This is a genomic window from Faecalimonas umbilicata, from assembly GCF_042846195.1.
Lineage (GTDB): Bacteria > Bacillota > Clostridia > Lachnospirales > Lachnospiraceae > Faecalimonas > Faecalimonas umbilicata.
Window position 1 is genome coordinate 1,672,474 of record NZ_AP031411.1, and the last position, 922,746, is coordinate 2,595,219.

Annotated in this window: 881 protein-coding genes, 12 tRNA genes, 9 rRNA genes, 3 other RNA genes, 11 pseudogenes, 7 riboswitches and 3 other annotated features (2 of these 926 cut by a window edge); of the genes and pseudogenes, 143 read left to right on the forward strand and 773 right to left on the reverse strand. The window is 41.9% G+C overall.

Annotated features, from left to right (window positions below):
* Together ACGG81_RS07935 and ACGG81_RS07940 are read right to left on the reverse strand one after the other, a co-directional pair.
* On the reverse strand, positions 1–461 hold the 5' end (the start) of the coding sequence (locus tag ACGG81_RS07935) for an IS1182 family transposase (RefSeq protein WP_390107718.1). The gene continues 1,342 nt to the left of window position 1, outside the view; 461 of the gene's 1,803 nt are visible here — the first part of the coding sequence; it begins with the start codon at positions 459–461; its stop codon lies off the left edge, out of view.
* A 73-nt stretch (positions 462–534) separates the two neighbouring features.
* Positions 535–909, reverse strand: coding sequence for an ABC transporter permease (locus ACGG81_RS07940; protein ID WP_390110368.1), 375 nt, complete (start codon positions 907–909; stop codon positions 535–537).
* An 89-nt stretch (positions 910–998) separates the two neighbouring features.
* On the opposite strand from ACGG81_RS07940, the gene ACGG81_RS07945 reads away from it, so the two are divergent.
* Positions 999–1,730, forward strand: a complete 732-nt coding sequence (locus ACGG81_RS07945; protein ID WP_390107721.1) for a sensor histidine kinase — start codon at positions 999–1,001, stop codon at positions 1,728–1,730.
* A complete protein-coding gene (locus tag ACGG81_RS07950; RefSeq protein ID WP_390107724.1) occupies positions 1,727–2,353 on the forward strand; it encodes a response regulator in 627 nt (208 codons plus the stop codon). Before ACGG81_RS07945 ends, ACGG81_RS07950 begins: the two co-directional genes overlap by 4 nt.
* 160 nt (positions 2,354–2,513) lie before the next feature.
* Here ACGG81_RS07950 and gpmI read toward each other — a convergent pair whose 3' ends face one another.
* From gpmI to ACGG81_RS07965, 3 genes are all read right to left on the reverse strand, one after another.
* Positions 2,514–4,052 carry a 2,3-bisphosphoglycerate-independent phosphoglycerate mutase gene (gene gpmI, locus ACGG81_RS07955; protein ID WP_390107727.1) on the reverse strand — a complete coding sequence of 513 codons (1,539 nt, stop codon included), beginning with the start codon at positions 4,050–4,052 and terminating at the stop codon, positions 2,514–2,516.
* An 82-nt stretch (positions 4,053–4,134) separates the two neighbouring features.
* Positions 4,135–4,839, reverse strand: a complete 705-nt coding sequence (locus ACGG81_RS07960; RefSeq protein ID WP_117577192.1) for a DUF6320 domain-containing protein — start codon at positions 4,837–4,839, stop codon at positions 4,135–4,137.
* Between the two features lie 9 nt (positions 4,840–4,848).
* Positions 4,849–6,123: a hypothetical protein gene (locus ACGG81_RS07965; RefSeq protein WP_009261990.1), complete on the reverse strand. Its 1,275-nt coding sequence runs from the start codon at positions 6,121–6,123 to the stop codon at positions 4,849–4,851.
* A 99-nt stretch (positions 6,124–6,222) separates the two neighbouring features.
* Here ACGG81_RS07965 and ACGG81_RS07970 point away from each other — a divergent pair, with 99 nt between their 5' ends.
* The gene (locus ACGG81_RS07970) at positions 6,223–7,131 is read left to right on the forward strand and encodes an alpha/beta hydrolase (protein WP_008975363.1); all 909 of its coding nucleotides are present in this window, start codon (positions 6,223–6,225) and stop codon (positions 7,129–7,131) included.
* Positions 7,132–7,141: 10 nt separating this feature from the next.
* Here the strand turns inward: ACGG81_RS07970 and ACGG81_RS07975 are convergent, their stop codons facing one another.
* The 9 genes from ACGG81_RS07975 to ACGG81_RS08015 all read right to left on the reverse strand — a co-directional run bounded on the left by ACGG81_RS07975 (position 7,142) and on the right by ACGG81_RS08015 (position 14,869).
* The gene (locus ACGG81_RS07975) at positions 7,142–7,273 is read right to left on the reverse strand and encodes a hypothetical protein (protein ID WP_318265150.1); all 132 of its coding nucleotides are present in this window, start codon (positions 7,271–7,273) and stop codon (positions 7,142–7,144) included.
* A gap of 75 nt (positions 7,274–7,348) precedes the next feature.
* A complete protein-coding gene (gene tpiA / locus ACGG81_RS07980; protein ID WP_009261992.1) occupies positions 7,349–8,101 on the reverse strand; it encodes a triose-phosphate isomerase in 753 nt (250 codons plus the stop codon).
* Positions 8,102–8,259: 158 nt separating this feature from the next.
* Positions 8,260–9,453 (reverse strand): phosphoglycerate kinase, encoded by a 1,194-nt coding sequence (locus ACGG81_RS07985; RefSeq protein ID WP_009261993.1) that lies wholly within the window; start codon positions 9,451–9,453, stop codon positions 8,260–8,262.
* A 116-nt stretch (positions 9,454–9,569) separates the two neighbouring features.
* Complete coding sequence (gene gap, locus ACGG81_RS07990) at positions 9,570–10,583, reverse strand: type I glyceraldehyde-3-phosphate dehydrogenase (protein WP_008975360.1); 1,014 nt, start codon at positions 10,581–10,583, stop codon at positions 9,570–9,572.
* A 128-nt stretch (positions 10,584–10,711) separates the two neighbouring features.
* The gene (locus ACGG81_RS07995) at positions 10,712–11,512 is read right to left on the reverse strand and encodes a histidinol-phosphatase HisJ family protein (protein WP_009261994.1); all 801 of its coding nucleotides are present in this window, start codon (positions 11,510–11,512) and stop codon (positions 10,712–10,714) included.
* A gap of 45 nt (positions 11,513–11,557) precedes the next feature.
* Positions 11,558–12,631 (reverse strand): tRNA 2-thiouridine(34) synthase MnmA, encoded by a 1,074-nt coding sequence (gene mnmA, locus ACGG81_RS08000; RefSeq protein ID WP_009261995.1) that lies wholly within the window; start codon positions 12,629–12,631, stop codon positions 11,558–11,560.
* Positions 12,632–12,680: 49 nt separating this feature from the next.
* Positions 12,681–13,121, reverse strand: a complete 441-nt coding sequence (nifU, locus tag ACGG81_RS08005) for a Fe-S cluster assembly scaffold protein NifU (protein ID WP_008975357.1) — start codon at positions 13,119–13,121, stop codon at positions 12,681–12,683.
* Between the two features lie 92 nt (positions 13,122–13,213).
* On the reverse strand, positions 13,214–14,398 hold the full coding sequence (gene nifS / locus ACGG81_RS08010) for a cysteine desulfurase NifS (RefSeq protein WP_009261997.1): 1,185 nt from the start codon (positions 14,396–14,398) through the stop codon (positions 13,214–13,216).
* Positions 14,399–14,410: 12 nt separating this feature from the next.
* Complete coding sequence (locus tag ACGG81_RS08015) at positions 14,411–14,869, reverse strand: RrF2 family transcriptional regulator (protein ID WP_009261998.1); 459 nt, start codon at positions 14,867–14,869, stop codon at positions 14,411–14,413.
* Positions 14,870–15,007: 138 nt separating this feature from the next.
* Here ACGG81_RS08015 and ACGG81_RS08020 point away from each other — a divergent pair, with 138 nt between their 5' ends.
* Positions 15,008–16,345 carry a polysaccharide biosynthesis protein gene (locus ACGG81_RS08020; protein ID WP_390107735.1) on the forward strand — a complete coding sequence of 446 codons (1,338 nt, stop codon included), beginning with the start codon at positions 15,008–15,010 and terminating at the stop codon, positions 16,343–16,345.
* A 78-nt stretch (positions 16,346–16,423) separates the two neighbouring features.
* Here ACGG81_RS08020 and ACGG81_RS08025 read toward each other — a convergent pair whose 3' ends face one another.
* The 14 genes from ACGG81_RS08025 to ACGG81_RS08090 all read right to left on the reverse strand — a co-directional run bounded on the left by ACGG81_RS08025 (position 16,424) and on the right by ACGG81_RS08090 (position 33,459).
* Entirely contained in the window at positions 16,424–16,975 is a 552-nt protein-coding gene (locus ACGG81_RS08025) for a stage II sporulation protein M (protein ID WP_270602358.1), read from the reverse strand.
* 134 nt (positions 16,976–17,109) lie between these two features.
* Positions 17,110–17,643: an NUDIX domain-containing protein gene (locus ACGG81_RS08030; protein ID WP_009262001.1), complete on the reverse strand. Its 534-nt coding sequence runs from the start codon at positions 17,641–17,643 to the stop codon at positions 17,110–17,112.
* A gap of 166 nt (positions 17,644–17,809) precedes the next feature.
* Positions 17,810–19,360: a ribonuclease Y gene (gene rny / locus ACGG81_RS08035; RefSeq protein ID WP_008975351.1), complete on the reverse strand. Its 1,551-nt coding sequence runs from the start codon at positions 19,358–19,360 to the stop codon at positions 17,810–17,812.
* A 125-nt stretch (positions 19,361–19,485) separates the two neighbouring features.
* On the reverse strand, positions 19,486–20,103 hold the full coding sequence (locus ACGG81_RS08040) for a regulatory protein RecX (protein ID WP_390107738.1): 618 nt from the start codon (positions 20,101–20,103) through the stop codon (positions 19,486–19,488).
* A 3-nt stretch (positions 20,104–20,106) separates the two neighbouring features.
* Complete coding sequence (gene recA, locus ACGG81_RS08045; RefSeq protein WP_390107741.1) at positions 20,107–21,150, reverse strand: recombinase RecA; 1,044 nt, start codon at positions 21,148–21,150, stop codon at positions 20,107–20,109.
* A 233-nt stretch (positions 21,151–21,383) separates the two neighbouring features.
* The gene (locus ACGG81_RS08050) at positions 21,384–21,971 is read right to left on the reverse strand and encodes a putative ABC transporter permease (RefSeq protein WP_009262004.1); all 588 of its coding nucleotides are present in this window, start codon (positions 21,969–21,971) and stop codon (positions 21,384–21,386) included.
* A gap of 105 nt (positions 21,972–22,076) precedes the next feature.
* A complete protein-coding gene (gene ybaK, locus ACGG81_RS08055; RefSeq protein ID WP_390107744.1) occupies positions 22,077–22,580 on the reverse strand; it encodes a Cys-tRNA(Pro) deacylase in 504 nt (167 codons plus the stop codon).
* An 18-nt stretch (positions 22,581–22,598) separates the two neighbouring features.
* Positions 22,599–23,804: a ribonuclease E/G gene (locus tag ACGG81_RS08060; RefSeq protein ID WP_390107746.1), complete on the reverse strand. Its 1,206-nt coding sequence runs from the start codon at positions 23,802–23,804 to the stop codon at positions 22,599–22,601.
* A gap of 12 nt (positions 23,805–23,816) precedes the next feature.
* Entirely contained in the window at positions 23,817–24,515 is a 699-nt protein-coding gene (locus tag ACGG81_RS08065) for a TIGR03936 family radical SAM-associated protein (protein WP_120093183.1), read from the reverse strand.
* Positions 24,496–26,361, reverse strand: a complete 1,866-nt coding sequence (locus ACGG81_RS08070) for a TIGR03960 family B12-binding radical SAM protein (RefSeq protein ID WP_009262007.1) — start codon at positions 26,359–26,361, stop codon at positions 24,496–24,498. The genes ACGG81_RS08065 and ACGG81_RS08070 overlap by 20 nt, the downstream gene beginning before the upstream one ends.
* Before the next feature lie 854 nt (positions 26,362–27,215).
* Positions 27,216–27,479, reverse strand: a complete 264-nt coding sequence (locus ACGG81_RS08075) for a hypothetical protein (protein WP_235837153.1) — start codon at positions 27,477–27,479, stop codon at positions 27,216–27,218.
* A gap of 569 nt (positions 27,480–28,048) precedes the next feature.
* Entirely contained in the window at positions 28,049–28,840 is a 792-nt protein-coding gene (locus ACGG81_RS08080) for an AraC family transcriptional regulator (RefSeq protein ID WP_270602353.1), read from the reverse strand.
* A 167-nt stretch (positions 28,841–29,007) separates the two neighbouring features.
* The gene (locus ACGG81_RS08085) at positions 29,008–30,387 is read right to left on the reverse strand and encodes an MFS transporter (protein ID WP_120093162.1); all 1,380 of its coding nucleotides are present in this window, start codon (positions 30,385–30,387) and stop codon (positions 29,008–29,010) included.
* 6 nt (positions 30,388–30,393) lie between these two features.
* The gene (locus tag ACGG81_RS08090) at positions 30,394–33,459 is read right to left on the reverse strand and encodes a glycoside hydrolase family 2 TIM barrel-domain containing protein (RefSeq protein ID WP_390107751.1); all 3,066 of its coding nucleotides are present in this window, start codon (positions 33,457–33,459) and stop codon (positions 30,394–30,396) included.
* A gap of 163 nt (positions 33,460–33,622) precedes the next feature.
* Between ACGG81_RS08090 and ACGG81_RS08095 the strand changes: the two genes are divergently transcribed.
* The 3 genes and pseudogenes from ACGG81_RS08095 to ACGG81_RS08105 form a co-directional block, all read left to right on the forward strand.
* The gene (locus ACGG81_RS08095; protein ID WP_390107754.1) at positions 33,623–34,474 is read left to right on the forward strand and encodes a helix-turn-helix domain-containing protein; all 852 of its coding nucleotides are present in this window, start codon (positions 33,623–33,625) and stop codon (positions 34,472–34,474) included.
* 279 nt (positions 34,475–34,753) lie between these two features.
* Positions 34,754–36,522 (forward strand): annotated as a pseudogene (locus tag ACGG81_RS08100) (cation-transporting P-type ATPase); the annotation flags it as partial.
* Positions 36,522–36,743 (forward strand): annotated as a pseudogene (locus ACGG81_RS08105) (IS91 family transposase); the annotation flags it as partial. The pseudogenes ACGG81_RS08100 and ACGG81_RS08105, both read left to right, overlap by 1 nt.
* A 609-nt stretch (positions 36,744–37,352) precedes the next feature.
* On the opposite strand, the gene ACGG81_RS08110 reads toward ACGG81_RS08105, so the two are convergent.
* From ACGG81_RS08110 to ACGG81_RS08135, 6 genes are all read right to left on the reverse strand, one after another.
* The gene (locus ACGG81_RS08110) at positions 37,353–38,096 is read right to left on the reverse strand and encodes a hypothetical protein (RefSeq protein ID WP_120105378.1); all 744 of its coding nucleotides are present in this window, start codon (positions 38,094–38,096) and stop codon (positions 37,353–37,355) included.
* Positions 38,089–39,273, reverse strand: coding sequence for an ATP-binding protein (locus ACGG81_RS08115; protein ID WP_008975335.1), 1,185 nt, complete (start codon positions 39,271–39,273; stop codon positions 38,089–38,091). The genes ACGG81_RS08110 and ACGG81_RS08115 overlap by 8 nt, the downstream gene beginning before the upstream one ends.
* An 861-nt stretch (positions 39,274–40,134) precedes the next feature.
* On the reverse strand, positions 40,135–43,203 hold the full coding sequence (locus ACGG81_RS08120; RefSeq protein ID WP_390107757.1) for a glycoside hydrolase family 2 TIM barrel-domain containing protein: 3,069 nt from the start codon (positions 43,201–43,203) through the stop codon (positions 40,135–40,137).
* A 99-nt stretch (positions 43,204–43,302) separates the two neighbouring features.
* Positions 43,303–44,076, reverse strand: coding sequence for a YibE/F family protein (locus ACGG81_RS08125; protein ID WP_390107760.1), 774 nt, complete (start codon positions 44,074–44,076; stop codon positions 43,303–43,305).
* Positions 44,073–45,206 carry a YibE/F family protein gene (locus ACGG81_RS08130; protein ID WP_390107762.1) on the reverse strand — a complete coding sequence of 378 codons (1,134 nt, stop codon included), beginning with the start codon at positions 45,204–45,206 and terminating at the stop codon, positions 44,073–44,075. The genes ACGG81_RS08125 and ACGG81_RS08130 overlap by 4 nt, the downstream gene beginning before the upstream one ends.
* Before the next feature lie 157 nt (positions 45,207–45,363).
* Positions 45,364–46,212, reverse strand: a complete 849-nt coding sequence (locus tag ACGG81_RS08135; protein WP_009262024.1) for a DegV family protein — start codon at positions 46,210–46,212, stop codon at positions 45,364–45,366.
* A gap of 150 nt (positions 46,213–46,362) precedes the next feature.
* Here ACGG81_RS08135 and ACGG81_RS08140 point away from each other — a divergent pair, with 150 nt between their 5' ends.
* Complete coding sequence (locus ACGG81_RS08140; protein WP_390107764.1) at positions 46,363–46,884, forward strand: TetR/AcrR family transcriptional regulator; 522 nt, start codon at positions 46,363–46,365, stop codon at positions 46,882–46,884.
* Position 46,885: 1 nt separating this feature from the next.
* Here ACGG81_RS08140 and ACGG81_RS08145 read toward each other — a convergent pair whose 3' ends face one another.
* The 11 genes from ACGG81_RS08145 to ACGG81_RS08195 form a co-directional block, all read right to left on the reverse strand.
* Entirely contained in the window at positions 46,886–47,185 is a 300-nt protein-coding gene (locus tag ACGG81_RS08145; RefSeq protein ID WP_009262026.1) for a hypothetical protein, read from the reverse strand.
* Positions 47,186–47,297: 112 nt separating this feature from the next.
* Positions 47,298–48,581, reverse strand: a complete 1,284-nt coding sequence (hisIE, locus tag ACGG81_RS08150) for a bifunctional phosphoribosyl-AMP cyclohydrolase/phosphoribosyl-ATP diphosphatase HisIE (RefSeq protein ID WP_390107766.1) — start codon at positions 48,579–48,581, stop codon at positions 47,298–47,300.
* Between the two features lie 36 nt (positions 48,582–48,617).
* A complete protein-coding gene (gene hisZ, locus ACGG81_RS08155; RefSeq protein WP_390107769.1) occupies positions 48,618–49,871 on the reverse strand; it encodes an ATP phosphoribosyltransferase regulatory subunit in 1,254 nt (417 codons plus the stop codon).
* A gap of 74 nt (positions 49,872–49,945) precedes the next feature.
* The gene (locus ACGG81_RS08160; protein ID WP_390107772.1) at positions 49,946–50,476 is read right to left on the reverse strand and encodes a Holliday junction resolvase RecU; all 531 of its coding nucleotides are present in this window, start codon (positions 50,474–50,476) and stop codon (positions 49,946–49,948) included.
* Positions 50,476–51,447, reverse strand: coding sequence for an RluA family pseudouridine synthase (locus ACGG81_RS08165; protein ID WP_009262030.1), 972 nt, complete (start codon positions 51,445–51,447; stop codon positions 50,476–50,478). Before ACGG81_RS08165 ends, ACGG81_RS08160 begins: the two co-directional genes overlap by 1 nt.
* 32 nt (positions 51,448–51,479) lie before the next feature.
* Positions 51,480–52,040, reverse strand: a complete 561-nt coding sequence (locus ACGG81_RS08170) for a hypothetical protein (RefSeq protein WP_016440619.1) — start codon at positions 52,038–52,040, stop codon at positions 51,480–51,482.
* Positions 52,041–52,059: 19 nt separating this feature from the next.
* Positions 52,060–52,824: an SDR family NAD(P)-dependent oxidoreductase gene (locus ACGG81_RS08175; protein WP_008975321.1), complete on the reverse strand. Its 765-nt coding sequence runs from the start codon at positions 52,822–52,824 to the stop codon at positions 52,060–52,062.
* A gap of 38 nt (positions 52,825–52,862) precedes the next feature.
* Complete coding sequence (locus ACGG81_RS08180) at positions 52,863–54,782, reverse strand: YgiQ family radical SAM protein (protein ID WP_390107776.1); 1,920 nt, start codon at positions 54,780–54,782, stop codon at positions 52,863–52,865.
* 5 nt (positions 54,783–54,787) lie between these two features.
* Complete coding sequence (locus ACGG81_RS08185) at positions 54,788–55,513, reverse strand: pseudouridine synthase (protein WP_390107779.1); 726 nt, start codon at positions 55,511–55,513, stop codon at positions 54,788–54,790.
* Complete coding sequence (locus ACGG81_RS08190; protein WP_390107782.1) at positions 55,501–56,916, reverse strand: RsmF rRNA methyltransferase first C-terminal domain-containing protein; 1,416 nt, start codon at positions 56,914–56,916, stop codon at positions 55,501–55,503. The genes ACGG81_RS08185 and ACGG81_RS08190 overlap by 13 nt, the downstream gene beginning before the upstream one ends.
* Positions 56,917–57,060: 144 nt before the next feature.
* Positions 57,061–57,945 carry a M23 family metallopeptidase gene (locus tag ACGG81_RS08195; protein ID WP_390107785.1) on the reverse strand — a complete coding sequence of 295 codons (885 nt, stop codon included), beginning with the start codon at positions 57,943–57,945 and terminating at the stop codon, positions 57,061–57,063.
* Positions 57,946–58,119: 174 nt separating this feature from the next.
* On the opposite strand from ACGG81_RS08195, the gene ACGG81_RS08200 reads away from it, so the two are divergent.
* On the forward strand, positions 58,120–59,073 hold the full coding sequence (locus tag ACGG81_RS08200; protein WP_270196058.1) for a nucleoside recognition domain-containing protein: 954 nt from the start codon (positions 58,120–58,122) through the stop codon (positions 59,071–59,073).
* 2 nt (positions 59,074–59,075) lie between these two features.
* On the opposite strand, the gene ACGG81_RS08205 is transcribed toward ACGG81_RS08200, so the two are convergent.
* The 8 genes from ACGG81_RS08205 to ACGG81_RS08240 all read right to left on the reverse strand — a co-directional run bounded on the left by ACGG81_RS08205 (position 59,076) and on the right by ACGG81_RS08240 (position 65,983).
* On the reverse strand, positions 59,076–59,651 hold the full coding sequence (locus tag ACGG81_RS08205; protein WP_008975315.1) for a hypothetical protein: 576 nt from the start codon (positions 59,649–59,651) through the stop codon (positions 59,076–59,078).
* Between the two features lie 2 nt (positions 59,652–59,653).
* Positions 59,654–60,145 (reverse strand): pantetheine-phosphate adenylyltransferase, encoded by a 492-nt coding sequence (coaD, locus tag ACGG81_RS08210; RefSeq protein WP_008975314.1) that lies wholly within the window; start codon positions 60,143–60,145, stop codon positions 59,654–59,656.
* A complete protein-coding gene (gene rsmD, locus ACGG81_RS08215; RefSeq protein ID WP_016438552.1) occupies positions 60,139–60,708 on the reverse strand; it encodes a 16S rRNA (guanine(966)-N(2))-methyltransferase RsmD in 570 nt (189 codons plus the stop codon). Before rsmD ends, coaD begins: the two co-directional genes overlap by 7 nt.
* A gap of 138 nt (positions 60,709–60,846) precedes the next feature.
* Positions 60,847–61,182 (reverse strand): cyclic-di-AMP receptor, encoded by a 336-nt coding sequence (locus ACGG81_RS08220; protein WP_008975312.1) that lies wholly within the window; start codon positions 61,180–61,182, stop codon positions 60,847–60,849.
* A 142-nt stretch (positions 61,183–61,324) separates the two neighbouring features.
* Positions 61,325–61,531, reverse strand: a complete 207-nt coding sequence (locus ACGG81_RS08225) for an alpha/beta-type small acid-soluble spore protein (protein WP_009262038.1) — start codon at positions 61,529–61,531, stop codon at positions 61,325–61,327.
* Between the two features lie 158 nt (positions 61,532–61,689).
* Positions 61,690–63,747 carry an ATP-dependent DNA helicase RecG gene (gene recG / locus ACGG81_RS08230; RefSeq protein ID WP_270196057.1) on the reverse strand — a complete coding sequence of 686 codons (2,058 nt, stop codon included), beginning with the start codon at positions 63,745–63,747 and terminating at the stop codon, positions 61,690–61,692.
* A gap of 197 nt (positions 63,748–63,944) precedes the next feature.
* Entirely contained in the window at positions 63,945–65,606 is a 1,662-nt protein-coding gene (locus ACGG81_RS08235) for a DAK2 domain-containing protein (protein WP_008975308.1), read from the reverse strand.
* Between the two features lie 17 nt (positions 65,607–65,623).
* Positions 65,624–65,983, reverse strand: a complete 360-nt coding sequence (locus tag ACGG81_RS08240; protein ID WP_009262041.1) for an Asp23/Gls24 family envelope stress response protein — start codon at positions 65,981–65,983, stop codon at positions 65,624–65,626.
* 205 nt (positions 65,984–66,188) lie between these two features.
* Here ACGG81_RS08240 and rpmB point away from each other — a divergent pair, with 205 nt between their 5' ends.
* Positions 66,189–66,374 carry a 50S ribosomal protein L28 gene (gene rpmB, locus ACGG81_RS08245; RefSeq protein ID WP_008975306.1) on the forward strand — a complete coding sequence of 62 codons (186 nt, stop codon included), beginning with the start codon at positions 66,189–66,191 and terminating at the stop codon, positions 66,372–66,374.
* A gap of 124 nt (positions 66,375–66,498) precedes the next feature.
* On the opposite strand, the gene ACGG81_RS08250 is transcribed toward rpmB, so the two are convergent.
* The 31 genes from ACGG81_RS08250 to ACGG81_RS08400 form a co-directional block, all read right to left on the reverse strand.
* On the reverse strand, positions 66,499–66,636 hold the full coding sequence (locus ACGG81_RS08250) for a hypothetical protein (RefSeq protein ID WP_008975305.1): 138 nt from the start codon (positions 66,634–66,636) through the stop codon (positions 66,499–66,501).
* A 57-nt stretch (positions 66,637–66,693) separates the two neighbouring features.
* Positions 66,694–67,101 carry a GerW family sporulation protein gene (locus tag ACGG81_RS08255; protein WP_008975304.1) on the reverse strand — a complete coding sequence of 136 codons (408 nt, stop codon included), beginning with the start codon at positions 67,099–67,101 and terminating at the stop codon, positions 66,694–66,696.
* A gap of 12 nt (positions 67,102–67,113) precedes the next feature.
* Positions 67,114–68,118: a DUF2953 domain-containing protein gene (locus ACGG81_RS08260; RefSeq protein WP_390107794.1), complete on the reverse strand. Its 1,005-nt coding sequence runs from the start codon at positions 68,116–68,118 to the stop codon at positions 67,114–67,116.
* Between the two features lie 11 nt (positions 68,119–68,129).
* Positions 68,130–68,471, reverse strand: coding sequence for a hypothetical protein (locus ACGG81_RS08265; RefSeq protein WP_390107797.1), 342 nt, complete (start codon positions 68,469–68,471; stop codon positions 68,130–68,132).
* Between the two features lie 23 nt (positions 68,472–68,494).
* Entirely contained in the window at positions 68,495–69,835 is a 1,341-nt protein-coding gene (locus tag ACGG81_RS08270) for a peptidoglycan D,D-transpeptidase FtsI family protein (protein WP_051122649.1), read from the reverse strand.
* Between the two features lie 37 nt (positions 69,836–69,872).
* Positions 69,873–71,297, reverse strand: coding sequence for an FtsW/RodA/SpoVE family cell cycle protein (locus ACGG81_RS08275; protein ID WP_390107800.1), 1,425 nt, complete (start codon positions 71,295–71,297; stop codon positions 69,873–69,875).
* An 8-nt stretch (positions 71,298–71,305) separates the two neighbouring features.
* Positions 71,306–73,708 carry a U32 family peptidase gene (locus tag ACGG81_RS08280; protein ID WP_116442308.1) on the reverse strand — a complete coding sequence of 801 codons (2,403 nt, stop codon included), beginning with the start codon at positions 73,706–73,708 and terminating at the stop codon, positions 71,306–71,308.
* A 36-nt stretch (positions 73,709–73,744) separates the two neighbouring features.
* A complete protein-coding gene (locus ACGG81_RS08285; protein ID WP_008975296.1) occupies positions 73,745–74,155 on the reverse strand; it encodes a cell division protein ZapA in 411 nt (136 codons plus the stop codon).
* 69 nt (positions 74,156–74,224) lie between these two features.
* Complete coding sequence (gene ruvB, locus ACGG81_RS08290; protein WP_009262047.1) at positions 74,225–75,226, reverse strand: Holliday junction branch migration DNA helicase RuvB; 1,002 nt, start codon at positions 75,224–75,226, stop codon at positions 74,225–74,227.
* Between the two features lie 15 nt (positions 75,227–75,241).
* Complete coding sequence (gene ruvA / locus ACGG81_RS08295) at positions 75,242–75,844, reverse strand: Holliday junction branch migration protein RuvA (protein ID WP_008975294.1); 603 nt, start codon at positions 75,842–75,844, stop codon at positions 75,242–75,244.
* Complete coding sequence (locus ACGG81_RS08300) at positions 75,841–76,377, reverse strand: Gx transporter family protein (RefSeq protein ID WP_016438544.1); 537 nt, start codon at positions 76,375–76,377, stop codon at positions 75,841–75,843. The genes ruvA and ACGG81_RS08300 overlap by 4 nt, the downstream gene beginning before the upstream one ends.
* Positions 76,358–76,786 (reverse strand): NusG domain II-containing protein, encoded by a 429-nt coding sequence (locus tag ACGG81_RS08305; RefSeq protein WP_390107805.1) that lies wholly within the window; start codon positions 76,784–76,786, stop codon positions 76,358–76,360. The genes ACGG81_RS08300 and ACGG81_RS08305 overlap by 20 nt, the downstream gene beginning before the upstream one ends.
* Before the next feature lie 188 nt (positions 76,787–76,974).
* On the reverse strand, positions 76,975–77,436 hold the full coding sequence (locus ACGG81_RS08310; RefSeq protein WP_008975291.1) for a hypothetical protein: 462 nt from the start codon (positions 77,434–77,436) through the stop codon (positions 76,975–76,977).
* A gap of 137 nt (positions 77,437–77,573) precedes the next feature.
* Positions 77,574–78,044: a DUF2752 domain-containing protein gene (locus tag ACGG81_RS08315; RefSeq protein ID WP_390107808.1), complete on the reverse strand. Its 471-nt coding sequence runs from the start codon at positions 78,042–78,044 to the stop codon at positions 77,574–77,576.
* Positions 78,020–78,811 (reverse strand): RnfABCDGE type electron transport complex subunit B, encoded by a 792-nt coding sequence (rnfB, locus tag ACGG81_RS08320; protein ID WP_016438541.1) that lies wholly within the window; start codon positions 78,809–78,811, stop codon positions 78,020–78,022. Before rnfB ends, ACGG81_RS08315 begins: the two co-directional genes overlap by 25 nt.
* 15 nt (positions 78,812–78,826) lie before the next feature.
* Entirely contained in the window at positions 78,827–79,420 is a 594-nt protein-coding gene (locus tag ACGG81_RS08325) for an electron transport complex protein RnfA (protein WP_008975288.1), read from the reverse strand.
* The gene (gene rsxE / locus ACGG81_RS08330) at positions 79,421–80,125 is read right to left on the reverse strand and encodes an electron transport complex subunit RsxE (RefSeq protein ID WP_116442309.1); all 705 of its coding nucleotides are present in this window, start codon (positions 80,123–80,125) and stop codon (positions 79,421–79,423) included. It lies immediately after the preceding gene.
* Positions 80,118–80,738 (reverse strand): RnfABCDGE type electron transport complex subunit G, encoded by a 621-nt coding sequence (locus ACGG81_RS08335; RefSeq protein ID WP_178026099.1) that lies wholly within the window; start codon positions 80,736–80,738, stop codon positions 80,118–80,120. The genes rsxE and ACGG81_RS08335 overlap by 8 nt, the downstream gene beginning before the upstream one ends.
* Positions 80,738–81,667, reverse strand: a complete 930-nt coding sequence (locus ACGG81_RS08340; protein WP_390107811.1) for an RnfABCDGE type electron transport complex subunit D — start codon at positions 81,665–81,667, stop codon at positions 80,738–80,740. Before ACGG81_RS08340 ends, ACGG81_RS08335 begins: the two co-directional genes overlap by 1 nt.
* A 10-nt stretch (positions 81,668–81,677) precedes the next feature.
* Positions 81,678–82,994 carry an electron transport complex subunit RsxC gene (rsxC, locus tag ACGG81_RS08345; protein ID WP_390107813.1) on the reverse strand — a complete coding sequence of 439 codons (1,317 nt, stop codon included), beginning with the start codon at positions 82,992–82,994 and terminating at the stop codon, positions 81,678–81,680.
* Positions 82,995–83,218: 224 nt separating this feature from the next.
* Positions 83,219–84,301 carry a 30S ribosomal protein S1 gene (rpsA, locus tag ACGG81_RS08350; RefSeq protein WP_008975283.1) on the reverse strand — a complete coding sequence of 361 codons (1,083 nt, stop codon included), beginning with the start codon at positions 84,299–84,301 and terminating at the stop codon, positions 83,219–83,221.
* Positions 84,282–85,136: a 4-hydroxy-3-methylbut-2-enyl diphosphate reductase gene (gene ispH, locus ACGG81_RS08355; protein WP_009262061.1), complete on the reverse strand. Its 855-nt coding sequence runs from the start codon at positions 85,134–85,136 to the stop codon at positions 84,282–84,284. The genes rpsA and ispH overlap by 20 nt, the downstream gene beginning before the upstream one ends.
* Positions 85,137–85,169: 33 nt before the next feature.
* Positions 85,170–85,826: a (d)CMP kinase gene (gene cmk, locus ACGG81_RS08360; protein WP_390107817.1), complete on the reverse strand. Its 657-nt coding sequence runs from the start codon at positions 85,824–85,826 to the stop codon at positions 85,170–85,172.
* 81 nt (positions 85,827–85,907) lie between these two features.
* Positions 85,908–87,137 (reverse strand): NAD(P)/FAD-dependent oxidoreductase, encoded by a 1,230-nt coding sequence (locus ACGG81_RS08365; RefSeq protein ID WP_120105388.1) that lies wholly within the window; start codon positions 87,135–87,137, stop codon positions 85,908–85,910.
* Position 87,138: 1 nt separating this feature from the next.
* Positions 87,139–88,056, reverse strand: a complete 918-nt coding sequence (locus ACGG81_RS08370) for a MurR/RpiR family transcriptional regulator (protein ID WP_120105389.1) — start codon at positions 88,054–88,056, stop codon at positions 87,139–87,141.
* A 71-nt stretch (positions 88,057–88,127) separates the two neighbouring features.
* Positions 88,128–88,919, reverse strand: coding sequence for a Cof-type HAD-IIB family hydrolase (locus ACGG81_RS08375; RefSeq protein WP_009262064.1), 792 nt, complete (start codon positions 88,917–88,919; stop codon positions 88,128–88,130).
* Between the two features lie 216 nt (positions 88,920–89,135).
* On the reverse strand, positions 89,136–90,548 hold the full coding sequence (locus ACGG81_RS08380) for an oxaloacetate decarboxylase subunit alpha (protein WP_009262065.1): 1,413 nt from the start codon (positions 90,546–90,548) through the stop codon (positions 89,136–89,138).
* A 32-nt stretch (positions 90,549–90,580) separates the two neighbouring features.
* Positions 90,581–91,732 carry a sodium ion-translocating decarboxylase subunit beta gene (locus ACGG81_RS08385; RefSeq protein WP_008975275.1) on the reverse strand — a complete coding sequence of 384 codons (1,152 nt, stop codon included), beginning with the start codon at positions 91,730–91,732 and terminating at the stop codon, positions 90,581–90,583.
* Positions 91,733–91,764: 32 nt separating this feature from the next.
* Entirely contained in the window at positions 91,765–92,130 is a 366-nt protein-coding gene (locus ACGG81_RS08390) for a biotin/lipoyl-containing protein (RefSeq protein ID WP_008975274.1), read from the reverse strand.
* Between the two features lie 18 nt (positions 92,131–92,148).
* On the reverse strand, positions 92,149–92,916 hold the full coding sequence (locus tag ACGG81_RS08395) for an OadG family transporter subunit (protein ID WP_009262067.1): 768 nt from the start codon (positions 92,914–92,916) through the stop codon (positions 92,149–92,151).
* A 14-nt stretch (positions 92,917–92,930) separates the two neighbouring features.
* Positions 92,931–94,370, reverse strand: coding sequence for an acyl-CoA carboxylase subunit beta (locus ACGG81_RS08400; RefSeq protein ID WP_009262068.1), 1,440 nt, complete (start codon positions 94,368–94,370; stop codon positions 92,931–92,933).
* A gap of 301 nt (positions 94,371–94,671) precedes the next feature.
* On the opposite strand from ACGG81_RS08400, the gene ACGG81_RS08405 reads away from it, so the two are divergent.
* Positions 94,672–96,465, forward strand: coding sequence for an aminopeptidase P family protein (locus ACGG81_RS08405; protein ID WP_008975270.1), 1,794 nt, complete (start codon positions 94,672–94,674; stop codon positions 96,463–96,465).
* 108 nt (positions 96,466–96,573) lie between these two features.
* Here the strand turns inward: ACGG81_RS08405 and ACGG81_RS08410 are convergent, their stop codons facing one another.
* From ACGG81_RS08410 to ACGG81_RS08475, 14 genes are all read right to left on the reverse strand, one after another.
* Positions 96,574–97,782, reverse strand: coding sequence for a D-alanyl-D-alanine carboxypeptidase family protein (locus ACGG81_RS08410; protein ID WP_009262070.1), 1,209 nt, complete (start codon positions 97,780–97,782; stop codon positions 96,574–96,576).
* 76 nt (positions 97,783–97,858) lie between these two features.
* Positions 97,859–98,437 (reverse strand): SMC-Scp complex subunit ScpB, encoded by a 579-nt coding sequence (gene scpB, locus ACGG81_RS08415; RefSeq protein ID WP_009262071.1) that lies wholly within the window; start codon positions 98,435–98,437, stop codon positions 97,859–97,861.
* A 67-nt stretch (positions 98,438–98,504) separates the two neighbouring features.
* Complete coding sequence (locus tag ACGG81_RS08420) at positions 98,505–99,248, reverse strand: segregation and condensation protein A (RefSeq protein WP_009262072.1); 744 nt, start codon at positions 99,246–99,248, stop codon at positions 98,505–98,507.
* Positions 99,248–100,123 carry a metallophosphoesterase gene (locus tag ACGG81_RS08425; protein ID WP_120090891.1) on the reverse strand — a complete coding sequence of 292 codons (876 nt, stop codon included), beginning with the start codon at positions 100,121–100,123 and terminating at the stop codon, positions 99,248–99,250. Before ACGG81_RS08425 ends, ACGG81_RS08420 begins: the two co-directional genes overlap by 1 nt.
* An 86-nt stretch (positions 100,124–100,209) precedes the next feature.
* The gene (locus tag ACGG81_RS08430) at positions 100,210–101,403 is read right to left on the reverse strand and encodes a D-alanyl-D-alanine carboxypeptidase family protein (RefSeq protein ID WP_016440645.1); all 1,194 of its coding nucleotides are present in this window, start codon (positions 101,401–101,403) and stop codon (positions 100,210–100,212) included.
* A gap of 66 nt (positions 101,404–101,469) precedes the next feature.
* On the reverse strand, positions 101,470–103,425 hold the full coding sequence (locus ACGG81_RS08435; RefSeq protein ID WP_120090823.1) for a fructose-1,6-bisphosphatase: 1,956 nt from the start codon (positions 103,423–103,425) through the stop codon (positions 101,470–101,472).
* Positions 103,426–103,516: 91 nt separating this feature from the next.
* Positions 103,517–103,993 (reverse strand): methylglyoxal synthase, encoded by a 477-nt coding sequence (locus ACGG81_RS08440; protein WP_009262076.1) that lies wholly within the window; start codon positions 103,991–103,993, stop codon positions 103,517–103,519.
* 110 nt (positions 103,994–104,103) lie between these two features.
* Positions 104,104–104,769 carry a UDP-N-acetylglucosamine pyrophosphorylase gene (locus tag ACGG81_RS08445; protein WP_120090892.1) on the reverse strand — a complete coding sequence of 222 codons (666 nt, stop codon included), beginning with the start codon at positions 104,767–104,769 and terminating at the stop codon, positions 104,104–104,106.
* A gap of 21 nt (positions 104,770–104,790) precedes the next feature.
* Positions 104,791–106,839, reverse strand: a complete 2,049-nt coding sequence (locus ACGG81_RS08450; protein WP_390107826.1) for a DNA topoisomerase — start codon at positions 106,837–106,839, stop codon at positions 104,791–104,793.
* A 6-nt stretch (positions 106,840–106,845) separates the two neighbouring features.
* A complete protein-coding gene (locus ACGG81_RS08455) occupies positions 106,846–107,889 on the reverse strand; it encodes an aldose epimerase family protein (RefSeq protein ID WP_390107828.1) in 1,044 nt (347 codons plus the stop codon).
* A gap of 24 nt (positions 107,890–107,913) precedes the next feature.
* Positions 107,914–110,019 (reverse strand): polyphosphate kinase 1, encoded by a 2,106-nt coding sequence (gene ppk1 / locus ACGG81_RS08460; RefSeq protein ID WP_390107831.1) that lies wholly within the window; start codon positions 110,017–110,019, stop codon positions 107,914–107,916.
* Positions 110,020–110,174: 155 nt separating this feature from the next.
* Complete coding sequence (asd, locus tag ACGG81_RS08465) at positions 110,175–111,260, reverse strand: aspartate-semialdehyde dehydrogenase (RefSeq protein WP_120090825.1); 1,086 nt, start codon at positions 111,258–111,260, stop codon at positions 110,175–110,177.
* A 35-nt stretch (positions 111,261–111,295) separates the two neighbouring features.
* On the reverse strand, positions 111,296–112,696 hold the full coding sequence (gene argH / locus ACGG81_RS08470) for an argininosuccinate lyase (RefSeq protein WP_009262082.1): 1,401 nt from the start codon (positions 112,694–112,696) through the stop codon (positions 111,296–111,298).
* Between the two features lie 110 nt (positions 112,697–112,806).
* Positions 112,807–113,496 carry an epoxyqueuosine reductase QueH gene (locus ACGG81_RS08475; protein ID WP_207637121.1) on the reverse strand — a complete coding sequence of 230 codons (690 nt, stop codon included), beginning with the start codon at positions 113,494–113,496 and terminating at the stop codon, positions 112,807–112,809.
* Positions 113,497–113,675: 179 nt separating this feature from the next.
* On the opposite strand from ACGG81_RS08475, the gene ACGG81_RS08480 reads away from it, so the two are divergent.
* Positions 113,676–114,443: an ABC transporter ATP-binding protein gene (locus tag ACGG81_RS08480; protein ID WP_008975254.1), complete on the forward strand. Its 768-nt coding sequence runs from the start codon at positions 113,676–113,678 to the stop codon at positions 114,441–114,443.
* Complete coding sequence (locus ACGG81_RS08485) at positions 114,430–115,239, forward strand: ABC transporter permease (RefSeq protein ID WP_120090826.1); 810 nt, start codon at positions 114,430–114,432, stop codon at positions 115,237–115,239. Before ACGG81_RS08480 ends, ACGG81_RS08485 begins: the two co-directional genes overlap by 14 nt.
* A 102-nt stretch (positions 115,240–115,341) precedes the next feature.
* On the opposite strand, the gene ACGG81_RS08490 is transcribed toward ACGG81_RS08485, so the two are convergent.
* The 16 genes from ACGG81_RS08490 to ylxM all read right to left on the reverse strand — a co-directional run bounded on the left by ACGG81_RS08490 (position 115,342) and on the right by ylxM (position 126,184).
* Positions 115,342–116,736, reverse strand: coding sequence for an MATE family efflux transporter (locus tag ACGG81_RS08490; protein WP_016438522.1), 1,395 nt, complete (start codon positions 116,734–116,736; stop codon positions 115,342–115,344).
* Between the two features lie 77 nt (positions 116,737–116,813).
* Positions 116,814–116,886 (reverse strand) — tRNA-Thr (locus ACGG81_RS08495).
* 169 nt (positions 116,887–117,055) lie between these two features.
* Positions 117,056–117,928 carry a mechanosensitive ion channel family protein gene (locus tag ACGG81_RS08500; RefSeq protein WP_008975251.1) on the reverse strand — a complete coding sequence of 291 codons (873 nt, stop codon included), beginning with the start codon at positions 117,926–117,928 and terminating at the stop codon, positions 117,056–117,058.
* Between the two features lie 47 nt (positions 117,929–117,975).
* The gene (pgeF, locus tag ACGG81_RS08505) at positions 117,976–118,851 is read right to left on the reverse strand and encodes a peptidoglycan editing factor PgeF (RefSeq protein ID WP_016438520.1); all 876 of its coding nucleotides are present in this window, start codon (positions 118,849–118,851) and stop codon (positions 117,976–117,978) included.
* 58 nt (positions 118,852–118,909) lie between these two features.
* The gene (locus ACGG81_RS08510; RefSeq protein WP_390107836.1) at positions 118,910–119,251 is read right to left on the reverse strand and encodes a YraN family protein; all 342 of its coding nucleotides are present in this window, start codon (positions 119,249–119,251) and stop codon (positions 118,910–118,912) included.
* A gap of 17 nt (positions 119,252–119,268) precedes the next feature.
* Positions 119,269–120,033, reverse strand: coding sequence for a ribonuclease HII (locus ACGG81_RS08515; RefSeq protein ID WP_390107839.1), 765 nt, complete (start codon positions 120,031–120,033; stop codon positions 119,269–119,271).
* The gene (lepB, locus tag ACGG81_RS08520) at positions 120,026–120,595 is read right to left on the reverse strand and encodes a signal peptidase I (RefSeq protein WP_349159989.1); all 570 of its coding nucleotides are present in this window, start codon (positions 120,593–120,595) and stop codon (positions 120,026–120,028) included. The genes ACGG81_RS08515 and lepB (ACGG81_RS08520) overlap by 8 nt, the downstream gene beginning before the upstream one ends.
* Positions 120,596–120,624: 29 nt before the next feature.
* Complete coding sequence (gene ylqF, locus ACGG81_RS08525) at positions 120,625–121,476, reverse strand: ribosome biogenesis GTPase YlqF (protein WP_009262119.1); 852 nt, start codon at positions 121,474–121,476, stop codon at positions 120,625–120,627.
* A gap of 22 nt (positions 121,477–121,498) precedes the next feature.
* The gene (gene lepB / locus ACGG81_RS08530; protein WP_120090835.1) at positions 121,499–122,128 is read right to left on the reverse strand and encodes a signal peptidase I; all 630 of its coding nucleotides are present in this window, start codon (positions 122,126–122,128) and stop codon (positions 121,499–121,501) included.
* Positions 122,129–122,155: 27 nt separating this feature from the next.
* Complete coding sequence (gene rplS, locus ACGG81_RS08535) at positions 122,156–122,503, reverse strand: 50S ribosomal protein L19 (RefSeq protein ID WP_008975244.1); 348 nt, start codon at positions 122,501–122,503, stop codon at positions 122,156–122,158.
* Between the two features lie 79 nt (positions 122,504–122,582).
* A complete protein-coding gene (trmD, locus tag ACGG81_RS08540) occupies positions 122,583–123,341 on the reverse strand; it encodes a tRNA (guanosine(37)-N1)-methyltransferase TrmD (protein ID WP_008975243.1) in 759 nt (252 codons plus the stop codon).
* A 3-nt stretch (positions 123,342–123,344) separates the two neighbouring features.
* Positions 123,345–123,851 carry a ribosome maturation factor RimM gene (rimM, locus tag ACGG81_RS08545; RefSeq protein WP_174704864.1) on the reverse strand — a complete coding sequence of 169 codons (507 nt, stop codon included), beginning with the start codon at positions 123,849–123,851 and terminating at the stop codon, positions 123,345–123,347.
* A 92-nt stretch (positions 123,852–123,943) separates the two neighbouring features.
* Positions 123,944–124,174 (reverse strand): KH domain-containing protein, encoded by a 231-nt coding sequence (locus ACGG81_RS08550; RefSeq protein ID WP_008975240.1) that lies wholly within the window; start codon positions 124,172–124,174, stop codon positions 123,944–123,946.
* A 23-nt stretch (positions 124,175–124,197) separates the two neighbouring features.
* Positions 124,198–124,443 carry a 30S ribosomal protein S16 gene (gene rpsP, locus ACGG81_RS08555; RefSeq protein WP_008975239.1) on the reverse strand — a complete coding sequence of 82 codons (246 nt, stop codon included), beginning with the start codon at positions 124,441–124,443 and terminating at the stop codon, positions 124,198–124,200.
* Positions 124,444–124,488: 45 nt separating this feature from the next.
* A complete protein-coding gene (gene ffh, locus ACGG81_RS08560) occupies positions 124,489–125,838 on the reverse strand; it encodes a signal recognition particle protein (protein WP_008975238.1) in 1,350 nt (449 codons plus the stop codon).
* Between the two features lies 1 nt (position 125,839).
* Complete coding sequence (gene ylxM / locus ACGG81_RS08565) at positions 125,840–126,184, reverse strand: YlxM family DNA-binding protein (RefSeq protein WP_009262122.1); 345 nt, start codon at positions 126,182–126,184, stop codon at positions 125,840–125,842.
* Positions 126,185–126,381: 197 nt separating this feature from the next.
* Between ylxM and yaaA the strand changes: the two genes are divergently transcribed.
* Positions 126,382–127,125: a peroxide stress protein YaaA gene (gene yaaA / locus ACGG81_RS08570; RefSeq protein ID WP_120105428.1), complete on the forward strand. Its 744-nt coding sequence runs from the start codon at positions 126,382–126,384 to the stop codon at positions 127,123–127,125.
* A 17-nt stretch (positions 127,126–127,142) separates the two neighbouring features.
* On the opposite strand, the gene ACGG81_RS08575 is transcribed toward yaaA, so the two are convergent.
* The 3 genes from ACGG81_RS08575 to ACGG81_RS08585 form a co-directional block, all read right to left on the reverse strand.
* A complete protein-coding gene (locus ACGG81_RS08575) occupies positions 127,143–127,955 on the reverse strand; it encodes a S8 family peptidase (protein WP_009262124.1) in 813 nt (270 codons plus the stop codon).
* A gap of 94 nt (positions 127,956–128,049) precedes the next feature.
* The gene (locus ACGG81_RS08580; protein WP_120105400.1) at positions 128,050–128,682 is read right to left on the reverse strand and encodes a hypothetical protein; all 633 of its coding nucleotides are present in this window, start codon (positions 128,680–128,682) and stop codon (positions 128,050–128,052) included.
* A gap of 302 nt (positions 128,683–128,984) precedes the next feature.
* Positions 128,985–129,293: a hypothetical protein gene (locus tag ACGG81_RS08585; protein ID WP_009262127.1), complete on the reverse strand. Its 309-nt coding sequence runs from the start codon at positions 129,291–129,293 to the stop codon at positions 128,985–128,987.
* 295 nt (positions 129,294–129,588) lie between these two features.
* On the opposite strand from ACGG81_RS08585, the gene ACGG81_RS08590 reads away from it, so the two are divergent.
* The 4 genes from ACGG81_RS08590 to ACGG81_RS08605 all read left to right on the forward strand — a co-directional run bounded on the left by ACGG81_RS08590 (position 129,589) and on the right by ACGG81_RS08605 (position 134,121).
* A complete protein-coding gene (locus tag ACGG81_RS08590; protein ID WP_120091263.1) occupies positions 129,589–130,428 on the forward strand; it encodes a tyrosine-type recombinase/integrase in 840 nt (279 codons plus the stop codon).
* A gap of 2 nt (positions 130,429–130,430) precedes the next feature.
* Positions 130,431–131,582 carry an IS91 family transposase gene (locus ACGG81_RS08595; protein WP_390107600.1) on the forward strand — a complete coding sequence of 384 codons (1,152 nt, stop codon included), beginning with the start codon at positions 130,431–130,433 and terminating at the stop codon, positions 131,580–131,582.
* Between the two features lie 545 nt (positions 131,583–132,127).
* Entirely contained in the window at positions 132,128–132,967 is an 840-nt protein-coding gene (locus ACGG81_RS08600; protein WP_390107848.1) for a tyrosine-type recombinase/integrase, read from the forward strand.
* Positions 132,968–132,969: 2 nt separating this feature from the next.
* The gene (locus ACGG81_RS08605) at positions 132,970–134,121 is read left to right on the forward strand and encodes an IS91 family transposase (protein ID WP_390107851.1); all 1,152 of its coding nucleotides are present in this window, start codon (positions 132,970–132,972) and stop codon (positions 134,119–134,121) included.
* A 351-nt stretch (positions 134,122–134,472) separates the two neighbouring features.
* Here ACGG81_RS08605 and ACGG81_RS08610 read toward each other — a convergent pair whose 3' ends face one another.
* The 20 genes from ACGG81_RS08610 to ACGG81_RS08705 form a co-directional block, all read right to left on the reverse strand.
* Complete coding sequence (locus ACGG81_RS08610; protein WP_009262128.1) at positions 134,473–134,862, reverse strand: hypothetical protein; 390 nt, start codon at positions 134,860–134,862, stop codon at positions 134,473–134,475.
* Positions 134,863–134,900: 38 nt separating this feature from the next.
* Positions 134,901–135,659, reverse strand: a complete 759-nt coding sequence (locus tag ACGG81_RS08615) for a hypothetical protein (protein ID WP_390107854.1) — start codon at positions 135,657–135,659, stop codon at positions 134,901–134,903.
* 34 nt (positions 135,660–135,693) lie between these two features.
* The gene (locus ACGG81_RS08620) at positions 135,694–136,164 is read right to left on the reverse strand and encodes a hypothetical protein (protein WP_270196037.1); all 471 of its coding nucleotides are present in this window, start codon (positions 136,162–136,164) and stop codon (positions 135,694–135,696) included.
* A 122-nt stretch (positions 136,165–136,286) separates the two neighbouring features.
* Positions 136,287–136,718, reverse strand: a complete 432-nt coding sequence (locus ACGG81_RS08625; RefSeq protein ID WP_390107857.1) for a sugar-proton symporter — start codon at positions 136,716–136,718, stop codon at positions 136,287–136,289.
* A 207-nt stretch (positions 136,719–136,925) separates the two neighbouring features.
* On the reverse strand, positions 136,926–137,507 hold the full coding sequence (locus tag ACGG81_RS08630; protein ID WP_016438507.1) for a hypothetical protein: 582 nt from the start codon (positions 137,505–137,507) through the stop codon (positions 136,926–136,928).
* Positions 137,508–137,511: 4 nt separating this feature from the next.
* Complete coding sequence (locus ACGG81_RS08635) at positions 137,512–138,075, reverse strand: hypothetical protein (protein WP_016438506.1); 564 nt, start codon at positions 138,073–138,075, stop codon at positions 137,512–137,514.
* 60 nt (positions 138,076–138,135) lie between these two features.
* Entirely contained in the window at positions 138,136–138,822 is a 687-nt protein-coding gene (locus ACGG81_RS08640) for a hypothetical protein (protein ID WP_120090841.1), read from the reverse strand.
* Positions 138,823–139,073: 251 nt separating this feature from the next.
* Positions 139,074–139,781, reverse strand: a complete 708-nt coding sequence (locus tag ACGG81_RS08645; RefSeq protein WP_120090843.1) for an ABC transporter permease — start codon at positions 139,779–139,781, stop codon at positions 139,074–139,076.
* The gene (locus ACGG81_RS08650) at positions 139,775–140,698 is read right to left on the reverse strand and encodes an ABC transporter ATP-binding protein (RefSeq protein WP_390107861.1); all 924 of its coding nucleotides are present in this window, start codon (positions 140,696–140,698) and stop codon (positions 139,775–139,777) included. The genes ACGG81_RS08645 and ACGG81_RS08650 overlap by 7 nt, the downstream gene beginning before the upstream one ends.
* A gap of 65 nt (positions 140,699–140,763) precedes the next feature.
* Positions 140,764–141,726, reverse strand: coding sequence for an ATP-binding protein (locus tag ACGG81_RS08655; protein ID WP_390107864.1), 963 nt, complete (start codon positions 141,724–141,726; stop codon positions 140,764–140,766).
* On the reverse strand, positions 141,723–142,424 hold the full coding sequence (locus ACGG81_RS08660) for a response regulator transcription factor (RefSeq protein WP_117576686.1): 702 nt from the start codon (positions 142,422–142,424) through the stop codon (positions 141,723–141,725). Before ACGG81_RS08660 ends, ACGG81_RS08655 begins: the two co-directional genes overlap by 4 nt.
* Before the next feature lie 86 nt (positions 142,425–142,510).
* Positions 142,511–144,121: a recombinase family protein gene (locus tag ACGG81_RS08665; RefSeq protein ID WP_390107867.1), complete on the reverse strand. Its 1,611-nt coding sequence runs from the start codon at positions 144,119–144,121 to the stop codon at positions 142,511–142,513.
* Between the two features lie 83 nt (positions 144,122–144,204).
* Positions 144,205–145,830 (reverse strand): recombinase family protein, encoded by a 1,626-nt coding sequence (locus ACGG81_RS08670; protein ID WP_120090850.1) that lies wholly within the window; start codon positions 145,828–145,830, stop codon positions 144,205–144,207.
* Between the two features lie 16 nt (positions 145,831–145,846).
* Positions 145,847–147,460, reverse strand: a complete 1,614-nt coding sequence (locus tag ACGG81_RS08675; protein WP_390107870.1) for a recombinase family protein — start codon at positions 147,458–147,460, stop codon at positions 145,847–145,849.
* Positions 147,461–147,478: 18 nt separating this feature from the next.
* Positions 147,479–147,742, reverse strand: coding sequence for a DUF6870 family protein (locus tag ACGG81_RS08680; RefSeq protein WP_242990194.1), 264 nt, complete (start codon positions 147,740–147,742; stop codon positions 147,479–147,481).
* A gap of 234 nt (positions 147,743–147,976) precedes the next feature.
* Entirely contained in the window at positions 147,977–148,144 is a 168-nt protein-coding gene (locus ACGG81_RS08685) for a hypothetical protein (protein ID WP_008975216.1), read from the reverse strand.
* A gap of 181 nt (positions 148,145–148,325) precedes the next feature.
* The gene (locus tag ACGG81_RS08690; protein ID WP_390107874.1) at positions 148,326–148,898 is read right to left on the reverse strand and encodes a helix-turn-helix domain-containing protein; all 573 of its coding nucleotides are present in this window, start codon (positions 148,896–148,898) and stop codon (positions 148,326–148,328) included.
* 606 nt (positions 148,899–149,504) lie between these two features.
* A complete protein-coding gene (locus tag ACGG81_RS08695; RefSeq protein WP_009262144.1) occupies positions 149,505–149,663 on the reverse strand; it encodes a hypothetical protein in 159 nt (52 codons plus the stop codon).
* Between the two features lie 89 nt (positions 149,664–149,752).
* Positions 149,753–150,673 (reverse strand): TDT family transporter, encoded by a 921-nt coding sequence (locus ACGG81_RS08700; RefSeq protein WP_035102648.1) that lies wholly within the window; start codon positions 150,671–150,673, stop codon positions 149,753–149,755.
* 19 nt (positions 150,674–150,692) lie between these two features.
* Positions 150,693–151,217 (reverse strand): C-GCAxxG-C-C family protein, encoded by a 525-nt coding sequence (locus ACGG81_RS08705; RefSeq protein ID WP_008975212.1) that lies wholly within the window; start codon positions 151,215–151,217, stop codon positions 150,693–150,695.
* 242 nt (positions 151,218–151,459) lie between these two features.
* Between ACGG81_RS08705 and ACGG81_RS08710 the strand changes: the two genes are divergently transcribed.
* A complete protein-coding gene (locus tag ACGG81_RS08710) occupies positions 151,460–151,699 on the forward strand; it encodes a hypothetical protein (RefSeq protein WP_009262147.1) in 240 nt (79 codons plus the stop codon).
* A gap of 100 nt (positions 151,700–151,799) precedes the next feature.
* Here the strand turns inward: ACGG81_RS08710 and ACGG81_RS08715 are convergent, their stop codons facing one another.
* Entirely contained in the window at positions 151,800–151,937 is a 138-nt protein-coding gene (locus tag ACGG81_RS08715) for a hypothetical protein (RefSeq protein ID WP_009262148.1), read from the reverse strand.
* Between the two features lie 110 nt (positions 151,938–152,047).
* Here ACGG81_RS08715 and ACGG81_RS08720 point away from each other — a divergent pair, with 110 nt between their 5' ends.
* Both ACGG81_RS08720 and ACGG81_RS08725 read left to right on the forward strand, forming a co-directional pair.
* A complete protein-coding gene (locus ACGG81_RS08720; RefSeq protein ID WP_009262149.1) occupies positions 152,048–152,719 on the forward strand; it encodes a hypothetical protein in 672 nt (223 codons plus the stop codon).
* Positions 152,616–152,897: a hypothetical protein gene (locus ACGG81_RS08725; RefSeq protein WP_039930508.1), complete on the forward strand. Its 282-nt coding sequence runs from the start codon at positions 152,616–152,618 to the stop codon at positions 152,895–152,897. Before ACGG81_RS08720 ends, ACGG81_RS08725 begins: the two co-directional genes overlap by 104 nt.
* Positions 152,898–152,989: 92 nt before the next feature.
* Here the strand turns inward: ACGG81_RS08725 and ACGG81_RS08730 are convergent, their stop codons facing one another.
* Both ACGG81_RS08730 and ACGG81_RS08735 read right to left on the reverse strand, forming a co-directional pair.
* Positions 152,990–154,249 carry an aminopeptidase P family protein gene (locus ACGG81_RS08730; protein WP_016438493.1) on the reverse strand — a complete coding sequence of 420 codons (1,260 nt, stop codon included), beginning with the start codon at positions 154,247–154,249 and terminating at the stop codon, positions 152,990–152,992.
* Between the two features lie 28 nt (positions 154,250–154,277).
* Positions 154,278–154,769 (reverse strand): hypothetical protein, encoded by a 492-nt coding sequence (locus tag ACGG81_RS08735; RefSeq protein WP_120090856.1) that lies wholly within the window; start codon positions 154,767–154,769, stop codon positions 154,278–154,280.
* Positions 154,770–154,892: 123 nt separating this feature from the next.
* On the opposite strand from ACGG81_RS08735, the gene ACGG81_RS08740 reads away from it, so the two are divergent.
* The 3 genes from ACGG81_RS08740 to ACGG81_RS08750 all read left to right on the forward strand — a co-directional run bounded on the left by ACGG81_RS08740 (position 154,893) and on the right by ACGG81_RS08750 (position 157,500).
* Positions 154,893–155,639, forward strand: coding sequence for a tRNA pseudouridine synthase A (locus tag ACGG81_RS08740; RefSeq protein WP_009262153.1), 747 nt, complete (start codon positions 154,893–154,895; stop codon positions 155,637–155,639).
* 105 nt (positions 155,640–155,744) lie between these two features.
* Positions 155,745–156,725 (forward strand): aldo/keto reductase, encoded by a 981-nt coding sequence (locus ACGG81_RS08745; RefSeq protein ID WP_390107880.1) that lies wholly within the window; start codon positions 155,745–155,747, stop codon positions 156,723–156,725.
* 19 nt (positions 156,726–156,744) lie between these two features.
* Positions 156,745–157,500, forward strand: coding sequence for a class I SAM-dependent methyltransferase (locus ACGG81_RS08750; protein ID WP_390107883.1), 756 nt, complete (start codon positions 156,745–156,747; stop codon positions 157,498–157,500).
* A gap of 120 nt (positions 157,501–157,620) precedes the next feature.
* Here ACGG81_RS08750 and ACGG81_RS08755 read toward each other — a convergent pair whose 3' ends face one another.
* Positions 157,621–158,481, reverse strand: a complete 861-nt coding sequence (locus tag ACGG81_RS08755; protein ID WP_008975203.1) for a patatin family protein — start codon at positions 158,479–158,481, stop codon at positions 157,621–157,623.
* A gap of 225 nt (positions 158,482–158,706) precedes the next feature.
* Between ACGG81_RS08755 and ACGG81_RS08760 the strand changes: the two genes are divergently transcribed.
* A complete protein-coding gene (locus tag ACGG81_RS08760) occupies positions 158,707–160,344 on the forward strand; it encodes an ABC-F family ATP-binding cassette domain-containing protein (RefSeq protein WP_008975202.1) in 1,638 nt (545 codons plus the stop codon).
* 71 nt (positions 160,345–160,415) lie between these two features.
* Here ACGG81_RS08760 and ACGG81_RS08765 read toward each other — a convergent pair whose 3' ends face one another.
* The 9 genes from ACGG81_RS08765 to ACGG81_RS08805 form a co-directional block, all read right to left on the reverse strand.
* Positions 160,416–161,150: a GntR family transcriptional regulator gene (locus ACGG81_RS08765; RefSeq protein WP_008975201.1), complete on the reverse strand. Its 735-nt coding sequence runs from the start codon at positions 161,148–161,150 to the stop codon at positions 160,416–160,418.
* A 48-nt stretch (positions 161,151–161,198) separates the two neighbouring features.
* Positions 161,199–162,107: an ABC transporter permease gene (locus ACGG81_RS08770; protein ID WP_009262156.1), complete on the reverse strand. Its 909-nt coding sequence runs from the start codon at positions 162,105–162,107 to the stop codon at positions 161,199–161,201.
* Position 162,108: 1 nt separating this feature from the next.
* Positions 162,109–163,146, reverse strand: a complete 1,038-nt coding sequence (locus ACGG81_RS08775; RefSeq protein ID WP_009262157.1) for an ABC transporter permease — start codon at positions 163,144–163,146, stop codon at positions 162,109–162,111.
* Positions 163,147–163,148: 2 nt separating this feature from the next.
* On the reverse strand, positions 163,149–164,642 hold the full coding sequence (locus ACGG81_RS08780) for an ABC transporter ATP-binding protein (RefSeq protein WP_008975198.1): 1,494 nt from the start codon (positions 164,640–164,642) through the stop codon (positions 163,149–163,151).
* Between the two features lie 73 nt (positions 164,643–164,715).
* On the reverse strand, positions 164,716–165,801 hold the full coding sequence (locus ACGG81_RS08785; RefSeq protein WP_009262158.1) for a BMP family protein: 1,086 nt from the start codon (positions 165,799–165,801) through the stop codon (positions 164,716–164,718).
* Positions 165,802–165,841: 40 nt separating this feature from the next.
* Positions 165,842–166,795: a nucleoside hydrolase gene (locus ACGG81_RS08790; protein WP_016438486.1), complete on the reverse strand. Its 954-nt coding sequence runs from the start codon at positions 166,793–166,795 to the stop codon at positions 165,842–165,844.
* Between the two features lie 242 nt (positions 166,796–167,037).
* On the reverse strand, positions 167,038–169,548 hold the full coding sequence (locus tag ACGG81_RS08795) for a DUF4125 family protein (RefSeq protein ID WP_390107890.1): 2,511 nt from the start codon (positions 169,546–169,548) through the stop codon (positions 167,038–167,040).
* Positions 169,549–169,564: 16 nt separating this feature from the next.
* The gene (trpS, locus tag ACGG81_RS08800) at positions 169,565–170,569 is read right to left on the reverse strand and encodes a tryptophan--tRNA ligase (protein ID WP_336305273.1); all 1,005 of its coding nucleotides are present in this window, start codon (positions 170,567–170,569) and stop codon (positions 169,565–169,567) included.
* 377 nt (positions 170,570–170,946) lie between these two features.
* Positions 170,947–171,579, reverse strand: a complete 633-nt coding sequence (locus ACGG81_RS08805; protein ID WP_009262162.1) for a histidine phosphatase family protein — start codon at positions 171,577–171,579, stop codon at positions 170,947–170,949.
* A 126-nt stretch (positions 171,580–171,705) separates the two neighbouring features.
* On the opposite strand from ACGG81_RS08805, the gene ACGG81_RS08810 reads away from it, so the two are divergent.
* A complete protein-coding gene (locus ACGG81_RS08810; protein ID WP_390107893.1) occupies positions 171,706–172,185 on the forward strand; it encodes an S-ribosylhomocysteine lyase in 480 nt (159 codons plus the stop codon).
* A 136-nt stretch (positions 172,186–172,321) separates the two neighbouring features.
* On the opposite strand, the gene ACGG81_RS08815 is transcribed toward ACGG81_RS08810, so the two are convergent.
* The 4 genes from ACGG81_RS08815 to ACGG81_RS08830 are packed head-to-tail and all read right to left on the reverse strand — an operon-like array spanning position 172,322 to position 176,339.
* Complete coding sequence (locus tag ACGG81_RS08815; protein ID WP_016438482.1) at positions 172,322–172,876, reverse strand: DUF5662 family protein; 555 nt, start codon at positions 172,874–172,876, stop codon at positions 172,322–172,324.
* A 48-nt stretch (positions 172,877–172,924) separates the two neighbouring features.
* Complete coding sequence (locus ACGG81_RS08820) at positions 172,925–173,587, reverse strand: TraX family protein (protein ID WP_390107896.1); 663 nt, start codon at positions 173,585–173,587, stop codon at positions 172,925–172,927.
* Positions 173,584–175,320, reverse strand: a complete 1,737-nt coding sequence (locus ACGG81_RS08825) for an alpha-amylase family glycosyl hydrolase (protein ID WP_390107899.1) — start codon at positions 175,318–175,320, stop codon at positions 173,584–173,586. Before ACGG81_RS08825 ends, ACGG81_RS08820 begins: the two co-directional genes overlap by 4 nt.
* A gap of 23 nt (positions 175,321–175,343) precedes the next feature.
* Positions 175,344–176,339 carry a sugar ABC transporter substrate-binding protein gene (locus ACGG81_RS08830; protein WP_336305271.1) on the reverse strand — a complete coding sequence of 332 codons (996 nt, stop codon included), beginning with the start codon at positions 176,337–176,339 and terminating at the stop codon, positions 175,344–175,346.
* A 179-nt stretch (positions 176,340–176,518) separates the two neighbouring features.
* On the opposite strand from ACGG81_RS08830, the gene ACGG81_RS08835 reads away from it, so the two are divergent.
* Complete coding sequence (locus tag ACGG81_RS08835; RefSeq protein ID WP_008975187.1) at positions 176,519–176,866, forward strand: DUF1292 domain-containing protein; 348 nt, start codon at positions 176,519–176,521, stop codon at positions 176,864–176,866.
* A 172-nt stretch (positions 176,867–177,038) separates the two neighbouring features.
* Here the strand turns inward: ACGG81_RS08835 and ACGG81_RS08840 are convergent, their stop codons facing one another.
* The 24 genes from ACGG81_RS08840 to ACGG81_RS08955 form a co-directional block, all read right to left on the reverse strand.
* On the reverse strand, positions 177,039–178,880 hold the full coding sequence (locus ACGG81_RS08840; protein WP_349160009.1) for an ATP-dependent helicase: 1,842 nt from the start codon (positions 178,878–178,880) through the stop codon (positions 177,039–177,041).
* Positions 178,880–180,337 (reverse strand): glutamate--tRNA ligase, encoded by a 1,458-nt coding sequence (gene gltX, locus ACGG81_RS08845; RefSeq protein WP_016438478.1) that lies wholly within the window; start codon positions 180,335–180,337, stop codon positions 178,880–178,882. Before gltX ends, ACGG81_RS08840 begins: the two co-directional genes overlap by 1 nt.
* Positions 180,338–180,490: 153 nt before the next feature.
* A complete protein-coding gene (locus tag ACGG81_RS08850; protein WP_390107903.1) occupies positions 180,491–181,246 on the reverse strand; it encodes an NAD-dependent deacetylase in 756 nt (251 codons plus the stop codon).
* Between the two features lie 217 nt (positions 181,247–181,463).
* Positions 181,464–182,615 (reverse strand): glycine/sarcosine/betaine reductase complex component C subunit alpha, encoded by a 1,152-nt coding sequence (gene grdD / locus ACGG81_RS08855; protein WP_008975182.1) that lies wholly within the window; start codon positions 182,613–182,615, stop codon positions 181,464–181,466.
* Between the two features lie 13 nt (positions 182,616–182,628).
* Positions 182,629–184,164 carry a glycine/sarcosine/betaine reductase complex component C subunit beta gene (gene grdC / locus ACGG81_RS08860; RefSeq protein ID WP_320852597.1) on the reverse strand — a complete coding sequence of 512 codons (1,536 nt, stop codon included), beginning with the start codon at positions 184,162–184,164 and terminating at the stop codon, positions 182,629–182,631.
* Between the two features lie 144 nt (positions 184,165–184,308).
* Positions 184,309–184,782, reverse strand: a complete 474-nt coding sequence (gene grdA / locus ACGG81_RS08865) for a glycine/sarcosine/betaine reductase complex selenoprotein A (protein ID WP_081636834.1) — start codon at positions 184,780–184,782, stop codon at positions 184,309–184,311.
* Positions 184,783–184,921: 139 nt separating this feature from the next.
* On the reverse strand, positions 184,922–185,239 hold the full coding sequence (gene trxA, locus ACGG81_RS08870; RefSeq protein ID WP_008975180.1) for a thioredoxin TrxA: 318 nt from the start codon (positions 185,237–185,239) through the stop codon (positions 184,922–184,924).
* A 24-nt stretch (positions 185,240–185,263) separates the two neighbouring features.
* Positions 185,264–186,211, reverse strand: a complete 948-nt coding sequence (gene trxB / locus ACGG81_RS08875) for a thioredoxin-disulfide reductase (protein ID WP_008975179.1) — start codon at positions 186,209–186,211, stop codon at positions 185,264–185,266.
* A 28-nt stretch (positions 186,212–186,239) separates the two neighbouring features.
* The gene (gene grdB, locus ACGG81_RS08880; RefSeq protein ID WP_390107909.1) at positions 186,240–187,544 is read right to left on the reverse strand and encodes a glycine reductase complex selenoprotein B; all 1,305 of its coding nucleotides are present in this window, start codon (positions 187,542–187,544) and stop codon (positions 186,240–186,242) included.
* Between the two features lie 19 nt (positions 187,545–187,563).
* Positions 187,564–188,847: a glycine/sarcosine/betaine reductase component B subunit gene (locus tag ACGG81_RS08885; protein WP_008975176.1), complete on the reverse strand. Its 1,284-nt coding sequence runs from the start codon at positions 188,845–188,847 to the stop codon at positions 187,564–187,566.
* A gap of 124 nt (positions 188,848–188,971) precedes the next feature.
* Positions 188,972–189,352 carry a GrdX family protein gene (locus ACGG81_RS08890; protein ID WP_008975175.1) on the reverse strand — a complete coding sequence of 127 codons (381 nt, stop codon included), beginning with the start codon at positions 189,350–189,352 and terminating at the stop codon, positions 188,972–188,974.
* A 100-nt stretch (positions 189,353–189,452) separates the two neighbouring features.
* Positions 189,453–189,561, reverse strand: a riboswitch (glycine riboswitch).
* Positions 189,562–189,582: 21 nt separating this feature from the next.
* Positions 189,583–190,977, reverse strand: a complete 1,395-nt coding sequence (locus ACGG81_RS08895) for a sodium:alanine symporter family protein (protein ID WP_119988288.1) — start codon at positions 190,975–190,977, stop codon at positions 189,583–189,585.
* A 433-nt stretch (positions 190,978–191,410) separates the two neighbouring features.
* A complete protein-coding gene (gene purB, locus ACGG81_RS08900) occupies positions 191,411–192,844 on the reverse strand; it encodes an adenylosuccinate lyase (RefSeq protein WP_117576696.1) in 1,434 nt (477 codons plus the stop codon).
* 25 nt (positions 192,845–192,869) lie between these two features.
* On the reverse strand, positions 192,870–193,580 hold the full coding sequence (gene purC, locus ACGG81_RS08905) for a phosphoribosylaminoimidazolesuccinocarboxamide synthase (protein ID WP_119988291.1): 711 nt from the start codon (positions 193,578–193,580) through the stop codon (positions 192,870–192,872).
* A gap of 32 nt (positions 193,581–193,612) precedes the next feature.
* Positions 193,613–194,389, reverse strand: a complete 777-nt coding sequence (locus ACGG81_RS08910; RefSeq protein WP_119988294.1) for a hypothetical protein — start codon at positions 194,387–194,389, stop codon at positions 193,613–193,615.
* Positions 194,367–195,659: a DUF5716 family protein gene (locus ACGG81_RS08915; RefSeq protein ID WP_016438473.1), complete on the reverse strand. Its 1,293-nt coding sequence runs from the start codon at positions 195,657–195,659 to the stop codon at positions 194,367–194,369. The genes ACGG81_RS08910 and ACGG81_RS08915 overlap by 23 nt, the downstream gene beginning before the upstream one ends.
* A 14-nt stretch (positions 195,660–195,673) precedes the next feature.
* Positions 195,674–198,958 carry a DUF5717 family protein gene (locus ACGG81_RS08920; protein ID WP_270196030.1) on the reverse strand — a complete coding sequence of 1,095 codons (3,285 nt, stop codon included), beginning with the start codon at positions 198,956–198,958 and terminating at the stop codon, positions 195,674–195,676.
* Between the two features lie 159 nt (positions 198,959–199,117).
* Positions 199,118–201,109: an FtsX-like permease family protein gene (locus ACGG81_RS08925; RefSeq protein ID WP_390107916.1), complete on the reverse strand. Its 1,992-nt coding sequence runs from the start codon at positions 201,107–201,109 to the stop codon at positions 199,118–199,120.
* On the reverse strand, positions 201,102–201,869 hold the full coding sequence (locus ACGG81_RS08930) for an ABC transporter ATP-binding protein (protein ID WP_009262185.1): 768 nt from the start codon (positions 201,867–201,869) through the stop codon (positions 201,102–201,104). The genes ACGG81_RS08925 and ACGG81_RS08930 overlap by 8 nt, the downstream gene beginning before the upstream one ends.
* Positions 201,870–202,059: 190 nt before the next feature.
* Entirely contained in the window at positions 202,060–203,442 is a 1,383-nt protein-coding gene (locus tag ACGG81_RS08935; protein ID WP_008975164.1) for an NCS2 family permease, read from the reverse strand.
* A 168-nt stretch (positions 203,443–203,610) separates the two neighbouring features.
* On the reverse strand, positions 203,611–204,597 hold the full coding sequence (locus ACGG81_RS08940) for a sensor histidine kinase (protein ID WP_009262186.1): 987 nt from the start codon (positions 204,595–204,597) through the stop codon (positions 203,611–203,613).
* A gap of 5 nt (positions 204,598–204,602) precedes the next feature.
* Complete coding sequence (locus tag ACGG81_RS08945) at positions 204,603–205,274, reverse strand: response regulator transcription factor (protein WP_117576699.1); 672 nt, start codon at positions 205,272–205,274, stop codon at positions 204,603–204,605.
* 18 nt (positions 205,275–205,292) lie between these two features.
* Entirely contained in the window at positions 205,293–205,565 is a 273-nt protein-coding gene (locus ACGG81_RS08950; RefSeq protein ID WP_117576700.1) for a hypothetical protein, read from the reverse strand.
* A 26-nt stretch (positions 205,566–205,591) separates the two neighbouring features.
* Entirely contained in the window at positions 205,592–206,836 is a 1,245-nt protein-coding gene (locus tag ACGG81_RS08955) for a transglutaminase domain-containing protein (protein ID WP_119988304.1), read from the reverse strand.
* A 102-nt stretch (positions 206,837–206,938) separates the two neighbouring features.
* On the opposite strand from ACGG81_RS08955, the pseudogene ACGG81_RS08960 reads away from it, so the two are divergent.
* A pseudogene (locus tag ACGG81_RS08960) lies at positions 206,939–207,820 on the forward strand (carboxypeptidase-like regulatory domain-containing protein); the annotation flags it as partial.
* Positions 207,821–208,124: 304 nt separating this feature from the next.
* Here ACGG81_RS08960 and ACGG81_RS08965 read toward each other — a convergent pair.
* From ACGG81_RS08965 to ACGG81_RS08975, 3 genes are all read right to left on the reverse strand, one after another.
* The gene (locus ACGG81_RS08965) at positions 208,125–210,044 is read right to left on the reverse strand and encodes an FAD-dependent oxidoreductase (RefSeq protein ID WP_120105414.1); all 1,920 of its coding nucleotides are present in this window, start codon (positions 210,042–210,044) and stop codon (positions 208,125–208,127) included.
* A 77-nt stretch (positions 210,045–210,121) separates the two neighbouring features.
* Entirely contained in the window at positions 210,122–211,324 is a 1,203-nt protein-coding gene (locus ACGG81_RS08970) for an AraC family transcriptional regulator (RefSeq protein ID WP_120105415.1), read from the reverse strand.
* 46 nt (positions 211,325–211,370) lie between these two features.
* Entirely contained in the window at positions 211,371–212,270 is a 900-nt protein-coding gene (locus ACGG81_RS08975; protein ID WP_336305264.1) for a LysR family transcriptional regulator, read from the reverse strand.
* A gap of 205 nt (positions 212,271–212,475) precedes the next feature.
* Between ACGG81_RS08975 and ACGG81_RS08980 the strand changes: the two genes are divergently transcribed.
* Positions 212,476–213,927, forward strand: coding sequence for a pyridoxal phosphate-dependent decarboxylase family protein (locus ACGG81_RS08980; protein ID WP_320618795.1), 1,452 nt, complete (start codon positions 212,476–212,478; stop codon positions 213,925–213,927).
* A gap of 162 nt (positions 213,928–214,089) precedes the next feature.
* Here ACGG81_RS08980 and ACGG81_RS08985 read toward each other — a convergent pair whose 3' ends face one another.
* Both ACGG81_RS08985 and brnQ read right to left on the reverse strand, forming a co-directional pair.
* A complete protein-coding gene (locus ACGG81_RS08985; protein ID WP_009262195.1) occupies positions 214,090–214,902 on the reverse strand; it encodes a Cof-type HAD-IIB family hydrolase in 813 nt (270 codons plus the stop codon).
* 15 nt (positions 214,903–214,917) lie between these two features.
* Positions 214,918–216,243, reverse strand: coding sequence for a branched-chain amino acid transport system II carrier protein (brnQ, locus tag ACGG81_RS08990; protein WP_390107923.1), 1,326 nt, complete (start codon positions 216,241–216,243; stop codon positions 214,918–214,920).
* Between the two features lie 223 nt (positions 216,244–216,466).
* Between brnQ and ACGG81_RS08995 the strand changes: the two genes are divergently transcribed.
* Positions 216,467–217,039, forward strand: coding sequence for a biotin transporter BioY (locus ACGG81_RS08995; RefSeq protein ID WP_009262197.1), 573 nt, complete (start codon positions 216,467–216,469; stop codon positions 217,037–217,039).
* 62 nt (positions 217,040–217,101) lie between these two features.
* Here ACGG81_RS08995 and ACGG81_RS09000 read toward each other — a convergent pair whose 3' ends face one another.
* The 9 genes from ACGG81_RS09000 to ACGG81_RS09040 form a co-directional block, all read right to left on the reverse strand.
* On the reverse strand, positions 217,102–217,545 hold the full coding sequence (locus tag ACGG81_RS09000; RefSeq protein WP_008975145.1) for a hypothetical protein: 444 nt from the start codon (positions 217,543–217,545) through the stop codon (positions 217,102–217,104).
* A 15-nt stretch (positions 217,546–217,560) separates the two neighbouring features.
* The gene (locus ACGG81_RS09005; RefSeq protein ID WP_270602881.1) at positions 217,561–218,247 is read right to left on the reverse strand and encodes a metallophosphoesterase; all 687 of its coding nucleotides are present in this window, start codon (positions 218,245–218,247) and stop codon (positions 217,561–217,563) included.
* 476 nt (positions 218,248–218,723) lie between these two features.
* Positions 218,724–220,526, reverse strand: coding sequence for a molecular chaperone HscC (locus tag ACGG81_RS09010; RefSeq protein WP_119988328.1), 1,803 nt, complete (start codon positions 220,524–220,526; stop codon positions 218,724–218,726).
* Positions 220,523–222,340 carry a J domain-containing protein gene (locus tag ACGG81_RS09015; protein ID WP_390107927.1) on the reverse strand — a complete coding sequence of 606 codons (1,818 nt, stop codon included), beginning with the start codon at positions 222,338–222,340 and terminating at the stop codon, positions 220,523–220,525. The genes ACGG81_RS09010 and ACGG81_RS09015 overlap by 4 nt, the downstream gene beginning before the upstream one ends.
* Positions 222,324–223,127 carry a RelA/SpoT domain-containing protein gene (locus ACGG81_RS09020; protein WP_390107930.1) on the reverse strand — a complete coding sequence of 268 codons (804 nt, stop codon included), beginning with the start codon at positions 223,125–223,127 and terminating at the stop codon, positions 222,324–222,326. The genes ACGG81_RS09015 and ACGG81_RS09020 overlap by 17 nt, the downstream gene beginning before the upstream one ends.
* 72 nt (positions 223,128–223,199) lie before the next feature.
* On the reverse strand, positions 223,200–227,612 hold the full coding sequence (locus tag ACGG81_RS09025) for a hypothetical protein (RefSeq protein ID WP_390107933.1): 4,413 nt from the start codon (positions 227,610–227,612) through the stop codon (positions 223,200–223,202).
* Positions 227,599–228,315 carry a DUF6063 family protein gene (locus tag ACGG81_RS09030; protein WP_390107935.1) on the reverse strand — a complete coding sequence of 239 codons (717 nt, stop codon included), beginning with the start codon at positions 228,313–228,315 and terminating at the stop codon, positions 227,599–227,601. Before ACGG81_RS09030 ends, ACGG81_RS09025 begins: the two co-directional genes overlap by 14 nt.
* The gene (locus ACGG81_RS09035) at positions 228,284–229,834 is read right to left on the reverse strand and encodes a hypothetical protein (protein ID WP_008975138.1); all 1,551 of its coding nucleotides are present in this window, start codon (positions 229,832–229,834) and stop codon (positions 228,284–228,286) included. The genes ACGG81_RS09030 and ACGG81_RS09035 overlap by 32 nt, the downstream gene beginning before the upstream one ends.
* The gene (locus ACGG81_RS09040) at positions 229,821–231,014 is read right to left on the reverse strand and encodes a Wadjet anti-phage system protein JetD domain-containing protein (protein ID WP_390107938.1); all 1,194 of its coding nucleotides are present in this window, start codon (positions 231,012–231,014) and stop codon (positions 229,821–229,823) included. The genes ACGG81_RS09035 and ACGG81_RS09040 overlap by 14 nt, the downstream gene beginning before the upstream one ends.
* A 136-nt stretch (positions 231,015–231,150) precedes the next feature.
* Here ACGG81_RS09040 and ACGG81_RS09045 point away from each other — a divergent pair, with 136 nt between their 5' ends.
* A complete protein-coding gene (locus ACGG81_RS09045) occupies positions 231,151–231,456 on the forward strand; it encodes a hypothetical protein (RefSeq protein ID WP_008975136.1) in 306 nt (101 codons plus the stop codon).
* Between the two features lie 71 nt (positions 231,457–231,527).
* Here the strand turns inward: ACGG81_RS09045 and ACGG81_RS09050 are convergent, their stop codons facing one another.
* The 10 genes from ACGG81_RS09050 to ACGG81_RS09095 all read right to left on the reverse strand — a co-directional run bounded on the left by ACGG81_RS09050 (position 231,528) and on the right by ACGG81_RS09095 (position 239,775).
* Positions 231,528–231,950, reverse strand: a complete 423-nt coding sequence (locus tag ACGG81_RS09050) for a bacteriohemerythrin (RefSeq protein ID WP_008975135.1) — start codon at positions 231,948–231,950, stop codon at positions 231,528–231,530.
* 105 nt (positions 231,951–232,055) lie between these two features.
* The gene (locus tag ACGG81_RS09055; protein WP_390110375.1) at positions 232,056–232,922 is read right to left on the reverse strand and encodes a radical SAM protein; all 867 of its coding nucleotides are present in this window, start codon (positions 232,920–232,922) and stop codon (positions 232,056–232,058) included.
* A gap of 485 nt (positions 232,923–233,407) precedes the next feature.
* Positions 233,408–234,418, reverse strand: a complete 1,011-nt coding sequence (locus tag ACGG81_RS09060) for a GGGtGRT protein (protein ID WP_008975133.1) — start codon at positions 234,416–234,418, stop codon at positions 233,408–233,410.
* 44 nt (positions 234,419–234,462) lie between these two features.
* Positions 234,463–235,155, reverse strand: coding sequence for an iron-sulfur cluster assembly scaffold protein (locus tag ACGG81_RS09065; RefSeq protein WP_008975132.1), 693 nt, complete (start codon positions 235,153–235,155; stop codon positions 234,463–234,465).
* Positions 235,156–235,352: 197 nt separating this feature from the next.
* The gene (locus tag ACGG81_RS09070) at positions 235,353–235,838 is read right to left on the reverse strand and encodes a CinA family protein (protein ID WP_116442454.1); all 486 of its coding nucleotides are present in this window, start codon (positions 235,836–235,838) and stop codon (positions 235,353–235,355) included.
* Between the two features lie 188 nt (positions 235,839–236,026).
* A complete protein-coding gene (gene pgsA, locus ACGG81_RS09075; protein WP_008975130.1) occupies positions 236,027–236,578 on the reverse strand; it encodes a CDP-diacylglycerol--glycerol-3-phosphate 3-phosphatidyltransferase in 552 nt (183 codons plus the stop codon).
* Positions 236,578–237,900 (reverse strand): 30S ribosomal protein S12 methylthiotransferase RimO, encoded by a 1,323-nt coding sequence (gene rimO / locus ACGG81_RS09080; protein ID WP_116442455.1) that lies wholly within the window; start codon positions 237,898–237,900, stop codon positions 236,578–236,580. Before rimO ends, pgsA begins: the two co-directional genes overlap by 1 nt.
* Positions 237,901–237,959: 59 nt before the next feature.
* Positions 237,960–238,205 carry a DNA-directed RNA polymerase subunit omega gene (rpoZ, locus tag ACGG81_RS09085; RefSeq protein ID WP_008975128.1) on the reverse strand — a complete coding sequence of 82 codons (246 nt, stop codon included), beginning with the start codon at positions 238,203–238,205 and terminating at the stop codon, positions 237,960–237,962.
* 1 nt (position 238,206) lies between these two features.
* On the reverse strand, positions 238,207–238,842 hold the full coding sequence (gmk, locus tag ACGG81_RS09090) for a guanylate kinase (RefSeq protein WP_270665574.1): 636 nt from the start codon (positions 238,840–238,842) through the stop codon (positions 238,207–238,209).
* 54 nt (positions 238,843–238,896) lie between these two features.
* The gene (locus tag ACGG81_RS09095) at positions 238,897–239,775 is read right to left on the reverse strand and encodes a YicC/YloC family endoribonuclease (RefSeq protein WP_008975126.1); all 879 of its coding nucleotides are present in this window, start codon (positions 239,773–239,775) and stop codon (positions 238,897–238,899) included.
* 212 nt (positions 239,776–239,987) lie between these two features.
* On the opposite strand from ACGG81_RS09095, the gene ACGG81_RS09100 reads away from it, so the two are divergent.
* Positions 239,988–241,727, forward strand: coding sequence for an NFACT family protein (locus ACGG81_RS09100; RefSeq protein ID WP_278887391.1), 1,740 nt, complete (start codon positions 239,988–239,990; stop codon positions 241,725–241,727).
* Positions 241,728–241,824: 97 nt separating this feature from the next.
* Here the strand turns inward: ACGG81_RS09100 and ACGG81_RS09105 are convergent, their stop codons facing one another.
* A complete protein-coding gene (locus ACGG81_RS09105) occupies positions 241,825–243,249 on the reverse strand; it encodes a DUF6612 family protein (RefSeq protein WP_390107946.1) in 1,425 nt (474 codons plus the stop codon).
* Positions 243,250–243,413: 164 nt separating this feature from the next.
* The gene (pheA, locus tag ACGG81_RS09110) at positions 243,414–244,544 is read right to left on the reverse strand and encodes a prephenate dehydratase (protein ID WP_008975123.1); all 1,131 of its coding nucleotides are present in this window, start codon (positions 244,542–244,544) and stop codon (positions 243,414–243,416) included.
* Between the two features lie 139 nt (positions 244,545–244,683).
* Between pheA and ACGG81_RS09115 the strand changes: the two genes are divergently transcribed.
* The 4 genes from ACGG81_RS09115 to ACGG81_RS09130 all read left to right on the forward strand — a co-directional run bounded on the left by ACGG81_RS09115 (position 244,684) and on the right by ACGG81_RS09130 (position 247,100).
* Positions 244,684–245,079 (forward strand): putative ABC transporter permease, encoded by a 396-nt coding sequence (locus ACGG81_RS09115; protein WP_008975122.1) that lies wholly within the window; start codon positions 244,684–244,686, stop codon positions 245,077–245,079.
* A 90-nt stretch (positions 245,080–245,169) separates the two neighbouring features.
* Positions 245,170–245,706, forward strand: a complete 537-nt coding sequence (locus tag ACGG81_RS09120; RefSeq protein WP_008975121.1) for a nitroreductase family protein — start codon at positions 245,170–245,172, stop codon at positions 245,704–245,706.
* Between the two features lie 9 nt (positions 245,707–245,715).
* Positions 245,716–246,633: an aspartate carbamoyltransferase gene (pyrB, locus tag ACGG81_RS09125; protein ID WP_008975120.1), complete on the forward strand. Its 918-nt coding sequence runs from the start codon at positions 245,716–245,718 to the stop codon at positions 246,631–246,633.
* Between the two features lie 20 nt (positions 246,634–246,653).
* The gene (locus ACGG81_RS09130; RefSeq protein ID WP_016440736.1) at positions 246,654–247,100 is read left to right on the forward strand and encodes an aspartate carbamoyltransferase regulatory subunit; all 447 of its coding nucleotides are present in this window, start codon (positions 246,654–246,656) and stop codon (positions 247,098–247,100) included.
* Positions 247,101–247,245: 145 nt separating this feature from the next.
* On the opposite strand, the gene ACGG81_RS09135 is transcribed toward ACGG81_RS09130, so the two are convergent.
* Together ACGG81_RS09135 and rnpB are read right to left on the reverse strand one after the other, a co-directional pair.
* Complete coding sequence (locus tag ACGG81_RS09135) at positions 247,246–247,788, reverse strand: GNAT family N-acetyltransferase (protein WP_008975118.1); 543 nt, start codon at positions 247,786–247,788, stop codon at positions 247,246–247,248.
* A 27-nt stretch (positions 247,789–247,815) separates the two neighbouring features.
* Positions 247,816–248,166: RNase P RNA component class A (gene rnpB, locus ACGG81_RS09140), an RNA gene on the reverse strand.
* Between the two features lie 218 nt (positions 248,167–248,384).
* Here rnpB and ACGG81_RS09145 point away from each other — a divergent pair.
* The 3 genes from ACGG81_RS09145 (at position 248,385) to ACGG81_RS09155 (ending at position 250,619) form a co-directional block, all read left to right on the forward strand.
* A complete protein-coding gene (locus ACGG81_RS09145; RefSeq protein WP_008975117.1) occupies positions 248,385–248,567 on the forward strand; it encodes a hypothetical protein in 183 nt (60 codons plus the stop codon).
* Positions 248,568–248,580: 13 nt separating this feature from the next.
* On the forward strand, positions 248,581–248,838 hold the full coding sequence (locus ACGG81_RS09150) for a spore coat protein (RefSeq protein ID WP_008975116.1): 258 nt from the start codon (positions 248,581–248,583) through the stop codon (positions 248,836–248,838).
* Positions 248,839–249,062: 224 nt separating this feature from the next.
* Positions 249,063–250,619, forward strand: a complete 1,557-nt coding sequence (locus tag ACGG81_RS09155; protein ID WP_016438452.1) for an ABC-F family ATP-binding cassette domain-containing protein — start codon at positions 249,063–249,065, stop codon at positions 250,617–250,619.
* 130 nt (positions 250,620–250,749) lie between these two features.
* Here ACGG81_RS09155 and ACGG81_RS09160 read toward each other — a convergent pair whose 3' ends face one another.
* Complete coding sequence (locus tag ACGG81_RS09160; RefSeq protein ID WP_009262236.1) at positions 250,750–251,550, reverse strand: hypothetical protein; 801 nt, start codon at positions 251,548–251,550, stop codon at positions 250,750–250,752.
* A gap of 151 nt (positions 251,551–251,701) precedes the next feature.
* Positions 251,702–253,093: an alanine/glycine:cation symporter family protein gene (locus ACGG81_RS09165; RefSeq protein ID WP_390107955.1), complete on the reverse strand. Its 1,392-nt coding sequence runs from the start codon at positions 253,091–253,093 to the stop codon at positions 251,702–251,704.
* A gap of 163 nt (positions 253,094–253,256) precedes the next feature.
* Between ACGG81_RS09165 and ACGG81_RS09170 the strand changes: the two genes are divergently transcribed.
* Positions 253,257–253,931 carry a Crp/Fnr family transcriptional regulator gene (locus ACGG81_RS09170; RefSeq protein ID WP_016438449.1) on the forward strand — a complete coding sequence of 225 codons (675 nt, stop codon included), beginning with the start codon at positions 253,257–253,259 and terminating at the stop codon, positions 253,929–253,931.
* A 148-nt stretch (positions 253,932–254,079) separates the two neighbouring features.
* On the opposite strand, the gene trxA (ACGG81_RS09175) is transcribed toward ACGG81_RS09170, so the two are convergent.
* The 7 genes from trxA (ACGG81_RS09175) to leuS form a co-directional block, all read right to left on the reverse strand.
* Positions 254,080–254,391 (reverse strand): thioredoxin, encoded by a 312-nt coding sequence (trxA, locus tag ACGG81_RS09175; RefSeq protein WP_016440740.1) that lies wholly within the window; start codon positions 254,389–254,391, stop codon positions 254,080–254,082.
* Between the two features lie 118 nt (positions 254,392–254,509).
* Positions 254,510–255,268 carry a class I SAM-dependent methyltransferase gene (locus ACGG81_RS09180; RefSeq protein WP_390107959.1) on the reverse strand — a complete coding sequence of 253 codons (759 nt, stop codon included), beginning with the start codon at positions 255,266–255,268 and terminating at the stop codon, positions 254,510–254,512.
* A gap of 54 nt (positions 255,269–255,322) precedes the next feature.
* Positions 255,323–255,574, reverse strand: a complete 252-nt coding sequence (locus ACGG81_RS09185) for a hypothetical protein (protein WP_270602944.1) — start codon at positions 255,572–255,574, stop codon at positions 255,323–255,325.
* Between the two features lie 163 nt (positions 255,575–255,737).
* On the reverse strand, positions 255,738–255,935 hold the full coding sequence (locus tag ACGG81_RS09190; protein WP_008975109.1) for a helix-turn-helix transcriptional regulator: 198 nt from the start codon (positions 255,933–255,935) through the stop codon (positions 255,738–255,740).
* Positions 255,928–256,281 (reverse strand): DUF3796 domain-containing protein, encoded by a 354-nt coding sequence (locus tag ACGG81_RS09195; RefSeq protein WP_008975108.1) that lies wholly within the window; start codon positions 256,279–256,281, stop codon positions 255,928–255,930. The genes ACGG81_RS09190 and ACGG81_RS09195 overlap by 8 nt, the downstream gene beginning before the upstream one ends.
* An 82-nt stretch (positions 256,282–256,363) precedes the next feature.
* The gene (locus ACGG81_RS09200; protein ID WP_009262242.1) at positions 256,364–256,816 is read right to left on the reverse strand and encodes a helix-turn-helix transcriptional regulator; all 453 of its coding nucleotides are present in this window, start codon (positions 256,814–256,816) and stop codon (positions 256,364–256,366) included.
* Between the two features lie 259 nt (positions 256,817–257,075).
* Positions 257,076–259,499: a leucine--tRNA ligase gene (gene leuS, locus ACGG81_RS09205; RefSeq protein ID WP_016438445.1), complete on the reverse strand. Its 2,424-nt coding sequence runs from the start codon at positions 259,497–259,499 to the stop codon at positions 257,076–257,078.
* An 80-nt stretch (positions 259,500–259,579) separates the two neighbouring features.
* Positions 259,580–259,820: a binding site (T-box leader), on the reverse strand.
* A 199-nt stretch (positions 259,821–260,019) separates the two neighbouring features.
* On the opposite strand from leuS, the gene ACGG81_RS09210 reads away from it, so the two are divergent.
* On the forward strand, positions 260,020–260,442 hold the full coding sequence (locus ACGG81_RS09210; protein ID WP_008975105.1) for a hypothetical protein: 423 nt from the start codon (positions 260,020–260,022) through the stop codon (positions 260,440–260,442).
* 119 nt (positions 260,443–260,561) lie between these two features.
* Here the strand turns inward: ACGG81_RS09210 and ACGG81_RS09215 are convergent, their stop codons facing one another.
* From ACGG81_RS09215 to ACGG81_RS09240, 6 genes are all read right to left on the reverse strand, one after another.
* Positions 260,562–261,620: a D-alanine--D-alanine ligase family protein gene (locus ACGG81_RS09215; protein ID WP_390107964.1), complete on the reverse strand. Its 1,059-nt coding sequence runs from the start codon at positions 261,618–261,620 to the stop codon at positions 260,562–260,564.
* Positions 261,568–261,708, reverse strand: coding sequence for a hypothetical protein (locus tag ACGG81_RS09220; protein WP_009262245.1), 141 nt, complete (start codon positions 261,706–261,708; stop codon positions 261,568–261,570). Before ACGG81_RS09220 ends, ACGG81_RS09215 begins: the two co-directional genes overlap by 53 nt.
* 13 nt (positions 261,709–261,721) lie before the next feature.
* Positions 261,722–263,320, reverse strand: a complete 1,599-nt coding sequence (locus ACGG81_RS09225) for a hypothetical protein (RefSeq protein ID WP_016438443.1) — start codon at positions 263,318–263,320, stop codon at positions 261,722–261,724.
* Positions 263,321–263,435: 115 nt separating this feature from the next.
* The gene (locus ACGG81_RS09230; RefSeq protein WP_016438442.1) at positions 263,436–264,884 is read right to left on the reverse strand and encodes a TrkH family potassium uptake protein; all 1,449 of its coding nucleotides are present in this window, start codon (positions 264,882–264,884) and stop codon (positions 263,436–263,438) included.
* Positions 264,885–264,897: 13 nt separating this feature from the next.
* A complete protein-coding gene (gene trkA / locus ACGG81_RS09235; protein ID WP_008975101.1) occupies positions 264,898–266,256 on the reverse strand; it encodes a Trk system potassium transporter TrkA in 1,359 nt (452 codons plus the stop codon).
* Between the two features lie 348 nt (positions 266,257–266,604).
* Complete coding sequence (locus ACGG81_RS09240; protein WP_009262248.1) at positions 266,605–268,680, reverse strand: elongation factor G; 2,076 nt, start codon at positions 268,678–268,680, stop codon at positions 266,605–266,607.
* 211 nt (positions 268,681–268,891) lie between these two features.
* Between ACGG81_RS09240 and ACGG81_RS09245 the strand changes: the two genes are divergently transcribed.
* The 4 genes from ACGG81_RS09245 (at position 268,892) to ACGG81_RS09260 (ending at position 272,758) form a co-directional block, all read left to right on the forward strand.
* Complete coding sequence (locus ACGG81_RS09245; RefSeq protein WP_009262249.1) at positions 268,892–269,986, forward strand: prephenate dehydrogenase; 1,095 nt, start codon at positions 268,892–268,894, stop codon at positions 269,984–269,986.
* 88 nt (positions 269,987–270,074) lie between these two features.
* Positions 270,075–271,370, forward strand: a complete 1,296-nt coding sequence (aroA, locus tag ACGG81_RS09250) for a 3-phosphoshikimate 1-carboxyvinyltransferase (protein WP_390107968.1) — start codon at positions 270,075–270,077, stop codon at positions 271,368–271,370.
* A 1-nt stretch (position 271,371) separates the two neighbouring features.
* Complete coding sequence (locus ACGG81_RS09255) at positions 271,372–271,857, forward strand: deoxycytidylate deaminase (RefSeq protein ID WP_008975097.1); 486 nt, start codon at positions 271,372–271,374, stop codon at positions 271,855–271,857.
* A gap of 34 nt (positions 271,858–271,891) precedes the next feature.
* Entirely contained in the window at positions 271,892–272,758 is an 867-nt protein-coding gene (locus tag ACGG81_RS09260; RefSeq protein ID WP_009262251.1) for a B12-binding domain-containing radical SAM protein, read from the forward strand.
* Between the two features lie 157 nt (positions 272,759–272,915).
* On the opposite strand, the gene ACGG81_RS09265 is transcribed toward ACGG81_RS09260, so the two are convergent.
* On the reverse strand, positions 272,916–273,980 hold the full coding sequence (locus ACGG81_RS09265; protein ID WP_009262252.1) for a M20/M25/M40 family metallo-hydrolase: 1,065 nt from the start codon (positions 273,978–273,980) through the stop codon (positions 272,916–272,918).
* 125 nt (positions 273,981–274,105) lie between these two features.
* Between ACGG81_RS09265 and ACGG81_RS09270 the strand changes: the two genes are divergently transcribed.
* Both ACGG81_RS09270 and ACGG81_RS09275 read left to right on the forward strand, forming a co-directional pair.
* Positions 274,106–274,402, forward strand: coding sequence for a LysO family transporter (locus ACGG81_RS09270; protein WP_009262253.1), 297 nt, complete (start codon positions 274,106–274,108; stop codon positions 274,400–274,402).
* The gene (locus tag ACGG81_RS09275; RefSeq protein WP_009262254.1) at positions 274,399–275,001 is read left to right on the forward strand and encodes a lysine exporter LysO family protein; all 603 of its coding nucleotides are present in this window, start codon (positions 274,399–274,401) and stop codon (positions 274,999–275,001) included. Before ACGG81_RS09270 ends, ACGG81_RS09275 begins: the two co-directional genes overlap by 4 nt.
* A gap of 71 nt (positions 275,002–275,072) precedes the next feature.
* On the opposite strand, the gene ACGG81_RS09280 is transcribed toward ACGG81_RS09275, so the two are convergent.
* Positions 275,073–276,275 (reverse strand): glycine C-acetyltransferase, encoded by a 1,203-nt coding sequence (locus ACGG81_RS09280; RefSeq protein ID WP_390107972.1) that lies wholly within the window; start codon positions 276,273–276,275, stop codon positions 275,073–275,075.
* Positions 276,276–276,322: 47 nt separating this feature from the next.
* Positions 276,323–277,399 (reverse strand): L-threonine 3-dehydrogenase, encoded by a 1,077-nt coding sequence (gene tdh / locus ACGG81_RS09285; RefSeq protein ID WP_008975084.1) that lies wholly within the window; start codon positions 277,397–277,399, stop codon positions 276,323–276,325.
* 195 nt (positions 277,400–277,594) lie between these two features.
* A riboswitch (cobalamin riboswitch) is annotated at positions 277,595–277,771 on the forward strand.
* 228 nt (positions 277,772–277,999) lie between these two features.
* On the opposite strand from tdh, the gene ACGG81_RS09290 reads away from it, so the two are divergent.
* From ACGG81_RS09290 to ACGG81_RS09310, 5 genes are read left to right on the forward strand one after another with little or no spacing between them, the layout of a single operon-like run.
* On the forward strand, positions 278,000–278,761 hold the full coding sequence (locus ACGG81_RS09290) for an energy-coupling factor ABC transporter permease (RefSeq protein WP_008975083.1): 762 nt from the start codon (positions 278,000–278,002) through the stop codon (positions 278,759–278,761).
* Entirely contained in the window at positions 278,751–279,068 is a 318-nt protein-coding gene (locus ACGG81_RS09295; protein ID WP_008975082.1) for an energy-coupling factor ABC transporter substrate-binding protein, read from the forward strand. Before ACGG81_RS09290 ends, ACGG81_RS09295 begins: the two co-directional genes overlap by 11 nt.
* 56 nt (positions 279,069–279,124) lie before the next feature.
* Positions 279,125–279,895, forward strand: a complete 771-nt coding sequence (gene cbiQ, locus ACGG81_RS09300; RefSeq protein ID WP_390107975.1) for a cobalt ECF transporter T component CbiQ — start codon at positions 279,125–279,127, stop codon at positions 279,893–279,895.
* Entirely contained in the window at positions 279,895–280,764 is an 870-nt protein-coding gene (locus tag ACGG81_RS09305; RefSeq protein ID WP_390107978.1) for an energy-coupling factor ABC transporter ATP-binding protein, read from the forward strand. The genes cbiQ and ACGG81_RS09305 overlap by 1 nt, the downstream gene beginning before the upstream one ends.
* 53 nt (positions 280,765–280,817) lie before the next feature.
* Positions 280,818–281,612, forward strand: a complete 795-nt coding sequence (locus ACGG81_RS09310; protein ID WP_119987990.1) for a sirohydrochlorin cobaltochelatase — start codon at positions 280,818–280,820, stop codon at positions 281,610–281,612.
* 93 nt (positions 281,613–281,705) lie between these two features.
* Here ACGG81_RS09310 and ACGG81_RS09315 read toward each other — a convergent pair whose 3' ends face one another.
* From ACGG81_RS09315 to ACGG81_RS09500, 38 genes are all read right to left on the reverse strand, one after another.
* Positions 281,706–282,347, reverse strand: a complete 642-nt coding sequence (locus ACGG81_RS09315) for a precorrin-8X methylmutase (RefSeq protein ID WP_320852568.1) — start codon at positions 282,345–282,347, stop codon at positions 281,706–281,708.
* Between the two features lie 31 nt (positions 282,348–282,378).
* Positions 282,379–283,908: a cobyric acid synthase gene (locus tag ACGG81_RS09320; RefSeq protein ID WP_390107980.1), complete on the reverse strand. Its 1,530-nt coding sequence runs from the start codon at positions 283,906–283,908 to the stop codon at positions 282,379–282,381.
* The gene (gene cobD / locus ACGG81_RS09325) at positions 283,890–284,936 is read right to left on the reverse strand and encodes a threonine-phosphate decarboxylase CobD (protein WP_390107983.1); all 1,047 of its coding nucleotides are present in this window, start codon (positions 284,934–284,936) and stop codon (positions 283,890–283,892) included. The genes ACGG81_RS09320 and cobD overlap by 19 nt, the downstream gene beginning before the upstream one ends.
* 55 nt (positions 284,937–284,991) lie before the next feature.
* On the reverse strand, positions 284,992–285,957 hold the full coding sequence (gene cbiB, locus ACGG81_RS09330) for an adenosylcobinamide-phosphate synthase CbiB (protein ID WP_117500418.1): 966 nt from the start codon (positions 285,955–285,957) through the stop codon (positions 284,992–284,994).
* Positions 285,896–286,543, reverse strand: a complete 648-nt coding sequence (locus tag ACGG81_RS09335) for a histidine phosphatase family protein (RefSeq protein WP_119988060.1) — start codon at positions 286,541–286,543, stop codon at positions 285,896–285,898. The genes cbiB and ACGG81_RS09335 overlap by 62 nt, the downstream gene beginning before the upstream one ends.
* A 76-nt stretch (positions 286,544–286,619) precedes the next feature.
* Positions 286,620–287,003: a bifunctional adenosylcobinamide kinase/adenosylcobinamide-phosphate guanylyltransferase gene (locus tag ACGG81_RS09340; RefSeq protein WP_120091784.1), complete on the reverse strand. Its 384-nt coding sequence runs from the start codon at positions 287,001–287,003 to the stop codon at positions 286,620–286,622.
* A 32-nt stretch (positions 287,004–287,035) separates the two neighbouring features.
* Positions 287,036–287,827, reverse strand: a complete 792-nt coding sequence (locus tag ACGG81_RS09345; RefSeq protein WP_016438430.1) for an adenosylcobinamide-GDP ribazoletransferase — start codon at positions 287,825–287,827, stop codon at positions 287,036–287,038.
* 5 nt (positions 287,828–287,832) lie between these two features.
* Entirely contained in the window at positions 287,833–288,420 is a 588-nt protein-coding gene (locus ACGG81_RS09350; protein WP_009262266.1) for a bifunctional adenosylcobinamide kinase/adenosylcobinamide-phosphate guanylyltransferase, read from the reverse strand.
* Entirely contained in the window at positions 288,421–289,500 is a 1,080-nt protein-coding gene (gene cobT / locus ACGG81_RS09355; RefSeq protein ID WP_390107987.1) for a nicotinate-nucleotide--dimethylbenzimidazole phosphoribosyltransferase, read from the reverse strand.
* 3 nt (positions 289,501–289,503) lie between these two features.
* On the reverse strand, positions 289,504–290,886 hold the full coding sequence (locus ACGG81_RS09360) for a cobyrinate a,c-diamide synthase (protein WP_349160131.1): 1,383 nt from the start codon (positions 290,884–290,886) through the stop codon (positions 289,504–289,506).
* Between the two features lie 15 nt (positions 290,887–290,901).
* Positions 290,902–292,941, reverse strand: a complete 2,040-nt coding sequence (gene cobK, locus ACGG81_RS09365; RefSeq protein ID WP_390107990.1) for a precorrin-6A reductase — start codon at positions 292,939–292,941, stop codon at positions 290,902–290,904.
* The gene (cobJ, locus tag ACGG81_RS09370; protein WP_009262270.1) at positions 292,934–293,665 is read right to left on the reverse strand and encodes a precorrin-3B C(17)-methyltransferase; all 732 of its coding nucleotides are present in this window, start codon (positions 293,663–293,665) and stop codon (positions 292,934–292,936) included. Before cobJ ends, cobK begins: the two co-directional genes overlap by 8 nt.
* Positions 293,658–294,761, reverse strand: a complete 1,104-nt coding sequence (locus ACGG81_RS09375) for a cobalt-precorrin 5A hydrolase (protein WP_390107993.1) — start codon at positions 294,759–294,761, stop codon at positions 293,658–293,660. The genes cobJ and ACGG81_RS09375 overlap by 8 nt, the downstream gene beginning before the upstream one ends.
* Positions 294,762–294,767: 6 nt before the next feature.
* Entirely contained in the window at positions 294,768–295,556 is a 789-nt protein-coding gene (gene cobM / locus ACGG81_RS09380; RefSeq protein WP_116441353.1) for a precorrin-4 C(11)-methyltransferase, read from the reverse strand.
* Complete coding sequence (gene cobI, locus ACGG81_RS09385; RefSeq protein WP_116441352.1) at positions 295,553–296,245, reverse strand: precorrin-2 C(20)-methyltransferase; 693 nt, start codon at positions 296,243–296,245, stop codon at positions 295,553–295,555. The genes cobM and cobI overlap by 4 nt, the downstream gene beginning before the upstream one ends.
* Complete coding sequence (cbiD, locus tag ACGG81_RS09390) at positions 296,242–297,384, reverse strand: cobalt-precorrin-5B (C(1))-methyltransferase CbiD (protein WP_390107996.1); 1,143 nt, start codon at positions 297,382–297,384, stop codon at positions 296,242–296,244. The genes cobI and cbiD overlap by 4 nt, the downstream gene beginning before the upstream one ends.
* A 169-nt stretch (positions 297,385–297,553) precedes the next feature.
* Positions 297,554–297,749, reverse strand: a riboswitch (cobalamin riboswitch).
* A gap of 23 nt (positions 297,750–297,772) precedes the next feature.
* Positions 297,773–298,945, reverse strand: coding sequence for a SpoIIE family protein phosphatase (locus ACGG81_RS09395; RefSeq protein ID WP_390107999.1), 1,173 nt, complete (start codon positions 298,943–298,945; stop codon positions 297,773–297,775).
* 2 nt (positions 298,946–298,947) lie between these two features.
* On the reverse strand, positions 298,948–300,696 hold the full coding sequence (locus ACGG81_RS09400) for a [Fe-Fe] hydrogenase large subunit C-terminal domain-containing protein (protein WP_178027516.1): 1,749 nt from the start codon (positions 300,694–300,696) through the stop codon (positions 298,948–298,950).
* A gap of 205 nt (positions 300,697–300,901) precedes the next feature.
* Positions 300,902–301,357, reverse strand: coding sequence for an IS200/IS605 family transposase (tnpA, locus tag ACGG81_RS09405; protein ID WP_009263864.1), 456 nt, complete (start codon positions 301,355–301,357; stop codon positions 300,902–300,904).
* Positions 301,358–301,574: 217 nt separating this feature from the next.
* Entirely contained in the window at positions 301,575–302,066 is a 492-nt protein-coding gene (locus ACGG81_RS09410; RefSeq protein ID WP_008975060.1) for a complex I 24 kDa subunit family protein, read from the reverse strand.
* Between the two features lie 159 nt (positions 302,067–302,225).
* Positions 302,226–304,952, reverse strand: coding sequence for a PQQ-binding-like beta-propeller repeat protein (locus ACGG81_RS09415; protein ID WP_390108002.1), 2,727 nt, complete (start codon positions 304,950–304,952; stop codon positions 302,226–302,228).
* Between the two features lie 151 nt (positions 304,953–305,103).
* Positions 305,104–305,238, reverse strand: coding sequence for a hypothetical protein (locus ACGG81_RS09420; protein ID WP_270456908.1), 135 nt, complete (start codon positions 305,236–305,238; stop codon positions 305,104–305,106).
* A 59-nt stretch (positions 305,239–305,297) separates the two neighbouring features.
* On the reverse strand, positions 305,298–306,323 hold the full coding sequence (gene queA, locus ACGG81_RS09425; protein ID WP_008975058.1) for a tRNA preQ1(34) S-adenosylmethionine ribosyltransferase-isomerase QueA: 1,026 nt from the start codon (positions 306,321–306,323) through the stop codon (positions 305,298–305,300).
* Entirely contained in the window at positions 306,304–306,990 is a 687-nt protein-coding gene (locus ACGG81_RS09430) for an RDD family protein (protein WP_390108005.1), read from the reverse strand. Before ACGG81_RS09430 ends, queA begins: the two co-directional genes overlap by 20 nt.
* Entirely contained in the window at positions 306,971–307,960 is a 990-nt protein-coding gene (sppA, locus tag ACGG81_RS09435; protein WP_390108008.1) for a signal peptide peptidase SppA, read from the reverse strand. The genes ACGG81_RS09430 and sppA overlap by 20 nt, the downstream gene beginning before the upstream one ends.
* A gap of 229 nt (positions 307,961–308,189) precedes the next feature.
* Positions 308,190–311,561, reverse strand: a complete 3,372-nt coding sequence (locus ACGG81_RS09440; protein ID WP_390108011.1) for an InlB B-repeat-containing protein — start codon at positions 311,559–311,561, stop codon at positions 308,190–308,192.
* 15 nt (positions 311,562–311,576) lie between these two features.
* On the reverse strand, positions 311,577–312,278 hold the full coding sequence (locus ACGG81_RS09445) for a hypothetical protein (RefSeq protein ID WP_390108014.1): 702 nt from the start codon (positions 312,276–312,278) through the stop codon (positions 311,577–311,579).
* Between the two features lie 487 nt (positions 312,279–312,765).
* A complete protein-coding gene (pheT, locus tag ACGG81_RS09450) occupies positions 312,766–315,183 on the reverse strand; it encodes a phenylalanine--tRNA ligase subunit beta (protein ID WP_390108016.1) in 2,418 nt (805 codons plus the stop codon).
* Between the two features lie 135 nt (positions 315,184–315,318).
* Positions 315,319–316,338, reverse strand: coding sequence for a phenylalanine--tRNA ligase subunit alpha (gene pheS / locus ACGG81_RS09455; RefSeq protein WP_390108019.1), 1,020 nt, complete (start codon positions 316,336–316,338; stop codon positions 315,319–315,321).
* A 39-nt stretch (positions 316,339–316,377) separates the two neighbouring features.
* Positions 316,378–316,622, reverse strand: a binding site (T-box leader).
* 113 nt (positions 316,623–316,735) lie between these two features.
* Positions 316,736–317,212 (reverse strand): NUDIX domain-containing protein, encoded by a 477-nt coding sequence (locus ACGG81_RS09460; RefSeq protein ID WP_390108021.1) that lies wholly within the window; start codon positions 317,210–317,212, stop codon positions 316,736–316,738.
* Between the two features lie 59 nt (positions 317,213–317,271).
* A complete protein-coding gene (locus tag ACGG81_RS09465; protein ID WP_009262283.1) occupies positions 317,272–317,661 on the reverse strand; it encodes a DUF3592 domain-containing protein in 390 nt (129 codons plus the stop codon).
* Between the two features lie 76 nt (positions 317,662–317,737).
* Positions 317,738–318,196, reverse strand: coding sequence for an HIT family protein (locus ACGG81_RS09470; protein ID WP_390108025.1), 459 nt, complete (start codon positions 318,194–318,196; stop codon positions 317,738–317,740).
* Positions 318,197–318,277: 81 nt separating this feature from the next.
* Positions 318,278–319,111 (reverse strand): YihY/virulence factor BrkB family protein, encoded by an 834-nt coding sequence (locus ACGG81_RS09475; protein WP_009262284.1) that lies wholly within the window; start codon positions 319,109–319,111, stop codon positions 318,278–318,280.
* A gap of 142 nt (positions 319,112–319,253) precedes the next feature.
* Positions 319,254–320,576 carry a SpoIID/LytB domain-containing protein gene (locus tag ACGG81_RS09480; protein WP_390108027.1) on the reverse strand — a complete coding sequence of 441 codons (1,323 nt, stop codon included), beginning with the start codon at positions 320,574–320,576 and terminating at the stop codon, positions 319,254–319,256.
* A gap of 66 nt (positions 320,577–320,642) precedes the next feature.
* Positions 320,643–320,826, reverse strand: a non-coding RNA gene (ssrS, locus tag ACGG81_RS09485) — 6S RNA.
* Between the two features lie 103 nt (positions 320,827–320,929).
* Positions 320,930–323,251 carry a transglutaminase domain-containing protein gene (locus ACGG81_RS09490; RefSeq protein WP_336305223.1) on the reverse strand — a complete coding sequence of 774 codons (2,322 nt, stop codon included), beginning with the start codon at positions 323,249–323,251 and terminating at the stop codon, positions 320,930–320,932.
* 14 nt (positions 323,252–323,265) lie between these two features.
* Positions 323,266–324,369, reverse strand: a complete 1,104-nt coding sequence (locus ACGG81_RS09495; RefSeq protein WP_390108030.1) for a DUF58 domain-containing protein — start codon at positions 324,367–324,369, stop codon at positions 323,266–323,268.
* 37 nt (positions 324,370–324,406) lie between these two features.
* Positions 324,407–325,351, reverse strand: coding sequence for an AAA family ATPase (locus tag ACGG81_RS09500; RefSeq protein ID WP_390108033.1), 945 nt, complete (start codon positions 325,349–325,351; stop codon positions 324,407–324,409).
* A 166-nt stretch (positions 325,352–325,517) separates the two neighbouring features.
* On the opposite strand from ACGG81_RS09500, the gene ACGG81_RS09505 reads away from it, so the two are divergent.
* The 7 genes from ACGG81_RS09505 to ACGG81_RS09535 all read left to right on the forward strand — a co-directional run bounded on the left by ACGG81_RS09505 (position 325,518) and on the right by ACGG81_RS09535 (position 330,214).
* Complete coding sequence (locus ACGG81_RS09505; RefSeq protein WP_009262289.1) at positions 325,518–325,889, forward strand: GntR family transcriptional regulator; 372 nt, start codon at positions 325,518–325,520, stop codon at positions 325,887–325,889.
* Between the two features lie 2 nt (positions 325,890–325,891).
* Positions 325,892–326,740, forward strand: a complete 849-nt coding sequence (locus ACGG81_RS09510) for an ABC transporter ATP-binding protein (RefSeq protein ID WP_336305221.1) — start codon at positions 325,892–325,894, stop codon at positions 326,738–326,740.
* Positions 326,740–327,393: an ABC-2 transporter permease gene (locus ACGG81_RS09515; RefSeq protein WP_008975031.1), complete on the forward strand. Its 654-nt coding sequence runs from the start codon at positions 326,740–326,742 to the stop codon at positions 327,391–327,393. The genes ACGG81_RS09510 and ACGG81_RS09515 overlap by 1 nt, the downstream gene beginning before the upstream one ends.
* Positions 327,394–327,747: 354 nt before the next feature.
* A complete protein-coding gene (locus tag ACGG81_RS09520; RefSeq protein WP_009262293.1) occupies positions 327,748–328,086 on the forward strand; it encodes a hypothetical protein in 339 nt (112 codons plus the stop codon).
* Between the two features lie 298 nt (positions 328,087–328,384).
* Complete coding sequence (locus tag ACGG81_RS09525; protein WP_390108036.1) at positions 328,385–328,828, forward strand: GNAT family N-acetyltransferase; 444 nt, start codon at positions 328,385–328,387, stop codon at positions 328,826–328,828.
* 119 nt (positions 328,829–328,947) lie between these two features.
* A complete protein-coding gene (locus ACGG81_RS09530; protein ID WP_317343825.1) occupies positions 328,948–329,256 on the forward strand; it encodes a hypothetical protein in 309 nt (102 codons plus the stop codon).
* A gap of 91 nt (positions 329,257–329,347) precedes the next feature.
* Positions 329,348–330,214: an AraC family transcriptional regulator gene (locus tag ACGG81_RS09535; protein WP_270195970.1), complete on the forward strand. Its 867-nt coding sequence runs from the start codon at positions 329,348–329,350 to the stop codon at positions 330,212–330,214.
* Here ACGG81_RS09535 and ACGG81_RS09540 read toward each other — a convergent pair.
* The 6 genes from ACGG81_RS09540 to ACGG81_RS09565 form a co-directional block, all read right to left on the reverse strand.
* A complete protein-coding gene (locus ACGG81_RS09540) occupies positions 330,202–332,427 on the reverse strand; it encodes an alpha-galactosidase (RefSeq protein ID WP_317343828.1) in 2,226 nt (741 codons plus the stop codon). The genes ACGG81_RS09535 and ACGG81_RS09540 overlap by 13 nt on opposite strands.
* A 171-nt stretch (positions 332,428–332,598) precedes the next feature.
* Positions 332,599–333,750 (reverse strand): Gfo/Idh/MocA family protein, encoded by a 1,152-nt coding sequence (locus ACGG81_RS09545; RefSeq protein ID WP_390108040.1) that lies wholly within the window; start codon positions 333,748–333,750, stop codon positions 332,599–332,601.
* Positions 333,751–333,986: 236 nt separating this feature from the next.
* On the reverse strand, positions 333,987–335,675 hold the full coding sequence (locus ACGG81_RS09550) for a phosphoenolpyruvate carboxykinase (ATP) (protein ID WP_390108043.1): 1,689 nt from the start codon (positions 335,673–335,675) through the stop codon (positions 333,987–333,989).
* A gap of 254 nt (positions 335,676–335,929) precedes the next feature.
* A complete protein-coding gene (locus ACGG81_RS09555; RefSeq protein ID WP_318265147.1) occupies positions 335,930–336,946 on the reverse strand; it encodes a glycosyltransferase in 1,017 nt (338 codons plus the stop codon).
* Positions 336,849–338,102, reverse strand: coding sequence for a glycosyltransferase family 4 protein (locus ACGG81_RS09560; protein WP_016438403.1), 1,254 nt, complete (start codon positions 338,100–338,102; stop codon positions 336,849–336,851). The genes ACGG81_RS09555 and ACGG81_RS09560 overlap by 98 nt, the downstream gene beginning before the upstream one ends.
* A 19-nt stretch (positions 338,103–338,121) precedes the next feature.
* The gene (locus ACGG81_RS09565) at positions 338,122–338,721 is read right to left on the reverse strand and encodes a TVP38/TMEM64 family protein (RefSeq protein WP_390108046.1); all 600 of its coding nucleotides are present in this window, start codon (positions 338,719–338,721) and stop codon (positions 338,122–338,124) included.
* A 272-nt stretch (positions 338,722–338,993) separates the two neighbouring features.
* Between ACGG81_RS09565 and ACGG81_RS09570 the strand changes: the two genes are divergently transcribed.
* Entirely contained in the window at positions 338,994–339,443 is a 450-nt protein-coding gene (locus tag ACGG81_RS09570; protein ID WP_009262303.1) for a GNAT family N-acetyltransferase, read from the forward strand.
* Between the two features lie 82 nt (positions 339,444–339,525).
* On the opposite strand, the gene ACGG81_RS09575 is transcribed toward ACGG81_RS09570, so the two are convergent.
* Positions 339,526–339,813 (reverse strand): YerC/YecD family TrpR-related protein, encoded by a 288-nt coding sequence (locus ACGG81_RS09575; RefSeq protein ID WP_008975006.1) that lies wholly within the window; start codon positions 339,811–339,813, stop codon positions 339,526–339,528.
* Between the two features lie 89 nt (positions 339,814–339,902).
* A complete protein-coding gene (locus tag ACGG81_RS09580; protein ID WP_008975005.1) occupies positions 339,903–340,628 on the reverse strand; it encodes a phosphatase in 726 nt (241 codons plus the stop codon).
* A 210-nt stretch (positions 340,629–340,838) separates the two neighbouring features.
* On the opposite strand from ACGG81_RS09580, the gene ACGG81_RS09585 reads away from it, so the two are divergent.
* Together ACGG81_RS09585 and ACGG81_RS09590 are read left to right on the forward strand one after the other, a co-directional pair.
* On the forward strand, positions 340,839–341,144 hold the full coding sequence (locus ACGG81_RS09585; RefSeq protein ID WP_117501101.1) for a hypothetical protein: 306 nt from the start codon (positions 340,839–340,841) through the stop codon (positions 341,142–341,144).
* Between the two features lie 6 nt (positions 341,145–341,150).
* Positions 341,151–341,627, forward strand: coding sequence for a hypothetical protein (locus ACGG81_RS09590; protein ID WP_009262306.1), 477 nt, complete (start codon positions 341,151–341,153; stop codon positions 341,625–341,627).
* A gap of 109 nt (positions 341,628–341,736) precedes the next feature.
* On the opposite strand, the gene ACGG81_RS09595 is transcribed toward ACGG81_RS09590, so the two are convergent.
* From ACGG81_RS09595 to ACGG81_RS09640, 10 genes are all read right to left on the reverse strand, one after another.
* Entirely contained in the window at positions 341,737–342,030 is a 294-nt protein-coding gene (locus ACGG81_RS09595; RefSeq protein WP_008975002.1) for a DUF2325 domain-containing protein, read from the reverse strand.
* Positions 342,031–342,057: 27 nt separating this feature from the next.
* A complete protein-coding gene (locus ACGG81_RS09600) occupies positions 342,058–342,489 on the reverse strand; it encodes a flavodoxin (RefSeq protein ID WP_390108051.1) in 432 nt (143 codons plus the stop codon).
* Positions 342,490–342,546: 57 nt separating this feature from the next.
* Positions 342,547–343,140 carry a DUF3793 family protein gene (locus ACGG81_RS09605; protein WP_390108054.1) on the reverse strand — a complete coding sequence of 198 codons (594 nt, stop codon included), beginning with the start codon at positions 343,138–343,140 and terminating at the stop codon, positions 342,547–342,549.
* A 180-nt stretch (positions 343,141–343,320) separates the two neighbouring features.
* On the reverse strand, positions 343,321–345,360 hold the full coding sequence (locus ACGG81_RS09610; protein ID WP_390110379.1) for a heavy metal translocating P-type ATPase: 2,040 nt from the start codon (positions 345,358–345,360) through the stop codon (positions 343,321–343,323).
* A 153-nt stretch (positions 345,361–345,513) separates the two neighbouring features.
* A complete protein-coding gene (locus ACGG81_RS09615) occupies positions 345,514–345,837 on the reverse strand; it encodes a DUF6110 family protein (RefSeq protein ID WP_009262311.1) in 324 nt (107 codons plus the stop codon).
* A 211-nt stretch (positions 345,838–346,048) separates the two neighbouring features.
* Positions 346,049–346,516, reverse strand: coding sequence for a transcriptional repressor (locus ACGG81_RS09620; RefSeq protein ID WP_008974999.1), 468 nt, complete (start codon positions 346,514–346,516; stop codon positions 346,049–346,051).
* Between the two features lie 32 nt (positions 346,517–346,548).
* Complete coding sequence (locus ACGG81_RS09625) at positions 346,549–346,686, reverse strand: FeoB-associated Cys-rich membrane protein (protein WP_008974998.1); 138 nt, start codon at positions 346,684–346,686, stop codon at positions 346,549–346,551.
* Between the two features lie 104 nt (positions 346,687–346,790).
* Positions 346,791–348,974: a ferrous iron transport protein B gene (gene feoB / locus ACGG81_RS09630; protein ID WP_390108058.1), complete on the reverse strand. Its 2,184-nt coding sequence runs from the start codon at positions 348,972–348,974 to the stop codon at positions 346,791–346,793.
* A gap of 96 nt (positions 348,975–349,070) precedes the next feature.
* Positions 349,071–349,292 (reverse strand): ferrous iron transport protein A, encoded by a 222-nt coding sequence (locus tag ACGG81_RS09635; protein ID WP_008974995.1) that lies wholly within the window; start codon positions 349,290–349,292, stop codon positions 349,071–349,073.
* Positions 349,293–349,379: 87 nt separating this feature from the next.
* On the reverse strand, positions 349,380–349,589 hold the full coding sequence (locus ACGG81_RS09640) for a ferrous iron transport protein A (protein ID WP_009262314.1): 210 nt from the start codon (positions 349,587–349,589) through the stop codon (positions 349,380–349,382).
* A gap of 244 nt (positions 349,590–349,833) precedes the next feature.
* Here ACGG81_RS09640 and ACGG81_RS09645 point away from each other — a divergent pair, with 244 nt between their 5' ends.
* Positions 349,834–350,208 (forward strand): metal-dependent transcriptional regulator, encoded by a 375-nt coding sequence (locus ACGG81_RS09645; RefSeq protein ID WP_008974993.1) that lies wholly within the window; start codon positions 349,834–349,836, stop codon positions 350,206–350,208.
* Between the two features lie 78 nt (positions 350,209–350,286).
* Here ACGG81_RS09645 and ACGG81_RS09650 read toward each other — a convergent pair whose 3' ends face one another.
* The 12 genes from ACGG81_RS09650 to ACGG81_RS09705 form a co-directional block, all read right to left on the reverse strand.
* Positions 350,287–350,988 (reverse strand): YoaK family protein, encoded by a 702-nt coding sequence (locus tag ACGG81_RS09650; protein ID WP_009262315.1) that lies wholly within the window; start codon positions 350,986–350,988, stop codon positions 350,287–350,289.
* Between the two features lie 48 nt (positions 350,989–351,036).
* On the reverse strand, positions 351,037–352,173 hold the full coding sequence (gene nspC / locus ACGG81_RS09655) for a carboxynorspermidine decarboxylase (protein WP_009262316.1): 1,137 nt from the start codon (positions 352,171–352,173) through the stop codon (positions 351,037–351,039).
* On the reverse strand, positions 352,173–353,375 hold the full coding sequence (locus ACGG81_RS09660; RefSeq protein WP_009262317.1) for a saccharopine dehydrogenase family protein: 1,203 nt from the start codon (positions 353,373–353,375) through the stop codon (positions 352,173–352,175). Before ACGG81_RS09660 ends, nspC begins: the two co-directional genes overlap by 1 nt.
* Before the next feature lie 70 nt (positions 353,376–353,445).
* Positions 353,446–354,300, reverse strand: a complete 855-nt coding sequence (gene speB, locus ACGG81_RS09665) for an agmatinase (RefSeq protein WP_009262318.1) — start codon at positions 354,298–354,300, stop codon at positions 353,446–353,448.
* The gene (gene speE, locus ACGG81_RS09670) at positions 354,290–355,141 is read right to left on the reverse strand and encodes a polyamine aminopropyltransferase (RefSeq protein ID WP_008974988.1); all 852 of its coding nucleotides are present in this window, start codon (positions 355,139–355,141) and stop codon (positions 354,290–354,292) included. The genes speB and speE overlap by 11 nt, the downstream gene beginning before the upstream one ends.
* A 5-nt stretch (positions 355,142–355,146) precedes the next feature.
* Positions 355,147–356,601, reverse strand: coding sequence for an aminotransferase class I/II-fold pyridoxal phosphate-dependent enzyme (locus ACGG81_RS09675; RefSeq protein WP_390108064.1), 1,455 nt, complete (start codon positions 356,599–356,601; stop codon positions 355,147–355,149).
* A 79-nt stretch (positions 356,602–356,680) separates the two neighbouring features.
* Positions 356,681–357,439, reverse strand: coding sequence for an adenosylmethionine decarboxylase (gene speD, locus ACGG81_RS09680; protein ID WP_009262320.1), 759 nt, complete (start codon positions 357,437–357,439; stop codon positions 356,681–356,683).
* A 522-nt stretch (positions 357,440–357,961) separates the two neighbouring features.
* The gene (locus ACGG81_RS09685) at positions 357,962–360,052 is read right to left on the reverse strand and encodes a phospholipase D-like domain-containing protein (RefSeq protein ID WP_390108067.1); all 2,091 of its coding nucleotides are present in this window, start codon (positions 360,050–360,052) and stop codon (positions 357,962–357,964) included.
* 235 nt (positions 360,053–360,287) lie between these two features.
* Positions 360,288–361,106 carry an SseB family protein gene (locus ACGG81_RS09690; RefSeq protein WP_320852531.1) on the reverse strand — a complete coding sequence of 273 codons (819 nt, stop codon included), beginning with the start codon at positions 361,104–361,106 and terminating at the stop codon, positions 360,288–360,290.
* Positions 361,107–361,388: 282 nt separating this feature from the next.
* Positions 361,389–361,592 carry a sulfurtransferase TusA family protein gene (locus ACGG81_RS09695; RefSeq protein WP_008974983.1) on the reverse strand — a complete coding sequence of 68 codons (204 nt, stop codon included), beginning with the start codon at positions 361,590–361,592 and terminating at the stop codon, positions 361,389–361,391.
* Between the two features lie 37 nt (positions 361,593–361,629).
* A complete protein-coding gene (yedE, locus tag ACGG81_RS09700) occupies positions 361,630–362,721 on the reverse strand; it encodes a YedE family putative selenium transporter (protein WP_390108069.1) in 1,092 nt (363 codons plus the stop codon).
* Positions 362,722–362,955: 234 nt separating this feature from the next.
* A complete protein-coding gene (locus ACGG81_RS09705; protein WP_008974981.1) occupies positions 362,956–363,867 on the reverse strand; it encodes an AEC family transporter in 912 nt (303 codons plus the stop codon).
* A gap of 181 nt (positions 363,868–364,048) precedes the next feature.
* On the opposite strand from ACGG81_RS09705, the gene ACGG81_RS09710 reads away from it, so the two are divergent.
* Complete coding sequence (locus ACGG81_RS09710) at positions 364,049–364,528, forward strand: ABC transporter substrate-binding protein (RefSeq protein ID WP_009262323.1); 480 nt, start codon at positions 364,049–364,051, stop codon at positions 364,526–364,528.
* A gap of 110 nt (positions 364,529–364,638) precedes the next feature.
* Here ACGG81_RS09710 and ACGG81_RS09715 read toward each other — a convergent pair whose 3' ends face one another.
* Both ACGG81_RS09715 and ACGG81_RS09720 read right to left on the reverse strand, forming a co-directional pair.
* A complete protein-coding gene (locus tag ACGG81_RS09715; RefSeq protein ID WP_008974979.1) occupies positions 364,639–364,866 on the reverse strand; it encodes a type II toxin-antitoxin system MqsA family antitoxin in 228 nt (75 codons plus the stop codon).
* A gap of 5 nt (positions 364,867–364,871) precedes the next feature.
* On the reverse strand, positions 364,872–365,183 hold the full coding sequence (locus tag ACGG81_RS09720; RefSeq protein ID WP_390108071.1) for a DUF4258 domain-containing protein: 312 nt from the start codon (positions 365,181–365,183) through the stop codon (positions 364,872–364,874).
* Between the two features lie 172 nt (positions 365,184–365,355).
* Between ACGG81_RS09720 and ACGG81_RS09725 the strand changes: the two genes are divergently transcribed.
* Positions 365,356–365,631, forward strand: coding sequence for a UPF0236 family transposase-like protein (locus tag ACGG81_RS09725; protein ID WP_318271586.1), 276 nt, complete (start codon positions 365,356–365,358; stop codon positions 365,629–365,631).
* Between the two features lie 72 nt (positions 365,632–365,703).
* On the opposite strand, the gene ACGG81_RS09730 is transcribed toward ACGG81_RS09725, so the two are convergent.
* Positions 365,704–366,039, reverse strand: a complete 336-nt coding sequence (locus ACGG81_RS09730) for a winged helix-turn-helix transcriptional regulator (RefSeq protein ID WP_008974976.1) — start codon at positions 366,037–366,039, stop codon at positions 365,704–365,706.
* A gap of 378 nt (positions 366,040–366,417) precedes the next feature.
* Here ACGG81_RS09730 and ACGG81_RS09735 point away from each other — a divergent pair, with 378 nt between their 5' ends.
* The 8 genes from ACGG81_RS09735 to ACGG81_RS09770 all read left to right on the forward strand — a co-directional run bounded on the left by ACGG81_RS09735 (position 366,418) and on the right by ACGG81_RS09770 (position 374,336).
* Complete coding sequence (locus ACGG81_RS09735) at positions 366,418–367,050, forward strand: NAD(P)-dependent oxidoreductase (RefSeq protein WP_390110383.1); 633 nt, start codon at positions 366,418–366,420, stop codon at positions 367,048–367,050.
* A 71-nt stretch (positions 367,051–367,121) separates the two neighbouring features.
* Complete coding sequence (locus ACGG81_RS09740; RefSeq protein WP_390108074.1) at positions 367,122–367,745, forward strand: 4Fe-4S binding protein; 624 nt, start codon at positions 367,122–367,124, stop codon at positions 367,743–367,745.
* Between the two features lie 4 nt (positions 367,746–367,749).
* Positions 367,750–368,529: a protein-ADP-ribose hydrolase gene (locus ACGG81_RS09745; protein ID WP_009262328.1), complete on the forward strand. Its 780-nt coding sequence runs from the start codon at positions 367,750–367,752 to the stop codon at positions 368,527–368,529.
* Positions 368,474–369,355, forward strand: a complete 882-nt coding sequence (locus ACGG81_RS09750) for an SIR2 family NAD-dependent protein deacylase (protein ID WP_008974972.1) — start codon at positions 368,474–368,476, stop codon at positions 369,353–369,355. The genes ACGG81_RS09745 and ACGG81_RS09750 overlap by 56 nt, the downstream gene beginning before the upstream one ends.
* 724 nt (positions 369,356–370,079) lie before the next feature.
* Entirely contained in the window at positions 370,080–370,607 is a 528-nt protein-coding gene (locus ACGG81_RS09755; RefSeq protein WP_008974971.1) for a replication initiator protein A, read from the forward strand.
* Complete coding sequence (locus tag ACGG81_RS09760; protein ID WP_390108079.1) at positions 370,604–371,446, forward strand: ATP-binding protein; 843 nt, start codon at positions 370,604–370,606, stop codon at positions 371,444–371,446. The genes ACGG81_RS09755 and ACGG81_RS09760 overlap by 4 nt, the downstream gene beginning before the upstream one ends.
* Positions 371,447–371,839: 393 nt before the next feature.
* Positions 371,840–373,789 (forward strand): recombinase family protein, encoded by a 1,950-nt coding sequence (locus tag ACGG81_RS09765; RefSeq protein ID WP_390108081.1) that lies wholly within the window; start codon positions 371,840–371,842, stop codon positions 373,787–373,789.
* Entirely contained in the window at positions 373,779–374,336 is a 558-nt protein-coding gene (locus ACGG81_RS09770) for an ABC transporter substrate-binding protein (protein ID WP_008974967.1), read from the forward strand. The genes ACGG81_RS09765 and ACGG81_RS09770 overlap by 11 nt, the downstream gene beginning before the upstream one ends.
* Before the next feature lie 403 nt (positions 374,337–374,739).
* Here ACGG81_RS09770 and ACGG81_RS09775 read toward each other — a convergent pair whose 3' ends face one another.
* The 30 genes from ACGG81_RS09775 to ACGG81_RS09920 form a co-directional block, all read right to left on the reverse strand.
* Positions 374,740–375,111 (reverse strand): YccF domain-containing protein, encoded by a 372-nt coding sequence (locus ACGG81_RS09775; RefSeq protein WP_390108084.1) that lies wholly within the window; start codon positions 375,109–375,111, stop codon positions 374,740–374,742.
* Complete coding sequence (locus tag ACGG81_RS09780) at positions 375,090–375,572, reverse strand: hypothetical protein (RefSeq protein ID WP_016438377.1); 483 nt, start codon at positions 375,570–375,572, stop codon at positions 375,090–375,092. Before ACGG81_RS09780 ends, ACGG81_RS09775 begins: the two co-directional genes overlap by 22 nt.
* Before the next feature lie 348 nt (positions 375,573–375,920).
* Complete coding sequence (locus tag ACGG81_RS09785; RefSeq protein WP_009262342.1) at positions 375,921–376,775, reverse strand: hypothetical protein; 855 nt, start codon at positions 376,773–376,775, stop codon at positions 375,921–375,923.
* Positions 376,776–376,946: 171 nt separating this feature from the next.
* A complete protein-coding gene (gene thiE / locus ACGG81_RS09790) occupies positions 376,947–377,600 on the reverse strand; it encodes a thiamine phosphate synthase (RefSeq protein WP_009262343.1) in 654 nt (217 codons plus the stop codon).
* 54 nt (positions 377,601–377,654) lie between these two features.
* The gene (thiM, locus tag ACGG81_RS09795; protein ID WP_390108087.1) at positions 377,655–378,518 is read right to left on the reverse strand and encodes a hydroxyethylthiazole kinase; all 864 of its coding nucleotides are present in this window, start codon (positions 378,516–378,518) and stop codon (positions 377,655–377,657) included.
* Positions 378,448–379,035 carry an energy coupling factor transporter S component ThiW gene (gene thiW / locus ACGG81_RS09800; RefSeq protein WP_390108090.1) on the reverse strand — a complete coding sequence of 196 codons (588 nt, stop codon included), beginning with the start codon at positions 379,033–379,035 and terminating at the stop codon, positions 378,448–378,450. Before thiW ends, thiM begins: the two co-directional genes overlap by 71 nt.
* Positions 379,036–379,129: 94 nt before the next feature.
* Complete coding sequence (gene thiD / locus ACGG81_RS09805) at positions 379,130–379,921, reverse strand: bifunctional hydroxymethylpyrimidine kinase/phosphomethylpyrimidine kinase (RefSeq protein WP_008974960.1); 792 nt, start codon at positions 379,919–379,921, stop codon at positions 379,130–379,132.
* A gap of 207 nt (positions 379,922–380,128) precedes the next feature.
* Positions 380,129–380,236: riboswitch (TPP riboswitch) on the reverse strand.
* Positions 380,237–380,258: 22 nt separating this feature from the next.
* Positions 380,259–382,073, reverse strand: a complete 1,815-nt coding sequence (locus tag ACGG81_RS09810) for an ABC-F family ATP-binding cassette domain-containing protein (RefSeq protein ID WP_320852524.1) — start codon at positions 382,071–382,073, stop codon at positions 380,259–380,261.
* Positions 382,074–382,179: 106 nt separating this feature from the next.
* Positions 382,180–382,881 (reverse strand): response regulator, encoded by a 702-nt coding sequence (locus tag ACGG81_RS09815; RefSeq protein ID WP_009262347.1) that lies wholly within the window; start codon positions 382,879–382,881, stop codon positions 382,180–382,182.
* Positions 382,874–384,625: a DUF4118 domain-containing protein gene (locus ACGG81_RS09820; RefSeq protein WP_320852523.1), complete on the reverse strand. Its 1,752-nt coding sequence runs from the start codon at positions 384,623–384,625 to the stop codon at positions 382,874–382,876. Before ACGG81_RS09820 ends, ACGG81_RS09815 begins: the two co-directional genes overlap by 8 nt.
* A 46-nt stretch (positions 384,626–384,671) precedes the next feature.
* The gene (locus ACGG81_RS09825; RefSeq protein ID WP_008974955.1) at positions 384,672–385,319 is read right to left on the reverse strand and encodes a potassium channel family protein; all 648 of its coding nucleotides are present in this window, start codon (positions 385,317–385,319) and stop codon (positions 384,672–384,674) included.
* A 10-nt stretch (positions 385,320–385,329) separates the two neighbouring features.
* Positions 385,330–386,679, reverse strand: coding sequence for a TrkH family potassium uptake protein (locus tag ACGG81_RS09830; RefSeq protein WP_390108095.1), 1,350 nt, complete (start codon positions 386,677–386,679; stop codon positions 385,330–385,332).
* Positions 386,680–386,822: 143 nt separating this feature from the next.
* Positions 386,823–388,808 (reverse strand): DUF4118 domain-containing protein, encoded by a 1,986-nt coding sequence (locus ACGG81_RS09835; RefSeq protein ID WP_390108098.1) that lies wholly within the window; start codon positions 388,806–388,808, stop codon positions 386,823–386,825.
* A complete protein-coding gene (kdpC, locus tag ACGG81_RS09840; protein ID WP_116441304.1) occupies positions 388,801–389,445 on the reverse strand; it encodes a potassium-transporting ATPase subunit KdpC in 645 nt (214 codons plus the stop codon). The genes ACGG81_RS09835 and kdpC overlap by 8 nt, the downstream gene beginning before the upstream one ends.
* A 25-nt stretch (positions 389,446–389,470) precedes the next feature.
* Positions 389,471–391,528 (reverse strand): potassium-transporting ATPase subunit KdpB, encoded by a 2,058-nt coding sequence (kdpB, locus tag ACGG81_RS09845; protein WP_009262352.1) that lies wholly within the window; start codon positions 391,526–391,528, stop codon positions 389,471–389,473.
* 24 nt (positions 391,529–391,552) lie between these two features.
* Positions 391,553–393,289: a potassium-transporting ATPase subunit KdpA gene (gene kdpA, locus ACGG81_RS09850; RefSeq protein ID WP_390108101.1), complete on the reverse strand. Its 1,737-nt coding sequence runs from the start codon at positions 393,287–393,289 to the stop codon at positions 391,553–391,555.
* Positions 393,290–393,430 (reverse strand): hypothetical protein, encoded by a 141-nt coding sequence (locus ACGG81_RS09855; RefSeq protein WP_016438366.1) that lies wholly within the window; start codon positions 393,428–393,430, stop codon positions 393,290–393,292. It lies immediately after the preceding gene.
* 194 nt (positions 393,431–393,624) lie between these two features.
* Positions 393,625–393,822 (reverse strand): hypothetical protein, encoded by a 198-nt coding sequence (locus ACGG81_RS09860; RefSeq protein WP_320852518.1) that lies wholly within the window; start codon positions 393,820–393,822, stop codon positions 393,625–393,627.
* 115 nt (positions 393,823–393,937) lie between these two features.
* Positions 393,938–396,046: a sensor histidine kinase gene (locus ACGG81_RS09865; protein WP_390108104.1), complete on the reverse strand. Its 2,109-nt coding sequence runs from the start codon at positions 396,044–396,046 to the stop codon at positions 393,938–393,940.
* Positions 396,018–396,722 carry a response regulator transcription factor gene (locus tag ACGG81_RS09870; RefSeq protein ID WP_008974945.1) on the reverse strand — a complete coding sequence of 235 codons (705 nt, stop codon included), beginning with the start codon at positions 396,720–396,722 and terminating at the stop codon, positions 396,018–396,020. The genes ACGG81_RS09865 and ACGG81_RS09870 overlap by 29 nt, the downstream gene beginning before the upstream one ends.
* A gap of 222 nt (positions 396,723–396,944) precedes the next feature.
* On the reverse strand, positions 396,945–397,415 hold the full coding sequence (locus ACGG81_RS09875) for a DUF3783 domain-containing protein (RefSeq protein WP_390108107.1): 471 nt from the start codon (positions 397,413–397,415) through the stop codon (positions 396,945–396,947).
* Positions 397,382–397,819 (reverse strand): MarR family winged helix-turn-helix transcriptional regulator, encoded by a 438-nt coding sequence (locus tag ACGG81_RS09880; RefSeq protein ID WP_016438361.1) that lies wholly within the window; start codon positions 397,817–397,819, stop codon positions 397,382–397,384. The genes ACGG81_RS09875 and ACGG81_RS09880 overlap by 34 nt, the downstream gene beginning before the upstream one ends.
* 26 nt (positions 397,820–397,845) lie before the next feature.
* Positions 397,846–399,696: an ABC transporter ATP-binding protein gene (locus ACGG81_RS09885; RefSeq protein ID WP_270601223.1), complete on the reverse strand. Its 1,851-nt coding sequence runs from the start codon at positions 399,694–399,696 to the stop codon at positions 397,846–397,848.
* Positions 399,696–401,423: an ABC transporter ATP-binding protein gene (locus ACGG81_RS09890; protein WP_390108110.1), complete on the reverse strand. Its 1,728-nt coding sequence runs from the start codon at positions 401,421–401,423 to the stop codon at positions 399,696–399,698. The genes ACGG81_RS09885 and ACGG81_RS09890 overlap by 1 nt, the downstream gene beginning before the upstream one ends.
* A 275-nt stretch (positions 401,424–401,698) precedes the next feature.
* Complete coding sequence (locus ACGG81_RS09895; RefSeq protein ID WP_116441298.1) at positions 401,699–402,838, reverse strand: toxic anion resistance protein; 1,140 nt, start codon at positions 402,836–402,838, stop codon at positions 401,699–401,701.
* Between the two features lie 42 nt (positions 402,839–402,880).
* A complete protein-coding gene (locus ACGG81_RS09900; protein WP_270601224.1) occupies positions 402,881–404,239 on the reverse strand; it encodes a 5-bromo-4-chloroindolyl phosphate hydrolysis family protein in 1,359 nt (452 codons plus the stop codon).
* Positions 404,240–404,572: 333 nt separating this feature from the next.
* Entirely contained in the window at positions 404,573–404,830 is a 258-nt protein-coding gene (locus ACGG81_RS09905) for an HPr family phosphocarrier protein (protein WP_009262366.1), read from the reverse strand.
* 45 nt (positions 404,831–404,875) lie between these two features.
* A complete protein-coding gene (locus ACGG81_RS09910; protein WP_119987800.1) occupies positions 404,876–406,834 on the reverse strand; it encodes a fructose-specific PTS transporter subunit EIIC in 1,959 nt (652 codons plus the stop codon).
* Positions 406,835–406,844: 10 nt separating this feature from the next.
* Positions 406,845–407,765, reverse strand: a complete 921-nt coding sequence (gene pfkB / locus ACGG81_RS09915) for a 1-phosphofructokinase (protein WP_009262368.1) — start codon at positions 407,763–407,765, stop codon at positions 406,845–406,847.
* Positions 407,766–408,512 (reverse strand): DeoR/GlpR family DNA-binding transcription regulator, encoded by a 747-nt coding sequence (locus ACGG81_RS09920; protein WP_117501124.1) that lies wholly within the window; start codon positions 408,510–408,512, stop codon positions 407,766–407,768.
* A gap of 231 nt (positions 408,513–408,743) precedes the next feature.
* On the opposite strand from ACGG81_RS09920, the gene ACGG81_RS09925 reads away from it, so the two are divergent.
* Positions 408,744–409,439, forward strand: a complete 696-nt coding sequence (locus ACGG81_RS09925) for a hypothetical protein (protein ID WP_119987797.1) — start codon at positions 408,744–408,746, stop codon at positions 409,437–409,439.
* Positions 409,440–409,613: 174 nt separating this feature from the next.
* Here ACGG81_RS09925 and ACGG81_RS09930 read toward each other — a convergent pair whose 3' ends face one another.
* The gene (locus ACGG81_RS09930; protein WP_117576586.1) at positions 409,614–409,874 is read right to left on the reverse strand and encodes an HPr family phosphocarrier protein; all 261 of its coding nucleotides are present in this window, start codon (positions 409,872–409,874) and stop codon (positions 409,614–409,616) included.
* Positions 409,875–409,987: 113 nt separating this feature from the next.
* A complete protein-coding gene (gene cysK, locus ACGG81_RS09935) occupies positions 409,988–410,917 on the reverse strand; it encodes a cysteine synthase A (protein WP_117576587.1) in 930 nt (309 codons plus the stop codon).
* Positions 410,918–411,234: 317 nt separating this feature from the next.
* Between cysK and ACGG81_RS09940 the strand changes: the two genes are divergently transcribed.
* Positions 411,235–411,435, forward strand: a complete 201-nt coding sequence (locus ACGG81_RS09940) for a cold-shock protein (protein WP_008974930.1) — start codon at positions 411,235–411,237, stop codon at positions 411,433–411,435.
* Between the two features lie 172 nt (positions 411,436–411,607).
* Here ACGG81_RS09940 and ACGG81_RS09945 read toward each other — a convergent pair whose 3' ends face one another.
* The 7 genes from ACGG81_RS09945 to recQ all read right to left on the reverse strand — a co-directional run bounded on the left by ACGG81_RS09945 (position 411,608) and on the right by recQ (position 422,278).
* Positions 411,608–413,005, reverse strand: a complete 1,398-nt coding sequence (locus ACGG81_RS09945; protein ID WP_117576588.1) for an aldehyde dehydrogenase — start codon at positions 413,003–413,005, stop codon at positions 411,608–411,610.
* Positions 413,002–413,238: a hypothetical protein gene (locus ACGG81_RS09950; RefSeq protein WP_009262374.1), complete on the reverse strand. Its 237-nt coding sequence runs from the start codon at positions 413,236–413,238 to the stop codon at positions 413,002–413,004. Before ACGG81_RS09950 ends, ACGG81_RS09945 begins: the two co-directional genes overlap by 4 nt.
* Positions 413,239–413,460: 222 nt before the next feature.
* On the reverse strand, positions 413,461–417,939 hold the full coding sequence (locus ACGG81_RS09955) for a PolC-type DNA polymerase III (RefSeq protein ID WP_390108118.1): 4,479 nt from the start codon (positions 417,937–417,939) through the stop codon (positions 413,461–413,463).
* A gap of 18 nt (positions 417,940–417,957) precedes the next feature.
* Positions 417,958–419,013 (reverse strand): flavodoxin-dependent (E)-4-hydroxy-3-methylbut-2-enyl-diphosphate synthase, encoded by a 1,056-nt coding sequence (gene ispG, locus ACGG81_RS09960; RefSeq protein ID WP_008974926.1) that lies wholly within the window; start codon positions 419,011–419,013, stop codon positions 417,958–417,960.
* A gap of 79 nt (positions 419,014–419,092) precedes the next feature.
* Positions 419,093–419,554 (reverse strand): hypothetical protein, encoded by a 462-nt coding sequence (locus ACGG81_RS09965; protein WP_008974925.1) that lies wholly within the window; start codon positions 419,552–419,554, stop codon positions 419,093–419,095.
* A 155-nt stretch (positions 419,555–419,709) separates the two neighbouring features.
* Positions 419,710–420,411, reverse strand: coding sequence for a DNA alkylation repair protein (locus ACGG81_RS09970; RefSeq protein ID WP_117576650.1), 702 nt, complete (start codon positions 420,409–420,411; stop codon positions 419,710–419,712).
* Positions 420,412–420,427: 16 nt separating this feature from the next.
* A complete protein-coding gene (recQ, locus tag ACGG81_RS09975; protein WP_390108122.1) occupies positions 420,428–422,278 on the reverse strand; it encodes a DNA helicase RecQ in 1,851 nt (616 codons plus the stop codon).
* 92 nt (positions 422,279–422,370) lie between these two features.
* On the opposite strand from recQ, the gene ACGG81_RS09980 reads away from it, so the two are divergent.
* A complete protein-coding gene (locus ACGG81_RS09980) occupies positions 422,371–422,595 on the forward strand; it encodes a hypothetical protein (RefSeq protein WP_009262380.1) in 225 nt (74 codons plus the stop codon).
* Positions 422,596–422,612: 17 nt separating this feature from the next.
* On the opposite strand, the gene ACGG81_RS09985 is transcribed toward ACGG81_RS09980, so the two are convergent.
* The 17 genes from ACGG81_RS09985 to ACGG81_RS10065 all read right to left on the reverse strand — a co-directional run bounded on the left by ACGG81_RS09985 (position 422,613) and on the right by ACGG81_RS10065 (position 440,871).
* Positions 422,613–423,149 carry a DUF3877 family protein gene (locus ACGG81_RS09985; protein WP_117576590.1) on the reverse strand — a complete coding sequence of 179 codons (537 nt, stop codon included), beginning with the start codon at positions 423,147–423,149 and terminating at the stop codon, positions 422,613–422,615.
* 61 nt (positions 423,150–423,210) lie between these two features.
* On the reverse strand, positions 423,211–424,485 hold the full coding sequence (locus ACGG81_RS09990; protein ID WP_009262382.1) for an amidohydrolase family protein: 1,275 nt from the start codon (positions 424,483–424,485) through the stop codon (positions 423,211–423,213).
* A gap of 110 nt (positions 424,486–424,595) precedes the next feature.
* A riboswitch (purine riboswitch) is annotated at positions 424,596–424,691 on the reverse strand.
* Between the two features lie 281 nt (positions 424,692–424,972).
* Complete coding sequence (locus ACGG81_RS09995) at positions 424,973–425,773, reverse strand: Rpn family recombination-promoting nuclease/putative transposase (RefSeq protein WP_390108126.1); 801 nt, start codon at positions 425,771–425,773, stop codon at positions 424,973–424,975.
* A 71-nt stretch (positions 425,774–425,844) separates the two neighbouring features.
* Positions 425,845–426,444 carry an HD domain-containing protein gene (locus ACGG81_RS10000; RefSeq protein WP_035102395.1) on the reverse strand — a complete coding sequence of 200 codons (600 nt, stop codon included), beginning with the start codon at positions 426,442–426,444 and terminating at the stop codon, positions 425,845–425,847.
* Between the two features lie 381 nt (positions 426,445–426,825).
* Entirely contained in the window at positions 426,826–428,406 is a 1,581-nt protein-coding gene (locus tag ACGG81_RS10005; RefSeq protein ID WP_390108129.1) for a M3 family oligoendopeptidase, read from the reverse strand.
* The gene (locus tag ACGG81_RS10010) at positions 428,385–428,513 is read right to left on the reverse strand and encodes a hypothetical protein (RefSeq protein WP_390108132.1); all 129 of its coding nucleotides are present in this window, start codon (positions 428,511–428,513) and stop codon (positions 428,385–428,387) included. The genes ACGG81_RS10005 and ACGG81_RS10010 overlap by 22 nt, the downstream gene beginning before the upstream one ends.
* 171 nt (positions 428,514–428,684) lie before the next feature.
* On the reverse strand, positions 428,685–428,894 hold the full coding sequence (locus tag ACGG81_RS10015; RefSeq protein WP_008974916.1) for a hypothetical protein: 210 nt from the start codon (positions 428,892–428,894) through the stop codon (positions 428,685–428,687).
* Between the two features lie 49 nt (positions 428,895–428,943).
* Positions 428,944–430,431 (reverse strand): ABC transporter ATP-binding protein, encoded by a 1,488-nt coding sequence (locus ACGG81_RS10020; RefSeq protein ID WP_008974915.1) that lies wholly within the window; start codon positions 430,429–430,431, stop codon positions 428,944–428,946.
* Positions 430,415–431,416 carry an ABC transporter ATP-binding protein gene (locus tag ACGG81_RS10025; RefSeq protein ID WP_008974914.1) on the reverse strand — a complete coding sequence of 334 codons (1,002 nt, stop codon included), beginning with the start codon at positions 431,414–431,416 and terminating at the stop codon, positions 430,415–430,417. The genes ACGG81_RS10020 and ACGG81_RS10025 overlap by 17 nt, the downstream gene beginning before the upstream one ends.
* 8 nt (positions 431,417–431,424) lie before the next feature.
* Positions 431,425–433,182: an ABC transporter permease subunit gene (locus ACGG81_RS10030; RefSeq protein ID WP_317344456.1), complete on the reverse strand. Its 1,758-nt coding sequence runs from the start codon at positions 433,180–433,182 to the stop codon at positions 431,425–431,427.
* A gap of 16 nt (positions 433,183–433,198) precedes the next feature.
* On the reverse strand, positions 433,199–434,182 hold the full coding sequence (locus ACGG81_RS10035) for an ABC transporter permease (protein WP_008974911.1): 984 nt from the start codon (positions 434,180–434,182) through the stop codon (positions 433,199–433,201).
* 166 nt (positions 434,183–434,348) lie between these two features.
* Entirely contained in the window at positions 434,349–436,289 is a 1,941-nt protein-coding gene (locus tag ACGG81_RS10040; protein WP_390108138.1) for an ABC transporter substrate-binding protein, read from the reverse strand.
* 322 nt (positions 436,290–436,611) lie between these two features.
* On the reverse strand, positions 436,612–438,012 hold the full coding sequence (locus ACGG81_RS10045; protein ID WP_317344455.1) for a HAMP domain-containing sensor histidine kinase: 1,401 nt from the start codon (positions 438,010–438,012) through the stop codon (positions 436,612–436,614).
* A complete protein-coding gene (locus ACGG81_RS10050) occupies positions 438,003–438,662 on the reverse strand; it encodes a response regulator transcription factor (protein ID WP_008974907.1) in 660 nt (219 codons plus the stop codon). Before ACGG81_RS10050 ends, ACGG81_RS10045 begins: the two co-directional genes overlap by 10 nt.
* A 2-nt stretch (positions 438,663–438,664) precedes the next feature.
* Positions 438,665–439,414, reverse strand: a complete 750-nt coding sequence (locus tag ACGG81_RS10055) for a lantibiotic immunity ABC transporter MutG family permease subunit (protein ID WP_317344454.1) — start codon at positions 439,412–439,414, stop codon at positions 438,665–438,667.
* Complete coding sequence (locus ACGG81_RS10060) at positions 439,415–440,164, reverse strand: lantibiotic immunity ABC transporter MutE/EpiE family permease subunit (RefSeq protein ID WP_317344453.1); 750 nt, start codon at positions 440,162–440,164, stop codon at positions 439,415–439,417. It abuts the gene before it with no gap.
* A 5-nt stretch (positions 440,165–440,169) separates the two neighbouring features.
* Positions 440,170–440,871 carry a lantibiotic protection ABC transporter ATP-binding protein gene (locus ACGG81_RS10065; protein ID WP_016438347.1) on the reverse strand — a complete coding sequence of 234 codons (702 nt, stop codon included), beginning with the start codon at positions 440,869–440,871 and terminating at the stop codon, positions 440,170–440,172.
* A gap of 266 nt (positions 440,872–441,137) precedes the next feature.
* Between ACGG81_RS10065 and ACGG81_RS10070 the strand changes: the two genes are divergently transcribed.
* From ACGG81_RS10070 to ACGG81_RS10090, 5 genes are all read left to right on the forward strand, one after another.
* Positions 441,138–441,533: a hypothetical protein gene (locus tag ACGG81_RS10070; protein WP_117576598.1), complete on the forward strand. Its 396-nt coding sequence runs from the start codon at positions 441,138–441,140 to the stop codon at positions 441,531–441,533.
* A gap of 73 nt (positions 441,534–441,606) precedes the next feature.
* Positions 441,607–442,176 (forward strand): TetR/AcrR family transcriptional regulator, encoded by a 570-nt coding sequence (locus ACGG81_RS10075; protein WP_016438342.1) that lies wholly within the window; start codon positions 441,607–441,609, stop codon positions 442,174–442,176.
* Positions 442,177–442,280: 104 nt separating this feature from the next.
* Positions 442,281–442,706: a hypothetical protein gene (locus ACGG81_RS10080; RefSeq protein ID WP_016438341.1), complete on the forward strand. Its 426-nt coding sequence runs from the start codon at positions 442,281–442,283 to the stop codon at positions 442,704–442,706.
* A 42-nt stretch (positions 442,707–442,748) separates the two neighbouring features.
* Positions 442,749–443,207: a DUF2871 domain-containing protein gene (locus tag ACGG81_RS10085; RefSeq protein WP_016438340.1), complete on the forward strand. Its 459-nt coding sequence runs from the start codon at positions 442,749–442,751 to the stop codon at positions 443,205–443,207.
* 46 nt (positions 443,208–443,253) lie between these two features.
* Positions 443,254–443,345, forward strand: a riboswitch (Fluoride riboswitch).
* Positions 443,346–443,400: 55 nt separating this feature from the next.
* The gene (locus ACGG81_RS10090) at positions 443,401–444,576 is read left to right on the forward strand and encodes a cation:proton antiporter (protein WP_016438339.1); all 1,176 of its coding nucleotides are present in this window, start codon (positions 443,401–443,403) and stop codon (positions 444,574–444,576) included.
* Positions 444,577–444,651: 75 nt separating this feature from the next.
* Here ACGG81_RS10090 and ACGG81_RS10095 read toward each other — a convergent pair whose 3' ends face one another.
* The 19 genes from ACGG81_RS10095 to ACGG81_RS10185 form a co-directional block, all read right to left on the reverse strand.
* Positions 444,652–446,556 (reverse strand): ABC transporter ATP-binding protein, encoded by a 1,905-nt coding sequence (locus ACGG81_RS10095; protein WP_390108145.1) that lies wholly within the window; start codon positions 446,554–446,556, stop codon positions 444,652–444,654.
* Positions 446,540–448,285, reverse strand: a complete 1,746-nt coding sequence (locus ACGG81_RS10100; RefSeq protein WP_390108148.1) for an ABC transporter ATP-binding protein — start codon at positions 448,283–448,285, stop codon at positions 446,540–446,542. Before ACGG81_RS10100 ends, ACGG81_RS10095 begins: the two co-directional genes overlap by 17 nt.
* A 262-nt stretch (positions 448,286–448,547) precedes the next feature.
* Positions 448,548–449,396 (reverse strand): DUF368 domain-containing protein, encoded by an 849-nt coding sequence (locus tag ACGG81_RS10105; RefSeq protein ID WP_119987707.1) that lies wholly within the window; start codon positions 449,394–449,396, stop codon positions 448,548–448,550.
* Positions 449,397–449,521: 125 nt separating this feature from the next.
* Positions 449,522–450,715 (reverse strand): pyridoxal phosphate-dependent aminotransferase, encoded by a 1,194-nt coding sequence (locus ACGG81_RS10110; protein ID WP_009262398.1) that lies wholly within the window; start codon positions 450,713–450,715, stop codon positions 449,522–449,524.
* The gene (locus tag ACGG81_RS10115) at positions 450,712–451,620 is read right to left on the reverse strand and encodes a DUF2156 domain-containing protein (RefSeq protein WP_009262399.1); all 909 of its coding nucleotides are present in this window, start codon (positions 451,618–451,620) and stop codon (positions 450,712–450,714) included. Before ACGG81_RS10115 ends, ACGG81_RS10110 begins: the two co-directional genes overlap by 4 nt.
* Positions 451,621–451,722: 102 nt before the next feature.
* Entirely contained in the window at positions 451,723–453,471 is a 1,749-nt protein-coding gene (locus ACGG81_RS10120) for an ABC transporter ATP-binding protein (protein ID WP_016438334.1), read from the reverse strand.
* Positions 453,471–453,932, reverse strand: coding sequence for an RrF2 family transcriptional regulator (locus ACGG81_RS10125; protein ID WP_119987703.1), 462 nt, complete (start codon positions 453,930–453,932; stop codon positions 453,471–453,473). Before ACGG81_RS10125 ends, ACGG81_RS10120 begins: the two co-directional genes overlap by 1 nt.
* Positions 453,929–455,266, reverse strand: coding sequence for a cytochrome c biogenesis protein/redoxin (locus tag ACGG81_RS10130; protein ID WP_009262402.1), 1,338 nt, complete (start codon positions 455,264–455,266; stop codon positions 453,929–453,931). The genes ACGG81_RS10125 and ACGG81_RS10130 overlap by 4 nt, the downstream gene beginning before the upstream one ends.
* A gap of 347 nt (positions 455,267–455,613) precedes the next feature.
* Positions 455,614–459,780, reverse strand: coding sequence for a TIM-barrel domain-containing protein (locus ACGG81_RS10135; RefSeq protein WP_390108154.1), 4,167 nt, complete (start codon positions 459,778–459,780; stop codon positions 455,614–455,616).
* On the reverse strand, positions 459,767–460,021 hold the full coding sequence (locus tag ACGG81_RS10140) for a hypothetical protein (RefSeq protein ID WP_270196508.1): 255 nt from the start codon (positions 460,019–460,021) through the stop codon (positions 459,767–459,769). The genes ACGG81_RS10135 and ACGG81_RS10140 overlap by 14 nt, the downstream gene beginning before the upstream one ends.
* The gene (locus ACGG81_RS10145; RefSeq protein WP_119987826.1) at positions 460,011–461,396 is read right to left on the reverse strand and encodes a zinc ribbon domain-containing protein; all 1,386 of its coding nucleotides are present in this window, start codon (positions 461,394–461,396) and stop codon (positions 460,011–460,013) included. Before ACGG81_RS10145 ends, ACGG81_RS10140 begins: the two co-directional genes overlap by 11 nt.
* A 352-nt stretch (positions 461,397–461,748) precedes the next feature.
* Complete coding sequence (locus ACGG81_RS10150; protein ID WP_390108157.1) at positions 461,749–463,686, reverse strand: recombinase family protein; 1,938 nt, start codon at positions 463,684–463,686, stop codon at positions 461,749–461,751.
* On the reverse strand, positions 463,673–463,813 hold the full coding sequence (locus ACGG81_RS10155; protein WP_349011114.1) for a hypothetical protein: 141 nt from the start codon (positions 463,811–463,813) through the stop codon (positions 463,673–463,675). The genes ACGG81_RS10150 and ACGG81_RS10155 overlap by 14 nt, the downstream gene beginning before the upstream one ends.
* A 1-nt stretch (position 463,814) precedes the next feature.
* Positions 463,815–464,015, reverse strand: coding sequence for a hypothetical protein (locus ACGG81_RS10160; protein WP_379694730.1), 201 nt, complete (start codon positions 464,013–464,015; stop codon positions 463,815–463,817).
* 207 nt (positions 464,016–464,222) lie between these two features.
* Positions 464,223–464,762 carry a hydrolase gene (locus ACGG81_RS10165; RefSeq protein WP_390108161.1) on the reverse strand — a complete coding sequence of 180 codons (540 nt, stop codon included), beginning with the start codon at positions 464,760–464,762 and terminating at the stop codon, positions 464,223–464,225.
* A gap of 18 nt (positions 464,763–464,780) precedes the next feature.
* Positions 464,781–465,386, reverse strand: coding sequence for a recombinase family protein (locus tag ACGG81_RS10170; protein ID WP_009262410.1), 606 nt, complete (start codon positions 465,384–465,386; stop codon positions 464,781–464,783).
* 1,358 nt (positions 465,387–466,744) lie between these two features.
* A complete protein-coding gene (locus tag ACGG81_RS10175) occupies positions 466,745–466,957 on the reverse strand; it encodes a hypothetical protein (protein ID WP_009262412.1) in 213 nt (70 codons plus the stop codon).
* Between the two features lies 1 nt (position 466,958).
* Positions 466,959–467,921: a hypothetical protein gene (locus tag ACGG81_RS10180; protein ID WP_390108164.1), complete on the reverse strand. Its 963-nt coding sequence runs from the start codon at positions 467,919–467,921 to the stop codon at positions 466,959–466,961.
* A 1,005-nt stretch (positions 467,922–468,926) separates the two neighbouring features.
* Positions 468,927–469,379: a hypothetical protein gene (locus ACGG81_RS10185; RefSeq protein WP_390108167.1), complete on the reverse strand. Its 453-nt coding sequence runs from the start codon at positions 469,377–469,379 to the stop codon at positions 468,927–468,929.
* 312 nt (positions 469,380–469,691) lie between these two features.
* Between ACGG81_RS10185 and ACGG81_RS10190 the strand changes: the two genes are divergently transcribed.
* Positions 469,692–469,769: an LCI fold-containing protein gene (locus ACGG81_RS10190; protein WP_156729809.1), complete on the forward strand. Its 78-nt coding sequence runs from the start codon at positions 469,692–469,694 to the stop codon at positions 469,767–469,769.
* A gap of 172 nt (positions 469,770–469,941) precedes the next feature.
* Here the strand turns inward: ACGG81_RS10190 and ACGG81_RS10195 are convergent, their stop codons facing one another.
* The 16 genes from ACGG81_RS10195 to ACGG81_RS10270 all read right to left on the reverse strand — a co-directional run bounded on the left by ACGG81_RS10195 (position 469,942) and on the right by ACGG81_RS10270 (position 482,463).
* Positions 469,942–470,487: a hypothetical protein gene (locus ACGG81_RS10195; protein ID WP_270458088.1), complete on the reverse strand. Its 546-nt coding sequence runs from the start codon at positions 470,485–470,487 to the stop codon at positions 469,942–469,944.
* Between the two features lie 369 nt (positions 470,488–470,856).
* A complete protein-coding gene (locus ACGG81_RS10200) occupies positions 470,857–471,297 on the reverse strand; it encodes a hypothetical protein (protein ID WP_349011109.1) in 441 nt (146 codons plus the stop codon).
* A gap of 114 nt (positions 471,298–471,411) precedes the next feature.
* Positions 471,412–471,819 (reverse strand): signal peptidase I, encoded by a 408-nt coding sequence (locus ACGG81_RS10205; RefSeq protein ID WP_156557114.1) that lies wholly within the window; start codon positions 471,817–471,819, stop codon positions 471,412–471,414.
* Positions 471,803–472,387 carry a hypothetical protein gene (locus tag ACGG81_RS10210; protein WP_390108171.1) on the reverse strand — a complete coding sequence of 195 codons (585 nt, stop codon included), beginning with the start codon at positions 472,385–472,387 and terminating at the stop codon, positions 471,803–471,805. The genes ACGG81_RS10205 and ACGG81_RS10210 overlap by 17 nt, the downstream gene beginning before the upstream one ends.
* A gap of 1 nt (position 472,388) precedes the next feature.
* Positions 472,389–473,417 (reverse strand): BspA family leucine-rich repeat surface protein, encoded by a 1,029-nt coding sequence (locus ACGG81_RS10215; RefSeq protein ID WP_390108174.1) that lies wholly within the window; start codon positions 473,415–473,417, stop codon positions 472,389–472,391.
* Between the two features lie 19 nt (positions 473,418–473,436).
* Positions 473,437–473,655, reverse strand: coding sequence for a hypothetical protein (locus tag ACGG81_RS10220; RefSeq protein WP_156557105.1), 219 nt, complete (start codon positions 473,653–473,655; stop codon positions 473,437–473,439).
* An 85-nt stretch (positions 473,656–473,740) separates the two neighbouring features.
* On the reverse strand, positions 473,741–474,343 hold the full coding sequence (locus ACGG81_RS10225; RefSeq protein ID WP_379694704.1) for a TasA family protein: 603 nt from the start codon (positions 474,341–474,343) through the stop codon (positions 473,741–473,743).
* 31 nt (positions 474,344–474,374) lie between these two features.
* Entirely contained in the window at positions 474,375–474,572 is a 198-nt protein-coding gene (locus tag ACGG81_RS10230) for a helix-turn-helix domain-containing protein (protein ID WP_156557099.1), read from the reverse strand.
* Between the two features lie 334 nt (positions 474,573–474,906).
* On the reverse strand, positions 474,907–477,336 hold the full coding sequence (locus tag ACGG81_RS10235) for a leucine-rich repeat protein (protein ID WP_390108178.1): 2,430 nt from the start codon (positions 477,334–477,336) through the stop codon (positions 474,907–474,909).
* Positions 477,326–477,508, reverse strand: a complete 183-nt coding sequence (locus tag ACGG81_RS10240; RefSeq protein WP_270457647.1) for a MerR family transcriptional regulator — start codon at positions 477,506–477,508, stop codon at positions 477,326–477,328. Before ACGG81_RS10240 ends, ACGG81_RS10235 begins: the two co-directional genes overlap by 11 nt.
* A gap of 202 nt (positions 477,509–477,710) precedes the next feature.
* A complete protein-coding gene (locus ACGG81_RS10245; RefSeq protein WP_390108180.1) occupies positions 477,711–478,850 on the reverse strand; it encodes a DUF262 domain-containing protein in 1,140 nt (379 codons plus the stop codon).
* 256 nt (positions 478,851–479,106) lie between these two features.
* Positions 479,107–479,499: a hypothetical protein gene (locus ACGG81_RS10250; RefSeq protein ID WP_270457639.1), complete on the reverse strand. Its 393-nt coding sequence runs from the start codon at positions 479,497–479,499 to the stop codon at positions 479,107–479,109.
* Positions 479,500–479,517: 18 nt separating this feature from the next.
* Positions 479,518–479,919 (reverse strand): DUF1492 domain-containing protein, encoded by a 402-nt coding sequence (locus ACGG81_RS10255; RefSeq protein WP_390108183.1) that lies wholly within the window; start codon positions 479,917–479,919, stop codon positions 479,518–479,520.
* Positions 479,920–480,233: 314 nt separating this feature from the next.
* Positions 480,234–481,058 (reverse strand): hypothetical protein, encoded by an 825-nt coding sequence (locus ACGG81_RS10260; protein ID WP_390108185.1) that lies wholly within the window; start codon positions 481,056–481,058, stop codon positions 480,234–480,236.
* A 392-nt stretch (positions 481,059–481,450) separates the two neighbouring features.
* A complete protein-coding gene (locus tag ACGG81_RS10265) occupies positions 481,451–481,744 on the reverse strand; it encodes a hypothetical protein (protein ID WP_390108188.1) in 294 nt (97 codons plus the stop codon).
* A 128-nt stretch (positions 481,745–481,872) separates the two neighbouring features.
* Entirely contained in the window at positions 481,873–482,463 is a 591-nt protein-coding gene (locus tag ACGG81_RS10270) for a hypothetical protein (RefSeq protein WP_390108191.1), read from the reverse strand.
* Between the two features lie 136 nt (positions 482,464–482,599).
* Between ACGG81_RS10270 and ACGG81_RS10275 the strand changes: the two genes are divergently transcribed.
* Complete coding sequence (locus ACGG81_RS10275; protein ID WP_156556193.1) at positions 482,600–482,821, forward strand: helix-turn-helix transcriptional regulator; 222 nt, start codon at positions 482,600–482,602, stop codon at positions 482,819–482,821.
* Between the two features lie 361 nt (positions 482,822–483,182).
* Here ACGG81_RS10275 and ACGG81_RS10280 read toward each other — a convergent pair whose 3' ends face one another.
* The 11 genes from ACGG81_RS10280 to ACGG81_RS10330 all read right to left on the reverse strand — a co-directional run bounded on the left by ACGG81_RS10280 (position 483,183) and on the right by ACGG81_RS10330 (position 496,730).
* Positions 483,183–487,478, reverse strand: a complete 4,296-nt coding sequence (locus ACGG81_RS10280; protein WP_390108194.1) for a hypothetical protein — start codon at positions 487,476–487,478, stop codon at positions 483,183–483,185.
* Positions 487,468–488,934, reverse strand: coding sequence for an LPXTG cell wall anchor domain-containing protein (locus tag ACGG81_RS10285; RefSeq protein ID WP_390108196.1), 1,467 nt, complete (start codon positions 488,932–488,934; stop codon positions 487,468–487,470). Before ACGG81_RS10285 ends, ACGG81_RS10280 begins: the two co-directional genes overlap by 11 nt.
* Positions 488,935–489,096: 162 nt before the next feature.
* A complete protein-coding gene (locus ACGG81_RS10290) occupies positions 489,097–489,291 on the reverse strand; it encodes a MerR family transcriptional regulator (protein WP_009262419.1) in 195 nt (64 codons plus the stop codon).
* Between the two features lie 892 nt (positions 489,292–490,183).
* Entirely contained in the window at positions 490,184–491,374 is a 1,191-nt protein-coding gene (locus ACGG81_RS10295) for a site-specific integrase (protein ID WP_025489609.1), read from the reverse strand.
* A gap of 77 nt (positions 491,375–491,451) precedes the next feature.
* Positions 491,452–491,655, reverse strand: a complete 204-nt coding sequence (locus ACGG81_RS10300) for an excisionase (RefSeq protein WP_002347229.1) — start codon at positions 491,653–491,655, stop codon at positions 491,452–491,454.
* A 314-nt stretch (positions 491,656–491,969) separates the two neighbouring features.
* On the reverse strand, positions 491,970–492,203 hold the full coding sequence (locus ACGG81_RS10305; RefSeq protein ID WP_003431885.1) for a helix-turn-helix domain-containing protein: 234 nt from the start codon (positions 492,201–492,203) through the stop codon (positions 491,970–491,972).
* Positions 492,188–492,628 (reverse strand): RNA polymerase sigma factor, encoded by a 441-nt coding sequence (locus ACGG81_RS10310; RefSeq protein ID WP_003431889.1) that lies wholly within the window; start codon positions 492,626–492,628, stop codon positions 492,188–492,190. Before ACGG81_RS10310 ends, ACGG81_RS10305 begins: the two co-directional genes overlap by 16 nt.
* A 274-nt stretch (positions 492,629–492,902) precedes the next feature.
* Positions 492,903–493,538 (reverse strand): ABC transporter ATP-binding protein, encoded by a 636-nt coding sequence (locus tag ACGG81_RS10315; RefSeq protein WP_003431891.1) that lies wholly within the window; start codon positions 493,536–493,538, stop codon positions 492,903–492,905.
* Positions 493,539–493,551: 13 nt separating this feature from the next.
* A complete protein-coding gene (locus ACGG81_RS10320; RefSeq protein ID WP_077710200.1) occupies positions 493,552–494,997 on the reverse strand; it encodes an ABC transporter permease in 1,446 nt (481 codons plus the stop codon).
* 3 nt (positions 494,998–495,000) lie between these two features.
* Positions 495,001–496,224 (reverse strand): ABC transporter permease, encoded by a 1,224-nt coding sequence (locus tag ACGG81_RS10325; protein WP_025489608.1) that lies wholly within the window; start codon positions 496,222–496,224, stop codon positions 495,001–495,003.
* An 11-nt stretch (positions 496,225–496,235) separates the two neighbouring features.
* Complete coding sequence (locus ACGG81_RS10330; protein ID WP_025489607.1) at positions 496,236–496,730, reverse strand: hypothetical protein; 495 nt, start codon at positions 496,728–496,730, stop codon at positions 496,236–496,238.
* 162 nt (positions 496,731–496,892) lie between these two features.
* On the opposite strand from ACGG81_RS10330, the gene ACGG81_RS10335 reads away from it, so the two are divergent.
* Together ACGG81_RS10335 and ACGG81_RS10340 are read left to right on the forward strand one after the other, a co-directional pair.
* Complete coding sequence (locus ACGG81_RS10335) at positions 496,893–497,579, forward strand: response regulator transcription factor (RefSeq protein WP_025489606.1); 687 nt, start codon at positions 496,893–496,895, stop codon at positions 497,577–497,579.
* Positions 497,573–498,865, forward strand: a complete 1,293-nt coding sequence (locus tag ACGG81_RS10340) for a cell wall metabolism sensor histidine kinase WalK (protein WP_021364213.1) — start codon at positions 497,573–497,575, stop codon at positions 498,863–498,865. Before ACGG81_RS10335 ends, ACGG81_RS10340 begins: the two co-directional genes overlap by 7 nt.
* Before the next feature lie 45 nt (positions 498,866–498,910).
* On the opposite strand, the pseudogene ACGG81_RS10345 reads toward ACGG81_RS10340, so the two are convergent.
* The 7 genes and pseudogenes from ACGG81_RS10345 to ACGG81_RS10375 form a co-directional block, all read right to left on the reverse strand.
* Positions 498,911–499,135: pseudogene (locus ACGG81_RS10345) on the reverse strand (hypothetical protein).
* Between the two features lie 45 nt (positions 499,136–499,180).
* Positions 499,181–499,876: a hypothetical protein gene (locus ACGG81_RS10350; RefSeq protein ID WP_009905043.1), complete on the reverse strand. Its 696-nt coding sequence runs from the start codon at positions 499,874–499,876 to the stop codon at positions 499,181–499,183.
* Between the two features lie 49 nt (positions 499,877–499,925).
* Positions 499,926–500,696, reverse strand: a complete 771-nt coding sequence (locus tag ACGG81_RS10355; RefSeq protein WP_242998071.1) for a primase C-terminal domain-containing protein — start codon at positions 500,694–500,696, stop codon at positions 499,926–499,928.
* A gap of 521 nt (positions 500,697–501,217) precedes the next feature.
* Positions 501,218–501,496 carry a helix-turn-helix transcriptional regulator gene (locus ACGG81_RS10360; RefSeq protein WP_024407057.1) on the reverse strand — a complete coding sequence of 93 codons (279 nt, stop codon included), beginning with the start codon at positions 501,494–501,496 and terminating at the stop codon, positions 501,218–501,220.
* 151 nt (positions 501,497–501,647) lie between these two features.
* Positions 501,648–501,908: pseudogene (locus ACGG81_RS10365) on the reverse strand (topoisomerase DNA-binding C4 zinc finger domain-containing protein); the annotation flags it as partial.
* A gap of 169 nt (positions 501,909–502,077) precedes the next feature.
* Positions 502,078–502,815 carry a 23S rRNA (adenine(2058)-N(6))-methyltransferase Erm(B) gene (gene erm(B), locus ACGG81_RS10370; RefSeq protein WP_001038792.1) on the reverse strand — a complete coding sequence of 246 codons (738 nt, stop codon included), beginning with the start codon at positions 502,813–502,815 and terminating at the stop codon, positions 502,078–502,080.
* A gap of 124 nt (positions 502,816–502,939) precedes the next feature.
* The gene (locus ACGG81_RS10375) at positions 502,940–503,023 is read right to left on the reverse strand and encodes a 23S rRNA methyltransferase attenuation leader peptide (protein ID WP_001814874.1); all 84 of its coding nucleotides are present in this window, start codon (positions 503,021–503,023) and stop codon (positions 502,940–502,942) included.
* Positions 503,024–503,202: 179 nt separating this feature from the next.
* Between ACGG81_RS10375 and ACGG81_RS10380 the strand changes: the two genes are divergently transcribed.
* Positions 503,203–503,760: a TetR/AcrR family transcriptional regulator gene (locus ACGG81_RS10380; RefSeq protein ID WP_005946872.1), complete on the forward strand. Its 558-nt coding sequence runs from the start codon at positions 503,203–503,205 to the stop codon at positions 503,758–503,760.
* A 46-nt stretch (positions 503,761–503,806) separates the two neighbouring features.
* Here the strand turns inward: ACGG81_RS10380 and ACGG81_RS10385 are convergent, their stop codons facing one another.
* The 18 genes and pseudogenes from ACGG81_RS10385 to ACGG81_RS10470 all read right to left on the reverse strand — a co-directional run bounded on the left by ACGG81_RS10385 (position 503,807) and on the right by ACGG81_RS10470 (position 521,138).
* Positions 503,807–504,709 carry a conjugal transfer protein gene (locus tag ACGG81_RS10385; protein ID WP_025489605.1) on the reverse strand — a complete coding sequence of 301 codons (903 nt, stop codon included), beginning with the start codon at positions 504,707–504,709 and terminating at the stop codon, positions 503,807–503,809.
* A 17-nt stretch (positions 504,710–504,726) separates the two neighbouring features.
* On the reverse strand, positions 504,727–505,734 hold the full coding sequence (locus tag ACGG81_RS10390) for a lysozyme family protein (RefSeq protein ID WP_025489604.1): 1,008 nt from the start codon (positions 505,732–505,734) through the stop codon (positions 504,727–504,729).
* On the reverse strand, positions 505,731–507,920 hold the full coding sequence (locus ACGG81_RS10395) for a CD3337/EF1877 family mobilome membrane protein (RefSeq protein WP_025489603.1): 2,190 nt from the start codon (positions 507,918–507,920) through the stop codon (positions 505,731–505,733). The genes ACGG81_RS10390 and ACGG81_RS10395 overlap by 4 nt, the downstream gene beginning before the upstream one ends.
* Positions 507,920–510,370, reverse strand: a complete 2,451-nt coding sequence (locus ACGG81_RS10400; RefSeq protein WP_025489602.1) for an ATP-binding protein — start codon at positions 510,368–510,370, stop codon at positions 507,920–507,922. Before ACGG81_RS10400 ends, ACGG81_RS10395 begins: the two co-directional genes overlap by 1 nt.
* Positions 510,348–510,746 carry a conjugal transfer protein gene (locus tag ACGG81_RS10405; protein WP_003061368.1) on the reverse strand — a complete coding sequence of 133 codons (399 nt, stop codon included), beginning with the start codon at positions 510,744–510,746 and terminating at the stop codon, positions 510,348–510,350. The genes ACGG81_RS10400 and ACGG81_RS10405 overlap by 23 nt, the downstream gene beginning before the upstream one ends.
* A 108-nt stretch (positions 510,747–510,854) precedes the next feature.
* Entirely contained in the window at positions 510,855–511,358 is a 504-nt protein-coding gene (locus tag ACGG81_RS10410) for an antirestriction protein ArdA (RefSeq protein ID WP_002323345.1), read from the reverse strand.
* Positions 511,359–511,375: 17 nt separating this feature from the next.
* Positions 511,376–511,879 (reverse strand): antirestriction protein ArdA, encoded by a 504-nt coding sequence (locus ACGG81_RS10415; RefSeq protein WP_025489601.1) that lies wholly within the window; start codon positions 511,877–511,879, stop codon positions 511,376–511,378.
* The gene (locus ACGG81_RS10420) at positions 511,798–512,094 is read right to left on the reverse strand and encodes a conjugal transfer protein (protein ID WP_074038079.1); all 297 of its coding nucleotides are present in this window, start codon (positions 512,092–512,094) and stop codon (positions 511,798–511,800) included. Before ACGG81_RS10420 ends, ACGG81_RS10415 begins: the two co-directional genes overlap by 82 nt.
* A gap of 88 nt (positions 512,095–512,182) precedes the next feature.
* Entirely contained in the window at positions 512,183–512,809 is a 627-nt protein-coding gene (locus ACGG81_RS10425; RefSeq protein WP_022620533.1) for an alpha/beta fold hydrolase, read from the reverse strand.
* 70 nt (positions 512,810–512,879) lie between these two features.
* Complete coding sequence (locus tag ACGG81_RS10430; RefSeq protein ID WP_002323342.1) at positions 512,880–513,101, reverse strand: hypothetical protein; 222 nt, start codon at positions 513,099–513,101, stop codon at positions 512,880–512,882.
* A pseudogene (locus tag ACGG81_RS10435) lies at positions 513,102–513,215 on the reverse strand (DUF3789 domain-containing protein); the annotation flags it as partial.
* 33 nt (positions 513,216–513,248) lie between these two features.
* Positions 513,249–514,445, reverse strand: a complete 1,197-nt coding sequence (gene mobT / locus ACGG81_RS10440) for a MobT family relaxase (RefSeq protein WP_025489600.1) — start codon at positions 514,443–514,445, stop codon at positions 513,249–513,251.
* A gap of 149 nt (positions 514,446–514,594) precedes the next feature.
* On the reverse strand, positions 514,595–515,086 hold the full coding sequence (locus ACGG81_RS10445; RefSeq protein WP_009905022.1) for a hypothetical protein: 492 nt from the start codon (positions 515,084–515,086) through the stop codon (positions 514,595–514,597).
* Positions 515,079–516,470 (reverse strand): FtsK/SpoIIIE domain-containing protein, encoded by a 1,392-nt coding sequence (locus ACGG81_RS10450; protein ID WP_004843351.1) that lies wholly within the window; start codon positions 516,468–516,470, stop codon positions 515,079–515,081. Before ACGG81_RS10450 ends, ACGG81_RS10445 begins: the two co-directional genes overlap by 8 nt.
* A gap of 91 nt (positions 516,471–516,561) precedes the next feature.
* Positions 516,562–517,047 carry a DUF6560 family protein gene (locus tag ACGG81_RS10455; RefSeq protein ID WP_004843350.1) on the reverse strand — a complete coding sequence of 162 codons (486 nt, stop codon included), beginning with the start codon at positions 517,045–517,047 and terminating at the stop codon, positions 516,562–516,564.
* 86 nt (positions 517,048–517,133) lie between these two features.
* On the reverse strand, positions 517,134–517,517 hold the full coding sequence (locus ACGG81_RS10460) for a YdcP family protein (protein WP_004843349.1): 384 nt from the start codon (positions 517,515–517,517) through the stop codon (positions 517,134–517,136).
* A gap of 15 nt (positions 517,518–517,532) precedes the next feature.
* On the reverse strand, positions 517,533–517,859 hold the full coding sequence (locus ACGG81_RS10465; RefSeq protein WP_004843348.1) for a YdcP family protein: 327 nt from the start codon (positions 517,857–517,859) through the stop codon (positions 517,533–517,535).
* 234 nt (positions 517,860–518,093) lie between these two features.
* Positions 518,094–521,138, reverse strand: a complete 3,045-nt coding sequence (locus ACGG81_RS10470) for an SrtB-anchored collagen-binding adhesin (protein WP_009273766.1) — start codon at positions 521,136–521,138, stop codon at positions 518,094–518,096.
* Between the two features lie 965 nt (positions 521,139–522,103).
* Between ACGG81_RS10470 and ACGG81_RS10475 the strand changes: the two genes are divergently transcribed.
* The gene (locus tag ACGG81_RS10475) at positions 522,104–523,753 is read left to right on the forward strand and encodes a hypothetical protein (protein ID WP_390108223.1); all 1,650 of its coding nucleotides are present in this window, start codon (positions 522,104–522,106) and stop codon (positions 523,751–523,753) included.
* 297 nt (positions 523,754–524,050) lie between these two features.
* On the opposite strand, the gene prfA is transcribed toward ACGG81_RS10475, so the two are convergent.
* The 5 genes from prfA to rho all read right to left on the reverse strand — a co-directional run bounded on the left by prfA (position 524,051) and on the right by rho (position 528,813).
* Positions 524,051–525,127: a peptide chain release factor 1 gene (prfA, locus tag ACGG81_RS10480; protein WP_009262423.1), complete on the reverse strand. Its 1,077-nt coding sequence runs from the start codon at positions 525,125–525,127 to the stop codon at positions 524,051–524,053.
* 19 nt (positions 525,128–525,146) lie between these two features.
* Complete coding sequence (gene prmC / locus ACGG81_RS10485; protein ID WP_008974882.1) at positions 525,147–525,980, reverse strand: peptide chain release factor N(5)-glutamine methyltransferase; 834 nt, start codon at positions 525,978–525,980, stop codon at positions 525,147–525,149.
* A gap of 79 nt (positions 525,981–526,059) precedes the next feature.
* Entirely contained in the window at positions 526,060–526,986 is a 927-nt protein-coding gene (locus tag ACGG81_RS10490; protein ID WP_390108226.1) for a DUF1385 domain-containing protein, read from the reverse strand.
* Between the two features lie 127 nt (positions 526,987–527,113).
* Complete coding sequence (gene rpmE / locus ACGG81_RS10495) at positions 527,114–527,317, reverse strand: 50S ribosomal protein L31 (RefSeq protein WP_008974880.1); 204 nt, start codon at positions 527,315–527,317, stop codon at positions 527,114–527,116.
* A 170-nt stretch (positions 527,318–527,487) separates the two neighbouring features.
* The gene (rho, locus tag ACGG81_RS10500; RefSeq protein ID WP_008974879.1) at positions 527,488–528,813 is read right to left on the reverse strand and encodes a transcription termination factor Rho; all 1,326 of its coding nucleotides are present in this window, start codon (positions 528,811–528,813) and stop codon (positions 527,488–527,490) included.
* A gap of 230 nt (positions 528,814–529,043) precedes the next feature.
* On the opposite strand from rho, the gene ACGG81_RS10505 reads away from it, so the two are divergent.
* The 5 genes from ACGG81_RS10505 (at position 529,044) to ACGG81_RS10525 (ending at position 532,490) form a co-directional block, all read left to right on the forward strand.
* On the forward strand, positions 529,044–530,192 hold the full coding sequence (locus ACGG81_RS10505) for an NADP-dependent malic enzyme (RefSeq protein WP_008974878.1): 1,149 nt from the start codon (positions 529,044–529,046) through the stop codon (positions 530,190–530,192).
* Positions 530,192–531,118: a TIGR01212 family radical SAM protein gene (locus tag ACGG81_RS10510; protein ID WP_009262427.1), complete on the forward strand. Its 927-nt coding sequence runs from the start codon at positions 530,192–530,194 to the stop codon at positions 531,116–531,118. The genes ACGG81_RS10505 and ACGG81_RS10510 overlap by 1 nt, the downstream gene beginning before the upstream one ends.
* Before the next feature lie 22 nt (positions 531,119–531,140).
* Complete coding sequence (locus ACGG81_RS10515; protein ID WP_008974876.1) at positions 531,141–531,653, forward strand: DUF4364 family protein; 513 nt, start codon at positions 531,141–531,143, stop codon at positions 531,651–531,653.
* Positions 531,654–531,741: 88 nt separating this feature from the next.
* A complete protein-coding gene (locus ACGG81_RS10520; RefSeq protein WP_390108230.1) occupies positions 531,742–532,323 on the forward strand; it encodes a class I SAM-dependent methyltransferase in 582 nt (193 codons plus the stop codon).
* The gene (locus tag ACGG81_RS10525; RefSeq protein ID WP_390108232.1) at positions 532,320–532,490 is read left to right on the forward strand and encodes a hypothetical protein; all 171 of its coding nucleotides are present in this window, start codon (positions 532,320–532,322) and stop codon (positions 532,488–532,490) included. Before ACGG81_RS10520 ends, ACGG81_RS10525 begins: the two co-directional genes overlap by 4 nt.
* A gap of 156 nt (positions 532,491–532,646) precedes the next feature.
* Here the strand turns inward: ACGG81_RS10525 and ACGG81_RS10530 are convergent, their stop codons facing one another.
* The 5 genes from ACGG81_RS10530 to ACGG81_RS10550 all read right to left on the reverse strand — a co-directional run bounded on the left by ACGG81_RS10530 (position 532,647) and on the right by ACGG81_RS10550 (position 537,944).
* A complete protein-coding gene (locus ACGG81_RS10530; protein ID WP_117576612.1) occupies positions 532,647–533,963 on the reverse strand; it encodes a replication-associated recombination protein A in 1,317 nt (438 codons plus the stop codon).
* Between the two features lie 11 nt (positions 533,964–533,974).
* The gene (locus tag ACGG81_RS10535) at positions 533,975–534,694 is read right to left on the reverse strand and encodes a ThiF family adenylyltransferase (RefSeq protein ID WP_117576613.1); all 720 of its coding nucleotides are present in this window, start codon (positions 534,692–534,694) and stop codon (positions 533,975–533,977) included.
* Between the two features lie 86 nt (positions 534,695–534,780).
* On the reverse strand, positions 534,781–535,590 hold the full coding sequence (locus ACGG81_RS10540) for a polysaccharide deacetylase family protein (RefSeq protein WP_120105257.1): 810 nt from the start codon (positions 535,588–535,590) through the stop codon (positions 534,781–534,783).
* A gap of 17 nt (positions 535,591–535,607) precedes the next feature.
* Positions 535,608–536,276 carry a flavin reductase family protein gene (locus ACGG81_RS10545; RefSeq protein WP_117501264.1) on the reverse strand — a complete coding sequence of 223 codons (669 nt, stop codon included), beginning with the start codon at positions 536,274–536,276 and terminating at the stop codon, positions 535,608–535,610.
* Between the two features lie 12 nt (positions 536,277–536,288).
* Positions 536,289–537,944: a putative manganese-dependent inorganic diphosphatase gene (locus tag ACGG81_RS10550; RefSeq protein WP_008974871.1), complete on the reverse strand. Its 1,656-nt coding sequence runs from the start codon at positions 537,942–537,944 to the stop codon at positions 536,289–536,291.
* Positions 537,945–538,140: 196 nt separating this feature from the next.
* Here ACGG81_RS10550 and ACGG81_RS10555 point away from each other — a divergent pair, with 196 nt between their 5' ends.
* Positions 538,141–538,809 carry a S1 RNA-binding domain-containing protein gene (locus ACGG81_RS10555; RefSeq protein WP_120091080.1) on the forward strand — a complete coding sequence of 223 codons (669 nt, stop codon included), beginning with the start codon at positions 538,141–538,143 and terminating at the stop codon, positions 538,807–538,809.
* A gap of 159 nt (positions 538,810–538,968) precedes the next feature.
* On the opposite strand, the gene ACGG81_RS10560 is transcribed toward ACGG81_RS10555, so the two are convergent.
* The 37 genes from ACGG81_RS10560 to ACGG81_RS10740 form a co-directional block, all read right to left on the reverse strand.
* On the reverse strand, positions 538,969–540,177 hold the full coding sequence (locus tag ACGG81_RS10560) for an ABC transporter permease (protein ID WP_270602281.1): 1,209 nt from the start codon (positions 540,175–540,177) through the stop codon (positions 538,969–538,971).
* 3 nt (positions 540,178–540,180) lie between these two features.
* A complete protein-coding gene (locus ACGG81_RS10565; protein WP_390108239.1) occupies positions 540,181–540,948 on the reverse strand; it encodes an ABC transporter ATP-binding protein in 768 nt (255 codons plus the stop codon).
* Positions 540,949–541,045: 97 nt separating this feature from the next.
* Positions 541,046–544,216: a SpaA isopeptide-forming pilin-related protein gene (locus ACGG81_RS10570; RefSeq protein WP_390108242.1), complete on the reverse strand. Its 3,171-nt coding sequence runs from the start codon at positions 544,214–544,216 to the stop codon at positions 541,046–541,048.
* Positions 544,217–544,536: 320 nt separating this feature from the next.
* Complete coding sequence (locus ACGG81_RS10575) at positions 544,537–545,889, reverse strand: ATP-binding protein (RefSeq protein WP_016438323.1); 1,353 nt, start codon at positions 545,887–545,889, stop codon at positions 544,537–544,539.
* Positions 545,879–546,559, reverse strand: a complete 681-nt coding sequence (locus ACGG81_RS10580) for a winged helix-turn-helix domain-containing protein (RefSeq protein WP_008974865.1) — start codon at positions 546,557–546,559, stop codon at positions 545,879–545,881. The genes ACGG81_RS10575 and ACGG81_RS10580 overlap by 11 nt, the downstream gene beginning before the upstream one ends.
* Before the next feature lie 18 nt (positions 546,560–546,577).
* Positions 546,578–547,240 (reverse strand): phosphate signaling complex protein PhoU, encoded by a 663-nt coding sequence (phoU, locus tag ACGG81_RS10585; RefSeq protein WP_008974864.1) that lies wholly within the window; start codon positions 547,238–547,240, stop codon positions 546,578–546,580.
* Between the two features lie 3 nt (positions 547,241–547,243).
* Entirely contained in the window at positions 547,244–547,993 is a 750-nt protein-coding gene (gene pstB, locus ACGG81_RS10590; RefSeq protein ID WP_008974863.1) for a phosphate ABC transporter ATP-binding protein PstB, read from the reverse strand.
* Positions 547,980–548,855: a phosphate ABC transporter permease PstA gene (pstA, locus tag ACGG81_RS10595; RefSeq protein ID WP_009262439.1), complete on the reverse strand. Its 876-nt coding sequence runs from the start codon at positions 548,853–548,855 to the stop codon at positions 547,980–547,982. The genes pstB and pstA overlap by 14 nt, the downstream gene beginning before the upstream one ends.
* Positions 548,848–549,717, reverse strand: coding sequence for a phosphate ABC transporter permease subunit PstC (pstC, locus tag ACGG81_RS10600; RefSeq protein WP_008974861.1), 870 nt, complete (start codon positions 549,715–549,717; stop codon positions 548,848–548,850). The genes pstA and pstC overlap by 8 nt, the downstream gene beginning before the upstream one ends.
* A gap of 56 nt (positions 549,718–549,773) precedes the next feature.
* Positions 549,774–550,700 (reverse strand): substrate-binding domain-containing protein, encoded by a 927-nt coding sequence (locus ACGG81_RS10605; protein ID WP_119987658.1) that lies wholly within the window; start codon positions 550,698–550,700, stop codon positions 549,774–549,776.
* 189 nt (positions 550,701–550,889) lie between these two features.
* On the reverse strand, positions 550,890–551,771 hold the full coding sequence (locus tag ACGG81_RS10610) for a YitT family protein (protein WP_119987655.1): 882 nt from the start codon (positions 551,769–551,771) through the stop codon (positions 550,890–550,892).
* A 136-nt stretch (positions 551,772–551,907) separates the two neighbouring features.
* Entirely contained in the window at positions 551,908–552,564 is a 657-nt protein-coding gene (locus ACGG81_RS10615; protein WP_119987652.1) for a GTP pyrophosphokinase family protein, read from the reverse strand.
* A 166-nt stretch (positions 552,565–552,730) separates the two neighbouring features.
* Positions 552,731–552,994 (reverse strand): hypothetical protein, encoded by a 264-nt coding sequence (locus tag ACGG81_RS10620; protein ID WP_008974855.1) that lies wholly within the window; start codon positions 552,992–552,994, stop codon positions 552,731–552,733.
* 28 nt (positions 552,995–553,022) lie between these two features.
* Positions 553,023–553,535, reverse strand: a complete 513-nt coding sequence (locus ACGG81_RS10625) for a cysteine hydrolase family protein (RefSeq protein ID WP_016438319.1) — start codon at positions 553,533–553,535, stop codon at positions 553,023–553,025.
* A gap of 159 nt (positions 553,536–553,694) precedes the next feature.
* A complete protein-coding gene (locus ACGG81_RS10630; RefSeq protein ID WP_390108250.1) occupies positions 553,695–555,128 on the reverse strand; it encodes an ABC transporter permease in 1,434 nt (477 codons plus the stop codon).
* Positions 555,097–556,644 carry a COG1361 S-layer family protein gene (locus tag ACGG81_RS10635; RefSeq protein WP_390108253.1) on the reverse strand — a complete coding sequence of 516 codons (1,548 nt, stop codon included), beginning with the start codon at positions 556,642–556,644 and terminating at the stop codon, positions 555,097–555,099. Before ACGG81_RS10635 ends, ACGG81_RS10630 begins: the two co-directional genes overlap by 32 nt.
* Complete coding sequence (locus ACGG81_RS10640; protein ID WP_009262446.1) at positions 556,641–557,456, reverse strand: ABC transporter ATP-binding protein; 816 nt, start codon at positions 557,454–557,456, stop codon at positions 556,641–556,643. Before ACGG81_RS10640 ends, ACGG81_RS10635 begins: the two co-directional genes overlap by 4 nt.
* A gap of 488 nt (positions 557,457–557,944) precedes the next feature.
* On the reverse strand, positions 557,945–559,585 hold the full coding sequence (locus tag ACGG81_RS10645) for a Na/Pi cotransporter family protein (protein ID WP_009262447.1): 1,641 nt from the start codon (positions 559,583–559,585) through the stop codon (positions 557,945–557,947).
* Between the two features lie 90 nt (positions 559,586–559,675).
* A complete protein-coding gene (gene spoVAE, locus ACGG81_RS10650; RefSeq protein WP_390108256.1) occupies positions 559,676–560,032 on the reverse strand; it encodes a stage V sporulation protein AE in 357 nt (118 codons plus the stop codon).
* A 35-nt stretch (positions 560,033–560,067) separates the two neighbouring features.
* Positions 560,068–561,078: a stage V sporulation protein AD gene (locus ACGG81_RS10655; RefSeq protein ID WP_016438317.1), complete on the reverse strand. Its 1,011-nt coding sequence runs from the start codon at positions 561,076–561,078 to the stop codon at positions 560,068–560,070.
* Positions 561,075–561,548, reverse strand: a complete 474-nt coding sequence (locus ACGG81_RS10660) for a SpoVA/SpoVAEb family sporulation membrane protein (protein ID WP_390108259.1) — start codon at positions 561,546–561,548, stop codon at positions 561,075–561,077. Before ACGG81_RS10660 ends, ACGG81_RS10655 begins: the two co-directional genes overlap by 4 nt.
* A 65-nt stretch (positions 561,549–561,613) precedes the next feature.
* A complete protein-coding gene (locus tag ACGG81_RS10665; RefSeq protein ID WP_390108262.1) occupies positions 561,614–562,033 on the reverse strand; it encodes a stage V sporulation protein AB in 420 nt (139 codons plus the stop codon).
* Between the two features lie 44 nt (positions 562,034–562,077).
* A complete protein-coding gene (locus ACGG81_RS10670) occupies positions 562,078–562,713 on the reverse strand; it encodes a stage V sporulation protein AA (protein WP_009262450.1) in 636 nt (211 codons plus the stop codon).
* Positions 562,683–562,871: a hypothetical protein gene (locus ACGG81_RS10675; protein ID WP_120091070.1), complete on the reverse strand. Its 189-nt coding sequence runs from the start codon at positions 562,869–562,871 to the stop codon at positions 562,683–562,685. Before ACGG81_RS10675 ends, ACGG81_RS10670 begins: the two co-directional genes overlap by 31 nt.
* A 205-nt stretch (positions 562,872–563,076) precedes the next feature.
* On the reverse strand, positions 563,077–563,799 hold the full coding sequence (sigF, locus tag ACGG81_RS10680) for an RNA polymerase sporulation sigma factor SigF (RefSeq protein WP_390108265.1): 723 nt from the start codon (positions 563,797–563,799) through the stop codon (positions 563,077–563,079).
* Positions 563,778–564,233: an anti-sigma F factor gene (gene spoIIAB / locus ACGG81_RS10685; protein ID WP_009262453.1), complete on the reverse strand. Its 456-nt coding sequence runs from the start codon at positions 564,231–564,233 to the stop codon at positions 563,778–563,780. The genes sigF and spoIIAB overlap by 22 nt, the downstream gene beginning before the upstream one ends.
* The gene (locus ACGG81_RS10690; protein WP_008974841.1) at positions 564,233–564,547 is read right to left on the reverse strand and encodes an anti-sigma factor antagonist; all 315 of its coding nucleotides are present in this window, start codon (positions 564,545–564,547) and stop codon (positions 564,233–564,235) included. The genes spoIIAB and ACGG81_RS10690 overlap by 1 nt, the downstream gene beginning before the upstream one ends.
* A gap of 88 nt (positions 564,548–564,635) precedes the next feature.
* On the reverse strand, positions 564,636–566,141 hold the full coding sequence (locus ACGG81_RS10695) for a tetratricopeptide repeat protein (RefSeq protein WP_390108267.1): 1,506 nt from the start codon (positions 566,139–566,141) through the stop codon (positions 564,636–564,638).
* 22 nt (positions 566,142–566,163) lie between these two features.
* The gene (locus ACGG81_RS10700) at positions 566,164–566,298 is read right to left on the reverse strand and encodes a hypothetical protein (RefSeq protein WP_008974839.1); all 135 of its coding nucleotides are present in this window, start codon (positions 566,296–566,298) and stop codon (positions 566,164–566,166) included.
* Positions 566,292–567,590 carry a folylpolyglutamate synthase/dihydrofolate synthase family protein gene (locus ACGG81_RS10705; RefSeq protein WP_016438314.1) on the reverse strand — a complete coding sequence of 433 codons (1,299 nt, stop codon included), beginning with the start codon at positions 567,588–567,590 and terminating at the stop codon, positions 566,292–566,294. Before ACGG81_RS10705 ends, ACGG81_RS10700 begins: the two co-directional genes overlap by 7 nt.
* Positions 567,591–567,602: 12 nt before the next feature.
* Positions 567,603–569,855 carry an LTA synthase family protein gene (locus ACGG81_RS10710; RefSeq protein ID WP_120105255.1) on the reverse strand — a complete coding sequence of 751 codons (2,253 nt, stop codon included), beginning with the start codon at positions 569,853–569,855 and terminating at the stop codon, positions 567,603–567,605.
* A gap of 25 nt (positions 569,856–569,880) precedes the next feature.
* Positions 569,881–572,529, reverse strand: coding sequence for a valine--tRNA ligase (locus ACGG81_RS10715; RefSeq protein WP_008974835.1), 2,649 nt, complete (start codon positions 572,527–572,529; stop codon positions 569,881–569,883).
* The gene (locus tag ACGG81_RS10720; RefSeq protein ID WP_390108272.1) at positions 572,522–572,812 is read right to left on the reverse strand and encodes a hypothetical protein; all 291 of its coding nucleotides are present in this window, start codon (positions 572,810–572,812) and stop codon (positions 572,522–572,524) included. Before ACGG81_RS10720 ends, ACGG81_RS10715 begins: the two co-directional genes overlap by 8 nt.
* Positions 572,813–573,014: 202 nt before the next feature.
* The gene (locus ACGG81_RS10725) at positions 573,015–574,721 is read right to left on the reverse strand and encodes an ABC-ATPase domain-containing protein (protein WP_016438310.1); all 1,707 of its coding nucleotides are present in this window, start codon (positions 574,719–574,721) and stop codon (positions 573,015–573,017) included.
* A 77-nt stretch (positions 574,722–574,798) separates the two neighbouring features.
* Positions 574,799–575,443 (reverse strand): HAD family hydrolase, encoded by a 645-nt coding sequence (locus ACGG81_RS10730; protein WP_009262460.1) that lies wholly within the window; start codon positions 575,441–575,443, stop codon positions 574,799–574,801.
* 55 nt (positions 575,444–575,498) lie between these two features.
* Positions 575,499–576,506, reverse strand: a complete 1,008-nt coding sequence (locus tag ACGG81_RS10735) for an asparaginase (RefSeq protein WP_008974830.1) — start codon at positions 576,504–576,506, stop codon at positions 575,499–575,501.
* Positions 576,507–576,540: 34 nt separating this feature from the next.
* Positions 576,541–577,080 carry an HD domain-containing protein gene (locus ACGG81_RS10740; protein ID WP_390108275.1) on the reverse strand — a complete coding sequence of 180 codons (540 nt, stop codon included), beginning with the start codon at positions 577,078–577,080 and terminating at the stop codon, positions 576,541–576,543.
* A gap of 190 nt (positions 577,081–577,270) precedes the next feature.
* On the opposite strand from ACGG81_RS10740, the gene ymfI reads away from it, so the two are divergent.
* Positions 577,271–578,017 carry an elongation factor P 5-aminopentanone reductase gene (gene ymfI, locus ACGG81_RS10745; RefSeq protein ID WP_009262462.1) on the forward strand — a complete coding sequence of 249 codons (747 nt, stop codon included), beginning with the start codon at positions 577,271–577,273 and terminating at the stop codon, positions 578,015–578,017.
* A gap of 126 nt (positions 578,018–578,143) precedes the next feature.
* On the opposite strand, the gene ACGG81_RS10750 is transcribed toward ymfI, so the two are convergent.
* From ACGG81_RS10750 to coaBC, 8 genes are all read right to left on the reverse strand, one after another.
* Complete coding sequence (locus ACGG81_RS10750; protein WP_390108277.1) at positions 578,144–579,775, reverse strand: PucR family transcriptional regulator; 1,632 nt, start codon at positions 579,773–579,775, stop codon at positions 578,144–578,146.
* Positions 579,776–579,874: 99 nt separating this feature from the next.
* Positions 579,875–581,047: a M20 family metallopeptidase gene (locus ACGG81_RS10755; RefSeq protein WP_009262464.1), complete on the reverse strand. Its 1,173-nt coding sequence runs from the start codon at positions 581,045–581,047 to the stop codon at positions 579,875–579,877.
* 36 nt (positions 581,048–581,083) lie between these two features.
* Positions 581,084–582,448, reverse strand: coding sequence for an amidohydrolase (locus tag ACGG81_RS10760; RefSeq protein ID WP_390108280.1), 1,365 nt, complete (start codon positions 582,446–582,448; stop codon positions 581,084–581,086).
* Positions 582,449–582,481: 33 nt separating this feature from the next.
* On the reverse strand, positions 582,482–583,177 hold the full coding sequence (locus tag ACGG81_RS10765) for a hypothetical protein (RefSeq protein ID WP_009262466.1): 696 nt from the start codon (positions 583,175–583,177) through the stop codon (positions 582,482–582,484).
* Positions 583,178–583,195: 18 nt separating this feature from the next.
* Entirely contained in the window at positions 583,196–583,939 is a 744-nt protein-coding gene (locus tag ACGG81_RS10770; protein ID WP_009262467.1) for a DUF5058 family protein, read from the reverse strand.
* A 204-nt stretch (positions 583,940–584,143) separates the two neighbouring features.
* The gene (locus tag ACGG81_RS10775; protein WP_009262468.1) at positions 584,144–584,671 is read right to left on the reverse strand and encodes a GrpB family protein; all 528 of its coding nucleotides are present in this window, start codon (positions 584,669–584,671) and stop codon (positions 584,144–584,146) included.
* Between the two features lie 11 nt (positions 584,672–584,682).
* On the reverse strand, positions 584,683–585,213 hold the full coding sequence (locus tag ACGG81_RS10780; RefSeq protein WP_390108285.1) for an isochorismatase family protein: 531 nt from the start codon (positions 585,211–585,213) through the stop codon (positions 584,683–584,685).
* A gap of 124 nt (positions 585,214–585,337) precedes the next feature.
* Positions 585,338–586,531, reverse strand: coding sequence for a bifunctional phosphopantothenoylcysteine decarboxylase/phosphopantothenate--cysteine ligase CoaBC (coaBC, locus tag ACGG81_RS10785; RefSeq protein WP_390108288.1), 1,194 nt, complete (start codon positions 586,529–586,531; stop codon positions 585,338–585,340).
* Positions 586,532–586,728: 197 nt separating this feature from the next.
* Between coaBC and ACGG81_RS10790 the strand changes: the two genes are divergently transcribed.
* From ACGG81_RS10790 to ACGG81_RS10805, 4 genes are read left to right on the forward strand one after another with little or no spacing between them, the layout of a single operon-like run.
* Complete coding sequence (locus tag ACGG81_RS10790) at positions 586,729–587,382, forward strand: ECF transporter S component (protein ID WP_320852471.1); 654 nt, start codon at positions 586,729–586,731, stop codon at positions 587,380–587,382.
* Between the two features lie 23 nt (positions 587,383–587,405).
* A complete protein-coding gene (locus ACGG81_RS10795) occupies positions 587,406–588,179 on the forward strand; it encodes a type III pantothenate kinase (protein WP_320852470.1) in 774 nt (257 codons plus the stop codon).
* On the forward strand, positions 588,163–588,912 hold the full coding sequence (truA, locus tag ACGG81_RS10800) for a tRNA pseudouridine(38-40) synthase TruA (protein WP_270472594.1): 750 nt from the start codon (positions 588,163–588,165) through the stop codon (positions 588,910–588,912). Before ACGG81_RS10795 ends, truA begins: the two co-directional genes overlap by 17 nt.
* Before the next feature lie 49 nt (positions 588,913–588,961).
* Positions 588,962–589,714, forward strand: a complete 753-nt coding sequence (locus ACGG81_RS10805; protein WP_390108293.1) for an exodeoxyribonuclease III — start codon at positions 588,962–588,964, stop codon at positions 589,712–589,714.
* Between the two features lie 27 nt (positions 589,715–589,741).
* On the opposite strand, the gene ACGG81_RS10810 is transcribed toward ACGG81_RS10805, so the two are convergent.
* The 8 genes from ACGG81_RS10810 to ACGG81_RS10845 all read right to left on the reverse strand — a co-directional run bounded on the left by ACGG81_RS10810 (position 589,742) and on the right by ACGG81_RS10845 (position 596,851).
* Positions 589,742–591,076, reverse strand: a complete 1,335-nt coding sequence (locus ACGG81_RS10810; RefSeq protein ID WP_390108296.1) for an alpha-L-fucosidase — start codon at positions 591,074–591,076, stop codon at positions 589,742–589,744.
* Positions 591,077–591,112: 36 nt separating this feature from the next.
* On the reverse strand, positions 591,113–591,565 hold the full coding sequence (gene nrdR, locus ACGG81_RS10815) for a transcriptional regulator NrdR (protein ID WP_035102618.1): 453 nt from the start codon (positions 591,563–591,565) through the stop codon (positions 591,113–591,115).
* 58 nt (positions 591,566–591,623) lie between these two features.
* Complete coding sequence (locus ACGG81_RS10820; RefSeq protein WP_008974813.1) at positions 591,624–591,881, reverse strand: PRC-barrel domain-containing protein; 258 nt, start codon at positions 591,879–591,881, stop codon at positions 591,624–591,626.
* Positions 591,882–591,920: 39 nt separating this feature from the next.
* Complete coding sequence (locus ACGG81_RS10825; RefSeq protein ID WP_008974812.1) at positions 591,921–592,436, reverse strand: ferritin-like domain-containing protein; 516 nt, start codon at positions 592,434–592,436, stop codon at positions 591,921–591,923.
* Between the two features lie 155 nt (positions 592,437–592,591).
* Positions 592,592–592,774, reverse strand: coding sequence for a ferredoxin (locus ACGG81_RS10830; protein ID WP_390108300.1), 183 nt, complete (start codon positions 592,772–592,774; stop codon positions 592,592–592,594).
* Positions 592,775–592,886: 112 nt separating this feature from the next.
* Positions 592,887–594,626, reverse strand: coding sequence for an ABC transporter ATP-binding protein (locus ACGG81_RS10835; protein WP_390108303.1), 1,740 nt, complete (start codon positions 594,624–594,626; stop codon positions 592,887–592,889).
* Positions 594,613–596,361: an ABC transporter ATP-binding protein gene (locus ACGG81_RS10840; RefSeq protein ID WP_390108305.1), complete on the reverse strand. Its 1,749-nt coding sequence runs from the start codon at positions 596,359–596,361 to the stop codon at positions 594,613–594,615. Before ACGG81_RS10840 ends, ACGG81_RS10835 begins: the two co-directional genes overlap by 14 nt.
* Positions 596,362–596,467: 106 nt before the next feature.
* Entirely contained in the window at positions 596,468–596,851 is a 384-nt protein-coding gene (locus ACGG81_RS10845; RefSeq protein WP_390108308.1) for a hypothetical protein, read from the reverse strand.
* A gap of 122 nt (positions 596,852–596,973) precedes the next feature.
* Between ACGG81_RS10845 and ACGG81_RS10850 the strand changes: the two genes are divergently transcribed.
* Positions 596,974–597,522: a prolyl-tRNA synthetase associated domain-containing protein gene (locus ACGG81_RS10850; protein ID WP_390108311.1), complete on the forward strand. Its 549-nt coding sequence runs from the start codon at positions 596,974–596,976 to the stop codon at positions 597,520–597,522.
* A gap of 59 nt (positions 597,523–597,581) precedes the next feature.
* On the opposite strand, the gene nrdG is transcribed toward ACGG81_RS10850, so the two are convergent.
* From nrdG to ACGG81_RS10900, 10 genes are all read right to left on the reverse strand, one after another.
* Positions 597,582–598,112 carry an anaerobic ribonucleoside-triphosphate reductase activating protein gene (gene nrdG, locus ACGG81_RS10855; protein WP_119987599.1) on the reverse strand — a complete coding sequence of 177 codons (531 nt, stop codon included), beginning with the start codon at positions 598,110–598,112 and terminating at the stop codon, positions 597,582–597,584.
* Positions 598,096–598,242, reverse strand: a complete 147-nt coding sequence (nrdD, locus tag ACGG81_RS10860; RefSeq protein WP_009262487.1) for an anaerobic ribonucleoside-triphosphate reductase — start codon at positions 598,240–598,242, stop codon at positions 598,096–598,098. Before nrdD ends, nrdG begins: the two co-directional genes overlap by 17 nt.
* A 77-nt stretch (positions 598,243–598,319) precedes the next feature.
* Positions 598,320–600,605 carry an anaerobic ribonucleoside triphosphate reductase gene (locus ACGG81_RS10865; RefSeq protein WP_390108315.1) on the reverse strand — a complete coding sequence of 762 codons (2,286 nt, stop codon included), beginning with the start codon at positions 600,603–600,605 and terminating at the stop codon, positions 598,320–598,322.
* A 488-nt stretch (positions 600,606–601,093) separates the two neighbouring features.
* On the reverse strand, positions 601,094–602,029 hold the full coding sequence (locus ACGG81_RS10870) for a hypothetical protein (protein ID WP_337434635.1): 936 nt from the start codon (positions 602,027–602,029) through the stop codon (positions 601,094–601,096).
* Between the two features lie 11 nt (positions 602,030–602,040).
* Positions 602,041–603,132 (reverse strand): DUF3696 domain-containing protein, encoded by a 1,092-nt coding sequence (locus tag ACGG81_RS10875; protein WP_118655925.1) that lies wholly within the window; start codon positions 603,130–603,132, stop codon positions 602,041–602,043.
* Positions 603,133–603,144: 12 nt separating this feature from the next.
* The gene (locus ACGG81_RS10880; protein WP_337434636.1) at positions 603,145–604,404 is read right to left on the reverse strand and encodes a DUF262 domain-containing protein; all 1,260 of its coding nucleotides are present in this window, start codon (positions 604,402–604,404) and stop codon (positions 603,145–603,147) included.
* Between the two features lie 110 nt (positions 604,405–604,514).
* Positions 604,515–606,077: a recombinase family protein gene (locus tag ACGG81_RS10885; RefSeq protein WP_390108319.1), complete on the reverse strand. Its 1,563-nt coding sequence runs from the start codon at positions 606,075–606,077 to the stop codon at positions 604,515–604,517.
* Positions 606,070–607,725: a recombinase family protein gene (locus ACGG81_RS10890; protein ID WP_337434638.1), complete on the reverse strand. Its 1,656-nt coding sequence runs from the start codon at positions 607,723–607,725 to the stop codon at positions 606,070–606,072. Before ACGG81_RS10890 ends, ACGG81_RS10885 begins: the two co-directional genes overlap by 8 nt.
* The gene (locus ACGG81_RS10895) at positions 607,726–609,399 is read right to left on the reverse strand and encodes a recombinase family protein (RefSeq protein ID WP_390108322.1); all 1,674 of its coding nucleotides are present in this window, start codon (positions 609,397–609,399) and stop codon (positions 607,726–607,728) included.
* A 129-nt stretch (positions 609,400–609,528) separates the two neighbouring features.
* Positions 609,529–609,774, reverse strand: coding sequence for a DUF6870 family protein (locus tag ACGG81_RS10900; protein ID WP_016286640.1), 246 nt, complete (start codon positions 609,772–609,774; stop codon positions 609,529–609,531).
* Between the two features lie 643 nt (positions 609,775–610,417).
* Here ACGG81_RS10900 and ACGG81_RS10905 point away from each other — a divergent pair.
* On the forward strand, positions 610,418–610,993 hold the full coding sequence (locus ACGG81_RS10905; protein ID WP_337434640.1) for a helix-turn-helix transcriptional regulator: 576 nt from the start codon (positions 610,418–610,420) through the stop codon (positions 610,991–610,993).
* A 438-nt stretch (positions 610,994–611,431) separates the two neighbouring features.
* Here ACGG81_RS10905 and ACGG81_RS10910 read toward each other — a convergent pair whose 3' ends face one another.
* From ACGG81_RS10910 to ACGG81_RS10985, 16 genes are all read right to left on the reverse strand, one after another.
* A complete protein-coding gene (locus tag ACGG81_RS10910) occupies positions 611,432–612,799 on the reverse strand; it encodes a HAMP domain-containing sensor histidine kinase (RefSeq protein ID WP_337434641.1) in 1,368 nt (455 codons plus the stop codon).
* Positions 612,784–613,449: a response regulator transcription factor gene (locus ACGG81_RS10915; RefSeq protein WP_337434642.1), complete on the reverse strand. Its 666-nt coding sequence runs from the start codon at positions 613,447–613,449 to the stop codon at positions 612,784–612,786. Before ACGG81_RS10915 ends, ACGG81_RS10910 begins: the two co-directional genes overlap by 16 nt.
* 59 nt (positions 613,450–613,508) lie before the next feature.
* Positions 613,509–614,330 (reverse strand): NisI/SpaI family lantibiotic immunity lipoprotein, encoded by an 822-nt coding sequence (locus tag ACGG81_RS10920; RefSeq protein ID WP_390108327.1) that lies wholly within the window; start codon positions 614,328–614,330, stop codon positions 613,509–613,511.
* A complete protein-coding gene (locus ACGG81_RS10925) occupies positions 614,323–615,054 on the reverse strand; it encodes a lantibiotic immunity ABC transporter MutG family permease subunit (protein ID WP_337434644.1) in 732 nt (243 codons plus the stop codon). The genes ACGG81_RS10920 and ACGG81_RS10925 overlap by 8 nt, the downstream gene beginning before the upstream one ends.
* 1 nt (position 615,055) lies before the next feature.
* Complete coding sequence (locus ACGG81_RS10930; protein ID WP_390108331.1) at positions 615,056–615,784, reverse strand: lantibiotic immunity ABC transporter MutE/EpiE family permease subunit; 729 nt, start codon at positions 615,782–615,784, stop codon at positions 615,056–615,058.
* A 4-nt stretch (positions 615,785–615,788) separates the two neighbouring features.
* Complete coding sequence (locus tag ACGG81_RS10935; protein WP_270652431.1) at positions 615,789–616,490, reverse strand: lantibiotic protection ABC transporter ATP-binding protein; 702 nt, start codon at positions 616,488–616,490, stop codon at positions 615,789–615,791.
* A gap of 229 nt (positions 616,491–616,719) precedes the next feature.
* Positions 616,720–617,430: a DUF6040 family protein gene (locus ACGG81_RS10940; RefSeq protein WP_337434646.1), complete on the reverse strand. Its 711-nt coding sequence runs from the start codon at positions 617,428–617,430 to the stop codon at positions 616,720–616,722.
* Entirely contained in the window at positions 617,363–618,604 is a 1,242-nt protein-coding gene (locus ACGG81_RS10945; RefSeq protein ID WP_390108334.1) for a relaxase/mobilization nuclease domain-containing protein, read from the reverse strand. Before ACGG81_RS10945 ends, ACGG81_RS10940 begins: the two co-directional genes overlap by 68 nt.
* Complete coding sequence (locus tag ACGG81_RS10950; protein WP_337434648.1) at positions 618,553–618,933, reverse strand: plasmid mobilization protein; 381 nt, start codon at positions 618,931–618,933, stop codon at positions 618,553–618,555. Before ACGG81_RS10950 ends, ACGG81_RS10945 begins: the two co-directional genes overlap by 52 nt.
* An 871-nt stretch (positions 618,934–619,804) precedes the next feature.
* Positions 619,805–620,257 (reverse strand): hypothetical protein, encoded by a 453-nt coding sequence (locus ACGG81_RS10955; protein WP_337434649.1) that lies wholly within the window; start codon positions 620,255–620,257, stop codon positions 619,805–619,807.
* Complete coding sequence (locus tag ACGG81_RS10960; protein WP_337434650.1) at positions 620,254–621,198, reverse strand: ParM/StbA family protein; 945 nt, start codon at positions 621,196–621,198, stop codon at positions 620,254–620,256. Before ACGG81_RS10960 ends, ACGG81_RS10955 begins: the two co-directional genes overlap by 4 nt.
* A gap of 195 nt (positions 621,199–621,393) precedes the next feature.
* Positions 621,394–623,232 (reverse strand): phage/plasmid primase, P4 family, encoded by a 1,839-nt coding sequence (locus ACGG81_RS10965; protein ID WP_337434651.1) that lies wholly within the window; start codon positions 623,230–623,232, stop codon positions 621,394–621,396.
* 112 nt (positions 623,233–623,344) lie between these two features.
* A complete protein-coding gene (locus ACGG81_RS10970) occupies positions 623,345–623,692 on the reverse strand; it encodes a TnpV protein (RefSeq protein WP_390110391.1) in 348 nt (115 codons plus the stop codon).
* A 195-nt stretch (positions 623,693–623,887) separates the two neighbouring features.
* Positions 623,888–625,612, reverse strand: coding sequence for a S8 family peptidase (locus ACGG81_RS10975; RefSeq protein WP_390108338.1), 1,725 nt, complete (start codon positions 625,610–625,612; stop codon positions 623,888–623,890).
* A gap of 69 nt (positions 625,613–625,681) precedes the next feature.
* Positions 625,682–626,305, reverse strand: a complete 624-nt coding sequence (gene rbr, locus ACGG81_RS10980; RefSeq protein ID WP_009262492.1) for a rubrerythrin — start codon at positions 626,303–626,305, stop codon at positions 625,682–625,684.
* A 166-nt stretch (positions 626,306–626,471) separates the two neighbouring features.
* On the reverse strand, positions 626,472–627,488 hold the full coding sequence (locus tag ACGG81_RS10985; RefSeq protein ID WP_009262493.1) for a glycosyltransferase family 2 protein: 1,017 nt from the start codon (positions 627,486–627,488) through the stop codon (positions 626,472–626,474).
* A gap of 131 nt (positions 627,489–627,619) precedes the next feature.
* Between ACGG81_RS10985 and ACGG81_RS10990 the strand changes: the two genes are divergently transcribed.
* The gene (locus ACGG81_RS10990; RefSeq protein ID WP_390108341.1) at positions 627,620–628,840 is read left to right on the forward strand and encodes a 6-phosphofructokinase; all 1,221 of its coding nucleotides are present in this window, start codon (positions 627,620–627,622) and stop codon (positions 628,838–628,840) included.
* Between the two features lie 240 nt (positions 628,841–629,080).
* Here the strand turns inward: ACGG81_RS10990 and ACGG81_RS10995 are convergent, their stop codons facing one another.
* Both ACGG81_RS10995 and ACGG81_RS11000 read right to left on the reverse strand, forming a co-directional pair.
* A complete protein-coding gene (locus ACGG81_RS10995; RefSeq protein ID WP_320852460.1) occupies positions 629,081–630,196 on the reverse strand; it encodes a hypothetical protein in 1,116 nt (371 codons plus the stop codon).
* A 231-nt stretch (positions 630,197–630,427) separates the two neighbouring features.
* Positions 630,428–631,666, reverse strand: a complete 1,239-nt coding sequence (locus ACGG81_RS11000) for a 6-phosphofructokinase (protein ID WP_008974793.1) — start codon at positions 631,664–631,666, stop codon at positions 630,428–630,430.
* A gap of 294 nt (positions 631,667–631,960) precedes the next feature.
* On the opposite strand from ACGG81_RS11000, the gene ACGG81_RS11005 reads away from it, so the two are divergent.
* Entirely contained in the window at positions 631,961–632,512 is a 552-nt protein-coding gene (locus ACGG81_RS11005; RefSeq protein WP_390108344.1) for a GNAT family N-acetyltransferase, read from the forward strand.
* Positions 632,513–632,598: 86 nt separating this feature from the next.
* Here ACGG81_RS11005 and ACGG81_RS11010 read toward each other — a convergent pair whose 3' ends face one another.
* Genes ACGG81_RS11010 through ACGG81_RS11055 form a run of 10 tightly spaced genes read right to left on the reverse strand, consistent with a single transcriptional unit; the run spans position 632,599 to position 642,567 of the window.
* Positions 632,599–633,012: a cytidine deaminase gene (locus ACGG81_RS11010; RefSeq protein WP_008974791.1), complete on the reverse strand. Its 414-nt coding sequence runs from the start codon at positions 633,010–633,012 to the stop codon at positions 632,599–632,601.
* Entirely contained in the window at positions 633,013–633,843 is an 831-nt protein-coding gene (locus tag ACGG81_RS11015; RefSeq protein ID WP_008974790.1) for a purine-nucleoside phosphorylase, read from the reverse strand.
* Between the two features lie 4 nt (positions 633,844–633,847).
* The gene (locus ACGG81_RS11020; RefSeq protein ID WP_009262498.1) at positions 633,848–634,573 is read right to left on the reverse strand and encodes a Crp/Fnr family transcriptional regulator; all 726 of its coding nucleotides are present in this window, start codon (positions 634,571–634,573) and stop codon (positions 633,848–633,850) included.
* A 4-nt stretch (positions 634,574–634,577) separates the two neighbouring features.
* Positions 634,578–635,693, reverse strand: a complete 1,116-nt coding sequence (locus ACGG81_RS11025) for a BMP family protein (protein WP_009262499.1) — start codon at positions 635,691–635,693, stop codon at positions 634,578–634,580.
* Between the two features lie 21 nt (positions 635,694–635,714).
* Positions 635,715–636,380, reverse strand: a complete 666-nt coding sequence (gene deoC, locus ACGG81_RS11030; protein ID WP_008974787.1) for a deoxyribose-phosphate aldolase — start codon at positions 636,378–636,380, stop codon at positions 635,715–635,717.
* Between the two features lie 35 nt (positions 636,381–636,415).
* Entirely contained in the window at positions 636,416–637,741 is a 1,326-nt protein-coding gene (locus ACGG81_RS11035) for a pyrimidine-nucleoside phosphorylase (protein ID WP_009262500.1), read from the reverse strand.
* Between the two features lie 21 nt (positions 637,742–637,762).
* Positions 637,763–638,716 (reverse strand): ABC transporter permease, encoded by a 954-nt coding sequence (locus tag ACGG81_RS11040; RefSeq protein WP_009262501.1) that lies wholly within the window; start codon positions 638,714–638,716, stop codon positions 637,763–637,765.
* A complete protein-coding gene (locus ACGG81_RS11045) occupies positions 638,716–639,825 on the reverse strand; it encodes an ABC transporter permease (RefSeq protein ID WP_008974784.1) in 1,110 nt (369 codons plus the stop codon). The genes ACGG81_RS11040 and ACGG81_RS11045 overlap by 1 nt, the downstream gene beginning before the upstream one ends.
* Positions 639,815–641,347, reverse strand: a complete 1,533-nt coding sequence (locus ACGG81_RS11050) for an ABC transporter ATP-binding protein (RefSeq protein WP_009262502.1) — start codon at positions 641,345–641,347, stop codon at positions 639,815–639,817. Before ACGG81_RS11050 ends, ACGG81_RS11045 begins: the two co-directional genes overlap by 11 nt.
* A 47-nt stretch (positions 641,348–641,394) precedes the next feature.
* Positions 641,395–642,567: a phosphopentomutase gene (locus ACGG81_RS11055; RefSeq protein WP_008974782.1), complete on the reverse strand. Its 1,173-nt coding sequence runs from the start codon at positions 642,565–642,567 to the stop codon at positions 641,395–641,397.
* 423 nt (positions 642,568–642,990) lie between these two features.
* On the opposite strand from ACGG81_RS11055, the gene ACGG81_RS11060 reads away from it, so the two are divergent.
* Entirely contained in the window at positions 642,991–644,154 is a 1,164-nt protein-coding gene (locus tag ACGG81_RS11060; RefSeq protein WP_119987577.1) for an FprA family A-type flavoprotein, read from the forward strand.
* Between the two features lie 47 nt (positions 644,155–644,201).
* On the opposite strand, the gene ACGG81_RS11065 is transcribed toward ACGG81_RS11060, so the two are convergent.
* From ACGG81_RS11065 to ACGG81_RS11155, 19 genes are all read right to left on the reverse strand, one after another.
* Positions 644,202–645,590 carry an MATE family efflux transporter gene (locus ACGG81_RS11065; protein ID WP_119987573.1) on the reverse strand — a complete coding sequence of 463 codons (1,389 nt, stop codon included), beginning with the start codon at positions 645,588–645,590 and terminating at the stop codon, positions 644,202–644,204.
* 176 nt (positions 645,591–645,766) lie between these two features.
* Entirely contained in the window at positions 645,767–646,216 is a 450-nt protein-coding gene (locus ACGG81_RS11070; protein WP_390108352.1) for an AAA family ATPase, read from the reverse strand.
* Positions 646,217–646,429: 213 nt separating this feature from the next.
* Positions 646,430–646,503, reverse strand: a tRNA-Arg gene (locus ACGG81_RS11075).
* A gap of 32 nt (positions 646,504–646,535) precedes the next feature.
* Positions 646,536–646,622: transfer RNA gene (locus tag ACGG81_RS11080), tRNA-Leu, on the reverse strand.
* Positions 646,623–646,644: 22 nt separating this feature from the next.
* Positions 646,645–646,717: transfer RNA gene (locus ACGG81_RS11085), tRNA-Val, on the reverse strand.
* 34 nt (positions 646,718–646,751) lie between these two features.
* A tRNA-Asp gene (locus ACGG81_RS11090) sits at positions 646,752–646,825 on the reverse strand.
* A 19-nt stretch (positions 646,826–646,844) separates the two neighbouring features.
* Positions 646,845–646,918, reverse strand: a tRNA-Ile gene (locus ACGG81_RS11095).
* A 50-nt stretch (positions 646,919–646,968) separates the two neighbouring features.
* Positions 646,969–647,041, reverse strand: a tRNA-Thr gene (locus ACGG81_RS11100).
* Between the two features lie 36 nt (positions 647,042–647,077).
* Positions 647,078–647,149, reverse strand: a tRNA-Glu gene (locus ACGG81_RS11105).
* A 39-nt stretch (positions 647,150–647,188) separates the two neighbouring features.
* Positions 647,189–647,261: transfer RNA gene (locus ACGG81_RS11110), tRNA-Asn, on the reverse strand.
* An 89-nt stretch (positions 647,262–647,350) separates the two neighbouring features.
* Positions 647,351–650,237 (reverse strand): 23S ribosomal RNA (locus ACGG81_RS11115).
* Between the two features lie 214 nt (positions 650,238–650,451).
* Positions 650,452–650,524: transfer RNA gene (locus tag ACGG81_RS11120), tRNA-Ala, on the reverse strand.
* A 43-nt stretch (positions 650,525–650,567) separates the two neighbouring features.
* Positions 650,568–650,641, reverse strand: a tRNA-Ile gene (locus ACGG81_RS11125).
* Positions 650,642–650,650: 9 nt separating this feature from the next.
* Positions 650,651–650,768, reverse strand: a 5S ribosomal RNA gene (gene rrf / locus ACGG81_RS11130).
* Between the two features lie 73 nt (positions 650,769–650,841).
* Positions 650,842–652,372, reverse strand: a 16S ribosomal RNA gene (locus ACGG81_RS11135).
* Together the 16S, 23S and 5S rRNA genes with 10 tRNA genes alongside form the textbook arrangement of a ribosomal RNA operon.
* 539 nt (positions 652,373–652,911) lie before the next feature.
* Complete coding sequence (gene radA / locus ACGG81_RS11140; RefSeq protein WP_008977328.1) at positions 652,912–654,273, reverse strand: DNA repair protein RadA; 1,362 nt, start codon at positions 654,271–654,273, stop codon at positions 652,912–652,914.
* A gap of 146 nt (positions 654,274–654,419) precedes the next feature.
* Positions 654,420–654,833 (reverse strand): hypothetical protein, encoded by a 414-nt coding sequence (locus ACGG81_RS11145; RefSeq protein WP_008977329.1) that lies wholly within the window; start codon positions 654,831–654,833, stop codon positions 654,420–654,422.
* A 110-nt stretch (positions 654,834–654,943) separates the two neighbouring features.
* Positions 654,944–657,388, reverse strand: coding sequence for an ATP-dependent Clp protease ATP-binding subunit (locus ACGG81_RS11150; protein WP_390108356.1), 2,445 nt, complete (start codon positions 657,386–657,388; stop codon positions 654,944–654,946).
* 21 nt (positions 657,389–657,409) lie between these two features.
* Complete coding sequence (locus ACGG81_RS11155; protein ID WP_008977331.1) at positions 657,410–657,778, reverse strand: GntR family transcriptional regulator; 369 nt, start codon at positions 657,776–657,778, stop codon at positions 657,410–657,412.
* Positions 657,779–657,916: 138 nt separating this feature from the next.
* Between ACGG81_RS11155 and ACGG81_RS11160 the strand changes: the two genes are divergently transcribed.
* Positions 657,917–659,257, forward strand: coding sequence for a MurT ligase domain-containing protein (locus tag ACGG81_RS11160; RefSeq protein ID WP_390108360.1), 1,341 nt, complete (start codon positions 657,917–657,919; stop codon positions 659,255–659,257).
* Entirely contained in the window at positions 659,254–660,009 is a 756-nt protein-coding gene (locus ACGG81_RS11165) for a type 1 glutamine amidotransferase (RefSeq protein WP_016439763.1), read from the forward strand. Before ACGG81_RS11160 ends, ACGG81_RS11165 begins: the two co-directional genes overlap by 4 nt.
* A 74-nt stretch (positions 660,010–660,083) precedes the next feature.
* Here ACGG81_RS11165 and ACGG81_RS11170 read toward each other — a convergent pair whose 3' ends face one another.
* The 7 genes from ACGG81_RS11170 to ACGG81_RS11200 all read right to left on the reverse strand — a co-directional run bounded on the left by ACGG81_RS11170 (position 660,084) and on the right by ACGG81_RS11200 (position 664,160).
* Entirely contained in the window at positions 660,084–660,644 is a 561-nt protein-coding gene (locus ACGG81_RS11170; RefSeq protein ID WP_390108363.1) for a hypothetical protein, read from the reverse strand.
* Positions 660,641–661,183 carry a phosphodiesterase gene (gene yfcE, locus ACGG81_RS11175; protein ID WP_009263564.1) on the reverse strand — a complete coding sequence of 181 codons (543 nt, stop codon included), beginning with the start codon at positions 661,181–661,183 and terminating at the stop codon, positions 660,641–660,643. The genes ACGG81_RS11170 and yfcE overlap by 4 nt, the downstream gene beginning before the upstream one ends.
* A gap of 81 nt (positions 661,184–661,264) precedes the next feature.
* The gene (locus tag ACGG81_RS11180) at positions 661,265–661,957 is read right to left on the reverse strand and encodes an LrgB family protein (protein WP_016439764.1); all 693 of its coding nucleotides are present in this window, start codon (positions 661,955–661,957) and stop codon (positions 661,265–661,267) included.
* A complete protein-coding gene (locus ACGG81_RS11185; RefSeq protein WP_009263566.1) occupies positions 661,941–662,336 on the reverse strand; it encodes a CidA/LrgA family protein in 396 nt (131 codons plus the stop codon). Before ACGG81_RS11185 ends, ACGG81_RS11180 begins: the two co-directional genes overlap by 17 nt.
* 42 nt (positions 662,337–662,378) lie before the next feature.
* Positions 662,379–663,296 (reverse strand): M20 family metallopeptidase, encoded by a 918-nt coding sequence (locus ACGG81_RS11190; RefSeq protein ID WP_390108367.1) that lies wholly within the window; start codon positions 663,294–663,296, stop codon positions 662,379–662,381.
* On the reverse strand, positions 663,265–663,612 hold the full coding sequence (locus ACGG81_RS11195; RefSeq protein WP_390108370.1) for a glycine/betaine/sarcosine/D-proline family reductase selenoprotein B: 348 nt from the start codon (positions 663,610–663,612) through the stop codon (positions 663,265–663,267). The genes ACGG81_RS11190 and ACGG81_RS11195 overlap by 32 nt, the downstream gene beginning before the upstream one ends.
* A gap of 17 nt (positions 663,613–663,629) precedes the next feature.
* Complete coding sequence (locus ACGG81_RS11200) at positions 663,630–664,160, reverse strand: TetR-like C-terminal domain-containing protein (RefSeq protein ID WP_016439766.1); 531 nt, start codon at positions 664,158–664,160, stop codon at positions 663,630–663,632.
* 94 nt (positions 664,161–664,254) lie between these two features.
* Between ACGG81_RS11200 and ACGG81_RS11205 the strand changes: the two genes are divergently transcribed.
* Together ACGG81_RS11205 and ACGG81_RS11210 are read left to right on the forward strand one after the other, a co-directional pair.
* Positions 664,255–664,536 (forward strand): L-lactate permease, encoded by a 282-nt coding sequence (locus ACGG81_RS11205; RefSeq protein WP_270196479.1) that lies wholly within the window; start codon positions 664,255–664,257, stop codon positions 664,534–664,536.
* A complete protein-coding gene (locus tag ACGG81_RS11210) occupies positions 664,451–665,005 on the forward strand; it encodes an alpha/beta fold hydrolase (protein ID WP_270196422.1) in 555 nt (184 codons plus the stop codon). The genes ACGG81_RS11205 and ACGG81_RS11210 overlap by 86 nt, the downstream gene beginning before the upstream one ends.
* A 118-nt stretch (positions 665,006–665,123) precedes the next feature.
* Here ACGG81_RS11210 and ACGG81_RS11215 read toward each other — a convergent pair whose 3' ends face one another.
* From ACGG81_RS11215 to ACGG81_RS11435, 45 genes are all read right to left on the reverse strand, one after another.
* Positions 665,124–666,413, reverse strand: coding sequence for an aminotransferase class I/II-fold pyridoxal phosphate-dependent enzyme (locus ACGG81_RS11215; RefSeq protein WP_174704833.1), 1,290 nt, complete (start codon positions 666,411–666,413; stop codon positions 665,124–665,126).
* Positions 666,414–666,564: 151 nt separating this feature from the next.
* Complete coding sequence (locus ACGG81_RS11220; protein WP_009263573.1) at positions 666,565–667,026, reverse strand: NAD(P)H-dependent oxidoreductase subunit E; 462 nt, start codon at positions 667,024–667,026, stop codon at positions 666,565–666,567.
* Positions 667,027–667,088: 62 nt separating this feature from the next.
* Complete coding sequence (locus ACGG81_RS11225; RefSeq protein WP_270196423.1) at positions 667,089–667,988, reverse strand: tocopherol cyclase family protein; 900 nt, start codon at positions 667,986–667,988, stop codon at positions 667,089–667,091.
* Entirely contained in the window at positions 667,985–669,313 is a 1,329-nt protein-coding gene (locus ACGG81_RS11230) for an FAD-dependent oxidoreductase (RefSeq protein WP_390108374.1), read from the reverse strand. Before ACGG81_RS11230 ends, ACGG81_RS11225 begins: the two co-directional genes overlap by 4 nt.
* Positions 669,314–669,455: 142 nt before the next feature.
* Positions 669,456–670,292: an NAD(+) diphosphatase gene (nudC, locus tag ACGG81_RS11235; protein WP_009263576.1), complete on the reverse strand. Its 837-nt coding sequence runs from the start codon at positions 670,290–670,292 to the stop codon at positions 669,456–669,458.
* A 61-nt stretch (positions 670,293–670,353) separates the two neighbouring features.
* Positions 670,354–670,893: a GNAT family N-acetyltransferase gene (locus tag ACGG81_RS11240; protein ID WP_270196426.1), complete on the reverse strand. Its 540-nt coding sequence runs from the start codon at positions 670,891–670,893 to the stop codon at positions 670,354–670,356.
* 81 nt (positions 670,894–670,974) lie between these two features.
* The gene (locus tag ACGG81_RS11245) at positions 670,975–671,451 is read right to left on the reverse strand and encodes a threonine/serine exporter family protein (RefSeq protein ID WP_009263578.1); all 477 of its coding nucleotides are present in this window, start codon (positions 671,449–671,451) and stop codon (positions 670,975–670,977) included.
* Positions 671,448–672,260: a threonine/serine exporter ThrE family protein gene (locus ACGG81_RS11250; RefSeq protein WP_016441420.1), complete on the reverse strand. Its 813-nt coding sequence runs from the start codon at positions 672,258–672,260 to the stop codon at positions 671,448–671,450. The genes ACGG81_RS11245 and ACGG81_RS11250 overlap by 4 nt, the downstream gene beginning before the upstream one ends.
* 24 nt (positions 672,261–672,284) lie before the next feature.
* On the reverse strand, positions 672,285–672,767 hold the full coding sequence (locus ACGG81_RS11255; protein ID WP_390108376.1) for a GNAT family N-acetyltransferase: 483 nt from the start codon (positions 672,765–672,767) through the stop codon (positions 672,285–672,287).
* Positions 672,768–672,969: 202 nt separating this feature from the next.
* The gene (purD, locus tag ACGG81_RS11260) at positions 672,970–674,241 is read right to left on the reverse strand and encodes a phosphoribosylamine--glycine ligase (protein ID WP_016441423.1); all 1,272 of its coding nucleotides are present in this window, start codon (positions 674,239–674,241) and stop codon (positions 672,970–672,972) included.
* Between the two features lie 113 nt (positions 674,242–674,354).
* Positions 674,355–674,984, reverse strand: a complete 630-nt coding sequence (gene purN / locus ACGG81_RS11265; protein WP_009263583.1) for a phosphoribosylglycinamide formyltransferase — start codon at positions 674,982–674,984, stop codon at positions 674,355–674,357.
* Positions 674,978–676,003, reverse strand: coding sequence for a phosphoribosylformylglycinamidine cyclo-ligase (purM, locus tag ACGG81_RS11270; protein ID WP_008977357.1), 1,026 nt, complete (start codon positions 676,001–676,003; stop codon positions 674,978–674,980). The genes purN and purM overlap by 7 nt, the downstream gene beginning before the upstream one ends.
* A 37-nt stretch (positions 676,004–676,040) precedes the next feature.
* The gene (gene purE / locus ACGG81_RS11275) at positions 676,041–676,553 is read right to left on the reverse strand and encodes a 5-(carboxyamino)imidazole ribonucleotide mutase (RefSeq protein WP_008977358.1); all 513 of its coding nucleotides are present in this window, start codon (positions 676,551–676,553) and stop codon (positions 676,041–676,043) included.
* A 229-nt stretch (positions 676,554–676,782) separates the two neighbouring features.
* Positions 676,783–678,870, reverse strand: a complete 2,088-nt coding sequence (locus tag ACGG81_RS11280) for an aminopeptidase (protein WP_390108380.1) — start codon at positions 678,868–678,870, stop codon at positions 676,783–676,785.
* A gap of 4 nt (positions 678,871–678,874) precedes the next feature.
* Entirely contained in the window at positions 678,875–679,279 is a 405-nt protein-coding gene (locus ACGG81_RS11285; protein ID WP_008977360.1) for a DUF6142 family protein, read from the reverse strand.
* The gene (locus tag ACGG81_RS11290; protein WP_009263585.1) at positions 679,266–679,733 is read right to left on the reverse strand and encodes a VanZ family protein; all 468 of its coding nucleotides are present in this window, start codon (positions 679,731–679,733) and stop codon (positions 679,266–679,268) included. The genes ACGG81_RS11285 and ACGG81_RS11290 overlap by 14 nt, the downstream gene beginning before the upstream one ends.
* Before the next feature lie 34 nt (positions 679,734–679,767).
* Positions 679,768–679,920 carry a hypothetical protein gene (locus ACGG81_RS11295; RefSeq protein ID WP_008977362.1) on the reverse strand — a complete coding sequence of 51 codons (153 nt, stop codon included), beginning with the start codon at positions 679,918–679,920 and terminating at the stop codon, positions 679,768–679,770.
* A 13-nt stretch (positions 679,921–679,933) separates the two neighbouring features.
* Positions 679,934–680,614, reverse strand: a complete 681-nt coding sequence (gene pyrE / locus ACGG81_RS11300) for an orotate phosphoribosyltransferase (RefSeq protein ID WP_008977363.1) — start codon at positions 680,612–680,614, stop codon at positions 679,934–679,936.
* A gap of 56 nt (positions 680,615–680,670) precedes the next feature.
* Complete coding sequence (locus ACGG81_RS11305) at positions 680,671–681,573, reverse strand: dihydroorotate dehydrogenase (protein ID WP_008977364.1); 903 nt, start codon at positions 681,571–681,573, stop codon at positions 680,671–680,673.
* Positions 681,573–682,346: a dihydroorotate dehydrogenase electron transfer subunit gene (locus ACGG81_RS11310; protein ID WP_390108385.1), complete on the reverse strand. Its 774-nt coding sequence runs from the start codon at positions 682,344–682,346 to the stop codon at positions 681,573–681,575. Before ACGG81_RS11310 ends, ACGG81_RS11305 begins: the two co-directional genes overlap by 1 nt.
* 40 nt (positions 682,347–682,386) lie before the next feature.
* A complete protein-coding gene (gene pyrF, locus ACGG81_RS11315) occupies positions 682,387–683,313 on the reverse strand; it encodes an orotidine-5'-phosphate decarboxylase (protein ID WP_009263586.1) in 927 nt (308 codons plus the stop codon).
* Positions 683,314–683,371: 58 nt separating this feature from the next.
* Positions 683,372–684,652: a dihydroorotase gene (locus ACGG81_RS11320; RefSeq protein ID WP_390108388.1), complete on the reverse strand. Its 1,281-nt coding sequence runs from the start codon at positions 684,650–684,652 to the stop codon at positions 683,372–683,374.
* Positions 684,653–684,856: 204 nt separating this feature from the next.
* A complete protein-coding gene (locus ACGG81_RS11325; protein ID WP_390108391.1) occupies positions 684,857–686,074 on the reverse strand; it encodes a S41 family peptidase in 1,218 nt (405 codons plus the stop codon).
* Positions 686,075–686,087: 13 nt separating this feature from the next.
* Positions 686,088–687,296, reverse strand: a complete 1,209-nt coding sequence (locus ACGG81_RS11330; RefSeq protein ID WP_390108394.1) for a murein hydrolase activator EnvC family protein — start codon at positions 687,294–687,296, stop codon at positions 686,088–686,090.
* 8 nt (positions 687,297–687,304) lie between these two features.
* A complete protein-coding gene (gene ftsX / locus ACGG81_RS11335; protein WP_008977370.1) occupies positions 687,305–688,213 on the reverse strand; it encodes a permease-like cell division protein FtsX in 909 nt (302 codons plus the stop codon).
* On the reverse strand, positions 688,203–688,889 hold the full coding sequence (ftsE, locus tag ACGG81_RS11340; RefSeq protein WP_008977371.1) for a cell division ATP-binding protein FtsE: 687 nt from the start codon (positions 688,887–688,889) through the stop codon (positions 688,203–688,205). Before ftsE ends, ftsX begins: the two co-directional genes overlap by 11 nt.
* Before the next feature lie 14 nt (positions 688,890–688,903).
* Complete coding sequence (locus tag ACGG81_RS11345) at positions 688,904–689,992, reverse strand: PucR family transcriptional regulator (protein WP_009263590.1); 1,089 nt, start codon at positions 689,990–689,992, stop codon at positions 688,904–688,906.
* Positions 689,993–690,169: 177 nt separating this feature from the next.
* Positions 690,170–690,391: a small, acid-soluble spore protein, alpha/beta type gene (locus ACGG81_RS11350; protein WP_008977373.1), complete on the reverse strand. Its 222-nt coding sequence runs from the start codon at positions 690,389–690,391 to the stop codon at positions 690,170–690,172.
* Between the two features lie 180 nt (positions 690,392–690,571).
* A complete protein-coding gene (locus ACGG81_RS11355) occupies positions 690,572–690,772 on the reverse strand; it encodes a PspC domain-containing protein (protein ID WP_008977374.1) in 201 nt (66 codons plus the stop codon).
* Positions 690,773–690,831: 59 nt separating this feature from the next.
* A complete protein-coding gene (locus tag ACGG81_RS11360) occupies positions 690,832–691,686 on the reverse strand; it encodes a DUF4097 family beta strand repeat-containing protein (protein ID WP_390108399.1) in 855 nt (284 codons plus the stop codon).
* Positions 691,683–692,390 (reverse strand): DUF1700 domain-containing protein, encoded by a 708-nt coding sequence (locus ACGG81_RS11365; RefSeq protein ID WP_009263592.1) that lies wholly within the window; start codon positions 692,388–692,390, stop codon positions 691,683–691,685. The genes ACGG81_RS11360 and ACGG81_RS11365 overlap by 4 nt, the downstream gene beginning before the upstream one ends.
* On the reverse strand, positions 692,387–692,710 hold the full coding sequence (locus ACGG81_RS11370) for a PadR family transcriptional regulator (RefSeq protein WP_390108402.1): 324 nt from the start codon (positions 692,708–692,710) through the stop codon (positions 692,387–692,389). The genes ACGG81_RS11365 and ACGG81_RS11370 overlap by 4 nt, the downstream gene beginning before the upstream one ends.
* Positions 692,711–692,988: 278 nt before the next feature.
* The gene (locus tag ACGG81_RS11375; RefSeq protein WP_009263593.1) at positions 692,989–693,261 is read right to left on the reverse strand and encodes a DUF1294 domain-containing protein; all 273 of its coding nucleotides are present in this window, start codon (positions 693,259–693,261) and stop codon (positions 692,989–692,991) included.
* Positions 693,258–696,947, reverse strand: coding sequence for a helicase-exonuclease AddAB subunit AddA (addA, locus tag ACGG81_RS11380; protein ID WP_390108406.1), 3,690 nt, complete (start codon positions 696,945–696,947; stop codon positions 693,258–693,260). The genes ACGG81_RS11375 and addA overlap by 4 nt, the downstream gene beginning before the upstream one ends.
* Positions 696,948–696,978: 31 nt before the next feature.
* A complete protein-coding gene (addB, locus tag ACGG81_RS11385; RefSeq protein ID WP_390108408.1) occupies positions 696,979–700,389 on the reverse strand; it encodes a helicase-exonuclease AddAB subunit AddB in 3,411 nt (1,136 codons plus the stop codon).
* Between the two features lie 10 nt (positions 700,390–700,399).
* Entirely contained in the window at positions 700,400–701,437 is a 1,038-nt protein-coding gene (locus ACGG81_RS11390) for a hypothetical protein (protein WP_390108411.1), read from the reverse strand.
* Between the two features lie 138 nt (positions 701,438–701,575).
* The gene (locus ACGG81_RS11395) at positions 701,576–702,331 is read right to left on the reverse strand and encodes a hypothetical protein (protein ID WP_390108413.1); all 756 of its coding nucleotides are present in this window, start codon (positions 702,329–702,331) and stop codon (positions 701,576–701,578) included.
* 12 nt (positions 702,332–702,343) lie between these two features.
* Positions 702,344–703,201 (reverse strand): ABC transporter ATP-binding protein, encoded by an 858-nt coding sequence (locus ACGG81_RS11400; protein ID WP_390108416.1) that lies wholly within the window; start codon positions 703,199–703,201, stop codon positions 702,344–702,346.
* A complete protein-coding gene (locus tag ACGG81_RS11405) occupies positions 703,198–703,566 on the reverse strand; it encodes a GntR family transcriptional regulator (RefSeq protein ID WP_008977385.1) in 369 nt (122 codons plus the stop codon). Before ACGG81_RS11405 ends, ACGG81_RS11400 begins: the two co-directional genes overlap by 4 nt.
* A 219-nt stretch (positions 703,567–703,785) precedes the next feature.
* The gene (locus ACGG81_RS11410; protein ID WP_009263599.1) at positions 703,786–704,202 is read right to left on the reverse strand and encodes a hypothetical protein; all 417 of its coding nucleotides are present in this window, start codon (positions 704,200–704,202) and stop codon (positions 703,786–703,788) included.
* 181 nt (positions 704,203–704,383) lie between these two features.
* A complete protein-coding gene (locus ACGG81_RS11415) occupies positions 704,384–705,319 on the reverse strand; it encodes an ATP-binding cassette domain-containing protein (protein ID WP_009263600.1) in 936 nt (311 codons plus the stop codon).
* 5 nt (positions 705,320–705,324) lie between these two features.
* On the reverse strand, positions 705,325–706,365 hold the full coding sequence (locus tag ACGG81_RS11420) for an ABC transporter ATP-binding protein (protein WP_009263601.1): 1,041 nt from the start codon (positions 706,363–706,365) through the stop codon (positions 705,325–705,327).
* Positions 706,366–706,379: 14 nt separating this feature from the next.
* Complete coding sequence (oppC, locus tag ACGG81_RS11425) at positions 706,380–707,306, reverse strand: oligopeptide ABC transporter permease OppC (protein ID WP_009263602.1); 927 nt, start codon at positions 707,304–707,306, stop codon at positions 706,380–706,382.
* The gene (locus tag ACGG81_RS11430) at positions 707,306–708,256 is read right to left on the reverse strand and encodes an ABC transporter permease (protein ID WP_390108422.1); all 951 of its coding nucleotides are present in this window, start codon (positions 708,254–708,256) and stop codon (positions 707,306–707,308) included. Before ACGG81_RS11430 ends, oppC begins: the two co-directional genes overlap by 1 nt.
* Positions 708,256–710,187, reverse strand: a complete 1,932-nt coding sequence (locus ACGG81_RS11435; protein WP_390108425.1) for an ABC transporter substrate-binding protein — start codon at positions 710,185–710,187, stop codon at positions 708,256–708,258. Before ACGG81_RS11435 ends, ACGG81_RS11430 begins: the two co-directional genes overlap by 1 nt.
* Positions 710,188–711,082: 895 nt before the next feature.
* Between ACGG81_RS11435 and ACGG81_RS11440 the strand changes: the two genes are divergently transcribed.
* The 6 genes from ACGG81_RS11440 (at position 711,083) to ACGG81_RS11465 (ending at position 717,150) form a co-directional block, all read left to right on the forward strand.
* Positions 711,083–712,825, forward strand: a complete 1,743-nt coding sequence (locus ACGG81_RS11440; protein WP_390108428.1) for a peptide ABC transporter substrate-binding protein — start codon at positions 711,083–711,085, stop codon at positions 712,823–712,825.
* A gap of 95 nt (positions 712,826–712,920) precedes the next feature.
* Positions 712,921–713,883, forward strand: a complete 963-nt coding sequence (locus tag ACGG81_RS11445; RefSeq protein ID WP_016439790.1) for an ABC transporter permease — start codon at positions 712,921–712,923, stop codon at positions 713,881–713,883.
* Positions 713,884–713,897: 14 nt separating this feature from the next.
* Positions 713,898–714,815, forward strand: coding sequence for an ABC transporter permease (locus tag ACGG81_RS11450; protein ID WP_016439791.1), 918 nt, complete (start codon positions 713,898–713,900; stop codon positions 714,813–714,815).
* A gap of 10 nt (positions 714,816–714,825) precedes the next feature.
* A complete protein-coding gene (locus tag ACGG81_RS11455; RefSeq protein ID WP_120092558.1) occupies positions 714,826–715,845 on the forward strand; it encodes an ABC transporter ATP-binding protein in 1,020 nt (339 codons plus the stop codon).
* Positions 715,842–716,813 (forward strand): ABC transporter ATP-binding protein, encoded by a 972-nt coding sequence (locus ACGG81_RS11460; RefSeq protein ID WP_120092555.1) that lies wholly within the window; start codon positions 715,842–715,844, stop codon positions 716,811–716,813. Before ACGG81_RS11455 ends, ACGG81_RS11460 begins: the two co-directional genes overlap by 4 nt.
* Positions 716,800–717,150, forward strand: coding sequence for a hypothetical protein (locus ACGG81_RS11465; RefSeq protein ID WP_320853238.1), 351 nt, complete (start codon positions 716,800–716,802; stop codon positions 717,148–717,150). The genes ACGG81_RS11460 and ACGG81_RS11465 overlap by 14 nt, the downstream gene beginning before the upstream one ends.
* 67 nt (positions 717,151–717,217) lie before the next feature.
* Here the strand turns inward: ACGG81_RS11465 and dapF are convergent, their stop codons facing one another.
* Positions 717,218–718,093 (reverse strand): diaminopimelate epimerase, encoded by an 876-nt coding sequence (gene dapF / locus ACGG81_RS11470; protein WP_008977398.1) that lies wholly within the window; start codon positions 718,091–718,093, stop codon positions 717,218–717,220.
* 286 nt (positions 718,094–718,379) lie between these two features.
* Between dapF and ACGG81_RS11475 the strand changes: the two genes are divergently transcribed.
* Positions 718,380–719,222, forward strand: a complete 843-nt coding sequence (locus ACGG81_RS11475) for an AraC family transcriptional regulator (protein ID WP_008977399.1) — start codon at positions 718,380–718,382, stop codon at positions 719,220–719,222.
* 45 nt (positions 719,223–719,267) lie between these two features.
* Here ACGG81_RS11475 and ACGG81_RS11480 read toward each other — a convergent pair whose 3' ends face one another.
* Positions 719,268–719,831, reverse strand: a complete 564-nt coding sequence (locus tag ACGG81_RS11480; RefSeq protein WP_390108432.1) for a tRNA (mnm(5)s(2)U34)-methyltransferase — start codon at positions 719,829–719,831, stop codon at positions 719,268–719,270.
* 172 nt (positions 719,832–720,003) lie between these two features.
* Here ACGG81_RS11480 and hflX point away from each other — a divergent pair, with 172 nt between their 5' ends.
* On the forward strand, positions 720,004–721,257 hold the full coding sequence (gene hflX / locus ACGG81_RS11485; protein WP_119987462.1) for a GTPase HflX: 1,254 nt from the start codon (positions 720,004–720,006) through the stop codon (positions 721,255–721,257).
* A gap of 19 nt (positions 721,258–721,276) precedes the next feature.
* Here hflX and ACGG81_RS11490 read toward each other — a convergent pair whose 3' ends face one another.
* From ACGG81_RS11490 to ACGG81_RS11515, 6 genes are all read right to left on the reverse strand, one after another.
* A complete protein-coding gene (locus tag ACGG81_RS11490; RefSeq protein ID WP_320853236.1) occupies positions 721,277–721,804 on the reverse strand; it encodes a tetratricopeptide repeat protein in 528 nt (175 codons plus the stop codon).
* Between the two features lie 95 nt (positions 721,805–721,899).
* The gene (locus ACGG81_RS11495) at positions 721,900–723,768 is read right to left on the reverse strand and encodes a heavy metal translocating P-type ATPase (protein WP_390108435.1); all 1,869 of its coding nucleotides are present in this window, start codon (positions 723,766–723,768) and stop codon (positions 721,900–721,902) included.
* 13 nt (positions 723,769–723,781) lie between these two features.
* Positions 723,782–724,150: an ArsR/SmtB family transcription factor gene (locus tag ACGG81_RS11500; RefSeq protein ID WP_009263611.1), complete on the reverse strand. Its 369-nt coding sequence runs from the start codon at positions 724,148–724,150 to the stop codon at positions 723,782–723,784.
* 139 nt (positions 724,151–724,289) lie between these two features.
* On the reverse strand, positions 724,290–726,344 hold the full coding sequence (locus ACGG81_RS11505; protein ID WP_390108438.1) for a heavy metal translocating P-type ATPase: 2,055 nt from the start codon (positions 726,342–726,344) through the stop codon (positions 724,290–724,292).
* A gap of 18 nt (positions 726,345–726,362) precedes the next feature.
* Positions 726,363–726,755: a hypothetical protein gene (locus ACGG81_RS11510; protein WP_119987473.1), complete on the reverse strand. Its 393-nt coding sequence runs from the start codon at positions 726,753–726,755 to the stop codon at positions 726,363–726,365.
* Between the two features lie 202 nt (positions 726,756–726,957).
* Positions 726,958–728,652 (reverse strand): proline--tRNA ligase, encoded by a 1,695-nt coding sequence (locus ACGG81_RS11515; protein ID WP_016439801.1) that lies wholly within the window; start codon positions 728,650–728,652, stop codon positions 726,958–726,960.
* A 716-nt stretch (positions 728,653–729,368) separates the two neighbouring features.
* Between ACGG81_RS11515 and ACGG81_RS11520 the strand changes: the two genes are divergently transcribed.
* The 5 genes and pseudogenes from ACGG81_RS11520 to ACGG81_RS11540 all read left to right on the forward strand — a co-directional run.
* Complete coding sequence (locus ACGG81_RS11520; protein WP_270457309.1) at positions 729,369–729,977, forward strand: hypothetical protein; 609 nt, start codon at positions 729,369–729,371, stop codon at positions 729,975–729,977.
* 87 nt (positions 729,978–730,064) lie between these two features.
* Positions 730,065–730,583, forward strand: a complete 519-nt coding sequence (locus ACGG81_RS11525; RefSeq protein ID WP_390108441.1) for a hypothetical protein — start codon at positions 730,065–730,067, stop codon at positions 730,581–730,583.
* A gap of 46 nt (positions 730,584–730,629) precedes the next feature.
* Positions 730,630–731,097 (forward strand): hypothetical protein, encoded by a 468-nt coding sequence (locus ACGG81_RS11530; RefSeq protein WP_390108444.1) that lies wholly within the window; start codon positions 730,630–730,632, stop codon positions 731,095–731,097.
* Between the two features lie 80 nt (positions 731,098–731,177).
* Positions 731,178–732,068 (forward strand): helix-turn-helix domain-containing protein, encoded by an 891-nt coding sequence (locus ACGG81_RS11535; RefSeq protein ID WP_390108447.1) that lies wholly within the window; start codon positions 731,178–731,180, stop codon positions 732,066–732,068.
* Between the two features lie 110 nt (positions 732,069–732,178).
* Positions 732,179–732,376, forward strand: a pseudogene (locus tag ACGG81_RS11540) (GNAT family N-acetyltransferase); the annotation flags it as partial.
* A gap of 120 nt (positions 732,377–732,496) precedes the next feature.
* Here the strand turns inward: ACGG81_RS11540 and lpdA are convergent.
* The 27 genes and pseudogenes from lpdA to ACGG81_RS11675 all read right to left on the reverse strand — a co-directional run.
* Complete coding sequence (gene lpdA / locus ACGG81_RS11545) at positions 732,497–733,966, reverse strand: dihydrolipoyl dehydrogenase (RefSeq protein ID WP_390108450.1); 1,470 nt, start codon at positions 733,964–733,966, stop codon at positions 732,497–732,499.
* A 37-nt stretch (positions 733,967–734,003) separates the two neighbouring features.
* Positions 734,004–734,681 carry a uracil-DNA glycosylase gene (locus ACGG81_RS11550; protein WP_009263620.1) on the reverse strand — a complete coding sequence of 226 codons (678 nt, stop codon included), beginning with the start codon at positions 734,679–734,681 and terminating at the stop codon, positions 734,004–734,006.
* A gap of 60 nt (positions 734,682–734,741) precedes the next feature.
* The gene (locus ACGG81_RS11555) at positions 734,742–736,202 is read right to left on the reverse strand and encodes a sensor histidine kinase (RefSeq protein WP_008977416.1); all 1,461 of its coding nucleotides are present in this window, start codon (positions 736,200–736,202) and stop codon (positions 734,742–734,744) included.
* Positions 736,202–736,879 (reverse strand): response regulator transcription factor, encoded by a 678-nt coding sequence (locus tag ACGG81_RS11560; protein ID WP_008977417.1) that lies wholly within the window; start codon positions 736,877–736,879, stop codon positions 736,202–736,204. Before ACGG81_RS11560 ends, ACGG81_RS11555 begins: the two co-directional genes overlap by 1 nt.
* Before the next feature lie 177 nt (positions 736,880–737,056).
* On the reverse strand, positions 737,057–740,428 hold the full coding sequence (locus ACGG81_RS11565; RefSeq protein WP_390108454.1) for an FtsX-like permease family protein: 3,372 nt from the start codon (positions 740,426–740,428) through the stop codon (positions 737,057–737,059).
* Positions 740,429–740,436: 8 nt separating this feature from the next.
* Positions 740,437–741,141: an ABC transporter ATP-binding protein gene (locus tag ACGG81_RS11570; RefSeq protein WP_008977419.1), complete on the reverse strand. Its 705-nt coding sequence runs from the start codon at positions 741,139–741,141 to the stop codon at positions 740,437–740,439.
* 1 nt (position 741,142) lies between these two features.
* Entirely contained in the window at positions 741,143–741,346 is a 204-nt protein-coding gene (locus tag ACGG81_RS11575) for a hypothetical protein (protein WP_390108457.1), read from the reverse strand.
* Complete coding sequence (locus ACGG81_RS11580; protein WP_039861748.1) at positions 741,343–741,930, reverse strand: TetR/AcrR family transcriptional regulator; 588 nt, start codon at positions 741,928–741,930, stop codon at positions 741,343–741,345. The genes ACGG81_RS11575 and ACGG81_RS11580 overlap by 4 nt, the downstream gene beginning before the upstream one ends.
* Positions 741,931–742,183: 253 nt before the next feature.
* Positions 742,184–742,603: a PPC domain-containing DNA-binding protein gene (locus ACGG81_RS11585; protein ID WP_016439815.1), complete on the reverse strand. Its 420-nt coding sequence runs from the start codon at positions 742,601–742,603 to the stop codon at positions 742,184–742,186.
* 24 nt (positions 742,604–742,627) lie between these two features.
* Positions 742,628–743,626: a Gfo/Idh/MocA family protein gene (locus tag ACGG81_RS11590; RefSeq protein WP_390108460.1), complete on the reverse strand. Its 999-nt coding sequence runs from the start codon at positions 743,624–743,626 to the stop codon at positions 742,628–742,630.
* A gap of 163 nt (positions 743,627–743,789) precedes the next feature.
* Positions 743,790–745,118, reverse strand: a complete 1,329-nt coding sequence (locus tag ACGG81_RS11595) for a sensor histidine kinase (protein WP_390108463.1) — start codon at positions 745,116–745,118, stop codon at positions 743,790–743,792.
* On the reverse strand, positions 745,094–745,768 hold the full coding sequence (locus ACGG81_RS11600; protein WP_008977425.1) for a response regulator transcription factor: 675 nt from the start codon (positions 745,766–745,768) through the stop codon (positions 745,094–745,096). Before ACGG81_RS11600 ends, ACGG81_RS11595 begins: the two co-directional genes overlap by 25 nt.
* 15 nt (positions 745,769–745,783) lie before the next feature.
* Complete coding sequence (locus ACGG81_RS11605) at positions 745,784–745,999, reverse strand: PspC domain-containing protein (RefSeq protein WP_016439818.1); 216 nt, start codon at positions 745,997–745,999, stop codon at positions 745,784–745,786.
* Positions 745,986–746,786 carry an ABC transporter permease gene (locus tag ACGG81_RS11610; protein WP_390108466.1) on the reverse strand — a complete coding sequence of 267 codons (801 nt, stop codon included), beginning with the start codon at positions 746,784–746,786 and terminating at the stop codon, positions 745,986–745,988. The genes ACGG81_RS11605 and ACGG81_RS11610 overlap by 14 nt, the downstream gene beginning before the upstream one ends.
* Before the next feature lie 12 nt (positions 746,787–746,798).
* Positions 746,799–747,536 carry an ABC transporter permease gene (locus tag ACGG81_RS11615; RefSeq protein ID WP_390108469.1) on the reverse strand — a complete coding sequence of 246 codons (738 nt, stop codon included), beginning with the start codon at positions 747,534–747,536 and terminating at the stop codon, positions 746,799–746,801.
* A gap of 52 nt (positions 747,537–747,588) precedes the next feature.
* Positions 747,589–748,257: pseudogene (locus tag ACGG81_RS11620) on the reverse strand (ABC transporter ATP-binding protein); the annotation flags it as partial.
* A 225-nt stretch (positions 748,258–748,482) separates the two neighbouring features.
* A complete protein-coding gene (locus tag ACGG81_RS11625) occupies positions 748,483–749,592 on the reverse strand; it encodes an alkaline phosphatase family protein (RefSeq protein WP_009263630.1) in 1,110 nt (369 codons plus the stop codon).
* Between the two features lie 2 nt (positions 749,593–749,594).
* Positions 749,595–750,611 carry a 3-deoxy-7-phosphoheptulonate synthase gene (gene aroF / locus ACGG81_RS11630; protein WP_008977431.1) on the reverse strand — a complete coding sequence of 339 codons (1,017 nt, stop codon included), beginning with the start codon at positions 750,609–750,611 and terminating at the stop codon, positions 749,595–749,597.
* Between the two features lie 97 nt (positions 750,612–750,708).
* On the reverse strand, positions 750,709–751,725 hold the full coding sequence (gene aroF / locus ACGG81_RS11635; RefSeq protein ID WP_008977432.1) for a 3-deoxy-7-phosphoheptulonate synthase: 1,017 nt from the start codon (positions 751,723–751,725) through the stop codon (positions 750,709–750,711).
* A gap of 68 nt (positions 751,726–751,793) precedes the next feature.
* Positions 751,794–752,228 (reverse strand): type II 3-dehydroquinate dehydratase, encoded by a 435-nt coding sequence (gene aroQ, locus ACGG81_RS11640; RefSeq protein WP_390108472.1) that lies wholly within the window; start codon positions 752,226–752,228, stop codon positions 751,794–751,796.
* Complete coding sequence (locus tag ACGG81_RS11645) at positions 752,209–753,456, reverse strand: shikimate kinase (RefSeq protein ID WP_009263632.1); 1,248 nt, start codon at positions 753,454–753,456, stop codon at positions 752,209–752,211. Before ACGG81_RS11645 ends, aroQ begins: the two co-directional genes overlap by 20 nt.
* A gap of 24 nt (positions 753,457–753,480) precedes the next feature.
* Positions 753,481–754,479 (reverse strand): 3-dehydroquinate synthase, encoded by a 999-nt coding sequence (gene aroB / locus ACGG81_RS11650; protein ID WP_336305111.1) that lies wholly within the window; start codon positions 754,477–754,479, stop codon positions 753,481–753,483.
* 258 nt (positions 754,480–754,737) lie between these two features.
* Positions 754,738–755,736 carry a DNA/RNA non-specific endonuclease gene (locus ACGG81_RS11655; RefSeq protein WP_117577640.1) on the reverse strand — a complete coding sequence of 333 codons (999 nt, stop codon included), beginning with the start codon at positions 755,734–755,736 and terminating at the stop codon, positions 754,738–754,740.
* Between the two features lie 26 nt (positions 755,737–755,762).
* A complete protein-coding gene (locus ACGG81_RS11660; protein ID WP_390108475.1) occupies positions 755,763–756,188 on the reverse strand; it encodes a hypothetical protein in 426 nt (141 codons plus the stop codon).
* Between the two features lie 23 nt (positions 756,189–756,211).
* Positions 756,212–756,505: a hypothetical protein gene (locus ACGG81_RS11665; protein WP_390108477.1), complete on the reverse strand. Its 294-nt coding sequence runs from the start codon at positions 756,503–756,505 to the stop codon at positions 756,212–756,214.
* 99 nt (positions 756,506–756,604) lie between these two features.
* Positions 756,605–756,950, reverse strand: a transfer-messenger RNA (tmRNA) gene (gene ssrA, locus ACGG81_RS11670).
* Positions 756,951–757,035: 85 nt separating this feature from the next.
* Positions 757,036–757,305, reverse strand: a pseudogene (locus ACGG81_RS11675) (substrate-binding domain-containing protein); the annotation flags it as partial.
* Between the two features lie 298 nt (positions 757,306–757,603).
* Between ACGG81_RS11675 and ACGG81_RS11680 the strand changes: the two are divergent.
* Positions 757,604–758,482: an Rpn family recombination-promoting nuclease/putative transposase gene (locus ACGG81_RS11680; protein WP_117577645.1), complete on the forward strand. Its 879-nt coding sequence runs from the start codon at positions 757,604–757,606 to the stop codon at positions 758,480–758,482.
* Positions 758,483–758,701: 219 nt separating this feature from the next.
* Here ACGG81_RS11680 and ACGG81_RS11685 read toward each other — a convergent pair whose 3' ends face one another.
* The 5 genes from ACGG81_RS11685 to eno form a co-directional block, all read right to left on the reverse strand.
* Entirely contained in the window at positions 758,702–758,935 is a 234-nt protein-coding gene (locus tag ACGG81_RS11685) for a hypothetical protein (RefSeq protein ID WP_008977449.1), read from the reverse strand.
* A 110-nt stretch (positions 758,936–759,045) separates the two neighbouring features.
* Positions 759,046–759,513: an SsrA-binding protein SmpB gene (gene smpB, locus ACGG81_RS11690; RefSeq protein ID WP_008977450.1), complete on the reverse strand. Its 468-nt coding sequence runs from the start codon at positions 759,511–759,513 to the stop codon at positions 759,046–759,048.
* Entirely contained in the window at positions 759,476–761,647 is a 2,172-nt protein-coding gene (gene rnr, locus ACGG81_RS11695; protein ID WP_009263640.1) for a ribonuclease R, read from the reverse strand. Before rnr ends, smpB begins: the two co-directional genes overlap by 38 nt.
* A gap of 346 nt (positions 761,648–761,993) precedes the next feature.
* A complete protein-coding gene (secG, locus tag ACGG81_RS11700) occupies positions 761,994–762,236 on the reverse strand; it encodes a preprotein translocase subunit SecG (protein WP_008977452.1) in 243 nt (80 codons plus the stop codon).
* Between the two features lie 116 nt (positions 762,237–762,352).
* The gene (gene eno, locus ACGG81_RS11705) at positions 762,353–763,672 is read right to left on the reverse strand and encodes a phosphopyruvate hydratase (RefSeq protein ID WP_039930857.1); all 1,320 of its coding nucleotides are present in this window, start codon (positions 763,670–763,672) and stop codon (positions 762,353–762,355) included.
* Positions 763,673–763,803: 131 nt separating this feature from the next.
* Between eno and ACGG81_RS11710 the strand changes: the two genes are divergently transcribed.
* Both ACGG81_RS11710 and ACGG81_RS11715 read left to right on the forward strand, forming a co-directional pair.
* The gene (locus ACGG81_RS11710) at positions 763,804–764,655 is read left to right on the forward strand and encodes a YitT family protein (protein ID WP_390108482.1); all 852 of its coding nucleotides are present in this window, start codon (positions 763,804–763,806) and stop codon (positions 764,653–764,655) included.
* Between the two features lie 324 nt (positions 764,656–764,979).
* A complete protein-coding gene (locus ACGG81_RS11715; protein ID WP_270196464.1) occupies positions 764,980–766,335 on the forward strand; it encodes a sodium-dependent transporter in 1,356 nt (451 codons plus the stop codon).
* 132 nt (positions 766,336–766,467) lie between these two features.
* Here the strand turns inward: ACGG81_RS11715 and ACGG81_RS11720 are convergent, their stop codons facing one another.
* Both ACGG81_RS11720 and ACGG81_RS11725 read right to left on the reverse strand, forming a co-directional pair.
* Positions 766,468–767,091, reverse strand: coding sequence for a DUF4317 family protein (locus ACGG81_RS11720; RefSeq protein ID WP_390108485.1), 624 nt, complete (start codon positions 767,089–767,091; stop codon positions 766,468–766,470).
* On the reverse strand, positions 767,084–768,064 hold the full coding sequence (locus ACGG81_RS11725) for an AraC family transcriptional regulator (RefSeq protein ID WP_016439840.1): 981 nt from the start codon (positions 768,062–768,064) through the stop codon (positions 767,084–767,086). The genes ACGG81_RS11720 and ACGG81_RS11725 overlap by 8 nt, the downstream gene beginning before the upstream one ends.
* Before the next feature lie 176 nt (positions 768,065–768,240).
* On the opposite strand from ACGG81_RS11725, the gene ACGG81_RS11730 reads away from it, so the two are divergent.
* From ACGG81_RS11730 to ACGG81_RS11740, 3 genes are read left to right on the forward strand one after another with little or no spacing between them, the layout of a single operon-like run.
* Positions 768,241–769,629 carry an MFS transporter gene (locus ACGG81_RS11730; protein WP_016439841.1) on the forward strand — a complete coding sequence of 463 codons (1,389 nt, stop codon included), beginning with the start codon at positions 768,241–768,243 and terminating at the stop codon, positions 769,627–769,629.
* Between the two features lie 6 nt (positions 769,630–769,635).
* On the forward strand, positions 769,636–770,502 hold the full coding sequence (locus tag ACGG81_RS11735; protein ID WP_009263646.1) for an amidohydrolase family protein: 867 nt from the start codon (positions 769,636–769,638) through the stop codon (positions 770,500–770,502).
* 17 nt (positions 770,503–770,519) lie between these two features.
* The gene (locus ACGG81_RS11740; protein WP_390108489.1) at positions 770,520–771,353 is read left to right on the forward strand and encodes a creatininase family protein; all 834 of its coding nucleotides are present in this window, start codon (positions 770,520–770,522) and stop codon (positions 771,351–771,353) included.
* A gap of 143 nt (positions 771,354–771,496) precedes the next feature.
* Here ACGG81_RS11740 and glmM read toward each other — a convergent pair whose 3' ends face one another.
* Positions 771,497–772,843 carry a phosphoglucosamine mutase gene (glmM, locus tag ACGG81_RS11745; RefSeq protein ID WP_009263648.1) on the reverse strand — a complete coding sequence of 449 codons (1,347 nt, stop codon included), beginning with the start codon at positions 772,841–772,843 and terminating at the stop codon, positions 771,497–771,499.
* A gap of 284 nt (positions 772,844–773,127) precedes the next feature.
* On the opposite strand from glmM, the gene ACGG81_RS11750 reads away from it, so the two are divergent.
* Positions 773,128–774,042 (forward strand): hypothetical protein, encoded by a 915-nt coding sequence (locus ACGG81_RS11750; RefSeq protein ID WP_390108490.1) that lies wholly within the window; start codon positions 773,128–773,130, stop codon positions 774,040–774,042.
* Positions 774,043–774,145: 103 nt separating this feature from the next.
* Here ACGG81_RS11750 and ACGG81_RS11755 read toward each other — a convergent pair whose 3' ends face one another.
* From ACGG81_RS11755 to ACGG81_RS11775, 5 genes are all read right to left on the reverse strand, one after another.
* The gene (locus tag ACGG81_RS11755; RefSeq protein ID WP_390108493.1) at positions 774,146–775,474 is read right to left on the reverse strand and encodes a hemolysin family protein; all 1,329 of its coding nucleotides are present in this window, start codon (positions 775,472–775,474) and stop codon (positions 774,146–774,148) included.
* Positions 775,475–775,599: 125 nt separating this feature from the next.
* Positions 775,600–776,775, reverse strand: coding sequence for a phosphoribosylaminoimidazolecarboxamide formyltransferase (locus tag ACGG81_RS11760; protein ID WP_008977465.1), 1,176 nt, complete (start codon positions 776,773–776,775; stop codon positions 775,600–775,602).
* A gap of 18 nt (positions 776,776–776,793) precedes the next feature.
* The gene (locus ACGG81_RS11765) at positions 776,794–777,507 is read right to left on the reverse strand and encodes an IMP cyclohydrolase (RefSeq protein ID WP_270457259.1); all 714 of its coding nucleotides are present in this window, start codon (positions 777,505–777,507) and stop codon (positions 776,794–776,796) included.
* A 220-nt stretch (positions 777,508–777,727) separates the two neighbouring features.
* Complete coding sequence (locus ACGG81_RS11770; RefSeq protein ID WP_008977467.1) at positions 777,728–778,471, reverse strand: SDR family NAD(P)-dependent oxidoreductase; 744 nt, start codon at positions 778,469–778,471, stop codon at positions 777,728–777,730.
* Positions 778,472–778,660: 189 nt separating this feature from the next.
* Complete coding sequence (locus tag ACGG81_RS11775; RefSeq protein WP_009263650.1) at positions 778,661–779,503, reverse strand: putative manganese transporter; 843 nt, start codon at positions 779,501–779,503, stop codon at positions 778,661–778,663.
* A gap of 227 nt (positions 779,504–779,730) precedes the next feature.
* On the opposite strand from ACGG81_RS11775, the gene ACGG81_RS11780 reads away from it, so the two are divergent.
* Both ACGG81_RS11780 and ACGG81_RS11785 read left to right on the forward strand, forming a co-directional pair.
* The gene (locus ACGG81_RS11780; protein ID WP_009263651.1) at positions 779,731–780,168 is read left to right on the forward strand and encodes a MarR family winged helix-turn-helix transcriptional regulator; all 438 of its coding nucleotides are present in this window, start codon (positions 779,731–779,733) and stop codon (positions 780,166–780,168) included.
* A gap of 12 nt (positions 780,169–780,180) precedes the next feature.
* Positions 780,181–781,254 (forward strand): FUSC family protein, encoded by a 1,074-nt coding sequence (locus tag ACGG81_RS11785; RefSeq protein WP_016439846.1) that lies wholly within the window; start codon positions 780,181–780,183, stop codon positions 781,252–781,254.
* 171 nt (positions 781,255–781,425) lie between these two features.
* Here the strand turns inward: ACGG81_RS11785 and ACGG81_RS11790 are convergent, their stop codons facing one another.
* The 5 genes from ACGG81_RS11790 to ACGG81_RS11810 all read right to left on the reverse strand — a co-directional run bounded on the left by ACGG81_RS11790 (position 781,426) and on the right by ACGG81_RS11810 (position 787,904).
* The gene (locus tag ACGG81_RS11790) at positions 781,426–782,625 is read right to left on the reverse strand and encodes a Gfo/Idh/MocA family protein (protein ID WP_119987536.1); all 1,200 of its coding nucleotides are present in this window, start codon (positions 782,623–782,625) and stop codon (positions 781,426–781,428) included.
* A gap of 25 nt (positions 782,626–782,650) precedes the next feature.
* Positions 782,651–784,327 carry a right-handed parallel beta-helix repeat-containing protein gene (locus ACGG81_RS11795; RefSeq protein ID WP_120105579.1) on the reverse strand — a complete coding sequence of 559 codons (1,677 nt, stop codon included), beginning with the start codon at positions 784,325–784,327 and terminating at the stop codon, positions 782,651–782,653.
* Positions 784,328–784,370: 43 nt separating this feature from the next.
* Positions 784,371–785,264, reverse strand: coding sequence for a carbohydrate ABC transporter permease (locus tag ACGG81_RS11800; protein WP_008977473.1), 894 nt, complete (start codon positions 785,262–785,264; stop codon positions 784,371–784,373).
* 18 nt (positions 785,265–785,282) lie between these two features.
* Positions 785,283–786,173: a sugar ABC transporter permease gene (locus tag ACGG81_RS11805; RefSeq protein WP_016441502.1), complete on the reverse strand. Its 891-nt coding sequence runs from the start codon at positions 786,171–786,173 to the stop codon at positions 785,283–785,285.
* An 87-nt stretch (positions 786,174–786,260) separates the two neighbouring features.
* Positions 786,261–787,904, reverse strand: coding sequence for an extracellular solute-binding protein (locus tag ACGG81_RS11810; protein WP_270196471.1), 1,644 nt, complete (start codon positions 787,902–787,904; stop codon positions 786,261–786,263).
* Between the two features lie 501 nt (positions 787,905–788,405).
* Here ACGG81_RS11810 and ACGG81_RS11815 point away from each other — a divergent pair.
* Both ACGG81_RS11815 and ACGG81_RS11820 read left to right on the forward strand, forming a co-directional pair.
* Positions 788,406–790,079, forward strand: coding sequence for a sensor histidine kinase (locus tag ACGG81_RS11815; protein WP_390108500.1), 1,674 nt, complete (start codon positions 788,406–788,408; stop codon positions 790,077–790,079).
* Positions 790,080–790,145: 66 nt separating this feature from the next.
* Positions 790,146–791,795, forward strand: a complete 1,650-nt coding sequence (locus ACGG81_RS11820; RefSeq protein ID WP_119987546.1) for a helix-turn-helix domain-containing protein — start codon at positions 790,146–790,148, stop codon at positions 791,793–791,795.
* 307 nt (positions 791,796–792,102) lie between these two features.
* Here the strand turns inward: ACGG81_RS11820 and ACGG81_RS11825 are convergent, their stop codons facing one another.
* The 7 genes from ACGG81_RS11825 to ACGG81_RS11855 form a co-directional block, all read right to left on the reverse strand.
* Positions 792,103–792,606 (reverse strand): GreA/GreB family elongation factor, encoded by a 504-nt coding sequence (locus ACGG81_RS11825; protein WP_016439847.1) that lies wholly within the window; start codon positions 792,604–792,606, stop codon positions 792,103–792,105.
* Positions 792,599–793,222 (reverse strand): carbohydrate-binding family 9-like protein, encoded by a 624-nt coding sequence (locus tag ACGG81_RS11830; RefSeq protein WP_336305101.1) that lies wholly within the window; start codon positions 793,220–793,222, stop codon positions 792,599–792,601. Before ACGG81_RS11830 ends, ACGG81_RS11825 begins: the two co-directional genes overlap by 8 nt.
* A 194-nt stretch (positions 793,223–793,416) precedes the next feature.
* Positions 793,417–795,183: a glycoside hydrolase family 3 protein gene (locus tag ACGG81_RS11835; protein WP_016441508.1), complete on the reverse strand. Its 1,767-nt coding sequence runs from the start codon at positions 795,181–795,183 to the stop codon at positions 793,417–793,419.
* A gap of 155 nt (positions 795,184–795,338) precedes the next feature.
* The gene (locus ACGG81_RS11840) at positions 795,339–796,109 is read right to left on the reverse strand and encodes an AIM24 family protein (RefSeq protein WP_008977481.1); all 771 of its coding nucleotides are present in this window, start codon (positions 796,107–796,109) and stop codon (positions 795,339–795,341) included.
* Positions 796,110–796,274: 165 nt separating this feature from the next.
* Positions 796,275–797,582: a phosphomethylpyrimidine synthase ThiC gene (thiC, locus tag ACGG81_RS11845; protein WP_016439849.1), complete on the reverse strand. Its 1,308-nt coding sequence runs from the start codon at positions 797,580–797,582 to the stop codon at positions 796,275–796,277.
* Positions 797,583–797,804: 222 nt separating this feature from the next.
* Positions 797,805–797,910: riboswitch (TPP riboswitch) on the reverse strand.
* A gap of 28 nt (positions 797,911–797,938) precedes the next feature.
* Positions 797,939–798,109 carry a D-lyxose/D-mannose family sugar isomerase gene (locus ACGG81_RS11850; RefSeq protein ID WP_390108504.1) on the reverse strand — a complete coding sequence of 57 codons (171 nt, stop codon included), beginning with the start codon at positions 798,107–798,109 and terminating at the stop codon, positions 797,939–797,941.
* Positions 798,110–798,143: 34 nt separating this feature from the next.
* A complete protein-coding gene (locus ACGG81_RS11855) occupies positions 798,144–799,313 on the reverse strand; it encodes an iron-containing alcohol dehydrogenase (RefSeq protein WP_390108506.1) in 1,170 nt (389 codons plus the stop codon).
* 196 nt (positions 799,314–799,509) lie between these two features.
* Between ACGG81_RS11855 and ACGG81_RS11860 the strand changes: the two genes are divergently transcribed.
* On the forward strand, positions 799,510–799,911 hold the full coding sequence (locus ACGG81_RS11860; RefSeq protein WP_270458567.1) for a MerR family transcriptional regulator: 402 nt from the start codon (positions 799,510–799,512) through the stop codon (positions 799,909–799,911).
* Between the two features lie 29 nt (positions 799,912–799,940).
* On the opposite strand, the gene ACGG81_RS11865 is transcribed toward ACGG81_RS11860, so the two are convergent.
* Positions 799,941–800,630: a YitT family protein gene (locus ACGG81_RS11865; protein WP_039861764.1), complete on the reverse strand. Its 690-nt coding sequence runs from the start codon at positions 800,628–800,630 to the stop codon at positions 799,941–799,943.
* A 93-nt stretch (positions 800,631–800,723) separates the two neighbouring features.
* Between ACGG81_RS11865 and ACGG81_RS11870 the strand changes: the two genes are divergently transcribed.
* Positions 800,724–801,515: a MerR family transcriptional regulator gene (locus ACGG81_RS11870; protein ID WP_390108510.1), complete on the forward strand. Its 792-nt coding sequence runs from the start codon at positions 800,724–800,726 to the stop codon at positions 801,513–801,515.
* Positions 801,516–801,596: 81 nt separating this feature from the next.
* Here ACGG81_RS11870 and ACGG81_RS11875 read toward each other — a convergent pair whose 3' ends face one another.
* The 12 genes and pseudogenes from ACGG81_RS11875 to rplM all read right to left on the reverse strand — a co-directional run bounded on the left by ACGG81_RS11875 (position 801,597) and on the right by rplM (position 812,054).
* Positions 801,597–802,571, reverse strand: coding sequence for an ABC transporter ATP-binding protein (locus ACGG81_RS11875; protein WP_390108513.1), 975 nt, complete (start codon positions 802,569–802,571; stop codon positions 801,597–801,599).
* A gap of 3 nt (positions 802,572–802,574) precedes the next feature.
* Complete coding sequence (locus ACGG81_RS11880) at positions 802,575–803,543, reverse strand: ABC transporter ATP-binding protein (RefSeq protein WP_390108516.1); 969 nt, start codon at positions 803,541–803,543, stop codon at positions 802,575–802,577.
* Between the two features lie 9 nt (positions 803,544–803,552).
* Positions 803,553–804,413: an ABC transporter permease gene (locus ACGG81_RS11885; protein WP_390108518.1), complete on the reverse strand. Its 861-nt coding sequence runs from the start codon at positions 804,411–804,413 to the stop codon at positions 803,553–803,555.
* A gap of 9 nt (positions 804,414–804,422) precedes the next feature.
* A complete protein-coding gene (locus ACGG81_RS11890; protein WP_008977498.1) occupies positions 804,423–805,343 on the reverse strand; it encodes an ABC transporter permease in 921 nt (306 codons plus the stop codon).
* A gap of 60 nt (positions 805,344–805,403) precedes the next feature.
* Entirely contained in the window at positions 805,404–807,065 is a 1,662-nt protein-coding gene (locus ACGG81_RS11895; protein WP_016439859.1) for an ABC transporter substrate-binding protein, read from the reverse strand.
* A gap of 171 nt (positions 807,066–807,236) precedes the next feature.
* Entirely contained in the window at positions 807,237–808,238 is a 1,002-nt protein-coding gene (locus ACGG81_RS11900) for an aldo/keto reductase (protein WP_390108522.1), read from the reverse strand.
* A 229-nt stretch (positions 808,239–808,467) separates the two neighbouring features.
* A pseudogene (locus ACGG81_RS11905) lies at positions 808,468–808,647 on the reverse strand (flavodoxin); the annotation flags it as partial.
* A 116-nt stretch (positions 808,648–808,763) separates the two neighbouring features.
* Complete coding sequence (locus ACGG81_RS11910) at positions 808,764–809,636, reverse strand: LysR family transcriptional regulator (RefSeq protein ID WP_390108524.1); 873 nt, start codon at positions 809,634–809,636, stop codon at positions 808,764–808,766.
* Positions 809,637–809,912: 276 nt separating this feature from the next.
* Positions 809,913–810,671: a 4Fe-4S binding protein gene (locus ACGG81_RS11915; RefSeq protein WP_390108527.1), complete on the reverse strand. Its 759-nt coding sequence runs from the start codon at positions 810,669–810,671 to the stop codon at positions 809,913–809,915.
* 2 nt (positions 810,672–810,673) lie between these two features.
* The gene (locus ACGG81_RS11920) at positions 810,674–811,039 is read right to left on the reverse strand and encodes a metalloregulator ArsR/SmtB family transcription factor (protein ID WP_320619599.1); all 366 of its coding nucleotides are present in this window, start codon (positions 811,037–811,039) and stop codon (positions 810,674–810,676) included.
* 167 nt (positions 811,040–811,206) lie between these two features.
* Positions 811,207–811,599: a 30S ribosomal protein S9 gene (rpsI, locus tag ACGG81_RS11925; protein WP_008977504.1), complete on the reverse strand. Its 393-nt coding sequence runs from the start codon at positions 811,597–811,599 to the stop codon at positions 811,207–811,209.
* Between the two features lie 26 nt (positions 811,600–811,625).
* Positions 811,626–812,054 (reverse strand): 50S ribosomal protein L13, encoded by a 429-nt coding sequence (rplM, locus tag ACGG81_RS11930; protein WP_008977505.1) that lies wholly within the window; start codon positions 812,052–812,054, stop codon positions 811,626–811,628.
* A gap of 383 nt (positions 812,055–812,437) precedes the next feature.
* Here rplM and ACGG81_RS11935 point away from each other — a divergent pair, with 383 nt between their 5' ends.
* Entirely contained in the window at positions 812,438–813,745 is a 1,308-nt protein-coding gene (locus ACGG81_RS11935) for an alpha-amylase family glycosyl hydrolase (RefSeq protein WP_390108532.1), read from the forward strand.
* Between the two features lie 146 nt (positions 813,746–813,891).
* Here the strand turns inward: ACGG81_RS11935 and ACGG81_RS11940 are convergent, their stop codons facing one another.
* The 27 genes and pseudogenes from ACGG81_RS11940 to ACGG81_RS12070 form a co-directional block, all read right to left on the reverse strand.
* On the reverse strand, positions 813,892–814,401 hold the full coding sequence (locus ACGG81_RS11940) for a flavin reductase (RefSeq protein ID WP_336305090.1): 510 nt from the start codon (positions 814,399–814,401) through the stop codon (positions 813,892–813,894).
* A gap of 15 nt (positions 814,402–814,416) precedes the next feature.
* Complete coding sequence (tyrS, locus tag ACGG81_RS11945; RefSeq protein WP_008977508.1) at positions 814,417–815,640, reverse strand: tyrosine--tRNA ligase; 1,224 nt, start codon at positions 815,638–815,640, stop codon at positions 814,417–814,419.
* The gene (locus ACGG81_RS11950; RefSeq protein WP_336305089.1) at positions 815,627–816,166 is read right to left on the reverse strand and encodes an NUDIX hydrolase; all 540 of its coding nucleotides are present in this window, start codon (positions 816,164–816,166) and stop codon (positions 815,627–815,629) included. Before ACGG81_RS11950 ends, tyrS begins: the two co-directional genes overlap by 14 nt.
* Positions 816,167–816,344: 178 nt before the next feature.
* Positions 816,345–816,620, reverse strand: a binding site (T-box leader).
* A 132-nt stretch (positions 816,621–816,752) separates the two neighbouring features.
* Positions 816,753–817,658 (reverse strand): ribokinase, encoded by a 906-nt coding sequence (gene rbsK / locus ACGG81_RS11955; protein ID WP_390108537.1) that lies wholly within the window; start codon positions 817,656–817,658, stop codon positions 816,753–816,755.
* A gap of 19 nt (positions 817,659–817,677) precedes the next feature.
* Complete coding sequence (locus ACGG81_RS11960; protein WP_009263690.1) at positions 817,678–818,664, reverse strand: LacI family DNA-binding transcriptional regulator; 987 nt, start codon at positions 818,662–818,664, stop codon at positions 817,678–817,680.
* Between the two features lie 224 nt (positions 818,665–818,888).
* Entirely contained in the window at positions 818,889–819,632 is a 744-nt protein-coding gene (locus tag ACGG81_RS11965; protein WP_009263691.1) for a copper homeostasis protein CutC, read from the reverse strand.
* A 133-nt stretch (positions 819,633–819,765) separates the two neighbouring features.
* Positions 819,766–821,207, reverse strand: a pseudogene (gene nagE / locus ACGG81_RS11970) (N-acetylglucosamine-specific PTS transporter subunit IIBC).
* A 110-nt stretch (positions 821,208–821,317) separates the two neighbouring features.
* Positions 821,318–821,809 (reverse strand): PTS glucose transporter subunit IIA, encoded by a 492-nt coding sequence (locus tag ACGG81_RS11975; protein ID WP_009263693.1) that lies wholly within the window; start codon positions 821,807–821,809, stop codon positions 821,318–821,320.
* 10 nt (positions 821,810–821,819) lie between these two features.
* Complete coding sequence (locus tag ACGG81_RS11980; protein WP_117578663.1) at positions 821,820–822,860, reverse strand: hypothetical protein; 1,041 nt, start codon at positions 822,858–822,860, stop codon at positions 821,820–821,822.
* 13 nt (positions 822,861–822,873) lie between these two features.
* Positions 822,874–824,493, reverse strand: coding sequence for a phosphoenolpyruvate--protein phosphotransferase (gene ptsP, locus ACGG81_RS11985; protein ID WP_009263695.1), 1,620 nt, complete (start codon positions 824,491–824,493; stop codon positions 822,874–822,876).
* A gap of 20 nt (positions 824,494–824,513) precedes the next feature.
* A complete protein-coding gene (locus tag ACGG81_RS11990) occupies positions 824,514–824,771 on the reverse strand; it encodes an HPr family phosphocarrier protein (RefSeq protein WP_008977517.1) in 258 nt (85 codons plus the stop codon).
* A 97-nt stretch (positions 824,772–824,868) separates the two neighbouring features.
* Positions 824,869–825,381, reverse strand: coding sequence for a PRD domain-containing protein (locus ACGG81_RS11995; protein ID WP_390108543.1), 513 nt, complete (start codon positions 825,379–825,381; stop codon positions 824,869–824,871).
* Entirely contained in the window at positions 825,323–825,694 is a 372-nt protein-coding gene (locus ACGG81_RS12000; protein WP_390108546.1) for a CAT RNA binding domain-containing protein, read from the reverse strand. Before ACGG81_RS12000 ends, ACGG81_RS11995 begins: the two co-directional genes overlap by 59 nt.
* 270 nt (positions 825,695–825,964) lie before the next feature.
* Positions 825,965–826,987 carry an alpha-hydroxy-acid oxidizing protein gene (locus ACGG81_RS12005; protein ID WP_016439870.1) on the reverse strand — a complete coding sequence of 341 codons (1,023 nt, stop codon included), beginning with the start codon at positions 826,985–826,987 and terminating at the stop codon, positions 825,965–825,967.
* Between the two features lie 66 nt (positions 826,988–827,053).
* The gene (locus ACGG81_RS12010; RefSeq protein ID WP_390108549.1) at positions 827,054–829,657 is read right to left on the reverse strand and encodes a zinc-ribbon domain-containing protein; all 2,604 of its coding nucleotides are present in this window, start codon (positions 829,655–829,657) and stop codon (positions 827,054–827,056) included.
* A gap of 2 nt (positions 829,658–829,659) precedes the next feature.
* Positions 829,660–830,664, reverse strand: coding sequence for a serine hydrolase (locus ACGG81_RS12015; RefSeq protein ID WP_117578659.1), 1,005 nt, complete (start codon positions 830,662–830,664; stop codon positions 829,660–829,662).
* A 21-nt stretch (positions 830,665–830,685) separates the two neighbouring features.
* Positions 830,686–831,579, reverse strand: a complete 894-nt coding sequence (locus tag ACGG81_RS12020) for an N-acetylmuramoyl-L-alanine amidase (protein ID WP_016439873.1) — start codon at positions 831,577–831,579, stop codon at positions 830,686–830,688.
* A gap of 115 nt (positions 831,580–831,694) precedes the next feature.
* Positions 831,695–832,162: a zinc ribbon domain-containing protein gene (locus ACGG81_RS12025; protein WP_016439874.1), complete on the reverse strand. Its 468-nt coding sequence runs from the start codon at positions 832,160–832,162 to the stop codon at positions 831,695–831,697.
* Positions 832,163–832,188: 26 nt separating this feature from the next.
* Positions 832,189–834,228, reverse strand: coding sequence for a zinc ribbon domain-containing protein (locus tag ACGG81_RS12030; RefSeq protein WP_120106275.1), 2,040 nt, complete (start codon positions 834,226–834,228; stop codon positions 832,189–832,191).
* Complete coding sequence (locus tag ACGG81_RS12035; RefSeq protein ID WP_009263703.1) at positions 834,225–835,535, reverse strand: YARHG domain-containing protein; 1,311 nt, start codon at positions 835,533–835,535, stop codon at positions 834,225–834,227. Before ACGG81_RS12035 ends, ACGG81_RS12030 begins: the two co-directional genes overlap by 4 nt.
* A gap of 32 nt (positions 835,536–835,567) precedes the next feature.
* Positions 835,568–836,446 (reverse strand): zinc-ribbon domain-containing protein, encoded by an 879-nt coding sequence (locus ACGG81_RS12040; protein ID WP_009263704.1) that lies wholly within the window; start codon positions 836,444–836,446, stop codon positions 835,568–835,570.
* A 24-nt stretch (positions 836,447–836,470) separates the two neighbouring features.
* Positions 836,471–837,271, reverse strand: coding sequence for a zinc ribbon domain-containing protein (locus ACGG81_RS12045; RefSeq protein ID WP_016439876.1), 801 nt, complete (start codon positions 837,269–837,271; stop codon positions 836,471–836,473).
* A gap of 25 nt (positions 837,272–837,296) precedes the next feature.
* Positions 837,297–837,527 carry a zinc ribbon domain-containing protein gene (locus ACGG81_RS12050; protein ID WP_016441550.1) on the reverse strand — a complete coding sequence of 77 codons (231 nt, stop codon included), beginning with the start codon at positions 837,525–837,527 and terminating at the stop codon, positions 837,297–837,299.
* Positions 837,528–837,554: 27 nt separating this feature from the next.
* The gene (locus ACGG81_RS12055) at positions 837,555–837,872 is read right to left on the reverse strand and encodes a hypothetical protein (RefSeq protein WP_009263707.1); all 318 of its coding nucleotides are present in this window, start codon (positions 837,870–837,872) and stop codon (positions 837,555–837,557) included.
* 48 nt (positions 837,873–837,920) lie between these two features.
* Positions 837,921–838,058: a hypothetical protein gene (locus ACGG81_RS12060; protein ID WP_009263708.1), complete on the reverse strand. Its 138-nt coding sequence runs from the start codon at positions 838,056–838,058 to the stop codon at positions 837,921–837,923.
* Between the two features lies 1 nt (position 838,059).
* On the reverse strand, positions 838,060–840,087 hold the full coding sequence (locus ACGG81_RS12065) for a protein kinase domain-containing protein (protein ID WP_390108555.1): 2,028 nt from the start codon (positions 840,085–840,087) through the stop codon (positions 838,060–838,062).
* A 3-nt stretch (positions 840,088–840,090) separates the two neighbouring features.
* A complete protein-coding gene (locus ACGG81_RS12070; RefSeq protein WP_390108557.1) occupies positions 840,091–840,510 on the reverse strand; it encodes an FHA domain-containing protein in 420 nt (139 codons plus the stop codon).
* A 329-nt stretch (positions 840,511–840,839) separates the two neighbouring features.
* Between ACGG81_RS12070 and ACGG81_RS12075 the strand changes: the two genes are divergently transcribed.
* Entirely contained in the window at positions 840,840–841,823 is a 984-nt protein-coding gene (locus ACGG81_RS12075; RefSeq protein ID WP_390108560.1) for an ROK family protein, read from the forward strand.
* 46 nt (positions 841,824–841,869) lie between these two features.
* A complete protein-coding gene (locus ACGG81_RS12080) occupies positions 841,870–843,099 on the forward strand; it encodes a methyltransferase domain-containing protein (protein WP_390108562.1) in 1,230 nt (409 codons plus the stop codon).
* 228 nt (positions 843,100–843,327) lie between these two features.
* Here ACGG81_RS12080 and ACGG81_RS12085 read toward each other — a convergent pair.
* The 11 genes from ACGG81_RS12085 to ACGG81_RS12135 all read right to left on the reverse strand — a co-directional run bounded on the left by ACGG81_RS12085 (position 843,328) and on the right by ACGG81_RS12135 (position 856,261).
* Positions 843,328–846,214 (reverse strand): 23S ribosomal RNA (locus ACGG81_RS12085).
* A 529-nt stretch (positions 846,215–846,743) separates the two neighbouring features.
* Positions 846,744–846,861 (reverse strand): 5S ribosomal RNA (gene rrf, locus ACGG81_RS12090).
* A gap of 73 nt (positions 846,862–846,934) precedes the next feature.
* Positions 846,935–848,465 (reverse strand): 16S ribosomal RNA (locus tag ACGG81_RS12095).
* An 836-nt stretch (positions 848,466–849,301) separates the two neighbouring features.
* Positions 849,302–851,086: an A/G-specific adenine glycosylase gene (gene mutY, locus ACGG81_RS12100; protein ID WP_390108565.1), complete on the reverse strand. Its 1,785-nt coding sequence runs from the start codon at positions 851,084–851,086 to the stop codon at positions 849,302–849,304.
* 3 nt (positions 851,087–851,089) lie between these two features.
* On the reverse strand, positions 851,090–851,455 hold the full coding sequence (locus ACGG81_RS12105; RefSeq protein ID WP_016441557.1) for an arsenate reductase family protein: 366 nt from the start codon (positions 851,453–851,455) through the stop codon (positions 851,090–851,092).
* 18 nt (positions 851,456–851,473) lie between these two features.
* Positions 851,474–851,869 carry a hypothetical protein gene (locus tag ACGG81_RS12110; protein ID WP_009263822.1) on the reverse strand — a complete coding sequence of 132 codons (396 nt, stop codon included), beginning with the start codon at positions 851,867–851,869 and terminating at the stop codon, positions 851,474–851,476.
* A 261-nt stretch (positions 851,870–852,130) separates the two neighbouring features.
* Entirely contained in the window at positions 852,131–852,853 is a 723-nt protein-coding gene (locus tag ACGG81_RS12115; RefSeq protein WP_008977664.1) for an amino acid ABC transporter ATP-binding protein, read from the reverse strand.
* The gene (locus tag ACGG81_RS12120) at positions 852,840–853,559 is read right to left on the reverse strand and encodes an amino acid ABC transporter permease (RefSeq protein ID WP_008977665.1); all 720 of its coding nucleotides are present in this window, start codon (positions 853,557–853,559) and stop codon (positions 852,840–852,842) included. The genes ACGG81_RS12115 and ACGG81_RS12120 overlap by 14 nt, the downstream gene beginning before the upstream one ends.
* 156 nt (positions 853,560–853,715) lie before the next feature.
* The gene (locus ACGG81_RS12125) at positions 853,716–854,495 is read right to left on the reverse strand and encodes an ABC transporter substrate-binding protein (protein ID WP_008977666.1); all 780 of its coding nucleotides are present in this window, start codon (positions 854,493–854,495) and stop codon (positions 853,716–853,718) included.
* Between the two features lie 102 nt (positions 854,496–854,597).
* Positions 854,598–855,416, reverse strand: coding sequence for an undecaprenyl-diphosphate phosphatase (locus tag ACGG81_RS12130; protein WP_008977667.1), 819 nt, complete (start codon positions 855,414–855,416; stop codon positions 854,598–854,600).
* 11 nt (positions 855,417–855,427) lie between these two features.
* A complete protein-coding gene (locus ACGG81_RS12135; RefSeq protein ID WP_270666575.1) occupies positions 855,428–856,261 on the reverse strand; it encodes a Cof-type HAD-IIB family hydrolase in 834 nt (277 codons plus the stop codon).
* Positions 856,262–856,422: 161 nt separating this feature from the next.
* Here ACGG81_RS12135 and ACGG81_RS12140 point away from each other — a divergent pair, with 161 nt between their 5' ends.
* Together ACGG81_RS12140 and ACGG81_RS12145 are read left to right on the forward strand one after the other, a co-directional pair.
* Positions 856,423–857,553: a cell wall hydrolase gene (locus ACGG81_RS12140; RefSeq protein WP_390108571.1), complete on the forward strand. Its 1,131-nt coding sequence runs from the start codon at positions 856,423–856,425 to the stop codon at positions 857,551–857,553.
* 71 nt (positions 857,554–857,624) lie between these two features.
* Entirely contained in the window at positions 857,625–858,707 is a 1,083-nt protein-coding gene (locus ACGG81_RS12145; RefSeq protein WP_009263825.1) for a 3D domain-containing protein, read from the forward strand.
* Between the two features lie 163 nt (positions 858,708–858,870).
* Here the strand turns inward: ACGG81_RS12145 and ACGG81_RS12150 are convergent, their stop codons facing one another.
* From ACGG81_RS12150 to ACGG81_RS12170, 5 genes are all read right to left on the reverse strand, one after another.
* A complete protein-coding gene (locus ACGG81_RS12150; RefSeq protein WP_009263826.1) occupies positions 858,871–859,626 on the reverse strand; it encodes an aminoglycoside phosphotransferase family protein in 756 nt (251 codons plus the stop codon).
* A 229-nt stretch (positions 859,627–859,855) separates the two neighbouring features.
* Entirely contained in the window at positions 859,856–860,302 is a 447-nt protein-coding gene (gene mobB / locus ACGG81_RS12155) for a molybdopterin-guanine dinucleotide biosynthesis protein B (RefSeq protein WP_390108574.1), read from the reverse strand.
* Positions 860,275–862,128, reverse strand: a complete 1,854-nt coding sequence (gene glp, locus ACGG81_RS12160) for a gephyrin-like molybdotransferase Glp (protein ID WP_390108577.1) — start codon at positions 862,126–862,128, stop codon at positions 860,275–860,277. The genes mobB and glp overlap by 28 nt, the downstream gene beginning before the upstream one ends.
* On the reverse strand, positions 862,121–862,558 hold the full coding sequence (locus ACGG81_RS12165) for a 4Fe-4S dicluster domain-containing protein (protein ID WP_390108580.1): 438 nt from the start codon (positions 862,556–862,558) through the stop codon (positions 862,121–862,123). The genes glp and ACGG81_RS12165 overlap by 8 nt, the downstream gene beginning before the upstream one ends.
* Positions 862,536–864,641 carry a molybdopterin-dependent oxidoreductase gene (locus tag ACGG81_RS12170; RefSeq protein WP_390108582.1) on the reverse strand — a complete coding sequence of 702 codons (2,106 nt, stop codon included), beginning with the start codon at positions 864,639–864,641 and terminating at the stop codon, positions 862,536–862,538. Before ACGG81_RS12170 ends, ACGG81_RS12165 begins: the two co-directional genes overlap by 23 nt.
* A gap of 526 nt (positions 864,642–865,167) precedes the next feature.
* Here ACGG81_RS12170 and ACGG81_RS12175 point away from each other — a divergent pair.
* Positions 865,168–865,833, forward strand: a complete 666-nt coding sequence (locus tag ACGG81_RS12175; RefSeq protein WP_317344839.1) for a hypothetical protein — start codon at positions 865,168–865,170, stop codon at positions 865,831–865,833.
* Between the two features lie 118 nt (positions 865,834–865,951).
* On the opposite strand, the gene adhE is transcribed toward ACGG81_RS12175, so the two are convergent.
* Complete coding sequence (adhE, locus tag ACGG81_RS12180; RefSeq protein ID WP_016441567.1) at positions 865,952–868,564, reverse strand: bifunctional acetaldehyde-CoA/alcohol dehydrogenase; 2,613 nt, start codon at positions 868,562–868,564, stop codon at positions 865,952–865,954.
* A 395-nt stretch (positions 868,565–868,959) separates the two neighbouring features.
* Between adhE and ACGG81_RS12185 the strand changes: the two genes are divergently transcribed.
* Positions 868,960–869,226 (forward strand): glutaredoxin domain-containing protein, encoded by a 267-nt coding sequence (locus ACGG81_RS12185; RefSeq protein ID WP_008977681.1) that lies wholly within the window; start codon positions 868,960–868,962, stop codon positions 869,224–869,226.
* Between the two features lie 273 nt (positions 869,227–869,499).
* Here ACGG81_RS12185 and ACGG81_RS12190 read toward each other — a convergent pair whose 3' ends face one another.
* From ACGG81_RS12190 to ACGG81_RS12260, 15 genes are all read right to left on the reverse strand, one after another.
* Complete coding sequence (locus ACGG81_RS12190) at positions 869,500–869,844, reverse strand: GNAT family N-acetyltransferase (RefSeq protein ID WP_270457801.1); 345 nt, start codon at positions 869,842–869,844, stop codon at positions 869,500–869,502.
* A gap of 106 nt (positions 869,845–869,950) precedes the next feature.
* Positions 869,951–870,856, reverse strand: coding sequence for an NAD-dependent epimerase/dehydratase family protein (locus tag ACGG81_RS12195; RefSeq protein WP_009263839.1), 906 nt, complete (start codon positions 870,854–870,856; stop codon positions 869,951–869,953).
* Between the two features lie 280 nt (positions 870,857–871,136).
* Positions 871,137–871,751, reverse strand: a complete 615-nt coding sequence (locus ACGG81_RS12200; RefSeq protein WP_008977684.1) for a hypothetical protein — start codon at positions 871,749–871,751, stop codon at positions 871,137–871,139.
* Positions 871,745–873,091: a PTS sugar transporter subunit IIC gene (locus ACGG81_RS12205; RefSeq protein ID WP_016439956.1), complete on the reverse strand. Its 1,347-nt coding sequence runs from the start codon at positions 873,089–873,091 to the stop codon at positions 871,745–871,747. The genes ACGG81_RS12200 and ACGG81_RS12205 overlap by 7 nt, the downstream gene beginning before the upstream one ends.
* 33 nt (positions 873,092–873,124) lie before the next feature.
* Positions 873,125–873,448 (reverse strand): PTS sugar transporter subunit IIB, encoded by a 324-nt coding sequence (locus tag ACGG81_RS12210; RefSeq protein ID WP_008977686.1) that lies wholly within the window; start codon positions 873,446–873,448, stop codon positions 873,125–873,127.
* Between the two features lie 16 nt (positions 873,449–873,464).
* Positions 873,465–873,797 carry a PTS lactose/cellobiose transporter subunit IIA gene (locus tag ACGG81_RS12215; RefSeq protein ID WP_390108588.1) on the reverse strand — a complete coding sequence of 111 codons (333 nt, stop codon included), beginning with the start codon at positions 873,795–873,797 and terminating at the stop codon, positions 873,465–873,467.
* 112 nt (positions 873,798–873,909) lie between these two features.
* Positions 873,910–875,805: a BglG family transcription antiterminator gene (locus tag ACGG81_RS12220; protein WP_008977688.1), complete on the reverse strand. Its 1,896-nt coding sequence runs from the start codon at positions 875,803–875,805 to the stop codon at positions 873,910–873,912.
* 245 nt (positions 875,806–876,050) lie between these two features.
* Positions 876,051–878,937: ribosomal RNA gene (locus ACGG81_RS12225) — 23S ribosomal RNA — on the reverse strand.
* A 529-nt stretch (positions 878,938–879,466) separates the two neighbouring features.
* A 5S ribosomal RNA gene (rrf, locus tag ACGG81_RS12230) occupies positions 879,467–879,584 on the reverse strand.
* Between the two features lie 74 nt (positions 879,585–879,658).
* Positions 879,659–881,189: ribosomal RNA gene (locus ACGG81_RS12235) — 16S ribosomal RNA — on the reverse strand.
* A gap of 600 nt (positions 881,190–881,789) precedes the next feature.
* A complete protein-coding gene (locus ACGG81_RS12240; RefSeq protein ID WP_117577821.1) occupies positions 881,790–882,371 on the reverse strand; it encodes a helix-turn-helix domain-containing protein in 582 nt (193 codons plus the stop codon).
* Positions 882,372–882,522: 151 nt separating this feature from the next.
* Entirely contained in the window at positions 882,523–885,147 is a 2,625-nt protein-coding gene (locus tag ACGG81_RS12245) for an ABC transporter permease (protein WP_390108592.1), read from the reverse strand.
* Entirely contained in the window at positions 885,113–885,814 is a 702-nt protein-coding gene (locus ACGG81_RS12250; RefSeq protein WP_016439563.1) for an ABC transporter ATP-binding protein, read from the reverse strand. Before ACGG81_RS12250 ends, ACGG81_RS12245 begins: the two co-directional genes overlap by 35 nt.
* Before the next feature lie 189 nt (positions 885,815–886,003).
* Entirely contained in the window at positions 886,004–886,849 is an 846-nt protein-coding gene (locus tag ACGG81_RS12255) for a sensor histidine kinase KdpD (RefSeq protein WP_270665694.1), read from the reverse strand.
* 50 nt (positions 886,850–886,899) lie between these two features.
* Positions 886,900–887,577, reverse strand: a complete 678-nt coding sequence (locus ACGG81_RS12260; RefSeq protein WP_270665693.1) for a response regulator transcription factor — start codon at positions 887,575–887,577, stop codon at positions 886,900–886,902.
* Positions 887,578–887,968: 391 nt separating this feature from the next.
* On the opposite strand from ACGG81_RS12260, the gene ACGG81_RS12265 reads away from it, so the two are divergent.
* Positions 887,969–888,652, forward strand: coding sequence for a phosphoribosylaminoimidazolesuccinocarboxamide synthase (locus tag ACGG81_RS12265; RefSeq protein WP_008976972.1), 684 nt, complete (start codon positions 887,969–887,971; stop codon positions 888,650–888,652).
* A 127-nt stretch (positions 888,653–888,779) separates the two neighbouring features.
* Here ACGG81_RS12265 and ACGG81_RS12270 read toward each other — a convergent pair whose 3' ends face one another.
* From ACGG81_RS12270 to ACGG81_RS12480, 43 genes are all read right to left on the reverse strand, one after another.
* Positions 888,780–889,172 (reverse strand): hypothetical protein, encoded by a 393-nt coding sequence (locus tag ACGG81_RS12270; protein ID WP_009263319.1) that lies wholly within the window; start codon positions 889,170–889,172, stop codon positions 888,780–888,782.
* A 93-nt stretch (positions 889,173–889,265) separates the two neighbouring features.
* Positions 889,266–890,501 carry an ABC transporter permease gene (locus ACGG81_RS12275; RefSeq protein WP_009263320.1) on the reverse strand — a complete coding sequence of 412 codons (1,236 nt, stop codon included), beginning with the start codon at positions 890,499–890,501 and terminating at the stop codon, positions 889,266–889,268.
* A 15-nt stretch (positions 890,502–890,516) separates the two neighbouring features.
* Positions 890,517–892,202: an HlyD family efflux transporter periplasmic adaptor subunit gene (locus ACGG81_RS12280; protein ID WP_390108598.1), complete on the reverse strand. Its 1,686-nt coding sequence runs from the start codon at positions 892,200–892,202 to the stop codon at positions 890,517–890,519.
* A gap of 2 nt (positions 892,203–892,204) precedes the next feature.
* Entirely contained in the window at positions 892,205–892,897 is a 693-nt protein-coding gene (locus ACGG81_RS12285; protein WP_117577867.1) for an ABC transporter ATP-binding protein, read from the reverse strand.
* Between the two features lie 229 nt (positions 892,898–893,126).
* Entirely contained in the window at positions 893,127–893,663 is a 537-nt protein-coding gene (locus tag ACGG81_RS12290) for a bL17 family ribosomal protein (protein ID WP_008976977.1), read from the reverse strand.
* A gap of 108 nt (positions 893,664–893,771) precedes the next feature.
* The gene (locus ACGG81_RS12295; protein WP_008976978.1) at positions 893,772–894,731 is read right to left on the reverse strand and encodes a DNA-directed RNA polymerase subunit alpha; all 960 of its coding nucleotides are present in this window, start codon (positions 894,729–894,731) and stop codon (positions 893,772–893,774) included.
* Between the two features lie 284 nt (positions 894,732–895,015).
* Positions 895,016–895,609: a 30S ribosomal protein S4 gene (rpsD, locus tag ACGG81_RS12300; protein WP_008976979.1), complete on the reverse strand. Its 594-nt coding sequence runs from the start codon at positions 895,607–895,609 to the stop codon at positions 895,016–895,018.
* 16 nt (positions 895,610–895,625) lie between these two features.
* Complete coding sequence (gene rpsK / locus ACGG81_RS12305; RefSeq protein WP_004607272.1) at positions 895,626–896,021, reverse strand: 30S ribosomal protein S11; 396 nt, start codon at positions 896,019–896,021, stop codon at positions 895,626–895,628.
* Between the two features lie 30 nt (positions 896,022–896,051).
* Entirely contained in the window at positions 896,052–896,420 is a 369-nt protein-coding gene (gene rpsM, locus ACGG81_RS12310) for a 30S ribosomal protein S13 (RefSeq protein WP_008976980.1), read from the reverse strand.
* Between the two features lie 314 nt (positions 896,421–896,734).
* Entirely contained in the window at positions 896,735–896,848 is a 114-nt protein-coding gene (gene rpmJ, locus ACGG81_RS12315) for a 50S ribosomal protein L36 (protein ID WP_003497809.1), read from the reverse strand.
* A gap of 117 nt (positions 896,849–896,965) precedes the next feature.
* Positions 896,966–897,184 carry a translation initiation factor IF-1 gene (infA, locus tag ACGG81_RS12320; protein WP_004607275.1) on the reverse strand — a complete coding sequence of 73 codons (219 nt, stop codon included), beginning with the start codon at positions 897,182–897,184 and terminating at the stop codon, positions 896,966–896,968.
* Positions 897,185–897,197: 13 nt separating this feature from the next.
* Positions 897,198–897,452 carry an RNA-binding protein gene (locus ACGG81_RS12325; protein ID WP_008976981.1) on the reverse strand — a complete coding sequence of 85 codons (255 nt, stop codon included), beginning with the start codon at positions 897,450–897,452 and terminating at the stop codon, positions 897,198–897,200.
* Between the two features lie 11 nt (positions 897,453–897,463).
* Positions 897,464–898,219, reverse strand: coding sequence for a type I methionyl aminopeptidase (gene map / locus ACGG81_RS12330; protein WP_390108616.1), 756 nt, complete (start codon positions 898,217–898,219; stop codon positions 897,464–897,466).
* Between the two features lie 4 nt (positions 898,220–898,223).
* The gene (locus ACGG81_RS12335; RefSeq protein WP_390108619.1) at positions 898,224–898,868 is read right to left on the reverse strand and encodes an adenylate kinase; all 645 of its coding nucleotides are present in this window, start codon (positions 898,866–898,868) and stop codon (positions 898,224–898,226) included.
* Positions 898,869–898,943: 75 nt separating this feature from the next.
* Complete coding sequence (secY, locus tag ACGG81_RS12340) at positions 898,944–900,260, reverse strand: preprotein translocase subunit SecY (protein WP_008976984.1); 1,317 nt, start codon at positions 900,258–900,260, stop codon at positions 898,944–898,946.
* Complete coding sequence (rplO, locus tag ACGG81_RS12345) at positions 900,260–900,700, reverse strand: 50S ribosomal protein L15 (RefSeq protein ID WP_008976985.1); 441 nt, start codon at positions 900,698–900,700, stop codon at positions 900,260–900,262. Before rplO ends, secY begins: the two co-directional genes overlap by 1 nt.
* Before the next feature lie 22 nt (positions 900,701–900,722).
* Positions 900,723–900,902 carry a 50S ribosomal protein L30 gene (rpmD, locus tag ACGG81_RS12350; protein ID WP_008976986.1) on the reverse strand — a complete coding sequence of 60 codons (180 nt, stop codon included), beginning with the start codon at positions 900,900–900,902 and terminating at the stop codon, positions 900,723–900,725.
* Positions 900,903–900,916: 14 nt separating this feature from the next.
* On the reverse strand, positions 900,917–901,426 hold the full coding sequence (gene rpsE, locus ACGG81_RS12355) for a 30S ribosomal protein S5 (RefSeq protein ID WP_008976987.1): 510 nt from the start codon (positions 901,424–901,426) through the stop codon (positions 900,917–900,919).
* Between the two features lie 13 nt (positions 901,427–901,439).
* Positions 901,440–901,808, reverse strand: coding sequence for a 50S ribosomal protein L18 (gene rplR, locus ACGG81_RS12360; RefSeq protein ID WP_008976988.1), 369 nt, complete (start codon positions 901,806–901,808; stop codon positions 901,440–901,442).
* Positions 901,809–901,825: 17 nt separating this feature from the next.
* On the reverse strand, positions 901,826–902,368 hold the full coding sequence (rplF, locus tag ACGG81_RS12365; protein WP_008976989.1) for a 50S ribosomal protein L6: 543 nt from the start codon (positions 902,366–902,368) through the stop codon (positions 901,826–901,828).
* A 71-nt stretch (positions 902,369–902,439) separates the two neighbouring features.
* Positions 902,440–902,841, reverse strand: a complete 402-nt coding sequence (gene rpsH / locus ACGG81_RS12370) for a 30S ribosomal protein S8 (RefSeq protein ID WP_008976990.1) — start codon at positions 902,839–902,841, stop codon at positions 902,440–902,442.
* A gap of 116 nt (positions 902,842–902,957) precedes the next feature.
* Positions 902,958–903,143 carry a type Z 30S ribosomal protein S14 gene (locus tag ACGG81_RS12375; protein WP_004611895.1) on the reverse strand — a complete coding sequence of 62 codons (186 nt, stop codon included), beginning with the start codon at positions 903,141–903,143 and terminating at the stop codon, positions 902,958–902,960.
* A 17-nt stretch (positions 903,144–903,160) separates the two neighbouring features.
* The gene (gene rplE / locus ACGG81_RS12380; protein WP_008976991.1) at positions 903,161–903,700 is read right to left on the reverse strand and encodes a 50S ribosomal protein L5; all 540 of its coding nucleotides are present in this window, start codon (positions 903,698–903,700) and stop codon (positions 903,161–903,163) included.
* Positions 903,701–903,723: 23 nt separating this feature from the next.
* On the reverse strand, positions 903,724–904,047 hold the full coding sequence (gene rplX / locus ACGG81_RS12385) for a 50S ribosomal protein L24 (RefSeq protein ID WP_008976992.1): 324 nt from the start codon (positions 904,045–904,047) through the stop codon (positions 903,724–903,726).
* A gap of 12 nt (positions 904,048–904,059) precedes the next feature.
* The gene (gene rplN, locus ACGG81_RS12390) at positions 904,060–904,428 is read right to left on the reverse strand and encodes a 50S ribosomal protein L14 (RefSeq protein ID WP_008976993.1); all 369 of its coding nucleotides are present in this window, start codon (positions 904,426–904,428) and stop codon (positions 904,060–904,062) included.
* 33 nt (positions 904,429–904,461) lie between these two features.
* On the reverse strand, positions 904,462–904,716 hold the full coding sequence (rpsQ, locus tag ACGG81_RS12395) for a 30S ribosomal protein S17 (RefSeq protein WP_008976994.1): 255 nt from the start codon (positions 904,714–904,716) through the stop codon (positions 904,462–904,464).
* 46 nt (positions 904,717–904,762) lie between these two features.
* A complete protein-coding gene (gene rpmC / locus ACGG81_RS12400; RefSeq protein ID WP_008976995.1) occupies positions 904,763–904,969 on the reverse strand; it encodes a 50S ribosomal protein L29 in 207 nt (68 codons plus the stop codon).
* Positions 904,959–905,396 carry a 50S ribosomal protein L16 gene (gene rplP, locus ACGG81_RS12405; RefSeq protein ID WP_008976996.1) on the reverse strand — a complete coding sequence of 146 codons (438 nt, stop codon included), beginning with the start codon at positions 905,394–905,396 and terminating at the stop codon, positions 904,959–904,961. Before rplP ends, rpmC begins: the two co-directional genes overlap by 11 nt.
* Before the next feature lie 2 nt (positions 905,397–905,398).
* A complete protein-coding gene (gene rpsC / locus ACGG81_RS12410) occupies positions 905,399–906,055 on the reverse strand; it encodes a 30S ribosomal protein S3 (protein ID WP_008976997.1) in 657 nt (218 codons plus the stop codon).
* Between the two features lie 11 nt (positions 906,056–906,066).
* Entirely contained in the window at positions 906,067–906,453 is a 387-nt protein-coding gene (rplV, locus tag ACGG81_RS12415) for a 50S ribosomal protein L22 (protein ID WP_008976998.1), read from the reverse strand.
* A gap of 77 nt (positions 906,454–906,530) precedes the next feature.
* Positions 906,531–906,812 (reverse strand): 30S ribosomal protein S19, encoded by a 282-nt coding sequence (gene rpsS, locus ACGG81_RS12420; protein ID WP_004611886.1) that lies wholly within the window; start codon positions 906,810–906,812, stop codon positions 906,531–906,533.
* A 25-nt stretch (positions 906,813–906,837) separates the two neighbouring features.
* Positions 906,838–907,680, reverse strand: coding sequence for a 50S ribosomal protein L2 (rplB, locus tag ACGG81_RS12425; protein ID WP_009263322.1), 843 nt, complete (start codon positions 907,678–907,680; stop codon positions 906,838–906,840).
* Positions 907,681–907,745: 65 nt separating this feature from the next.
* Complete coding sequence (gene rplW / locus ACGG81_RS12430) at positions 907,746–908,045, reverse strand: 50S ribosomal protein L23 (protein WP_008977000.1); 300 nt, start codon at positions 908,043–908,045, stop codon at positions 907,746–907,748.
* Complete coding sequence (gene rplD, locus ACGG81_RS12435) at positions 908,045–908,665, reverse strand: 50S ribosomal protein L4 (RefSeq protein ID WP_008977001.1); 621 nt, start codon at positions 908,663–908,665, stop codon at positions 908,045–908,047. The genes rplW and rplD overlap by 1 nt, the downstream gene beginning before the upstream one ends.
* Positions 908,666–908,693: 28 nt before the next feature.
* Complete coding sequence (gene rplC, locus ACGG81_RS12440) at positions 908,694–909,374, reverse strand: 50S ribosomal protein L3 (protein ID WP_008977002.1); 681 nt, start codon at positions 909,372–909,374, stop codon at positions 908,694–908,696.
* 74 nt (positions 909,375–909,448) lie between these two features.
* Positions 909,449–909,766 (reverse strand): 30S ribosomal protein S10, encoded by a 318-nt coding sequence (rpsJ, locus tag ACGG81_RS12445; RefSeq protein ID WP_004843615.1) that lies wholly within the window; start codon positions 909,764–909,766, stop codon positions 909,449–909,451.
* 648 nt (positions 909,767–910,414) lie between these two features.
* Entirely contained in the window at positions 910,415–910,879 is a 465-nt protein-coding gene (locus ACGG81_RS12450) for a glycine/sarcosine/betaine reductase component B subunit (protein WP_390108633.1), read from the reverse strand.
* Between the two features lie 21 nt (positions 910,880–910,900).
* Entirely contained in the window at positions 910,901–911,659 is a 759-nt protein-coding gene (gene prdD, locus ACGG81_RS12455) for a proline reductase cluster protein PrdD (protein WP_009263323.1), read from the reverse strand.
* A gap of 172 nt (positions 911,660–911,831) precedes the next feature.
* A complete protein-coding gene (prdB, locus tag ACGG81_RS12460) occupies positions 911,832–912,557 on the reverse strand; it encodes a D-proline reductase (dithiol) protein PrdB (RefSeq protein ID WP_081636854.1) in 726 nt (241 codons plus the stop codon).
* A complete protein-coding gene (locus tag ACGG81_RS12465) occupies positions 912,554–912,844 on the reverse strand; it encodes a CBO2463/CBO2479 domain-containing protein (RefSeq protein WP_008977007.1) in 291 nt (96 codons plus the stop codon). Before ACGG81_RS12465 ends, prdB begins: the two co-directional genes overlap by 4 nt.
* A gap of 49 nt (positions 912,845–912,893) precedes the next feature.
* On the reverse strand, positions 912,894–914,756 hold the full coding sequence (gene prdA, locus ACGG81_RS12470) for a D-proline reductase (dithiol) proprotein PrdA (protein WP_390108639.1): 1,863 nt from the start codon (positions 914,754–914,756) through the stop codon (positions 912,894–912,896).
* 53 nt (positions 914,757–914,809) lie between these two features.
* Entirely contained in the window at positions 914,810–916,126 is a 1,317-nt protein-coding gene (prdC, locus tag ACGG81_RS12475) for a proline reductase-associated electron transfer protein PrdC (RefSeq protein ID WP_009263325.1), read from the reverse strand.
* Between the two features lie 287 nt (positions 916,127–916,413).
* Positions 916,414–916,511, reverse strand: a tRNA-Sec gene (locus tag ACGG81_RS12480).
* Positions 916,512–916,743: 232 nt separating this feature from the next.
* On the opposite strand from ACGG81_RS12480, the gene ACGG81_RS12485 reads away from it, so the two are divergent.
* A complete protein-coding gene (locus ACGG81_RS12485; protein ID WP_009263326.1) occupies positions 916,744–917,772 on the forward strand; it encodes a proline racemase family protein in 1,029 nt (342 codons plus the stop codon).
* Positions 917,773–917,801: 29 nt separating this feature from the next.
* Positions 917,802–918,389 (forward strand): TetR/AcrR family transcriptional regulator, encoded by a 588-nt coding sequence (locus ACGG81_RS12490; RefSeq protein WP_009263327.1) that lies wholly within the window; start codon positions 917,802–917,804, stop codon positions 918,387–918,389.
* 110 nt (positions 918,390–918,499) lie between these two features.
* Here the strand turns inward: ACGG81_RS12490 and ACGG81_RS12495 are convergent, their stop codons facing one another.
* From ACGG81_RS12495 to selB, 4 genes are all read right to left on the reverse strand, one after another.
* The gene (locus ACGG81_RS12495) at positions 918,500–918,736 is read right to left on the reverse strand and encodes a DUF3343 domain-containing protein (protein ID WP_008977012.1); all 237 of its coding nucleotides are present in this window, start codon (positions 918,734–918,736) and stop codon (positions 918,500–918,502) included.
* 40 nt (positions 918,737–918,776) lie between these two features.
* On the reverse strand, positions 918,777–919,913 hold the full coding sequence (locus ACGG81_RS12500; protein WP_199413384.1) for an aminotransferase class V-fold PLP-dependent enzyme: 1,137 nt from the start codon (positions 919,911–919,913) through the stop codon (positions 918,777–918,779).
* 84 nt (positions 919,914–919,997) lie between these two features.
* Positions 919,998–920,903, reverse strand: a complete 906-nt coding sequence (locus ACGG81_RS12505) for a selenium metabolism-associated LysR family transcriptional regulator (RefSeq protein ID WP_009263329.1) — start codon at positions 920,901–920,903, stop codon at positions 919,998–920,000.
* Positions 920,900–922,746, reverse strand: the 3' portion of a protein-coding gene (gene selB / locus ACGG81_RS12510) for a selenocysteine-specific translation elongation factor (RefSeq protein WP_117577839.1). It continues 70 nt past the right edge of the window; 1,847 of the gene's 1,917 nt are visible here — the last part of the coding sequence; the start codon falls outside the window, past its right edge — the gene reads right to left on this strand; its stop codon occupies positions 920,900–920,902. Before selB ends, ACGG81_RS12505 begins: the two co-directional genes overlap by 4 nt.

Consider the following 922,746-nt stretch of genomic DNA (forward strand, 5'->3'; position numbering starts at 1 on the left):
GTAATCAGTCCTTCTTTTTGCAGACGGTGGAGAAACTGATAGTTTAATTCATCTAATACATCAGCCGTTAGTTTTTTATTCTTAAATTCATAGAATGCATCTCTTTTTGGTTTCTGTCCTTTGGTAAGCCAGATAAACGCAAGGTCTCTTTCACATAACTCCACAATACGGTCAACAGCTCTAACTCCTCGCATGTTTGCGTAAGTAACGACAGCATACATCATAATTGGATTAAACCCGGTTCTCCCCTTATTTGAACAATTGGCTAACAAGCCAGAAAAATCTAAATCCTCCATCACTTTTTTCAGGGTATAGACTGGATCGTCGTCAGGTAAACACAATTCGAAGAAACTGAAGTTAATTTTCTGTTGCCCTAATTCAAAAAATTCGTTATAATAATCTTGTTTTAGCATAGTTCCATTATAACATGGAACGGAGAGGAGATGGTTGTCGTTAGCCATCTTTTTCTCTTTTTACGGAAAAGTTTCAGGGGCAGATTTGACTTATACGAGTCAAATCTGCCCCTGTTTGGAACTATCTATTTCCCGATAGCCCCTTCTGCTCTTTTATTTTCAACACTGCCATACCGATACTGATACATGCTGCTGCAAACAAACACTGAATCCCAAATGATTTCCAGATTTCGCTCTGTCTCTCCGGTGTAATCTCCTGGAACCCGGCAAGCAGATTGTTGACTTCTTCATACCAATAAACCGGAAGTATTCTGGAGAATTTCAATATCCCTTTATCTAATACAGATGTTGGAGTGAACACCCCTCCAAGAAAAGAAACTGCCAACGCTGTCACATTCACAATAATATTGATGACGTTCTCACTTTCTGCGACTGCGCCAATCAAAAATGCCATTGCAAGGCTCGTTAGAACCATCAGGAAACTGTTTCCTGCCAGATACGCCGCATGCGGACTTTCTTTTCCTTATAACTTCTTCCGCTACTGATCAAATTCTATATATACTTTTCGGATGTATCACAGCAATTTTGCTGGAAAAACATACTTCTGATTACGATCAGCTAAAGGAACAGTATATTCACACCGTAGATGATCAGACCGAAAAAAACATGCTCCTATCCCAGAAACATGAAGCACTCCTCCAGAAACAGGATTCTGAAATCTATACTGCCACCTTACAGGAGCGTAACCGAATTGCCAGAGAAATCCATGACAATGTAGGCCATATGCTTTCTCGGGCAATTCTTCTATCCGGTGCCATTAGGACGATCAACAAGGAAGAATCGTTACAGGAACCACTCAGACAGCTCACCGATACATTATCTCTTGCAATGGACAATATCCGCACAAGTGTCCATGACTTGCACGACGACTCAGTCAATTTAAAAGAAGTCACTGAGGAACTGACCTCCTCCTTTACTTTCTGCCCGATCACACTAGAGTACGACATGCCAATCACGGTCCCACGAACTATTAAATATGCTTTTCTCTCTATTACAAAAGAGGCCCTCTCTAATATTATCAAACATAGTAACGCTACCGCCGTTTCAATCCTCATGCGAGAACACCCTGCACTCTGGCAACTTGTCATCCAGGATAACGGTACTTTACAATCTCCTTCTGCCACAGAAGGAATCGGCTTGGAAAATATGAAAGAACGAATCCGAAAACTAAACGGCACGATTACATTTTCCTGCGAAAACGGTTTTTCGATTTTTATTGCAATCCCAAAGAACAAAAAGGAGGAATCTGATTTATGATACGACTTTTAATTGTCGATGATGATTATCTGATCACTACCGCATTAAAGACTATCCTCGAGGCAGAGGGAGATCTTTCTGTCTGCGGTATCGGAAAAGACGGAAATGATGCTGTCAGATTATATAAGCGGCTTCAGCCCGATCTCCTTCTCATGGATATCCGCATGGAACATCTGGACGGACTAAATGCCGCAGAACAGATTTTGCAGAGCTATCCCGATGCCCGTATTCTTCTGCTCACTACTTTTTCTGATGACGAGTACATTATAAAGGCATTGCACCTGGGAGCCCGCGGCTATATTTTAAAACAAGATTATACTGGAATCTCCCCTGCAATCCGTGCTGTCCTGAAAGAACAAACTGTATTTGGCGCAGAGATCACGACACGGATTCCAAAGCTCTTTGAGCCACAGAAAGCTTTCGATTACGAAACGTATCAACTTACCAGCCGTGAATTTTCTATCATTGAGCTTGTGGCAGATGGACGCAGCAACAGAGAAATTGCCGAAGCACTGTATCTTGGGGAAGGCACCGTACGAAATTATCTCAGCAGCATTTTAGAAAAATTAGAGCTGCGAGACCGCACACAGCTTGCTGTGTTTTATTATCAACATTTACTGTAACGCAAAACAAAAGCATTTTACCCCAATCCTTGACAAGGAACCAAAAAAGACCCTGAATAGAGGAGTTTCCTCTATCCAAGGTCGTAAATTCTTCTGAATATTCTCTTTTGCCTTTTGGGGAATATTTCACTTTGCTCCCTAACAACAAATCAGCCTCTCGCTATTTTACAAGCAGGGATCTTCCTGTCATTTCTTCCGGCTGTTCCATTCCCATCAGTTCGATCAGCGTTGGAGCAATGTCTGCCAGACATCCGTCTTCTCTTAACTTGTATGCAGGGTCTGCATTGACAAGAATAAATGGAACCGGATTTGTTGTATGTGCTGTAAACGGCTCTCCTGTTTCATAATCTACAAGCTGCTCTGCATTTCCATGGTCAGCACAGATAAACATCTGTCCATTCACTTCTTTGATCGCTTCCACAGTTCTTCCGACACATTCGTCTACTGCTTCAATTGCTTTGATCGCTGCATTCTCAACTCCGGTATGTCCTACCATATCTGGATTTGCAAAGTTAATGATAATTACATCGTATTTGTCAGATTTGATCGCATCTACCAGTTTATCGCACACTTCAAAAGCACTCATCTCCGGCTGAAGGTCATACGTTGCCACTTTTGGAGACTTTACAAGAATACGATCCTCTCCTTTGTTCGGCTCTTCCACACCGCCGTTAAAGAAGAATGTCACATGTGCATACTTCTCTGTCTCAGCAATTCTTGCCTGTGTCATGTTGTGTGCTGCAAGGAATTCACCAAATGTATTTGCAATCTCTGTCTTGTGGAATGCAACAAGTTTATTCGGGATCGTTACATCGTACTCTGTGAAACATACATAAGTTGTCTTCACGCGCTCTCCTCTGTCAAATCCATCAAACGCATCATCACAAAATGTTCTTGTGATCTCTCTTGCTCTGTCCGGGCGGAAATTGAAGAAAATCACAGAATCCTTGTCTTTGATCGTTGCAATTGGAGCCCCATCTCTTACAACAACAGTCGGCACAACAAACTCATCTGTCTTTCCTGCATCGTAAGATTTCTGAACTGCGCAAACTCCACATTCCGCCTGCTCTCCTTCTCCTTTTACCATTGCATTGTATGCAAGTTCTACACGATCCCATCGGTTATCGCGGTCCATTGCATAATAACGTCCCATTACAGAAGCCACTTCTCCAACACCAATTTCTTTCATCTTGTCAGATAATTCCTGCACATAATCTTTTCCTGAAGCCGGTGGAGTATCACGACCATCAAGGAAACAGTGTACATAGACTTTGTCAAGCCCTTCTTTCTTTGCAAGTTCTAAAAGTCCGTAAATGTGGCTGTTGTGACTGTGCACTCCACCATCGGATACCAGTCCAAAAAGATGAAGCGCAGAATTGTTTTCCTTTGCGTTTCTGCACGCTGTAAGCAGCGCCTCATTTTCAAAGAAATCTCCGTCCTGAATTGCTTTCGTGATCTTTGTCAGATCCTGATATACAATTCTTCCAGCGCCCATATTCAGATGTCCTACTTCTGAGTTTCCCATCTGTCCTTCCGGGAGTCCCACAGACATTCCACTTGCATTTCCCTCTACAAACGGATACTCTTTCATCAAGCTGTCCATAACCGGTGTCTTTGCCTCGCACACCGCATTTGCCTCGCACTTTTCATTCAGACCATATCCGTCAAGAATCATTAAAACCGTAGGTTTCTTACTCATATAGCAAATCTCCTTTATGTTAAAAAAATGTCGTAATTTCTACGAAGTTTATTTTACATGATTTTTTCTCTCGTTGCAAGACTCAAATATGCATTCGGCGACGCACTTCCTCCCGCAGTCTTGAAATCCGCATTACAGTAATCAGAGACACTGTAATGATCGCTGCACAGACAACAACCGCTGCGGACCATGTCAAACAAAATTTTTCATGAAGATAATAACACACACTCAGATCAATGTCCGCACAGAACACTGCCATCTCGATCACAACAACCATCGCCGTAAATAAAATAGATCTGCTGACATGCTGATAGACATATAGCAGGACTGCCACAAGAACCGTTCCGAGCAGAATAATCGGGACTGCAATCTGCACATACCAGTCCATCCCGTGATTCACCCATGCCACAAGCGCCAGATAAAAAAGAACCGCACATCCATCTATCAGTACCATCAAAATATACGGCAGCTTCCGATACACCATGATTGGAATGGAAAACACTAAAAATACAAGACATGCCCCAATCACATACAGCGACCATAAACTTCCCTTGTATACAAACAAATTCAAAAGTCCACAGCCCACAGCTGTACTTCCAAAAAGCACGATCAAAAGGATTGCAAGGTCTGTCCGTTTTACCTTCTCCACTGTTCCGCGCTCAGATGGATAGGGCGGAACTTTTTTCTCTGTTTTTTCCTCCTGTGGATGATACACCGGAGTATTGCAAAGCGGACATTTGGTCAGCGTCTCCTCCAGTTTCACCCCACAATTTACACAATAAGCCATCTCACACCTCTAATCTCGGTTGCTCTGAATTGTCACAGCAACCCCTTCTTCTACCAATTTTCTGAAAAATACCCGCTCAATGTCATTCTCCACAATACTGCTCGCAAAATTGATGGTCGTAAGACCGTTATAACTTACGATCGCACAATTCGTCCGAGCGGAGAATGGCTGTCCCATCAGCACATCAAATCGTTCCAGATACGGTTCCATCTCCGCGGGAACTTTGATGATTCCAGGATTGGTAAGCCCCGCGGAAGACTGACAATCCTGCACATGTTTGTAAAACTGTTTAACGACAATATCCTTAATACAAAGCGGAACAATACGGATTAGCGGACTCTGCAGTGTCTTTGCATTCGTCGTAATATCTGCATTCAAAAACTTCTCATTGATATGATATCGCATATAATAGTGAATCTCTTTTAAAATCTCCTCAAAACTATATTCACCCATCCGCGGATCCACTCCGGGATAAACCATTGTAATAAAATTCCGAAGTGTCTTTGATGGGAAAAACTGTCTCAGATTGACTGGCATTGCAATCCTCACCGGCTTTTCCCTCCACACCTTGCTGCACTTCTGATTCTCAATCAATGCATACACCAATACGGCATTTAAATACTCCGTGATCGTCACACCGTATTTTTTCGATGCTGTCTTAAGATCACTGACACTCATACTTCCACTGATAATATTCAGTGTATAGAACGGTTCTTTTGTCCCGCGCACCCTATAGGCACTGCCCTGACTCCTCTTTGGTGTCACCTTAGAATTGGCATACTTCATATAAGAATCTTCCAGTTCCTCTCTTTTTGGTTCCTCCTCTACAGAAAGAATCCCCTCCTCATCCGGAATCTTCACACCGTGCATTCGCAGATAAACTGCTGTCAGTGTCTTTAAAAAAGTAACTGCCCCAAGACCATCGGCCAGAGAATGAAATACTTCAAAAGAAATCTGACATTCATAATAATACAGACGGATCAGATAGCGGTGCTTTGTCTTAAAATCCATCGGCATGCATGGATTTTTGACATCTCGCTCCACCTGCGGCACCGGGTTTTTATTTGGCTCTAGGTAACGCCAAAACAATCCTTTTCGCAATGCAACTTTCAAGGATGGAAATCTCGGAAGTGTCTTCTCATAAGCTTTCTGGAGAATCTGAGGATCTACCTTTTCTTTCAAGGTGACAGAAACGCGGAATACCGATGAGAAACTTTTTCTCTGAAGTGTCGGATAAACATTGCCCGACAAGTCCAGTTTTAACCATTGATTTCTGTTATTCATCTTTTTCTTCCTTTCCTAGCTTTATTATAAAGAATTTGATTGTATATGACAACTGCTTTGTGATAGAATAAATTACTACAAGAAAGGATACGAGGATTTATGCCAAATCAAGAGAAAAAACAACAGGGTCTGATGAAGATCATCAAGGCTATTCATAATTTTACAGTCAATGACGATTTAGAAAAATACAGACGCTCTCAGGCAAACCTCGGGCGACTGCTCGGGACAAAGCAAAGCGAAGCATCCTACACTGAATTTTTGATCGATGATATTCCCTCAGAGTGGATCCGCCTAAATCGTCCACACCAGAACGAGACAATTATCTTATACTGTCACGGCGGCGGCTTCTTTACCGGAAGTCTCGAATATTCCCGTACACTGACAACAAAGCTTGCATCTGCTTCTTCCTCTGACATTTTAAGTTTCAACTACCGCCTTGCCCCGGAGCATCCCTCCCCGGCAGCATTGGAAGATGCATTAAAAGTGTGGGGGTATCTGATGCACTTGGGATACGGTGCAAAAAATGTTATTCTCGCTGGGGATTCTGCCGGCGGTAATCTGGCTCTCTCACTTGCGTTGAAGCTAAAGGAAGATGGACGGATTCTGCCAAAAGCTCTTGTTCTCTTTTCTCCGTGGACAGATCTGACATTAAGTGGCGCATCCCACGAAAAAAAAGCGGCATTGGATCCAATCCTGACTAAGGATTATCTTGAACGCGCGCGGTGTGCCTATGTACCAGAGAGCAATAGTGATGCCAGCATTTATGCAGATCCTTTTGTTTCCCCACTTTACGGAGATTACACGGGGTTTCCTCCCGTCTATATCCAGGTTGGAACCAATGAAATCCTTTTGAATGACTCCACAGACTTACACAAGAAACTTCTTCGACAGGATGTCGCTGCAAAGCTGACTATCTACAAAGGAATGTGGCATGTTTTTCAAATGTCAAATATGAAGACGGCGACAGAAGCCATTAACGAAGCCGCACAGTTTTTATTCCGCTTATAACGTACATTTGCTATGGGATCTTATTCCTGTTCCCGATCAAAATTACATTTTTCAAACATAAACCGGGCATATCACAAATGACCGCCAGAGGGATAGATTCAAATTCTATCGTCTTCCCTCTGCCGGTCATTTCGTTTTTCATAAAGTCATCTGCTGCAACACGCTTTCCTAATGCGTTGCTGCAGCATCCGCAATGATTCCACAAAAAGTGTTTCTATTATTTATTATAGTTCACGATCGCTCCAAAATCTGGTTTCAAGGAAGCTCCTCCTACAAGTCCTCCATCGATATCTGGCTGTGCAAATAACTCTGGTGCACTTGCTGCAGACACACTGCCGCCATACTGGATGCGGATTGCTTCAGCAGTTGCTTCATCATAGATTTCAGCGATACATGCACGGATTGCTGCACACACTTCCTGTGCCTGCTCTGTTGTAGCCACTTTACCAGTTCCGATTGCCCAGATAGGTTCATATGCAATTACTGCTGTCTTTGCCTGATCTGCTGTCACATCAAGAAATGCAATCTTAATCTGCTGACGGATAAAGTCGATTGTTACTCCTTGCTCTCTCTGTGTCAGAGTTTCTCCGCAGCATACGATTGGTGTAATGCCATGCTCAAATGCTTTTTTCACTTTTTTATTGACTGTCTCGTCTGTCTCCGCAAAATATTCACGTCTCTCGGAGTGTCCAATGATAACATATTTCACACCAACATCTGTAAGCATTGCAGGAGAGATTTCTCCTGTGTAAGCTCCACTTTCTTCGAAGTACATATTCTCTGCTCCGATTGCAATATTGCTTCCCTCTGCTGCTTCCATTGCCGGAATAATGCTGATTGCCGGTACACAAAATACAACATCTGCATCTTCTGTTGCCACTAATGGTTTTAACTCATTTACAAGTGCCACTGCCTCACTTGGAGTTTTATTCATTTTCCAGTTTCCTGCGATAATTTTTCTTCTTGCCATTTTTAACGTCCTCTTTCCTAAAAATATCTATATGTAAACAGGGCTGCCGCAAAGTGAAGCTTTTCTACAAGCTAGCATCTGTCACCCATTAAACATTGCTGATCCCTTGTAAAAACTTTCTATTTTGCAGCACCCCTGCTTTGCGCTAAAGTATTTTCTTATTTGTCGTTTGCTGCTGCAACACCTGGTAATTCTTTTCCTTCTAAGAATTCAAGAGAAGCTCCACCACCGGTTGAAATGTGTGTCATCTTGTCACCGTATCCTAACTGGTTTACTGCTGCTGCAGAATCTCCACCACCAATGATTGTAACTGCTTCTGTATCTGCAAGTGCTTTTGCAACTGCTTCTGTACCTGCTGCAAATTTCGGCATCTCAAATGCTCCCATCGGTCCATTCCATACAACTGTCTTTGCTGTCTTTACTGTCTCAGCAAACAACTCTGCTGTCTTCGGTCCGATATCGAGTCCTTCCCATCCGTCCGGAATCTCTCCGCTTGCAACAACTTTTGTATTTGCATCGTTAGAGAAATCATCTGCAATTACATTATCAACTGGAAGTAATAATTTTACACCTTTTTCTTCTGCTTTTTTGATCATATTCAGTGCGTATTCACAGTAATCTTCTTCTAATAAAGATTTTCCGACTGTTCCACCCTGCGCTTTGCTGAATGTATAAGACATACCTCCACCAATGATCAGAACATCTACTTTCTCTAACAGATTTTCAATAACAGAAATCTTGCTTGATACTTTTGCTCCTCCGAGAATTGCAACAAACGGTCTCTCTGGATTGTTTACTGCATTTCCTAAGAAGTCAATCTCTTTCTGCATTAAGTATCCTACTACTGCTGTATCAACGAACTGTGTCACACCAACATTTGAGCAGTGTGCTCTATGTGCTGTCCCGAACGCATCGTTTACGAATACTTCACATAAAGAAGCAAGTTCTTTGCTGAATGCTTCTCCGTTCTTTGTCTCTTCTGCTCTGTAACGTGTATTTTCAAGAAGAATCACATCTCCGTCTTCCATAGCTTCCACTGCTGCTTTTGCATTTGGTCCAACAACTTCTGGATCTGCTGCAAATTTCACTTCCTGTCCTAATAACTCAGAAAGTCTTGCTGCAACCGGTGCTAAAGATAATTCCGGTTTTGGCTCTCCCTTTGGTTTTCCAAGGTGTGAGCAGAGAATCACTCTTCCACCGTCTGCGATTAATTTCTTAATTGTAGGGAGCGCTGCTACAAGACGGTTCTCATCTGTAATCTTTCCATCGATCAGCGGTACATTAAAGTCGCATCTTACAAGTACTTTTTTCCCTTTTACATTAATATCATCTACTGATTTTTTGTTAAGCATGTTTATATCCTCCTTGACTATAAAAATAAAAGTCAACTTATCTTTTTTAAACCCGCAAAGGGTCCGGCCCATAAGACCGGACCCTTTTGGATCTTCTTATTCCGAATCTTTTAAAATTAAGCTAATTCAGAGAAGTATTTGATTGTTCTTACCATCTGGCTTGTGTAAGAATTCTCATTGTCATACCAAGCTACAACCTGAACTTCTGTTGTTCCATTGTCTAATGGAAGAGCCATTGTCTGTGTAGCATCGAATAATGAACCATATCTCATTCCAACGATATCGCTTGATACGATCTCATCTTCGTTGTATCCATAAGATTCGTTTGCTGCTGCTTTCATAGCTGCATTAATTTCTTCAACTGTTACATTTCCTTCTACTACTGCTGTTAAGATTGTTGTTGATCCTGTTGGTGTTGGAACACGCTGAGCAGATCCGATTAATTTTCCGTTTAATTCTGGAATAACAAGTCCGATTGCTTTTGCTGCACCTGTGCTGTTTGGAACGATATTTACAGCTGCTGCACGTGATCTTCTTAAATCACCTTTTCTCTGTGGTCCATCAAGTGTCATCTGATCTCCTGTGTAAGCGTGGATTGTACACATGATACCAGATTTAATTGTTGCTAATTTGTTAAGTGCATCAGCCATAGGAGCTAAGCAGTTTGTTGTACAAGAAGCTGCAGAAATTACTGTATCTTCTGGTTTTAATGTTTCATGGTTTACATTGTAAACGATTGTTGGAAGATCATTTCCAGCTGGTGCAGAAATAACAACTTTTCTTGCTCCTGCTTTGATATGAGCTTCAGCTTTTGCTTTAGATGTATAGAATCCTGTACATTCTAATACAACGTCAACTCCGATTTCTCCCCATGGAAGTTCTTCAGCGTTTGCTTTTGCATAGATTTTGATTTCTTTTCCATCTACTGTGATAGAATCTTCTCCAGCTGTTACTTTGTCAGCTAAAGCGTATTTTCCTTGAGATGAATCATATTTTAATAAGTGAGCTAACATTTTTGGAGATGTTAAGTCGTTGATTGCAACTACTTCATATCCTTCTGCTCCGAACATTTGTCTGAATGCAAGACGTCCAATACGTCCAAATCCATTAATCGCTACTTTTACTGCCATGATTAATTCCTCCTAAAGTTTCTTAAACTATTATTTGTATTTGACAATTCCTTAACTTTGTTAAAGATTCATCAACCTTTATTTATTGTACTAAATCCGCACAGAAAATTCAAGTCATATTTACAATTTTATGGAAGTTGTTGAAAAACAGGTTTTCTTCCTTTAAACTCTGTATAATATTGAAAGCCACAGCTATGCAGAATCTCACTTACAAGTCCAAATGCATAAGCAAGATGCTCCGGTCTATGTCCATCCGAACCAACTGTAACAATCTCTCCGCCAAGCTCCCGATACCTCTTTAAAATATCCGGATGCGGATGACCAAATCCAAGTCCATACTTATATCCTGCCATATTCAGCTCCAGCCCTTTCCCTCGGTCGATCAGCTCCCGCAGGATTTCATCGATCAGATCTGAAAAGGTACTGTAAGAATAGCTCTCTATACTCCTTCCATAGCGCACGATATAATCCAAATGACCGAGTACATCAAATTCTGAGACTGCACGGATATTTTCCAGTGTTGCCAAAAAAGCCGCCTCATATGCTTCCCGATCTGTTCTTTTCTCGAAAAACTGTGGATAATACGGATCTTCCGACTGAATCACATGCACCGATCCGAGCACAAAGTCAAACGGATACTGACTGACATACTGTTTATAGTACTCGCCAAGGTGCGGCTGAAGTCCCAGTTCTACACCGATCCGCACATCTATCTTCTCGCGATATTCCTGCTGAAGTCTCTGCATTGTCCGAAAATAAGATTCCGTATCGAACGTAAAGGAAAGAGATCCTCCTTGATAATCTTTATCCTGATGGTCGGTAAAGCAAATCGTTTGAAGCCCTCTTCTGATTGCCTCTTGTATCATTGCTTCCGGTTCAAATTCTGCATCAGATGAAAAACTGGAATGCATATGAAAATCCGCTTTCATCCTTTCCCTCCTTCACATTTTTTCTGTTCGAACAGCATGTTGCTTCTATAGAATAGTACCTCCTCCGACAACATACTCTCCATCATAGAAAACAACTGCCTGTCCCGGAGTAATCGCTCTCTGCGGTTCCTCGAAGGTACATGTAACCTCATCTTTTCCGCTCTTTCGGATTGTACACCATGCCCCTTTGTGATTGTAACGAATCTTAGTCCATACGCGCATCTCACCGGTTAAATCCTCGATGGACATAAAATTCAACTGATTCGCTCTCAGTGTATAGGACATAGAATCTTCATTACTTCCTATTACAATCTCATTTGTCTCCGGCCGAATCTCAAGAACAAAAGCCGGATGTCCCAAAGACAACCCAAGTCCTTTTCGCTGACCGACCGTATAGTGCGTGATGCCTTTGTGTCTCCCAAGTACTCTTCCATCAAGATCTACGAAATTTCCTTCCGGAATCTTCACAGCCGCCTCTTCTTCAATAAAAGAAGCATAATCTCCATCTGGTACAAAACAGATATCCTGACTATCCGGCTTATTGGCAATGCGAAGATTTATTTTTTCCGCAATCTCCCTCACTTGGTCTTTCGTATACTCACCGACCGGCATCAGTGTCCTCTTCAGCTGTTCCTGCGTCAGATTATAAAGAGCATACGTCTGATCCTTTGCCAGAGTCGCTGAACACTTCAATGTATACCGTCCGTTTTCCAGCTGCACAACTCTTGCATAATGCCCGGTTGCGATATAATCTGCTCCGATATCCATACTCCTCTTTAACAAGGATTCCCATTTCACATAACGGTTACAGGCAATACATGGATTCGGAGTTCGCCCATGCAGATATTCCTGCACAAAATAATCAATGACCTTTTCTTTAAATTCTTTCTTAAAATTCATTACATAGTATGGAATTTCAAGTGCCGCCGCAACACGTCTTGCATCATCAACCGCACTGAGCCCACAGCAGCCTCCGTTTTCTTCTTCAACTGCGCGATCCTCATCCTGCCAGATCTGCATCGTCACCCCGATTACATCATACCCCTGTTCTTTGAGCAGATATGCTGCTACCGAAGAATCCACACCTCCTGACATTCCTACGACTACCTTTTTCTTCATCTAAATTCCTCCCGCCCGGCAGATGCCAGACTGTGTTTTTGTATTCGGATTAGTATTCTTCCTCATCCTCTTCGTCTTCATGGATATCAGATTTCGGCTTCGTCAATCCTTCAATCTTGATTCCGTTTTTCTCTGCATAATCCCAAAGCGCTGCATGAATTGCTTCCTCAGCGAGAAGAGAACAGTGAACTTTCACCGGCGGAAGTCCGTCAAGCGCTTCCATAACAGCTTTATTTGTCACTTTCAGTGCTTCATAAATACTCTTTCCCTTTACAAGTTCTGTTGCCATACTGCTTGTGGCAACAGCAGCTCCACAACCGAATGTTTTGAATTTTACATCACGAATGATCTGATCTTCATCAATATCAAGATAAATTCGCATAATATCACCACATTTTGCATTTCCAACAGTTCCTACCCCACTTGGGTTTTCTAATTCTCCTACATTTCTTGGATTCTGAAAATGATCCATAACCTTCTCTGTATACATAATATTTTTCCTCCTGATTCTTCCAGCAGGGCTGCTTGATCCCTGCCTACTGCTCTTTGATTTTTTACTTGATTCTATTTTGCTTTCTTTTCCTATTTTTTCTGCTTCTTCTGAAAATCTTCATAGAGCGGGGACATCTTTCTTAAGTGCTCCACAATCTCTTTTAATACATCCGCTGTATAATCAAGATCTTCCTTCGTTGTCTCTTCACTCAGAGTCAGACGCAAGGAGCCATGTGCAATCTCATGCGGGAGTCCAATCGCAAGCAGCACATGAGATGGGTCTAAAGATCCAGATGTACAGGCCGATCCGCTGGAACCGCAGATTCCCTTCATATCCAGCATAATTAGAAGCGATTCTCCTTCAATAAACTGGAAACTAAAGTTTGTATTATTCGGCAGTCTTTTGCTCTCATGTCCATTGAGTCTACTATATGGAATCTCAGTGAGAATCCGATTGATAAAATAGTCTCTTAATTCCACTTCTTTTTTTGTTCTCGCTTCCATCGACTCAGCTGCTCTTTTTGCAGCAGTTCCAAGTCCTACGATTCCAGGCACATTCTCTGTTCCGGCACGTCTCTTTCTCTCCTGCGCTCCACCATGAACAAAAGAGCGAATCTTTACCCCTTTACGAATGTAAAGAAATCCGATTCCTTTTGGCCCGTTGATCTTATGCCCACTCGCACTTAACATATCAATATGACATTCATCTACATTGATCGGCACCTGACAGAATGCCTGTACAGCATCTGTGTGGAACAAAATTCCATGTTCTTGTGCGATTTCTCCGATTTCTTTGATCGGCTGAATTGTACCAATCTCATTGTTTGCAAACATAACAGAAATCAAAATAGTGTCCGGGCGGATTGCCGCACGGAGTTGCTCCAGGTCTACCAATCCCTTCTCATCCACATCAAGGTACGTCACTTCAAACCCTTTTTTCTCCAGATACTCTGCTGTATGAAGAATTGCGTGGTGTTCGATCTTTGTAGTGATGATATGTCTGCCTTTGTTCTCATAACATTCTGCAGTTGCTTTCAGCGCCCAGTTATCAGACTCTGAACCACCTGCTGTAAAATAAATTTCATTTGCCTCTGCGCCAATAATCTCTGCAATAGTCTCTCTCTGTCTCGTGATAACCTCTTTATTGCCTGCTGCAAACCCATACACGCTGGATGGATTTCCATAATATTCTGTAAAGTATGGCAGCATTGCCTCTACAACTTCCGGAGCTGTCTTTGTCGTTGCTGCATTATCTAAATAAATCAATTTTTCCATGTCTGTATCCTCCTAATTTCCGCAATGCATCTGACCAGGAATCTGTTGTCCCTTCATCGCCTTGCTCTCTTCTACCAGACGGTCAAGCTTGATCTCATCCACCGTCTGATTAATACTTTCGTTGATTTTCTGCCAGACATACTTCGTCACACATCCTCCTGCGGCCTCGCATCCTTCTTCTGGGTGAAGCCCACTGCACTCTACCGGTTCTAAATTTCCTTCCAGCGCACGGAGTACGTCTCCAACGGATATACTTTCTACTTCTCTGGCGAGCACATATCCACCACCAGCACCACGAATGCTCTTGATCAGCCCTGCCTTCTTTAATTTCGCCATCAGCTGCTCCAAATAACGTTCCGAAATCCCCTGACGCGCTGCAATACTGCTGATTGAAACCGGTTCAATCTCACTGTACTGTGCAAGATCAATCAATGCGCGGAGTCCATATCTCCCCTTTGTAGATAATTTCAAGTTCTCACCTTCTTTATTCTCAATCCCTACTAAATTACTAGGATTTACATTTTGTAGAATACCACTCCTTTTTTGTTCTGTCAAGACTCTGTTTTGAATATGTTTATACAGATTACATATCTTGTCACCGGAGTCATTATGTCTAAAAAATATACAATCTTAAAAGGTACTTTCATCCTTACCACCACCGGCATCATCACACGCCTGATCGGCTTCTTCTACCGTGTCTACTTAAGTCAGACGTTTGGCGAAGAAGGTGTGGGGCTCTATCAACTTATTTTTCCAGTTTATGCCCTCTGCTTCTCTCTGACAGCAGCAGGAATTGAGACGACCATTTCCCGCTGCGTCGCAAGAAAAGCAGCGCTCGGAAAACTTCAGGAAGCCAGGGAATTTCTCTTTACCGGAATGAGTATTTCCTTTCTTCTCTCATGTATTGTTACCATTTTTCTCCAGAATAACGCACACATGATTGCCGTTTATTTTATTGGTGAAACACGCTGTATCCCGCTTCTCACTGCAATGTCCTATGCATTTCCATTTGCCGCAATCCACAGCTGTATCTGTGGCTATTATCTTGGTCTCAAACGCACCGGTATTCCAGCAGCCTCACAACTCATCGAGCAAATTGCCCGCGTACTCTCCGTCTATCTTTTTTCCCTTTATCTTCTTCATGATCAGGGTACACTTTCTGTGACGCTTGCCGTGTCAGGGCTTGTTGCCGGAGAAATCTTTTCCTCCTTGTTTTGTGCCCAAATGTTTTTTCATACGCACCATCTCCATCCTGTACACACTTCTATTCAAACAGTACACCGTTGTCTTTCCTATGTAGGAGAACTTTTCCGGCTTTCAGTCCCACTGACTGCCAACCGCATTCTACTAAACCTTCTGCAAAGTATTGAGGCAATCTCTATTCCAAAAGCACTGATCACATATGGAAGCAACCGAAGCGAAGCTCTTAGCCTCTACGGCGTTCTGACTGGAATGGCTCTCCCATGTATTTTATTCCCATCTGCGCTGACAAATTCGATTTCCGTCATGCTGCTCCCTACAGTTGCAGAACTTCAAGCTTCACAAAAACGCGAAACGCTTCTGTTATTAATTAAAAAAGTTTTTTTCTGTTGTTTTGCACTTGGTCTGTCATGTACCATTGGATTTTTGCTGTTTGGTCGTTTCATTGGAAGCACCTTATTTCACAGCACCCTTGCAGGTAGTCTGATTCTTACACTCGCCTGGATCTGCCCTTTTCTCTACACAAATTCCACACTGGTCAGCATTTTGAACGGGCTAGGATATACCGCCTCTTCCTTTTTCGTCAATACCGTCGGACTGCTGCTGCGTATCGCTAGTGTTTTCTTTTTGATTCCTCTTGCCGGAATCCGCGGTTATCTCTGGGGACTGCTTGGAAGCCAGCTGACAATCACACTTCTCTGTCTCCGGGAACTCTTCCATCTTTTTCATCGGAATCCCTCAGTCTGATGCAACACAAAAAGCATATTTTGACCAAAGGATACTCCCTCTGTCAGAATATGCTTTCTCTTCTCATAACTCTTTGCATCACTTCACAAACAAGCGAATGACAGCCTTTAAACATACCGGATTGATATATGCCTCCAAGGCGATACCTGCCAGAAACATTAGGCCTGTGAAAATGCTTTTCCCGCTATTCCACCTGACTTGCGGCGATAAATATAGATACCATAGATAGACAAGAGACGACGGGAGGTAAAAGAAAATTTGCGGAAATACTCCCACCGCACAAATCACGATCCCAGTAGCTCCAAGCTGAAGAATTCCCGACGTCAATACAATGCCGCTTGTGAGGCCTGTCCAAAGAAGCGTCACCACCACCACCATCTGTTTCCATCTTGTACAGCCCGCTGCCAGAAGAACTCCGGCTGGGATTATCCGAATACGAAGAAGATATCCCAAATATTCTTCTGGGATAATCTCTGTAATCTGGAACTGTCTGAGAAAGTACTCACTAAAAACACCGTACGATTCCAGATAACTGTCCGATACCATGTTCGCATATAAGATTCCCGCCAGAAATCCAGACATATAAAAAATCAAAAACTGTTTTTTACTCTGTTGTATCTTCAAAAACATCCCTCCTGTTTTCAGATACTCTATATATATGTCCTCCACATGTTCTTCATGACCTCTTCTTCGGCTGATGGAATTGTATTTATCCTTTCCGCTTATTTCGATTTCTTTCCCAGATTCTCAACTATCATTTTCTTCTAACAGTACTTTACGGCATATGCCATCAATGCAGAGATTGTCTTTCCATCTTCAATCTCTCCTGCAAAAATCTTTTCTTTCAGTTCTTCCATTGTATATGCTTCCACTTCAACAAATTCATCCTCGTCTAAATGTTGTTCTGTCGGAATTAGATTTTTTGCCACAAAAATTTCAATCCGCTCATTACAGAATGCCACTGTCGTACGAAGTGTGATCAACCATTCCAACTGCTCTGATCGGAATCCTGTCTCTTCCTCTAATTCTCTTTTTGCACAGACAATTCCTTCCTCCTTTGGATCATCCAATTTCCCCGCCGGAATTTCCAAAGTTGCTCTGTCAAGCGCATTCCGATATTGTCTTACCATAAGAATCTTTCCATCCTCTGTCACAGGGACAACCGCCGCCGCGCCATCGTGGTGGATATAGTCCCACTCTGCCACATTTCCATTTGGCAGTTCTACCTGATCTCGGTAAACATTCAGAACTGCCCCCTGATAAACCAGTTCCCGCTTCCGTCTTTTAATTTCTTCCATTGTCTTTGCTTCCTTTCTCTGTAAACTTCCGCATTCCCTTAAGTGCGGAGCGCTGTTATTTCATAGAACATATTTCCTATAACAAAAAATAACAGACAATAGAGACTGCTCTCCACTGCCTGTTATTTTTCACTTTTGTGGTCTTTGATTCTATATAGTTCTTGGTCTATTTTGCGTAATCTGTCACTCTTGACTCACGGATTACATTTACTTTAATCTGACCAGGATATTCCAATTCAAACTCAATCTGCTTTGAAATATCTCTTGCCATCAATACCATATCGTCATCAGATACCTGTTCTGGAACTACCATAATACGAATCTCTCTACCTGCCTGAATTGCAAAAGATTTATCGACACCTTTAAACTGGTTCGCAATATCCTCTAACTGTTTTAATCTGTTTGTGTACGTCTCTAACGTTTCTCTTCTCGCACCCGGTCTTGCAGCCGATATTGTATCCGCTGCCTGCACAATACATGCAATCAGTGTTTCCGGTTCTACATCACCATGGTGAGATTCCACTGCATTGATAACTGTAGCAGATTCTTTGTATTTCCTACAAAGATCCACACCAATCTGGATATGAGACCCTTCTACATCATGATCAATCGATTTTCCGATATCATGTAACAGACCTGCTCGCTTAGCCAGTCTGACATCCAGACCGATTTCTCCTGCAAGCAGTCCTGAGAGCTGTGCAACTTCAATGGAGTGTTTCAATGCATTTTGTCCATAGCTTGTCCTGAACTTCATTCTTCCTAAAAGACGGAGTAACTCAGGATGAATACCATGTACGCCCACTTCGAGAGCTGCTGCTTCTCCTTCCTCACGGATCATTGCTTCTACATCTCTCTGCGCTTTCTCTACCATCTCTTCGATCCTTGCCGGATGGATACGTCCGTCAAGAATCAGTTTTTCCAGCGCAATTCTTGCCACTTCCCTGCGAATCGGATCAAAACCTGATAACACAACAGCCTCCGGTGTATCATCTATAATCAATTCTACCCCGGTCATTGTCTCAAGTGTACGGATATTACGACCTTCTCGTCCGATAATACGTCCCTTCATCTCATCACTTGGAAGTTGTACTACAGAAATCGTAGTTTCTGCAACATGATCTGCCGCGCATTTTTGAATTGCTGTCACAACATATTCTCTTGCTTTCTTTCCAGCCTCTTCTTTTGCCTGATTTTCAAGTTCCTTGATCATCTTCGCAGTGTCATGTTTTACATCATCTTCAACAGTTTTTAATAAATATTCTTTTGCCTGTTCAGAGGTAAGTCCTGAGATTCTTTCCAGTTCCTGTACTCGTTTACTGTTAAGCTCGTCTACTTTGATCTCACGCTGTTTGATCTGCTCTTCTCTTACTGTAATCTTCGATTCACGCTGTTCCAGTACATCGGCTCTCTTGTCAAGCGCTTCTTCTTTAGATAAGACACGCTTTTCATAGCGCTGTAACTCTGCTCTACGCTCTTTTGTCTCCTTCTCAAGTTCATTTTTTGTCTTAATGGACTCTTCCTTGATCTCCAGAAGCGTTTCCTTCTTCTTTGCCTCTGCATTCTTTAAAGCATCATCTATTATCTCTCTTGCTTTGTTCTCAGCATTCCCAATCTTTGAATCTGCATCTTTCTTCAGATTGTTCACCGTTACATAGTAAGTAATAACAACAGCTGCCACAACTGCAATCAGACCAGCAATTATTGATACTATCGGCACAGGAGCACCTCCTTATTTAATTTTCATTGTACACAAATACAACACTTAGATTTTATACCGTTTTCACAAATATGTCAAGTATGCTTACACCGTTTTGGTCATTTTTATGAACCTCTCAGCTATCTCTACCAATATACTTCTTCCGCCTCCAGAGCTCTTCGGATATTCTCATAAGAAAATCCCTTCCGTATAAAATAAGCCGTTTGTTTCTGCTGCTCTTCTCTTGTAGCATCGCGAAAATGATATTTCCTCTTTGCTGCCAACTGGCGGATCGCTTCTATCTCATCATCTTCTCCTGTATAGCATTCCTCCATGGCAAGCTCAATCAGTTCTCTTTCAATCCCTTTTCCTACAAGCTGTGCATACAATTCCCTTTTACTTTTCTGATTCTGTCTGTTCTGAATGTATCGCTTTGCATAGTCAAGGTCGTCTATATAACCAAATGACTTCACATATGCCAGTGCAGCTTCTACCACATCTTCAGTATAACAACTCTGTCTGAGTTTCGTGCGGAGCTGTGATTCTGTCCGATCCATGTCATTGAGAAGGTGCATTGCGCGAAGCTTAGCCCGCTTTATAATCACTTCTTTCTTAATCTGTTCAAAACTCTCCTCTGAGACTTCACATTCTTCTCTGATCTGATAGTGTGACAATTCTCTTCGATACAAAACAAAAGCGAACTCTCCATCAACCTCTACTTTATACCTGTTTTTTGATACAAGCTCTACCTTCGTGACAATCATCTCTTATTCATCTGCCTTCTGTTCCGCTGCAAGATCCTCTTCTCCTGCCGCTCCGTCAAGCTTATAATGTGCCCGTACTTTTGTCTCAATCTCTTCCATCACTTCTGGATGTGTAGAGAGATATGTCTTTGCATTCTCACGGCCCTGTCCAATCTTATCGCCATTGTATGCATACCATGCACCACTCTTATTGATAATATCAAGCCCTGCTGCCAGATCTAGAATGTCTCCTTCCTTCGAAATTCCTTTTCCGAACATAATGTCAAACTCAGCTTCCTTAAACGGCGGTGCAATCTTATTCTTCACTACTTTAATTCTGGTACGGTTACCGACCATCTCTCCGCCCTGCTTTAACGTCTCTGTCCTTCTGACATCCATACGAATAGATGCATAGAACTTCAACGCACGTCCACCGGTTGTTGTCTCTGGATTTCCGAACATCACACCGACTTTCTCACGGAGCTGATTAATAAAGATCACAACACAATTAGACTTACTGATAACTGGTGTCAGCTTTCTGAGCGCCTGAGACATCAAACGTGCCTGAAGACCAACATGGCTATCTCCCATATCCCCTTCAATCTCCTGTCTCGGAACAAGTGCGGCAACAGAATCGACAACAATGATATCCATCGCTCCCGAGCGCACCATTGTCTCTGTAATCTCCAACGCCTGATCACCACTGTCCGGCTGTGAAATATACAGTTCATCAATATCTACCCCGATATTCTTCGCATAAACTGGATCCAGAGCATGCTCTGCATCAATAAAGCCTGCAATGCCTCCCCTTTTTTGCACTTCTGCAATCATATGGAGCGCTACTGTCGTCTTACCACTTGACTCCGGTCCGTAAATCTCGATAATACGTCCCTTTGGCACTCCACCAAGACCAAGTGCAATGTCTAGGCTTAAAGAACCAGTAGGTACTGTCTCAACACTGACATTTGCCGCCGCATCTCCAAGTTTCATCACTGCTCCCTTTCCAAAGTCCTTCTCCAACTTTGCAATTGCTGCATCTAATGCTTTTAATTTATCGTCTCCTGCCATAATATTCTCCTTTTCAAATACGAACTTATGTTCGTTTTTCTAATTAATATAGTATCTTACTTACTTGTGATTGTCAATTCTTTTTTCACTTTTCTCATAGCTCGTTGGGTTCTTCGGCAGACACGCCCGAATGATTCAGAATATTTCTTAACTATAAGCGTACTATAACACCTTTTCTTTACTCTGTAAAGAAAAAAAGTACAGAATGTCCTAACGACCTCCTGCACTTTCTTCTATCTTGAAAATCTATTCAGGATTCCCTCTCGAATCCGAATCAACTGCTTTGGAAGTGCCTCCCGCTTCTCACGATAGAATGCATTTGCAAAATCAAGTGTAAACAGCACCGCCAAAAATCCTCCGAGCGCTTTTCCTGCCATCATCGGAATCCCGTTTACGAATCCCTCTACAAATTTATGCAGAAATACAAATAATCCAATCGTATAAAACCCCCATGCGATTGAACTTTCCAGACAGAGAATCCCTTTGTAATTGAATGGCTTGTCCGTATAATCCCACCAGATCTCTCCGAAAATTTTATTCATCAATACTGCTGTGAAATATTCCAAAGTCGTTGCAAGCAAAGATCCAAAGAAAAATAATTTCCAAAGATTATCACTGTATGGCTTCAATAAAAAAAATACTGTCAAAGCTCCCACCCCGTAAATCGGACAGATCGGTCCTCTTGCAAATCCCCTGTTTGTAAGCTTTCGGTTGCAGATCGACATATAAATGGACTCTACCAGCCAACCAAGCATACTATACGCAAGAAACCACAGCAACACATGATAAAAATCATAGCCAAAAATCACTCTGTTCCACATTCCTTGTTCCTCTTATCCTTTCTCTCTTATTTTCTCTGTATTCTACTATATCTGACTAAAAATTTCTATCTCTTTCAGAAAGCCTTAAGAAATTTATAACTTTTTCTATAAAATCTCCTCTGTTTTTACAGATACAACCACTTCCTCAAACACCGCTCCTGTCACTTTTTGAAAATCCTGCGGCGTTAATCTGATCTGCATTCCTATTTTGCCGCCACTTACAATCATTTCCTCCAAGGCCTCTGCACATTTTTCTACGACAACCGGAAACGGCTTTTTCATCCCAATCGCAGTGCATCCTCCCCTGATATACCCTGTCACGGCAGTCAGATCTTTCAGGGGAAGCATAAGGAGAGATTTTTCTCCGACAACCCGGGCCGCTTTCTTTAAATCCAGCTCCTCTTCAATCGGAATAACAAATACATAATACTCTCTGCTCTTTGCGACTGTCACAAGTGTTTTATGCACCAGCTCATGCGGTTGTCCGAGCTTATCTGCAATCTGTACCCCATCCACGAACTCCTCACACTCATAAGTGATATATGTAAATGGGATTTTCTTTTTTTCCAGTATCCTCATCGCATTGGTCTTCAGCTCTTTTTTTGCCATTTTTCTCCTCTTTTCTTATTATTTCTGCCTGTTTGCTTCTTTTGCAGAAGCAACAACCTCTCTCAATGGCTTTCGAACCTTTTTTCGAGTCACTTCTACAAGCTGTAATCCCGTCATATCTACAAGAATTGTCTGGACAGGATCTTTCCGCAATTCTTTTTGAAACACTTCCAACAGATCTTTTGTACACTCTTTTGATTTCAAATTAATAAAATCAATCAGAATGATCCCTGAGAGATTGCGGAGCCGAATCTGCTTTGCCGCTTCTTTGGCTGCTTCGAGGTTGATTTTCATATAAACTTCGTCATCTTTCTTACCTGCAATGCATTTTCCTGTATTGACATCGATCACCGTCAGCGCCTCTGTCGGCTGAATCACAAGATAAGCGCCTGATTTCATCCACACCCTCTCTGATAGCGCCCGTGAAATGACAGATTCCAGCGAATATAACTTATAAAGTGGTAGCTGCCTGTCAGCATAACATACAAGCTTTTCTAAATCCTCTGGCTGCTCTTTCGCCAAATATTGCTTTACATCTTCAAAAAGGCTCTCCTCTACAACAATATCTGTCAATCCTTCCTGATAAATATCACGGATATTTGACAGATATGTAAAAGGGGCCTCCAAAAGACAGCTAAATACCTTGCGTGACTGCGCGATCTCAACTAAATGCATGTAAGATTCTGCTAGCTGCCCCAACTCTTCTTTCACAAGATCTGCCGGAATATCTTTGGCATTTGTGCGGACAATAAATCCATATCTTTCCGATTGGAGAACTTCGACAGTCTCCTGAATCTGTGCCCGCTTTTCTCCTGTGATCTTGGAAGAAATTCCAATCTTTTTGATACCAGACGTTAAGACAACATACTTCCCTGTGAAACTTAAGTTGGAAGTCACTGTCGGCACCTTCGTTTTAACAGCCTCTTTCTGGATCTGAACAAGCAGCTCATCCCCGATACAGAGCGGCTTTTTCCCGACTTTCTGCGTGAAATGTGGGGAAGGATTCTGAGGGATAGAGTAATAGCACTCCACCCCGTTTGCAATTTCGATAAAGGCAGCCTGAATATTTGGGACAATGTTTTTTACTTTCCCCACGTAAATATTTCCAACACGGTACGCCTCTGTATCTTTATCGCTGACATGAATTTCCACCACTTCTTCATTTTCTAACACGGCTGTCACGACCTGCTCTGCTATTTTTGTGATCACTAACTTTCTTTTCATATTCCGAATCACCTATATCCCCAGCTGGTCTAATGGTACTAGATGACGTTGTCCCCCACTTCCCACATCCGCATACACTTCCAGACGATGATGGCGCATCGCAGTCTCTTCCAAATCTATTCCAAGGAATTTTCCAAATGCCTGCATAACAAGCTCTGGTTTCAAATTCTCCACGCTTCCAGTTGCCACAAGCATATAAACCTTTCCGTCTTGTTCTCTCATATCATAGATCATAGGCTTAATATTGACATCTTTTTCACTCTTTTTCGTTTTTTTCCATACGATGATCTCTGGCTGACTCCGAAAGGCATCAATCTTATCAGCAAGATTTTCCACTGGATGTTCCATTACAAACTCAGACAGATAATCTGCTGCAGCGACAATCGCCATTCCGGTTTTCTTCTTATCGTCTGAGATTTCAATCATATTGACGATTTCCATCCCTTCCACCATTACTTCATTTAATCTTCGAACTGCCTGCGCAAAATCAACAGACTCAGACAATTCAATATCGAAGTATTCTCCATCGCTTGTCAGACCCACTCCAAGCGGATTTGCAAACGACATCACCATGTGCGGACTATATCCGCCCGTAAATGCAATTGGAATTTCCGCCCTTCTCATTGCCTTTTGAAAATATCTCATAATATCCAGATGTCCGATGAATTTCATCACACCATATTTTCGAAATTTAATTCTTGCTTTCAACACAGACACCTCCTCCGTAAATCGCCGCTCCACATCCTGCACATTTCATTTTGCAGTTTGGTGTCACTTCGCCCTTCATAGCCCGTTCCCACTCGCGCTGTAAAAATTTCTTTGTCACACCGATATTGATGAAATCCCATGGGAAAATCTCATCCATATCTCTCTGCCGCAAATTATAAAATCCAATATCAACACCTGTCTTTTCAAATGCTTCCATCCATTTCTCATTGTCAAAAAACTCAGACCATGAATCATACAGACATCCCATTTTATAAGCTTCTAAAATTACCTTTGATACTTTTCTATCCCCGCGCGCAAAAACTCCTTCCAGCACAGTGACATCTGCCTCGTGCCAGTTATATTTCAAACTCTTTCTGTTTAACTGCGCTTTCATTTCATTATTTACAATATGTGCTTTCTGGATATAATCTTCCTTGTTGCACATCGTCGCCCACTGAAATGGTGTGAACGGCTTTGGAATAAAGAAAGAAGTACTTGCAACAATCTGACATTTTCCATTCCTCTGATCCTTTGGAATCTGATAGTAGCGCTCTGCCACTTTTTCAGCCAAATGTGCAATCTCTTTCATATCTTCTTCCGTCTCTGTCGGAAGGCCCAGCATAAAATATAATTTTACTCTCGTCCACCCTCCTTCAAACGCCTGACCTGCCCCCTCTAAAATAATCTCTTCTGTCAGACCTTTGTTGATAACGTCACGAAGTCTTTGAGAACCTGCCTCCGGTGCAAAGGTCAGACTGCTCTTTTTGATATCCTGCACTTTGCTCATGACATCCAGTGAGAACGCATCTATTCTGAGGGATGGCAGAGAAATGTTGATTCCTTTTCCTTTAAATTCTTCAATCAGAAAATTCACAAGCCCCTTCAATTGCGAATAATCACTGGAGCTCAATGAACTTAGTGAGATTTCCTCATGTCCGGTACTCTTCAACATTTTGTATGCATACTCTTTTAAGCGCTCTAACGCACGTTCCCTTGTTGGGCGATACAGCATTCCCGCCTGACAGAAACGACATCCACGGATGCATCCTCTCTGAATTTCCAACACAACTCTGTCTTGAGTCACTTTGATAAATGGCACAACTGGCTTCTCCGGGTAATAGGTGTCTGTAACATTTAGTACCATTTGCTTTTCAATAGTCGGCTTCGCGTGAACATTATTCGGTTCAAAAGAGGCAATCGTCCCATCGTCATGATAAGTTACATCATAAAATGCCGGCACATAAAGTCCAGGAATCTCTGCTGCGCGCTCCAGAAACTCCCTCCTGCTGCTTCCTATCTTTTTATGCTCTTTGTACGCATCCAAAAGTTCATCGTAGACTGTCTCTCCTTCTCCGATATAAAAAATATCGAAAAAGTCTGCCAACGGTTCCGGATTGTAAGTACATGGACCTCCGCCGATCACAATCGGATCTTCCTCGTTTCTTTCACTGGCAAACAACGGAATTCCACTTAAGTCCAGCACCTGAAGGATGTTTGTGTAACACATTTCATACTGGATCGTAATTCCAAGAAAATCAAATTGTTTGATTGGATCCTGAGATTCAAGCGCAAACAGAGGAATCTTCTTTTCCCGCATAATTTTGTCTAAATCCATCCACGGCGAATACACCCGTTCGCACCAGACATCCTCCCTCCGATTAAACATATCGTAAAGAATCTGGATACCCAGATGAGACATCCCGATCTCATACACATCCGGAAAGCACATAGCGAAACGGATATCCACCTCGTTCTTATCTTTCATCACCGAGTTCACTTCGTTCCCGATATAGCGGGCCGGCTTCTCGATTTTTAGTAATATTTCATCACTTAAAGCTAGTTTTCTCATATTTCTCCTTTCGTTTTTGTCTAATATATACCAAAAAGTAATTTGCCCTTGCGTAACAAATTTACTTTTTTTCTACTGTGCAACACTATGCATAATTATACACCATTTTCATAGTCTTGCATAAAATACATAGCACTGCATAACATAATTCAATACTATAAATCACTTATTTTACAATTAAATTCTTAAAAATTTTGTCCTGCTTTTTCTATCATTTAACACCCTATATGAGAATATGATATTATTTGATATAAAGCAGCAGATAACATTCTGAGACAGCATGCTAACCCATCATATTATATGCTTTTTGCAGAAGGAGTTCAAGCAAATTCTGGTTTATCTTCTCCAAGTTTTTCAAACAACTGCATATTTTCCTTTTTTCGAATTTCTAATTCTTGAAAATTTCTGAATATTTTAACCCTAAAATTTCACCCTTGCGTAAACCTACAAACAAAGCCAGTAAAATCTCTAAATAAACAGAATGGTATTCTTACGCCGCTTGAAGCAATGTCCGTATCTGCTTTTTAGAATAAAGTACCTATTTGGTAGGTGCTTATATGCTTTCTTTCGCCATAAAGCACCGTAACATAATTGATTTGTGTGTGTCAATACCTGCATCTATGTTTGTAAACATGGTTTAGTTTCCTTCATCTAACCAATGGGCGAAGAAAGACTTGGGAATACGATAAATATTTCCAATTTTTATAACTTTGAATGGTTAATCTGAATTGAATTTATTAAAACCTAAAAAATCTTTCCAACCACCCATCATAAATGTTAAACTGTTTTTTCCCAAAGTCAAAAATGCCAATGCCCGTAAAACGCCCTTATATTTTTCACTATCCAGACAAATTTCATATTCTCCCCAAAATATGTTTTGCTGTAGACCAGATTTTTGATGGTCCGTTTTTGCTTTGCATATTATATTCTACGTAGGATAATCCTGCTTTCACATTTGCTTTAATCTCCTGTTCCACCTTTTCTTGAAAACAAAAATCACCAAGACAAGAAAAAATATCATCTACAGTAAGTGGATAATCAATTCTGCTCCTTTCTTTATAAGAAAAGGCAGAAGAATATTCTAATCCCTCTGCCTGTGTTGCTATTATCTTAAGCAAACAAATTCTACCATTTCCTGTGGATAATGGATCGGATCCTCCCTTCCCCCTTTCATTGCACAATCTTCCCTCCTCTCCAGTCAACAGTAAAAAAGGAGTATCCGAATCTGTTTTTTTCTTTCCATTTTATTTTCTAGTTTTTGATACTCCCGAAAAATCTTGTCGTCAACATCTTTGAAATTTTTTTGAAACAGAACGTATCGGCTTTTCACTCCACGATTTAGAAATAAAGATATTACTTCTAAACTATTCTCCCAATCAAACTATCTTTGTCCTTGTAATTGTTATAAAGTATGTACTAATTCAAACAATAGCATCGTAATATCATTTTTTGAACATAACGGTTACATACAATATAGTTCTATTTAAAATCATCTTTCCTTAAAAGAGAAAAACTTTTCGAAATAATTTAATCTTATATTTATAACACAAAGCGTTCAGAATTTTTTTCCTACCTCTAAAATTTTTCCATTTAATCTTTGATGGAAATATAATACTTCTCTTTGAATATATCCCTTAAATTTACTTGTCGATATGTTTCTTTTCTATAAGTAATAATGAGACATGTTCTATTTTTCCCACCATGTTTTTCGATATTCACTAGGCGTCCGCCCATACTTTTGTCGAAAAACTCTATTAAATGTCCTCTGGCTTTCAAATCCAGCTTCCAGATAAATATCTGTAATCCTTCTATCCGTATTTTCCAACAAAGAGGTCGCATAATTTAAACGAATTTCATTTAAGTATTGGTTGAAATTTGTATGAAAAATACCTGAAAAAATTTTTGATAGGGCAAACTTATTAGTTCCCAGAGCTGATGCCACTTTCCCAAGTGTAAGTTCCTCTTGAAAATGTGACAACAGATAGGTCATCGCTGCATATATCAGATCATTACTCCCCACACTATCTTTTTCTATGAATCGGAATGTTTCCCTGCACCGGTATAATATAATCTGCAAATAAGCCTGCCCCACAACCTCACTGACTTTCTGATCTTTTATCAGACAACTCAGGGCGTTTTTAACTTCTCTATGTAAATCTACGCTGGTAATTACCGGGTTTTCCGGACATTTCTTCTGAAGAAGCGCCATAAACGGACCACTTAGTTCCAAAGAAGCATAAAACTGGTACACCTCATTTTCCCCCTTTGAAAACACCTGATAATGATGAATCAAATCCGGAAAAACAATAGCAAAATCCCCCTTTTCCATATGATACAACTCATATCCAATGCCAAGCTCCACCTCCCCTTTTGTTACATATACCAGTTCTATGGCATTGTGAAGGTGAGGGGGAACATGATGTGGTTTTTTCCTTATCATACTGAACTTTTCTTTTTTCTCTTCATAAGACGGCTGCATGATATTTCTTTCCCCTCTCAAGAATTGGCTACATTTCTTTTTGATATGGCACGCAGGTTTTCTGCCCATCCGATATAATAAACTCAGTAATTAGGAAAGGAGGAAAACCAGAATGAAAAAACTGATGAATTACTTACAGAAAGTCATGAATTTTTATGCGGTTTACTTCAATCATGCATACCGTCTTTCATAGACTTTTCCTGTAAAAGTTTCTCATTTGCCTTCTCTACATTCATCTTTGCCATAATAACGGTAATGATAAGCGTGATTACTACTGGAATCCATAAATACATGATCTGCAGCATCTGGATACAGGAATCAGACTGTACAGCCAGTGTGCCGTCAAAGCCACTGAAATCCAGAAGCCAGCCGGTAATGGCAATTCCAATTCCACCGCCCAGCTTAATACCAAGAGAAGTACAGGAATACATGGTTCCGTCTACTCTTTTATGCTTTGTGAGATATGTATATTCTGAGCAGGAGGCAATCACAGCATTCATATCCCCCTGCCATGGTCCCATACCAAAAGCTGCAATGCCAGTAAATAGAAGCATCAGTGGCACACTTCCCAGATGACCGGCTACTACGACCAGGGCTCTTCCAATCGTTCCAATCACGTATCCTGTAAGGTTCAGTTTATACATTCCTCTCCACTTTTCCACCAGCATCGGTGTAATGAGCAATGCAATAATCAGTGGAATATTAATGGCCCAGGAAAATACACCATACAGATTTTCATTGAACAGGATATACGTCATATAGTAGATACCCATATTCAGCATAGCAGTATAAATCTGCTGAAGGATATAGGTAGCACAGATCATAACATAGTATTTATTGGTAAACAACAGTTTTGCAGCATCCAGAAGGGAATATTTTTCATCATTTCCGGATTGTTTCCCATCATTTAATTCTTCTTCCGCTAATTCCTTTACAGAAAGTACAGAAATCGTATTGACAATCAATCCAATTACTGCATAGATAATCGCAACCGTTCTCCAACCGGCAGCTCCGCCACCCATCCATTCTACAAAGCCAATGGTCAGAGATTGAATCAACAGACTTGTGGAAAAAGCAAAAATGAAGCGATAAGAACCCATCTGTACACGTTCTTTACTATTCTTTGTTACCAGGGCTGTCAGAGCAGAATACGCAATATTATTCGCTGTATAAAATACTGCATTTAACAATGTATACGCAATAAAAAACCAGGCATACTGTGCAAATTCTCCCATATTTGCAGGTATTGCAAAAATAGCGACTAAGGTTACGGCACAGCCAATATAGCCATAGAGCATCCAAGGTCTTGCTTTTCCCATTTTACTCTTTGTTTTATCAATCAGGGTTCCAAAAAAAACATCCGTAATTCCATCGAATAACTTAGATACGGCAATCAAGGTTCCAATAATTCCCGGATTTAATCCTACTGTATTGGTAAGATAAATCATGACAAAAGAGGACAGGAGCGCATACACGACATTTCCTGCAATATCCCCAAAGCCATACCCAACTTTGTTATACCATTTTAAATACGTTTTCTCTTTCATGTGTTCCTACCATTCCTTCCCAAATAAAAACTTCATATCAAACGTAAAGGTTTCTTCTGTAAACTGGTACTCTTTCCGTAGTTCCGGACCACAGCTGTTGGAACCAATGCCGTTCTGTGCATAATCCAGACAGACAATGGTACTTCCCGATTTTTCCAATTCAAAATTGTGTGCCTTTCTCGTCAGTTCTTCCTGTGAGTAATAAGACACATTGAAGGAAAACGGCCTGGAAGATACTGCTGTAACGGTCTGATTCTCCTTTTCCAACATCAGATAATCACAATCTGTATGGCTTCCATTCTCCTGCGGGCAGATATAATCTTCATGCTGTTCCTCTACCGTTGTATCATACAATCCATGGCTGCAGGAACGGCATTTATCCCGATAACTTTCGTGCGGTCCCAATCCATAAAATTTCAGATTTTCATATTCTCCCCTCAAAAACAGGCGGATGCCAAATCTAGGAAGCTGCGGAAATTCCCTATCCTTTTTGACGTGCATTTTGACAGATATTTCTCCTGTCCTGTAAATCTTCCATACGGCCTCTATATCCAAAACCTTCTGAATTGCTACTGCAGCCACGGACACCGTACTGTAAATCCGAATTCCTTCCCCATTCATTTCCCAATGAGTATCATAAGCCCTGGCTTTGCTCCGGTCATATCCGGCATCTATCCATTCTTGTTTGATCTTCCGGTCATTATCCGTAGGTGCTCTCCAGATATTCAGTTCCATAGGAGTTTCCAGAAGTTCCTCTCCATCTACACTTAATTGTTCAAATAAACCCGAAAGTTTATTGTAAACATAGAAGAATGTATCTGACCGGATGGAAAGAAAACGATCTGTTTCAGAAACCTGTACCTCTGCTTCTTTCTGTTCCTGAGTTTCCAACAAAGCTGTTGCCTGCTGGTTTCTTCCATCCTGATTTTTCAAAGGGATTTCATCAAATCCCATCCTACTGCCCTGCGCCATAACACTGGTACCGTGCTTTAAATGATAAGATACTTTCAAATAACATTTTCCGCTGTCTGGAACGGTAATATCCAACAAAATAGTTCCTTTCTTGTGAGGCAGTACAGACTCCTGCAAAATGAACTGTTTTTTCTCCAGCAGCTTTCCGTCACAGTTTACTTCGTATACCAAATAGATATAATCCTTTAAATCCACATAGTTCATATAGTTTTCCAGACACAGCTCCCCTGTTTTCTGACAGAAAGACACCACTCTTGCCGGACGGTACACCTTCTGGTATTCCAAAAGCCCTGTATGGGGTGTTCTGTCCGGATATACCAGGCCGTCCATACAGAAATTCCCATCATGGACTTCTTCTCCAAAGTCACCTCCATAAAGGTACTTTTCTTTTCCATTAGCAGCCTGTCCCTGATAAATGGCATGGTCGCACCATTCCCACACAAAGCCGCCGCAGAGGACATCATACTCATAAATTATTTGAAAATAGTCTTCTAAATCTCCCGGTCCATTTCCCATGGCATGACAGTATTCAATCAACAGGAGAGGTTTGTCCGGTTTTTTGTCCATATATTCCTGAATTTCTTCCAGGGAAGGATACATCCGGCTGAAAATATCAATGTTACTGTAATCATATTTCCTTCTGTCGCTGCGATAAAAAGAACTTTCATAACAGGTGAGCCTTGTAGAATCAAACCCTTTTGTCCATTTTAAAGCTTCCTCAAAAGTACAGCCATAACCACATTCATTTCCCATAGACCAGATAATAATACAAGGGCGGTTCTTTTCCCTGTGTACACAAAGTTTTGTACGATCCAGAGTTGCCGGGATAAATTCCGGGTTGTCCGAGATCCGTTCATTCCATTTCCTGCTTACATTTTCCCAATTGGAATCTTTTAAATACTGGGACTGGGTTCCATGACTTTCATTGTCTGCTTCTGCAATCACAAATAATCCATATTCATCACAGAGCTGGTAAAAATAAGGCACATTCGGATAATGGCTGCTGCGGACTGCATTGAAGTTGCTTTCTTTCATCATCTGCAGATCCTTCTTCATCTGCTCCAGTCCAATCACAAACCCTGTTACTGGATCGGAGTCATGACGGTTCACCCCTTTGAATTTGATGGCGGTTCCATTTACATAAAGGACTGCATCTTTGACACAGATTTCCCGGAGGCCAATCCGGTCTGTAATCACTTCCCCTTCCGTTTCCAGAACCAGAGTATATAAATACGGCTGTTCCGGATTCCACAGATTTGGCTCTTTTACAAGAATTACTGCTTTATGTGTATAAACAGTACCTGTATTTTCCTGAAATACCTGAGAAGCAATCTCCTTATGTTCTGCATCATACAAAGTAAGTTTTGTTGGCACTGCCTTTCCCTGATAACTAGCCTGTACTGTAATTACTGCCTGTTCCTCCTGGATTTCGGTAGTTGTAAAGTAGTCATAGACCACATTTTCCGGGCGGTTCACAAAATACACATCCCGGAAGATTCCACTCATTCGAAATTTATCCTGATCTTCCAGATAAGTTCCATCACACCATTTCAGAACCAGTACCGCCAGCGTATTCTCCCCATTTTTCAGAACTTCCGTCACATCAAATTCACTTGTGGCATGGGAAACCTGACTGTAACCTACATACTTTCCATTTACCCAGACATAAAAGCAGGAATCCACCCCTTCAAAATTCAGATATGCTCTGGGCGCCTCCTCTGGTATTTCATAGTAAAATTTCCTGACATAGGCTCCGCATGGATTCTCCTGTGGAACATAAGGCGGATCCAGTGGAATCGGATACCTCACGTTAGTATACTGGTGGCTGTCATACCCGTAATTCTGCCACACCCCCGGCACCTCTACCTGTGTAAATCTACTGCAGTCATATCCTTGTTCGTAAAATTTTTCCTGCAAATCGTAGATACTGTTAAAATACTGAAACTCCCATGTTCCATTCAGACAGATAACCCGATCTGAAGAAAAACGATCCTCTACCAGTGGTCCCATATCATGGGAAGCTGGCATATAATATGCTCTGCTGGGCATGGTGTTTTCATGCATTATTTTTAAGTCCTCGTAATGTCTTGGCACGATCATAATATTTTTCCCCTTTATTTTTATGATTTTTTCCTTTGGTTTATCATTATTTTACGCTATTTTTACACTATTCGTCCATAAACTCTATTGGACAAAACATGCACGAAATGATACACTATCTTTAACAGAAGCCTACTTGTTTAAAGGAGGTGCGAGACGCATCATGTATATCAACTCTGGTTATCTGCATAATTCATTATTGGATTTTAAAGATAAGAGCAAATCACTAGTAGTGGGAAGCTGTGGGACATACCGGCTGATCCACCAGCCCAAGCTTCCCACGTATCGCCCCCGGGGAAGGATTGACTATCAATTGCTTTATATTGCTGCAGGGAAAGGTCATTTCTTTTTGAATGGCAAGGAAGAGATTGTAGAGGCCGGACATATGATTTTATACAAGCCACGGGAAATGCAAAGATATGTTTATTATGGGACAGACCAGACAGAAGTTTACTGGGTTCATTTTACCGGTAATAATGTAAAAAATATTTTAAGAGAATACCATTTGTTTGAATCCGGACAGATTATCCAGACTGGAAACTCTACGGAATATCATCAGATTTTCCGAAAAATGATTCAGGAACTCCAACTTACCCGTCCTCATTATGAAGAATACTTATCTCTCCTGCTCAGGGAACTGTTCCTTCTGATTAGCCGCCAGGCTCCTATGGGCATCTCTTCCCAGAACCGGATGTTGCAAAAAGAAATGGAAGAAGCTACACAGTATTTTAATGAACATTTTGCAGAAGAAATATCGATTGAGCAGTACGCCATGGACAAACACCTCAGTATCAGCTGGTTTATCCGAAGCTTTAAACGTTACAATAGCGTAACTCCCATGCAGTATATACTAAATCTCCGGATCACAAATGCAAAGACACTGCTCCGGACTACTACATATTCTGTATCCGAGGTGGCATCCATCGTTGGGTATAATAATCCGCTGTATTTCAGCAGACTGTTCAAAAAACAGACGGGACTTCCTCCATCGGAATTTCGGAATAATAAGATTTAGGAAAGTGCATAGTTTCAAATCAATTTTATATTATAGACGTAAAACTTCTTTATATCCAATCTGCTCTTCCAAAAATGTATTTCCCGTTTTTTGTTTTGCCATACTGCTTCTCCTAAAAAAATTTTATTCTGCCATACTTTACCTGTTCTGAAAAGGTCGTAGCGTTTAAAATATATCCCTCCGACGAATCGCAAGAAAAAAGCAAGAATATAAATCTGTCATTTTCACAACTCTATGTTAAAATATTCTTATTTATACTGCGAAGGGAGGAATCTATTTTTGTCGAAAGCAACACTATTTGACAGCCGTATCAAAAAGTACGCTTACTGTAAGCCGCCAGAAATCTACCGGGATCTTGGTACATCTGCCCTTGGGCTATCCAAAGAACAGGTAGATGCAATGCGGGAAAGATATGGCAAAAACAGTTTTCAGGAACGTAAAACAGATACCACCATCCAGCGATTGCGGCGAGCGTTTATTAATCCATTTCATGTGATTCTATTTATTTTAGGTATTGTTTCTCTTGTTACCGATGTTTTTATGGCCTCTAATTTTACATGGAATGCTACTACTGCCCTTATCATTTTTCCATGATTGTAATCAGCGGTATCATCCGTTTAATTCAGGAGCTGCGGGCGAAAAGCACAGCCGAACAGCTTGACCGTTTGATTCACGAAAAGGTTACCGTAAGACGGAATGGGGAACTACGGGAAATTCCCGGTGAAGAATTAGTAGTAGGCGATCTGATTCTGTTTTCTGCTGGTGATCGTGTTCCAGCGGACATCCGGCTGACAAAGGTAACCGATCTATTTATTTCCCAGGCCGCTATCACTGGAGAAAGCGCCATTTTGGAAAAAAGCTGCCGTACACTTTGTTACAAAGAGCAGGAACCCATAACACAATTGGAAAATCTTGTGTTTATGGCGACCACAGTTATCAGTGGAAAAGGGGAAGGCATCGTGCTGGCTGTAGGAAGGGATACTCTATACGGTGGATTTACCAAACCTAATTCTGAAGATAAAAATGCTTTTCAAAAAGGAGCCAATTCCATTGCCTGGGTCATGATCCGGTTTATGGCGGTTCTGGTTCCCATTGTATTTCTTATATTGGGGATCACAGGTGGAAAGTGGCTGGAATCCTTTGCATTCGCACTGTCTGTAGCGGTAGGGCTGATGCCGGAAATGCTCCCCATGGTCATCACCGCCTGCCTTGCAAAAGGAAGCCTTGCTATGGGTAAAAAACAGACCATCATCGAAGATCTGAACGCCATGCAGAGCTTTGGAAGCATGGATGTGCTTTGTATGGATAAAATAGGAACACTGACCAATGAAAGTGTCCTGCTGGAATATTATATGGATATTCTGGGCAATGAAAATACAGATGTCCTGGATCTGATTTATCTGAACAGTTCCTATCATTCCGGCGTCCGTAATCCCATTGACAATGCCATTCTTGCCTGTAAATCCATGCCAGGCAGGGAAATCCATTATGCCAAGCTTCTGACAGAATACCAGATGGAAAAAGATGCCAGACAAAGCGTATTTTGTGTGGTAGGGGAAATGCTGCAGGATGGGATAAAGGTTATTGCTGTGGCTCGGAAACAAGTGGGAAGATGAAAGAAAATCACACCTGACGATGAAAAGGATATGACTTTGGTTGGTTATCTGTCTTTCTTCGATGCCCCAAAACAGACGGCAGGCGAATCCGTAACAGCACTGAAGAGATTAAAAGTAATCCCGAAGATCCTGACCGGAGATCAGACATCCATTGCACTATCCGTCTGCCGCCGGGTTGGAATCTCTGCCGAACATATCCTAACTGGCACCCAACTGGATGAAATGACAGACTGTGAACTGAAAAAGGTGGTAGAAGAAACCCATGTTTTTGCAGAGCTTACTCCCGGTCAGAAAGTACGTCTGGTTTCTGCACTCAAAGAGAATGGTCATACCGTTGGATTTCTTGGGGATGGGGTCAACGACATTCCTGCACTAAATGAGGCAAATGTAGGGATTTCTGTAGATACAGCAGTGGACGCCACCAAAGATGCTTTGTCAGGATCCGGCATTATGGACTTCTATGTTCCCGCAGCAAACACAAAAAACTCACTTTATGCCGGAATCTTCTCGGATGCAAAAAATATCTTTCAAAGCTCAGGGCTAAAGAAATGCCGGAAATACTGAAACAGCTATACGGGATAAACATCTGTGTATGTAAATCCTGCGGTGGATATCTTGGAAAACCACAACTGAGAATACCGCAAAGGTGTTAAAATCCAAATCTTTTATATGTTTTTAAGCCTCAAAATCCTGAGGTTTTATTGTTGTACCTATTTATCTGAAAATCCTTGATTTCTGTAGCGTCTGCATAGGAAATCCTGTATAATCATGGATAAGAACGAAAGATTAAAAGTCCATAGGTAATATCTACTCGGACGCTCACTTTATTCAATTAGGTCAAATCGAAAATAGAGTAAACGAAGGGGCAGTTCACTGAAATGTCAAAACTGCTTTTTCGTTTACCCCATCATCGATTCTAACCTAAAGAATTTATAAGCTCTTCTTCCGTAATTTCCAAATATTCTGCATCTTTCTCCAAATCTTCTTCCGGAATACTGACACAGTACATCTTACAGCAATTCCTACATCTGCTGCAGTCGTAATTTGCAAACAACTCTTCATGAAGCTTTTTGAACTGCTCGTCCAATTCTTTTTCATCTGCATTACATTTTAAAAATGTACGAAATTCAATATTTTCATTTTCCTTTTCTTCGCCTCAAATTTTACTTTTCTTGGTGCAATCATATTGTCACCTCATTTTTCTCATCTTTTGCTGACACTGAGCCTTTTCTCACCCAACTCTGTCCCGTCAAATTTATCCTTTACATATTGACAGGTTGCAAAATAATAATCCTGACTTCCTTTCCATCAAAACTCCTGTTAAAATTTGTTTCAAAAGCATGCCTGTCTTTTATAATTTTTTCTTTGTCGTAAATATAAAAGAATATATAATCCGCCTTATAATGTACAATATCAGCTTCTATTTCTTCTGTCAGCTTTTTTAAGTTTGTTGATGTTCTTGTACACTTTGCTTCTATGATTGTATTTAAAGAAAGAATTTTTATATCGCTTCTAACTGTTCCAACTCCCGAATCATCATTTACCTCTCTTCTAGCATCCGGATACAATGGCTTTATAACTGCATAAAGCAAATGCTGTAAATCATATTCATTTTCAATCTGTATTTTTTTCAAGTTTTCAGACGTAAGTGATGCCCTCTTATCTGGTTTTACTTCCCTAAACGCTTCTAAGAAGAAATAAAAATTTCGCAGATACCTTTCAATCTCCTTTTGAATAAATTGTGATGACTCCTCATATTCTTCACATAAAATACTGTCCAAATAGATCAACAGATTTTCCTTTGCCTTTAACATATTTTCACGGGTAGATTCTTTTGAAAATTTGTTCACCATATATTTCTGTTTATTTCTAATATTTTGAACAATATCATTCTTATATGATTCTTGTTTCATCATCTGGTGCAACTTCAATATAAATGCCTCATATTCCTCTACAGTATCCACTAATTTCAACTTTTCGATATATTCTTTCAGCATATTATCCATTCATTCTCCCCCATCTCAGATAAAACAAAAACAACGGATCCAAAACATACACTTTTCCGTCTTTCCATTCTATTGCTTTATAAATTTCTTCTTTTTCTTTTAGGATTGTTTGTAAATTATTTAAATGACTTTTTACAGAATTTCTATCCGGTTTTCCTTCTGTTTTAGGAATAAGGTTTATGATTCTGTCATAAACTGTGTCAAAATCTAATTCCATAATCGGAGGATTTTTGGCTAACGATTCCACAATCAGTCCATACAAATCCAATTCTTTTCCATCTAATGTTTTGTATAAATTTCTTTTCTTTCCACGCGGATTTGGACCTTTAGACATTACATTTACCACATCGTAATAGTTAAAGTTAACCGTTGTAAATTTATATGCCATTTCCAACATATCAAAATTTACAATATGCTCATTTTTGTCTTCCAACAATGTGCAAATGCTCAGACAAATATACTGCATTAACTGTGGTGATGTAAGGCATTCAACTGCCAACTGTTCTGCAACTTCATCTGTTATCTTAATGTCAAGTTGTTTAAATCCTTTTAAAGCAATCTCTTTTAAATCCTTTTTTTCCCACGCTTCAATATTAATTAAACTCAATCTTCCCGATAAATCTGCATTCTGGCGAATTGCATCGTCTGCCCTATGCGGAAGAGAAACTACGACTACCTTTAATTCTCTTCTAATTGCATCTTTGAGCTGTTGTGCCATTTTTGTCTGCATCTCTTTTGAAGCATAATGAAAATCATCAATTACTAATACTTTATCGTGCTCTTTATAATATTGAATAACGGTATCTTTCGCTAGAACATACTTTTCGCTTTTACTATCTGTTTCCTTACTATTTCCTTCATTAACCTCTCTTTCTGTTGTCAATTCTCCTTTATAAGGCAATCCCACTTTTGCAGCAACAATTGCCCAAAAATCTGTGTTGCTGTTAAAATCCGCACCAGAAATTTCAACAATGTTGTCAAATCCAATTACCTTCTCGCATAAGATTGTCTTTCCCATTTTTGATGGTCCAATTAATGATGTAAGGCAACCCGCTGTTCTCAATGCCTGCTTTAAACGTAATTCATATGATATACCTGTATTTTCATAATTCCTGGAGACATATGTATATTCCGGATACGCTCCAGGTTTAAATACATTTTCTGCTTTTAGTCTCATATTAGCACCTCCAAATATTAATTACTCTAATTATAACACATTTTATTACTTTTTAAACATTTTATTACTTTTTATTGGTCTAAATATCATTTGACCATAATATAACTTCATTGTTATACTCCAGCACAAATGATTTTGTTATCTAGCATACTTAAGCATACTTAATAAAAAACAAAAAGGCTGAAGCCCATGATGCGACTCCAACCCTTTAATTTCTCTCGACAAAAGAAAACATATAACCCTTGCATTTATATTTAATTATTCTGAATGATATTCACTCCAAATTACCATTTTTGCGTAACAAATTCAATTTCGTAACAATATCATTCTTTCATTTTCAGTTTCGTTTAGTTTCATCCAATCCATACATCTCGTACTTCAAATCACAGAACAACACTATATATTGTTCTTTAGCACTGCTACATTATAGCACTTCAGAAACGTCCGGAAAGCACACAGCGAAACGGATATCCACCTCGTTCTTATCTTTCATCACCGAGTTCACTTCGTTCCCGATATAGCGGGCCGGCTTCTCGATTTTTAGTAATATTTCATCACTTAAAGCTAGTTTTCTCATATAGTTCCTTTCTATTTTCATCTATATTTCCTATTTATCAGCAGAAAACACTGCGTTTAATACTCCCCATAGTTCACACAAGGAGATACAATACATTGGATGATCCAATTGACACTATTATATACATTTTAAGGAAGAACTTCAAGCAAATATCTTTTGCCAACTCTTCTTGCCTCAATCAGAAAGGCAGGAGACCTCTGATTTCCTGCTTAGTAGAGTTCTGACTATTAAATTTTAATTAATCTATCCATTGTACAACCTGCAATGGATACTCTTAGTTTCATCTATAACACCAATTCTTTTCCCACTAAGATCTTCATTTGAAAAGTGAATTCCTCTTGATCAAACCGGTATTCTTTCTGAAGACGGGGACCACAACTGTTAGAACCGATTCCATTTTGTGCATAATCAAGGCAGACAATGGTGCTACCCGACTTTTCCAATTCAAAATTGTGGGCTTTTGCTGTCAATTCTTCCTGAGTATAGTAAGACACATTAAAAGAAAATGTTGTTGGGGAGACTGCCGCAAATGCTTGATTTCCTTTTTTCAGTACCATGTAATCACAATCCGTGTGGCTTCCATTCTCCTGAGGCCGAATATAATCCTCATGCTGTTCCTCTACGGATGACTCATAAAGACCATGACTGCAAGAATGATATTTATCCCGGTAGCTCTCATGCGGACCAAGTCCATAAAATCGAATGGTCTCATATTCCCCTTTCAGAAATAGGCGGATACCAAATCTCGGAAGTTCTGGAAATTCTGTGTCTTTTCTCACATGCATTTTCACAGAAAATTCTCCTCTACCGGAAATCTCCCACATCACATCAATCTCCAGGACTTTTTGTAATGCCACCGCCGAGACAGATAACCTGCTATGGATCTGCACCTTTTCTTCCTGCATTGTCCACTCTGTTTTGTACGCTCTAGAGTGGCTCCGATCATATCCTGCACGAATCCATTCGTCTTTGATCCTCCGGTCATTGTCCGTAGGTGCTCTCCAGATATTTAACTCCATCGGAGCATCAAACTGTTCTTTTCCGTCTATAGTCACCTGTTCAAACATCCCCGAAAGCTTATTGTAACAGTATAAAAACTGATCTGTCTGGATCAAAAGCAAACGATCTGTCTCTGAAACATGTATCGATCCATTTCTCTCCTGCATCGCTAAGAGTGCCGCCACCTGCCGATTTTGTCCGTCTTCATTCTTCAAAAGAATCTCATCAAATCCAAGGCTGCTGTTCTCTTCCATCAAGTTCGTTCCACACTTTAAATGGTAGCCTATTTTCAAATAACATTTTCCACTTTCCGGAACAGTTATCGGAAGAGAAATCTTGCCTTCCATGCGTGGCAGGATAGACTCCTGCAGTATAACTTTCCCTTGTTCCGTCATGATTCCATCACATGTCACTTCGTAGGTCAGAAAAAGATAATCTTTCAGATCCACCGCATTCATATAGTTTTTCAGACAAAGACTGCCGCTCTCCTGCTCAAATGAGACCACTCTCGCCGGACGATATACATTCCAATACTCCTTCAAACCTGTATGTGGTGTCCGATCTGGATACACCAGTCCATCGACACAGAAATTTCCGTCGTGTACTTCTTCCCCAAAATCACCACCGTAAAAGTACATTGTCTTCCCATCTAAAGTTTCTCCGCGATACACTGCATGATCACACCATTCCCATACAAATCCTCCGCAGAGCTTGTCATACTGATCAATCTTGCGGAAATAATCTTCGAGATCCCCTGGTCCATTTCCCATCGCATGGCAATACTCAATCAATAAAAACGGCTTCTCCGGATTCTGCTCCATATAGGTGTCAATCTCTTCTAACTCCGGGTACATTCTGCTGAAAATATCAATATTGCTGCAATCATACGTTCTCTTCTCACTTTGATAAATTGAACTTTCATAACAAGTAAGCCTTGACGGATCAAACTGCTTTGTCCATTTTAACGCCTCCTCAAAGGTACATCCATAAGCGCACTCATTTCCCATCGACCAAATAACCACGCAAGGGCGGTTTTTCTCCCGATGTACGCAAAGTTTTGTGCGGTCTACTGTTGCCAAAATAAATTCTGGATTATCTGCAATCCGCTCATTCCAACGCCTGCTTGCATTCTCCCAGCTAGAATCCTTCAAATACTGAGCTTCCGTTCCATGGCTCTCATTATCTGCCTCCCCAATTACGAAGAATCCGTACGCATCACAGAGCTGATAAAAATACGGTGCATTCGGATAATGACTGGTGCGGATCGCATTGAAATTATGCTGCTTCATTAACTGCAGATCCTTTTTCATCTGTGCTGCCCCAACGACAAAGCCCGTTACCGGATCCGAATCATGTCGGTTAACCCCTTTAAATTTCACCGGTGCTCCATTGACATATATCACTGCGTCTTTGATACAGATTTCCCGGATTCCCACCCGGTCTGTGATGACTTCCCCGGCACTCTTCAAAACCATTGTATACAGATATGGCTGTTCGGGATTCCACAATTTTGGTTCTTTAACCGAAAGGATTACCTGATGTGTATAGCCACTCTTCTCCGACTTCGCAAACATTCCACAGGCTACTTCTCTATTTTCCTCATCACAAAGCGTAACCTTTACCGGCACTTCCTCTCCAATATAGCTTGCCCGGACAGTAACAGTTGCATCCGACCTTCCCAATGTAGTTGTTACAAAATAATCGTAGACTACATTTTCCGGTCTTCTTAACAGATAGACATCCCGGAAGATTCCGCTCATGCGAAATTTATCCTGATCTTCCAGGTAAGTTCCATCGCACCATTTCAAAACAAGTACCGCAAGCGTATTTTCTCCGTCAAGCAACACATCTGTGACATCAAATTCACTTGTAGCATGAGAAACCTGGCTATACCCGACATACTTTCCATTGATCCAAACATAAAAACAAGAGTCTACCCCTTCAAAATTCAAATAAGCTCTTGGTATATCTGCCTGTTTTTTGTAATCAAATTTATACACATATGCGCCACATGGATTTTCCTGGGGTACATACGGCGGATCTAATGGAATCGGGTATCGTACATTGGTATACTGATGGCTATCATAACCATAATTCTGCCAGTTTCCCGGTACCTCCACCTCCCGAAAACGATCAAGATCAAATCCCGGTTCATAAAATCTGTCTTGCAGATCATAGAGACTTTCAAAATATTGGAATTTCCACCTTCCATTCAAACAGATTGTTCGGTCGGAAGAAAATCTGTCTTCCACCAACGGTCCCATATTGCAGGAAGCCGGTATGTAATAAGCTCTATACGGCATGGTGTTCTCATGCATAATTTCTAAGTCCTCGTAGTATTTTGGCACTAACATCACAAAATTCTCCTTTACCTTTCTAGTTTTTCTCTTCTTTAACGTGAGTTTATACTTTTTCCACTGTTTTGTCCATACACTCTAGTTTGAAAAAATTTCTTATTTTTCTTCCTTCTTCTCCTCTTTTTTCAGAAAAAGCATACACCCTGCCGAAGCAACCGGCACAGTCAACAGACATGCAATCGCGCTGAAAAGCATCGCAGACACTCCCTGAAATAACATTTTGGAATTTAAAATTACTTCTGCCGTATATTTCACATTTTTCAGATAGAAAAAGAGCAGTAAGGAATCTCCTAAGTAAGCGAAGAACAGCGTATTCACCGTAGTCCCGATAATGTCTTTCCCAATCTGCAATCCCGAATGATAAATTTCACGTCTACTCATATCTGGTTTGTGCAAAATCACCTCGTACAAAGAAGACGTAATCGATAACGCGGTATCCAGCACTGCCCCAAGGGTGCTGAGCAATACCATACACACAGTAATCTGAAGCATGTTAATATGCAGATTGGTATTGTAATAATACATCACATCTTCCTGGATTGCCTGTATTTCATTTAATCCACCACTTCTTGCATCCCACAAAAGCAGAAAAATTGCTGCAAACAGTAACAGGATAACTATCCCGGTTGCTCCGAACGCAATCTCTGTCTTCTGATTTTCCCCATTTTGTTTTACCAGTGTAATATAACTGATCAGACCGGCTGCAATTCCAGTAATGATAAGAGGTGAATGCCCGCCTGCCATCAAAATGATCGCCAGTGACAATACCAGCAGATTTCCTGCAAGAGACATAACAGACACTGCTCCCCGGTCTCCACCGATCACCATCATCAATCCAAATAAAATCAGCGCAAGTATTCCTATCATCATCTTTCATTCCTCCGATCTTTTCTAACTTTGCAGGTTTTCATAAAAACTGAAGCAAAAAGTATCGAAACTGGAATTGCCAGTACAATTCCGATACTTTCTATCAGAAAGCAGCAGATCTCATATGGAATATGCAGACGAAGGATCGTAAAAAAATCTACGTCATTGTTCATTCGAATCAAAAAGGTCGGAATCTGACTGCATGCAAATACAAACAAGAGTACATTCATCATTGTTCCCATAATATCATAACCGATCTCTCTTCCTGAACGGATCAGCGCCCGCACAGAAACAGATGGATTCTTCCTCGTAATTTCTCCGAGCGCTGATGAAATCGTCACAGTGACATCCATAATCGCTCCGAGTCCTGCCAACATGATTTCTGCACGAAATAATTCTCCTGGATCATCCATACTTCCAAGATATTCCATCGAAGAATAATCAAGCCCTCCGGTATACCGTACTGTCAGATCAAAGATTCCCATGATCAGCGCTAAAACACTCAGCGTAGATAACACTGCCGCCCACGTTTTCTTATGGAATCCATTCAGGATCACAAGAGGTATTACCGCAAATAGAACTGTCATAAATCTACAGACAACAAGCACTTCTCTTCCTTTCAGGAACCCTGTAAACCCAAGGAAAAAAATTCCAAAATTTGCCACAACCGTGAGGATGGTAAGCATCCCTTTCTCCTTCGTAACCGCAAGCAGAAGGAAAATAAGCGCCCCTGCAAGCACTGCCAGGTGGGTATCCCTTTTCAAACTTTTGATCGTTCCTTTCAAAGAGTCTCCCTCCAGAGTAACGAGTACTTTATCTCCCTTTGCATATTTTTGATCCAGTACCCCGGAATAAGAATATTCATTGTTCAGCCGTACTGTCTTTCCTTTTTTTTCTCCGTTCAGCAAAATTCCTTTGATGTTTTGCGTATAATAAGGTTCTCTCCCTCCCCGAACATCTTCTTCCTTCCTGCTTTCCTTTGTATGCACTTCCGTAATCTTAACAATAGGTGTCTGATATACCCACGCATCATTTGCCACAAAAAGAAGCAGGCAAAAATACAATAAGATTGCAGCAAAGATTCTTTTTCTTCTGACAGACACATTTTCTTTATTTTTCTTTTCTTCCCACATCACACTTTTTCCTTCATGATCACTTTTTAATTTTTCTTTATCGTATTCAGTTTTTCACTACTTGTCAAGTGGCAGCTAAAAACCTGTCTTTTTCTCAAAAATTTAGTGGAGAGTGTGATCTGATGTCATTCACACTCTCCACTATTATTTAAAACAATTATTTTTCATCTTTCTTCTTTTTTACAAAGCTGATCGCAACACAGGCCGGACCAACATGTGTCCCGATGATGCCACCTACCGGATACAGGTGGTAATTTGTCAGACCATACTTTTCAACAGTCTCTTCCATGAACTTTTCCCCAATCTCCTTATCGGATGTATATCCAAAATAGACCGGTTCCTTCTCATCGATTTCATAGGATTCATATTCTTTCCACAGATACTTCACGCCACCCTTTCTTCCGCGTGCCTTCCCTAACATCGTCAATTCGCGATCCTTCAGTTCAATCACAGGTTTGATCTGGAGAACATTTCCTAACACAGCAAGTGCTGCCGGAATCCGACCTCCCTTTTTTAAATAGGTGAGTGTATCTAACATGCCGCATACCGTGACGCGCTTTTTCAAATCCTCTATCGCCGCAACAATTTCTTCCATCTTTTTCCCTTGGGCGCGCATATCTACCGCCTTCTGTACCAGAAAACGCTGAGTAACAATCGCCTGCTCAGAATCAATGATCCAGATTTTCTCATATTCACTCATCTGTTTTGCAAGATTTGCTGCGTTGACTGTCCCACTCAATCCGCTGGAAAGAGTAATCACAAGCACTTCCTCATTTTTTTCTTTTGCTTCTTCGTACAACTGCAAAAATTCCTCCGGAGACGGCTGACTGGTAACCGGAAGTTCCTTCTCTTCAGCAAGCTTATCAAAAAAATGGATAAAATCCTCTTCTGTTTCTAATGGAAAATCTCCATCTGAAAATTTTGTCTTTAACCAGACAATCCGAATGTCCATCTCCTCTGCTTCCTGCTTTGTGATATCCGAAGCAGAATCTGTAATAATCATCATTGTAAAATTTCCTCCTTCAACAGATTGACAACCTCTGTCTGATTTTCTAAAATAGATGATACAAATATATCAAGTAAACAATATAGCATATCTGCAAAAAAAATCAATGCAGAAACTTACAAATGAAACAAAACAGGAGATTTTGTATCTATGAAAAGAACCCAACGCACAAGAGATTTTCTAAAGGAATGCATTGCCGATTCGCTTTTAAGACTTCTGCGCACAAAGCCCCTTGAGGCAATTACGATCCGTGAGATCACTGAACTCGCCAATGTCAGTCGTGTCACTTACTATCGGAATTTCACTTCCAAAGAAGAAGTCATTGAATTTAAGCTGGACAAACTAATGACAGACTGGATTGAACACGAAAAAACAATCCGTAATACTTCTGCCTGTGAACTTGCAATCCGCTTTTTCCAGTTTTTCTACTCCATCCGGGATATCGTTCAGACTCTGATTCAGGCGAAACTATCACTTTTGCTTCTCAACGCACTGATCATACGCTTTGGTGACGTTTTTACACAAGACTGTGCCGAATATTATCGCCAGATTTTCATCTCCTTCGGACTGTGCGGAGTGATTCTTACATGGATGGATACCGGTATGAACGAGTCTCCGGAAGAAATGGGAAAAATCGTCACGGAAACATTTTTCCCGCAAGAACAGACTTAACTTACTTTAAGAATTCTCCCACCGGTTGCTGATATGTAATTGCCTCTATGATTTTTGCACTATCGTATGTTCCAACAGAAGTTTTCTCATAATCGATCCCCGCAAAAATCAAAAATAAAATCAGACTGACACAAACACGCAGCACAAAGGTAGAGCGGGGCAGTGCCTCCTCTTTCTCATAAAGTTGATGATACGCTCCCTGACAACGCGGATGGATTGCCGGATTGGATGTTCGTCCACTTCCATATAGATTTCTTGCTTGTGCAAGTAGTTCTTCTCTTCTTTTTTCTGTCTCATTCATGCGAGTCTCTCCTCTCCGTCCCGACATGTTTATAGTTGCTCCTAAAACAGCGGGCATACACTTCTTTTATAAAGTGTATGCCCGCTTAATTTCTGACAGACCAGTCCATCTGTTATCTCTCCGCAAGTTCTTTAATAATATCTTCCCACTTCACGCCTCGCTCAACCATAAGTACCATCGCATGATAAAGGAAATCAGAAATCTCTCCTTTGATTTCACCCGGGTTTGGGTTCTTTGCTGCAATGATCAATTCAGTTGCTTCTTCCCCAACTTTCTTAAGAATCTTATCAATTCCTTTGTCAAACAAATAGTTCGTATAAGATCCATCTCTCGGATTTTTTTTGCACTCAAGAATCTTCTCATAAACCGTTTCAAACACTTGAAGCGGATTCGTGCCGTCATAATCCGTACCAACAAGCGGTTGGAAGAAGCACGTTGCATTCCCGGTCTTACATGCCGGTCCGATCTGTTCTACTTTTGCAAGCAAAGCCTCCTTATCACAGTTGATCGTAAGTGCCTTCACATACTGATAATGGCCGCTTTCCTTCCCCTGTACTTTGCTTCTTTTCGCTTCTCTGTCATAATAAGTCATCTTTCCGGTTTTGATTGTATTGTAAAATGCCTCTTTATCCATATAGGAAAACATCAACACTTCTCCAGTCTTATAACTTTGTGCGATCACAGGAAGAAGCCTCTCCTCATTGAGGTGAAACTCTGAAAACTCCATCATGCTCTCGAACGAAGTCATTTTGATATTTTCCTTGGCGCACTGCTCTTTAAATGCAACAAAATCCATTGTTGTCCGGCTTACATAAGCGCCGGAAAGTCCTTTCACCCCCGGACATTTTAAAATCTTAAACAGTTCTGACTTCTCATTCGTATCTGTAAGCACCACACACGGAATATCTGTCACGTTCATGACCGAATCCAAATCCAGTCTGTGCATAAATAAAATTTCACTGCTGCACTCTTCGATCAAATGCTGTTGCTTAAACAGCGCATCAAAATCATTGAGAGAAACTGAGATTTTCTCCTTTCCAAACCTTTTTGCCGCCTCCTCGATCAACTCAAAGGAAATCGCTTTCGAGAAATTCAATACTGCCCGTTTCGCACCCGCATACAAGATTTTCTTGATATCTTCCTGCCGCTTGATATTTCCTCCCGCCACCATCGGAATGCGTATTGCCCGGCTGATCTTCTTCATAATTGCTATTGCTTCCTCATGTTCTTCGTCAGAAGAAGACAGATCGAACACAAAAAGTTCATCCGCACCATGATCACTGTAATATTTTGCCAGAGAAACTACATTTTCTGAAAGGACTTCTCTGTTGTCAAACCATTTTACCGCCTTCCCTTCATCGATGAAAATGCAAGGAATTAATTTTTTATAACTCATTTTTACAATTCGCTCCTTTATCAATTTCAGATCGCCTTACGCACAGTCTACGACTTTTTTCTCTCCCGTGTGTAAATTCACCATGATGATCTGCTCATCTCTCCTCAGATAGATTAAGCTGCCCGCCTGCTTTCTGCGCCCATAGATATGATATACCGACAGATTTTTCTTTTCTTCCCGTTCAAGCAGCTCTACTCGTTTCCCTTTTCCGCGGAACTCCTTCGCAAGAGAGATTGCGTACTTCCTCTGCTCCCGGTCAAAGAGCAGGATTATCTGCTCCGGTTCCTCCGGAATTTGGATTTTCTGTCGTATCAGTGCTTTCATCAGCTCATCTGTACCGATTGCAAACCCTGCTGCCGGAAGTTCTCTTCCGAATCTTTCCAGCAACCTGTCATACCGTCCACCTTTCGCGACAGGTTCCCCGCCTCCAAAAGTATCGCTCTTAAAAATTATTCCACTATAATAAGCATATTTTCCACACATGCCAAGATCAAATGTGATCATCTCCTGCATGTGGTACAGTTTCAAAATTTCATAAACTTCTTTTAAACGCTCCAAAGCAAGAATTGCCCGCCTGTCCGGTGCCAGCTCTCTCGCCTCATTTAAAATTTCCACACTTCCAACCAATTCTGGAAGGCGATAAAAAACTTCTCTGATCGGACGCTTTACCGGAAGTTTCTCAAGAAGTTCTCTCATACCAAGGAAATTTCTCCTTGCAATCATCGTCCGCACCTTTTCTTTGACTTCGGCAGGGAATTGTGCCGCATCCAAAAGGCTTTGCAGAAATTCCACATGCCCGACACTGATCTGAAATTCTTTCATCCCAGCGCGCTTCAGACTATCTGCCGCAAGCGCGATCAACTCTGCATCTGCCCCTGCAGTTCCATCTCCAATCAGTTCTGCACCAAGCTGCGTGCTTTCACACAATTCTCCCTGCTGACTTCCATGATTTAAAAATGTATTTCCTATGTAACACATCCTAAGCGGTACAGAATCCTTTTCAAACTGTGTCACTGCAACTCTTGCTACCGATGGTGTAATATCCGGTCGCAACGCAAGTGTGTTTCCCTCCCGGTCAAAAAATTTATAGAGTTCTCTGGAAGATACGATTCCGGTGTCTCTTCCAAATACTTCCAGAAATTCAAAGGCAGGTGTCTGAATGTCTTCATATCCATACAAATGAAGCATTTCATGCAGTTCTTCTTGAAGCAACAACTTTTTTCTGCACTCTTTTCCATAAATATCTTTGACTCCTTCTGGTGTATGCAAAATCTTCTGTCTCATAGCCATTCTCCCCTTCTCCTTACAATTTTTACTTATCTTTTGGCAGCATTTTTATCTTCCCTTATCTTTTGTACTTCTTTTTACTCTCTTTCCTCTAGATCTTTCTGAAGCGCATCAAGATACGGTACATATCCCCCTGCCATCTTTAGAAAAAAGTGCTTCGAAAGCTCGTCCCTTCGAATGCTCTTTCTGCCGCCGGTTTGCCCCCGCTCCCAAAAGCGTTCCATCTCGGCACAGCGCATATAATACAATTCATTCCGTCTACTGAAATAGATCAATAAAAATGCGACCCCATCCTGCTTTTCAAAATTTTTCATAAATTCCAGTTGATGTTCATGGATATTCTGCAATGGGAAAGTATCTGCATTACACTCCTTTGCATCAAAACAAACCGGGATCCCCTGAACTGCTCCGATATAATCCACTGTACTCCGCTGCTCAAAATACGCAAGCGTAATATGCCTGTGTTCCTTGTCAATCCGCACCGGGGTGATCGGTGTCGGTATCTTCTGAATCAACGCAAGTCCCTTCTCCAGATATCTCTCATTAGTCCTGTTGATCATATCCTCCAGCGTAGATCCCCGAAGCCCTCTGGAATTCCATGTCCCCATCAGCGCTCACTCCTTGATTCTTTGCAGATTTTTGCAAACAGCGGTGGGACGTCTGCAATAAACACCTTCTCAGACAGCTGACTGCAAACTCCCTCCATCACCGGAAACTCTAACCGGTACGCATGGAGCAGCTGCGATTTCAATCCATATTTTTTTTGATAAAAGTCGTTTAATTTTCGGTCCCCATATTTATAATCTCCGATCAGCGGATGGCCTTCTGAGGCAAGGTGTGCGCGAATCTGATGCGTCTTTCCGGTAATCAGCCGTACTTCCAGCAATGTCACACCCTCTTTTGTCCACAACGGATGATATTCCGTCTCAATCGGCTGGTCAGATGGGTCCGATGGTCTGTCTAAAATCTGCACCTTGTTAGTCTTTTCATCCTTTTTCAGCCATCCTTTCAGATATTGGTCTTCTCGGATCACTCCCTGCACAAGACATCGATAATATTTGTGGAGAGTTCGCTCTTTGAAAAGTTCTCCCATTTTCTGAAGCCCCGGAAGGCTTTTCCCTGCCACGACTATTCCACTTGTATTGCGGTCGAGCCGGTTGCAGATTGACGGACGGAAACTTTTTAGTGTTTCTTCTGAGAGTTCCCCTGCGTCAAGCAGATACGAAATCAGATGTTCCACAAGAGAAACATCACTTTCCTTTGCCTTCTGCGACAACATTCCTACTGGTTTATTGATCAGAACAACATCTTGATCTTCGTAGATTACGGATAAATTTGTTTTTGTTCTCTGAATTTTTACGCTGGAAAATTTCCGAATCGTCTCGTCTGCCAAAAACAATTTTACTATATCCCCTTCTTCCAGTTTCTCATTTCCAGTTGCTTTCTTTCCGTTGAGGACAATATTTTTCTTTCGCATCATTTTATAGAAAAAACTCTTTGGCGCTTCATTTAAATACTTTGCCAGCAGTTTATCCAGACGCTGGCCAGCCTCATTTTTTGTCACTTTAATTTCCTGCATCTTTTTTCTCCCGCTCTTTTTCAAGTCTGATTTTACAGAGAAATATTCAGAACAATGCCTAAGAGCTTCTGTTCCCTTTCCTCATTTCGCTCATGTCCCAGTGCTTCCAGTTCCCGCAGTCTCTGCAAAAATGTCTCGTAATTTTCATAAATCTTGATTGTCATTTTCTGATAGCCGTTCTGCGATAAAATCTGGGTAATATGTTTCTGGGCATATGCCGGATCTGTCTTTTTGCTTCTTGTATAACCAATCATCACATGATCAGAAACTGTCATACAGTCGATCGGCATGATTTTCTCATAGCTTGTCACAACCAGATCATAGACAACCGGAAGGGTTCCTGCTACCCGTCCGATCTCTTCTGCTTCTTTCTGTCCTATCGAATGGTACGGCCACCTCGTGATCACGCCGACAAGAGATTTTCCTGCCGGAAGACATCCTAAGACTGCAACGACAGTCAATAGATTTTTCTTCGTATGTGTCGTCAGGTAACCCGTCGCCATGATCGCGATGACCAGACCAAACATCATCGCTGTTTTTAAAATTTCTTTTTTCTTCTGTGAATCCAGATAACCTGGTCTTCCTTTTTTCATTTTCTCACCTGTCTCTGATTTACTTCCAGAAATGCTGCATCACACCAAGCACAACCTTCTGCGGCAGGACTTTTGTTGCAATCCTAGCACTTTTCATTGAAATGCCGCAAACAGACAATTTTTTACCTCTTGCCGCATCAAGTAATGCCTGCCGTACAACGACTTCCGGCTCTTTCATAAAGTTATCCTTTGCATTTTGACCATCTTCTTCCGTACGAGCTACCTCAAAAAATTCGGTGCGAACCGGTCCGGGGCACACTGCCGTCACAAAAATTCCTCTTTTTTTCACTTCCTCGCCGAGCGCATCCGAAAAACTTTTCACATACGCCTTCGTCGCTGCATATACCGAAAACTTTGGCTGTGGGCAGAATGCTGCCGCAGATGCCACATTGACAATTCTGCTGCCTGTACTCATGTATGGAAGAACTATACATGTCATATAGGTCAGCCCTTCACAATTTAGACGGACCATATCTGCCTGATCAGTCGAAGAGATTTCTTCCACTTCTCCAACTTTGCCAAATCCTGCTGCATTGACGAGCATACGGACATCTGGATTAAATTCCTGAAGCGCTGCTGCTATTTTGTCAAATGCACTCCGATGCCTTAAGTCTGCTGCAAAGATTCTTACTTTTGTCATCATCCTGCTCTCTACTTCCAGAAGTCTGTCTTCTCTTCTGGCAATGATCCAGATCTCATCCAGTTCTTTGTACAGCGATTCAATCTGTCGTACAAATTCTCTTCCGAGTCCGGAAGATGCTCCTGTTACAATTACAATTTTCATTTTTTACACTCCCCTTATCTTTTACTGTTTCTTATAGGCTACTGTTTCTTTTTATGCACGTTTCGGATTGCTTTTTTCTTCTGCTTCCCTTTCCCCTGTGCTTTCGCCTGAGACTTTCCCTGTGCCTGCTTTCTGAAGCCTTCCCCGGATCCTTGTTTTGGCTGTCTTGGACGGATCAGACAATGTCTGTCATATCCTACCAGATCCATACGTCCCGCCTTTTTCAGCGCCTCCATCACCAGATCGTAATTTTTTGGATTCCGGTACTGGATCAGTGCTCGCTGCATCGCTTTCTCATGCGGATTCACCGGCACATATACTTTTTCCATTGTTCTCGGATCCACCCCCGTATAGTACATGCAGGTTGAAATCGTCGAAGGTGTCGGGTAGAAATCCTGTACCTGCTCCGGCATATAGCCGAGATCTCTCAAATACTCTGCAAGCTCTACCGCCTCTTTCATCGTTGATCCCGGATGAGAGGACATCAGATATGGAACTAAAAACTGATTTTTCCCCAACTTCTGATTGATCTTCTTATATTTTTCAGTAAATGCCTCATATACCCGGTTCTCCGGTTTCCCCATCTTTTGAAGCACTGCATCCGAGATATGTTCCGGTGCCACCTTCAGCTGACCGCTGACGTGGTGCTCGCACAATTCTCTGAAAAACGTATCGTCTTTGTCTGCCATCAGATAATCAAACCGAATACCGGAACGGATAAATACTTTCTTCACATTTGGAAGTTCACGTAATTTTCTCAGCAATTTTAAGTAATCCTTATGATCCACTTTCAAATTTCGGCACGGTTTTGGGAAAAGACACTGCTTTTCTTTGCATACCCCGTACTGAAGCTGCTTTTCGCAGGACGGTGCACGGAAATTTGCTGTCGGTCCGCCGACATCATGAATATATCCTTTAAAATCCTTATCCCATATAAACTGATTTGCCTCCGCCAAAAGCGACTCATGACTTCTCGTCTGGATGATACGCCCCTGATGAAAAGTCAACGCACAGAAATTACATCCTCCAAAGCATCCCCGGTTGCTGATCAGACTGTATTTTACTTCTTCAATCGCCGGAACTCCTCCTGCGGCTTCATAGGACGGATGATAGGTCCGCACATACGGGAAGCTATACACTTTGTCCATCTCTGGCTGTGACAAAGGCTTCGCCGGAGGATTCTGCACGACATACAGATGATCCGAATAAGATTCCACAAGTCGTTTCCCTGAAAATGGATCTGTATTACAGTATTGTACATAAAAACTTCTTGCATAGTTTAATTTATCTTTTTTCAACTCTTCATAAGACGGAAGCGTAACAGCATCATAGACACTGCTCAGATCTTTCGCCTTGTACACCGTCCCATCGATAAAGGTGATATCCCCGACTGCGATTCCACTCTTTAGCGCATCTGCGATCTCAACGATCGATCGTTCTCCCATCCCATAGGAGATCAGATCTGCTCCCGAATCTAACAAGATGGAACGCTTCAGATGATTCGACCAGTAATCATAGTGTGCAAGCCGCCTCAAACTTGCCTCAATCCCCCCGATAATGACCGGTGTTTTTTTATAGACCTGCCGAATCAGATTTCCATAGACGATTGTCGCATAATCCGGACGTTTCCCCATGACTCCTCCTGGTGTAAAGGCATCGGTCTTTCTTCTTTTCTTAGATACAGAATAATGGTTGACCATCGAGTCCATATTTCCCCCGCTGATCAGAAATCCAAGTTTCGGTTCTCCATATTCCATAATGCTTGTATTATCTTTCCAGTCCGGCTGGGAAATGATTCCCACCCGGTATCCATTTGCCTCCAGAATCCGGCTGATGATTGCCGGGCCAAACGATGGATGATCCACATAGGCATCCCCGATCACATAAGCAAAATCTACTGCATCCCATCCTCGTTCTTCCATATCCTTTCTGCACACTGGCAAAAATCCTTGATTCATTCTTTCTACCTCTTTTGTTTTAATTGTGTAAGTTCCTGTTCTGTCAATTTCCGGTATTCGCCAGGAAGAAGTTTTTCATCCAGCACAAGGCTTCCCATCGACAGACGTTTTAAATAAGTCACTTTCTTTCCGACCGCCTCAAACATTCTTTTGACTTGATGAAACTTCCCTTCACGGATCGTAAGGGTAATCTCCGACTCCTCACCGGAAGATAAAATTGTAAGTACTGCCGGAAGAGTCACTCTCTTTTCACCAATATCGACCCCTTTCCCAAACAACTCCACATCTTCTTCTGTCACGGTTCCCTCTATTTTGGCATAATACTTCTTATCCACATGCTTTTTCGGTGACAAAAGATCATGCGCCAGTGCTCCATCGTTTGTAATGAGTAAAAGTCCTTCGGTATCCTTATCCAGCCTTCCTGCTGGAAATAAATCCTTTCTCCTTCGATCTTCGATAAGGTCTATCACTGTCTTATCTCTTGGATCCTCTGTTGCCGATACAACTCCTGCCGGTTTGTTCAGCATATAATATTCATATTGGTGATAAGAGACAATCGCTCCGCTACATACAACTACTTGCTTCTCACAATCTACTTTCTCTTCCGGTTTTTTTACAATCAGACCGTCCACAGTGACCAGTCCCTTCCGGATCATCTGTTTTACTTCACTTCTTGTCCCGACCTGCATATCAGCAAGATATTTATCTAATCTCAACATTATGACTGCCATCTCCATCCTGGAAGATATTTATTCTTCACTGTTCCGGCAGAGAGCTTTCCCCATCCCAGAGGATATTCATCGACACAGATCAGATACCATCCTTTTTCTTTCTGTGAGACAAGATCTTCCACATCCAATGTCTCTCCTTTTAAATACTTGACCACGCGCTCATCTTCTGCTGAAAGACAAAGGCAGTACCTGTATTCTTCCTTTTTCAAATTCATCGCAAACGCCTGGCTTGGCTCAAATCTGTTCTTCTTCAGTTCTCCGAGAAGCAGACCCGTGCGTAGGAATCGAATCCCTCTGACATCCGGCAGATCCTCCGGCATATAGTAGACGCACTCCCCGTGGATTTCCAAACGGCTTTTCTCTAAGTCCCAACTGACATTTTCAAAAAATGCTTCGAGTTCCTCCGGAATCTTTCTCACACCTGTCTTCGCAATTCTGTCTGCTTTTATCCTTCTTTGTCTTGTCTGCTCTTCGTTTTCTTCCTTTGGTTGTTCCCCTTTCTGCAACAGTGCCACATAGTGTCCTTCTCCATGAAGCTTATGCGGGAACATCCGCACAGTTCTGGACAAGTCTCCCCGTTTGCTTCTGGAAACTTCCGGAAGTCCCGGACAAAATCCTTCGTACGGTGCAATCTCACAAATTTGAAATTCCGGATACTGCTCTAACAAATATTCGATCGTCCCTTCGTTTTCTTCCGAATCAAATGTACAAGTGGAATACAGCATCATTCCACCCGGCTTTAACATCCTTGCTGCCTGTGTCACGATACTTCTCTGAATCTTTGCAAAAAATTCCGGTCCATGTTCTTCCCATGCCTTGACCATCTTTTTATCTTTTCGGAACATTCCTTCCCCGGAGCAAGGCGCATCAATCAAAATCTTATCAAAATACTCCTCAAAATATTCCTCTATTTTCCCAGGTTCCTCACTCAGCACAAGTACATTTCCAATTCCAAACAATTCAATATTCTTTAACAATCCCTTCGCCCTGGAATTGCTGATATCATTTGCAACAAGTACACCTGTCCCATCCAGCTTCGCTCCGAGCTCTGTCGCCTTTCCTCCTGGGGCCGCACACACATCGAATACTTTATCTCCCGGATTGATTGGAAGACGATTTGCCGGAGTCATCGCACTTGGCTCCTGAAGATAGTAGAGTCCTGCAAAATAATACGGATGCTTTGACGGCTGTACATGGTCTCCATCGTAGTAAAACCCATTCTCAATCCATGGAATCGGCTTCAGTTCAAACGGAGAAATTTTCAGAAACTCCTCCACACTGATCTTTCTCGTATTTACGCGAAGCCCGTACAAACGCGGCTCATCATAACATTTTATATATTCTTCATATTCTTCCTGAAGCAAAGCCTTCATTTTTTCTTCAAATTTAATTGGTAAATTCATTTTTTCCTCCAAATGGTATTATCTCAAAAAAATCACCCAATATATTGTATCATATTCCATTTTATTACACCACCCCAAACCTCAGAGAAAAGTATCCCGTTCCCGCGCAGAAAAATACACTTTTGATGCACTGGCAGTCTAATGTTAATATCGATATCTCAATTTTTTCTGCTCTGCATACTTCAAAATTGCATACGGGTTGATACTCATCTCAGTTCCATCCGGATAAATATAAATACCGAGGTGCAAATGAACCGGAAACATTCCTTTTGTCCCGGCTTCTCCATACCCAGTATCTCCCATAAATCCAAGAAGCTGCCCGGCTTTCACCTGATCGCCAACCTTCAAATTTGCATAGGAATCCAGGTGTGCATAATAAAAATACGCCCCCGCCTCAGTCCAGATTCCAATCCGGTTCCCGCCTTTTTCAAGCCATCCGATCTTTGCCACAGTTCCATCCGTTATACTGATGATTGGATACAGCCCTCTTACATTTTCCCCCGCCATCAGATCCGTCCCCTCATGTCCTCTTTTTCCTCCATAATTTCGCTCTTCCATCCATGAATCTGCAAAGGACACAAATTTTCTGCCAGGCTTTTCTGATTCCGGTATCGGAAAATACTTCACTGTATTCCAGATTGCGCGGCAGGTAGTTCTGTATGATTCATAGGAAGGGTTTCTCTTCCAGCGTTTTTCTCTCTCCTGAAATGTTTCACCGGAAATCTGCCACGGGAATGTTTCGTATCCGAATTTTGTCTCCAGCCAGTAGATTCCAAGGTCTCTGCCGGGGTCTTCTGCTTTCTGTATATAGGACTCCATTTCCTCCGTCACATACTGTCTCCGAAACGCTGCTGTCTGAACTGTATTCGCATGCAGTCTTTCAGATTTCCCCTCTTCATAGACTTCATGCAGCCCAATCTGACAGAAAAATGCTGCCAGAAACACAAACAAAATCCGTCTGATCCTTTCCCGTCCAAATACTCCCTGTCTCATACTATCTGCCGCCCTGCAGTTTTTCTTCACCACCATTCTATGAATCTTCCTGTGACTTTATCCGTCAGCCTTTCATTGCTTATGATATTTTTCGCATCCGGACCATACTTCCTATTTTCTAATCTCGAGGAGTATTGGACATAAAAAGCAATTTTCTCCCATATGAATAATTACAGAAAATCTATTTGGACATTCACAGGAGGTCATACTATGAAACGTAAAGCTGCAAGTTTTGGAATCATTCTTTTTTTCCTCATCATGCTCTTGTGCCCGCAGGAAGTATTTTTTGGAGCAAGCAAAGGACTTCTTCTCTGGTTTCAAACAGTTCTTCCAACACTGCTTCCATTTATGATTCTGTCCGGACTTTTGATTTCTACAAACAGTATCGTCTACCTGGACCGGATCTTCGGACCTTTTTTTCGAAGACTCTTCCGCACTTCTGAAAACGCTTCTTTTGCCATTATCGCAGGATTTCTCTGCGGTTATCCAATGGGCGCCAAAGTTACCGCAGACCTTCTCCGGCAAGATCGAATTTCTAAGACAGAAGGGCAATACTTGCTTTCTTTTTGCAATAATACCAGTCCGATGTTTATCATCAGCTACATCGTCTGGCAAAATTTTCAGGACAAATCCCTTCTTGTCCCGACTTTATTTCTTTTGTTTTTGACTCCGATCTTATCAAGTATTCTTTTCTATCCTTTTTACCATAAAAAGCAAAAGACGTCTTCGCCAGAAAAAAACAGTTCTGACAACACAAAAAAACAGGCACCCCACATTTGCATCAAATTTCAAATGTTGGATACCTGCATTATGAATAGTTTTGAAGCGATCACAAAGATTGGAGGTTATATCATGCTCTTCTCCATCCTAATCTCACTATTGTCCTCTGCCCCACTGCAGAAAATTCCGCTTCTGCACATAGCACTTCCGTTTCTAGAAATCACAAACGGGATTCCTATGTTATGCGCCGCTGACACTTCCTGCGCTGTACGCTTCGTTCTGACACTTTCTCTCACGGCATTTGGCGGTGCCTGCTCGATTGCACAGACAAACTGTATGTTAGAAGGAACCGGACTTTCCATATTTCCTTATTTCCTTCAAAAACTAATCACCGCAATTCTCTGTGGGATGCTGTCAGCTCTTTTCTTCCAACTCTTCGTCTAGCCTTAGTTCTGAGTTGCATTTCCGTCATACTCTGCTTCTTCCGGCTGAACAAGCTCCGCACGATTTGCACGTACAACGTCATAGCATTCTTTCAGTGAATTTACAAGTCCATCAAATTTAGATGTATAACTGTCCATTGTGTGTCCGACAATACTTTCAACACCTGCTAAAAGTTCGTCTGTATATTGTACAGCACCTAACCGGATATCATTTGCATCATTTGTAGCATTATCAAGAATCTGCTGCGCCTGCTCTGTCGCTGCCATCACAACTTCATTTGCCTGCGCATAAGCCTGCTGCATAATCTCATGCTCACTTACCAGCTCGTTTGTCTGTACATGCGCTTCCTCCAGCATACTGTCTGCTTTTGCCTGCGCATCTGCAAGAATCGCATCCTTATTAGAAATAATCTTCTGATAACGCTTGATCTCATCCGGTGTCTTCATGCGAAGTTCCCGAAGTAATTCATCAATGTGATCCTTATTTACGATAATCTTTGATGTAGATAATGGCTTAAACGGACATCCGTCAATATACTCCTCAATCTCTTCAATAATCTGCTCAATACGGCTGCTCATAGTTACACTCTCCTTTTGGTTTTCATCTTTTCTTCTATCTTATCTACGACCAGTTCTGGTACAAACTGTGTGATGTCGCCTCCAAATGCTGCCACTTCTTTTACAGTTGTCGAGCTAAGAAACGAATACTCCAGACTTGTGGTCAGAAACATCGTCTCTATCTCTGGTTCTAACTTGTGATTGGTCTGTGACATTTGCAACTCATATTCAAAATCTGTAATCGCGCGCAGTCCTCTTACAATTACCTTTGCACCGATCTGCTTTGCAAACTCTACCAACAATCCGTCAAAGGCCATCACCTTGACATTTGGCAGATCTTTTGTCACTTCTTCTAGTATTCTAACACGTTCTTCCACAGAAAACAACGGCGTTTTTGCTTTATTATTCAGCACACCGACAATTAATTCATCTGCGATCTGACCGGAGCGCCGGATCATATCCAGATGTCCAAATGTAACCGGATCAAAACTGCCCGGATAAATTGCTCTTAACATACTCTTTCGCTTCCTTCCAGCGCGAGGAACAAATGCAGATTGGTCTTATATTCTTTCTTTTTCAACACCGAAAATCCAAAAGATTCTACATAAGAAAAGTCCGTCGACTTAGATGCCTCTACGATGATCACACTGTCCTCATCAATCAGCTTCGATTCTGCAAGATACTCCAACACCTGCTTTTCCAACAGTTTATTATATGGCGGATCCATAAAAATATAGTCAAATGTTCCGCTTCCTTCCATGCGTCTGAGCGCAGTCATAACATCTGTCGCCATCGTCACCGCGCGTTCTTCCAATTTTGTTTTCTTCAGATTCTCTTTGATACACGCCATCGCTTTCGGATTCTGCTCCACAAATACAGCTTCCCCGGCTCCTCGGCTAAGTGCCTCAATCCCGATTCCTCCGCTTCCGGCAAACAGATCCAGAAATCTGCAATCATATAAGTAAGGAGAAATCATATTAAACAGCGTTTCCTTAATACGGTCCGTTGTCGGTCTTGTATCCAGACCATCCAATGTCTTTAATTGTAATCTTTTCGCGCTTCCTGCAATTACTCTCATAAGTTCTCCTTTCTCTCTTTCTCATTTTTACCGGCAAGCATCTGACTGCATTTTCAGAAAAACATACCGGTTCTCGTCTATTATATAAATTTGTTGTAATATTGTCAAATATAAAAAGAATGTGCCTTGGCACATTCTTTATACTTTATGGAACTCCTCTACATTGATCACAAAGATGGTGGCTCCTCCGGCTTCTACTGTGATTGGCACAAAAGAATAATTGCTCACAGGAGCACCGCTTCCCATATATGGAGCCTGCACTTCGATCTGCTGTCTCTTTGCGCATTCTTCTTTCACAATCTCAATTACTTCCGGAACTTTCTCATCCTCTGTACCGATCATCAATGTTGTATTTCCTCTCTTTAAAAATCCACCGGTACTGGAAAGCTTTGTGACACTGAATTTTTTCTCATTCAATTTCCTTGTCGCTCTTTCACTATCTTCATCATGTACGATCGCATATACTAACTTCATTTCAAAGCCCCCTTCACATGCTCTTGCTTTTCCGTTATTTTACCATTTTTTTATAAAATATGCAATCAAAGAATGAGAAAAAGCGCATAGGATTTTCCCATACGCTTTTCTCATTCTTCTACTTTTTGATCAACATTCCGGCTTATTTACCAGCCATCTGTTTCTCCTGCTGTTCAATCATTTTCTTTACCATATATCCACCAACAGATCCGTTCTGTCTGGATGTGAGGTCTCCGTTATATCCTTCTGTTAAAGGTACTCCAAGCTCGTTTGCTACCTCGTATTTGAATTTGTCTAATGCTTCTTTTGCTTCTGGTACTGCTGTTCTGTTTGATGAACGACTTGCCATGATTTTTTCCTCCTTTAAATAACTATCTTTTTGTTTTTGTAACAATTGTTTTTTGTTACATGGATAGTATATGGAGTTTTTCTGTTCTTACACTGGAAATTTTTTCTTTTTCGCAATACGACAATTTTGCGTTTCTTCTAAGCTTGTATTTTATCCTTTTACAGTGTATTCTCGATCGCACTTTTCTGCACAGAATGCTGGATATGTTCTTTTAGATTTCTGCACGCCTCTTCTTCAAGCCCTTTTCCATTTTTCAAAATCCAGTCTGCCGCCTCATTTGCTCTCTGGAGAATCTTCGCATCTTGAAAGACGTCTCCAAGCCGGAAATCCATCAGACCGCTCTGCCTGATCCCGAAGAGATCTCCCGGACCGCGGAGCTTTAAATCTTCATTCGCAATATAAAATCCATCGTTAGAACGATTCAAAATTTCCAGACGTTCTTTTGTCTCTTTCCCTTTCGAACCACTCATAAAGATACAGTAGGACTGATAGTTCCCTCTGCCGACACGTCCGCGCAGCTGGTGAAGCTGTGCAAGTCCAAACCGTTCTGCGTTTTCGATCATCATGACCGTAGCATTAGGAACATTGATCCCAACCTCGATCACAGTTGTTGACACAAGCACCTGCGATTCATTCTTTCCAAACCGCTCCATAATCTCATCCTTTTGCGACTGTTTCATTTTCCCGTGCAGAAAATCTACAATAATGTCCTCCCCCAATTCTCCCTGTAGCTTTTCCGCATAATCGATAACATTTTCCGCCTCCAGATGTTCACTCTCTTCCACCATCGGACAGATTACATAACACTGCCTTCCCTCCGCTACCTGGCGTCTGATAAACTGGTATGCCGTCTTTCGATAACTGGTATCAACAACACAGTTTTTAATCGGGAGCCTGTTCGCCGGAAGTTCATCGATCACCGACACATCCAGATCCCCGTACAAAATGATCGCCAATGTACGCGGAATCGGTGTCGCGCTCATAACAAGAATATGAGGCTGTTCCCCTTTTCCCGCAAACTGTTCTCTCTGTTTTACCCCAAATCGATGCTGTTCGTCAGTCACAACAAGTGCCAGATTCGCATAGGTTACTTTCTCTTGGATCAGCGCGTGTGTTCCGACAATGATCTGTGCCTGCCCCGATTCGATACGCCCGTATGCAAGCCGTTTTTCTTTTGCTGTCATCGAACCTGTCAGCAATTCTACTTTTAACGGAATCTCATATTGTTCAAACATCTCTGTGATAGAATCAAAATGCTGTCTTGCAAGCACCTCTGTCGGGGCCATCATCGCTCCCTGCCAGCCACAGAACGCCACACTCATCAAACTTAAGACTGCTATGATCGTCTTACCTGATCCGACGTCCCCTTGAATCAGACGCGCCATCGTATGTGTGCCTGCCATATCTTTTTGAAGCTGTTCCCATACTTTTTTCTGGGCATTCGTCAATTCATAAGGAAGCTTTTTCAAAAACACTTCTATCTCTTCTGACGGATGAACCGGAAACTGATTTCGACTTCGCTCTTTCTTTTCTTTCATTTGCCGCAGCGAAAGAATAAATACAAGGAACTCCTCAAAGACCAATCTCTCTCTCGCCTGATAAAATTCCTGCTTTTCTTTTGGAAAATGTATTCCTCTCACTGAAAAGTTATACTCTGCCAGATGGTATTTCATACGCACGGTTGCCGGAAGGATCTCTTTTTGCAGTTCTAGATAATCAAGAGCCTGTCGCACCGCTTTCATCACCGCATTATTGGTCAGTCCTGCCGTCAGGGGGTAAATTGGCTGAAGCGTATCTAATTTTTTTTCATAGCTATCCGCCGGAGAAAAAATCTCCGGATGTTCCATAACTCTAACTCCCTTTTTTGTCACAACCCTTCCGCGCAGAATCACAATCTGACCATTTTGCAATGTATTTCTCAGAAAAGGCATCCGGTACCAGACAATCTTTATTGTTCCCGTCATATCTTTTAGATATCCGCTTGTCACCTGAGCCCCCCGGCTGCTCACCTGAAGCGTCCCATAAATCATGCCTCTGACCGCCTGCACTTTCTGTTCCTGAATTTCCCCTATACTAACAGGTGGATCATAGACATCATACCCACGCGGAAAATACCGAATCAGATCTCCCACAGTAAAAACCCCTAGTTTCTGAAACAGCTTTTCTGTCTTCTCTCCAATTCCTTTTAATTCTCCGACTCCCGACTGCTCATTCATGAATTTCTTTTTTCTCCTTTTTTAGTAGATTTTTCACCGACCATTTTCTTAAAATACCTCGATAGAAAAAAGCCGTAAGACAAATCGATTGTTGCACTATCCCACCATTTCTGATTTTCCCTTGTGCAGCCCGATCTTATCCCACGGCAGCTTTCCCATATATGATTTTCTAATGGCAGAATTGCTCTGCTTCTCTCCTACTCAACAGATACTACATAATAGTAGATCGGCTGACCTCCAAAATGTGTATCTACATCCACGTCCGGATAAATCTCTTCCAGTTCTTCTGTGAATCTATCCGCCTCTTCCTCGGATACCTCTTCCCCATAGTACAGGCTGATTAATTCTGAGTCTTCTGTCACAAGATGTGCGAGCATCTCCTTTGTTGTCTCCTCCACAGAAGTTCCGACAGCAAGAATTCCACTGTCACCGATTCCCATGATATCTCCTTGATGAATTTCCTTGTCATCAATCTTTGTATCTCTGACCGCATAGGTTACCTGGCCTGATTTTACATTTTTTATTTCTTCCAACATAGTTTCTTCATTCCAGTCAGCATCATTTTCCGGGGAAAAATTGATAATTGCTGTAATGCCCTGAGGCACGGTCTTTGTCGGAATTACAATAATATCTTTATCTTCTGTCAGCTCTTTTGCCTGATTAGCGGCAAGAATGATATTCTTATTATTCGGAAGAATAAAGATATGTTTTGCATGAACCGCATCGATAGCTGTGAGCATGTCCTCTGTACTTGGGTTCATTGTCTGACCACCTTCAATAATGTAGTCTGCTCCAAGTTCACGGAAAATTTCGTTCATTCCTTCTCCGATAGAAACTGCGATAAATCCCATATCTTTCATAGGAACTTCTTTCTTCTCAGCAGCCTGCTGTGCTGCGAGTTTCTCTGCATCACGAATCAGCTTCTCTTGATGTTCCTCACGCATATTGTCAATCTTCATACGAGACAATTGTCCATAAGTGAGTGCTTTCTGAATTGCAAGACCCGGATCATTTGTGTGCACATGGATTTTCACAATCTCATCATCTGCAACACATACAATAGAATCTCCGATCGATTCCAGATAAGCTTTAAATTCCATCTCATCTGCCTCTGTAAAATGCTTTTCTGTCATGATGATAAATTCTGTGCAATAACCAAACTTAATATGTGCAGCTGTATCCTGGCTGACTCTTGTCACCGTAGCACCGCTTCCTGCGGAAATCGCGCTATAATCTACCTCTTTGCCAAGAAATGCATCATAAGCACCCTTTAAAACTTCTAAAAGTCCTTGTCCGCCGGAATCCACAACACCCGCTTCTTTTAAGACCGGGAGCATATCCGGTGTCTGAGAAAGTACATATTCGGCATGGGCGATCACTTGCGGGATAAACTCTTCCAAGTCATCTGTCTCTCCGACCAGTTCCATCGCTTTCTCTGCAATCCCTCTTGCAACAGTAAGAATCGTACCTTCCTTTGGTTTCATGACAGCCTTGTAAGCGGTCTCCTTCGCTTTTTCACATGCATTGGCAAGTACAACTACATCTACTTCATCATACTCCTTGATCCCCTTTGTGAAACCACGGAACAGCTGAGAGAGAATAACACCGGAATTTCCTCTTGCACCTCTGAGGGAACCAGATGAAATTGCCTTTGCAAGTGTCTCCATCTCCACTTTCTCCAACGCAGATACTTCTTTGGCTGCTGACATGATAGTCAGAGACATATTGGTACCCGTATCTCCATCTGGAACCGGAAATACATTCAGTTCGTTGATAAATTCTTTCTTTGCTTCTATGTTCGCAGCTCCTGCCAGAAACATCTTTCTGAGCATCTCTGCATTCATTGTCTTCATTGCCACAATGAGTTCCTCCTTAACTAATCAATAACTCTTACGCCTTCTACGAAGATATTGATCTTCTCCACCGGCATACCAGAAAATTCTTCTACTTTATATTTGACGTTACTGATCAGATTATCAGATACCGCCGAAATACTAACCCCATATACAACGATCACATGAAAGTTTAAAGTAATCTTGTTCTCATCTGAGATGGATACCTGAATCCCGTGTGTCAGGCTTTCTTTCTTTAGTAATTTTACAAGTCCGTCCTTCATGCTGACTGCTGCCATTCCGACAATCCCGAAGCACTCCACAGCAACCGAACCTGCATATTTTGCAATTACCTCCGAATCAATAGTAATGATTCCAAGTTCTGTACTCATACAACCTTTCATATCTATTCCCTCCAATTCTTCTGGATTTTTTCGCTTCGCATGCATTTAACATATGTATTATACTCTGTTTTGCTTCACTTTACAAGAATTCCTACTAAAGTTTTTCCTTTTTGAATTTTATGCTTGCAAAATCCAACACTTTCTGATAGAATAAACAGTGTTATGAGTCTAAAGAAGACTATTAAGATCGTTAGGAGGTGCAATTATGGCTAAATGTGCTATTTGTGAAAAGGGTGCTCACTTCGGAAATAACGTAAGTCACTCTAATAGAAAAACACCAAAAATGTGGAAATCAAATGTAAAATCAGTAAGAGTTAAAACAGAAGGCGGTTCTAAAAAAATGTATGTTTGTACTTCTTGCTTAAAATCTGGCAAAGTTGAACGTGCTTAATCAGCCTTAAAAAAGAGCCTGTATCTTATCGTTTTGATAAATGATAAGATACAGGCTCTTTTTCCGTTCGAAAGCCAATTTCACGAAAAGAAAAAACAGAGGAGAACTTCTCCCTGTTTTCCTATCAGCAGCTAAACAGCAAATATCCTGCCAGAATACAGATCAGTATCAGCATCACTGTCCAGAAAGTATTTTCAAGGAACATTGTAATCAACATCCCGATCGCCACAAAAAACAGCGCAAATCCTGCAACACGTTTCATCTATGTCCCCCGTTTCAAACACTTTCTTTACTTCCAGTTTATGCAGGCTTTCTGTTCTTATGCCTGTCCGTTCTTATCTGCTTCCGCTTCACTCAGCATTTCATTTACTTCTTTTTCTGTCACTGTCTTCTCGCCCTTGGAGCTAAAGCGGTCAATAACCTCTGGAACCATATCAAGAATTTTTGTGATAGTATCCTGATTTTTAATGTTCACAAGTCTTGTTGTACCATTCTGAATAACAAGAACTGCACTCGGTGACATCTTTCCACCAAGACCTCCTCCCGCTCTGTCTTTCTGTTCACCTGCAAAAGCTCCTGCTCCAACACCAAAGGAAACCTCCACCAGAGGCAGGATGATCGTGTCTCCAATATGAATCGCCTCACCTACCACTGTCTTCGAAGAAAGGACACTGTCCATTCCATGAAAAAGAGCTTCTACTGTTCCATTAAATTTGTTCTCTGCCATCACATTTTCCTCCTACCATTTTAATTTTTTGATATCTATGATGATTTTTCTTACATCTCGGTCTTTGATCAATCTCCACAGAATGGCTAGTATCCGGAAATTATGGATTTTGCCCTCTATATGGACAGAACCCTCTAATACTTTATTCTCAAAATCCGGTACAATAACTGTATTCTCCCCCAAAAACGGGAACAGCATACCAAGCACTGCCAGCGCCTGTCCGGTCATATACGGATCTTCCAGACCAATTTTTCCTACAATCTTAACATCTTTCGGAGAGACATGTCCAAGAAACCTTCGCACTTCCCGCTTCAGACTGCAAAATGCCCTGCGATGAGAAGCATCTGTGAGAAAGCTTTCGATTTGTTCCTTTTTTCCTCGAAGATTTCTTCCTATTGCAAGAATCTTTCTCCAAAAACTTTTGCAGCTTTCTATCCACTCAGAAATTTTCTCTTTCATACGGTCCCAAAGAGGCTTTTTCTTTCTGCCGCCTGCTTTTCGCCGATCAGCTGTGAAACTTTCCTTTTCTTCCTCTTCTTTGTCTATCCCAGATTCCGTTTTCTGCTGACGACACTCTCTTTTCTCCGCCTGCTCTTGCACGTTATTTTCAGGCAGAGAACGATTTGTTTTCTCCGGCGGCAGACTCTCTTTCTGCTCCTTTAAAAATTTCTGTTCCTCTTTTTCTTTCTGAAGATCATTTTCTTCTTTTTCTTCTGGAACTTCGATTTTTTCTTCCGACTTTCCTTCTTTTTCTTCCGAGAACAGATATTTCCAACCGATTCTGATTTTCATATCCGCTTTCCCTTTTTTCCAGCAGGCAGTCAAAAAAAATAATTTCCACATCCAAGAAAGTTCAAACTCTGCTTCCAGTGTCTCTATATCATTTTGACAGGATGCATCTGCACGGTACCGAATGGGAACAAATAGTCCCAAATTAATGAGTAACAATACTAAGAGCAAGAAAACCGCCAGTACAATCCCTATCCATTTTAAAATCAGCAACAAAATATGCAGCATAACTTTACCTGTCAGATCCTTTCCTGAATATATTTTTTCATCTCAAGTGTCTTTGTGGCCTCATGCACTTCCTCTGCGATTTTTCTCACAAGCTCATATGCTTCCCATTCACTTGCCGCAATTCCAACGATCCATGGATCCTTCTCAAAATAGAGCGGTTGAAGAAGCATTGCTGCATGATAAATTTCCAGCTGTTCCCCTTCTTTTTGGGAAAGCACAATCACATATGCTTGAAGTTGTGGCCTTTTATACTTTATTTTCCGTAAAATTGATTTTTCTTTTCCTTTGATAGATTCCCCGACATAGAGCTTCCTATAAATATTCATCTGTCCGCCTTCTTTATCTCTTTTCATCTTTTTTCCAAAATGCACTGCCCTTATTCATAATAATACGCATTCATAATAGCTTTTGCAACCGGAATCGCCCTTCCACCGGTCTGCATCTCATTTCCTTCTACGATCACACTGACAACAAGTTCCGGATCCTCCACATTTGTAAACCCGACAAACCAGGAATGACTCTGACCGTCGGAACCATATTCTGCAGTCCCTGTCTTCCCGGCAACACTGTAACTTTCTCCAGAAAGCTCCATTCCGGTTCCCTGTGTCACAACCGATGTCATATACTGTGTCAGAATGGATGCCTCTTCCGCCGTCATCAATTCCTTATAAACGGAAGGTTTGTTCTTTTTCACCGGTGTTCCGGTATAATTCGTCACTTCACTCACAAGATAAGGCTTCATCAGTTTTCCGCCATTTGCCACCGCCGATGTGATCAGTGCCATATGATATGGACTGACCTGTGTATCTCCCTGTCCCATGGCAGTCATCATCACTTCCGCGCTTGTCGATGTTTCCTCTAAAGAAAAATCACTCTTCCGGTAATCCAACACCGATGGCAACTTAGAATTAAAGAGCAGCTGTTTACATGTCTTTGCATAGGATTTTCTGTCAAGACTCAATCCAATATTTGCAAATGAGGAGTTACATGAATTGGCAAAAGAAGTATTCAGATCCTGAAATCCATGTGCGATATGATTAAAACACGGGATCGTAGTACCATCATAAGTAATTTCCCCATAGCAATCATATGTATATGCACCATAGGCCGGCTGCTCCCGGATATATTCCAGCGCTGTTACTATCTTGAAGATTGAACCCGGAGCATAAGCTCCCTGCATGGCACGGTTTAAAAGAGGACTCTGCTCATTGTCCGCGTTTAAATATTCCCAGTTGTCTTCAACACTATTCGGATCAAAGGACGGCTTGGAAACCATCGCCAATATTTTCCCGGTATCCGCCTCCATGACAACAACTGCACCTTTTTCATCTCCCAATGCATTGTATGCTGTTGTCTGCAGTTTTGCATCCAGTGTTGTTACAACACTGTCCCCGGTATTTTTTTTCGCCTGAAATTCTTTGATAATCCGCTCTACAAAAAAAGCATTGGAAGTCAGAAGATCAAAATTTTCTGCAGATTCCAGTCCGCTCTTTCCGTTGACATCATAACCGACTACATGGGCAAATACTTCGCCATACGGATAGGTACGCATCTCACTTCCATCTTCTGCCACTTCCGTCTTTGCCAGTACCTCTCCATTTCGGTCAAGGATCGAACCTCTCACAACACGGTCAGAAAATGTATCCTGTCTTGTATTATACGGACTATTAATAATTTTTTCACTCTTCACCACATTAAAATATACAATATATCCCATCAGAACAAGAAACAATGTAACAAACAAGTAGGTCACTCTAGCGAATTCTTTGTTTGTAGCTTTCTTCTTTTTTTGTCTTTCTTTTTCTCGTTTCCTTTTGGAACGCTTCCCGTCTTCTCTCATCTCGTAATTGTCTTGCTTTCTTTCTCTCAATAATCTCTTCCTCATCTTCTCTTAAAATATACAGTCCCTGAATAATCGCAAACATGATCAGTGTACTTAAGATAGAACTTCCTCCGTAACTGACAAGTGGAAGTGTCACCCCGGTAGATGGGATAAATTTTGTCACACCGCCGATCGTTAGAAATACCTGAAAGATATAGCAGGTACCAAGCCCTAACGCTACAAGCTTATAGAATCGGTTTCTCAGCTGCATGGCGATATTCAAAAACATAATATAGCAACTTACACAAACAAGGATCAAGCATAGTCCGAAAATCAACCCCAGTTCCTCCACAATCGCAGAAAAAATAAAATCTTCTGCTGCTACCGGTATACTCTCCGGAGATCCCTGACAAAGTCCCATACCTAACCACCCTCCGGTTCCAATTGCAAACAGCGACTGCGCCACCTGAAAACCTCCGGTTTCATAAGTTGCAAACGGATCTTTCCAGACAGATACACGAACCTTGATGTGTCGGAACAAATGATAAGCGATCACTGCCGCGCCACTTCCTGCCAGCATTCCTCCGGCCAGATAAAGTGGCTGCTTTGTCGCCACATAAAGCATGATCAGGTACACAACAAACAAAATCAGAGCAGCTCCCAGATCTGTCGATGCCACAAGAATCAGCACGTGTGCCGCGGCAATTGCCGTCGTGATCACTACATTTTTAAAGTCTGTCGATTTCCGAAGACTCGCCGCCACAAAAAATACAAACGAAATCTTTACAAACTCCGACGGCTGGATACTGATCCCTGCAACAGAAAACCCAAGTTTTGCCCCGCCGGATGTCACCGCAAATATCGCAACAAGTGCAAGTGCCGCAAGACCTACGCCTGCATAAATATAAGTCCATTCCGCCAACGACTTCATCTTTCGTATGACAACCGGAACGATCAGACTTATTATCATCGAGATTCCAACAAAAATAAACTGTTTGATTGCCTTCTCTGTATTCAAGCGCAAAATCATAATAAAACCGATTGATAAAAGCATACACATGTTGTTGATTACGACTCTTGATACGTTCGGATAAAGAATCGTATACAGTGCGATCACCGCAAGAAATAAAATCACCTGCGCCAAATAGAAAAATATAATCTCTGTCTTTCCGGTCTTCAGATACATGACCCCATATGCGATCAACTGAATGGAAAACATCAGCTTATTCTGTCTTAATAGAATCTGCTGCCTGTCCTCCTCGTATTCATAACGAAATACAGAAAAACAAGAATACGTATATACTGTCATCAGAACAATCAACAGATATTTTGAAAATTCAACTATAATATTTACCAATGTTTCACCTACTTTATACCCCTTTTAAAATGTCCTCTTGTAAATTCAAACGGAAGTTCTCCAATTTCTGCTTTGTTCAGAAATACTTCCTGATAAAGCGCAAGCATCTGCCTTGTCCTTTGCTCATCTTCCAAAGTAAATGCAAGTCTAAGTGCTGCCGGGGCCAGCCTTTCAATCTCCCTCTTTTGGTCGATCAATACAACCGGCGCAGTGTTATAAATGATATTGTAACACTCTTCACAACAGTTTTTTACCTGGAATGACTTCTGACAGCGGTCTTTCATAGTAAGAAATCCCGTCTGATGTGCACAGCCCGCCGTTGTCTTCTGCACGCACTGGGCAGATACCATCATCGGCAGATATCCATAAATCAACAGCTCCATCCCTTCGCATCCCAGCTCCGAGAGTTCATGGCAATTCAATTCCAACGGTGCCGAAAGTTCTGACACATATTTTTTCCAAAATTCCTTCGCATAGTGATTAAACTGATAGATATGGTGATCTGCCACAATTGTCTTCTCATAAGAATGCTCTCGTAAAAACTGAACGGATTCCATATTTCGAACAAGCACACCGTCAAACTGCTCCTCAAGCTGCCTATAATTTTTCTCATAGCGCTTTCTTGTCCTATCTCTGAAAATATGAGGCATTGCAAGAAATACTGTTTTCCCTTTTTCGTGCAAAAAGCTAATAGCCTCATTCATCTTGGCAGATTGTAAGATTCCCGGAAACATATTACAGTCAATATATACCCTGGAAATCCATGAAGCCTCGGCAATCGGCTCCAACTGGCATCCCTGTTCCGCATATGCATACATCTCTGCTGTTGCTGCTTCTGGTTGCAAATGCAGACTTCTTCCAGTATCCAGTATCTTTGCTTCTCTTCCCCTTTTTTCTTTCTCCACTTCTTCTGAACCGCTTCTTCTATACTGTGACACAATCTTTGCTTCCAAAGCCTCCAGCCCTTTTCTTCGCAGCTCATTTAACTGCTGCATTGGAAGAAAGACATCTTCTTTCACACAAACCTGAATCTCTTCAAATTGAAATGGCGTATTTCCTGTCTTTTTCATCTGCTTTTCAATCCGCGCAACATCCAACGGAGAATTCTGCGGGATTTCTGCCACAGCTCCTTCGACTTCCACAGCAATCTGTTTCCACTGTAATTGTAGTATAGCAGATTTTCCCGGAGAAAGAATTAAATTCCCCTTAATTTTTTCCTGCACTTTTTCTCTAAAAATGTCGTTTTTTATCTGTGAGAGCAATTTTTCATTCCGCGTACGATACAATGACATCCCGTCACTGATTCTCTGATGCTTATGTGTCACAAAGGAAATTTTCTGTCCTTCTGCCACCGCCTGTCCAACTGTATACGTCTCTTTTTTGTCTGGCATCTCCAGAACATCTCCTTTTTCCAATGGACGAAGTGCTTTGGCAGTCACTTGTTTTCCTTGCTGTTTTAACACTTTCACAGCTTCCACACCCGCATGATTCGGTCTGGACAGCGAGATCATTTCTCTTCCATTTCTCGTGTGATAATATCCCCCGTGAAACCCTCCGCGGTTATAAATATCCATCAGCATCTCTTTATCCTTGCGAGATACAGCAAACCCTTTCTTTCCCTGTGTCAGATAAAGATCCGCATATTTGCGGTACATCGCAGTAACAGCCGCCACATATTCTGGTTTTTTCATTCTTCCTTCAATTTTAAAAGAATAAATTCCCGCCTCACACAACTCCGGAATGTAATCAAGCGTACAGATATCTTTAAGGCTCAGAACATAAGACTCTTTCCCACTTTTGCCAACCTTATAAGGCAGACGGCAAGGCTGGGCACACTGCCCCCTGTTCCCGCTCCTTCCTCCGATCATACTGCTGTACAGACACTGCCCTGAATAGCAATAGCAGAGCGCTCCATGTACGAAACTTTCCACTTCCAGATTTGTCTGTTCCGTAATCGCCCTCACTTCCTCAAGCTGGAGTTCCCTGGAAGTGACAACCCGCTCCACCCCCTGCTCCTCGAGGAATTTTGCTCCAAGCACATTTGTCACAGTCATCTGCGTGCTTGCATGAATAGGCAAATTCGGAAAATGCTGCCGCAGAAATGACAGCACACCCAAATCCTGTACGATCACTGCATCCAGCCCCTGCCTGTAATACGGCTCAATATACTGATACAGTTCATTTTCAATTTCTTTTTCTTTTAAAAGCGTATTCACAGTCATATAAATCTTTCGGTCGTGCAGGTGGACAAAATCAATCGCCTCCAACATCTGCTCCTCTGAAAAATTATTTGCGAATGCCCGCGCACCAAATTTATTTCCTCCGACATAGACCGCATCTGCTCCTGCTAAAACAGCTGCCTCCAAACTTTCATAGGATCCTGCCGGTGCCAATATTTCTATTCTTTTCATTTTTCTATCCTTTAAAAAAGGCTGTCAGATGACAGCCTATTTGTTTCTTGTGTTCATTTCAGTTTCCAGTTTAACAATCTTCATCTGCAAGGCTCTATTCTCTTCCTTCAGATCTTCCATCACTTTCTGTAGATTCTCAAGCTTGATCTGCTCCGTGATCAGCTCATGCTTCAGATCGTACATCTCTTTGTTCTTCTTTTCAATATCTTCTTCAAATGTATTGCCCAGCTGCTTCGCCTTAAAGTAATCGTCCGCAATGTTCAACGACAGAAGGATGCTTCTAAGTTCTGCGCTTTGTCTGCGATAGTTCTCGCTGCTGGTACATTCTGCAATTTTATGATTCAAATAAGTGGATACTTTCTGAAGATATTCTTCACTCTCAAATCCGCCGAGTGTGAAAACTTTTCCACCTATCAAAACTTCTGTATAATTCTTTCCCGAAGCCATGGAAAACCTCCTTATGCTTTACAATCTTCTTCTCCATTATAAACCATATTTCCAGAAAAACAACTATTTTTACTGATTTTTATAGGAAATTCCCAAATGTGCATATGCCTTGTCCGTGACAATCCTTCCTCTTGGTGTTCTCTGGATGAATCCATTTTTTAAAAGGTATGGCTCGCAGACATCCTCGATAGTACCCGAATCCTCACCGATCGATGCCGCAAGTGTTTCCAGTCCAACCGGTCCTCCCTGAAACTTCTCGATCATTGCAAGCAAAAGATTCCGATCCACATGATCAAGCCCATAACGATCCACATCCAAAAGATCCAGCGCATAATTTGCCACTTCTTCCGTAATCCGTCCATCGTACTTGACCTGCGCGAAATCTCTCACCCGCTTTAACAGACGATTCGCCAGACGCGGGGTGCCCCTGGAACGCTTTGCAAGCTCTAATGCACCTTTTGCATCAATCTCCACGCCAAGTACATCCGCTGAGCGCATGATGATCGTCCGCAACTCTTCTTCTGTGTAAAATTCCAATCTTTGTACAACTCCAAAACGATCCCGCAACGGCGCCGTAAGCATCCCTGCCCGCGTTGTCGCTCCAACCAATGTAAAATGAGGAAGATCTAGGCGGATGGAACGTGCCCCCGCCCCTTTTCCGATCATAATGTCGATCACATAATCTTCCATCGCCGGGTAGAGTACCTCCTCTACCTGTCTGTTCAGACGATGGATCTCATCCACAAACAAAACATCTCCTTCTTGGAGATTATTTAAAATTGCTGCCATCTCCCCGGGTTTTTCAATCGCCGGACCAGACGTGATCTTTACATTGACTTCCATCTCATTTGCAATGATTCCGGCAAGAGTCGTCTTCCCAAGTCCCGGAGGACCATAGAACAACACATGATCCAGAGATTCTCCTCTTGCCTTTGCAGCCTCAATATAAATCTTCAGCGTCTCTTTCGCCTTCTCCTGCCCAATATAATCTTTTAGGAGAGTCGGTCTTAAATGACTTTCAATCTTTACATCTTCTTCCAGATTCTCTGTTGTAATAATTCTCTTTGCCATATCTGTCCTTGTCCTTTAAAATACCATAAATTTTAACGATTGTTTCAATAGTTCTTCTACAGTCATCGTCTCTGTCATCGGAACTTTCTTGACCGCCTTCAGGCTTTCTGCACTGCCATAGCCAAGTGCCACAAGCGCCTGCACCGCTTCCGACTGCATATCCGCTCCTCCTGATGGGACTGACATCACTTCCTCTTCTTTTGTCAATACATCATCAATGTTCAGCTTGTCTTTTAGTTCGATGATCAGCTTCTCAGCCGTCTTCTTTCCGATTCCCGGAGCCGCTGAGATTGCTTTAACATCCCCCGCCAGCACCGCAAATCGCAAGTCATCCGGTGTCATCTTCGATAAAATATTCAAGCCTCCTTTCGGCCCAATTCCATTCACTCCGATCAAAAGCCGAAAAACTTTTAAATCATCTTTTGTCAGAAACCCAAACAACTGCATGGCATCCTCACGCACGTTCAGATAAGTATGGATCTTTACTTCACTCCCTATCGGAGGCAACATCGTCATTGCCTGCCCCGGCATGAAGATCCCATATCCAATCCCCTGCACTTCTACTACGACCTGTTCTTCACCGACCGCAGCCAGTTCTCCTTTAATATATGAAATCATCTCGTCTGTCCTTTCTGTAAATATCGCTGTAATCTCTGTACGAGTAGCCCGATCACTGCTCCGGTGAGTATTCCGGCTGTCAACAGCACCGGCATATAATAGGAAATACTCAAACTTTCCACCACCAGCATCGCAACAAGAAGCTGTCCGATATTATGAAACACTCCACCGGCAATACTGACACCTATCACACTGAAGCTTCCTCTCTTCTTCAAAAGATGCATAATTAAAATACTAAAACAACTTCCGGCAATACTATAAAAAATAGCAAACAGATTCCCAAACAGAAAGCCTGTCAAAATATTTCGAAGAATCGCCAACACAAAGGCCTCCTTCGTCCCGGCATAGTAAAGCGCTGTCACTGTGACAATATTTGCCAGTCCAAGCTTGATGCCCGGGATTCCGAAAGAAATCGGAATCAAAGTTTCCACATAACTAAAAATCAATGACAACGCCAGAAACATCCCAAAATAAGCTGATTGTCTGCCCCAGTCCTTCCGATGCTTCTGATTTCTATCCTGCAACTGCATCATTTTCCTTACTTCCTTCATCCGCTCTGTCTACAATCTCCAAAATCACCTTGTTCGGAAGACAGATAATACTCTCACGATTCTTTGAAATCTTCGGATGTGCAGCACAAATCTGATCCGGACAATCTGCCCAGATCATCTCCACTTGCCCATCCTGAATTTTTACCCGGTTATGTTCTCCAATTGCAATCTCCGCATCTTCCTCCAGACTGACTTCCCGAAAAACTTCTCCGTCTACTTTTATTCTCAAATATTTTTCTGCATCCTTTCCTCTTCTTTCCGTGAAACAATTCCCCACCAGAAAGAAAAGTGCAGCGATCAAAACAGTTCCTGCCAGGATCCAGTCATTCTTTTTCATCCTATCACGATTCCTCTCTGATTTTTTCTGTCCATTCATTTCGGTACTACTCATTCTATCACAACCAATGATCGGATGCAACCACATGTTCGATTTCATGTGAATTGTATCAGCCTGCAATATCGTATTCTCATGCGAAACGTGTTTTCTACTGCACAGGATTCCATAGATGTTCCCTATATAAAAAATCTCCCAGACATAGATTTCAAAAATTCGTCTATGTCTGAGAGATCTGACGCTAATTAATAATAAAGTGCATTTGACATTGCAATTCCGAACACAACAAAGAATAATGTATAAAGTACAATGACAACTGCCATCACGATCAACATCGCGCGGCTATAATTTTTCCGGTTGATATTTGTATTGGCACCAAATGCCCAAATAAAATAGAGAACAATTCCTACGCAAGGAACTAATCCTGCCAGAATAGTAAGCAACCACTCACCCATAGATAATGGTGCATCTAATGGTTTCTTTCCGGAATTCCCACTATAATTCTGATTATAATTCTGCTGGTATCCTTGATTATAGTTCATATTATAATTCTGATTATAGTTCTGCTGATATGCTCCATTGTTCTCGCCAGAACCATTCTGAGAACCATCACTATAATATCCATAGTTCATCGTCTGCTGATAAGAATTGTCTGCTGCCTCTGCATTCTGATCCTGCTCTGGCATATTACTGAATTTTTCATCCATACTAAAATCCTCCTCGTTCTCTCTTTCAAATCATTTTGAACATACGCTATATCCTTCTAATCTGAAATTCAAGTACATTTCTATTTTTTGATTCTAGCATATTTTTATGTTTTGCACAATTATTTTTTTGCATTTTTCTATCTTCTATATATTCTGTCCAATATTTTGTACAAAAGATTCTCTCGATAATATCCCATCGGAGCTTCTCCCGGAAATTGTGTCAGCATCCGGTAAATATAAATTACAATACATGCAATAAGGAGAACTGCACCCCATGCTGCCACATGCGGCAGTTTTCTTCCAAGAATATAGCGATAAAAGAAAAACGCACACAGAAAAAGAATCATCGGATAGATCATCGGATTCATCCGATATGCCTCAGCAAACTTTGCGCAAAACAAGAGTCTGGCAGCTCGTGTCAGACCACAGGCAGGACACGGAAATCCCGTCAGACAGACACTCGGACAGCCCGCATTGCAGCCTACATGCATAAAAAGAAAATATACTGCTACTGCAAACAATGCTGTCCGGTACTGGAACAAATCCTTCCAGATCCGTGCAGCTATCTTTTTCACAATCTCTTTTACAGAATGATCTTTTTCGGACATTTTTCAGCACATGCTCCACAGTTCGTACACTTCTCCGGATCGATCCACGCAAGATTATTCTCCACAACGATTGCATCTGCCGGGCAGACTTTCTGACACATCCGACAGCCAATACATCCCGTGCTGCATACAGCCATCACATCTTTTCCCTTTTCCTTAGAACTGCACTGTACAAGATGCTTTGCCTCATATGGTACAAGCTCGATCAGATTTTTCGGACATGCTTTGATACATTTTCCACATGCTTTGCATGCTTCTTTATCTACTACCGCAACTCCGTCTACAATGTGAATCGCATCAAACGGACAGGCTTTTACACAAGTGCCAAATCCACAACATCCGTAATCACAGGATTTTGGACCACCATTCTGCATATGCGCCATCATCACGCAGTCCTCGATTCCCGTGTACGCATAATCCTGCTTTGCTTTCCCACAAGTCCCCGCACATTTGACAAACGCAGTCATCCGCTTCTGTTCTCCTGCTGCGACTCCCATAATCTCTCCGATTTTTTCCGCCACCGGAGCGCCGCCGACTGGACAGGCAGAGATTTCCGCCTCTCCTTTTACAATCGCGGCAGCAAGTCCGGAGCACCCTGCGTATCCACAGCCGCCGCAATTATTGCCCGGAAGCGCATCACATACTTTTGTTTCACGCTCATCAACTTCCACTGCAAATTTCTGTCCCGCAACTCCGAGGAATACACCAATGAACAGGCCGACTCCTCCCACGATCAGGGCAGCAAATATAATTCCTGTAATACTCATCGTCTTTCCTCCTGCCTATAAGTTCAGTCCGGAAAATCCAAAGAATGCAATCGCCATCAAGCCTGCTGTCACAAGCACAATCGGCATTCCCCGAAAGGATTCCGGCACATCATTATGTTCTGTCTTCTCCCGAATTCCTGCCATGATGACAATGGCGATCGTAAATCCTACCGCCGTTGCAAACCCATTCACAACACTGGCTAAAATTCCATAATCCTTCTGCACGTTTTTCAAAGCAACTCCAAGTACCGCACAGTTTGTCGTAATCAATGGCAAGTACACCCCAAGCGCGTTGTAAAGCGGAGGCATCATTTTCTTTAACAACATCTCCACAAACTGCACAAGTGCAGCGATGACAAGAATAAACACAATCGTCTGAAGATAGACAAGTCTTCCATTTAAAATTGCATCGTTTGCAAGAATAAATTTGTAAATCAGGCTTGTGATAAAGGAAGAGATCGTCAACACGAAAATAACTGCTCCTCCCATTCCTGCTGCCGTCTCCACCTTTTTAGATACGCCGAGGAACGGACAAAGACCTAAAAACTGGCTGAGAACAACATTATTTACAAGCGCTGCACCGACTGCAATCAATAATAGTTCTTCCATTTACTTTCCCTCCTGCTTCTCTACCGAAAACACTGCTTTTCCACAACTTCCGTTTCCACAGGATGCGCAGCTGCCATCACAGCCACTAGCCGCCTCCTGCTGTCCACCTTTCGCCTTTGCCGCTTTCACTTTGTTCTGAACCGCCACAAGACAGGCAAGCACAAAAAATGCCCCTGGAGCAAGCACAAAGATCGTGATTGGTTCATACGATGCCGGCATGATCTTCCAGCCAAAAATCTTCCCGCTTCCGATAATCTCACGGACCATTCCGATTGCTGTCAGACCTACTGTAAAGCCAAGTCCCATCCCAAGTCCATCAAAGATAGACGGAAGCACCGGATTTTTGGAAGCATAGCTCTCAGCACGTCCAAGGATAATACAGTTTACAACAATCAGCGGAATATAAAGTCCGAGCGAATCGTAAAGACTTGGAATAAACCCTTCCAACAAAAACTGCACCATTGTGACAAACGATGCCACGATCACAATAAAAGACGGTACACGCGCACTGTCCGGGATAATCTTTCGCAGCATGGAGATCAACATGTTTGACATTACAAGGACAACCGTTGTTGTCAGTCCCATCCCGAGTCCGTTGATTGCGGAAGTCGTCACCGCAAGTGTCGGACACATTCCAAGCATCAGCACAAATGTCGGGTTCTCCTTGATCAGTCCGTTAAAAAGTCGTTCCGTACACTTATTCATTGCCACTTCCTCCTTCCATTGCTTCATGGTAATAGACAACTGCGGCATTGACCGCATTGGTAACCGCATCGGTTGTGATCGTTGCTCCGCTTAACGCATCGATCTTACCCTCTTTGCCACCATCTCCTTTTACAACCTCAAATTGATCTGTATTGACATCTTGAAACTGTTCCTTAAATTCCGGTTCCTGTGCATTCATTCCAAGACCGGCAGTTTCACTGATTGATAACAGTTCGATTCCTGTCACAGTCCCATCCAGTGTAATCCCGACAGACACTTTGATTTCTCCGCCATATCCTTCTTTGGATGTAGCTGTTATCACACTGCCAATTGCATTTTTCCCGCTGTCAAGAGCCAATGCCGCTTCATTGACATAGCAGCCGCTAACCCCTGCATTTCTTAAAATTTCTTCTGCCTCTTTTTCCTCAAATGCTTCAAATGTCTGAAAGGTTTCCGCCTCTTGAAACACAGTATGATATGCCTCCTGCTTTCGATTTTCTCTGCTGGCAGCAATCGGCTCTTTTGTAATCTCATAGACAAATCCGAGAAGCAGACCGGATATCAATGTGATAGCAGTCAGGATCAATGTATTTTTTATGATCTTCTGATTCATTATCTCTCTCCTCCCTTCCCGAATGGACGTGGGCGGGTTACTCTTTCAATCAATGGGACAAGCAGATTACTGATAATGATTGCATAAGAAACTCCCTCTGCAGATCTTCCAAGCAGACGGAATAATCCCGTCAGCACTCCCAGACAGACACCATACAAAATCTGCCCTTTCTTTGTGACCGGTGCCGTCACATAATCTGTCGCCATGAACCATGCACCAAGCATCAAACCACCTCCACACAACTGTGCTGTAAGGTAGTTCAAGTCGAATCCTTTTCCACTAAACAATACGATCATCACAATAAAAGTGATCAGATATGTCCCCGGAATCCGAAGATCGATCACTCCCATAAACAGAAGGAACATCGCACCGATCATAATTGCGATCACAGATGTTTCACCGATCGTTCCCGCAATATTTCCAATCAGCATGTCCATGGTATTGACACTCTCACCTGTTTTTAGCTGGGCAAGCGGCGTGGCGCCTGACACCCCGTCATAGACAAATGTTGTCATTCTCCCTGTAAAGGAAATCAAAAGAAAGCACCTCGCAGCAAGTGCCGGATTCATAAAATTCTGTCCAAGTCCGCCAAACAGCTGCTTGACTACTAAAATCGCAAACACCGCCCCAAGCACGCACATCCACCACGGCGCTGTCGGCGGAAGGTTTAATGCGAGAAGCAGACCTGTGACCGCTGCACTTCCATCAGCAATCGTGATCTTCTTCCCCATGAACCGCTCAAAAAGATACTCTGTCGCTACTGCAGAAGCAACTGTCAGAAACACGATTCCAAGTGCCTGTACGCCAAAATTATAAATTCCAAAAAGTGTCGTCGGCATTAACGCGATCAGGACAAGGAACATAATATTTCCTGTCGTGACCTTTGCGCGTATATGCGGCGAAGATGATATATTAAATGTCTCGTTCATATGTCTCTCCCTATTTCTTCCTATTTGCCAGAGCAATCTTCCTCATAGAACCAATTGCCTGCTTCAAGTGTCTCTTTGCCGGACAGACATAACTGCAGGAACCACATTCCACACACTCCAGCCCCTCCCATTTCAGGAACGACTCTTCGTCATGCCGTTCAGCAAAATCTGCCAGTCGCGACGGAACGATCCTGCTTGGACAGGCATCCACACAGCGTCCGCAGTTGATACACGCACTTGGCTCATGCTTTTTCACTTCATCCTTAGAAAATCCAAGGATTGCAGAAGAAGTTTTTGTCACAGGTACTTCTGTGGAAAACATTGCAAACCCCATCATCGGTCCACCTGAGATCACTTTCTCCGGCACGCCTTCAAATCCACCTGCCATCTCGATAAGTTCCATCTGGCTCATGCCGCAAGGAGCAAGAAAATTGCCAGGTTCTTTGACCGCATCTCCGCTGACAGTGACAACTCTTTCATAGAGTGGCTTTCCGGAAATAACCGCCTCGTAAATCGCAATCAATGTCTCCACATTATCCACAATACAGCCTGCATCTGCCGGCAACATAGAAGAATTGATCGCACGCTTTGTCGTCGCATAGATCAATTGTCGTTCTGCTCCCTGCGGGTATTTTGTCTGGAGAACTTTCACTTCCATCCTCGGTTCATCTTTCGTCAGTTCTTTTAACTTTTCAATGCAGTCCGGCTTATTATCCTCGATTCCAAAGATACCTTTTGCATTCTCAAACAACTGCAGAACAACTTTCATCCCGCCAACTAACTTCTCTGGTGTCTCAAGCATCCGGCGATAATCTGCTGTGATATATGGCTCACACTCTGCACAGTTTGCGATAATATATTCTATTTTCTCCGGTTCTTTCGGTGACAATTTTACTCTGGTAGGAAAGCCTGCTCCTCCCATGCCGACAATTCCTGCTTCCGCAATACAATTTAAGATTTCTTCTTTTTTCATCTGCTCAAGTGGAATCACTTCTCTCCACTTCGCCTCTTCATACTGTTCATCATTTTCAATTATGATACTGTTCACTTTTGCACCCGTAGATGTAAAATTTGGAGCGATCGCCTTGACCGTTCCCGACACGGAAGAATAAATTGGCGCAGATACAAATCCACCTGCCTCAGCAATTTTTTCTCCCCGGAGTACTCTTGCCCCTATTTCTACGATTGGATTCGCCGGTGCTCCGATATGCTGTGAAAGCGGATAGACCAGTTCTTTGCCCGGTTTGGCTTCCACGATCGGTTTGTCTTTCGACAGCTTCTTGCCATCGTCCGGGTGAATCCCGCCTTTAAACGTCAACAATCCCATTTTTTCTCCTTCTTTCTTATAATTTATATATATCATACAAAAAAACCAAAGATTTTTCTATTGAATTTCCCATTTTTCTTGTATATTTTTGCAAACAGCTTGTCGTTTTTTTAACATCTTTGTGAAAGTGAAGACAAATGATTGGCAGGGGGAAAACACAAAAAACCACATTAGGAGAACTCTCCTAATGTGGCAATGATTCAATATTACTATTCAGCTTTTGATTATTCTTCTGTAGTTTCTGCTGCCTCTGTCTCTGGCTCTAATGCTTTCATGCTAAGGCTGATTTTCTTCTCAGCTTCATTTAAGTCAACAACTCTTGCAACAATCTCCTGTCCAACAGATAATACATCAGAAGGTTTTTCTACATGAGCTTTTGAAATCTGAGATACATGAAGAAGTGCATCTACACCTGGTGCAAGTTCAACGAATGCTCCAAAATCTGTCATTCTTGCAACTTTTCCTGTTACATCTGCTCCTACAGCATACTTTTCAGAAGCATTTGCCCATGGATTAGATTCTGGGAATTTCAGGCTGAGTGCAATCTTTGTATCGTTGATATCTTTTACAAGAACTTTCACCTGATCTCCTACCTGGAATACTTTCTTTGGATTTTCTACTCTTCCCCAAGACATCTCTGAGATATGAAGAAGACCATCTACTCCTCCAAGATCGATAAATGCACCAAAATCTGTTACATTTTTCACAGTTCCTTCTACTGTATCGCCTACTTTTAATTTAGCAAACAGCTCTTTCTGAAGCTCTGCTTTCTCTGCTACGAGAAGCTGTCTTCTATCGCCGATCACACGATTTCTTCTTGGATTGAATTCGCTGATTACAAATTCAATTTCCTGTCCTTCGTATTTGCTCAAATCTTTTTCATAAGAATCTGATACAAGGCTTGCAGGAATAAATACTCTTGCTTCGTCAACAACAACACTTAATCCTCCACCTAAAATCTGTGCTACTGTTGCTTTTAACACTTCTTTATTCTCGTAAGCTTCTCTTAATCTCTCGTTTCCTTTTTCTGCTGCAAGTCTCTTATAAGTCAACAGCACTTGACCTTCTCCGTCATTTACCTTCAGCACTTTTACAGTCATCGGATCACCAACGGAAACAACTGTTGTTAAATCAACATTTGGTTCGTTTGTATACTCGCTACGTGTAATGATTCCGTCTGCTTTACATCCGATATTCAGGATGATCTCGTCCGGTTTCACATCGATTACAGTACCCTCAACAACCTCTCCATTTCGTATTGTTTTAAATGATTCTTCCAACATTTGTTCAAAAGTTAATTCTGACATTTTTTTGAACCTCCTCAATTATTTTATTGGGCGTGGATGCCCCTGCTGTAATACCTACTGTTTCCACGGACCTTAATTGATTCATATCCAAATCGTCAAGTGTCTGTATATAGTACGTATTGTTACATGCTTTTTTACATATTTCAAATAATTTCTGGGTATTTGAACTATGCTTATCGCCGATCACGATCATAGCATCAACACCCTTTGCAATGCTTTTTGCTTCTGTCTGGCGCTCTTTTGTCGCATTACAAATCGTATTTAAAACACTTATATCATACCTCTTTTTGGAGATAATTTCAACTAAATCTTTGAATTTATTGTAATTAAATGTCGTCTGTGATACAATACATATCTTTTGTTCCTCCGGCAAAGACAGTTGCTCTGCTTCCTCCGCATCTTGAATTACAGTCACCGGCAAAAGTGACCAACCCATAATTCCCTGCACTTCGGGATGTTCCGGATTCCCAATGATGATCACATGACTTCCTTCCTCACTTGCCTTCTTTACAATATTATGTATCTTCTTTACAAACGGGCAGGTTGCATCTACATACTGCAGCTTTCTCTCCTCCAGCAGATCATAGATCCTCTTTGGCACCCCATGAGAACGGATGATCACGATCCCCTCTGTCAGCGCTGCCAACTCTTCTTCCGAATGAATCACTTCCACTCCTCGACTCCTGAGATCCTTCACCACTTCCTCATTGTGAATGATCGGCCCATATGTATAGATTTTCTTCCCATTTTCCTTTTCCGTCTGCTCATACACCTGGTCTACTGCCCGCTTTACACCAAAGCAGAACCCTGCGGTCTTTGCAACATTTACCTCCATCTGCCGCCTCACTTTCCATTACTTTTCCAATTCCTACTTACACACCGATAAAATTGCCTGCACGACTTCTTCGATCGTCATCTCAGAAGAGTCGATCAGCACTGCATCCTTCGCCTGCTTCAACGGAGCGGTCTCCCTTGTCATATCACGTTCATCACGCTCCTGAATATCTTTCTCAATCTCTTCTAGAGCGCATGCCTGACCAGCTTCCTGAAGTTCTTTGAATCTTCTTTCCGCTCTCGTCCTGACACTTGCTGTAAGATAGATTTTGACATCTGCATGCGGGAGAATATTCGTTCCGATATCACGTCCATCCATCACAACGTCATAATCTCTTGCCAGTTTTCGCTGAAGTTCCAGCAAGTGCGCCCTCACCTCCGGAAGTGCCGATCCGACAGATGCGAATCTGCCCACTGCTTCCTCTCTGAGTCTTCCAGTAACGTTCTTTCCATTTAAATATACCTGCTGGCTTTCATTCTCATAGCGAATCACAATTTCTGCTCCGCCGCATATTTTCTTCATATGTTCCAAGTCTTCCGGAGTAAGCCCCTGCTCCTGAAAATAAACCGCCATCGCCCGATACATTGCTCCAGTATCCACATAAATGTATCCTAGTTTTCTGGCCACCCTCCTGGCGATCGTACTTTTTCCGGCACCCGCCGGTCCATCTATTGCAATATTATATCCCATATTTCCTCTTTTCCCGGCAGTCTCCCGCCAATTTTTCTCTTTTATTTTCCAACGTCACTAATTTTGCAACATCTATCCCTGCTATTTTATACTGCTTCCCGCCGCATATGCAGTTGACCACGCAATCTGCAGATTATATCCGCCTGTCAATGCATCAAGATCTAACACTTCTCCTGCGAAATAAACTCCCGGCACCAGTTTAGACTCCATTGTTCCCGGATCGACCTCTTTTACTTTCACGCCACCTTTTGTAATGATCGCCTCATTGTAACCACGCAGTCCTAAGATTGTCATCTCAAAATGTTTCATCAGCTTTACAAAATTCTGTCGCTCTTCCCTCGAAATATCATGTACCTTTTTTTCCGGATCGATCTTGCTCCGTTCGATCATCACCGGTATCAGTTTTGCCGGAAACAGCCTTGTCACTGCATTTTTAAACTGTTTGTTAATATTTTGCTCAAAATCCCTAAGCACACGTTGGTCGAGCTGCTCTTCCGTCAATGCTGGTTTGAGATCGATGACAAGCTTCAGTTTCTTCTCTCCTGCTTTCTTTGCAATATGGCTGCTGCCGCTTAAAATCAGCGGACCGCTTACCCCATAGTGGGTAAACAGCATTTCTCCGAAATCCTGATACAATTTCTTTTTCCCCTCATAAATTGCCGCCTCTACATTTTTCAGTGACAACCCCTGCAGCTCCTTTACAAATTCTTCCTCAATTGCCAGAGGAACTAAGGATGGGTAGATATCAGTCACTGTATGCCCCAGCTCCTCTGCGAATCGATATCCATCTCCGTTAGATCCCGTCGTCTGATAAGAAAATCCTCCTGTCGCAATCACGCAGGCATCTCCCTGAACGCACGCGCCATCTGCAAACTCTAACCCGGAAAATCTGCCATTCTCTGTTAAAATTTTTGACACCTTTGTATAAAGATGCACTTTGACACCAGCGCGCTTCATTTCGCCGGAAAGCGCTCCGATTACATCCGAGGAATGATCTGACACCGGAAATACACGATTGCCGCGCTCAATTTTGGTAGGAACTCCAAGCGTTTCAAAAAATGAAATGACATCCTCATTTGTATAACTATAAAAGCTACTATATAAAAATTTCCGGTTGCTCACAACGTTTTCAAACAGATTTTCCATATCCCCGGCATTTGTAATATTACAGCGTCCTTTCCCGGTAATGAATAATTTTTTTCCGAGTTTTTCATTTTTCTCAAAGACATGTACTTCATTCCCATTTCGCGCCGCAAAAATAGAAGCAAACATTCCAGCCGCTCCTCCGCCTACAATCAACACTTTACTCATCTTATTTTTCTCCTATTCCCAAGGTTGTTTCCTCCTCGATCTCATCGTTTCCGTAGACTTGATTCTCATCCCAGATCTCTTCCAGAAATGCCAGTGTGCGCCGCATTTCCTTTTGTTTCTTCATGCAGAGTGCTACAACAAACGCATTGATCACGCTGAGCGGCGCTACAAGTGAATCCGCAATCGATGCCATATCACTTCTCGCAATCAAATTACAGTCTGAATATTCTGTCATCGGTGAGCGTTCACTATCCGTCAGTGTGATCACTTTTGCCTCTCGCTTTTTGGAAAAAGAAAGCGCCTTCCGGGTCAGTTGTGAATATCTTGGAAAACTGATACCGATGATCGCATCTTCCTGTCCGATTCGAATTAGCTGTTCAAAAATCTCACTGGAACAATTCGTATTGACAAGAATCACATTATCAAACAGAAAATTCAAATAAAACTGTAGGAAATTAGCAAGTGGTGCACAACTTCGGATTCCGATGACATAAATTTTTCGTGCCTGAAGGATAATATCCACCGCCCGGTCAAATGCGCTTTGATCAATATTCGTCAGTGTGACTTTAATTTTCTCAATATCCGACTGGAGTACGGTCTCTAAAATTTCTGACTGACTGATTCTCCCATAAGTCACTTCCATACGCTGAATCGAATTCAGCTTATTTCTCACAAGTTCTTCCAACGCTTTCTGGAAGCCCGGATATCCACTGTACCCAAGCTGCGTGGCAAAGCGAACAACTGTGGACTCACTGACGCCGACAACTTCACCAAGCTTTGCCGCGGTCAAAAAAACAGCCTTGTCATAGTTCTCTATAATGTAATCAGCCAAAAGCCGCTGTCCTTTGCTGAACTTTTCATACTGTGTCTCCATTCTCTTTAAGAACTCATTCCCACTTGTTCCACCTGTATGTTTCATAATTTCCCCACCATTTCCTCTAAGTCTTCACTTATTATACACAACTACTTCCTTGAAGTAAAGGAAGGATTCTAAATCAGTCCATAATGCTTCATTGCCCAAGCAATTCCGCCATCTTCCACTGTCTTTGTCACAAATTCTGTATACGGCTCAAGCCCCGGCGCATGATTTCCCATTGCGATCGTATGTGATGCATATTCAAACATCGACAAATCGTTCATACTATCTCCAAATACATAGACCTGATCTTTATTCAGACCGAATTTCTTTACCAGGAATTCGCATGCCGTCGCCTTCGAAAATGCTTTCTGTGTCAGCTCATATGTATTTTCTCCCCGGTCGATCACCGCAAACGCATCTTCCATCAGACGAAAAAAACGCTCCTTTTCACTTTGTTCATCTGCATACACAAAAATTTTGTCGTAAAGAAATCCACCTTCTTCTATATGCTTCTTCTTTCCCAGACCCAATTGTCCGAAATAGTGTCTTCCCTGCTCCAATTTTTCAAACCGCGAGACTTTTTTCGGAAAATAAAGATCTTCCGTTCCTTCCAAAACACCATCTAGCCCGCATTCCCGCATCTGCTCAATATATTTTTGTCCACAGGCTTCCTCAATATGACTTTCCAGTAATACTTCCTCATGAAAGAGAAGATACGATCCGCACCCACACAAGTATCCATCAAATTCAAATTGATAAAGCTCTTTCGGAAGCGCACAGACCGTTCTCCCCGTATTAATAAAGAGTAAATGCCCATTTTTCTTCGCTTCTGCAAGTGCCTCCAACGCACTGTCCGGAATTTTCCCTGTTTTATCGCTTAAAAGTGTTCCATCAATGTCAAAAAATAAGATTGATTGCCTCATCTTGTATCTCCTTTTTCTTTTCTGTCTTCATTTATCATAGCGAAGATTGCGCGTTTGTCAACCCCCACATGCGTTCCATACACACCTGCGGATTTGCAAAATAAAAGCGACCCTGTGGAGGCTTTATTCTCTGGCTGCTCTCCCACAGGGTCGGTTTATGATCGACAAAGACAGACTGCTTGCTCCCCTGTCCTTTGTCGGCTCTGTCTTATTTTTCTATACCGGATAAGATCCGTTCTTTGTGTCGGCAACTGTCTGATCTACTTTCGTCTGCTGCGCTTCTCTATATTTAAAGAAATCTGTTGCCACTTGTGGGAACAGCGCATAGGAAAGCACATCTTCGTCCTGTTGTGACCACTGTTCCATTTCACTTCGCAGTGTATCTAACTCATCCGGGATCAAGTCTGCCGGACGGCATGTGATAACTTCTGCATCTCCGATACATTTCTTCTGCACTTCTTCGTTAAACGGTTTGACTGTTTTCCCGTACTTTCCACTCAGAAGATCTTTTGTCTCCTTGGTTGCCATTTTGTAGCGTTCTCCCATCAGGACATTGAATACTGCCTGTGTTCCGACAATCTGAGAAGATGGTGTAACAAGCGGCGGCTCTCCCAGATCTTTACGAACTCTCGGCACTTCCTCAAGCACTTCGTAATATCGATCTTCTGCTCCCTGCTCTTTTAACTGAGAAGTCAAGTTCGACAACATACCACCTGGCACCTGATACAGTAATGTCTTAATATTTACACCAAGGTTCTTCGGATTCAGAAGTCCTGATTCTAATGCTTCATCGCGGATTGGGCGGAAGTAATCTGCAATCTCTGCAAGCAGGTTCTGGTCAAATCCAGTATCGTATGGTGTTCCTTTAAATGTCTCTACCATAACTTCTGTTGCAGGCTGGGAAGTTCCAAGTGCAAATGGAGAGATCGCTGTATCGATCACATCAACACCTGCTTCCACTGCTTTTAAGTATGTCATGGAAGCCACACCCGAAGTATAGTGTGTATGTAACTGGATCGGAATGCTGACATTTTCTTTCAACGCACCAATCAACTCTGTCGCCTCATATGGAAGGAGAAGACCTGCCATATCTTTCAAACAGATAGAATTTGCTCCCATATCCTCAATCCTCTTAGCGATATCGATCCAATATTCGTGAGTATATGCATCTCCCAGCGTGTAGGACAACGCTACCTGTGCATGTCCCTTCTCCTTATTTGCTGCCGTGACTGCTGTCTGCAGATTTCGAAGATCGTTTAAACAATCAAAAATACGAATGATATCGATTCCATTGGCGATTGATTTCTGAACAAAATATTCTACTACATCATCTCCATACGGACGATATCCTAAAATATTCTGTCCGCGGAATAACATCTGCAATTTTGTATTTTTAAATCCATCACGGAATTTCCGGAGTCTCTCCCATGGATCTTCCTTCAGGAAACGGAGTGATGCGTCAAAGGTAGCGCCACCCCAACACTCTACGGAATGATATCCCACCTTATCCATTTTATCGATGATCGGCAGCATCTGCTCTGTCGTCATTCTCGTTGCGATCAGCGACTGATGTGCATCACGCAGAATCGTCTCTGTAATTTTAATTGGTTTTTTTGCTATATCTGCCATGTTACTTCCTCCTAACATTTCACTTTTTCAACTTACATTACACCGAAGATTGCCATAAAGGTACCTGCTGCAACAGCCGTACCGATGACTCCGGCGACATTTGGTCCCATTGCATGCATCAACAGGAAGTTTGTAGGATCTGCCTCTGCCCCGACTTTCTGTGATACTCTGGCTGCCATAGGCACTGCAGATACTCCGGCAGAACCAATCAGCGGATTTACTTTTCCTCCAGTCACCTTGCACATCAGTTTACCGAACAATACACCTGCAGCTGTTCCAAACGCAAACGCTACCAGTCCAAGCACAACAATCTTGATCGTATCCCAGTTTAAAAATGCTTCTGCACTTGTCGTTGCACCGACAGAAGTTCCAAGCAGGATCACAACAATATACATCAATGCATTCGATGCCGTATCTGTAAGCTGTCTTACAACTCCACACTCTTTGAATAAGTTACCGAGCATCAGCATGCCGACTAACGGCGCTGTTGTTGGAAGGATCAGCGATACGACGATCGTAATGATGATCGGGAATAGAATTCTCTCCAGTTTAGATACCGGACGAAGCTGTTCCATCTTGATTTTTCTTTCTTCTTCCGTTGTGAGAAGCTTCATGATCGGCGGCTGGATGATCGGAACCAGTGACATATAAGAATATGCCGCTACCGCAATCGGTCCTAAAATTGCTGTCTGCTGCAGTTTTCCTGCAAGGAAGATCGATGTAGGTCCGTCAGCTCCTCCGATAATAGAGATCGCTGCTGCTGCCTTATCACTGAATCCCATTGCCATCGCCCCTAAATAAGCGGCAAAAATACCGAACTGTGCTGCCGCTCCAAGGAGGAAACTCTTCGGATTCGCAATCAATGGTCCAAAATCGGTCATTGCTCCGACACCGAGGAAAATCAGTGACGGTAAGATTGCCCACTCATCAAGCAAGTAGAAATAGTGAAGAAGTCCTCCGACTCCATTTGAAGAATCCTCAATGGATAACATAATATCTGGGTAAATATTTACCAACAGCATACCAAACGCGATCGGAACCAAAAGAAGCGGCTCAAATCCTTTGGCAATCGCCAGGTATAAAAACACGCATGCTACCGCAATCATGACGTAATTTCCAACTGTAAGATTGAAAAAAGCCGTCTGGTGCATGAGGTTATCCAATGTAGTCATAATGTATTCCATATTTTAACCTCCAGTCTGTGTCCGGGACATCATTAATTCAATGTAGCCAGTACTGCTCCTGATTCCACTGCATCACCTACTGCTACATCAATGCTGGCTACGGTTCCCGCCTCCGGAGCTACAACCGGGATTTCCATTTTCATCGCCTCGATCACAACGATCGGTGCTCCTTTTTCTACCTGCTGTCCGACAGCTGCCTCTAATTTAAATACTTTTCCTGCCGCACCTGCTGTCACTTTGACATTTCCTGTCCCTGCTGCTTTCTTCGGTGCCGGGGCTGCCTTTGGTGCCACTGGAGCTTTCTTCTGTACCGGTGCCGCTGGTGCTGCTCCTGCTGCTTTCTCCTCTACTGTCACATCATATACATTTCCATTTACTGTAATTGTATAACTTTTCATCTTCAAATTCCTCCTGAATTAATTCCATTTATTTGATTTTCTTCTGCGGATCGATCTTACCACAAATCCGTCAGACACACTTTCATCTGCCGCTGCAATCGCCGCTGTAATTACGGCCACAAGTTCTTCATCATCGGTTAACTCTTCTTCCACTACAGGAACTTCCGCCTTTGGCACTTCTTTTACCGGTGTTTTGTTTTTTTCTGTCTTCTTTGTAAACTTTTCCTGAAGCATTGGTATATATTTCAAAAGTGAGATTACAAACGCAAGGAAGATCAGAACAAGAAATACAGTTCCCATTCCAAGAATGGTATTCATTCCGGCTTTCTTTAAAATTTCTCCGGTTGTATAATCTGCCGCAATATCAAGTGATTCTATATTGAGATTCTCGTCAAACTTAAATTCCAGCGTTGCTTCCCGCTCCTCATACACTGCCTCTGTAGACACAACTACACCAGAATCCGAACCTTCAAACTGATATTCGCCATGTTCTACATATTCTCCACATTCTTTTTCTGCCGCTTCCCAGGCATCCATCATAGAAATAAGCACTTCTGGTTCAATTGGCGCATTCGCTTCAGACATGATCTTATTGATCTGATATTCCGATGCCTGCCGATAATTATCAAATGCTTCCTCATCCATCACTTCAAAATTTGCAATGATAAACTGTGTCACATATGTAAGCTGTGTTTCATCATATTCCAGTTCTTTCTTACTTCCACATCCGGTAAAACTAAGTGTCAGAGCCAATGCACCGATTAATAAGCTGATTCTTTTTTTCACTTTGCTTCACCTCTCTACACTGTTCCATGTTTTTTTGCCGGGCGATCTTCTCTCTTTGTAAATAACATTTCAAATGCACCGACCAGATATTTTCTTGTATCTTTCGGATCGATCACCGCATCTACATATCCTCTTCCTGCCGCAGCCAAAGGACTTGTCTGCATCGCTTCATATTCTGCCGCCTTCTGTCGGATCACTTCTGCACTCTCTTCTGCATACATGATCTTGGCAGCAAGATTCGCATCCATCATTCCAATCTCTGCCTGTGGCCATGCATATACCAAATCTGCTCCCAACGCCTTGCTGTTCATTGTTATATAGGCACTTCCGTATGCTTTTCCGATGATGACATTCACTTTCGGTACAGTCGCATTTGCAAACGCATATGTAAGCTTTGCCACAGAAGAGGCAATATTTCTCTCCGAACACATTGTTGCATGATATCCTTCTACATTAGTAAGAGACAATACCGGAATATTGAATGCGTCACAGAAATTTACAAAATCTGCTGCTTTTCTACATCCACGTACACTTAAGCCACCGTCAAATTCTGCTTCCACATTTCCATCTTCATCATAGACCTTGCAGCGGTTTGCCACTGCACCGATCGTCACACCGTTGAGACGGATAAATCCTGTTACCATTTCTTTTGCATAGTCTCTTTTTGTCTCAAAAAATACATGATTATCTGAAAGAGTGGAGAGCACGACTGCTGTATCTTCCGCTGCATTTTCGATCGCATCACAGAGACGATTCAGATCATCTGTACATTCGTCATAAGAGTTATCGTCTTCATTATTTGCCGGCAAAAGACATACAAGCGAACGGATTTCTTCTAAGATTTCCTCTTCTGTTCCGGTTCCATCTACCAGACCCGCTTCCTCACTCTGGAATTTTGCAGAAGATGTATCACACTTTGTAATAACATTTCCTTCCAGTGCATTTGGAGAATTCACAAATAATTTTGCATGTTCTTTCTCCATAAACGTAAAGTCTGTCAGAGAAGGGATCACTGCAAGTCCTCCCCCACATGTTCCGAAAATTGCTGTGATCTGTGGAATTACACCCGATGCCAGTGTCTGTTTCATATACAGAGTTCCAAATGCATGGAGCGCATCCGTTGCTTCCTGAAGTCGAAGTCCCGCACAATCTACAAGACCGATTACCGGAGCTCCCATCTTCATCGCAAGATCATAGATTGCGGCGATCTTCTTTGCATGCATCTCACCGATCGCCCCCTGCAATACAGAGGCATTCTGGCTGTATACATACACGAGGTTCCCATCAATCACCCCGTATCCAGTCACAACACCGTCTCCCGGAGTTTCTTTTGTCTGCATGTTGAAATCAGTCGTTCTCGCTTTAACAGCAGCACCGATTTCAACAAAACTTCCCTCGTCAAGCAAAGCGGCAATTCTTTCGCTTGCGCGGTTCTCTGTTGTTTCGTAACTCATATCTTTTAGCCCTCCAATTTCTAAAATTTCATAAAGTTTAGCCAAATTTTCTGCCTATTATATTATATAATACTGCTTAAAAAATAGCAATTGCTTTTTGATATTTTTTTCACATATTCAACTGAGACGTCCTCCCTCAAAATATCCTCTTCCATCATGCTGATTTTTTCACTTCTTCTTTCTTTGTTTTTGTATATTTTGTTTGATTCCACTCACGATTATGATACAATAGAAAAGGCATGAAACGGGGACATCTTTTTGTTCCCGCACATTATAAAATGTATCTAAGGAGGAAATAGAAATGAGTGTAACAGACAGAATTGCAAAACTCAGAAAACTCATGGAAGAGAGAAAGATGGATGCCTATATTATCCCATCCGCTGACAATCATCAAAGCGAATATGTAGGAGAACATTTTAAAGCCAGAGCGTTTATCTCCGGATTTACCGGTTCTGCCGGAACAGTGATCATCACAAAAGATGATGCAGGTCTCTGGACAGATGGACGCTATTTCATTCAGGCAGAAAAACAATTAGAAGGAAGTGGAATCAGACTTTTCCGTATGGCAGAACCTGATGTCCCTACAAAAGAAGAATATTTGGAATCGGTTCTTCCAGATCACGGAGTGCTCGGATTTGACGGAAAAGTCATCGGCGCTTCCGAAGGTCAGAATTATGAAGAAGTATTAAAAGAAAAAGCAGTCTCCATTTCCTATGACGAAGATCTGATTTCCTATATCTGGGAAGATCGCCCGGCTCTTTCAAATGCTCCGGCATTTTTATTGGATCTTGCATACGCAGGAGAAAGTACCGCCTCCAAACTGGAACGTCTCCGTGAAAAAATGCAAGAAGCTGACACGACAGTCCATATTCTTTCTTCTCTTGACGATATCGCATGGCTGCTCAATATTCGAGGCGGAGATGTTATGTATACTCCTCTTGTGCTGAGCTATGCTGTGATCACGATGGAGGACGTACATCTGTTTATCAACGAATCCAAATTAAATCAGGAAATTTTAGATAGCTGGAACGGGCTTTCTGTCATCTTACATCCTTATGAAGAAATCTACACATTTGTAAAGACGTTAGATGAAACTTCTCATGTGCTTTTAGATCCTTCCCGGATCAATTATGCGATCTATAAAAATCTCCCTGACGCAACAGAAAAAGTGGAGAAGCCAAATCCAACAACAGCATTTAAGGCAATCAAAAATGAGACAGAATTGAAAAATATCCGCGCAAGCCATATCAAAGACGGGGTTGCTTTCACAAAATTTATGTATTGGCTTAAGAAAAATGTAGGAAAGATGCCGATCACAGAGCGCAGCGCCTCTGACAAACTAGAAGAGTTCCGCAGCCAGCAGGCGGGATTTATCAGTCCAAGTTTTTCTCCGATCGTCGCATACAAAGAACATGCTGCCATGATGCATTACAGCGCTACTCCGGAATCTGATTATGAATTGAAACCGGAGCACTTCCTCCTTGCAGATACCGGCGGAAATTATTATGAAGGTACCACAGACTTGACTCGTACAGTTGCTCTTGGACCGGTCAGCGACGAACTGAAGACACACTTTACAGCTGTTGCCCGCGGTATGATGAACCTCGCAAGAGCAAGATTTCTATATGGCTGCCGGGGTGTGAACCTTGATATCCTCGCAAGAGAACCTATGTGGTCTCTGAATATTGACTACAAGTGTGGCACCGGACATGGAGTCGGTTACCTTCTAAACATTCACGAAGGACCTGCTTCTTTCCGTTGGCAGCTATCCCCTTCAGGCCTGCCACCAGCAGTGCTCGAGGAGGGTATGGTCATCACCGATGAACCTGGAATCTACATTGAAGATTCCCACGGAATCCGTCTGGAAAATGAACTCGTTGTGCGCAAAGGTGAAAAAAATGAATTTGGCCAATTCATGGGACTGGAAAATGTTACAGTCGTTCCGATTGACTTAGATGCGATCGTACCGGAAGATCTGAATAAAGACGAACGCAATTATCTGAACAGCTATCACAAATTTGTATACGAGACACTTTCTCCTTATATGACAGAGGAAGAAAACGAATGGCTCAAAGTATACACAAGGGAAATCTAACTATCATAGATTCCTGCCGGAGCTAAGCACAGCAGGTTGCCATAGTCAAAGGGCACCTAAGATCTTTTTTGCTGATCTTAGGTGCCCTCTTTCAGTCTTCTTTCTTTTTTACAATCTTCCGTCTTCATTCAAAAAATAGTATCCGCTGATTTTTTGAAAGATCCATCGAAAATTTATTTTTTCGACGTTCTCCTGGGCTACGATCGGGTATTGCTGAAGTACTTCCCCGTCCAGAATATAGCGAACCGTTCCAAGCTTCTCATATCTTTCAATCGGCGCTTGCACTTCTTCCTGCAATTCTACAACAGTTTCAATTTCTTCTTCTCGGTGCAAAAGAACTTCCACCGGACTGTTTTGAATCTTCTCAATCTTTACCGGAACATGTGCTTTCTCAAAAAGATTTCCGCTGGTAGGAATTCCCGCCTTCACAGTTACATCACGGAGGGGTTCTTTCCCGGCAAATGCCTCCCGTAGCTCATAATTTTCCATCCCATATGTCATCAATCGCTTGGTATCTGCCCATTTATATCCTTTATTGTTCGGCCATCCGCATCCAAGCAAGGCAACCACAAATGTTCTTCCCCGGCTTTCAAGCGCGCCGACATAGCAATACCCCGCCTTCCCGGTAAATCCTGTCTTTCCGGATAACGCTCCATCCATCATTGTCAAAAACGCATTGTGATTCTGGCAGGAAAACGAACGATGGCAATCTACATCCATAAAATGATAGCTTCCCTTCTGAGTAATTGAAAGAAAGCTCTCCTTCTTCGGAGATTTCAAAATACAGTAACTCATGATCCTGGCCAAATCTTCCGCTGTCGTTGAATGTTCTCCGTTGTCATCCGAAGCATCCAGCCCATTAGGTGTAATAAAATATGTATCCCTGCATCCGATTTCTTTTGCCTTCGCATTCATTTTATCCGCGAATGCCTGCACACTCCCCCCAATATGTTCCGCGATTGCTACTGCACTGTCATTGTGCGATTCCAACATCAAGGAATATAGAAGATCTCTCAGATAAAACTTTTCATCCATCTGCATCCCCAGATGTACTTTCGGCTGTCTCGCCGCATTTTCTGACACATTCACAACATCTGTAAGATTTCCTTCCTCCAATGCCAGAATACATGTCATGATCTTTGTCGTGCTCGCCATCGGCTTTTTTTCTGAACCGTTCTTTTCAAATAAAACACGCCCATTGTCCGCGTCCATTAAAACCGCTGACTGGGCGTATAACTGTTCTATCTCTTCTTTCGCACTGACAGGGGAACTGACCAGCAAAACTCCTGTCAAAATTCCGATCAAAACTTTCTTCATAAGCATACACCTGTTGTTCTGTTAGTTCATTGTATGATTAGAAGTTCCCGAATATGTCCATCTGAATCTCTTTTGATCAGACATCCAGTCGATCTTTGATCTCCCGCTCTGCCTCTTCTTTGAAATCTTCCAGCTGCTCTGGTGCAATGCTTGGAAGCTCCTCCACCGACTGCACTCCAAATCGTCGCAAAAATTCTTCGGTTGTGCCAAATAGCAGCGGTTTCCCCGGCGCATCCAGCCTCCCCACTTCACACACCAGATCATATTCCACAAGTTTATTCACCGCATGGTCTGACTTCACTCCCCGGATCTTCTCGATCTCAATTTTTGTAACCGGCTGCTTATATGCCACGATTGCGAGTGTCTCCAGCAGGACATCTGTCAGCACATGTTTCTTCGGCTGTTTCGCAACTTGAATCAGATAGTCATATAACTCTGGCTTTGTACAGAGCTGATAAGAATCCTCCAGTTCGATCAACTGGATTCCCCGCTCTTTCTTTTGATACTGTTTTTTCAGTTCTTCCAAAAGTCTTTTTGCTTCTGTCTCATCTTTCCCGATCGCAGATGCAATTTTTGAAAGGCTCACGGACTCCCCCATTGCAAAAAGGATCGCCTCCACAGCCCCTAGCAGTTCCTTCTCAGTTTTCTTTTCCACACTATCTGTTCCTTTCTTGTTATCGTACAATTTTTCCTTTTTAATGCTTCACTTCTCTTTTGCCATGCTACATCATAGAAGTGATCATAATCTCCGCAAATGTTTTTTCTTGTGTAATCTGTATCTTACCTACTTTCATCAATTCCAGTACCGCGAGAAACGTGACAATCACATGCATCTTGCTGCGCTGTCTTGCCAGAAGCTGACGGAAACTAAAGTACCCATTCAACATTGCATACTCTTCCACATAGGACATCTTATCAGAGAGCGTCACTTCTTCTTTCTCAATCGTTCCAAATTTACTGCGCACCGGATCCATCTTATCTGCCTTTTTCCGCATCACTTCCTGAAAAATCTGATTCAACCTGCGAAGATCCAAATCTCCCAGAAGTTCATCCAGATTTACCGGTTCGGTATACTCCTGCACTTCCTGTGGGATGGCAGCCTCCTTAAATAACACTCTGTCTGAATCCATTTCCCGATCCCGAAGTTCATAAGACATATATTTGTACAGCTTATACTGCAGCAACTGTTCCACCAGCTCCTGCCTAGGATCTTCCTCCTCCCCTTCTTCATTCACCTCTTTGGGAAGAAGCATTTTCGACTTAATATCCAAAAGAGTCGCTGCCATCAGAAGAAACTCGCTCATAATATTCAAATCTGTCCGTTCCATCTCACGGATATACTCCATGTACTGTCTTGTAATTTCCACGATGGGGATATCATAAATATCAATCTTATTTTTGTCAATCAAATGCAAAAGCAGATCCAGTGGCCCTTCAAACACTTGCAGCTTTACTGGTATTCCCATTACTGTCTTCCTTTCATATGCAGCACAACTACTTCCGGTGTGTTAAACAGCCTAACCGGTATCGTATGTTCTCCAATCCCTCTGCTTACAACCGTCGTTGTCTGCCCTTCTCTGTAAATCCCCCCACTGTAACGCGGAAAGATCTTAAGCTGTGGCGTAATGACAGCTCCAAGAAACGGGAGCCTTACCAGCCCTCCGTGAAAATGTCCTGAAACAACAAGATCTGCCTTCCACTCTTTGTATGCCGGCACATGTGACGGATTGTGGGCGATTAAAATCTGATAACTTGCCCTGCTTGCCTTTCCAATCCGCTGTTCAATCTCCGCTTCTGTCACTTTGTGATACTTCCTTTTTGCATACCCCTCATACGGAATCTCCAATCCGGAAATCGTAAACAGATCACCATTCCACTCTCGTACAACCGAACGATTTTCAAGGAAGATTACCTGTTCTGCACTCAACTCTTTCTTGTATCGCTCATAGACATGACTATAATTTGCCGGATTTTCCTTCATCCGCTGCTCATGGTTGCCATTCGCATAAAATACCGGACAGATATTTGCAAGTGATTTCACAAATTCCATCGCTGGCTTTGGATATACCCCCTTTTTCCCCACTAGCATATCCCCTGCGATCAGAATTGCATCTGGTCTCTGCTTTGTAATTGCATACAGCAGTCTTTTATTATGTTTTCCATATACTTTATTGTGAAGATCACTTAGCAGGACAAACTTTGTCTCTTCCCCCACAAGCTTTGGGGCTGTCACCGTATAATGTGTGACTTTAAATGTGTGGATTTCACGTATCATCTCCAATACACAAAGAACTGCTACCACCGCAATAATCTCTAGGACCTTTACAATTTCTCTTTCCATATCTGTTCCCTTATCCTCTTTCACTGTCTCATTTCATCTCACAGCAATGCTGATTTGTCTTCCATTATATAATTTTTCTCAGCGTTTTACAACCAAAAGCTTTTCAGCACCTTTTTCAGCACATGTCCATAAGTAATCTTATCTATCTTCTCTGTTGTTCTGACCGGCACAGTTCCAATTGTTTCTTCCTGCAGTGTATACACAAGTTTTCCTACCGTTGTTCCCTTCTTTAGCGGTGCAGAAAGCCCTTTTTTTAACACTAGTTTTTTCTGTATCTCAGACAAATTTGCTCCGGTCGTATCCACATACTGAAATATTGCTTCCGGCTCGATCCTCACTTTTTCCTTTGTCCCCCCATCCACTTTTACCGCCTTTAATCCACCTTTTTCTTTGTCCACATACTTTGTGCATTTTCCAAATCCATAGTTTAAAAGTGTTGTCGCATCCTTTACGCGCATCTTAGAATCCGGCGCCGCCATGATCACCGCGATCAGATCCATCCCATCCTTTCTTGCCGTGGCAGAAATACAGAATTTTGCTTTACTTGTAGATCCGGTCTTAAGCCCTGTGGCATATGGATAATGACGTACCAGTTTATTTGTGTTTGACAAACCAAATTCGCTTGTTCCCTTGTTTGTTTTATGCGTAATATTTTCCATCCAGATCATCGAATATTTTTCAATCTCCGGATGCTTTGTAATTAATTCTCTGGACATCAGTGCAATGTCGTAAGCAGTCGTCAGATGTCCATCCGCATCCAAACCATTGCAGTTTACAAAGTGAGTATGCTCCATCCCCAGCCCTTTTGCCCTCGCATTCATCTGCTCTACAAAAGCTTCCTCACTTCCGGATATGTATTCGGACATCGCCACACATGCGTCATTCGCACTTGCAACTGCAATGCACTTTAACATCGTATCTACCGTCTGCACTTCTCCGGGTTCTAGAAACACCTGGCTTCCTCCCATGGATGCTGCATACTCTGACACAGTTACTTCGTCTTCCAACTTTATCTTTCCATCCTCCACTGCATCCAGGATTAAAAGCATCGTCATAACTTTCGTCACACTTGCAGGCGGGCGTTCCTCCTCCTTCTGTTTCTCATAAATAATTTTTCCGGTAGATGCCTCCATCAAAACGGCGGACTGTGCTGTCAGTTCCAGCTCATTTTTCTTTTCTGACTCTACCTCTTCCTGCAATACTTTCCCGTCAGGCGGCATCGCGCAGACAGTCCCGGTACATAAAATAACGCTCAATACTACTGCCAGAATTGTTCTCATTTTACAACTCCCTTTGATTTCGTCTACTACCATTGTAAGCATTGTGTGAAAGATTTATGACTGTTCCTACCGTTCTTTCTCTTTGAGTTCTCCTTCCCTGTAAGCCCGGATCAGCTCTTTTAATTCTGCAATTCTCTCTTTCATCTTGTTCCCATTGTCAGTATCCCCGACAAGCTGACGCCTGTCTGTATATTTTACTGCCACCTGTCTAGAAACGATATCTCTCTCCTCATGGATCGCCATCTCTGCCGATTCAAACGGTTCATGTGCTGTCAGTGTCATGCCATAAGAATTATAGATTAAAGTATACCCCGCAATTCCGGTCTCCTTGTGGTATGCCCTTGAAAATCCTCCGTCAATAATCAATACCTTACCACCACATTTTACAGGGCTCTCCCCTGAGCTCTGATGCACCGGCACATGCCCGTTGATAATATGTGCATCTTCCCCCTCAAGACCAAATGCTTCCAGAATCCGCTCAGCAGTACTGCTCTCTTCTAAAAATCGGTAATATGCATTCTTCTTTTCCAAATGTGCTTCCGGTTCTGCAATCAGATACCTTTCAAATGCAGCCATCTTGCTTCTTCCAAACAACGGAGATTTCGGTCCACTCCAGAGATACCATAAAATATCCTGTCCCTTCTTTCGCTCACCTTCTTCCAAGGCAACAAAAGCTTTTCTTACATACATTTCAAGCACATCATAAAGCTTTCTCCCCTGATAAAATGTTCCAAAAATATTGACTTTCTCAAAGCTGCCGTCTTCTTCCAGCGGAATACACCCATGATAGAGCAGATTGTGATTATACACCTTGTAAAGACTTCCATTCTTTAAAAGCAGCTTAACATGTCTTTGCAGTTTTTCACAGTTTTGAAACGCTGTTTTTAGTTTCTCCATGATTTCCCGTTCACCTTTGCTTAAACGATATGGTGCTTCTTCAGAAATCGTAGGAAAGCTCTTGTCTTTTAACCGATATTCTTTTCCCTGTATGATCACAGTTCCCTTCTTCTTATCGAGTGTCTCAAGAAAACATCGGTCTTCCATATCAAAATCAGGATGCTCCCTCAGAAGCATTTCCTCCAGTTTAAACTGAATTATCGTAATCGCTTTGTGCATTCTTCTCTCTAACAGAGAGGAGGAATCTGTTTTTCCCTCTCTCCCTTTCACAGCGAAACATACACAGGGGTCTTCTCCATAGATTTCCATTGCAAATGCAGCTAACGGAAGCAAATTAATACCATATCCATCTTCCAGAAGATCTAGATTGCCATAACGGAGACAGATTCGAATCACCGTCGCAATACATGCTACATTTCCCGCAGCGGCTCCCATCCAAAGGATATCATGGTTTCCCCACTGGATATCAAACGAGTGATACGTCATAAGACAGTCCAGAATTTTATCCGGTGCGGGTCCTCTGTCAAAAATATCGCCAATAATATGCAGATGGTCGATCACAAGTCTTTGGATCAGCTCTGACATCACAATGATAAAATCTTCTGCCTTTCCAATCTCCAGTATCGTTGTGACGATTGATTCATAGTACGCACCTTTATTCAGCACCTCTGATTTCTCTGTGATCAGTTCTTCAATGACATATGCATAGTCCGCCGGAAGTGCTTTTCTCACTTTTGATCTTGTATATTTTGAGGAGACTGTCTTGCATATTTCAATCAATCGATACAATGTGATCTTGTACCAGTTCTCCATATCTGGCTCTGTTTTTTTGATCTCAGCAATCTTTTCTGCCGGATAATAGATCAAAGTTGCCATCGCACACTTTTCTGCCGTACTCAGTGTATGGCCAAACACATCATCAATCTTCTTTCTAACCGCTCCTGATCCATTGCGCAGCACATGTGAAAATGCCTCAAACTCTCCGTGAATATCTGATATAAAATGTTCAGTTCCTTTTGGAAGGTTTAAAATCGACTGGAGATTGATAATCTCTGTGGATGCCTTTCCAATTGTCGGATATAATTCTGCAAGATATTCTAGATAATTTTTATTGTTTTGTTCCATGTTTCTTCCTTTCATTCTTATTGATTTTCTCTGTACTGCCAGTCCCCACAAGCAGGATATGAGATAGCTAAAATAGCAGGGATTTCCCCTGCTATTTCAGCTTCTCTACTCTCTCCTGCACCGTCTTATTAAAATTCTCTACTTTTCGATTATATGGTTCATTCATATATTTTGAATGCAACATAAAGTCTGCCGTCGCCAGATTGTTTGCAATCGGAATGTCATATACGACTGCGATACGCAAAAGTGCCTTCACGTCTGGATCATGTGGCTGCGCTTCTAACGGATCCCACAAAAAGATCATAAAATCAATATTTCCCTCAACAATTTTTGCACCGATCTGCTGATCTCCGCCAAGCGGTCCACTGTTATATCCCTTAACCGGAAGTCCTGTTTTTTCAGCGATCAACCGGGATGTCGTCCCTGTTCCACAGAGAAAATGTCCTTTTAAAATCTCTTTATTCTTATCGCACCACTCTACCAGTTCTTTTTTCTTTCCATCATGTGCAACTAATGCAATATGTTTTGCCTTTCCAATCTCAAATGTAACATAATCATCCTGTAACATAAGCGTCCTCCTTTTATTTAGACTTTTTCTCTTTCTTCTACACAAGCCGCAGCTTTTTCAATCGCGTTTCAGCTTTATTATACACAATTTTTCTCTATTTAGGAAGCCCCTTACTGTTTTGCGACAATCTCGCCTTGTTTTTTGTAAATACTTCCCGCTGGAATCACTCCGCGCACCATGGAAAGAGGATAAATGTTTGTATGACTTCCAATCACACTTCCTGGATTCAGCACACTTCCGCAGCCGACTTCCACCTCGTCCCCCAGCATTGCCCCGAATTTTTTCAATCCAGTCTCAATCGTCTTCTCGCCGACTTTCACTTTCACAAGTGATTTATCTGACTTTACATTTGATGTCACTGCCCCGGCACCCATATGAGATTTGTATCCAAGAATTGAATCGCCAACATAATTATAATGCGGTACCTGTACTTTATTGAATAAAATTACATTTTTTAACTCTGTGGAATTTCCCACAACAGCTCCTTCTCCCACGATAGCATTTCCCCGGATAAATGCACAATGTCTGATCTCCGCCTCTTTTCCGATGATCGCCGGACCATGAATATTTGCAGTTGCTGCAACCTTTGCTGATTTTGCAACCCAGATATCCTCTCCTATCTTCTCATATTCCGTCTCTGGCAATGTGCTGCCAAGTTTCACGATAAATGCTCCAATCTTTGGAAGCACTTCCCACGGATATGTCACTCCCGCAAAAATCTCACTGGCAATAGTTTCTTTCAATGTATACAGTTCTGTTACTGTCATCTGCTCCATATCTTCTTTCCTTTCCATCTTCTAATCTGGTTTCCCATGTCTCTGTTTGAAATGAACATCTTTCTTTGCTGTCATTTTCGGTTTCTGATAAAATCCAGCAGCCCTGTCATAGCAGGCGCGCAGCTGATATTGATTATTCAATCCCAATACCCCATTTGTATGATTCTGTACAAACCGTTCCAGCTTCACCATATATTCCTCCGGGGTAATCTCTCCCTCTGCCACATAGTTCAAGCCTTTCTCCCAGCTCGCTGTCAACTCAGGATTTAAAAGAGAGCGGATCGAATGTCCAACTACATCAAACACCATCTCCCCAAGAAGCGTCGGAGTGATGATCTGTGTCTTCTTATTCAGCGCGAGATACTTAATATGTATCAACTTCTTTAAAATTTCTGCCCTCGTCGCACTTGTGCCAATGCCGCTTCCTTTTATCTGCGCACGCAGTTCCTCATCTTCAATCAGCTGTCCGGCATTCTCCATCGCAAGGATGATCGAACCAGAATTATATCGTTTCGGAGGAGATGTCTCCCCCTCTTTAATCTGAAACCCTTGCACATTTAACTGCATCCCTTTCCGCAGTTTCTGTACAAGAGAAAATAGATCTTCATCTTGATTTTCATTGTCCTCGCCTGCATCCTCCCCTTTTTTTGTCCCCGGCACACCTGTTACTTTCAGATACCCTTCTTCTACAAGTACTTTAAAAGAAGAGAAAAACTGTTCTTCCTTCCGCTTGGTCACAATACTTACTTTCTGATATACTGCCGGCGGATAAAAGATGCTTAAAAATCGTCTGACAATCAGATCATATACCTGTCTGGCAGTCGGTGCTACAGCCTGCAATGCAGGAAGTCCTTGTCCGGTTGGAATGATCGCATAGTGATCTGTAATCTGCTTGTCATTGACATAGCGAGTTTTCTCTAGCCCTTTGTGACTTCCAAACCGTAAAATATCAGATAGAAACGGTCCTGCCATCTCATATTTGGAAAGACCATTCAGATTTTTATGAATCTCTTTTGCAACCGCAGTCGACAGCACACGCGCATCAGTTCTCGGATATGTAACCAGTTTTTTTTCATAGAGTTCCTGTACAATCCGGAGTGTCTCATCCGGGCTGATTTTAAACCGTTTGGAACATTCATTTTGAAGCTCTGCCAAGTTGAACAACAACGGCGGATTTTTCTTCTCCTTTTTCTTCTCGATGGAGAGGATCTCACAAGTGAGCGGAAGCGGCTGACTCAAATAAGCGATCAACTCCTCGGCCTTCTCTCTCTTCTGAAATCCATTTTCCTTGTAGAGGTCAAACGATTCAAAATACCGTGAGCCTTTGACTGCCCTCCACTCACCTTCAAATGTCTGTCCTTCCACATCAACCGTAGAGATTACACGAAAAAACGGTGTCTTGACAAACTCGCGGATTTCCCTTTCTCTCCGGACGATCATGCCAAGAACACATGTCATCACTCGTCCAACCGAAAGCACTGTATAGTTGGTTTGCAAGTAATTCGAGATGCTGTTTCCATACTTTAGTGTCAGCAATCTCGAAAAATTAATCCCCATCAGATAATCTTCTTTTGCCCGCAGATAAGCAGATGCACTCAGATTATCATAATCTTCCAGTGGCTTTGCCTCCTGGATCCCACGAAGAATTTCCTCCTCTGTCTGGGAATCGATCCAGACACGCTTCCTCACTTTTCCTTTCACTCCTGCCATCTGCTCTACCAGACGGTAAATATATTCTCCTTCTCGTCCGGAGTCGGTACATACATAGATGGTATCCACATCTTCTCTTGTCAGCTGTTCCTTTACAATCTGAAACTGCTTTGCAACCGCCGGAATGACTTCATACTTAAATTCCTTTGGAAGAAATGGAAGCGTATCCAGCCTCCATCTCTTCAACTTCGCATCATATACTTCGGGATAACTCATCGTGACAAGGTGTCCAACACACCATGTTACGATTGCACTGTCCGCCTCCAGATATCCGTCTTTTCGTCTTGTATTCAATTTTAATGCCTTTGCAAATTCCTGTGCGACGCTTGGCTTCTCCGCAATATATACTGATTTTCCCATGTGTACCTACTTTACTGTAAAATGATATGCCGTTGTTGTATGATATGTGCTGCCGGCTTTGCAGACTGGACCTTCAAAGTGCTCTTTGTGGATCGCATCCGGAAAATACTGCGTCTCAAAACATGCACCGCTTCTCTTTCCATAGCAGATTCCCTCTTTTCCTTCTTCATGTTCCACAAAATTAGCAGTGTAAAACTGCATACCCGGAAGATCCGTCCACACTTCCATTCCAATACCACTTTCTGCTCCTTCCATCTCTGCCACCTTACGGTAAGTACCCGGATGGTTCAGTACCCAGTTGTGATCATATCCATTTCCAAGCCGGATTGCCTCATAATCGCTTTCAATCTCTTCGCCGATCATCTTGCCGGAACGGAAATCCATCGGTGTTCCTTCCACCGGAACGATCTCTCCGGTCGGGATCGATTCTGCATCTGCTCTCGTAAATGTATCTGCATCAATCCAGACACGCTGGGCAAGCACATCCTTTTTCTCATGCCCGTCAAGATTAAAGTAACTGTGGTTTGTCATATTCAGAATCGTGTCCTGATCCGGCACAGCGTAGTACTCAATTTTCACCGTGTCATCTTCAGTCAGTGTATATGTCACTTCGATTTTCACTGTTCCTGGATATCCTTGATCTCCGTCTCTGCTCTCCAGTACAAATGTAAGTTTATTGTTGTCCTCTTTTATCACATCCCAGATACGGACATTGAAGAAATCCATCCCACTGTGCAGATTATTACCATTATTATTTTGTGCAAGAGTGTAAGTCTTTCCATTCAGCTCAAAAGAAGCTCCCCCGATCCGGTTCGCACATCTCCCGACAATTGCCCCAAAAAACTTACTTGCCTCTTCATATTTTTGTGGCGTATCATACCCAAGCACAACATCTTTTGGAGTTCCATTTTTATCTTTGACGATCACCTTTACTAACGTCGCTCCAAGATCAGTCACCGCAATCTTTGTCCCATGCTGATTGGAAATTGTGTAAAGTGAAACACTGTTCCCTTGTTTTGTTGTTCCAAATACTGTTTTCTCTATACTCATCGTTCTTCTTCCTCTCTGCTCTGCTTATTTTTTATGAAAAATTTCAAGAAATCTTCGGATCACTTTTGGCTCTCGCCTCTTTTCTGACGGTCTTTCCTGAAGCGCCTCCCGCATAAATACTTCCTGCGCATTCACCTCACGCTCTCTTATTTCTTTCTTTTTATATGTCCCGTCACTTGTCAGGATACGGGTCTTCACATTGTCCGACAGCATGACCTTCAAAAGATGGTTTAGTTGCCGTTTCACTATCGGATCATAGACCGGACATGCAACTTCTACCCGCTTTTCTGTATTTCTTGTCATCATGTCCGCGGAACCAATGTAGATCTTTTGCTCCTCCCGGACCCCGAAACTAAAGATTCTGGCATGCTCCAGGTAGCGCCCGACAATACTGATCACTCGTAAATTTTCTGTTTCCCCTTCAATCCCCGGTAGAATACAGCAAATTCCCCTTACGATCAGATCGATTCTGACTCCCGCTCTGGAAGCCTCGGCAATTTTCTCAATGAAATCCATATCGGTTACCGAATTCATCTTCATGACAATCCTGCCATTTGTCCCCTTTGCGATCTCCCTATCGATCAACAGGAGAATCTTCTGTTTTAAACTTGTTGGCGCTACGATCAGTTCTTCATATCTTCCGTCAAGATTACTGATTGACATATTTTTAAAGAATTCAGCTGCATCTTCCCCGATACTCCGACTGGATGTCATCAGAGAGACGTCCGTATACATCTCCGCTGTCTTCTCGTTATAATTTCCCGTCCCAATCTGAGTGATATACTGTATCTCATTCCGATGGCGGTAGGTGATCAGACAGATTTTAGAGTGTACTTTGTATCCCTCAAATCCATAAATCACCCGGCATCCCGCCTCCTCAAGCCTTTCAGACCAGTCGATGTTATTCTGCTCATCAAATCTTGCCCGCAGTTCGATCAGCACTGTCACTTCTTTTCCGTTCTCTGCTGCTGCACACAGATACTCTACTAGCCTTGTCTTTCGTGCAAGGCGGTAAATCGTAATCTTAATCGTCATGACATTCGGATCCGCGGACGCCTCTTTGATCAGACGGAGAAACGGTTCCATACTCTCATATGGATAAGAAAGCAGAATATCTTTTCTTCGAATCTGCTTCATCATACTGCCTTCTTCCACCATCTTCGCCATCTGAGGAGAAAATGGCTCATACGTCAGTGCACGCTTCATAGAATCTGGAGCCTTATCGATCACTGAGAACATAAACCCGAGCTTCATCGGCACTTTTGTACGAAAAATCTGTTTCGGTGTAATGTTAAATTTACTGCAAAAATACTGTTCCCGCTCTTTACTGAGACTCTCTGCCACTTCAAGACGGACAACCGCCATTCTTCTCCGCTTATGTAATGTCTTTTTCATCCGGTAACGAAAATCATCATTGATATCAAACGCTTCATCATCCGGAGAAATGTCTGCATTCCTTGTCACACAGATATAATTTCGATCCGAGATCTCATACTGACTAAAAATCAGTTCCAAATACTCCATGATCACTTTTTCCATGCGAATATATCGAATGTCATGTCCGGGAAGATATAAGATATCAGAAATAAACTGCGGTACCGGTACAATTCCAAGTAACGATCTGCCATTCTCCTTCAAGGTTGCCGTCACATATATTTCATTGTTCAAAAGATGTGGAAATGGGTGGTTTGGATCTACGATCTGAGGTGACAAAAGCGGAAGGATCTGCTCTCTGAAATATTTTTTTACAAACTTCTTCTCTTGCTGTTCCAGCTCCTTGAAAGACAACCCACAGATTCCATACGGACTTAACTGTTTCTTGATCTCCGCGTATGTCTTCTCCCGCTCTTTATAGAGCGGTGCAACCGCCGTATAGATTTTGTCCAACTGCTGCCTTGCACTCCATCCGGTCTTATCGTCAATATGATTTTCTCCCATCATTCCCATATCATAGAGACTTCCTACCCGGATCATAAAAAACTCATCCAAATTGCTCGTAAAGATTGCGACAAACTTCATCCGCTCCAAAAGCGGCACTGTCGGATCCTGTGCTTCCTGAAGCACGCGCTCATTGAATCGGAGCCAGGACAATTCTCTGTTCTGTGTGTAATTCAATAGTTCTTTTCTCATTTGAACACCTTCCTCTTTTCGCAGTTCCAATCTCTCTTTATCAATTTTCAGTATAACAAATTTCTTATTTCATTTCCATACCCTGTCCTAAACTCCTCCAGAAAGAGAAAAAAGAGGTTCTGCAAAACTGCGGTTCCCCTTCTCTCTTTTCCTTTCTATTTTGCCTTGATATATCCTTTTGCAGTCAGTGTTTCTGCACAGAGCACAGCGCCTCCTGCTGCACCTCTGACTGTATTATGGGAAAGTCCGACAAACTTATAATCGTACACGGTATCTTCTCTTAAACGTCCAACTGAGATTCCCATTCCCTTCTCAAAATCTACGTCCAATTTTACCTGCGGGCGGTTGTCTTCCTCAAGATACTGGATAAACTGCTTTGGCGCACTTGGAAGTTCTAACTCCTGCGGCAGGCCACGGAATGTTACAAGCTTTTCAATCAACTGTTCTTTTGTTGGCTTCTTTGCAAATTTCACAAACACTGCAGCTGTATGTCCATCCAGAACCGGAACACGGATGCACTGTGTTGTAATAACAGGACTGCTTGCTTTTACAATCTCACCATCTTTGATCTGTCCCCAGATTCTAAGCGGTTCCTGCTCACTTTTTTCTTCTTCTCCACCGATAAATGGAATGATGTTCTCCACCATCTCCGACCACTCTGCAAATGTCTTTCCTGCACCTGAAATCGCCTGATAAGTCGTCGCCACAACCTCTGTCGGCTCAAATTCTTTCCATGCAGTCAGCACCGGTGCATAACTCTGGATAGAACAGTTTGGCTTTACTGCCACAAATCCTCTCTCTGTTCCAAGCCGTGCTTTCTGCGCTTCAATGATCTCAAAGTGTTCCGGATTGATCTCCGGGATCACCATCGGCACATCTTTTGTCCAGCGGTGTGCACTGTTATTTGATACAACCGGTGTCTCAGTCTTTGCATAAGCTTCCTCGATTGCCTTGATTTCTTCCTTGGACATATCCACTGCGCTGAATACAAAATCAACACCCGCTGCAACTTTCTCTACTTCATTGACATTCATGACTACTAAACTTTTCACTGATTCCGGCATCGGTGTCTGCATCTTCCAGCGGTCTCCAACCGCCTCCTCATACGTTTTCCCTTCTGATCTTGGGCTGGCTGCCACTGTCACTACTTCAAACCATGGATGATTTTCCAAAAGAGAAATAAATCTCTGTCCTACCATCCCCGTTGCTCCAAGAATTCCTACTCTTAATTTTCTCTCCATCTTTCTTTCCTCTCTTTACTAAACCATTATATTTATCAATCCTGTGCGGAAAACGTATCCGACTGGGACAAATATCGTTTCTGCAGAGAAATCACCTGCTCCATCGCTTCCCGCCCCGGTGCACCAAATGTCTTGCGCTTCTCCACACAAGTCTTCAGGCTGATCGCATCATAAATATCTTCTTGAAATACCGGGGAAATCCTCTGATATTCTTCCAAACTCATCTCTTCCAATGAAATTCCCTTCTCAATGCAGCTTAACACAAGCTGTCCGACAATCCCATGTGCATCCCGAAATGCTACGCCATGGCCTACAAGATAATCTGCTGCATCTGTCGCATTAGTAAATCCGTTTTTCGCGCTTCTTTCCATCTGTTCCTTCTGAAATCTCATCGTGCGGAGCATATCTGTAAACAACATCAAACATCCCTTTGCCGTATCGATCGCATCAAAAGCAAGCTCTTTGTCTTCCTGCATGTCCTTATTATAAGCAAGCGGCAATCCTTTCATTGTCACAAGAAGTGACATCAACGCTCCGTAAACACGTCCTGTCTTTCCACGAACAAGTTCTGCAATATCCGGATTCTTCTTCTGCGGCATAATGCTGCTTCCGGTACTGTATGCATCATCAATTTCAACAAACTGGTACTCATTGCTGTTCCAGATAATAACCTCCTCTGAAAAGCGGCTTAAATGCATCATAACCGTAGACAGTGCGGCTAAAAATTCAATCAGATAATCTCTGTCTGCCACAGAATCCATACTGTTCCATGTGGCACCTGCAAACCCTAACAGTTCCGCTGTATACTCTCTATCCAACGGATATGTGGTACCAGCCAGAGCTCCAGAGCCAAGCGGACAGTAATTCATTCTCCGGTAAACATCCTTCATGCGGGCTCGATCTCGCTTAAACATTTCAAAATAAGCACCCATATGGTGTGCCAATGTGATTGGCTGTGCTTTCTGCAGATGAGTAAATCCCGGCATGAACGTATCGATATGTTCTTCCATGATTCCAAGCAGTACCTCTAACAACTCCTTCAAAAGATGATCCGTCGCATACACTTCATCTCTGATATAAAGCTTCATATCGAGGGCAACCTGATCATTTCTGCTTCTTCCAGTATGTAATTTCTTGCCAGGTTCTCCGATCCGCTCGATCAAAGTCGCCTCCACAAAACTATGAATATCTTCATATTTCTCTGAAATCGCAAGAGAACCGTCTTCTATATCCCTTAAAATTCCTTCCAGACCGGAAATCATTTTCCGTTGTTCTTCTTCTGTCAGAATCCCTTGCTTTGCCAACATCATCACATGCGCGATGCTGCCTCTAATATCCTGTGCATAAAACCTTTTGTCAAAAGAAATCGATGCATTGAACTGATATACCATCTGATCTGTTTCTTTTGTAAAACGTCCTCCCCACAATTGTGCCATATTTGTTCCTCTTTTCTGTTGCTTATTTTTCATAGTCTATCATATTTTTGTATAATTTTCCAATATTATCTTCTCTTTTTACATATTTTTTCTTTCTCTTTTAGGATTTTTTACATATTTTCACTTTTTAGCATTTCTTTCTTCTGAGCTTCTCGCTCTTGTTTTGAGAAGATACAGCCACAGTAATCCTGCCGGTAAAGTCCATACAATCCCGATAATTCCACCGAGCGACGGTATCCATTCTTCTTCTTAAAATCAGACAGAAGATAAGGAACCCCTATCTCTTCCCCGATCCGCTCTCCAATTTCATTTAACTTTGCAGCATTTTTCATCGGGCTGATACTAAGTGTCGTTGTAAAATAATCAAAATTGCCCTTTTTCGCTTCCCTTGCCGCCTCCAAAAGTCTCAGTTCATAGCAGCGAAAACATCGCCTGCCGCCTTCTTTTTCTCTCTCCATCCCTTTTACCGCATCATAAAACAGCTGTTTATCATATTCTCCCGCCAGAAAAGAGATTGGATATTTCGCCGGGAGTTTCTCAATCAGTTCCTTTTGTTCCTGTACCCGCTTGTCATATTCGGTATCCGGATAAATATTCGGATTGTAATAGAACACTGTAATATGAAAATACTGAGACAAATACTCCAGCACATAACTACTGCAAGGTGCACAACAGCTATGAAGTAACAAAGATGGGACTCTGCCATCTTTTTCAAACTGTTTTAACAAGTTCTCCAACTCTTTCTGATAATTTCTCTTTGGCTGTCCCGATATCTTCCGGTTTTCTTCCTTTTGATTCATCCTCCCACCATCTGTTCTTTCTTTCATTTTCTTCACCCTTTGCCCTTTTTCTTTTATTTCTCCTGCTGATATTATACACAACTGATCAAAAAAAACAATCCGCGTTTTTCTGATTGCTCTATCGCCGCACCATTTTCTTTCTTTTGCATAAATTGGATAGAAACAGACTGGAGGCTTTTATGGAAACTATATTAGAATTTCAAAATGTCAGTTATGCCTACCACACGCTGGATGGCGAGACACCTGCTTTAAGCCACATCTCCTTTTCGGTAAAAAAGGGAGAATTTATTGCTATCGTCGGTCCATCTGGCTGCGGAAAATCCACACTCTTATCACTGATTGCAGGGCTGCTCCAACCGGAGGAGGGGCAGATTCTGATCCATGGAAAATCCGTAGAGCTGCGCAATGCCAACATTGGGTATATGCTTCAGAAAGATCACCTGTTTGAGTGGCGCTCCATCTATCGGAATATCATCCTTGGCCTGGAGATCCAGCACAAATTGAACAGCCAGACAAAAGAGAAAGCAAACGAACTGCTAGCCACTTATGGATTGCAAAACTTTGCCAAAGCAAAACCTTCTGAGCTCTCCGGAGGTATGCGGCAGCGCGCTGCCCTTATCCGCACACTGGTCCTTGATCCAGACCTTCTCCTTCTCGACGAACCATTCTCTGCTCTGGATTATCAGACTCGTCTGACGGTTGGAGATGATATCGGACAAATTATCCGAAAAGAAAAAAAGACAGCGATTCTTGTCACTCACGACTTATCAGAAGCAGTCAGCCTTGGAGATCGCGTCATCGTCCTTTCTGCCCGTCCCGCCTCTATTCAACAGACGATCCCGCTTCACTTTGATATGCAGGAAGATACTCCTCTTCTTCGCAGAAATACACCGGAATTTAAAACATATTTCAATCTTGTCTGGAGGGAACTAAATGGAAGTGAATGAGATGTCCGTAAAACAACAGGAATTTTTAAAAGGCAGACAGAAGCACCGGACCATCGTCTCTGTCTTCCGGGTTCTGATCTTGCTTGTCTTTTTTATCCTCTGGGAGATTTCCTCTGCAACCGGACTGATCGACTCGTTTATCTTCAGCAGTCCTTCAAAAATTGTCCGCTGCTTCTGGAATATGGTGTGCGATCGAAGCATCTTCCTCCACGTTGGTGTCACCGTATATGAGACAATCGTAAGCTTCCTTCTTGTTATCTTCATTGCTCTGCTCTGTGCCGTTCTTCTCTGGTTCAGCCCGAAGCTTTCCGAGATTATGGAACCTTACCTTGTCGTGCTGAACAGCCTTCCAAAATCTGCACTGGCACCCCTTCTGATCGTATGGCTCGGCGCCACTCAAACAACGATCATTGTCTCTGGAATGTCTGTTGCAATCTTTGGAAGTATTTTAAGCCTATATACAAGCTTTCATACTGTCGATCAAGAGAAAATCAAACTCATCTATACGCTGCACGGTACTAGATTCCACGCTCTCACAAAAGTTGTAATCCCTCACTCCATTCCGGCAATCATCAGCAATATGAAGGTCAACATCGGCCTATGCCTCGTCGGAGTGATCATCGGAGAATTCCTTGCAGCACGAAACGGGCTTGGTTACTTGATCATTTACTCCAGCCAGGTCTTTAAGCTCGACTGGCTCCTGATGGCTATCGTCCTCCTTTGCATTCTCGCAATGTTCCTATATGCCTGCATCAACCTGCTTGAAAAGCTATACCTCGGAAAACGCCACTCTTGATCACTACTATTGCAAAGAGCCCCTTTTCAATACGAAAAAGAGGGAACCTCTCACCTTTCGAGAAAGTTCCCTCTTTTTTTCAAACATCATTGGATATTTTTGTTATTTCTCCATACTTCCCAATGCTTTTTTCTTCCATTTTCCACGTTTGTAAAAGTAAAATGTAATCAACGCACCCAGCACCCAAGAGCAAAGCAACGAAATGAAAACGCACTCAGACCGTCCATTTGGCAATTCTGGTGTTCTTGTGATCCAGGAAATTCCATAGGCAACCGGTACACGGATCAGCACTGTCGTCACAAGCGAGATCCACATCGGCGTCATCGTATCACCTGCCCCACGCATCACTCCGGACAAGCACTGAGTTGCCCCCATCGCAATATATCCAACCGCAAGAATACGCATCATCCGCATGCTGAGATCAACAAGCTCCTCAGTCTCTGTAAAAATTCCCATCAGATATTTCCCAAAGATCAAAATCAGCCCGGTAATAGTCGCCGATACTCCCATTGCAATCAGAGTTCCCTGCTTTGCTCCCCGGTTGATTCTATCATATTGTTTTGCTCCTGCATTCTGTCCGGCATAAGTCGTCATCGCTGTTCCAAAAGAAAAGTTTGGCATCATCGCAAACCCATCAACGCGCATAATGATTACATTTGCTGCAATGAACATCTCCCCGAAACTATTTGTCAATGACTGCACAATAATCATTGCCATTGAAAAAATTGCCTGTGTCAATCCAGAAGGAAGTCCCAGGCGGATAATCTGTGCCGTATGTTCTCTGCTCATTTTTAAGTGATGTTTTCTAAACTCAAAAATTTCCTTCATATGCATTAATTTCCATAAACAAAGCACCGCAGAGACAAACTGAGCGATCACTGTCGCGAGGGCAACCCCCGCTACTCCCATATCAAACACTGCAACAAATAAAAGATCCAGACCAATATTCAATACCGTTGCAACAAGCAGATAAACGAGTGCCGACACAGAATCTCCAAGACCCCTCAGCACACCACTTAATATATTATAATAAGCCATGCCTGCAATCCCGACCATCATAATGATCAGATAGGAAGTACACCAGTCGATAATGCTTGCCGGTGTGTGGAGCATTTCCAACATCGGTCGCACGACAAATGGAGAAACAATCATCAGAGCTATTGCAACAATCGCTGTCAGCGTCACACATCCTCCGATTGTAGATGATAATTCTTCCCTTTCTTTCGCCCCAAAATACTGGGCAACCATAATACTCACCCCAACTGAAATTCCAATAAACAGTACGATCAGCAAGTTCAAAATCGGGCTGGCACTTCCCACGGCTGCCAGAGCATTATCTCCGACATAGCGTCCCACAATAATACTATCCACCGTATTGTATAATTGCTGCGCAATATTTCCGATCAACATCGGAATCGTAAACAGGACAATCTTTTTCCATGGTGTTCCTTCTGTCATGTCTGTCGGTGTAAACAATTTTTTCCACATTTGTTTCATTTCCCTCACTCCCTCTTTCGTTTTGTTCTGTAATAAAAAAGCAGATATAGACTCTCACCTATATCTGCCTGCCATTCAGCTGAAAATCGGACTTGAACCGACGACCCCTTCATTACGAGTGAAGTGCTCTACCGACTGAGCTATTTCAGCACGATATGATATATTATATTTATTTTCTGCAAACTTACTTTTCTCTGCAAGTTGCTACGAACTATAGTATAATAAAAATTTTCTGAAAAGTCAAGTTTTTTTATTAAAAAACGGCAAAAAGTGGAAGAGATTGGGAACTTTTTGCCGCCTTTCTTATACTGCTTTTCTATTAGCTTTCTTTTTGAATATGAACATCCATTTGCGGATAAGGAATGTTGATCCCCTGTTCATCCATCGTCAGTTTGATTTCCTCCAACAATCTCCATCTGGTCGGCCAATAATCATCGGTTTTCACCCAGGACTTTGACCCGATCACAACAGAACTTTCTGCCAGTTCATCAACATACACTATGATTTCTTCATCTTTTAAAATACTCTCATCTTCAAGAAGAAGAGATTCGATCACTTCCTTTGCCTTCCGCAAATCTGACTCGTAGGAAATCCCTACTTTAATCTCCAAGCGCCTCTTCTCTTTTGCTGTCACATTTGTCAGACTATTATTAGACAGCGCACCGTTTGGAATAACGATCATCCGATTGTCAACCGTTGATAACTTTGTATAGAAAATTTGAATTTCCTTTACCGTTCCTTCATTTCCAGTTCCACTTTCAATAATATAATCTCCCACTACAAACGGTTTCAAAAGAAGGATCAAAACTCCTCCCGCAAAGTTTGAAAGACTTCCTTGGAGCGCCAGACCGATAGCAACACCTCCGGAAGCAAAGAGCGCTGCGATCGATGTCGTATCTACTCCGAAATTTGCCACAAGACTAAAGATCAGAATACAATAAAGCACCACTTTTAACATTGAATCTACAAACTGCTCTACCCCTTTATCTACGTTTGCCCGATTTAAAGATGCTCTGACTAATTTCTGTACCCACCGGATCAGCTTTCTTCCGATAAAAAAGCAGATCAATGACAACACTACTTTCAGACCAAAATTAATGATGTTCGGAATCTGAGAATTGACATATTCGACCAACCGGTTTACATCTTTTGCTGCTTCTTCTACATTTTCTGCTGCTGTTTCCATATCCATAGATGACCTCCTCTTTCGCGCTGTAAATTTAGTTTATCTTCCACTGTTTATTCTAACATAAGAAATGCCCCAAGGTTTCCTCTCTTCCCCTGTGATGCCCGATGCGAAAACAGGAGTTCACTGTTGCAGCAAGTACAGATATTTGTCACTGCAATCTGCTCCTTCGGGATTCCTGCCTCCTGCAGCACAATGCGATTTGCCTCCCAGAGATTTAACTGGTATTTGCCGTTTTCTTTTTCATAAAATAATTTTTCCCAGTATTTCTCATCATAGTTTTCCCGAAACTGCTCAACAACATCTTTGCTGACCTCATAGCAATCCTGACAAATCGACGGTCCGACTGCCGCGACAACATCCTTTGGATCTGTTCCATACAGTTCTGTCATTTTCTCCACCGTCACTTTTCCGATCTTTCCAACCGTGCCCCTCCATCCAGAATGGCTGAGCCCAATCGCTTTTTTTACCGGATCCACGAAAAAAAGCGGCACACAGTCTGCATAAAAAGTAGCAAGGCAAAGTCCGGGCTCATTTGTCACAAGCCCATCCACATCCTTAAGCCCTCCCGCGCATCCCGTAATACATGCCTGCGGAAATAAAAATCCTTTTCCTGCATCGTCTTTTGTTACTTTCCGAACATTCGTTGTATGTGTCTGCGCAGAAAAGACATACTGCTCTGGCGAAATCTCAAGCACTTCTGCCATCCGGTAAAAATTCTCCCGCACTGCTTCCGGATCATCTCCCCGGGAAAAACTTAAGTTCATCGAGGCATAGATTCCCTCACTGACTCCTCCAAGTCTTGTAGAAAATGCGTGTCTCACACACTTCGTATGTTCTAAAAGCGGGTAGGACAGATAGGTTACGCCCGCTTTTTCTTTTACTTCCAATACATTTCTTTCGTCTGTTTTCTTCCAACGATTCTCCAATGCTCTCTCCTCCCTTTATTTTTCGTCAAACATCTGTGCACCATATTTATCCTGGTTCTCAAAATGCATCCCGGATCAGGCAGATCTCCCGTCCTAAAATACTAATCACATCGAAGCGACAGGGCATTTCTGCTATCCCATACTCCTGCAAGTATGCTGCCGCACATTTGTAGATTGTTTGCTGCTTCTTGACTCCGACTGCCTCTGCCGGTTCTCCTTTTCTCGTATCCGAGCGATACTTAACCTCACAGAATACAAGCATCTCTCCGTCTTTCGCAATTAGGTCAATCTCCCCGTATCTGCACCGATAATTACAGGAAAGTATCTGAAAGCCACATGCTTCCAGATACTCTGCTGCCATTTTCTCATACTCCCTTCCGATCTGTCGCTGATTCCCCATAAAATGCTTTCCTCTCTTTAGATGAAATTGTGGATAAAACTACGACGATGGATCGGTGTCGGTCCATATTTTTTCAATGCTGCGATATGCTCTGACGAGCCATACCCTTTGTTCGATGCAAATCCATATCCAGGAAGTACCTCCTCATATTCTGTCATCAGCCGGTCTCTTGTCACCTTCGCCACAATGCTTGCCGCGGCAATCGAAACACTTTTGGCATCTCCTTTGATAATCGGCACCTGGACAATATGCGGAGGAACCATCGGAATTGTAACTGCATCATTTAGAAGGACATTCGGCTCCACACAAAGCTTCCCTACAGCCTCCCGCATTGCCTCATACGTTGCCTGAAGAATATTGATCTCGTCAATCCGTGCAGGACTTACAATTCCAATCCCAACAGCTACTGCTTCCTGCATGATCACCTCATAGAGTTCTTCCCTGCGTTTCTCCGTCAATTTTTTGGAATCATTGAGATAAAGAATCTGGCTGTCTTTTGGAAGGATTACAGCCCCTGCCACGACCGGACCTGCAAGCGGACCTCTTCCAACTTCATCGATCCCGCAGATAAATGCTGCATCCCGGTATTTGTTCTCATAAGATTTCATCGCCTCAATGCGGGCAATCTCCGCCGCAAGCCTTTCTTCCTGCTTTTTGTATTTTGCGATCAGAGCAGTCACACCTGCCCTCGAATCATCTGCATACTGTTCATACAGTACCTTTCTTTCACAATCATCTGCCTGAGAAAATTCCTGCTGTATTTCCCGAATGCTCTTACTCATGTTTTATCACTCCAAACTCTGAAAATGGCCAGATCCGTACCCACGCTCTTCCAACAAGATCTTCTCTCTTTAAAATACCAACTCTAGAATCTCTGCTGTCCATGCTGTGGTTCCGGTTGTCACCCAGTACAAAATATTCATCTTCTCCAAGTGTCACTGGCACTTCGGCGATCCCTGCATCCTGCATCACTTCTGTTCCATACTCCTCACCGAGTATCTGTCCGTCAATGTAGACTTCCCCATCGATAATCTGTATGGTTTCCCCCGGCATTCCGATAATCCGCTTAATATAGTATGTATTTTCCTGATACTGATACGGAAAGACAATAATGTCATACCGCTCCGGATCCCGGAACCGGTAAGAGATTTTGTCCACAATGAGATTGTCACCATCACTCAAGGTCGTTTCCATCGAGGAACCGGTAACACGCGTACGCTGTCCAACAAATGTAATCACAAGATACGTCAGACCAAAAATAATCAGTATATATACCAGCCAGCCAAGAAGTTCCTTAAAAATATTTTTTTCTTCTGCTAAATACTTTTCTTCATCGCTTTTCATTTCTTACCGCCTTCTTCCTTCCGCTTTTTCTACTCATAGTCTTCCGGAAATTCCAGCGTGATCCTTCCAAGCTTTCCACTCCGGAAGTCGTCGATCAGCAGGATTGCGGCCTTATTTGTGTCAAGTTCATTTCCTTTCACAAGACAATGTCTGCTTTCTGCAATTCTTCTCAGGCACTCATAGGAGTCTTCACTGATCTCTACGCTATATTTTTCTTCCAGAACGCCCGGATATTTCTCTGTCAGAAAAGTGATCATCTCCATCGCAAGTTCTTCTGTATTTAAAATCTCATCCTTGATCGAACCGATAAACGCGAGCCGAAGTCCCACTGTCTGATCTTCAAATTTCGGCCAGAGAATTCCCGGTGTATCGAGAAGTTCTACGTTTTTATTAAGACGGATCCACTGTTTTCCTTTTGTGACGCCTGGCTTATTTCCAGTCTTCGCGCATGCTTTGCCTGCAAGAGCATTGATAAATGTCGACTTTCCGACATTTGGAATCCCGACAACCATTGCCCGCACCGGACGATTTAAGATACCGCGCTTTCTGTCACGCTCAATTTTTTCTTTACATGCCTCCTGAATTACGCCTTGGATCGACTTGATTCCGCCTCCTCTTTTCGAGTTTACTTTTACAACTGAAAATCCTTTTTCCTTAAAGTATTCTGCCCAGGCATCATTCTGTTTTTCTTCCGCAAGGTCTGACTTATTCAAAAGAATCAGCCTCGCCTTATTTTTTCCAAGCTCATCAATGTCTGGATTCCGGCTGCTCACCGGAATTCTGGCATCAACCAATTCGATCACAAGATCGATCAATTTTATATTTTCCTGCATCATACGTTTTGCTTTCGTCATATGACCCGGATACCATTGAAAATGCATCTCTTTTACCTCTATCTTTCTATCAGTCTTTTATCAATCCAAAATGTTGTGTCGGCAACATGACAAACCATGCTTTCCCTTCTATCTCAGAGCGTTTCACTGTACCGATATCCGCCTCTCTGCTATCTTCACTCGCCGCCCGGTTATCTCCAAGTACAAAATACTCATCGCCTCCAAGCACCAGCTCTTCCCCGGCAATTCCGGCATCTCTAATCTCTGTTGTCTGGAAATCCTCTTTTAACTTCTCTCTATTAATATAAACAGCATTGTCCTTCAATTGAATCGTTTCTCCAGGAAGTCCTACAATGCGCTTGATCGAAGCATGGGCATTTTCATTCCCATTTGGCCGGAACACAATAATATCATTCCGCTTCGGTGTGCTTGTGTCATAAATCAGTCGGTTGACAAGCACAATGTCCCCATTATGCAGCACCGGATTCATCGAATCGCCAATATTACTGACCCGCTGTCCCCAGTACCATACAAGCACAAAGGCGATGATACATACAATCGCGATCTGCATACTCCATACCAGACCATTGCGGATTTTCTTTATATATTCTCTCTTCCTGCTTCTTCTGATTCCGTATCTTTTCATTCGCACCTCTGTGTCTGTCTTTCTTGATGATAGAACAAAAGGGACAACATACATTCCGTACTTTGTCCCTTCCTCTTGTTACTATTTTACTAATTCTTTTACTTTTGCTTTCTTACCAACGCGGTCTCTTAAGTAGTTCAGTTTCGCTCTTCTTACTTTACCTCTGCGAACAACTTCTACTCTCTCTACGTTTGGTGAGTGTAATGGCCAAGTTTTCTCAACACCGATTCCGTTAGAGTTCTTTCTAACTGTAAATGTTGCTCTTGTGCTTCCACCCTGTTTCTTCAGAACTGTTCCTTCAAAAACCTGGATTCTTTCACGGTTACCTTCTTTAATTTTTGCGTATACTTTTACAGTATCACCTACGTTAAATTCAGGTACTTCTGCCTTTAACTGCTCAGCTTCAATTTTCTTAATAATATCGTTCATCTTGTGTGACCTCCTTATTATTTGGACGTTCCTAATACATGATTTGTATCAGAGGACCATCTCTTTACTTCACAACACGTTACATTTTATCATGCTCTATTATATTTTGCAAGTTTTTTTTCTCTTTTTCTGTAAGTTCTGCCTTATCCAGCAAATCCGGTCTTCGTTGCCATGTTCTCAAAATCGACTGTTCTCTTCTCCACTTTTCCACGTTGGCATGATGTCCGGATAGAAGGATCGGCGGCACTTGCTTGTCATGCCAGATTTCTGGTCTTGTATAATGCGGATATTCCAACAGATTATCCTGAAAACTCTCAAATTCTGCCGAAGTATCATTGTGCAGAACTCCCGGGATCAGACGGGATACCGCATCAACAATTACCATAGCTGGAAGTTCTCCTCCGGTCAGTACATAGTCTCCGATGGAGACATAATCTGTCACGATTTCTTCCAACACTCGCTCGTCAATTCCTTCATAATGACCGCACAAGAGGATCAGATCTTCTTCTTTCGCAAACTCCTCTGCCATACTCTGGGAGAAAGTCCCCCCCTGCGGTGAAAGATATACGACACGTGTACGCCCTTCTTTTCCAGTGCGTTCTTGGATAGAATCTTCCACCGCGCGGTATGCGCCGTACACCGGCTCTGCCTGCATCAGCATACCCGCTCCGCCTCCATATGGATAATCATCCACCCGATTATGTTTATTATTCGCATAATCCCGGATATTAACAGCCTCTACCGAAAGCAGATTATTTGCCATTGCTCTTCCAGTAATACTTGTCCCAAGTCCATTTAAGACCATCTCCGGAAATAATGTCAGTATATGAAAATGCATCCTTTATACCAGCCCTTCTAACAGATGAATTGTCATCTTCTGCTCTTCGATATCCACATTAAGAATGCACTGTTTGATTGCCGGCACAAGGACTTCTTTTCCATCCGTCGTGTCGATGATATACACATCGTTTGCCCCGGTTTCCAGCACGTCACGGAGCGTTCCGAATTCAGCTCCATCTTCGGTAAATACATGCATTCCGATCATATCAGCAATAAAATATTCATCTTTTTTTAATTTTACCGCATCTTTTCTGTCTACGAGAAGACTTTTCCCCTTATACTTCTCGATGTCATTTATATTATCAATCCCTTTGAATTTCAAAATCGCAAACTGTTTAAAAAACTTCACCTGCTCCACTTCCAAAGGCAACTGCTCTTTTCCTGTATCTAATAACACATGCTTCAGCTTCTTGAAGCGCTTCACATCATCTGTGGTAGGAAATACTTTTACTTCTCCCCTGACACCGTGCGTGCTTGAGATCACTCCGACCTGAAATTGTTGTTCCATAAGATCTTTCTCTGCCTGTGCTTTCTTATTTCCACCCGGCAGATGCTCCTTTCCTGCTTCCAATGAATCCTTTTAAAAAAATAGATACCGCTCTACTGAGCGATATCTACAACTACTTTCTTATCTTCCTTCGCAGCTGCTGCCTTTACAACAGAACGGATCGCCTTTGCAATTCTTCCCTGCTTTCCAATTACTTTTCCCATATCTGCATCAGAAACATGTAACTCAATCACAGTTGTCTTTCCCTCTGTTTTCTCTGTAACTACAACACCGCTCGGATCATCTACTAATGCTTTCGCAATTACTTCGACTAATTCTTTCATCACGCGCACCTCCGCGGCTCAGATTATTTTTCGATTCCAGCTGCTTTGAAAATCTTTCCAACTACTTCTGTTGGCTGAGCTCCGTTGTTTAACCATTTCTTAGCTGCTTCCTCATCTACTTTGAAAGCGCTTGGCTCCTGATTCGGATCATATGTTCCGATTTCCTCGATAAATCTTCCGTCTCTTGGAGATCTTGCATCTGCTACAACGATTCTATAAAATGGTGCTTTCTTCTGTCCCATTCTTTTTAATCTGATTTTTACTGCCATTTCATTCACCTCTTCATCTTTCTCTTAAAATTTGTTATCTATGTGCTAAAAAGGAAGCTTGAATCTGCCTTTTTTACCACCTTTGCCGCCCATTAAATTCGGAAGCTGCTTCATCATCTTCTTGGACTGTTCAAACTGCTTGATCATGCGGTTGACTTCACTGATATCTACTCCCGCCCCCTTCGCAATTCTATGCTTCCTTGATGGGTTTAAAATCTCTGGATTCCGGCGTTCTTTCACAGTCATAGAATAAATGATTGCTTCCATCTGTGCCATCTTCTTCTCGCCTTCCTCAGAATCAAATCCCTTCATCTGTGCCATGTTCATTCCCGGCATCATACTGAGGATACTGGACAGACCGCCCATTTTTTTCATCTGATTCATACTCTCCAGATAATCTTCAAAATCAAACTGGGCCTTCTTAATCTTCTTGCCCATCTCTCTTGCTTTGTCTTCGTCAATGTCTTCTCCGACCTTCTCGATCAAGCTGAGTACATCTCCCATACCAAGAATACGGGATGCCATACGATCCGGATAAAACTGCTCCAGATCAGAAAGTTTCTCACCCATTCCGACATAAAGGATCGGCTTTCCTGTGACTGCACGAATGGAAAGTGCAGCACCGCCTCTTGTATCTCCGTCAAGCTTTGTCACAATGACACCATCGATTCCAATCTTCTGATTGAAATCATTTGCCACATTAACCGCATCCTGTCCTGTCATCGCATCGACTACAAGGATTGTCTGATGAACTTCCACATGTTCTTTGATTTCCTGAAGTTCTTCCATCATCTCCTCATCGATATGAAGACGTCCTGCCGTATCGAGGATCACGACATTGTTTCCATTTTTTGCAGCATGTTCCATCGCTGCTTTGGCGATATTAACCGGCTTGTGATTCTCACCCATCGAGAATACTTCCACGCCCTGCTTCTCACCGTTCACCTGTAACTGCTTAATCGCTGCCGGACGATATACATCACACGCAACAAGAAGTGGCTTCTTCCCTTTCAGCTTCAGCTTTCCTGCAATCTTCGCTGTTGTCGTCGTCTTACCGGCTCCCTGAAGACCCGCCATCATAATAACAGTGGTCGCCTGTCCCGGCTGCAGCTGAATCTCAGTCGTCTCAGATCCCATCAGACGGATCAACTCTTCATTTACAATCTTGATCACCATCTGTCCCGGATTCAGACCATTCATCACGTCCTGACCGACTGCACGCTCCTGCACATCTTTCACAAACCCTTTGACAACTTTGAAGTTAACATCCGCCTCTAAAAGCGCCATCTTTACTTCCCGCAGTGCAAGCTTAACATCTTCCTCAGTCAGACGTCCCTTGCTTCTCAGGTTCTTAAATACATTTTGAAGTTTTTCAGTTAAACTGTCAAATGCCATACTACAACTCCTCTAAGATTTCCGAAGAAATCCCTTTAATCTCTCGGATCAGCTCTTCTGTACTGATCTTTTCTTGCTCTTCTAACAATGTATTCATGCGGTGAACTTTTTCCTTAACGGAAAGAAATCTCTCTACAAGATGGAGCTTCGACTCATATCCCTCCAGTGTCTTGTTGCACCGTTTGATCAAATCGTGTACGCCCTGCCTGCTGATTCCCGCATCTTCTGCGATTTCACTCAAAGATAAATCCTCCAGCACGAACTGCTCATATATATTTTTCTGATGTGCTGTCAAAAGCTCTCCATAAAAATCATACAGCAATGCCTGTTCTAAGATCTCATTCATTTTTATCACCTTTGGTATCATATAACAAAAAAAATGTGGTGTCAAGTATTTTTTCTTGACACTGATGATTTTCTGCAAAATCAGAAACTTTCATAGCAGAGAAGCTCTTGCACCGCCTTCTTTTTTTGTGCTACAATCCAGACGAAGGACATTTACAAACATTATTTGAAATTGATATCTATGGAGGATTTATTTTTATGAAAATCATCATTTCCCCGGCAAAGAATATGAAACCGGCTCAATCCAAAACGATACCGCGTTCGCTGCCCGCTTATCTTTCCCATACACAGGAGATCATCAAGGTGCTGCGTACCTATTCTCCGATGGATCTTGAGATTCTTATGCGGATCAATCCATCCTTGGCACTGGATGGCGCCGACCGGATCCAGACAATGAAATTCGATCAGAACGGTACTGCCGCCATCGAAACTTATGATGGAATCCAGTATAAATATATGAAACCACTCACCTTTTCTGACTCTGACAAAGAGTACGCTCAAAAGACGATCCGCATTTTAAGCGGCGCTTATGGAATATTAAAGCCTTACGACAGTATTTACGAATACCGATTGGAAATGCTCACAAAACTAAATGTTGCCAGCACAAAGAACCTTTATGAATACTGGTCAGACCTTCTCTATCAGGATCTCACTGCATCCGATGACCGGATCGTCAATCTTGCCTCTGAGGAATATGCAAAATGTATCCGAAAATACGTCAAAGCTCCGGTTCGTTTTCTCACCTGCTCTTTCAAAGTCCGGAAAAATGGAGTGTACAAGACACTCGCCACTGCCGCCAAGATGGCACGCGGTCAAATGGTTCACTATATCATCACAAACCGGATTTCTGATTTTGAAAAATTAAAAGAGTTCGACACTGACGGCTACTTCTATGAGCCTTCCCTCTCCTCTGACTCCGAATTTGTCTTTTTACAGCGCTGATTTTTTACAGCGCTGTCTTATTCCTTCAACAACTTCTCTACATTCAGCAGTCCCCATCCTTGTTCATTCTGCGGTCTTCCAATATCAATACTGCTCTCCCGAAGCCGTAGTTTCACTTCTACATTAGACATATCCGGATATTTTGATAACAAAAGCGCGATAGCACCACTCACGACCGGCGTGGACATGGAGGTTCCGCTCTTCATTGTATACGGTTTCTGTCCTTTTTCTCTGTATCTTGCATTGCAGGATGTGATGTAGCTTCCCGGAGCAAGAAGATCCGGCTTCACCACACACTCCGCAGTAGGACCTCTGCCCGAATAACTTTTTCTCTTTTTCTTTCCTTCTTCCATATAAAACTGGTCATCGCAGGAACCGACCGTGATCACTTTCTTGCTGATTCCCGGCGAGGTAATACTGCCTGGACGCGGTCCATAATTGCCTGCTGCAGTCACTACTACTATCCCCACGTCCCAAAGTGCCTCCACTGCCTGCACCAGTTTTTCTGCCCCCTCTTCATTGACACTCGGCAATGTCCCCACAGAAATATTTACAATGCGAATTTGAAAACGAGCCCGATTTTCCAGCACCCACTGGATCCCATGCAGAACATTTCCGATATTTCCATTTCCTTTCTCATCCAACACTTTCACAACTACCAGCTGACACTTCGGCGCCATTCCCTCATATCTGCCCCCGGACATCCTTCCACTGCCGCCAATGATTGAACTAACATGCGTCCCATGCGAATTGTCATCATAAAGTTCCGTTCTGCCATGCAGCATGTCTGCAAATGCAACAATTCTGTCATCAAAATCCGGATGGCGCACAATCCCCTCTTGTGTCAAATAATTGCACAAAGATCATCGATTATTTCCCCTGAATCTTTCATCTCCTCTTTTTTATTCTTTCATGTTCAACTTCTTAAAGTCTGCAATAATTGATAAACTCCATTTTATCCGGAATTTTATCAGCGAACTGCTTCTTCTTTTCCTTATAAAACCGCTTATATATGGCTTCTTTCAGAATCTGTACATCACATCGAAACTCCGGGAATTCTTTCTTTAACTTTAGAGTCACCTGATCTGCCTCTTCTTTTTTAACCTGTGCCAAAAAAACAGCTTCTCCATTTTCGGTGATAATTCCTATTACCGTAAAAGGAGAAAAGAGAGACTTATTGACTGCAATAATATCTAAAACAATTTTTCGCGGAACATATACTTCCTTTACGAAAAACCAGTTTTCAGAATAATAAAAATCAAACGGATCCGATACGTCCTCCATCACAAATCGGTTAAACTTCTCTTTTTCTATGAAATCCTTCAACTCTCTGAACGATAAATATCTTTTTACAATTTTCATGCAGGCAAATCTTTTTGGATAAGCACATCCCACAAAAAGATATGTGAAAAATGTTAATGCTGCCACAAACATAAGCGCCACCTGCATCTCACCGGCAAGCACTGCAAGTCTTAATGAGCTGACGAGTATAAATATTACCATTGGTAAAATGATAACGGAACTAATTCTCTTCCATGTCCAAATTTTTTTAATCATGGTGCCTCCTTTGGAAAATCAGGATTTTATATTACTTTTAATACGATTTCTAGTATCAATGAAAAAATGCAAATCGACAGAATACTAATAACTAATTCAACATCCCATGGATACAAAACATTGAAAAATCAACACACTTCCTACTAATAATAAAGCTGTTCCCTCAATTCTCGAATGTAACTTTATGTTTTTTACCCCATTATATCTTTTGATAAGGGGTAACTTTCCTTTAATAATACTGAATACACCTAAAACACCCATTATATTTCCTGCTTACTAAAGCTGTGAAAATGCTATTGTTATTATTTAATTTCAATGTTTGTCATAGTTACTAACTCAAGACGAACTAAAATAGTTTGTACGATACGATACCAAAACATACATAGACTCAGGAGTAAAGCATATAAAATAATTGACGCTTGTAAATATTGTCTGCCAAAGTGAATAAGAATAAGCAGTGGAGACATTAATATTACAAAAAATATAATGCTTGTAATTATTTTTTTTATGTTTTTTGTATCTGCTAAATCAAATTCAGCTCCACAAGAACATTTATTTGGTATTGTTCCTTTTATTTGAGCACTACAGTTCATGCAATATAGTTTCTTCATTCTCTTCACCTCTACAACTTCTAATTGAACAAAATCGCTGCGCGATGGCCTTCCAAGGCTATTGCACAGTTTCTTACTTTAGTTTTCTAAAAAAGCAGTGACAGGATTCTCCCAAGATAGTATTGTTTAAGTACCACCAAAAACAAACTTCAAATACGGGCTTAGTTCCCTACCACTGCCTATGAAAAGAATACCATTTTTCCACCGTTTCTACAAGCGGTTTTATCAAGCGAATGCTCCTCCGTAAAGGCATGTGGAACTTATAAAATTTCATTTATTTTACGGAGGATATTTTATGTACGAAGATATTTATAATCAAATCAAACTCGCTGCGGAAAAGAAAAATTTAAAGCCATCCACAGCTAATGCCTACTGTCATACGATTAGACATTTTTTAGATTATACAGGGAAGCCATGGGATGAACTGATTATTGATGACGCGGATGCTTTTTTAACTGCAAAAAGGTTATCTGGAGTCATGCCGGAAACTTATAATCATTATTATTCTGCTATACGTTTTATGTATAAAAGAATCTTAAAACTATACTGGGACGAAGATGAAATCGCCCGCATGAAACGCGATCGGGCTCTTCCTGTTGTTCTTTCAAAGGATGAAATCAATTCTATTCTTGATGCAACTAAAAATTTGAAACATAAAGCAATGATTGCAACCATGTATTCTGGTGGACTTCGTGTATCAGAAGTGGTACATCTGCACTATGACGATATATCCAGAAGTAATAAGTCTATTCATATACGCAATACCAAAAACCGAAGAGACCGATATACTATTCTTGCCGACCGTACACTGGATTTACTTACAGAATACTGGTTTCAATGCGGTAAACCAAGGGATATACTGTTCCCAAGTCAATGGACTCACAATTACCTTGATATTTCAAGTGTAAATCAATTCTTAAAAATAAGTGCAAAAAAGGCTGGCATTACGAAACATTTTTCTTCTCATACTTTCAGGCATAGTTTTGCAAGCCATCTTTTGGAAGCGGGTTGTGACATTAAATATATTCAAGCATTATTAGGACATACAGACCCAAAATCCACAGAAATATATCTTCATGTGAGTAACAAAACACTATTGGGAATTAAAAGTCCTTTTGACGTGCAGGAGGATTAGGCATGGAAAATCCAACTGTACAGGATATATTTCACTCTTTTTATCTCAAATATCTGGACAGATATACACCTTCTGCGGAACAGGCAAAAGTTTCACACTCCATTATGAACTGCAAGACCGGCGCTTATGGAGCAAATGTCAGTGTTTGTGAAGATTGTGGCCATCTTCAGATTCACTACAATTCCTGTCGTAACAGATGCTGTCCTATGTGTCAAGCTCTTCCTACCGAAAAGTGGATGGATGCCCAACGGGAAGACGTTTTGGAAGCACCTTACTTCCATGTGGTATTTACAGTCCCTCAGGAACTGAATCCTTTAATCTATTGTAACCAGAAGCTCCTGTATAATGCCTTGTATCATTCTGTCTCTTCCACGATAAATGAACTTGCTGAGGATGAAAAATATCTGGGTGCAAAGGTCGGATACATCTGTATCCTGCATACATGGGGATCTGAAATGAATTTCCATCCCCATATCCATGTCATTCTTCTCGGTGGTGGATTGACTGCTAAGAATCAGTGGCGCGATAAAGGTGAAGAGTTCTTTTTCCCTGTTAAAGTGTTATCTAAACTTTTCCGTGGAAAATATCTGGATGAACTGAAAACTTTATGGAAAAATAAAAAACTTCAATTTCACGGAAGCAGTGAAAAATACCGGAATCACTATGCCTTCAAAGAGCTGATAAATATCTGCTATGAAAAAGACTGGATTCCACACTGTAAGAAAGCCTTTAACGGTGCACAGTCTGTTATTCATTACCTTGGTAAGTACATACACAGAATTGCTATCAGTAATCGCCGTATTATCCGCATGGATGAAGATACTGTCACATACTATGTGAAGGACTACCGTGAAGCAGGTAAATGGAAAGAATTGACTATCCCCGGAGTTGAATTTATCCGTAGATTCCTTATGCACGTACCACCGAAACGATTTGTCCGGATCAGACATTATGGTCTGCTGTGCACCCGAAGCAAAACCAAACAACTTACACTATGTAGAAATCTTCTTGGCTGCAGGCAATATCTGTCTCGACTGAAAAATATGAAAACAGCTCAAATATTGGAAACACTTTATGGAATCAAGGTTTCTGTTTGTAAATGCTGTGGAGGACATCTCGGAACCCCTCAGCAACGGATACCTTTACGGATTTAAAAACCAATAATTAAATATTTTTACGAAGCCGCAGAAATGAGGCCTGTTTGTTGTGGAAAAATATCTTTTTCTATAAAGAAATCTGATACAATATTTTAATCAAAACAGTTTTTTTCTACAAAAGAAACGAATTGAAACTCCATATATTCCGGCTATCCGGACACGACTTTGTTCACTATAGAAAAATCGAAATTGGTGCAAACGACAGGGCAGTTTATCAGCAATCTATAAGCTGCTTTATCGTTTACACCAACTTCGATTGGTTTCTAATCAATTGAACAAAATCGCTGCGCGATGGCCTTCCAAGGCTATTGCACAGTTTCTTACTTTAGTTTTCTAAAAAAGCAGTGACAGGATTCTCCCAAGATAGTATTGTTTAAGTACCACCAAAAACAAACTTCAAATACGGGCTTAGTTCCCTACCACTGCCTATGAAAAGAATACCATTTTTGCACCGTTTCTACAAGCGGTTTTATCAAGCGAATGCTCCTCCGTAAAGGCATGTGGAACTTATAAAATTTCATTTATTTTACGGAGGATATTTTATGTACGAAGATATTTATAATCAAATCAAACTCGCTGCGGAAAAGAAAAATTTAAAGCCATCCACAGCTAATGCCTACTGTCATACGATTAGACATTTTTTAGATTATACAGGGAAGCCATGGGATGAACTGATTATTGATGACGCGGATACTTTTTTAACTGCAAAAAGGTTATCTGGAGTCATGCCGGAAACTTATAATCATTATTATTCTGCTATACGTTTTATGTATAAAAGAATCTTAAAACTATACTGGGACGAAGATGAAATCGCCCGCATGAAACGCGATCGGGCTCTTCCTGTTGTTCTTTCAAAGGATGAAATCAATTCTATTCTTGATGCAACTAAAAATTTGAAACATAAAGCAATGATTGCAACCATGTATTCTGGTGGACTTCGTGTATCAGAAGTGGTACATCTGCACTATGACGATATATCCAGAAGTAATAAGTCTATTCATATACGCAATACCAAAAACCGAAGAGACCGATATACTATTCTTGCCGACCGTACACTGGATTTACTTACAGAATACTGGTTTCAATGCGGTAAACCAAGGGATATACTGTTCCCAAGTCAATGGACTCACAATTACCTTGATATTTCAAGTGTAAATCAATTCTTAAAAATAAGTGCAAAAAAGGCTGGCATTACGAAACATTTTTCTTCTCATACTTTCAGGCATAGTTTTGCAAGCCATCTTTTGGAAGCGGGTTGTGACATTAAATATATTCAAGCATTATTAGGACATACAGACCCAAAATCCACAGAAATATATCTTCATGTGAGTAACAAAACACTATTGGGAATTAAAAGTCCTTTTGACGTGCAGGAGGATTAGGCATGGAAAATCCAACTGTACAGGATATATTTCACTCTTTTTATCTCAAATATCTGGACAGATATACACCTTCTGCGGAACAGGCAAAAGTTTCACACTCCATTATGAACTGCAAGACCGGCGCTTATGGAGCAAATGTCAGTGTTTGTGAAGATTGTGGCCATCTTCAGATTCACTACAATTCCTGTCGTAACAGATGCTGTCCTATGTGTCAAGCTCTTCCTACCGAAAAGTGGATGGATGCCCAACGGGAAGACGTTTTGGAAGCACCTTACTTCCATGTGGTATTTACAGTCCCTCAGGAACTGAATCCTTTAATCTATTGTAACCAGAAGCTCCTGTATAATGCCTTGTATCATTCTGTCTCTTCCACGATAAATGAACTTGCTGAGGATGAAAAATATCTGGGTGCAAAGGTCGGATACATCTGTATCCTGCATACATGGGGATCTGAAATGAATTTCCATCCCCATATCCATGTCATTCTTCTCGGTGGTGGATTGACTGCTAAGAATCAGTGGCGCGATAAAGGTGAAGAGTTCTTTTTCCCTGTTAAAGTGTTATCTAAACTTTTCCGTGGAAAATATCTGGATGAACTGAAAACTTTATGGAAAAATAAAAAACTTCAATTTCACGGAAGCAGTGAAAAATACCGGAATCACTATGCCTTCAAAGAGCTGATAAATATCTGCTATAAAAAAGACTGGATTCCACACTGTAAGAAAGCCTTTAACGGTGCACAGTCTGTTATTCATTACCTTGGTAAGTACATACACAGAATTGCTATCAGTAATCGCCGTATTATCCGCATGGATGAAGATACTGTCACATACTATGTGAAGGACTACCGTGAAGCAGGTAAATGGAAAGAATTGACTATCCCCGGAGTTGAATTTATCCGTAGATTCCTTATGCACGTACCACCGAAACGATTTGTCCGGATCAGACATTATGGTCTGCTGTGCACCCGAAGCAAAACCAAACAACTTACACTATGTAGAAATCTTCTTGGTTGCAGGCAATATCTGTCTCGACTGAAAAATATGAAAACAGCTCAAATATTGGAAACACTTTATGGAATCAAGGTTTCTGTTTGTAAATGCTGTGGAGGACATCTCGGAACCCCTCAGCAACGGATACCTTTACGGATTTAAAAACCAATAATTAAATATTTTTACGAAGCCGCAGAAATGAGGCCTGTTTGTTGTGGAAAAATATCTTTTTCTATAAAGAAATCTGATGCAATATTTTAATCAAAACAGTTTTTTTCTACAAAAGAAACGAATTGAAACTCCATATATTCCGGCTATCCGGACACGACTTTGTTCACTATAGAAAAATCGAAATTGGTGCAAACGACAGGGCAGTTTATCAGCAATCTATAAGCTGCTTTATCGTTTACACCAACTTCGATTGGTTTCTAATCAATTTTTCTCTACCCACCATATAGAAATCACTTTTATCCTCTCTGGTAGCTTATAAAGAAAAATTTTATATAATCATCCCTACCAGTCCTCTACTATAATCGTCGTATCGATAACAATATCATCCTGAAATCTTACTTGATATACCTTCCACCCTGCCAATAGATTGTCTTGAATGCGGTATTCATAATATATAATCTTTTCTGTACCCGGCTCTGTTTTTCTCCATGTCGGCGAGCCTAACAACTCCTCTATTTCACATCTGCGCATCCCAGCCACGTTATACTTTTCTTCAAGATCGTCAATATAAAGATATCTTTTCGCTGGATTGCAGTTCAGCCATCCCTTTGGGGAAAAACTTCTTTCCTGATAGGATGCCCATACGGTAATCCCACCCAATATGCACACAAAGAAAAAACCGTACACACAAATCAGTATGTTTCTGTGAAAATTTTTCTGCATACACTTCATCGTTTCTCCCCCCATATGTATTATCTGTTCTGCTGCATTTACTTATTTTCTCCCGGCAACTGCAATCCCGGTATTTCACTCCAAAATAAAGCTTTGCTATCCGCACCGTGTTCAAGCAAATATCGTACAAATTCTTTTTCACACAAATCTTTTTCCGTTTTCATTCTGTCATATGTATTCTTTAAAATTGTACTGATTCGTTCATAATCTCGGAAAAACACTTTAACAGGTATTATTTGATACTTTTCCCATAACAGCTGATTAAAAGATTGTATGGTAGAAACTTTCCATGAATATCCCGCTTTAACTTCAAGATATTGCCCCGTCATATAAAATATTTTTACGGGTGTGATATCTCTATTGTTGAGACTTGCCGCAACCCATGCCCTTCCAATAATCGTCATATTCTTTGAAATAAATTTTCCATGGATACAAAACCAATTTTTACTTTCCAATAAATCCAGACTATTTAAAGGATTTTCCATACTGCCTGTCATTTTCTGAAACACTTCTCCCTCAAACAGTTCTTCCAATTCTTTTTTTGTAAAAATTTGATTAAAAACCGGTACGCAATGATATCTTGTAAAAAGATAGTTCTTAACCGGCAGAAAAGATTTCATAAGTACCGCACCGTCTAAAATGATCACAACTATTGTTTTCAGATCATGATCTTCTATCAACCCCCGGAAGCCTGCATATAATATGACAACTGCAAATAACCATACCGATACTATGATTCCCTTTTTAATCGGATATAGCTTTTTCCATTCTGTCGTGCGGATTATATTTTTTTTCATAACAATCCCCTTTCCCCATAATCATACATTTTTACTACATCCTCTTTTTCAAATATTGATATAAGTTTTCCCGCAAAACAGGTCTTGCTATAGCAACCATACTGGATAACGCAATCATGCTGGCTAAAAACAGCACTAACAAAAGAATGAGGTTCGTTATGTAAAAAGCGAAACAGAGAATCGCAGAGATGAAACTCCATAGATACATGATCGTTTTTTGCGTCTTAAAATCCTTTTGCCCTTTCTGCAGCAATTCATCAGATAGTGGATATGGCACTTCTACCCCGTCTTTTTTCAAAATTCTCGTGATATTATTTTCAAAAAACAACAAGCAAATGCCGCCGATACTAAGGCAGAAAAAGACAAGAAAATATTTCAAATAGCCATTTTGAGCCAACAGTATATAAGCTTTGTCATTTAATAGGTATCCCAAATACAGCGCCGCTAAAATACACAATTGATATTTTAAGGAAAATGAAAATTTACTTTCTTTTTTATATCGCAATAGTTTCTCTTCCGCTGTGTCATAATAGAAAGCTGAATGTTCATTTTCTCTGCAGAGCTGAATGTACCTGTTTCGCTCCCTGAATCCCATTTTTGATTCTCTCCCTCCTGATAAAATCAATCTCACTCTTTCCGTTCCCGGAAATATTTTTTTACTTGTGAAGCTTCCGAAAATTCTCCGTAATGAAAAAAAATCACTCCGATTATCCCACCCAGTAAGAGCAGAACGATTCCCGTAAGACGAGAGACTCGGATCATAAAAATCATACCGATCAAAAAAATGACCACACCTGCAAAAACAATTATTCCTAATACTCTTCTGTTCCATCTCCCCCGAAGATATAGATTGAACAGATCTGATTTTTCCATTTCAATCCCCATCGTATGTTCCTCGATATATCGATACTTTTCTGCAAATGATTTTTTTACCTTTTGATCAATCAAAACCAGAATTCCAATTACCAAGATCATCGATAAAATTCGAACATTCTCAGATAAGATTATTTGCTTTGATACCTCTTCTAAAAATGTTGCTGCCACTCCGCCTGAAATCAAAAGGAACAGGATTCCTTTCGTATTTTACTTTGCATAGTATGCAGACAGACAAATCTGATATACTTTTTGAGATTGTAAGTCAAAATAATATTCATCTGTCTTCTTATCATGAATTTTATAACATAATTTAATCATCCGCTTCCCCCACTCTTCCTTCCGACAGTATCATCGATAAACGATCGGTTTTCTATATTCTCTTCAAACTCTTTATACAAAAATACTCAGCACATACAGCAGAATGAAAAGTATTGCGAGACACACTCCCGCAAACACAACTATTGTAGTTTTGACTAGATGCTTTTCTTTGATTGTCAGGATCATCATGGAAAATACATCAAAAGAAAAAAGAAACTGGCAGATGCCGGACAGAATTACCACTGCCTTTGAATGCCTTCCTTCTTTACATGATTTTATAAGGTAGGCGATTGCATATGGCGCCGCTCCCAACAAAATCCCATACCCAAAAATCAGGAAAACAACTGTGACCAGCCCAAACAACACCATCAACGGCAGCGGAAACAGTGCAGCAAGTGTCACGCTGATGGTAATACATCCTCCAATCAAATAGAATGGAATCAATCCATATTTAATGATCAATGTACAATTTAACAATGTTTTTCTTGACCATTTTCTTCCTACCGTCAATACGACAATCAAATTGACGACTCCCATGAGAAAAGGCAGAAGTGCTGAAATAATCTGTAATTCCACTACCTGATCAAATAAGCCGGGCAAAAGAAAAAATGTATAAGAGACGATCACATATAAAATTGGAATCAAATATGGCATTCTCCTACTCTCCTTTCAAGATTTTACCTGCAATTTTCCAGCCTTTTAGCGGATGATTTCCCACGAAACCAGTTATCAGTAAAATCGTTATCATACACATGACTGAGTTAAAAAAAGCATATACCAGAACGGATGGCACAATCCAAACCATCAAAAATCGGTATCCCACACATACTCCTATAAAAATAGCAATTAATACCATATGTTGAAAAAAGCTTTTCCGGTTCTGCTTTGCCAATTTCCGTTTTTCTTCCAGTCTGCAAGGATACACTCTTGCGTTTTCTTCCACTTTTCTTTTTGCACGTCTTAACAGATATCCAGAAACGATCGCCCCCACAATCACTCCCAGTCCCAACGAAATCCAGTACAACAAATTTTTGTCAAAAGGAATTGGTTTTTCTATGTTCCGTACAAGCGCATAGATTATCAAGGAAATTCCCGAAAGAACTCCAACCACAAGTCCGTTCCCCCCTTTTTTATTATCAAATACAAAAAATTCCTCCGTCTGCTCATCATAATAGTAACTGCTCCATGTGTTCGCTTCGCTGCACATCCATATGTATTTCATCAAACTCACATCCTTTTCTGATTACTTTTCTTCCATTCATTTTCCCTCTTCTGTCCATTTTTAATTGCTTTCCTGCGAAACAGTGATTTTCTCTAATATCCACCAAATGATTATAAAACACCCAACATATACGACTGCTCCAACCGTTGTGGAACGTCTTCCAAGCATTGTAGTCAAATTCCAAATCGCATTATCCAACCCTATTTCTTGAACCATCGAAGAAGTTCCATATCTTTCAACAGCATAATTTACTTGTTTCAGATAATAAAATAAAGTTCCACCATAAAAGATCAATAAAGAAACAAATATCGTCACTAAAGCATTTATCTCTTTTCCCTCTTGTTTTATCTTTCTTTTTCCAACCTTTACGAATAGAAAATAGTCTAACCCTGCTATGTAAAGAATCATAGACATCTCCATAGCAGCTACAAGCAGCAACATATTCGGTTGACGAGCGACCGTCAGATCAATACACGTATCAATTCCAGCCTTTATTAGCGTTGCAAGAAATCCAAACAGGATCATTTTTCCTATTCTTTTCTTGCTTCCATCGCCCATCTGCATCTGCTCTGCAACAGAAAACAAAACAGAATTGTAAATCCACCACGTCACAACAGATATCAAAAAGGAAAATGAAAAATCTCCTAATACCATATACGGAATCCTGATCAAAATACGATTCATGAAACCAAATACTACCGTTGCAGCTATTACAACTGCCAATTCATTCTTTCGTTGATCTTCCATACGATTTCCTCCTTCATAATTCCATCACTCTTTTTCTGGAAACATTTCCAAATTCTTTTGTACAAATTTTATAATAAGATTATATATTACCAATCAATTCTTGTATATATTTTTTTTGCATGTAGAGAATAAAAATTTTAGGCGGGGACATAGAAACGCAGTCTGATCCGCGACCAGACTGCCTCACTCATTGATTCCAATATAAATTTTCAGTATCTTCCGCTTCCCGGAAGTTTTTTCTTTTAATCCATCTATATAAAATCTTTCTTTTCCACTCCGATCACAGATAGAACAGCAAACAGAAGGGAAATGATCGTCAAAACAAGAGGGAATACGGCATTATTTGCCAGTGTAAGATCTCCAATGTTTGCCTGCGTCAAAATAATCAGCAGAAAAGAGGATATAATCGTCGCTTTTGTGGACTTTATTGCCAATCCGATAAATAATGCAATAAAACTCATGCTAACAATAGAAATCGATTTTACAATAAGCTGTACATAAAATTTCAGACTTGCCATATCATAATCAATTGGAAATGATGATACCATAAACTGGGACCCCCACAAAATACAGCCATAAATTACAAGTTTTGTTATTACCAATGCCAGGAAACAGAAAATCCAAACCGAGAGCATTTGAGAAATAAGTATTTTCTGCCGCTTAATCGGGTAAGAGAACATCAATGCCATTGTTTTATCTTTATAGGCACTTACAATAAAAGATGAAAGCATCACACCGGTAAATACTAGAAATGACATACTGCAAAATAATTCAATGGGTGCTGAAATTGTACCGTTTCCCGGCACTGCGTCCGGAATCCCTGTATCCGGATCATTTGCAATACCAAGATAGGCCAGTGCAAACAGAAACAGACAAAGAACACCCGCCAATATCATTGCATTTCTAATATACTTTCCAATGTTGTTTTTCCTCCACTCTAATTGAATCAGCTTTAACATAATCTATTCACCTCCGCAGTTAATTTAAGGAAGTAATCTTCTAAAGTTTCAGCTTGTCTGCCAAGCGCAACCACTTCAACATCATTCAATGCTAACACCTTAGACAATTCCTTTATTGAAACGTGCTGGCCATAAATACGGATCGTATTGTTTTCAATGATCTTAAAATTGTTATACCCCAGTTTTTCACTCAATACATAGGCAGCTTTTTTAGGATCTGCTACTACCAGTTCCACATATGCAAGGCTCATCCTCTCTATTTCTTTCATGCCGATTTCTTTCACCATCATTCCGTGATGAATGATACCTACCGTATCAGCAATACTTTCAACTTCTGAAAGGATATGGCTGGAAATCATAATCGTTGTTCCATATTCTTCGCAAAGATTTTTTAGCAAATCACGGATTTTCTTCATACCTGCAGGATCCAGTCCATTTGTCGGCTCATCAAGAATTAATAATTCTGGCTTGCAAAGAATTGCACGTGCGATACCAAGTCGTTCTTTCATACCAAGAGAATAATTTTTTACAGCTTTTTGTGAGGCAGCCGATAATTCCAGCAGATCAAGCGCATTTTCAATGCTTCCATGTTTATAATACCCCATGTACTCACAATGAAGCTGCAAATTTTCATACCCGGTCATGTGATTATAAAAGGTAGGAAATTCAATGATACTTCCTATTCTTTTTAAGATTTCACAGGACTGTGGAGTAAGTATTTCTCCGAAAATTTCAATACTTCCACTTGTCGGCTTCCAAAGATTTGTGAGCATTTTTATAACAGTAGTTTTACCTGCACCGTTCGGGCCAAGGAAACCATAGATTTCCCCTTTCTTTACGTGGAGATTGACATTCTTAACAATCTCTTTCCCATCAATGATTTTTGCAAGGCTATTTGTTTGTACAACATATGACATATTCTATTGCCTCCTTTCTAAATTCCATTGTAACGGCTCAGATTTTCAAAACTCTTGAATAAATATTACAAATTTCTTTCGAACATCTTAAAGTAAGATTTTTTCAACTGTATTGTAAAAGTCGTTTTGACATAAGGAATACTTTCCAAAGTAATATCCCCACCAAGACAAACAGCTAGATTTTTGGCGATGGTCAGACCAAGTCCGTTCCCTTGTATCTTACGATTACGAGAGTCTTCCATTGTAAATAATCTATCAAATATGCTGTCTGCAAACATTTGATCAATGCCTTTCCCCTTATCTGTTACCTCCACATATACGTTTCTTTCTTCATTTTTCAATGAAAGCCCAAGATATTTTCCGTCCGCCCCGTATCGGATGACATTGGAAATCAAATTAAACAGAATACGTTGTAAAGCTTCTTTATTCCCTTGCACAAAAACAGGCATTTCCGGAATATCAATATTTACTTGAAAGCTTTTGCTAGAAAGCAACTCATAAAAATCCAGTACACTTTCTCGACAGATTTCGCAAATATCTACCTTCGAAAGCGCTATATCCATATCGCCTGACTCAATTTTTGATAGGGTAAAAAATTGATCGATCATTCCCATGACCCCTTGCGCTTTATCCTCTACCTTTTTCAGCATTTCAGCAGAAATTGTTTCGCTTAACTGCATGATTTCCAGATACCCCAAAATAACAGTCATAGGCGTTTTAATATCGTGAGAAATATTCGACAACATTTTTTTAGAGGCTATTTGAGAATGGCGATAATCCGCTTTTATTTTCAAGTGTTTCTCCAGTAATTCATTGATTTGTGCAGCCAATTCTATTAGCTCTTTATTGTCCGTAAAAACCATTACTTGCTCATCACTGTGCGTTTCTATGATTTTTTTGAGCTTATCACTGATTTCCCGTAATTTTGCTTGTGTTCCTGTGCGGAAAGTAAATTGCTGATAAAATACAACACATACCAAAAAAACGATACAAATGCACAGAAAAAAAATAATCGTTGTATCCTTCATACATTTTCCCCCAATTTGTATCCAATCCCCCATACGGTGATGATATACCGGGGATTGCGAGTATCTTCTTCGATTTTATTTCTAAGACGACTTATGTGCACATTCACAGCATTTTCATCACCAAGATAAGCATCCTTCCAAACAAGAGCATATATTTGTTCCTTTGTATAAACCTTTTTCGGATGTTGCATAAGCAGCTTCAAAATTTCGTATTCTTTTGCAGTGAGTTCCACCCGTCTTCCGCTCTTTGTCAATGTATAATCTGACAGGTTCATTACTAATTCTCCGGCAGTTAATCGTTTCGGAATATCCTCTGATCCTTGATCATATTGATTTCTCCTGCGAATATTTGCCTTAATGCGAGCTAACACCTCCACAACAGAAAACGGCTTTGTAATATAATCATCAGCTCCTAAACTCAGCCCTAATGTTTTATCAATTTCGCTATCCTTTGCAGAGATAATAATCAGTGGAACAACACTATGTTCTCTAATATGCTGCATAACATCCATTCCACTGATTTTAGGTATCATCAGATCAAGAAGAATCATACTAAAGTCTGTGCAATCAAAATAGTCACATGCCTCTTGTCCGTCGTATGCACAAATCACCTCATAATTTTCTACGGTTAAATAGTTTTTTAACATTTCGCTGATTTCTTTATCATCTTCTATCAATAAAATTTTATTCTGATTCATAGATTAGCTGACTCCCTTTTGTAATAAAAATTTTGCTTATATTATACACTATATACGCCCACACCGACAAACACAAAAAATAGTCCTTAGGTAGCTTTCCCATCACTGAAATTCCAGATAATCTCCACATGCCGCTCATCCCACACTTTTACCTTTCTTATGAAACTATCCACTGTTTCCTGGTTCAGCTCATGGACCTTACATGCTTTCCAAATCTTATCGGCATCCGGCAAGCCTGTATGCTTCTCTGCCTCCATCTCTACCAAAAGCATCTTCTGCCTTTGGATTTCACTTTTTATCGCATCTTCCTTCTTCTGTACCTTTTCTTTGCATGCCAGATATTCTTCTTTCAAGATTTCCTTCTTTTTATATCGCTCATAAAGTATGATCTGCTCTTTTCCTGTAATCTCCAAACTTTTTCGGGCTTTTCGCAGCTTAGCCATCTTTGCATCGTACTGTCTTTTCTGTACCTCCTGATACAGCTTCCACACTTCTTTCAGTTCAATCTGCCTGCAGATTTCTTTTTGCAAAGCGGATACAAGTATCTGCTCTAAAAGGAATATGTTCACTTTTTTCAAACAGTTCTCATTGCCGGTCGCATAACGATCCTTGCAATAAAAATAAGGATGTTTCGCATTCCGATAGCACAAAGCCCTGCCACACTCTCCGCATAGTACCTTTCCTGTCAACATGTGTGCCTTTCGTGACTGATAAGGTTTTGATATTCCTCTCGTCCGCTGTACTTCCTCAAAAATCTCCCGTTCAATGATCGGTTCATGATGATGATCGGTAATCTTCCACTCACTTCTTGGTTTTAAGTGATTTTTTCCTCTGACAGCATCCTTTTCATATTTCCCATATACGACATCTCCGGCATAAAAATCATTTCGCAGTATCTTGCAAATAGTCGTATGATGCCATGAAAATTCCTTCCCCAAAGGGTTCCGATGCGTTACTCCTCTCGCCGCCAGATATTCCACCGGTGTTTTTATCTTTTCCTTGTGAAACTTCTTTGCAATATCCACAGAAGAATAACCCTCTAACGTCAATCGGAAAATTTCCTGGATTACTTTCGCCTCTTCTGGCACAATCTCTACTTGATTCTTATCATCTGCTTTCTTACGATATCCAAACGGACAGTTTGCACTGCAATAGATTCCCCGCTCTTTTTTAGAATGCAGAGAAGAAATTACTTTTCCTGATAAATCCTTCGAATAGAGATCGTTCACCAGTGCTTTAAATGCCAGATCCATACCCATCATTTGATTCTGAACAACTCTACTGTCATAATGATCATTCACAGAAATAAAACGGATGCCCAAAAACGGAAAGAGCTGTTCGACATAGAAACCCATTTCTACATAGTCTCTGGAAAAGCGGGAAAAATCCTTTACGATAACACAATCTACCTTCTTCTGCCGGACACATCTTAGTAATTCCTGCATGGCAGGTCTGTTCATGCTAGTTCCGCTGTAACCATCATCTACAAACTCGAAAATCTCACACCCATACGGGCATCCCGTAATACATGCCTTCGGCTGGCAGACTTCGTCTGATAAAATTTTCCCTCTAAAATTTTGCTCAATATATTCTTTTAGCAATAAACGTTGACAAGAAATACTGTTACTTTCCTGGGTATTCCGGTCATCTTCCTTGGACAATCGCAGATACATTGCGATGTTCATCCTATTTTGCATCGTTTATTCCTCCTGAGACTTTTACAAATTTTTAAAGTTTTTTTCTTTCCCATGACCTTCGGGCAAGAAATATCTCACGCTTTCTATTCCATCCATATATCCTTCCATTTCCAGAGAACCTCGATCCGTTTTCCAGGATACACATAGATTTTCCCTATCAGGTTTTGTACCAGTTCCGCATTCAACACAGCGCCACCTTGACATTTCAAAACCGTGCAGAGAGCTTGATTCTGCTTATCTACCAGTCTGTCAACCGAAGCATATTTTAGAGATAACTCCCGCAAAAGCCGCTGATTTTGTTCCTTTTTTTCTTCCAGTTTCTTTTTGATTTCCAGAAATTGAGTCTGTGAAGTTCTCCCGCTTCGATACTCCATATAACAAAAACTGATCTTCCTATCTATGTTCTCTACCGATTTTTGCAGCTCTTTTTGTGTTTTCTCTATCTGTCCTTTTCGTATTTCTCCAACCTCTCGATTAAAATCTGTAAGTTTTTTCATCTGTATATCACTGAGAAGAAACTCTTTTTTCAACAGATGCAATATCACTTTCTGAAGCTGAAGAACTGTAATCGATTCATTTTTACATTTGTCTTCATCAATGCGTTTTCTATTCGGGCATCCATAAGAAACAAAAGTCCTCTTTTTGTTATTAGAAGACTCTCTTTCTGTCACCGTCCGGCTGAATTTATGTCCACATTCTCCGCAATACAAAATGTCCCGGAACACCTCTTCCATCGTATTATTCCGAAGTGATCTGCACTTTTGGATCTTACGGTTTCCCTCCAGCCTTTCTCCTACACGACAAAAGACTTCTTCCGGAACAAGAGGTTCATGGACATGTTCTGCTATGATCGGTTCTCTTATATGCTTGCCGGATTGCGCAAGATTTCCTATGTAAACGACATTACTCAACAAATACCGGATAGCTTCTCTCCTCCACCGCCTCAGTTTCTGCCCCTCCTGCTGATAAACAGTTTTGTATGCTTTGTAATCGCCCGGGCAATGAATCTTTTGCTCATACAGCCACTTTACAATAGAAACAACGTTCTCCCCGGAATCATAGCGCACAAAAATCTCTCGAACGATCTCACTGGTCAAAGATTCACGCACCAACGTCCGTCTCCCATCCATTTTTTCGATTCGAAAACCATACGGCGGAACACTGCCTAGATATTCTCCCTGCTTCCTCTTTGTCTGCTTGCTGGCTTTTACCTTTTCTGCAACGTCCCTTGCATATAGTTCGTTGGCTATATTTTTCAAATGCATGGAAAGCGCTTCATTACAATCTCCTTGTTTTGCGCTGTCATACTGATCTGTAATAGAAATAAACCGGACACCCATGAAAGGAAACATCTTTTCCACAAAGTTTCCCACCTCAATATAGTTTCTTCCGAATCTCGAAAAATCTTTTACGATCACACAGTTTATCTTTTCCTTTCTCACATCCTGCATCAATCGCTCAAAATCACTCCGCCAAAAATTCGTTCCCGTAGCCCCTAGATCCGAATAACAGTCATACAATAGAATATCCTTATGAGTCTCTATAAACGTCTTCCCCATCTCAATCTGCGTTTCAATAGATACTTCGTCGCCATCCTGATGATCTACAGACAGCCTTGCATAAATGCCTGCCACATATGCTTTCTCTGTTTTCTTTTCAAAAAGTTCCTGACTTTCCAGCCGTCTTTTGCGTTTTGATGTTCTTGCCACTGAGATCACCTCCTGATTACGAGCCTGCCATTCTTCTTATCTCTTCCTGATACCCAAATTGTATCACAATCCGTTTCTCCTCATAAACTTCTATCCGCTCCACAAACGCCAGCAGTGCCTCCCTGTCTAACGTCGTAATCTGCATCGTCTCTTTTAGCCGCTCCAACCTGACATTAGAGTGCACTCCCTTGTAAAACAATTTCTTTACCAGTTCCTCCTGCTTTGCAACCGCCCATCCCGTTTCTAGATACTGTTTTTCATAAATTGCGCTAAATTTTTGAAAATCTGCCTGCGTGATCACTCCTGCTTTCCAGTCTTCATAAAGCCCTGCGCGAAGTTTCTGATAGTTCTCTTGCTCACCGCGCAGACGTATCATCTCCTGCTCAAATCCAACAGCATCTTCCAAATGCATCTCCCTTGTCCGGAGATACTGCATCTGTCTGTTTTCATCGATCAGAAGTGCTGCTTGCAGCCGGATGATCTGAAGTATGACTCTTTTTAAATCCGCTTCCAAAATACGGTGTCTGCTGCACCCTTCACTCCGATTTCTCGTGGAACAGATATAAGATATTTTTTCTGTTCCCTTGTATCTGTTCATACGCCGGACCATCGGCTCTTTACAGTCTCCGCAAAACAGAATCCCCGAAAACATATGCGCTTTTTCTTTTCCTTTCTCGGCTCTGGTATCTACTTCCAAAAGTCGCTGCACCTTTTGGTAATCCACTTTGGAAACGATCGCTTCATGAGTTCCCTCTACTTTACACCATTCCGACTCCGGCTTTTCTAAAATCTTTTTAACCTTATAATTGACTTTCTCTCGTTTTCCCTGCACCATCGTTCCGGTATAAATTTCATTGGTCAAAATTCGCTTGATTGCTACCGCAGACCATTTGGATACGATTCCTGCCTGAAACCCTGTGGCATAATGTTCGCCATGGGATTTCTTATATTCCAGCGGGGAAAAAATTCCATTTTCATTCAGTTTGTTCGCAATGGCAAGATTGCTCATTCCATCCAGTTTCCACGCAAAAATCTTTTTCACAATTTCTGCCGCATAGGTATCTATAACAAGCTTATTTTTATCCTCTCGATCTTTCTGATATCCATAGACTGCAAACGCCCCGATAAATTTCCCCTGCTCCCGTTTTATTTTCTGATGTGATTTTACCTTTTCTGAAATATCCTGACAGTAGAAATCATTCACAAAATTCTTTACCGGTATTACAAAAGATGTTGTATTCTTATCTGCAGTCAGGCTATCGTAATGATCCGTAATCGCAATAAAACGCACAGAAAAAGCCGGGAAGGTCTTTTGAATGAACCGCCCGGCTTCAATATAATCTCGTCCAAATCTAGATAAATCTTTTACAACAACACAATTTACCTTCCCATTTTTAATGTCTTCTATCATTCTTTTAAAATCCGGTCGATCAAAATTCGCCCCTGAATACCCATCATCAATATAAAGATCAAACAACTCCATATCCGGCTGTTCTCTTACAAACGAACAAGCAAGGGCACGCTGAGAGGAAATACTGTCACTTTCTCGTTTTGCACCGCAATTCATATCTCCATCCTCCCTCGATAAGCGAAGATAAATCGCCGTATGATAACATACATTTTTTTGCATCTTGCTTCCTTCTGCCTTTTAATATTTTGTTTCTGCAATTTTTGAAATATACTGTTTCAACCGGTCATTCAAAGTCTCTGTACAGTCGGAATATCCAACTTTTACAATATATTCTCCCACCCGTACAAGATAAGGGTTATGTACCTGTTCCACATACCCCTTTACTCTTCTTTGTACCGACTGTTTCGTGTAAATTTCAATTTCACTAATATCTACCAATTCATCAGTATTTACATTTTTTATATCGACCTGCTGCATTTCTCGCAAACTCTTTTCCTCCAAGTGATAGCCCCCCTTTCTACTTGAGATTGTATGCACCTGGGGACTTGTCTCATGCTAAAAAATATTCCTCATTTCAAGTATTTTGAAGTATATCGAAAACTCATTTTACCACGAATTTACCACGATTAAATGAGCCTTGATATGATGCTAAAACAGCGCTAAAAAGCAGTCAATCACTAAGACCAACTGCTTTTTGTGTATGGATATTAAATTTTGTTAGAATCTATCAGTATCCTAAATCTTAAATACTAATATGGCTTTATCTGTTCCGACCATAGACATAGTTACTAATTTATATCCTTTGTTCAGCATTTCCTCTGATTTTTTCTCAATAGCTTTTGCTAAATCTTCTACACCAGTAGAACATTCTACAACAATTGATTTATAGACCAAATTGAACATTTTATCCACCTCCTCCTTATTTGATTTTAGAGCAAATAGAATTTATTATTGTTTCTTTTCTTCTTTTTTATTCTTTCTATCCCACCAAGTATCTGCTAACGAACAACTTCCGCCCATAACTATAAATCCAATCATAATAAGCCAAAATTCCATGATTTTTCCCTTTTTAATTTGTTAAATACTAACAAATAAAAATTACAACAAAACATATAATAAGTGCGATTGCACCTGCAATGAATGCAAATATGATTTTTTGATAATTTCTTTTTCCTATTTCTTGTTGTGTTTCATCATGTGTTAATTGCTTTCCGTCAATAAATGCCAAAATTTCTTTATAGGTTTGAATGTCATATCTCTTTTTCAATTTTTCAATCTTACTTGCTGTATAGAGCGTTATTGCGAATAAGCAAAACCAGATAGCAATTCCTATATTTCCCTTAATACTAAATAAAGGATAGGCACTTACGGCTATAACGATTAATTCAATTAGGAAAACTACACTTATCACATTAAACTTTTTAATTGTTGTTTTTTCTACAATCTCCCTCATCTCCTTTATATCTTCTTTTATAAAATTATCTAAAGATACATTGAAGATATTAGATAAACTAATTAAACTTTTAACATCTGGACAACTTTTATTTGTTTCCCAATTAGAAATTGTTTGTCTTGAAACAAATATTTTAAGAGCCAGCTCTTCTTGAGAAATTTTTTGTTGTTCCCTAAATTTCTTAATTTGTAATCCAATATCCATCTTGAATCTTCTCCTTTATTGTATATGAATATAAGTATTTTGTCTGTCAAAAGCTTTTGACATTGCCCTTTTTTCCTTGTCAAAATAGTTTTACATGGTTTAAAATAAAACTTTTCAACTAATTATACTCGGTTTCATATATAAGTTACAAGAAAAATATGGTCTTACATTTATTTTTTGTCCCTGCGGTGCATGTTTCTGTCTATTGCCTGCGTTTTAGTTGCCTTTATTCTCCAACACAATATCCTCTGCCTTCGCATATCAATTTATGTACTGTATTTATAATCAAGTTTTTAATGTTCTTTCAACAGGATTGAAATACTCCAATTCAGGTATTCCATTCCTTTATCTCCTCTTAATTATCCAACACAGAAAATAAGAAGCTACACTCGGCAGCCCCTTATCTACTTTTGATATATAATTTTCCGGACAGCATATAAAGACAGATTACATTTCTTTGTAAGACACTGCATAGAGATTCCACTATGATACTCCTGCTTTCTCTGCTGATTACGTTGTTGTTTTACTTTGCGACTACTTTGCTCCATACAACTGTCGCACGCTACTGGCTTTGCATGAAGCGAATCTTTGTTACTCTTTTTCCCCTTAATGAATATACAGCTCACCTCTTTTCGCTGGTGAGCTTTGCAATATAATAACACATTCCCCAGTATCAAGCACCGCAACACAAATTCCCTGCCCGGATATGTTTCCACTATTTATATCCTCACATGAGTAACGAATGGCTTTTTTTACATCTTTCATATGCATATCCCTTTTTCATTAGGATATTCATTTCTTTAACGGATAGTGTGTAAATTTTCTGCACAGACGTTTCTCTCTTCCTGTTCCGCTTATTTATGATCTACAAAAATAAACTGCAGAAAGCGAATGAAGGTATAAATCATAAACAATACGGCAATCACCGTTTCTATCAGAACAACATATCGGAGCATCGGTATCGGCTGCTTCATATTCGCAAGACAGACCATTGTCTGCTTTGTTGCAATCGCGCTGATAACAAATGGGAAGGTAAATGCCGCATAGCTTGGATAGAATTTCAGCTTCAGATAACTGATCGCTTTCACAAGCGCCAAAACATATAGCACGGTTGCCACAAGCAGCATCGCCAACAAAAATTCTCTTGATTTTGGTGTTACTGACTGTACATATCCGGCAACACAAAGGCTTGTAGGCGCTGCATAAATACAGAAAAGCGGCTTTGCAGGTTCTGGAATCTCTTTGTATTTCATATAACGGATTGTCACAAGAACTAATAAACCGATTAACGTCAAAAATCCAAACCAGAATGCACCGGCACCTATTGCAAGCTCTTCAAAAGCTGGAGCCGTAACTGCCGCAACTGCAATTCCCACATATACAATAAAATAACTGGCAAATACTTTCGGCATCTGAAGTTTAAGCAAAAACTTTATTGTGAAATAAACAATCAATATAATATGTAACCCAATCGCAAAATACCAGATGTATTTTGCTCCCACACCAATAAATGGCTTGATATACGTGCTTAATAACATCAGTGCCATCGGAAATGTCGCAGCCACACTCGCCAAAATCGGATTTTTAAAATCTTCTTTTATCATCTCCGGAAACATTATGAGTTTCATCAGAACAAGTATCAGTAAAAATGTAGCTATTCCTCCACAGACATATCGAATTCCCTCACCATAACTCTGCAAAAGATTGCCGAGAGCGGCGAATCCAAGCATAACCCCACAAAGAGGAATTGGAACTTTTTGTATCATTTTTTTCATGTCATTCTCACCTTTTGTCTTAAATTTCAGCAACCGTACGTCTTGGAGCCGGTTCATCCACCTCATCTAGATTCTTCATTCCCAATTCACGGCAAATCATTTGGGCAACCTTCCATGCACAAAGTCCCGTAAAGAAAATGCATTGTTCCTTGTGTTCCCCACGTCCTTTGTCAAACTCTTTTGTCAGAACGCGACAGCAGATTGCATTTTTACCATTGGCCTTTTTAAACCAGTCATGAAGCTCTTTTGTCAGTTCCATACATTTGACACTTTTTGGATTTGTCGGTCCATCCTGCTCTGTGCGCCCAAAAAATAGTCCAAGTGCAAGAATTCCTCCATTAAAAGCACCACAGACACACCCGGATTTTCCTGCGCCGACTGCCATACCAGAAGCCATTGCAATCACTTCCTCTGGAACATCCAGCTTAAATTCATCGCGGATTGCACTGACTAAAGCCTCACAGCAATAGTATCCTTCTTTAAATTTTTTCTCAGCCACTTGCTGCACAGTTCTTGGGCTAATTTCAGTTACTCCAATTTTCATATAGATTTCCTCCTCAAATATAAATTTTGCTGCTTTTAGTTTAACATATCTGAACAGAATATCGTTATCATTTATTTTTATATAACTATAGGCATATTTTATAAACAATCTAAAATGCAACCAACATTCCCTCTGTTTTTACTAAAATCTTCCTTTTTAAATTTTTTCTGTTTTTTGGGAAACATGAATAAGCCCTCCCACATAGTATAGGAGTGTAAACAATCTCAAATGGAGGATTTAACATGAGTGATTTAACAGCTACTAACTGTGGATGTGGATGCGGTGGAGAAGACAGATGCGGAAATAACAATTCTTGTCTGTGGATCATCCTCTTATTATTCTGCTGTGGCGGTTTCGGAAACGGACACGACAACGGATGCGGATGTGGTGACAGCTGTATCTGGATCATCTTATTACTTCTCTGCTGCGGCGGATTTGGTAATGGATGCGGATGTGGCGATAGAAATTCTCTTTGCTGCTAATCTCTTCTGCAAGGCGGGGCAACATGCCCCGTCTTTCTTTTGGAAAAAACTCGACTGCCTTGCTCCATTCTTTCTCACAAAATCATTTTTCTAAACATGCTTAGATGTCTTCCTTGTCATTTTCTTCTGCGTTTGCTCTCTCCTCCTGTTGTTTCCTCTGTGCTTCCATCTTCCTTTGAAAACATTCTTCATCTAATTCATATACTGCATTTCTGTCAATGATTAAAATTTGTTCCATCTTTTCCTCATTTCCATTTCTCTTTTCTTTATTATATGAAGGAAAAAGAAAAAGGTATATCTTTCTCAATCTGCTCATATATATTGATAACGCAATGGAAAGGAGTTTCTATGGACGATCAATCAAAAATTCCCATGACACCATTTGACACACTGATCTCGACACCCGGTCTGCGGATGATGAAACTGATGATTCCCTATCTTCCCCCATCCAACCAGCGGATGCTCGCAGTCTATGTGAAGTTTATGGAATTACAACAGACGTTTTCTTTTTTTCAGAATTTTCGCTCAGATTTACATAGCTGTGCTTTTGAAAAGGAAGTGTCTTCGCCATCTGACATTCTGGAAGAACTTCGCCCATTCCTAAGAAAGAGCGACTGTGAAATGATCGATCAGATACAGAATATGCTAAGCGCAATGGAAATCGCTGCCTCATTTCAGAACATGACAAAGGAATCCTCCTCAAAACAATCTTGTTCCGATGCCTCATCTGACAGCTCATCTTCCACTCCCGCATTTGACCTTTCCATGTTGCTTCAAGGAATGCTTTCCCCGGAGCAACAGAACCTTTTTGAAACTTACAGAGATCTGTCATCCGATGTTTCTGCTGCCGATACAGACGCAAATATGCAGGAACTTCCGATATCTCTGGAACCTAATTCTTTGGAGGGAATTGTATATGAACAACTGGATGGAACACCCAATGTTACAGAAGATGGACCCGGCAAAACTGGAACTGATCCGGACTGCAGCCACAAAAACGAACGGGAAATCCGGCAATGACCTTGCCCCGATCCTCCTTACCCTGATCACAAACGCAAATAAGAAAGGCATCCGTTTCTCGCCTGATGAAATTTCATTGATTTTGGAACTTTTAAAAGAAGGAAAATCAAAAGAAGAGCAGATGCAAATTGATAAAACCGTCCGAATGGCCAGTTCACTTTTGAAAAATAGAAAATAAATTGCTTGTATTAAGTAAAAGAGGTACTTTTTAACATGGCACAAATATTTTTCAATATTTATCTGCCACAAAAAGTACCTCTTTACTCCTGCTTAATCTCTCTTACTCATCCATGCTTCAATGTCTTCTGTCGTCTTTAGGATTCCTTTGGAAAGATCTACCGCTTTCCCTTCTGTGATCAGAATATCATTCTCAATGCGGATTCCAATCTCTTCTTCCTCAATATAAAATCCTGGCTCTACCGTGATGACCATTCCTGGTTCCAGTACCTCATAATCAGAACAACTGATATCATGTGTGTCTAACCCCAGTTGATGGGAAACTCCATGATAATAGTAATCTGCTACTGTCTTTCCATCTTTTGCAAGTCCAAGTTCATCAAGTCTTGCTGCGTAGTGATCGATCACCATCTGATTTAATTCCCGAAGTGTCATACCCGGCGCTGCTTTTTCAATAATCAAATCTTGTGCGGATAATACCAAATCATAAATCTCTTTCTGACGTGCAGTAAATTTTCCATTGACTGGGAATGTTCTTGAGATATCTGCACAATAATGCTCATTTGCACTTCCAAGATCGATCAAAACGAGTTCTCCGTCCTTGACTTCTTGGTTATTCTCTTTGTAATGCAATGTCGTCGCTCTTACGCCTCCCGCAACAATACTTGGAAATGCATGTTCCCTCACACCTTGTTTGCGCAGCGCAAAATCAAACGCTCCCTCCATCTCACATTCGTTCATACCCGGTTTTACATACCGCATCAATTCTTCGATCGCCTTCTGTGTTGTATGCTGTGCAACCATCATTTTTTCAATTTCAATATCTTCTTTTTTGATACGCTGTCCTACAAAATCTGCGTAGATATCTCTGATTTCCACTGCCGGATACTGTTCCTTAATGCGTGCTGCCAAAAGATGTGCCTGTGTCGGAGCCTGGGTCACTTTATATTTCCACAAATCCAGCGCAACTGTGAGTTTTTTGCTGCTTCTGGATGATTCTATCAGACTGTTGAAATTTCCGTCAAATGCTTCCAGGTAGCAGATTTTCTCAATCCCACTGATCTCTCTTGCCTCGTTTTCACGCATTCTTGCACCAACCCATTTCGCCATCACCTCATCAAATGGCTCAATATAGAGTTCCTCCGCCATAGTTCCTTCTTTTAGCTTCTTCAGGACAAGAATCATATGTTCTCTATCAATTCCTGTATAATAATAAAAATTCCGATCAACCGAAAATTCGTACTCTTCATCGGCAGAACGCATCGGCGCTGTTCCTGAATAGATGACTGCGATTGATGGTGCTTTCATTCCTTCCATTAACTTTGCTCTTCTTGCTGCATAGACTTCTCTCATGATTTTTTCTCCTACTAATTTGTTATTTTTAGCTCTCCATCATTTCTGTCTGCAATCCGCAGGCACATGCAAGGTCTCTGTAATATTCTCTGACATCCTCATTTTCACAGAACAGTGGAAATGCCATCTGATAATTTCCCCAGAGCACCGCCCTGTTCTTTATAAAATAAAAAGAGGAGAACAGCCACTCCCTCGCTGTAATATCGAGCAGGAAGGTACAAATTTCATTGTCCAGCGGATAGTATATCTTTCCCTCCGTACATTCCATGCGCTGTATATATGATTTTTCGTCCGCAGAAAGCCCGGAGAGAAAGTGCTCTTTTTCTTCCTTTTTTAAAGAAGGATAGTAAAAATCGGCATAGCAGTCCTGCTCCTCTATCACCTGCAAAAGAAATTTTTTCATTTTTTCTTTCGTACCCCTAAGCAGAATGGATGGATAAAGAACTTCTCCTTCTTTCAGTGTATCTATCAAAAGTGCTCCTGCCTTTTCCACTTCTGCTTTGGTCATAGAATGAATCACAGTATTCTCCCCTTTCCATGAAATTTGTATCTCAAAACTGCTTTTATTATAGCACAATCTTTGTTATACTAAAACTACTTTTCAAACCATAAAAATAATATTTACGAAAAGAAAGGATTACTTATGAGAAATATATTGCTGACATTAGAATACGATGGCAGCCGCTATCAGGGATGGCAGCGCCTCGGAAAAGGAGAATCTACAAACACCGTTTCCAATAAGATATTAGAAGTGCTTAAAAAGATGACCAATGAGGATGTAGAATTATTCTGCGGAGCCCGCACAGAAGTCGGTGTCCATGCTTATGGACAGGTTGTCAATTTTAAAACAACAACAGATATGACCTTATTAGAGATCAAACATTACATGAATCGCTATCTTCCGATGGATATCGCAGTACTCTCCGTGGAAGAAAAACCGGAGCGTTTTCATGCAAGCCTCAATGCAAAAAGCCGGATTTATCTATACCGTGTTGCTATTGCAGAAGTCCCAAGCGTGTTCGACCGCAAATATACATATCATTCTTTCAAAAAACCAGACACAGAACTGATGAAACAGGCAGCACTTCTGCTTGCAGGAAAACATGATTTCAAGAAGTTTTCGACCGTAAAGAAAAACAAATCTACAGAAAAAGAAATCTTGAATATTGATATTTACGAAGATTTGGAAGAGATTCAGATTACACTGGAGGCAACTGATTTTCTCCACAATATGCCTCGCATGATTCTCTCCACCCTGCTCGATATCGGACTTGGCATCCGCCGCAAGGAAGAAATTGACGAGATTTTCTCTCCTACTTCCTCTACTGTGGCAAGCGCACCTTGCGATCCGAAAGGGCTCTATCTGCAGGAAGTTGTCTACGATCGTTAAAACAACTTGGAAAAGTATCTTGTACAGTGATTTTGTGCACCTATTTCTTGAATAAAAGCACGATCTCTGTATTCACTTATTATCACAGGAAAGGAGCTTCTTTTTATGAAATTATTATCAATCGGAAAATCAGACTTAAAAACACCTTACATCGGCATGGGGACATGGGCCATCGGCGGTGGTGTATGGTGGGGGGAAAATGATGATGTGCTCTCCATCCACACTGTCCATGAAGCGCTGGATCATGGAATCACATGGATCGACACCGCTCCGGTATATGGGGTTGGTCACAGCGAAGAGGTTGTCGGAAAAGCATTGAAGGACAGACGTCATAGTGCAATTCTCTCAACAAAATGTGGGCTGGAATGGAGACACGAGACCCCATGTTTCCACAAAATCATCGAAGGGAAACATATTTACCGAGATCTGTCTGCCAAAAGTATCCGTCAGGACGTAGAAGAAAGCTTAAGACGTCTTCAGACTGATTATATTGATCTTTTATACACACACTGGCAGACACCGGATCTTTCTCTTTTCCCACTCGAAGAGACGATGGACACTCTGATGGCATTGAAAAAAGAAGGCAAAATTCGTGCGATCGGAGCCTCCAATGTAACACCGGAACAGCTTGAACTTTACTGCCAGTACGGACAACTCGATGTGATCCAGGAAAAATATAGTCTGCTTGACCAGCGGATCCGCACAGATCTTCTTCCGACATGCCAGAAGCACCAAGTATCTATCCAGGCATACTCCCCGTTGGAACAAGGGCTTTTGACTGGAAAAGTAACTATGGATACCGTTCTCTCTGATACAGATGTCCGCAACAACAATCGTTTCTGGAAGAGCGGCCGCCGCAAGGAAGCCCTTGCTATGTTAGACTCCTGGAAACCAATGTTGGAAAAATATAACTGTTCTTACAGCAGTCTTGTGATCGCACTGACTGCCGCTACGATCCCGGATCTTCATATTCTCTGCGGAGCCAGAAAACCTGAACAACTCATCGATAATGCAAACGCACTTTCGCTAAAGCTGGATGCCGAGGATATCAGACAGATGCTTGCTGCAGTTCCTGCTCAAATCTAAAACAGGAGGGAGAACAAACTTGGAACAGATCAGACAAAATTATTATGGCAATTTATGTACGGAAATGTATGAAATCCTACACAGAGAAGCGCCGGCAGACGAACTGGACTTTTATCTGTCTTATGCAGAAAAAGGGAAAAAGATACTGGAACCACTCTGTGGCAGCGGGCGTTTTCTTGTCCCTTTCCTGGAACGTGGTTTTACAATTAGCGGAATCGATTTATCAGAGGAAATGCTTGCGAAATTAAAGCAGAAAGCGCCGACGGCTTCTGTCGCCTGCAGAGATATCCTTCAGTATTCTTCTGACAGACTTTTTGATTACATCTTCATATCCTCCAGCTCTGTATCACTTTTCACTGATATTTCTGTATGCAGACAGCTTCTTGGAAAAATGAAATCACTGCTGTCTCCAGACGGTGTCTTTGTCTTTGCAGTAGATACAATCGCAAATAGATGTATCGATGACACAGAGTATGTTCCTTCTGTCACTGTCCCTTTCGAAGACGGTACTGCATTGACCTTGAAGACAAAAAACTACTATGAAGAGAAAAGTCAGACACAGTTTTCTCCGGGCATCTATGAGTTATGCCGGAACGATGAATTGCTGTCACAAGAATTTATGGATTTTCAGACACATCTCTATACCTTTGAGGAAATGGAAGGATACCTAAAAGAAGCCGGATTTTCGACGATCAAAACTTACTCTTCCTTTCAAAAAGAAATTGCGGTAGACGATCAGTGTGATTTTTTTCTGTTTGAATGCAGAATTTCTTAGATAAAAATATGAATAGCTTCTCGCCAGCAAATCTGTATGGAGAGGATGCAAAACAGGGTTGTCTTAAAATATGTTCTCCTATTCGGAAACCATTTCAAGGCAACCCTGTTCTGCAATTTTCTATTCTTCTTTCTGCAAATATTCTAGCAGGTTGTGATACTGCTTTTTCATATAATTATAACCATGATTATAAAAGTCTGTTAAAGTATCTGCATTCCTCTCCAACCTTGACACGGTCTTCATCTGCGGTCTGAGCACAAAAATCTTTCCTTCCTCTTCCAGCTTCTCTATCTTCTCCATTGTACGGTTATAGACAATGCTGCGCCTTGCGATCGTACGAAGCAAATTTGGATATGTCTTATAAGACGAACGATAAATCTTCATCACGCCTTTGGACGGCATCTTTTTCCGATATCCGGGATTTCTTGTCAGAATCACAACAATTTTCTCATTCCCAATCTCAAGTGCCCGTTCGATCGGAACAGAATCTGCAAGCCCTCCATCCAGATACGGTGTCCCATCAATATTCACGATCGGCGAAAACAACGGAAGACTGCTGGAAGCCCGGCAGACCTTCATCAGACGCTTTGGGTCGGACTTTTCTGTCATATATTCCGCCTTCCCAGTCACACAGTTTGTCGTGACCATCTCACATACGATGTCTGACTGAAAATAGGTGTCGAAATCAAACGGATAAACTTCATTTGGAAATTTTTCAAAGATCATATCCATATCAATCAGGCTTCTCTCTCGGACAAATTTCCGAAGATTAATGTAATCGTACTCTTTCTCTGTATGAATCATGCAATTCTTTGTTCGGCCAATTTGTTTTGACACATAATCTACCCCGTTACATGCTCCTGCTGACACTCCTATCACATGTGACATATATAACTTCTGTTCCATCAGAAAGTCAAGTGCTCCTGAAGTAAACACACCTCTTGTTGCACCGCCTTCCAAAACCAGTGTTGCTTTTTCCATATGCATTCCTCGCTTTGCTTTTTTTAAATTATATACCCTTTTTCATTCCTTTCAAACAATTTTTTTCTTAATTTTCTCCAAAGATATGCTTTGCCTTGCCATTTTTACCTTCTCATGGTAAGATAGGGCTTGGAAATATCCGTAAACAAGCCAGTTTCTGCAGAGGAATCTCACCTGTGGATCTCTGGCAGAAAATAAATGAAACAGACAAAGGAGATTTATCAGATGATTAGTGCAAATAATATTACATTACGCCTTGGCAAAAAAGCGCTGTTTGAAGATGTCAACATCAAATTCACAGCCGGCAACTGTTATGGTATGATCGGTGCAAACGGAGCTGGAAAGTCCACTTTCCTAAAGATTCTTTCCGGTCAGTTAGAGCCAACAAAAGGAGAAGTTGTTATCACTCCGGGAGAACGTCTTTCTTTCCTTCAGCAGGATCACTTTAAGTACGATGAATTTCTCGTACTCGATACGGTTATCATGGGAAACGCAAGACTCTATGAGATTATGAAAGAAAAAGAAGTCCTCTACGCAAAAGAAGACTTCACCGATGAAGATGGGATCAAAGCAAGTGAACTGGAAGGTGAATTTGCTACTATGAACGGATGGGAAGCAGAATCTGATGCTGCTACTCTCTTAAATGGTCTCGGCATCGACACTGATCTGCATTACAAATACATGAGAGATCTGAAAGGTTCTGAAAAAGTGAAAGTCCTTCTCGCACAGGCACTTTTTGGTAATCCGGACATCCTCCTTCTCGACGAGCCTACCAACCACTTAGATCTTGATGCGATCGCATGGCTCGAAGAATTTTTGATCAACTTTGACAATACTGTCATCGTCGTATCACATGACCGTTACTTCTTGAATAAAGTCTGTACACAAATTGCAGATATCGACTACGGTAAGATCCAGCTCTATGCCGGAAACTACGACTTCTGGTATGAATCCAGCCAGTTGCTGATCCGCCAGATGAAAGAAGCTAACAAAAAGAAAGAAGAAAAGATCAAAGAACTTCAGGAATTTATTTCCCGGTTCAGCGCCAACGCTTCCAAATCAAAGCAGGCAACATCCCGTAAGAAAGCACTCGAAAAAATCCAGCTGGACGACATCCGTCCATCCAGCCGTAAATATCCTTACATCGATTTCCGTCCAAACCGTGAGATTGGAAACGAGGTACTTACTGTAGAGAACCTTTCCAAGACAATCGATGGTGTAAAAATTTTAGACAGTCTCTCTTTCACGATCACACGCGAAGAGAAAGTTGCTTTCGTAGGTGGAAACGAGCTTGCAAAGACTGTGCTCTTTAAAATTCTTACCGGGGAGATGGAGCCGGATGAAGGAACTTATAAATGGGGAGTCACTACTTCTCAGGCATATTTCCCGAAAGACAGTACAAAAGAATTTGACAATGACTATACGATCGTAGACTGGCTGACACAGTATTCCGAAAACAAAGATGCAACTTATGTCCGCGGATTCCTTGGACGTATGCTCTTTGCCGGGGAAGACGGAGTGAAAAAAGTACGCGTACTCTCCGGTGGAGAAAAGGTGCGCTGCCTGTTATCAAAAATGATGATCTCCGGTGCAAACATCCTGATCTTAGATGAACCTACGGACCATCTTGACATGGAATCCATCACAGCTTTAAATAACGGTCTGATTAAATTCCCTGGAGTCCTCTTATTTGCTTCCCGCGACCACCAGATCGTACAGACAACAGCAAACCGTATCATGGAGATTGTTCCTGGCGGAAAGCTGATCGACAAAATCACAACTTATGATGAATATCTGGAAAGTGATGAGATGGCAAGAAAACGTCAGACATACAGCATGGATGCCGCAGAAGAAGACAATTAATCAATCGTGGATCCACATTGAGAAAACATAAAGAAATCCCGCAGAGTCCAATCGAAACTCTGCGGGATTTTTTATTTATGTGTATTAATCTCAAATACTGCTTTATCTGTCAACATGTAATGTTTATTACATAGAATAGGTTGTAACTCCTCATCGTATATTTTTTCCTGGACCATTGTCATTTGCTCCCCTTCTTTCATATACTCTGTAAGAATAGAAGTTCCAGCTGAATTTGGATGAATCCTCAGCTGCGAACGCTCTGCTTTCTCATAGATTTCTGTCTGAGCAAATCTAACAACCTCTTCTTTTTTATTTAAATCTAACTGATATTTTGTGACTGTATGAGGTGACATTACTCCAAAGGTATAACCGGTTAGCTCCGTTCCTTTCCAGTACCAAATATGAATTGCTACAATTACAGGGGTATCTAAATTCAACAATTCTTTTTCATAATCATTAGACGGTTCTATTTTCAACTCAAATGTTGTTCGATCAAATTCTTCTCCCATGCATCCGGCCATAGGATGCGTCAGCTTCTCCAGACTGGAAGAAACTATTTTATTCCCATCTGCAACAAAATTCCCTGCTCCCCGAACTTTTCTTAATTTGCCATCGTCATGAAGAAGATCCAGAGCCTGCCTAAGCGTCATTCTACTGACTCCCAGCATTTTTGCCAGTTTCGGTTCTGCGGGTAATCTGCTTCCAACCGGAAATGTTCCATCCTCTACCATTTTATAAAGTGCTTCATATACTTGTACATGGGCCAGTTTTTTGTGTGTAACTTCTTTCTTTCCCTGTAATTCCATTCTTTTCCCTCATCTTTCTAACTCTGCTCTTTTCAAATATTTTACCACTTATTCTTCAATATTTCCAGCAGCCTGAGGTCCTTTTACCTTTCGTCCAAAGAAAAGAAGCACAAATAGCGTAATAAAATATGGAAGCATCAACATCAATTGATTTGGAATTTCCACTTTCAAACTAATTCTCAATGCCTGTGCAAATGCAAATACAAGGCTTGCACACAGAGCCCCAAAAGGATTCCATCCACCGAGAATCATTGCGGCCAATGCCATGAATCCCCGGCCGGCAACCATTTCTTTTACAAATAAGTTGCTTTGCACGATGGAAAGATAACCACCTGCAAGCCCGCACAACATTCCACAAAAAGTAACAGCTACATAGCGATATAATGACACATTGATCCCTACTGTCTGAGCTGCCTGCGGATGGTCTCCAATGGCACGAAGCCTGAGTCCTGCCTTTGTCCGATACATAAAAAACCAAGCTCCGAGCACAATACCAGCAGTGATAAAAAGATATGGGGACTGTTCTGTAAACAATGTTCCGATTACTGGAAGCTCTTTTAGTCCCGGAATACTGACTGCTGGAAGTTTTTCCACTTGTCCACTCATTCCATCTGATTTCCAGACTGCCCGGGTAAGAACAATCGTAAGTCCGGAAACAAATACGTTGATCCCGATTCCGCTGACGGATTGATTTGTCTTAAAGCGAATACATAGTACTGCATGCAATATACCAAACAATCCGCCTACCAAAATAGCAAATAAGACCCCAATCCATGGATTCCCACTGATATAAGTTCCATACACTGCTCCAAATGCTCCTGAAAGCATCATTCCTTCAATTCCTAAATTAATAATCCCACTTCGTTCACACAGTGTGCCCCCGACAGAAGCTAACACCAGCGGAATGGCCATACGCAATGTACTCAAAAGCATTTCCATCGATAAGATACTATCCATATTACGATTCTCCTTTCTTCCGTTTGATCAATCTGATGATATTCGGAGTTGCCACGAATAAAATCACCAGCCCCTGAATTACATTTACCATACTTGTGGAAATCCCTGCTGAATAACTCATTTTCATAGATCCCGCTTCCAAGATCCCAAATAAAAGCGCGCTTAAAAGAATTCCCATCGGATGGTTGTTAGCCAATACCGCTACTGCAATCCCGGTAAATCCAAACCCTGGAGAAAATCCGTCAATAAATCTTCCCATTTTCCCAAAAACTTCTGTTGTACCTGCAAGCCCGGCAAGTGCGCCGCTGATTCCCATCGTCAAAATAGCCGTTGTCATCATCGGGATTCCCGCTGCCTGCGCTGCTGACTTATTCTCTCCCACTGCCCGGATATGATACCCTTCTCTTGTCTTCTTAAAAAAGAAAAACAAAAGAATCGCTGCTGCAACCGCTACTAACAATGCTGTCGTCAATTGCGTCTTCGGAATCAGTTTCGTCAACATATAATTCGCACCAATATCCACTGTCTGCGCTGTCATGGCACCTTCCTGCTTCAATGGATATGTAACAATATACGAAGTAAAATATTGAATGATATAATTCAACATAATTGCCACAACTACTTCATTGACCTGAAGCTTGATTTTTGCAGCTCCGATAATTGCTCCTACACATGCTCCTGCAAGCATTCCTGCACAAAAGGAGCAAAAAATCACCAGGAATCGCGGTGCTCCCTGCATCATAAGCGCTGTCACCGTACTTGCCATTGCTCCTGCATATAATTGTCCTTCTCCACCGATATTAAAAATCCCGCCTTTATTTGCGAATGCCACTGCGAGTCCGGTAAACAGCAGCGGGATGCTCTTGCTTAACGTATTCGCAAATGCGTTCTTAGATCCAAATGCACCTTCTATCAAAGCGCTGTATGCCTCTAATGGATCATATCCGACCAGAAGCATCACACCTGCTGCAATCAACAACGAACATAAAATTGCACCAAGAGATAATAAAAGATTATGGAGAACTGTCTTCTGTTTCATACCTACACTCCTTTCTTGCCTGCCATAAGTAAACTAATCGATTCTGTCGTATACTTTTCTGTCTCTTGAAGTGACATCATCTCTCCTTTGTAGAGCACTCCAATTCTGTCACTTAACTGAAACAAATCTGACAATTCTGCCGATATCAACAATACTGCCTTCCCCTGATTGCGAAGTTCCAACAAAACATTATGAATAAACTTAATCGCACCGATATCCAGACCTCTCACCGGCTGACATGCTAAAATCAGATCCGGATCTTTATCCACCTCTCTGCTCAGCACTAATTTCTGCTGATTTCCACCTGACAATGCTCCGATGAGCTGATCTCCGTTTACTGCCCGCACATCGAATTTTTCCATTAATTCTTTTGTTTTCTTTTCAATATACTCCTGATTTAACATCCCTTTTCTGGCATAACTATCTTTGTACTGATTTCCGAGGAGATAATTATCTTTCAGAGAAAATCCAGGTAAGATTGCTCTTTTATAGCGGTCAGACGGTATATATCCGATTCCTCTTTTACACCGTTCTTTCACAGACATTCCGGTAATTTCTTCTTGTTTAAAGAAAATTTTTCCACATTTTACTTTCTCTAACCCCATGATCATCTCTTCCAATTGCTGCTGTCCATTTCCCTCTACACCGGCAATTCCTAAAATTTCTCCGGCACGTATTTCCAAATCCACCGTCTTTTCTGCCTGAGGAAGAAGTCTTACATTTTGTAAAGAAAGAATTGTTTCCCCTTTTTCCACTTTTTTTCTTTCCAACGTCATATCAATCTCATATCCAACCATCAGCGCTGCCAGTTCCTTCTCCGTTGTTTCTGTTGTTTTGAGAAATTCCACTGACTTTCCGCTCCGCAGAATCGTTACATGATCTGATACTGCCATTGTTTCTTTCAGCTTATGCGTGATAAAGATAATCGTCTTTCCCTCTTTTTTCATTTCCAGCAAAATCTGCAGAAGTTGTTCTACTTCTAACGGAGTAAGAACTGCTGTCGGTTCATCTAAAATAATAATTTCCGCACCTCTGTATAATGTTTTCAGAATCTCCACTCTCTGCTTCATCCCAACTGAAATCTCAGAAATCTTTGCATCCACATCCAGATCAAAATGATATTTTTCTGATAAATGTTTTACAATTTCCTTCCCTTTTTTTCTGTCGATCATAAAGTTTCCCGGTTCACTGCCAAGAACAATGTTTTCCCATACTGTCATATTATCGATCAACATAAAATGCTGATGCACCATTCCCAGTCCCATTTCAAATGCTTTCACTGCTGTTTGATGTTTGATCTCATTCCCATTAATTTTGATGCTTCCCCCGTCCGGCTGGTAAAGCCCAAACAAAATCTTCATCAGTGTAGTTTTTCCTGCACCATTTTCTCCAAGCAGACTATGAATCTCTCCCTTTTCCACAAGAAATTCAATCTGGTCATTTGCGATCATTCCAGGAAAGCGCTTTGTAATCCCACGCATTTCTACCGCATACATTCTATTTTCCCTCCCTATCTAAGAATAGATGTATTCCAGTTTTCCTGACATACATCTATTCCCCATTTTCTTATTAATACTGATTTTCTTTCACAAATTTTTTGGCATCTTCAATTGTCGACGGCACTTTGATTTCTCCATCCACAATCTTCTGCTTAATTTCGTCAAGGATCTGAATATCTTCTTCAGATACCGGAACCTTGCTTTCTTCCAATGTATAGTCCATTCCCTCATCAGAGAGTCCCAAAGATACTGTTGTTCCTACTGCAAGATCCTTGTCAATGATTGCACTTTTTGCAATATCATAAGATGCTGTATCTACTCGTTTTAAAATACTTGCAACAATGTGTTCTGGATTGACTGTATTCTGATTTGAGTTACATCCAATTGCATAGAAATCATATTCTTTTGCCGCATCAAATACTCCAAGACCAGCTCCTCCAGCTGCGTGGAAGATAATGTCTGCTCCCTGGTTTTTCTGGCTGATCGCAATCTCTTTTGCTGTTGTAGTATCTCCAAACGGATTATCTCCCGCTACAAAATCTGAAAGACAGTTGATCTTTGGATTTACATACTGTGCTCCCGCCATATATCCAGAATTCCATTTCAAAAGAATCGGTGTCTCCAACGCCGCAATAAATCCGATTGTATCATTGTCTTCCACACCATATGCTGCTGCATCTTTTTTCATCAGTCCCGCAAGAGCACCTGCCAAAAAGGCTCCTTCTTCCTCTTTTGCCGCATAATTTACGACGTTTTCTGCCTCTAATGTTCCATCAATAAATGCGAACTGCTGATCCGGAAATTCCGGAGCGACTTTTGACAATGCATCTGTCTGGTCAAACCCTACACAAATGATTGCACCGTACTCTCCTGACGAAGCCATATCCCGCATCATCAATTCAAACTCTGATACCTGAGTTGGTTCTGCATAATCAAAATCAATATTTAATTCTTCTTTTGCTTTTTCAAGTCCCTCATAGATCAAATCATTAAATGCCTGATCTCCAAGACCTCCAACTCCTAAAATACATCCTACTTTCCCTGCACTGTCTTTTGCTTCCTTTTTACTGTCTTTCTCTGCATTTCCACATCCTGAAAAAATTACAGAAGCCATCATCACCATCGCCAGTCCAACTGCCACACTTTTCTTCTTCATCTTCCTTTTCCTTCCTTTTTTGTTTTATCAAATGTCTGATCTATTCTCTCCAGAATACAGACATAAGTTCATTGATCGCTCTTTCTGCATCTACTTCTAATGCAAAACTAATGTATTCTGCCTCAATCGGCTTTTCCCGTAAATCCGTTACAATCATTCCGCGGCAATAGGTACCGGAGCACTCTACTCTCGCCTTTCTTTTTTGTATTTTCACAATACTTGGAACAACCGCAGCTACCATTGCCAACGGATCGTGCAGCGGACAATTATCCGGTGTATAATTCTGTACTCTTGATCCGTTCATATAGTACTCTAAAGCTTTTTTCATATATTGCACTGCAGGCTTACATCTTTCCGAACAGTATGTTTCCATCTGTTCTACATGTTTTTTTCTCAACCTTGTCTTCAACGTCACATCCAGTCCAACAACTGTAATGTCCATTCCTGTAAGAAATACTTGATCGCATGCTTCCGGGTCTCCTGCAATATTCGCCTCTGCGACCGGAGATACATTTCCCGGTGCATTTACAGTTCCGCCCATCATCACCAGATTTTTTACAAGCTTAGTTGATTCTGGATATTTCTGTACCATCATTGCGATGTTAGTCAGTCGTCCCAATGTTACGAGTGTTAACTCCTGCGGGTATTTCTGCAGCATCTCGTAGAGAAAATCTTCTGCTTTGATATCTGTTCTGTAAGAGAAATTCCCCTTCTCCAGCAGTACGTTCCCCACTCCGTTTTCTCCATGGATCCATGCGACCGGACCTTCCCAGGTTCCGTTTAAAGGCTGATTTGCCCCGACAACGACTGGTATTTCTTTCTTTGTATTGGATAATTCAATTATCCTCACGGTATTTTCTGCTGCCTGTACTGCATCTACATTTCCACATCCGGTTGTAATTCCCACAATTTCAACCTCCGGATGATTTAATGCATACAGAAGTGCAATGGAATCATCCACCCCTGTATCGACATCTATTAACATTTTTACCATACTATTTCCTCCGAACTTTACTAATTTTCATTTATTTGTCTACATTATACTTCTGTTTTAGACATATTTCAATTTATTTGTACTTATCATTATATATTTGTCTAACTTATAATTTATAACAAAATGAAAAGAAAGCTGTCACTTCACGACTTTTTTATCGCGAAAGCAACAGCTTCCTTCTTCATAACCTCTATGAACTTCTAATCAAATTGAATACGCAGTCTTTTTTACCGACTTGCTTTCTATTTCTTCCTGCCAACAGAGTGTTCTGCCTGCCCCATCGTTCCATATCCATATAACCTTACGGTACACTCGATGATTTCTTCCACCATATTTTTACCAGCTTTTGCATACTCCGCCACAAGCTGCCCATATCGTACCAATGTCTCCATCGAGTAAGTTTTCAACTCTCCTCTCAGATAGGTTTCAAAAGAAATGTCCTCCACCGTATCTTCCTCTGTATGGATGATCCGCGCCTGCCCCGACAATTGTGGGTATTCCCCTGCCATCTCTTCTCTCCAGCTTACCTGAATGGAAACAATCCCTTCAATCAGCTTTTTCTTTTCTTCAGAAATCTTTGGGAGATTTTCCGCAATCCTTCGATACTCTTCCGGTACTGTTGACTCCATCATATACGCATATTTTTCCATAACAAGATTACGTCCCGCACTTTCCCCGTCGAGAAGATCTCTTTCATAAGAAAGAAGCAGTTCCTTTTTCCAACTGGTAAACTGACTTTTTCTCATAATGTAAAACGTCTCCCAATCATCCTGACATCCAGCTCTGCCTCCGGTATTTCTTACTTTCTGAAACATGTTCCATTCTAATTGAATGATTGCTTCCAAAATCTCTGTCTTTTCTCTTTTCATTCTCTCTCCTGCCTTTAAAATTCTGTCTGTGTGAATTTCTAGAAAATCTTCCCATCCGTATGTCAGTTTCTGCTCGCGAAGCCGATCCAAAATCATAGCAGAAATCTGCTCGATCTGACATACAATCGGATCGTCCCAATTGACCTCCTGTACTTCTCCTACAGCCTTCCAGTGATCCCTTTCCGGACGTTCGTTTGCCAATGTTTCTATTCGCTTTTGCATTTCTTGCGCTCCGGACAAGTTTTCCATCCCCCGCCATGCCCATTTATAATAAGGCATGTACGCGTGATGAAGCAGATACTCTATATGCACTGCTTCCCGAAGAAATTCCCATAACGCAAAAGAAGCGGCTGTCGTATCGCCGCGACGCATACAGCGGGCGTAATTATATTGTCCTGCCTGTGCCGCTTTTGCTATCGCTGTTGCAGTTTTTTGCAGCCACAGTTGTTCTGGCATTTCTCTCATTAGGCATTCCCGGACTCTTGAAAATTCTCCAAGTGGATCTGTAAATACTGCTCCATTTACCACCATCGCAAGTCGTTCTTCCTGGAAACCGGCCCATACAGAAAATACTTTTTCTCCATCTACTTTTTTATCATCTTCCAGAACAGAGAACCATTCCCTGCCAAGAAAGTTTTCATAGAAATCCGGAATCGAAAATACTCCATCTCGATCAGATCCACGAGCAGAAGCAATTCTCCTCTTATGACCTTGCACCTTCGACGGGAGTTGTTCATAAGCGCTCTGAAGTCGGTCGCCAATCTTGTCATAGTCTTCCTGTGTCAGCCACATACAGAATGCTGCGCCATAATCGTGATCTTCTGAAAGCATATCATCAAATCCAAGGCATTCCGATCCTTCCCCGACAAGTCCAACCGCGATTCTGTCCGCATATTCCGGAAACTGTTCCCGGATCATACGTTTCCCAAACTGTTCGTAATAAGCGCGCGCCAGTTCTATCCCTTTTTTTCGGTCTTTTTCGCTTTCTGGTCTTCTTTCATATGATTTACTTTCCACTGCAGAACACCTTTTTCTTGCATGCGCCGCCTTTTCCCGGAGGATTCCTGCTTCTTTTGGAAATCCCGCCGTCTCCAGCACCATTGCACAGTTTTCACAGGTAACTGCATAGGCATCATTTTCTCCATACGTATCTAAAATCATTCGGAGTGCCTTTGTATAGCTGTCAATTGCCTCTTCATATCTGCCCGCCAGATAATAGCCATGTCCACACGCAGAAAGTGCAGCTGCATAGTGTGGATCTTGTGTATTCCCTGCCTCATATAACACCAGTGCCTTCTCCAGACAGTTTAAACCTTTCGAAATCTGCCCTGTTTTCAAATACAATTCTGCCAGATTCGTGTAAGTTGCCGCTGTCTCTTCCTTTGCATCTGCAGTTTGTAAAATGACGGAAAGCGCTTTTTGCAGACAGCTGAGCGCCTCTTCATGCGCATTTTGTCTCTCATAGGCCAAACTCATATTATTATAAAGCCCTGCAAATCTTGCATCTTCGGAAGGAAGACAGATACTGTAGATCTGCTCCGCCTCCCGGTAGGCTTCCAGCGCAGCTTCATACTGCCCCGCTGCCCGCAGTGCAGTCGCTGCGTTTACTAAAGTCGTTCCATGTTCTGCACTTTCCGACATGCCAAGCTTTCTGATCTGTTCCAATGCCTCTCGGGCATTCTGCACTGCCTCCTCATGTCTGCCAACACTGCGATAATACCCTGTCAGTTCATTTAACAGGATCAGCACCTCTTCCCCACTGCTTTTCTTCTGCCTTTCTTCTTTTGCCCGCATCAGCGCCTCTGTCAAGAACTGCTCCGCCTCCTGTATCTGATTTGTGGCAAACAGCTCATCCAACTGTCTTAACACTTCCTGTATCTGCATACATTTTCTTCCTTCTCTACCGGATTCTGTCCGGGAATCCTACTTTGCGCTGTACTTTCCGCAATGTCTTTGTCGCAAAATAGTTTGCCTTCTCTGCATTGTTCTTAATAATTCCATCGATAAATGCTTTATCTTTTTCTAACCTTGCGTATTCATCCTGAAGCGGTTTTAATACAGATACTACTGCTTCTCCAACTGCCATCTTAAAGTCTCCATACCCTTTTCCGTCAAATTCCTTTACCGTCTCATCTGGAGTCTTTCCTGTACATGCACTGTAAATATCAATCAGGTTTTTCACACCCGGCTGTTCTTCACGGTACAGGATCTGTGCTTCTGAATCTGTCACCGCACGTTTGCATTTGCGCATGATTGTATCCGGATCATCCATCAGATAAATACTTGCATTTGAATTCTCATCTGATTTTGACATTTTCTTAGCTGGATCCTGCAGACTCATAATCTTTGCTCCTACTTTTCCGACATATGGCTCCGGAATCGTAAATACATCTCCGTATACCCCATTGAAACGCTGTGCGATATCTCTTGTCAGCTCCAGATGCTGCATCTGGTCAATGCCCACCGGAACAACATCTGCCTGAAACAATAAGATATCGGCCGCCATCAGAACTGGATATGTAAACAATCCTGCATTAATATTATCTGCATGTTTTGCTGATTTATCCTTGAACTGTGTCATACGGTTCAATTCTCCCATATAGGTATAACAATTTAAAATCCATGCAAGTTCCGCATGTCCTGACACATGTGACTGATAATAAATACAATTTTTTTCCGGATCAAGTCCTGCTGCAATGTAAAGTGTCAAAAGAGCACGTGCCCGCTTCCGAAGTGTCGCCGGATCTTGTCTTACCGTGATAGAATGCATATCCACCACACTGTAGAAGCACTCATATTCATCACTTAATGTCACCCAGTTCTTAAGCGCCCCAAGATAGTTTCCAAGTGTCAGATTTCCTGTTGCCTGCATTCCGCTGAATAATACTTTTTTGTCATTGATCATTGTCTTTTCCTCCTAAATAAAAAACGCCCATAGCCAAAGCTAGGGACGTCGGTATTACGTGGTGCCACCCCGATTCATATCTTCCCGCATCAAACTTCCTGTTGTTTGCCAAGATATAACTCTTGTCTCTGTAACGTGAGAACACGGCTCCACTACTAAAAGGCTCTTGCCTCCGTTCATTTCGCATCTTCCAAATCCATTCGCTGTCACTTTCCATACCGGCTTCCACCATCCCCGGCTCTCTGTCATGTTCCATGGCAGTTACTACTTTTGGTCACTGATTTTATCTAAACTATCTGAATTACTGTAAGTCTAACATCTGCCCGCAGGAAAGTCAAGCAGACCTATCTTCTTTTCTATGATTCTTTTCTATGACTTTACCAGTCTTCAACCTCATCGTCATAATAGATAACTCCTTCTTCTATGACCTTTGCAATGCCATCCTTAATTTCTATCACAGATACCGCACAATTTTTCTGAACACCACTGTCCCAAAACTGCTCTACCCCGATTCCTTTCACCGTATCTAAAAGTGCGCGAAGCATTGCGCCATGCGTGGATAACAGAATCGTCTTATTTTCATATGCTTTCTTCTCACAGAGATCTGCAAGAAACCCTTTTGCTCTTTTAAGTAGTTCTTCAAAACTCTCTCCACCTTCCGGAGCCTGATAACATGCTGGATCATCATAAAAATAATGGAACTTTGGATCCGGTATATTCATCTTCTCACCCTTGCAATAATACCCTTCCAAACATCCAAATCCCATCTCCGCCAGTCTCTCATCTTCCAAAAGAGGAATTTCTCTGCCTTCCAGCAAAATCTCGGCTGTCTCCTTTGCCCTCTTCAGAGGACTTGTGATTGCCAGATCAAACGAAAGATCTCTCAAATGTTTTGCCGTCTTTCTCGCAAGAGTCCTCCCGAATGTATTAAGCTCAATATCCGACTTTCCCTGTAGCTTTCTTTCCTTGTTCCAGTCTGTTTCTCCATGTCTGATTAAATATAGCTTCATTTGCTCACCAAACCTTCCTCTCCCGTCTTTTCCTGATTTTATTCTCATTGTATCACACTTTTTCCTCACTTGCACAAAAAATCAAAAGCATTTATAATGGAAGAATCAAACACTGGAGGTAATACAATGGAAAAAATCACAAGTTTTACAATCGATCATAACAAACTCGTTCCTGGACTCTATGTCTCCCGGAAAGATCATGTAGAAGGAGCAGTCATCACTACTTTTGACATCCGCATGACCAATCCAAATGAAGAGCCTGTCATGAATACCGCTGAGATGCACACCATAGAACATCTTGCCGCCACCTTTCTCCGCAACCACTCCGTGTATGGCAAGAAAACTATCTATTTTGGTCCAATGGGATGTCGTACCGGTTTCTATCTGCTTCTTGCCGGAGATTACCAGTCCTCAGACATTGTCGATCTGATGCGGGAACTTTTTGTATTTATTGCAGACTATTACGATGAAGTGCCTGGAGCAAGCGCCAAAGACTGCGGAAATTATCTGGACATGAACCTTCCGATGGCACGTTTTCTCGCAAAAAAATATTTGAATGAAGTCCTCACAGACATTCAGGAAGAACAATTATATTATCCTAAATAACTATATGAAAATGAAAGCAGACATGTTCTGTCAAATACTCATTCCTGTTTTTTAACCCGAATAAGTACTCTGACAGAACATGTCTGTTTTTTCACAGTATTTTTCTAAAATAACCTATATGATCTTACAATCCAATTTAATGCATACCTTTTTTCAGCACATTTTCCCTGATGTACAAATAGGTAGCCTCCTCCCCCTGCTCTGCCAGCATCACAAGAAGTGTCTCTAACAGTTTCTGGGTTTCCGGATGCATCATTTTTTCATATCCGCTGCCACTCTCATAATATTCCAATGCACTCCGATTGGTATATTCGTCTTTTTTATAAACTTTACAGGCCGCAATCCGATCTACAAACATCTCGACGACATATTTTTCCGGCATTTTCATACCGACCAAACCGCTCTCTCCGTCCAAGGCATAATCAATCCAGTATTCATAGTGATGACGGTTTCGTCCTTTATGATGCAGCCATGCAGAAGAGTATCCTATCGCCTCCCGCTCAGCATTGTTCGGACTTCTCGTTCCCTGATAATATTTTGCTCCGATTCTGAATTCCGTCCAACTATATTTTGACAGATCATGGAGAACGCCCTGACGGTATAGTCCAAGCCGGAAACACTCTCTCATCACCAGCAATTTATGATATGTAATTGTACAAAAATGTCTCCATGCATTTCCCATTTTGTTCATCCCTACCTTAATGCTTCTTATTATCAAAGCCCAATACTTTACAATATCTTAATATATCAGCAGACCTATTCCAAGCAACACAAGTAAGTGTAGTGGATAAAATAAGTAAAATACATATTTCATCTTCGGTCCCTGTTCTCCGTTGTATAGAAGAATAAACGGCAGCGCCAGCACCGCAAACGCCTGGATATATCCCATCAGTAAAATATTGACTGCAGCTACCGAAAGACACATCCATACTTTCTTTTCACGGAATGCCCAAAAACACAAAATGAGCAAGAGCCCCATCGAACTGTAATCCGTCCTCACAAACTCTGCAAACAGCATAAATAAGATGACCATCAAAAAGTTTAAAACAGCTGGATACCGTTTCGTCAGATAGTAAAGCATAACCAACCCTATGAATAATGTGAAGAATACATTTTGGTGTGTTCCGTCTAAAATCCTTCCATAGAACAAAAGATCAAATGGGATCTCTGAGATCAATGCAAATAATCCTATTCTTGTCATATACCGGATCACGTCATGTGTATGCATAAACCCTTCCACCAGAAGAAAGCAGAAAATCGGGAAAGCAATCCTTCCGATGATTCTCAAAATCGGATATTGCGGAAGCAGCACCGCTCCCACATGGTCGATGAGCATCGTTGTAATTGCAATCATTTTCAGCCAAAAAGAATTCAATCCTATTTTTTTCGTCATTCCATTCATATACTTCTTGTTCCTCTCATTGTTTCTTGGGACATCCCTGCAACAAAAGCCGCCACACTGCGTCCTTCCAAAATTATACTTCTTTTTCCTTCAATCAAAAGAGGCTGTTCATAGAATCCTTCTTCAGTCGACATCACCTGATACCATGCTTGATCTTTCGGTAAAGTTGGAAGGGCGAAAGAATGTGCGATCCAGTGCATATTATAGAGAAGAAAACAGTTGCTCTCTTTCTTTGGACTTCCACTGTATAAAATTCCAAGCTGCCTGCTCGACGCCTCCTGTTGGATCTGCCACGCCGCCTCTCCATGATAGGAAATATCAGGAATACCGCTGCCACTTCGGTCTGTTCCCGTCAGCGCTTCCTTCTGGTGGAGTATGCCATGCTTTTTCCGAAAAGCAATCAACTCTTTGACATAGTGAAAAAATGATTTTTCTCGCTCCAGTCTGCTCCAGTCTACCCACCCGGTCTCATTATCCTGACAGTAGACATTGTTATTTCCACCTTGACTGTTTCCAAATTCATCTCCTGCAAGAAGACAAGGTGTCCCCTGTGCAGTCATTAAAAGAAACATCGCATTTCTCTTCTGTCCCTGCCGCAGTTTCACTATCTGCTTTTTGCGTGTCTTTCCTTCTACCCCACAATTCCAGCTATAATTATAGTCCGGCCCATCCTGATTCTGTTCTCCGTTTGCTTCGTTATGCTTTGCATCATATGATACAAGATCTTCCAAGGTAAAACCGGTATGATTTGTAATATAGTTGCAGGATCCTGATACAGAAGTTTTCCTTCGGAACTGTTCTGCTACACTGGCAATCATTCCTTCATCACCTTTTAAAAATCTCCGCATCGTATTCTGAAAGGATTCGTCTTTGATAAGCAATTTTGTCCCACTTAAAACCGGATCTCTCCGCAAAAATTCTACAGGTACCTGATACGGATTTAAAAGAAATCCGTCAATATGATACTCCATCACATAATACCTCAGACAGTCCTCCACAATCTGAAACCTTGTCTGTGCTGTAAAGGGAAAATCAAGTACTACTTCAATCCCTTCCCGGTGACATGTCTTTACAAGTTCTTTCAACTCTTTTTGTGCATCATGATCTGCTGCATAAGATGCCTTTGGTGCAAAGAAAAATCCCTCTCCATATCCCCAGTAATTGACCTTTCTTCCGCGCTCTTCAAATTCATAAACCGGCATGCACTGGATTTGATTAATCCCAAGCTCTTTCAGATAAGGAAGCTTTTCCATCACGCCACGAAACGTTCCCTTTTTCTTCACTTTGGAAGAGGAATGTCTTGTAAATCCTCTTACATGGAGACTGTATGCAATGACGTCCTCTTCCGGAATCCGCAGCGGGCAGTCATCTTCCCATGGATATTCTTCCTTTTGGGGAAGCTTTCCTCTCACTTGATGTGGTGTAAAATCCGCCTGATCGTTCCATCGTTCTCTCCCTGCAATCCCTTTTGCATAAGAATCGGTAACAATCTTGCCATCGATCTCATAGTTGTATTCACACGCTTGCGCAGGAAGATCTGATAACATCACACAGCGCACTGTCCCAGTCCCGGCTTCCTCTTTCATCGGAATCTTCTCCATCGGAACATTTTCACCACACTTATATAACAGAAGGGTACATTGCTTCCCCTCTTTGACCTCCACCGCAAAATTTAATGCTTCTTTCTGCCTACTGACGCCAAGCGGCAGTGGTGCTCCCTGTACGACCTTCATTTCTTCCTCCCTTATTTCACCTATTATTGCCAGCCATCTGCCCCATACATATCAACATTATCCTTTGTGATCAGAAAAGTTTCTTCATAAATCGGCTCTTTTATCTTTTCCCCATCCAGCACCTGGAATGCTGATTTTACTGCATCTTTCCCAAGGGTAATCGGCCGCTGAGCTGCTGTTCCTACAATGATATCGTCTGATTTTTGCAATTCTTTTTTCAAATCCGGAGAACCGTCTACTCCGTAAATCACAACCCCGGCATAAGCCTGATCTGTCTCTGCTGCCACCTTTGCTCCAAGCGCTGTCTGGTCATTTCCACACATGATCACATCCACATCCGGATATTGTTTCAGAAGCCTTTTTGTAGTCTCCATAGATATTTCTTTACTTCCATTTACATTCTCTCTTGCGACAATCTCAAATCCCTGATCCGCAATTGCCTCTTCAAATCCGGTAATCCTCTCGTTGATCGAATTTGTATTCGGACATTCTAAGATCAACACCTTCCCTCCATCCGGAAACCGCTGTACGACATCTTCTCCACATAGATATCCTGCCTGCTTGTTATCTGTTCCAACATAGGCATCTACCAGATTAAGATCCTTCACTTCCGTGTCAATGTTGATAATCTTGACACCGGCTTCTTTCAGGGCATCCAATCCCGGCTGAATCGTCTCCCAGTTTACAGGGCTTAAGAAAATCGCATCAATGCCTTCTTCAATCATTTCATTGATCTGTTCCAGCTGAAGGGTATCATCCCCCTTCGGATCGCGCGTGATCATTTGCCCGCCCTGCTTCTCCACTTCTTCTCGGATTGCCTCTTCCAGCACAGCAAAGTATGGATTATCTGCCATCGTCGTGCATGTATATCCAAATGTATAAACTTCTGTCTCTTCCTGTTTCTCCTCCTCTGGACTTACTGCATTATCTTCAGGTGTCCCTACATTTTTCTTACAGCCTGAAAGAGGCAGTATGCACAGAATCATGCAGAGGATGATTGATAGTATCTTCTTTTGCATATGTTTCCTCCTATATCATCATATAACATTCTACTAAACACATATTTCACACATATAAATTTAATTTTACCTATTTTTATTTCAATGTCAATAGTTTTCCCCTTGCATTTCTGACCGGAGTCTGATAGAGTTATCATATCAGTAATTCAAAGATGAATGAAGCAGAAAAGGAGAATATTATGAGTGAACACAACCACGATTGCAACTGCAATCACGACGATTGTAACTGCGGATGCCACAATGATGAAGCAGTCACAGTAACTTTAACATTAGACAACGATGAAGTAGTTGAATGTGCTGTCCTCACCATCTATGAAGCAGATGAAAGAGAATACATCGCGCTCCTCCCTCTGAACGAAGATGGAGAGAATGAAGACGGAGACGTATTCATCTACCGCTATAAAGAAGTAGACGGAGAACCTACTCTTGAGAACATCGAAGATGACGATGAGTACGAAGTTGCTGCCGATGCTTTTGACGAATGGCTTGATGAGCAGGATTTTGATGCTTTAGACGACGAAGAATAGATTCCATCTGATCCCGAGCAGAAGCAATTGTAAAAGAGGCACTGAACAATCTGGCAAACAAAATGATTCCCCATTAGAATTACAACTAATGAAATGGTCATTTCTAAAAACAGATGCTCAGTGCCTCTTTAATTATATGTCTCTTCTGGAAACATTCCTTAGAAATTCATTCTTATCTTGTAGGTCTGTTCTGAAACAGTTCCCCAAGAAATCTGGACTGCTCCATCGCTTTTCCATTTTTTTCTCTCACATAGCTGATCGTCAAATGTTTCTTTGCGCGTGTCATTGCCACATAGAACATTCGACGTTCCTCCTCCATCTCCTCTGGAAGTTCTGCCTTTTTATACGGTGTCACATCTTCGTTGGCTCCAATGATAAATACGGTATCATACTCCAGCCCTTTCGCCGCATGAAATGTCATAAGAGACACTGCATTTCTATTCTCTGTCCGTGTGACTGCCTGCAGCCGCAATTCCTCTGTATATTTTTCAATATGGGCGAACCATTCTTCGATTGTCTTAAATTCTTTGGCACGCTCTTCCATTTCCCGAATCAATTCCTGAAGATCTTCCAGTTTCATCTTCCGTTTGATCGCATACTCATTTAAGAACAGATCATAGCCAACACTTTTTCTGATATACTGAATTGCCGCATACGGAGTCATTCGGCTGATCACTTTCAGATCCACTTCCAGCTGGTCGATCCGATCTACCATCCAGTCTTTTTCCATATAATATTTCCGCAGGTTTTCAAAAGAAATCTCTCCGCGATCTACACTATCTCTGCCAATATATCTATTTGGCCGATTCATGATCATCAGAAAATCTCCGCGGTCTCTTCCCCCAAGCGCCATCCGCATATATGCCTGAAAATCTCTCCCGATAAAATGCTCATACAGATTGGGAAGATGCTCTTTCATCTGAAATGGAATATGATATTCCATGAATGTCTCTACAAGCGCGCGCGGCTCCGTATTTGTCCGATATAATACCGCAATCTGCGATGGCTCAGTTCCTGCTGCGACTGCTTTTGCAATCTGTTCTCTGACGTAGTGGCTCTCCTCTACCGGATGACGTACTTCCTGAATATGTACATTGTCCCCCTGCTCATTTACAGTGATAATCTCCTTCTGATAGCGGTTTTTATTCCGCTCGATCACTCTTCTCGCAGCACTCACGACAGCCTTCGTAGACCGATAATTCACATCCAGTATAATTGATTTTGCGTTGGGATAATCTTTAGAAAATCCGAGCATGATCTCTGGCCTTGCTCCGCGGAAACGGTAAATAGACTGATCATCATCCCCGACAATAAACAGATTGTTTTCTGGAAGTGCAAGCATACGAATCACATCATACTGCACTTGGTTGATGTCCTGAAATTCATCGATTAAAATATATTGAAATTTTTTCTGCCACATTTGAAGAATATCCGGTCTCTTCTGAAACAGTTCATAGCATAAAACAAGCATGTCATCAAAGTCGATTTTCTTTAAAAGCTTTCTTCTTCGCTCATATTCCTCATAAATTTGACGAAACATCTGATCCGAACAGTTGCTGGATTCATATTCCTCCAGCGAAAGTCTGTTATTTTTGATCTGGCCAATCTCAGAGGCAATTCCCTGTAAAAATTCTTTCTCATCTTCGATCTCCAATTCCATCCCGGCAATAACTTCCCTTAAAAGCATCATCTTTTCTTCCTCCGAAAAAATATTTGATGCATTCATCCGGTATGCCCATTTCAAAATCCCATAGTAAATACCATGGAAAGTCCCAAACGTAACTGGAAAACGATCGTCTTTTGTAATTCTTGCAAATCGCTCCCGCATCTCTTTCGCCGCCGCTTTTGTAAAGGTAATGACAAGAATCTGCTCCGGTCTGACCCCATACTTTTTAATCAGATATTCTACTCGTCTTGTGATGACCAATGTTTTTCCTGAACCTGGGCCGGCAAGTACCATTGCCGGCCCATTTTTATGACAGATTGCTTTTGTCTGAGCTTCATTAAACCCCATTATGCACCCAGCAGTTCAATTGCCTTGCGGATACGATTCAAAGACTCTTCTTTGCCGATAATCTCCATAATCTCTGTCGCACCGCCCGGTGTATTCTGCTTACCGGATACTGCCGTGCGGACCGGCCACATCGCATATCCGTTCTTACAGCCCTTCTTCTCTACATACCCTTTAAGCATTTCATATAAGGCATCATTGCTGTAATCTTCCTGCGCTTCAAATAATGGAAGCAATTCCTGCAATACTTCCAGCGATGTCTCCGCATTTGTTTTCATTTTCTTATGTGTGTACATCGCAATATCATACTCTGGAAGCTCCTCAAAGAAATCAATCTGATCCTTGATATCCGGGAACACTTCAATTCTTGATTTCACAAGCCCTGCAATCTTCTTTAAATCATAATCTTTATGAATAACTTCCTCAATATATGGTTTTGCAAGTTCATAAAACTTGTCAAAATCCATTGCTTTCATATACTCACCGTTCATCCATTTTAGCTTCATTGTGTCGAACACAGCCGGAGATTTGCTCATATGATGATAGTCAAATGCTTCTACAAGCTCCTCCAACGAGAAAATTTCACGGTTATCCGATGGGCTCCATCCAAGCAGCGCTACATAGTTCACGATTGCCTCTGTCAGATATCCTTGTTCCAGAAGATCTTCGTAAGAAGAATGACCGGAACGCTTACTCAACTTCTTGTGCTCCTCATTTGTGATCAATGGACAATGAACGTAAGTCGGGATCTCCCATCCGAATGCTTCATACAACCTGTTATACTTTGGTGCAGAAGAAAGATATTCATTTCCTCTTACTACATGTGTAATCCCCATCAAGTGATCATCAACAACATTTGCAAAGTTATAAGTTGGATATCCATCTGATTTGATCAGAATCATATCATCCAATTCTTCATTTGGAACTGTGATTTCCCCGTAAATGTCATCGTGGAATGTCGTTGTTCCTTCTGTCGGCATATTAATACGGATTACATATGGTTTTCCGGCTGCAAGGTTCGCCTCAATCTCTTCTTTGCTCAGATGCAGACAATGTTTATCGTATGCTACAATCTCAGTACCGCTCTCTGACACCTTGCTCTTTAAAGATTCCAAACGTTCTTTATCACAAAAACAATAGTACGCATCACCCTGGTCAATAAGCTGCTTGGCATACTTCATATAAATTCCCATCGCCTGACGCTCACTCTGTACATACGGTCCGACACCACCGTCCTTATCCGGACCTTCATCATGAATCAGTCCAGTCTTCTCCAGAGTTCGATAAATGATCTCAAGTGCTCCGTCAACAAATCTCTCCTGGTCTGTATCTTCAATACGAAGCATAAAATCTCCGCCTTCATGTTTTGCGATCAGATATGCATACAATGCCGTACGCAGATTACCTACATGCATTCTTCCCGTAGGGCTTGGTGCAAATCTTGTTCTTACTTTACTCATTTTTACACACTCCTGTTCTCTTTTGCTTGCGCAATGCTTTTCGCTATGTTCCATTATATACAACTTATTCACGCTTGACAAGGAGAAACTTGGAGAAACAAAGCCTTGATGCGGATTCCCCTTCTCTTGGGAAAACTCCCATAACAATCTGTCTTAATATAGTTTATGTAGATTTTCTGACTGGCAAAGTATCTTCAGCAACGTCTGATCTACTCTGTCATGGATCACTCCATCCGCATACTTATCTGAAAAGTGCTCCTTTAATGTAATTAAGATCAACCTGTTGCCTCCATAATACCCAAGCAGCTGTTCACACAATGTCGTTTTCAAATTCGTTCCAAGTGCAAGAACAACATCTGCTCGCATTACCTCTTCTGCCGCTTTTGTCATCACTTGATTGTCTACCATCTCGCCATAGAAAACCGCCCTCGGACGAAGTGCTGTATTACATTTTGTGCAAAGCGGAACACGCCGCGACTGTCGGATATAATCCAAAGAGTATTCTTCCCCACAATGTGGACAATAATGCTCGCAAATATTTCCATGCAGTTCAATCACATTTTTACAGCCTGCTCTTGTCGGAAGGTGATAAACTCTTCTTGTGATCACAGTATCGATCAGACCCTTCTTTTCTAAAGCTGCGAGAGCATAAAATCCTTCTCCCGGCGGCTTTTCTAATTGCGGGAGCATCTCATTTCGATAGAATTCATAGAATAACTCTTTTCTTGTAGAAAATAGTGAACTACTGAAAAGTTCCTCCGCAGAATACCTATATTTCTTCTCGATATCGTAGCTTTCCTGACTGTCGCGAATCAACATATAATCGCTTTCTAGAACCATTCCATTTCCGCTTAAAACGACAGTATATTTGCTTTCCTTCAAAATGTCCATCAATCTTTCTACGGTCATACAATATCCCCCACTTTCGTTTTTATTAGAGATATTGTAACATTTATTTTCATCTATTTCAATAAATAGACATTTGTTTCTTATAATTTATAATTATTTCATTAATTTTCAGTTTTTATCTTCATTGTTTTCCATTCACCTTATATAAAACCGAAAAAAGAAAGCATCCCACACGGAAATGCTTTCTCTTTCTATAACTAAATACTTAGAGGCTTAATTAATTGATATAACCTGCTTTTTTCAGTTCTTCTTCTGCTTTTGCAAGATTTGCATCAGATACACGGATGATAGGTCCTGTACAACCCATTCCACTTTCTGCATAAATATTAATCTTCCAGAGTGCTTTTACAGCATCTTCAAGATCCATTACTTCGATACCTGGAATCTGTGCTGTAACAATCTCCTTCGGAGGTTCTTTTACTTCCTCTTCAGCTGCTGCTGGTTTTGCTACAGTTTTGTATTTGTTAAGGATATCATTGAATCCAGCTTTTTTCACTGCTGCAAATTCATCTTTTGCAACTTCAAATACTTTTCCACGTACAAGCTGTGCTGCATAACGAATCGCATTTGCGATAACAGGAGCACCGGAAGCACGGGAAACGATCATAACAAGCTGTTCGTATCCTTCACCGATACCTGGTCCATATCCAAATCCTGTTGCTTCAAAACTTCCTCCTGTATTGAAAGAAGAAAGCATCTTCACAAGGATATTACCTGTAAGAGAATCTGTAACCATGATATCTGGAGAAGCCTGAAGTACATCATTACCTCTCATCACACATCCACCGTCAGCTCTTCCTGACTCTGCAAATGTAATATCATATCCGTTGCTCTGAAGCTCTTTTAAAGCTTTCTCAGTCTGACGAGCGCCATCTACATTTAAGATACCAACAGATGGGTTCTTTTTCCCGCAAGCTTTTGCTGCGATTACACCGTAGATTGCATTTTTAATCATACCTTCGATACGATCTGTACTGGATGTACCTGTTGTATTTGCAATAAACATTTCTTTTGCAGTTGCAGGTGTTACACAACGTCCAACAGTAGAAACACCGATTGGGAATGGGAAATGCATTGTTACTGCCGCATCCACTTCTTTATTTTTCAGCATTTCTTCCATCTTATCGTGGCCTTCTTCATCGTTAGCCACTTTGACTGTTGTAACTCCTTCTGCTTCTAATGTACCGATGTAGTACACATCGATTCCATCCTTTGCAGCCTCAATTGCTGCAGCCATGGAGTTTTCTTCTCCGTGTTCGCTTCCCATACCTGTAAGAGCGATTTTAGGACGTTTGCCAAAGCTTCCTGTCTCCAGTCCCTGAGCAATCTCCATAAAAGTGGAAGCAATCATTTTTTCTATATTTGCCATTTTGTCCACCTCTCTATTCTGCTGCCATAAGAGTTTCTGCAAAATCTTTCATTGCTTTTGCGATCAATCCTTTTACTTCTTCTTCAGAAACACCAGAATTGTCTTCTGCACCTGTGTTTGCCTGAATTACAAATGAAACACCATCAAAAAGGTTTGTCATACGGCCAAGGAATAAGCTTCCTTTACCAACGATCATAGCATTTTTGATCTTACCTGCTTTGATATCTTCTACTGCAAATCCGATGTACGGAACACCTGAAGGGATATGTCCCTGAGTCGGAGCCCAACCTGTCAGACCATGTTTTGCTGCAAATCCTGGCATATCTTTCTTCTCAAGATCACCTTTTTTAACAGCTAAAGCAGCGATCATCTTATAGTTAGCTAACGGAACATCACCAGCTCCTGCAGGTTTTGTAATATCTGGGTTCTGCATTTCTGGAGAGTATTTGTCAATATCTGTAATCTTTAATCCTACTCTTGCAAGAGGATCAGCTACAAGACTTCCGATTACGTTCTGTGGAGCAGATCCTGTACCAACTGTATGACGTCCTAAGATGTCAAGGTTGATTTCTGGGCTAACACCATCATTTTCTGCGATGATTACACAGAATCCTGCAAGACAGTCTTCTAAGATTGGAAGACCTTTCTTCACATGGTCTTTTCCGTTCATACCAAGTTTTGCTGTACATCCACCAGCTGTTACAGCTACACATTTGTAAGCACCTGATTTTACAAGAGCTGCTGCTTCAATTAAAGCATGTGAAGGACCAGCACAGAATCCACGTGAGTCAGAACCTGTTGCATTCATAAGTCCAGCAACTTCTGCTGCAGCTTTTGCAAAGTTTCCACCACCACGCTGATTCATATCACCACAAGCTTCTTCTGCACAGTCGATAACGTACTCGATATCTCCTGCATCGATTCCTGTGTTTCTTACAGCATATAATAAAGCAAGTACACTTGTAGCTTTGCTCATCATGTTTTCATGCATTACATGAGCAGAAAGGTTCACATCGATATCATGTGCTCTCTTCACACAACCAACTAATTTGCCAGCGATGTAAAGTCCTTCTGCATGTTCTTCGTTTACCAGATGCTCAACTTCACTAAGTTCTACACCTTCTTCTACTTTTGCTGCGATTGCTTCTGTAATAATTGGATTAGAAACAAATGCTTCTTTTGTTGCTGCAACAAATTCTTTGTCTAATTTTACAACTTCAAACATATCACATGTCTGAACTAAAAGAAGGAATTCGTTCTCTGGCATAATCTCACCGTATTTACCAAATCTCTCTGCGCCTTCTTTTACTTTATCATAGTAAGGGAACTCTACTTCTGCGAGTTCATCCGGATGTGCGTTTCCAATATATACCTGGTTTGGCCAGTAGTTTACACATTCTTCGTAAGAACGAAGATGACTTTCAAGTTCTTTTAAGTATTCAGATTCTGGGTTCACAACTCTCTCTGTTGTCTGAGTTGTTCCATTATACACTACCATCTGTGGAGTATGTGCCAGTACATAGCTGGCTCCTTTAATTACACTGTTCATTTGAAGGTTCCACCTTTCTTTTAGATGTTTAAAATGAGAATTTTTTATATATACTAAAAATAAAGGGTGATGAAGTAAGCATTTACTCCATCACCCGTAGAAAACCCAAAATCAAATCAGATTTTCGTTATAAATACTTATCTTCTATAAATATTTACAAAATTGTTCACGAATAGATGACATCTCGCTTACGATATCATCAACGTCAAGTACCATTTCCATCATACCTACCTGCTCATCGTAAACAGCTTCATCGAATTCTTCTTTCAATTCTGGTTCACATACATGATATACCGTGAGTCCTAACTCGACCCCTGTCAATGGTCCTGCGAATGTTGGGTCACCAGCAGTAACTGTCTCAGCAGCTAATCCTGCTGCCTCTCCTTCTGCTGCTCCAACGAGTACTACTAAATTCTCTGCACCGAATTCGTCTGCAAAGTCTTTAACTCTTTTCTGATTCTCAAGATCCATTGCACCTGCGCTAGTTCAGACGAAGCATTCAGTTGAAGAAAAAACTACTTCTCCACCGGCTGTCTTAACACATTCTGCAATAGCTGGTCCTGGCACACCATCACGGTCGCCAATGATAATTACTTTTTTTCCATCTAAAATTGCCATGGCTTTTTCTCCTTCCTTTCATTTTACTTTTAGTATAAATTTATAGTTGGAATGCTTTCACACTCCCGCAAAAGCCTGTTCGGCTTTGTACGCATTAAGTATACATGCTTTTTCTAAAAAATACAAATAGATTTTCTAATTAGATGTATTTTTTGATCATAGCTTCAATATTAGCTTCTGTAGCGTCATCTTTTACAAGTTCTTCTACTTTTTCTCCGTCTTTGTAAATAGCCATAACAGGAAGTCCTAAGATTTTCTGTCCAATAGCAAGACGACGAGCTTTTGTTGTATTCAGAGATGTGAATTTTAATTTATCTCCGTACTGATCTGCCATAGAGTGTACGAATGGCATTAATGCCTGGCATGGTACACATCCATCACCAAAGAAATCGACGAATACGTATCCTTCTGCTTCTAATACTTCTGCCTGAAATGTATTTTTATCTACTTCTAACATTTTACATGCCCTCCTTGTGAAAAATTATTCCATTTCGTTAATGTATTTCTCGCACTGTGTAGTAGCGATTGCTCCGTCTGCAGCAGCTGTAACTACCTGACGAAGACTCTTCACACGAACATCACCTGCTGCAAATACGCCTGGGATATTTGTCTTCATATTATCATCTGTTGGAATGTATCCTCTTTCATCAAGTTCAAGACCTTTTCCTTCGAAGATCTTTGTGCTTGGTAATGTTCCGATAAATCCGAATACACCAAACATTCCGTCTTCTTCATCGGCAACGATCTTTGTGAGCTCTCCAGTTTTTACATTCTTAACTGTCATTTCAGAAAGGATTCCATCTCCTCCAACTTCCTCTACAACAGTATCCCACATAAAGTGAAGTTTCGGGTTCTTGAATGCTTTTTCCTGAATAGATTTTGCTGCACGAAGTTCATCACGTCTGTGGATGATTGTAACTTTTCTTGCGAATTTTGTAAGGTACATAGCTTCTTCAACAGCTGAGTCGCCGCCACCTACTACATATACTTCAAAATCTTCGAAGAAGTTCGCATCACATGTAGCACAGTAGGAAACACCTTTTCCCATGAATTCTTTTTCACCTTTGCATCCAATTGGTCTTGCAAAAGCACCTGTAGCAATGATAAGAGTTTTACCGCAGTATTCTCCTTTTGCACTGATCAGTTTCTTCACGTCACCTTCCAGTACAACATCATTGATAACATCTGTTACTCTCTCTACACCGAATTTTTCACACTGCTCTGTCATTCTGGCGATCAGAGATGGGCCACTTTCACCCTCAACAATCTGTCCAGGATAGTTTTCAATCTCATCTGTAATAGCAATCTGTCCACCGTCTTTACCTTTTTCTACGATTAATACAGACATTCTTGCTCTTCCTGCGTACAGACCTGCTGCTAAACCAGCAGGACCTGCACCCAGGATCACTACGTCATAAATTTTGCTCATAACGCTGTTCTCCTTCTTTCTTGTAGAATTATTCGAAAATTGTCTGATCTTCTACTTCTGTCTGAAGAGCTACAAGAGCCTTCTCAACTAATTCTCTACGTAATTTATATTCCTCTTCCTTCTCTAAAGCAGGATTTCCAAGTGGATGTGGAATAGCAATTGTAGGAACGATTCTGTTAGCACCAACTGTCATAGAAATTGGTGTTACTGTACACATGTGTACTACTGGAAGTCCAGCAGCTTCTACACCTTTAACCATCGTTGCACCGCAACGTGTACAAGTACCTCAAGTAGAAGTCAGGATAACTGCGTCAACTCCATCTGCTTTCAGTTTCTGAGCAAATTCATCTGCAAATGCTTTTGAAGATGCTACTGCAGTACCGTTACCAACTGTTGTGTAGAATTTATTGTGTAATTTTCCGATGATTCCTTCTTTTTCCATATCGCGGAGAACGTCAACCGGAAGAACACGGTCAGCATCTTCATTAGCGTATACTGGGTCGTATCCACCATGAGCTGTCTCGTATGTTTCTTCTGTTAAATCCATAACTCCTGTGATATCGTACTCACCATAGTGAGAAGCGTTTGAAGATTCGATATGATCTGGATTTCCTTTCGGAACAATACCACCAGATGTTACTAAAGCGATTGTAGCTTTAGAAAGATCTTTTACAGCTGGGTTTGGAGCTACTCTGTCGAATGCCGGCATTGGGTATTCTGTTGTGTATGGCTTATCAGCTAATTTTGCAAGTAACATATCTACTGCACGTCTAGAACCACGTTTTTCTTCAAAGAAGTTTACACGTACTCCGTTTGGCATGTAGTTATCCTGGCAAGATGCACCGATTGCTTCTTTTTTAGCTAATTTAAGAGCTAATGGAGCCATTTTCTTAACGGCATCTCTAGCACCTGCTGCATTGTTCTTTGTAGGTACTGTATATACTTTGTTTTTGAACATATCAGCACCTGGGTTTTCTACGTACATACCTGTTACTGCAGGAATTCCTAATTCTTCCTGAACAGCGTCACAGATTGTACCACAAGCTACACCGTAACGTCCAGCGTTGAAAGCTGGTCCAGCGATAAATACATCTGGATTTAACTCTTTTACCCATGCTAAAATTGTTGCTTTTGCTTCTTCAAGATTTTCGTTGAAGTAAGAGTCACCACATACGATTGTAGAAATAATCTCTGCTTCATCTTTGAAAGCTGCTTTGAAAGCTGCCCCAGGTCCCATTACTTCACCATCGTGACGTTCAGCTGGGATGTGAGCTTTTTCTTCTCCACCGATCTGTGCGAAGAACTGGTTGATATAATGTACTACTTTAATCATTATGTTTTTTCCTCCTTCCCTATCTTGCACTTAAGTAACCGAAACCTGTTTCGTTTGTTGCACCAGTAATTGCCTGGATTTCAACTTCAATTGTTCCATCTTCACGTAAGCTGTGTTCGTTACCACCAGCGATTGTGTTCACGTAATCTAATGTTCCGATCACTTTGTCAAGTTTTGGAAGCACGATTACCTGGTTAGCATTTCCGCCTGTGATTACTGCGTCAGCTGCTACGTCAGCATCTGCTAATGACTGAGATTTTCCATCACGTCCAGCGTATTCGTCAGTAATGATTACTGTCTTAACACCTTCTGCTTCGATTTTCTTACAGTTCATGATAAGGTCTGTATCTGGGTTACCGAAACCTTCCTGAGATAATACGATACCATCAAGATCTAATAAACGGCAAAGTTTAGCTGTCCAGTCTGATGAGCGCTGCTTATCAGCAAGGTATACGTTTTCGTTTGTAATAATATGGCAAACAAAGTTTAATGTTTTACCGTGTTCTTCAAATAAATCATGTACAACACCATTGTTTTCATGTACATATGTAGGGTTCTTATCACATGCAGATACACAGTTACCAGATACGATAGCACCGTCCATAATTTCTGTTGGTGTCATAATTGTAGATAATGTTTTCTTAGCATCTACTCCGTATACATATGTATCGTGAAGTAATCCCTGAGACTGTAACATCTGAACATATGCTACTCTTGGAAGTCCTGGGAATTTTTCAGCACCTTCCATAACTCCATATGTTTCAAATACTTCTGTTTTATCTGGTGTCAGTTCACGAGCTAACTCTCCAAGGTAAACAGCTACTCTGAATCCTGCAAATCTTACAGCTGGCTCATAATCGTGCTGTTTGATTCCTTCTACAGGTTCACATACAACAACTAAGTTGTTTAATTTTGAGAATGGTGTATATTCTGCACCTGGGCCTGTCATATCGATGATACCTTCCTGGAAACCAACGATCTTACCTGCTGTAACAACAGCCATACCTTTGAGTGCATATGTTTTACCTTCACCAACTGTATCCACCTTGCTGATTACACCTGGGAAAATTCCTCCACGACCTTCAACTTTTACACGTGGCTCGATAACATCTTTTACAGGTGTGATTCTTACGCTCTCACCCGGTCTTGCAATATCAAGCTTGCAGTCTTTAATTCTTTCGTCCTCAAGAACGATTGCTTTTACAGCTTCTTCATCAACATAAAGTACGCCATCTTCGATTTTAGACTCTGGTCCAAACTGAATGTCTTTAATGTTAATGTGACCTAATTCTAATCTTCTCACTGTAAATTCCCTCCTTTATTGTGTTTAGTTATATATGCTCTAAGTACCTTAACGTACTATTACAGCCAATGTCATTGAATTTTTCATTTTCTCTTGCTATTCAATCCCATCTGCGATTCTTTTTTTAAAAAATCGCAGACGGAATTGCACTCTCAATCAATTTCAAATCCACCACTTGAAAATCTTCATAGACTTCCGGTGCATACTTATCTGATTTAAACTGAAATTTTTTACAAGACTGAATCGCATACTCAATAATCTCCATAGACCGCGGATCCAGCTTTTCTTTCTTTTCTGACACCATAATCGATTTATACGGTGTTTCATTCGGCTTCACACTTCCAGACAGCGGATGTGTCAGAAGCTCATACCCTTCATAAATATAGTTTCTTACTTTTCTAAGTATCTCCTCATAGGAGCACTCTACGAACTCAATATGATATTCATTTTCTAATGTTTCTTTTACTAAGGGATTGTTTGTTACTATCTTAAATGCTTTTTTCATGTTCTCACCTTGTTGTTAAAAAAAGGACGGCTTTCGTAACTGTTGCTACCAAGTCGTCCTTTCTGTTCTTTTCTGACATTACGTCCAAGTCCAGAATATGGTCCATTTCTCACTCCTTTTGCCTGAAAGTTTCACCAGTTAATTGACCGTTACCTGGTTTGCATCTTCGGCGGTTTCCTGTTTCAGAAACGCTCTCACAAGAAATATCTTCCCATCTTCTTTTCCAATATTTATTTTTTCTTCATCTGTTTTGGCTTGAAGTTATTAAAGTAATCTTTGTGTACTTCTTTTACTACCTTACTCAGTGCAAACAGACCGATAATATTCGGAATTACCATTGCACTGTTGAAGCAGTCTGCCATGTTCCAGATTAAATCAACTTTTACTGCTGATCCTGCTACGATACATACCGCCACAAGAATCGCATATACTTTCACTGCTTTTGATCCAAATAAGTACTTGATATTTGCTTCACCGAAGAAATACCATCCGATGATTGTAGAAAATGCGAAGAAGAACATACAGATTGCAATGAAAACTTCTCCAAATTTTCCAAATACGCTTGCAAATCCAGCCTGTGTAAGAGCTGTTCCTGTGAAAGCTGCTCCTGTCAATGGATCTGTCTGTCCTACCATACCACTTGTAAGGATTACAAGTGCTGTTAAAGTCAGAACAACAAATGTATCAATAAACACACCCATCATAGCAACAAAACCTTGTTCTACAGGATGATCTACCTTTGCAACTGCATGTGCATGTGGTGTAGATCCCATACCTGCTTCATTTGAGAACAATCCACGTCCAACACCTCTTGCAAGTGCTCTAGATACTGTCCAACCAAGAACTCCACCGCCGATTGCCTGCGGATTGAAAGCTCCTACGAAGATATCGTGAAATGCCTTCGGAATCATATTTCCGTTACAGATGATGACAATCAATGCACCCACAATGTAGAATGCTGCCATGATCGGGACGATCTTTTCTGTCAAGGAAGCGATTCTTGAAATACCACCCACAAAGACAAACAACGAAATAGCTGCGATAATAATACCGATAATCCATGGATTAATTCCAAATGCTGTTCCGAATGCATCTCCAATGGAGTTAGACTGTACTGCATTTCCCATAAAGCCTAATGCAAAGATAATGAGTACTGCAAATGTTGCTGCAAGAATCTTACCGAATTTTCCGGTAAATGCTGCTCTGATGTAGTATACAGGACCTCCGGTAACTGTTCCGTCATCTCCGACCTGTTTGTACTTCTGAGCCATAAGTGCTTCCGCATAAATTGTTGCCATTCCTAAGAAAGCACTTACCCACATCCAGAAAATTGCTCCAGGACCACCCATAGCGATTGCTGTTGCTGCTCCCGCAAGGTTACCTGTACCTACTTGTGCCGCGATAGCTGTTGCTAACGCCTGGAAGGAAGACATTCCTTCTTTTCCGGCTTTGTCGCTTTTTTTGAAGAGACCTCCAAAAGTACGCTTCCAGCCTTCTCCGAATCCTCTTACCTGAATGAAGCCAAGATTAAATGTGAACCAAAGTCCAGCACCTACCAAAACTACAATCAAGATTTTGTCTGCTAGTACACCTTGAATGGCTACTACTAAATCATTCAGACTCAAACAAATCCCTCCTCACGCACCGTTTTTCGGTGGTTTTATTGAATATCTCTTATGTCATATATATTACATGATGAGCGGGATTATTTCAACTCTTTTTATGCATTTTACACATCTTTGTTCAGATTTTTACACATTTTTAGGTGTTTATTTATATCTTCTATATATGAACTTTGTTTTTTATTTATTTTGCATATTTCATTATATCTTATTTTGTTCATTTTGTCTATTGTCTTTTTTCATCTTTTGAAATCTTAGTCAAATTTTTGTCAATTTGCTAGTTTTCGACAGAAAACAAACCGCTTTCGACAAAAAACCTACGAAAAAAGACGAATGTCCGTTTGGCATTCGTCTCTTTTCTTTCTATACAAAATATCTATTTATTGCAATTGTTACAATATTTCTTCTACTTCCACACTTACAGCGCTATCGTACATTAGACATTGATCTCAGCGGTCATTCCAAGAACTGCTTGATTCTCTTCTAAAACCGGACGGATTACATTCTCAAGGAAGCTTTCTACCTGTTCTTTCGCCCGTCCTGTATATCTGGACGGTTCCATTGTTTGCTGCAATTCTTCCAATGTCATATTAAATGCCGGATCTGCCGCAATTAATTCCAACAAATTATTATCCAGACCTTTTTCCTTTACATTGCGTCCTGCCTCCATAGAAAGTTCGCGAATTCTCTCATGAAGTTCCTGTCTGTCTCCTCCGGCCTTTACTGCATCCATCATAATATTTTCTGTTGCCATAAATGGAAGTTCTGCACGCAGACGCTTTTCAATCACCTTCGGATATACGACAAGTCCATCCACCACATTCAGGCACAGATCCAAAATACCATCTATTGCCAAAAATCCTTCCGGTATGCTAAGCCTTTTGTTTGCAGAATCATCTAAAGTTCTTTCAAACCACTGTGTAGCAGATGTGATTGCCGGATTCAGTGCATCTGCCATCACATATCTGGACAGAGACGCAATCCTCTCGCTCCGCATCGGATTTCTCTTATAAGCCATCGCAGAAGACCCTATCTGGGATTTTTCAAATGGCTCTTCTACTTCTTTTAAATGTTGAAGCAAACGAATATCATTAGAAAATTTGTGCGCACTTGCCGCAATTCCCGCAAGAACATTTAACACCCTTGTATCTACTTTTCTAGAATAAGTCTGACCGGAAACCGGATAGCAGGCTTTAAATCCCATTCTCTGTGCAATCATCGGATCAATCTTATCGATGGTGTCCTGGTCCCCATCAAACAGTTCCAAAAAGCTTGCCTGAGTCCCTGTTGTTCCTTTGGAGCCTAGAAGTTTCAGACTTCCGGCTACATATTCCAAATCTTCCAGATCCATCAGAAACTCCTGCATCCAAAGCGTTGCCCTCTTTCCAACTGTCGTAGGCTGTGCCGGCTGAAAATGCGTGAACGCAAGCGTCGGAAGTGCTTTATACTCATCTGCAAACTTTGCAAGTTCTGCGATAACATTGACCAGTTTCTTTTTCACAATTTTAAGCGCCTCTGCCATCACAATAATATCTGTATTATCTCCAACATAACAAGATGTAGCTCCAAGATGTATAATTCCTTTCGCCTTCGGGCATTGCTGGCCAAAAGCATACACATGCGCCATCACATCATGTCGTACTACTTTTTCACGCGCTCTTGCCACATCGTAGTTGATACAATCTGCGTGCGCCTTCATTTCTTCAATCTGTTCTTCCGTAATATTTAGTCCAAGTTCTCTTTCTGTCTCCGCAAGCGCGATCCAGAGTTTTCTCCATGTGCGGAATTTCATATCCGGCGAGAAGACAAACTGCATTTCTTTACTTGCATATCTTTCTGATAACGGGCTTTGATATCTGTCAGTGCTCATATTGTTATTCTCCTTCTACTTTTCTTTATAAAAGTCCAAGACGGTGGAAAACCTCTTCATAGGCTTCCTCGACGTTCCCCATATCACGGCGGAATCTGTCTTTGTCAAGTTTTTCATTGGTATCTACGTCCCAGAGTCTGCATGTATCCGGTGACACTTCATCTGCAAGAATGATTGTTCCATCCGGCAATCGTCCAAATTCAATTTTGAAATCAATCAATTTCATACCTGCATCCAGGAAATATCCTTTCAAAAATTCATTTACCTTTTTTGCATAAGTACGAATGGTGTCAATCTCCTCCTGCTCTGCCAATCCCAGTGCTAACGCATAATCATCATTAATAAATGGATCTCCAAGTTCATCATTTTTATAACTAAATTCTAAAATTGGGCACAGGAGTTCTGTTCCTTCTTCGACACCCATCCGTTTTGAAAAGCTCCCGGCTGCCACATTTCTTACAATCACTTCAAGTGGTACAATCTCCACTTTCTTCACAGCAGTTTCACGGTCATTTAACTCTTCTACCAGATGAGTAGGGATCCCTTCTTTTTCCATCATCTTAAAAACATGATTTGTCATCCGGTTATTGACCACTCCTTTTCCAGAAATCGTACCTTTCTTCTCTCCATTAAATGCTGTCGCATCATCCTTATAAGATACGATCACCACCTCAGGATCTTCGGTCAGAAATACTCTTTTTGCTTTTCCCTCATAGAGTTGTTCCATTTTTTTCATATGCTTTCACCAGTTCCTTTCCTATTTTTCAATCAGCAAAGTTGATTGCGTCGGTACGTTGATTTTATCTTTTCAATTTCCAGCAGCTTTGCTTTTCCTTCTTCACGTTTTTCCTGTGCGTATGTCTGCAGTTCCTCCATCAGTTCCCGGTGCACTTTCGGGTACACTGTGTTTTTCAGCAGAAAGAGTTCATATTCTTCCTTTGTATACGCCTTATACGCACAGTAAATATATGCTTTGACGATCGACGGCTCTTTGTATGTCTGAAACGCCTTTTCATACATCTCCATCGCTTCCCGGTAAAGAAATTGTCTGCCATATGCCGATCCAAGGCACGCATAAATCTTTCCATAAAAAGCATCTTCCACCGAATCATCCCTATCGCCATATAAAATGGACTGATACACAAGAATCGCATCTTCGAATTCTCTGTTTTCCAAAAGATTATCCGCTTTATATTTCTGTCGTTCAATTTCTTTTTGATTTTTCAACCGGTCCAAAATATTTTGGATCTGCTGCAGTTCTCCCGCTGTATAAATCGAAGAGCTCGACAAAATCCGCATGACAAATCGCTCTTCCGAGCTATGTTTTTGCAGCATCGTCCGAAGTTGCTCTGCCAGCCTTAAAAGCCCAAGTTCTGCTTCTATCCAGTCACAGAGTCTCTCATTGACAATCGTATAATCAATCAGATACAGATTATTGGAGAGATAATAGCAGAGTTCTTCCAATGTGTAGATCCGGCAGTGGATCCGCGACACTTCGTACGGCTGTTTTGCGCGCTTTTTATTACATAGTATCAAACTGCTCATTTCTTCCTCCTAAATAAATCGTATGTTCCCTGACAAAATCTGTAGCCGGGAAAAATTCTCCAAATCCGACATCTTTAAACAGAATCTTGCAGACATTCTCTTCGACAAAAAGAACTTCTACTTGAAGCCGGATCGTATATTTTGCACGTTTTGGAAGCTCATTTACTTGCACGCGCTCGATGCGTGATGTGCCGGTCAGCAAGGACTCCACCTTGATTTCAATATCATCCGTGTCTTCTAAAAGCACTTCCCACTGACCATCTCCTTCATACCAATGTCTGCCCCATGGTACAAGTGGGTACCATTCTTCTTTTCCATGCTGCCGCAGCTGAATAGAAATCTGCTCTTTCAGCTTACTTTCATCAAGATACACCGGCCCTTCCTGTTCTTTCATCAGTTCTTCCTGTCCACGCTGGTATGCTGTATAGCATGCTCCTTTGCTGTACAGATTATTTCCAAGAAATGCCCTTCTTCCATTACACAACACCTTCAAGGAATTCGGATACCAGTTATTTTCAAATCCTTCTCCCATCAAAAATACAGAGGAAACGATTTTTTTCTCAAATACACTCTCGATAAATTTTTGAAAGCGAAAATCTGCCATCTTAGCCTGCTCGACATTCAGCACCGGATACACCGCTTTCAGCTCTTCCATCTGAGCACTTGCCACCTCATCAACAGTGACAAACGTCTGCTTCTTCAACTTTGCTCCCGCCGCAATCTGACTTAACATATATGCCTTAATCTGTCTTTTGTCACAGTAAAACAGCGCTGATTCATATTGCCAAAGCTCTTTTGGCTGATAAAACATAAAATAGCAGTAACTTTCTTTGTAGTCCTGCACATGGATCTTCTTCCGTTCGATCCCCATCCGCTGTCCAATGCCCCTCAGCATCCTTGCAATATCCGGACTCATCTCGGGCACACAGAAGACAATCGACTCAATCTTGTCAAACTGCTGAAGTGTGAGACGGATAAATTTTGCAAGAAGCCACACTGCATCGTAAGTTCTTCTCCCCAAATGGATCTTAGCTCCGTGCATACTTTTGGCAAGCAGATCTGTCGCCATCGCCCCATCCTTGTGTTTTGCATGACTGCGAGCCTCTTCCCCGATATACCATGCATCATTCTTGCATCCGATCACAAGAGGAATCTGATATTCTCTGGACTCGTTTTTCACTGTCTCCGGCTCATGCTGCGCTTCATTATAATAACTGATCTGGCATCCTTCTTCACTCAGATCATATCCAATAATACTGCCTTGTCCCATATCTCTCCCCCCTATCAATAAATCGGAAACAGAAGTTCTGACATCTGCTCTTCCTCTGCAAAATTTTCTATCAGTTCTTGCTTTTGTCCTTCGCGGATCAGCTGGTTGATGCGCATATATTTTCCAATCTCCTTCTGTCGATCCACTTTCCTGCAGACTGCCTTTTCCGTACGAATCTCACTCTTTTCACCAGATTCCACGAAATAATAGCGGAGTTCTTCTCCTTCAAACAAGATCATCGACTTCACATAGACATTCTCATAGACCGGACCAAGTACCTCCGAATGATACTCTCCTGCCTCTTCTCCATCCCGGATCAGTTGATATCGAAAAGTTACTTTCCCTTTCTTTTTTGCATAATATGCTACCATCGTCTTATCATATAGCTGGAGTTCCTTTAACCAGTCTTTGCGATACTGTAAGAAAAACGGAAAATAAATCTGGCGGATACTCAGTTCGCGCAGAAACGTCAAGAGCATGTTTTCCTGAACATCTCCCCACGCATGATCTGCATAATACTGAAGTACAGCAATCTGACACACTTCTGGTATCGTGGACTGGTGATGATATTCCATACATAAAATTTCCATCACTTCATCGGCAATCTCTCTTTGCTTTGTGACATACTCTCTGCACACATAAACAAGATATGCCCATTTCAAACGATAATATGGCTTTCCATAATAGTAATCCAGAAAAATCTCCGCCTCCCCAAACATCTGCTCAGAAAACAGCATCTGTGTCAAAATACGTTCTGCTAACTGGAAGGTCTGTATCTCATACTCTCTCGCCACACGCCAAAGCCGTTTCATATCTTTTGTCGGTCCACAATAGTAATTTGCCAGATAAGTCAGCACTGCCTTATCATAATATTCCTCCTGGAACAAAGAGAAGGTCAGGTAGGTAAGAAAATCATCTTCCGCATAGTTATCCTCTCTGATTTTTTTACTGCATAGATGAAAAACTTCTTCGTGCTCATACTGCTCTAATCCATTGTCCTGCACCTCTTCAAACGTCAGCGGTCGGCTGCAGTATCCTTCTTCCTCTTCCTGCTCTGGATCCGGTCTGCACAATTCTAAATAATGCTTATCATAAAAGAGACGTCTGCTCTCATAATTTACAGATTCTACATAGTGGATCCCATTTCTTCCTTCCCAGACAATGCGGTCTTCCTTCGAGTACAGATGGATTTGTGCTTTTCCATCGATCACGGAAACTCTGTTTGCAATCTCTCCTTCGGCGTTGATTACGATTACTGATTTCATCTGGTCAGACTGCACGATCACCTCATAGACATGACAGATTTCATTCAAAGCTTCCCTTCGTTTTGGAGTCAGATTTTCTTCATTTAAAAAGCGTTTATAAATGATCCGGAGCGGCTCTGTAATATGCTTTTTCTCCAGCTGGGTCAATGCAAACTGTTCCATCTTCTCCCGATATTGTCCATATAGCTCACTTGTCTCCTCTACATGAAGAATCACATTTGCATATAACACTGCAAGCTTCGTATAATCCAGCACAGATCCGTGCAGAAAATACAGATAAATAGATTTTGGCAGGGGTTCCTTCGCTTTTTTACCATGAATTGTGATCATATAAGATTCATAGAGTTGTGCAATCTTCAGACCTGCTTTGACCGCCCGCTCATACCACACAAAATATTCTCCATCCAGTCTGCTTCCCTTGATCAACATTGTGCAGACTGCATTTAAAATCATCGGATCCGGATATTGTTCGTAAGCTTTCCCAAGGATCTGGTAAATGTTCTTATCAAATCCTTTTAACTGTGTGGCAAGATTCGCGATATATAATGCCACTTCCTCACTGAGCAGACCATATTTTGCCGCAAAAGAAAAGACACGGATTTCAAATGCCCCAAGCTTTTTAATACATTCCGGTTGCTCCCTATAACACCGGTATGCCTGCAAATAAAACAAAATACTATTTGCACCTTTTTGATACTGTTCCTCCAGACGAGAAAGTTTCTCCTGTCTGTCCTGATAAATTTCATCTAATTCCACTAAAATGCACAGAATCTGCCAGGATTCTCGGTTTTTCATATACATTCTTCGAATGTCTTCTACCGTTTTCTTCGTGTATGCTTCTTCAGCCCGGCAGACCGCAGTCAAATAAAGGTAATATGCATCCATCTCAAATTTCTTGCTCAAAGAAAATCTGCTGTAACTATATTGATCTAAATTATCCTGAGCATCCTTTTTGCGTCCCTCTAATATGGCAAGCTGTGCTTGTAATAACAGATATAGATCATTGTCCGAATCTTCCTGCTGCCTTCTTTGGATATATCCTTTTGCCTCCTTAATCCACATTTCCTTCTGAGCTTTTCCGGCTTCACACTGTAAATAAGAAGATAAAAGCTTGATCCATTCTTTTGCCTGCTCTCGCCTATCACTGCTCTTTGCCGGGTTTTGAGAAACTACAACCGTATATGTCAACGTCTCATAGGGAGTGCGAATAACGATCTCCCCGTAATTTTTCCCGCCATGAAGCAGATCACTTTCAATTACATATTCTAACTGATACCGGTTCCCAACAAAGTCTTCTGTTGAAAAACGATTCTGTACAAGACAAAGGAAGTCACCTTTCACCTCCACGGCCACTTCCATATATCCCCACGTGTTTTTTGTAATACGGATTGCTTCTTTTTTAGACGTCTGCAGATCAAAAAACGATTCCGTCTCTTCTGACAATGTCAGAAAAATCCGTTCTTTCTGCTTCGTTCCAACTAAAAATTCTTCCAATCCCTGTTCATCCAGAGACCATTTTCTCATATTGCTGTACAGATTGCTCCAACGCTTCTCTTCATATTTTAAAATCTGATAAAAATCTCTTGAGCGAAACAGCCTCGCTGCCTCCAGGTAATCTTTCTCTGCCAGCCTGCGAAAGCTTTCCATATCTTGTACTTTCCCAACAGATGTCATAACATACGGCTTTTCAATGATCGCAGTAAACGGAAGTTCAAATTCTCCCCCACTGCATACAATCGTAAAATACCCCTTCTCTATCTGCCCGGGAAGCATTCCTGACGCATCGTATGTGAAATGAATCTTAACCTGATGCCCTTCAAATCCTTGTTCGCTGCAATGCATGCGAAAAGAAGAGGCATAGACAAGACCTCTTACGTCTCCCTCTTCTTCGTTCTCTATTAAAAATTCTCCATGATAAACTTTCCCCTCTCCGATCTTCATTATGATCTTCGTCTCGGGAAGTCGGATTTTCGGTTGGATCGCTCGAAAATCGCCCTCTGAGAAATGTTTGATTTTATTCTTCAAATCGTTCACCTACTTGTCGTTTCTTACATTGCTTTTTCTTCATTGCATGATAATAAATTATAGCATTATCCTCCATGTTCTTGCAATGCTTTCATGACAGACTTTTCAGATACTTTTTTAAAGCTTCTCTTCTCCATCTCATCGAACCATTTCCCAAAGAGCAATAATCTATTCCACAATTTTGTAGTATTCCCTTGCAGTTACTGCAAAAGTAATGATATAAAACACTGCAAAAAGCAATGAGATTGCCACAGTACATCCGAGAAACAACATTGTATTGGTAAATCCAAATCCTGCCAACAACTTTGTCAACACCTTAAATGCCACAGCAATGTGAAGAATGGATGCTCCAAGCGGCAGAAAAAATACAAGCAATACCTGGCTTTTAATAGAGTCTCTCACTTCTTTTTTGCTCATCCCCACTTTCTGCATAATCTGATACCGCTCACGATCCTCATATCCTTCCGAAATCTGCTTATAGTAAATAATTAAAACCGTTGCCATCAAAAATAATATTCCAAGATAAATACCAATGAACAGCAAGCCTCCAAATATAGAAAACATCCCTTCTTTTCCTTCCTGTCTCGTTTCATAAAATCCCGGAATTCCTGATGCATCAAACGCTGCACGCAGTTCTGCAATCGCTTTCTTGCAATTTTCCTCAGTCCCCTCTAAATTCGACTGTAGTGTATAAGAAATAACAGAAGCCTCCTGGATATACTCCTCTTTCATTCCACTGTCCTGATACATCGCCTTCAAAATGCCATTGATTGATTCCATATCCAGCAAAATCACATAATAATTCTCTGCCATATTTTGCGTAGAACTTCCCGCAATTTTTAGTTCTTTTAACTGCTGTATGACATGATATCTTCGCTCTCCAAAAGCAAGCGTTCCTGGAAGTTCTTTCTTTTCATTAGATACATACACCAGCATCTCATCCTGCGCAAGCGATATCGACATTCCCTCCATCTGATTATAATCTTCCAGCGGAATCAAATATACCTGGCATACTTCCAGCATATCTTCCTGACTCACCTCATTTTCCTTGAGAAATCGTTCACCGTCAAACACTGAGACAAATGAACCGTAATGGTATTCCATCGTTTCGACCATTTTCACATCATATTTCCCATAGACTTCTTCTGCTATTTGACGCATTTGTCTGTCCTGCTCGGGTGTAGAAAAGCTAGTTTTTATCCGGCTCTCTCTCGGATAACGGCTGGATATGACATCATCAATTCCCAGATACAGTGATGCAGTTGCCGAAATCATAACAAGCACAATCGTACTTAAAATACAGATATTTGCAAGGCCTGCTCCATTTTGCTTCATTCGGTAGATCATTCCTGACACAGAGACAAAATGTTTTGTCTGATAATAAAAACGCTTCCTTCCCTTCAAAAATTTCAGAAATGCGATGCTCCCTGCAATAAATAATGCATATGTGCCGATGATCACACAGATTACCGCCAGAAAAAATTTAGGGATTGCTTCCAGTGGAGATTCTGTCGTCAACGCAATACAATATCCAATTCCAAGAAATACTGTTCCCACCAAGGCAAGCACCCATTTCGTCCGCGGTTCTTTTTCCCCTTCTTTTCCTGCCCGCAGTAACTCTGATGGGTTTGACAGCCGGATCTGCAGCAGATTATAGCAAAGTGTCAGTGCAAAAATCCCAAAAAACAGCACCGCCGTCGAAAAAACTGTCTCCATATGAAATTCTGACTTCATCCCCGTTTCAAACCGTAACAGTTTCTGCAGACACAAATACATCAATTTTTCAAACGTAAGGCCCGCCAGTATTCCACCTGCAATGCTTACAGATGCTGTCACAAGTGTCTCCATTGTCAGCATTTTAGCAATGTGTTGCTTTCCCAGACCCAAAATATTATAAACACCGATCTCTTTTTTTCGTCGTTTCATCAGAAAGCTATTCGTGTAGAACAAAAACAGTACCGAGAAAATCACTACTACTGACAAAGAATATTCTAATACCCTCTGCAATGTCCTGTCACCGACTGAACTTCCACTTGCAAGTCCACACAAAATGTAATACATCATCACGGTTACAATGGCAGTCAGCACATACGGCACATAAGTCTTTCTGTTGTTTTTCAGATTGGTCAGTGCCAGCTTTGTATAAACCGATCTACTCACCTTGTTCACCTCCCGTAGCAAGAACTGTCAATGTGTCAGAGATTTTCTGGTACATCTGCTCATTCGACAGATTTCCGCGATAGAGCTGATGGAAAACCTCCCCATCCTTAATAAAGAGCACCCTTTTCGCAGTACTTGCCGCCTTAATACTGTGCGTCACCATCAGAATCGTCTGTCCGTTCTCATTAATTTCATGAAACAAATCCAAAAGTTCATCTGCCGATCTGGAATCAAGCGCTCCTGTCGGTTCATCTGCCAAGATCAGCTGTGGTTTTGTGATCAATGCCCTTGCAACTGCTGCCCGTTGTTTTTGCCCGCCAGACACCTCGTAAGGAAATTTCTTTAAAAGTTTCTCAATTCCAAGCGATGCCGCAATCGGTTCCAGTCTGCGCGCCATCTCCGGATACTTCTTCCCGGAGAGGACCAGCGGAAGGAAAATATTGTCCTGCAGCGAAAAAGTGTCGAGCAGATTAAAATCTTGAAAAACAAATCCTAAGTTCTGCCTGCGGAATGCCGCCATCTCTTTCTCTTTGATTGTTCCAAGCTCTCGTCCTTTCAGAAACACTTTGCCGCTCGTCGGTCTGTCAAGCGCAGCCAATATGTTCAACAATGTCGTTTTTCCCGAACCGGATTCTCCCATGATTGCCACGTATTCTCGCGGTTCCACGGAAAAATTCACATTTCGCAATGCTTCCACCTGCGTTCCTCCAAATCGGGTTGTATAAATTTTCTTTAGATTATTTACTTCCAATAATGCCATATTCATTACCTCCTGTCTTTCGATCACAGTGTCATTATACAAAATATCCGGTTTTCTCTGCCATCGTTTTCCCTTACATTTTTCTTCGCTATCTTACATTTTTGAAAGAAATAAAAAATCTCCGAACAGTTTTCTTTTTCCTGTCCGGAGATTCTTTCTATTTTCTTACCAAAACTATGGTCATGGATTTTTATAACAAGAAATATTTTCCTACAAACAGAACAGCAAGGATGATCATCAATAAACTCATCTTCTTTTCTTTTGCTTTTCCTGCTACAAGATTGATCACAACATAAGTGATGACTCCCATAGCAATTCCTTCTGAAATGCTGTAGAAAAACGGCATTGCTGCGATACAGATAAAGCAAGGAAGCCCTTCTGTAAAATCAGCGAAATCAATATTTACTACATTGGTCAGCATATAGAATCCAACAACGATCAGTGCCGGCGCTGTCGCAAATGATGGAATGGCAAGGAAAATCGGTGAAAGCAATAATGATGCTCCGAATAAAACTGCCGTTGTCACTGCTGTCAATCCTGTTCTTCCTCCTTCTGAGACACCGGAAGCACTTTCAACAAAAGTCGTCACCGTCGATGTTCCAAGCACTGCACCTGCTGTTGTAGCAACCGCATCTGCCATCAGTGCTCCTTTAATTTTCGGAAGCTTTCCTTCCTGATCAAGCATACCAGCCTTTGTCGAAACACCGATCAGTGTTCCAAGCGTATCAAAAATATCTACAAACAAGAATGCGAACACAACGATAATAAACTGTCCGATATTAATTCCTGAAAAACTCAGTTTTCCAAAAATCGGTGCAAGACTCGGCACACTGATTCCTTTGCTGAAATCCGGTAACAGACTAAACATTCCGAGTTCTGCATTTGGAACATAGAGACCACTGATCTGACAAAGGATTCCAAGGATCCATGTGATCAGAATTCCCCATAAAATATTTCCCTTTACATTTTTTACAACAAGAATTGCTGTGATGATCACACCGATCACTGCAAGAAGTACCGTGATCCCTACATCGTTCATAGATGCTTTCACACCATTCAGTTCATTATATCCTTCAATAGAAAACAACTGCACCAAAGTAGATCCACCAATTACAATCTTTGCATTCTGCAGTCCGATGAATGCGATAAACAGACCGATTCCCACACTCACTGCTGACTTTAAGTTCAGCGGAATTGCATTAAAAATCGCCTCACGCACATTTGTCACAGACAATACAATGAACACAAGACCTTCTACAAAAACTGCTGCCAGCGCGATCTGCCAGCTATATCCCATACCAATTACAACTGTGTATGCAAAATATGCATTCAGCCCCATTCCCGGAGCCAGCGCAAATGGATAATTTGCAAAAATTGCCATCAACATCGTTCCTAAACATGCCGCCAACGCAGTTGCAGTAAACACTGCACCTTGATCCATCCCGGCCGCCGCCAGAATGCTTGGGTTGACTGCCAGAATATATGCCATCGTCATAAATGTTGTGATTCCGGCAAGCACTTCTGTCTTCACAGTCGTGTTGTTCTCCTTTAATTTAAACAACTTCTCTAACATCTCTCATTTCCTCCTTAAGTGTATCGATGTACTTTCTCTCTCATGTGCGAACACTTCCTTTGTGATCTGCCATGACCAAAACCGTACATAATTTTATCAAAGATTTGTAAGAAAGTAAATCATTCACCTATCATATATACTAATAACTATTTATAAGCCAAACACCCACTACTCTGCAATCTCAAATTCACGCCCAAAGTTTAAGATCACTGTCGTTCCTTTTCCCACTTCTGATTCAATTTCAATCAAATGTCCCAATTTTTTCATAATTTTTTTACAGAGATACAACCCGATTCCTGTAGACTTTCTATCCTGTCTGCCATTGTAGCCGGTAAAGCCTTTCTCCATCACTCTTGGCAGATCTTCCCTGCTGATTCCGATTCCGGTATCTTGCACGATGATGCTGTCCCCTTTTATCTGAACAATGATTTTCCCTTTTTTTGTGTATTTTAATGCATTAGATAAAATCTGCTCCACAACAAACACTGCCCACCGTTCATCGGTCAGTACTTCCACCTTCGATGGGTGAAATTCCAATTCGATTTTTTTCAAAATAAACAAGGACGAATATTTGCGGATTGCCTTTTTTGCAATTTCATCGAGAAAATAGCGCTGCAGGACAAGATCGGAGGATAGATTTCCCGCACGCAGATAAGATAATACCATCTCCACATACTGCTCCGTCTTAAAAAGTTCCGCTTCCATCGCCCTTCGATCGATCTGGTCTGACTGATTCAAAAGCTTCATCGCCGCAATTGGTGTTTTTATTTGGTGAGCCCACAATGTATAGTAATCAACCATTTCCTGATAATTAATTTCCGCTTCTGACTCCAACTCTCTTCTGTATGCTTCCAGGCGGATCAGCAGTTCCTGATACTGGTCCTCGATAGATTCCTTCGCTTTTGGAAGACTGCTAAGTTCCATTTGTTGCTGCATTGAAATATCGTGAAGCTTTCCAGATCGACGCACAAAATCTGCAAAATCAATTATCCCAACAATGCACATCAAAACTACAGACAAAAAAGCAGCATACTGCACAGTGTCAACCGGAACCGATGACAAGAAAAATACAACGAAAAAAATAGTTACAATCCCAATATATACTGCAATCACCTTTCGGCATTTTTTGAGATATGCACCTGCTAATCTGATCATTCGATTCATTCGATAATATACCCGATTCCTTTCTTTGTCTTGATAAACTCCTGTACCCCTAACTCTTCCAGTTTTTTCCGCAGACGAGTCATATTTACAGTCAGTGTATTGTCATCAATAAACTCATCACTTTCCCAAAGGCGCTGCATGATTTCCTCTCGCTTTACAATTGTTCCTGCACGCTCCATCAGAATCTGAAGAATCTTATAATCATTTTTTGTCAGTTCTATCTTCCGATTCTGAAATGTCACACTTGCATCACTGAGATTTAACATAAGACCCTTGTGCTCCATCACACTTGCACTGCCTTGAAATGCATATGTTCTCCGAAGAAGTGCCTGAATCTTCACCGTCAGCACATTGAGATCAAACGGCTTTGTCACAAAATCGTCCCCACCCATCTGAATGGCCATAACAATATTCATATTGTCAGACATCGATGACAAAAATAAGATTGGTACGTTTGACGTCTTCCGGATCTCTGTGCACCAGTAAAATCCATTATAAAACGGAAGTCCGATATCCATGAGAACAAGATGGGGCGCATACTCCTTAAATTCTTTTGCCACCTGCTTAAAATTCTCTGCGCATCGAGCCTGATAGCCCCATTTTTCCAAATGTTCTCCGAGCAGTCTTGCAATCGTCTCATCATCCTCCACGATCAATATCTTATACATCCATTTGCTCCCCTTCCTTTATTCCTCCGGCTCATTTTCTTTTTCGTAAGCCTGATTTAACCAGTCAACCGCTTTTTCCAGTCCTTCCTTATCAAAAGAAAAATCAGCAGAATGTTTCTCGTCGTTCAAAACTTTTTCCCAGCAGACATCCCTCCACCAGAAAGTCGCTTTTAACCGTTCCTCGCCTTCGACTACCACTTTTTCCAGACGATACCTCATCTTTCGAAAACTTCCTGTAAATGCTGATTTTTTTAAAAATGGAATACTTACAATACCGTATAAATCGATCATTTTTTGCCTTCTTTCCTCAAATCTCTTTACTCATATTTCCAATAAATTGTTATTTTTTGAAATGCACTCTCTTCCCGATAAAAATACTCTACGGTAGAAAGACCATACAATTCTCCAAGATACTGCACCATTTCCGGAAGAATTTCCTCTCGGATCTTCACTTCTGCCTGACCAAATGCGTCTGCTGACCCAAATTTCAAAGCTGATTCACTCTTCTGCCCTTCCACATCTTCCCGGAGCACCTGGCAGATCTGCTGTTTCTCATAGTTCTCATAAAATCTGTTATTTTTCCGATAATACTCCTGCTCATAAGCATCACATACCGGGAGTACAACCGATTCTTCCGGTATATGTGTCAGAAAAAGCTGCTCCTGCGGACAGCAAAGATAATCATAGACGATCGTTTCCATTTGTGTTCCCTCTCCGGTCCAGACCGGATCTGCCCATGTAGTATCTACATAAGAATACTTTCCGTCGCACTTCACAAGATTCCATGCATGATCCTGCGTCTCCCCGGTATCCGGATCTGTTGCTATCCCCGTCACATAAGTGACAAAAATTCCTACCTTCCCTGCCAGATACTGCATTGTCTTGGCATATCCTGCACAGACAGACTCCCCATTTTGCAGCACACTATAAATATTCTGATCGTCCGTTCCACCTTCCTGATACTCGGTTCGCCAGACAATCTGCTCATAAAGATATTTGATTTTCTCATATTCCGAAACATTTTCAGGTATATCCGCAAGCCATTCCTGTGCCGCACTCTCGATTTCTTTTTGCCGGCGCATGCTCTCCTCGCTGTCATATAAGTATTCTGGAAATAATTCTATTTTTTCTGCCATTGGATAGTGTGTCATTTGCAGTGTGCCAGAGCACCAAAATAATTCGGGATGATCATTTAGCAGAAACTGATAAACTTTCCCTATTTTTTCTGTATCTGCTCCTAGGATTTCCACAGATTCCCGGTGTAAGGAGACTCCCTTCAAGAGACTCGTATAAATGCGCTGCTCTTCCTCTGAAAGCTGCCGAAAATAAAAGTCTGACGTACTTTCATCCTGAGATTCGCTTTGCCTGTCTGTTTCTGCGATTTCTTTCCACTCTGCGGTAATCTTAAATTTGTACTCATTTTTTTCCGCGCCCTCATAATTCCGACCCAACATCCAGAAACCTGCCGCTGCCAGCATAGTAATCAATATAAACACTATCCAAATCCATCCTTTTCGCCTTTTCCGCTTTATCCTTCGATTTCTTCTGTGATTTCTGCTCATATCGCAATCTCCTTTTTGCAGCCTCCATCCATATTCTTTCAATGCACTCTACATATTTTTCTGCATATAGTAACAGTAATCTTAATCACATGAGGTCTTATTATGAAACCAATGCATGCTATGCAGGCAGACACACCGGACAAAGGAAAGTTAAAGATCCAGATCAACTCTGAAATCACTTCCTTCCCGATTGCCGACGCCTCCATTTCTATCTCCTATACGGGTGTTCCTGAACAAACTTTAGAACAAGTCACTACAGATTCCTCCGGTCAGACCGAAACTTTAGAACTCGCTGCTCCTCCACTGGAATACAGTCTGAATCCCACAATTGAATCACAGCCTTATTCTGAATACACACTCTCCGTCACCGCTCCTGGTTTTGAACCGATCAATATTTCCGGTACCGAAATTCTCCCGGACGTCACTGCTATCCAAAACATTACTATGCGCCCGAGCACCGCTACTCCCCAACAGGAAGTGTTTGTCATACCAGCCCATACCCTGTACGGCACATATCCGCCAAAGATTGCCGAAGATGAGATCAAACCGACAGACGAGACCGGTGAGATTGTACTAAGCCGTGTTGTTGTCCCGGAATTCATTGTTGTACATGATGGTTCTCCGCGTGACTCCACCGCCCAAAACTATTATGTAAAGTACAAAGATTATATCAAAAATGTAGCTTCCAGTGAAATCTATGCGACCTGGCCAGAAAATACTATCCGTGCAAATGTACTTGCTATTATGTCATTTACCCTTAACCGGGTATATACGGAATGGTACCGGAACAAAGGATACGATTTTACGATTACCTCCTCCACTGCATTTGACCACAAATGGATTCCGGAAAGAAATATTTATGATACCATTTCCGTCATCGTAGATGAACTATTTGCAAACTATCTTTCCAGACCAAATGTCAGACAGCCGATTCTGACACAGTATTGTGACGGAAGACAGGTAAGCTGCCCGAATTGGATGACCATATAGTAACAGCGTGTAAACAAATTTTCATTTTTCTTCATTTCCTTATATCTTTATCGTTCTTCAAAATGATTGTACTTAAGAATTGTATCACATTCTTGACAGAGGAACAATCCATGATGCCCTTTCAAAAACTCTAGGAATCCCATATGGCAAATATATTTATGCTCCCTCCTAAGTGACAAGTTTTTACTATCTTACTTGTCTTCCTAGAAGGGAGCATATCATTTTGCAAATGCTATTTTCTATTTTTTATTTTCTACTTTTGTGATTTGTTTCTCGCTCTTTTCATAGCTCCGTCTGTCTATATCTGACGTCCGACTTCAAATCCTTCTGCCACTGCATCGATCGCACGTCTTGCAGCTTTTGCATCGCCAATCACATGGAATGGAATCTGTTTTTTCTCACAGGCTTCTGCCAGCAAATGGGAATCATTAGAATGAAAACCGACCGCAAAAACCGCGCAGCTGCACGGAACTACTGTACCATCTTCTAACACGATTCCTTCCTCTGTAAACTTGCAGACTTTACTATTTGTAAGCATTTTTACATTTAACTGCTGCATTTTCATCATTACTGCGATCTTTCTAAGGCTTCCAAGATCACTTCCGATGCTGTCTTTCATCTCCAGGATCGTCACCTCACACCCGGCGCTCGCAAGTGTATCAGCGGTCTCCAGTCCAACAAGACCTCCGCCGATTACCGCAACCTTTCCTTCTGGTTTCACTTCTCTTCTCAGTACTTCCGGTGCAGATACATGGGTAAGCTTATCCGATCCCTCCAGCTGAATCTGGATTGGGGAAGATCCGACTGCAAGGATCACTTCATCCACATCTCCCTTTGCGATCATCTCTACATCAACCACTGTATTTTTATGAACAGTCACCATTCGCTCTGTCTGCGCACCCATCTCCAGTGCAGCTGCTTTCATCTCACCTTTTCCCGGAGCTTCTCCTGCAAGGAGAAATTCTCCGCCCAGTGTATCTGCCGCTTCGAATACTGTCACCTGATGCCCTCTTTTATGAAGGATCCGAGCTGCTTCCATACCAGCTACACCTCCGCCGATCACCCATACTTTTTTAGTATATTCTGCCGGATCAAGTGTATATTCTGCCTCATGTCCGATCATCGGATTTCTCATACAAGTAATGTGCGGGCGGTTTGCCACATCACAAAATCCATCATAGCATCCCTGATTACATCCGACACAGTGTACAATATCCTCTACATGCCCTTCTTTTGCCTTGTTTGCAAACTCCGGATCTGCAAGCTGTGCTCTTCCCATCACCACCATATCCACTTTATCATCTGCGATCAGCTCTTCTGCCAGTGCAGCCGTATTGATTCGTCCAACACCGACTGTCACCATACCGGTTTCCTTTCGAATCCTTGCTGCGTTCTCTACGTTAAATGCATTTGGCACATCGATCGGCGGAACTTCATACATGGATGCTGCTGTAATAATATTTCCCCTGGAAACATCTAGCACATCGACCCCATGCTCTTTTGCAATTTTACAGAAACGAATCACTTCTTCGATGCTCATTCCATTTTCAAGAAGATCATCCTGTGCGTCGATACGGATAAATAACGGCATTCCTTCCGGCATTCTCTTTCTGAGTTCATCAATTACTTCCAGTGGGAAGCGGCACCGGTTTTCAAAGCTTCCTCCATATTCATCTTCTCTGTGATTCAGTCCCGCACTTAAGAAAGAATGCGGGAGATAGTTGTGGGCCAGATGGAATTCCAGACAGTCATATCCCGCCTTGACCGCACGCTCTGCCGCAGCGCCATAGCACTCGATTACTTCTTTGATTTCTTCTTTTGTGATCGCTTTCAATGTATACGGACCAAAGTTCATATCGGAAACTACAAGAATCTTTGCTTTTGGATCCATAGATGCAGCAATAGATCCCTGCCATAACTGAATTCCGGCTTTTCCGCCATTTTCATGAATCGCATCAGTCAGTTTTTTATGACCCTCTATAAATTTATCCTCACTGATCGATACGAAATGTGCCGGGGCACTTGGAGTATGTACGGCTGCCACCTCCACAATATTCAATCCACATCCGCCTTTTGCTCTTGCAGCATGATATGCAACCAGTTTTTCTGTCACAGATCCATCTGCATCTGCCATCCTTGTTCCCATTGCAGGCAGGATAATTCTATTTTTTAGTTCCATCTCCCGAATCTTGATCGGGGCAAATACATGTTCAAACATTTTTGACACCTCTGTTTTTTTCTTTCATTATAGGTCAGTTGAAAAGAAATAGATATTCATATTTTTAACTATTATTATCATTTTTTTACAAACAATCGATATTCCGACCGGTATTCGCTCGGCGTCTGATTCATATATTTCTGAAAACTTCTCTGGAATGTCGATATACTTCCGAAACCTACATCCTGACCGATTTGCGTAACACTTCTTTCTGTCGCCGCAAGATAGCTGCAAGCCATACGTACTCGGATTTCTTCCAGTAATTCTTGTACAGTTCTTCCAAACTGCTCTCTGCTCCGCTTTTCCATTTGAAATGGTTTCATTTTTAACTGCTGTGCCATCTCTTCCATCTGAAATGGTTTATGAAAACACAATAGTAAATATTGCAAAACCTGAAGTGCCTCTTCTTCTCCCCTCATGCCAACTCCTGCCCCGATATGTTGTGTCTGATACTCTCTCACACTCATTTTCATGTATCGCTTAAACACCCTGCAAAAGTCTTCCAGATTTGTAAATCCAAGGTAATCGCTGATATACTGCAGATCCAGATCCGGAAAATGCAACAGTGCACAGGCGTGGAAAACCTTTCCCATTTTCTGTAGCTGAAAAAACGTATACCCACAATTTTTCGTAATATGCCGGTTCAATGTCACCGCTGTCATCCCTGCTGCCTTTGCATACTCCTCAAGAGAAAGTGTCTTGCTTGTATCAAGCAGTACCCTTTGGATCACACTCCAAATCTGCGATGCACCTCCGGATAACGACTCTCTTTTTTCCATCGCATACCGACAATATAATGCATGAAGTTCCATCGCAAGATAGATGCTGATGTTTTGACTCCCGAACCTCTGCGTTTCTTCTTCCAAAAGCAGTTCTGCAAAAATCGTTTCGACACGCTTCTGTTCTTCCATATTTAAATAGAGCAGCGGCTCCACCCGATAGATCAACATTTCATTTTCCCATACTTCCCTCTTTTCAAAGCAGAGGAACATAAAAAGTCCGATATGGAAAGAGACTTTCACACAATCGAGTGGCTCCTCAATCTCATCAATCCGATAAAACAGATGCATATACAGACAGAGTAAACTCCCTTGTCTGACTTTAAATTTTTCCCCGTTGACCCAGATTGTGGCCATTCCGCTTCTGACATAATAAATTTCTGTCCGCTCGTGAAACACCTGTTCCACAGGATTTATTATACAAAGCTCCTGAACAGAAATCTGCCGCTCCCTGAAATTATAATAATCACTTCCGGTGAACCAATCTTTCTGATACCACATACGCGTTTTCCTCTCTTTTCACAATTCTTTTCCCTGTTTTTGCATCTTATTCGCTTTTATCTGTCTGACTGCTGTCTTTTACAAGTTCTATAAATTTCTGCATCTCCTGCGTCACCCACTTACTTTTGTGATAAAGCAGCTGGCTGTACATCACCACAGTCGGGAGGTCTGTCCTCACTTCCAAAAGCTGTTCTTTTTTCAGTTCTTTTTTCACAGTAAATTCTGGAAGAAATGAATATCCCATTCCCTTTTGTAACAAGTGGATGATTGTCTCTGTATTTCCGATCTCCAGAACCGGCAGAATCTCCAGATCCCGCTCCGATAGCAGACGTTCCAGTTCATACTGATAGGCAGCACCGGACTCTGTCAATAGAAAGGCTTTTGTTACCAGTTCCCTTGCCGGTACCTCTGCTTTTCTGTCAGAAATCTGCCCTGTCGGTGCCACAAAAAGAATCCTCTCTTTTTTCTGTACCGCCCCACACCACTCTGCATGACATATTTTCCGATCCAGAGTAAAGACAAGATCAATCTCATTGCTTTTTGCCATCTCCATCAGTTCCTGGGTTGTTCCTGATTTTATGATAATCTTCACTTTTGGATACTGTGCATAAAAAGAACACAGCAAATCTGGCAAAAGCGCAGTGCAGACGGATTCTACCCCTCCGATCCGCAACGTCCCGTCCAATTCCCGTTGATCTTTTGCAAAGAAACGTGCCTGATCAGTCACCCGCATGATCTCATTTGCATAGGAGGTAAACTCCATCCCACGCTCTGTCAGCGACACACGCTTCCCAATCCGTTCAAACAACGGCGTCCCTAATTCTTTCTCCAGCTGACGGATTTGCACAGTCACTGCTGACTGTGAATATCCAAGCTGCTCTGCCGCCTTGGAAAAATTTTGGGTCGCCGCCACCTTTAAAAATGTATTGATATTTCTTAATTCCATGATTTTTCCCTCATACCGGTAGTTTTTCTTATGAATTATTTTCATATATCTTATAAAATTTATGAATTTTACGGATAGTTAAAAGTAGTATACAATAAAATCACGCAGGCGTAAAGTTTTGCCTGATCGCTATACAACGATGACAGCAGTATCCCTGTCAAGATCTGCTCCATCTATTTTTGATTTTAGAAAGGAAGTATCATTTATGCTGAACAGTGAAAATGTTTTAAATAGCGCACAATTGGAAGAAGCAATCAAGAAATTTGTACATACGTTTTGTCAAGAAAAACACGATATCCATTCTCAAAAAGTGACCTGGTATACCGACGAGACACAGTCAGAAAAAATCAGACAGATTGGATTTCCAAAGGACGGAAGACCTGTGGATGAGGTCGTCGCAGAGATGTCAGAGGAAGTCTATCGTTACCGCGGAGATGCCAACCATCCAAGGTTCTTCGGATTCGTACCGGGACCAGCCTCTTCCATCTCCTGGCTTGGGGATATTATGACTTCTGCCTATAATATCCATGCCGGCGGCAGCAAACTGGCCCCGATGGTCAACTGTATCGAGCAGGAAGTGCTCCACTGGCTCTGCGAACAGGTTGGCTTTACAGAAAACCCTGGAGGTGTCTTTGTCAGCGGTGGCTCCATGGCAAATATCACCGCACTGACCGCTGCTCGCGACCACAAACTAACAGATGAGACGATGCACCTCGGAGTTGCTTATCTCTCTGATCAGACACACAGCTCTGTTGCAAAAGGATTGCGAATCATCGGAATCCCAGACAGCCGAATCCGAAAGATTCCGACAAACAGCGATTTCCAGATGAGGACAGAAGAACTGGAGGCACAGATTCAGACGGATATAGAAAATGGCCTGATCCCATTTGTTGTCATCGGGACTGCCGGAACAACAAATACCGGAAGCATCGATCCACTGGAAGAGATTGCCGCAATCTGTTCGAACTACAAATTATGGTTCCATATCGATGGTGCCTACGGCGCTTCGATCCTTTTAAGTCCAAAGTACCGCCATCTGTTAAAAGGAACCTCGCTTGCTGACAGTATCAGTTGGGATGCACATAAATGGCTGTTCCAGACTTACGGCTGTGCGATGGTACTTGTCAAAGATATCCGCCATCTATTCCACAGCTTCCATGTAAATCCGGAATATTTAAAGGATATTGAAAGCGATGCAACTCACATCAATACATGGGATATCGGAATGGAACTGACACGCCCTGCCCGTGGCTTAAAATTGTGGCTCACACTGCAGGTGCTCGGAACAGATCTAATTGGAAGTGCGATCGAACATGGTTTTGACCTCGCTGTCTGGGCAGAAGAGGCACTAAGAGATCTTGACCACTGGGAAATCGTGTCCAAAGCGCAGCTTGCGATGGTCAATTTCCGCTATACCTCCGAAGATCTGACTGAGGAAGAGACCGATCTTCTCAATGAAAAAGTTTCTGAAAAAATTCTTGCAAGTGGTTATGCCGCTATTTTTACAACCGTCTTAAACGGCAAAAAAGTACTGCGGATCTGCGCACTGCATCCAGAGACAACAAGGGATGATATGCGCACGACCATCCATATGCTTGACACCTTTGCAAGAGAGATACACTCTTCCATAAAAAAAGAACGACTGCCAGAAAAATAAACTCATAATAAAAACCTGCCGCAGGATAAGCTTTCACGTCTCTCTTTTTAGAGAATTTCCATGAAAACTTGTCCTGCGGCAGGTTTTATCCTTTATTGATCTTGTGTTTTGTGCTCTATTCTTATTGAAAAAACTTTTGGAAGAAATTCTATATCCATATTTCTACAACAGATACTCATAGATTGCTTTTGCTACCCCATCCTCATCATTGCTCGTTGTGACTGTCTTCGCAATTTGCTTAAGTTCCTCCTTCGCATTTCCCATCGCTACCGGAAAACCGACCCTCTCCAACATTGAGAAATCATTTGCATTGTCACCGATCGCCATCACCTGTAAAAGTGATATGCCCAATGAATCACAAAGAGCTTCCAGCGCCTTCCCCTTATTTGCCTCTGCCTGCGTAATCTCAATGTATCCACTTGTCGAAACAGCCATCTCCAATGTCACAAATCGTTCCAGCATTTCCTGTAGCACCAGAAGTTTTTTCTCATCTTTGGAAAACACCTGGATCTTTTCTACCGGTTTCTCATTTTCCCGCACCCACTCATACAGATCTTTCTGTACCCTATGCGCTTTAAAATCTCTGTGATATGCTACATAGCGGTATGCTGCCTGCAGGAAAGAATTATCATAGCACTTCCCTTCCTGGTGGATCGCAATTCCAATTTCTTCCTCCTGACACTTTTTCAAGATCGCACAGGCGGTCTGATTTGGGATCAGCCTGCGGTAAAGAATCCTCTGCTCCTTAAAATCATATGCTTTTGCCCCGTTGGAAGTGATGAAATACTCCACACCATCCATCCGACGAATCTTTGCAGGAAGTCCTTCCAGGCATCTGCCAGTAACAGGAACAACCAGGATTCCTTTCTGAATCGCAAGTTCCAGGGCCAGCTTCGTCTGCTCTGTCATCTGATGTCTGCTGTTTACGACAGTTTCATCCATATCTACTGCCAATAATTTGATTTCCATATCCATACCCGCTTTCTTCTTTTAATTTTCTATTTCCTTTTTCTTCCAAAACGGAAGCAAACCTAACAATGCTCCACCTGCCGCCGGCAACATCCAGCCAAGATGCAGTTCATAAAGCGGAAGCTTTTTCGCCCACTCCGTCAGCATCCCCAGCTCAATTCCCACACCTTCCATCGCATTGATAAATGCGATACCAAATGCAACAACCATACTAAAAATATAGACCATCTTTCTTCTCCCTATCCATTTGTGTCCAAAGGATAGAACGATCAACACAATCAGTACCGGGTAGATCATCATCAGCACCGGCTGAGAAATGGTAATCATGTAAGACAGCCCTACATTGCTGACTGCAAAACTGAACAGACAGACAATTGCCGTGATTCTTCGATACGAGAGCTGCGGAATCAACTCGTGAAAATAATTGGCAAAAGATGTCGTAAGCCCGATTGCCGTCGTCATACATGCCAAAAATACTGACATTCCAAGTACAATCCCACCTGCCGGACCAATCAGATCACTTGCCACTGCATGAAGAAGTGCTCCACCATTTGCAAAAACAGTCTGCGTCGTTGCACCGATGTATGCCAGCATATAGTAAATCCCGCTTAAGATCAATACCGCACCCATTCCTGAAAAAGTCGTATATTTTACAATGCTTTTTCGTTCTCTCACCCCAAATCCAGTAACTGCATTGATAATGATGATCGCAAATACAGGCCCTGCCGGACCGTCCAACGCATTATAACCTTCTATCATCCCTTTAAAGAACGCAATATCCTGATATTCTCCGGTCGACTGAACCGCTCCATACTGTATGACATTACCCGATTTATCTGCAAACAGACATACAAAATACAACACGGTAATGCTGAGAATCAAGATTGGAGTCATATACTGTCCGATAATATCAACAATCTTTTTCGGATTTCCACTGAAATAATAAGTCAGCGAAAAAAATACCGCCGTCACAAGCAGAGAAACCAACCACACATATTCTTGTGGAATATACGGGCGGATTGCCAGTTCATACGATACACTTCCGGTTCTTGGAAGTGCAAAGAGCGGTCCGATCAACAAATATACTGTCACTGACAAACATAATGAAAATCTTCTACTGACCAGATTCCCTAAATCTGTGATCCTATTTCCAAGTAAAACAACTGCAACAATCCCAAGCAGAGCGATTCCCGCATCTGTCAGAATAAACCCTGCAAGTGCCTGCAAATAATTTTCTCCCGCAAGCTGTCCCATCGCCGGCGGAAAGATCATATTGCCCGCTCCAAAAAAAATAGCAAACAAAGTCAAGGTCAATGACGATATTTGCTTCAGATTCAATTTTTCCATATATCTTACTCTCCTGTTTCCTCTTCTCTTTTCCGATTCTAAATCCGAAAATTGTTTCTAAAATATCATCAAATCTGATATTTGTCAACTGTTAGCCACTTCGTTTATTCTCTTCAAGATAATCATACCTCATATAAAATAACTGTTGACACACTTTTCTGAAACTGTTATGATAAAGACCGAAAGAAATGACGATGAATTTCACAATAAGAAAGGACAACCAATGAAAAAGACAACCTGGAAAGTACAAGACCTCACTTTATGTGCACTTTTTACTGCGCTGACTGCAATCGGCGCATTTATTCAAATTAATATCCCCGTAGAACCCATTCCGATGCACTTTACACTGCAATTTTTCTTTGCACTGCTGGCAGGATTTTTGCTCGGGGGAAAACTTGGCAGTTTAAGTATTGGAATCTATCTGATGATCGGACTTTGTGGTGTTCCGATCTTCGCATCCGGTGGCGGACCATCCTACCTGTTAAAACCAACTTTTGGATTTTTGCTCGGATTTTTCTTTGCTGCAGGTGTTGTTGGAATGCTGACCGACCGATTTGCCCCGAAGCGGTTTCTCACTTACTTTTTTATTTCCATGGCAGGGCTCTTTGTGATGTACTTATCCGGCAACCTCTATTTCTACTTTGTCAGCAACTACATCGCACACATCACCGTATCGTGGAAAATTGTTCTGATCAACTGCTTCCTTTTAACTGTAGCCGGAGATTTTGTCCTGTGTGTGCTATCAGCAATTGCTGCGCAGCGGCTGACCATTATTATGAGAAAAATTTTACATTAAATCCATTCAGGCTGAGGTATCATTCCTCGGCTTTTTCTCCATAACAATACTCTATCGAAGATCTACTCACATTCTTCTATCTGATATACAAATCCACGTTCCATATTCGGATAGTAATGTACAAGAACGAAATCTCCTTCTTGAAAACCTTTTGTACTTCTTTCACCGATTACAATTTCCTTCCTCTCATTCCCTCTTATGTATATTGTGTCGTTTGTAACTTTGAAAATCGTACCTGTATCTTCTATATATTTGCCACTTACTACCAGTGGCAAATCCTTCATAGACGGAATTACGATTTCACCTACACAAAGCAGGAAAAAGAAAATCAGTAAAACAAGATATCCCCTCTCGATGCATTTTCTGATTTTCTTTGACGTAATTGTCCGTAATGTTTTCTCCCAGTTGATGAGAGGCAGTTTTTTATATAATTTTTGTACAATAAAAAAAGTTGCCACACAAATAACTGCGTCTAATATGTAATACCATACTACGGTTATGATCATTTTTCTCCACTCACATTATGTAATATCAATTTGCACAATCTCACTATTTGTTCCAATTCTTATCGGCATTTGGAAATATCCAGCACCCGAAGAAACAATACTGTGTGTCTTGTTCGTTTTAGAATATCCGTAAAATCCCTGCTTTCCATAAGACCATTTTGTAAATAAATTCGCAGGAAAAAACTGTCCTTTATGTGTATGTCCGCATACTACTAGATCTATGTTGTTTTGAATCCCATCTGCAATTCCCACCGGATTGTGATCCATCAATATTTTAGGCTTATCTGAACAAATTTTCTGCACAATTTCTGTAAGGGCCTTACGTTTTGGATTTGAATTTATATCATCACGCCCGATAATTATAAAATCTTCTGTCTCTATAATTTCATCGACAAGCAATCTGATCTTGCTTTTTTGAAAGAATTCCCTCATTCTGGCATCTGTAGAAACAGGATCATGGTTTCCCAGTATAGCGTATACTCCTTTCACAGCCTTTAATCTTTGCAATTCCTCTGCAATTTCAGAAAGATTACAATAGTCAAATGCGTCTACATCAAACGTATCACCGGCTATCAGAACATAATCACATTGCATTCTATTTGTTTGATCTATGATTTTTCTCAGCTGCCTTTTGTTTACAAACGTTCCCGTATGGATATCACTCAAAAAAGCAACCTTAACAGGATTTTTCCTATCTTCCAACGGAATCGCATAATGCTTTATATAAATGTGATTCGCATGCAAAAATCCATATACAGTCAACAAAACAGAGACTATGATTGCCAAAATATATACTTTACTATCAGAGAAATGGATAAACATTCCTATAAAATCCTCTGCCAGAAGACAAAGGACCAAATTTAGCAAAAAACTCAAAACCACACTGCATAACTCGTAAAAGCTTCTTGTCTTTTTAATCTTCCTTTTACTGGTATGATACAAAAGCATATATCCAAAAAGTAACAAAAAGATGCCAAACAGCACCCCGTATACTTTGACGGCAAAACAGCATTCCAAAACAGCTCCTATTCTTACCGTAGTATAGCCGACAGAGAGAAAAGATACGATCAAAAAAAGAATCGAAAAAGCTTTTCCCCGGATAAATTTTGCAAATCCCTTATACAAAGATAAAACCACCCTTCATGATCTTGTTGAATTCTTAAAAAAAACAGCGTATTTTATGACTCCCCTCGATGTCTTTCTACCCATGCTTCAAAATCCTCAATCACCGCTTCTTTTGGATCTCTTTCATACCAGTTTTCTGTATAAGGATTCATTCCCATTGGTACTCCTTGATATTGCAGTATCTGTTCCAACTGTGCAAAGGCATCTTCCACTTTTTTCCGCTGTTTTCTAATCTTCCCTTCATCCTGCCCTTCTAAAAGGCTTGTAAAATATCCAAGCCACTCCCCGATAGCATCGCGCAGAGCGCCTGTCGACTGCACATAGAGTGCCTCCCCTTTGGCTATGAGATACTGATTTTCCTCTTTTTCTTTTGGATGTATTTTCAGCTTTTCAAACACTTTTAGCTTCGCCTCTTTTTCAGCTTCGGTCATGGAACCATCCTCCTTTTGGATGACTATCGTCTGTCTCTGACCGGTCTCCGGCGTATGTAACTGTACTTCCAAAAGACCATTGATATCGTAGGTAAACCGGATATCAATATAAACCTCTCCCGCCCTTTTTGGAGGAACATGAAATTTGATCTGTCCGAGAGGCAGATTGTCATCTGCGTAGTAATTTTCCCCCTGATAGACATTGACGACAACCTCTGTCTGATTGTCATGGGAAGTATAGTACCGTTTTTCTCTGCTGGCAGGAAGAGAAGTATTCCGCTCAATTAGTATGCTCATCATATCTCTGTCGCTTCCATCATGATTCCGAACGCCGACTCCAAGCGAAAACGGACAGATATCTGTCAGAAGCATATCTTTGATTTCATCGTCCCGCTCTTTGATCCCGACGACAACACCAAGCCCCCGCGCAATCATCCTGTCCGGATCGCACATCTCAATCTTTCTTCCTTCCAAAATATAGCTTAAATACTGCTTTACAATCTCCATTTTGCAGGAACCGCCCACAAGAACGACCTCTGTCAGTTCTTTTGGCGAAACCTTTCCATCTAGCAGGACACGCTTCACCGGTTTCTCCATCCTTCGGAAAATCTCTGCTCCAATATGCACTACATCTTGTCTGGTCAGACTCAGATCCCATGACTGCTCCTCATATCTTACCCGCATCACTGCATCTTTCGCAGCTGTCAGTTCCATCTTGCATCGCTCCGCCGCTTTTATGAGCACTGCTCTTAACTTTTCATCCAGTGAATCCCACAACAGATTCTGTTTCTCGCAGAAATATTTTGCGATCACACTGTCAAAGTCACTTCCTCCAAGATGATTGTCCCCGCTGACCGCCTCAATCTGAACAACATTGTCAAAACATTCTACAAGGGAGACATCTAAAGTTCCTCCTCCAAAATCGAAGACAAGAATTGTGGCATCTTCCCGCTGTTCTATATTTTGGCAGGCAAGCGCTGCTGCAGATGGCTCGTTGATGATACGCTCTACCCGTAGTCCTGCCAGCTCCCCGGCACGCTTTGTGGCAGCTCTCGCTTTATCGTTAAAATATGCCGGAACACTTATGATTGCCTCGCCGACTTCTTCCTGCAAAAATTCCTCCGCATCTTCTTTCATCTTCTTTAACAAAAATGCAGAAAGTTCTTCCGGACGAAACAGTCGACCGCCGAGGGAAAACTGCTTATCCGTCCCCATATATCGCTTAAATACACTTGCCGTCTCATCAGGATGTGCAATCATCCGCTCCTTTGCCGTCTTTCCTACATAAATCCGATCTCCATCCACGCTCACAAAGCTCGGTGTCAGATATTCCCCGCTGCTGTCCGGGATCAGCACACTCTCCCCATTCTGCCACACGGCTGCCAGACAGTTCGTTGTCCCTAAGTCAATTCCAATCGTTCTCATTTTCCTCCACCCTTTCTCTCATAGACTTCCTCAATCAGTTGATAGGCTTCTTCTTTTTTTGTTTCTGCTTCTGCTCCCGTCACAATAATTCCTTCCAGTGCAGAGACCTTTCCTTTTTTATAAAGCATCGTCACCGGCATCCGTTCTTCCGGAAGGTACAATGCCACTTCTAGCTCTATACTGTATTTTTCTTGCAGCTGCCAAAGCGCTGCCTCATACCGGGCAAACTCTTCTGCCCTCGTCGGCATCACATTCACATAGTCTTCCAATGTTGTCCCCACAGAATCTGTCAGACAGAATACAAAATAGCCATTACAATATCTTGTATTCTGATTTTCTCCGGCAAATGCCTCCATCATCTGATCACTTCCCGGCTTCGTCAAACGATACTGTTTCTCCTGCTTCCAGAAGCTTTCCAGATCCTGCTCAAATTTTGTGTGATATCCGGTCTGTCCCAGCCACGGCACCTGCAGTTTCCCATAGGTACTGTTGATCTCTGCCACTTCTGTTTTTACAAATGCTTCCTCACTTCCAGTTACTGCCACAACTTCCGCCTGCATGGCTGCTTCCACCGCTTCTGCCTGCAAAGTGTCAAAGTATTTCTCTCCATCTTCATCTTTCCATAACCACGCAAACACTTTCTCGGTCCCTTTCTTTCGCAGTTCTACACCCATGTAAGTATGATCCCATCCCGAAACCGAAGAAACATAGACATGATATTCCGGAACGCTAACTTCCGTACCCGCATATTTTTCCGTAAGATACGTTAACAGCGACTGTTCCCCTTCCTTCTGCAGTTCCTCTTTTGCGAGCTGAAGGTCACGTTCGGCAGACTTTGTATCCTCGATCAGCTTATCTGCTGCATCCATAGTTTCTGCCAGCTCTTCTCTCTGCTGATCCCATGTCTCACTGTCCTCCCTCGTTCTTGGAAGAATCAGGAATGCAAGCAGACTAAATACTGCCACTAGCAGATAGATCATTTTTCGGATGTTTCCATTGTGCTTCTGAGGTTTCTTTTTCCCTGTCGGAGGAAGTTTCCTTGCTGCTTCCAGTGCACGCGCAACTCTGTTCAGTGTCTGATTCAGTTGCTCTAGATGTTCCGGAATATACCCGGAGGACTGTAGTTTCTCCTCCAGCTCTTGTCTGGTCAGCGCAATCTGTCGACAGATGATGTGAAATGACTTTTCAGAAACATTCCGTTCGGCAAAAATTCCTCCACAAAGTTCCCATAACACCGGCTGAAATTGATTTTCCCGAAAAACTGCAGACTGAAAAAACACATTCCACAACACTGCTTCCTGTTCCGGTTCCTCTCTTAACGGTTCCAAAAAGGTTAGAAGCTCCTGCAAGATGCGGTCCTGCTCTTCTTTCTGAACTTTCTCCAGTTTTGAAAGAATATGCTCAAAATCAAAAGCAGTTTCCTCTTCCTCGATATCCTTTGACTTTTCCAGGGAAATCGCCTCCGGAACGCTTTCCGGCACAGCATCTTTGTCTATATATTCTTTTTCTGCGCTTACTTCTACCGCAGTCTTTTGCTCTGTGTTTTCTTCCCAAACAACAATAGAATCAGCTTCTGCTCTGTTCTCCAAGCCACTGAAAGAATCACTTTTTTTCTGCTCTTCTTCCTCTGTCCAAGCATCTTCCCCGATTGCGGAAGCAAACTGGATTGCTGCTTCGTATGCCTCGTGGATTTCCTGCCATTTCTCCGGGTATTCTTCCGGGTGGTAGCGCGCTGCTAGTTTTGCATACGCCTTTTTGATCTGTTTTTTATCTGAAGTTGGCTCAATTCCAAGTACTTTAAACGGATTTCTCATGCTCCTTCTCCTGCTCCTCCTCAACACGCATCATTTTCATGCGCCGAAAATAAGAACTCATCTCGTCTGCCATCCCGGAAAGCCGGTTCAGCAATGTAGAGAAATCATTTAACATAATATCATCTTTGAAATATGGATACACAATATCATGGTCAATCTCACTCCACCCTTCCTCAAAGAGCGTTCTTCCCTGAATCTCCACATAATGCCCTTTATATTTGATAATATAGTGCAAAGAACGGTAAATTCCCCCGGAACGGATCTCGATCAGCTGATCATCGTAAATTCGACTGTCTCCCGCCCGCTTATACACTTTTGGCCGCTCTGCAATATAATAGTGATCCGCATCCTCATCAAAATCTTCCAGACGATTTTCCACATACTGGGCAGGATCATTTTCAAACACCGACGTGATATATTGATGAAAATGAATCCAGTCCTCACGGTAGAGGAAGAACACGCGGATACCGATCAAATCCGTAAAATATTTGTGAAAATTCCAGCGGTCGATCCGGTCAAACTTCTGAAAATTTTCTCTTCGTTTCCGGATGATCTTCTCCAGAAGATGTCCCGGTTCCTTCGTTCGGTAGCGGTAAGAATGGATCCCCGCCTTCTGGATGTCATAGAGGTATTCATCTACAAAATCTTTTCCGATCTCCCGGAGCGTCGTCTCCATAGACTGGTAATTCTCATAGATTGCTGTCAGTTCTTCCCAACTGATCTTTGCCTCCTCAAAATCCTGCTCTGAAATTCTGTATTTCTGAAGAAATTCTTTCTTATCTATCATTCTACTCCTCTCTTGTGCATGAAGATGCTGCACGCTTATTTCATTTGCAGCACCTTCCCTGCATCTATTCTGTTAAAACAGTGTTGCCTGCTCATATTCCATTTTTACATACTCAGCTTCTTCTACATCGATCTTGCTGCGATAATCTACAATAACGGTCTGCTGTTTTTGTCCGACCATCTTCTGCCCGAGCAGATAGTTGACATCAAATTTGCCGATGATCGCCGGTGTCGCACCTCTTGTCGGCACGATCAGCTGCACCCGATTTGCTGCAAGCATCGCAAAGATTGGTTCCCAGATATATGTATCCTTCGCCGCACCAAATGGATTGTCGATGAAGATTACTTTCTTTAGAGACTCCTCATTTGCATGGTAGGAATGAATACTTGCAATGTAATTGATGATTGCGATCAAAAACTGGATATAGATTCCCTGCGACTGTCCGGTACTTCCAACTGCCTCCTCGTATCTTAGGTGGCGGCTCTGTTCTTTGATCCGCTCTCTTTTGTAAAGTTCCAGACTGATCCGGTTCATATCTGTGACGATTGCCGAGAACATCCGCTTCATCGACAGTTCTTGAATGAGATATTTTTTCTTTTCCTGCTCGGTCTCGTATTTTTCCAGGTTTTCAATCACTTGTCCAAGATAATTGGAAATCTGCATTTGCTGCTGTTCTTCTCTCACATATGGAATCTTCAACCGGACGATCTGCGTCAGTTTCTCATCGATCATAATACTGCTGAGTTTCGGAAACTTATCCAGTTCCATTCGGATCGTATTACACCGCTGTAAACATTGATTTTCAAAACTACTTTTAATCTTCTCGATATCACGAAGGCTTTCCTCAATCTGATCTCTTCCCATTTGGATCATCACACATGCTTCTTCCAACCGCTTAATCGTCTTATCTGCCTCCTCAAAACTTTGCGGAACCGGGATCTGTTCTTTCATCTGCAGTGCAAAACTTCCTGCGCCAAGTCCGGTCAGCGTCTCTTCACACCACGCCTTTGCCTTGCCAAATGCAGTTTCTGCCGCTGTTTTTCTCGCTTTCATCTTCTGCCATCCACTCATGATCTGACGCTCGGTTTCTTTCCAGTCTAAGATAACAAATCCTGGAAGTGTCTTGACGGACATATCTTTGATGTGATACTCTTCTGCAACCCATGTAATCTTTCCGATCATCGTCTGGATTTCTTCCTGCGCTTTTCCAGTTTCCTTCTGTTTCCGGAACAATTCTGCCAGTTCTCTCTTGCACTGCTGTTGTAGCTCTTTCTGCCGTTCCTTCTCTATCTCAATCGTCCCTGCTGCAATCGGGAGCCGCTCGATTCGGTAGAATCTCTCCTTGATCTGCCCGGCGATCACATCTGCCTGTGACTGGAATCGCGTACATGCAAGTACCAGCTCCGATACTTTTTTCTCACATCTTTGTAATAGCTTCTCTTCCTCCATCAGATGTTCTTTCTGCGCCTCAATCTCTTCGTCGGACACTTCCGCAAGTTTCTGCTCCTCATAGAGCTGTTCCAGCATCTTTACATCTGCCTTTCTGCTTCTTAATTCTCGCAGATAGGATGTAATCTGTTCCCGGATGACCTGAAGTGTCTCGCTTTTTTCTCTTACATCTTTATTTTCCTTTTCAAATGCTGCGATGGCACCATCCAACTCTTCCTCCAGACGTTCCGGAATCGGTTCTTGGATCGGAATCTCTTCTTTATAATAGGCAGCATATCTCTCCCATCCCATCTTCCGTTCCATAATCTGTGCCGTAATCTGCCGGATTCGTCCGTCTGCTTCAGAAATCTCCCGTTCTTTTGCCTGCACCAGTCTCCAAAGTGCTTCCTTTTCCAGTTCCAGCTCTGCTTTCTTTTCCTTCCACTCCCTTTGATTTGCTTCCACAAGATCTGACTTTCTAAATATGTCCTCCAGCCTTTGCAAGGACAGGATCTCCTCTGCCAGTTTCTTAATCTTTGCTGCACTTTCAGGAATCTTTCTCTCCAGCTCTGCTGCTCTTGCACACAGTTTCTTTTCCTTCTCTTTTAACTGTTCCTGTGCCTCCATCACCTGTGCTCTTTTTTCTTTTCTCTCCTGCTGTTCTTCCAGCCAACCGGCATAGTTTTCGAAATAGTTTGTCACATACTCTTGCACGCCATCTGTGTCCGCTGTCAGTACTTTCTGTTGTTCTCTCAACTGTTCCTGCTTTTTATGTTCCAGATCCAATACTTCTTCTGTCCGGTGTATTTCTTTTTCCAGCTGCTCTTTTTCCAGAAAATACGCAGTTTCTTTTCCTGCAAACATCACTCCGTCCCCTGCATCAAACTGTCCATGCTCCAGATATGTCTGATCCACGACCGGGATCATCCAGCTTACATTCTGCCACTCTTCCGGTTTTGGTTCTGCAAGGATCTTCTCGTAGATCCGGTGCCCGACGACAATGCTGTACGGCAAGTATGGAATCCGGCCAAGCACCTCTTCCTTTTTCTCCCCCTGCATCTGCTCTAACAACTCTGTGCCAAGCACTCCATCCCCGTATTTTCGGTAAAGAAACTCTTTCAGCTGCTCTGCTTCCGGAGTTACCTGGAATAAAATTCCTTTTTGAAGCTGCTCCAGCTGTTTTTGCAGTTCTGACTGACGGTTCTGTCCGTCATGGAGCAAAATGATCGTCTCCCGCTGTTTCTCCTTTAACAACTCCAGTAACCGGTAGACATCTTTCTCGCCATATACTTCCATTCTCTGTGCTACTTTTTCTGTCAGCTCCTCATAGATTGCCAGCTGTGCCTGACATTCCTCCTCTTTTGTATGCAATTCCTTTGCCTCATGCTCCAGATCCTTAGCCATCAGCCTGTCTGACTGAAGCTGTTCTTTTATCGTCTCACACTCTTGTTCCAGCGTTCTCTTCGACTCTCGCTCGGCATCTTCTTCCTTTTCTTTTTCTATGATCGTATCCTTAATTTGCTCCCGGAGAAGAAATGGGAATGCTTTCATCCCCTCGCCGATTTCTTTTTGCAGAGCGGTGCGCTCTTTCTCATTTTCTATAAGACGGCTTTCTAATACAGCGCGGGCATTATCGCTTTCCCGCTCCTTTTTATCTGCCTCTTCCTTTTCTCTTCTGGAAGTCTCTCGATTTTTCTCAGCCTCATCTTTCTGCCTGTTAAGCTGTTCAAAAATCTGCTCATCTTTTCTTTTTTTCTGGGCAGTCATCTCCAGTAAAGACTGGTAGAGTTCCTCATTTCCCTGCTTCATCCGCTCCATCTCTGCCTCGATAGTATGTGCCCGCGACTGTGCTTTTGCGTAATTAAGAAAATACTGGACAGACTCTTTCTCTGTCACAGTCTGTCTTAATTCTTCGACTGCCTCTTTCAACTGCTCTTTCTGCTTTTCCTTCTGTTCTCTTTCATAATTGGCTTCATCAAGATGACATTCCAGTTCCTGCAGATCTAAAGTCAACAAGATTCGCTCCGTTTCCTGCTGTTGTTCCTGCATGTTCTGCAGCGCTTCCTCCAATTGCTCCGCTTCTGCCTCAATCCGCTCTCTTTCATCAAGAAGGGTATGATAAAATACGCTTGTCTTCTGCTCATTTTCCCTGCACAGTTCAAAGTTCTGTAACAATGGCTCAAACTTTGTCAGAAACTCTTGAATCACCGTAATCTGCCTGTCGTAATTAGAAATCTGCTCCTTTTTCTTTGACAGTTCTACCATCTGTTCCCGGATATCCAACAGTGTCTGTGCCAGTTCTTCAGCATCCTTTTCCTTACCAGTCTGAAGCTGGTATGCCTTTTGAATAATCTCCTCGATCAAAAGATCCTCTACTACTTTTCTGCTTGTCCTATAATTGCTCTCAAAATAAGTACGAACATGACCTTCTGTCTTATTGATCCCGCGGATAATGTTCCACTGACTCTCATATAATCCATGGCCTGCAATGAAACTTTGATATTCACTTTTGGAATTTTCAAAAATTTTCACTGAAAGCTTCCGGTTTGATTCGGCCTGAAGCCGTTTGATGAGTTCTTTTAGCCCTTTAAAGGTAATCCGTTCTTTTCCATTTACAAGAGGAAGATTTAAAATATCATAATCATTAAACTCATTATAAAAAATACAGTAGTTAAAATATTCAATCGCCGAAGATGAGACTTCCTCCTCCCCCTCTTTGATCCGATCTGCCTTCTTTCGTGCACAGAATCCAGTCGTCATAAACCGAAATCCACACTCTTCCTGATCCGGCCTGTCAAGGTCCCACTCGATCAAAGAGTGAATAACACTGCTCCCGGTGCTTCCCCGAAACAACTTTTCTACCGGCTGTTTGTCATCCAGTGTACAGTTTGGGATCAGATTCTGTAAAAGCAGAAGCATCAGAACACTCTTTCCCCCTCCATTTGCCAGATCATAAAGGCTGTTTTTCCCTTGAAACCGAAGGCACAAGTCGTCATAAAACTGAGTTCCCACGTTATATTTGATGTTGTTTACCCGGATTCTGTTAATATGCGGCATCGTCTCTACCTCCTGTCATAATCTCATAAATACGACTCTGCTCCGACTCAAAATAGCTCTCGATCAGCGCCGAAAAACGGTCTGTCGGATAATATCGATCCTCCACTTCCAGAAACAATCCTTGACGGATCAGAAATTGAAATGTCTTCTTTACCATTCCTGCCCGGGAACCTTTTTCTGCCCGGATCACGGAACTATCCTCATTGGTGAGAAGTGGCAAATCCCAGGCAAGCGCCATCTGCTCAAAACTGTATTCCTCCACCTCTGTCAGTGCAAGCGTCTCCACTTTCTCTGCTAACCCTTGAAAAGAAACATCTACTGCTTCCACAATTTCCGGAACCTTGACATACTCCTGATAAGTATAAGTCGCTGAATCTGTATAAAATTTTGTGATAATGTGATAAATAATGAAGTAGCAAAGGAACAACTCCCGATTGAGCCGAAGTCCGATCATCTCCTTTAGTTCTTCATTCGTATATCCAAAAACATGATTCGATTCTCCCGGTGTCAGATACAACCCTCCCCGGTAATCATAAATCTCCAGATTCAGCGCCTTTGTAATCTTATTTACCGTATCAAATATGTCTCCATTCTGCGTATATGCCTCATAGAGCTTCGTATGTTCGCCTTGATATTTTACTGCCTCCTGATTGATCAGTCTGGCAAAAATCTCAATCCCTGTTTCCAGCGTCTGCTCTGTCATCTCCATTCATCCTTTCCACTCTTATGTTCGTCACCGAAAAACATTCGAGAAAAGTAACTGGTTCCTCATCCGTCAGTGTTTCCAGACAAAAATCCATCTGCAACTCTTCCTCGGTGCCTTCTATTTCAAAATATTGTTTCAAAACTGCCTCAAAATTTGTCGCCGGGTGTCTTACTGCATCCCGAATTACAATCTCATGCTTCTGGCACAGATTGACGAGGAACGAATAATAATCTCCATTTGCAAAAATCTTCTGTCCATACCGTACCTCTAATTGCTCATTCCACTCCCGCAGCGTGAAACAGTCTGTTTTCTTCAACATCGCAAACAATTCCCGCACAAGGATCCGGTAATTGCTGCTGATCCGCTGTTCTTCCAGTTCGTCATCATAGACATAATCCGCCTCTTCCTCTGACTCGATCTCCTCACGTTCCTCATCCATACCGCGGCGTAATGCCAGCATTTCATCCAGCCGCTTCAGATCAAACATCTTCTTCTTTTTCGCCTGAAACAAGGGCTCCGCAAGCAATTTCAATTGTTCCACATCATCTTTTTTAAGGGCCGTCTCAAGAAACTGACGGAAATAGACAACCGGACGAATCGCGTTTAATGTCCCCTGTTCTACCATACTGTCGACTTTTCTCCTCAAATCCATACACTCACTCAATAACTCTGAATGCATCGCCATCGCCCGCTTCAGTTCGCTATCCAGCAAAAAGATCTCTTCTTTATTTTTGATCTGATCAACCGGAGATAGCATGGACATTGCCCCGGCAATCAGCCTCGTATTTTTCATAAACAGATCGTGTTCCTCATCAAACCAGCAGACACTCTCCTGAAAAAATTCCCGGTAGAGAGAAAGTCCGTTTTTCAAATCATGCACAAGTACCTGCAGTACTTCTCTCTTCTGCATTTTCAGTTTGAGTACCTCATTGCAGATTCGCTTTACAATCTCACGACCGCCTTTGAAGTTCTGAGTGCGGATCATCTTCTCCAAAAGAAGCTGCTGTATACTAATCTTGCTTTCTTCTTTGAACTCCTTTGTGTTCAGATAAAATTCAATCCCACTCTCCGTAATGTAATAATAAATATTTCCTTCTTGAAAATGACTTTTCATCAGCCATACTCTGGCAACCTTCCGGATCTTCTCCTCTGGATCATAAAATTCATAGGAGAACGGCTTTCCGTCATTTTTTATCTTATCAAACACATACCCTGCAAGCTGAGCATACTCTTCCGGTGTACAGTCCAGTGCAAATTCACTCTCCAAAAACGGAATGACAAAATTTAAATAGTCCGTATAAGTTACTCCGGTATTGTTAAAATTATTTTCTTCGATCAACATTCTAAGCACTGCCATCAACACATATCCTATGTCAATCGACTTGTATTTTCCATTTTGAAACTGCTTCAGATCATGACTGACAATCTCAAAAAATGGATAATATTTTTTCATACTCTCCATCCGAAGCCCTTGTTCTGCCCGGATCTCCTCAAGCAAATTTCTATGTAACTCCATTACTTCTGATTCTCCTTGTAGTATTTTCCACCTCTGCTTCCCCGACAAGAATCAGTGCTTCCTGCGGGATATAGCACAGATCTTTCAACATCATTCTCTGCAAAAAATCTGCTGTCTCTGTATCAAATTCCTGAAGGGCAGATGGTAGTACCTCCCGCGCCCGATTCTGAATCTTCCCTCTGATTTTCCCGGGCTTTCTCTCACTTCCTCTGACTGCCTCTAAAATCTTCTCATAAAACTCCATCTTCAGCCGGATCGAATACGATGCATACTGCGTTTTTAATTCATAATAAATCGCAAACCCTTCGGGATCGATATCTCCAAAATATTCTATGGTATCTGTCTCCATTATACCAGTTTCTTCTGCGAGAGAAAAGGCTCTTATAATCTTCCACCCCTCCCCGTAAATCACACAATCATATTCCTTTCCATATATTCCGTTCTTGATCCGAAAATATGTATCTTTATTTTCTACAATCAAAATTTTCCTGATATTCTTTTCAAAAAAAGATGGGCGCACCTGACAAATAAATGGCTCCTTCGTATAGAAAGCATGCAGATCCGTCTCTATGTCAAATCCCATCCGATTTAACAGATGCGTGTAAGCTCCTGCCCTTTTCCTGTGCCTTCCCCCATCATCCTTTTCCGTACTCATTTCCTGCTCATCTGACACTTGCTTCTCCTTTTCTCCCTCCGGCTGTTCGAATGCTTTCTCATCCCCGAACAGGTAATAGCCAAGTTCATTTGCAGTCATCCATACTTTCTCTATCCTGCAATAGTAGTTATAGAGTATATCAATCGCTTCCCGATCCTGCTCAAACGCTCTCCGGTTTCTCTTATAAAATTCAAGCACCTTCGTGCCCACATAGGAATGCAAAAGAGCAAGATATTCCGGATCTTCCACCACTTTTTCTTTATTGCCGACAATCTCATACCGTTCATAGACCGTCGCCATGTATCCCGGTTTCTTACTTCTTTTCACCGGATTTAACACTCCCTCCTGAACAAACGCTTCCAAAAGCTGCTGAAACTCCCTCACTCTTCCGGTTCTGATCTCCAGGAGCTTTCTCTCTTCGTTTCCCGCTGCCTGCTCAAGCAATTCCTCATAGGTGACACGGATATTCCCTGTTTTTTTCTTCTCTCTGCGCTCTGCAAAATACCGTTCCAGATTCTTTCTCATCCTCTTTGCCCCCTCACTTTTTCGTACTCCAATCATATCATATCCTATTTTGAATTTCATCCGATTTCTAACTTGTACATTAGATTTAAGTTTGTTATAATTTTCGTATAAACAAAAGCAAAGAGAGGTAGTCATTATGAAATGCCCACACTGTGGTAAGGAGCTTGCCATCAGTAAAAAAGACAGCTCCTACGGCTTATGCCATACTTGCAAAAAAAGATATAAACTTCCGTCACAACAGCAGACGTATTCCAATATTCCACCAAAGCATATTCGTGAAAAATCCGAGCGCACCATTCGCGAGAATTATCGGAATATGCTTGAGATTGAGGACGAAGAAGATGTTTCCGAGACAAAAGACAAAGTCATTCTTACTATCATGATCATTCTGTTTCTTCTCATTATCGCCGTGGCAGCATATATTTTTCTGTTTTTCAAATAAGTTTTCAGACAGCAAAAAGGATTGCAGCATCTACTATTTCGATGCCTGCAATCCTTTCTATTCCTGTGTTCCTACAAAAGTTCACTGCTCTTTCTTAAATTTTTATACTCAGCTACGGAACGGTCAAAACCTTTGATATGTTTGTAAAGCCACTGAATCACATTTCTATTTACCTGCTCTACAAACTCTTCTGTCGGTCCTTCCTGCTCTTCTAACATCTCGTGAAGTTCGTCTACTACACGATATAATTCCTGGTGCTGCTTTTTGTGCTCCTCGATTCCCGGATATTCAATTTCCTCCTGCAGCTTTTCCTCTGCATTAAAATGAAATTCTGTGTACTCCGCAAGGTAATCTAACATCTTGATCGCTGCAACCTTTCCACCGTCTTTCTCACAACTCTCTACAAGTGAATTAATCTTTGCGATCAACTCTTTGTGCTGGGAATCGATCATCTCATTTCCTGTTACTAAACTTTCATCAAATTCTGCATACATCGTTGTAATGCCTCCTTTTTCTATTTCTCACATCGCCACAGATAAAATTCTTCTGCAACGCTTCACTTGTGATACAGTATAACATAATTTTTCTGAAAAATCACCTTAAATCACTGCAAAAACCGGCTTTTCTTTTTTATTTTTCTCAATTGCCTCTTCCACTTTCCGAAGCATCTTCTGCCGGTCCTCCGGAAAAGTTCCTCTGACACGGAATTGTACAAAATCATGGAAACCATCATACTTTAACCCATCCACCTGCAAATGTTCCAAAAGACATTTTTCCTCCATCAAATTTTCCAGTTCATCTGCCGGCAAAAAATTCCCCTGCACGATGTCACGGTATAACGGTGCCTCCTGATGCAAAAACATTGAAAAATTAATCACATGCCTCGGTTTTGTCGCATTTAAAAACTCCGCCGTCTTCTCTGCATTTTCCATTCCCCTGCCGCTTCCCGCAACTCCAGTCATAATATGGGCATCATAGATCATTCCCGCACGTTTGATCCTGTCAATCGCTGTATATGCTTCCTCCAGTGTATGATCTTTATGCATCCATTCCAGTACATCCGGAAGTCCGCTCTCGATTCCAAGATACAAATGCCGCACTCCAGCTTCCCATAGCTTCTTCAATTCTACATCGCTCTTCTCCTGAATATTCGTCACGGTAGCATCCATATTCACCTCCGCGACATCCGGAAAATACTCGCGAACCAGTTTCAGAATCTTAAGAAGCCTCTCCGTCTTCATTCCAAATGCATTTCCATCCCCAAGAAACACTCTCCTCGGCCTTCCATTCAGCCCTTTTACTCTTTGCAATTCCTCCTCAATCTGTGCAATCGGCAATTCCCGATACTGTAAATGTTTAAAAAGTGTGCAAAACTTACATGCGTTATAAGAGCATCCGACCGCGACCGGAAGCATATAAGATGCCCGCTCCATCGGCGCCCTGCAAATTTGTCCTTCATACTGCATTCTGCCACCTCCCATTGTATCTTTTGCTTTTTCTTCCATTTTAGCACCGTTTTTCACGATTGCAAATTTCTTTTCCATTTGTTCATCATTTTCTTGTTTTTTCATCACAATTTTGTCACATTTCCTTTGTATGATAGTAATCAAACAAAGGACAACACCTTTTTTATATAGATAAAACTTTTTCTTTTTCATAACATGCCGGTCCATGACCGGCATTTCCTCCGTTGATTGGGGATTCGTAAAATAATCTAGAAACTTTTTGGATGGCAGCCGCATATTATCCTGATCCAGAAAAATTAAATACTAAAAAAGAAAATGCTATGCCGGAAATTATCCCAGTATAGCATTTTCTTTTATTTAAATTTGTGTATTACCTCTGCATATCCTTGTGTATTACCCGTGTATTACTTGTGTATTATGTAGTAAGATTCACAAGGTTTTCACTGGATGCCCACACTGAACAATCCTTGAAAATACGCTGTTTCTTAGAACTTTCCGTTCTCAGCTGCTTCCTGAATACTTACAGCAACAGCAACTGTCATACCAACCATTGGGTTGTTACCTGCTCCGATCAGTCCCATCATTTCTACGTGTGCAGGAACAGATGAAGATCCGGCAAACTGAGCATCAGAGTGCATACGTCCCATAGTATCTGTCATACCGTAAGAAGCAGGACCAGCAGCCATGTTATCTGGATGAAGTGTACGTCCTGTACCACCACCAGAAGCTACTGAGAAATATTTCTTACCTTGTTCGATACATTCTTTTTTGTATGTACCTGCTACTGGGTGCTGGAAACGTGTCGGGTTTGTTGAGTTACCTGTAATAGATACGTCAACACCTTCTTTGTGCATGATTGCAACACCTTCTGTTACGTCATTTGCTCCGTAGCAGTTTACTTTGGAACGAAGTCCGTCAGAGTAAGATTTTCTGAATACTTCTTTTACTTCTCCTGTATGGTAATCCATCTCTGTCTCAACGTATGTAAATCCGTTGATTCTTGAGATGATCTGTGCTGCATCTTTTCCAAGACCATTTAAGATAACTCTTAATGGTTTCTTACGAACTTTGTTTGCTTTCTCAGCGATACCGATTGCACCTTCAGCAGCTGCGAAAGATTCGTGTCCTGCAAGAAATGCGAAACAATCTGTATCTTCTTCCAGTAACATCTTTCCTAAGTTACCATGTCCTAAACCTACTTTACGCTGGTCAGCAACAGAACCTGGGATACAGAAAGCCTGAAGACCTTCTCCGATTGCAGCAGCAGCGTCAGCAGCTTTTCTGCAGTCTTTTTTGATTGCGATTGCAGCACCTACGATGTAAGCCCAGCATGCATTTTCAAAACAGATCGGCTGAATTCCTTTTACCTGATCGTAAACATTTAATCCAGCGTCTTTTGTAATTTTTTCAGCTTCTTCGATAGAAGCGATACCATAGCTGTTCAATACGCTATTGATCTTGTCAATACGTCTTTCATATGATTCAAATAAAGCCATTTTCTACGTCCTCCTGATTTTTCTCTATTTACTAACGAAGCAGACTATTCAGCTCTTGGGTCGATGATCTTCACTGCATCATCCACACGTCCATACTGTCCTTTTGCTTTTTCCCATGCTGTGTTAGGGTCATCACCTTTTTTGATAAAGTCTGTTAATTTTCCGAGGCTTACGAATTGGTAACCAATGATTTCATTGTCAGCATCTAAAGCGATACCTGTTACATATCCTTCTGCCATTTCAAGATAACGAGGACCTTTTGCTAATGTACCGTACATTGTACCAACCTGAGAACGAAGTCCTTTTCCTAAGTCTTCAAGACCAGCACCTACTGGAAGTCCATCTTCTGAGAATGCACTCTGAGTTCTTCCGTATACGATCTGTAAGAAAAGTTCTCTCATAGCTGTATTGATTGCATCACAGACTAAGTCTGTGTTAAGTGCTTCTAAAATTGTCTTTCCCGGAAGGATCTCAGAAGCCATCGCTGCTGAGTGAGTCATTCCTGAACATCCGATTGTCTCTACTAATGCTTCTTGAATAATACCGTCTTTTACATTCAATGTCAGCTTACAGGCTCCCTGCTGTGGTGCACACCAGCCCACACCATGTGTTAATCCGGAAATATCTTTTACTTCCTTTGCCTGTACCCATTTTGCTTCTTCTGGGATTGGAGCTGGTCCGTGATTAACGCCCTGAGCTACCGGACACATTGTTTGTACTTCATGTGAATAAATCATGTTAAGACTCCTTTCAAATATGTATGATTTTACTTATGATGATTGTTATAACTTTAACATCACATATATGTTATATTTTCTCATAAACTTCCGATTTCGTCTATATCTTTTTCACTTTTTTTCATATTTCGACACTCCCATGTGGGAAAGATGAAAAAAACTGTCGTTCCTTGTCACTTTTCACAATAATTTTTCCACTATTTTGTCGAAGGCTCCTCTTCCAACTGCTTTTCCAGAAGTTTGAGCGCCTCCTCCACCGATGCATTTCTGTTTTCCTGCCTTGTCCCATGAAATCTGCACTCTTTTGTGACAGTTCTTCCACATAGATAACAGCCGATATAGACAAGTCCTACCGGCTTTTCTTTCGTTCCGCCAAGTGGTCCTGCAATCCCGGTCACGCTGAGCGCCGCATCCGCTCCTGCTGCCTTTGCAGCGCCCTCTGCCATCTCCTCTGCCGTCTGTGTGCTGACCGCCCCATATTGTTCCAAAGTTTCATGCCGCACATGCAGCAGTTTTTCTTTCGATTCATTGGCATAAGTGATATATCCCTCTTTATAGACTGACGAAGCCCCCGACACATTCATGATGCGCCCTGCCAAAAGCCCTGCCGTGCAGGACTCTGCGGTGGTCAGATACAGACCTCTCTTTTCCAGTTTTTCTACGATTCTTTCTTCCAGACTCATTTTATTTTCCTTCTTTCTGCTCTACAACTAATCATCCTCATCAACCTTGCACTGACAAAGAACTCTCTGAAAACAACTATGCTTTTCCGCCCTTTCGGAATCTTGGCATTCCTCAATATTAGATTTTCTTTGCCTGAATCGAAAAGAAAGATTGTCCGCCCTTTTGGCAGCACAATCTTTCCATCTTCTTACATGCCGCCCTGTGTCAGCACTTCTTTATTCTTCCTAATATAATCTACCAGAGATACGATTGTCAGGATCAATGACACCCAGATAAGAATCTGTTCCACTACTGCGAATACACTTCCTTCAAATGCCGCGATCAATACAATGATCATCGCCATCTGGAACACGGTTTTAAACTTGCCCCAGTAACTTGCCGCGATTACAATTCCATTGTCCGAAGCGATCAGGCGGAATCCACTGATGATAAATTCACGGCTGATAATCACAATGACGATCCACGCCGGAAGTCTTCCCATCTCTACAAGACAGATCATTGCCGCACCGACAAGCAGTTTGTCTGCCAGCGGATCCATAAATTTTCCGAAATTTGTCACAAGGTTGTATTTCCGCGCAATTTTTCCATCTAAAAGATCTGTCAGACTTGCAATACAGAAAATCGCAAGTGCGATCCACTTACTTGCCGCCATCTCTCCACCGAGGGACGGAAGCATGAACCATACAAAAAACGGGATCATCAATACACGGACAACCGTCAGCTTATTTGGTAAATTCATTATACTATCTCTCCTATCAAATCATATTCCAGTGCCCCAGTCACTTTTACTCTTGCAAAATCCCCGGACATCAGCTCTTCATCGGTATTTACAAAGATCAATCCATCAACATTCGGTGCATCTTTGTAAGTTCTTCCAACATATGCATTTTCATCGGCAATCTTTCCTTCGATCATCACGAGCACTTCTCTTCCGATCATATCTTCTGCCTGCTCAAACGCGATATCCTGCTGAAGCTCCATCAGTTCCGCCTGACGGTCCTCTTTGACGCTCTCCTCAATCTGATCCGGCATCGTTGCTGCCGGAGTATCCTCCTCCGGAGAATAAGTAAATACGCCAAGCCTGTCAAACTCCATCTGATCTACAAAATCCATCAATTCCTCATGCTGCTCTTCGGTCTCTCCCGGAAATCCGGTAATCAATGTTGTACGCAGTGTAATATCCGGAATCTCTCTTCTTAATTTTTCAATGATCTCGATCAACTGTGCTTTGGAAGTCCGGCGTCCCATTCTCTTTAAAATGCCATCGCTTGCATGTTGGATCGGCAGGTCTAGATAATGGCAGATTTTGCTCTCCTCTTTCATTACCTGGATCAATTCGTCTGTGATCTCCTCCGGATAACAATATAAAACACGAATCCAACGGATTCCCGCAATTTTACATAATTCCTTCAACAGTTTATGAAGTGATTTTTCTCCGTAAAGATCCTTTCCGTAAAGCGTTGTCTCCTGCGCCACAAGAATCAATTCCTTTACCCCCTGCTCCGCAAGTTCTTCCGCCTCACGAACCAGCTGTTCCATCGGAACACTGCGGAAATTTCCGCGGATCTTCGGGATAATACAGTATGTACAGTGTTTGTCACACCCTTCTGCAATCTTCAGATAAGCGAAATGTCCTCCTGTTGTCACAAGCCTTTTACTATCTACTGTCGGAAGTGCATCTATATCTGTCATTTTCAGATAATGATGTCCTTCCAGCGCTTCATCTACGGCATCTAAAATCTTATCGTAAGAAGTTGTTCCAAGAACTGCATCCACTTCTGGAATCTCATCAATAATCTCCTGCTGGTAACGCTGAGCAAGACAGCCGGTCACAATGAGTGCCTTCAGTCTGCCTTCTTTTTTCAATTCTGACATCTCTAAAATCGTCTGGATACTCTCTTCCTTTGCATCGTGAATAAAGCAGCAGGTGTTGATGACGATAATGTCTGCCTCACTCTCATCTTCTACCATCTGATAACCTCTCGATGCCAGCATGCCCAGCATCACCTCGGTATCTACCAGATTCTTATCACATCCCAGTGATACAAATAATATATTCATCTGCTATTTTCTCCTACATATTTATTAAGGCAGATACCTATGCATCTGCCTCTGCGGTTCTATTCGTTAGAATCATCCTCTGCGATGATCTTGATTTTCCCTTTGTTCAACTCATCAATTGCGATAGAAAGCGGCTTTTCTCCGTCTTTTGCACGAACAAGCGGCATCTCTCCTCCGATGATCTGTCTTGCTCTCTTTGCTGTTGCAAGTACAATAGAATAACGGCTGTTGACAATCTTTGTAGCCCCTTCTTCTACGTCCTGGTTTACGACTTTCATTAAGTCTGTATAAGATGGATGTAACATTCTATGATTCTCCTTTCAAATTTTCATCTAATTCTTCTTTGATCTGAGCCATGAACTGTCGGTTACGAAAACTTCTTCTGTGCTCTCCCTGAATGATCTGATGCATCTCCTCGATACAGGTGTCCAGATCATCATTGACGATCAGATAGTCGTATGCCTCCATACCCTCAGCTTCTTCTGCGGCTCTCTGCATGCGGGATTCGATTACTTCCATTGTCTCCGTTCCGCGCCCTACCAGCCGCTCCTTTAATACAGCAGCACTCGGCGGAGTCACGAACAATAACAGTGTCTCCGGGAACTTCTCTTTCACTTTCAATGCCCCTTGGATTTCAATTTCCAGAATGACATCTTTCCCTTTCGCCAACTGTTCTTCGACATATGCGCGCGGTGTGCCATAATAATTATTTACATATCTAGCATACTCTATAAGTTCATCTTGTGCAATCATTTTTTCAAATTCTTCAGTTTCTTTGAAAAAATACGCCTTTCCTTCCTCTTCTCCCTCGCGCGGTTTTCTTGTTGTGGCAGAAATCGAAAGTGCATAATTATCATACTTTTCCAAAAGTCCCTTCATCAATGTTCCTTTGCCCGCTCCCGAAAATCCGGAAACTACAATTAAGATTCCCTTCTGTTCCATCTGTTCTTCCTCACAATTCTCTGTTCGCTATTTGATAGCTGTTTCTTCTGTTTTTTACTCTATGTTCTGAATCTGTTCTCTTACTTTCTCAATCTCGGTCTTCAGATCGATCGCCCGATTTGAAATCTCCAGATTGTTCGCCTTAGACAGAATAGTATTTGCCTCCCGGTTCATCTCCTGCGCGATGAAATCCAGCTTTCTTCCGATTCCTTCGGCTTCTTCCAGTGTCTGCTTCATATGTTCAATATGGCTTCTCAGGCGCACAACTTCCTCATCGGTACAAATCTTATCTGCAAAGATTACAACTTCTGCTGCAATTCTTCCTTCGTCAATCTGTGTATCGGTAAGCAGTTCCTTCATCTTTGCTTCCAGCTTCGCACGGTAATCTGCAACGATTTGCGGAGAATGTTCTTCGATATAAGTCACTTTTTCGAGCATTCCATCTAATTTCTGAATCAAATCTTTCTTCAGATGTTCCCCTTCCATACTTCTCGTCTCCACAAACTGGCGGCATGCTCCTTCCAATGCTTTGCTCAACCCATTCCAGATCTCTTCTTCATCTACGGTCTGCTCTTCCATCGTAAACACTTCCGGATATCTTGAGAGTGTTGATACACGAATATCATTTTCCAGCGAAAACTTCTCTGACATCTCCCGGAAATATCTCAGATATTCTGCTGCCAGAGATTCATTATATTTTAATGAAATCTGCCCTTCTGACATATCTTCATAAGTAATGAAAATATCTACTTTCCCACGCTGCACATATTTCTTTAAAAGCGTACGGATTGCCGACTCGAAGAAATTCAACTTTTTCGGCATACGGATATTTACATCAAGATACCGGTGGTTCACCCCCTTCATCTCAACAATAAATTTACGTTCTGACTCTGCGATCTCACACCGTCCAAAACCCGTCATACTTTTTATCATAATTTCTGCCCTCTTTACTTTTTCTTTCGGTCTTTTTTGCTAGACTTTATTATAATGGATTTACTCTTTATCGTCAATCGCAATTCTTTACCTCATCCAAAAGTCATGGTATACTATTACAGAAATGTCCAGGCAGCCATTCTGCCTGCCGGTGTCCATGGAATCTTTCGTTTTCATACACCTGATCACATTTAAGAAAAGAGGAATTACATATGGCTTTTGATGGAATTACAATCGCAAATATTGTACACGAATTAAATAGAAATCTGCTCGATGGAAGAATCAACAAAATCGCTCAGCCTGAGACAGATGAATTACTGCTGACAATCAAGACACCCGGCGGACAGCGCAGGCTCAGTATCTCTGCCAGCGCTTCGCTGCCGCTAATCTATCTGACAGAGGGAAACAAACCAAGTCCAATGACTGCCCCGAATTTCTGTATGCTGCTTCGCAAACATATTAACAACGGGCGCATTACGAAAATCTGGCAGCCAAAACTGGAACGGATCATCCATTTTGAAATCGAACATCTCGACGAGCTTGGAGATCTCTGTAAAAAAGAATTGATCGTGGAGATCATGGGGAAACACAGCAATATCATTTTCTGTAATGAGGACGGAACGATCATTGACAGTATCAAACATGTATCTTCCCAGATGAGTTCTGTCCGGGAAGTTTTACCGGGACGCACATATTTTATCCCGGATACGATGGAAAAGTCCGATCCTCTCTCGGTCTCTTTTGCAGAATTTCAACGGGTACTGACCGAAAAACCGATGCCGCTTGCCAAAGCAGTCTATACAAGTTTTACCGGCATCAGCCCTGTCGTCGCCGAAGAGATCTGTTATCTCTCCGGAATTGACTCTGCACTCACTCCAAGAGAGCTCTCCGAAGATCTCCTGACACACCTTTACCGTCAGTTTACATTGTACTTTGAGGAAGTGACTGCCGGACATTTTTCTCCGGCAATCTATTATCATGGTGCAGAGCCGAAGGAATTCAGTGCACTTCCACTGACTCACTTCTCCCAGTACATCAGAAAAGAATATGACTCCATTTCACGCCTGCTGGAAGACTATTATGCAGAAAAGAATACACTGACCCGCATCCGCCAGAAATCTGTCGACCTTCGCCGTGTCGTGCAGACTGCCCTGGAGCGGAACCGCAAAAAATATGACTTACAGGCAAAACAACTCCGAGACACAGAAAACCGTGAAAAATTCAAGGTCTACGGGGAACTGATCCACACCTATGGCTACAATCTGGAGCCTGGTGCGAAAAAGCTGGAAGCGCTGAATTATTACACAAATGAAATGATCACAATTCCGTTGGACAGCACAAAGACGCCACAGGAAAATGCACTGAAATATTTTGAGAAATACAATAAGCAAAAACGGACCTTCGAGGCACTGACTTCTCTGATCGAAGAGACAAGAGATGATATTTCCTATCTAGAGTCTGTCAGCAATGCGCTCGATATTGCACTCAGCGAAGATGATCTGACACAGATCAAAGAAGAATTGATCGAATCCGGCTACATCCGCCGGAAATTTACGAAAAAGAAAGTAAAGATTACAAGCAAGCCGTTCCATTATCTCTCCAGTGATGGCTATCATATTTATGTCGGCAAAAACAATCTTCAAAATGAAGAACTTACTTTCCACTTTGCCTCTGGAAATGACTGGTGGTTCCATGCCAAAGGAATCCCTGGCTCGCACGTCATTGTAAAGACAAACGGAGAAGAACTGCCGGACCGTACCTTCGAGGAAGCCGGAAAACTCGCCGCGTACTATTCGAAGAATCGCGGAAGTGAAAAGATTGAGATCGATTACATCGAAAAAAAACATGTCAAAAAACCAAAGGGAGGAAAACCTGGATTTGTCGTATATTATACCAACTACTCACTGATGATCGACTCAGATATTTCACAGATCAAGCAACTGGAAGACTGATTAAATTACATATGTTCAAAAGCTCAAAAAACAAAACTGCCGCATCGGTTTCCTCTGATGCGACAGTTTTTTCATTTCCTTCTTGTTCTAGTTCTAATTAATAGTCCCAGATATCGATCATAATACTAATAATCTTCTTGGAATCTTTGTCAAATTCAATTCCCAAAGAACGTGTAAATAATTCATCGTCCCAGCTGTAGGTGAGAATTCCAGTCTTAGTGTCTTCTGATTTTTCTCTCGGCTCTCCGTATTTTTCAAGTAATTCAGCCTCTGTCATGCCAAGGCGGACATCTCCCGGAAGTGCAATATCAACAATGCCCTCTCCATCACGGCTTGTGATATAGAACCCTGTCAAAGTGCAATCTGACACTTTTGCATCCTTATCTCCTGTATTTTCACAATACACGCCTACCTGATTTCCATTTTTGTCCTTCAACATTGGAAATTCTGTTTCCCCCGGTTTCACCATCTTATCTGCCGGTACCTCTTCGGCATCAACCTTTAAGCCTGCTGCCTCTAATTCTGAAACCTTACACGGAAGTGTCACTGTTTTTCCGCTCACATTCAGCTCTAAGGATTCCCAGGAAACGGTTCCCTTCTTTTCTGTCTCATCCACATCTGCAGTGTCTTCCTTCTCAACCTCTTCCTCTGTATCCTCTTCGAGATCTTCTCCCATCTCTCCTCCCAGCAATCCAGCGATGCTTCCATCTGCATCTATGGCTTCTTCTTTTGCTTCTTTTGGAAGTTTGATTTCTTTCACTTTATTATACTCATCAAAAGTCATTTCCAGATTCAGTTCCTGGATCTCCATCTCTCCGCTTTCTTCCATTGCTGTCATGAGTACATCTTTCATATCAATAAAAATGCTTGCAGGAAGAATCTCTTTCTTATATACAGTGATAGTACACGGGATCTCCAGTTCTTTCAATTCTTCCTCCGATACTGCTCCTCCCATTCCAAAAGCATCCAGCATATCTTCTCCCAACACATCTGTTGCAAATTCACCACCGATATCTCCCTTAAGCTCAAAGCATTCTTTTCCATTTACGGTCACGAGTTCTTCTGATAAGGTAAATGCCTTTGCCTGCTTTGTCAATTCTTCCACCATACCCGCATTCAATGTGGTTTCTTCCTCTCCACTTTCCACAGGTGATTTCGTCCACATGTTATTCACATAAGTATAGCTCATCAGCCCATCATCTTCTTTTACCTGATAATTCGACATATCCATCGAAACCTCTGTGCCCGCAATATCCATCAAGAGCTTTCCTTCCATCTGGAATCCTTCTGACTTTTCTACCGATGCGAGATCAAAATCCATTTTCATCCCCACACTTTGACCTTCTACCGCAAATTCCATATTCGCAGTCATCTTTCCCGAGATAGACTCAATCGTCTCACCATTCTTGGCCATATCTTTAAAAAGACGTTCCGGGGTTGCTTTCTTCTTACATCCAGCTCCAGATACACAGAGCATTACTACAATCAATCCTATCGTACCTGCTTTTTTCCATTTTCTCATAGGCTTTCCTCCGTTGTGTTGATTTATCGGTATTATATCATTTTCACTGTGCATTTTCCATATTTTTTTTCTGTATTTTTATATTTTTTTGTGCACTTATATCTTTTTTTGATATCTTACAAAGAAATCAACACCGGAAATATCACCTCTGAGCTCTTCTCACCTTAATAGTTTCCAAGTATCTTGAGATTTCTCGCTTCTTCCCGGATACCACGGATGGCATTTTTTACAGCGGCATCGTTAAGATTTCCTTCAAAGTCCACAAAGAACCTATATTCCCATGTCCGTCCTTCAATCGGTCTTGATTCGATCTTTGTCATATTCAGATTATTGTAAATAAAATGAGAGAGGATGTGATACAAAGACCCGCTCTCATGTGGTATCTCAAAGCAGATACTGATCTTTCCCGCCTGTTTCAAATATACCTTCTGATTAGAGACAATGATAAAGCGAGTAGAATTATTACTGTTATCATTGATTCCCTCTTTCAGAATCTCCAGATGATGGATCTTTGCTGCATACTCACTGCATACCGCTGCCTGTGTCTTCTTCTGCTCCTTTAGCACTTTCTGTGCTGCGATTGCTGTATTTGCCACACTGATCTGCTGCCAGTTCCGATGCTCATCTAAAAATCTGGCACTTTGCATCAGCCCCTGTGGATGAGAATATACACACTCAATTTCTTCTATTTTTGTTCCCGGAAGCCCTGCAAGCATATGTCGGATTGGAAGTACAATTTCCCCTACAATGTGGTTTTCAAATTCAACAAGTAAATCATATACCTGACTCACAGCCCCTGCAGATGAATTTTCAATAGGAAGTACTGCATAATCCGCAAGTCCATCCTCCAATGTTTCCATCGCGTCACGGAACGTCTGCACATGAAAGCTGTCACACTCCTCCCCGAAATAGCTGTGGAGCGCCGCCTGACTGTATGCCCCTTCCACACCCTGGAATACAAGTCTGGCACCTTTCTTATCGAGGGAATCAATCCCAATAAATGCCGTCTTCCCGATCACTCCATGCTCTGTCAGAATCTGATACTGGAGTTTTCTGCTCATTGCCATCAGCTGTTCATACAGTTCGGTGATTCCTCTCTGATTAAATTCATTGGATGCCATCTGTGAGAGTGTCGCCAACTTCTGCATCTCTCTCTCCTTGTCATATACTTTCTTACCTGATGCGATCTTTGTGAGTCCTACCTCTGTGCACAATTCCATTCGCTTCTCATATAATCTCACAATCTGGCTGTCAATTTCATCCAGTTGTTCTCTGATTTCACTTAATGGTATCATCTGTCTTTCACCTCATTATCTTTTTTACCAAACTATGCTGTCGCAGAAAGCTCTCCGGCTTCTTTGTCCTGCACTTTGTATTTTTCCTATTATATTACAATTTCTGGATAAAATCTAGATTTTGGAAAATACTGTTACTATGAAAAATAAATTTATCTTATGCGGCACAGCAGGCTGGTGCATGGAAATCCTTTTTACAAGCCTGCATTCTCTTTTTCACAGAGACTACAAATTATCAGGGAAAACTTCCGTCTGGATGTTCCCAATCTACGGAATGGCAAGCATACTGACGCCTCTCTTTGAGATGTTGCGCGGAAAAAGTGTGATGCTCCGCGGCAGTATTTATGCATGCCTGATTTTTCTAGGCGAGTTCTGTTCCGGCTCTCTTTTAAAAAAATACGATCTCTGTCCATGGGATTACAGCAATGCCAGATGGAATATCTGCGGTCTGATCCGCCTCGACTATGCCCCACTATGGTTTGGCGCCGGACTTTTCTTTGAAAGACTCCTTTCCAAGTCAGAGCGATCACATTGATTCCCATAAAGCCTCCCTTTTTGTACTTGAAAATCTTGTCATTTTATTATATGATAAATAAAATAATTCAATATGCAGGAGGCTCTTATTATGGACACAACGCAATGTATTCAGACACGACGAAGCATTCGAAAGTACAAACCTGATCCAATCGATCACACTTTGTTAGAATCTATTATTTCAACTGCATCTTATTCTCCATCTTGGAAGAACACACAGATCACTCGCTATATCGCGATTGAAGACTCTTCCATTCTCAAAAAAATCGCTGATGATTATACCCCTTCCTACAATTCTAATATTGTCAGTCAGTTATCCATGTTAGTTGCGGTAACGATGGTAAAGGGGCGCTCTGGGTTTGAACGCGACGGTTCTTACTCCACGAAAAAAGGAGACCGCTGGCAGATGTTTGACGCAGGAATTGCCTGTCAGAGTTTCTGTCTTGCAGCGCATGAAGCCGGACTTGGAACAGTCATCATGGGAATTTTTGACGAAGATGGTATCCGCAACCTTCTCAACATCCCTGAGGAGCAGGAGCTTGCAGCTCTGATTGCAGTCGGATATCCGGACATTTCCCCGGAACCACCGAAGAGAAAGACTGTTTCTGAATTATTAACATACAAATAGGAGGAAGTTATGAGACACTTAATGAGTCCTTTGGACTTTACCGTAGAAGAATTAGACAAATTATTAGATCTTGCCAATGATATCGAAGCACATCCAGACAAATATGCACATGCATGTGACGGGAAGAAGCTTGCCACTCTCTTTTATGAGCCAAGTACCCGCACAAGACTAAGCCACGAGGCAGCTATGTTAAATCTCGGTGGAAGCATCCTCGGATTTTCTTCCGCTGACTCCAGCTCTGCTTCCAAGGGAGAGAGTGTATCCGACACGATCCGCATGGTATCCTGCTACGCGGACATCTGTGCAATGCGCCATCCAAAGGAAGGCGCTCCGATGGTTGCATGCCGCCACTCTTCCATCCCGGTCATCAACGCAGGGGACGGCGGACACCAGCATCCAACACAGACATTGACAGACCTTCTGACAATCCGCTCGTTAAAGGGACGCCTTGGAAATCTTACAATCGGACTTTGCGGTGATTTAAAATTCGGAAGAACAGTCCATTCTCTGATCCACGCTCTTGTGCGCTACGAAAATGTACGGTTCGTCCTGATTTCCCCGGAAGAACTTCGCCTTCCAAGCTATATCCGCAAAGATGTGTTAGATAAGAATAACATCCCTTACAAAGAAGTCATCAATCTGGAAGAGGCAATGCCGGAACTGGATCTCCTCTACATGACACGTGTTCAGAAAGAACGTTTCTTCAACGAGGAAGACTATGTCCGCATGAAAGATTTCTATATTTTAGATGCTGCCAAAATGTCTCTCGCAAAAGAAGATATGCTTGTACTTCATCCACTGCCTAGAGTCAATGAGATTTCCGTGGAAGTGGACAAAGACCCTCGCGCCGCTTATTTCAAACAGGTACAGTACGGTGTCTATGTCCGCATGGCGCTGATCCTCACACTTTTAGAAATCGAAGTTTAGACGGCAGAAAGGAGTTTATCATGGAAAACAATACATTAAATGTCAGCAGTATCTCAGAAGGATTTGTATTAGACCATATTCAGGCAGGAAAAAGCATGGATATCTATCACTACCTTCGCCTGGACAAGTTGGATTGCTGTGTCGCAATCATCAAAAATGCAAGAAGCAACAAAATGGGAAAGAAAGATATTATGAAGATTGAGTGTCCGATCGACATCATTGATCTTGACATTCTCGGATTCATCGATCACAATATCACGATCAATATCATCCAGAATGACAAAGTTGTTGAGAAAAAGCGTCTGGAACTCCCAAAAGAAATCACAAATGTGATCAAGTGTAAAAATCCTCGCTGTATCACTTCCATTGAGCAGGAATTGGAGCATGTATTTGTTCTGACTGATCCGGAAAAAGAAGTATACCGCTGCAAATACTGTGAAGAAAAATACGACAGAAAAAATCACTAATTGAATATATTTTTATTGCATTGGATTCCAAAAGGATTTCCTTTGTAACAAAAAGGTGCTCCTCTTCGAACGACAGGCAAAAAATCTATTGCCTGTCTGCTCGAAAAGGAGCACCTTTTTTCTGTTCTATTATTCACAATTGCAATTATAATACAAATTCCAACTGGCAATCACACGGTTCTTTCTCCACGCTCTTCTGATTATACTCGACTGCCTCCACACATCCCATTTCTTTGTAAAATGCCTGTGTCTCCTCACAGGAATGTGCAGAAATGTATAACTTCTTTGCGCCCATCTTTCTTGCAGCTTCCACGCACCTTGTAAAAAGCTGTCGTCCAATTCCTCTGTTTCTGCAATCATAAGAAGTATGTATACTGGTCAGTTCCAAATACTGCTTCTCCTGTCCGAAAAACTCGTGTTCTACCGATGCAAATCCCTTCAGGCGTTCCTCCACAAACGCACCGAAGACAACTCCTCCTGTCTGTATCGTGTGGATCAGACACTCCGTCAGATACCGATAGTCACTATCACTCCACTGTTCGTTAAATACGATGTCCTTCAATACCCATTCACCGTCTTCCTTCCGCCAACAGCGATTTACTTCCTGATAGCGGTCAAAGTCAGCAAACAGTGACACAGACAACTCAGATTCTTTGATTCTTCTGTAATTGATTCTACCTTTTCCCATAGTCGGTCCCTCCTGTAAAATCAAAAAGCATTAAGCAAGACGATAAGCCGGGTTATGTCGTTGGACAATCATCTATCTAGGCCTGCCGTTACCGGAAGGCTCAAGCGACCTACCTAAAACGTGACGGGCCGCCACATTGTTTTCGTTCGGTCTTGCTTCGGATGGGGTTTACATATGCCCTCGCTGTTACCAGAGAGGCGGTAGTCTCTTACACTGCCCTTCCAACCTTACCGGCCAGATGACCGGCGGTATATTTCTGTTGCACTAGCCTTGGAGTCACCTCCACCGGACGTTATCCGGCATCCTGCCCTGTGAAGCCCGGACTTTCCTCACCTGCCACCTTTCGGTGATTGCAGCTGCGATTGTCTGTCTTACTTAAATGCCTTTGTATTCTATCATCTTCTAGCAAAAAAGTAAAGACTTCTGTTAAAAAATACATCTTCTACTTCCATTTACCATACATTATAGCACATTTTTTCAATTTGCAAACACAATGACAGATATTTTTAACTTCTTTTCCAAGATGTATAATCTTCTGTCTTTCTGCCATACTAGACAGGGAAACGTAATATGAAAAACTTGAGGAGGGCTTAACAATGGCTGATATTTCTATCTTAGATTTACAAAATCTCCGTCATTTGATCGGAGGATATGACACAACACACTGCAAAATGACAGATTATGCTTCTCAGACAACCGATCCCGAAATCAAAAAATTGTTCCAGGATGCTGCAGACAGTGCAATGAAAAACAAACAGGAACTGATGAGATTTTTATAAGGAGGACATCAAAATGAACGAAAAAACAATGGTCGCAGATGCACTGGTAGGTATCAACGGAGAATTAAAAATGTTTGGAGAAATGATTCCACAGACAGAGAATAAAGAATTAAAACAATGTCTGAAACAGATCCGGAATTCTTGTGAAATGTCACAGGAGAAACTGTATGAAGTCGCACGCCAGAAAAGTTACTATGTTCCTGCCGCAAAGGCAACGGAGCAGGAAGTAAACCATGTCAAATCCATTCTGACTCAACCGACAATGCACTAATTTTTTCAGCCGCCTCCCCTGCCGCATCACTACACCGAAGCCGGAGAGGCGGCTTTCTGTGTCTGAAAACCTCTCCGATACTGACATACATACAGTTCTTTTCTAAAATCTCCAACTTTTCTTATAATCCTAAGAATTCTTTACTTTCTTAATGACAAAAAATATTTTATCCTGTACAATGATATCTAACTGACAAAAGAACAAAAGAATTAAGGAGCTATTTTATGAGTATTTTAAATGTAGAACATTTATCTCACGGCTTCGGGGACCGTGCGATTTTTGAAGATGTTTCTTTCCGACTGTTAAAAGGTGAGCATATCGGACTTGTCGGTGCAAACGGAGAAGGAAAATCCACTTTTATGAATATTGTAACCGGAAAATTACAGCCAGATGAAGGAAAGATTGAGTGGGCGAAAAATGTACGTACTGGATATCTGGATCAACATACAGTTCTGGAAAAAGGCCAGACGATCCGTGATGTCTTAAAGTCGGCATTCCAGTATCTCTTTGCACTGGAGGAGAAAATGAATCAAATCTGCGACTCTCTCGGCGATGCAGATCCAGAAGAAATGGAAGCGCTGATGGAGGAGCTGGGAACAATCCAGGATACCCTGACACTTCAGGACTTTTATATCATTGACTCTAAAGTAGAAGAAGTTGCCCGCGCACTCGGATTACTTGATATCGGTCTGGAGCGAGATGTCACAGATTTAAGCGGAGGACAGCGCACAAAAGTACTCCTTGCCAAGCTGCTTTTAGAGAAACCAGATATCCTGCTTCTCGACGAGCCAACAAACTATCTGGACGAGGAACACATTGTGTGGCTTAAGCGCTACTTACTTGACTATGAAAATGCTTTTATCTTAATTTCCCATGATATTCCATTTTTAAACGAAGTAGTCAACATCATTTACCATATGGAAAATCAAGAATTAAATCGTTATGTCGGTGACTATGATCATTTTCAGGAAGTCTACGCAGTCAAAAAATCTCAGCTGGAAGCTGCTTACCGCCGTCAGCAGCAAGAAATCAGCGAACTAAAAGACTTTGTTGCCCGCAACAAAGCAAGAGTTTCCACAAGAAACATGGCGATGTCCCGCCAGAAAAAACTGGATAAGATGGATATCATTGAGCTTGCTGCCGAAAAACCGAAACCGGAATTTCGCTTCAAAGTCGGACGCACTCCTGGAAAATACATTTTCGAAACGAAAGATCTCGTGATCGGATATGACGAACCTCTTTCCAAACCACTCTCCCTTTCTATGGAGCGCGGTCACAAAATTGCGCTCGTCGGCGCCAATGGAATTGGAAAGACCACTCTGTTAAAAAGCATTCTTGGCCTGATCCATCCTCTGAAAGGTTCTGTGGAACTTGGGGAAAATCTTATGATCGGTTATTTTGAGCAGGAATCTGCACCAGACAATAAAACGACCTGTATTGAAGAAATCTGGAGTGAATTTCCATCTTTCACCCAGTATGAGGTCCGTTCCGCACTAGCCAAATGTGGTTTGACGACAAAACACATTGAAAGTCAGGTTCGTGTGTTAAGCGGTGGAGAACAGGCAAAAGTACGTCTGTGCAAACTGATCAACCGAGAGACAAATATTTTACTTTTGGACGAGCCGACCAATCACCTTGACGTGGATGCCAAGGCAGAGTTGAAACGAGCTCTTCAAGAATACAACGGCAGCATTCTTCTGATCTGTCATGAGCCTGACTTCTATCAGGATGTGGTAAATGAAGTTTGGGACTGCACAAAATGGACAACGAAGATTATTTAATTTCATTTCAAAAATATCTCTGATGCAACAAAAAAACTTCAGCAAGAACTCTTTTGCCCTGTCCTTCTTCTAAGATTCGACAGATTCAAATTGGTTCTTTGCTGAAGTTTTTGTTTGTTTTTTATCGTATTTACTTTTCCACTTGCTCAGATGCACAATCTTTCGGAGATTCTTCCTTCTCTTCAGCTTCCTTCTCCTCTATCGGCAGGTTTCCTAAAAGAGGCTGTGGCACTGGCACCTCATTTTTCGTAAAATCCTGCTCTCCGGTCATCGGATTCCCCGAAAAAGACATTTCCCCTTTTTCTGTTTCATTCATGGCTGCTCCAAAAGTACCTGCCATAAACTCTCTCGCCGCAGAATTCTGTGCCTCTTCCTGATTTCTTGTCATCTTCTCCTGTCGGAACTGATCTTCTTCTTTTCTTGTACAACGGAAAAAGTAAATTCCGACTGCAATGATTGCTGCTCCTGCCACTCCCTTTGTCAATACATTTCCAATATTCCAAAGAACATCATACATAAATCCCGGCAAAATGACATAAATCAGCGAGGAAATTCCATCCCACAGCAAGGTTGCACCGATCAGAATGATCAGAATTGTAATGATAGAACGGTAAGACTGGAAAAATCCTTTTTTATCGCTTCGAAACTCTTTCGCCAGTTCATCCATGTGAAGTAAATATCTGTCTTCTACCATGTAAAATTCTTCCGGGTTCATTGTCTTTAAATTATGCACATGGAAAAAACTGTAAAACCATATAACCGGGAGTAAAAAAATCGGCCATCCCATGCCAAGCATTGCAATCAGTGCCACGCTTCCCCAAAATAGAATCATTAGACTGACTCCCTGCTTCTCAAATCCCATATAAAGCTCTCCCGCTCCCGGGATTAAAGAAGCTATCCATGTTAAAAATCCTTTTCTTTGTCTTCTCATACAAATCATTCCTTCCATTTATCTTATTGATTACTTTCTTTTGAACTAACTTTATTATACAAAAAGAACTTTAAGATAGGCGATATGATTTATTAAGATTTTATGAAATTTATCTTCTTGGCACGGCTATACTCTTGTGTTTGCTTTACAGCTATTTTCGATTTCTTTTATACTCCTTTGCCATGCGAATGACCTCTCCATGCAGAAGGATCAACGCTGTCAAGTTCGGAATTGCCATCAACCCGTTAAAAGTATCAGACAGTTCCCAAACAAGCTTCGGTGCAAGAACAGCTCCCGGCAGAAGAAGCAATATGTAGATCAGTTTATATGGAAAAACTGCATGTTCTCCAAAAAGATATGCTGCTGTCCGCTCTCCAAAATATGCCCAGCCGATGATGGTCGCAAACGCAAACAGCGCAATGGAGATAGCAAGAAATTTGTCCCCATTTGGAAATACTGTTGCAAAGGCATTTCCCGTCAACGTCGTGCCGTCAATGTTTTCGACTCCATCTGCAATGTTTGAAATGCATCTCTGTGGATCATATACGCCTGAAGTCAGTATTACAAGTGCTGTGATTGTACAGACAACAATCGTATCTATGAACACTTCTGCCATTCCCCACATACCCTGAATCTGCGGACAGCTTACGTCAGAAGCCGCATGTGCCATCACCGAAGATCCAAGTCCGGCCTCATTGGAAAAAACACCGCGGGAAATACCCATTTTCATCGCCATCTTCACACCATATCCAGCAACTCCGCCTCCAACTGCACGCAGCCCAAATGCTTCTCCGAAAATCCATAAAAATGTTTCCGGAATTCTCTCATAATGTATCACAATGACAAGAAGACCTCCCAGAATATAGAATGCCGCCATAAACGGAACGATTTTTTCTGCTACCATCGCGACTCTCTGAACACCACCGAGAATCACAACAGCCACAAGTACCATTAATGCCATTCCTGTAAATTGCTCCGAAATTTTCAATGTAGCTTCCAGCCCTTTTGCAATCGCATTAGCCTGTGTCATATTTCCCATTCCAAAAGAGGCGCAAAGACAAAATATAGAAAAGAAAACCGCAAGCCACTTCGCCCCCAGTCCCCGCTCCATATAGACCATCGCACCCCCAACCCATGCACCTTCGGAGTTTTTGTAACGATATTTGATCCCGAGCACATTTTCTGCATAGATTGTCATCATCCCGAGGAACGCAGACACCCACATCCAGAAGACCGCTCCCGGGCCTCCGGTCACAATTGCTGTGGCAACTCCGGTAATATTCCCCGTGCCAAGCGTTGCTGCTAACGCCGTACAAAACGATTGAAATTGTGAAATAGACTGATGATCCTGCGCCTTTCTGACTCTCCGGTCACGAAACAATGCACCAAGTGTATCCCCCATCCAGACTTTCCAACCCTTAAACTGAAAGAAACCGGTTCGCAGTGTAAAAAGCATTCCGACGCCAAGGAAAATAACCAGCATCCCCCTCCCCCATACGAACGCATTTACCACACTGTTGATTTGTCCTATTTTCCCTAGCATAACTCCTCCCATATTTCAAATTTCGATGCAAAGCGAACCTTTCGCTCTGTCCGTACTATCAAATATATGAGAAATTTTTCTGTTTATTAGTTTTCCCGCAAAATCATTTGCCCTTTTTTCGATCTCATAGTACAATACCACTATGCAAAGGAGCGTGACACAAATGACAGAACACGATATTCAACTTTTAAAATCACATTTTACTTTCTGGGACAAACTATCCCCTCATCAAAAAGATATTCTAATTGGAGGAACGACTGCTGTCTCCTATGAAAGAGGAGATTCTATCCACAGTGCTGACTTAGACTGTGTCGGTGTCCTTCTCATTAAAAAAGGCTCTGTCCGGGTATATATCCTCTCAGAAGATGGGCGGGAAATTACTCTTTATCGGCTGTATGACGGAGACATCTGTATTCTATCAGCTTCCTGCGTTCTTCAGTCAATCACATTCGATGTCCATATCGATGCCGTTTCCGACTGTGAATTTCTTCAGACAAATTCCTGTGCCTTTTCACAGATCATGCAGGAAAATATTTATGTGGAAGCCTTCGCCTACAAGCTGGCATCTGAAAGTTTCTCCGACGTCATGTGGGCAATGCAGCAGGTGCTTTTCATGAGTTTTGATAAACGGCTTGCCCTCTTTCTTTTGGAGGAATCCGCCAACGAACAATCCGACACGATCCACATGACTCACGAGCAGATTGCACGCTTCGTCGGCAGCGCCAGAGAAGTCGTCACCCGGATGCTCAAATATTTCTCCTCCGAAGGATATGTCGAACTTTCTCGCGGAAATGTACACATCACCAACCGCGCCGGTCTGACTTCCCTTACCCTGTAAATACCATTTTTCTAGATCAGGTGTTTCATACGCTTGTAAAACTATTCCCAAAATACAAAAAGGAAATGTCCTGCTTTTTACAGCTATTTAGACATTTCCTTGCTTTATCATATTTTTTGCATCGTTTCTGCTTTCGTTCTCCTAGCACTTATCCATGGATCATTTCCAGTAACTCTTCTTTTGTCTTTGCCCCGAGCTCTTGTTTTGCAATCTTACCATCTTTGAATAAGATCAATGTCGGAATGGACATTACGCGGTATTCCTTTGCAATTTTCATCTGCTCATCTACATTGACTTTACAGATTTTTACATCTGTCACTTCTTCTGCCAGTTCCTCAATGATCGGCAGTACCATCTGGCAAGGTCCACACCATGGTGCCCAAAAATCTACTAAAACTGGTTCCTTTGCCTCTAATACTTCTTTTTGAAATGTTTCGCTTGTTAATTGAATTGCTGCCATTTTTCTTCCATCCTTTCTATTCCTGCAATGATTTATGGTCTGCCTGACATTCATCAGGTCTTTTTCTATTTCCTTTGTTATCTCTTATTATACTCATGATTGACAGAAACTCTGTGAGTTAGTCACAGTTTCTGCAATTTTTCTTACCAGCTTTTATCATCAAAAAATCAGGTTTATGAAAAAGATCTGCATAATCCGGATATTTCTCCAGAATTTCAATCGTCAGCAGCGGCTCTGTCACACTTTCTATGCAAAATCCTTCTTGAATCAGTGTGTTGAGCATTGTTGAAAATGTTCTGTGATATTTCTTGACGCCGTCGACAAACCATGTCGTTTCTCTTTCTCCCTCTACTCCATAATCCATAAGATTTAAATATAGCTTTTTCCCGTTTTCATCTTTGGTCCATCTGTCACCCGACGAAAAACAAGTAGTCAACGGATGCTCCTGCGAAAACACAAATATGCCTCCATCCTTCAACAGTTGATACACATCCCTGACAACTGCCTCATAATTTTCAACATAGTGCATCGCAAGAGAGCTGATTACGATATCAAACTTTTTATGCAATTTTGATATTTCTTCGATAGGCATATGGATATAGGAAATAGAAGGATGTCCATTCTCTGCTTCTGCAACCTCCAACATCTTTTTGGAAATATCAATTCCTACAACCGTTGCTGCACCTAATTCCACAAATTTTGTACAGTGCTCCCCAAAACCGCAACCCATATCCAATATTGTTTTTCCATTTAAATCAGGTAATAATGCAAACAATTCGGGAATCTCAAACAAGGTATTGGCATTTATTTCGTTCTGTCTTATCTTTTTGTAACCTTCAAAAAAACATTCGTCATCATAAATATTTTGCCTTGCCATCTCTTTTCCCCTTGCTAAACTTTTCTTTTTGCCATCTTTAGCATATCATATTTTTTAATACTTGACATCCTCTTCTTGCGCTGTTTCGTTTTTCCACTTCTTATAATTATACGCAGCCTGAATAAAAACCGGCAGAAAAAGAATCACGCCAATAATCCTTGCATAGGAATATGCCGGAAACTCTTTATAAATTACGATGTTTATCATTATCAATACAGGTATCATCCATAATGTTCTGATTAATTTTCGTCTATAACTCAATTTCCAATAACAAAATTCAACCCCTTTGTCTACTTTTTCACTCATATCATATCTTCTTGCAAGAAAAAAAGAAAGGGCCAATCCAATGATCATACTAATTATCATTATCAAGAACATATTACCATCCTCCGATTTCTACTTCTATTACGATAATTTTACCATTTTAGATCACTGTTACAAGTTAAATGTAAGTAAAGATTTTAGAAAATTATTCTTCTACTGTAAAAATTTCTTCAATCGTAACATGGAATGTCTTTGCGATATTCCATGCCAAAACCAATGATGGATTGTATTTTCCCTTTTCAAGGTTTCCTATAGTTTCTCGGCGTACACCTACTTTTGCAGCCAATTCTTCCTGTTTCATATCAAATCTTGCTCTATACTCTTTAATTCTGTTTTTAATCATCGGATACACCACACCTATCTTTCCAATCAAAATAAGCAGTAACAAAGCAGAAGACAATTATGGAAAACCCAAATCCCAAACCAATCCCTTTTACAAGCGCGACATTAGAATTATGCTCTATGATTGCATAATAGAACGTGACAATGGCTGTTATTACTAATTCAGAGAAAAACGCCCACGCAGCAGCTTTTCTCATATTTTGAACAAACATTTCATCTGTTTCCACAAAGAAATATTCAAAAAATAAGGCAAAACCTAAAAACGGGAAAAACATAGGATTATCTGTCCAAAATCCCAGCAAGCCAATGAGAGAGAAAAAACCTAAAAAGCCATACCTACACTTCATAATAGACCTCCTTCTATGTGGTATATTTAACACTTTATGTTATAAATATACCACTTTTCATGTTTAAAGTCAAGAATGCACACTACATCTCTCTCAACCTTTTAGAAACTATGAAACTACAGAGAAATGCTCCTGCTACAATAATAAAGCAAACGATTGTACACCATACAGGCACTCTCATATCTAATTGTACTCGTAGCAAAATCGTGATTGCTAAAAATACAGCTCCCACAATTTGTATAAAGTCTAATATCCTTTTTTGAAGTACCTGCAAATGCTTTTTATCTTTTATTCTTTCAGATTTCCATATTCCATAATTTACTTGAAGATCCTTTACATCTTCATCAGATATAAGTTCGTCCACACTTACGTCTAGTTCTAATGCCAGTTTTTTTGCTGTAATCAAATCCGGACATCTTGAACCTTTTTCCCAGCGACAAACTGTCTGCCTTGAAACATATAACTTATCTGCAAGTTGTTGCTGAGTAAGATTTTTTTCTTCTCTGAATTTTTTGATGTTATCATTTAACGCCATACTCCATACCTCTCTTTCATTCTCATCATATAACGATAAAATCCAAAATAAAAGTACCAGTATGTATTTCCCTTGTTTCCATTTTGGTAACATCCATTTCACAAACCTGTTACGCTATTTTGCAGTATTCTACAGCAGTGCTATACAAGCTCACTAGACTAGCTCGTTTGCTTGACAGGCATATGCCCTATAGATACCAAAAAAGATGGCCTTATTCCTATAAACAGGATAAGTCCATCTTTTCCGTTATCTGCACTGCCTACTTCTGCACAATATTAATAATTCTTCCCGGAACGTAAATCTCTTTTACGATCATTCCTGTCAGTTTATCTGCCACTGCTTCTTTTCCTTTTGCAATTGCATCTTCTTTAGATACATCTGCCGCAAGTGTCACGACAGCTCTTGTCTTTCCGTTGATCTGTACAGCGATTTCGACCTCGTCGTCTTTCATCGCCTCTTCATCATAAGTCGGCCATCCCGCATTGAATACGGTTCCTTCGTGTCCGAGCTGCTGCCATAACTCTTCTGCCATATGCGGAGCAAACGGAGCAAGCAGTACTGCCAGTGTGCTTAATGTTTCTTTATCCACGCCGCCTGCTTTTTTTGCAATCTCATTCAGCTTATTGTTGTACTCCATAAATCCTGAAATAACTGTGTTTAAGCTAAAGCTTTCCAAACGTGTTGTAATATCATATACCATTTTATTACGGATCTTGATCATCTCTTTTGTTGCGCTGACATTTTTGTCTTTGCTGTCCATAACGAGATTCCATACTTTATTTAAGAAACGGTAAACACCATCGATTCCTCTGTCATCCCACTCTGCATCTAATTCCGGTGGACCTACGAATAATTCATACATTCTCAGAGAGTCACAGCCGTAATCTCTTACAAGATCATCCGGAGATACGACGTTTCCTTTTGATTTACTCATCTTGATTCCGTTTTTACCAGTGATCATTCCCTGATTGAATAATTTCTTGAATGGCTCATCAAAATCAATTGCCCCAATATCACAGAGGAATTTTGTGTAGAAACGAGAGTACAATAAATGAAGTACCGCGTGTTCTACTCCTCCAATATACATATCTACCGGAAGCATCTCATCTGCTTTTTCTCTTGATACAAGTGCTTCGGAATTATGGCTGTCCACATAGCGGAGGAAATACCAGGAAGATCCAGCCCACTGTGGCATTGTGTTTGTCTCACGTTTTGCAGGTTTTCCACAAACTGGACAAGTTGTATTTACCCAGCTTTCAATTCCTGCAAGCGGAGATTCTCCTGTTCCGGTCGGCTCATAAGAATCTACTTCCGGAAGTGTCAGAGGAAGCTGCTCTTCCGGTACTGGAACTGCTCCACAATCCGGGCAGTGTACAATCGGAATTGGTTCTCCCCAGTAACGCTGGCGCGAGAATACCCAGTCACGCAGTTTATAGTTGACAGTTGCCTTTCCAAATCCACGTTCTTCGATGATATGCGGCGCTTCTTTTTTCAAAACAGCTGATTCCATTCCGTTCCACTCACCAGAATTGATCATCGTTCCTGCTGCCTCTGTATAGGCCTCTGTCATATTTTCAATTTCTTTTCCATCTTTTGCGATTACCTGTACGATTGGAAGATCGAATTTCTTTGCAAATGCAAAGTCACGATCATCGTGAGCCGGCACACACATGATTGCTCCGGTACCATAGTCTGCGAGAACATAATCAGAGAGCCAGATTGGTGTCTTTGCTCCATTTAATGGGTTGATCGCATAAGATCCTGTAAACACTCCTGTCTTTTCCTTATCCTGAAGTCTGTCTACATTCGACTTCATAGAAGCATCATAGATATACTGTTCTACCGCTTCTCTTGTCTCGTCTGTGGCAAGACTCTTAGCAAGCGCATGCTCCGGTGCAAGTACCATAAATGTCGCCCCGTGAAGAGTATCTGGTCTTGTCGTATAGACAGTGATCTTATCTTCTCTTCCTTCTACCTGGAAATCAACTTCTGCACCGTAAGATTTTCCGATCCAGTCTGCCTGCATCTTCTTTACCTTCTCCGGCCAATCTAATTTATCGAGATCTGCAAGAAGCCTCTCTGCGTATTTTGTGATCCGAAGCATCCACTGACGAAGATTTTTCTTTGTCACTTCTGTTCCGCAGCGCTCACATTTACCATTTACTACTTCTTCATTCGCAAGACCTGTCTTGCAGGAAGGGCACCAGTTGATCGGGAATTCCTTCTCGTATGCCAGTCCTTCTTTGAACATTTTTACAAAGATCCATTGTGTCCATTTATAAAATTCTGGATCAGTTGTATTGACTTCCATATCCCAGTCATAGAGAGCTGCGATCTCATTGATCTGTCTCTTAATATTTTTTACATTCTCAGCAGTAGAAATCGATGGATGCACGCCCATCTTGATTGCATAGTTTTCTGCCGGAAGTCCAAATGCATCCCATCCCATTGGATGTACAATATAGTATTTCTGTAATAACTTATATCTGCTCCATACATCAGAGATTACGTATCCTCTCCAGTGTCCGACATGGAGACCATTTCCTGATGGATATGGGAACATATCGAGACAATAATATTTCTCTCTCTTTCCATTTTCATCTTCTTTTACGTTCACTGGATGCTTTTCCCAGTTTTCACGCCATTTTTTTTCAATCGCCTTATGATTATAAGGTACTGCCATTCTTTTTTCCTCCTTTTTCTCCAAGAATTCCCTCTGCGGAAATCAATTTCCTATGCAATAAAAAAAAACCTCTCATCCCATCAAGAGACGAAAAGGCTGACTTCCGTGGTACCACTCTTATTCATACAGCATCTCACTGTACGCACTCATTGCTTCTGTAACGGGAAGTCCCGCCTCTATCTACTTCCATACAGTGTATTCTGTATCTCTCGTTCAATAGAAGGGCTCCAAGGTGAGTTCGGAGATTACGCTGCTGCCTCACACCTGCCGGCAGCTCTCTGAAAACGATAGACTCTTACTACTCCTCTTCTTTGCCATTGTCTGATTCAATCTGTCATCACAATTTCAATGATATTTCTATTTTATCATACGAAGACTATTTGTCAAGGCATTGGGAAAAGCTGTATTTTTTTGTAAATTTCGCATAAATTTTTATATTTTATTGCCATTTTCTTATAATTAGTGTATAATACATTACATAATCGACAGAACGAAAAAACATTATAAAGGAGATAGTGCCATGGTAAATTTATTAACAGGCCCTAAAGGGAGCGGCAAAACACAACAGATGATCGAATTAGCAAATGAGACAGTAAAGCAGTGTGACGGCAATGTAACGTTTATCAAGAACAGTCACAACGATACATACAGTTTATCTTTTGATATCAGAGTAATCTGTATGGATGACTATCCTTCCATCAAGAACATTGACGACTACACTGGATTTATTTATGGAATGCTTAGTGCTAACCATGATATTCAGGCTATTTTTATCGATGGTATTTTAAAACATGCCAATATTTCTTCTGAGAATATGCCTCGCTTCATTGAACGGTTGAAAAATATCTCTAAGAGACATGATGTGAATTTCTATTTAAGTATCAGCGCAGAGAAAGACCAGTTAAACGGAATTGACTTGACTGACTGTGCACTTCTTAATTAAAACAACGAAGCAATTCAAATGGAAAAGTTAATAGTCCATAATTTCCATTACTTTTAAAAGCCTTGCAGTAATTGCTACCGCAAGGCTTTTCTCTTATCTTTTTTCTATTTTCGTATACTCTATTTTCTTTCAAATGCAAGCTCGATCAGCTCTGTCACAAGCGCTGTCGTATCGATTCCTTTTTCTCTCCAAAGCATTGGGTACATGCTGATATTCGTAAATCCAGGCAATGTATTGATCTCATTGAAAATCACTTCATTTGTACCATGTTCCAGGAAGAAATCCACTCTGGAAAGTCCAAAGCCATCTACCGCTTTGAAAATTGCAACAGCATCTTCTCTCGCCTTTTCCAATGCTCCTTCTGGCAGTTCCGGATGAGTATCTGTCTTAGAATCCGGATTATTGTACTTTGCTTCATAAGTGTAGAACGTATCTGCTGCCTTAATTTCACCGACGTCAGATGCTTTCACATTCTTTCCACCAAGCACTGCACATTCAATCTCACGCCCTTTAATCGTCTCTTCCACAAGAATCTTTGTATCATGCTTTGTCGCTTCAAGCAATGCTGCCTGTAATTCTTCTCTGTCTTTTGCCTGATTGACTCCCTGAGAAGACCCTGCTTTGGACGGCTTTACAAATACCGGATACGGAAGCACTTCCTCCACCTTGTCAAGCACCTTGTCGATCTCCTCAAGCTCATATGCATGGATTCCAACAAACTTTGCCTGACGGATTCCAAGACGATCTACGATGATCTTCGTGTAAAGTTTATCCATGGATACCGCTGATGCAAGTACCCCACATCCGACATAAGGGATTTTCGCAAGTTCAAACAATCCCTGGATGGTTCCATCTTCACCGTACATTCCGTGAAGAACTGGAAAGATCACATCTACCTGGATCTTCTCCACAGTATCCCCCAACACGAGAATTCCATGTTCTCCGGCATCCGGTGAAAGAATTGCCCGCTTCCCGTTTTCACGCCAGGTATCATTTCTAATTGCTTCTGTATCTTCCACTTCCAGCCAGCATCCCTCTTTTGTGATCCCGATTAAAACCGGCTCATATTTTGTCCGGTCAATATGCGAGATCACTGTAACTGCTGACTTACAGGAAACTTCATGCTCAGAGGATTGCCCTCCAAAGATTACCGCTACTCTCTGTTTCTTCTCTCCCATTTTTCCACATCCTTACTTTTCTTTTTTCACTTCTTTCTATTCTATCGGCATTTTCTATAAAATGCATTTCCAAAAATGCTGATTTCATTGCAAATCCTGCTCTATTTAATACTTAAAACTGTATTTACCTTCTCATCCTGCTTATATTCAATCGTCACTTTCTGTCCCGGCTCATAGCGGATGACATCAATAAAGTCTACTACCGACACATCAAAAATCTCCTCTGATTCTTCCAGAAGAATATAGTAATGTGAGTTTCCTTCCACGACTCCCTGTGCAATCTTCGCAATGGTTCCTTCCATCGTCTGTACTTCTCGCTTGTCTTCCTCTTCCTTGATCACACCATCCGTCAGAAGAAGTTCATTGTATTTTTCCTCACACTGGCTTACCGTATCTCCGATTGCTACAAGCTGATATTTCTGTACATTTACCATCGCATACTTCTTAACAAGGCCCGCATCATCTTTTAATGCGATAAAATAAGTCGGCTCTCCGGAGAGATTTAAAAGAAGCGGGAAAGTCGCCTTGTATTTCAAGTTCTGTACCTGACCTTCTGCAGATGACATTGCAGAAGCCTCTGTAGCACCTTCGATCGGATAAAATTTTGTTTCCATTGTTCTCTGGTTCATCAGAACAAATCCGACGTTGGACTGGTCACCACTCACGGATGTCACACCCGTATATACCCATACATCGTCATCGATCGCAAGATAGTTATATCCTTCTGTCGTCTTCAGGCAGTCTTTCTGTCCAAGCACACTGTTCAAAAATCCATGCTTCAGCGCTCCATAGTAATCATAAAGCTGTACAAGAAGATCAGAAGAATATGCACGGTCAATCCACTTCGGCACATCATCGATCGCATAGTCTTTCGTCTCTCCTGTCACTGCATTACACAGTACAACTCTTCCAACAGTCTCTCCTCCAAACAGACCAATGTTAAACTTCTTCACCGGGCATACCCAGTATGGAACTCCGTCATCATCTGTCTCAAAACTTAACTGGTCAAAAATATAAGTCGGATAATTGAAGCGCAAATGTCTGTAAATGTTCCGGTTAAAATATTCGCTTGTAGAATACTTGATACCTTTTTCTAATTTTACAAGCTCTGTAGACTGTGTGGCCATATCAATACGGACATACGCCGGGATTCCTTCAGACTGATTCGTGATCCATTTAATACCACTGGCATATTTGAGCGGAGAAACACGTACCGGTCTTCCTTGATAGTTGATCTGGCTGTAAATATCATCCACCTCAAATTGAGATACCATATCTACCATACTTCCCATCTTTCGATTTCCGAGAAGTGTTGCAGACTCTTTGTCAAGCAGCGGGATTTGATCAAAGGAAAGTTCTTCGATATCCTTTGTAAATTCTCCCTCCTCTACTTTAAGAAGCTTCTGATACTTCTTCGCATTTACGATCGGAGAAGAAAGTAACGCTCCCACAAGATACACAACAACAACTGCTGCCAGTACAAATAGAATCGCCTTCATCCCTTTACTCGTCTTAATCTCATCTGGACGAAGCCGTTTCTTCCACGCGTAGATCAGCGCAAGAACTGCAACTAAAATCCCAATAAAGAACCAAAAATCACGAGAGTGGATATTGATTGCCGGCAGTGTAAAATAGTAATACAAAAATGCAACAATCGCAAGCACAATCGCTCCAATTATTTTTGCCTTTGCTTTTTTCATAACATCCTCCATTTTCTATATATCAATAAGTTATAATGAACAGTATAATACAAAAATATCATCAGCGCAAACAATGTCTGATGATATTTTATAAACTTCTTATAAACAATAGAATCTAGAAATGTTTTCTCCAGAAACTTGGAGAACAAATCATAAGAAACGGGAAGATTTCAAGCCTTCCGATCAGCATATCCATAGAAAATACAATTTTAGATAACACCGAGAAAGACTGGAAGTTTTCTATCGGACCTACTCTTGAAATTCCCGGACCTACATTGCTCAATGTAGTCAGCACTCCCGATATGGTTGTTGCAAAATCAAAATTATCAAGTGCCACAAGAAGCACAGAAATTCCAAATACAAATACATATGCACTAAAATATGCATACACCCCTTGCAACGTCTCATTGCTGATTTTCTTTCCATTTACTTTTACAACATTAACCGATTTCGGATGCAGCATTCCTTTCACCTGCTTCAAAATACTTTTCCACAAGATCAAAAATCTGGACACTTTCACTCCACCTCCGGTAGAGCCGGCACATGCACCAATCACCATAATGAGAAGCAAAATACATTTTGACAATTCCGGCCACAAATTAAAGTCTGCCGTGGCAAATCCTGTCGTTGTAATAATTGATGCAACCTGAAAAATCGAATATCGGAAAGCTTTTAACGGTTCTTTGTAAATAGAGAGAACATTGCAGGTGATCACCAAAGTTGCCGCCACTATAATTCCCAGATATGCTCTGACTTCCTCATTTTTCCAGACAGATTTTACATCTTTTATTAAAAGAAGAAAATACATATTAAAGTTGATTCCAAACAGGATCATAAAAACGGTGATCACCCCGTCAATATAAGCACTGTCATAGTAGGCAACGCTGCTGTTATGATTTGCAAATCCTCCGGTTCCTGCGGTACTAAAGGAGTGAATGATACTATCATATAAGTTCATTCCTCCCGCCAGAAGGAAAATGATCTCCGCGACAGTGAGTGCCAGATACATTGCATATAAAAGCTTTGCGGTCTCTCGCGCTTTCGGAACAAGTTTATCCGCTTCTGGTCCTGGAACTTCTGCCCGCATTAAATGCATAGAACTTTTATCATCCAGAGAAGTCACTACCATAACAAACACAAGTACACCCATTCCACCAATCCAGTGCGTCAGACATCTCCAGAAATTCATTCCATAAGAGAGCGCCTCTATATCTGTAAGAATGGTAGATCCTGTCGTCGTAAATCCAGATACGGTCTCAAACAGAGCGTCCACATACGATGGAATCTCTCTTGATAAATAAAATGGAAGTGCTCCGAATACAGACCACAATATCCATGCTGCGGCTACGATCACAAGCCCGTCCTTCCCATAGATTCTTCCATTTTCTGGTTTTTTTCTACCAAAGAGAAGGAAAAAGACACACAGCACAGCGCTTGTAATCCCAAATGCTACCATGTCTGAAGTTTCCCCATAAATCAAGGATACTGCTGCCGGGATACAAAGTACAAGTGCTTCCACCCCCAACATTTTTCCTAATACATAAGCTGTCATTTTGTAATTCATTTTTCTTCCACCACTACACTAAAATATCATGAAAATCCTGTACTTTGCATTTCAATGTAATTACGATCACACTATCCCCGATCTGGAGGCAATCCTCTCCTCCGGGAATAATAATTTTTCGATTCCTTACAATACATGCAATCAGCACATCTTTCTTAGTTTCCAGGCTCTTCAGTGGTACTCCCACATAGGAGGTCTGTTTTTTTATAATAAATTCCAGTGCCTCAACACGATCATCTACAAGATGGTACATTGCCTCAATATTGGCACTGCGGATTGAATTCTGGCGTGCGCGCACATAGCTTAAAATTGCATCGGCAGTCGCAGATTTTGTAGATACAATGCTGTTGATCCCAAATCCTGCCACCATCTCTGCCCTGGAATCTTCATTGACTTTCGCCACAATCTTTGGAACTCCCTGCTGTTTTGCAAAAAGTGCCATGATGATATTCTCTTCATCCATTCCCGTAAGTGCAATAAAGGCATCTGCATCACCGATTCCCTCTTCGATCAGAAGTTCATTATCCGATCCATCCCCATGAATAATAGTAGCTTCCGGAAGCGCCTCACACAGTCCTTCACTCTTTGCCAGGTCTTTCTCTATGATCTTTACCTGCATTCCAAGCTTCGTCAACTGCTTTGCGAGATAGAATCCAACTCTTCCTCCTCCGCAGATCAATACCTTTTTGATTTTATTTTTACGATTTCCAATTTTTTTAAAGAAAATTTCCATCTCTCGATGAGATGCCGCTATGTGAAGCCTGTCTCCTGGCTGCAGGACAAATTCCCCATCCGGAATATAAACCTGTGTTCCCCGCTGTACTGCACAGATCAAAACTTTAATCTTATACTTTTTATAAAATTCTGCAAGGGATATTCCAGTAATCGAGCTTTCCTGCTGAAGCGGAAATTCTACCAGTTCCACTCTTCCTTTTGCAAACGTTTCCACCTTACTTGCAACCGGGAAGATCAGTACTCTGGAAATCTCATTTGCAACTGTCAATTCAGGGTTTACTGCCATACTTAAATGCAGATCTTCCTTCAAAATATCAAGCTGCTGCAGATAAACCGGATTTCTTACACGGGCAATCGTATGTCTGGCTCCCAGCCTTCTGGCAATCAGACAACTTAACATATTCAGTTCATCCGTAGACGCACAGGCAATCACCAGATCTGCGTGGGGTACATCCGCCTGCTTCTGCACTTCTGCACTGACTCCATCTCCAGTGATACAGAAAATGTCCAGCCTGTTGATGGTCTCTTTCAATTTTCCCTCATTTGGATCGATCAAAACGATGTCATAATTTTCTTCAGAGAGTTGTTTTGCAAGCTTAAAGCCCACTTTCCCATCTCCTATAATTACAATTTTCATCGCACTTTCCTCTTTTCTCACATTACTTTTTCATTTTGTAAATTACTCATTGTCTAAACCGATAATCAGCATGCAAATTATAACACTTTCTATTAGAAAGTCAAGGGAAATCTTTATGTAATTTTAATGTATTTTTACATATTTTTATTTTCTTTTAATATCCCTCTCAGTCATCTCTTCACAGCATACAAAACCCAAGAAGATGTACCATATTTTTCAAGAGACTATTCTCTGATTTTCAGATACAAAAAGACAGAGAATCCAGGACTGCTTCCGCCGTCTCAGACTCTCTGCCAGTTCCGTGATAGATTTCTATTTCTATCACTGCTTTCCTATTTTATATACAATCTACTCTTCCGCTGCGCGCTTTGCGATTTCTTTCTCTTGTACATCAGAAGGCGCCTGCTCATATCTTGCAAATTCATACTCATAAGTTCCGCGTCCTCCGGTCATAGAACGAAGCACTGTGCAATATCCGAACACTCCCGTCATCGGAATATCCGCCTCGATGATCTGTTTTCCACCCTGCACTGGTGTCATTCCGAGTACACGTCCGCGACGTTTGTTCAAATCTCCCATGACGTCCCCGGTGTACTCATCCGGCACAGTCACTTTCAATGTTGCAATAGGCTCTAAGAGAACCGGAGAAGCCTCCATGATTCCTTTCTTAAACGCCTGCATGGTCGCAGTCTTGAATGCCATCTCAGAGGAGTCAACCGGATGATAAGATCCATCATACAGCGTTGCTTTCACACCGACTACCGGATATCCTGCAAGAGGTCCCTTGCCTACAGATTCCTGAAGACCTTTTTCGACTGCCGGGAAATAATTCTTCGGAACTGCTCCCCCTACGACTGTCTCCTCAAAAATATATGGTGTCTCCAGGTCGCCTGATGGTTCAAATTTCATCTTGACATGTCCATACTGACCATGTCCACCGGACTGTTTCTTATATTTTGTATCAATATCGGAAGTCCTACGGATCGTCTCACGGAATGCAACTTTCGGTGTCTCCAGCGTAACCTCTACTTTATAGCGGTTTGCCAGTTCGCTGACGATGACTTCCAAATGTTGCTCACCCATACCATAGAGAAGTGTCTGATGATTTTCACTGTCGTTAACTACCTTGACAGTCACATCTTCTGCCATGATCTTTGCCAGCGCCTGAGATACTTTATCCTCGTCTCCTTTCGATTTTACAACATATTTCATATATGTATACGGAACAGAATGATCTGTCTTTGGATATACAACCTGCGTATTCTTAGTGGCAAGCGTGTCTCCGGTTCTAGTCGCACTTAATTTTGCGATGGCACCGATATCTCCCGCATGTAGCTCCTGTACTTCTACCGGCTTATTTCCCTGCATGGTATATAATTTTCCTGGTTTTTCTTCTGCATCTGTACTCGTATTATACAGAACGTCCTCTCCTTTTAAAACACCAGAGCATACTTTGACAAACGAATATTTTCCGATAAAAGGATCCACCATGGTCTTGAAGACATAGGCTGTCTTTGCCTTTGCAAAGTCATAATTTGCTTCATAGATTGCCTTTGTCGTACGGTTAAATCCAACACACTCTCTCTTATCCGGGCTTGGGAAAAATCTTACGATATCTGACAGAAGGTTGGCCACTCCCTGTGCCATCGTATTGGATCCCATTCCAACCGGAACAATACTTCCATCCATCACATTTACTCTAAGCGCAGAACGAATTTCTTCTACGGAAAATTCTTCTCCTGCAAAGTAACGCTCCATCAAGTCTTCACTTGTCTCGGCAACCGTCTCTAACAATGTGTCTCTGTATATTTTAAGGTTTGGCAGACAATAATCTGGAATCTCACATTCTTCTCGCTGTCCAATGCCCGTATATCTTCTTGCTGCATTCTTGATGACATTGACATATCCTACCAGCTGTTCGTTCTCTCTGATCGGCTGGAAATGCGGTGCAATAACCTTTCCATATCTCGCTGTCAATTCTTCCACAACATTACGGAAACTCGCATCATCCATATCCATCTCCGTCACATAGACCATACGAGGCAGATTATACTTATCACAGAGCTCCCATGCCTTTTCTGTTCCGACTTCCACACCTGCTTTTCCTGATACAACAATGACAGCCGCATCCGCTGCACTGACCGCCTCTTCTACTTCCCCGACAAAGTCGAAATATCCCGGAGTATCAAGCACATTGATCTTTGCCTTTTCCCATTCAATCGGATATAACGTTGTATGGATGGAAAATTCTCTCTTCTGCTCTTCTTTATCAAAATCGCTGAGCGTATTGTGATCAGAAATCTTTCCCATACGGTTGGTCACCCCTGATACGAAAGCCATCGCTTCCACTAAGCTTGTTTTTCCACTGCCGCCATGTCCAAGTAACACGACATTTCTAATTTCATCCGTTCTGTAAACCTTCATATTGCTGCCTCCTTCTAGCGCGTTTTTGTCATGTGTATATTGTACTAAAAAAATATATAAATTACAACTCTTTTATGTAATTTATACAAATTTTATACAATATATTCTTTTTCACTTTAAAGCATCATAGCTTTGACAAATATGAAAAAATAGCTTACAATAATTCATATAAAATTTTCTGATTGATATATACTGGAAGGACATATGAAATATGAAAGAAAAAATTGGTTTTATCGGACTTGGACTGATTGGAGGATCGATCGCAAAGGCAATCCGGCAATACTATCCGGACTTTGAACTGGTCGCATTTGATAAGCAAAAAGAAACACTGGCACTCGCTGCCCAGGAAGGCATCATCGACACCGCATGTTCTTCGATCAACGACAGCTTTTGCAACTGCACATATCTGTTTCTATGTGCTCCTGTCGCCTATAACAATGCCTATTTGGCACAATTGAAAACCTATCTGCACGAAGGCTGTATTCTGACAGATGTCGGCAGCGTAAAGAATTCTATCCACGAAGCAGTCAAAAAGCTCGAGCTGGAAGAATATTTTATCGGCGGACATCCGATGGCCGGTTCTGAAAAGAGCGGATTTGCAAATGCAAAAGCAATTCTAATTGAAAATGCATATTTTGTCCTGACTCCGTCAGAAAAAGTCTCGCAGGAGAAAGTAACTGCTTACAAAGATTTCATCGCCTCCTTGAAAGCAATCCCGATTATTATGAATGCCAAGGAGCATGATTTTGTCACCGGAACGATCAGCCATCTGCCCCATATCATTGCTTCTGGTCTAGTAAATTTTGTAGAACAGACGGATACGGCAAATGAATATATGAAACTGCTTGCCGCCGGAGGATTTAAGGATATTACGCGAATTGCCTCATCTTCTCCTACTATGTGGCAGCATATTTGTCTAAAGAATCACAAACAGATTTCTGAGATTCTGGATGCTTATATTCACCTCCTGATCGAGACAAAGAAGTCTGTAGAAACCTGTAATACCGAGCAGCTTTATGACTTCTTTGACCGCGCAAACAACTACAGGAATTCTATTCCGGACAGTTCCTTTGGCTGTATCAAAAAGGAATTCGTTATTTACTGTGATATTATTGACGAAGCCGGCGGAATTGCAACCATTGCAACCATCCTCGCTTCCAACCATATCAGTATAAAAAATATCGGAATCATTCACAACCGAGAGTTTGAAGAAGGTGTTCTTCGCATTGAATTTTACGAAGAACTCTCCTCACAGAAAGCAGTGAAACTTCTTCAGAAGTATCGCTATATTGTATACGAAAGATAATACTTCGTATGGAGAAACGCACTTCTCCTTTTTCACTCAGATTCATACCTAAAATTTTTGAAACATTTTCTTTCAGAAAGGATTTACAATGGAACTTAAACCTACAACAAAACTACGAGGAACCGTTACTATTCCGGGAGATAAATCTATCTCTCACCGTGCGGTGATGTTTGGAGCACTTGCAAATGGTCTGACAGAAATCCACGGATTTCTTCAAGGGGCAGATTGCCTTGCCACCATCGATTGCTTTGCACAAATGGGAATTTCTATCGAAAACAATCAAGATACCGTGCTTGTCCACGGAAAAGGACTCCGTGGACTTCGCCGTCCATCTTCTGCCCTGGATACAAAGAATAGCGGCACAACGACAAGACTGATTTCCGGTATCCTAGCCGGACAGCCTTTTGAGACGACACTTTCCGGAGATGCTTCTCTCAACACAAGACCGATGGGTCGGATCATCACCCCACTCTCCATGATGGGAGCAGACATCACAAGTCTTTCCGGCAATGGGTGTGCCCCTCTTCGAATCCGCCCTGCTGACTTGCATGGAATCTCTTACTCTTCCAACATTGCCTCCGCGCAGGTAAAATCTGCTATACTTCTTGCCGGTCTATATGCAGACAGTGAGACATCCGTAACAGAGCCGGAACTGTCTCGTGACCATACCGAACGTCTGCTGCGGGCATTCGGTGCGGAGCTTACAAGCACAAAAACAGATGCCGGAGCTGTTTCTATGATCCAGCCATGCAACGAACTTTTTGGTCAGAAAATTTTTGTACCTGGCGACATTTCTTCCGCAGCGTACTTTATCGCTGCCGGACTGCTTGTCCCACACTCCGAGATTGTTATAAAAAATGTCGGAATCAATCCGACACGCGCCGGGATCTTATCTGTCTGCGAGGCTATGGGAGCAGATATCACCTACCTTTCCAAGACCAATGATGGCGGAGAGCCTACTGCTGATCTCCTTGTCCGCACAAGCGAACTTCACGGCACCGTCATTGAGGGTTCCCAGATTCCGATACTCATTGATGAAATCCCGATAATCGCTGTTCTTGCTGCCTGCGCGGAAGGGACAACTATCATCCGGGATGCTGCCGAACTGAAAGTCAAAGAAACAAACCGGATCGACACCGTGACAGAAAATTTAAAGAAAATGGGGGCAGATGTCACACCAACTGACGATGGTATGATCATCCGTGGAAAGACACTCCTTCACGGTGCTGTGATAGACAGCTATTTCGATCATCGGATTGCCATGGCATTTTCGATTGCAGCACTGGTTGCAGACGGAACAACCACTATCCAAAACAGTTCTTGTGTGGATGTCTCCTACCCAGATTTTTATAGAACACTTTATCATTTAAGAGAGGAAAACTAATATGAGACGTGATAAAATCAACTACTACCTTGACCTTGCAGAAATGGTATCTCAGCGCTGTACCTGTCTGCGAAAACACTATGGCGCAGTCATCGTAAAAAACGATGAAGTGATCTCCACCGGATATGCCGGTGCCCCTCGTGGCCGAAAAAATTGCACAGATATCAATATGTGCATCCGTGAAAAATTAAAAATTCCAAGAGGAGAACGCTACGAATTATGCCGCAGTGTACACGCAGAAGCCAACGCGATCATCAGCGCCTCCCGCGATAAAATGATTGGAAGTTCTTTATATCTTACCGGAATCGACATGAAGACGAACGACTATGTCGAAAATTCCAACAGTTGTTCCATGTGCAAAAAAATGATCATCAATGCCGGAATTGACAAAGTATACATCCGCGACACCAAAGATGACTACCGGGTCATCGACGTGGAAGAATGGATTGCACACGATGAATCTTTAGACGGCTCTTATGGATACTAATCATTCCCAGAATCTGGAAAGAAGGTGTTCTTCTATGACACGTGAAGAATTATATGCATCAATCTATACACACGATACCATTTACCTTCCTCCTTGGGAAGAACAGTCTGCCCCGCTGGAAGTAGCGCTCGGATGCAGCTGGGGGAAATGCCGGTTCTGCGACTTTGCCAAAGATACATTTTCCCTTCACTCCGATGAAAAAATCGAGGAAAATCTAAAAATACTTTCAAAACTCCAACCCGAGAATCCCCGTGTCTTTTTCCTTGGAGAAAATGCATTTGTCATCGAGAGTGAGCGCCTGCTGCGCCTGTTCTCCCTTGTACGGACCTACATGCCACAAGTAAAAGAATTTGCAATGTATTCGCGCATTGACGATGTACTTCGAAAGACTCCTGAGGAACTGGAACTACTCAAAAAAGCCGGACTCTCTGACCTGCATCTTGGTCTGGAGTCCGGCAGCGATCCAATTCTTGATGTAATGAATAAAGGTGTAACTTCTGCCGATATGCGCAAAGGTTTTCACATGCTGGATCGTGCCGGGATCGGATATTATGTCACCGTCATTCTCGGTCTTGGAGGTCGCACGTTCTCGAGACTTCACGCAATTGAAACTGCAAAATTTTTAAATACGATCCATCCAAAAGATATCTGGTGTCTGAAGCTTCACCTGTTCCCGGGTACTCCTCTGTACCGCGAGAGTAAACGAGGACATTTTGATCCAATGACACCTGAAGAAATACTCAGAGAAGAGTATCTGCTTCTTGAAAATCTCACAGTAAAAGATTGTCTCTTTGAAGATACGACTGTTTTAAACACTTACACGCTGCGCGGAAGACTTCCGGAACAAAAAGAAGAACTGCTGCGCGCGATGGAATACTTATCTCAGATGGCAGACACATAGAATACTCTTCTATAAACAAAGAATCTCGTAAGCGAGATTTTCCATGTAATAAAAAAACATGCTCCCTTCCCGGCGATAAGCTTGGCTGTTCCTTATCTGCCCGGAAGGGAGCATATCATTTTCTTTTACATTCTTTCTTATTTCCGAGTTATTGTTTCTATCTGCTTTGTTCCACCAAAAATTCTGCAATTAAATCGATGCAATCCTGTACATCTTTTAAATCCGCCATTTCTGCCGGTGTATGCATATAACGCAGCGGAATGGACACAAGTACCATCGGAACTCCTTGGTTGGAGAAGTGGATCTTATCTCCATCGGTATAAGTCATACGACTTGCCGCCTCCATCTGCACTTCAATTCCAACTTTTTTCGCACAGGCTTTCATTTCCTCATTCAACTTCTTGACAACCATTGGGCTATTGCATAGTACCGGCCCTCCGCCAAGTTTGACTGTACCGAAATCTGCCGCATTTGTTCCCGAATAATCGCTTGTATAGGTCACATCGACCACAATTGCAAGATCCGGCTGAATTCTTGTACTCGTCCAGTAAGCACCGCTCATAGTTGTCTCTTCTCCAACCGTGGATGCTGCATAAACTCCAACTTTGCAACCTTCTGCCTTTGCTTTCCTAAGTGCTTCCATGATAATAAAAACACCAACTCTGTCATCCAATGCTCTGGCAGTCAATCTTCCATTTGCCATCCTGTGTATTTTTGTATCAAGAACGATCGGATCTCCAAGACTTACATACCGAAGCGCTTCTTCTTTATCTTCCGCTCCTATATCAATACGAATGTCTGATGTCTTTAAATCACTCTTCTTTGTCAACTCCCGGCAAGTCTCCACAACGCCAGGAATATTCCCCTGCGCAGTCTTGATCTGCACTTGTTGTCCGAGATATGTTGCCAAAATAATTCCTCCGCGGGCAATCACCTGAATTCTTCCGTCCTCAGTAATATTAGAGATCATCAGCCCAATCTCATCCGCATGTGCAGAAAGCATAATTCGCCTTTTCGCCTCTGGATTCACTACACAGATTAGATTGCTCATCTCATCTCGTCTGATCTCATCGGCACAGTCTCTCATCTGTGTTTCCACCACATCCTGTATTGGTTCCTCATAGCCTGATACTGATATTTCACTCAAAAGCTGTTCTAAAAATTTTTCATTCATATGTTCTAACACCTTTCTTGTTGTACCTTTGACAACAGATTTTTTCATGCTAATACAACTCAAGTAAATCATAACACGCACAAAGCTCTTTGGCAAACAGAATGGGGTTCACTTTACCAGTGTACTGTGCTATAATTATGTGTAAAAGTTTCTAAGTAAAGGGGGGGGTATCCATGGATGTCTTAATGATTATGGGACTTGGTGTTCTTGCAGGACGCTTTCTTATACCAAACCGTACAAAGAAAGGGAATGAAATCATCTCCCTTACATGCACTTTTCTTTTAATTTTTTCTATGGGCGTGACATTAGGCAGAAATGACAATTTTTTGAAAGATTTATCTTCTTTGGGGCTGTCAAGTTTATTGTTCTTTTTAGTTCCAACTGTCTTGTCTATTCTCATCGTTTTTATTCTAACAAAAAAATTAATGATAAAGAAAACTACGAAACAAGAAAAAGAGGTCGAAGAATGATTGTTTTATTTATGATTTGCGCACTGGTCATCGGACTGCTTTATGGAATGTCTGGTATCGATTTTACCTTTTTAAACATCATTAGCGAAAACACCGATTTGGTTTTATATATTTTGATGTTTTCTGTTGGAATCAGCATAGGAATGCAAAGAGGGATTTTGTCAAAAATAAAGGAATATCATCTGAAAATTTTTATTATTCCAATCGGAATTATTATTGGTTCTTTCTTAGGTGGAGTGATTTGCTCCCTGATTTTAAAAATGCCTATTGGGTATGGTACTGCTATCACCAGTGGTTTAGGCTGGTATAGTCTGGCAGGGGTAACCATTAGCAGCTTAGCGAATGTGGAACTAGGAAGTATTGCTTTTATGAGTAATCTTATGCGAGAAATGTTTTCTTTCATTCTGATTCCGTTTCTCGCTGTTCGCTTGAATTACTATACTTGTATCGCTTCCGCAGCAGCTACAAGTGAAGACACTACCTTGCCTCTCATTTTGAAATACACAAATGAGGAAACTGTAGTTCTGTCTGTCTTCAATGGTGTCATCTGTTCCCTGATGGTTCCCATCCTGATTTCTTCCTGTTTGAATATGCTCTAGCTGCAAAAGGCACCCACTTTTTATCGTGGATGCCTTTTCTTTATAATAGTTAATCATGGAGTAAGCAATATTTATTTGTTCAGTCCCATTTCTTCTCTTACTTCGATGAAGCATTTTACAATGAAGTCGATATCTTCTTTTGTATGGCTTGCACATACCTGTGTACGGATTCTTGCTTTTCCCTTCGGAACTACCGGATAAGAGAATGCAACAACATATACTCCTTTTTCTCTCATACGCTCTGCAAATTCTGCTGCTGTCACTTCATCATATAACATTACAGGTACACATGGATGTGTTCCCATGATGATATCAAATCCGTTGTCTACAAGTTGTTTACGATAGTATGCTGTTGTTTCTTCTAAGTGGTCACGAAGTTCTGTACTTTCCTCTAACATATTGAACATTTCAATACTTGCACCTGCAATTGCTGGAGCAAGAGAGTTGGAGAATAAATACGGACGGCTTCTCTGACGAAGCAGATCGATGATTTCTTTTCTTCCTGATGTGTATCCGCCTGACGCTCCACCAAGTGCTTTTCCTAAAGTACCTGTGATGATATCCACACGTCCTTCTACACCACAATGCTCTGCTGTTCCACGTCCGTGAGCTCCGACAAATCCTACTGCATGGCTGTCATCTACCATCACAAGTGCATTGTATTTGTCTGCAAGATCACATACACCTTTTAAGTTACAGATAATTCCATCCATAGAGAATACACCGTCTGTTGCGATCAGTTTAATTCTTGCTCCGGCTTCATCTGCTTCTTTCAATTTTGCTTCCAGATCTTCCATGTTGTTATTTTTGTAACGGAAACGTTTTGCTTTGCAGAGACGTACTCCGTCGATGATAGAAGCATGATTTAATTCATCACTGATAACGGCATCGTCTGCTGTTAAGATTGTCTCAAATAACCCACCATTGGCATCAAAACAAGAAGAGTAAAGAATCGTATCATCTGTTCCGAGGAATCCTGAAATCTTCGCTTCCAGTTGTTTGTGAATATCCTGTGTTCCACAGATAAAACGTACAGATGCAACTCCGTATCCTCTCTCATCGTATGTTCTCTTTGCTGCATCGATCAGTCTCTGGTTGTCTCCAAGTCCGAGATAGTTATTTGCACACATGTTGATAACTTCTCTTCCGTCCTCCAGTTTTACTTTTGCGCTCTGTGGAGAAACAATCGGAGCTTCTCCTTTAAATAATCCTGCTGCTTTAATGTCTTCTACTTCTTTTGTGTAGATACTTAAAATATCATTTTTACGTGCCATGTTGAAATCTTCCTTTCTTTCAGACAACTTTTTTGTCGTTTTCGATCTTAAAATTCCTGTGATTGTGCCTCTAACTGATCTAAGTCTTCCCAGTTCAGGATAACCTTTCCTGACTGTCCGGAGATCATTGCATCAAATCCTGCCTTATAATCTTTAATATTCAGTCTATGTGTGATGATATCAGAGATGTCCAGTCCTGCCTGAAGCATTGTAGTCATCTTATACCATGTATCCCATACTTTACGTCCGTAAATTCCGCGGATATTCAGTCCATTCCAGATAACTGTCTCCCAGTTGATCTGTGCATCTGGTCTCTGAAGTCCTAATACTGCAATCTTACCGCCGTGCTTCATGTTGTCGATCATGTCTCTAAATCCAGCTTGTGCTCCGGACATTTCCATACCAACGTCGAATCCTTCTGTCATTCCGATTTCCTTCATGACTTCTTCCAATTTCTCATTTGCAAGATTTACTGTTCTTGTTGCTCCCAGTTTCTTTGCAAGATCCAGACGATACTGGTTAAAATCTGTGATAACAACGTGTCTTGCTCCTGCAAATTTTGCGATTGCCGCTGCCATGATTCCGATCGGTCCTGCTCCTGTGATCAGCACATCTTCTCCTAATACTTCATAAGAAAGTGCTGTATGTGTCGCATTTCCAAATGGATCAAAGATTGCATACATCTCTTCCGGGATTGCCGGATTTGTCGGCCATACGTTAGCAGCAGGGATGACAAGGTATTCTGCAAATGCTCCATCGCGGTTTACGCCGACACCTTTTGCATCTTTACAGTTCTCTTTGTGTCCTTCCAGACAGTTACGGCATTTTCCGCATACAATGTGTCCTTCTCCGGATACAATATCTCCGATGTTGAATCCTTCTACACCAGATCCCATCTCTACGATCTCTCCAACATATTCGTGTCCAGCTGTCTGTCCTACGGCAATGGTGTGCTGTGCCCATTCATTCCACTGATAGATATGTACGTCTGTTCCACAGATTGCTGTCTTATGGATTTTGATCTTCACATCGTTTGTACCAACTTCCGGAATCGGTACTCTTTTTAATGCAAGTCCCGGAGCTGCTGTTTCTTTTACAAGTGCCCACATTTTATTATCGTTCATCTTATTTTTCCCTCCGTGTAATTGTGATTCAGTATTATCACCATTTGTATTTATCATACTCTATTTTGACATTTTTTTCAAGACTTTTTTCCGCATATCGCGAACATTTTTATTTTACTGTCCGCATAGCAGAAACACTTGTTTTCTTACAACATTCACCATTGACAGAGAAGAAAAAACACGATACACTTCTGATATAATTGAGTGCAATCAGATGCCCGCAAGGGATAATAGGGAAATGAGTGAGATTCTCATACGGTCCCGCCACTGTGTTGGAGGAATCGTCAGCCAATATGCCACTGGGATACTGGGAAGGCGGCTGACGGTGTTGATACCTGAGTCAGAAGACCTGTCTGTTGCATAAGATTCACACATAGTTACGAGCGATGACTAGGTGTATAAAGAGGGTGTCATAAATATAGAAGATCTGAGCAAGTGACAGCCTGTATCTGGACAGATACCGGTTGCTTCTTTTGTAAAACTTTCTTTTATGACAGCCCCTTTATCGCGCATACCTGTCTGCTTTTTTTGCATGACAGGTTTTTATTTTGTAAAAATTTTCTTTACAAAATAAGCAGCAAAATGCAGGAGGAATAATCAATGAACAAAACACAAAAGAAACTCGTCACTTTATCAACCATACTTGCCATCGGTTTTGGTATTTATCCTGCCGCAAATGCAATGCACATTATGGAAGGCTATCTTCCAGTTACTTATTGCATCGCATGGGGCATTCTCTGTATTCCATTTCTGATCGCAGGATTCTTCTCTCTGAAGAAAACAATTCAGGAACACCGGAAGACTCTGATCCTTTTAGCAATGGCAGGAGCTTACGCCTTTGTTTTATCTGCCTTGAAAATCCCATCTGTCACAGGAAGCAGTTCTCATATGACAGGAACAGGACTCGGTGCGATCTTGTTCGGACCATGTGCCACCGGAATTTTAGGACTGATCGTCCTCCTATTTCAGGCAGTACTTCTCGCTCACGGAGGTCTTACGACACTTGGAGCAAATACATTTTCCATGGCAATTGCCGGTCCGCTTCTGACATTTGGAATCTATAAGCTCTGTCAGAAATTAAAACTGAATCGAATGGTCACAATCTTTCTTGCAGCCTCTCTCGGCGATTTATTTACTTATTGTATTACAAGCTTCCAGCTCGCTCTCGCCTACCCTTCCGAAGTCGGTGGATTTTCTGCTTCTTTAGTGAAGTTCATGGGGATCTTTGCAGCGACTCAGGTGCCACTTGCAATCATCGAAGGACTTCTGACGGTTGTCGTTATCATGAGTCTGGAATCTTACGCAAAATCTGAATTATCTGCACTTGGATACTTCAAAGGAGGTGCTGCAAATGTCAAGTAAAGCAAAATCTATCATTATTTTATTACTGCTCTGCGTACTAATTGCCGTAATCCCGCTTACGATGAGCAAAAATAAAGGTTCTGAATTTGGCGGTGCAGACGGCGAAGCAGAAACTGCCATCACAGAAATCAACCCAGATTATGAAGCATGGGCTTCCCCGATTCTGGAGCCACCGGGAGGTGAGACAGAAAGTCTTCTGTTCTGTCTTCAGGCCGGGCTTGGTGCAGGAGTCTTCGGATATCTGCTCGGTGTACTGAGAGAACGCGCAAAACACGAATCCAAAGCAGAATCTCAACCTGCAAAATAAAGACGGACGACCGTTTTTTATTTCCTATATTATCATTTTCCCGGAAAGGACTATCTATGTTTGAAATCGACACACTTTGTTATCATTCAAAACTAAGAGAGAGAAATGCAGAGATAAAATTTGCTTTCACCGTGCTGACACTGTTCATCTGTGTCTGGAACCGCTCCATTGTGATCGCAGCGATCGTCTTTGCAACTACCGGATTTTTGACCGTATGTGTGGGTGGCATTCCTGCTACCCGCTACATACGGCTTTTATGTATTCCGTTTTTCTTCCTTCTTTTGAGTACTTTGACAGTGGTCATTAATTTTTCAAAGACACCACTGTCAGGATATGCGATCTGCCTCGGAACTTTTTACATCACAGCCGGAAAGAATACGATTCTCTTTGCCGTTCAGATTTTCTGCACCGCATTCGGAGCTGTGTCCTGCCTTTATTTTTTATCACTTTCCACACCGATGACTGATTTGATCGCCGTTTTAGAAAGACTGCACTGCCCTTCTCTGTTCATCGAACTGATGCTTTTGATCTATCGATTTCTCTTTGTTCTCGCCGAGCTTGCCTCTTCTATTTCCACAGCCCAGAAGGCACGGCTTGGCAACCGGAATTTTCGCACTTCCTTTTCTTCCTTCGGTGCACTTTTATCCGTTCTGTTCATCCGTGCCATTCAGAAATCGGGCAGGCTGTATGATGCTATGGAATCACGCTGCTATGATGGAACAATTCGTGTTCTCCATCAACAGTATCCTGTTAAGAGAAAAGAACTCTTTCTTTGCATCGGTTACGAACTATTGTTACTCTACTTTTCATGGAAAGGACTGCCATAATGTCAGAAACGATTTTAGAAGCAAAACATTTATATTTCTCTTATGACAATGATCAGACACATTCTCTCAATGATTTTTCATTGAAAATTGAAAAAGGGAAGAAAATTGCAGTGATGGGATCTAACGGTTCCGGCAAATCTACCTTTTTCCTCTGCTGCAACGGAATCCACCGCCCTTCTTCCGGAAATCTGTTTTTTCACGGAAAAGAAATCGGTTATTCCCGCAGAGAACTTCTGGAGCTAAGGAGTAACATCGGTATCGTCTTTCAGGATCCGGATAACCAACTCTTTTCCGCCAGTGTCTATGAAGAGATTTCTTTTGGAATTTTAAATCTCGGCGTTTCAAAAGATACAGCCAGACAGGCTGTCTCCAATATCATTTCCAAATTGGAGATCACACCATTTCAGGAGAAACCGACCCATGCACTGAGCGGTGGACAAAAAAAGCAGGTTGCTATTGCAGATATTCTTGTTATGCAGCCGGAAATTCTGATCCTCGATGAACCTGCCGCTTCTCTTGACCCGAAACATACCGATATTGTGCGGGCATCGATCGCTCAACTTAGCGACAATGATATGACGATTTTAATTGCCACTCATGATGCCGACTACGCATTTGCCTGGGCAGATGAAGTGGTTCTGATCCACGAAGGCAGTGTTTTAAAAAGCGGGACACCGCTTGATGTTTTTTCAGACACAGAAGCACTGGCACGGACCAACTTAAGACCGCCATCGGTCCTTCCGCTTTTTCAGACACTGTGCAGGAAGCATATTTTATCAAAAGAACTTCCTGCCCCAAGAACTTTAACAGAACTTGAACAACGACTGGAAGCATTACCCGATGATGCAAAAAAAGCATCCAATAAATAAACAATCACCGAAATCAAACCATATTTTCATCCATATAAAGTGAGGACTGTATTATGAATTTTATCGAAAAAAAAGCAATCCTTGTTGTCAGCTTTGGCACAAGTCATGAAAACACCCGCGCAGTTACGATCGATGCGATTGAATCTGAAATCGCATCCGCTTTTCCGGGCTTTGCGATTTACCGTGCATGGACAAGTGGGATGATCATCAGAAAAATCCTGAAGCGTGACCATGTGAAAATCTTCACCGTAATCGAGGCGATGGAGCAGATGCGCGCAGATGGGATCACAGATGTCATTATCCAGCCAACCCATGTTATCAACGGAATTGAGAATGATCTGATGAAAGAGCATGCCCTCTCTTTCCGTGACGCTTTTCGCTCCATCCGGTTTGGGACTCCACTTCTGACAAGCGAAGCAGATAATCGGGCCGTGATCGCCGCAGTGACCGAGACGTTCTCGTCTCTCTCCCCAAAAGATGCTCTCGTACTTATGGGACATGGAACTACACATTACTCCAATGCAATCTATGCTGCTTTGGATTATCAATTCAAAGAGATGGGATATCCAAATATCTTTGTCGGAACAGTAGAAGCTTATCCCGATATGGATACGCTGCTGCGCCTCGTTGATCAAACCCACCCAGAGCAGATTTATCTTGCTCCTTTTATGATCGTTGCAGGGGATCACGCTGTAAACGATATGGCTGGAGAAGACGAAGATTCCTGGCAATCACAATTTCAGTCACTTGGATATCCAGTGACATGCATCTTAAAGGGACTTGGAGAATATGAAGCGATCCGTAAAATATTTCTCCAGCATATCGAAGATGCACTGGCAGAAGCATAGGCCATTTTAGAGCTGTATACTCCCTGGTGATCTCAAATGCAACACACGCCTTGTAAGGCTGCTTTTCAGTCTATACAAGGCGTGTGTTTCTCTTTATTTTCCATCTCTCTCAATCATATACAACAGTGCATTGCAGATACAAGCTGCAATATTGCTTCCCCCTTTTCTTCCTCTTGCCACAATATATGGCACTCCAGCTTCCATAATCAGCTCTTTGGACTGCACCACATTGACAAAACCTACCGGAACTCCAATGACCAATGACGGAGAAATTTTCTTTTCCTGAATCAATTCATAGAGGCGCACAAGCGCTGTCGGAGCATTCCCTACTGCAATGATCGGATGTCCTCCTAATTCTGCCGCCTTCTCCATGCTGACTACCGCACGTGTCTCTTTTCGCTCTTTGGCCGCAGCCGCCACGTCTTCCTCTGCCATAAAGCAATAGATTTCCCCTCCTAGTTTCTGCAAGATTTTTTTATTGACCCCTGCTTTTCCCATATTTGTGTCAGTGATGATCGCTTCTCCCCGCTTCAGCGCAGCGAGAGCTGCTTCCACCGCATGCTCTGAGAAGACCAGGTTGTCTGCGTAATCAAAATCTGCACTTGTGTGGATACATCTTTTAATGATCGGCTCGTGCAGTTTCGGAAAGCTCCGCTCGCCCAGTTCTTCTCCTATGATTTCAAAACTTCTCTTTTCGATTTGTGCCGGTTCTACTTTTTCTAATGCAATCTTCATCGATATCTCCTTTTCTCAGTTTTGACAGATTCTATATTCCTGTCTCCAAAATCTCATAGATTTTTTCCATATCCAGATGTGTACGCAATCCTTCTGCGAGAAGATTATACTGCGTTTCTTTAAAAGCTGCAAAATCCACTTGTTCCAAATCGGAAAGTGTAATCCCCTTTTTCTCTGCAAGCGCTTCTAAGATTGCCGGCACAACGCCTTCCCCATCGAAAATGCCATGCACATAAGTGCCATATACATTTTCTTTCCAGCATCCATCTGCCTTCTCCCCTTCTTTTTCTAGTTGGAATGCTTCTCTTTTATGGGATGTTTCCTGTAATTTTGTCAGCGTCTGCCCTCGACATACGGTCTGTCCCATATGCACCTCATATCCATAAAGCGGAATCCCCGCAAGCCTTTTTAATGTTCCTCCCGGCATACTAAAGGTTCCTTCCACCCTAGTTCTTGTCTTTTCTGTGGAAAATACAGTATCCACCGGAAGCAGGCCCATCCCCTGGATCGTTCCTCCAGCCTCCATCTGCTCGGGATCTTTGATCGTCTCCCCAAGCATCTGATATCCTCCGCAGATCCCGAAAATAACTGTCCCTTTTGCGTGTGCTTTTAAGATTGCTGCCTCCATACCGCTTTCCCTAAGCCATCTGAGATCTTCCATTGTATTCTTGCTGCCTGGCAGAATGATCAAATCCGGCTTCTGCAATTCTCTCACATGTTCCACATAGCGGACAGACGCTTCCTTTGCCACTTCCAACGCATTAAAATCTGTAAAATTGGAAATCCTCGGAAGACGGATCACGGCGATATCAATCTTTCCTGCCGCCTCTTTCATCCAAAACCGTTCGGTCAGACTGTCCTCATCGTCTAACTGCACCTGCAGATACGGAGCAACTCCTACAACCGGAATCCCTCCTTTTTCTTCCAGCATCACGACACCCGGATCCAAAATCGTCTTATCTCCCCGGAATTTATTGATGATCAGACCTTTGACCATCTGTTTTTCCTCTTCCTCTAACAAAAGAAGTGTCCCAAGAAGCTGTGCAAACACACCTCCACGATCAATGTCTCCCACGAGAAGAACCGGCGCTTTGGCCAATTTTGCCATACCCATATTCACAATATCATCTTGCTTCAGATTGATCTCCGCCGGGCTTCCGGCACCTTCGATTACGATGATATCATATTCTGCCTCCAATTTTTGATATGCGCGCAGAATATCTGGGATCAGTTGTTTCTTATAAGCAAAATAATCTCTGGCCTTCATCGTACCGATCACTTCTCCATTTACGATGACCTGAGATCCCATATCGTTGGTCGGTTTTAAGAGAATCGGATTCATCCATACAGACGGCTCAATCCCTGCTGCTTCCGCCTGCATTACCTGTGCTCTTCCCATTTCCAGACCATCTTCTGTGATAAAGGAGTTCAGTGCCATGTTCTGTGATTTAAACGGCGCACACCGGTATCCGTCCTGCTGAAAGATCCGGCACAGCCCCGCCGCAATCAAACTCTTTCCTGCACTGGACATCGTGCCCTGTATCATAATTGCTTTTGCCATCTTTCTATCCCTTCTATCAGCTTTTTATTTTCATTTCTCGTCCGCACTGCCACACGATAAAACCCTTCCGAGAGCCCTGGATAATTCTGACAATCCCGGATAAGAATCCTCTGCCTGCGGCACCCTTCACACATCCCTTTTTCTCCCCGAAAAAAAATATAGTTTGCCTCAGATGCGTAGCATTTCATCCCAAGCCGGATAAGTTCTTTTCTGAGATATGCTTTCTCTTCCCGAATCAACTCTTTTGCTCTTCTTACATACGCATCCTCTTCCAATGCCGCAATTCCTGCCGCCTGAGCCGGAACCGAGACATTCCACGGCTGCACTGCCTGTTCCATTTTTTCTAGCAGTTCCTTGTTTTGGCAAATTCCATACCCAAGCCGAAGCCCCGGAATTGCGTAGCGCTTTGTGAATGCTTTGAGAAGAAACAAATTTGAGTATAACTCTGTCATTTCCTTTAATTCAAATGCTTCCGCCTCCTCTACAAAATCGAGGAAACATTCATCTACAACTAAAAAAATCTGTTTCTCTTTACACCGGTTCAGAATCTGTATCAGAAGATCTCTCTCCGTCAAAACTCCGGTCGGATTGTTTGGATTACACAAAAATACCATATCTATCTCCCCGGTCAGCACCTGCAAAAAGTCTTCTGTGAGCCGGAATCCATTTTCTTCTGATAGTGGGTAATAGAAAACTTCACAGCCTGCTGCCAGAAGCGCCTGCTCATATTCTGCAAATGTCGGTTGCGGCAGGAGCGCCCGCTTCGGTCTGAGACTGTATCCAAGCGCAAAGATCAGCTCCGCCGCACCATTTCCAATGATCAGCGCCTCTTCTTCCATCTGCTCTGCCCATCCAAGCCTTTTTTTTAACTCTTTGCACTGCACATCCGGATAATGTGCGATGTCATTTACACACGCTGCCACCGCCTTTTTTACACTGTCCGGTGGTCCCAGCGGATTAATATTTGCCGAGAAATCGATACAATCCGGATTCCGGTAAACGTCTCCTCCGTGGATCAGTTTTTTCATATTCTCTTCTCCTGCCTTTCTTCTCTTGATACTTCCATCTCTTTTTCATGCTTTCTTACAGACAAATTCCTATATACAGCATAGTAAATGCAAGCACTGCGATCACCGCTGTTCCATACAACATCTGATTTGCCCTCCGGATATCTTCTGCCTCTATCTTTCGTTTGTCATCTCCGATTGTCGGCTTTTCATATAATTTTCCAAAATACCATGCATTTCCCGCAAGCTGCACTCCAAGCGCCCCTGCCATGACAGCCTCTGTCTGAGCAGAATTCGGGCTGGCATGATTTCTTCTGTCTCTTCTGTAAATCCGAATCGCATCTTTCCAGTGATGCCCTTCTACCGCCGCCGCTGCAACCATAAACCATGCAGACAGCCTTGCTGGAATGTAGTTGACAAGATCATCCAGTTTGGCGGCGCAAGTTCCGAAATTTTTATATTTCTCATTTTTGTATCCAACCATAGAATCCATGGTATTGATCGCCTTATAAAAGTAAGCTCCCACACCTCCTGCAAGCATCATATAGAGCAGTGGCGCAATCACCCCATCGGAAGTATTTTCCGCAACTGTCTCTACCGCAGCTTTTGTGATTCCCTCCTCGGTAAGCGCGGCAGTATCTCGTCCCACAATCATCGAAACAGCCTTCCTCGCCCCCTCGACATCTTCTGCCTGTAATCGTTCATAGACCTTCATGCTTTCTGTTTTCAGAGATTTTGTCGCCAGCATCTGCCAGCACATACACGATTCCAGGATAAATCCTGCTGCAGGATGCAAACGGTATGCGAGAAATAAAAGCCCTCCCGGAATCAGAACACACCCGCTCACAATGCAAAGTACAAGTACTCCTCCCGCCATCTGTTCCCCTCTTTTTGTCTTCGGGAACCACGCCCGCAGCCACTTCTCGCAGGCAGTGATGGCATTTCCGATCATACAGACCGGATGATACATCCATCTTGGATCACCAATGCAAAGATCCATAAGAAAACCCGTCAGTACCGCAGGTAAGATCCAATTTCCCATTCTTTTCTAACTCCTTTTCTATATAAATAGAATATCCGCACAGATTTTTGACATGCCATTCATAAAACGACTTTTCAAACGCTGTGACGGTCTCCATCAAATTCATAATCACACCACCGTGTGTCACGACAGCGGCAGACTTTTTTTGCTGCTCTTGGCAGACAGAAATCACTTTCTTCCAGCCCAAAAGACACCGACTGCGAAACCCCTCCCTGCTTTCTCCACCGGGAAAAGGAATCGTTGCATTGCTGTCGATCCACCTCTGATAAGCTTCTGTTTTGGACAGTTCTTCTGCATTTTTGCCTTCAAAGATTCCAAAATCACACTCTCTTAATTCTTCTATAATATAAATATCCTGGTCGGGATATAAAATTTCTGCCGTCTCCACACAGCGCTTCAGCGGACTGGAAAACACAATCTCCGGCATCTCATACATACACTGTTCTGCCAGTTTTCTTCCTCTCTCACTAAGCGGTTCATCGGTGATCCCGATGTACCTGCGCTCCTCATTGCCCCTTGTCATTCCGTGGCGGATCAAATCGATCCGCATCGGTGTTTTCTTCTGTTCTAAATTTCTTTCTTTCATATTTCTCCATCAATTTACAAGGAATCGATCACTGTTTCTATTTGTCGTCTTGTGCGATTTCTATTTCCCTTCCATCTTATTTTAGTACAACCGGAATTCCACAGACAACCCGAGTGACCTCATCGGCATGTTCTGCCAGTTCTGTGCAGATTCTTCCGGTCAGCTCCCGCCAACCGCGGTCAAATGGATCGATCGGCACAATTCCATAACCGAGTTCATTTGTCACAAGAACAATCCGGGGATTTTCCTGCAAAAGCTTTGGAATCAGCTGTTCTCTTACATACTGCTCCTTTCCTTCCTGCAGCAGCCTGCGCAAATATAGATGAAAATCTACCATTCCTTCGCAGGAAAAAATTTCTTCCTCAGGGCAAATCTCCCCGTTTGCCCATTTTTGAATAGAGTCATGTTCTTCCACATAGGCACGCTTTCCCTGATAGGCTCCTCCAATCACTAATTTCATCTGCTCTGCCTCCTTTTATCTCTTCCATCGTTTTACCGGAAAATTCCTCCACCGATCACTGCCGACAACAGAATCCCCAGTTCACAGACTTGCAGAAACCATCCTGCCAGATCTCCGGTAATGCCGCCGAAATTTTTGACAGACATTTTATAATAGTAGAAAAATATCCCCCCGGCTGCCACAACAGCCAGAAGCCCTGAAAGTTTTCCGACCACAATCATCAGCACTGCAAGCATCACCAAATAGACGGCCATTGTATTTCGTACGATCTTCTTTTTTGCACGATCGGCAAACATCGCAGCAAGTCCGCTTCCTTTTGCCATCGGAAAAGTAACGATAGAAAGTCCGCTTAAGCTTCTTGACATCAAAAAACCAAGTCCGACTACCGGGATGAGTTCTGTCCGCAGACTCGTCATTGCACCACAAGTCAAAATCAGATAGACGGCACACGAAAGAATCGCAAATGCACCGGCATGAGAGTCTTTCAAAATTTCCAGCCGCCGCTCCTTTTCCTGCCACGAACTGAGCGCATCACACGTATCCAGAAAACCATCCATATGAATCCCTCCGGTCACAAAGATCGGAAGCACTGTCAAAATTGCCGCATAAAACAATTCGTGATAATAGATTCCGCAACTTGCCAGCCACTCTTTTACATTCCACACTCCCGCAAAGAAAAGTCCGATCACTGCGCCGATCCATGGAAAGAAGCACATGACATACCGCATATTTTCCTCCGTCCAGTCGCTTTGTGGAACCGGAAGCTTTGAGTACATCGAGCATGCGATTTTAAAACTTTCATACAGTCTTTTTCCCTTTTCCATCTTCCCTATACTCCTTCTTCCTTCTTTGCTTTTAACTTCCACGGGATTCCATAGATAACTTCTGTAACCTCATCTGCCTCTGCAGCCAGTACCTGGTTGATCTTCGCCAACTGTTTTTGATACTGTATCGTATCGGGATCATAGACGATCCCATCAGAAAATACTTCATTTGTCACAAGGACCAGATGCGCTGCCTGCTTTTGGAGCATATGGATTCCCTGAAGGATTTCTTCTACTGCCCGCTCCTTCGCCCCATCCTCAGAATACATTTCATTTGCCAGGAGGTTGGACATACATTCCAGAAGTACTACACATTCCTGTAGTCTTTCTCCAGTATCCCAGTGACCATCTGAATATTTTCCATCTGTGCTTTCCGATGGCAACCGTACTGCTTTCAGGTTTGTATAACATTCAATTGTCTCAAACTGTTTTTCTGCCCGCATTGCCCGATGTCTTGCAATTTTTTTCTTAGATTCTTCCCCGAAAGGATACATCGTCGCAATATAATACCGTTTTTCTCCAAGTTCCATTGCCAGCGCTTCCGCAAAAGCAGATTTTCCGCTTCCGCTTCCTCCGGTCACAATCTGAAACATCTACTTCAACTCCTTATAACTTTCTATCGAAATCTCCCCGAACGTACTCATCTTTTTGTAAACGTCCTCTGCCATCTGAAGCAACGGAAAAATCGCTACCGCTCCAGTTCCTTCTCCAAGACACATCTCACATGTGAGCAGTGGCTTCTTGCCCAGCGCTTCCAGTATCATCTGCATCGCCGGCTCCTTGGACAAATGTGAGGCTAGCATATATGACCTGGCTTCCGGGCAAATAGTCGCTGCCAGAAGGGCTGCCGCTGCCGAGATAAATCCGTCGATGATCACCGGAATTTTCTTTGCCGCCCCCCCTAGAAAGACGCCTGCCATCCCTCCGAGATCAAATCCGCCCACTTTTGCAAGAACATCTATCCCATCTGTCCGGTCTGGTTGATGCAATTCCACTGCTTTTTTGATGACTTCCTGCTTTCGCTTCAGTGCCGCACTTGTCAGTCCTGCCCCTCTGCCTGTCATCTCTTCGACCGGCTTTTCTAACAGTACTGCTGCTACCGCGCTGCTTGTTGTCGTATTTCCAATACCCATCTCTCCGGTGGCAAGAATCTCATATCCTTTCTCTGCGAGTTCCTCTGCCATACGGATTCCTGTTTCTATCGCACAGACTGCCTGTGCTCTTGTCATCGCCCACTCCCGCGCCATATTTTTCGTGCCGTATGCAATCTTTTCATTTCGCAGCTTCGTATCTCTTGCAATTCCAATATCCACCGGAAACAAGTCTGCCCCTGCCGCCTTACACATGATTGCCGCACTTGTGTCACCACTCAGGAAATTTTCCGCTACAACCGCAGTGACTTCCTGCCCGGTCTGGGAAATTCCTTCCTCCACGACCCCATTGTCGGCACACATGACAATAAGCGCTTTCTTCCCAAAATGTACCTCATCGCTTCCTGTCATTCCCGCCGTCTGAATCAGTACTTCCTCCAGCCTTCCAAGGCTGTGAAGGGGCTTTGCAATACTATCCCACCGCTTCTGACACTGCTCCATTGCCGCTGTATCCGGCGGACATATTTTTTTCATTGTTTCTTTCAGAAGTTTTCCTTCTGTCTGAAGGGACTGTGCTGACATCTCTTACCTCTTTCTTTCCTTGCATTTTTTAATAAAAAGTTCTGCGATCTGTGGATTTCCCCCATAATGAATATGTGGATACCCCGCCAAAATCCGCTCTCCTGCATGCATACATCTCCAGGATCGTTCACTGAGTGGTTTCACTGCGAGAAAATCGTCTCCACAGTTTGTAGAGTCAAAATAGTGAAATTCATGCGCAGTGATCGGATCTGTCTTTTCTCCGAACACAGTCCCTTCCGTCAGTGTCACATACCCAAACCTCGAAAGTTTTCCGGTATAAAAAGTATTTCCCGGAAAGATACCTACCATCGGATATTCCTTTCCTTCCATATCTTTCAAAGTCTCATGCAGATACATAAATCCTCCGCATTCTGCAATGCAGCACACGCCCTGCCGAATCGCCTCGCAAACCGCCGTCCGCATTGATACATTTGTGCTGAGCCTTTCCGCAAAAAGTTCCGGATACCCTCCATACAGCACAATTCCTTCCAGCTCTGGCGGCAGTTCGGCATCATGTATTGGTGAAAAGAAACAAACTTCTGCCCCTGCCCGACGAAGCGCTTCTAGATTTTCCTCATAGATAAAGCAGAATGCCTCGTCTTTTGCCACCCCGATGCGGACTTTCTCTCTTTGCACAATGCTTTTTCCCCTTTTCCCCTGATCTCCTTTTCTTACAAGATCCTCTTTCTTCTCTGCCACAGGGATGTCCTCCGCCTGCGCTGCCAGTTTTAACAGTCCATCCAGATCAACCGTCTTTTCCATCTGTTCTCCCAACAGATGCATCTGGTCTTTCAACTCTTTGATCTCTTCCGGAAGTTTCAGACCCAGATGCCTGCTTTCCAGTTTGAATCCTTTCAGTTCCGGCACATATCCGTACACCTGAATTCCCAACTGCTCTTCCACCATCTTGCGAAGTCTCGGATACAGCATTGGGGATACCCGATTGAAAATCACTCCCTCGATCTGATTGTCTGTTTGATAGGTAAGGAACCCCTGGATCAAGGCTGTGACTGATACACTCATTCCTTTTCCATCCACGATCAGCACCGCCGGTGTCTTCGTCCACTTTGCCACTTCAAACGCACTTGCGCGCGTGGAAATTCCTGCAATTCCGTCATAATACCCCATAACCCCTTCCAGGATTGCAATATCACAATCTACAGAAGTAAGTTCGTGACAGATCTGCTCCTGATTTAAAAAGAATCCATCCAGATTCCGGCTTTTCGCTCCAATAATCTTTGTATGAAACATCGGATCGATATAATCCGGTCCACATTTAAAGGAAGCCACCGCTTTTCCCCGTGCCTGCAATGCCTGTAAAATCCCACAGGTGATCAGTGTTTTTCCACTCCCGCTCGCAGGTGCTCCAAGCAGAAATCGTGGCATTTTTTCTCCTTTCATTTATCTTTCCTGCCTTTCTCCTCCAAATGAAATGACATAGACCGGATTTTGTCCCGTCATCATATGATATCTTCCGACTTCCCGTGCACGCGCTGTCTGCACAGAGACAACCTCTGCACCGGAAATTTCCTGCTCTTTCAGATAAGTAAGCGCCTCTGTGACGGTCTCCAAGGTAATTGCATTGATCACAACCCGGACCGCTTTATTTTTTTTGCGGACGATATCCAGAATTTCTTTGAGATTTCCCGAGGAACCTCCGATAAATACATGTGTCGGGGCGGGAAGATTTTCCAGTGCCTCCGGCGCTTTTCCGTGAACAATCTTCAAGTGATCTACAGCAAATTCCACTCGGTTTTTTCCCAGAAGCGCTACTGCCTCCTCATTTTTCTCCACCGCATAAACAACACCATCAGGAGCCTGCAACGCCATTTCCACAGCAACCGATCCGGTTCCTGCACCCACATCATAGATCACAGCATCCTTCCAAAGCCTCAGCTTAGAAATGGAGATACTTCTAACCTCTTCTTTCGTCATCGGAACCTTTCCCCTGCAAAACTGTTCGTCCGGAATCCCGCAAACGACCTCACGCCGCTCTGCTCTCCGATTCCAGATTAGAAAAACTGCGAGCGAATCGGTTTCCAACTCACAGAATTCCCTCACATTTCCCTGAAAAATTCGCTCCTCCGGATAAGAAAGTCTCTCCCCAACTGCAATTTCACAGTCTCCAAAGCCGTACGCTGTCAATCTCTTACAAAGTTCTGCAATCTGATTCTTTCCTCCTGCCAGCGCAAAAACCATAGGATGTTCCCGTACACCGGAAACCAGTCCTTCCTCTCTCCCGTGGACACTGATCGCCTTCACTTTTTCCCATGGGACATGCAGCTTCGCACAGAAATAGACAAGAGACGAAATTCCGGGGATCACGTGGACTTCCAAGTTCTCCTCCTGTTCTTTTACATGTCCAAGGAAATCCTTTGCTCCACTGAAAAAGCCAACATCTCCAGAAAGTACAACCGCAATATTTTCGTGCTGTGGATGTTCTTTGATATATTCCAATATTTCCTCCGCACGGTAGGCGCAGAAAACTTGCTGTCCTTCTTGTCTGACTGCCTCTGTCATCCGCTTCGCACCGATCAGAAGATCCGCCTCCCTGCATGTACGGCTGGCTTCCCCAGTCATCGTCTCAGCAGATCCCATCCCGATTCCCACAAGAGATACCCGTCGTCTTCTGCCTTTCTCCGACTGATCTCTCATTTCCTTTGTTCTTCTATCTGTTTCCTCTTGAAACTGTTTTTCCAGCATTTCTTTGCACTGCTCCAAAGAAAGCCCTTCTTCCTTCTTTGGTCTTCCTATGATCACAAGCGGAATCCCAAGCTGTTCTGCTGCCTGCTCCTTCTCCCGAAATCCACCTGCTGTTCCCGACTCTTTTGTCACGACATAAGCCGCATGACACTGTGCAAACATTGCTTCATTCAATGCTTCTGAAAACGGTCCTTGCATGCAGATTACATGTTTTCCACGGATTCCAAGCTTGGCACATACACTGATAATCTCCGGAGCCGGCAGAACTCGCGCGTAAACCCGCTCTTCATAGTCAGGAATCTCGGTAAATGCTCCAAGCTCCTTACTTCCAGTTGTCAAAAAGATATTTCCGGCTGTCCCACTTAAGTACCGGGCTGCCTCCGCAGCAGAATCTACATAGATGTTCTTTCCATATTTTTTATATTCTTCGGATTTTCTGACAACTCTGATATATGTTCTTCCACCTTTCTCACAAGCAGTTCGGATATTTTTTGTCACTTCCACCGCATAGGGATGAGTAGCGTCAATGACAACTTCCGGCCTCTTTTCTTCAAAAAGTTTCCTCATATCTTCCTGATCCAGTCTCCCGCGGTGTACTTCCAGCTGTGCATATTCTTCCAGAACAGATTCCCCGTATTCTGTTGCCACACAGATCATGGCTGGAATCTGTCTTTCCTCCAGAAATGCTGACAGTTTTCTCCCCTCGGTTGTGCCGGCAAATACTATTGCCCTACACATTCCGATATCCTCTCGGTGTTACCATCATCTCTTCCAGTGACATCGTCTGTGAATTACCGATAAATACTGTTGTAAACATATCAACCTGCTCTTCCTTCAGCGCTTCTAACGACAGAACCTTCTTCTGTTCCCCGGTTCTTCCAATATTGACCACAGTTCCGCAGACAATATCCGGACTCTGATACTCCAGTAAAATCTCACAGGCCCGCCGCAGATAATCTTTTCTCTTTTTGCTCGAAGGGTTGTAAAGACAAATGACAAAATCTGCCTCCGCTGCAGCCCGCAGCCGTCTTTCGATCTTCTCCCACGGCGTCAGAAGATCACTAAGACTGATTAGACAGAAATCATGCATCAGCGGCGCTCCAAGTACCGCCGCCCCTGCGGTGGCTGCCGTCACTCCCGGGATCACTTCCAACGCTACCTCGGGATAACGCGCACCCATCTCGTAAAGTAACCCCGACATGCCGTAGACTCCTGCATCTCCGCTGCAGATCATTGCGACCGTCTTTCCTTCCATCGCCGTCTCAAATGCCATTTCACATCGTTTGACTTCCTGCCGCATCGGTGTTGTCAAAAATTCTTTCTCTCCGAAATGTTCCCGAATCAGATCTATGTACACCGTGTAACCAACAATGACATCACATGTCTTTAATACCTCCGCAGCCCGGATTGTCATCTGTTCATAGTTTCCCGGTCCAATTCCAACAATATATAGTTTATGCAAAATGAATCCTCCATTCTCTCACAGCCAGTGCCGCTGTCACACCATCCACCGCTGTCTTTCTTTGTATCAATTTCCCACCGTCACTTGCAAGAAGTGCACTTCTCTCGCACACGTTGTCTACTCCCGTTGTCTCTTTTACAAATGCAGAAGAAGTAAAACTTCCCTCCACATCGTTTAAAACTTCTGCCGGATAGACCGCAAACGGAATCCCTGATTCCCTGCACCACTCTAAAATGCCCTGCTCCCTCGCTTTCAAGTCAATACTCGCCACCCGGATGATTGCTTTTTTGTCGATATCCGCTTCCTTGCAAGCCTCATACACACACCGATTGATCTTTTCCTTATCTGTCCCTCTCCGACATCCAATTCCTACCGTCACTGCCTTGGGGATCAGCGATAATACTCCTTTTTCCCCGCATCTTTTAATTCCGATATAGATTCCCGGACGTGCTGGCTCTTCTGCAAAATCCTCGCAGCAGTAAAGTCCTTCCGGAAGAATCTCCGGCAATTCTTTCTCACAACATATCGGGATCTTTTTTCCTGCAAGCAATGCTGCGGAAATCTCTTTTGCCAATTTCAGATCAGAAATCTCTAAATCATTTTCTTTTGCAAACAAGTCGACTGCAAACCGTTTCTTTCTGTCTGTCGCCGTCGTAATGACCGGAACTGCACCCACTGCATCTGCAATCCAGAGTGCCAATGCATTGGCGCCCCCCAGATGCCCTGCAAGAATCGGAATACAAAACATACCTTCTTCATCCAAAACGATCACCGCTGGATCTTTCGCTTTATTTTCGATGAACGGCGCGATACTTCTCACCGCAATCCCGACAGCACCGACAAACACAATTCCATCCATCTGTCGCATCCATACTTGCACCTGCTCTTTTAGTTTCCCAAAAATGGCCGTTGCCCTCATTGTTTCCGGCACCTCTTCTTCCATGACATACCGGCTCTTCACATAACGAGAAACTTCATATGCGGTATTTTTTGCCAGTGTTTCTATTTGTCTTGCAAGCCGGGTACCCGCCTCGGTAAAACTGACGATCACAAGCTTTTTCTTTTTGCTTTCTATTTTTTTCTGCTGCTCTGTCAATGCTTCTTACTTTGTCCTTTCTCGCTCACTTGCTTCCTGACTTCTCCCCTCTCGAAATTCTGTCGTGAATTCCGGATGGTATAAATCCGATCTGCGATACTGTTGCGGCAAAATAACATCACCTACAATGATCAACGCCGTCTTCGTAATACCATGTTCCCTCGCGGTCTGTGCCAGACTTCCTACAGTGCAAACATATTTCTCCTCGTCCGCCCATGTAGCTTTGTAGACGATCGCCGCGGGAGTATTCTCCTGATAACCTCCTGCAACCAGCCTCCGAGACAATTCTTCTAACATTCCAGTGCTTAAGAAAATGACCATCGTCGCCTGATGAGCTGCAAACGACTCAATCGACTCTTTTTCCGGTACCGGTGTCCGCCCTGCCATGCGAGTGATGACCACACTCTGAGAAATATCCGGCAGTGTGTATTCAAGATTCAGCGCCGACGCTGCACCGCAGAAAGAACTAACGCCCGGGCAGTAATCATAGACAATCCCTTTTTCATCCAGTGCATCCATCTGCTCCCGGATTGCCCCATACACACAAGGATCCCCTGTATGCAGGCGGACAATTTCACACCCTTTTTGATCGCCTTCTTCCATCACCGTCAGCACTTCCTCCAGTGTCATCTTTGCGCTGTTAAAGACTTCACATCCTTCTTTTTTCTCATCCAGCAACTCCGGATTGACTAGGGATCCTGCATAGATAATAATATCCGCTTCTCCAAGCAGCCGCTGTCCCCGGACGGTAATCAGATCTTTCGCCCCGGAGCCTGCCCCTACAAAATGTATCATAATTCCTTTTTCTCCTTTACAATGATCAGTGAATAGTAACCTGCATCTTCTGGGATTTCATCGATAGTACTATAAATTTTCTCTCCCGGCATCCCGCAATTTTCAATCATGACTGCCGTGGCATCTGCCTGCTTCAACAGTTCTTTGACATGTCCCATCTGTTTTCCTGCCTTCATCAATACTTTTGTCCCCGGAAGCTTCAATGCTTCCTCGATCTGATACGATGCAGGAATGATGTGCAGCATTTCTGATTTTTCCACCAGTCCCATATTCAGCCGCGCTGCCACTGCACAGAACGATGGAATTCCATTGACGATTTCCACAGGATAGCCTGCTTCTGCCACTCTATGGTGAACATAGAGGTAAGTTGAGTAAATCGTGACATCTCCCAGTGTCAAAAAGGCCACCTGCTTTCCTTCCCTTAAAAATATCTCAATAACCTCTGCCGCTTTCTGATGGCTCTCTTCTAAGCGCACCGGATCTTTCGTCATCGGCATCTTTACCGCAACCCTTGTTTTTTCTGTGATCTCCGGGAATACCGGGAGCACAATCTGATATGCCACACTTTTTTCTACATCTGTTCCGGGAACAATGATCACATCACTCTCCCGCATGATCCGCAGTGCCTTCAAAGTCAAAAGTTCTGCCTCTCCCGGTCCTACTCCAATTCCATATAATTTTCCTATCATTCCTCTATTGTCTCCTCATTTTCTGCAATCTTCTTTAAAAATGCTTCCGCGCATGCGGTCTCTCCAATCTTCCCTATCTCGCTGGAAAATACAATCGCGGCAGTTGGCAGTTCTCCTTTTGTCCGCCATTCGAGATAATGTTCCATCCGCGCCATCAGCTCTTTCATTGCCGCGTCACGTTCTTCTCTGCCCAGAAGTTCCAAAGCCTCTTCCGTCGTCGTACAGTCCAGAATCTTCCGGACCACTGCAGAATCTATCCCTGCCCGAAGTCCTGCCGCCCCGAAAATTTCCATCCTTGCATCCGCACACCGGGAATGTGTGTTCATAATTCCTCCCGCCACTTTCACAAATTTACCAAGATGCGCCACAAATAATATCCCTTTTGCTCCAAACTGCGCTGCCAGATCAATCGTCTCTCCGACGAAATTGCTGCATTTGACTGCACAGTCCGGGCTGATCCCATAAGTTTCCTTCAGAAAATCTAACCCGTAATTTCCCGGTGCAGCCAAAAGCCAACCGTTCCCATTTGCCAGCTGCATCTGAATTTCCACACGGATCGTATCGATCAATGCCTGTTCACTCATCGGTTCCACAACCCCACTTGTCCCAAGCACGGAAATCCCACCTGTAATTCCAAGCTTAGGATTGAACGTCTTCTTCGCAATCTGTTCTCCTTCCGGGATAGAAATGATGATCTCAAGTCCTCCTTCGTATCCATAACAGTCGCAGATCTCCTCTGCCTCTTTTCTGATCATCTGTCGCGGCACCTTGTTGATAGCGGCAGCTCCTACCGGCTGGTCCAATCCTTTTTTGGTCACTCTCCCAACTCCGCGCCCTCCGTCAATTTCAATTTCCGTTCCATCTTTTCTTCTGACCGATGCATAGACAAATATACCGTTTGTAATGTCCGGATCATCTCCGCTGTCCTTTCTGACGGCACAGCTGACACGCTCAATCTTTTCCCCCTGCCTTTTCATCTCAATCTCACAGACAAGAAGCGTCAGTTCCTTTCCTTTCGGGAGGATCACATCCACCGATGTTTTCTCTTCTCCGGAAAGCAACATCCATACTGCTGCTTTTGTCGCAGCCTGGGCGCATGTCCCTGTTGTATATCCTGCGCGAAGCCTTTTTTTCTCCATCTGTCCATCTCCTTTTCTAGTCTTCTAAAAACAAATGGCCCATCTCTCAACGATAAAAAGACAGCCTTTCGGCTGTCTTTTTATACACGGAAAAGAAATGCTTCCGCATCTCTCATAAAATCATTTTGTAAAATCATTCTAAGCTGTGTATACTCTTCTCCTCACCGAAAGATGTTACTTACCTATTGACCGATATCCTGACTTAGGACTAAAACCTACTTCCTGCCCTTCCCGCATCCGAAACTCATCCGAACACAGTGGTATGCAGGGTTCGTCATCCCTTACAGTAGAGTGAGCTGTTGCGGACTTTCACCGCATTCCCTGTTTCATTGGCATCTGCCAAAGTCAATATACGGTTATTCTACAAAGTTTTGAAAAACCTGTCAACTTAAAAATATTGAATCGTAACTGATTTCCCCATCTTTTCGGCAACTTCTTCCAGCTGTTCAACGAGATTCATGCGAATACTCAGATCAAATGGAAGGTTAGAATTCCGGTGTGCCACATTCATTGCCTTTCCAACAAACAGATGAATCTCTGTGCATTCCTCAATCAGCATTTTGGCAAGTTTGGATGCTCCATTATTCTTGTCCAGCTCCTCAAAAAATGTGGCGTCAATCTCCTTCTTCACATATTTTTTCAAGAGCTTCAACGCCAATCCAAGCGTCAGTACTCCTTCTGTCACAAGGTCGATTCCTTCGATGAGCGCCATCGGCGGCACTTTCGGATCATAGTCTTTCAATGAAGTGTAAATTTCTTTGCCAAGCACCCTTGCTGTAATATTGGCGCTTGTCCCTCCGGATACCACCTTTTTTCCTTCCTGCTTCATGAACGACTTCACAACCCGCTCATCGTCCTCCTTATTCTCCGGCGGCCCGGTAAAAATATTGACGATCTGCCGCGGGATCACATGCATAACAGCAACTGTCGTATCATCTCCCGGACGGTGCCCATAAAGTTCATCACAGGTATCTGCAAGCGAAACCGCCAATCTTGATGCGGAGATCTCCTCCGACAGGCAGCGGATCGCCGCCTTCGCCATACTGTCCCATGTCCAGCCAAAATTCAGGAAATCTCCCGGCCCTGCATAGAGCACCCCATCACTCATCAGAACAAAGTAGTCACCCAACTCTACCCGGAAACGATATTCATGGATTTGCTTTCCTTCTATATTCCGCTCCTCGTATGGATAAGACTGTACTTTATGATCCCGGATAAAAATACAGCTTGGATTGTCAAATTCCACCAGATATGCTTCTCCATTCCGAAAAATCTGAAGAATGCTAAATGTTGCATAGGCAACTTCCCTTACTTTACAGACCGGTAGCGTCTTTGCGATCGTCTCCACACAAGACTCGATCGTCGCCCCGTTAAACAACATTGTTCCAAGAATCTTTGAGGTCAGCGTAGCCAGAATATTCGCCTTGACACCGCTCCCCATACCATCTGCCAAAATCACAATATCCGAATCCACAGTCTTTAATACTTCCACTTTATCCCCGCATAGCTCCTCGTGGTGCTTATTCAGGCTTTTCCACGCAACATCTACACTGATTCCCATGGCTAGTCCCCCTCTCCATCAAGGAGAATCGAATCCCGAAGCTTTGTCAGAGTCACTTTTGTCTCTGCGGTCGTCTCTCCTAACAGCCCGGCAATTTCCTGTGCGACCATCATCTGTTTGTCAATGACACGCTGTGCCATCTCCACCGTCTCCATTTTCAGATTATAGTGTTTCTCTTTTGCTTTTTCTTCTTTTGTGATGTCCTGATAAATAATCAGCACCGACTCCATCTCCGGAATATATATGATCTTTTCCTCAGCTTTCATGCCTAACTGCTCCAGCTTCACTTTCTTGTATGTAATCGACTCTCTCGTCTGGAAAACGTCCTCTACATCTGCTGTATCCACAAAGTCATACAGATATCTTTCCAGCGCTTCTTCTCTGCTGATTTCGAGCAACTCCTGCGCCTTCTTATTGCATTCCCGGATCCGCATCTCCCTATCTATAATGAAAATAAGATTCGGCGTCACATCCATCACTACATTCGACATGGACTCTGCTTTGGAAAGTGCATACGGCAGACACATACTATTCTCTGCTTTCTTCTGAAAAACTGCAATCGCCTTCTCCCGGCAGGTTGCGTATCCGCACGCACCACAGTTTAATTCATCCTTCTCAGAATACTTTCCTGTCTCTCTTAAAATTGCAGAAAGTTCCTCCTCGGTCGGAAGCTGCTCTTTTGGCGGATGCGGCGCAAATTGTCTGGAAAGTTCGACTTCCAAAGACTGTGGCTCATATTGTGCCTTCTGATGGGCAGCCACTCTCCGCTCCATCTCCACTTTTGCCTTGATAAACGACACATTCCATTTTCCAGATGCCGGTCCCTTGACACAGCCACCATCACAGACATTCGCTTCGATAAAACAGTGCTCCAATTCGCCTCTTTTCAAACTTTCCAGCATTTCCATACAATTGTCCAGTCCATCGACATACACTTTGTGGTATTGTTTTTTTTCTTCACCTTGCTCTTTCTCCCGCATTTCAGAAGAATCCAGCATCACGGACTGAAGAACTCCACCACTGACCGGATAAAGACGATTCACACCACAATCCGGGTTTGCCATTGGAAGATCTTCACATTCTTCCAGAACAATCTGTTCTTCCTCCAGCCACTGTTCTAATTCCTCAAATGTCAGAATCGCATCCACTGCGCCAAACACGCGGGAATCTCCCATCGCCTCCTGCTTTTTCGCAATACAGGGACCAAGAAAGACAACCTTTGTCTGCTCCCCATACATTTTTTTGATCAGTCTTCCGTGCGCGATCATTGGAGAGACAACCGGAGCAAGCTGGTCTGTCAATTCCGGATAATACTTCTCCACAAGTTCATTCACACTTGGACAGCAAGTTGTAATGATATTTTTATACGTCCCTTCCCGCAGCAGTTTCTGATACTCTCTCGTGACAAGTGCCGCACCTTCTGATGTCTCCCGCACTTCATCAAATCCAAGCTTCCGAAGTGCTCCGACAACCTGTCCCGGCGTCCGATAATTCATCACTCCCAAATACGATGGTGCGATTGATACGACAATCTTCATATTCTGTCGAATATAGGCTTTGATCAGTTCTAGGTCACTTGCGAAACGCTTTGCATTCTGCGGACAGACTTCCAGGCATTTCCCACAGTGAATACAGTGATCATTCATAATGTGCGCCTGCTCATGTCGGACAGAGATTGCCTTGACACTGCAATTTCTCACACATTTATAACAGTGCTTACAGCTCGCATTCTGAAAATCAATTACTTTCATTCCATTCACTCCAATCATGACCACCCGTCCAACGGGTGGTTTGCTCTAGGGCTATAAGCCCTTGTTACTAGGCCAGCGTCTCAAGGCGCTGGCTTTCTCTTTCGACTATGGGAATTCTGTTTACACATCCTTCCCACAGCTCCGTTCAAGCCATATTGCTCTTGACTCGTCGCTACCCCTTAAGGGGTATTGTTACTACTTGGCATTACCCCTTAAAAGGGTCTTCATATTCTTTTACACTTAATTTATCCATTGCAATATCATGCTTTTCCTGTTCTTGGATATATTTTTTTATTGTTGCCTCATTTAATCCGACTGTACTAACATAATATCCCTCCGCCCAGAAATGACGATTTCCAAATTTATACTTTAAATTTGCGTGTTTATCAAATATCATAAGTGCACTTTTACCTTTTAGATATCTCATAAATGAAGATATGCTTATCTTCGGTGGAATACTTACTAACATATGAATATGATCTGGCATCAGATGTCCTTCAATTATTTCAACACCTTTATAACTGCACAATTGTTTTATAATATCTCTGATATCCGCTTTATATTGATTATAAATTACTTTTCGTCTATACTTTGGTGTGAAGACGATGTGATATTTGCACATCCATTTTGTATGTGCGAGTGAATATTCTTTCTTCGCCATAAATTACCTTTCCTTTCTACAATATAGCCTGAACAACTTTATTGTACACGGAAAGGTAATTTTTTTGTATAACAATCGACGCGCACCCGCATAGCGGGTGGATTATTGTTTCGCCCATCTCCATTTTTCGGATCAACGAAAAACTCCAATGGGCGAAACAGACTAAAGTCCACATTCAAAAAAAGGACCTTTCCTGTCGCAAGGTCCCTTCTTTTTGTTATTCATATTTTGCAAGAATCTCTTCTACATCTTCCGCTTTCACATGGTTGTACACATCGTCATTCACCATCAGAATCGGTGCCATGCCACATGCTCCAATGCACCGGCTTGCGTCCAGCGAAAATTTTCCATCGGCAGTACATTCTCCACCACCGATTCCAAGCACTTCCGTCAGCTTATTGTAGACATCTCCTGCTCCCTTCACAAAACATGCCGTTCCAAGACAGATCGATACCTGATATTTTCCCTTCGGGCTCAACGTAAACTGTGGATAGAAATCAACAACCTCCTCAATCTTGTGAAGCGGAATATCCATCTCATCCGAAATGATCGTCTGTACTTCCGTAGGAACATATCCATAAATCTCTTGTGCCTGCTGCAATACTGCCATCAATGCCCCCTGTTCGCTTTTTCTCTTTTCGATCACTTCACGCAGTACCGTCTCCTGTTCTTTCGTTCCCTGAAATGGAACTGTCGACTTATTTGCCATCTGAAAAACCTCCCTTGTTCTTATAACTATGTCAGTATACTGCATTCATCGTATCATAAATAGGCGCTTTTTGCCATATCGTTTCAAATTTTCATACAAAAAAACAGTCGGAAATGCTGTCTTATCACATTTCCGACTGCGCCTCATCTAAAAAATGATTTATTCGTCTTTCTGCGTATCGTCCTTCTCTTTCTTGGAAGATTCTGCTTCGGAAGGTTCTACTTGAGAAGATTCTGTTTCGCAAGGTTCTGGTTCAGATTTCTGAACTTCTGGTTCTTCCTCGGATTCCTTCTGTTCTATCTTCTCTGAATCATCTTGTTTTTCTGCCTCTTCCACAGGTATTACCTCTGTTTCAGGCATTTCCTCTATTTCAGAAACTTCTGCTGCACCCTGACTCTGTGCCTCATGGATCTTGTTCCAGTCTTCTTCTTCTTTCTTCAAAAGTGCTTCTTCTTCCGGATCCGGGATATTCTCTACAAGCGGAAGCGCCGGCAATACCTGTGTCTTCTCTTCTTCCAGACCTTCTAAAGATGTCTCCGCCTTTTCTTCCTCATCTGGTTGTGATTCTGACAGTTCCTTTGCTTCTTCCTCAAGTTCAGCAAGCTCACTGTCCAGTTCCTTCTCCAGCTCTGGGTCTGCTTCTTCAGAACTAATCTCTTCTATAATTCCCGGAAGTTCCCCTTTCTCTCCACGAATCTTCTGGCGTTTGGCTTCGCGGATTTTTCTTGCTCTCGCCTCCATCAGCATAATAACAACCAAACCGATCAGTGCCACAAGTGCTACCCCTGCCGCCACAAGTACCGGTGTCGGAAGCTTCGGCAACTGAAAAGAGTGTTTCTTTTCTTTCTCTGTATTCTTTGACACTTCTTTTTTATCTTCTGTATCTTCTTTTTCTGCCTCACCAGCAGCTTTGTCTTTCTCTTTTGCGAGCACATATTCCCCGCCTTTTTCAAAGATCAAAGTCACCTTATCCCGATCTACTACGATTTCTGTTCCTTTGTCCAGATTGCTTCTCTCATAGAGGAACAATTTCTCTGCACCTTTTAACTGCTCTGGAAGCTGGTAGATAACCGTCACTTTCCCCGGAAAGTTTTTGCTCATCATGAATTCCAATACTTGGTACGCACCGATTTTGTCCGATTCTTTCTTGGAAAGCGTAACATTTTTCTCGATGAGTTTTGTAAAAAGCTCATTTTCCGGATTCTTTATATCTGCCCCTTTGATCTTGATGGAGTAATTATCGTACTCTAATGTCAGCTCAAAGTTCGGATTTTTAGCAAGAACAGTCAAAATTTCCTTGTCAAGCTTATATGGCTTACTTCCGTTGACAAGAGAATTGCTCCCACCCTTGATCGCTGCATTGATATTCTCAAGCAATGTCGGTTCAGCAATACTTCCCACTGTGTTTCCCGCTGAGGTCCCACCTGAACTTCCTGTGGACTGACTCTTGGAAGGATTTCTCGTTGTATTCTGATTCTCCGACCCGCTGTTGTCCATAGTTCCTTGTGTATTGCCCTGCTGGTTCCCATCTGGTTTCGATGATTGATTCTCCTGCGGTAGATCTGTCTCCGGTTTCTCTGGCTCTTCCGGTTCTACCGGAGGTTGCGGATCTGGATTTTCTGGCTCTACTGGGGGTTTTGGTTCTGGCTCTACCGGAGGTTTTGGATCTGGATTTTCCTCCTTCGGAACATCCACAGATGTGATCGTTCCATTTCCGGTATTTCCATAATACACTTTCCCATCATCGCCAATCAGAAGATAATCTTCTCCATTTTTCTTCGTCTCCGAAGTATAGACGGTCTCCACCGTCATCTTTTTGTCTGCGTCAAACTTGGCCACATACAAATTTGCATAGTCTTCTTCCTGTGTAAAATACACATAGAAATTCTTACCTGATTTTGTAACCGCCTGACTAACGACCGGATGATCTGTCTTCTGTGACAGAATCTCAGTAGCATCAGATTCAGAGTACACCGCTATGTAACCCTGACCACTTCCGCCTGTCACAAACACCTTCCCTTCCAGAATCGAAATAATCGCATTTCCTTTATCTGGCAGCGAAATAGTCGCTTTCTCTGTCACCTTCCCATCACTGCTGAGTGTAACCTTGTAAAGAATTCCTTCATCTGTCGCAAACCACACAGATCCATTTGCCTCTACAAGCGGACTTCTCACTTTCCCCGTGATGTCATCCTTCTTGTCTTTCACCTCTCCGGTCTTTGCATTTGCAAGTACCAGTTTTCCAGAGTCTCCTGCAAATAGTACATTCTCTCCGAGAATAGCTGCTTTTGTACCGATATAATTTCCTTCTTTTTGTTCTGCTGACTTCCACTCCGGTGCAACTGCATCAGTTCCTGTCCTAGAGTCTGTCTTAAATGCAGCAAAATATCCTGATACTTTCTGCTCCTGTGCCACCGGACTAAAACCTGCATAAATCATATGATCATGATATAAAATCTGGCTCTGTACCGAAAATTCTTCCGCAGGCTTCTCTGTCAAAAATACAGAGCTTAGATCAGATGTCTTCACCGCCTGAATCCTTCCGTCTGAAAGTGGGACAAACAACATGCCATTCCCATTTTCGATGACTGCCGATTCGGATGCATCCGCTGCTAGTTCTGTGGAAGCGGTCTCCTTTCCGGTTGTGACATCAATTACTTTTAGTACATTTCCAACAGTCACATAGAACTGATTCTCTATCATAAGCGGAAGTGAGGTCTGTATCTCTGCTGCATCACTAATCGTCCAGTGAATCTCGGCCTTCTCTTTTGCATTCTCAGTCTCGGCAGCAGATACTGCCAACGGTGCGCAGCTTAACGCCATCGATAACGACAAAGCAGCGCATCCTACTCTGAGGGTTTCCCGATATTTCCGATTTGGTCTCATCTAGTTTCTCCCCTTATTTCTATTTCTGTCTCTAAAATATATCTGAGTCTAATCATTTCTATGTTACTCATCTTTTGCCCTGCTGTCAACCTCTCCGGAGTGATTTCCCAATTATTTCTATCGCTTCTTTCTCACTGTCACTATACAAAATCTACTTCGCTCCCACCAGATGACATGCCACTCGATGCCCTTTCTGTACCCCTCTCATTTCCGGTGTCTTTTCTTTACAAATCTCCTCCGCATATGGACAGCGCCCGCAGAATGCTTTTTTATAACAACATTCCATCCCACTACTTTCATTATAGAAAAAAGTGATCAATCCTACCAACTGATCACTTTGCCTTTTTACCGGATAAACATCGCATCTCCAAAACTAAAGAAACGATATCTTTCTTTAATTGCTTCCTCATATGCATTTAATACATGCTCTCTTCCTGCTAATGCCGAAACAAGCATAACAAGTGTGGACTCTGGCAGATGGAAGTTTGTAATCAGACAATCCAGTACTTTAAACTGATATCCCGGATAAATAAAAATATCCGTCCATCCACTCACTGGGGCGATCGTTCCATCTTCTTTTGCCGCAGACTCAATAGTGCGGCAGCTTGTAGTACCGACCGCAATGACTCTTTTGCCATTTGCTTTTGCAGTGTTAATCTTCTCTGCTGCCTCTTCCTCAATCTGATAGAACTCAGAATGCATATGGTGTTCTAAAATATTATCTACTTTCACCGGGCGGAATGTCCCTAGACCTACATGCAAGGTCACTCTCGCAATCTGCACTCCTTTTTCCTCAATCTTCTTTAACAGCTCCGGTGTAAAATGAAGTCCTGCTGTCGGCGCCGCTGCAGAACCGCTGTGTTTTGCATAAACCGTCTGGTATCGGTTCTTATCTTCCAACTGATGTGTGATGTACGGCGGAAGCGGCATCTGTCCAAGACGGTCAAGGATTTCTTCAAAAATCCCTTCATATTCAAAATGGATCAGACGATTTCCTTCTTCTACAATATCCACCACTTCTCCGACTAACAATCCGTCCCCAAAGCTGATCCTTGTTCCGATCTTAGCCTTTTTCCCAGGTTTTACCAATGTCTCCCAGACATCGTTTTCCTTTCTCTTTAACAGCAATACTTCAATCTTTGCATCTGTTCCGATTTTGGAACCGATCAGCCTTGCCGGGATCACTTTCGTGTCATTGATCACAAGGCAGTCCCCTGCCTCAAGATAATCTATGATTTCTCGGAACACATGATGTTCTGTCTTTCCCGTCTCCTTATCCAGTACGAGCAATCTGGAACTGGAGCGATCCTCCAGCGGATCCTGCGCGATCAATTCCTCCGGTAAATCAAAATTAAAATCTTCTTTTCTCATCTTCCGTCTCCTTTATTTCTTGTCGTTCTTCTATCTTCTCATTCATTCTGTCTCCCTGCATCTGCCGGCAAACTTCTCTATCTACTTTCTCCACGCTCTGTCTCTGCTCTGATCCTGCCCGCACAGCTGGATTCTGCATAGGATGATGTGGCATCCCATATGATCCCTGTGGTACTCCGCTATTGACAACTGCCACTTTCACTCGCTTCTCGTAAATCACGCGCGTACCACAAATCATATCATGCAATCCCCTCTTCTGTCCATCAATTCCTGCCATGATATATCCGATTCCCCAAAAAAAGCTACACAGAAATCTTCCGATTGTTTCCCGATAGATTACATTAAAAAGTGTAAGTTTCTCTCCTGTTTCCGCGACTACACGGAGATTCATCAGCTTTTTCCCAAGTGTTGTACCGGTATAATACGTCAGCAAAATATAATACAACACTCCGCCAAGATACAGATAAATATCCTTGATCGTATACGAAAACAACACCCTATACTCCAAAAGTTCCGTCGGAAGGAGCAGCGAAAGCAAAGCAAGCGGAATCCTTGCAAACAACAAGATTCCTCCAACTATTACCATATCAATCAAGTGCGCCGCCATCCGGACAAAAAATCCTGCACATACAGCCGGCTCTCCGGCTTTATTGTAACTGTTCTGCATAATACATCAGCACCCCGCTTCCAAGATCCTCATTCCATTCCGTCAGCACTTCCGCCTCAGATTTTGGTTTGAGTGTCTCCAGTTTAGAAAACAAAGATGCGAGCAGAGGCACTCCCTGCTCAGGTTCATAAAATGTTGTACATCCTGTTTCCTGTTCCATTGCTTCCTGCATTTCCTCATACAGACTAATCTCATCGATCAACCCATTTGCTTTTGCCTGTTTTGCAGTGTAAGTTCTCCCATCTGCAATTTCTCTGACAGTCTCTTCTGTCATCTTTCTTCCATCTGCAACAATTTCCACAAACCGATCAAAAGACTCATCAACAGAACTCTGGTAAATCGCAATCTGTTCCTCTGTCAGCTTACTCATATCTTTATTTTTTCCGCTAGTAATACTCACAGAGCGGATTCCCAGTTTCTCATACAGTCCACTCATATCGTATCCGGACATAATCACACCAATCGACCCTGTTGTCGTATTGGGATTCGCATAGATCTTATCGGATGGTGCAGAAATATAATACCCGCCAGACGCTGCATAATGCTCCATGTAAGTCCAAACCGGACGTCCGGTTTCTTCTTTATATGCTACTAATTTCCGGTATAGTTCCTCCGACTCATATACTGTTCCTCCCGGGGAATCAACTCGAAGTAAAATCCCCTGATTTTTCTCATCCTCCATCATCCGATCAATATAATCCAATGTGGTATCATGCTGATAGCCTGCCACAGTATCAAATATACCGTCGGAAGAAGTCTGTTCCTGAATCGTCCCTTCCACAGCAACAATTCCAATATATGGTTCTCCCGGAAGGGTTGTCGTATTTCCTCCTAACAGCGCATCCTCTGTCTTTTTTGCCGTATCCGCCAACATTCGCTCAGATAATGTATTTGTCAGCACACTGGAAACTCCTGTCACAATAAAAAGTCCTGCGGCAACAACCGCACCTATGATCTGTTTTTGATTCATCTTCTGTTCATCCTTTCTTGCCTTTCCCATTTCCTGCAACTGCTATTTCTTATTCTACCACAGGAAAAAAAGAAAGTCATCAAAAGTTGTTCATCAACAAAATAAACTATAATGTTGCATAAGAGTCACCCTTTTTTCTCCATTAGCAACGTATACCATCAACTAAAAAATACACCTTACTAAAAATCTCTCAGCAAGGTGTATTTTTCATAAATACTTTTATCTATTATTAATTTTCTTTTCTATTTGCTGTTTTCCTGTTTCTTTTTGAAACACAAAAACAAATCATAATGATGCCTCCCGATACTATCAGCAGCAAAATCAACCCGGTAACTACAACAGGGTCTCCTGTTTTTACCGACTCTCCCTTACTTGGTTTTTGAGCTGTTTGCCCATTCGGCTTTTCTCCATCCGGTTTTGGCTGTCCCGGTTTTGGTTGTTCTGGGTTTGGTTTTTCCGGGTTTGGCTGCTCTGGGTTTGGCTGTTCTGGGTTCGGCTGTTCTGGGTTTGGCTGTTCTGGGTTCGGCTGTTCTGGGTTTGGCTGCTCTGGATTTGGCTGTTCTGGATTTGGCTGCTCTGGGTTTGGCTGTTCTGGGTCTGGCTGCTCTGGATCTGGCTGCTCTGGATCTGGTTGTTCCGGAACAGATGCCAAAAATTCAGCAGCTCCAATATCAGGCTTTCCATCGGCAAGGCTGTTTCCAAAGAAATCTTTGTCATATCCAACCCCATTGATTTGCGGGAAGTTATTTCCCATCACATAGTCAATACTATTTCCATTTTTCGCCTGCTCAAAAAGATTTCTTGGAGACATACCTCTTCCGTCAACTAACTCTGTACCTCCAAAATGTTTCCATGCTTCGTCTACTGTAATTCCCTTGTCGATCAACACGGAAGTATCTTCCAATTTATATCCATCCAGCGCTCCAGAGGATCCGGTTACTGCTGTTTTACTCTCATTTACTTCAGGGCCGGTTCCAGGTGCTGTCAGACCTGCATCTTCCGCTTTCAATGGGTTATCATCCCCCTCAAACGCCTCTATCCCACCAGTATATGCATTATTATATAATTTCATATACGTTGTCAGATTTTGTGTTTCTCCTCCATAGAATTTCTGTCCTTCTGGGTAGTGGAACACATTATTAAATGCAAAGGTATCATTTACCCCTTGTCCAGCTCCTGTATTTGATAAGAAGAAGACTCCCCTCTCTAAAAGCTGATCTGAGTAAATTGTGTTGTTATAAATCATAGTTCCTTTTGGGCATCCCTGTGCAAATTCAAATGTTTTATCACGGTCATTCTGACTGATATTGTAGCGCACTGTCGCTCCTGTATGCGGATACCCACCCATAATAAGCATAAACCCACCTTCGTTATTGTGGCTGTAATTATACTGCATAACCGAGTTTGAAGATGCATGGTCACAGTCTAATCCCTGACCATCCGTTGTTCCATGTGTCTCATATGCTTCGTTATATTGCAACACTGTATTCGCTGCTTCAAATGGCCAGATACCAACATTATATCCTGTATTCTGATACCGACAATCTCTTACCAGGTTATGTTCAATCAATGCCCCATCTGTATCTCTGACTGTAATTCCATCTCCTCCGATTTTCTCCATATAGTTGTCTCTTACAACTACGTTGGTCGATGGATACCAGTTTACAGGGACACCCGGATCATTCTTTTCCCACTGGTTACACCACTGTGAACTGATCAACTTAATTCCAGATCTGTCCACTCTCTCAAATGTACATCCCGAAATTAAAATCTGATCATATTTGCTTGGAACTCCTGTTAATGTTCCATTTTGTATATTTGCTTTTACATCGAAGAAAATTCCACCATTCCACTTAGATTTAATATTTCCATTAATGTCATGAATATAGCAATCTTCAATTCGAATATCTGAAGCGGTTCCAAAATCACGGATTGACACGTTAATTGCTCTTAACGCTTTTTCCTGATTGTTGCTTCCATTCAACTCAAAATTTTGATTATACTTTTGATCTAAGTTTGTAATTTCTAAACGATTAATATGAATATACTGCTGATTATATAATGAAATTACATTTTCAACTTCTCCGTTTCCTTCCAGTCTTGGCAGTTCCCCTTCTCCGTAAGAACTGATTTCGATTGGCTGTTCTGCACTTCCCATTCCCTGAAATGCTAACTGTTCCCCACGGAATACACTTCCACATTTTAATAAAATACGATCACCTGGGACAAACAAATTATGTTCTTTAATTCTCCCTAATGTTCTCCACGCTTCTTTTTCCGATGTCCCGGCAGATTGATCGTTTCCACCTTCAGAGTCTACATAAAATGTTTTCGCTTCTCTCACCGTATCATCTTCAAACACGGCATTGACTCTCAGTTTTTCAAACTCTCCCGCCGGCATCACAAATTTATTATCTACAATCGAAAGTCTTTCCATTCCCTCCACCTGATATTCTTTGAAGCGATAGCCCGCTTTCGGAATCGTCTGGAGTGTAACCGTATCACCTGCTTTTGCTTCTGCAACATCCGAAACTGCTGTTCCGGCACGATGTTCCAAATCTTCCTGCCCATTGTAAATTGTTACAACTTCAATAGGTTTCTTTTCGCAAATTTTCTCTACGAGCAGATTGTCAAATCCCATTGTCGCTCCCTGTGTCATATTCCATAACTGAACTTTTGGTGTCATCCCACCCCAGTTGTTCCGTTCTGTATAAGCTAGAAGTTCTTGACCATTTGCAGAAACTCTGACTTCGTTTTTTACTACTGTCACTTCTATATGTGCATATTGATCTGTCAACTGAAACGCTGCTTTTTTTAATTCCACATTCGTTCCGTCAATTTTTCTTAGCATCAGACTTCCCTGGGAATTAATTGCCACTACATAACGTTGTGTACTTTGTTCTCCACCACGAAAAGCAATCTGCATTGTGCCTGAAGTTTGCGTAACTCTCCTTACATCCACAGAAATCCGATAGCCTTCCTGTGCAGAAACCTGACTCCAGTCAATAGCCGGCTCATAGAAATTGCTTCCTTGTCCTTCCGGGATATCTACCACCAATTCTCCATTAGAAATGTGAACTCCTTCTGGAAGCGCAGCTCCTGGTTCGCTTCCAAAATCATCAAAAAAGACTTCATCTTTCCCTGGCTCCCTTGTTGTAAAATACGCCTTTACAACTACCGTAGGAAATTTTTCGTTTAGTTGAAAACGGTTGTTATCGATTGTTACCAGATTATCTGTATTGGTATCATACCGTTGAAAAACATATCCATGATTTGCTTTTACAGTTAATGTCACCCACTCTCCGGAATGTCCTGACAATTTATCTGCGGTCAATGTTCCGCCAATATGTTCTTCATCTAATTTTCCGTCTGTATAAGTTTCTAGAACAACCTGACATTCTGTCGCTGCCGCCTGTTCCTCTGTTTGTACCATTTCTTCTTGTGGTACTATTTCTTCTGATTGAATTTCAACCTGTTCTTCTGTCACAATCTCCGATACATTTTGTTGTTCTTCTGCCGCAACCGCATACTCCAGCGAACCTCCAGCCAAAAGCGTTGCAGTCAAAATCATACACGAGATTCTCTTTTTCATATGTTTCATTTGCTTTCTCCTTAATTATTTTTTCATAAAATTCCAAACGTTAGACTCTGAAATCCTTTTTTGCAATTCTACTTCAAACTTATTTGCAATGTACTGTTCCAACACTGCTCCTGATACTTCCTCATAGGACAGATACCCTCCATCCTCCCGGCTTGTACAATACAGTTCTTTTTCTTCCCCCTGCGCTGTACTCCAGATAACTTTTCCTCCTTCCTCCAACAACAAAAGCCTGTTGACAAATTCCTCGTCGAATTCCATTTTTGCACGAATATTATTTTTGTCCAGTATCACAGATTCTTTATAAATCTCTCTTCCATCCTGCCGCACTGTGTATTCCGCACAAACCGTATCCACTTCTTTGAAATTTTCCTGATGAGTCTTGTAAAATTCATACAACTCTTTTTTCTCAACACGTTTCATCATGTGGTCCTTTAAGCTTCTTTCATACTCTCCGAGTTGCCGCTTATAATATTGCATTGGCGTAAACTCTACCGGACCATATAAAGGTTCTCCTTTCTGCTTTATCTCTTTTCTTTCTTTATTTTCAGTTTTCAAAGACTTTTGAAACGTCTCATAAGAAAACTCATCAGCCCGTCCTTCCTTTGCTGCCCAGTTAAAAATGACCCTTGACCGTATTGCCCTATCTATATCATGATTGTGAAACCGTATCTCTTCCTGTGTAATACCTTTCCCATCCACAATCAATGGATATTCCATTGCGAGCAGATTCTTTATTAAAAAAAATCCAAAAAAGAGTAGGAGTACACTCCCTCCTATCACAATTTGCTTTTTTGTATTTAATTTCTTCCCTCTTATCGAAAACCGCTTCATGCTATCCCCTATCCGTTATTTTTTATTTTTTATAAATAACAAAACGTGCTTTTTCTTCTATTTTGTAATTTTTAGCTGTTTTATGCTTATTAATTATTTTTATTTTATAACGAAAATAGGTTCTTTAGCAAGAACATTTACATTGCTATTTTACACAATATTTTCTTTTGATTTTTATGCATTTTCACTATAATTTGTTATATACTTTTTACATTTTTATTTTATTTATAATAATTTCCATCCCTATCAAGAAGCACACAAAAAAGGCAAAACCCATTACATTTCGCAACAGATTCTGCCTTCTATTGAAACACTATGAAATTTCTATTGAAAATATTTTTCTAAGACACTTTCTCAGAATAACATCCAATTTCTACTGTCTTAATTCAATTCCCATTTCTTCTAACGCTTTTAAGATTCTTGTCATTGCCGCTGTGACATCTGCTTCTTCCAGTGTCTTATCTTTTGCACGGAATACGATAGAATATGCGACAGACTTAAATCCTGCCTTGATCTGCGCACCTTCGTAGAGGTCAAATAACTTGTAGCTCTCTAAGTAAGCGCCACCTTTTTTCTCAATTACATCTTCCACCTGACCAACTAAGATTTCTTTTGGCATTACCATGCTAATATCTCTTGTCACTGCCGGGTATTTTGCGATTCCTTCGTATTTACGGTCAAAAGTAGCAAGCTCTACCACTTCCGGCATATCAATGACTGCCACATATGCTCTTGTTCCGATTCCATAAGTATCTGCAACATCCGGATGTACTTCTCCTAAGTATCCAACAACTTTTCCATCGTAAATGATGTTTGCCTGACGTCCTGGATGTAAGAACGGTTTTCCTGCATGCGGATCATATGTTTCTTTCTTGTGCATACCGATCTTTTCAAAGAATTCTTCCACAACACCTTTCATACTAAAGAAATCACCTTCTCCGTACATACCAAGCGTAAACTGCATACGCTCTTCCGGAAGTTCTGTAACCGGAACTTGTTTCGGAAGATAAATATTTCCAAGCTCATAGAGACGGACATCTTTATTTCTTCGGTTATAGTTTGTTGCTAGAGAAGTTAACATTCCATTTAAGGATGTAGTTCTCATAATGCTGTAATCTTCTCCGAGCGGATTCATAATCTCTACTACTTCACGCAGTTTCGAATCTGCCGGAATCAATAATTTATCAAATACTTTCGGGCTCTCGAAGGAATATGTCATTCCTTGGCTGAATCCATAGAACTCTGCAATGTTTCTTGCAACTTCCTCGATACGTAACTTGAAGGACAGTTTTCCTGTCGTCGCCTCTCCTTTCGGAAGTGTAGTTGGGATATTATCATATCCATAGAATCTTGCTACTTCTTCTGCAAGATCCGCAAGGCGGAACAAATCATGACGGAAGGTCGGTGCGATCACTTCCTTTGTATCCTCATCGTATTCCAGACCGATTTTTGCAAAATATCCCAACATTTCTTCCTCAGAAATGTCTGTTCCAAGCATCACATTGATCTTCTCTGCATCAAACGGAACCCGAACTGGTTCTTTTACTTTTCCGTATACATCCACAGTTCCCCCGACAACTTCTCCTGCTCCTAATTCCTCGATCAGCTGACATGCACGGTCGATTGCAGCTTTTGCATTGTTCGGATCTAATCCCTTTTCAAATTTTCCGGACGCATCTGTACGAAGCCCCACTTTTTTGCTGGATTTACGGATATTTGTTCCATCAAAACATGCTGCCTCGAATAACATAGTCTGCACATCATCTGTGATCATCGTATTTTCTCCGCCCATGATTCCGGCGATTCCAACAGATTTCTCTCCATCACAGATCATCAGAACAGATTCATCCAACTCTCTCTCCTGACCATCCAATGTCACAAACTTTTCTCCTGACTTGGCAGTCTTCACAACAATTTCTTTTCCTGCGATCTTTTCCAGATCATAAGCATGCATTGGCTGTCCGTATTCTTCCATCACATAGTTTGTGATATCAACTAAGTTGTTGATCGGGCGGATTCCTACTGATGCCAATCTTCTCTGCATCCATTTCGGAGATGGTCCCACTTTGACATTTTTTACAACTCTTGCACAGTAACGCGGGCAGAGATCTACATCTTCCACAGTTACTTTAATATAATCATTGACATCCTCACTGTTTCCAGTCTCTGTCACAACCGGTGGATGAAATTCTTTTCCAAATGTAGCTGCTGCTTCTCTTGCAATTCCAACCACACTGAAGCAGTCCACACGGTTTGATGTCACTTCATATTCAAATACGACATCATTTCTTCCAAGTGCCTCGATTGCACTGCTTCCTACAACAGCATCCTCCTCAAAAATGTAGATTCCATTTTCTGCTGCTTCTGGATACATGTCCTTTGTAGATCCAAGTTCCTCGATAGAACACATCATACCGAAGCTGTCTACCCCACGCAATTTTCCTTTTTTGATCTTGATTCCACCTGCAACCTGCTTTCCGTCATGGCTTCCCGCCACACGTCCGCCGTCCAATACAACCGGAATTTTTGCTCCTTCAAATACATTTTTTGCTCCCGTTACAATCTGTACGGTTTCTGATCCAACATTTACCTGGCATACAACAAGTTTATCTGCATCCGGGTGTTTCTCGATCTTCTCAATCTGCCCAATCACGATTTTTTCCAAATCTGCATCAAGCACTTCATATCCTTCTACCTTTGTTCCGGAAAGTGTCATCGCATCCGTATATTCCTGCGCTGTGACATCCAGATCCGGTACATATGCTTTTATCCATGATAATGATGTATTCATGTTTCTATTCCTTTCTCACTTCGATATTTCTGTCTTTCTCACTTTTCCATTTTCCTGAAAACTGACTTTCCGGAGAATTGTGTCTTCCTCTCTGCACATGCTTCTCCGCCCTTTTCTGATGAGTTCCAATCTGTTTTAGAACTGTTTTAAGAAACGGATGTCATTTTCATAGAGCAAACGCATGTCGTCAATCTCATATTTTAACAGCGCGATACGCTCCAGACCGACACCGAATGCAAATCCATTGTACTCTTCCGGATCAATTCCGCACATCTCCAATACATGTGGATGAACCATACCACATCCTAAGATCTCAATCCAACCGGATCCTTTACAGAAACGACATCCCTTTCCGCCACATTTGAAGCATGTCACATCCACCTCAGCGCTCGGCTCTGTGAATGGGAAGTGATGCGGTCTGAATTTTGTCTTTGTCTCTGGTCCGAATAATTCTTTCGCAAATACTTCCAGTGTTCCTTTTAAGTCTGCAAAAGAAATATTTTTGTCGATCACAAGTCCTTCAATCTGGTGGAAAGACGGAGAGTGTGTCGCATCCACTTCATCTGAACGGAATACACGACCCGGAGCGATCATACGGATCGGAAGTTCTCCCTTTTCCATCACACGCGCCTGTACCGGGGAAGTCTGTGTACGAAGTACGATATCTTTATTGATATAGAAAGTATCCTGCTCATCTTTTGCCGGATGATCTGCCGGAATATTCAACTTCTCAAAGTTGTATTCATCGTATTCTACTTCCGGTCCTTCCACAACCTCATATCCCATTCCAATAAAGATGCGTTCCACTTCTTCTAATGCGATCGTATTCGGATGACGGTGTCCGACCATATTTTTCTTCGATGGCAGTGTCACGTCAATGACTTCAGATTTTAACTGTTCCTCACGAAGTGCTCTTTCCATCTTTGTCTTTGTCTCTTCTAATAACTCTTCAATTGCCTCTCTCGTCTCATTGACAAGCTGTCCAACCTTCGGTCTGTCTTCCGGGGCAACATCTTTCATCCCTTTTAAAACTGCTGTCAGCTCTCCCTTTTTCCCAAGAAATCTGATTTTTACATCATTCAGTTTTTCCGGTGCATCAGCAGCCTGGATCAGTCTGACTGCTTCTTCTTGGATGCTCTGTAATTTTTCCTTCATCTTTTCTGATTCCTCCTAAATAAAAAAATCCCCGTCCCCAAAAGGGACGAGGTCTATCGCGGTACCACCCTAATTCCTGCTCATAAGAGTCAGGCTCTCGGACTGCGTAACGTGCAGATACGTCATCTTCTACTAAGTTCCGGGCATCAATCACCTGGAATCCTTTCCAAAATGCAGCTCCCGTGGGAAATTCGATCCCTATCTGAACTAAAGGAAACTTCCAGCCGATGATTTCCTCTCTCTGTTAGAAAATAGTTCTCTACTGACACGTTCAACGCCTTTGATTTATCAATAACTCATTTGATTGTCTGAATCACTTATTATTTTATCATAGGTTTTTGTGATGTCAAGTGGTATTTCATAAAACAGAATCTCAGAATGCAAGATACCTGCCGATTTACAGCCAAAGCCGCTTTCCATCCAAAGCTACATATTGTAATACATCATCCGTATCGTAGACTAATTTTAACGAAAAGAACGGACGATTTTCTTCCAGAAGCCGTAGGAAAATCTTATCACCTTCCCACAAATTCAAGTCATAAATCGCTGCTTTTTCTACCCATTCCAGCTCCCCTTCATCACACAAAATTTGTGTCCCTTCAAACCCATCTGCAGTAAAAAGAGACATGTATTCGATTGTATCTTCTCCGTATACAAAAGTTACAATTCCCCGGTACTGCCATGAAGTCAATGTGTACCCGGTCTCTTCTTTGACTTCTCTTAAAAGGCACTCTTCCGGACTTTCATTTTTCTCAAAATGCCCGCCAACACCGATCCACTTATCCCGATTGACATCATTTTCCTTTACTGTACGATGTAACATCAGATATTTTCCGTCTTTTTCTATGTAACACAATGTGCTTAATTCTTTCATTTGCAGTCCCCTTTTCAATCCACTAATATACACTTTGCAATACGTGCCTGCAACCTTCTTTATAATGCTGCCAAAAGAAAGAGTCCTATCAGAAACACTCCGATCCCCACAAGAAAAAACATTGTTCCCAGTGCACAGTTAATGTAAATTCCACTGCCACTGATATAAGATCTCTGTGGTTTCTTCTGATTATAGTGAACTGTATAGTCCCTATTTCGACGGAACACTCCGAAGGTTGTCCATCCTGTCCTGCCCTCATACCGCACTCCATCCACCATATACTCATATGTGGCAGTGATCCCCTTCTGATCTGTTCCCAGAGCGCTTCTTGACTCCAAAATCCTTCCGATCGTACAGCTCCTACATGTAAATAACTTATAGTATTTTGGGAAACTGTACAAAGCCCCGACAAGCGTAAATGTAACCGCAACAATCCATACCGCAATCATATGTATTCCCCCACTATTATCTTAATCTTCTGATTCTAATCTCTTTTCACAAACTATGATATAACAAAGCCTGTCACTACAACACTCTTTCAAGTTCACGCAATAACTTTGATTTCATTTCTTCCAACTCTGTCTCTGAAGGAATATTTTCTTCACTGTACATCAATTCCATAGGATACCACCATACAGGACCTCTTCCATGATTTCCATAATTTTCTATATCACCGGTTACTCTTGGAAACAAATGCCAGTGAAGATGCGTATCTCCATTCCCCAGCAATTCATAATTCATTTTTTCTGCACTAAACGCCTTTGCTACTGCCTCTGCCACAATAGACATTTCCTCCAGATATTTCATTTTGGTATCATGATCTAATGTAAACAACTCTGTCTGATGTTCTTTGCATAAAAATAATGTATAGCCCTTAAAATGTTGATTATCCCCAAGCACAACATATCCCGTTTCCAGTTCTTTTACAAAATATGGATTTGTCCCTTCTTTTATCCTCTGAATTCTTTCACAAATAAAGCACATATATGTATCCCTCCCAAATCATTCTTCTCCAAAATAGTTTAACAAATGTATCGGCTTTTTTCCACTGTATCTGCCATCTTCCTACATAGATGTGAAAAAATCTTCTGCAAGCATCTCGTTTACTTCGCCGCCAAGCAGCATAATATACATACATGCATACAGCCAGAGCATGATCAGCATAATTGTCGTCATACTTCCATACATCGTAGAAAATCCGGTAAAAATATTGACATATGCTGAAAAGATATAAGAAGCTGCCGCCCATCCGATCGCAGTCAGAAATGCTCCCGGAAACTGTCTGATAAATTTTGTTTTCTTATTTGGAAGAAAATGATAGATTGTCATAGAAAACACCGTCAATACTACAATCGATGCCACTGCACGGATATTGATGATCAGATCTATGATTCCCTTCATAAAAGGATAGTGATTGACAATAAAAATGCTCAACCGATCACCAAAACCAAGTATAACAAGGGAAAGTACGATCGCAATAATAAATAGTACTGTGTAAAATGCTGCACGCAGGCGCAGGTAAATATAATTTCTCGTTTCCTTACTTCCATAGACACTGTTAAGCCCCGCACTCATTGCAAGAACTCCTCTGCCTGCAGACCAGATTGCTACAAGCCCAGTCAGAGAGATCATTGCCTGAGACTGATTGTACACCTGATTGACAATAGAAACAATCATCGGGTAGATGGTCTTCGGAAGTACATGCGTCACCGCACGTATGACGTCTGCTTTCGTCACTGGCGTATACTGTACCAGAGCAAGAAGCAGCATGATAAAAGGAATCATTGACAGCACTATAAAAAAGGCTGACTGTGCAGCATATGCACCTGTATGATTCTCTGAAATCCTATCCATAATCCGGTTCAATAACCGGTATTTTTTCATTATCGTTTCTTTCATCGGACTTCTCCTTATTTTTTCTAACACACAATCTTACCATGCTTTTCTCTCAAAATGCAATCTGTTTTTTATACAGTCTGTATTTTTATATGGCACTGTGATATAGTATCCTGAATACCGGCTGGTTTGCTTTTCGTAAATTTCACCGTACTTCTACATCGTGATAAAATGTTGTCAGAATCTCGAGATAATTCTTTCCTTTTTTTGCCATCTCGTTTGCACCATTCTGGCTCATTCCGATGCCATGTCCGAACCCGCCACCGTCCAGTACATAATTGCCGTCCTGATACTCCACAGTAAAAAATGCACTCGGAAGCAGTGCCATACTATCTATCACTGTCCCATCCTGCTTCTCAATCGTATACCCATTTCCGCCAAGCGCCGTCCGTATCTTATTTTCCGTATCAACGGTCACACTTCCCAACTCCCCAGTCACCACAATCTGCTGTGCCACACCACCGGGACCGTATTTTGTCACTTCCATCGAAGTTACATTTCCGATATTGGTCTGTGTATTTAGATTGATCATATTTGTCAGTACATTTGTCGGAATGACCGCCCGCCATCGATACCATGGAAGGTCTGCTTCGTAATCGCGCTCTGCATCTTTGATCTCTGCACTCTGTAGATACCCTTTCTCCGGCGAAGCATTTCCCCACGCCTCCGCCGTTGTCGTCTTTCCGCAGGATGTAGAAAAATAATAAGCCGTGATCACTTGATCTTGATACCATAATTTTTGTCCTCTTGTCTCATCCACCGCTCGGTTTGTGCTCGCCTGCTCTCCAGAATTGCCATATACCTGGAAGGCAGTGCTGTCATCAATATGTGCCTGATATTCCGGATAGCCAAACCCCTGTGTCTGCTTATATGCGTAGCTGCGCGCACAGACCGCCTGCACTTTCAACGCTTCCGGCTCATAGGATGCAGGCATTTCTGACGGCACAACCCCATATAAGTACTGTTCCATTGAGAGTTCATTGACGATCACAACTCCTTCCGCTGTCTGAAACAATTCGATTTTCCCACGATAATTTGGAACACCGCATCCTCGGTTCAATGTGACAACCGCGATCAAATCTCCTTCTTCTTTCGGCTCAATATGTATCGTTCCCTTTGCAAACATTGCATCATCCGGACAGATTGTGACCACTTCTCCTGGAGCGCTCTCGCGCACTTCATCTCCACTTTGGATTTTCAGACCGCCTGCTGCCTGAAATCCCGCTTCGGGATGTGCCACATTTGCAAATCCATCTGTCTTTAATACCACACGGACAACGGAATCTTCCACTTCTTTTTCGGTTCCTTTTCCCTTACTTTTCTTTTCTTCCTCTGTCACGTTTGAATTTCTGTTCTTTTTCACCTCTTTCTGCTGATTGTTAGAAATACTTTTCATCAGACAGGCAAAAACAGATAACCCCAACAGAAGTGCCAACATATGATATTTATATTTTTCTATCCATTTCATCTTTATTTTCACTCTTTCTCATACAAAAATGGCAGCCGCTTTCACGACTGCCTTTCTCTTTTGTAAGCTTTCCCCGGAGGTGCCGTTTTCTGTCTTTTGACTCCTAGCATTCCGCTAGGTGGGCAACCGCATCTGCTTTTCTGCCTTCCACTGCTTCGATCGGTGGCCTGACATATTACAGAGATATAAGAATCCCGTTTAAAGTATTGTAGGTTCAAAATAACAGAATTGTCGAACATCCCAGGTATTTCTCTTTTGTTCTAGGTACATTATACATGATGTCTTTCAAGATTTCAACTGCTTCTTACTTAGATTTTTTTCAGTTTTCATTTTGTTTTTACAAAAAGTACCTTTTACAAAAAACATTTTGTAAAATAAAACAAAATCTTTTCCCGGAAAGTCAATTTTTCCGCAATCAATCTGCACACGTTCCGATATGTTCTGCAGAGTTCTCTTTCTTCTTTAGCAGAAATGGTGTCCCCGCTATACCACGCTTTAAGCGCTGTCTGCTGTGCCGCTTTTATCTGCACTTCCATTTTATCACAGACTTTTTTCGCCTCCTGCCCGAATTCATCCCCGAGGCAGTCATTCTCTGCCATCCCGGCAAACCGGAGTACTTCATAGAGACTGGAAAAGATCGTCTGTGCTTTCTCATTTCTGTTCTTTGCAAATATCCCCTGGCGCTGCTGCACCTTGTAAAAGCGCCATGCGCCAAAACTTATGATACTCATCAGCATAAACAACAGAAGCTGTTTTATTCGTTTTATCAACAAATTACTCTTCGTTCCATTGTCTTCTTTTTCTACATCCACATTTGTTGCAGCATTTTTTTCTGTACCTTGCTGCTGATTTTCCACATTTTTATCATTCGCTTCTTTTGTCCCGGTCTCATGTTCTTTTGGAATATTGGATTCTGCCATCTGGCTGTCAGAACTGACTCTCTGCGAATCCTCACCAGATACTTCCGGGGAAACATTTTCCAAATCTGTCCCATGCGCTTTTGATGTATCGTCTCTTCCGTAAGTTGGTGTCAGCTCCACTGGAATCCAGATTCCGTCACCCGTGTAAATTTCTGTCCATGCATGGGCATCTGCCCCGGTTACAGTCACCTGATAAGTTCCATCATCGGAAGTTTTCCACTGCTCCTTACCTATCAGGTATCCGGAAACAAATCGCGCCGGAATATCATGACTGCGGAAGAGTAATGTTGCCGCCGTCGCATAATGCGCACAATATCCTTTTTTGTTCTCAAACAGAAAATATTCTACATATTCTTTTCCCCACGGAACCTTTCCCGGTGACAGACTATAACTTGTATGCGCGCCCAGCCATTGCTCCATCGCTGCTGAAATTTCAAAGAGAGTTTCACCCTCCAGTGGGATCTGCTGCAGTTTTTTCTTTTGTTCTGCATCAATCTTAAGATACTGTTTGCTGACAAACAAATCATACTCTGACGTTTTTCTAAGAATCTCCTCACACTTTTTTCCGGTGCGTTCCTGCCAGTCAGCCTCTGATAGTTCGCAAAAAGAAGTCGTATACGTCGTTTTCCCGGTTCCTTTCACATAGGTATCCCCCCATACTTCCTGCTCATTTCTGATCTTGCTCCCATACGGAAGATATTCATATGCCTTCTCTGTATCCTCATACTCCACAGACAGCTTTTTTTCATCCTTCTTTTCCTTCAGCCAGCGATAGACATCCCCTTTTCTCTCTTCCAGTGCCTCTCGCCTTCCAAGCTGATCTCTCGCACTGCTCTCCAGTCTTTCCCACTGTTTTCTATTGTAATCTGCTCCAATATATCCATACAAATACAGATCCGTCTGTGGTTTTTCCCCGACTGTCACTTTCAGCTGGGGCTCTTTTCCCGGTTCCAGCCGATCCGCCGCAGATAAGTCTCCATTTCCAATACCTCCTGCTGCAATATCTGTCCTCACATTCTCTCTGGTACTTCTTCGGATATCCTGCCACAGTTCTTCTAATACGAGTTTTTGTTTTGGACTGTCCGGCAGAAAAATTGTTTGTAACAACGGTTCCAGAATACACGCACCTCCCACAAATGCAATCGCTGCGATTCCGATCAGCATTCCGTTTGCCGTTCCGAAAAATTTTATCTGCCTTTGTTTTCCCGGCAGCGCAGTCTGCATTGCCAGAAGTCCCATGATTCCTATCAGCAACTCCCACACCGTACGATTTTCTGGAACTCTTCCAACCAGGAATGGCGCGAGAAAACCAAATGCAAACAACACTGCCAAAAGTATTCTGCCCTTCTTTTGTAAAAATCCTCCAACAAGAAGACCACTCACAAGGACCCCCGCCGCAAGGATTGCTGTCTGCTCGGTAGAAATTCCCCCTGTCTTCACATACTTCACAGCGTCCCATGAGAACTGATAATACGCATTGACCGCCTCCGTCATTCGCTCCATACTGCGACAAATCCCCTCACAGATTTCCTTCCATCTCCAAAGTCCGATCCATACAAACAGTCCCACTGCCGCTGGAAACAGATATTTTCTGTGCCGTTTCCAGCCAAACGCAATGCCCCAGATCACAGAGGAGAGTACAATCCAGATGAAAATCATTTTTTGATCATATGGAATCTGAAACGCATCTGCGATTCCATGCAACATGCCAAGCGTCCCTACTGCTCCATAGAACACACTCCACGCTGTTTCCATCTTGCACCCCTCCCTCATACTTCCAACACACACTGTCTTAGCCACTCCTGACTTTCTATCAGATGATCTGCAAAAATCTGTTCCTCATTTTTGAAAAAACCGCCTTCTCCTCGCCAAGAAAGTATCGTATGATACAACTCCTGTGGATAAATGCTCCTGTAACTTTCTGTAAGGCTCTCTTGTGACGATTTTCCTGCTCCCCATGTTTCAAGAAATCGGATTGCAAACAAATAAACATCTTCTTCTGTAAAAATCCTCGCCCGCTCTAGTTCCCCATTCTCCATGATCCAGCTCACTACATGGCTGCATCCCGCATCCAAAAGACTTCTTACAAGTGATACCGCTGTCTGCAGATACCTGCTGATCTCTGCGGCGCTTTGTCCCCCTTCTTTCCACACAGGTTCCAATAAAAGCAGCACCGCTGTTCCAACAGGTCTTCCAAATTCTTTCACATACCATTCTCCCTTCCTTGCACTAAGTTTCCAATGGATGCGTGCCATCCGGTCACCCGGCTGATAGTCCCGCAATGCAAAAAGTTCCGACGGATCATCGCCGCTCACCTCTTCTGAAAATCGCTCACCTTCCAGAGAAAAATTACTTGTTTGAACAGTTACCTCCGTCACAATCGGATATGTCTTTGGAAAAATCAATATTTCTGCTTTCTTTTTCATTCGTTTCCGAAATGACCAGATTCCCAACACATCATATACACGGCAGTCTACTAACTCTGCACATACTTTGCCCGAATATTTCTGCAAATGTTTGACAGCAATCTGTTTCTTTTCTTTTGCACGCACTGCAACCCACAGTCTTTCTTTCCTCTTCTTTTCCTCTCCCGCATACTGATAACTCAGATCTATCCGCATCTTACATACTGGAATACACAGACGATTTCTGACAAATATCTGACTTTGTAGTGCTTCCCCCTCCTCCACAAACAGCTTCGTATGCTTCCACTCTGCCGACAAACCAATCCACGAGATTCCTGCATTGCAAAGCAAAAGAAGCAGAAACATTCCTTCAAATGCCAGGACAAAATTCCCAAGTTCCCAATGGTACAGCATATTCAAATATACCGTCACTGCCAGTATTCCCGCATAGACTATTTTCCCTCTCATCTGCTGTATCTCCTTTCCACGTACTGCCTTTGGTCTTTTATCCTCGATTCGGCAGCGGAGCCGAAACCTGACGGAGAATTTCCCAGAGCACCTTTTCCTTGTCCACTCTCTGCGCTCTCGCTTTTGCATTCAGAGAGATCCTATGCGCCGTCACCGCCAAAAATACATCTTGCACATCTTTCGGAGTACAGTATTCCCGCCCATGTAAAAATGCGGTCGCTTTCGCCATCTTCGCAAGAGCGATCGTTCCTCTGGGACTGACACCATATGCAATCATAGGATGTTCCCTCGTCATCTGTATCAGACTTCCGATATACTGATAGACACGGTCATGGACGTAAATTTCCTCCACATATTCCTGCATCCGCTGAAGCATTGATGCAGAGATCACGGAATGTACCAACCGTTCCGATTGCCGTTTCTGATTTCCTTTTACAATTTCAATCTCATGGCGAATATCCGGATATCCCATCGTCATACAGATCATAAAGCGATCCAACTGTGACTCCGGCAACATCTGGGTGCCGGTAGAACCCATCGGGTTCTCCGTCGCAATGACAAAAAATGGCTTCGGAACTTCCCGTGTGACCTGATCTACTGTGACTGTCCCTTCCTCCATCACTTCAAGAAGCGCCGACTGTGTCTTCGGCGATGTTCGATTCAGTTCATCTGCAAGAAATAGGTTACACATCACCGCTCCCGCCTGATAAACAAACTGATCCCTCTCCTTCTGGTACATTGAAAATCCGACAAGATCTGATGGAAGGATATCTGGTGTAAACTGTACCCGCTTCCAGTCCAGCCCCATACTTTTTGCAAGCGCAAGTGCCAATGTCGTCTTTCCTACTCCCGGAATATCTTCAATCAGAATATGTCCCCCTGCAAGAATCGCAGCAAGCGCCTTCCAGATACACTCATCCTTTCCGATCACTACTCTTTTTACTTCTTTTATTATCTCCTGCGCCAGTTCCATATACTGCATACGACCATCCCCCTGACCTTTCTTTTTAGTATAGCATTCCCCCACTATTTCTGCATCTTTTATCTTTTCTGCACCTTAAAATTTAACTTCTTCTTTACAAACAGTGTATAACACTTGACAACAGTTTGTATCTGTTATATACTGTTTGTAAAGAAAGGGGTGCAAAATGAGAATTATTATAAATCATTCTTCAATGACACCTATCTATGAGCAAATTGTAGAACAAGTGAAAACATTGATTCGAAATGAAAAACTAAAAGAAAATGATAATCTTCCATCTGTCCGTTCACTTGCAAAAGAATTGAAAATAAGTGCTTTGACTGTAAAAAAAGCATACGACAACTTAGAAAGTGAAGGATTTACAGTGACCGTCCACGGAAAAGGAACATACGTTGCCGCAACAAATCCGGAACTTTTACTGGAAGAACAAAAAAAAGAATTAGAGGCTGACTTAGAGCAGGCCATTCAAAAAGGCAGGCGTTACGGCATCCGCGATGAAGATATCAAAAGCTTATTTGAACTGATTTTGGAGGGATAACTATGTTAAAAATTGAACACTTAAAAAAAAGCTATGAAAACTTTTCACTAGACTGCTCTCTGGAAGTAAAGCGAGGTCACGTCACTGGGCTGATCGGTCAAAATGGTGCCGGAAAAAGCACTACCTTTAAAGCCATTTTAGGGCTGATTTCTTATGAACATGGTGATATCACAATCCTCGGAAAACCACTTGCTCAGTTTACAGCAAAAGATAAGCAAGATTTGGGAGTAGTCCTTTCTGATTCTGGTTTCAGCGGATATTTGACCATCAACGACATCCTCCCTATCATGGAAAACCTATATAAAAATTTTGACAAATCATTCTTCTTGGAACAAGTAGAAAAATTTCAACTTCCATGCAACAAAAAGATCAAGGATTTTTCAACAGGCATGAAAGCGAAAGTAAAAGTTTTAACCGCGATCTCACACCATGCAAAACTGTTAATTCTCGATGAGCCAACGGCAGGACTGGATGTGATAGCCAGAGATGAATTGCTGGAACTCTTAAGAGATTTTATGGCAAAAGAGGAAGGAAACTCTATTTTAATCAGTTCTCATATTTCCAGCGATCTGGAGTCAATCTGCGATGATCTCTATATGATACATCAGGGGACGATCATCCTGCATGAGGACACCGATGTATTGTTAAGCGATTATGCACTGCTTAAAGTTGATGACGAAGCATATGCCGGACTGGATAAACAATATCTGCTGCGCTCCAAAAAGGAAAGTTACGGATATAGCTGCCTGACCAATCAAAAGCAGTATTACGCCGAAAACTATCCGCAAATCGCAATTGAAAAAGGAACTATAGACGAAGTAATCACAATGATGATCAGAGGTGCTGCATAATGAAAGGATTATTAATCAAAGATTTTAAATTAATGAAAGGACAGAAAAATTTCTTTTTGGCTATCGTCGCCATTGCTCTGGCAATGATCACATTATCGCCGGGAACTTCGTTTGCAATCGGCTTCTTAGGTTTTGTCGGCTCACTATTTTCATTGAGTTCTATCAGCTACGATGAATTTGACAACGGAAATGCGTTTCTGTTCTCTCTGCCGATCACACGCAAAGAGTATGTGTTAGAAAAATATACTTTTGGAGTCCTTTGCGGAATCGCTTCTTTATTTTTAGGAACACTCATCAGCTTTTTTTCCATCCTCATTACAGACAAAGGCAATCTCCGGGAAATGTTTCTGACCGCATGTACTCTGCTTCCTGTCATCCTTTTGCTTCTGTCAATCATGCTTCCTTTCGTTTTAAAATTTGGCGGTGAAAAAGGAAGAATCGCTATCTTAGGTATGATGGGATTTCTATTTGTGGCAGGAATCCTTCTTACAAAAATAGCTGAATATATGAAAATAGATTTCTATCCACTTGTAAAAAGACTTTCACAAATCGATCCGCGTGTTTATATTTTATTCTTTTTGTTTCTTGCAATCACTGCTTTGGCTGTCTCATGCCTTGTCAGCCAATCTATCCTGAACAAAAAAGAATTTTAAAAGTGAGGTGTGATTATGGATCTGACTATTCTGGCAATTGGATTGCTTTTAGGTATCGGTATTCCTCTCAGAAACAGAGCAATCAAAAAACATCGTAAGAATAAGAAAAATACTGACAAAAATCACCTTTAACATTCATACAAAAGCCGTGAGCAGTCCCTCATACTATGAGCTCTTCTCACGGCTTTCTTACATTCGCTTTTCTTCTTCAAATTTTTTATGTCCAATTGTCAATATAGCGATCCACCAGCCATTTCTAAATTTATTATAAAATTCGTGACGTTCCTGTATGGAAATGGTATGATATTTCTATATAATTTTGTCCGTGACCGGACACAATGGAGGAATGAAAATATGTTTACAAAAAAAGAACTTTACTGTGCCAACTGCGGCAGAAAAATTGATTTAAAATTCGGTCTTCCGGACTCCTGTACAAACTGCAAGATCCGATTTGAATTTCCAAAGATCACACAAAAACATGGGATCACCGGATTCCTTCTTCTGTTTGCCCTCTCTCTGGCTCCCATCTGGGCATTGATCGAACTAATCCGCCCGATGATGAATGCATCTCGTGCAATCAACATCGGAGTAACGATCCTTGCACTCTTCGGAGGGATTGTCTGGTTCAAGACAGTTCTGACACTTCTGAATCAGTACGGCTTTTATGTCTGCCGAAATATTGATCGACGCTAGCAGGCTTCCAGCTACTGCAAACATTATATTTCTGAAATTCCCAAGCATCCACGCATCACCGGGGCAAAGTGCAAACTGGCAGACATTCTGAAATTCTCCCCACTTTTATGCCGATTATGAACTCCAAGTCTCTATCCGCGGTGGCTGGAGCGTCATGCAGTATCCGTTTCTTACACTGAAAGCAATAAACAGATAAATGTAAATGGTTCATACTATTTTTTTCTATCTGATCGACACTCCCTATCGCTAAAGCAAGCAGTTTTACGACACATTAGATAACCAAGAAAGGAAGGTAACTATGAAACCTCTTATAATTGATTCCGAAATCACTTTAATTCCTTACTATCCAAACTATGATACTGCGCTTCCATGGTATCAAGATCTGGATGTATGCAGGCAGGTTGACAACATTGATTGTACCTATTCCCTTGAACGGCTGCAAAAAATGTATTCATTTCTCAGTACCCACGGAGACTGCTTCTATATCCAGTATCAGGGAACTCTTGTCGGCGATGTCACTCTCCGCAATGATCAGGAAGTATGCATTGTTGTATGCAAAGACTTTCAAAATAAGCGGATTGGAAGACGCTGTATCCTAAAAATGATTGAACTTGCAAAAGAAAAAAGAATGGATCAGATTACCGCAGAGATCTATCCTTTTAACACTCAGAGTCAGAAAATGTTTCTGTCTATCGGTTTTATAAAAACTGAAGAAGAGACTTATACATACCAGCTTTCATAATAACTTTAAGGAGCTGATCAATTTATGAATATTGAATTACTGCCATTTTTCAAGCAGAAGCGATTGTACAAGAATACTCTGAATCCCTCTATATAAAATCATGCACTTAGGAGGCCATCATGCAACAATATAAAATTACCTTTGGCGTAGCATTAAATGAGGAAAAGTTATATGCCATCGAACGTGACTTTGGCATTCCGGCACATTTTGATACCATCTATATCGAAGCAAATTCTCCAAGACATGCCATCCGGCTTTTTTGCGAAAAGTATGGTATTTCCCGACGCATCATTCGGACATCCGACTTGTTAAAAATAGTATACGTCGTAAGGCCAGGAGGGAAACACGGATTTTTAGGATTTCGTGTTTCCGGTTTAGAATGGAAGAAAGATTTTGAAACACTGCAGAAGAAGTCCTTCTTTCACTAATCATAGATACCCACAGTATATTCTTTTCTACTGGAATTTTGTCCAGACTGTACACATGTTTCTCATTTATTCAGGAGGTACTATTTTTATTATGAAGCTATCAAAAAAAATCCCGGAATACATTCCTGCTGACTCCTATCTGGAGGTGTCTAACAGTTTGTTCCGGGATATTTATACTCTATTTTGCGGAAGGCAGCAATGTCCTTCTCTCTATTCTTTCGGCCCCGCGGTGAGGGAATGCTATCTGCTCCACTTCTGTCTCGACGGCTGCGGAGATTTCTATGCAAATGATCAACACTACCATCTTGAAAAAGGACAGGGCTTTCTGATCTGCCCAAATGAGCTGACGTTCTATCAGGCGGATGAAGCGCATCCGTGGACCTACGCATGGATTGGACTTTCTGGAGAGCAGGTATCTCACTATCTTGACCTTGCAGGAATTTCTTCCCGAACCCCGGTCTTTCGCTGTCCTGATGTAGATCTGATCCGATCTGATATCGATGATATGATCGCACACCATACACTAAGTTATTCTTGTGAAGTGCATATTCAAGGGGTCTTAATGAAGATTTTGTCCTATCTGATCGAAGTATCTTCGCACCCAAGACAGAAAGAAGAAAATGGCAACAGCCTCTATGTAAGCCGCGCCATTTCCTATATTCATAAAAACTATCAGAATCCGGTGTCTGTTCAGGAAATTGCAGATTATCTTTCCCTGAACCGCAGCTATCTGACAGAGCTGTTTGTACGCACACTACATTTGTCCCCTCAGCAATTTCTGATGAAATATCGGATTACAAAGGCGGTTGATTTTCTTACCTACACCGACTTGAGTGTAGAACACATTGCCTGCTCCTGTGGTTACGCAAATATATCTTCTTTCTCAAAGGCATTCAAAAAAGTGACCGGGATCAGCCCTTCGCAGTATCGAAATGAGCATCAGACTTACACTTCCTGAAGGAAATATAACCGAGACTGATAATCTCCATTTCTTCCGTTATATTTTTCTCCATTCTGCCCTGCAGCTGCATCAGAGACAACAAGCCCTGCCTGCATCAGTTCATCACCGAAAAGAATTTCTTTCCGGTCACTGATCTGATAGGCAGCTCCTTCCTTTAGTCCTGCCAGATGCAATCGCTCAAATCCTGCATTCACAGGTTCCAGCACACGATAATAACCAACTAGTGCCTGGCTCTGATCTTCGGATACAACCATCCATGCTGTCACATTTCCCTCAAATGGGCTTTTCAGACGATAAAACGTTCCCTTCTGAATCAATTCTCTATGCGCCTTCATGAACACAATCTGCTCTTTGATTTCCTCCAACTCCGCTTCTTCCATTGAAGTAACGTCAAGTTCATAACCAAATGTACCAAAATAAGCTACATTTGCCCGTGTGTTTAACGGAGTATTCCTCAATACCTGATGATTTGGCACAGCAGATACATGGGATCCCATACTGCTTACCGGATAGACAAATGACGTGCCATATTGAATCTTCAGACGTTCTACAGCATCTGTGTCATCCGAAGTCCAGCATTGTGGCGCATAATATAGAAGTCCCGGATCAAATCTTGCACCTCCGCTGGCGCAGGACTCAAATAGAATCTCCGGAAACTGCTCCGTCAATTTTTCATACAAATGATATACTCCGAGAATATATTTATGGAAAACAGATCCCTGCTTTTCTGCCTCGGAACCATGTGAATAGATTTCCGAAATGCTCCGGTTCATATCCCATTTCACATAAGAAATCGGAGCTTCTTTCAAAAGTTTCTCCATCTGACCGTAAATTCCCTCTACTACTTCTTCTCTGGAGAAATCAAGCACAAGCTGATGCCTTCCGACAGAAACATTCCTTCCCGGTGTCGATAAGATCCAATCCGGATGTTCCTCATACAACCTGCTTTTTTTGTTTGTCATCTCCGGTTCAAACCACAGGCCAAACTTTAATCCCATCGCCTCAATCTTCTTGGCAAGTCCAGCAATCCCTCCCGGGAGCTTCTGCAGATTCGGATACCAGTCGCCCAGAGAGGTGAAATCGTCATTACGCTCTCCAAACCATCCATCATCGAGCACAAACAGTTCAATTCCCAGTTCTTTTGCTTTTCCGGCAATCTTTAAAATCTTCTCCTCATTGAAGTCAAAATACGTTCCTTCCCAGTTATTGATCAGAATCGGTCTTACCTCGTCTCTGTATTTTCCCCGCACCAGTCTTGTCCGGTACAACTTATGAAAAATCTGGCTCATTCCATTGAGACCCGCATCAGAATAGACCATCACTGCCTCAGGTGTCTGGAACGTTTCTCCTTTGTTTAATTCCCAAGAAAAACGATCCGGATGGATTCCCATTGTAATTCTTGTCACATCATAAGTATCCACCTCTGCCTGTGCGAGAAAATTTCCGCTGTATACAAGGCTAAATCCAATCGCTTCCCCGAAAGTTTCCGTTGTCTCCGAGCGCTTTAATGCAAGGAACGGATTATAATTGCTGCTGCTAGATCCTCTCATGCTGTACACCGCCTGAATCCCATGCTCCAGCTTCCTTGTTTTGACTGCGCGCTCTCTTCCCCATGCTCCGGTCAGTTCGATCATCTCATATTGCTTATCCGGCAGATCCAGACTCAGGCTCATCGCACGGTCAAGAAGAATACTCTCCTCCCCTTTGTGATGAAATCTTGCATTTCTTGCAATAGCCGGAAATTCTTCATAGATTGTATACGTCAAGATCAATTCTGTCTGAATCAGTGAATCTTCCAGTGTCACCTCAAGTGTCACTGCTTCTTTCTCTTCTTCCACATAAGTGGCCGGAAGACCTTCTAACCTTGGCTTTCCACTGTAAAGTCGATGACTTTTATAAACAAATTCTGTCACTCTGCTTCCGTTTTTTTGCAAAATCTCCTGGGCCGGATATCTCATATCTCCGCTGCCATAAGCCGGATACTCTTGACGGATATGTTCCATCGAAAAAGTACTGTCATCTTCAAATGTACATACAGACATTGGTCTGTCACAAAATTCCAAAAGATGATTAAAACTCTCCCTGTCTCTGAGCCGCTTCCCAAAATATAACTGTCCAAGCTGTCCGTTTTTTAAAATCGTAAAAATATAGCTGATTTTTTCGTTGAACAGATGAAAATTTCTACTTTCCTCATGATAAATTACTGGCATCTGATCTCCTCCTTCTCAAGTCATCCAACCGCCTCTCTGATGGACTGCACCACCCATCTCTGTTCGGTCTTATCGCTGCATCTACTGATTTCTATTATATCGGAATCTGTCCCCAGTTCAATTTGCAGATGTCGGTATTATTTGTCCAAATGTTGGATTTCAAAATTTTATCTAAAATCCATAAAAAATGTGTTCTTCTTTTCCATTCTCCGCCGCTTTCTTCGCAGCAAGACAAGCAGCTGCACTTGCAAGCCCTGCACATAAATCCGACCTGCTCTCCTTCCCTTCCAGAACATCTACATAAGCTTTTGCAAGCTGCTCATCTCCCCCAAAATGTACCAAGCCTTCTGGATATGTAAACCTATGTTCTGCACTGTGTTTTGCATCATAATAGTCTACTCGAAGTGTCGCTGTATAAAAGTCAAATTCTGCACTTGCTTTCGACCCTATAAAGCGCGCTCCCCGTCGTCCAGCATTATTTTTGACAAAAAATGTCTGGTGATAAGAAATAATCGTTCCATCTTCACAAGTGAAAATCGCCGCTCCTACATCCTCATTTCCAGTATCTTTTGCAAAACAGCAATATTTCCCGGTAGGTTCCTCTTTCCGCTCTGTTTTCACAACAAAGCTACTTTCCGGACAGGTATGATATTCGCTGCAATCCTCACAGCAAAGCCCTGCCTCTTTTTCTCCTTTGAAATACATTTTTGCAGTCTTTGCCACAACACTCACCGGACGTTTCCCCAAAATGTAAGTAATATAATCCATGTCATGTGTTGATTTCTGTAAAAACAGTCCTCCCGTCAGGGAATCATCCCGATACCAGCTATGATAGTAAACACTGCCATACGGCACATGATTCGTTGCTTGTACGGACAGAACTTCTCCCAGTTCTCCACTATCCACTAATTTTTTCATTTCTTTTACAATACAAGTAAACCTAAGCGGAAAGGATACAACTGTCTGTCCGCGCATCCCTTCCGATGCATGTAGCAGGCGCTGGTACTGTTCTTCATTAATGCAAACTGGTTTTTCTAAAAACAATGGTATCTTTTTCTGAAATACCAACTCCGCATATTTCGTATGTTGATTGCAGCGTGTTCCGATCAGCACACCATCTAACCTTTCTTTTTCCAACATCTCTTCCGCTGTTTCATAAAAAACAGTCTGTGCAAATTCTGCTGTCTGTGCAAATGCTTTCTGCTTCTGGCACCAAAGTGGATCTGCAACTGCAGCAACCTGAACTGGTGCTTGGATTCCTTGAAATGCTTTCATCATCGTTTCACTTCGCAAACCATATCCTATAATCCCTAATTTCTTCAATCTTATTTCCTTCTTCCTTAAAATTTCTTTTCTATTTTTTCTGTTGATACTTATTATCACCGGAACCACACTCTCCGTCAATAAAAAATCCTGATGCATTGACAAAAATGTTACCTTTCACTTCTCTTTCCAAAAATAGTCAAAAAAATACCCTGACCTCCTCTCTTTTCTAAGGTATGGCCAGAGTATCTTCATGAAATCATTTATTCTTTTTTCGAACAGTCAACTGGCAATATCTAAATTTCTGCTACCAGTTTTTTCAGTGCTTCCAATGCTTCCTCCGGAAGTTTGTCGTATCCGTCTTTGTTTACGGCAAATCCTTCTACTGCATTGACACGATTCTGCATTGCATTCTTTAACTGTGCCTTGTACTCTTCGTCATTCAGATTTGGAACAAATCCTTCCCATTCCATGATCTCAATGTCTTCAAAAGCTCCCCACTGTTTGAATTCTGCTTTTCCTTCTACAATTGCTTCTAAGATTCCAAGTGTATCTTTTGGCTGTACTTTCTTGCCCATGAAGTCACCTGTATTGACGATATAGCAGTCTACATTCTTTTCTTCCACTAATTTTTTGAACTTCTCATAATCATTTATCAGTGGATATGTTCTAAATGGGTTTGCATATGGAACGATACGGAGTGCATTTAAGTCTGTTCCTGCTGCAACACGCTCTGCTGTGGATGTCTTTGTTGCAAGTGTCGCTCCCATTACGGATGCAAGTGCAGCTCCTTTTAATTTTACTACCGGCGGAATAGTAGGATCTTTCATGATCCAGAAGATTGCATTTACCGGAGCATCGATCTTATATACACGGTTCGGTGACCATAATTTTGACTTGATTGCACGTCCGTTACCATTTCTGATATCTTCTGTCACTAACTGGATATGTCCTTCTTCGTCCATAGTAGCAGAACAGTTCTGAGCAGATAATAAATACTGATTATCCGGGCATCCAGTTGGGTAATCTGCCGTCTTATCAAAATAAGTCGGTTCTAATGCTACCGAAGAACATGTGTCTGTATTGATAATAAATGCATCATCATGTAATACTGTAATCGGATATTTTCCACCATGTTTTGCATGTGTCAGTGTAGATTTACCTGATCCGGAAAGTCCGAATACAGATGCTACGAACTTAGAACCATCTGCAAGTGTGTATTCTTTCTGTCCACCATGGCAGGAAGCATATCCGTTTCTATTTGCGATTGCCCATGCCATTGTCAATGTTCCTTTTTTATGCTCTCCGAAATATCTCATACCTAAGATACATGCGCAGTTCTCTGCAGTATCAAAATAGCATAAGGTCAGCGGATCACTCAGACAGCTGAAATCTACGTCTGGTCTTTCCTGTGGAATCCACTGTGGATCTGAGAAAATATAAATATCCGGTTCTTTTCCCTCTCCGACTGGTTTTGATTTCTTATACATTTTCACATATTCATCTGACATGTACTGGAAGTTGAGCATCCAGTTGTACATGATATTCTCTTCGCCTTCCGGAATCAGAAGATGTGCTTTTACCATGAATTCTGGGTCAAGACCTACGAATACTTCTGCGTGGTACATTGTTTTCCAACGTGATTCATAGATAGCATCCATCGCTACTTTGTCAAGCTTTGCAGAATCTACTCCCGGCTCTCCTTTGATCCGGCGAGCTGCTGCGTAACGTCCTGTTACTGCTCCGTCATTGAATAAAAGAACTTTTGCATCTTTCTCAAGACCAAATTCTTCTCCTCTATATACAGGCATATCTGTCACGATTGTTCCTGGTGAATTTTTTGCTAACTCATAAGCTTCTTTTAAAGTGTTTACTTTCACTACATTGTTTCCATAAAATGCAGCTTCGATGATAGAACGTGTTTTTGAAAAACCTGGTTTTCCAGCACCGATTTCGTTAATTGGATAATAAGCTTTTGTTGACATATTCGATATCCTCCTTAAATTCCGAATTTGCATTCATTATCTCATTTTGTTTTCAAAATGTCAATCTTTTTATTGAAATTTTACAATTTTTATCATTCATTTATACCTCATTTTTTTGTTGAATTTATTGAAAAACTAAGAAAAATGCAGGATTATTTTTATTTTCCTGCATTTTTATCGTATCTCGTGTGTTTTTGTCCTTTATTTACATGGCACTCACATAGTATTATGCAATTTATTTGTTAAAAAATTCACTATGCATTCTTTTTGCAAAGTGCACTGTAATAATATTTCAATTTTTTCGCCTGACAGAGCACATCCCTCTCCTTTGCTCTCATTCTACCACTATCTATCAAAAGAGGTATCTGACACTGCAATATCTGATGGACACGCACCCAGAATTCATCGTTATTTTTACATTTATACACATCCCGCCCATCCTCAAGCCAGTTTTTATAAACCGGAATATCTCTTAAAATAACCGGAATCTGCGAGGAGAGTGCTTCCAGTACAACAATTCCTTCTGTCTCCTCATACGATGGAAATAAAAAGAGATCACAACTGCTGTACGCCTTCTTTAACTCTTCCTTTGGTACATATCCTGCAAATGTCAGATTCGGCAAATCCGTGTGAATCGCATCTCTGACCTTCTTTGGAATCTGAAGTTCTGGTGTATATCCAAACCAAATAAACTGATACTCCGGCATTCTCCCTGCCAGTTCCACAAAGTCAAGAATTCCTTTTCGTTCAAAGTACAGCCCAACCGACATTACAATCTTGTCCTCGTTGCGAAATCCATATTTTCTTCGAAAAGACTCTCGATCCAGTACATTTTTCTGGAATTCACAAGTATCCACTCCGTTTGAAATCACTTCTATCGGATTCTTGATCCCATATCCGTTCAATAGCGATTTTGAATATTCCGTCGGTGTCAGGATCAAATCTGCCATCTGATAACATTTCATGATCCACCATTTAAAAAGAGGCGCCGTCAGATTGGATCCCACAAAGGAGTTTCGAAAATCTTCCTTTGTCGAATGGGCATGATACACTACTTTCTTTCCTTCTCTTTTTGCCTTCTTTGCCATATGATAATCACTTGGAAATACCGTATTTAGATGCACAATATCAAAATCTTCCCGAGGATCACAGGTCAGTTCTACCTGCTCCGACTTAAGAGCATTTTTTTGCATGGACATTGCACGTCCGACTCCACTTCTCGACACAATCTTCTCGTTTTTCGCATAAAGCAATACTTTCATTTCTCTCATATTCTCCTCTCCATACTTCCTTTTGATACAGATTCAGTACCATATTTCCAAACTGCTCTGTCCCGAATTTCCGTGCGTTGTTCCGGCTATGCTCCACTGCCTTTTCCATCCATAAAGGCTCCTTTAAGATACGGCTGACGATCTCTGAAAATTCGTTTAAGTTCTCGTAAGAATAACCATTTCCGCCTTCCTCAAGTACCCCGTACAGGCAGGCATCTTTCCTGCACACAAGCGGTAATCCACTCGCCATCGCCTCTATATAGGTAAGTCCCTGTGTCTCACTTGTCGATGCACAGACAAAAAGATCTCCTAACTGATAATAATTTGCTATATCTTCCGGTGCTGCCATCCCAGTAAATTTTACATAAGTTCCAAGTCGAAGTTTCTCTGTCAGTTCCTCCAGACTTGCTCTCGCTGGTCCATCCCCGACAATCAGCAGCCGCACATTTTCCCCATGTTTGACCAAATGACACATTCCATAAATTAATTCATCGACTCGTTTTTCAAATCCAAGTCTTCCAAGACTTAACAACACCCTCGCCTCCTGTGGAATATCATACTTGATCCGAATCTGTTTGATTTTTTCCTCCTCACACGGTTGCTGAAATTTATCGAGACAGATTCCTGATGGAATCACCGCAATTTCACTCTCTGTCAATCCATATTCTCTGAGCGTACGTTCCACCTTCTTTGTTGGAGCAATCACAGCATCTACACAAGACAGTCGCATTTTCATCCATTTTCCAAGCATCTCTCGACTTACGTTTTTTCCAAACGGAACATACTCTGTATACTGCTCATACAACGTATGATAAGTATGCAGCAATATTGCTCCTGTTTTCCTTGCAATTCGTTTTGCAAAGCCAAAACTAAAAAATTCACACTGACTGTGAATGACATCTGGATTCCACTCGATAATCTCCTGCACATATGCCCTGCCCCGCGATACTGGAATTCGCACATCCGGATAGATTTTTGCCGGAACAGAACGAATATAGTACACATTTTCCATCTGATAGGTACTGCATGTATCTGACACTGCAAGAATCTTTACCTCGTGTCCGTTCTTCTCTAATTCCCTCTCCAAATTCAAGACAGATGTCACGACACCGTTGATTGCAGGCCTAAACAAATCTGTTGTAATAAGTATCTTCATAATGCTCTCCTCCTTCTGTCTATATCAACTGCAAACCACTGATCCACGTTCCCGCATAGACAAGTGCCAGACTATAGATGGCAATCGATCCTGGTTTTCCAAGTAAAATAATGGCAGAAAACCGCTTCCATGACATCTTTGTAAGTCCCGCCAACATACACAGAAAATCATCCGGCGCACATGGAAAGAAAATCGCAACTGCAAAAAACTTATCAAATTTCTTTCCTTTTTCAAGCCATTGTGCATATTTTTCATATGTTTCTTCTTTGACAAAATATTTTACAAAACACTGTCCATACCGCCTTGCAAGATAAAAATTAATCATCGATCCAATCACGATCCCGATATAATTGTATAGAAGTCCCATCCATGGTCCAAACAAGATCACACCTGCTGCACAGGAAATCCCGCCAGGGATAATCGGAACTACCACTTGCACCATCTGAATGAAGATAAAGAACAGTGGTCCAAAGATTCCTCCCCGCTCTATCAACATTTCCATCTTCGTCCGGTCTGTAAACAGTCCGTTCTGCATTCCGTATATTACAAACAATACCATTGCTGTTATGCTGACTGCTGTTAAAAAATGAATCGTATATCTCACTGATCGCTTACTCACCTACATACCCCCTTTTGTATACTCCTTATCATATCAGCATAAATTTAAGTTATCTTGAGGGGATTATTAAGAAAAATGAAAGATTTTCTTTGGATATTCAAAATACAATCCGACCTTTATTTTTTATAGATTTTATCTGGTTTTCATTTCTTTCATCTGCGTTTTATGATACAATCTACAAAACAGCGAATCATGAAACTTTTTGTTTTACCTGATTGCCAACAGCAATGTAGTAATGCACATGTAATAACAGTAGAATAAAGGAGTTTTTTATGATAGAGATAAAAAAAGTCACTACAAACAAGAAACAATATCTGCCTCTTCTGCTCCTTGCAGATGAGCAGGAGGATATGATTGATCGCTATCTGGAACGTGGTACTATGTACATACTGGACGACAATGGAGTCAAAGGGGTCTGTGTTGTCACCGATGAAGGTGATGGTATTCTGGAGATAAAAAACATTGCAACGGATTCACATTTCCACCGGAAAGGCTATGGCAGAATGCTGATCAAATTTATAGAGGAAACCTACCACAATCAGTATTCCATCCTCCAGGTTGGTACCGGAGACAGTCCGCTTACCATTCCATTTTATGAAGCCTGCGGATTTGTCCGCTCCCATGCAGTAAAAGATTTTTTTGTTAAAAACTACGACCATACGATCTATGAATGCGGCATTCAGTTAAAAGATATGATTTATCTTCGAAAAAACCTCTTATAGAACTAAAAAAAGAAGCAAAAACCATTGCAAGATTCTCTCCTGCAAGGCTTTTGCTTCTCTTATTCCGTTCTTTTTTCTCTTTCTATTCTCCGATACGCTCAAATACCATATCGTATCCATCATTTCCATAGTTCAATGACCGATTGACACGGCTGATCGTCGCTGTAGATGCGCCGGTCTTCTCGGCGATCTCCAAATATGTCTTCTGTTCCCGAAGCATCTTGGCCACCTCAAAACGCTGTGATAATGACATTAACTCATTAATCGTACAGATATCTTCAAAGAAAGTGTAACACTCGGCTTTATCTTTCAAACTCAAAATTGCATCAAACAATAGATCTGTCGCTTCCGTCCTAATCTGCTTACTCATTCTTTTCTCTCCTTTGTCAGACTCTTATCTGTCCTCTATTTTATCACAGTAAATTTGTAAAGTCCACTGATTTTTTCATCTGACAACTCCTATCCCTTTGGACATCTTCCTATATATTTTTTCAATTTCTCTATTGACGTATTGACGATCAGTTCCTCCGGGAATCCACATTCTCGTACAACTTCCAGAGAATAACGCACATTTCCCACATCACTATCTACATGTGCATCACTGGCAAGTGTCACAGGTACTTTATATTTTTTGCAAAGTTCCAAAATCGTATGTTGATTCTCACGCGCATTCTGACGGAACCCTCCCGGTGTCAGAGAGGAGTTATTCACCTCTAAGATTTTTCCATACTTTGCAGCAGCCTCCACGATTTTTTCATAATCTACCGGGATCCTTCCGTCGTCGGGATGCCCGATGATATTCACATACGGATTTTCCATCACTTTTAAATAAGCTTCCGTATATGTTTCCTTAGTTGCACCTTTTGCAAAACATGGAAGATGCAGACTTGCAATGACAAGATCCATCTCTTTTAACAGTGCTTCTGAAAGATCAATTGTTCCATCTGCATCTAAAATATTTAACTCCACACCAAAAAGCATCTCCACTCCCGACATTTGCCGCGGAATCACTTTTAAATTAGAAAAATAAAATGGATGACAGGTTCCCGGCATCGTTGGAGCATGTTCTGTAATCGCAAGTCCTTGCAATCCCTTCTTTGCAGCTGCCGATGCCATTTCACGAATCGTACAGTATGCATGTCCGCTCGCAATCGTATGTGAATGTGTATCTATTGCAATCTTCATAATACTTCCTCTTTTCTATCTCGATTTTTTTATTTTTGCTCATTGTTCTTACCTGCGTTCTCTCTTGACAATTTTTATTATACCATCGCCTTTCTGCATTTGAAAACATAATTTTTCTCCTTTCCGCTCATACTATTTATGATATCTTTTCTATCTTTAAAAAAATTATTACCGAATATCAACGACTTACAGACGGGAAAGGAGTTTTTTATGAAACCAATTACTGAACAATCTGCAAAAGGCGGTACAGCTGCACCTGCCGGAAAAATCTGTTCTGATACTCAGCCAATTTCCGAACAAACACTAACCAATCAAGAGATCATTGACTCTTACGATTATCTTTCTTCTGCAGCTTCTGCATGGGACTGCACAGGACTGATCCCTTCTGCACCGTCCTCCTCTGCTGAACTGGAATCCTATGAGGCAATCTATCCGTTTGAACCTCCTAAACTGGATTCGAATGAGAGTGGTGCCACAAAATATTCTTCTGCATATACTGGTGAAAAACAGGAGTAATATTTTATGCCTAACTTTTCTTTTGTCCCGCTGGAAGGAACGATTCAAAACATTCGTCCTTTCGGCGATGAATGTTGCAGCTCCCTTGTCACTTTGCAGACATCTGAAGGTACTGTCACAGTTGTCGTATCAAGTGATACGTATGTCATCAGTGAAGTACGCCTTCGCCGCGGCATGACTGTCGCGGCTTTTTACGATGCCCAGGTTCCTGTTCCACTTATCTATCCTCCTCAGTACCGTGCTGTCATCCTTGGGAGAAAGCAGCCAAATGAAACGATCACCGTAGACTATTTTGATGAAACTCTCACAAACAATGACAATACACTAAAACTAAATGTTTCCCCCGCCACCGACATCGTCGGATCAAATGGGCAGCCATTCCGCTGCTCTCTTGCGGATCGCCTTTTGATCGTCTATTACACAAATGCCACGAAAAGCATTCCCGCTCAGATCGTCCCGAGGAAGATTATTGTTATGTGCTGACTTCCTTGCACAAAACTCTGTTTTGATCCGCTATGGCACGAAACACAATGCAAAAGGCGGCAGTTACTTCTGCCGCCTACAACTACTTTTTTCTTTTTTTACCATCCTCTTAGCAAACAGAAGAAGCACATACATTCTCAAGAATCTCTGTCAATGCACTCTTGCTGCTTGTATGACATCGCACAATGTCTGCGTTGCATTTCTCTGCTTCTGCAACTGCACAGCGTACCATCTTGTGAGATACGGTATTCGTAAACAAGATCAGCAGATCTGGAGTGCCAATCTGTTCACTTAGATTTGCAGACATCTGTGTAAATACTTTCGCTTTACACTTATACCCTTTACATATTTTTTTATACTGACAAACCATCCGGTCATGGCCTCCTACAATTACAACGCTCATCTTTCTGTCCTTTCTTTTCTCTTCTGTCTACAAAGCTGCAAGATTTTTCCCGAGCTCTTCACACCTTTCCAATGCCTCCTGATCCGGTGTCTCCTGACAGATCACACCTTCTCCTCCGATGACATTTGCTCCCGCCTGCTGCATACGCGCTTCCCAGTCTCTCATCCATTCTCCATCTCCCCATCCGTAAGAACCAAACAAGCCAACTGTCTTTCCTTTCACAAATGCTTCCAATGTTTCCACAAAAGGCTCCATCTCTGATTCTTCCAGCACTTCCGCCCCCATCGCCGGGCAGCCAAGTGCAAACACTGCCTCTTCCTTTAATTCTTCTGGTGAGATGCTTCCCACCTCTACAACCGCACTTTCTTTTCCTTCTGAACGGATTCCCCTTGCGACCGCTTCAGCCATCGCCTCTGTATTTCCTGTCTGTGACCAATATACTACATAAATTTTATCCATGATCTTCCTCCTTATCTTTTCCTTGTCTCTGCTTCTTTTTTCATCGACAATGTATTTTTATGCCACACATCCCCGGACTAGTTCTTCTATCCGAATTCCTCTGGCAACCGCTTGGATTAATGCTTCTTTTGCCTCTTCAAATGCCTGAAACAGGCAAATCTTCTCTCCCATATTCGTGTATACTTTCCAATATCCTGCATAAAGATAATTTTTGCCTTTCTGCTCTATAAATCCTGTGACATCATCGAGCGGATATCCAAGAAGCAGACCCATCTCATGCGGAAACACTCCTCCTGCTGTCATATAAGATTCGTAACGTTTCTGAAAGGTATACAAAATAGCTCCTAATGTCAGCTGCTCATATCCTTCTTTCTGAAAGAAATCCCTCATCTTTGGATGTTCTATCACTTGTTCTAGATCTTTTCTGCGATATAGGAGATACGTGATCTTTTCTGTCGTCCGAAGTAGCCGGAAATAAGAGATTCCTGAGTGCTTCAAAACTATTTTTACTGCTGTTTCATTCTCCGCTGGAATGATAAAAAGATTAGAAACTTTCAGTCCCATGATCAATGGTGCGCATTGCAGAGCAAGCTGTGTTTCGATCTTTTTGAAATCCATCCCCTTCACAAGTTCAAATATTTCCTGACTCATGTTTCCTCCTTCTCTTGTTAGTTATTTCTAATTTATGTTTATATTATCTAATTCAAGTTGATTCGTCAATACTTTTATTGATCTATTTTTCTCAATAATCTTTCCGTTAAAAAAAGAAGTATCCTGCCATTTGCACAGACAGCAAGGATACTTCTTATCTCTCACACGCTTTTTGATATGCTATTCCATTAAATTTTTCATACTATCCAGCCCAATGAATAGTGTTGATGTATTATGAAACAATGCAGAGGCTGTCGGCTGCAGAATTCCTGCCACTCCAAGGGCAATGAGTGCAGCGTTAATTCCAACAATCCGTCGATAATTTCTTCCAATCCGCTGCATCAATCTGTCACTGAGTCTCTTCAACAAAACAAGTTCATACAAGTTATCTGCACTGATTGTAATGTCCGCAATCTCCCTTGCAAGCTCTGCGCCGTCACTGATTGCAATGCCGACATCTGCCGCTGACAGCGCCGGAGAATCATTGATGCCATCTCCAATCATAATAACTTTCTTTCCTTTTGCTCTCTCCTTCTCCACAAATCTCGCTTTCTCCTCCGGAAGCACCTCCGAATCATAATCATCCACGCCCACTCTTTTCGCAATGGAAGCTGCTGTCCGTTCACTGTCCCCAGTCATCATAACAATATTTGCAATCCCCTCCTCTTTTAGCAGGCGGATCACTTCCACTGCTTCGTCCCGCAGAGGATCTTCGATGCGGATCACTGCTGCAAGTTCCTGTTCCATCGCGAGATAGAGATGTGAGTATTCCCCGGAAAGACTCTCAAAAAGTTCTTCTTTTCCTTCTGGAATCCGACACTTCTCATCTTCAAATACAAAATGATAGCTTCCTATCACCGCTCGCTTTCCTTCAATCTCTGTTGAGATTCCATGGGCTACCATATACTCTACTTTGGAATGCATTTCTTCATGTTCCAGATTCCGCTTCTTGGCCGCATACACAACCGCTTTGGCCATGGAATGTGGAAAGTGCTCTTCCATACATGCCGCCACTCTTAACAGTTCATCCGGATCATCTCCATTAAACGATATGACGTCCACAACCGTCGGATGAGCTTTTGTGAGCGTTCCTGTCTTATCAAAAACAATCGTGTCTGCTTCTGCAACAGCTTCTAGGTACTTTCCGCCTTTTACAGTCAGATGATATTTGCTCGCCTCACGAATAGCTGATAGTACTGAGATCGGCATTGCCAGCTTCATCGCGCAGGAAAAATCTACCATCAGTACCGAGAGCGCCTTTGTCACATTTCTTGTCAGAAGGTATACTAGTCCTGTGCCTGCAAACGTATATGGAACCAACTGATCCGCCAAATGTTCTGCCTTTCCTTCCAGCGAAGACTTTAACTTCTCGGATGCTTCAATCATCGTCACGATTTTTTCAAATCTGCTCGAACCACCAGTCTTCTCCACACGCAGGGTAATCTCTCCTTCTTCCAATACCGTTCCGGCATAGACAGAATCTTCACTGCTTCTTCTTACTGGAACAGACTCTCCAGTCAACGCAGCTTGATTGATCATAGCCTCTCCTTCTATTACAGTACCGTCAAACGGGATAACGTTTCCCATATGTACAACGATTAAATCTCCTTTTTTTACGGTTGATGCCGCAACAAGGATTTCCTGATCATTCTTTTTTATCCATACTTTTTCTACATTGAGCGACATCATACGCGCAAGGTCATCCACAGACTTTTTATGTGTCCACTCCTCCAGCAATTCTCCGATAGAAAGGAAAAACATAATGGAAGATGCTGTGTCAAAGTCATTTCTCAGAATCGAAACGCCGATGGCAGTCGCATCAAGAACCGGAACTTCTATTTTTCCTTTACACAGTATTTTTAATCCCTGATAAATATATTTGACAGACATTGCAGCCGTATACAGTGCCGTCATCGGATAAGGCAGAAACCACTTACGCATCCATCGGAATAAAATTTTATCTATAATTTTTTCCTGATATGCTGCATTCAGTGCCCTGCCTGATGTCTCAAGTACTTCATTCGGAACAACTACCTTATCATAACAAAAGCTACGCAGCATTTCCAATATTCTACGTCGCTCTCCCTTGTAACGAATGACCGCATCCCCAGTGCGCTCGTATACTTTCGCAGAGATTACTTCACTTTTATTTTCCAGATAATAAAGTAATGTATCCGCCTGTCGGTATGTCATTGTACTTCCCAGAAAATGCACCCGCATTCGTCCCTCTATTTCATGTTTTATCTTAAATCTCACTGTTTACCCCTTTTCCATATGTAGAACAACTAAAAGGAAACACCTGCTGATCCTGTTCGCCTTTTGGCAAGAAATCCGCAAGTGTTCTCTCTGTTAATTCCATCCTGTTCTCTGCAATTAGAGTTCTCTCTTCGTTTCATCATCAGTACAAGTTTCCGACGCAACTTCTTCGACCTCTTCAAATACGTCTTCCTCTTCTTCCGAAGCACGTTTTGCGTTAATCTCCTTTGCTTCCTCGTAAATATCCTCTGCATTCTCCTGGATTGTTGTTGCTGTCTTCATCACACATTCTTTTGCTCTGAGTACTGCTGCGGTACAGTTTGTATACACTTTCTTCGCATCTTTACTCGCAAGCAGCTTTACTCCTGCTGTACCAAACAAAACTCCTGCCGCAAAGATTCCTGTTTTCTTCATGTTAATACATTTAAAACAATCTAACATTTTTATCCCTCCTAGATTTATTTATGTTTGTAGCCTGTGTAGAGTGTCATGAACAGACATGCGACCATTGCCCATGCCCAAAATCTATGGTTTTTCATCTGCCTCTTCCCTCCTACAATATTTTTGTCATTATAATCCTGCCTGCGGATAATTTCCATTATTTTTCTGTTATTGAGAAATTTTATCTTTTAAAGTCCTATCACGATCAGTCTCAAACACAAGACTCAATCACAACTGCTTTTACTTTTTGCGTTCCGATATATCCACAGCTTTTCAGCCCTGCAAGAATCACTTCATTCCAGTTTTTTGATGACAGGTACCGTACAGTATGATCCTCCATCTCAATTCTGCATACTTCTCTGCTGCCATTTTCCTCATCGCAGGCAATTTTATACATATTCTTCCTGCTGATCGCACCAATCTCCTCCAGCTTATTGACAAGACGATATACCGTTGCCGTCCCAATTCCCGGATCAAGCTTAGATGCCCGGTAAAAAATTTCCTTGCAGGAAGAACAGTCTTCTTCCAATATAATATCCAAAAGGATCTGCCTCTGTTGCGTAATCCGGCAGCCTTGCTCCCGAAGTTTCTGAAGAACCATCTCTTTTTTCATCTTTGTCCGCCGATAGTTGCCTGTCTCATTTACTTTTTTAATCTGTCCTGTCATGTTTTGGCTCATACCGTCCTTTCCAAAATGAAAACTATTTCTCTCTAATGGCAGTGCCCACCACAATGTTTACAATCTCCGCCACAGTGAAGTGATTTTCCATTTTTCTTATCTTTTACCATGCTTCTCACTGCGAGCGCTACTAACCCTACAACGATCATTCCTGCAACAATTGTTCCCATATTCCTTCCTCCTTTTTAATAATTTTTCAGTTTATACCCTATCTCTTTGCTATGAAAAAAGACTGCCTCAGAGAACTCCTCCGAACCGGCAGTCTTTCTTATTTCTATTTTGCACCTGCCATTGCTTTCATATTGACATGAAGTGTCTTACTTTCTTTATATGGACGTACAAGCAGATACATAAATCCAATCACAAGTAAACATGCGACTGCTGTGGCGATACCAAATGTTCCGGTAGTAATCCAAGTTCCAATCTGGTAAACACAGAGAGAAACAACATACGCCAACAATGTCTGATAACCGACTGCAAACCAAAACCATTTTGCATTGTTCATCTCTCTTTTGATCGCTCCCATCGCTGCAAAGCAAGGAGCGCAAAGCAGATTGAATACCAGGAAAGAATATGCCGCAACTGCTGTCATGCTTCCTGCAAGCGCACCCCATATCTCTGTTCCATCTTCTGCTACTTCCGCAAATCCAAACAAAATACCAAAGGTTCCTACTACATTTTCTTTTGCAATCAGACCCGTTACTGCTGCAACTGCCATCTTCCAGTCTCCCCATCCAAGCGGTGCAAATACTGGTGCGATCACACTTCCTATCTTCGCAAGGATACTGCTGTCAAGCTGTTCTGCTTCCAACATTCCAAAAGAGCCGTCACTCCATCCAAAATTCATCAAAAACCACAGTACGATGGTCGATAGCAAAATAATCGTTCCCGCTTTTTTGATAAAAGAAGATCCTCTTTCCCACATGCTTCTCAACACATTTCCGACTGTCGGCATATGATATGCAGGAAGTTCCATAACAAACGGAGCCGGATCACCCGCAAACATCTTTGTCTTTTTCAGAATAATTCCGGAGCAAATAATCGCCGCAATTCCCACAAAGTAAGCACTCGGCGCTACCCACCAGGCACCGTCAAAGAGCGCCCCTGCAATCAGTGCAATAATTGGAAGCTTTGCTCCACATGGGATAAAAGTTGTTGTCATAATTGTCATTTTTCGATCTCTGTCGTTTTCGATTGTCCTGGATGCCATAATCCCGGGAACTCCGCATCCACTTCCGATCAGCATCGGGATAAATGATTTTCCGGATAAGCCAAACTTGCGGAAAATTCTATCCATAATAAATGCAACTCTCGCCATGTATCCACACGCTTCTAAAAATGCAAGGAAAATAAAGAGCACAAGCATCTGCGGAACAAAACCAAGAACCGCTCCTACACCGGCAACAATTCCATCCAGAATCAATGCCTGCAGCCAGTCTGCACAACCGATTGCATTTAACGCACTTTCTACAAGAACCGGAACACCCGGAACCGAGATTCCAAAAAAGCTCCATCCATCTCCGAATACACCGTCATTTGCCCAATCTGTCGCCCACGTTCCTACTGTCGTCACAGATACATAGTAGACAAGAAACATCACTGCCGCAAAAATAGGCAATGCCAACCATCTGTTTGTCACGATACGATCAATCTTATCGGAAGTTGTCAATTTTTCCTTAGATCCTTTCGTCACACAAGATCCAATGATAGAGGAAATATACGTATATCGTTCATTGGTGATCACGCTCTCTGTGTCATCATCAAACACGTTCTCCATTTCCTGGATTTCTGTACCGACATCCGGAACGCGTTCCATCTGAGATCCAATCTTATCATCTCTTTCTAACAGTTTTATTGCAAAGAAACGTTTCTGTTGTTCTTCTACAATTCCGGTTAGCTTTTCTTCTACTTTTCTAATGATCAGCTCTGCTTCTTTGGAGAACTCATGTACAGGCACCACCGCTTTGTTCTGCCGTGCAAGTCCCACCGCTTTCTCTGCTGCTTTCTTGATGCCGGTTCCTTTCAATGCAGAAATCTCAACAACCTCACATCCAAGTTTTTTGCTGAGCTCCTGAATATGGATACGATCGCCATTCTTCTCCAACACATCAATCATATTGACTGCCATCACAACCGGAATTCCAAGTTCCATCAGCTGCGTGGAAAGATACAGATTCCTCTCAATATTCGTTCCATCCACAATATTTAAAATTGCATCCGGACGCTCCCCGATTAGATAATTTCTTGCCACAACTTCTTCCAGTGTATATGGGGATAAAGAATAAATTCCCGGCAAGTCCATGATCACAACATCTTTATGTCCCTTTAACTTCCCCTCTTTTTTTTCTACCGTAACTCCCGGCCAGTTCCCGACAAATTGGTTGGAACCTGTCAGTGCATTAAACAACGTTGTCTTTCCGCAGTTTGGATTCCCTGCAAGTGCTATTTTTACTGACATACTACTTCTCCTTTTTTCTTATTCCTTTTTTACTAATTTTCTTTGTTTGTTTCACCTTTCTTTCGTTAGCATTCGCTAACCAGTGGGCAAAAAAAATTATTCTACTTCTATCATCTGGGCATCTGCTTTTCTCAGCGACAATTCATATCCTCTGACCGTCACTTCAATCGGATCTCCAAGAGGCGCTACCTTTCTCACAAAAACATCTACCCCTTTTGTAATTCCCATATCCATAATTCTGCGCTTGACCGGTCCCTCCCCTGTCAGCTTTTTTACCTTCACCGTCTTGCCGCAAGGTATCTTGTTCAATGTGTTCATAATTTTTCTCATTCCTTTCTATCAGATCTTATTTTCTAAATCTGTTTTATTCTGCGCTTCTATGACGATTGTTTGTCTCGCAGTGTTTTAAACAATAATTTTATTCGCCATATCTTTCCCAATCGCGATTCGGGCACCTTTGATCTCAACAATCATATTTCCTCCATTTGTAGAAATGACTGTCACAACCCCGCCCGGAACAAATCCAAGATTTTCAAGAAATCGACGTGTTTCTTCTTTTCCCCCGATTCTTATGATCGTGTTCGGTTCATTTACACTTACCATCGTCAGCGGCATACTATCATCTTCTTTCTCTGTTGAAATTGATAAACATTTTCATCTGTTGATTAGTATAATCTAATTACTATTAGTTGTCAATTACTTTTTTGTTTTATTTTTCATTTTATTGATCTCCGTGACAGCTTCGCTCTTCCTCAGTATTTATTTGTATTTTTTTCGCCACTATGTTATACTACTTTCAGTTTCATGTAATTTTTTTAAAGCAAAAATAAATTTCTATTTGGAAAAGGAGGCGAAGATTTTGAGAACTTTTGGAAATGAGTCTGCAGAAAATTACTTGGAAACCATTCTTGTTCTAAGTAAAAAGCTCCCGGTTGTACGCTCTGTCGATATCGCAAACGAACTGGGATTCAAAAAATCCAGTGTCAGTGTCGCTATGAAAAATCTTCGTGAGAAGAAGCATATTACTGTGTCAGAAGCCGGTTTCATTTTCCTGACAGATTCCGGGCGCGAGATTGCAGAGATGATCTATGAACGCCATGAATTTCTGACTGACTGGCTTGTGAAACTAGGTGTATCCGAGGAAATCGCTTCCGAAGATGCATGCCGGATTGAACATGTGATCAGCAGTGAGAGCTTTGAAGCGATTAAGCGTCATATTCCATCTGAGCGATAATTTTAAAAGAGTATTTCTCTATAATAAAAAAGTGTGCCTCACAGGTTAATCTCATGGATTCTCCTGCGAAGCACACTTTTATTTTCTATATACTTTTCTATGCGAAGCCGCTTCCTTTTCTTCTTTCTCTTTGTCGACAAACATCAGAAGAAAGGCTGCTGCAAGAAGTCCCGCACTGACGAGAATCGCTTTTCCATGCAGATATCTGATACAAGCATTTCCAAGCACAGCTCCCATCACAAAACAAATAATAATCCCATAATAGAGCATTCCCTTCTCCACTGCCTTCCAATTTTTTGTACTCCAATATTCACAAAGATTCTGTGTAGCACTCCTCAAATTTCCGATACACATCGTTGTGGCAATTCCCTGCCCGTGAATTTTACGAAAACTTTCCACCTGGATTCCACACGCAAACGAAATTAGACTGTTTGCAACTGTGTTCATGCTCTGTGGAAAAAATGCAACACAAATAAGGACAAATGCCTCTATCAGCACACAAATCTGGCGCCAATGAAAATTCTTCTCATCTGTCTTCATGCGTACGATATCTGCCAATGCGATTCCAACCACAAAAGCACTGATTGGAAACAGATAATGCAGCGCTGCCGTCCAGTTCTTCTCCGCCAACTGAATTCCAAATAGCAAAATATTTCCTGTTTGTGCATTGGCAAATACATGGTCTCTGTAAATATAAGAATAGGCATCCATCAATCCGCCTGACAAAGCAAGCAAAATTCCAAGTTCAATGGATTCTGACATCTGTTTTGAACGTTTCATCTCATCCCCGGCTTTCTTTTCCTTTTATGTGGAACAAAACAATCTATCTTACGAAAGTCTATTTTTGAAATCTTCATAACCGAATGTCCGCACAAGATGTTCTTCTCCTTCTTGATCGCGGAAAACAATCGATGGAAGTGCCATTCCGTTGAACGTATTTGTCTTTACCATCGTATAAAGCGCCATATCTTCAAATACCACACGGCTTCCTTCTGTAAGCGGTTTTTCAAAAGAATAGTCACCGATCACATCTCCTGCAAGACAGGTTGGACCGGCAAATCGGTAAGTATATTGTTTTTCTCCCGGATTGCCTGACTTCTGTACCGGTGGACGGTACGGCATCTCCAGTACATCCGGCATATGACATGCTGCCGATGTATCCAGTATGGCAATCTCCATATTATTATGCACGATTTCCATCACACTTGCAACAAGATCTCCCGCATTTAATACGACTGCCTCTCCTGGTTCCAGGTAAACTTCCAATTGGTATTTTTCTCTCAGACGGCGGATAATCCTCACAAGTCGCTCTCGATCATAATCTGCTCTTGTGATATGATGTCCTCCTCCGAGATTCAACCACTTCATCTGCGGAAGCCACTTTCCAAACTTATCCTCCAGCGCTTCGACCGTCTTCTCCAAATCATCCGAGTTCTGCTCACAGAGCGTGTGCATATGAATTCCATCGAGAAGCGGTACGAGCTCCTCCTCAAATGCTTCTAATGTTGTTCCAAGCCGTGAACCCGGTGCGCATGGGTCGTAAATGGCATGGCCCTCCTGTGTGGAACACTCCGGATTGACACGCAGTCCGATAGATTTTCCCGCATTCTTTGCGCGAATCCCATATTTTCTTACCTGTGCCGGAGAGTTAAATACAAGATCATCTACATACTGGAGCAATTCGTCAAATTCCTCCGCCCGATATGCCGGGGAGAACACATGTGTCTCCCCGCCAAACTCTTCTTTGCCAAGTCTTGCCTCATAAAGACCACTTGCCGTAGTCCCGCAAAGATACTTTCTAAGAAGCGGATAGACAGAAAACATCGAGAATGCTTTTTGCGCCAAAAGGATCTTACATCCACTTTCTTCTGCCACCTGCTTTAAAATCTCAAGATTGTGAAGCAGTCTTCGCTCATCCACAACAAAATATGGTGTACAGACTACTTCCTTCCCCATGCTGCTCATTAGTCCACCAGCACTGGATTGTGAGATTCGATCCATGGAAGTCCCCATGTATTGAGCGCATCCATAAACGGATCTGGATCAAACTCTTCGATGTTATGTACACCCGGTTTGTTCCATTTTCCAGTCATGATCATCATCGCACCAATCATCGCCGGCACTCCAGTTGTATATGCCACAGCCTGCGACCCAACTTCTTTGTAGCATTCTTGATGATCACAAATATTATATAACTGATATGTCTTTTCCTTTCCATCTTTCTTTCCCTGGAAAATACATCCGATATTGGTCTTTCCTTTTGTACGCGGTCCCAGTGAAGAAGGATCCGGAAGGACTGCTTTTAAGAACTGTAACGGGATGATCTCTTTTCCTTCATACATGATCGGCTCGATCGAAGTCATTCCCACATTTTCCAGGCATTTTAAATGTGTCAGATAACTCTGTCCAAATGTCATGAAGAAACGAATTCTCTTGATTCCCGGAATATTTAATGCAAGACTTTCGATCTCCTCATGGTGGAGCAGATACATATCTTTCTCTCCGACTCCATCAAAATTATAAACTCTTTTAATCTCCATCGGCTCTGTCTCTACCCATTTTCCATCTTCCCAGTAAGAACCTTTTGCGGATACTTCGCGAATATTGATTTCCGGATTGAAGTTTGTCGCAAACGGGTACCCATGATCTCCGCCGTTGCAGTCTAAAATATCGATATAGTTGATTTCATCAAATTCATGTTTTAATGCATATGCGGAGAAAACACTTGTCACACCCGGATCAAATCCGCTTCCAAGAAGTGCTGTGATCCCTGCCTTTTCAAAACGTTCTCTGTACGCCCACTGCCAGCTGTACTCAAATTTTGCCGTATCTTCCGGCTCGTAGTTCGCTGTATCTACATAGTGTGTCTTTGTCGCAAGACATGCATCCATGATCGTCAAATCCTGGTATGGAAGCGCAAGATTTAAGACAACATCCGGTTTTTCCTTTTCGATCAGTGCAATCAGTTCTTCCACGTTATCCGCATCTACCTGTGCAGTTGTGATCTTTGTTTTTGTCGTTCCTTCGAGTTTTTCTTTCAGCGCATCGCATTTTGATTTTGTTCTGCTCGCAAGACAAATCTCTTCAAATACCTCACTGTTCTGACAGCATTTATGCACTGCCACTGAAGCAACTCCTCCACATCCTACAATCAACACTTTACCCATTTTTTGTTCCTCCTTGTTTCTTTCCTCTTGTTTTTCTTTCATTTTTTGTTTAACTTCTTCGGAAACTTTTCTACTTACTCAGCGCAAGCAACATTTCTCTTACAATCTTACATGCCGCCGCTGTTGAGATGCCGCTTGGATCATAGTGCGGACTCAATTCATTTACATCGCAGGCGACAACATTTGCCCGGCTGCACACTTTCTCAGCTGCTTTTCTCAGTGCATCAAAGGTAACTCCTCCCGGCTCCGGTGTCCCGGTTCCCGGAAAGACAGATGGATCCAACACATCCAGATCCAGTGTGAAATAAATCGGCGTTCCTTCCAGTTTCTCCAACACTTCCTCAAGTCCCTCAAAGTCAAATTTTCTCATTGTCACATGCTCTTTTGCCCAATAAAATTCTTCCCGGTCACCGGAACGGATACCAAATTGGTAAATTCTTCCGTCTCCGACAAGATCCCAGCATCTTCGGATCACCGAAGCATGCGAAAGCTGCTCTCCTAAATATTCTTCCCGCAAGTCCGCATGGGCATCAAAATGAATGATATGGATATCCGGATATTTTTCCAAAACTGCCCTAAATGCACCAAGCGTCACAAGATGCTCTCCTCCGAGCATAAATGGGATTGCAGAGTTATCTAAGATTTCTTTTGCCTGTTCTTCAATCTGCGCAAGCGCCTTTTTTGTATTTCCAAAGCAAAGCTCCAGATCTCCACAATCCATCACCTTCGTATCTTCCAAATCTTTGTCCTGGTAAGGACTGTAGCACTCGATCCCATAAGATTCTCTGCGGATCGCACTGCTTCCAAACCGTGTGCCGGGCCGGTAAGACGTCGTCGAATCAAACGGCGCACCGAACAATACGATGTCCGCCTCATGTGCTTCCTTTTCACATGCCATAAATACTTCTACATTTTTATTCAACATTTTCTAACATCTCCTCTACGTAGTACGGCAGATAAAACGCTCCCTTGTGGAGTGTCGTCGTATAATATCTGCAAGAGATTCCTCTCATGTTCCATGCAATATCATTTAAGTCTCTGAGCGGATGATATTTTTTTGATGCGAATCCAAACAGCCAGTGTCCGGACGGATAGGTCGGAATGTGCGCATGGTACACCTTGCTGATCGGGAAAGATTCCACGATCCGTTTGTGCATTCTCTGGCAAGAAATAGCATCTTCATCATAAAATGGACTTTCATGCTGGTTGATCATGATTCCGTCCTCTTTCAAGGCTTTGTTACAATTTCCATAAAACTCTCTTGTAAAAAGTCCTTCGCCCGGTCCAAATGGATCCGTCGAGTCAACAATGATCAGATCGTACTGATTTTCCCGGCTCCGCACAAACCGAAGCCCATCCTCATAATGGATCTCCACCCTCGGATCATCTAGCCGGCAGGCAGTCTGTGGAAGATATTTCCTGCACACTTCCACAACCTGCTCATCGATTTCCACCATATCAATGTGTGCAATTTCCGGATACTTTGTCAGCTCTCGGATAATCCCTCCGTCTCCCGCGCCGATCACAAGCACATTTTTCACGGATGGATGCACCGCCATCGGAATATGTGTCATCATCTCATGATAAATAAATTCATCCTTCTCCGTCAGCATAATGTAACCATCCAACACAAGCATTCGGCCGAACTCCGGCGACTCAAACACATCAATCCGTTGGAATTCACTTTTTCCACTATAAAGCTGTCTGTCAACTCTCACTGAAAATTTTACATGAGGTGTCTGTACCTCAGAAAACCATAGTTCCATCTTCCCTACACTCCTTTCAGCACATTCAGCCGCTCAATGTCCGGATCTTCCGGTCCGGTCATAGAGCATCCCTTGTCTTTTGCATAAACAATGTATTCCAGAATCTCTTCTGTAATTTTCTCCCCCGGTGCCAGAATCGGAATTCCCGGAGGATAGCACATCACAAATTCACTGCACACTCTCCCTGCACTTTCCTTTAGTGGAAGTGATTCCTTCTCCGCATAAAAGGCTGTCTGCGGAGAAACGATCCCCTTCGGTTCGATATATTCCTGGGAAAGAAGGCCTACGCTTGGTCCCCCAAATCTTCTCCGCACTTCCGAAAGCGCACTGACAAGACGCTCGATATCTCGCGGGCGATCTCCGATGGAAAGATATGCAAGAATATTTCCAAGATCACCGAACTCGATCTGAATATCATATTCATCCCGCAGGAGATCATACACTTCAATCCCCGCAAGCCCGATTTCTCTTGTGTGTACCGACAACTTCGTGATATCAAAATCATAGATGCTGTCTCCATTGCAAATTTCCTTCCCATAGGCATAGTACCCACCGATTTGATTGATCTCTTCTCTCGCATACTCTGCCATCCGGATTACTTTTTCAAATATTTCTTTCCCGCGAAGCGCCAGATTCCTTCTGGAAATGTCAAGGCTTGACAACAGCAAGTAGGAACCACTTGTCGTCTGTGTCAGATTAATGATCTGCCTGACATACCCTTCATGCACCTCCGGTCCGGTCAAAAGAAGAGAGCTCTGCGTCAGACTTCCCCCCGACTTATGCATCGATACTGCTGCCATGTCTGCCCCGCACGCCATCGCAGATGCCGGAAGATGATCCCCAAAGTAAAAATGTGTGCCATGCGCCTCATCGGCAAGGCAGAGCATCCCATGGGCATGTGCAAGCGCTACGATACTTCTTAAATCAGAACAGATCCCATAGTAAGTCGGATTGTTAACAAGCACCGCTTTCGCATCCGGATTTTCCAGAATTGCCTTCTCAACTGCTTTCACACTCATCCCAAGCGGAATTCCCAGTCTGTCATCGCACTCCGGATTGACGTATACCGGAATCGCTCCGCACAACACCATTGCTCCCATCACGCTCCGGTGTACATTTCTCGGAAGAATGATCTTCTCCCCTCGCTTCACAGTGGAAAGCACCATACTCTGTACCGCCGAGGTTGTTCCTCCGACCATCAGAAATGCATGTGCTGCTCCAAATGCCTCTGCCGCCAGTTCCTCTGCTTCCCGGATCACCGAGATTGGATGACACAGATTGTCTAGCGGCTTCATAGAATTGACATCCATTCCCACACATTTTTCTCCTAAAAGTTCTGCAAGCTCGGGATTTCCTCTCCCTCTTTTATGTCCCGGCACGTCAAACGGAACAACTCTTTGCTTTCTGAACGCTTCTAACGCCTCGTAGATCGGCGCTCTTGTCTGTGATAATTTTTCCATTTTTTATCCTCCTGTCATGGATTCGTTTTCGTAACTTCGATTCCATGATCCGGCTGTCTGACCAGATATTTCTAACTCTCTAAAAAATATTTCTTCCACTGAAAATCTCAATCATTTCCCGCCTCAGACTATTGATGATCTCCAGTCTTTTGGTCGGCGGTAATTCATAGACATCTGTCTTAAACAAATAGTCCTGAAGATCCAACTCTTTTACCATCATCTTCGTGTGAAACAGGTTTGCCTCGTACACATTAATGTCAATCGCATCGTATCTTCTTAAAATCTCCGGCATAATGTATTCCTGGATCGATGCAATCTTGTGGTCCATGAACAGTTTCTTCCCATCCACGTCTCTTGTAAATCCCCGGATCCGATAGTCCATCGTAATAATATCAGAGTCAAACGACTGAATCAGATAATTCAATGTAGAAAGCGGTGTAATCTCCCCACATGTTCCAACTTCAATATCTACCCGGAACGTAGCGAGACAGCTCTCCGGATGGTATTCCGGATAAGTATGAACCGTCACATGACTCTTATCTAAATGCGCAAGCTGTATTTCGCCACTTGGCAGTTTGCTCTCCTCTGAGATTAAAATTGTCACGGAAGCCCCCTGAGGCTCATAATCCTGTTTTGCAATATTTAAGATTTTTGCACCGATCATGTCCGTCAGATTTACAAGAATATTCGTAAGCCTCTCGGAATTATATTGCTCATCAATATATGCCACATAATCTTTCTGCTCCCGCGCCGTCTTCGCATAGCAGATATCATAAATATTAAAACTTAATACCTTTGTAAGATTGTTAAATCCATACAATCTGATTTTATTTTCCATTTGCCTTTCCCCCAGCATATTTTCCAATCTGCTCTCTGCGAGTCGCTATCCCCACACGCAGTATCTTTTTGATTGCAAGAACTCCAAAGTAATTTCCCAGACACTAAAAAAACGCAAATAATGTGAATCCATTCCATTACTTGCGTTTTAATCTATATTTTATTCTATCTCAATCTACATTTCTCCTACTGTAATCAGTAATCGAAATCTCTTCCATTTTTTAATAGAATAACAAAGCTTAGAGTCTATATAGCAAATACTTTACTTTTACTACTCTTATTGACCATTTCACAAGTTGATGCACGCATTCACGCACTGGTTATAAAGTAACCAACTTATAAAATTGAGCTTCTAACTCAATCAATAACGGTAATAATATCACCTATCGGCAGTTGACCCGGCTGTCCGTATGGCCTTTCCCCACATCTGTGGGTGGTCAATAAATATTTGCATGGAACCCGATTGCTCTGTTCTTCCATGTCTTTTCCAGTATACATAATTTTTCTGCTATTGTCAATTAATTCACATTAAAAATCTTGCCCAGGAGCCAAATATATCGAGTACTTTGATCCGAAATGCTTTCTTGTCGCTAAGTTTCCTTGGCTTTTGTCCTTCTTTCAGATCATACTGACTCTCATCTACAACTTTCAATGCCCTTTCTTCATACTTTGCCATGGCCTGATTCATCTGTCTGGTCAGTTCCTCACTGTCAGCTACAAGCATCAGTTCTGTATCTAGATAGGCACTTCGCATATCCCAGTTAAAGGAGCCGATTCCAGTCAGACGCCCATCGATCGTAAAACATTTTCCATGGTAAGAAACGCCATCGTCATACTCCATGATCTGTACGCCAGTGTCAATGATTTTCCCCCGATTTCTCCGATAATCCATCGCACCAAATGGATTCCCATTGTTCGCTACAGAGTTCGTCATCATCCGGATTTCTTTTTCACCTTCACATACCTCTACAAGCTGTCTCATCATCCAGTCATTACAGATAATATAGGGTGTATGAAAAAGCACTTCATGATCTGCCTGCTTCATCAGTTCCGTCATCTCATAAAAAACAACCGGCTCTTTTGCATAGACATGCGTCGGATTTGAAAGCAATGTCATCTTTTTCACTTCTACTGTCTCTTCTGTATAATCTTTTTCCATGATCCAGTCCGGATGCTCTTTTGCAATCTCCTTGTAACGTCTGCGCAATTCTCCTTCTGCCGTTTTCACCGACGGATTCCACTTCCAGATCGGGCTCTTTCCATACAGCTTGCAGTCTGAAATCTTCCACACAGATGAAAAATAATCTCTTACCTGCTCTAAAGATGTGTCTTTCTTTCCTTCTGGTACACAGACAAGCATATCCCAGTCATAGTTTTGATAGCCCGGCTGGTCTCCGAGGAAGAAGTCATATGTATTTCTTCCTCCTAAAATGTACATTGACCGGTCTACGATCAGATATTTGTCATGAAGACGTCCCATGAGTTTCCACGGCTGCCAGAAACGAAGTGGATTATAGATTTTGATCTCTACATTTTCCTGTCCTGCAAGTGCAAGAAAATAAGGATTTCCCCAGATGGAAGTCACATAAGGAACCCCATCCGTTACGATGGATACTTTCACTCCTCGATCTGCCGCATCCAATAATGCAGCAAGCACCTGCTTTCCACTGATATCTGCCTTTATATCATAGGTAGATAAAATAATCTCTTCCTTCGCCTGCGAAATCATGCGGATCCGCTCCTCCAAAGCTTCCCCATTTTCCGGTATGATTTTCGCCCGCTCTCCCGATGCGCTTTCTCCATAAAATTTTTCTACACTGAAATTTTTCTTTGTTTCTTCTGTAATTTTAGGCTGTTTTAAATAAGGAATCAGAACAACTGCAATAATTACAACAATGATACATACTGTCAGTATGATTTTCCACATACGACCTCTCCTGCCTTTCTTCTTCGATTCCCCTTCCTCTCTCTCCTGAATGTTTGCTTCCTGCTTTTTCTTATCCTCCTTCTCTTTCTCAGAAGCATTCTCTATTTCCTTTTTTTGGTTTCCTCCTGCAATACTCTTCCACACCTTCCAGTACATCTTCAAATATAATGCCAAGGAACTAAGCATGACTATGATTGCAATTCCAGCAAGAACATTGACAATCAAAATCGACATGCCCGGAAGAATCAATACAAGAATCATCACAAGATCAAGTACCGCTGTACATACCTTTCCATGCTTCTGTGCTCCATCCATCCGGTAATTTTTTTTCATCATATATAAGCCAAGTATTGCCATCAGGCACTCTTTTCCTAAAAACACGAACAGCAAAATCCCCATCGCCGGATATTTATAGGAAAAACTGATCGCCATCGCCCCTTGTGTCAACTTATCTGCCACAGGGTCCAAAATCTTCCCAAATTCCGTCACCATATCGAACCTTCTTGCAATCTTTCCATCAAAAAGATCTGTCAGGAAAGAAACAAGCAGCACAACTGCAGCCATATAATATTCTTCCGTTGTCTCCGCCCGAATATAAAGGAATAAATATACCGGGATCAACAAAATCCGAAAATATCCCATCAAGTTCGGAATGGAAAAATATTCCTTTAACACGCGTTCTTTCATACGCTTCTCCTCCTTTGAATGTAACAAATATAGCATATTTGACTCAAAAATCAACATCCCTTTCTAAAAAAGAAACAAACCCTCCACTTTTGTTTCTGTCTGTCGGAAGATTTTCCATGCAATAAAAATACCTTCGGAAGACACTCTGTATTTTGTGTCCGCCAAAGGTACTTTTCTTTTCCATATATCTGTTTCTATTTTCTACTGCTTCCTGATTTACTGACCACTCTGTCTGCTACACTTCTGCCTGTTTTTGTTCCGTTGCCTGTGCCTGATTCTGCTCTTCTGACGGTTGCTTTGGACGTGCCATATCCAATTTGATATTCACTGCATTTGGATTAATGATCACACCTTTTGCCTCCGGCGCCAGAAATTTTGGCAGATTCGAAAACTCTATGATCGCTGCCTTTAAGTTTTTCTCTTTGTTAAACTTGTTAAATTCTTGAATATCTGTAAATAATGGCTGATACATTTGTCCGTCCTTTTCTCTCAGAATCGGAATCTGCTGTCCTTCTTTCTGTACTGCAACAATATATTTCCCCCTGCGGAAATGTGCCAGCATCTCTTCATTTAACTCTTTAAGTTCTTCGGTAATCCCGCCCTCTCTCTTCTTGCGAAATTCCTGTGCAAAATACAGCGCCGTCAAATGTAACTCCGGATTCTCAATACGGATCTGTCCCTCTGGAAGATGGTTTCCATCTGGTCTTCGGATCAGTTCATCTAACTGAACCACCGTCTCGATCTGTGTTCCTTTATTCACCCGCAAACAATTTGCTCCAATTGGAAGCAGGCTGATGTAAAATGCCAGCAAGGACTCATTCTTTACTGATACAACCTGAACCGGTTCTCCCTGCTGCAGAAGACGGACTGCCTCCTGCTTTGCTGCCTGCTCATTGACAAATACAAGTACCTCATCGTCATACGTCTCCGCATCACAGACAACATACGGCATCTTTGTGCATGCAGACATCAACACATAAATAGTTTCCGCATGCCGTAAAAGTGGCAATGTATTTCTTTTGATTTCCTCCGCGCTCAGTTCTTTTTCACTCATTCTTCAAACCCGTTCCTTCCTGTCAACCGCCTCTTGCCATCAAATCAACGGCTAACGATACTATCCTAAAGCGGAATCTTCCGCACTTTGTGCCCTTGGAAAGTTCCCTTTCTTTTTGCACCACAATAAACTTATTATACATGATATGTCATTCAAAGTATAGATGTAACCGAAAAACTTTTTCAAAAACCAGTACAAAAAATGCCCTGCCCAATGATGATATTTCATCAGGCAGAGCATATTTTTTCTGTACTGTCTAATTAGTATGTATCTTCCGTCGCCTTACTCGATAATGATCTCAAATTCTGATCCAATTTCTCTGGATTTGTAAGTTTTCCCATGGCTCTTTGCATACTTTTCCACATTCATCTTCTGATTCACTTCACTGACAAGCACTTTCACCGGACCTTTTTCATTTTTTAATGCATCTGCTGTCATCATCAGCGGTTCCGGACAAGAAAGTCCTCTTGCATCTACTTCTTTCATACTGTCGACCTCTCTTCGTTCTGATATTTCTTCTGCTTTATTTTCGCTTATTTCCTGCAAATGCAATGATCAGCAGAACAACAATGCAGATTACCCCTGCAATTTTTCCCTGGATCGCAGGTCCTCCGACAACTGCCTCCGTCTCTGCTGTGGCAGCCGCTGCTGCTGCAGAAGCAAGCTTCAGATTATGGCAGAGTGCAGAACCTACAAACATTCCTGCAACTGTCACTGCTGCATCCGAAGATCCCTGTCCAGCCAATACAAGCTGACGGAGCGGACATCCGCCTGCAAGTGTTGCTGCCAGCCCTACAATATACATTCCAAGAATATTCCACAAATGTTGTGCATGTGCAACCGGCTGTCCTGAAAAGCTCAGATGGAAATTTCCAGTTGCAATGTTGTAGATCAGCATCACTCCAAACAGAGCTGCAATCACTGAGAACAAGTCAAAGTTTTTCATTAACATAATATCACGGATACTTCCTGCAAAACACATTCTCGTTTTCTGCGCAAGTGCTCCAAATACAATTCCTCCGATCAGCGCTAACCACACCGGTGCATGCATACTTCCAGGTCCTTTCTCACTTGCGATCAAAAGAGAAGATCCCATCAGAATCATCACAAGAATGCCAAGCATTAATACCGGAAGCACGGCACCATTCATCTTATTTGTCTCGTGTGCTCTTCCAAGGCTGAATCCCTGCTTTAATGCTACAATTCCTGTTGCGATTCCTGCTACAAATCCAATCAATCCTACGTAAGCATTCAGATCTCCTGCTGCCATACGAAGTACCATACGGAGCGGACAGCCAAGAAACAATAACGCACCGATCATGATGATGATACCAAGGACAAACCGGATCATCGGAGAAGATCCAGCTGTTGAACGGTACTCTTTTGTCACAACCGAAATAATAAATGCTCCCAATACAATCCCTATAATCTCCGGTCTTGCATACTGTACGACCGCTGCTTGATGCATCCCAAGCGCCCCCGCCGTATCACGGATGAAACATGCGATACAGATCGCCATATTTCCGGGATTTCCAAAAATTGCCAGCAGTACTGCTACCACTCCACAAATAGCACCTCCTACTGCCAGCTTTGCTTTTGAATCTGTTAAATTCATCTCATTCCCTCCTAGTTTCTTCTGTTTCTTCAAAATCTGTCTCTCCGACAGGTTTTTTCTCTGTGAGTCTGTTCTTGCATTTTACCAACAAATTTCAAGAAATACGCTCTACTATCAGTATAGGTTTCTATATTGTCTTCGTCCAATCATTATTTATAATAAATGGACGCTATTTATAGTTTTCTTCTATAAACAGTGTCCACACTTCTTTTCTCTTTCAAAAATCTTCTATTTTTACAAAATCAAAAGTAATACTGCCACAATCAGAACAATGCTGACTACAATTGAGATGGAATTCACCGCACTTGCTAACCCCACATCTCCTTTCAAATCTCCGGTAAATGCCGGTGCTGCCGAGGCAATCGGACTAAAACAGAGAATCACAAGCGCCTGGCGATATTCCAACGGAAACGGAAGCAAAAAGTAAAAGGCAAGCGCCAATACGATTGATACCGCATACCGGGCACTCAAGATTTTTACAATTTTCCCAATCTGTTCCCGGTTTCCGGACAATTTAAATCCAACACCGATCATCAGCATCGCCATAAAGGCATTTCCATTTGCAATGATTTTTGTAAACGATACAACCGGAGCCGGAAGGCTAAGATGCAGTAACGATAACACAGTCATCAGAAGATATGCATCAAACGGCACAGACTTTAACAGTGTCTTAAAAATCGTCCTGATCTTAAATCCACCGCCTTCCCCCTTTGCCATAGAAGCAATGCTGTATGCACCTCCAAGACAGATAAAGGAATTCCCCGAATCAAACAGACTTGTTGCCACAATCCCCGCTGGTCCAAGAAAACTCTGCACAAACGGCATTGTAAAATTTCCAATATTATACCCACTCATATTTAAAATAGAAAATGCACGCTCTTCCTTTGACTTCCCCGCACTGATCAACCATGCAGTCCCAATCAGGATCACACCACCCCCAAGTCCGAGAAGGCTGATCAGAAGCATGGATGGTTCCAAACTCATCCCCGAAAAGTTAGAAACGATTGCCGCAGGAAGTGTGATCTTCAGCACGATCCTTGAAATGACATAAAAATCCTCTTCCTTAAAAAATCCTCGACTGCGCAACACATAGCCGAGAATAATAATTGCAACAAACGAAAACGCCTGCATCAATATTTCTCCCATAACATCTCTCCCAAATATTTTATTTTCATAAACTCTTCCTGTTTCGGTTATTCACTATACCATAACTTTCCTAAAAAAAGCAATATGGCAGTCAATCTTCGATTGTTCTATTTTGGAAACACATTTTTCTACCATTTCATATACTAATAGAAATCATACAAATCTTTTGGAGGAAAAGATTATGAAAAAGCGACCAATTGTATATTTAATTACCGCTGCTCTTCTCACACTTACCGTCAGTGGATGTGGCAGCGAAAAAACAGAAAAGCAAACAAAGCAACCGACAGAAAAAGAGCCTACTAAAGTCATTTTAAACGAAGTCGCACACTCTATTTTCTATGCACCGATGTATGCGGCAATCGAAAACGGATACTTTGAGGATGAGGGTCTTGATATCACTGTCATTACTGGATTTGGTGCCGATAAGACAATGACCGCCGTTCTCTCCGGCGAGGCAGATATCGGCTTTATGGGATCAGAAGCTTCCATCTACACTTACAACGAAGGGGCTAATGATTATGTCGTCAACTTTGCACAGCTGACACAGCGCGCAGGCAACTTCCTTGTCGCCCGGGAAGAAATGCCGGATTTCTCATGGGATGATCTAAAAGGAAAGAAAGTACTTGGTGGGCGAAAAGGTGGCGTACATATATTAATGTAAATTTAGAGAGTATTGTAATTTTATGTAACTGGGTGGATGGGATGAACAGTGCGAAGAATATATAAAAAGAAGTGGCGGAAATACCAGCAATGATATTTCCGCCGAAATTATTAAGCTACCTGTGGATAGTCGATAACTGCAATTTCCTGCATTAATTTTTTTGCCATATCAACAATCAATTCAAGGTGTTCAGCAACTTCATCTGTATAATATTTTTCTCCACACTGATCACATTCAAGGCATGGAACATTTTTAATTACAATAATACAATTTTTATAATTTACGACGTGTGTTGTTGTACTATTGATAGTTGTACTATTTTTACAATACATACACATATTCATCACCTCTTTCTTCGAGTTTTTAAATCATCTTCAAATTTCTTTGTATCTGGATAATATGCCGTTATGATATATACATTTATATTATCACACCCGGCAACAATATGCAAAATTCGTCCATTTACGTTATATCCAAAAATCAGACAGCTTGGATTAGGATAATCGTCAGGGTAATCTTCTATAATTTCACCAGTTGCAATTCCATTTTTTACATCGGCACGACTGATATCTCTTTCCTGCATTCGTTGCAGACAATGCTGTGTCCAAAGAATTTTTGATTCTGAACACAATTTCTGATATATTTCTAAATCCATTCGCTCCCTCCTTAACTTTGTTACAATCTATAAATATTATACATCAATTTTATTGTGGATAATACATAAATAATGTTTACAAGTATAAAAATAATTATGAATACGCTGTTCCGAATGGATAGGGCTTTTTTTGTAATAAAACGAATGTGTTCCTTCACCACTCAGTAACTCAATCACATCATTAGGAACGGTGTACTTTACAAAAAACCTCTTCATGAACAGAAAAACCAGTAAGATGGAGTATCTGCTGGACAGGATTCTAGGATTGAAAAAACATGAAAGGATAACAGAAGATGCGACAGCAGAAATTCTGAAAGAGGCTGTACAGATTTCCTATAGGAGAGGTGGAGAAGAAAACAGTCTGAAAGTAACTGTGAGCAAACAGACCGTAAAAGCAAAACTGCATGGTCTGAAGTTCCCGAAAGACACCAATGCGCAAGATAATTGATGGAAAAAGCTTTAGGATTGGTCTTCAACAGCTTTAGGCGGTGGTTTATCTATAGCAACCGGGATTGCGTATTTAGTTTAATGATGCCTTGTATTCCTCTCCCCAATTCCACATGGCGTCCAGAATGGGTTTCAGACTTTTTCCTAAGTCTGTTAAAGTGTATTCTACTCTCGGTGGTACCTCTGCATATACGGTACGGGTTAATAAGCCGTTTTCTTCCATTGCACGAAGTTGTGCAGTCAATACCTTTTGTGATACATTTCCAATTGATTTTTTTAGTTCACCAAATCGCTTTGTTCCCGTGAGCAAGTCGCGCAAAATTAAAACTTTCCATTTATCACCAATTAAAGTTAATGTTGTTTCTACAGGGCAAGCGGGCAATTCCTTTACGGTTTTTGATTCACTCATTATGATTACCTCCACACAATGGTTTCTTAGTGAAACTTTGTTTCAATTATACTGTATGAGTCTGATTTGGTCAATGTTTCCGTATGAAATCAAGTGAAAATAAATTTTTAAATTTTATTGCCTTGCACCAATAACCGGAAAAGCCTGAAATTACGCATTTGTTTCCTCGCGGTAACTACCCAATAGTATCCTTTAGGTAACTACGCCACAATAAAGTGCTTACTTTACAGTCGAAACCAACACCCATATAATATAGCCAAGAGTTGAGGAGAACGGCCGCTGCGAAGCTCTGAGCATATCCAAAAGGAGAAATCCATTATGAGCATTTTTGAGAAATTTTTTGGCAACAGCCAAACTAAGATGAAGGAGGAAACTAAAATGAAAATTACAGTTGTATGTGCAGCAGGAAAGCAGGGAAAAAAACTTGTAGAAGAAGCGCTTAATAGAGGACACAATGTAAAGGCAGTTGTTCGTAATAATAATTCAGTACCTGCAGGTGTAGAAGTTCTTGAAAAAGATTTGTTCGATCTGACATTAAATGACCTAAAAGACAGTGATGTTGTAATTGATGCTTTCGGCGCATGGACAGAAGAAACTTTACCTCAGCACAGTACTTCTTTGAAACGCTTATGTGATATTCTTTCAGGTACAAATATTCGTCTGTTGATAGTTGGTGGGGCAGGTAGTCTTTATGTAAACCCGGAACATACTCTTTGCGTATCCGACGGACCTGATTTTCCGGATATATTTAAACCGCTTGCTGTTGCGATGGCAAAGGCTTTAGGGGAGCTGCGTCAGCGCAATGATGTGAAATGGACATATTTAAGTCCTGCTGGAGATTTCCAGGCAGATGGTGTTCGTACCGGCAAATATATTCTTGGCGGTGAAGAACTTACTCTTAACTCAAAAGGAGAAAGTGTTATCAGCTATGCAGACTATGCAATTGCTATGATTGATGAAGCGGAAAACGGTAAGCATATACAGCAGCGTTTTAGTGTTGTCAGTGAATAAAACAAAAGTGATTATGATAACGGGGCTGTCAATAGGACAGCCCCACTCTGTTTCACAGGAGGTTTTCAAAAGTGAAAACAAAGGAAATATTAAACTATTTAGAAAAGAAAATTCATTCAGTTATTATTGCAACAGTTGACGACAAGGGACTGCCCGTTACCTGTGCGATCGACATAATGGATGGCGATGAAAATGGATTATACTTTCTAACGGCAAAAGGAAAAGGGTTTTATAATCGCTTAAAGAAAAGTGGATATGCCGCATTAACGGGAATGAACGGCAGAGATACATTGTCCTGTGTGGCTATTTCTGTCCGTGGCAAGGTGCGGGAAATCGGAAATGCACCTTTACAAAAGCTTTTTGAAAAAAATCCATATATGAATGAAATCTATCCGACAGAAAAATCCCGTCAGGCTCTTACTGTTTTTCAACTCTATGAAGGTAGCGGTGAATGGTTTGACCTTTCCCAAAAGCCGATTGAACGAGTTTCTTTTACGATTGGCAACGAACAAACAAAAATGCAGGGCTATGAGATCACACATAAATGCAATGGCTGTAAAGCCTGTCAATCGGTATGTCCGCAGAATTGTATTGATTTTACGATAATCCCTGCTGTAATAAGGCAAGAAAACTGCCTGCATTGCGGTAATTGTTTAAGCATTTGTCCACAAAAAGCAGTTATACGGAGAGGATAAGAACATGACACAAACCGAAAGAAGAAAGTATTTAATAGCGGCACTTCTAAAAGAACATCCGCAGTACACAGAATTAGAAATCCCGTCGAATGAGCAGGAACAAAAAGCCTTGCTCCGTTCGCTTTTTAATATTCGTATGCCGTTTCCTGTAACAGATGAATTCTTGACGATACAAGACACTTATTTGCAGGAAGAAACACGAAAAAAAGGAGTTACAGCTCTATCAGCTTTAAAGCCTGTTCAAAAAGGAATATATCTTTGGCGTGGGGATATTACCACGCTGCAATGTGATGGTATCGTAAATGCCGCCAATAGTCAAATGCTCGGCTGCTTCTGCTCAAATCATGGCTGTATAGATAACGCTATTCACACCTTTGCAGGAGTGCAGCTTCGTTTGGCTTGTGCCAAGCTTATGAAACAGCAGGGACACGAAGAAGAAACAGGCAGGGCAAAAATTACACCCGCTTATAATCTGCCCTGTCGTTATGTGTTGCACACAGTCGGTCCGATTATTTATGGTACACTTACCAAAAAAGATAAGGAATTGCTTGCCTCCTGCTATCGTTCTTGTTTGGAATTGGCAGAGCAAAAAGGATTAAAAAGTATTGCATTTTGCTGTATTTCTACAGGAGAGTTTCATTTTCCAAACGATAAGGCGGCACAGATAGCGATTGAAACAGTAAAACAATACAAAGAACAAATGAACAGTGAAATTGAGGTGATTTTCAATGTTTTTAAGGAACTTGATTACAACATCTACCGAGAGTTGCTCCGAGCAGATTAACAGGCTGAAAAATGAAATAAAAAATGCAGACGCTATTGTGATTGGCGCAGGTGCGGGGATGTCCACGTCGGCAGGACTTACCTATGACGGAGAACGCTTTGAAAAGTATTTTCCGGATTTTCATAAGAAATACGGAATTTCAGATATGTATTCAGGCGGTTTCTATCCCTATGAAACACTTGAAGAATATTGGGCGTGGTGGTCAAGACATATTTATATCAATCGTTATGATATAACGGCAGGAAAACCTTATATGGATTTATTAAATATCGTAAAAGATAAGGACTACTTTGTACTGACTACAAATGTTGACCATCAGTTTCAACTTGCCGGTTTTGATAAAAAGCGATTGTTTTACACACAGGGTGACTATGGTCTGTGGCAGTGTTCCAGAGCCTGTCACGATAAAACCTACGATAACGAAGAAACTGTGCGTCTGATGATTAAAACACAAAAGAATATGAAAATTCCGTCAGACTTGATACCGAAGTGTCCTGTCTGCGGCGCACCTATGACAATGAACTTGAGATGTGATAATTCCTTTGTACAGGACAACGGGTGGTATTCAGCAGCAAGCCGCTATGAGGACTTTATCAGGCGACACAAAGAAAGTCACCTTCTGTTTTTGGAACTTGGCGTTGGCAGCAACACCCCCGTTATTATCAAGTATCCTTTCTGGCAGATGACCGCTAAAAATCCAAAGGCAATTTATGCCTGCGTCAATCATGGAGAAGCCTATTGCCCACAACAAATTAAAAAACAATCTATTTGTTTTGATATGGATATTGCAGAGATGCTTGAAAATGTGCGTAAGGTAGAAGATTGATTCCGAGAGAAGAAATCAAGGATTAGAGTACGCATATCCCATCATTATTGGAAATAATGCTTGGTTCGGTTCAGGCATTCAGGTTATGCCAGGTGTTATCATAGGTGTCGGATCCCTCCAATTGCTATTGAATAGCAGTCTTGTACAAAAAAGTATGAGGCTGCTTTTATTTTTCTAGAAGTAAAAAATAATATTCTCGGTACTTTTTCTTTCCCAAATTATCAAGAGCAAGATCCACCCCGTATTACAATATCGCCATTCTGCCATATAAGTAATATTTCGGAGTTTTATCTTGCTGGGGAACTGTCGCCTCCCCATACCCACTTTTTTATTAACTACACCGGCGGTGTACGCAGCAAAATATCATAATTAACATAATTCTATTTTGAGGCATTCAATAAGTAATTGGATGTCTTTTTCTTTTTGAAAATACACATGGTGATGCGAACAAATTCTTTTGTAAGCCGATTATATAAGCAAGGGTATGGGGAATTGTCACTCCCCATCAAGAGAAAACCCATAAGGTAAACGGATGCGGAAACGCGATAACGTTAAACATGGGTGGATCTTGCTCTTATAAATTTTTTTCTTTGTACCCTGTAAAATGAGCCTTTTTCCTTTCGTTATATGAGGAGATATCAAAAGAGAATTTTTATAAAGCATAAAATCTCTTTGGGAAAGCCGGCATCCGTCTCCTTAATTTTTCAGAAAGGTAAAAGAAAATATGAAATTTGAATATATGATGGAAACGGAAAAGATACTTCCCTATTATCAGTTCCCTAAATTTTTGTTAGAGCTACCACTCTCTCAAAATGCAAAATTACTTTATATGTTGTTATATGACAGAGCCAGAATTTCACAGAAAAACCATTGGCTCAATGAAGACGGGTATGTATATTTCGTCTTTCCTATTACAGAAATTTCTTTGAAATGGGGAAAATGTTGTACTTCTGTAAAAGCTGCCATGAAGGAATTAGATGAGTATGGATTGTTGATTCGCAGTTCCGGAGGATTTTCAAAACCAAATCATTTATATATGCGAATCCCCTGTATAGAGTTGATTTCTGAACCGGATGTAAAGCAGACAGACGAAAATACAACTTCCATGAGGATGAAAAGCTGTCCTTCATTCAGTCGGAAAACAGCCTCTTCTATGGTCGGAAATGTGCCACCTAGTAAAGTAAAAGAAAAATATAATTTTAGTAATAAGATTGGAGTAAATTACGAATATGAGGAGGGCGACAGTCTATGATAAAGCAGGAAAACACATATTTAGGTACAGATGGATTAGCATATTGCAAGATTTGTGGAGAACCTGTAGAGGCATATTTTCCTCCAGACAGTATTCTTGGTATGAAAAAACATTTCAGACAATGTGCATGTATCCGTCAAAAACGTGAAGCAGAAGAAAAGGCATATAAAGAAAGAGAACATTGCGAATTAGTGGAGAAAAATAGAAAAATCTGTTTTGAAGAATCACGAATGTATGATTGGAATTTTGAACTGGCAGAAGAAACTACCACCATCGAGAAGGCAAAAGAATATACAGCGAACTGGAACGATATGAAGAAAAATCATATTGGTTTTCTCTTGTGGGGACCAATAGGAACAGGAAAGAGTTACATAGCCGGTTGCATTGCCAACGCACTTTTGAATCAGGAAATTACTGTGAAGATGACAAATTTTAATACAATTATTGATGATATGTTTCCATTAGAGGATAAAACAGAATATATCAATGCTCTGGCAAAATATGAACTTTTAATTCTGGATGACCTTGGCACAGAACGAAGTTCCGAGTATGCTCTTGGAATTGTATTCAGCGTAATTGATCGAAGATATCGCTCCGGCAGACCATTAATCGTAACTACCAATCTTCCGATAAAACAATTAAAAGAAGAAACGAACATAGAAAAGAAACGAATTTACGATCGTATTTTAGAAATGTGTGTTCCGTTATATGTTGGCGGTTCTAGCTATCGGAGTGATATTGCCCATGAAAAAATAGAGAAAATGAAAACCTTTTTCGCTACTGCCGAATCAAGTCAGACTGAAAATATTATAGAGCAGACAGGCACAAAAATAATCTGATGTTTATATCTTAGTATAGACATCAGAAATAGAAAGAGTGTGATAGCTCTGCAGAAACCTACATATTACCTGTGGCGAACAGATTATACATCTTCAGAAGACTTTGAGGCAGATAAGGAGAAATATACGAAAATAGGTTTTCGGGTTGTCACGTTTGCAGATGGACAGCCGGATAAAAATATACATAATGGAATAAAAGCGTTGATTCGAAACCATATAAAAGAAATCAATCAGTAATTTCTATGGGCGGGAGACATTCTCTCGCCCATATTTACTATTCACAATAATATAATTCATTGTAAAATTATATGATAATCCGTTTACGAAAAAGATTTTTCGATATATAATTATATTACATTATTCTATAAATAATATTTCAGAAAGGATGAGGACATGAATGCTGGATATGTGCGTCTTTCAAGAGATGACGATAAGCGAAATTATGTTTCTATAGAAAATCAGAAGTTAATTATCAATCAGTATGCATCTGACCATGGAATGGTTATTGACCGATGGTATGAAGATGACGGAGTATCAGGTTATATTTTTGACAGACCAGGATTTCAACAGATGATGGCTGATTTAGATAAAGATATTGATACCGTATATGTGAAAGATTTCTCTCGTCTTGGCAGACATAATGCGAAGGTTCTTTTGCTTTTGGATGAATTTCAGGAACGCGGAAAACATCTCATTGTCATTGATGATAATTACGATTCTTTTGATTCCAGCGACGACACCATTGGAATTAAAACATGGTTCAATGAGCGTTATGTAAAAGATACCAGTAAGAAAATCAAAAGAGCGATCGGAGCTAGACAAAAAGAAGGCACTCTTATGACAAAACCACCTTTCGGATATTGTCGGGATACGAAAGACAAAAGTATCATCAAAATCGTTCCCAAAGAGGCAGAATTTATCAAAATGGTTTACGATCTTTATATCTCCGGATCCGGTTATCGCAAAATAGCAAATTATTTGACCGACCAGGGTATCCCAACGCCTTCTATGGTGCAGCGAGAACGAGAAATTGAAGAAGGTCGCATAAGTAAAAAGAAAGTCGCAACCATTTGGTCTGACAGCATGGTGAAAGAATTATTAGATAATGATTTTTACATTGGAACTTTTCGTTTAAGAAAACGTGCCAGAAATACAGTACATGGAAAGGATAAACGTGTTCCAAAAGAAGAACAGTGTATTTTTGAAGATCATCATCCGGCAATTATTGATAAAGCCACTTTTTCTCTTGTACAGGAATTAAAGGAAAAGCGTAATCGCACGAATTATCGTGGAAGCAGGGGGGAATGGATTGGTTCAGAAATTCCCAATCCTTTTGGAAGCTGTTTGTTTTGTAAAGATTGTGGAAGTCGTTTGACACCGATTAAGCGTCAAACATCCAGCAGAGAAAGAAAATATTATATTTGTACTACCTATAATACAAAAGGTAGGCGGTATTGTGAGAAAGCGCATTTGATTGAGGAAAATGATTTGATGGAAGATGTGCTGAATTATATTAAACTGTGCAGAGAAGCACTTTGTGAAGTGATTTCCACATATGATATGAGGGACTTTGAGGCAGAAAAGAAAACGCTGGCAGAAAAACGACAGGACCTTCAGGAAGAAATTCAAAACCGAAAAAATCAACTAAAGGTACTTTTAACACAAAAAATAAAAGATTTGTCCATAGCATCTGAAAATGAGGATTTGATCCATGAAACCTATGATTCTATGCAAAAGGATTTACTGGCGCAGATTCATGGTTTGGAGATGCAGGAAAAAGAACTGAACGAAACTACTATAGAAACACCGGATGTAAAGGACAAATTGAGAAACGCATTGGATGTAGTTGATAAAATCATTGCAGGTGGAACTCTTGACCGAAGAGATATTGAACTGTTGATTGAGAGAATTGACGTAGATAAAGAGGGAATGCCAGAAATTACTTTAAAATATGGTTTGTCTGATTTAATCAATTACAGTCCTGCTGATGAGATGAATCGCCGGGAAAATACTGTAATCGCTCTTGTAATGAAGCTGATTACAGAAGATGACCGTGGTTACACTTCAGCAAAATATTTATCCGAACATATCACAGCATTGGGATTTAAGAAAACGAAACAAAGTATCTTACCTTATATCAATCTGATGAAAGAATTGAGAATTTTGGAAGATACGGACAATCCGCTGAAACCTTACAATATTGCGAAAACAAAAGAAGAGATTACGGTATTGATGCATCAATATCTACCGGATCTACCGGTTCAAATGACTTCTGAACAATTATCGAACAATTATTTACATTATATTGATGGCGACAGGTGGTATGCCGGAGATGGTATTTGAGTATATTCTCCGCCAGAATGGCATTGACCCTGCCAAAGATCTAGAGATCAATCAGAATATTGACTTTGGCTCTACTGCAGCAGCTTTTTCTGAGGATGATTCAGATTTCACTGTAGAATTTGAACCTCATGCTACTTCTCTGGAAACTGGTGGAAAAGGACACGTGGTAGCTTCTCTCGGAACTGACAGCGGCTATGTTCCATACACTGCGTTCTGTGCCAAACAAAGCTATCTCAAAAAGAATCCTGAGACCATTCAAAAATTTACAAATGCCCTTCAAAAAGGAATGAATTTTGTGCGTGCTCACTCTCCAAAAGAAATCGCCGAAGTCATCGCTCCCCAATTCAAAGAAACGGATCTTGATACGATTACAGCAATCGTAACAAGATACTATGATCAGGATACCTGGAAAAACAATCTCGTTTTTGAGGAAGAAAGCTTTGAACTTCTTCAGGATATCCTGGAAGATTCCGGCGAACTAAAAACCCGTGTTCCTTACAAAGATCTTGTCACAACAACTTTTGCGGAAAAGGCAAAAAATTTTTAGGGTATTTCATTCTCTATTTCTTTGAAAATATGCCACAAAATCATTTTTATAGAATTTAATTCCCTATTTTTCTTATAACATCCATTTGGGGGATACGGAATTTCTGTTCTGTTTTCTTGGGATCTCAATTCTTTATTGCACACCAGCAGATTTCTATGGTATAATGAGATTCAAATGAAAGCTGAAAGAAGGTATCTATTATGTTAGTAGCTATCATTGGTATTTCTATTCTTGCAGCTGTCATCGCTGCAGTTGTCACAGCTTCATTTGCCGGCGTGCTCGCAGCAGAGCTTGACGATGAAGAATAAGAAATCATTAAAAATGGATGCAGACCTGCCACTTACAGATCCGCATCCATTTTCATTTATATAATTCTACATAGAAGAGACAATTATCCGCTGTACTAAACGACACTGTCATGTACAACACTTCCAAACGGCATCAGTGCCAGCTTGGCAATTTTAAAATGCTGCAATCCAAACGGGATTCCGATAATTGTAATACATAAAAGACATCCCAGTAGCGCTGACTCAATTGCAAGTGGAAGTCCCGAGATAAGCAACCATATGATATTCAGCAAGAGGGAACCTGCACCTCCTCCATAAGTAATCTCCTTTCCAAACGGGAAAAACGACAATGCCGCAAACTTAAAACACTGCATCCCCACCGGGATTCCTATGATTGTGATACACCAGAGGCACCCCGTCAGAAGCCAGCTAAGCCCTGAGATCACACCTCCACAGAGAAACCAGATTACATTTCCAAGACATCCCATACTACATCCTCCTCTCCATCTTTCTGATATCGTTGATTCATCATCTGAAGGCTTAAAAGAAGCTGTCGGATCCTCTCAAGCGCTTCATCTACCTGCTTTGATGCACGCGTAATTTTTTCCTGCATAGCCCAATCTGATAAAATATTATCAAAAAATATATCTGCGAACTTTTCAAAACTTTGTATTTCCACATGAATTTCCGCATTTACGGAGATATCTGCCAGTTCTTTTTCAAACATCTTCACTTTCTTTCCGGCAAGCTCCAGTGATTCCTGTGCTTCTTCCAGTCGATTATGCTTCAGCATACTGCTCAAAGCCCCGCCTCCCAGAATATCCCATATTCCTAAATACTTCGCATCCTCTAACTTTTTCTTTGCCTCTTCCAGGCAATGGACTGCACATACTCCCGCTGCCATTGCCTCCTTTACCTCCTGCACATTTCCTTTCCTTTTTTCTTCCATAACTAAATCCTTTCTGCCCTTTTGGCTTCCACACTTTTCTCCCGGCAAAAATTCTTTTTTCTTCCAGCGGTATCCTGCCGAAACACATTTCCCGGCAGGTATATATTCCAGATGTACTTTTTCTTAAAATAGAAAAAGACTCCTACCGGGGCAATTTCTGCCTCGATAAAAGTCTTGCACATTTCATTTGATACGGATACCTCTCGATATCGGGTGACGATCTCAAACCCACCTTACGGTGTCTGGCTACTCCCTCTTATCTTGATTATGATTCTAATACGTTTCCCCGCTCTTGTCAATCTATTTTTTCTTTTCACAAATCATTTTACAAATCTTATCACAAAATGACTATTTCTGCTCAGTTTTTGCTCCGGAAACAGTAAACCCGTACTTCACAGTTCCATTTTCCCATACCGCTTCCAATTCATATACCGAATTCACCTCTGCTTCTTTCAGTTCGCCTTCACTTCCATCCATCGTGACATCCTGCTCTGTAAACTCTGCCGCTTCACCAGAGAGTGTTTCCATGCTCCACTTTTTCACAGTGACTTTCTCCGGTTTCCTTGAGAACATAAATTTCAGACTCTTATCCTCCGCATCACAGATAATCTCCGGGAGTACACCTGCCTGATACTTTTCCAAAATAGACCCTTCTTCTGCTTTTTGACTTTCTGTTGTCCCGTCATCCTCTGTGTAACTCCAGTCATAGGAAACAGGGGAAATGCTTGTCGATACGATTGCAAGCTTCTGATAATTTTCAATACTGAGCGTTGGTATTTCAGAAGGATCTGGCGCCTGGTAAAATGCATCGATCAACGGCTGGTATTTCTCAGCAATTTTCTGATCTCCCTTTTCTGTACGAATCATCTTTGTCACACCTGCATACTGTGGCGGAAGACTCTGTGTAACTGCCCCATTTCCATAAATTTCTATTGTATCTCCGGCTTGCAGATTTTCTTTGGAAATCTTTTCTCCATTTTTGTCAAATAACTTTCCATCTGGAATTTCTGCTTCAAACAATGTTTCATTTTTTATATCTGCAAAAATGTAAAATTCCTGTTCTTCCCCATAAGTGAGATAAACTCCTTCTACAGTCGGTATTTCCTCTTTTTCTTTAGTTGTATTTTCCTTTTTTCCACAACCTGTACCTAAAATCAGTACTGATGCGAGAAGCACTCCTATCATTCTGCTTTTTTTCTTCATGTCTAACGCCTCCTCTTTCTACTATATTTTTATTATCTTTCCCATTCTTTTTGAATGTATCAGCATTATACCAAAAGCTCGCAGAAAAAAACAGTGCAGAACCTTCTTTTTAAGATTTTGCACCGCTTTTCTTAAGATTTTACAAAGAATTCTATTTTCCTTTTCGGCAATCTATTTCCCTTCTGTATCTTTCAATTTACAGATTTTTTCTTTCAAATGTTCTGCTGCTCTCTTTGGATCATCGGCCTTCATGATCGCAGATACGACCGCCACACCATCCATCTTGCATCCTCTTAAAATCTCAAGATTCTCTGCATTCAATCCACCGATTGCCGTCACTGGAATCGGCACAGTTTCACAGATTGCTTTCAATGTCTCCGGCTTTGTGAGAATCGTGATCACCTTTGTCGTTGTCGGGTAAATTGCACCCACTCCGAGGTAATCTGCCCCTTCTTCCCACGCTTTTTTTGCGGCCTCCACAGTCTTTGCTGTAGCTCCGATAATTTTCTCTGGTCCAAGCAGTTTTCTAGCCACAGCTACCGGAAGATCACTGGCTCCTACATGAACCCCTGCTGCATCACATGCAATCGCCACATCCACCCTGTCATCAATAATCAGCGGAACTCCATAGCGATCGGTAATCTTCTTTACAAGAATTGCCTTCTCAAGATATTCTTTTCCGCCTGCCTCTTTTTCTCGCAGCTGTACCAGAGTCACACCTCCTTTACATGCTTCCTCCACAGTCCGAAGCAATGACTCTGTCGTATGATAAGTACTGTCTGTCACCAAATATAAGGTAAGATCTACCTGATTTCCTGTTCTCATCTGTCCACCTCTTCTATTTTCCCATTTTTTCCTTGACAGAATCTGTCACTTTTTCTATTCAAAATTCTGCTTGATTTTTTCCCGCAGTCGAAGTCGATTCCTAATTTCTTCTTCCTGCAGATCATATAGCGCATCTAAAAATGCTATCTGGAAACTTCCCGGTCCTCTGCTGTTTTCTGCTCCTAATTCCCCTGCGATTCCCATAACTGCTGCTGCTGCCAGCACTGCCTGTCCTCTGCTTTCTGCGGCTTCCGTAAGATAAGTCCCGCACAATGCCCCAAGCATACAGCCGGTTCCTGTGATTGTTCCAAGCATAGCATCTCCATTTGTCAGACAGTAGCAATGGGGTCCTTCTATGATCAGATCCTCCTGACCGGTCACGAGAAGAACTGACCGATACTCCTCCGACAGCCTGTAAAATGCAGGTAAGATTTCCTTCTCATTTTCCTCTGAAAACCGATCTCTTTCTCCTGCGTCCACTCCGGTTCCATATGTGGAAAGCCCTGCCAGTTTCCGCATCTCTGACATATTTCCTTTTAGTACGGTCGGACTTCCAATCTCTAGTAGTTCTTTGGCATAATGCAATCGAAGACTGCTGCACTGGATCCCAACAAGATCCAAAACAGTCGGAACACGATTCTTTAGTGCCTCCTGAAATGCTTTCTTCATAGAACTCATTCTCACATCGGTAATATTTCCAAGATTTAAAACAAGCACCTGCGCTGTCCTTACGATTTCTTCTACCTCCTGTGGATGCTCTGCCATGATCGGCCGACCACCGGCTGCCAGTACAATATTTGCACTGTCATGGATGGCAATCGGATTCGTGATACAATGTACAAGCGGTCTATGCTGCCTGATCTGCTCCCCCAGTACTGCGATCTTCGCCGCTATTTTTCTTAACATTTCCTTTGTCATATACTTTCGCTCCAAGACTCCATTGAATTTTTGCAAGCACTCCACTTCTGCTGAGCTGATTTAACAGAAGCCATGCCACTGCTCCTCCCATACAAGTTGCACCAAGAAACATTGGTGTATAGAAAAATGCATTCAGCCCATCTCTTCCCATCAGAAATGCCATGACCGGATAGGATACAAGTGATCCGATGATTCCTGTTCCGAAAATCTCCCCAAACACAGCACAGAAAATCTTTCCGTGAGATGCACGGTAAAAAACACCGGATAAAAATGCTCCAAATACTGCTCCGGTCAGAGCAAGCGGCGGGATTCCCATGAACATCATCCGGATAACCCCGATCATCGTCGCACAGAGCAGCGAATACCATGGTCCTAAAAACACTGCACAAACAATGTTGACAAGATGTGCCGTAGGACACATTCCCTCCACGCGCAAAATCGGTGAAATGACAACTCCCACAGCTACGAACATCGAAAGCATTACCATTCGGTTCGTGTTCATTTTTTGTTTTTTCATGATGTGATTCCTCTCTTTCTTTTGTTGGAACACACCTGACAATCATGCCTGAAAATTTTCCCAGAAAGGACATCAGTCCTTCTGAACATTTCTCTTAATACACTCCTTCGACCCGAAAAGCATGATCCATCGGACCACTTCCTTTTCCAAGATCCAGCATTGCCTCCAATGCCCCGGAAATGTAATTCTTCGCATTTTCTACACTTTCTTCCATCGAAAAGCCTTTTGCAAGGTTGGAAGCAATCGCACTGGAAAGCGTACATCCAGTTCCATGGGTATTCGGATTCTCAATCCTTCTTCCACGGAACCATCGAAATGTTCCATTTTGATATAATAGGTCATTGGCATCGTTCTTCTGATGTCCGCCCTTACACAGGACAGCACATCCATAGGCCTCACTGATCTTTCGTGCAGCTGCGATCATATCTTCCTCCGTGAAGATTTCCATCTCTGCAAGCACTTCTGCCTCTGGAATATTCGGAGTTAGAAGATCTGCCATCGGAAGTAACGTCCTTTTTAGTGTCGCAATCGCCGTATCTTCCATTAATTTTGCGCCGCTTGTCGCCACCATCACCGGATCTACGACAATCTTTTTTGCATTGTACTTTTTCAGATTCCGGGCAATGACTTCCATCAGTTCTGCCGATGATACCATACCTATTTTCACTGCATCCGGATAAATATCAGTAAAAATACACTGCAATTCTTCCTCCAGAAATTTAGGAGTTACCTCCATAATATCTATTACGCCGGTCGTATTTTGTGCAGTCAATGCGGTGATAGCACTCATCCCAAATACATGGTGTGCCATCATGGTCTTGATATCTGCCTGAATGCCGGCGCCTCCGCTGGAATCGCTTCCAGCGATTGTTAATGCTGTTCTCATTTTGTTCTCCTTTTGCATTAATTTTATATAGCGGCAGAAAGTGGTGCCCCCGGCCTGCCGCTTCTTGGGTTCCCGATAGCTATTCCGGCGACATCCGTTCTCTCTGTCGCGGTACGATCTGCACGGAATACTCTAATTTTACAGGATTCTAAAGAATTTCTGTAACAAAAAAGCTGTGATAATCCGCGCGGGTACTATCACAGCATAAACTTCTACCGGGTATTTTCCTACGTTGGCATTATCCAAATCAGGTTATGGGTCTAAGCATACAGCTTACTCTCAGCCTGCTTTTCGCAAGCTCCCCTTGTTCTTTTCCAAGTTTTATTGTAGCACAATTTTACAGCAATGCAAGACTTTTCTGATTTTCAATTCGCTCTGCAAGATCATTTAAATATACCCACCGCTCCATCTTCTCTTCCAATGCAGCTTCTGCAGCTTCTTTCTGTTCGGTGATTTCCGAAAGCTTCGCTGAATTTGTAGCATATTGCATCATCTGCTCATCCAACTCCTCGATTTTCTGCTCCAAAGATGCTATCTCATCATCGATCGTCTCATATTCTTTTTGTTCTTTATAAGTAAATTTCAACTTTTCCGGAGCATCCTTTTTCCAATTCTTTCGATCCGCCTTTTTCTTTGCGGATTCCTCAGATTCTCTGACAACAGTCCCATTCTTGCGCTCTTTCGCTTCAAGATAATCCGTGTAACCACCTTCGTACTGTACAAGCTTTCCGCCAGCCTCAAATGCAAAGATACGATCTGCAATATTATCAAGGAAATACCGATCATGAGATACTGTGATCACAATTCCCAAAAAAGAGTCTAGATAGTCCTCAAGGATGGTCAGCGTTGGAATATCAAGATCATTCGTCGGCTCATCGAGAATCAATACATTTGGAGCATCCATCAATACTTTTAAAAGATACAACCTTCTCCTCTCCCCTCCGGACAGCTTTCCGATCGGGGTATACTGCATTGCAGGAGTAAATAAGAATCGCTCCAACATCTGTGAAGCTGTAATTCTGCCATCTTTTGTCGGAACATATTCTGCCACATCTTTGATATAATCGATCACGCGCTGATTCTCATCCATCTCCGTGACTTCCTGCGCGAAATATCCAATCTTGACGGTATCGCCAATCTCCACCGTTCCCTGATCCGGTTCTTCTTTCCCGGTAATGATCTTCATCAATGTAGATTTTCCACATCCGTTTGATCCAATGATCCCAAGCCGCTGATTTTTCAGTACAATATACTCAAAATCATCGATCAGCTTTTTCTGCCCATAACTCTTAGAAATATGGTGCAGCTCGATCGTCTTCTTTCCCATCCTCGTTTCCACAGAATCCATCTCAACCTCAGCATCTCTGACCGGAGCTTTTCCATTCTTCAGTGCCTCAAGCCGCTCCAACCTTGCTCTCTGCTTCGTTGTACGGGCACGGCATCCTCTCTTGGCCCACTCCAGTTCCATCCTGAGAACGCTCTGTCTTTTCCGCTCAGAGGCAAGTTCCATCTCCTCTCTTTGTGCTTTCAATTCCAGAAACTGTGAATAATTTGCCGTGTAGGAATATAATTTCCCATGGTCGATCTCTAAAATCTTATTTGTCACCCGATCCAGAAAATAGCGGTCATGTGTGACCATGATGATCGCACCTTTCCACTGGTTCAGATACTCTTCCAGCCAGACTGCCATCTCATTGTCAATATGGTTCGTCGGCTCGTCAAGAATCAACACATCTGCCGGATTGACAAGTGTCCGTGCAAGTGCTACGCGCTTTTTCTGACCTCCGGACAAATGATCAATCTCTTCGTGATGATCTGTAATCCCGAGGCGGTTCAACGCATTCTTTGCTTCACTCTCTCTTCCCCAGTCTGCTCCATCGGCACCGTCTGCCACATAGGAAAGAACTGTTGCATGCTCCGGGAACTTCGGCGACTGCGGAAGATAGGTGACACGAAGTCCCTTTTGAAAAATCACTTGTCCCTGATCCGGCTCTTCCAGCCCTGCAATTATTTTCAGAAGTGTTGTCTTGCCAGTTCCATTGATTCCGATAATTCCAATTTTATCTCCCTGATGAATCCCACAGGAAATATCATCAAACACTTGCTTCTCTCCAAACACTTTACTGATATGCTCTATATTAATTATGTTCATCTGCAATTCTCCTCATCTTTATCATCTTTCCCATTATATCGATTCCAATAGATTTTCTCAAGACAGACTGGGGAAGAATTTCAGAAGTTTTTCTTTCCTCTATATATTATTCTACTCGCAACATCCGGTAACCCACCCCGATATGTGTCTGGATATACTGGGGCATATCCGGCTCGCTCTCGATCTTCTTGCGGAGTGTCGCCATATATACACGCAGCGATGCCACGTCGTTCTCCCAGCTTCTGCCCCATATCTCCTGCGTAATATAAGTATGTGTCAACACCTTTCCGACATGTTTTGATAGCAGGCATAATAATTTATATTCAATCGGTGTCAAGTGTAATTCCTTTCCATCCATATAAGCACATCCCGCGCCGTAGTCCAGCATCAGTTTTCCGTTTGTGAAGGTGGACTTTTCTTCCTGGGTTCCCCCTTGCATGATTGCAAGTCTTCTCTGTGTCACCCGCAGCCTTGCAAGCAATTCTTCTACGGAAAATGGTTTCGTCAGATAATCGTCTGCCCCCGCATCCAGCGCCACAATCTTATCATTGTCCTCACTTCTGGCACTGATCACAATAATCGGCATATTAGACCAAGAGCGAATCTTTCGGATGATCTCTACTCCATCCATATCCGGCAATCCCAGATCCAAAAGCACAATATCCGGATTATACGAGGATGCTTCCAAAATCGCTGTCTGTCCATTTGCAGCTGTCTGATGGCGGTAACCGTGTGCCTTTAATGTTGTCGTGATCAGATTTCGTACAGATGTATCATCCTCGACAACTAAAATTAATAATTTATTCATTCAAATGTACCTCCTCTGCAGGTAATGTAAATGTGAAAATGCATCCGTGGGGATGATTGTCTTCTACCCGGATGCTTCCTTCGTGCGCCTCTATAATCGAACGACACAGCGACAACCCAAGTCCCAGACTGCGGCGACTGTCCACAATCTTATGTGTTCCAGTGTAAAACATTTCAAAAATGTGTTCTTTTGCCTCAGCACTAATTCCTGGTCCATTATCACTGACAGACACTTCCACCATATTTTCTTTTTTCTGTGAGGCAACTTCTATGACAGATCCCGCCGGCGTGTATTTCAGCGCATTGTCAATCAGATTGATAATTACCTGAAGAATCAATCTGACATCCATCTTTGCCATGAGAAATTCATCATTTTTCTTTAAATGAATCTGATATTCTGCACTTTTCCTTGGCAGATGGCGTATGGATTCCGCAGTCACTTCATCGATCAGCTCCACCGACATCTTCAAGTTCAGTCTGCCATCTTCTATCCTTGTCACAGACAAAAGATTTTCCACAAGATTGATCAGCCATATGGAGTCGTCATAAATATCTCCATATAAGCGAAGTTTCGTTTCTTTGTCAAATTTATCTTCATTCGATAAAAGATTGCTCGCATTTCCTGATATTACAGTCAATGGAGTCCGCAGATCATGAGAAATCGCACGCAAAAGATTTGCTCTAAGCTGCTCATTCTGAGCCATAACAGCAGCCTCCTCTTTCTCTCGGATACTCTGCTCATTTTCCAGCGCAAGCGCACATTCTCCGAGAATTGAAAGCACGATACTTTTCTCAAAAGTATCCATCGGACTGTTTCCAAGTGCAATCCCGATCACTCCATAAACCATGTTATTGACACGAACAGCCAGATATAAACATTTGGCATTTGGGAACATCTTTGTTGTTGCCCCTGCATGACGATTGTTCTTCATTACCCATAGACAGGCCTGCCGCTCCTCTTCGGTCGTATACGATTCTTGTTCCTCTTCTTCACCGCAATAATAAACATGCGGAGCCGAAAGAGATGCTTTCTCGACCTCATAGACTACAATATTTCGATTCAGAAGCTTGATCAGCTGCATGGCTGTGACTTCAAGAATATCTTTTTTGTCCCGCTCCTGTTGCAGCAGCTGATTCATATCAAATAAAATCTGTGTCCGAAATGCAGTCTGTGCCGCCTCTCTCGCATTATTTTTCAGCTTTACCGTCAGAGAGCTCGTAATCAATGCTGATAAAAACATAATTCCAAATGTAATAAAATATCCTGTATCATATGCTTTCAGCGTATATTTCGGAGCGGTAAACAAAAAATTAAAGATCAGCACACTGAACACCGAGAGCGTCAAGCTGTAAATCCTACTTGCTGTGATCGCCGCTGTGACAAGCACCCCTAAAATATAGACTGTCACAATATTAGACTGGCGGATTCCCAATTCCTCAAACAGAAGGCTAAGTACTGTTGTTACAGTTGCTACAACTACTGTCTTTACCCAGTCTGAGAGCATATAGTACTTCTGTTCCTGCTTTACCTTTTTCTCATGGTAGAGAGAAATACTTCTCTCCGCCCATCCTTTTTCCCTGCTCCTGCTCTCTGTCTCACTTTCTTCTGCGAGCATATCTTCTGTTTCCCACTCTCGCAGATATTTCTCCTGATTTTTTTCAAACAAACTGTCAATTTTCTTCATGCACCAGAAGCCTATGATTCCCGCTGATAAAAATACAATGATCATCCATATATTCTGCATCCTGTGACCGCCCCTCTGACTCTGCTATATTTTCTTATCTATTCCATTAAATATGGAAACACTTCTGTACATTTTTATTTTTTCCAAGAACAAGAAGTGTCTCATCTTCTTTGAAACAATAATCGGAATGAATCTCCGGATTAATCTGATCATCTTTTTTTACTGCAAGAAGTGTCACATTATATTTCCTGCGAATATCTAACTGATGGATGGTCTTTCCCACCCATGCCTTTGGTGTCTCCGTCTCATAAATAGAGTAATCCGGTGTCAATTCAATATAATCAAAAATGTGATCAGATGTATAGCGGATTGCCGTCCATGCTGCAAGCTGCTTTTCCGGATACACTACATGGTCTGCCCCATTTCTCAACAAAAACTTCGCATGAACATCTCTTGCCGCACGCGCTACAACTTTTCTGGCTCCCAAATCTTTTAAAAGACTTGTCGTTTCCAGAGAACTCTGGAATGCATCTCCGATCGCAACGATACAGACATCAAAATTTCGTACTCCCAAAGAACGTACGAATGCCTCCTCTGTGCTGTCCCCGATCTGTGCACTTGTCAAATATGGAAGTGCATCTTCCACTCTCTTTTCGTTTTTGTCCACCGCCAAAACTTGATGATTCATTTCATTTAATTTTCTGGCAACATGTCTCCCAAAACGTCCTAATCCGATTAATAATACTGATTTCATATCTCTTCTCCTAACCTATCGTTATTTTTTCCTGTGGTAATTTTGATTTCGTAAAACGGTGTCCAGATACAACCGCAAAAATCAGTGTCAACCCACCGACCCTTCCCCAGAACATGAGAAGGATTAAAATCATGTGGGAAAACAGACTCAGCTGAGGTGTTAAACCAAGGGACAATCCAACGGTCCCAATTGCCGACGATGTCTCAAACAGCGCTCCCATGAGTGGAACCTGATCAACACAACTGATCACGACTCCCCCCAGAAGAAACAGGGACATATACAAAAACAAAATGGTCGCTGCATTCTTCACTGTCTCTGACGGAATTCTTCTTCCGAAACACTGTACATCTTCTTTCCTGAAAAAAACTGCAAAAGAAGTAAGAAGCAACACAGCAAGTGTCGTCGTCTTAAATCCACCCGCCGTCGATCCCGGTGAACCGCCGATCAACATCAGCAAGATCATGATCAACTGGCTTGGCTCACTCATACGGTTCAGATCAACCGTATTAAACCCTGCCGTTCTTGGCGTTACAGACTGAAATGCAGACGCAAGAATCCTCTCTTTTTCGCTAAGGTCCGTCCACTCAGTTCTTCCAAACTCATAAAAATAAAAATACAGTGCCGGAAGCAAAATTAAAAGAATTGTCACAGTCAAAATAACCTTACTTTGCAGACGATACTTGTGAAAATGTAGTCTGTGGTGCCAAATATCATCCCAAGTCAAAAATCCAATTCCACCAATCACGATCAACGCTATGATTGCAAGGTTGATTGTAGTATTTCCGTTAAATCCGGTCAGAGACGAGAACGGTTGGTTCACCCCCATCAAGTCAAAACCTGCATTGCAAAACGCAGATACCGAATGAAATACTGCATACCACACTCCTTTCTTCATCCCAAATTCTTCACAGAATACAGGCGCCATGCAAATTGCTCCGAGAAGCTCGATTGCCAGCATCGCCCGCAGAATAAATCCGGTCAGTCTTACAATTCCTCCTACCTGTGTCGCGGAAATTGATTCCTGCATCGTACTTCTCTGCATCAGACCGATCTTTCTCCCCGAAAGAATTGCAATGGCAGAAGCTGCTGTGATCACTCCCATTCCTCCGATTTGGATCAACACCATAATGATCAGCTGTCCCTGCATCGACCAGTAACTCGCAGTGTCATGAATCACCAATCCGGTCACACAAATTGCTGACGTTGATGTAAATAATGCATCCGAAAATGAAGTCCCTACCTTTTCTACTGTAGAGGATGGAAGCATCAGCAGAAGACAACCCATCAGATTTACAAGAATAAATCCAAAAATAATCATCTGCGGAGAAGAAAAATGTAATTTTTTTTGTATCACGTCCATAAAGTATCTCCTGAAAAAAGTTATCCGATTCCTCTTCGATCTCGGTATTCTTTATATTACTTTAACACTCATTAACGCCGCATAAAGAAAAATATGCCAGTATTAAAATCGTATAAAGATTTTAATACTATTTTTACTATTTGTCATTCTTTTTCTTCGTTTCTTCTTTCCATCCGTCCACTCACCAGATTGATTCTCGCAAACACTAATGCCGCCTCATTTAACATTGCAGTCAGAAGTCCATATTCAAATGATGGAATCTGTCGTTTTTCTTCAAGTAGAATTCCCATTACACCGTAAATTTCATCACTTGTCTGAATCGGAAGATACATCGCCTTTGCCCCCGGAAGTGTATGTGTGCAGCAGCCTGCACGCTTCTTATTTGCAATCACCCAGTCTGCCACTGCCCATTCCTGATTATCTATCATACCTCGTAACTCTTCTCTCGACTCTCCTTCTTTTGGAAACACCCACGGTCCCACCGCTTTCCCATCTTTATTCAAGAAGAATACAACCGGAAGATTCATAAGCTTTAACACCTGACCGCTCAATTCTTTTAAAATGTCCTTAATATTATCTACCCGGCGCATTCTCCTGCTATTGTCAAGGAGAAGTTCTGTCCGATACATCATCTTGGCACTTTCTCTTGCTTGTCTTCTGGCATTAGAAATGATCGCTGAAATACTCAGAGAAAAAATCAGCATAAAAAGAAACGTCATACCGTACCCTTTCTTATAGATTTCTAGACTGTATAACGGCTCTACAAACAAAAAATCAAAAACCAACACACTGATCAGCGATACTGCTGCCGGTAGAAACCACCGTCTTGTATATAGAGAAAGAAGCAATACTCCAAGCAGATAAACCATGATAATGTCTGCATTTAAAAATCCAAGATACTGCATTCCCAGTCCGGCTGCCGTCGACAATATAAGCGACAGAAACCCTTTTATCACTTCTGCTCCACATCCTTCCCCTCTCTGAGAATCAACACCTCTCTTCTTTTTGAACTCTTCGCTCCACTTTCTCTTGTTGCTCTGTCTATCCGGAATAATGTAGATTTCTATGCCCTTTGTGTAGCTGTCAATCTGATCTGTCAGATTCCGCTTCCGCTGCCCCAGTACTGAGCGATGACTCGTTCTCCCAATGACAATCTTTGATGCTCCGCTGATTCTTGCATACTCTGCAATCTGAAACGCAACATCCTCACCGAAGACCGTTGCGATTTTAGCGCCTAGAAGCCTCGCCAGCCTGATATTTTCATCTCTTTTCTTCTTCACATTCTCATCCGCATTCTGCAGGGATGGTGTTTCTACATACAGTGCGGTAAATTTTCCCTGAAAGGCATAGGCAAGCCTCGATGCGCTGCGGATGACTTTCTCGCAACTTGGTGCCGGAGAAATACAGACAAGAATATGTTCCCCTTGATAAATTTCCCGCTTCTCATCTCCCGACACTGCCTGTTGTCCTTTCGCTGCCTCCCGGTTGACTTTATCTGCAGTCCTCCGAAGTGTGATTTCTCGAAGAGCAATCAGCTTTTCTTTCGCAAAAAAGTTATGAAGTGCCCGCTCTGCCTGTGTAGATTTATAAATTTTCCCGTCTTTGAGACGCTGGATCAGCACGTCCGGCTCAATATCAATCAGCTTAATCTGTGTTGCCCTATCAAAAATAAAATCTGGAATCCGCTCCTTGACGTGTATTCCGGAAATCTTTCCTACGATATCGTTCAAACTTTCCAGGTGCTGTATATTAACGGTCGTATAGACATCAATTCCTGCGTTTAAAATCTCTTCAATGTCTTCATACCGTTTCTGATGGCACATGCCCGGCGCATTTGTGTGAGCTAATTCATCAATCAAAACTACTTCCGGATTTCTCTTTAAAATTCCGTTTAAATCTACCTCTCTCAGTTTGATTCCTTTATAATCGACAAGAAGGGGTGGAATTTTTTCCAGCCCCTCTTCTTTGCTCCTTGTCTCTGCACGCTCATGCGGTTCAATATATCCGGCAACCACATCCACACCGCTTTTCTTCAGATCATGCGCCGCTTCCAGCATGGCGTAAGTCTTTCCGACTCCCGCCGCATAACCTAAAAATATACACATCTGTCCTGTTTCTTTTTTATTCATCCAATGTAACTCCCATCTTCTCGGCAATCTCGATGTTACACTTCAACACATTTACCTTCTCTTCTCCGAAGATTCCGAGAAACTTATGTTCTGTATTCTCTTCTACGATTGTTTCCACTTCTTCCTCAGAAAGTCCACTGTTTGCAACTACAATCGGAATCTGGACTTTAGCGGATGCTGGACTAATATGAGGATCTAACCCGGAACCGGAAGCGGTCAGAAGATCTGCTGGTACCTCTCCTTCCAATTCTTTTCCTGTAGCATTCTCATACTTCTTTTGAAATGCTTCCATATCTTTTTCCACGCGCGTCTGAAGTTCTTCCGTCGTGCTTCCATAGTTGTAAGAACCGGAAGCCGGTCCTGTGTAAGTGCCGTCCTCTTTTTCTTTCTCTGAATATACATTATAATTTACCGAAGAAACTCTTCCCTGAAAATACTGTTCCCCTTCAAACTCCTGTCCAATCAATTCTGAACCGACTTTCTTTCCGTTTATTTCTATCATACTTCCATTTGCCTGTTTTTTAAAGAGTAATTGGCCTGCTCCCGTCATCACAAGCGGATAAACAACTCCGCACAGCACGATCAGTACCAGTGTGATGCCAAATGCTTTTTTTAAATAAGATGTAAAATTTTTCATCTTTCTCTTCTCCTTTTTTCTGTCTCTATAATCCTAATAGTGCGAGCAAAGGTGTCACTACAATATCAATCAGCTTGATACCGATAAATGGAACGATGATTCCACCAAGTCCATAGATTCCCATGTTCTTTAAAAGCATTTTTTCAGAACGCATCGGTTTATATTTGACACCTTTCATTGCAATCGGGATCAGACACGGAATGATGATCGCATTGAAGATCAAAGCAGAGAGGATTGCGCTGAATGGTGTGGACAGTTTCATAATATTTAATACCTGCATCTGCGGGATGACAAGTGTAAACATTGCCGGAATGATCGCAAAATATTTTGCTGCATCGTTTGCAATACTGAATGTTGTCAGGGATCCTCTCGTAATCAGAAGCTGTTTTCCAATCTCCACGACTTCCAGAATCTTAGTCGGATCGGAATCCAGATCGACCATGTTGGCTGCTTCTTTCGCTGCGGAAGTTCCACTGTTCATCGCCAGTCCGACATCCGCCTGTGCAAGCGCCGGTGCATCATTTGTCCCATCTCCAGTCATCGCAACAATCTTTCCTTCTCCCTGCTCTTTCTTAATCTCATCAATCTTATCTTCCGGCTTACACTCTGCGATAAATCCGTCCACACCTGCTTCTTTTGCGATGGTTGCCGCTGTCAGCGGGTTATCCCCGGTGCACATGATCGTTTTGATACCAATCTCTCTTAACCGTTCAAATCGTTCCACAAGCCCCGGTTTTACGGTGTCTTTCAGGTAAATCACACCGTAGATGACATTCTCCACACAGACAACAAGTGGTGTTCCTCCAAGACTTGAGATATCTGTCACGATTTTTTCCAGATCAGAAGGAATCTTTCCTCCTTTGGCAGCAACATATTTTTTGATTGCGTCAAAGGCACCTTTCCGGATTTGTGTGCCATCTTCCAGATTGACACCGCTCATCTTTGACTGAGCAGTGAATTCCACAAACTCTACCTGATCTGCCACAGACTCTTCCATTCTTGTTCCCATTGTCTTTCCAAGCTCTACTACAGATTTTCCTTCCGGTGTTGCATCACTTAAGGAAGTCATTACTGCATAATCAATCAGATCTTCCTTTTTTATCCCTTCCACCGGAATAAAATCGGCTGCCAGTCTGTTTCCATATGTAATCGTACCGGTCTTATCAAGAATCATCGTATCGACATCACCACATGCTTCCACTGCCTTTCCAGACAATGCAATGACATTATATCTTGTTACACGGTCCATTCCCGCAATACCGATTGCCGAAAGCAATCCCCCGATCGTAGTCGGGATCAGGCAGACAAGCAATGCGATCAGTGTTGCCACTGGAATCTCAACTCCAGAATAATCTGCGAAACAATAAAGCGTCACAACAACGATCAAGAAAATAACCGTCAGACTGATCAACAGAATATTCAGCGCAATCTCATTTGGTGTCTTCTTTCTGGAAGCGCCCTCAACAAGAGAAATCATTTTGTCAAGAAAAGAATGACCCGGATCTGAAGTGATTCTTACTTTCAGCCAGTCGCTGACTACTGTCGTTCCTCCTGTTACCGATGAGAAATCTCCTCCTGCTTCTCTTGTGACCGGGGCAGACTCTCCGGTGATCGCAGACTCATCGACAGATGCGATTCCTTCGATCACTTCTCCGTCCCCCGGTATCATCTCATTTGTCCGTACGATGACGATATCACCTTTTTTCAACTCTGATGCACTGATTTTCTTCTCGCTGCCATCTTTCATCAGAAGAACGGCAGTCGTATCTTTCTTTGTCTTCTTTAATGTTTCTGCCTGTGCCTTTCCCCGTCCTTCTGCGACAGATTCCGCAAAGTTCGCAAACAGGATTGTGACAAACAAGATCACGGTGACAATTCCATTATAGACTCTTAAATTTGCCTCATCACCGAAGATTGTCGGGAAAACTGTCAGCACCAGTGTAATAAAAAATCCAATTTCTACAACGAACATGACCGGATTTTTTATCATATATCTCGGATCTAATTTCTGAAACGATCCGATGACAGCAGATTTCATAATATCCTTTGTAATAAATTTTGTTTTTTTACTTTGTTCTTCCATTTCCGTCAAGATCCTTTCACCCTATTATGGCATCCACAGCACAAGATGTTCCGCAATCGGTCCAAGTGCCAGTGCCGGGAAAAATGTAAGTGCTGCAAAAATATACACAACAAACACAAGAATAAATACGAACAGTACGTTGTCTGTGCGGAGTGTTCCGACTGTCTCATTGACTCTTCGCTTCGCAAGAAAACTTCCGGCGATTGCAAGCTGCGCGATCATCGCAATATATCTTCCGAAAAACATCGCAAGTCCCGTCGTAATGTTCCAAAAATAAGTATTATCTGCAAGTCCCTCAAAACCAGAGCCATTGTTCGCTGCTGAAGAAGCATATTCATACAATACTTGCGACAATCCGTGAAATCCCGGATTTGTAATTCCTTCCTGCCCTGCACCTGTCATCACTGCCAGTGCGGAGAAACCGAGAATCAGAAGCGGATGAATGATCAGCACAATCGCAACCAGCTTCATCTCTTTTCCCTCAATCTTCTTATTCAGGTATTCCGGCGTCCGACCAATCATCAGACCGCATAAAAATACAGCAAGGATCACATACATGATCATATTCATCAATCCGACACCCTTGCCGCCAAACACACAGTTTAACATCATATGAAGCATCGGGATCATTCCTCCGAGCGGGGTCAGTGAATCGTGCATATTGTTGACAGTTCCAGTCGTAAAGGAAGTGGTCGTTGTAGTGAAAAGTGCTGATTGCGCAACTCCAAAACGAACCTCTTTTCCTTCCATATTCCCAACCGTCTGATCCAGTCCCGCTTCTGCAAGCAAAGGATTGCCAGACTGCTCCGCCAAATAACATACGGTAAGTCCTACAAGGAATAAGATAGACATTGCTGCAAAAATCGTTCTTCCCTGAGAACCAAAGCAAGTCACATTTCTTTTGATCTCTGCGACTGCGTTTCCTGTTTTCTCCTTTTTCCGCTCTGCGGCCATTTTACCAAAAGTAATGACACAGGCACCCGGTAAAAGCATCATCGAATATAGTTCAATGAGGTTGGAAATGATAGTCGGATTTTCAAATGGAGTGGAAGAGTTTGCTCCGAAGAATCCTCCGCCATTTGTTCCGAGATGTTTGATACTCTCAAGCGCCGCTACCGGCCCCATTGCAATATCCTGAAGTCTTCCCTCTATCGTCTCCACAGTTGCAGTTCCTGCCAGTGTCTGCGGTACTCCCTGCCAGATCAGAAGGATTCCAATCACAATCGAAAACGGAAGTAAAATTCTTGTAGTGATGCGGATCACATCTTCATAGAAGTTCCCGACACCTTTGCTATTTCCAGTAATTCCTCTGCAAAATGCCATACAGGCTGCATATCCGGTTGCGGCCGACGTAAACATCATAAAGGTAATGACTACCATCTGACTTAAATAAGAAAGGCCGGATTCCCCGGCATAATGCTGAAGGTTTGTATTCGTCATAAAACTGATAATTGTGTTAAATGACAGTGTCGGTTCCATTCCTTCAATCTGATTTGGATTTGCCAGCAGTATTCCCTGCACTCTTAGAATGAAATACCCTGCAAATACCATCACCGCATTTGTCATCAAAAGACTGATCGCGTATTGTTTCCACGTCATTCCCTCTCCTTTGATTCTGCACACTTTATACATCATCCGGTCTATTCTGTTAAATACCGGATCTGCAAATGTCTTTCGGTTGGTGGCGATATGATACATGTAATTTCCGACTGGAATCACCAATGCAATATAAATCGCCAGTGTGATAATAATCTGCAACATTTATTTTTCCTCCACATGATAGTATTTTTCTTTTTTTCTTTCTTTGGCTGTCCCGACCTGCTTTTCGCACCAGTCCGCCAGCAGCTTCATACTTCCAAAACAGATCAGCAACAACAAAATCATAAAAATATCTGTTATCATTATTCATACCTTCCTTCTCCATTTGTTTCCATATCAAATTAGCATAACGAAAATTAAGCCGGTGTTATAAATGTTCACTTTTCCATTAAAATCCTATAAAATTTGATATCAAAAAAAGCAACTACCCTATTGGATAATTGCTTTTTCTAAAACTTCTATTATAACTTTTTAATGCCGGAAGCCCTCTTCCCATTTTATATCCACCCAAAAACTATACCAAATGGCAGCATCACCACAGTTGTAGTGAGTGTAAGTGCTCCGACAAGTAAAACCGGTGCTCCTAAAAATGCAAGCGCACATGTCGCAACTGGATATTTATCTGAAAAATGATCAAACTCTTCTTTGCATTTCTTTTTCATCGTCGTCACCCGACTGATTATCTGCTTCATCATTCATTCCCTCCTTATGCTTTCCACAGATTATCATGTCAAGAATTAAAATACTTCTAAAAAGAAATGCGTAAAGTTAAAATTAAATAAGGATTGTTTTTTACAGGCAAGATGTCTGTTAGGAAATCTCCTCCATCTCTGTCCGTCTCCACTCAATCCGCGCAACAAACAGATCTCCGTTTACCTCGATTGTAAGTTTCCCTTTCTGAAGTTCCACAAAGCTTTTGACAATCGCAAGTCCCAGCCCGGATCCTTCTGTGTTTCTTGAAACATCCCCGCGAACAAATCGCTCTGTAATATCTCCCGGATTAAAATTTAATTCTCCTTTGGAAATATTTTTCATTGTGATCGTAACTATATCCTCGTTATCTGACACATCGATATACACCCTCGTACCTTCCAGTGAATATTTCAAAATATTGATCAACAGATTTTCAAAGATCCTATAGGTCTTCTGACTATCTAAAGTAAGATACACCTTTTCCTCCTGAAAGTTCCACCGGAAATCAAGCTCGGATTTCTCCACCCGTTCACTCAGTTCTAACCTCACCTGTTTTAAAAGTGAAATAATGTCTACTTTTGCCAATTCAAGCTTCACATTTTTGCTTGTCGCCTTGCTGACCTCAAATAAATCCTCAATCAGTACTTTGAGCCGCATAGATTTTCGCTCCAACACGTTGATATAGTTTTCTCGCTCTTCGTCCGTGATTCCTTCTTCTTTCAGCAGATTCACATAAGTGATGATTGCGGTCAGCGGTGTTTTCAGATCGTGGGAAACATTGGTGATCAGCTCCGTCTTCATCTTCTGACTTTTGACCTCTTCGTCTACCGCTGACTTAAATCCGCTCTGGATCTGGAGTAACTGCTTTCTGACTGGATCAAAAATTCCGAAATCCTGTTCCATAGACATATCAAGGTTGCCGGATGCAATCTTCTCTGTCGCCTGAAGCATCCGCTGATAATCCTGTTTGATCTTATAATACTTTTTGCAGATAGTCCGGAATAAGACCACTGAGTAGATCAGCACTCCCGCAATTCCAAAGAACCATCCCATACAAAACAGTGATACGATCACAAACTGTGCTGCAACAAACCGGAAGATTACTTTATTGGATTGTTCCTGCAAATCAATCCGAAAGAATATGTCAACCCGCTTTGCCAGTCCGCTCCATTTCTTTTTCAGAAAAGAACATGCTTTTTCCAGTTTCGCACGATGTTTTTTCAGAAACGGAATCAAAAATATCCTTTCTCTGACTACTTGTTTCCATCCGATACTGATTAGATTTCGGATGCTTCCTGTCACCCAGTAAATCAGACTGAAGTATATGATCCAGACAATCAGATTCCATGCCATGACCATACTTTCTGCATCTCCATTGCTCAATCCGAGCTGTACCAGTCTATCCTGAATATCTCCTCTCATTGTGCTGATGACCAGACTGGTAACTGCCTCCCACAAGATCAGCAGTCCTATGACAGTAATTCCAATGATTTCTACCGGCATCTGGAACCCTCTCTCGTTTCCGGTATTTAACTTTTTCACAAACGGAAGAAGTATCGCCGCACCGATCAGAACAAAAATCGAAATTCTGATCATATCCGCCATTCCGCTTCTATAATAAACGGCATAAAACGGATTCCCGATATAGGACTGATATGCCTCCCCCTGTTCCTTAGTCATACCATATAAAAATGTACAGTCCGCCGGAGTTCCCATCTCTTCTGCTGTCTCTACATCTTCATATTGATCTTCGTATTGACAATACAGTCCTTCCGACAGACGCACTTTCATTTTCTGGGCATAAGTTCCATAGCATTCTGTCACTTCTGCATTTCCAAGATGATCGTATTCCATCTGTACGATCCAGTCATATTTTTTTAGATGATCTTGTGCAAGAAGTTGTTTTAAAGATTCCCCGTTCTTTAGAATCGTTTTTCCATTTTTATTTAACACTTCATATTGAAGATATGGACGGATTTCCCGGAAAGAATTTCCCGGTGGATCCAGCTCCCGCGTATTCGCCCCACTGATTTCTTCATGTAAAACTTGATTTCCATTGTAAAGCATTTCCGCGAATTCCCGTGTCGTATAATATTTTCTGCTCTCTTTCTCACTCTGCTCTCGTATATGCGGATAGGCGGACAAAATCACCATCGCCGGAACTATGCAGAGCAGCGTCCATAAAAAATATTTGATCTTACATTTGTTTTTCCATCTTGTAGCCAATTCCCCACACCACCTTTACATACTTTGGTTCTTTTGGATTAATCTCAATCTTTTCCCGGATATTCCGGATATGTACCATGATCGTCTCCGTGTTGACCGCTTTTTCATTCCAGACTCTCTCATAGATCTCCTCTGCGGAAAAGACTCTTCCCGGATGTTTGATCAAAAGCAGCAAAATCTTAAATTCAATCGGCGTCATCTTGACCTGTCTTCCGTCCACAAGCACTTCCACACGGTCTTCATTGACCTCCAGCCCTCCGATCATATAGGATCTTTCCTTTTCTTCTTTTTTGTTGAGAGCCTCCTGAAATCGATTGTATCTGCGAAGCTGAGAGTTCACCCGCGCCATCAGTTCCATTGGGGTAAATGGCTTTGTGACATAATCATCTGCACCGATATTAAGCCCCATTACTTTATCCACCTCCTCTGATTTTGCCGATAACATAATGACCGGAAATTCATATTTTTCCCTAAGTCTCATCGTCATCGTGATCCCGTCCATCACCGGCATCATAATGTCAACGATTGCCAGATCGATCTTTTCCCGCTCAATAATCGCTAAGCCCTCCTTCCCATTCTCTGCCTGAAAGACTGTGTACCCCTGGCTGCGCAGATAAATCTCCACACCCTCCCTAATCTCTTTATCATCTTCTACAATTACTATCTGATTCTTCATATCCCCTGCTCCCTTTCGTTCCTTTTCGTATACTTTCTATAATAGAATAAAATCTTCCATAAACAGTTTCAGTATACTACTTTTCCTTTGCAAAACCTAGTATAAAGCAGAGTTCTAAATATCCCACGGACAAAATTCTAAAGATTTTCTAAAGGTTTTCATAGAAATTTCCTGAGTATTAAAAAAATACACCCTGCCGAAAATTTCCGACAAGGCGTATCTTTATAATGTCTGTTTTGGATTCATCTTTGCATGTTCTTCCTGCAACTCATGATACAGTTCCAAAGATGTCCATTTCTGATTGTACTCCGTCACAATCGCTTTCAGATTAACTTTCGCGATTCCCGCTTTTCGAAACTCCTTTAATAGCAAGTCGATCCTGCTGCTTGTAAATCCTTTCATCACAAGCATTTCCTCTGGAAATCCTTCCCCCTCATAAATGTCCCCGGACGATGGTATCTCCTTATTTCCCGCCAAAAATCCAATCGGCTCCAAATACTGCTCCTTTGACACTTTTTTTATCTTTACCTTCATTTTTAAAAGCACCATCTTAATCTTACGCGCCTTCTGGCCCTCATCAAAATTATACAATAACACGGTCTCAAAATTCATCTCGTTTCCTCCATTTCTTCCAAGCAGATATTGTTCCCTCTGCTCTTCTACAATGATACTTCTTCGTTCCTCAAATTGCAAAGCATCCGCTCAAGATAACTGTAAAGCATCTTCTGCTCCTCCTCTGAAAATCCATTCGTCAGACGCTTCTCCAACTCTTGAAAGACAATCGAAACTTCCTTTGCCTTCTCGCTTCCAGTCGGTGTCAATGAGATGAGAAAACATCTCCTGCACTCCTCATCGGTCTTTCTTTCTACATATCCTAGTTGGACAAGCTTATCCAGATTTCTTGACAACGTCGTCTGGTCTACATGACACATCTGTGCCAGTTCTTTCTGCGTAATTTCTGTCTTTTTCAACAACGCCTTCAGCACTCCCGGCTGTCCCGGTGTCAGCCCCAGCTTTTCAAATTTCGGTCTTAACGTCTGTCTGCGCTCCATATCAAGGCAGAACAAAAGGTCTCTGATCATCGCCGTTTTTTCCATATATGTTTTCCTCTTTTCTTTCCTTTTTATTCCAATTCAAACTGTCCCGTATATAACTGGTAATACCTTCCTCTCTGCTCCAACAGCTCCTCGTGATCTCCCCGCTCGATAATTTCCCCATGATCTAACACCATGATCGCATTGGAATTTCTAACCGTAGAGAGCCTGTGAGCAATGACAAATACTGTACGTCCCTTCATCAGAGAATCCATTCCTTTCTCGATCAATCGCTCCGTTCTTGTATCGATAGAACTTGTCGCCTCATCAAGAATCAGCACCGGAGGATCTGCAACTGCCGCCCTTGCAATTGCAAGCAACTGTCTCTGCCCCTGTGACAGATTTGCACCGTCACTTTCGATCATCGTATCGTATCCGTTTGGGAGGCGCCGGATAAAAGAATCTGCATTGGCCAGTTTCGCTGCCTGCTCCACTTCCTCCTGACTTGCATCCAGATTTCCATAGCGGATATTTTCTGCAATCGTCCCCGTAAATAAATGAGTGTCCTGAAGTACCAGTCCAAGAGATCTTCTAAGATCTGCCTTCTTGATTTTTTTCACATCAATCCCATCATAAGTAATACATCCGCCCTGCACATCATAAAAACGGTTGATCAGATTAATGATCGTCGTCTTTCCTGCGCCAGTCGAACCGACAAAGGCAATTTTCTGACCTGGCTTGGCATAGAGACTGATCTTCTTTAAGATCTGTTTCTTTTCTGTATATCCAAACTCTACCTCATGAAAGCGTACATCTCCACAAAGCGGGACCACTGTCCCATCCTCCGTATCTTTCCATGCCCATTTTCCACTTCTCTCTCTGCATTCCTCCAAAGAGCCATCTTCTTTTTCCCGAACTCTGCACAGTGTGACAGTTCCCTCGTCCCACTCCAGTTCTTCGTCCATCATATCGAAAATCCTCTCTGCTCCGGACAATGCTGCCAGCAGGAAATTGACCTGCATTGTAAACTGATTGACCGGCATCGCACTCTGCCTGACGTAAACTAGATACGATGCAAGGCTTCCGAGATCCATCATCCCTTGGATCACAAACAAACCACCTACACATGCAGAAACCGCATAATTGACATAGGAGAGGCTGACGATTGTCGGAATCAGCATCCCGGAATACTGAAATGCACTTGTGGAAGCTTTCCGGAGATTTTCATTTCTTTTGGAAAATTCTTTAAAATCCACCTCTTCATGGTTAAACACTTTTTCGACTTTCTGTCCATCCACCATCTCCTCGATAAATCCGTTGACCTCACCTAAATATTTCTGCTGGCTGTTAAAATACCGTTTTCCCCTTGCACCGCTATACTTTATAAAGAAAAACATCAAAAGCATGAACACCAACACAATCAGTGACAACTTAAAATTCAGAAGAATGATACAGATAATTGTTCCGGCAATCGTAAAAAAACTCTGGATCAAAGTTGTGAAACTGTTGTTTAACGCTTCTGAGATTGTATCTACATCATTTGTAAATCGACTCATAAGCTCCCCATGTGTATGTCCATCAAAGTATGACAATGGAAGCCCCTGAGTGTGACGAAACAAATCTTCTCTGATCTCACTTACCACCTGCTGTCCCGTACGCGCCATAATCTGTCCATAGCCATAAGTTGCAAGTACACCTACCGCATACATCACTCCCATAAAGAAAAGCATTCTCGCAAGTCCTTCCACATCCCCCGGAAGAATATAGCGATTGACAACCGGCTTTAAAAGATATGTCCCAAGAATGCTCGCCACACTGCTGACAGTAACAAGGATGGCTACAATGGCCACGGCAATCTTATGTACACCGAGATACCCAAGTAATCTTTTCAATGTTTTCTTTGTGTCTTTTGGTTTTTTATAGTTCATCGTCCTTGCCATTACAGTCCACATCCTTCCTGCTGAGAGTAATAAATCTCTTGATAAATCTCATTTCGCTGCAACAGTTCCTCATGTGTTCCACAATCATTCAGCTTTCCATCTTCCATGATCAGAATCTGATCCGCATGCATCACCGAAGTAATTCTCTGTGCAATAATAATTTTTGTCGTATCAGCGAGATTGTTCTGCAACGCCTCCCTGATCTTCGCCTCGGTTGCTGTGTCTACTGCACTTGTAGAATCATCCAGAATCAAAATGCGCGGCCGCTTCAGCAATGCTCTGGCAATGCACAGTCGTTGTTTCTGTCCACCAGACAGATTCACACCACCTTGTTCCACCTGTGAAGAAAGTCCATCTTTCATCTGTAAAAGAAATTCATCGGCACACGCCATACGACATGCTTTCATCAACTCTTCCTCGCTTGCATCTTCTTTTCCCCAGCGCAGATTGTCCGCAATCGTGCCCGTAAACAACGTATTTTTCTGAAGTACCATAGCGACCGCCTCACGCAGATGCTTCAGCGGATATTGTTTAACCGGTATTTGATCGATCAAAATTTCTCCTTCTGTCACGTCATACAACCTTGGGATCAGCTGTACAAGTGTAGACTTTGCAGATCCGGTCCCTCCAATGATTCCTACCGTCTGCCCCGGTTCAATATGAAAAGATACATTCGAAAGCACATATTTTTTTCCTTCTTTTTTATATTTAAAAGAAACATTCCGAAATTCAATCTCTCCGGCTTTGATCTCACCTGTCGCTTCCGGATCCTCTTTCAGATCAATCTCTTCATCAAGTACATCCAAAATCCGCTTTCCAGAAGCCATCGCTCTTGTCAGCATCAGAAACACATTTGAGATCATCATCAGCGAGTTTAAAATTTGAAGAACATAGCTTAAAAAACCTGTCAGTTCTCCGACCTCCATCTCCCCGGCAAAGATCAGTTTTCCTCCGAACCATAAAATGCATATGATCGTTGTATACATGACAAGCTGCATGGCAGGCATATTTAGCACAGCTGTTCGAAAAGATTTCTCAGAAATACTTTTTAGTTCCTGATTGACCTGCGCAAATTTCACTTTCTCATAATCTTCCCGGACATATGCCTTCACAACACGGATTGCCGTCAGATTTTCCTGAATCATCCGGTTTACAAGGTCTATTGCCGACTGCATCCTCGTATACAGTGGTCTGACTTTTCGGATCACAAGCCAAAGGCAGATTCCAAGTGTAGGCGCCGCGACAAAGAATACAAGCGCCAGCTTCGCATTCAATAAGAAAGACAAGATCATTCCGGTCACCATCATTAATGGAGCCCGGATCAGCGGACGGATTCCGTTTGAAACAGCATTTTGGATCAATGTCACATCACTTGTCAATCTCGTTACAAGCGAAGAAGTGGAAAACTTATCCGTATTTGAGAAAGAAAATTCTTGTATTTTACGATATTCCGCCTTCCTGAGTTCTGCTCCAAGCCCCTGCCCACAAAGTGCCGCAAACCTGGCATACCCGATCCCGAGAACTAGAGAAATCCCGGCACAGAATACCATCTGCAATCCTCTCTCCAGAATATATGCCTGATCTCCATTCGCCACGCCAACATCAATGATATCTGCCATGATCATCGGAATGATCAGCTCAAAAAGCGTTTCAAATGCCACGCAAAGGCAGCTTAGCACCGCATACATCTTATACTTTTCCATGTACACATAAAACCGTTTTAGCATTCCATCAAACCCCTTCCTTTTTCTCTAACACTTCTGCAATCTTCTCTTCCTGCGTATACCTCTATACATATACAACTGTCACAGTTACAATATTTTCATATACATTAGTTGTATATACAACAATCATCTTTATCATAAACATATTTTTTTCCATTGTCAATGAAAAGCACCAATAAACTCTTTCCTCTTGCAATATGAAAGGCTGCGGAAGTATTCTCTCACCTCCGCAGCCTCTCCTGCATTTTCTAAAACATCGCTGTTCTTTTTTCTCTGTACTAATGAATCTCCAAAAGCTTCTGCTTTAGTTCCCCTTCCATACGATTTAACTCCACCTCTGCTGCACGACGTTTTTCCTTTCCCTCTGTCTGGATTTTCATCACTTCATCCAGCGTAGCGATCAACGACTCATTTGTCGCCTTCAGTGTTTCCATATCCACAATGCCTCGCTCCGTCTCTTTTGCGGTCTCAATCGTTGCCATTTTCAATGTCTCTGCGTTTTTGCGGAGCAGGGCATTTGTCATGTCGGTCACTTCCCGCTGTGCTTTCGCGGCCTTCGCAGAATTTTCCACACCGATTGCCAGTACCATCTGACTCTTCCAAAGCGGAATCGTATTGACGATCGTCGACTGAATCTTCTCTGACATTAATGTATCATTGCTCTGCACAAGACGAATTTGCGGAGCCATCTGAAGCGAAACCGCCCTTGTCAGTTCTAAATCATGGATCTTCTTCTCAAACCGATTACAAAGAGACGAAAGATCACTTACCGCCTGTGCATCTTCCGGCAATCCGCTTCCCTTTGCCTTTGCTTCAAGCTGTGCCATCTCTGTAGTGCGCACTTCTTCCAGCTTTCGTTTTCCTGCAGCAATATACATCGACAATTCTTTAAAATAAGTGACATTTAATTCATACATTTTGTCAAGCATTGCAATATCTTTCAATAACTGAATCTGATGGCTCTCAAGTGCATCACAGATTCGCTCGACATTTCCTTCCGCCTTCTCATACTTTGCTTTCATATTTGCCAGCTTATTCCCACTTTTCTTAAAGAAGCTAAAAAAGCCCTTATCTTCCTCTTCTTCCTCTAGAGTTCTCAACTCCGATACGACACTTGCCAGCATTTCCCCTACTTCTCCGAGGTCTTTTGTGCGCACATTCTCCAGCGCCGTCTCTGAAAAATCCGCCATCTTCTTCTGCGCCCCTGCACCGTACTGTAAAATCATATTGGAACTGTGCAGATCAATCTTCGCCGCAAATTCTTCCACCATGCGTCTCTCTTCCGGAGAGAGATTCACTTCCTCTTCTTTCACAAGTGGCTCCGGTTCCTTCTCTGCCACCGCCGCCTTCTCTTCTCCGAATGGGTCCAACGTCAATGTCGGCGCTTTCTGCATCATCTCATCTAAATCCTGTGCCATCTTGATTCCTCCTATCCTCATCTGCCATTTTCTGACACACTTCTAAAAATCACTCTCTTTGTAGCCTTCCCTCGCAAACATTGCTTCCAGCACAGAGATATCTGCTGACACATCAAATGCCGTATCCTGAAACAAGTCATCCAAAAGCTTCTCAAATGCGACAATGATCGTATCCATCGTGCGCTCAATCTCTGTCATTGCTGTTGTAACATTCTCACCTTTGACCGGAAGTCCGTCAAACTCCCGATAAGTATTGACCAGCTTCAATGTTGTCGGCAAATAATATTCCATAAATTTTTTCATCTCTCCCGCCTGCTCCGGATGACGGATCACGGACTCAAAAATCTTACTGATGATCAGTTCCAATTTATCTAATTTCGCCGAAATCACCTCTCCCGGAATTGCATCATTTGCCTCTCGAAGTGACGTAATATATCGTCCACCTTCCTGAACCATCTCCTGAATTTCCGGAGAAATCTCCTGGGCTTCCTTTTTCTCCTCTCTCCGCTGCTCTTTCTTCTGCTCTGCCTGTCTCTGTTTTGCCGCCTTCTGCTCTTCTTCTCGCTGTTTCCACGACTGCTGTGCCTGTAAATACTGTTGATACGACTTATCATCCAACATCAGACAAGTCCCCTGCTCATCAATATGCCCTTGAGGAAATGCTCCCCGTCGGATCATCTTCTTTAACTCCCTCAACATCTCTTTCTCCGAAAGATTCATCTTCGCCGCCAGTTCCTCAATCTGACAGAACGCTCGTCCATTTAATATTTCCACACAGCGAAGCACTTTTTTATATCCTTTTCTGTTGGAAAGCCCTTTCCATAAAAGTATCAGCGACAAAATAAAAATCGGAAGCTGAACAATTAAGGAAATACCTAGCAGATGCAGGTGCCCGGTAAACAGAGAAGAAATCAGCAAAATCAGCTCCAACAAGCCTCCCAAACCAAGTCCCAACGAGCCAAACACGATCAGCAAAATCCCAGATACTTTCCCAACTGGCTGAACCCTCTTCTCATACGTCGCTGCCGGCTGACTTTGACCAGCACCACCTGCATACTTCTTTCTCCCATATGCCTGCTCTGCGCTTCCTGACCGTGCTGTGCTTCCATAAGTTCGGTCTGCGCTTTCTGACTGGGTTGTTCTTTCATAAGTACGCTTCTGACCTCCCATATTCTGTTGCCACTTGGACTGGTCTGCACGGTCGTATTTGCTATGAGGATCTACATGCGGAAGGAAATCCGTATCTCTGTATCCCCCAAACTGCCGTCGTGCTTCCTCCAGTGCCTGGTTCACTGTCCTTCCGATATCCTGATTCAACTTACTGAAGTTCATCGACCGCATCGCATCGTCGACCATCTTGCTGACCTGCTCACCTATATTCGAAAAATCTCTGTTATCCATAACTCTATCGCAGCCTTTCTCTTTTTGCGCTCTGATTTTCTTCTATTATATAAAAAACCAAATTTTTTTACAATGAACTTTTTCTAAAAATCATTCCTGGAAAGGAAGATACAGTCTCCCTTCAACCATTCTTTGCTTTGCTTCTTTGGAATCCATCATATATTTTTCCTCCTCACCTTCTATATTTACAATTCAATGCTTAAAAGCTCTTCGTCTGATTTTTGCGTCCATTTTTGCTTTTTCTATCTTACTATAGATTACATGAAAATAAAAAAAGGAGCAATCCCTTTTCCTGTGAATCGCTCCTACAATCTTTGTTTTTCTAAATACTTTTTATAAATTTTCTTTAAAAAATGTTTCCATTGCCGCTGCTGCCTCAGCTTCATCGGCTCCTTCTACCCGAATTACAACTTCTTCTCCCTGCTTTGCCGCAAGCCCCATCACACCGAAAATACGCTTCGCATCTGCTGCTTTTCCTGCTTTCTCAATTTTGATATCCGATGCAAATTTTGCCGCCTCTTTGACAAGAAGACCCGCCGGTCTGGCATGAATTCCCTGGCTATCTGTGATTGTGTACTTAAATTCTTTCATTTTCTTTTCCTCTTTTCTTTCTTTTTCTCTTTATTTTCATCCGCTCTACCTTTTTTTCGGAAGCGGTTTTTTCAGGATCACAATACCTGCCATCGCAATAACAGAACCTAATGCCAACGCGATCAAAAACATCGGTGCATGATCCATGATTCCTACTACAAAGATCCCTCCGTGCGGCGCTCTTGATCCACATTCAAAAAACATGGAAAGTGCCCCTGAAACCGCAGAACCCAGCATACACGGTGGAATGATGCGGAGTGGGTCTGATGCTGCAAACGGAATTGCTCCTTCTGTAATAAAAGAGAGTCCCATAATATAATTTGTGATCGTCGTCTGTTGTTCGCTCTTCGTAAAGCGGTTTTTAAAAAATGTTGTCGCCAGCGCGATTGCAATCGGCGGTACCATCCCTCCGATCATGACCGATGCCATAATCTCATACTGTCCACTTGCAATCGATGCTGTTCCAAATACATATGCTGCCTTGTTAAACGGTCCTCCAAAATCAACTGCCATCATTCCTCCAAGCACCGCTCCTAACAGAAGTCTGCTTCCTTCTCCCATACCTGCAAGCATATCATTCAGCCAGGTATTAAACGCTCCCACAGGTGGATTTACGATAAACACCATGATTGCTCCCATAAGAAGAATTCCAAAAAATGGATACAACAGCACCGGCTTAGTTCCCTCCAGCGCATGCGGCAGACGCTCAAATACCTTTTTCAAAAGCAACATCAAATATCCTGCCACAAATCCCGCGATCAATGCCCCGAAAAATCCAGACGAAATCCACTGGTCTTCCGGAAGAAATACTGATGTTCCCGCTTTTGCAAGCAATCCTCCGACAATCCCCGGCATCAAAGCCGGACGATCCGCAATGCTCATTGCAATGTATCCCGCAAGAATCGGGAACATCATCCCAAACGCGGTGTCTCCGACTGTCTTTAAAAATCTGGAAAATGTATTTCCGGTTCCAAAAATATCCGTTCCTGCATTCGCACCGTCAAACAGAAATGCCAAAGCGATTAAAATTCCTCCGCCGATTACAAACGGCAACATATGGGAAACTCCGTTCATTAAGTTCTTATAAATCTTTCTTCCGAATGACTCTTTCTCTCCACCAAATGCTTCCACTTCTTCTTTCCGGTCGCTGTGATACACAGAAATTGTTCCACTTTCCGCCTCCTCAATCAGCTCTTTTGCCCTGTGGATTCCATTTGCAACTTTTGTCACGATGACTGGCTTTCCATCAAATCTTGCCATTCTGACATCTTTGTCCGCTGCTACGATAATACAGTCACATGATGCAATTTCCTCTGGTGTCAGTACATTTTTATCTCCACCAGAACCATTTGTCTCTACCTTAATGGTATATCCAAGTTCCTTTGCTGTCCGCTCAAGACTTTCTGCCGCCATATAAGTATGAGCAATTCCAGTAGGACAGGCTGTCACTGCAAGAATCTGGTAACGTCCCTCTGACGACTGATGCTTTTCCTTCTCCTGCTCTTCTTTCGCATTTGTTTCTTCCGAAGCATCTTCCTCCCCAAATTTTTCTTTCTCCGCCTCATCTACGTATGCGAGGAACTGTTCCACCGATTCTGCATGAATCAGATTCTCCCGAAAAGCTTCATCCATAAGAAGCATGGACAGTCTTCCAAGTACTTCCAAATGAATATTATCCTTCGTATCTGGAGCTGCGATCAAAAAAATCAGATTCACAGGAAGTCCGTCCAGCGAATCATAATCCACACCGTTTTTTACAACCATTGCAGCAAGTCCTGCTTCCTTTACTACCGGTGTTTTCGCATGCGGAATCGCAATTCCTTCCCCGATTCCTGTTGTTCCTTCTTCTTCCCGCTTCTTTACACAGGATTTGTAGATTTCTTCATCTGAAATATTTCCGGATTCTACCATCAGTGAAACCATATGGTCAATTGTCTCTTCTTTGGAAGTCACTTGTCCATCAAGATCAATGCTACATCTCTTTAATAAATCTGTAATCTTCATATCTTTCCTCCTACAATCCGTATTCCTCCGGTGGTTGCTGCAAAAGCTTTACAATCTCGTCTTTTCCCGCAAGCCAGGATAAAAATGCACTTGCACTTCCCGCCGCAATTCCAAGCTGAAGCGCTTTCTCATAATTATTTGTATTAAGGTAACCTGTCAGAAATCCCGCAACCATGGAATCTCCTGCTCCGACAGAATTAACTACATTCCCTTTCGGCGGCATCTTTCTGTAAACCTTTCCGTCTTCCGTCAAAAGAAGTGCCCCATCTCCTGCCATCGATATCAGCACATTGACTGCCCCCATTTCCTGCAGCTTTCTCGCATAGACAATGATGTCTTCCTCCTGTTTCAGTGTCACTCCAAACAATTCTTCTAGTTCATGATTGTTTGGCTTGATCAAAAATGGGTGATACTTCAGCACATTCAAAAGCAGATCTTTTGTAGCATCTACTACGATGTGGATTTTTCTTCCTGCAAGCCGCTCCATAATTCTCTCATAAATATCTTCCGGAAGTGTATTGGGGATGCTTCCTGCAAGTACAAGAATATCTCCTTCCTGAATCTGCTCCAGCTTTTCAAACAATTCCCGGATTGCCTCCGCTGTAATTTCCGGCCCCTGTCCGTTAATCTCACTCTCTTCACTTGCATTAATTTTTACATTGATCCTCGTCATTCCCTCTTTCAGTCTGATAAAATCTGTCGTACATCCAAAATCGGTCAACATCTTCTCCAGTGCATCTCCGGTAAATCCTGCTATAAATCCAAGCGCCCTGCTTTTCATACCAAGATTTGCCAATACTACAGACACATTGTTTCCTTTGCCGCCGGGATATATCGCCTCACAAGACGTCCGATTGACTTCCCCCAGTGTCAGATTTTCTATCTGGACGACATAATCTAACGAAGGATTAAAGGTTACTGTATAGATCATCTATTTCACCTCCACAATGTTTTTATACTTTTTCCATCTGGCATCCTGCAAATCTGTTGTAAGCACTGTCGCTTCATGAAATGTTCCAAACCGCACCGCGGAAATCTTTCCAATCTTTGTACTGTCTGCCAGCACATAACACTCTCTACATTGCTTCATTGCTTGTTCCTTTACAAAAGCTTCATGAATGTCCGGTGTCGTAAAACCAGCCTCCTCATGAATTCCGTTCGTTCCAAAAAATCCCTTTGTAAAATGGTAGCGTTTCAAACTCTCCATCGTTTCACCGCCAACAACAGCCTCTGTCGCTGCCTTTAATTCTCCACCTAGCAGGAACACCTTATATCCTTTCTCTGCGAGTGTGCGGGCATGCACAATTCCATTTGTCACAAAAACAGCTCCTTGCTCGCAAATCCAGTCGATCAAACATCCTGTCGTTGTCCCCGCATCCACATATACAAAATCATTCTTTTTAATCCGTTCTGCGGCATACTTTGCAATCCTTTGCTTTTCTTCCATATTCATGTCTTTTCGAACGGATACCGCCTCATCTTTCGTCGTATACCCCATCTGAAGCGCCGTCGCACCCCCATGTACTTTTACAAGCTGGTGTCGTTTATGTAATTCTGTCAGATCTCTGCGGATCGTCGATTCGGAAGAATCTAGTAACTCTGTCAACTCCTGGACCGTCATCGTCTTTCTCTCATTGACCAGCCTGATAATTTCATGAAACCGTTCTTCTGCCAGCATCTCGCTACCTCTCTTTCCTTTTTGTTGATTCCATATTACAATCATTTTCAATCATAGTCAATCAAAATCATTCAAAAAACTTCACCAAATTTCCTGTTTTCGTTTTAGACATTTTTACTAAAAGATCATTTTCTAAGCAATTGTAAAAAAGATTGTTTCTGACAAAAATAAATAGTATAATAGGCACATAACAAACTGATGCGCGCATCACACGATAAAGGAGGAACCTCTATGTCCAAAAAATCTAAAGCGGCAGGAGATGCCGATAAAATACACGAAGTAAAACAAACTGCGGAACAGGATCCAGCCGTTTCCAGTGCACTTTTTTGTGGGACGGACTTTGATATCTGTGAACCAGTCCCTTCCACCAGTTCAAAGGAAGCCGACATCCTTCCATTTTCAGATGTCTCTTCCGAAACAGAAAAAACGTCTGAAACAAACAATTATGCAGACCTTTCCGGGACAGGTAACACCTCTTCCGAAAACAAGGCGATTGCCTCTGAACCAGTCTCTTCTGGTGCTTCCAAACAATCAAACACTGTAGCATCAGATTCTTCCTATGAAGAAGAACCCCTTCAGAGCGATACCAGACACGAGCGACGCTCCTTCTTCTCCAAAACAGCAAGAAAATCTGCTCCTTCGCTGGAAGAACAGATTCTCGCCCGGATAAACGATGCAGATCTGATGCGCTATCTTGAGATGGAACATGAAAAACTTCATCTGCTTCAGTCGCGGAAAGAATCGCGTGAAAAGCGGCTGTTTACAATCCTTCAGCTGCTCTTGTCACTCGCTGCTGTTGTCACTGTAGTCTTTCTTCTGAGAGATAACCCAACTGTGCTCGTCAATATTTTATATATCACTGGAATCATTGTCGTTCTCTGGCTAGTGAAAAACCCTCTCGAGAAAGACCGTAAGAAAAAAGATTGATTTCGGAAAGGCAGTATTTCCGAACATACAAAAAGAACGAAGCCCCTCAGGACTGTCTTAAAAAGTCAGTTTTTTCTTCTCACTTTTTAGGACGATTCCTTTTGGCTTCGTTCTTTTTTCTCAAAAATTCTCTTTCCATCTCTCTTCTCAAATTTGTTTTTATGACAGATCACACTAAAGCTTCTCTATAAAAAACTTTTGGATTGCTTCTGCCGCTTCCTCTTCATCTTCGCCTTGGACAGTAACGTAGAGTCTGTCTCCCTTGCGTGCAATCAGACTGATGATCCCCAATAGACTTTTCCCACTCACCATCCGCACTTCTTTCTTCTCCACTTCAATCTCGGAACGAAACTCTTCTGTCATGTCTACAAACTCGACCGCCTCCTTCATATGAAGTCCCGCTTCCTTTTGAATTACATATTCCAGTTTTTTCATTAGCTTCTACAACCTCCTCTCCCCGCAAGATATTTTTATGTCATAATTATACAAAAATAGTTTTGTAAATTCAATATATTTTATTCACTTTTTCTAATTATCTTTCCTTTTTCCTATTCAAACAGCGGTGTGGATAAATATCTCTCCCCGGTATCCGGAAGTAAGACTACGATTGTCTTCCCTTCATATGCTTCCTCTTTTGCGATTCGGATTGCCGCACACAGAGCTGCTCCAGAAGAAATACCAACAAGAATCCCCTCTTCTTTTGCAAGAAGTTTTGCCGCCTCATATGCCTCTTTAGTTTCCACAGTCACAATCCTGTCATAGATTTCTGTGTCAAGAATCTCCGGCACGAACCCCGCACCAATCCCCTGAATTCCATGTACACCAGCCTGCTCGCCTGACAATACCGCTGATGTGCGAGGCTCCACAGCTACTACCTCGATCGTTTGGCTCTTTTCTTTCAAATATTTTCCTGTTCCGGTAATAGTTCCACCTGTCCCTACTCCCGCAACAAACGCATCTACGTTTCCTTCCGTATCTTCCCAGATTTCCGGACCTGTCATACGGTAATGTGCGTCTGCATTGGCTGGATTGACAAACTGCCCAAGCACAACTGCTCCTTCTATTTCCCTCTCCAGTTCTGCTGCTTTTTCTATCGCACCTTTCATTCCTTTTTTTCCTTCTGTCAGCACAATTTCTGCCCCGTAACCCTTCAGAAGTTTTCTCCGTTCAACACTCATCGTCTCCGGCATTGTAAAGACCGCACGATACCCTCTTGCAGCCGCAATCGCTGCCAATCCAATTCCTGTATTTCCACTTGTCGGCTCAATGATGACAGCTCCTTCTTTTAAAATCCCTCGTTCTTCTGCATCCAGAATCATTGCGAGTGCTGCTCGATCCTTCACGCTTCCTGCCGGATTAAAATATTCCAGCTTCACCAGTATCCTTGCCTGCAATCCCAGATTTTCTTCTATCTTTTTCACCTCCAACAAGGGAGTTCTTCCAATTAACTCTGTCATCGTTGTATAAATTTTCGCCATGTTGTTCCATCCTTTCTGTCTCATTCTATTTTACATACTGCGAATATGTTTCGCAGTTAGTTTTAACTCACTTCCATCCTATTATAGCATGCATCTGTTTCCTTGTGAACTCCCTTTCTCACGACTGACCTCCTTCCTGCACTTTTACCTGCCTGCACTGCCTCCTCCTATCTTTTTATTTATATATTTTGCTATTTTTGTGATGTTCTTTTCTTGTTTTTTTATATATTTTGTTGACATTCTACCATCATTATGCTATCCTCAAGAAGTGTTCAGCACATCTGGACAACAGATTTATTTTTTATGGAGGTAACACAATGAACAAAGGTACTGTAAAATGGTTTAGCAACCAAAAAGGGTATGGATTCATTTCTGACGAAGCTGGAAACGATGTATTCGTACATTACTCTGGTCTGAACATGGAAGGATTCAAGACTCTGGAAGAAGGTCAGGCAGTGGAATTCGAAGTGACAGAAGGCGCTAAAGGACCTCAGGCAATCAATGTCGTAAAACTTTAATCAGAATCTTTACTGTGCCTTTTATTTATATATATTAATTTCGATATTTCATAATTAAAAAGCAGTACTTGTATTACGTGATTAAAATAGAGCTGATGGCAGATTTGGGAAGTTCCCTCTGCCGCCAGCTCTTTTCTTTTTGAGTTCTTTGCTAAAGTTGATCAAAACTACTTTACATCAGCTTCTTTAACAATTTTAAATGTCCTTTATACGGTGGATATCGAACCGGAAGATCTAGCCACAGGGCCTTTTTCAAAATGCTCTTTCTATGGGTAAATGTATCAAACCCTGCTTTTCCATGGTAGGATCCCATTCCACTTTCCCCAACACCTCCAAATGGCATATGCGAAGTAGCCAAATGGACAACTGTATCATTGACACATCCCCCGCCATAGGAAATCTGTCCGAGTACCTTTTTTTCTGTCCTGCGGCTTCTTGTAAAGAGATACAATGCCAAAGGTTTTGGCCGACTGTTGATCTGTGCGATTGCTTCATCCAAATCTTCATACACAAGTACCGGAAGAATCGGACCGAAAATTTCTTCCTGCATCACTGGACTGTCCCAGGATACCCGTGTCAGAATTGTTGGCTCAATCTTTCCTGACTTTCTAGCCCATTCTCCTCCAACAACAGTATGCCGCTGATCAATATATCCACAGAGTCGATCAAAATGTTTTTCATTGATGATCTTCGGATACTCTCTGTTTTTACATGGCTGCATTCCATACAACTTCTCAGTCATCCTCTTCAGATAAGTGAGCAACTTTTTTCTCACACTTTTGTGTACAAGCACATAATCCGGTGCCACACAAGTCTGACCTGCATTCAGAAATTTTCCCCACACAATCCTTTTTGCTGCCAGTTTCAGATTGGCTGTCTCATCAACAATACACGGACTTTTTCCGCCAAGTTCCAGACTGACCGGAGTCAGATGCTCTGCTGCTTTCTTCATCACATACTTTCCAACTTCCATGCTTCCTGTAAAAAAGATATAGTCAAATCTTTCGTTCAACAAACTCTCATTCTCTTGTCTTCCACCTTCTATGCAGCAGACATATCCCGGTACAAAAAGTTCCTCCGTCATCTCCCGCATCAGCCTGGAGACATTTGGGGAATAGGCGGATGGCTTTAATACTGCACAGTTTCCCGCGCCAATTGCTGCAACAAGCGGTGCAATAGTCAGTTGAAACGGATAATTCCACGGAGACATGATCAGCACAACCCCATATGGTTCTGCATAAATCCGCGATTTTGATGGAAATTGTGTAATAGGTGTCGGAACTTGCTTTGTCGCAGCCCACCCACGCAAATGCTTCATTGCATATCGGATTTCTTCTTTCACAATTCCTATTTCTGTCGCATAGGCTTCAAAAGGCGCCTTGTTCAAATCTTCCCACAGCGCCTTCTCTATTGCCTCCTCATGCGCTTCTATCCACTGATACAGCTTTCTCAATTGAATCAGCCGAAAAGAAACATCCTTTGTCACCTGTGTCTGAAAATATTCCCTCTGTCCCTTTAATACCTTCTGATAGTCTGTCATATCTTCTGCCTTTCTGTATGGATCATTCATACTTTACAGAGCGTCTCCCACGCTTCCGTCTGTAACCTTTCTTTTTCGCTATCATTATAAGAAAAATGTGCTGCTTTTACAACACCATCCGGCATAGAATCTTCAATGCTTTTCTCACTCCTATCCTCGCCGCCTTCTTCCAGCACAAGCAATTCTTCCAATCTGGCCTTCGGCGCAAAATAAGTAAAAAATACGCTCTTGTTCCATGTTTTCTTTTCCACTTGTTTCATCATACAACTCTCCCTTTTCTCTTTCTTTTTACTTTTTCTTTTGTTCTGCTGTTTGGAATAACGGCGGGAAAGATCATCCAGCCGGGAAAACAAGAATGTTTTCATGATTCATTTTCTCTTTTGAAATTCTACTTGAAATGGTAAGCGGCGAAAAAAACCGCTTACCGATATTTCTTATCATAGCACACTTCCCCTAAAAGGGAAAGTCCCTATTTGTTTAATCTTTTACAGATCAAACAGTGACAGCTGATTCGTTTCCGGCAAATCGCCAAACATCCCAAGATCCGCCATAAAGTCAATGACAGTTTTACTAACCTTCGTCCGCTGTCTAAAATCGTCTCTCGAAAGATATGGTCCATCTTCTGCTGCCATCTCCACTGCTTCCGCCGCCTTATCGCCCATTCCTTCGATGCTGGAGAGCGGCGGCATCAATTTGCCGTCAATGATCTGAAATTTTGTCGCCTTCGCCCGATAAATGTCAAGCGGAAGAAATTCATACCCTCTCGCATACATCTCCTGCACGATCCGCATATCTTTGAGTGTATCCTGATCCTTTTTACTCAGAGAATCCGAACGGTTCTTGTAGTCCCGGAGATAAAACTCCAGTTTTTCCTTGCCCTGACACATCAATTCATAGGAAAATGCAGATGCACGGATACTAAAATATGCCGCATAATATGCCAGCGGATAATTGACTTTGCAGTAGGCAATCCGGTATGCCATCATGACATAGGCCGCTGCATGGGCTTTCGGGAACATATATTTGATCTTCTTACATGACCAGATATACCAGTCGGGAACGCCCGCCGCCTTCATCGCATCTTCCCATTCCGGCTTCAGCCCTTTTCCCTTACGGACACTCTCCATGATCGTAAAGGACAGCTCACTTTCCATTCCGGTATTGATCAGATACGTCATAATGTCATCACGAGTACAGATAGCTGTAGAAATCGTCGCTTTTCCCTCCTGGATCAACGTCTGTGCATTATTCAGCCATACATCCGTACCATGTGACAAACCAGAGATACGGATTAGGTCAGACAACGTCTTTGGCTTTGTATCCACAACCATCTGGATAACGAAATCAGTCCCAAACTCCGGGATTCCAAGACATCCCACCGGACATCCTCCGATATCCGAAGGCTTGATCCCAAGAGACCCTGTATCCGCAAAAAGCTGCATCACTCCCGGGTCATCCAAAGGAATCTCTGTCGCCTTAAACGGCTTTCCGGTCAGCTGCTCCACAAGTTCCTCCAGCATCTTGATCATCGTCGGATCATCGTGCCCGAGAATATCAAGCTTCAGCAAGTTATGGTCGATCGAATGATAGTCAAAATGTGTCGTGATAATGTCTGTCGTCATATCATTTGCCGGATGCTGCACCGGTGTGAAGGAATTGATATTCTCCCCGTGAGGCAGTACGATGATTCCTCCCGGATGCTGCCCGGTGCTCCGCCGGATCCCGGTACACCCTTCCACGATCCGCTCAATCTCACACTTCCGCTTTCTGCTTCCATGCTCCTCATAATAATTTTTTACAAATCCGAACGCCGTTTTCTCCGCCAACGTTCCGATCGTCCCGGCGCGGTACGTCTGCCCTTCGCCGAAGATGACCTCGGTATACTTATGTGCATTACTCTGATAATCTCCCGAGAAATTCAAGTCGATATCGGGCTCTTTATTTCCCTTAAATCCAAGGAACGTCTCAAACGGAATATCAAATCCATCTTTGACAAGCGGTTGTCCACAGTTCGGGCATACTTTATCCGGCATATCCCATCCACATCCTCCGGCAAATGCACGCACTTCCTCCGACTCAAAATCACTGTAATGACAGTTGGTACAGTAATAATGCGGGCTGAGCGGGTTTACCTCGGTAATTCCCGCCATCGTCGCCACGAAAGAAGAACCGACAGAACCTCTGGAGCCAACAAGATATCCATCCTCGTTTGATTTCCACACCAGCTTCTGCGCAATAATGTACATCACGGCAAATCCATTGGAAATAATGGAGTTCAATTCCCTCTCAAGACGTTCTACAACGATCTCAGGAAGTTCTTCCCCGTACATACTATGCGCCTTATCATAACAGATATTCCTCAGTGTCTGGTCCGAATCTTCAATGACCGGAGGACACTTATCGGGCCTCACCGGGGAAATCCGCTCGATGGAATCGGCGATCTTATTTGTATTCGTGATCACGACTTCCTCCGCCTTCTTAGATCCGAGATAAGAAAATTCTTCCAGCATCTCCTCCGTTGTCCGAAGATACAGCGGCGGCTGGCTGTCCGCATCAGAAAATCCTTTTCCGGTCATAATGATCCTTCGATAAACCTCACTGTCCGGATCCATAAAATGCACATCACAGGTTGCGACAACTGGCTTTTGAAATTTCTCTCCAAGCTGTACGATCCTCCTGTTCATGTTCTTTAGATCTTCCTCACTCTTAATATTTCTCTGCTTCTCACTGGCGATCATAAATGCGTTGTTGCCGATCGGCTGGATTTCCAGATAATCGTAATAATCTACGATCTTTGCGATTGTCTCTTCCGATTTCCCATCCAAAAGCGCCCGATATAATTCGCCCGCCTCGCAGGCACTTCCAAGGATCAACCCTTCCCGGTACTTGTTGAATTCGCTTTTTGGAATTCGCGGACGTCTCGCAAAATATTTTAAGTGCGAGAGGGAAACAAGTGTATACAGATTCACTCTTCCCACTTCATTCTTTGCAAGAATGATCGCATGGTAAGTCGGCATTTTCTTGATCGCATCCGGGTTCATATCCCCAAATGCATTGACTTCTTTTAAAGTCGTCATCCCTCGTTCCTTTAACATCTCAATAAATTTCACATAGATTTCCGCCGTCGCTGCCGCATCGTCCACAGCACGGTGATGATTTTCCAGGGAAATGTTTAATGCCTTCGCCACAATATTCAACTTATATTTGGACAAGGTTGGAAGCAGTACACGGGCAAGTCCCACAGTGTCCACCGAGGTAAATGTCCGGCTTCTTCCAAGTCTGACACAGTTCTGCTCAATAAATCCCACATCAAATCCTGCATTGTGCGCCACAAGCGCAGACTCACCGACAAAATCAAGAAATGCCGGAAGTGCCTCCTCAATCTTTGGAGCCTCCAGTACCATGTCATCTGTAATGTGCGTGAGCTGCTGAATCTCAAACGGGATTGGGACCTCTGGATTGACAAACGTACTGAATCGATCCACGATCGCCCCGTCCGTGATTTTAACCGCCCCGATCTCTATGATCCGGTCTTCCGCCGCGCTGAATCCGGTTGTCTCAATATCAAATACAACAAACGTGTCATCCAGTGTCTGTCCCTGTTCGTTGACAGCGATCTCTGTCAAGTCGTCTACAAGATATGCTTCCACCCCATATATGATCTTAAATGGATCCTCCTTGTCAAGTCGTTCCACATAATGATTGGCATCCGGGAAGGCCTGCACTACGCCATGGTCCGTAATGGCGATCGCCTGATGTCCCCAGTCATGTGCCCTCGCCACAAGCGCCTGCGCCTCAGATACTCCGTCCATATCACTCATTTTCGTGTGGCAGTGAAGCTCCACACGCTTCTCTGGGCTGGTATCCTTCCTCGTTGTCGTAAAGTCACTGATCTTACGGATACCCACAACGGAACCGATCGTCAGCTCTCCATCAAACTTATCAATCGTCGTCACTCCTTTGATCTTCAAAAAAGCGCCTTTTTTGATTCCTGCGAGAATCTCAGGAAGCTGTTCATTTCTCGTGAACATCTTTACCATGATCGTATCCGTGAAATCTGTGATTGCAAACATGACGATCGTCTTCTCATTTCGAATCTCTCTCGTCTCCAGCTTCAAAATCTTTCCGCGGATCGTAATCTCTCCCATCTCTCCGACCACATCGGAAAGCGGAATTGCCTCGTCCTCAAAATCCCTTCCATATAGTACATCCGGATTGTCAGACCGCTTCGGAGAGCGGTAAAATTCCTTTTTCTGAAATTCCCTCTTTGGAAATTCCTTTTTCTTCGGTTCTGCAGGTGCTTTCTCCTGTTTCGGAGCACTTTCCTTCTTCTTTACTCCTTCTGTCTTTTCCTTCTTCTGAGCGATCTTTTCCTCATGAAGGCTTGCATTCTGCTCCAGAATTGCATCTACTTCCTGCTGAATCCGAATTTCTCCGTGTTTCTTATTCTTACTTTCTTGCGGCTCCCGATACAATACTTTAATCTTCGTCGGAACCTGACACCGCTCGTTAAAAATCCGGTCAATGGTTCCTACAATCGCATCTTTTTTCCCTTCTGCCACAATGGAATCTGTCATCTCAATGCAAAGAGTCTGCGTGTCCTCAAATGTACACACTGCATTTTGAAACATATTGTACTCTAACATACTCTGTCGCTGAAATTCATATAAAATACTATCCCGATACTCCCGCAGAAGATTTTCCGGTGTATAAAGCTCCGAAAGCTGATAGGTCTCTACCACCTCAACCTGAATCTGTGTATGTCCGAATAATTGTTCCCGGATCATCTCTTCCATCTTGCAGACAGACCGCTTTGCAATCAGATGGGTGCTGCATATATGTACCCGTATAAAATCTCTCAGAGAAGTGGTCGTGACTTTCATCACTTCCACTTCTCTGAAAAGATTCTCATATTCTTTATTTACTTTTAATGTCGGAAATACATCAAAAAATAATTTTCCCATGTATCATCTGCCATCCTTCTATTCGTTCCAATTCAAAAGTTCTTCTCTTAATACAGACAAGAGCTGCTCTTCTTTGACCTTTTTGATAATTTCACCCTTTTTGATCAGAAGTCCTTCCCCGATTCCTCCTGCGATTCCGATATCTGCTTCTTTCGCTTCTCCCGGACCGTTTACTACACAGCCCATCACAGCCACCTTAATATCAAGCGGAATATCTGCCACCATATTTTCCACCTGATTCGCAAGTCCGATCAAGTCAATCTTCGTTCTTCCGCAAGTTGGACAAGATACAACTTCAATACCGCCTTTTCGAAGTCCCAGTGTCTTTAAGATTAATTTTGCAGACTTGATTTCTTCCAGCGGATCTCCGGTCAGCGACACACGGATCGTATCTCCGATCCCCTGATATAAAATGATTCCAAGCCCGACCGAAGACTTAATATTGCCCGACAATACCGTTCCGGACTCTGTGATACCAACGTGCAGCGGATACGGACACTGCTTTGCGATCAGCTCATGTGCTTTCACACACATCAAGACATCTGAAGATTTAATACTGACAACAAGATTATCATATCCCATCTCCTCGATCAAGCGCACTTTGTCCATTGCACTTTCCACGATTCCTTCCGCAGTCACACCGCCATATTTTTCTAAAAGCGGTTTCTCCAAAGAGCCACTGTTCACTCCAACGCGAATTGGGATATTGTATTCCTTTGCCTTATCGACAACCGCCTGCACTCTGCTTCTGTCACCGATATTCCCCGGGTTGATCCGGATTTTATCCGCACCGTTTTCGATCGCAGCGATTGCAAGTCGGTAATCAAAATGAATATCCGCCACAAGCGGGATGTGGATCCGCTTCTTAATCTCCCGGATTGCCTCTGCCGCCTCCATCGTCGGCACTGCACAGCGGATGATCTGACATCCTGCCGCCTCTAATGCAAGGATTTGCTGCACAGTCGCTTCCACATCTTCTGTCTTTGTATTTGTCATCGATTGGATCGCAACCGGATTGCCTCCTCCGATCTTTACGGTTCCAATCTGAATCACTTTTGTATCTTCTCTTGTCATGGTCGTTACTCCTTTCCGTCCCATTTGAAAACCCTCTATGAAAATTGCTGCATTCTCTTAGAGGGCATGTTCTTCTGCACTATTTTTTATCAAAAACCAACTGATCTCCGTACTCCCGCTCGGTAAGTGTCAGCTGATTGTTCTGTACACTGTAATCGTATGTGGCTGTGATCTCACTCAATGCTGTTTCCAGCATATCGGCAGTATATTTTCCTTCCGATTTTTCTTCTGCTTCCAGAAGAGCTTCCTCATCTGCCTTAAATGTCACCGTCTTGCTATCCTTATCCAAAAGGTACTCCATGCCGATCGTCATCTTCTCGTCTTCGAAAATTTCTTCCCAGTCAACCAGAAGTGTTCCATTTCCCTTGATCGTCAGCACAAGCTGCTGCTCGGTGCTTTTCCATGTCCCTTCCAGCGGATTCCCGGTAAACATCTTAAACAAGAAAAATGCCCCGATCAAAATAATTAGTACACTCGCCGTGGATATGACAATCCTCCATGCCATACTACGTTTCTCTTCATTGCTCTTTGCGATAAACATACTACCCCTTCCTTCCCTGCAAGTCATTGAAGTATCTCCTACTGTCATCTGAATTTCTCATCACTTCCCACAATAGAAAAATTGCTTCTCGCCCTTGTTGTAAGTAAATTATAAGTTGTTTCAGAAAGAGTGTCAACGGATAATGCGAAAGCCTTTTACTTCCTCTTCATACTTCTGATCTTTTCCTTTTCTTCTTTCCCCACCCGGAGTGATTCTGTGATTTTCTGCAATGCTTTGTTGTAGGTAAAATCATCCAGCTTATTTTTCATAAGATACTGCATCGTCAGTTTCGGATGCTGCACATAATAAACCGATACTGCCCATGCCACTGCCATTTTCACATAGTAATCTTCCAGTGTGATCTCATCAAAATATCGAAATGCTTCCCACAGATAGATTTCTTCTCCAAAATAATCTAGCCCCATGACCACGCCGAATCTGACTGTGTAAACCTGATCTGACTGCATGCACTGCTTTACAAATGTCCACATCTCTTCTTTCTCATCCTTTGCAGGTTTTAAGGTGCTGCAAAAGCTGTCACAGACCGACCAGTTATCAATCTGTGGAAGAAAATCACAAATCCATCTATGCCGTTCTTTCCACTCCATCTTCGCATATCCGATCACAAGTCCCCGAAGCATCGTCTCCTCGAATGTCTTCTCCACTTCAGATTTCTCTTCCAAATACGCTCTCCAGTCTCCCTTTACGATCTCTTTTGCAAGTTTCCTGAGATGCGGAAGTCTTACGCCGCGAATCCTCTCTGCTTTTACATTCGGGATCAACCGGGCAGAAAACTGCTGATAGGAAGGTTCTGATAATTCCTCGATTCTTTTTCTGACTTCTTCAGCCGTCATCATCTTTTTCTCCTTCCTACTATTTTTCATTCCCTTTTTCCAGTGCTGCCAGAAGTGCAAGGAACCGCTCGCCATATTTCTCATATTTCTTTTCTCCGACACCGGTCACCTGAAGCATTTCTTCTTTTGTCTTCGGATGAAGTATACACATATGTGCCAGCGTTTTATCGGAAAATACAATATACGGCGGAACCCTCTCTTCTTTTGCGATCGCAAGACGCAATTCCCGAAGCTGTGCAAACAGTGACGGATCTGCTTCGCCTGTAAATTCGGAGGACTTGCGCATCTTTTTTTCTTTCTTTTCTACCTTGCGCTCTTTTGCCGCTTTCATAAAGACTTGTTCATTTTCTTCCAAAAGTTGTCTGGATTTTTCAGTCAGATGAAGTACCGGATACTCTTCTTTTGTCAGCAACAGATATTCGTTTAAAATCAAATGATTCATGATCTGCCGCAGACGAAAGACCGGAATTGCTTCCATTGTTCCGTATGTTTCATTTTCATCCATGTGATATTTTAAAATCTTTGCGGACTTTCCTCCATGAACGGTTTCTATGATCACATTGATCCCATACCGCTGTCCACTTGTCCGCACACAGCTTACCATCGCCTTTGCCGGAGCGGTCACATTGATTTCCTCAAACTGGGTCAGACAGTTTGAACAATTCCCACAGTAATTTGCCCCATATTCTCCGAAATAACGCAGCATATACTCCCGAAGACACTCGTTTGTAAAACAGTAATAGGTCATCTTCTGAAGCCGGTCCCGCTCCCGTTCCCGGATCAGTTCTGCCGTCTCCGGATCAAATTCTGACTGCTCCCCTGCCTGCTCGATAAAAAACTGATTTGTGATCACATCCTGTCCGGAATAGAGCAAAATACATTCGGATGACATCCCATCTCTTCCGGCTCTACCCGCCTCCTGATAGTAGCTTTCCATGTTTTTCGGCATATTATAATGGATTACAAAACGGACATTCGACTTATCAATCCCCATCCCAAATGCATTGGTCGCCACCATGATCTGCTTCCGGTCATAAATAAAGTCCTCCTGGTTTCGTCTCCGCTCCTCGTCACCAAGTCCTGCGTGATACCGTGTCACTTCTAACCCTTCTTTGATTAACTTCTCACATACTTCCTCGACAACCTTCCTTGTCAGACAGTAAATGATGCCGCATTCTCCTTCATGCTCTCTCAGATAAGCTGTCACTGCCGCAAACTTATCTCTTGGATGCTCTACACAGAATCTAAGATTTACCCGGTCAAATCCAGTCGTGATCATTGCGGGATCCCGCAGGTTCAGCAGTGCGATAATATCTTCTTTTACTTCCGCTGTCGCCGTCGCCGTAAAGGCACTCAGAACCGGTCGTGTGCCAAGATAGTTGAAAAATTCCGCAATCTTCAAATAACTCGGTCTAAAATCCTGTCCCCACTGCGATACGCAGTGCGCCTCATCCACACTCACCATCGAAATCTCTGCCTCTCTTGCAAATCCCAGAAAACTCTCTGTCAGAAGCCGTTCCGGTGCCACATAGATAATCTTATACCGCCCTTCTTTCGCATAACGAAGTGCAGTCAGATACTGTCCCTGCGTCAGGGAACTATTCAAAAAAGCTGCGTGAACACCTGCCTGATTCAATGCGGCGACTTGATCTTTCATCAGAGAAATGAGTGGTGAAATGACTAATGTGATTCCCGGCATCAGAAGTGCCGGAATCTGATAGCAGAGTGATTTCCCTGCCCCGGTTGGCATAATTCCAAATACATCCCGGCCGTTCATCATCTGTTCGATCAGAAATTCCTGCCCCTCACGAAAGGAATCGTATCCGAAATAGTGCTTTAAGATATGTAATGCTTCTTCTTTTTTGTACAAAATCAATTTCTCCCTTCCAGGCTCTTTACATTTTCTATCATTATGATATGATACAAGGCGAAAATAATCAATGTTTTTAAGGAGAACGATCTATGAATCCAATGCAATTACTACAGATTAGAAATCTTTGGAACGGCTTCACCTCCAGACATCCAAAATTTCCGAAATTTATGAATGCCGTCTATCAGAATGGACTTTGCGAAGGAACCGTAATGGAAATCCAGATCCGCACACCTGACGGGAAAGAGTTTGCCTCCAATTTGAAAGTGACAAAAGAAGATCTGGAACTTGTTCAGCAAATGAGGTCGATGCGTTAAATCGACCTCATTTTTCACTAAAATCCCATCTCTTCATAGTCCTCTTTCATAAACCGGTGATAGATCACATGACTTCCTTCAAATTTGACACAATAATAATATGCATCCGGTTTCTGATCTGCAAAATAGATCAGCACATCGAATTCACTGTCCTTGATCTGCTCCACAACGGTATGATTGGAATACCTTTCACAGATTTCCAACAATTTTTCCAAAGTACATCCATGTACAGACACTGCTGTGATCCACTCCTTTAAAAATGGATTGTCCGGCACCTGCTCATGTACATAGACTGCCCCTTCTGGCGGAACACAGAGACAGAAACGGTCTTTTTTGTGAGATACTGTAACATTTCCCAAATGTTCTGTATGCCCTCCAAACCATTCCAGCTCCTGCTGCAGTTTTTCTATAGAAAGCTCTTTTCCCAACAACCGAAGTAAGGAATCCGCCGGATAATACAGACGAATCGTCTCCTTCTGATACCCAAGCTTCATCTGCTCCTCTTTGATCAAGTCAATCAGGTTTTGTTCCAGTTTTTGATATTCCTGCTCCATATTTTTTATCCCCCTTTCTTTTCTTACCGGTATTCTTATAGTCTATATTGCCCCGAAAATGCTATTTGACCTTTCGTCCGGAAACATACTTTTCTGTAATATGTCGGTCATCAGACAGATAGATCATGCGCTCCAGGCGGTCCCGCACGGTCAGTTCCTGCGGATGTGCAATGTTACTGTCGTCTAAAATCAGTGCATCAAACTCGTATCCTTCTTCAAAACTTCCAACCTTTCCAAAAAACGCCCCGCCGCCTTTTGTTCCAAGATAGAATGCCTCCTCCACAGTCAGCGGCTTCTGTGTATCATCCACAAGTCTCCAGCGCATTTTAGAACATTGGATCGCATCTGCCATCGCCCGGAAGATCGACGTACTGTATCCTGCTGCCATATCACTTCCAAGCCCGGTCGGGATTCCCTCTGATAAAAATCTTCTCACTGGTGCAATCCCTGAAGAAAGATTCATATTGGACTGCGGACAGTGCGCCACATATACCTGATTGTTCTTCATTTTTTCAATCTCATCTTCTTCCATCCAGATACAGTGTGCCATAATAGTAGGGCAGTCCCCGCCAAATAGTCCAAACTGTTCATATGCCTCGCTGTAATTTAACACATTCGGACAAAGCTCTTTCACCCACGCGATCTCACCTGGATTTTCAGATAAGTGAGACTGTACCGGCAGTTTTTTTTCTCTCTGTAGCTCTGCCAGCCCTCGCATCAGCTCATCTGTGCAGGAAGGGATAAACCGAGGTGTCAAAATCGGTCTGACATGTCGGAAACGTCCGTCCGTCTCTGCAAGCCATCTTTTCGTTTCTTCCAGCGATTTTTCTGCACTTTTTTCTTCCAGATCCTTCCCTCCGTTTCGATCCATATTCACCTTTCCCACATAGGCCGACAACCCGGATTTTTCCAGAAGTTCCATCAGAATCTTAGTTCCTTCCACATGCATTGTCGCAAAAATGACCGCTCTTGTTACATCACTTTTCTTCAGTTCTTCCACATACATCGTATATGCCCGTTTTGCATACACTTCATTGGAATACTTTGCTTCCTCAGGAAACGTATGTGTATTAAGCCACTCTAACAATTCCAGATCCATACCAAGTCCTCGAAATGCATACTGCGGCGCATGCGCATGAAGATCCACCATCCCCGGAACAATCAGGGCATCCCCACAATCCTTCACCGGAAGCCCCTGATATTTCTCAGGGATTTCCGAAAATACCCCCGCACTCTTTCCATCTACACAAATAACATACTGTTGCTCGGCTACCCGCAGTCTGTCCATCGTCTCACTATAACAAATATTCCCTTTTAAAATAAAATCGGTCTTCATTTTGTTTCTTCCTCACTTTCCCAAACATTGTTGCCCGAAGTCTGTCACTCCATTCCGACAACTCCTATCTTTTTACGCAGAAAATGGGGCGATACAAAAAGTACACTGCCTCCTTGCATCTCCCCACTTATAGTCAACTATTCCGGTAGTTTGTAGAAACGTCCAACCAATCTTGAACATATATAAGTTCTGCCTATTGCTCCTTTATTATAAAAGATTCTGTTCCGGAAGTCAATTCGCCACAAAAACTTGTTTTCCTCTTCATAATATCTTGCCAAATTTTAGACCTTTAAAAATTTCATAAAATATTCCCTTGTCTTTTTCTTCTCACTTTTCTAGAATTCCTCTGCTTTTTTTGAAATTTCCTGCCTGAACCGGCAGACTGAATATGGACAATCCTGATACTGACTTTCTTTTCTTGTTTGAAAAACAGTATCAGGATTTTTTGATTTTTATCTTGTGAAATGCATTAGATATGCTTTAGATTTTACTCTTTCTGACCGCATTGCCTACCTTTTACAGACTCTGCTTCTGCGAGAAATGCTTCCATAGTATCTGACTTTGCCGCAAGCACCAGCCAGTTTCTCAATACTTCCAGATTTTGCTCTGTCTCAATCTGTTTTCGGAACATATCAGGAATCCTGCCTTTGCACTCCAAAATCGTACACAGCGAAAGTCTTGCACCTTCCGCTCTTCCTTCTTCTCTTCCCTCAATTCTCCCTTCTTTTCTTTCGTCTTTCAGCATCTCTTCCAAAATCATAAAACGCTCCTCCATCTCCCGGTCTCTCTTGATTTCTCGAATTGTTCTCTGCAGTTTTTCTACATAGTCATCGTGAAAATTTTGTTCGCTCTCCTGCAGTTTGCTTTCTTTACATTCTTTGCACTCACTTGAAAATGTGTATCGATATTTCTTCTGCCCAAACGGGTCAAAGTCACATAGAAAAATAACATAAGTATCCGGAAGTTCTTCATACTCTTCCCCAGATACCAGCAGCTCCATATCAATCTGACTTTGATAATATCTGCTTCTTCTCCCAAGTGCCGGCTTTTTGGAAACCTGCATTTCCACATTATAGTGGGTTCGTTCTTCATCATTTGCATAGACATCCAGACGGATTCCCTTATACTCTGGGTGGTAGATCATACTCTTTTCCTTACTGACAACCACCTCTGAGAGTTTCGTCTGAAGGACCATCTCCAAAAAATCTTTGCAGTTTTCTGGCATCGTCATCACTGCGCCAAACATAAAGTTATCTTTGATCGTAAGTTCTTTTAATTGTTTCTTCATCGGTTTTCCTCCATTATGCAGAGGAATTCTATGAAAAAATTATAACATGTCCATTCTGCTTTCTGCAATCTCTATTCAGCCTTTACATTCCCTTTTTCAATGTTTTCTTCTACAATTGCTTTCACGCATTCCCACACTGTTTTTGATGTCTCTTCCATTTTTTCATTCCGTTTGTAGATCTGTGACCGTTTCACCCCATGTTCTGCCCAGCTTTTTCCACCAGATGCGTGATTTAAAAGAAGTGGCTGAAAATTGTCAAGAAGGTGTGCATACTTTGCATCGCCCGTCTCGTATGCCTCAAATTCTTCCCAGAGTTCCCGAAAATAAGCGCCCTGATCTGCCGGTAGGATTCCGAAGATCCGATCTGCCGCCTTTTCTTCACGCGCTCTCTTTGTTGCGGCTCCAGCGCTGTCATATGCATAAGTATCTCCTGCGTCAATTTCTACGAGATCATGGATCAGTACCATCGTCATAACTTTCAAAAGATCCACCTCTTCCTCTGCATGCTCCTGCAAAAGTACTGCCATCAGCGCAATGTGCCAGGAGTGTTCAGCATCATTTTCTTTTCTCTCACCATCGGCAAGATAGGTCTGCCGGAATATATTTTTTACTTTGTCTATCTCCATCAAAAATGCAATCTGCTGTTGTAATCTTTCATGCTTTTCCATCATTGGATCCTTCCTTTCCTTCTCGTGATCATACTTGTTATTACTATATCACACTCTCCCTTTTTTCACATCCCCAAATCACAGCAATCAAACCATCAAGCCATTTCAAAAAGCAAAACAAATCTGACTTTCTTCACCTCAAAAATATGTTCTCCCCACACTTGACAAAATGCCATAATATTTTTCAAAAACCACTTACAAAGCGTCAGTATTCCTCCTGACTCCCGGCAAAAAAGAAAACTGTCATGTACTTTCTCCGACTGTTGTGTCCTTTCTTTCAACAATCAGATACCTGCCATGACAGTTTTATTACGATTTTTTATTGTCTGTTATGAGTCTTTTTGTTTTCCGCTCTGTTTTTATGCGTTTTTCTTCACGCGTTTTCTACAGCTTGTGTTCCTTCAGCCATTCGCTTGCATGTCCTGCAATCTCTCGGATACATCCGTCTTCTACCGGAGAGGCAAGTCCCACACCTGCTACCAGCCCGAGGAATGTATCTGTTCCGCCGCGCTGTACAAACATTTTATATTTTTCCCACGCCTGTTTCCAGTCCTTTTCAATCTCAAGCCAGAACTGTAATGCAACGGTCTGTGCAAGGCAGTAATCAATATAATAGAATGGTGTCAGATAAATATGGTTCTGTCTTTGCCATCCTGCACCTCTTCCATAGAATGGCATTCCTTCCAGATCAAGATATGGACGATACATCTTTTCTAATTTGAGCCATGCTTCGTTTCTCTCCGCTGGTGTCATTTCCGGATGTTCATATACAACCTGCTGGAAATGGTCGACAAGACATCCATATGGAATGAAGTTTAAAGTTCCCTCTAAATGAGACACTTCGTATTTCTTTGTCTGATGTTTAAAGAATAATTCATACCATGGTGTCGCAAAGAATTCCATCGACATGGAGTGTGTCTCTGCCGCTTCCATCGACGGGAGATGCATATCGATCAGCTCGATATTTTTCTCTGCCATATATTCTGCAAATGCATGGCCTGCTTCATGTGTCAATACATCGACATCTCCGGCTGTTCCGTTGAAGTTTGAAAAGATAAATGGGCATCCATATCCCGGAATATCTGCACAGTATCCACCGGTAGCCTTTCCTGGTTTTGCAACAACATCAAATAATTCTCTGTCAAACATCATTTTGATAAAATCCGCTGTCTCCGGCGACATCTCTGTATACATCTTTCTTCCGGCTTCCATGATCTCATCATAAGTTCCCTGCGGAATCGCATTTCCATCCGGGAACTGCAGGCTGTCATCGTAGATTTTCAGATCCTCTACTCCAATTCTTTCTGCCTGGTTTTTCTTGATCTCACATACGATCGGGACAAGATCTCTTACGACCTGCTGACGGAAATCTGCAATTGCCTCCGGCGCATAGCAGTTTCTCTGGCGACGGACATAGCCAAGTTCTACGAAATTTTTCATACCAAGACGGTGTGCCTGCTCGGTACGGTTCTTGACAAGCTTGTCAAAGATCTCATCCAGCTCTCCTTGATGTTCATCAAAGAATTTTCCCGTAGCCTCATACGCTGCTTTTCTTACTTCTCTGTCCTGACTCTGCATATAAGGTCCTAACTGAGACAGATTGCATTTTTCTCCGTCGAACTCAATCTGTGCACTTGCAAGCAGTGACTGGTACTGTGTCTGCAGTGTACTTTCTTCCTGTAACAATTCAGTAATCTCCGGAGAAAATCCTTTCATAGAAAGCTCTAGATTGATAAATAACACTTTCCCCAGCTTTTCTTCCAGTTCTTTTCTGAACGGAGATGCTAACAATACTTTATTATACTTCTGCATCTCCTCTTCCAACATTGGTCCGATATGATCATTGTATTCTCTTTCCTTTGCGTAAAATTCATCTTTTGTATTAATCGTATAACGAATATACACGAGGGAGTCTGCAGTAGCGATTTCTTTCTTGACATCATTCATCTCATAGACTGCCTGCACCTGTTCTTCCCAGACTGTGCATGTTTCAATTTCTCTGTGATCTCCTGAATCTTCTTTTTTGTCTCCTCAAGATCAATTCTTTTGTAAATAAATTCACTGAACTTCATCACTTTTACCCCTTTCTGGATTTTTATTTTCCTCCTGTCAAAAACAGGAGCTGCTTTTACAACATGTTCTGCTGCAAATTTTAGCTTTTATAAAAGAGCGTGCTGGATCTGCTCCATCAAGACAGCATTTTCTGCCTTACACACGCTCAAATATACAATCTTGTTTTGATTTTATCGGAAGAAAAAGAACAGTACAAATGCGATAATACCTACAACGACTGCAAGTACCGGCCACAATGCCCAAAAAGCGCCAAGTACCATTGCCAGATAATCATTCTTCTCCAATGGAACATCTTTGATTTCTTCTTTGAACTTATTGAACTTTGCATCCGCATCTTCTATCATCTTTGCACGCTTGCTGTTTTTCCCAAATAATAACATCGTACTCTTCCTTTCTACCTCTGTGTCAAATCATTTTCCCTTTATTATACTATACTTCCTCTTTCTTTTCCAGTGGGAAGTGGCATGCCACATAGTGTTCCGGCTCTAATTCTCTCAGTTCCGGTGTCACGTGTTTGCAAATTTCCTGACAGTATTTGCATCTTGTATGGAACTTACATCCTTCCGGCGGATGTACCGGGCTTGGAATATCTCCTTCCAGAGGGACAATCTCCTTTTTATGATTCGGATCCGTCGTCGGGATTGCTGACAGAAGTGCCTCTGTATACGGATGCATCGGGTGGTCAAACATGGCTTTGGAAGATGCAAGCTCTACAATATTTCCAAGGTACATGACCCCGATTCTGTCACTGATGTATTTGACAACACTCAGTCCGTGGGAGATAAATAAATATGCAAGGTTTTCCTTTTCTCCGAGATCCTTTAACAGATTGACGATCTGTGACTGGATCGATACGTCGAGCGCAGATACCGCCTCGTCGCAGACAACAAATTTCGGTTTCAATGCAAGGGCTCTGGCGATACCGATACGCTGTCTCTGTCCACCGGAGAACTGGTGTGGATATCTGTGGATCATATACGGAGCCAGACCACACTCTTCCATCGTCTTCATGACATAATCCTGCATCTTATCATCATTCTTCTGAAAAAATCCATGTGCGAGAAGTCCTTCTCCGATGATCTGTCCCACAGTCATTCTAGGATTCAGGGAAGAATATGGATCCTGGAAGATCATCTGCATATCTTTTCTTAAAATACGCATTTCTTTTGACTTCAGTCTTGCAAGATCTACTCCATTGTCCTTATATTCTTCGTATTTTTTGAACTCCGGATCTGAACTGTATTTTGCACGGAGTGCAGTAAGTTTCTCCTCTGCTGCTGCAAGTTCTTTTTCTTTCACTGCAATCTCACGGCTCTTATCTTTGCCTTCTGTTTTATCTTCTTCTCTCAAGTTGCACAAAACCTTCGCAATCTTGAATTTTTCAAGAATCTGCTGCTCTGCTTCCTGCGTATTGTCTACGGCATAAAATCCTCCGATGATCTGTACGAGATTCAGAAACTCTCTGTTACATTCCTTGCGGAGATTCTCGCATTCTTCCTGCTTCCGGAACTTTTCTGCTCCGTCTTCCATTTTCTCGTACTCTGCCTTAAGACTTTCTACTTTTTTCTCAATTTCTGCGATTTTTTTCTTTCTTGGTCCGATACTTTTTACTGTATCTTCTACATAATCCGGCGCCATCTCTGTCAGAGAACGTCCATAATACATAGTTTTTCCTTCTGTCTGTGGATAAATCTGCAGCAGCGTTCTTCCAAATGTAGATTTCCCGCATCCGGACTCACCTACCAGACCGACTGTCTCTCCCGCATAGATATCCAGTGTGATTCCGTCATTTGCGCGGACATAAAGCTGTTCTTTCTGGAAAAGTTTCGTCTTCTTGATCGGGAACCACTGCTTCAGGTCTGTAATTCTTAAGAGTACTTTCTTCTCTCCCTGATTTTCCTTATGATTGTTTTGCATGACGCCCCTCCTTCTCAGGATAGAAGCAGCGTACTATATGATCTCCTTCTACCTGTTCCAACTTTGGTTCTTCTTCCAGACATTTCTGTGTCGCGTATTTACAGCGCGGTGCGAATTTACATCCTTTTGGAAGATCCAGCGGATGTGGCACAGATCCCGGAATCGCTTCCAGACGTGCTCCTACCGGTGTATCCAGTCTCGGAATCGATGTCATCAATCCTTCTGTATAAGGATGTGAGAACGCATTGTCTCTTGCGAAGATTGCATGTGCCGGGCACATTTCCACTACCTGTCCACAGTACATTACCGCCACGCTGTCTGCCATCTCATTGATAACACCGAGATCATGTGTGATGAAAAGGATTGAAGTTCCTTTTTCTTTCTTTAACTCATTCATCAAATGAAGGATCTGCGCCTGAATGGTTACATCAAGTGCAGTTGTCGGCTCATCTGCGATCAAAAGACTTGGCTCACATGCCAATGCCATCGCGATCATGACACGCTGTCTCATCCCACCGGACAACTGATGCGGATATTGTTTCATAATAGACTCTGCATTTGGAATCTTTACTGATTTCAACATTTCCAGCGATTTCTTACTCGCCTCTTCTTTTGAGATCTTCTGGTGTGTCAGATATACTTCATTCAGCTGTTTCTCAATCGTATATACCGGGTTTAAGCTTGTCATCGGCTCCTGGAAAATAACCGAGATCTCATTTCCACGAATCTGGTACATATCATTTTTGGTACATTCTGCAAGGTTGCGTCCCTTAAATGTGATTGTTCCGCTGTCAATATACCCGTTTCCATCAAGAAGTTTTAAGATGCTCATCGCAGATACACTCTTTCCACTTCCGGATTCTCCTACGATTCCAAGCGTCTTACCAGCCTCCACCTGATAAGACACTCCGTTTACTGCTTTTACAATTCCTTTTTTTGTCTTAAAATATGTATGTAAATCATCAACTTCTAATAAATATTCCATGTCTTTTCCTACCTTTCATTGGATTTTGGATCAACTGCTTTGCGCAGACCGTCTCCAAAAAGGTTGATGCTGATCGTACATAGTGCAAGTGCAATAGACGGGAATACCCATCTCCACCAGAACTGAGAGATAACCTCTGAAGACCGGCAGTTGTTCAGCATATTTCCCCATGAAGGAATTGGTTCTCCAACACCAAATCCAAGGAACGACAGGCCGGACTCCGTCAGCATACAAGTCGCAAATGCAAGTGTTGCATTTACAATAATAATCGTCATAACATTTGGAACAATGTGACGGAAAATAATATTTCTTTCCCGAACCCCCAGTGCCTTTGCCGCCGTAACGAATTCCTTTTGCCGTTCTGCAAGCACCTGCGCACGCACCATATTCGCAACGCCCGGCCAGCTTAAAATACCTAAGATAACCATGATCATAATGATACGGCCAATCTCCGATACTTTATTTCCAATTAGGGCAGATAAAATCAATGCCAGAGGAATAAACGGCAGCGATCCTACCACTTCTGCAACACGCATCAGGATAATATCTATCTTACCTGCATAGTACCCTGCGATTCCTCCGACAATGATACCAATCACAAGTGAAATGATTACCGATACAAATCCGACTGTCATTGTCATCTGACCACCCTTTAACATACGAAGCGCAACACTTCTTCCAAGGTTATCGGTTCCAAACAAATATCCCTTTAGTCCCCATGTCTTCACATTTCCGTCTTTGTCGATTGCATAATTCTGATAGTATCTACTGGAGACGGCAACGATATTTTTCATATCGCCTGGTACCTTGATCTGCTTATTGTTGTTTCCGCCCCATGCCTTCACACTTCCGTCATCTAACAAAGCAACAACATGGTTACGTCCTGCGGAGAGGCTCTCCACATGTCCGTCTATTTCTTCCGGGATACTTTGAATCTTATAATCATTTGCTCCCCAGCATGCGAGTGTACCATCTTCCAGTAATGCAAATGCCGTCTTGTCAGTCAACGCAAAATCTTTCACTTTCCCCTGAATCTCTTCCGGGATCGCATCAAATGCAGTTTCCCTCTTGGCCATTGGAATCAGCTTCCCATCTTCAGTAAGCGCAAGACCTGTCTGGATATTTGTTTTGACTGACTTCACCTTTTCATCTTTGACTTTTGATGTCACAACATCAATCGCATTCTCATTTCCCCACTTTACAACACTTCCATCCTCCAGTACTACGATAGACACTTGGAATCCTGCAGAAATGGATTTCACTTTCTTTCCTTTCAGCTCTGTCGGAATCCTGTTTAAGTTCATACGGTTAAATCCCCATGTGAACAGTTTCCCTTCTTCATTCAGTGCAAGCACGTGATCCTGACCAACGGCGATATCGACAACTTTCCCCATATCTCCCGGTATCTGTTTTAACCTGTCCGTCAGTGTTCCCCACTCATATACTACACCGTCATTATCAATTCCTACTCCAAATGTCGGTCCCGCTTCAATCTTCTTTGCATTTCCCTGCAGCTCTTTCGGAACATCAAGGAACTTCATCCCCGGCGCAATATTCTTCTGAGTTGGATCCTGATAGTTCATATCTTGTTTCAGCCAAATTGGCAGAATGAAACACATTAAAAATATCGTACAAAATACAATTGCGGAGCCCATAGCAATTTTATTTTCACAGAGTCTTTTGAGGATTGTCCGAAAAGGACTCTGCATCTGTTCTTCTTCTAATATCGAACGCTTCTTTTCTTCCTTTTTGCCTTTCTTTAACATGTGCTTTCCTCCATGATTACTCTAATTTGATTCGTGGATCCACAAAACAGTAACAGATGTCTGTGATTAGATTTGCCACAAGTGCCAGTAAAATATAGAACATCTGCATAGCTAGTGCCACGGTATAATCCTGCTGGTTCAAAGAATCGATCAGAAGCTTTCCAACACCCTTCCAAGAGAACAATGTCTCAATAATAATGGAGCCACCGAAAATTGCCACGATAGAACCGACAACATACCCTGTGATCGGAATCAATGCATTGCGGAATGCATGTTTGTAAATCACCGTTTTCTCCCGCAATCCTTTCGCTCTTGCAGTACGTACATAATCCATAGAAAGCGCATCAAGAAGAGCTCCTCTTACATATCGTGTCAGACCTCCCAGCCCCGCAAAAACCATAACGATCACCGGCAGACAGAGATGGTACAGATAATCACCAACCGCCCGGATTCCGGTATACCCTGCTCCGGTCGTCACCATTCCGCTAATCGGGAAAATCGGGATTGTAATTGCAAACAGGAAAATAAAGATCAGTGCTGTTATGAAAGACGGAATACTGATTCCGATGATCGTCGTCACCTGCACCGTCGTGTCAAACACAGAATTCTGCTTGACTGCCGCCTTGATTCCCAAAGGAATCGTAATAAAAAATAATAAGATATAATATACAATATTCAGACAGACTGTATTTTTCATCGGTGGTCCTACAAGCTGAAGAACCGGAACACGATGTACGGAAGAGTATCCGAAGTCACCTTGTAATACATTGCCAAACCAGCTAAAGTACTGGACGATAATCGGCTTATCTAATCCCAGACGTGTCCTTGCGTCCTGATAAAGTCTTTCGTACTCTTCCGGAGATACGCTCATCTTCTGTCCCTCGACCATCATACGCGCCGGATCTCCCGGAACCATCTTGAATAGCCCGAATAACAGAATGGACAGTATAAAGAAGACGACTACCATATAGGAAAGTCTTTTTAAGATGTATTTAACCATTCGTTGTAACCCCACTTTTTATTATTAGTTAGTACAGAACATCACCGGAAACCCCAGTGTTTTTTATCACATCGGAAAATCCGTCTGACTTTCCGATGTGATAAAAAAGGAAGCGGGCTTTGCCGCCTCCCTTCTTATGTTTCAAACTATCTACTACCTATTTTTATTATTCCTCGATATATGCATCCAAAACAAAGTACCACCAGTTGTCATATGCACGCGGAACAAAGTTCTTTAATTTTGGATTATAAAACCAGTAGTCTGTACCGGTTGACATAACAACTCCCGGAAGCTCTTTGTTAATCTCTTTTTCAAATTCAACAAATAACTTTCTGAATGTATCTGTATCACCCGGCTCTACGCTTCTCATTTCCTGTGTGATACTCTTTAATTCCGGATCGCTTACACGATAATAGTTCCAAAGACCCATGCGTTCCGGTGCATCATCAAAGAAGTACCACCATGCACTGAGTTCCGGTAATACAACGCCAACGCTGAATACATGATAAGTAGGATCCACTCCTTCTCGATTCAGATGATTGATAACCTGAGCAAAGTCCATCTTCGTTCCTTTGATCTGCATACCAATCTTCTCTGCTTCCGGTGGAATTACTGTATTATAAAGGTTATTTTGCTCACTTTCCTGATATGCCCATTCGATTACTAACGGCATTAGTTTTCCATCTACTTCTTTGTAGCGAACCTTGTCTGTTCCTTCTACGAATTCTCCGCCACTTTCATTTAATGTCCAGCCACCATCGATCAGTTCTTGTTTTGCTTTATCGATATCGTATGTATAATGTGTCAGTTCTCCTTCCAGTTCATCCTTTGTTGCCTGGTAGTCCTCCATTGCCTCTGTTGCAACGCAGTCTACCACATTTGCATATCCACCAGTCAGCTGTTTGTTGATCTCATCACGATCAATAATGTAAGCAAATGCACGACGCACTTCCGGGAACTGGGATGGTCCGAAATCACACGCGAAACGGAATTCCAATACAGAATCCTGAGGTACCACTCCGTAGTTCGCTTTGATCGATCCATCTTCTACCTTTGTCAGTGTAGAGTCGATCGTCTCTCCTTTGCTTGTCTTAAAGAAATCAACCGTACCTTTTTCAAACTCATCTCTCCATGTTTCCGTTGCAACTGGTTTTGAGATGATTTTCTCGATATGTGGTGTTGTTCCGTCATATCTTCCAAGATATTCTTTGTTGATCTCTATCTCAACAGTCTCTGTACCGATATCTACTTTCTTTAACTGGTATGGTCCACAGACAACCGGTCTCTTATAGCGGAACCCGGTCTCCGGATCAAGCAGTGTCTTGCGGAGTAAGTCTGTTGTAAATTTATCATTCAGGTAGCATCCGTTTCCATCGTCTTTGATCTCTACTTCCGGCGCAATTGCTGCCATCGGTGCGGGTTCAAATCCAATGGAATCAAGGATATAGTAATCCGGAAGGTTTTCCGCTGCTACTGTGAAGGAAAATTCATATTCTCCAAGCAAACGAACGCCTGTAAATTCTTTTGTTTTTCCTTCACGAAATGTATCAAATCCAACTAAAGTACTTCCCATTGTCGCATCGCCTTCACACTCAGCGAACTGCTTGGAAGAACGAAGAAGAATGTGGAACACATAATCTTTTGCTGTGATTTTAGATCCATCATTCCATTTCAAGTTATCATTAATTGTAATGGTATAAGTTCTGGAACCATCTTCGTTGTCTGTCTCCTCATGAGATTTTACAACAACCGGATCCCATTCTTTGACACGCTCTCTTGTGATATCTGTAAGCCCGTAACCATTCATCAATCTGATGAAACCTGTATTGGTAGCGTTTGCTGACCATCCATCCATCATATCCGGTGATAAGGATCCCGGAGCGATCTGTACTACGAACTGACCTCCTACCGGTGCATCCTCCGGTGGTGCCTGCGGCTCCGCTGTCTGTTCTACACCGACTTCCTTATCCGCAGTGCTTGCTTCTTTACTATCTCCCTTTCCTGATGATGAATTGCTGCTAACACCGCCTCCGCCACATGCGGTAAGAGACATAGCCATTGTTCCTGCAAGCAGACACGCAACTACTTTCTTCTTTATCTTACTCACTTCCTCCTTATTTTTAGGTTTTAAATAAATCTGTTAAGATATTAACACGTTTGCGTGTTTTGTGCAATACTTTTCCTTTTTTCATGTATATTTCTACTATTTTTGTATGCTATGCACAAGTTTTTCGCTTTTTAACGACATTGTCGCATTTTCTATCATTTTATTTTTTCTGATTTCTTTGGTTTTTACGCCTTAAAGTAAGACAAAAGCAATCCCTTTTTTTCAATTCATTTTCACCTGCATACATATGTCTTCAAAACAAAGATTTTTATAGTTTTAAACTATTTGTTTTTTCTATATTCGGCAAAAAAATTGCACAAAACTATTTCTTCTCACAATCTCTCCTGCTTTTCTTCAAAAGAGAAATCGTCACCTGCGCTCCTCCCATTGCATCCGAATTTTCTAAACATAAACGCCCTCCTTGCTGCTCAACAAACCTGCTTGCAATTGCCAAACCCATACCATAATGATTGCGCTGTCCGCGACTTTTATCTCCCCTGTAAAACTGTTCCGTTCCCCTAAACAGCTCCTCTTCTGAAAATCCAGGCCCATCATCTTCCGTGACAAATATTGTTTGTTCTTCCTCTATGCAGACCGTAAGCCGGATCCTTCCCCCTTCCTTTCCATATTCGACACTGTTTGCAATGATATTCATCCATGCCCGGTAAATAGATTCTTCTTCCATATCCAACACAAAGTTTTCCAAACAATTTTCAGGAATTTCTCTCACACTGACTGTCATCTGCCTAGTCTTTGCAAGTGTGTCTGCCTGCTTTTTTATTTTTTCTGTAAATCGTAATAGATCTGTCTTTGTTTTTGCCGTCGTCTGATTTCTTTCCGAAAGCAGCATCTCCTGAAGTACTTGAAGATAATTTTCTATTGTTTTCGTCTCTTCGCGAATTTCTTCGGCATACTCTTTTACTTCCGCAAGTTCCTCCGCTTCCAGTGTCAATTCTGCATTCCCCCGGAGAATGGTCAGTGGCGTCTTAATATCATGTGCAAGCGCCGCCATCTGCTCCCTTCGCATCTGCTCCATATTCCACTGTCTGTGCAGCGATTGTTTGAGTGCTTCCCTCATCTGATCCATGGATTGTAACACTGCATCGATTTCCAGTACTTTTGAAGATTTTCTTTCAAAATTAAGTTCCTGTTGACTGATATTTTCAGTCACCTGCTCCAACGAAGAAATTTCCCGCGAAATAATCCTTCCAAACCTTTTTGCCAGCCATATGAGATACAAGAAAAATAAAATGACTGTCACTCCTATCAAGGTCCAGTCTGCCGCCGGAAAATACTGTCGTAAAAACTTGTTCGTATAGCTGGAAACCATGCGGTACTTCACAATGCATACTTCTCTTTCCCTGTCAAAACTTCGAAAATAATACCCCTCTTTTCCTCTCTCTCCTTCTCTATAAATCTCCCACGCGTCTTCCCGCTCTTCTTTTTCAAATGTTCCATAAAGGTATGTTCCCTCTCGATCATACACTCCGTACCGACATGTCTCCGGAATCAGATCTTCCGTCACCCGCTCTGCTGACTGAATCTGTCTGGCACGTCCTGTAAGCATTCCTTCCGCATAATTTGCCGGAAGAATCCATCCTGTCTCTATCCCTGCGGAAAACAGCAACAGTGCAGCTGTCAAAATCACCACTGCACCAATCATAACCCAGACTGCATACCGGATAAAAAAGGTATGCAGTCGTATTTTCCTTTTTAATTCCATCGATACCCCATCCCCCAGACGGTCTCAATTGGCTCCGCCTGTACTTTTATTAATTTCGCTCGGATATTTTTAATATGTTCTGTGATCGCTGAGGCGTCACTTTCTCCTTCATAGCCAAATACTGCCTCATAGATCTGTTCCCGCGACAGTGTCTGTCCGTGATGAAGCGCCAGATATTCACAAATCTGATACTCGCTTTTTGTCAGCGGAACTTTCTGATCTTTTGCCATCACTTTTTTTGCCTGCATATAAAAATGAAGCCCGGATACCGCGAACACCTGCTTCTTCTCCCGCAGTTCTCTTCGCAGGTGCGCCTGCACCCTCGCCCGAAGTTCTCCAAGTCCGAACGGTTTGCAAATATAATCATCTGCTCCGGAACCAAGTCCTGCCATCAGATCTTCCTCGAGTGTCTTTGCTGTCAGAAATACAATTGGGCAATCCACAGTTTCTCGAATCTCCCTGCACAAAGTAAAGCCATCGATGCCAGGCATCATCACATCCAATAAAATCAAGTCATATCGGGACAACTCCATCTGTCTTACCACTTCCCCATCCTGGACAGTCTGTACGATATGCCCATCTTTTTCCAGTGCTTTCCTTATGATCTGGAGAATCTTTGCCTCATCATCCACTGCAAGAATCTTTGCCATTTTTATTCCACTTCCTTCTTTCCTTCATAGTATGAAAACCAGACAAAAAACGCCGTTAGAAAAGCAACTGTCATTCCTGCGCTCATCCACACCCCGGTTCTTAGATCTGACGTTATTTCCATTATGAATTTCTCCTTATAATATATCATATATCTCAACAGTTGTGTTCCCCAGGCAAACGGACAATACATCCAAATTCCCTCTCCCATTCCGGTAAGAAACAGCGCCGAAAGCATACTCTCCACAATCCCTGCCCCTATAACAACTCCCTTATGCCACTTTAGACTCAGAAAAAAATGGATGACATAAATAGCAATCTGCGTTCCAAGAAGTATAAAAACTGACTCCACAGTAAAAAGTAGTAACTCGCCACTGAAAGATTCTCCAGAATACAGATAGATCCCTACCAGATAACTTCCAAGCGCCAGCAGTGTTCCCATTGCTCCAAGCAGCAGCAATGCCACCAATTTCACGCCCCCTGCACGGCACTTTCCTGCTACTCCTCCCAAGAGCACCTGCATATTTCCGGCATCCACTTCCATCTCTGTTCCAAGCGCGCACACAATTCCGCTCAGTGTCGGAAATGCAAGACTTAAAATTTCCAGAAACTCCCCGATACTCTTTACATTCATATGCAACGCCCCAAGTCCCTTATAATACCAGAGAACAATTCCTGTTCCAACTATCGGTACCAGTATATGCATCCAGAAAAGTGTAGTCCGTTTCATTTTTACAAATTCTGCACGCAGCATTTACTTCATCCCCTTTCTCTCATAGACCCGGATACTAATTTCTGTGACAACAACAAAGCATAGGCAAGTGACCACAAGTCCCGGCAAAATACTTTCCCATGACAGAAGTTGCGGGGAAAATGTGATGTTTCCCGGCTCTGCCGGAAGCCCATTTGGCAATATTTTTAGTACCGGACACATCAGACGCGCCGGAACTGCATATGGAATCAGCCACATCCTTTCGGTTGCAAAATTAGCACTCAAGATAATATTTGCTACCATATTGATCAAAATTGTGGCTGCGGCTCCGCATTTCTGCTCCAGAAGAAGGCAAAGTGGAATCTGCCACGCGTATGTCAGAAACAGTAACACTCCTGCAAACAGCGCATGAAAAATCGTAATGGTGTCTGAATATTTTGCCTGGAATACCTGTCCTGCCACAAACGTCAAAATACACTGCACTATGCATGCCAAAAACAACCACAGACTGCAATAAAAAATCTTGATCAGCCTTACCCTTTTTAGTGACACCGGAAGTGTAAACACCGCCTTTTCGCCAAGCTTTCTATCTTTCTCTCCGCAGCTGCAGGAAACAATGGAAAGCATTGCCGGAAGCAAAAACATATACCACCAATTAAAACTAGTCAAAACTACATACGCTGGAGACAACTTAATGCCAAGCAGCAATGTCAAAAGCGGCGCCACAAGAAACGCTTTCCCCAAGAAAGTATGTCGGTACTTCATCTGTTCTGCACAAAGATCATTCCACATCTCTACTACTCCTTTCTGCCTGCCCCGGCAATCTCCATAAACAGACTCTCCAGCTTTTCCTCATGAGGCATTTCTCCCTGATAGCCTAACACTCCATCGGCAATAATTCCGATATCATCCGCCACCTGAGACACTTCACTTAAAATATGACTTGACACAATGACAGTAATTCCTTTTTGTGGAAATTCCTGAATCATCTGTCTAAGATCCTGGATTCCGATTGGATCCAGACCGTTGGTCGGCTCATCCAGGATCAAAAGTTTCGGATGATTTAAAAGAGCGATCGCAAGCCCAAGTCTCTGCTTCATTCCCATAGAAAATTTCCCTGCACGTTTCTTTCCAGTCTGTGTCAGTCCGACAATCTCCAGCACCTCATCAATCCTTTCCTCGGGAAGACCTAGCATCCGTGTACGCACTTTCAGATTTTCCCGCGCAGACAAGTTTCCATAGATTGCCGGCGATTCGATCAGAGAACCAATCTTATTTAATGACTTCCTGCTCCATACTTCGCCATCCACCAGAATACTCCCCTGAGTCGGACGGACGATTCCCGCAATCATTTTCAACAGTGTCGATTTTCCTGCCCCATTTGCACCAAGCAGGCCATAGACGGTATTCTCCCGCACCTGAATAGAGACTGCATTGACTGCTTTCTGCTCTCTGTAAACTTTACTAAGTTCCCTTGTTTCTAATATATTTTTCTGCATTTTTTTACCTCCTGTAATGAATTTATCTTCATTGTAAAAGCCAATTCTAAGGAAATAATAAGGATTTTCTATTTTTTATTCCGGCAACTAGTCGTCATCCAATCATAAAACTGAATGAACTAGTACCAATTCGTTATCAAAAATGCTATAATATTAAAAACTTTTCACCGATAGAATGTGCAACTTTTCCAAATCAAACAAGCATCGCTATCGTATATTTCTGCTGATCACTCATACAAATCTATTACTGAAAGGAGTTTATAGACATGTTTAAAATTTTTAAGAAACACTCGAAAACTTTATGGATCTCTATGCAGGATGTGCTTGCTATCATAAAAAGTGACTATGACAAATCCTGGCCATTTGAGATTATAGAATTCCGCTATGGAGGCACAACACACCGCATGGGCGCCTATGTAGAAGAGTTAGACGAAAAATTTTATAATAAGATTAAACAAGAAGAAATCCATTTCGTGTTTGATGAACAAACTTACACTTCCTTCGAGGAGTTCGTAAAGTCTGTTCATATAAATGGAATCCCGATCACCGATGTGCTCGGTCCAATTGAAGTCCTGCAGGCAGGGATCGTCAACGGAGAAGCGATGTTGAGTTCTCCATGGGGCGAAAAAAGACTTAGTGCGCATGCGATTGAAAAAGAATAATTTTCTGCTTGACAAACATTCCTCTATCGTTTATTTTAAACTTGAACAAGGTTCATTTTAGAAGGAGGTTTTTATGAATCCAACAGTTACTTCAAAAGAAGAAATCATTGCCGTCTGTCAGAAGATTGCAAAAGAGCGGGGACTGGAAGCAATCAGTATACGCTCGGTTGCCTCAGAATGTGGCATGGCAGTTGGTTCCGTCTACAATTATTTTTCCTCTAAATCAGAACTTCTCTGTGCAGCGATCGAGAATATCTGGAAAGATATTTTCCACATGTCTGCAAGCCAGTGTGCTTTTTCCGATTTTGTAGAATGTCTTAACTGGCTTTTTGACAGTGTACAGAGAGGAAGTCAGATGTATCCTGAATTTTTCTCCCGGCATGCAATGGTTTTTGCTTCTGAAGATCAGAAAGCCGGACATCAGATGATGGAGAAATATTTCCGCCATTTAGAGGAAAATCTTCTGAACGTACTGCGCAGAGATCCAAATGTCCGGGAGGATGCATTTGACGAAGTGCTTACTCCTGAATTATTTATCAGCTATGTACTGGAATTATTCGTCTCCTCTGTATTTCATTTTCAGAAAGACTACCGCGGAATCCTTGAGATTGTCCGCCGCTGTCTCTATGCCCCTGCTCACTAACTGCTATGTTTTTGTGCAGCGGGAACTGCAAATGGAAAGAGTGAGAGTTTACTATACATGAAACTGAACACCGTTCATCATTTTCTTTCACAGGAGGTATGCTTATGAAAATTAAAAAACGAAATCTGCTGCTTCTCGCAGCAATCGTCTGGATGATTGCCGGATTTAACATCCTGCGCATCGGAATAGAGACTTATGTAGCTTACAAAAGCGTGATCAACTTTATACTTTCGCTTCTTGTATTTCTTTTCTTCTGGTTCATGATCTTTTACAAACTGACTGTAAAGCACACAGACCGTATTCAGAATTATCAGGAAGAGCGACAGTTTTTTCTTAACTTTTTTGATCTGAAGTCATTTCTGATCATGGCTTTTATGATCACATTTGGGATCACGATCCGCACATTCCACTTATTGCCGGACAGATTTATCGCTGTGTTTTATACCGGGCTGGGCGCGGCGCTGTTTCTTGCAGGGATCACTTTTGGTCGGAACTACATTTTTTTCAAAAAAACAGAAACTGCAAATTAGCTTTTTCACATATTATTTTTCTATTAGGAGGTTCTATTTTATATGAGCACAGAAAAGCACACACACATTACCACAGTGAAAACATTAATGACCGCTTCTATCATCTATTTTTTCTGCTCCATGGCAGGAGGGGTTTTCTACCGAGAATTTACAAAACTCTTTGATTTCACCGGGAAAACAACTCTTGGCGTGATACACGGACATCTGCTCGTTCTCGGAACATTTTTCTTTCTTCTTCTTGCAGTGCTCTGCAAATTTACTGCACTTGGAGACCAAAAACTGTTCCAAAAATTTTTTCTCATCTATAACATTGCATTCCCTTTGATGGCTGTCACGCTTCTCATACGCGGAATCGTGCAAGTAACAGGCTATCCAATGACACGCATGTTAAACGGTATGCTCTCTGGATTTGCAGGACTTTCCCACATTTTCCTTGCAGTAGCACTTTTTCTGTTACTGCTCGCTGTAAAAAGAGAACTTTGTAACGAAAGCGCCAAATAATTTCTTGCGAAAGTTCTCCTTGACAAATGTAACTTTTTCTCTTATCCTTTAGCAAGGGAATGAAGTTCTCCCTTAGTAAATACTAAAACCGCCAGGTGGAGCGTGCCTCCCCTGATTGCTGATGACTTCTGCTTTTTGCAGGACTCATCAGCTTTTTTATTACATCATTTTCTATCGGAAAGGAGAAAAACAAATGTTATTTAGTATTTCTGTTCTATTGCTGCTAGGCATGTCACTCGGTGCCCTCTGCAAGAAGCTACACCTTCCGGCGCTGACCGGAATGCTGATCACCGGAATCTTTCTCGGTCCTTATGCACTTGATCTGATTGATGCTTCCATTTTATCCGTATCCGCTGATCTTCGCAGGATTGCTCTGATCATTATTTTAATCCGGGCAGGATTGTCATTGAATCTGGATGATTTAAAAAAAGTCGGACGTCCCGCAATTTTAATGTGCTTTGTTCCTGCCTGCTTTGAGATGGCAGGAATGATATTGCTTGCCCCAAAACTGCTTGGCATCTCACTGCTTGATGCAGCGATTCTTAGCTCTGTCATTGCCGCTGTTTCCCCTGCTGTCATCGTTCCGAACATGGTGAAACTTATGGAGGAAGGCTATGGCACAAAAAAAGGAATCCCTCAACTGATCTTAGCCGGGGCTTCCGTCGATGATGTATTTGTAATCGTTGTGTTTACCGCCTTTACCAGTCTTGCTGCCGGAGACTCTGTGTCCATCAGAAGTTTTGTCAATATTCCAATATCCATTTTTCTCGGAATAATATCAGGGCTTGGAATCGGACTGCTCCTTTCGGTTTTCTTTCACCGAATTCACATGCGAGATACTGCAAAAGTAATCATTTTCCTCTGTATCTCTTTTTTGCTTGTCACACTGGAAGATCACTGTGCAAATGTAATTCCTTTTGCTTCCCTGATTGCGGTAATGACAATCGGTGTCTCCCTGCAGCAGAAAAATCAGGCACTTTCCCTCCGGCTCTCCTTAAAATTTAATAAACTATGGGTTGGAGCAGAGATCATACTCTTTGTCCTTGTCGGTGCAACTGTCGATCTTCGCTATCTGAAGTCAGCCGGAGGAACCGCTGTTCTTCTGCTCCTCCTTGTTCTTCTCTTTCGGATGTCAGGTGTCTTTCTCTGTCTTGCAGGAACAGATCTTACAAAAAAAGAACGACTTTTCTGCATGATAGCCTACACTCCAAAGGCAACCGTCCAGGCAGCTATCGGTGGAATCCCTCTCGCTCTTGGACTTTCCTGCGGAAATCTCGTCCTCACCGTTGCCGTTGTCTCCATACTACTGACAGCACCGCTTGGAGCCTTCTGTATCGAAAACAGTTATCAAAAACTTTTAACCCATTAATCTTTCATTATTGAAACGACAAAAGTCCGGAAAACCTGATATCAGTTCCAGGTTTCCGGACTTTTGTATAAAATATTATTCGAGCTCAAATGCTCCTGTATATAACTGATAATATTTTCCTTTTTGTGCGATCAATGTCTCATGGTCTCCTCTTTCGATAATATTTCCATGCTCTAATACCATGATCACATCCGAATTCCGCACAGTGGAGAGACGGTGCGCAATGACAAATACCGTTCTTCCTTCCATCAGCGCATCCATTCCGCGCTGTACGATCGCCTCTGTACGTGTATCAATCGAAGAAGTCGCCTCATCCATAATCATTACCGGAGGATCTGCGACTGCCGCGCGTGCAATTGCAATGAGCTGCCGCTGTCCCTGAGAAAGGCTCGCCCCGTTTTCCGTAAGCGGTGTATGATACCCTTCTGGAAGACGCGTGATAAAATCATGCGCACCGGCAAGTTTTGCAGCCGCAATACACTCTTCTTCTGTCGCATCTAGCTTTCCATAACGGATATTGTCCATAACAGTTCCGGTAAAAAGATTTGTCTCCTGCAAAATCACCCCAAGTGAACGGCGCAAATCTGCTTTTTTAATCTTATTGATGTTGATTCCATCATAACGAATCTTTCCATCTGCAATATCATAAAAACGGTTGATCAGATTTGTGATCGTTGTCTTTCCTGCTCCAGTAGAACCTACAAATGCCACTTTCTGTCCCGGCTCTGCATAAAGTGTGATATTATGAAGTACTGTCTTTTCCGGTACATATCCAAAGTCCACATCAAACATCCGGACATCTCCCGTTAACTTTGTATAAGTCACGGTTCCATCTTGGTGTGGATGCTTCCATGCCCACAGTCCAGTATGTTCTTCACACTCTATAATCTCTCCATTCTCTTCTCTTGCATTGACCAATGTCACATAACCTTCATCAACTTCTGGCTCTTCATCGATCAATGTAAAAATACGGTCTGCACCTGCAAGTCCCATTACAACTGAATTGACCTGATTTGACACCTGGCTGATATTTCCCGCAAACTGCTTTGTCATATTTAAAAACGGAACAACAATGCTGATTCCGATCGCCATACCGGAAATACTCAGGTTTGGAGCTTTAGAAAGAAGCAAAATTCCTCCAGTCAACGCAACAGCAACATACAAAATATTTCCAATATTTCCCAGTACCGGCATCAGAATATTTGCAAACTTATTGGCATTTTCCGCATCGTGAAACAATTCCTCATTGAGACGATCAAAATCTGCCTCGCTTTCTCTCTCATGGCAGAAAACCTGTACAACTTTCTGTCCATTCATAATCTCTTCTACAAAACCTTCCACTTTTCCCAGTGCGACTTGCTGGCGCACAAAATATTTTGCAGAATTTCCCCCAACTTTCTTCGTTACAAAAAACATCAGGATCACGCCGCATACAACAACAATCGTCATCCACACACTGAAGTACAGCATAATTGAGAATACGGTCAGCACTGTAATAGAAGAAATCAAAAGCTGCGGAATACTCTGCGATACCATCTGACGCAGTGTATCAATGTCGTTTGTGTAATAGCTCATGATATCTCCATGATTATGTGTATCAAAATATCTGACTGGAAGATCCTGCATTCCATTGAACATTTTTACACGAAGCTTTTTCAAAAATCCCTGCGTGATTCCCGCCATCATCTGGGTATAAGTGATCGCGGACAAAATGGACAGGATATAAAATACAAGAAGCAGCCCTACATAATAGAAAACTTTTCCGGAAACAGCATCCCAGTCTCCGCTCTTCCAGCTTGTCTCTACGATCGCGATGACATTCTGCATGAAAATAGCTGGAATGGAAGAGACAACTGCACTGAAAATAATACAGAACAGTACGATCGGCATCTTAACCGGATAAAACTCAAACAATGTCTTGATCAGACGTCCCAGTGTTCCTTTTTTTGCTCTGCTTGGTCCCTTATTTTTCATCGTCATCACCTGCCTTATTCTGAGATGTATATACTTCTCTGTAAATCTCATTGTGTTTCAGAAGTTCCTCATGTGTTCCGACTGCATTGATCGTACCGCCGTCCATGACAATGATCCGGTCTGCATCCTGCACGGAGGAGGTTCCCTGAGCAATGATGATCTTTGTCGTCTCCGGAATGAATTCGCGGAATGACTGGCGGATCAATGCATCCGTCTTCGTATCTACTGCACTCGTCGAATCATCCAAAATCAGAATCTTCGGTTTCTTTAGAAGCGCTCTTGCAATACAGAGACGCTGTTTCTGTCCACCGGACACGTTCGTTCCTCCCTGCTCGATATGGGTATCATATCCTGCCGGGAACTGTCTGATAAATTCATCTGCCTGTGCCAGTTTACATGCCTCGATCAGTTCCTCGTCCGTTGCTTCCTTATTTCCCCACCGAAGATTTTCCTTAATCGTACCGGAGAATAGAATATTTTTCTGCAATACAACAGATACCTGATTTCTCAAAGTCTCCAGATCATACTCCTTGACATCGCGGCCACCGACTTTAACACATCCCTCCGTCACATCATACAAACGGGAGATTAACTGGATCAAAGAAGATTTCGAAGACCCGGTTCCTCCAATGACACCAATCGTCTCACCAGATTTGATATGCAGATCGATATTGGCAAGCGCCATCTTCTCTGCATTTTTTGAATATTTGAAATTTACCTTATCAAAATCGATCGAACCATCTCTGACTTCATAAACTGGATGCTCCGGATTCTTGATCGTGCTCTCTTCGGAAAGTACTTCCACGATACGTTTCGCAGACTCGCTTGCCATTGTGATCATAACAAAGACCATAGAAATCATCATCAGACTGCTCAGAATCTGGAAACTATATGTAAGCAGTGCAGAAAACTGTCCTACATCCAGGTCAAGCCCCCTTGATGAGATGATCACATAAGATCCGAAAGAAAGCACAAAGATCATTACTGCATACATGCAAAACTGCATCAGTGGATTGTTGAATGCCAAAATTTTCTCTGCTCTTGTAAAATCCTGACAGATATCATCTGCCGCCGCCCCGAATTTTTCTTTTTCATATTCTTCACGGACATAAGATTTCACAACACGGATTCCCTTTACATTCTCCTGAATAGAATTGTTCAGGCGATCATATTTCTTAAAGACTTTCCGAAACAGCGGCATCGTCAGACGGATGATCAGCGCCAGTCCCACACCAAGTACCGGAACAAGAATCACAAAGATCCATGCCATCTTTCCTCCCATAATAAATGCCATTGTAAAGGAAAAAATCAACATCAGCGGACATCGAATTGCAATTCGGATAATCATCATATACGCCATCTGCACATTCATCACGTCTGTCGTAAGTCTCGTCACTAAAGACGAGGTAGAAAACCGATCAATATTCTTAAACGAATACGTCTGAATTTTGTAGAACATATCTTTTCTTAAGTTTTTGGCAAATCCGCAGGAGCCGGTCGCTGCCGCTGTCCCTGCCATCACACCAAATACCAGCGAAACTACTGCCATCACAAGCAGGATCGATCCATATGTTGCAATCACGGAAAAACTGCATCCAGCCTTAATTTCATTCACAAGCTGGGCGATGATGAACGGAATGATACATTCCATAACTACTTCCAGTGATACATAAATCGGTGCTTTGATCGAAGCTGCCTTATACTCTCTGATACATTTTGAAAGTTCTTTTATCACTTCACATTCCTCCTGTTTCCTAATTTTCGTAAAAACAAGGTATCTCAACTTCAATTGTTAGATACCTTACTTTCTTATTATAGCACTATAAAATTTAATTTGCAAGGTTCCTAACATTATTTTCTTGCATCTTTTTTGCCTTCGATTCCAAAAAAAGAAGGCCTGCATCCTCGCAATCATTCCCCTCCAGCAGATACGTTTCTTTCCACTTTCCTGCTATCTGAAAATTGCATGCGGTTCTGCATGACCTCTCTTTACTTTTTTATTCTCCTCCGAGCTTATTGGCAATCAGCCATCCAAGTCCGAATGTGATTACTCCGGCTCCGATCGTAAATACGGAAACACCTGACCAATTCGTCTTCATCAGAATCGCAATCGGTGATGCGACAATCAGACCGATAATTCCATAATAAGCATGAATCTCTGCTTTTGAAAAAATGAATTCAATCAATTTTGCAATCACACCGATTCCGATCAGCACACCAACTCCAAACGGCGCAAGTACACCAACTCCCTGCATCAGTCCTGCCATATCGAATTTCACAAGTGAATCTACAAATAAATTAATCGTCTTTAAAATTACATCATAATATCCAAGCAGCATCAGCATCATCGAACCACTGACTCCCGGCACAACCATCGTTGCCGCCGCAACAACCCCTACAAAGAATAACTTAATTACATTGACAATCCCAAATGTGACATCCGCTGTCTTTCCTCCGGTCTCTCCAAGCATCGCCATCAGAATCACGATTGCAAAAAAGACAAGAAATGGAATTATTTTCCCGATTGTGACTGAATGTCCTTTCACCTTCTTTACAATAAATGGAAGACTTCCAATGATCAGACCGCAAAACGCAAAGTTCGTCGGGATTGGATATGTATCAAGTAAGAATTCAAACAATTTCGACAATACGACAATTGCAATTCCTGCCCCAGCAAAAATTGGGATCAGAAGCTTCATACTTTGTTTAAACTCGCTCTTCAAGTGGGTAATTGAATGAATCAGCTTGTCATACAGTCCCATAGCGACCATCATTGTTCCACCGCTGACTCCCGGAATGATATTCGCAATTCCGACAACCATTCCCTGCAATATTTGTTTCAGCATACATTAATCTCCTTTCCATGCACTCTGCTAAAAAATTTAGCATAAATCCTCTCTTTTTTCAATCTTTCTCTTTTGATTTACAAAAATTTTATTTCTTTTACGGACTTTCGCGTGCTTCTCTAGGCTTATCTCTGAAAATACTGCTTTGCAAGTTCCTGAAATCTCGGCAGCGCACCAATAATTGTCTCATATGCCACACAGTAAGCAATCCGCACATAACCTGGACACCCAAAAGAACTTCCTGGCACAAGAAGGATATTGTATCCCTTTGCCGCCTCACAGAACGCTTTCTCATCTTCGATTGGAGATTTCACAAACAGATAGAAAGCTCCCTGCGGCTTTATACAGCTGAATCCACACTGTCTCAGCCCTTCATAAAGTGTTTCCCGGTTTCTATTGTAATAGGTAAGATCTGTTTTTTCTCTAATACATTTAGCAACCACCTTCTGAAGCAACGTCGGTGCATTGACAAATCCTAAAATCCGATTTGCCACACCCGCTGCCGCAATCACATCACAACTGTCTGCCACTTCTGAAGGAATCACAAGATACCCAATCCGCTCTCCCGGAAGGGACAGAGACTTACTATAAGAATATGCCACAATCGTATTTTTATAATATTTTGTCAGATACGGTACTTCCACTCCATCAAAAGCAAGTTCCCGGTAGGGTTCATCGGAAATCAAATAGATCTCAGTCCCATATTCTTTTTGCTTCTCCTCCAAAATTCGTGCCATTTCCCGGATTGTCTTCTCTGAATACACAACACCGGTCGGATTGTTCGGCGTATTCACGATAACCGCCTTCGTCTTCGGAGTAATTTTCTCCGCAAATTCAGTAAGCTTTGGCTGGAAAGTTTCTGTGTCCGGTGAGATCTCCACAAGTACACCATCCACATTGGATGTGTAACTTCTATACTCACCGAAATACGGTGCAAAAACAATCACTTCCTCCTGCGGGTTGATAAGCGTCTTTAAAATCACATTCAAGCCTCCCGCTGCACCGACTGTCATGAGAATATTTTCTGCAGAAAACTCCGTCTGAAATCGCTCATTCAATGACTCTGCCACTGCCTGGCGTACCTCTTCATATCCTGCATTGCTATTCGTATAGCCATGAAGTTCCAGCGGTGCCTCTTCCTTTACAATGGAAATAAGTGCTTCCTTTACCGCCTCCGGTGCTTCCACATTTGGATTGCCGAGACTGAAGTCAAATACATTTTCTCTCCCGTACAGCTTTGCAAGACGGTTACCTTCCTCAAACATCGCGCGGATGGCAGAACTATTTGCCACCATCCCTTTCATCTTCTCTGCGATCATACTGTTGCCTCCCTCTTTGTCACAGTTCCTTTTTCCACAAGAAATACCGGGCGGTATGACAGTTTTGCTTTGCGAAGTCCTTCTGCCCCAGTGTCTTCCTCACGGTTAATGTATTTATATTTCATACACTCGTGTTCCACAAACTGCTGATTGATCATCGGATAAGCACCTTGGATCTCTGCAAATGCTTTTTCAATATGGACTACAAATGTATCGTCACTGACTTCCTCTCCAAGGGTAAATGCAACAACCTTTCCATTCACTCTCAGAAGCCCCCCGGTCAGCTCCAGTTCTTCATAGAGCCGCAGAGAATTGAGTGTTACACACATCTCTGCATTTTTCTCTTCATCTGCCTCACATCCATTTTCGATCCGCCATTGCAGTGCCATCTGAAAACACTCTTCGATATTTTCTTTTGTAATCTTTTCATACGACCAATCTTCATTTACTTGTTTGAATTTATTGATATGATTTCGCTTACCGTGAAGCTTTTTGCCAGAAAGTGTCGCCAGTTTCTCAGACTCGTAGACATAATCTGCACTGTCTCTGTCGTATTCGATTTGAAACTGTCCCGGATACCACTCTTCCAGCTGTGCAAAGTTCTCTTCTGTGACACAGTACATCGTAAACGGATACCCCTGTTCCCTGCTGTACTCCATCAACACTTCGATCGTCCGCTTGACATCCTTTGGATCTCCCACCGGGTAGGCAAAGGACAATCCATTTTCCTTTGACCGAAAGACAACCGTATTTTCTACCATCGCATAGCCTACCTGATAAAACTTCGCCCACAGGTACACGTTAACAAACGTGCGCTCACAGCTTCGCGATGGATACTTTCTAAAGTAAGATGTCAAAAGTTCCTTATCCTCCAAAGTCGGTCTTCGAAAGTCTATCGTTATCATTTTATTCTACCTCTTCTCAAATTTTGCTTTTCTCTGTTTTCCTGCTGCCATTGCCTTCTTCGCGCTTCTTTAAAAGTACTTTTTCAGGCAGTGTATCTATTTCTAGCACTCGATCCCTTTTCGGAACTGCATCTGATAAAGGTCGGCATACACGCCGTCTTTCTCGAGCAGCTGCTCGTGAGTTCCTTCTTCCTCGATGCCATTCTCAGTCAGCACAAGAATCCGCTTTGCATTTCGAATCGTAGAGAGTCTGTGCGCGATCACAAATGTCGTACGGTTCTTTGCCAGACGTTCTAAGGACTGCTGCACAACTTTCTCACTCTCATTATCCAGCGCTGATGTAGCCTCATCAAAAATCAGAATTGGCGGATTCTTTAAGAATACCCGTGCAATAGACAGACGCTGTTTTTGTCCTCCGGAGAGTTTCACACCGCGCTGACCGATATCTGTATCATATCCTTCCGGAAAACTCATGATAAATTCATGGGCATTTGCATTTCTCGCTGCCATAACCACTTCCTCATCTGTCGCATCCGGCTTTCCATAACGGATATTTTCCATAATCGTCCCTGCAAACAGGTAAACATCCTGCTGCACAATTCCAATATTATTTCTCAGGTCATCTAACTTCATATCCCGGATATCAATGCCATCAATCCGGATAGCACCCTCTGACACCTCATAAAAACGTGGGATCAGGCTGCAGATTGTAGTCTTTCCGACACCTGATGGACCGACTAATGCCATATAATCTCCTGCCTCCACATCCAGATTGATGTGATCCAGTACATTTTCCGTACTGTCCTCATAATGAAAAGATACATTTTCAAACTCAATCTTTCCTTCCAGATGCTCCACACTGACTGCATCTTCTTTGTCCTTGATATCCGGTGCGATCGACAAGATTTCAAGAAATCTCTCAAAACCTGAATATCCATTCTGGAACTGCTCTGTGAAGTTTACAAGTTTCTTCACCGGTTCTGTAAAGTTATTGATATACAAAAGAAATGTGATCAGGTCAGTCACCGCCACTGTTCCCGCTGCCATAAACCGCACTCCGGCGATCAAAACAACAACAGTAACAAGTGTTGTCAAAGCGCCAAGCCCAGAATTGTATGCTCCCATATAGCGGTAGCTGATCTTCTTTGCTGCAACAAAGCGGTCATTTCCATCCTGAAACTTCTTCATCTCAATCTTTTCATTTGCAAACGATTTCACAACACGGATTCCGGAAAGGCTATCCTCAATCTGGCTGTTAATATCTGCAATTTTCTCTCGATTTCTCTTAAACGCCCGCTTCATCTTCCGGTTATAATATCCCGCATACAGAATCATGACCGGAATAAATGCAAACGCGACAAGTGTCAGCTTCGCATTGATACTAAATAAGATTGCAAAAGATCCAACGAGCTTGATAATAGAAATCACGATATCTTCCGGTCCGTGATGCAAAAGCTCTGTGATATCAAACAAATCGCTCGTAATACGGGACAACAGCCCTCCAACCTTCTGATTGTCATAGAACGCAAAGGTTAATTTCTGGTAATGTCCAAAAATATCCCTCCGCATATCCGCTTCCATCTTTGCACCCATCAAATGTCCATAATATCCGATAAAATAATTACAGCCAAATTCCAAAATAACGAGTCCAAACATCAGGACACCGATCCACGTAATCGTATGCAACACATCCTCTGCCGGGAAATATACGACCTCATTTGTAATATAACGGACGATCAACGGCAGGATCAATGTGACTGCCGCTCCCAGAATTGCAAAAAACATATCACTGAAAAACAATCCTTTGTACGGCTTATAATATGCCGCAAGTTTCTTTAACTTTTCTCCCATCATTTCTTTCCTCCATTCTTCTCTTCCAAAAATGTTCCTTTTTCTTTTGCAAAATGAAAAAGTTCCCGCTTCACATCTGCGATTGTTCTCTGTTTTAGCAGATCTTTACAGCATGCATTTAAATCCCCATAAATCCCCGCCATCACATCTGCCATCCCCGATGCCACACAACACTTTTTCTCGGGAGACCCGCTCCGCCACGAAGTCGACACAAAAGAAATCTGAAGTGCCTCCGCTACCATGGCAAGTGTCACTTCTTCTGCTTCCCGAAAGAAGAGATATCCTCCCTCCGTCCCTTCTTTTGTACGGATCAAATCAGCCCTTTTCAATTTTGCCATCACCTTCCGGATCCGAGCCGGGTTGGTGCACACATTCTTTGCCAACTCTTCACTGGAGATCACGATTCCCTTATGTTCCAGAAACACAAGTGCATGGACCGCGATCGCAAATTCACTTGTCATTTTTGTGTTCCCCCCTGCTTCTGTGTCTGTTCAATAATATTTCGCATCACATCTTCACTTAACTGACCACTGACATATCCATATACATTCCCATCCTTATCAATCATAAAAGTTGTCGGAAATGCACTGATTCCATAACTTGAGAAAATCTCCCCGGTCGTATCCATCACAACTGGATACGTGTATCCATTTTCTTCCAAAAACGCCTTGATCTCTTCCTCAGAAGCTTCCCCTCCAAGATCCGGTGCTGCAATTCCCAGAATCACCACATCACTGTCTTCTTGTGCTTCATATTCTTCATGCAGCTTCTGGATCTCCGGCATCTCATTCCGGCATGGTCCGCACCAAGTCGCCCAGAAATTCAAAAAAACGGTCTTTCCTTTATATTCTGATAATGTATGCGTATTCCCATACTGATCTTGTAGTGTAAAGTCGATGGAAGGAACGGTCTCTCGTTGATCGTTTTCCTTCTTTTCTTCCTGTTTGCTTTCTCCGGCACTTGTTTCTTTCTCCCCGGAAGTATTATCCTGCCCGGTATTTTTCTGTTGGGCTGCTGACTGATTTTTCTGTTTTTTTGCATTTTCTGTTTCATTTCCTGCTATGGAAACTTTTGATAAGTATCCGGTGACTGCATTCATCTTCCCTGTAAACATGAAGAGTCCCATCAAAACCATCAGTATCCCGCCTACTTTTACCGTATATTTTACAACATTCATATGCTTTTTTAACAGCTCCAGAAGGCTTGTCGTAAACAGCCCCAGTACAAGAAATGGGAGCACAAATCCGAGTGTATATACGCCGATCAATGCAAACCCCATCCACTTTGTCCCGGCGGATGCCGCCATCAAAAGCACACTTGTCAACGCCGGACCTACACACGGGGTCCACGCAAAACTAAACGTAAATCCCATCAGCAGCGCGGTCAGCGGGGACATTGCAAGCACATCAAGATGAAATGGCAGTCTGCGCTCTTTTCCAAGTAATCTGCTCGGACCAAAGACACCAAGCTGATAGAAACCAAATGCAATCACTAAAATTCCACCGATTCTTGCAAACAACATCTGATTTTTCTGCAAAAAGCTCCCAAGTGCAGATGCGCCAAGTCCCAGAATGAAAAATGCAAAGCTAACTCCTACCACAAAACAAACCGTATGGATCATCACTTTTCGTCTCTCATAGTGAACCTTTCCATCCTCCCCAATCTCACCCGTTCCGCCTGACAGATACCCCATATACAGCGGAATCAGCGGCAGAACACAAGGAGAAAAGAAACTAAACACTCCCTGTAAAAATACTGTCAATACCGGAATGCTGATGTCCAGCGAAAATCCCATAAAACCACCTCTTTCCTTCTTTTCTTTTTACATTTTTTGACAGCGATCCGTTTCCTTTTTTGTCTGTGCAAAATTTTCCTGCGGATATCTGTACAAATTGTAACTTTTTTCATTACATTATTTAACTGTAACTTTATCAAATACATTTTTTGTTGTCAAGAAGCATTTTTTCCAAATCGAACATTCTGTTTTCCTATTTTCCATACAAACTTCCAGAGCTCCGTAAGCAGTTCCCTATAGGAAAAAGACACCCCTTGGCATTTCCTGGAGTGTCTTTTTCTATTGCAAAGCTATTGTCATTCTCTGATTTCTCTTAGACAAATTTTCTTCTATTTTGCTTTTTCTCTTTATTTTTCTTCTGATTCTTTCTGCCCTTCAATATCCTTTTTCTCGTCTGTGTCATTTTCTCCTGCCACATCATATGCCGGACCGATCAAAAGAAGTTTATCTACATTCATCTCTTCTGCCGGGCAGAGATCTGTGCGTGCCTTCATTGTAATGACTGCAAGTTCATCACTTCCACTATACAGCGGCTGATCTCCGCGATTTGCAAATGCAAGATTGACATAAGCGGTTCCATCACTGTATACCTTATTGACCGTCAGATTTTCCATCGCTCCTACCGCCTTCGTTCCGACAGCTGATACAAATTCCAGATGTGAAGGATCATAATCGATGACAGCTCCAAATGCATTGACATGTTTCGCATCTTCTGCAAGTACCGTAAAGGTCACTGTCTCACCGGCTCTGATACATGATTTTTCTGCACAAAGTGTTGCCTGCCCAGATACTTCTCCGCTCTGTTTTGTGCCTCCATCGAGTTGGAACATTGTAAATACATAATCATAAACATCATAGATGCCGTTCATATTGATATCTCCACTTCGCTTCTGGATTTGATCCACAAAGTTGGAACCATCCTTGACAGAAGTTCCAAGGTAATTTTTCATATTGGTATAATCACCCTCTGAAACCGTCTCATTCTTATTAGTACTTCCGACTGCAAATGGCTTGGATCCATCTTTTTTGTATACCGGAAGTTCATGAGATGCAAAGTAATTGCGCCGTGATTTCATAATCTGAAGTTTCAGATAACGTGCACTGACTCCGGTGAGCGGAACTGTCTTTGCATTTTCTTCTACTTCCAGATCCGTGTTATATACCCACTCTTCCTCTTTTGTTCCATCCCATTCCAGTTTCCAATGTTTTCCATCTAAACTGGAGTAGACATTCATACGCTCTACGGTACCACTTCCATAGCTGTCGCGTGGATAATATTCAAATTTATCCAGTTCGTAAGCTGCACCAAAATCATAGATGAACGGAGTCTTGTCACCGACAACATCCCCCACTGCGAAGAATAATCCACGGAAGCTGTGGTCTGTCGCATACTTCAGTGCTCCTGCCTCATCTCCTCCGGTCCATGAAATCGTTCCAAGTGCACCAATCTCATTTCTCCACGGATCCAGCAGAGAACTGGTCACAAGCTGCTCACTCCATGCAGAATACCCTTCCGCATTTCTCGCACGCACGCAATAAGTATGCTCAGAATGATAGTCGAGATCATCATGGATATAAGAAAGTGCATCTCCCATAGCATAAAGATTTCCATCCACGAGCATCTCATATTCAGATGCTCCTTTGCTTTCTGTCCAGCATAATCCGATGCTTGTAGAAGTTTTCGCTTCTTCTGCTGCCGTCAGCTGCGGTACAGAAAGAGCACCATTTTCTTTTTCCGCCATCCGGCAAACGGTATTTTCAAATCCCAGAATCTCTACAGTCTGTTTTTCTTTCTGGCTGTCCACTGTTGCGAATTTTACATACAGCTTCGGCTCTGCCTGAACCTTTTCTACCATTGCGCGTAAAATCTTTTCTTCCTCAGAAGCATAGGTACGGATCATTGGATGTTCGTCATAGAAGAAAATCGCCTCTCCTTTCTTTGGCTCACTTTGCTCAAAGATTTCCAGATTTTCTGCTTCTGTCAGATGCAACTTTTCTTCTCCATTCCATGCTGTTACTGCCTCCGGACGGTTTGACAAATGTACGATAAATGTGCTGCTACGCTTTTCCTCATATCCTTCATAAGTACCTTCGGAGCATTCTGCTGTCAGAATCGCCTTTCCTTCCTTCACACTGGAAGTATAGGTCGTTGAAACATGACTTCCATACGAAACATGGTCAATGGTTCCGTATTTCTCATCCTCCTCCGTCTGATTATGGATATATTTTCCATCATCCTCGTAAGTTGTATAAAAGCTGTCTCCATCCGGCCAGAATTCTATCATCCGCTTTGTCCGGTCAATGGCATCCGGCGTATTGTTTGCCTCATACATTGGAAGAATCGTTCCATTTTTTACAAACACCGGCAGTTTCCAAAGCGGCGCCGCAAAATTATTAAGCACTTGTCCGCCCAGATATTTTTCTCCGGTCAGATAATCAATCCACACTTCGTCTGGATCCGGAAGGTAAATGTGGTTTCTCACATCATTTCCCTCTTCATCTGCAACTGTATTTTTATAAACTGGCGCAACTAAAATATTTGCTCCAAGCAAAAACTGGTACTGCATATTTCTGCTGTATGCATACGCATCTTCCGGATATTCCAAAAACATTGCACGCACGATCGGAAGTCCCGTGTCATCATTTCCCGTATCCATATTTGACGCAGAGACAGCTGTCGTATAAATATATGGCATCAACTGTGACTTGATTTTCATATACATTCGGTTAATCCCCGTATACGGATCCCCAAATGTGTACGGTGCTTTCATGTAAGTGCCCCATCCGTCCATATTTAACATCTGAGGTGTGAACGATTTCCACTGATAGTCACGCGCAGCAATCAGTGCCTTTCCTCCGAAGATTCCATCCATATCACTACCAATATTTGGATTTCCGCTCAGAGAGCTTCCGATATAAGTCGGGATATGGAAACGGATATATTCCCAGTTTCCTCCGGTCTGGTCACCGCTCCACACGCTGTTAAAACGCTGTGAACCTGCCCATCCGTCCAAAGAGATAATATTCGGGCGAAACTGCTCTGCTGTCGTGATAATGTCATAGGCCGTCTTCACTCCATTTAACTGGAAAGAGTATCCCGGTCCTACCCATGCAACATCGGTCTTCAATGTGGTCGCCCCTCCGACAGATACTTCCTTCCGGAAATCGCGAAGCAGGTGCCAATATGTCTGATTGTCTGAGTCCGGTACCAGATTACTCTCTGTCCAAAGTCCGGCTGCAACCCCTTTGCTGTTTGCATACTCTCTGAACTTCGCAAGATTTTCTACATTGGCATCTACCGCTGCGATTCGTTCTGGAGAACTGCTTCCATCCTCATTGACTCCCCCTTGTACATAATAGCCATTCTGTCCATATCCCCCACCATATCCATCATTTGGGAGGAAATATCCAAGCGGCATATCGTATCTGACGTACTGATCCAATACAGCTCTCGCTGAATATTCATATGGCGCATCTACATTTTCAGGGTAATGCTCGGCTGCCACTTTTGGTCCTTCTCCATTTAAGGATTCTGAATGTTGTCCTTCTGACAAACGATATCCGGTCGCCATACCACTTTCATATTTTGTCATCCCTGCGGCGGTGCTTTCGGCGATTCCTTTAATGTTCCATTCCTTCTCTCCACCTTCGTCAGACCACGCATCGCGATTATAACAATTTAGATGTCCTTCGTAAAATCCATATTCCGGCAAAAGTAGCGGATTTCCAGTTACATGATAGTAGGCTTTTAAGATTTCCTGCGTAATCCGGCTTCCATTTTCTCCGTCAGACAGAAAATAGTAAGCACTAAACTTCGCTTCTTTATGCGCAGCGCGCACAACCGCGGTCTCACTTTCTCCAAAGTCATAACTTCCATGGGCAAATGTATTTCTCAGAACCCCATAGCCTTCCGTCGTAAAATAAAACGGATTCGGTGATGCAACACCTCCGTCCATCCATGCGCTTTCATTGACAATCTGAATAGTCTTTCCAGTATGTATAAACCGTCCATTCTGTGTACCACCACCGTAGAAATTTTCTTTTTCTCCTCTGACAAGTGTCTGAACTGTCTCCTCACCGATCGTGAGACCTTTGGCTTCCTCAAGAACGGTCTTGCCGCTGACAGAAATTTTCATCTTTGCCGTTGCTTTATCAAAACTTACTTTTGTCTTTCCACAGCAGAGATTGATCGTCTGATTTTCCTCGTAGATTTCTACTTCCGGTTTTGTATAAAAATCTGACTCGTCCGGACACTGCTGAATCTTTGCTGTATGCTCCTTCTCTCTCGGAGCCGCATAACTCTCAAATGCTCCGCTCGGATCTACATCATAGCGGAAAATAGTTTCTTCCAGAAAAATAAGTTTTCCCTTAATATTTTCCTCAAATGTGAGCCAGACGATATGACCTTCCTCTCCCTTTTCCACCGCTTTTACACCTGTTAACGGACCACAAAATCCCCCGTTCTTTTCTCCTGCTTCCAGATGCGGCGCCATCTTCTGATTATTCTCGCTCATAGTGTTCCTCCTGTTGTGCAAACTTCTTGCTTTTGTCGGGCTTATTATATAATACATCCAGCTTTTTTACTATATATCTGGCTTTATATACAAACAGATAGGACATTTTGACAATACAGCTTTTCTTCTGTTTGGCAAACTTATAGATTTCATCCATTAAATAAACCTCAACCTTGTACGCTTTGTCCTCTGGACGTTCGGCTGCATCTTTGCTGAAAACTAGACACCATTTATTCCCCATATAAAAACATTTCTGCGATGCAGATATCATCATACTTTGTTCCGCTCCTGCTGTCTTTGATTGTCACGATACAAGAATCAACAGAAATACTTTGTCCAAAATCAATGTAAATCATAGAATCCATTGGTGCAGAAAAATTCGGAACATACGATTCCAATCTTTTTGTCCAGATTCGATCTCCTGCTTTGATTTCCAGTTCCAATGGAATTCCATTTTTTGTATAGATATCCTCTGAACTTAAGTACCCTGGAAGAACAGCAATTCCTCTCACACTCTGTTTTTCTTCTGAGTCAAATAAAAGATATTCTCCGATTCCAACGCCATCCACTCCCTCTATCCAGCAGGTAGCCGGATTTCTGTCCAAAAGAGCTGCTGTACTATGATCATATCCCTCTTCCTGCAGTGTAGAACTTGCAGAAACACGAAATGCTAAAGGATTCTTCTGTCCCTCTGCTTTATCCTGATTTGTACTTTTCTCTGTCCAAGTGTTCACAGACTGTAATGTATAACCACCCCACATGCTTTGCGAATTTTCTATCAGAGTAACATCAAACACTGCTGAGTACGGTTGTGCCTCCTGCATTTCCGGCGTATAATGAACTTCTCCATAGACTTCTATTTCATCCTCTGATATCTTTTTTACTTGCATGATCTGAGGAGTATCATTTCCATAGGCCGAAGTTGGCGTTACCCCTTCCAGCACAACCATTCCATCTGAAATTTCCACATGCTCTTCGTTAAAAGCTCCTGTCCCGATAGAATTCTCCAAATATTCCCTGACAGTCTCTTCCGGAATCTCCCATCCCATCTGCCCGAGCTTGGCAGACTCTCCATCCACAAAAGGAATCTCAAACCATATCGACCGTATCAAAAATGAATACGCAAACTCTTCATTGACCACAACTCCCTCTGAGAAATTTTTCCCATTTCCTCCTGCATCCAGTTTACAAAGCAGGCTCAGAAAATCAGTGATCTCATTCTGCACATCGGCATCCAGTGTGATGATCTGTGGATATGTCTCATCTTTCTCCTTTGTTTCGTTGGAAACCTTTTCTTCTTCCTCTTTTTTAACGCTCTCCTTCTTTTTTCTTGCTTCCTTCTTTTCTTCTGCTTCTTGCGCCTGTCTCTCCTTTCTCTCAGAAGCCACACCTGCCTTATACATGGCAAATGCTCCTCCTCCGCATAACAAAAGAATACCCGTTAAAACAGCAACTGCCCAGATTTTCTTTCTGATTGATTTCTTATGAGTCTTCTCCTTCTTTGAACCCCTGCTTTCCGTTGCTTTCATCTCATTGCTGACACCGCTTTCTGCCCCGCAATACGGGCAAAATCTCACACCCTCTTTGATCTCTTTCCCACATTTTTTACAGAACATCTTCCCTCTCCTTTGTTTTGATTTCTTTTTTCTTTCTTCCAACAGTAAAACTCTATATAAAAAAAGAGAACTACCCTTCAACGTTCTATCTCCTGCTGACTGGTATTTCTCTTTTATTTTTTATTTTGTAACAGTTTTCTCTTCTTTGACCACTTTTTGTAGACAAGAACAATTATTCATTCATATTACTCAGTTTTGCCGCCTGGTCTGCTGCAATCAGCATATACGTCTTTTATATTAGGGTGTAAGCATATACAGCTATACACCTACTTGGCATGAACATATACATCAAAATACCAACTAATATTACCATACCTTACACAGCTATACAACATCATCTTCTGCATCTTTACTATTTAATAGCGATTTTCACAGTAATAGGTTTCCAATATTTCTTCACAAATCTCCTACCTACTCTTGATGACTCCATAAACTGTTGACATTCTTCTGTTGAAATAAGAAATGTATGTATGATGTTAAAGTTATCATCATTTTGTAAGGACTTTGCAAATTCTTCTGAGTACTCTTTTATTCGATAATCAATCGTATTTTTTCTTACACCAGATAAATTCATTTCCCATACAAATTCATCATTATCTCTGTATATGATACGTTCCACAAACATATCAATTAACTCATCACTAACTTTTCTTCCAGTAAAATCCACATAAGTATTCAACTTTTTTTCAATAGTTTCTATATCAAATGTTTCCTTGCTATCTCTTGCTTCTTCTAATTGTCTGTCACGAATACCTTTCTCAATTCCAGCCTTTTCCTCCTCCAAACGCACTGTAAGTTTTTTGAACATATTCGCATCGATTTCACCAGACAATTTATCAAGATATAAATTCTCAATTTGTGTTTCCACTTTCTTTAATTCAGACTCTAAATCTTCTAAGGATTTTCCAGTCCTATTTTTTTGTTTGTACTTCTGAGCTTCTTTCAATAAGTTAATCGTATATAAAATTTCATCTTTTGAGTCACCAAAAATATATCCAAATACTTTCAGCGACATCAGCCAAAGTTTTACTTCTGAAACAGCAGGAACATGACAAACACTTTTCTCCTTATGACTTCCACTGTTAATCTGGCATCGACAAGTATAACGAAACTGTGCTTCTTTCTTCTGTGTAGCCACATGAACATATTGAATACTTCTTGTATATCCACACTGGCAGAAACTCTTTTGTGCAATAATATCTTTAGGTTCTCGCAGTCCTGTAACTATATTACCTTTTTCAGAATAAATATACTCTTTTGCTCTTTTCGTTCTAATCTCATTTGCAAGCCACCAAACTTCCTCAGAAACAATCGGTGTCCAGTTACCCTTTACTAAGTTACACTTCTTAATAAGATTACCATCTTTATCATACACATCTTCACGAATAGGCTTTATCTTCGTAGCAACTTTTTTCTTCTTTATAGTATCAACTACTTTAACCTTTCCATAAAGAATATATCCCATATATTTTTCGTTCTTAAGAACTCTTACTACTTTAGAAGCACTCCAATTCAAATCTCCTACTGCTGTCTTATAATTATTTTCATTCAAATAGTCTGCTATCTTACCTGAACCCATACGTTTCTGCGGGTCTGGGTGCGTATACAAATCAAAAATACGCTTTACTGTTATACTTTCGACAGGATGTGGAGTCAATGTATTCAACCTTTTATCTATATTCTTTTCATAGATATAGCCAAAAATACCAGAAATAACCAACTGCCCCCTTGCACGATAAGACTCCACACCATCTGAAACACGCTTTGCAGTACGCATAGACTCTCCTTGTGCCATTCCTGCATCAATCGCAAGACGAAGAATATCTGTCTCTGTCATATTATAAGTCCAGTGATTTCCATTTAAAATCAGCACTCCTACTCCGTAGTCTTTTAAAATACGAATATTAGTAAATAACTGTTCAATATTTCTTGCAAAACGTGCTGTATCTTGTACTATTAAAACATTAAACTCATATCTTGAAGCAGACTGTAACATCATATTAAACGCAACTCTATCATCTACCTGTCTACCAGAAATACCATATTCTGTGAATTTATGTTTTTCATCTAATATGAACTTAGGATTGCTTTCAATCATAGTATCAAGACGTACAACTTGATTTTCTAATGCCATTATCTGCTCTTCATGCTTTGTTGACTCCCTAGCATAACGTGCTACCTGCAATGTTCTGACAGAATGTAAAATATCATCAAAATGTGCCTGAGCTAAAAAATCTCTTATATCCATCTTACAAATCTGTTCCTCTGTATAGTGACTACTTAATGCCATATATATCCCCCTTTGCCATCTTCTGTGCGACTATGTAAGTCTCCGTATCAATTAAATTTTCTTCATATAATTTCACTAAAAACACTTCCACTTTTGTATCCTTTTCTACAAAAATATTCTTACCCATATTACGTTCTCCTTTTTTCGTTCAATATCTTTTTTGCTATCACATAATCTTCCGTACCAATTAAGTTTTCCTCATAAAGTTTTGAAAGGAAGAAATTTATTTTTGCTTCTGATAATACCATTCCTCTTCTTGGTATATTTAAATCAATTCCTTTCATTGAAGTTTCTTCTGTCTGTAACAGATTACTAGCGTATCTACACATAATATGCCTCCTTCGAAAAAAATTCTCGAAGTACATAAGGCAACCCAAGGGCAAACCCAAGTTTTATCGTAAACACATCTCCTTTATGCAACTCAATCGAAAGAAACATTATCTCGCATAATTAAATGCAAACTCGAAACGATTTCTCAAACCACCGTTACTTTTGTAACCACAGTTCATTTCGTAAACCATGTGATTTTTCAAAAACTACACCCCATTTTTGTAAACCACATTATTTTCTATCAACTCTCTAAACGTCACTGGCTCATACCCATTCAGCATACAGCCTGCGTTTAATGCTCTTTCCAAAGTACGCATGTACTGATACGCCCCATTTCTCCTATTATGTATGTGACCGTAGATATGATAAGCACCTTTATGAAAGCCATTCCACTCTGCAATAGGAAAATGACATAATACAATACGTTTCCCACTGTCCTGCACAAACAGCATCTTATCCACTGAGTCCATACACCCCATAGCTTCAGAGTCTTTCAGCAGTACCCCATCATGATTACCCTGTATGAGGTGTTTCTTACCCTTTAGTTGTTTTAGATACCAAGCAGGGCTATGCTCAGAGCGATAGCACATATCTCCCAAAATATACACATCATCATCATGTGATACCCTTTTGTTCCAGTTTTCCAGAAGTAACATATCCATTTCAGATACAGACTCAAAAGGTCTGTTATCAAACTTCAATACATTTTTATGCCCCAAGTGCATATCCGCTATATAAAAATTCATACAATACCATCTCCTATACTAACTCATCATTTTTCGCAATTTATAATACGTTGTTTTCTTCAAGTTCAGAAGTGACATAGCTTCCACAGAAGTTATCTCTTTATTTTCCACCATAGCAATAACACGTTCCCATTCCTCTGGTACTTGCACCTGCGGTCTTCCAAACTTGACTCCCTTTTCAAGAGCCACATCAATCCCTTCACGCTGCCTTTTCAGAATTTTCTTTCTTTCCTCTTCTGCAAATCCGCCTAAGACTTCGATTAAGATATTGGTTATCATTTCTTGTATCCATTGTGTTTCCTCTTTAAAATCCACCAAAGTTGTAGGAATATCCAATATCTTCACACGAATGTTCATTGCTTTAAATTCTTCCAGTTCCCTTTTAATATCACTTTTCTTTCTGCCCAGTCTATCCAATTCTTTGATAACCAGTGTATCTCCTGCACGAAGAAGTTTTGTCTTTAATAACTGATAACCATCACGTTCTAAGTTTTTTCCAGACTCTTTGTCCACAATGATATTGCGTTCTTCCACACCAAACTCTTTTAATTTTTTAATCTGCCTGTCCTCATGCTGAGTCATGGAAGATATTCTGGCATATCCCCATGTAATACCATTCTCCACTATATTCCACCTCACTTTCACTTTTTACAAAGAAAAATCTGTTCGTAAAAGTCCTGATAAAACGTGAACGTGCGGAAAGTAGCAGACAGAGTTTAATAAACACATTTTCGGCATATTCTCATAGGGTTTTGTAGTGACCGCAAAAGTATACTTTTTTGAACGTTCACTTTACGGACTGTTCTATGCCAGTTCCGAATGATACACCCCTATTTTGCCCTGTATGCGATTATCAGAACAGGCTACAAGGAAAATACCCATATATAAGCAGGAAAAACGCATACAGAGCAATTTTCCAAAGGGCTACCTGTTTGAAAGCCAGTTCTTCACAATTTCCGCAAAGTTCCGTAGGACTTTCTGAACTCTGTCTGAGTCTAACTCTGTTGAAAGGAAATTGGAAGTGGCTAGAGTTACTAAAAAATCAATGGGAAAATTGTCGGGTTTGTATCCCCATAAAGAGAGAAGCCAAAAGTGACAGGTTCTGATAAAGGAAAAAGAAATGATGAATTTTAGGTTGAAACGATTATATATAATATAGAAGAAACTCAGTTTTATCTTTGGATTTTTCTTACAAAAAAATCACAGTTCCCCCCTATAAAGACTTGCTGTTAATGATACCTCAAGCACAAGAAATAAATACAAAATTTCAAACAGATGTCAATTATATGTTCCCTACTATTTTTCTAAATTTTTCTGACAGCCAGTGTTTGAGCCAGTTTTACGTTCAAATCAATAATGCATTATAGAAAAATGATAAAAAAGTACCACTAAAATTATCAGCAAAATATGACAATTTTAGCAGTACTCTTTTTCTATATCTATTTTATTATCAACTTGAAACATACTGGTTTCTTACCAGTATTAAGCTACCCTTTTAAAAAGGTTACAATCAGCTACATAAGAAATCCTTCTCATCAAGAGTAACTCCATATACTTTTTCTACCATAGAAAGCATTTTCTTCAGTGCCAAATATAGGTTTCCTCTTTCATGTGGTTCAAAGTACTCCACCGGCATACCAGAATCGATTATAAAAATCTCTCGCTTTCTAAAGAAGCACCCTAAAAAGTTTGCACATATCACGCAATCAAGACTTGGGAATACTATTCTCATTTCCTCGAATTCACTACGACATAACTCCGTAGGATAATTAAATAGACGTGTTACAATCCCAACTGTAGGTGATACTTTTCCTTGATTAAAAATACTATGTGGAAACTCATATTGAAAGTTATCACCTTTGCTCGTATGTACCATATAAAGGTGTTCTGGATTTATATTCTTTTTCTCCAGGCACTGAAGAAATATCACCTTTCCAAAGGACATATTATAATATACTGTTGCCAAATAAGGAATCCGCATATCACATCACCCCCATGCTATGTAATATCTCATAAGGCAATCCAAATACATAAACAGAAAAATCTTCTAATTGCTTTTTATCGTATTTACTGGTGTCGAGCCTTTTCATCTTATGCACCAGTATATATTTGTAATAAGGTAAATTTGAAATATAACTACATCCAACAAGGTTTTTCGCATCTTCAAAGACATCATTTTCTTTTGAATTACTCATATCACCGCACCTCCATATCCCCATATTCTACTTTTTTCTTCGTGTCCTGCAGAAATCGTATAATCTCATTTATTTCTTTCGTAGCATTATCACAACCATAAAATTTTATCTGCTCAGTGAAACGTGTTTTGTATAACAAATCATAAATGCTTTCTTCCTTAGAACAGTCTATTTTAATCAAAGACTGATACCCTTCTTTCAGTTTTTCAAGAGCCTTATCTAAGGACTCCGCATAGAAAGACTGTTTTTCTTTTCTTAAAATATTTTTTATGGTCTTTGTTTGCATTGGGAACTCAAAGTGATCTCCTGGGTTCTTAGAAGCACTAAGCTGTTTTGATAAAGCACTAACCTCACTCATAGCATAACGTTCAAGGATTTTTTCTTTCTGTTCCTCTAGCCAGTATAAAGCTCCTTGAACAATTTTTTTATCATTTGAATTTAATTTTTCCATAACGGATGCTGTATCAGATACCAGAATATTAAGGTTCTTTAACAGTAAATTTCTATCTTCCAATTTAGGATTTTGCATAATGCGTGTTGGCAAATCTGATTTTAATTTTTTAATCTCACTTTCACATTTTCTAGCAATCTTTTCACACAGATAAATGCAAAACAATCTGTCATGCAGAGCATTTCCCTCAACACGTTCACGAACTTCTGATACTTTTTCTGTGAGATTATCAATTCTTAAAATACCTTCTTCATTCAGATAATTATTATAGGTATTCTCAAATGTTTTCATGCTATCTTCATCAGTATACAGAACTACGATTGCTGTGTGATTAGGATACTTTTTCAGTAGTGTTCTGGTAATCAATTCATCCGCAACTGACATATCAAAGTAGTATCTTCCATCTGGTGAAATATTAATCGGTGTAATTGTGCCTTCCTTCACATAATTCAGTATCGTCTGAGGGGCTAAATGTGTTCGTGCTGCTAAATCTCTTGTTGTTAATCTTTCCATAAATAAAACCTGCCTTTCACAAAATCATTTTTAATTTGCTTTCAAAAAGCATATAAATGTATCAATCATATCCAGTCAGACCTCTAAATGCTTTTGATATCAGCACAAATGCTATTTTTTATGGAGCGTGTGCAACTGGCAAACACACAGATACAACTGTTAATGAACAACGTGCAAGTGGAAGTCGATAACGTGTTTATGGTACAGGAACGTGTGTTATGGATATTTGAGAACGTGCAACTGGTCAAGAAGTGTGTGCAAGTGCTATCGGAAAACGTGTTATTTTCATTGGATAACGTGCAACTGCCAACGGAGAACGTGCTATTTTCATTTGACAATATGCCACTGCCATTCAGAGGTATGCTGGTGCTAAAGGCACAAAGTCCAGTGCTAACAGAGCGTGTGCAAGTGCTACCAAACCAAATGCTATTGTTCACTGTCCAAAATACTTTGGCAGAAGAATTTTAAAGAAAGGCACAGCCTGATAACCCCCTTTTGTTTATTGCAGAAGATACCATCTCAGACTAATACCATGAGGGAGAGCAAAGCCCACTATTCTTTCATAGATACCAGAAAGTAAAGGAAGATACATAAATCTTCCATAGAAAAAAGCCTGCTCCTAAAAGCAGACTTATAAGCACCTCATCAGTCAACTCATTTTCCAAATGAGTCTAACCCCCATGAGTTTTCAAATATACAAAATTTTCAGAATTTCTCAAAGGCACATCTTACCCTGTATCTGCTATAAAAAGCGGTACTTCTGATAGGGTGAAAATCGTCATCTGATACCTTATCTCTTGAATTTTTAGGTAAAACACAGAAAATACCAGTAGGTGTGAGTTGATACAGTGTTGAGAAAATGTATCTTAGAAATTATTTGATACCCCATTTACAGGTATAAAAATAACCCACTGATACATTAAATATCAGTAGTTTATTGTTATCTCTTTAGAAGGATACAAACTGGGATTTATTGCTTACATTACACTTCATTAACCTAAAAAATCAGTGATTATCCTGAGCTTTTTTATAATACTCATATAAAAGTTTCTTTCCTTTTTTATATCCTTTATTATAATTTAGAATTTTAATTTCCCTATTTGATACATTTGTTTCTATAATTATTTCTTCGCTGTTATCAGTCGCTTTAGGCGTCTTAATTATTTTGATAGAAGAAATATCTTTATACTTAATTTGTATTCTTTTCTTTAAGAACGCATATTGAATGACATCAAATTCCCTAAGTACAGTTTTACTAATACATAATCTTAATGTTTGCACAAACAGAATAATAGCCATAACAAAAAAAAGAGTTGTATAAATCCAATGTTCATCATGGAATATAGAGTATAGTGCTAATCCAGCCATAAAGATTGTTGCTATACTAACAGCAACAGGCATATAAAGATATGGTCGAATTATATATTCTGTACTTTGATTTGAAATTTTATTTTGCATAATAGTAATACTCCTTTTAGTGTCTATGGCTTTCATGATACATTTTGTTTTGAAAACTCCATGCTCAAATTCTAATTTATACTTTTCTGTATATTGTCAGTATATCAACCATACACCCCAAACACAAGAATTTCTTCGTATAAAATACTAATCTCTCTTCTTCTATCTTATACCCCATTTTATACACAAAAACAAGCCTGCCAATACCTAGGTATCAGCAAGCTATTCTCATCTTATTTTTTAATACTTCGCTTTAATTTGCGTACTGCTTTTATACATTCATACAAATCCTTTTCATAGAGCAGAGCTACAATCTCTTCCAGTTCTGGAAATTTCTCAGCACATTTTTCTATTTCTGGCAATAAACATTTCATAGCTTCTATTGGTTGAAGTTTTTCATCTTCAGAAGTGTGTAAAATCTTAATCCTTTTTGCATCGATACTAGACTTGTCATTGCGACTGTACTGATATATCTTAGCCAATGTCAGTAACATAGTTTCTACATCATTACACTTCTCCATCTTCCACTCTTTTACATCTACCATACTCATAGGCAAGCACCTTACTCAATGAAGTGGACTTCTGTTGTAGCATCGGAAATCTGCACCTGTACATACAAATCATATTTCCATGATTTTCTCTTATCCTTAATTTCTTTTTGCTTCTCCAGTAAGTGCATAGGGTCTTTTTTAACAGTCGAGCTAATATCAACACAGCATTTACTGTATACCATCTCCTGTCGATTACTGGAAGTTTCTTCAGTATAAGGGCACTCGTTATAAGGGCATTCTTCCCAAATATTATCTTCTTCATTAATCGAACGAAGTTCTGCCAGATATCTCCTAGCTGTTGCAATACTCAAATGTTTTCCATGTACATCAATGTATGTGTTAGCATCTGACTCATTCAAAGCATTATTGATTTTATCTAATCTTACAAGCATCTTCTGATCGATTTCATAATTCTCACGCAGAATTTCTTCAGGTAAGTCCTTAGTAGCAAATCCACCAAACATCCCTGTGTCTTCCTTAACAGCATAGGGATTTGTCCATGAGAAGTAATTCTCACAAATCTTAGCACGTTCCGCACGAAGTTCTACAACTTTCATGTAATACACCTCTTTCAATTTTGTTTTGGTGTCCACACTTTAACTCTGAATAAAAGGGATTGCAAGTCCTAAAAGCATGTTCTTTACAGGTTTATCACTATCTACTAAAATATGCCGATTATAATTGTGCTTATTGTATCCTATGCCAGAGCCAGTGAAAAAGGGCTTTGCCACAGAATGATTGTTCTGGGTGGTTTTGGCACGAATACCCCCGTACAAGGAGCGTATTGGCAGTTTCTAGGGCTTTTAGGGCAGGATAGGCATATTTACCCATAAAAGGGCTTTTAGAGCAGGAAAAAGGCAAATAAAGGCGGTACATTTTTTCGGGCATGAAAAAAGAGCAGGTTATCAGTACGAAACCACTGCTCTTTACGAAAGTATATGAATTTTTTCCGTTTTGTATAATAAGGCATCTACCGCAGATACCATATCATAAATTGTTCTCCCCTTTACTATGGACTTTCTCCATGAGCTGCTGCGTATATCTACACCATTACAAGTACGATAGCACCAATAGCATCTCTTATTTTTTATTTCCATCTTTCCATCCAGTATTTCCATAGTCCTACTCACTGTTATAAATAGGGTAACTTTTGCAAATGTATTCTCCTTTGTAAAACCATAGCCTTCTAATACCCTATTCAACGTCTCGGTATTACGAAAAGATATACCAGAGTATTTGTACTTCTTCTTTTCACCTGTTTCCTTATCTTTCACAGTTAAATATAAAGTATTGAAGTCTGTACTTCTCCAATACAAATACATTTTATTCTTAGTGTTTTGAAAATGGATCTCCAATGCAAACCACATATCTGCTCCTCTCCTCTTACAATAAAAGGGGGCAACCACCGCCCCCAATGTAAAATAATAATACCTATGAAATTTCTTTTGGCATTTCCAATGCCTTGTTACCCCCATTTGCAATTACCTAAATTTACTAATCAAACCAGAAAGAAAGTTTAGCCTTGCAACCACTTTACCCTCTACCATATCTTCAGATACCTTGTCATAATCCGCTTTTTCATTGTTGTCACCTTTTGTTGTAATATTGCCTTCGGCATCAATATCAACTGCTCGGTGGCAAACCCTTGTATCTTCATCTATACGGAACATAACTACATCGCCTTCATTGATGTCTTTCGTTTTCTGTACAATAGCAATGGAATTTGTTTCCATATAGGGCTCCATTGAACCAGACAAAACTAACACTGGTCTATATCCAAAGATATAAAACTCTTCCTTTTGTATCATAACTCCTAACAGTATATAAACTGAAAAAGCAATGATACTATAAGACATTAATCTGCCTAAAATTTTACTGCCTTTTTTCAATATACCACCGCCTTACTATAAGAACTATTAGTACTGCTAGTGAAACTAACATGGTAATAGATAATAAGCCCACATGAGTATTATCTCCTGTTTTTACGATGACCTTATCACCCTTTTGAATGATATCTACATCTTCTGAATCAGTTTCCAGTAATCTTCCTTCAAAGTTAAAACGTGCCTGCATTTCCATAGATTGAAAGTCATTATTAACTTCTGCTGGCATATAACCTTGTAATGGTAATTCTACTGTTTCACCGCTTTCTACCTGAACCCATTCAGAAGATAATTCATTCAGTTTCACAAAATCACTGTTATTATAACTGTACATCATCACATCATAGAGTGATGAATCATTCAAATTCTCTGTATCTACTAAACGAAACTGAAGTGTACTTTCTGTTTCATTCGTTACTTCTACGGTGTCCTCTATAAGTTCCATAGGAGCTACACTTTCATGTACCCATTCCTCACCACCAATATGAAAGGCGAAATTTGGAGAACTGGCATCCGCTTTCAGCGGACTTGCAAGTATCCCCAAGAACATGATACCTAAGAGCAATCTCTTCATACTATTTCGCCTCCATCTGTTTGAATGTAAAATACCCAGTGTCATAGTTTGCCATGTCAAGACCTTCTTGCTGTGAAGTTTGGCTACCAGTTAAACCAGTACATGCCCAAAATGGTAAGCAGTCAGTCTTTACAATATCTGACCAATTCTCTGATACATACACCTTATTCAGTGAATACATATAACTAAACATCTGTGATAAATTGGCATCTGCACGCATCTTGAAGCCAGATAAATCAAGCTCTTGTACTCTACTGTCCTTGAACATACCCTTGTAATTTACAGCATCTCGTGTGTAAAAATGTGACAAATTCAAAAAAGCTATTGTAGGACAATCTTTAAACATATTCTCAAATGTTTTTACTTTTTCAGCGTGTTTTGTGCCAAGCTTGATAGTATACAGTTCCTTATCATTTACAAACATACCTGACATGTTTATCGCACTCTCTACATTCCAAGAACTGATATCCAGTTCCTTCATACTCACGCAGTTTGCAAACATAAACTGGAAGTTCTGTATGTTACCAGTATCAAGTTTATTGACATCTGTTGTAAGCAACTTCACACATGATAAGAACATATTATATGCTGAAGTGGTGTCTCTTGTGTCTAATACATTCTTAAAAGTAATGGACTCAACGCTTGTGTAGTAGCTGAACATTGTATTTAAGGACTGGTCGGCAATAATGCCTCCTCTACCCCCTATGTACATTTCTGTGATATTTTCTACCCAAGCCATGACACTTCCATCTTTCTCTTTTGATACATCGAATTTGTTAATACCCATTTTGTAGTCTGCTAAATCTGGTATGGTACTCATAAACTCTACTGTTTTAATATCTGCTTTTACAGGACTTGTGATACTGTTAAATTCCTCACCAGATACTAAATAAGGTCTTATCCATGTACCAGATGTAGCACTTAATTCTATTGAATTTGAAGCAGTAAACCATGCAAATGTCTTTGTGATATTCAATGTAAATAGCAATATCAACATAGCTACAACATATAGGAATTTCTTCTTTGTCATAGTTTACCTCCCTAGCAGGTTAATCTTCGATATCGATTGCCATCATTTCATCTTCCGCAACACTAACCTCTGGAACTGGTGTCTCCTTACACTCAACTCCCATGATTTTCTCCATAGAAGATACCACTGCATTAACAATATTCTGTTGATTGTTGCGGATACTCATAAATATTGTTGTCATAATTGCCCCGATTGTTAATAATACTAATGTAAAGCGAATAAATTCTTTCTTACTCATAGTAAAAATCCTCCTTAATAATTTTTTATGAAGTAGTACCTCAAAGTTGAGGTACTACAAGTATCAATAAGTTATATTGAGAAATTTAGTTTTTCTCAACAATGTTTACCCATTCACTGCCCAATCCGCTAGTGTTTCTGTGCTGTTTAGCAAAGACTTCAATTTTGACATCAGAGGTAACACCCTGCCAACTGTTCTTTGCATCTTCATCCATAGCAAACTTGTAATCGTATTTGTGAGTAGTCTTTGTAGAACCATCTAAAGTCTCATCTTTCTCTACACTGCCTGCCAGTGCTACATCATCGATTGTATAAGTGATAGTCTGTTTGTCCTTACTTAATACTCCATTTAACTCCTGACCTTCTGGTGTTGTGATTTTAAATTCATGGTCACCTTCATTGAAAGCCTGTGGTGCTTTTACTGTCATAACAGCCTTAATATCCATAGACTTTTCACCAGTGTTATTTACAGTAAATGTCAATGGATTGGAATCACCTGGGTTGATGACTGTTAATCCATTAGTCAAATCTGTAGTAGCATCTGCAATTTCCATCTTTAATGTACCTGCTTTTGCACTCAAATCTTTGGAGTCATAATCAGTAAAATAAGCCAATGTTCCACCTAAAATTCCAACTGTTGCTAAGGCTGCTGCTCCTGCTGTTACTACCTGGCTTCTCTTTAATCTCATAATCTTCGCCCTCCTAATGGCATAAAATAAATTATTTGTTCTCATTGCGATTAGGAAATACTCCCTCTTCGCATTTTCTCCTCAGTTCCTCTACATCTTCTTCTCGAAACTTGAGGTATCCCGTTGGTGTCTTCATAGCAATGGGAATGTAGCCCTTCAATGCCCACTCTCGCATCGTATTAGTGCTAATTTCCAAACTTCTTGCTGCTTGAATCGTCGACATCATCATCTTGTATTCCTCCTTTCTTAGTTTTGCTGTCTGCTAATTCAAGACGAATCATCTGAATCAAGCAGAGGAACTATAGTTCCAATACCACTAATTAAAAGTGATATACTAATTTAGATATAACTTACAGCTACAGAAATCACCTCTTTTTCAGTTACAGAACTTACCATAAGGGGCAGTCGGGGCAGAAACTGCCACTGCCTTTAAAAGAAAAAAAAATACCCCCGTGAGAGGAGCGAAGCTCCGTTAGAACTACCAGTCCTTAGAGCTTCTACCATACTTCTCATGGAGGATTTTTTAATACTTTATTCTTTTGTAGGTGGTAAGATGGTGAACCTTATATAATACCGTCATACCCTATCAGCTTATCAAGCCTTTCAAGCAGATTATCTGGTATCTCCACATAACCCCATGTATCTGGTGCAGTTCCTACTGGATATTCACACACATATACCTTTCCAGTACTGTCTTTACACAATTCTCCTGCTTCTGGTATATGACCGCCACTCCATGTACCAGTTACAGAGTCATACACACAAAAGTTTTTCTTATTCTTAATACAGATTACTCTACCAAAACCATCCGTATTGACATTTACAATATCTCCACCTTGTACTGCCTGTAAATTTGAAAGTCTTGGCTCATTTGGAAATCTTCTGTTCACCAGTTTAAATTCTTCTGGCAAGAACACGATATCCCCATTATTTTTACAGTACAATCCTACTGACAGTGCCTCGCTACCCTTATTCTTCATATCTTCCAGTAATTCTTCCCAGATACCTACTGCATCTATTTTTAGAGTCAGTAAAGCACCATAAGGACTTTCCTCTGTTTTATCCGTTACTGGGTTTGTTACAAAGGTGTCTGTGCTACTTATCGTAGCTGATAACCCCCATAAGTTTAGTAACCCATCAGCACTGACTTCTACCTCTGGGGTTGGGGTTGATAAGTACCCATCTACTGGCTTTAGCTTTACAGTAAAACTGCCTATCGTATTATTGATACCCTTTCTCAGTTCAAAAGTCTCCTCTTTGATACTGTCACTCACATCATAAGCCAGACGATATTTCTCGTTGGGGTCTGCCTGTGTTGTGTCTAAAATAACCTGCTCCTCAATACCATTTTTGCCAAATACACTAGGAACATATTGGTATATTGGACTGCTACCAAATATCTCTTGTAATTTCAGATAACTCTTATCTAAAGTTAATATCAAGGATTTATTTGAACTAGATACCCCAGTAAGAGTGCCACTGGCATCATACTTATACTGGTCTCCTGCTACCCTTCCAACTTCTCCGCTAGTACCAGACGTACTGTAATGCAATGTATACTCATTACTCAATGGTTTACCTACCTGGTCTGCAACATACATATCACAATAAACCCTGCCCTGGTATGAAGTAGTGACTGCCTTCTGCGTATAGTTAATGCTATTACCCTCATACGCATAGTGAAAGGTCACTACGATATCAGTTCCATTGACTGTACCCTCTACTGTTTTATCTGATACTAGAGTGTGACCTCTCTTCGATAGAATGTCCTCATTCGCCGAAAAGGTAAAATGACTTCCATTAACTACCAGTGGAGAACAGTACCTATCAAGGTCTGGAACGTAAATGTTTCTTTCTATGACCTTCTCACTTGAATAACTGTGAATGATATCTTTTACAGTAATCTTGTATAAATCCTTCTGCTCAATTCCATCCATGAATTTCTCGGGCGAAGCTGGGACTTCTTGGATACCCCCATTAACAGAGTCTTTCGCCACAAATACCAGATACTCATACTTATCACAATAATAATAAGGCTGACTGTACAAATACCCATGTATCTCTACACGTTCTGGTGGATTTACTATCCAGTTAAAACTTAGCTTCAACTCTCTTGAACCAATATCAACACAGGTCAGCATGGTACAGTCTGTGATAGCACCTCTATTAAATTCAGTACAACTCTCTGGTAAAATCAGTTTCTTCATAGTACTGTTATTTAAGAAAGCCTTAGTGCCTATCTTCTTGACACCATCTGGTACAATAACGACCTCATCGTTTCCCCAATATCTTACTAAAGTTCCGTTAGAGTCAATAGTAAATTTCTCCTCTTCTGGCTGTTCTAACGGACTGAATGTTAAGTTAGCAAACTTATCACAGTATAATGGCACTTCGCTGTATGGATACCCAGTCACCTTTAAATTATTAGTTCCTAAGACACAAGTACTGCTCGTTCCAAAAGTAATATTCTTGCTGTTAATGACTACTTCTTTGAGGTTCTGACAGTTGCTGATAGCACTGTTAGCAATATTAGTGCATAACTCATTGATTATGATTTTCTCTATTGACACGTTGTTTTCAAATGCTCTACTGCTAATCTTGGTAACATTATCTGGTACTATAACTACGCTGTCAGTGCCTGTATATTTTGTTAGGACACCATTAGAGTCTATTTCAAAGGGCGAGGTACTGGCGACCTCCTCTAAAGATATCTCTGGTAACTGTGGCACTATATCTGGTACTTCTGGCTGTGGAATGTTTGGAATGGAGTCTTCAAGACTTGGTGTTTCAGACTGAGCTTCTTCAATCATAGGTTCTGTCTGAACTTTCTCCTGCTCTTGTGTTGTATCTGTTTCCCCTTGTGTGTCAGCGTGGTTAGATGTGCCAACCTCATTAGGTACTATCAGATTAACTTCTGCTGCTAGGGAAGTAACTGGTATTGAAATAGCCAGACTCGCCGATGCTAACATAGTGATTACTCTCCTATACTTCATGTTGGTTTCTCCTTTCATAATAAGTTTTCTCAAAGGCATCTACATCCTCATCTGTAAAAATACGTCTTCCTGTAGGAGTCACAGTACAGGCAAGCCAGCCTCGATTGACATAATCTCTCACTGTATTCTCCGATACCCTCAAGCGTTTAGCTACATCTCCTGTCTTTAACATCAATCAGCACCTCCTTTCCTGTGTTTTGTTATAGTAATATATAGAAAACTTACTGATTAGAAGTGCAGTCTGAAGTTAGGGGAGAAACTGAAGAAAGCCCCTACCATACAAAAGTATGGTAAAGGCTATCTATACTAATTGATACTTCTCAGCGTTTCATATACTCAATCCATTAGATATTTCTCGTGATACTCTTTATTCTCTATTTCTTTTCCTCCTTCGTGGCTTTTGGGTTGGAAGAAGCCTTCAGCGGTTTTGTCTTATCCGCTTGTGGCGGTCTTACCCCCTGTGTCCCCTTTGTAGTGACAGGTTCTTTCATAGAAATAGACTTCTTATCCCTTAATTTGAAGTACATCTCCATACTTTCCTGCATAGCTTTCAGTCTACCTTCTGTCTTAGTACGTTTGATATTTCCTGCACCTGTATTCTCCTCATACTCAAATGGTACATGTTCAGCAAAATACAGGACAAATTCTCTAAACTCTTCTGGTGTAATACCCTTCTCCAAAGCAATATCAGCCATGATGAATACCATAACAGCATTGGTTTTCTTCAAGAACTTAGTTTGCTGTGGGAAAGCATCTTTTAAAAAGGTTACTATCTTACTGATCAACTCTCTTTTCTCCTTTGGATAGTTGCCCCTTATTTCCTTGCAGTACTTCGTTACCTCTCTCATGGAAATTGCTTTATAATCATAATTGTAATGTCTTGCGTCTAACAATAGCATTGACTGTAACAGTATCTCTAATTCACTTTCTCTTCTTGCCTGGGCAAGTGTCATCGGTACAGAATTTTGAAAAAATGGGGAGCATGTTATTTCTCTAGTCCAAGTAGCAAGTTCAGTACCCATTTCAGTTCTTGCTTTCTGTATCAATGTTAATGGTGAAGAATTATTCAGACGGGCGAAAGCCTCTTCAATCTCATCGTCAGTCGCATCTTCCAGTAAGTAAATAGTAAAACGATATCCCAATATGAGGTCTTTTATCTCTTCTGATAACTCCTTAAATTCCTTCCCTGCTAATTCTATTGTTTTACCATCAACGACTACATCTGGTGTACTGGAATGAAGTTTGTAATCACCGTTAATATACTCAAACAAAGAAGTACATCTTTGTTTTCCATCCAGTGCCTGATGAATTACACTATCATCTTTCCCTTTATACTTGATAAAATATAAAGGTGGTACTGGAAAGTCCGCCAATAAAGAATGAACTAATAAGGACTTTTGAAGTGGACTCCACTGCCCTGCTGCTCTCTGTATTGGCAAATCAAATCTTAAAGTTTTACTTATATACCATTTCTGCAAAGTTCTTAATCCTTCTGGTAAATTTGATTTCTGCATAGATAATCCTCCTATTTGTTGTTGTTTTTTAGGTCTCTTATCTATCGCTCTGAATAGGGAATAAGTCAAGCTATTCTTTTATGTTTATCTATAGTCACCAAATACAATAGTGATTTTTTATCTATTGTGCTTGGGTTCTTGATGGGCTGAAGCCCAACTAACCCCCTATCATGGAATAATGAAGAATACCATATCTCAGACATAGAAAAAAGACTGCCAAATACCTACTCTGTAAATGACAGCCTCTTCTGATACCCTATTGAGATATATTGACTCTGATTAGTTCAAACTCCTCTTTGGACAACTTCTCTACTTTCATCAATGCACCTATATTTCTCAAAGTTTCAGTTATGTACTCCAGTATTGTATCGCTTTCTTTATACTGAATATCCTTCTCAATGGAAACTACTATTTCAACTGGAAGATTGGTTAAAATCAGTACCTGCAAACGACTCACATGGTTCTTCAATAGTAAAGTAGCTACTTTAATGTCTCTTTCCAGAGCAATCAAATCTTCTTGAACACACCATTTATAATACTCATCCAAAACTGGTTTATTCTTATTTTGTTCATATACTTCTTGACGTCTTCTCTCTTTTTCTTCCATATTTAATCTGCTTTGTTCTCGTTCAGCCTTACTAATCTTCATTTGCAATCACCTCTAATTCTAAAATTCATCTCTTATATATCCTTTACCTAAATATGCTCTCCTTTTAGCTACCCAGTCTTTATATGTTTCTTTTTCCACTCCATACTCATTGAACAGCTCTTCGTACTGCATATACAAATCTTTCATGTGCTGACTGTCACCAATAGCCTTTCCAGAAATCACCCTATAATATGTAGATTGAGAAATACTCAACTGGTCTAAAATATCTTGCATTTTTAGTCCATTGATTAACAGACAAATAATGCGTACTGTAGACCTGTTCATATTATTTATTCTAGTATCTATCGCCTCAGTTGTGGTTCTGCCCTTCTTTATAAAAGCCAGTTCTTCTTTCAGACTTGCATTTTCAGCCTCCAATTTTTCAATCTGTCCTTTTAACATAGTAATTTCATCTACCATAAATACACACCCTCCATTTTTTCTTATATTTCTTGCAATTATTTTTGTATCTGGGACTGAAGAGATAAATACCCCCAGACCCTTCAAATATCTTAATAAGCTGTCAAACAATGAATACGTCTGTTGATACCAGCATGAGATACTAACTGTACCCTACCACTGTTAGTCTTAAGGTTATATTTCACTTTCTTGTTCTGTCTGTTCTTTCTATTCTTCATATCTACTACCTCCAATTTATTTTATCTTTGGGAATGTATAGTACATCCCCAAAGGAATTTACATTTTATAAAATACAACTTGTATTACAATCTCATTTATGATGCAGCACTGTATGAAATTGATGAAAAGTGTTCTAACAAAATCTGGTTATATGCACTTGCCAATTCAGCACTCATATCTTTAAAGAAGTATCTTTCAAGCAATATAGCCATTCCAAAACGATAATCATTCTTACCCTCATAAGCATAATCACCAGATACATTTTTTGAACTTGCCCTATTTTTTGAATTTTGTTTATTTGTTACTGCACGAAGATTGTGACTTCTATTATCAAAACGATTACAATTTATATGGTCTGCCTGTACACCGTTGACAACACCTTGTATGTCTAAAACTAATCTGGCTACTTTCACTTTACTTTTAATCTTAACAATCGGCATAGGATTTTCGCAAACTCGTGTGTTATCATGTCTGTCATTCAATGTTAAATTTTCATCTTTAAAGTATTTAGCATAATCTTCATAATCAAGTAATGTTGGTATTCCAACTCCTTCGTTGTTATATGCAACAGCAACAACTGTAGACTCATTGTCTGGATACATAAAATAATCTGTATAACAATTTTTGTATCTTGTACTCCTAGTTTTTACTTGACCTATATTATAAGCACCACGTCTTAATAATGCTTCAGAGATTGTTTCACCATCCTTTAATCCAAGCATGAATAACTTTGGGTCATAAAAATCGTAGTCTCCGTTGTAACCCAGAAGTTTTTGTAAGCTTATATCTTTTTGTGCAATATTTCGTAAAACTACCTCTTTACTAAATGCCTCTTTTCCTACTGCTATCTGTGTTTCCATAATGTTCTCCTCCTTAACTGCCACAGCCTCGATGCTTTCTTTTGATACTAAATTTTTCATAATTATTACCTCCATTTGTATTATTTTCTTATATAATTAGTAACATCTCTAAGTTTTACACTCAGAGTTTTCACACAGAAAAAGTGTGAATTTTTTTTATTTCCTATAATAGTCCTAGCTCGAAGTAAGACAAATCACCTTACAAATGTGATAAAAATACTCGCTTTGACAGTTCTTACAGCAGTACATAATATGTTCTTTATGGGCTTTGGCGAGCCTCTCACCCCTATCTTTATAAAGCCTGTTTTTAGGCATAAAAAAGCTACCCAACTGAACAGCGGATAGCCTTTTATCAATACCTATTTTTCATATTGGAAAAAATTATATGGAATTACTCAGGCACAAAAAAAAAGAGGATACATACAAAAGTACATACCCTCTTACAAAATAAATTACAGTTTTAAAGTCCAACGATACTTAACCGCTGGCTCATGTACCTGTTGATTATAGTAACTCCTAAAATAGTCTGCAGTCTCGTTAGATTTAACTTTATCTGAGGTAAACGGTGGGATAATGATTGTGTCCATAACTCCATCTGCATGTAGCTGTTTTTCATACTCTTTTGCTCTTTCATAAGTCTCGACAGTACACATTAAGGAATAATCATTTGGTTCTCTACTCTCAATAACCGCAAGCACATACTCCTCATCTTCATTCGCCATATCTACAAGTTCATGTAATTCCATATACACAGCACCTCCATATATAGTGTTTTTCATAGGTTCTGTATAGCTTAACTCCATCTCTTTTTGAATACAATAGGCTCTTAAAAAAAACTTTTGTATCTCACCAAAAATTTTACATACCCCCAATCCTATTTTGTTTCTGGTGCAAAAAATACCAAATATTCCAGTGTCTTATCCTGCTCTTTCATAGTTCCAGATACCTTATGAACTGCATAATCTCCAACGAAAAATTGTACCCTATCATCTTCCAAAGGAATGATTTCCTTTGTAGCAAGGTCAATGAAACTCATATCGTAAGTATTATTCTCTAAAATACTGTTGGCACACTCTTCGCACATAACACTACTCATTTCCGCTGCATCTGGTCTGCTGTCCTTTTTCAGTCTGAATGTAACATCGGTTATCTTTCGTGTATTATTCCTATCTATCTCTACTATTGTTTTATTTTCTCCGTTTGTATTGATTGTACTACTAGAGCCAGAATCATCATCTTCTGATAATAATGGATAAATCTCAAGACGATTGAAATTTAGCACACCAATACCTTCGTTATAAAGTGAAAATAAACTTCTATCCTCATTCCCACACATGAAGCACTCTTCCTTCTTTTGATATCTTATGTTTTTATCGAGTGTCTTACCATGTGAAACAGAGATACACCCCATCAATAAACTGCATGAACACGTTAGAGCTATAATACCCAAATGTATCTTCTTCAAAACTTTTCCCTCCTCATAAGCATAGTGTTTATAGACATTATACTGTTTTAACCCTAGTTATTCAAATAGTAAATCTTCTGTATAGTTTTATAGTGTCTGTAGACATTATAATCATATTATAGAAAGGGAAAAATATTTGATACGTTTAAAAATCAGAGAACTACTTGACCAAAAAGGAAAAACTAAATACTGGTTGCATAACCAAATAAATATGGACTATAATAATCTTTCTCGTTTAATGAACAATGAAACTGATAAAATACGTTTTGAAAACATAGAAAAGTTATGCAATATCTTAGACTGTACACCCAATGATTTATTTGAAATCATACCAGATGATAAAGACTTATCACAATAAAGCCTTTCCTAAATGACTTTAGGAGAGGTTTTATTTTTTATGCAGGATAAACGAATCCCCTTCTACCAGTGGGAAATTTTTTATGGTGTCTGAAATAAATGTGATTGTTTACAGAGCATGATAGAATATATTGGATTTTCTTTTTTTGTCTGAACCTGATTTTTTTATATATCATTGTATTTTTCTGAAATGTAAAGACGTTCCATAAGGTATTGGCTGATTAGGTTTCTTTCCAATAAAAGCCTGTTCTGTACAAGAAAATAAAAAAGATAAAAATACAGGTCATAACTGCTTTTATGAAAAAAAAAAACAGGCAGTAAAATGATATTGTCATCTCACTGCCTGTTCTTGAATACCCCTATTACCTTAACATTTCGCTCGTTGTAGCACTAGGTATCTTAAAATCTGCCCCATCAATATGCAGGTTATTGATAAGAACAGAGCCTCCTTTGAAGTAATTCTCACTCGTATCTACCATACCCTTATCTGGTGCATATCTTTCATGCTCAGATAAATACAAATTCGTGGTTTTCTCCCTATCATTTTTAAGGTATACAGTTAAATACCATTTACCCTCGTTGCTGTTATATTTTCCCTGCTGTGCAGTAGTTCTGTTATCTCTACCTGCTGTACTATCTGGTGCAATGTTATAATCTAACTTATCTGTCAGAATGATGTTCTTAAACTCTACTGACTGGCTTTCGTATCTTCTAATAAGGAATACCTTTACCTCTTCGTCATACCAGTTATCTTCTGTATTTTCAGACCTAACTGCGTGTGCTCCGTTGTCTTCAGTATTTACGTTCTGAGATTTATTTAACTCGTCTTTGATGTCCTCAATGCCCTTCAAAATTGTTTGGTACATATTAGACTCTTCAAAGAGTTTCACTGCTTCTTGCTCAGAGCACTGATAATCTGAAGCAATCTGCTTCAGTAATGCCTGATATCCTATTCCAGAAGTATCTATCTCACCACGTCTAATATAGATTGGATACTGACTTGTTTCAGTATGTTTGGACTGTTCATCTTTAGATACTAAACTTGCCATCGAAACATTAAAGTTGTTAAATTCTTTCGTATCCTTTTTGCCTTCCACTTTCAGAGTGATATCGGCATATAAGTTTTTCTTAACAGAAGTAGCCCATTCTACATACTGTTCAAACAACTCATCAGATGAAGAGCTATTCCCCCATGTAGTGTAAGGATCTCTATTTTCTAGGCTTGTATCATTTACTACTGAAGTATAAGGGATAACAGTATCTTCAGATAGTTTAAATCCATTCTTATCCTTATCATAGTTTACCATATCTAATGCGTAGCCATACATTCTAAGCTGTGGTTTTACTTCCTTTACATTCAATGTGATATCAGAACCGCCATAAATAACTGGCATGTTTTTATCACGACTACCACCTCTATTTTGGAGCCTTTTTGCGTTAGAACCTGTAGCCATTGTTTCAGAATACACATTACCACTAACTAACTCTCTCTTATCAGAAACATCCAATCTCATAAGATACATTGATTTAGGCTGTACCCTTCTGATTTCTTCTGCCATAGTTAGAACTGTTCTTGGTATAATACTTCCTCCTCCAAGTGTATCCATACCATTTGTAAAATAGGCTCTCATCCTAACCTCTGGATAGAATGATAACGGCTCACACTCAGCGTTTGCACCAACAGCTAAACGATACTGCTGTTCTTCTGGAAGTGTATCGTTGAAACCTTCGTTATTCAAACGTTTACCTGTTTCCAGTGTGCCATACTCTTTATCACCAGAGTACAGTGTCTTGCCTACTTCCATAACCGCTGTACTATATTTGTAAATGGTTTCTTTCACATCTATGTCCAACTGATATATTGGAAAGCCTTTGTATGACAATGGTCTTGCACCGCTACCAGTAAGGACTTGGTATGTATCCTGCACATCAACATCACCATCTTCTGTCTGTTTAATTCCCTTATGAACCAAAACAGATACACTACTCGGTTGTTTACCACCTTCAGACCATAAAGAACTGAATGAAAAACTGTCCTTTATTTCTGATGTATAAATTGCTTTGGAGTCTCTTACAGGTGTAACATCACCCTTTGTTGCAGGTATAATACCATAGGTATTTTTATGTACTCCTGTTAAAATATTGCGTTCTTGCTCCGGTAAAGAGTTCATACTCAATGCAGATATTGTTCTCTTATCTCCATGTAAACCTCTTGATAAGTTGAAAGCGTAAGTATATCTCTTCTGTGCATCAATAGAAATATCACTAACACCTTTATCGATAGCATCTCTGGTGTAAGACTCACCAAGAAGTTTGTTATAATAAACCAACTTCTCCGTTTTACTATTTCTATCAGCATCAACCGTAATACCTTTCTGATATTCCGTTGACTTCAAGTTATAAGAACTATTACCCCTATATATTTTGTGTACTTCATCACTGAAAGCACACTCTCTATCTACTACATTTTTAGGATTGATAACATTTTCACCGCTATTGGTAAGAATACCCTGTACTGGGGATAATATATCATCTTCTATTTTATTCAGCTGATAGTCCTCTAAATGAATTTCTGTTGATACATTGATTTTCTCTGGTACATCTATTTCAAGTACAAATACACTGTATCCATCTCCATTTTTACTTCCAACACCTACTGTAGCATTTCTCGTTGTACTCTTCAAAGTTGTGTTTTCCTTTGAAAGCAACTGTTCAACTTGGTTCTGATATGCTTCAATACCAAACATATCTCCATCAGTAATACTTTGTGCCAATTTGTTCCAAAATACTTCTCCAGTGTTTCCATCGGAAAGTTTATATGTTTTATTGGCATCACTGTTTGCTACCATAGCTAAATAGTATCTTGAGCTATCTACCTTGAAAGTTCCTTCTTCAGCTAATGTGTGTTCCACACTATCATGGTTTCCTATGGAAATCTTTCCATTTAAGTTTTCATCATAGGAAAGTTTGGCATAACTGATGTATGATTTTACTGGCTTCGTTTTCACTAAATACTGAACTGATACACCTAATTTCTGCTCCTCACCAGATAAAGCGATTTCTCCTTTACCTGCTGTTAATCCGTCAGCACTCTCTAACTCAGCACTAGATACCTGACTCTTATTGTTAGCCAATGCAGTCAAGTTGTACTGTAAGTTTATGGGTTCTGCCTGCTCCTTTGTCCGCATGTTTTGTATCAGTTTATCTGATACTTTACCAGACAGTGCAGACTGTGCAAGGAAGTGAGCAGTATCTTGTGGGGTTCTGTACTTGTAAACTGGTTTATGATTACTTCCTGCGTTAAAGTTACCAGAACTTACACTGGTTATTTGTGCTTCTGTGTCACCTTCAAGCTGTTTACGCAAGGTATCAAGAGTTTGCTCTGTCATCTTACCACTACCATTGACTAAAAATGCACCATAGGCACTGATTGTATAGCCCTTTTGGTAATCATCTGTAATGTTCGTGACCTTTTCTGGAACGCTGTTGGCGTTCTGGCTACCCCCTATGAAGCCTTTGGCTTCTGAAGTACCATTTACCAAATTTTCATCTACTATCATATCTCCCTGCTTCTGCGATACAACTGAAGCTCTTGAGTCCATAGCATAGCTACCATTATCCTTTTGGGTTGCTCTTACTGTGAAACTGGTAGCTGATTTCGTGTTACCCTGCCAACTAAGACCAAGCACACCAAAACCATAACGATAATTAGTTCCTTGATATTTTCTAGCTAATATCTCCGCCAGACCACCACTCTTATTATCAATCGGCTTATTATTGATATCGTGCATAGTATAATACTGTGCTAACTCCGTTAGACCTACTGTACCATTGGAGTCACCATAAGGTACTTGCCTGTCAGAATAGTGGTTTCCAGTCACATCATAGATGGTCTTGAATACATAATTCAGACCTTTTTCCACAATTTCATTTGCCGTTGGGAACGAAAGATAGCCCCCTCCTTCAAAGCCTATTATCGGAGTGATTACCAACACTCCAGTTTTTGAAGTAAATTCTTCTTTTGTAATACCACAGGAAACCCCTTTACTTGACAATACAGAAGTAAATCTGTCATAGAACTCAGCTCTCTTCGTAGCGTCATAAAGCATACCCTCTGGATTATACACATCTGAGAAGTTTTTATTGATGTACTCAGCAAAAGCTTCAAATCTGAAATGAGCATGTACGTCTGGACTCTGCTGTCCAGATAATGCACCATCATCTACCATGTTTCTTAGAGTGCTGTCTAGGCTGTTAGCATCTACTTCCAGTAGAGCTGCAGCTTCTTGTGTTGATACATTGGCATTACTTACTGTTACCAGTTTTCCGTTATCAACGATAAATTCTTGGGCATCATTTACCAAATCATTTCTATTAGCAGAAGTACTGTAAATGCCATCTCCATTCTTTAAAACTACAACACCAGCACCTCCTCGTGTGTAACCTGCATAATTACCACGATTGATATCTCCTTCAGTGAGCATATCAGCTCGTCTTGCAAGGGAGAACTTCACACCATAAGTAGCATAAGTGCCATTGCCCGTAACTGCACCATCATTGATACCGCCAGAGCTACTTCCGCCTGTCCATTCCGCTCTCACTGTTTGTCCTAACAGCAACATCAATACTAAAGCCAATAACGGTTTCTTAATCTTCATTGTGGCACCTTCTTTCCTTAAATTGTGCAGACAGGGCAAGAATTTTATCTTTACAAGATAAAAATAACCCCCCTACGATAAGCAATATACCTGATAAGGTTATTGCTACCCAGCTTACTCCTCCCGTCTGTGGTAAAAAGGTAGTGCCTCCAGTACCATACATACTCATGTTAATGTCCTCTGCTTTATCAACAAAACCAGTTACTTCGATTGTTTTTGATACTTCCACACCAGAACTTGTAGTAGCTGTAATCTTATACTTCCCATTATGACTGACTGAGAATGTATACTCCTTACATGGTGTCTGACTTGACTCTCCATTTAACATCAACACACTGTCAATACTGCTATAAACTGTTATTGGAAAATTCGTGCCTGTTAGAATACCATTAGGTAACTCACTGTAAGAAATATCTGGTTTTACATCGGATATCTCTTCTTGCTTAGGACTCGATAACTCATTTATTTTGAAGTCTGAAGTAATGGTTCTTATATTGGTACGCATACTCAATGTAAAAGTTCCATTCATACTAATCGGAAATACTCTTGTTACTCCTTTTACAGTGTTACCAGTGTCTATATATTTCTTTAAGGCTTCCTCTGAACTAAGTACAATACTTCCCTTAGAGTCCTTTATATCAAAGTTCATAAGATATTCTCCGCCTAACTGTTCTGGATATTTACTAAAATCATAACTTACAGACACATTAGCCTGGGTCTTATCATCAGACAATGAAGAACTGATACTGATACTTGGTGTCTCAAGAAACGTACCATCATAAAGTGCATCGGCGACTTCTGTTGAATTGACATCCATGTTACCTAAATACTCTCCTTGTGAAGTAAATACTAAAACTGTAGTTGGTGCTTCAGTTCTTAGTGGAAAGGATATTAAATCTTTACAAGAAGCTTTCTGAATCTCGCCGGTGTGCTTTTTAATGTACTCGGACAGGGATTTGATATCTGACAAACTATCGTTTGTTCTTATGTACCCCCATGTGTACTTTCCGTTATCAGAATACTCACCAAAAGAAATACTAGATACTTTATCTGCTGTCTTAGTAATACTTGGTGTTATAAAGCCTTCCTCTCCTTTAGTGCTATCTACATACCCTATAAAAATAAGGTCTTCATTCAATAAATATCTTCCAGAAGATACTTCCTCTTTAAATGGATTTTTTATCTTCTGCCTAAGAACATCTAAGTTCTCATTCACTTTAATATTGAAAGATACTTGCTCCTCTGGCTTGTTTGTTTCCTCTTCATTAGGAACAGCTTCTGTTGAAGTGATACTGGACCGCTCATCTTTAATGTTATCCATGTTCTCAGATGCCCCTTCATTGGAATGCTCCTTTAGAGTTTCCTCTGACTGCTCCGCTGCTAATACTATCTGTGACGAATAAAGACTACTTGATACAGATAGTGCTAACAGCATACATACGATTGTTCTCTTCATGCTTAACCTCCTTATGTAATTTTCAAAGTTCCTTACGGGGAAAAACTGCATACCCCCTTTTTCTAACGCAAGGTGATACAACTATACGTTCTACTCCTTACCTTGCACAAAAGAATACAATGACGTATAGGTTTGTTTAATTCTCTTGGATACTTGCTATGTTTACTCTTCCACATAACCATCGCCTCCCTCTGTGCTGTCAAGATATTTCTGATATGCTCTATTGACATCTTCTTCTTCAAATACACGAACTCCGCTAGGTAGGCGTCTGCATTTCAATTTTCCTTTACCTACCCAGTTTCTTATAGTTGTATCACTCACTCCAAAGAGTCTTGCTACATCAGATACTTGATACATAATTTCTTCCTCCTTACCTATACCCTTTCCTCAGACTGTTAGAATTTACTCATTAAACCTGCTATCTCCGTTTTCAAATATCATCTGCAAGTTGGAAATTCGCCCGACTGCGGAAAGGCTATTTAGTTTGTACAGTTACTATATAATTATCTCTTCTAAGTAGTTGACAACATTGACATTGTTTATAGTCTTGACATCAATGTGCCATCACTTTGCAGACTTTCATAATTCAAAAGAGTCTACTCATGATGCGTTGAGTAGACTCTTTGACTGATAGGAGTAAAATAGTCATCTGGGTTTGTTAAATATATTTGAAGAGTTGTAACTGTACATCTTACTTTATTTGTGTATCAGCTTGATGTCTTTCATATTTATAGAGGTCTTTGAGGTAAACTATGAAGAAGGACTTATCTTACATCAACACTACTCCTATCAATCGTAAAAAGTACAGCAAAAACAACTCACCAGTGATAAATAGCATCACTGGCAATCTTCATTTGAAAAAATCTCGTTTTAATTTACATCTCACTTTTATCTCGATTTCATTAAAAAATCCTTCCACAGTATCTCTCAAAATAAATTCAGTTTTCTCCACAGTAAAATCCTCGAAAACCCTTGATTTTGCTACATTCTTCGGCATTTTTCTTTCAAAAATTGCCACAGAAAAATATACGATTTTTTAATAAAAAGCTACACTTCAATTCCATTTTTTAACAAAAAAACTTACTAAATTTCTGATTATCTTTTCATAAGTTGGTAAATGCCGATATATCCCGTATTTTAGGGCTTTATCGGTATTTTCTTTTCGGAAGATACCTTGCATAAGCTGGCATTTACCAGCATGAAAATGCAACCAAAAGTAGTAAATGAGTAGTAAATATAAGCTCCGATATTAACAAGCCAGCCTTTCCAGTTCTGCTTTTGCAGATTGAAATGTGCCGTGTGCATAATAGCCAAGTGTCATGGTTATGTTAGCGTGTCCCATGAGATATTGCAGAGTGTTTGGGTTCATTCCTCTGTTTGCCATATTCGTACAATAAGTATGTCTGAATGAATGTGGCGTGATGTTCGGTAACTTGTCCGTGTGATACTTGTTATACTTCTTAATCAGTCCTCGCACCATGCCCTCATAGTTTCCTGCAACTTTAGGCAAGCCCTCACGATTTAGGAATAGGAAATTGCTGTAACCACCTACAATCAGCGGTTGTGCCTTTCCTCTGTTCTTTAGTATTCTTTGGATTGCTTGATAAGCCCGTTCTGTCAATGGAAGTTCCCGTTTTCCGTTTTTGGTCTTTGGTGTTTCAATATAGTAGCCCATTTCGCTATCTTTCAATAACTGGTGGTCTATATTGAGTATTCTGTTCTGCATATCAATATGCGTCGTCAGTCCGCAAAATTCAGAAATACGAAGTCCCGTTTCCAGCAGAAGCACAACCTCATCATAATACTTACTGTAAATCTTGTCCTTTTCCATAAAGGCAAGCAGGTGTTCTTCCTGCTCTGGTGTAAGGATAACTTTCTGTTCGGTATCATCTTCCAGAACATCACTTAACTTAAATTCAAATGGGTTCTTTCTGATACAGTCGTCTTGTATTGCCATGTAAAATGACGCTTTCAAGGAACGTTTATAGTTATCAATCGTTTTATAGGCATATCCTTTTTCGCTCATTCTGATAGCCCATTCTTTAGCGTCCGACTGCTTAACCGTATCAATCGCCCTCATACCTAATGGGTCATTTTTCAAAGCGTTCATAAGATACTGTCGTCCTTTTTCAGTAGCCCTTTTGATGTTCTTTCTTTGACTGTTCTTCTTGTCGTAGAGCTGGCAGACTGTCATTTTACCGCCGACTGTGTCGATACCGTCGTTAAGGTCTTTTTTTATCTGTGCTTCTTTTTCCCTCAACGATATATCATCACGCTTTCCAGCAGGTGTCTTGTCTGTCGGTACAAGTTTCCAAGAATAGATAAATTGTGGCTTTCCGTATATATCGGTATATTTATAAACGTATCTTCCGTCTTTTCGCTGGCTCTCTCCATTACGCAAATTGCGATTTTTACTGTCTTTTCGTTTCACATTAGACATAGTGTAAAGCTCCTTTCCGTCATGGAATGAGCCGTGATACGCTACTAATATTATACCATATCTACGGCTCAATGACATTAGATTTCGTCCAATGTATCTATGATTTTTTCAAATTGTTTTCGCTTAATCTGAATACGATTACCGTTCACGATAACCCAGCCAGCGTCAAGATTTTCTTCGGCTAATTTACGCAATTTCTTTTCGCCAATACGGAAGTATTTAGACGCTTCTTCAATCGTCAGCGTATATTTTTCCCAGATAGGCACATCAGTATTGTTCATAATCTATGCACCCCCTTTACTGTGTGTCATTTTTTTACAAGCAGACAAACGGCTTTGGAAAGCTCCGTTAGTATCTCAACTATTCCCATTCTTGTGGGCAGAACCGCACCATGCGGACGTATCATTATTCTGTGAGGATAGGTCGTGGCAAAACGACTATTCCAACAGTCGCTCTCGGATCACTGCGTGGGTCGCTCGCTTTCTTTTGGAAAGGTCATGGCGTACAGTCCCCGTGGCTTGCTATCTCACAAACGTATCTGTCTGCTTTATTCAGTTGTCAAAGACCAGACGGGCATAATCAATCCCAATATGAATTAGAAGCGTTTAATATCAAAGTTTAAGATTTTACGAATAATCGCTTCTTTGATAAAACCTTTCATTTCCAAATCTACCGCAAGACGTAAGTTGTTGTTATCGTCGTAAAACGGACGCATACAGCACTGATTGATATATGGGTCATAAAATTCCAAGATTTTTGAAATTGCTGTTTCGTCGCCGTCGCAGGCTTTGGAAATAACCGTGAAAGTCGGTGTCAGCTCTTTTGGCATTTTTCTTTTTCCTCCTCAATCAGTTGCTTTAACTTGTCTAGTGCTTGTATTCTGCACTTCGTTACATTCGCTCTGGAACAGTCAAGCATTTTCCCAATGTAAGTGTCCGTGTCGCCAATGAAAAAATACTGTAAAACGATATTACGCTTTCGTTCTTCAATAGCTTTCAATGCACGAGCCAGTTGTTCATCTTCGATTGATACTTTTTCTCCACAGACTTCAAATACCGCAACATAATCCGTAGAATATGTATCTTCTGTACCTATGGAATTTAAGAGGTCGTCCATAATTTCGGCGAATGGCATTTCTTTTTTCTCTGAACGACGTATCGCTCGATAGAAGTCAATCGCTCTATGACGTATAACTGTTTTAATAGCACAATCGAATTGATGACAGGTTTTTTCTTGTAGTTCTGACGGTTTCATTTTCCTCACCTCCTTTCGCTAGTCGAAAAGAGGTGTCTGCCCCTTTTCATATATACCGCGTTGAAAGTGGGGGACAGCGTAACCAAAATCGAAAAAACTTTAAAAAATTTTTTTCTGGCATGAAAAAAGCCCGCACAAAACATATAGTCTGTACGAGCTTTTAAAACTGTGCTATATTCAGTTGTTATAAAAATGCCGTTAGGTTCAAACTGATTGCGTCGAGGTATATCTAAAATATTCCATAATGACAACTCCTTTACGGCACTATTCTAATTTAATCAGACAGAAAAGAAATTGCACCGTTTTTAATTTCTAAGATTTCGTCGGCTTCTTCTGCCAAATGCTTACTGTGTGTAACCACAACAACACATTTTCCTAATTCATGTGCAGTCTTTTTCAGCAAAGCAATGATTTCATCAGCGGTAGTTTCGTCAAGATTTCCCGTCGGTTCGTCTGCCAAAAGTACATGAGCGTCGCTGGCTAATGCTCTTGCAATCGCTACACGCTGTTGCTGTCCGCCAGATAGTTGCAATACATTTCTCTGCCAGTATTCTTTTCCAATGCCGACTTCTTCCAATAATTTTTCAGCATTTCCACTACCACCTAATTTGACATTTTCAACCGTTGTCAAATAATCAATCAGATTATAATTTTGAAATACCAATGAGATATTATGCTTTCTGTGGTAATTCAGCCCTTTTTTTGTAATGTCCTCGCCATTGCAAAGGACAGTCCCTTTTACCGCTGTGTCTAAGCCTGCTAACAACGATAAGAGTGTTGTTTTTCCTGCACCACTCGGACCGACAATAGTATAAAAAATACCCTCCTCGAAAGTAGCAGATACATTATTCAAAATGGTTTTATCTTTTTTTGTTTTGTAAGCATAGCTTACATTCTTTACTTCTAACATTTTCGTCGTCCTCCTAACTCATTTCCGATAAAATATCTTTCGGGTTTCTCTTTAGTATTACAATTCCAGATACCAGAACAGAAGCCGTTATCAACACAAGAACACTTGCTCCGTCCAACAGATACATTTCTGGCGTAACCTCTACGCTGATATTCTGCACGTCCTGCTTTGGTGCAACATATTCTGTGGATACTTTTCCCTCGTTATTTTTTTCTTCTTCCTGCATTTGCTGAACCTGCTGTGATACCAGATAATTTGCAGTTACTTTGGAAACGGCAGGAGCGACAGCAAAGGATAGCATAAGGGAAAGAACAGCAATCATAATCGCTTCACTCCAAATCTGCCCGATAATTCTGAATTTCGGAACACCGAGAGATAAGAAAATGCCGACTTCCTGCACTCGATTTTTCAGCCAGAACAGAAATACTAAAACAAGGATAACAAAACTTGCAACAGAGATTACCAATATCATCATTTCGCTTACTTTTGCTAAATCATTGAAGTTTGAGGACATGGTTTCGGAATTTCCGTTATTGTCAATCAAATCATATTGCTCCCAGTTGATGTCTACTTTTTGCAGATTTTCTTTTACTTCGTCGTAAGCTTCCACATCTTCTACTTTGAAATAGGCTCTTTCATATAATGGACTTGTTTCACCCTCTGCCTTTTCTGGAAATCTCAAATCTGTAAATATTACATTTTCCGAACGGTAAGTATCTCCCTGCATAAGTGGGGACATCTTTTGATCCACTTGATAAATTCCAACAATCTCAGCTTCTGATACCTTTGAATTTTCAGTATCGTGGTAATCATTAAAAGAAATCTTATCGCCGATTTTCAGATTATTTTGATTTGCAAGTTCCTCTGAAATGACACACATATCTTTATCCTCTGGGGTTATCATTCGCCCCTCTTTGATATGCAGGTTTCCAGATAAAACATTTCTGTCAAGTTTCATATCTTTGTTTCCAATTAAGCTTACACCTCCCTCATCTACACTTTGGTCTACATCTTTATCTTCAATTCTTTTGAAATTTACAGGGTTTACAGGAGTTGTTGCTGTTGTAATATTGTAATCAGCAATTCCTTTTGTTTTTGCCAGTTTCTCAATGTCTTTTATATCTAAGCTTTCAAATTCATTTGTTGTCCAGCCTGACCAAGTCTCCACACCATTGATAATCTCTTTTTCCTGATGGTAGCCACCAAAACTACCTTCCTTATCATTACCAATCTTTTCTGAGTATTCACGAACTCGTTTTGTTCGGTACTCTGCATTTCTTTCTAAAAGAAAGCCTGCACCTATGGCTTGTCTGGTTTTGTCCTGCACCTCAATACTGGCATTTTTGCTCGCCACACCTGCAAGAAGCAGGGTACTGATTGCAAAAACAATCAACAATAAGAGAATACTTTTTATGGGCTTTCTGAACACAGAACGCCTTGCCAATCCAAAAAAATTCATGTACTATCCCTCCATTTTCGCTAATATATCTTTTGGGTTTGCTCGTAATATCGGAAGAATGGAACAGCACAATGCCACCAGAATAACTGCACCACCTAAAAGGAACAACATTCCAATATCTTGTATCTGCAACACCACTTTCAGATTTTCTGTTACTGTTTCTGAACCAGTAATGACATTTTGCAAAACGCCCGAGAACAATTTACCAATGGCTGTTGCTCCTAAAACCGAAAGTGTAAATACACTGCCTGCTTCTAATAAAGTTTGCAGGAAAATTTCACTTTTTGTCTTGCCGAGGCTCATAAAGATTGCCACCTCTTTTTGCCTTGTCCGCATCCACATACATAACAGCAGGGAAACAACAACAGTACCAGTTACCAATGTAAGTACCAGCATAAGATTTGCCACCTTACTGATTTGCTCTAATGGAGCAGACATCTGTTGATAAAGGGTATCGGAAGTGCTAAGTTCTACATCATTTCCGAATATTTTTTGCAAGCTGGTTTCCAGCACATCTAATTTTTCTGGTCTTTTTGAATAAACGCAGAGTTTTTCAAATTCAGCTTCTTTGAACAATTCTTTATAAGTGCTGTTGTCAATAAAGACTTGATTTTCTATTCGATTGACTGCGGTAGTTTCTGTTGGCTGGTCTTTTTCCACATTTCCTGCGGACATGAAAATTCCAATAATTTGAACAGATACTTTTGTTCCGTTTTCTGTACTTAATTCAATCGTATCTCCAACTTTTAGCTCATTTTGATTTGCAAGGTTCGCATTGATAACAGCACCTTTTTTCTCATGTTTGATATAATCGCCAGAAGATAAGCGGTACTGCATTTCTGAAAAAGGGCTGTCCTTTTCCAAATCATCATAGGAGAGCAACGCTATTTTCAAATTTTCCTCATTCGTAGAAGTATTGAGCGTAACGGGAGCAAAACTAGCTGGAAATACATCTTGCCTGCCGATACGGTTGATAGCTGAAACATCTTCCAGCGTTTCAATCTTGTTTACTTCATTCTCTGTTATCTTGCTGTCCTTACTTGTAATTTCAGCTACAATCTTAGAATTTGTCTTTTCCTGCATGGCTTGTTTGGACTCATTTGTAGTCCTTAAAATCATGCTTGTACCTAAAATCATACTGTTTACAAGTATCAAAACAATCAACAAAAGAATGGTTTTTCCTTTTTTTCGCTGTAAATAGCGAAAACCAAGTTGATAAAACTTCATACTTCACACCTCTATTCCCAACGGGCTATGACAACCTTTGTTGCATTGAAATGAAGTGTGTCTGCAAATTCTCCATAAAGATATACTTCAGATTGTTTTTTTACATCGGATATAGAACCCGTTGTTACATTTGTAACACCAGACTGTGCATTTACTGTGGCAATGACAAATTCACAATCTGGGTTATAGGTTACAGAAACAGCATTGTCTTTATTTTCCATTCCCGGTGCTTCTATTTTTATCCCAGCTCCACCCTCAATATCTTTTGCTTGATTTACCAAGCAACCATTGTCTGTAAATTCCAAAACACTTCCTCTCAAATTAGCAGACTCTAATATGTCGTTTCCTTTATTTTCTGAAGAACCATTTGTATTTTCTTCATTCGTATTAGAATTGACAATAGGATTAGACGTATCTGGCTTCTCATTTGGACTTGCACCACACCCCGTCAATGCACAGATACATAATCCAACTGCTATGAATTTACTGATGTTTGTTTTTTTCATTTTTGTATTCCACCTTTCTTGTTCGATATGCCCCTATTGTAAAAGCAAACCATTCTAAAAATCCTGTAAAAAAGTAAGAAAATCATCATCATTTTTTAGAGGATTTTTACAGACTTTTCTGTTATACTGTCTATAATTTATATAGAAAAGGATTGATACATTATGAAAATACTTCTTCTGGAAGATGATTTAGAGTTATGTAAAAATATAAAAATTTCTCTGGAAAAAGAAAACTATATGGTTGATTGTTGCAATGACGGGGAAACTGCTATGCTGTATGCCTTAAATACAGACTATGCTTATGACCTCGCCATTGTAGACCGTATGTTACCGATTATTGACGGTTTGACAATCATAAAATCTATGCGTAAAAAAGGAATTTCTATTCCTATCCTTATCATTACTGCCATGAGTACCCTTGACAATCGGGTTGAGGGTTTAGACGGCGGTGCTGATGATTATTTAGTAAAACCATTTCATATCAAAGAATTGCTTGCAAGAGTTCGGGCATTAACAAGACGCCCTGCCAATATCCAGTTATCTTCCAAATTAGAATATGGAGATTTAACTTTCGATAAAGACAGCCGAACCTTATCTACACCCGTCAATTCTCTTTTATTAACTTCAAAAGAAACCGAGTTGACTTTTGTATTTATGCAGAACCCAGAAACACTATTTTCCCGTGAACAGCTAATCCTTAAAATCTGGGGCAGTTCTTCCGAGGTAGAAACTGGCAATGTAGACAGTTACATTTCTTTTCTGCGAAAACGCCTAAAAGAATTAAAAAGTTCCTGTAAAATAACAACGGTCTACGGTGCAGGGTACAAACTGGAGAAAGAAACATGTTAAATAACTTATACCGAAAACTTCATATTCTGTTTGCAAGTTCTGTTATGCTGATTATTACCCTTGTGATTTCCTTTGTCGTTGCGAACACAGTTCATACAGAGAAAATCAACGAAAGCACCTTATTTCAGAGATTGACAACCTTGCTGATTTATCAAGTGGAAAGTGCTTCTTCGGATATGGACAAAGCACTCAAAACCTACGAAGAGAGTTATCATATTTTTTCTTTAATTACTGATACAAGGGGGAATACCATTTATCAGAGTGATTTCCCATTTCCAACTTCTGCGGACAATCTGTTGCATGATGTAGAAAAGCAGATTTCTACACAACCATTATCACAAATAGAAAACAGCACAACTTCACAAGGCGGTTTTCTGGAAATAAGAGGAACACATCACGATACTTATTTTGTTATTCCTGCTACAATTAGGACAGCAAATGATACCGTGTATCATGCAACCTTTCTTTATCAGACAGCCAGTTTGACGGATATTTTACAAAAAACATTGCCTATATATCTTCTTATCTGGTTTTTGGCTTGTATCGTTGTTATCGTGCTGACCCGTTATCTGCTGAAAAAGTCGTTTGCTCCAACGGAACGAATACTGCAAAGCCAAAAAGATTTTGTTGCAACAGCGTCCCATGAATTAAAATCTCCACTTGCTGTTATGATTTCCAACACGGATATGCTTCTTGATAATGTTTCCTTAAACGAGCAGGCAAAGCAAGCCGTACAGACCATAGATTTTGAATGTATGCGGTTATCCCGTTTAGTCAAAGATATGTTGCTTTTGGCTTCTTCCGACGCTAAAACATGGACATTGCATAAAAGCACAATCAATGTAGATACCTTGCTCATTACGTTATATGAAACCTACGAACCCGTCTGCATGAAGCAGAATTTAGAACTAAAACTGCATTTATCCGAGGAAAGTTATCCTGCTATGTTTACCGACAAAGACCGATTATTTCAAATCTTGTGTGTCTTTATGGATAATGCCATTCAACATTCCAAGAATAATTCTTTAATAGAGATAGAAGTAATCGCCACCGAAAAAAATATTGCTTTTTCTGTGGTAGACCACGGGCAAGGCATTTCTGATGAAGATAAGCAGTATATCTTTGACCGATTTTATAGTGGCGACAAGTCCCATACGAACAAATCGAATTTTGGACTGGGACTAAGTATCGCCAAAGAATTAACTCAAATGCTGAACGGTATTATCATTATCAATGATACTGCTGGTGGAGGTGCTACTTTTACTGTTAAATTTCCTCTGAAATAGATTAAGGCTTGCAGATCATACACTATGTATGGAGCAAGCCTTTTTTCAAATCTTTGTCTTTTTGGTAATCTTGTAAATATATTCTTCTGGGGTAGGGCGTTTATTACCAAAATATTTTTTGAAATTTGCCTACACTTCTGGGGCGGTGCTATTCATAGCTTCATCAATCGTCGCTTCAATATCTGCCCGAACATCAGCCAATGATACACCGCCAGCTTTTGCACCAGCTTTCAACGCTTTTTTTATATCTCGCTTTTTTAGTCCTATCATAATAACCTTTCTTATCATAATTGCAAATTTATAAATTCATTAGTATTAAAACTGAAATTCAAATACATTACTAAAATCATTGTTCAAGACATAATAAACTTTATTTTTTTCTGTAGAATATACAAATGAAACCCTAGTTGCCCACAAGTCTTTTTGAGAAACAGATTTTAATACTTTAAATGCGTCATTTACTGAAAAATCTTTATCATATCCTGCCAATAACTCTTTAGCCACTTCGTATCTTGTATCCCCAGAAACAATGTACGGCTTTGTTATATCTGGTTTTAGAATAGAATAATTTGTAATAAGTGAAAAATTTTCTTGTTCATATCTATACCCAATTCCAGGTTCAATAATTAAAACTCGTCCTTTTTTATCAGAAAGCATAGCTTGCATAGTAGCATCTGGTGCATAAATAATTTTTTTCTTTTTAACAATGTCCAAGGCTTTATCAAAAGAAATCTCTGCCTTAATGAATTTTTCTGTTAATTCAGATATTGTAATACAATCCTCGCTTTCTATATACCTTGCATTTTCATTACCATGAACATAAAGAAGTGTTCCTACATTACCATTTTTATTTATCCCATGAAATGAATGATACAGACCGTCAGGCATTTTAATACCAATATAAAATCTATTTTCTTCGGTAATTACAGTATGATCCCATACAGAAAGGTCAATATCAAAATTAAAACCAACAATTTTATCTATACCATTGTAAACAAATCTTGTACACATATAATCACTCCTCAAAATACTATTTCAAATAGTCATTTAACTAATCTAATTAGTATTTTAAAATGTTTTTAAACTCAAACATATTATATTCGCACGTTTCGATTGAATAGCCTGAACTAAAGTAGGCTAAAGAGAGGGTAAACATAACGCTATTGCGCCCTACTAAACCCTTTTCTCCTGAAAATTTCGTTTCGTGCAATAAGAGATTAAACCAGGGTTCATCTACTTGTTTTTTGCCTTCTGTACCGCTTAAAACCGTTAGACTTGAACGAGTAAAGCCCTTATTATCTGTTTGTTTGAAAGACCAATCTTGCCATTCTTTGAAAGAATAACGGTAATTGGGATCAAAAAATTCTACATTGTCCGTTCTTGGTATACGAGCAATCCCAAAATGATTGCACGTTAGATCAACTGGCAAAGACTTTCCAAAATATTCTCGGATATTTTGCGAGATTATTTTGGCTGCTTTGACAGATTTAAATTCTGATTTTGAAGTCACATAGACTGGCGTTTCTAAAACAAAATATGCTTGATAACCTTTATCAGATTTGATAATTAACGTAGGCATAAAACCTAAATCAATAGCTGTTGTTAAAATATCGCTTGCTGAAATAGTTTCTTTTTCCGTGTGAATATCAAAATCAATAAAGAAGGTATTGATTTGTCTTAAATTGTTTTCAGAATGTCCTTTAGTGTATGAACGGTTTTCGTCTGCATACGTACCATAACGATAAACGTTTGGTGTCCAATGCGTAAATGTATCTTGATTTTCGTGAATCGCTTCTTCGGAAGTCAGAACAACGCCACGTCCGCCAATCATGCTTTTTTTTGAGCGATACGCAAAAATAGCCCCTTTACTTTTACCTGGCTTGGTAGTGATTGAGCGAATTTTACTATTTTTAAATTTTTACTTTAACAAGCCGTCATGAAGCACAGTTTCTACAACAAAAGGGATATTCATTCAGCTGTTCTCCTTTCTTACGAAAATTAATTAGTTAGAAGCTACGATCAAAGTTGAATCACAACAAAAAAGGCAATCAACTAAGTTTTTCTTAATTGATTGCCTGGTATCTTCTTAAAGACTTGAAATCCCCTCAAAAACCCGATATAATGGGTTTACAGATATTTAAGTATCTGATTAATAAAGTAATTAAATACTTTACCAAATTTTGGGTCTCGACTTCTTTAATTGATTGGTGGTAATCAATTAAGGCTCGCAGTTAAAGTTTCTCAGGCTTTAACTGGTCGTGGCTCTTTTTTTGTATTCTTTATTCAGTTCGTTGTTTCGTTATATCTAGTATATCGCTTTTTAAAAAAATAAGCAATGATTTCGTGCATTATTCACACGAAATCATTGCTTTTTTCTTCTTCCATTTCTAACTCCAATGTTACTTGTTCTGTTTCTGGTTCTGGTTCTGTTGGCTCATTTGGGATTAAATCCACTACTAGCGTTGAGTTAGTTAACTTTGCAATTTGTTCTAGTGTTTTTATGGTTGGATCTGATTTTCCTGATTCTATTCGTGAATAATTTGATCTACTCATTTCTAATTCTTGGGAGAATTTTTCTTTTGATTTGGTACCTCTCATCTTTTTTAAGCTTTCTCTAAATGCTAGTTCCAAGTTTCTCCCCCCTCTTTTTGTGTCATAAAATTCACGCTTTATTTAAATTATAGCTTTTAATATCTTAATAAACAAGTGATTAATCACTTGTGATTTGTGATAAGTGATTTGTGATTAATATATAAAAGCCCTCTTTAAAGGGCTTTTATGTTTATTTTGAAAAAGAGATAAAATCAATATATCCCTTTTCCCCAATTTTTACAACGGCATTGTAGGGCTTTTTCTCTTTGTTTTTGATTCCTTTTACCAGGGTTTCTTTTCCCTCCAGTAATTCTTTTACATTCGTTTTGGTTAGTTTTTTCTTTCTAAAATGTTCAGCTAAAGTAAACTTACATTCAGGATAATTTGAACAACCATAAAACGATTTTTTTAATACAATATTGTTGCCACACTTAGGACATTTTCCTACAAGGGGTCCCGAGCGCTTAGTGGGAATTTGTACCCCTTATCGATACAAATTCCCCGTAGGCGCTAGGGACCTCTTTAGCTTCTTGGAAGCTGTCAGTAGTATATCTAATAATTTATCTCCATTCCCTTTAGTAACGTGTAACTTTCCAAATTTAAAAAAGCGACTCATAGAATTATTTCCTCCCGTTAAATAATAGATAACTATTAAAAATAGACAATACTTGCTCATAAGTAACGGTACTTAAATTGTTTACTTTGGCGTGTTTCATTGCTTGATGAAACTGATTTTTAGTAAACAGTTGACGATATTCTCGATTGACCCATTTTGAAACAAAGTACGTATATAGCTTCCAATATTTATCTGGAACATCTGTGGTATGGCGGGTAAGTTTTATTAAGACACTGTTTACTTTTGGTTTAGGATGAAAGCATTCCGCTGGCAGCTTAAGCAATTGCTGAATCGAGACTTGAGTGTGCAAGAGCAACCCTAGTGTTCGGTGAATATCCAAGGTACGCTTGTAGAATCCTTCTTCAACAATCAGATAGATGTCAGACGCATGGCTTTCAAAAACCACTTTTTTAATAATTTGTGTGCTTAAATGGTAAGGAATACTCCCAACAATTTTATACCTCTGTTTGTTAGGGAATTGAAACTGTAGAATATCTTGGTGAATTAAAGTGACACGAATGTTCAGTTTTAATTTTTCTGACGATAAGTTGAATAGATGACTGTCTAATTCAATAGACGTTACCTGTTTACTTATTTTAGCCAGTTTCGTCGTTAAATGCCCTTTACCTGTTCCAATTTCGTAAACGGTATCGGTTTCTTTTAAATTCAATTGTTTTATTATTTGGTTGAGTACTTTTTCACTCGTTAAAAAGTTTTGAGAATATTTTATATTTTTGTTCATGTAATCACTCCTGAAGTGATTACATCTGTAAATAAATACAGAAGTTAAACGATTTGTTTGTAATTTTAGTTATCTGTTTAAAAAGTCATAAGATTAGTCACTGGTAGGAATTAATCTAACGTATTTATTTATCTGCGTAATCACTGTTTTTAGTCTGTTTCAAAACAGTAGATGTTTTATCTACATTACGCATTTGGAATACCAACATGACGAATCCCTCCTTCTTAATTACAAATTTTTAGCATCTAATTTAACTTCAATTCCTATTATACACAAAATTTTAAGAAAGTCAATAAATAATCATAATTTTCTAATTGTGTTATTGACTACACTAATTCAATTAGCTAGAATTGTGTTTGTATGATATTTTGAATGAGGTGCATAACTATGAAAACCACTAAAGAAGCAGTAATAAAAGCAACATCAGACTTAGCAGATGAAAAAGGATTAAATAACGTTTCGTTAAAAGCTGTTGCTCAAAAATTAAACATTCGTACACCATCTTTATATAATCACATAGAAAGTTTAGATAATCTTCTTTTAGAAGTTGCTCATAATGGTATGCGTGACATGAATGAAAGAATGATGAAAATTGCCGTTGGAAAAATAGGGAAAGAAGCAATTAAGTTAGTTTCTATCGAATACCTAAACTATATGATTGAACACCCCGGAGTTTATGAAACAATTCAATGGGCTGTGTGGCACGGAACAGAGGAAACAGCAACCATTTTTAACAACTATCTTTCATTATTAACTACTCTTATCCAATCGTGCAGTCTTAACAAAGACAAAACACTTGAAATATTAAATATGCTTACTGGAATAATTCACGGTTATACAACTTTGCAATTAGGAAACGCTTTTTCTGCCTCAGATAAAGTTAGATTTGAATTAGCTGAAGCGATAGATACTTTATTAGTCGGGATTTTCCAGAAGTATAAATAATATATTTAGGCTTGCAAATCAATACAGAACTGCAAGCCTTTTTCTTTTATCCTACAATCTTCCAGTTGCTATCCTTATGTAGCACAAGCTCATACTGTGATACTTGTGTCGCCTTTGTCTGATTATCAAGGAATTTTACAGCTACTTTAACTTTCACATTATCCCCGTCCTTTGTAAAGATAGGGTTTACCAGTTCAGAATAAAGGTAGTCCCTGCCGATAGGCTCAATCACATTTCCAGATACATAGTAAGCAAGCTCTTTTTCTGTGGCTGTTGGATAGAGCTTAAAGAATGTTTCCAGAAATGCGGTAGCGTCATTTACCGTATCAGCGTCCACGCTTGCGTCTGCTTCTGGTGTCTTAGGCTCATAGTCTGATTTTTCGATTGCTGGTGCAAGAGTAGGGTTCTGAATGATTACCATATCCCCGTCAGCGTCTACATGGACTTTTACAGTATAAGTCGCTTTCACATTGCTTGTCTGTTCTCCCTCTTTTATCTGCTGATCTACTTCGTAGGTAGCAGAAAAAGTGTCCGTTCCCGATTGCTCGATATGCCACACAATCACATCTGTAACTGTGGAGCTGGTCGGTATATCCGTTCTGATTGTATCAACATTCAAGTCTTGCAATTCCTTTGTCAGATAACCGCTGATTGCCTGCGTCCTTGCTTCAATCGCTTCTTTGCTGTTACTCCATGTGTAATAAGACTTCGCAAAGTTCTTCACGAAATTTTCTATCCCGTTGGTGTCCTGCAAACGAAGTTCAATGATTTCTTTTTCATGGGTCGTGTGCTGGTCGATAGCCGTAAAATTCTTATACACCCCAAAGCTCACGCTTGCGATAAGCACCACCCACAACGCAATCACGGTTTTCTTATGTGTGCCTACCTTGACAGTACGCACCTTTTTTTCTTTGACATTTTCTGTCTGTTTCTTATTCTTCTTAAACATAATGTTATCCTCACTTTCTATTGTTTTACTCGTCCTGCACCGATTAAGTGCTGTTGCCAGTAACTATTATTTAGGTCTGCATATCCTATCGGATTTCCTGCGTGGTACATCTGCGTCGGCGAAACAAGAATACCGACATGTGTTACATAACTTCCAGCGTTATAGGTAGAATGGAAAAATACCAAGTCCCCAGCCTTTGCCTGCGAGAGTGGAAGATGTTGGGTGGCGTCATACTGTGCTTGTGCTGTTCTCGGTAAGGAAACACCAGCTTTTCCATAGCACCATTGCGTCAGCCCCGAACAGTCAAAGGAAGTGTTAGGATTGCTACCGCCATATACATACTTCCAGCCTTGATACTTCAATGCTTCATTCATTACTTTTTGTGCCAGTTCTCCCGATACCTGCGGAACAGTTAAATACTGATTGACTAATTCGACGTAAAATTGATTGCCATACTGATACCGCCAGCCCCCGTTCTTCGCAACGGCTATCGGGTTGGTGTAGGTTACTTTCTTTCCACCCGATTTTTCACGGGCGAAGCTCTCTGCAAGATTAAAGGTGTGTTTCTTTCCTTTTCCTGCCACATATCCCACATAGCCACCGCCATAGTTATAAGACTGTATCGCTACATTCAAATCGTCGATACCTTGATTTTTGCAGGAAGAAAGCAGGGACGCAAAATACTTACACCCCTGCTTGATTGAGCTTTCCGTATCTAAGGAATTAGGCGGTAAACCAAGACTTTCCGAACTCTGCATAACATCTTCTGCCGTACCGCCACTTTCTACTTGAATGATAGCCAATAGCACATTGACATACTCGGAAATACCGTATTCTCTGGCGTACTTTTCTACCATAGGCTGATGTTTCAAGACTTCTGCGGATAAGTTCATACCCGTAATGCCAGAAGAAAAATTGCTGTTCTCGTCGTCGCTGTCCGCACTAATCAAGACACCAAAGAAAAGCACCAGAGAAAAGAGGATAGGAAACAGAGTGCCAATGATAGCGATATGTTTCAGTTTCATTTTTTCTTCTGTCCTTTCTTCATCACAAGGTTACGAGTTTTCTCTGTTGTCTGCTGGTTCTTTTGGACGGTTTGCGTCTGCTGAACCTTTGTCCTGCGGTCTTTTGTGTAATTCTGGCGTGTTTCCTGCGATACCACTTTTTCTACATTCTGCCTATGTACTGGCTGTGCCGACTGGGTCGCTTTCTTATCAGAAGCACCAGAAGATAACGGACGCTCTTTGATAACATTTGTCTTGACTGGCTCACTTGCTTTTGAAGTGGTCGCTGTGGCAGGACGTTTGACTTCCTGCATTTTTTCCGCACTCGGCTTTGAAGCTGTGGCTGGTCGCTCATGGGGACGGGTAGCTCCCGTTGTCGCTGATCCGTCAGCCTTTCGCTGTGCCTGCCTTGCTTCTTGTGCCTTTTGAAGCTCCATACGCTTGTCAGCGATACTCTGTCTATGCTTTTCCTGCTTTTCCAAACGTCCCGTCTGTCTGGACTGCTGTTCCTGCACCATGCCACGCTTAAAGTCGGACACGCTGGACTTTGCCTTTTCCTTTGCGGAATACACCGCATAAGCGGTCTGTGTCGGCATATCCTTGATATTCTCTTTGACAGCATTTGCCTTGTCTTTCACTTTATTTTTCGTATCTAAGACAGCACCCACCTTTGAGCCTGCACGCTGTCCCATACTGGAAGTAGATGTATTGCCCCGACTGTCTTTTGTGGCTGTGTTCCTTGTCGGTTTTCTGTTTGAAATCGTGCTACCTGCCACCGCACCAGCAACACCGCCAGCAGTAACCGCACCAGCAAGCCGTCTTTCCATACGCCTAGCTCTATGTCGCATAAACAGATATGGTCTGCGGAATATCCTGCGTCCCATGTTTTGACTGTCGCCAGCGTTCAAAGAGAACATACTCATTAAATCGCCCAGCTTCATATAAATACCAGCGAAACATACTATCTGCAAGAACGCTACCATAAAGAACGGATAGTCCGTGGAGATGTTATAAAACATACTGGAAATGCTGAACGCCACCGTTACAATGAGCGTTATTCCTGCCCGTGTCATTATGGTATTAAACACCCTTACGATTGCCTGCTTCGCCATGCTTTCATAGCTCGGTATCATGGAAAGTAAAAAGCTGATAGGTAAAAACATTGCAAAGATAATAAAAAGTATCTGGCTAAATAACATCATGCCCGTAAGCAAGAATACAAATATCGTTATCCCTAAATTGAAGAACAGTAGGAAGAACACCATGCCTAAACGGTTCACGACCTGCGGTATCGTCAGATTGTTGTTGTCGTTATCTTCGATTTCTGTTTTCACGACTTCCTCTCTGGTTTTCCCGTCCTCGTCCTCTGGACTTGCCGATACAAGAGCTTCGACACGGTCTGCCCCGATTTCTTCTGTGTTGCTGTTACCGAATTGCAGAAGTAGCCACGGCTGTTCCACTTGAATAGAAAATAGGCTGTCCCGTATCAAGTCCACGCTGTCCTTGCCCTCGCTGTCGGAGTTGGGGAGCATGATTTTTGTTCCCAAGTCCAAAGAAGCGGTACTGATGTCTGATGAAAATTCATTTATCTTCTTGATGTAGTCGGGAGCGTAGGCAATAAACGAAGCGGACAGCACGAACACCACCACAAAGTTGATAACAGCGTGAAGTGCCTTGCTGGTTTCCCGTTTGATAAGTCCCGTATAAGCAACATACATTCCCACCACTAAGATAATGAGAAGCAGGAAACCAACATAGAAGCCCGTAGAAGAAAAGCCGTTCTCGGTTACACCTGCAAGGGTCTGTATGCTCTTTCCGATACTGTCTGCCATATCGTTAATAAAATCAAGTTTATAGGCTTCCTGCACCACATAGCCCGTGGCATTGCTTAAATAAAGGCTTATCGTCCAGACAAAGTTGGTAATGCAGTAAAGCCCGTACTGTACCGATTTTCCAATGCCGTCCAGCCAGTTCCACGGCAACCATGACCAGCTATTATCCACATAAAAATCAAGCTGGTAGTTGGAAAGGGGATATTTTGAGTAAAGATTTTCTGCGTTTATGGTATCGTCCACAAGCCCCGTCGCATGAGCCACCGTCCCCAAAAGTGAAAGCAGGATAAGGGAGAGTGCCACCACGAACAGAGCCATTTTGAGAAAGTGAAGTATCTTCCTTTTTGTGAACGCACCTTTTATCCTTTCTTTCATCACTCCACCTCATTTCTCTGTACGGGCGGTCTGGTATCAAAGGCGTGTAGCAGTTCTTCAAAAACTGGGTGTATCTGTACCACACCGACACGCCCGTATAAGTCCTGCAATAAGCATTGTCCGTTCTCCAAATCACGAAGCCGTTTCTGGTTGTTTTCATCGTCCTTGTCGATACCGAAAAATTCTAAGGTCTGTTTTATCTCGTTGATGTCAGTAGAACGGAAAGCGAATTTTAAGCCGATATTGTTTTTCAGACTTTCCTTTGCCACGTCCCCAGAAGATTGTGTAACGAAATAAACACCTGCCTGCATAGCTCGTCCAGCACGAACCAGCTTGTTAGAGAGCGTTTCTCCTTGTGCCACATTTAAGAACGCCCACGCTTCGTCCAAATCGACAATCTTAAAAATACTTCTGTCCGAATGGATAAAATCAAGGGCAAAGGTACTAATCACAATCAGCATAGATACCGACAATAATTCAATAGTCGTGTATTCTTCAAAGGTCGTGTCCTTATCTGGCAGTACAAGGTCGGCTACTTGAATGATATTGAGCTGGTTATCAAGGCTGATTGCATTTTCCACCGTACCGTCTGAAAACAGCAGATGTGCAAAGTCGTAGTCCGTGAAGCTGTCGATATGGTCTGCGATATTTCTTGATATGGGCGTATCTTCACGGCGTAGCTCGTCTATTACATGGAGCAAGCCCCGACTGTCGCTCTGGGTAACGGAACGAACCGCTTTTCGTAACACGGGGAATTTTTCGCCGTCCCTAGAGGAAATACCCGTAAGGAATGTCAAGATGTCGATTGCCAGACTTTCAGCGTCTTTTACATTCTTCATAATCACGAATGGGTCAAGAAGTCCTGCATTGTCTTTATCGCTGGTAAGATTTACGATATTGATTTCATGGGCGATTTCTGGAAGTGTTTCTCTCCAGTTGCCACGCTCGGCTTTGGGGTCTAAAATGACTGCTTGACCGCCAAACAACACCGAATAATACACCAGAAGATTGTTGCAGAACGACTTTCCACCGCCAAGCGAACCGACAAAAGCAGACGCTAAAGCGTTGGTAACTGTACCTTTTACGCCCTGCGAAGCTAAAGACGGTTGCAGGTACACATTTCTTCCCGTATCAACGGAATAGCCCATATAGATACCCGTAGTTTCCCCTAACTGCTGGGTCGCTCCAAAGCCAAGCCCTGCCAAGAAGTCTGATTTTACATACTGCACATAGTCATTGATATATCGCTTGCTGGCAGGTAAAAATTCAGAATGAAGCCCCAGCATATCCCCAGCAGGACGTACCAGCTTTACATTGAGGTCGTCGTAAAAGTCTTTGACTTCATCACAACGGCGTTTCAGCTCGTCAAGATCGGGTGCAGACACCCGTATAACGTAGCTTAACTTATACATACTTTCTTTTGTCTGGTCTAAGTCCGTTTCCAGCTCGTCCACGCTGTCTAAAGCGTCCACCACATTTGAGCTGGTTTCACCTCCTGCTTGATAAGCGTGATTGTCAAGGTCTTTCAATTCCTTTTTCTTGTTGCGTACGGTTGTTAATGCTTTTCGGTTCTCCACGATTTCTACATTCATAGAAGTATCAACGGGGAATGTGAATTGCTGTTGCTGGAAATAGAAGATTTCACTTGACGGAAAATCAAGCTCGCCGACAATCGCATTGACGGTAAAATAGGACACATAACTTTCCTTGTCCTCATGTTCCAAGCGTAAATACCGCTGGCTTTCTTCAATCACACACCTTGTCGGACGGATAAGGTCGTAGTATTTTATCAGCGTTTCTTTGTTCAATTTTTTTTTTGGTAGCTGGTACGCATAATCTTCATAAGCGATACCGTCCCTGCCGTAAAGATGTTCCATGAGATACCCAAAATCATTGATTTCCAAGCGACGCACCTTAAAGCGACGGGAGATTTTATTTTCCAGTAACTTTTCCATTTTCATGTAACGGTTGATTTCATCATTCGGCATGGAAACAAAATCATTCATCAGCGTATGGTTTACTTCATGGAGAAACTCTTTGAATGTCAGCCACGCCGATTTTTTGATGTTCTTCAGATTGAGCTGTTCTTCCGTAACCATGAGCTTAAAGCCAAGAAAAAAGCGGTAGTCCACTTGATTGTTCCCAATCATAGATACTAACGCTTCGGTCTGTTCGTCTATTTTCTGGTAGGCAACTTCCTTTAATTTTCCCGTTACCAGTTTCTTTGACTGCTCCTGCATACTTCGTATGGAGCTTTCTGTGGCAATCTGCAACGCATGAATTTTACCCTCACGGGACTGTGCGATTAGCTGTCGGAAACTGTCATGCACGATAAATTTCTGCTCTGCGGATAGAAAAGAATAGTTGTATGGTACCAGCTCATAATAGGCAAACACTTCATTGTCCTTGTTCCAGACAAGGTTATTGTCAATATATTTTATCGGGAACATAGTTCACACTCCTTACTGCCGTGATTGTTTCATTTAATATCTGCTTATGCAGTTTTACGGCTTTTCCTGCATAAGTGATTTTTGGTCGCAGGGCATAGGTTATCTGTGATTTCAAAAAGCTGTACGGCTTCTTTCCGTCAAAGGTTTTCTGCGACATGAACCAAGTGAGAGCAACGGGAATACCAAAGTATTTGAGAAATGCTCCCTCAATCATGGAAAGTGGGGGAATATCCCCAAACAGAATGATGATAAATTCCGTAATCACAAACCATGTAATCTGTGTAAAAGTAACGGGAAAGGGTAAGTTAAAGTCATTGATTGCATATAAGACTTTTTCCACGTTCCAGATACCCGTGTAGCTTTTAATCTTTTTCAAGTTCTTTCAGCTCCTTTCAAAATAGAAAAGGACAGCCATTTTCAGACTGTCCCTTAAAAGAGAAATACGCTGTCAGTAGCAACAATGCTTGTCGCTGATCTTCCAGCGTTAATATGGTATCTCGCACATACCTCGGCTTGTTTCAATAAAGCAACCGCCCATATCCAAATCTCGCCCGTAGGCTTCATAGTCAATGTAGTTCTGTAAGCTGGGTGGAATGTCGCCAAGTGCCTGCAATTCGTCTATGTAGTAGTAGGCAACGTCTGTCATGGTTTCACAGTCGGGATAATAATAAATATCGTCCTTGTGTTCCACGACTTCTTCCAGCGTCCCGTAGTGGCTGATAAATTCGTCCAGACACTCTACGATATAGTCGGGAAGTTCCTCTATCATTTCATACATCTCATTGAGTTCTTCAATGGAAACATACTCGCCAATCGCAATGGGGAAGTTGTCGGTATCATGGATTGCGTATTCCTCATACTGTTCATTCAAGCCGATTTTTTCTTTTACATCTTCCTCATCAATGGGAAACGTGAACCAAGCACCGACTAAATATCCCTCATTGTATTTGCCAAGATTAGCAATGTAAACCGCCATATCATCAATCATAACCACCACCTCATTTCCTACTCTGGCAGTTCAAAGATACCGTGTTCTGTTACTAAAAATTTCCCGTGTTCCTGCAAGTGAGAAGCATAGGCTTCAAAGTCAAAGTAATATTCTTGACAGTCCTCGGATAAATGCTTAAATGTCGGGTCGTTCATCAGCTTTTGCCTTGCAACATCTATCATGCTTTTGCAGTCAGGATAAACCGTAATCACGTTCCTGCAAATATAAAGTGCTTCTAAATTGTCATATACGGTCAGAAGTGATACATATTCTTCCTGCATATCACTTGAAAGCTGGCGGTACATAAAATCTAATTCGTTGAGCTGATACACGCTTGTATGTTCGTGAACTTCATCAGCATAAGGCAACACCTTTTCGATAATACAGTAATCCCCACTTTCTGCACCGATACCTAACTTTTCTTCAAACTCGGCAACATCTATCGGCAGGTCGAACCAGTATGATATTGTTTCTTCGTCAGTTGTTCCTCTCGTTTCCACCAGTACCCTTGTTTCCTGCATTGTTCCTCACGTCCTTTCTGTTGGTTCATCACATCTTTTAAGTTCTGGTATGAGATACCAAACACATATTTAGAAAAATCTTCTAACTGTCTTTCTTCATAGTCGGCAGGGTTCAGCCGTTTCATTTCATGCCACACCTTACGCTTGTAAGAGGGCAGGTCGGAAATGTATTCACAGCCGACTTTTGCCTGCATATCCTTAAAAATATCGTTCATTTCATCACTCCAATCTGAAATTTAGGTATGAAAAAAGCAGTCAATCCTAAGACTAACTGCTTTGTGTGTATGGATATGAAATTGTTTATCAGACATATTGTTTGAAAAATACATTTAACTTTTGCCCTAGTAGTGTTGGGTTATCTGTATTTACTTCATGTCCTGCATTTTCAATAATAGCTATTTCTGCGTTTTCTATCTGTTGTTGCAATTCTAAAGAAGCTTTTTTATTTATCTTATCCTTATCGCCACAGACAACAAGTACCGAACATGATATTTTTTTCAGTTCATGTTTAAAATTAAGTTCTGTCATAGATTTGCATAGATTGATAAAATCTGTTTTCTGAAAACCCATTTTTTCAAATGCTGAACAAGGCATAATACGGAATATCAGATTTTGCATTTTTAACAGATACTTTGGCATTTCATATTGTGTGCCTATTAACACTAATGAGTTCATTTTTTCTGGGTGTTCTATCGCATACTGCATAGCAAGAATACCACCTAAAGAAAGTCCACAAATATTTAGCGGTTCTTCAAACTGTTCACAGTATGTTTCCAATGTCCGATACAATGTATCATAACATGGTATTTTTCCAAAAAGCCAATCTGATAAATTAGGGCATAAAACTTCAAAATCATCATTGAATACTTTTACGGTATCACTCCAACTTTCAGAAGATTGTCCCAAACCGTGAAGCATTATATATTTCATTCCATCACTCCTAGATACTGTGTTTCATATCCACATTATAACATTCGCATATCAGCACCACAATAAAATTTTATGCACCGATAATCTTATTGAACAGCTCTAACAATACATCTTTCACACCGCCAGCGTTGAATACCAAACCGACAGCAATCAAGGCAACTACCAAGAAGCCGATAAGTTTTGAAAACTCACGCTTGAACCCTAAGTAGATACCGATAACCACAATCGCCATAAGCACTAAGCTCTGTGCGTTTGATAAAAACCATTGATACAAATTTTGTCCGAAATTCATTTAATTGTCCTCACTTTCTTCTAATTGTTTCATTTCATAGTCAGCTTCTTTGCCGACATTCAAAATACACATCAAGACTACGCCGATACCCATTCCCATAGATACCAGCAGGAAATCTTTTAATAATACCCACATTTTTTATCACTCCTAACTTTCCACCAAATCTTTTGCAGGGGTCGTCTGCTGTTTGATTATCATTTTATGCTTTTCTGTGAGCTTTGCCTGCTGTTCGATTGTTTCCATGTAGTCTGTACCGTTTCCTTTATCAATCTTTTTCAGCATTTTCAAGGTTGGTGCTACCTGCCTTTGTACCCAACGCAATGTGCGGTCTAAGGTGTAAGGCTCTGGCTTTGTCGTCAGCTTCAAGCTCTGTCTGTTATCGCCAATAAACCAAGCCCAGCGGTCATTGAGTTTCCATTCATTTTTTCGCTTGTCGGGTTCTTCATCAACAAACCGTACATACTGGTTGATGATAGAAAAGGCGGTCTGCTCTGCGTCATAATAGGTCAGCAAATCTCGTACTGCATAATAGGCACGTTCATTTCTAAGCCGTATCTCAAAACGGTTGATAATGTCGGCTTCTTCAAGCGGTGTCCCTAACTTGACGTACTGCTCATAGTCCTTTTCATAGATACAAAAATACACATCTGATTTCAGCGAACCAAGATAAAGGGTGCGTCCCATATATTCTCTGTCGTCCTCTCTATGCTTGATAAGCTCGCCCGACTGGTAAAACTTATAACTTCTGGACTTTCCGATATATTCCCGTTTTCTGCATTTTTCCGCAAGCTCTGGAATATCCAAAATGCCCGTATGGTCGTTGATAGCAAGGTCGATACGCTTCATCACGCCACCGTCTACGAGTGCGTCCATGAGAAAGTCATACCAGCTTCTTTGCTGTGCCAGCAGGTAACTTTCAAACTGCCTGCAACCACGCCCCTTTAACTCTAAAAGGACACCTTTTTCTTCGTCAGCCGACGTATAGATAAAGATGTCCCCTAAAGAGTAATGCTCCGTATAACTGTAATGTCCATAATCTTCATGGAGCATATAGTTGATATTCAGTTTTAATATGTCTTTGATGATATGCTGTATATCCAGCGTGGGAAAACGAATTTTCACATAATCAAACAGCATGGTAAGCGGTGCTTCTGGATTGAACCTTGCCAGTTCTTTATGCAGAGTTTCCAAAAGCTCCTTTGACGGCTTCATTTTTCCGCTTTCTATCTTATTGAGATATTCTCTTGTGATACCAGAAGCCACCGCCAGCCTGCCTTGTGAGATACCGTAAGCAATCCGTTTCTCCCGTAATTCTTTTATCCATTGTTCTTCATTCAGAACCATACCCCCAATCTGTAAAGTGTGAAGTTTTTTTAGGCGACTTCACAGCCGATTTTTGCTAGGAAACCATGCCAGAAGCCTTATGTTTCCTATGTTTTTTGTCTATTGTCTATTTGCAAACGTACCCCTCTGTTAGATACCGAGGGGTTTTATCAGCGGACGGGACAAGCCCCGTCCGCCAAGAACGGAACTTGCGGTTGAGAACCGCAAAACCCGTCCTTGTCGTCCGTGTCTGTGTCCTGCTGTGAACCTTGTATGCCCTCATAGATAACCGCAAAATCTATTCTTTCATCTGAAAGTGCTTCTTTCATTTCTTCAGACAGCCCTTTAAGAAATACATTACATTGCAGACAAGCCTTATCTAAAACTCGAAATCGAAAATAGATTATCCTGCTTTCAACGCAATGTCTACTTTCCAACCTCATTCTAAACTTATGAGGAATGTTGATTTTTTCACGAATAACATCATCAATGATTTTATCTATCCTTGAATGAAATCGCAGATTTGGATTGACAGAATAATCTAAAAAACAATCTAACATATATTTCCTGCAATCCGTTGTAAAAATATCTGTATTCAAGCACAAACAGAGGTAGTTTTTCTCTGTGGGTGCGTGATAAACATTTAATGTGTCCTTATTCAATCACATCTTCCTTTCCTTGTTGTTCTGGCATGACTTGTCTTTCTTGTGCAAGCCTGCCGATTGTTTGTAAAAAATCATGTCCTTTGGGGACTAAAGGCGTGTAAAATTCGCTTATCACGCTTGTTCCCATATCACAATAGCCACGCCCCTTGATACGCTTCTGGAAAAACTGCTTTTTCACATCTGAACCGAACAGCATACCGTAACCTAATTCGCTGATACGCCCAAGTCCCACACGGAAATTGAAGTTATCTCTGATACCGTCAGAGAAATACTTTGCGTCTGGACGCTGGCAGGCAACGATAAGGAAATAACCTGCTTGTCGTCCTAACATAACGATTTTCTTTAACTGGCTAAGCAAGCCCACGCTTTCCTTTGTCCCCAGCATTTCAAAAAATGCCACATATTCATCAAAGATAAGAAAGCAGGGTGGCAGTCCCAGATAGGCGTAGTTTTCGCCCGTCTTATAGTTCGGGTGTTGCTTCATTTCCTCACTTCGCTGTACCATTCCCTCATAAAAGGCATTGACACAATCAATCATTTCTTCTTTGGTGTGATACACATTTCCCATAACTGTCCCTAAGTCTGCAAGGTCAGCGTTCTTCGGGTCTAAGATGTAAAGGACAGCGTTGGTATGCAGTAAGGCTTCAATAAGCGTCAGCAGAAAATAAGTTTTACCGCCACCCGTTCCACCAGCAATCAGAGCGTGAGGGAGTGCGTCATATTCCCAGACAAGATTTTTCATCAGTTTCAGACAGCCGTTTTCTGCCCGTACTTCATCAATGGTAATGCGGTTCGCTATCATATCATAAAGCAGGGTATATTCAATATAGCCGTCATGCAGGGTCTTGTCGGTCAGCTCACAATATAAGCCACTTTCCAATTTATCCTCTAACCGTAAAAGCTGGTCTTGATATTTTCCCAGCGTAATTTCACAGCGGATATGAAGCAGTCCCTTTTCCATTTGATAATAAATCTTTGGAAACCAGACGATTTTTTCCCTTGATCTGCTTTGCAGGTCAGTAAAAAAACCGCTGTCTTGTACGGTATCGGCTTCATACCACTTATTTTCCAGTACCATTCTTGCCAGCTTTTGACGGTGCAGGAGCTTCTTGAAACTATCGTAACAGAAGTGGTAATACAGAAAAACGACCAATGCACAAACACCAGTCGCTATCAGTATAGTTATGAAGTTGTAAGGGGAAAGCGTCAAGCCGTTCTCTAACAAGCTGAAATGTTCCCAATCAGTACGCATGAGCTGTTTGATATTCAGTAGCAGGAGAACCGCCACGAATACAAACAGAAGCGTTCCTATGGAAAAGTGGTAGACAAGGTGCTTGTCGCTGGCTCTGATACGGTGTCCTTTGTTAAAAATCTTTTGCATAAATCAATCACTCCTTTCTGGGTATGAAAAAAGCAGTCAATCCTAAGACTAACTGCTAAAATAATATAACTGTTTATTTGGGCGAAACGTATTAGAGTAAATTTTTCTCTTTTAACATTTCAAGAAATTCTTTATATCCAACACAGTCGCAAGAAACTGTACAAATTTTTTTGTTTCCTACAAATATTTTCAATCCTATTTGCTCTTTTTCTGTGCAACGGGAAATATCATTAAATGAAATTTCTCTTGTTCTTCCAACAGCAGGAGTAATACGCAAATTATTTCCGTCAATTACTACCTTATGTCTTTTTAATGCCCACGCACAAAATTCAATCAATAGAACAAAAATAGCAAAAACAACAGAGTGTCCCACCGTATTATCAAATCCCATGAACAATCCTAAAGCTATTGCAATTCCTACCATTATCAATGAACAAATATGACATACTGTTTGATAGGCGTGTGATACAAAAACAGTATTTGTGAATTTTTCTTTTTTAGTTGCTTTTTGTGTCTTATCTAATACGAGAGATATAATAGGGACAACGAATACAGCAAATATAATAGCTCTTATCATAAACAGCACTCCTTATAATTAAATTTTTCATACCCATATTATAACAGTTTTATATATCCGCTACAACGAAAATCTATTCAGCAAGCCTATTTTTTCGGCTGTCCCTGCGGTGTATGGTTCTGTGGACTGCCTACGTTTTGATTGCCTTTATTCTTCAATACAATATCCTCTGCCTTTACATACCAGTCCACATCTGCACCCGTATAGGTCTTTCTTGATACCGTATCGGCTACTGGATTGACAAGCTCCACAACTGCATTGTACGGAAATTCTCTTAACGGTACTTCTGGCGGTACAGACACGGGGATAATTCCACCATGCAAACTGCACTTCAAATCATAGATACGCTTTTTAAGCTGGGTACTCGGTGTCCCGTCCTCATTCTGTAAGAACACATCACGCACCGCTGTAAATTTTAATTCTCCAAATGTTTTCTCTTTGTCAATAACAAACCCGTTTGATAATCTCATAAATTCTTCACTCCTTTACTTTTCTTCAACTGCTACAATATCATCAGCAACTAACACATAATCGGTATGTCCCATATCCCCGATTGCATAACCTCTGCCGTATAACTTCGGATTGACAAGTTTTACTTTCTGTTCATACTTGAACTTTTTTTCGCCAGCCTGCACGGGAATTTCTACCACAACATTTTCGCCTTTCTGTACGTCAGAATAAAGGTTATAGCTTCGTCTTGCTAAGACCCTGCGGTTATTTTTATCTCTTTCAAAGACTGGCTCACTTTCGCCTGCAAATTCAAGAGTTCCAAAAGACTGTACCATATCTGGCACGACATATTTCATTTCCATATTGTTTTACCTCGTTTCTTTCTATTTTTGATAAATTGATTGTGATTTCTTATTCTGGCGGTTTGGGAAGTACCAGCAATCCCACAGATAGTAAAGGGTAAAATCAATGCTTACGCACCCTTGACTATCCGTGTTCTTGCAGGTTGTTGGCAGACAAGCCAGAATAAGCGGAAGTCTGCCGTTTGACAACTTCGGCGGAGAGCGTGATTTTTCTTTTCTCATACCGTTACCGCCTTATGATTTTTTCATTTTACGGCGTTTGTAGAAGAAGATACCTGCCAGTCCAGCACCAGAGGTCAAAAGAAGTGCAAGCAGTCCGTAAAGGTTTGTGTTATCGCCCGTTTTGGGACTGTCGCTCGGTCTGTTTGGCTTTTCTGGTGTCGGTGGTGTTTCGGGTTTCTCTGGTTCTTTTGGCTTTTCCTTAAAGGTAATCGTCTGTCCCTTATCCTCAATATCCTTATGCTCGGTAACTTTCTTCGGATCGTCTGGATTGCTTAAATCGTACAATTCTTCAAAAGTTACAAGCTGTTTGCCGTCAAGGGAAGTAGCGTCAAGGGTAAAGGCAACTTCCACTTTCATAGTTTCGCTGTCAGCAGTAAAAGTGTAATCACTTTCCACACGTTTCCCATTGATAAGAAGCTCGGCATTTTCTTTTTTCAACATCTGCCAGCCCACCAGTTTGTACTGTGTACCGACTTCTAAGCCCTCTAAGGTTACGGTATCAATGATTGTTACCTCTTTTCCAGCTTCAAGCTCTTTGTTGCCGTCCTTATCGGTAGCAGTCGTATGAATTTTGATGATACGCTCTGTGATAAGTACGGTCTGCCCGTCGTCCTCAATGTCTTTATGCTCCGCAACTTTCACGGGTTCGTCTGGATTGCTGAAATCATACAATTCTTCAAAGGTAACAAGGTTCTTGCCACCTAAAGCAGACGCATTGAATATATAGGAAATTTCCACTTTCATTTCTTCATCATCAGCGACAAAGGTATAATCGTTTTCTACACGTTTCCCGTCAATGATAAGCTCGGCGTTTTCTTCCTTTAACATCTGCCAACCTTTCAACTGATACTTTGTGCCTTTTGTAAGCCCGTTTAATTTGACAGTATCAACGATTGTTACCTCTTTTCCTGCAAGGATAGTTTTTTCGCCGTCCTTGCTGGTCGCTGTGGTATGGATAGAGATTTCTTTTTCGTATTCATCAGTCAACGTTCCTAAATCAATCACAAGGTTATTTCTTGATACCACGATTTCAAAAGGTGGGATAAGTTCAAAGCCTTTGTTACTGTCGCAACGCATTTCTTCAATGATGTAGGTATCATAAGGTAATGCACCCTTGCTGTCGTCTGGTTCAGAAGTTCCAAACCACACACCGTCCTCGCTGGTCTTGCCTGCGTTGGTATTGTGCTTATGCGAAGCCCATTCAGAAGAAGTGGAAAACTGCCCGTTATCATCAGTTACAACTATATGATTTTCGCCCGTTGTCTTGCTTGTGATCCTAAAAGGAACATCAGCAAGACGCTTGTGTGTGCCTGCACCGATTTTTACACCCTCAATATCTCCACGCTTAATCTGATTATAGATAGAATGGGCTTCGTCGGTTAAGTCCACGATTTTTCCATTTTCTGTGATTGTAAAATCAATCGGTTTTGCACCGTCTGTCAAATATCCGTCTGGTGCTTCGCTCTCAACGATACGGAAGTTTCCATAAGGTAAAAGGTCAGCAGAAGTAGAAGCGATACCCTCAATATCGGTACGAATTGTCTTTACCACTTCATTTTTCTTATAGAGCTTGCCCTCAACCAATACTGCATTATCATTTAAGGAAATGATGTCAAAGGCAGTATCTTTTAAAGTTGCACTTCCTTGTGGTTTGGTATCGCCCGTTTCTAAATCTCGTTTCTGAATTTTCACACCGCCACGGATAACCTTATCTGATACGGAAAACTGGTTACTTCCAGATAATACGGCAAGGTCGCCGTCCTCGGTAATCTGTGTAAGGTATAAGTCTTTTATCTGTTCGGACTTATCGCCAGCCTGCATATATGCACCGTCTAACAAGTATCCGTTTGGAGCTTTTGTTTCTTCAACGGTTAGCGTTCCAAGTGGAAGAACCGCTTTACCGTCCTGCATATAGAAGCTATCGCCAGATACTTTGTATGCGTCCGCAAATTTTGTGATGTAGTGGGTTGACCCGTCGCTGTCTGTTTCAGCGATTGTCTTTGTAACCCATGTACGAGTAGCTTCGGCAGGGAGATTGTCTTTATTATAGAAGCCTGCATAATACTTCCATGTAAATTCCGCACCTGCTAGAGAAGCGTTCCCCTGCGGATTGTCTTTCTGTGTTTCCATATCAATCTTGAAAAGCTCAATCAACGTGTCCGTTACTTTTGGTGTATCAGATACTTTCAAAGTCGCTGTTTTTCCAGCTTCAACCTTTAAGGAATATATAGTTTTATCTACTTTATATCCTGCTGGTGCGGATAATTCCTTGATATAGACTGTGCCTGCTTTTACCTCTACAACATCTGTATTTCCGTTTTCATCAGTCGTAAGAGTGGCAAGCTGTTTCGTGCAGTTCTTATCAGAAAAGACACCGTATGTTGCACCAGCGATAGAGTAATTCCCGTTACCGTCTGTAATGCTGGTATTACTGGTAGCCTTTTTAAGTTTCGCATTTCCGATATTTAACTTCGCCCAGAATTGCCCCAATTCCTGCCCCTCGCCAGAGTAGATATAACCGCCACATTCATAACGTCCTTTATTTTCTTTGACAAAGGCTCTTGCACCAGAGAAAACTTCGTCCTGCGTTGCCTTTGGAATTTCATCATAAGAAGCTCTCACGTTGTCGCATTGCCAGCCAAGATGTACGCTCAATCTCTGCCAGACAACAAGCTGTCTTAAAAGGTAGGCGTGATTGTTGCTTATTCCGCTGTGGCTGTCTGTGTACTGTTTCACATATTCGATAGATAAGGCAACGTCGCTTATCTGGTCGGCACTCATACGGGTGCTTGCGTCAATTCTGGTCTTGTAGCCATTCCTAAAATCTGTGTTAATGTCGATACAGTAAGCGTCCTCGCCCTCGACGGTCAAATGTCCCTCGTTAAAAGTAGAACCAATCGAACCGTCATTCATTACTTTTTCAACGATACCGACACGCTCTTTTGACTCCGTCCAGTATTGCTTGCTTTCTGCATGAACGGGTGTCGTCGGTAAAGTAGTAACGACAGTTGCAAGAGCTAAGAAGCCAGTACACAATCGTTTTAACATCTTTTTCATAAATCTAATGCTCCTTTCATTTTGGGTAATAAAATAGCCGTCCAATAAGAACGGCTGGAAATAGAAAAGGAACGTCATGTTAGGCGTTCCATAGTCTATAAGTTATTCAATTTTTTCTTGTTTCAATACTGATGTGTTGTACCATATCTTTGCATATCTAGGAAAACTTGCGTATCAAGGCTCATTCGTTAGTAGTAAATAAGTAGTAAATTGATGTGTTTGTTTCCTTGAAAATGCTGATAGATACTGTGTTTTAGCGGATAATCAGATTTTTATTGTGTTTTTATCTTTAAAAACTACGGATAATCTCTATATTTTTCTAAAATCTGCTTCAAAAAACCACTTCTATTTTTCATTTCTTTGCTACAAAAAAATATCTGCTTTTATTTATTTTCACTACATGAATTTTTGAAATATTCTCAATATCTACCACAAGAACTTCATCATATTTACTTGCGTATGCTACACGAAATCATTTCTGTTTTTTATTTCTTGCCACTCATATTTGAGCCTTTTATAAAAAATGTGCTACATAGTTCTGCAAGTATTCTTAGATATTGTCTACAAGCATTTCCTCGTTTTTATTCATTTCCGCTACCATACTTCAATCATTTTCATTTTTTCTTACCACGAAATAATAAACTTGCATACTTATGGTCTGACTCTGCTTTGTATTTGTGTACATCCTAATCAGCCATTTTTTACTGTAGTCAGCTAAAGTTTAAGCATGGTTTAGATTTTATGGTCTTGTGGTTTGCATTTTACAGACTTTAGGTCATCGTTTTTCTTAGTGAGATAAGGCTTTTTTTCACTGGGTTTACAAAAAATCAGTGTGGTTTGCTAATTCTTGGGTTTACCTACTGAGTCAGAATATGTACGGCAGAGATTTTTCTCTGCCAGAAGTACGTCTTCTTACAGATTAAAAAATCTCCAAAAATATTTTTTTTGATAGGAGATAGTTTATTATGAAAAAAGTAAATGTAAACATTACTAACACACAAAAGGTTTCTTTTGAAGAAATCTGTAAATCAACTTCTGTTTCTAAAACCATTAACCGCATGCCTGCTCTTGAAGCAGAATTCAAAAGAGTCTTTGGATATGATTTTACACCTTTTGTACTTTCAGATATGATTGCTGAATGTGATAAAAAAGAAATCAAAAAACTCTTCAAGAAAATAAAGACTCGCTATACAAACAAATATTACTTAAATATTGTTCTTACAAGTGCAACAGACAGAGCTAATATAGTATCGAAGTCTACTCGGTTATCTATAAGTGATTGGGCATTTATAGACTCCGTTATGACTGATACGGAAAATGATAAAACAGACACTCGTGGACTGAGCAATTTTATCTTCTTCCTTGCGTTTTTAATTTTCTGTAAAACTAGAAACAAATCTATTACAAAACCAGATATGAAAGACTTCTCCAGTCCTATCTTTCATGTAATGGGAAACAAACTGTGGTTTAAAGATAGCTTTTATAGTATGTGTGACCAACTGCTTGCAGAAAAAGATATTGAAACTACTTTAGATTTATTTGGTGGTAGCGGTGTTCTTACTGGTTATATTCAAGATTATTGCTATAAAAATAGTCTTAATTTGGAGAGCAGATACAACGATCTTGATAAGAACAAACATAATTTCTTTAAGCAATTAACTACATCTCCAAAAGAACTTGAGCGTAAATGTAGGAAATTGCTTGAAACGTATGATTATTATAATGATAAGGGAGATATTGAAAGCATATTAAAACTTAAAGAAAATGCGGAAAGTCTTATGAACCAAAAAGGTCTTCATGCGGCGGCTGCCTTTTGGTATGTAAATACAACAAACCAAAATGGAAACGTTAATAAGCAAAAATGTAAGTCACTAGAAGAATTTGTTTATGCTTCAGAGTTATACAAAAAGGTTATCTTTGAACAAAGTGATGCCTTATATCGTTTAGACAAATGGTATGATAATGAAAACGCCTTTATCATTGTTGACCCACCTTATCCTTATACACTGGGCTATTTACATCTACTGGCAAATGATGATTTAACTTTAAAAAATCATATACAACTGTATACGAAACTGCTAAACGCAAAGGCAACATGGGTATACTTTGGAAGAATAGATGCATCAAGAAGTCATATAAATAATCAAGATAAAAAGAAACTTGCTTGTGATGATGCACAACTTCTCTCATTTTTTGATGACGCCTTTCAAAATAAAGGATTATTTTATATGGATAGAAAAGTTAATAAAAATACTGAACGCATTGTTTCAAATTATCCGTTTGAGGGATTTAAGCCTTATGTAGAGGAAAGAGTATCTTCTTCAATAGAAATTGAAGAAACAGAAAAAGTTGTACTTTCTCCAGTAGAAGCTGAAAAACCAAAGGAAATTGTGCCTTCTCCTGTAGACGCTGAAGAAACAGAAGTAACTGTATCTTCTCCAGTACAGATTGAAGAAACAGAAACTGTTGAAAGCAGAGTACATACAGAGTCTTTCCATGCAGAAGAAATAAAAACTGATAATCATGAAACTGTTATCGAAGAAGATACCAAAAAGGAGCATAGAGAATGTTGCGTAATAAAGTTTTTCCGCAAACTGTTTCGTTGCAGAGAATAGGGATTTCTGATACTAGCCAATGCTTAGGCACTTGGCTAGTGTCTCGCATACCCCCTCGTTATACACGCTGTAGGGTTGTATAACTTATATCCATTGAATTATCTCAGGTCGGAACAGGAGATAGTTCTGAAGGGCTATCAGTGCGTCAATGGGTGTTTTTTATGGGTGTTAGTGTGTCTTTGAATGACAAAAAAATAGAAATCGGCTACATTTTCATCTGTAAAACCGATTTCTACTCTATTCTTTATAAAATACAGGATACCTTACTTTCCCACAAATCCAGTAAAATCAAGGGATTTAGGCATCTTTTTCTAAGCCACTTAAGCGTATCGCTTGGTCTGCTGCGATCAAACTGTCAATCACTTCATCTAAATCTCCGTTCAAAATGCTGTCCAGCTTATGCAGTGTCAATTTAATTCTATGGTCTGTCACACGTCCCTGTGGAAAATTGTAAGTACGGATCTTCTCCGAACGATCTCCTGTTCCAATCTGGCTTCTTCTTGCCTCTGCCTCTGCGGACTGCTGTTTTTCTAACTCTAATTCATACAGTTTTGAACGCAGTAAGCGGAATGCTTTCTCTTTGTTCTGAAGCTGTGATTTCTCTGTCTGGCTGTAAATCACAATTCCTGTCGGATAATGTGTAAGACGAACTGCAGAGTCTGTTGTATTGACACACTGACCACCATTTCCAGATGCTCTCATTACATCGATACGAATATCTTTCTCTTCGATCACAACATCCACTTCCTCCGCTTCCGGCATCACCGCAACAGTGATTGTGGATGTGTGGATACGTCCACCGGACTCTGTTTCCGGCACACGCTGTACACGGTGTACTCCACTTTCGTATTTCATCCGAGAGTAAACGCCCTGTCCACTTACCATGAATACGACTTCCTTAAATCCACCGATTCCATTTTCATTGACAGAGATCATCTCTGTCTTCCATCTCTTGCTCTCTGCATAATGCACATACATACGATATACTTCTGCCGCAAACAAAGCCGACTCATCTCCACCGGCTCCGGCACGAATCTCTACCATAATATTCTTATCGTCGTTCGGGTCTTTTGGAAGAAGAAGAATCTTCAATTCATGCTCTAATTCCTCCACACGTTTTTTCGAGGAGCTGAGCTCTTCTTTTGCAAGTTCTCTCATCTCTTCATCAGATTCGATTTCAAGCATTTCCTCACTATCTGCGATAGACTGTTTTGCTTTTTTATATTCTGTATATGCCTCCACGATCGGAGCTAAATCAGCCTGCTCTTTCATCAGCTTCCGAAACCGTTCTTGGTCATTTGCAACATCCGGTTCCTGAAGTTCGCCCATGATTTCCTCATAGCGGATCAACAGATCTTCTAATTTATCAAACATATCTATTCCTCCATTTCTCTCATCTATTGTACATGCCGGATACCACACGGTCAAGTCCCGCCAGATCCTTTTTTACCGTTACCTCTGTAAACCCGGCTTTCTCCATCATCTTCGCAACATCCTCTCCTTGATCATACCCGATTTCAAAGAGAAGACAACCACCCTGCTTCAAATGTTCCCGGCTTTTTTCTGTAATCTTTCTATAAAAATATAATCCATCTTCTTTTCCGTCCAATGCAATCATCGGATCATGCAGTCTTACTTCCTCTTCCAGTTCCTCAATTGCTTTTGTTCGGATATACGGCGGATTGGACACGATCAGATCATATCTCTCAGCAACTTGTTCAAACAGATCGCTTTTCAGAAACGTGACATCAGCATTTAGGCTCTCTGCATTTCTTTTCGCCACCTGAAGTGCTTCATCCGAAATATCTGCCCCGACTGCCCGGATCCCTTTCCGGTAATGTTCCAGACTGATCAAAATACATCCGGAACCGGTACACATATCCAGCACTTGTTCGTTTCCACTCAAATGAGACAATGCTTCCTCTACAAGTATCTCTGTATCCTGTCGCGGGATTAACACATGTTCATTGACAATAAATGGCAATCCCATAAATTCCTGCTCCCCAGTAATATGCTGAAGCGGAATCCTCTGCGCCCGCCTGCTGATACAGTCAAAATATCTTTCCGCCGCTTGCTCTTCTGCAGGCTCCGCTTGCTTCAGATAATACATCGTCCTGCTGATTCCTGTCACATATTCGAGCAGATACCAGGCATCCAGTTCTGCCTCCGCGATTCTTGCCTGCTTCAGACGAAAAATTCCTTCTTTATATAGTTCCTGTATCGTCATACTGATCCCCTTTTACCAATCCCGTTAGATTTTGTCATCTCTTTTGCAATCTTCTCATTGATTTTGCCCACATCCTGTTCTATGGCTCTTCCGGGAAATTTTCCTTTTGGTATTTCTTCCAGTCAAAGACTGCTTCTACCGAACAGATTGCCACTTCGATCATATCATCATCCGGCTCTTTCGTCGTCAGATTCTGAAGCGCTAGCCCCGGCTTGCTTAACAATTCCACAACTGGATGCTCTGTGTTTCCTGCAAGCCGGATGATTTCATAAGAAATTCCCGCGATTACCGGAAGCAGTGCAATCCGCAGTAACACTCTTAATACCGGAGACTCTGTTGTAATAAAAAAGCAGACGATAATACTAACAAACAGTACAAAAAACAGAAAACTTGTCCCACACCGCTTGTGCTGTTTGGAACTTTTTCTTACGTTCTCCACAGTCAGATCCATACCATGCTCAATACAATTGATACACTTATGTTCTGCTCCATGATACATGAACACGCGCTGAATATCCTTCATCTTCGAGATCAGCAGGATATATACGATAAACAGAACAATCCTCACGATTCCCTCTATAACAGTCCTGGCAAATCTGCCCGGCACAAACGGTTTCAAAAGATTTGACAGCAAGTAAGGAAGAACCATAAAGATTGCAACCGCGATCACTACCGAACATGCCATTGTGATCCCCATAATCAAATTCCCCTGCTTCTCCTTTTTCGCCGCTTCCTTCTCGGTTAGTTCTTCCTCCTCTTCTTCCTCGAAGAAACTTGCCGAATAAGAGAGTGTCTTCATTCCCAGCACGAGAGAATCTACAAAACTGAAGATTCCTCGCACAAATGGAATCTTTGTCAGTTTCTTCCATTTGACAATCCCATCGTATACTTCTTTCTGAAGCGCAATCTCTCCGTCCGGTTTTCTGACCGCTACTGCATACTGATCCCCGTTCTTCATCATCACACCTTCCAGAACCGCCTGCCCGCCAATATTTGATGACTTCATAGATTCGCTCTCCTTCTATTTTTCAGACAGATTTCCATCAATTCTTTTCCTCTGTCATATCTGTACAATTCTCTACAATGTTAAAAAAGGTTGAGATTTGCACCTCAACCTATTCTCGTCATTCTGATTATTCCTGAATTCCGTATTTCTTGTTAAATTTATCAACACGTCCACGAGCCTGAGCAGCTTTCTGCTGTCCTGTGTAGAATGGATGACATTTAGAACAGATTTCTACGTGGATATCTTCTTTTGTAGATCCTGTTACGAATGTGTTTCCACAGTTACATGTTACTGTTGCCTGATGATAAACTGGATGTATTCCTTCTTTCATGATTTTCACCTCTTCATTTTTATTTCGTGAGGTTATATCGCCCTCACAGCGAATATCTTTGCAATCATCCTACTATCGTAATGACAGAGGAACGCTTGCTTATTATTTGTTAAACAGCTTTTTTATTGTATCATACTTATTTTCACATTGCAAGTTATTTGTAAAAATCATTAGATAATTTTTGTCTTCTTTACCATCTGGATAAACTCTTCGTTATTTTTCGTGCGAGAAAACATATTTAAAATATTATCGACTGCCTCCTCGCTCTTCATTCCATTTAAGGCACGGCGCAGAGAATATACTGCTTCCTGTTCTTCTGCACTCAACAGAAGATCTTCTCTTCTTGTTCCCGATTTTGGAATATCGATTGCCGGGAACACTCTTTTTTCTTGAAGCTTTCTGTCGAGGACAAGTTCCATATTTCCAGTTCCTTTAAATTCTTCGTAAATAACATCATCCATCTTGCTTCCAGTGTCTACAAGTGCACTTGCGAGGATTGTTAAGCTGCCTCCTTCTCTCATATTTCTAGCTGCACCAAAAATCCGCTTCGGCATATAAAGCGCAGCCGGATCCAGACCACCAGATAGCGTTCTTCCACTCGGCGGAACGGTCAGGTTGTATGCCCTTGCAAGGCGTGTGATACTGTCAAGTAAGATCATCACATCTTTTTTATGTTCTACCAAACGCTTTGCACGCTCAATCACCATCTCCGACACTCTCCTATGATGTTCAGGAAGTTCGTCAAACGTAGAGTAAATGACTTCTACATTTTTCCCGGTGATCGCTTCCCTAATATCTGTCACTTCCTCTGGACGCTCATCGATCAAAAGAATCAGGATGTGCATCTCTGGATTGTTTCTCAAAACTGACAGCGCCACTTCCTTGATCAAAGTTGTCTTACCAGCCTTCGGAGGAGAAACGATCATTCCTCTCTGTCCTTTTCCTATTGGGGAAAGCAAATCTACGATGCGCATCGCCGTAGAACTTTTTGGATGTTCCAGGCGAAGTCTTTCGTTAGGAAAAATTGGTGTCATATCTTCAAAATTTGTCCGTCTCGCCGCCTCTGCCGGACGCATTCCATTGACCGTCGTCAAATATAAGAGTGCGCTGAATTTCTCCGACTGTGTCTTGATTCTCGTATTTCCAGTCAGGATATCTCCAGTTTTCAGATTAAATCTGCGAATCTGTGACGGTGATACATAGACGTCATTCTCTCCCGGAAGATAGTTATCGCTCCGGATAAATCCATATCCATCCGGAAGCACTTCAAGAATCCCCTGCGCCGTAATTCCGCTGTCCAGCTCCTCAATATCAATGACCCCTGTTTTCTCGCTTTTTACCTCTTCTTTTGCTTCTTCTGCTTTATCCTGCTCGTCTTTTTTCAGCATTAATTCGATGATATCTGCTTTTTTCATTGTCGATACCCCTTTTAATCCTCGCGCTTTTGCGATTTCCTTCAAAGACGTTAACGGTAATGATTCATATTTTTCTCTCATTATCCTACTTCCTTTCGCTATTCATTTGTCTATCCTAATTATTTTAATTATTAATAAGTATCTGCGGGAATATTCGTCTGACATGACTTCTCTTAAGATATACGCATTATACACTATTTTTAGGGAAAAAGAAAGTATTTTTTCAGCAATCCTTGTTGATTTGATTTCACCGGAATGTTATCATAACTTTAGAAGTTTCAAAAATATGAAAAAGAAAAGGTGTGAATAATATGACAACAAACGAAAAGGCATTACAAATGCATGAACAATGGAATGGGAAATTAGAGATCAGTGCAAAAGCCAAAGTAAATTCCAGAGAAGACCTTGCAATTGCATATACACCAGGTGTCGCAGAGCCTTGCAAGGTGATTGCCCAGGATCAGGAAGCTGCTTACAAATATACGATGAAAGCCAATACGATCGCTGTTATCTCGGATGGAAGTGCTGTTCTCGGTCTCGGAAATATCGGCGCTTATGCAGCAATGCCTGTTATGGAAGGAAAAGCCGTTTTATTCAAGGAATTCGGTGGAGTCAATGCAGTTCCGATCTGCCTTGATACCCAGGATACCGAGGAGATCATTCGCACAATCGTCAACATTGCTCCGGCATTTGGAGGCATCAATCTGGAAGATATCTCTGCTCCGAGATGTTTTGAAATTGAGGAGCGTTTAAAAGAACTCCTTGATATCCCGGTATTTCACGATGACCAGCATGGAACTGCCATTGTTGTCCTTGCCGGCATCATCAATGCGCTGAAAGTAACCGGTAAGCAAAAGGAAGCATGTCAGATTGTTGTAAATGGTGCAGGTTCTGCCGGAATCGCCATCACAAAGCTTCTTCTTACTTACGGTTTCTGCCATGTTACCATGTGTGATATCAATGGAATCATTTCCAAAGATTCTCCGAATTTAAACTGGATGCAAAAAAAGATGACAGAAGTCACCAATCTGGAAGGGAAGAAGGGAACACTTGCAGATGCATTGCAAGGAGCTGACATCTTTGTCGGAGTATCCGCACCGAATATTGTCACAAAAGAGATGGTTGCTTCCATGAATAAAGATTCTATCTTATTTGCGATGGCAAACCCTGTTCCTGAAATCATGCCGGATCTTGCAAAAGAAGGTGGTGCACGTGTCATTGGAACTGGACGTTCTGACTTTCCAAATCAAGTCAATAATGTTGTCGCATTCCCTGGCATTTTCAAAGGTGCTCTGGAAGGACGTGCCACACAGATTACGGAAGAGATGAAACTTGCCGCTGCTGAGGCAATCGCAAGTCTCGTTTCGGATGAAGATTTAAGCGATACCAATATCCTCCCGGAAGCATTTGACCCACGTGTTGCCGATGTCGTAAGCAAGGCGATTAAGGATCTGATCTAATGAAGCGCTGGGGCGAAAAGAGATACCACTCTCTCGATTATCACTTAAAACATACTTACGGTGAAAAGCTCTATAAACTTGCTTTAAACGGCGGAATGACTTGCCCAAACCGTGACGGTACACTCGGAGACCGGGGCTGCATTTTCTGCAGCGCCGGAGGCTCCGGTGATTTCGCAGGAAATCCTCGCGAATCTATCCGGCAACAAATTGCATCCGGCAAAGAGCAAATAAAGAAAAAGACCGATGCAGTCTCTTATATTGCCTATTTTCAGGCATACACAAACACTTATGCCGAAGTCAGTTATCTGGAGAAGATTTTTACAGAGGCAATCTCCTGTCCTGAAGTCAAGATTCTCTCCATTGCCACCAGACCAGACTGTCTGGATGACGAAATTCTCACACTTTTAGCACGTCTGAATCGGATCAAACCCGTATGGGTAGAGCTTGGTCTTCAGACAATCCATGAACAGAGCGCCCAGTTTATCCGGCGCGGATACTCGCTTTCCGTCTTTGAGGAAGCTGTCAGAAATCTCCGGCAGATTGGTGTGGAAGTGATTGTCCATACGATTTTATATCTCCCTGGTGAGACAGAACTGATGATGCAGGAGACGATTTCTTATCTAAATACAATGGATATTCAAGGAATCAAGCTCCAGCTTCTTCATATTCTACATGGAACTGATCTCGCCGACTATTATGAAACTTCCCCTTTCTTCGTCCCGACAATGGAGGAATACATTGCATTTCTTGGAAAGTGTATTACGCAGTTGCGTCCAGATATCGTCATCCACCGCCTGACCGGCGATGGGCCAAAAGAACTGTTGATTGCTCCATGCTGGACCGGACACAAGCGTCTTGTCCTCAACAAAATGAATCAATATTTCAAGGAACAGGATCTTTGGCAGGGGAAGAACTACAAACTATGATTTTAGAAAGGATTTGCGTACAATGTCAGACTCATTTACTTTGTACAAATTAATTGTTTTATATATGCTTCAGAAAGTGGATTTCCCTCTGACGAACTCACAAATCTCCGAATTTGTCCTCGACAAGGAATACACGAATTATTTCACACTCCAGCAGGCACTCTCGGAAATGGAAAATGCCAATCTGATCCGTCTGGAGAAAGAACACAGCCGCACCTTCTATCATCTGACAGAAGAAGGCGCTGAGACGATCCAGTTTTTTCAAAACAAGATTTCTCCTACTATTCAGGATGAGATCGACACCTTTCTTCAGGAAAAGCATTACGAACTGAAGAACGCTGTCGCTGTGCGCGCAGACTACTACCGAAATGATAATCATGAATTTTCTGTTCGCTGCCAAGTCACGGAAAATCACGGTTCTCTGATTGACTTGACTATCACAGTACCGACCGAGCAGGAAGCAAAAACTGTCGTCCACCACTGGAAACAGAAAAATCAGGAAATCTATGCCTTCGTGATGCAGAATCTATTATAGATTGTTTTCTTCTATTTCTAAATCTGTTATGGTAAATGTTTTTACAGACAAAAATCGGACAAAACAACTTTTATAAGGAGATTTTACAATGAACTATCAGAAAATAAATGCTGAAGCAATCGATACCTGGTGTCTGGATGGTTGGGTTTGGGGACAGCCTATCTCCCATGAGCTTTATCAAAACGCACAAAAAGGGGAATGGGATGTTCTTCTTACTCCGACAAAAGCTGTTCCTCATGAATGGTTCGGCAGTCTGTGTGGCAAAAAAGTGCTTGGTCTTGCAAGCGGCGGTGGACAGCAGATTCCTATTTTTGCTGCCCTCGGAGCAGATTGTACCGTACTGGATTATTCTTCCCAACAATGTGCAAGTGAGCAGCTAGTCGCTGACAGAGAAGGATATCCTGTAACAATCATTCAAGCAGATATGACACAGCCACTTCCCTTTGAAGATGGGATATTTGATCTGATCTTTCACCCAGTTTCTAACTGCTATATAGAAAAAGTAGAACCTGTTTTCCAAGAATGTTACCGCATTTTGAAAAAAGGGGGAGTCTTGCTTGGTGGATATGATCTCGGAATCAACTATGTTTTTGATGAAAACGAAGAGTATCTGACCTATTCTCTGCCGTTTCACCCATTAAAAATAAAAAACAATATGAAGACTCCATGAAGTATGACTGGGGAATCCAATTTTCTCACACATTAGAAGAACAGATCGGAGGACAGTTAAAAGCTGGATTCCAGCTTACTGATCTATATGAAGATACAAGCGGTCAGGGGAATCTACACAAACATAATATTCCAGCTTTTGTCGCAATACGCTCTGTCAAGCGATAAGTTGTCGGTTCCTTTTCGATTACCAGATTTCCTTTCCATCGGAGCAAATAAAAAATCTGTCTTGACAGGCAATATTCGCCATCCAAGACAGATTTTTATTGATTTGGTAGGCGAAAAATCGTTTCTTCGCTAAGCAGCCTTACCTGTAAAAACACTTTATTTCCCTTTGATCCTTCGGAAATGCTCCTGAATCTCCTTTTCATATCCCATATCCGAAGGCTCATAAAATTGCATGTCTTTAATCTCCTCTGGAAGATACTGCTGCTCTACATAGTGATTTGGATAGTCATGCGCGTATTTATATCCAGTTCCTCTTCCCAGGTTTGCAGAACCTTTGTAATGCGCATCCTGCAGATGAGACGGTACTGTAGTCTTATGTGCCCGCACCGCTGCATTTGCAGCCATGATCGCATTTACTGCTGAATTACTCTTAGGCGCTGTCGCCACATATAGTACCGCCTGCGACAAGATGATCTGGGCTTCCGGCATTCCGACACGCTCCACCGCCTGCGCCGCGGCTACCGCCACAGAAATCGCCATCGGATCTGCATTCCCTACATCTTCTGATGCACAGATCATAATCCTTCTGGCAATAAACTTCACATCTTCCCCTGCATACAACATTTTTGCAAGATAAAAGACTGCGGCATCCGGATCGGATCCGCGCATACTTTTGATAAATGCAGAAATGGTATCATAGTGGTTGTCCCCTCCCTTATCGTAGCGCACAACTCTCTTCTGGATACACTCTGATACAACATCGATCGTAATGTGGATCTTTCCATCCTCCGACCGCTCCGTCGTCAATACCCCAAGCTCTATCGCATTCAGAGCATTTCTTGCATCTCCACCACAAATATCTGCAAGAAATTCCAGCGCATCTTCATCGATGATCGCATGATAACTTCCCATTCCACGCTCTTCATCTGTCAGCGCCCGCATGATCAATCTACGGATATCTTCTTTTTCCAGCGGCTTTAATTCAAAAATACTGGAGCGGGAAATCAACGCGCCGTTGACTTCAAAATAGGGATTTTCCGTAGTCGCTCCAATCAGGATGAGCGTACCATCTTCTACAAACGGGAGCAGATAGTCCTGCTGTCCTTTGTTAAACCGATGGATCTCATCGACAAACAAGATTGTCTTCTTCCCATACATTCCCTGATTGTCTTTTGCCTGCCTGACAACCTCCTCCATATCTTTCTTGCCCGCAACTGTCGCATTGATCTGAGTGAAATTGGCACTAGTCGTATTGGCAATCACCTTTGCCAGTGTTGTCTTCCCGGTTCCCGGAGGTCCATAAAAAATAATAGAACTCAACTTGTCCGCCTTGATTGCCCGATAAAGCAGCTTATCTTTTCCAATTATATGCTGCTGTCCTACCACTTCCTCCAGAGTCTTCGGACGCAGACGCGATGCAAGCGGAGACTCTTTTTTCTTTGTCGTTTCTCTCATATAATCAAACAGATCCATATCTTTTCCTCCTATGAAATTCCTGCCAGATCACGGATAACCTCCCCGGCAATGATCAGTCCTGCCACCGGAGGTACAAAGGAAATACTTCCCGGCAGTGAACGCTTATTTCCTTTTTCTTCTTCCGTAATATTTTTTGAGACATCGACCGGCTTTTCTTTTGAGTAGAGTACTTTTAAATGTGCTACTCCCCGGTTCTTCAATTCCTTTCTCATCACCTTACAGAGCGGGCAGACAGATGTCTTTGTAATATCTGTAATTTCAAATAATTCCGGATGAAGCTTATTCCCCGTTCCCATACTGCTGATCATCGGAATCCCTCTCTGATCGGCAATCTGAGCAATCGCAAGTTTTGCTGTCACTGTGTCGATCGCATCGACGATATAATCGATATTCCCATCCAAAAGCTCCGCTGCATTCTCCTCAAGGACGAATGTTTCATGGACTGTCACTTCTGTTTTTGGGCAAATATCCTGAATTCTTTCTTTCATCACCCTCGTCTTGTATTGTCCGATCGTACTGTGATAAGCAATCGATTGCCGATTGATATTGGTCAGTGATACGGTGTCATTATCCACCAGGATCAAATGACCGATACCACTTCTTGCCAGCGCCTCAATACAGTGTGATCCAACTCCTCCCACACCGAATACAAGTACTGTCTTCTCCTTCAAACTTTCTACACAATCTTTTCCAATCAGTAACTCCATTCTGGAAAATTCATTTATCATCTTGTTACTCCTTTATCTATAATTGTTCTCTCTTCTGTTATTCGCCTGCATCTCCGGCAGATTCACCATTTCCCTCTCCAATCATTCTATGGGAGGATCAACTCTTCCACTGTCACAAATTCATAACCACTCTCTTTTAAAATATCCACAATTCTGAGAGCCGCATTCACAGAACTTTCATAACAGTCATGCATTAAAATAATATCATTTTCTTTGACTTCCGTCACTACCTTGTTCACAATTTCATCCGCATTTTTCGTCGTCCAATCAAGCGTATCCACAGACCAGTTTACTGGCAAAACCTGCATCTCTTTTTCCAGACCTTTCTGCCATGCCCCAAACGGCGGGCGCATAAACGACACCGGCTCACCGGTAATTGCAGAAATTTTTTCGTTAGTCATCCGAATCTCTTCCATCGCCTTTTCATCTGACAGCTTTGTCATCTCTACATGATGAAACGTATGATTTCCAACGATATGTCCATTTTCGTACATTTCCTTTACAACAGTCTCATTTCCGTCTATATTGGATCCGATCAGAAAAAATGTTGCCAAAACCTCCCTCTCTTTTAATCCTTCCAAAAGTTTCGGCGTCCATACCGGATGCGGACCATCATCAAATGTAATCGCTATCTTTGGCTTCTCCACTCCCGCCGTAATAGCTCCATCAGCCTCCTCAGCCTCCCGACCACTTCCCGCCTTCAAAATCAGGCATACCAAATATAACATCCCAAGAAATTGCAGTATAGATTTTCTATGCAAACCACTTTCCCTCCCCCTCTTGCTCATATCATATATATGAACCACAATAAAAAAGAATGTGTCCCCGCTCCATGTCATACACATTCTGACATTTCCTTGAAACACACTCTTTCTTTTTGGACTTCCAGCAGACATTTTTTGTCCTGTTTCTTCTATCTATCTTTCCGGGCACGCTGTGCCCTGTTTTCACTTTTCTTTGAAGGATTCTGCGCCTTCTTTTTATTTTTCTTTGAAGGATTCTGTGCCTTGCTTTTATTTTTCTTTCGGATACTGTAACCAAATGTCCCCAGTTCTCTCCCGGTTTCTAAATAGGAACCATGCGAATACGCAAGAAGTTCTGCCTGATTCAGTTCAAACTTCCCACCTGCAGACATATAAGTTCCATCGACCTGTACCGCCTCCACCGTCGCAAGAAACATATGATGAGATCCAAGTTCCTTTACCTCTGTTACTTTACACTCGATATTGACAGGGCTTTCCACGATTGTCGGTGCATAGCGAAGTTTTTCCGCTTTTCCTCTTGTAAGCCGAGTCTCTTTCCACTTATCCACATCCCTGCCGGATTTTACTCCACAATAATCTGTCGCATGCACAAGATCTTTTGTCGTCAGATTGATCACAAACTCTCCTGAGCTGCGAATCATTTCATAGGAATAGCGTTCTGGTCTCACAGAAATATATGCCATCGCTGGATTCGTACAGATTGTCCCTGTCCATGCAACTGTGATAATATTGGTATTGCCATCGGCATCCCCGACACTCACCATCACTGCCGGCAGTGGATAGATCATATTTCCCGGTTTCCATAATTGTTTCTCCATATCCTGTCCCTTCTATTGCTGCAACGCAATTACGAAATTCGGAATTAACTGTTTCTTTCTGGAAACAACTCCCTTTAAGATAATGTCTTCCGTATCTTCTCTCAAATCAAACGCATCAAATACCTGCTCCCTTGCACCTGCACCGTCACACAAAAGCTCTGTGGACTCTTCAATAATATTCGTTAACATAAAGAAAATGCGATCCAATCCCTGACTGTACATTGCCTCCTTCAGATAAGGAATCAACTTTTCCTTGATGTCATGCAGTTCATCTTTGTTCATTGAATTGATCTGCCCAACACCGAACTCCACATCTCCAATATTAAATTTCTTAAAGTCCTGGAAACATATTTCCTCCGCAGTCTTATTCTTCAGATTGCTTCCCGCATTAAACATCTCTCTTGCAAGGCTCTCAATATCAATATCTGCAATCTTCGCAAGTGACTCCGCCGCTCTTCGATCCACATCAGTGCACGTAGGCGAACGGAACATCAGTGTATCGGAAATAATTGCAGAACACAGAAGGGATGCGATCATCCTGTCGATCATAACCCCCTGTTCCTCATACATCTGATAAACAATCGTTGCAGTACATCCAACCGGCTGGTTTCTGAAATATACCGGTCCGATCGTCTCAATGCTTCCAAGTCTGTGATGATCTATGATTTCCTGGATATCTGCCTCTTCGATTCCATCCACAGCCTGAGATTTTTCATTGTGATCCACTAAAATCAGCTGTTTTTTTCTTGCATCGATCAAAAGCCTTCTCGAAATCAATCCGACAAATCTTCCTTTTCTGTCTACAACCGGGAAATCACGGAATCTCTTCTTTGTCATCACATCTTTGATATCTTCCACATAATCACTCATCTTAAATGTCGTCAGATTTTCCTTACTCATAAAATGCTTTACCGGAATACTCTGATTAATCAATCTGGCTACAGTAAATGTATCATGCGGCGTACTGATCACAACACACTGTCTTTCTTCTGCCAGCTTTTTAATCGTCTTTGACACTTCCGATCCCTGGCAGACAACAATACAGCTTGCCTCCATCTCAAGAGCACACAGCTGTGATTCATAACGATTTCCCAAAACTACCAAGTCATCTTTCTCAATAAAGTTCTCGAGAAGTTCCGGGCTGGATGCTGCGATCACAACCTTCCCTTTCACAAAATATCCATGTTCATTTCCTGTCACAATCGTACCATCTAAAGTCTGGACGATATTTCGATACTGCGTACGCGCTTTCGCAAGAATATGACTGTCATACACATCCATATAAGAAGTCGCAATATCTCCGATCGTGATCAGACCTTCTAACATATTCTCCTTTGTGATCGGCATCGTCTTCGTATTCGATTCCTTCATCTGCCGCCACGCTTCTTTGATCGACACATGACCTTCAATTCCTGATACCCTGCTAATATCGAGATCCTTAACTTGAATCTGCACGTTCGACAGAAGTCCCGGTTCTTCTACTCCAAATCTGTCTAAAATATACTGTGTCTCTTCATTAACCTGGCCGGCTCTTTTTGCAACATATTCCTGGCCGGTTACTTTCCTCTTCAAATTTGCATAAGCAAGTGCAGAACAGATAGAGTCCGTATCTGGATTCTTATGCCCTACAACATACACTTTTCTATTCTTCTTCTTTTCTGATGTCATAATCCAATCCCTCATCAACAATTCATTTATACTATATAGTAAGCCATTTTTTCTTCTGTTCGTCAACCTTATTTTTTCATGGAATTGTTTTTTTTGCATACAGCCTGTTATTTTTTTGCCAAAATTTTTCTTTTCTGTTTTTCCGAAAGAATCTATGCTATAATAGAAGAAAATTATGAAAATTGAGGTGTAGAGCATGAGTGAAGAACAATTTACAACAGAAACTATGGCTGACTACGAAGGACAATTTGACAATGCAGATCCATGGCATATCGTTTCAAAATATATGGAACAACAGACCGATCTTCCCGTCAAAATTGAAGGAATCGTAAATGGAGGAGCTATCGCCTATATCGAAGGACTCCGTGGATTTATCCCTGCCTCCAAGCTTTCTCTCTCCTATATCGAAGATCTTGAGACTTATCTTCTCAAAGAGATTAAGGTTCGTGTCATTGATATCGATCCTGCTGAGAACCGCCTCGTTCTCTCTGCCCGCGAGATTTTAAAAGAAGAGCAGGCTGCAGAGCGCGCAAAAAAGGTCCAGGAGATTCCTGTCGGAAGTATCCTCTCCGGAACAGTGGACTCTCTCCAGTCTTACGGCGCATTTATTCTCTTAGAAAACGGACTGTCTGGTCTGGTGCATGTATCACAGATTTGTGAAAAAAGAATCAAATCTCCGGCAGACGTTCTCAAAACAGGGGAAGAAGTTCAAGTGAAAGTAATCGGAATCAAAGATGGTAAGATCAGTCTCAGTATGAAGGCATTGTTAGAAGAACCAGAAGAGGAAGAAGAAGCGGTCGAGATCCCAAAATCAGAGGAAATCGGAACAAATCTTGGCGATTTGTTTAAAAACATTCAATTATAATCCCTTTCTAAGTAAGATAAAGAAAGTGCTGTCAGCAATGGTACTCTGTTTTCATAAAACAGCTCCCATTCTGACAGCACTTTCTTTTTATGACACTGTATTGTCTCTCACAATTTTTCACATTATATATGCACAGTGCCACCTCTTTTTCAACTCATGCTACGATGCCATGACTTTTTCACTCTCAAATGCCTTCACGATCACACCAGTCAGAATTACTCCCATCCCAAATGTCATCAACAGTGTGATCACATAATGTAGTATCGTCACTTCCTGTGTCAAAATCTCTTTTAATACAACTGAACTGTTATAAACTGGAATCCAGTAAGAACTTTCTGGCGTATTTCCAAATGAAAACATCGTTGACAGTCCGATAACAAGAATCAACATGTACATCGGCATAATATAGCTGCTTGCCTCTTTCATTGATTTTGCAAAAACAGATACCAAAGCAATTAATGTAGAGTATAAGAAAGATAATGCGATCAACAGCGCGCCTAACATGATGATCTGTTTCACATCCATGCTGATCTTGAATCCATCTCCGATATTGCCTCCCATCGTCTTTGCCATGATCGGCATGCAGGCAACCATCGCCGCCACATAAATGACTGAAGAAATTCCTGTCAGTGCCATCAGTGCAAATACCTTCCCGAGCACAATCGAACTTCGCTTCACCGGTGTCACAAGCAGGCTCGCCATCGTTCCCCGCTCTTTCTCCCCTGTGATCATGTCAACTCCAAGTCCCATAGCACCTGCAAACAGCAAGATGGTAATAAAATACGGAAGCATCATGCCAAGTACTTTGCCGTTTACTTTATCTTCATCTTTAATCTGGATTGCTTCGCTTTCTCTATCTACCTTAAAAATCTCAATCTGCTCCAGATTTCCGACTCTCTGTCCCAAAAGTACCTGTCTGTACGTCTCCAGTAATGTCCCTCCAACTGTATCGAATGCTTCTTTGGAATAGTCTTCACCTGGATTATAATATGGAAGAATCTCCGGGATCTCATCTCCCGTCTGATATTCTGCAATCTTATGATCCATATTTTCCGGGAAAGAAAGAAGTAAATCTACATCTCCTTTCAGAATCTTCTCTTTTACTTTCTCTACCTCCCCTTCTTTGACAGGTTTCACCTTAACCTCTGCCGCCTCGCAAAACTGTTGAAAGCTTTCCGGTTCATTTTCCACATAGACAATCGGGGTATGTCCTTCTATATTTGACAACATCCGTTTCTGAAATGTTCCGGTGACCATCAAAATTCCAATCATAATCGCCACCGGCAGAATAAATACCGAAAACACCATTTTTTTATCCCGAAAGATACGTGCCATTTCTTTTTGAAAAATCTGTTTGATTCCATTCATCTTTTATTCCCTCCTCAACTTATAAAACTCAAAAAATGCATCTTCCAGATCCTGCGCATTCGTCTGTTGAAGAAGTTCTTCCAGCGTTCCTTCCGCAACCTTCGTCCCATCGATAACAATTCCTATGCGGTCACAGAGTTTTTCCGCTTCCGACATAATATGTGTCGACACAATCACCAGTTTCCCTTCGTCTCTCAGCTTTCTCAAATAGTCTGTAACATTTCTCGCTGTGATAATATCAAGCCCATTGGTCGGCTCATCAAAGATCACCACTTCCGGATCGTGTACAAGGCTAACTGCGATTGCTGCTTTCTGCTTCATACCCGTGGAAAGTTCTTTGATCTGTTTATGTGCAAAATCTTTGATTTCAAAATACTCAAACAACTCTTCTTTTCTTTTTCTCAGGTTTTCCTCCGGAACATTGTGAAGTCTTCCGAAAAAGTCAAACAGATAATCTGTTGTGAACTGCGGATCGAGCTTGATATCACTTGTAAGAAATCCAATCTTTTTGCGGACTTCCTCCGGCTCTTCCTGCACTTCATGTCCTGACACATAAATCTCACCCTTTGTCGGTTTGAGGATTGTCGCAATGCAGCGAAGCGTCGTTGTCTTTCCTGCCCCATTCGGTCCAAGCAATCCGTAGATTTCCCCCTTCTTTGCTCGCAAGCTAACATCATCGGCTGCAACTTTCCGGCTGCTCTTTGTCTTTGATTCTTTCATCTGCTTCTTATTCAGCTTATAGATCTTCGTAAGATTTTTAATCTCTATCATCTCTCACCCTCCATATCTTATACACATTCATCGGCATCTTTTTGTACTAATATATTAGTACAATACTATATGGTGGGTGCTTTGTCAATTCTTTTTTCTACCTCTTTCGATCTCGCTTTCTGTAATAAATCAATCCAAGTAACAGAGAAGCTCCAAGCAACGCCGCAATGAGCTTTGCGACTGTCGCTGTATCTCCGGTTTTTGGTGTATCCTTCCTTCCTGTACTCTCCTCTGGAAGCTTCTCTTTCTCTGATTTCCTATTATAAAGTGTAATCTTTTGCACTTCTTTTCTAGGTTCCACACGAAACTTCATTTTTTCTGCCTTCTGATATCCGAATGGTGCCTCTGCTTCCACCAGTACATATTCTCCCTCCGGCAACTTTTCAATCTGTTTTGGTTCTTTTTCTGTTTTCCATTTTTCGACAATTACCTTTCCCTGTAAATCTTCAATCTGAAGTACGGCGCCCTCTACCGGTTTTTTCGTATCCGCATCCAGTTTTTCCACTTCTATATTGGTATGTTCATTTTCTAGTTTCAGGCAAAGTCTTTGCTTCCCTTCGCTGTATCCCTCTTCATCTACTGTAAATTCAGTAATCTGCTCGGACAGAAGGTACCCCGGAAGTGTCTTTTTCTCCTGGATGCAATATGTGCCAGTCTTTAGATATTCCAAAAGAATCTTTCCATCCTGATTTGTCACATACATTTTCTTTTCAAACTTCGGCAGTTTCTCGTCCTCCTTCTTCCAAACCGAAAACGAAACTCCTTCCAGTGGTTTTCCGCTCTTTTTGTCTGTCTTAACAAGTTCTGTCGTCACTGGCACATTCGCAACTGTCAGCTCCTCTGTCACAATTTCTGTCACTTGATCTTTGTATTTTAATTCAACTTCATACTCCTTTTTCAGACGGACATATCCTTCCGGCTGTTTTTTCTCCTTTACAACATACTTCCCGAGATACAGATTTTGGGAACATCCCCCTTTTTCCGAAACTTCCACCGTATCAACCAGTTCTCCTTTTTCTGCATGTACTGTCTGGTCAGCTGTCACAATATCTTCTGCAGCAAAGATTTCAAAGACAGCTCCTGAAAGAGTCTCCTTCGTTTTTTGATCTATTTTCTGAAGCACAATCTTTCCTTTTGCACTTCGGTTGCTGTAACGAATCACCTGTGCCTCCGCCCACGTTGCTCCTTCTTTCACTTCAAACGGAAGTAATTCCCCCTTCAGATATCCCTCCGGCGCTTTTACTTCCTCTAAATAATACTGTCCCTTTTTCAATTTCTGTGGAAAAGTAAATTGTCCTTTCTTATCTGTCTTAAAAATAGAAGTCTTCATATGCTCTGGATAATACACTTCCATTTCAATTGGTTTTTTTCTGCTGTCCAGCAGCCTAAATTCCACTCCTGCTGCCTGAATCTGCTTCCCAGTCTCCTGATCCACTTTTACAACGGTGATCGGAGATGTGATCAGCTTATCTTCCTTGTAGATTCCTCGCAGCACTACCTTTTCCTCCTTGATCGTAATTTCAAATGGTCTGACTGGACGATACCCCTCTGGTGTCTTCGTTTCTTTCACAACATAAGTCCCGAAAATCAACCTTCCCCTTGGATATTCTTTAGATACTGTAGTCGCAAACCCACGCTCATCTGTCACCAGCTTTATAACTTCTTTTCCACTTGTTTTTTCATAGACAGTAAATTCTGCGCCTGCAAGTCCCTGAAGGGTATCTTCATCCTCATTTTCATTTTCTGCTAATTTCATGATCTCAAAATCCCCGCGGATGATTTCCTCCTTCGAAGAAACCGATTGATAAAAAATTTCTGCTGTCTCTTCTCCCGGCAACAGCTCTACTTGATAGATCGTCGGATCGATATTGTATCCTTCCGGCGCCTTCGTCTCCTTCACCTGATACTTTCCGGTTAAAAGTGGTTTGCTTTCTGCCTTGCCCTCATCATCCGTGACAAGCGTCTGGAGAACTGTACCTTCTTTGCTGCTCACCGTGTATTCTGCACCTTTTAAAGATGCATATGGGGACTTTTTCTCCTGCTCTGCCTCCTTGTCTGCTTTCTGAAGACGAATGATCCCTTTCTGCGGCTTTTCCTCAGATACAACGACAATTTCCACTTCCTGCAGTTGCACACTTTGATCAATCGCAACTGTATAACCAAATGGCGCCTTGACTTCCCGTATCGTGTAAATCCCATAGGGGAGCAGCTTTGAAACCGCCTCTCCCTTTTTGTCTGTCGTAAGCGTATCCTGCTTCTTACCGTTGCTATCGAAAATTTCATAGACCGCCCCCTCAAAGGATCCCTCCCCCTGAGGTTTTCCCTGCTGTGTCTCTGCGTCAATTTTCTTCAATCTGATTTTTCCTGTAGGAACCCACTGCACATTGAGCTGAACTGGTGCTGTCGGTGTCACTGCATAGCTGCCTACTCCCATAATCTGAGTATCTTCTCCGGTTCCGATGATCAAGGAGCGCCATTCATTGGTAATACTTCCGTAAATTTCCCCGCTCTGATAGGTTTCTTTCATATCTATCGGTGCTCTCAAATAAAACTGTTCGCCTCCGGAAATATGACCGATTCCAGTCTCTTCCGTCCCTCTGCTTTCATTTACAAGCACCATTTTTTCCCGCAGAGGAAGCGCAATCTCATTTTCCGGATCTCCTGACAGAACCAGACTTTCTGTGCGCTGTCCTTCACTGTCTATATAGGCCGTCACATCAGAATCCGAAAAAGATAATGCCGCCTCCGGCACTTTCAACCCTTTGATGTGCTCTAATTTCCATTGAAAATCTTTCTTTAAGTCTTCATAAAATACTTCGTTTTCCAGACCTGTTCCGTGAAACGCGGCATCAAAATCATAATCTGCAAAAATCCATGAGAGGAACATGTGGGAATATGCATAGCGCTCATCCCACGACACAACTCCAGATATTTCCGGATCCGGAATCTGCCAGAATCCTTCTCCTACAACCGCTTCCCCCGGCTGCCCCGTTGAAAAATAAATGGCTTTTGCAAGCACTTCATTGTTTTGCAGAACTTCTCCTGCATAAATCCCATCTGCCGGCGTCTCCTTTGCTGGCTGCAGACAATATCCTACATTGCCATTGATATAAAATAAATTTGTAGAATACTGATGATAATAAATCTCTCTTCCTGTTTCAATCGTTACTTGCTCCGTCTGTGCTTTTGCCTCCTTCGGAAAACACAGGGCAGTACAAAAAAGCATTGCCGCAATACATAGCAACACCATCTGTCTTCCTTTTCTCATAAATGATTCCTTTCTCTTTTCAAATTTTCTTCCAATCACTCTGTCTAAAATAGAATCGTACAAAAACTCTATCCATCCGTCGATTCTATCTGTTTCCAACAAGCATAGGCATCACACTTCTTTCATCATCAAATTAAAAACATACTGGAATAACTGGCAGAACTGCCTGATCCATGTAAAAAGGGAAAGAATCTCCCTTAGAATTACTCTTTCAGTGTAACATATCTATTCCGAAAGTCAATATCCACTTCAACAAAAAAACAATCTATGGCAGCTATCATTTTCTTCGACTACCGCCATAGATTGTTTTCATTTCTCTCTCATCTGTCGTTTTCGCTATCTGTCTCTTTTCTGGAATCCCCGCCGAAAATCAATTCAATCTTTGTCCCTTTGCCTAGATTACTGCTGATCTGAATCTTTGCATCGTGGAGAAGCGCACCGTGTTTTACGATAGAAAGTCCAAGCCCAGTTCCTCCGTTTTCCCGGGAGTGACTCTTATCCACCCGATAAAACCGCTCAAAAACACGTTCTTTTTCTTCCTCTGGAATACCAATTCCAGTGTCTTCCACAATGACCTTTGGGCCTTCCAGTGTATTTCCTGTCCACACACTGACTTTTCCGCCTTTGACATTATACTTTACTGCATTTTCACAGAGGTTATAAATCATCTCATCAAGGATCTGACGGATTCCATTATAAGAAACATGTTCTCCTGACACTTCAAATCGTACGCTCTTCTTTTCCGCCTGCGGAGCAAGCCTTGTGCATATCTCTCTTACAAGCAGATAGAGATCTACCTCTTGCTTCTCCAGCTCAATGCTCTTCTCATCTAACTTGGAAATCTTGATAATGTCTTCCACAAGTGTGATCAGACGGCTCGCCTCATTGTAAATCCGCTCTGAAAAGCCCTTCATATCTTCCGGCCGCACCAGCCCATTTTTCATAATCTCCGCATATCCTGAAATAGATGTCAATGGCGTCTTCAATTCATGGGAAACATTTGCAGAAAATTCTTTCCGCATCTCAGCCGCCTTTTCCTTTTCCCGGTTCTGCACATCGATTCCCTGCAAAAGTGGTGTCAATTCTTCATACACATCATTCTCGAGCGGATGTTCCAGATCCAAATGATTGATTGGATCGATCAGACGCTTTGTCTGCCATTTTGCCAGCAGATAAGCTCCCGCCACCATCAAAAGAAAGATCCCAATGATGTATGGAAGAAGCTTCCGAATTGTTGGAAGCACATTATCAATAGTCTGGGAGGCACGAAGAACCGTCCCATCCTGCAGTCGGATCGCATAATAGAACGTCTTTTGTCCAAGTGTATCGGACGTTCTTACTGCTTCTCCTCTCCCGTTTTCCATCGCTCCTTTGATTTCTTTTCGGTTTTTATGATTTTCTAACGTCGTATCGTCTTGTACAGAGTCATAGAGTACTGTACCATCCTGCCCGACTAGTGTAAGCCTGGTGCTTTTTTGCACATTGTCCATGACATTCAGATATTCTTCTCCAGCAATATCGACTGCCGCCTGAATATATTCCGCCTCCTGCCTGAGTTCTGCGGTTTTATTCATAACTGTCTGCTGATAAACTGCCGCAACGGTCAGGATTCCCGAGATCAAAAGTGCAAGAAACGCAACTAGACACATGCTTCTTTGTATCTTACGTCTCATCCTGTCCTCCCATCCGGTAGCCTACTCCACGCACAGTCTCAATCAAATCTCCTGCACTTTTTAACTTCTGTCTAAGTGTACGGATATGAACATCGATCGTCCTTGTCTCCCCATCGAAATCATATCCCCATACTTCCTCCAAAAGTCTGTCTCTTGACAATACAATATTTTTATTTCGGATCAGAAGCTCCAAAAGTTCAAATTCCTTCAACGTCAATGTGACAGGGATTCCATCCACTCTCACTTCATGTTTTTTCTGATCCAGCATAAGATTTCTGATCTCATACTGTGTGCTTTTCTCTTCCCGCTTCGTCCTTCTTAACACCGCTTTCACGCGCGAGATCAGCTCCATCATTCCAAACGGCTTCGTCACATAGTCATCTGCGCCGCTGTCCAACCCGATCACTTTGTCATACTCTGCCCCTTTTGCTGTAACCATGATCACCGGGATATCCTTCGTCTTTGCTGAACTTTTGAGCTTCTTCAAAAGGGAAATACCGTCCTCTCCCGGAAGCATGATATCAAGCAGAACAAGCTCTGGCGTCTCAAATGCCAAAGCTTTCATAAATGCAGTCCCATCTGGAAATCCACAGGCTTTCATCCCTGTGGACTCCAGTGTATATACGACCAATTCCCGGATGTTACTGTCGTCTTCCACGCAATAAATCATCTTCGTTCTCTCCTTTATCTATCTCTCCACAAGCTGTCCGTCTTTGTGCACGCCTGTGATAGAGAATTCTACCCATTCTGCAATATTTGTTGCATGGTCTCCAATACGCTCGAGATACTTCGTGATCATAATCAAATCAATCGCTTTCTCGCCCTGCTTTCCGCCATCCTTCAGAATCAATTCTACCAGTTTCGCCTTTACAAGTTCAAACATTCTGTCCACTTCGTCATCGGCAAGCATGACCTTTTGCGCCATCTCCAAATCTTTATTGACATAGGCAAGGATACTGTCATGAACCATCTTGCTCGTTGCTTCTGCCATCGTCCCGATTACCGAAATATCTCTCGCTTCTGACATTCCAGCAGAAATGATAATCTCCGCGATATCTGATGTCTGATCTCCGATCCGCTCCATATCTGTGATCATTTTCAGCGCCGCAGAAATCTGGCGCAGATCTCTTGCCACCGGCTGCTGCTGAAGCAGAAGTTTTAAGCACAGTCTCTCGATATCTTTCTCAATCTGATCAATCTCTTCATCTTCGCTCATGACGAGCTTTGCAAGTTCCAAATCTCCGTTTCTCAGAGCCTTTGTCGCATTTGCAATTGCTTTCTCACAAAGGCTTCCCATAAAAATAAGCTGTTCACTGAGTCGTTCCAGCTGCATATCAAACTTATTGCGCATCTCTTATCCAAACCTCCCTGTAATATAATCTTCCGTTCTCTTATCTGATGGAATCGAGAACAATTTTTCTGTATTGTTATATTCAATCATCTCACCAAGAAGGAAAAACGCGGTATTGTCCGACACGCGCACTGCCTGTTGCATATTGTGTGTAACCATGACAATAGTATAGTCTTTTTTTAGTTCCATGGCAAGGTCCTCAATCTTCGATGTTGAGATTGGATCCAATGCAGATGTCGGCTCATCCATCAAAAGCACTTCTGGCTGCACTGCAAGCGCTCTTGCAATACAAAGTCTCTGCTGTTGTCCGCCGGACATTCCAAGTGCACTTTTCTTCAAACGGTCCTTTGTTTCCTCCCAAATTGCTGCCTGGCGAAGCGATTTTTCCACAATATCATCTAACTTTGCCTTAGAATGGATCCCATGTGTACGCGGTCCAAATGCAATGTTGTCATAAATACTCATTGGAAATGGATTTGGCTTTTGAAATACCATTCCGACACGTTTTCTGAGAAGATTCACATCCATCCTTCCATAAATGTCCTCTTGATCCAGTAAAATCTGTCCGTCGATCCGACATCCTTCCACAAGATCATTCATCCGGTTGATCGACTTTAACAAAGTAGATTTTCCACATCCGCTCGGCCCAATAAATGCAGTGATTTTGTTTGCCTCGATTTCCATATTAATATTTTTCAGCGCCTTAAAATCACCATAATATAAATCTAGGTTCTTTACACTAATTTTCCCCATTTCCATTTCCTTTCGTAATCTTTTTCGCAATATATCCGGACAGGCAATTAATTCCGACAACAAGTACAAGAAGTACGACCGCCGTCGCATAAGCCTGATCCATGTAAAGTCCTTCACTGGACAGATTGTACATATGTACGGCAAGGGTTCGCCCAGATCCCATCACACTTTTCGGCACTGCCGGAACAGTTCCCGCTGTATAGATCAGCGCTGCCGTTTCCCCAACAATTCTTCCGACCGCCAGAATTACACCTGCAAGAATTCCCGGTACTGCCGATGGCAGAACTACACAAAAAACTGTCCTAAGTTTTCCCGCTCCTAACCCAAAGCTTCCCTCACGGAAACTGTCTGGAACTGATTTTAATGCTTCCTCTGTCGTTCGGATGATCAGTGGAAGAATCATGATTGCCAATGTAAATGCCCCCGCAAGTAGAGAATATCCCCAGCCGAGTGTTGTTACGAAAAACAACAATCCGAATAATCCGTAAACAATCGACGGGATTCCCGACAACGTTTCCGTCGTAAGTCGGATGATTTCCACAAATTTATTTCCTCTCTTTGCATATTCTACAAGAAAGATTGCGGCAAAAATCCCAAGCGGTACTGCAATTACAAGCGATAACGCAGTCATTCCGATTGTATTTAACAGCGCCGGCATCAAAGATGCATTTTCTGAAGTATATTTTAATGCAAACAGATCTGGTGTCAGATGCGGAAGTCCTTTGATCAAAATGTATGCAATCAAAAATAAGAGAACTGCAAAAGTTGCCACTGCTGACAACATCACAAGGAGCATCAAGATCAACGATCCAGGTCTTCGTCTGTAAGCACGAAGTTTTTGTCCAATTGTCTGCCTATTCATGTTGTGCCCTCCTGTTCAACAATGATACGGAAAGATTGATCAGCAGGATAAAGACAAATAAAACAACGGCGGTTGCAATCAGTGCCTCTCTGTGAAGTCCTGCTGCATATCCCATCTCCAGCACAATATTTGCCGTAAGAGTACGAACACCTCTCACAATCCCCGCAGGCATTCTCGCCTGGTTTCCTGCTACCATGATCACTGCCATCGTCTCTCCGATCGCACGTCCGATCCCCAGTACAATTCCTGCTACAACACCTGATTTTGCTGCCGGGAGAACAACCGAAAAGATACTTCGCTCATGTGTCGCCCCCAGTGCAAGTGCACCCTCATAATAATGCGCCGGCACAGAACGGATCGCTGACTCTGTGACACCGATGATCGTCGGAAGAATCATCATTCCAAGTAAGATAGATGCAGTCAGAATGCTGCTTCCATTTCCACCCCAGTGAAATTTCTGGCAGATGTCTCTGATCAATGGCACAAGTACGACCAATCCAAAAAATCCATATACAACGGACGGGATTCCTGCCAAAAGTTCGGTAGCACCTTTCAGCACCGGATAGATTTTCTTTGGACAATATTTTGCCATAAATACCGATGTCAGAATTCCGATCGGAACTCCTAAAATAATTGCTCCCGCAGTGACATAGATACTTCCCATGATCATCGGGAGGATTCCGAAAATTTCATTGGTCGGCTTCCACCTCTCTCCGGTCAAAAATTCCATAAATCCAATTTCCTTCATTGCAGGAATTCCATTTGCGAATAAAAATACACAAATGAGAGCCACCGCCAGCACCGAAGTACAGGCGGCGATGAAAAACACTCCCTGCATGAACTTTTCTTTCCATGCTTTCATATTGTTTTTTCCCTCTTATCCATCTTTCTCAGGCTGTTTTGCAAGCAATTCCTGAATTAGTTTAACTCATCCCAAGCAAGCACTTCACCTGTATAGATTTCTTTTATCTGATCACTTGTGAGCTCATCCATCGGATTTGCTTTATTTACGATTACTGCAATTCCATCTGTTGCGATCACAGTTGCTTTTAACTGCTCTTTCTCTTCATCCTTCAACTCTCTGGACGCCATTCCAATATCACAGATTCCATCGATTGCAGAAGTCATACCTGTTGTGGAATCACTTGTCTGAATCTCAATCTCTGCACTTGTGTTCACTTTTAAATAAGCTTCTTTTAACTTCTCCATCACCGGTGAAATAGAAGAAGATCCTGCGACAACAATCTTTCCTTCTGGCTTGCTGCCCGCATATGGCTTCACATCGTCAAGAGAAATATATCCATTATCAGATACGATTTCCTGTCCCTCTTCACTCAGAATGTAATCGATGAAATCTTGTGTCACTTCGCTTACTTCTTCCTTTGTAGCAATGTTAAATGGTCTTGCCACTTTGTAGGAACCATCTTTGATATTGTCTTCTGTCGCTTCCGCTCCATCTACTTTCACAGCTTTTACACTGTCATCAAGAGATCCCAGAGAAATATAACCGATAGCATACTCATTGCCTGCTACTGTTGACATCATAACAGATGTACTGTTTGTAATATTTGCCTCTTCTGTTGTATTATCTATTTTATTTCCTTCATCGTCTTTCTCTTCAATTCCCAGCAGCTCGATGAATGCTCCTCTTGTTCCTGAACCATCTTCTCTTGATGTCACAGAAATATCATTTGCAGAGTCAAATGAAGTATCAGTTTCTCCACTTGCTTCCGTTTTTTCATTCGTTTCTGCTTTTCCTTCTTCTTCACTGCTTCCGCAACCTGCTGCCATTGCTGCTGTCATAGATACCACTGCCATTACTGCTAAAAACTTTTTCATTTTCATACGATTTACTCTCCTTCAATCCGTCTTATTTTTCATTCTGCTTTCGTTTACAAGTGATACTATACTTGGCGATTGTTAAATTTAAAAACAGCCTTTTGTTAAATCTGTGTAAAATTATTTTACAAAAAAAGAAGCATGTCTTTTTACGGACACGCTCCTCTCATCATATCAAAACATATTCTTTTTTGATTAAGAAAGTCTCTTTTCAAAGTTTCCGACTGCCTTCGCACCTTCTGTAAAGATCATAAATGCATTCGGATCGATCTCTGAGACAATTCTTGTGATCTCATTCTGTTCGTATTTCGAAATCATAACAACAAATACTTTGGAATCTTCCTTCGTGTAGGAACCTTTTCCTTCCCACTCCGTCACACCGCGGCGCATCTCATTTATAATCGCCTGATCAACCCCATCCTTCTTTGTAAAGATCATCACACTGAGACTAATGTTCTGCACATGCACCCGGTCACACGTCATTGCCATCACGGTCGCATAGATCAACGAGTAAACTGTAATTTCTATATCAAATATCATAAAACAGATTCCATACACGAAAATATTCATAAGAATACTTACTTTTCCAACACTGAATGACGGGTATTTCTTCGCACATACCATTCCTAGTGTATCTTGGCCTCCTCCGGAGCTTCCCCCTCTCAGGATCATTCCTGTTCCGACACCAGCAACAAGCCCTCCGATAATACACGCCGTCAGATAGTCTTCAATGATCGGTGTATTGGGAATCGGAATAAATGTCATAAACAACGTCTCAATTGTTGTCGTGTAGACAGACAACCAGAAAAATCCCCTTCCAAGTACTTTCCATGCCATGAAAAACAACGGTACATTTAATAACCAGAAAATAATACCGTCAAGATTGATCCCGCTAAGCGCGGCAATCTTCAGATAGTCTACAAGAAATGTACGGATCAACTGAGCAATACCTAAGAAAGTTCCATTATATAAATGCAGCGGTAAAATAATAATATTAACGCCCGCAGCAAACAGAAGACTTCCAAATGTTGCCCAGAGAAGACGTACAGCCATTTTCTTGTTCTTCAATTTCTCCATTCCTTTTTTCCTCCTAACGTACTCTTAGAGCGTGCCGGGAAGTGCTCTGACGAACTCCTCTCTGACACGCTCTAAGTTATTTTATCATTTCCAGGAACGATTGCCAACTCCTATTTGCTATTCTTTTCAGATTCTATTACGATTCCTTCTCCCGCTCCGATTCCTGCAGGCACACTTTGATTGCTTCATTGAGCGATAACATCTTCTCATCAAGCGCCGAGACCATATCCGCACATTCTCTTAAGTCTCTGCTGATATATTCCGGTGCGTTCCCTTCAAATTTATAATAAATCTTATGCTCAAGACTTGCCCAAAAATCCATCGCGATCGTACGGATCTGAATCTCAACCTTCGTATCGACAACACTGTCCGATAAAAAAATCGGTACAGAAACAAGCATATGATAACTCTTATATCCGCTCTCCTTCGGATTCTTGATATAGTCCTTGATCGACAGCACTTTCAAATCGCTTTGATTCCCGATCATACCTGCCAGCCGATAAATATCTGATGTAAAAGAGCAGATCAGTCTGACCCCCGCAATGTCATTGACATACTTAACCATATTTTCAATGGATGTCTCATGTCCATAGCGCTTCAACTTCTTTACAATACTCTCCGGTGACTTGATTCTAGATTTAATATGCTCAATTGGATTATACTTGTGTACATGCTGAAACTCATCATTTAATATTTCCAGTTTCGTTCCTACTTCTTTCATTGCGGCATTGTACAAAAACATGACAGTCTTCCAACTATCCACATCCTCGTAATTTTTTACCACTGTTCTCATCACGTTCCTTCTCTCCTTGTATCCGAAAAATCATTTGATACAATTATTATAACATAGGATGATTTAATTGTCTTAAATTTCACAATTTTTTAATATTCTTTATACTTTTTCGTATGTTGTCCCATTTTCTCCATAGAAGAAAGATAAGCACACCCTGTCCTTTTCTTTACTCCTCAATAATATGAATTTCCAGATAGTCAAAGTCGATGGAATCCACAAAATTATCCTGATAAAATCTTGCCTTGTCATGTCTCTGAAATTCACTGATTGTATGATTCAGCCAAATTGGTTTACTCAGATCAAATTCGTAACAGATTTCATCTAATGCACGGAAAATTTTATGTGTCCTCGTATCTTCCTCCTCAATACAGATGACCGTATCGCGTACCATCCGGTTGTCTTTAAATATCTTTCCCCATAATCGAAACATCTCTTTCATCTCCTACCATCAAAAACTGTTATAGTATCTGGATCTGACACATCTGCATCGTAGACAGCGCCGCCTCGTGGCTCTCTGGAGTTACTCCTGCACAGCAGCTTCGATCCACAACAATGTCTGTCTCTGGAAGACGTGCTTTTAGAAGAAGTGCATTTGACACAACACAAATATCTGTGCAGAGACCGACAAGCTCAATGGATTCATATCCTTGCTCGGCAACATAATCAGCCAGAGCAATGCTTCCAAAAGTTTCCTTGTCAAAAATTCTGTCAGCATAAGGCTTCAGGCAGTCTATGATCTCCCAGCCTTCTGTTTCTTTGACACAGTGGATAACCGGAAGCGACTTCCCCTCTTTTGTCTGAAGGTAATCTTCTCCGTGGGTATCTCTTGTGAAAAGAAGTTCTGTCCCCATTTCCCGGGCAGCTTTTACTTTCTTCTCCACTGCTTCTACGATTTCCTGTGCCTCCTTTGTTCCAAGACTTCCATCTACAAAATCATTTTGCATATCCACAACGATCAGTGCCTTTTTCATATTCATTCCTCATTTCAATTTTTTATTTTTCTCAGCCATTTTTCTTCCCTTTTATTTTGAGATAAACCGCTGAAAAATACAAGCCTTTTCTAATGGAAACAACAAATTTTGTACATACCTAAAAACAGAGAGGCTTTTTACACCTCTCTTCCAGTTTTTCTATTCGTTACGGATTGCCGCAAGCGGACTTAACCTCATAGCACGCAGCGCCGGGAAATATCCTGCTGCCATCCCGACCAAAATTGCAAATCCAAGGGAAGCCAGAATAAGCCAAATTGGAATATATGAAATGTCTCCTTCAAATCCCATCGCACTTCCCATGCTTCCGGCAATTGTATTGATTCCAAATGACAGAAGCATACTCAAAATATTTCCAATCACACCTCCCAAAAGCCCGATGAAACCTGCCTCGATCAGAAACATCTGTCTGATATTTTTCAGACTGCACCCAAGTACTTTGATGACACCGATCTCCTTAGTCCTCTCATAGATTGACATCATCATCGTATTGGCAATTCCAATTGCTGCTACAAGAAGTGATACTGCACCAATTCCTCCAAGTACAGCCTGAATGATCGCAAACTGACTCTGCATGCTTTTTAAATATTCTGCATTGCTGTTTGCGGTATATCCCATTTCTCGAATTTTGGCTGACACTTCCTCTACATAGTCAATATCATCTACCTGCACACAGGCGGACGAATATACAAATTCCTTATATGGCTTTCCAGACTTTGTCGTCGGCTGCCCGGGAATCGGCTTCGTTCCATACTCTTTTTTCAGAGAAGCAATCAGCGTATCCAGATCACAATATACATAATAAGAATGTGAATTATAGGTGTTTAAGTCTCCCTTCACCATCCCACTGGCATGGACAACATATTTTTTTGGCACTTTTGCGCTTGCCTGGTTTCCTCCCTGCCCTTCATTCTTGCCAAGTGACTGTTCCAAAGAACTTGTTCCATTCTGTTTTGAAGCCAAATATGCATCTGAATCTAAGATTAAGAACAAAGAATCCTTCATGTAATCGATTTCTGGCAGTTTTCCGGTTTCCCAATATCCTTTTCCTGTATTTTTTTCATAAAGCATCTCAGGAATCAAATTACCGATGATCAGCTCCAAATTGGATGTCTTTGTCTCTGGAAGACGACTCCCCTCTATCAGTGGAATATTTTGCTCCTCCAATGCTTCCGGACGCATTCCTCTCAAATCAATGTATCCCTCATAATTTCCTTTGAGAATCATCGCTGACATTGACAACACCGGAGACGCCATTTTCACATGTTCTATCTTGCTCAACTCTTCGATGGCCTCATCTGTAATGTATTTTTCCGACTCCTGATCCTGATGCATCATATCACTGCTGATGATGACACCGCCTCCCCCATTATTCTTCCCAGTGACATCAATATTTGTAATCCCACCAGATTCCTCCACTTGCTTATACATGGATTTCTGCATGCCAAGTCCGAGTGAAATCATCACGACAATGGAAGCTGTACCGATCACCACACCAAGAACAGTCAGAAAAGTCCTGAGTTTTCTGCGCTTTAAATTTCCACTACTCATCCTCAGTAAGTCTATCAAACTCATCTGCCAAGCTCTCCTCCTCTTCTTGAAGCTTTCTTTGTTTTTTCTTCTTTACGATGATAATCGCAGCAATCCCTCCCGCAAGTATTACTACTGCAATCCCAACTGGCAGAATCGGAAAACCTTTCTTTTCCTGCTCTGTTTCAGGGCTAAATACCATTCCTGCATCTTCCTGTTTTGGAGTCACAAGAAGCTGGAATTCCTGTTCTGTCGAGTATGGGGCTCCTGCCTCATCTTCATAAGTCACGATCATCTTCATTCTTCCATCTCCGGTCGTCTCTTTCTCCCCAGTTACCATTCCATCAATAGCCGCAGAAGATCCCGATTCCACATGACCTACAAATACTTCTTTTCCTTTGATTCCTTCCCCCTCAAATTTCGCCTTTACATTATAAAGTTTGGTACGTCCAAGATTATAGATATTGCACATAATATTCGCTTCATCACCGACTGCGATTTCCGGCGAGCTGACTTCCACCTCACTGAACTCAAATCTCGCCGCCTGCTTGATCGGAATTGCAAGCGCCGCATGTCCCTCATACTGTGTTGCATTGCCATCCTGATATTTCATGGACAATTCAATACTGTATGGCTTTTGAAGCAAATCTGCCCGTGCATTCAGAGCAATCGCAATATCTTTCGTCCCTCCTGCCGGAATATGATCCAAATAGACAGAGCTGGATCCGGAAACCGGAAGAAATGCCGGGGCTGCTCCGCTTGACTCCGCGCCTTCCGCCGGAGCATTGAATTCAAAGAGCATATTGGAAACAGCCGTATCCTGAGAGGTATTCTGTAAATGTACAATCAGATTAAAGTTACTTCCCGCAGGAATCTCTGCCGGATCTGTATTAAATCCGGACACGATAACACGTGGCACTCCTGTCTTTGTCTCACCTCCACCAGATACAACCTCTCCTCCATTATATACTCCGCCTGCATCGTACGGATAAGAAACGGATCCATTTTGTTCCCCACTTCCCTGGTCTTGCTGGTCAGGCTTTTGCTGCCCTGGATCTTGCTGATTCTGGTTTTCCTCTTTGACATCCGTTTTCAAAAAAACACTTTGTTCCGAAATCGTACCTTCCGCACATGTCAGATCAAATTTCAATTTGTAGTAGCGAGATACTACATCCTGCCGTGCAGTAAATGCATAAGATACTGCCTTTGTCTCTCCAGGTGCGATTGCATCCACTGTCTGTGTATAATTTTTGTTTTCAATCTCAAACGGCCACGCGTCTGTATTTGCTTTTACTCTCGGAGTCACGTTGACACAAGTCAACGGTGTATTTCCTGTGTTTGTGAAATTTAATAATAAATTTTTTGTCTCCCCCGCCCGGTAGAGAAGGACATCGCTTTCATTTCCTTCAATCTGGGATGTCATCTCCAGACCAATCTGCGTTTGCCCCTCTTCCGTTGTCATCATTTCCTTTTCTGTATTCAGTTCCTTTGCATACACTTCCGCAGGCAACACCATTGCTGCACAGAGAAGGAATGCTGCCCATCTCTTTTTGCTTCTCATTGCTTTCTTTCCTTTCCACTCTCTTCTGATTTTTCTTTCCCTTGTTCCCGATTATCAACGATCTTTACAATCTCCCCGTCAATAATATGGAACACTCTGTCTGCATACTCTGCAAGATGATTGTCATGCGTGACCATTACCAGTGTCTTCTTCTGCTCCTTAACTACTTTCTGCATCAAACGCATCACCTCTTCTGACGTATGTGAATCCAGATTTCCTGTCGGTTCATCTGCAAAAATAATCTTCGGATCCACTACAAGAGCTCTCGCTACTCCGACTCGCTGCTGCTGTCCGCCCGACATTTGATTCGGCAGATGCTTTTTATGCTTTTTCAAATTGACAAGATCAAGCATCTCATTGGCAATCTTCATCCGCTTACTTTTTGGCACCCCTCGGAAGCTCAGCGGCAATGCCACATTTTCTACTGCATTCATCGTCCCGATCAAATGGAAAGACTGAAATATAAAACCTACGTTCTCCCTGCGGAATTTTACAAGTCCATCTTCATTTAACTTTTCCATATGAACGCCATTGATAATCACCTCACCCTTGGTTGGTTTTTCAAGTCCTGCAAGCATATTTAACAGTGTTGACTTTCCCGAACCGGAAGTCCCGACGATTGCACAAAACTCTCCTTCATAGATACTAAAATTCACGCCATTTAATGCACGCACGATACTGTCTCCTACACGGTACAACTTAAACAAGTGTTTCGCCTCAATGATCTTCTTCACTTCACTGCTCCTTTCTCTGCATCGGTCAAATCCATGCGTTTTTTCTTTCACTTCCACACCACATGACCAGACATCCATGCACTCCCATATCCTAATAATACTCTCAATTCTGTAAAAAAGAAAAACATTACACTCACTTGAAATTATGATACCATATCATACAATATTTTTTATTTATAAATATTTAATAATTTCTTAATTTCATATCACGATTTTAGTGGGTTTTCAGGCACTTTTGTTACTAACGTGTTACTAACGCGTTTAATATCTTCCTGTTTCAAAAAAGAGAGCCTGTTTCCAAGCTCTCTTGATAATATTTTTTCAATTTTCATTGCCCCACTTTTTATACTCTTCCCAGTCTTTTTTATTGAGTATAATTTCAGAATAATAGAACTCCTTATTCGGTATGATTTTTGTAGTATTTTAATTTATTGCTCATATCTTATTATACTACAGATTGCGGACTCTTCGGATTTCGTTTTCTGATTTTGTGGCATAAAAACGGAGTCACTGCTCCATAGTGATTCCTCATCTATTTTGCAGCAACTCCTATTTTCATTTTATATTTAGTTTTCCGGATTCATAATTTCTTCTGCAATATTTCTTGCATGATCTGAAATTCTCTCCATAGAAACGAGCGTATCTAAATAGAAGATACCCGTCTCTGCATTACACTGATTATTTGCAAGACGTTTGATATGTTTATTTCTCAAACGTACCTCCAGATCATCTGCAAGTGTTTCTTTCTCAATCACTTTCACTGCTTTCTCTGAACTCTTCTCAAAGAATGCCTCCTTTGCGTAAAGATAACTTTCCACACAGACGTCCATCATCTGTTTGATCTCTTCTGTCGCAATTTCTGAGAATTCTAGCTTTCTCTCGCGCATCGCCTCTGCGCACTCTGAAATGTTCTCACAGTAGTCACAGATCCGTTCCATATCTGATACGACTTGGAGTAAATGTGCCACATCTTGATGTTCCTTCTCACTGACCTGAAGCGCTGTGATCTTAATAGCATAATCTGTAATTCCTGCACTAAGCTTATCTACAACAGACTCTTTCTCCTTGATACTTTTTATCGTCTCTTCGCTCTTTGTAAAGAGCACTTCCTTAGATTCTTTCAATGTCTCTGCAACAATATTTCCCATTCTTACAATCTCTGTCACGGTAGACTGTAATGCAATACCTGGTGTCTGAAGCATTCTGTCATCCAGTAATACAACATCGTCTTCCTGTGTACACTCTTCTACACGGCCAAGTTTCTTTGCCAATGTGATAATCCAGTTGGATACCGGGAAAAGCAATACCGTTGTTCCGATATTAAAGATTGTATGAACAGTACTAATCTCTGTCTGGGTGATCAAATTTTCTCCCAGAGCCGGATTCATAACTGTAAAGAATATAATTGCCACAATACTGAAAATCACAGTACCGATTACATTGAACAGCAAATGCATCAATGCTGCTGTCTTTGCATTTCTCTTTGCTCCAACACTGGAAAGCATCGCTGTCACACATGTACCGATGTTCTGTCCCATAATGATATAAACTGCTGCACTCATCGGAACAAGTCCTGCTGCTGCAAGACTCTGAAGGATTCCGACAGATGCAGAAGAACTCTGGATCACAGCTGTCACAATTGTTCCTGCAAGAATTCCAAGGAATGGATTCTTTCCAAGTGTCACAAAAATATTACAAAATGCTTCTGATTCTTTCAGTGGAGAAACTGCTCCTGACATTGTAGAAATACCGACAAATAAAATACCAAATCCAACAATGATACTTGAAATATCCTTTGTGGAACGTCTCTTTCCTGTCAGCATGATCACCACACCGATAATAATTGCGATTGGTGCCAAATTCGCCGGGCTTAACATCTTTGCCCATTCCACACTCGATACAAGCCATCCTGTGACAGTTGTACCAATGTTGGCTCCCATAATAACTCCCATTGCCTGTGTCAGGTTCATGATTCCCGCATTTACAAAACCAACAACCATAACAGTTGTAGCTGATGAACTCTGAATCACAGCCGTAATAAATGCTCCAAGCAATACCCCAAAAAACTTGTTCTTCGTCAAAACTTCGAGCAAAGATTTCATCTTATTGCCAGCAGCATTTTCCAGTCCCTGTGCCATAATCTGCATACCGTAGATGAACATTCCAAGCCCACCTACAAACGGAATAATAATGCCAGTGTAATCCATAGGCTTCCTCCTCATAACTAATACATTTTAAATTCACCTTTTTACCATAACATTATATTCGACAGAAAACAACATCTTTTTACTATTTTTCTACTTTTTCATTTTCGGTTCAAACACAAGCGAACCAAGGTATCCAAATACAAGTGCCGCCGAAATTCCTGCAGCGCTCGCTGTAAATCCTCCGGTAAAAATGCCGATCAGACCATCCTTTCGGACTGCCTCTTTGACTCCTTTCCATAACAGATTTCCAAATCCGAGCAGCGGAATACTTGCTCCCGCTTTTGCAAAAGAAACAATTGGCTGATAAATATTTAAAAATCCAAGTACCGCGCCAGAGCACACGAGCAATACCATCACTCTCCCCGGCATTAATTTTGTCCGATCAAGTAAAATCTGCACAAGTGCACAGATCAATCCTCCCACCAAAAATGCTTTGACATAATCCACAATGTTTCCTCTCTTTCTCACACATTCCTAATTCATCAACAATGTTCCAGCACGATGCCATGTGCAATGCCCGGGACACTTTCCCCTTCATTGAAGCTGACCGTTGACATAAGTGCCCCTGTCGGTACAAACAACACACGTCTCCATTCTCCGCTCTCAATCTTTGGAAGAATATATGCTGCCAGTGTCACCGCCGCACATCCGCATCCACTTCCTCCTGCATGCGTGTCCTGCCTTTGCTGATCAAAGATTGTCATTCCACAATCCATATGATTCTGCTTGATATCCTTTCCCTTTTTTCTCACAAGATCAAACAAAATCGTCTGCCCCACATACCCAAGATCTCCGGTAATGATCCGATCATAATCGGTTTCCTGTCTCCCAAAATCTTTTAGATTCTGCAAAATCGTATCACACGCCGCCGGAGCCATACATGCTCCCATATTTTGCGAATCCTTAAGCCCATAGTCAACAATCTTTCCAACGGTTACTCCTGACACTCTCACATGACTCCGTTTCTTTCCTATTAAAAAGGCGCCGCTCCCTGTTACAGTCCAATGGGCAGACAGCGGCCTCTGACTCGCATATGCCAGCGGAAATCGGAATTCTTTCTCTGCACTTCCAAAGTGGCTCGATGTCACCGCAAGCATGTATTCTCCATACCCCGCCGCCACTGCCATAGATCCAAGTGCAAGTGCTTCCCCTGAAGTAGAGCAAGCCCCATAAAGTCCAAACATAGGAATCTGAAGTGCCTCCACTCCCATGGAAGTTGCAATTCCCTGCCGCAGCAAGTCTCCCCCGTATAAATATCGAACCTCTTTGGCATCAATTCCTGCTTTTTCCAATGCCAGAACGCACGCTTCCTTCTGCATTCTGCTCTCCGCTGCTTCCCATGTCTGTTCTCCAAACAGGTTGTCCTCCCCCGCCATATCAAACAGGTTTCCAAGCGGTCCTTCAAATTCTTTTTTTCCTACAATCGACCCGGCGCTGATCACATATGGCGCCTCCTGAAAACAGATACTCTGACTTCCTCTTACCATTGTCATACAATCACCCCGACTTTCAATAACAGATAGTAAATCAGCCCCAATCCCCAGGATGTCACAATCCCATATAAAATAACCGGGCCTGCAATCGTAAATATTTTACATCCGATTCCAAATATCTGTCCTTCTTTTTTATATTCGATTGCCGGAGCCACCACGGAATTGGCAAATCCGGTGATCGGTACGAGCGCCCCTGCGCCTCCCCATTTTGCAATCCCCGGATACAAATTCCATCCGGTGAGAAGTACACTGAGCAAAACTAACATGAGTGATGTCCATGTTCCGCTGATTTCTTCTGTGCATCCTGCATTTTTACAGAAATTCATAAAAAACTGCCCGATCACACAGATGGTTCCGCCTGTCACAAATGCTTTTGCCATATTCAGATAGACGTTGTGCACTGGTGTCTTTGTTTTGACATAATCCTGATATGCCTTTTCCTTCTTTTTTTTCTTTTCTTGTTCGTCCATGTCCTTCCCTTTCTTTTCGTTTTATTCTGAATCTATCTGTTTGTTTTCTTTCTTTTTCTCATCTATTATCCCCAGCCTTTCCAGAAATAAATCAGCGAACCAATTCCTTTTCCAAATGCTATTCCCGCAATAATATAAGGAACTGCCCGGAGAAGCTTCACTCGTCTGATAAAAATTGGGAAAATATTCAAAATTTCTGCCAAAGTCATTGCCCAGCACCCTACAAAAATCCCCCCAAATATACCGAAAATCGGAACAAGTATCTGCCCATAAGGAATTGTGACCGGAAATAAATAGAACAGATTGCCAAAGATTCCTCCAAGTGCGATGGATTCTTCATAAAGAAGCACGCAATCTCCGGTATGTGTACGATCTGCAAATTCAGATACCACTCCGAGACCTACGATAAATGAAAACAATCCTCCTGCCACCGCAACCCCTGCGCTAAGTCCAAGTACCACAAGTATCATCTGTTTGATCCACATGACGTTTCTCTCTTTCTTTTTTGTTCCCTCATAGCTTTTCCTACTTACTTAACATCAATTTCTTTTTTCTTTCTCTCATAATTTTGTACCAATGTTGTCTGAATATCATTCTCATAAAGTCTCATTTCCACCTCCATCGGTGTTGGATCGACCGAGAATCTTTTACCGGCAAAATGATTAAAGAACACAAGAATACCAATAATCAGACCAATGCTGTAACAGACTTCCAACAGTGTAAATCCACTTGACGGCACCCCCGTGAGCTGCTCATAAACCTGCCCAAACATTTTCCCCACATCCACATCATTGTTAAATGCCATAATTGAAAAGGCTGAGCCTAGAAATGTAATCATCACAACTCCCACCGTCTTCAGAAAATGTACCGCCTTTCCTGGAGTCTTTTGCTTTTCATAAGTAACAATAAATTCTGTCTCACCAAGATTTTCAATATCCAATCCCGGATATACCCTGTGAATCTGCTCAATAACCTTTAAAATAGAAAATACAAACCGGTTCTGTCCCTGTTCCGGCATTTTCAGAAGTCGTTCTGTCTTCAATCTTGTCACAATGGTTTGGTCCGTACACTCCATCGAAAGAACATCTCCCAGCGTCACTTCCTGTTTTGTCAATTCAATACTGCGGTCTGCCTTTATATATAATTTTTTGTTTGTTGCTGCCATGTGCTGCCCATCTCCGATCTTTCCATTCTTACAAGCGTTCCTTCCCCAGATAATTCTGTCTCCCGCACATCCGTAACATAATAGCAGAGCCCGACAACTATCGCCACCGCAACAGCGCAGAGCAGACAGATCCAGATTTTCTTTCTTGCATTGTCCATTTTTGCACCACCTTTCTGATACTTCTCTGCCTCACAGAGCTGATGCTTACCTGTTCTGCCAGAGATTGCTTATTCCTATTATTTCCGCATTTGGCAAACCTATACTCTTCAGGAAAACTTAATAAAAAGAGGAAGCTGCTCTCATTCTGAACTGCTCCCTCCTCAAATTTCTTATTTTTTCTCCCGGCATACCAATCGCCCAGACTCATCCTGTCTGCATTTTTGTCCTCATATTTTTTAGAATCTTCTTTTCAAGCCTTGACACCTGCACTTGGGAAATTCCAAGTTTTTTTCCAATCTCTGACTGTGTTTGATTTGCAAAGTACCGCAAATAGATCAACTGTCGTTCCTCTCTATCAAGCTCCTCGAGAAGCTGACGTATCAGCATATGATTCAGTATCGTTTCTTCCTGCCCTTCCTCTTCCTCTAGCTTATCAAGAAGCTGAATCTCATTTCCATCTTTCTGATAAATCGGTTTGTGCAGCGATTCCACTTCCCCGCTCGCATCAAGCGCCATCGCAAGTTCTTCCTTCTCCACCTCCAACTCCGCTGCCAGTTCTTCCATTGTCGGCTCTCGGTTATATTTTTTTTGAAGACGCTCCCTTGCCAGAAATGCTTTGTATGCTGTCTCCTTTAATGACCGGCTCACTTTAATCATCCCATCATCTCTTAGGAATCTCCGAATCTCCCCTGAAATCATAGGCACTGCATAAGTCGAAAATTTCACATCATAATTCAGATCAAATTTATCAATTGCTTTCAAAAGTCCGATACTTCCAATCTGAAACAAATCTTCACTGTCCGTTCCCCTTCCAAAGAACCGCTTCACAATACACCATACAAGCCCTGTATTTTCCTCCACTAATTGTTCTCTCGCTTTCTCATCTCCATCGTGTGATCTTTGAATTAAAGCGATTGTGTGGTCCATAGCTCCCTGCCTTTCCCGATAGTCTTTTTCATTCGGACCAACGTCCCCTTCCCCAGTTCGGATTCTACATACACATTGTCCATAAAGGCTTCCATAAATGCAAATCCCATTCCTGACCGGTCAAGTTCTGGTCTTGTCGTAAATAACGGTTCCATTGCCTTTTCGACATTTTCAATTCCTTTTCCTTCATCTCTAATTTCTACATAGAGTGTCTGCCCTTCAATCCAGCATCGAATCATAATTTTCTTCACTTTTCCATCATACCCATGGATCAGCGCATTCGTGACTGCCTCTGAGACCGCAGTCTTTACATCTGATACTTCCTCCAAAGTCGGATTGAGCTGTGTCATAAATGCTGCAACAGACACACGTGCAAATCCTTCATTGACGGGTCTGCTGTCAAATACCAGTTCCATTTCATTTGTGTTCTTCATCATTGTTTTTCCTCCTCAAACATCTGGATTATTTTCGTCACACCTGACATTTTTAATATTTTTCTGATCCGCTCATTTGCATTTACTGCCCAGACTTCGCCGCCAACTAAATAGACCAGCTTATATCTTCCCATAAGGACTCCAATTCCCGAACTATCCATAAAATTCGTGTTCGCAAAGTCAAAAATAACATATTTAATATGGTTATGCTCAATCAGCATATCTGCCCTCTTTCTCACTTGCTCCGCATTGCAGTGGTCTAACTCTGCGGGAAGAAAAATTGTAAGACTGTTTTCTTCAATCTGATACTCCATATAACCCTCCTGTTTTCGTAGCCTATAAATCGAAAAAAAAGGACATACACGCTCTTTGTGTATCTCCTTTTCTTTCGTACTTCTATTTCTATTGATATTCCTCGTAAGTTACATCTCCATAGGATTCTTCTGTTTCCTGATAATTGTCATATACATCCTGATCCCCTTGTCCTTGGTAATCTTCTGTATCGCTTCCGGCAGTATCCCCATAAACACTGCCATAATCATTATACACATCCGCTCCTGACTGTCCGGAATCCACACTCTCTTCCGTACCAGCCCCCTGAGGATTTGCCGGGGTTCCTTTTTGTGCCTCTTCTGCTCTCTTTGCAACATCTGTTTTCGGATATGCCTCGATGATCTGCTTGTATATTGCCTCAGCCTTATCTTTCTCATTGTTCAACAGATAAGAGTCTCCAAGTAACAGCAGTGCCTCTCCATCTTTGTAATGCCCATCCATCCGGATCAGTTCCTCCAAAAGTGTGATCGCTTTTGGATAATCTCCCTGCTGATAGCTTTGCTTTGCACTACTGTAATGTTCTGCACAGATGCTCGGATACACTTCATCGGCAATCGCCTGATACTGAACTTTTCCCTGATCTCCAAGGGAATCTTTCTGCACTTCCAAAAGTTCTTTTGCAAGTGTGGCGTAAGCATACTGCCCGGAGTTATAGTGCTCCTTGACCGTCAAAAGCTTCTCATAGCTGTCTTTTGCCGCCAGTGCAGCAGCCGTTGCCGCCTCGTTCTCATCGGAAGAATTTCTAATGGTCTCTAATTCCTTTTTCATCGCGCTGATCTGCGCATCTTTGGAATTGATCTCCTCTTTAAATGCCAGCACCGATTTGTTGCTTCGATTGGATTTTACTTCATTGACCGCCGGAACAATGAGAAACCATACAACGGCTGCTCCTAGTAAAATTCCTATGACAATATTCAGAATGGTAAGGAATCCTGCATTCTCTTTCAGCGGAGAGACCGCCGGCTGAATGACCGTGTCATTCCCAATCTCATAAGTCTTCTGTTCTCTTCCTTTCGTGCCTTGCGTTTCTCTGAGTTCGGACAACTCATGCATATATTTCAAGGTTGTCTCATTTGTCGTGTCGAGACGATGTGCCCGCTTCAACACCTGTTTTGCTTTCTGGTACTGACCTGTTTTTAAATACAATAGCGCCAAAAGCTGATATGCTTTCAGATAAGACGGATGTATCTGCACCGCCTTCTTCAGTTGAATCACCGCCAGATCTTCCGCACCCTGATCACAGTAAACGAGGCATTGATTATACATCTGCACTGCTCTGTCAATTTCTTCTAATGTTTTTTTATCTTTCTGGATTTCTCTGATAAAGTATCCCGCCAGATTGTCTGATTTTTGAAAATTCTGACTGAGGATCCACTCTACGATTGCCTCCGCAATCTCTCCTCTTTCATAATAAACAAGCCCCAGAAGGTTCCTTGCAGGGATGTTCTCCCTGTTATACTGAAGGCTCCGCTTTAATGACTGAACGGCGCCCGATATGTCCCTTATTTTTGCTTTTCTCAGTCCATCATTATACCAGTAATTTGACTGATGTAATATTTTCTCCGTATACTCCATGCAATTCCACCGTATCTTTCTGCTATTTCGCCTGACTGAGCATCTCCCGCAGAATATCAGTCATATCAGACAAGTCTTCCTGATACACTGCCTCCTCTATGTCATCTACTTCCAGGCTAGGTTTAAATTTCTTTAATTCCTCTTCATAATCTAACATTCTGGTTCTCCCTTCACAAGCTCTTTGATCATACCTACAAGGTAGAGTGAGCCCAGGCAGTAGGCAATACCGTCTTCTCCTTTTTGTTTCATCATCTCCGCCCATGCCTCTTCTAATTGTTCCCGGACAGTCACTTCACTGTCTGTATATTTTCGAACGATCCGGGCAAGTTCACCCGCATCGACTTTTCGTGTACTTTCCACGGTCGTGATCACATAACTGTCCACTGATAAATTCTGGCATAGTTCTGCGATCATCTTCTCGTACTCTTTCTCTTTGACTGCTGAAAACAGAATCACAGTCCGTCCACCGTGGACAGGTCTTCGCTTCACCGTCTCGACAAACCGCTCTACTGCATTCTCGTTATGTGCTCCGTCTATGTAGACTCCCGGGAGGATTTCCTCCATTCTTCCCGGCCATTTCACATGAAACAGCGTATCCTTCCATAGTTTCAGATGTCTTTTTGGAAGAAGAAGCTGCACAGCCTCCAGTGCAAGCAGTGCATTGTCCACCTGATAACATCCAGTATTGGAAAGCCTCCATGTAGTATCTTCATCATACGCACTTCGTTTTGAAAATGCAATATATTTCTCTGTGATTTCCTGAATTTCGTACGCATCTTTCGTGATTTTTCTACAAGGTGCACCACAATTTTCCGCAATTTGTCGGAAAACAGCTGCTGCCTGCACATTATTCCCATCGAACACAAGCGGAACCTGTCTTTTGATGATCCCGCCCTTTTCTGCTGCAATTTTTTCTATCGTATCTCCCAGTATCTCCATATGATCCATTCCGACTGCTGTGATCACAGTCAATACCGGATCATCGATTGCATTCGTGGCATCCAACCTGCCACCGAGCCCTGTCTCCAGCACAATGTACTCCATGTCTGCCATCGCAAAAGCAGTCATCGCCATTCCAAACAAAAATTCAAAAAAAGTCGGATGTGCCAGCCCGTCTTTTTCCATCTCATCCACAGTAGTTTTTACTTTCTGAAAAACAGCAAGAAATGTTTCATCGTCTATCTCTTCCCCATTTATTCTGATCCGCTCATTGATCTTCACAAGATGGGGAGAACTGAAAAATCCTGTCCTCTTTTTCTCCGCAAGCAAAAGAGCCTGTATGTATGCACATACAGAGCCCTTTCCATTTGTCCCTGCCACATGAATTACTTTCCTACCGACCTGCGGATTTCCAAGTCTTAATAGGAACTCTTTTGTATGTGTCAGATGATTCTTCACTGTGAATTTTGGAATGTCTAAAATATATTTCACACTTTCCTGATAATTCACTTGTCTTCTCCATTATTTCTGCGGTGTTTCAGACGAATCGTCTGCCGCATCTTTTGTTTCTTCTGTCACTGTCTTTACATCTTCTGCCTTTTTTTCTTCCTCTTCCAGCTGAAGCTTCAATTCTTCTGTCAACTCTTCTATCTTGCCACCGCGGTAAATGTATTCCGCAGAAGTCCGAAAGACCGTATTACTTGATCCCATCTGAATGATCGTGATGATATCTCCTTCCTTCAGCTCTGTCTCCTGCAGTTCGATCCTCGTATTATTCAAAAATTTAGAACTCTTCTTCTCGCCATTGACATAGACTCTACTATTTTTAGTAAAATTCTCGCCATAGAGGCTATATGTTCCGTCAAGCTGCGTGATCAGATCTGTCAGCACGACATCCTTAATTCCCATCTGCATGTGTCCTTCCGGCACTGGATTTTTCCCTCCGTACACATACTTCTCTCCATAGAGAATATCATACTGCAGCATCTCCAGATCGAGTAAGTAGTTCTTCGTCTGCCTTCTCTTCTGGTGATAATTGAATATTGTTCCGGAATGAATATCCAACTTCTCAAAAACATCCGCCATGATCTGATAAGATGCAATATTTCGATCCTGTTTTTCCAACCCGATATTATCCCATACAACATAGTTTGTATTGTACAGATACCTTCCCTTCAGATCTTCAGATTTCAGTCCGAGTGTTGGCAGATGATCTCCATATAGGACTAGAACGGTTGGTTCCTTTCTATCTTCCAACGCCTGCACAAGATCTCCGATAAACTGATCGACTTCATAGATTTGATTGACATAATATTCCCATGCACTTCTTACTTCTTCATCCTCTATTCCGGTCACTTGAATCCTTGGATTTTCTAAATGCTGTCCATAGTAATCGCCATGACTTTGTACTGTGATCCCAAATACGAAATCCTGCTGTTCTGTCGAATCCATTGCGTTCATGATATGTTCTGTGAGGATATCATCCTTCGCCCACCCATTCTCGGTAAGCTGAAGAATATTCATAAATTCCTTACTCGTGTAACTGTCAAACCCGATATTATTAAATACCGTTGAACGGCTGTAAAAATTTCCTCCGTTGTTGTGAAGCGCATGTGCGCCGTAACCAAATCGTTTCAGCGCAGTTGCTGCACTCTCTGCGGTTTCTTTTTTTAATATTGTCTTATACGGATACTCCCCTGGTCCAAAATATCGCAAGTTCATTCCGGTCAGAACTTCAAACTCTGTGTTGGCCGTTCCAGCTCCCACCGATGGCACTTTGAAATACCCTGACGAATATTTCTCAGAAAGCGCTCTGAACGTTGGAAGTGGATCCTGTGATGTCTGCAAAAATTCTACCTCACTTGTATCAAAGAACGATTCCAGCTGGATAAAGAGAATATTTGGCATCTCTTTTCTTCCGGTCTTGGCCTCTGTGATCGCACCGTTCTCACTGATCTGAGCGATCATTTCCTCGCTGTAGCCATTCGGCTGTGAAATTCCGGTATTAAACACACTCGACATAAAACAGTATGGAAATCCATAATCTTCATAGGCAAAAGCAATATTTCCAAAATAATTGGAAATCACTCGCTTATCAAGTGCTATATCTGTCACGACAAAAAATAGTCCAAACCAGATTACCACTCCGGTCAGCGCAAGCACTCTTCTCATTTTTCCAGCATACTGTCCGCCACGCTTCCACATGGAAATGACCCATACAACAACCGCTGCCACACCAACGATCACCGCAACAAGTTCAATTCCGTTAAAATAAGAATTGATCAAGGTCACCGCATCACCGGCAACTTTTAAGTCCTGTGCATTAAACGGAGTGACACGTTTCATAAGCATGTATCCGTTTGTCACCCCAAGACCGATCCAGAATACACTTAAAAGAATTCTGGCAAAAATACGTCTTCTTACGAGATAAACAACAGAAAACGTAATAAAGATCAAAAATGAATTATATAAGAACACTTTTGGTGTCTCAACCATATAATTCCACCCCTGTACAAGCGAATGTCGGGAAATACATTCAATGACCAGGTTCAAAAAGCATGCCAAAAGTGCATGAAATACAAGCGAAAACTGATTCATGAACTTATAACACGGTGCCAGCTTTTTCGCCAGCGGGCTGTTGCGTCTCTTCTCTAAAATCTGTTCCCTTCTCTCTTTTCTCTTCTTCCAATACTTCTTAATGTCTTCCGGCTTTAAATTTTTCACCCTTTGTATGCCACCCTTTATATCGGGGCGTTTGATATGAATCCGTTTCATTGTCACCTCTCACAATCTGATGTGTTTATTTTCTAAGTCCTTTTAATCGTTCCTGTACTTGTTCCATCATCTGTGTATATTTCTCAAGCTTTGCTCTTTCTTCATTGATTTTTGCTTCCGGAGCCTTGCTGATAAATTTCTCATTGTTCAGCATGCCATTGACACGGGCAAGTTCTTTTGTCAAGCGTGCTTCCTCTTTTGTCAGACGCTCTAACTCCTGCTCAAAGTCAACAAGTTCTTCCATTGGTAGATATACAACTGCATCTGCCACAACGACAGAAACTGCATCCTCTGCGATTCCGCTCTTGTCGGACTGAATCTGGATTTCATTTGCACTCATCAGCGGCATGGAAGACTCTTTAATCTCCTCAAATCCCTGACAAAGATTTTCATTTTCACAGACAATATATGTCTTCGCCTTACGGCTTGGAGCAACATTCATCTCTGCTCGTACGTTGCGGACACCGCGGATGATCTCTTTCATGTGATCTACAATATTCTCTGCTTCCGGATAGCAGCTGCTCTCTTTGTATTCCGGCCAGGAAGACATCATCAATGATTCTTCTTCTGGAACAAGCGCACCGTAGATTTCTTCTGTCACAAACGGCATAAACGGATGGAGCAGTTTTAATGCATCACCGAGCACAGTCTTTAATGTATAAAGTGCACTGTTTGCTGCTGCCGGATTTTCCTCCGCGTGATAAATACGGTATTTTGCAAGCTCGATGTACCAATCACAGAACTCATCCCAGATAAAGTCATATACTTTTTGTACAGCGATTCCAAGTTCAAATTTGTCCATGTTCTCTGTCACATCTTTTGTCAGTGTATTCATCTTTGAGATGATCCATTGATCCACCGCTGACAAATCACTTTCGTTCGGAACTGTAATCTCTTTTCCTTCCATATTCATGAGGATAAAGCGGGATGCATTCCATACTTTGTTCGCAAAGTTTCTATTTGCCTCTACTCTCTCATCGTAGAAACGCATATCATTTCCAGGTGCATTTCCCGTCACAAGCGTGATACGGAGCGCATCTGCACCATACTTCTCGATAATCTCCAGCGGATCAATTCCATTTCCAAGAGACTTACTCATCTTTCTTCCTTGAGAGTCACGGATCAATCCATGGAATAATACCGTGTGGAACGGCGCTTTTCCAGTATAAGCATATCCGGAAAATACCATACGGATCACCCAGAAGAAGATGATGTCATATCCAGTTACAAGTACATCGGTTGGATAGAAGTAATCAAGATCTTCCGTCTTCTCCGGCCAGCCAAGTGTTGAGAATGGCCAAAGTGCGGAGCTGAACCATGTATCTAAAGTATCTTCATCCTGCACAAAATGGGTACAGCCACAATCCGGGCATACCTCCGGCATCTCTCTTGCCACAACAACTTTTCCACATTCCTGACAGTAATAAGCCGGGATTCTATGTCCCCACCAGATCTGTCTGGATACGCACCAATCACGGATATTGGACAGCCAGTTCATATAAGTCTTGTTCATTCGCTCTGGAATCAGTTTCAGATCTCCGTTGCTGATCGCCTCGATCGCCGGTTTTGCCAGCTCTTCCATACGGACAAACCACTGTTGTTTTACGAGTGGCTCTACCGTTGTTCCACATCTTTCATGTGTTCCGACATTATGAGAATGATCTTCTACTTTCACAAGGAATCCCTGCTCTTCCAGATCGCTTACGATTGCTTTTCTCGCCTCATAGCGCTCCATCCCTGCATATTTTCCACCGAGCTCGTTGATCGTAGCATCATCGTTCATGATGTTGATCTCCGGAAGGTTATGTCTCTTTCCGACTTCAAAGTCATTCGGGTCGTGTGCTGGTGTGATCTTCACTGCTCCGGTTCCAAATTCCTTATCTACATAGTAGTCCGCCACGATTGGAATCTCTCTGTTTACTAATGGAAGTAATACATTCTTTCCGACGATATCTTTGTATCTCTCATCATCTGGATGTACCGCGATTGCTGTATCTCCTAACATTGTCTCTGGACGTGTTGTCGCAATCTCAAGAAAACGATCTGTTCCTACAATTGGATATTTGATATGCCAGAAATGTCCTGCCTGCTCTTCGTGATCAACCTCTGCATCGGAAAGTGCTGTCTTACATACTGGACACCAGTTAACGATTCTGGATCCTTTATAAATGTATCCTTCCTCATAAAGTTTGATGAATACTTCCTCAACTGCTTTGGAGCATCCCTCATCCATCGTGAAGCGTTCTCGATCCCAGTCACAGGAAACACCGAGTTTTTTCAACTGGCCTTCAATCGTTCCTGCATACTCATCCTTCCACTGCCAGGTACGCTCTAAAAATTTCTCTCTTCCAAGTTCCTTCTTATCAATTCCTTCTGCCTTTAACTGCTCTGTAACTTTTACCTCTGTGGCAATCGCCGCATGATCTGTACCTGGAATCCAAAGTGCATTGTATCCCTGCATTCTCTTATAACGGATCAGGATATCCTGAAGTGTATTGTCAAATGCATGCCCCATATGAAGCTTTCCTGTGATATTCGGCGGTGGCATTACAGTTGTAAACGGTTTTTTACTTCTGTCTACTTCTGCGTGAAAATATTTGTTCTCACACCATTTTTCATAAAGTTTCGGCTCAATCTCTTTTGGATTGTAAGTCTTCTCTAAATTCTTACTCATCATTTCCTCCTTTGCAAACCCTCTTTTGCTCTTCATCTTCTTTCAGCTCTGTCATAAGTGGCCGCTCTTTATCTTTTCCTTTGATATGATTTCCTATGGAATAGAAAACGCCCTCTACATACTGTAAAGGGCGAATGATCGCGGTACCACCTTTGTTATCTCTCTGCTCCATACTCCGTAAATCTCTGTACAAAAGCAGATTGATATCTCTAGCGTCCGGTAACGGGGACGATCCGTGACTACCTACTGTCAGCATTGCTGCCGCTTCAGTCGTCCGGTTCAAAAGCTACTTCCACAATTCCTTCTTGAAATCACCTTTCAGCCCATGAGTGATCCTCTCTTGCAAGGGATCTTTGCGTACTCCTCTTTCTCTCAACCTTTTCTTATTCGATATTCCTTATGATAGTCGGCTAACTGCCATTTGTCAAGAAGTTCATAAATTCTTTAGATTTTCATAAGTTCTTCGCAACTTTATTCTCACCTTCTTACAACCGCAGCCCCCGGTAACGATTTAGGCAGGCAAAGATCTCCTGCTTTCTCGGCATTGCAAAATTAACCGGAAGATACGAAGACTCTGCAATGGAAGCAAGTCCATCCCGCTCCATCTTCTGCTCCATCGCATCTACTACCTGCTGGATTGTTTTCTTTCCATCAAACAGATTCTGCTCTGCATACTTCACGAGATATCCAAGTACATTTGTCTGTTCCGCATCAACAATCTGTTCCACATAGCGAAGTTCGATTGTCTCTCGATTCATCTGGATGCCATCTTTTCCCATCGCCTTGATCTTCACTTTTCCGCGGTCTGCGAATGTCCTGTTTTTTTCTGCGCTTCGGAGCACGGATGGTTTCTTCATCTCCCGCTTTCCTTCCGATACCGGAAGCGGAAATGCCGCTGCCTCTTGCTTTGCGAAAGCTGTAATCTCCGCCGGCTCATACTGTTCCATCTGGATAATCGTATCTGCGATATGGAAATAAGATCCGGAACTTCCCGCTACGATGATCGAGGACACCCCTTCTTTTTCATACAACTCCCTCACTCGGTCAATAAACGGTGTGATCGGTTCTTTTTCCCTTGCCACTACCCTCTGCATCAGTTCATCGCGGATCATAAAGTTTGTGGCACTCGTATCCTCATCGATCAGAAACAATCTGCTACCTGCCTCGATCGCCTCAACTACATTTGCCGCCTGCGAAGTGCTTCCACTTGCATCTTCGGTATAGAATGCCTCTGTATTTTTCTTATTCGGGAGATTGTTGATGAACATAGAAATGTCTGTCTTTTTGATACTCCGTCCATCTTCCGCCCTGAGTTTGACTGCAGTATCATCACTGATCACATACTCTCTTCCATCTCCAGCAATGTGATTATACACACCAACTTCCAGCGCATTTAACAATGTGGATTTCCCGTGATAGCCGCCGCCTACGATCAAAGTAATTCCACATGGAATCCCCATACCGTTAATCTTTCCTCTGTGCGGCAACTCCATCTCCACTTCCATCTCTTTCGGCGAACGGAATGGAACCCCATTCTTCATCGGGCGGGAAGAAATTCCACTCTCTCTCGGCAAAATCGAGCCGTTTGCCACAAATGCACTAAGATTTCGCTTCAGGATCTCTTCCCGGATCACCTGCTGATCTTCCGCCAAAAAAATCGTCTGCTCAATTTTTTTCTGATCTGCACACGGATAGAAAAATGATTCCTTTACACACTCTGGAAGAAACTCAAAGAAAATTTTAATAAGCTCTCCGGAATTAATTGTCCTTCCATTTGCCGGAAATCCTACTTCCATACGCACAAGCACGTTACCATTTGCCGGGTCAATCGTGCAGGCTGTCCGTTCCAGAATCTCCTGTCCGCATCTGCTGACAGATAACAAACCACTTTTCCCCGAACCCTTTGCCTTGAAGTTGAAGCGTTCGATCTTCTGATAAAATACTCTTGTCAGATAATCCTGCAGCGCGATTCGCTTATATTTCTTGTCAAATAATTGTTTCGGAAACCTTGCCAGTTGTCCGTCAATCGCAACACTCACTTTCGATGGCGATGCAAATGGATCTCCCTGCACATGATCGATCTGCAGAATATAATCCGCAAACCGATAACTGCCCTTCGTCCCCTTATATGCAGGATAACTCTTCCGATGAATCTCATTTAGTAACTTTCTCAAATCCTGTGCTGACTTCATTTCCTTGCTTCTACCTCTTTCTATCTCTTTTTATTTTTTCTTTCTCTGCGGTTTTTCCGGCGCGATTTTCCCCTCAGTTACACTAAGGTGTCGTGCAGTTCTTCTACGCTCTCTTTGATCATTGCCGCTCCCGCTTCTTCCAGCTCTTGCCGGTTTCCATAGCCATATAACACTCCGATGCATGGGATGTTCTGCTCCTTTGCCCCAAGCACATCATGCATTCGGTCTCCGACCATGATCACCTTATCTCTGTCTGTAATCTTCTCATGCTCCAGCACATATGCGATAACATCTCCTTTTCTGACACGCTCCCCGCTCAATTCACTTCCTCCAATAAAAGTGAAATACTCTGTCAGGTGAAAATACTCCAAAATCTGTCTTGCATACACCTCTGGCTTGGATGTCGCCAGATAGACCTTCTTTCCTTGTTCTGTCAGTGCTTTTAATAGTTGTTCAATCCCTGGATAGACTTCGTTCTCATATAATCCTCGCACCGAAAAATATTCTCTATACTTCTCCACTGCTTCCACTGCCTGTTCCCGGTCAAATCCATAATATTCCATAAAAGAATCCGCAAGCGGCGGACCGATAAACTTGCAGAGTGTATCAAGATTCTCCACCTCTATCCCATAAAATTTCAGCGCATGTGCAACCGCGCTTGTAATCCCCACTTTCGGGTCTGTCAGTGTTCCATCTAGATCAAATAAAATATGCTGATACATTTTTCTTCCCCTTTTTCCTTTTTACAATTTGCTAAACACACTTCATTTCACACTGCTACTCATGAAATAAAATGTCATGGTTTACGCTGCTGTAAAATCTTTCTTTCACTTCCGCGTAACTCATCTGTTCCATGGACATGATCCACATTAATTTTGTGATCACTGCCTCCAATGTCATGTCGTATGCTTCAATCAGATCAAAATCCTGTTTGACCTTTTTCCCAACTTCATAGACCGTCATGTTACTTCCTTCATTTGCCACCTGCGTTGTCATCACCACAATCTTTCCGTGGCGCACCCACTCCGTCATCTCTTTATAAAATTCTCCGACAATGCTCTCCGGCAGACCGCCTACACCAAAACTTTCAATTACGACACAATCATAATGTTTAAAAATGTAGGACAATACATCCGGCTTCATACCTGGAATCAGCTTTAATACATAAATACTGTTCTTCATCTCATGATAGAACGTGACCGGCTTCTTATAAGGAATCGCCGGCATATAGCGAAATACTTTCTGATCCTGTATCACTGCCGGATACGGGAAATTAATGCTGGAAAATGCATTGTAACTCTTGGCGCGCTCTTTCTTCGCTCTTGTTCCGACAATGACTTTCCCATCGAATACGATCGTCACATCCTGAGAGGCATCGTCTGACGCGTAAATAAAGCTGTCTAAAAGATTTGTCTTCGCGTCTGTCACATCCATGTTGATCGGCTTTTGCGCTCCGGTGATCACGATCGGCTTCTCAGAATTCTGGATCATGTAAGACAGTGCTGCCGCCGTGTATGCCAGCGTGTCCGTACCGTGGCAGATGACAAATCCATCATACTCCTCATAGTGTTCCTCGATTGCCCCTGCAATCTTCTTCCAATATTCCGGCGTCACATTCGTACTGTCAATATTGCACACCTGAAGTGTATCCACATCACACACACTCTCTACCTGCGGAATATAAGATAGGATATCCTCCGAGGAAAGTCCCGGAGCCAACCCGGCCTCCGTCTGTTTTGATGCAATTGTTCCTCCGGTTCCTATCATTAATATTTTTTTCTTCATACTGTTCTCCTGTCTATTGTCTTCCTGCTATTTTCTATTTTCCAAAAATTTTCTCTACAAGACTGCGGTACTCGATATACACCGGAACTTCCGAGAAAGATTTCCGAAGAGCCTCCTCTACTCCTTTATAGTACCATCCAATCGTCTCTTTGTCTTTCATCCGGAATCGTTGCCACAATTCCTCCCCGCACTCTGGATAATCCCGATCGATATCCCGCATATTGGACAGCTTATCTGCCAGACCGATCATCTGTACTTCCCGCTCTGCTACTTTCAGATGCTGAATCGTCGCACCTTTGCGTTCCATCCACGTCTTTGATTTGTCTTCACTTTCTTTCTGCACAAGTTCTGCCACCCGCTTGGAAAACATCTGCTCGATCATCTGCGCCGTCACTCCTTCGCAATCCTCGATCGTATCATGCAGGATTGCTGCACTGATAACCTCCTCATCCTCCGTCATTCTCGCTACGATCACACCCACTTCCAGCGGATGTAAAATATATGGGCGCATCGTCCCTTTCCGCAGTTGCCCGTCATGTGCTTTCGTCGCAAATGCGATTGCCCTTTGGATCATCTCCTCCACCTCCTGTATTTTCTTCTTTCTTTCGATTCCCACCTAAAACGATATACCAATTTCACCTAGTTTTATTATACCAATCGAACACACTTTTTCAACTCTTCTTTCGGATTTGTTCTGAGCTGTTCTGTCATTTTTCACCAGTTTGTGCTATAGTAACATTATATTTTTTTCACGGAGGTTCTTTATGCATATAACCAATCAAAAACCAGTCGTTCTTGTTACTGGTTCCTCTAGAGGAATCGGAAGAGCGATCGCACTTCAGTTTGCCAAAAATCATTACCATGTCATTTTAAACTGCTCCACTTCTCTCGAGCAGTTAGAAAATGTCAAAAAAGAAATCCTTGCACTGCCTGACGGCTCCTGCACTTGTTGCCGCTGCGATGTCAGTGATTCTTCACAAGTCACCGCAATGTTTGAAGAGATTTCCGCTACTTGTGGGCAGATCGATGTACTTATCAACAATGCAGGAATTTCTCACATCGGTTTGTTCACAGATATGACCGACGATCTGTGGAACCGCATGATCCAGACAAATCTTTCCTCAGTTTTCTATTGCAGCCGGGCAACCCTGCCCTCTATGATTTCCAGAAAAAAAGGAAAAATCATCAATATTTCCTCGATGTGGGGAACGGTCGGCGCCTCCTGCGAAGTCGCTTATTCCGCCGCAAAATCCGGCATCCACGGACTGACGAGGGCACTGGCAAAAGAGCTTGCACCTAGCAATATTCAAGTCAACACCATTGCCTGCGGCGCCATCGATACTGCCATGAACGCACAGCTTAGTCCTGAAGAACGTCTTGCACTGGAAGAAGATATCCCTGCATGCCGATTTGGTACCCCGGAAGAGGTTGCTTCTCTCGCATGGGACTTAGCCCATGCTCCCGCCTATATGACCGGACAGATCATCGGAATAGACGGAGGCTATATTTAAAACTAGCCTTTTTTACTCCTTCAAAAGTAAATCCGTATACGGTCGATGCTCACAGGATTTTTACACATAAGAAATGGGTATAGCCTGCATTTCAGCCATACCCATTTCTTCTATAATTATCGGAATCTACAATTCCAAAAACTGCAATAATATTTCTATTTTTAATCGGGAAATATAGGAATCCCAATCGATCTGTAGCATTCGGTCTAACTTGTCAATCCTTTTTCGAATGGTATTTATATGTACATACATTTTCTCAGCTGTCACGCTGAAATTCATATTGTTTTCCAGATAAACTTTCAGTGTCCTGAGCAGTTCTACATTTTTCTCGTCTTTCATCATATCCAGATACTCTGAGAGCATCTGTTCCAATTCTTTCTCCGGAATTTGAAGCCATGCAAACGGTCCAATCATTTCATAATCCCAAATTTTCTTCTTTGGACAAAGCTTTTTCCCCATTTTCATTACTTTCCCACACGTTTCCACCGATGATTTTAATTCCGACATTTTCTTGCCTTCTCGCAACACTGCAAACTCCAATTCCATTTTAGGAAATGTTTCAACAATTTTCTGCTCAAAATCAGAAATCATACCTTCCAGATGTTTTTGACTATATGACACAGAATCAGACAATTCCGTTAAAACTATCCCTGTATTTTCATCGAGAAATGCTAATTTTGCATTTTTAGAAAGCTGACTGTTTTTGAAAACAGTAATATACTGTTCTCTGGAATTCCGCGCACTCAATTCCTCATTCATCTGGTGAAACAATACACAGATATATCTTGTATTCATAGAAATCCCCTGCTGTCCCGCCTGATAAAGAAGCCTTTCTTCATCTTCCCCGGTAGAATGCAGCGCAAGCAAAACAAGATTTTCAAATCCGATGTTCCCAATACTTTGTGCAATGACAATTTGTTCATATACCGATTGTAGCAAAAGGTACGCAATCCGAATGGAATACTCATCGTAATAATCTAAGAATTCTCTTGATTCCATCACAATAAAGTATGCCTGCAGATTGCCTCCAATACTAATCGGCATCAAAATCCAACTGATCCGCGGACCATCCACATTATCTTCATTAAACATTCGGATTCGTGTCATCTGTATATAGTCACATAATGTATAGCGATTGTGTTCCATTTTAGGATTCCAATAATCACTTTCCTGCAATCCATAGGTTTCTGAAATTCGCTTAAAGTTTGCAGAGCTGCAATATCCTTCCTGTTCACCTACATCATATAGAAATGCCGGAAATCCCATTTCCACTTCTACTGCCTGCAATATTTTTTTAATCTTTTGAACTTTGTATGTTGTCGAACCTAACATCATCGCACCATTCTGATGGATTTGAAAGCGCCGAATGGTCCGATTCATCACGATCGTATTCACTTGTTGCATGACTTCCATATAGCCGATTTCAAATGGCATACTGATCAGCGGTATTTCATATTGTTCAAACAGTTCGATAATTTCTTTCGGAATCATCGGAAGATGTCTCCCTCGTTTAATAATCATTCCGGAAGTAATCTGCATCAATCCTTCATCAAAAGACTTTTTGATACAATCCGGTTCCATCAAAATAGAATAACCGGAAGTAATTACAAGTTCCTTTCCTTTCGTCCAACGATAGGCATCCGGAGCATCCATGACCGCAATTCCTTGTACTTCTTTCTGTATCCCTTTAGAACCAGCTACAATATGAAAGTCTTTAAAAAATTCATGTTCCAATAAAGTTTCAATTGAAATTCCCATATTGTCCCTGTCCTTTCTTTGTTCTGCTTGCCATTTCCTACTATCGTTGCAAGTTTATCATCTTCTGCAATTTTCTGTCAAGCTAGGTCCATCTTTTGCCTAACCATGATTTTCCAGCCAATCCATTGCCGCTTTCGCATAAATAGCAGCTGCCGTCGGCAGGCATGTTTCATTGAATTTTGCATGAGGATTATGATGTCCAACCCATTCATCTTGATTGTCCACTCCTGCTCCGATAAAGAAATAACTTGTCGGAATCTTCTCACCAAAGTAAGAAAAATCTTCAGAGCCCATCACGTGAAACGTCGGATATGCTTTTAACTCGGAATCCAGCTCTCTGACAGACTGAATAATCTCTTCATTTAATTTCACATCACATTTTACTGCCGGAACATCGTTAAGCACTTCTAGTTCCACCTCACAACGATATGTGGCAGCTACTCCTTTTGCAACTTCTTTGATCCGGCAGATTATATAGTCTCTGACTTCTGATTTAAATGTCCGAAGAGATCCTTCTAATACTGCGCGATGCGGAATCACATTAAATGCACTTCCCGATTCAAACCGTCCAATCGTCAGCACCGCTTCTTCCATTGCTGAAATTTCTCTTGCAATCAATTCTTGCAGAGCCAAATACAAATGAACTCCTGCATTAATCGGATCAACACCTAGCTCTGGTGCAGATCCATGCGTTCCTTTTCCGGTCAAAAGAACACGAAATCCATAGACAGAGGTCATCGGATATTCTCCATAAATAATCTTCTTATTTTCACTATTCGGTGCTACATGCATTGCAAATGCAGCGTCTACTCTCGGATTTTCTAAAACACCTGCATCCACCGCTGCTTTCGCTCCTTGAAAAGTTTCTTCTGCTGACTGAAATAACAATTTGACAGTCCCTTTCAATTCCCTTTCATGTGATTTCAGCAGTTTTGCAGCCCCCAAAAGTGTTGTTGTGTGCATATCATGTCCACAAGCATGCATACATCCGTTTTCTGATGCAAAAGGTTCTCCTGATTCCTCTCTTACCGGCAGTGCATCCATATCACTGCGAAGCATGAAACATTTTTCTCCACTTCCAATCAAAGCAACAATGCAAGAACTTTCTTCATACACGGTATATGGAATATCCATTTGCTCCAACTCTTTTTTTACAAATGCGACTGTTTTTGGAAGATGTAATCCAATTTCTGGAATTTGATGAAGCGCTCGTCTCCATGCACTTAATTTCTCTTGAAATTCATTTGCCTCTTTTAATAACTGATTCTGCATAATCTCTTCCCTTTCTACGAATCTGTTGTCCATAATCTATTCTTCATACATTGGTCTATACTCCACTTTTTTTTCTCGAAATTCTTCTAGGATTTTTTCCCGAATTTCTGAAGATTGGTATAAATCATATGCAATTCCCGCCATAACCCGCGCTGCACTAAGAGCACCTTTTTCTCCAATAGAAGAGCCTGCAGAAGCTGATGCCTGCCATGTATGTGGCGAAACTGCCGCCGGCCAACACACAGTAGAGATCAGACACATCGGCATTATATAACTGACATCTCCGCTATCAGAAGAAGCCGTCAGTGGGTTCCTCTGATACAAATCTCTTATTCCCACTTTCATAGCCAATGGAAGTCCCTCTGTGTCATACAGTTTTCTTGCATTTTCTACCGTTTCCCCTGACAAGGTATCTTCTAATTTCGAAGCAAATGCTAATTCCTCTTCTGTGTAAGATGGTAGTTTGGCTTCTTTTAGATTCTCATATGCCAAATCTGCATATGCATGATTCTCTAAAAGCTCACAACATCCATAATCTATTTTCATTTCCATTGATGTTTCTGTCATAAGGCAAGCTCCCTCTGCCACTTTTCTTACACGCTCCAAAATCTCTTTTACCTCTGAAATATGAGGTGCCCGAACAAAATACCAGGAACCTGCTCTTGGCGGAACAATATTCGGAGAAAATCCACCGCTATCGGTTGTATAATGAATCCTTGCTTTGGATGTCACATGTTCACGCAAATAGTTCACGCCAACGTTCATTAACTCTACCGCATCCAACGCACTTCTGCCTACCTCCGGCGCAAATGCAGCATGGGAGCTTTTTCCATAGAATTTAAAGTGTGCAGAAGCACTGGCGAGATATCCACTATCATACACCATATTCGCACTCATTGGATGCCAGCTAATCGCCATATCACAGCCGTCAAACATATGATGATAAGACATTTTCACTTTTCCAGAAAGTAACTCCTCTTCCGGGCATCCATAGAAACGAATCGTTCCTTCCTGATTTTCCTGCTCCAAAAATCGCTTCACTGCAATCGCTGCAACGGCCGATGCGGCTCCCAATAAATTGTGACCACATCCATGGCCTGCTGCTCCTTCCTGTACTGCTTCTTTTTGCGCAGATACTGTCTGAGATAATCCTGGAAGCGCATCATATTCTCCTAAGATTGCAATGACAGGAGTTCCCGAACCATATTCTGCATAAAATGCATGTGGCAATTCTGCTTCATTCACAATAACAAAGCCTTCTTCTGATAAGATCTCCCGAAAATAATTTGCACTTTCTTTTTCTTCTCCACCCACTTCCGGATGATCCCATAATCTCTTACAACTCTTTTGGCACAAGGGCTCCAGACTATCTACAATTTGATGAAGTTCTTTTTTTGTCATCTCTATCTCTCCTTTGCCTATCTTCCTAATTACTTATGCTTCTTTTTTTGCAGTGTTTTTTAAAGTTGCCAATCCAATCGCGATACTAAGGAATACACATCCCATTGTTCCAAGCCAGTTAGATGCGCCAGGAAGCCAATTAAAGACGCCCATTCCAATTGCTGTATATAACGCAATCGCAATCAGTACCATCACAAGACTATGCTTTTTCATCTTGATTCCAAACTGCACGATCAACGCTCCAAACAATGCCGGGAGCAGATAATTTAATGCAGAAATTACAGAAGCCGGAAGCATTTCCAATACTGAAGTTCCAAGAATGGCTCCTACCGTTAATACCGATGTATTGATAATAATAGAAACCGCCATACCAATGGTTGCAATAACAGAACCTTTTTCTGTTCCCGGCTCCACATCAGCTGCTACCTGTGCCATACTTGCACATGGAATACGCATATTAGAAATATTGCCGGAAAGAAATGCCATATAAGTTCCTGCCGGACCAACTACCGGAAAATAGGAAATCGGCTCCACAAACCAAAGCACTCCAAATGCACTCGCACCACTGACAAACGCAGTCAAAAGAGCTGCCGGTTTCGGAAGCAGTCCGTAAACTACCGCAAGCGCAACCGCTGGTAAAAACGCAAGAATCACTCCTACATATCCTGTCATCTTTCCTATTCTATTTATTTTTGGCATATATTCATCTTTATAGAAATTATTGCTCATTCATTCTTCCTCCTATCATTAAATCAAAGCTGTAATGACCATCGCTCCTAAAATAGTAATCGTCAATGACCATTCTCTTAACCAGCCAATATTCTTTTTCTCCGCTACTGTCGAAAGCCCATACATGATCACAGCTCCTAAAATACAGGCAATCGCATTTTTATTTGCACCGCCCATAGCTGCTGCATCCGCTTTCTGCATCAGAAAATAAATAGGTTTTGAAAGATGGCTTGCAACCATTGCAGCAAACACACCAATGATCGCTGTTGATGCAATCGTTGTCAAAGTTCCCGCATTTCCTTTCGATAATTTATGTTCAATCTTTTCCATTTTATTTGCAGAAAATGTTCCGAACAATACCCAGCCAACTGAACAAAGGATCATTGTCCAAATTGCCATGGTAAGCGCTTCTTTTGTCATTGGATCTGTTCCTAACGTCACACCAACCGCTGATGTTCCAAGTCCCGCTGCAATAGACTCAAACATAACAGAACCAATCATAGAAAGTCGCATCCAACCAACTGGTCCTCCAACTGTCACCAAAAGTGATAACATACCGCTCAGTACAACAATCGATGGCCCTATCGAAGTCACCGCACTGCTTTTAATCGCTTTATTCATTTGTGTTTTCGTAAGCCCGACTTTTTCTCCCGAACGATAAGCCTCACGTGCAAAGAGAAGTGCCTGTATCATGACGAACACGACCGGAATACCACAAGCGATCCACATAGGTAAACTGTTTGCAAGTTTCATAACATCCATTCTTTTTTCCTCCTTTTTCTTGCCCTACCTCATTTTCCTCCATCATACCTATTTCCCGAAAATAAAAAAATGAAAATATCTTCACTTTTCGACATGTTTTCCCATGTGGTGAAGATATTTTCACTTTTCTATTACTATTTATAAAATTTCTATTAATTTCTCGCCTTAGCCATCTCTCTTTTGACAGTATGTCTTATTTTTCTCTTATACAGACATAGTTTTTCTCCACTCCAGCGCCTTTCGTTCCAGATCTTTTACAAAGGAATCTTTTCCATCGCAATATCCCTCATTGTCATAGGTAAATTTCTCTGCCAGCTCTGTCTTCAGGGCAGCATATGCCTCCGCATCTTTTTTATGGGTGCGAAGATAGTCTCGTACTACCAGATGCCGCTCAATCTCTTTCCTGCTCTCCTCCGCAAAAATGTGTACATGATGGGTCCGCAAATCCCCTCCCTTCATAAAAAAACGGCGACCTAAGATCCCATACTCTCCCTTACACTCATACCCTAGCGCTTCAAATTCCTTATTGTGCAGATCCACCGCTTCCAGCTCTTTTACAACTGGCATCAGATCAATGATCGGCTTTGCCCGCAGTCCCTTCACGGAAGTGGAACCAATATGATAGACAGTAATACAGTTTTCTCCTAAAATTTCTTGAATCTTCGCAGCCTCCTGCCAGAATTTTTCTTTCCATTCTGGACAATAATCAACCACTTCTATCTTTCTTGCCATTGTTTCCTCCGCTATTTTATCAGCCGCTGAATCTGTTTGCTCTGCTCCGTTCCAGCCTCTTTTAGAAGTTCAAAGATAACTGCCTCATACGTTGTTAAAAAGGCGCCTTCCTTCTCGGCCCGCTTTAACGCGATCTTCCTGTCATAAGCTTTTCTGCTGGAGATACAGTCCACAACAAGAATCGGCACATGTCCATGTTCAATCAGGTCGATCACCGTCTGAAGCACACAGATGTGCGCCTCAATGCCGCAGAGAATGACAAACCGTTTTCCTTTGACAAACTCTTTGATATCCTCATAGGCGCTGAAGCTGATTTTCTCCACATGTTCCTTGATCCCCGCTGCCGCTATGATCTCTGGTACTGTCTCCCCAAGACCTTTTGTGTACTGCTGTGTCAGACAGATCGGTACTTCCAAAGTCGAAAGCCCTGAGAGCAAAATCCTTGAATTTTCAATCAGCTTTTCCTTTTTATGCATGACCGGAACAAGCTTCTCCTGATAATCAATTCCGATTGCAACCGTCTGTTCTTTCTCAATTCTCATCACAATGACCTCCTTCATAAACATTTCCGAAAATAGACCCATATTTCTTAACACTTCTTCAGCCTTTTCAGCAACAAAAAATGTATTGTATGCGTATATGCAGCTCGCAAAAACAGGTTAACCGCTAACTGCGATTTTTTAAAATTTGGCTGACAATTGCGTGAGCAGCCTCTTCTTTGGACATCAGTTCTAGTGCAATTTCTTCCTGCGGTGTAATCATAGTCACTACATTTGTGTCCGTCCCAAATCCTGCACCTGCCTGCTTTAAGTTATTTGCAACGATCATGTCGAGATGCTTCTTTTCCAGTTTCTTTCTGGAATTTTCAAGCATATGCTCGGTCTCCATGGAAAATCCACATAGAAACTGTTGTTGATGCTTGTGTTCCCCGAGGTATTTTAAAATATCATCGGTCCGCTCCAATTCGATGGTGAGAGCATCCTCTTTCTTTTTCATCTTTTCTGTGGCAATACTGGCAGGGCGATAATCAGCGACAGCAGCCGCTTTGATGATGATATCCTGCGATTCGGCATGTTCTGTGACCGCATCAAACATCTCTTTTGCAGATGTGACAGAAATCACAGTTGTAAATGGCGGCGGGGTCAGTGCACTTTGGCCGCTCACCAGAGTGACATTGGCTCCACGCAACATACAGTCACGCGCAAGGGCATAGCCCATCTTTCCGGTGGAGTGATTGGTAATGTAGCGGACCGGATCGATTGCTTCCTGGGTGGCTCCGGCAGTCACAAGGACATTTACCCCTTTCATATCTTTCTCCATTGCAATCTCTTTTAAAATATAGTTGAGCAGTGTCTGCTCATCCGGAAGTTTGCCCTCTCCGATATCTTTGCAGGCAAGCATTCCAGTCGCCGGAGCGATCACCTCAAAATCAAATTGTGTAAGCCGTTTTAAGTTATCCTGCGTGATCGCATTGCGGTACATATTGGTATTCATTGCCGGCGCAACGATTTTTTTGCATGTGCAGGCGAGGGTTGTCGTTGTGAGCATGTCATCGGCAAGACCGTATGCCAGTTTTGCAATGACGTTGGCGGTTGCCGGAGCGATCAGAACAACATCTGCCCGTTTTGCAAGAGAGACATGTTCCACATTATATTGAAAATTCCGGTCAAATGTATCGACAATGCATTTGTTGTTGGTCAGTGTCTCGAAGGTAATCGGGTGAATAAAGTTCGTCGCATTCTGTGTCATCAGTACATGCACATCGCAGTGAAGCTTTGTGAGCATACTGGCGAGATTGGCAATCTTGTATGCGGCAATGCTGCCGGTTACTCCGAGTATGACTGTCTTTCCTTTTAACATAAATGGTTCCTCCAATCTGGTACATTTCTGAACATGATTGTATCATATCACAGCACAGACTGCACGCGCAAATCTATGTTTTTCTTTTCAAACATCATTGCTTTTCAGAGAGCGACATGCTACAATAGCGCCGTAATTGTATTGTATCCCCAAAAAGCATACGGCTTACCGGGGAATAATAACAAGGAGGAAGAAAAATGAATAACGAAACAACTAACACAACGTCACAGGTAAAAGGACTTGTACAGGCTGCACTTTTCGCGGCACTGATCATTCTGATGGCTATGGTCCCATTTTTAGGGTATATCCCGCTCGGATTCACACGGGCAACGATCATCCACATTCCTGTGATACTTGGCGCATTGGTGCTTGGCCCAAAGAAAGGAGCTTTTCTCGGCTTGATCTTTGGATTGACCAGTCTGATCAACAATACGATGAATCCGACAGTCACATCTTTTGTATTCTCACCATTTTATTCACTGGGAGAAATTCAGGGGGGATTTGCAAGCATTTTAATTTGTTTTGTGCCGAGAATTCTGACAGGGGTTGTTCCCTACTATGTATATCATGGAGTCAGAAAAGCGACGACAAAATGGAAAGCATCCCAAAATACAGCACTTTTTGTGGCCGGGATCAGCGGAGCGCTCACAAACACATTGCTTGTTATGAATATGATCTATTTCTTTTTTAAAGATGATTATGCACAGGTCAATCAAGTGTCGGTGGATGCGGTATATGGATTTATTATGACGATCATTGGAATCAACGGAGTGCCGGAGGCAATTGTCGCGGCAATCTTAACGATGGTGATCGGACGTATTTTGTTAAAATTGAAAGAAAGATTACATTAAAAAATATCAGAAGGATAGTATTTATGATTTTAGCGATTGATATTGGAAATACAAATCTTACGATAGGATGTTTTGACGGAGAGCAGATCTGTTTTGCAGAGAGGCTCTCTACAGATCTGACAAGAACCGATTTAGAATATGCAGTCAGTATCAAAACTATACTGGAACTGTATGGAATCAAGGAAAGCAGGATTCGGGGAGGAATCATCTCCTCGGTTGTGCCACCGCTTACTAAGGTGATAGCTCAGGCAGCGAAAAAGGTTATTCACAGACAGATAAAAGTTGTGGGACCTGGAGTGAAAACAGGATTAAATATTCATATGGATCAGCCGGCTCAAGTCGGAAGCGACCGGATCGTCAATGCGGTTGCGGCGATTGAAGCGTATGAAGCGCCGATCATCGTTGTGGATCTTGGAACTGCAACAACCATTTCTTTGATTGATGAAAAGAAAAATTATGCCGGAGGGATGATCCTGCCAGGAGTGGCAACAGCTTTGGAGGCATTGACTGAGAAGACTTCTCAGCTTCCAAAGATTAGTATCGAACAACCGCGGAAGGCGATTGGAAAAAATACAGTAGATTGTATGAAGAGTGGCATTATCTATGGAAGCGCAGCTTGTATTGATGGAATGATCGACCGGATTGAGGACGAGATTGGACAAAAGGCTTCACTTGTAGCTACCGGTGGGCTGGCAGGCACAATCATTCCACATTGTAAAAAGGAAATTCCGGTTGATGAAACACTCCTTTTAAAAGGACTTCAGTTGATTTATAATAGAAATGATGAAAAAAATTAAGAAGAACTATAAGATGACGATCGCCTATGATGGGGGCGGTTATAAAGGATGGCAGAGGCTGACAAATGAGCCTGGAACCATACAGGGAACGATTGAACGTGTGCTCAGTAAAATTGAAGGAAGTCCTGTAAAAATAAGCGGCTCTGGAAGAACTGATGCAGGTGTACATGCCAAAGGACAGGTTGCTCATGCGTTTCTGAAAACAAACGAGGATCCGGAGTTGCTTCGGCAAGAATTGAACCGAATGCTCCCGGAGGATATCAGAATCTGTCTCGTCGAGAGTGTTTCCCAGTCTTTCCACAGCAGGTACAGTGCAGTATCTAAGGTGTATGAATACCGGATCGATCAGAGATCACGTGCAGATGTATTTACAAGAAAATACTGTTATCACAGACCGGTGCATCTTGATCTGGATCGTATGCGCCAAGCAGCCGATCACTTGACGGGCACACATGATTTTGGGAGTTTTACCGACAATAAAGAGGCTGATTCTGTGCGGACGATTTTTTCCATCGATATGAAGGAAGAGAACGAGAAGCTTGTGCTGGCATTCTGTGGAGATGGATTTCTATATCATATGGTTCGAATCCTCGCGGGAACACTTTTAGAGGTCGGAGAAGGAAGCCGCACACCTGAGAGCGTTCTGGAAGCATTTCACCACAGAGATAGAAGTCTTACTGGATTTCTTGCACCGGCGCATGGGTTATGTCTGCGGGAAGTGAATTATAAATAAAAAATACTATTCATAAAAATAACAGAAGAAATTATGAGGAGGTGGATAAATGAAATTTATTTCATGGAATGTCAATGGGATACGTGCCTGTGTCCAAAAAGGGTTTTTAGACTTTTTCAAGGAAGCAGATGCGGATATTTTCTGTATACAAGAAAGCAAGATGCAGGAAGGTCAGCTTAAGTTGGAGCTGGAAGGGTATCATCAGTTCTGGAACTATGCAGAGCGGAAAGGGTACTCGGGGACAGCAATTTTTACGAAACAAGAGCCGCTTTCAGTTGCTTACGGAATTGGAATGGAAGAACATGACAAGGAAGGGCGTATCATCACACTGGAATTTGAGGAGTTCTATTTTGTGACAGTCTATACGCCAAACTCACAGAACGAACTTGCAAGATTAGATTACCGGATGCAGTGGGAGACGGAATTTTTGAAGTACCTAAAGAAGCTGGAAGCGAAAAAGCCGGTGATCTTCTGTGGAGACTTAAATGTTGCACACAGAGAAATCGACTTAAAAAACCCAAAGACAAACCGGAAAAATGCCGGATTTACAGATGAGGAGCGCGGAAAGTTCACGGAACTGCTTTCGGCAGGATTTATTGATACATTCCGCTATTTCTATCCGGAACAGGAGGGGATTTACTCCTGGTGGTCCTACCGTTTTAGTGCAAGAGCAAAGAATGCAGGATGGAGAATTGACTATTTCTGTGTGTCAGAATGTTTAAAATACCGCCTCAGAGATGCAAAAATTCTCACAGATGTGATGGGATCAGATCACTGTCCGGTAGAACTGGATTTTGAATAAAATAGTTTTGCCAAAAAAGGCGGCAGGCTAGTCCATTCCCGGACACAGCCTGCTGCCTTTTTTTATCTTGATCTTCAAAACAGTGTCAATCGGATCCGGTAGCGGATAAGTAAACACTGGATTTGCTCCGAGCGACACAAATGCAACATCTTGGAACAATACTGTGTTCCATGCTTCCCCGCGTGTCATCTCACTTCCATCTGCAAGATAATACACCTTGTCCAACCAATCCGGTGCAATTCCATATAGGGGAAGTGCTCCGAGCGGCGCCTCATAAACATGTGCATAAATCGTATCCGCATTCTGCGTGTACCTTCCCCACTCCGGTTTTGGAATTTCAGAGATTCCGCAGCCATAGATACTCTCTCCATTTCGCTCCATCCATGCTCCGATTTCCTCAAGAATCTGCACACTTTCTTTCGGAATTCTTCCTTTCGCATCTGGTCCCACATTCAGAATCATGTTTCCGCCTTTGCTCGTACATTCTACAAGCTTTCGGATCAGCATATCTGCCGGTTTATATTCATGATCAAAATTGCAGTATCCCCAATGATTATTCATAGTTGCACAAAGTTCCCATGGAATGCGCTCCCCATTTTCATCTATGATCCCTTCCGGCGGGATGATCTGCTCCGGGCTTGCAAAATCTCCGCTATAGATCAGAGGTTCCGCAGTTGCAATACTTCCATGATTTTCCCCAGACCCCTCCAGTCTGTTGTCGATCACGACATCCGGCTGATATTTTCTTACCATCTGAATCAATTCTGTCGCACGCCATGTTTCTCCTCTCATGTCATCGTAAGAAAAGTCAAACCATAACAGGTCCAGTTTTCCGTAGTTTGTGACAAGTTCCTTTACTTGACCGTGCATAAAATCAAGGTATCTGTCAAAGTCTATCTGTGCATCCTTGTATCTCTCCTGATTTCTCATCGGGTGATGGCGATCTCCGTACTTCGGAAAATCTGGATGGTGCCAGTCGATCAACGAAAAATACAGTCCAACCCGAATCCCTTCTGCCCGGAACGCATCTAGAAATTCTCTGACAAGATCTCTTCCTGCCTTTGTATTTGTCGCCTTATAATCTGTCAGTGCCGAATCAAACAGACAAAATCCATCGTGATGCTTTGCCGTAAGGACCGCATATTTCATCCCAGCGCGTTTTGCCAGCTTTGCCCACTCTTTCGGATCATAGGCAGTCGGATCAAATTCTTGGAAATACTGTTCATACTCCTCATTCGTCATTTCCCTCTGGGACATCACCCACTCACCGCATGCCGGAATTGCATAGATTCCCCAATGAATAAACATCCCAAATCTTGCATCCATAAACCACTTCGTTCTCTCTCTGATTGCCTGATTCATTTTCTCACTCCGTTCTCTTTTGCCATGGAAACCCTCTTACTTATCAAGAATTGATTTTAACTCTTCCACAAAAGTATTGACATCCTTAAATTCACGATACACAGAAGCAAATCTTACATAGGCAACTGCATCTAACTCTTTCAGCTTGTCCATCACGATTTCTCCAATCACCTTGCTCGGAATCTCTTTCTCTTCTCTGCTGAAAATCTCTGTCTCTACTTCCTCCATAAACTTCTGGATCTGATCTGCCGAAACAGGTCTTTTGTAGCAGGCACTCAGTACCCCAGATTCAATCTTTCTTCTGTCATACTGCTCTCTGTTGTCATCTTTTTTAATTACGATCAACGGAATCGTCTCAACTTTTTCATAAGTTGTAAACCGCTTTCCACACTCATCACAGGCACGGCGACGACGGATCGAGCTTCCATCGTCTGCCGGTCTGGAATCGATTACCTTTGTATCTGGATTATTACAATAAGGACACTTCATGTTCTGTTCCCCTTCCACATTTTTCTTTAGTATATCGGTAATGGAAATCAATGTCAAATCATTTGCATGGAACAAGGTATTTTTCTTCACAGATTTCCACAAAAATGATATCTTCCCCTATTTTTTTAATGCAGGAAAATGGAATCACATACTCACTGTCCGATCCTAGAAAACCACAGATTTTTCCCGGCCCCGGAATGACGATTGCCTCGATACAGCCACTGCACGCATCAAATACAAGATCCACCGGATTTCCCAGCCTTTTACAGTTACAGACATTGATCACTTCCTTTTCCCTCAACTCACATACCCGCATTTTCTCCCCCTTTATTTCTTCTATTTCGTTTTCTATGTTTTAATGGACATATCTGTCACACAGCTGCTCAAATATTTTTACATGACACTGTTCATCTAAGATGATCCGCTCCAAAATTTTCCTGATATGACAATCCTGTATCCATTCTTTCTGTCTGCGGTATTTTGCAATGGTCTGTTGCTCCCCGCGAAGTGCATTCTGAAGAATGTCACCGATGTTTCTGGAATATTGATTGCAAGCCCCTGACCAGTAACGATATCGTCCTCTCTCGACACTCCACATGCGTGGATCTGCTCCAAGTAGATTCGCAAGTGTCGCAAAAGTGTGTAAATGATGCATCTCCACAATACTGATCTTATGAAAACATTCCGAGATTTCTTCAAATTTCCCCTCCGCAATCACGCCATTGTAAAAGTAAAGACTGACTGCCGACATTTCAGAGTCACACGCTCCTACATTGCCAAGCATTGCTGCCGCATACTGTCTGTTTTTCTCCTGCACACAGACTTCTGGGTATTCTGATTTGTCCGCATAAATATATTTTGTTTCTTCCATTAAAAAAAGCCTCCCTGATCCGTTCTACCATACAATCTATGGCAGTCCCGGATAAAGAAGACCTCTTTTCTATTTTCTTTTTTATTTTTTCACGACAGGATGATCGGCCGCTCTCTTCTTGCTTTTCAGAAAGCACTGCCTCTCTTTTTCCGTCACTAACGGATATCGATAACAGACACCGGACAGCTGTCTCTTGCCGCCTTTGCTTCCTCTTCATTTTCTGCTGTGACTTCCGCATATGCCTCCGCCAGCCCGCCATCTCCGAACCGGAACACTTCCGGACATTCTCCAACGCATGCGCCACAGGAAATACATCCTTCTTCTACAATCGCTTTCATGCAATGCCTCCCTACTCAGATTTTAACTGTTTTTTCAGCGGATATCCGCTTTTCTTTCTCTGAGAGTATTCCCAATCTCTGTTCTTTTCATACACTTTCACTATAACTTATTCTATTCTGCAAACTGGCTTTTGTACAACTCTGCATAGAACCCATTTCTTGCAAGCAGTGTTTTATGATCCCCCTGCTCAATAATATTTCCATCTTTCATCACAAGGATCACATCTGCTTCCCGGATCGTAGAAAGTCTGTGCGCCACAATAAAGCTTGTCCGTCCCTGCATCATTTTCTGGAATGCTTTCTGAATCTGTATTTCTGTTCTTGTATCAATGGACGATGTTGCCTCATCAAGAATCAACATCGGCGGAAGTTTCAGCATCACTCTTGCAATACACAAAAGTTGCTTTTGTCCTTGTGACAAATTTCCTCCATCCTCGGTAATAACCGTATCATATCCTTCCGGCATACGTTTGATAAATCCATGGGCATGCGCCGCCTTCGCTGCCGCAATAACCTCTTCTCTTGTCGCACCCGGATTTCCATATGCAATATTTTCTGCGATACTGCCAGATTTCAGCCAGGTTTCCTGAAGGACCATTCCAAAGCTTGCACGCAGACTGTCTTTTGTTACTTTTGAAACAGCATTTCCATCCAGCAATATTTGTCCGCCATCCAAATCGTAGAATCGCATCAGCAGGTTGATCAAAGTCGTCTTCCCACATCCTGTCGGACCTACGATCGCAATCTTCTGTCCCGGCTTCACAGTAAGATTAAGATGCTCCAACAGTGGTACCTCAGGCTGATAGGAGAACGATACATCCACAAGTTTTACTTCTCCTTGTACCTGACTTAAGACGACTGCATCTTTCTGATCCACCGTCTCCGTTTCCTCTTCAATAAAATCAAACACGCGCCTTGCGCAGGCAAGCGCATTCTGCAGTTCTGTGATCACACTGGAAATTTCATTGAACGGCTTTGTATACTGATTAGCATAAGTCAGAAAACAGGACAGCTGTCCGACAGAAATCGCTCCTCGCATCGCAAAGACTGCGCCGGTAATCCCAACTCCCGCATACACGAGTCCATTGACAAACCGTGTGCTTGGATTTGTGATGGAAGAAAAAAAGATTGCTTTGAGACTGCATGTCTGCAAGTTCCGATTGATTGCATCGAACCGCTTTAACGCTTCCTCTCCATAACCGAATGCCTGCACTGTTTTCTGATTTCCAATCATTTCCTCCACAAGCGAAGTCATCTCAGCTCTTGTCTCTGACTGCTTCTGAAACATCGTATACGTTCTTTTTGCAATAAAGCTTGCTACAAACAAAGATACCGGTGTGATCAAGATCACGACCAACGCAATCTGTACATGAATACCAAGCATAAAGACAAGCGTTCCTAAAATCGTAACAATCCCGGTGAAAAACTGGGAAAATCCCATTAACAATCCGTCTGAAAACTGTTCCACATCGGTGATGATCCGGCTGATCGTCTCCCCCTGCGGGCGGCTGTCCACATACTTTAAGGGCAGTACCTGAAGTCTTGCAAATGCCTTTATCCTCACATCCTTCACAACACGGTAGGTGATCCGGTTGTTGCACAGATTCATCAGCCACTGCGCCACACAAGTCAGCACAATGACAACTGCAAGTTTTTTCAAAATTGCAAAAACCTCCGGAAACTTTACCTGTCCTTTTCCAATAAGAACATCCACACCGTCCCCGATCAAAATTGGTGCATATAGTGTCAGAGCGACAGAAATCATCGCAAATACAAGTGACAACAATAAAAGATATTTATAAGGTCCGATCAGTTTTAATACTTTCCCCACCGTTCCTTTATTCTTTTTCATATTGCTCCACCTCCTCTTTGGAAAGCTGGGAATAACAGATTTCCCGATAGACCTCACATGTTTTTAACAGTTGCTGATGCGTACCGATCCCTGCAACCATACCATCATCCATAACAATAATCTTATCCGCATGGAGAATGGATGCCGCTCTCTGCGATACAAGAAAGACTGTCATATCCTTTGTCTTGTCCACAATGGCTTTCCGAAGCTTTGCATCTGTCGCAAAGTCCAGTGCCGATGCGCTGTCATCAAGAATCAATACTTCCGGCTTCCGCACAAGCGCACGGGCAATCGTCAGTCGCTGTCTTTGCCCTCCGGACAGATTTTTCCCGCCCTGACTGATCATCGTATCAAGTGCCTTCGGTTTTTCCTGAACAAACTCTTTTGCCTGTGCGATCTCCAGTGCTTCATAGATCTCCTCATCGGCAGCATCCTGTTTCCCCCACTGGATATTTGCACGAATCGTCCCCCGGAATAAAGTAGCTTTCTGCGGAACTATTCCGATTTTTCCACGCAGCTTCTCCATCGGATACTCTTTGACATCTGCACCATCAAAAAGTACACGTCCTTCTGATGCATCATAAAATCTCGGGATCAAATTGACCAAAGTTGATTTGCCTGATCCGGTTCCTCCGATAATTCCAACCGTTTCTCCTTTGCTTACAGAAAATGTTACATCCGAAAGCGCAGGTTCTTTTGATCCGTGATACCGGAACTGCACATGATCAAACAAAACTGCTTCACACTTTTTATCAGATACTTTTTCCATTCTGCTTTTCGGAGATTCCATCGTTGTACAAATAGCAAACACCTCGTTGATTCTTCCCGCAGATGCAAGCGCCTTTGTGAAAGATACGATCAGATTCGCAAGTGCCACAAGTGCGATCAGAATCTGTGTCATATAGCTGACAAGTGCGATCATCTCCCCCTGTGACACCTTTCCTGTATTCACTTCAAAAGCTCCGGCCCACACAAGTACAATGATCGCTCCATTGACGATCAGATAGGTCAGTGGATTCATCAGTGCTGAGATCCAGCCGACTCTCAACTGATCCTGCATCAATGTATGACTTTCCTTTTCAAATGCTTTCTGCTCCTCTTTCTGTGTCCGAAATGCGCGGATCACACGGATTCCTGCAAGATTTTCCCTCGTCGTCAAAAGAATCTGATCAAGCCCTTTTTGCACTTTCTTATAGATTGGAATTGTAATCATCATAATTCCATAGATGACAATGGAAAGAAGCGGTACTGCAACAACAAAGATCCATGCCAGTCTGAAGTTGACTGTAAATGCCATGACAACCGCCCCGACAACAATAAACGGTGATCTCAGGAACAGTCGGAGTACAAGATTGACTCCGGACTGCACTTGATTGATATCACTTATCATTCTTGTTACAAGCGTTGCACTTCCAACTTGATCAATCTCCTGGTAGGACAGCGTGCTGATATGGCGAAACAGATCATGGCGCAGCTCCGTCCCAAACCCTACTGCTGCCTTTGCCGCAAAGTACTGCGCCGTCAGCGAACATGCGAGACCAATCACACCTAACAGTATTAAAACTCCTCCCATTTTCAAAATGTACGGCATATCCCGGTTCTCAATTCCCACATCGATGATCTTTGCCATCACAAGTGGAACAATCAGTTCAAAACATGCCTCTAAAAGCTTAAAGAGCGGACCGATCACACTCTCTTTTTTATATCCTTTCAGATATGGAATCAGTTGAAACATCTTTTCCCATCTCCTCCTTCTAATGATTCTTTCTCATTATAGCGATTTCCGCCCGGAATGACAAGAAAAAGGAACACTGAAAAATGTATTTTTCAATGGAGTCCCTTTAGACATACCACCCGAGCGGAAATAAATATTTTATATAGTCTACAGCAGGCAAGTAAGCGGAGATATTGATCAATACCGGACAAATCACCAATTGTATCACAACAAAGGCGAGCACCCAGGCAGAAAGTGCCATACTGCTCCTGAACCATCCTCCGACAATTGACACCCACAGTGCGCCTATAAATACAAGCAGAAACATGCGAAACAATTCTATCACCACTCCTCTGCTCTCTCCGACAGCCATAACCACACCAATCCCTGTGACTGACGGAATTGTTACAGCTGCAAGATATCCGAGATACTCAAATCTCTTCTGTCTTTTCCGGTCTAAAGCTAGACAGATTCTTCTGCCATTCCCTTCAAACCTCCGTCCGAATGTCATCCAGAGCAAAACAAATAAAACTGTCTTTTACATTTTTTTACAAATACTCCGATAAAGTGCTATAATATTCTAACATTCGATCATGATATTTTCTAATGTTATCTTTGGAAGGAGGATTTGAAATGAATATAAGCAACATCAGCAATCAGCTTTATACAACCGCACCGAATAAAACAGGACGGCTCCCAAAGGAAATGGCAGTCTATTCTCTTCTAGATGAACTTTCCATCCCTTACGAACGCGTAGATCACGCAGTCACCGAGACAATGGAAGCCTGCGAGAACATCGACATGCTTCTCGGCGTGTCCATGTGCAAAAACTTATTTTTAAGAAACCGGCAGAAAACTGCTTTTTACCTTCTGATGATGCCTGGCACAAAAAAGTTTAAGACGAAAGATGTCTCAAAACAGCTTGGCACCTCCCGTCTTTCTTTTGCTGAGCCAGAATATATGGAACAATATCTGAACATCACACCGGGATCTGTCAGCGTTCTGGGACTAATGAACGACAGTCACCACGCCGTACATCTGGTCATCGATAAAGAATTGCTGGAAAACAAATATATCGGCTGCCACCCTTGCATCAACACATCCAGTCTGAAAATACGTACAGAAGATATACTGAATATATTTTTAAAACATACCGGGCATACATGGACGACTGTGGACTGATCCTAAAAAAATACGCCTTGTAAGAGAATTCACTTTTTCTCTCTGCAAGACGTATTTTCCTAATATTCTCCCTGCCATCTCCCCGAAACAATTTCCGTGATTTCTCCGGTTCTGAGACTTGCAGGAACATCTATGATCCTCTGATTTCTACTCCCCCGGTATGCAAGTGAAAGGCTTCTTTGCTCTTCGATATACGGTCCATCAATCAGTACATCCAGTTTCTCTAAAAGCATCCGCTGCTCTCGGGATCCCCGCAAAAGTTCTTCCATAGTAAATCCCGAATAACTCGCCACTTCGTATCCCCGGTTCTTTAATTTTCCTGCAAGCTCTGCAAATGCCTCCGCCTGGCTAAACGGCTCCCCGCCAGAAAATGTAACTCCCTTGGCAAGAGGATTCTCCTCAATTACCTTGACAAGATCGTCTGTCGTCCACCAGGTTCCTCCGTCAAATTCCCACGTTTCCGGATTATGACATCCTTGACAGTGATGGGGGCATCCCTGTGCGAACAATGTCATGCGGATTCCAGGTCCATCTACAATACTGTCCCCGGCGATTCCCGCAAGCCTTAGTTTTCTATTGTCCCAGTCCATGTTTTACTCTGTCTCTCTCTTCTGCTTTTTTTGCATCATTCCACTTGTCCATTGTTCCCACAAGATATCCCGTAATTCTTCTGATTCTCTCAAATTTTACATCTTTTCCAATCGTACATCTTTCTTCCATACTAAATCCTTCCTTTCACTAACCTATCTATTGTCAAAATATCTGCTGCCTTTTCCTGAAAATATTCTCTTTTCGTACTATCTGCATCCGCAAAATTGCGGCATTTCCGGATATAGCTTTCTCAGTTCTTTTAGCTTTTCGTCACTGATCGGCTCTCCTTCCCTCCGTCCGCATCTTGGGCACACATCATCGATCACACCTACATATCCACAGGCTGGATCACGGTCTACCGGATGATTGACACTTCCATAACCAATTCCGGCATCGTGCATACAGCGGATCACACTCTCGAATGCCTCCACATTTTTTGCAGTATCTCCGTCCAGTTCTACATAACTGATATGACCACCATTGGACAATGCATGATAAGGAGCTTCTTTTCTGATCTTCTCGTACGCGGAGATCGGATACCAGACCGGAATATGGAAACTATTTGTATAATACTCTCTGTCTGTCACCCCCGGTATCTTCCCATAACGTTTCTGATCCATCCGGAGAAATCTTCCGGACAAGCCTTCTGCCGGTGTCGCAAGCAACGTATAATTCATCTTAGTTTCTTTTGCTTTCGCATCCGTAAATGCCCGCATATGACCGATAATCTCAAGCCCCTTCTGCTGCATCTCTTCACTTTCCCCATGATGCTTTCCATACAGTGCCGTCAAAGTCTCTGCCAGACCGATGTATCCAATCGATAGTGTCCCATGTTTTAACACTTCCCGGACTTCCTCGTTTGGTCCTAGTTTTTCCGAATCCAGCCACACACCTTGTCCCATAAGGAATGGATAATTATATACACATTTCTTTGCCTGAATCTCAAAACGATCCATCAACTGTCTCGCAACTAGTTCCAACATTGCATCCAATTTCTGATAAAATACTTTCTCGTCTCCTTTGCTCTCAATTGCAAGACGAGGCAGATTAATCGAAGTAAAGGAAAGATTTCCTCTTGAATACGCGATTTCATGCTCTGGATCATATACATTCCCCATCACACGAGTACGGCAGCCCATGGTAGCAACTTCCGTCTCCGGATGCCCTGGTTTGTAATACTGAAGATTAAATGGCGAATCAAGAAATACAAAATTCGGGAACAGCCTTTTTGCACTTACCTTGCAGCTTAATCGGAATAGGTCATAGTTTGGATCTCCCTCATTATAATTGATCCCTTCTTTCACCTTAAAAATATGAATTGGGAAAATACATGTCTCCCCATTTCCCAGCCCTGCATCTGTTGCAAGCAGTACATTCCGGATGATCATTCTTCCTTCTGGGCTTGTATCTGTCCCGTAGTTGATAGAAGAAAACGGTGTCTGTGCCCCTGCACGACTATGCATCGTATTCAGATTATGTACAAATCCTTCCATCGCTTGATAAGTGTCGCGCTCCGTGTATTTCTCGGTACGCTTTCTGACCTTCTCAGTAATGTGTGCTGCCTTTTCTTCCGTAAAATGATATCGTTCGCAAAGCTTCTGCTGTACCGCACGATCAAATACTTCTTCCTCCTGCTTTAACCGTGGAAACAGTTCTTTTGTCTGCTTTAGTTCATTTAACATCTGTGTAATCTGTACTTCTTCATCCTCAAGATCAGCCAGATCCTCCACCGCTTCTGTAAGCTGCTTTTTATAAATTTTTTGGAAAGACTTTGCCACTCCCTTCGCCAGTCCGTAATCAAAGTTTGGAATGCTCTGTCCTCCGTGCTGATCGTTTTGATTCGACTGGATCGCAATCGCCGCCAACGCCGCATAACTTTGAATACACTGTGGTTCCCGGATCACTCCATGTCCGGTAGAAAATCCCCCCTGAAATAGTTTCTCAATATCTATCTGCGTACAAGTAGTTGTCAGCGAATAAAAGTCAAAATCATGGATGTGAATATCTCCCTCCCGGTACGCCTTCGCCTGTTCTGGTGTCAGCAAATATGCCTCATTATAATTTTTCGCTCCTGCCGCTCCAATCTGGAGCATGCTTCCCATAGAAGTATTTCCGTCAATATTCGCATTATCACGCTTCATATCGCTCTCGCGCGCATCTATATTCGTAATCTCATCGATTGTTTTCATCAGGCTTGTGTTTGCTTCTCGGATATGTGTTCTCTGTGCCCGGTACAAAATAAATTTCTTCGCCGACTCCTCAAACCCTTTCTTCATCAGAGCCCGCTCCACCGTATCCTGCACCTGCTCAATCTGAGGCGGCATATCTTCCGGCAACTTTTCAAGCTTACTCTGTACATCGTTTGCCACATTTGCAGCATCTGTCGCATCTCCTTCACCTGCTGCCTCCATCGCCTTTAAAATAGCCGATGCAATCTTGCTTTCGTCATACAGTACCACGCGGCCGTCCCTTTTGATAATACTTCTAATCATCCTGTCTATCGCCCTTTCTCTACAATATGTTGTGTCTATTCAGTATTATGATACTAAATATCCACAAAGTCAATACCTTTCTCCTCACTCTTTCGATACTCTGGACAACATTCGACACTGCCTTTTTACAGTGTTATTTTCACTGTTTTCTCCTTGTTTAAAAGGCCAGAACGTGCTGTTTTCAATAGAAAAACCGACATACCGATAAGCATTTTCATATCATAAAAAAGTAAGCCGCCCGGCTGTTCTGGTAGAATTTTGTCGATGAAATTTATACAAGAACCTTTTTTCCCTTCAGCAATTCGATGGCTGTTTCTAGAGCGGCAGACTATCTCTCAGACACAGTGCCCCCGAGGATGTCAAGTCATTGCCACAAAAAATATGCGGCTTTTTTGCCACCGAAATGGCTTAAAACCGCATATTTCTGTATAGAGGACGTTATATAATTGTCACAAAGTAGATGGGGAGGATGTAACATAATTGTTACATTAAATGGTCGAAAATTTGGAGGTTGGCAAATGCTTTCCTATATATCCAACAATCCCCACTCTATGTTCCGGGTCTGGTAAAAAATGTATTCTGCCTGGATAATTTCCCGGAAAACTTATATGCCAATAAAAATATTCTTCTTTTCCATATGGTGTTACAAATTTTCTATACTCATTTAATTCTTTATCTTTCTTCACCGACTCGGATTCTGTCCTGCATCCAAAACCAACTTCATTTTTATCAAACACTCCTTCATATGTTGCGAAATAATCCTCTAAAATCTGAATTCTTTTCATGATAGTTTGAATTTGTATTGAAACACGAGCTTCTTCTAATTGCCTTTTCACCTCTTTGCAAAAAATTAAATGTGGATATAATTGTTCTCTTTTTTCCCATAGCTCAGCTCCTGAAGAAATAATTAATGACTGTCGTTCCCTTTCACTTGTAATCAATTGATCTACATGATCCAAAATCCCACAATTTCTTACTTTGACTGCTTCATCTTCTTCGTCATTAATGGATACATATTTTCCCTCCATCCATTCCTTTTCCCATAATTCAGATGATAACAAACTAACTATGTAGCTATCCCATTCATATGCCATTAAAGCACCCTTAGCAGAAACAGAACCTTTATTTTCTAATTCTACAATCAGTTCACTCTCAAGGAAATCTCCTGTTTCTATTCTATGTCCTCTCTGAATCAGAGATCTAAAAAATTGCTTATCTTTTTGAGGCACATTTCGATCTTTCAACCAATCATGTATCGTATATTCATTAGCAATTTCTTCTGTCATTAATTCATCCGTATAATAGAAGTCATTGTCCTTATTCCTATGTTTCAATTCTTGACACACTTTTAAAAAGCCCGAAAATTGCTCAGTTAATGGTAATTTTGCAACCTGTTGTTTCAAAGAAATCTCATTAAATACCATTTATATTCCTCTTAAAATAATTCATCAATTGCTTTATCCCACTCATCAAAAAATCCCTCCGGCCAATTCGATAAACTGCCATCTTCTAAAATCTCCGGAGATGTTTTTTCATGTTTTTGAATTCCTTCTTCTGATAAATATTCATAAAAATAGTTTATTTTTACCTTATCAGATGATATTTTTTTATTGCGAACACTTAATCGAATTCCATTTAAAACATGATCGCTATGTGTTTCCATAAAAATTTGGACACCATTAGCAGCAGCTAAAGCAACTAATTCACCAATTTTTCTCTGACCACGTGGATGTAAATGTGCTTCTGGATTCTCAAGCACAAGTATGTCTCCCTCCCTTGCACTTAATAATGCAACAATAATAGGTAACGAATATGAAACTCCAAATCCCATGTTTAATGCATTTGTAGACTCTTCTCCTAAACTGTTACTTGTCGAATATCTCACTCCCATTAAATTCACATCTAAATAAGGAATTACATTTACCTTTATGTTTGGCGAGATTTCTGATAACCACGCATTTATCTGCAATTCAAGTCGTTCACTTGTTTCTGAACTATGCTTCATATTTGGATAAACTTTTACATCACTCCCTTTCTCATACAAGCATACTGCGGTTTTTTCACCTTTCACTCCAATTTCCGAATGCAAAGAGTTTTCATTTTCTATCGTGTCATAATAACGGCGAGGTCCTAATCTTTCTGCCGATATATACTCAAATTTTTTTGTAAGAAATGAATCTCTTTCAGATAAAGGTCCCTGACTTTCTGAAATCAAATTTCCAACTTTATCATACTGACACATCCATTTATGATCATTTTCCTCTACTTCTATAGAAAGCACATCATCTTTTCTAAACCAATACATAATATCAGTCTGAGTACCCAGTTCGACATATGATCCATTAAGGATTAAACGCTGATTTTCCAAACAATTATTTTTTTCATATGTTTGCCGCAATAATAATAATGCCTGAATCAATGTCGATTTTCCCATGCCATTAATACCTGTAAATAAATTCAATTCCCGACATGTAACATCAATTTTTTCAAAACATTTAAAGTTTTTTAATGAAATTTTTTCAATCATTCTAATTCCTCTTTAAATAAATTTATGGATTAATTCATCAACTGCTCTGATACGTGCGTATAATGCTTTTTTATCTGGAACTTTTAATAAATATAAATACTCTTGAGAGGCACATAACTGCATATATTCTTTTTGCACTTTTTCTTTTTTCTTTTCTAATAGTCCTACTGCCTCTGGTGTCAGTGTTTTAAATACATAACACCATGACTCAAAGATCACCTTATTAATTGGTCTTCGCCTTCCATCCTCACATATTTTTCTAAAACTGTTATTTCCCATTACTGCAAACATAGCCTTCATAACAAAGGTAAACTTATTCTTAATTTCTCTAATATACATTTCGTCAGCATGATTAAGAAATTTCATTCCTTCATTTAAGAACTCATCTATATTTCCATTATATAATTGTAAATCCAAATAACAAAATGAAACATATCTAAGGACAAATTCTCTGTCCAACATTCTTTCGCTTTTTATGCTTCCTGCGGTTGCCTTAATAAAACACTCTAATTTGGAACACTCTTGTAAAAATTTTGTTGCTTGACCTTGAAATAAAGCATTTCTTATTTCCTGCGGTTCAAGTGTCAACCCTCCTGTGTTAATTCTCTTAAAAATATTAAATTTCACATTTTCTGGTGTAGATGGATTAACTAGATAAACATTGATGACCGTTTCATCTATTCTCCTTTGAAACATTCTTGGTAATTTATCATAATTACAACCATTCAATTCAGGGAAAAATTCTAATTCTTGTAACTTTAAGCTTTTATCTACAACAAATTCTTTTAAAGTTGATACTCGCTGTAAACCATCAATAATTAACCACTCATCCTCATCAGTAGCATCAAAATAAAATGCCGGCAAAGGAATTCGCAAAAAAATCGACTCCAGCAATTGGCTTTTTTGTCTTTTACTCCACAATCCAGCTTTTCTTTGAAACGATGTATCAAATTCAATTTCTTCATTTTGTATTCTCTTTATTAATGCATCCAACGTCATAGGTTTCATGGTAATGCTTATTTTAGAAGGATCAAAAGGTCTAATCCGTTCACCTTCACATGAATATGCCGTAATATCTGGTTCAACATCCCCTTCTATCATTGTAATTCCTCTATTTTCAAAATATTTCATTACTTCTGCAAAGTTTATTTTTTCCGAATCTATTATCATATATACTAGATTCAGATTAATATTATTCCCTTGTTCTTCAGCTATTTTTACTAACTTTTCTAATTCTTCAATATCCTTTTTTTTAAGTGTAGTATCTTCCATTTACTCGCCCTCATTCAACCATCAAATTCTATAATGTATGGCATATTTCCAATTTTATACACAATATTTTATCTTATATAACTTTAAAGAGCAATCAAATCCTTCTATATTTAATAACTATTTTTCCATTCCACCTCCACTCTCCCATCATCATACACATATATTCCCTGCACGTATTCTTCCAGCATCTCTCGTGTCATCTTTTCATAGCCTAAATACTTCAACATCTGCTCCACTGGAACATTCTTTTTCATCAGGATTTCTTTCTCACCATTTATCAGTTCTTCCAGTTCCTGTACACGTTTCTGCAGTCGTTCTCTTTCTTCTTCCAACTGCTTCTTGGCTTCCATAAACTGGTTCTGGTTCATCTGTCCCTCGTGATACTTCTCATAGTTCCGGCGGTTCTGGATTTTTATTTGTTCTTGACGCTTTTCACAATCTGCACTTTCCATCTTATAGGCTTCTATACTGTCCTCATGTTGTTTTCTCATAGATTGCTGCATCTGTTCTTGGCTGATATTCTGACGTAAATATGCCTTAATTTCTGCCAGCACAATATGCTCCAGCATTTTGTTATCCGCTTTTCCGGCAAAACATCCTGTATCTTCTTTTCCTTTACTGTAAGCACAGCTATAAAGGATATGACCATGAACCGGACTGCTTGAAGTCAGGCTTCTGTGACAATTTCCACACTTCACATAGCCACCTAACAGTGTTGTTTCCCTGTCAAATTTACTTTTCTTTGTGTATCTAATCTGCAGGGACTGTGCTTTTTCAAAAACTTCTTTTGATACGATCGGCTCATGGTGATTTTCCATCACTTTCCACTGATTTCTCGGCACTGGTACTTCTTTCCCTGTTCCGGGATCTGGAATCTTTGTCTTTCCATAGACCATACAGCCTATATAAGTCTTATCATCCACAATCTTCCGTATCATATCACTCGTCCACTGCAATCCTCTTGATGCAGCTTTCTTGCTGTCTGATTTCTGTCGTCTGCTCATAGACTGCAAGGGAGTCAATACACCCTCTTCATTGAATAACTTACAAATCTCCATCTTGGAATATCGCTGATTGGTCAGTTCAAATACTCTGCGAATCACTTCCGCTTCGTCCTCTACAATCACCAGTTCTTTCTTATTTTCAGGATTGATTCGATACCCATACGGTGCAGAGCCACAGCAATACTCACCTTTTCCTCGTCTGGTACTGACTGCCGCTTTTACCTTTACGGACTGATCTTTCACATAAAAATCTGCTATCAGTCCTTTAAACTGTACTTCAATATCCGAACTCTTTCCCTTATAATCTTTAGAATCATATCGGTCTGAGATAGAAATGAATCGTACTCCCAGGAATGGAAAAATCTGTTCCAGATAAGTTCCCATCTCAATATAGTTTCTGGCAAAACGTGAAAAATCTTTTACTACAATACACTGCACTTTATTCTCCCTGGCAAGTTCCAGAACCTGCTTAATTGCCGGACGTTCCATACTGGAACCAGAATATCCATCGTCGTAGAACTCCTGAAAGGGCATAGCCACCAGTTCAGGAATATTGGAAATATAATCTTTTACCAGTTTTCTCTGATTAATAATGCTGTTACTTTCTCCCTCTGAGTCATCTTCCATGGAAAGGCGGTAATATCCAATAATCAGTTTCTGATCACTCATGTTCTACCGCCCCCTTAAACCCGAAGTTGATTTCCAGTTTGCCATCACCATATAGATACATACTTTCAATCAAGCTTTCTGCAAGTTCCGCATTGATTCTGGTTGTCCCATCCAGCTCCAGCAGGCTTCGTAAAAATCTGGCTTCTTCTTTCTGCTGTTTTTCCAGCTTTCGTATGGTCTGCTCTAAAGACTTCTTTCTCTCTTCGCAGAACTCTTTCCAGCTATTACGGTCATCTTTCATTTCTATATAGGCTTCTTTGGAAAGTTCCCCCTCTTTATATTGCATAAATGCCTGTGCCAGTTTTTCTGAACGTTTTTCCATATCTACATCCAATTTTCTGATTTCTGTTTGAACTTCTTTGATTTTGGAAAGAAATACCGCACTGCTTATAGCAGACATATCCTTTTTCCGTAAGCCAGATAACTGAAACTGTCTGGTCAGCTCCGAACGGACAATTTTCTGCAATTTTTCTTCAGAGATAGATTTATGACTACATTTCCTTTCATCCCGATACTGAGCAGCGTTGCAAAAATAATACACATTACCTCTGTATCTGCGTGTACACATTTTCCGCTTGCAGTCTCCACAATAGAATACATTATAAAATGCTCTTTCATCCTCTTCCCATCCTGCCGTAGTTTTTGTTGTTTTCTGTTGTGCTGCTTTTAACCTGACTTGTGCTTTGTCAAACAGTTCTCGGCTGATAATCGGCTCATGGGCATTTGGCGTAATAATCCACTGGCTTTCATCCAGTATATCACACCATTTTTCACCTCTTTGAAATCTGGATTCATATTTTCTCTGAACCAGATCGCCATAATAATTATTTCGATTCAGCACTGCACGTATCGAAGAATTTCCCCACTGATGAAGATTTTCTACGTCCTGACAGTACACATGATGATATCGGTTATAATCTGAAATCCGATGTACCCCATCCTCAAACAGCCTGTCAATAATGCTCTGTATGCCATCTCCTGAAGCATATTCTTCAAAAATCCTGCGGACAATCTTTGCGGCTTCCGGTTCTACAATTAACTTATAAATTCCATTTACCTTTTCCACACAATATCCGTATGGAGCTGTAGATCCCACATACTCACCGTTCTTCTGTGCAATACGTTTTGCTGCCCGTTCCTTTGCAGAAATGTCTTTTGCGTAAGCATCATTCACCAGATTCTTGATATTCATGGATAACTCCTGATTCTTAGCACCCAGTGCATAGGAGTCATAGTTGTCACATACAGAAACAAACCGCACTTTCATAAAAGGGAGAATCTTTTCCAAATAATTTCCGGTTTCGATATAATTTCTTCCAAATCGTGAGAAATCCTTTACCAGAATACAATTTATTTTACCTGCCCTGACATCATTCATCATCCGTTCAAATCCCGGTCTGTCAAAATTTGTTCCAGTTTTTCCCAGATCAGAATAAATGTCATATACAGCAATTTCATACTCTCTGTCTGGATTTTCATTGTGCTTCTGAATAAACTCTTTTATCAGCGTAACCTGTGTTTCAATAGATTCTGACTTTTTTTCATCACTGTCTACGGATAATCTGGCATAAATTGCAGCCATACATACCGGAATCCCAAGAACTTTCTTCTCTGTGTTTTTCTTATATCTTTTTGCTGTCCTTGCCATTTATCTCACCTCTTTCCTGCACTCTGTCCGGTGTTCCGCATAAAACCGTCTTATGACTTTCATTTTCTCAATCATATCCTGATAACGGATGTGAATTTTAATTTGCTTATTTTCATAAATATAAATTTTATCTACGGTCAGTGCCAGCAATGTGCGATCCAGTTCTTTGATTTCCAGTGATTTCTTCCAGTCCTCCAACTGAACAGTTGCAGACACTCCATCCTCAAACATTTGCTTCACCAGCTTTTTCTGATTTTCAATCATCTGCTCCAGTTCTTCACATTTTCTTCCGTAATTTTCCCGAAAATCATCGAACTCCTCTTTACTGATCAGTCCCTCTTTCAAGTCATCACTTAAAGACGCTTTCAGGCTGTAATAACGGTTATATTCTTCCTGCAACCTACTAATCTGCGTATCATAACCGATTACCTGATCGTAACTGACTTTCATTTCACAAAGTTCTTCCATAATCATCTGATAGTCTACGAAAAGTGCCGTATATGCCTGAATCTCTTTCAATACAATCCTTTTCAGCACCTCTTCCGGAATGCTGTGTCTGGTGCAATCTCCACCTTTATTTTTTGTCTGGCAAATATAAAAGGCTTTTTTCTTTCCCTTATACTGATTTACCCTGCGTATCATCGGTGTATGGCAATCTCCGCAAAATACAAAACCTGAAAAAAAGTTTGCACTGTCCGATGTTTTCGATGCCCTGCCATCATATTGAAGCAGCTTCTGAACCACATCAAAATCATTCTGCCTGATAATTGCCGGATGCGTATTTTCTACTTTCACCCACTCTGATTCTGGCTTATCCAGGCGTTGCTTTACTTTATAGCTGATTCGTTCCTGCTTGCCCTGTACCATGTTTCCAATATAGACTTCATTGGTCAGAATCCTTTTGATCTGCACTGCCGACCATTTCGGTGTATCTGAACTATGGAATCCGGAATTGTAATTTTCACCATTTGCCTTTTTATATTCTTTTGGCGACTGCACATGACGTACATTCAGTTTTTCTGCGATTGCTCCAAGACTGAACCCATCAATTTTCCATGAAAATATTTTTCTTACAATATCCGCTGCATAAGAATCAATCACCAGACAGTTCTTATTCTCCGGATCTTTGCAGTAACCATACGGGGCAAATGCTCCAATAAATTCACCTTTTTCACGTTTGATTTTCTGGTGGCTTCGCACTTTACCGGAAATGTCCCGGCAATAACTTTCATTTACAAAATTTTTGATTGGAACTACAAATGACTTCTCTGAAAAATCTGCTGTTTTACTGTCAAACTGGTCTGTAACTGAAATAAAACGCACATTTAAAGCCGGGTAGGTCTTTTCGATCCATCGCCCGGCTTCTATATATTCTCTTCCGAATCTGGATAAGTCTTTTACAATCACACAGTTTACTTTTCCAGCTTCTATATCACTTGTCATTCGTTTAAACTCAGGTCGGTCAAAATTTCCTCCTGAGTATCCGTCATCCACATATATATCAAAGATCTGAATATCCGGCTGGCTTTTTACAAAGCTCCGAAGTAACTCTCTCTGATTTGCAATGCTGTTGCTCTCTGACTTCGCACCGCCCTCTTCCATATCATCTTTCGATAACCGAAGATACAATGCAGCATCGTACATATCTGGCATATTCATTTGCATCTGTTCCATTTTACATCGCTCCTAACTTACTTATTCCATTGAATTTGAAGTCAGAAACCATGTATCACGTTCATTTTCCCTGACTTCACATTAACATAACATCTGTAGCTTCGCAAGATATTTTTTCAAGACTTGCATCTAATACATCAACTCCGTTCTTTTTCTTAGATAATCACTGATCGCATCTGTAGCATCCATTTCTCCTGTCATTTCCACGACTACCACATACCCTTCATTCATGTGAGCATACGGCTGATCGCCAGATTTATCCAGAAAAGTTTCCACTTTTTCAGAAATAGCTTTATCCATATCAGGAATTAAATCTTCAATGTCCTTTAACTGCTCCAGATTAACACTGGAATCTATTACTGACTGATTCACCATGATGCTCACCTCTTTTCCAACATATTCTTTGTATAAGTCGTCCTATACCTACAATTTTCTCAATCACATCACCTTACCTTTCGCATTTTGTTCTCAAATTTTATCTATTACTATGGCATTGCATATTCTGTTCGGCGTGTTGGCTTCCATTCGTATAATCTGTTGTCAGCGTTACGTCCAACCTCTATCAGAATATTTCTGAATGCTGGCAGCTTCTTCGCAAACTTACCAGCCGTTTCCGGAGTATCTTCGACGCTCGCCAGTAAAATCATTTACAGGGTTATGGCATCTGTGGAATCAGATTATACAGCTCATGCAGTTTTCAAGGTACAAAAGAGAGTTTTTTGAATATCCTTTCACTTATTACAGCCTGGAAACACTAAAATGTTGTTCGCTTCAAAAAAATCCTCTCACTAATAAGGCGTTACAGAGGCACTTTTGACACCCTTTTTTGAAAAATTCATAAAAAGTTTACATTTACTTCTTTTATTTCGCTTTAATGCGAACCTTATCGTACTGCCATTTTAATTCGCTTTAACGCGAATGTCAAGCGTTTTGTTCGCTTCAATGCGAATCTTTCTGTTTACATTCCTTGTTTTTGGTAGTAAAATGGATTTATCAAAAAGAAAGTTGGAAATTTGGTATGACAATCGGTGATAAAATAAAAAAAATCCGGACATTCCGGAATATGACACAGGCAGAACTTGGAGCTGCCCTCGGCTGGGGCGATAAAGGTGCGAACCGCCTTGCCCAATACGAAACGAATTACAGGGTTCCCCGTAAAGATCTGGTAACTGAAATGGCTAAGATTCTGGACGTAAATCCACTGGCACTGCATGAACCTACTACTATGGATGCTTCTGAACTTATGGAAATCCTGTTCTGGATTGATGAATTTAATCCGGCAGCTATCAATCTCTTTCAGTTAGAAACTTATCCCGGAGAGAAATGCAATTCCAGCGAAGATACCGCAGTCCGTTACCATAACTCTGACAACTGGCCTGCTCATCCACCTGTTGGTATGTGGTTCAATTATGGAGTTCTCAATGATTTTATGAAAGAATGGGTTCTCAGAAAAGAAGAACTGAAATCCGGTGAGATTACCAGAGATGAGTATTTTGAGTGGAAAATCAACTGGCCGCAGACTTGTGACGGATGTGGAAAATATGAGCCTAAGAAACAATGGCGCTCTGTAAAATCAGAACTTAGCGAAACTTAAATCATGCCCAATATGGAATATACTTTTTATAACTTAGTGCAGTATCCAGATTCATTACTTTAATATTCATAATCTCTTAATCGTTCTACGATAGAGCGATTTCCTGCAAATTTTTTATAGGATAGAAGAGGTGTTATCATACATATCAGCAAAACAAGAATAACGCAGACATGGCGTCAATCCTCCTAAATGCCGCTGTTCTTTGTCCGGATCGTCGTTGCTAAAAATAAGCACAAAAAGAAGCGACTGCTCTAAAAATCAAAGCCACCACTTCAAAAGCACACGAAAATGTATCTGCGTTACGACGGCTTTTTTTCTTTGCCGTCGTCCGGCAGAATGAAATTATATTCTTTACTTATATACTATATGGAAAATTTGTAGATTTTATAAAGATTTGAAAAAATAATGAGCGATACCGCAGTATCGCCCTCTAATTTCTTAATATGGAATTTTAATTATTACCTGCGCACCACCAGTCTTTTTAGAATTGCTTAAAATAAGTTGCCCGTTATGTTGTTTGATAATGCTGTTTGTGATATAAAGTCCCATACCAAAGTGCATATTAGAAGTTCTGCTTTTATCGCCCATAAAAAATTGTTCTTGCGCATGGTGTATAGCTTCTGATGTGAAGCCGGTTCCCTCGTCTGTTATGGATATGTGTAAAAAATGGTCTACCTTTTGTGTTGTTACATAAATTGTTCCCAGTGGTGGAGAATAGTCTAAGGCGTTGCTTATCACATTCATAATTGCCCGTTCTAACAGAAGTTTATCCGTTTTGAATATACCCAAGTCAATTTCCTTTTCCATGTGCAGACAAATTCCTTTTGTAAGACATAAGGAGTTTGCCTGTGCTTCAATCTGTCCCATGTAATCAGAAATATCAATTTCTTCCAAGTGAAGCTGATACCCGGCAACAGTCCGGGAAATATCAATCAGCGTCTTAATATAAATGCTTATTTGACTGGAGCTTTCAGTGATATAATCTGCATATAGACGTTGTTCGTCATCAAGTTCCGTTTCATTTATCAAATCAATATTTCCTTGAATAACTGTCAAAGGTGTTTTCAAATCGTGGGCTAATGCTGAAATCTGTTCTCTCTGTAATTGTTCCGCGTGCCATTGCTTCTCTAAAGACATTTTCAGATTATCTTTCATATTAGCAAAAGAACAAAGTGCGTCCTCAAATTCTCTGATTTTTGAATGTCCCACTTCAAAATCAAGATTTTTCTGTGCAACCTGTTCTGTCGCTTCAAAAAGAGGGGCAAGCTGTACCCTCAAATTCTTAGAGAATTTTGTTGTTAGTATTACGCAAACCGCAATACAATTCGCGCCTATGAGGATATACAACAAAATTTCCGGCGAAGGAAAATGCTCATTAAACCATTCATTTGTAAATTGTGAACCGATATAGTATTGTAAAACAATCAGTTCCTTATCCCTTGTAATTAACAGAAATTGCTTTCCATTATTTGCAGTATTAACACCATCGGTCGCATATCTTAATGCTGATTTCACATCATCATTTTTTAAGGAGGTTTCCAGTATTGTGTATGATTTATCCAGCAAGAGGTAATCACACCCGGGAGGCATGTTTTCTGTTACATCTGCCAAATCAGGTGTTGAAGCAAGAACAGGAGCTATTGTTTTCACAAATTCTTCACTTTGGTTAGCATAATTAACAATCCCCAAACTAGCAAATATCGTAAATACAAGAAAAGGAGTGATTACGGATAATGTCAGACCGCCTATCAGCATAACAAGGTATTTTATAAAAGCTGTCCTTAACGTTGCTATCTTTGTTCCCATTTGTAACCTATCCCCCAAACTGTAATGATTGGCTGTACCCCCATCTTATTAAACTTTGCCCGTACATTTTTAATGTGAGTAGAAATTGTTGAGTTATCGCTGTCTCCGTCAATACTGAATACAGCCTCATAAATCTGTTCTTTAGAAAAAACCTGTCCTTTGTTATTAGCAAGATATTCACAAATTAAATATTCGCTCTTTGTAAAGGGAACCGGGCAGTCATCAACCCGGATTTCTTTTGCGGATAAATCGACCTTAATATGTTCAAAAATGATTGTGCTGTGTTTTTCTCTTGTTTCCCGCCGCAGATGGGCGTTTACACGTGCCCGCAATTCAGCTATACGGAAGGGCTTTGTCAAATAGTCATCAGCTCCAATTCCCAAGCCAAAAGTGATATCGTTCTCCAATGTTTTAGCAGTAAGAAATAGTATGGGGCAATCCACAAGGGAGCGGATTTTTTTACAGAATGTAAAGCCGTCTGTGTCAGGCATCATAATGTCAAGCATTATCAAATCATATCGGTTTAAGCACTCTAAGGGAATCTGTGAAACAGATGGATATGTGGAAACGGTGTGTCCGTCTTTCTGCAATCCATTTTTTATCAATTCCAAAATAGGAATTTCATCATCTATAGCAAGGATATTTGCCATAAAATGCACCTCCTTTCACTCCGGTACTATTGTAGCACCATCATATTATTTTGCAAATCTTACTGACATTTTGCCACCCGGTATTCAGAATTTACTTCTACTGCCACGGAATCAGTTCTATCTTTGTCCAAGATTTCATATATACCGCCTATTGTCCACTGCTCACGTTTTTGTGAGCTCTTCTCTTTTCCGCTCCAATCAATATGATATAGTTCCTCTTTGGGAATTTGTAATTTTGTTTCACTATCAAATGTATAGGATTCAGCAATTATATCAATATATTCTCCAATATTTTCATCGGGAACGGTTTCATCTGTTATCTGATAAACTTTATCCCCGCATAGCAACTGTGTACAATTTTGCGTATTTATTGTAAAATCTCCTTCTGCTGCTGCCTCTACTTTCTGGTTGTATCGAAAAATAGTATCTTTGTCTGTAACAGAGCTATTAAGAATAGCTTTGTGGCAGCCTCCGTTTGCGTCAACAATAAGCTCCTGCGTATTTCCATCTTTGACCGTATAAACATTTAAAAATGGAATGATATAGGCGGCGTCTGGTTCTGAATCAGCAATATCAGCTAAAGTTTTAAAAGTGGCCTTTTCTGTATCCTGTTGAAGCAGGATTTTCCCGTTTGAATCTATGACCGCAAGTTTTCTGATATAGCCAACCCATTCTCCAAGTTCTGAATTTGACAGCGTATCATCAAGAATGGTGAAGCTGTCTCCCTTGTAGGTAAACTGTGTCACATTATCCGTATTCAGCACACATTCTTCTTTGTCTTTGGAATATTCATCAATTCCCTTTTCCAAAACAGAACAGCCAGTCATACTTGCTCCCATCAGCAGAATAGCAACAACCAGTAAAATCATTTTCTTAATCATCGTTTTTCCTTCCTTCCCATTGTGAAATCCAAAAAGTCACTGCAATAAAAGCAATTATTGTAATAAGTCCCATTATAAAAACCTCATTTTTGTGTAGAGATAGTTTATCGTCTAACACATAATGGCTTAAATCAATCGCCCAAGCGAAAGGGATATACTTCCAAACTCCCGCTAAGACAATATTACTGTACATAATTACCTGTAGGCTTTCAAATACACCTAAAAATAATGACGGCCCAAGTCCAAACTTAAAGCCAATAAATAAATGGAAAATGTAAAGTATAATATTTCCAAAGGCAAGGACTATTATTGTTTCTAACAGCACGACATAGGGTGTATGTGGAATAAGTCCTTGTATTGCTACCAGTATAGAAAATAATAGCACCAAACTAATCAGTGAAAGAATGCCTCCACCAAAAAGGACAAGAAACTTTCCGCAGAAAATGGTTATCCTGTTTGGAACGGATAGAATCGGCTGTGAATGTGCGGCGTGATCTTCCATAAACGTATTTAACCCGGTAATTATGCTGATAAGAATTGGAAAAAACGTAGCTGTAATCTCAAAAATCAGCTTATATTTATTGTAGTCTGGCCGGAAACTGTATAAGCCAAAATAGCTTGTAAAAAGGATTGCACCGGCTATCGGTACGAATATATGAATTGGTAATAGTGGTGTGTGGCGCAATTTTACCAATTCTGAACGAATTGCCCTATATAGTGTCATTCTATTTCGCCTCCTGTCTGCTAAAATTACCTGCACCCAGATAAGTAAGTACGAAAAAAAGTATGAATGATAAAATTAAAGATAATACAACAGGTAATATGGAAACGTTAGGAGTGTCATTCAATGTTCCATTGATACCAATTCCCATTAGTGATTCCGCCAGCTTTGGAGCCCAACAATATGGACACAGCCACCATAAGGAGATAGTTCCAAAAAAGCCGGGAAGAAAAATTCCAAAGGCAGTGTTTACTACAAGCGGCATAAACAATCCTATTTTAAAAATCAAGAATAAGCAAAGCGGAATCTGCCATATAGAAGCTATCATAATAGCAACACTGCCTATAAAGGATTGTCCCGGTGTGAAAATAACGGTTGACGGGGAGATAATATTGCTAACACATACCAACAATGCCAATATAAAAGCCGCAAATATCATTTTTTCAATCAGAATCAGATTTTTACTAATCCAAAATTTTTTCAGATTGATAGACATAGAATATACAGAATAGTATTTATCTGCACGTATTTCTTTTTGATTGGACAAATAGCAAAGAACTGTAATTGTTCCCGGAAGTAAAAAGGAATACCACCAATACAAGGACATATACTGGAATCCAGTAAATCCAGCCATCAGCCAAGCAAAAACTGCTGTAATCAATGGGGCAATTATCAATAATTTATTGAAAAAGGTTCTTCTGAATTTTAAATGTTCTGATTTAAGGTATTTCATACTCTTACATTTCCTTTCTGTTTTTTTTCACAATATCCATGAATAATTTTTCGAGATTTTCTTCAGCATGTAAAACACCTTCATACCCCAAGACACCCTCCGAGATAATGCCGATATGGTCAGCAATCTGCTGTACCTCTGTAAGAATGTGGCTGGAAAGAATTACCGTAATTCCTTTAGAGGGGAAGGAACGAATCAATTCACGGAGTTCTTCTATACCAACAGGATCGAGGCCGTTTGTAGGTTCGTCTAAAATCAGCAGGCGGGGATTGTTTAAAATTGCAATCGCAATTCCCAACCGCTGTTTCATGCCAAGAGAAAATTGTCCTGCCCGTTTCTTTCCGGTATTCGTAAGGCCGACAATATCAAGCGCTTCATGGCAGCGTTTATCCGGTAAGCCGAGAAGCTCCGTCCTCACTTTTAAATTTTCAAATGCAGTCAGGTTCTCATAAAGAGGCGGGGTTTCGATTAAGGTTCCTATGTCATTCAAATCTTTTCGGCACCAAGCGTGTCCGTCAAACTCAATGCTTCCAGATGTCGGTTTCAAAATGCCTGTTATCATTTTAAGTGTTGTGGACTTTCCGGCTCCGTTTGGTCCCAACAATCCATAGACGGAATTTTTTTCAATATTCAGCGATATGTTATTTACAACTGTCTGCCTGCTGAATGATTTACAGAGATTTGTTGTTTTCAAGATTATACTCATATTTTACACTATCCTTTCTTTTGATTATGCTAAAAGGATAACTGCAAATTTTGAAGATTTCATAAAGAAAATAGAATTTCTTAAATACATAATAGGAAATACTTTGGCTAATGATATGTACTGTATAAACATATCCAAGAAGAAAAAATCACAAAACTGTGCTTTTTCCTAATCCCGATTTGGAAGATATATTATAAACTTGCTTCCTTGTCTATTTAGTAGCATGGATTCAATTGCATGTCAGGGACGCCCGGCACACTCTGAGCAACACGATTCCCATATTGACAAACACAAATAACAGGATCAAATTCACAGGTAGATACCCTCTGATTACATCTCCAAGCACTGCTATCCCTGAAAGGCTTCCAATCAAAAACATTTGTGAAATTTCGTTCCACATTTTTTTGTATTGTTTTATTGTTTCCATAATTATCACCATTAAGATTCCCACTATGAAAAGCACAGCTACGATTGCCAGAATCCTGATAACCCATACTTCTCCACCTGCATATGCTATTTTCTGGTTAAATCCATTATCATAAGTTGGATATACCAGCCATTTACAAAATCGAACATACCACATGAATGGAGTCATGAAAAAATCTATGAAATCATGTTGAAAAGCACCATTCTGTAGAATTGCAAACAGAACTACCGTAATGTATCCCATTCCCCAGAAATACTCCATAGCCTTCATGTTTTCCGTTCTGTCCTTTACTTCTTTTTTCGCTTTACGAATTTCCAGCTCAGCACGTTTCTTTTCGTTACGGGCTTTGGATTCTGCCTGCTCCATCTTTTTCTCTGCTTCTTTTTGTTTCTTCTGTGCTTCATCTACTGCTTCAACAGATGATTTATTAACCTGTATCTGCAATTTAGAGTTCTGGTCCCGAACGTCTTTTATTTCTTCTTCGAGCTGCTCTTGCTCGCTCCTGCTCTTCAAGCCGTTTCTGTTCCTCAAATCGTCGTTGTTCTTCTGAAGCGATTGATTCAACTTCTGCGTTTCGGACAGTTCGGTTGTCAAACGATGAATTTCGTCGTTTAATTTCCGAATTTCGTCTTGCATTTCGTGATTCTCGAAGAATAGCTTCTGTTTTTCCATTTTCAGCTTGTGTGTCCTTTCCTGAAATTTCTGAATAAACTCGTTCATCTTCTGATTTCTCACCTGTAACTCGTCTCTCTCTTCCGTCACTAGCTCCAGTGACGCCGCCTGCTCCTTCGCAAGCTGCTTCCACTTGTCGGTAATATCCGGCAAGCTCTTCATCTGCTCCGTTTGTTCGTTCTGCTTCGGCTCGTACCCTTTCGTAATTTCCATTAAATTCATTCTCCAATCCCTCCCTACTGATATCCAGATGAAATGTTTTAGACAGATTGCTGTCACGCACTTTCTTTCCATCCTGGTTCTGAAAAGTGATGTGCTTCCGTTTCTCTGTCCAGTTTACGTTCCATCCAAACTGTTTCATTTTTTCTATAAACATTTCTTTACTGATACAATTTTCCAGTGCTTTTAACACTGCCATTGCACAATCCGCTACAAAACTGTCTTTCACCTGCTGACAGAACAGATTATATTTATCTTTGCTCCATGCAATGACTTCCCCTTTTTCAATCTGACTTCCATCAAAGTGCTTTCCTTTTTCGGCTACTGTCAGTCCACGTTCTCGGCACATCTGATTGGTAAGCTGTTTCATACGTTCCAGATCCTTTTTGGTGTTATGCAGTTTTCTTCCATCTTCATAACTCACAGAATTTGTAACCAGATGACAGTGGATATGATCTTTATCCTTATGCACAGCCACTAAGGTCTGGAATCCACTGAACCAATTTTCTGCAAACTCTTTTCCAAATTCTAATGCCTGCTCTGGAGTGATCTGCTCGTCCTTATGCCAGGAAATAATGTTGTGAGCGTACATTCTCCCAGAATCTTTATCCCACACCTTCTTTTCCTCTAAAAATGTTCTGTACACCAGATCATAATTAATCTCATCATGGCAGTACGGACCTGTTACATAAGTAAGCAGTTCACTTGTCTTGTCCTGTCGCAAAACATATTCGATGCAGTTTCTCATTGCTCCATGTGTATTTGTCCGCTTATTAATCGTCTTATTAATAGCCATATCTTTTCACTCTCCTTCCGGTACTTAAGAATATTTTTATTGAGGAAATACAGCGTACTGTCATTTGGAACTTCTCCATCTATATGCAGCTTTCTTGCAATCTGATTGATATTTGTAGTAGCTCCCCGTAGCTGACTGAGAATATCTGCAAACATCTGGTTCAATCTTTTTAGTTCTTCCACTTCCTCTGTAGAAGCTATCTTTAATTCTGCAATTGCTTTTATTACAACTTCCTGCTGTGTTCTTCCTGATTCTTTCACTTTGCTTTGAAACAGATCATATTCCTCTTTATTCATTCGTATGGTTACTGTATGATTTCGTTTTCTCATAGGCTTTTATTTCCTTTCTCTGCTTGATTTTTATTCTTCATCAATAGGCACAGCGTTTCGACTAAAATTAACAGGGATTCCATAAGTGTGCTGAACATCCAGTGGATGTCCGTTTAGCACGGACCGAAGCGGAGCGAAGATAACGCACCTTTGGTGAGTGCAGGGGTGCATGACGTCCAGTGGACGTCAGTTTTGCACCGACCGGAGTGGTAACGGAGGCAAACCCTAGTCAATCAGTAAGTGTTCCGTAGGAATGTCCGGTGGACATTTCGCAGGGATACTTATGCTATTGACGTGCCGGGGTTCCAAGGGGCGGAGCCCTCTGGCAAGTTTAGGGACAGCCCAAAGGCTGGCTCCGGTGCATAGTGGCTTGCCACTTTGCGAAACTTGCCTGTCATCTCCCCACCACTGAACCGACACCCACCAAGCCATATTTTCCACCCTACGTTATCAGATCAAAATGGAGATGACGGTGGTTTTGTGGTGCAGGGACAGACTGTGGAAGAAAGAGAAAAGCTCCCATTTCGATAGATTTTCTCTTTCTGAAACAGGCTGTTCATGCATCACTCCGATGCAAAGAATCGGACAATCATGTGCCGTATCCGGCACTCTATTCTTTTCTTCGCCTTGCTTGTTCAATCCACCCATCTGCCAACGCTTTTCTGTTATATTATCCTGTTATTTCTGTCTTTCTTTTTCTGGATCTCTTTCCATTTCTGCTAAAAGACATAAAAATAGCAGTCATAAACATTTCTCCAATTCATAATGTCTGAAATGTCACCACTGCCATTGTCTTTTTCTGCTATGCTGTTTTTGTAAAGCTATTCCTTACTGTCAGTCTGTTTTCCTGTTACTGCTATTTCATAACCATCTAAAAACTGTCTGCAAAATCCAGTGCTGCATCCATATCAGCTTCTTTCTCCCAGTCCAGATTATCTTCTGCGATCTCTCCATCCGTTTTCTCCATTGTTAGTGTTCTGTCCGGCAGATTAATTTCTCCTACCGATTCTTTTACAAACGGTACAAGCATTTCCATCAGATTCTTCGCTATAGCCATCGGGACGGATTCTTTCACTCCATCCCGGACAGCTGTTTCCACTCTTTCCAGAAATGCATCTTCCTTTTCTCTGGTTTCCAGATACGGATCTGCTTCATTCCTGTACTCTCTGGAAAAATAATCGTTTAAAGCAACTACAACTGCTCTGGTGTACGATTTATATTTTTTCCTGTCCATCGTCTGCAAATATTCCCATGCCTGCCTGTCCTGTTCATCACAAAGGTTCAAACGGATATTTGTATTGATGATTTTCCGTTCTTTTCTCATACAAGCATCCCTCCGTTTCTCTGGATCTTCCTTACGGTCATTGCTTCATAGCCTTTCGCTGTGGCACAGATGTCCCGTACAATCGTTACCCGGCCCTTGTCATATTCTCCAAAATTCTGGATCATACAACCTCCACCGCCGACCACATACAGACGCATCAGTTCTGGATTATATTCCCGTTTTCTCAGCTTATGGAAGATTTCTTTTGTATAATCTCCGGCAGCTTTACGAATGACTGTCAGATATTTCTCACCAATATCTGCTGTCCCGGTACGGATCACCTGCTCAATCACCAGATCGTCCACCACTGTTCCCAGTTCTTTCAACAAGGATTCCCTTACAGTAAGCACACACTGATGCGTTCCATATTTCTCTGTAAAGCATTTCTTCTCTAATGGACGGGAATTGTTGATATACATGATGTTCATAGTTCCGTTTCCAATATCCACAAGCATGTTGATTCCTTTGAAATCCTGTAAGCGGTAAAAGGCTGCTGCAAATCCCTGTGGGTAAATATCAGCACCTGCAAACTCTACATGATACTCTTTATTGCGGAATATAAAATCCACGCTTTCATTCTGGAGGAGATATTTCTGGAAATCTTCTTTCTGTGTAGCTACCCAGGTAAGCGGAAGTCCGGCTGCAATGTGTACCTTTGCTTGATTCATTTCTTTCCCATCAAGTTCCTTTGCTATAGCCGCCAGTGTCAGCACATAATAGTCCTCGTCCTGCGTTTTCTCTGCACAGAACTCCTTGTGTTCCTCTCCGATCTGGTAATACATACCATTGTAAACAAGAAGATTATTCTGGAAGATTGGCTCCTTGTCATATCTGGCTACACCGGATGGAAAGCATCTGGTGGCTGTTTTCATGTTTCCATACCCATGATCAAGCCCAATCACCACAATTATTTCATTATTGTTATTTTTCATCATTCTCATAATCATACCTCACACTTTCTTAATTTTTATTTTTGACTTTCTCCCAAATTCGGGAAAAATCTATATTTGTATCAGCTAAAACGTTGATACATGAAAAAGGGCAGTCAGTGTAAAAAAAGCAAAATATTATGTACTCTGGCAGCTATCTTTGTTATTTCTCCTGCTCCGGTAACATTTCTTTTTGCTTATTTTGCCCTAAATGCCCTTAATTCCCTGATTCATATTTAATTGTAACTGTTTATAATCTATATCTGTTTCTTCAAAAGGTATTCTTTCTTCTGGATCTACAGGACAAAAATCTTCTTCCTTAACTGCAATATCCTGATAATAAAACTCACCATTGTACTGCTTCAGAAGGAAACCTTTATCTGTCATATTCCTGAAAAAGTTGGATTTACCATGCCCCTGTCTGCCATTCTCTTTGCAGTATTCCTCATACATATGGAACACTTCACTTCGTTTCAGACGTTTTCTTTTGGCACGCACCAATGACTCATCAATAAAAGCACAGATACTGTCAGATGACCGCTGTACCTCTCTTACACATTCTTTGCTGTGTTCGCTCTCCGTGAACTTTCCCTGTTCGTACAGATTTTTCAATGCAATCATCGCCATATGAATTGCATAATCGGATTCTGCCTGTACCTTTTCCTTTAAGTGCAGATCTTTTTCACCACTTTTTACTACCCTGTTCATATCGAGAATCAGTAGTCTGCGATAAAAAGCGTCTGACTTATCCTCAAGATTCTGTGGCATTTCATTGGTAGAAAAAAGTAACTTCGCATAAGAGTGAAAATGGATTGCATCCTGTCCCTTTTTCTCATAGATCAGTGTGTCCTCACCGACCGCTTTCTTTAATACATCTGTATTCTCCATTGCCTTGCATGGAATATCCGCACAGGCATTTAACAATTTTCCGTACATTCCAGTCGCATAGAATCGTTTGTTCAGATCCTGTAGAGAAATGCTGGACATATTGGTGATTCCAACTACATGCTGGATCAGTGATACTGCCACAGACTTTCCGGTTCCACCATTTCCTTTCAATGTAAGGAATTTCTGAAACTGCGTATCCTGTGTCATGCAGTATCCAAAATACTCCCAGAATGTCTGCTGTTCTTCTTTGTTAGGAAGAGACGATGCCAGATACTTTTTGATATTTTCTCCACCTTGTAACACCTGCTCACAATCCTCTGGATAATAGGGAAATGGAATCTGATTGATTGTCAGATAATCCGGATTGTGTTCCAGCATTTCACCCGTAACCGGATCATAATATCCATTTTTGAAGTTGATCCACCGCACAGGCTGTTTATTTAGTTCATATGCCTCTCGGTGAACTTTTGGCTGTGTGATCAGCAGATTATAGATTCTTTTGATCACTCCACTCTGTACCTGATCTCGATAAATCAGCTTCTGAATACGATATTTCATTCTTACCCCATCATGGTCTTCCATGAAAACGCCATGCTCATAATAATACGGTGTGATTCCTACCACAAAAAACTGAACATTCTCCACCAGATAATCTACAATCTCCATATCCCGGACGCCTTTCACATTTCCTTTTGCATCAAATAAGTGAAAACGACTCAGTTCCGGTTCTTCTCTCGGATCTCGTTCAAAACGCAGAATATACTGTTCCAGTAATTTCTCAACTTCTTTCTGATTATCCAGTTTGCCAAGATACTCTTTCTCTTTGAACAACTGCCAGCCTGCTTTTCCGTCGAGACCAGCGTCTTTGAAAAATGTCTGTAACTTATCATTCATCCACTTCACTGTACAGGCAGCCACATAATGATAGGCGCTCTGACAGCTTCCAGTAAACTGAATAGATCTCATTTCCTCTATAAAAGAATCTGCACTGAAATAATATCCGTCATCTTCCTGCACTAGACAAAGTGCCTGATAACCTGACATCACAATATTCAGTGCGATATCCTGATTGTCCACCAGAAAGATATAGGTCTGTGCTGTCCCTTCTGGATTGGTTTCCATATAATGCTTCAAAAACTTCTTGTTCAAACTTATCACTTCCTTTCAGGCAAAGAAAAAGACGCAAGCCACATTTCTATGACTCACGCCTTACTTCACTCACAATATTCTATTTTTATCAGTTACCTGCCAGATTGATTACTGGCAATCCTTATACATAAATCAATTCTTTCAGGATAATCTCTTCCGCAATCGCTTTGTGTTGATTAGCAGCTCTCACCCATGCCATCTGATCTGCTTCTTTATCCGGCAGTGGTTCTTTTTCTTCCAGCTGCTTCAGAATTACCTTTTCTCTTTCTCTGGCTGCCTTGTCCACTTCCAGAAGATACTCTCCAAGTATATCCTGTAAAAGCATCACCTGATAGGTTGAATTTCGATGGTTTTTCAGATAATCTCTGCGAAGAAAACCATACTTGCCAAGATGCTCCATCTGCTCACCGGATTTATAGGTGAGGTTCGGAATCAGGTATCCATTTACATTTGTATAAGTCAGTTTCATATTCATATGACCTCTCTTTCGTTTAAACTTTTATCTGTAACAGAACCAGATGTTCATGTTACGTCATTGCTACAAATCTTTCTTTCCATATTATTTTGAATCCAACCCGGGCAGATTTTCTTCAAAATCATGGTGAAAGTGCTTCGTTTCTGTGTTGGGAAAATGAACGGAAACACTTGATTTTACTGACTTTCTTCAATGTAACCTTATTATAACGTCCTCCCCATATCCCACCTGCGGATTTGGATATTCTGTAAATCCTGGCAATGGTCTTGCGCCTCTCCTGAGATAAGCCTTTACTTTTTCTCCATATAAATACGGATCATTCCCTCTCACGATTCCCCACTCCATCATAAGTGCCGCCGCTCCGGAAACAAATGGTGTAGCAAACGATGTTCCGGTGAATGTCTGATAAATTCCGGACGGTGTCGGCGCTGTAATATCTACTCCTGGCGCCACAAGATCCGGTTTACTTTCTCCTTCAAGTCCTCCCCTTCCCGAAAAATCTGCATAGGCAAACGTCAATGAATCGTATGCTCCCACACTGATCACTCTCTGTGAAGTCGACGGAATCGTCAACGTCCCCCTCTCGGTCGGGTAGCGGAATGCAGTTCCCCTGTTCAAGACATTCTCACTCGGAAGCCATAAGTCATATTCCCCTGTCACAATTTTTCTTGGAGTCAGAACAAACTGCCATATGCCCGGCGTAATATACGAATCTTTTGGAAGAAACTCGATAAAAATCTCCTGTGAGACATGAAACGGACTTGGCTCGCCATAATACAGCAGGATTTCCGTATCTCCGACCACAAAACGTTGTGTACCGATTACCTCTGGTATCGGTCCAATCTGCACACCTGCCGGAGAAATCAGAGAGATATCCACAATGTCATGGTAACTTTTCCAAATCTGCACATTGATTGCCGTCTCCTTCATCTGTACCGCAAGTGGAATCCGCTCTTCCGTATTCTCTTCAAGGTTTCCTGCAGTATGCCCCGCACTTGCCCCTTCATTTCCCATACCGATACAGATCACGCTCTTCCACAAGTTTGCAATATCCGCAATAAACCGCTCCAACAAACTTGTGCCGGTGTGTGAACCATATGTATTTCCAAAACTGATATTGATTGCGACAGGTCTTCCTGCTCTCTGAGCCTTCTTTACCACATAGTCAATTGCCTGCATCAGTTCCGTCGTTCTTGGAAATCCTTCCTCCCGCGGTGTACCGAGCTTGACGACAAGAATCCCGCTCTCAGATGCAACTCCCTGATAGCGGGCTCCTTTACTTCCTCTTCCATTTCCTGCTGCAATTCCCGCCACAGCAGTTCCATGCCCAGATCGATCTTCACTTGGTACAATTTTCATTCGTTCTGTCCGGTTCTCCTGCTGCAGCGCCTCATTGATCTTCTCCTGCGTGTATTCTGTTCCCTGCACATAGCCTTCCGGAGGATTTCCGGGAATCGTCTGATCCCAAAGTGAATAAATTCTCGTCGTTCCATCTGCATTCCGGAAATCCAGATTTGCATAATCAATCCCTGAATCAATGATTGCCACAAGCACACCGGTCCCATAAAGTTTTGGTGGTCGGATTTGCACCGAAGTCATACAGGACACTCTTCTTCCATTTTCCACTTGAAAAAACAATCGCTTGGGCTTCTCTATATACTCTACCGCTTCAATCCCCGCCAGCGCTTCCAGACGATCTTCCCGGACAGTCACAATGGCAAACTCATTACTCAATTCTACAACACTCTCTGCAATTTCTCTAACCCGCCCAAGCGTTCCCGAATATTTTATGATCACTTCCCACGTTCGTGCAACCGGGTAGTATCCCACATCCAACTCCAAAGATTTTTCTCGTTCTTCTTCACTTGCACTCAATGCCAGATTCAATAAATTTTCAATTTTCTGGTCTGCCATATGATCACCCCATCACACTTTATTCAGATAGGATGGCAAAAATACCTTTGCTTTTTTAATTCTTCTGTTTTATTCTTCCATTTCACTTCCTGTCAACGCTCCTGTATACGGTGCAAGTGACAGTGGGATAAAATATCCTCTCTCATGCCTGCACAACGGACAGATTTCCGGAACTTGTTTTCCGGAGTGGATATGCCCACAGTTCAGACACATCCATTTTCCTTCTTTTGCCGCCTGAAAATAAGAACCATCCTCCAAAAGTCTTTCCACTTTGGCAAATCTTCTCCCGTGAAGTTTTTCTACCTCTGCAATCTGAAAGAACGCAGAAGCAACCTCTAAAAATCCTTCTTCCTTTGCAGTCTCTCCAAAAGCCTGATACACATCATCTGCTTCCTCGAATTCATTATGTTGAGCCGCCTTCAAAGCCCCAAAAATCTGTTCGTTGTCGTCAATCGGATAAGTCCCCTGAATTTCTATCGTCTCCCCTGTCATCTCTTTCAACAGCTCATAGAAACGCTCTGCATGTGCCCGTTCCTGCTCCGCTGTAAATAAGAATATCTTTTCGACTGCATATAGTCCCTGCCTGCGCGCAAGCTCTGCTCCAAAGGTATAGCGATTTCTGGCTTGACTCTCTCCCGCAAATGCTTTCATCAAATTTTCCTTTGTTCTACTGTTTATCAAACTCTGTGCCATAGTTTCCTACCTCTTTCTTCTCACAATTTCACGATTCTCCCATCGTTACACTCAGAAGTATGTTACCAGACACCGTCTTTTATACATTCTTTTCCATTTTCTTCTCTGATGCTCTTTGCACAACGAATATATTTCCAACACAGCAAGAAATAAAAATGACCACACGTTAATTAAATCCGATAATCCTTCTCGCCACCTCATACGCAAGCACCGATACTTTTCTTCCGGAATTTCCCGGAAGATTCATTGTCTGTCCAAGAATACTGTACCGAATCTTCCAATATACCCGATAATCTACTTCTTTCAGATACTTCCAGAGCGCCTTTTTCTTCTCCAGATTTTCCTCTGTCTTAGAGCGGATCAGAATAATCGAAGATACTGTCATCATAATCGCAAGATAGTTGATCATGTAATTTCTCAGCTTCCTGCTGGAAATTTTCCGCATAGAATACATGTCGATCATCGTCCTTGTCACATAAAGCTGCTGATCAATACGTTTGATCATATTTTTCTCATTGACTGACTGATCCTCTCTTCCGATAAAGTACCGGTAAAAATCAACATCAAGATAATATAATGATGTAACATGCGGCAAAGGATAGTACACATAAATGTTATCCACATAAAATGTATGCTTTGGCAGCTTCAATCCACAATTACGCAATAATTCTGTCCGGTAAATCACAGAATGCATCAAAATATACTGCGACAGACGAAATCTTCCGATATCCCCCCATGTCATGATGCGATCCTGCGGAAGTACATTCCGGTAATGAATCACTTTCTTATTCTTCACTCCAACCTTTTCATATACATAATTAGAGATGAGCATGTCCGTCAGACTTCCCTGCTGATACCATCCCTTCAATACATCCAGAATCTTCTCAAGCGCCGTCTCTTCTACCCAGTCGTCGCTGTCTACCACTTTAAAATACATACCGGATGCATGGTTCAGCCCTTCATTCACTGCATCCCCGTGGCCTCCGTTTTCTTTGTCCACCACTTTTACAATGGTCGGATATTCTTTTTCATACCTTCTTGCAATCTCTAACGTGTGGTCTGTCGATCCGTCATTTACAATAATAATCTCCACATCTTCTCCCCCCGGAAGAAGCGACTGTATTGCCCGGTCCATATAATCCTCCGAATTGTAACATGGAATCGCAATGGATAAATATTTCATTTCGTTCACCTCATCTATTTTCAATCTTTCCATAGTATAATCCATTTCCTGACATTTTCCAACAGCTATATTGTAAATTCCTGATATTTCCGATATAGTAGAAGCATAATCATTTTTTGGAGGTAATTTACATGAAAAATATAATTGTAGGACAGTCCGGCGGACCAACCGCTGTAATCAATGGAAGCCTTTACGGTGTTGTAACGGAAGGACTCCGTCAGACAGATGCCATCGAGACAGTCTTTGGAATGATCAATGGGATTGAAGGATTTTTAAACGATCAAGTGATTGACATGCGTCCACTTTCAGAAAACGGGGAATTAGAACGAATCCGCACAACACCGGGAGCATACTTGGGTTCCTGCCGCTATAAGCTACCAGAAGATCTTACAGATGCTGTTTATCCTCAATTGTTTAAGAAATTTTCTGACAGAAACATTGGCTGCTTCTTCTATATTGGTGGAAATGACTCCATGGACACTGTCAGCAAGCTTTCTCGCTATGCTGCCTCTATCCAGAGTGATATCCGTTTCATCGGGATTCCAAAAACGATCGATAATGACCTTGTGGAAACCGACCACACACCTGGCTTTGGAAGCGCTGCAAAATATGTAGCTTCTACTGTCCGTGAAATTGCCATCGACGCTTCGGTCTACGACAATAAAAAATCCGTCACAATCGTGGAAATCATGGGGCGCCACGCCGGATGGCTGACTGCTGCCAGTGTCCTTGCCCGCAAATTTGAAAAAGATAACCCGGTTTTGATCTACCTTCCAGAAGTCGCTTTTGACCAGGATGCTTTCATTGAAAAAGTATCAAAGGCACTCGAGACAACACCAAACCTTGTTGTATGTATCTCCGAAGGAATCAACGACGGCAATGGTACATTTGTGTGTGAATATGCAAGCGATGTCGGAGTGGACAACTTCGGTCACAAGATGCTCACAGGTTCTGGAAAATATCTTGAAAACCTCGTAAAAGAACGTCTTGGTATTAAAGTTCGCTCTGTAGAACTCAATGTCAGCCAGAGATGCTCTTCTGCTTGTCTCTCTGCTGCCGACCTAGATGAGGCTGTCTGCGCAGGAACTTATGGTGTACAGGCTGCACTTCTAGGGGAAACAGGAAAAATGGTATCTTTCCAGAGAACAAATGACAATCCTTATAAACTCACCTACACAACCGCCGATGTAAACAACATCTGCAACAAAGAAAAAGGAGTTCCTCTTTCCTGGATTACAAACGATGGTTCTGACATCAGTGAAGATTTTATCCGCTATGCACTGCCACTGATTCAGGGAAACGTTGAGGTTCCATTTGAAAACGGACTCCCGGCATTTGCTTTCCGTCGATAACTTGTTGCCATTCACATTTTGTTCATATTTCTTTCAAATTTTTTTCATTTGATTCACACGGTTTCTTCATTTCTATGTCATATACTAAGACTATCAAATGAAACAACATTTGAAACAGACGTTAACAGTATTCACATACTTTTAGAAAAACTTTTTCATAATACATGCCAGATGCGTTTTATACCATCTGGCATCCTCCCTTTTTAGGGAGTTTTTATGTCTTTGTCCTGAAAATAAAATTTAGAATCCGTATGCTCTTTTCAATATTTTAAACTGTTCTTGTTCCTGAATTTCTGGTAATTCCGTTAGGATCCCCTTTGTCACCTGTGCTTTCATCTCAGGCTCCAATCCCTCCACATTCCATAAAATCTCCAAATATGTAAGCGCAAGCAACTTTGACTGTGGAAGCACCTTTCTGCCTCTCCTGCAGATCTCCGCTGCATCATCTATCCGATCATTCTCCTCATACCGCTGTGCCAGACAGAGAAATGCCTCTTCCTTTTCCGCTCCCCTACCACTCTCCTTTAAATAAATTTCTAACGCAAGTACCTGGCCATCTATTGTTTGCTCCCGCTCTGAAATTTTCCAAACAACCTCTTCTAGTTTCTCTGTATATCCGAAATTTTCTAAGGTAGCTCCCTCTTGCTCCCTTGCCGCATCTGCCTGTATGATTTTTCCCTTCTCTTTTGACTGATCTGTCATCCTTTTTCCAACCGCGCTTCCAAAGATGACCATCACTGCACAGCCAAGGGCAACCACTGGCATTTTCTTTTCTATTTCTCTTTTTCGCCTGGATCTTAATTTCGGGAAATGCTTCTCCACCATAGAAAAAGTAATATATCCCTTCTCTCCATCTGCCTTCAGACAATTCTGGATCAGCTTTTCCAACTGGTATTCTTCCTTTTTTGTCAATGGAGGATCCGGCTCACTTTGGGACAACATATATTGAAGTGTTCTGCCAAAACTATAAATATCTACTGCCTCACAGATTCCTTTCTGCCTGTAAATTTCGGGATTTGAGAAGTATTTCCGCACCGTCCGGCTTTGAATCTGACGTACCGTTTCTCTGCTTCCTTCGGCCTCCAGATCCAAAAGATAAATCTCTTCGTCCTCCTTTACAATGACGCTGTATGGACTTAAGTAACCATAAGTTTGTTTTTCTCCGTATTTATGAAACCATGTGATCTGCAGAAGCATCTTTCGCATAAGATTCCACAATTCCTCTTTCGCTGTCTGCGGGTGATATTTCAGCCAATAGATCAACGTCTGTCCGAAAATTGTATCCTGGATCCGCTCACAATATTTTCCATGCTGTACCATTTTAATAATATCGTATTCCTTCTTCTCCAAACACATGCCTCCTTTTCTCTCCAGTACACAGAATGTTTCCTATGCCCATGTAATTTATATTCCTTTGTTTTCTTTATGATTTTTATTGGATTTTTCAGAATTTGTCGAATTGTATTTTGAAATCTGTTTTTTACAGAACGGTCGATCATCACGAAAGTGATGGAAAAATGAATGATTTTATTTCAATATCCTTATAGGAGTCTCCCGCCGGGAGAGACTCCATTGCTTTGTTTCTCACTAATCAATCGGTCGATACAGATGTCTCGGAATTCCATCTACCATAACCGGAGATACATCTCCCTGAATCAGCGGCCGCACATAAGTGATAAACTCATCTGTCACATAAGTGCCTTCCTTATTTACCCATTCTCTTGGAACAAGACGCTCATCGTTCGCAATCTTGTGCACATCTTTTACCTCGGTTGTACATTGATATGGATCATCGGATAACCGAAGCATGACAACCATTTTCCCGCTGTCCCCTTCATCTCCGGCTTTCACTGCCGCACCACCTACCTGACTCGCTTCAAGGATATCCACTCTCGAAGCAGAATGCGATGCTGCTCTCTGCAACGTGCTAAGTTCTACGGCTCTTGTCTTGCATCCGATCTCTCCTGCGATCAGCGATGCCAGATAGTTTGCAGTTCCAGTCAGCTGCTTATGTCCAAATGCATCTACAAAATCTACATTAGAACCGAGTTCGCACACATATTTTCCATCTGCGGTCTTGATTCCCTCGGAAACTGCCACAACAACTGAATATTTCTTCTCCAAAAGCTTCCTCACTTTTGCAACAAACTTGTCCACATCAAATACAAGTTCCGGCAGATAGATTAAATCCGGCCCTTCACAGTCCTCTCCTTTTGCCAGTGCAGCTGCACCTGTCAGCCAACCTGCATTTCTTCCCATAATCTCTACGATGGTAACAAGTCCGTGTTCATAGCGCAGGCTATGTCCGTCACGGATAATTTCTTTTACCGATGTTCCGATATATTTTGCTGCACTTCCATATCCCGGTGTATGGTCGGTCAGTGCCAGATCATTGTCGATCGTCTTCGGCACCCCAAGAAAATTCGTATGTCCACGCCCCGTTACCATGGAATAATCGTAAAGCTTCTTGATCGTATCCATCGAATCATTTCCGCCAATATAAATAAAGCATTCAATATCCAATTCCTCAAGAATATCAAAAATCTTCTCATAAACTTCCTGATTCTCATGAATCTCCGGAAGTTTATATCTGCAGGAACCTAAAAATGCCGCCGGTGTTCTTCTCAATAGTTCTACATCCAGATCACTTCTGATAAAATCCGAAAGATCCACATACTTGCCTTCCATCAATCCCTGAATGCCATGCAGCATTCCATACACTTTCTTTGCCCCACGCTCTCTTGCAGTGCAGTAAACACCAGCAAGGCTCGAATTAATTGCCGCTGTCGGACCTCCTGACTGTCCTACGATCACATTCCCTTTCATCATATCCCTCCAGTTCGTTTGTCAATATCCTTATATTAGTATATTTTGCACTTATTGTAAAGCAAAACTTCGTTTCTTTTGTTTATTTTTACTCATTTTTGATAATTTTCATTTCTTTTTGACATTTTTCATCATTATTTTATCTATTTTTCATGATTTTTCAGTTCTATTTTTATCAATATTTCCATTCCTGGGATTTCATCTGAAAAATCTTCTGTAAATTTGCATTGCACATTTATCCCCCTAGGGTTATAATTTAAATATTTTCAAATAACAGACAAGGAGGAATGTTGTATGCGAATAACTCCCATCGAAAAAGAAGATAAGACCGGAAGGATCATCACACTCAGAAATGCCGAGATTTCAGATGCCGATAATCTAATCACTTATATGAAGATCACCAGTTTTGAAACTCCTTTTCTGCTCCGGGAGCCCGATGAATTTCATCTCACCTCAGAGCAGGAAGAATGCTTTATTCAGAATACGATCGATAATCCCCGGGAACTGATGCTCCTCGCAACAGCGGACGGCTGCCATATCGGAAACTGCTCTCTTTCCGGCGCTGGTCCATTTAAAAGGTATCAGCATCGCTGTCAGATCGCAATCGCACTGTATCAAAAATATTGGGGCTGCGGGATCGGACAGATGATGTTAAGTACGATACTTTCTGTCGCCAGAGAACTGGGATACGAGCAGGCGGAACTGGAAGTAGCCGCAAATAACACCTCCGCTATCGCTCTCTACCAAAAATTAGGTTTTCAGACCTACGGCACATTCCCTGATAACATGAAATATGCCGACGGTTCTTACACAGATATGCTTTGGATGATGAAAAAGCTTATCTGATCAAAAAATATTTCCAAAAACAGAAAGAGATACAAGCGTGAAATTCTTGTACCTCTTTCTGTTTTATTTTTCTTTGATTCTGTTTTCTATCGGAGATTCTCCGGTCCAAATCCAAGTGGAAGCAATTCTTTCAGCAAATATTTATTCCATCCGCCTTTCCCATCTTCCAGCACAATGTAAAATTCATCCGGTCTACAAAATTCCTGCATGACCTGCCTGCACACTCCACACGGTGCACATACATTTCCGCTGCGCCCTGTTCCTTTGCCTCCGACAATCGCAATCCCTTCAAATTCCCGCTCACCTTCTGAGACCGCTTTGAAAAATGCGGTTCGTTCCGCGCAGTTTGTCGGCGTGTAAGATGCGCTCTCAATGTTACAGCCATAATATAACTTGCCTGACTTTGTAAGAAGCGCAGCCCCTACGCGAAAATCTGAGTATGGGGTATATGCATACTCTCTCGCTCTGTATGCATGTTCGATCAGTTCTCGTTCATCCATCTATTGTTCTCCTATCAGACGAATCGTCTCGGTCACAAGCGCCTTAAATTCTTTTGCCACTCGATCCGCTGTCTCTTGCACTTCTTTGTGATTCAAAGGCTGGTTGGACATTCCCGCTGCCATATTTGTGATGCAGGAGATTCCACATACTTTCAATCCCATATGTCTTGCTGCCATAGCCTCACATGCAGTGCTCATTCCGGCTGCATCCGCACCGAGCGCACGACACATTCTGATCTCTGCCGGAGTCTCATAGCTTGGTCCAGTAAACTGCATATACACACCACTCTGAATAGAAACTTTTACATTTCTTGCAGCCTGTTTAATGATCTCACGAAGTCCCTTATCATACACTTCACTCATATCCGGGAATCTCGGTCCCAGTTCATCAAGATTTGCACCGATCAGCGGACTCGGCACTGCGGTCGTAATCTGATCTGTGATCATCATCAGGTCACCCGGCTGGAAGTTAAAGTTCACACCACCTGCTGCGTTTGTCAAAATAACGGTCTTTGCTCCAAGCAATCCCATCAGACGTACCGGAAGTACTACATCTGACATCGGATACCCTTCATAGAAATGTACTCTTCCCTGCATTGCCACTACCGGGACCCCTTCTACATATCCGAAAAGAAATCTTCCCTGATGTCCTGCAACTGTGGAAACTGGGAATCCTTCAATCTCAGAATACTCAATCGACTCCTCCACCTGCATTTCTTTTGCATAATCACCAAGACCTGATCCGAGAATCAGAGCCACCTCCGGTTGAAATTTCACTTTACTTTTTACTGCATTGCTGCAATTTAACAATTTTTCATAAATCTGATTCATACTTCTACCTCTCTATCAGTTCCGATACGACTGCATTCATTTTCTGGTACTGTTCACTGTCTATATAGAACTTACTTCCTTTTCTCGTGATCCATCCATTCTCCTCGAATTTCTTTACCGCCCTGTTGATCGTCTTCACACAGAGCCCGGAAGATTCCGAAAGTTCCTGACGGGTACTGTCCACATACAAAATGCCATTTTTTGCATATTTTGTATAAGTTTCCACAAGATAGAATGCCAGCCGGTCTGCTCCTTGTAAAAATAAAAATGCCCGACTGTTCTTGCCCTGTTCAAACAGGTAATGTCCCATGATCTTCGCTTCCAGCTTCAGAGCACGGATATCGGAATTCAGCCAGCGGGCATATTTTTCTTTTGCTATTTTTACGATAGTGCAAGGGGTAACCGTCTCAAGTGTTGTACAATAACGGTCTAGATCCATGATAACCTCCATCCCGCCCATCGCATAGACTCCCTCAAATCTCATAAAGTCATAAGTGATCCCATAGATTCGGTAATCTGTCGCCTTGATCATTCCACGACCAATGATATAGATGGTATCAACCGGCGTGTTCTCTTTGACAAAGACCACGCCGGCATCCAGTTCTACAATCTGAAAAGAATCCATCAGCCACACCGGTGCACTGTAAAAATACTCTTCAAACCGCTCCCGTTTCTTTTTGTCAATCTCATTCAGAAACGGAAGCACCTGATATAAATATTTGCATTCCATATGCTTATTTGATCAGCTCTACCTTTACGATCTCTGCCGGAACACCTGTTGCATCTTCTGCAACAGTATCATTTTCTACTTTGATAGATCCATCTTTTAATTTTCCATACAGTTCATCGTATTTTTCCTGTGTAAATTTTGTAAATTTAGAAGTTTCCATTGGAAGCTGAATTCCGTCATCTTTTGCACTTAAGTTCAGAATTGTTCCGCCTGCAAAGTTTCCATCATAGTAGCTTGCAACTGCATCATATACAGAATCTCCAAGATTCTTCATAGCAGAAGTGATTACTGTATCAGACTCTACTGACTGGTCTACATCGACACCGATTACTACTTTTCCTGCTGTCTCTGCTGCTTTCATAACAGAGTTACCAACTCCACCGCCACATGCGAAGATACATTCTGTTCCTTCATTGTACCATGCTGCTGCTTTTGCATTGTTTTCCGGAGAAGCATCAAAGTTTCCTACATAAGTGTATTTCACTGAAACATCACCTGCTGCAAGACCTAAATCTTTTGCTGCTGCATCTGCTCCCTGAACAAATCCATATCCGTAACGGATAACTGCCGGCACTGCGATTCCACCCATAAATCCAAGATTTCTGTAACCTTCTGTTACTGCTGCATAACCTGCAAGATATCCTGCCTGCTCTTCTGCATAGAAAATAGAAAGTACATTGTCTTCGAGTTTTGCTTCCCCATCTTTTACCGGCTGTGCATCGATGATGATGAAAGATACATCCGGGTATTTTGTCTGTGCTTCGTATACAGGCACCTCAAAGAGGAATCCTGGTGTTGCAACCACTTTTGCTCCACCTTTAACAGCAAGATCGATCGCATTTAAACATGCCTCATCAGATTTTTCTGCCGGTTTGTAATATTTGTAAGTGATATCATGCTCTTTCGCATATTTTTCCAGACCTTCCCATGATCCCTGGTTGAAAGATTTATCATCGATTGTTCCTACGTCTGTGATCAGCGCCAGCTCATAACCTCCCTTGGAATCTTTCTTGTCACCGTCCTTTGCAGTATCCTCTGCACCCGGTTTTTTTACTGCACATGCAGCCATGCTCATAACCATGACTCCTGCTAAGATCAGACTTAAAATTTTCTTTTTCATAATAAGTTCTCCTTTTCTTTTTTAATATTCATTCGTCTTATGACCTTGAATCAATTTTACCGCGGAACTTGTTCCGATTCTATCGCAACCTTCCTGAAGAAATGCTTCCAGATCTTCTACCGTCTTCACTCCTCCGGCTGCTTTCATCTTCACATGCTCACCAATATTTTCTTTGAACAGACGAATATCCGAAATAGTCGCTCCTGCTGTTCCAAATCCAGTAGAAGTTTTGATGTAATCTGCACCTGCCGCTGTTACTGCTTTACACATTGCAATTTTCTCTTCTTCTGTCAGATAGCATGTTTCGATGATCACTTTTAAGATCTTATCTCCAACAACTTCCTTCAATGCCGCAATTTCTTTTTCTACCGCCGCATAATCACCATTTTTCACATCTGAAATATTGATGACCATGTCGATCTCAGACGCACCGTCCTCCAGCGCCTTCTTTGTCTCTGCGATCTTCGCCTCTGTCACACTGTAACCGAGTGGAAAACCTACGACCGTACAGATATTGATCTGTTCTCCGTATGCCTCCTTCACTCTCTGAATGTAGCATGGCGGAATGCATACCGAAGCAGTCTGATATTCCACTGCCTCATCGCACAGTTTCTTAATGTCTTCCCATGTGGCAAATGCTTTCAGCTGTGTGTGATCCACATGTCTCATGATTTCCTTTTCTGTCATCACGTTCTCCTTTCTTAATTTTTTTATACACATTGCTATGCAAGGCGTTCTACCTGATCCTTGGTTACTCTCGCATATACAAGCGGAGTCTCGTTTGCTTTCTCATCTTCAATCGTCACAGCTGCCTGATATCTCAGTTCTGCTGCTGCAAATAATTCTTCCTTATCTGCATAGAAGACTGCCATAGGCTCTCCTGCCTCCACGTAATCTCCAACTTTTTTCTTTAAGATGATTCCTGCTGCAAAATCAATCTGGCTGTCTTTTGTCTCACGGCCTGCCCCCAACATAGCAGAGGCAATCCCACAGCTTTCTGTATCCATAAATGTAATGTATCCGCTTTTCTTTGCGAGTACTTCATGTTGATATGCCGCTTTTTCAAACTTATCTGTATCAAAGATCACAGAGCTGTCTCCACCTTGTGCTTCCACCATTGCTGCAAGTCTTTTTAACGCCTCACCATTTGCGATTACTTCCCGCACAAGTGATCTGCATTCTTCCAGCGTTCCTTTTCCTGCAAGGAAAAGCATGTTCGATGCAAGATGTACACAGACTTCTGTCAGATCCTCCGGACCATTTCCTTTTAATGTCTCTACCGCCTCAATCACTTCCAAACTATTTCCGATATTATGTCCAAGTGGAATGTCCATATCTGTGATCAGTGCCACAGTCTTTCTTCCGGCATTCTCTCCGATCGCTACCATTTCTTTTGCAAGTGCGATAGAATCATCGATACTCTTCATAAATGCACCACTTCCAGTTTTTACATCAAGAAGGATACAGTCATTTCCTGCTGCAAGTTTCTTACTCATGATCGATACCGCAATCAGTGGAATACTGTCCACTGTCGCTGTTACATCCCGGAGCGCGTACAGTTTTTTATCTGCCGGAGCGAGATTTCCTGACTGTCCGATCACACTCAATCCGGTCTGATTCACTACGTTGAAAAAGTCTTCTCTGGAAAGAGATGTATGAAGTCCCGGAATGGATTCCAGTTTATCCACTGTTCCACCTGTATGTCCAAGTCCTCTTCCGGACATTTTTGCAACCTTCACACCGCAAGCCGCAACAATCGGAGCAATAATCATAGTTGTCTTGTCCCCGACACCTCCCGTGGAATGCTTATCCACTTTCACGCCCTCGATTCCGGATAAATCTACCATCTCTCCAGAATGCGCCACAGCCTGTGTCATCGCAAGTGTCTCTTCCTCGGTCATTCCTTTGAAATAAACCGCCATCAAAAACGCTGACATCTGATAATCCGGAATTTCTCCTGCTACATACTCACGGATCATATACTGAATCTCCTGCTCTGTCAGTGCTTCACCATTTCTTTTCTTCATGATCAGATCATACATTCTCATGGTGTCTGCCACTCCTTTCTATTATCTGCTTCCCTTATCGTATGGGATTCCCTCTGCTCTTGGAGCCTGAGAGTTCTTAGATGAAAACGCTAATACGATCAATGTCGCAATGTACGGAATCATCTTATATAATTCGTTTGGAATTGGCAACGATTTCAAAAATGGAATTGCAGAGTATGCACTTGCCAATGTCTTCATGATTCCAAAGAAAAATGCTGCCATTAAAATTTTGTTACTTCTCCACTGTCCAAAAATCAACACTGCAATTGCAAGGAAACCATATCCGGCAACACTTGCATTAAAGTTTGTAGAAGTCGGAATAACAAAGATCAACCCACCGATTCCAGCCAGTACACCAGAGATGATAACCCCGGCATAACGAATCTTCGCCACATTTACACCGACAGAATCTGCTGCTCCCGGATGCTCTCCACAGGCGCGGAGACGAAGACCAAATCTTGTATTTTTAATCACATAAGCTGCCACAAGAAAGATTCCGATTCCGATGTATGTTGTAATATAACAATTCTGGAAAAACATATCCCCGATCACCGGAATATCTCCAAGTACCGGAACTTTATCAATGTGAAATGTATCTGTAAATTGTATCTGCTGTACCCCCTGAATCATACGCGCTGTAAAAATCGCAAATGCCGGAGCAAATAAGTTTAATGCAGTACCACTGATCGTCTGGTCTGCTTTCATATTAATAGAAGCAAACGCATGAAGCAGGGAAAACAATCCTCCGGCAACTGCTACGATCAAGATTGCCAGCAATAATAATTTCTGTCCACTCATTCTGTCCTGGAAAATATTGATGAAGAAAATTCCAACAAAAGCTCCCATGACCATAATACCTTCCATTGCGATGTTGATGACACCGCTTCGCTCAGAATACATTGCCCCGATTGCTACAATAAGAAGCGGGATCGCAAAATACATCGTCTGTTGAATAACAAAATATACTACACTCATTATTTGCCCTCCTTCTTATTCTTTTTCGCAGATTTTCTCATGCGAATCTTGTAGATCAGATTTTTAAATAACAGCGACAGTGCTCCACAGTAAATAATTGCAGAAATAATAATATCGATAACCTCCGGCGCAAAATCAAATAGCTGCATGTTGTAACCGCCAACTGTGATATGTCCGATAAACAGTCCCGCAAATAAGATTCCAATTGGATTGGAAAGTCCGAGCAGTGCAACCGAAATTCCGGAAAATCCTTCCGGTGCGATTACATCAAGTACCTGCATGTATTTTCCGGAATCTGCCAAGTATAACAATGCTCCGCCAAGCCCTGCGAGCGCACCTGCGATCACCATTGAAAGAACAATACTCTTTTTTGCATTGATTCCGGCATACTTACTTGCGTTCGGATTTTTTCCGCACGCTTTCAATTCATAACCAAATGTCGTCTTATTCAAAATAATATAAATCAGAATCACACATAAAATTGCGATCAGAATACCGATATTGATATTGGTACCCGGGAACAATTTGTCTAACCCTGCTTTCGGAAGGTTTGCCCCGTCTGCAACGGCCATAGTCTGGTTCTTTACCTGATCGTATACTGTTCTCTGAATCATCATATTTACAAGATACATTCCGATATAGTTCATCATAATTGAGGAGATTACCTCATTTACATTGAAAAATGCTTTCAACAAGCCCGGTACCAATCCCCAGATTGCTCCGGCAAGGATTGCTGCAAGAAGCGCTGCAAGACAATGCAGTCCCGGTGGAAGAAATGTAAACTTCACGCCGACAAATACTGCTGCAAAAGCTCCTGCGGTAAACTGTCCGGATGCTCCAATGTTAAAAAGTCCTGTCTTAAATGCAAATCCGACAGAAAGTCCTGTCATAATGATCGGGGTTGCCAGATAAAGCATCTGCCCAATCCCCTGAATTCCGTCTGTAAATCCTCCCTGAAGGATCATCATAAATCCATAGTATGCCTGCTGCGGATTGCTGGACAGCAGAATAATAAATCCAAATAATAATCCACAGACAATCGCCAGAATGGAAGAACTAAAATTGACGATTCCGTCTCCGCGCCAGATATTTTTCCATTTATTTTTCATTCTTCACACTCCTTTTCGCACCCGCCATATAAAGACCAAGTTCCTCTACCGTAATTTCCTTTGGATTGACATCTGCAACAATCTCACCTTCATACATTACGATGATACGGTCGCTGATATCCATTACTTCATCCAATTCCAGTGACACTAACAGCACTGCTTTTCCTTCATTTCTCTGCTCCACAAGCTGTTTGTGAATATATTCAATCGCACCAACATCCAGACCACGTACCGGCTGCACTGCAATAACGATCTCTGGATCTCTGTCAAGCTCTCTTGCGATGATTGCTTTCTGCTGATTTCCTCCAGACATTCCCCGGACAATGCTGTCTTCTCCCTGACCGGAACGGATATCAAATTTCTCGATCAGTCCTTTTGCATATTTCCGAATTGCATCAAATTTTAAAAAACCATGTTTCTGAAACCGTTCCGTGTAGTAACTCTGCAATACAAGGTTTTCCTGAAGCGAAAAGTCAAGCACCAGACCATCTTTATGTCTGTCTTCCGGAATATGAGCCATTCCATCCAGACACTTACGCCGGATGCTCTCTTTTGTGATATCTTTTCCGTTTAAAATAATCTGTCCCTTTTCAATCGGAGTCAATCCTGTAATTCCATATACTAACTCGGATTGTCCATTTCCATCAATCCCCGCAACACAGAGAATCTCTCCCTTACGCACCGCAAAAGACACATCTTTTACTGCATGCTGCCCTTCATGCTTGGAGGCAATGGTCAGATTCTTTACTTCCAATACCGGCTCTCCCGGCGTTTTCTCCGGCTTGTCCACATGGAAATTAACTTTTCGTCCTACCATCATCTCTGACATTGCTTCCTTTGAAGTCTCTGCCACATCGATCGTGCCGATATATTTCCCTTTTCTTAGTACACTGCACCGGTTTGCCACTTCCTTGATCTCATTCAGCTTATGCGTAATGAATATAATGGATTTTCCTTCTGCCACAAGCTGTTTCATCACTTTCATCAGCTCATGGATCTCCTGCGGTGTCAATACCGCTGTCGGCTCATCGAAGATCAAAATATCATTATCACAGTAAAGCATCTTTAAAATCTCCACTCTCTGCTGCATTCCAACTGTAATGTCAGAGATATAGGCATCTGGATCGATCTTAAATTTATACTTTTCACTAAGCTCCATCACTTTTTTTCTTGCGGCATCCATCTTTAATGTGCCAAATTTTGTAGTCTCTCTTCCAAGGACAATACTTTCAAGGACTGTAAAATTGTGCACCAATTTAAAATGCTGATGTACCATTCCGATTCCAAGATCGTTGGCATCATTTGGGTTATTGATCTTAACTTCCTTCCCATTGATCTTGATTTCTCCCTCTTCCGGCTGGTACAGGCCGAAAAGAACGCTCATCAGTGTGGATTTTCCTGCCCCGTTCTCACCTAACAGTGCATGGATTTCTCCCTTTTTCACTTGCAGGGTGATATCGTCATTCGCTTTAAAATTCCCGAACTGTTTGGTGATATGGTTCATCTCGATTACATACTCCACGCTCCTACCTCCGTTTCTTTTTCCTTTCTCCTACTGTTTCCCTGTTACTATTTTATAATAAGTTCCTTCATGCTCGTTCCGTCTGTATTATTTTCCACATGAAGAAGATCCAATACTGTTGCAGCAATGTCCGCAAATGTCTCTCTTGTCCCAAGATTTACATTTTCTTTGATATCTTCCCCGCAGATCAAAAGCGGTGTATGCTCTCTGGAGTGGTCTGTTCCTCTAAATCCCGGATCACATCCATGGTCTGCTGTGATCATCAGAATATCCTCCGGTCTCATGCGCTCCAGGAATGTTTTTAACTGTCTGTCAAAAACTGTTGCAGCATTTGCATATCCCTCAATATCATTGCGGTGGCCATACATCATATCAAAATCAACAAGATTTACAAAACAGAGTCCTTTAAAGTCCTTCTCCTGCATCTCAAGTGTCTTCTCCATGCCGTCCACATTATTCTGGATTCTCTGTGTGTGTGCAATCCCCTTGCCTGCGAAAATATCATAAATTTTTCCGATTCCGTAAGTATCATATCCTGCCTCTAAGATTGCATCAAGCATCGTATCTCTCGGCGGAAGAAGTGAAAAATCATGACGGTTTGCAGTTCGCTGAAAGTTCGGCGCTTCTCCGATAAACGGACGTGCGATCACACGCCCTACCCCATGCTCACCACATAAGATTTCCCTCGCGATCTCACAGTATCTATAAAGTTCCTCTACAGGAACAATCTCTTCATGCGCAGCAATCTGGAATACACTATCTGCGGATGTGTAAACAATCAAAGCTCCTGTTTTCATATGCTCCTCGCCATAATCCCGAATGACATCGGTTCCTGAATATGGCAAATTGCAAAGCACTTCTCTTCCGGTTGCCTCCCGGAACTTCTCTAAAATCTCTTCTGGAAATCCATTCGGATATACCGGAAGTGGTTTTGGAGATACAACTCCTGCAATCTCCCAGTGTCCGATCGTCGTATCTTTTCCCCGAGAGCGCTCTTTCATCCTTCCATACGCTCCAGCAGGACTCTCTTCCTTTTTCATCCAGTCCACACCATCAATGTTAAACAAGCCTAGTTTCTTCATATTCGGTGTATCATAGGCTTTGGAAGCTGTAATCGTCTTTAATGTATTGCTTCCTTCATCCCCGAAATCTGCTGCATCCGGAAGTGCTCCGATCCCATAACTATCCAGTACGATTAAAAAAATTCTCCTATTTTCCATTCTTTTTCCGTCCTTATTTGTTGATATTTAATAACTCTTTTTGTATCATATCGAAATAATATTAGCTCGAAAAGGACTAAAGTCCTTTTTCGTTCTACTTATTTTAAGTTTGTCATTTTTTCGCTAATTTGTCTACTGTTTTTTGTAAAAAAATCATAAGTTTTTCCAACTGCTTTTTCGTTATTCTGCATAGAACTTTTGTTTTCTTCCATGAGAATCCGTCCGAAATAAATATTTTACATTTATTTGTGGAAATCTAACGATATCTGTTATATAATTTACTATTGTATACAAGATATTCATTTAGTCTCTGCAGCGTAATTCTATAAAGGATAGATTGCGGCAGATCTGTTTGAATACACCTATTTCAAACAGATACGATAGCTTATAATACAGATCACATAGTTTTGTAGGAGGAATATTATGAAAGATACAAAGATTTCAAATTCTGTTATTTACATTGGTGCAGATGATAAAACATTAGACCTTTTTGAAAGTCAGTATGTCATTCCGAATGGTGTTTCATACAATTCTTATCTGATTTTGGATGAGAAAGTTACCGTTATGGATACTGTGGATGCCCGCGCGACAGACGAATGGCTTCAAAATCTTGACACCGCCCTCGATGGAAAAAAAGTAGATTACCTTGTTGTTTCCCACATGGAACCGGACCATGCAGCCAACGTTGCAACTCTGATTGAAAAATTCCCAGAACTCCAGGTAATCGGGAATGCAAAGACCTTCAATATGATCGCTCAATTTTTTGATTTAGACCTCTCTGGTCGTTCCATTATTGTGAAAGAAGGAGACACGATTTCTCTTGGTACCCACACATTACAATTTTTTATGGCACCGATGGTTCACTGGCCAGAAGTCATGGTTACTTATGAGCAGAGTGAGAAAATTCTCTTCTCCGCAGATGGATTTGGAAAATTTGGGGCTCTGGACACAGAGGAAGACTGGGCTGAAGAAGCAAGACGCTATTATCTGAATATTGTCGGAAAATATGGCATGCAGGTACAGGCGCTCTTAAAGAAAGCTTCTGCACTTGACATTCAGATGATCTGCCCGCTTCACGGACCGATCTTAAAAGAAAACTTAGGATATTACATTGAAAAGTATAACACTTGGAGTAGCTATGAGCCTGAGGAGGATGGTGTTTTGATCGCCTATGCTTCCATCCATGGCAATACAAGAAAAGCAGCTGAATTATTAAAAAAAGATCTGGAAGAAAAAGGTGCGAAAAATGTTGTCCTGACTGATCTTTCTCGTGATGATATGTCCAAAGCACTGGCAGATGCATTCCGTTTCACTAAACTTGTTGTCGCATGTGCGACTTATGATGGTGGACTGTTCCCATGTATGGAGGATTTCTTACATCACCTCAAGGCAAAGAACTACCAGAAACGTACTGTTGCTCTGATTGAAAATGGTTCTTGGGCTCCAATGGCCGCAAAACAGATGAAAGCATTCTTTGAGACATTGAAAAATATCTCCATCTGTGAGAACGTTATTACTGTAAAATCAACTGTAAAACCCGAAACAGAGGTTGCTCTTGCATCACTTGCGGATACCTTGCTTGCATAAATCCAATTTTTACTTTTATAAAAATGCGTCATGAAATGATTCCCTTATCATTTCATGACGCATTTTTTATGCACTATGTTTTTCTTTTCCTCGAGATGAAGCCAATCCACTCTCCACATATAGATGATCACACCCAGTGCAGCCGCACTCCATGAGACCGGGTATCCCCACAGAACCGTGGAAAGCTTCGGAATGATCGAAGTCATAATTCCTACCCAAAGCATTCGGATTCCTACCATACTTCCCACCATCAGAAGCATTGCGGCCATAGACCGCCCGGCACCTCTCAAAACTCCTGTATACACCTGTGCGATTGCAAGTAAAAAGTAAAATGGCATCACCGTCTTCAACATCAGATGCCCGTTTGCATTTACCTGCGGATCTGAAGAGAATATCGTTAAAAGCTGTTTCCCAAATATCAGTAAAATCGAACATGCTAAAATAGAGTAAATCTCACTGATCAATAGCGTTCGATGCTGACCTTTCTTTACCCGATCGAACTTCCCTGCTCCGATATTCTGTCCCGTAAATGTCATTGCAGCCATACCAAAACTCATGATCGGCAAAATCACGAACCCGTCAATCTTCATATAAGAGCTTGTTCCCGCCATCGCATTTGCTCCAAAACTATTAATATTGGACTGTACGATCACATTGGAAAAAGAAATGATTGCCGACTGTAGTCCACTTGGAATCCCCATTGCCAGGATTCTCTTCATCATTCTCACATCTATCCGAAGTTTCCGAAAATACATACGGTAAATATCATCATCCCTGCACAAGGTCCAGACAACAAGTACTGCCGAAATAATCTGTGAAATAACTGTGGCAATCGCTGTCCCTTTTACGCCCATCCTTAAGACTACAACAAACAAAATATCCAGCAAAATATTGACCGCTGACGTAATGCAGAGATAATAGAGTGGACGCTTAGAATCTCCGACACCTCTTAAAATCCCTGCCCCCATGTTGTATGTAATATTAAAAAGAGAACCCATAAAATAAATTCTAAGATAAATTACGGATTGTTCCATTACTTCCGGAGGAGTTCCCATCGCCTTTAGAATCTGCGGCGATAAAAATACTCCGATAAATGTCAGGAGAATCCCTCCGATAATGCTGAGCATCATCGATGTGTGAACTGCCCATTGCATTTTTTCTTCATCTTTTGCCCCATAATATTGTGCAATGATCACACCTGCTCCCGTAGATATGCCAATGAATAACCCAATGATCAAATTGATCAAGGAATTGCTTGATCCTACCGCTGCCAGCGCTTCTTTCCCAATAAAGTTTCCCGCAATGACGGAATCTGCTGTATTATACAGTTGCTGGAACAAGTTTCCAATTAAAAGCGGAATCGAAAATAGCATAATACTTTTAATAATACTTCCTTCTGTCATCGTTATTTTTTTCTCTCTTTTTCTCTTCTCCATACTTTCACCTTTACTATTGTTTATGTTTATTCTCAAAAGCTGCTCGCTCAAAGAAAGAAACCAGCAAACTGCCGGTTTCCTCTTAAATTTTGTAAAATTCTTTTTATGTATTCTTTTTCACTTCTACTTTGAATGGAACTGTTCTATCTATCCCATTACTCCTTTATACAGCAATATTATTCTTCTTGCTGTTCTTTATACAAAGCTACCAGATATTCTACAATTTTTTCTTTTCCCAGAAGACTGCTGTTCATAAGAATCTGATGAGACTGAATGCTGCCCCATTCCTTTCCGGAATAGGTTTCATAGTAATACTTTCTCTCTCGATCAATTTTCTTCATCTTTTCCGCTGCTTTTCTTTCTGATAAATGATACTTGTCCATGACACGGTTTTTCCGGTCTTCTTTGGAAGCACAAATAAATACATTAATACATCCCGGATAATCTTTTAACACATAATCTGCACATCTTCCAACAATCACACAGGATCCCTTCTGTGCAAGCTTCTTGATAATCGCAGACTGTACCGCATAGAGATCTCTTCCAACAGGTGCATAAAACTCAGCGTTTGCCATAAAATCGTTATATCCGCCCATTGCCAGATTGGCTTCCAAACTGTCTGCCAATTGTAATAATCGTGTTCTTCGTCATAAAAATCACCGCCTTTTAATGACTGATTAATTATCTGATTCTTGTATCTATTATACTATATTTGTTGTATTTTTTCCATGTATTTTTTATTTTTTGTCTATTTCTAATGCTATAATCTAAATCTTTTGTTTCATTCAAACATCAGCATATAAAAGACCCCTTATCGATACTTCAATAAGGGGTTTAAGCGTGGGCGAGAAGATTCGAACTCCCGACCTTTTGGTCCGTAGCCAAACGCTCTATCCAGCTGAGCTACGCCCACACAATATTTAATTATTACACCTTTTGGTGTAATGCCGGCGACCGGAATCGAACCGGTACGGGAGTATAAGTCCCGCAGGATTTTAAGTCCTGTGCGTCTGCCTGTTCCGCCACGCCGGCATTTCAGCAGTTATCTGCTAAGTGGGACCAATAGGGCTCGAACCTATGACCCTCTGCTTGTAAGGCAGATGCTCTCCCAGCTGAGCTATGATCCCATGGGATATGAAATTATGTATCTTTTGATACAAGCGACCCGGAAGGGACTCGAACCCTCGACCTCCGCCGTGACAGGGCGGCGCTCTAACCAACTGAGCCACCGGGCCATATGAAATTATCTTAAAGTGGACCTTCAGGGACTCGAACCCGGGACCGATCGGTTATGAGCCGATTGCTCTGACCAACTGAGCTAAAGGTCCAAAACATTTTGTCTTTACCTAAAAGACCGCTTACTATTTGCATAAGCAAAAGCCGACAATCGGACTTGAACCGATAACCTGCTGATTACAAATCAGCTGCTCTGCCAATTGAGCCATGTCGGCATATTCTTTTGTCTTACAGCTATTATTAACTGTGAATGACTCCTACGGGAATCGAACCCGTGTTACCGCCGTGAAAGGGCGATGTCTTAACCGCTTGACCAAGGAGCCTTATTCGTCTTTTCACTTTTAGAAATGATTATTTCTAAACTCCCCAAGTTGGACTCGAACCAACGACAACTCGGTTAACAGCCGAGTGCTCTACCGACTGAGCTATTGAGGATTAACCTGAAGATATTATACCTTCAAAATCACATACAGTCAACTACTTTTCTAAGTTTTTTCTCTCTCCATCCATTTTCCTATCACCACTTGGTTATGCCCTCGACCGATTAGTAACAGTCAGCTCCATACATTACTGCACTTCCACCTCTGTCCTATCTACCTCGTCGTCTTCAAGGGGTCTTACAACTCGCGTTGGGATATCTCATCTTGAGGGGGGCTTCACGCTTAGATGCCTTCAGCGTTTATCCCGTCCCGGCTTGGCTACTCTGCCATGCACTTGGCAGTGCAACAGATACACCAGCGGCCAGTCCACCCCGGTCCTCTCGTACTAAGGGCAGCTCCTCTCAAATATCCTACGCCCACGCCGGATAGGGACCGAACTGTCTCACGACGTTCTGAACCCAGCTCGCGTACCGCTTTAATGGGCGAACAGCCCAACCCTTGGGACCTACTTCAGCCCCAGGATGCGATGAGCCGACATCGAGGTGCCAAACCACTCCGTCGATGTGAACTCTTGGGAGTGATAAGCCTGTTATCCCCAGGGTAGCTTTTATCCGTTGAGCGATGGCAATCCCACTTTATACCACCGGATCACTAAGTCCTACTTTCGTACCTGCTCCACCCGTCGGTGTCGCAGTCAAGCTCCCTTCTGCCTTTGCACTCTTTGAATGGTTTCCGACCATTCTGAGGGAACCTTTGAGCGCCTCCGATACCCTTTCGGAGGCGACCGCCCCAGTCAAACTCCCCACCTGACATTGTCCCCCAGCCGGGTCACGGCTGCTGGTTAGAAACCCAGTACTGCAAGGGTGGTATCCCAACAGCGACTCTGTATCTACTGGCGTAAATACTTCTCAGTCTCCCACCTATCCTGTACATGCAATACCGAATCCCAGTATCAAGCTGGAGTAAAGCTCCATGGGGTCTTTCCGTCCTGGCGCAGGTAACCAGCATCTTCACTGGTATTTCAATTTCACCGGGTGCATTGTCGAGACAGTGCCCAAATCATTACGCCTTTCGTGCGGGTCGGAACTTACCCGACAAGGAATTTCGCTACCTTAGGACCGTTATAGTTACGGCCGCCGTTTACTGGGGCTTAAGTTCAAAGCTTCGCTTACGCTAACCTCTCCCCTTAACCTTCCAGCACCGGGCAGGCGTCAGCCCATATACTTCACCTTTCGGTTTTGCATAGACCTGTGTTTTTGCTAAACAGTTGCTTGGGCCAATTCTCTGCGGCCAGTTCTCACTGGCACTCCTTCTCCCGAAGTTACGGAGTCATTTTGCCGAGTTCCTTAACAATGCTTCTCCCGTCGGCCTTAGGATTCTCTCCTCATCCACCTGTGTCGGTTTACGGTACGGGTATGATATAAACAATAGCGGCTTTTCTTGACGCATGGCTCACGGGCTTCCCTACTCTCAGTTCGGTCCGCATCACGTCTTCAGATTGAGAAGCGGATTTGCCAACTCCTCTCCTACTTCGCTTGCACCGGGCTTTCCATTCCCGGCTCCCGCTCTCCACACGTGTCCCCACAGTTCTGTTATATCATAGTACAGGAATTTCAACCTGTTGTCCATCGACTACGTCTTTCGACCTCGCCTTAGGCCCCGACTTACCCAGAGCAGATCAGCTTTACTCTGGAAACCTTAGATATTCGGCCGGAAGGATTCCCACCTTCCTCTCGCTACTCATTCCGGCATTCTCTCTTCTTAAAAGTCCACTGCTCCTTCCGGTACAGCTTCTTCCCTTTAAGAATGCTCCTCTACCAATTGATTACTCAATTCCACAGCTTCGGTAGTGTGTTTCAGCCCCGGACATTTTCGGCGCAGGACCTCTCGACTAGTGAGCTATTACGCACTCTTTGAATGTATGGCTGCTTCTGAGCCAACATCCTAGTTGTCTTCGAAATCCCACATCCTTTTCCACTTAACACACATTTTGGGACCTTAGCTGGTGGTCTGGGCTCTTTCCCTTTCGACTATCCAACTTATCTCGTATAGTCTGACTCCCATACATCATCTACGCGGCATTCGGAGTTTGATATTCTTCGGTAAGCTTTGACGCCCCCTAGGAAATTCAGTGCTCTACCTCCGCAAGACTCGTATGAGGCTAGCCCTAAAGCTATTTCGAGGAGAACCAGCTATCTCCGGGTTCGATTGGAATTTCTCCCCTATCCACACCTCATCCCCACCCTTTTCAACGGATGTGGGTTCGGTCCTCCATTGCCTTTTACGGCAACTTCAACCTGGACATGGATAGATCACCCGGTTTCGGGTCTACTCTGACTGACTTCACGCCCTGTTCAGACTTGGTTTCCCTTCGGCTCCAGACCTTCAGTCCTTAACCTTGCCAGCCAGCGTAACTCGCCGGACCGTTCTACAAAAAGTACGCGGTTCATCATATAAAGATGTTCCACAGCTTGTAAACATATGGTTTCAGGTTCTCTTTCACTCCCCTCCCGGGGTCCTTTTCACCTTTCCTTCACAGTACTATGCGCTATCGGTCACTAAGGAGTATTTAGCCTTACGGGGTGGTCCCCGCTCATTCCCACAAGGTTTCTCGTGTCTCGTGGTACTCTGGATCCTGCCGTGCTCGCTCGCCTTTCATGTACGGGGCTTTCACCCTCTCTGGCTGGCTTTCCCAAAACCATTCTACTAGGCTTACTCATCACTTACGCAGTCCGAACCCCGGAATGCACGCATCCCGGTTTGGGCTCTTCCGCTTTCGCTCGCCGCTACTCACAGAATCGATGTTTCTTTCTCTTCCTCCGGCTACTTAGATGTTTCAGTTCACCGGGTTCCCTTCTTAACGTTATGTATTGGCGTTAAGATGACGGAGGTTTGCTCCGCCGGGTTTCCCCATTCAGATATCTCCGGATCATTGGATATTTGCTCCTCCCCGAAGCTTTTCGCAGCTTATCACGTCTTTCATCGGCTCTTAGTGCCAAGGCATCCACCATACGCTCTTTCTAGCATAACCAACTTGCTTCGTCCACGGGTATGGACTCCGCTACACATATCTAGCGTGATATGCGTTGGCAATAGTTTGTTGTTTTTATTCGTTTTCTCGAATCAGTTCTCATTTCTGCTCTTGCAAGCTTCCATGATCACCTCGGATGTCTTGATATTTTTCTTATCATTTCGTTTCTGTATGCGATTTTCAAGGTACACATTAGATTCCTTTTGGAATCCAATGGAGATAACGAGATTCGAACTCGTGACCTCCTGCTTGCAAGGCAGGCGCTCTCCCAACTGAGCTATACCCCCAAATAGGTTTTATTCAATTTAGCTTGACATTCGTTTCAAGCTATGGGCTTAAGTGGACTCGAACCACCGACCTCACGCTTATCAGGCGTGCGCTCTAACCGGCTGAGCTATAAGCCCTTAGTTGTAATCTGGCAGCCACCTGCTCTCCCACACCGTCTCCAGTGCAGTACCATCGGCCGCTGAGGTCTTAACCATCGTGTTCGGGATGGGTACGGGTGTTTCCCCTCAGCGCATCGCCACCAGAAGCTTTTCGTTCTTTTCAGAACACTCATAACTAAACAATAGACTCTTTCAATCCTTACTTCTTTCTTCCTTAGAAAGGAGGTGATCCAGCCGCACCTTCCGATACGGCTACCTTGTTACGACTTCACCCCAGTTATCGGTCCCACCTTCGGCAGCTCCCTCCTTACGGTTGGGTCACTGACTTCGGGCGTTACTGACTCCCATGGTGTGACGGGCGGTGTGTACAAGACCCGGGAACGTATTCACCGCGACATTCTGATTCGCGATTACTAGCGATTCCAGCTTCATGTAGTCGAGTTGCAGACTACAATCCGAACTGAGACGTTATTTTTGGGATTTGCTCGGCCTCACGACTCTGCTTCCCTTTGTTTACGCCATTGTAGCACGTGTGTAGCCCTGCTCATAAGGGGCATGATGATTTGACGTCATCCCCACCTTCCTCCAGGTTATCCCTGGCAGTCTCTCCAGAGTGCCCGGCCTTGCCGCTGGCTACTGAAGATAGGGGTTGCGCTCGTTGCGGGACTTAACCCAACATCTCACGACACGAGCTGACGACAACCATGCACCACCTGTCTCCTCTGTCCCGAAGGAAAGCTCCGATTAAAGAGCGGTCAGAGGGATGTCAAGAGCAGGTAAGGTTCTTCGCGTTGCTTCGAATTAAACCACATGCTCCACCGCTTGTGCGGGTCCCCGTCAATTCCTTTGAGTTTCATTCTTGCGAACGTACTCCCCAGGTGGACTACTTATTGCGTTGGCTGCGGCACCGAAGAGCTTTGCTCCCCGACACCTAGTAGTCATCGTTTACGGCGTGGACTACCAGGGTATCTAATCCTGTTTGCTCCCCACGCTTTCGAGCCTCAACGTCAGTCATCGTCCAGCAAGCCGCCTTCGCCACTGGTGTTCCTCCTAATATCTACGCATTTCACCGCTACACTAGGAATTCCGCTTGCCTCTCCGACACTCTAGCTGCACAGTTTCCAAAGCAGTCCCGGGGTTGAGCCCCGGGCTTTCACTTCAGACTTGCACTGCCGTCTACGCTCCCTTTACACCCAGTAAATCCGGATAACGCTTGCCCCCTACGTATTACCGCGGCTGCTGGCACGTAGTTAGCCGGGGCTTCTTAGTCAGGTACCGTCATTTTCTTCCCTGCTGATAGAAGTTTACATACCGAAATACTTCATCCTTCACGCGGCGTCGCTGCATCAGGGTTTCCCCCATTGTGCAATATTCCCCACTGCTGCCTCCCGTAGGAGTTTGGGCCGTGTCTCAGTCCCAATGTGGCCGTTCACCCTCTCAGGCCGGCTACTGATCGTCGCCTTGGTGGGCCATTACCCCACCAACTAGCTAATCAGACGCGGGTCCATCTCATACCACCGGAGTTTTTCACACTCGATCATGCGATCACGTGTGCTTATGCGGTATTAGCAGTCATTTCTAACTGTTATCCCCCTGTATGAGGCAGGTTACCCACGCGTTACTCACCCGTCCGCCACTCAGTCACTTGAGCTTCCTTCCGAAGAATTCCATTCAAGTGCTTCGTTCGACTTGCATGTGTTAAGCACGCCGCCAGCGTTCATCCTGAGCCAGGATCAAACTCTCGTTAAAAGTGTTTGTTTCCAGTCAAGAATCACTACTAGCAATCCTATCCCTTTTACTGTTTTTAGGTTGACATTTCTGTCTGTTCTGAAATTTTCTCATTTGTTCGAAATTTTCAGGGTTGTGTTGTCTATTGTTTAATTATCAATGTTCTGTTTTGCTTTTCGTAATCAGCTGTTTTATTTTATCACAGCATTTCTTACTTGTCAAGCACTTTTTTATTTTTATTTTTCGTTGTTTTTGTTTCGCAACAACGATTTATATATTATCACAAGTTCTTTTTGTTTGTCAAGTACTTTTTTAATTTTTCTTTTTCAAACTTTTTTTGAACTTGTCTGCTCTCTCGAGCGCTCCATTAGAATATCATCTTCGACAGAAACTGTCAATAGGTTTTTTCATTTTTTTCTATTTTTTTGTAATTTTATACTTTTCCGACGTTTTTTCACTTCATGTTACAGGCAGCCTTTGAGATTGTTCTTCCGTCAGACTGCCTGTGTCCTAGGTGAAAGAAATGACCTTTTGAATTGCATATATCTCTTTTCTTTTTTCTATAAGAGCTGTATTGCTTCATTAACACTCTTTACACCGATCACTCGGATTCCCTTTATACTTTTTACCATTTTCACAGAAGCCTCCGGCAAAATGCAAGTGGTGAATCCAAGTTTCTTCGCTTCTGCCACTCTCTGTTCCGGCATATTTACTGCACGCACTTCACCACTTAATCCAACTTCTCCAAATACGATCGTCTTTTCGTCAAGCGGTCGGTTTTTATAACTGGATACGATTGCCAGGACAATTCCCAGATCTACCGCCGGTTCATTCATCTTAATTCCTCCGGCAATATTTACATAAGCATCATGGTTTGAAAGTGGAAATCCTATTCTTTTTTCAAGAACTGCCATCAAAAGATTGACGCGGTTATAGTCCGTCCCCGCAGCTGTGCGCCTTGGCATCCCAAAATTTGTCGGACAGACAAGTGCCTGTATTTCAATCAAAATCGGTCTCGTTCCTTCCATGGAGCATGCCACAACAGATCCCGAAGCATTCTCCGGTCTTCCTTCCAGCATATATTCTGATGGATTTTCTACCTCTTTGAGTCCATCCTGCCTCATTTCAAAGACGCCAATCTCATTCGTAGATCCGAACCGATTCTTTACCGCTCGCAGAATCCGGTATGACGCGTGTCGATCCCCCTCAAAATATAAAACGGTATCCACCATATGTTCCAGCACTCTCGGACCTGCAACTGTCCCTTCTTTTGTCACATGACCTACAATAAAAATCGAAATTCCAAGCCCCTTCGCAAGTTGCATGAAAACATTCGTAGATTCCCGTACTTGAGATACACTTCCCGGTGCAGATCCCACAGCTTCGCTGTACATTGTCTGAATAGAGTCAATGATCACGATCTCTGGTCTGCGCGACTCTAACACACCTTGAATCTTCTCTAGATTCGTCTCACTCAGCAAAAAGACCGTCTCACTAAATTCTCCCATCCGCTTTGCACGCAGTTTTATCTGCCTGAGTGACTCTTCCCCTGAAATATAAAGAATCTTCCTCTGATCCCCACCGAGTTCCCGACAAACTTGCAGCAAAAGTGTTGATTTTCCGATTCCTGGATCTCCTCCTACCAGAATCAGCGATCCCGGTACGATCCCTCCTCCAAGTACACGATCCAATTCTCCGATTTTTGTATAGATTCTTTCTTCATGCTCTGTCTCCACATCATTCAAAGATAAAATTTCCACTTCTTTTACCGATGCAAGGACAGATTTTGGATTTCCGGAAGCAGTGATCTTTTCCTCTACAAACGTATTCCATTCTCTGCACACCGGGCATTGTCCGAGCCATTTATTTTCTTCGTGCCCACAATTTTGGCAGAAAAATATACTCTTTTTTGATTTTGCCATATTCGTTTTCCTTTTTTGTTTTCTTTATATGAAATGAAACAAGGAGCCCTGCCTCAAGACACTGTCTCATTTTTGCATCGGTTCCTTGTTTCCTGATTTGTAATCTCTTTATGTAACTTACACCCTCATTACAAGTATGCTCTTCTTTAAACTCTTGCCACTCTGATCTTTGCGTTGACGCCTTCCTGAAGTTCTGCGCTGACACTCAGTTTCCCGCTCAGATTTGTCATCATTTTTCCGATATTGACGTCGTCCACATACACAATGTATTCACAGTCTGGTTCCAGTTCTAATGTAAACTGTGCATCTTCCTTCGCAGATACTGTAAATGCCACTTCATCTTCTGTTTCTGCAAAATGTTCAACAGCAGTCCCCGGTACAGATTCATAGACGAACATTCCATTTCTCTCTAGTTTTGTGATCTCTGAGAAGGTCTTTACTTTATATACATCTCCTTCGAATTCAAAGTTATCCAATTTTGTCTTCTGTGCTAATGTAAAATCCCCAAAACTAAGTGTTCCGTCTTCCTCTACACGCAATAATTCTTTTACTGCAGCCATCTTGTTCTCCTCCTACGGTACTTCATATTTTCATTTCTGCATCTTATCCCCTCTCATCATAGTATGGATAAGGTGTTTTCTGATATTATATAATAATTTGTGATATTTTTCTAGTTCTTTGTCACTTTCGGCAGAAATTTAATTTGTTTTTTAGAAAAGGATACATCTACCTCCATATCAGAGTGGATTTCTCCGGCAAGAATCGCCTCTGCCATCTTATCTTCCAATTCATTCTGCACTGCACGTCTCAGCGGTCTTGCTCCATATTTAGTATCTGTTCCCACTTCCACAATATGTTTTTTGACCGAATCACGGATGTGTAACTGGATATTTAACTGTGACTGGACACGAACTGCAAATTCCTTGCACAATAATCCTGCAATTTTCTTCAAATTCTCTGCACTAAGCGCATGGAACACAATAATTTCATCGATCCGGTTCAAGAATTCCGGTCGGAACAACTGCTTCACTTCATCCATTACATTGCTTTTCATCTTCTTATAGTCATCCTGCGGATCTTCCTTTGCGGCAAATCCCAGCTTCTTCGGTTCCACGATTGCCTTCGCCCCTGCATTCGACGTCATAATAATGACCGTATTACGGAAATCGATCTTTCTTCCCTGGGAATCTGTAATATACCCATCATCAAGCACCTGAAGCAAAATATTAAATACATCCGGATGTGCTTTTTCAATTTCATCGAACAAAATTACTGCATATGGATTCCTTCTGACTTTCTCGCTGAGCTGCCCGCCTTCCTCATGTCCGACATATCCCGGAGGGGAACCAATCATCTTTGACACACTATGCTTCTCCATGTATTCTGACATATCGACGCGAATCATTGCATCTTCCTGTCCAAACAACGCCTCCGCAAGTGCTTTGGATAGCTCTGTCTTCCCCACACCTGTCGGTCCAAGAAACAAAAATGACCCAATCGGTCTGTTCGGGGATTTCAGTCCTACACGTCCCCGCTTCACCGCTTTTGCAACAGCAGTGACCGCTTCTTCCTGACCGATCACTCTCTTCTGTAAAGTCTGCTCTAATTTTCTTAACCTTGCACTTTCAGATTCTCCCAGTTTTTGTACCGGAATCTTTGTCCAGACAGACACTACTTCTGCAATCTGCTGCTCTGTCACGCAAATCTGATGCGATGCCTGATTCTTGTCAAACCGTTTCTTAATGCTCTCTAATTTCTTTTCAACAGCCTGCTGCTCCTGATTCAACATCGATGCCTCTGCAAAACGGCCTTCTGCCACCGCCTGTTCCTTCTCCTTCATGAGAGACTGCAGAATTTCCTCTGTCTTTGTCAGATTGTCCGGAACTTTAAACCCATTAAGATTTGCCTTGGAACACGCTTCATCCAAAACATCAATCGCCTTATCGGGCAGATTCCTGTCACTGATATAGCGCTCTGACAGTTTGACCGCAGCCTCAAGTGCTCCCGGCTCAATCGTAACATGATGGTGTGATTCATATTTTCCCTTCAGACCTTCCAAAATCTGAATACTCTGGGCACTATCCGGCTCTTCAACTGTAATCGGCTGAAATCTCCGCTCCAACGCTGCATCTTTCTCAATATATTTTCTATATTCAGAGATCGTTGTTGCGCCGATCAACTGCAGTTCTCCACGAGCCAGCGATGGCTTCAAAATGTTAGAAGCATCCATAGCCCCCTCTGCACCTCCTGCACCGATCATTGTATGTACCTCGTCTAAGAACAGAAGAATGTCCGATGAACTTTTAACTTCCTGAATCAGGCGCTTCATCCTGTCTTCAAATTCTCCCCGATACTTAGATCCCGCAATGAGAGCAGCAAGATCCAACGTCAGAATATGCTTATGCTTCATACTCTCTGGAACCATCCCCGACACGATTCTCTGTGCAAGCCCTTCAATGATCGCAGTCTTTCCAACTCCCGGTTCCCCGACAAGACATGGATTGTTCTTCGTTCTGCGGCTTAATACCTGCATCAGCCGCTCAATCTCTTCCATTCTTCCAACAACCGGATCCAGCTTCCCGTCTGCTGCTTTCTCTGTCAGATCTGTGCAGTATTGCTCCAGCATCCCTGGCTGTCCTCTTCTTCCACTTCCGGCTTCCTCTGAAAATTCCGCCGGATCAATCCCTGCCGCCTCAAAAATATCTTGATAAATCTTTGTCAGACTGATATTTAACGTTGTAAGGATTCTGGCCGCAACACACTCTGAATCACGCACGATCGCCATCAACATATGCTCCGTACCAACCTCCGATGCCTGAAATCGCTCTGCCTCTCTTCTGCTGTTCTCAAGCAGATACTCTAAGCGTGGACTTCTCTCTGCCTTTCCTTCAAATACAACTTCCTCTGTCGGAGAAATCAGTTCTCCGATCACTTTCAAAATCTCATTCTCATTTACTCCGTTTGTCGCAAGGATCTGACCTGCCACTCCCGTAAACACTCTCCGCAGTCCAAGCAAAAGATGTTCTGTCCCAATATATGGGTGTCTTAACTCCTTTGCTGCACTCCTCGCGGTCTTTAACACATTCTCAGCCTGTTTTGTATATTCAATCTGCATGAATTCCTCCTTCTATCTCTCCTACACATATTCTTCATAAATCTCATCCACAAGCTGATGAACTTCCTCCCTGGAAATGTTCTGACAGCTTGCCTTTGCAAGCAGTACTCTGAGCTGCTCTCTCATCTCTTCCACCGCCTGAAGTTTATTGACATCGATGGCGATCACAGCACCTTTTCTGCGGTCCAGCTGAAGAAACCCTTCCTGCTTTAAGACCGAATATGCCTTATTTACTGTATGCATATTGATACCGATATTTTCCGCAAGCTGCCTGACAGACGGAAGTGTATCCCCTTCCCGGATCGTAGATGTCGCAATTCCCATAATGATCTGATTCCGAAGCTGAATATACAGCGCTTCTGAACTGTTAAAATCAATCTCGATAAACATAACCTCACCTCCGTTGTTATATACATGTTATAACATATGACATTTCTTGTCAATGCATTCTCTTGCCCTTTACACTCCTTTTAATTTCAGATATAATAGCAACGTAAATAAGAAAATAAAACAAGATGGAGGAACACTGTGAAAATACGTAGATTATTTGCTATATGGGCTTCAAAGCTCACAGGCTTTGTATGTAAATTGTTAGGAAAGCAGGGGCTCACCTGGTCTGGTAAGATTGCACTTACGATCGATCCTGATATTCTGACAGAGATGGCCGCTGATGTCCGTGAGAAAATCTTTGTCGTTTGTGGTACAAATGGAAAAACCACAATCAATAATCTTCTCTGCTCTACTTTGGAGGGACAGGGAAAAAAGGTAATCTGTAACCACTCCGGTTCCAATATGTTAAACGGAGCTATTGCCGCTTTTGTACTATCTGCAAAATGGAATGGAAAAATCGATGCCGACTATGCCTGTATCGAAGTGGACGAAGCCTCCACACTGCGCATTTTCCCGCATTTCAAACCGGATTACATGATACTAAACAATCTGTTTCGGGATCAGCTGGATCGCTATGGCGAGATTGATATCACAATGAATCTGTTAAAAGATGCAATGCGAATTGCTCCGGAGATGACGATCATCGTCAATGGAGATGATGCACTCTCCACATATCTTGCCCAGGAAAGCGGCAATCCATATGTCACTTACGGAATTCAGGAGCAAGTATTTGAAGAACAAAGCATCAACGAAATCAAAGAAGGACGTTTCTGCAAAAAATGTGGAGCAAAATTGTTTTACAATTTCTACCATTACAGCCAGCTCGGGGACTACCACTGTCCAAACTGTGATTTCCACCGACCAGAGCTAAACTATAACGCAAGCAATGTCAAGACTGGAAAGGTTCTGGACTTCGATGCAAATGGGGAGCATATTCATGTAAATTATCGTGGTTTCTACAATGTCTACAATATTCTTGCTGTATATGCTGCTGTCAAAGAAGCCGGCATTCCACTTCAAAATTTCAATGAGATCCTCGGCAAGTACAACCCAGAAAACGGACGAATGGAACATTTCTCTATCAAAGAAACGGAAATTATCTTAAACCTTGCAAAGAACCCAGCAGGATTTAACCAAAACATTTCCGCCGTCATGGAGGATGACAGCCCGAAAGATCTGATTATTCTGATCAACGACAATGATCAGGACGGAATTGATGTGTCCTGGCTCTGGGATGTGGACTTTGACCGCCTAGGCGACCCATCCATACGTTCCATCACCGTCAGCGGGATCCGCTGTCAGGATATGCGCTTACGATTGAAATATGTAGATATCCCTTCTATTTTGGAGCCGGATATTGAGACTGCAGTCCGGAAACGCATCGCCGATGGCACCGGAAATTTATACGTCCTTGTCAATTATACTGCCTTGTATAGTACTCATAATATCTTAAAGCGAATGGAGGGTGAACAATCATGAAACTGACTATCGGACATCTTTATCCAGATCTTCTGAATCTCTACGGAGACCGGGGAAATATTCAATGTATGATGAAGCGACTCCAATGGAGAGGCATCGAAGCAGAGACAATTGAATTTGAGATTCAGGACGAGGTCGACTTCTCTGAACTTGACATTGTTCTGCTCGGTGGAGGGTCTGACCGGGAGCAGATGCTTGTCTGCGAACGTCTGAAGGAAATCCGCGATGATTTCAAAGCTTATGTGGAGGACGGCGGTGTTGTCCTTGCAGTCTGCGGCGGATACCAGTTACTCGGGACCCACTATTCCACTGATCAAGGTGTGATCGAAGGGCTTTCCATCGTAGATATTTACACAGAACAGGGCAAGGATTATCGACTCATCGATAACATTGTTCTGGAGAGCGAACTTTCTGATATGCCTGTGGTCGGCTTTGAAAATCACGGCGGCAGAACTTATATCAAAGATCAGAAACCATTTGGAAAAGTCATTTATGGAAGTGGAAATGACGGACAGAGCGGCTACGAAGGGATCATTTATAAAAATGTGATCGGAACTTATCTGCACGGACCGCTTCTCCCAAAAAATCCTCAGATTTGTGATTATCTTCTCACAAAAGCACTAGAGAGAAAATATAAGAATCCTATTGAGCTCGCTCCTCTTGATGATACCGAGGAACGTGAAGCAAACACTTACATTTATCAGCGGTTCAAAGGAAAAGTCAGCAGACCGCAGGATCAGGAACAGATTTAAGATTTTACTTGAAAAAAAGTTGCCGTATTTTTTCTTTACGGCAACTTCTTATCGTTCTTTCTCTTTTTTAGTTTTTATGGGATTTCATAGATGATCCGCTTGTAGTTTAGCTTTTTTTCTTCAGTCTTTGCATGCTCGCTGTCCCAGACATTCTGAAAGGAAAGATCTTTATCGTTTGTCAGTACAACATAACGGACTGGCTTCACTGCCTGATCCATACGTCCCTCCAAATCCAGCAAATATTTATATTCATAATCATGCACCTCATGATCTTTTGACAAAATCACCCGGAAGTTCTTCCCATCATAGAATAGATCTTCGAGAAACCATTCTTTCTCCCTTCCAAACTGATACATGATCCGCACTTTTGCAGGCTCTTTGCTCTCTGCACTTCTTAAAAACTGTTCCCAGTATTCTCCGCCGTCAACCAGCTTTGTATCTCTGTAAACTACACATCCATCTCTCTTTGCCTGTTCGGCAGTATAATCTTCCGGAACATGATCAAATCCTTGATAGACCCCTTTTCCTCTTGTCCGAAACGTCTGCTTCTCCTTCGGCATCAGTTCCATGCACCCACTCATATACAAACTGATTCCTATTGCGATCAGCCCAAACAGGATTCTTTTCTTTTTCATCTGATTTCTTTCTCCATATATACTTCGCCATTAAGGTCTTTCCACTCAAATTTCTCATCTAAAATCATATAGCTGTGAAGAGAATCTTCTTTTGGAATGGAAATAGAACCCGGGTTCATATAAATACATCTGTCCGTTTCTCTGCAAACCGGCACATGTGTATGTCCATGAAGAAGAATGTCTCCCTTTTTTAACATTGGCACATGTTCCAGATTATGTACATGTCCATGTGTGGCAAAGATCATACGGTCATTCAAATATAAAATACAGTAATCTGCCATAATCGGGAATTCCAAAACCATCTGGTCTACTTCACTCTCACAATTTCCCTTCACACAAAGAATCTCTTCTTTGATCTCATTTAACATCGCTATCACTTCCTTTGGCGCATAGTCTTTCGGAAGGTCGTTTCTTGGCCCGTGATATAAAATATCTCCGAGAAGCAGAAGCTTATCTGCCTTCTCTCTTCTGTATGCTTCTATCATCTTTCTGCAGTAATATGCAGAACCGTGGATATCTGATGCAATCATCCATCTCATTGTTGCTCCTCCTCTGTTTCACTGTGAATTTGCTGTCATTGTACCATCTTTCATTTTCTTTGGATAGGCAAAAATAAAAATTTATAAAAATGTGGCAAAAACAGATGCACCAATGACCGTCATCAGCCCTGACACAGCGATAGAAAGGCTGCTCATGGCTCCCTGCACCTCTCCAAGTTCCAATGCTTTTGCTGTGCCGATTGCATGCGAAGCCGTTCCAAGAGAAAGTCCTACCGCAATCGGTTCTCTGATTCCAAACATTTTACATATATATTCTCCGATGATATTTCCTAACACCCCTGTCACAATGATGACAGCGACGGTGATCGTTGAGATTCCTCCCAACTCCTCGGAAACTCCAATTCCAATCGCAGTTGTGATCGACTTCGGCAGCAGTGTCACATACTGTTCATGGCTCAGCCCAAACAAATATGCCAACCCGAAAACACTTCCGAGGCTTGACAGTACGCCTGCCGTAATTCCCCAGAAAACTGCCCAGAAATTTTGTTTCAACAATTCCATCTGCTGATACAATGGAACCGCAAGGCAGACAGTAGCCGGAGTTAAAAGATAGCTTAAGTATTTTGCTGATTCGTTGTAAGTCGCATAATCAACATCCAATACATTGAGTACAACAATAACTGCAACGATCGCTAACAGCAATGGATTCAAAAACCCCCATTTCAATTTTTTCCGTGCAAGTAAGCCCAGACCATAGGCTCCGATACTGATCGTCAGACCAAAATACAACGATTCACTAAAAAACTCTTTCATCTTTCCGTTCTACCTCCTTTTTTCTCCTGTAGTCAATAATTCCCTGTGATACTTTTCCGGTGCAAATCATCACAAAAATCGTTGTGATAACAATAATCATCATGACCGGCACAACGATTTCCTTTAAATCCGCCCACACTGTAATAAGTCCAACTGCTGAAGGTATAAACATCGGCGGCATAATATCAATCAAAAAATCCGCTGCAAGTTTCACCTGATTCAATTTTATCACTTTCGCGCAAAGACAAAATAGCATGATCAAAAGTCCATAAATGCTTGCCGGAACCGGAAGAGGGAGCACTGCATGAAGAACTTCCCCTAGAAATGTGACCGTCATGATCACGCCAAACTGATACAATAATTTCATATCTTTTCTCATTCCTTCCTTAAACGATTACAAAATTCTTTGCTTTTCATCATATCACACTCCATTTTGCTGCGCACAATGATTTTTCCACAAAAAAAGCAGAGGATATCTCCTCCATTTTGTATATATCCTCTGCCTTTTGTAGATATGCTTTATTTTTTTTTCGATCTGCAACACATTATGTATAATTCGCACAAATGTCACAGTTCCTTTCCACATCACATCTTCATCAATATTAAATGTTGGATTGTGATGCGGAATATCTGTTCCCTTTTTTTCATTGGAAGAACTCAGGAAGAAAAAAGCTCCCGGAACTTCCAAAAGATAGTTCGCAAAATCTTCTCCTCCCATATTAGGAATTGACAAATCCTCAATAATATCTTTCGGTTCAAACAGATCGCTGACGGCTTTTGCAGCCAGCTCTGCCATCGTCTCATCATTGACTACCGGGGGAGCTCCCCATATAATCTCACACTCACAGCTTCCTCCAAACATCGCTGAAATAGCCACTGCCAGTTCTTTGATCCTTCTCGCAATATACTGCCGCACTGTCTCATCCAGCGCTCGAATCGTCCCTTCCAAAACTACCTGGTCCGGTATCACATTATATTGGGTTCCTCCTGTAATTTTTCCAACGGTGATAACACTAGACGCTGTTCCCGATATTTCTTTTGTCTGTATTGTCTGCAAAGCAATCAGAAGATGAGCTGCTATGTTGACAGGGTCAACGCCCTTCTCTAGTGTAGATCCATGACAGGATTGCCCTTTTACACAAATAATAAATTTATCAAAAGATGCCATACAACATGCCCTTGGAAAAATAAGAGTCCCTGTCGGAATTTCTTTGCCTAAAATATTTCCGATATGAAGTCCAAAAATAGCAGCTACATCTTTCAGACATCCATTTGAAATTGCAATCTCTGAGCCTCTGGAAATTTCCTCAGCTGTCTGAAAAATCAGTTCCCGATCCATGATACCCTTCTTTTCTTCCATCTCCAATAAAATCATTTTTAATCAGTCTGTCCACAAATTCTGCAACGGACTTCATTGCCTCTCGCATCTTGGCAGCATTGTTCTCCGTCTGTAAAATATGTGCGCGGTCTTTATAAAGATCTGTCCCTGAATTTTCCGCATACAGAGCAGTCACCGCCGGAATTTTAACCTGTTCAGTCACTGCTGCCGTAGCAGCTCCATATCCCAATCCATATCTTCCTGCATTGAATCCTGGTCCTGCCACAAATAAATCTTCCTGATATTTCTTTACAAGTTCTACAAACTCCCTGTACACTTCTTCTGTATGCTCCGCTATATAAAATTCTTCTTTCTGATTGGATTTTTATCAAATTCCTCTGCTCGTTTTTCCATCATTCTCTGATTCGATAAAATTGAGTATCCTAAAGATTCGGAATCCAGTATCTCACGAATCTGTTCAAAATATTTCATATAATTATCATGCATTCCTTCATCTACCCAATCTTTGATAATTCCTACCAGTGCATGTGCTTTTAGCTTTGCCATCAGACTTAACTCACTTTCCGACAGCTTGAATCCGCATTCAGAATATCCCATATCAATATTGATCTTCCAAAGTTCATAATAAATTTCATACAAAGATTCAAACAGAGAATTTTGTCCAACATATTGAAAACACGCAAAGTAAAATTTCCTTTCTGCATAAAGAGCCTTACATACTTTCACAAAACTCTCTGTCAGCTTTGATGGATCGTTAAAAGAATTTACATTTTCCAACATATCTGTATAAAACATCCAGTTGATCAGCTCATATTTGTCCTGAAATGATAGTAAAATGAATTTCTCTTTTTCTCTTGTTAGCATTTGATTAGAAAAATTGGTCGAAAAAAAAGGGGTTTTATTTATGTATCTATATGCTGCAATCGCTACACTTCCAATTTTATTCACTATTATCTTTATGGCTGTCTTCAATTGGCCTGCAAAACGTGCATTGCCTTTCTCTTGGCTGATCGCCTGCCTGGTTGCCGGATTTGTATGGAAAATGGATTTTCTGAAAATCTCAGCCAGAACAATTTCTGGTTTCCTAAGTGCTCTGGAAACTTTGTTTATCATTTTTGGAGCTCTTCTCCTTATGAACGTACTCAAGCAGTCTGGTGCCATGGCAGCAATCAATCAAAGATTACAGTGTTTGCGAATATTTTGCAAAGAACGGATACACTGTATGGCGTCTGGATCTTAGCGGATATGGAAAATCTGGAAAATACGAAGACGGATGGAAAGTCACAACACAACATGCTGCAGAAGATGAAATTTATGCTCTCGAAAAAATCTGTGAGTTACAGGGTGTAGAAAAACTTGATTTGCTTGGCTGGTCATGGGGAACAATGACAACTTCCAAAGTTGCTTCACAGCGCCCGGATTTATTAAAGAAAGTCGTATGGCTTGGACCTTGCTTCGGTGGTGCATTTGAAGCGACTCCAGTAACAGAACTTCACGGAATGTGGGTAGACCATACATATGCTCAGGATGGCGGACATGGACGTCCAAACGGCGGTGCGAAAGAGATTATGGAAATCGGCGATGGCTGGCTGATCGATACAAAAGCAGTAAAATTACTTCATCTGCACGGCGCTGGTCACGCAATGTATCTTGAAAAAGATTACTATCAGACTACACGGGAAGCAATCTTGAAATTTATCTCTGAATAGAGACAAATTCCTCTATAATAAAATCTTTGGCAAAAGTGATTTCTTGCCGCTTCTGCCAAAAGAGCCGGGAACAAAATCCCCGGCTCTTTTCCTTTCACAGTATCAACTGCATTCTATATTATGATTTACTCTCCAAAATCTTATCAATACTTACCAGTTTCACACTCAGTACAAAAATCTCACATGCCTTCGCCAGTTCCTCCGGTGTCGGATATGATGGTGCAATACGGATATTGCTGTCTTTTGGATCTTTACCATACGGGAATGTCGCCCCTGCAGGTGTCATGACAAGTCCTGCCTCACTTGCCTTTGCAACAATCGCCTTGGCACATCCATCCATCGCATCAAACGAGATGAAATATCCTCCTCGCGGCCGTAACCAGGAACCGATTTCAAGTCCTTCCAGCTCTCTCTCCAAAATTGTCAGGACTGTCTCAAATTTCGGACGCAGAATATCTGCATGCAGCTTCATATGTTCCACCATTCCGTGAATGTCTTTATAAAAGCGTGCGTGGCGCAGCTGATTCAACTTATCATGTCCAATTGTCTGGATCTGCATCTGTTTTCTGATTGCCACAAGATTGGCATCCGATGCCGCAATCGCTGCAACTCCGGAACCCGGAAAGCTTACTTTGGATGTGGAACAGAATTTATACACCATATCTGGGTTTCCTTCTTTTTTACATTCCATCAAAATCTCTATTAAATAGTCCTGCTTGTCTTCGTATAAGTGATGGATGCCATATGCATTATCCCAATAAATACGGAAATCTTTTGCCGCCGGTTTCAGTTTTGCAAAGCGGTGTACTGTCTCGTCAGAATATGTGATTCCCTGTGGATTCGAATATTTCGGGACACACCAGATTCCTTTGATTGCATCATCCTCGCTGACCAGCTTCTCCACAATATCCATATCCGGTCCATCCATCGTCATCGGCACATTGATCATTTCAATTCCAAAATGCTCTGTGATCGCAAAGTGTCTGTCGTATCCAGGAACCGGGCATAAGAACTTTACTTTGTCCAATTTTGCCCACGGGGTACTTCCCATTACCCCATGCGTCATGGAACGTGCAATCGTGTCGTACATAATATTCAAACTGGAATTTCCAAAGATAACGATATTGTCTTTCGGCACTTCTGTCATATCTGCAAGAAGCTGCTTCGCTTCACGGATTCCGTCGAGTACTCCGTAATTTCGGCAGTCTACCCCTTCCTCGCATTTCAGATCGGATTCACTTGTAAGGACATCCATCATCCCCATCGCAAGATCCAGCTGTGCTGCAGAAGGTTTCCCTCTAGACATATCAAGCTGCAGTCCCTGTGCCTTTACCTTTTGAAATTCTTGTTCTAACTGACTTTTCAGTTCTAAAAGTTCCTCTTTACTTCTATCCTTATACGCTAACATTGCAAGACCTCCAAAATCTGTTTTCAATTTAACATCATACTCACTTTTTGACGTTTCGTCAATACTTTCTTGCATTTATTTACGCATTTTCATTGTTTTCTTTTATTTTTTATTCTTTTTTGAATGAATTCATACTTATTAATTCATTTTTCTATCGATATGCTTTCAGAATCTCTCCCAGACTCTCCTCCGTCACTTGATGATATACCGTTCCGTCAATCATCATGTTCGGCCCTTTGGCACACTGTTTCATACACCCGCTTGTCCGCAGATAAAATCTGCCTCCCTCAGATACTTCTCCTTGCCGGATTTTCCACTTTTTCTCAAGTATTTTCAAAAGATCGTAAGAGCCTTTTGCTGAACACCCTGCTCCTACACATATTTGAATCTCATGACGATAATTCTCCGCCTTCAGGCTTGGATAACGTTTGATGACTGCCGCCAGAAATGTCTCCTTCATTTTTGTAACTTCTGCCACTTGTTTCTGCACTGCTGCCGGAATACATCCTTTCACATCCTGGATCTCCCGCAGCATATTGACGAGATCCTCCTGTGAAATCATTTCTCCCTCCTTTGTATAATATTCTATAATTTCACGAATCTGTTCTTCCATCTTTTCAATCTCCTTTCTGTATCTTCATTGTCCATCTTTTGTATTGCATCTGTTCCCTTTGCCTATTCTCTGATATCAGCCTCAAATCCTGCCGGCGTACATATTTCATCAAAGAGAAGATCGCCATCCACAAAAAGCCGATATCTGACCGTACATGCAGCATGTTCGTAGATTCGTCTTCCCATCGCCCCTAACTGCGGTGCCAGAAGTTTCTGCGGATGGTTCTGCTGTAGTTGTGCCTCAAATTTTATATGTTTCTGTTCAATCACTATCCGCTTCTCTGTTCTTTCCTTGACTCGAGCTCCACAATAAGTCGCAAGACGATAGTGTCTTCTTCCGTACCAGATTTCTGCAATCGTTCCTTCAAAGGAAAATGGTCCCACCGGAATTGTTGCTGCTGCCGCCATCAAGTGCAATCTTCCTCCTGCCCCTCTGCTGCACTGGGTCCAGACATATTGATCTGGAAAAGACGTGCCGCGGTCTTTCTCAATATACCCGATTCCTTTGCCAAAATGAAGCTGCTCGCGATTGATTTTCAATGTTCCTGCCACATTGTGTCTCATACTGATGATCTCATGGCGGCACTGCATAAATGGGATCCAGCGAAACGGACCCATAATATCCCCAGACAGTTGGGAGAATTTCCCATAGACAAGCTTCCCTTTCATTTTCAATTCTCTCGTCCGTATATCAATAGAAATCCCATTTTCCGAAAAGACATTTCTTCCGATCCGGCAATACAGACGTCCCTTTGCCGCATAAAACTGTTCCGGTGCATAATGAATTTTCCAGACATGATCATTTGCGATCACCTGCAGCATCGCACTTTTTTCTCCTCTTGGATTGATATGGAACGATGGAATAAAGCAAATAGTCTGGGATCCATTTTCATGCTTAAAATACCATCCTTCAAAATAGCACTTCTTTTTTCGTTCCCCATAAAAATAATTTTTTCTGCTCATTTCCCCTCCACTGCTACATTTTTCAATGCAGGATTATCAATCAGATTTCCTTCTTTATCAAACCGCGATCCATGGCAAGGACAGTCCCACGTCTCTTCTTCTGGATTCCACGTCAACTTACAGCCGAGGTGGGGACAGCGGATGCCTCCGGGAGCCGCCAGTCCTTTGGCGCTCTTTGCTCCTTCTACCGCTGCTGCTTTCAATGCTCTGATCGGAACTCTCTGCGGAGAAAACACTGCTGCATTTCCACTTTCTTTCTGGCAGATCTGTTCTGTAATCATCAGAGCCGCTGCCATCGAGGAAGTCATTCCCCATTTTCCAAATCCGGTTTCTACATACCACTTTTTATTTTTTCCTGTATAAAGTCCGATGTAGGGAATGGCATCGAGTGTCATGCAGTCCTGCGCCGACCATCTATCTATCGTCTCACAATCTCTCCAATATTCTTTTGCCCGCCTCTCCAGCTTCTTGTATTGCCCTCCGGTCTCATTTTCCCCGGTCCGGTGCCCTTCTCCTCCAAACAATGTGAACTCTCTGAAATTCCGGAAGGAGAAGTCTTCCCCGGGATCTACTCCCAAATACAAATGTTCAAAGGGTTGTGCCTGTTTCAATGCAAGTACATAACTGCGTTCTTGATGCATCCTTGCAAAATAATATCCTGGTGTATTCATAATCGGATAATGAGACGCAAATACAACCGCATCTGCCAACACGTTTCCATGATCCGTATAAATTTTCCCCTCCTCCACACCAGTTACTTTTGTGTGCTCATAAATTACAAGCTGTTCTGCAAGTGCTTTTAAAAAGAGCAGTGGATGAAATGCTGCCTGTTTCTGATAACAGATACTTCCTATAACGGAAAATGGAAGTTCTGTCTTTGTTGTAAACTCCGCCTCAATCCCCAGACGTACTGCCGCCTCCACTTCTCTCTTTATCTGCTCTGCATCGGTCAGTGAATAGAGGTAGGAACTACATTCTCGAAAATCACAGTCTATCTGCTCTTCCTGCACCAGCCGACTATACATCTTCAGTGCACGCTTATTTGCACTGACATATTTTCTTGCTTTTTCCTCTCCCGCCTCTCTGAACAGTTTTTCATAAATCAAATTGTGAGAAATCGTAATCTTTGCCGTGGTCCCTGCAGTCTGTCCACTTCCCACTCGATTCCCCTCAAGAACGATCACATCTATTCCTGCTCGTTTCAGAAAAAAAGCCGTTAAAATTCCTGCTATTCCTCCGCCGATCACCGCAACTTCTGCTCGAACACTCTGAGCAAGTGGCGAGAACGCAGGAAGCTTGCTTGTCTTCGTCCAGATTGTACCCATACACTCCACCTCATTTTTGTTACTTCTACATGTTATAGAAAGTATGGACAATTTTTCTCTCACTTATTCTGTTTTTTCTGACCTCTGCTCTGTTGTGCTCGCTTTATATTCACATTATAATCGCTTCTGCCGAGAGAATCTTCTATGCCTTTCCTTCTTTGAACGCAAGAATCATCTCATTTGTCAGACTGATATGCTTTTCTGTTACCGGAATTTCTTCACGCTCAAACCACTCTGCCAAGGCAAGTTCCTCTTCGTCAAGCGTAATCTCGGCACTTCCATCTAACTCCGCAAAAAATCCAAACAACAGTGTATCCGAAAAAGACCACGGCTGGCTTTTATAATAACGCAGATTTTTGACTTTCAAGCCAACTTCCTCCATCACTTCCCGCTGCACCGTCTCCTCGATTGTCTCGCCAATTTCTGCAAAACCGGCAATCAATGCATATTTCTTGTAGTCTCTGCCTGCATATTTTGACATGAGCAGCCGATTACCATCCGTCACACCAATAATGACTGCCGGGCAGATTTTCGGAAATTCCATCTGTCCACAATGCTCACAGCGCATCATACGTTCTTTTTTGTCATGTACCATCGGTCTGCCGCATACTCCGCAAAATTTTCTGCTCCGATACCAGTTATACAGCTGGAAACCTGTAATCCCCGCAAAGGCAAGATAAAGTGGCTTCGCCTGCCGGAAAGCCTCAGTATGTTCCATCTGAAATGTAGACAGCTGTGCATAACGGATATGTTCTCCCAAATAGAAACACTTCCCATCTATCTCAAACAGATATGTATAATTCTCATAGATCCCATCATTTTCCTTTTCCAGTTCCGCAAAAGTCGGAAAACGGATTTCCTCTCCCTTTTTCTCCAACAATACTTGATGTCCGTCATAACAGAGCATAATACTGTCTTTCTCCGGCGGTTTTGGGTTGTACTCATTTCGATACCGGTGTGGTGCAATATCTTGAATCATGATTTTTACCTCTTTTTCTTCTATTCCCTATTTTTCTTTTTTCATCCATCCACTTGCATTTTTATCTGTCTGCGAGATACTCTTCTTTTAAAATATCCATATGGATTTCATCCCAGAAACGTCCTTTTGCATAATAGCTTTCTCTTCTTCTTCCAAACTCACGGAAGCCGACTTTCTGATAAGTGTGGATCGCTCTCTCATTAAATGCAAATACTCGCAGCATCACATTGTGAAGGTTTAATGTCTCAAAAGCAAAATCGAGAAGGAGCCTTAACACCTCCTGCCCATATCCTTTTCCCCGATTTTCTTCCTCTCCGATAAAAAGTCCGACTTCCGCACACTGACGGATCTGATTGATCTCCTGGATCCCACAGTTGCCGATCAGTGTATCATCTTCTTTTCTGATGATCGCAAACTGTGTTTTCCCTTGCATACTTTGGATCCATGCCTCTTCCGCCTCAACCGTCATGATCATCGCAGAATTCCCAAGTCCATCTGTCGTATCAAAGTCACTGAGCCACTTCACATAAGTTGCTGCATCTTCCACCTTTGGTACCGCAAGATAAATATGTTTCCCTTCCAATTTCTTAATATATCCCATTCTTTTTTCCTCCCATCTTTTCTTTCTATCTGCTTCTATAAAAATTTTCTCTTTTTATCCTATTTTTCTCTTCGCACAAATCTACTTTCGCGATGGTGCAATGTATTCCTTTTCCACATCTTTTTTTCGCCAGTTTTGAATAAAGAACCATTTTTTCGGAATGGTAACAATAAATACAATTCCAAGTACAATTCCAAATGCGATTTTTAACGACTCCAGTCCTTTGATCGCCGCCAGTGTCAACTCATTTGACACAAGATAGTACATGGTATAGTAAACGCCTGCTCCCGGCACAAGCGGGAAAATCCCCGAGATCAAAAAGACCGTGATCGGACATTTCTTCCAGACTGCAAAAATGCGGGAAACAAGCACGACTCCGACTGCACCGAAGAACGAGGCAACCGCTGTATCCGTAAACGGTACTATCAGATAATAGCAAAACCATCCTGCCATTCCAGTAAATGCTGCACACAAATAAAATTTGCGAGGAACATTGTAGAGAATTGCAAATGCAAGTGATCCTGTGGATGCCAGAAGTAAATTTAATACAAATGTCATAAAAACATTCCTCCCATCAGACTATTGTAAATAGACAGTACGGTTCCTGCCCCGACTGCAATATAGACAAATACAAGAACGGCATCTACCATGCGGACAGTCCCTGATAAAATGTCACTGTCTGCAATATCGCGGATTGCATTTGTAAAAGCAATTCCTGGTACAAGCGGCATGATTGCACCGCTGATCAGCTTATCCATCCGAAGCGGAAACGGCAGGAAGTTGATCGCGCATAGTGTCAGCACCGTGATAAATGCACCTCCCAGAATATTGACGATCACTTTTGAGCTGTTATATTTTTTGACTCCCATCAGAAATACATGCAGCAATACTCCGATGCAGAATGCAATTCCACTTTCTGTCAAAGTTGCCCCCATAATATAGCAGAAACTTCCTGCTCCCATCCCCGATGCAAACGTCTGCAACGGTTTGCTCGTGCGGGGCATCTGTTCGATCTCTTTCAGCCGTTGAAATGCCTCATCGACACTGACTTTCCCTTCTACAATCTCTCTTGAGAGCGCATTGACCTCCGCTACAATTCCTAAATGTGCACCTGACAATGGCACATGCTTTGTTTTTGCATAAATTGTCTTCTCGCCATCATCTGCTGTGATAAAAATCCCATTGCTCAGTACAAATGTATCCAGTCCCTGCACTCCATAATGCTCACAGATATGCCACACGGTCTCCTCTACCCGAAAGATCTCCGCCCCGTTTCTTAAGAGGATTCTCCCTGCCTCCATTGCCAGTTCCAGTACTCTGTGCGACTCTCCGTTATTGATTTCTATAATTTCTTCTTTTTCTTTCACATCCTGCCTCCAATTCTCACACCTCTATTTTAAGAGAATCTTCTCCATCAGCCAGCGCTGCGGCTTCATTCCTGCTTTCTCATAAAACCGAAGCGCCGTCTCATTAAAGCTCCAGACACAAAGATCGATGCGCTCTGCCCCGATGTCTTGTGCCATTCTCTCTACTGCCTGATATAAACTGATTCCGACTCCCTGCTTTCTATATTTCTGCGATACATAAATATCTTCAATGTACACCGTCTTTTTCGATACCATGATCGGATGCTTTGCCTGCCGGATGGTAGCAATACAGATTCCCATCAGCTCGCCTTCCTCTGTGTCCGCACCAAGCGTGATCATTTCATCATTTTGAAGCATACTGCAAAATTCATCCTTTGTATAGACAGTTCCAATTTCCTCCAGCTGTCGATACATATCCGGTCTGCTCTCTGCATGTAATTTATGGAGTTCCGCCATAAACTGGCTTACAGTATCATAATCGATCTCTCTTAGTTTCCTGATCTTCATATCTATTCACTCCTTCTTTCCTGTTCTTCGTTTTGTCGATAGCCGTATTATAGCGCAACTTTTCTCCAAAGTATATAAAAAATCCTCACTCTTTTTTCCGCCACATGTTCTTTCTGAAAAACAAAAAGAGAAAGACCACAGCCACTTCCTGCTGTCATCTTCCCCTTCTCTCTATCGCATGCTTCTTTTTACCGTCTGCTTTTTATGCCTCATCAATCGCTTTTCCGATATCATTTCTCTTATATTTGTTCGCAAATGTAACCCACTCTGTCGCAGCATATGCATTTGCTCTTGCCTCTTTTAAATCTTTTCCTTTCGCAGTCACGCCAAGTACACGCCCACCGTTTGTCACGATCGTATCTCCGTCAAATTTTGTTCCTGCATGGAAGCAGTAGTACCCTTCATGTTTCTGGAATTCTTCCAGTCCACTGATCGGAAGCCCTTTGTCGTATTTCTCCGGATAGCCGTCTGATGCAAGTACAACACAGACTGCCGCATTCTCTTCAAATTCCAGCTCAATCTGATCTAATTTCCCATCAATACAAGCTTCCATCACTTCAAGGATATCATTTTTCATTCTCGGCAGTACCACCTGTGCCTCCGGATCACCAAATCTTGCATTGTACTCCAGTACCTTCGGTCCTTCTTCTGTCAGCATCAATCCAAAGAAAATAATTCCTTTAAATGGTCTTCCCTCTGCCTTCATCGCATCGACTGTTGCCTGATAAATATGTGCTTTGCAGAAGGCATCCACTTCTTTTGTATAGAACGGACTTGGAGAAAATGTTCCCATTCCCCCTGTATTCAGTCCCTGATCTCCGTCTTTTGCACGCTTATGATCCTGCGCTGATGTCATAGTCTTGATTGTATTTCCATCTACAAAGGAAAGCACCGATACTTCCCGTCCAGTCATAAACTCTTCGATTACGATCGTATTTCCGGCCGCTCCAAACTGATGATCAAGCATCAGTGATTTCACGCCTTCCTGCGCCTCCTCCAGCGTATTGCAGATCAGCACACCTTTTCCGAGCGCCAGTCCGTCTGCCTTCAGAACGATTGGAAATTTTGCTGTTTCCAGATAAGCAAGCGCCTCTTCTGCACAATCAAAATTCTCATATGCCGCTGTCGGAATCTGATATTTCTTCATCAAATCTTTCGAAAATGCCTTCGATCCTTCCAGAATCGCAGCTGCCTTATTTGGACCAAATACGCGCAATCCTTCTGCCTCAAAGACATCAACAATTCCTCCGACAAGTGGGTCATCCATTCCAACGATCGTCAGATCAACTGCATTCTCCTTTGCAAATGCTGCCAGCTTTTCAAATTCCATCGCACCGATGTCTACACATTCCGCATACTCTGCGATCCCTGCATTACCTGGTGCACAGTAAATCTTCTCTGCTTTGCTGCTTCTTGACACACTCCATGCGATCGCATGCTCTCTCCCGCCGCTTCCTACAATTAGTACTTTCATAAATTATGCCTCCTACGATTTTCTACCGTTTCTCTGCTCATTCTTCTCTGAATGCAGACCTGTTATGCCGATCTGTTCTCTATCTCCACTCACCAATAACTCTTTTCGGTACACTACTCGCCGCAGACTACCGCCTTCCCATCGATCAGTTCAATCTTCCCGTTTGCGATCAAATCAATCGCCTTCGGCAAAATCTTCCACTCCGCCTCTTCCATCACACGCCGTTGAAGCGTCTCCGGAGTGTCACTATTTTTCACTTCCACTGCCTTCTGCAAAATAATCGGACCGGTATCCGTTCCTTCATCTACAAAGTGTACTGTCGCGCCGACAACCTTCACCCCTCGTTTCAGTGCCGCCTCATGTACTTTCAGCCCATAATATCCCTTTCCACAAAATGCCGGAATCAAAGATGGGTGAATATTGATCATGCGATGTTCGTACTGTCTGATCACCTTTTCCGGAATCACCACAAGAAATCCCGCAAGCACGATCAGATCCGGATTTAACTGTTGAAGCTCGTCAAGGAAAGCATCGTTAAATGCTTCCCTTGATTCATAATCTTTCGGTGAAATGCACATTGCAGGAATCCCATGCTTCTTCGCACGTTCCAAAGCATAGGCATTCTTATTGTTGCTGATGACACCGATGATCTCCGTATTTGTAATTGTCTTAGCTTCAACTGCATCCATGATTGCCTGCAGGTTTGTCCCCCCGCCGGAAACTAATACAACTATTTTTAGCATAAAGTAACTCCTTTTTCTCCTGCTTCGATATGTCCTACCACATATGCATCTTCTCCGGCAGCCTTGATTGCTGCAACAGTCTTCTCCACATCATCTTTATCGACTGCCACGATCATTCCAAGTCCCATATTGTAAGTATTGTACATCATCTCTTCTGCAATCTCACCTTCTCTTGCCAGCATACGGAAGATTGGTGGAACCGGATAGCTGTCTTTTTCCACAACTGCACGCACACCATCACAGAGCATACGAGGAATATTCTCATAGAATCCACCACCTGTGATATGACTGCATCCTTTGATCTTCACTCCGCTTTCCTTAATACCGCGAAGTGCTTTCACATAGATCTTTGTCGGTGCGATCAGTGCTTCTCCAAGCGTAGTTCCAAGCTCTTCATGATATGTATCTAAAGTGTCTTTATCCATCTTAAATACTTTTCTTACAAGAGAAAATCCATTGCTATGTACTCCGGAAGACGCAATTCCGATCAGAACATCTCCATCTTTTAATTCCTTTCCAGTGATCAGGTCTTTCTCATCTACGACTCCGACTGCAAATCCTGCAAGATCGTATTCATCTTCTGGATAAAATCCTGGCATCTCCGCAGTCTCTCCACCGATCAGCGCTGCATCGGACTGTTTACAACCTTCTGCAACACCACTGACGATCGTAGCGATCTTCTCCGGCACATTTTTTCCACATGCAATATAATCTAAGAAAAACAACGGCTCTCCGCCCGCACATGCGATGTCATTGACACACATTGCAACACAGTCAATCCCCACTGTGTCATGCTTATCGAGAATAAATGCAAGTTTTAACTTTGTTCCGACACCATCTGTTCCAGATACTAATGTCGGTTTTTCCATTTCTTTGAACTTCTCCATAGAAAATGCTCCCGAAAATCCTCCGATATTTGTCAGAACTTCCGGTCTCATTGTCTGTTTGATATGTTCTTTCATCAATTCTACTGATTTGTACCCTGCTTCAATATCGACGCCTGCATTTTTGTAATCCATCTTTTCTCCTCCATTTCAAGGCTTTCCCTGCTTTTTCCTACATTTGTTTCAGATATTCTTTATGTCCTAACTGATCAAGTTTTTCTGCCTTTGCCTGTACAGTCTCTTTCATCTCCTGAGAGTATGCTTTCAATCTTCCAAGCAGCTCCGGATCAGATGTTGCAAGAATTCTTGCCGCAAGAATCGCTGCATTGACTCCCCCGTCAATTGCCACTGTCGCTACCGGAATTCCCGGCGGCATCTGTACGATAGAATAAAGTGCATCTACACCCTCCAGGTTCTTTCCTGACATCGGAATTCCAATGACCGGCATTGGGAAGATCGCTGCACACATTCCAGGAAGATGTGCTGCCATACCTGCCCCTGCAATGATGACTTTAAAGTCTTTCTCCTCTGCGGACTTTGCATATTCAAAAAATACGTCCGGTTCACGGTGTGCAGAAATAATTGTCATTTCATATTCTACACCCAGTTTTTCCAGCATATCTGCTGCCTTGCTCATGACTTTCATGTCTGAGTCGCTGCCCATAACAATTCCTACTTTTGGCATAATTCTCTCCTTTTCTCATTTACAAAATACCGGCACTTGGAAATACAAAGTATGAAATGATCCATCATCCATCTTTTTCCCGGCACCTTTATAAGTTACCAGTATAAATACTTGTTCATTTATAAGTTAATTTTACTAATACCGGGCAAGGATGTCAACAGTCCCGCCCGGTATCAGTGATTATAAATACTTATAAGGTTTTATTTCTAAACTCGTTCTTCCAAAAATCTTACGCATTTTCTGCATCCATTCGATCTAGTGGTTCATTGAGACTTTCCGTCCCCGGCAGTACGAATCTCATATCTTTCAAAAGTTCGATCTTGCTGCCATCTTTTCGGATGACACTGATCTCTGCCAGTTCTTCATATGGAATCGTAATGTCTGTATGACACTGAAAATATGCTTTATTCACATCTTCTTTTCGCAGAATCGAAATAGTATTATCCTTTGCAATGATCTCTTTTCCGTTCGGATTGTACACCCGGTTCTCCTCATTCCAGCTGTAACAAGTGTCTCCGACCGCAAAATGTGGTCCCATCTTCTCTGCGATCAAAATGGTCATCTTATCCGCGATCTGATACTTGTTGACCATCACATATGCCGTCGTATTCGTTCCAATCGCAAACTCTCCAAGTGGAAGTGTCTCATGATTGTGCAGAATATTTTCCCGGATATAGGTTTTATTCTCCTCTTCTTTCTCAAAGTTTGCACAAGTATAATCTGTGATCATTCCATCCTGAAATTCGATCTTCAGATCTTTATACTGCATTCCATGCAGATATACTTCACTGACAAACAATGTTCCGTTTGTTCCTTCCAGTGTCGGAGAGGTGAACACTTCCCCTGCCGGAATATTGACATCCGAACCACAGTTTTCAAAGATCGTCTCCTTCTCCGGATCATTTAAAGCATGCAGTCTGACTTTGATATCCGTCTGATTCTTTCCTCTTCCAATGATATGCACGTATTCGCCTTGATCCAAGGCATCAATCATCGTCTGCTGGATCTGTCCATACACTTCGCTGTCCACTGCATTGATCTCGATCGTATCGTTAAAGATTGCCTCGTAGTCTTCTCCAATCTCCGGCTTCGGATACGAGATGATCGTGAAGCTTCTCTCTTCTCCCTTGATATACTGATTGATCATCTGGCTGGACTTACTTGCAAATGCCTGCAGCAGTTCTTCCTGCTTATCCGTATAGGAGAATACCTCCGACTTTCTCTCCGGTGAAAACGGTGGTTCTCCAAATGGATCGATCCATGCCGGACCCGCATAACATGCCGCCAGCTCTTTCTGTTTCTCATATGTATTTTTGATCACATCCAGCTTCCGCTCTGTATATTTTTTATCGAGGAACAATGCCTGGTCTGCTCTGTGATCATATTCAAACTGTTTGTTGACCGCTCCGTAATAACCGGATTTCTGATGGTTTTTCTTGGTCACAACACTGTTTGCTGCACGAAAGATCAACGGACGTAATCCCATTTTTTCAAAATTGCGTATCGCATACTGGATCATCCGCTCAAACCCTGCGGAATACAGCACATTGACCGTCTTTTTCTTTGAAAGATCTTTGCCGCCAAGTATAAATCCTCTTCGGAATCCTTCTGTATAGGTATCTGCCATCTTCTGAATCGTCTCTTCCGGAAGACTGTTCAGGTGACGCATCGTCTGGATCTCATAATCTGTGATCCATTCTCCGGTACGGAAAATAAACCGCTCATCACTGACATCCGTCTTTGCAAGCATCGGCACAAACACACCGCAATCCGGTGAGATCTGCTCTTCGATCCGATCTGCCAGAAACACATCACAATAATCACTTGCATACCAGTACACGATCTCCTTAAGTTCTCTGAACTCCGGACACTGTGCATCTTCAAAACAATTATAGATTTCAATAAACAGTTCATTACAGATTGTATTGTATTTTAATTTTCCTTCATAGGCATACCCTATCTGAGCGCGCATCTCAGTATACAGAAAACTTAAAAAAGTTCCAAAGTCTTCTCCGAGTTTTTCTACTGCCCAAGCCGGATTTGCATACGATGTTCCGTAATTTTCTTCTGAAATGTCTGCATACAGCTTGTGATTGATTTCTTTCATCTCATCAAATGAAAGTTTTTCCCACGATCCATCTTCCACCATTGCTCTTACTTCTTCTACAAAAAGAAGAAATTCTGCCACATGTCTAAAATATGGACGAAACTGCTCTGCGGCAGTCTGCTCTGTATCGATCATTCGGATACGTTCGATCGTCAGATCGTGTCTTTCGTGAAATATTTCATTTTCTTCTTTCCACTGTTCGTTCCACATAAACTTATATCCCCCTGAAAAATATTATTGCCAAACCGACAAACAAAGCGGCATTGCATACAATTCCGATCCGGCATGTAAGATACTTCCGCTCTCGCTCCCGCAGTCCGATCATTCCAAAGAAAATCCCAACTCCCGAAAGTATCCAGGCGCAAATTCCCAACGCACCGATCATTGTTGCTGCTTTTCCTTCCTGAACGTACGACACTGTAACAAGAAGAGAAAGAAGTACGATGGCCGCTATAGCAATAAGGGTAGAACGAACTCCATGCTTCGCATGGCGGATCACTTTTTCTTCTCCATAGCGGTTTCTTTTTTTCTGATAGCGCTGTACTTCTTTTTCCCGCCGTCTCTGCTGTCTTTCTAATTCTCGCTGTCTTTTTTTTCGTCTTCTCTCACTTCTTTGCATGGTATCTTCTCCTTATTGCATTGCATATGACAAACAGTATGTAGCCTGCGAGCCCTCCGATTGTATTTAACAGAAGGTCGTCCACATCGAAAGATCCTACTCTTGTAAGTAGTTGAAATACTTCCACGCAAAGACTAAGTCCGAAACTGTAACATACCGTCATAAAAAAGCTGCGGTATTTGCTTGCCATCGGCATAAAGAAACCGAATGGCACAAAAATTACTACGTTTCCGACAACATTCGTGAGCACTGCAAAAGTCCCCAGTGTCTCACGATATGTCAGAAAACGCCGAATCTCTTTAAACAGAACGAGATTGTAACGATACTCGCTCATTTCCCCAGTACGCCCATACCACTCTGAGAAAAGCAGAAAGTATATAATGAACAACACATAACATACAAACAACACTTTCCCGAGGATACGCAGACGTTTTCTTTCTTTATACTTCACCATTGCACCCTTTCAGAATGATTCCTCTCTTTCCGGACTAAAAAGTCAGACCGGATTTATTCTTTAGTAAGCGTGCACCCCCTACGATTGTGATCACTCCTGCTGCGATCCCGGTCACGATCATGATCACACCGAGAACTATATTTCCTGCGCCGACTGTCGTCATCGTCTTATAAATCTTTTCGTTCATAAGTCTCTCCTGTCTATTTTGCTCCGTACTGTTCATAGTATGCATCAATTGCAGACTTGATCTCATCATCGATCACTACTTTTCCATTGCATTCTTTATTGTGCAGGTGCTCTACTACTTCCGCCATCGTCACGATCGCATTTGTCTCAAATCCATAGAGATCTTTTACTTCTTCCAGAGCACATTTCACTCCGCCTTTTCCAACTTCCATACGGTCAAGAGATACCATCAGACCTACAATCTCTACATCTGCTGCCCCTTTTACTTTCGGCACAGTCTCCTCCATGGATTTTCCTGATGTCGTCACATCCTCGATCATGATCACTCGATCGCCATCCTGAAGTTTGCTTCCAAGAAAGCTTCCCTTGTCTGCTCCATGATCTTTCTCTTCTTTTCTGTCAGAGCAGTAACGGACTTCCTTTCCATACAATTCACTATATGCGATCGCTGTCACTACTCCGAGCGGAATTCCCTTATATGCCGGTCCAAATAAAACGTCAAAATCATCTCCGTATTTATCGTGGATTGCCTTTGCATAATACTCCCCAAGTCTCTTTAACTGAGAACCAGTCACATATCCTCCCGCATTCATGAAAAACGGAGATTTTCTTCCGCTTTTTAATGTAAATTCTCCAAACTTGAGCACATTGCTCTCCACCATAAATTCAATAAACTCTTTCTTATACTGTTCCATCTCTCTACCTCCATATCTTCAGGCAACAGCTGCCTTGATTTACTGTTTTCTCTTCTCTATTTTACAATTCCAACCATATCTTTCACAGTCTCGAACTGATATTTCTTCATATACGCTTCGATTCCATCCACGATCTCGGCTGTGACACCTGGATTGATGAAGTTTGCAGTTCCAACAGATACTGCACTTGCTCCTGCGAGGATAAATTCAATCGCATCCTCCGCTGTAGCAATTCCGCCCATTCCAATGATCGGGATATTGACTGCATTTGCCACCTGGTAGACCATGCGGACTGCGATCGGCTTAATTGCCGGACCAGAGACACCGCCGGTTTTATTTGCCAGCGCAAATGCTCTTCGATGTACATCGATCTTCATTCCAGTCAGTGTATTGATCAGCGATACTGCATCGGCTCCTCCTGCCTCCACAGCTTTTGCCATCTCTGTGATATCTGTTACATTCGGGCTTAGCTTCATGATGACCGGCTGCTTCGCATATTTTTTCACTGCGCTTGTGATCTCCTCTGCCGCCTTTGGATTCTGTCCGAATGCAATCCCACCTTCCTTGACGTTCGGGCAGGAAATGTTGATCTCCAGCATATCTACATCTTCACTTGCAAGACGTTCTACAACTTCACAATAATCTTCTTTCGAGCGTCCACAGACATTGACAATGATCTTTGTGTCATGCTGACGAAGGAACGGGATATCGCGCTCACAGAATAGATCAATCCCCGGATTCTGCAGACCGACTGCATTCATCATTCCTCCGTAAGTTTCTGCCACACGCGGAGTCGGATTTCCTTCCCATGGAATATTTGCCACCCCTTTGGTCGTGACTGCTCCGAGCTTGCTAAGATCTACAAAATCACAGAACTCTGCACCAGAACCAAAAGTCCCGGAGGCAACTGTCACAGGATTTTTCCATTCTACTCCTGCTATATTTACACGCATATCCATTATAATTCCACCTCCGTCGATAAGAATACCGGTCCGTCCTTGCAAATCCGCTTATTATTCACATTGCTGTGGTGGTCTTTCTCTTTTGATTTGCACACACATGCAAGACAAGCGCCGATTCCACACGCCATACGCTCCTCAAGGGAAAGGTAACATTCGATTCCGTTTTCCTCTGCATAGCTTTTCAGTGCACGGAGCATTGGTGTCGGACCGCACGCATAGATAATATCAGCTTCCAGACTATGTTCGCGGATTGTATCCATAACATTTCCCTTTGTTCCGACACTTCCGTCTTCTGTGGAAATATAAAGTGTTCCATTTGCTTCCAGTTCTTCCTTTAAGAAAGTCTGTGCATCACGGTATCCTACGATAATCTGTTTCTCACAGTTCAGTGATTTTGCAAGTTCCAGAATCGGAGGTACTCCGATTCCTCCACCGATCAGAAATGCTTTCTTCTCAATCAGTGGGAATCCGTTTCCAAGCGGTCCGATCACCGGGATTGTATCCCCCGCTTTCATTTTTGAAAACTGTTCTGTCCCTGTCTTTTCTCCCGTCACGCGATATACGACGCGAAGCTTTCCTCCCTCTCTGTCAATCTCACAGATACTGATCGGACGTGGGAGCAGTTTGCTCCCATCATTTGTATACATGGAAATAAATTGTCCTGCTTTTGCTGTCTTTGCTGCCTTTGTCTGGATCCACATGCTGAAAATCCCATCTGCAAGACATTCCTGGGAGACAACAAGTGCCTGCTCTTTTTCTCTCTCTGCCATAATGTTCTTCCTCTATCATTTCATCTTTTTTATCATTCTATTAGCGGTTGTTCAGTGCATTGCTGATGTCTGCCACCATTGCTTCCACAGCTGCTCTTGATGCATCTCCGAAATTCTCGGCACCGAATTTTGCATAAGCTTCCTGCTTGTAAGCTGCGATAATTCCACGGGAAGAGTTTACGATTGCTCCCAGTCCATCTTCATTAAAGAAATGTACGAGGTCTTTTCCCTGTCCTCCCTGTGCTCCGTATCCCGGTACGAGAATGTAAGATTTCGGCATCACTTTTCTGAGAACTTTTCCCATCTCCGGGTAAGTTGCTCCTACAACGGCTCCGATGTAGCTGTATTCGTCACCCATATGTGCCTCGCCCCATGCAGCAACTTTCTCTCCAACTAATTCATACAGCGGTCTGCCGTCGACCAGCTGATCCTGGAACTCTCCGCTTGATGGGTTGGATGTCTTCACAAGGATGAACAGACCCTTGTTTTCTTCTTTACAGATGTCGATAAATGGATTGACCCCATCCGATCCAAGGTATGGGTTGACTGTCACGAAGTCCTCATCAAACGGTGCATAAGATTTACTTCCTACCTGCACATGTCCGAGATGCCCTACTGCATAAGCAGCGGATGTAGATCCGATATCTCCTCTCTTGATATCTCCGATCACCACAAGTCCTTTTTCCTTACAGTAATCGACAGTCTTTTTAAATGCTTCCAGTCCCGGAATTCCAAACTGTTCGTACATAGCGATCTGCGGCTTCACTGCCGGGATCAGGTCATAAGTCTTGTCAACGATCTCTTTATTGAACTGCCAGATTGCCTCTGCTGCTCCCTCTAAAGTCTCCCCGAACTCTGCGAATGCTTTCTTCTGTACATGCTCCGGAATATAGTTGAGCATCGGGTCTAATCCTACTACGATTGGTGCGTTTGTCTTCTTAATATTTGCTACTAACTTGTTGATCATGTTTCTCTCCTCCACTGATATGTCTTTCTATCTTTCTTCTGTCTTGCAAAGCTTTCTCTTATCCTTCATAGACCGGCACGCCGTCCACGATTGTGCAGCGCACTTCGCCTTTTACTTTTCTTCCATGGAATGGTGTATTCTTTCCTTTTGAGAAAAATGTATGTTTGTCAATCTCATATTCTTTCGATGGATCAAAGATGACAATGTCCGCGATCTTCCCTTCAGAAATCGAACCCTTTTCCTCGGAAAGCCCGAGGATCTTTGCCGGATTATAGCTCATCTTCTCTGCCATCTGCATTGGAGTAAGCACTCCGGTCTCCACCAGTTCTGTGTAAGTCAGTGCTGCCGATGTCTCCAACCCTACAATTCCAAATGCAGCATCCTTCATGGATTTGTCCTTTTCCTGCTCTGCATGCGGCGCATGATCGGTAGCGATCACATCCATGATGTTATTTTTCAGTCCTTCGCGAAGTGCTTCTACATCTGCCTTGCTGCGAAGCGGCGGATTCATCTTAAAGTTTCCATCATCCTCTGTAATATCGTCTGTCGTCATAATAAAGTGATGCGGGCATACTTCTGCCGTCACTGGAAGTCCATCTCTCTTTGCCTCAGCGACCATACGCACACTGTCCGCAGTCGAACAATGGCACAGATGAAGCTGTACTCCTGTCTCTTTTGCAAGAAGGATATCTCTTGCAACGATTACATCTTCCACCGCATTTGTAATTCCTTTCAGTCCGAGTACTTCTGCCTTTTGATCGGCATTCATGACACCACCTTCTACCATATGAATATCCTCGCAGTGTGCAAAGACAGCGATTCCGCTTGCTGCCGCTCTTCTCATTCCTTCTCTGTAAAGAGATGCGTTCATCACAGACTTCCCATCCTCACTGATCGCATGGCATCCTGCCTCCGCCATTCCTTCGATATCAGCCAGTTCTTCTCCTGCCTGACTGACTGTGACTGCACCAAGCTGGATCACATGCACCGGCGAATCTTCCTTCGCACGCGTATGTACATCTTCCACACGCTCTTTTGTGTCGATGACCGGTTTTGTGTTCGGCATCGCACAGACCGTTGTCACACCTCCGTGCGCTGCTGCCTTTCCGCCTGTCTCTAATGTTTCTTTATATTCCAATCCCGGATCTCTTAAATGTACATGAAGGTCAATGAATCCCGGCATTACATAACAGCCTTTCGCATCGATCACCCGATCCGCCTGCTCTTCAATATGTTCTTTGACACCGATGATTCTCTGATCCTCTGTCAGCACATCACAGATCCCATCCACTCCCGTAGCCGGATCCAAAACATGCCCATTCTTGATTAATACTCTCATACTGCTCTATCCTTTCTTCCCAGTGTACTGTACCTTCCGACAGACAGGTCCCCGTCTGTCATCATACTATTTTTATTTTATCATAGCAGCACAAAAAAAGGAATGTCAAATTTGTGTTCCCTTCTGACATTCCTTCTCTTTCATCACTTTGGATAAATTCTTTCCATGCTGCACTGATTTTTCAGTACACTGGTACATTGTATTCTATTGTTCCCGAAGCACATCCATCGCAGTCTGCAGTTGATTGTCAGCCTCCGGATCTTCCTCATCTCTGACATACTCTACCGAAACATCCGGCTCGATTCCTTTCCCGTCGATATTTCTTCCCTTCGGAGTAAAATACTCAGAGATTGTCACCTTGACACAAGTTCCGTCATCGAGTGGAAATAGTTGCTGGACAACGCCTTTCCCATATGTTGTCGTTCCTACGATCGTACCGATCTTGTAATCCTGAACTGCTCCGGCAAAAATCTCAGAAGCACTTGCGCTATATCCATTTACCAGAACTGCAAGCGGAGTATCAAAGTCATTCTTTCCACTTCCTCGGATTTCTTCTTCTTTTCCACTCCGATCCTTTGTAGAAACAATCGTTCCTTCCGGAAGGATCAGCTCCAGCATATTGCAGACTGTATCAAGATTTCCACCTGGATTACTTCTCAAATCAATGACAAGCCCCTGCATGTCCTGCTCTTCCAATGTTGTAAGCGCCTGTTCAAACTGTCCCATCGTCACACTGTCAAATTCAGAAACACTGATGTAGCCAATCTGGTCTTCTTTCATCTCAAACTCGACTGTCTGAGCTTCGACTTTTCCTCGCACAGCCGTCAATTCAATCTCTTCTCTTTCCTCCCCGCGTAAAACAGTGATATGGACTTCTGTTCCCTCTTCTCCTTTGATGTCTGCAACAACTTCATCCAGTTCCTCACCGGTCACTTCTTCGCCTTCCACCTTATAGAGAATATCTTCCGAACGCATTCCCGCTTTCTCTGCCGGAGAGTCTTTGTAGACTCTGCTTACCGTAATGATTCCTGTGTCTAGATTCTGAGACATCGCCGCTCCGATTCCAATATATTCTCCTGATGTCGTCTCAAAAAGTTCCTTTGTTTCTTCTTCCGTATAGTAAGTCGAATACGGATCATTTAAACCTGCCAGAATTCCTGCATACATACCGTCTTCCAGATCTTCTGTATCTGTATCCCGAAGATAATGCTCGTCAATAATCTTCTCAATCTCTTTCAGCTTTTCTTTTGATTCCGCGTTCAGCACACTCTCCGATGACTGAATACTGTTATTTTCATTCTTTCTGATTTTCTCTGCTACATTCTTTCCAAGGGAAACTCCGCCAAAAATGGCACCTCCCCCTATGAACATAGCAAGGGCGCCACAGAGCGCCCCTTTAAAAAAACTATGTTTATTCTCCATATGATTACCCGTCTTACATATAATTTGAAGGATTCACTGCTACACCGTTTAATTCTACTTGAAAGTGAAGGTGTGGTCCTGTCGACTGTCCGGTACTTCCCACATATCCAATCTGCTGACCTTTCTCTACTCTCTGTCCAGCAGATACTGTCAGTGCAGAATGATGCATGTATTTTGAAACAAGCCCATTGTCATGCTGGATGACAACCCAGTTTCCTGCTGATGTACTATAATTCGCAATCAGGACAGTGCCTGCCGCTGCTGCATATGTAGGTGTTCCTTCCGGTGCTGCATAATCATGCCCTTTGTGTCCTCCGACCTCAAACTCTCGGATTTCTCCAAAGTAACTTGACTGATATGTCATCCCCGGACATGGGTGTGTAAAGTACCCGCTGCCAGATACCACATTGCCTGATGACGGCGGCACCACTCCTCCAGATGTACTTCCACCAGTACTGCTTCCACCCGAAGGTGCCTGTATCTGATTGTTCTGTCCGGCATTGTTGTTCATCGCCTGCTGCTGTGCTGCTAACTGCGCCGCCTCAGCTTCCTTCTGACGCCGTTCGGCCTCCTGTGCTTCCGCGATCAGTTGCTGTAATACTTTTGCGTTCTCCCCAATCTCAGATTCCAGATTTGCAATCTGAATGTTCTTATTAGAAAGTAGTGTTTCTACACTTGCACGCTTCTCAGAAAGTGTCGTCTGAAGTGCTGACAGTTCCTCGTACTCTGCACGGAGTTCTTCTTCCTTCTTCTGCACTTGCTCAACCGTCTTCTGAAATTCTACAAGCATATCTCTATCATATTCCGAGATCTTAGTCACATATTCCGTTTTGTTGAGAAAATCTGAGATATTTTCTGCACTGAGAATGATCTCGATAAATTCCACATTTCCATTCTCGTACATGTATTTGATACGTTTCTTCATGCTCTCATATTGATTGTTCTCAGTTACTTTCGCCTCTACAAGCTCATTCTCAGCAGACTCAATCTGCTCTTCCTTCGCAGACATAGCATCCTGCGCTTTCTGAAGTTCCTGGATGACTGTGTTCAGTTCATTATCAAGTGAGCTTTTCTCGGCTTCCGCAGCTTTCTTCTGCTCTTCCAACTGCTCTCCCTTTTTTTGTGTCTCAGAAATAGATGTTGCTGACACTGGCATGACACTTCCGCTGCATAACGCACACGCAAGGAATAGTGCCGCTATCTTCTTTCCTCTTAATTTCATATTTTCACCTATACCTTTAAATGCTTTCTGATCGTAAAGAAACTTCCGATAAAACCGATTCCGACTCCAAGAAGAAGACCTGTCGGCAATAAGATTTTATACACATCCCACACTGGCATGAAATCTAAAATGTTATTCAGAATGCTAAAGCGGGTCATAATGTAATCAATTGCTTTGTCATATACGACATACAATCCTGCCAGCGGAATTGCTGCCCCGACAAGACCGATCAGAATACCTTCAACGATAAATGGTCCACGGACAAAATAATCCTTGGCACCAATGTATTTCATGATCGCAATCTCTTCCTTTCGGACCGTAATACCAATCGTAACTGTGTTACTGATCAAAAATACTGTTACAATCAGCAGAATCAAGATGATCGCCGCAGACACATAGAGGATCAGTTTATTGACACTCGACAATGTCTTTGCAACAACATCGGACTTATTGACCTTGCGGACTCCATCAAGTCCTTCTGCAAATTTCACGACTTCTTTCTGTGACTCTACATCTTTCATATACACTTCATAGTTATCAGATCCTGCCAGCGGATTGTCATCCTTAAATCCCTCGGCAAGATCTTTGGATTCTCCAAAATATTCATCCTTGAATGTATCCCACGCCTCATCTGCCGAAACGTAAGTAACCTTCAGGACATCGTCCCTATCTCTCAGCGCATCTCCGATTGCCTCTACCTTGCTGTCTTCCAGATTTTCCTCAAAGAATACAGTGATCGCTACCCCTTCTTCTGCCTTCTTGACTATGTAGTTAAAGTTAAGAATTACGGAAAAGAATAGTCCGAATAAGAAGATACATGCCGCCATCGTTGCAACTGATGCCAGCGAGAACAGCTTGTTTCTTCCGATATTCTTAACTCCCTGCTTCATCGTATATCCTACTGTACTAATCCTCATTTATATACCCACCTTTTTTCTCGTCGCTGACAATGACACCTTTCTTCATCGTAATTACACGCTTCTGCATCTCGTTTACGATCTCCTGATTATGTGTAACGACTAATACGGTTGTTCCTCTTTGGTTCGCTTCCTCAAGCAACTGCATGATCTCCCATGAGTTTGTCGGGTCAAGATTTCCTGTCGGCTCATCTGCCAGAAGGATTGACGGCTCATTGACGATTGCTCTTGCGATTGCTACACGCTGTTGTTCTCCTCCGGAAAGTTCCTTCGGGAACATCTTATATTTCTGAGCAAGTCCTACAAGTGAAAGCGCTGCCGGTACTTTCTTCTTCATCACACGCGTCGGAGTCTCAACAACTCTCTGGGCAAATGCAATGTTCTCATAAATATTTCTGTCTTTTAAAAGTCTGAAGTCCTGGAACACAACTCCAAGCCCTCTTCTGTACTTCGGAATATGTCTGTGCTTCATACGGTTCAGATTCTGTCCATTCACGATGATCGTGCCGGATGTCGGGTCCAATTCTTTCATGATCAACTTGATCAAAGTAGATTTTCCTGACCCACTGTCCCCTACGATGAACACGAATTCGCCCTGCTCGATCTTCACAGATACTCCATTCAGAGCCGCAACTCCTTTTGAATACTCCTTCGTTACATCTTTTAATTCTATCATATGTCCTCCTATCACTAATACTCCAAGGTCTCCATGTACTTCATGTATTTCACTACCATAAGAGCAATCTTGAATGTGATTGCATCTTCAAACACACGAAGATCCAAACCTGTGCTCTTTTGCAGCTTATCCAGCCTGTACACAAGTGTATTTCTGTGGATGTATAGCTGTCTTGATGTCTCCGATACATTCAGACTGTTTTCGAAGAATTTATTGATCGTCGTCAATGTTTCCTCATCAAAATCGTCCGGTGATTTTCCTTCAAAAATCTCACGGATAAACATCTTGCAAAGTGGAATCGGCAGCTGATAGATCAGTCTTCCGATACCAAGTGTGTTGTATGCGATGATATCTTTCTCATTAAAGAAGATCTTTCCTACATCCAGTGCAAGCTTCGCCTCTTTGTAGGACTTGGATACCTCCTTGATATCATTTACTATAGTTCCGTATGCAACGTGAACATCTTCCTCGCCCTCTGACTGAAGCATCTCCAGAATGTTCTTTGCAACTTGTTCCATCTCTTTGTAACCTTCATTAGCTGCAAGCTCTTTCACAACGATGATGTTCTTCTCATCCACAGCTGTGATAAAATCCTTTGTCTTGCTGCCCAGAAGTACACGCACACTCTCAAGCATCCCCGTATCTTTCTCCCGGGACGTTTCAACTATAAGAATAACACGTCTCACTTCCGTGTCAATATGTAATTTTTTCGCCCGATTATAGATATCTACAAGCAGTAAGTTGTCAAGAAGCAGGTTCTTGATGAAATTATCTTTGTCAAAACGCTCTTTGTAAGCGACCAAAAGATTCTGGATCTGGAATGCCGCGATCTTACCGACCATGTATACATCCTCGCTTCCACCATTCGCCATTAAGATATATTCGAGCTGATGTTCGTCAAAAATCTTAAAGAACTGGTAGCCCTGAATCACCTGACTGTCCGCCGGTGATTCCACAAACGGCACTACCGCACTTTCATAATCTTCTGTATCTGTAAATGTACTTGCAAGTACCTTTCCTTCTGTATCCATTACACACAAATCGATCCGGGTAATTCCCTTCAAGCCTTCGATGGTGTTCTGAAGTGTCTGATTTGATATCATATTCTTCTCCTCCGCTTAATAAATTCTATATTTCTACATATCTGTATATATCTTAATGCAAAACAGCAAAAAAAGAAAGTAGAAATCAAGAATTATTATGCATTTTTTCTTTCGGGAGAAATACTTACGCACAAAAAAATATCTTCTCCCAGTCGTACGATTATATCAAATAATCTCTTATTTTTCAACCCCTGCCTCAGATTGTTCACAGTTTTTAAACATTTTCCTACGGTTTTTTACGATTCCTCCGATTCTTCCGGTCTCCCTCGACGACAGTGATTTCCACCCTTTTTCCATCACCTGATCGAGGAGTCCGAGTTCTTCTGCAATCTCATATTTCAACCGTTCTTCTGGCTCTAATTCACTTAATACAATCTTTTTTTCCTTTTTCCGTGACATCTTTTTTCTCCCCTTTTCCTGCAATTTCCTAATTCTATTAAATCCATTGTGATATTTGTAAATATTCCCTGTTTTTTTTAATTTATACAGACTCCTCACTTCCCATGGACTTCTCTATGCTCTAAAAGGAAAAAGCAGCTGTTCGCTGCTTTTTTATGTCACCCTAAAGTTTTCTCCATATTAAAATTCTTTCGGCTCATCCGGAATAATGACCGAACAGATAAAATAGGCAAGAATTCCCGTTCCCCAACTTGTCAAGCTGAGCAATACAACTCCAAGTCTTACAAGTGTCGGATCGATGTTGAAATATTCTGCTATTCCTCCGCATACTCCACATATCATTTTATTTCTTGTTGATCTGTATAATCTTTTCTGTTCCATTCTAAAATTCCCCTTTCTTAAAAAACACTCTGTAAATTAATTTTCCTATGAACAGTGTTTCACTCCTGCTCAGAAAAGTCAATAGTAATTTCCCCGGCGCCGCATTCGATAGCAAGCTTTTTCTCTGCTCCCGGATGGATACGTTTTTCTGATCCCAGCGCCGTATATTCCTCATCTCCGATCCACACACTTCCCATTCCACACTCTGTGAAACATTCATAGTCTGTCTCTTCCCCTGCAAGTGTCAGATATATTTCTCCCATTCCACATTCGATTTCTCCTTCTGACACAATTGCCTCCATAATGTCAATTTCCCCGGCACCAGCCTCTAAAGCCATTGTTGTTGCATCGACTTTCTCAATCGTAACATCTCCTGCTCCCGCACTGATTTCCACATGACCACCGCGAAGCTTGTCCGCAGTAAACTCACCTGCTGCAATCTCACACTGAAACGATTCCAAACGGTATCCTTTTGGAATCCCAATCACGACCGGTTCTACGCTCTTTCCCAGTTTTGACTTTCGCTCTGTATTCTCGATCGTCAGTTTCTCACCGTCCTGGTAACACTGGATTTTTCTGAAGTCCTCTGGAATCGTTACTTGAATTTCTGCTCCATCTGTTTCCTCTACGATTATCTCACCTACACTCATCTCAACTTCCATCCGCTTTACATCTGTAAAAAGATTTTCTCTTTCACTCCCTGTGTACTGCTCTTCAGGAGCCCCATACGGAGAGGCCACCTCCGACAGATCATCTTCAAACAGTTCCCCTGAAAAGAAGTCGAAAACATGCTCTCCGTTAAATTCAATTGTATCTGCTCTTCCTCCAAGCGCAACACCCGCAATACAAAACATCCCTCCGGTCACTGCCGCTACACCTGCTATGATCCACCCGGCTTTCCAACCTTTTTTCATCTTCTCACTCCTCTCTGCAAAATCTTTCTACAAATATTTACAGCTCCCTGAAACAGAAATGGTACCACCTTCAAAATCACCCACAGAACCGCCATCGATCCAAGCAATCCGACCGCGGTAAGCAAAAGTCCGATTCCACTTACTAGCAATCCTTCTCCGACAGCCGTAAACATGTGGACAATTCCTACACCTGCTGTAAAAATTCCGGAAATCAAAATTGCAATCGTTCCCATACCAATCCCTGCCACTGCTGCTACAATCCCGATCACCACTCCAAAGATGACACCGATAATTGCAATCACAAGCGGTATCACTATCGGCGCTCCTATAAGAATAATCGCAGCGAGCAAAATCACCTTTGCTGTCCTGTTGTGTCTCTCATTTTCATAAGTACCACGTTCTTCTGACCGACTCTGCTCATATGGATACTCTCCGGATACCGGCATTTTCCGACTGTCAAACTGAAAATCCTGATAACCATTTTCTGTGAAGGCTCCTCCCAGATCGCTTCTGCCATCCAGGCCTGCCTTTAACTTTTCTGCAACTTTCTTTGGGCTTTCCAGCTCCGAAATTACTTTTTGTTCATTTTCTTCTCCTGCCGCATCAAAATAATCATTATAATACTGCATTGCATCTGTTCGCTCTTCCACTGGCACATCCTGCAAAAGCGCTGCCAGCTCTAACATAAATTCTATTCGATTCATGCAGTCACACCTCCCTCAAATATCTCACTGATCTTCTTTGAATACACTTTCCATTCCTCGCGATACAGATTCAGCTGTGCCGTTCCTCGATCCGTCACCTTATAGTACCGTCGGTTTCTGCCGTCAAACTGCATATCGTACACTTCCAGGCATTGATCTTTCTGGAGTCTTCGTAAAACCGGATACAAAGTAGACTCCGATACTTCCAACACTTGTCTGACATCCTGTGTAATTTTATATCCGTAAGTCCCCTGACTTTCTCTGGATACAACTGCCAACACAATCGCATCTAACAATGCCGCTCCTGTGTTAAATACCATGTCATCACTCCTTTATCTTTTTCTATTTGTGATTCATAATATGATAATAAATTTAATACTATTTATTTATCTATATTATATATCGTATAATATTGTTGTCAATGTAAAAATATATAAGAATTTATGAAGATTTTCTTAATGTCGTGCCAATTTCTGCCTGAAATCTACCTCATTTTCAGACATACAGACAGGGACGATACAGAATCATCTCTTGTATAAGAAACTACTTCTGTATCGCCCCTGTCCTTTATTGTTCAATCCGTCCATAACATCGAAAATCAGAATCGATTTCCCCATAAATACCATAGCACCAAACATTCTGCCACAAGTAATGCCGGCACACCAACATAAAATTTCGGTTTTCTTGTCTTGTGATGAAAGGTATACATTCCAAGAAGCGCCCCGGCTCCTCCTCCAAGCGCCGCCACCGTCAGAAGGGTCGCTTCCGGAATGCGCCATTTCCTTTTCACTGCCTTTCTCTTATCGATCCCAAACAGGGAAAACGCAAACAAATTGATCAGGAGCACGTAACCGATTGCGATTTCTATCATACTCGTACCTCTTCTTTCTGCGCAAAGGAATATATAATTTTCTCCTTTACTCTCTTTCCGGTAAGCCGTTCCAGCACTTCTCCATAATAGCGGAGCTGTTTCTCATATCGTTCTGCAAGCTCTTCCCGAGATGCTGCCCGGTCTGTCTTATAATCCACGACGACAATTCCGTCTGGCTCCTCAAAATAAACATCTATGATTCCCTGCACGATCAGAAGTTCTTCCTCTTCTTCCTGTCTCTCGAGCAGTTCCGGATAAATTGTATCCGCCGAAACTCCAAGTACAAATGGCTGTTCTTTTTTCAGGCAGCCACTTTGTGCCGCTTTCCGAAGTCTGAGACCAAGCGGACTTTCCAGCAATCCTAAAATATCTTTGTAGTAGATACTTTCCATCATCTCCGGCTTAAGTTTCCCTTCCTCACAGAACTTTGCCGCCTCAGCATACAATTGCGAAATAGTATAACTTTTTCCAAAATCCAGCAGTTCCAAAAACTTATGGTATGCCGTTCCCCTGGATGCCCCGGACAAAGTTCCCGTGTATCCCGGCTCTGTTTTCTCCCGCATAAAGTTTGGAACCAAAGGAACTATCTCGGGCTCTTCATACAAAATTTCTCCTGCCTCTTCCTCAGGCTCTGACCTTTTTTTCAGTTCAGACACAGTAAATTTCAATTTCATCTTCTGCATGGCTTCGTATGGATACTGATAGGAAAACTGTTCTTCAATCTGCGCTCTCATTCTCTCATCATAGACATATGCTGTATCCCAGTTTCTTAAGAGCTCTTCTGTCAATGCCTGCTCCACTTCCTCCGCAGTTTCCTGCAAGATAAGATGTTCCGGAAAAATCTCTTCCACAACGAGCGGAACCTCCTTCTGGTACATTGCATTGGTAAACGGAACATTCATCCCATATCCATTCAGCAGATCTGCAAGCACCTGATTCCGAAACAGCGCCGGCAAAATCCAGTCAAAATACGATGTAGCCCTCGAAAGAACTCCAAATGGAAGCGCTGTTTGTTCTCTGGACTGAATGGAAGCAAAACTTTTCAATTTCTTCTCCAGATTAGAAATGCTTCCAATTAAAATCAGTTTTTCCTTTGCTCTTGTAAGTGCAACATAAAGTACGCGAAGTTCTTCCCCGAGATTTTCCAACTGAACTTTTCTCTGGATCACTTTTTTCAGGAACGTCGGAATCTTCGTCCGGTACTCCAAATCGACTGCATCCACCCCGACTCCAAGTTCCGGGTGGACTACAATGCTTCCCGTCGTATCCTGCATATTGAAACGCTTGCTCATTCCCGCTACAATGACGATTGGAAATTCCAGCCCTTTACTTTTATGGATACTCATCAGGCGCACCGTATCCGCCTGCTCATCGGCAATGTTTGCCTCTCCGTAATCAATATCATATTTCCTCAGCTGTTCAATATAGCGCACGAAATTAAAAAGCCCTTTATAACTTGTAGCTTCAAAAGCAATCGCCTTCTCCACAAGCATCTCCAGATTCGCCGCCCGCTGCCCGCCTCCTGGCATCGCCGCCACATAATTTCCATAGCCAGTTTCATCTAGAATCTGCCAGAGCAGTTCGTGGATGGCCGTATACGGGAGCCTCTCCCGGAAGTCTTTCATCTTCTCATAACACCTGTCTAATTTTTCTTGGATCGCTCTGTCGTCCCCCATTCGCCGGTAATCCTGCACCGCCTGATAAAAAGATACTTCCTTTTCCTCGCATTTGATCTTGGCAAACTCTTCACTGGAAAGTCCTGCAAACATTGATTTTAACACAGCTGCAAGCGGAAGATCCTGCCGCGGATTATCCAGCACACGAAGATAATCTAACAACAGACGAATTTCTCTCGTCTCAAAATACCCCTCTTTCGATCCAGTAAAGGTTGGAATTCCTTCCCGGTTCAGCACTTCCGTAAAGACATCTGTCCATCCTTTCAAACTTCTCGTAAGAATGACAATATCGCTGTATTTTGCCGGACGATATGCCCCGCTTTTTTTATCAAATACCGGGTGTGCTCCCACAAGCTGCTTGATCCTTGCCGCAATTGCACGCGCCTCAAGCTCCCGGTCAGATGCTTCCCTTACTTCGGTTTGTTCGGAAAAATCCTCCGCCGTATTGACCAGCAGTACCTCCGTCTCCATTCCCGGCTTCTCCTCGTAGTCTGCTCCCACATACAATGCAGCTTTCTCATCGTATGTAATTTCTCCTAGTTCTTTTGTCATAATCTGCTCGAATACGAAATTGGTGCTGTCCAGCACCTCTCTTCTACTTCGGAAATTTTTATGGAGATCGATCCGCTGTTTTTGACTTTCTTCTATACTATATGTGTTAAATTTTTCCATAAACAGTTCCGGTCTGGAAAGACGGAAACGGTAAATACTCTGTTTGACATCTCCCACCATAAACACGTTATAGTTGCCTTCTGACACCGTAGAGACACTTGTGAGAATCGCCTCCTGGATCAGATTGCTGTCCTGGTACTCATCAATCATAACTTCCGCAAATTTTTTCTGATAATCTTTCGCGGCCTCAGAAGGGATGAGCCCCTCCTCTGTCTTTTCTGTCAGAATGCGAAGTGCATATTGCTCCATATCCGAAAAATCAATCAGGTGTTTACTCCGTTTCTTTTCCTCGAATGCATCTGCAAAGAACTGTACCAACCCTGCAAGTACAGACATCGTTTTCCCTGCTTCCACCATATCTTTCCACAATTCCTCCGGTGCTTCATAGAAAAACTGATCCTTAAGCGCTCCCACAATGTCTTTCACTTCTTCTCTGATATTCTTTACCGAGGCAGTGAGTTCTTCCGATACACTTTTGTCTTTGTTCGCTGCAAATCGCTTCCACTTCCAGTCTGCAAACAAGTCATACATTCCCCGCATCGTTGTCTGCGCCAGCAGCTTTTGAATCCTCTCGCGATCCTCCTTGAGTGCATCGGCATACATATAAGGGCCGTCCGGCTCCTGGCACTGTCTTATCCCTTCTTCCAGAAGTGCCATTGTTTCTTCCAACGCTTTTCTCAAACTCTCTTTCGCATAAACAGCTCCTTCCGAAGCCTCAAATGCTTCCATCGTATCTACTTCATAGGATTTCACACACTGACGGAGCCACTTTTCCGGCTCCGGATTGCTTCGAGAAAATTCATACAACTGCAAAATAATCTCCTCGATCTTCTTGTCATCCCTTCCTGCTGCAAAACTTTCGATGCAATCCAAAAAAGATTGCTCCCCGGCTGTATAACAGTTCTCCAAAACTTCTTCCAGCACATCCTGCCGAAGCAGCTTCAATTCTCCCTCATCCGCAATCCGAAATCCCGGATCCAGATCGATCATATGAAAATAGTCCCGGATGACTGAAAGACAAAAGCTGTGGATTGTCGTCACCTGTGCATTGTGGATCAGTGTCGCCTGTCGCTGCAAATGGACGTTTTCCGGCTGCTCCTCCAATTTTTTCTCAATCGCATCCCGAATACGTTCTTTCATCTCTGCCGCCGCAGCTTCCGTGAATGTCACGACGAGCATCTGATCTACATCAATCGGCGGCTCATCTACTGTCAGTCTCGTGATGATCCGCTCTACAAGCACCGCCGTCTTTCCTGAGCCTGCCGCCGCAGACACAAGAATATTTCTGTTTCTAAGATGGATGACCTGCGCTTGTTCCTTTGTCCAAGATACTCCCATCCGATGATTCTCCCCTTTCTTTTTTCATAATCTACTCTTTCACTTCTTGCTCCATTTGCTGCAATGCTTCCACATCTTTCAATTTGGAAAGTTTCCGATACTCATACCCCGGTATTTTCTTATCAAATCCACAGATTCCCTGATACGGGCAGTAATCACACCCAGTCTTTCCTCCCAGTTCATATGGAAGGATCTCTGCTTCCCCATCTAAAATCCGCTGTCCGATCCGATTTAAAATCTGATCTGTATATTCTGACAAAGTGTTAAATCCTCTTCCGCTCAACACTTTTGACGTCTTTGAGAGGCTCTGATCCTTATTTCTTCCAACCGGGATCACATCCGAGTTCCCCGAAAAAGAACGATCCAAATGGGTGATGACTTCCTCTGAGGAATTGACGATGCCATCTGGTTTTAATTCTTTCAAAACTGCCTTCTCCCCAAGATTTTCTCTGACTTCCTTTTCCACGAACGGATCTTTCATCTGATAGTAGAAAATTCCTGCCGGAACAATTTCCTTCTCCGGATGTTTCTGCTCTTCCATCTCCATCACCGCGTTCAAATAGACAATCAACTGTAGCTGCAATCCATGATACATTTCTCCTAACTGAAATGCTTTTGCTCCAGTTTTATAATCAATGACTTTGACATAGACATGCTCCTCATCCTCATACAGATCTACACGGTCAATCTTTCCTCTCAGCCGCATCCGTGCATGCTCTGACAGTGACAGATTAACCGACTCCAGATGTGCCAAATTTCCAAAGCTGATCTCATATCCCGCCGGAACAAAATCTCCCTTCTCCAGTTGCTTAGTCAACGCCCATACCGTTCTTCTAAGCAGACGTTTCATACGCGTGATCACATATTCATTTCTGGAAGAACTATATAACACTGCATTTCCATAGTTTGTGACACCTGCCTCCACACTTTCCTCGATGAGTTGTTCCCGCAATTCCTCAGAAACTGTCGTCCATGTCACTTGGTGCTCTTCTAATTTTTTCGAAAACTGTTCCATCGCACTGTGGAAAATATTCCCAAGATCTACCGGTTTAAATCCATAGACTGTACGCTCTTCCAACTTCATCCCATAAGTAAGGAAATGCGCATAAGCACAGGCAGAGAATTTTTCTAATCTTGTCACGCTGTTCTCTAAGATCGTGCCATAAAGCTTTCTAGCCACCTCTTCCGATAACTGATCGTGCGGACGTTTCAGATGGTTTGCCGCAAGCAATTGCTCCATCTGTGCATGCCACTTAGGGTGCTTCCGATACCAAGTATATAGCTCCTTCCATGCTCCTCCAAATGTCTCACTTCGCACCTGCAGCCCTTCCACAAGATACGGAAGTGCCGTCTCCGGTGTCAGTTCCTTTTCCCAGAATGGCCTGTCTTCCTCCTCTTCCACCAAAAGTTCTGGATACATCCTTTTTAGATCTGCGATCAGATAGGCAGGACGCAGACTTTTCCCTTCCGAGGAGATTTTAGAAAAAGTCAAATACAGATACTCAGATGGTTTTGTCAGATGCAGATACAGATAAAATTTCTGAATGTAAGCCTGCTCCTTCGCCCCCGGTGCCAGTGCCACCTTCTGCTCCTGAAATCTCTCCCGGTCATACTCGGACAACAGTCCTCCTGCTCCCTGCTTTCCCGGAAGCCAGGTGTCATTCACCCCTGCCAAAAATAAAACTTTCACATCCTGAAGCCTTGTACGCTCGATATCTCCAACGACCACCTGATCGATTCCCGGAGGAATCACACCGACCTTTGCCTCCTGAAGCCCTGCATCGAGAAGTTCTCTGTATTCCCCGAGAGAAATCTGCTCTTCCCCAAGCAGTTCTGTAAACTTGTCAAACAGCTCCAGTACAATCCGGTAAATCTGGGCATATTCCTTTGCAAGTACCAACTGTCCCCGCTCCTGAAACTGCACTTCATATATGCCGATCTTCTTCTGCATCTCTTCCTGAACGAGAAATGCATAAATTGCCTCCGTCACTTCCCGCACCGTCTTTTTCCGGTGCTTCAATACCTCTGTGAGTCTTTCTAACTTCTCTATAAATTTCTGCCGGAATGCATTCCAACGAAGCATGTCCTCAGCGTCTGCATGCGGACTTTGTCTTACCCAGATCTCTTTCCACTTCTTATATCCACGAATGCCGAGTGCCACCACATAGTTTTCCACATCGTCCACCTCTTCCTGTGTAAAACCGGTCAGATTTGTTCTCAGAAAACGGAACGTACTCTCATAGGAAAAGTTTTCGTCGATCATCACCAAAAGACTTCTCAAGTATTCCACAAAGGAATTAAGCAGCACACTTCGTTTGTGATCCATAAAAAATGGAACCCCACAAATCCGAAATGCTCTCTCCATATATTCCGCATAAGTTTCCATATCACTGACAATCACAGCCATATCCCGGTAGCGGTACCCCTTTGTCCGCACCAGCCTGAGAATCTCTGAGACAATGAACACCGACTCTTCCTTTGGATTTTTGACCGCATGAAGCGACAGCATATCCTGCTTGTTGTCATACACCCGCTTCGTATAGCGGAACAAGTTCTGCTCTAAAAAAGCAAGCGGCGGATTTTCCCGGAATCTAACAGGAACTTCTACCCGGTTTCCATACAACTGCACAGGAGGCTCTACCTCAATGTTTTCCTCCGCTGCAATGTGCACCAATCCGGTAACCATCTGCTTACTCAGAGTAAACAACTGATACTTATGCTTCAACTGGTAAGGATCCTCCCTCTGATCTATCGTCACAGTAACGGTTACTTTCCGGCAAATTTTTAAAAGCTGTCCAAGCACCCGGTTCTGTACCGGTGTAAATCCGGTGAATCCGTCAAGTACAACCACACTGTCTTTTAAAATCTCTGACTGCTGCACGACAGCACTAAAGACATCCAGCAATTCTTCTCCGGTAATATATTTTCCCTGCAGATACTCTCCGAATTTTTCCTGAAGTTTCTGGATATCGTGAAGCTTCCAGTAAAGCTGCGGGCCGATCTCTCCACTTTCCATTACACGCTCCAGTTCCTCTGCGCCAACATCATACTGTGTGAATTCTGAGATCACCGATTTCACTTCACTGATGTATCCAAGACGCCGGATATTGCTCCCCAGTACCTTTAATTCTCCTTCCATATCCCCTGCTGCCTTCCTTAGCAGCAAGCTTTTCCCGATATCGTCAAGCACGATTCTTCTGTTTCCGCCCACCTCCTCAAAAATGCGATGCGCCAGCCGTCCAAAGCTTAATACATCAATATTCATGATTCCATGCCGCGGATGCAGTCTGACTAATTCTTTCTGTGCCTGCATCGTAAACTGTTCCGGCACAAGCACAATGTAATTCCGATTTGGATTTTCGCATGCTCCTGCAATAACCTGTTCATACAGATATTTGGATTTCCCGGATCCAGAATTTCCAAAAATAAATTGTAACGACATCATTCACCTCTTACTTCTTTCCAAACACAACATTTCCCTGTTCATCCAGTATCACATACCACTCCGGCACACGCTGCGTCATATAGAGAAACGGCCAGTCTTCGATTTCAAATTTCCGCTCTTTCTTTCCCGGCTCTTTGACGATCAATGCTTTCAGCGCCTTGCTGCAAATTTCAAATGCATATGCCCGGTCGTACTGTTCGACAAATCCATTTTTCTTCGCATTTCCAATCTTCACAGTCCGGACAAGTTTCATCGCTTCTTTCTGAAACCTGTATACATCTTCTTTTTCCTCGTAGGAAAGCGCTGCAATTTCCCTCTCTTTCAACTCCTCGGCATCTGCACCCAATGCAAGCACTGCCTCTGTTTTCGATGGAAACTTCCGGCATTCCTCCTCAAATACGCGCTGCAGTACGGGATGCCGCGTCTCCTCTCCACACTCAAAAATCTTCCATACCCAGTTTGTCCGGATACTCCCCTCGCTGCGGATATAGTGATAGATTTGCTCTACGCCGCTTCTTGGGATCATCGTCGGCAAAGTCACCTTCAGGAAAGTCCCGTCGATCCCAAGTAAAGACAGTTCTCCGGTTTCACGCCCTGTATTCACTACTCCTACATTATTCCCCAGCTGCATTCCCATCGTCAGCTGCTTGGAAATATAGTAATCCGCCACACGAAACCAGTTCGCACTTTCTTTGACATCCCAGTTCCGGTCCAGATCCACCACCGTCTCAAAGACTTCTCCATCCAGAAGTCGGTCGATCTCTTTCCCGTCCAGCAATCCCGATACGACCGGAACTGTCAGATATTTCCTGCGGCAGTATCGCACCATCGGCTTCCAGTACGCTTTACACCCTGCCACTGCTGCCGCAAAGATTCCAAACACTACCAGCCATGCTGCCAGACCGTTTCCTCCAGAAAGCGCCCACTCTGCCATCTGCATCGCCGCGCCCGCTGCGATCATCGCAATAAATAGAAATACTGTCACCACCATCATCTTCCGGAACCATGTTCCATGTCTGAGTTCTTCCTTAGAAATCTTTCTCATACCTCTCCTCCTCTCCGGATTTTCTGCTCACTCCTGATCTGTTCCTTCCTGATTCCAAAATAAAAATCCTCCGAAAATCATGTATCTCATTATAACATGATTTCCGGAGGAAATATAGAACGATCTCCCACTATAAAATTAATTTTCCCGTCTTACCACCGTTTTTCTGATCAACAATATACTGAAACCTGCCAGAATCACCAGACCTATTACACCAGATATCAGTCCATAGAATGGATTCCCATCGGCGAGGCCGGATAACTTCATGATCACATTCATGATTGCGATCATGCTCCTTCCACCAAACAAAAAATAGTCCGCAAGGGGATATACAAGCCATAAAACTGCCGGTACTCCAAATGCAAATATGATTCTTCCTATTTTATTCAGACGATACCAGATGATAGACACCATATACCCTGCCCCTGCAAAAAGTGCATACACTACAGACAGCAGTGCTACCGAGACGATTGCCCTCACAACGGAAGATGCCTGCTCTAAAAACTCTGGATAAAACAAGGGTAAAATTTCTCCTCCAAATTTGATATTTCCCCATCCGTTCAGCTTTTGATCTACTGTAGCAAGCAAGGTATCAGCCACTCCACACATCCCGGCACCGGCTGCGAAGACAAGCATCTTTCCTGCCAGAATCTGCTTTCTGCTCACACCATTCTGCAATAAAAACTGGAAGCTTTCTGTAAAACTACACATTCCGATGATCAGCATAAACATCGCCGACATCATATTCATTCCGTTCATCGTCACATATTCTCCACCAATCTTGCTCGCAATCAGCAATGCCAGTAGACGCATTCCAATCTGAACAAGATATAACATCCCAATTGACTGCCACACTTCTTGAAACTGATATTTAAAACTCTTCTTCGTTCTCATATACATCCCCCTCTAACGATTTGTCATCTGGATAAACATCTTCTGCAAGTCCAACTTCGCCACTTCCAGCTCTTCCGGTGCTTTCTTCCATTTTTCTTTGGAACTTCCGATCACATATGCTGTCTTCATCGTTCCGAGCATTTCCGTGCCGATCACATCCTCTCCCTGACTCCATAAGTCAACCATTTCCTTCTTTCCGGAAATTCTATAACCACCGGCAAGCAACTCCTCTGTCGCACAATCCTTCACAATCTTCCCGTCTTTTAAGATTACAACATGTTCGATCACACTTGCGACCTCTTCAATCAGATGTGTAGAAATTACTATCGTAAACGGTTCTTCTATATACTTCTCAAGAAGAATCCGATAGAACATCTCTCTGTGATTCGCATCCAGCCCAAGGACCGGCTCATCTAAAAACAGATATGGAACATTGACAGAAAGCGCAAGAATTAGCTTAAAAATCGACTTATACCCGGTGGAAAGTGTCCGCACTTTTTTCTTCGTATTCAGCCCAAACATCCTTGCAAGTTCCATCGCATACTCCATATCGAACTTCGGATAAAATTCCTTCGACCATTGAAATGCCTGCTGGATCTTCATCCCTGCCGGGTAAAGTGTCTTCTCACTCATCAGATACATATTCTGCTGTACCTGATCATTTTCCCTTGCAGGCTTTCCATCTACCAGCACTTCTCCCTGATCTGGAAAAATCCGGTTACTGATAATATTAAGCATGGTGGATTTCCCTGCTCCATTTCGTCCTAGAAGCGCATATATTTTCCCATCCTCAAACTGTACACTGACATGATCCAGCGCCTTTGTGTCCTTATAGCCCTTTGACACTTCTTTGATCTCTATCCCTCTCATTTTGAAAATCCCCTTTCTATCATCGAAATGATCTCCACATCTGTAATTTCCAGCTTCTTCGCCTCCTCTACAAGACGACTTACAAAATTTTCATAAAACTGGTCTTTCCTCTTTTGTCTTAATTTCCTTACTGCACCTTCTGCCACAAACATTCCTACTCCTCTCTTCTTATACACGATCCCGGCATCTACCAGCAGGTTGATCCCCTTAAGCGCAGTTGCCGGGTTGATTTTATAAGTCACAGATAGCTCTGTTGTAGAAGGAATCTGACTCTCTTCCTGAAATACCCCTGTCAAGATTGCATCTTCCATCCCTTCTGCAATCTGCAAAAATACAGGCTTCTCATCATCAAAATTCAGCTTCATCTTTTTCTCCTCTCGTTATACGGTTAGCTACTCAAGTAATTAACTATATATGCATTATATCCACCACTCCTACTTTTGTCAATTACTTTGCTTCAAAAAGTTTTGTAAAAAACAAAAAACCTCGCAACGTTTTCTATACGTCGCAAGGCATCTTTCTCTATTCTTTCTGTTCTTTCTCTATGCTATATTTACACCTATGCTGGAATGTCTTTTTCCTTCCTAGACCATCATTGCGATCAGAGAAGGAATCAAACAGACAAGCGCACACAACAAATCTCCTAAAAACCGGCACACAATCCGTTCGTCATCATCCAATTCCCCAAATGGAATCACCTTCTCATCGACAAAGTCTACCATATCTTTTGTGATATGTTTCTTTTTTTTCTCTTCTTTTTCCTCCAACAAATGATGGATCCGAACCCCATCCAGCCTAAGATATTGAATCCATGCCAACATAAGGAAAATACATCCTGCCACAAAAAGTGCATTCTCTGCAAGTGACCGATATCCCCCTTGATTCAAAAACTTGTCCCACAGAAGGCAGAGAACCATCGCTACAGCAAATTTTGCCACACACTGATATAACATTGGACGGATCATATATTTTTGAAATATCATACGGATTTTTTTAATCATAGTTTTTCTTCCTTTACCTAAGTATTACTTCATTTTCTCTGTCCAGATTATACTTTTTCACAAAAAATAAGTCTTGTCAAGGTTTTCCCAACAAGTTCTCCCCTCAACAAGACATACTTTTATCATTTTTATCCAGCTTTTAGACAACAGCTTCGCTTTTGCCTCAGCCGTGATATTTTTCTTATTTTTCGATCTCTCTGCGATATCCTTCCAGTTCTTTCTGATTTCCATAGACAAAATGTCCCGGCAGAATTTCTTCCCAAACCGGCTGATCCACACTGTAATCATGAATCGACGGATCATAAACAATAAGTTCTTTATTCTTCTCACGCTCCGGATCCGGAATCGGAACTGCAGAAAGCAGCGCTTTTGTATATGGATGAAGCGGGTGCAGGAACAACTCTTCTGCTTCTGCAAGCTCCACAATACGTCCCTTATGAATTACCGCAATACGGTCTGAAATAAATCTTACAACAGACAGGTCATGTGCGATAAACAGGTACGTCAGTCCTTTTGTCTTCTTCAACTCATTCAGAAGGTTCAATACCTGTGCACGGATAGAAACATCCAGCGCAGAAATCGGTTCATCCGCCACAACAAACTCCGGTTCCATGATCAACGCACGCGCAATACCGATACGCTGTCTTTGTCCACCTGAGAATTCATGTGGGAATCGAGATGCAAATTCCGGTAAAAGACCAACTTCCCGAAGTGCATTCTGCACTTTATTGTATCTGTCTTTCTCATCTTTGTAAAGGTGATGATTAATCAGACCTTCTGAGATAATATAATCAACTTTCGCACGTTCATTTAAGGATGCCTGAGGATCCTGGAAGATCATCTGACATTTTTTTATCACTTCAAGGTCGAGTTCTTTGGAAATCTTACCACTGATGCGACGCCCTTTAAACAAAATCTCTCCGGCAGATACCGGGTTGATTCTCGTGATCGCACGTCCGATTGTTGTCTTTCCTGATCCTGACTCTCCTACAAGCGCGAAGGTTTCTCCTTTATAAATATCAAAGTTCACATGGTCAACTGCAACGAACTTCTTCTTTCCGGTTCCGAAGGTAATCTGCAGATCTTTCAACTCAATCAGTTTTTCTTTTTCTTGCATAATTCTTACCCTCTTCCTTCCATACTCGCACGAAGACGTTTAATTGCCTCCGGCTGTTCAATCTTCGGTGCACGCGGATCTAAGTACCACGTTTTCGCCTTATGCGTTGGTGTGATCTCAAAGAATGGCGGCTCCTCCTCAAAGTCGATTGCAAGTGCCTTCTTGTTACGAGGTGCAAATGCATCCCCTTGAATCTTATTGAATAAGTTCGGTGGTGTACCTTCAATCGTCGGCAACGGTTCCCCTTTCACTCCTAGCTGTGGAAGGGAAGATAACAATGCCCATGTGTACGGATGCCATGCATCATAGAAAATCTCATTGACTGTACCATACTCAACGATCTGTCCCGCATACATTACTGCAACACGGTCCGCTACATTTGCCACAACACCAAGATCGTGTGTAATATAAATAACTGTCATCTTCAGTTCTTTCTGAAGATCTCTGATCAGATTCAGAATCTGTGCCTGGATTGTTACATCCAGCGCAGTCGTAGGTTCGTCACAGATCAGAATATCCGGATGACAGGCAGCTGCGATCGCAATGACAACACGCTGTCTCATACCACCGGAAAATTCATGCGGATACTGATTGTATCGCTTCTCCGGAAATGGGATTCCTACTTTTTCAAGCATCTCCAGTGCCATTTTCTTTGCCTCAGCACCTTTGATTCCCTGATTCAATTCGATACTTTCCTGAATCTGTTTTCCTACTTTTTTCAATGGATTCAGAGAAGTCATCGGATCCTGCATTACCATAGAAATTTTCTTTCCACGGATCGTTCTCCAGTCCTTCTCTTTTTTATATTTCGCCAGATCTTTTCCATCATACATGATCGATCCGTGTGTAATACTTCCATTGGAGTCAAGCATTCCTAAGAAAGACTTTGTAAACACTGACTTTCCTGATCCTGACTCTCCTACAATTGCAAGTGTTTCTCCTTCATAAAGGTCTAAGGAACATCTGCGAATCGCCGTCAGTTTTCTGCCACGTAAGCTAAACTGGATTTCTACATCTTTCGCAGACAAGATTGGTTCTTTTGTCATAGCAGTCCTCCGTTCTATACGTGATTTCTCGGGTCAGCCGCATCAGAGAACGCATTTCCCACAAGGTAAAATGTAACTGTAATAAGAGATACAATTACCGCCGGGAAAATCAACAGATACGGGTGTTCGAGGAAATAGTTACGGGCATTTCTAAGCAGAATACCCAGTGACGGTGTATCGATTCCAAGTCCAAGTCCTAAATAAGATAACGTAGACTCAAGTGCAATTGTCGACGGGATCGACAGTGCAAGTCTCAGAATAATGATACTGATCAAATATGGAAGAATGTTCTTTACGAGCACTCTCCAGATCGGAGTACCTAAGCATCGTGAAGCAAGATTGTATTCTCTGTCACGATACATCATAACAAGGTTACGCACATTTCTCGCCATGGTCAGCCATCCGAATCCAATCAGTGAAATACACATAATTGTAAAGGACTGCCCAACAAGAAGCGCAATCAATGTCATATAAATGATAACCGGTACGTTATTAATAATATTATAAACTTCTGTCAAAATACGATCGAGGCTTCTTATATATCCCCAAATACAGCCAATGATAACTCCGAGCACACACTCTCCAAGCGCAACGATCAGCGCCAGTTTAATGGATGTCTGTGCTGCATACCATACCTGACACCAGTAATCACGTCCGAGGTTATCTGTTCCGAACCAATATTCACCATTCGGTGACTGGAATGCCATAGCTGAATTTGTTTTTAATGCAGCATAATCATATTTTCCAATGTGCAGTGCGATGAAAGAGAAAATTACAAGTGCAAAAAAGACAATGGCCATCACAACTGCTGATTTTTTCTTCAGAAAATTCTGGAACACGGATTTCCAATAAGAATAGTCTGAATATCCGGTACGTTCCGCTTCTTCTGCAGAATATTCCACGAACCGAAATAAATCATCTTTTTTCTCATTTTCGCCCATTATCGCGTTCCTCCTTTTCCTGTAAGTTTAATTCTCGGATCAAGTAACATCATAAGAATGTCTCCGAGGAATACACCCAGTGTACCAAGCACTGCGTAAAGGACTACAAGTGTCTGCACGACATTTACGTCATAGCGGACAATCGCATCCGTAAGAAGTGGTCCCATTCCCGGTACAGAGAAGAATCTTTCTACCAAAAGAGATCCACCAATTGTGTAGAGAAATGATGCCGGAACATATTGAGCCAGCGGTACAAATGCGTTCTTAAAGACATGTTTAATCATAATTCCCGCAGAAGAAGTACCCTTTACACGAGCCAGCTTAATGTAATCCTTATTCAGTTCATCTACCATATAACGTCTCGTCCAGAGTGCATAACTTGCGATAGATGCCAGTGACAGACATACGATCGGAAGTATACTTGTCTCTGACGGATTCCGTGTCGAATAAAGCGACGGAAGCCCGAGCACTTTCGAACCAAATGCCAACACAAGTGAGTATGACACAAGGCTTGGAACCGCATTTACAAAAATTGTGTATGCTGTTCCTACATGATCTAAGATCCGGTCTTTGTTTAATGTCTGGATAATACCGATAAGGATACCTACAAAAAGGGAAATCACAAGTGCAGTACATCCAAGTTTCATAGAAATTGTAAATTTATCGCCAATTACCGATACGACATCAACACCGTTCTGAATTCTTCTGGATTCGCCAAAATCGAATTTCAGAAGCTGCCCATAATAACGAACGAGTTGTTTCGGCATCGGATCTAACAGTCCTGCCGCCTGTAACTGCTCTTCTTTCTGCTCTGATGTAAACTTCATTAACTGATCTTCTGTAAAGAAATAGTCTGTCGGAAGCATTCTCATCAACAGAAAAACGATCGTTACAACAATCAGGACTGTAACAACAGATTGTAACAGTCGCTTGATTGTATACTTAAACATTATTTATTAAATTCCTCTGCGAATTTCTCGTAATCTTCCGTAGTATAGGCGTCTACGGATGTCTCCCAGTCCTTATATTTTGCATTCTGCATACCATAGATTGCATGAGATACTGAGTAATCATTGATTTTTGATAACTGCCATGAAATATCAAGGTTGTATGGGATTGTCATCGCATGTTTTAACATGTAAGCTTCTGCCTGTGCATATGCTTCATATCTTTCATCAAGATCTCCTGTAATTGCATTCGCTTTGTTTACAAGGTCTGTAAATTCTTTCCATGTAGCGATCAGTTCAGGATCTGTAGCGTCGTTGATGTTTGTGTAGTTCATTGAATAGTAAGCTGTCTCTTCTCCGTATGTCTCCTGACAGAGGAAGTTCTGCACATCACCATAGTCAGCTCCCCATCCATTCATAACAACAGAATGAAGACTTGGATCGATAACTTCCTGAGTTAAGCTGGATACATATGTTCCGATGTTTAATTTTATATAATCATCTCCAAAACAGTCTGCAAAGTTTTCCTGAAGAACTGTTGCACCATCAAGTGCTAACTGAGAACCAGCTGGGATATAGTAGTCCATCTCAACCGGGAATTTAACACCTTTTGCAGAGAGTTCTTCTATTGCCTGTTTCTTAAGCTCTTCTGCTTTTTCTTTGTCAAGTCTTCTCATCGTCTTGCCGTTAGACTCTGGAAGTTCGATTAATTCTTCTACTCTGTCAACGTACTCTGTACCATCTGAGAAGTATACAAGACCTTTCATTGTGTAAGCTGTATTCTCGCAGCTAAGTGGATTGATCATGTTTGCTCTCTCATAAGTTTTTGTCAGGTCAAGTCCGTAGTAGATAGACTGACGGAATGCTTCGTTTGCAATCGCTGTATTCCAGTTTGTATCATCAGATCCGTCTTCGTTCTTCTTTGCATAGTTGAATTTCATCTGGTAAGAGAATTTCTTAGGAAGTTTCTCTGTCAGATAATCGTGATACTGGTTGTTCTCATCTTCGTAGATAGCTCTTAAGTTTGCTTCTGCAAGGTCGATTGTATCGATTTCTCCTGTATCATAGAGAGAGTATCCAACTGTTAAGTCTTCGATCAGTTTGATTGTAACTGTATCGAAAAGTTTACAATCTTTATCCCAGTAGCTTTCGTTCTTTGTCAGAGTCTTTGTGTTACCCTGGATGAACTCTGTTAAGATGTATGGTCCGTTGTACCATAATTTATCGATTCCTACAGATTTTACATTTTCTACACCAACTTCATCGATGAAGCCCTGAGAAATCGGGTACAGACATGCAGATACTGCTACTGTATCAAAATATGGTGTCTCTGCTATACAGTGGTAAACTACTGTGTAATCATCTGGCGTTTCGATTCCTACCATCTCAAGGAATTTCGATTTGTCAAGCTTTAATGCCTCATCTGCTGAGAGTGATTTTGTATATTCACGGTATTCCTTTGCACCTTTGATCATTGAGATTGGCATAGATGTGTTGTTACCAGCATCGTTCTTGTGTGCATTCAGGATCCACTCAAGAGCTGTTACAAAGTCATCTGCAACCATGTCAGCCTTTTCATTTCCCTGCTGATCTACCCATTTCACATCGTCTCTCATCTTAAATGTCCATGTAAGACCATTATCTTCTGTACCCCATTCTTTTGCGATACCTGCCACTAACTGTCCTTTTGGATTTGTCTCAAGGAAACCTTCGTTTGTGTTACAAAGTACGTTTAAGTCAGCTGCCATCTCCGTATTCAAAATAAATACGTTCTCCATCTCACGCTGTGGCACTTCATAAGTCACAAGATCTTTAATCTCTTCTGAAGCCCCTTTTTCGCCTTTGGATTCTTTCTTGCCACTTCCACATCCAACAGTTGTTACTGCGAGTGCAGCTACCAGTGCAAGTGCAAGCCATTTGCCTCGTTTTTTCATAACTTTCTCCTCCTTTTATAATTTATAGCAGTAAAGTTATTATAATTTTTCATCGCTACATTGTCAATAAATTTTTTCATTTTTTGCATGTTTACGCAAAATACTCTTCTCATCGTAATTCATCAGAATTTTCTATCTTTTTAGTATTTTTATATATTTTGTATTTCATCTACCCCTTTTTCCTTTTCTTTTGTCTATGCATCTACTGCCTATATTCTCGTATATATGATTTTCATATTCTTCATATAGTAGATTTTTTACGAAAATCGCATTGATCTCACAAGTATTTTTCTAGCTTTTCTCCTTATAAATATTTATTCACTCTTATATTGTATCATTTTTCTACATTTCAAAAAACATAGGATTTTTCTGATGCCACATCCAGATATTCCTTCAATAATTTCAGAGAGTTTCCAAATTTTTGCAAGAAAAGATTTCTAATAATTCAAAAAACTGACTTTGACTGTAATTTTCTCTCTCGTTTATCAGCCTAATTTTTACAAAATATAACTTAAAACAATCTCCCTCGCTTTCTATATGAATAAACTTCTAAATTTCTTATTAAAAGCACTCTGTCCCATCCAATTCCCCCAATATATTATTACCCCATTAAATAAGGAAAGAAAAGGATCCATACAGTAAAATTTTGAAACATCCAGCCACAGATTAGCGTCACACTCAACTGCTCACGAAGATCAATCTAAAAACTTTCCATTCCTCGCAAAAAATATTGTATATACATGATTCACTTTTATTAATTTATGATAAATCGATATCTTATTCTGAATTTATAGAAAAATATTAAAAAATGCAATTATTTGTTGACAACAAAAGCCTGTAAATTTATAATAACTTTATTATAATTAAATTTTTCTAAATTTAGGAGGGAAAAGGTATGAAATGGAAAAAACTGACAGCACTGGCGATGGCATCCATGATGATCGCAACAATTTTATCTGGCTGTGGTGGCGGAAACAGCGAAGAGAAATCTTCCGGGAAAACAGCTGAATCCTCCAGCGAAGCTAAACCAGACGAAAAGCAGGAATTAGTGTTAAACAACGTAGACTGCAAAGTACTCGATGTCAATGATGCAAGGAATTATAACGAATTTATTCTTTTAAACCATGTCCAGGAAGGGTTATTCCGTGTATTCAGCGACAAAGATGGAAATGATGTCGTAGAAAATGCCGGATGTGAAAGCTATGAAGTATCTGACGATGGTCTGACTTACACATTCAAACTGCGTGACTACAAATGGTCTGACGGCCAGCCAGTCACTGCCCAGCATTATGTAGACTCAATCAAAAGACTGTTAAATCCTGAAAATGGATTTTCCTACTCTTTCATGGCATATGATATCGAAAATGCTGAGGCATATTACGATGGACAAGCTTCTGCCGATGATATCGGGGTAAAAGCACTCGATGATAAAACACTTGAAATCAAACTTCGTGCAAACATCCCGTTCTTCATCAAAAAACTTACAAATGTTTGTTTTGATCCAGTCCGTCTTGATATAATCGAAAAAGCCGGAGATCAAACAAAATATAATGCAGACTATAAACTTCATGTATTCTGTGGACCTTTCGTAATTGCAGATCACACAAAAGGAAATGAGATCGTTCTTGAGAAAAACCCAGAATACTGGGATGCTGAAAATGTACATTTAGAAAAAGTTACATTGAAAGAGATTCCGGAAGATTCTACAAAATCCATTCTGATCGAGAACAAAGAACTGGATGCTGTGGAAGCAAACTCCGAGTATATTGCAAAGTGGCAGAAACTTACTGAAAGCGGACAGCTTGCAAACATTTCTAAAACATCACCAAGCTGTAACTATATGTGCTTCAATCAGCACACAGGAGGACTTTCCGGTCTTATGAACAATGCAAAATGCAGAAAGGCACTTTCTCTTGCAATCAACCGAGAAGAAATGAATGAAGTTGTATACAGTGGTATCAATATTCCTGCTTATGGTCTGATTCCTGCTGGAATGCTCGTAGGAGAAGAAGAATTCCGCACAGTGGCAGGGGAAGAACCATTAAAAGCTGATTACGACAAGTACAAAGACGATAACGAAGGACTTCAGAAAATGTTCAAGGAAGGTATGAAAGAAGCCGGTGTCGATAAAGATCTCAAAGATGTCGAGCTGACTATCATCTCCTCCGGAACAACCGTCCAGGATCAGGCAATCCAGGAATACTTCAAACAGACTTGGGAAGACAGACTCGGTGTAAAAGTAAACGTGAATATCTGTGCCGACACTTCCCTTTTCGTAGATGAGAGAAATAGCAACCGCTACGATCTTGTCTTCATGGGATGGAATGGTGACTACAACGACCCTATGACTTTTATGGAACTGTTTAATACAGGAAGTGGATATGCAAAATTCATGGGTGGATATTCGAATGAAGAATTTGACAAAATGTTTGATTCTCTTGCCGAAGAAAGCGATATGGAAAAACGTGCCGAAACCTATGTGGCAATGGAGAACAATCTGATCAATGAACAAGCTGGTATCGCACCGATTTTCTATTCTAACAAACAGTTTTTCGTACAAAGCTATGTAAAAGACATGAGCTTCCCAACTTTTGGAAGTGCATATGAATTCAGCCGCGCATATATTTCCGGCAAATAGCAACAGCAAAAATGTCCAAGAAAAGAGGTTCTCTGGCGAACCTCTTTTCCATTGGAATCTATTAGACACACCATAAAAGAGAAAGGAAATACAGTATGGTTAAATATACAATAAGAAGATTCGTCGAGATGTTATTTACGCTGTTCGTCATCGCGACTGGAACTTTCTTTTTACTGGCTGCAGTGCCGGGGGATGCCCTCACTGCAAGAGCAGATAAACTGCCGGAAAAAGTCCGTGTCAACCTTTACAAGCGATATGGTCTTGACAAACCACTTCTTGAGCGTTATGGAATCACAATGAAAGGAATGTTAAAAGGAGATTTTGGTGAATCCGTCATCTATGAAGGAGAGACGGTTTCCAACATTATTAAAACGAAAGGACCTGTCTCTGCACGACTCGGTATCCAGCAGATGCTCCTCGGTGTAGGCCTTGGATTATTGCTCGGTATTCTGGCCGCAACGAGAAAGGGAACATGGATTGATTATTCCATTGTGTTCTTCTCAATCCTCCTGATTTCCGTCCCCCATCTCGTCTTTGGTATCCTGCTTCAGAAAGTCTTTGCCGGAAACCTACACTTATTCCCGACGATCGGATGGCCGAAAGGAGATCTTTTCACCCTGTGGTTTGGCGGCTGGGAGTATACGATTCTCCCTACTCTGACAGGATGTTTTGTCTACATCGCATCCTATGCCCGCCTGTTAAAAACATCCATGTTGGATGTTATGAACCAGGAATATATTCTCACTGCGGAATCCAAAGGTCTCTCCAAAGGAAAAGTCATCCGCAGACATGTACTTAGGAATTCTTTCATCCCAGTCATCACTAATCTTCCGATGAGTGTGGCAATGTGTATTACCGGATCTTATTTTATCGAAAAAATCTTCGTAATACCGGGATTTGGAAAATACTATGTCGAAGCAATCAGCGGCAGGGATGTCTGTATCGTCATGGGACAGACAGTAATTACTGCAGCACTATATATTGCAGTTGTATTTCTGACAGATATTTTGTATACCGTAGTCGATCCGCGAATCCGTATCAGCGGCGGCAAGAAATAGGGAGGGGGAAGAAAATGGCTGAATTAACAAAAGAAAAATTTAGACCGGTCGACAGAAGCCGCTTTGATTCTGATGCCATTGTGCGTCCTACTGTAACTTACTGGCAGGATGCATGGAGAAGACTTCGAAAAAATCCAATTGCTGTTTTCTCTATGATTTTATTGCTGGCATGTGTCCTTTTTATCACACTTGGTCCAACGATCAGTGGCGAGGAATATGTCTCAATCAATGCAGTTATGAAGAACAAACCTGCCGATGGCACACACTGGTTTGGTACTGATATCCTTGGAAGAGATCTTTTCAGCCGTGTCTGTGTCGGTGCGCGTGCTTCTCTGATCGTTGCGATTGCGTGTACTTTCATTCAGATCGTCGTCGGCTGCGCATACGGTGGAATCATGGCATATTTTGGCGGATGGCTCGATGAAGTCATGATGCGAATTGTAGAAATCCTTACATCCATTCCTTCTCTTCTGCTCACACTGCTGATCATGATGGTGCTTGGACAGAATATGGGAGCGCTTCTTGTTGCCATGTGCCTTACTTCCTGGTGCGGCACAGCCAGACAAATGCGTGGTATGATCATGCAGCTCAGAGAATCTGAATACGTCATGGCTGCCGAAACACTTGGAGCAAATCCTTCGTGGATCATTCGTAAGCATCTGATTCCGAATACATTGAGTATTTTAATTCTGAATGTTGCCACAAGCATTCCAAGCTACATTTTTACGGAAGCATCTTTGAGCTTTCTCGGCATGGGATTAAAAGAACCTGTCATCAGTCTTGGTGTGCTGATTTCAAATGGACAGTCGGTTCTGGATCTGTATCCATATCAGATCTTCTATCCGGCACTTGTTCTGTGTATCATCGTGCTTGCATTCAACTTACTCGGAGACGGTCTGAGAGATGCTCTGGATCCGAGATTACGTCAGTAGGAGGAAAACAATGGATAAAATATTAGAAATCGAAAATCTGCGCGTATCCTATCATACTTACGCAGGAGAAGTACAATCTGTCCGCGGTGTTTCCTTCGATGTAGAAGAAGGCGAAGCTGTCGCAATCGTTGGAGAATCCGGCTGCGGTAAATCTGTAACCGCAAAATCTATTATGCGCCTGATAAAAACTCCACCCGGAGAAATCAAAGACGGAAGCCAGATTTTATACAAAGGCAAAGATGTTCTGAAAATGGACAAAAAAGAGTTAAGTGAATACCGCGGCGGGGAAGTCGCTATTATCTTTCAGGATGCTCTTGCATCTCTGAACCCGACTATGACTGTCGGAAAACAAATTGTAGAAAATTTAATGATGCACCGGAAAATGACAAAAGCTGAAGCATACAAAGAAGCGGTGAACCTTTTGAAAATGGTTGGAATCCCAAATGCTGAAGGTCGTGTCAAGCAATACCCACACGAATTTTCCGGCGGAATGCGCCAAAGAGCAATGATTGCAATCGCATTTGCCTGTCAGCCGAATCTTCTGATTGCGGATGAGCCAACAACTGCATTGGATGTTACGATTCAGGCTCAGATTATGGATCTGATCAAAGATCTTCAGCACAAAATGAATACTGCTGTCATCTTGATCACTCACGATCTTGGTGTAGTAGCCAACATTGCAAAACGGATTGTAGTGATGTACTCAGGAAAAATTGTGGAAAGAGGAAGCCGGGAAGATATTTTCTATCACCCAAAACATCCTTATACAAGAGCGTTATTAAAAGCGGTTCCTCGTCTGGACCTTTCTAATAAACAGGAACTGGCTTCTATCGAAGGAACGCCGCCGGATCTGATCTCACCCCCGAAAGGATGCCCTTTCTGTACAAGATGTTCTTACTGCATGGAAATCTGCTGTGAGGAGGCACCGGAAGTAACTGATTTTGGAAATGGACATCAGGCAGCATGCTGGCTGCACCATCCGATGGCGCCAAAAGAAAATCAACCATTTGGAGTGGAGGAATCACTATGAGCCAGAATGTATTAGAAGTAAAAAATTTATGCAAATATTTTGAAGTCGGAAAAGGACTTACATTAAAAGCAGTCGATGATGTTTCTTTTGAAATTGCTCCAGGGGAAACACTTGGACTCGTCGGCGAATCTGGTTGTGGCAAAACAACCTGCGGACGTACTTGTATCGGATTATATAATAAAACATTCGGAGAAGTTCTTTATAAAGGAAAAAATGTCCATGAACTAAAGGGGAAAGAAAAGTTAAATTTCCGAAAAGAAACTCAAATGATCTTTCAAGATCCATACGCTTCCTTAGACCCTCGTATGACGGTTGCAGATATTGTTGCAGAGGGACTTGATATCCATCATATGACTTCAAACAAAAAAGAGCGAAGTGAAAAAATTTACCACTACCTAGATCTTGTCGGATTAAACAAAGAACATGCAAACCGTTTTGTTCACGAATTTTCCGGTGGTCAGAGACAACGAATCGGAATCGCACGAGCACTCGCTGTTGAACCTAAATTTCTTGTACTGGATGAACCTATTTCCGCACTGGATGTATCCATTCAAGCTCAGATTGTCAATCTCCTGATCAAATTGCAAAAAGAAATGGATCTGACTTACCTGTTTGTCGCACATGACCTATCTATGGTAAAACATATTTCTGACCGTGTTGCTGTAATGTACTTAGGCTCTATGGTGGAGATCACAAGCTCTGAGGAGTTATACAAAAATCCACTTCATCCATACACACAAGCACTGCTGTCCGCGATCCCAATCCCGGATCCAGAAGTAGAAATCGCACGAGAGAAAACAAGAATCAAACTGGAAGGGGATGTGCCAAGCCCTGTAAACCCTGCGCCGGGATGTAGATTTAAAGGAAGATGTAAGTATGCAAAAGAAATCTGTTCACAATGCATGCCTACCTTAAAAGATATCGGCAACGGACATCAGGTGGCCTGTCATTTATATGATGAAAAATAAAGAATACTTGACCGACTTTCTCTCTGCAGGAAAATATGGTATGATTTTATCCATCGCCGTTTCACTGTTGCTTTTGACCGGAGGATTCCTATTTCAAGGCTTCTCTCTGCCGGAAGCATTCCAAGTGTGGCGCAGCGGCATGTGTATCCTCAGTGGAATCTCACTGTTTTTAGTCGCCGGAAGTATTTTGACAAAGAAATCTTCCAAAATCGACAAACATTCTCGGTGGCGGGAAAAATTCAAAAAATTAAACTACGAAAGTGTAATCGGAACGATTGCAGTGATCTTCATCCTCTTTGCCTCCTGTGCAGATGCTGTCACAAGAGTCGTATCTTAAGAGAATTTGGGGCAGAATCAAAATGCATTCTGCCCCATAAAACTTTCTATCAATTTCATCTAAGCCTCTACCGTTCCTCTATGCTTGCCGCAGCTCTTAATCGCTCGCCAAACTCGTTGCTCAATGAAATCTTTCCTATATAAAATACTTCCCCTGTTGCAAATACTTCCCAGTCATCCTGAATCTCTACTTGAAGCTTTCCGCCCGGCATATGAACCGTCACACCTGGATTTGTCATGCCAAGCTTATATGCAACGCCCGCTGCTGCACACGCACAACTTCCGGATGCCAATGTATAACCGACTCCTCTTTCAAAGATCTCAATCTGGATATTCTCCTGGTCAATCACTTTTAATAGCTGTGTGTTGATCTTATTTGGGAAATATCTGGCAATCTCCGCATAATCACCAATCTTACAGACAAGTGGTTTAGAAATCTCTCGCATCGGGATCACACAATGCGGATTTCCGATTGACACACAAGTAACCGGATATAAAGTTCTTCCAAATACCATGTCTTCATTGATGACTTCTCTGCGCTCTCCCGTTACCGGAATCTCATCACTCCAGAAAGAAAGCTTTCCTGCCGAAGCGCGCAGCCTGCTTCCATCCTCATTCAGATATGTTACCTGAATCGCTCCGCCCAGTGTGTAGAAGGTTACATGCTTCTTCTGAATGTATCCGGCATCCTTCAAATATTTTGCAAAAATACGATCTCCATTTCCACTTTTCTCCGCTTCACTTCCATCCGGATTCCATACTTTCACATAAATTTTATCTTCCTGAAAAATAGGTCCTTCGAGAATTCCATCCGAACCCATCCCAAAATTTCTGTCACAGATCATTCGGACATTCTCTTTTGTCAGCTTTAACTCATTTTTATTCGGATCAAATACAAAGTAATCATTTCCCAATCCATGATATTTTTCCAACACAATATTCATCACTGTAACCGCGCCTCCTTTTTCTTCATCATAACAAGCATTATTCCGTAATAATATAGAAATAGTGCTTTCTATATTGCAGATAGTGCTGTATAATCATCGTAACAGCTATGAAGCACAACCGTAGTACAATTGATTTTTTATGATCTGCTATTACTATATGGGAAATGATTTGTTGATATTCTTTCTCTCTCTAAACAGGAAAAATAATTTTAGGAATCCTCTGACCCGTGCGATGCAACACACTGTTTCCTAGCTGAAAATCGAACACAAGGAGACTGCCTTTATGGAAACTTATGAGAAAAAAGGATACTTATACAGCGATTTCCGCCTGTTTTACCTGACGGACACCGCTTCCAAAGAATTTGAATATCACTATCATGACTTTGATAAGATCACAATTTTTCTGAAAGGAAATGTCCAGTACACGATTGAGGGGAAATCTTACCAACTCCAGCCTTATGACATCGTCCTTGTCAGCCACAATGATATCCATAAGCTAAACGTACAAGATTCGGAACCATATGAACGAATCGTCGTCTACATCTCCCCGGAATTTATCAATACTTACCGGACGGCAGATTATGACCTCAGCGAGTGCTTTCAAAAGGCAAAAAAAGAACATACGAACGTACTTCGGACACACTCCCACGCAAAAAACACGCTAGTGCGCGCCGTTGACAATCTGAAACATTCATTTTCCGATGTCGGATACGCCAATACGCTCTATCAGAAAATTCTCTTTCTGGAATTTATGATTCATCTGAATCGTGCAACCTTGAATGAACAGCTGGAATTTATCGACACAGACCATTGTAATACAAAAGTTGTGGAACTTCTCCAGTATATTAACCGGAATCTGACCACAGACTTAAATATTGATGATCTCGCTGCCAGATTTTATGTCAGCAAATACTATATGATGCGTCTGTTCAAAGCCGAGACCGGATATACGATTGGAAACTACATCAATTACAAACGATTACTGCTCGCCAAAGAACTGATTGCCTCCGGAGAGCCAATCACTCAGGCGTGTTACGACTGCGGATTTAAAAACTATTCCACGTTCTCGCGTGCATACAAATCTCACTTTGGAGAATCTCCCAGACAGATTCGCGATACCCTCTGACTTTCGTTCCGGCAATGAGACGCTCCTTGCTAAAAAATAACGTCTCTATAATTTAATCACAAATGCCGGAACCGGAGGATGATTCGGGCGATTATAGTATTCACTGACGATCACAAGATATTTCTTCGGATCAAGTTCTTTCAGGTAAGCTAAAATCCGCTCTTTTTCTTCAAATCCACTGTCCCCTCCACTATAAATGCAAAGACTCATCAACCCATTTTTCTTCAATAGTCGCAATCCTTCCTCGATCGCCTGCACACTCGTATCTGCCTTTGTCGCAAGTGTATGATCTCCTCCCGGCAGATAGCCGAAATTAAACGTGATGCAGCTGACTGTATTTTCCTTTGCGTAAGCTCCCATATGCACATGGCTGTCCAGCACAACTTCTGTCCGTTCTGCATATCCACATGCATCTATCTTTCTTTTTGTCTCCTGTACCGCCTGCTCCTGGATGTCAAAAGCAATGACGCTTCCCGATGCTCCCACAAGCTCTGCCAGAAGAAGGGTATCATGCCCATTGCCAGCAGTCGCATCGATACAAATATCCCCTTCCAGCACATGCCCTCCGATAAAATGATGGCACCATTCGGTAATCTGATATTTCTTCATCTTTATCCCCGCTTTCCCTTTTTCAAAATTTATACATGCATTATACTATTGATTCGAAATACCGTCACCTACTTTTGAGCATCTTGCGGAAAAACATTACAAAGAACCTCAATCTATGTTATGATACATATATCTATATCAATTTGCCCTCCTTCGGGCAGAAAGGACTTTTATGCAATTATACGATTTAAAGGAAACAAAAGAACGTGTCATCCTCGTCGGTGTGCAAGCAGATGACAATGAAGATACAGAAAAATCACTGGATGAATTGGAAGAACTGGCACAGACTGCCGGGGCCGAGACAGTTGGACGGATTATCCAGAACCGGGAGCAGATCCACCCTGGCACTTACGTCGGCAAGGGAAAACTGGATGAAATTAAAAATCTCCTCTGGGAGACAGATGCCACTGGAATCATTTGTGATGATGAGCTCTCTCCTGCACAACTTGGAAATCTCCAGGATGCACTGGATACAAAAGTCATGGATCGCACTTTGATCATCCTTGACATCTTTGCAGAACGCGCCTCTACAAATGAAGGTAAAATTCAGGTGGAACTTGCACAGCTGAAATACCGCCAATCCCGCCTGGTTGGTCTTGGAAAATCACTTTCCAGACTCGGCGGCGGAATCGGTACAAGAGGTCCCGGAGAGAAAAAACTTGAAATGGACCGCCGTCTGATCAAAGGACGCATTGCCCAGCTAAACCGTGAGTTAAAAGATGTCAAACGGCACCGGGAAGTGACCCGTGAGCAACGAAGCCGCAATCATATCCCGGTCATCGCTATCGTCGGCTATACAAATGCAGGTAAATCCACACTGCTAAATCGTCTGACCGGAGCCAGTGTTCTTGAGGAGGATAAGCTGTTTGCCACTTTAGATCCAACGACCAGAGGACTGAAACTTCCAAGCGGTCAGGAAGTGCTTCTGACAGATACCGTCGGATTTATCCGAAAACTTCCTCATCATCTGATTGAAGCATTCAAAAGTACATTAGAAGAAGCGAAATATGCAGATATGATCTTACATGTAGTCGATGTTTCCAACCCACAGATGGATGAACAGATGTATACCGTCTACGAGACACTACAAAATCTGGATGTCAAAGATAAAGTGGTCATCACCGCTTTCAACAAGCAGGATCGACTGACAGAAGTTCCGATCATCCGTGATTTCAAGGCAGATCACATCGTAAATATCTCTGCGCGGACCGGTCAAGGACTGGATACCCTGCAATCTGTCATTGAACAGATTCTGCGCGAACGAAAGATTGAAATTTCAAGAACCTATTCTTACGCCGATGCCGGAAAGATCCAGCTGATCCGTAAATACGGAGAACTTTTGGAGGAAGAATACCGGGAAGATGGCATCTTTGTCCACGCATTTGTCCCAAAAGAACTTTATGGAAAAATAGAAGGCAGGGAGTAATCTCCACTGCCTCTTATTTTTATCTTGTCCGCAAAAATTCTGCTTCTTTCTTTGCCGCTTCATCGTCAGGGTATTTTGCAATATATTCTTCTATCTTTGCCTTTGCACTCTCCCAATCATACAATTTTTCATAGGCGGCAATCTGATTAAATTCCATTTCCTGTGTCAGTTCTGCACTGTTTCCCTCTGACTGTAACCCAAGATTATAATGATTCAGTGCACTCTGATAATCGCCAAGCTGCATCTCACAGGAAGCCAGCAGATTATAGAGTGTCCCCGTCTTTTCTGTACCTGCATTCAATGCTTTCTGAAATGCATTTCTCGCCTCTTCATATTTCTGCTGTTCCCAGTAGACAAGTCCCATTCCTAAGTATGCCTCTGCCTGCTCCTCCCCTGACTCTGCTTCCTTTTGAAAAAGTTCCAGTGCCTCATCATATTTTTTCTGCTCAAACAGTTCCATACCTTCCTCCGTCGCTCTGGTACATCCGGCAAAAACTAGAAGCATAAATACCAGCACACACAGCGCCCATTTTTTACTTTTCAACACAATTCCTCCCTGATTCATTATTTTTCCACATACATTTCGTCATGCTGTGGATTCCCCATATTCTTTCTTTTCCTGACAACTTGCAGACATTTTCCCTATCCCGGATATTTCAGCAGACACAGCGCATTAAATAATGTAACCAGCATAATGATCACATCTGCGGTGATCGCCGTCCACATAGAGATCAACCCCGTTGCCGCCAAGGTCAGTAAAATCAATTTCATGCCGATTGACAGCACGGCATTCTGTCGGATTGCTCCGATTGTCTCCCTTGCAATCCTGAGGATTACAAGAATCATCGACGGATCATCTTCCATCAAAACGATATCTGCCGCTTCCACCGCCGCAGCAGCTCCAAGTGTTCCCATCGCAATTCCGATATCCGCCCGCTTTAATACCGGAGCATCATTGATACCATCACCGACATACACTAACTTCTCATCTTCCTGCTGAGAATCAATAAACTCCTCTACCTTCTCAACCTTTTCCGCCGGAAGCAGATTCGTATAAATGTGATCCATGTTCAGCAACTTGCCAACAGCTCCTCCTACAATCTCATTATCCCCTGTCAGCATGACCAATTCCTTATGATACCGCCTTTTCAGAATATCCATCGTCTCCCGCACTTCTTTTTTCAACGTATCACCGATCACAATATATCCAGCATAAACTCCATCGAGTGCAACATACACGATCGTACCTGCTGCACGCACTTTTGGAACAGCAATCCGCAGTTCCCTTAAAAGTTCTCGATTTCCTGCATATGCCGCCTTCCCATCAATCAGAGCATAGATCCCCTGTCCCGGAATTTCCTGAACTACCTCGATCCGCTGTTTCTCTACTTCCTTTTTATACATTTTCTGCAGTGACATAGAAATCGGATGATTCGAAAAGTACTCGATATATGCTGTCAGCTCCAAAAGTTCTTCTTCCGTCATTCCCTCCGGATGAATTTTCTTTACTTCAAACACTCCCTCGGTCAGTGTTCCGGTCTTGTCAAACACAAACGTATCTGCCTTTGTCAGAAGTTCTAGCTGATGACTGCTTTTGATCATTACACCTTGTCTTGCTGCCGCTCCGATTCCTCCGTAAAAGGTCAGCGGAATTGAAATAACAATCCCCCACGGGCACGCAACAATCAGAAATGTGAGCGCGCGGTAGATCCATGTGTACCAGTCACCTTCTGCAAATGTATTTGGCGGAACAATCGCCAAAAGAGCTGCCGCCAACATGATGATCGGCGTATAAATCGACGCAAACTTTGTGATCGTCCGCTCGCTGTCTGTCTTCGTATCATTGGCTTTCCGCACCATCGCCATAATCTTCGCAGCCGTAGAATCTTCATATTTCTTTACCACTTCCGCTTCCAACGCCCCGGTCAGATTAATGCTGCCACTATATAGCATCGCCCCTGCCGTCACAGTCTGCGGAAGAGACTCTCCAGTCAGTGCCTTGGCATCAACCATACTTTCCCCTGATAACACTCTGCTGTCCACCGGAATCCTCTCTCCCGGACGGATCAAAATGATATCGCCACATTCCAGTTCCGATGGCTCCACTTGCACTTCCTGCTCATGACTCTTTCGATTTGCAAACTCCGGGGCAATGTCCATCATATTTGCAATAGATTTCTTTGATCGGTACAGCATGACTTCTTCAAGAAGCGAACCAATCTGAAACAATAATAAAACAGAAATGCCTTCTACATACTGAAAAATAAGAAAAGAGCATGCTGTCGCAATAAGAATCAGCAGATATTCATTAAAAATCCGCTTCTTACAAAAACTCCGCACAGTCTTTTCCACCACACCAGCTGCGATTATCATATAAGTCGCCGCAAACAAAATAACTTCCTGCTGCAGCGTAAGATCCATTTTCTTTAAAAACACCAGTTCTCCCAAAAACGCTGCTGCCCCGATTCCTGTCAGTAACATATTTCTTCTGACTGCTCTGATTCCTCCCACTTTCGCTCTCCTCTTACTCACGAATATGTTCCATTCCCTGATTCATAATGGTTTTGATATGGCTGTCCGCCAGCGAATAGAACACGGTTTTTCCTTCTCTTCTGTTTGTCACAAGCTTCATCTGCTTCAAAACACGCAGCTGATGCGAAATTGCAGACTGTGTCATCTGAAGTACCTGAGCAAGATCACAGACACACATCTCTGACTGAAATAGCACATAAAGCATTTTTACTCTTGTCAGATCTCCAAAGACTTTAAAAAAATCTGCAAGATCCTGCAGTTCATCTTCCACAGGCATATCCTTTTTCACTTTTTCCACCGTCTTCTCGTGCACATGTTTTAGCTCGCACTGCTCCACTTCCGCTTCCTCTATTTTCTTCATAATGATATCTATCTCCTTCATTTCTGTTTCATTATCGTTCACTTTGATTTTGTTTGTCAATACTTTTCTTACATTTCACAGAAAAGGAAGTGCTGCTTCCATGGATTTCCACTTCGCATCACTTCCTCCTGATATATTTCTATTTTTTCTTATATAAAATACGGATGGAGTTTAGTACACAGAGCATTGCAACTCCTGTATCCGCAAACACAGCCAGCCACATATCCGCAAATCCTGCCAGCCCAAGCACCATAACAACGACCTTAATTGCCAATGCAAACAGAACATTCTGCTTCGCAATACGGTTTGTACTTCGCGCAATCTCCAGCGATGCCGGAATTGCCTCCATCGAAGAAGTCATAAACACCACATCAGCAGCTTCAATAGCTGCATCGGCTCCGCTTCCCATCGCTGCTCCGACATCCGCTCCTGCAAGTACTGGTGCGTCATTGATTCCGTCCCCGACAAACATTACCGAACCATTCTGCTCTCGGATTTTTGTCAGCTCACCTAACTTTTCTTCTGGCAGAAGTCTTGCATGCACTTCATCAATGCCTGTCTGCTCTGCTACTGCTTCCGCGCTTTCCTTTGCATCTCCTGTCAGCATTGCAGTGCGTATTTTCTGCCGTTTCAGTTCCTGTACCGCCGAGACAGCATCTTTTTTAATCGTATCAGAGATCACAAGAAATCCCGCAAATTCTCCGTCAACTGCAACAAGTACTTCCGTTCCATATGACCCCTTTGGACCATTTGTCAAATCTACCTGATACTGTTCCATCAGCTTCTGATTTCCACAAAGAATCTGTCTGCCATCCAAAACTGCCTCAATTCCTTTTCCGGAAATTTCTGTGATCCGTTCCGGATCAGGAACAGACACCTTTCTCTCTTCTGCTGCCAAAAGAATGCTTGTTCCAATCGGATGAGTGGAATTCTTCTCACAGACTGCGGCAAGACGGAGTAATTCTTCCTCTTCCATTTCATTTGCCACACATTTCTGCACAACAAAATTTCCTTCTGTGATTGTTCCCGTCTTATCCATGACAACGGTCTTTACTCCTTGCAGTGCCTCGATTGCAACACCACCTTTGAATAAGATTCCTCTCTTAGATCCTGCTCCGATTCCAGAGAAAAAGGCAAGTGGCACACTCAGTACAAGCGCACATGGACAACTAATAACTAAGAAAGTCAGCGCCGTATACACCCAGTAGCTCCAGTTTCCAGTGACAAGTGATGGAAGAATCGCCGTCGCAAGAGCAAGCGCCACAACAAACGGCGTATAGACTCTTGCAAATCTTGTGATAAACTTATCAATTTTCGGCTTGCTAGCAGCTGCATGTTCTACAGAATCCAGAATTCTTGTCACCATGGAATCCTCCAATACCTTTTCTACACGCATCTTCAACAAACCTGATGTGTTGACACATCCAGATACTAAAGAATCTCCTTTCTCAACTTTGACCGGAACTGGTTCCCCGGTTACCGGTGAAGTATCGATCCTGCTCTCACCATCTAGTACTGTACCATCCAGCGGAATACGATCTCCCGGCCGCACGATCAAAAGATCTCCGACTTGTGCCCGCTCTGCCGGAATGACTTCTGTCACCCCATTCTGTTCCCGGCTGACTACTTCCGGTCTTAAATCAACCGCGCTCATGATCTGTCCACGGCTCTTTTCCACAGCAATATGCTCAAACATCTCTCCAATCCGGTAAAACAGCATGACTCCGACTGCTTCTGCATATTCCTGGATTGCAAATGCACCAAGTGTTGCAATACTCATCAGGAAATTTTCATCGAGCATTCTTCCCTTACAAATATTTTTTCCCGCAGTAAGCAGAATCTCCCATCCAAGCGCCAAATAAGAACTCACAAATAAGATGGTAGAAAATAATTCGTATTTGTCCTTCAACAAAATTCCCGCAAGAAACAATCCCGCTCCTGCTACAATTTCTATGCGTTCCCGTTTCTGTTCTCTTTTCTTTTCCTGCTGTTCCTGCTCCCTCTTTTTCTTTTCTTCTTTCTTATTTACCGATACCTTCCTTTTTACAATCACTTCAGACTCAATCGCAGCACAGATCTTCTGAAATTCCTCCAGCAGGTCCTTGTCACCTTCCGTGACCACTTGAAGCTGATTTGTCGTAAATGTGATTGTCGCCTCTTTCACCTCAGGCAGCGCCTGTATCCTTGCTTCCATCTTGGAAGCACAGTTCGCTCATCCAAGATTATCAAGCAGATACGTCTGTATTCTACCCTTTCTATGTGATGAAATAGACTTTTCTTTGTTATCCTCATTCTCCTTGTTCTGGTGGGAATGTGCGTGGTGATGTCCTTCACAGCCACAAGTTTTCCCATGCTCATGGTGGGAATGTGTATGCTCGTGATCATGATGATCTCCTTCACAGCCACAAGCTTTCCCATGCTCATGGTGGGAATGTGTATGCTCGTGATCATGATGATCTCCTCCGCAGCCACAAGCTTTTCCATGCTCATGGTGGGAATGTGTATGCTCATGATGATGTTCCCCACAGTGTTCATGAATCTCTTTGTCAACAGATTCTGTCAGCTCTGTCTCTCTGTCTTTTTTTGTTCTTTCCTCTATTTTCATGCGTAAGCACCTCCTAAACATATGAATAACTGTTCATATGTTCATATAAACATTTTTCAATCATTTTGTCAAGGCTTATCTCCTATTTTTTATTTTATCTTTTTGTTTTACACATGACTGACAGAAACTGTTGGTCAAAAACCATAAGAAAAGCAGCTAATCCGAAAACTAACTGCTTGTCCCTCATCTGATTTCTTCAAATTTATTTCTGTAATTCTTCTTTTACCAGTTTTATCACTTCACCCAAGGCAATCTCACGATTCTCTGCTGCTGTTCTGGCACGGAATTCTACCTTCCCCTCTTGAATACCTCTTCCGACAGTAATGCGATATGGGATCCCGATCAGTTCCATATCTTTGAATTTTACACCCGGACGTTCTTTTCGATCATCCAGAAGTACATCAATGCCTTCTTTTTTCAATGCCTCATACAATTCATTTCCAATACGCATCTGCTCTTCATCTTTGCTGGATACAACGACCACTGCAACCTCAAACGGCGCTACACTTGCCGGCCAGATAATTCCAGCCTCGTCATTGTGCTGCTCTACAATTGCCGCCATACAGCGTTCCAAACCAAAACCATAACAGCCCATTTCCACCGGATGAAGTTTATTATCCACATCTTGATATTCCAGTCCAAGTGTCTTTGCATATTTTGTTCCCAGCTTGAACGTATTTCCAACTTCGATTCCCTTACAGAATTTTAATGGCTTTCCGCAAACCGGACAGACATCTCCCTCATGCACCTGTGCGATATCCGCAACAATCTCCACCTCAAAATCCTTCAGATTTACATTAACAATATGGTGATCTGTTTTATTTGCTCCAACGATAAAGTTCTTCATGTTTGTGACCTCACGGTCCATAACGATCGGACACTCTAAACCAACCGGTCCCGCAAATCCAACTTTTGCATGTGTAACACGTTCCACTTCCTCAAACGGCGCAAGCTCCATTTCATTTGCCTTTAGAAGCTTCAACACTTTTGTTTCATTCAATTCCCGATTTCCTTTTAAGAGAAATGCCATTGTTTTTCCATCTACCGTATAGATCAGTGTCTTCACAAATTCATTTACAGACTTATGGAAAAATGCAGCAACTTCTTCCATCGTGCGTGCATTCGGTGTTTCCACAACCTCCATCACCTGTTCCTCTGCATCTGACGGCTCACTCACATCAATCACCTCTGTAATTTCTAGATTGCTTGAGAAATCACAGCCGTCGCAGGTGACAATCACATCTTCCCCGATATCTGTAATTGCCTGAAATTCCTCGGATAAAGATCCACCCATCGCTCCTGTATCTGCTTTTACAATCTTGTAATTTAACTTACAGCGCTCCATGATATTCTGATAGGCGTGGAACATTTTCATATAGGATTCATGCAGGCCTGCTTCATCAATATCAAATGAATAGGCATCCTTCATAATAAACTCACGCACACGGATCAAACCATAACGAGGTCTTGTTTCATCTCGGAATTTCGTCTGAATCTGATACAGATTATAAGGAAAATCCTTATAGGAACTTCCCTTCATCATAGCTGCCATCGTAAATAATTCTTCATGAGTCGGACCGAGAACATAGTTCTTCTGATAACGGTCTTTCAGCGCAAACATGTTGGAACCAAATGCCTCTCTACGTCCACTTTTCTCATAAATTTCTTCTGGGATCATAGCCGGCATCAACAGTTCCTGCGCTCCTGCAGCATCCATTTCTTCCCGCACGATTTCCTCAATCTTTTTCAGAACACGTTTTCCCATCGGCATGATCATATAAATTCCGCTGCTGCTTTTTTTGATCATTCCTGCCCGCACTAATAAATTTCCACTTGTACTATCTTCTTCTTTTACATTTTCCCGCAGTGTATAAAAATACGAATTACTTAACTTCATTTACTTCCTTCCTCCAATAATCAATTGCTCATTTACTGCATTTAGACCTATTATAGCAAAACTGAGATTTGAAAACCACCTCTGTCTATATGTAAATTTTCATTTTTCCCAGAAAGATGGTCAGATTTTCTTCCTGGGTGGCGAATCCATAGACTTTTTTATTATACGGAACATAAAATGTCATTGAATCACCTCCATTGAAAACGAAAACACGGCCGCTAATAAGAAAAACCCGGAAAGAAGTTCCAGCCGAATATCGCTGCATTGGAACACTTCCCGGCCATATTTTTCATTCTTGAATACCCAAATCTCTTTTCCAATCTTTTTCCTTCCTAGAGGTAAAATTAGGCATCCATGTGCTGTATAGTACTGCTTTTGCCCGCTCTCTCGTCATCCTTTTTCTACTGCCTGATTGGGAAATGAATGGGTGACAAATTGTGAAGAGATATCACTGATTGTCTTTGCAAACAACATGATTTTTATAGAATAGACGATATCGCCATTTGCTTTATGCGGTCTGTATGATATGATATTTCTATATCTAATATAAGATATTTTCTCCCTCTTCCATTACATAACCAGTGACAAAATCCTTTCACATACCTACTGATTGATTTCTCCGGCAAACAAATGAGAGGCACATTCTGATTCTCCATACCTCAGAAGCAGCCACACAGAAACAAAAGGAAAAAGAAGCAAAAAAGGAAAAAACGAACATGAAAAACTCTGAAAAAAAGAAACACATCTACTTGAAAAACTATCCCAATGTCTATCGAATCTTTCAAAAGACTTTACGATTCTGGTATGCAAAAGTCATAGGAAGTATTATTCTCTGTATCTTCATGACAATTATTTCCATCCGTTTGCTTCACAAAGGATCCATCGAAACAGCGATTCTCTTCGGATTTTTTACGTTACTTATCGGGGTGACAACGCTGCTCTATTTTCTCGGGAAATACCAGATGCTTACTTCCTCTGATCTCACGAAATTAGAAAAAGCATTGCAGACGTTACAAAAGACCGTTGGAAACCGTTTCTTTTTTACAGAATCAGCAATTATCATTCTGAATGATTTTTCTCTTTGCTATTATGACTGCCGAAAACTAAAACGAATCTATTTTTCCGATGAACGGGAACGTGGTAATCTTTACCAGAATGCAGTAATCCACTTTGTCAAAAAAGATGGCAGTGAAGAAACCATTTCCCTTCGGTACGATTGTTCTGAATTTCTCAGAACAATCCGGACTTACTATCCAAAGATTCAATTGCCGAAAATACCTCTGACTTTCCAGCCTATTTCTGAATCTTCCTGGAAACGTCCTTAATCTTCTCTTTCAGAAGTTATTTTGATTTTTTATGCCAATTTCCCTTTCACTTTTTCAACTGATTCTTTATCATCCAGCATTAAGGAGGTGTTCGCATTGTCATCCGGACAACAACATGATTATAATTATCTCGAAAATGAGACAGTCTTGCTCCAGAAGGAGCAGTTGAACAAACAAAATTTACGGAGTGCCCGCCTTGTAGCAACAGGAAAGTTTTTGGAACGGTCTTTCTTTGTGCTTACCGCAGCAGGTATATTCCTCCTTCTTCTGGAAGGCGGACAAGTACACCACAACTGGGCAAAGATTCTACTGCTTATCATTTCCATCGCTCTGCTACTTTCTCTAATTTTCAGCGCTGCCCTGCTATATTCCTCAGATATTCTGCACCATCGTTTCTGGAAATGTCCGAATTGCGGCGGTGAACTTCCGCTTCTGACCATGCCGCGGACATTTCTAACCAAACAGAGATTTGTACAGAATCCTGACCTCTATGATCTATGTGTAAAAAAGCAGATTCGATGCGTACGACTTCCCGGAAGTAATCTTCTGATTCCTTCCCGCTGCCCGCACTGTGGTGAAAAGTTCTGGAAATACAAAAAAACATAACAGACAATGATACTTCTCCCTCATAATACGAAAGGACTGATCTTCCATGCAAAAAATATCCGCTGGAGTTTTTAAAAATTTCCCCCGCTTCTTTTTCATTCCATTCCTTCTGGCATTTTTATTTCTTACGCTAACCGCCTGCCAGTTTGAGGATTCCTCTCTACGAGAAGATACGACTACTTTTTCAAAAATTCCTGAACAATATTTGTCTAAGATCCAGATTTCCGACATCAAACAAATTGAGCGTATTTCCATCACGGGTGGAAAGGATTCTCCCACCTCACAGAACCTTTCCAAAGAAGAAATTTCTGCCTTCACTGACTGGATGCATCAACTCCGTTTTCACGGGGAGATTTCGCGCAAGGAAGCCCTCTCTTCCGGTGCGGTCACTTACTACCATATTTTCTTCTTGGACGGAAGCAAATTAACGATCAGCCCTGGGGAAATTATGCAGATGAATGACACTTACTATCGCCTGAACACGGAAGTTTCCACGATAAAACCTCCATGTTAACTTGCGTTGCTTGCCTTTTCTTCCCCTGATTTTTATACTGGCAGTGGAACATCAATCTACATGTGAAAGGAGACTTCGATATGTTAGGAGATCAAATTAAAAAATATCGAAAAGAGAAGAAAATGAGTCAGGAGGAACTGGCAATCCCTCTGAATGTTGTCCGGCAGACTGTGTCAAAGTGGGAAAATAATCTCTCCGTACCGGATGCGGAACTTCTGATCCGTCTCGCAGAGGTGTTGGGAATTTCTGTTGCAGAACTGCTTGGGACCGACGAACAACCACGTTCAGAATCCCTCTCTGCAGAAACTCTTGCTATAGAACTTGCTCGCCTCAATGAAGAGCTTGCCAAACAAGTGCAGGAACGGAGTCTTTCTTCCCGCGCCGAGCAAAAGCGGAATCTGATTCTCTTTTTCTCGATGCTTTCTATGCTCTTTGCACTGATCATCGACAATACTATTGTTTCCGTTTTACTGACCTTTGCCTGCCTTCTGACAGCAGTCATCATTCTGTACCGGAATACTGCTCTGCTCACCCGCACGACAACCTCCGTAAAAAAACTCGGTGCCGTTCGAATTACAACCCTTTTTAATATTGGCGTCCTTACTGTCTGTATTGTAACCTTTGCCTTGTCCGAGATGGGCATCCTTCCTTTTTCCAATACCGATGGGAAATTTTTTGCAATGCTGCTCGTATCTGCCATTATCCTTTTTACCGGCATGATATCGACAAGACTTCCCTTCAACAGACATACCGGATTGCGACTTCCATGGACCGTACACGACGAAGATACCTGGAATGTAGCTCATCGTGTACTTCATGATCTGTCCATCCCGATTGTGCTTCTCTATCTGGGCTGCACACTGACTGTCCCGGATTTTGAGACTGTCACATTATGTGCGGTAGCACTTTGGGTCGGTCTTCCTTCAGTAATCTCCGGCGTCTTTTTCTGGAAAAAGATGCATGGCCGCTAAAAAAATACACGCTTCAAAAAATAGGAGATTGCTGTAGCATGATTTCATTCTCTACTGCATCATGCTACAATACAAAAAATATTCTATTAGATACAAGAGGTTCTACGCCTATGTCACAACTACAAGCAAACCATTTCAGCCATATAACACTCAGACCTTACACCCCCGAAGACTGTGAAGAAATCAGCATTCTTTTCTATGAAACCGTCCACACTGTCAATGCAAAAGACTACTCCCGCCAGCAGCTGGATGTGTGGGCGACTGGTTCCATAGATCTTGCTGCATGGAATGAATCTTTTCTCGCGCATACCGATAGAAAAACAGCAAAAAAATACAACCTCGCAACGTGTACTTTCTAATTCACTCTAGAGGTTGTATTTCTATATTTATATTCTTAAGCTTTTGAATAACTTTTATTTCATATTTTTCTATTCCCTGCTGTCTTCCACTGCCTTGGAAACCGCCTCATTAAAAGTCGGATGTGCACGCATCGCATACATTAGCTGTCGGGATGTCAGACCGTTGGCGATCGCTGTCGCCAGTTCCCCGATCATATCTGTTGCCCGCTGACACATGATCTGTGCGCCCAGCAGTACGTCACTGTCTGCGGCAAACAGTACTTTGATAAATCCCACTTCCTCTTTCGATAAAATCGTCTGTCCATTTGCGTCCATCCGGTAACGCCCACAGCGCACTGAGATGCCTTTCCTCTCTGCCTCTTCTTCAGTCAGTCCGACCGTTGCAATCTCCGGATTCAGATACAGACAGTTTGGGATGATCGACATGGAGACAAACAGACAACTTGGCACGATGGATAAGATGACTGACGGTTCTAAATTGTTCATGCGCTCCACAACATATTTCGCCTGAGCGGAAGCGACATGCGCAAGCTGAACTCCTCCGATCACATCTCCAATCGCATAGATGCCCGGGATATTTGTCATGAAGAATTCATTGACAAGCACTTTGCCGTGATCCATGCGAATCTTCAAGTCTGCTGCAAACAATTCTTCCGTATAAGGTTCCCTTCCCACAGATACCAGCACTGCATCCGCGGAAAGAATCTGCTTTTTCCCTTCGGACATCAAATGACAGCTTACACCATGCTCTTCTTTCTCGAACCGCTCTATCAAACTTTTCTTATACACATGGATTCCACGCCCGACAAGAATCTTCTCCAAAGCCTCAGCAAACTCAATGTCCATCGACGGAAGAAGCCGCTCTCCCAATTCTATCACAGTCACTTCTGAACCGAGCGCCTGAAATACAGTGGCAATCTCCAGTCCAATGACACCGCCTCCTACAACAACCAGCCTGTCATAACATCTGTCCTTCGCCTGAAGCAGTTCTTCACTCGTCATTACTTCCGACAACTCCTCCCCAGGAAGCCCAAGTTTCCTCGGCGCTGCTCCGGAAGCAATTAGAATTTTATCTGCCTCATAGATAACGATATCTAGTATATCGGCCGGGTTCTTTCCATCATCTGACAGTCCACTGCCAACGGTACGCTTCTGCATATGTGCCATTTTTACGACCACTCGTTTATCTGCCTGAACCTGTGCAGTTCCCTGTACAAAAGTAACACCAAGTCTTGAAAATTCTTCCTCGATTGCTTTCCGCATTTCTACGACGGATTCCTCTTTATACTGATATAATTTCTGCAAGTCAAATCCGATTTCCTTTGCATAAAGTCCGAATTTCTCACAGTCTTTCATATCTTTATAAATCGTGGAGGCATGCAGCAATGCCTTTGTCGGAATGCACCCTCTGTTTACGCAAGTTCCCCCTGCCTCTTTCTTATCTACAACAAGTACCTTCATTCCCCGTTTTGTTGCCTCAAGCGCCGCTACATATCCCCCCGGTCCGGCGCCGATAATCAGAAGATCATACTTTTCCATAGTCACTTTCCTCTCTTTTCTTTTATTTTTCAATCGTTCACTCTATCTTATCAATCTGCCAGTCAACCGGTTCCACTCCATTTGCCATTAAAAATGCATTTGTCTGGCTAAACGGTCTGCTTCCGAAAAAACCACGGTAGGCAGAGAGCGGACTTGGATGTGGCGCTTCCAAGATCAGGTGTTTCGGATTATTTAACATTGCTTTCTTAGTCTGTGCCGGTCTTCCCCACAAGATAAATACGATTGGTCGATCCTGTTCATTCAGTACCCGAATCGCTGCATCTGTAAATTCTTCCCAGCCAATTCCCCGGTGCGAATTTGCCTGATGAGCGCGCACCGTCAGAACTGTATTGAGCATCAATACGCCCTGTTTGGCCCATTTGACAAGGTATCCATGATTTGGAATTTCACATCCAAGATCATCATGCAGTTCCTGATAAATATTCACCAGTGACGGTGGAATGTCTACTTCCGGTTTCACTGAGAAGCAAAGTCCATGTGCCTGTCCTACGTTGTGGTATGGATCCTGCCCTAAAATGACTACTTTCACTTCATTTAATGGTGTCAGATGAAATGCATTGAACACATCATCCGCAGGCGGAAAGATCTGTCTCGTCCGATACTCCTGATTGACTGTCTCAAATAATTTCTTATAATATGGCTTCTTAAACTCTCCTTTTAATGCTTCTAACCAAGCTCCGCTAATTGCCGCCATCTTCTTTTCCTCCTGCTTTTCCTAACTTTTCTTTTGTTTCCTTTTTCCTGCCGGTATCTGTTATTTCATATCCAACTCGAACCAGAATGCTACCCCATTGTCATAATTTTCTACCCCAAATTTCTGATGAAAGGACTCCATGATCGCCTTCACGATAGAAAGTCCGATTCCATTTCCACCGTACTCCCGCGAATGCGCTTTATCTACTTTGTAAAACTTATCCCAGATCCGTTCCACATCTTCCTGTGGAATCGATTTTCCGGTATTGAAGACAGAAATATGTGCTTTCTCTCCTGTTTCTTCTACTTTGATCTCGATAATCCGCTCTCCCTCCACATGGTGGATTGCATTGCTGATATAATTTCGCAGCACCTGCTCTGTCTTAAATTCATCTGCCCATACATAGATTGTCTCTTGCATTTTCAGGCTCACCTTCGCCTCGGCCTGCTGGATCAAAATCTCACAGCTTTGCAGTACTCCGCGGATTAAGCCTGCCAGATCAAATCTTGTCATGGACAATCCGTCATCTCCGGATTCCAACTGATTTAATGTCAGCAGATTTTTTACCATCTGGTTCATCTTATTGGCCTCATCGATGATGACGTCACAGTAAAATTCCATGCTCTCCGGATCATCATGGATCCCTTCTTTCAGTCCTTCTGCATAACCCTGGATCAGTGCAATTGGCGTCTTCAACTCATGGGATACATTTCCGATAAATTCTTTCCGGCGCTCTTCCTGTTTTTCCTTCTGTTCAATATCTTTTTGCAATTCAAAGTTTGCGGTCTTTAACTGGGAGATTGTCTGCTCCAGTTTTTCCGACATTCGGTTAAAGCTGTCTCCCAATACCCCAATCTCATTGTCACCGCCGCTTGTATATTTGGCATTGAAATCAAGATTCGCCATCTTTTGTGAGAGCATAGCAAGCTCCATGATGGGATCTGTGATCTTTCTGGAAAAATACCAGACGAGAATACAGCTCACTCCGATCATAATGCAGCCCACATACGCAAGAAATCTCGTAGAAAGTTTTGCTCCCTCCCGAATACTGTCAAGCGGTGTCCGAATCAGAAAATGGTATCCACTGTCAAAACTTCCCCACATTTCAATATATTCTGTTCTGCTTCTGATATCCTTCGCCTTCCGTATTTCATAATAGGATGTCTGCTCTAAGATCTTTCCGTCCTGCTTATCAAGAAGATAGCCGTTTAACTGACTGTTCAGCTCATCCTCTCCCTCTTTCATCATACCGATAACCGGATTTCCTGATCGGTCGCGCACGATAAAAGATATATTTGCCCGCTCTGCAAGACGTTTCATAGCTTCCAAAGACTCCGTGTAAATCACACTGCTTCCGACAGACTCATTTAACATCTGGTACATATTTTTTAAGTCCTCTTCCTTGTTTGCAATGTAATAACCTTCCATGAATCTTCCATTGATCAAAAGTGCGATGATCATAGTAAATGCAACTATCCCGACACTTAAAATAGTAATCTGACGTTTGATCGAATCTCTCATTACTCTACCTCAAATTTGTATCCCATCCCCCAGATGGTCTTAATGTACTCACCTTTGTCCCCCAGCTTATTTCTCAACTTCTTGACATGTGTATCGATCGTTCTCGCATCCCCAAAATAATCGTAATTCCATACATTATTCAAAATCTTTTCTCTCGAAAGTGCGATTCCCTGATTTTCAATAAAATATGCCAACAGTTCGAACTCTTTGTAACTTAAATCTATCGGAACTCCGTCAATCTTCACCTCGTGTGCTGCCTTATCCACAGAAATGCCACCTGCATCCACAACTTCATCTGCCGCAAATACATTCGTTCTTCTTAAAATAGCCTCAACTCTCGCAACAAGAATCTTTGGACTAAACGGCTTGGAAATATATTCGTCTACCCCAAGTTCGAATCCTTGCAACTCATCCCGCTCCTCTCCTCTGGCCGTCAACATGATGATCGGTACTTTCGAGTGCATACGCACCTCCCGGCACACCTGCCAGCCATCCATCTTTGGCATCATCACATCGAGAATGATCAGTGCAATATCATTCTGCTCATAGAAAATGTCCATCGCCTCCATACCATCTGCTGCCTCGACAACCGTGTATCCACTTCTTGTCAGGAAATCTTTGACAAGCTTTCTCATTCTGCTCTCATCATCCACCACCAATATTTTTAATTTATCCATCAAACATTCGCTCCTTCGTTTTTTCTCATCATAACAAATACTTGTGTCACTTTTGTGAAAAACAAAAATATCTCCAGGTACGATATTTATTATACCATACCCGGAGACATCCCCGACACTTTTTTCTAAATGCAGTCTGAATTTTTCAATAACATTCTCGTCGTCTTCTGTTTCTTTCTATTCAACACTCTTTAATGATTCCACCATATTGATCTTCTTCAGTTTGAAATACATCACACAATTTACAAAAACAGAGAATCCACATGTAAGCAGTGCGCTGTACAGAAAACTAAACCCTTTGATCGTTCTTGCAAACATCACAGTATCAATCTCAACAGTCGTAATCACGAACCGGTGAAGGATACTGCCCAATATCACTCCGACAACTGTTCCAATCAATGTCAGAAGAATATTTTCACGGTATACATAGGCAGAAACTTCATTATCATAAAATCCAAGTACTTTGATCGTTGCAAGCTCCCGCTTCCGCTCATTAATGTTAATGTTATTCAGATTGTAGAGCACAACAAACGCTAACAGCCCCGCAGAAATAATCAGCACAACGATGACAATATCCAGACTTTCCAGCATCTCATCCATTTGTTCCTCTACATTATAAGTATAGGAAACATTGAGCGCCGCACGCTCCTCGAGCACTTTTTCTCCGATTTCCTTTAACTTTTTCTCATCAAATTCTTTCATCTTAAAGTAAATATTATTTGCTTTTGGAAATGCACCAAACATTTCTTTGTAAATTTCAGGAGATACATAAAGATAATGCTCCATATAATTTTCACATACATTTGTGATCGTCAGTTCTTTTTTGTCACCATTTTCCCCTTTCACTGTAATCGTATCGCCCTTCTTTACCTCGAGTGTCTTTGCCATCTTCTCTGTCAAAATGACGTCCCGCTCTCCAAGCTCAAATGTTTCCTGTGTCTTTCTGTCACGGTAGACTAAAAATTCCTGATTTTTCTCTAAATCTTCCGGCACATACAGATATACGTCTTTCTTTATCTTTCCCTTCTCTACATTTGTTTTCTTTAAATATCCTTCTGAAGCCTGACTGATCTCCTTCTCCCCTTGCAGATACTGCTCCAGTGATTCCTTATCCTTTTCATCTGCATCTGTATTTAAGATGATCATCCCATCATATAAATTCAGTTCCTGATATTGGATCCTTCCTACATCAAAGATAGAATCCCGCAGTCCGAATCCGACGATCATCAGCGCCATACATCCACCGATTCCAAAGACCGTCATAAAGAATCGCTTTTTATATCGGATCAGATTCCGGATCGTGGATTTCCATATGAAACTTAATCTGCTCCAAATAAATGTGATACGCTCTAAGAAAACGCGTTTTCCCTGCTTCGGAGCCGGCGGGCGCATCAACACTGCCGGTTGGGATGCCAGCTCTTTATAACATGCAAGAAGTGTCGCCGCACTTGTGCAGACCACTGCCGCACCTGTTGCCATCGCCGCATATCCCCAATGGTAAGGGATCACAATATCCGGCATATGTATATAGATGATCTTATATGCAGTTACAATAATATACGGAAATACTTTCTCTCCAAACAATACTCCGAAAATACTTCCTCCGATCGTTGCCATCAGCGCATAGTTCAGATATTTCCCTGCAATACTGAATTTCCCATAGCCAAGCGCTTTCAGCGTTCCAATCTGTGTACGCTGTTCCTCAACCATCCGCGTCATCGTTGTCAGACTGATCAATGCTGCCACAATGAAGAATAGTATCGGAAATACTTCTCCGATCGCCCGCATACGGTCTGCGTTATCTCCATATCCTACATAGTCAGAAAGTGTGCTTCTGTCATTGACATACCACTTGGCATCTTCAATATCCGCAATCTTCTGCTCTGCATCTTTGATCTTATTTTCTCCATCTTTGATCTCGGCTTCGGCTTCTTTTTTTCCATTTTCATATGCTTCTTTTGCCTCAGCAAGTTTCTTTTCATTGACTGCGATTTCATTTTCTCCTGCCGCAAGCTCAGCCTCCCCGGCATGGATTGCTTCCCATCCGGCATCAATCTGCCGCTGTCCTTCTGCTGCCTGCGCTTCTCCGGCATACAGCTCGTTTTCAGCTTCTGTAAGCTGTCCTCTTGCTGCTTCGATCGCAGTCTTTCCTTCCTCCAACTGTGTTCTAGCCGCCGCAAGTTCCTGCTCCTTCTGTACAATCACCTGTTCTGCCTGTGCAATCTGGTCTGCTGCCTGCGCTAACTGCGGCTCCAATTGTGCGATTGTCTTCTGAAGCGCTGCAATCTGCGCCTCTGTCTGTGGAATCTGTTCCTCTGGGATCATCCCATTTTCCAGCGCCGCCTGCAGTTCTGCCAGCGTGATCTTCATCTGATCTAATCCTGCTTTCCCTGCCTCGTACTCGGCTTTCTTTGCTTCCAGTTCTATGCGTCCGGCTGCAATCTGCTTCTCTCCGGCTGCAATCTGTTCCATACCTGTCTCGTACTGACTTCTGAATTCCTCTTCTTTCGCCGCAAACTCTGCTTTCCCCTGTGCAAGCTGTGCCCGTCCATCTGCAATCTGTGCATAAGCTTCGTCGACTGTCGTCTGGCTCACGAGCAGTTCATTTCTTCCTGCTTCCAGTGCTTGTTTTCCACTCTCCAGCTGTTCTTTTGCACTTTGTAACTGCTCCTCAGCATCTGCAATCTTTGCTTTTCCGTCAGAAAGTTCTTTCTCTGCTGTCTTCTTTCCTTCTTCCAATTCTGCTTTTGCATCGGAAAGTTCTTCCTTGGCATCTTCACGGATTTCCTCTGCACGGAGCGCTCCCTGCCGTTCTCCAATGGATTCAATCCGCTCTGCAACCTTCTCCACCTTCTGATTGTATTCCTCTGTAAATGCAGTCTCCTCTTCTGCTCCCTCCACTGAAACGTAACACTCTGTGTATGCTTCTGTCACAAAAGATTCCTTCGGCACGGCAAGAAAACCGCTGACCTCTCCATTTCCGATCATACTGCTTCCACGGTGAAAAGAAATATACTCCGGACTGCTTCCTGCACCTACAATCCGAAATGTTTCCTTCGTAAACGTATCTGTAACCGGATCCTTCGTTCCACTGATCAGCGTGATCTCATCCCCGACCTTTAAATCTGATCCCTGGATAAAATCTTGATCGATCAGACACTCTCCGTCCTTTTTCGGCATTCTTCCTTCTTCCACAGTATACTGGTTCATCGAATCTAAAATCGACGATACATGAAGCACTTTCTGATTTCCATCACGCTCAACCATTACATCCGCGGAGTAGCCGGGTTCTGCCTGTGCCACTCCTTCCAGTGACCGGATTGCTTGCACATCATTCTCTGTCAGCCCAAGCGTTCCCATCACCTTCAGATCCATCAAATGATTCCGGTCAAAATAAGCATCCCCGGAATAGCGCAGATCCGGCTCAGATGCCCGGATTCCTGAAAAGAACGCGACACCCATTGCCACGATAAAGAAAATGGACAAAAAGCGCCCCAGACTCTTTCGTATTTCCATATAAAAATCTTTTCTCAATGCTCGTTTCTTCATCTGTCTCCCTACCATTCAATCGTTTCTACCGGTACCGGATGTGCATTCATCTCCATACTCTCCACACGGCCGTTTTTAATATGGATCACACGATCTGCCATCGGCGCAAGTGCAGAGTTATGTGTGATAACGATCACGGTCATCCCCTTATTTCTACAAGTATCCTGAAGCAACTTCAAGATTGCCTTCCCGGTATTGTAATCAAGCGCTCCCGTCGGTTCATCACACAAAAGCAGCTTTGGATTTTTTGCCAGCGCCCGGGCGATCGACACTCTCTGTTGTTCCCCTCCAGAAAGTTGTGCCGGGAAATTATTTAGTCTTTCTCCCAACCCGACTTCCTCAAGTACCGTCTTTGCATCCAGCGGTTCCTTACAGATCTGAAGCGCCAATTCTACATTTTCCAACGCAGTCAGATTCGGAACAAGGTTATAAAACTGAAAGACAAATCCAATATCCTCTCTGCGGTAACCGATCAACTGTCGGTTTGTGTACTGTGCCACATCATTTCCATCGACGAGCACTTTGCCGCTCGTTGCCGTATCCATACCGCCAAGAATATTTAATACCGTTGTCTTTCCCGCACCACTCGGACCGACGATCACGACAAACTCACCTTTTCCAATCTCAAAGTCAATGCCATCCACTGCTCGGATCTCGACTTCTCCCATTTGATATATTTTTCTTACATTTTCCAGTTTTACAAAATCCTTCATGTTATGCCCCTTCTTCTTTTATGATAATCCCAAGCCACTTTGACAGTTCCACTGCCTGAATCATCTTCCGCAGGGAAGTCTTAAAGAAATTCACTTCACTTAATTCCACATGCTCCCACCGGACCTCCCTGCAAAAGCAGTCTGATATGCCTGCTACACGAAAACTGCTCTCTGCCGCTTCCATCAATGGTTCCTGCCTCTTCATACAGTCACCTCCAAAATAGCGCCTTCCAGCCCTTTTGTCATCAGCTTTCCGGTAAGCTCCGCCATCTCCTTCGGGCTTTCCATACAGCCCCGCTCAATCCAGTACAGCACAATTCCGATCACCCCGGACGTACAATAGCGAAACTGTACCTGAAATGCAAATGCCTGACGATCACAGGAATCTTCAAATGCAGTCAGATATTTCTCAAAAACTGATTCCAGCACTTTCTGCCCGACTGAAATCCGAGTGCGATTCTCCAGCATCAGCATGCAATATTCTCTTCGCTCCTTCAAATATGAAAAAATAATCTCAAGCACATCGCTTGCATTCTCCCGCAGCTGCTGCGGAGTAAACTGCTCTGTGGCCTCAGCTGCCACAGTACACATGTGATTTTCCAGATCATCCAGAATCCCATAAACATCTGTATAATGAATATAGAATGTGTTTCTGTGGATCTTGGCGCGCTCTGTCAGCTCCCGGATGGAAATCTCATTGATACTCTTCTCTTTCGATAGTTCCAAAAGTGCCTCTAATATTTTCGCCTTCGTCCGCTCCGTTCTGCGGTCTGTTGCCGTCTTTTCCATTGCAAGCTCCTTCAATTCATTTCTGTGTATTTTCCTATGCATTTGCACAGTAAATATAATTTTATAGTAAAATTTCATTTGGAATTTGTCAATAAAGGAAATATGAAATTTCTATAAAAGAACAGCGCAGGCAATTCTGACTGGATAAGCATATCTATGCGATATTTTCTTATCTTTCAGTCAGACAGCCTGCGCTGCTCTATTCACTTTCTACTCTTATCACAATCGTAAACCTGTCTTTGGTTCTAATTATTTAAAACCGAAATAAATTCAGCCCGATCTCTTCATCATGATATCGATCGACTTTCCCATCGATCACATGGATCACCATCTCACAAGTCGCGCTGATCACTGCCCGATTTAAATGTCCTCCAAACACTTCTCCCTTTTCATTTCCTGCGCTCATATGAAGGTGGCAGTAAAACTCGTCATGCATTGTATTGATCGTTCCGGTCAGAGACACAATCTCAAAGCTTCCCTGAAATTCATTCGCCAGATATTCTTTTTCCTCTGTCTTAAATACGCCGACCGTAAACTGGTCAACCGCGCCGAGTGCCTGCACACTTGCAAGACTTATTTTCTCTCTCAGTGCAATTTCCTTTACCTGCTCAAGAATTTCCTCTCCTTTATCTATCCGTGCAATGATCGTATTTCCAAATCTTCTGTAGTCCATCTCTCTGTTTTCCTCCTGCTCTTTTTATATTTCACATTCTGTTTCTGTTGTTTCCTCCGGATACACAAGGCTCCAGCGCTGTCGGATTTTTGTCATGATGTCCATCACGTCAGAAGTATAGGACAGATCCATCTCATTCTTTCCACCTAACACCGCCTGTTCCATATCTTCCACCTCATAGAACAATGCCTCTTCCTTTCTGCCGCAAGCGACTATCTCCTTCCTGCCATCTTCGGTATAAGTGATCACTGCCTGATCTGCCCTTGGATAATCATAGATTTCCACATACCCTTTCTCAAAGATCACAACCCCTCTTTTTGGTTGTTTTGCATGGAGTGTCAGTGTGACTGTAACCATCTCGTTTGCCGGATTTGCCATCAGAATTCCGACCTGCTCGTCAACACCACTCGGTGCAGTCCTCACCTTGGATAAAATCTGATCCGGCGCCTGAGACAAAAATATCCTGGCAAATGCAAGGGCATAGACACCAATGTCCAACAAAGCTCCTCCTGCCAGTGCCGGATCAAAAAAGCGGTTGCTCATATTATATTCTTTATAGCTTCCAAACGATACCTGGATTATTTGTAGTTTTCCGAGCTTCCCATCTGCAACTACTTCCTGCAGCTTTTTATAAAGTGGCATATGATAAATGGTCATTGCCTCCGCTAAAACTATGTCCTGTTTCTCTGCAAGTTGTCTTGCTTCTTTCAGTTCCTCTGTATTCAATGTGACTGCTTTCTCACAGAGCACATGCTTCCCGGCTTTCAGTGCCTCCCGCAAATATTGGATGTGCGTATTATGAGGTGTTGCAATATAGACAATATCTACCTGATCATCCGCAAACACCTCCTCAATCTTCCCATATATCTTTTGGATTTGATATTTCTCCGCAAATGCCGCTGTCCGCTCTTGATTTCTCCCTGCCACTCCATAGAACATCCTGCCATGCTCTGCCAATGTCTGCGCCATCTCATTTGCGATGGCACCATAGCCAATCACTACCCAACGATATGTTTCGATCATTCCTGCGCTCCTTTCTCTGCTCCTGTTTTTTATGTTTCTTTATTTACAGATTACAGGCAATGTCCCACATCTGTCAAGAACCTCCTTTTTCCATCGGAAGTAAGCGTAAACCCTATAAAATAGTCAATCCCCCTCTGAAAGTGGGATTTGATTCATCAGTCCTCTAAAACCGCACAAAAACTTCTCCCCCTTCTTCCCAGTTGCCTAATACCAATTCTCCTTTGTGTGCGCGGATCGCCTGTGCGGCTGACCACAACCCCAGACCATGGTGTCCATCTGTCCTGCGGGACTTTTCTCCCCTCCACAGCCGCTCAGCCGCATGGCGCACTGCCTCCTCATCAAATCCTGTCCCTTCATCTTTCACGCAGACCTGCCATCCGTTGTCTGTCATTTTTCCTTCCAGATAAACTATTTTTCCCTTCGGCGTATATTCCACTGCATTCAGCACAATATTAAATATCCCACGCTGCAAACGCTCCGGCTGAATTCTCCAGGATCCTTCCAATCTGTTATCCGTTATCAGATTTACTCCCTTTGCTTCCGCAGCAGCCAGAGCATTTTCCCGCAGTTTTTCAAACCATTCCCCCAACTGCATTTTTGTAAATGCTTCTTCTTTTCCCGACGAAGTCTCCAGAAGACTTGCGACATACTCCTTCGCCCGAACAGTTGCCTCCGAAATTTTTCTGATCAGTCTCTCATAATCCTGCGGCAATTCTTCCTCAAGCAACAGCTCTGCATTTCCGCCTGCAAGCGTCAGCGGTGTCTTCAGGTCATGAGCCAGCGCAGCAATCTCTGCCTCGCGCTGCTGCTGCGCCGCCCACTGAGAGGTCAGTGCCTGATACAGAGCTTCCCGCATCTCTTCCATCGCATCCAGTGCTTCATCGTACTCACGGATTCCCGCATGCGGAACTGTAAAATCAAGTTCCTGCGCCGCCACCTTTTTGCTGATCTCCTGAAACAGTTTCAATTTTTTCCCAAGAAATTTTCCAAGCCATATCGTATGCAGAAGCAGTGACAGCAAAAGCCCCATCCCAAGCAAAATCAACCCGAGTGTTTCCGCCGGAGGGAGCGTCTGTCGAAGCGACAGATCGGTAAATTCCTTCCGGAAATGCCAGCGGATCAGTGCAGTGCTCCCATCTGCATAAGTGCGCCTGGAAAGGTGTGCCGCATATCCGGAAACGTATGAAAACTTTTTCTGGTCTTCTGCGATTTCTCTCTCCACATTCGTCTTTAATATAGTTCCTTTGGCATCATACAACGCATATTCGCCCGGAAAGCACTCATCCGGTTCTGTGAATTTCCCACTACTTGTCCCAAGGATCTCTTCTACCTGATGATTGATCTCAGATCCAGAACAGATAATCCCTTTCTGCTCAAGAAGAGACATCACAAGTGACCAGATCATAAAACACAACAGCATCGTAACAAACATTCCCGCCACAAATCGGAGTAACACAAAAGAAAGACTTAACGTATGTTTTCTTTTTTCCATTTATATCCCATCCCCCAGACTGTCTCAATCGGACTTTTCCCATATTTCTTTAATTTTGCGCGGATATTTTTAATATGCTCTGCAATCGTCCCCGGATCCCCCTCCGCATCGAAACCAAAGACCGCCTCATACAACTGTTCTTTGGAAAACACCTGCCCGGCATGAAGCGCCAGATGCTCACAGATCTCATACTCCCCTTTGGTAAGCGGAAGAATCTGCTCCTCAACCATAGCCTCTTTTGCCTGCATGTCAAACCGTACCCCGCCGCGTGCCATCGCCCGCACGGGTTGCCGTCCTTCTCTCCGCAAATGTGCATTGACCCGCGCCCGCAGTTCTGCGATGCTGAATGGCTTTTTGATATAATCATCTGCTCCGAGCCCAAATCCCTGCACAAGCGCCGCATCTTCTGTCTTTGCCGTCAGAAATAAGATTGGACAATCCACTTCTGCCCGAATCCTGCCACAAAGTGAAAACCCATCTTCGCCTGGCATCATCACATCCAACAGAAGCAAGTCATATATCCTGCAGCGCTCTGCCGATACCCGCTTTACATCTTCTTCTGTATCCACCTGATGTCCATCACGTTCCAGCGCCATCTTCACCAGTTCCAGCATCTCTTCTTCATCATCTACTGCCAGTATTTTCCCCATTTCTTTTCCCCCTTTTTATCTCCCTGAATCTTGACTGTTTGAAAAAGGAAGCACTGCCGCAAGCAGTAAATATGCAAGGATTCCATTTGGAAACAACAGACACAACCCAAAACAAAGAATCCTCACACTTTTGGGAGACAGTCCCAGATAGGCCGCAATTCCTCCACATACTCCGGTAATCTTCTTATCTGCTCTGCTTTTTCCTAACCGTTTTTCTTTATTTCGTTCCATTTCTTTTCTCTCCTCTTATCATATCACATTTTTTCCGTATCCAAAAGATGCCCAGACATCCACATAACAGCAAAACAATCGCACTGATCATTCTCCTCTCCATCGATGCAATCTGATATCCGGACACATTAAACACTGCCGTGATCGGATAAAAATCTTTCACGCGATCCGCCATCCCTGCAAATAATCCAAATACCGAATAGATTTCCGTAAAAAGGAAGACGGACCAGCAGTTTTTCTGTCTTCCTGCTGCAAATGCAATGATCGGAAATACTGCAAAGAATATGCCGATCCCGCCAAGAACATATTCTTTCCACAGCATAAACACGAATGAGGCCGACAGATCTTCTATATGTAGCACGGCCTCTGTCAAAAAGGTGATTCCAAAACACAACATGGAAAGCCCGATGCTAAAAAGCAGTGTCAGAATCATTTTCACCCGCATCAGGTCAATTTCCCGCAGCGGTATCAGGCGCAAAGATTTCATCGTGTCCTCTTCTTGTTCCCGCACACTTAAATAGCTCCCAAACAGAGCTGTCATACCCGGAATCACAAAAAAGAACGCCCACGGTTGCACCTCATCCATATACCAGCCCGCATTTTCAAGGTACCGCATTCCATCTCGCATCGCCTTCAGCCCATAATGTACCTCCGATCCATGATACACTTCCAGTCCGCCCACAAATAGAATCCCTGCCGTCAGAAAGACTGCTGCTACCGCGATCAAAATCACTTTTGAACGGCGAAGCTTCCTGCACTCCGCCCAAAACAAATTTCTCCAGTTCATATTCCTATCCCCCTATTTTCTTTTGGACAACTGATATTTTACAAGCCCAAAGGAAATAATGTCCCACACGAAAATACAAAGAACCGCCTTTCCCACACAACTCTCCTGTGTCACAAGCAGCCCCGGAATGTCTTTCTTTCGGATAAGGATCGCTCCCATACTTGTGATCGGATGAACATACATATTGACCGGCATCAGGAAAAAACCTGCCAGCGCATATACAACTGTCATACAGGCAGGCATCACATAGCCTCTTCCCACTATCGCCAGCGCCAAAATCGGCAGCATTGCAAATGCAAGCAGAATGCCAATTTCCATACATTTCTCAAATAAATACATCATATCTTCTAGACGAAACGGTACAAATCCCGGAAGCACACTGCAAAGAACAGATGCCACTGCTGTCAGCATCATAAATCCGACTGACAAAACTAATACCATACAAAATTTACTGAAAAAGTAACTTTCTTCCTTCACCGGCACAAGCCAAATCTGCCTCACGATCTGCAGTCGTTTCTCTTCATACACGATTATCGTTGCAAAAATCCCAAGGATTACCGGAAGAATGATCCATGTCGTATATCCAAACGCAGACCATTTATAAAATTGTGCCGGTTCCACCTCTGCCTGCCCCAGATATCCGAAATAGCAGACCGACAACGCCGGCATAAGAAATGCAGCAAGAACCATCATCCACACGCTCTTTTTCCGTCTCAGCTTGTAAAATTCCGTCTCGATCAGTCTAAGCAATGCCAACACCTCCCGTCACATTTCTAAAATATGTCTCCAGTGTCTCTTCACCTTTTTTGAGTTCTTTCATGTTTTTCTGTGCCAGTAGCACTCCATGATCCATAATTCCAACGCGGTCCGCCACCAGCTCGATTTCCGAAAGAATGTGGCTGGAAATCAATATCGTCTTTCCCTGCTCTCTGCTAAGCTTTACGAGAAATCCTCTCATTTCCGCAATCCCAATCGGATCCAGCCCATTCATCGGCTCATCCAAAATGAGTAGCTTCGGATCATGTAAGATTGCATTGGCAATGCCAAGCCGCTGCTTCATGCCAAGCGAATAGTTTCCAAAAAGCTTTTTATCCCGGTAAGGAAGCCCCACCACCACAAGCGCCCGCTTGACCGTCTGCTCCCTCTTCAGACCTCTCAGTCTTGCAAAAATCTCAAGATTTTCTGTCCCGGTCAGATTCGGGTAAAATCCCGGCGCCTCGATCATCGCGCCAATCTGCGGATAAATCTGCTTTTCCTGCCCTCGCAGCTTTCTCCCAAACAATTCCACCTCACCTGAGGTCTCCGGTGTAAGCCCGAGAATCATCTTCATCAATGTCGTCTTCCCTGCCCCGTTCCTTCCGAGCAGCCCGTAAATCTCACCCTTTCTGACATGAAGATCCACTTCCTTTACAACAGTCTGTTCTCCATAACACTTCGTCAGCTTCCGCGTTTCTATCACAAATTCTTTCATTCCATTTTCTTCTCCTTCCTTGATTTACAAAAATCATAACGGAGAATTTTAAAGATTTTATAAAGCTGTGATATTTTTTCATAATAGAATCTTTTTTATGATACTCTGCTCACCAAAGAAATGATTGAGACTGGCTCATGAGATAAAAAAAAGGATATGTTACCTAATATGGGACTTTTATATTTCATCGTCCTATACGATAGTATCATATCCTTTTTAATCGTTTTACTTTTTCGGCTTTTCCACTACGATCAGCGGAACGGTCATCTCTTCTTTTGTCATTCCTGCATGTACACCGATGATGTTCTCTTTCTCCTCATTCGTATCAAATAGATTGAGTGCTCCGACTGCGACAGCAAAGTAATCACCGATCGCCTCCTGAAATCTCGGATGATATGCTCCTTCTCCAAATAGCTGGCTCTCCGTGATCTCTTCTCTGGAAAATAACAGGAACTCTTTCCCAAAATGTTTCTTGAAACTCTCAAGAAACTGTTCTTCCATTCCTTCCTTCAGATGAAAGGAAAGCGCCCGCGGTTCCACTGCCGGAAGACATTTCAGACATTCCCTCAATTCCGGATAATTTTCCATCGATACATTTCTTCCGTCGATATGTCCATGATCTGCTGTCACAAGCAGAAGTGTATCAGAAAGCTCTTCACTTAATTTTTCCAATTCACGGTCAATCTTTTTCAGCCATTCTCCCGCCTCTCTGCAAGTACAGCCACCTTCATGCATTACATGATCCGGCTCCGGCCAGTATACATACAGATAATTTTTCTCATCTCTTCTGCATAACGTCTTCACACCGCTGAGTAATTCCTCAAAGGTATCTATATGGTAATCTCCAAACGGAGATACTTCATATGCCTTTGCCTCACAGGCATGCATAATCTGGCTTCCCAGCTTTTCATACGGCATCATCCTATCAGCCAGCAATTCTCCTTCGATCACTCCGCCACTTCCGGTCGTATTGAGAAATACATTGACCTTGTCCTGGATTTCCGGAAAATACATGCTCCACCCAAGCCATCCGTGTTCTGCCGGTGCAAGTCCACTCTCCAGTGTTGTTGTGGCGGCAACCGTCGTAGGCGGAAATACACTGGAGATTTCTTTTTGAAAATGACTGCGAAGGAAACTTTCCTCCGGCAAAAACCTCTCAAGGACACTGACACCCATTCCATCCAGCACAAGAAGCACCACATGTCTGTAATCCTTTTTCAAAATTTCATCTGCCTCCGGAAGGGTAGTATATCGATGCGGTGCGCCATAATTGTGCAAAATCGAATTGACTAAATTCAAAATACTATTTTGATAATCCGGCTTTTGTACCTGCATGTTTACATCTCTCTTCCTACTACCTGCGCGATCATCCTTCCTTTTTCGATGACCTGTTTAAATTTCTCTGGTTTTAATGACTGTGCCCCATCACTCCATGCCGCTTCCGGGTTATTATGCACTTCTACGATCAGTCCATCTGCTCCTGCTGCAATCGCCGCAAGACTCATAGACTCAATCCATTTCCAGTTTCCAGTTGCATGAGAAGGGTCGATGATGATCGGCAGATGTGTCTTCTCCTTGATGATCGGAACTACACTGAGATCTAATGTATTTCTCGTATATTTTTCAAATGTACGGATTCCTCGCTCACAGAGAATGACGTTTTCATTTCCGCCTGCCATAATATATTCTGCTGACATGATCCACTCTTCGATTGTATTGGAAAGTCCTCTCTTTAATAAGATTGGCTTCTGAATCTTTCCGACTGCTTTCAGAAGAGAAAAGTTCTGCATATTTCTTGCCCCAATCTGGATCAGATCCACATGCTCCACAAACTCTTCAATATGCTCTGCATCCATCAGTTCACTGACGATCGGAAGTCCTGTCTGTCTTCTTGCTTCCACCATATCCTTAATTCCTTCGGTCTCCAGTCCCTGGAATGCATATGGGGAAGTACGCGGTTTGTACGCTCCGCCTCTTAACATATCTGCTCCTGCCGCCTTCACTTCTTTTGCAATCTCACAGATCTGTTCCCTGCTCTCCACGGAACATGGCCCTCCGATGACAACAATCTTCTCCTGACCGCCGATCTTCACTCCTGCCACATCTACAACTGTGTCTTCCGGATGAAACATCCGATTTGCTTTCTTATACGGCGCTGCAATTCTTGTCACCTCAGAGACAAGTGGATTGGCCTGAATAATTTTTTCATCCAGACTCGTGGTATCTCCGATCAGCCCTAAAATATGATAATCTGTTCCCTGAGAATCATTTACCTGAAATCCTCTCTCCTCAAATGTGTGGACCAGTTTTTTCACTTCTTCCTCGGGAATCCCTTTTTTCACTGTAATGATCATAATTTTTTCTCCTTCTCTCTACCCTTTGTCACTCTGACTTGTTCCTATTTTCTGCACAGCTTTTCAGATGTCTGCTTCTTTTTGCATTTTCCTAATATTAAATATCTCTTCCGATCACCTGTGCGATGACTCTTCCTTTCTCAATCATCGTCTTGAATTTTTCTGGCTTCAGCGATTGTGCTCCGTCACTCCATGCCTTCTCCGGATTGTTGTGTACCTCCACGATCAGACCATCTGCGCCTGCTGCAATCGCCGCAAGGCTCATAGATTCTACAAGATCCCAATCACCTGTTGCATGAGAAGGATCAATAATGATCGGCAGGTGGCTCTTCTTCTTTATGATCGGAACAACACTGAGATCCAGCGTGTTTCTCGTATAACGCTCAAAGGTACGGATCCCCCGCTCACAAAGAATGACATTCTCATTTCCGCCGGACATAATATATTCTGCAGACATCAGCCATTCCTCAATCGTATTGGAAAGTCCTCTCTTTAATAAGATCGGTTTGTTGATCTTCCCAAGTGCTTTGAGCAAATCAAAATTTTGCATATTTCTAGCTCCTACCTGGATCAGATCTACATACTCTACAAATTCATCAATTTTATCTGCGCTCATGATTTCAGACACGATCGGTAATCCTGTTCGTTTTCTTGCCTCTACCATATCTAAAATACCCTCAGTTCCAAGTCCCTGAAATGCATATGGTGACGTTCTCGGCTTATATGCACCACCTCTTAACATGCATCCTCCGGCTTGCTTTACCTCTTCGGCAATCTCACAGATCTGTTCCTTTCCTTCCACGGAGCAAGGTCCACCAATGACAACAACTTTTTCCTTGCCTCCAACTTTAATTCCCGCCACATCGATGATGCTGTCCTCCGGGTGAAATAACCTGTTAACCTTCTTATATGGCGCTGCAATCCTTGTCACATCCTCGATCCACGGATTGGCACGCACCATCTTCTCATCTACAACTGTCGTATCTCCAACGATTCCAAACACGTTGTAATTCGTTCCAAGAATCGTGTTGACTTCCAGTCCTTTTTCTTCAAATCCTTTTACAATCTTCTCTACCTCATTCTGAGGAGCTCCTTTTTTACATGTAATAATCATTTTCTTCTTTCCTCGTCCTCTAACCTATTTTCTTTCTCTCTATGTGTATGGCATCTGTCACCTGCAGATCAATACCCCAGTTTTTCTTTCAATACCTCAATCGCCATCCGGTAACCTGCGATTCCCTGTCCGGTAATCGTATGGAAACACGCCTGCCCCGCATAAGAAATCTGCCGGAACGCTTCTCTTTCTTCCACTTTGGAAATGTGTACTTCCACACATGGAATTTGTACCGCTTTGAGAGCATCCAAAATAGCAATACTCGTATGTGTGTATGCTGCCGGATTGATGACGATTCCGTCCATCACTCCATACGCCTGCTGGATTTTGTCAACGATCGCTCCTTCATGATTGCTCTGAAAACACTCAATCTCTATCCCATAATCTTCTCCGGTTTTCCTACACAGTTCCAAAAGCGCTTCATAATTCTCTTTTCCATAAATCCCCGGCTCTCGAATCCCGAGCATATTGATGTTCGGTCCGTTAATGATCAAAAACTTCATCAAATCCCTCCTTCACTTTCTGTACAGCCAGCTTAAATACTGTATCATTATTAATTTCAATATCACTATATTTCTGATAAAGCGGCATCCGCTCCTGCTCCATCTGTCTTAATTTTTCTCTGCTTGTGCTAAGTGGTCTGTTTCCGCCGACTGCCAGCGCATTCACATTCCGTCGGATATGGAATACAATCCCATTTTGCCGGAGTTTTTCCATATTTTCAGCGTTTTTGATAATTCCTCCTCCGCAGGAGATCACTTGTCCATGCTCTTTTGCAATTCTGGCACAGACTTCCTGTTCAATTTCCCGAAACCGACTCTCACCATATCTCTCAAAAATCTCAGGAATCGTCATCTTCGCTTCCTTTTCAATTTCCTTATCTAAATCTACAAATGTCTTCCCGATTTCTTTTGCAGTCTTCTTGCCAATGGTAGACTTTCCGCATCCCGGCATCCCGATCAATACAAGATTCATCATATCCTTCTTCATCTCAGCAACTATGCGGTCTATCTCCCTATCTTCAATCTTTGTATCCAGAAAAAACTCCACTGCGTATTTTGCCTGCGCCACAAGCATTTCCAGTCCATTGACTGCCCGCAGCCCCTGCTCCTCTGCCTGCTGACAGAGCTTTGTCTTCATCGGATTGTAAATGACATCAACTACCGCCTCTGCATTCGGAAATTTCTTCAGATTGATCAGGCATTCGTCATTTTTCGGATACATCCCAACGCTGGTCGCATTGATAAACACCTGTATTTCCTGATACTTCTCCAAATCCTCATAAGAGATTATCGGATCCGTCTGATTTCTCCCTACAATATAAACCTTCTCTGCCCCCATATCATGAAGGACTGCCTCCGCGGTCTTACTTGTCCCCCCGGTGCCAAGAATACAACAAACTTTTCCACAAATCTCTACTCCATTATGTTGAATCATCTGCTTCAATCCCGCAAAATCAGTGTTCGTTGCATATAATTTTCCATCCCGATTGACAATCGTATTGACCGCATGGATCGCACTTGCTTTCTCATCGATCACATCACAATACTGCATCACTGTTTCCTTATAAGGAATTGTCACATTCACCGCATCAAACTCTTTCTTTTTAAAAAATTCATGAAATTCTTCCTCGGTTAATGGAATCAGATCGTATGTATAATCTGCAAGTTTCTCGTGGATTGGTTTCGAAAAACTATGTCCAAGTTTTCCCCCGACAAGCCCTACTCTCATCTGGTCACCTCCTGTATATTTTTATCAGCAAAATTTTCTCATATCCTCGATCTTCATATCGATCAGCTCCGCCTTTCCAATTTCACGGACCTGAACGATTGTAATCTGGTCTCCGCTTGCCTTTTTATCTTTCTTAATAAAATCAATGACCTCCTGGATTTCATACGGAACATCCAGCGGAATCTCCATCTTCTTTAAAATGCTTTTCAAACGCTCTTTCAACTGCTCATCCTCGAGAATCTTCATCATCCCCATTGCTACACATTCCCCATGATAATAATCATGCAGATGGTAAATACTCTCGATCGCATGCCCGATCGTATGCCCGAAATTCAATATCTTTCGGAGATTCTGCTCCTTCTCATCCTCTTCTACCACATGCTTCTTCACAATCAGCGAGCGGGTGATGATCTCTTCAAGAACCTGATCGATCTCTTCCTCCTCAAACAGTCGGAAAATTTCCGGATCTGCAATCATTCCTGCCTTGACCGCCTCCACAAGTCCATTGTAATAATGACGTTTCGGCAATGTCCGAAGTGTATTCAAGTCAATCAACACTACCTCCGGATGATAAAAGGTCCCGATCACATTTTTCACTTCCCCGAGATTGACTGCAACCTTCCCTCCGATACTGGAATCAATCTGCGACAAAGTCGTTGTCGGAATGGATGCAAACTTCATCCCACGCTTAAAGGTCGCTGCCACAAATCCACTGAGATCTCCAATCACTCCGCCTCCCAGCGCAAGGATCCGATCCTTTCTGGAAAAATTCAGCTGCAGCAGTTTTTCGCAGATCTGCTGATAGACCGGAAAGCTTTTTGCCCCCTCACCGTGTCTGCATACATGTAGATACCCCTGCGGACACTGTGCAAGCACTTGCTTCTGATATCGTTCCGGCACTCCATCATCGGTAATGATCATCACCTTACAGTTTACATCTATATAATCTGCCAGATGAAGCATGGCATCTCTTTCTATAATAATACGACTTTTCTGTTCTGTCAGATTAACGGATAATTCCATCTGTCCACTCCTCCCACTTTCTCTGTTTAAAGTAAAAAAGTATCTGCCTATTCTTATAAAATAAGTTCTTCATGCACCCAAAAGAAACAACTCGAATGTTCAGGGTTGAAAGATACTTATCTATAAAAATAAAAGACAGATACTAAATAGTTCATTCTCATTATTAATCACTCCAAGTAGTTTGATTTTATTACTTTTTTAATGAGAACGCAAGTATATTATGAAATTTTTCTAAAGTTTTTCGATATTAGCTTCCGATTACGGATGGCAGTTGCCACATGGAGCATATCCCTGCTCGATCACTTCCTCCCGCTTTCCGGTATAAACCTTTTTATTCTTCTCTTTCATCGACTTGACACCGGAGCAGGATTCTTTGTGAAACTTCTTACTGCTCGTATTTAATATATAAGTCTGCTCACTCACCGGATCTGAACTGTCTTTGTCAGAAGCAGTTCCTGAAGCAGCGTTTCCTGCTTTGTCAGAGTTTTTGGAAGCTGGCAGAAGTTCGTTTGCCTCCCGGCTTTCTCCGGTTTTATAATCAATCTCCACTCCCGGCTGTACATTATACACATATACATTAAAGGAAAGATCTGCTCCCTGATCTTCCACCGATTCTGCTTCCATCTGCACTCCCGATGCCACAAGATTTTCCCCTTCAAACACCGGTGTGACACGGTACATCACATGATTGCCAGTTTCTTTGATGTAGTCTGCAACCATATTTTCAAATGGAAGCATCCCTTCCGTGTTCATATATCTCGTTCCTGTGATCAAATTTTTCTCATTGGCATTTTCGGCAGTCAGCTGATAACCGATTAAATGACAACGGTTATACAGATATTTTCCCTCCACCATATCATACTTTACAGTATGCCATCCAGTCGGTTTCACCTGCCCGATCGCTCCACGCTTCTCCGTCGGCATTAGTCCCTCCCCGATACTTGCCTCTGCAGTACTGCAACGCCCAAGTGCATCCAATGTTCCATATGTCTCATATGCTTCTGGCTGCAATTCTTCTTCCGTAAAATTTGGCTCATTGTCATCAATCACCACATACGGTTCCCCATCATATTCTGGAATGGTCTCCATAGAAATATCTGACTGCTGTGTCCCAGACACCGGAACCGTCTCCTGCTGCGCATTTGCTGAAGTTTTCTCCTGTTCTGCCTTGCCTGCACATGCTGACATAAAAACCATCACACATGCAGTCACTACACCGAGAAGCCGATATTTCCCATTTTTCTTCCATTGCTTCATCCTGATTCCTCCTATTATGCTTTTCCTTATCTGACATAAACTTCCTTCGTAATTTTCTCATGAGAATGCCCCGAAAATTCCACGCATTCCACCATCTTCCACCTAGAAAGGTCCATAGCAAATCTTATGTCTGCCGGATATTTCCGATTCCATCGATATAACACCACAGTTTGTATTTCATCTTTATATTCATGGATCGGCACATTTTCCACAAAACAATACTCCCCTTCGCCAGCTTCTTCCAAAAATCTTTCTGACACAGAAATATCCCCTGAATACGTTCGAAACAATTCGGCGGAATATTCATTCATCCAAATTCTTGCTCGTCCATCTTTCTTCACTTCTTTGGACACCATCCGAAAAATGTCCTCTATTACAGCCCTGTCTCTGCTGATACGACGATTATGGAACAACATGGCATTGTTATCCCCCACACATACAATAATCTTCATATTTTTCCACTTCCTCCCGAATGCTACCTGAGGCTTTCCTCTAAATACTTCAGATATCGCTCAAACACTTCTCTCTTTTTTAACCGTCTCTGAATCTTTTTCCTTTCACTACCAAAATCAGCCAATGCTGCAAACATCCATCTGAGAAATACTATCATCCCGATTACTCCGACAATAAGACTCATCCCCAAAGGGAAAGATCTTGAGACAGCAATCCCGATACAGCCTATGCACCATACCAGTAACCCTGCTGTCGTACATGGATATCTCTGCCTAACATACACCAAGGTCAAAAAGATTATTTTTAAATAAATCATTATTTTTATCTTCCTTATTATTCATCCCAACAAGCTTCAAACCTTTTGCAACACAAAATGCTATATAAAAATAAAAACCCCAGTGTACACTGAGGTTTTACATGGACCTGAGGGGAGTTGAACCCCTGTCCGAAAGCCCGTCCATTGCGGCATCTCCCATTACAGTCATTATTTTAACATTCCCTCCATGAATCGCCTAATGACAGGCTCTTCACTTTAGTAGCTTCATAAATTCTTCCATTCCCTCAAAGCTTTGGAAACGAAGTGCCTCACCTCTTTGAAGCCGGTGACTTAAGCAGTGAGTGACTTAAGGCCGACTGCTGCAACTAGGCAGCGTACGCTAAATTTTCGTCTGCGTTTATATTTAAATACGGATTGATACGCGGTCCCGCCCCGCGAATGGCTTCCTCAACTTCAGAACCCCCGTCGAAACCAGTACAAGCCCTAATCATGACTTCTCTGTCTGGTATGACTGCAAACGATTCGTGTCATTATTATATTCTATATATAACACAAATGTCAAGGATATTTTATTCTGAGTGCTCTGAGTGCTCTACTGTGCTCTCCCTTACGACAAGTCTTGGCTGAAATGTAATACACTTCTGAGAATTCACTCCACTGCCTATCTCACTGATCAGCTGCTGTACTGCCTCCACTCCCATGTCATAGACCGGCTGACTGACTGTTGTCAGCGGGACATCCAAAATCTCTGAAAAGAAAATATCGTCATAGCCAACTAGCGAAATTTCTTCCGGCACAGCTATTTTATGCTTTTTCAGACAATTATATACCCCATATGCACCCTTTCTGCGCCACTCCCAGTTTGCATCCGGTAGGTTCCCCAATCAGCAAAAGAGAGCCTGACGACAAATCTATTTCCTCTAATATTTTGTCCACTCCATTCACACTCGGAATTGCGAGAATCTCTTTTAGCAGTGTGATACTTTTCTTGCTTCTGTTTTTAGATATATTTACAGTATATCCGATATTATTAAAACGTTTTTCTTATCATTCTAAATCGAACTTCTTCTTGCTCACTCCACTCTATCATGCTATAATTTTTTCATAGAATTCCTCTGTTTCAAGGAGGAACTTACCATGAAAAAAACTTTACAAGATCTTACAATCAAAGACAATTTTATGTTTGGCGCTGTAATGACTGATCCAGAAAACTGCAAAGGCTTACTGGAATTACTTCTTCACAAAAAACTGGACAGAATCATCGTAAGTACCGAAAAAAGTATGATCTATCATCCAGAGTACAAAGGCGTCCGTCTTGATGTCTATGCAAAGGATGATACAAATACCCGGTACAATATTGAAATGCAGGTACTTCGAAAATCCACTCTCGGCAAGCGCAGCCGTTATTATCACAGCCAGATTGATATGGATCTGCTGCTGAGCGGTTCCGATTACCGTGAACTTCCTGATACTTATGTAATCTTTATCTGTGATTTTGACCCATTCGGCTTCGGAAAATACTCATATTCCTTTTACACTGCCTGCAGAGAAGAAGGTTCTCTCGCATTCAACGACGGTCTTTACACTATCTTTTTAAGCACAGCAGGCAAAAATGAATCGGAAGTTCCGGAAGCACTCGTTTCTTTTCTCAAATTTGTCAAAGCCGATTTATCAGAAAGCAGCAAGGATTTCCATAACGAATATGTCAGGAAGCTCCAACGATCCATCAGCCAAATTAAAGAAAACAGAGAAATGGAGGAACGATTTATGTTACTGGAAGAATTACTGCAGGAAGAGCATGAAGAAGGACTTCGCCAAGGTCGTATAGCGGAACGCACTGAAAACATCCAACGTCTCACAGATCTTCTCTTTTCTCTTTTAAAAAAATTTGACAAACTTCCTGACAGTCTTTTTGAGAAAATTGAAGCAGAAAAAGATCCTGATCGTTTCATGCAATGGATCCAGTTCGCAGCTGAGTCTGCATCCCTTCCGGATTTTTTATCAAAGATTGAATAATCTTTTTCATTTATATCAAAAGAACAAAACTAAAGAAAAAGGCATATCAGTACCACTGTTACATTCTGGTTGTTTCAAAAACAGCTCAGAATTTGCAGCGTGATCCCGATATGCCTATCTAAATTTCACTTCTTATTTTCAAATAAAATTTATTCTATTATTTCATCTGATTTCATAACGATTTTACAATTTTATTACAGAGGAATTCTATCTCATTTCTTATTCCAGTCCCAGAATCTCGGCAAGAACATCGACGATGATCTCATTTGTACAAGATTTTACATACCCGAGTAAATGCAGGGAAATTTCATCCTGCTTCTGCGCCTCAGTCAGTTTTTCATCGTGCTTTGTCTGATCGATCATCTGGATCAGCTGCGGTGTCAGATCTTCATAAATCTCTATCGTCGTATCTGTCACCAGTTTTCTCAATGCCTCTTTTGTTGTAGGTACCATGTTTTTCTCCTGTTCTTTTTCAGATTTTCTATTGTCATACTGCCTTTTTACTGCTGCTTTACAAACCGACTTTCTTCACTTTGCAGCTGCAGTCTTGTAACCGTAGCTGTCTACCCAAGATTTCTAATCTTGAAATCTCTCTGTGCCTCTCTTTGCTGATCTTTCTTTGCGATGTCATTTCGCTTGTCATAGAGTTTCTTTCCTCGCGCAAGACCAATCTCTACTTTCACTAAACTTCCTTTGAAATATACTTTGAGTGGCACGATCGCCATCCCTTTTTCCTTTGTCTTTCCGAGCATTTTATTGATCTCTGCCTTATGTAACAGCAGCTTTCTCGGGCGAAGTGGGTCTTTGTTGAAAATATTTCCTTTCTCATATGGACTGATATGCATTCCATAGATAAAAACTTCTCCATTTTCCACCCGGATAAACGATTCTTTGACGCTGCATTTTCCCATACGGAGGGATTTCACCTCCGTACCATGCAGCGCAATTCCTGCCTCGTAAGTGTCTAAGATAAAATAATCGTGGTATGCCTTTTTATTGTTGGCAATCAGTTTCGTCGATGTTTTCGCCATCTTCCTCATCCCCCTTATTTACCAGTTCAAAATCTATTGTACGCTGCAGACGGTCTGTGTCAAGTACCCTGACATAGACTTTCTGTCCGAGTTTATATGATCTTCGTGTATGCTCCCCAATCATCTCAAAGCGGTCTTCATAGTAATCGTAGTGGTCGTCATGCATATTGGTAACATGGATCAATCCTTCCACTGTATTTTCCAGTTCTACATACATGCCCCATTTTGTAATACTTGAAATGACTCCTGCAAACACTTCACCAATGTGTTGCTCCATATATTCTGCCTTCTTTAAGCGGATTGTCTCACGCTCTGCCTCTTCTGCCCTGCGCTCCATCTGGCTTGCATGCTTTGTTACTTCCGGTAAAATGGATTCATAATGTTCCATACGGTTTTCATTCATCCTTCCACGCAGTGTCTCTTTGATGATCCGATGGATCTGAAGATCCGGGTATCTTCGGATCGGTGATGTGAAATGGCAGTAATACTGCGCTGCAAGTCCAAAATGCCCTGTATTTTCCGGTGTGTATTTTGCCTGTTTCATCGAACGCAATGCCAGTCTGCTGATAAAATCCCCTTCCGGCGTACCATCTACTTTGGCGAGCAGCTTTTGAATTTCCTTCGGTCTTACTTCTTTGTTTGCCACATGCATGGAATGTCCAAAATTATTGATAAATGTGCATAATTTTTGAATTTTTTCCTCATCTGGCACATCATGTGTCCGGTAGACAAACGGAATCTCCTGCCAGAAATAATCCTCTGCCACCGTTTCGTTTGCAAGCAGCATAAAATCTTCAATGATTTTTGTCGCAGTATTCCGATCATATGGTTTGATCTCTGTCGGAGTGCCATCCGCATTCAGCATGATCTTACTTTCTGGAAAATCAAAATCGATCGAACCTCTGCGGTGTCTTTTCTCTCTTAAAATCTTCGCAAGCTCTGCCATCAGTTCAAACATTGGCACAAATTCTTTATACGCTTCCATTTCTTCCTGATCTCTGTCCTCCAGTATTTTTTTGACACTTGTGTAGCTCATGCGCTGATCAATATGGACGACGGTCTCTGCTATTTTGTGATCGATCACCTCTCCTTTTGGATTGACAGTCATAATACAGCTAAGCGCCAGTCTGTCTTCCCCTGCATTCAGAGAGCAGATTCCATTGGAAAGTGCATGTGGCAGCATCGGGATCACCCGGTCAACAAGATACACACTCGTTCCGCGCTCATATGCCTCCCTATCAAGTGCACTTCGCTCCTGCACATAGTTTGTCACATCCGCAATATGCACACCGAGCTGATAATTTTCTCCTTCTTTTGTAATGGAGATCGCATCGTCCAGATCTTTCGCATCTTCTCCATCGATCGTTACCATTCTCCAGGAACGGATATCCATACGCCCTGCCATATCTGCACTTGTGACGTCTTTTGCCACCCGCTCTGCCTGATTTAACACCTTCTCCGGAAATTCTACCGGAAGATCATACCCTTTCACGATCGACATAATGTCCGTGCCCGGATCATTCACATGCCCGATGATCTCAACAACCTTTCCTTCCGGCTTCTTGCCGTCTTTTCCATAAGAAGTCAGTTCAACAACAACTTTATGCCCGGTCACTGCCCCTTTTGAGCGCTCCAACGGCACAAAAATATCTTTGACAAACCTGTCATTGTCCGGGATCACAAAACCAAAGTTTTTATTTTTCTGAAAGTATCCGACCAGCTTCACCGTTCCATGGGAAAGAATCCGCACAATTTTCCCTTCTCTTCGCTTTCCTTCGGGTGCTTTTGTTATGACAACTTCCACCTGGTCCATGTGAAATGCCCCATTCGCATCGTCCTCTGAGATAAAAATATCATCGGCTTGTCCTTCGACCGTAACAAAGCCAAATCCTCGTGCATGCGCCTGATAAGTTCCGACAAGCTGCTTTGCAGTTCCTTTCACATACTTTCCTTTCTGTGTAACAGAAACCTTTCCGTCTGCCACAAGCGCATCCATCACTTTCTTTAATTCATTTCTCTGATCCTTCGGCACCTGAAGAAGAATTGCCAGTTCTTTCAACTTCATCGGTACATAAAAATCATCACAAATAAAATCGTATATAATCTTTTTTCTTTTTTCAAATGTCTGTTCCAATCGTTTCACTCCTTTTTTTCGTATCTCATTTCCCTACAATTATTTCTGAACTTGCCCAGAAACGAGCAAAGAATCTCGCAAGTCAGACTCTCCGCACGCGAACGGTGTCGTTAGCAGCGTGTTTTTCGTTACATAGGAATTTCCTATGTAACGAAAAAGAACATACCTATCTGACAACAGGTATGTTCTACATTTACACATTTTTCCAAACTGTCTTTTTCTGATTTCTTTGACAATTTCTTCAGCAAATCTTTGTATTGCTTCTCAGTAACACTTCACCGATAGCATATCCGCTCTCCCTCACATCCTGCCAAATCGCACAGACGAAAGCAATAGCAAGTACGATCTAGTTAAATACACCGAGATTCAAAGCTGCTGCCAGTATCATAAATAAACATGCTAAGAACTTCGTAGATTTGACAAGTGCACCTTCCATAGAACGTCCCTTGTTCTGTCCCCAGTATGTTTCCGCTCCACCTGCGATTGAACCAAGCCCTGCGGACTTCCCTTCCTGAAGAAGTACAATGATTGTCAATGCGATACCGTCTATTACAAATAAAATAGTTAATACAATTTTCAAAATTTCCATTTTTACACCTCCCGTGGATAAACAATATTCATTATACCACAAGAGAGAATCGGTTGCAAGTTCAACTCAGATAACTTTCAAAGAAGTTTTTCGGGAAACTAGCAAACGATTTCTTTCTATTCTTCCGGCTCTGCGAGAAATGGAAAAGGATTTTGGTACTCCGCCACATCCCCCAGCGATTCTTCGATCCGGAGCAGCTGATTGTATTTTGCCACACGCTCGGATCTGCACGGTGCTCCTGTCTTAATCTGCCCGACATTCAATGCGACTGCAAGATCTGCGATCGTACAGTCTTCCGTCTCTCCCGAACGATGGGAAACGATGGCATGATACCCGGCATTTTGCGCAAGTTTTACCGCGTCCATCGCTTCTGTGAGCGTACCAATTTGATTAACTTTCACGAGAATCGCATTGGCCACGTTCTTATCAATCCCCTTCTTTAACCTTTTTACATTTGTGACAAACAGATCATCTCCCACAAGCTGCATATCTTGTCCAAGTCTTGTTGTGAGCAATTCCCAGCCTTCCCAGTCTTCTTCATCTAACGGATCTTCGATGGACACAATCGGATAATCCGTCGCCAGTTCTTCGTAATAATCAATCATCTCTTCCGACGATCTGGCGATTTTCTGACAGTTCATTTTCCCCTCGCCTGGGAAATAATATTTTTTCATCTTTTTATCATACAGCTCACTCGCCGCCGCATCAAGGGCAATGACAATATCTTTTTTCAGACGATATCCGGCTCGCTCCACTGCCTTTGCAATCAGCTTCAATGCCTCTTTTGCATTTGGAAGATCCGGGGCAAATCCTCCTTCATCTCCGACTCCGGTCGCCAGTTGTTCTTCCTTCAATAATTTTTTCAACTCATGATAAATCTCCACACACATGCGGAGCCCTTCCCGAAAGCAACAGGCCCCTACCGGCATGATCATAAATTCCTGAATATCTAACGTATTATCCGCATGTGCCCCTCCGTTTAAAATATTCATCATCGGAACCGGCATCTTTTTTGCATTTGTTCCTCCCAGATAGGAATACAGCGGAATCTGAAGCGCTTCTGCCGCCGCCTTTGCCGCTGCCAGTGACACACCTAGCATTGCATTTGCCCCAAGCCCACTTTTATTTTCTGTCCGATCCAGCTCCATGAGAAGCTGATCGATCTTCGCCTGCTCAAACACATTTATCCCGATCAAATTTTCAGCGATCTTCTCATTGACATTTGCCACTGCCTGCTGTACGCCCAGACCATTGTAACGCTTTTCCCCATCACGCAATTCAACTGCCTCATATTTCCCTGTCGATGCACCGGAAGGAACTGCGGCTCTGCCTATATATGCTTCTCCGGCAAGTACCTCCACTTCCACCGTCGGATTTCCTCTGGAATCTATAATTTCTCTGGCGTAAATGTCCGTAATCGGCAAACATTTATACATCATAATTACTATCTCCTCTCCGATTTTATTATTGCCGGAACAATTCCGTTCTATCCGTTGACTTTTCATTTCCTCCGCGGTACAATCTACATAGATTATTAAATTTTTATAAAATGCTGAGGTCTGCACAAATGAATACAAAATCAAAATGGAAATCTTTTTCACTATTAACCGGAAGTATCCTGATCATGGCGGTTGGTATCTATTTTTTCAAATTTGCCAACAATTTTACCTTCGGAGGAATCACCGGTCTTGCCGTTTTAGTTGCCAAGACAGGGATCATGTCAGCCAGTGACTTTACTTTTCTGACGAACATGCTTCTTCTCCTGCTCGGGTTCATTGTGCTCGGAAAAAAATTTGGACTGAAGACTGCTTACTGCAGCACACTTCTCTCCGTCACTCTTTCCCTTTTAGAGCGGATCTACCCAATGAGCCATCCACTGACAGATCAGCCGATGCTCGAGTTGACCTTTGCGATCGCACTGCCGGCATTTGGCTCTGCCATTTTGTTCAATATCGGAGCTTCCAGCGGAGGTACGGATATCATTGCAGCGATTTTAAAGAAATACTCAGATTTCAATATCGGAAGGGCGCTTCTGCTCACCGATCTTGTAATCACAATCGCAGGATGTTTTGTCTTCGACATCGAGACCGGACTCTATTCTTTCCTTGGTCTTGCTGTTCGCTCACTGATGATCGACAATGTCATTGAAAGTTTCAACCTATGTAAATATTTCAATGTCGTCTGCGATAATCCAGAACCAATCTGTGATTTTATCATGCATGAGCTTCATCGAAGTGCGACAACCTGTGAGGCAAAAGGAGCTTTCTCCGGTGAACCAAAGAGTCTTGTTTTCACCGTATTGAACCGTCATCAGGCGATCCGCCTCCGAAACTATATCAAAGAGGTGGAACCAACCGCATTTATCCTGATCTCCAACACAAGTGAGATCATCGGAAAAGGATTTCATAATACAATTTAATAGGATTACTCCCATAAAATCTGTAGCCAAAGAGCTTCTCAATATTTTCTGATTTTTGAAGTATATTATATTATCACAGATTTTCATTCTCCCGGCACTATGCGTTGCATAATCGCCGGGATTTTTTTCTAAAATAGTTTCAAAATCGCCTCATTGTTTTCAAGCAATTTATTTATTTTTTATATTTTTTTCATTTTTATAAAGAAAATCCTTGTTTTTTCTTACATCTCGTGGCATAATGATTCCTAAATATTCTGTTTTTGGCATTAATGTTGTATCACTCTAAAGCAGAAAACAATAAACTTATGATGGGAGGAAATTATTATGGACAAAAAACGAGGATCATTTTCAGGCAAAATGGGCTTTGTACTTGCTGCTGCCGGCTCTGCAGTAGGTCTTGGGAATCTTTGGAGGTTTCCTTATCTGGCAGCAAAATATGGTGGAGGGATCTTTCTGCTAGTCTATTTAATACTGGCTGTCACATTTGGTTTCACTCTTATGATCACAGAAATTGCAATCGGCCGCAAAACCGGTGTCAGTGCTATTGGTGCTTTCCAAAAACTAGATAAACGTTTTGGATTCGTAGGCGTACTTGCCTGTATCGTTCCGTTTATTATCACCCCTTACTACTGCGTCATCGGCGGATGGGTAATCAAATACTTATTCACCTTCCTAACCGGGAAAGTAAGTGCAGCTGCAGGGGATGAATTTTTCACCGGTTTTATCAGTGAATCCGTATCTCCAGTTGTCTGGTTTGCTATTTTTATCCTTCTGACTTCCGCAATTGTAATCTTCGGAGTAGAAAAAGGTGTAGAGAAAGCAAGTCGCTTTATGATGCCGCTGCTGATTGTTTTAATTGTAGGTGTCTGCATCTTCTGTATTACAAGACCAGGCGCTGCTGAAGGAGTAAAGTACTACCTGCTTCCTGATTTTTCTAAATTTTCTGCCACAACGGTGCTGGCTGCTATGGGACAATTATTTTATTCCATGTCTCTTGCCATGGGTATCATGATTACATACGGTTCCTACATGAAAAAAGACAGCCACCTGGAAGCTTCCGTGCGGCAGATTGAACTTTTTGATACAGCAATCGCTTTCCTTGCAGGTCTTCTCATCGTACCGTCAGTGTTTGCTTTTTCCGGCGGAGATGAAGCTGCACTTGGCAAAGGACCCTCTTTGATGTTTATCACCCTCCCAAAAGTATTCAATGACATGACATTGGGCGGAGTAATCGGTGCTGTATTTTTCTTATTAGTATTGTTCGCAGCCCTCACATCCTCTATCTCCCTTATGGAGACAAATGTTTCCATTCTCCGGGATAAATTCGGGTGGAGCCGCAAAAAATCAACACTGATCATTACTGTATATGTTTTAATCCTCGGATCGATCGTCTCTCTTGGCTTTGGTCCTCTGAGTTTCATCAAGATCCTTGGTCTGGGACTTTTAGACTTTTTTGATTTTATCAGCAACAGTGTACTGATGCCGATCGTGGCAATCCTGACCTGTATCTGTGTCGGACACTTCGTCGGAGCCAAAGTCATTTCCGATGAAGTAGAATTAAATGCTCCATTTAAAATGAAGAAATTTTATACCATAATGCTGAAATGGATCGCACCTGTATTTCTCGTACTTGTCCTCGCATTTGCGGTATCAGAAGCAATGGGATGGATTCGTGTATAAGCTCAACTTTCCCCTTTCTGATGAACAAGGGAACATAACAAAGACAACCGTTCTTTTTGAATGGTTGTCTGTTTTTATTTTCTCATTATTCATTGATCGGGAAGTAGCACCGCAAATATTGCTGCATCTAAATCAGATTCCCAAAATCTTCTTCATCACATCTATACACTCACTTCGTGGATCTGCGCTGTAAATATTCACATGGTTTAAATCCCCGGCTCTATCTGTAAATGCCGGAAAGAGAAATCCGCATTCCGGTTTCCCTGGCTCATAGCTGCCCAGAAGTGGACAGACTGCACAAATCAAATATTCAAACATTTCCTCGGATTCCCCTAACCGCTCCTTGTCTGCCGCCTTTGCTGGAATGTCATAACGGTCATGAAACATGTAGACTGCATATCCCGAATCCATATAATAATTTTCCATGACCACATCATAAAACGTTTCCATCAGCGCATCATTTTTCAGACCACACTGGCGCAGTCCCATCAAAAGCTGCCACATGCTGCCGGCCCTTCTTGCTTCCCGATCAAATTGAAAATTTTTCAGCTGTATATTTGTCTCCGAAAATGGAATTGCTTTTGCAATTTCTAAATGCTTTTTTCTCTCCTGCGAAGAGAGCTTCAGAAAGTTTGTATTAAAACTCCCGTCATATTCTCCCTCTGCATCGACATAACATCCGGCAATCCGGGTAAAAGATGTGCGGGAAAGTGTCATACGTCTGGTAAGCTCTAGCATATCCTCGCGATTAATCATACTGTTCTCCTCTCACCATTGTTCGGAACTCTTTCGGCGAAATTCCATACTCCTTCACAAATGCTTTATAAAAGACCGAGTAATCGGAAAATCCACACAATTCCGGGATACTTTTTAGAAGGACTCCATCCACAATCAGTTTTTTTGCCTCGATCAGCCTTCGCTGTGTCACAATCTTATAAAAACTGACATCCATCTGCTTTTTAAACAGCTGACCGATTGCCGATTCGCTGATCAGAAAATGTGCCGCAATCGTCTTCAGGCTAATCTCTTCTGCAAAATGTTTTTCAATATAGCTGATGATCTCATCGAGAAGAGCCGCTTTTTCTGACTTCAGTTCTGTCATAGCCTGTCCCTTCCAGCTGCGATACAGCAGACAGATCAGCTGAAGGAACAATCCGCGGCTGAATAATTCTGCCCCTGGCTTTTCTTCCTTCTCCTCCCGCAGAAGTTCCTCGAAAATTTTCTGAAACTGGTAGAGTACTGCCCCGTTTGTACGAATAATATAGGACTTTTCCTGACGCTCTTTCTTCTCTTCCCATTCTGCTGCATTTAACTCTTCACTGCATTTTTTCCAGTAATCTGCACTGACCCACAGCGCAGTTCGCAGATACGGCTCCGTGAGTTGTTCTCCGAAGATTGGTCTGTGACTGACCCCCGGCGGAACGAAGATAATATCATTTGGCTGCAGCTGATAGCGCATATCTCCGATCAAATATTGAATATTTCCGCTCCGGCAAAAGAGAATCTCATAGAAAATATGGCTATGCAGCGACACGCTGTCTTTTAAGTAACTGATATCCTCATGCACATCAAGATATTTGCTGTCCATCTCCATCTCCTGATAGCCGATAAACTGTCCGCTTTCTTTAAAATACAGCTCAATATCTTCTCCCATAGTTTCCCTTAATTTCTCATACTGCTTATTTTTGATCTCTTCGTAGGTCACTTTTTTGAGTTGGCTAAGTTTCACAAAATTCCTCCTATCATTTTATAAATATTTCACAAATCGTTTTCTTTCTTTTTCTATCATAGCAGAAAATGTATTATTTTTGCAATGTTTTATGCTAATTATGCAATTCAAATTGCAAATTCAAAGAAGTATGATAGTAAGCACCGAAATAAACTACACAACAAGGAGAAAAAGTTATGACAGACAAAAAAATTCGCCCTTTTGGGAAAAAAGATGAACTGGGCTATGTATTCGGTGATATGGCAGGAAGCTTCGTCAACTTATTTATCGATGCTTACTTCCTGACATTCTGTACGTATGTACTCGGAATCAGCCCTGCATGGATGGGATCTTTATTCCTCTTTGCAAGACTTTGGGATGCGATCAACGACCCGATTATGGGATCTTTCCCGGATCGCTGGATGATTGGAAAATCTGGTGACAAATTCAAACCGTGGATTAAAATCTTTATGGTGCCTCTGGCACTTTCCGGTATCCTCTGTTTCATGAATGTTCCACTGGAAGGTGTTGCACTCCATGCATATGTTGCATTTGCATATGTCCTCTATGGAATGAGCTATACAGGAACTTCCATGCCATTCGGTGCGATGGCAAGTGTTGTCAGCACAGACCCTATCGATCGAAGCAAGCTTTCCCGTGCAAGAAGTATCGGTGGAACTTTAGTAGGTATGGTAGCTCTTTCCTTTGTTCCGGTTATCTGCTTTGACAAGAACAGTAATATTATCCCGGAACGTTTTACAATGCTTGCTGTTCTCTTCGGCGTGCTCTGTATCGTATGCTACGTCTTACTGACAAAACTGACTATAGAGCGTGTCAGACAGTCTGAAAACAGCCAGAAGGAAAAATTCAACTACAAAAATGTCTTAAAAGCAGTTGTAAAGAATCGTCCTCTGATCGGTGTCATGGTGGCAACTGTCGGAAGTATGCTCTTTATCACAGGTTCCGGACAAGTCCGCAGCTACCTGTTCAAGGAATACTATCACAATACTTCCGTAATGACATTATTAAGTCTTTCCAGCCTCCCGATCATCATTGTATGCTTCCCGCTTGTTCCAAAGCTTGTTGCAAAATTTGGAAAGAAAGCAACATTAATGGCAGGTATCATCAGCAGTACGATATTTAGTGTGATCACATTTATGATTAAAATCGAAAATGTTTACGTATTCACTGTATTAAGCATCCTTGCAATGATCGGACAGACAATCTTTACAATCTTAATCTGGGCACTTGTCACAGACTGTCTCGATTACAGTGAATGGAAACTTCACGAAAGAAGCGATGGATCTATGTACTCCATCTACACATTCAGCCGTAAGATCGGTTCTACAATTGCTTCTTCCGGTATTTCTTTCGCCCTTAGTGCAATCGGCTACGTTGCAGGTACAAACGTAACACAGTCTGCAGCAACCATCGACGGTATCTACAATCTGGTAACATTGATCCCGGTTGCAACTTGTGTTCTGGAACTGATCGGTATCGGACTGATCTTCAACCTGAACCATAAACAGACAAATCAGATGTATGCTGAACTTGCTGAAAGAAGAAGCCAAAAAGAAAGAGGGTAATCTTTTATGAAAAAGACAGATATCCATCTGCACCTCACCTTTGAACAGCACCCGAAGACTGAGCACATGTTTGTGTCAAGCGCAGAACATATGCTCCCGCATCTTCGGGAGCTTTCCATTGAAAAAGGAATCTTAATGTCCTCTGGAGAAGGGAACTCTGCGGTTCCTTTTGGAAGCAATGACGAGTGCAGACAAATTGCAGAGGCATTTCCGGGAATTTATTTCTGGATGTGCAATCTCGATGATGTACCGGAAAATATTTTTGAGCGGCTTGAAACTTATAAAAATCAGGGCGCTGTCGGTATTGGAGAACTAATGATCAACCGCAGCATTGATGATCCTATGATCCAGGAAATTTTTGCTGCTGCAGAAACACTTTCCCTTCCGGTTCTATTTCACATGAGTCCGGAAGTCGGATATGAATATGGCATTGTCGATGATGCCGGACTTCCCCTTTTAGAAGAAAGTCTGAAAAAATATCCAAATCTGAAATTCATCGGCCACAGCCAGCCATTCTGGCATGAGATCAGTGGCGATGCCTCCGGAGATCTCTCCTCCCGTATGGAGTGGGGCAAAGGAGAAGTAGCCCCTGGCGGAAGACTTTCTTACCTTTTCGATACCTACCCAAACTTGTACGGAGACTTGTCCGCCAACAGCGGTGGCTGCGCAATTATGCGCGACGAGACCTTCGGTCTTTCTTTCCTTGAGAAATACTGTGACCGCCTGATGTTCGCGACAGACATGGTCAACGTCGATATGGAATTTCCTCTCGGAAAATGGTTGGAGGAAATGTACCAGTGTGGTAAATTAAAAGAAGAGGTTTACAGAAAAATCGCTTATCAAAATGCAGAATCCCTCTTCGGGCTGCATTAGAAATGGAGGAAACAGATATGCGTACAAGAATATTACCAAAGATGTTAAATGATGAAGTAGAAGAGTATTTATCACGGAATGATATCATTATCGTTCCGGTCGGAACTGTAGAAATGCACGGTGGATTTCCACTTGACTCCGAGACAACCATCAGCGAAGCTTATGCCTTAAAAATGGCAGAAGCATGTGACGGTCTTGTCCTGACCGGACTTCCATATTTCTATGCCGGAGCAACTGCTAGCGGGCGTGGAACGGTTCAGGTGAGCATCCGCGAAGGGATCGACTACCTGACAGCAATCGCAAAGAACCTGTTACGTCTCGGCTTCAAACGCCAGATCTATATTAGCTTCCATGGTCCTGCACATATGACATGCAGCCCGATGGTCCGCGATTTCTTTGACGAGACAGGCGTTCCGATCCTCTACATGGATCTGACGATGCAGATGTTGAAAAATGCAGCTGATCTTTTCAAATCCATGGACAGCTTCCATGCGATCACAACCGGAGCATACAAGATCATGAACCGTCTGGAAGACGTTCCGCTCACAACAAAGTATGCACACAGCAAGCCACAGTCCTGCAAAAAGTTTGACGACATCTTCGGACTCGCTTACCAGAGTGCTTCGATCGGTTACTACTTCAGAGAAAAAGAAGACCACATGAGCACAACTGCAATTCCGGACGAAGCATCCCGTGAAGCACTTGCACAAGAAGGAGTAGAAATCATCGAAAAGACTGTAGAACTTCTGGATCTTCCACATATTGTCAGCCAGATGAAAGATCTGGAACAGTATAACCAGGAAGTTGCTGAAAAATGCCCTTGGGTTCCTTATCATTTCTTCCAGAAATAACTTTCTGTCAGGGACCTATGTCATTTAGGCAAACAAGTGTATCTCAATAAGAAATTTACAAACGAAAAGGCTTACACAAAAGCTGCTGAAACATCTAACACTGATCTTTCAGCAGCTTTTGTAAGCCTTTATTTTATTCTATTTTAAGAAAGCACCAGCCCTTCTTCTGCCATGACATCGATAACTTTATCGACACACTCTTTGCAGAGTTCATCGGTCGCGGCTTCAACCATCACACGGATGACCGGCTCTGTCCCACTCTCTCTTACAAGGATCCGTCCGTCATCTCCAAGTGTTTCTGCCACTTCTTCCACCGCTTTTACAACAGCCGGATTCTCTCTCGCTTCCTTTTTATCTGCCACTCTGACATTTTTCAGAAGCTGCGGATAGATCTTCACTTCCTCCACAAGTTTCCCGAGGGACTGTTTTTTCTCCATGACAACTTCCATCAAAAGCAAAGAGGTAAGAATTCCGTCCCCAGTCGTTGCATATTTACTGAAAATAATATGCCCGGACTGTTCTCCTCCAAGCGAATAGTTATTTTGAAGCATGTTTTCATAGACATACTTATCTCCTACCGCTGTTTTCTCATAACGGATTCCTGCTTTGTCACACGCTTTGTAAAGTCCGAGATTAGACATAATCGTTGTCACGATTGTATCGCCATTTAATCTTCCCTGCTCTTTTAAATATTTTCCACAGACATAGAGGATCAGATCTCCGTCTACAACATTTCCATTTTCATCGACAGCGATACAGCGGTCTGCATCTCCATCATATGCAAATGCAATATCAAGTTTCTTCTCTTTCACAAACTGCTGAAGCACTTCAATATGGGTAGACCCACAGTTCGTATTGATGTTTGTTCCGTCTGGCTCATTGTTGATCACATAAGTCTTTGCTCCCAGCGCATCGTACACACTCTTTGCGATAGCCGAAGCACTTCCGTTGGAACAGTCCAGACCGACTCTCTTATCTTTGAAAGATCGTGTCGCAAGTGAAATCAGATGTCCGATATAGCGGTTTCTTCCTGCTGCATGATCCACAGTTCTTCCGATCTTTTCTTTTTCCGCAAGCGGAAGTTCCTCCAGTTCCCCATCGATGTATGCCTCAATCTGTTCCTCAACTTCTGCCTCCAGCTTGTGTCCCATACTGTTGATCACTTTAATTCCATTGTCATAAAATGGGTTGTGACTTGCCGAAATCATAATTCCACAATCAAAATCTTCCGTTCTCGCCACATAAGATACACTTGGTGTCGTTGTCACATGAAGAAGATAGACATCCGCCCCGGATGCTGTCAGCCCTGCAACGAGCGCATACTCAAACATATAACTGCTCCGTCTTGTATCCTTCCCGATCACAACCTTCGCCTTATGATCCTTTCCATAATACCATCCAAGAAATCTTCCGACTTTAAATGCATGTTCTACTGTCAGAACCTTATTTGCCTCACCACGAAATCCGTCTGTTCCAAAATATTTTCCCATATTTCCTCTCCTTTATTACAAGTTTGTTCTATTATCCGCTTTTTTTGTACAATCCGCTTTTTATTCTTTTACATTATATAGACTTTCTCACAAATATACAACCATTTTTTTCAATTCCCGCAAAAATATTTTTCTGACGACTCCTAAAATATTTTCCGGTTATCACGGAAAATTCACAAGAACAAGTCTATACAAATCACTGATTTTCATGTATGATAGAAGAGGTATAAACTTTCAATATCGTATATGAAAATATACACAAAAGAATTAAGGGGTGTTTTATAATGAAATGTAACAAATGTCATGAAGAAATGAAACTAAAAGAGATTGAGGTCGGAAAAGATTCCGCCGGCAATCCTGTCTATAACTTATATGCCTTTTGCTACCACTGCAAGACAAAGGTCAATATTGATAAATTAAAAAAAGCTGCCAAGGAACGAAAAGAAGCCGAACAACTTGCAGATGCAAAAAGGGAAGCAGCACAAAGAGAGGAAGCTTCCAGATCTGCTGCCACAAAAGATACTACGGCTCCAGTACATGTCTCAGCAAGAACTCAGGAGATCCCTTCCCAGAGTGCTATTTCCCGTGCGTCCTCATCAACTTCTTCCGACCGTCCGAAGAAAAAGTCCGCACCAAAATCTGAGAAAACATCTTCTCCGAAGAAAAAATCTGATGCTTCCCGCTCCCGCCAGACTGAAAAGCCTGCAAAAAAGCGTTACCGTGAGGATGACTTTGATTTTGATGATGACGATTACGACTACATTCAACCGGATAAAGTAAAATCCACAGAGAAGCGTGTTGTTTCTAAAAAGAAAAAAGGCGGGTGCCTAAAGCCGTTTTTAATCTTCCTTTTAATTCTGGTACTTGCAGGTGGAGGCGCTTTTATTTACGGTACTTATGTCGGATATGATTTTTCCTTTATCAATGATCTCAAGGAAAAAATCTTGAACCACACAGACGGAACCGATGAGAAAGACAAAAAAGAGGATGAAAACAAATCTGATAACGGAACAACAGATCAGACAGCAAATCCAGAATCTGATAAAGATGGAGCAACTACAAACTCTGATCTCTCAGACGGAACTGACAATACAAATACTACTGACAGTACAGACGGATCTGCTTCAAACGACACAGACAACTCCGGTACAACAGAACCAGAGACTACCACAGACGACAGCGGAACTGCTGCACAGTAAGACAACTATAACAAAATACCTGAACAGCAATCTATCTATTTAGATCTGCCTGTTCAGGTATTTTTTGCTCTTTGTCAAGAGTTGGGTGAATTATTTTACTCTTTTATCTCTCTGCCTGTTCCGGTATCTTCATCCATACTTTTCGGATTCTCTTTTCTTTCACTTCCAAAATTTTAAAATGCACTCCATCTGCGTCCAGTTCGCATTGTCCGGAATCTTTTGGAATGTATCCCAGCTCTTCAATCAAATACCCGGAAAGTGTATCATAATTTTCTGTCTCCAGCTTCAGGTTTAATTTTTCATTCAGCTCTTCGATCAGAATCGAACCATCCAGTAAATATTCCTTCTCCCCGATTTTCTGAAGTTCTACAACTTCTTCCTCATGCTCATCGGTGATTTCTCCCATTACTTCCTCCACAAGGTCCTCCACCGTAAGAATACCCGATACACCACCGTACTCATCAATCAATACCGCCATACGATTCTTCGTCTTCTGCATCTCACGAAAAAGCTCATCGGTGCTCTTTCCATCCGGCACAAAGAACGCTTCTTTCAAAAGAGCTCGGATGTCCACTTCCTCAAAGGACTTCTTTCTCGCTTCAATCATCACATCTTTTACTTGAAGAATCCCGATAATATTATCGATCTGTTCTTCATAGACAGGAATTCTTGAATGCCTTGTCTCGAGGATCTCATCCAGAATCTTCTCTAACGGCTCCTCAATGTCAATTGCAAATACTTCTCTTCGAGGCACCATCACATCTTTCGCTGTCTTATCATCAAAAGAAAAAATCGAATTGATCATTTCCTTTTCAATCTCGTTAAACACACCATTCTCGCTTCCGGTCTCTAACATCTTTTTAATCTCTTCTTCTGAAACTGCTTCCTCGAGATTCTCAGTCTTCATTCCAATCAGATGTAAAAATCCATTCGTAGACAGTGATAACAACTTAATAAACGGTGATAAAACCTTTGAAATAATATAAATCGGCTGCACAACAAATAAACTGAATGCCTCCGCTTTCTGAAGCGCAATTCTCTTCGGCACCAATTCACCAAACACGAGGGTAAAATAAGATAAGATAATCGTAACGACTACAACAGCGATCGTATTGCTGTACGGAATCCCGAACTGTGCGATCCATCCGCCCAGCACCTGTGAAATACCAGTTGCCGCAGAAGCACTTGAGAAAAATCCCGCCAGTGTGATTGCCACCTGTATCGTTGATAGAAACTTTGTAGAGTCTTCAAACAATGTCTGAAGCAGAGCTGCTCTCTTACTTCCCTCATCTGCCAGAACCTTGATCCGATTCTTATTGACTGACACCACTGCCATCTCTGCTCCCGCAAAGAAAGCATTCACCAAAGTAAGAAATGCAAGAAATAATAGTTGAAATAAAATACTGTTCCCGTCAGGGTCGCCTGCGTCCATGATAAATAAAACCTCCTGTAATTGAAATAATCTGGCTTTGATTATATCTCTTTTCAGGAGGTTCTGCAACTAGAATTCTAGTTTTTTATTTAGATTTTATAGAAGTTTTACTTTTGGATTATTTCTTAGTGGTGGAACAGACGAATTCCAGTAAATGCCATCGTCATATTGTATTTATTGCAAGTAGCGATCACATTGTCATCTCTCACAGATCCACCTGGCTGTGCAATGTATTTAACACCACTCTTATGCGCACGCTCAATATTATCCCCGAATGGGAAGAATGCATCTGAACCAAGGGCAACATCTGTCAGTTGGTCTAACCATGCACGCTTTTCTTCGCGGGTAAATACCGGTGGTTTTACTTTGAAGATATTCTGCCATGTTCCCTCTGCAAGCACATCCTCATACTCATCTCCAATGTAGAGATCGATGGAATTGTCTCGGTCTGCTCTTCCGATGCTGTCCACGAACTGAAGCCCGAGTACCTGCGGAGACTGACGTAACCACCAATTATCTGCCTTCTGACCTGCCAGACGGGTACAGTGGATTCTGGACTGCTGTCCTGCGCCTATTCCGATAGCCTGCCCACCTTTTGCATAGCATACAGAGTTTGACTGTGTATATTTCAGTGTGATCAGAGCAATTGCGAGATCGATCTTTGCCTGCTCTGGAAGTTCTTTATTTTCTGTCACAATATTGGAAAGTAATTCATCATTGATCACCAATTCATTTCTCCCCTGCTCAAATGTGATTCCGAATACTTCTTTGTGCTCAATCGGATCTGGCTCATAATTCGGATCAATTTCGATGATCGCATAATTTCCTTTTTTCTTCTGTTTTAAAAGTTCCAGTGCCTCCGGCTCATATCCCGGTGCGATCACGCCATCAGACACTTCTCTCTTGATCAGCTTTGCAGTTGCAACATCACAGACATCTGACAGAGAGATAAAATCACCGAACGAAGACATTCTGTCTGCACCTCTTGCTCTTGCATAAGCACATGCTAACGGAGATAACTCTCCCATATCGTCTACCCAGTAAATCTTTGCCAGTGTGTCGTCCATTGGAAGTCCGACTGCTGCACCTGCCGGAGAAACATGTTTGAAAGAAGTTGCTGCCGGAAGTCCTGTCGCTCTCTTTAATTCTCTTACAAGCTGCCAGCCATTAAATGCATCCAGAAAGTTAATATATCCCGGTTTTCCACATAACACCTTGATTGGAAGTTCTCCCTCTTCCATATAAATTCTGGAAGGCTTCTGATTTGGATTACATCCATACTTTAATTCTAACTCTCTCATGATCTGATTCTCCTCATCTTATTTATTTTTATTTACAATCTTTGTCTCATAGTTTCCTGTCTCAATATCGATATAGCGTACAAACAGCGATACTTTATTTTCTTCATTCAAGCTATTCCAGAGCATCTCTGTAAACTGTTCCATATCGTCTGGGATTGAGATCAGTTTTGGTTCTCCTTCAAAACTTGGAAGTGGATTGCCATCACATTTGTAAGTATGGATAAAATGTCCCTCTCCGGATACCGGATTCTGATATGCAAATGTATAGCGGTTGCATGCGTCCGGATTTCCGTTATTGCTCTTTAAAATAGACATCGCATAGTTGTATGTTCCATTTTCAATATGCATGATCCCTGAAATACGAGGTGTATAGTTTGGAGCATCCGGTTCAAATTCTCTGCTGCGAAGTGACTGCTCAAAAGTGAGCTGCTTGTCCATTCCCTCATAAATTGTATCTGTCTGATCTCCGTTTGTCACGATCGTCTTATTGCCAAGTACCCGCACTGGCGCATAGATAATTAAACTTGGATCTGTTAATTTTGAAGGGTCAAATGCCTGTGTGCGAATCCCCTGTCCTTCTTCTACAAATACACGGTTTCTGCTGTTCTCGCTTCTTCCCATAATAAAATATGCAGTGACTGCCTTTTTCCCATCCGGTGTCTTTCCGATGATGATTCCTCTTCCCGGATATGCGTTTCCCTGCAATTCTTTTTCAATTGATAACATTTCCATGAATGATTCTCCTTTATCTCTGTTCATTGTTGACCGTTTTTTCCATTTTATTATAGACCACATGTCGGACTGTTGACCAGTATATTTTACTAATAAGTCTTAATAACGCCCGGTTATAGGTTCTGCTTTTTATTTACACAAATTCTCGGAAAAATTTTTATAGAACAAAAAATAAGACTGCCGTGCTTCTTCGTGAGATGCTTCCGGCAGTCTATTCTTTTTAGCTCATTGTCGCACCATCTACTGACAGAACAACACCTGTGATATAACTTGCCATGTCACTTGCAAGAAATACAAATGCATTTGCGATATCTTCCGGTTCTCCGACACGGCGAAGTGGAATCGTATTGATCAAAGGCTGAATTACAGACTCTGGAAGTGCTGCTACCATATCTGTGCGGATCACACCCGGTGCCACTGCATTGACACGGATATTGTCCTTTCCAAGTTCTCTTGCCAGAGATTTTGTCATTCCGTTTACTGCAAATTTCGATGTCGGATATCCACATCCTGCTGGCTGTCCATAAATACTTACCATGGAACTTGTGTTCAAGATCACACCGCCTCCCTGCTCTTTCATGATGCATGCAGCTACCTGAGAGCAGTTAAACACTGCATTGACATTTAGATCCATAATCTTCTCAAATGCCGCCGGATCATAGTCATACAGCGGATCTCTTGCAGAAATTCCTGCATTATTCACAAGAACATCCAGAGATCCAAACTCTTCTTTCACTTTCTCAAACACTTCTTTCACTTCTTCGTGTTTAGTCAGATTCGGCCAATATCCTACAACCGGATACTCTGGGTTTTCCTCCTTCAGCGAAGCAAGTGCCTTCTGAACCGTCTCCTCTCTAGATCCAAGCATTGCAACCTTTGCTCCATTTTCTAAAAATTTCTTTACAGTCGCATATCCGATTCCTCTTGTTCCCCCTGTAATGACTGCAACTTTTCCCTGTAACATACCAGTTTCCTCCATCTTCTCTTCAAAATTTCATGCCAGTTTTTGTGTACTTTCTATTTGGAACTGCACACCTTTCTGTACATTAGCTGTTCTTATTTTAGCACTTATTTTCTAACAATACAATCTATATTTTAAAATTTCCTTTTAATTTCTGAATAGTTTTTTTAATTAACAAACACTTCCCTATACCTAGTATAAAATAATTCCTGCCACAACAGCGACTCCATAAAGCACTCCCATCATCTTTATATTTTCCTTCCGATTCCGATTTACTCTCCACAGTACAACCAGTCCGACTCCTGCGCTCGTACAAAGTCCTGCCACTGCCGCCGCAAAGCTGATTACGCCTTTGATATACAACTCCGTCAGAAGAACGGATGCAGCACAATTCGGAACAAACCCGATCAAAGCCGTCAAAATTGGCTGAAACACCGAACCACTCCAGAAAAGGCTTTCCACCTTTCCGATTCCCGCCACTTCCAGAACCAGATTCAGGCAGGCAGAGAAGAGGAAAATATATATAAACAGTTTCAAAGTATGATTCCATGCCGGCAGGATTACCCCATGAGAATGCCCACAACCACAAGATTCTTTCTCACACAGATCGTGAATTTCCTTTTTCTCAGAAAAAAGTTTCGGAAAGCAAAAATCTATCAGATATCCCGCAAGCACTGCAATCACGACTTTTACGAATAATAATTTCCCTACGACACCCGCACTTTCCGGCTGACCCATGATCATCAGAATTGCCTCATCCGAGGTCGACAGAAAAACGGCAAGCAATGTTCCTGCAGAAATCATTCCCCCGGAAAACAAATTTGCTGCAAGCACGGAAAATCCACACTGCGGGACACATCCAAGTACCGCTCCCAGAAGAGGCCCTGCACCTCTGATACCAGTCAGTACCCGCTGGCTAAAATTCCCCGCATGCCTTTCCATCGCCTCCAGCAGGCAAAATGCCGCAAATAAAAACGGAAGCATCCTTACACTGTCTATCGCTGCATCCATAAGCACGTCTATGAATAAGTTCATTTCGATTCTCCTCCCATTCTTCTGATACCAGACCAAAAATCTGGTATGAACCTATTTTGAAAATCCTTCTCAACTTGTATCTTTCTGATTATAACACGTTTTTTTATCTATTGACAATTAAAGTTTTTCGCTCTACACTATAAGTAGTTCACTTTGTAAACTATTTTTGATTGTTTGTAATCGATACTGATATATTTTGTACAGACTTATAGAAATGGAGAACCGTGATGGATTACGACTGGATTGAAATGATGAACTACATGCAGAACCTGCGTCAGTTTTGCAGTAGAAATGTACGGCGCACCGAAAAAGGGAGTATCTCAACTTCCCAGGAACTTGATCTTCTGTCCCGCATCTCACTGTCTGATGTGCCACTGACACCTCATGAACTATGCGGTTGTATGGGACTTGGCAAATCTGCAGTCAGCCGTCTGATCGAACATTTGGTAAAAAAAGAACTACTTACAAAAGAGCCAAGCCTGACAGATAGGAGAAGTTATCACCTCTCGATCACAGAAAGAGGGCAAAAAGCATTGGAGGAGACTTACAACTATTACCTCTCACCGATTTACACAATGCGGCGCAGACTAGGAGAGGCACAATTTTTGAAACTGATGGAACTGATTCACGAAACAAACGATGTCCTGCAAGACATCGAACACTAGGAGGGATTTCTATTGACTTTTTATCAAGAACTACAACTAAATCAAGCCGGTTCAAAAGCACTGATCCGAAATATCAAAGATCCAAAAGAAAAGTGGAAACACATTTGTATCTACCTGTTTAAGATTTTACTGACAGTAGCATTCTGTGTTGTATTTGTCACAATCTATACAAAAGTATTCGGAGAAGAAAACAGTATCGTAGGCGTCGTTGTTCTACTTGCCGTGATGGTCTTCCGCAATGCAGACCTCGGCATCAAGAACTCTCACGGAGTTCTACTACTTGCTATCATTTACGGAATCCTTGCATTTGGACCAAGAATCTCGAACATGGTCGGACCATTCCCGGCATTTTTGATCAATGTAGTCTGCATCGGCGCCCTGATGTCTCTTGGCTGTCACAATGTAATTATGTCCAATCATTCTACATTCGTCCTCGGCTACCTGCTCCTTCAGGGATATGATACTACCGGAAACTCTTACCTTTTACGTCTTGCCGGACTTTCTGTCGGAGCTTTGGCAACCTGCTTTATCCTCTGGAGAAACCACCGGAAAGTCCATTACAAACGTACGATCCGACATATTTTCCAGGAATTTGACATTCACTCTATGCGTACACGGTGGCAGATCCGCCTGACACTTGGTGTTTCTACCGCAATGCTGTTCGCGTCTCTGATCCATCTTCCGAGAGTGATGTGGGTCGGGATCGCAACGATGTCCGTTCTGCTTCCATTTAAAAAGGATCTGATCGAGCGTGTCAAATACCGTGCACCCGGAAATATTCTCGGAGGGCTCTGTTTCCTCTGCCTCTACTATTTGCTTCCTGAAAGCTGTTATGGCTATATCGGTATGATCGGTGGAATCGGAGTCGGACTCTCTGCAACTTATGGATGGCAGGCAGTATTTAACTCTTTCGGAGCGCTGTCAATTGCCATGAGTTCCTTCGGAGTTGCAGGAGCAATCATCCTCCGTGTGCTCACAAACGCATTCGGTTCTGTGTACGGACTGTTCTTCCACAATATTTTTGAAAGCGGATACAACTGGATCAGCGAAAAAGTTTTTGCAAAAAAAATTGTTTCGGAGAATTAATAATTTTCGAGCTGTATAATTATCACTGGTATTTTGATTTAGTAGCATAATTCATTATAGAAAAAATCGCCCGGGCCATGAGGTCTGAGCGATTTTTCTATTAGGGGAGTTTTTTACAGTCCCTATCTTTTTATCAAAATCAGTGTGCAAAAGAATTAAAAAATTTCTATTTTATCTTGTCGTCCATGCTCCTTTAGTAAAATCTGGAATCATTACCGGCCTGCCACCTGCAAGAATAGACTCTTCAGAAAGTGCTGTGATACACATCCATGCAGCAGTGTCATAAACATCAATTGGACACGAAGTTTCATTTAAAATACTATCGAAAAATTCCCGGAACACTAACCAGTCCATTCCATCGTGGGAACCACGCACTCCTTCTTCTTTATATTGTTTCCACATCGGATGTTCATACTCTTTGCTGTACTCTTCTGCATTTCCCCACTGTTCTTTCCATTTGAAATCATATGCTTCATGTTGTTTATCGAGAAATACCGAATCCGTCACTTCTTCATACATTCCCTTTGTCCCACGCACAGTAAAATCCCGGCTGTAATATCTCGGAAGTGTTGTATCCAGCGTCAATGTGATCGTCTCTCCTCCAGCACAACGAATCACAGTTGTAACAACATCTCCCTGAGCAAATGCTGCGTGAGCAAGTTCGTGTTCTTCTCCCATACGATCTGTAATATATTCGTGGAGCCCTGCTGCCTTTGAGGATGTAGAAGTCAGTGAAACCATTCTATTTCCATGGTTAATATGAAGTAACTGTGCAATCGGCCCCAACTCATGTGTCGGGTAGTTCTCACAGTTCCGGTTCAAATAATTTCTCAAACGATAATGACGATACTTCTCTCCACCACTCACTTCATCTCGAAGGTCATGATGATATCCACCTTTACAATGTACCACTGTTCCCAATACCCCAAGTTCTGCCATATGCATCGCCATCATTTCCCGGCGTCCATAACAGCAATTCTCTAGCATCATAATAGGTGTCTTTGTCTCCTCATAAGTCCGCACAAGTTCCCAGCACTGTTCCACTGTATATGCTCCTCCGACTTCCATACCGACTGCCTTTCCTGCACGCATTGCTTCGATTGCAATGGCAATATGATCTTCCCATGCACAGGTAATGATCACTGTATCGACTTCCGGATCTGCAATGACTTCATGATAATCTAATGTGACTGTCGGTCTTTTTCCCTGCACCTCTTCGACCTGATCTGCTGCCTTTTCTGCGCGATCTTCATAACTGTCACAAACAGACTTAATATCCGCCTTTCCAAGCGGAAGAATGATGTCCCGCAAAAGTAACGTTCCTCTCGCCCCAAACCCAATCATTCCTACATTTAATTTTTCTCGATTCATTCTGTCAGTTCTCCTTCTATCCTTCTTACTTTTCCTCAAATTTCAATACACCATCCAGGTAAAATCGTTCCCCCTCCATTGGAGGAAATGTATCTGTCTGGAAAATCTTATTTCCACTCATGTGAATTTCTTCAATATTCTGCGCCCATAAAATACGGTCATCAAAACAATAAAATTCATTGTCTCGCAGTTCTAAATATTTATGATAACGTTGTCCTTGCACATATTTCTTTGCACTTGGTGATACCTGAATTGGTGCGTTTCCCCAGTCAGGTACATATGCACAGTCGATAAACTGATTCTGTTCCACAACGATATGTCTTGTGGCTCCAGACTCAAACCAATAATTGGAATCTCCCTCAATCAAGATCGCCGAGCCCGCAGTCTTAAATACATTCTTTCTCACAAGAACATCCCCCGCACTCGTCAGAAGCAGTCCTCTTGCACGATTGTTCTGAAATGTACACCCTTCCACAAGCACATCCGGTACATAATCTGTATTTTCTACTACAAAGCTTTCCTTCCACTCCGTTACCGGACGATCAAACTTCATATACTGATAATCTCCATTAAGCATCTGATGCTCTTCCAGTCTGACAGTCTCAATTTCCAGCATTGTCTCATTATCAATAATCCGGAACTGTTCCCCTTTCTTCCCAAGTGGAACTCCTTTCTGCATCCCTTCCACAAGTTCGACCATTACTTCTCTCTCACTGATAATCTTGTGGATCCTTCCGTAGATCCCATGGACGTTCAGCGGATCATCCAGCTGATTTTCCAGCAGGCAGTCCTGAATCTGTATCTTCCCTCTGCAATAGATCAGGTGGAATCCATCTGCAGTCGCTGTAAAAATTCGCTTCTTTTCCGGGTGTCTGCGTACATCAAATCTGCGCATCGTAAGGTTTTCCGAAAACTGTGCAATCACTGCCATCCCGACACAATGGTACAGTACGATATCCTGCAGCACGATATCTTTACTGTACGTCACATAAAATGCCGGATGTGTCCTTGCATGATGACGAAAGATTAGATCATTTCCCACCTGTGACGTCTTTAAAAATTCCTTATCTCCGAGCAACCTGATTTCCACAACTCCCGGTTCCAGCTCATCAAACACTGCACCGTAAGACCATGGATATGGACGGTTGAACCCGATATCGTGTCCCTGACAGACTGGCGCATGCCTCTTTCCATCCATCTCCAAACATCCATATGTCATTTCATTGAAAAAATTTTCGCCGCGAAAATATAATCTTCCATTAAAAATCTCATATGGATACTCGGTTGGATCAATCTCCACGACCATCCGCTGCGGTTCCAGCTCCCGAATCTTCCCTTCTGAATATCCCGGTCGCACGTAGTCAATCTTGACTCCTTCGATTGTTATATCCTCACATGCATGAAGGTAAAACGGAATCACATCCGTGTGAAATAAAAACTGTGTCTCTTCTCCCCGGATCACGAGATGTTGAAATCCCGTCAGATCAAATGCAATCCGCTTGATTGTATCTTCATCGTGATTGGAGATATAAAGAAGCTTCTCCACCGCATAGTCTGGATAAAAATGGTACGTTCCCGGCTCAAATATGATCTGAATTCCCTCCTCTTCTCTGAGTTGATCCAGCATCTGCCTTAACTTCCATGTATTTTCCCGGCAGTCTTCCGGGAAAATACCATAAGTGCTTACCTCTATCTGTTTCATAACCTTGCTCCTTTGTGACCGCTTTTTCTGTTCTTTTATCGATTTATCCCTTCACACTTCCCATGACAAGTCCTTTTGTGAAATACTTCTGTAAAAACGGATAAATCATCATCACCGGAAGTGCTCCAAGGAATAGTTGTGCAGCCCGTCCAGTTCTTGCATTCATTTGCACAAGAAGTCTCTGAATATCCCCTGCTCCTTGTTGCTGTAAAATCTGCTCAAAATTCTGAAGCAGTGATTGCAGGTAAGTCTGAAGTGGATAATTATCTGGATTATTCATATAAATCATTCCACTGAACCAGTCATTCCAATGTGAAACGATACAAAAAAGTCCTACCGTTGCAAGTGCTGGTTTTAAAACTGGAAGAAGAATCCTTACCAGTATCTGAAATGGTGTCGCCCCATCTATCACTGCTGCCTCCTCAATCTCCTCCGGGATTCCCCGCATAAAATTCATGAGGATTACCATATTGTAGACCGGAAGTGCCCCCGGCAAAATCAAAGACCATATCGTATCTTTTAATCCTAGCTTTGTGACAACAAGATACGTTGGAATCATTCCTCCACTGATTAACATTGTAATCACAAAAAATGTCATATAAATATTTCGTCCGGCAACTTTTTTGCTGGATTTTGACAATGGATATGCTGTAAGAACCATCAAGATTAAGTTTAGCCCCACACCAAGAACTACTCTCTCCACCGAAATCAAAAGTGCCCTCAGAAATTTCCCTCCTCTTAGTGCAAACTCATAAGCTGATGTCGTAAAATCTACCGGAAGCAATCCGACTTTTCCTGCATTTACTGCCGCACTTCCACTAAAAGATACTGCAAGAAGATGTATAAACGGAAGTAGGCAGGTCGCAGAGACCAGAATTAAAAATGTTATATTTACGGCATTGAAAATCCTATTTGCCCTTGTCTTGTATTGTTTCATAAATTTATTTCCCCCTGTTTAGAAAATTCTGTATCCCGCCAGCTTATCTGCTAAAATATAAGACAGTCCTACCATGATGCATGAGACAACTGACTTAAATAATCCGATGGCTGCTCCAACGGAATACTGCGCCTGCTGTATACCAAGCCGATATACATATGTATCAATAATATCTCCGGTCTCATAGACAATCGGGGAATATAAGTTGAAAATCTGGTCAAATCCGGCATTTAACACACTTCCCAACGCAAGTACTGTCATCAGGATAATCGTCGGCATCAAAAGCGGAATCGTAATGTAACGGATCTGCTGCCATCTTGTAGCTCCATCAAGAAGTGCTGACTCATACAGTCCTGGATCAATGCTCGTAAGCGCTGCAAGATAAACAACCGTTCCAAATCCAAAACCTTTCCAGATGTCGCTAATGATCATTGTCCACGGAAACACCTTAGGACTTCCCAAGAAATTTATCACTGGAAATCCAATTGCTGTCAACAATTCATTGAATGCACCATTTTTGGCCAATAAGTCCATCATCACGCCTGCCATGATTACCCATGACAAAAAGTTTGGAATATAAATTAACGTCTGAAAAATTCTTTTCAGTTTGTTCGATATCAACTCATTTAACAACAGCGCAAAAACTACTGGAACAACAATCCCTCCGATTAATTTAAAAAATGCAATATAAAATGTATTCCAGATCGTTCTTAAAAATGCAGGCTGACTAAACAGATATTGAAAATTTTTCAATCCAACCCACGGAGATGAAAATCCCATTCCCGGATTATAATTCTGAAAAGCAATAATCACACCATACAATGGAATATAGCTGAAGATCAACACAAGGAGCACCCCTGGCAAAAGCATCAAATGGTATTGCCACTGTTTCTTAAATTTTGCTAACATATTCTATTCTCCTTTATCCTTAAAAGAAAAATATCCTCCTTAGCAGACTGCCGCATCCGGAGGACATTCTTTCTTGTTTACTCTTTATTATTTACACAATTCGTTTACTTCTTTTGTCGCAGCTTCTCCGCCGGCTGCTTTCCAATTTTCTACCAATGTGTCAAAATATTCGACCGGCTTTTCTCCTACAATGATCTTTGTAAACCCTTCTTTTAAGATATCATCTAATGTACTTCCAGAACTTAATAATGTTTCTACCTGTTGTCCCCAGTAAGCATCTTTTACAATCTCATTATTGTCGATCATTTCTTTTGAAATCCGGTATGCTGATTTCGGACTTCCCTGCTGCATCCAGTCTCCGACCGCTTCCGGTGTCTTTTTCTCAAGCCATTCTACACAGTGTTCATATTTTACAGCATCTTTTCCAAGTTCAGAAGAATCCACATCTTCACCATTCTGATATTTTTCCAAATAGCTTGTTACATTCTCAAACTGATTATAATCGGTCATCGGGTTAATGACACGCAACGCATATGGGATATTTGTATAAGCATGGTTAAAGAGACTGTCAATAAATTTGGTATCTTCTTTGCCTTGTGCATCATCCATCATATATGCATAGAAATTCAACAACTTGACTGCTGCCTCCGGATTCTTACATGTCTTGCTGACAACAACATATCCGATATTGGAATATTTTACATTTGCTTTTACCTCTTCTCCATTTGCAGACGGAATCTTATAAGCATCAAAGCATGCCTGGTCACCAAGATTTGAAATAATGTCTGGTCCCGGTTGATAGCCAAACCACTGTGCAAACGGACAGATTCCTACTTCACCATTAATGATTCCCTGGAACATTTTTTCCATATCAGTTGTCGCAAACTCTGGATTGATCAGACCTTCTTTATACCACTCCGTATATTTTGCAAGTACCTCTTTCATCTGTGGCTGTACAGATCCATACTCCAGATTTCCATCTTCTCCTTCTACCCAGATTCCTGGATGCGCTCCCCATGCAACAGCAAGATTGTTCATACATTCCAGATCCTGATCCTCTGTAATTGCATAAGTACCATGGGTTTCTTGGAAAGTCCTCGCAAGTTTTTCAAACTCATCCATTGTTTTGATTTCTTGAAGTCCTGCCTCTTCTGCCCAGTCCTGACGAACCCAAATCTGTGTTGGCTGATCAATAATTCCATATGTCAGCTGCGGGATACCATATAATTTTCCATCTCGCTTACCGGTCTCAAAAGTATCTGTTTCCATTTCCATATATTTTTTTAGATTATCTGAAGCATATGTATCAAAGATTTCTCCCAGATCCCAGATTAAGTCTGCATCGATCAGCTGTTGAAGTTGCTGACTAGATACACTAAATACATCTGGAAGATTTCCATCTGCAATCGTAAGATTTAACTTCGTCTTATAATCATTGCTCACCCAGTCATTAACGACTTTGATATTTAACCGCTCCTCATAAGCACGGTACCATGGATTATCACCGTAGTCGTCACCCTCCTGCCACTGGATTCCGGCATTTTCCGGTAGCACAGTTGAGATTGTCACCGTTTCGCTATATTTATCCAATGCTCCCTTTGGTGCTTCTACATGTTTTTGTTCTGTCTTTTTCTTCTCCCCTCCGGATTCTGTCCCTTTGCTCATACACCCGGTCATTCCAAATACAAGCGTACTTGCAAGCAGTACTGATAACACTTTCTTTCTTTTCATTTTCTCCATCCCTTTCTCTTCTCACCGAAGATTTTTATTCTCTGTATTTGTTTCTGTCCTTATTTTATTGGATTCCCATCCAAAAACATATAAAATATTTTTACATTTGTGTAGTTTCTTGCACTATTTCTGCTAAGATAACAAAATTTTATACAAATCACAAAATATTATAACTCTCTCACTTTGTATTCCATTTCTCCTTATGCTATACTAAATCATACGAAAACAGTATGAATTTTAGTGTAAATATATCGCTCTATACCTTATCAGAAAAAGTCTGCCCTCGGCAGGCATGTATTACAAAATGCTCGGAAAAATACAAAAAATATAGAAAGGAATTTGTAAAAGTCAACCATGTCTGGAAAAATATATTTAAAAACTCTTCTACACCCAAATGCTTTTCATGAAAGAAATTTACTATTAAAAAAAGTAATCCTTCTTTTTCTAGCTGTTCTCCTGCCCCTCATGACTGTCAGCCTAATCTATCTAAACCACAATAATTTGAAACAGAGGCAGCAGACTCTAGATGCTATCCAGTCTAATAATGATTCTTATATTGCCCGCCTAGATGAAAATCTACAGCAGATCTACACTGCCAATCTTCATATTATTGAGCAGAATTTTCTCCGGGATCTTGCTGTCATCTACCCTTATCTTTCCACCTATGATAAAAGTGTCCGTGTCAACTTGCTCCGTGAGCAGCTGTCAAGCCTCTGCGCCTCCTCTCCACTTTTGGAGTCTGCTCATGCCTATCTCTTCAATTATAATCTAATGTACAATTCCGACAATTACCCCATCGGAAGTTATTGTACACTCAACGAAGAAGAAACTCGCTTTTACCAGGAGTTGTCAAAGACACACGGATTAGTAGAATATTATGAATCTCCACTAGAGAAAAGGAAAACACTGTCTGTATTTATGGCTCCATTTTCATCAAGCCCTGCCTTTGCCGTCAATTTCATTCTATCCGAAAATGCACTGAAATCCTATCTGGAATCAAATAGCTCTTATTCTGATGAATTTTATCTATTTGAAATAGAAAATGGATTTTCCCTTTCAAACCTTCCTTCTGATCTTCGCAAAGAAGCATCGAACTTCCTTAAGCAGAATGCACATACATCTGCTCCTTCCTATCAAAAAGTGGAACTACATGGAAAATTTTACACTGCATTTCTCAGCCGGATGGAATCCTCGAGCGGTATCTATGTACGGCTGATTTCAGACACCTCGCTCCTTCCATCGATCCGCTACAGTTATGGTCTGCTCTTTTTGTTCTTCTTTCTCATCATCTGTGCCAGCATCCTGTTTTTCATTGGAATTTATCACATGGTACATAAGCCTCTAAGCAAACTGACAGATGCTTTTGATGAAGTCGAACACGGTAATTTCCAAGTACAGATCATACAGACTGGAAATGATGATTTTGCCTATTTGTACCATGCCTTTAACAACATGGCACTCAAATTAAGTCGCTTAATTGAGCAGGATTATAATCAGAAACTTTTATTGCAAAAAGCAGAAATGAAACAACTTCAAGCACAGATCAACCCTCACTTTCTGTACAATAGCTTCTTTATGCTTCAACGTATGATCCGCTTTGAACCAGAAGAAGCTTCCATGGTTGCAAATGCCCTTGCTTCCTGTTTCCGCTATATTACAAAAAATAGTATGGATCATGTGACACTTGCAGAAGAATATGCACACATGAAAAATTATGTTTATATCCAGGGGCTTCGCTTTGCTGGCCGTATTCAGATTGAACTGGAAGAATTGCCTGACTGCTTTTCATCATTGTCCGTTCCTAAACTAATCCTTCAGCCACTCCTTGAAAATGCATTTCAGTACGGATTAAAAAATAAAATCTGCGATGGATTGATCCGTGTACGTTTTCTTTCCAAAGAACATTCTCTGCTCATGATCATCGAAGATAACGGAGAAGAACTCTCAGACGAACTACTTACCACACTTCAGAAAAAACTTCAGGATAGCGCTCATTCTTCCGCCGGAGTAGAAATGTCAGGAATCCTGAATATCCAGAGACGTCTGCACATTTTCTCGAATGACCGGGATACTTTGGAAATTTCGCGTTCTCTACTTGGAGGGCTTTGCGCTACAATTATGCTCCATATGGAATCAGATGATTATTCCGGCTCCTTTCGCAATAATAATACATAAATCAGATGACTTCTGTGAAATGTAGGAATTTTTTATGGAAATATAACACTAAATAAGGGGGATATTATGAACTTGCTAATTGTTGATGATGAACGTTATATTGTAAACTATCTGTTTGCTCTGATCGAAGAACATATAGAAATAGATTTGAATATTCAGAAAGCCTATTCTGGATCAGAAGCGCTGGAAATCCTTTCGATTTCTAAAATTGATCTGATGCTGCTTGATATCCACATGCCTGGATACAGTGGGCTAGAACTTGCCGGGAAAGTCAGCGCAAGCTGGCCAAGATGTCATATTATCTTTCTGACTGCTTATGACAACTTTGAATATATTTATCAGGCAAACCGACTCTCTCATACTTCTTATCTGCTGAAGACTGAGTCAGATGAAACGATTTTGGCTGAAGTGCGTTGTGCCATTGAAAAAATCATAAAAGAATCCCAGACCGATCTCCTACTTGACAGCTCTCAGAGCAAAGATCGTCTTCTGACACATCTTATGCAACAGAATCTTCTTAGGGAAATACTGACCGGGCATGATTCCCATCAGATTTGTCGGGATCTTACTCTCGCGGGATCTGACTTCTGTCTCGATTTCTCTCAACCGGTATACCTTGCTTACATGGTCGTACATCTCCGTTCCATTGACGAATATGCAAAAAATATGTCCACCTTTGTCCTGGAATACCTCACTTTGGCAGAAGAACTTCTGAAACATTCTTTTAGCTATACGATGTTGAATCTGAATCATGGAAATATGCTTTGGTTCTTTCAGCCATCAAAAGATTTTAGTAAATCCATTCCAAATGAACTTACATTTCTGAAAAGCTGTCTGGAAGACCTAATGAATTACAGTATGAATTCCCTGCACCGGAATGTGAATCTGATTCTTTATCCACAACCGGTTTCTCTGGATGCTACTGCCAATACTTACTATCGCCTTCTTCAGCAGCTGGAAATCCAGAATACCGGAAACATTTGGACAGTCTCTTCTGTTTCTCTCTTTGAGACAAAAACGGACTCAGAAACTTCTGTCACTTTCAAAAATTCTGACAGAAATGCCGCCTCACAGAAATTGCAGGAGTTATCCTTTTACCTTTATCAGAATACCTGGTCCGAATATCTCCTCGCCCTCCACTCCCTGCGGGATCTCTGTAAAAAGCAAAAAAGTATCCATGCGTTGGAAGCAATTGAAATCTATCTCGGTATCTCTGCAACATTGATTTCCTACATTACTCTCTACCATCTGCAGGAAAAACTTGCTCCGCGGACTGCAATCTACCCGCTTTATCACTTAAATGACTTTACAAGCTGGGAAGAAGCTTTCGGTTACTTAGAAAATTTTTCTACACAATTATTTGAAGTACTATCACTAAAAGCCACCGATAAAAATGAAACGGTCATTTTAAAAATCAAAACCTATATTAAAGAACACTTAAACGAAACTATTTCCTTATCAACCTTATCCTCAATTGTAAATTATAACGAGACCTATATTTCCCGCCTGTTCCGACAGATTACCGGGATAAAATTATCGGAATACATTTATCAAGAGCGACTGGCAAAAGCAAAATATCTTCTTGCAACAAGCAATGATCCAATCCAGACAATCGCTTCCGCGACCGGTTTCGACAGCCAGCAGTACTTCTCCCTCTGCTTTAAAAAAGCAACCGGAATTTCTCCGAGTGAATATCAAAGAATGTATAAAAATTGATTATATTTTCTTCAAACTAAAACTGCCAGACCTTTATGAACAGCGAAAACCCGTCAACCACAAGGGCTAACGGGCTTCGTTGTTTTATAGTTATCTAAAGGAATGAGAGTAAAGTATGCGTCTTATCTTCAACGCTCTACTTTAAGAGGGGGGAGATAGTGATTACTTAATCAACTATCTGACTCTTAGTATAAAAGGAAAATGTGTCCAAAGTATGATTGTTTTCTAAAAGAAAGCGAAAAATTCTTAAAAAAAAATAAACATAACTCTTTTCATACGTGGCAGCTCTCATTCTGCTGTTTTATTTTTAATAACTGCGAAGCTGATCACTGCCGTCATCAACTGTATTTTCTATTTCTTTGATCACTACATAATATCCGGCATCTCCAGATACCCGGATGAAAACTCTATCCCCTGCTTTTTTCCCAAGAATCGCTTTTCCAATCGGGGATTCTGTGCTAATAAGCCCTTTTAAGGAATTTCCCCGCACGGTTGTCACCAGTTTGAATACTTCCACCTCATCATCTTCTTCAAAATAGAGGTGCACGGTGTTGTTTAATCCCACTTCATCTTCTTTTGATTCATCGGATACAATCTTTGCAGTCTTGATCATCCGTTCCAAATACCGAATTCTGCTCTCATTTTTGTTTTTCTCTTTCTTAGCGGCATGATATTCAAAATTTTCACTCAAGTCCCCATGTGCTCTCGCTTCTTTGACATCTTCCAGCAGCTCTTTTCGAAGCACAATCTTCCGGTATTCAATCTCTTCGCGCATTTTCTTGATATCATTTTTTGTCAGTTCATTATACATCTGCAATCACCGCCTTTGCAAAACAGATTGGAAGATGAAAATTTGGTTCTTCGCTCTCAATCGGACTGTAACATCCAAAATGCTGGATCTTGTCGTCCTCTGAGATTTTATAAAAATTGCAGTAAAATCTTTGTCCCGATTTTAGCTTCTCAAGAGAAGTAATTTCTCCAAGCAGTGCTTCCGGGATCAAAACAGATACACACCACCGATCTGATTCTATTTTCGCCCTACACTCTGCCTCCTGATAATACACATCTGAAATTAATGTCCGATTCTCTCTTGTATATCCTTTCTCCGCATACAGTGCTCCGTTGGCATTCATCTCAAAATTTATATAAATACACTGTTTCTCTATGCTCATATCTCCCTCCGGGAATGCAAAAAAAGCTTCCAGTGCGCTATCCTTATAGACGAGTTCTTTATCTTTGTTGCAAAGTCGCTTCGGATCACACTCTTCACAGGTCATCTCCACATAAATTCCCTGCCCATCGATATATCCGGCTCTGCCATATGCTTTCGGCGTTTGTAAACTGTTCCACAAATATTGATTGATTGCGAACAGTTCGCATTGATCGATCTGTGTCCGGTCCGCTATGCGGTATATTTTATATTCCATTTTTTCCTCCATCATTCTCACAATCTGCTATTTTAAGCTTCCAGTTTATTATACCGCTTTTCCTCTGCCTTTTCATCATTTTTCTAGTTCTTATTGAAATCTCTTCCCGATTTTATATTTCGGATTTTTGCCGCGCTTTTCTCCCACATACAGAAAAAAGATCCACATCTTGTGTGAATCTTTTTTCTTCCTTCTTATAATCTTGCATCAAATAATCCACAGAAACTGTCAATCGGATCTGTTCCTTTGAATGCTTCTTCTCCATTCATAAGATCCTCAACTAACGCATCCAGTGTTGTATCTTTGGAATCGTAAGTGTTGATATAGGTCCGTGCCTGCGGGATATCTGCAAGCATTGTCGGCTGTCCACATCCGACAACAACAACCGGAACTTCAAATACATACCACGGAATCTCTCCGCCTCCCTTTGACATACCAAAGCTTGGTCTTCCGTTCGGCACATCACAGAGCGTGATTACAAGATCCATATCGGATACGAAATCTGCAATGGCATTCTTTCCTGCAAAGTAAATATTTAAGTCTGGCTTTTCCCCGGCTTCAATCTGTTTCTTCATGACATCAAGCGGACTTTCATAGATAAATGCATCAAATCCTTTTGCACATAACTTTTCTTTTAACGCTTCTGCCGGATTTCCTTTTCCGCCTCCAAGCATTTTCATCAGCGCTGACATACTGTTCTCTGCGCCTTTGATATGCACGATCATAATTCTCTTATAACGATCTGGTGTCATAGGGAGCACGTCTTTGTCTTTATATTTTACAAGCGTGATACAGTCTTCGCTGATTGATTTCTGCATTGCCTTGTATTCTTCTCTCTGAAGCACTTCCTCTACAGTCTCTGGCTGTGGAACCAGTTCTTCTTTGCTCTTCTTATTCAGACCCAGATGTGCTTTGAGTCCTAAAATACGTGTCAATGCTTCTGTCATTCTCTCTTCACTGATGATTCCTGTCTTGTATGCACCAAGCATTGTAGCAAAATCTTCCTCTGGATCATTGAAGAATAAGAACATATCACAACCTGCATTGATACTTGCCGGAAGCATCTCTGAACGCTTCATTCGGTCTGTCATTGCTACCATATGGGAAGCATCTGTCACGACCATACCGTTGAATCCAAGTCTGTCTCTCAAAAGACCTGTCATGATCTCCGGACTTAATGTAGCCGGCATCATATCTTCGTCCTTTAACTCAGGATTAATGGCTTTTGCATAAGAAGGAAGCATGATGTGTCCTCCCATGATCGCATCCAGATCATTCTCAATCAATGTACGGTAAACATGTCCGTAAGTCTCATCCCATTTTTCCACATCAAAATAGTTTACATTGTTTGCAATGTGTGCATCTCTGAAGTCTTGTCCATTTCCCGGAAAATGTTTCGCTGCGCATGCAAATCCCGGAATCGTATGTGCTCCATTTAAATATGCTTTGCTCATAGTTGCTACACGTTCTGCATCTCCGCCGAATGCACGTGTCACAATCTCTGTATTCTCCCAGTTGTAAAGAATATCTGCCACCGGTGCAAATGCCATGTTACATCCGATTGCCGCTGCCTGTTCATTTGCCATCTTTCCTAATGCAAATGCATACTCTTCCTTATCTGTAGCTGCGATCTTCACACCAGCTCCAATATGTGTCCCATCTGCACATGCGCCGTCTCCTCCGGCTTCTGTGTTGCATGCGATAAATACCGGAACCTTTGCATATTTCTGAAGGATCCGATTCTGTTCCTGAATCGCCTTTCCCGGAGCCGGATTGTAACGGCATCCACCAAGGTGATATTTTTCCATTAATTCTTTTAAATATTCTTCATCGTGTGAAGCTGTCAGCTGAAAGAATAACTGTCCTACTTTTTCTTCCGGGCTCATATTTGCAATTGTGTCTTTTACCCATTGACAGTCTTCCTCTGACAGATAATACGGTCTTGCTTTTAAATCTACCATATAAATAACATTCTCCTCTCTGCATAAAGCTTTTGCGCAACTGATTATACCATTATATTATACAAAAATGCTACATATTTCTTGTATATTTTACACAAATTTCATTTTTCTTTTTCCTAATATAGATTTTCTAATACTATGCAAAGCTGGCTACTCTATACTGCTCCATCCAGCACTGGAGCCAGGAGAACTTTTCCGGTTCCACGATACACATTTACAAGTCCTTCCCCCGAAGCTGCCGAACCTATCAGTGTCTTTCCTGACCGTTCTACAGTAAAACTTAAGCTGCCGCTCCATGCGATCGCCATGTTGCCATCTACTTTCAATACATCATCCTGGAGAGTGATCTCCACAAGCTCCTCTTTCGGACAAGGTGCTTCCAGACAAAGCACTCCCTCTCCTACCACTCCAAGATTGAACAGTCCTTCATTTCCTGCAACAGCAGAAGAAAGATTGGAGCGCATCACTGCTTTGTGCTTCAGTCTTGCATCACATGCCAGGAACAATCCGTCATCCAACACGATGGAACCATTCCAGTCTTTTAAATCTACCAGTAGGATGTGCTTATAAGTCGGTTCCAACACAAGAATTCCGTTTCCGGTATATTCCGGCTTGATTGCCGATTCCCCGGTTGCTTTTCCCCTGACTGCTTTTCCAAAGAAATCGCCCACACCTTTTACTCCCGTTGTCGCATTGACATTGCCTACGGTCCACTGCATTGCTCCTGCCTGAAGTGTGATATTTGCCTGATTGACATCACAGATAACCTGGCGCTTTCTCACATTCATCTCATTACAAAAATAGGCCAACGCGGCATTGTGCGGCATCACACTTAAATCACGCTGATATTCTATGACAGTAAACGGACCAAGAGAGTTTAACACTTTAATATCATCATTATTCGTAAAATTAGAGATTCTATACATCGTTTTCTTCCTCCTTATCACACTTTCCTGCAATCTGTGCTAGTAGGTTTATTATACGGTGTTTGTACAAAAAATACAATATTTTTATATTTTCCATTTATTTTTTATGCAGTTTATATGCTTGCATTGAAGTGCTCCATCATCTTTCACTGTTCTGAATTTTTATTACAGAATATCGATATACTCTCCATTCAATGCCTTATTCATACTTCTGACCGCACAGAATTTTCCACACATAGAGCAACTCTCTTCAATTTCCGGTTTGCGGTCTTCCCGAATCTGTTTTGCCGTTTCTGGATCCATAGAACACTTCCACTGCTCCTCCCAATCAAAAGTTCTTCTGGCATCCGCCATACGATCATCAATATCTCTTGCGTGCGGAACATGTTTTGCAATATCTGCGGCATGCGCTGCAATTCTGGAAGCGATGATCCCCTGTTTGACATCTTCTACATTCGGAAGCGCCAGATGTTCTGCCGGTGTCACATAGCAAAGAAATGCTGCACCTGCTGAAGCTGCTACTGCACCTCCGATCGCCGCTGTAATATGGTCATATCCCGGTGCAATATCAGTCACGATCGGTCCCAGTACATAAAACGGAGCACCCATGCAGATTGTCTGCTGCAATTTCATATTTGCTTCAATCTGATCCAATGGCATATGCCCCGGGCCTTCTACCATCACCTGCACATCTTTTGCCCATGCACGTTTTGTCAGCTCTCCCAAGCGCACCAACTCTTCAATCTGACACACGTCACTCGCATCGGCCAGACAGCCCGGACGGCATGCATCCCCAAGTGAAATTGTGACATCATATTCCCGGCAGATTTCAAGAATCTCATCAAAGTATTCGTAAAATGGATTTTCATTTCCAGTCATACTCATCCACGCAAACACAAGCGATCCGCCTCTGGATACAATATTCATTTTTCTTTTATGCTTCTTGATCTGTTCAATTGTCTTTCTTGTAATTCCACAGTGCAGTGTGACAAAATCCACTCCATCCTCTGCGTGGAGTCTTACTACATCAATAAAATCTTTTGCTGTCAGTGTGGCAAGATCTCTCTTATAATGAATCACACTATCATAAACCGGAACGGTTCCGATCATCGCCGGACATTCTTGTGTCAGTTTTCTTCGAAATGGCTGCGTATTCCCATGAGAAGAAAGGTCCATAATTGCCTCTGCTCCCATATTTACCGCCGCCATGACTTTTTCCATCTCAACCTCATAATCTTTGCAATCTTTTGACACTCCCAGATTTACATTGATCTTCGTACGAAGCATAGATCCTACTCCATTTGGATCCAGGCATTTATGCCTTTTGTTGGCGCAGATCGCCACCTGTCCTTTCGCCACCAGATCCCGGATTTCCTCCTCTGTACGGTATTCCTTCCGCGCAACTGCCCGCATCTCCTCTGTGATGATTCCCTTTCTTGCTGCTTCCATCTGTGTGTAGTATTTTTCTGACATATGATGTACCTCTTCTTTCTTCTGCCCGCGGCAGAATATTTTTCATTTGCTCTGTGCCGGAATTTTTTTATGACAGAACTCCAAAAGGATTTCAAGGATTATGCCTGGGCGGAGCATTTTTTCATAGGACTCTGCTTTTTATTCCATAGCATTTCTCGGAAATTTCCTATGTAATAAAATATAATAAAAAAACAGAGTACCTCAATTGGTACTCCGTCAAACTTCTTAAAATCAATTCTTTCCTACGTTGGCATTATCCAAATCAGGTATCAGGGTCGAAGTTCACACCTTCCTCTCAGCCTGTCTACAAGCTCCCCGGCTATTTACTTTTCTAGAAAATAGTAACACACCAATAACTAAAAGTCAATTTTTTGATCTTCCAGAAATTTTCTGATTTCGTCATATTCTTCAGACTTGTCTTCCCAGTCTTTCGGTGTCCAGCTACAAAATGGAGACAATGCAAACCCATTCTCTTTCGCAAGTTTCTCCATCTCTTTTATACATTGACTAATTTTTGAACGTTTCATTTCTTTCCTCTCCTCCCTCCAGAGGGTTCACCGTCTATTCCATGCTTTTCCTCAAAATATCGACAATTTCTTTATGCGAAAGAATCTTATATCCCCCGTCCATCACAAATGTTCCTTCTGCAATTCCCTCTATCATCTCTTCTGTCACACCAAGTTCCCGCAGATTCATGACAAGCCCAATTTCACGCATCCAGCTTTCCATGCTTGCCAGACCTTCCTTTGCAATCTGCTCTTTACTCTTTCCTTCTACCTGTATTCCCCAGACATTCTCGGCGAACCGCACAAATTTCTGCAAACCATATGGACAAATATAACGGTAGTATGCCATTGAGACTGCAGCCAGTGTCATTCCATGTGTGGCGTCTGTATATGCGCCGACTGACTGCCCTATCATATGAACCATCCAATCGGTTGTCTTTCCCTGTTCCACCATAGTATTCAATGCCCATGTTGCTGTCCACATAATATTGCTGCGCGCCTCATAATCCATTGGATCTACAACCGCAATTCTTGAAGAATGGATCAAGGACTTCATCAGCCCCTCCATGACATAGTCTGAAGTATTGTCATCCTCCCCGGAAAAATATTGTTCGGTAATGTGATTAAAAATATCATAGATTCCTGCTACCATCTGATATTTTGGCAATGTATAGGTAAATACCGGATTTAAAATGGAGAATTTCGGGAAAACATTCTCCCCAAATACATGACCGATCTTCCGTTTCCTCTCCGAATTTGTAATGACTGAACCACCATTCATCTCTGATCCAGTTCCTACCATCGTCAGCACACATCCAACCGGGATGATTCGATTATCTACCTCTTCCATCCTCTCATAATATTTTTCCCATGGATCTTCCTCACAATATGCAGATACCGAGACGGCCTTTGCATAATCACACACCGATCCTCCCCCTACTGCAAGAATCAGATCCACCTCGTTTTCTCTCGCGATCTTACATCCCTCATACAATTTTTCTACTGTCGGATTCGGCATTACTCCTGGGTCCTCAAACACTGTTTTCCCTGCTTCTTTTAACAGTTCCATTACCTGATCATAGATGCCGTTTTTCTTAATCGAGTCTCTTCCATAACTCAGCTGCACCTTTGGTCCGTATTTTTCTAATTCTTCTTTCAAAAAAGTAAGGGATTGTTCCCCAAAATAAAGTTTTGTTGGATTACAATATTGAAAATTTCCTAACATAATTTTTCCTTCCTTTCCACTTTTTGCAAAGCATGCTCTATCCAAGAACCCTTGTCGCTTTTGAGCAGCTCTGCACACATTGACTTTCTTCGCTATTCATGTTATGTTCATCATAATACCTGAACTTAACTTTAGGTCAATACTTATTTTCAAAAATCAAAAAAGAGATCTGATAAATGAAATTGGAGGAACCCATATGTATACAATTGGCCAAGTCGCAAAACTAGTTCACCTTCCCATCTCTACCATCCGCTATTATGACAAGGAAGGTCTGTTCCCGACACTTGAGCGTACTTCCGGCATCCGTAAGTTCAGCGAAAAAGAACTGGAAGCACTTCGGATGATCGAATGCCTGAAAAAATCTGGGCTGAAGATCAAAGAAATCAAGTTATTTATGGAATGGTGTGCCCAAGGAAGTTCCACTTACGAAAAGCGCTTAGAACTATTTCTACATCAGCGCAAAGCGGTAGAAGAAAAAATTGAAAAACTGGAAAAAGTACTCGACATGATCCAGTTCAAATGCTGGTATTACGAGCAGGCGCTCGCAGATGGAAATGAAGATCGACTAAAAACATATACAGAAACTCCTCAAGATTAAAATCCTGAGGAGTAATAAATGCTTTCTGTCTATTGGCTGATATCTCCATCCCCCGCTGTCCAACTCTCTCTGTTTGGTTCCACAGCAAAAGAATAAGAGTCCTCTTTATCCTTTTTTCTAAATGGAATCTTTTGCATAACTCCAATAATCTGTCCGGATAAAATAACGGTCAAAAGCGAATAAATGATCTTACTTACTGGAATGTAGGTAAGAGAGATAAGCAATACCACCAGATCACTGATCAAATAAATCCATTGGATATCTAACGGAAGTACTCGATCCAAACTCATTGCAAGCGCATCATCTCCAGTCGGAGCTCCACCTACTCGAACACATAATCCTACGCTTACACCTACAAATATTGCTCCTACAACTGCTGCCAGAAGTGGTTTTGTGGCAATGTCAGGGAATAATGGATCAAACTGTTCGAAGATCCCATAAAAAACAGAAAATCCAATAGAAGAAATAAAAGAATATACAAGAAAAAGTTTTCCCAATAATTTCCATCCCAAAAGGTAACATAATACCGTCAGTATAAATCCTGAAACCGATGGCGAAATCCCAAACCAATATTCTAAAAGAAGTGTTAACCCTAAAATTCCGCCCTCTGTCACATTGGACATTGAATGGATATTGTAAAGTCCAAATGCCAATATCGCACTTCCCAATAGTAAAAGTAATACGGATGATAATTTCATTTCCTTCCAAACTGAACGCATTTTAAAAAATCCTTTCTATTAACCTATCATGGAATCTATACACTCATTATAAACTCTGGTATAATACTAGAGTCAAGGAGATCAATAGAAAATATGAAAATTTTTTTTAAAATTGGTGAAATTTCTAAATTATATGGAATCGGTGTAGATTCTATACGTTATTATGAAGAAATTGGAATTATCAAACCTCAGCGTTCTGAATCTGGATATCGCTATTATAGTATTCACGACATATGGAGATTAAATGTAATCCGAGATTTACGCTCCATTGGATTTACAATGGAACAAATCCGCGAATACTTAGACCATCATACAGTTTTGTCTTCAATTTCTATGCTGGAAGACGAAAAAGACGCGATTGCAAAGCAAATACAGTATCTGCAAAAGCTGCAAAAAAATGTAGAGCACAGATTGCATAACATTCATTCCGCATTATCTCTTCCTTTAGGTGAAATCTGCTTAATGAATATTCCCCCTCGCCGTTGCCACCTTCTTCCCGAAGGATATAAAAATGAAGAAGAAATGGATGTTCTGATCAAACAGCTTATCAATCTAAATCAAAATCGCTTATACATTATCGGAAGTAATCAAATTGGAACTATGATTTCTCTGCCCTCTCTCGTAAATAAAAAAGTGCTTTCCTATCAATCTGTTTTTCTTATCGATGAAGAAGGCGAGGATATTCTTGCCGGCGGTCATTACCTTTGCGTCACTTATCGCGGGGATTATAAACAGAGCTCCTACTGGGGACAAGAACTCATCCAATATGCACACACTCACAACTTCAAAGTGCTTGGTAACTTATTGGAAATTCTTTGGATCGACATTCACACAACTTCTGATGAATCAGAATATATTACACAATTACAGCTTCCTATCGAATAAAATACTAAGACTGATAAGCGGTGGTAAAATCATATCAACCACTGTTTACCAGTCTTTTTTATCTCATATACAGTTTCCTTACTAAGCTAAGGGATGATGGCAAAAAAATATTGTTTCATTTCTTTTCTTTTGTTCTGGAAATTTCTGCTTACAAATATCTGTATGATATTTACAACGTGAATAAAATGGACACATATCTTCTCTTTTTTCTACTTTGATTTCATTGGCCTCTTGTAAAGATTGTTGCAAATCTTCTTTGTCCCCATTTGGAACTCTCATTTTAGGAACCGATTGGAGCAAATATTCTGTATAAGGATGTTTTGGATTGGTATACACTTCTTCAACGGAACCAATCTCACAGATTCTTCCCAAGTACATGATCGCAACTCGATCCGCAATATAGCGCACAACTCCCAAATCATGTGAAATGAACAATAAACTCAAATTACGATTTTTCTGGATTTCCTTTAATAAATTCAAAATCTGTGCTTGTACAGAAACATCCAGTGCAGATACTGGTTCATCGCATGCAATAAATGCCGGTTCCAATGCTAAGGCCCTTGCAATCCCAATTCGCTGACGTTGTCCCCCTGAAAATTGATAAGGATATCGCTTCATATGCGTTTCGTTAAGCCCCACAATTTCCAATAGTTCTTTTACTTTTTTTCTTGCTTCCTTTTTATTTGCATACACTTTATTTGCCAAAAGCGGTTCCATCAGGATTTCTTCCACTTTCATCTTTGGATCTAAAGATGCATAAGGATCCTGAAAGACCATCTGCATATTTTTACGCATTTCCTTTTTTACTTCTTTTTTAGAAAAAATATTTTCTCCCTCAAAAAGTATATCTCCATCTGTCGGCTTTTCTAATCCTAGAATGATTCGTCCCAATGTTGTTTTTCCACATCCCGATTCTCCCACAAGAGCTAACGTTTCATTGTTGTAAATTTCTAAATCAACATGATGTAATACATGATTTTCCTTTTTTGCACTAAACAGTCCTTTTGCCACAAAAGTTTTACTTATATTTTGTGCTATGATTAATGAATTTCCCATAAATTATCTACCCTCTTCAAATAAAAAGCATTTGACTTTTGTCCCATCATTTTGCTCATACAATTTTGGCTCTACTTTGGTACATCGTTCTGTTTTATGCGGACATCGCTCCGCAAATCGACATCCCTCCGGAATATTTTCGATAGACGGAACCGTTCCTTTAATTGCCATCAATTGATCTATTTTTTTCTCTGGATCAGGAGAAGCCTGAATAAGTGCCTGCGTATACGGATGTTTCGGAGATTGGAAAAATGTCCTTACATCTGCTTCCTCTACAATCTGGCCACAATACATCACATATACATAATCACAGTTTTCACAAATCACCGCTAAATCATGCGAAATCAAGATGAGCGATACTCCTCTTCTTTCACGCAAGGATCGCAGCAATTGTAAAATCTGAGCTTGAATTGTAACATCTAACGCGGTTGTCGGCTCATCCGCAATAATCAGGGATGGATCTGCTGCAATCGCCATAGCAATCATAATTCTTTGATTTAACCCTCCGGAAAGCTGATGTGGATATTGATCATACCGCATTTCCGCATCTGGTATTCCAACAGATTTCATGAGGGAAATAGTTTGTTTTTTTCTATCCTCTTTTGACAAATTTGTATGAATCTTCAGACTTTCTTCAATTTGTTTTCCTACTTTATGCAGTGGATGCAGGGCGCGCACTGGTTCTTGAAAGATCATAGAAATATCTTTTCCTCGCACTTTCCGTAATTCTTTTTCTTTTAGTGCCGTTAGTTCCTCACCAGAAAATAGAATCTGTCCTTCTTTTATTGCAATGTTCACCGGCATCAACTGCATGATTGCTAAACTTGTCATGCTTTTCCCGCAGCCAGATTCTCCTACAATCCCTACAATCTGTTGCTTTTTTACTTCTATATTTACTTTGTCTACAATCGAATACCCTGATTTTTTACCACCAATCGTGACATCTTTTACTTGTAATACTATATCTTCCATCATATCCCCCTATCTTTCTGAACGTTTGGAATCCAACATATCTCTCAGGCTATCTCCGAAAAAATTGAGACACAAAGAAAGCAAAAGAATATAGATTGCTGGTGCCAGAGAAATCCATGGGGCATCAAACAGATACGTACGTCCTTTAGATACCATAACTCCGAGACTTGTCTGTGGCGGCTGTGCACCAAATCCAAGGAAACTCAATCCTGCCTCTGAAAGAATTGCAACCGGGATAGACATTGTGTAAAGCACAAGCAGCAAAGAGCGAATATTGGGTAAAATATGTTTGATCATAATTTTCCATTTGCTCACTCCCATGGAACGCGCTGCTTCTATATATGTACTATTTTTTAGAGATAATGTTTGCGCTCTCACCGTTCTCGCTGTTCCAGCCCATCCAACTAAGATCAGTGCTAAAAATAAATTTTTTGTACTTGCTCCTAAATTGTAAACAATCGCCATCGCAAGAATCATAAACGGATAAGACAATACAATATCAACAACTCTCATAATCAATGTATCTACCCATTTTAATGTAGTCATTCCAGCTATCATTCCCAAAAATGTTCCAATGATCAAATTGATTGTTGTTGGTGCAAATCCAATAAATAGAGAGATTCTTGATGCATACAAAATTCTGCTGAAAATATCACGGCTCAATTCATCTGTTCCAAAAATGTGTTCCATAGAAGGAGCCGCCTTCGGTTTCATATACTGTGTTTCATTGATTCCATACGGTGCAATGAAATCTGCAAAAACAGCAAGAAAAATAAACAGCAAGATCATAAGAAAACTTATAAATCCTACTGGATCCTCTTTGACATACTTTTTTATTTTTCGTCCGGTATTTTTCATCATATTTTTCATGCTATCCTCCTAATCATAATGCACTCTTGGATCTGCCAGCGCATAAATAATATCCGCAATGAGATTTCCAATAATAATTAAAAATGTACTGAGAATAATCGTTCCTTGTAACAACGGTATATCACGATTGCTCAAAGCAGAGATTGATAATGTTCCAATTCCCGGAATACTAAAAATATTCTCAGTGATCAATGCCCCTCCCAGCAATGATGTAAATTGCATCATCATAATTGTGATCACTGGAAGAATCGACATTTTTAGTGCATGAAAAATAACAATTCCCATACGCGACTTTCCCTTTGCCTTCGCTGTTGTTATATAATCTGCCTGAATCACATCAATCAAATTTGTACGTATTAAACGCGAAATCTCTCCTGCCATGCTCCATCCCAACACAATGGATGGTAAAATTAAATGTGCCGGTGTTGTAAATCCACTAATTGGCAGCCATTTTAATTTATAGGCAATTAAATACTGTAAAATAATTCCAATGGAAAATGTCGGCATTGATATTCCCATGAGTGACACTCCCATAAATAATTTATCCAGACATGTATTTTTCTTTAAAGCACTTATAATTCCTATCGGTATTCCTAAAATCCATGCAAATGCGATTGCCGATAATGCCAGCTTTATCGTATTAGGGAATGCATTTTTAATCAGATTGAATACTGGCTGATTCATTACAAAAGAGGTTCCCAAATCTCCATGTAATAAATCTTTTATATACAAACCAAATCGTACCAAAATCGGATCGTTCAAATGCATTTCTTCTTCCACTCGAGCCACCGTTTCGTTATTGATCTTATTTTGCATCATCGCGGTTACTGCATTTCCTGGAATGTAATTCATCAAGACAAACGTAATCAGTATGACCCCTAAAATAATAGGAACAGATACTGCGATTCGTTTTGCAATATATTTACGCATAAGTTTTTCTCCTTATATGTATAAAAGGTATCAAATCTGATACCTTTTATACATTGCTATTTATTTATTGTAAGAATCATCGATTTCTACATTATGTGTTGAGCAGCAAACCCATCCCTGCCAGCCAAGCTGAAAGTTCTTCAATCTTGGGCTAATGATGCATGTACGTTTTTCAGCTGCGATCGGTAAGTATAATGCCTGTTCTGTTACGATTTCTGATTCTAATGCCTGAAGGGCTGCAATTCTTTCTTTTGGATCAAGTTTTGCATTTGCTTCTTTGATCTTATCGCTTAACGCTTTGTCTTTGATGTTATATCCATTCGAAGCGCTATTTTCCACTGTAAATGTTGTGAAGAATGCTCCTGGATCCGGAACATCTGCTGTTACAGGTCCCAGTGAAATAGAATACCCTTCTCCACTTGCAATGGTATCCCAGTAAGATGTCATATCCATGTTTTTGATTTCAGCTTTAATTCCTGCTTCTCCAAGCATAGACTGAATCATTTCATTAATAGGATGTGTATATGTACTTTCTCCATTCTGAAGAATTGTAAGTGTCACATCTGACTCATGGCCTGCTTCTTTTAATAATTTTTTTGCTTCTTCTACATCGTATTTAATTGGTGTTTGATCTTCAGAGTATCCCGGAATTGCCGGAGGAAGAACACCATTTAATAACGTTCCTTCACCATTATAGAAGTTCTGATTGATCAAATCACGATTGATCGCTGCCTGAACAGCTTTTCTTACATTTACATCCGCCATGAATGTATCGTTCTGATTAAAAATCATGTAATCCATGCTTGGTGGCTGATATCCGATTAAGTAATCTTTCCAAAATTCATCATTTTTGAAATGCTCAAGGTCATCTGCCTTTACACCCATGTAATCTAACTCACCATTTTCAAACATCATCCGTTCGGTAGAGGCATCAATGTTCATTAAATAGCGGACTCCATCGATTTTAGCCGGTGTATTGAAATATTCATCATTTCTTACAAGATTGATCTCCTGATCTTGTGTCCAGTCTTTAAACTTCATATACCCTGTACCAACAGTATATTCTGGATCAAATCCAAATTTATCTTTTCCTTCTTCGACAGCTTTACGGTTATAGATAGAAGCCGGAGCACCTGTCATATTTGCAAGAAAAGATGCTGATGGCGCTGAAAGTGTGATCGCTACTGTGTAATCATCGATTACTTTAACACCTTCAATCACATCTGTTTTTCCATCCAGACGATCTTGGTACCCTTTTACTTCCTGATACTGAGCTGCATTGATACAAGCTTCTTCTGGATTTACAGCTTTATCAATGGTAAATAGTACATCATCTGCTTTTAATTCTTCGCCATTGTGGAATTTTACACCTTTTCTTAAGTGGAATGTGTACGTAAGACCATCTTCACTGATATCCCATTTTTCAGCAAGACTTGGAATAATCTCTGTTTCTCCAGCTTCATTCACAGTTACATCGACAAGACGATCATAAATCTGAAGCGGAATAAAATAATCTGCATTTGTTTTTTGAATGTCTAATGTTTTTGGGTTTTGAAATAATGTAAGAACCATGGTGTTCCCATTTTTACTTACATATTCTGTTTTTGTTTCGTTTTTCGCTGCAGCATTTTCTTCTTTTTTCTCTTCGCCTTTTCCGCATCCTGCGAACATCGAAACAGATAATGCAGCAACTAAAAACAGGCTTAAAAATTTCTTTTTCATATTTTTCCTCCTCTTTTATGTTTTCCAACACCAGTCACATTCTAACACTATCCGTTTCATATGTTAAATTGTTTTTTGTTATATACTTTATTCAAATTTTCTATAAAAACTTCTCCAAAAAGAACGTTGCCCATCGCTATAGAAATGCCTATTTATACTTAATTTAGTTGGCTATTTTACTGTGCCTCTTGAAATTGTCTGTTCTGGATTATGATTAATTGCACCCACAATCGGATGTGGAACATACATTTCCTCTAAATATTCCATATCTAAATCTGTTAATTTCACATCCAAAGCTCTAACTGCATCATCAAGATATACTGTCTTGGTAGCACCGATAATCGGTGAAGAAATACCTTTCATCCACTGCCATGCAAGTGCAATTTGAGACATTTTGCAATTATGTTTTTGGGAAAGCTCATATACTCTCTCTACAATCTTCCTATCCTGCTTTTCCATGCCATCATATTTCCCCATGGCTACTCTATCTGTTTTGCTACGCAGTGAATTTGTTTTCCATTCTGGCCTGCTTAAATGTCCAGCCGCCAACGGACTATATGGTGTAAGAGAAACTCCCATCTGTCTACAAATAGGGATCAGTTCTCTTTCATCCTCTCGATAGAGCAAATTATAGTGATTCTCCATTACAGAAAATTGTGTCCAGCCACGTTCTTTTGCTATAAGCTGCATATTGTAAAACTGGTAACCATACATTGCAGATGCACCAATTGCTCTTACTTTTCCAGCTTTCACCAAATCATGCAGAGCCTCCATTGTTTCCTCAATCGGTGTATCATAATCAAATCTATGAATAATATACAAATCCAGATAATCTGTGCCCAACCTCTGCAAAGTGCCTTCGATTTCCCGCATGATTGCTTTTCGCGATAAACGTCCTTCATTAAAATATACTTTTGAAGCGATAACTACCTGATCCCTTGCAATATTTTTCTTGATTGCCTTACCAAGATATTCCTCGCTTGTCCCTGCCGAATATCCATTTGCTGTATCAAAGAAATTAATTCCAAGTTCCAACGCATGTTGGATTACTTTTTCACTTTCGTTTTCATCAATTGTCCAATCATGCATCGTTCCGGCCTTCCCAAAACTCATGCAGCCTAAGCAAATTTTCGATACGCTGATATCCGTATTTCCTAATTTGACATATTCCATTTTTTATGCCCTCCCTTCATAAATAAACACCCTATCTTTCCATAGATATCCATCTTTCTTTACTGCTTTTCATTATGCTAATTTGCTGTAATCTTCATTAGTAACCGGCTCACACCATTCATTTGAAGTAATTTCATGTTACATCTCTCCAAGCTTATAATGTTTCTACCCATTCAACGATTTGTTGTCTAGTTGCATTGTTAAATACCTTTCCTTCTGCAATCATGCTCTTATCATTCATCTCTATACTGCTTCTGGATTTTTTATCCATCCAATTAAGGTCAGCACTTGTATATGGAACCTCTGGTGTAATCTCAAACAAATCTGCTTTTGCACTATCAGCAATCATTTCTGCTACCTTTTTCGTTGTTCCACTTGCACTAAAATATGCCACTAATCTTTTTCCCATAGTTATTTGTCCCCATTCTAAAAATAGATGTGCAAGATATCTTCTGATCCTGCACATCTATTCTATAATCTATCATCTTATCATGTCCAATACTTATATCGTATTCACATTTATGCCTAAAAAGCATTGATTTCTTCTATCATCTTATTTACTGCTTGTGAATAAGGAATATGTCTTCTCCATGCAATCACTACGCTCGCAGTAATCTCTGGATAAAGTCTCCTTTGCACAAGTATCTCTTCCCTCCAATATTTTACAGCACCCTCAATGGAAATTGGATACCCAAGTCCATTTGCCGCCATCACACTGGCATTTGTTCCAAGATTGCTTATAAATGAAATATCAAGACTGGAAAAATCTTTTCCAAACCAATTGGCAAGTTCGCTCTGAACCCCCACCCTTTCTGGTAAAATAAGCGGCTTATCCAAAATATCATTCTTTTCTATGTACTTCTTATTAGCAAGCGGATCATTAGGGCGCATTCCTACTACCCAATGATCGCAGTCTTTTATTCTAATATAATCAAGCCCTTCTGTATCCACTGGTTCCATGAACAATGCAATATCTACAAGCCCTTTATTCATCATCTCATATATAGTGTCCGCTGTTGCGGTATGAATCGCAATCTGGACAAGCGGATATTTTTCTTTATATTGCTTACATATTTTCGCCAATGTTTCTACTGCTGTAAACTCTCCGCACCCAAAAGTAACTGTTCCTTCTATCACTTCTTCAGTTCCTCTCAGTTCTTCCAACATTCGATCTTCAAGATTAAGGATTTCCAATGCTCTTCGCTTTAACAAAATTCCTCCATCTGTAAGCGTAATACTTCTCCCTTTGCGAACAAACAGAACGGTACCCAGTTCCTCCTCAAGCGCTGCAATCTGTCTGGATAAGGTTGGCTGTGTGATGTGTAGTTGTTCCGCTGCTTTTGTAAAACTTTGTTCTTTTGCCACCGTTAAAAAATAGCGTAAGATTCTTAATTCCATATTCATTTACCCCAAATTATTTTCTACTTCTTACTCAATTTAACAGAGCGAATCCCCCGCGACTGTTCCATCTACTCTACAATCGTTGCATGTCTATTCTTCTTTCTCCGAATACACATACACAGGATCCTTCCATGATCCTATATTCCAACAGTAGGATATTCCCTAACCATAAGAAGGAAAGATATAGATATCAGACTTCTACAAAAACTCTCCAAGTCTGAAGTCCAGAAAACCGGAATTCTCCTAATTATTATTTTATATTTATATACTGCACTATATAAAAAGTTCGTTTTCTTTTTCTTCTTGACAAGCAGCATTCATTTTCTTTGATGCAACCTTAACCATAAAGGAATTGACCTTTCTAGAATGACTTGGACATATTTTCACACATCGCATACATGATATACATAAATCTTTGTTTGTCTTTCTTGGATTTTCAATCGAGATTGCCCCTACAGGACATGCCCCTGCACAAACACCACATCCCGTGCAGCTTCTTCCTGCCTTTGGTTTTAATGGAACACCATTATATTCTCTATAGGGATAATTTCCCGGCAATCGTAATTCACTGTTTGCTGTATCCGTGTTCATTTTGTCTATAATTTTTTTCGTAAAGCCTTTCAATTCTTTTTTATCGTTAGCATCAGGACGTCCCGTTGCAAATTGATGCATAATAGAATGTTCTGCAATAGCAGCGATCGCAGCAAAACAATAAAAACCTCTTTTGCTTAAGTCATCTGCTAATTCTTTCAGAGTATCCTCAAATGCTCTATTTCCATATGATACCACCAATATAGCTTTTGCATGATTCCCTTTAAATTTATTCATTCTCTCTAGTGCAATACCTGGCACTCGGCCTCCATAAGATGGGACGCCAATCACACAAATATCGTCTGCATCAAATACTTGATCGACCATGTCTTCTTTTTTGCTAAGATCAATTTCCTGATAACTGCCAACTTCATTCGCCACCAAATTTGCAATCTCTTTTGTACTGTTTGTCGGACTAAAATAAATAGAATATACTCTCATTTTTATAACCTCTTTTCGCTTTCTTTGCTACATCTTTTCAGCATTGGCTCTACTTGTTGCCAAAATAGTATCACTGGCTTTACTGTCGTATCATCAAAATCAATATAATAGTAATTCTTTGTTCCCTCACGTCTCATATTGATAATCCCTGCATCTAAGAGTACTTTAAGATGATGCGATACCGCGGAACGAGAAACATGACTTTTTTTCTGTATTTCACCAACTCGAATTCCTCCCATCCCCCCACTTTCTATTAAAGCTAACAGGATCTCTTGGCGGACTTGATCTCCTAGTATCGTCATAACCGGTCTAGCAAGATTATAAATTTCAATAAAATTTTTCTTCTCCAAGCTAAAATCCTTATCCATACACCCTCCTATGGTTAATCTTCGTCAACCATTATAGTTCATAAAAACTTCTACTTCAATATTGGTGTCGCAAATCAAGTTCATTATTTTGCTAAAAAAACTCCCCAGAACCAAAGTCCTGAGGAGTTATAAAATCTTTTTGAAATTGTACGTTCTGAAACGTATAATTAACGTTTGCTGAACTGTGGTGCTCTACGAGCTGCTTTGAGACCGTATTTCTTACGTTCTTTCATACGTGGGTCACGTGTTAAGTATCCTGCTTTTTTCAGAACTGGTCTGTAATCTGGATCTGCCTGAAGTAAAGCTCTTGCGATACCGTGACGGATAGCTCCAGCCTGTCCTGTGTATCCACCACCGCGTACGTTTACTAATACGTCGAATTTGTCAAGTGTCTCTGTTGCTACTAATGGCTGACGAACAACAACTTTTAATGTCTCTAATCCTAAATATTCGTCGATGTCTCTTTTATTGATTGTAATGTTACCTGTTCCCGGTACTAAATATACTCTTGCGATTGATTTTTTTCTTCTTCCTGTTCCGTAGAATTTTGCTTTAGCCACTGTAATTTCCTCCTTTCAACCTTTCCTTAAAATGTTAATACTTCTGGTTTCTGAGCCTGATGATCATGCTCTGGTCCAGCGTATACATGAAGCTTTTTGATCATTGATCTTCCTAAAGGTCCTTTTGGAAGCATTCCTTTTACAGCAAGTTCGATTACTTTCTCTGGTTTCTTATCCATCATTTCTCTTAATGTAGTTTCTTTCATTCCACCTACATAATCAGAGTGATTGTAGTAGATTTTCTGATCTAATTTTTTACCTGTAACTGCAATCTTCTCTGCATTTACAACGATTACGTAATCTCCTGTGTCGATGTGCGGTGTATAAACTGGTTTATTTTTTCCTCTTAATACTTTTGCGATTTCTGATGTTAAACGTCCTAATGTCTTGTCTGTTGCGTCAACTACATACCATTTTCTTTCAATCTTATCTGGATTAGCCATGTAAGTTTTCATTGGTCGACCTCCTAATATATTCTCTCATTAAATCAATATTGTTTATTATGAAATCAGCTCACTCCGGGGCTTTGGTGTAAACTGTTTCTTCTCATGTCATACTTTATGATTATATTATGAATACGTCTTTCTGTCAACTGTTTTATCGTATTTTTCTACTGTTTTGCAACATTTTTCTTCTCTCTCCCAGCTATATTCCTCCTAGTCCTGATCCACAAATTTTTTATATTCTTCCTGAAATCACCTACATTTCCTCTGAAATGTCACAAGCAATTTCTTTCACCCGATTTTAAAATCCCACATTCTGTGGTATACTGTGTTTACACTGGAATCCGCTCCTAAATGGCAGGTTCCAAAATTAACAGCAACGGAAGGAATTTTTTATGTGGGCATATCATAGTACATTTTATCAGATTTATCCAATCGGTTTCTGCGGTGCACCACTTTCCAATGATGGAATCGTAACACCACGAATCCGAAAAGTCCTTGACTGGACAGATTATCTTCAGTCACTCGGTATCGATGCGATCCTCTTTAATCCGGTCTTCGAATCAGATACGCACGGTTACGACACAAAAGATTTCACAAAACTGGACTGTAGGCTCGGATCAAATGCGGATTTTTCCGAAGTCTGCCAGTCACTCCATGCACATGGCATTAAGATTGTGCTGGATGGTGTCTTCAATCATGTCGGAAGAAATTTTTGGGCTTTTGAAGATGTCAGAAAATACAAATGGGATTCCGCTTACAAAAACTGGTTCCATATCAGTTTTGACCGCAACAGCTGCTACAATGATGGATTCTGGTACGAGGGCTGGGAAGGACATTTTGAACTGGTCAAACTGAACCTCCAGAATCCTGCGGTTGTCGATTACCTTCTTTCGTGTGTCCAAAAATGGATCACAGAATTTGATATCGATGGTCTGCGCCTGGATGTCGCATACAGCCTTGACCGCAATTTCATGCACCGTCTTCGCAATTTCTGCGCGGAGCTAAAACCTGATTTTGCTTTGATCGGAGAAGTACTCTTCGGCGATTACAACTTGATTGTCAACGATGAACTGCTTCACAGTTGCACAAACTATGAATGTTACAAGGGTCTCTACTCCAGCTTCAACGATAGGAACCTTTTTGAGATTGCACACTCTCTGAATCGTCAGTTTGGTCCTGAACAATGGTGTCTTTACCGTGGAAAACACCTGATGACTTTTGCAGATAATCACGATGTGACAAAGATCGCAAGTATCCTGAACAATCCATCACATCTTCCGCTCGTATATGGACTGCTGTTTTCCATGCCGGGAATTCCCTGCCTTTATTACGGAAGTGAATGGGGAGCAGAAGGCGTGAAATCTCCTGACAATGATTATGCTTTGCGCCCGTGTTTTGAGAAACCACTGCCAAATGCTCTTACTGATTTTGTATCAAAACTAATCTCCGTCCGGAAAAGCCACGATGCACTCTGCAATGGTTCTTACCGAAATGTAGTGATCCAAAATCATCAGCTGATCTTTGAGCGCTGTTCTGAAAGCGAACGGATTCTTGTAGCAGTCAACGCAGGGGACAACGAATACACTGCATATTCCGGCGAATTAAACGGCACAGCCGAAGAGTTACTAAGCGGAGAAACTGTGAATATGAACGGACAGGTTTCTCTTCCTCCTTACAGTGTACAGTATTTTCAAATGTAGTACTTTTTACGAGTATATTTTCAACCAATGTTTCTGTAATATTATTTTAAAATGCGTATCTTAAGCGAAGAGTTTCCATAATTCAAAACAAAAAAAGAGCCTGATCTCCTTCTATTTTTGAAGGAATTCAAGCTCTTTTTCTCCTCCTATGCTTCTTTTACAAGCACTTTTGTGATCTCTGCAATATACATTGTATGGTAATCTTTCTCCGGATACCATCTCGCATCGTTTTCTGTTGCAATAAATTTCTCTGGTTTAATCTCATCTGCATAAAGTTTCCGACATACAAAAATCATTTCCGCCTCTTCAAATGCAGTTGTTCCATCTACAAAGTATGGTGTCAGTCCAGCTTCTTTGATTTTATCCCCGTCACGTCCAGACACTTTTCCACAAAGTGCAAGCGCTTCTCGGCAGTTTTCCCCAAAAAATGTAATTGTAAACACATCTTGTGCATCCACGAACTCTTTTGTGTAGCGCTGCGGACGAATGTAAGTTGTGACAACATTTTTTCCCCAGAGAACACCAACACCACCCCAGCTTGCAGTCATCGTATTGTGCTTTTTCTCATCTCCAGCCGTAATTAAAAGCCATTCTTTTCCAATCTTTGTAAATGGATTGAACTGTAATTCTTCGATTTTGATTTCTCTAAATGCCATATTTTTCCCTTCTCTCTATTTCATCACGATCTTACGGAAGTTTTTCTTTCCTCTCTTCAGCACGAAGTCTTCTCCATCAAATGTCTCAGGAGCATATGCTGTCTTAATATCTTCTACTTTCTCTCCGTTTACAGACACACCGCCCTGCTGTACTGCACGTCTTGCCTCGGATTTGGATGGAACAAGTCCGCTCTTTACAAGAAGTGTCAGGATATCGATCATTCCTTCTGTGAAATCACTTTCCTCTAATTCAGCAGTAGGCATATTTGCTGCATTTCCGGAACTGAAGAGTGCTCTGGAACTTTCCTGTGCTTTGACTGCTTCTTCTTCACCGTGCACAAGTTTTGTCAGCTCGTATGCAAGAATCTCTTTTGCCTGATTTAACTGGCTTCCTTCCCATTTGTCCATTGCATCAATCTCTTCCAGCGGAAGGAATGTAAGCATGCGGATGCATTTTAATACATCGGCATCTGCGATATTTCTCCAGTACTGGTAGAATTCAAATGGGGAAGTCTTGTTCGGATCAAGCCATACTGCACCGGACTGTGTTTTTCCCATCTTCTTTCCCTCGGAGTTTAAAAGCAGTGTAATTGTCATCGCACTTGCATCTTTTCCAAGTTTTCGACGGATCAATTCTGTTCCTGCAAGCATGTTGCTCCACTGATCATCTCCTCCGAACTGTAAATTACATCCGTATTTCTGGTACAGTGCGTAGAAATCGTATGCCTGCATGATCATGTAGTTGAATTCCAGGAAGCTAAGTCCTTTTTCCATACGCTGTTTGTAGCATTCTGCAGTCAGCATACGGTTGACGCTGAAGTGAGCTCCCACTTCACGGAGCAATTCAATATAATTCAGATCTAACAGCCAGTCTGCGTTGTTGACCATCATAGCTTTTCCTTCTGAGAAATCGATAAATTTGCTCATCTGTTCTTTGAAACAGTCACAGTTATGCTGGATCTGCTCCGGTGTCATCATTGAACGCATATCTGTTCTTCCTGATGGGTCCCCGATGTATCCGGTTCCTCCTCCAATCAGAGCGATTGGCTTGTTCCCTGCCATCTGAAGACGTTTCATCAGACAGAGTGCCATGAAATGTCCCACATGAAGGCTGTCTGCTGTCGGGTCAAATCCAATATAAAATGTCGCCTTTCCTTCATTGATCAAATTGCTGATCAATTCCTCATCTGTCACCTGTGCGATCAGTCCTCTTGCTTTCAATTCATCATAAATTTTCATGTTTCTTTTCCTCTCCTTCATTTTTAATCAATTTCCAAAATGCTTCTTCAAACTGCCGGAAACGTCGATAGACCGGTTCTGCCAGTGTTCCATCCTCTCCCATTCGGATAAATTTCTCCAAAGTTACCCATCGAGCATCTGCTGTCTCATTTTCCTGCAGGACAATATCCGAAAGTTCTACATCTTTTCTCACCACATAGAAATCATAAAATGCACTGATTCCCCTGACACTTCCAAGCAGCATCAGTTCTTCTTCTGATACACCGATTCCGGTTTCTTCCTTAAGCTCCCTGACTGCTCCCTGACGGCTTGTCTCCCCTGCAAGTACGCTTCCTCCTGTATTTTCCCAGCAATTTGCGTAAGTTTCCTTCGCCGGATGTCGAAGTGTGACCAGAATCTCTTCCTTGCTGTTCACTACACATACAACGACAACAACATGATAATGCCCCGGTGCAAGTGGCTCCTGCCGGTTATGCTGTTTATATAAAAATCTGCGATTTTCATCAAATAGATCCCAAAGTTCCATTTTGTATCCCCCTTTCAGGTAGTATCCTTATTTTCCTGTATCATTCTCCGCAAGCGATGTCGCCAGCGGCTAATTCCCTTTCCGCGAACTACGCATTCTCATGCAAAGCGTTTTTATTACAGAAAATTCCGAAGAAATCCCTATGCAATAAAAAAACTCCTGCCCTCTCTGTTTCATCAGAAAGGGCAGGAGTAAATCCTGCGGTACCACCTTTTTTCACAGACGACTCGCATCATCTGTCTCAGTAAGTATCAGTGTCTCATCCTCTCCTGATGAACAAAACATAATACTCAGATACGATAACGTGTATCTACTCCGTCACAGCCTACTTGATCTGTTCGGTGTGAAGCTCCAAGAGGTATTCATAACAAACGGTCCATGCGCCTCTCATCACCCGGCTGCTTTCTGTCTGAACGTGATGTCCGTTATTACTTATTCTTTTCATCGCTGATGTCTTATATGTTGCCTATCGTACTCCATTTGTCCCATTTTGTCAAGGCTGTGCCCACCATCTTTTTTATCAATTTTTAAATCTTCTGTGAGTTCTTGCCCGCAGACTACATTTCCTTATCCTATTGCTATTTACTTATCCAATCTTTTCCTCGTTCCGCTTTAATTCTCTCTCAACTTCCTCTGCAGTTGTCATTCCACCCTGTGCCCCAAATTTTTCAGTCGAAAGACTTGCCGCCGTATTTGCATAACGAAGCGCCTCTGCAATCGGCTCTCCTTTAGCAATCTGCACTGAGAAAGCACCATTTAATGTATCGCCTGCCCCGGTCGTATCAGCCACAATTGCTGGTCTTGCCGGAACGGTCAGTACTTCTCCATTTTTTCTGCACACAGATACTCCCCTAGATCCCTGCGTGATCACAAGTTTCTCTGGATATTTTTTCAGAAGTTCTTCGGTCGTCTCTTCCTCACCGAAAATAAGTACCGCCTCATGTTCATTCGGTGTCAGATACGTCACTTTCTCAATGATATCAAGAGGCACCTTCGCTGCCGGCGCCGGATTTAAAATCACCTTGATTCCATTTTCCGCGCAGAAACAAATTAAATCGTGGACTGTTTCCAGAGGAATTTCCTGCTGCAGCACAACCATATCAAACGCCTTTAATTCTTCCTTGATACTGTCTGCATAGATCTGGTCTACCTGTCCGTTAGCCCCCGGCACAACGATGATCGTATTGTCATTTTCCCCAACCGTAATCAAGGCAATTCCGGTCGGAACTTCTTTTAGAACTTTGATATGTCTGGTCCCGACCCCTTCTTTTCTAAGATTTTCAAGCAACTTTTCTCCATTGCTATCATCCCCCACACATCCGAACATCTCTACTTCTGCTCCAAGTCTCGCCATCGCGACCGCCTGGTTCGCACCTTTCCCGCCCGGAATATAGTGAATGCTGTCCCCAAGCAGTGTCTCCCCTTTCAACGGAATCCGCTCAGCGGTCACTGTCATATCCATGTTTATACTTCCCACTACTGCCAACTTCATACCCATTGTCCTCCATGTTCTACATTTTATTCTTTGTTGTCTCTCCTTTGATCAGCATCACTGGAAACTTCATCTCTCTATCCCTTGGAAGTTCCTTCACAGTACCTAAAATCATCTGCACCGCACATTTGCCCATCTCTTTGATCGGCTGTGCAACTGTCGTCAGCTCCGGTGTCAAAAAACGTCCAAATTTTACACCATCAAATCCAATAATCTGGATGTCTTCCGGTACCCGGTATCCCCTTTTTTGCAGTACTTTATATACCGAAACCGCAGTCATATCATTGCAGGCAATGATTCCGTCTGTGTCCGGATAGCGTCTGAGTACTTCTTCTGCGGCTTTGGCTCCATCCTCATACTTGTATGTACTGTCCACAAAACGCTCCTTCATGCTATGCTGACGACATACTTCCCGGTATCCCTCGTATCGCTTCTTGCCGCTGGACAATTCTTGGGGGCCTCGAATACATGTGATCTGCCTGCATCCACATGCAATCAGATACTCCGCCGCCAGTTTTCCCCCTGCATAATGATCTGCCTCGATAACACTGGTCTGTCCCATCTCATCCAAACGTCTGTCCACAAAAACGATTGGCATGGAAACTGCCTCATAACTCTGGCTTTTTTCTCCGGTATTTGTCATTAAGATCACACCATCCGCCTGAAGCTGTGCAAGCATTTGCAGGTTTGCAAGTTCCTTCTCTTTCTGATCATCCGAGTTACAGAGAAGGATACGATATTCCTGTTCATACGCTTCCTTCTCAATCGCCTTTGCAAGTTCACTGAAAAATGGATTCTCAATATCCGGCACGATGACTCCGATTATCTTTGATGATTTCCGGTATAGCGCCCTTGCAAGTTCGTTTGGTCTGAAACCGGTTTCTTCAATCGCTTTTTCCACCCGTTCCCGCTTCTCCTCATCTACTCTCGCAGTTCCGTTGATCACGCGGGAAACCGTGGCGGGAGACACCCCCGCGCGCTTTGCTACTTCTCTGATACTTGCCATCCACTTTCCCTCCTTTCTGTTCACTGCTCCATTTTCTCCTAAAAATGTGACAAAATTTTCATTATGAAACCCGTTTCAAATCTGCTTTTAGTATACCCTTTCTACTTCTTTTTGTCAATTTAAAGGCAAAAGTATTTTCCCCCCTTAACCAAAAACTCAAAAGCCCTTCCATGCAGACAGATGTTCTTTTTCTATCTACACGGAAGGGTACACCTCACATCCTTTTAAAACTGATCTACAATCTTTCTTGCCTCTTTGATTTTCTCGACACTGCTCTGCCAGATTTCATATTCGCTGAATCCTGGAAGTCCCATATTGACACCTTCTCTCCGGAAAGTCATTTTACTTTCCACAACAACTTTCCCCGACATATGATAGGATGCAATTCCAGTCTCCTCATGCAGCTGATCGATGATTTCCGGCTTGATCCCGCTTCCTGCCAAAATCTCTATCCTTCCTCTGCTCTCTTGCTGCAGCTTTGCAAGAAATTCTCTTCCTTCCCACGCAGAGTTTTTCTGTCCGCTTGTGAGAATTGTCCGGCATCCTAATGAGATTGCCTGCTCCAGCGCTTCCAGGGCATCCCTGCTTACGTCAAAAGCGCGATGCAGAGCCACATCCATATCTCCTGCCTCCGCGATCAACCCCTGCATCTGCTCCATGTTCAGGGAACCATCCGGATTCAGGCAGCCGATCACAATCCCGTCTGCCCCCAGCCGCCGAAACAACTTTACCTCTTCTTTCAAAATCTCATACTCATTCTGACTGTAACAGAAGTCTCCGAATCTCGGTCTTAAAAGCACTCTGATTTTAAGGCTTGTCTCTTTGCGGATCTTCTCAAACAATGCCTGAGACGGTGTTGTTCCTCCAATCACAAGATTTCCGCACAATTCAATCCGATCTGCCCCTCCTCTTTCTGCTGCCAGAGCAGACTCCATGCTGTCTGCACACACTTCTAAAATACCTGCCATTTTTTTCTCCTCTCCTGAACCTGATTTCATCTGTATGATACTGTTTCCACTATATCATAAAACCGCCGCCTTGTAACTGCTTCCAGCTACCCGACAGCGGTTCTGTTTTAAAAGGGATTAAACTATCTCATGCTTATTTACAAAGCTTTTTAAATTCATCAGCTACAAACTGAACTTTTGTTCCAATAATAACCTGTACAGCTGTTTTGCTTGGACGGATCACTCCTGCTACACCGGCAGATTTGATCTTATGCTCATCGATTAATGTATAATCTTTGATTTCCAGACGAAGTCTTGTAATACAGTTGTCAATAGAAGTTACGTTTGCCGGTCCGCCGACACCTTCGAGAATAATTTTTGCAATTCCTGTGAAGTCATTGTTTGCCAGTTCTACTTTTGTCTCATCAATATTGTCATCTTCACGTCCCGGTGTCTTCATGTTAAATTTCACAATCACGAAACGGAATACTACATAGTAAACCGCACCAACTACAAGCCCGATTGGGATCAGAAGCAGTGGATTCTGTGCAAATGGAGCTTTAAAGCTCAGGATCCAGTCAACCAAGCCTGCACTGAAGTTGAAACCAGCTCTTACCGGAAGTGCTGCAACAACTGCCATAGAGATACCTGTCAATACTGCGTGTACACCATAGAGCGCCGGTGCAAGGAACATGAAGGAGAATTCCAGAGGTTCTGTAACACCATTGAAGAAGGAAGCAACTGCTACTGACATCAGGAGACCTGCTGCCGCTTTCTTCTTTGTATCTTTTGCTGTGTGATACATTGCTAAAGCTGCTGCCGGAAGACCGAACATCATTACAGGGAAGAATCCTGCCATGTACATACCAGTTGTTCCCATTACACCGCCTTCTGCATTTCCCCAGAATTTTGCGATATCGTTAATTCCCGCAACGTCAAACCAGAATACAGAATTCAGTGCGTGGTGCAGACCGAATGGAATCAGAAGTCGGTTGAAGAAACCGTAAAGACCTGCTCCGATCGGACCTAAATCCATGATAAATTTACCAACAGCTACCAGTACATTGTAAATGATTGGCCATACAAAGAACAGTACTAAGCTGGAAACTAAAGATGCCCCTGCGGTAACGATCGCAACACATCTCTTTCCACTGAAGAATGAAAATGCATCTGGCAATTTTGTATTTTTAAATTTGTTGTAGCAGGCAGCTGCGATCAGACCACAGAGAATACCGATGAACTGTGTCTGAACTTTTCCAAATGCCGGGTCTACTTTTTCCACTGCTGTGTTTGTGAGCATTGCCACAACATCTGTGGAAAGTAATGTCGTTGTCATGATCCATGAAACGAGTCCGGCAAGACCTGCGGTACCATCGTTATCGTCAGACATACCAACAGCTACACCGATTGCAAACAAGATTGGCATCTGGTCGATCAGACATCCGCCGCCCTTTAATAAAAATGCTGCAATTACATTGTTTGCCCCCATCCAGTCGGGTCGATCCAGTAACCGATTCCCTGCAGGATAGCCGCAACTGGAAGACATGCAACCGGAAGCATCAGAGATTTACCTAATCTTTGAAGATATCTCATCATAATTTTTTCCTCCTTACTCTTAATCCCTTTTGATTCACAATGAAAGTCCTCTTTTTCTTTCATTATTTATTTTACACCGGAGTCCCGGCAATAAAATCCTTAGTAATTTGCTAATTTTTCAGCTGAATCTTCACAACATCTTCGCCTGGAACAACGTCTTTCCCTGCAAGACCTTCCACTGCTGCGTACTCATCTGTATTACATACGAGGATCGGTGTCACAATATCATATCCGGCTGCCTGAACCGCATCCAGATCGACACTTAACATCAGATCACCTTTTTTTACTTTGTCCCCTGCCTGAACATGAGCCTCAAATCCTTCTCCCTTCAACTCCACCGTATCCAGACCGACATGCACTAAAATCTCCACCCCATTATCTGCTGTCATGCTGACTGCATGAAGTGTCTCAAATACCATCGCGATCTCTCCATCTGCCGGTGCATAGATTTTGCCCTCAGACGGCACGATTGCAACTCCCTGGCCTAGCATTCCTGAATTGAATGTCGGGTCGTTTACTTCTTTTAACTCTACGACTTTTCCTTTTGCCACCGCACCGAGCATATATGTATTGTTTTGTTTCTTCTTAAAAAAATTAAACATCTTGTTCCTCCTAGTCATATTGAAAACAGTCTGCAAAGGCAAGACGGTTCTTTGCTTCCTTCTCTGATAAATATCGATGTCCTGCCAGCGAACTGCTTTTTGCTCCACTGGCATCTACGTAAACCGTCTGATCTCCAATTTTCACTGCGCACAGAACATACTGTTCATCCTGACTCCATTTCCCATTCCAGTGTCCCATGACAACATGCGAATCCATGCCGGCTCTTCTGCAAAGTTCCGAAAAAATCTTTGCATACCCAAGTACACTTGCTTTTTTCTCGGTAACTGCCACAAGATGATTTTGCAGATACACTTGCTCCAGCATCTCTCCCATATGTGAAAGTTCACTTGCCGTCGTGACAGTGTCATCCGGAACTTTCATTTCTTGATCAAGCCATTTCAGGAAATAGTCAACGGTACTCTTCTGACCGCTGTTTTCAGGGATTCCATCTATGATCTCAGACAGTACACGCTCTGTCTCTTCCTGTTTTTCTTTAATCTTTACTATCTTTTCTTCGTCGTTGACCGACAGGCCTTTCTGGATCTCCTCTGCATTTTTCAGTGTTCCGTCATCTGCAATCTCCCCTGGTGTCTCAATCCCACTGGCACAGGATAAAAACAGCACGACCTTTGTGATCTCATCCTCTGTGATCTTGGAAAAATCTTTCTCATCATTGAGAAGATACACATTATCTTCATTCATCGGAATATCTACGAATCCATAGAAATAATTATATCCTTCATATTCCAATGCCACCGTGATCCGCTCATATTCTTTTCCGTTCACAGCTTTCGGAAGAGTCAGTATCCCTCCCTGAAATTGCTCAATCTGATCTTTCAGGAACAGATATACTTCCATCTCCTTTTTTGTCAACTGATCCAAATAAAATTCTGCACTTTTTACAGTTTCTTCTCTCGGCTCATCTTTCAGTTCATCTTCTACAGATTGTTCCATCACGCTTTTTCTCTGGAAACCAAAAATAACTGTAAATACTGCCAGTAGGATAAGACCGATCAGAACAATCTTTTTATGCCTGCGAACATACTCCATCTGTGCCTTTCTCCTATTCCATCTCACGAATGATCTTTCTTAATTTCAAGATCATAGACGGAGCTACAGAAAGCTCATCTACACCCATGCGTACAAAAGTCTCTGTCAATTCCGGATCTGCTCCTAACTCTCCACAGATACCAGCCCATTTTCCTTCCTGATGTGCGCTGTCCACAACCATTTGAATCATTTTCAAAATTGCTTTATGGTGTGGATTGTAGAAACGGTCAAGTTTCTCATTCTGCCTGTCAATTGCCAATGTGTATTGTGTCAGGTCATTTGTCCCAATGCTGAAGAAATCTACCATCTTCGCCAGCTCATCACTGATCATAACTGCTGCCGGAGTCTCAATCATGATTCCTTCCTCAACATCGTTATATGGGATTCCATCTGTTTTCAACTCTTCTTTGACTTCCTGCACAATTGCCTGTATCTGTGCTACTTCCTCTGTGGAGGTGATCATCGGATACATGATCGACAGATTCCCATAAGCAGACGCACGGAACAGTGCCCGCAACTGTGTCTTAAAGATTTCCGGCTGTGCAAGGCAGATCCGAATTGCCCGGTATCCAAGCGCCGGATTTTCTTCTTTTTCAATGTTCAGATAATCCGCCTGCTTATCGGCACCGATATCCAGCGTTCGGATGATCACCTTTTTGCCTGCCATATTTTGCACGGCTTGTTTATATGCCTGAAATTGTTCTTCTTCATCTGGAAGCTCATTCCTTCCGATATACAAGAATTCACTTCGAAACAGCCCGATACCTCCTGCATCGTTTTCCAATACATATCCCATATCTGCTACACTGCCAATGTTTGCATACAGATTGATATGTCTTCCGCCTTTTGTGACATTTTCTTTTCCTCTTAACTGCTGAAGAAGCTCCTGTTTTTCCTTCTCCTCCTCAATTTTTCTCTGAATCCTCTCTTTAACTTCCTCTGACGGATCCACAAAGAACTCTCCATGAAATCCATCCACCGCCGCCTCTGTTCCGGTATGCAGCGCTTCTAAATCCATATCTACTCCGATCAAAGCCGGAATATTCATCATACGGGCTAAAATTGCCGTATGGGAATTCGCGGAACCATGTACAGTCACGAATGCCAGTATTTTCTCCTTATCCATCTGAACCGTCTCACTCGGAGAAAGATCATCTGCCACAACAATGACCGGCTCATCCAGATCCATTACATCTGCCGACTGTCCAGACAGATTTTTTACCAAACGATTCGAAATGTCCTTAATATCTGCAGCTCTTGCTCTCATATAATCATCATCCATGCTTGCAAACATCTGGGAAAAATTATCTCCTGTAGAAGCTACCGCGTATTCTGCATTGACCTGCTGTGTACTGATAATATTTTCAATGGATTCTTTGTAATCTTCATCCTCCAGCATCATCTGATGGACTTCAAAAATCGCAGCGCTGGCTTCTCCAACTTCCTTTAATGCCTTTTCATATAATTTTTGAAGCTGTTGTTTAGAAGCCTCTACTGCTTCTTCCACTCTCTGAAGCTCTGCCTGTGTATCTTCAATCTTTACACGCTTTACCACATAGTCATCTTTTTTCAGCACGGATATTTTTCCAAATGCAACTCCTTTATAGACTGATTTTCCTTTCAAACATTCCATACTACTTCTCCTTACACTTCCTACAAATTCGCTTCAAAAAATGACTTCATGCCTTCATATGCAGCTTCTTCATCGCTTCCTTCAATCTGTACTTCTACAGTCTGTCCACATTTTACTGCAAGAGACATCAACGCCATCAACTTAGACGCTTCCACCGTTCTTCCTTCTTTTGTAATTGTAATCTTACTCTCATACTTCTTTCCTTCTTTTGCAAGCATTCCCGCTGGTCTTGCATGGATTCCCATCTCATCTTTGATTGTGTACTCAAACTTTTTCATTTTACTATCTCCCTTCGTCTTGACAAATTTCTTTCTATAAAAATAGAGTAATTCATAAATATTCTATCATCTTCTTTTTTCACAAACAAGCGATTCCTCAGGCTGCGATCATCCTCTGGATATGAATGGCAAGAAATCCAACCTCTTCCTGCATGATCTGCCTTTCCAGTTTTTCTGCCATGTTATCACAGATTAAAGCGGCAATTTTCATTGCCTCCGGATATTTTTCCTGCACAAACTCATTAAGATCAATGTTGACCGCTTCACCGGTCTTTGTCCGGACAACCATATAATACAGATGACTCATCAGCCGGATGTAATTCAAAGCTTCTTTCTGCATTTCTTTTTCCAAATGTTCTTCTATGATCTGCATACTCTCATCAATAAGCTGTGTTGCCTTTAATGTCTCTGACACCGCTTCATCAGAAAGTCCGGAATGAATATGAAGTGCGATAAATCCCGCCTCATCATCTGAAATCCGATATCCTGTCATCTCCTCGATGATAGATCTGCTCTCTAAGGCTACCGCATACTCTTTTCCAAATAAAATCTTAATATCCGGTATAAACGGATTCGAAAGAAAGATATTCTCTCTCCCTCCTCGCGGCAAATGCAAGGTGATCTGCCAACGGAAGTAAAATATCTCCATTGATCGAGTCAAATACTTTCTCTGCCGCCTCAATGATCTTGCCCGCTGTCTCAATGTAAACCGGATCAATCGCATTGACTGCATGGATTGCTGAGTGCTGTTCTTCTCTCACGACCGGTGTGTACACTTGAACTCCCTCATCGATCGTCACCTCATCTCCCGCTCTCTTGCCAAATCCAATCCCTTTTCCTAATAAAATTCTTTCACTGCCATCGCCCTTTTCTTCTGCAAGAAGTGCATTATTATTTAAAATCCTTAAAATGCAGTACACCATCCGCTCTCCTTTTCTTTCGTCAGGATATGAGTCCATCTCCTTCATCGAGATACATAAAAAGGCATAAACTACCTGTTCTACTCACTAATGTTGAATAAAACCGGATAGTTTATGCCTGCATCACCAGTAACACGCTATCAAAGTTCTTATTTTGCAACTTTTGCTTCCTAATACATGAATCTGTATAGATTGTATATCATCTTACCAGTTGTCGTCAAGTTATGTTTTTAACTAATTTTCTCCGTTTTTTTTGTGTATTTTTCACAACTTTTATCTTGGCAGATAGATCATTTCTTTTGTAATTTCTTTTAAAGAATTGGCCCCACACATTGCCATCGTATCTGCAAGTTCCGCCCCGATTTTTTCAATGTAAGTCTTCACACCTTCCATTCCGCCGCCATAGACTGCTGTTACAAATGGGCGGCAGATCAGCACTCCATCTGCACCGAGTGCCAGTGCCTTAAAGACATCTACACCAGAACGGATCCCACCATCTACAAATATTTTCACTTTTCCCTGCACTGCCTCCACGATAGCAGGAAGTACCTCCGCAGTGGCCGGGCACTGGTCGAGCACACGCCCTCCATGATTGGATACGACAATCGCATCGACACCTGCCTCCACCGCTTTGATGGCGCCCCTTGCGGTCATAATTCCTTTTGCGATAAATGGAACTTTTGCCATCTCTGCCACCTGGCGTAATTCTTCCACAGATTTTCTGCCTGCCGGCGGTGTCATATTTTTTAAGAATGGAAGTCCTGCCGCATCAATATCCATAGCAACCGCAAATGCACCAGAACCTTCTGCCTGCTTCATCTTTTCACGAATGATCTCTATATTCCACGGCTTGATCGTCGGAATCCCTTTTCCTTCCACTCGTCTGATTGCATCGGTCGCATACTTCATTACATCCGGATTTACCCCGTCTCCGGTCATTGCGGCAATCCCCGCCTCTGCACATGCAGCCACCATCACATCATTGTAGGACTGATCATTGTATTTTTCTCCATAATGAAGATTCACTGCCCCAACCGGACCTGCAAAAAATGGATAACGGAATCTCTGTCCCCACAGTACAAAGCTTGTATCCACTTCTTCATGCTCAGAAATGGTATCCATCTGCACACGGATTTCCTGCCATTTATCAAAATTGCGGATGGCTGTATCCCCCATCCCTTTCGCTCCCGGTCCCGGCATTTGATTCCGGCATGCCCTTCCATTGCACACCATGCACGCTTTACAATATTTCCCAATATCTTGTTTTGCATTTGTTACTATTTCCTCGTATGTCATCCTATTTCCTTCTTTCTTTATCATTCATTGTTTCTTTCCGCAAACGAATCAGAAACAATCTCACACTTAATTTTCCCAGAGAAGAAATGTCACTGTCTTTCCGTCTGTCAATACTCGTTTCTGTACGGTCTCTCCGGTTATTTTATTGACAGTTACTTCATATAGCACTTGTTCAGCGGTCTCATTTCCCGGTACTTTTGTTGTAACTTTCACAAGGTACTCACTCTTCGTACTTTTCTGTTCAAGCACCGTCATCTCTTCTCCTTTCGCATCTTCTGTTCCCTTCGCATAATATTCTTCTAACTTTTTCTGAATTTCTAAATCAGAATACACTGGTGTCTGTTCTTCTTCCTGTTGTATCGGATTTTCCGATGTCTTTATCCCTTCCTGACTCTGTCCGGCATTCTCCGTTTCTGCTTCTTTCTTCTTTGCTTCTTCTGCTTTCTTTTTTGCCGCTTCGTCTTTCTTCGCCTTTTCTTCCTGTGCTTTCTTTTCCTCTGCTTTCTTCGCTTCTTCTTTTTTCTTTGCTTCCTCTGCCTTCTTTGCTGCTTCTGGATCTGCTTCACCGGTAATCCGCTCTGAAAGCGTCTTCCACTTCAGCCCTGACACCGTCTTTCCCATACTGTCCAGTTTTTTCTGGAATGCTTCCTTTGACAAAGCTTCCTTGTCGTTATAATATGGCTGTTCTGGATGTCCCTCCATATCAAAGGTATATTGTTCTGTCTGAATCACTGTATGTTCTCCATCCATCCGATAAAAACTCGCATTTCCATAAGAGGCTCCGCCAGAACCATAGATATACATTGTCCCATTCTCATAAATCTGAAGCAGAGACCGCTCCGCCAATGTCTGATCTTCAAACATATTTTTGGCATCTACTCCATCAAAGCAGTACACTCCTACTACCCGCTCATCACCACCATTGCTCCTGATTCCGACCAGCAATTCCTTTTCTCCACTCTCATCGATATCATACATCGTATAAATAATTTCTGTTTTCCCCTTATCTGTCTCAGTTAAAAATACTAATAATGGGTTGATATTTGGATATCCCTCTGGATCTTTCTGCACCTCTGATGCTCCCATGAGAAGTGCTTCTTGATATTCATCTAAAATTTTCTGATAAGCTTCATCTTTTTTTTGTTCTTTCTTAAGACGTTCTTCTGTTCTTTTTGCTGCCGCCTCAATTTCTTTTTTGTCAAATTTTAATGTTACCTTACGCTGTACCGGCTTTAATACAGATGAATCATATGTTTCATAAAACTCGCTTAGTTCTTCTGTTCCATTCTGCTCTGTCGTCGTAAGCTCTGCTAAGATTTCCACCCCGCTCTCATCGAATTCAAACCATAATTCCGAATACCCTCTCATCCGTTTTGCAGTGGCATTCAATCCGATTTTTTCCAGTTTTGCAGAAATATCTGTAATCTCTTTCTCATGCTCCTCCCCGGTCAGAAGTCCTTTGGTCGATGCATATTCCCGGAAAGTCCCATCATAGTTCACTGCAAACATTCCATACTCATGCGAACGTGCTGTCAGAGAATACTGATTTGCTGTACTTCCACAGATATAGATCTTTCCACCTGACTCCTTTAAGAAAATACCTTGACGCTCTGTCTCTGCATTTCCCATCACATTTCGAAGTGCAAGATATTCTGCTGCAAGCTTGATACTTTTCTCTTTCTTCTCATACATCTGAAGATAAACATGGTTGTGTTTTTCATCCTTTTTTGCCTTATCTTCCTCACCGGTCTTCAGCATCAGAACAAGCAGCTCTTTTTCTCCATCGCCATCAAAATCTTTCAGTTTGGATGCGAGTACCCCCTTTTGCTTCTCCAGCCGCTCAGGCTGTACTATCTTTTTCTCGCCATCTTTCTTCACATATTTTGATTCATAAGTACCCGCAGTACATTTTCCATATTTCGGTACGAGAACCTTGTCCACATACGTTTCCAGACTGACTGCTTTTGTGTCGTCTATTTTATCCTGATCTTGCGTATGCTCTCCTTTATTTTCTTCCTCCTCTTTATTCTCTTCCTGACTGCTTGAATTTGGGGAAGGTTTCTCATCTGGTACCGGTTCTGCTGCCGGTTTCTCATTACTCTGTGCTTCTTTTTTCGGTACTTCCTGCCCTTTTGCCACAGCACCATTCTCTTTTGCCTTCTTCAAGATTGCCTCTGCCTTTTTTTCTTTTCCCTGTGCGGTATAGATTTCTGCTAATTTATCGTAAGATTTTCGTTCCTTCGGATCGATCTTGATTGACTCCAGATAGAGTTCCTCCGCTTTTTCATACTCCATATCTTCCAGATATTTGTCTGCCATCGCTATCTTCGTCTGAAATGTCTTTTCCTGCTTATCTTTCATCCCGAAATAGACACCTGTCGTCACTCCAGCGATCAGAACTGCACTGATTCCCACTGCCGCAGCAATCCGAAAATTTTTGCGCCTCTTCGTCTCCTGCTGTTCTGCCTCCTGTTTTCTCTCTTGTTCTATCTCCTGAAAATTCTCTGTCTCCTCTGCCTCAAAGTCTTTCTGCAGATTTTCTTCCACCTTTTTCTCTGCAGATTTTTCTTCCTGCGTCGATTCCTGCGGAATCTGAACCAATTCTGCCCCGCACTTTCCGCAAAATTTTGCATGATCTGCATTTTCTGCTCCACATTTCCTACAGTACATATCTATTCTCCTTCCTTTATCTGACTGTAAATTTCAGATGATAATGCCACAATTTTCTCTCGGGCTGCCTGTGTGTCTGTAAGCTGATCTGCCATCACACATAAAATATATGGAGTCTCACCAGCCCATACGATTGCTGCATCGTTTTCTACATCGGCAAGTTCTCCTGTCTTATTTCCTGTTTCTACCCCTTCTGGAATACCCGCTGGAATTTTTCCAGTGCGCTGCTGCTGCTTTAATAAATTTAACATCTGATCTGCATGTGGATGTCTCCCTTGGCAAACATCAAACAAAAAATTGCCACAATCCTCTGCTGATGTGTAATTTTCTCCCAGCGTACTGTCTGCCAGAAGCATTCTTCCCATAGAAGAATCTTTGTAACCTTTTTCCTGACAATAAACATTCACCTGTTCCATCCCCGCAGTTTCCTCACCACCGCCGAGCATTCTTGTCAATTCGTTGGCTGCATCGTTATCGCTGACTGTGATCATCGCCGTGAGAAGCCGATCGAGTTCTGCAGCTCCGTACTGTGCTGCCAAATTGTCATACTGTTCATAAACAGCTCCCATAATGTACAATTTGATCAGACTTGCCGCCTTTTGCTTCTCTGCTCCAACTACTGCAAAGGAACCGCTTGACAATTGCTTCACATACACATTCCACTTTTCTCCAAGCGCTGTCCTTTCTGCAATCCTATTCTGGATCAGCTCTTCCATAGCGGCCATTTCCAAAGGTGCGCGGACTTCCTCTTCCATCTGCTGTTTCTCCTGTCGGGTCTTTGCTTCTTCTTTCTCCTCCAACAGAGTCTGTCTTCTTTTTAAGACTTCCTTTCTCTCTTCTTTTTGTAATACAGCCCCTGCATCGATTTCCTGTGTCTGTTTCTCAATTTCCTTGCACCGACCTTCCAAAAACAGCCATCCAGTCCCAACAGCCAGAAGCATTCCCACACAGACTGCACTGTAAATCCATCCTGCTTTTTTCCCTTTTCCTCTTTCTCTCTTTTTCATACTGCACCTCTTGCCATAGCTCTAATTTCCAGCCGCAAAATACTGGTCAATTCCATTTGCAATGCCCTTGACCATTTTCTTTTCATACTCCGGATCCTGCATATTTACATCATCCTGCTCATTGGTCATGTATCCCATCTCCAGAATGATAACCGGAATCTGACTCCAGTTGATCCCAGTCATGTTATCATAGAGCTGCACTCCGTCATTTTCCATACCACACTCCTGACAGTAAGCATTGATCACAGATTCCCCGAGCGCATAGCTTTTCGGATGAAGTGCTCCAACATAGGGATTTTCTGCGGAAGGTACCATCGTCATTGCTCCCTTTGCCAATGGATCCTCACTTCCATTTGCATGGATCCTCACATAAATATCGGATCCTTCCTCCGCTGCCATAAGCGCTCTCTCACTGTTGCTGATTGCCGTATCATGATCTTCTCTTGTGAGCACTACTTCATATCCTCTCTGTTCCAGTTCCAGACGAAGCTGCTTGGAAATATTTAATGTCAGTTCATACTCCGGAACATTTGTATAACGCCCCTGCGTACCAGAAGATGCCTTCGCTTTCATTTCCTGCGATCCTGGTCCCATCGGCTCCAAGTCGCTCATATCTACATTCGGACCTTGATGCCCCGGATCGATTGCAATTTTCTTTCCCTTCGCCTGTGGCTGTTCCTCAGTGATCACTTCTTTTTTTCCCTCTGCCTCTCTTTGTGCCTGTTCTTTTTCTAGTTCTTCCACTTCTTTTTCCAGTTCCTGAATTTCCTTCTCGATATTCTGCGCTGCTTCTTTTGCTGCCCGCCTCTCTGCTTTCGCTGTATACAATTTTCGCGCCGCTGCAGCGCATCCGACTGATACAATGACCAGCAGACAAGTGCAGGAAACTACTATGATTTTCTGACTTGTTTTCACAATTTTCCCCCTTCTTTCCAGTAGCTCTGGCACACTGTGATAAAAGACAGAGATGTCTCACACCTCTGCCTTTTCGCCTATCCGTCTCTCACTCACGACTGCGGACAGATTTTCTTTATTCTTGTTTTGTTCCGCACTTTGTGCAGAAAACTGCCCCTTGCGGAATCTGTTTTCCACACTTTATGCAGAACCTCACTTGCTGCTGCGAAACCTGCATTCCTTCCTTCATATCCTCTACTTTTGCTCCGCAGCCTACACAAAACGCCATTCCCGGTTCCAGCACTGCGCCACACCTTGGGCAAGTCTTAATGCTCTCAATCGCCTCAATCTCCGAACGGATTGCTTCAATTCTTTGATAACTTGCCTGAACCATCCGTACCAGCTCAGCCAGCTGTGGCTCTGGATTATTCTGCTTTAATTCATAATACATATGACCAAGGTTCTGACAATATTTATCAATTTTTTTCTGCTCTTCATTAATCTGTGATTTCAAACTTGTGATATCAGCCATTCCTTTTGCTTTCTGCATGACATTTTGACCTGTGACTGAAATTTTCTTTCCTAATTCATCAAAAAAAGCCATTGTTCTCTCTCCTTCTATTCCTGCTGCTAATTGTACATTCCTCCAAACAGGCAGGTGACATCGTCATCCAGCTCGATGAGTTTATCCTTTCCTCTGTACAACTTCAATGTTCCCGTAGAGTCATCGTCATCATAATCTACAAGGACCGCTATTTTTTTCTCATCTACGACTTTATAATCAAAAGCATCATCTGCGATCACTTTTGCATTTTTTCCGTCAAACATCTTTAATGTAAACAGATTCTTGGAAGTATTGTAGTCTGTCTTATAGATTGGATATTTCTGTTCTTTCGTAAATTCTAAGGTACCTATCATAACATCACTGTCAATCAGCTCTTCATTACAATACAGATCCCCCATTCCTTCATCCATATCCGTCAGATAATAAATATCTCCATCTTTTGCACCCATCATGACATCTACATCTTCTGCAACGACACTGCATTTTCCATCTGCTTTCTTACCTGTCTTGAAGGAAAGAAGCTGGCTTTCTTTTATTTCGCCATCCTTATTTCTTTCTACTTTCATTGTATACCCAATATTCTTTTCATCATCGACAAGGAATCTCTGCTCTCCCATTCTCTCCTTCAATTCTGTATCCAAAGTCACAATCTCTTTTCCATTGTAAATGCAAGTCTCTGCCGACTCCTGAAGTGCCTCATAGTACTTCTGGTCTACGTCATAAATTTCATCTAATTTTGATGCTCTAACTTTCGGCAGCTCTTCCATCTTAAATCTTGTGAATAACACTGTGTCAGAATTATCCTGTGCATAAATGTCACTGCTGAGTTTCTTTGCGATCTCCACTTCTTTTCCATCTTTATAGCAGTACAAGGAGTTCTCAGCTACCTCGATAGAATGCTCTTCCAATTCTTCCAAGAACCACTCCATATCCTCATCGCCGTTGGTGTCATCTTCTACAATATCCATCGCATTGATCTTTTTCTCATCCATCTTTACATAATACAACGCTTTGTCTTTTTCATTATTAGAAACAACCCAACCTACATCCGATGCGATTTTCTCTCTTTCTCCAAAATTTTCGATCAGATAAAGTTTATCATCTTCCTGTACAACAATCTGTTTCAAATCATCCCCGATGATGCAATTTTCTGCGCTCTTAGAAAGTTTCTTTTTCTCTTTCTTTAAATTGATATCCTGCTGATACAATGCGCTCTTGCCGTTGTTCTGTTCGATCCACACAATATTTTTTTGCTCTTTATCCAGTTTAAATCTAGCGACATCGGATGCAATTTTTTCTTTCTTTCCTTTCCGATCACTAATATATAATGTATCGTTTCTTGCCTTTAGATAAACAATCTTATTATTATCAAGCAGTTTATATTTTGTAACGGAATCATCAATCTCTATTGCTCCGCCTTCTTTTCCGACTTTCTGGAAGTTTAGATCAAATTCTGTCATTCCATCTTCCGCTTTTACATCTGTCGGATAGCAGATATATTTTCCATCTTTGGAATAGGTAACACGCATACCATAAATCTCATCTTCATCACCATAAGATCCACTGTATTCCATCGGATCTTTTTTGTATTTTTCCAAGTCTGTCTGCATTACCTTTCCGTCTTTTAAATACGCAATCTTTGTATGTGCATCATCTCCAAATGCATTCACAAGGAGAGCAACCCCTCCGATGACAACGACAGCTGCCGCTGCCACACCAATGATTTTTCCGGATGAAATCTTTCCGCCCGAGTTGCGCCCCAATGAATGAGAACCTCCTGCATTTTCCCCAACGCCGGATTCATCCATTTCCATATTCTTTCCACATCCGCAACAGAAAACGGCATCCGCGTCATTTTCACATCCACAATATGGACAATACTTGTGTTCCTCTTCTTCCGGCTCTGAATAAGAACCTCTTATTTCTGCACCAAGGAGAACTGTCTCCTCCTCATCTCCTTCATTTGCCTGACAGTCTTCCTGTTCCAAATTTTCTGCCAGCTCTTTCTTTTGTGCTTCCACACAATTTTCCTCTAACTTTGCTCCACATGCAAAACAAAATTTTGAATTTTCCGGTAATTCACATCCACATTTTGTACATCTCATCGTAACTTATAACCTCCACTGTCAATTGCAAATTCTCTGGCACTTAGTAAATCTGCATTTTTTATCTCATAGTCATTTAACATATCATTAGTAAACTGCGACGGTTCAATCGTTCCCCTATACCACGATTTACTTCCAAAATATTCTTGTAATTCTACTGAGTCAAACTTTCGTCCTCTTCTCGCATAAATTTCATTTTTCGCGTAATTGAGCTGCTGCAGAGACAATCCACTGATATCACTCTCTGTCAGATAACGGCTGTTGCTATCCGGAATAATGTACTCACTGTCTTTTTTGGCAACTGCATTCTTTTTATCAGTTTCCGCTTTTTCGGCTGTTGCGATCAGTTTCTCTAACTTCTCCTGATCTCTTACCAGTTCTTTTGCATCCTCAAGAATCTGTACTGCATCTTTAGGTGTCCCTTCCGCAATAAGACGACTGCTCTCCTCTTCCAGATATTTCATATAGTCTACATCACACTGTTTGAGTAATTTATTGACAACCTCATCTTCCTCATCCAGCTCCTCACTAATGGAAGTCAAGTGCTTTATCGCATATTTATAATTAGAAATCTTTGTATATTCTGAGATCTCTTTCTCTAATCCTTTTCCGAGATCTTCCACAAGACTGTCATACTTCTTTTCCTGTGTTTGCTCCAGATCATCCACATCAATCTCTTCTAATTCCTTTTTTGCTTCCACATAGTCTAACTTTCCATCTTCAAAATCTTCTCTGATTTCTTCTAACTGTCCGCTGACTTCATCTTTTTTCTCGCCTTTTTCTACCCTGACGGAATCGTTCTCATCGTCTTTCTCATAGTCTGAAACGCTTCCTGAGCTACTCTCATATGGAGCTAAAATCATAGATCCCATGATCCCGGCAATTCCCAGCACACTTACAACAGTCATTGCTGTTGCAATCCATTTTCCTCTCCCGGACATCCCAAAGACCGCTGCTACTGCTGCAATCACTGCGAATGCCGATGGCAAAATGTAGATCAGATACGGATAAATCTCTTCCAGAGCTCCACCGGAAAGTGTGTCTGCCAATAGAAATCGAAGGCTGATGAAGCTGACTGCTGCCAATGCTAAAAAGACTGCTGCAATTACTAACGGCGTTTTATTCCAGCTGCCATTTTTCTTGCTTTGCGATTGTTTTTCCTTCTTTGGCCTTTCTTTCTGTTTTTTGGGTTGCTCTGATTCTTGCTTATTTTTCTGACTGCCACTTTCTCTCACAGAATCGTTCTGGCTACGACAGTTGCATATTTCTCCTTCCTGGATCTTGCGACCACAATATTTACAATACATTCTCATCCCTCCATTCTTCTTATCCTTACTTTTTAATAAGGAAGCTTCCCTCTTAAATAATATACTCTTTCTTTTGTCATATCTGCTGCCGGTCCATTTGGAAAACTAGAGTGATCAATTGTCGTTCCCTGCCAGTAATTAGCAATCATCGCCTCTTTCTGTTGGATCCAGCTAACCTGCTCATCTGTAAGATTTCCTAATTCTGCTCCCGGAAGCACTGCTTCCAGTTCAGCCCACAACTCATTTAGCAAATTATCCCACAGTTCATATCTGCCCTGTGCAATACTCATCTGTCTCTCCACAGAATCCCCTGAGGAAGCTTCTGCCGCTAATTGTTTATCAGCTGCCTCTGTCGAAGCCAGTCTCGAATCCCACCATTCTTGCGCCGACATTTGAGAACTGCTATTAGAAGAAAGATTGGACTCGCTTTCTGCTTGCTCCTGTACCTTCTTTAATTCTTCCTCTTTTTGCTGAAGCTGTTCTTTTAGTTCCTTCTCTTTTTGCTCTTGTTCTTCTGCTTCTTTCTTTTTCTTCTCTTCTTCTTTCTGTTCTTCCTTTTCTCGTGCTTTTTCTTCCGCTTTCCGTTCTTCTTCTATCTCTTTTTCTCTTTTCTCATGTTCTTCTTGCACCGCCTCCAGCCGTTTTTCCTGGATCACATATACTGCAAAAATTCCACCGCAGAACATCACCAGCACAAGACCGATCAGAATCCCCATCCATAAATTCTTTTTCTTCTTTTTTCCAGATTGCTGCTCATCGCCTGCTTCTTCGTTATCCTCTTTCCAATCTTGGAATCCATCTTGATCATTTTGTTCTGAATTTTTATCTACCTCTAAAAGTGGAGAACCACAACGTTTACAAAACTTTTTATCCTCCTCATATTCCGCACCGCACTTCTGACATTTCTTCATCTTCTCTGATTCCTTCCTCATCCCTTATTGCTTCGTTCCACATTCCATGCAGAAAAGATGGCCCGGTTTTACAATACTTCCGCAGTTCGGACAAATTCTTTCTTGAAGTTCTTCTTCCTTCTCCGCTTTCTCTTCTCCATATCTCGTACCGCACATAATACAAAACTCCTGATCTTCTTCCATAGGCGCTCCACATTCTTTGCATACTTTCTCTGAGGATATGCTCACCGCCTCCTGAAGTTCCTGCACAAATGGATCTTCGTTTTCCAGTTCCAGTGGCTCCTCTGTACTGATCGGCTCAACCTCTTCCTCCGACTGTTGTTCTTCTGCAAGGATTTCTTCTACCGATTCTTTTGCCGCTGAAGCTTCCTCTTCCAAAATTTCTTTGACAATTCTATCTTCTTCTACAGCTTCCTCTTCTTTTTCTGCAAGGAGCTTTTCTTCCTCTCTCAGTTCCTCTTCTTCCTGGATCAGTTCATCCACGGATGGCTGTTCTTCCTGAATTTCTTTCATCTTATGTCCACAATTATTGCAGAAATTAAAATGAATGCTGACTTCATATCCGCATGCCGGGCATACCACAATCCCTTTGAGTGCAAGAATCTCTTTTTCATAATTTTCTACTGTCTCCTTACTCTCCCGAATCTGCGTACACATCTCCATCAATTCGCTCTCTGCCCTGTCCCCATACACTTTGTAATAAGTTTCTCCAAGCTCCCTGTAAATCTTTTCCTGTCTTTCCTTCTCTGAAGAAACCGCTGCTGTCAGCTTCATGATTTCTGAAATATTTTTTGTTTTCTGTGCCATTCCATCAAAAAATTCCATAATAATGTCCTCCTTATACTTTTCTCTATCCTATACGGCATCCACATTTGCCGCAAAAGATTGCCTGTCCTTTTAGCTCATTCCCACATTGCGGGCAAAAAGCTTTCTCGTCGGTCTGTTCCTGACTACATTTCAGTTCAGTAATTGCATCAAATAATGGTAAGAGTTCCGGAAGAGGGTCTTCAAACCGTCCTTCATAATATGCCTTTCCAAGCTTTGTATACAAATTTTCAAGTTTCTTCTCTATATCCTTCATCCTTTCATCCCTTCTCTCATTTCTACCTTATTCTAACAAAAAGCTGTTCTTTCGTGACGCAATCCATATCTCCATGCCACGCGGCAGATAATAGATGCGGTTCTTTCCAAGTGGCTGTCCACTTTTTAAATATACTGTGCTTGTCTTCGCCGGCTGCACTGCATATTCTTCACGCTGTTCAATATACCAAATTCCTGCTTCTGCACCTTCCGGGCTCTGATCCACATAAATTTGTTCACCCTCGATATGAAAAAATACTTCACACCGATTTTCCAGCAACAATGTCCTATCCTTGTAACTTCCTTCTTTTCCGGTAACCGCCCCTTCAAATTTCTGATTGCTCATCTACTCCTGCCCTTCTCTCTATCACTGTTTCCTACTGTTTGATTTTCTCTACTCCATACTGATTTCTTCCAGAAGATGTTTTCTCTGTCTTCTAAATCTTCCAATCGTGCTGACTAGAAATAGTACGCAGGCAATTCCCCCAAGGCTTCCTGCTGCTGCCATGATCCATCCGGGTGTCATTCCCATTTTACAGCCATCCTCCCTTCTTAGCCTGCGCATACAACTGTTCCAACAAATCCATCTCCATATCCTTTTCTTCCTCATCCTCATACAGTTCCATCGCCTGCTCATAAAATTCCTTAAACTTTTTGTAATTTCTCGCATCGTTTTTCAGTAATTTCTGCCGGTCAATTTCAAGAAATGCGTATCTTTTATAGACATTATAATCTTCTCCGTAAGATTCTTCCATTGTTTTTAAATATTTTTCTGCCTGATCAAGATTTTTTTGTTTCTGACAGAGAATCACAAGATTATTGTATGTATCATAAGATTCCCATCCATTTTCAATAATCTTCTGGAAATTTCTAATTGCCTCTTCTCTGTATTTTCCAAGACCTGTATTCTCTGCAAGATCGATGTTCACCTGCGCCAACCGCTCCAGAATCATCATCTGATTTTCCAACGGGAGGGAGGCTTCTGCCTCCTTCAGCAACTTCTGCTCTTGTTCCCGGTTATCCTCTTTCTCATACAATTCACTCATCATCAGATATGCCCTTGTCTTCAGGCCTGTATTTTTAGTGATCTCGATACATTTCTGGAAGGAAGTCAACGCCTGTTTTGGTTCCTCCAAAAATTTTTCGACCTCTCCCTTCGCATAGTACAGTGCATCTTCGTTGATTCCTTGCTCCATCGCTTCTTCCAGAATTTTCTCTGCCGATTCCGGGTATCCGGCATATGCCAATGTGATCGCATAATCCTTATAATACATTTCTGCACCCTCACCGGTCTTTTCAAGCAGTTCATACGTCTCTACCGCATCTTCATATTCTTCCATCTGAAACTGACTGTCTGCCTTCAAATAGTAGATATCCGCCATGCGCTTCGCATTTTGCTTTATCTTCTCATTCTGAAGAATATCATAATCAATAAATGCGATACACTCCTCATATGCTTTCTGTTCATACAGTGCACAGGCATTCTGATAATAGCTCTCCAACGAAGACGGTCTTAGTCTGACTGCCTCCCGATAGACCTCTTCTTCCTTGTCAAACTCCTGCTCCGCAATCAATTGTTCCTGCTTTTCCACCAGTTCATTGTAGCGATCTGTCTTCTCAAGCCTTATCGTATATACACCATACCCAGTCAATGCGATACAGCCTGCCAGACAGGCACACCCGATCACACGCTCTGCCCATTGACGTGCCAGAAGCATCTTATAGCGCCTATCCTTCTTCGGGAGCATCTGCAATGCCTGAAGCATCTCCGCCGCACTTTGAAACCGTTTCCTTGGATCCTGCTCCAGCGCCCGCTCAATCACGGATGCAAAGGTCTCCCCTGCCTTTTCATTTAAAAGTGTCCGATCCGGCTTTCCCTCGTTCTCTGTAAGCTTTTCTCCTGTAATAATATGATACAACGTTGCCCCAAGACTATATAAGTCTGCCCGTTCATCAATCTTTACAAAATTTTCACGAATCCCTTCCTTTATGTTTCTCACTCGTTGATATTGCTCCGGAGAAGTATATCCATCTGTATATCCAAGCACAGTGCCCGAATTCATAAAAAAGGAAATATTGAAATCAATCAGACAGATATCTCCTTTCGGAGTCAACATAATATTGGCAGGTTTGATATCTCCATGAATGATCGGCGGGGTCTGTTCATGAAGGTACTGAAGCGCGCTACATAGCTGCATGGCCCAGCGAATCACTTCTTTTTTCTGAAAATACCGCCCTTCCTGAAGCAATGTTTTCAGAGATTTTCCGGGAATAAAACTCATGACCGTATATGCATTACTCCCAATCTCAAAGAAGTCCAACACTTGCGGCAGGTAAGAATGGTTCAGATTTTTTAAAATATCCACTTCTTTTCGTTTCTCTTTCAAAGCCATTCCCTGATTTTTGATCTGCTTTACAACAACTTCTTTTTTTAGCCGCTTATGGATTGCCTTATATACAATCCCTCCGCTTCCTTCTCCTAATTTTCCAATAATCTCATATGTATCCGAAAACTTTTCCACTCTGCTCTCCCTCTGTCCCATCTGCTTTTTCTTTTGCATTTTCTAATCTATTCTAAATTGAAACTTCTCATCTGCAAGATAAAAAAACTTTCCATCCTCCAATTTTTCCTGACTCTGAATGCTTTTTCCATCCACAAAAGTATGGTTCAAAGAATTCAAATCTTTCAAAAAATAAATCCCATTCTCCTCAGCGATGTAAGCATGCCTTCTGCTGATTGCCGGATTTCCCTGTATGGTATAATCTACGTCAGCAGACTTTCCTATTATAAATGGGCTTTTCTTCACTTCCATCTTTTCATCTGTCCACATTCGTATCACATATGCCTTACCAGTCCAATGATTTTTCTTATTCAATGGAAGTATTTCCTCTCGTATGAGGATCTCCTCCTGAAAGCCACTCTGTTTTCTCGGTGGAATTTCCACCTCTGCCCTGTATCTCCATTCATTCAGATTCTTTTCCACTTTTTCCTCACCTCTTCTACACGATCTCTTGTCCGCTGCCGTTTGAATGATTTCCCATCCCTTTCTTTTCCACAATTCCTCCGATCAAGATGTTCGTTATCATAATAAATTATAGCAAAAATGCCTTTTTTTGCCAATATCTTCCACTTTCTTTTCTCATGGAACGGATTATATTCCGACAATAATCTCTTTTTTATTTCATTGATGTTTTTCATAAGTCATCGGACTTATAGAAAAATGTAATTTCCCTTTTAAAATGGCAGAGCGCAGTGCTATAATGAATCCCGTAAAAAATAAATTAGGAATCGCAGATTCAGAAAGGTCGGACAATGAATACCTCTCAATATATTATCGGCATTGATCTTGGGGGAACTAACCTCAAAATTTCTGCCTATACTTTTTCTCAATTTCATAAACTGTATGAACGACGAATCGCTACCCGCCCAAAAAAAGGCTGGGAATATGTCATGAACCAAATTCATACCGCGATTTTGGAACTATATACCGTACTTCCTAAACAAAATGCTGTCTGTATCGGCGTCGGAATTCCCGGACTACTTGATATTGAAACCGGCGTTTCTATCTTTTCTTCGAAATTTCCAAAGTGGGAAAATATGCCCGTTGCCAGATGGCTGAGCGAGAAAACAGGTCTTCCGGTCTATATAGACAACGATGTTCGTGTAAACCTTTATGGAGAGTGGCTATGCGGTGCCGGAAAACACAAAAAAAATATCGTACTGCTCACACTTGGAACTGGAATTGGCGCCGGAATCGTTATAGATGGTCACGTTCTCTATGGTGCTACCGCAAGCGCTGGTGAAATCGGACATATGAATATGTTCCGTCCTGGACGTCCATGCCGCTGTGGAAGTGATGGCTGTCTGGGACGCTATGTCTCTGCCTCTGGTATTCTCGATACAATAAAAGAAAAAATCGCCGCTGGAAATTCCACAATCATGTCAGAATGGGTAAATGGAAATCCAGATAAAATTACTGCAAAAATGATTTCCAACGCCTATGACCTGGGTGACCATATGGCTATCGACACAATGAATGAAACGGGAGTCATATTAGGCTACGGACTTGTAAATGTGATCAATCTGTTCAACCCTGAGATTCTTATCATAGGCGGCGGAATGTCAGCTGCAGGAGAACGACTTTTACAACCTGCTCGCAAAATTGTAGCAGAACATGCGCTGCGACTTTCCCGCGAACATTGTACAATCGTAACTGCCCAGCTTGGTGATAGTGCCGGAATGCTTGGTGCTGCACTTTATGCCAGACAGCGGTTTGAGAATGGAACTCGTTTTTAAGCTCAAACGAGTAAATGAAAATAATTATGAAAAAGGAAATAACTATATGGAGAAGCTGAGAAAAGAAATAGAAACATACCTTCCATTCAACGAACAGGAAGAACAAGATCAAAGACAATTTTTAAGACTTCTAGAACATATGCCAGATCTTCTCACCAGAGAAAACAATGTTGCCCACATCACAGTTTCTGCATGGATCGTAAATCTAGACCGCACAAAAGTGCTAATGGCATATCATAACATTTACCAATCATGGGCTTGGCTTGGCGGGCATGCAGATGGAAACCCGGATGTCAGACAAGTAATCCGAAAAGAAATTGAGGAAGAAAGCAGCCTGACAGACATCCGCTTCCTCACAGATGACATTTTTTCTCTGGAAAGTCTGACTGTAGATGGACATGAGAAACGTGGAACGTACATTTCCTCTCATCTTCATCTAAATCTCACTTTTCTTCTGGAAGCCGATGAACATTTGCCACTCCGGATCAAACCTGATGAAAACAGCCAGATTGGATGGATCAACATATCTGAGATTGCAGAAAAATCTACGGAAAAATGGTTCGTCGATAGAATTTACTTCAAGCTTTGTCAAAAAGTTCTCCGGGATTTTCCTCCCAGAGAATATTATAAAGCATACGAGGACAGGTATAAGACTATTCACCAAAAAGGAGCCAGTTGGTTCAGCAATACTTCCACTCCAATCGTGATGGAGCTACTTGAAAAATATGGAATTTCTCTCTCCTCCCCAATTCTTGAAATTGGCTGTGGTGAAGGGAGAGATGCGAAAGCTTTGCTGGAAAAAGGATATTGTTTGAAAGCCACCGATGTTTCTCCGGAAGCAATTTCCTACTGTAAAGCTGCCTTCCCTGAACATATTTCAAATTTTCAAACTTTAGACTGCTTGAAGGATCACCATCCTTTCTCATATACTTTTATCTATTCGGTTGCAGTCATTCATATGCTCGTACCGAGTAAGGATCGGACTGATTTTTATCAGTTTATTTATCAGCACTTAACCGAGAATGGTCTCTCTCTGATCTGCACTATGGGTGATGGTAAAATTGAGCGGGAGACAGATATCCGCAACGCTTTTCGTGTAGAAGAACGAGAGCATAGCTCCGGCAGTATCCCTGTCGCTTCCACATCATGTAAAATGGTGTCTTTCTCCACCTTCGAAAAAGAACTAAGAAAAAATCATTTTACGATTATAGAAAAAGGTCTCACGGAATCTTTTCCGGATTTTCCGATCCTGATGTATGCCCTCGTGAGAAAATAGTATACCTAAGCCGGGATTGTTCTGATATATTTCTGTCGATCCCGGTCTTTTTTGACTTTTTTCTCCCCCAGATATCCCTTCCTGTTTTTAAATACAAAAAAAGACATCTGCTCCTGCAAATATCTTCTCTCTTTTCTATCTCTTCTCTTTTTCATATACCTTCAAAATCACATACAGTCAACTACTTTTCTAAGTTTTTTCTCTCTCCATCCATTCTCCTATCACCACTTGGTTATGCCCTCGACCGATTAGTAACAGTCAGCTCCATACATTACTGCACTTCCACCTCTGTCCTATCTACCTCGTCGTCTTCAAGGGGTCTTACAACTTGCGTTGGGATATCTCATCTTGAGGGGGGCTTCACGCTTAGATGCCTTCAGCGTTTATCCCGTCCCGGCTTGGCTACTCTGCCATGCACTTGGCAGTGCAACAGATACACCAGCGGCCAGTCCACCCCGGTCCTCTCGTACTAAGGGCAGCTCCTCTCAAATATCCTACGCCCACGCCGGATAGGGACCGAACTGTCTCACGACGTTCTGAACCCAGCTCGCGTACCGCTTTAATGGGCGAACAGCCCAACCCTTGGGACCTACTTCAGCCCCAGGATGCGATGAGCCGACATCGAGGTGCCAAACCACTCCGTCGATGTGAACTCTTGGGAGTGATAAGCCTGTTATCCCCAGGGTAGCTTTTATCCGTTGAGCGATGGCAATCCCACTTTATACCACCGGATCACTAAGTCCTACTTTCGTACCTGCTCCACCCGTCGGTGTCGCAGTCAAGCTCCCTTCTGCCTTTGCACTCTTTGAATGGTTTCCGACCATTCTGAGGGAACCTTTGAGCGCCTCCGATACCCTTTCGGAGGCGACCGCCCCAGTCAAACTCCCCACCTGACATTGTCCCCCAGCCGGGTCACGGCTGCTGGTTAGAAACCCAGTACTGCAAGGGTGGTATCCCAACAGCGACTCTGTATCTACTGGCGTAAATACTTCTCAGTCTCCCACCTATCCTGTACATGCAATACCGAATCCCAGTATCAAGCTGGAGTAAAGCTCCATGGGGTCTTTCCGTCCTGGCGCAGGTAACCAGCATCTTCACTGGTATTTCAATTTCACCGGGTGCATTGTCGAGACAGTGCCCAAATCATTACGCCTTTCGTGCGGGTCGGAACTTACCCGACAAGGAATTTCGCTACCTTAGGACCGTTATAGTTACGGCCGCCGTTTACTGGGGCTTAAGTTCAAAGCTTCGCTTACGCTAACCTCTCCCCTTAACCTTCCAGCACCGGGCAGGCGTCAGCCCATATACTTCACCTTTCGGTTTTGCATAGACCTGTGTTTTTGCTAAACAGTTGCTTGGGCCAATTCTCTGCGGCCAGTTCTCACTGGCACTCCTTCTCCCGAAGTTACGGAGTCATTTTGCCGAGTTCCTTAACAATGCTTCTCCCGTCGGCCTTAGGATTCTCTCCTCATCCACCTGTGTCGGTTTACGGTACGGGTATGATATAAACAATAGCGGCTTTTCTTGACGCATGGCTCACGGGCTTCCCTACTCTCAGTTCGGTCCGCATCACGTCTTCAGATTGAGAAGCGGATTTGCCAACTCCTCTCCTACTTCGCTTGCACCGGGCTTTCCATTCCCGGCTCCCGCTCTCCACACGTGTCCCCACAGTTCTGTTATATCATAGTACAGGAATTTCAACCTGTTGTCCATCGACTACGTCTTTCGACCTCGCCTTAGGCCCCGACTTACCCAGAGCAGATCAGCTTTACTCTGGAAACCTTAGATATTCGGCCGGAAGGATTCCCACCTTCCTCTCGCTACTCATTCCGGCATTCTCTCTTCTTAAAAGTCCACTGCTCCTTCCGGTACAGCTTCTTCCCTTTAAGAATGCTCCTCTACCAATTGATTACTCAATTCCACAGCTTCGGTAGTGTGTTTCAGCCCCGGACATTTTCGGCGCAGGACCTCTCGACTAGTGAGCTATTACGCACTCTTTGAATGTATGGCTGCTTCTGAGCCAACATCCTAGTTGTCTTCGAAATCCCACATCCTTTTCCACTTAACACACATTTTGGGACCTTAGCTGGTGGTCTGGGCTCTTTCCCTTTCGACTATCCAACTTATCTCGTATAGTCTGACTCCCATACATCATCTACGCGGCATTCGGAGTTTGATATTCTTCGGTAAGCTTTGACGCCCCCTAGGAAATTCAGTGCTCTACCTCCGCAAGACTCGTATGAGGCTAGCCCTAAAGCTATTTCGAGGAGAACCAGCTATCTCCGGGTTCGATTGGAATTTCTCCCCTATCCACACCTCATCCCCACCCTTTTCAACGGATGTGGGTTCGGTCCTCCATTGCCTTTTACGGCAACTTCAACCTGGACATGGATAGATCACCCGGTTTCGGGTCTACTCTGACTGACTTCACGCCCTGTTCAGACTTGGTTTCCCTTCGGCTCCAGACCTTCAGTCCTTAACCTTGCCAGCCAGCGTAACTCGCCGGACCGTTCTACAAAAAGTACGCGGTTCATCATATAAAGATGTTCCACAGCTTGTAAACATATGGTTTCAGGTTCTCTTTCACTCCCCTCCCGGGGTCCTTTTCACCTTTCCTTCACAGTACTATGCGCTATCGGTCACTAAGGAGTATTTAGCCTTACGGGGTGGTCCCCGCTCATTCCCACAAGGTTTCTCGTGTCTCGTGGTACTCTGGATCCTGCCGTGCTCGCTCGCCTTTCATGTACGGGGCTTTCACCCTCTCTGGCTGGCTTTCCCAAAACCATTCTACTAGGCTTACTCATCACTTACGCAGTCCGAACCCCGGAATGCACGCATCCCGGTTTGGGCTCTTCCGCTTTCGCTCGCCGCTACTCACAGAATCGATGTTTCTTTCTCTTCCTCCGGCTACTTAGATGTTTCAGTTCACCGGGTTCCCTTCTTAACGTTATGTATTGGCGTTAAGATGACGGAGGTTTGCTCCGCCGGGTTTCCCCATTCAGATATCTCCGGATCATTGGATATTTGCTCCTCCCCGAAGCTTTTCGCAGCTTATCACGTCTTTCATCGGCTCTTAGTGCCAAGGCATCCACCATACGCTCTTTCTAGCATAACCAACTTGCTTCGTCCACGGGTATGGACTCCGCTACACATATCTAGCGTGATATGCGTTGGCAATAGTTTGTTGTTTTTATTCGTTTTCTCGAATCAGTTCTCATTTCTGCTCTTGCAAGCTTCCATGATCACCTCGGATGTCTTGATATTTTTCTTATCATTTCATTTCTGTATGCGATTTTCAAGGTACATATTGACTGTTTTATCAGTCATTAGAAACTTAAATCTTTTTCATTCAAATCTCTAATCACTGGTAAATCCAGTTGATGTTTCTTCCTGCTTTTACTCTGCTGTTTGCTTTTTATTCTTTATTTAACTTTATCTTGAACAGCACTTCCCTGCTGGTCGGGTTGACTTCGACTCTCTTTTTCCTGCCATCCAGTGCCATATATTCCCATCTCTGTTCTCTATATCTCTATACGTAAACTTCAATACCTTTTGTATCTCTCTATTTTCGTATATGGCTTATAACAGTTCTTCTGTCTCCGTCTGTATCTATATAAAAAAGCTTTTCGCTTATTTTCTTATAGATCTGGCAGCCACCTGCTCTCCCACACCGTCTCCAGTGCAGTACCATCGGCCGCTGAGGTCTTAACCATCGTGTTCGGGATGGGTACGGGTGTTTCCCCTCAGCGCATCGCCACCAGAAGCATTTCGTTCTTTTCAGAACACTCATAACTAAACAATAGACTTCTTCAATCCTTACTTCTTTCTTCCTTAGAAAGGAGGTGATCCAGCCGCACCTTCCGATACGGCTACCTTGTTACGACTTCACCCCAGTTATCGGTCCCACCTTCGGCAGCTCCCTCCTTGCGGTTGGGTCACTGACTTCGGGCGTTACTGACTCCCATGGTGTGACGGGCGGTGTGTACAAGACCCGGGAACGTATTCACCGCGACATTCTGATTCGCGATTACTAGCGATTCCAGCTTCATGTAGTCGAGTTGCAGACTACAATCCGAACTGAGACGTTATTTTTGGGATTTGCTCGGCCTCACGACTCTGCTTCCCTTTGTTTACGCCATTGTAGCACGTGTGTAGCCCTGCTCATAAGGGGCATGATGATTTGACGTCATCCCCACCTTCCTCCAGGTTATCCCTGGCAGTCTCTCCAGAGTGCCCGGCCTTGCCGCTGGCTACTGAAGATAGGGGTTGCGCTCGTTGCGGGACTTAACCCAACATCTCACGACACGAGCTGACGACAACCATGCACCACCTGTCTCCTCTGTCCCGAAGGAAAGCTCCGATTAAAGAGCGGTCAGAGGGATGTCAAGAGCAGGTAAGGTTCTTCGCGTTGCTTCGAATTAAACCACATGCTCCACCGCTTGTGCGGGTCCCCGTCAATTCCTTTGAGTTTCATTCTTGCGAACGTACTCCCCAGGTGGACTACTTATTGCGTTGGCTGCGGCACCGAAGAGCTTTGCTCCCCGACACCTAGTAGTCATCGTTTACGGCGTGGACTACCAGGGTATCTAATCCTGTTTGCTCCCCACGCTTTCGAGCCTCAACGTCAGTCATCGTCCAGCAAGCCGCCTTCGCCACTGGTGTTCCTCCTAATATCTACGCATTTCACCGCTACACTAGGAATTCCGCTTGCCTCTCCGACACTCTAGCTGCACAGTTTCCAAAGCAGTCCCGGGGTTGAGCCCCGGGCTTTCACTTCAGACTTGCACTGCCGTCTACGCTCCCTTTACACCCAGTAAATCCGGATAACGCTTGCCCCCTACGTATTACCGCGGCTGCTGGCACGTAGTTAGCCGGGGCTTCTTAGTCAGGTACCGTCATTTTCTTCCCTGCTGATAGAAGTTTACATACCGAAATACTTCATCCTTCACGCGGCGTCGCTGCATCAGGGTTTCCCCCATTGTGCAATATTCCCCACTGCTGCCTCCCGTAGGAGTTTGGGCCGTGTCTCAGTCCCAATGTGGCCGTTCACCCTCTCAGGCCGGCTACTGATCGTCGCCTTGGTGGGCCATTACCCCACCAACTAGCTAATCAGACGCGGGTCCATCTCATACCACCGGAGTTTTTCACACTCGATCATGCGATCACGTGTGCTTATGCGGTATTAGCAGTCATTTCTAACTGTTATCCCCCTGTATGAGGCAGGTTACCCACGCGTTACTCACCCGTCCGCCACTCAGTCACTTGAGCTTCCTTCCGAAGAATTCCATTCAAGTGCTTCGTTCGACTTGCATGTGTTAAGCACGCCGCCAGCGTTCATCCTGAGCCAGGATCAAACTCTCGTTAAAAGTGTTTGTTTCCAGTCAAGAATCACTACTAGCAATCCTATCCCTTTTACTGTTTTTAGGTTGACATTTCTGTCTGTTCTGAAATTTTCTCAATTGTTCGAAATTTTCAGGGTTGTGTTGTCTATTGTTTAATTATCAATGTTCTGTTCGTTTCGCTCTCTTGCGACAGCTATATTAGATTATCACATCTTTTTATCTTTGTCAACAACTTTTTTCATCTTTTTTTCAAATCTTTTCTTTTGTACTTTCGTAACTTTCTCTGATTCGGTATTTTTCGACGTTTTCCGTTGTTTCTCATCTGTCTGCTCTCTCGAGCGCTCAGTTATCATACCATTCTTCGACACGAATTGTCAATAGTTTTTTTATTTTTTATTTTATTTGTACAATTCATACAATTTCTGCAACTGCTTTTGACGCTTCTCCGTGATTTTCTATCGAAACCATTGCAAAACCTTTCTCGATAGGCTATTTTTTACTTTTTCGTAAACTTTCCACATTCTCCTCGTTTTTTCTTTCCTTTGAGAACAAAAAACTTTTCACTACAGTGGTATTTGTGGAAATCTTTTTTCAAAACTATGCTATAATATATTATAGAAGTTGACAGGTACGTTTCATGTGTGGCAAGAAATATGCCCTTCTTCAGAGTTATCTTCTCTGAGTAAAAAATGGATTCTGTTCATTCACACAAATCTCGGTACATAAAACAGCCATTTTCCTCTATGATTGTAAGAGGATCAGGATTGTATCTCGGATTCCCGATCCTCTTCACACATCTTCTTTTCATTTTTTTGTATATGAAAATACCAACATTAAAAAAGCACAAAGCGCCAAACCATCTATCCGACATCATTTGTCTCGGGCATCATATTATATTTTTCTTGACCAAGAAGAATTTGAATATGATCTGTATATGCTTCAAAAGCAGCTGGAATCGGATAGTTTCTCTCAATCTCTTCTGGATGTACGAACAGCATTTGTTCTGTACATTTTTTCTCCAATTCATCCACTCTTACTTTATATCCAATCATATTCCATTCCACATGACTGAAAATATGTTTTGCCGCCCCCAAAGCTTGAATCCGGATAGGTGCAAGCCCGATTTGTCTGCAAAACGCAAGCGCTTCTTCTTCGCTTAAATGTCCGTCTCTGCCTGGAAGTTCGTACAGACCTGCCAACAGCCCTTTTGCAGGGCGCTTCCGAATTGCAATTTTCTCTCCATCTTGAAAAATGAAAATCGTTCTTTTCTCAATTCTCCTGGCTTTCGCTTTTGTTTTCACCGGAAGTTCCATCACCTTGCCAAGCTTTCTTGCCCTGCACAAATGCTTTACTGGACATTCCTCGCATTTTGCCATGCCATTTGGCACACAGATAAGCGCACCAAGTTCAATCAAGCCCTGATTAAAATCACTTGCCGCCTCTTTCGGAATGACCCCCTCCAACATATACTCTATTTTTGTCTTTGTACTCTGTTTCATAATGTCATCTTCACTTGCCAAAATTCTCGATAACACACGCAATACATTTCCATCCACCGCCGGCTTTGGTATCCCATATGCGAACGATGCGATTGCCCCCGCCGTATAACTTCCGATTCCTGAAAGACTACGGATCTGATCATACTGCCTTGGGAACTCTCCCGAAAATTCATCCATAATCTGTCGTGCGGCCTTCTGCATATTTCTGACCCGATTGTAATATCCCAATCCTTCCCACAGTTTCAGAAGTTTCTCCTCTTCTGCCACGGCAAGCTTTTCCACCGTAGGCAGTTCTTTCATAAATCGTGCATAAAAGGGCCTCACCGCTTCCACTCTCGTCTGCTGAAGCATAATCTCAGACACCCATACCCGATAAGCACTCGGATTTTCTCGCCACGGAAGTGCTCTCTTATGTTTCCGGAACCATTCTACAAGCGGATCCGCAAGCGCCTGAAGCTCCTTCGGCTCCAACAGAACCGGAACTTCCTTTCGGATCTTAATTTCATCTTTCTTTACTTCACAATCATACGCAACAATGTGTACGCCCTGTTCCCGCGCCTTTTGCAGCGCCTCCCCAAACTCTGGGTGTGTCCTTGTATTTGGTGTAAAGTATTTGACATTCTTCATCTGGACCACAAAGAAAATATATGCTTCATATCCATCCCGAACCGCCTTGCACAGTTCTTCCACATGTTTTACTCCACGCTCTGTTGGCGCATCCGGAAATTTTACCACTCCATCTTCCTCGAGTGTCACACCTTTTACTTCTATAAAAATTTTGCGTTCCTCTTCTTCTGCATATAGATCAAATCTGGAGTTCCCATATGTCACTTCCTGTCTGAGCATCGTGGGATTCTCGCAAAGATTTCCCGCTTCTATCCACTCCTTTACAGCTTTATTTGGAATCTGCGAATCCATATTGATCAGGCGATTCCCTTTTTTCACACAGATCAGATCCCACTTTGTCTTCCGTTCGGGATTGTCGCTCCTCTGTACATAAACAGTCGCCCCAGGAACAAGCAATTCCGCACACCTTCCTGTATTTTTCACATGCACGATTTCCTTCTTCCCCTGGATCTCAACCTCTGCAGTGAAGCGATTCGGACGTTCCAAAAAATATCCCTTCTCTATTCTCTCATATTTCATTTTCTACTCCGCCAGTGCACAGGCTTTCGCCCACTCATTCTCCTTAAACCCTGGAATTGCAAAATCTTCCCCCAGAAGAAGCGGTCTCTTCACAAGCATGCCGTCTGTTGCCAAAAGCTGATACTGCTCCTCTTCCGTCATCGTCGGAAGCTTATCTTTCAACTCCAGTTCCCGATATTTCATTCCACTTGTATTAAAAAATCGCTTTAGTGGAAGTCCACTTTTTCTGTGCCATTCCCGCAGTTCCTCCTCTGTCGGATTGTTTTCAACAATATGTCTCTCCTCGAATGCAATCCCCTGCTCCTCCAGCCATTTTTTTGCTTTCTTGCAAGTAGAACACTTTGGATACTCTAACAATAAAATACTCATGTATATAACCTCCTGATTTTAACTTTTTTTGATAAATTCTGTGTGGCACTTCGGGCAGGTAATACAAATCTTTCCTTTTCCTTTCGGCACCCGGATTTTCTGTTTACAAGACGGACACTTGTAAATATGATGTGTCTTCCTCTGCTCGAAGTACTCTTTTTCCCGCTTCAGAAATGTAGCTGCCTTTCCTTTCAGTTCTAAAAATTTTTGATTTTCCTCAGCCCTCTTCTGATAATTTCTGGAAAACATCCGGAAATAACAGAGAAGGACAAGCAGACATGCGAGTGTATTTAAAAAGTTATTTCGAAATCCCATCGCAAAAACCAACAGTACTACTGCGGTTCCAAGCATGAACTTGCTCAACGAATCTACCCCGTAGCGGCCTATCATAAACTTTCTGAACTTCTCTTTCATCTTCCTTCGCCCCTTTGCCTTGTTCTTCCTACATCTTCGCTGAAACATTCAAAAAAGTCAATCCATTTTATTGAATCTTTATAATCTACATACACTTTTAATAGCCGCCTAAAACCTAGAAAATTCTGTCCCGAAATCATCTGCTCTGATCACAAAAATTTTCTATCATATAATAAAAAACAGGAAAAACTATCTTTTAAGCGTTCTCTACTCTTCTAACAATTTTTCCTGCTTCTCTATTTTCTTCACTTTTCAACTGTTTTATAACACTTTTGATAAAAATTCCTTTAATCTAGGATGCTGTGGATTCTCAAAAAATTCCTGCGGTGTGTTGCTCTCTTTGACTTGTCCTTCATCGATGAACAGAACTCTTGTCGCCACCTCTCTTGCAAATCCCATCTCATGTGTGACAACAACCATTGTCATTCCATCGTCTGCAAGCTCTTTCATCAATCCAAGCACTTCACCCACCATCTCCGGATCCAGCGCTGATGTCGGCTCATCAAATAACATCACATCCGGATTCATTGCCAATGCCCGCGCGATTGCAATACGCTGTTTTTGTCCTCCCGACAGCTGTTTTGGATATGCTGCTGCTTTATCCGGAAGTCCAACACGTTCTAACAGTTCCTCTGCTTTCTTTGATGCCTCCTGCTTTGACAGCACCCCAAGTTTGACCGGGGCAAGCATAATATTTTCCTTGATCGTCAAATGAGGGAATAAATTAAACTGTTGGAATACCATCCCCATTTTCTGTCTTAATTTATTAATGTCACAATTTTTGCTTGTAATATTGTTTCCCTCAAACCACACTTCCCCGCTTGTCGGTACTTCTAAAAGATTCAGGCAGCGGAGGAATGTAGACTTTCCAGAACCGGAAGGTCCCACTACTACTACTTTTTCACCTTTTTCAATATGTTCATCAATTCCTCTGAGCACTTCATGTCCATGAAATGATTTTTTTAAATTCTTAGTTATGATCACCTTGCGCCATTCTCCTTTCAAATAGATTTAAAAGTTTTGTCAATCCTAATACAATGACAAGATAACATACTGCTGCTACATAAAGCGGCGGAAGAATATCGTACGTTGCAGAACCGATATACTGTGCTGCTTTCGTCAGATCTGTCACAGCGATCACTCCTGCCACAGATGTTTCTTTGATCAACACGATAAATTCATTTCCAAGCGCCGGAAGAATATTTTTGATTGCCTGTGGAATGATGATTTCCTTCATAGTCTGAAGATAATTCAGTCCAAGAGAACGTCCGGCTTCCATCTGTCCTTTATCGATCGACTCGATTCCCGCACGGATGATCTCTGCTACATAAGCACCGGAATTAATTCCGAAGCAGACCGCTCCAACCAAAAGTGCATTGGTATCCCGAGACGTAAATATAAGATTATAAATAATCAACAGCTGTACCATAACCGGTGTGCCTCGAATGATCGTAATGTAAATGTTACAGATTTTATTAAAAATCCAAAGCTCTTTTCTCTGTACAGCACTTACTTTTACTACTGCCACTAAAAGTCCGATCGCAATTCCGATCAGAATCGCAAAGATGGAGATTAATATTGTAATCTTTAATCCATCCAAATATGCCAGATATCTCTGGTCTTTGATTACCGCTTTATAAAAAGCATCCGAGAAATTTTGAAAAAATCCCGTCATCATAATTCCTTTCATTTGTTTTCTCCTTTTCATTGACCCTCAAAGGGGCTGCCGCAAAATCCAGTTTCCCCTTCCTGTCCCTATTTAGCTTGAACACGCTGGGAAATCCGCTTTTTGCAGCAGCCTCTTTTTTAGTTTTCTCTGTCTTACTGTCGTTGCCTTCTGAACTGCTTATTCACTCTGTACATGATTTGCTGTGAATTCTTCAATTTTTCCTTCTTCCACCAGCTTATCGATCACTTTGTTGATCTCATCTAACAGTTCTTTGTTTCCTTTTTTTACGGCGATTGCATACTTATCTTCAAATAAGGTTCCGTCTAATGTTGTCAGTGTATCATTTGCCGCTACCAACTCTTCCGCCGGATATTGATCCATTACGATACAGTCAATCTTGCCATTCTTTAAGTCTTCTGCCGCCTGCGCAAATTTTGTGTAACGCTTCACTTCTTTTGGATTACAGTTATCTTTGTTGGATACCCAGATATCTGCAATATTTCCCTGTTGTACTGCGACAACTTTTCCATCTAAGTCAGAACCTGCCAGTTCTTCTCCTGCCGGAGTCACCGCCGGGTTTTCTTTATTTACTACAATGACCTCTGTAGAATTTACATATTCATTAGAGAAATCCATCGCTTCCTCACGTTCCGGACTGATAGATACTCCTGCTGCCACAAAATCTACTTTTCCACTCTGCACTGCTGCAAGTGCTCCGTCAAAATCCATATTCTTAATCTCCAGCTCTTTGCCCATCTCATCGGCGATCGCTTTTGCGATGTCCATATCGATTCCGACTACTTCGTTGCCTTTCATATATTCATATGGTGCAAATCCTGCTTCTGTTCCTACGATCAGTTTCTCTGATTTTGCCCCTTCTTCCTTTCCACCACATGCTGCCATGGAAATCATCATTGTCCCTGCTAATAAAATTCCTGCTACTTTCTTTATCTTCATAACGCTTCCTCCACTTGTTTTTTGTATGTTTATTCGTCTATATTGCATATTATACTATGTTTTTTATAAAAATCAAGTGGTTTTTGCAAATTTATGCATATTTTATGCAAATACTGTAAAATAAAGTAAAACAAGAGCTCCAAGAATGATCCGATAATAGCCAAATACTTTGAAATCATTCTTCTTAATATAGCCCATCAAAAACTTAATCGCGATGACAGATACCACAAATGCCACCAGACAGCCAACCAACAGCATCGCCGCTTCCATCGCAGTAAAGGAAAGGCCAAATTTTAAAATCTTTACAAAGCTTGCCCCGAACATTACCGGGATTGCAAGAAAAAATGTAAATTCTGCTGCTACATATCGAGATGTACCGAGCAAAAGTGCACCAACAATCGTCGCTCCCGAGCGAGATGTACCCGGGATCAGCGAAAGTACCTGCCATCCACCGATGAGCAATGCTGTCTGATACGATAACTGCGACAGTTTTGTCACCTTCGGCGTCTTTCCTTTGTTCCAGTTTTCTACGACAATGAATAAGATTCCGTACAGAATCAACATCGCAGATATAATTTCAGGTTTATGCAGATGTGCTTCCATCCAGTCATCAAACAGAATTCCTATCACCCCCGCCGGGATACATGCCACAATGACCTTCATCCAAAGCTGAATCGTCCACGCTTTCTGTTTCTGTGTTTTCTTCGGCGAAAATGGATTGAGCTTATGAAAATACAGTACAACAACTGCCATAATCGCACCAAGCTGGATCACGACATTAAACATCTCTTTGAATGCCGCACTCGCCTGAAGTTTAATGAATTCGTCTACGAGAATCAAATGCCCGGTACTACTGATTGGAAGCCATTCTGTGATTCCTTCTACAATACCAAGCAAGATTACTTTTAACATTTCTAACATTCTTTCTCCTCCTAACCTTTCTGAAGAATCTTTTCAATTATTTTTGCCACACCATCTTCCTCATTGGAATCTGTGACAAGATCTGCTGCTTCCTTGACCGCTTCCTGTGCATTTCCCATGGCCACTCCGCATCCCGCCTCATGGATCATCGAAATATCATTCCACCCATCACCAAATACTATCATTTCTTCGCGGCGGATTCCGAGCAGCTCTGCCAGCTTTAACATCCCCTTTCCTTTGTCTACTCCCTCTGCATTTACTTCTATATTATTAGATAATGCTCTTGTAACTGTAACCTGTCCCATCTGTTCCAGTTCCCGGAGCGCACACATCTTCTCGCTTTGATCTGCGAAAATTGCATGCACCTTATCTACTCCTCCCGGCAATTGTCGTGCTGTCTCTCTGATATTCTTGACCACTTTCCTGGTCGAACGAACATATTCTGCCATCGCAGGTGATTCCATCATCTGATCTACTCTTTGCAGATCATGCTCACTGATATAGCCGACACCTTGGAAATAAATCTCTTGTAATGTATCATATTTATCATAGATATCCAATATCTTTTCTGTAATTTCTTTTGGGACCGGCTTCTCGTACACTACACTCCCATCCTTTGCATCCACGATCCTTGCTCCATTCGAAGTCAGTGCATACCGAATTCCTTTCACTTCCATAATTTCCTTTGGAATTCCCGAAAACGGTCTGCCGGTCGCAGGAAGTACGATCATCCCTTGTGCAATTGCCTCCTCCAACGCCCTCTTGGTACGTGCTGTCAGTTTCTTTTCTCCCGTCAGGATTGTTCCATCCAGATCAAACCCTAATAATTTATATTCCATTTTCATCACGTCTATCCCTTCCTTTTCTCGCTCTATTTCTTTGCTCCTTTTTCTCATCTTTCAAGTTTTGTCTATTTTATCAAACATTGAAAAAGAAATCAATTTATACTATAATGTAGGGCATTAAGCATACCAAATGCAACTTTTAAGAAAGGACTCTGAAACACATGTATGGTTATCACAAAAAACAATATCACCGCCTTTGTATCTGCCTTCTGTCTGTGATATTTTCTATTTCCTGCCCTGTCTATGCAGCGGACACTCTTCCTTCCTCAGACACACTGTCAGCACACAATACATTGCTGCTTGATACTGCACAATCACTCAGCACAATGACTGACCGCACAGAAGAAATGAAAAATTTGCTTATAGATGCACAAATCCAAGAAGCCAGACAATATCAAATGATGCGGCTGCGAATTCAATGGCTCTATGAAACAGGCTATTCTTCCTTCTTGGAGCAGCTGCTTAGCGCCTCTGATTTTCCAGATTTTCTAAATCGCTCTGAACAGATCCGCTCGCTCATCACCTATGACAGGAATCAGCTCACAGAGCTTTCTAACCTTCGCAGTTCTATCGAGACAGATGCCGCGCTCCTCACAAAACAGTGTGACTTACTGCGCGTTTCCAGAGATGCACTGTCCATGGAATATGAAAAGCTCCTTATTCTTTTGAATCAGCAAAATACTGCTTCCTGTGAATCGGTTTTCCCTGAAGTATTCAGCCGAATTCCTGAACTGATCGCCCGTGCTGATGAACAAATCGAAGAAGGACAACTTGCCGTCGATCAGGGAATCCATGCTCCTTCTTCGGAAATCCGCGACCCAGAGCCACCTCTGAACGATGATATTTCCGATAACACTTCTAACGTGGCAGACAACGAAAGTACCGTGGATGAGAAAGAGGAAGATGACGAAATCGCCCCTCCACCTTTTGCTCCTCCTCCGTCTTTCTCGGTATCTGCCTCTGAAAGTCTGCTTCTCTCTGCGTTAGTACAGTGTGAAGCAGGTACGGAAGACTATACTGCCATGACTGCACTTGCATCCTGCATTCTCAACCGGGTAAGCAGTCCACTGTTTCCGAATTCAATTTCAGGTGTCATCGAATCAGAACCACTGTTTTCCTCTGTATCTGACGGAAGAATCGAGGCACTCCTCTACGGGGATATTGACTCTGTATGCCAAAATGCAGTTTTTGATGCGATATCCGGTACGAACCCAATTGGCAGCTGTCTGTACTTTTCACCTGCTTCCTCCTCTGCTTCCGGAGCGACGTTTGGAAGCTTTACATTTTATTAATTTGCATATTTTATGATTTTATTGTATAATAGACAAACAGGTTATGTACTAATGTGAAAGGAAAATATGGCATGAATACAAAAGTAAAGCGCATGATGCGTACATTGCTCAGCTGCACACTTGCAGTTTCAATGTATCTTCCATGCACCAATGTGTATGCTACTGACACGGTCGACAACCTCGAGAAGAAGACAAATGAGCTCTCCAGTGAGCTCTCTAAAGTAAATGAAGAATTGTCTACTCTCAGCAGTGAACTAGATTCTACCATTTCTAAAGTAGAGTCTACCACTAACGCAATCGAACTTACCAAAGTCAGTCTCGCAGATGCACAGGCAAAAGAAGTTCAGCAGTACAGCGATATGAAGCTTCGTATCAAATATATTTACGAAGCCGGAGATCTTTCTTTTTTAGAATTGCTCTTTTCTGCTGAAGATATGACCGATTTGTTGAACAAAGCCGATTTCATTCAAAACATCAGTTCTTATGATCGCAAGATGTTGGACGAACTGCATAACACCAAAGTAGAAATCCAAAAGCAACAGACACTCCTGGAAGATGAGAAAGACGCACTGGTCACTCTCCAGACACAGATGGACCAGAAGTGCAACGATCTCCAGGCAAAAGCAGCTTCAACAAGCACTGAGCTTAATAATTATTCTGATCAGCTGGCACGTGCAAAAGCCGCTGCCGAAGCAGCCGCAAGAGCAGCCGAAGAACAGCAACGTCTCGAGCAAGAACTTGCACAGCAGCAGCAACAGCAGCCTGCTCCTAGCCCAAGTGTTCCTGATCAGCCAGTGACTCCTCCTGTGAGTCCAGAACCAAGTCCGCAACTGCCGGATTCCGGAAATACTACTCCGCCATCAGGTACAAGCCTCGGAGTATTTAAAATTACACACTATTGTGCCTGCTCCATCTGCTGTGGAGAATACAGCAATGGAATTACTGCCAGCGGCACCACTGCACAGGCAGGAAGAACTATCGCGGTTGACCCTTCTTTGATTCCACTTGGAAGTTCCGTAGTGATCAACGGACATACCTATGTCGCAGAAGATACTGGGGGCGCTATCAAAGGAAACCGCATTGATGTTTTTGTCAGCAGTCACAGTGAAGCTCTCGCAAATGGTGTTTATTACGCAGAGGTCATTTTACAATAACAACTATTGAAAACTGAATATCGAAAAACTGAATATTGCGAAACTTAATAATAAATAGCACGAAAAAGTACATAAAGTGGGAGAACTGTCATCTTTCAGTTCTCAAAAAAGGATTCCGAATCGGGGCTTACCGCCTCTTTCCGGAATCCTTTTTCTATGCATATTATTGATAATCGAATACATCGATCCATTTCATCAGGAACTCTTTCTCCATCTCATTTTCCTTAGAAAGTTGTGCCGCTGCTACAATCGGAAGCCACTGTTGCACATACTGCTTTGCAGTATCACTCTTCTTGCAGAATAACTTCAAATAAAGGTCTGCCTTTTTCTGGTCTTTCAGCGCAAATAGGAGATAAGTCATCGCTGCGTCTGCACTTGCATTTCCCTGCGTAGCATGCGCCCAGTCAATCACTGTCATCTTTCCAGTTTTACCGACGATCACATTACTTGGATTGAAGTCTCCATGGCATACTTTGTCATGCTTTGGCATACTCTCAAGTCTTGTAAGCAATTCATATCTTGCTGTCGCATCCAGATCCTTCAGTTCGTTGATCTGCCGTGCAAGCTTATCTTTCAACTTATTCAAAAGAGGATTTCTCTTGCTCTGTACCTGGAGCTGGAGATCTACAAAGTCTTCCATATACTTCTCAAGATTTGCCGGATCGACATTCATCATCTCTTCCAATGTCTTTCCCTCTTTGCATTCGATCACAAGTGACCATCTTCCGTCAATCTGTGTCACCTGTTTTACCTTTGGAATATCAAGACCAGTCGCCTCTACCCTTGCGGTATTCAACGCTTCATTAAATACATCTGCCTTTGGATGTTCTTTCCCAAAAATCTTTACAATTCCCTCTTCTGTTTTATACACTTCTTTGTGTGCACGTTTTACGATTAAGTTGCTCTGCTCTAACTTCATGTAGGTTCCCTCCTAATAATACAATTCTACTGTCATTGTTCGCAGACTGTATCCGAACTGCAACAAAATAATCTGTAAACAACTTCAATATTTTTTATTGTTCTGATTTGATATTGCTATTATATACCTTTTCAAACGATTTGAAAAGGGTTTTTTGTATAATTTTTAACATTTTTTTATGTGCTATTTTTATTGTTATTTTATTATCAATCTAAACTTATGCACTCATCTACTTATTACTAGAAGTTTCTCCTACTCTCCTTTTTGGCAAAAGCTCCAGAATCCTCTTTGCAACTTCATCCGGGGTTGCATTTTCCTGCGGTGAGGTACAGATATACTTCGGATAACTACTGTCTTTTAACCCTTCGATCAAGATGATATCGGCCTCCGGAAAAAAAGGAAGCAGCATTTCTGCGGTAATTTCCGAAACCCGTTTTGTGACAAGAAACTGACTTTTGGAAAACACCGCTGTTCCGTAGGCACCAGCTTTCTGATGCTGATAGCTATCGGTTCCCGGCACGTCACTCTCAAATTCATGCCCGTCATGCTTGATGACTGCCACCTGATATCCCTTTTCGGTTAGAATCGGAATCATTCCTGTAATCAGCGTTGTCTTTCCTGTATTTTTATAGCCACTCACCGCAAAGATTACCGGCTGGATAACATTCTTACCCATACTTTCTCCCCTTTCTTTCGTCCCTCTTCAATCCCAGGCGGAATTTCCAACAGACAATTGCATCCATTGAGTGAACTTAAGATTCCTGAGGCATTTTGCCTTTTCCACACTACCGTTCCATTCTCCCATCTCGCCCGTACAAACCGCGGCACTTTCCCGGTCTTTTCAAAGGTTTCTGCCAAGGTTCCTTCCCTGTACTCTACCCGGTATCTCTGGCTTCCCGTCATCTTTTCTAACACCGGAAGCACAAATAATTCCATATTAACAAAAGTACCATATGGATTTCCCGAAAAACTAAGCATCGGGATTTTCTGATAGCTTCCGCCCATCATCGGGGATCCTGGCTTCATCTTCACTCCATGGAAACAAATCTCTGCACCAAGAAGTCCATATGTTTCCTCCACAATATCCTTCTGCCCAACCGATACACCGCCAATTGTCAGAATCAAGTCTGCATCCAGCCTACATGCCTTCTCTATGGAATCTTTAAGACACCGAGCATCATCTTGCACGGTATCCATCCACACTACTGATACTCCAAGCTCTGTAAGCCTGCTACACACAAGATACAGATTCGCATTATAAATTTTGCCGAACGACAATTCGCTTCCCGGCTCTGTCAGCTCACTCCCGGTTGCTATCACCGCCGCACGCACATTGCGCACCACTTTTGCATGAGAATACCCCATCGAGGCAAGTAGTCCACACTCTGCGGCCCCTACGGTTTCCCCACGCGTTAACAGACAGGTGCCCGCTGAATAATCTTCCCCCGCATAACAATAATTTTCATAGGCATGCTGTTCTTGAAAAACAGAGATCGTGTCCCCCACTCTCTCCACATCCTCCTGACGAATCACAGTATCTGCCCCCTGTGGAATCGGCGCACCTGTCATCAGACGTACCGCCTCTTTTTCTCCTACTTTCTTCCCCGAAGCTTCCCCTGCATAAATTGTATCGATCACATGCAGAAAGACTCCGTGTGTATCATCCGCTCCGATGCTGTCTTGACTTCGGATTGCATAACCGTCCAGAGGGGATCTCGGAAATGGAGGCTGGGCATGTCTGCTATATACATCTTCCCATAGCGTGCGCCCGGAAAGTTCCAAAAGTGGAAGTTCCTCCCACGCATCCAGCGGGCGTACTTCCTCCAAAATTTTTTCTACAGCCTCTTTCAGAGAAATCCTCACCAGCTCTTTTCTTTCTATTTTACTTAAATATGCCCGATACTCTTCTTCTGTATTAATATTGCCACCCCCATCTCTTTCGTCTTCCAAACAGACAATCTTCTCCTCTATCTCGTTCAAAAGATTTTGCAGTTTATAATCTTTTCGTTCCAGCTGCCGTCGGATCCATGGAAGCATCTCCTTCGTATAGATGCCTGGAAATGGACATCTCTTCCCATCTCTTATAAGAAAAACCGGCTTTCTCTCACGAACCCATTCGCCTCTCATAGTATCTACTAATTCCTGATCCACTTCCGGCATATCGCATGGTACAAAAAGAACTGCCTGCTCCTCACAGGCCGTAAGAACACTGTAAATCCCACCAAGAGGTCCTTTTTCTTTTTCCAAATCTTCCACAAGCGGAAATCCCTCAAAGCCACACTCGCCAACATCTGCTTGTGTTTGTTCGTATTTCTTCCGGTCTTCCACAGAAATATAAATGGCAGAACATCCACTTAATTTTGCAGCAATCTTCTTCCAAAATACGGTTTCTTCCACCGGCAAAAATGCTTTTTTTCTGCCATTCATACGGCTGTTTTTTCCACCTGCCAAGATACATGCTGCGATATCAGCCTTCCTATCTCTGTCTTTTCCCTTAGCCATCGACCTTCTCCCATGTGATTGCACCCGGATAACAAGTCCGGACACATGCAGGTTCTCGTCCCTCTTTGATCCGTTCCACACAGCCGTCACATTTTTCCATCTTTCCTGCTTCATTAAAGTGGATCACCTGAAGCGGACAGACTGCCTCACAACTTCTGCAGCCATTGCAAAGGTCCCGATCTACGAGAATAAAACCTGTCGTTTTTTCCCGGTAAATTGCGTGTTGCGGGCAGACATGCTCACATTTTCCACAGTGAATGCACCCTGGACACACTGTTTTTTCAAATGTCCCTGATAAATCTGTCACCTTCTGAAATGCCCGGAAACTCGGCACAATTTCCCCTACAGAGTGATGTGCATCCAGACAGGCTATATGGCATGCATAGCATCCGATACATTTTTCTTTATCAAATTTCAGTCGATATGGCATCTTCCTCTTCCTTTCTTCTTACATTACAAAAATAACTCTTATATCCCGGAAATCCGGAAATCGGATCGAGATATGTAAGCGGAATCAGCTCATTCGCTTCTCCCTTCTTGTTTCCATGGTAAATATGTACCATCCCCGGCAGATTGTTTCTGACGGCTGCCGCAATTCCTTCCATGCTTCCTCCTGGCGAAGTCACTATTACTCGGTCGCCTTCCTGAATCTGAAGTGATTCCATATCGGATGGATGCATTTCCACCAAAGTCGCCGGTTCCAACGCCGCAAGCCATGGAAGACGGTTCACACGTGCATGAAAATACTGAGGTTTTCTGGAACCTGTATTCAGGATCCACGGATAAACTGTTCTGTCCACCTCACTTACTTCTCTGAAATCCCGGTAAACCGGAAGACCGTCATACCCATAAGCATCCTTATATTTTTCTAACACCGTAGAGACAAATTCTGCTTTCCCTGTCGGTGTAGCAAATCCCTCTCTCTCATAACTTCTCTCTGTCCCGAATACCAAATGTTTTGCCTTTACTCCTCCTTGATGTCCGCGCAATTCCTCCACAGAAAGTCCGGTCGGTTTGAGAATGTAATCCATATATTCCTCATAGGTTCCAGAAAGCACCGGTTCAGAAAGTCCCATTCTGCGTGCCAATTCTTGAATGATCTCAATGTCATTTTTTGCCTCTCCGCACGGACAGACTGCTGCTTCTGAAAGACCGACCATACCTCCTCGCATTGTCCTTATTTCTTCCCGTTCAAAAAAGGTTGCCGCAGGCAGCACAATATCTGCCATATCGCTAGAGTCAGAAAGAAACAGATCTACATTGACATAAAACTCTAATTTTTTCAGTGCCTCCTGAAGATACGACGGCTTCGGCCACATTCTGTGGTTCATTCCAAATGCCACAAGTGCTTTCAGCGGATACGGTTCTTCTTTCAAAATATATTCTGCCAGTCTTGTGCACTGAGCCTCCTCACACGGAAGCGCAAACCATGCCGGAAAGTCTTTCTGACCAATTGCTTCCTCGCCATCGTATCTCTTCACTTTCCCAAATTCATTGACCGGAGCAGACACCGGTGGCCTTGCCAGATGTCCGCCTTTTCTGTCGTAATTTCCACTAAGTCCTACAAGTGTATGAACCGCCCGATAATTCTGTACTCCATTGATATGATGTACGACCGTCGCCGCGGAGAACATGATTCCCGCCGGACCATTTGTCGCATACAGCCTTGCAGCCTCCAAAATTTTCTCTGCCGGAACTCCGGTGATCTTCTCTGTATACTCCGGAGTAAACTGCTTTACATATGCCCGGTATTCTTCAAACCCGTGAACATACTTTTCCACAAACTCATGGTCATACAGATCCTCTTCTATCATCACCTGTGCCATTCCAAGCGCAAGTGCTCCGTCTGTTCCCGGAAGCAGGCGCAAATGGATATCTGCCTCTCTTGCCGTGACCGTGTTTCTTGGATCTACCACAATAATCTTGACCCCTCGTGCCTTCATTCCCCGATAGCTTTTGCTCATCGGTGTATTAGAGTGATATAAGTTGGAGGCCCACAGCATAACTGTATTGGCATTTGCCAGATCCGGAAAGCAAATATCATTTCCATAGATGGACTTCCACGCCATATTAGATGCCTGAAAGCAAGTGCTTGACTCGGTACAATAATTCGGTGATCCATACGCATTTGCAAGACGGAGCAATGCCGGACGATACCATTTCGGATATCCTGCATAAAAAATCGTCGACCGTGTACCGTACTGTTCCCGGACTGACAGTAATTTCTCTGCGATTGTCTGATATGCTTCTTCCCAGCTGATTCTAACAAACTTTCCATGTCCTTTTTCCCCAACTTGTTTCATCGGATAAAGCAATCTTTCCTGATTATATATGTACTGTCTTGCAGCTGCCCCCTTCGCACAAAGTCCTCCGCTCTGTCCAGGCAGATTTTTGCTTCCTTCTACCGAAATAATCTTTCCATCTTCTACATAGACATCCATTGGGCAGCCGGACGCACAGATACCACAGACTGCTTTTTTTACCTGTTTCTTTCCATGTTCTTTCTGACTCAATATCGTTCCTCCCTCTTTCTTTCATTCTCTACTTATCTCAATCTCTCGAAAAAAGCTACTGTTTTATTTATAGAAATAACCGAGAATCCACGAACTGTGAACTCCCGGTATTCTGATTTCCTATTTTGTTTCTTCCGCTGCCTTCACTGCAAAAGATTCATCAATCAAATCTCCTTTATCCACTGGTTCTTTGATTAACCCTGAATCACTATCTACTCCATTTACATTTTTCCCTTTCAAATCTTTTACAGATGTTACATCTTTTCCAAGAAAAAATGAATATGGATAGGTATCGGTACATGTATAAATTAATACAATGCTCTATATAAGATAATATATTTCTTTAATTTTCCAGTCAAATCAATATTTTTTATATACTTATTCACTTTATCTATCTGTTTTAGGTATTGACAAAGCAAACTAAATTAATTAAAATAGCAACATGAACGCTGTTCATTTTGAAAATGAGGCTTCATCAGTCAGGTTGAAAACACTATTATTCACAAAAACATTAGGAGGTTATTTTATGCAGGCAATAGTTGAAACAGTATTTGACGCATGTTATCTTATAGGGGTCGTTACATTGGGAATTCTTATGATTGCTAAAAGTCATGGGAATAAGCAGTACCGCCTCTTTGGAATTATGGCAGTTGTATTAGGATTCGGAGATGCATTTCACCTGGTTCCGAGAGCAGTTGCATTATGTACAACAGGATTAGATAACTTCACAGTTGCATTGGGAACAGGTAAATTTATTACCTCTATCACAATGACCGTATTTTATATCATTCTATATTATATTTGGCGAATCAGATACCATGTAAAAGTGAAAAATATCTATACTATATTCGTATATGGTATGGCAATAGCTAGAATTGTCCTGTGTCTGTTTCCACAGAATGCCTGGACAAGTTCAGCATCTCCATTATCGTGGGGAATTTATAGAAATATTCCTTTCACAATTATGGGTCTTATTATTATTTATCTATTTTATAAAAGTTCTAGAGAGCAAAACGATAAACTATTCAAAAATATGTGGCTGACAATCGTCATTAGCTTTGGGTTTTATTTGCCTGTTGTATTATTTGCCGATCTTGTGCCTATCATTGGAATGTTGATGATCCCAAAAACATTGGCATATGTTTGGACTGTTTGGATTGGATATCACGCCATGAAAGCTGAACAGCAATAATCACAAAAAAGACAGAAGACACTGACTTTCGTCAGTCCTCCTGTCTTTTTCTAATGCCCTTTTCAGCCTTACGTCTTCTTTTTCCCTAACTAGGTAGCTACTACTATCTTTCCTGAAATTAGTTTCCGTAGTAAACTCTTAAGTACATTTCTTTGATTTCTTTCATCAGTGGATATCTTGGGTTTGCACCTGTACACTGATCATCAAATGCCTGTTCTACCATTTCATCTAATGTATCCAGGAAGTATTTTTCATCTACTCCGTATTCTTTGATCGTCTTTTTGATTCCAACTGCTGCTTTTAATTCATCGATCTTCTCAAGGAATTTTTCAAATGTTTCTTTGTCGTCTTTTCCTACAACGCCAACGAATCTAGCGCATTCTGCATATCTTTCTAATGCGTGTGGATACTGATACTGAGAGAATGTTCCCATCTTTGTAGGCACGTCTGTTGCATTGAATTTCATTACTTCGTTGATCAGTAACGCATTTGCAACACCGTGTGGTAAGTGGTGGAATGCTCCTAATTTGTGTGCCATTGAGTGACATACTCCTAAGAATGCATTTGCGAATGCCATACCTGCCATGCAGGAAGCATCTGCCATTTTCTCTCTTGCGATCGGATCGTTTGCTCCGTTTTCGTAAGCAGATGGTAAATATTTGAAGATATTTTTCATTGCTTTTAATGCAAGACCATCTGTATAGTCTGTTGCCATGATAGATGCATATGCCTCTAATGCATGTGTAAGTGCATCAATACCGGAAGCACTTGTCAGTCCTTTTGGCTGGCTCATCATATTATCAGCATCGATGATCGCCATCTTCGGTAATAATTCGTAGTCTGCTAATGGATATTTTACTCCAGTCTTTTCATCTGTGATAACTGCAAATGGTGTCACCTCAGAACCTGTTCCTGAAGATGTCGGGATTGCAACGAAGTAAGCCTTCTCTCCCATTTTCGGGAATGTATATACTCTCTTACGGATATCCATGAAACGCATTGCCATATCAAGGAAGTCTGCTTCTGGATGTTCGTACATTACCCACATAATCTTTCCGGCATCCATTGCTGATCCACCACCAAGAGCGATGATCACATCTGGCTGGAATGCTGTCATTGCTGCTGCACCTGCTTTTGCACATTCCAGTGTCGGGTCTGGAGCTACTTCATAGAAGCATGTGTGCTGGATTCCCATTTCATCTAATTTTTCTTCAATACCTTTTACATATCCATTGTGGTATAAGAAGCTGTCTGTTACGATGAATGCTTTCTTTTTGCCCATCACTGTTCCCAGTTCATCAAGAGCAACCGGCATACATCCTTTTTTGAAATAAACTTTTTCAGGAACTCTGAACCAAAGCATGTTTTCTCTCCTCTCGGCAACTGTCTTCACGTTGATCAAATGTTTTACTCCTACGTTCTCAGATACAGAGTTTCCTCCCCAAGAACCACATCCCAATGTAAGAGACGGAGCTAATTTGAAGTTGTAAAGATCACCGATTCCACCTTGAGAAGAAGGTGTGTTGACAAGGATACGGCATGTCTTCATAGCTGCTGCATGTTTTGCAAGCTTCTCTGTCTCTGCAGGGTGTACATAAATGGAAGCTGTATGTCCATATCCACCGTCAGCTACTAACTGCTCTGCCTTTGCGATCGCTTCGTCAAATGTCTTTGCTTTGTACATTGCAAGTACCGGAGATAATTTCTCGTGTGCAAATTCTTCTGAGATATCTACAGATTCTACTTCACCGATCAGAATCTTTGTATCTTCCGGAACATCCACTCCTGCCAATGCTGCGATTGTGTGAGCAGACTGTCCTACAATTTTTGCATTTAATGCACCGTTGATGATGATTGTCTTACGAACTTTTTCAATCTCATCTTTTTTGAGGAAATAGCATCCTCTGTATGCAAATTCTTCTTTCACTTCTTTATATACTTTTTCCAGAACTGTCACAGACTGCTCTGAAGCACAGATCATACCATTATCAAATGTCTTTGAATGAATGATAGAGTTTACTGCGAGCTTCACATCTGCTGTGTCATCGATGATAACCGGTGTGTTACCAGCTCCAACTCCGAGTGCCGGCTTTCCTGAAGAGTAAGCTGCTTTTACCATTCCAGGACCACCTGTTGCAAGGATGATGTCTGCATTTTTCATAACTTCATTTGTAAGCTCCAGTGATGGTACATCGATCCATCCGATGATTCCTTCCGGTGCTCCTGCCTTTACAGCTGCATCTAAAACTACTTTTGCTGCTGCGATCGTAGCTGCTTTTGCACGTGGATGTGGGCTGATGATGATTGCATTTCTTGTCTTTAAGGAAATCAATGTCTTAAAGATTGCTGTAGATGTTGGGTTTGTTGTCGGAATAACCGCTGCAACAAGACCGATTGGCTCTGCGATCTTCTTGATTCCGAATGCTTTATCTTCCTCAATCACACCACATGTTTTTGTATCTTTATATGCATTGTAAATATATTCTGCTGCATAGTGATTTTTAATTACTTTATCTTCAACGATTCCCATTCCAGTTTCTTCTACTGCCATTTTTGCTAATGGGATACGCATTTTATTTGCTGCCAAAGCTGCTTCAAAAAAGATTTTATCTACCTGCTCTTGTGTAAATGTAGCAAATTCTCTCTGTGCTTCACGCATTGCTTCCATTTTTGCTGTAAGAGCTTCTACACTGTCAATAATTGCTGGTACTACTTCTTTTTTCTTTGCCATACCAATTTTTCCTCCTGTAAATGAGTTAAGTAAATTCTTTTCTACATCCCCTAGTATATTTTCTCGTTAAAAAAATGTCAATAGAAAAATTGATATTTTTTTAACTATCATTGTTTTTCTTATATTTTGACGAAAATGATTGTTTTCTCTATCTTTTTCTTGTGCATTTCACACGCAAAAAGCAAATTAGTTTTCACAAGCGTTTTTTTATTGTTAAAAATAATTCGAACTCTTCCACTTTTCCCCAGCAAGACCAACCCATACTATATAAATTTTCTCACAAAATGAGTAATTCCTTTTCCAGATTATGCTATACTGATATAGAAACAGTAAACCTTTGTATGGCAAACTTTTGCCGTTCAAGACAATCTCAAATACTAGCAGGAGGAAACAAATTGAAACTTGTCATTTATGGAACAGACACTTGTAAAGACTGTGTAGATGCAAAAGCGCTGCTTGATGCAAAAGGGATTCGCTATCTCTTTCTTGAATTTTCTGACAGCATCGGCAATCTCAAACGCTTCTTAAAAATCCGTGATACCAATCCAATGTTTGATGCAGTAAAGGAAAAGGGTGGCGTTGGAGTCCCACTCTTTGTGCTGGAAGACGGAACGATGACCTTCGATGTAAATGAGGTCATAAGCAAAATAGAAAACGCATAGCAGCCCATCTCAAAACAAGGAAAAGATGTAGCCTTTCCCTTCTTTGTCCATAAATCTCCTCTCTCGGAAATTCATGGAGAAAGAATTTTAAAACTACATCTTTTTCTTCTCCAGTTTTCTTATATTTGAAAAATTTACTTTTCAGGTTACTTCTATATTCACCATTCTAGCGTCAGTTCCTGAAGTTTTGTAATTCTTTTTTGCTCATAATCGAGCAGGATCTCAATTTTGTACTGTTTCTGCATCAGATGTACCATAAATTTCCGGTAGCCTCTATCTCTTCAACGGAATCCGCGTAAAATATTCTGCTTCATTCTCAGGATGAATATAAGCTCCATTTTTCTTCTGCACGTTCAGGGAAGCCAGATTATCTTTATGTACCGAAAGATAGATTTCCTCCTCAGGCACGATTTTTCTTGCAATTTCCAACAGCATTTCCAGACCTTTGGCTGCATATCCTTTTCCCCGGTACTTTGGAGAAATCCCATAACCGATATGACCAGCTCCATGAATGAGTCCCTCCGTCAAGCGATGCCGTAAATTGAAAATTCCAACGTATTCTCCCTCCGTTTCCAGAAGGTATACAGTATCCGGTACAAATCCTTCCGGAAGATTCACTCCTTCTGAAGTCTGCTTCCCAAAGTTTGATCAGTTTCATCTCTTCTCACCGCATTCTTCTTTTTGCTGATTCTAACATAACGGGTTAAGAAAAGAAAGCTTTTGTTTATCCTCTCATCTCGTTTTCAATATATTCTATATACTCTCTTCTCTCTACCTCTTCTTTGTTTTCACAATACCACGCAAATGCCTCTCGCAATCCTTCATAGAAATCTTTCACATCCGGCAGTAGTTCCTTCTGCTTTTTGACATCCAGCACATACTCATATGCCGGAAAGCAAAAATAATCTGTCTGGCAAAACTGATCCCCTATAAGCCGCACTCTCAATGGTTCTCCTGCTGCCTGATAACACAGCTCCACAAAGGTACGAATATCTATTGCCTCATTTCCCACATTAAAAATATGCTCTTCTGGTCTTTTCTCAAGAATAGCTTCCATCAATCTGCACAAATCCTCCACATGGAAAAATTGAAGCTTCTGGCTTCCATCCCCCGGCATATAAAATTTTCTGTGCTGCAATGCACAATCAAATACAAAGGCTTCCCGGTAAACATCGTTCATCGACCCATACAGATATGGAGGACGGATCACATAGGCATCCGGCACTTTCTCCATCAAATACTCCTCCGCCTCAATTTTATCACTTCCATATTTTCTCCAGATAGAATTGTATCCTACCGGCTGCTCCTCTGAAAAAGGCTGCGGCAATGTCTCAGGGTATACCGCACTGGAACTGATCAGGATATAAGTGGAAAATCCCTTCAACTCCGCAAGAAGATTTTTCACATCTTCCTTCGTATATGCAGTAATATCCAACACATGATCAAAATTTTTCCCCTGCAGCACTCCATTCAGCTGATTCCGGTCTGCACAGATCCACTCAACTCCTGAGACCTGCGGCCTCGATCCCCGGTTCAGCACAGATACCTCATACCCTCGTTTTACAAAATATTCTGCTGCAAATTTACTTACAAAAACCGTTCCGCCTGTAATTAATATTCGTTTTCCCATTTCCATTGTCTCCTCTATTATCCCATCGTTCTTCTTCCGTTATTTTACTTCGTACTTTCTTACTGCTTCCTTTTATTATGGGAAATTTTATCATAAGATATTTTGAAAATCTAGTTTTCTAAAATAAAAAACTCCCGTAAAAACATACGAAAACATCTGTTTCTACAAGAGTTTTCTATTCTAAAAAAGGGAAAAATCAGCATCAGCCTCTCTTTCCCCTTTTTTTAAACACTATGAGATTTCATCTTACAGTTCTCAGCTATAATCGTCAACAATTTTCCTAAAACTGCCATCCATTGAACTTAAATGTTGTAGGCGATACGTTCTCAGGATCATAGCGTTTTAACATTTCTTCATACCGTTCTTTATAATCATTGTCAATTTCTGCCTGTGGGATTACTTTACTTGCCTCATGAAGGAAGTGGAAGGAATCTCTTCCCATCTCTTGTCCGCGGCGTGTATGTTTATCCAAAGCCACATCCGGAATCTCCGGAAGCTCTCCCATGGCAAATCCTTTGATACAGATATTTTTGAGTAAGTCACTGGATCTGTCTTTCTGTGACTGAACGAGATACCGGATCGCATGAATAAAGTAGATCGGGCGGTCTCCGTCTGCATAGTCAAATTCTTTTCTCATTTGGAACAGACTGTTCACTACAACTGCCGCCATCGGATTTCCCATTCCAATATCTTCTACGGAAATCGTAAGGAGTCGTCTCCACATCTTCTCTTCTAACTCCGGTGATGTAATATACAACTCATATGCGAACTTGCATGCGTCTTCTTCATTTGCACGTCGGATACTCTTCTGTAATGCAGAAATCACTTCATCACAACAATATCCATTCCGTGTTGTGATCGACTGCCACGGATCATACATTGTCTTTTTTACCATTCGAAATCATCCTCCTCTTCGGCCTCTTTTGTTTCTTTCTCTACTGCCTGTTTTTCATATACCTTAAAGAATGGGTAATAAATCAGCACACTCAATGCGATACATAAGAACATAAAAATTACATTTCTAAAATCCATTCCGGACATCCATCCTTGGATAAAAAATGGAATAAAGGAAGGGTCTGCAACATATCCTGGTGTAATCCATCCAAATACCTGCGCATAATATCCAAGTACAACACAAATAGATGGTGTGAAAATATATGGAATTGCAAGAACTGGATTGTAAGTCATAGGCACTCCAAATGTAATCGGCTCATTGATGGAACAGATTCCCGGCACAATAGAGATTCGTGCAAGCGATTTCAGCTTTGCGGATTTTGATTTCCACATCAGTAAGATCAAACCAAGTGTTCCTCCGGCTCCTCCGAGCATTGCGTAGCGGAATAACTGAAGGTTCATCGGATTAGTCGGTGCAAGCCCTTCTGCTACAAGAGCTGCATTTGCTCCTGTTCCAGCAAGTCCAATCATAAATACGATTGAAAATACAACAGATGTTCCATTGATACCAAAAAACCATAAAATATTTGAAAACATAATGATTCCGGCATACACCCAGATATTATTTCCGACATCGATCGCAGGTGTAAGTAAGCTCATGATCGCCTCTGGAATAGATTTTCCGATCAAAGAAATTAAAATCAGATTGATGCCATATACAATAACAATATTTACAAAAAGTGGAAGCAATGAGTTTACAAATGTAGCAACCATACTTGGTACCGATGCTGGAAATTTAACCTTAATTCCCAGTTTGTCCACCATGCGGTTAATCTCAACACATACAAAACTCAACACTAATGCAATGAACAATCCATCACTTGTCAAATACTGGGATGTAATTGCTGAAATCGCAGCATCTTCTCCCACCGGAACTTGAACCACTTTGGAACATACAAGTAAAAATACAGACATTGACATAATACCATTGACTGCCGCATTCATCTTGTAACTCTTTGCCAAACAATAGGCAACCGAAAATGCAGTCATCAATCCCAGCATTCCAAACGTCATATTATATGGCGCAAGAATCCATTCGCTGTTTGCTACTGCCCACTCTTTCCAATTAATTAAAAAACGGATAAAAAGATTGGTTGTATTCATATCTACCGTTTCTAAATTAATCGGAGGATTATTCAAGATCATAAAAATAGAACCAATGACAAGCAATGGCAGTGTCATCATCATACCATTTGACAATGCCTGCAAATGTCTTTGATTACCCAGTTTCGCCCCCAAAGGAGATAAATATTTTTCCAAAAAACCTGTGAATTTTTTCATAAGTATATATCCTTTGCCTCTCCGTTTACTCTTTTATTTCCCAACTGCTCTCATCATTTTGATTGCAGTTTTTAAAACTTTCTCTCCATTCATCATTCCATAATCACCTGAATCGATCACTGCAATCGGAATTCCTGTCTTTCCATATTCTTTCACTGTCTGATCGTACAGATATTTCACTTGTGGTCCGAGCAAAATACAATCTGGATGTTTTGCTGCGATTATCTCTCCGATCTGCTCATGTGGAAATGCTGCGACTTCCATATCTAATTGGTGTGAATTTGCAACTTCCTGCATCTTTGCAGCCAGCATACTTGTTGACATCCCTGCACTACAAAATAAGTACACTTTTTTCATATCTTTTTCCTCTCTTTTATGCTTCTTTTGCTTCTAAAATGGAAATTCGTCTGTAAGCATCCATCAATTCCACTGCCAGAATCTTGCACGTCTCCGCTGCCATCAATTGATCCTCCGCATGAATCAACAATAAATTTGGTGTTTGCTCCATCTCTCCGGCGGCTTCCTTATGGATCAGATCTGCATGAACCTTATGTGCCTGCAAAAATGCATCTCCACCCTCTTTGATCAACTTCTCCGCCTCTTCATAGTTTGCTTGTTTTGCTGTTTGAATCGCTCCCATATAAGCACTTCTCGCTTCTCCCGCAAAAGAAATAATCTGAAAACAAACCAGCTCAAGTTCTTCCATCTTCTGCACCTCCTAACCTTTACTTAAAGTATATCGTAGATTTTTTTATTTTCCTCCAATGTTTCTTCCTAGTATTAGGAAATGCTGTCTGTTTTTAGAAACATGCTGCCCCTTACAAAAGTGTATTCACAAAGCTCTGATAATCCTGAACTTCCAAAAGTCTCGCAAATTTCTCAGGATTGGAAACGATATCATCCAGCCAGTCAAAGAAAATCTTTAAAAAATTTCTATTTTCTTCTGTGATTGCCAACAACAGTACAAATCGCACCTCATAACTCCCCCATTGGACCGGCTGCTTTAAAATTGCAGTGCTGATTGCAGAATGAATTGTCTCCTGATGAGACATATTGTGCGGTATTGCAAAACCATGAAAAAAAGATGTTGGAGAAAGACGTTCTCTTTTCAGTACTCCCTCCTTAAAATTTTCTTTTACATACCCACGGGCATACAGTTTATCACACATATCCGATATAATCTTTTCCGGTTCTTCTACTGCCATATTTGCTGTAAAAAACTCTTCTCTGATCAGATTCAAAATAAAAAACTGAAAATTATTTCTATAACGGATCTGATCTAATCTATTCAATGTCTGAAAAACAGCTGCTTCATCTGTATGAGCAAAAAACATAGATATTTCTGTTGTCTCAATATCCAGAGCATGTGCCACCGGTTGTGTCGTCAGTATCAAATCGAGATTTTTCTCCCTGATAAGTGATTCTTCAAAATAGCTCATACAACCCACAATTTCCATACGATCCTGAAAACGGTTCACGATTTTCTGTATGCACAAATCCTTTACTGTCTGATTGTGAGGACATATTAACAAGCATCTGTATTTTCGTCTTAAATTTGCTCTTTCATATGCAGATCCAAGATGTAATGCAATAAAAGAAATCTCATTCTCACTGATGATGATATTCAAATGTTCTTCCATAATCTTGCATACCCACACTCCCATCTCAAAAATGAGGGGATATTTTCTCTTCACTTCTTCCAAACATGTATGATCAATCTCAACATTTGCATAGTGTCTCTTTAATAGGGAAACTGTATGTACTTCCAGTCCAAGTCTGAATTCACAATCTTCACTGAAATCAATATCAAAATGTTCCCGAATCTCAACGATAATATGCTGTACCAAATCCGAAGCTAATCCTTGTAGCTGTTCTTCTTCACAATATCCTTTTCTTTTTCCATGTTCCAAATAAATGGCAAAATCACAGATCTCTGCCTCCCGAACTTGTAAAGACAGTCTAGCGCCGATTTTTTCAAAAAAATGTCGGGAAATTTCATATTCCTCTCTTCCATATTTCCCCTGCTGCTCTTCATCCTCTTTTAAAAAATGACAAGCAAAGTTTCTTTCCAAAATCACTCCTACATGGATCAATAGAGTAGGAATCCTTACTTCATTCATTTGATAATGAAATTCCTCAAAAATATCTTTTAAAAGCTCCTTTACTTTCAGGAGATCAAAGCGCATAAAATTTTCTGCAACTTTATTTAAATTCCACAGATTGCCGCTGATCTTATAGGAGATCAACTCTTCATATAAATGTCTCTTTTCCCGTTCTCCTCCGGAAAGTTGCAGCATATTACTTTGACGGATTACCTTTAACCCTTGATAATTGTCCAGTAATTTTCGGATTTTATTCATATCATTTTCCAGTGAAAACTCTGAAATACACATCTGGTCTGCTAACTGATATATATTTACCTGATTATGCTCCACCAATGTTTTCAGGATCAGCCATCTTCTTTCTTCCCCTGTCTCCGGAATTTCCTTTTTTGTCTCTTCTATAAATCTTTTTACTTTTTCTCCCTGAATCCGGTATCCTTTCCGGATATTAGATTCAATCATCGTATCTGCGTAAAACTCATTGATCGCAGCAATATCATTGCGGATTGTCCGATCAGATACATTCAATAATTTTGCAAGATCTTTTCCTACGATCCAATCCTTTTGATTGTTCATGATGGTCATAATCATATTTTGTCTTTTGGTCAGCATGGGCACCCTCCCGTTCTCTCTGAGATCATTCTCATTCATACCTTTCATGATATCGGGTCGTGGTTTCTCTGTCAATGCACCAGTTTCTCTTGCTGACTCTTTTTATAAACGCAAAAAAAGACATCTGCCCCTGCAAATATCTTCTCTCTTTTCTATCTCTTCTCTTTTTCATATACCTTCAAAATCACATACAGTCAACTACTTTTCTAAGTTTTTTCTCTCTCCATCCATTCTCCTATCACCACTTGGTTATGCCCTCGACCGATTAGTAACAGTCAGCTCCATACATTACTGCACTTCCACCTCTGTCCTATCTACCTCGTCGTCTTCAAGGGGTCTTACAACTTGCGTTGGGATATCTCATCTTGAGGGGGGCTTCACGCTTAGATGCCTTCAGCGTTTATCCCGTCCCGGCTTGGCTACTCTGCCATGCACTTGGCAGTGCAACAGATACACCAGCGGCCAGTCCACCCCGGTCCTCTCGTACTAAGGGCAGCTCCTCTCAAATATCCTACGCCCACGCCGGATAGGGACCGAACTGTCTCACGACGTTCTGAACCCAGCTCGCGTACCGCTTTAATGGGCGAACAGCCCAACCCTTGGGACCTACTTCAGCCCCAGGATGCGATGAGCCGACATCGAGGTGCCAAACCACTCCGTCGATGTGAACTCTTGGGAGTGATAAGCCTGTTATCCCCAGGGTAGCTTTTATCCGTTGAGCGATGGCAATCCCACTTTATACCACCGGATCACTAAGTCCTACTTTCGTACCTGCTCCACCCGTCGGTGTCGCAGTCAAGCTCCCTTCTGCCTTTGCACTCTTTGAATGGTTTCCGACCATTCTGAGGGAACCTTTGAGCGCCTCCGATACCCTTTCGGAGGCGACCGCCCCAGTCAAACTCCCCACCTGACATTGTCCCCCAGCCGGGTCACGGCTGCTGGTTAGAAACCCAGTACTGCAAGGGTGGTATCCCAACAGCGACTCTGTATCTACTGGCGTAAATACTTCTCAGTCTCCCACCTATCCTGTACATGCAATACCGAATCCCAGTATCAAGCTGGAGTAAAGCTCCATGGGGTCTTTCCGTCCTGGCGCAGGTAACCAGCATCTTCACTGGTATTTCAATTTCACCGGGTGCATTGTCGAGACAGTGCCCAAATCATTACGCCTTTCGTGCGGGTCGGAACTTACCCGACAAGGAATTTCGCTACCTTAGGACCGTTATAGTTACGGCCGCCGTTTACTGGGGCTTAAGTTCAAAGCTTCGCTTACGCTAACCTCTCCCCTTAACCTTCCAGCACCGGGCAGGCGTCAGCCCATATACTTCACCTTTCGGTTTTGCATAGACCTGTGTTTTTGCTAAACAGTTGCTTGGGCCAATTCTCTGCGGCCAGTTCTCACTGGCACTCCTTCTCCCGAAGTTACGGAGTCATTTTGCCGAGTTCCTTAACAATGCTTCTCCCGTCGGCCTTAGGATTCTCTCCTCATCCACCTGTGTCGGTTTACGGTACGGGTATGATATAAACAATAGCGGCTTTTCTTGACGCATGGCTCACGGGCTTCCCTACTCTCAGTTCGGTCCGCATCACGTCTTCAGATTGAGAAGCGGATTTGCCAACTCCTCTCCTACTTCGCTTGCACCGGGCTTTCCATTCCCGGCTCCCGCTCTCCACACGTGTCCCCACAGTTCTGTTATATCATAGTACAGGAATTTCAACCTGTTGTCCATCGACTACGTCTTTCGACCTCGCCTTAGGCCCCGACTTACCCAGAGCAGATCAGCTTTACTCTGGAAACCTTAGATATTCGGCCGGAAGGATTCCCACCTTCCTCTCGCTACTCATTCCGGCATTCTCTCTTCTTAAAAGTCCACTGCTCCTTCCGGTACAGCTTCTTCCCTTTAAGAATGCTCCTCTACCAATTGATTACTCAATTCCACAGCTTCGGTAGTGTGTTTCAGCCCCGGACATTTTCGGCGCAGGACCTCTCGACTAGTGAGCTATTACGCACTCTTTGAATGTATGGCTGCTTCTGAGCCAACATCCTAGTTGTCTTCGAAATCCCACATCCTTTTCCACTTAACACACATTTTGGGACCTTAGCTGGTGGTCTGGGCTCTTTCCCTTTCGACTATCCAACTTATCTCGTATAGTCTGACTCCCATACATCATCTACGCGGCATTCGGAGTTTGATATTCTTCGGTAAGCTTTGACGCCCCCTAGGAAATTCAGTGCTCTACCTCCGCAAGACTCGTATGAGGCTAGCCCTAAAGCTATTTCGAGGAGAACCAGCTATCTCCGGGTTCGATTGGAATTTCTCCCCTATCCACACCTCATCCCCACCCTTTTCAACGGATGTGGGTTCGGTCCTCCATTGCCTTTTACGGCAACTTCAACCTGGACATGGATAGATCACCCGGTTTCGGGTCTACTCTGACTGACTTCACGCCCTGTTCAGACTTGGTTTCCCTTCGGCTCCAGACCTTCAGTCCTTAACCTTGCCAGCCAGCGTAACTCGCCGGACCGTTCTACAAAAAGTACGCGGTTCATCATATAAAGATGTTCCACAGCTTGTAAACATATGGTTTCAGGTTCTCTTTCACTCCCCTCCCGGGGTCCTTTTCACCTTTCCTTCACAGTACTATGCGCTATCGGTCACTAAGGAGTATTTAGCCTTACGGGGTGGTCCCCGCTCATTCCCACAAGGTTTCTCGTGTCTCGTGGTACTCTGGATCCTGCCGTGCTCGCTCGCCTTTCATGTACGGGGCTTTCACCCTCTCTGGCTGGCTTTCCCAAAACCATTCTACTAGGCTTACTCATCACTTACGCAGTCCGAACCCCGGAATGCACGCATCCCGGTTTGGGCTCTTCCGCTTTCGCTCGCCGCTACTCACAGAATCGATGTTTCTTTCTCTTCCTCCGGCTACTTAGATGTTTCAGTTCACCGGGTTCCCTTCTTAACGTTATGTATTGGCGTTAAGATGACGGAGGTTTGCTCCGCCGGGTTTCCCCATTCAGATATCTCCGGATCATTGGATATTTGCTCCTCCCCGAAGCTTTTCGCAGCTTATCACGTCTTTCATCGGCTCTTAGTGCCAAGGCATCCACCATACGCTCTTTCTAGCATAACCAACTTGCTTCGTCCACGGGTATGGACTTCGCTACACATATCTAGCGTGATATGTGTTGGCAATAGTTTGTTGTTTTTATTCGTTTTCTCGAATCAGTTCTCATTTCTGCTCTTGCAAGCTTCCATGATCACCTCGGATGTCTTGATATTTTTCTTATCATTTCATTTCTGTATGCGATTTTCAAGGTACATATTGACTGTTTTATCAGTCATTAGAAACTTAAATCTTTTTCATTCAAATCTCTAATCACTGGTAAATCCAGTTGATGTTTCTTCCTGCTTTCACTCTGCTGTTTGCTTTTTATTCTTTATTTAACTTTATCTTGAACAGCACTTCCCTGCTGGTCGGGTTGACTTCGACTCTCTTTTTCCTGCCATCCAGTGCCATATATTCCCATCTCTGTTCTCTATATCTCTATACGTAAACTTCAATACCTTTTGTATCTCTCTATTTTCGTATATGGCTTATAACAGTTCTTCTATCTCCGTCTGTATCTATATAAAAAAGCTTTTCGCTTATTTTCTTATAGATCTGGCAGCCACCTGCTCTCCCACACCGTCTCCAGTGCAGTACCATCGGCCGCTGAGGTCTTAACCATCGTGTTCGGGATGGGTACGGGTGTTTCCCCTCAGCGTATCGCCACCAGAAGCTTTTCGTTCTTTTCAGAACACTCATAACTAAACAATAGACTTTTTTCAATCCTTACTTCTTTCTTCCTTAGAAAGGAGGTGATCCAGCCGCACCTTCCGATACGGCTACCTTGTTACGACTTCACCCCAGTTATCGGTCCCACCTTCGGCAGCTCCCTCCTTGCGGTTGGGTCACTGACTTCGGGCGTTACTGACTCCCATGGTGTGACGGGCGGTGTGTACAAGACCCGGGAACGTATTCACCGCGACATTCTGATTCGCGATTACTAGCGATTCCAGCTTCATGTAGTCGAGTTGCAGACTACAATCCGAACTGAGACGTTATTTTTGGGATTTGCTCGGCCTCACGACTCTGCTTCCCTTTGTTTACGCCATTGTAGCACGTGTGTAGCCCTGCTCATAAGGGGCATGATGATTTGACGTCATCCCCACCTTCCTCCAGGTTATCCCTGGCAGTCTCTCCAGAGTGCCCGGCCTTGCCGCTGGCTACTGAAGATAGGGGTTGCGCTCGTTGCGGGACTTAACCCAACATCTCACGACACGAGCTGACGACAACCATGCACCACCTGTCTCCTCTGTCCCGAAGGAAAGCTCCGATTAAAGAGCGGTCAGAGGGATGTCAAGAGCAGGTAAGGTTCTTCGCGTTGCTTCGAATTAAACCACATGCTCCACCGCTTGTGCGGGTCCCCGTCAATTCCTTTGAGTTTCATTCTTGCGAACGTACTCCCCAGGTGGACTACTTATTGCGTTGGCTGCGGCACCGAAGAGCTTTGCTCCCCGACACCTAGTAGTCATCGTTTACGGCGTGGACTACCAGGGTATCTAATCCTGTTTGCTCCCCACGCTTTCGAGCCTCAACGTCAGTCATCGTCCAGCAAGCCGCCTTCGCCACTGGTGTTCCTCCTAATATCTACGCATTTCACCGCTACACTAGGAATTCCGCTTGCCTCTCCGACACTCTAGCTGCACAGTTTCCAAAGCAGTCCCGGGGTTGAGCCCCGGGCTTTCACTTCAGACTTGCACTGCCGTCTACGCTCCCTTTACACCCAGTAAATCCGGATAACGCTTGCCCCCTACGTATTACCGCGGCTGCTGGCACGTAGTTAGCCGGGGCTTCTTAGTCAGGTACCGTCATTTTCTTCCCTGCTGATAGAAGTTTACATACCGAAATACTTCATCCTTCACGCGGCGTCGCTGCATCAGGGTTTCCCCCATTGTGCAATATTCCCCACTGCTGCCTCCCGTAGGAGTTTGGGCCGTGTCTCAGTCCCAATGTGGCCGTTCACCCTCTCAGGCCGGCTACTGATCGTCGCCTTGGTGGGCCATTACCCCACCAACTAGCTAATCAGACGCGGGTCCATCTCATACCACCGGAGTTTTTCACACTCGATCATGCGATCACGTGTGCTTATGCGGTATTAGCAGTCATTTCTAACTGTTATCCCCCTGTATGAGGCAGGTTACCCACGCGTTACTCACCCGTCCGCCACTCAGTCACTTGAACTTCCTTCCGAAGAATTCCATCCAAGCGCTTCGTTCGACTTGCATGTGTTAAGCACGCCGCCAGCGTTCATCCTGAGCCAGGATCAAACTCTCGTTAAAAGTGTTTGTTTCCAGTCAAGAATCACTACTAGCAATCCTATCCCTTTTACTGTTTTTAGGTTGACATTTCTGTCTGTTCTGAAATTTTCTCAATTGTTCGAAATTTTCAGGGTTGTGTTGTCTATTGTTTAATTATCAATGTTCTGTTTGTTTTGCTCTCTTGCGACAGCTATATTAGATTATCACATCTTTTTATCTTTGTCAACAACTTTTTTCATCTTTTTTCAAATCTTTTCTTTTGTACTTTCGTAACTTTCTCTGATTCGGTATTTTTCGACGTTTTCCGTTGTTTCTCATCTGTCTGCTCTCTCGAGCGCTCAGTTATCATACCATTCTTCGACACGAATTGTCAATAGTTTTTTTATTTTTTATTTTATTTGTACAATTCATACAATTTCCGCAACTGCTTTTGACGCTTCTCCGTGATTTTCCATTGTTTTCTCTATCTTCTCTCATCATTGATCGATACGAAACATTATCGTGGCCACACTGTGAAAGCAGACAACATAGTTCTTCTATTGCTGTTGCTTATGATAAATGAATATATTTGTTAAGTAAACACTTTTGTAATTGTCCGCTTCCACATTTGTAAAAATAGAATCAAATATATTTTTTGAACAGTCCATGTCTGTTACAATAGCCATATAAAAATCCATGTCCCTTTTTTCGAAATCGTACAGAAATATCCTGCTCGGGATATAATTTTACTATTTCTACAGACCCCGATGTAACATAGGCAATAAAAGACACATAATGCCCTTTACTCATCGAATGTTTCATCACAATAGAAAATTCATTGTCAACAGTTTCTACAAAAAGTGAATGCTCTTCCTCAGCGGTTTCTGCTTCCTGCTTTAGAAGTGTTATTCCACAACAAGAAAAATTCCCTTCGCCTACAGCTGTTATAATGTTCCCACAAATCGGGCATACATAGAATTGTATTCTTTTTATATTTCCGGATACATTTTCATTTGTCTTCAGATCTCCGGTAAATAATTCTGTCAGTGATACATGAAGTGCTTTTGCCAACTCTTCTACTATACTGATATCCGGCAAGCCTTTTTCTGTTTCCCACTTTGAAATTGTTTTATCGCTCACATTCAGTTTTTCTGCCAATTCCTTTTGCGTGATTCCGTGTTTGATCCTTAACGTTCTTATCGTATTTCCTGTTACATAACTCATAGTAATCTCCCTTCACCTATAAGTTTATTGTATCAGTAAAATCTTTTTTTACAATCTACGCTAAGTAGAATACCTTTTTCATGAGCCCTTCAATGATTCTCCCCTCATTTATTGCAACAACTTCTGTCAACAATATTTTGATTTTCTCAGATTAATCCGCATTTTTCAGCTGCTCGATCATGCTTTTCTTTCCCTGGAAATGATACGCAGCCTTTGGAACAAGCCACCCAAGCACCAGTAAAAACGGAAAAGTCACAAGCATTGGCCAGATTACAAACTGATATTTCATAAACCAGATCTGTGAGGTCAGTACCCGCAATATTGTCACGGACATCAACATACCGATGAGTAATGAAGATATCATTGTAAATCCTGCGTAATAAATCCCTTCCAATGTCAGCATCTTTATAATCTGTTTTTTCGTCATTCCGATTGATTCTAACATTGCCAGCTCACGGAGCCTTGTGACAATACTCGTCAGAATGGCATTGATAAAATTCAGGATACCGATCACGGCAACTACAAATGTCAAAAAACATCCAATGATTGTAAACATCCCTTTCAAACTTTCAAACTCGTTGGACCATTTTAATTTTGACTCGTAGTTCATCGTAGGCTCTGTCTTTTCCGAATAATTTTTGACGAATTGTTGAATCGCTTCTTCTCGGTCGTCTCTCACATCAAATGAATAGCTCATCAGATAGTCTTCCGATAAGTCCTTCCGAAATACTTCCGCTGTTGTATAATATGGAAATATCACAGAATAACGCGTAGATAACCCATAATAATTTTCTTTGATCACGGAGAGGATTTCTACTTCCCGCTCTTCGCCATTTGGAAAACTCAGAGTAACTTTGTCGCCCGCATGATGTACCATATCCTCTTTTCTTACCATTCCATTATCATCTGTCGACACTGCATAGATCAGATAGTTTCCCGTTGCCAGCTTTTCCTTAATCACATCAAGATCTTTCTCCCCTTCATAAACTTCCATTTTTTCAAATAGAAAATCATCTACCCCATAATACATTGTCTGATAGTTTTCTTCATTCAATTTTGTTACCGGAATTTTTTCTCCATTCCACATCCAGCAGAGTTCCCCATTTTCATTTACAGGCATATTTTTCGGAATTTTATAATCAGAAATCTTTACTCCGACCTGATCTGTTGCCGCATAGATCCGTCCACCTTTTTCAAATCCTTCCTGTTCTTCGCACGCTTCTATAAAGCTTTCCGTTAAATTTGATTCCTGAAGCTCTTCTTTTCTTGCAGAATACTCTGAATTAAAGTATTTTGCATTGACAATCACAAAATCGGAACTGACAAAGTTCGCCAGATACTTGTCCATATCAAATGCATTTGTAAAAGTAAAAATACTGTTTAATAATACGATTGCAAGCGACAACGACACGATTACAATAACGGTCTTCCCTTTATTTCTTCCTAAATTAGAAAGTGCCATCCGACTGATTTTCCCGCCGTCTGCCGTTTTTTTCTGTTTCTTCGCCTGCCTTTTTCCTTCTGTGTAGCGCACAGCCTCCACCGGGGAAACTTTTGCCGCCAATTTCGCCGGTTTCCCTGCCGAAATGAATACTGTGACAAGTGCAAACACGGTTGCCCCAACAAAAATCCACGGATTCATAGATACTGCCGAATCACTGTTTCCCGCTATCGTATGTGATAAAAGCATTGGTACGATCGCCTTTCCTACAAAAAATCCAACGAAAAGTCCACACGGAATTCCAATGGCAGAAAGTAACAATGCCTGCCTTCGGATAATCTTTTTAATCTGCTTTCCAGTCGTTCCAATCGTCTTCAAAAGCCCGTAGAACCGTATATCTTTCATAACAGAAATCTGAAAAATGTTATAAATAATCAGATAGCCTGTCAAAACAATCAAAAATCCAACACCTGCAATCGCAGCAACTGTCATAGGGTCTCCCGAAGTACTCTCAGAAATATATGCCCAGTTTGCGTTGCTTGCAATATAGTTTTTTTCTCCCTCTTTCGTGGAGTATCCACTTTCCCTGGCTACCTTATCCAGCTTCTTCTGTATCCCTTGGGAATTTTGAAAAATAATCTCCATTCGGATTGCGCCTACCGGAGAAGTATCCTGATCATAGGTGTACTGCAATTCCTCCTGATGTTCTGCCAGATATGCTTTGGATACAACAGTAAATCCCACATCAAGAGCCGGATTGGATCTGATCACTCCGGAAATGCGGAAGGTGCGCTCCACCGGCTCCTGCCCTTCCCGGATTTTCAGAAGCAGTGTAATCTGCTGCCCGGCTTTCGCTTTCATACCAAGCAGCTTTAACGATGTTTCATCGACCAGTACTTCCTCCGCCTTCTCCGGCGCTTTTCCATCAATGATCTCAATGAAATGGTGTCCATAAAAGTTCTTCGGATAATACCATATTTCCATATGTCGCTTTAAAAATTCCGAATTCTCCACCGTATTCGCCACGAGTCTGTTATCCGCACTTTCTTTGACCAGTGGATGTCTGCTCAGCTTTTCATACTGCTCCTCCGTAATGTTTTTGAATACTCCATGAGAATCACCATCTGCCTGACGCATGGTCTGCCGCTGAAAATTCTCTGCGGTTCCGATTCCCACTGTAAATAATGTGGTAAACAACATTGCAGTCAGTGCAATGGCGATAATGGCAATGACATTCCTTGTCCGATTTGCCCGGAAACTTTTATACGAGATCTTATCAATAACCTTTTTGTTACGCACCTTACGCATAGAATTCACCGCCCTTTCTGCGCGCATTTCTTCCCTTGATCTTTCCATCCTCGATACGTACGATCCGGTCTGCCATCTGGGCAATCTCCTCGTTATGTGTGATCATCACAACTGTTTGTCCGAACCGGTCGCTTGTCACTTTGAGAAGACTTAACACATCCTGACTTGTAGCTGAGTCAAGATTTCCCGTTGGCTCGTCGGCGAGGATGATCGCAGGCTTACTGGCAAGCGCCCGGGCAATGGCTACCCTCTGCTGCTGTCCACCGGATAACTGAGACGGAAGATTATACCTTTTCTTATCCAGTCCCAGTACATGGATCACATCCTCCACAAAGTCTTCATCGACTTCATTTCCATCCAGCTCGATCGGAAGGACGATATTTTCATAGACGTTTAGCACCGGAACAAGGTTGTAGCTCTGAAATACAAATCCAATCTTTCTTCTTCGAAAAATTGTCAGTTCTTCTGGTTTCAGTGTAGAAATATTTCTTCCATCTACAATGACCTGACCGGCTGTCGGCACATCTAAACCTCCGAGCATATGAAGCAATGTTGACTTTCCACTTCCCGACGTTCCTACGATCGATACAAATTCTCCCTGTGCTACCGCCAGATCCACACCGTCCAATGCCTTCACAAGGGTATCTCCGCTTCCATAATATTTTTTCAACTCTTTTGCCTCTAAAATTGTCATACCAACAACTCCTTTCTATTCACACAGTTTCTTTTCATCCCTAACCATTTTTTGTTCTTTCTATATAAGAAAAAGACCTTATAGAATCAGAACCCGCCCCTCTTTTCGTCATGCGGTTCCTTTCTATAAAGTCATTTTATAAAATCATTCTTACGAGAATCTTTCCAAAATCTAACAGTTTTGACAGATTTACTCTTTCTGAAGAAATATTTTAAAAATACTTCCGTTTCCTTCTTTGGATTCTACTTTGATATAGCCACCCTCGCGCTGAACGATTTCCCTGGCCAGATACAGTCCGATCCCGATGCCCTCTTCCTGCTGCACCAGGTCTGACCGGTAAAAGCGGCTGAAAATCTGTGCCCGCTCCTCTTCCCGGATTCCGATTCCCTGATCCTTGACCGCAATACAGAAATACATCTCATATGATATCCCTTCCACCTCTATCCGGCTTCCTTTCGGTGAATATTTTACTGCATTATCCAAAATATTATAGAGCGCTTCCTGCGTCCACTTCTGATCAAAGTTCGCTTTGCCTTCTATATCACCACAGATTTCTATCTGGATCTCCTTCTGCCTTGCCCTTGGCAGAATCTCCTCTGTCGCTTGACGCACAAGGCTTCCTACCCGCTGTACCGATGGACAGATTTTAAAAACATCCGACTCCAGCCGCGACATTTTCACAAGTGCCGTCGTGAGAAATTCCAGTTTTTTCGCATACGTTTCAATCTGTTCTGCCAGATATTTCTCCTGCTCTCCTTCGGTCTGCTCTTGTAAAAGTTCCGAATACAGCATGATATTTGCAAGTGGCGTCTTCATCTGATGAGAAATGTCCGAAATCATTGACTGAATATTTTCCCGCTCTGTTTTTGTCCGTTCCATCGACATACTGGACATCGTAAAATACTGTTTCCACTTTGACTCCAGCCGCGACAATTCTGTCTCATCATATGTCTCCTCCGTAAATGTTCCGTTGATTGCTTTAGTCAGCATCTCATCCAGTCTCTGAAGTGTCCTTGTTGTCCGAAAGATTCGCACACGGTTTCCCCCTTTCCCTTCTACCTTTTCTTTTTGTTTCTTCTATCTTTTTATCTCTCCCACACATAACCAAGTCCGTATACCGTTTGGATCGGATTTTTCTTTCCCGTCTGTTCCAGCTTTTTTCGCAGCCTTCCGACAGTCACCGAAAGTGCATTCTCCTCTACATACTGCGCTCCGTCACTCCAGATTCGATCCACCAGTTGCTCTCTGGTCAATGTCTGCCCCTGATGCTCAATCAAAATCCGCAGAAGCTTCTGCTCTGTCTTACTCAGCGTAACTTCCTGACCTTCTACTGTAAAATACATTTGTTCAAATACAAACCGATACCCGTCCTTTTCATAAATAAGACCTTTGTCCTGTGCCATCCGTGCAAGCATCCGTTCCACCCGCGCCCGCAGGATCATCAGACTGAATGGCTTCGTAATATAGTCATCCGCCCCGAGAGAAAATCCGGTCACCTGATCGATTTCCAAATCATTTGCCGTCAGCATAATAACCGAAACTTCCGACTCTCTCCGGATCTCCTCAAGAAAGGTATATCCACTCCCATCTGGAAGATTGATATCCAGAATGATAAGAGATACTCTCTCCTCTTTCCAGATTCTTCTTGCTTCTTTAAGATTGTACGCTGAATAAAATCGATGCTCCGGCGCGTGCAGGGCAAGTGTGATCCCTTGGTTTAAGCCTCTGTCATCTTCCACAATTAAAATCTTCTTCTCTGCCATACCGGCTCCCTCCTTTTCCGATTTCTCCATGTTTTCTGCTTTTTTCTCATTCAATTCCTTTGGATGAAATGCACAAAACTTTTTCTCTGACCTCTATTATATCGAATTTCTCCTCGCAAAAACAAGTTTTTCTTATCACTCTTCTGCATTTGCTCAAGCAAATCGTTTTTATAATATTCATTATTTGCGAATAAAAATACATTTTATTCTCATCTATTAGCGCTAATTTTTAATGTCTATTAGCCTTGATTTTTAATAGGTTTTTTTCTTATTTTTTGTGAAATTTTTTCTAAAAAATTGTAAAAAAAACATTTTCATCTTCCATCAGTTGTGATACAGTAAAGAAGTTCAGTAAGATAACACTCATTAATTACAGAAGGAGATTTGTACAATGAAGAAAATTTATGAAGGAAAAACCAAAGATGTATTCAGCCTTGAGAACGGAAATGTAATGCTCAAATTCAAAGATGACTGTACTGGAAAAGACGGAGTTTTTGATCCGGGCGAAAATAGTGTTGGATTAACAATCGAAGGTATTGGCAAAGCAAATCTTGAAACATCTGTTCACTATTTTGAACTGTTAAAAGATGCAGGCATCAAGACACACTATGTAGGTGCTGATGTGGAAAATGCTACAATGGAAGTGCTCCCTGCGACAGTGTTTGGACACGGATTAGAAGTAATCTGTCGTTTAGTTGCAACAGGAAGTTTCATCCGCAGATATGGAGAATATATCGAAGACGGAACAGTTCTTGACGGTGGTTATGTAGAGTGTACATTCAAAAACGATGCTTTAGGTGATCCGCTTGTGACTGGAGAAGGTCTTGCAGCACTCGGAATCATGACACCGGAAATGTTCGAAAGCATGAAAGAGCAGACATTAAAGATCACAAAGATCGTTGCTGATGATTTAAAATCTATCGGACTTGACCTCTGGGATATCAAATTTGAGTTCGGTTACAACAACGACGAAGTAATCCTGATCGATGAGATCGCTTCCGGAAACATGCGTGTTTACAAAGATGGAAAGATTGTAGAGCCAGTAGAACTGACAAAACTGATCTTAAATAGATAATACTGAAAAGGAACTGCCTGCAGATTTGATCAAGACAATTGACCAAACACCTTCTGCAAAGCAGTTCCTTTTTTATCCATTCTTATTTTCAACGGAGCAGCCAAATACGGCTGCTCCTTCTCTTCCCTTATTCCTTAGACTGATACAATCCCCACAGATATAAAATCGGCAAAATGAAATCGATAATGGAAAATACCTGAAATCCTACCAACATTATGGACTGGATAAATGCAATCACAACGATCACAAGGTAGATGATCATGCCGATCACACATACCTTAAAGGATTTTCCATTCAATCCAAAGATTCCGCATACAAGCATCAACAGGGAAGAAAATAATCCTTGAAGCAACGTCAACGGAGTTGCCATTGCTTTTACTGCACTCATATCTACTCCATTTACAACATCTCCCATAGACTGCAGCATAAAATAACTTCCTACGGTACCAATTGCCCCCATCACAGCAAGTACGATAAAGATAATTGATACAACTTTCAATAATTTGTTTGGTTTAAACATAGATCTCTCCTCCTTTTTCTTTTACTCTTCTGGCAAATTTCATTATGCCACAATGATTCCCTTCTGACAAATACATTTTCTTCTGTTACACTTTTAGAGCTGTCGCAGTGCATCGATCGGACTCATCTTCGCCGCCTTTCTCGCCGGATAAATGCCAAAGACAATTCCAACCCCACACGAGAAACAGGTCGTCAAAACGATTGCTGTCGGAGACAGTCTCGCAGATAATCCACCAATCTCCAGTACCGAGATTAGTCCAGACAGCCCTGCCCCGATCAAAATTCCGATGACTCCACCAATTCCAGAAATGATCGCAGACTCACACAAAAACTGTACGATAATGGATGATGTCTTCGCTCCCAGTGCCTTTCGGATTCCAATCTCTCTTGTCCGCTCTGTCACTGATACAAGCATGATGTTCATGACACCAATTCCTCCGACAACAAGGGAAATTCCTGCTACAAATGCTACAAATGCTGTCACCATGTCAAGCACGCTTCCCATCGCTTCCGCCATGTTCATCTCCTGCTGTTTGACAAAGAGCTCCTCACCCTCTCCCAAATGTCTTGCAGACAATGTCTGAATAGCAGATTTTGTAGCTGCATTTGCCTGGTCTCCACCATTTAAATAGATTGTCAGGCTGGAAAAATCCTCTATCTGGCTTCCCCAGTTTTCTGCTGCTGTATACGGCATCTCAAGAAATACCGGCATCTCCATACCGAACATCTTCATAGCTTCATCATTCGCCTTCATCAATTCCTCATCAGAATCCCGAACTCCAACTATCTGGATCGTCTGCAGTACACCTTCGATCGTCGCCTCTAACTCCATTCCGATGACATCCGGTGTCCCAAACAAATACAATGCACTTGCCTTGTCAATGACGCAGACAGAATCTGCATTGAGTACATTGTCTTCGGTAAAATAATTTCCTCGGATGATCGAAGTCTGCATTGGATTCTTCTCCTCATCCGGCATTGTCAGTGTAACTGACGCATCAAACTCTCCTTTTCTCGTCGTGACTGTCCCCATCGTTGCGCCGGAAGACACTACTCCGATTGCTTTATTTCCAAGATTATCCTTTACCGCCTTCAGATCGTCCCAGGTAATAATATTCGTGTAGCTTGTAGCATCTTTATTAACAATCACAGAGACACTTTTTGTCTCGTCGGTCGCCATCACATCTGCCTTTAATCCGCTTCCGATTGACACAATTGTGATCACAGAAGAAATTCCGATAATGATTCCGAGCATCGTGAGGAAAGAACGCCCTTTGTTGGACTTGATACTGTACAATGCCATCTTAATGTATTCCAATAATTGTGCCATCGCGTACCTACCTTTCTATTTCTCCTCTGACTTCGCCACAGTTGTCGTTGTTACTTTCATCCCCTCTTCCACCGTTCCAAAAGTATCTGCAACAACTTTGTCTCCTTCTTTCAGACCTGACTTGATCTCCACCTTGCTGTTGGATGTAATTCCAAGTTCCACTGCCTTTTTCTTCACAACACCACTTTGTACTACATAGACAAAATCTCCTTCGGTCGAAGTATTTACATTTTCATTCGGAAGGTAAAGGACATCCTTTTCCTCTGCCACTGTCATTGTCAACTTTGCCGCAACCCCGATATAGATATTCTCGTCTGGATTCTGAATCTTTACATTTGCACCAATCACCGGGTTCCCTTTTGTATTTGGAACTGCAATCTTATCGATAGATTCTACAACTCCATCGTATTTATACTTTCCGATTTTTACAACCGCCTTGCTTCCAACTTCTACTTTGTCAAAATCACTTGCAGGAATTTCCAGCTTTACATTGACATCCTGATTGCTCACAAGTGTAAATAACTCTCCTCCTGCGACAGCAGTGCCGCCCTCCATCGTCTTTACATCAGAGATCACACCATCAAAATCTGCCTTGATTCCATCTCTTGCCTTTGCCATCAGTTCCTCAGAGCTGAGCACTGCCAGTTCTGCCAGATTCTCCGTGATTGCCATATTGTTGATCTGTCCCTGTGTGAGACTCGTATCCGGAATGCTTGCACTCGGTGTTTCTACAGAAATACTTGCACGAAGCTGCTCTGCCTGTGCCTGTAATGCCTGTACTTCCTGCTGTATCTGCGCATATGCTTGCTGGCTTCCGGTCTGTATCTGGGCACTGACCTGGGCAATTTGGGCATCGAGCGCTGCGTTTGCCCCTTCTTTTTCTGCAATCTCTTTTGATCTCTCAGTAATCTCGGTCTCCAGTTGTGCCTTCTCTTCATCACTTACATTTCCTGTATTAATCTTTTCCCGGCGGCTGTTGACTTCCCCATACAATACAGAAATCCGCTCCAAATTCACAGCCTTCTGTGCATTCCATTCGTCCAACTGCGGCTGAAGAGTCTGGTTCGCAGTAATTTCATCTTGCACACTCTGCTCCAGCGATGCCATCTGCTGTGATTTCGCTGAAATCTGTGATTCTACACTGGCGATCTGCTGTTCTGCCTGTGCACGGGCTGCACCAGCTGCCGCCTGTGCATCGGTCGCTGCCTTCGCTGCCTCAGAAGCACTTCGATCTGCCTGCTCCCTTGCGCTTTGATTTGTATTGACTGCAGACTGAAGATCCATCTGTGCTTTCTGATTGTTCTTTTCCAGATCAGACGTATCAAATGCCACAAGAAGATCTCCTGCTTTCACTGCCTGCCCGACTTTCGCACGAAGCTGGCTGACCGGCGCATTGACCGGGGAATAAAATACCTTTTTCTTCTCGCTGTCCACTGTTCCGGATACATTGTAGATTTCTTTCACATCTCCTCGTACCACTTCGACAACTTCCACAGTTCCTCCTGTCTTTTTCTCTTTTGAAGTAAATTGGGACGCAATCACTGCGACAACAACAATTCCCCCGATAACTGGAACAATCACCCAGTTCGGAAGCTTCTTCTTTTTCTTACGGACATCTGTAGTTTCTTTGCTTCCTTCCTCTTCCTCCGACAGAACGATCATGTCTGTCTCTTCATAAATCTCTTTGTCTTTCTTTCTCACGACTATTCTCCTTGCTTCTCTTCGTTTAAATAATCCTGCTCAATTCTTCCATCTCGTATGTAGATTACTCGCTTTACCTGCTCCGCAATTTCATTATCATGTGTGATGATAATGACTGTCCTTCCTGACCTGTGAAGCCCTTCTAAAATCTGCATAATCTCTTTTGTAGATTTTGAATCCAGATTGCCGGTAGGTTCATCTGCCAGTATCACCGGAGGGCTTGCCGCGATCGCTCTCGCCACTGCGACACGTTGTTGCTGACCTCCTGACATCTCTGACGGTTTGTGTGTCATCCGCTTCTCGAGACCTACTTTGATCAGTGCCTGCTTTGCCGCGGCTCTTCGCGTCTTTCTGTCAATTCCCCGGTAGATCAACGGCAGCTCCACATTCCCAATCGCATCTAGATTTGCAATCAGATTAAACCCTTGAAAGATAAATCCAATCTCCTGATTTCTCACATCGGACAGTTCATTGTCCGTCATTCTCGAAACATCCTTTCCATGCAAAAAGTAACTTCCCGAAGTCGGTGTATCCAGACAACCAATCATATTCATCAATGTGGATTTTCCAGAGCCGGAATGACCAATGATCGCAACAAACTCTCCCTCATGGATCTCCAGGCTGACACCATCTAGCGCACGCACTTCGTTTTCACCCGGATTGTATATCTTATGCATATCTTTAATTGATATCAATGGTTCCACCTTGCCACCCCCATATTGCTATTCTGTGATATCTAAATGTACCTTTGTACTACTTAAATAATACAATTAGTATATCACTTTTTTCCATAATTGCAATCATTTTTTTTAGAATTCCAAAATGCAAAAAGAGATGAAAGAATACATCTCTGTATTTCTTCCATCTCTTTGTATTGATTTGTCTTATGACTTTTTATTTTATGCTCTGAAATAATCCTGGATCTTATACTAACTCAAGGAGAACTTCCATTGCAGCATCACCTTTACGAAGACCAATCTTAACGATTCTTGTGTATCCACCTTTACGATCTTCGTATTTTGGTGCGATTTCGCTGAATAATTTTTCAACTAAATCTACTTCTTTTGTATTTTTCTTTCTTCCAGCAGCTTTTTCCGGAACTTCTGTCACTGGGTAGAGAACTTTTAACATTTCTCTTCTTGCATGAAGTCTTGAAGGCATGTCTTTTTTGATTGTCTTTTCTACTTCATCGTAAACTGTAACTTTCTTTCCGTCTACAACTTCTTTCACTCTCTTGCCGTCTTTATCTTTACGTGCAACTTTTGCTTTTACAGTTACTTCTTCGTAATTGTCTTTTTCTTTTACTGCTAAAGCGATAAGACCTTCTGCAACTTTGCGGATTTCTTTTGCTTTTGCTTCTGTTGTAACGATCTTACCATTGTGAAGTAATGCTGTTACCTGGTTTCTGATTAATGCTTTTCTCTGGCTGCTTGTTCTGCCAAGTTTTCTATATTTTGCCATTTTTAATTTCCTCCATATTTCGGAACACACGGCTATGCACTTCGGGCTTATTAACCGGTGTCATCTAGTTATGCATCTTCGGGCTTACTAGCTAGATGCTGTTATCATTTACTCTTCTCCCGGGCTTAATTCTAATCCGAGTTCTTTTAATTTTGCAAGAACTTCCTCTAATGATTTCCGTCCGAGGTTACGAACTTTCATCATATCTTCCGGAGTTCTGTTTGTCAGTTCTTCCACTGTATTGATGCCGGCTCTCTTTAAGCAGTTGTAAGAACGAACAGAAAGCTCTAATTCATCAATGCTCATCTCTAACACTTTTTCTTTTTCATCGTCTTCTTTTTCGATCATAACTTCTGCAGCCTGAGCTACTTCTGAAAGATCGATGAATAATTTCAAGTGTTCGTTGAGAACCTTAGCAGCAAGGCTGACTGCCTCATCTGGAAGTAATGTTCCATTTGTATATACATCCAGTGTCAGTTTATCATAGTCTGTGATCTGTCCAACACGAGTATTCTCTACTGTCAGATTTACACGTTCTACCGGTGTGTAGATAGAATCAATCGGAATCACGCCGATCGGCAGTTCTTCGTTCTTGTTCTTATCTGCACTGATATAACCTCTGCCTTTTGTGATAGTAAGTTCCATGTAAAGTTTGCTGTCTGCACCGCCATTTAATGTAGCGATCACTGCATCCGGATTCATGATCTCGATATCTGGATCCACCTGAATATCAGCAGCAGTCACGACACCTTCGCCCTCGAACTCAATATAAGCAGTCTTCGGCTCATCTGTCTCGGAACTGTTCTTGATTGCCAGTGATTTCAGATTCATGATGATCTCTGTCACATCTTCCTTCACGCCCGGAATTGAACTGAACTCATGTAACACACCGTCAATCTTTACGTGGCTGATTGCAGCTCCCGGTAAAGAAGAAAGCATGATTCTTCTCAGAGAGTTACCAAGTGTTGTACCATATCCTCTTTCTAAAGGTTCTACAACAAATCTGCCATATTTTTTGTCTTCTGAAATCTCAGTAATTTCAATATTTGGTTTATTAAAATCAAACACGATAAAGTCCCTCCTTCTGGGCTATTAAACTATTGAGGGTAACTATACTCCAAATAAACTTCCCACAGCATATCTATATGCCGTACACATTTTCACACGATACTATGTCTGAATCCGCATTCCGACAAATAATATGTGATAGGATACAACTAGGGGTTCTCACAAAATGAAGCATTCAGCCAAGATATTGCCAACCGCCGATAGACGAAGACGATCTCCTGTAGAAATTTTCCATTTTGCAACACCCCTGTCTGTTGCAGCGTAATCAAACGCAAAAGGTTTAATTATTTAGAATATAATTCGACGATCAACATCTCATCTACTGGAACGTCGATTGCTTCTCTTAATGGAAGTTCTTTTACAGTTCCTTTTAAGTTTTCAGCGTCTGCTTCTAACCAATCTGGTACCATTCTTCCGCCAGTCACTTCTAAGATGTCTTTGTATCTCTGAGAACCTTTATTCTTTTCTTTAATTTCGATAACATCTCCTGCTTTTACTAAGTAAGAAGGAATGTTTACCTGTTTTCCATTTACTAATACATGCTTATGGTCAACAATCTGTCTAGCTTCTTTTCTTGTTCTTGCTAAACCTAAACGGAATACAACGTTGTCTAATCTTGATTCAAGGAGAATCATAAGGTTATCACCTGTCATTCCGTTCATTTTCTGCGCCTTTGCAAAATAGTTTCTGAAAGGTTTTTCTAAAACGCCATAGATAAATTTTGCTTTTTGTTTTTCGCGTAATTGAAGTCCGTATTCGCTCATTTTTCTATTAGCTCTTTTTAATTGTCTGTTAGATTTTTTATCAATTCCTAAATAGATTGGGTCCATACCTAATGAACGGCATCTTTTCAGAACTGGAACTCTATTTACTGCCATTTTCGTATCCTCCTAATTACACTCTTCTACGTTTTGGTGGGCGACATCCGTTATGTGGAACTGGTGTTACGTCCTTGATGCTTGTTACATCGATTCCGCATGCCTGAAGCGCACGGATTGCTGCTTCTCTACCAGAACCTGGTCCTTTTACCATAACGTCTACTGATTTCAAACCATGTACTAATGCTGCTTTTGCTGCTGTCTCAGCTGCCATCTGTGCTGCATAAGGAGTAGATTTCCTTGAACCTCTAAATCCCAGACCACCTGCACTTGCCCATGAAAGAGCATTTCCCTGAGCATCTGTTAATGTTACGATTGTATTATTAAAAGATGATTGGATATGTGCCTGTCCGCGTTCAACGTTTTTCTTGACACGTTTCTTTGTCACTTTTTTTGTAACTTTCTTAGCCATTTAAACTAACCTACTTTCTACGAATTCTTATTATTTCTTCTTGTTTGCTACTGTTCTCTTAGGACCTTTTCTTGTTCTGGCATTTGTCTTTGTCTTCTGACCACGTACCGGAAGTCCTCTTCTGTGACGGATTCCTCTATAGCATCCGATTTCCTGTAATCTCTTGATGTTAAGAGCGATCTCTCTTCTAAGATCACCTTCTACTAACTGAGTTTCATCGATTACAGCACTGATTTTCTTTACTTCTTCGTCAGTTAAATCTCTGACACGAGTATCAGGATTTACTCCTGCCTCTTCTAAGATACGATTAGAGCTTACTCTACCGATTCCGTAGATGTAAGTTAATCCGATTTCTACACGTTTGTCTCTTGGTAAGTCTACACCAGCAATACGAGCCATGTGATTTTCCTCCATTTTGAATCTTGGTCAGCAAGAAGTATGCATAGCCCCTGGGTTACAGGTCTGAAATGTAGTATACACCCTCTTCTGCCGTAGTTTATATTGTCTCAAATTGGGACGCCGGGATCTTCATCCTTCTTCACTGCGTCCAGCCACAGTTTCCTGTGACCTTTCTGGCCGGAGCCAGTATTATAAGCAATATACAATCGGTATGTTCTTGTATATTTTAATAACACCACACACCCTGGTGTGTCATGTTACAGCCGCCTAAATAAATCTTTGTGCTTTACGCACAAATTCGACAACGACGCTTATTATCCTTGTCTTTGTTTGTGTTTCGGATTTTCACAGATTACTCTGATGCTTCCTTTTCTTTTAATGATTTTGCATTTTTCGCAAATTGGTTTAACTGATGATCTAACCTTCACGTCAAATCCTCCTTTCATCCACTGCTCTGCCTATATTTACCCACTATTCTGCAAAATAATCACAGAACAGTTCGCCTAATATTATAGCATTATAATTTTAATAAAGTCAATAGTTTTTTACTTATCTCTCCAAATAATTCTACCTTTTGACAAATCATACGGTGATAACTCTAAGGTTACTTTATCTCCCGGAAGAATTTTGATAAAATTCATACGCAACTTTCCGCTGATATGTGCAAGTACCTGATGTCCATTTTCTAATTCTACCTGAAACATCGCATTTGGTAACTTCTCTACTACTGTTCCTTCAATTTCAATCACGTCAGCTTTTGACATTTTTTACACCCTCCTAATGATTCACGTTCTTTTCCTTATATAATTTCAGTATCCGTTTTACTGCCACATCGTCTGCGGCCTGTATCTCGTATCGTTCTGTAATGATCTGTACATGCTTCCTTTTCTTTTTTTTAGGTTTGTCACATGTACGATTCTCTCCATTTACAAGATACACATCGTTTTCATCCATATCTTTGATGATATAAATCTGCCCTTTGTCATGCCCGGCTTTTGATCTTGCGAGCATTCCTGTTTCTAATTCCTTCATATTCTGTCCTCTTACTTCAATAAGGTTAAAAGTACCGGTTCGTCTTTTGTGATCAACACCGTATTTTCGTAATGTGCAGATAAGGAACCATCTCTTGTCACGACTGTCCAGTCATCATCCAGCCAGTCGACCTCATGCGTACCGATGTTGATCATCGGTTCGATCGCCAGTGTCATTCCAGCGCGCAGTTTCGGTCCTCTTCTTCCCTGTGCAAAGTTTGGTATCTCAGGTGATTCATGCAGGTGAGTACCGATTCCATGTCCGCATAATTCTCTTACGACACCATATCCTCTCTCCTCCGCATATCTTCCGATTGCTGCTGAAATTTCAAATAAATGCATTCCCTCTCGGGCAAATTTGATTCCTTCAAAGAAAGATTCCCTTGTCACCCTGATCAGATCAGCTGCTTCCTTGCTGATTTCGCCGACCGCATGTGTCCTTGCAGCATCCGAATGATATCCTTTGTAGATCACTCCTGCATCGAGACTGACAATATCTCCTTCTTTTATGATCCTGTTCTTCGACGGAATCCCATGTACCACTTCGTCATTGACTGATACACAGATGGACGCCGGATATCCATTATAATTGAGAAATGACGGAATGCATCCATAACTTCTGATCACTTCCTCACCGATCTTATCAATGTCAAGTGTCGTCATCCCCGGGTGCAATGCCTTCTCAAGTTCCTCATGTACGGCTGCGAGAATCCTTCCCGCCTCTGTCATCAGTTCGATTTCTCTTGCCGATTTCATTGTAATTGGCATATGCTTACGCTCCTAAAATCTCAACGATCGCCGCAAATACAGCTTCCATATCCACTGTTCCGTCGACCTCTTTTAATACATGCTTCTCTGTGTAGTAATGGATCAAAGGCTGTGTCTGCTCATGGTAAACACCAAGACGTTTTAAAACTGTCTCTGGCTGATCGTCCTCTCTTAAGATCAAATCTGCACCACAGACATCACATACATTCTCCATCTTTGTCGGTGCATATTCTACATGATAAGTGGCACCGCAGCCTACACATGCTCTTCTTCCTGACATTCGATTTACAATGTTTTCATCTGGTACTTCTACATTGATCGCATAGTCCACTTTCTGTCCAAGTGCTTCCAATGCACGGTCAAGCGCTTCTGCCTGCGGAATTGTTCTCGGGAATCCATCAAGTACATATCCATTTTTGCAGTCTTCCTGATTCACTCGATCCACAACCAGATTTACTACAAGCTCATCCGGAACAAGAAGTCCCTGATCCATATATGTCTTTGCCTGTTTTCCCAGTTCTGTCCCGTTTTTAATATTCGCTCTGAAAATATCTCCTGTGGAAATATGTGGGATCTGATATTTTGCAGCAATTTTTTTTGCCTGTGTTCCTTTGCCTGCCCCCGGCGCACCTAGCATAATAATTTTCATGGCATTTTCCTCCAAACGCGACGATATGTCCGTATAGTATTTTAGTGTTCTGAAAAAATTCAGAACACTAATTGATTACTTATTTAAAAAACCTTTATAATTTCGTACAAGCAGCTGGGATTCAATCTGTTTGATCGTCTCCAGTACAACACCTACGATAATGATCAGAGATGTTCCGCCGAAGGAAACATTTGCTCCGAGCCAGCCATTGAATACGAAAGGAATTACCTGTACAATGATCAGTCCTACTGCTCCGATAAAGATGATATAATTCAGGATCTTTGTCAGATAGTCTGCTGTCGGTTTTCCCGGACGGATACCCGGAATGAACCCACCGCTCTTTTTCATATTGTTTGCAATCTCTAACGGATTAAATGTAATAGATGTATAGAAATATGCAAAGAAAACAGTCAGGACAATATATAAGATCAGTCCCCAGGAATATTTTAATTGCTCTGGATTACACCAGTTATTAGAACTTAATCCTTTCAGAATCTCACTTCCGATTCCCTTTCCGTTTCCCTTTCCTAAGAAAGAAGCGATCACGACCGGGAATTGCATCAGAGAAGATGCAAAAATAACAGGAACAACACCTGCTGTATTTACTTTCAATGGGATAAATGAAGACTGTCCTCCTACACTTCTTCTTCCCTGGATTCTCTGGGAATACTGAACAGCGATCTTTCTCTGTCCATCTTGAAGAATAATAACAAAGACAACTACTACAAGTATAATTGCAAGTATAATAACAGCTGCGAGTCCTGCGGAAGCAAGGCTCTTGCCTTTCATGAACTGATTATACAGTGTCACAAAGTCATCCGGTACTCTTGAAATGATATTGATCAGAAGTACGATGGAAATACCATTTCCCACACCCTTCTCATTAATCCGCTCACCGATCCACATAAGAAACGCAGAACCGGCTGTGAGTGTCACTACTACTACTGCAGCATTTACAAAATTAAAATCAACAAGAAGTCCCTGACGTCCAAATCCAACAGCCATTGCTGTAGATTCAATCAGTGCAAGAGCTACTGTCACATAACGAGTAATCGCTGCGATCTTCTTTCTTCCATCTTCTCCATCTTTCTGCATTTCCTCTAATTTTGGAATTGCAATTGTGAGAAGCTGCATAATGATAGAAGATGTAATGTATGGAGTGATGCTCAGCGCGAATACTGACATCTGTGTGAAAGAACCGCCAGTGAAAGCGTTAAAAAAGTTAAACGCTTCCCCTGTCTGACTTTCAAAAAAATTCTGAATATAAGTTGGATCAACACCCGGTGTCGGCAATTGTGAACCTATTCGAATCACAACAAGCATCATAAATGTATAGAAAATCTTTTTTCTAATATCTGCCACTTGAAATGCTTTCCGAAATGTTTTTAGCATTAGATCACCTCTGCTTTTCCACCGAGAGCCTCAATTTTTGCTGCAGCGCTTGCGCTGAAAGCGTTTGCCTGAACAGTAAGTTTCTTTGTAAGTTCACCGTTTCCAAGAATCTTAACACCATCTCTAGGATTCTTAACAATTCCTGCTTCGATTAATGTCTCAACTGAAACAACTGAATCATTTTCAAATACTTCTAATGCGCTCAGATTAATACCAACGATTTCTTTAGAGTTTCTGCATGTGAAACCTCTCTTTGGTATTCTTCTGTATAATGGCATCTGTCCACCTTCAAAACCTGGTCTTGTAGCGCCTGAACGTGCTTTCTGACCTTTATGTCCTTTACCAGCAGTTTTGCCATTTCCTGACCCATGTCCGCGGCCTCTTCTGAAATTATCACTATGTTTTGACCCATCAGCAGGTCTTAAGCTTGATAAGTTCATCGTGACACCTCCTTGTCTATAATTATGCTTCTTCTACTTTCACTAAATGTCTAACTTGCTGAACCATTCCTCTTGTTGCAGCGTTGTCCGGTAATTCAACTGTTTTGTTCAGTTTCTTTAAACCTAAAGCTTCCACTGTCTTTTTGTGTTTTGGAACAGCACCGATTGTAGATTTTACTAATGTAACTTTTAAATTTGCCATGTTCAATCTCCTCCTTAGCCTAAAATCTCTTCAACAGATTTTCCGCGAAGTTTAGCTACTTCTTCTGGAGTTTTAATCTGACTTAATCCCTCGATCGTAGCAAGTACTACGTTCTGTTTGTTGTTAGATCCTAAAGATTTTGTACGGATATTTTTGATACCTGCAAGCTCGATAACCGCACGTGCCGGACCTCCGGCGATAACTCCAGTACCGTCTGGAGCTTTTTTAAGTAATACAGAAGCACTTCCGAATTTACCAATTAAATCGTGTGTAATACTTCCATTCTCATCTAATGAAACAGAAATAAGTTTTTTTGCTGCATCTTCTTTTCCTTTGCGGATTGCTTCCGGAATTTCAGCAGCTTTTCCTAAACCAGCACCAACATGGCCATTTCCATCACCAACAACTACTAAAGCTGTGAATCTGAAGTTACGACCACCTTTAACAACTTTTGTTACTCGTTTGATTGATACCACTTTTTCTGTTAGTTCTAATTGACTAGCATCAATGCGATTTTGTTTCATTGTGTTCCTCCTCCTAGAATTCTAATCCAGCTTCTCTAGCTGCATCAGCTAATGCTTTGATTTTTCCCTGGTATATAAATCCGCCTCTGTCAAAGACAACAGTGTTAATACCTTTTTCGATTGCTCTCTTTGCAATCACTGTTCCTAAATATGCTGCTGCATCAACGTTGTTAGTTTTTTCTAATTCTGCTTTTACTTCTTTCTGAAGAGTAGATGCAGATACCAGAGTCTTTCCAACTGTATCGTCAATAATTTGAGCATACATATGATTATTACTTCTGAACACAGCTAAACGTGGTCTCTCAGCTGTACCGCTGAAACGGTTACGCAGTCTTCTATGTTTGTTTACGCGAACTTCGCTTCTTGATTTTTTACTAACCATTTTCACACTCTCCTTAATTATTTTTTACCAGTCTTACCAACTTTACGTCTGATAACTTCATCAGCATATTTAATACCTTTACCTTTGTAAGGTTCCGGTCTTCTCTTATCTCTGATTTCAGCTGCGTATTGGCCTACTTTTTCTTTATCGATACCTTTTACAGTAATTTTGTTCTGTCCGTCAAGTACTGTTTCAACACCTTCTGGATCGATCATTTCTACTGGGTGAGAGTATCCTAAACTTAATGTTAATTTGTTTCCTGATTTTGCGGCTTTGTAACCAACACCATTTACTTCAAGAACTTTTTCGTATCCCTGAGTAACACCAACTACCATGTTGTTGATGAGTGTTCTTGTAAGACCGTGTAACGCTTTCATTCTCTTTAAGTCGCTTGGTCTTGTTACTACGATTTCTTCGCCTTCTTTTTTGATTTCCATCTCTGTTGGAAGCTCTCTTACAAGAGTTCCTTTAGGACCTGTTACAGTCACTTTGTTGTTCTCAGCGATTTCCACAGTTACACCTGCTGGAATTGCTACTGGCAGTCTTCCGATACGTGACATACCTTTACCTCCTACACTTAAATTTTCGGAGAAGCAATTTATGCTTCTCTGTTTTCAGTTGCATTTGCCGATTACCAAACGAAGCAGAGTACCTCTCCACCAACATTCAGTTTTCTAGCTTCTTTATCAGTAACTACACCATGATTTGTAGAAATGATAGCTGTTCCAAGTCCGCCTAATACTCTAGGAAGATCTTCTTTGTTTGCATATACACGAAGACCTGGCTTAGAGATTCTCTTAAGACCTGTGATAACTTTTTCATTCTTATCTGCACCATATTTTAATGTGATGCGGATTGTCTTGAAGTTACCATCTTCGATTACGTCATATTTTGCAATGTATCCTTCGTTGAAAAGGATTTCTGCGATAGCAAGTTTCATTTTAGATGCCGGAACATCTACTGTATCATGTTTTGCAGTGTTTGCATTACGGATTCTTGTAAGCATATCTGCGATTGGATCACTCATAGTCATTTGAAGTTGCCTCCTATTTTTTCATTCTTCATTTACTTGTTACATCCTTCAGATGCAGCCGGAAAATCCGACCGCTTCTACTACGGATATCCTGTTTGCTCTTTCTATTTTGTGGCTTACCAGGAAGCTTTCTTTACTCCCGGGATCTGTCCTTTGTATGCTAATTCACGGAAACATACTCTGCAGATTCCGTATTTTCTTAAATATGCATGTGGACGACCACAGATTCTACAACGATTGTACTCTCTAGTAGAGAATTTTTGTTTACGTTGTTGTTTAATTTTCATAGATGTTTTTGCCATGAAATATTTCCTCCCTACTATTTTGTAAATGGCATATTGAATAATTTCAATAATTCGCGAGCTTCTTCGTCAGTCTTAGCTGTTGTAACAAAGATAACGTCCATACCTCTTACTTTATCTACTTTATCGTATTCGATTTCCGGGAAGATTAATTGTTCTTTGATACCAAGAGCATAGTTACCTCTTCCATCAAATGCGTTCGGATTTACTCCTCTGAAGTCACGTACACGAGGTAATGCTAAGTTGATCAGACGATCTGCAAACTCATACATTTTTTCTCCTCTTAAAGTAACTTTACATCCGATAGCCATTCCTTCTCTTAATTTGAAGTTCGCTACAGATTTTTTTGCTTTTGTGAGAACTGCTTTCTGTCCTGAGATTTTCTCAAGATCAGCTACTGCTGATTCTAACACTTTCGCATTGTCTTTTGCTTCGCCAACACCCATGTTGATAACGATCTTATCAAGTTTTGGCACTTCCATAATATTTTTGTATCCAAATTTCTTAATCATAGCATCTACGATTTCGTTTTGGTATTGTTCTTTCAGTCTACTCAAAGTTCTGGTCCTCCTTTCCCGAATTAGTTCTTCTTATCAACGATCACTTCGCCTGTTGATTTTGCTACACGCACTTTTTTGTCTCCGTCCATCTTGAACCCGATTCTTGTAGGTTTTCCGTTGTGGACATACATTACGTTAGAAATATCAATAGGACCTTCTTGGTGAACGATACCGCCATTCTGATTAGCAGCACTTGGTTTTGTGTGCTTTGTCAGCATATTGATACCTTCAACTAATACTGTTCCGTCTTTTTTGTTGACAGCAATTACTTTGCCTTCTTTATCTTTATCTTTTCCAGCGATCACTTTTACAGTATCACCTTTTTTGATTTTCATAGTTGACATTCCGGTACCTCCTTATAATACTTCTGGAGCTAATGAAACAATTTTCATAAACTGTTTCTCACGAAGCTCTCTCGCTACTGGTCCAAAAATACGAGTTCCTCTTGGGTTTTTGTCATCTTTAATAATTACAGCAGCATTTTCATCAAATCTGATATAAGAACCGTCTTTACGACGAGCACCTTTTACTGTACGTACAACTACGGCTTTCACTACATCGCCTTTTTTAACAACACCACCTGGTGTTGCATCTTTAACGCTGGCAACGATCACATCACCAATGCTGGCATATCTTCTAGTAGAACCACCTAACACGCGGATGCAGAGTAATTCTTTAGCACCTGTGTTGTCTGCTACTTTAAGTCTACTTTCTTGTTGTATCATGCCGGTAAACCTCCTTCATAATTCTAAAGCAAATTATTTTGCTTTTTCCATAATTTCTACAAGTCTCCATCTCTTATCTTTTGATAAAGGTCTTGTTTCCATAACTTTTACGATATCGCCCATTCCGCATTCGTTGTTTTCATCATGAGCTTTTAATTTATATGTTCTCTTTACGATTTTGTTGTACAGAGGGTGTTTTACGTGATCCTCTACTGCAACTACGATAGTTTTATCCATCTTGTCACTTACAACTTTACCTGTACGAGTTTTTCTTAAATTTCTTTCCACAGTTTCTACTCCTTTCCGAAGTTCCTGAAGCTATATTCTATGAATATTACTCAGCTTTTGCCATTTCTGTAATTACAGTCTGGATTCTGGCAATATTTTTTCTTACTTCTTTAATTCTGCTTGTGTTGTCTAATTGATTTGTTGCGTTCTGGAATCTTAAGTTGAAAAGTTCCTTTTTAGCAGCTACTAATTCTTCATTCAATTCTGCAGCTGATTTTGCCTTTAAATCTTCTACAAATTTATTAATTTTCACTGTTATCACCGCCTTCTAATTCTTCGCGAGAAACAATCTTACATTTACAAGGTAACTTGTGCATTGCAAGACGTAATGCTTCACGAGCTACTTCTTCAGGTACTCCTGAAAGTTCAAACATTACACGTCCTGGTTTTACAACTGCTACCCAGTATTCCAGAGTTCCTTTACCAGAACCCATACGTGTTTCAGCTGGTTTTGTAGTTACAGGTTTGTCCGGGAATATCTTGATCCAAACTTTACCACCACGTTTGATGTAACGTGTCATAGCGATACGGGCTGCTTCGATCTGATTTGAACGGATCCAGCATGGTTCCATTGCAACAATACCATATTCACCGTTTGTGATTTTATTTCCACGTAAAGCTTTTCCTTTCATAGAACCACGGAATTGTTTACGACGTTTTACTCTTTTAGGCATTAACATAATTATTTATCGCTCCCTTCCTTAGTCTCTTTTGTTGGAAGAACTTCGCCTTTGTAGATCCATACTTTAACACCAACTTTTCCATAAGTTGTGTCAGCTTCAGCGAATCCATAGTCGATGTCTGCTCTTAATGTCTGAAGCGGGATTGTTCCTTCGCTGTAAAATTCTGTACGAGCCATATCTGCTCCACCTAAACGTCCTGATACAGAAGTTTTTACACCAAGTGCTCCTGCTTTCATTGTTCTTGACATACAAGATTTCATTGCACGTCTGAAAGAAATACGGTTCTCTAACTGTAATGCAATGTTCTCAGCTACTAACTGAGCATCTTTGTCTGGTCTTTTGATTTCTTTGATATCTACAACTAATTTCTTATCTGTAAATTTAGCTAATTCAGCTTTTACTTTCTCAATCTCAGCTCCACCTTTACCGATTACTACACCTGGTTTTGCTGTATAGATGATGATTTTCACGCGGTCAGATGCTCTTTCGATCTCAATCTTAGAAACTCCTGCGCTATATAATTTCTTTTTCAGAAATGTTCTGATTTTATGGTCTTCTACTAAATAATCTGCAAATTTGTCTTCTGCATACCATTTAGAGTCCCAATCTTTGATAACACCGACTCTTAAGCCATGAGGATTAACTTTCTGTCCCATGATTGCCCTCCTTATCTTTCATTCAGCACAAGTGTAATGTGGCTCATTCTCTTCTCGATTCTGTAAGCTCTTCCCTGTGCTCTCGGTCTAATTCTCTTCATTGTTGGTCCCTTGTTTGCGTAACATTCTTCAATGTAAAGGTTCTCAACATTCATACCGTTGTTGTTCTCAGCATTTGCGATTGCTGATTCTAATAATTTCTTTATTAAACTAGAAGCGTATCTTGGATTGTAAGTTAAAATACCAAGTGCTGTCTGTACATCCTTACCTCTGATGGCATCTAATACGAAACATGCTTTCTGAACTGAAACTCTAGCGTAAGATAACTTAGCTGACGGTCTAGTGTCTTTGTTTGCATTTCTCTCTCTTTTGATTTGGGATCTATGTCCTTTAGCCATGGATGAATCCTCCTTTCATAATTAAGCCCTCCCCAAGGGTACTATGTACCCAAAGGGTGTTGTTTTATTCATCTCTATTAACGAACTCTTGATTTCTTTTCGTCTTTTCCATGTCCTCTGTATGTTCTTGTTGCAACGAACTCTCCGAGTTTGTGTCCAACCATATCTTCTGTTACATATACAGGTACATGTTTTCTTCCGTCATGAACGGCGATTGTATGTCCAACCATCTGTGGGAAGATTGTAGAGCGACGTGACCATGTTTTGATCACTGATTTGTCGCCTGCTTCATTCATAGCTTTTACTTTTTTAAGTAAGCTTTCGTCCGCGAATGGTCCTTTTTTAAGTGAGCGAGCCATAGGTTCTAACCTCCTTGTAAACTATTTATTTGATACCTTTACCATCTCTTCTTCTAACGATTAACTTGTTAGAATGTTTGTTTTTCTTTCTTGTCTTAAGACCAAGTGCTGGTTTACCCCAAGGTGTACATGGACCTGGACGACCAATACCAGTCTTACCTTCACCACCACCGTGTGGATGGTCGTTAGGGTTCATAACAGAACCACGAACTGTTGGTCTGATACCCATGTGACGTTTACGTCCGGCTTTACCGATGTTCACAAGGTTGTGATCTCCGTTTCCTACTACACCGATAGATGCTCTACAAATGATCGGAACCATTCTCATCTCTCCAGACGGAAGTCTAAGTGTAGCGTATTTTCCTTCTTTCGCCATTAACTGAGCGCTGTTACCAGCTGAACGAACTAACTGTCCGCCTCTTCCTGGATATAACTCGATATTGTGAATCTGTGTACCAACCGGAATTTCAGAAAGTGGTAAGCAGTTTCCTACTCTTACTTCTGCTTCTGGTCCGTTCATAACTTTCATTCCATCTGTTAATCCCTGAGGAGCTAAGATGTAAGCTTTCTCTCCATCTGCGTAGCAGATTAAAGCGATGTTAGCTGTTCTGTTCGGATCGTATTCGATACCGATTACAGTAGCCGGAATTCCGTCTTTTCTTCTCTTGAAATCAATTACTCTATATTTTCTTTTTGCTCCGCCTCCGCGGTGTCTAACTGTGATTTTACCCTGATTGTTACGACCAGCTGTTTTGCTTAAAGATACAACTAAAGATTTCTCCGGAGTTGTCTTTGTGATCTCTGAGAAATCAGAGCCAGTCATATGTCTTCTGGAAGGTGTATATGGGCGGTATGTTTTAATTCCCATTACTGTCTCTCCTTTCAATTCCTAATTTTTCGTTTCACGGATTTGCACCGTATAGTTACTTTATCTTATAAGCCTTCGAAAATCTCGATATCAGCGCTTTCTTCTGTAAGCTGAACGATTGCTTTCTTTGTCTTTGCAGTTTTTCCGTATGTCATACCACGTCTTTTTGTTTTTCCATCAAGATTCATAGTATTTACGCTTTTTACTTTTGTTCCTGCGAACATTTTTTCAACTGCTTCTTTTACCTGAGACTTTGTTGCCTGTGGATGAACTAAAAATGTGTATTTCTTTTCAGCCATAGCAGCCATACTCTTCTCAGTGATCACTGGTTTAAGGATTACATCATAATACTGAATGCTTGCCATTATGCGTACACCTCCTCGATAGTCTCAACAGCTGCTTTCGTAGCGATTACTGTGTTGTATTTCAGAATGTCGTATACATTGATTGTATTTGTACGAGCCGTCTTAACAGAAGGAATGTTTCTTGCAGATAATTCTGCATTCTTGTTTCCATCTTCTAAAACAACTAACGCTTTTGCTACATTTAAGTTGTTCAGTACATTCTGGAAATTCTTTGTCTTGATCTCTCCAAAGTTGATCTCATCAAGAACGATGAATTTCTTTTCTTCTACTCTACTTGTCAGAGCTGATTTCAGAGCAGCTCTCTTCTCTTTCTTATTTAATTTGAAAGAGTAATCTCTTGGTGTTGGAGCAAATACAACTCCGCCGCCTGTCCATTGTGGAGCTCTTGTAGAACCTTGTCTTGCATGACCTGTTCCTTTTTGTCTCCATGGTTTTCTACCACCGCCGCGAACTTCTGAGCGAGTTTTTGCTTTCTGTGTTCCCTGACGTTTATTTGCAAGTTGGCTTACAACTGCCATGTGTAATAAGTGTTCGTTTACTTCAACACCGAATACTGCATCGCTTAAGTCGATTGTTCCAACTTCTTTACCTTCGATATTATAAACAGATACGTTTGCCATCTGTGTGTTCCTCCTTTCCTATTAAAGACTAGATTGCTTTTACGCTTTCTTTAATTGTCACTAAAGATTTCTTAGGTCCCGGTACAGATCCCTTTACTAAGATTAAGTTGTTTTCAGCATCTACTCTTACGATTTCAAGATTTTGAATTGTAATTCTCTTGCTTCCCATGTGTCCTGGCATCTTCTTTCCTTTGAATACCTTGCTCGGATCAGATGCAGCACCATTGGAACCTGCATGACGATGGAATTTAGAACCGTGAGTCATAGGTCCTCTGTGTTGGTTATGTCTCTTGATCGCACCCTGGAATCCTTTACCTTTAGAGATTGCAGTAGCATCTACTTTATCTCCAGCAGCAAAGATATCAGCTTTGATTTCCTGTGCTAATTCGAACTCGTCAGCGTTTTCAAATTTGAATTCTCTTACAAATCTCTTGCTTGAAACACCAGCTTTGTCAAAATGTCCTTTTTCTGCTTTTGTTGTACCGTGTCTGTGCACGATTGTTTTCTTACCGTTCTTGTCTACGTTAACGATTTTGTCTTTCTTGTCAACGAAACCAACCTGAACAGCGCTGTAACCGTCGTTCTCAACTGTCTTGATCTGTGTTACTACACATGGACCAGCCTGAAGTACAGTTACTGGAGTTAAAACTCCATCTTCGTTGAAGATTTGAGTCATTCCGACTTTTGTAGCTAAAATAGCTTTCTTCATTATAATTACCTCCTGTGATTTACAGCGGAACACTGAATATATGTGTTCATCCTAAATATAGGATTGTTACTGTCTTATTTGTTTTTCATTTTGATATCAATATAAACACCAGCCGGCATCTCTAATCTTGATAATGCATCAACTGTTTTCTGTGTTGGTGTTGTGATATCGATCAGTCTCTTATGAGTTCTCTGTTCGAACTGCTCTCTGGAATCTTTGTATTTGTGTACCGCTCTTAAGATTGTTACAACTTCCTTCTTAGTTGGAAGTGGTACCGGTCCACTCACCTGTGCTCCATTTTTCTTTACAGTTTCGATAATTTTCTTTGCTGATGCATCTACTAACTGATGATCATATGCTTTTAATGTGATTCTCATTACTTGACTTGCCATAAAAAAAGTCGCCTCCTTTTCGTACTATTCAACTTAAGTACGACAAGCGGTGACTGTACACTCTCCCGTGTGTGTCATAAAACTCTCACACGTTGTTACCGTTTTTCATCGGCTGTTATTGATTCGTACAGTGACTTGTCGCCAGTTTCCTAACTTGACATTCGCTCCACGGAACACCTGCTATGTTAAGCAGCAACCTCACGCTTCATCGCTATCATGTCACAGCTCTCTTATTATACAAGATACTTTTTAGTTTTGCAACTATTTTTTACATTTTTTTCGATTTTTTATTGTATTTTTTAATGTACAATTTTTTTCTTCTTTCCTATTGACAATTTTCGACTCCGGCTTTATACTATCACCGAAGTTATATTAGTGATGCAGACCAAAGGCGGTGATCTTCAGGAGGATACTGTCTTTTTTTCAGCCTATCTTTTATAACTTTATACCACTAACTGTTGCTTTTGCAAGGATTTGAAAAAACTGTTTCCCCCAATAGACAGTTTGTGCGAAATTCAATCCAATATCCATTCCCCCTCTTTTAATATAACGGATTGCAAAGCAACAAACCTCTCAATAAATATAGAAGAAAGACATGCCGCAGCTTAGTCAGTCATCTTGCAGGCATGTCTTTTTTCGTCTTTTTCTTTATCCTCTTCTCATCTTTAGCTTTAACATCGCCGCAGCCTTTCTCGCATCCAGCTCTGTCACACTATTTTCTCCAAGCACACACGTCTCTGTACCACTCTTACTCTTATTAATATCTACGATTGCATTCATATTCGGGCTCTCCACAACAAAACCGCCGGAAGTCCCAACAAACTTCAATCCAGAGACAGCAATTCCTCTCTTTGTCAATTGCTCCACCGTATTGACATAATCCACATCACTATTCCCCCATCCATCCGCAGAAATGATTGCCCCATCTGCCCGCATACTCTCCGCCAACACGGCAGCTCTCGTTCCTACGAGCATTTTTTCTTCCTGATTATCAGGAGTTCCTACTATAATAATGCCTAACAGATCAAGTTCTTCATCCGAAGATATTACATCCAGAAGCGGATCCCGAAAATGATGCAGGCTTGTTTCTTTTGTAGACGGTCCGATTCCCATCGCTTTTTCCTCCTTCTTTCCTTACTGCATGGATCGCAAGATTCCATCCCGGTATTCATTCGGTGTTACGACCAGAGGCATATTTCCCATATCAATGATAGATCTGCCTCCTGCCATTCCCGATGGTTCTTTTGCAAAGAGCTGCATGTCATACATTGCCCCCTGACCAGCCACCTGTTTTACAATCACAACCTTCTTTCTTCCCGGTCTCTCAATATCATAGAACTCTCTCCGCTCTGTACACTGTTCCCCGCGCAGCTTTTTTAAACACTCCCGGTACTGCTGGACAAATTCATCGCAGAGCGCATGCGCCCTTGTGACCGCCTCACGATCCTGCCCCTTGCCGGCACAGAACGTCACCTCAAACAAAATCAGTTCATCTCCCCGCTTAGGTGTTCCAGCTTTCCCCCATGCGATCTGCTCCTCGATCACCCCTTCCGATGATCCAAATTCCGCTGTCTGGATTCCATCTACATCCACCCCGGTTAACAATACATAAGCTCCTGTCACGGTGTGTGTCACTCCCTCACCGATTTCTCCTAGTACTTTTGCTGAAATCGGAATTACATCCATAATGCTGTTCGTCTCCTCCTGGTACTGATCTGGATGCACAAGCCGAATACGAATCTGTTCAATCATCTCATGATCCGCTTTTTCTGCAAAAGATTCTGGTGCTACTTCTATCTCCCTCGCCCTTGTGATCCGATTTTCTTGCCCTTCCCGAACAGTTTCTGCATGAAAAGCTTTAATGACAAGACGCCGCTTTCTGATTTCTTCCACTTTTCTTTCCCCTTTCCTTCACATCTGCTTTTCCCTTCACACCCATTACAAAAAGCAAATAAAAAAACGTGTATGAAGTCCCATTCTCTTTCTTCGCATCGTTCCTTTGATACTCACTCTACCAGAAATAGTTCTCATACACGTTTTCTTTTTTATATGATATTACACATGATTATACTTTCGCTACATATTCAAATGGAAGCGGAACAATCTTTCCAGGAGTTTCAATCTCTATGAGCTGTTCCAATGTCGCTTTTACGATTGCAGTCTGCATCTCTACATCGTTCGGCGCTCCCGCATTTGCTCCCATCGGAACAAGCGGCGCTACCGCACGAGGGGTTCCAGCCTGACGTACAACCGGCGGAAGTGCCGCAATAATAATTGTCGGAATTCCCGCTTCCTCAATCGCTCTCTGCACCAGTACTGCAGAGCGGTGGCAGGTACCTCAACCAGCAGTAAGGATCACTGCATCTACGCCTTCCTCTTTAAACATCTGAGCAATCGCAGGGCCTGTCTCATGTTTAAACTTCTCCTGATTTCCGCCGCCTCCCATAAATCCGGCATGCACTGGCGCGCACGCTTTGATAAATCCTTCCTTCGCCAGTTCATGGATCCGGTCAATCGGAAACATACAGTTGATGTCTTTATTGACATCCCCATTGTCATATCCACCGTGGGATACCATCAATTCATCGGATTTCATCTGATCTGTGATTTTTCTCCAAGTAAAATCACCTGCAAGATTAAATCTCTCATCGCTTTTATGGTGAACACCCGCTGCTGTTGCCAGCGCGATCGTCATATCTTTCAGCTCTTTCTTCACCGGAGTCCATACAGCCGGCGGTGTGATCGGAACAAAGATTTCCGACTGCATACCTTTCACTACTGTTAAGCTCATTGCGTTACCTCCTCATCATCTCTATTGTTCGCACGCATTTTTTCCTGACGCTTCTGATACGTCATCAGATTGCTCATATATTTTTCATTGATCTCAGGGCCCATCTGTTCCACAAAACTCATGTTCCATGCAACTTCCTGTCCCACTTTCACCGGATAGTCTGTGATTAACATCCGCATCGGTACTTTCAGATAGCCGAGACGACCTTTCAAATCAATCCCCACACAGCCATCATGTACCTCCACGATCACCCCTTCCATCCGAATGATCTTATCCCCATACTTCATGTCATCACCTGCTATCGACTTTCCGACAGTTTCTGGCTGCCACAAAATTTTAGTCGTATTTTTCTTTTCGCTTCTGGCTCATTGGCAGAGACTGTTCATTTGCCACAAGTTCTACCGGTTTCCCAGTCACATTAGAGATCAGCTCCACGTTATTTTCCTTCACATTTGGATTCCATTTTTTCTCCGGCTTCTTGATCTCTTCTCCCGCCATATCTGCTTTCAGCATATAAAGCGCACGAATTGCATCTTCATGACAGAGTGTATTGCATGCGAGCACTTCATTCTCGATTCCGGATTCCGATTTATTGTTATCAACCATATTAGTCATATATTTATTTCCGACAACAAGCGCTCCCTGCACTGCACAGAACGACATCCCAACTACAGAAATTCCTCTCATACCAATCTGTTCAATGTGGCTTGCAAAATCGATGTGATTGTTTCCAAACCCCTCGGTTGTGACAAATGCTCCGTCTACATCCAGAGCTTCGCACATCATTCCGACACGCTTTGACACGTAGAATTTCTCCGAATTGATCTGAGGACTTCCTACAAAAATAACGCCGCAGAGATCCAGTTCTTTGTCATACAAGGCTTCCAGTACAAGAGGTTCTCTCCAGTAATGTCTTGACATTTCCTTTGATGCAGGTCCAATGCATGTCAGCGCATGAATACATCCGTCAAGTACCTCAAGCGGAGATACCATAACCGGAACATTTCCAAGGTCTACATTTGGTTTTGCTCCAAGGACACCAACCGGCTCTACCGGAAGAATCAGATTGTCATGCATCGCTCCCTGTCCCATAATTTCTTTTACGATCACAACTTTTTTCTTACCAGGTCTTCTCACCTGTTCAAATGTTTCTGTATCAACAACAAGTGTATCATCCAGTTTCTTCAGGGCAAGGCGGATCTCCTGTGTGATCACATCCGTTGCAGTGTGGGCCGCAAGCGGTCCCGGACGTTCCATATTCGTACCTTCTTTGATGACCACTTCTGTCTTAATGAAGATTTCACCTTTCTCCGGCGCTCCTGGTCTTCCCCACATAATATTTTCATCCAAAATTCCTTCAGAAGATCCAAACTCTCCAATCTGAACACCATTTGCATCGGTACCTGTCACCATAACAACAACGCCGTCAAGCACTCTTGTTGTACCGGATCCAATCTCATCTTCCCCTTCTTTGGCTGCGATCGGCTGTACATCCATAATCGTCTCAGAGTATGTATGATACTGTTCCGGTGTGATGATATCAATCTTCAGACTATTGACAAGTTCCTGGGAAGCTGCTGCTTCCTCCTCAATCCCTTCTCGAATATATAAAACAGTTCCCTCGATCTTCGTCTCCGGTCCACGTTTTACTTCTGTAATTTTAAAATGCTTTCTTGTCAGGCTTCTGATAACCTTCTCAGGTTTCTCTTCTGCTGCCGGCGCCGCTGCAACCGGCACAACAGAAGCTGGCTGCATCGCTGGCATTTGCACACCTGCAGCACCTGCTGTGATTCCTGTCGGAATTTCGATGTCAATATCTTTTCCCTTTCCAATGTGAATCTTTAACACACCGCCAGCCGTTGTGACAATACTCTGACTGGATGCCACTTCCTCTTTTTGCTCTGCCTCTGTTTCTGCAGGCTCTTCAACAGCTATCTCCTGTTCCACTTCCTTGATTCCTGCTACCACATCCGGTGTAAGTGGCGTCAGTGAATCACAAGTCTTCGTCAATGTCGCCCCAAGAATCTGCTCGATCGTCAGAACTCCGTCCAGATTTAAAAGCCCAGAATCTACAAGATCATCAAAAATCGTTGGATCTTCCAAATTTTCAACACCAATCGTAATCCCCGCTTCCGCCCGGCAGCAAAGCACCGCTGGATCCTTCGCATGTTCTTTTGCTGTTTCTGCTGTAATTGACATAACATGTCCCTCCTTATATGAATGCTTCCCGATCCACCAGACCGGAAAGCAGATTAAATATCCTGTTCTACTTTCTTTGATACTCTTAAGTGTCTGTACAGCGGATGGTGAATTGTCCGCATCACGTGATCTGTCTGGTGGAATACTTTCAGCCCCATCTTTGGCGCAGATCCCATCACTGTGTTGGAACAGTCCGAACAGTTTCCTATTATAATGTACTCACATCCATCTTTCTTAAACTGGATGCTGTTTTTCACCTGTCCCGGACAGTTTCCCGGGCGCTCACATTTTAACGCACCATTTTTCATCTCAACGGCCTGCTTACATCTCGCAACCGATACAACCTTGCCATTCATCTTCGCACAGATATCGCGCATACGCTCCTCTGTCCCACCACAGGCACAGACAAGAAGTCCTACCGGCGCCCCATGAAGATCTGGAAGATCAATCGTCACGATCACCCCTCCGGTTGTCTTTGTCACTGGGGTATCCTCCTGCGCTGCATGCCCGGTAAATGGTCCTCCCACGATAATCTCTCCGTAAATTCCATTAATCCCTCCTGCACGCTCAATCAGTTCCCCGATACTCGTCCCGATCGGAACATCTAAAAAGACATGTGGCTCTTCGCCGCCGTTTAACTTTCCTACGACAGTTACATTCTTGGAAAAACATGGCTTTCTCTCATCGATCGCCTCTGCCACTCTAGAAACGGTCTCTACGTTGATTACAACTGCATCTGCTGCCGTCGGAAGCTGATCCACTCCAAGCTCCACTCCAAGACACTCTCTTACAACTGCTCGTTCTTCTCCCATCGGATAAATATCCGGCAAGAGATGAAGTGTGATTCCTTCCTCTTCTTTCAGTGCTTCTTTTAAAACGCGAACTGCCTTTTCATTTTTTTTCTTAATTGCAAAAATTGCCTTGGATGCATTTGTCAGCTCCATGCAATATTTTACTCCCCTTATGATCTTGTCACACTGTTCTTCAATCTGTCGGATGTTATGACAAAGTCCCGGCTCGCATTCTGCCGCATTGACAAGAATATATCCCCCGTGCAAATCTGCGGAAAGTTTCACTGCTGTCGGAAATCCCGCGCCGCCCATTCCGGTGATACCAGCATAGGCTACCATCTCAGCCTTCGTTCCTTCCGGAATCTTCACATAACTTTCTGGCTGTTCTTCCTTCTTGCGGATGACGATCTCTGTGTCAGTTACCGACTCCACAACTCCACAGACACTGGAAAATATATTGGCACCAAGCCCGTCCGGAACTGCGATCAATGTCCCTCTCTGTACATCCGCCCCCGGCTCCGTGACAGCCTTGCATGGTGCCCCCACATGCTGCTTTAATAAAATATGTACCCGTCCCACTGCTCTCGACTCCTTTATCTGTATTCACTAAAAGCTGAGTATAATACTCAGCTTTTTCATTCATCATTTAATCAAGCCTGCCCCTGTATTCTGACAGCAACAGCCCTACATTCTCTATTCTGTTCTCGGTCATCACTGACCATCTATATCCATTCCAGTCTGCACATCTATATGTAAGCCGCTCAAAGACATCTGTGCTTTACATTCTACGCAATGCATCTTCCGGAACCACAGCCTCTCTCGACTTCTCAGTTGGACTGCGGATGCATCTGGAACTTTTCTCCTTTTGGCGGAGGCATGTGGGAATCGAACCCACCCGGGACGCTCCTAACGCCCCACACTAGTTTTGAAGACTAGGAGGCACACCAGTTACCCATCTACCCCCAGATATGCATTTTTCTCTGCTCATTTACTTTATCACAAACCTATCTGTTTTTCAATAGTAAATTCCAACTTTTTTCATTTTATTTATTCTTTCAAACTCTCACTTTCCATTGACTTTTTAGGACTTTTCATTGATAATACTATTAGAAAACTGAACTACGTTCTAGTATTTAGTCTATTAACAAGTCCGCTATCTTATATACAGCTGACATAAAAATTTCGGAGGTACCGCAATGGAAATCAATCCACATTTAAACACGGACTCTTTCGAGGCCGCTTTCAAAGCAATCGACACACATACCGTAGGAGAATTTACGCGAATTATTTTATCCGGATTTCCCCCATTAAAGGGAGATACGATGATCGAGCGCAAGAACTATCTTGCAAAACATTATGACAAATACCGCACTGCCCTAATGTTCGAACCGCGCGGACATCACGATATGTTTGGTGCACTTCTGACCGATCCGATCCATCCGGAAGCAGATTTTGGCGTCATCTTCATGGACACCGGAGAATATCTAAATATGTGCGGCCACGGAACCATCGGCTCTGTCACTGCACTCATCGAAACCGGGCTTGTGGAGGCAAAGGAACCTTATACAGAAGTGGTATTGGATGCTCCTGCCGGATTGATCCGAACAAAAGCAGAAGTCAAAAATGGAAAAGTCTTAAACGTCACACTCACAAATGTTCCTGCTTTCTTATATAAAGAAAATCTTACAACGGTGATTGACGGCAAAAAAATCAAGTACGATATTTCCTTCGGCGGAAGCTTTTTCGCTCTCGTAGATCTCTCACAGATCGGCAAGACAGTCACACCGGAAAACATCCAGGAACTGACACGTTTTGGAATGCAGCTTGTAAAACAGGTCAATGAAGAAGTAAAAATCAAACACCCTACACTTGATATTACTTCTGTGGATCTCGCAGAACTGTACTGTTCTACGACAACCCCTGGATGCACCATGAAAAATGTCGTAATCTTTGGAGACCACATGGCTGACCGTTCTCCTTGCGGAACCGGAACAAGCGCAAAGCTTGCCGCACTGTATGCTCACGGCCAAATCGGCATGAACGAACCTTTTGTATATGAAAGTTTCATCGGCTCTAAATTTACCGGAATCGTCAAAGGGGAAACAACTGTCGGGAACTACAAAGCAATCATCCCACAGATTACCGGAAGTGCCTACATTACCGGAGCAGCAACCTATGTGATCGATCCAGATGATCCGCTAAAGTATGGGTTCCAAGTTGGGTAATCTTCACACAAAAAGAAAGGAGGCAGCTTATGCCTAGAAAACGACAGACGACAAAGAGTAAGATTGTAAAAGCTGCATGGAACCTTTTCTATAAAAAAGGATATCACGCAACGACAATCGATGATATCATCACTGCCTCCCGAACATCCAAAGGCAGCTTTTATCATTATTTTAAAGGAAAAGATGCCCTGCTCGGCTCACTTGCCTATCTGTTTGATGATAAATACGAAGAGCTTGTCGCATCGATGGATCCAACTCTTTCTGCCGCTGACAAACTTCTCTATTTGAACTATGAACTGTTCCTGATGATCGAGACAAGCGTGGATATGGAACTTCTGACACTACTCTACTCCTCGCAGCTGACGACAAGAGACCAACGTGCACTTCTAGATGATCAGCGATTCTATTTCACCTGCATCCGGGAAATCATCGAAGCTGCACAGAACTGTGGGGAGTTTACTTCTGAACGCTCCGCAAACGAACTTGTTCATCTCTACACGATGTATGAACGCTCACTGATCTACGACTGGCTACTCTGCCAGGGATCCTACTCTCTGAGCAAATACAGCGCAGAACTTCTGCCGGGAACACTGGCACAGTTCCTCGCCAAAAATTAACACAAACAAAGAACAAAGGGTTGCAGAATATAATAAAAATTGAGGGTATCGCCCAATCATTCAATTAGATGATTGGGCGATACCCTCACAATTTTTATTTCTGTTCCTTCTTATACCATGCACTCATGCATCTCTTCTTCTTGAAGTCCAACTTTCTCCATAACGCTTTTTAACGCTTCCCGCTCTGTCAGATCTGCACACCAAGATAATCCACAGCCCGCAGAGATTGTACGCGGAACTGGGATCAGTCTTCCGGCAGCTCCATGCTCCTTACATGCTTTCTCCATCGCCATCGCATCTGCTGTTGTATGGAAAGTGATCACTAGTTTCAATTCTTTCTTTCTCATGTTTTCTACTTACTTTCTTTTCTTTTTATTGTCTCTGCATCTACTCTTCTGACAGTTCCCGGATTGCTTGGATCGCTGTCTCTACTTCTTCTTCTGTATTATAATGTGAGAAGCTGAAACGTACTGCCCCTTGTTCAACCGTTCCAAATGCTTCATGCATCAGCGGCGCACAATGTGCCCCCGGTCTTGTAGAAATCCCGTAGGTCATCAGAAGCTCATCGCTGACTTCTGAAGAGTCATACTCCCCAATATTCAGCGTCACGATCGGACAGCGTCGCTCTGTCGAGAAATCCCCGTAAATTTTTACATTCGGAATCTTTTTCACCCCGTGATAGAACTGCCACATATACTGAAGTTCCTTCTCCCGGATCTGATCAATCCCCGTCTCCTCCAAATATTTCACTGCAGCTCCAAGCCCTGCGATTCCATGTCCGTTTAGTGTCCCTGCCTCCAGAGCAGTAGGCATTTCTTTCGGATGATGCTTATTATAAGTATCGACACCACTGCCGCCACACTTGAGTGGGCGGACTTCCAATCCTGTGCGGACATACATTCCCCCGGTTCCCTGCGGACCTAACAAGGATTTATGCCCGGTAAAACATAAAATATCAATCTGCATCTGCTGTACATCAATCGGATATACCCCTGCCGTTTGTGAAGCATCGACAATCAAAAGCACCTGATGTCTCTTCGCAATTTCTCCCACACGAGCAATATCGATCATATTTCCCGACAGATTTGAGCCATTCGTACAGACGATCGCCTTTGTGTGTGGACGAATCGCCGCTTCCATTTCATCGTACGAAATATTCCCCGACGGATCACTGGAAACAATCGTCAGCTCCACACCGTTTTCTTCCATTGCATAAAGCGGCCGCAATACTGAATTGTGCTCTAACATCGTCGTCACAACATGATCCCCCGGACATAACACACCCCGGATTGCAATGTTCAGACTCTCTGTCGAATTATTTGTAAATACAATATTTTTTGGACTCTCCGCCCCAAAAAGCTTTGCCAGACGCTCTCTCGTATCGTAAATCACTCTCGATGCATCTAAAGATGCCTCATGTGCCCCCCTGCCGGCATTTCCCATACACTGCATTGCATTTGTGACTGCCTCGATGACTTCCTTCGGCTTTCTCATCGTCGTCGCAGCATTATCCATATATATCATAACCGTACCTGCCTGCTTTCTTTTTCTTGCAGAACCGCAGAAAACAACTTTCACATTCCCTGCGGTTCCCACCAGCATTTTCTTCTAAAATGTCTGGTAAACCTCTCTTGTCACCTTAATAAACTTCTCTACTGCCTGTGGCAGATGAAAATTTTTGTTGTATACGATATTCAGATTTCTTCCTCCGCGCTGTGATGGAAGAGAAAAACTTAATATCCTTCCATGGATCAGTTCATCCTGCGCTGCGAGCTTTGACAGCACAGAGACACCCAGTCCATTTCCGACAGACCGCTTGATGGTCTCTGTATTTTCAATACTTGCAATGATATTCAGACTCTCCACCTCAATACCATTTTCCCGAAGTTGACGTTCCGCCTCTTTCCGCGTTCCCGATCCTTCTTCACGCATGATGATCGGCTCATTCATGATCCAGTCAAGTGGGGAACCAATCTCCCTTAGTCTGCGGAATTTTTCATTGTTCGGTGTGATCACGACAAGTTCATCCCAATAAAACGGAATGTACTTGCAGTTCTTTTTCTCCATCACCGTCCCGGTAAAACCGATATCTGCAGTATGATTGATCACATGTTCAATCGCTCTTGCACTGTCAGTCTCCATCACTTTAAACTGTTCTTTCGGGTACCGTTCACTAAATCTTGCCAAAATTCGCGGTAAAAGATACTGCGCCGGAATCGTAGATGCCGCAATCGTAATACACTGCGGTGCATCTTGTTCTTCATGAAGAAACGCATACTCAATCTTCCGTTCCAGCTCTACCATCTGCTTTGCATATTCATATAAAACGGTTCCATCTTCTGAGAGGCTGACCTCTTTTGTATTCCTCACAAACAGCCTTGTATTCAACTCTTTTTCCAAAGAAGCAATGTGTGCGCTGATTGTCGGCTGTGTCAGGAATAATTCTTTTGCTGCCTTGGAGAAACTCCGTCCTTCCGTAACCTTCACAAATGCTTCCAGCTGTTTTAAATTCATACGTATGCTACCCTTTCACTTTCTGTTCCGTTTCGTTTTGTCACTTTTATGCTGTCCATATATTCCATGATCGGCTTCGCACTCTTGCGACTCGTATTCAGTGCATCTCGAAGCTCTGCGATCGTGATGATCTCGCGCTCCCTCAGCATTCCTTCCACAATCTCTCTTGCTTCTTCCATGAAATGCTTCCTTGTATACAGATCCTCTGCCACCTTTACCACACTTCCCTCATCTACAAGAAACATTACAATATCTTCGGCCATCGGACGTTCCTTCTCCTCAAATGGGATCTCAGAAAATTTCGCGAAATCAAATTTTGCGTCTTCAAACACAGTGATCATCTGATCATGCAGTCTCTGATATCTTTCATCTTTTGGGATTTCAAACTCCGGCAATGCCAAAAATTCCTGATGGCGTCTCAAGACACCTTTCTCCACAAGCAATTCCATATAAAGGTCAAATACATTCGCCTTGACTTTCTTCAAATAAGTCATATGTACTTCTGCCTTTTTCATACCATATCGATACGGATGACTGTTATGATAACTGCGCAGTGTCTCACACAAAGTCTCTCTCATTGCATTTTCACTCGCCGCATGCCATACATAGACATCTTTCTTCATCTGGAATACATATACTTTTCCCTGTGCTTCCAGTGATCGTACATCTGCCTCCACTTCTTCCATAGAAAGTGCAGTCAATTTCGCAAGTTCCCCAAGTGTTACCATCGTCTCTGCATGCGCCTTGACATGAAGTTCGATAATATCCTCGGAGGAACCTGATTCTTTCTGCTTCAGTTCCTCGATCACATCCTGCTGGAAACGCTTCTTTCGCTCTGGATTTGGCTCCAGAACAACACCTCCCCCGATTGTCTCCATCGGAGAATAGAAACGGACAACAAATTTGTCTCCTCTTCGCAATGCCACCTCTTCTTCCAGACGAAGCTGCACATATCCACTCTCTCCCGGACCCAGATCTTCCTTGTCAAGAAGTACCGCCCGACAGAGCACTTCACTTGTTCCCGTGAAGAAATGTAGTCTCGCATGATTGGTCAACACTCGCATCGAAGATGGGAGCATATTCAGCTTCACATCAAGAAGCATTGTATTTTTCATACTGTTCGGCGGCGCCAGCACACATCCTCTCGCAATTTCCTTCTTTTTTACATTCGAGAGATTGATTGCCACACGCTGCCCCGCATAACAGCGGTCCACATCCTGCCCGTGCACTTGAATACTTCTAATTCGGCACTCTTTGCCAATCGGATACATCTCAAGAACATCTTCCTTGCTGATACTTCCCGTCAGCAGCGTTCCTGTGATGATTGTCCCAAATCCGGATAAAGTAAACGCACGGTCGATCGGAAGCCGCGGGATCGTGTTGATCTCTTTTGGCTCCACCTCTTTTGCCGTCATCTGCTCAATTACATCGATCAAGTGTGGAATCCCCTCTCCTGTCGCTGCAGATACTTCTACGATCGGAGCATCTTCCAGAAAAGTGCCTTCCAGTTCTTCCTTGATTTCTTCCTCCACAAGTTCCAGCCACTCCTCATCAACCAAGTCACATTTGTTGATAACAAGAATGCTTTTTTCAATTCCAAGCAGCCCGAGAATATCCATATGTTCTCTCGTCTGCGGCATGATTCCTTCATCTGCTGCCACAACAAGCATGACAAGATCCATTCCAACGACGCCTGCCACCATGTTGTTGATAAATTTTTCATGTCCGGGAACATCGATGATTCCGACACGATCCCCGTTTTTCAGATCAAAATAAGTAAATCCGAGGTCGATCGTAATCCCTCTCCTCTGTTCCTCCTCCCACCGGTCTGTATTTCGCCCAG

Excerpts from the sequence above, each read along its gene's own strand:
- ACGG81_RS10750 (WP_390108277.1), bottom strand. The coding sequence starts at position 579,775 with ATGGGAATTTCAATTGAAACTTTATTGGAACATGAATTTTTTAAAGAC.
- ACGG81_RS10625 (WP_016438319.1), bottom strand. The coding sequence starts at position 553,535 with ATGAAAAAGGCACTGATCGTTGTGGATATGCAAAATGATTTTGTAGAT.
- ACGG81_RS12045 (WP_016439876.1), bottom strand. The coding sequence starts at position 837,271 with ATGGAATTTTTTGATGGAATGGCACAGAAAACAAAAAATATTTCAGAA.
- ACGG81_RS09270 (WP_009262253.1), top strand. The coding sequence starts at position 274,106 with ATGGATGTCTTAATGATTATGGGACTTGGTGTTCTTGCAGGACGCTTT.
- ACGG81_RS11185 (WP_009263566.1), bottom strand. The coding sequence starts at position 662,336 with ATGAGAAAAGATATGAAATTATTGTATCAGTTTGGCGTGATCATGACG.
- purE (WP_008977358.1), bottom strand. The coding sequence starts at position 676,553 with ATGCCAAAAGTAGGAATTGTTATGGGCAGCGACTCAGACATGAAAGTC.
- ACGG81_RS09200 (WP_009262242.1), bottom strand. The coding sequence starts at position 256,816 with ATGGCGTTAAATGATAACATCAAAAAATTCAGAGAAGAAAAAAATCTT.
- rpsD (WP_008976979.1), bottom strand. The coding sequence starts at position 895,609 with ATGGCAGTAAATAGAGTTCCAGTTCTGAAAAGATGCCGTTCATTAGGT.
- ACGG81_RS09525 (WP_390108036.1), top strand. The coding sequence starts at position 328,385 with ATGAAACCTCTTATAATTGATTCCGAAATCACTTTAATTCCTTACTAT.
- ACGG81_RS09815 (WP_009262347.1), bottom strand. The coding sequence starts at position 382,881 with ATGAATAAATTATTAATTTTAGTTGTCGAGGATGATACATCTGTACGA.
- ACGG81_RS10400 (WP_025489602.1), bottom strand. The coding sequence starts at position 510,370 with ATGTTCCCGATAAAATATATTGACAATAACCTTGTCTGGAACAAGGAC.
- ACGG81_RS11055 (WP_008974782.1), bottom strand. The coding sequence starts at position 642,567 with ATGGAAAATAGGAGAATTTTTTTAATCGTACTGGATAGTTATGGGATC.
- ACGG81_RS12290 (WP_008976977.1), bottom strand. The coding sequence starts at position 893,663 with ATGGCAAAATATAGAAAACTTGGCAGAACAAGCAGCCAGAGAAAAGCA.
- ACGG81_RS09715 (WP_008974979.1), bottom strand. The coding sequence starts at position 364,866 with ATGTGTATGTATTGTAAAAATAGTACAACTATCAATAGTACAACAACA.
- ACGG81_RS10490 (WP_390108226.1), bottom strand. The coding sequence starts at position 526,986 with ATGAAGTCATCAAATATTGGCGGGCAGGCGGTTCTGGAAGGTGTGATG.
- ACGG81_RS10845 (WP_390108308.1), bottom strand. The coding sequence starts at position 596,851 with ATGACATTCGGACGGAGGTTTGAAGGGAATGGCAGAAGAATCTGTCTA.
- ACGG81_RS08890 (WP_008975175.1), bottom strand. The coding sequence starts at position 189,352 with ATGAAAAAAGCATTTAAGATAGTAACAAACAATCCCTTAGTAAAAGAA.
- ACGG81_RS12195 (WP_009263839.1), bottom strand. The coding sequence starts at position 870,856 with ATGGGAAAACGAATATTAATTACAGGCGGAACGGTTTTTGTAAGTAAA.
- ACGG81_RS08815 (WP_016438482.1), bottom strand. The coding sequence starts at position 172,876 with ATGAACAAAATGGGAAATGCATGGAGACATTTTTGTACAATTACATAT.
- ACGG81_RS10630 (WP_390108250.1), bottom strand. The coding sequence starts at position 555,128 with ATGAGTTTGATAGACTTACTGAGGATGAGTAGTGGAAATTTAAAGCGC.
- rpsA (WP_008975283.1), bottom strand. The coding sequence starts at position 84,301 with ATGTCAGAATTAACTTTTGAACAAATGTTGGAAGAATCATTTAAAACA.
- ACGG81_RS09965 (WP_008974925.1), bottom strand. The coding sequence starts at position 419,554 with ATGTTTATCGCAAAGAGCAATGAAGAGAAACGTAGTATGGCATGGAGG.
- ACGG81_RS12450 (WP_390108633.1), bottom strand. The coding sequence starts at position 910,879 with ATGGGAATCGGACCGTCTACAAAAGAAACAAGCCTGCATCATTTTCGG.
- ACGG81_RS11240 (WP_270196426.1), bottom strand. The coding sequence starts at position 670,893 with ATGGGATATATTAAGAAATTGGAAGGGAAACATATTTATCTTGCGGTA.
- ACGG81_RS09130 (WP_016440736.1), top strand. The coding sequence starts at position 246,654 with ATGGAAAACAATACATTAAATGTCAGCAGTATCTCAGAAGGATTTGTA.
- ACGG81_RS09305 (WP_390107978.1), top strand. The coding sequence starts at position 279,895 with ATGTCAGAAACGATTTTAGAAGCAAAACATTTATATTTCTCTTATGAC.
- ACGG81_RS11410 (WP_009263599.1), bottom strand. The coding sequence starts at position 704,202 with ATGATTAAAAAAATCCGTATGATATTTCAAAAATATATGATCCGTCCA.
- ACGG81_RS11750 (WP_390108490.1), top strand. The coding sequence starts at position 773,128 with ATGAAATGTAACAAATGTCATGAAGAAATGAAACTAAAAGAGATTGAG.
- ACGG81_RS10460 (WP_004843349.1), bottom strand. The coding sequence starts at position 517,517 with ATGAGATTATCAAACGGGTTTGTTATTGACAAAGAGAAAACATTTGGA.
- ACGG81_RS08740 (WP_009262153.1), top strand. The coding sequence starts at position 154,893 with ATGAGAAATATATTGCTGACATTAGAATACGATGGCAGCCGCTATCAG.
- ACGG81_RS11520 (WP_270457309.1), top strand. The coding sequence starts at position 729,369 with ATGAAAAACTCTGAAAAAAAGAAACACATCTACTTGAAAAACTATCCC.
- ACGG81_RS10125 (WP_119987703.1), bottom strand. The coding sequence starts at position 453,932 with ATGACAAGTGAATTTGCGATCGCGGTCCATGCACTTGTGTTTCTGGAA.
- ACGG81_RS11680 (WP_117577645.1), top strand. The coding sequence starts at position 757,604 with ATGAAAAAAACTTTACAAGATCTTACAATCAAAGACAATTTTATGTTT.
- ACGG81_RS07975 (WP_318265150.1), bottom strand. The coding sequence starts at position 7,273 with ATGAAAAACGAAATGACCGGCAGAGGGAAGACGATAGAATTTGAATCT.
- ACGG81_RS08180 (WP_390107776.1), bottom strand. The coding sequence starts at position 54,782 with ATGAATCAAGGATTTTTGCCAGTGTGCAGAAAGGATATGGAAGAACGA.
- ACGG81_RS08480 (WP_008975254.1), top strand. The coding sequence starts at position 113,676 with ATGGAAACTATATTAGAATTTCAAAATGTCAGTTATGCCTACCACACG.
- ACGG81_RS11610 (WP_390108466.1), bottom strand. The coding sequence starts at position 746,786 with ATGAACTGGAGAAATTTGTTTTGGGCGGAGTGCAGGAAGCTTCGCCGT.
- ACGG81_RS10960 (WP_337434650.1), bottom strand. The coding sequence starts at position 621,198 with ATGAGAATGATGAAAAATAACAATAATGAAATAATTGTGGTGATTGGG.
- ACGG81_RS09515 (WP_008975031.1), top strand. The coding sequence starts at position 326,740 with ATGAAAGGATTATTAATCAAAGATTTTAAATTAATGAAAGGACAGAAA.
- ffh (WP_008975238.1), bottom strand. The coding sequence starts at position 125,838 with ATGGCATTTGACAGTTTAACTGAAAAACTTCAAAATGTATTTAAGAAC.
- ACGG81_RS10105 (WP_119987707.1), bottom strand. The coding sequence starts at position 449,396 with ATGCTGAAACAAATATTGCAGGGAATGGTTGTCGGAATTGCGAATATC.
- ACGG81_RS09240 (WP_009262248.1), bottom strand. The coding sequence starts at position 268,680 with ATGAAGGTTTACAGAACGGATGAAATTAGAAATGTCGTGTTACTTGGA.
- ACGG81_RS08095 (WP_390107754.1), top strand. The coding sequence starts at position 33,623 with ATGTATATCAACTCTGGTTATCTGCATAATTCATTATTGGATTTTAAA.
- ACGG81_RS09040 (WP_390107938.1), bottom strand. The coding sequence starts at position 231,014 with ATGAGAAAGAATCTGGAACGGTATTTTGCAGAGCGCAGAGAGAAGAAA.
- ACGG81_RS08365 (WP_120105388.1), bottom strand. The coding sequence starts at position 87,137 with ATGAGTAAAGTGTTGATTGTAGGCGGAGGAGCGGCTGGAATGTTTGCT.
- ACGG81_RS08835 (WP_008975187.1), top strand. The coding sequence starts at position 176,519 with ATGAGTGAACACAACCACGATTGCAACTGCAATCACGACGATTGTAAC.
- coaBC (WP_390108288.1), bottom strand. The coding sequence starts at position 586,531 with ATGTTAAAAGGAAAGACAGTCATACTCGGAGTAACCGGCAGCATTGCC.
- rplR (WP_008976988.1), bottom strand. The coding sequence starts at position 901,808 with ATGGTTAGTAAAAAATCAAGAAGCGAAGTTCGCGTAAACAAACATAGA.
- ACGG81_RS11480 (WP_390108432.1), bottom strand. The coding sequence starts at position 719,831 with ATGAAGAAATATCAGATTACCGAATGGTGCCATCATTTTATCGGAGGG.
- ACGG81_RS11325 (WP_390108391.1), bottom strand. The coding sequence starts at position 686,074 with ATGGAGAATAAACATAGTTTTTTTAAAGGGGCGCTCTGTGGCGCCCTT.
- lpdA (WP_390108450.1), bottom strand. The coding sequence starts at position 733,966 with ATGGAAAAGTATGATCTTCTGATTATCGGCGCCGGACCGGGGGGATAT.
- ACGG81_RS11685 (WP_008977449.1), bottom strand. The coding sequence starts at position 758,935 with ATGGTACCTACAACAAAAGAGGCATTGAGAAAACTGGTGACAGATACG.
- ACGG81_RS11915 (WP_390108527.1), bottom strand. The coding sequence starts at position 810,671 with ATGAGAGTATATTCTATTTATTTTAGTCCGACAAACAGTACAAAAGAG.
- ACGG81_RS11360 (WP_390108399.1), bottom strand. The coding sequence starts at position 691,686 with ATGAAAAAAGGTTGGAAAGCCGGGTGGATCATAGCAGGTGTAGCGGCA.
- cbiQ (WP_390107975.1), top strand. The coding sequence starts at position 279,125 with ATGTTTGAAATCGACACACTTTGTTATCATTCAAAACTAAGAGAGAGA.
- ACGG81_RS09580 (WP_008975005.1), bottom strand. The coding sequence starts at position 340,628 with ATGAAGATTGCAATAGATACACATTCACATACGATTGCGAGCGGACAT.
- ACGG81_RS10375 (WP_001814874.1), bottom strand. The coding sequence starts at position 503,023 with ATGTTGGTATTCCAAATGCGTAATGTAGATAAAACATCTACTGTTTTG.
- ACGG81_RS10395 (WP_025489603.1), bottom strand. The coding sequence starts at position 507,920 with ATGAAAGAAAGGATAAAAGGTGCGTTCACAAAAAGGAAGATACTTCAC.
- thiW (WP_390108090.1), bottom strand. The coding sequence starts at position 379,035 with ATGAAAAAACAAAAAATGAACACGAACCGAATGGTAATGCTTTCGATG.
- ACGG81_RS10315 (WP_003431891.1), bottom strand. The coding sequence starts at position 493,538 with ATGTTAGAAGTAAAGAATGTAAGCTATGCTTACAAAACAAAAAAAGAT.
- ACGG81_RS08305 (WP_390107805.1), bottom strand. The coding sequence starts at position 76,786 with ATGAGTAGTACCGAAATGAATGGACAGAAAAAATCAGAGAGGAATCGT.
- ACGG81_RS11230 (WP_390108374.1), bottom strand. The coding sequence starts at position 669,313 with ATGGGTACAATCTGGACGAAGACAAGCAAGCTTCCTGCGTTCTCGCCA.
- ACGG81_RS08435 (WP_120090823.1), bottom strand. The coding sequence starts at position 103,425 with ATGGAACAAAACAATAAAAATTATCTAGAATATCTTGCAGAATTATAT.
- ACGG81_RS11205 (WP_270196479.1), top strand. The coding sequence starts at position 664,255 with ATGGCTGTCTTCAATTGGCCTGCAAAACGTGCATTGCCTTTCTCTTGG.
- ACGG81_RS08850 (WP_390107903.1), bottom strand. The coding sequence starts at position 181,246 with ATGACCGTAGAAAGATTGATGGACATTTTGAAGGAAAGCAAATATACT.
- ACGG81_RS10970 (WP_390110391.1), bottom strand. The coding sequence starts at position 623,692 with ATGAAACTGACTTATACAAATGTAAATGGATACCTGATTCCGAACCTC.
- ACGG81_RS08165 (WP_009262030.1), bottom strand. The coding sequence starts at position 51,447 with ATGCAGGAAATTAAAGTGACAAAAAATGAGGCTGGCCAGCGTCTGGAT.
- ACGG81_RS10760 (WP_390108280.1), bottom strand. The coding sequence starts at position 582,448 with ATGACAAAAAAAGAACTTCATCAAATTGTAGATAGTCTGGAGCCCTTG.
- ACGG81_RS08430 (WP_016440645.1), bottom strand. The coding sequence starts at position 101,403 with ATGAGAACAATTCTGGCAGTAGTATTGAGCGTTATTTTATGTACCGGG.
- ACGG81_RS11400 (WP_390108416.1), bottom strand. The coding sequence starts at position 703,201 with ATGAGAGGGATAGAGATCAAAGAAGTGTCAAAGGGCTATAAGGACACA.
- dapF (WP_008977398.1), bottom strand. The coding sequence starts at position 718,093 with ATGAATATTGTGTTGGAAAAATATCATGGATTGGGAAATGATTACTTT.
- rpsK (WP_004607272.1), bottom strand. The coding sequence starts at position 896,021 with ATGGCTAAGAAAGTTACAAAAAAAGTGACAAAGAAACGTGTCAAGAAA.
- ACGG81_RS10085 (WP_016438340.1), top strand. The coding sequence starts at position 442,749 with ATGAGCACAGAAAAGCACACACACATTACCACAGTGAAAACATTAATG.
- ACGG81_RS10725 (WP_016438310.1), bottom strand. The coding sequence starts at position 574,721 with ATGAAGTCAGCACAGGATTTGAGAAAGTTACTAAATGAGATTCATCGG.
- ACGG81_RS10920 (WP_390108327.1), bottom strand. The coding sequence starts at position 614,330 with ATGATTAAGAAAATGATTTTACTGGTTGTTGCTATTCTGCTGATGGGA.
- ACGG81_RS10470 (WP_009273766.1), bottom strand. The coding sequence starts at position 521,138 with ATGAAAAAGATGTTAAAACGATTGTGTACTGGCTTCTTAGCTCTTGCA.
- ACGG81_RS08635 (WP_016438506.1), bottom strand. The coding sequence starts at position 138,075 with ATGAAATACATATGGATGTGCAGCGAAGCGAACACATGGAGCAGTTAC.
- ACGG81_RS08030 (WP_009262001.1), bottom strand. The coding sequence starts at position 17,643 with ATGGAAGAAATTAAAAGACGGAAGCGGGAACTGGTTTATCAGGGGGCA.
- ACGG81_RS11990 (WP_008977517.1), bottom strand. The coding sequence starts at position 824,771 with ATGAAAAAGTTTGAGTACACAATCAAAGATGAGATGGGAATCCATGCA.
- ACGG81_RS10155 (WP_349011114.1), bottom strand. The coding sequence starts at position 463,813 with ATGGGTAAGAATATTTTTGTAGAAAAGGATACAAAAGTGGAAGTGTTT.
- ACGG81_RS09970 (WP_117576650.1), bottom strand. The coding sequence starts at position 420,411 with ATGATGACGGCTGAAGAAGTCAGAAAAAGAATCGAGGAATTATCAGAA.
- ACGG81_RS10880 (WP_337434636.1), bottom strand. The coding sequence starts at position 604,404 with ATGGAAGATACTACACTTAAAAAAAAGGATATTGAAGAATTAGAAAAG.
- ACGG81_RS11415 (WP_009263600.1), bottom strand. The coding sequence starts at position 705,319 with ATGCAAGAAAAAGAAAAACTGATTGAGTTGAAAGATCTGCAGATTACC.
- ACGG81_RS09570 (WP_009262303.1), top strand. The coding sequence starts at position 338,994 with ATGATAGAGATAAAAAAAGTCACTACAAACAAGAAACAATATCTGCCT.
- aroF (WP_008977432.1), bottom strand. The coding sequence starts at position 751,725 with ATGATTATTACATGTAAAAAAGGAGCTCCTCAGAATGAGGTAGAGAAG.
- ACGG81_RS09880 (WP_016438361.1), bottom strand. The coding sequence starts at position 397,819 with ATGGAAAAAACGGCGATGATCAGAGACCTTTTGTTCTGCCTTGATATG.
- ACGG81_RS12335 (WP_390108619.1), bottom strand. The coding sequence starts at position 898,868 with ATGAAAATTATTATGCTAGGTGCGCCGGGGGCAGGCAAAGGAACACAG.
- ACGG81_RS10540 (WP_120105257.1), bottom strand. The coding sequence starts at position 535,590 with ATGTCTGCTGGAAGTCCAAAAAGAAAGAGTGTGTTTCAAGGAAATGTC.
- ACGG81_RS10060 (WP_317344453.1), bottom strand. The coding sequence starts at position 440,164 with ATGTGGAATGATCTTTGTGCAGAACAGATGAAGTACCGACATACTTTC.
- ACGG81_RS12025 (WP_016439874.1), bottom strand. The coding sequence starts at position 832,162 with ATGGCTTTTTTTGATGAATTAGGAAAGAAAATTTCAGTCACAGGTCAA.
- ACGG81_RS11370 (WP_390108402.1), bottom strand. The coding sequence starts at position 692,710 with ATGGTATTTAACACAGGAGCGGCATTGTTAGATGCGATTGTGTTGGCA.
- ACGG81_RS09035 (WP_008975138.1), bottom strand. The coding sequence starts at position 229,834 with ATGGAGTTACATAGAAATTTGCTTGAGGAGATCCGGGCAGAACAAGGG.
- ACGG81_RS12130 (WP_008977667.1), bottom strand. The coding sequence starts at position 855,416 with ATGTTAGAAATGTTAAAAGTAATCTTGCTTGGTATTGTAGAAGGAATC.
- ACGG81_RS11900 (WP_390108522.1), bottom strand. The coding sequence starts at position 808,238 with ATGGAATATGTCAAATTAGGAAATACGGATATCAGCGTATCGAAAATT.
- rplO (WP_008976985.1), bottom strand. The coding sequence starts at position 900,700 with ATGAACTTATCAAGCTTAAGACCTGCTGATGGGTCAAAACATAGTGAT.
- ACGG81_RS10235 (WP_390108178.1), bottom strand. The coding sequence starts at position 477,336 with ATGAAGTATAGGAGAGTAATCACTATGTTAGCATCGGCGAGTCTGGCT.
- ACGG81_RS08240 (WP_009262041.1), bottom strand. The coding sequence starts at position 65,983 with ATGAAAGGTTGTATGAGTACAGAACTTGGAATCATTACTATTGATTCG.
- ACGG81_RS08420 (WP_009262072.1), bottom strand. The coding sequence starts at position 99,248 with ATGGGAATACCAGTAAAGCTGCAAGTGTTTGAAGGGCCACTGGATCTG.
- phoU (WP_008974864.1), bottom strand. The coding sequence starts at position 547,240 with ATGCGCAATAAGTTTGATATGCAGCTGGAACGACTCAGTGAACAGCTT.
- cysK (WP_117576587.1), bottom strand. The coding sequence starts at position 410,917 with ATGGCGAAAATTTATACAACGATGACAGAGTTAATTGGAAGAACTCCC.
- ACGG81_RS10775 (WP_009262468.1), bottom strand. The coding sequence starts at position 584,671 with ATGGCAAGAAAGATAGAAGTGGTTGATTATTGTCCAGAATGGAAAGAA.
- ACGG81_RS09760 (WP_390108079.1), top strand. The coding sequence starts at position 370,604 with ATGATAAAGCAGGAAAACACATATTTAGGTACAGATGGATTAGCATAT.
- ACGG81_RS08450 (WP_390107826.1), bottom strand. The coding sequence starts at position 106,839 with ATGGGAAAATCAGTATATATTGCGGAGAAGCCAAGCGTCGCACAGGAA.
- ACGG81_RS11935 (WP_390108532.1), top strand. The coding sequence starts at position 812,438 with ATGTGGGCATATCATAGTACATTTTATCAGATTTATCCAATCGGTTTC.
- ACGG81_RS12495 (WP_008977012.1), bottom strand. The coding sequence starts at position 918,736 with ATGAGAAAGAAAGAATTGAAACTAGTGATCACTTTCCATACAACAGCA.
- ACGG81_RS12490 (WP_009263327.1), top strand. The coding sequence starts at position 917,802 with ATGCCTAGAAAACGACAGACGACAAAGAGTAAGATTGTAAAAGCTGCA.
- ACGG81_RS09310 (WP_119987990.1), top strand. The coding sequence starts at position 280,818 with ATGAATTTTATCGAAAAAAAAGCAATCCTTGTTGTCAGCTTTGGCACA.
- ACGG81_RS10955 (WP_337434649.1), bottom strand. The coding sequence starts at position 620,257 with ATGAGAAAAGAACGGAAAATCATCAATACAAATATCCGTTTGAACCTT.
- ACGG81_RS10840 (WP_390108305.1), bottom strand. The coding sequence starts at position 596,361 with ATGTTTCAACTGATTCCATATCTGAAAGGATATAAAAAAGAGAGTGTG.
- ACGG81_RS10670 (WP_009262450.1), bottom strand. The coding sequence starts at position 562,713 with ATGGCAGCAACAAACAAAAAATTATATATAAAGGCAGACCGCAGTATT.
- ACGG81_RS08070 (WP_009262007.1), bottom strand. The coding sequence starts at position 26,361 with ATGAGAAAACTAGCTTTAAGTGATGAAATATTACTAAAAATCGAGAAG.
- ACGG81_RS09010 (WP_119988328.1), bottom strand. The coding sequence starts at position 220,526 with ATGAGAACGATTGGAATTGACTTAGGGACAACGAACTGTCTGGCAGCC.
- ACGG81_RS07950 (WP_390107724.1), top strand. The coding sequence starts at position 1,727 with ATGATACGACTTTTAATTGTCGATGATGATTATCTGATCACTACCGCA.
- rpmE (WP_008974880.1), bottom strand. The coding sequence starts at position 527,317 with ATGAAAGAAGGAATACATCCAGTTTATCATCAGGCAACAGTAACATGT.
- tyrS (WP_008977508.1), bottom strand. The coding sequence starts at position 815,640 with ATGAAAATTTATGATGAATTGAAAGCAAGAGGACTGATCGCACAGGTG.
- ACGG81_RS08485 (WP_120090826.1), top strand. The coding sequence starts at position 114,430 with ATGGAAGTGAATGAGATGTCCGTAAAACAACAGGAATTTTTAAAAGGC.
- ACGG81_RS08025 (WP_270602358.1), bottom strand. The coding sequence starts at position 16,975 with ATGTTTTTGAAGATACAACAGAGTAAAAAACAGTTTTTGATTTTTTAT.
- trxB (WP_008975179.1), bottom strand. The coding sequence starts at position 186,211 with ATGAGCAAAATTTATGACGTAGTGATCCTGGGTGCAGGTCCTGCTGGT.
- lepB (WP_120090835.1), bottom strand. The coding sequence starts at position 122,128 with ATGTATGTTGTCCCTTTTGTTCTATCATCAAGAAAGACAGACACAGAG.
- gmk (WP_270665574.1), bottom strand. The coding sequence starts at position 238,842 with ATGGAACAGAAGGGAATCTTAATTGTAGTTTCCGGATTTTCGGGAGCG.
- ACGG81_RS10150 (WP_390108157.1), bottom strand. The coding sequence starts at position 463,686 with ATGGCATTAAGTAGTCACTATACAGAGGAACAGATTTGTAAGATGGAT.
- ACGG81_RS08085 (WP_120093162.1), bottom strand. The coding sequence starts at position 30,387 with ATGAAAGAGAAAACGTATTTAAAATGGTATAACAAAGTTGGGTATGGC.
- ACGG81_RS11800 (WP_008977473.1), bottom strand. The coding sequence starts at position 785,264 with ATGAAACAATACAAGACAAGGGCAAATAGGATTTTCAATGCCGTAAAT.
- thiD (WP_008974960.1), bottom strand. The coding sequence starts at position 379,921 with ATGAGAACAGCATTAACAATCGCTGGAAGCGATTCCAGCGGAGGCGCC.
- ACGG81_RS09480 (WP_390108027.1), bottom strand. The coding sequence starts at position 320,576 with ATGAAATGGATAGAAAAATATAAATATCATATGTTGGCACTTCTGTTG.
- ACGG81_RS11805 (WP_016441502.1), bottom strand. The coding sequence starts at position 786,173 with ATGTTAGCAAAATTTAAGAAACAGTGGCAATACCATTTGATGCTTTTG.
- ACGG81_RS09890 (WP_390108110.1), bottom strand. The coding sequence starts at position 401,423 with ATGCTAAAACGGTTTTATGTGTACATGGAAAAGTATAAGATGTATGCG.
- rplC (WP_008977002.1), bottom strand. The coding sequence starts at position 909,374 with ATGAAGAAAGCTATTTTAGCTACAAAAGTCGGAATGACTCAAATCTTC.
- rpsJ (WP_004843615.1), bottom strand. The coding sequence starts at position 909,766 with ATGGCAAGTCAAGTAATGAGAATCACATTAAAAGCATATGATCATCAG.
- ACGG81_RS09870 (WP_008974945.1), bottom strand. The coding sequence starts at position 396,722 with ATGAAGAATCAGATAGTAATTGTAGAAGATGATAAAGAGATTAGGGAG.
- rplS (WP_008975244.1), bottom strand. The coding sequence starts at position 122,503 with ATGAACGATATTATTAAGAAAATTGAAGCTGAGCAGTTAAAGGCAGAA.
- ACGG81_RS09025 (WP_390107933.1), bottom strand. The coding sequence starts at position 227,612 with ATGCCGCATATTAACAGAATCCGGGTAAACAACATCAAATATAACGTG.
- spoIIAB (WP_009262453.1), bottom strand. The coding sequence starts at position 564,233 with ATGAAGAACACAAATGAAATGGAACTGGTATTTGACAGCAGACCCGTC.
- ACGG81_RS11475 (WP_008977399.1), top strand. The coding sequence starts at position 718,380 with ATGGAAACTTATGAGAAAAAAGGATACTTATACAGCGATTTCCGCCTG.
- pstC (WP_008974861.1), bottom strand. The coding sequence starts at position 549,717 with ATGAAAGCATGGAAAGAAAAGTTCATGCAGGGAGTGTTTTTCATCGCC.
- cobK (WP_390107990.1), bottom strand. The coding sequence starts at position 292,941 with ATGTGTAGGGCAATAGTATTTGCCGGCACAACCGAGGGGAGAAAACTG.
- ACGG81_RS10935 (WP_270652431.1), bottom strand. The coding sequence starts at position 616,490 with ATGAGTATAATCTTGAAAACAACAAATCTCTGTAAATCATTCAGCAGG.
- ACGG81_RS12260 (WP_270665693.1), bottom strand. The coding sequence starts at position 887,577 with ATGGCAGAGAAGAAGATTTTAATTGTGGAAGATGACAGAGGCTTAAAC.
- ACGG81_RS11965 (WP_009263691.1), bottom strand. The coding sequence starts at position 819,632 with ATGGCAGGTATTTTAGAAGTGTGTGCAGACAGCATGGAGTCTGCTCTG.
- smpB (WP_008977450.1), bottom strand. The coding sequence starts at position 759,513 with ATGGCGAAAACATCGACGAAACTGATTGCCAACAATAAAAAGGCATAC.
- ACGG81_RS12245 (WP_390108592.1), bottom strand. The coding sequence starts at position 885,147 with ATGCGCGCAGAAAGGGCGGTGAATTCTATGCGTAAGGTGCGTAACAAA.
- ACGG81_RS08050 (WP_009262004.1), bottom strand. The coding sequence starts at position 21,971 with ATGTGGAACAGAGTGATTTTTGGCTATGATTTTTATCATGTGTTGCTG.
- purD (WP_016441423.1), bottom strand. The coding sequence starts at position 674,241 with ATGAAAGTACTAATTGTAGGAAGCGGCGGGAGAGAGCATGCGATCGCA.
- ACGG81_RS09595 (WP_008975002.1), bottom strand. The coding sequence starts at position 342,030 with ATGAGCGTTGTAATTGTAGGAGGCCATGACCGGATGGTTTGTCAGTAT.
- ACGG81_RS07970 (WP_008975363.1), top strand. The coding sequence starts at position 6,223 with ATGCCAAATCAAGAGAAAAAACAACAGGGTCTGATGAAGATCATCAAG.
- nudC (WP_009263576.1), bottom strand. The coding sequence starts at position 670,292 with ATGATTCAAGATATTGCACCACACCGGTATCGAAATGAGTACAACCCA.
- ACGG81_RS09470 (WP_390108025.1), bottom strand. The coding sequence starts at position 318,196 with ATGTGCTTTATTTGTGAAAGAATTCAGAGGATAAAAGAAGGGACAAAT.
- ACGG81_RS11755 (WP_390108493.1), bottom strand. The coding sequence starts at position 775,474 with ATGGACGCAGGCGACCCTGACGGGAACAGTATTTTATTTCAACTATTA.
- ACGG81_RS11500 (WP_009263611.1), bottom strand. The coding sequence starts at position 724,150 with ATGAAGAAAATAGAGGAAGCGGAAGTGGAGCAGTGCGAGCTAAAACAT.
- ACGG81_RS10115 (WP_009262399.1), bottom strand. The coding sequence starts at position 451,620 with ATGATAACGATAGACTTTCGAAGACCGACTTTGGAGGATAAGGAACTT.
- rpsP (WP_008975239.1), bottom strand. The coding sequence starts at position 124,443 with ATGGCAGTAAAAATCAGATTAAAAAGAATGGGACAGAAGAAAGCACCA.
- ACGG81_RS10255 (WP_390108183.1), bottom strand. The coding sequence starts at position 479,919 with ATGGTAGATGAAATTACTATGTTAAAAGGACAGATTGAAAAATTGGAG.
- ACGG81_RS10045 (WP_317344455.1), bottom strand. The coding sequence starts at position 438,012 with ATGGAATTAAAAAGGAAAATACGACTGCATACCTTTTTTATCCGGTAT.
- ruvA (WP_008975294.1), bottom strand. The coding sequence starts at position 75,844 with ATGATTTCATATATTAAAGGAGAACTGGCTGCGGTCGGTGAAGAACAG.
- ACGG81_RS09465 (WP_009262283.1), bottom strand. The coding sequence starts at position 317,661 with ATGATTGCGGTATGGATTGTTGCGGTTACATTTACGCTTGTCGGGGCT.
- ACGG81_RS08760 (WP_008975202.1), top strand. The coding sequence starts at position 158,707 with ATGATTAGTGCAAATAATATTACATTACGCCTTGGCAAAAAAGCGCTG.
- ACGG81_RS08655 (WP_390107864.1), bottom strand. The coding sequence starts at position 141,726 with ATGAAGGATACAACGATTATTTTTTTTCTGTGCATTTGTATCGTTTTT.
- ACGG81_RS11575 (WP_390108457.1), bottom strand. The coding sequence starts at position 741,346 with ATGAAGAGGCAGGAACCATTGATGGAAGCGGCAGAGAGCAGTTTTCGT.
- ACGG81_RS09810 (WP_320852524.1), bottom strand. The coding sequence starts at position 382,073 with ATGAACATAATTAATATAGAGCATATCAGTAAAGTGTTTGGAGAGAAG.
- ACGG81_RS11510 (WP_119987473.1), bottom strand. The coding sequence starts at position 726,755 with ATGAAAATAGAGGAAAGAACAAAAAAAGACAGAGAGACAGAGCTGACA.
- ACGG81_RS09045 (WP_008975136.1), top strand. The coding sequence starts at position 231,151 with ATGAAATGCCCACACTGTGGTAAGGAGCTTGCCATCAGTAAAAAAGAC.
- ACGG81_RS11515 (WP_016439801.1), bottom strand. The coding sequence starts at position 728,652 with ATGAAGTTAAGTAATTCGTATTTTTATACACTGCGGGAAAATGTAAAA.
- ACGG81_RS10665 (WP_390108262.1), bottom strand. The coding sequence starts at position 562,033 with ATGTGGATCAAACAGATGATACTTGTGGTACTTGGACTTAGCGCAGGG.
- ACGG81_RS09210 (WP_008975105.1), top strand. The coding sequence starts at position 260,020 with ATGGTAAATTTATTAACAGGCCCTAAAGGGAGCGGCAAAACACAACAG.
- ACGG81_RS08715 (WP_009262148.1), bottom strand. The coding sequence starts at position 151,937 with ATGGAACAAATTTTAATCATTGACAGAAATGCAGTATATGAATTAGAT.
- ACGG81_RS08910 (WP_119988294.1), bottom strand. The coding sequence starts at position 194,389 with ATGAGCAGTTTGATACTATGTAATAAAAAGCGCGCAAAACAGCCGTAC.
- ACGG81_RS09155 (WP_016438452.1), top strand. The coding sequence starts at position 249,063 with ATGAGTATTTTAAATGTAGAACATTTATCTCACGGCTTCGGGGACCGT.
- trkA (WP_008975101.1), bottom strand. The coding sequence starts at position 266,256 with ATGAAAATTGTAATTATAGGAGATGGGAAAGTGGGCTTTAAGCTTGCA.
- ACGG81_RS12120 (WP_008977665.1), bottom strand. The coding sequence starts at position 853,559 with ATGAAAGGAATTATGATGACGGGATTTTTTCAAAATTTCTCGGATGCT.
- rsmD (WP_016438552.1), bottom strand. The coding sequence starts at position 60,708 with ATGAGAGTAATTGCAGGAAGCGCGAAAAGATTACAATTAAAGACATTG.
- ACGG81_RS08405 (WP_008975270.1), top strand. The coding sequence starts at position 94,672 with ATGAGTGTAACAGACAGAATTGCAAAACTCAGAAAACTCATGGAAGAG.
- ACGG81_RS09020 (WP_390107930.1), bottom strand. The coding sequence starts at position 223,127 with ATGATAGATAAGAAAGAATTTCTTCAGAAATACAGAATTTCAGAGCAG.
- ACGG81_RS09315 (WP_320852568.1), bottom strand. The coding sequence starts at position 282,347 with ATGAAGATTGCATTAGAAAAAGTAGAACCGGCACAAATCGAAAAGAGA.
- ACGG81_RS10975 (WP_390108338.1), bottom strand. The coding sequence starts at position 625,612 with ATGGCAGACCAGAAAATTGAAAATTTATTGAATCTGGCATTGAGTGCA.
- ACGG81_RS08595 (WP_390107600.1), top strand. The coding sequence starts at position 130,431 with ATGGAAAATCCAACTGTACAGGATATATTTCACTCTTTTTATCTCAAA.
- ACGG81_RS11455 (WP_120092558.1), top strand. The coding sequence starts at position 714,826 with ATGGATAAAATATTAGAAATCGAAAATCTGCGCGTATCCTATCATACT.
- ispH (WP_009262061.1), bottom strand. The coding sequence starts at position 85,136 with ATGGAGGTAAATGTTGCAAAGACCGCAGGGTTCTGCTTTGGTGTAAAG.
- ACGG81_RS08985 (WP_009262195.1), bottom strand. The coding sequence starts at position 214,902 with ATGGATATGGAAATCAAATTATTGGCAGTAGATATGGATGAAACTGTC.
- gap (WP_008975360.1), bottom strand. The coding sequence starts at position 10,583 with ATGGCAGTAAAAGTAGCGATTAATGGATTTGGACGTATTGGACGTCTT.
- ACGG81_RS08300 (WP_016438544.1), bottom strand. The coding sequence starts at position 76,377 with ATGATGCAGTTGCAGGATAGAAATCAGAAGCATCGGAAGGACTGGGGC.
- ACGG81_RS10075 (WP_016438342.1), top strand. The coding sequence starts at position 441,607 with ATGAATCCAACAGTTACTTCAAAAGAAGAAATCATTGCCGTCTGTCAG.
- ACGG81_RS08730 (WP_016438493.1), bottom strand. The coding sequence starts at position 154,249 with ATGAGAGAAGTCTATGCAGCAAGAAGAGCAAAGTTAATGGAAGGAATG.
- ACGG81_RS11310 (WP_390108385.1), bottom strand. The coding sequence starts at position 682,346 with ATGGCAGAGAGAGAAAAAGAGCAGGCACTTGTTGTCTCCCAGGAATGT.
- ACGG81_RS11035 (WP_009262500.1), bottom strand. The coding sequence starts at position 637,741 with ATGAGAATGTATGATCTGATCATGAAGAAAAGAAATGGTGAAGCACTG.
- ACGG81_RS08995 (WP_009262197.1), top strand. The coding sequence starts at position 216,467 with ATGAAAAAGACAACCTGGAAAGTACAAGACCTCACTTTATGTGCACTT.
- ACGG81_RS09495 (WP_390108030.1), bottom strand. The coding sequence starts at position 324,369 with ATGAGAGGGAAAATAGTCTATGCGGGAATACTGGCAGTGACGGTATAT.
- ACGG81_RS08060 (WP_390107746.1), bottom strand. The coding sequence starts at position 23,804 with ATGAAAAGAAAGTTAGTGATCACAAAAATAGCAGAGCAGGTCGTGACA.
- ACGG81_RS09900 (WP_270601224.1), bottom strand. The coding sequence starts at position 404,239 with ATGGATAACAGAGATTTTTCGAATATAGGTGAGCAGGTCAGCAAGATG.
- ACGG81_RS08705 (WP_008975212.1), bottom strand. The coding sequence starts at position 151,217 with ATGAAAATTGGAGTAACTGAAATTAGCCCAAGAACTGTGCAGCAAGTG.
- rplP (WP_008976996.1), bottom strand. The coding sequence starts at position 905,396 with ATGTTAATGCCTAAAAGAGTAAAACGTCGTAAACAATTCCGTGGTTCT.
- ACGG81_RS08310 (WP_008975291.1), bottom strand. The coding sequence starts at position 77,436 with ATGGATGAAAAATTCAGTAATATGCCAGAGCAGGATCAGAATGCAGAG.
- ppk1 (WP_390107831.1), bottom strand. The coding sequence starts at position 110,019 with ATGAGAAAAGAACTATTGAATTACACACAGAACAGAGAATTGTCCTGG.
- ACGG81_RS09930 (WP_117576586.1), bottom strand. The coding sequence starts at position 409,874 with ATGAAAAAACTGGAATATGTAATTCAAAAGGAAGCGGGACTTCATATG.
- rpoZ (WP_008975128.1), bottom strand. The coding sequence starts at position 238,205 with ATGTTACATCCATCTTATACAGACTTAATGAAAGTCGTAAACCAGGAC.
- ACGG81_RS10565 (WP_390108239.1), bottom strand. The coding sequence starts at position 540,948 with ATGATAGAGATTAAAAATCTTACGAAGATCTATAAGCTGAATAAGAAG.
- tnpA (WP_009263864.1), bottom strand. The coding sequence starts at position 301,357 with ATGGCGAAGAAAGAATATTCACTCGCACATACAAAATGGATGTGCAAA.
- rplW (WP_008977000.1), bottom strand. The coding sequence starts at position 908,045 with ATGGCAAGCATTCAGTATTATGATGTAATCCTTAAACCAGTGATCACT.
- cobI (WP_116441352.1), bottom strand. The coding sequence starts at position 296,245 with ATGATAGGAAAATTATATGGAATTGGAGTAGGACCGGGAGAGGCAGAA.
- rpsC (WP_008976997.1), bottom strand. The coding sequence starts at position 906,055 with ATGGGACAGAAAGTTAATCCTCATGGCTTAAGAGTCGGTGTTATCAAA.
- cbiB (WP_117500418.1), bottom strand. The coding sequence starts at position 285,957 with ATGGGAAATTGGATCTTACCTGCGGTACTGACGGGTTTTCTTATGGAT.
- ACGG81_RS10050 (WP_008974907.1), bottom strand. The coding sequence starts at position 438,662 with ATGGCAAAGATTCTTGCAGTGGATGATGAGGCAAAGATTCTCCAGATC.
- ACGG81_RS11875 (WP_390108513.1), bottom strand. The coding sequence starts at position 802,571 with ATGGGAAATTCATTAATCATAGCACAAAATATAAGTAAAACTTTTGTG.
- ACGG81_RS10020 (WP_008974915.1), bottom strand. The coding sequence starts at position 430,431 with ATGCAAAACAATCATAAGGAAAATCAGGGAGAGAAGAAAGTACTCTTA.
- ACGG81_RS08170 (WP_016440619.1), bottom strand. The coding sequence starts at position 52,040 with ATGAAAAAAGGAAGACCAGGTTATCTGGATTCACAGAAGAAAAAAGAA.
- ACGG81_RS08770 (WP_009262156.1), bottom strand. The coding sequence starts at position 162,107 with ATGGATAGTATCTTATCGATGGAAATGCTTTTGAGTACATTGCGTATG.
- ACGG81_RS09555 (WP_318265147.1), bottom strand. The coding sequence starts at position 336,946 with ATGAGAGAAATGAAAGTATTGCTTTATGCGAAAAACGAGAAGATTGTG.
- ACGG81_RS09635 (WP_008974995.1), bottom strand. The coding sequence starts at position 349,292 with ATGAACACATTGAACAAGATACCTTGCGGCAAGACGGTGAAGGTAAAA.
- infA (WP_004607275.1), bottom strand. The coding sequence starts at position 897,184 with ATGTCAAAAGCTGACGTGATTGAAATTGAAGGAACAGTAGTAGAGAAG.
- pstA (WP_009262439.1), bottom strand. The coding sequence starts at position 548,855 with ATGAATAGGCAGACAATTGGACAAAAACTTCGTGCTTACAGACGAAGA.
- ACGG81_RS08130 (WP_390107762.1), bottom strand. The coding sequence starts at position 45,206 with ATGTGGGAAGAAAAGAAAAATAAAGAAAATGTGTCTGTCAGAAGAAAA.
- rplM (WP_008977505.1), bottom strand. The coding sequence starts at position 812,054 with ATGAAAACTTACATGGCTAATCCAGATAAGATTGAAAGAAAATGGTAT.
- ACGG81_RS09030 (WP_390107935.1), bottom strand. The coding sequence starts at position 228,315 with ATGACAGAGCAGACGCTGGAAACAGGGATTGAGATTTTTGCCAGACTG.
- ACGG81_RS08690 (WP_390107874.1), bottom strand. The coding sequence starts at position 148,898 with ATGGATATTGGATTACAAATTAAGAAATTTAGGGAACAACAAAAAATT.
- ACGG81_RS10025 (WP_008974914.1), bottom strand. The coding sequence starts at position 431,416 with ATGGAATATTTATTAGAAGTTGATGATTTACATACATATTTTAAGACA.
- purB (WP_117576696.1), bottom strand. The coding sequence starts at position 192,844 with ATGAGCACTGACAGATATCAAAGCCCGTTATCAGAAAGATATGCAAGT.
- ACGG81_RS09440 (WP_390108011.1), bottom strand. The coding sequence starts at position 311,561 with ATGAAACATATGAAAAAGAGAATCTCGTGTATGATTTTGACTGCAACG.
- rimM (WP_174704864.1), bottom strand. The coding sequence starts at position 123,851 with ATGGAACAACAATTTCAGGTCGGAGTGATCTCAAGCACGCACGGTGTC.
- ACGG81_RS12210 (WP_008977686.1), bottom strand. The coding sequence starts at position 873,448 with ATGAAAAAAGTGTACTTATTTTGTAGTGCAGGGATGTCAACAAGTATG.
- ACGG81_RS09615 (WP_009262311.1), bottom strand. The coding sequence starts at position 345,837 with ATGTTAGATTGTTTTAAATGTATTAACATGAAGAAAACAGGAATCTTT.
- ACGG81_RS10130 (WP_009262402.1), bottom strand. The coding sequence starts at position 455,266 with ATGGGATTTTCGCTGGACATCAGCATTCCGGTATTGACAGTATTTTTA.
- ACGG81_RS09905 (WP_009262366.1), bottom strand. The coding sequence starts at position 404,830 with ATGAAAGAATTTAAGTACACAATCACAGATAGCCAGGGAATTCATGCC.
- ACGG81_RS12050 (WP_016441550.1), bottom strand. The coding sequence starts at position 837,527 with ATGAAGGATATAGAGAAGAAACTTGAAAATTTGTATACAAAGCTTGGA.
- ACGG81_RS10135 (WP_390108154.1), bottom strand. The coding sequence starts at position 459,780 with ATGAGCGAGAATAATCAGAAGATGGCGCCGCATCTGGAAGCAGGAGAA.
- ACGG81_RS11790 (WP_119987536.1), bottom strand. The coding sequence starts at position 782,625 with ATGAATCGAGAAAAATTAAATGTAGGAATGATTGGGTTTGGGGCGAGA.
- ACGG81_RS08755 (WP_008975203.1), bottom strand. The coding sequence starts at position 158,481 with ATGGAAAAAGCAACACTGGTTTTGGAAGGCGGTGCAACAAGAGGTGTG.
- ACGG81_RS08190 (WP_390107782.1), bottom strand. The coding sequence starts at position 56,916 with ATGAATTTACCAATTAAATTTGAAGAAAAAATGAAGGCTTTGCTTCAG.
- ACGG81_RS12215 (WP_390108588.1), bottom strand. The coding sequence starts at position 873,797 with ATGGAAGAACTTGAGCTGGTTTGTTTTCAGATTATTTCTTTTGCGGGA.
- ACGG81_RS09490 (WP_336305223.1), bottom strand. The coding sequence starts at position 323,251 with ATGGAAACAGCGTGGAGTGTGTTCTATGGAGCAGTAGGGACGCTTGGC.
- ACGG81_RS08780 (WP_008975198.1), bottom strand. The coding sequence starts at position 164,642 with ATGTATGCGGTAGAAATGCGTGGGATTACAAAGCGCTTTCCTGGAATG.
- ACGG81_RS09460 (WP_390108021.1), bottom strand. The coding sequence starts at position 317,212 with ATGAAAGAATTAAGCACATTGTGTTACATAGAAAAAGACGGAAAATAT.
- ACGG81_RS10160 (WP_379694730.1), bottom strand. The coding sequence starts at position 464,015 with ATGTGTAGATACGCTAGTAATCTGTTACAGACAGAAGAAACTTCAATG.
- ACGG81_RS10780 (WP_390108285.1), bottom strand. The coding sequence starts at position 585,213 with ATGAGAATTGAGAAAGAACAGACGGTTGCAATCGGAATTGATTATCAG.
- ACGG81_RS08380 (WP_009262065.1), bottom strand. The coding sequence starts at position 90,548 with ATGGCAGATATAGCAAAAAAACCAATTAAAATTACAGAGACGATTCTG.
- ACGG81_RS10915 (WP_337434642.1), bottom strand. The coding sequence starts at position 613,449 with ATGGCAAATATCCTTGCTATAGATGATGAAATTCCTATTTTGGAATTG.
- ACGG81_RS11145 (WP_008977329.1), bottom strand. The coding sequence starts at position 654,833 with ATGGCTGCAGTAAAAGAATTATTGCGTGTAGAGGAAGACGGAACACTT.
- ACGG81_RS08280 (WP_116442308.1), bottom strand. The coding sequence starts at position 73,708 with ATGAAAAGAATAGAAATATTGGCACCGGCAGGATCCTATGAAAGTTTG.
- adhE (WP_016441567.1), bottom strand. The coding sequence starts at position 868,564 with ATGGCAAAGAAAAAAGAAGTAGTACCAGCAATTATTGACAGTGTAGAA.
- ACGG81_RS11290 (WP_009263585.1), bottom strand. The coding sequence starts at position 679,733 with ATGGTGAAGTATAAAGAAAGAAAACGTCTGCGTATCCTCGGGAAAGTG.
- ptsP (WP_009263695.1), bottom strand. The coding sequence starts at position 824,493 with ATGGAATGTTTGAAAGGAAAATCAGTCTATAAAGGAGTTGCATTTGGA.
- ACGG81_RS08260 (WP_390107794.1), bottom strand. The coding sequence starts at position 68,118 with ATGCTGCATATTTTGTTGCTGATTTTAAAATGGATAGGGATTGTACTG.
- ACGG81_RS08700 (WP_035102648.1), bottom strand. The coding sequence starts at position 150,673 with ATGAAAAAAATGATACAAAAAGTTCCAATTCCTCTTTGTGGGGTTATG.
- ACGG81_RS09475 (WP_009262284.1), bottom strand. The coding sequence starts at position 319,111 with ATGAAAGAAACGATAATGAAAAAATACCGGTTATTGAACCGGATTATG.
- lepB (WP_349159989.1), bottom strand. The coding sequence starts at position 120,595 with ATGAAAAGCGATGAAGAAAAGTATTTAGCAGAAGAAAAAAATATTTTT.
- ACGG81_RS08145 (WP_009262026.1), bottom strand. The coding sequence starts at position 47,185 with ATGAATGAGACAGAAAAAAGAAGAGAAGAACTACTTGCACAAGCAAGA.
- ACGG81_RS11830 (WP_336305101.1), bottom strand. The coding sequence starts at position 793,222 with ATGGAATATAAAATATACCGCATAGCGGACCGGACACAGATCGATCAA.
- ACGG81_RS11730 (WP_016439841.1), top strand. The coding sequence starts at position 768,241 with ATGACAGACAAAAAAATTCGCCCTTTTGGGAAAAAAGATGAACTGGGC.
- ACGG81_RS12200 (WP_008977684.1), bottom strand. The coding sequence starts at position 871,751 with ATGGTAAAAAAGACAATGTATGATCCGTGGCAGTCGATCACAACACGG.
- ACGG81_RS09100 (WP_278887391.1), top strand. The coding sequence starts at position 239,988 with ATGGCTTTTGATGGAATTACAATCGCAAATATTGTACACGAATTAAAT.
- ACGG81_RS11770 (WP_008977467.1), bottom strand. The coding sequence starts at position 778,471 with ATGTTACAGGGAAAAGTTGCAGTCATTACAGGGGGAACAAGAGGAATC.
- eno (WP_039930857.1), bottom strand. The coding sequence starts at position 763,672 with ATGTATAAATGTTTGCCGATTACGGACATTTACGCCAGAGAAATTATA.
- ACGG81_RS11040 (WP_009262501.1), bottom strand. The coding sequence starts at position 638,716 with ATGAGTGTAGTATATTTTGTTATTCAACAGACGATGTATTTTGCGATC.
- ACGG81_RS10185 (WP_390108167.1), bottom strand. The coding sequence starts at position 469,379 with ATGCAAAATAAAATTTCAAATCAAAGTACAGAATATATAATTCGACCA.
- ACGG81_RS09510 (WP_336305221.1), top strand. The coding sequence starts at position 325,892 with ATGTTAAAAATTGAACACTTAAAAAAAAGCTATGAAAACTTTTCACTA.
- rsxC (WP_390107813.1), bottom strand. The coding sequence starts at position 82,994 with ATGGGATTGTTGACGTTTAAAGGCGGGATTCACCCGGACGATGGCAAG.
- ACGG81_RS10555 (WP_120091080.1), top strand. The coding sequence starts at position 538,141 with ATGAGTGAAGAACAATTTACAACAGAAACTATGGCTGACTACGAAGGA.
- ACGG81_RS08590 (WP_120091263.1), top strand. The coding sequence starts at position 129,589 with ATGTACGAAGATATTTATAATCAAATCAAACTCGCTGCGGAAAAGAAA.
- ACGG81_RS10295 (WP_025489609.1), bottom strand. The coding sequence starts at position 491,374 with ATGTCTAATGTGAAACGAAAAGACAGTAAAAATCGCAATTTGCGTAAT.
- ACGG81_RS09860 (WP_320852518.1), bottom strand. The coding sequence starts at position 393,822 with ATGATGAAGCAGATAATCAGTCGGGTGACGACGATGAAAAAGAAATGC.
- ACGG81_RS08940 (WP_009262186.1), bottom strand. The coding sequence starts at position 204,597 with ATGATCAGATTAGCAGGTGCATATCTCAAAAAATGCCGAAAGGTGATT.
- ACGG81_RS09055 (WP_390110375.1), bottom strand. The coding sequence starts at position 232,922 with ATGCAGTATGAAGGACAAATTTGCAGGGCGCCGATGGAGCGGGCATCT.
- ACGG81_RS10450 (WP_004843351.1), bottom strand. The coding sequence starts at position 516,470 with ATGCAAAAGATTTTTAACAAAGGACACCGTATCAGAGCCAGCGACAAG.
- ACGG81_RS09120 (WP_008975121.1), top strand. The coding sequence starts at position 245,170 with ATGGACACAACGCAATGTATTCAGACACGACGAAGCATTCGAAAGTAC.
- ACGG81_RS07985 (WP_009261993.1), bottom strand. The coding sequence starts at position 9,453 with ATGCTTAACAAAAAATCAGTAGATGATATTAATGTAAAAGGGAAAAAA.
- ACGG81_RS08135 (WP_009262024.1), bottom strand. The coding sequence starts at position 46,212 with ATGATGATTATTACAGATTCTGCTTCGGATATCACAAAGCAGGAAGCA.
- oppC (WP_009263602.1), bottom strand. The coding sequence starts at position 707,306 with ATGGGCGAAAATGAGAAAAAAGATGATTTATTTCGGTTCGTGGAATAT.
- ACGG81_RS10055 (WP_317344454.1), bottom strand. The coding sequence starts at position 439,414 with ATGCTGCGTGCAGAATTTGTAAAAATGAAACGGACTACACTTTTCTGG.
- ACGG81_RS10290 (WP_009262419.1), bottom strand. The coding sequence starts at position 489,291 with ATGTATCAAGTATCTGATGTAGCAAGACTCTTTGGAGTGAGTGATACA.
- ACGG81_RS11465 (WP_320853238.1), top strand. The coding sequence starts at position 716,800 with ATGATGAAAAATAAAGAATACTTGACCGACTTTCTCTCTGCAGGAAAA.
- ACGG81_RS10030 (WP_317344456.1), bottom strand. The coding sequence starts at position 433,182 with ATGTTAAAGAAAGGCAAAAAGGAAGAAAAGAAGCGTTCGATATTAGAA.
- ACGG81_RS10230 (WP_156557099.1), bottom strand. The coding sequence starts at position 474,572 with ATGATGATGTCGACGATTCAAGCAGCAAGAAGTTTGGAAATTAGCACT.
- purC (WP_119988291.1), bottom strand. The coding sequence starts at position 193,580 with ATGAAAAAAATGGAACAACTCTATGAGGGAAAAGCAAAAAGAGTATTT.
- ACGG81_RS11950 (WP_336305089.1), bottom strand. The coding sequence starts at position 816,166 with ATGGAACTTTGGGATCTATTTGATGAAAATCGCAGATTTTTATATAAA.
- pfkB (WP_009262368.1), bottom strand. The coding sequence starts at position 407,765 with ATGATCTATACAGTAACCTTTAATCCTTCGTTAGATTATGTCGTCCAG.
- ACGG81_RS09830 (WP_390108095.1), bottom strand. The coding sequence starts at position 386,679 with ATGGACGTGATACAAAAAAAATTACATTTTTCTTCTCCGCAGATGATT.
- ACGG81_RS12040 (WP_009263704.1), bottom strand. The coding sequence starts at position 836,446 with ATGAAGAAATGTCAGAAGTGCGGTGCGGAATATGAGGAGGATAAAAAG.
- ACGG81_RS08440 (WP_009262076.1), bottom strand. The coding sequence starts at position 103,993 with ATGTTACAGGATGATTATGTTACATTTGAGATTGGAAAGGCAAAACAT.
- ACGG81_RS08340 (WP_390107811.1), bottom strand. The coding sequence starts at position 81,667 with ATGAACGAGACATTTAATATATCATCTTCGCCGCATATACGCGCAAAG.
- ACGG81_RS09590 (WP_009262306.1), top strand. The coding sequence starts at position 341,151 with ATGCCTAACTTTTCTTTTGTCCCGCTGGAAGGAACGATTCAAAACATT.
- ACGG81_RS09575 (WP_008975006.1), bottom strand. The coding sequence starts at position 339,813 with ATGAGTAAGCAGATTAGGACGGAAGCGACAGATCTATTGTTTGATGCA.
- ACGG81_RS08200 (WP_270196058.1), top strand. The coding sequence starts at position 58,120 with ATGAAACGTAAAGCTGCAAGTTTTGGAATCATTCTTTTTTTCCTCATC.
- prfA (WP_009262423.1), bottom strand. The coding sequence starts at position 525,127 with ATGTTTGATAAATTAGAAGATCTGTTGATCCGCTATGAGGAAATCATG.
- ACGG81_RS11285 (WP_008977360.1), bottom strand. The coding sequence starts at position 679,279 with ATGCAAAGAAGTGAGAGAAGACGAAAAAAAAGACAGCGAGAATTAGAA.
- ACGG81_RS09605 (WP_390108054.1), bottom strand. The coding sequence starts at position 343,140 with ATGAGTCAGGAAATATTTGAACTTGTGAAGGGGATGGATTTCAAAAAG.
- ACGG81_RS09445 (WP_390108014.1), bottom strand. The coding sequence starts at position 312,278 with ATGGAATATCCATTGATTGTGGATGGGAAAGGTATTACACAGGAAGAG.
- ACGG81_RS12240 (WP_117577821.1), bottom strand. The coding sequence starts at position 882,371 with ATGAGTTATGTAACAGGAAATACGATAAGAACGTTAAGGATCAAACAC.
- ACGG81_RS11045 (WP_008974784.1), bottom strand. The coding sequence starts at position 639,825 with ATGAAAAATAAATGGAAAAATATCTGGCGCGGAGACGGAATCGTCAAT.
- ACGG81_RS11180 (WP_016439764.1), bottom strand. The coding sequence starts at position 661,957 with ATGAAAGAGTTTTTTAGTGAATCGTTGTATTTTGGTCTGACGATCAGT.
- ACGG81_RS10080 (WP_016438341.1), top strand. The coding sequence starts at position 442,281 with ATGAAAATTAAAAAACGAAATCTGCTGCTTCTCGCAGCAATCGTCTGG.
- ACGG81_RS09255 (WP_008975097.1), top strand. The coding sequence starts at position 271,372 with ATGAGACGTGATAAAATCAACTACTACCTTGACCTTGCAGAAATGGTA.
- glp (WP_390108577.1), bottom strand. The coding sequence starts at position 862,128 with ATGGCTAAGGGAAAAGACAGAGATAGGAAGGCTGATATCGCAGCATGT.
- ACGG81_RS10110 (WP_009262398.1), bottom strand. The coding sequence starts at position 450,715 with ATGATCGCAGAGAAGATGAAAGGGATGGTGGCAAATAGTTCTGCCATC.
- ACGG81_RS11445 (WP_016439790.1), top strand. The coding sequence starts at position 712,921 with ATGGTTAAATATACAATAAGAAGATTCGTCGAGATGTTATTTACGCTG.
- ACGG81_RS09350 (WP_009262266.1), bottom strand. The coding sequence starts at position 288,420 with ATGTTTCAGATTGTGACCGGAGGAAGCGGAAGCGGAAAATCTGCTTTT.
- aroQ (WP_390108472.1), bottom strand. The coding sequence starts at position 752,228 with ATGAAGTTTTTGATCATTAACGGACCGAACATCAATATGCTCGGGATT.
- ACGG81_RS11910 (WP_390108524.1), bottom strand. The coding sequence starts at position 809,636 with ATGGAATTAAGAATCTTACGCTATTTTTTAACGGTGGCAAAAGAACAA.
- ACGG81_RS10770 (WP_009262467.1), bottom strand. The coding sequence starts at position 583,939 with ATGGATGTTATGAAACTTGCAAACAGTTTACCTATGTGGATCGCTTGT.
- ACGG81_RS08660 (WP_117576686.1), bottom strand. The coding sequence starts at position 142,424 with ATGAATCAGAATAAAATTTTATTGATAGAAGATGATAAAGAAATCAGC.
- ACGG81_RS11765 (WP_270457259.1), bottom strand. The coding sequence starts at position 777,507 with ATGGAAATGTTATCAATTGAAAAAGAATTGCAGGGAAACGCATATCCG.
- ACGG81_RS12125 (WP_008977666.1), bottom strand. The coding sequence starts at position 854,495 with ATGAAGATAAAGAAAGTAGCAGGAATTTTATTAGCAGGGACAATGATG.
- addB (WP_390108408.1), bottom strand. The coding sequence starts at position 700,389 with ATGTCGTTACAATTTATTTTTGGAAATTCTGGATCCGGGAAATCCAAA.
- ACGG81_RS11920 (WP_320619599.1), bottom strand. The coding sequence starts at position 811,039 with ATGGATAAGGATTTTAGCTTGGAGAAGAAAAATTTTATTGAAATTTAT.
- prdA (WP_390108639.1), bottom strand. The coding sequence starts at position 914,756 with ATGTCAATTACAGCAGAAACAGCAAAAGAACATGCGAAGGATCCAGCG.
- mobT (WP_025489600.1), bottom strand. The coding sequence starts at position 514,445 with ATGGTTCTGAATGAAGAACAATGGATAAAAGAATTACGGGAGAAACGG.
- ACGG81_RS08725 (WP_039930508.1), top strand. The coding sequence starts at position 152,616 with ATGAACAACTGGATGGAACACCCAATGTTACAGAAGATGGACCCGGCA.
- ACGG81_RS10010 (WP_390108132.1), bottom strand. The coding sequence starts at position 428,513 with ATGAAGTTCAGTGAATTTATTTACAAAAGAATTGATCTTGAGGAGACA.
- speB (WP_009262318.1), bottom strand. The coding sequence starts at position 354,300 with ATGTTGAATAAAAATGTAGAAGTATTTATGGCATGTGAAAAGGAAGCA.
- ACGG81_RS11215 (WP_174704833.1), bottom strand. The coding sequence starts at position 666,413 with ATGTTAGCGTATAAGGATAGAAGTAAAGAGGAACTTTTAGAACTGAAA.
- ACGG81_RS11010 (WP_008974791.1), bottom strand. The coding sequence starts at position 633,012 with ATGGATGAACGAGAACTGATCGAACATGCATACAGAGCGAGAGAGTAT.
- ACGG81_RS11570 (WP_008977419.1), bottom strand. The coding sequence starts at position 741,141 with ATGAAGGATTTTGTAAAACTGGAAAATGTAAGAAAAATATATCAAATG.
- ACGG81_RS08325 (WP_008975288.1), bottom strand. The coding sequence starts at position 79,420 with ATGGAAGAACTATTATTGATTGCAGTCGGTGCAGCGCTTGTAAATAAT.
- ACGG81_RS11000 (WP_008974793.1), bottom strand. The coding sequence starts at position 631,666 with ATGAAAGGGAATGTGATCGTAGGACAGTCAGGAGGTCCGACAGCGGCA.
- ACGG81_RS11355 (WP_008977374.1), bottom strand. The coding sequence starts at position 690,772 with ATGGAACAGAAAAGATTATACAGATCAACAAGAAATAAAATGATATGT.
- ACGG81_RS08375 (WP_009262064.1), bottom strand. The coding sequence starts at position 88,919 with ATGAGGCAATCAATCTTATTTTTTGACATTGATGGAACACTTTTAAGC.
- ACGG81_RS10895 (WP_390108322.1), bottom strand. The coding sequence starts at position 609,399 with ATGGAACAGATGCAAATGAATATGCCAGATATGTACGATGCTGCATTG.
- ACGG81_RS09415 (WP_390108002.1), bottom strand. The coding sequence starts at position 304,952 with ATGAGACCAAATCGGAAATATCGGGAAACCCTCAGAGTAGGATGCGCT.
- pheS (WP_390108019.1), bottom strand. The coding sequence starts at position 316,338 with ATGAAGGAAAAATTACAGAGCATCCAAGAAGAAGCAGTCAGACTGATC.
- ACGG81_RS10660 (WP_390108259.1), bottom strand. The coding sequence starts at position 561,548 with ATGGACGAACAAGAAAAGAAAAAAAAGAAGGAAAAGGCATATCAGGAT.
- ACGG81_RS12325 (WP_008976981.1), bottom strand. The coding sequence starts at position 897,452 with ATGAAGGAATTAGAAACAGGAATGCTCGCAAGATCAAAAGCCGGGCAT.
- ACGG81_RS10835 (WP_390108303.1), bottom strand. The coding sequence starts at position 594,626 with ATGAAAAAGAATAAAGGAACGGTGGGGAAAGTATTAAAACTGATCGGA.
- ACGG81_RS11605 (WP_016439818.1), bottom strand. The coding sequence starts at position 745,999 with ATGGAACGAAATAAAGAAAAACGGTTAGGAAAAAGCAGAGCAGATAAG.
- ACGG81_RS09500 (WP_390108033.1), bottom strand. The coding sequence starts at position 325,351 with ATGCAGTATATGGAACTGGCGCAGGAGATAATAAAAGAAGTAAAAAGA.
- ACGG81_RS11255 (WP_390108376.1), bottom strand. The coding sequence starts at position 672,767 with ATGAAGATCAGGAAACTAAGAGAGATCGATTATGATACTGTAAGCCAG.
- ACGG81_RS10690 (WP_008974841.1), bottom strand. The coding sequence starts at position 564,547 with ATGGAGTATCAGATTGAAGAAAACAGTCTTACAATTTTTCTTCCCGCA.
- ACGG81_RS10250 (WP_270457639.1), bottom strand. The coding sequence starts at position 479,499 with ATGAAGATTAGTAAGGCTGAACGAGAACAAAGCAGATTAAATATGGAA.
- ACGG81_RS11220 (WP_009263573.1), bottom strand. The coding sequence starts at position 667,026 with ATGGAAGAACAGATTCGTGAAATTATAGAATATTATACAAAGGAGGGA.
- rbr (WP_009262492.1), bottom strand. The coding sequence starts at position 626,305 with ATGGCACAGAGTTTGATAAACAGTAGAACAAAGGAAAATTTGATGAAA.
- ACGG81_RS08125 (WP_390107760.1), bottom strand. The coding sequence starts at position 44,076 with ATGATGATAGGAATACTTGCGCTGATTTTATTTGGATTGATGATGGTG.
- ACGG81_RS08160 (WP_390107772.1), bottom strand. The coding sequence starts at position 50,476 with ATGGGGACATGGAATTCCAGAGGGCTTCGGGGATCTACGCTGGAGGAT.
- ACGG81_RS08400 (WP_009262068.1), bottom strand. The coding sequence starts at position 94,370 with ATGAGTTACGAAACAACAGAGAACCGCGCAAGCGAAAGAATTGCCGCT.
- ACGG81_RS08935 (WP_008975164.1), bottom strand. The coding sequence starts at position 203,442 with ATGTTAGAGAAGTTGTTTAAATTAAAGGAGAACAACACGACTGTGAAG.
- ACGG81_RS11435 (WP_390108425.1), bottom strand. The coding sequence starts at position 710,187 with ATGAAAAAACGAGGCAAATGGCTTGCACTTGCACTGGTAGCTGCACTC.
- ybaK (WP_390107744.1), bottom strand. The coding sequence starts at position 22,580 with ATGGCAAAAAAAGAGCTGAAGACCAATGCGATGAGGATACTGGAAAAA.
- gpmI (WP_390107727.1), bottom strand. The coding sequence starts at position 4,052 with ATGAGTAAGAAACCTACGGTTTTAATGATTCTTGACGGATATGGTCTG.
- ACGG81_RS10930 (WP_390108331.1), bottom strand. The coding sequence starts at position 615,784 with ATGAAATACCTTAAATCAGAACATTTAAAATTCAGAAGAACCTTTTTC.
- ACGG81_RS10140 (WP_270196508.1), bottom strand. The coding sequence starts at position 460,021 with ATGGGGAATAAATGGTGTCTAGTTTTCAGCAAAGATGCAGCCGAACGT.
- ACGG81_RS11015 (WP_008974790.1), bottom strand. The coding sequence starts at position 633,843 with ATGAATCAGATTTATGAAAAATTGTTAAATTGCAGCAATGCAGTAAAA.
- ACGG81_RS11645 (WP_009263632.1), bottom strand. The coding sequence starts at position 753,456 with ATGAGAGTAGGGCTTGTCGGGGGAAAACTTGGACATAGTTTTTCGAAA.
- ACGG81_RS10430 (WP_002323342.1), bottom strand. The coding sequence starts at position 513,101 with ATGAATTTCGGACAAAATTTGTATCAATGGTTTTTATCAAACGCACAG.
- ACGG81_RS09920 (WP_117501124.1), bottom strand. The coding sequence starts at position 408,512 with ATGCTGGCAGAAGAACGGTTTCATGAAATTATCAGGCTGGTCAATGAG.
- ACGG81_RS09835 (WP_390108098.1), bottom strand. The coding sequence starts at position 388,808 with ATGAATAAAAAAGAAACAGGACAGATGTGTATATTTTTAGGTTATGCG.
- ACGG81_RS10530 (WP_117576612.1), bottom strand. The coding sequence starts at position 533,963 with ATGGATCTGTTTGATTATATGAGAGAAACGACAAAGAAAAAAGAGTCT.
- ACGG81_RS09105 (WP_390107946.1), bottom strand. The coding sequence starts at position 243,249 with ATGAGAAAATGGAAAAAAGCAGGTACGATAGGATTGATTGTAGTAATG.
- ACGG81_RS09190 (WP_008975109.1), bottom strand. The coding sequence starts at position 255,935 with ATGATTAAAAACAGAATTAAAGAGTATAGAGCAAGATTTGATATGAAA.
- ACGG81_RS10310 (WP_003431889.1), bottom strand. The coding sequence starts at position 492,628 with ATGAAACCGTCAGAACTACAAGAAAAAACCTGTCATCAATTCGATTGT.
- ACGG81_RS12500 (WP_199413384.1), bottom strand. The coding sequence starts at position 919,913 with ATGATATATATGGATAATGCTGCGACGACGATGAGAAAGCCGAAGGAA.
- ACGG81_RS10215 (WP_390108174.1), bottom strand. The coding sequence starts at position 473,417 with ATGACAAAGAAGAAATTCCTATATGTTGTAGCTATGTTGATATTGCTA.
- ACGG81_RS08445 (WP_120090892.1), bottom strand. The coding sequence starts at position 104,769 with ATGGAGCAGATGACAGTAACAGAACTGTATACATTGAAAGAAACTATT.
- ACGG81_RS09320 (WP_390107980.1), bottom strand. The coding sequence starts at position 283,908 with ATGGCAAAAGCAATTATGATACAGGGCACGATGTCCAGTGCAGGAAAG.
- ACGG81_RS09505 (WP_009262289.1), top strand. The coding sequence starts at position 325,518 with ATGAGAATTATTATAAATCATTCTTCAATGACACCTATCTATGAGCAA.
- ACGG81_RS08765 (WP_008975201.1), bottom strand. The coding sequence starts at position 161,150 with ATGGAATTACAGGGAAAGAAAGAAGTTACACACAAAAAACTGGCCCAT.
- ACGG81_RS11780 (WP_009263651.1), top strand. The coding sequence starts at position 779,731 with ATGGATTACGACTGGATTGAAATGATGAACTACATGCAGAACCTGCGT.
- ACGG81_RS08515 (WP_390107839.1), bottom strand. The coding sequence starts at position 120,033 with ATGAGTAAGAGCATTCGGGAAATACAGCAGGAATTTTCTCAGGCAGAT.
- rplB (WP_009263322.1), bottom strand. The coding sequence starts at position 907,680 with ATGGGAATTAAAACATACCGCCCATATACACCTTCCAGAAGACATATG.
- ACGG81_RS11225 (WP_270196423.1), bottom strand. The coding sequence starts at position 667,988 with ATGAGCAGAAAAAATTATTTTTATGGGGAACGAAAAAAGAAGTGCTAT.
- trxA (WP_008975180.1), bottom strand. The coding sequence starts at position 185,239 with ATGTTAGAAGTAGATAAAAATACATTTCAGGCAGAAGTATTAGAAGCA.
- ACGG81_RS10165 (WP_390108161.1), bottom strand. The coding sequence starts at position 464,762 with ATGAATTTTTATATAGCGGATATGCACTTGGGGCATAAAAATGTATTG.
- ACGG81_RS08790 (WP_016438486.1), bottom strand. The coding sequence starts at position 166,795 with ATGGTAAAAATGTTAATAGATGTCGATACAGGGGTGGATGATTCCATT.
- ACGG81_RS08980 (WP_320618795.1), top strand. The coding sequence starts at position 212,476 with ATGCTGAACAGTGAAAATGTTTTAAATAGCGCACAATTGGAAGAAGCA.
- ACGG81_RS11440 (WP_390108428.1), top strand. The coding sequence starts at position 711,083 with ATGAAATGGAAAAAACTGACAGCACTGGCGATGGCATCCATGATGATC.
- ACGG81_RS09135 (WP_008975118.1), bottom strand. The coding sequence starts at position 247,788 with ATGGGAAAAGGTAGAATCAATTACAGAAGAATCAAAGAATCTGAGTTG.
- ACGG81_RS08175 (WP_008975321.1), bottom strand. The coding sequence starts at position 52,824 with ATGAAAATTGTAATTGTAACAGGAGCATCTTCCGGACTCGGAAGAGAA.
- thiM (WP_390108087.1), bottom strand. The coding sequence starts at position 378,518 with ATGACAAAGGAAATGTTAAGAAAAATAGCGGCGAAGATCGCAGTACTG.
- ACGG81_RS10245 (WP_390108180.1), bottom strand. The coding sequence starts at position 478,850 with ATGCAGAAATCAAATTTACCAGAAGGATTAAGAACTTTGCAGAAATGG.
- ACGG81_RS08115 (WP_008975335.1), bottom strand. The coding sequence starts at position 39,273 with ATGAGACTAAAAGCAGAAAATGTATTTAAACCTGGAGCGTATCCGGAA.
- tdh (WP_008975084.1), bottom strand. The coding sequence starts at position 277,399 with ATGAACGATAATAAAATGTGGGCACTTGTAAAAGAAACAGCAGCTCCG.
- ACGG81_RS11450 (WP_016439791.1), top strand. The coding sequence starts at position 713,898 with ATGGCTGAATTAACAAAAGAAAAATTTAGACCGGTCGACAGAAGCCGC.
- ACGG81_RS09755 (WP_008974971.1), top strand. The coding sequence starts at position 370,080 with ATGAAATTTGAATATATGATGGAAACGGAAAAGATACTTCCCTATTAT.
- ACGG81_RS10465 (WP_004843348.1), bottom strand. The coding sequence starts at position 517,859 with ATGGAAATGAAATATGTCGTGCCAGATATGGTACAGTCTTTTGGAACT.
- ACGG81_RS11740 (WP_390108489.1), top strand. The coding sequence starts at position 770,520 with ATGCGTACAAGAATATTACCAAAGATGTTAAATGATGAAGTAGAAGAG.
- ACGG81_RS08205 (WP_008975315.1), bottom strand. The coding sequence starts at position 59,651 with ATGAGCAGCCGTATTGAGCAGATTATTGAAGAGATTGAGGAGTATATT.
- ACGG81_RS12055 (WP_009263707.1), bottom strand. The coding sequence starts at position 837,872 with ATGAGCAATCAGAAATTTGAAGGGGCGGTTACCGGAAAAGAAGGAAGT.
- ACGG81_RS09245 (WP_009262249.1), top strand. The coding sequence starts at position 268,892 with ATGAAAGAAAAAATTGGTTTTATCGGACTTGGACTGATTGGAGGATCG.
- nifS (WP_009261997.1), bottom strand. The coding sequence starts at position 14,398 with ATGGAAAAATTGATTTATTTAGATAATGCAGCAACGACAAAGACAGCT.
- ACGG81_RS08640 (WP_120090841.1), bottom strand. The coding sequence starts at position 138,822 with ATGGAAGATCAACGAAAGAATGAATTGGCAGTTGTAATAGCTGCAACG.
- kdpA (WP_390108101.1), bottom strand. The coding sequence starts at position 393,289 with ATGTTGCAGATTATTATCACACTGGCGATTTATATTGCATTGGTGATT.
- ACGG81_RS09185 (WP_270602944.1), bottom strand. The coding sequence starts at position 255,574 with ATGAGTGAAAAAGTAGACAAAGGGGTTGAATTTTGTTATTGGAAATTG.
- ACGG81_RS10320 (WP_077710200.1), bottom strand. The coding sequence starts at position 494,997 with ATGAATTTTTTTGGATTGGCAAGGCGTTCTGTGTTCAGAAAGCCCATA.
- ACGG81_RS09015 (WP_390107927.1), bottom strand. The coding sequence starts at position 222,340 with ATGAGAAATCCGTTTAAAGTACTTGGAATTGAGCCAACTTCAGATAAA.
- ACGG81_RS11835 (WP_016441508.1), bottom strand. The coding sequence starts at position 795,183 with ATGGTAGATTTAAAAGCAAGACCGTATTATCTGTCAGAGGAAGACTGT.
- ACGG81_RS09675 (WP_390108064.1), bottom strand. The coding sequence starts at position 356,601 with ATGGAAAAATTATCACAGACAAGAGCGCCGATCTACGAGGCGTTAGAA.
- ACGG81_RS11865 (WP_039861764.1), bottom strand. The coding sequence starts at position 800,630 with ATGCGTTCAGTTTGGAAGGAAATGAAATTATCATCCGTATTACTTTTA.
- ACGG81_RS11720 (WP_390108485.1), bottom strand. The coding sequence starts at position 767,091 with ATGATTAATCGCGAGGATATGCTAGAGCTTACCAGACGTATGACACTT.
- ACGG81_RS09775 (WP_390108084.1), bottom strand. The coding sequence starts at position 375,111 with ATGGGATGTCTTGGAAATGTAATCTGGTTTCTCTGTGGAGGTGTGATC.
- ACGG81_RS12075 (WP_390108560.1), top strand. The coding sequence starts at position 840,840 with ATGAATACCTCTCAATATATTATCGGCATTGATCTTGGGGGAACTAAC.
- ACGG81_RS11405 (WP_008977385.1), bottom strand. The coding sequence starts at position 703,566 with ATGAAGCTGAATTTTGATGATGAGAAGCCTGTATTTTTGCAGATTGCA.
- ACGG81_RS09825 (WP_008974955.1), bottom strand. The coding sequence starts at position 385,319 with ATGAAATCAGTATTATTAATCGGATTAGGACGTTTTGGGAGACATGTT.
- ACGG81_RS09770 (WP_008974967.1), top strand. The coding sequence starts at position 373,779 with ATGGTATTTGAGTATATTCTCCGCCAGAATGGCATTGACCCTGCCAAA.
- ACGG81_RS10145 (WP_119987826.1), bottom strand. The coding sequence starts at position 461,396 with ATGTTCTGTAAAAAATGTGGGAAAGAGATCAAAGAGGGTGTGAGATTT.
- ACGG81_RS11280 (WP_390108380.1), bottom strand. The coding sequence starts at position 678,870 with ATGTGGAACGAACAGTGGAAAGAAGAAAATGAAATATTTCACGAAAGA.
- ACGG81_RS11420 (WP_009263601.1), bottom strand. The coding sequence starts at position 706,365 with ATGACAAAAGAACCAATCTTGTCTGCGAAAGATGTAGAAATCCAGTTT.
- ACGG81_RS12000 (WP_390108546.1), bottom strand. The coding sequence starts at position 825,694 with ATGGTGTACTGCATTTTAAGGATTTTAAATAATAATGCACTTCTTGCA.
- ACGG81_RS10545 (WP_117501264.1), bottom strand. The coding sequence starts at position 536,276 with ATGGAGAAACAATTATGGAAACCGGGAAATATGATCTATCCACTGCCG.
- ACGG81_RS08500 (WP_008975251.1), bottom strand. The coding sequence starts at position 117,928 with ATGGATATGGAAACAGCAGCAGAAAATGTAGAAGAAGCAGCAAAAGAT.
- brnQ (WP_390107923.1), bottom strand. The coding sequence starts at position 216,243 with ATGGAAAAATTGAATCTGAAGCAAATATCGTCATTGACCTTGACTTTG.
- ACGG81_RS11795 (WP_120105579.1), bottom strand. The coding sequence starts at position 784,327 with ATGAAACAGATAGAGGTAAGCACTTATGGTATTTTCCCGGAAGACTGC.
- ACGG81_RS10520 (WP_390108230.1), top strand. The coding sequence starts at position 531,742 with ATGAACTATCAGAAAATAAATGCTGAAGCAATCGATACCTGGTGTCTG.
- ACGG81_RS11665 (WP_390108477.1), bottom strand. The coding sequence starts at position 756,505 with ATGATTTATTTAAAAATAATCTTTTTGACCTTGGTGTATGTTAGGCAG.
- ACGG81_RS10410 (WP_002323345.1), bottom strand. The coding sequence starts at position 511,358 with ATGATTGATGATATGGCGGTTTACATTGCTAATCTTGGCAAATACAAT.
- ACGG81_RS08220 (WP_008975312.1), bottom strand. The coding sequence starts at position 61,182 with ATGAAGTTAGTATATGCGATCGTACATGATGAAGATAGTGAAAGAGCG.
- feoB (WP_390108058.1), bottom strand. The coding sequence starts at position 348,974 with ATGTCAGTAAAAATAGCACTTGCAGGGAATCCAAACTGCGGAAAGACA.
- ACGG81_RS11585 (WP_016439815.1), bottom strand. The coding sequence starts at position 742,603 with ATGGACTACAGAAGATTTGGAAATACGATCATTGCACGGATAGATAAA.
- ACGG81_RS08140 (WP_390107764.1), top strand. The coding sequence starts at position 46,363 with ATGAAAAGAACCCAACGCACAAGAGATTTTCTAAAGGAATGCATTGCC.
- ACGG81_RS08580 (WP_120105400.1), bottom strand. The coding sequence starts at position 128,682 with ATGATTAAAAAAATTTGGACATGGAAGAGAATTAGTTCCGTTATCATT.
- ACGG81_RS10640 (WP_009262446.1), bottom strand. The coding sequence starts at position 557,456 with ATGGATGTCTGGTCATGTGGTGTGGAAGTGAAAGAAAAAACGCATGGA.
- ACGG81_RS08955 (WP_119988304.1), bottom strand. The coding sequence starts at position 206,836 with ATGAGCAGAAATCACAGAAGAAATCGAAGGATAAAGCGGAAAAGGCGA.
- ACGG81_RS11170 (WP_390108363.1), bottom strand. The coding sequence starts at position 660,644 with ATGAAAAAGAAAAGAATCCTGTTTGGGCTGATCGCAATAGGAATCAGT.
- ACGG81_RS10985 (WP_009262493.1), bottom strand. The coding sequence starts at position 627,488 with ATGAAATATTTATCCATTGCGATTCCATGTTACAATTCGGAGGATTAT.
- nspC (WP_009262316.1), bottom strand. The coding sequence starts at position 352,173 with ATGAGCAGCATGGGGAAGGAAGTAGTCTGTACACCATATTTTGTTGTG.
- nrdD (WP_009262487.1), bottom strand. The coding sequence starts at position 598,242 with ATGGAAGAAAGATGTACGATTGGAAAAGATGTAAAATTTGAGAGAATC.
- ACGG81_RS08315 (WP_390107808.1), bottom strand. The coding sequence starts at position 78,044 with ATGTCCGAAAAAGATCATTCTGTAAAAGAGATTGTGAAAAAGATAGCT.
- rsxE (WP_116442309.1), bottom strand. The coding sequence starts at position 80,125 with ATGAATAAGTGTACGGAACGACTTTTTAACGGACTGATCAAGGAGAAC.
- ACGG81_RS08225 (WP_009262038.1), bottom strand. The coding sequence starts at position 61,531 with ATGGCAAGTCGTTCATCAAACAGAACAGCAGTACCAGAAGCAAAAGAA.
- rplV (WP_008976998.1), bottom strand. The coding sequence starts at position 906,453 with ATGGCTAAAGGACATAGATCCCAAATCAAAAGAGAGAGAAATGCAAAC.
- ACGG81_RS12485 (WP_009263326.1), top strand. The coding sequence starts at position 916,744 with ATGGAAATCAATCCACATTTAAACACGGACTCTTTCGAGGCCGCTTTC.
- ACGG81_RS10655 (WP_016438317.1), bottom strand. The coding sequence starts at position 561,078 with ATGACAATGGTAAGAGGAAGTCAGAGTATCTGTTTTCAGGAGGCGCCA.
- ACGG81_RS08110 (WP_120105378.1), bottom strand. The coding sequence starts at position 38,096 with ATGGATAATATGCTGAAAGAATATATCGAAAAGTTGAAATTAGTGGAT.
- ACGG81_RS10825 (WP_008974812.1), bottom strand. The coding sequence starts at position 592,436 with ATGGAAGAAACAAAATATATTTATGCGGACAAATCAGAATACCCAGAA.
- yaaA (WP_120105428.1), top strand. The coding sequence starts at position 126,382 with ATGAAAATCATCATTTCCCCGGCAAAGAATATGAAACCGGCTCAATCC.
- rpsE (WP_008976987.1), bottom strand. The coding sequence starts at position 901,426 with ATGAAACAAAATCGCATTGATGCTAGTCAATTAGAACTAACAGAAAAA.
- ACGG81_RS11550 (WP_009263620.1), bottom strand. The coding sequence starts at position 734,681 with ATGGCGGCAATTAGCGGAGCTTGGTTAGAAGCATTAAAAGGAGAGTTT.
- ACGG81_RS10905 (WP_337434640.1), top strand. The coding sequence starts at position 610,418 with ATGACAATCGGTGATAAAATAAAAAAAATCCGGACATTCCGGAATATG.
- speD (WP_009262320.1), bottom strand. The coding sequence starts at position 357,439 with ATGGAAAATAAAATCAGATTGTATGGATTTAACAATCTTACAAAGGTA.
- ACGG81_RS09750 (WP_008974972.1), top strand. The coding sequence starts at position 368,474 with ATGTTTTTAAGGAACTTGATTACAACATCTACCGAGAGTTGCTCCGAG.
- addA (WP_390108406.1), bottom strand. The coding sequence starts at position 696,947 with ATGGGAGTATCTTGGACAAAGGAACAAGCGCAGGTCATCCATCTTAGA.
- ACGG81_RS08975 (WP_336305264.1), bottom strand. The coding sequence starts at position 212,270 with ATGGAATTAAGAAATATCAATACATTTTTAAAGGTGGCGGCGACCCAA.
- ACGG81_RS12265 (WP_008976972.1), top strand. The coding sequence starts at position 887,969 with ATGAAGAAAATTTATGAAGGAAAAACCAAAGATGTATTCAGCCTTGAG.
- ACGG81_RS11395 (WP_390108413.1), bottom strand. The coding sequence starts at position 702,331 with ATGAGAACGAAGAAGAGTTTTAAATATCAGTTTCAAGAAGTGTGGCAG.
- ACGG81_RS10605 (WP_119987658.1), bottom strand. The coding sequence starts at position 550,700 with ATGAAAATGAAAAAGTTTTTAGCAGTAATGGCAGTGGTATCTATGACA.
- ACGG81_RS09360 (WP_349160131.1), bottom strand. The coding sequence starts at position 290,886 with ATGCCACGATTTCTGCTTGGAGCACCTGCGAGCGGGAGTGGAAAAACA.
- ACGG81_RS10225 (WP_379694704.1), bottom strand. The coding sequence starts at position 474,343 with ATGAGATTAAAGAGAAGCCAGGTAGTAACAGCAGGAGCAGCAGCCTTA.
- ACGG81_RS11735 (WP_009263646.1), top strand. The coding sequence starts at position 769,636 with ATGAAAAAGACAGATATCCATCTGCACCTCACCTTTGAACAGCACCCG.
- yfcE (WP_009263564.1), bottom strand. The coding sequence starts at position 661,183 with ATGAGATGGATGATTGCATCAGATATCCACGGTTCTGCATATTACTGC.
- ACGG81_RS10415 (WP_025489601.1), bottom strand. The coding sequence starts at position 511,879 with ATGCAGGAAACAAGGGTACTGGTGGAAACGAGAGGAACAACTGACGAA.
- ACGG81_RS08795 (WP_390107890.1), bottom strand. The coding sequence starts at position 169,548 with ATGCAGATACAGGAAGTGTTAAGACAGTTGGATGAGCTGTTTGCCACA.
- ACGG81_RS10280 (WP_390108194.1), bottom strand. The coding sequence starts at position 487,478 with ATGAAGATTAAGAAACCGTTATTGGCTTTAGTATTGATGTTGCTGTTA.
- pgsA (WP_008975130.1), bottom strand. The coding sequence starts at position 236,578 with ATGAATTTACCAAATAAGCTGACGGTTGTCCGTGTATTGATGATCCCG.
- ACGG81_RS10620 (WP_008974855.1), bottom strand. The coding sequence starts at position 552,994 with ATGTTTCGATTATGGGGAAAGATATTTAAAGACAACCGGATGGTACGC.
- ACGG81_RS11940 (WP_336305090.1), bottom strand. The coding sequence starts at position 814,401 with ATGGCATTTAGAGAAATCAAAATCGAAGAATTACAGTTCAATCCATTT.
- ACGG81_RS10755 (WP_009262464.1), bottom strand. The coding sequence starts at position 581,047 with ATGCAGAATCAGTTATTAAAAGAGGCAAATGAATTTCAAGAGAAATTA.
- ACGG81_RS10990 (WP_390108341.1), top strand. The coding sequence starts at position 627,620 with ATGAAAAATATAATTGTAGGACAGTCCGGCGGACCAACCGCTGTAATC.
- ACGG81_RS10210 (WP_390108171.1), bottom strand. The coding sequence starts at position 472,387 with ATGAAGAGATTGCTCTTAGGTATCATGTTCTTGGGGATACTTGCAAGT.
- aroB (WP_336305111.1), bottom strand. The coding sequence starts at position 754,479 with ATGGAATTATCCGTTAATCTGACAGAACAGAAAAGTCGTATTATTATA.
- rplF (WP_008976989.1), bottom strand. The coding sequence starts at position 902,368 with ATGTCACGTATCGGAAGACTGCCAGTAGCAATTCCAGCAGGTGTAACT.
- ACGG81_RS09940 (WP_008974930.1), top strand. The coding sequence starts at position 411,235 with ATGAACAAAGGTACTGTAAAATGGTTTAGCAACCAAAAAGGGTATGGA.
- ACGG81_RS09885 (WP_270601223.1), bottom strand. The coding sequence starts at position 399,696 with ATGGCAAGGACGATGAACTATAAAAAACCAAAAGACACAAAGAAAACA.
- cmk (WP_390107817.1), bottom strand. The coding sequence starts at position 85,826 with ATGGGATATAATATTGCAATAGATGGACCGGCGGGTGCCGGAAAAAGT.
- ACGG81_RS09345 (WP_016438430.1), bottom strand. The coding sequence starts at position 287,827 with ATGGAAAAGGGAAAAAGACTGTATGAAAGTTTTAAAATCGCATGCTCG.
- secG (WP_008977452.1), bottom strand. The coding sequence starts at position 762,236 with ATGGAAATTTTGAAAATTGTATTAACTATTTTATTTGTAATAGACGGT.
- ACGG81_RS10265 (WP_390108188.1), bottom strand. The coding sequence starts at position 481,744 with ATGGAATTACATGAACTTGTAGATATGGCGAATGAAGATGAGGAGTAT.
- ACGG81_RS08255 (WP_008975304.1), bottom strand. The coding sequence starts at position 67,101 with ATGGCAGAGAACAAATTTAATGGAACAGTAGAAGCTCTTTTTCATGGA.
- ACGG81_RS09720 (WP_390108071.1), bottom strand. The coding sequence starts at position 365,183 with ATGGATTTAGAAATATATCAGAAATTGTGTTCAGAATCAAAAATTCTT.
- ACGG81_RS10995 (WP_320852460.1), bottom strand. The coding sequence starts at position 630,196 with ATGTGTTTGGAGAAGAAGGAATACGATATTATTAAAATGGTACAGCAT.
- ACGG81_RS10195 (WP_270458088.1), bottom strand. The coding sequence starts at position 470,487 with ATGAAAGTTGTAGAACTTCGTGCGGAACGTGCTAAGATTTGTGAGAAT.
- ACGG81_RS12145 (WP_009263825.1), top strand. The coding sequence starts at position 857,625 with ATGAATACAAAAGTAAAGCGCATGATGCGTACATTGCTCAGCTGCACA.
- ACGG81_RS11200 (WP_016439766.1), bottom strand. The coding sequence starts at position 664,160 with ATGCTAACAAGAGAAAAAGAGAAATTCATTTTACTATCATTTCAGGAC.
- ACGG81_RS08650 (WP_390107861.1), bottom strand. The coding sequence starts at position 140,698 with ATGTCATATGTTGTACAAACAAATAGCCTTGCAAAAATCATTGATGGG.
- ACGG81_RS11345 (WP_009263590.1), bottom strand. The coding sequence starts at position 689,992 with ATGATATCAAATCAGACACTTCAGAACACCATCGAAGGCTTGAAGGGA.
- ACGG81_RS10335 (WP_025489606.1), top strand. The coding sequence starts at position 496,893 with ATGAAAATACTTCTTCTGGAAGATGATTTAGAGTTATGTAAAAATATA.
- ACGG81_RS10675 (WP_120091070.1), bottom strand. The coding sequence starts at position 562,871 with ATGGACAATGCAAGAAAGAAAATCTGGATCTGTCTGCTCTGCGCTGTT.
- ACGG81_RS11810 (WP_270196471.1), bottom strand. The coding sequence starts at position 787,904 with ATGAAAAGAAAGAAAGTGTTATCAGTACTGCTTGCAAGTACGCTTGTA.
- ACGG81_RS09340 (WP_120091784.1), bottom strand. The coding sequence starts at position 287,003 with ATGAAATTAGTGATTGGAGGAGCCTATCAGGGAAAGCGTGCCTATGTG.
- ACGG81_RS09785 (WP_009262342.1), bottom strand. The coding sequence starts at position 376,775 with ATGAAGAAAAAAAGCAGAATGATAGGAGTGCTTCTCGCATCAGTACTG.
- ACGG81_RS09150 (WP_008975116.1), top strand. The coding sequence starts at position 248,581 with ATGAACGAAAAAACAATGGTCGCAGATGCACTGGTAGGTATCAACGGA.
- ACGG81_RS11850 (WP_390108504.1), bottom strand. The coding sequence starts at position 798,109 with ATGAAACGTTCAAAAATTAGTCAATGTATAAAAGAGATGGAGAAACTT.
- ACGG81_RS09910 (WP_119987800.1), bottom strand. The coding sequence starts at position 406,834 with ATGAAGATTACAGATTTATTAAAGAGATGTAGCATTGATCTTGATGGA.
- ftsX (WP_008977370.1), bottom strand. The coding sequence starts at position 688,213 with ATGAGGATTAGTACAGTAGGATATACGATGAAGCAGGGAGTTAAGAAT.
- ACGG81_RS10175 (WP_009262412.1), bottom strand. The coding sequence starts at position 466,957 with ATGAGTAATTCAAAAGAAAATGATGTCTTTGAAGATGCGAAAAACCTT.
- ACGG81_RS11885 (WP_390108518.1), bottom strand. The coding sequence starts at position 804,413 with ATGAAAAATATGATGAAAAATACCGGACGAAAAATAAAAAAGTATGTC.
- rplX (WP_008976992.1), bottom strand. The coding sequence starts at position 904,047 with ATGTCAACTATGAAAATCAAAAAAGGTGATACTGTAAAAGTGATCGCT.
- ACGG81_RS09995 (WP_390108126.1), bottom strand. The coding sequence starts at position 425,773 with ATGAAGAAACAATTAAAAGAACTTACGATCAAAGATAACTTTATGTTT.
- ACGG81_RS10925 (WP_337434644.1), bottom strand. The coding sequence starts at position 615,054 with ATGACACTATATAGGGCAATTCGTTCAGAATTGGTAAAATTGCGCCAC.
- ACGG81_RS08610 (WP_009262128.1), bottom strand. The coding sequence starts at position 134,862 with ATGAAGTGTATGCAGAAAAATTTTCACAGAAACATACTGATTTGTGTG.
- ACGG81_RS07965 (WP_009261990.1), bottom strand. The coding sequence starts at position 6,123 with ATGAATAACAGAAATCAATGGTTAAAACTGGACTTGTCGGGCAATGTT.
- ACGG81_RS08710 (WP_009262147.1), top strand. The coding sequence starts at position 151,460 with ATGAGTGATTTAACAGCTACTAACTGTGGATGTGGATGCGGTGGAGAA.
- leuS (WP_016438445.1), bottom strand. The coding sequence starts at position 259,499 with ATGGCAGTACCTTATAATCATAAGGCGATTGAAAAAAAATGGCGTGAA.
- ACGG81_RS10820 (WP_008974813.1), bottom strand. The coding sequence starts at position 591,881 with ATGCGGGTATGTGAGTTGAGGGAAAAGGAAGTGATCAATGTCTGTAAC.
- rpmD (WP_008976986.1), bottom strand. The coding sequence starts at position 900,902 with ATGGCAAATTTAAAAGTTACATTAGTAAAATCTACAATCGGTGCTGTT.
- ACGG81_RS09430 (WP_390108005.1), bottom strand. The coding sequence starts at position 306,990 with ATGCAGAACAGTTACAATAAAGCCGGAGAGCCGGCTGTATGTGCAGGA.
- ACGG81_RS10790 (WP_320852471.1), top strand. The coding sequence starts at position 586,729 with ATGAATAACGAAACAACTAACACAACGTCACAGGTAAAAGGACTTGTA.
- ACGG81_RS09945 (WP_117576588.1), bottom strand. The coding sequence starts at position 413,005 with ATGAATGATCCATACAGAAAGGCAGAAGATATGACAGACTATCAGAAG.
- deoC (WP_008974787.1), bottom strand. The coding sequence starts at position 636,380 with ATGACAGAAAAGGAAATCATGAGACATGTGGATCACACACAGCTGAAA.
- nrdG (WP_119987599.1), bottom strand. The coding sequence starts at position 598,112 with ATGGACTGGGACAATAGAAAACTAAGGCTTGCGGGAATCGCCGGGGAC.
- hisIE (WP_390107766.1), bottom strand. The coding sequence starts at position 48,581 with ATGAGTTATAAAAAATTAATTCCTTGCATTTTCATCGATGAAGGGAAG.
- ACGG81_RS10535 (WP_117576613.1), bottom strand. The coding sequence starts at position 534,694 with ATGATAAATGAATTTTCCAGAATGGAGTTACTGATTGGAAAAGATTGT.
- ACGG81_RS12015 (WP_117578659.1), bottom strand. The coding sequence starts at position 830,664 with ATGAAAAAGAGAGAAAGAGGAAAAGGGAAAAAAGCAGGATGGATTTAC.
- mobB (WP_390108574.1), bottom strand. The coding sequence starts at position 860,302 with ATGGGTAAGAATGTTATCCAGCCGGTAATCTTTGCGGTGAGTGGCTAT.
- ACGG81_RS10610 (WP_119987655.1), bottom strand. The coding sequence starts at position 551,771 with ATGGAGAAATTGAAGAACAAGAAAATGGCTGTACGTCTTCTCTGGGCA.
- ACGG81_RS08830 (WP_336305271.1), bottom strand. The coding sequence starts at position 176,339 with ATGCAAAAGAAGATACTATCAATCATCCTCTGCATGATTCTGTGCATA.
- ACGG81_RS11430 (WP_390108422.1), bottom strand. The coding sequence starts at position 708,256 with ATGTTTAAGTATACAATCAAGCGACTGTTACAATCTGTTGTTACAGTC.
- ACGG81_RS12205 (WP_016439956.1), bottom strand. The coding sequence starts at position 873,091 with ATGAAAAAATTCACAGGTTTTTTGGAAAAATATTTATCTCCTTTGGGG.
- queA (WP_008975058.1), bottom strand. The coding sequence starts at position 306,323 with ATGAGAAAAGAAGATTTTAATTTTGATTTACCGGAGGAATTGATCGCG.
- ACGG81_RS11775 (WP_009263650.1), bottom strand. The coding sequence starts at position 779,503 with ATGAACTTATTCATAGACGTGCTTATGGATGCAGCGATAGACAGTGTA.
- ACGG81_RS08195 (WP_390107785.1), bottom strand. The coding sequence starts at position 57,945 with ATGGTGGTGAAGAAAAACTGCAGGGCGGCAGATAGTATGAGACAGGGA.
- ACGG81_RS08335 (WP_178026099.1), bottom strand. The coding sequence starts at position 80,738 with ATGAATCAGAAGATCATAAAAAATACATTGATCCTGACTGCTATCACA.
- ACGG81_RS10810 (WP_390108296.1), bottom strand. The coding sequence starts at position 591,076 with ATGAATCAGGCAATCAGAGAGAGAACGAAGTGGTTTATGGATGCAAGA.
- ACGG81_RS11065 (WP_119987573.1), bottom strand. The coding sequence starts at position 645,590 with ATGGAGAAGAGAAAAAGAGAGAAAAAAATAACGATGACAGAAGGAAGT.
- ACGG81_RS10830 (WP_390108300.1), bottom strand. The coding sequence starts at position 592,774 with ATGAAAGCGATTGTAGAAGAAGGATGTATTTCCTGTGGCGCATGCGTT.
- ACGG81_RS10355 (WP_242998071.1), bottom strand. The coding sequence starts at position 500,696 with ATGATTGGCGGACGTGGCGTTGTTCTGACTTCCGAAGAAGCGATTCAC.
- ACGG81_RS09950 (WP_009262374.1), bottom strand. The coding sequence starts at position 413,238 with ATGATGAAACAAGTGGAAAAGAAAACATGGAACAAGAGCGTATTTTTT.
- ylqF (WP_009262119.1), bottom strand. The coding sequence starts at position 121,476 with ATGCATTTTCAATGGTATCCGGGTCATATGACGAAAGCAAAACGTATG.
- mnmA (WP_009261995.1), bottom strand. The coding sequence starts at position 12,631 with ATGAAGAAAAAGGTAGTCGTAGGAATGTCAGGAGGTGTGGATTCTTCG.
- trpS (WP_336305273.1), bottom strand. The coding sequence starts at position 170,569 with ATGATCAATGACAAAAAAGTATTATTCAGCGGAATGCAGGCAACAGGA.
- ACGG81_RS10455 (WP_004843350.1), bottom strand. The coding sequence starts at position 517,047 with ATGATAAGAGCTATTATATTTGCTGTATTCGTTGTCCCTATTATATCT.
- ACGG81_RS10900 (WP_016286640.1), bottom strand. The coding sequence starts at position 609,774 with ATGGTGAATCAGTCAGTAATAGATTCCAGTGTTAATCTGGAGCAGTTA.
- pheT (WP_390108016.1), bottom strand. The coding sequence starts at position 315,183 with ATGAATACATCATTATCATGGATAAAAGCATATGTACCGGATCTGGAT.
- kdpB (WP_009262352.1), bottom strand. The coding sequence starts at position 391,528 with ATGGAAGAACAAAGTAAAAAAACAAAATTTATTACAAAGGATATTATG.
- ACGG81_RS11005 (WP_390108344.1), top strand. The coding sequence starts at position 631,961 with ATGCGAATAACTCCCATCGAAAAAGAAGATAAGACCGGAAGGATCATC.
- ruvB (WP_009262047.1), bottom strand. The coding sequence starts at position 75,226 with ATGGCAAAGAGAATTATTACAACAGAGAATCTGGAAGAAGATGTAAAG.
- ACGG81_RS09000 (WP_008975145.1), bottom strand. The coding sequence starts at position 217,545 with ATGATCATAACCGTAGTATGGTATTACATATTAGACGCAGTTATTTGT.
- ACGG81_RS09895 (WP_116441298.1), bottom strand. The coding sequence starts at position 402,838 with ATGGCACAGGATTTAGATGAGATGATGCAGAAAGCGCCGACATTGACG.
- ACGG81_RS08605 (WP_390107851.1), top strand. The coding sequence starts at position 132,970 with ATGGAAAATCCAACTGTACAGGATATATTTCACTCTTTTTATCTCAAA.
- asd (WP_120090825.1), bottom strand. The coding sequence starts at position 111,260 with ATGGAGAGAAAATTAAGAGTAGGAATTCTTGGAGCAACGGGGATGGTA.
- rbsK (WP_390108537.1), bottom strand. The coding sequence starts at position 817,658 with ATGAAGTTGGCAGTAGTGGGAAGTATAAACATGGATATGACAGTGACC.
- ymfI (WP_009262462.1), top strand. The coding sequence starts at position 577,271 with ATGCATATAACCAATCAAAAACCAGTCGTTCTTGTTACTGGTTCCTCT.
- ACGG81_RS10715 (WP_008974835.1), bottom strand. The coding sequence starts at position 572,529 with ATGAGTAAGAATTTAGAGAAGACTTACAATCCAAAAGAGATTGAGCCG.
- ACGG81_RS09530 (WP_317343825.1), top strand. The coding sequence starts at position 328,948 with ATGCAACAATATAAAATTACCTTTGGCGTAGCATTAAATGAGGAAAAG.
- ACGG81_RS10200 (WP_349011109.1), bottom strand. The coding sequence starts at position 471,297 with ATGTGGTTTGCATTGGAGATCCATTTTCAAAACACTAAGAATAAAATG.
- ACGG81_RS08250 (WP_008975305.1), bottom strand. The coding sequence starts at position 66,636 with ATGAAACGTGTTGCAGGATTTGCGCTGTTTTTTGTGGCGATCGGGATG.
- ACGG81_RS11330 (WP_390108394.1), bottom strand. The coding sequence starts at position 687,296 with ATGAAATTAAGAGGAAAGAAGATAGCGGCACTATTCCTTGCGTGTGCG.
- radA (WP_008977328.1), bottom strand. The coding sequence starts at position 654,273 with ATGGCAAAATCAAAAAAGAGTATATTTTTCTGCCAAAATTGTGGGCAC.
- secY (WP_008976984.1), bottom strand. The coding sequence starts at position 900,260 with ATGCTAAAAACATTTCGGAAAGCATTTCAAGTGGCAGATATTAGAAAA.
- ACGG81_RS08645 (WP_120090843.1), bottom strand. The coding sequence starts at position 139,781 with ATGTTAAAGCTGATTCAATTAGAGTGGAGGAAAAACAACATTGGAAAG.
- ACGG81_RS11555 (WP_008977416.1), bottom strand. The coding sequence starts at position 736,202 with ATGAGAGATTCGATCAAACGTCAGATTACTATTTTAAGTGTCGGGATA.
- ACGG81_RS10580 (WP_008974865.1), bottom strand. The coding sequence starts at position 546,559 with ATGATTTATTGCGTGGAAGACGACAGTAACATCCGGGAATTGGTCGTA.
- ftsE (WP_008977371.1), bottom strand. The coding sequence starts at position 688,889 with ATGATAGAATTAAAAGATGTAACGAAGGAGTATTCAAAAGGAGTTGCG.
- ACGG81_RS11600 (WP_008977425.1), bottom strand. The coding sequence starts at position 745,768 with ATGGGGAAAATACTGGCAGTAGATGATGAAGAAGAGATGCTGGAACTG.
- ACGG81_RS11580 (WP_039861748.1), bottom strand. The coding sequence starts at position 741,930 with ATGGAAAAGACGGCAACAGACCGCAGAACGGAGCGGACGAAGGCGAAA.
- aroA (WP_390107968.1), top strand. The coding sequence starts at position 270,075 with ATGGAACTTAAACCTACAACAAAACTACGAGGAACCGTTACTATTCCG.
- ACGG81_RS12505 (WP_009263329.1), bottom strand. The coding sequence starts at position 920,903 with ATGAATTTAAAACAGCTGGAAGCATTTGTGAAGGTTACGGAAGGACGG.
- rplN (WP_008976993.1), bottom strand. The coding sequence starts at position 904,428 with ATGATACAACAAGAAAGTAGACTTAAAGTAGCAGACAACACAGGTGCT.
- thiC (WP_016439849.1), bottom strand. The coding sequence starts at position 797,582 with ATGTCAGAAAAATACTACACACAGATGGAAGCAGCAAGAAAGGGAATC.
- ACGG81_RS08040 (WP_390107738.1), bottom strand. The coding sequence starts at position 20,103 with ATGATTGTCACGAAGGTAGAGCTTGTATCAAAAAACAGGTATAAAGTA.
- ACGG81_RS09295 (WP_008975082.1), top strand. The coding sequence starts at position 278,751 with ATGTCAAGTAAAGCAAAATCTATCATTATTTTATTACTGCTCTGCGTA.
- ACGG81_RS10570 (WP_390108242.1), bottom strand. The coding sequence starts at position 544,216 with ATGAGAAAAGGAAGACAGATGGTGTTGCTATGTATTGCGGCAATGCTT.
- ACGG81_RS11025 (WP_009262499.1), bottom strand. The coding sequence starts at position 635,693 with ATGAAAAAGAAAATTTTAAGTCTGATCTTAGCAGGAGTCATGGTTATG.
- cbiD (WP_390107996.1), bottom strand. The coding sequence starts at position 297,384 with ATGGAGAAAAAAAGGCTTCGCGCAGGATATACAACAGGGACATGCGCC.
- ACGG81_RS08475 (WP_207637121.1), bottom strand. The coding sequence starts at position 113,496 with ATGAATCAAAAGGAAGAAAACCGGAAGATATCGGGACAGCCAAAGAGA.
- prmC (WP_008974882.1), bottom strand. The coding sequence starts at position 525,980 with ATGACGATACAGGAACTATATAAAGAAGGAATTTTTCGTCTGAAGCAG.
- ACGG81_RS12270 (WP_009263319.1), bottom strand. The coding sequence starts at position 889,172 with ATGTTTAAACCAAACAAATTATTGAAAGTTGTATCAATTATCTTTATC.
- ACGG81_RS09585 (WP_117501101.1), top strand. The coding sequence starts at position 340,839 with ATGAAACCAATTACTGAACAATCTGCAAAAGGCGGTACAGCTGCACCT.
- ACGG81_RS10120 (WP_016438334.1), bottom strand. The coding sequence starts at position 453,471 with ATGGGAGAAAAGTTAAAGAAACTTGCGGCATATTATAAGCCGTACAAA.
- hisZ (WP_390107769.1), bottom strand. The coding sequence starts at position 49,871 with ATGGCTATGAGACAGAAGATTTTGCATACACCAGAAGGAGTCAAAGAT.
- ACGG81_RS08945 (WP_117576699.1), bottom strand. The coding sequence starts at position 205,274 with ATGTATAAGATATTGATCGTGGAGGATGATGAGACGATTGCAAGACTG.
- ACGG81_RS09695 (WP_008974983.1), bottom strand. The coding sequence starts at position 361,592 with ATGAAAGAAGTAGATGCAAGAGGACTTTCTTGTCCGGAACCGCTGATG.
- ACGG81_RS10325 (WP_025489608.1), bottom strand. The coding sequence starts at position 496,224 with ATGAAGTTTTATCAACTTGGTTTTCGCTATTTACAGCGAAAAAAAGGA.
- cobD (WP_390107983.1), bottom strand. The coding sequence starts at position 284,936 with ATGAAAAAACTGATCCACGGAGGAGACGTTTACCGGAATCCGGATTGT.
- sigF (WP_390108265.1), bottom strand. The coding sequence starts at position 563,799 with ATGGACCACACAATCGCTTTAATTCAAAGATCACACGATGGAGATGAG.
- ACGG81_RS08915 (WP_016438473.1), bottom strand. The coding sequence starts at position 195,659 with ATGGGACAAGGCAGTATTATTGGATATGATCTGAGTGAAGAAGGATGC.
- ACGG81_RS10575 (WP_016438323.1), bottom strand. The coding sequence starts at position 545,889 with ATGAGACGTAAGATACAAAGAAGCATGTGTCTAGTTGCGTTTCTTGCA.
- ACGG81_RS11190 (WP_390108367.1), bottom strand. The coding sequence starts at position 663,296 with ATGGATCGGGAACTGATTTTTCAGACAGCTGAGGAAATTTCCAGAGGC.
- ACGG81_RS11595 (WP_390108463.1), bottom strand. The coding sequence starts at position 745,118 with ATGGAAAAAAGAAAACATACGTTAAGTCTTTCTTTTGTGTTACTCCGA.
- ACGG81_RS08090 (WP_390107751.1), bottom strand. The coding sequence starts at position 33,459 with ATGATCGTGCCAAGACATTACGAGGACTTAAAAATAATGCATGAAAAC.
- glmM (WP_009263648.1), bottom strand. The coding sequence starts at position 772,843 with ATGGGAAAATATTTTGGAACAGACGGATTTCGTGGTGAGGCAAATAAG.
- ACGG81_RS10525 (WP_390108232.1), top strand. The coding sequence starts at position 532,320 with ATGAAGTATGACTGGGGAATCCAATTTTCTCACACATTAGAAGAACAG.
- ACGG81_RS10695 (WP_390108267.1), bottom strand. The coding sequence starts at position 566,141 with ATGGAGTATACGGAGAAAATATTACATCAGTCAAATTACTGGTATAAT.
- ACGG81_RS12030 (WP_120106275.1), bottom strand. The coding sequence starts at position 834,228 with ATGAGATGTACAAAATGTGGATGTGAATTACCGGAAAATTCAAAATTT.
- ylxM (WP_009262122.1), bottom strand. The coding sequence starts at position 126,184 with ATGAATGAGATCTTAGAACAGGCATTGCTGTATGATTTTTATGGAGAG.
- ACGG81_RS09550 (WP_390108043.1), bottom strand. The coding sequence starts at position 335,675 with ATGTCAACAAAAGCTTATTATCCAATTAACGAAATCGGTGCTGGAAAA.
- ACGG81_RS08785 (WP_009262158.1), bottom strand. The coding sequence starts at position 165,801 with ATGAAGAAGAAAAGTGTGGCAGTTGGACTGGCGATGGTGATGATGGCT.
- ACGG81_RS12465 (WP_008977007.1), bottom strand. The coding sequence starts at position 912,844 with ATGAAGTATGGGGATAAGATCATTCGGATGGAAGGGGTGATCGTGGAG.
- ACGG81_RS10870 (WP_337434635.1), bottom strand. The coding sequence starts at position 602,029 with ATGGTATTTAATGAGATTTCTTTGAAACAACAGGTTGCAAAATTACCA.
- ACGG81_RS09070 (WP_116442454.1), bottom strand. The coding sequence starts at position 235,838 with ATGAGTCTGGAAGAAAGAATCGTAGAAAAACTGGAAAAGAGAGGTCTG.
- recG (WP_270196057.1), bottom strand. The coding sequence starts at position 63,747 with ATGAATGAGCAGTCGGGAGTCGGAGAATTAAAAGGAATTGGAGAGAAG.
- ACGG81_RS11825 (WP_016439847.1), bottom strand. The coding sequence starts at position 792,606 with ATGTATAATGAACTGACAAAAAATGATATCAAGAAAATGCGCGAAGAG.
- ACGG81_RS12220 (WP_008977688.1), bottom strand. The coding sequence starts at position 875,805 with ATGCTGACCAAAAGACAAAATATGATTATGACCATCATGAACAATCAA.
- ACGG81_RS09165 (WP_390107955.1), bottom strand. The coding sequence starts at position 253,093 with ATGCTAGGGAAAATAGGACAAATCAACAGTGTGGTAAATGCGTTCGTA.
- thiE (WP_009262343.1), bottom strand. The coding sequence starts at position 377,600 with ATGAGAACAGGAAATCAGGTAGATCTTACCTTATATTTGGTGACAGAC.
- ACGG81_RS12005 (WP_016439870.1), bottom strand. The coding sequence starts at position 826,987 with ATGACATACGAGGAAATAGTAACAAATGCAAAACAAGATATTGGGAAA.
- ACGG81_RS12375 (WP_004611895.1), bottom strand. The coding sequence starts at position 903,143 with ATGGCAAAAACATCTATGAAAATTAAACAACAACGTAAACAAAAATTC.
- ACGG81_RS10550 (WP_008974871.1), bottom strand. The coding sequence starts at position 537,944 with ATGACATCAGAAAAGAAGAAGAATAGAAAAGTGTATGTTGTAGGGCAT.
- ACGG81_RS12140 (WP_390108571.1), top strand. The coding sequence starts at position 856,423 with ATGTATGGTTATCACAAAAAACAATATCACCGCCTTTGTATCTGCCTT.
- ACGG81_RS11710 (WP_390108482.1), top strand. The coding sequence starts at position 763,804 with ATGAATACAAAATCAAAATGGAAATCTTTTTCACTATTAACCGGAAGT.
- ACGG81_RS09160 (WP_009262236.1), bottom strand. The coding sequence starts at position 251,550 with ATGAGAAGACAAAGAAAAGGATTTTTAACATGGATAGCTTCTTTAATC.
- ACGG81_RS10950 (WP_337434648.1), bottom strand. The coding sequence starts at position 618,933 with ATGAGAAAACGAAATCATACAGTAACCATACGAATGAATAAAGAGGAA.
- ACGG81_RS09705 (WP_008974981.1), bottom strand. The coding sequence starts at position 363,867 with ATGGGAGAAATATTGATGCAGGCGTTTTCGTTTGTTGCAATTATTATT.
- ACGG81_RS08675 (WP_390107870.1), bottom strand. The coding sequence starts at position 147,460 with ATGCAAAAAAATGTATGTTATCATACGGCGATTTATCTTCGCTTATCG.
- ACGG81_RS12250 (WP_016439563.1), bottom strand. The coding sequence starts at position 885,814 with ATGACAATTTTAGAGGCAAAAGAGTTGAAAAAATATTATGGAAGCGGA.
- ACGG81_RS12175 (WP_317344839.1), top strand. The coding sequence starts at position 865,168 with ATGCAGGCAATAGTTGAAACAGTATTTGACGCATGTTATCTTATAGGG.
- mutY (WP_390108565.1), bottom strand. The coding sequence starts at position 851,086 with ATGAAATATGAGAGAATAGAGAAGGGATATTTTTTGGAACGTCCGAAT.
- ispG (WP_008974926.1), bottom strand. The coding sequence starts at position 419,013 with ATGACAAGAGAAGATACAAAAGTGATTCAGATTGGAACCGTAAAGATC.
- ACGG81_RS09275 (WP_009262254.1), top strand. The coding sequence starts at position 274,399 with ATGATTGTTTTATTTATGATTTGCGCACTGGTCATCGGACTGCTTTAT.
- ACGG81_RS11840 (WP_008977481.1), bottom strand. The coding sequence starts at position 796,109 with ATGTATAGAATCTCTAATTTTACGAATAATGATGATATTAAAGTGTTA.
- ACGG81_RS10385 (WP_025489605.1), bottom strand. The coding sequence starts at position 504,709 with ATGTTTAAGAAGAATAAGAAACAGACAGAAAATGTCAAAGAAAAAAAG.
- ACGG81_RS10070 (WP_117576598.1), top strand. The coding sequence starts at position 441,138 with ATGTTTAAAATTTTTAAGAAACACTCGAAAACTTTATGGATCTCTATG.
- ACGG81_RS11060 (WP_119987577.1), top strand. The coding sequence starts at position 642,991 with ATGAAAGATACAAAGATTTCAAATTCTGTTATTTACATTGGTGCAGAT.
- pstB (WP_008974863.1), bottom strand. The coding sequence starts at position 547,993 with ATGGGGAAAATTAGTGTAAAGAACCTAGATTTATATTATGGTGATTTT.
- ACGG81_RS09170 (WP_016438449.1), top strand. The coding sequence starts at position 253,257 with ATGACAGAACACGATATTCAACTTTTAAAATCACATTTTACTTTCTGG.
- ACGG81_RS11560 (WP_008977417.1), bottom strand. The coding sequence starts at position 736,879 with ATGGATAAATTAAAAATATTGGTGGTGGATGATGAGAGCAGAATGAGA.
- ACGG81_RS09735 (WP_390110383.1), top strand. The coding sequence starts at position 366,418 with ATGAAAATTACAGTTGTATGTGCAGCAGGAAAGCAGGGAAAAAAACTT.
- ACGG81_RS10340 (WP_021364213.1), top strand. The coding sequence starts at position 497,573 with ATGTTAAATAACTTATACCGAAAACTTCATATTCTGTTTGCAAGTTCT.
- purM (WP_008977357.1), bottom strand. The coding sequence starts at position 676,003 with ATGGATTACAAAAATGCAGGCGTCGATATTGAAGCAGGGTACAAATCA.
- ACGG81_RS09560 (WP_016438403.1), bottom strand. The coding sequence starts at position 338,102 with ATGAAGATACTTATTACAACAGATTTGTTTAGGCCTGCAATCAACGGT.
- ACGG81_RS10635 (WP_390108253.1), bottom strand. The coding sequence starts at position 556,644 with ATGAGAAGCAAAAAGAGATGGGCAGCATTCCTTCTCTGTGCAGCAATG.
- ACGG81_RS09610 (WP_390110379.1), bottom strand. The coding sequence starts at position 345,360 with ATGCGGGTGCATTTTCTGGGAAGTACAATGACATACCGACAGGCGGAT.
- ACGG81_RS10000 (WP_035102395.1), bottom strand. The coding sequence starts at position 426,444 with ATGATGGAAAAGCATGAAAGATTACAACAGCAGATTGCATTTTTGATG.
- truA (WP_270472594.1), top strand. The coding sequence starts at position 588,163 with ATGATGAAAAAAATTAAGAAGAACTATAAGATGACGATCGCCTATGAT.
- yedE (WP_390108069.1), bottom strand. The coding sequence starts at position 362,721 with ATGAATTTAACAGATTCAAAAGCAAAGCTGGCAGTAGGAGGTGCTATT.
- ACGG81_RS11855 (WP_390108506.1), bottom strand. The coding sequence starts at position 799,313 with ATGTTAGGAAATTTTCAATATTGTAATCCAACAAAACTTTATTTTGGG.
- ACGG81_RS09520 (WP_009262293.1), top strand. The coding sequence starts at position 327,748 with ATGTTTACAAAAAAAGAACTTTACTGTGCCAACTGCGGCAGAAAAATT.
- ACGG81_RS09855 (WP_016438366.1), bottom strand. The coding sequence starts at position 393,430 with ATGATAACAGATATTTTTATGATTTTGTTGTTGCTGATCTGTTTTGGA.
- ACGG81_RS10475 (WP_390108223.1), top strand. The coding sequence starts at position 522,104 with ATGAAAAAAGTAAATGTAAACATTACTAACACACAAAAGGTTTCTTTT.
- ACGG81_RS11660 (WP_390108475.1), bottom strand. The coding sequence starts at position 756,188 with ATGAAGATTATTGTATGTGTGGGGGATAACAATGCCATGTTGTTCCAT.
- ACGG81_RS10615 (WP_119987652.1), bottom strand. The coding sequence starts at position 552,564 with ATGAGAACAGTGGTAAAAAATTACGAGGATGTGGATAGTTGGAAGACT.
- kdpC (WP_116441304.1), bottom strand. The coding sequence starts at position 389,445 with ATGAAAAATTTTACATCTTATTTAAAAAAAGCATTTGGCATCACACTG.
- ACGG81_RS08615 (WP_390107854.1), bottom strand. The coding sequence starts at position 135,659 with ATGAAAAAAAATATAATCCGCACGACAGAATGGAAAAAGCTATATCCG.
- ACGG81_RS10065 (WP_016438347.1), bottom strand. The coding sequence starts at position 440,871 with ATGCAGAAAAATATATTAGAAACAAGGGAACTTAGTAAAGTTTACAGA.
- argH (WP_009262082.1), bottom strand. The coding sequence starts at position 112,696 with ATGGCACAATTGTGGGGAGGACGTTTTACAAAAGAAACAGATCAGATG.
- ACGG81_RS11890 (WP_008977498.1), bottom strand. The coding sequence starts at position 805,343 with ATGCGTAAATATATTGCAAAACGAATCGCAGTATCTGTTCCTATTATT.
- rpsS (WP_004611886.1), bottom strand. The coding sequence starts at position 906,812 with ATGGCTCGCTCACTTAAAAAAGGACCATTCGCGGACGAAAGCTTACTT.
- ACGG81_RS10560 (WP_270602281.1), bottom strand. The coding sequence starts at position 540,177 with ATGAATGGAATCAAACAGATTTTTCAAAAAGAAATGGCACGTATCTTT.
- ACGG81_RS10515 (WP_008974876.1), top strand. The coding sequence starts at position 531,141 with ATGTCAGACTCATTTACTTTGTACAAATTAATTGTTTTATATATGCTT.
- ACGG81_RS09060 (WP_008975133.1), bottom strand. The coding sequence starts at position 234,418 with ATGGCTTTATTTGAATCATATGAAAGACGTATTGACAAGATCAATAGC.
- ACGG81_RS08390 (WP_008975274.1), bottom strand. The coding sequence starts at position 92,130 with ATGAAAAGTTATACAATTACAGTAAATGGAAATGTATATGATGTGACA.
- ACGG81_RS08080 (WP_270602353.1), bottom strand. The coding sequence starts at position 28,840 with ATGCAGCCGTCTTATGAAGAGAAAAAAGAAAAGTTCAGTATGATAAGG.
- ACGG81_RS11320 (WP_390108388.1), bottom strand. The coding sequence starts at position 684,652 with ATGAGAGTATTAATCAAGAATGGGCATGTTTTGGATCCGGCTACGGGA.
- ACGG81_RS10180 (WP_390108164.1), bottom strand. The coding sequence starts at position 467,921 with ATGGAAAGATTAACAACAAGAGATTTAGCAGCACGAACACATTTAGCC.
- ACGG81_RS09660 (WP_009262317.1), bottom strand. The coding sequence starts at position 353,375 with ATGGGTAAAGTGTTGATTGTAGGATGTGGAGGAGTTGCTTCAGTGGCA.
- ACGG81_RS09690 (WP_320852531.1), bottom strand. The coding sequence starts at position 361,106 with ATGAGTGAAAAAGAACTGAGCGCGGAGGAAATCAAAAGAAATACATTG.
- ACGG81_RS11860 (WP_270458567.1), top strand. The coding sequence starts at position 799,510 with ATGTATACAATTGGCCAAGTCGCAAAACTAGTTCACCTTCCCATCTCT.
- ACGG81_RS10305 (WP_003431885.1), bottom strand. The coding sequence starts at position 492,203 with ATGCCAAAAGAGCTGACACCGACTTTCACGGTTATTTCCAAAGCCTGC.
- ACGG81_RS10850 (WP_390108311.1), top strand. The coding sequence starts at position 596,974 with ATGAATATAAGCAACATCAGCAATCAGCTTTATACAACCGCACCGAAT.
- ACGG81_RS10765 (WP_009262466.1), bottom strand. The coding sequence starts at position 583,177 with ATGAGCAATAATTTCTATAAAGATGAATATATGCCAAAAATAAATAGA.
- rpmB (WP_008975306.1), top strand. The coding sequence starts at position 66,189 with ATGGCTAAATGTGCTATTTGTGAAAAGGGTGCTCACTTCGGAAATAAC.
- ACGG81_RS11975 (WP_009263693.1), bottom strand. The coding sequence starts at position 821,809 with ATGTTTAATTTTTTTAAGAAGAAACAAAACAATACATATATGCTCGGT.
- ACGG81_RS09180 (WP_390107959.1), bottom strand. The coding sequence starts at position 255,268 with ATGGCAAGGCAAAATATTTATGATGACGAATGTTTTTTTGAAGGTTAC.
- ACGG81_RS09290 (WP_008975083.1), top strand. The coding sequence starts at position 278,000 with ATGAACAAAACACAAAAGAAACTCGTCACTTTATCAACCATACTTGCC.
- ACGG81_RS08840 (WP_349160009.1), bottom strand. The coding sequence starts at position 178,880 with ATGGGGTTTAATGAAGCTCAGACAAAAGCAATCTGTCATAAAAATGGG.
- ACGG81_RS09650 (WP_009262315.1), bottom strand. The coding sequence starts at position 350,988 with ATGAAACGTTCAAAACAGATGTCAGAATCCATTGAACTTGGAATTTTG.
- ACGG81_RS11880 (WP_390108516.1), bottom strand. The coding sequence starts at position 803,543 with ATGGAAGATATAGTATTACAAGTAAAAGATGTCACGATTGGTGGTAAA.
- ACGG81_RS09745 (WP_009262328.1), top strand. The coding sequence starts at position 367,750 with ATGACACAAACCGAAAGAAGAAAGTATTTAATAGCGGCACTTCTAAAA.
- ACGG81_RS10710 (WP_120105255.1), bottom strand. The coding sequence starts at position 569,855 with ATGAAACGGATTCATATCAAACGCCCCGATATAAAGGGTGGCATACAA.
- ACGG81_RS11375 (WP_009263593.1), bottom strand. The coding sequence starts at position 693,261 with ATGATAGAAATCGCAATCGGTTACGTGCTCCTGATCAATTTGTTTGCG.
- ACGG81_RS11535 (WP_390108447.1), top strand. The coding sequence starts at position 731,178 with ATGTTAGGAGATCAAATTAAAAAATATCGAAAAGAGAAGAAAATGAGT.
- ACGG81_RS10350 (WP_009905043.1), bottom strand. The coding sequence starts at position 499,876 with ATGTGTACAAGATTTGTTTACAATGGTATAGATAAAATTGTTGGTTTT.
- ACGG81_RS12275 (WP_009263320.1), bottom strand. The coding sequence starts at position 890,501 with ATGGCACAATTATTGGAATACATTAAGATGGCATTGTACAGTATCAAG.
- ACGG81_RS09990 (WP_009262382.1), bottom strand. The coding sequence starts at position 424,485 with ATGAAGACCGATTTTATTTTAAAAGGGAATATTTGTTATAGTGAGACG.
- ACGG81_RS11530 (WP_390108444.1), top strand. The coding sequence starts at position 730,630 with ATGCAAAAAATATCCGCTGGAGTTTTTAAAAATTTCCCCCGCTTCTTT.
- ACGG81_RS08550 (WP_008975240.1), bottom strand. The coding sequence starts at position 124,174 with ATGAAAGAATTAGTCGAAGTAATTGCGAAAGCATTAGTAGATGATCCG.
- ACGG81_RS07960 (WP_117577192.1), bottom strand. The coding sequence starts at position 4,839 with ATGGCTTATTGTGTAAATTGTGGGGTGAAACTGGAGGAGACGCTGACC.
- ACGG81_RS10035 (WP_008974911.1), bottom strand. The coding sequence starts at position 434,182 with ATGGTTAAATACATCTTAAAAAGACTTTCCTATATGGTAGTCGTCTTC.
- ACGG81_RS08810 (WP_390107893.1), top strand. The coding sequence starts at position 171,706 with ATGGAAAAAATCACAAGTTTTACAATCGATCATAACAAACTCGTTCCT.
- ACGG81_RS09685 (WP_390108067.1), bottom strand. The coding sequence starts at position 360,052 with ATGAAAGAACGCGTGTTAAAGGAATATTTTTCCATTCCGAACTTGATG.
- ACGG81_RS08385 (WP_008975275.1), bottom strand. The coding sequence starts at position 91,732 with ATGGAATACATTATGACTACATTGGATAACCTCATGCACCAGACGGCT.
- tpiA (WP_009261992.1), bottom strand. The coding sequence starts at position 8,101 with ATGGCAAGAAGAAAAATTATCGCAGGAAACTGGAAAATGAATAAAACT.
- ACGG81_RS10735 (WP_008974830.1), bottom strand. The coding sequence starts at position 576,506 with ATGAAGAAAAAAATATTAATGATAGGAACCGGAGGAACAATTGCATCA.
- ACGG81_RS11980 (WP_117578663.1), bottom strand. The coding sequence starts at position 822,860 with ATGGAGTATGTTCGCAGGCATAAAAAGATTGTTCTGATCGGTCTTATC.
- ACGG81_RS09620 (WP_008974999.1), bottom strand. The coding sequence starts at position 346,516 with ATGAGCCAAAACATGACAGGACAGATTAAAAAAGTAAATGAGACAGGC.
- ACGG81_RS08410 (WP_009262070.1), bottom strand. The coding sequence starts at position 97,782 with ATGAAGAAAGTTTTGATCGGAATTTTGACAGGAGTTTTGCTGGTCAGT.
- ACGG81_RS09220 (WP_009262245.1), bottom strand. The coding sequence starts at position 261,708 with ATGAAATCAGCATTTTTGGAAATGCATTTTATAGAAAATGCCGATAGA.
- ACGG81_RS12165 (WP_390108580.1), bottom strand. The coding sequence starts at position 862,558 with ATGCCATATCGACTGAAATTTGATAAAGAAAAATGTATCGGATGCTAT.
- ACGG81_RS09820 (WP_320852523.1), bottom strand. The coding sequence starts at position 384,625 with ATGCAGAATATATGGATGATCATTGTATTTTTATCAGCGGGAATCATA.
- ACGG81_RS08455 (WP_390107828.1), bottom strand. The coding sequence starts at position 107,889 with ATGAGTATAGAGAAAACAGTATTTGGAACAACAAAACAAGGGAACAGT.
- ACGG81_RS10090 (WP_016438339.1), top strand. The coding sequence starts at position 443,401 with ATGTTATTTAGTATTTCTGTTCTATTGCTGCTAGGCATGTCACTCGGT.
- pyrE (WP_008977363.1), bottom strand. The coding sequence starts at position 680,614 with ATGGAACAGTATAAGAAAGAGTTTATTGAATTTATGGTGGAGAGCAAT.
- ACGG81_RS08970 (WP_120105415.1), bottom strand. The coding sequence starts at position 211,324 with ATGTGGTATCAGAAAGATTGGTTCACCGGAAGTGATTATTATAATTTC.
- ACGG81_RS11590 (WP_390108460.1), bottom strand. The coding sequence starts at position 743,626 with ATGATCGAAACATATCGTTGGGTAGTGATTGGCTATGGTGCCATCGCA.
- ACGG81_RS11960 (WP_009263690.1), bottom strand. The coding sequence starts at position 818,664 with ATGGCAAGTATCAGAGAAGTAGCAAAGCGCGCGGGGGTGTCTCCCGCC.
- purN (WP_009263583.1), bottom strand. The coding sequence starts at position 674,984 with ATGCTAAAAATAGTTGTATTAGTTTCCGGCGGGGGGACAAACCTGCAG.
- ACGG81_RS08820 (WP_390107896.1), bottom strand. The coding sequence starts at position 173,587 with ATGAATGGAATGACGAAAAAAATAGGATTGAATTCTTTTTGGCTGAAA.
- ACGG81_RS09395 (WP_390107999.1), bottom strand. The coding sequence starts at position 298,945 with ATGGGAATCAGTGTAGATGTTGCGTGGAAAAGCCTGAATAAGCACCAC.
- ACGG81_RS09230 (WP_016438442.1), bottom strand. The coding sequence starts at position 264,884 with ATGAATTACAAAATGACAGCTTATGTATTAGGAAAAATGTTGGGGGTG.
- ACGG81_RS11895 (WP_016439859.1), bottom strand. The coding sequence starts at position 807,065 with ATGAAAAAGAAATTTTTAAGCCTGTTTTTAGTTGCTGCATTATCTGTT.
- ACGG81_RS12080 (WP_390108562.1), top strand. The coding sequence starts at position 841,870 with ATGGAGAAGCTGAGAAAAGAAATAGAAACATACCTTCCATTCAACGAA.
- ACGG81_RS08630 (WP_016438507.1), bottom strand. The coding sequence starts at position 137,507 with ATGCCATATTTGATTCCAATTTTATATGTGATCGTCTCTTATACATTT.
- ACGG81_RS12010 (WP_390108549.1), bottom strand. The coding sequence starts at position 829,657 with ATGTACTGTAGGAAATGTGGAGCAGAAAATGCAGATCATGCAAAATTT.
- rplD (WP_008977001.1), bottom strand. The coding sequence starts at position 908,665 with ATGGCAAACGTATCTGTTTATAATATCGAAGGTAAAGAAGTTGGAACA.
- ACGG81_RS08965 (WP_120105414.1), bottom strand. The coding sequence starts at position 210,044 with ATGTTTGAACATGTATTTGCCCCGATCAAGATTCGGGAGATGGAACTA.
- ACGG81_RS09095 (WP_008975126.1), bottom strand. The coding sequence starts at position 239,775 with ATGATAAAAAGTATGACGGGTTTTGGACGGTGTGAGATCGCAGAGTCA.
- rpsH (WP_008976990.1), bottom strand. The coding sequence starts at position 902,841 with ATGACTATGAGTGATCCAATCGCAGATATGCTTACAAGAATCCGTAAT.
- ACGG81_RS08775 (WP_009262157.1), bottom strand. The coding sequence starts at position 163,146 with ATGAAACAGAAGACAGTTCTCCATAATCTTTTATTATCTCTTGGTGCA.
- ACGG81_RS08510 (WP_390107836.1), bottom strand. The coding sequence starts at position 119,251 with ATGGGGAATCAGCGACAGATCGGAAGGGAGTATGAGAAAATGGCAGCA.
- ACGG81_RS12035 (WP_009263703.1), bottom strand. The coding sequence starts at position 835,535 with ATGTATTGTAAATATTGTGGTCGCAAGATCCAGGAAGGAGAAATATGC.
- ACGG81_RS09980 (WP_009262380.1), top strand. The coding sequence starts at position 422,371 with ATGAATCCAATGCAATTACTACAGATTAGAAATCTTTGGAACGGCTTC.
- ACGG81_RS10260 (WP_390108185.1), bottom strand. The coding sequence starts at position 481,058 with ATGAAAAATTTAGTATCAAAAGAAAGCATCGAGGCTGTGGCAGTTAAG.
- ACGG81_RS09535 (WP_270195970.1), top strand. The coding sequence starts at position 329,348 with ATGAAGCTATCAAAAAAAATCCCGGAATACATTCCTGCTGACTCCTAT.
- ACGG81_RS11390 (WP_390108411.1), bottom strand. The coding sequence starts at position 701,437 with ATGAGAAAGATTTCTAAGGAAGAACTCAGACATGGAACATGGTTCCGG.
- ACGG81_RS11155 (WP_008977331.1), bottom strand. The coding sequence starts at position 657,778 with ATGTTTATCGAGATTGATTTTAACAGTTCAGAAGCGCTGTATATTCAG.
- ACGG81_RS09145 (WP_008975117.1), top strand. The coding sequence starts at position 248,385 with ATGGCTGATATTTCTATCTTAGATTTACAAAATCTCCGTCATTTGATC.
- ACGG81_RS11715 (WP_270196464.1), top strand. The coding sequence starts at position 764,980 with ATGGACAAAAAACGAGGATCATTTTCAGGCAAAATGGGCTTTGTACTT.
- rimO (WP_116442455.1), bottom strand. The coding sequence starts at position 237,900 with ATGAATATATTATTTGTATCACTGGGATGTGATAAGAATCTGGTAGAT.
- rpsM (WP_008976980.1), bottom strand. The coding sequence starts at position 896,420 with ATGGCTCGTATTGCTGGTGTAGACTTACCAAGAGACAAACGTGTAGAA.
- ACGG81_RS08020 (WP_390107735.1), top strand. The coding sequence starts at position 15,008 with ATGTCTAAAAAATATACAATCTTAAAAGGTACTTTCATCCTTACCACC.
- ACGG81_RS08120 (WP_390107757.1), bottom strand. The coding sequence starts at position 43,203 with ATGTTAGTGCCAAAATACTACGAGGACTTAGAAATTATGCATGAGAAC.
- ACGG81_RS09600 (WP_390108051.1), bottom strand. The coding sequence starts at position 342,489 with ATGGATAAAATTTATGTAGTATATTGGTCACAGACAGGAAATACAGAG.
- ACGG81_RS11150 (WP_390108356.1), bottom strand. The coding sequence starts at position 657,388 with ATGCAGATTGAATATACAAAACAGGCTGAGAATGTGTTAAAGACCGCG.
- coaD (WP_008975314.1), bottom strand. The coding sequence starts at position 60,145 with ATGTTAAGAGCAATTTATCCGGGCAGTTTTGATCCGGTTACATTTGGA.
- ACGG81_RS09410 (WP_008975060.1), bottom strand. The coding sequence starts at position 302,066 with ATGGCAAATAAGTCGACAGTTCCATTTCAGGGAACGAAAGAACAGGAG.
- hflX (WP_119987462.1), top strand. The coding sequence starts at position 720,004 with ATGCAATTATACGATTTAAAGGAAACAAAAGAACGTGTCATCCTCGTC.
- pyrB (WP_008975120.1), top strand. The coding sequence starts at position 245,716 with ATGAGACACTTAATGAGTCCTTTGGACTTTACCGTAGAAGAATTAGAC.
- ACGG81_RS12105 (WP_016441557.1), bottom strand. The coding sequence starts at position 851,455 with ATGAGTATTTTATTGTTAGAGTATCCAAAGTGTTCTACTTGCAAGAAA.
- ACGG81_RS09730 (WP_008974976.1), bottom strand. The coding sequence starts at position 366,039 with ATGAGTGAATCAAAAACCGTAAAGGAATTGCCCGCTTGCCCTGTAGAA.
- rho (WP_008974879.1), bottom strand. The coding sequence starts at position 528,813 with ATGAGAGAAAAATATGAATCATTACCGTTAACGTCTTTGAAGGAAATC.
- ACGG81_RS08285 (WP_008975296.1), bottom strand. The coding sequence starts at position 74,155 with ATGGCTTCGGGAAAGAATTATACAGAAGTTTTGATAGGTGGAAAAGTT.
- ACGG81_RS10285 (WP_390108196.1), bottom strand. The coding sequence starts at position 488,934 with ATGAAGAGAACAATCGTATGTATGCTGTTAGCACTATCTGTATCAAGT.
- ACGG81_RS11565 (WP_390108454.1), bottom strand. The coding sequence starts at position 740,428 with ATGAAGAAACGAGCATTGAGAAAAGATTTTTATATGGAAATACGAAAG.
- sppA (WP_390108008.1), bottom strand. The coding sequence starts at position 307,960 with ATGAATCAAAAACAGATCATAGGTGCGGTTGTTGCCGCAGGACTTTTT.
- ACGG81_RS09925 (WP_119987797.1), top strand. The coding sequence starts at position 408,744 with ATGTCCAAAAAATCTAAAGCGGCAGGAGATGCCGATAAAATACACGAA.
- ACGG81_RS10505 (WP_008974878.1), top strand. The coding sequence starts at position 529,044 with ATGACAACAAACGAAAAGGCATTACAAATGCATGAACAATGGAATGGG.
- ACGG81_RS08185 (WP_390107779.1), bottom strand. The coding sequence starts at position 55,513 with ATGGCAGTCATAATGTTGAGATTAGATAAATATCTTGCTGATATGCAG.
- ACGG81_RS09225 (WP_016438443.1), bottom strand. The coding sequence starts at position 263,320 with ATGAAAAAAGCAAAGGCAAAAATAATTGGAGCGATTGTGCTTGCGATT.
- ACGG81_RS08695 (WP_009262144.1), bottom strand. The coding sequence starts at position 149,663 with ATGAAAGATGTAAAAAAAGCCATTCGTTACTCATGTGAGGATATAAAT.
- ACGG81_RS09260 (WP_009262251.1), top strand. The coding sequence starts at position 271,892 with ATGACACGTGAAGAATTATATGCATCAATCTATACACACGATACCATT.
- ACGG81_RS12060 (WP_009263708.1), bottom strand. The coding sequence starts at position 838,058 with ATGGGAATGACACCCGGATGGATCATGGCAGCAGCAGGAAGCCTTGGG.
- ACGG81_RS09540 (WP_317343828.1), bottom strand. The coding sequence starts at position 332,427 with ATGCCAGTAATTTATCATGAGGAAAGTAGAAATTTTCATCTGTTCAAC.
- recA (WP_390107741.1), bottom strand. The coding sequence starts at position 21,150 with ATGGCAGGAGACGATAAATTAAAAGCATTAGATGCAGCAATTGCAAAG.
- ACGG81_RS09195 (WP_008975108.1), bottom strand. The coding sequence starts at position 256,281 with ATGAAGTGTAGGTATGGCTTTTTAGGTTTTTTCTCTCTCATTGGCTTG.
- ACGG81_RS08270 (WP_051122649.1), bottom strand. The coding sequence starts at position 69,835 with ATGGGATATATTGTATATTTTAATGTGGTGAAGAGTGAAAAAATTATT.
- ACGG81_RS09780 (WP_016438377.1), bottom strand. The coding sequence starts at position 375,572 with ATGGAAGAAAAAAGGAAAGGAAATGTGCAGGAGGTAAAGGAGGCAATG.
- ACGG81_RS08425 (WP_120090891.1), bottom strand. The coding sequence starts at position 100,123 with ATGGAAAGAGAAATTGTAAAGGTCCTAGAGATTATTGCGGTGGTAGCA.
- ACGG81_RS12110 (WP_009263822.1), bottom strand. The coding sequence starts at position 851,869 with ATGAAAGAGAAGTTCAGAAAGTTTATGATAGGCCGCTACGGGGTAGAT.
- trmD (WP_008975243.1), bottom strand. The coding sequence starts at position 123,341 with ATGCATTTTCATATACTGACATTATTTCCGGAGATGGTCTTAAATGGA.
- cobT (WP_390107987.1), bottom strand. The coding sequence starts at position 289,500 with ATGTCAGCACAGTCCCTTCAGACAGAAGGAAAACTTCTGAAAGAAACA.
- ACGG81_RS10220 (WP_156557105.1), bottom strand. The coding sequence starts at position 473,655 with ATGAGTAAGAAAGAATTTATTCGCTTTACATTAGTATTATTAACAATC.
- ACGG81_RS09400 (WP_178027516.1), bottom strand. The coding sequence starts at position 300,696 with ATGAAAGTAATTGATTTTCAGAATGCGAGCTGTAAGCACTGTTATAAA.
- ACGG81_RS08685 (WP_008975216.1), bottom strand. The coding sequence starts at position 148,144 with ATGTTCAATTTGGTCTATAAATCAATTGTTGTAGAATGTTCTACTGGT.
- ACGG81_RS08600 (WP_390107848.1), top strand. The coding sequence starts at position 132,128 with ATGTACGAAGATATTTATAATCAAATCAAACTCGCTGCGGAAAAGAAA.
- ACGG81_RS11295 (WP_008977362.1), bottom strand. The coding sequence starts at position 679,920 with ATGAACGAAAAGATTTATAAGACGATGACGACAGTCGGCGCAGGAAAT.
- ACGG81_RS11020 (WP_009262498.1), bottom strand. The coding sequence starts at position 634,573 with ATGGAATGCAAATATTTATATCAGGTGCTTCCGTTTCTGAATGAGATT.
- ACGG81_RS10015 (WP_008974916.1), bottom strand. The coding sequence starts at position 428,894 with ATGTTATTATTTGGGAAAAACAGCAAGCGTGCAAAGATGATAGAAGAT.
- ACGG81_RS12065 (WP_390108555.1), bottom strand. The coding sequence starts at position 840,087 with ATGCAAAAGAAAAAGCAGATGGGACAGAGGGAGAGCAGAGTGGAAAAG.
- ACGG81_RS10910 (WP_337434641.1), bottom strand. The coding sequence starts at position 612,799 with ATGGGAACAAAGATAGCAACGTTAAGGACAGCTTTTATAAAATACCTT.
- ACGG81_RS09280 (WP_390107972.1), bottom strand. The coding sequence starts at position 276,275 with ATGGCACGTAAAAATGATATTTTAAGTATCTACACAAAAGAAGTAGAA.
- ACGG81_RS11305 (WP_008977364.1), bottom strand. The coding sequence starts at position 681,573 with ATGGATATGCGTGTAAATATAGCAGGAGTAGAATGGAAAAATCCTGTG.
- ACGG81_RS08720 (WP_009262149.1), top strand. The coding sequence starts at position 152,048 with ATGGACGATCAATCAAAAATTCCCATGACACCATTTGACACACTGATC.
- ACGG81_RS11365 (WP_009263592.1), bottom strand. The coding sequence starts at position 692,390 with ATGAATCGAATAGAATTTATGTTAGAGCTGGCAGCGCTTTTGCAGGAT.
- ACGG81_RS09265 (WP_009262252.1), bottom strand. The coding sequence starts at position 273,980 with ATGAAAAAATCTGTTGTCAAAGGTACAACAAGAAAGGTGTTAGAACAT.
- ACGG81_RS08265 (WP_390107797.1), bottom strand. The coding sequence starts at position 68,471 with ATGAAAAGAGATAAAGAAGGCGGACAGATGAATATTTATAGGAAGCTC.
- ACGG81_RS11760 (WP_008977465.1), bottom strand. The coding sequence starts at position 776,775 with ATGAGAGAGTTAGAATTAAAGTATGGATGTAATCCAAATCAGAAGCCT.
- ACGG81_RS10730 (WP_009262460.1), bottom strand. The coding sequence starts at position 575,443 with ATGTATCAGCATATTTTATTTGATCTAGATGGAACACTGACAGACCCG.
- ACGG81_RS09050 (WP_008975135.1), bottom strand. The coding sequence starts at position 231,950 with ATGTATGCAGAATTTGATGAAAGTTTAGTAACAGGAAATGAGATGATC.
- ACGG81_RS10795 (WP_320852470.1), top strand. The coding sequence starts at position 587,406 with ATGATTTTAGCGATTGATATTGGAAATACAAATCTTACGATAGGATGT.
- ACGG81_RS09115 (WP_008975122.1), top strand. The coding sequence starts at position 244,684 with ATGAAAAATAAATTTATCTTATGCGGCACAGCAGGCTGGTGCATGGAA.
- ACGG81_RS10945 (WP_390108334.1), bottom strand. The coding sequence starts at position 618,604 with ATGGCTATTAATAAGACGATTAATAAGCGGACAAATACACATGGAGCA.
- map (WP_390108616.1), bottom strand. The coding sequence starts at position 898,219 with ATGCCAATTACAATGAAATCGGCAAGAGAAATCGAACTGATGACAGAG.
- ACGG81_RS12150 (WP_009263826.1), bottom strand. The coding sequence starts at position 859,626 with ATGAAGTTAGAGCAGAGCAACTTAATCGTAAAACGTGCACACAAAGAA.
- ACGG81_RS10300 (WP_002347229.1), bottom strand. The coding sequence starts at position 491,655 with ATGAACAATACTGATGTGCCTATCTGGGAAAAATATACGCTGACGATT.
- ACGG81_RS08370 (WP_120105389.1), bottom strand. The coding sequence starts at position 88,056 with ATGAAACATACAGGTGGAACAAGTGGGAATGAGTTCTTAAAGAGAATG.
- speE (WP_008974988.1), bottom strand. The coding sequence starts at position 355,141 with ATGGAACTATGGTTTTCTGAGGTACAGACACCTCATGTAAAATTTTCA.
- ACGG81_RS10885 (WP_390108319.1), bottom strand. The coding sequence starts at position 606,077 with ATGAGTGATCAGAAACTGATTATTGGATATTACCGCCTTTCCATGGAA.
- ACGG81_RS09420 (WP_270456908.1), bottom strand. The coding sequence starts at position 305,238 with ATGGAATGTTGTTATAAAAAAGCATTCTGCGGGCGCTGTCCATATGCG.
- ACGG81_RS10510 (WP_009262427.1), top strand. The coding sequence starts at position 530,192 with ATGAAGCGCTGGGGCGAAAAGAGATACCACTCTCTCGATTATCACTTA.
- ACGG81_RS09710 (WP_009262323.1), top strand. The coding sequence starts at position 364,049 with ATGAAAAAGCGACCAATTGTATATTTAATTACCGCTGCTCTTCTCACA.
- ACGG81_RS10890 (WP_337434638.1), bottom strand. The coding sequence starts at position 607,725 with ATGGCAAGGACAGCAAAAAGATATAAGAAAAACACAGAGAAGAAAGTT.
- ACGG81_RS11245 (WP_009263578.1), bottom strand. The coding sequence starts at position 671,451 with ATGACATTTGTATTAAATTTACTTCTGGCATCCACAGGATCACTTGCA.
- ACGG81_RS10380 (WP_005946872.1), top strand. The coding sequence starts at position 503,203 with ATGAAAACCACTAAAGAAGCAGTAATAAAAGCAACATCAGACTTAGCA.
- ACGG81_RS10865 (WP_390108315.1), bottom strand. The coding sequence starts at position 600,605 with ATGATTAGAAGTATTATCAAAAGGGACGGCCGCGTGGTACTGTATGAC.
- grdC (WP_320852597.1), bottom strand. The coding sequence starts at position 184,164 with ATGAACAGTGTAATTAAAGGAGCCAGCTATGTACTGGCACATACTCCA.
- rnfB (WP_016438541.1), bottom strand. The coding sequence starts at position 78,811 with ATGAGTATTACAGGAATTATATTTGCTGCCCTGATCGTGGGAGGAGTC.
- ACGG81_RS08585 (WP_009262127.1), bottom strand. The coding sequence starts at position 129,293 with ATGAAGAAACTATATTGCATGAACTGTAGTGCTCAAATAAAAGGAACA.
- ACGG81_RS09065 (WP_008975132.1), bottom strand. The coding sequence starts at position 235,155 with ATGATTTATTCACATGAAGTACAAACAATGTGTCCGGTAGCTCAGGGC.
- ACGG81_RS09985 (WP_117576590.1), bottom strand. The coding sequence starts at position 423,149 with ATGGAGCAGGAATATCAAAAACTGGAACAAAACCTGATTGACTTGATC.
- ACGG81_RS11460 (WP_120092555.1), top strand. The coding sequence starts at position 715,842 with ATGAGCCAGAATGTATTAGAAGTAAAAAATTTATGCAAATATTTTGAA.
- ACGG81_RS08490 (WP_016438522.1), bottom strand. The coding sequence starts at position 116,736 with ATGAAACAAATGTGGAAAAAATTGTTTACACCGACAGACATGACAGAA.
- aroF (WP_008977431.1), bottom strand. The coding sequence starts at position 750,611 with ATGATCATTACAGTGAAAAAAGGGATTCCCGAGGAAGAAGTGAAAAAA.
- ACGG81_RS08745 (WP_390107880.1), top strand. The coding sequence starts at position 155,745 with ATGAAATTATTATCAATCGGAAAATCAGACTTAAAAACACCTTACATC.
- ACGG81_RS11350 (WP_008977373.1), bottom strand. The coding sequence starts at position 690,391 with ATGTCACGGAAAAAGGAAAAAAAGATTGTATTAAGTGAATTAGAGCCA.
- ACGG81_RS11820 (WP_119987546.1), top strand. The coding sequence starts at position 790,146 with ATGAACTTGCTAATTGTTGATGATGAACGTTATATTGTAAACTATCTG.
- ACGG81_RS11625 (WP_009263630.1), bottom strand. The coding sequence starts at position 749,592 with ATGCAGGTACAAAAGCCGGATTATCAAAATAGTATTTTGAATTTAGTC.
- ACGG81_RS11505 (WP_390108438.1), bottom strand. The coding sequence starts at position 726,344 with ATGGAAGCAAGGATACAGGCGCTGCCTGAGGTGAAAGAGGCGACAATC.
- nifU (WP_008975357.1), bottom strand. The coding sequence starts at position 13,121 with ATGTATACAGAGAAGGTTATGGATCATTTTCAGAATCCAAGAAATGTA.
- ACGG81_RS10645 (WP_009262447.1), bottom strand. The coding sequence starts at position 559,585 with ATGGATTACACTGGCATTATTATTCCGTTTGTAGGTGGGCTTGGAATG.
- grdD (WP_008975182.1), bottom strand. The coding sequence starts at position 182,615 with ATGGCAAATATAGAAAAAATGATTGCTTCCACTTTTATGGAGATTGCT.
- trxA (WP_016440740.1), bottom strand. The coding sequence starts at position 254,391 with ATGGCAGCAATTCAATTAACAAGCGAAACATTTCAAAAAGAAGTATTA.
- ACGG81_RS10095 (WP_390108145.1), bottom strand. The coding sequence starts at position 446,556 with ATGACGATGAAAAATAAGGGACCAAGCAGAGCAAAAAAAGGAACACTG.
- pheA (WP_008975123.1), bottom strand. The coding sequence starts at position 244,544 with ATGATACCATTAAGTGAAATCAGAGAACAACTGGATGAAATTGACAGC.
- ACGG81_RS10805 (WP_390108293.1), top strand. The coding sequence starts at position 588,962 with ATGAAATTTATTTCATGGAATGTCAATGGGATACGTGCCTGTGTCCAA.
- ACGG81_RS11655 (WP_117577640.1), bottom strand. The coding sequence starts at position 755,736 with ATGAAGCAATGGAAGAAAAATGGGAAATATCGGCTTCTCGGTGTAGTG.
- ACGG81_RS07995 (WP_009261994.1), bottom strand. The coding sequence starts at position 11,512 with ATGAAAGCGGATTTTCATATGCATTCCAGTTTTTCATCTGATGCAGAA.
- ACGG81_RS12135 (WP_270666575.1), bottom strand. The coding sequence starts at position 856,261 with ATGAAAATGGAATATAAATTATTAGGGTTTGATCTGGATGGAACAATC.
- ACGG81_RS10330 (WP_025489607.1), bottom strand. The coding sequence starts at position 496,730 with ATGAAAAAAACAAACATCAGTAAATTCATAGCAGTTGGATTATGTATC.
- ACGG81_RS08825 (WP_390107899.1), bottom strand. The coding sequence starts at position 175,320 with ATGAAGGTCGTACAGGGAGCACCACTGCCGCTTGGCGTCAGTAGGCAG.
- gltX (WP_016438478.1), bottom strand. The coding sequence starts at position 180,337 with ATGAGTAAAGTAAGAACAAGATTTGCACCAAGCCCTACGGGAAGAATG.
- ACGG81_RS10420 (WP_074038079.1), bottom strand. The coding sequence starts at position 512,094 with ATGAACGATATTTTTAAGGATATGCAGGCAAAAGTCGGCTGTGAATAC.
- ACGG81_RS09215 (WP_390107964.1), bottom strand. The coding sequence starts at position 261,620 with ATGGGAGAGAAGAAACAGAGAGTAGCGGTAATCTTTGGAGGGCAATCC.
- ACGG81_RS11870 (WP_390108510.1), top strand. The coding sequence starts at position 800,724 with ATGAAAATTTTTTTTAAAATTGGTGAAATTTCTAAATTATATGGAATC.
- ACGG81_RS11165 (WP_016439763.1), top strand. The coding sequence starts at position 659,254 with ATGAAACTGACTATCGGACATCTTTATCCAGATCTTCTGAATCTCTAC.
- pyrF (WP_009263586.1), bottom strand. The coding sequence starts at position 683,313 with ATGATCAACAAGTTAGTAGCAAATATTAAGAAGACAAACGCACCAATC.
- nrdR (WP_035102618.1), bottom strand. The coding sequence starts at position 591,565 with ATGAAGTGTCCTTATTGTAATAATCCAGATACAAAGGTAATCGATTCC.
- ACGG81_RS08930 (WP_009262185.1), bottom strand. The coding sequence starts at position 201,869 with ATGGCATTATTGGAAGTAAATAATCTAAAGAAAATTTATACAACCCGA.
- ACGG81_RS09955 (WP_390108118.1), bottom strand. The coding sequence starts at position 417,939 with ATGGGAAAATTATTTTTTGATGTATTTCCGACATTAAAAGTAAATAAA.
- cobM (WP_116441353.1), bottom strand. The coding sequence starts at position 295,556 with ATGATACATTTTGTAGGGGCAGGCTCCGGGGCGAAAGATCTGATTACC.
- ACGG81_RS08665 (WP_390107867.1), bottom strand. The coding sequence starts at position 144,121 with ATGCAAAATAGGATGAACATCGCAATGTATCTGCGATTGTCCAAGGAA.
- ACGG81_RS09335 (WP_119988060.1), bottom strand. The coding sequence starts at position 286,543 with ATGAAAGAAAGAAATTTAGAACAGAAGAAAACACCGATGCGGATCGAT.
- ACGG81_RS09625 (WP_008974998.1), bottom strand. The coding sequence starts at position 346,686 with ATGGGAACAATTGTTGCAGGAATGATCGTTGTAGGGTTAGTAGCGCTC.
- ACGG81_RS10700 (WP_008974839.1), bottom strand. The coding sequence starts at position 566,298 with ATGTTAGATTATGAAGAGGAATTAAAGAAATTTAAACCTAGCCTGGAA.
- ACGG81_RS10425 (WP_022620533.1), bottom strand. The coding sequence starts at position 512,809 with ATGAAATATATAATGCTTCACGGTTTGGGACAATCTTCTGAAAGTTGG.
- ACGG81_RS08805 (WP_009262162.1), bottom strand. The coding sequence starts at position 171,579 with ATGAAGCTATATTTAATCAGACATGGAGAAACAGACTGGAACAAGGAA.
- ACGG81_RS10875 (WP_118655925.1), bottom strand. The coding sequence starts at position 603,132 with ATGATTGAAAAAATTTCATTAAAAAACTTTAAATGTTTTGAAAAAATT.
- ACGG81_RS09640 (WP_009262314.1), bottom strand. The coding sequence starts at position 349,589 with ATGCCGCTGACGATGGTAAGTGTAAATGAACCGAACACGATCATAAGA.
- ACGG81_RS10240 (WP_270457647.1), bottom strand. The coding sequence starts at position 477,508 with ATGTTAAAGACAGGAGATGTAGCTAAACGCTTGAGGGTATCGGAGAAT.
- ACGG81_RS10390 (WP_025489604.1), bottom strand. The coding sequence starts at position 505,734 with ATGAAACTGAAACATATCGCTATCATTGGCACTCTGTTTCCTATCCTC.
- ACGG81_RS10740 (WP_390108275.1), bottom strand. The coding sequence starts at position 577,080 with ATGATCCAAAGGGCAATCGCATTTGCGACGAAAGCACATGACGGGCAA.
- ACGG81_RS09765 (WP_390108081.1), top strand. The coding sequence starts at position 371,840 with ATGAATGCTGGATATGTGCGTCTTTCAAGAGATGACGATAAGCGAAAT.
- ACGG81_RS08950 (WP_117576700.1), bottom strand. The coding sequence starts at position 205,565 with ATGATCGATTTATACGGTATTGTAAGTATTCCATTTTTAAAAAAATCA.